This window comes from Photobacterium sp. GSS17 (assembly GCF_028621875.1).
GTDB classification, from domain to species: domain Bacteria; phylum Pseudomonadota; class Gammaproteobacteria; order Enterobacterales; family Vibrionaceae; genus Photobacterium; species Photobacterium ganghwense.
In genome coordinates this window covers 1,845,490-2,768,235 of sequence record NZ_CP117517.1, presented here as the reverse complement: position 1 = coordinate 2,768,235, position 922,746 = coordinate 1,845,490, and the positions used below count along the sequence as shown (strand labels likewise).

General features: G+C 50.5%; 783 protein-coding genes, 20 tRNA genes, 1 other RNA gene, 1 pseudogene, 4 riboswitches and 2 other annotated features (2 of these 811 cut by a window edge). Of the genes and pseudogenes, 438 read left to right on the top strand and 367 right to left on the bottom strand.

All coding sequences use genetic code 11. From position 1 onward, the window contains the following. Nucleotides 1-417: the beginning of a ChaN family lipoprotein gene (locus tag PGW97_RS12300; RefSeq protein ID WP_273857427.1), read on the bottom strand. The gene continues 546 nt to the left of window position 1, outside the view; 417 of the gene's 963 nt are visible here — the first part of the coding sequence; its start codon is at nucleotides 415-417; its stop codon lies beyond the left edge, outside the window. Nucleotides 418-604: 187 nt separating this feature from the next. Further along, on the bottom strand, nucleotides 605-1,477 hold the full coding sequence (rlmA, locus tag PGW97_RS12295; RefSeq protein ID WP_273857426.1) for a 23S rRNA (guanine(745)-N(1))-methyltransferase: 873 nt from the start codon (nucleotides 1,475-1,477) through the stop codon (nucleotides 605-607). 353 nt (nucleotides 1,478-1,830) lie between these two features. On the opposite strand from rlmA, the gene PGW97_RS12290 reads away from it, so the two are divergent. Continuing rightward, nucleotides 1,831-2,844 (top strand): porin, encoded by a 1,014-nt coding sequence (locus PGW97_RS12290; protein WP_047887405.1) that lies wholly within the window; start codon nucleotides 1,831-1,833, stop codon nucleotides 2,842-2,844. Nucleotides 2,845-3,010: 166 nt separating this feature from the next. Here the strand turns inward: PGW97_RS12290 and PGW97_RS12285 are convergent, their stop codons facing one another. From PGW97_RS12285 to PGW97_RS12270, 4 genes are all read right to left on the bottom strand, one after another. Next, nucleotides 3,011-4,282, bottom strand: coding sequence for a sigma-54-dependent transcriptional regulator (locus tag PGW97_RS12285; protein ID WP_047887404.1), 1,272 nt, complete (start codon nucleotides 4,280-4,282; stop codon nucleotides 3,011-3,013). Further along, the gene (locus PGW97_RS12280) at nucleotides 4,269-6,632 is read right to left on the bottom strand and encodes an ATP-binding protein (RefSeq protein WP_047887403.1); all 2,364 of its coding nucleotides are present in this window, start codon (nucleotides 6,630-6,632) and stop codon (nucleotides 4,269-4,271) included. The genes PGW97_RS12285 and PGW97_RS12280 overlap by 14 nt, the downstream gene beginning before the upstream one ends. Beyond that, complete coding sequence (locus PGW97_RS12275) at nucleotides 6,619-7,896, bottom strand: ABC transporter substrate-binding protein (protein ID WP_273857425.1); 1,278 nt, start codon at nucleotides 7,894-7,896, stop codon at nucleotides 6,619-6,621. The genes PGW97_RS12280 and PGW97_RS12275 overlap by 14 nt, the downstream gene beginning before the upstream one ends. A gap of 367 nt (nucleotides 7,897-8,263) precedes the next feature. Further along, nucleotides 8,264-8,764, bottom strand: a complete 501-nt coding sequence (locus tag PGW97_RS12270; RefSeq protein ID WP_047887401.1) for a YfbU family protein — start codon at nucleotides 8,762-8,764, stop codon at nucleotides 8,264-8,266. 275 nt (nucleotides 8,765-9,039) lie between these two features. On the opposite strand from PGW97_RS12270, the gene PGW97_RS12265 reads away from it, so the two are divergent. Then, nucleotides 9,040-9,684, top strand: coding sequence for an energy-coupling factor ABC transporter permease (locus PGW97_RS12265; RefSeq protein WP_273857424.1), 645 nt, complete (start codon nucleotides 9,040-9,042; stop codon nucleotides 9,682-9,684). 189 nt (nucleotides 9,685-9,873) lie between these two features. Here the strand turns inward: PGW97_RS12265 and PGW97_RS12260 are convergent, their stop codons facing one another. Both PGW97_RS12260 and focA read right to left on the bottom strand, forming a co-directional pair. After that, nucleotides 9,874-11,628, bottom strand: coding sequence for a formate--tetrahydrofolate ligase (locus PGW97_RS12260; RefSeq protein ID WP_217392709.1), 1,755 nt, complete (start codon nucleotides 11,626-11,628; stop codon nucleotides 9,874-9,876). 265 nt (nucleotides 11,629-11,893) lie between these two features. Further along, on the bottom strand, nucleotides 11,894-13,378 hold the full coding sequence (focA, locus tag PGW97_RS12255; protein ID WP_273857423.1) for a formate transporter FocA: 1,485 nt from the start codon (nucleotides 13,376-13,378) through the stop codon (nucleotides 11,894-11,896). A gap of 207 nt (nucleotides 13,379-13,585) precedes the next feature. Here focA and PGW97_RS12250 point away from each other — a divergent pair, with 207 nt between their 5' ends. Further along, nucleotides 13,586-14,491: a LysR substrate-binding domain-containing protein gene (locus tag PGW97_RS12250; protein WP_047887396.1), complete on the top strand. Its 906-nt coding sequence runs from the start codon at nucleotides 13,586-13,588 to the stop codon at nucleotides 14,489-14,491. 1,594 nt (nucleotides 14,492-16,085) lie between these two features. Here the strand turns inward: PGW97_RS12250 and pflA are convergent. Next, nucleotides 16,086-16,829, bottom strand: coding sequence for a pyruvate formate lyase 1-activating protein (gene pflA / locus PGW97_RS12245; RefSeq protein ID WP_047887395.1), 744 nt, complete (start codon nucleotides 16,827-16,829; stop codon nucleotides 16,086-16,088). Nucleotides 16,830-17,257: 428 nt separating this feature from the next. On the opposite strand from pflA, the gene PGW97_RS12240 reads away from it, so the two are divergent. Further along, complete coding sequence (locus PGW97_RS12240) at nucleotides 17,258-18,877, top strand: methyl-accepting chemotaxis protein (RefSeq protein ID WP_273857422.1); 1,620 nt, start codon at nucleotides 17,258-17,260, stop codon at nucleotides 18,875-18,877. Between the two features lie 111 nt (nucleotides 18,878-18,988). On the opposite strand, the gene pflB is transcribed toward PGW97_RS12240, so the two are convergent. The 3 genes from pflB to ycaO all read right to left on the bottom strand — a co-directional run bounded on the left by pflB (nucleotide 18,989) and on the right by ycaO (nucleotide 25,263). Beyond that, nucleotides 18,989-21,265, bottom strand: coding sequence for a formate C-acetyltransferase (pflB, locus tag PGW97_RS12235; RefSeq protein WP_047887393.1), 2,277 nt, complete (start codon nucleotides 21,263-21,265; stop codon nucleotides 18,989-18,991). A gap of 213 nt (nucleotides 21,266-21,478) precedes the next feature. Continuing rightward, nucleotides 21,479-22,993, bottom strand: a complete 1,515-nt coding sequence (locus tag PGW97_RS12230) for a DUF3360 family protein (RefSeq protein ID WP_273857421.1) — start codon at nucleotides 22,991-22,993, stop codon at nucleotides 21,479-21,481. A 509-nt stretch (nucleotides 22,994-23,502) separates the two neighbouring features. Then, complete coding sequence (ycaO, locus tag PGW97_RS12225; RefSeq protein WP_273857420.1) at nucleotides 23,503-25,263, bottom strand: 30S ribosomal protein S12 methylthiotransferase accessory factor YcaO; 1,761 nt, start codon at nucleotides 25,261-25,263, stop codon at nucleotides 23,503-23,505. A gap of 308 nt (nucleotides 25,264-25,571) precedes the next feature. On the opposite strand from ycaO, the gene PGW97_RS12220 reads away from it, so the two are divergent. Beyond that, the gene (locus tag PGW97_RS12220; RefSeq protein ID WP_273857419.1) at nucleotides 25,572-26,942 is read left to right on the top strand and encodes a M20 family metallopeptidase; all 1,371 of its coding nucleotides are present in this window, start codon (nucleotides 25,572-25,574) and stop codon (nucleotides 26,940-26,942) included. Further along, nucleotides 26,939-28,426 (top strand): YfcC family protein, encoded by a 1,488-nt coding sequence (locus PGW97_RS12215; protein WP_047887389.1) that lies wholly within the window; start codon nucleotides 26,939-26,941, stop codon nucleotides 28,424-28,426. The genes PGW97_RS12220 and PGW97_RS12215 overlap by 4 nt, the downstream gene beginning before the upstream one ends. Nucleotides 28,427-28,622: 196 nt before the next feature. Here PGW97_RS12215 and PGW97_RS12210 read toward each other — a convergent pair whose 3' ends face one another. Then, the gene (locus PGW97_RS12210; RefSeq protein WP_273857418.1) at nucleotides 28,623-30,182 is read right to left on the bottom strand and encodes an ABC transporter substrate-binding protein; all 1,560 of its coding nucleotides are present in this window, start codon (nucleotides 30,180-30,182) and stop codon (nucleotides 28,623-28,625) included. Between the two features lie 509 nt (nucleotides 30,183-30,691). Between PGW97_RS12210 and PGW97_RS12205 the strand changes: the two genes are divergently transcribed. The 4 genes from PGW97_RS12205 to PGW97_RS12190 all read left to right on the top strand — a co-directional run bounded on the left by PGW97_RS12205 (nucleotide 30,692) and on the right by PGW97_RS12190 (nucleotide 33,825). Then, a complete protein-coding gene (locus PGW97_RS12205; RefSeq protein ID WP_047887388.1) occupies nucleotides 30,692-31,462 on the top strand; it encodes an ABC transporter ATP-binding protein in 771 nt (256 codons plus the stop codon). Between the two features lie 82 nt (nucleotides 31,463-31,544). Next, nucleotides 31,545-32,321, top strand: coding sequence for an ABC transporter substrate-binding protein (locus tag PGW97_RS12200; protein WP_047887387.1), 777 nt, complete (start codon nucleotides 31,545-31,547; stop codon nucleotides 32,319-32,321). Nucleotides 32,322-32,404: 83 nt separating this feature from the next. Next, on the top strand, nucleotides 32,405-33,145 hold the full coding sequence (locus PGW97_RS12195; RefSeq protein ID WP_047887386.1) for an ABC transporter permease: 741 nt from the start codon (nucleotides 32,405-32,407) through the stop codon (nucleotides 33,143-33,145). A 2-nt stretch (nucleotides 33,146-33,147) separates the two neighbouring features. Continuing rightward, a complete protein-coding gene (locus tag PGW97_RS12190; protein ID WP_047887385.1) occupies nucleotides 33,148-33,825 on the top strand; it encodes an ABC transporter permease in 678 nt (225 codons plus the stop codon). 366 nt (nucleotides 33,826-34,191) lie between these two features. On the opposite strand, the gene grxB is transcribed toward PGW97_RS12190, so the two are convergent. The 4 genes from grxB to PGW97_RS12170 form a co-directional block, all read right to left on the bottom strand. Then, nucleotides 34,192-34,842 (bottom strand): glutaredoxin 2, encoded by a 651-nt coding sequence (gene grxB, locus PGW97_RS12185; protein ID WP_273857417.1) that lies wholly within the window; start codon nucleotides 34,840-34,842, stop codon nucleotides 34,192-34,194. A 27-nt stretch (nucleotides 34,843-34,869) separates the two neighbouring features. Next, complete coding sequence (gene xthA, locus PGW97_RS12180) at nucleotides 34,870-35,676, bottom strand: exodeoxyribonuclease III (RefSeq protein ID WP_273857416.1); 807 nt, start codon at nucleotides 35,674-35,676, stop codon at nucleotides 34,870-34,872. A gap of 195 nt (nucleotides 35,677-35,871) precedes the next feature. After that, entirely contained in the window at nucleotides 35,872-36,420 is a 549-nt protein-coding gene (locus tag PGW97_RS12175) for a GNAT family N-acetyltransferase (RefSeq protein WP_047887382.1), read from the bottom strand. Next, on the bottom strand, nucleotides 36,408-36,980 hold the full coding sequence (locus PGW97_RS12170) for an adenylate kinase (RefSeq protein WP_273857415.1): 573 nt from the start codon (nucleotides 36,978-36,980) through the stop codon (nucleotides 36,408-36,410). Before PGW97_RS12170 ends, PGW97_RS12175 begins: the two co-directional genes overlap by 13 nt. 243 nt (nucleotides 36,981-37,223) lie before the next feature. Between PGW97_RS12170 and PGW97_RS12165 the strand changes: the two genes are divergently transcribed. Beyond that, nucleotides 37,224-37,472 carry a GlsB/YeaQ/YmgE family stress response membrane protein gene (locus PGW97_RS12165; protein ID WP_047887380.1) on the top strand — a complete coding sequence of 83 codons (249 nt, stop codon included), beginning with the start codon at nucleotides 37,224-37,226 and terminating at the stop codon, nucleotides 37,470-37,472. Nucleotides 37,473-37,601: 129 nt separating this feature from the next. After that, entirely contained in the window at nucleotides 37,602-38,570 is a 969-nt protein-coding gene (locus PGW97_RS12160; protein ID WP_273857414.1) for a glutathione S-transferase family protein, read from the top strand. Between the two features lie 50 nt (nucleotides 38,571-38,620). Here PGW97_RS12160 and PGW97_RS12155 read toward each other — a convergent pair whose 3' ends face one another. The 9 genes from PGW97_RS12155 to PGW97_RS12115 form a co-directional block, all read right to left on the bottom strand. Continuing rightward, a complete protein-coding gene (locus tag PGW97_RS12155; protein ID WP_273859667.1) occupies nucleotides 38,621-40,351 on the bottom strand; it encodes a response regulator in 1,731 nt (576 codons plus the stop codon). Nucleotides 40,352-40,610: 259 nt separating this feature from the next. Beyond that, nucleotides 40,611-40,695, bottom strand: a tRNA-Tyr gene (locus PGW97_RS12150). A 78-nt stretch (nucleotides 40,696-40,773) separates the two neighbouring features. After that, nucleotides 40,774-40,858 (bottom strand) — tRNA-Tyr (locus tag PGW97_RS12145). Nucleotides 40,859-40,936: 78 nt separating this feature from the next. Beyond that, a tRNA-Tyr gene (locus tag PGW97_RS12140) sits at nucleotides 40,937-41,021 on the bottom strand. A 78-nt stretch (nucleotides 41,022-41,099) separates the two neighbouring features. Continuing rightward, nucleotides 41,100-41,184: transfer RNA gene (locus tag PGW97_RS12135), tRNA-Tyr, on the bottom strand. Nucleotides 41,185-41,262: 78 nt separating this feature from the next. Next, a tRNA-Tyr gene (locus tag PGW97_RS12130) sits at nucleotides 41,263-41,347 on the bottom strand. A gap of 78 nt (nucleotides 41,348-41,425) precedes the next feature. Next, a tRNA-Tyr gene (locus tag PGW97_RS12125) sits at nucleotides 41,426-41,510 on the bottom strand. A gap of 78 nt (nucleotides 41,511-41,588) precedes the next feature. Further along, nucleotides 41,589-41,673 (bottom strand) — tRNA-Tyr (locus tag PGW97_RS12120). 78 nt (nucleotides 41,674-41,751) lie between these two features. After that, nucleotides 41,752-41,836, bottom strand: a tRNA-Tyr gene (locus tag PGW97_RS12115). 235 nt (nucleotides 41,837-42,071) lie between these two features. Here PGW97_RS12115 and PGW97_RS12110 point away from each other — a divergent pair. The 6 genes from PGW97_RS12110 to aroC all read left to right on the top strand — a co-directional run bounded on the left by PGW97_RS12110 (nucleotide 42,072) and on the right by aroC (nucleotide 51,962). Then, nucleotides 42,072-43,157 carry an efflux RND transporter periplasmic adaptor subunit gene (locus PGW97_RS12110; RefSeq protein ID WP_273857413.1) on the top strand — a complete coding sequence of 362 codons (1,086 nt, stop codon included), beginning with the start codon at nucleotides 42,072-42,074 and terminating at the stop codon, nucleotides 43,155-43,157. Further along, on the top strand, nucleotides 43,157-46,297 hold the full coding sequence (locus PGW97_RS12105) for a multidrug efflux RND transporter permease subunit (protein WP_273857412.1): 3,141 nt from the start codon (nucleotides 43,157-43,159) through the stop codon (nucleotides 46,295-46,297). The genes PGW97_RS12110 and PGW97_RS12105 overlap by 1 nt, the downstream gene beginning before the upstream one ends. 533 nt (nucleotides 46,298-46,830) lie before the next feature. Continuing rightward, nucleotides 46,831-47,583, top strand: a complete 753-nt coding sequence (locus PGW97_RS12100; RefSeq protein WP_273857411.1) for an ETEC_3214 domain-containing protein — start codon at nucleotides 46,831-46,833, stop codon at nucleotides 47,581-47,583. An 83-nt stretch (nucleotides 47,584-47,666) separates the two neighbouring features. Continuing rightward, nucleotides 47,667-49,025, top strand: a complete 1,359-nt coding sequence (locus tag PGW97_RS12095; RefSeq protein ID WP_273857410.1) for a transglycosylase SLT domain-containing protein — start codon at nucleotides 47,667-47,669, stop codon at nucleotides 49,023-49,025. 251 nt (nucleotides 49,026-49,276) lie between these two features. After that, nucleotides 49,277-50,524, top strand: a complete 1,248-nt coding sequence (gene rluF, locus PGW97_RS12090) for a 23S rRNA pseudouridine(2604) synthase RluF (protein ID WP_273857409.1) — start codon at nucleotides 49,277-49,279, stop codon at nucleotides 50,522-50,524. Nucleotides 50,525-50,876: 352 nt separating this feature from the next. Next, on the top strand, nucleotides 50,877-51,962 hold the full coding sequence (aroC, locus tag PGW97_RS12085; protein ID WP_047887373.1) for a chorismate synthase: 1,086 nt from the start codon (nucleotides 50,877-50,879) through the stop codon (nucleotides 51,960-51,962). A gap of 154 nt (nucleotides 51,963-52,116) precedes the next feature. Here the strand turns inward: aroC and PGW97_RS12080 are convergent, their stop codons facing one another. The 5 genes from PGW97_RS12080 to PGW97_RS12060 all read right to left on the bottom strand — a co-directional run bounded on the left by PGW97_RS12080 (nucleotide 52,117) and on the right by PGW97_RS12060 (nucleotide 57,652). Continuing rightward, the gene (locus tag PGW97_RS12080) at nucleotides 52,117-52,770 is read right to left on the bottom strand and encodes a trimeric intracellular cation channel family protein (protein ID WP_047887372.1); all 654 of its coding nucleotides are present in this window, start codon (nucleotides 52,768-52,770) and stop codon (nucleotides 52,117-52,119) included. Nucleotides 52,771-53,155: 385 nt separating this feature from the next. Further along, nucleotides 53,156-54,466: an outer membrane protein transport protein gene (locus PGW97_RS12075; RefSeq protein ID WP_047887371.1), complete on the bottom strand. Its 1,311-nt coding sequence runs from the start codon at nucleotides 54,464-54,466 to the stop codon at nucleotides 53,156-53,158. Between the two features lie 348 nt (nucleotides 54,467-54,814). Then, nucleotides 54,815-56,065 (bottom strand): outer membrane protein transport protein, encoded by a 1,251-nt coding sequence (locus PGW97_RS12070; protein WP_207103499.1) that lies wholly within the window; start codon nucleotides 56,063-56,065, stop codon nucleotides 54,815-54,817. A 296-nt stretch (nucleotides 56,066-56,361) separates the two neighbouring features. Next, a complete protein-coding gene (locus tag PGW97_RS12065) occupies nucleotides 56,362-57,093 on the bottom strand; it encodes a DUF3379 domain-containing protein (protein WP_217392205.1) in 732 nt (243 codons plus the stop codon). After that, nucleotides 57,086-57,652: a sigma-70 family RNA polymerase sigma factor gene (locus PGW97_RS12060; protein WP_273857408.1), complete on the bottom strand. Its 567-nt coding sequence runs from the start codon at nucleotides 57,650-57,652 to the stop codon at nucleotides 57,086-57,088. Before PGW97_RS12060 ends, PGW97_RS12065 begins: the two co-directional genes overlap by 8 nt. 575 nt (nucleotides 57,653-58,227) lie before the next feature. On the opposite strand from PGW97_RS12060, the gene fadI reads away from it, so the two are divergent. Further along, a complete protein-coding gene (gene fadI / locus PGW97_RS12055; protein WP_273857407.1) occupies nucleotides 58,228-59,538 on the top strand; it encodes an acetyl-CoA C-acyltransferase FadI in 1,311 nt (436 codons plus the stop codon). Further along, nucleotides 59,538-61,649, top strand: coding sequence for a fatty acid oxidation complex subunit alpha FadJ (fadJ, locus tag PGW97_RS12050; protein WP_273857406.1), 2,112 nt, complete (start codon nucleotides 59,538-59,540; stop codon nucleotides 61,647-61,649). The genes fadI and fadJ overlap by 1 nt, the downstream gene beginning before the upstream one ends. A 401-nt stretch (nucleotides 61,650-62,050) precedes the next feature. On the opposite strand, the gene PGW97_RS12045 is transcribed toward fadJ, so the two are convergent. Together PGW97_RS12045 and PGW97_RS12040 are read right to left on the bottom strand one after the other, a co-directional pair. After that, nucleotides 62,051-62,374, bottom strand: a complete 324-nt coding sequence (locus PGW97_RS12045) for a hypothetical protein (protein WP_217392209.1) — start codon at nucleotides 62,372-62,374, stop codon at nucleotides 62,051-62,053. A gap of 306 nt (nucleotides 62,375-62,680) precedes the next feature. Beyond that, a complete protein-coding gene (locus PGW97_RS12040; protein WP_273857405.1) occupies nucleotides 62,681-65,446 on the bottom strand; it encodes an insulinase family protein in 2,766 nt (921 codons plus the stop codon). A 389-nt stretch (nucleotides 65,447-65,835) separates the two neighbouring features. Here PGW97_RS12040 and sixA point away from each other — a divergent pair, with 389 nt between their 5' ends. Continuing rightward, the gene (gene sixA, locus PGW97_RS12035; RefSeq protein ID WP_047887363.1) at nucleotides 65,836-66,309 is read left to right on the top strand and encodes a phosphohistidine phosphatase SixA; all 474 of its coding nucleotides are present in this window, start codon (nucleotides 65,836-65,838) and stop codon (nucleotides 66,307-66,309) included. Between the two features lie 96 nt (nucleotides 66,310-66,405). Continuing rightward, nucleotides 66,406-66,765, top strand: a complete 360-nt coding sequence (locus tag PGW97_RS12030) for a hypothetical protein (protein WP_047887362.1) — start codon at nucleotides 66,406-66,408, stop codon at nucleotides 66,763-66,765. A gap of 174 nt (nucleotides 66,766-66,939) precedes the next feature. On the opposite strand, the gene smrB is transcribed toward PGW97_RS12030, so the two are convergent. Continuing rightward, nucleotides 66,940-67,470, bottom strand: a complete 531-nt coding sequence (gene smrB, locus PGW97_RS12025) for an endonuclease SmrB (RefSeq protein ID WP_273857404.1) — start codon at nucleotides 67,468-67,470, stop codon at nucleotides 66,940-66,942. 53 nt (nucleotides 67,471-67,523) lie between these two features. Here smrB and prmB point away from each other — a divergent pair, with 53 nt between their 5' ends. Beyond that, a complete protein-coding gene (gene prmB / locus PGW97_RS12020) occupies nucleotides 67,524-68,456 on the top strand; it encodes a 50S ribosomal protein L3 N(5)-glutamine methyltransferase (RefSeq protein ID WP_047887360.1) in 933 nt (310 codons plus the stop codon). Nucleotides 68,457-68,583: 127 nt separating this feature from the next. Here prmB and queC read toward each other — a convergent pair whose 3' ends face one another. Both queC and PGW97_RS12010 read right to left on the bottom strand, forming a co-directional pair. After that, entirely contained in the window at nucleotides 68,584-69,282 is a 699-nt protein-coding gene (gene queC / locus PGW97_RS12015; RefSeq protein ID WP_047887359.1) for a 7-cyano-7-deazaguanine synthase QueC, read from the bottom strand. A 246-nt stretch (nucleotides 69,283-69,528) separates the two neighbouring features. Beyond that, complete coding sequence (locus PGW97_RS12010; RefSeq protein ID WP_047887358.1) at nucleotides 69,529-70,596, bottom strand: PLP-dependent cysteine synthase family protein; 1,068 nt, start codon at nucleotides 70,594-70,596, stop codon at nucleotides 69,529-69,531. 136 nt (nucleotides 70,597-70,732) lie between these two features. Here PGW97_RS12010 and PGW97_RS12005 point away from each other — a divergent pair, with 136 nt between their 5' ends. The 3 genes from PGW97_RS12005 to PGW97_RS11995 all read left to right on the top strand — a co-directional run bounded on the left by PGW97_RS12005 (nucleotide 70,733) and on the right by PGW97_RS11995 (nucleotide 75,055). Continuing rightward, nucleotides 70,733-71,206, top strand: a complete 474-nt coding sequence (locus PGW97_RS12005) for an Lrp/AsnC family transcriptional regulator (RefSeq protein ID WP_047887357.1) — start codon at nucleotides 70,733-70,735, stop codon at nucleotides 71,204-71,206. A gap of 289 nt (nucleotides 71,207-71,495) precedes the next feature. After that, nucleotides 71,496-73,235, top strand: a complete 1,740-nt coding sequence (locus tag PGW97_RS12000) for an ABC transporter transmembrane domain-containing protein (RefSeq protein WP_273857403.1) — start codon at nucleotides 71,496-71,498, stop codon at nucleotides 73,233-73,235. Beyond that, nucleotides 73,235-75,055: a SmdB family multidrug efflux ABC transporter permease/ATP-binding protein gene (locus PGW97_RS11995; RefSeq protein ID WP_273857402.1), complete on the top strand. Its 1,821-nt coding sequence runs from the start codon at nucleotides 73,235-73,237 to the stop codon at nucleotides 75,053-75,055. Before PGW97_RS12000 ends, PGW97_RS11995 begins: the two co-directional genes overlap by 1 nt. A gap of 194 nt (nucleotides 75,056-75,249) precedes the next feature. Here PGW97_RS11995 and tesB read toward each other — a convergent pair whose 3' ends face one another. Further along, on the bottom strand, nucleotides 75,250-76,116 hold the full coding sequence (gene tesB / locus PGW97_RS11990; protein ID WP_047887354.1) for an acyl-CoA thioesterase II: 867 nt from the start codon (nucleotides 76,114-76,116) through the stop codon (nucleotides 75,250-75,252). 188 nt (nucleotides 76,117-76,304) lie between these two features. Between tesB and PGW97_RS11985 the strand changes: the two genes are divergently transcribed. Next, nucleotides 76,305-76,724: a YbaY family lipoprotein gene (locus PGW97_RS11985; protein ID WP_047887353.1), complete on the top strand. Its 420-nt coding sequence runs from the start codon at nucleotides 76,305-76,307 to the stop codon at nucleotides 76,722-76,724. 12 nt (nucleotides 76,725-76,736) lie between these two features. Here the strand turns inward: PGW97_RS11985 and PGW97_RS11980 are convergent, their stop codons facing one another. Continuing rightward, the gene (locus tag PGW97_RS11980) at nucleotides 76,737-77,042 is read right to left on the bottom strand and encodes an MGMT family protein (RefSeq protein ID WP_047887352.1); all 306 of its coding nucleotides are present in this window, start codon (nucleotides 77,040-77,042) and stop codon (nucleotides 76,737-76,739) included. An 88-nt stretch (nucleotides 77,043-77,130) separates the two neighbouring features. On the opposite strand from PGW97_RS11980, the gene PGW97_RS11975 reads away from it, so the two are divergent. From PGW97_RS11975 to PGW97_RS11950, 6 genes are all read left to right on the top strand, one after another. Beyond that, a complete protein-coding gene (locus PGW97_RS11975; protein ID WP_047887351.1) occupies nucleotides 77,131-77,865 on the top strand; it encodes a hypothetical protein in 735 nt (244 codons plus the stop codon). 183 nt (nucleotides 77,866-78,048) lie between these two features. Continuing rightward, nucleotides 78,049-78,145: signal recognition particle sRNA small type (gene ffs / locus PGW97_RS11970), an RNA gene on the top strand. Nucleotides 78,146-78,845: 700 nt separating this feature from the next. Next, nucleotides 78,846-79,958 carry a response regulator gene (locus tag PGW97_RS11965; protein ID WP_047887840.1) on the top strand — a complete coding sequence of 371 codons (1,113 nt, stop codon included), beginning with the start codon at nucleotides 78,846-78,848 and terminating at the stop codon, nucleotides 79,956-79,958. Between the two features lie 34 nt (nucleotides 79,959-79,992). Continuing rightward, the gene (locus tag PGW97_RS11960; protein WP_273857401.1) at nucleotides 79,993-82,578 is read left to right on the top strand and encodes a sensor histidine kinase; all 2,586 of its coding nucleotides are present in this window, start codon (nucleotides 79,993-79,995) and stop codon (nucleotides 82,576-82,578) included. Nucleotides 82,579-83,249: 671 nt separating this feature from the next. Further along, nucleotides 83,250-84,383: an efflux RND transporter periplasmic adaptor subunit gene (locus PGW97_RS11955; protein ID WP_273857400.1), complete on the top strand. Its 1,134-nt coding sequence runs from the start codon at nucleotides 83,250-83,252 to the stop codon at nucleotides 84,381-84,383. Nucleotides 84,384-84,388: 5 nt separating this feature from the next. Continuing rightward, the gene (locus tag PGW97_RS11950; RefSeq protein WP_273857399.1) at nucleotides 84,389-87,430 is read left to right on the top strand and encodes an efflux RND transporter permease subunit; all 3,042 of its coding nucleotides are present in this window, start codon (nucleotides 84,389-84,391) and stop codon (nucleotides 87,428-87,430) included. 187 nt (nucleotides 87,431-87,617) lie between these two features. Here the strand turns inward: PGW97_RS11950 and PGW97_RS11945 are convergent, their stop codons facing one another. After that, nucleotides 87,618-88,298, bottom strand: a complete 681-nt coding sequence (locus PGW97_RS11945) for a TetR/AcrR family transcriptional regulator (RefSeq protein WP_273857398.1) — start codon at nucleotides 88,296-88,298, stop codon at nucleotides 87,618-87,620. 249 nt (nucleotides 88,299-88,547) lie between these two features. Here PGW97_RS11945 and kdpF point away from each other — a divergent pair, with 249 nt between their 5' ends. The 6 genes from kdpF (at nucleotide 88,548) to PGW97_RS11920 (ending at nucleotide 96,631) form a co-directional block, all read left to right on the top strand. After that, a complete protein-coding gene (gene kdpF, locus PGW97_RS25200; protein WP_217392246.1) occupies nucleotides 88,548-88,628 on the top strand; it encodes a K(+)-transporting ATPase subunit F in 81 nt (26 codons plus the stop codon). Between the two features lie 8 nt (nucleotides 88,629-88,636). Continuing rightward, nucleotides 88,637-90,361: a potassium-transporting ATPase subunit KdpA gene (gene kdpA, locus PGW97_RS11940; protein WP_273857397.1), complete on the top strand. Its 1,725-nt coding sequence runs from the start codon at nucleotides 88,637-88,639 to the stop codon at nucleotides 90,359-90,361. A 3-nt stretch (nucleotides 90,362-90,364) separates the two neighbouring features. Next, nucleotides 90,365-92,386: a potassium-transporting ATPase subunit KdpB gene (gene kdpB / locus PGW97_RS11935; protein ID WP_273857396.1), complete on the top strand. Its 2,022-nt coding sequence runs from the start codon at nucleotides 90,365-90,367 to the stop codon at nucleotides 92,384-92,386. A gap of 10 nt (nucleotides 92,387-92,396) precedes the next feature. Further along, a complete protein-coding gene (kdpC, locus tag PGW97_RS11930; protein ID WP_084712711.1) occupies nucleotides 92,397-93,047 on the top strand; it encodes a potassium-transporting ATPase subunit KdpC in 651 nt (216 codons plus the stop codon). 216 nt (nucleotides 93,048-93,263) lie between these two features. After that, a complete protein-coding gene (locus tag PGW97_RS11925) occupies nucleotides 93,264-95,951 on the top strand; it encodes a sensor histidine kinase (protein ID WP_273857395.1) in 2,688 nt (895 codons plus the stop codon). After that, nucleotides 95,948-96,631 carry a response regulator gene (locus tag PGW97_RS11920; protein ID WP_084712710.1) on the top strand — a complete coding sequence of 228 codons (684 nt, stop codon included), beginning with the start codon at nucleotides 95,948-95,950 and terminating at the stop codon, nucleotides 96,629-96,631. The genes PGW97_RS11925 and PGW97_RS11920 overlap by 4 nt, the downstream gene beginning before the upstream one ends. A 190-nt stretch (nucleotides 96,632-96,821) precedes the next feature. Here the strand turns inward: PGW97_RS11920 and PGW97_RS11915 are convergent, their stop codons facing one another. Next, nucleotides 96,822-98,471 carry a pullulanase-associated domain-containing protein gene (locus PGW97_RS11915; RefSeq protein ID WP_273857394.1) on the bottom strand — a complete coding sequence of 550 codons (1,650 nt, stop codon included), beginning with the start codon at nucleotides 98,469-98,471 and terminating at the stop codon, nucleotides 96,822-96,824. 924 nt (nucleotides 98,472-99,395) lie between these two features. On the opposite strand from PGW97_RS11915, the gene PGW97_RS11910 reads away from it, so the two are divergent. Beyond that, the gene (locus PGW97_RS11910) at nucleotides 99,396-99,905 is read left to right on the top strand and encodes a phage regulatory CII family protein (RefSeq protein ID WP_047887831.1); all 510 of its coding nucleotides are present in this window, start codon (nucleotides 99,396-99,398) and stop codon (nucleotides 99,903-99,905) included. Nucleotides 99,906-100,691: 786 nt separating this feature from the next. On the opposite strand, the gene PGW97_RS11905 is transcribed toward PGW97_RS11910, so the two are convergent. Together PGW97_RS11905 and PGW97_RS11900 are read right to left on the bottom strand one after the other, a co-directional pair. Further along, the gene (locus PGW97_RS11905) at nucleotides 100,692-101,690 is read right to left on the bottom strand and encodes an HD domain-containing phosphohydrolase (RefSeq protein WP_047887830.1); all 999 of its coding nucleotides are present in this window, start codon (nucleotides 101,688-101,690) and stop codon (nucleotides 100,692-100,694) included. Between the two features lie 20 nt (nucleotides 101,691-101,710). Then, nucleotides 101,711-105,286 (bottom strand): MHYT domain-containing protein, encoded by a 3,576-nt coding sequence (locus PGW97_RS11900; RefSeq protein ID WP_273857393.1) that lies wholly within the window; start codon nucleotides 105,284-105,286, stop codon nucleotides 101,711-101,713. A 184-nt stretch (nucleotides 105,287-105,470) separates the two neighbouring features. Here PGW97_RS11900 and PGW97_RS11895 point away from each other — a divergent pair, with 184 nt between their 5' ends. Next, complete coding sequence (locus tag PGW97_RS11895) at nucleotides 105,471-106,514, top strand: DUF4118 domain-containing protein (protein ID WP_273857392.1); 1,044 nt, start codon at nucleotides 105,471-105,473, stop codon at nucleotides 106,512-106,514. Nucleotides 106,515-106,540: 26 nt separating this feature from the next. Here the strand turns inward: PGW97_RS11895 and PGW97_RS11890 are convergent, their stop codons facing one another. Then, entirely contained in the window at nucleotides 106,541-107,335 is a 795-nt protein-coding gene (locus tag PGW97_RS11890) for an AraC family transcriptional regulator (protein WP_273857391.1), read from the bottom strand. A 225-nt stretch (nucleotides 107,336-107,560) separates the two neighbouring features. On the opposite strand from PGW97_RS11890, the gene PGW97_RS11885 reads away from it, so the two are divergent. The 18 genes from PGW97_RS11885 (at nucleotide 107,561) to PGW97_RS11800 (ending at nucleotide 124,110) form a co-directional block, all read left to right on the top strand. Beyond that, entirely contained in the window at nucleotides 107,561-108,703 is a 1,143-nt protein-coding gene (locus PGW97_RS11885) for a multidrug effflux MFS transporter (protein ID WP_273857390.1), read from the top strand. 166 nt (nucleotides 108,704-108,869) lie between these two features. Continuing rightward, nucleotides 108,870-109,358, top strand: coding sequence for a hypothetical protein (locus tag PGW97_RS11880; protein WP_047887827.1), 489 nt, complete (start codon nucleotides 108,870-108,872; stop codon nucleotides 109,356-109,358). A gap of 343 nt (nucleotides 109,359-109,701) precedes the next feature. Then, nucleotides 109,702-110,538: a transcriptional regulator gene (locus PGW97_RS11875; RefSeq protein ID WP_273857389.1), complete on the top strand. Its 837-nt coding sequence runs from the start codon at nucleotides 109,702-109,704 to the stop codon at nucleotides 110,536-110,538. A gap of 2 nt (nucleotides 110,539-110,540) precedes the next feature. Continuing rightward, entirely contained in the window at nucleotides 110,541-111,047 is a 507-nt protein-coding gene (locus tag PGW97_RS11870; RefSeq protein WP_047887825.1) for a FidL-like protein, read from the top strand. A 927-nt stretch (nucleotides 111,048-111,974) separates the two neighbouring features. After that, entirely contained in the window at nucleotides 111,975-112,253 is a 279-nt protein-coding gene (locus PGW97_RS11865) for a BMC domain-containing protein (protein ID WP_047887824.1), read from the top strand. A gap of 18 nt (nucleotides 112,254-112,271) precedes the next feature. Beyond that, nucleotides 112,272-112,556 carry a BMC domain-containing protein gene (locus PGW97_RS11860; RefSeq protein WP_047887823.1) on the top strand — a complete coding sequence of 95 codons (285 nt, stop codon included), beginning with the start codon at nucleotides 112,272-112,274 and terminating at the stop codon, nucleotides 112,554-112,556. 13 nt (nucleotides 112,557-112,569) lie between these two features. After that, entirely contained in the window at nucleotides 112,570-112,848 is a 279-nt protein-coding gene (locus tag PGW97_RS11855; protein ID WP_047887822.1) for a BMC domain-containing protein, read from the top strand. Between the two features lie 100 nt (nucleotides 112,849-112,948). After that, complete coding sequence (locus tag PGW97_RS11850; RefSeq protein ID WP_273857388.1) at nucleotides 112,949-114,577, top strand: acetaldehyde dehydrogenase (acetylating); 1,629 nt, start codon at nucleotides 112,949-112,951, stop codon at nucleotides 114,575-114,577. A gap of 16 nt (nucleotides 114,578-114,593) precedes the next feature. Further along, nucleotides 114,594-114,851: a EutN/CcmL family microcompartment protein gene (locus PGW97_RS11845; RefSeq protein ID WP_273857387.1), complete on the top strand. Its 258-nt coding sequence runs from the start codon at nucleotides 114,594-114,596 to the stop codon at nucleotides 114,849-114,851. A 12-nt stretch (nucleotides 114,852-114,863) separates the two neighbouring features. Continuing rightward, nucleotides 114,864-116,006, top strand: coding sequence for a 1-propanol dehydrogenase PduQ (locus PGW97_RS11840; protein ID WP_273857386.1), 1,143 nt, complete (start codon nucleotides 114,864-114,866; stop codon nucleotides 116,004-116,006). A 154-nt stretch (nucleotides 116,007-116,160) separates the two neighbouring features. Next, nucleotides 116,161-119,574 carry a choline trimethylamine-lyase gene (cutC, locus tag PGW97_RS11835; protein ID WP_273857385.1) on the top strand — a complete coding sequence of 1,138 codons (3,414 nt, stop codon included), beginning with the start codon at nucleotides 116,161-116,163 and terminating at the stop codon, nucleotides 119,572-119,574. A gap of 71 nt (nucleotides 119,575-119,645) precedes the next feature. Then, complete coding sequence (gene cutD, locus PGW97_RS11830) at nucleotides 119,646-120,614, top strand: choline TMA-lyase-activating enzyme (protein ID WP_273857384.1); 969 nt, start codon at nucleotides 119,646-119,648, stop codon at nucleotides 120,612-120,614. 9 nt (nucleotides 120,615-120,623) lie between these two features. Next, nucleotides 120,624-121,238 carry a BMC domain-containing protein gene (locus PGW97_RS25195; RefSeq protein ID WP_273857383.1) on the top strand — a complete coding sequence of 205 codons (615 nt, stop codon included), beginning with the start codon at nucleotides 120,624-120,626 and terminating at the stop codon, nucleotides 121,236-121,238. Beyond that, nucleotides 121,235-121,888 (top strand): phosphate propanoyltransferase, encoded by a 654-nt coding sequence (locus tag PGW97_RS11820; protein ID WP_217392232.1) that lies wholly within the window; start codon nucleotides 121,235-121,237, stop codon nucleotides 121,886-121,888. The genes PGW97_RS25195 and PGW97_RS11820 overlap by 4 nt, the downstream gene beginning before the upstream one ends. A gap of 12 nt (nucleotides 121,889-121,900) precedes the next feature. Next, nucleotides 121,901-122,587, top strand: a complete 687-nt coding sequence (locus tag PGW97_RS11815; RefSeq protein WP_273857382.1) for a hypothetical protein — start codon at nucleotides 121,901-121,903, stop codon at nucleotides 122,585-122,587. A gap of 52 nt (nucleotides 122,588-122,639) precedes the next feature. Next, nucleotides 122,640-123,047, top strand: a complete 408-nt coding sequence (locus PGW97_RS11810) for a DMT family transporter (protein WP_273857381.1) — start codon at nucleotides 122,640-122,642, stop codon at nucleotides 123,045-123,047. Further along, nucleotides 123,041-123,370 (top strand): DMT family transporter, encoded by a 330-nt coding sequence (locus tag PGW97_RS11805; RefSeq protein ID WP_047887814.1) that lies wholly within the window; start codon nucleotides 123,041-123,043, stop codon nucleotides 123,368-123,370. The genes PGW97_RS11810 and PGW97_RS11805 overlap by 7 nt, the downstream gene beginning before the upstream one ends. A gap of 227 nt (nucleotides 123,371-123,597) precedes the next feature. Continuing rightward, nucleotides 123,598-124,110, top strand: coding sequence for a glycine cleavage system protein R (locus PGW97_RS11800; RefSeq protein WP_047887813.1), 513 nt, complete (start codon nucleotides 123,598-123,600; stop codon nucleotides 124,108-124,110). Between the two features lie 175 nt (nucleotides 124,111-124,285). Here the strand turns inward: PGW97_RS11800 and PGW97_RS11795 are convergent, their stop codons facing one another. The 13 genes from PGW97_RS11795 to dinG all read right to left on the bottom strand — a co-directional run bounded on the left by PGW97_RS11795 (nucleotide 124,286) and on the right by dinG (nucleotide 138,514). Continuing rightward, on the bottom strand, nucleotides 124,286-124,702 hold the full coding sequence (locus tag PGW97_RS11795) for a MarR family winged helix-turn-helix transcriptional regulator (protein ID WP_217392234.1): 417 nt from the start codon (nucleotides 124,700-124,702) through the stop codon (nucleotides 124,286-124,288). A 14-nt stretch (nucleotides 124,703-124,716) separates the two neighbouring features. Next, complete coding sequence (dmeF, locus tag PGW97_RS11790; protein ID WP_273857380.1) at nucleotides 124,717-125,673, bottom strand: CDF family Co(II)/Ni(II) efflux transporter DmeF; 957 nt, start codon at nucleotides 125,671-125,673, stop codon at nucleotides 124,717-124,719. Nucleotides 125,674-125,999: 326 nt separating this feature from the next. Next, nucleotides 126,000-126,533, bottom strand: coding sequence for a CueP family metal-binding protein (locus PGW97_RS11785; protein WP_273857379.1), 534 nt, complete (start codon nucleotides 126,531-126,533; stop codon nucleotides 126,000-126,002). 14 nt (nucleotides 126,534-126,547) lie between these two features. After that, nucleotides 126,548-127,072 carry a cupredoxin domain-containing protein gene (locus PGW97_RS11780; RefSeq protein WP_273857378.1) on the bottom strand — a complete coding sequence of 175 codons (525 nt, stop codon included), beginning with the start codon at nucleotides 127,070-127,072 and terminating at the stop codon, nucleotides 126,548-126,550. Between the two features lie 47 nt (nucleotides 127,073-127,119). Further along, complete coding sequence (locus PGW97_RS11775) at nucleotides 127,120-130,248, bottom strand: efflux RND transporter permease subunit (RefSeq protein ID WP_273857377.1); 3,129 nt, start codon at nucleotides 130,246-130,248, stop codon at nucleotides 127,120-127,122. Beyond that, a complete protein-coding gene (locus PGW97_RS11770; protein ID WP_273857376.1) occupies nucleotides 130,245-131,780 on the bottom strand; it encodes an efflux RND transporter periplasmic adaptor subunit in 1,536 nt (511 codons plus the stop codon). Before PGW97_RS11770 ends, PGW97_RS11775 begins: the two co-directional genes overlap by 4 nt. 8 nt (nucleotides 131,781-131,788) lie before the next feature. Beyond that, nucleotides 131,789-133,117, bottom strand: a complete 1,329-nt coding sequence (locus PGW97_RS11765; RefSeq protein ID WP_273857375.1) for a TolC family protein — start codon at nucleotides 133,115-133,117, stop codon at nucleotides 131,789-131,791. Nucleotides 133,118-133,215: 98 nt separating this feature from the next. Then, entirely contained in the window at nucleotides 133,216-133,773 is a 558-nt protein-coding gene (locus PGW97_RS11760) for a hypothetical protein (RefSeq protein ID WP_273857374.1), read from the bottom strand. 154 nt (nucleotides 133,774-133,927) lie between these two features. Next, nucleotides 133,928-134,104, bottom strand: coding sequence for a pleiotropic regulatory protein RsmS (rsmS, locus tag PGW97_RS11755; protein ID WP_047887805.1), 177 nt, complete (start codon nucleotides 134,102-134,104; stop codon nucleotides 133,928-133,930). Between the two features lie 42 nt (nucleotides 134,105-134,146). Then, nucleotides 134,147-135,070, bottom strand: a complete 924-nt coding sequence (locus tag PGW97_RS11750; RefSeq protein ID WP_273857373.1) for a histone deacetylase family protein — start codon at nucleotides 135,068-135,070, stop codon at nucleotides 134,147-134,149. Beyond that, on the bottom strand, nucleotides 135,070-135,621 hold the full coding sequence (gene priC / locus PGW97_RS11745; RefSeq protein ID WP_047887803.1) for a primosomal replication protein PriC: 552 nt from the start codon (nucleotides 135,619-135,621) through the stop codon (nucleotides 135,070-135,072). Before priC ends, PGW97_RS11750 begins: the two co-directional genes overlap by 1 nt. 22 nt (nucleotides 135,622-135,643) lie before the next feature. Next, a complete protein-coding gene (locus tag PGW97_RS11740) occupies nucleotides 135,644-136,417 on the bottom strand; it encodes a sulfite exporter TauE/SafE family protein (RefSeq protein ID WP_047887802.1) in 774 nt (257 codons plus the stop codon). A 6-nt stretch (nucleotides 136,418-136,423) separates the two neighbouring features. Beyond that, complete coding sequence (gene dinG / locus PGW97_RS11735; RefSeq protein WP_217392243.1) at nucleotides 136,424-138,514, bottom strand: ATP-dependent DNA helicase DinG; 2,091 nt, start codon at nucleotides 138,512-138,514, stop codon at nucleotides 136,424-136,426. A 544-nt stretch (nucleotides 138,515-139,058) separates the two neighbouring features. Between dinG and PGW97_RS11730 the strand changes: the two genes are divergently transcribed. Beyond that, nucleotides 139,059-140,039, top strand: a complete 981-nt coding sequence (locus tag PGW97_RS11730) for a porin (protein WP_047887800.1) — start codon at nucleotides 139,059-139,061, stop codon at nucleotides 140,037-140,039. 102 nt (nucleotides 140,040-140,141) lie between these two features. Beyond that, complete coding sequence (locus PGW97_RS11725; RefSeq protein ID WP_273857372.1) at nucleotides 140,142-140,783, top strand: YccT family protein; 642 nt, start codon at nucleotides 140,142-140,144, stop codon at nucleotides 140,781-140,783. Nucleotides 140,784-140,911: 128 nt separating this feature from the next. Here the strand turns inward: PGW97_RS11725 and PGW97_RS11720 are convergent, their stop codons facing one another. Beyond that, nucleotides 140,912-141,277 carry a dksA-type zinc finger protein gene (locus tag PGW97_RS11720; RefSeq protein ID WP_047887798.1) on the bottom strand — a complete coding sequence of 122 codons (366 nt, stop codon included), beginning with the start codon at nucleotides 141,275-141,277 and terminating at the stop codon, nucleotides 140,912-140,914. Between the two features lie 445 nt (nucleotides 141,278-141,722). Between PGW97_RS11720 and PGW97_RS11715 the strand changes: the two genes are divergently transcribed. The 6 genes from PGW97_RS11715 to PGW97_RS11690 all read left to right on the top strand — a co-directional run bounded on the left by PGW97_RS11715 (nucleotide 141,723) and on the right by PGW97_RS11690 (nucleotide 147,608). Continuing rightward, the gene (locus tag PGW97_RS11715) at nucleotides 141,723-142,109 is read left to right on the top strand and encodes a YbaN family protein (RefSeq protein ID WP_217394337.1); all 387 of its coding nucleotides are present in this window, start codon (nucleotides 141,723-141,725) and stop codon (nucleotides 142,107-142,109) included. Nucleotides 142,110-142,260: 151 nt separating this feature from the next. Continuing rightward, nucleotides 142,261-142,806 (top strand): adenine phosphoribosyltransferase, encoded by a 546-nt coding sequence (gene apt / locus PGW97_RS11710; RefSeq protein WP_047887795.1) that lies wholly within the window; start codon nucleotides 142,261-142,263, stop codon nucleotides 142,804-142,806. Between the two features lie 113 nt (nucleotides 142,807-142,919). Then, entirely contained in the window at nucleotides 142,920-145,202 is a 2,283-nt protein-coding gene (gene dnaX / locus PGW97_RS11705) for a DNA polymerase III subunit gamma/tau (protein ID WP_273857371.1), read from the top strand. A gap of 27 nt (nucleotides 145,203-145,229) precedes the next feature. Next, nucleotides 145,230-145,559, top strand: coding sequence for a YbaB/EbfC family nucleoid-associated protein (locus PGW97_RS11700; RefSeq protein WP_047887793.1), 330 nt, complete (start codon nucleotides 145,230-145,232; stop codon nucleotides 145,557-145,559). A 3-nt stretch (nucleotides 145,560-145,562) separates the two neighbouring features. Continuing rightward, complete coding sequence (gene recR / locus PGW97_RS11695; RefSeq protein WP_047887792.1) at nucleotides 145,563-146,165, top strand: recombination mediator RecR; 603 nt, start codon at nucleotides 145,563-145,565, stop codon at nucleotides 146,163-146,165. Between the two features lie 402 nt (nucleotides 146,166-146,567). After that, nucleotides 146,568-147,608 carry a porin gene (locus PGW97_RS11690; protein ID WP_273857370.1) on the top strand — a complete coding sequence of 347 codons (1,041 nt, stop codon included), beginning with the start codon at nucleotides 146,568-146,570 and terminating at the stop codon, nucleotides 147,606-147,608. A 494-nt stretch (nucleotides 147,609-148,102) separates the two neighbouring features. Here the strand turns inward: PGW97_RS11690 and PGW97_RS11685 are convergent, their stop codons facing one another. Then, on the bottom strand, nucleotides 148,103-148,651 hold the full coding sequence (locus PGW97_RS11685; protein ID WP_273857369.1) for a regulatory protein ToxS: 549 nt from the start codon (nucleotides 148,649-148,651) through the stop codon (nucleotides 148,103-148,105). Beyond that, entirely contained in the window at nucleotides 148,642-149,568 is a 927-nt protein-coding gene (locus PGW97_RS11680; protein WP_217393542.1) for a winged helix-turn-helix domain-containing protein, read from the bottom strand. The genes PGW97_RS11685 and PGW97_RS11680 overlap by 10 nt, the downstream gene beginning before the upstream one ends. A 348-nt stretch (nucleotides 149,569-149,916) precedes the next feature. On the opposite strand from PGW97_RS11680, the gene htpG reads away from it, so the two are divergent. The 5 genes from htpG (at nucleotide 149,917) to PGW97_RS11655 (ending at nucleotide 155,990) form a co-directional block, all read left to right on the top strand. After that, nucleotides 149,917-151,815, top strand: coding sequence for a molecular chaperone HtpG (gene htpG / locus PGW97_RS11675; RefSeq protein ID WP_047887789.1), 1,899 nt, complete (start codon nucleotides 149,917-149,919; stop codon nucleotides 151,813-151,815). 197 nt (nucleotides 151,816-152,012) lie between these two features. Then, on the top strand, nucleotides 152,013-152,657 hold the full coding sequence (gene adk, locus PGW97_RS11670; protein ID WP_047887788.1) for an adenylate kinase: 645 nt from the start codon (nucleotides 152,013-152,015) through the stop codon (nucleotides 152,655-152,657). 213 nt (nucleotides 152,658-152,870) lie between these two features. Continuing rightward, on the top strand, nucleotides 152,871-153,866 hold the full coding sequence (gene hemH / locus PGW97_RS11665; RefSeq protein ID WP_217393544.1) for a ferrochelatase: 996 nt from the start codon (nucleotides 152,871-152,873) through the stop codon (nucleotides 153,864-153,866). A gap of 142 nt (nucleotides 153,867-154,008) precedes the next feature. Further along, entirely contained in the window at nucleotides 154,009-155,313 is a 1,305-nt protein-coding gene (locus tag PGW97_RS11660; protein WP_047887786.1) for an inosine/guanosine kinase, read from the top strand. A 140-nt stretch (nucleotides 155,314-155,453) separates the two neighbouring features. Beyond that, nucleotides 155,454-155,990: an outer membrane beta-barrel protein gene (locus tag PGW97_RS11655; protein WP_047887785.1), complete on the top strand. Its 537-nt coding sequence runs from the start codon at nucleotides 155,454-155,456 to the stop codon at nucleotides 155,988-155,990. 209 nt (nucleotides 155,991-156,199) lie between these two features. Here PGW97_RS11655 and asnB read toward each other — a convergent pair whose 3' ends face one another. From asnB to nagB, 5 genes are all read right to left on the bottom strand, one after another. Next, nucleotides 156,200-157,879, bottom strand: coding sequence for an asparagine synthase B (asnB, locus tag PGW97_RS11650; protein WP_047887784.1), 1,680 nt, complete (start codon nucleotides 157,877-157,879; stop codon nucleotides 156,200-156,202). A 303-nt stretch (nucleotides 157,880-158,182) separates the two neighbouring features. Further along, nucleotides 158,183-159,772, bottom strand: a complete 1,590-nt coding sequence (locus PGW97_RS11645) for a cation:proton antiporter family protein (protein WP_047887783.1) — start codon at nucleotides 159,770-159,772, stop codon at nucleotides 158,183-158,185. A gap of 174 nt (nucleotides 159,773-159,946) precedes the next feature. Further along, the gene (gene nagC, locus PGW97_RS11640; RefSeq protein WP_047887782.1) at nucleotides 159,947-161,161 is read right to left on the bottom strand and encodes a DNA-binding transcriptional regulator NagC; all 1,215 of its coding nucleotides are present in this window, start codon (nucleotides 161,159-161,161) and stop codon (nucleotides 159,947-159,949) included. Between the two features lie 3 nt (nucleotides 161,162-161,164). Continuing rightward, nucleotides 161,165-162,301: an N-acetylglucosamine-6-phosphate deacetylase gene (nagA, locus tag PGW97_RS11635; RefSeq protein WP_217392687.1), complete on the bottom strand. Its 1,137-nt coding sequence runs from the start codon at nucleotides 162,299-162,301 to the stop codon at nucleotides 161,165-161,167. Between the two features lie 15 nt (nucleotides 162,302-162,316). Continuing rightward, nucleotides 162,317-163,117: a glucosamine-6-phosphate deaminase gene (nagB, locus tag PGW97_RS11630; RefSeq protein WP_273857368.1), complete on the bottom strand. Its 801-nt coding sequence runs from the start codon at nucleotides 163,115-163,117 to the stop codon at nucleotides 162,317-162,319. 255 nt (nucleotides 163,118-163,372) lie between these two features. On the opposite strand from nagB, the gene nagE reads away from it, so the two are divergent. Together nagE and glnS are read left to right on the top strand one after the other, a co-directional pair. Beyond that, a complete protein-coding gene (gene nagE, locus PGW97_RS11625) occupies nucleotides 163,373-164,863 on the top strand; it encodes an N-acetylglucosamine-specific PTS transporter subunit IIBC (RefSeq protein ID WP_273857367.1) in 1,491 nt (496 codons plus the stop codon). Between the two features lie 426 nt (nucleotides 164,864-165,289). Continuing rightward, nucleotides 165,290-166,954: a glutamine--tRNA ligase gene (glnS, locus tag PGW97_RS11620; RefSeq protein WP_047887778.1), complete on the top strand. Its 1,665-nt coding sequence runs from the start codon at nucleotides 165,290-165,292 to the stop codon at nucleotides 166,952-166,954. Between the two features lie 125 nt (nucleotides 166,955-167,079). On the opposite strand, the gene fur is transcribed toward glnS, so the two are convergent. Then, nucleotides 167,080-167,526 carry a ferric iron uptake transcriptional regulator gene (fur, locus tag PGW97_RS11615; RefSeq protein ID WP_047887777.1) on the bottom strand — a complete coding sequence of 149 codons (447 nt, stop codon included), beginning with the start codon at nucleotides 167,524-167,526 and terminating at the stop codon, nucleotides 167,080-167,082. Between the two features lie 217 nt (nucleotides 167,527-167,743). Between fur and PGW97_RS11610 the strand changes: the two genes are divergently transcribed. Then, the gene (locus PGW97_RS11610) at nucleotides 167,744-168,244 is read left to right on the top strand and encodes a DUF4442 domain-containing protein (RefSeq protein WP_047887776.1); all 501 of its coding nucleotides are present in this window, start codon (nucleotides 167,744-167,746) and stop codon (nucleotides 168,242-168,244) included. Nucleotides 168,245-168,401: 157 nt separating this feature from the next. Here the strand turns inward: PGW97_RS11610 and fldA are convergent, their stop codons facing one another. The 3 genes from fldA to PGW97_RS11595 form a co-directional block, all read right to left on the bottom strand. Next, nucleotides 168,402-168,929 (bottom strand): flavodoxin FldA, encoded by a 528-nt coding sequence (gene fldA, locus PGW97_RS11605; RefSeq protein ID WP_047887775.1) that lies wholly within the window; start codon nucleotides 168,927-168,929, stop codon nucleotides 168,402-168,404. A gap of 158 nt (nucleotides 168,930-169,087) precedes the next feature. Further along, nucleotides 169,088-169,309 carry a DUF2788 domain-containing protein gene (locus tag PGW97_RS11600; protein WP_047887774.1) on the bottom strand — a complete coding sequence of 74 codons (222 nt, stop codon included), beginning with the start codon at nucleotides 169,307-169,309 and terminating at the stop codon, nucleotides 169,088-169,090. Nucleotides 169,310-169,386: 77 nt separating this feature from the next. Next, nucleotides 169,387-170,154 carry an alpha/beta fold hydrolase gene (locus PGW97_RS11595; protein WP_047887773.1) on the bottom strand — a complete coding sequence of 256 codons (768 nt, stop codon included), beginning with the start codon at nucleotides 170,152-170,154 and terminating at the stop codon, nucleotides 169,387-169,389. Between the two features lie 102 nt (nucleotides 170,155-170,256). Here PGW97_RS11595 and seqA point away from each other — a divergent pair, with 102 nt between their 5' ends. Continuing rightward, entirely contained in the window at nucleotides 170,257-170,805 is a 549-nt protein-coding gene (seqA, locus tag PGW97_RS11590; protein ID WP_047887772.1) for a replication initiation negative regulator SeqA, read from the top strand. 35 nt (nucleotides 170,806-170,840) lie between these two features. Beyond that, nucleotides 170,841-172,487, top strand: a complete 1,647-nt coding sequence (pgm, locus tag PGW97_RS11585) for a phosphoglucomutase (alpha-D-glucose-1,6-bisphosphate-dependent) (RefSeq protein WP_273857366.1) — start codon at nucleotides 170,841-170,843, stop codon at nucleotides 172,485-172,487. Between the two features lie 184 nt (nucleotides 172,488-172,671). Here pgm and PGW97_RS11580 read toward each other — a convergent pair whose 3' ends face one another. Beyond that, on the bottom strand, nucleotides 172,672-173,511 hold the full coding sequence (locus PGW97_RS11580; protein WP_047887770.1) for a DUF1853 family protein: 840 nt from the start codon (nucleotides 173,509-173,511) through the stop codon (nucleotides 172,672-172,674). Nucleotides 173,512-173,846: 335 nt separating this feature from the next. Here PGW97_RS11580 and PGW97_RS11575 point away from each other — a divergent pair, with 335 nt between their 5' ends. Further along, complete coding sequence (locus tag PGW97_RS11575; protein ID WP_273857365.1) at nucleotides 173,847-174,605, top strand: Nif3-like dinuclear metal center hexameric protein; 759 nt, start codon at nucleotides 173,847-173,849, stop codon at nucleotides 174,603-174,605. A gap of 84 nt (nucleotides 174,606-174,689) precedes the next feature. On the opposite strand, the gene PGW97_RS11570 is transcribed toward PGW97_RS11575, so the two are convergent. Beyond that, nucleotides 174,690-175,979 (bottom strand): citrate synthase, encoded by a 1,290-nt coding sequence (locus tag PGW97_RS11570; protein ID WP_047887768.1) that lies wholly within the window; start codon nucleotides 175,977-175,979, stop codon nucleotides 174,690-174,692. A 430-nt stretch (nucleotides 175,980-176,409) separates the two neighbouring features. On the opposite strand from PGW97_RS11570, the gene sdhC reads away from it, so the two are divergent. From sdhC to sucD, 8 genes are all read left to right on the top strand, one after another. Further along, the gene (sdhC, locus tag PGW97_RS11565) at nucleotides 176,410-176,790 is read left to right on the top strand and encodes a succinate dehydrogenase cytochrome b556 subunit (RefSeq protein WP_047887767.1); all 381 of its coding nucleotides are present in this window, start codon (nucleotides 176,410-176,412) and stop codon (nucleotides 176,788-176,790) included. Then, nucleotides 176,784-177,131 carry a succinate dehydrogenase, hydrophobic membrane anchor protein gene (gene sdhD / locus PGW97_RS11560; RefSeq protein ID WP_047887766.1) on the top strand — a complete coding sequence of 116 codons (348 nt, stop codon included), beginning with the start codon at nucleotides 176,784-176,786 and terminating at the stop codon, nucleotides 177,129-177,131. Before sdhC ends, sdhD begins: the two co-directional genes overlap by 7 nt. Next, a complete protein-coding gene (sdhA, locus tag PGW97_RS11555) occupies nucleotides 177,132-178,898 on the top strand; it encodes a succinate dehydrogenase flavoprotein subunit (RefSeq protein ID WP_047887765.1) in 1,767 nt (588 codons plus the stop codon). Nucleotides 178,899-178,912: 14 nt separating this feature from the next. Then, nucleotides 178,913-179,626 carry a succinate dehydrogenase iron-sulfur subunit gene (locus PGW97_RS11550; protein WP_047887764.1) on the top strand — a complete coding sequence of 238 codons (714 nt, stop codon included), beginning with the start codon at nucleotides 178,913-178,915 and terminating at the stop codon, nucleotides 179,624-179,626. Between the two features lie 109 nt (nucleotides 179,627-179,735). Beyond that, the gene (sucA, locus tag PGW97_RS11545; protein ID WP_217392694.1) at nucleotides 179,736-182,546 is read left to right on the top strand and encodes a 2-oxoglutarate dehydrogenase E1 component; all 2,811 of its coding nucleotides are present in this window, start codon (nucleotides 179,736-179,738) and stop codon (nucleotides 182,544-182,546) included. Nucleotides 182,547-182,577: 31 nt separating this feature from the next. Further along, the gene (gene odhB / locus PGW97_RS11540) at nucleotides 182,578-183,795 is read left to right on the top strand and encodes a 2-oxoglutarate dehydrogenase complex dihydrolipoyllysine-residue succinyltransferase (protein ID WP_273857364.1); all 1,218 of its coding nucleotides are present in this window, start codon (nucleotides 182,578-182,580) and stop codon (nucleotides 183,793-183,795) included. A gap of 129 nt (nucleotides 183,796-183,924) precedes the next feature. Then, entirely contained in the window at nucleotides 183,925-185,091 is a 1,167-nt protein-coding gene (sucC, locus tag PGW97_RS11535; protein ID WP_047887761.1) for an ADP-forming succinate--CoA ligase subunit beta, read from the top strand. Then, nucleotides 185,091-185,963, top strand: coding sequence for a succinate--CoA ligase subunit alpha (gene sucD, locus PGW97_RS11530; protein WP_047887760.1), 873 nt, complete (start codon nucleotides 185,091-185,093; stop codon nucleotides 185,961-185,963). The genes sucC and sucD overlap by 1 nt, the downstream gene beginning before the upstream one ends. A gap of 118 nt (nucleotides 185,964-186,081) precedes the next feature. Here sucD and PGW97_RS11525 read toward each other — a convergent pair whose 3' ends face one another. From PGW97_RS11525 to PGW97_RS11510, 4 genes are all read right to left on the bottom strand, one after another. Next, nucleotides 186,082-186,753 (bottom strand): 3-oxoacid CoA-transferase subunit B, encoded by a 672-nt coding sequence (locus PGW97_RS11525; protein ID WP_273857363.1) that lies wholly within the window; start codon nucleotides 186,751-186,753, stop codon nucleotides 186,082-186,084. A 3-nt stretch (nucleotides 186,754-186,756) separates the two neighbouring features. Next, nucleotides 186,757-187,410 (bottom strand): CoA transferase subunit A, encoded by a 654-nt coding sequence (locus PGW97_RS11520; protein WP_273857362.1) that lies wholly within the window; start codon nucleotides 187,408-187,410, stop codon nucleotides 186,757-186,759. 208 nt (nucleotides 187,411-187,618) lie between these two features. Then, a complete protein-coding gene (locus tag PGW97_RS11515) occupies nucleotides 187,619-188,512 on the bottom strand; it encodes a LysR family transcriptional regulator (RefSeq protein WP_273857361.1) in 894 nt (297 codons plus the stop codon). Between the two features lie 420 nt (nucleotides 188,513-188,932). After that, the gene (locus PGW97_RS11510; protein ID WP_273857360.1) at nucleotides 188,933-190,315 is read right to left on the bottom strand and encodes a short-chain fatty acid transporter; all 1,383 of its coding nucleotides are present in this window, start codon (nucleotides 190,313-190,315) and stop codon (nucleotides 188,933-188,935) included. Between the two features lie 191 nt (nucleotides 190,316-190,506). Here PGW97_RS11510 and PGW97_RS11505 point away from each other — a divergent pair, with 191 nt between their 5' ends. After that, entirely contained in the window at nucleotides 190,507-190,815 is a 309-nt protein-coding gene (locus PGW97_RS11505; RefSeq protein ID WP_047887755.1) for a VF_A0006 family four-cysteine protein, read from the top strand. 75 nt (nucleotides 190,816-190,890) lie between these two features. On the opposite strand, the gene znuB is transcribed toward PGW97_RS11505, so the two are convergent. Together znuB and znuC are read right to left on the bottom strand one after the other, a co-directional pair. Next, nucleotides 190,891-191,676 carry a zinc ABC transporter permease subunit ZnuB gene (gene znuB / locus PGW97_RS11500; protein WP_047887754.1) on the bottom strand — a complete coding sequence of 262 codons (786 nt, stop codon included), beginning with the start codon at nucleotides 191,674-191,676 and terminating at the stop codon, nucleotides 190,891-190,893. After that, nucleotides 191,669-192,463, bottom strand: coding sequence for a zinc ABC transporter ATP-binding protein ZnuC (znuC, locus tag PGW97_RS11495; RefSeq protein ID WP_047887753.1), 795 nt, complete (start codon nucleotides 192,461-192,463; stop codon nucleotides 191,669-191,671). The genes znuB and znuC overlap by 8 nt, the downstream gene beginning before the upstream one ends. A gap of 93 nt (nucleotides 192,464-192,556) precedes the next feature. Here znuC and PGW97_RS11490 point away from each other — a divergent pair, with 93 nt between their 5' ends. The 6 genes from PGW97_RS11490 (at nucleotide 192,557) to PGW97_RS11465 (ending at nucleotide 202,284) form a co-directional block, all read left to right on the top strand. Continuing rightward, complete coding sequence (locus tag PGW97_RS11490) at nucleotides 192,557-193,624, top strand: zinc ABC transporter substrate-binding protein (protein ID WP_273857359.1); 1,068 nt, start codon at nucleotides 192,557-192,559, stop codon at nucleotides 193,622-193,624. A gap of 2 nt (nucleotides 193,625-193,626) precedes the next feature. Then, a complete protein-coding gene (mepM, locus tag PGW97_RS11485) occupies nucleotides 193,627-194,979 on the top strand; it encodes a murein DD-endopeptidase MepM (protein ID WP_047883227.1) in 1,353 nt (450 codons plus the stop codon). 301 nt (nucleotides 194,980-195,280) lie between these two features. Continuing rightward, nucleotides 195,281-199,003, top strand: coding sequence for a two-component regulator propeller domain-containing protein (locus PGW97_RS11480; RefSeq protein ID WP_273857358.1), 3,723 nt, complete (start codon nucleotides 195,281-195,283; stop codon nucleotides 199,001-199,003). 532 nt (nucleotides 199,004-199,535) lie between these two features. Further along, nucleotides 199,536-199,763 carry a FeoA family protein gene (locus PGW97_RS11475; RefSeq protein ID WP_047883229.1) on the top strand — a complete coding sequence of 76 codons (228 nt, stop codon included), beginning with the start codon at nucleotides 199,536-199,538 and terminating at the stop codon, nucleotides 199,761-199,763. Next, nucleotides 199,763-202,042, top strand: coding sequence for a Fe(2+) transporter permease subunit FeoB (gene feoB / locus PGW97_RS11470; protein ID WP_273857357.1), 2,280 nt, complete (start codon nucleotides 199,763-199,765; stop codon nucleotides 202,040-202,042). Before PGW97_RS11475 ends, feoB begins: the two co-directional genes overlap by 1 nt. After that, entirely contained in the window at nucleotides 202,039-202,284 is a 246-nt protein-coding gene (locus PGW97_RS11465) for a FeoC-like transcriptional regulator (protein ID WP_047883231.1), read from the top strand. The genes feoB and PGW97_RS11465 overlap by 4 nt, the downstream gene beginning before the upstream one ends. Nucleotides 202,285-202,501: 217 nt before the next feature. Here the strand turns inward: PGW97_RS11465 and PGW97_RS11460 are convergent, their stop codons facing one another. Continuing rightward, nucleotides 202,502-202,936: an HIT domain-containing protein gene (locus PGW97_RS11460; protein ID WP_047883232.1), complete on the bottom strand. Its 435-nt coding sequence runs from the start codon at nucleotides 202,934-202,936 to the stop codon at nucleotides 202,502-202,504. A gap of 233 nt (nucleotides 202,937-203,169) precedes the next feature. Between PGW97_RS11460 and PGW97_RS11455 the strand changes: the two genes are divergently transcribed. Further along, nucleotides 203,170-203,775 carry a DUF924 family protein gene (locus PGW97_RS11455; RefSeq protein ID WP_047883233.1) on the top strand — a complete coding sequence of 202 codons (606 nt, stop codon included), beginning with the start codon at nucleotides 203,170-203,172 and terminating at the stop codon, nucleotides 203,773-203,775. A gap of 98 nt (nucleotides 203,776-203,873) precedes the next feature. Here PGW97_RS11455 and PGW97_RS11450 read toward each other — a convergent pair whose 3' ends face one another. Both PGW97_RS11450 and argS read right to left on the bottom strand, forming a co-directional pair. Continuing rightward, nucleotides 203,874-204,836 (bottom strand): GGDEF domain-containing protein, encoded by a 963-nt coding sequence (locus tag PGW97_RS11450; RefSeq protein ID WP_254463212.1) that lies wholly within the window; start codon nucleotides 204,834-204,836, stop codon nucleotides 203,874-203,876. A 218-nt stretch (nucleotides 204,837-205,054) separates the two neighbouring features. Then, nucleotides 205,055-206,785 carry an arginine--tRNA ligase gene (gene argS / locus PGW97_RS11445; RefSeq protein ID WP_273857356.1) on the bottom strand — a complete coding sequence of 577 codons (1,731 nt, stop codon included), beginning with the start codon at nucleotides 206,783-206,785 and terminating at the stop codon, nucleotides 205,055-205,057. 417 nt (nucleotides 206,786-207,202) lie between these two features. Between argS and PGW97_RS11440 the strand changes: the two genes are divergently transcribed. After that, the gene (locus tag PGW97_RS11440; RefSeq protein ID WP_207103523.1) at nucleotides 207,203-207,796 is read left to right on the top strand and encodes a VOC family protein; all 594 of its coding nucleotides are present in this window, start codon (nucleotides 207,203-207,205) and stop codon (nucleotides 207,794-207,796) included. Between the two features lie 9 nt (nucleotides 207,797-207,805). On the opposite strand, the gene purU is transcribed toward PGW97_RS11440, so the two are convergent. Beyond that, entirely contained in the window at nucleotides 207,806-208,639 is an 834-nt protein-coding gene (purU, locus tag PGW97_RS11435) for a formyltetrahydrofolate deformylase (RefSeq protein WP_207103524.1), read from the bottom strand. A gap of 187 nt (nucleotides 208,640-208,826) precedes the next feature. Here purU and PGW97_RS11430 point away from each other — a divergent pair, with 187 nt between their 5' ends. The 8 genes from PGW97_RS11430 (at nucleotide 208,827) to rnd (ending at nucleotide 217,180) form a co-directional block, all read left to right on the top strand. After that, nucleotides 208,827-209,330 carry a group I truncated hemoglobin gene (locus PGW97_RS11430; protein WP_053061691.1) on the top strand — a complete coding sequence of 168 codons (504 nt, stop codon included), beginning with the start codon at nucleotides 208,827-208,829 and terminating at the stop codon, nucleotides 209,328-209,330. Between the two features lie 124 nt (nucleotides 209,331-209,454). Then, complete coding sequence (locus tag PGW97_RS11425; protein WP_047883237.1) at nucleotides 209,455-211,413, top strand: ATP-dependent DNA helicase; 1,959 nt, start codon at nucleotides 209,455-209,457, stop codon at nucleotides 211,411-211,413. Beyond that, entirely contained in the window at nucleotides 211,414-212,115 is a 702-nt protein-coding gene (gene tsaB, locus PGW97_RS11420) for a tRNA (adenosine(37)-N6)-threonylcarbamoyltransferase complex dimerization subunit type 1 TsaB (RefSeq protein ID WP_273857355.1), read from the top strand. 161 nt (nucleotides 212,116-212,276) lie between these two features. Then, nucleotides 212,277-212,555, top strand: coding sequence for a hypothetical protein (locus PGW97_RS11415; protein ID WP_047883239.1), 279 nt, complete (start codon nucleotides 212,277-212,279; stop codon nucleotides 212,553-212,555). Nucleotides 212,556-212,663: 108 nt separating this feature from the next. Next, nucleotides 212,664-213,218 (top strand): Slp family lipoprotein, encoded by a 555-nt coding sequence (locus PGW97_RS11410; RefSeq protein WP_273857354.1) that lies wholly within the window; start codon nucleotides 212,664-212,666, stop codon nucleotides 213,216-213,218. Nucleotides 213,219-213,261: 43 nt separating this feature from the next. After that, nucleotides 213,262-214,197 (top strand): alpha/beta fold hydrolase, encoded by a 936-nt coding sequence (locus tag PGW97_RS11405; protein ID WP_273857353.1) that lies wholly within the window; start codon nucleotides 213,262-213,264, stop codon nucleotides 214,195-214,197. A 113-nt stretch (nucleotides 214,198-214,310) separates the two neighbouring features. Further along, nucleotides 214,311-215,999 (top strand): long-chain-fatty-acid--CoA ligase FadD, encoded by a 1,689-nt coding sequence (gene fadD, locus PGW97_RS11400; RefSeq protein ID WP_047883241.1) that lies wholly within the window; start codon nucleotides 214,311-214,313, stop codon nucleotides 215,997-215,999. A 56-nt stretch (nucleotides 216,000-216,055) separates the two neighbouring features. Beyond that, a complete protein-coding gene (rnd, locus tag PGW97_RS11395) occupies nucleotides 216,056-217,180 on the top strand; it encodes a ribonuclease D (RefSeq protein WP_273857352.1) in 1,125 nt (374 codons plus the stop codon). Between the two features lie 81 nt (nucleotides 217,181-217,261). Here rnd and minE read toward each other — a convergent pair whose 3' ends face one another. From minE to minC, 3 genes are read right to left on the bottom strand one after another with little or no spacing between them, the layout of a single operon-like run. Continuing rightward, nucleotides 217,262-217,525, bottom strand: coding sequence for a cell division topological specificity factor MinE (gene minE / locus PGW97_RS11390; RefSeq protein WP_047883243.1), 264 nt, complete (start codon nucleotides 217,523-217,525; stop codon nucleotides 217,262-217,264). 7 nt (nucleotides 217,526-217,532) lie between these two features. Then, nucleotides 217,533-218,345 carry a septum site-determining protein MinD gene (gene minD / locus PGW97_RS11385; RefSeq protein WP_047883244.1) on the bottom strand — a complete coding sequence of 271 codons (813 nt, stop codon included), beginning with the start codon at nucleotides 218,343-218,345 and terminating at the stop codon, nucleotides 217,533-217,535. A gap of 20 nt (nucleotides 218,346-218,365) precedes the next feature. Beyond that, nucleotides 218,366-219,028, bottom strand: a complete 663-nt coding sequence (gene minC, locus PGW97_RS11380) for a septum site-determining protein MinC (protein WP_273857351.1) — start codon at nucleotides 219,026-219,028, stop codon at nucleotides 218,366-218,368. 219 nt (nucleotides 219,029-219,247) lie between these two features. Between minC and PGW97_RS11375 the strand changes: the two genes are divergently transcribed. Both PGW97_RS11375 and PGW97_RS11370 read left to right on the top strand, forming a co-directional pair. Next, complete coding sequence (locus PGW97_RS11375) at nucleotides 219,248-219,538, top strand: YcgL domain-containing protein (RefSeq protein ID WP_047883599.1); 291 nt, start codon at nucleotides 219,248-219,250, stop codon at nucleotides 219,536-219,538. Nucleotides 219,539-219,541: 3 nt separating this feature from the next. Continuing rightward, nucleotides 219,542-220,513 carry a lytic murein transglycosylase gene (locus tag PGW97_RS11370; RefSeq protein ID WP_273857350.1) on the top strand — a complete coding sequence of 324 codons (972 nt, stop codon included), beginning with the start codon at nucleotides 219,542-219,544 and terminating at the stop codon, nucleotides 220,511-220,513. Between the two features lie 374 nt (nucleotides 220,514-220,887). On the opposite strand, the gene PGW97_RS11365 is transcribed toward PGW97_RS11370, so the two are convergent. Then, complete coding sequence (locus PGW97_RS11365; RefSeq protein ID WP_217393254.1) at nucleotides 220,888-221,280, bottom strand: DUF3037 domain-containing protein; 393 nt, start codon at nucleotides 221,278-221,280, stop codon at nucleotides 220,888-220,890. A 367-nt stretch (nucleotides 221,281-221,647) separates the two neighbouring features. Then, nucleotides 221,648-221,831, top strand: a riboswitch (Lysine riboswitch). 98 nt (nucleotides 221,832-221,929) lie between these two features. On the opposite strand from PGW97_RS11365, the gene PGW97_RS11360 reads away from it, so the two are divergent. Both PGW97_RS11360 and PGW97_RS11355 read left to right on the top strand, forming a co-directional pair. Then, entirely contained in the window at nucleotides 221,930-223,525 is a 1,596-nt protein-coding gene (locus PGW97_RS11360) for a Na+/H+ antiporter NhaC family protein (protein WP_273857349.1), read from the top strand. 229 nt (nucleotides 223,526-223,754) lie between these two features. Beyond that, entirely contained in the window at nucleotides 223,755-224,333 is a 579-nt protein-coding gene (locus PGW97_RS11355) for a thymidine kinase (RefSeq protein WP_217393256.1), read from the top strand. A gap of 225 nt (nucleotides 224,334-224,558) precedes the next feature. Here PGW97_RS11355 and hisIE read toward each other — a convergent pair whose 3' ends face one another. The 10 genes from hisIE to PGW97_RS11305 all read right to left on the bottom strand — a co-directional run bounded on the left by hisIE (nucleotide 224,559) and on the right by PGW97_RS11305 (nucleotide 234,205). After that, on the bottom strand, nucleotides 224,559-225,185 hold the full coding sequence (hisIE, locus tag PGW97_RS11350; protein WP_217393257.1) for a bifunctional phosphoribosyl-AMP cyclohydrolase/phosphoribosyl-ATP diphosphatase HisIE: 627 nt from the start codon (nucleotides 225,183-225,185) through the stop codon (nucleotides 224,559-224,561). Then, the gene (hisF, locus tag PGW97_RS11345; RefSeq protein WP_273857348.1) at nucleotides 225,182-225,955 is read right to left on the bottom strand and encodes an imidazole glycerol phosphate synthase subunit HisF; all 774 of its coding nucleotides are present in this window, start codon (nucleotides 225,953-225,955) and stop codon (nucleotides 225,182-225,184) included. The genes hisIE and hisF overlap by 4 nt, the downstream gene beginning before the upstream one ends. 17 nt (nucleotides 225,956-225,972) lie before the next feature. Then, the gene (gene hisA / locus PGW97_RS11340) at nucleotides 225,973-226,707 is read right to left on the bottom strand and encodes a 1-(5-phosphoribosyl)-5-[(5-phosphoribosylamino)methylideneamino]imidazole-4-carboxamide isomerase (protein ID WP_217393258.1); all 735 of its coding nucleotides are present in this window, start codon (nucleotides 226,705-226,707) and stop codon (nucleotides 225,973-225,975) included. A gap of 18 nt (nucleotides 226,708-226,725) precedes the next feature. After that, the gene (hisH, locus tag PGW97_RS11335; RefSeq protein WP_273857347.1) at nucleotides 226,726-227,358 is read right to left on the bottom strand and encodes an imidazole glycerol phosphate synthase subunit HisH; all 633 of its coding nucleotides are present in this window, start codon (nucleotides 227,356-227,358) and stop codon (nucleotides 226,726-226,728) included. Continuing rightward, nucleotides 227,358-228,428 (bottom strand): bifunctional histidinol-phosphatase/imidazoleglycerol-phosphate dehydratase HisB, encoded by a 1,071-nt coding sequence (hisB, locus tag PGW97_RS11330; protein WP_273857346.1) that lies wholly within the window; start codon nucleotides 228,426-228,428, stop codon nucleotides 227,358-227,360. The genes hisH and hisB overlap by 1 nt, the downstream gene beginning before the upstream one ends. Before the next feature lie 18 nt (nucleotides 228,429-228,446). Continuing rightward, nucleotides 228,447-229,499 carry a histidinol-phosphate transaminase gene (gene hisC, locus PGW97_RS11325; RefSeq protein WP_273857345.1) on the bottom strand — a complete coding sequence of 351 codons (1,053 nt, stop codon included), beginning with the start codon at nucleotides 229,497-229,499 and terminating at the stop codon, nucleotides 228,447-228,449. A gap of 11 nt (nucleotides 229,500-229,510) precedes the next feature. Further along, entirely contained in the window at nucleotides 229,511-230,818 is a 1,308-nt protein-coding gene (gene hisD, locus PGW97_RS11320) for a histidinol dehydrogenase (RefSeq protein WP_047883256.1), read from the bottom strand. A 4-nt stretch (nucleotides 230,819-230,822) separates the two neighbouring features. Then, nucleotides 230,823-231,719 carry an ATP phosphoribosyltransferase gene (hisG, locus tag PGW97_RS11315; protein WP_217393263.1) on the bottom strand — a complete coding sequence of 299 codons (897 nt, stop codon included), beginning with the start codon at nucleotides 231,717-231,719 and terminating at the stop codon, nucleotides 230,823-230,825. A 33-nt stretch (nucleotides 231,720-231,752) separates the two neighbouring features. After that, nucleotides 231,753-231,890, bottom strand: a sequence feature (His leader region). Between the two features lie 549 nt (nucleotides 231,891-232,439). Beyond that, on the bottom strand, nucleotides 232,440-232,976 hold the full coding sequence (locus tag PGW97_RS11310) for a YchJ family metal-binding protein (RefSeq protein WP_053061692.1): 537 nt from the start codon (nucleotides 232,974-232,976) through the stop codon (nucleotides 232,440-232,442). Beyond that, nucleotides 232,976-234,205 carry an EAL and HDOD domain-containing protein gene (locus PGW97_RS11305; protein ID WP_047883259.1) on the bottom strand — a complete coding sequence of 410 codons (1,230 nt, stop codon included), beginning with the start codon at nucleotides 234,203-234,205 and terminating at the stop codon, nucleotides 232,976-232,978. Before PGW97_RS11305 ends, PGW97_RS11310 begins: the two co-directional genes overlap by 1 nt. 217 nt (nucleotides 234,206-234,422) lie before the next feature. Between PGW97_RS11305 and PGW97_RS11300 the strand changes: the two genes are divergently transcribed. Then, a complete protein-coding gene (locus PGW97_RS11300; protein WP_217393264.1) occupies nucleotides 234,423-235,370 on the top strand; it encodes a sulfite exporter TauE/SafE family protein in 948 nt (315 codons plus the stop codon). Nucleotides 235,371-235,635: 265 nt separating this feature from the next. Here PGW97_RS11300 and lpxH read toward each other — a convergent pair whose 3' ends face one another. Then, nucleotides 235,636-236,391 carry a UDP-2,3-diacylglucosamine diphosphatase gene (gene lpxH / locus PGW97_RS11295; RefSeq protein ID WP_047883260.1) on the bottom strand — a complete coding sequence of 252 codons (756 nt, stop codon included), beginning with the start codon at nucleotides 236,389-236,391 and terminating at the stop codon, nucleotides 235,636-235,638. A gap of 45 nt (nucleotides 236,392-236,436) precedes the next feature. Continuing rightward, nucleotides 236,437-236,934 carry a peptidylprolyl isomerase gene (locus PGW97_RS11290; protein WP_047883261.1) on the bottom strand — a complete coding sequence of 166 codons (498 nt, stop codon included), beginning with the start codon at nucleotides 236,932-236,934 and terminating at the stop codon, nucleotides 236,437-236,439. A 383-nt stretch (nucleotides 236,935-237,317) separates the two neighbouring features. On the opposite strand from PGW97_RS11290, the gene cysS reads away from it, so the two are divergent. Together cysS and glpQ are read left to right on the top strand one after the other, a co-directional pair. Further along, nucleotides 237,318-238,700, top strand: a complete 1,383-nt coding sequence (cysS, locus tag PGW97_RS11285; protein ID WP_273857344.1) for a cysteine--tRNA ligase — start codon at nucleotides 237,318-237,320, stop codon at nucleotides 238,698-238,700. A gap of 255 nt (nucleotides 238,701-238,955) precedes the next feature. Beyond that, nucleotides 238,956-240,032: a glycerophosphodiester phosphodiesterase gene (gene glpQ, locus PGW97_RS11280; RefSeq protein WP_084712419.1), complete on the top strand. Its 1,077-nt coding sequence runs from the start codon at nucleotides 238,956-238,958 to the stop codon at nucleotides 240,030-240,032. A 174-nt stretch (nucleotides 240,033-240,206) separates the two neighbouring features. On the opposite strand, the gene PGW97_RS11275 is transcribed toward glpQ, so the two are convergent. Together PGW97_RS11275 and PGW97_RS11270 are read right to left on the bottom strand one after the other, a co-directional pair. Beyond that, a complete protein-coding gene (locus tag PGW97_RS11275; RefSeq protein WP_047883264.1) occupies nucleotides 240,207-241,025 on the bottom strand; it encodes an ion transporter in 819 nt (272 codons plus the stop codon). Between the two features lie 242 nt (nucleotides 241,026-241,267). Then, nucleotides 241,268-241,906 (bottom strand): YchE family NAAT transporter, encoded by a 639-nt coding sequence (locus PGW97_RS11270; RefSeq protein ID WP_047883265.1) that lies wholly within the window; start codon nucleotides 241,904-241,906, stop codon nucleotides 241,268-241,270. Nucleotides 241,907-242,628: 722 nt separating this feature from the next. On the opposite strand from PGW97_RS11270, the gene adhE reads away from it, so the two are divergent. Then, complete coding sequence (gene adhE / locus PGW97_RS11265; RefSeq protein ID WP_047883266.1) at nucleotides 242,629-245,319, top strand: bifunctional acetaldehyde-CoA/alcohol dehydrogenase; 2,691 nt, start codon at nucleotides 242,629-242,631, stop codon at nucleotides 245,317-245,319. Between the two features lie 295 nt (nucleotides 245,320-245,614). Here adhE and PGW97_RS11260 read toward each other — a convergent pair whose 3' ends face one another. The 9 genes from PGW97_RS11260 to PGW97_RS11220 all read right to left on the bottom strand — a co-directional run bounded on the left by PGW97_RS11260 (nucleotide 245,615) and on the right by PGW97_RS11220 (nucleotide 255,012). Further along, nucleotides 245,615-246,304, bottom strand: a complete 690-nt coding sequence (locus PGW97_RS11260) for an SDR family oxidoreductase (RefSeq protein WP_273857343.1) — start codon at nucleotides 246,302-246,304, stop codon at nucleotides 245,615-245,617. 309 nt (nucleotides 246,305-246,613) lie between these two features. After that, complete coding sequence (locus PGW97_RS11255; protein ID WP_273857342.1) at nucleotides 246,614-247,135, bottom strand: VC2046/SO_2500 family protein; 522 nt, start codon at nucleotides 247,133-247,135, stop codon at nucleotides 246,614-246,616. Nucleotides 247,136-247,258: 123 nt separating this feature from the next. Then, nucleotides 247,259-248,404, bottom strand: a complete 1,146-nt coding sequence (locus PGW97_RS11250) for a MalY/PatB family protein (RefSeq protein WP_273857341.1) — start codon at nucleotides 248,402-248,404, stop codon at nucleotides 247,259-247,261. A 208-nt stretch (nucleotides 248,405-248,612) separates the two neighbouring features. After that, entirely contained in the window at nucleotides 248,613-249,587 is a 975-nt protein-coding gene (locus tag PGW97_RS11245; RefSeq protein WP_047883270.1) for an alpha-L-glutamate ligase-like protein, read from the bottom strand. A 3-nt stretch (nucleotides 249,588-249,590) separates the two neighbouring features. Continuing rightward, a complete protein-coding gene (locus tag PGW97_RS11240) occupies nucleotides 249,591-251,096 on the bottom strand; it encodes an inactive transglutaminase family protein (RefSeq protein ID WP_047883271.1) in 1,506 nt (501 codons plus the stop codon). A 21-nt stretch (nucleotides 251,097-251,117) separates the two neighbouring features. Beyond that, on the bottom strand, nucleotides 251,118-251,888 hold the full coding sequence (locus PGW97_RS11235; protein ID WP_047883272.1) for a putative ATP-dependent zinc protease: 771 nt from the start codon (nucleotides 251,886-251,888) through the stop codon (nucleotides 251,118-251,120). Nucleotides 251,889-251,976: 88 nt separating this feature from the next. Continuing rightward, nucleotides 251,977-252,951 carry a tRNA 5-methoxyuridine(34)/uridine 5-oxyacetic acid(34) synthase CmoB gene (gene cmoB / locus PGW97_RS11230; RefSeq protein WP_047883273.1) on the bottom strand — a complete coding sequence of 325 codons (975 nt, stop codon included), beginning with the start codon at nucleotides 252,949-252,951 and terminating at the stop codon, nucleotides 251,977-251,979. Between the two features lie 15 nt (nucleotides 252,952-252,966). Beyond that, on the bottom strand, nucleotides 252,967-253,695 hold the full coding sequence (cmoA, locus tag PGW97_RS11225) for a carboxy-S-adenosyl-L-methionine synthase CmoA (protein ID WP_047883274.1): 729 nt from the start codon (nucleotides 253,693-253,695) through the stop codon (nucleotides 252,967-252,969). Between the two features lie 435 nt (nucleotides 253,696-254,130). Further along, on the bottom strand, nucleotides 254,131-255,012 hold the full coding sequence (locus tag PGW97_RS11220; protein ID WP_273857340.1) for a DUF72 domain-containing protein: 882 nt from the start codon (nucleotides 255,010-255,012) through the stop codon (nucleotides 254,131-254,133). A 595-nt stretch (nucleotides 255,013-255,607) separates the two neighbouring features. Here PGW97_RS11220 and aspS point away from each other — a divergent pair. The 18 genes from aspS to nadA all read left to right on the top strand — a co-directional run bounded on the left by aspS (nucleotide 255,608) and on the right by nadA (nucleotide 271,911). Further along, a complete protein-coding gene (aspS, locus tag PGW97_RS11215) occupies nucleotides 255,608-257,392 on the top strand; it encodes an aspartate--tRNA ligase (RefSeq protein ID WP_217393274.1) in 1,785 nt (594 codons plus the stop codon). Between the two features lie 263 nt (nucleotides 257,393-257,655). Beyond that, nucleotides 257,656-258,399 (top strand): YebC/PmpR family DNA-binding transcriptional regulator, encoded by a 744-nt coding sequence (locus tag PGW97_RS11210; RefSeq protein WP_273857339.1) that lies wholly within the window; start codon nucleotides 257,656-257,658, stop codon nucleotides 258,397-258,399. A 34-nt stretch (nucleotides 258,400-258,433) separates the two neighbouring features. Continuing rightward, entirely contained in the window at nucleotides 258,434-258,955 is a 522-nt protein-coding gene (gene ruvC / locus PGW97_RS11205; RefSeq protein ID WP_047883278.1) for a crossover junction endodeoxyribonuclease RuvC, read from the top strand. Between the two features lie 378 nt (nucleotides 258,956-259,333). Then, nucleotides 259,334-259,957: a Holliday junction branch migration protein RuvA gene (gene ruvA / locus PGW97_RS11200; RefSeq protein ID WP_047883601.1), complete on the top strand. Its 624-nt coding sequence runs from the start codon at nucleotides 259,334-259,336 to the stop codon at nucleotides 259,955-259,957. An 11-nt stretch (nucleotides 259,958-259,968) separates the two neighbouring features. Further along, a complete protein-coding gene (gene ruvB / locus PGW97_RS11195; RefSeq protein ID WP_047883279.1) occupies nucleotides 259,969-260,982 on the top strand; it encodes a Holliday junction branch migration DNA helicase RuvB in 1,014 nt (337 codons plus the stop codon). Between the two features lie 585 nt (nucleotides 260,983-261,567). After that, on the top strand, nucleotides 261,568-261,828 hold the full coding sequence (locus PGW97_RS11190; protein WP_146149688.1) for a hypothetical protein: 261 nt from the start codon (nucleotides 261,568-261,570) through the stop codon (nucleotides 261,826-261,828). 171 nt (nucleotides 261,829-261,999) lie between these two features. Next, nucleotides 262,000-263,586: a cytochrome ubiquinol oxidase subunit I gene (cydA, locus tag PGW97_RS11185; protein WP_047883280.1), complete on the top strand. Its 1,587-nt coding sequence runs from the start codon at nucleotides 262,000-262,002 to the stop codon at nucleotides 263,584-263,586. Nucleotides 263,587-263,603: 17 nt separating this feature from the next. After that, nucleotides 263,604-264,740, top strand: coding sequence for a cytochrome d ubiquinol oxidase subunit II (gene cydB, locus PGW97_RS11180; protein ID WP_047883281.1), 1,137 nt, complete (start codon nucleotides 263,604-263,606; stop codon nucleotides 264,738-264,740). 11 nt (nucleotides 264,741-264,751) lie between these two features. Then, nucleotides 264,752-264,862, top strand: coding sequence for a cytochrome bd-I oxidase subunit CydX (gene cydX, locus PGW97_RS11175; RefSeq protein ID WP_047883282.1), 111 nt, complete (start codon nucleotides 264,752-264,754; stop codon nucleotides 264,860-264,862). Continuing rightward, on the top strand, nucleotides 264,855-265,157 hold the full coding sequence (gene ybgE, locus PGW97_RS11170) for a cyd operon protein YbgE (RefSeq protein WP_047883283.1): 303 nt from the start codon (nucleotides 264,855-264,857) through the stop codon (nucleotides 265,155-265,157). The genes cydX and ybgE overlap by 8 nt, the downstream gene beginning before the upstream one ends. Before the next feature lie 248 nt (nucleotides 265,158-265,405). Further along, the gene (gene ybgC, locus PGW97_RS11165; RefSeq protein WP_373689506.1) at nucleotides 265,406-265,813 is read left to right on the top strand and encodes a tol-pal system-associated acyl-CoA thioesterase; all 408 of its coding nucleotides are present in this window, start codon (nucleotides 265,406-265,408) and stop codon (nucleotides 265,811-265,813) included. After that, a complete protein-coding gene (gene tolQ, locus PGW97_RS11160; RefSeq protein ID WP_047883285.1) occupies nucleotides 265,814-266,500 on the top strand; it encodes a protein TolQ in 687 nt (228 codons plus the stop codon). It begins immediately after the preceding gene. A 5-nt stretch (nucleotides 266,501-266,505) separates the two neighbouring features. Further along, a complete protein-coding gene (tolR, locus tag PGW97_RS11155) occupies nucleotides 266,506-266,952 on the top strand; it encodes a protein TolR (RefSeq protein ID WP_217393277.1) in 447 nt (148 codons plus the stop codon). Between the two features lie 13 nt (nucleotides 266,953-266,965). Further along, the gene (gene tolA, locus PGW97_RS11150) at nucleotides 266,966-268,030 is read left to right on the top strand and encodes a cell envelope integrity protein TolA (protein WP_047883287.1); all 1,065 of its coding nucleotides are present in this window, start codon (nucleotides 266,966-266,968) and stop codon (nucleotides 268,028-268,030) included. Between the two features lie 13 nt (nucleotides 268,031-268,043). Further along, nucleotides 268,044-269,390, top strand: coding sequence for a Tol-Pal system beta propeller repeat protein TolB (gene tolB / locus PGW97_RS11145; RefSeq protein ID WP_047883288.1), 1,347 nt, complete (start codon nucleotides 268,044-268,046; stop codon nucleotides 269,388-269,390). A 35-nt stretch (nucleotides 269,391-269,425) separates the two neighbouring features. After that, entirely contained in the window at nucleotides 269,426-269,953 is a 528-nt protein-coding gene (pal, locus tag PGW97_RS11140; protein WP_047883289.1) for a peptidoglycan-associated lipoprotein Pal, read from the top strand. Nucleotides 269,954-269,974: 21 nt separating this feature from the next. Continuing rightward, a complete protein-coding gene (gene ybgF / locus PGW97_RS11135) occupies nucleotides 269,975-270,724 on the top strand; it encodes a tol-pal system protein YbgF (RefSeq protein WP_047883290.1) in 750 nt (249 codons plus the stop codon). A 125-nt stretch (nucleotides 270,725-270,849) separates the two neighbouring features. Beyond that, nucleotides 270,850-271,911 (top strand): quinolinate synthase NadA, encoded by a 1,062-nt coding sequence (gene nadA / locus PGW97_RS11130; protein WP_273857338.1) that lies wholly within the window; start codon nucleotides 270,850-270,852, stop codon nucleotides 271,909-271,911. Between the two features lie 275 nt (nucleotides 271,912-272,186). On the opposite strand, the gene PGW97_RS11125 is transcribed toward nadA, so the two are convergent. Next, entirely contained in the window at nucleotides 272,187-272,768 is a 582-nt protein-coding gene (locus tag PGW97_RS11125) for a UPF0149 family protein (RefSeq protein ID WP_273857337.1), read from the bottom strand. A gap of 230 nt (nucleotides 272,769-272,998) precedes the next feature. Between PGW97_RS11125 and PGW97_RS11120 the strand changes: the two genes are divergently transcribed. Together PGW97_RS11120 and PGW97_RS11115 are read left to right on the top strand one after the other, a co-directional pair. Next, nucleotides 272,999-273,086 (top strand) — tRNA-Ser (locus PGW97_RS11120). A 1,072-nt stretch (nucleotides 273,087-274,158) separates the two neighbouring features. Beyond that, on the top strand, nucleotides 274,159-274,608 hold the full coding sequence (locus tag PGW97_RS11115) for an L-alanine exporter AlaE (RefSeq protein ID WP_047883293.1): 450 nt from the start codon (nucleotides 274,159-274,161) through the stop codon (nucleotides 274,606-274,608). 208 nt (nucleotides 274,609-274,816) lie between these two features. Here PGW97_RS11115 and mscM read toward each other — a convergent pair whose 3' ends face one another. Beyond that, nucleotides 274,817-278,128 carry a miniconductance mechanosensitive channel MscM gene (gene mscM / locus PGW97_RS11110; RefSeq protein WP_273857336.1) on the bottom strand — a complete coding sequence of 1,104 codons (3,312 nt, stop codon included), beginning with the start codon at nucleotides 278,126-278,128 and terminating at the stop codon, nucleotides 274,817-274,819. Nucleotides 278,129-278,352: 224 nt separating this feature from the next. Here mscM and PGW97_RS11105 point away from each other — a divergent pair. From PGW97_RS11105 to yiaY, 17 genes are all read left to right on the top strand, one after another. Next, nucleotides 278,353-278,440, top strand: a tRNA-Ser gene (locus PGW97_RS11105). Between the two features lie 6 nt (nucleotides 278,441-278,446). After that, nucleotides 278,447-278,537 (top strand) — tRNA-Ser (locus tag PGW97_RS11100). Between the two features lie 570 nt (nucleotides 278,538-279,107). Then, nucleotides 279,108-280,181 carry a sensor domain-containing diguanylate cyclase gene (locus tag PGW97_RS11095; protein WP_273857335.1) on the top strand — a complete coding sequence of 358 codons (1,074 nt, stop codon included), beginning with the start codon at nucleotides 279,108-279,110 and terminating at the stop codon, nucleotides 280,179-280,181. 138 nt (nucleotides 280,182-280,319) lie between these two features. Beyond that, nucleotides 280,320-280,538, top strand: a complete 219-nt coding sequence (locus PGW97_RS11090; protein ID WP_107193856.1) for a Flp family type IVb pilin — start codon at nucleotides 280,320-280,322, stop codon at nucleotides 280,536-280,538. 14 nt (nucleotides 280,539-280,552) lie between these two features. Further along, nucleotides 280,553-280,957 (top strand): prepilin peptidase, encoded by a 405-nt coding sequence (locus PGW97_RS11085; protein WP_047883296.1) that lies wholly within the window; start codon nucleotides 280,553-280,555, stop codon nucleotides 280,955-280,957. Then, nucleotides 280,945-281,466, top strand: coding sequence for a TadE/TadG family type IV pilus assembly protein (locus PGW97_RS11080; RefSeq protein ID WP_273857334.1), 522 nt, complete (start codon nucleotides 280,945-280,947; stop codon nucleotides 281,464-281,466). Before PGW97_RS11085 ends, PGW97_RS11080 begins: the two co-directional genes overlap by 13 nt. A gap of 79 nt (nucleotides 281,467-281,545) precedes the next feature. Then, nucleotides 281,546-282,610 carry a Flp pilus assembly protein CpaB gene (cpaB, locus tag PGW97_RS11075; protein ID WP_273857333.1) on the top strand — a complete coding sequence of 355 codons (1,065 nt, stop codon included), beginning with the start codon at nucleotides 281,546-281,548 and terminating at the stop codon, nucleotides 282,608-282,610. 30 nt (nucleotides 282,611-282,640) lie between these two features. After that, on the top strand, nucleotides 282,641-283,828 hold the full coding sequence (locus PGW97_RS11070) for a type II and III secretion system protein family protein (RefSeq protein ID WP_273857332.1): 1,188 nt from the start codon (nucleotides 282,641-282,643) through the stop codon (nucleotides 283,826-283,828). Between the two features lies 1 nt (nucleotide 283,829). Then, a complete protein-coding gene (locus PGW97_RS11065; RefSeq protein ID WP_273857331.1) occupies nucleotides 283,830-284,954 on the top strand; it encodes a hypothetical protein in 1,125 nt (374 codons plus the stop codon). Then, a complete protein-coding gene (locus PGW97_RS11060; RefSeq protein ID WP_217392102.1) occupies nucleotides 284,947-286,200 on the top strand; it encodes a CpaF family protein in 1,254 nt (417 codons plus the stop codon). Before PGW97_RS11065 ends, PGW97_RS11060 begins: the two co-directional genes overlap by 8 nt. Continuing rightward, entirely contained in the window at nucleotides 286,197-287,114 is a 918-nt protein-coding gene (locus PGW97_RS11055; RefSeq protein WP_273857330.1) for a type II secretion system F family protein, read from the top strand. The genes PGW97_RS11060 and PGW97_RS11055 overlap by 4 nt, the downstream gene beginning before the upstream one ends. 104 nt (nucleotides 287,115-287,218) lie before the next feature. Next, the gene (locus PGW97_RS11050) at nucleotides 287,219-288,130 is read left to right on the top strand and encodes a type II secretion system F family protein (protein ID WP_273857329.1); all 912 of its coding nucleotides are present in this window, start codon (nucleotides 287,219-287,221) and stop codon (nucleotides 288,128-288,130) included. 50 nt (nucleotides 288,131-288,180) lie between these two features. After that, on the top strand, nucleotides 288,181-288,981 hold the full coding sequence (locus PGW97_RS11045; protein WP_273857328.1) for a tetratricopeptide repeat protein: 801 nt from the start codon (nucleotides 288,181-288,183) through the stop codon (nucleotides 288,979-288,981). Continuing rightward, nucleotides 288,978-289,421 (top strand): DUF3613 domain-containing protein, encoded by a 444-nt coding sequence (locus PGW97_RS11040; protein WP_273857327.1) that lies wholly within the window; start codon nucleotides 288,978-288,980, stop codon nucleotides 289,419-289,421. The genes PGW97_RS11045 and PGW97_RS11040 overlap by 4 nt, the downstream gene beginning before the upstream one ends. A gap of 13 nt (nucleotides 289,422-289,434) precedes the next feature. Then, nucleotides 289,435-291,282 carry a pilus assembly protein TadG-related protein gene (locus PGW97_RS11035; RefSeq protein ID WP_273857326.1) on the top strand — a complete coding sequence of 616 codons (1,848 nt, stop codon included), beginning with the start codon at nucleotides 289,435-289,437 and terminating at the stop codon, nucleotides 291,280-291,282. A gap of 126 nt (nucleotides 291,283-291,408) precedes the next feature. Further along, nucleotides 291,409-291,542, top strand: a riboswitch (cyclic di-GMP riboswitch). Nucleotides 291,543-291,603: 61 nt separating this feature from the next. Further along, entirely contained in the window at nucleotides 291,604-292,833 is a 1,230-nt protein-coding gene (locus PGW97_RS11030) for a lytic polysaccharide monooxygenase (protein WP_273857325.1), read from the top strand. A 354-nt stretch (nucleotides 292,834-293,187) separates the two neighbouring features. Beyond that, nucleotides 293,188-294,336 (top strand): L-threonine dehydrogenase, encoded by a 1,149-nt coding sequence (yiaY, locus tag PGW97_RS11025; RefSeq protein ID WP_273857324.1) that lies wholly within the window; start codon nucleotides 293,188-293,190, stop codon nucleotides 294,334-294,336. 100 nt (nucleotides 294,337-294,436) lie between these two features. Here the strand turns inward: yiaY and PGW97_RS11020 are convergent, their stop codons facing one another. From PGW97_RS11020 to cls, 3 genes are all read right to left on the bottom strand, one after another. After that, the gene (locus tag PGW97_RS11020; protein WP_273857323.1) at nucleotides 294,437-295,609 is read right to left on the bottom strand and encodes a GGDEF domain-containing protein; all 1,173 of its coding nucleotides are present in this window, start codon (nucleotides 295,607-295,609) and stop codon (nucleotides 294,437-294,439) included. 25 nt (nucleotides 295,610-295,634) lie between these two features. Beyond that, nucleotides 295,635-296,126, bottom strand: coding sequence for a hypothetical protein (locus tag PGW97_RS11015; RefSeq protein ID WP_053061698.1), 492 nt, complete (start codon nucleotides 296,124-296,126; stop codon nucleotides 295,635-295,637). A gap of 402 nt (nucleotides 296,127-296,528) precedes the next feature. Next, a complete protein-coding gene (gene cls / locus PGW97_RS11010; RefSeq protein WP_047883305.1) occupies nucleotides 296,529-297,986 on the bottom strand; it encodes a cardiolipin synthase in 1,458 nt (485 codons plus the stop codon). A gap of 369 nt (nucleotides 297,987-298,355) precedes the next feature. On the opposite strand from cls, the gene PGW97_RS11005 reads away from it, so the two are divergent. The 3 genes from PGW97_RS11005 to PGW97_RS10995 all read left to right on the top strand — a co-directional run bounded on the left by PGW97_RS11005 (nucleotide 298,356) and on the right by PGW97_RS10995 (nucleotide 301,911). Further along, nucleotides 298,356-299,693: a sodium-dependent transporter gene (locus tag PGW97_RS11005; RefSeq protein ID WP_207103538.1), complete on the top strand. Its 1,338-nt coding sequence runs from the start codon at nucleotides 298,356-298,358 to the stop codon at nucleotides 299,691-299,693. A 90-nt stretch (nucleotides 299,694-299,783) separates the two neighbouring features. Next, a complete protein-coding gene (locus PGW97_RS11000) occupies nucleotides 299,784-300,473 on the top strand; it encodes a TIGR01621 family pseudouridine synthase (protein WP_207103539.1) in 690 nt (229 codons plus the stop codon). Between the two features lie 502 nt (nucleotides 300,474-300,975). After that, nucleotides 300,976-301,911: a class I SAM-dependent methyltransferase gene (locus PGW97_RS10995; RefSeq protein WP_207103540.1), complete on the top strand. Its 936-nt coding sequence runs from the start codon at nucleotides 300,976-300,978 to the stop codon at nucleotides 301,909-301,911. 72 nt (nucleotides 301,912-301,983) lie between these two features. On the opposite strand, the gene PGW97_RS10990 is transcribed toward PGW97_RS10995, so the two are convergent. Continuing rightward, entirely contained in the window at nucleotides 301,984-303,576 is a 1,593-nt protein-coding gene (locus PGW97_RS10990; protein ID WP_273857322.1) for an ArnT family glycosyltransferase, read from the bottom strand. A gap of 163 nt (nucleotides 303,577-303,739) precedes the next feature. On the opposite strand from PGW97_RS10990, the gene PGW97_RS10985 reads away from it, so the two are divergent. After that, nucleotides 303,740-303,961 (top strand): hypothetical protein, encoded by a 222-nt coding sequence (locus tag PGW97_RS10985; RefSeq protein ID WP_273857321.1) that lies wholly within the window; start codon nucleotides 303,740-303,742, stop codon nucleotides 303,959-303,961. A gap of 227 nt (nucleotides 303,962-304,188) precedes the next feature. Here the strand turns inward: PGW97_RS10985 and PGW97_RS10980 are convergent, their stop codons facing one another. The 12 genes from PGW97_RS10980 to PGW97_RS10925 form a co-directional block, all read right to left on the bottom strand. Then, entirely contained in the window at nucleotides 304,189-304,593 is a 405-nt protein-coding gene (locus PGW97_RS10980) for a GspS/AspS pilotin family protein (protein ID WP_047883310.1), read from the bottom strand. A 24-nt stretch (nucleotides 304,594-304,617) separates the two neighbouring features. Continuing rightward, nucleotides 304,618-304,917 (bottom strand): YciI family protein, encoded by a 300-nt coding sequence (locus PGW97_RS10975; RefSeq protein WP_047883311.1) that lies wholly within the window; start codon nucleotides 304,915-304,917, stop codon nucleotides 304,618-304,620. A gap of 140 nt (nucleotides 304,918-305,057) precedes the next feature. Beyond that, entirely contained in the window at nucleotides 305,058-305,456 is a 399-nt protein-coding gene (gene yciA / locus PGW97_RS10970; RefSeq protein ID WP_047883312.1) for an acyl-CoA thioester hydrolase YciA, read from the bottom strand. A gap of 15 nt (nucleotides 305,457-305,471) precedes the next feature. After that, on the bottom strand, nucleotides 305,472-306,011 hold the full coding sequence (locus PGW97_RS10965; protein WP_217392090.1) for a septation protein A: 540 nt from the start codon (nucleotides 306,009-306,011) through the stop codon (nucleotides 305,472-305,474). A 122-nt stretch (nucleotides 306,012-306,133) separates the two neighbouring features. Beyond that, nucleotides 306,134-307,336 carry a dicarboxylate/amino acid:cation symporter gene (locus PGW97_RS10960; RefSeq protein WP_047883608.1) on the bottom strand — a complete coding sequence of 401 codons (1,203 nt, stop codon included), beginning with the start codon at nucleotides 307,334-307,336 and terminating at the stop codon, nucleotides 306,134-306,136. A gap of 674 nt (nucleotides 307,337-308,010) precedes the next feature. Then, nucleotides 308,011-308,817 carry a tryptophan synthase subunit alpha gene (trpA, locus tag PGW97_RS10955; RefSeq protein WP_047883314.1) on the bottom strand — a complete coding sequence of 269 codons (807 nt, stop codon included), beginning with the start codon at nucleotides 308,815-308,817 and terminating at the stop codon, nucleotides 308,011-308,013. Beyond that, nucleotides 308,817-310,007, bottom strand: a complete 1,191-nt coding sequence (gene trpB / locus PGW97_RS10950; RefSeq protein ID WP_207103543.1) for a tryptophan synthase subunit beta — start codon at nucleotides 310,005-310,007, stop codon at nucleotides 308,817-308,819. The genes trpA and trpB overlap by 1 nt, the downstream gene beginning before the upstream one ends. A gap of 14 nt (nucleotides 310,008-310,021) precedes the next feature. After that, nucleotides 310,022-311,392, bottom strand: a complete 1,371-nt coding sequence (trpCF, locus tag PGW97_RS10945; RefSeq protein WP_273857320.1) for a bifunctional indole-3-glycerol-phosphate synthase TrpC/phosphoribosylanthranilate isomerase TrpF — start codon at nucleotides 311,390-311,392, stop codon at nucleotides 310,022-310,024. Nucleotides 311,393-311,394: 2 nt separating this feature from the next. After that, on the bottom strand, nucleotides 311,395-312,405 hold the full coding sequence (gene trpD, locus PGW97_RS10940; protein ID WP_415720876.1) for an anthranilate phosphoribosyltransferase: 1,011 nt from the start codon (nucleotides 312,403-312,405) through the stop codon (nucleotides 311,395-311,397). Between the two features lie 33 nt (nucleotides 312,406-312,438). After that, on the bottom strand, nucleotides 312,439-313,068 hold the full coding sequence (locus tag PGW97_RS10935) for an aminodeoxychorismate/anthranilate synthase component II (RefSeq protein ID WP_273857319.1): 630 nt from the start codon (nucleotides 313,066-313,068) through the stop codon (nucleotides 312,439-312,441). A gap of 10 nt (nucleotides 313,069-313,078) precedes the next feature. Then, complete coding sequence (locus tag PGW97_RS10930; protein WP_273859665.1) at nucleotides 313,079-314,659, bottom strand: anthranilate synthase component 1; 1,581 nt, start codon at nucleotides 314,657-314,659, stop codon at nucleotides 313,079-313,081. Nucleotides 314,660-314,676: 17 nt separating this feature from the next. Next, entirely contained in the window at nucleotides 314,677-315,690 is a 1,014-nt protein-coding gene (locus tag PGW97_RS10925; protein ID WP_273857318.1) for a bifunctional 3-deoxy-7-phosphoheptulonate synthase/chorismate mutase, read from the bottom strand. Nucleotides 315,691-315,762: 72 nt separating this feature from the next. After that, nucleotides 315,763-315,856, bottom strand: a sequence feature (Trp leader region). Nucleotides 315,857-315,981: 125 nt separating this feature from the next. On the opposite strand from PGW97_RS10925, the gene rnm reads away from it, so the two are divergent. The 3 genes from rnm to rluB all read left to right on the top strand — a co-directional run bounded on the left by rnm (nucleotide 315,982) and on the right by rluB (nucleotide 318,729). Next, on the top strand, nucleotides 315,982-316,875 hold the full coding sequence (gene rnm / locus PGW97_RS10920; protein ID WP_273857317.1) for an RNase RNM: 894 nt from the start codon (nucleotides 315,982-315,984) through the stop codon (nucleotides 316,873-316,875). Then, complete coding sequence (locus PGW97_RS10915) at nucleotides 316,872-317,492, top strand: L-threonylcarbamoyladenylate synthase (protein ID WP_273857316.1); 621 nt, start codon at nucleotides 316,872-316,874, stop codon at nucleotides 317,490-317,492. Before rnm ends, PGW97_RS10915 begins: the two co-directional genes overlap by 4 nt. 226 nt (nucleotides 317,493-317,718) lie before the next feature. Then, nucleotides 317,719-318,729 carry a 23S rRNA pseudouridine(2605) synthase RluB gene (gene rluB, locus PGW97_RS10910; RefSeq protein ID WP_047883323.1) on the top strand — a complete coding sequence of 337 codons (1,011 nt, stop codon included), beginning with the start codon at nucleotides 317,719-317,721 and terminating at the stop codon, nucleotides 318,727-318,729. 80 nt (nucleotides 318,730-318,809) lie between these two features. Here rluB and PGW97_RS10905 read toward each other — a convergent pair whose 3' ends face one another. Continuing rightward, nucleotides 318,810-319,571 (bottom strand): YciK family oxidoreductase, encoded by a 762-nt coding sequence (locus PGW97_RS10905; protein ID WP_047883324.1) that lies wholly within the window; start codon nucleotides 319,569-319,571, stop codon nucleotides 318,810-318,812. 104 nt (nucleotides 319,572-319,675) lie between these two features. Between PGW97_RS10905 and sohB the strand changes: the two genes are divergently transcribed. Together sohB and PGW97_RS10895 are read left to right on the top strand one after the other, a co-directional pair. Further along, nucleotides 319,676-320,734, top strand: a complete 1,059-nt coding sequence (sohB, locus tag PGW97_RS10900; RefSeq protein WP_273857315.1) for a protease SohB — start codon at nucleotides 319,676-319,678, stop codon at nucleotides 320,732-320,734. A gap of 9 nt (nucleotides 320,735-320,743) precedes the next feature. After that, nucleotides 320,744-321,178 (top strand): DUF805 domain-containing protein, encoded by a 435-nt coding sequence (locus tag PGW97_RS10895; protein WP_047883326.1) that lies wholly within the window; start codon nucleotides 320,744-320,746, stop codon nucleotides 321,176-321,178. Between the two features lie 82 nt (nucleotides 321,179-321,260). Here PGW97_RS10895 and PGW97_RS10890 read toward each other — a convergent pair whose 3' ends face one another. Further along, nucleotides 321,261-321,506 (bottom strand): YciN family protein, encoded by a 246-nt coding sequence (locus tag PGW97_RS10890; protein ID WP_047883327.1) that lies wholly within the window; start codon nucleotides 321,504-321,506, stop codon nucleotides 321,261-321,263. Between the two features lie 605 nt (nucleotides 321,507-322,111). Between PGW97_RS10890 and topA the strand changes: the two genes are divergently transcribed. After that, nucleotides 322,112-324,745 carry a type I DNA topoisomerase gene (gene topA, locus PGW97_RS10885; RefSeq protein ID WP_217393022.1) on the top strand — a complete coding sequence of 878 codons (2,634 nt, stop codon included), beginning with the start codon at nucleotides 322,112-322,114 and terminating at the stop codon, nucleotides 324,743-324,745. 133 nt (nucleotides 324,746-324,878) lie between these two features. On the opposite strand, the gene miaE is transcribed toward topA, so the two are convergent. After that, a complete protein-coding gene (miaE, locus tag PGW97_RS10880; protein WP_273857314.1) occupies nucleotides 324,879-325,673 on the bottom strand; it encodes a tRNA isopentenyl-2-thiomethyl-A-37 hydroxylase MiaE in 795 nt (264 codons plus the stop codon). 137 nt (nucleotides 325,674-325,810) lie between these two features. Then, nucleotides 325,811-326,572: a hypothetical protein gene (locus PGW97_RS10875; RefSeq protein WP_047883330.1), complete on the bottom strand. Its 762-nt coding sequence runs from the start codon at nucleotides 326,570-326,572 to the stop codon at nucleotides 325,811-325,813. Nucleotides 326,573-326,854: 282 nt separating this feature from the next. Here PGW97_RS10875 and cysB point away from each other — a divergent pair, with 282 nt between their 5' ends. The 3 genes from cysB (at nucleotide 326,855) to PGW97_RS10860 (ending at nucleotide 329,928) form a co-directional block, all read left to right on the top strand. Beyond that, nucleotides 326,855-327,829 carry an HTH-type transcriptional regulator CysB gene (gene cysB, locus PGW97_RS10870; protein WP_047883331.1) on the top strand — a complete coding sequence of 325 codons (975 nt, stop codon included), beginning with the start codon at nucleotides 326,855-326,857 and terminating at the stop codon, nucleotides 327,827-327,829. A 182-nt stretch (nucleotides 327,830-328,011) separates the two neighbouring features. After that, nucleotides 328,012-329,199 (top strand): methyltransferase, encoded by a 1,188-nt coding sequence (locus PGW97_RS10865; RefSeq protein WP_273857313.1) that lies wholly within the window; start codon nucleotides 328,012-328,014, stop codon nucleotides 329,197-329,199. Further along, nucleotides 329,200-329,928 (top strand): sulfite exporter TauE/SafE family protein, encoded by a 729-nt coding sequence (locus tag PGW97_RS10860; RefSeq protein ID WP_273857312.1) that lies wholly within the window; start codon nucleotides 329,200-329,202, stop codon nucleotides 329,926-329,928. A gap of 111 nt (nucleotides 329,929-330,039) precedes the next feature. On the opposite strand, the gene PGW97_RS10855 is transcribed toward PGW97_RS10860, so the two are convergent. Both PGW97_RS10855 and tyrP read right to left on the bottom strand, forming a co-directional pair. Next, nucleotides 330,040-331,998, bottom strand: coding sequence for a putative bifunctional diguanylate cyclase/phosphodiesterase (locus PGW97_RS10855; RefSeq protein WP_047883334.1), 1,959 nt, complete (start codon nucleotides 331,996-331,998; stop codon nucleotides 330,040-330,042). Nucleotides 331,999-332,310: 312 nt separating this feature from the next. Next, nucleotides 332,311-333,519, bottom strand: a complete 1,209-nt coding sequence (gene tyrP / locus PGW97_RS10850) for a tyrosine transporter TyrP (RefSeq protein ID WP_047883335.1) — start codon at nucleotides 333,517-333,519, stop codon at nucleotides 332,311-332,313. Between the two features lie 541 nt (nucleotides 333,520-334,060). On the opposite strand from tyrP, the gene PGW97_RS10845 reads away from it, so the two are divergent. From PGW97_RS10845 to PGW97_RS10830, 4 genes are all read left to right on the top strand, one after another. Next, on the top strand, nucleotides 334,061-335,308 hold the full coding sequence (locus tag PGW97_RS10845; RefSeq protein WP_273857311.1) for a CinA family nicotinamide mononucleotide deamidase-related protein: 1,248 nt from the start codon (nucleotides 334,061-334,063) through the stop codon (nucleotides 335,306-335,308). 288 nt (nucleotides 335,309-335,596) lie between these two features. Further along, nucleotides 335,597-336,415: a PhzF family phenazine biosynthesis protein gene (locus PGW97_RS10840; protein WP_217393026.1), complete on the top strand. Its 819-nt coding sequence runs from the start codon at nucleotides 335,597-335,599 to the stop codon at nucleotides 336,413-336,415. Nucleotides 336,416-336,609: 194 nt separating this feature from the next. After that, nucleotides 336,610-337,368, top strand: coding sequence for a GNAT family N-acetyltransferase (locus PGW97_RS10835; protein WP_273857310.1), 759 nt, complete (start codon nucleotides 336,610-336,612; stop codon nucleotides 337,366-337,368). Nucleotides 337,369-337,578: 210 nt separating this feature from the next. Further along, the gene (locus PGW97_RS10830) at nucleotides 337,579-338,217 is read left to right on the top strand and encodes a LysE family translocator (RefSeq protein ID WP_273857309.1); all 639 of its coding nucleotides are present in this window, start codon (nucleotides 337,579-337,581) and stop codon (nucleotides 338,215-338,217) included. 193 nt (nucleotides 338,218-338,410) lie between these two features. On the opposite strand, the gene PGW97_RS10825 is transcribed toward PGW97_RS10830, so the two are convergent. The 6 genes from PGW97_RS10825 to PGW97_RS10800 form a co-directional block, all read right to left on the bottom strand. Further along, the gene (locus tag PGW97_RS10825) at nucleotides 338,411-338,731 is read right to left on the bottom strand and encodes a 2Fe-2S iron-sulfur cluster-binding protein (protein ID WP_047883340.1); all 321 of its coding nucleotides are present in this window, start codon (nucleotides 338,729-338,731) and stop codon (nucleotides 338,411-338,413) included. Beyond that, nucleotides 338,728-339,861, bottom strand: coding sequence for a class Ia ribonucleoside-diphosphate reductase subunit beta (gene nrdB / locus PGW97_RS10820; protein WP_047883609.1), 1,134 nt, complete (start codon nucleotides 339,859-339,861; stop codon nucleotides 338,728-338,730). The genes PGW97_RS10825 and nrdB overlap by 4 nt, the downstream gene beginning before the upstream one ends. Before the next feature lie 47 nt (nucleotides 339,862-339,908). Beyond that, nucleotides 339,909-342,173 carry a class 1a ribonucleoside-diphosphate reductase subunit alpha gene (gene nrdA / locus PGW97_RS10815; protein WP_047883341.1) on the bottom strand — a complete coding sequence of 755 codons (2,265 nt, stop codon included), beginning with the start codon at nucleotides 342,171-342,173 and terminating at the stop codon, nucleotides 339,909-339,911. A gap of 404 nt (nucleotides 342,174-342,577) precedes the next feature. Next, complete coding sequence (locus PGW97_RS10810) at nucleotides 342,578-343,234, bottom strand: HAD family hydrolase (RefSeq protein WP_273857308.1); 657 nt, start codon at nucleotides 343,232-343,234, stop codon at nucleotides 342,578-342,580. A 280-nt stretch (nucleotides 343,235-343,514) separates the two neighbouring features. Continuing rightward, the gene (ubiG, locus tag PGW97_RS10805; protein ID WP_047883343.1) at nucleotides 343,515-344,222 is read right to left on the bottom strand and encodes a bifunctional 2-polyprenyl-6-hydroxyphenol methylase/3-demethylubiquinol 3-O-methyltransferase UbiG; all 708 of its coding nucleotides are present in this window, start codon (nucleotides 344,220-344,222) and stop codon (nucleotides 343,515-343,517) included. A gap of 208 nt (nucleotides 344,223-344,430) precedes the next feature. Next, a complete protein-coding gene (locus PGW97_RS10800) occupies nucleotides 344,431-344,577 on the bottom strand; it encodes a hypothetical protein (RefSeq protein ID WP_169776005.1) in 147 nt (48 codons plus the stop codon). A 500-nt stretch (nucleotides 344,578-345,077) separates the two neighbouring features. Between PGW97_RS10800 and gyrA the strand changes: the two genes are divergently transcribed. Together gyrA and serC are read left to right on the top strand one after the other, a co-directional pair. Further along, nucleotides 345,078-347,738 (top strand): DNA topoisomerase (ATP-hydrolyzing) subunit A, encoded by a 2,661-nt coding sequence (gyrA, locus tag PGW97_RS10795; protein WP_047883344.1) that lies wholly within the window; start codon nucleotides 345,078-345,080, stop codon nucleotides 347,736-347,738. Between the two features lie 225 nt (nucleotides 347,739-347,963). After that, nucleotides 347,964-349,046 carry a 3-phosphoserine/phosphohydroxythreonine transaminase gene (serC, locus tag PGW97_RS10790; RefSeq protein WP_273857307.1) on the top strand — a complete coding sequence of 361 codons (1,083 nt, stop codon included), beginning with the start codon at nucleotides 347,964-347,966 and terminating at the stop codon, nucleotides 349,044-349,046. A gap of 100 nt (nucleotides 349,047-349,146) precedes the next feature. On the opposite strand, the gene PGW97_RS10785 is transcribed toward serC, so the two are convergent. Beyond that, on the bottom strand, nucleotides 349,147-349,728 hold the full coding sequence (locus PGW97_RS10785) for a lipocalin family protein (protein ID WP_273857306.1): 582 nt from the start codon (nucleotides 349,726-349,728) through the stop codon (nucleotides 349,147-349,149). Between the two features lie 141 nt (nucleotides 349,729-349,869). On the opposite strand from PGW97_RS10785, the gene aroA reads away from it, so the two are divergent. The 7 genes from aroA to pyrF all read left to right on the top strand — a co-directional run bounded on the left by aroA (nucleotide 349,870) and on the right by pyrF (nucleotide 356,779). Then, a complete protein-coding gene (gene aroA, locus PGW97_RS10780) occupies nucleotides 349,870-351,150 on the top strand; it encodes a 3-phosphoshikimate 1-carboxyvinyltransferase (protein WP_273857305.1) in 1,281 nt (426 codons plus the stop codon). Nucleotides 351,151-351,372: 222 nt separating this feature from the next. Continuing rightward, nucleotides 351,373-352,056, top strand: a complete 684-nt coding sequence (gene cmk / locus PGW97_RS10775; protein ID WP_273857304.1) for a (d)CMP kinase — start codon at nucleotides 351,373-351,375, stop codon at nucleotides 352,054-352,056. A 99-nt stretch (nucleotides 352,057-352,155) separates the two neighbouring features. Continuing rightward, entirely contained in the window at nucleotides 352,156-353,826 is a 1,671-nt protein-coding gene (gene rpsA, locus PGW97_RS10770; protein ID WP_047883348.1) for a 30S ribosomal protein S1, read from the top strand. Between the two features lie 72 nt (nucleotides 353,827-353,898). Next, nucleotides 353,899-354,189, top strand: a complete 291-nt coding sequence (gene ihfB, locus PGW97_RS10765; protein ID WP_273857303.1) for an integration host factor subunit beta — start codon at nucleotides 353,899-353,901, stop codon at nucleotides 354,187-354,189. A 200-nt stretch (nucleotides 354,190-354,389) separates the two neighbouring features. Next, nucleotides 354,390-354,674 (top strand): LapA family protein, encoded by a 285-nt coding sequence (locus PGW97_RS10760; protein ID WP_047883350.1) that lies wholly within the window; start codon nucleotides 354,390-354,392, stop codon nucleotides 354,672-354,674. 6 nt (nucleotides 354,675-354,680) lie between these two features. Next, the gene (gene lapB / locus PGW97_RS10755; RefSeq protein ID WP_273857302.1) at nucleotides 354,681-355,850 is read left to right on the top strand and encodes a lipopolysaccharide assembly protein LapB; all 1,170 of its coding nucleotides are present in this window, start codon (nucleotides 354,681-354,683) and stop codon (nucleotides 355,848-355,850) included. 233 nt (nucleotides 355,851-356,083) lie between these two features. Beyond that, entirely contained in the window at nucleotides 356,084-356,779 is a 696-nt protein-coding gene (gene pyrF / locus PGW97_RS10750; protein ID WP_273857301.1) for an orotidine-5'-phosphate decarboxylase, read from the top strand. 45 nt (nucleotides 356,780-356,824) lie between these two features. Here pyrF and PGW97_RS10745 read toward each other — a convergent pair whose 3' ends face one another. Further along, nucleotides 356,825-357,022, bottom strand: coding sequence for a hypothetical protein (locus tag PGW97_RS10745; protein ID WP_273857300.1), 198 nt, complete (start codon nucleotides 357,020-357,022; stop codon nucleotides 356,825-356,827). Between the two features lie 189 nt (nucleotides 357,023-357,211). On the opposite strand from PGW97_RS10745, the gene PGW97_RS10740 reads away from it, so the two are divergent. Then, nucleotides 357,212-358,480: an MgtC/SapB family protein gene (locus PGW97_RS10740; protein ID WP_273857299.1), complete on the top strand. Its 1,269-nt coding sequence runs from the start codon at nucleotides 357,212-357,214 to the stop codon at nucleotides 358,478-358,480. Between the two features lie 59 nt (nucleotides 358,481-358,539). On the opposite strand, the gene PGW97_RS10735 is transcribed toward PGW97_RS10740, so the two are convergent. From PGW97_RS10735 to pspF, 6 genes are all read right to left on the bottom strand, one after another. Beyond that, nucleotides 358,540-359,364, bottom strand: coding sequence for a peptide ABC transporter ATP-binding protein (locus PGW97_RS10735; protein ID WP_047883354.1), 825 nt, complete (start codon nucleotides 359,362-359,364; stop codon nucleotides 358,540-358,542). Beyond that, complete coding sequence (locus PGW97_RS10730; RefSeq protein ID WP_047883355.1) at nucleotides 359,361-360,362, bottom strand: peptide ABC transporter ATP-binding protein; 1,002 nt, start codon at nucleotides 360,360-360,362, stop codon at nucleotides 359,361-359,363. The genes PGW97_RS10735 and PGW97_RS10730 overlap by 4 nt, the downstream gene beginning before the upstream one ends. Then, nucleotides 360,362-361,249 (bottom strand): putrescine export ABC transporter permease SapC, encoded by an 888-nt coding sequence (gene sapC, locus PGW97_RS10725; RefSeq protein ID WP_047883356.1) that lies wholly within the window; start codon nucleotides 361,247-361,249, stop codon nucleotides 360,362-360,364. Before sapC ends, PGW97_RS10730 begins: the two co-directional genes overlap by 1 nt. Continuing rightward, the gene (locus tag PGW97_RS10720; protein WP_047883357.1) at nucleotides 361,236-362,198 is read right to left on the bottom strand and encodes an ABC transporter permease; all 963 of its coding nucleotides are present in this window, start codon (nucleotides 362,196-362,198) and stop codon (nucleotides 361,236-361,238) included. The genes sapC and PGW97_RS10720 overlap by 14 nt, the downstream gene beginning before the upstream one ends. Nucleotide 362,199: 1 nt before the next feature. After that, nucleotides 362,200-363,822 (bottom strand): ABC transporter substrate-binding protein SapA, encoded by a 1,623-nt coding sequence (gene sapA / locus PGW97_RS10715; RefSeq protein WP_273857298.1) that lies wholly within the window; start codon nucleotides 363,820-363,822, stop codon nucleotides 362,200-362,202. A 139-nt stretch (nucleotides 363,823-363,961) separates the two neighbouring features. Continuing rightward, nucleotides 363,962-365,032: a phage shock protein operon transcriptional activator gene (gene pspF, locus PGW97_RS10710; RefSeq protein WP_217392728.1), complete on the bottom strand. Its 1,071-nt coding sequence runs from the start codon at nucleotides 365,030-365,032 to the stop codon at nucleotides 363,962-363,964. Nucleotides 365,033-365,237: 205 nt separating this feature from the next. On the opposite strand from pspF, the gene pspA reads away from it, so the two are divergent. From pspA to tyrR, 6 genes are all read left to right on the top strand, one after another. Continuing rightward, the gene (gene pspA / locus PGW97_RS10705; protein WP_047883611.1) at nucleotides 365,238-365,903 is read left to right on the top strand and encodes a phage shock protein PspA; all 666 of its coding nucleotides are present in this window, start codon (nucleotides 365,238-365,240) and stop codon (nucleotides 365,901-365,903) included. Between the two features lie 89 nt (nucleotides 365,904-365,992). Beyond that, nucleotides 365,993-366,223: an envelope stress response membrane protein PspB gene (gene pspB / locus PGW97_RS10700; RefSeq protein WP_047883360.1), complete on the top strand. Its 231-nt coding sequence runs from the start codon at nucleotides 365,993-365,995 to the stop codon at nucleotides 366,221-366,223. Then, complete coding sequence (gene pspC, locus PGW97_RS10695) at nucleotides 366,220-366,606, top strand: envelope stress response membrane protein PspC (protein ID WP_047883361.1); 387 nt, start codon at nucleotides 366,220-366,222, stop codon at nucleotides 366,604-366,606. The genes pspB and pspC overlap by 4 nt, the downstream gene beginning before the upstream one ends. 240 nt (nucleotides 366,607-366,846) lie before the next feature. Beyond that, nucleotides 366,847-368,244: a YcjX family protein gene (locus PGW97_RS10690; RefSeq protein WP_273857297.1), complete on the top strand. Its 1,398-nt coding sequence runs from the start codon at nucleotides 366,847-366,849 to the stop codon at nucleotides 368,242-368,244. After that, nucleotides 368,241-369,293: a YcjF family protein gene (locus tag PGW97_RS10685; protein WP_273857296.1), complete on the top strand. Its 1,053-nt coding sequence runs from the start codon at nucleotides 368,241-368,243 to the stop codon at nucleotides 369,291-369,293. Before PGW97_RS10690 ends, PGW97_RS10685 begins: the two co-directional genes overlap by 4 nt. 102 nt (nucleotides 369,294-369,395) lie before the next feature. Next, complete coding sequence (gene tyrR, locus PGW97_RS10680; RefSeq protein ID WP_217392733.1) at nucleotides 369,396-370,931, top strand: transcriptional regulator TyrR; 1,536 nt, start codon at nucleotides 369,396-369,398, stop codon at nucleotides 370,929-370,931. 249 nt (nucleotides 370,932-371,180) lie between these two features. Here tyrR and PGW97_RS10675 read toward each other — a convergent pair whose 3' ends face one another. After that, nucleotides 371,181-371,657: a methylated-DNA--[protein]-cysteine S-methyltransferase gene (locus PGW97_RS10675; RefSeq protein ID WP_047883364.1), complete on the bottom strand. Its 477-nt coding sequence runs from the start codon at nucleotides 371,655-371,657 to the stop codon at nucleotides 371,181-371,183. A 158-nt stretch (nucleotides 371,658-371,815) separates the two neighbouring features. On the opposite strand from PGW97_RS10675, the gene rimJ reads away from it, so the two are divergent. Beyond that, a complete protein-coding gene (gene rimJ / locus PGW97_RS10670) occupies nucleotides 371,816-372,418 on the top strand; it encodes a ribosomal protein S5-alanine N-acetyltransferase (protein WP_047883613.1) in 603 nt (200 codons plus the stop codon). An 80-nt stretch (nucleotides 372,419-372,498) separates the two neighbouring features. On the opposite strand, the gene cydC is transcribed toward rimJ, so the two are convergent. From cydC to ald, 4 genes are all read right to left on the bottom strand, one after another. Then, nucleotides 372,499-374,220, bottom strand: coding sequence for a heme ABC transporter ATP-binding protein/permease CydC (gene cydC, locus PGW97_RS10665; RefSeq protein ID WP_217392735.1), 1,722 nt, complete (start codon nucleotides 374,218-374,220; stop codon nucleotides 372,499-372,501). Beyond that, nucleotides 374,213-375,985 (bottom strand): heme ABC transporter permease/ATP-binding protein CydD, encoded by a 1,773-nt coding sequence (cydD, locus tag PGW97_RS10660; protein WP_273857295.1) that lies wholly within the window; start codon nucleotides 375,983-375,985, stop codon nucleotides 374,213-374,215. The genes cydC and cydD overlap by 8 nt, the downstream gene beginning before the upstream one ends. Nucleotides 375,986-376,066: 81 nt before the next feature. Further along, nucleotides 376,067-377,029: a thioredoxin-disulfide reductase gene (gene trxB, locus PGW97_RS10655; RefSeq protein ID WP_047883367.1), complete on the bottom strand. Its 963-nt coding sequence runs from the start codon at nucleotides 377,027-377,029 to the stop codon at nucleotides 376,067-376,069. Nucleotides 377,030-377,255: 226 nt separating this feature from the next. After that, nucleotides 377,256-378,377, bottom strand: a complete 1,122-nt coding sequence (gene ald, locus PGW97_RS10650) for an alanine dehydrogenase (RefSeq protein WP_047883368.1) — start codon at nucleotides 378,375-378,377, stop codon at nucleotides 377,256-377,258. Between the two features lie 156 nt (nucleotides 378,378-378,533). Between ald and lrp the strand changes: the two genes are divergently transcribed. The 5 genes from lrp (at nucleotide 378,534) to serS (ending at nucleotide 386,377) form a co-directional block, all read left to right on the top strand. After that, on the top strand, nucleotides 378,534-379,028 hold the full coding sequence (gene lrp, locus PGW97_RS10645) for a leucine-responsive transcriptional regulator Lrp (RefSeq protein ID WP_036832575.1): 495 nt from the start codon (nucleotides 378,534-378,536) through the stop codon (nucleotides 379,026-379,028). Between the two features lie 310 nt (nucleotides 379,029-379,338). Next, on the top strand, nucleotides 379,339-382,848 hold the full coding sequence (locus PGW97_RS10640) for a DNA translocase FtsK 4TM domain-containing protein (RefSeq protein WP_273857294.1): 3,510 nt from the start codon (nucleotides 379,339-379,341) through the stop codon (nucleotides 382,846-382,848). 52 nt (nucleotides 382,849-382,900) lie between these two features. Then, the gene (gene lolA, locus PGW97_RS10635; protein WP_217392737.1) at nucleotides 382,901-383,518 is read left to right on the top strand and encodes an outer membrane lipoprotein chaperone LolA; all 618 of its coding nucleotides are present in this window, start codon (nucleotides 382,901-382,903) and stop codon (nucleotides 383,516-383,518) included. 83 nt (nucleotides 383,519-383,601) lie between these two features. Continuing rightward, a complete protein-coding gene (locus PGW97_RS10630) occupies nucleotides 383,602-384,942 on the top strand; it encodes a replication-associated recombination protein A (RefSeq protein WP_047883370.1) in 1,341 nt (446 codons plus the stop codon). Nucleotides 384,943-385,069: 127 nt separating this feature from the next. Further along, on the top strand, nucleotides 385,070-386,377 hold the full coding sequence (gene serS, locus PGW97_RS10625; protein WP_217392739.1) for a serine--tRNA ligase: 1,308 nt from the start codon (nucleotides 385,070-385,072) through the stop codon (nucleotides 386,375-386,377). 167 nt (nucleotides 386,378-386,544) lie between these two features. Here serS and PGW97_RS10620 read toward each other — a convergent pair whose 3' ends face one another. The 3 genes from PGW97_RS10620 to metG form a co-directional block, all read right to left on the bottom strand. Further along, nucleotides 386,545-387,423, bottom strand: coding sequence for a hypothetical protein (locus PGW97_RS10620; RefSeq protein WP_273857293.1), 879 nt, complete (start codon nucleotides 387,421-387,423; stop codon nucleotides 386,545-386,547). A gap of 235 nt (nucleotides 387,424-387,658) precedes the next feature. Next, on the bottom strand, nucleotides 387,659-388,999 hold the full coding sequence (locus tag PGW97_RS10615) for a dicarboxylate/amino acid:cation symporter (protein WP_273857292.1): 1,341 nt from the start codon (nucleotides 388,997-388,999) through the stop codon (nucleotides 387,659-387,661). A gap of 890 nt (nucleotides 389,000-389,889) precedes the next feature. Beyond that, nucleotides 389,890-391,944: a methionine--tRNA ligase gene (gene metG / locus PGW97_RS10610; protein ID WP_273857291.1), complete on the bottom strand. Its 2,055-nt coding sequence runs from the start codon at nucleotides 391,942-391,944 to the stop codon at nucleotides 389,890-389,892. A 181-nt stretch (nucleotides 391,945-392,125) separates the two neighbouring features. Here metG and apbC point away from each other — a divergent pair, with 181 nt between their 5' ends. The 3 genes from apbC to PGW97_RS10595 all read left to right on the top strand — a co-directional run bounded on the left by apbC (nucleotide 392,126) and on the right by PGW97_RS10595 (nucleotide 396,336). Further along, nucleotides 392,126-393,202, top strand: a complete 1,077-nt coding sequence (gene apbC, locus PGW97_RS10605) for an iron-sulfur cluster carrier protein ApbC (protein WP_273859664.1) — start codon at nucleotides 392,126-392,128, stop codon at nucleotides 393,200-393,202. 216 nt (nucleotides 393,203-393,418) lie between these two features. Next, nucleotides 393,419-394,063: a uridine kinase gene (gene udk, locus PGW97_RS10600; protein WP_047883376.1), complete on the top strand. Its 645-nt coding sequence runs from the start codon at nucleotides 393,419-393,421 to the stop codon at nucleotides 394,061-394,063. A gap of 149 nt (nucleotides 394,064-394,212) precedes the next feature. Next, the gene (locus PGW97_RS10595) at nucleotides 394,213-396,336 is read left to right on the top strand and encodes an AsmA family protein (RefSeq protein WP_273857290.1); all 2,124 of its coding nucleotides are present in this window, start codon (nucleotides 394,213-394,215) and stop codon (nucleotides 396,334-396,336) included. A gap of 251 nt (nucleotides 396,337-396,587) precedes the next feature. On the opposite strand, the gene PGW97_RS10590 is transcribed toward PGW97_RS10595, so the two are convergent. Next, nucleotides 396,588-397,040, bottom strand: a complete 453-nt coding sequence (locus PGW97_RS10590) for a CBS domain-containing protein (RefSeq protein ID WP_047883378.1) — start codon at nucleotides 397,038-397,040, stop codon at nucleotides 396,588-396,590. Nucleotides 397,041-397,279: 239 nt separating this feature from the next. Here PGW97_RS10590 and PGW97_RS10585 point away from each other — a divergent pair, with 239 nt between their 5' ends. From PGW97_RS10585 to PGW97_RS10575, 3 genes are all read left to right on the top strand, one after another. Further along, nucleotides 397,280-398,323, top strand: coding sequence for a metal-dependent hydrolase (locus tag PGW97_RS10585; RefSeq protein WP_273857289.1), 1,044 nt, complete (start codon nucleotides 397,280-397,282; stop codon nucleotides 398,321-398,323). 521 nt (nucleotides 398,324-398,844) lie between these two features. Then, nucleotides 398,845-400,167 (top strand): anaerobic C4-dicarboxylate transporter, encoded by a 1,323-nt coding sequence (locus PGW97_RS10580; RefSeq protein ID WP_273857288.1) that lies wholly within the window; start codon nucleotides 398,845-398,847, stop codon nucleotides 400,165-400,167. Between the two features lie 342 nt (nucleotides 400,168-400,509). Then, entirely contained in the window at nucleotides 400,510-400,632 is a 123-nt protein-coding gene (locus PGW97_RS10575; protein WP_273857287.1) for a hypothetical protein, read from the top strand. A gap of 268 nt (nucleotides 400,633-400,900) precedes the next feature. Here the strand turns inward: PGW97_RS10575 and PGW97_RS10570 are convergent, their stop codons facing one another. From PGW97_RS10570 to PGW97_RS10560, 3 genes are all read right to left on the bottom strand, one after another. Next, entirely contained in the window at nucleotides 400,901-401,335 is a 435-nt protein-coding gene (locus PGW97_RS10570; RefSeq protein WP_047883381.1) for a phosphate-starvation-inducible protein PsiE, read from the bottom strand. Nucleotides 401,336-401,579: 244 nt separating this feature from the next. Next, nucleotides 401,580-402,185: a cob(I)yrinic acid a,c-diamide adenosyltransferase gene (cobO, locus tag PGW97_RS10565; RefSeq protein ID WP_273857286.1), complete on the bottom strand. Its 606-nt coding sequence runs from the start codon at nucleotides 402,183-402,185 to the stop codon at nucleotides 401,580-401,582. Nucleotides 402,186-402,204: 19 nt separating this feature from the next. Next, on the bottom strand, nucleotides 402,205-402,972 hold the full coding sequence (locus PGW97_RS10560; RefSeq protein ID WP_047883383.1) for an adenosylcobinamide-GDP ribazoletransferase: 768 nt from the start codon (nucleotides 402,970-402,972) through the stop codon (nucleotides 402,205-402,207). Nucleotides 402,973-403,557: 585 nt separating this feature from the next. On the opposite strand from PGW97_RS10560, the gene PGW97_RS10555 reads away from it, so the two are divergent. Next, nucleotides 403,558-404,028, top strand: a complete 471-nt coding sequence (locus PGW97_RS10555) for an HIT family protein (protein ID WP_217392746.1) — start codon at nucleotides 403,558-403,560, stop codon at nucleotides 404,026-404,028. Nucleotides 404,029-404,206: 178 nt separating this feature from the next. Here the strand turns inward: PGW97_RS10555 and PGW97_RS10550 are convergent, their stop codons facing one another. The 6 genes from PGW97_RS10550 to PGW97_RS10525 form a co-directional block, all read right to left on the bottom strand. Further along, nucleotides 404,207-405,298, bottom strand: coding sequence for a methyl-accepting chemotaxis protein (locus PGW97_RS10550; protein ID WP_217392747.1), 1,092 nt, complete (start codon nucleotides 405,296-405,298; stop codon nucleotides 404,207-404,209). Nucleotides 405,299-405,531: 233 nt separating this feature from the next. Then, nucleotides 405,532-405,915 (bottom strand): SH3 domain-containing protein, encoded by a 384-nt coding sequence (locus tag PGW97_RS10545; protein WP_047883386.1) that lies wholly within the window; start codon nucleotides 405,913-405,915, stop codon nucleotides 405,532-405,534. Nucleotides 405,916-406,008: 93 nt separating this feature from the next. Next, entirely contained in the window at nucleotides 406,009-406,227 is a 219-nt protein-coding gene (locus PGW97_RS10540; RefSeq protein WP_047883615.1) for a DUF6500 family protein, read from the bottom strand. 86 nt (nucleotides 406,228-406,313) lie between these two features. Further along, nucleotides 406,314-406,655 (bottom strand): GFA family protein, encoded by a 342-nt coding sequence (locus tag PGW97_RS10535; protein WP_273857285.1) that lies wholly within the window; start codon nucleotides 406,653-406,655, stop codon nucleotides 406,314-406,316. Nucleotides 406,656-407,163: 508 nt separating this feature from the next. After that, the gene (locus tag PGW97_RS10530; RefSeq protein WP_047883388.1) at nucleotides 407,164-407,640 is read right to left on the bottom strand and encodes a DUF2846 domain-containing protein; all 477 of its coding nucleotides are present in this window, start codon (nucleotides 407,638-407,640) and stop codon (nucleotides 407,164-407,166) included. Between the two features lie 207 nt (nucleotides 407,641-407,847). Next, entirely contained in the window at nucleotides 407,848-408,369 is a 522-nt protein-coding gene (locus tag PGW97_RS10525; protein WP_273857284.1) for a GNAT family N-acetyltransferase, read from the bottom strand. 337 nt (nucleotides 408,370-408,706) lie between these two features. Here PGW97_RS10525 and PGW97_RS10520 point away from each other — a divergent pair, with 337 nt between their 5' ends. Continuing rightward, nucleotides 408,707-409,165, top strand: a complete 459-nt coding sequence (locus PGW97_RS10520) for a low molecular weight protein-tyrosine-phosphatase (protein ID WP_207103680.1) — start codon at nucleotides 408,707-408,709, stop codon at nucleotides 409,163-409,165. A 192-nt stretch (nucleotides 409,166-409,357) separates the two neighbouring features. Here PGW97_RS10520 and PGW97_RS10515 read toward each other — a convergent pair whose 3' ends face one another. Together PGW97_RS10515 and rne are read right to left on the bottom strand one after the other, a co-directional pair. After that, on the bottom strand, nucleotides 409,358-410,914 hold the full coding sequence (locus tag PGW97_RS10515; protein ID WP_217392751.1) for a SulP family inorganic anion transporter: 1,557 nt from the start codon (nucleotides 410,912-410,914) through the stop codon (nucleotides 409,358-409,360). 359 nt (nucleotides 410,915-411,273) lie between these two features. After that, nucleotides 411,274-414,618 carry a ribonuclease E gene (rne, locus tag PGW97_RS10510; RefSeq protein ID WP_273857283.1) on the bottom strand — a complete coding sequence of 1,115 codons (3,345 nt, stop codon included), beginning with the start codon at nucleotides 414,616-414,618 and terminating at the stop codon, nucleotides 411,274-411,276. 436 nt (nucleotides 414,619-415,054) lie between these two features. Between rne and rluC the strand changes: the two genes are divergently transcribed. Continuing rightward, nucleotides 415,055-416,005 (top strand): 23S rRNA pseudouridine(955/2504/2580) synthase RluC, encoded by a 951-nt coding sequence (gene rluC, locus PGW97_RS10505; protein WP_217392774.1) that lies wholly within the window; start codon nucleotides 415,055-415,057, stop codon nucleotides 416,003-416,005. 251 nt (nucleotides 416,006-416,256) lie between these two features. Here the strand turns inward: rluC and PGW97_RS10500 are convergent, their stop codons facing one another. Then, nucleotides 416,257-416,838: a Maf family protein gene (locus PGW97_RS10500; protein WP_047883393.1), complete on the bottom strand. Its 582-nt coding sequence runs from the start codon at nucleotides 416,836-416,838 to the stop codon at nucleotides 416,257-416,259. Nucleotides 416,839-417,137: 299 nt separating this feature from the next. Here PGW97_RS10500 and yceD point away from each other — a divergent pair, with 299 nt between their 5' ends. The 14 genes from yceD to ptsG (PGW97_RS10430) all read left to right on the top strand — a co-directional run bounded on the left by yceD (nucleotide 417,138) and on the right by ptsG (PGW97_RS10430) (nucleotide 429,681). Next, nucleotides 417,138-417,650 (top strand): 23S rRNA accumulation protein YceD, encoded by a 513-nt coding sequence (yceD, locus tag PGW97_RS10495; RefSeq protein ID WP_047883394.1) that lies wholly within the window; start codon nucleotides 417,138-417,140, stop codon nucleotides 417,648-417,650. 25 nt (nucleotides 417,651-417,675) lie between these two features. After that, nucleotides 417,676-417,846 carry a 50S ribosomal protein L32 gene (gene rpmF, locus PGW97_RS10490; protein ID WP_047883395.1) on the top strand — a complete coding sequence of 57 codons (171 nt, stop codon included), beginning with the start codon at nucleotides 417,676-417,678 and terminating at the stop codon, nucleotides 417,844-417,846. Nucleotides 417,847-417,855: 9 nt separating this feature from the next. Next, complete coding sequence (plsX, locus tag PGW97_RS10485; protein ID WP_084712426.1) at nucleotides 417,856-418,878, top strand: phosphate acyltransferase PlsX; 1,023 nt, start codon at nucleotides 417,856-417,858, stop codon at nucleotides 418,876-418,878. A gap of 5 nt (nucleotides 418,879-418,883) precedes the next feature. Next, a complete protein-coding gene (locus PGW97_RS10480; RefSeq protein WP_273857282.1) occupies nucleotides 418,884-419,840 on the top strand; it encodes a beta-ketoacyl-ACP synthase III in 957 nt (318 codons plus the stop codon). Nucleotides 419,841-419,953: 113 nt separating this feature from the next. Continuing rightward, complete coding sequence (fabD, locus tag PGW97_RS10475; protein ID WP_047883398.1) at nucleotides 419,954-420,877, top strand: ACP S-malonyltransferase; 924 nt, start codon at nucleotides 419,954-419,956, stop codon at nucleotides 420,875-420,877. 96 nt (nucleotides 420,878-420,973) lie between these two features. Beyond that, on the top strand, nucleotides 420,974-421,708 hold the full coding sequence (gene fabG, locus PGW97_RS10470; protein ID WP_217392755.1) for a 3-oxoacyl-ACP reductase FabG: 735 nt from the start codon (nucleotides 420,974-420,976) through the stop codon (nucleotides 421,706-421,708). 157 nt (nucleotides 421,709-421,865) lie between these two features. After that, nucleotides 421,866-422,102 carry an acyl carrier protein gene (gene acpP / locus PGW97_RS10465; protein WP_047883400.1) on the top strand — a complete coding sequence of 79 codons (237 nt, stop codon included), beginning with the start codon at nucleotides 421,866-421,868 and terminating at the stop codon, nucleotides 422,100-422,102. Between the two features lie 87 nt (nucleotides 422,103-422,189). Next, entirely contained in the window at nucleotides 422,190-423,428 is a 1,239-nt protein-coding gene (gene fabF / locus PGW97_RS10460; protein ID WP_047883401.1) for a beta-ketoacyl-ACP synthase II, read from the top strand. Nucleotides 423,429-423,532: 104 nt separating this feature from the next. Continuing rightward, on the top strand, nucleotides 423,533-424,342 hold the full coding sequence (gene pabC, locus PGW97_RS10455) for an aminodeoxychorismate lyase (protein ID WP_273857281.1): 810 nt from the start codon (nucleotides 423,533-423,535) through the stop codon (nucleotides 424,340-424,342). Continuing rightward, nucleotides 424,336-425,349, top strand: coding sequence for an endolytic transglycosylase MltG (gene mltG, locus PGW97_RS10450; protein WP_273857280.1), 1,014 nt, complete (start codon nucleotides 424,336-424,338; stop codon nucleotides 425,347-425,349). The genes pabC and mltG overlap by 7 nt, the downstream gene beginning before the upstream one ends. Nucleotides 425,350-425,351: 2 nt before the next feature. After that, complete coding sequence (tmk, locus tag PGW97_RS10445) at nucleotides 425,352-425,981, top strand: dTMP kinase (RefSeq protein WP_273857279.1); 630 nt, start codon at nucleotides 425,352-425,354, stop codon at nucleotides 425,979-425,981. Nucleotide 425,982: 1 nt separating this feature from the next. Then, entirely contained in the window at nucleotides 425,983-426,945 is a 963-nt protein-coding gene (gene holB, locus PGW97_RS10440) for a DNA polymerase III subunit delta' (RefSeq protein WP_273857278.1), read from the top strand. 59 nt (nucleotides 426,946-427,004) lie between these two features. Continuing rightward, nucleotides 427,005-427,781 (top strand): TatD family hydrolase, encoded by a 777-nt coding sequence (locus PGW97_RS10435; protein WP_273857277.1) that lies wholly within the window; start codon nucleotides 427,005-427,007, stop codon nucleotides 427,779-427,781. A gap of 469 nt (nucleotides 427,782-428,250) precedes the next feature. Continuing rightward, entirely contained in the window at nucleotides 428,251-429,681 is a 1,431-nt protein-coding gene (gene ptsG, locus PGW97_RS10430; protein ID WP_047883407.1) for a PTS glucose transporter subunit IIBC, read from the top strand. A gap of 476 nt (nucleotides 429,682-430,157) precedes the next feature. Here the strand turns inward: ptsG (PGW97_RS10430) and PGW97_RS10425 are convergent, their stop codons facing one another. The 3 genes from PGW97_RS10425 to PGW97_RS10415 all read right to left on the bottom strand — a co-directional run bounded on the left by PGW97_RS10425 (nucleotide 430,158) and on the right by PGW97_RS10415 (nucleotide 432,829). Further along, the gene (locus PGW97_RS10425; RefSeq protein WP_047883408.1) at nucleotides 430,158-431,057 is read right to left on the bottom strand and encodes a lysine exporter LysO family protein; all 900 of its coding nucleotides are present in this window, start codon (nucleotides 431,055-431,057) and stop codon (nucleotides 430,158-430,160) included. Nucleotides 431,058-431,277: 220 nt separating this feature from the next. Continuing rightward, nucleotides 431,278-432,201: an HDOD domain-containing protein gene (locus PGW97_RS10420; RefSeq protein ID WP_047883409.1), complete on the bottom strand. Its 924-nt coding sequence runs from the start codon at nucleotides 432,199-432,201 to the stop codon at nucleotides 431,278-431,280. 106 nt (nucleotides 432,202-432,307) lie between these two features. Continuing rightward, on the bottom strand, nucleotides 432,308-432,829 hold the full coding sequence (locus PGW97_RS10415) for an LON peptidase substrate-binding domain-containing protein (RefSeq protein WP_273857276.1): 522 nt from the start codon (nucleotides 432,827-432,829) through the stop codon (nucleotides 432,308-432,310). Nucleotides 432,830-433,178: 349 nt separating this feature from the next. Between PGW97_RS10415 and PGW97_RS10410 the strand changes: the two genes are divergently transcribed. Together PGW97_RS10410 and dsdC are read left to right on the top strand one after the other, a co-directional pair. Then, nucleotides 433,179-433,766, top strand: a complete 588-nt coding sequence (locus PGW97_RS10410; RefSeq protein ID WP_047883411.1) for a TfoX/Sxy family DNA transformation protein — start codon at nucleotides 433,179-433,181, stop codon at nucleotides 433,764-433,766. Nucleotides 433,767-433,862: 96 nt separating this feature from the next. Beyond that, entirely contained in the window at nucleotides 433,863-434,765 is a 903-nt protein-coding gene (gene dsdC, locus PGW97_RS10405) for a DNA-binding transcriptional regulator DsdC (RefSeq protein WP_217392760.1), read from the top strand. A gap of 226 nt (nucleotides 434,766-434,991) precedes the next feature. Here the strand turns inward: dsdC and PGW97_RS10400 are convergent, their stop codons facing one another. From PGW97_RS10400 to PGW97_RS10385, 4 genes are all read right to left on the bottom strand, one after another. After that, nucleotides 434,992-435,540 (bottom strand): hypothetical protein, encoded by a 549-nt coding sequence (locus PGW97_RS10400; protein ID WP_047883413.1) that lies wholly within the window; start codon nucleotides 435,538-435,540, stop codon nucleotides 434,992-434,994. Between the two features lie 237 nt (nucleotides 435,541-435,777). Continuing rightward, complete coding sequence (locus tag PGW97_RS10395; protein WP_273857274.1) at nucleotides 435,778-436,767, bottom strand: 2-hydroxyacid dehydrogenase; 990 nt, start codon at nucleotides 436,765-436,767, stop codon at nucleotides 435,778-435,780. A gap of 126 nt (nucleotides 436,768-436,893) precedes the next feature. Beyond that, on the bottom strand, nucleotides 436,894-437,394 hold the full coding sequence (locus PGW97_RS10390; protein WP_047883415.1) for a response regulator: 501 nt from the start codon (nucleotides 437,392-437,394) through the stop codon (nucleotides 436,894-436,896). Next, complete coding sequence (locus PGW97_RS10385; RefSeq protein ID WP_273857273.1) at nucleotides 437,391-439,379, bottom strand: ATP-binding protein; 1,989 nt, start codon at nucleotides 439,377-439,379, stop codon at nucleotides 437,391-437,393. The genes PGW97_RS10390 and PGW97_RS10385 overlap by 4 nt, the downstream gene beginning before the upstream one ends. A gap of 205 nt (nucleotides 439,380-439,584) precedes the next feature. On the opposite strand from PGW97_RS10385, the gene PGW97_RS10380 reads away from it, so the two are divergent. The 8 genes from PGW97_RS10380 (at nucleotide 439,585) to ygjK (ending at nucleotide 453,474) form a co-directional block, all read left to right on the top strand. Further along, entirely contained in the window at nucleotides 439,585-440,886 is a 1,302-nt protein-coding gene (locus PGW97_RS10380; protein WP_273857272.1) for a DUF945 family protein, read from the top strand. Nucleotides 440,887-441,187: 301 nt separating this feature from the next. Beyond that, entirely contained in the window at nucleotides 441,188-441,604 is a 417-nt protein-coding gene (locus tag PGW97_RS10375) for a CBS domain-containing protein (RefSeq protein WP_047883418.1), read from the top strand. Nucleotides 441,605-442,025: 421 nt separating this feature from the next. Next, nucleotides 442,026-443,441: an SLC13 family permease gene (locus PGW97_RS10370; protein WP_273857271.1), complete on the top strand. Its 1,416-nt coding sequence runs from the start codon at nucleotides 442,026-442,028 to the stop codon at nucleotides 443,439-443,441. Between the two features lie 14 nt (nucleotides 443,442-443,455). Beyond that, complete coding sequence (locus PGW97_RS10365) at nucleotides 443,456-443,929, top strand: response regulator (protein ID WP_273857270.1); 474 nt, start codon at nucleotides 443,456-443,458, stop codon at nucleotides 443,927-443,929. 125 nt (nucleotides 443,930-444,054) lie between these two features. Next, nucleotides 444,055-446,493 carry a zinc/cadmium/mercury/lead-transporting ATPase gene (locus PGW97_RS10360; protein ID WP_273857269.1) on the top strand — a complete coding sequence of 813 codons (2,439 nt, stop codon included), beginning with the start codon at nucleotides 444,055-444,057 and terminating at the stop codon, nucleotides 446,491-446,493. 455 nt (nucleotides 446,494-446,948) lie between these two features. Then, on the top strand, nucleotides 446,949-448,898 hold the full coding sequence (locus PGW97_RS10355) for a HAMP domain-containing methyl-accepting chemotaxis protein (RefSeq protein WP_217392767.1): 1,950 nt from the start codon (nucleotides 446,949-446,951) through the stop codon (nucleotides 448,896-448,898). Between the two features lie 449 nt (nucleotides 448,899-449,347). Then, the gene (gene udp, locus PGW97_RS10350) at nucleotides 449,348-450,115 is read left to right on the top strand and encodes a uridine phosphorylase (RefSeq protein WP_047883422.1); all 768 of its coding nucleotides are present in this window, start codon (nucleotides 449,348-449,350) and stop codon (nucleotides 450,113-450,115) included. 785 nt (nucleotides 450,116-450,900) lie between these two features. Continuing rightward, complete coding sequence (gene ygjK / locus PGW97_RS10345; protein ID WP_273857268.1) at nucleotides 450,901-453,474, top strand: alpha-glucosidase; 2,574 nt, start codon at nucleotides 450,901-450,903, stop codon at nucleotides 453,472-453,474. 183 nt (nucleotides 453,475-453,657) lie between these two features. Here the strand turns inward: ygjK and PGW97_RS10340 are convergent, their stop codons facing one another. Next, entirely contained in the window at nucleotides 453,658-454,824 is a 1,167-nt protein-coding gene (locus PGW97_RS10340; protein WP_047883424.1) for a Card1-like endonuclease domain-containing protein, read from the bottom strand. A 366-nt stretch (nucleotides 454,825-455,190) separates the two neighbouring features. On the opposite strand from PGW97_RS10340, the gene treR reads away from it, so the two are divergent. The 3 genes from treR (at nucleotide 455,191) to treC (ending at nucleotide 459,559) form a co-directional block, all read left to right on the top strand. After that, nucleotides 455,191-456,135: a trehalose operon repressor TreR gene (gene treR, locus PGW97_RS10335; RefSeq protein ID WP_047883425.1), complete on the top strand. Its 945-nt coding sequence runs from the start codon at nucleotides 455,191-455,193 to the stop codon at nucleotides 456,133-456,135. Between the two features lie 231 nt (nucleotides 456,136-456,366). Beyond that, complete coding sequence (gene treB, locus PGW97_RS10330; RefSeq protein ID WP_273857267.1) at nucleotides 456,367-457,812, top strand: PTS trehalose transporter subunit IIBC; 1,446 nt, start codon at nucleotides 456,367-456,369, stop codon at nucleotides 457,810-457,812. A gap of 70 nt (nucleotides 457,813-457,882) precedes the next feature. After that, complete coding sequence (gene treC, locus PGW97_RS10325) at nucleotides 457,883-459,559, top strand: alpha,alpha-phosphotrehalase (RefSeq protein WP_273859663.1); 1,677 nt, start codon at nucleotides 457,883-457,885, stop codon at nucleotides 459,557-459,559. A gap of 119 nt (nucleotides 459,560-459,678) precedes the next feature. Here treC and PGW97_RS10320 read toward each other — a convergent pair whose 3' ends face one another. After that, nucleotides 459,679-460,320 (bottom strand): LysE family translocator, encoded by a 642-nt coding sequence (locus tag PGW97_RS10320; protein WP_047883428.1) that lies wholly within the window; start codon nucleotides 460,318-460,320, stop codon nucleotides 459,679-459,681. A gap of 532 nt (nucleotides 460,321-460,852) precedes the next feature. Between PGW97_RS10320 and PGW97_RS10315 the strand changes: the two genes are divergently transcribed. From PGW97_RS10315 to PGW97_RS10285, 7 genes are all read left to right on the top strand, one after another. Beyond that, on the top strand, nucleotides 460,853-461,584 hold the full coding sequence (locus PGW97_RS10315; RefSeq protein WP_047883429.1) for a riboflavin synthase: 732 nt from the start codon (nucleotides 460,853-460,855) through the stop codon (nucleotides 461,582-461,584). 238 nt (nucleotides 461,585-461,822) lie between these two features. Further along, nucleotides 461,823-462,542, top strand: a complete 720-nt coding sequence (locus PGW97_RS10310; RefSeq protein WP_047883430.1) for an SIMPL domain-containing protein — start codon at nucleotides 461,823-461,825, stop codon at nucleotides 462,540-462,542. A gap of 403 nt (nucleotides 462,543-462,945) precedes the next feature. Then, nucleotides 462,946-463,554 carry a pyridoxamine 5'-phosphate oxidase family protein gene (locus PGW97_RS10305; RefSeq protein WP_273857266.1) on the top strand — a complete coding sequence of 203 codons (609 nt, stop codon included), beginning with the start codon at nucleotides 462,946-462,948 and terminating at the stop codon, nucleotides 463,552-463,554. An 89-nt stretch (nucleotides 463,555-463,643) separates the two neighbouring features. Next, a complete protein-coding gene (locus tag PGW97_RS10300; protein ID WP_217392770.1) occupies nucleotides 463,644-464,153 on the top strand; it encodes a GNAT family N-acetyltransferase in 510 nt (169 codons plus the stop codon). 52 nt (nucleotides 464,154-464,205) lie between these two features. Beyond that, nucleotides 464,206-464,709 (top strand): GNAT family N-acetyltransferase, encoded by a 504-nt coding sequence (locus PGW97_RS10295; RefSeq protein ID WP_273857264.1) that lies wholly within the window; start codon nucleotides 464,206-464,208, stop codon nucleotides 464,707-464,709. Nucleotides 464,710-464,799: 90 nt separating this feature from the next. Beyond that, the gene (locus PGW97_RS10290) at nucleotides 464,800-465,669 is read left to right on the top strand and encodes a GNAT family N-acetyltransferase (RefSeq protein ID WP_273857263.1); all 870 of its coding nucleotides are present in this window, start codon (nucleotides 464,800-464,802) and stop codon (nucleotides 465,667-465,669) included. Nucleotides 465,670-465,777: 108 nt separating this feature from the next. Beyond that, complete coding sequence (locus PGW97_RS10285) at nucleotides 465,778-466,362, top strand: DJ-1/PfpI family protein (protein ID WP_273857262.1); 585 nt, start codon at nucleotides 465,778-465,780, stop codon at nucleotides 466,360-466,362. Nucleotides 466,363-466,564: 202 nt separating this feature from the next. Here PGW97_RS10285 and PGW97_RS10280 read toward each other — a convergent pair whose 3' ends face one another. Beyond that, the gene (locus tag PGW97_RS10280) at nucleotides 466,565-467,155 is read right to left on the bottom strand and encodes a LysE family translocator (protein ID WP_273857261.1); all 591 of its coding nucleotides are present in this window, start codon (nucleotides 467,153-467,155) and stop codon (nucleotides 466,565-466,567) included. Between the two features lie 134 nt (nucleotides 467,156-467,289). On the opposite strand from PGW97_RS10280, the gene PGW97_RS10275 reads away from it, so the two are divergent. After that, nucleotides 467,290-468,192, top strand: a complete 903-nt coding sequence (locus PGW97_RS10275; protein ID WP_273857260.1) for a LysR family transcriptional regulator — start codon at nucleotides 467,290-467,292, stop codon at nucleotides 468,190-468,192. 163 nt (nucleotides 468,193-468,355) lie between these two features. Here PGW97_RS10275 and PGW97_RS10270 read toward each other — a convergent pair whose 3' ends face one another. From PGW97_RS10270 to PGW97_RS10255, 4 genes are all read right to left on the bottom strand, one after another. Continuing rightward, complete coding sequence (locus PGW97_RS10270) at nucleotides 468,356-470,299, bottom strand: S9 family peptidase (protein ID WP_273857259.1); 1,944 nt, start codon at nucleotides 470,297-470,299, stop codon at nucleotides 468,356-468,358. A 196-nt stretch (nucleotides 470,300-470,495) separates the two neighbouring features. Continuing rightward, the gene (locus PGW97_RS10265) at nucleotides 470,496-471,350 is read right to left on the bottom strand and encodes a hypothetical protein (RefSeq protein ID WP_273857257.1); all 855 of its coding nucleotides are present in this window, start codon (nucleotides 471,348-471,350) and stop codon (nucleotides 470,496-470,498) included. 376 nt (nucleotides 471,351-471,726) lie between these two features. Then, nucleotides 471,727-472,662: an alpha/beta hydrolase gene (locus tag PGW97_RS10260; RefSeq protein ID WP_047883439.1), complete on the bottom strand. Its 936-nt coding sequence runs from the start codon at nucleotides 472,660-472,662 to the stop codon at nucleotides 471,727-471,729. 27 nt (nucleotides 472,663-472,689) lie between these two features. Further along, nucleotides 472,690-473,901, bottom strand: coding sequence for an MFS transporter (locus PGW97_RS10255; RefSeq protein ID WP_273857256.1), 1,212 nt, complete (start codon nucleotides 473,899-473,901; stop codon nucleotides 472,690-472,692). Nucleotides 473,902-474,395: 494 nt separating this feature from the next. Between PGW97_RS10255 and PGW97_RS10250 the strand changes: the two genes are divergently transcribed. Beyond that, nucleotides 474,396-474,788 carry a DUF2391 family protein gene (locus PGW97_RS10250; protein ID WP_273857255.1) on the top strand — a complete coding sequence of 131 codons (393 nt, stop codon included), beginning with the start codon at nucleotides 474,396-474,398 and terminating at the stop codon, nucleotides 474,786-474,788. 214 nt (nucleotides 474,789-475,002) lie between these two features. After that, on the top strand, nucleotides 475,003-475,224 hold the full coding sequence (locus PGW97_RS10245; RefSeq protein ID WP_146149689.1) for a hypothetical protein: 222 nt from the start codon (nucleotides 475,003-475,005) through the stop codon (nucleotides 475,222-475,224). A gap of 16 nt (nucleotides 475,225-475,240) precedes the next feature. Here the strand turns inward: PGW97_RS10245 and PGW97_RS10240 are convergent, their stop codons facing one another. Then, nucleotides 475,241-475,501: a hypothetical protein gene (locus tag PGW97_RS10240; RefSeq protein WP_273857254.1), complete on the bottom strand. Its 261-nt coding sequence runs from the start codon at nucleotides 475,499-475,501 to the stop codon at nucleotides 475,241-475,243. Between the two features lie 6 nt (nucleotides 475,502-475,507). Next, nucleotides 475,508-477,718, bottom strand: a complete 2,211-nt coding sequence (gene yccS, locus PGW97_RS10235; protein ID WP_217393788.1) for a YccS family putative transporter — start codon at nucleotides 477,716-477,718, stop codon at nucleotides 475,508-475,510. Nucleotides 477,719-477,975: 257 nt separating this feature from the next. Between yccS and helD the strand changes: the two genes are divergently transcribed. Beyond that, nucleotides 477,976-480,063, top strand: a complete 2,088-nt coding sequence (gene helD, locus PGW97_RS10230; RefSeq protein ID WP_047883444.1) for a DNA helicase IV — start codon at nucleotides 477,976-477,978, stop codon at nucleotides 480,061-480,063. Nucleotides 480,064-480,274: 211 nt separating this feature from the next. On the opposite strand, the gene PGW97_RS10225 is transcribed toward helD, so the two are convergent. The 3 genes from PGW97_RS10225 to torT all read right to left on the bottom strand — a co-directional run bounded on the left by PGW97_RS10225 (nucleotide 480,275) and on the right by torT (nucleotide 483,400). Beyond that, nucleotides 480,275-481,255 carry a zinc-binding dehydrogenase gene (locus PGW97_RS10225; protein ID WP_273857253.1) on the bottom strand — a complete coding sequence of 327 codons (981 nt, stop codon included), beginning with the start codon at nucleotides 481,253-481,255 and terminating at the stop codon, nucleotides 480,275-480,277. A 379-nt stretch (nucleotides 481,256-481,634) separates the two neighbouring features. Then, nucleotides 481,635-482,093 (bottom strand): methylglyoxal synthase, encoded by a 459-nt coding sequence (locus tag PGW97_RS10220; RefSeq protein ID WP_047883619.1) that lies wholly within the window; start codon nucleotides 482,091-482,093, stop codon nucleotides 481,635-481,637. A 203-nt stretch (nucleotides 482,094-482,296) separates the two neighbouring features. Continuing rightward, a complete protein-coding gene (torT, locus tag PGW97_RS10215) occupies nucleotides 482,297-483,400 on the bottom strand; it encodes a TMAO reductase system periplasmic protein TorT (protein ID WP_443147125.1) in 1,104 nt (367 codons plus the stop codon). A 369-nt stretch (nucleotides 483,401-483,769) separates the two neighbouring features. On the opposite strand from torT, the gene torS reads away from it, so the two are divergent. Then, on the top strand, nucleotides 483,770-486,904 hold the full coding sequence (gene torS / locus PGW97_RS10210) for a TMAO reductase system sensor histidine kinase/response regulator TorS (RefSeq protein ID WP_273857252.1): 3,135 nt from the start codon (nucleotides 483,770-483,772) through the stop codon (nucleotides 486,902-486,904). 93 nt (nucleotides 486,905-486,997) lie between these two features. Here the strand turns inward: torS and PGW97_RS10205 are convergent, their stop codons facing one another. Both PGW97_RS10205 and PGW97_RS10200 read right to left on the bottom strand, forming a co-directional pair. After that, nucleotides 486,998-487,855, bottom strand: coding sequence for a TPR end-of-group domain-containing protein (locus PGW97_RS10205; protein WP_047883448.1), 858 nt, complete (start codon nucleotides 487,853-487,855; stop codon nucleotides 486,998-487,000). A gap of 255 nt (nucleotides 487,856-488,110) precedes the next feature. Next, a complete protein-coding gene (locus PGW97_RS10200) occupies nucleotides 488,111-488,314 on the bottom strand; it encodes a hypothetical protein (RefSeq protein ID WP_217393144.1) in 204 nt (67 codons plus the stop codon). Nucleotides 488,315-488,578: 264 nt separating this feature from the next. Here PGW97_RS10200 and PGW97_RS10195 point away from each other — a divergent pair, with 264 nt between their 5' ends. The 6 genes from PGW97_RS10195 (at nucleotide 488,579) to PGW97_RS10170 (ending at nucleotide 494,534) form a co-directional block, all read left to right on the top strand. Then, nucleotides 488,579-489,163, top strand: coding sequence for an RNA-binding S4 domain-containing protein (locus PGW97_RS10195; protein WP_443147124.1), 585 nt, complete (start codon nucleotides 488,579-488,581; stop codon nucleotides 489,161-489,163). A gap of 296 nt (nucleotides 489,164-489,459) precedes the next feature. Then, complete coding sequence (gene yddG / locus PGW97_RS10190) at nucleotides 489,460-490,344, top strand: aromatic amino acid DMT transporter YddG (protein ID WP_273857251.1); 885 nt, start codon at nucleotides 489,460-489,462, stop codon at nucleotides 490,342-490,344. A gap of 479 nt (nucleotides 490,345-490,823) precedes the next feature. After that, nucleotides 490,824-491,558 carry an IclR family transcriptional regulator gene (locus tag PGW97_RS10185; RefSeq protein ID WP_047883452.1) on the top strand — a complete coding sequence of 245 codons (735 nt, stop codon included), beginning with the start codon at nucleotides 490,824-490,826 and terminating at the stop codon, nucleotides 491,556-491,558. A 33-nt stretch (nucleotides 491,559-491,591) separates the two neighbouring features. Further along, nucleotides 491,592-492,599: an arginase family protein gene (locus PGW97_RS10180; RefSeq protein ID WP_242551853.1), complete on the top strand. Its 1,008-nt coding sequence runs from the start codon at nucleotides 491,592-491,594 to the stop codon at nucleotides 492,597-492,599. Between the two features lie 639 nt (nucleotides 492,600-493,238). Next, a complete protein-coding gene (locus PGW97_RS10175; protein ID WP_053061701.1) occupies nucleotides 493,239-493,823 on the top strand; it encodes an MliC family protein in 585 nt (194 codons plus the stop codon). Between the two features lie 27 nt (nucleotides 493,824-493,850). After that, a complete protein-coding gene (locus PGW97_RS10170) occupies nucleotides 493,851-494,534 on the top strand; it encodes a DUF3157 family protein (RefSeq protein ID WP_047883453.1) in 684 nt (227 codons plus the stop codon). On the opposite strand, the gene PGW97_RS10165 is transcribed toward PGW97_RS10170, so the two are convergent. Then, nucleotides 494,514-494,765 (bottom strand): hypothetical protein, encoded by a 252-nt coding sequence (locus PGW97_RS10165; RefSeq protein WP_273857249.1) that lies wholly within the window; start codon nucleotides 494,763-494,765, stop codon nucleotides 494,514-494,516. The two genes, PGW97_RS10170 and PGW97_RS10165, sit on opposite strands and share 21 nt — an antisense overlap. 352 nt (nucleotides 494,766-495,117) lie before the next feature. After that, nucleotides 495,118-495,657 carry a molybdopterin-guanine dinucleotide biosynthesis protein B gene (mobB, locus tag PGW97_RS10160; protein ID WP_273857248.1) on the bottom strand — a complete coding sequence of 180 codons (540 nt, stop codon included), beginning with the start codon at nucleotides 495,655-495,657 and terminating at the stop codon, nucleotides 495,118-495,120. A 326-nt stretch (nucleotides 495,658-495,983) separates the two neighbouring features. Here mobB and PGW97_RS10155 point away from each other — a divergent pair, with 326 nt between their 5' ends. From PGW97_RS10155 to PGW97_RS10135, 5 genes are all read left to right on the top strand, one after another. Beyond that, a complete protein-coding gene (locus PGW97_RS10155) occupies nucleotides 495,984-496,469 on the top strand; it encodes a hypothetical protein (RefSeq protein ID WP_047883456.1) in 486 nt (161 codons plus the stop codon). A gap of 246 nt (nucleotides 496,470-496,715) precedes the next feature. Further along, nucleotides 496,716-497,795, top strand: a complete 1,080-nt coding sequence (locus PGW97_RS10150; protein WP_273859660.1) for an endonuclease/exonuclease/phosphatase family protein — start codon at nucleotides 496,716-496,718, stop codon at nucleotides 497,793-497,795. 79 nt (nucleotides 497,796-497,874) lie between these two features. Next, nucleotides 497,875-499,053: a bifunctional 2-methylcitrate synthase/citrate synthase gene (prpC, locus tag PGW97_RS10145; RefSeq protein ID WP_273857247.1), complete on the top strand. Its 1,179-nt coding sequence runs from the start codon at nucleotides 497,875-497,877 to the stop codon at nucleotides 499,051-499,053. Between the two features lie 191 nt (nucleotides 499,054-499,244). Further along, a complete protein-coding gene (locus PGW97_RS10140) occupies nucleotides 499,245-499,952 on the top strand; it encodes an alpha-ketoglutarate-dependent dioxygenase AlkB family protein (RefSeq protein ID WP_207103569.1) in 708 nt (235 codons plus the stop codon). A 159-nt stretch (nucleotides 499,953-500,111) separates the two neighbouring features. Next, a complete protein-coding gene (locus PGW97_RS10135; RefSeq protein WP_273857246.1) occupies nucleotides 500,112-501,380 on the top strand; it encodes a DUF3541 domain-containing protein in 1,269 nt (422 codons plus the stop codon). Between the two features lie 131 nt (nucleotides 501,381-501,511). Here PGW97_RS10135 and amrA read toward each other — a convergent pair whose 3' ends face one another. Together amrA and amrB are read right to left on the bottom strand one after the other, a co-directional pair. Beyond that, nucleotides 501,512-502,111 carry an AmmeMemoRadiSam system protein A gene (gene amrA, locus PGW97_RS10130; RefSeq protein WP_207103571.1) on the bottom strand — a complete coding sequence of 200 codons (600 nt, stop codon included), beginning with the start codon at nucleotides 502,109-502,111 and terminating at the stop codon, nucleotides 501,512-501,514. Beyond that, on the bottom strand, nucleotides 502,080-502,886 hold the full coding sequence (amrB, locus tag PGW97_RS10125; protein WP_207103572.1) for an AmmeMemoRadiSam system protein B: 807 nt from the start codon (nucleotides 502,884-502,886) through the stop codon (nucleotides 502,080-502,082). The genes amrA and amrB overlap by 32 nt, the downstream gene beginning before the upstream one ends. A 143-nt stretch (nucleotides 502,887-503,029) precedes the next feature. Here amrB and amrS point away from each other — a divergent pair, with 143 nt between their 5' ends. The 3 genes from amrS (at nucleotide 503,030) to PGW97_RS10110 (ending at nucleotide 505,583) form a co-directional block, all read left to right on the top strand. Next, on the top strand, nucleotides 503,030-504,109 hold the full coding sequence (gene amrS, locus PGW97_RS10120) for an AmmeMemoRadiSam system radical SAM enzyme (protein ID WP_047883626.1): 1,080 nt from the start codon (nucleotides 503,030-503,032) through the stop codon (nucleotides 504,107-504,109). A 135-nt stretch (nucleotides 504,110-504,244) separates the two neighbouring features. After that, complete coding sequence (locus PGW97_RS10115) at nucleotides 504,245-504,553, top strand: glutaredoxin domain-containing protein (RefSeq protein WP_047883460.1); 309 nt, start codon at nucleotides 504,245-504,247, stop codon at nucleotides 504,551-504,553. Between the two features lie 337 nt (nucleotides 504,554-504,890). Next, nucleotides 504,891-505,583 carry a TPR domain-containing protein gene (locus tag PGW97_RS10110; RefSeq protein WP_053061702.1) on the top strand — a complete coding sequence of 231 codons (693 nt, stop codon included), beginning with the start codon at nucleotides 504,891-504,893 and terminating at the stop codon, nucleotides 505,581-505,583. A gap of 13 nt (nucleotides 505,584-505,596) precedes the next feature. Here PGW97_RS10110 and PGW97_RS10105 read toward each other — a convergent pair whose 3' ends face one another. From PGW97_RS10105 to PGW97_RS10085, 5 genes are all read right to left on the bottom strand, one after another. Next, on the bottom strand, nucleotides 505,597-506,247 hold the full coding sequence (locus PGW97_RS10105; RefSeq protein ID WP_053061703.1) for a DUF642 domain-containing protein: 651 nt from the start codon (nucleotides 506,245-506,247) through the stop codon (nucleotides 505,597-505,599). 136 nt (nucleotides 506,248-506,383) lie between these two features. Further along, nucleotides 506,384-506,725, bottom strand: a complete 342-nt coding sequence (locus PGW97_RS10100) for a 5-carboxymethyl-2-hydroxymuconate Delta-isomerase (protein ID WP_207103573.1) — start codon at nucleotides 506,723-506,725, stop codon at nucleotides 506,384-506,386. Between the two features lie 10 nt (nucleotides 506,726-506,735). Next, nucleotides 506,736-507,707, bottom strand: a complete 972-nt coding sequence (gene rhlP, locus PGW97_RS10095) for a rhombotarget lipoprotein (protein WP_273857245.1) — start codon at nucleotides 507,705-507,707, stop codon at nucleotides 506,736-506,738. Between the two features lie 149 nt (nucleotides 507,708-507,856). Further along, a complete protein-coding gene (locus PGW97_RS10090; protein ID WP_273859659.1) occupies nucleotides 507,857-508,258 on the bottom strand; it encodes an META domain-containing protein in 402 nt (133 codons plus the stop codon). Nucleotides 508,259-508,419: 161 nt separating this feature from the next. Then, nucleotides 508,420-509,397: an OmpA family protein gene (locus PGW97_RS10085; protein ID WP_047883464.1), complete on the bottom strand. Its 978-nt coding sequence runs from the start codon at nucleotides 509,395-509,397 to the stop codon at nucleotides 508,420-508,422. A 722-nt stretch (nucleotides 509,398-510,119) separates the two neighbouring features. On the opposite strand from PGW97_RS10085, the gene PGW97_RS10080 reads away from it, so the two are divergent. Both PGW97_RS10080 and PGW97_RS10075 read left to right on the top strand, forming a co-directional pair. Next, nucleotides 510,120-511,118, top strand: a complete 999-nt coding sequence (locus tag PGW97_RS10080) for a winged helix-turn-helix domain-containing protein (protein ID WP_273857244.1) — start codon at nucleotides 510,120-510,122, stop codon at nucleotides 511,116-511,118. Next, nucleotides 511,105-511,548, top strand: coding sequence for a hypothetical protein (locus PGW97_RS10075; RefSeq protein WP_047883465.1), 444 nt, complete (start codon nucleotides 511,105-511,107; stop codon nucleotides 511,546-511,548). The genes PGW97_RS10080 and PGW97_RS10075 overlap by 14 nt, the downstream gene beginning before the upstream one ends. A 79-nt stretch (nucleotides 511,549-511,627) precedes the next feature. Here the strand turns inward: PGW97_RS10075 and nrfA are convergent, their stop codons facing one another. After that, nucleotides 511,628-513,058: an ammonia-forming nitrite reductase cytochrome c552 subunit gene (gene nrfA, locus PGW97_RS10070; protein WP_273857243.1), complete on the bottom strand. Its 1,431-nt coding sequence runs from the start codon at nucleotides 513,056-513,058 to the stop codon at nucleotides 511,628-511,630. A gap of 558 nt (nucleotides 513,059-513,616) precedes the next feature. Between nrfA and nrfB the strand changes: the two genes are divergently transcribed. From nrfB to nrfF, 6 genes are all read left to right on the top strand, one after another. Continuing rightward, nucleotides 513,617-514,225, top strand: coding sequence for a cytochrome c nitrite reductase pentaheme subunit (gene nrfB / locus PGW97_RS10065; RefSeq protein WP_273857242.1), 609 nt, complete (start codon nucleotides 513,617-513,619; stop codon nucleotides 514,223-514,225). A 10-nt stretch (nucleotides 514,226-514,235) separates the two neighbouring features. Continuing rightward, a complete protein-coding gene (nrfC, locus tag PGW97_RS10060; RefSeq protein ID WP_273857241.1) occupies nucleotides 514,236-514,928 on the top strand; it encodes a cytochrome c nitrite reductase Fe-S protein in 693 nt (230 codons plus the stop codon). Then, nucleotides 514,925-515,884 carry a cytochrome c nitrite reductase subunit NrfD gene (gene nrfD, locus PGW97_RS10055; RefSeq protein ID WP_047883469.1) on the top strand — a complete coding sequence of 320 codons (960 nt, stop codon included), beginning with the start codon at nucleotides 514,925-514,927 and terminating at the stop codon, nucleotides 515,882-515,884. The genes nrfC and nrfD overlap by 4 nt, the downstream gene beginning before the upstream one ends. A gap of 66 nt (nucleotides 515,885-515,950) precedes the next feature. Then, the gene (locus tag PGW97_RS10050) at nucleotides 515,951-517,963 is read left to right on the top strand and encodes a heme lyase CcmF/NrfE family subunit (RefSeq protein ID WP_273857240.1); all 2,013 of its coding nucleotides are present in this window, start codon (nucleotides 515,951-515,953) and stop codon (nucleotides 517,961-517,963) included. Between the two features lie 93 nt (nucleotides 517,964-518,056). Further along, on the top strand, nucleotides 518,057-518,605 hold the full coding sequence (locus tag PGW97_RS10045) for a DsbE family thiol:disulfide interchange protein (protein ID WP_217393161.1): 549 nt from the start codon (nucleotides 518,057-518,059) through the stop codon (nucleotides 518,603-518,605). Between the two features lie 117 nt (nucleotides 518,606-518,722). Then, nucleotides 518,723-519,319, top strand: coding sequence for a heme lyase NrfEFG subunit NrfF (gene nrfF / locus PGW97_RS10040; RefSeq protein ID WP_273857239.1), 597 nt, complete (start codon nucleotides 518,723-518,725; stop codon nucleotides 519,317-519,319). Nucleotides 519,320-519,449: 130 nt separating this feature from the next. Here the strand turns inward: nrfF and brnQ (PGW97_RS10035) are convergent, their stop codons facing one another. Both brnQ (PGW97_RS10035) and brnQ (PGW97_RS10030) read right to left on the bottom strand, forming a co-directional pair. Then, complete coding sequence (brnQ, locus tag PGW97_RS10035; protein WP_273857238.1) at nucleotides 519,450-520,862, bottom strand: branched-chain amino acid transport system II carrier protein; 1,413 nt, start codon at nucleotides 520,860-520,862, stop codon at nucleotides 519,450-519,452. A 702-nt stretch (nucleotides 520,863-521,564) separates the two neighbouring features. Beyond that, the gene (gene brnQ / locus PGW97_RS10030; RefSeq protein ID WP_273857237.1) at nucleotides 521,565-522,884 is read right to left on the bottom strand and encodes a branched-chain amino acid transport system II carrier protein; all 1,320 of its coding nucleotides are present in this window, start codon (nucleotides 522,882-522,884) and stop codon (nucleotides 521,565-521,567) included. 680 nt (nucleotides 522,885-523,564) lie between these two features. Between brnQ (PGW97_RS10030) and gloA2 the strand changes: the two genes are divergently transcribed. Continuing rightward, nucleotides 523,565-523,948, top strand: a complete 384-nt coding sequence (gene gloA2, locus PGW97_RS10025) for an SMU1112c/YaeR family gloxylase I-like metalloprotein (RefSeq protein ID WP_047883471.1) — start codon at nucleotides 523,565-523,567, stop codon at nucleotides 523,946-523,948. A 41-nt stretch (nucleotides 523,949-523,989) separates the two neighbouring features. Here the strand turns inward: gloA2 and PGW97_RS10020 are convergent, their stop codons facing one another. Together PGW97_RS10020 and PGW97_RS10015 are read right to left on the bottom strand one after the other, a co-directional pair. Continuing rightward, nucleotides 523,990-524,190: a hypothetical protein gene (locus PGW97_RS10020; protein WP_047883472.1), complete on the bottom strand. Its 201-nt coding sequence runs from the start codon at nucleotides 524,188-524,190 to the stop codon at nucleotides 523,990-523,992. A gap of 258 nt (nucleotides 524,191-524,448) precedes the next feature. Next, the gene (locus PGW97_RS10015; protein ID WP_273857236.1) at nucleotides 524,449-525,723 is read right to left on the bottom strand and encodes an amino acid deaminase; all 1,275 of its coding nucleotides are present in this window, start codon (nucleotides 525,721-525,723) and stop codon (nucleotides 524,449-524,451) included. Between the two features lie 171 nt (nucleotides 525,724-525,894). Between PGW97_RS10015 and PGW97_RS10010 the strand changes: the two genes are divergently transcribed. The 6 genes from PGW97_RS10010 (at nucleotide 525,895) to PGW97_RS09985 (ending at nucleotide 532,522) form a co-directional block, all read left to right on the top strand. Continuing rightward, a complete protein-coding gene (locus PGW97_RS10010) occupies nucleotides 525,895-526,758 on the top strand; it encodes a MurR/RpiR family transcriptional regulator (protein ID WP_047883635.1) in 864 nt (287 codons plus the stop codon). Between the two features lie 63 nt (nucleotides 526,759-526,821). Then, nucleotides 526,822-528,261 carry an N-acyl-D-amino-acid deacylase family protein gene (locus tag PGW97_RS10005; RefSeq protein ID WP_273857235.1) on the top strand — a complete coding sequence of 480 codons (1,440 nt, stop codon included), beginning with the start codon at nucleotides 526,822-526,824 and terminating at the stop codon, nucleotides 528,259-528,261. 117 nt (nucleotides 528,262-528,378) lie between these two features. Beyond that, complete coding sequence (locus tag PGW97_RS10000; RefSeq protein WP_273857234.1) at nucleotides 528,379-528,771, top strand: RidA family protein; 393 nt, start codon at nucleotides 528,379-528,381, stop codon at nucleotides 528,769-528,771. Nucleotides 528,772-529,205: 434 nt separating this feature from the next. Beyond that, nucleotides 529,206-530,696, top strand: coding sequence for a sodium:solute symporter family protein (locus PGW97_RS09995; RefSeq protein WP_273857232.1), 1,491 nt, complete (start codon nucleotides 529,206-529,208; stop codon nucleotides 530,694-530,696). Between the two features lie 68 nt (nucleotides 530,697-530,764). Further along, a complete protein-coding gene (locus PGW97_RS09990; RefSeq protein ID WP_273857231.1) occupies nucleotides 530,765-531,718 on the top strand; it encodes a sugar kinase in 954 nt (317 codons plus the stop codon). Between the two features lie 174 nt (nucleotides 531,719-531,892). Beyond that, nucleotides 531,893-532,522 (top strand): bifunctional 4-hydroxy-2-oxoglutarate aldolase/2-dehydro-3-deoxy-phosphogluconate aldolase, encoded by a 630-nt coding sequence (locus PGW97_RS09985; RefSeq protein WP_273857230.1) that lies wholly within the window; start codon nucleotides 531,893-531,895, stop codon nucleotides 532,520-532,522. Between the two features lie 103 nt (nucleotides 532,523-532,625). Here the strand turns inward: PGW97_RS09985 and PGW97_RS09980 are convergent, their stop codons facing one another. Continuing rightward, complete coding sequence (locus tag PGW97_RS09980; protein ID WP_273857229.1) at nucleotides 532,626-533,462, bottom strand: hypothetical protein; 837 nt, start codon at nucleotides 533,460-533,462, stop codon at nucleotides 532,626-532,628. Between the two features lie 390 nt (nucleotides 533,463-533,852). On the opposite strand from PGW97_RS09980, the gene PGW97_RS09975 reads away from it, so the two are divergent. From PGW97_RS09975 to PGW97_RS09965, 3 genes are all read left to right on the top strand, one after another. Next, a tRNA-Cys gene (locus PGW97_RS09975) sits at nucleotides 533,853-533,926 on the top strand. Nucleotides 533,927-534,004: 78 nt separating this feature from the next. Next, nucleotides 534,005-534,091 (top strand) — tRNA-Leu (locus PGW97_RS09970). A 390-nt stretch (nucleotides 534,092-534,481) separates the two neighbouring features. Then, nucleotides 534,482-536,410: a cation:proton antiporter domain-containing protein gene (locus PGW97_RS09965; RefSeq protein ID WP_273857227.1), complete on the top strand. Its 1,929-nt coding sequence runs from the start codon at nucleotides 534,482-534,484 to the stop codon at nucleotides 536,408-536,410. A 115-nt stretch (nucleotides 536,411-536,525) separates the two neighbouring features. Here PGW97_RS09965 and PGW97_RS09960 read toward each other — a convergent pair whose 3' ends face one another. After that, entirely contained in the window at nucleotides 536,526-537,425 is a 900-nt protein-coding gene (locus tag PGW97_RS09960) for a LysR family transcriptional regulator (RefSeq protein ID WP_217392642.1), read from the bottom strand. A gap of 93 nt (nucleotides 537,426-537,518) precedes the next feature. Here PGW97_RS09960 and PGW97_RS09955 point away from each other — a divergent pair, with 93 nt between their 5' ends. Further along, on the top strand, nucleotides 537,519-538,478 hold the full coding sequence (locus PGW97_RS09955; RefSeq protein ID WP_254463127.1) for a DMT family transporter: 960 nt from the start codon (nucleotides 537,519-537,521) through the stop codon (nucleotides 538,476-538,478). A 387-nt stretch (nucleotides 538,479-538,865) separates the two neighbouring features. On the opposite strand, the gene katG is transcribed toward PGW97_RS09955, so the two are convergent. Beyond that, complete coding sequence (gene katG, locus PGW97_RS09950; RefSeq protein WP_273857225.1) at nucleotides 538,866-541,061, bottom strand: catalase/peroxidase HPI; 2,196 nt, start codon at nucleotides 541,059-541,061, stop codon at nucleotides 538,866-538,868. An 809-nt stretch (nucleotides 541,062-541,870) separates the two neighbouring features. On the opposite strand from katG, the gene PGW97_RS09945 reads away from it, so the two are divergent. The 5 genes from PGW97_RS09945 to PGW97_RS09925 all read left to right on the top strand — a co-directional run bounded on the left by PGW97_RS09945 (nucleotide 541,871) and on the right by PGW97_RS09925 (nucleotide 544,892). Beyond that, nucleotides 541,871-542,410 carry a hypothetical protein gene (locus PGW97_RS09945; protein WP_047883482.1) on the top strand — a complete coding sequence of 180 codons (540 nt, stop codon included), beginning with the start codon at nucleotides 541,871-541,873 and terminating at the stop codon, nucleotides 542,408-542,410. Nucleotides 542,411-542,492: 82 nt separating this feature from the next. Beyond that, entirely contained in the window at nucleotides 542,493-542,924 is a 432-nt protein-coding gene (locus PGW97_RS09940; protein WP_047883483.1) for a GNAT family N-acetyltransferase, read from the top strand. Between the two features lie 201 nt (nucleotides 542,925-543,125). Beyond that, nucleotides 543,126-543,575 carry a hypothetical protein gene (locus PGW97_RS09935; protein ID WP_273857224.1) on the top strand — a complete coding sequence of 150 codons (450 nt, stop codon included), beginning with the start codon at nucleotides 543,126-543,128 and terminating at the stop codon, nucleotides 543,573-543,575. 63 nt (nucleotides 543,576-543,638) lie between these two features. After that, entirely contained in the window at nucleotides 543,639-544,052 is a 414-nt protein-coding gene (locus PGW97_RS09930; RefSeq protein WP_273857223.1) for an SRPBCC domain-containing protein, read from the top strand. A 57-nt stretch (nucleotides 544,053-544,109) separates the two neighbouring features. Continuing rightward, on the top strand, nucleotides 544,110-544,892 hold the full coding sequence (locus PGW97_RS09925) for a transporter substrate-binding domain-containing protein (RefSeq protein WP_084712435.1): 783 nt from the start codon (nucleotides 544,110-544,112) through the stop codon (nucleotides 544,890-544,892). A gap of 310 nt (nucleotides 544,893-545,202) precedes the next feature. Here the strand turns inward: PGW97_RS09925 and PGW97_RS09920 are convergent, their stop codons facing one another. Both PGW97_RS09920 and PGW97_RS09915 read right to left on the bottom strand, forming a co-directional pair. Continuing rightward, the gene (locus PGW97_RS09920; protein ID WP_273857222.1) at nucleotides 545,203-546,813 is read right to left on the bottom strand and encodes a BCCT family transporter; all 1,611 of its coding nucleotides are present in this window, start codon (nucleotides 546,811-546,813) and stop codon (nucleotides 545,203-545,205) included. Between the two features lie 77 nt (nucleotides 546,814-546,890). After that, the gene (locus tag PGW97_RS09915) at nucleotides 546,891-547,130 is read right to left on the bottom strand and encodes a hypothetical protein (RefSeq protein WP_273857221.1); all 240 of its coding nucleotides are present in this window, start codon (nucleotides 547,128-547,130) and stop codon (nucleotides 546,891-546,893) included. 237 nt (nucleotides 547,131-547,367) lie between these two features. On the opposite strand from PGW97_RS09915, the gene PGW97_RS09910 reads away from it, so the two are divergent. The 5 genes from PGW97_RS09910 (at nucleotide 547,368) to PGW97_RS09890 (ending at nucleotide 550,724) form a co-directional block, all read left to right on the top strand. Beyond that, a complete protein-coding gene (locus PGW97_RS09910; protein WP_273857220.1) occupies nucleotides 547,368-548,108 on the top strand; it encodes a 5-oxoprolinase subunit PxpA in 741 nt (246 codons plus the stop codon). Beyond that, on the top strand, nucleotides 548,105-548,833 hold the full coding sequence (gene pxpB / locus PGW97_RS09905; RefSeq protein WP_273857219.1) for a 5-oxoprolinase subunit PxpB: 729 nt from the start codon (nucleotides 548,105-548,107) through the stop codon (nucleotides 548,831-548,833). The genes PGW97_RS09910 and pxpB overlap by 4 nt, the downstream gene beginning before the upstream one ends. Beyond that, nucleotides 548,815-549,750: a biotin-dependent carboxyltransferase family protein gene (locus PGW97_RS09900; protein WP_273857218.1), complete on the top strand. Its 936-nt coding sequence runs from the start codon at nucleotides 548,815-548,817 to the stop codon at nucleotides 549,748-549,750. Before pxpB ends, PGW97_RS09900 begins: the two co-directional genes overlap by 19 nt. A 123-nt stretch (nucleotides 549,751-549,873) precedes the next feature. Then, nucleotides 549,874-550,425 (top strand): gamma-glutamylcyclotransferase family protein, encoded by a 552-nt coding sequence (locus tag PGW97_RS09895; protein ID WP_273857217.1) that lies wholly within the window; start codon nucleotides 549,874-549,876, stop codon nucleotides 550,423-550,425. 47 nt (nucleotides 550,426-550,472) lie between these two features. Continuing rightward, nucleotides 550,473-550,724 (top strand): hypothetical protein, encoded by a 252-nt coding sequence (locus tag PGW97_RS09890; protein WP_047883491.1) that lies wholly within the window; start codon nucleotides 550,473-550,475, stop codon nucleotides 550,722-550,724. On the opposite strand, the gene PGW97_RS09885 is transcribed toward PGW97_RS09890, so the two are convergent. Beyond that, complete coding sequence (locus tag PGW97_RS09885; protein ID WP_047883492.1) at nucleotides 550,690-551,496, bottom strand: DUF3108 domain-containing protein; 807 nt, start codon at nucleotides 551,494-551,496, stop codon at nucleotides 550,690-550,692. The genes PGW97_RS09890 and PGW97_RS09885 overlap by 35 nt on opposite strands. A 126-nt stretch (nucleotides 551,497-551,622) precedes the next feature. Next, nucleotides 551,623-553,218 carry a long-chain-fatty-acid--CoA ligase gene (locus tag PGW97_RS09880; protein WP_273859658.1) on the bottom strand — a complete coding sequence of 532 codons (1,596 nt, stop codon included), beginning with the start codon at nucleotides 553,216-553,218 and terminating at the stop codon, nucleotides 551,623-551,625. A 309-nt stretch (nucleotides 553,219-553,527) separates the two neighbouring features. Between PGW97_RS09880 and PGW97_RS09875 the strand changes: the two genes are divergently transcribed. Continuing rightward, on the top strand, nucleotides 553,528-553,749 hold the full coding sequence (locus PGW97_RS09875) for a hypothetical protein (protein ID WP_273857216.1): 222 nt from the start codon (nucleotides 553,528-553,530) through the stop codon (nucleotides 553,747-553,749). Between the two features lie 256 nt (nucleotides 553,750-554,005). Next, nucleotides 554,006-554,500, top strand: coding sequence for a DUF2947 domain-containing protein (locus tag PGW97_RS09870; protein ID WP_273857215.1), 495 nt, complete (start codon nucleotides 554,006-554,008; stop codon nucleotides 554,498-554,500). Nucleotides 554,501-554,592: 92 nt separating this feature from the next. Here the strand turns inward: PGW97_RS09870 and PGW97_RS09865 are convergent, their stop codons facing one another. From PGW97_RS09865 to PGW97_RS09845, 5 genes are all read right to left on the bottom strand, one after another. Continuing rightward, a complete protein-coding gene (locus PGW97_RS09865; protein ID WP_273857214.1) occupies nucleotides 554,593-556,602 on the bottom strand; it encodes a diguanylate cyclase domain-containing protein in 2,010 nt (669 codons plus the stop codon). Then, nucleotides 556,586-557,167 carry a YfiR family protein gene (locus PGW97_RS09860; RefSeq protein WP_047883497.1) on the bottom strand — a complete coding sequence of 194 codons (582 nt, stop codon included), beginning with the start codon at nucleotides 557,165-557,167 and terminating at the stop codon, nucleotides 556,586-556,588. Before PGW97_RS09860 ends, PGW97_RS09865 begins: the two co-directional genes overlap by 17 nt. Next, the gene (locus tag PGW97_RS09855; protein WP_273857213.1) at nucleotides 557,164-559,278 is read right to left on the bottom strand and encodes a TonB-dependent receptor plug domain-containing protein; all 2,115 of its coding nucleotides are present in this window, start codon (nucleotides 559,276-559,278) and stop codon (nucleotides 557,164-557,166) included. Before PGW97_RS09855 ends, PGW97_RS09860 begins: the two co-directional genes overlap by 4 nt. A gap of 345 nt (nucleotides 559,279-559,623) precedes the next feature. Beyond that, nucleotides 559,624-560,451, bottom strand: coding sequence for a pirin family protein (locus PGW97_RS09850; protein WP_273857212.1), 828 nt, complete (start codon nucleotides 560,449-560,451; stop codon nucleotides 559,624-559,626). A gap of 300 nt (nucleotides 560,452-560,751) precedes the next feature. After that, nucleotides 560,752-562,419: a VRR-NUC domain-containing protein gene (locus tag PGW97_RS09845; protein WP_273857211.1), complete on the bottom strand. Its 1,668-nt coding sequence runs from the start codon at nucleotides 562,417-562,419 to the stop codon at nucleotides 560,752-560,754. Nucleotides 562,420-562,605: 186 nt separating this feature from the next. Between PGW97_RS09845 and PGW97_RS09840 the strand changes: the two genes are divergently transcribed. Both PGW97_RS09840 and ydiJ read left to right on the top strand, forming a co-directional pair. After that, on the top strand, nucleotides 562,606-564,117 hold the full coding sequence (locus tag PGW97_RS09840; protein WP_273857210.1) for a bifunctional NUDIX hydrolase/phosphatase PAP2 family protein: 1,512 nt from the start codon (nucleotides 562,606-562,608) through the stop codon (nucleotides 564,115-564,117). A gap of 285 nt (nucleotides 564,118-564,402) precedes the next feature. Continuing rightward, nucleotides 564,403-567,468 (top strand): D-2-hydroxyglutarate dehydrogenase YdiJ, encoded by a 3,066-nt coding sequence (gene ydiJ, locus PGW97_RS09835; protein WP_273857209.1) that lies wholly within the window; start codon nucleotides 564,403-564,405, stop codon nucleotides 567,466-567,468. A gap of 122 nt (nucleotides 567,469-567,590) precedes the next feature. Here the strand turns inward: ydiJ and aqpZ are convergent, their stop codons facing one another. The 3 genes from aqpZ to PGW97_RS09820 all read right to left on the bottom strand — a co-directional run bounded on the left by aqpZ (nucleotide 567,591) and on the right by PGW97_RS09820 (nucleotide 570,455). After that, nucleotides 567,591-568,286 carry an aquaporin Z gene (gene aqpZ, locus PGW97_RS09830; RefSeq protein WP_273857208.1) on the bottom strand — a complete coding sequence of 232 codons (696 nt, stop codon included), beginning with the start codon at nucleotides 568,284-568,286 and terminating at the stop codon, nucleotides 567,591-567,593. 224 nt (nucleotides 568,287-568,510) lie between these two features. After that, entirely contained in the window at nucleotides 568,511-569,380 is an 870-nt protein-coding gene (locus tag PGW97_RS09825; protein ID WP_273857207.1) for a UDP-2,3-diacylglucosamine diphosphatase, read from the bottom strand. A 196-nt stretch (nucleotides 569,381-569,576) separates the two neighbouring features. Continuing rightward, nucleotides 569,577-570,455 carry a LysR family transcriptional regulator gene (locus tag PGW97_RS09820; RefSeq protein ID WP_047883502.1) on the bottom strand — a complete coding sequence of 293 codons (879 nt, stop codon included), beginning with the start codon at nucleotides 570,453-570,455 and terminating at the stop codon, nucleotides 569,577-569,579. Nucleotides 570,456-570,643: 188 nt separating this feature from the next. On the opposite strand from PGW97_RS09820, the gene PGW97_RS09815 reads away from it, so the two are divergent. After that, nucleotides 570,644-571,324, top strand: a complete 681-nt coding sequence (locus PGW97_RS09815; RefSeq protein WP_047883503.1) for a cation transporter — start codon at nucleotides 570,644-570,646, stop codon at nucleotides 571,322-571,324. Nucleotides 571,325-571,560: 236 nt separating this feature from the next. On the opposite strand, the gene PGW97_RS09810 is transcribed toward PGW97_RS09815, so the two are convergent. Then, on the bottom strand, nucleotides 571,561-572,040 hold the full coding sequence (locus PGW97_RS09810; protein ID WP_047883504.1) for a LabA-like NYN domain-containing protein: 480 nt from the start codon (nucleotides 572,038-572,040) through the stop codon (nucleotides 571,561-571,563). Nucleotides 572,041-572,217: 177 nt separating this feature from the next. Here PGW97_RS09810 and PGW97_RS09805 point away from each other — a divergent pair, with 177 nt between their 5' ends. From PGW97_RS09805 to PGW97_RS09795, 3 genes are all read left to right on the top strand, one after another. Continuing rightward, nucleotides 572,218-572,973, top strand: a complete 756-nt coding sequence (locus PGW97_RS09805; protein WP_273857206.1) for a DUF2884 family protein — start codon at nucleotides 572,218-572,220, stop codon at nucleotides 572,971-572,973. Nucleotides 572,974-573,220: 247 nt separating this feature from the next. Then, entirely contained in the window at nucleotides 573,221-575,053 is a 1,833-nt protein-coding gene (locus tag PGW97_RS09800) for a sensor domain-containing diguanylate cyclase (protein ID WP_273857205.1), read from the top strand. A 70-nt stretch (nucleotides 575,054-575,123) separates the two neighbouring features. Next, nucleotides 575,124-575,282 (top strand): hypothetical protein, encoded by a 159-nt coding sequence (locus PGW97_RS09795; protein ID WP_047883506.1) that lies wholly within the window; start codon nucleotides 575,124-575,126, stop codon nucleotides 575,280-575,282. Nucleotides 575,283-575,423: 141 nt separating this feature from the next. On the opposite strand, the gene PGW97_RS09790 is transcribed toward PGW97_RS09795, so the two are convergent. From PGW97_RS09790 to PGW97_RS09775, 4 genes are all read right to left on the bottom strand, one after another. Further along, a complete protein-coding gene (locus PGW97_RS09790) occupies nucleotides 575,424-577,802 on the bottom strand; it encodes a YgiQ family radical SAM protein (RefSeq protein WP_273857204.1) in 2,379 nt (792 codons plus the stop codon). 616 nt (nucleotides 577,803-578,418) lie between these two features. Continuing rightward, nucleotides 578,419-578,625 carry a hypothetical protein gene (locus PGW97_RS09785; protein ID WP_047883508.1) on the bottom strand — a complete coding sequence of 69 codons (207 nt, stop codon included), beginning with the start codon at nucleotides 578,623-578,625 and terminating at the stop codon, nucleotides 578,419-578,421. A gap of 145 nt (nucleotides 578,626-578,770) precedes the next feature. Next, complete coding sequence (locus tag PGW97_RS09780) at nucleotides 578,771-580,315, bottom strand: methyl-accepting chemotaxis protein (protein ID WP_217392620.1); 1,545 nt, start codon at nucleotides 580,313-580,315, stop codon at nucleotides 578,771-578,773. A 314-nt stretch (nucleotides 580,316-580,629) separates the two neighbouring features. Then, nucleotides 580,630-581,499 (bottom strand): LysR family transcriptional regulator, encoded by an 870-nt coding sequence (locus PGW97_RS09775; protein WP_273857203.1) that lies wholly within the window; start codon nucleotides 581,497-581,499, stop codon nucleotides 580,630-580,632. Between the two features lie 95 nt (nucleotides 581,500-581,594). Here PGW97_RS09775 and PGW97_RS09770 point away from each other — a divergent pair, with 95 nt between their 5' ends. Continuing rightward, the gene (locus tag PGW97_RS09770; protein ID WP_207103580.1) at nucleotides 581,595-582,803 is read left to right on the top strand and encodes an MFS transporter; all 1,209 of its coding nucleotides are present in this window, start codon (nucleotides 581,595-581,597) and stop codon (nucleotides 582,801-582,803) included. 156 nt (nucleotides 582,804-582,959) lie between these two features. On the opposite strand, the gene glpC is transcribed toward PGW97_RS09770, so the two are convergent. The 4 genes from glpC to PGW97_RS09750 form a co-directional block, all read right to left on the bottom strand. Then, the gene (gene glpC, locus PGW97_RS09765) at nucleotides 582,960-584,171 is read right to left on the bottom strand and encodes an anaerobic glycerol-3-phosphate dehydrogenase subunit GlpC (RefSeq protein ID WP_273857202.1); all 1,212 of its coding nucleotides are present in this window, start codon (nucleotides 584,169-584,171) and stop codon (nucleotides 582,960-582,962) included. Next, a complete protein-coding gene (glpB, locus tag PGW97_RS09760; RefSeq protein ID WP_273857201.1) occupies nucleotides 584,168-585,556 on the bottom strand; it encodes a glycerol-3-phosphate dehydrogenase subunit GlpB in 1,389 nt (462 codons plus the stop codon). The genes glpC and glpB overlap by 4 nt, the downstream gene beginning before the upstream one ends. After that, nucleotides 585,553-587,256 carry an anaerobic glycerol-3-phosphate dehydrogenase subunit A gene (gene glpA / locus PGW97_RS09755; protein WP_273857200.1) on the bottom strand — a complete coding sequence of 568 codons (1,704 nt, stop codon included), beginning with the start codon at nucleotides 587,254-587,256 and terminating at the stop codon, nucleotides 585,553-585,555. The genes glpB and glpA overlap by 4 nt, the downstream gene beginning before the upstream one ends. A gap of 347 nt (nucleotides 587,257-587,603) precedes the next feature. Continuing rightward, nucleotides 587,604-588,776, bottom strand: coding sequence for a GGDEF domain-containing protein (locus tag PGW97_RS09750; protein WP_273857199.1), 1,173 nt, complete (start codon nucleotides 588,774-588,776; stop codon nucleotides 587,604-587,606). A 303-nt stretch (nucleotides 588,777-589,079) separates the two neighbouring features. Here PGW97_RS09750 and PGW97_RS09745 point away from each other — a divergent pair, with 303 nt between their 5' ends. Together PGW97_RS09745 and PGW97_RS09740 are read left to right on the top strand one after the other, a co-directional pair. Next, nucleotides 589,080-589,748, top strand: a complete 669-nt coding sequence (locus tag PGW97_RS09745) for a hypothetical protein (RefSeq protein WP_047883516.1) — start codon at nucleotides 589,080-589,082, stop codon at nucleotides 589,746-589,748. Between the two features lie 144 nt (nucleotides 589,749-589,892). Next, nucleotides 589,893-590,081, top strand: coding sequence for a DUF4250 domain-containing protein (locus PGW97_RS09740; RefSeq protein ID WP_047883517.1), 189 nt, complete (start codon nucleotides 589,893-589,895; stop codon nucleotides 590,079-590,081). 186 nt (nucleotides 590,082-590,267) lie between these two features. On the opposite strand, the gene metR is transcribed toward PGW97_RS09740, so the two are convergent. After that, nucleotides 590,268-591,179, bottom strand: a complete 912-nt coding sequence (gene metR / locus PGW97_RS09735) for an HTH-type transcriptional regulator MetR (protein ID WP_047883518.1) — start codon at nucleotides 591,177-591,179, stop codon at nucleotides 590,268-590,270. A 287-nt stretch (nucleotides 591,180-591,466) separates the two neighbouring features. On the opposite strand from metR, the gene metE reads away from it, so the two are divergent. Both metE and PGW97_RS09725 read left to right on the top strand, forming a co-directional pair. Further along, complete coding sequence (metE, locus tag PGW97_RS09730) at nucleotides 591,467-593,758, top strand: 5-methyltetrahydropteroyltriglutamate--homocysteine S-methyltransferase (protein ID WP_273857197.1); 2,292 nt, start codon at nucleotides 591,467-591,469, stop codon at nucleotides 593,756-593,758. A gap of 171 nt (nucleotides 593,759-593,929) precedes the next feature. Continuing rightward, entirely contained in the window at nucleotides 593,930-595,549 is a 1,620-nt protein-coding gene (locus tag PGW97_RS09725) for a diguanylate cyclase domain-containing protein (protein WP_273857196.1), read from the top strand. A gap of 170 nt (nucleotides 595,550-595,719) precedes the next feature. Here the strand turns inward: PGW97_RS09725 and PGW97_RS09720 are convergent, their stop codons facing one another. Together PGW97_RS09720 and PGW97_RS09715 are read right to left on the bottom strand one after the other, a co-directional pair. Next, the gene (locus PGW97_RS09720) at nucleotides 595,720-596,166 is read right to left on the bottom strand and encodes an META domain-containing protein (RefSeq protein ID WP_242551858.1); all 447 of its coding nucleotides are present in this window, start codon (nucleotides 596,164-596,166) and stop codon (nucleotides 595,720-595,722) included. Nucleotides 596,167-596,391: 225 nt separating this feature from the next. After that, complete coding sequence (locus PGW97_RS09715) at nucleotides 596,392-598,029, bottom strand: mechanosensitive ion channel family protein (protein ID WP_273857195.1); 1,638 nt, start codon at nucleotides 598,027-598,029, stop codon at nucleotides 596,392-596,394. 163 nt (nucleotides 598,030-598,192) lie between these two features. Between PGW97_RS09715 and PGW97_RS09710 the strand changes: the two genes are divergently transcribed. After that, a complete protein-coding gene (locus PGW97_RS09710; RefSeq protein WP_273857194.1) occupies nucleotides 598,193-598,522 on the top strand; it encodes a hypothetical protein in 330 nt (109 codons plus the stop codon). 199 nt (nucleotides 598,523-598,721) lie between these two features. On the opposite strand, the gene PGW97_RS09705 is transcribed toward PGW97_RS09710, so the two are convergent. Both PGW97_RS09705 and PGW97_RS09700 read right to left on the bottom strand, forming a co-directional pair. Next, complete coding sequence (locus tag PGW97_RS09705; protein WP_273857193.1) at nucleotides 598,722-601,904, bottom strand: efflux RND transporter permease subunit; 3,183 nt, start codon at nucleotides 601,902-601,904, stop codon at nucleotides 598,722-598,724. A 3-nt stretch (nucleotides 601,905-601,907) separates the two neighbouring features. Beyond that, complete coding sequence (locus PGW97_RS09700; protein ID WP_047883523.1) at nucleotides 601,908-603,047, bottom strand: efflux RND transporter periplasmic adaptor subunit; 1,140 nt, start codon at nucleotides 603,045-603,047, stop codon at nucleotides 601,908-601,910. A gap of 157 nt (nucleotides 603,048-603,204) precedes the next feature. Between PGW97_RS09700 and PGW97_RS09695 the strand changes: the two genes are divergently transcribed. Continuing rightward, nucleotides 603,205-604,134 (top strand): LysR family transcriptional regulator, encoded by a 930-nt coding sequence (locus PGW97_RS09695; RefSeq protein WP_047883524.1) that lies wholly within the window; start codon nucleotides 603,205-603,207, stop codon nucleotides 604,132-604,134. A 256-nt stretch (nucleotides 604,135-604,390) separates the two neighbouring features. On the opposite strand, the gene pstB is transcribed toward PGW97_RS09695, so the two are convergent. From pstB to PGW97_RS09675, 4 genes are all read right to left on the bottom strand, one after another. Further along, nucleotides 604,391-605,140, bottom strand: a complete 750-nt coding sequence (gene pstB, locus PGW97_RS09690; protein WP_047883525.1) for a phosphate ABC transporter ATP-binding protein PstB — start codon at nucleotides 605,138-605,140, stop codon at nucleotides 604,391-604,393. 18 nt (nucleotides 605,141-605,158) lie between these two features. Then, nucleotides 605,159-606,025, bottom strand: a complete 867-nt coding sequence (gene pstA, locus PGW97_RS09685; RefSeq protein WP_047883526.1) for a phosphate ABC transporter permease PstA — start codon at nucleotides 606,023-606,025, stop codon at nucleotides 605,159-605,161. 5 nt (nucleotides 606,026-606,030) lie between these two features. After that, the gene (pstC, locus tag PGW97_RS09680) at nucleotides 606,031-606,942 is read right to left on the bottom strand and encodes a phosphate ABC transporter permease subunit PstC (protein ID WP_047883527.1); all 912 of its coding nucleotides are present in this window, start codon (nucleotides 606,940-606,942) and stop codon (nucleotides 606,031-606,033) included. A 100-nt stretch (nucleotides 606,943-607,042) separates the two neighbouring features. Next, nucleotides 607,043-607,861 carry a phosphate ABC transporter substrate-binding protein gene (locus PGW97_RS09675; RefSeq protein WP_047883528.1) on the bottom strand — a complete coding sequence of 273 codons (819 nt, stop codon included), beginning with the start codon at nucleotides 607,859-607,861 and terminating at the stop codon, nucleotides 607,043-607,045. 379 nt (nucleotides 607,862-608,240) lie between these two features. Between PGW97_RS09675 and PGW97_RS09670 the strand changes: the two genes are divergently transcribed. The 6 genes from PGW97_RS09670 to PGW97_RS09645 all read left to right on the top strand — a co-directional run bounded on the left by PGW97_RS09670 (nucleotide 608,241) and on the right by PGW97_RS09645 (nucleotide 617,494). Further along, complete coding sequence (locus PGW97_RS09670) at nucleotides 608,241-609,869, top strand: methyl-accepting chemotaxis protein (RefSeq protein ID WP_273857192.1); 1,629 nt, start codon at nucleotides 608,241-608,243, stop codon at nucleotides 609,867-609,869. A gap of 316 nt (nucleotides 609,870-610,185) precedes the next feature. After that, nucleotides 610,186-611,109: a LysR family transcriptional regulator gene (locus PGW97_RS09665; protein ID WP_047883530.1), complete on the top strand. Its 924-nt coding sequence runs from the start codon at nucleotides 610,186-610,188 to the stop codon at nucleotides 611,107-611,109. A 288-nt stretch (nucleotides 611,110-611,397) separates the two neighbouring features. Beyond that, a complete protein-coding gene (locus tag PGW97_RS09660; RefSeq protein ID WP_217392607.1) occupies nucleotides 611,398-612,615 on the top strand; it encodes a NupC/NupG family nucleoside CNT transporter in 1,218 nt (405 codons plus the stop codon). Nucleotides 612,616-613,246: 631 nt separating this feature from the next. Beyond that, a complete protein-coding gene (locus PGW97_RS09655; RefSeq protein ID WP_207103585.1) occupies nucleotides 613,247-614,434 on the top strand; it encodes a sugar phosphate nucleotidyltransferase in 1,188 nt (395 codons plus the stop codon). A 689-nt stretch (nucleotides 614,435-615,123) separates the two neighbouring features. After that, the gene (locus PGW97_RS09650; RefSeq protein ID WP_273857190.1) at nucleotides 615,124-616,671 is read left to right on the top strand and encodes a long-chain-fatty-acid--CoA ligase; all 1,548 of its coding nucleotides are present in this window, start codon (nucleotides 615,124-615,126) and stop codon (nucleotides 616,669-616,671) included. Between the two features lie 391 nt (nucleotides 616,672-617,062). After that, nucleotides 617,063-617,494, top strand: coding sequence for a hypothetical protein (locus PGW97_RS09645; protein WP_273857189.1), 432 nt, complete (start codon nucleotides 617,063-617,065; stop codon nucleotides 617,492-617,494). Between the two features lie 356 nt (nucleotides 617,495-617,850). Here the strand turns inward: PGW97_RS09645 and PGW97_RS09640 are convergent. Beyond that, nucleotides 617,851-618,790, bottom strand: a pseudogene (locus PGW97_RS09640) (IS110 family transposase). 94 nt (nucleotides 618,791-618,884) lie between these two features. Between PGW97_RS09640 and PGW97_RS09635 the strand changes: the two are divergent. Further along, the gene (locus PGW97_RS09635) at nucleotides 618,885-619,862 is read left to right on the top strand and encodes a phospholipase D family protein (RefSeq protein ID WP_207103588.1); all 978 of its coding nucleotides are present in this window, start codon (nucleotides 618,885-618,887) and stop codon (nucleotides 619,860-619,862) included. A 22-nt stretch (nucleotides 619,863-619,884) separates the two neighbouring features. Here PGW97_RS09635 and PGW97_RS09630 read toward each other — a convergent pair whose 3' ends face one another. Next, nucleotides 619,885-620,841 carry an IS110 family transposase gene (locus tag PGW97_RS09630; RefSeq protein ID WP_273857188.1) on the bottom strand — a complete coding sequence of 319 codons (957 nt, stop codon included), beginning with the start codon at nucleotides 620,839-620,841 and terminating at the stop codon, nucleotides 619,885-619,887. A gap of 351 nt (nucleotides 620,842-621,192) precedes the next feature. Here PGW97_RS09630 and PGW97_RS09620 point away from each other — a divergent pair, with 351 nt between their 5' ends. Next, nucleotides 621,193-621,798 carry a DUF6988 family protein gene (locus PGW97_RS09620; RefSeq protein WP_207103590.1) on the top strand — a complete coding sequence of 202 codons (606 nt, stop codon included), beginning with the start codon at nucleotides 621,193-621,195 and terminating at the stop codon, nucleotides 621,796-621,798. A 413-nt stretch (nucleotides 621,799-622,211) separates the two neighbouring features. On the opposite strand, the gene PGW97_RS09610 is transcribed toward PGW97_RS09620, so the two are convergent. Next, nucleotides 622,212-622,391, bottom strand: coding sequence for a hypothetical protein (locus PGW97_RS09610; RefSeq protein WP_273857187.1), 180 nt, complete (start codon nucleotides 622,389-622,391; stop codon nucleotides 622,212-622,214). 111 nt (nucleotides 622,392-622,502) lie between these two features. On the opposite strand from PGW97_RS09610, the gene PGW97_RS09605 reads away from it, so the two are divergent. The 6 genes from PGW97_RS09605 (at nucleotide 622,503) to PGW97_RS09580 (ending at nucleotide 627,169) form a co-directional block, all read left to right on the top strand. Further along, nucleotides 622,503-623,495 (top strand): alpha/beta hydrolase family protein, encoded by a 993-nt coding sequence (locus tag PGW97_RS09605; protein ID WP_273857186.1) that lies wholly within the window; start codon nucleotides 622,503-622,505, stop codon nucleotides 623,493-623,495. 64 nt (nucleotides 623,496-623,559) lie between these two features. After that, nucleotides 623,560-624,429: a PhzF family phenazine biosynthesis protein gene (locus PGW97_RS09600; protein ID WP_273857185.1), complete on the top strand. Its 870-nt coding sequence runs from the start codon at nucleotides 623,560-623,562 to the stop codon at nucleotides 624,427-624,429. Between the two features lie 284 nt (nucleotides 624,430-624,713). Beyond that, nucleotides 624,714-625,103 carry an HIT family protein gene (locus PGW97_RS09595; protein WP_273857184.1) on the top strand — a complete coding sequence of 130 codons (390 nt, stop codon included), beginning with the start codon at nucleotides 624,714-624,716 and terminating at the stop codon, nucleotides 625,101-625,103. Nucleotides 625,104-625,502: 399 nt separating this feature from the next. Beyond that, nucleotides 625,503-625,751 carry a DUF3297 family protein gene (locus PGW97_RS09590; RefSeq protein WP_047883541.1) on the top strand — a complete coding sequence of 83 codons (249 nt, stop codon included), beginning with the start codon at nucleotides 625,503-625,505 and terminating at the stop codon, nucleotides 625,749-625,751. A 255-nt stretch (nucleotides 625,752-626,006) separates the two neighbouring features. Beyond that, nucleotides 626,007-626,723, top strand: coding sequence for a DUF2799 domain-containing protein (locus tag PGW97_RS09585; protein WP_273857183.1), 717 nt, complete (start codon nucleotides 626,007-626,009; stop codon nucleotides 626,721-626,723). A 170-nt stretch (nucleotides 626,724-626,893) separates the two neighbouring features. Then, nucleotides 626,894-627,169, top strand: coding sequence for a hypothetical protein (locus PGW97_RS09580; RefSeq protein WP_273857182.1), 276 nt, complete (start codon nucleotides 626,894-626,896; stop codon nucleotides 627,167-627,169). Between the two features lie 95 nt (nucleotides 627,170-627,264). Here the strand turns inward: PGW97_RS09580 and PGW97_RS09575 are convergent, their stop codons facing one another. Beyond that, nucleotides 627,265-630,108, bottom strand: coding sequence for an FAD-binding and (Fe-S)-binding domain-containing protein (locus PGW97_RS09575; protein ID WP_273857181.1), 2,844 nt, complete (start codon nucleotides 630,106-630,108; stop codon nucleotides 627,265-627,267). A 172-nt stretch (nucleotides 630,109-630,280) separates the two neighbouring features. Then, nucleotides 630,281-631,969 carry an L-lactate permease gene (locus PGW97_RS09570; protein WP_273857180.1) on the bottom strand — a complete coding sequence of 563 codons (1,689 nt, stop codon included), beginning with the start codon at nucleotides 631,967-631,969 and terminating at the stop codon, nucleotides 630,281-630,283. A gap of 153 nt (nucleotides 631,970-632,122) precedes the next feature. On the opposite strand from PGW97_RS09570, the gene PGW97_RS09565 reads away from it, so the two are divergent. Continuing rightward, nucleotides 632,123-633,031 carry a LysR family transcriptional regulator gene (locus PGW97_RS09565; protein ID WP_273857179.1) on the top strand — a complete coding sequence of 303 codons (909 nt, stop codon included), beginning with the start codon at nucleotides 632,123-632,125 and terminating at the stop codon, nucleotides 633,029-633,031. Nucleotides 633,032-633,190: 159 nt separating this feature from the next. Here the strand turns inward: PGW97_RS09565 and PGW97_RS09560 are convergent, their stop codons facing one another. Then, nucleotides 633,191-633,556: a YcgJ family protein gene (locus tag PGW97_RS09560; RefSeq protein WP_053061709.1), complete on the bottom strand. Its 366-nt coding sequence runs from the start codon at nucleotides 633,554-633,556 to the stop codon at nucleotides 633,191-633,193. 160 nt (nucleotides 633,557-633,716) lie between these two features. On the opposite strand from PGW97_RS09560, the gene PGW97_RS09555 reads away from it, so the two are divergent. Next, nucleotides 633,717-634,103 (top strand): DUF805 domain-containing protein, encoded by a 387-nt coding sequence (locus PGW97_RS09555; protein WP_047883648.1) that lies wholly within the window; start codon nucleotides 633,717-633,719, stop codon nucleotides 634,101-634,103. Between the two features lie 313 nt (nucleotides 634,104-634,416). After that, a complete protein-coding gene (locus PGW97_RS09550; RefSeq protein ID WP_273857178.1) occupies nucleotides 634,417-635,526 on the top strand; it encodes a hypothetical protein in 1,110 nt (369 codons plus the stop codon). A gap of 149 nt (nucleotides 635,527-635,675) precedes the next feature. Here the strand turns inward: PGW97_RS09550 and PGW97_RS09545 are convergent, their stop codons facing one another. Both PGW97_RS09545 and PGW97_RS09540 read right to left on the bottom strand, forming a co-directional pair. Next, the gene (locus PGW97_RS09545) at nucleotides 635,676-637,379 is read right to left on the bottom strand and encodes an FAD-dependent oxidoreductase (RefSeq protein ID WP_273857177.1); all 1,704 of its coding nucleotides are present in this window, start codon (nucleotides 637,377-637,379) and stop codon (nucleotides 635,676-635,678) included. A 62-nt stretch (nucleotides 637,380-637,441) separates the two neighbouring features. Then, entirely contained in the window at nucleotides 637,442-637,642 is a 201-nt protein-coding gene (locus PGW97_RS09540; protein WP_047883547.1) for a YgaP family membrane protein, read from the bottom strand. A 154-nt stretch (nucleotides 637,643-637,796) separates the two neighbouring features. On the opposite strand from PGW97_RS09540, the gene PGW97_RS09535 reads away from it, so the two are divergent. The 9 genes from PGW97_RS09535 (at nucleotide 637,797) to PGW97_RS09495 (ending at nucleotide 649,190) form a co-directional block, all read left to right on the top strand. Continuing rightward, nucleotides 637,797-638,210, top strand: coding sequence for a YeeE/YedE family protein (locus PGW97_RS09535; protein ID WP_217392276.1), 414 nt, complete (start codon nucleotides 637,797-637,799; stop codon nucleotides 638,208-638,210). Nucleotides 638,211-638,219: 9 nt separating this feature from the next. Then, nucleotides 638,220-638,678, top strand: coding sequence for a YeeE/YedE family protein (locus PGW97_RS09530; protein ID WP_217392277.1), 459 nt, complete (start codon nucleotides 638,220-638,222; stop codon nucleotides 638,676-638,678). Between the two features lie 352 nt (nucleotides 638,679-639,030). Next, complete coding sequence (locus PGW97_RS09525; protein WP_273859657.1) at nucleotides 639,031-642,444, top strand: efflux RND transporter permease subunit; 3,414 nt, start codon at nucleotides 639,031-639,033, stop codon at nucleotides 642,442-642,444. 15 nt (nucleotides 642,445-642,459) lie between these two features. Beyond that, nucleotides 642,460-643,542, top strand: coding sequence for an efflux RND transporter periplasmic adaptor subunit (locus PGW97_RS09520; protein WP_273857176.1), 1,083 nt, complete (start codon nucleotides 642,460-642,462; stop codon nucleotides 643,540-643,542). A gap of 476 nt (nucleotides 643,543-644,018) precedes the next feature. Further along, complete coding sequence (locus PGW97_RS09515; RefSeq protein WP_047883551.1) at nucleotides 644,019-645,194, top strand: amino acid permease; 1,176 nt, start codon at nucleotides 644,019-644,021, stop codon at nucleotides 645,192-645,194. A 444-nt stretch (nucleotides 645,195-645,638) separates the two neighbouring features. Then, nucleotides 645,639-646,439, top strand: coding sequence for a DUF4922 domain-containing protein (locus tag PGW97_RS09510; protein WP_273857174.1), 801 nt, complete (start codon nucleotides 645,639-645,641; stop codon nucleotides 646,437-646,439). 154 nt (nucleotides 646,440-646,593) lie between these two features. Then, a complete protein-coding gene (pnuC, locus tag PGW97_RS09505; RefSeq protein WP_273857173.1) occupies nucleotides 646,594-647,343 on the top strand; it encodes a nicotinamide riboside transporter PnuC in 750 nt (249 codons plus the stop codon). Nucleotides 647,344-647,345: 2 nt separating this feature from the next. Next, the gene (locus PGW97_RS09500) at nucleotides 647,346-648,077 is read left to right on the top strand and encodes a nucleoside phosphorylase (protein WP_273857172.1); all 732 of its coding nucleotides are present in this window, start codon (nucleotides 647,346-647,348) and stop codon (nucleotides 648,075-648,077) included. A gap of 432 nt (nucleotides 648,078-648,509) precedes the next feature. After that, nucleotides 648,510-649,190: a Crp/Fnr family transcriptional regulator gene (locus PGW97_RS09495; RefSeq protein ID WP_273859656.1), complete on the top strand. Its 681-nt coding sequence runs from the start codon at nucleotides 648,510-648,512 to the stop codon at nucleotides 649,188-649,190. 265 nt (nucleotides 649,191-649,455) lie between these two features. Here PGW97_RS09495 and fusA read toward each other — a convergent pair whose 3' ends face one another. After that, nucleotides 649,456-651,543, bottom strand: a complete 2,088-nt coding sequence (gene fusA / locus PGW97_RS09490) for an elongation factor G (RefSeq protein ID WP_047883556.1) — start codon at nucleotides 651,541-651,543, stop codon at nucleotides 649,456-649,458. Between the two features lie 802 nt (nucleotides 651,544-652,345). Between fusA and PGW97_RS09485 the strand changes: the two genes are divergently transcribed. The 12 genes from PGW97_RS09485 to map all read left to right on the top strand — a co-directional run bounded on the left by PGW97_RS09485 (nucleotide 652,346) and on the right by map (nucleotide 669,845). Continuing rightward, nucleotides 652,346-654,157: an extracellular solute-binding protein gene (locus tag PGW97_RS09485; protein ID WP_443147102.1), complete on the top strand. Its 1,812-nt coding sequence runs from the start codon at nucleotides 652,346-652,348 to the stop codon at nucleotides 654,155-654,157. 3 nt (nucleotides 654,158-654,160) lie between these two features. Beyond that, entirely contained in the window at nucleotides 654,161-655,246 is a 1,086-nt protein-coding gene (locus PGW97_RS09480; RefSeq protein ID WP_273857171.1) for a microcin C ABC transporter permease YejB, read from the top strand. Beyond that, nucleotides 655,246-656,268, top strand: coding sequence for an ABC transporter permease (locus PGW97_RS09475; RefSeq protein ID WP_047883559.1), 1,023 nt, complete (start codon nucleotides 655,246-655,248; stop codon nucleotides 656,266-656,268). Before PGW97_RS09480 ends, PGW97_RS09475 begins: the two co-directional genes overlap by 1 nt. Before the next feature lie 35 nt (nucleotides 656,269-656,303). After that, nucleotides 656,304-657,896 (top strand): ABC transporter ATP-binding protein, encoded by a 1,593-nt coding sequence (locus PGW97_RS09470; protein ID WP_273857170.1) that lies wholly within the window; start codon nucleotides 656,304-656,306, stop codon nucleotides 657,894-657,896. A gap of 228 nt (nucleotides 657,897-658,124) precedes the next feature. Further along, complete coding sequence (gene zwf / locus PGW97_RS09465; RefSeq protein WP_047883651.1) at nucleotides 658,125-659,624, top strand: glucose-6-phosphate dehydrogenase; 1,500 nt, start codon at nucleotides 658,125-658,127, stop codon at nucleotides 659,622-659,624. After that, nucleotides 659,621-660,343: a 6-phosphogluconolactonase gene (gene pgl, locus PGW97_RS09460; RefSeq protein WP_047883561.1), complete on the top strand. Its 723-nt coding sequence runs from the start codon at nucleotides 659,621-659,623 to the stop codon at nucleotides 660,341-660,343. The genes zwf and pgl overlap by 4 nt, the downstream gene beginning before the upstream one ends. A 12-nt stretch (nucleotides 660,344-660,355) precedes the next feature. Then, the gene (gene gnd, locus PGW97_RS09455; protein ID WP_207103603.1) at nucleotides 660,356-661,804 is read left to right on the top strand and encodes a decarboxylating NADP(+)-dependent phosphogluconate dehydrogenase; all 1,449 of its coding nucleotides are present in this window, start codon (nucleotides 660,356-660,358) and stop codon (nucleotides 661,802-661,804) included. Nucleotides 661,805-662,276: 472 nt separating this feature from the next. Then, the gene (locus PGW97_RS09450; RefSeq protein WP_273857169.1) at nucleotides 662,277-665,390 is read left to right on the top strand and encodes an efflux RND transporter permease subunit; all 3,114 of its coding nucleotides are present in this window, start codon (nucleotides 662,277-662,279) and stop codon (nucleotides 665,388-665,390) included. A 194-nt stretch (nucleotides 665,391-665,584) separates the two neighbouring features. Next, on the top strand, nucleotides 665,585-666,778 hold the full coding sequence (locus tag PGW97_RS09445; RefSeq protein ID WP_273857168.1) for an efflux RND transporter periplasmic adaptor subunit: 1,194 nt from the start codon (nucleotides 665,585-665,587) through the stop codon (nucleotides 666,776-666,778). A gap of 360 nt (nucleotides 666,779-667,138) precedes the next feature. Then, entirely contained in the window at nucleotides 667,139-668,686 is a 1,548-nt protein-coding gene (locus PGW97_RS09440) for an alanine/glycine:cation symporter family protein (RefSeq protein ID WP_047883565.1), read from the top strand. 183 nt (nucleotides 668,687-668,869) lie between these two features. Continuing rightward, nucleotides 668,870-669,076 (top strand): ParD-like family protein, encoded by a 207-nt coding sequence (locus tag PGW97_RS09435; RefSeq protein WP_047883566.1) that lies wholly within the window; start codon nucleotides 668,870-668,872, stop codon nucleotides 669,074-669,076. After that, nucleotides 669,069-669,845 (top strand): type I methionyl aminopeptidase, encoded by a 777-nt coding sequence (gene map, locus PGW97_RS09430; RefSeq protein WP_047883567.1) that lies wholly within the window; start codon nucleotides 669,069-669,071, stop codon nucleotides 669,843-669,845. The genes PGW97_RS09435 and map overlap by 8 nt, the downstream gene beginning before the upstream one ends. A 91-nt stretch (nucleotides 669,846-669,936) precedes the next feature. On the opposite strand, the gene PGW97_RS09425 is transcribed toward map, so the two are convergent. Further along, the gene (locus PGW97_RS09425; RefSeq protein ID WP_217392291.1) at nucleotides 669,937-671,805 is read right to left on the bottom strand and encodes a methyl-accepting chemotaxis protein; all 1,869 of its coding nucleotides are present in this window, start codon (nucleotides 671,803-671,805) and stop codon (nucleotides 669,937-669,939) included. A 586-nt stretch (nucleotides 671,806-672,391) separates the two neighbouring features. Here PGW97_RS09425 and PGW97_RS09420 point away from each other — a divergent pair. Next, the gene (locus PGW97_RS09420; RefSeq protein ID WP_273857167.1) at nucleotides 672,392-673,006 is read left to right on the top strand and encodes a DJ-1/PfpI family protein; all 615 of its coding nucleotides are present in this window, start codon (nucleotides 672,392-672,394) and stop codon (nucleotides 673,004-673,006) included. 188 nt (nucleotides 673,007-673,194) lie between these two features. Here PGW97_RS09420 and PGW97_RS09415 read toward each other — a convergent pair whose 3' ends face one another. Continuing rightward, nucleotides 673,195-674,022 carry an IclR family transcriptional regulator gene (locus PGW97_RS09415; protein ID WP_273857166.1) on the bottom strand — a complete coding sequence of 276 codons (828 nt, stop codon included), beginning with the start codon at nucleotides 674,020-674,022 and terminating at the stop codon, nucleotides 673,195-673,197. 174 nt (nucleotides 674,023-674,196) lie between these two features. On the opposite strand from PGW97_RS09415, the gene pta reads away from it, so the two are divergent. Next, nucleotides 674,197-675,237: a phosphate acetyltransferase gene (gene pta / locus PGW97_RS09410; protein ID WP_273857165.1), complete on the top strand. Its 1,041-nt coding sequence runs from the start codon at nucleotides 674,197-674,199 to the stop codon at nucleotides 675,235-675,237. Nucleotides 675,238-675,507: 270 nt separating this feature from the next. Continuing rightward, on the top strand, nucleotides 675,508-676,266 hold the full coding sequence (locus tag PGW97_RS09405) for a sulfite exporter TauE/SafE family protein (RefSeq protein WP_217392294.1): 759 nt from the start codon (nucleotides 675,508-675,510) through the stop codon (nucleotides 676,264-676,266). A 77-nt stretch (nucleotides 676,267-676,343) separates the two neighbouring features. Here the strand turns inward: PGW97_RS09405 and PGW97_RS09400 are convergent, their stop codons facing one another. Continuing rightward, a complete protein-coding gene (locus tag PGW97_RS09400; protein WP_273857163.1) occupies nucleotides 676,344-678,083 on the bottom strand; it encodes a cobaltochelatase CobT-related protein in 1,740 nt (579 codons plus the stop codon). Next, entirely contained in the window at nucleotides 678,080-679,060 is a 981-nt protein-coding gene (locus PGW97_RS09395) for an AAA family ATPase (RefSeq protein WP_273857162.1), read from the bottom strand. Before PGW97_RS09395 ends, PGW97_RS09400 begins: the two co-directional genes overlap by 4 nt. A 482-nt stretch (nucleotides 679,061-679,542) precedes the next feature. On the opposite strand from PGW97_RS09395, the gene xsc reads away from it, so the two are divergent. From xsc to PGW97_RS09350, 9 genes are all read left to right on the top strand, one after another. Then, a complete protein-coding gene (gene xsc, locus PGW97_RS09390; RefSeq protein ID WP_217392297.1) occupies nucleotides 679,543-681,354 on the top strand; it encodes a sulfoacetaldehyde acetyltransferase in 1,812 nt (603 codons plus the stop codon). 84 nt (nucleotides 681,355-681,438) lie between these two features. Then, entirely contained in the window at nucleotides 681,439-682,479 is a 1,041-nt protein-coding gene (locus PGW97_RS09385) for a YeiH family protein (RefSeq protein WP_273857161.1), read from the top strand. A gap of 21 nt (nucleotides 682,480-682,500) precedes the next feature. Further along, entirely contained in the window at nucleotides 682,501-683,478 is a 978-nt protein-coding gene (locus tag PGW97_RS09380) for an FRG domain-containing protein (protein WP_273857160.1), read from the top strand. Between the two features lie 636 nt (nucleotides 683,479-684,114). Then, on the top strand, nucleotides 684,115-684,528 hold the full coding sequence (locus PGW97_RS09375) for a nuclear transport factor 2 family protein (protein WP_047883579.1): 414 nt from the start codon (nucleotides 684,115-684,117) through the stop codon (nucleotides 684,526-684,528). A 61-nt stretch (nucleotides 684,529-684,589) separates the two neighbouring features. Then, a complete protein-coding gene (locus tag PGW97_RS09370; protein WP_273857159.1) occupies nucleotides 684,590-686,089 on the top strand; it encodes an NAD(P)/FAD-dependent oxidoreductase in 1,500 nt (499 codons plus the stop codon). Between the two features lie 350 nt (nucleotides 686,090-686,439). Then, complete coding sequence (locus PGW97_RS09365; RefSeq protein ID WP_373689495.1) at nucleotides 686,440-687,348, top strand: TRAP transporter substrate-binding protein; 909 nt, start codon at nucleotides 686,440-686,442, stop codon at nucleotides 687,346-687,348. 119 nt (nucleotides 687,349-687,467) lie between these two features. Further along, entirely contained in the window at nucleotides 687,468-688,025 is a 558-nt protein-coding gene (locus tag PGW97_RS09360; RefSeq protein WP_273857158.1) for a TRAP transporter small permease, read from the top strand. 21 nt (nucleotides 688,026-688,046) lie between these two features. Continuing rightward, nucleotides 688,047-689,387, top strand: coding sequence for a TRAP transporter large permease (locus PGW97_RS09355; protein ID WP_207103610.1), 1,341 nt, complete (start codon nucleotides 688,047-688,049; stop codon nucleotides 689,385-689,387). Between the two features lie 82 nt (nucleotides 689,388-689,469). Continuing rightward, entirely contained in the window at nucleotides 689,470-690,315 is an 846-nt protein-coding gene (locus PGW97_RS09350) for a cache domain-containing protein (RefSeq protein ID WP_273859654.1), read from the top strand. An 87-nt stretch (nucleotides 690,316-690,402) separates the two neighbouring features. On the opposite strand, the gene PGW97_RS09345 is transcribed toward PGW97_RS09350, so the two are convergent. Then, nucleotides 690,403-691,509 (bottom strand): phosphoribosylaminoimidazolesuccinocarboxamide synthase, encoded by a 1,107-nt coding sequence (locus PGW97_RS09345; protein WP_047883584.1) that lies wholly within the window; start codon nucleotides 691,507-691,509, stop codon nucleotides 690,403-690,405. A 91-nt stretch (nucleotides 691,510-691,600) separates the two neighbouring features. Continuing rightward, nucleotides 691,601-691,798 carry a hypothetical protein gene (locus PGW97_RS09340; RefSeq protein WP_217392302.1) on the bottom strand — a complete coding sequence of 66 codons (198 nt, stop codon included), beginning with the start codon at nucleotides 691,796-691,798 and terminating at the stop codon, nucleotides 691,601-691,603. 52 nt (nucleotides 691,799-691,850) lie between these two features. Here PGW97_RS09340 and PGW97_RS09335 point away from each other — a divergent pair, with 52 nt between their 5' ends. Beyond that, nucleotides 691,851-694,298 (top strand): ATP-dependent helicase, encoded by a 2,448-nt coding sequence (locus PGW97_RS09335; protein WP_217392303.1) that lies wholly within the window; start codon nucleotides 691,851-691,853, stop codon nucleotides 694,296-694,298. Nucleotides 694,299-694,446: 148 nt separating this feature from the next. On the opposite strand, the gene PGW97_RS09330 is transcribed toward PGW97_RS09335, so the two are convergent. After that, nucleotides 694,447-695,754: a YjiH family protein gene (locus tag PGW97_RS09330; RefSeq protein ID WP_273857157.1), complete on the bottom strand. Its 1,308-nt coding sequence runs from the start codon at nucleotides 695,752-695,754 to the stop codon at nucleotides 694,447-694,449. 346 nt (nucleotides 695,755-696,100) lie between these two features. After that, nucleotides 696,101-697,030, bottom strand: a complete 930-nt coding sequence (locus PGW97_RS09325) for a carbamate kinase (RefSeq protein WP_273857156.1) — start codon at nucleotides 697,028-697,030, stop codon at nucleotides 696,101-696,103. A 771-nt stretch (nucleotides 697,031-697,801) separates the two neighbouring features. On the opposite strand from PGW97_RS09325, the gene PGW97_RS09320 reads away from it, so the two are divergent. Then, nucleotides 697,802-699,796: a GGDEF domain-containing protein gene (locus tag PGW97_RS09320; protein ID WP_273857155.1), complete on the top strand. Its 1,995-nt coding sequence runs from the start codon at nucleotides 697,802-697,804 to the stop codon at nucleotides 699,794-699,796. 252 nt (nucleotides 699,797-700,048) lie between these two features. Here the strand turns inward: PGW97_RS09320 and PGW97_RS09315 are convergent, their stop codons facing one another. Continuing rightward, nucleotides 700,049-701,296, bottom strand: coding sequence for an NADH:ubiquinone reductase (Na(+)-transporting) subunit B (locus tag PGW97_RS09315; protein WP_273857154.1), 1,248 nt, complete (start codon nucleotides 701,294-701,296; stop codon nucleotides 700,049-700,051). Nucleotides 701,297-701,540: 244 nt separating this feature from the next. On the opposite strand from PGW97_RS09315, the gene PGW97_RS09310 reads away from it, so the two are divergent. Further along, the gene (locus PGW97_RS09310; protein ID WP_273857153.1) at nucleotides 701,541-702,947 is read left to right on the top strand and encodes a cytochrome ubiquinol oxidase subunit I; all 1,407 of its coding nucleotides are present in this window, start codon (nucleotides 701,541-701,543) and stop codon (nucleotides 702,945-702,947) included. 318 nt (nucleotides 702,948-703,265) lie between these two features. Continuing rightward, the gene (gene cydB, locus PGW97_RS09305; RefSeq protein WP_217392308.1) at nucleotides 703,266-704,264 is read left to right on the top strand and encodes a cytochrome d ubiquinol oxidase subunit II; all 999 of its coding nucleotides are present in this window, start codon (nucleotides 703,266-703,268) and stop codon (nucleotides 704,262-704,264) included. Between the two features lie 336 nt (nucleotides 704,265-704,600). Here the strand turns inward: cydB (PGW97_RS09305) and PGW97_RS09300 are convergent, their stop codons facing one another. Together PGW97_RS09300 and PGW97_RS09295 are read right to left on the bottom strand one after the other, a co-directional pair. Then, entirely contained in the window at nucleotides 704,601-707,849 is a 3,249-nt protein-coding gene (locus tag PGW97_RS09300) for an efflux RND transporter permease subunit (RefSeq protein ID WP_217392309.1), read from the bottom strand. Then, nucleotides 707,849-709,024: an efflux RND transporter periplasmic adaptor subunit gene (locus tag PGW97_RS09295; protein WP_273857152.1), complete on the bottom strand. Its 1,176-nt coding sequence runs from the start codon at nucleotides 709,022-709,024 to the stop codon at nucleotides 707,849-707,851. The genes PGW97_RS09300 and PGW97_RS09295 overlap by 1 nt, the downstream gene beginning before the upstream one ends. A 237-nt stretch (nucleotides 709,025-709,261) precedes the next feature. Here PGW97_RS09295 and PGW97_RS09290 point away from each other — a divergent pair, with 237 nt between their 5' ends. Both PGW97_RS09290 and PGW97_RS09285 read left to right on the top strand, forming a co-directional pair. Further along, on the top strand, nucleotides 709,262-710,212 hold the full coding sequence (locus tag PGW97_RS09290) for a M23 family metallopeptidase (protein ID WP_273857151.1): 951 nt from the start codon (nucleotides 709,262-709,264) through the stop codon (nucleotides 710,210-710,212). Beyond that, nucleotides 710,116-710,625, top strand: a complete 510-nt coding sequence (locus PGW97_RS09285) for a bactofilin family protein (protein ID WP_337960358.1) — start codon at nucleotides 710,116-710,118, stop codon at nucleotides 710,623-710,625. Before PGW97_RS09290 ends, PGW97_RS09285 begins: the two co-directional genes overlap by 97 nt. Nucleotides 710,626-710,733: 108 nt before the next feature. Here PGW97_RS09285 and PGW97_RS09280 read toward each other — a convergent pair. From PGW97_RS09280 to PGW97_RS09215, 14 genes are all read right to left on the bottom strand, one after another. After that, a tRNA-Val gene (locus PGW97_RS09280) sits at nucleotides 710,734-710,809 on the bottom strand. Nucleotides 710,810-710,869: 60 nt separating this feature from the next. Next, nucleotides 710,870-710,946 (bottom strand) — tRNA-Val (locus PGW97_RS09275). Nucleotides 710,947-710,995: 49 nt separating this feature from the next. Further along, nucleotides 710,996-711,072: transfer RNA gene (locus tag PGW97_RS09270), tRNA-Val, on the bottom strand. A gap of 37 nt (nucleotides 711,073-711,109) precedes the next feature. Further along, nucleotides 711,110-711,186 (bottom strand) — tRNA-Val (locus tag PGW97_RS09265). 28 nt (nucleotides 711,187-711,214) lie between these two features. Next, nucleotides 711,215-711,291: transfer RNA gene (locus tag PGW97_RS09260), tRNA-Val, on the bottom strand. Nucleotides 711,292-711,328: 37 nt separating this feature from the next. Further along, nucleotides 711,329-711,405 (bottom strand) — tRNA-Val (locus PGW97_RS09255). Between the two features lie 27 nt (nucleotides 711,406-711,432). Continuing rightward, a tRNA-Val gene (locus PGW97_RS09250) sits at nucleotides 711,433-711,509 on the bottom strand. Between the two features lie 541 nt (nucleotides 711,510-712,050). After that, nucleotides 712,051-714,537, bottom strand: a complete 2,487-nt coding sequence (gene torA / locus PGW97_RS09245; protein WP_273857149.1) for a trimethylamine-N-oxide reductase TorA — start codon at nucleotides 714,535-714,537, stop codon at nucleotides 712,051-712,053. 2 nt (nucleotides 714,538-714,539) lie between these two features. Beyond that, nucleotides 714,540-715,658: a NapC/NirT family cytochrome c gene (locus PGW97_RS09240; RefSeq protein ID WP_242551859.1), complete on the bottom strand. Its 1,119-nt coding sequence runs from the start codon at nucleotides 715,656-715,658 to the stop codon at nucleotides 714,540-714,542. Nucleotides 715,659-716,101: 443 nt separating this feature from the next. Beyond that, on the bottom strand, nucleotides 716,102-716,902 hold the full coding sequence (locus tag PGW97_RS09235; RefSeq protein WP_217391455.1) for a ParA family protein: 801 nt from the start codon (nucleotides 716,900-716,902) through the stop codon (nucleotides 716,102-716,104). A gap of 72 nt (nucleotides 716,903-716,974) precedes the next feature. Next, nucleotides 716,975-717,235: a DUF5062 family protein gene (locus PGW97_RS09230; protein WP_047885312.1), complete on the bottom strand. Its 261-nt coding sequence runs from the start codon at nucleotides 717,233-717,235 to the stop codon at nucleotides 716,975-716,977. Nucleotides 717,236-717,327: 92 nt separating this feature from the next. Next, nucleotides 717,328-718,428, bottom strand: coding sequence for a DUF3080 domain-containing protein (locus tag PGW97_RS09225; protein ID WP_273857148.1), 1,101 nt, complete (start codon nucleotides 718,426-718,428; stop codon nucleotides 717,328-717,330). Between the two features lie 115 nt (nucleotides 718,429-718,543). Beyond that, nucleotides 718,544-719,914 (bottom strand): MATE family efflux transporter, encoded by a 1,371-nt coding sequence (locus tag PGW97_RS09220; protein ID WP_047885314.1) that lies wholly within the window; start codon nucleotides 719,912-719,914, stop codon nucleotides 718,544-718,546. Between the two features lie 211 nt (nucleotides 719,915-720,125). Then, entirely contained in the window at nucleotides 720,126-721,949 is a 1,824-nt protein-coding gene (locus tag PGW97_RS09215; protein WP_207103621.1) for a diguanylate cyclase domain-containing protein, read from the bottom strand. A 235-nt stretch (nucleotides 721,950-722,184) separates the two neighbouring features. Here PGW97_RS09215 and PGW97_RS09210 point away from each other — a divergent pair, with 235 nt between their 5' ends. Beyond that, nucleotides 722,185-722,802 (top strand): riboflavin synthase subunit alpha, encoded by a 618-nt coding sequence (locus PGW97_RS09210; RefSeq protein ID WP_273857147.1) that lies wholly within the window; start codon nucleotides 722,185-722,187, stop codon nucleotides 722,800-722,802. 148 nt (nucleotides 722,803-722,950) lie between these two features. Here PGW97_RS09210 and PGW97_RS09205 read toward each other — a convergent pair whose 3' ends face one another. The 9 genes from PGW97_RS09205 to hutC form a co-directional block, all read right to left on the bottom strand. Continuing rightward, nucleotides 722,951-723,154 (bottom strand): CPXCG motif-containing cysteine-rich protein, encoded by a 204-nt coding sequence (locus PGW97_RS09205; RefSeq protein ID WP_047885317.1) that lies wholly within the window; start codon nucleotides 723,152-723,154, stop codon nucleotides 722,951-722,953. A 349-nt stretch (nucleotides 723,155-723,503) separates the two neighbouring features. Further along, nucleotides 723,504-724,157, bottom strand: coding sequence for a hexitol phosphatase HxpB (gene hxpB / locus PGW97_RS09200; protein ID WP_047885318.1), 654 nt, complete (start codon nucleotides 724,155-724,157; stop codon nucleotides 723,504-723,506). Between the two features lie 357 nt (nucleotides 724,158-724,514). Next, the gene (locus PGW97_RS09195) at nucleotides 724,515-725,384 is read right to left on the bottom strand and encodes a fructosamine kinase family protein (RefSeq protein WP_273857146.1); all 870 of its coding nucleotides are present in this window, start codon (nucleotides 725,382-725,384) and stop codon (nucleotides 724,515-724,517) included. A 214-nt stretch (nucleotides 725,385-725,598) separates the two neighbouring features. Next, a complete protein-coding gene (hutH, locus tag PGW97_RS09190) occupies nucleotides 725,599-727,131 on the bottom strand; it encodes a histidine ammonia-lyase (protein ID WP_047885320.1) in 1,533 nt (510 codons plus the stop codon). Nucleotides 727,132-727,156: 25 nt separating this feature from the next. Continuing rightward, nucleotides 727,157-728,857 (bottom strand): urocanate hydratase, encoded by a 1,701-nt coding sequence (gene hutU, locus PGW97_RS09185; RefSeq protein ID WP_047885321.1) that lies wholly within the window; start codon nucleotides 728,855-728,857, stop codon nucleotides 727,157-727,159. An 83-nt stretch (nucleotides 728,858-728,940) separates the two neighbouring features. Then, nucleotides 728,941-729,954 carry a formimidoylglutamase gene (gene hutG / locus PGW97_RS09180; RefSeq protein ID WP_217391445.1) on the bottom strand — a complete coding sequence of 338 codons (1,014 nt, stop codon included), beginning with the start codon at nucleotides 729,952-729,954 and terminating at the stop codon, nucleotides 728,941-728,943. Continuing rightward, nucleotides 729,944-731,182 carry an imidazolonepropionase gene (gene hutI / locus PGW97_RS09175; RefSeq protein ID WP_273857145.1) on the bottom strand — a complete coding sequence of 413 codons (1,239 nt, stop codon included), beginning with the start codon at nucleotides 731,180-731,182 and terminating at the stop codon, nucleotides 729,944-729,946. The genes hutG and hutI overlap by 11 nt, the downstream gene beginning before the upstream one ends. Before the next feature lie 303 nt (nucleotides 731,183-731,485). Next, nucleotides 731,486-731,872, bottom strand: coding sequence for a hypothetical protein (locus PGW97_RS09170; protein ID WP_047885324.1), 387 nt, complete (start codon nucleotides 731,870-731,872; stop codon nucleotides 731,486-731,488). A 333-nt stretch (nucleotides 731,873-732,205) separates the two neighbouring features. Further along, nucleotides 732,206-732,913: a histidine utilization repressor gene (gene hutC / locus PGW97_RS09165; RefSeq protein ID WP_217391441.1), complete on the bottom strand. Its 708-nt coding sequence runs from the start codon at nucleotides 732,911-732,913 to the stop codon at nucleotides 732,206-732,208. A 364-nt stretch (nucleotides 732,914-733,277) separates the two neighbouring features. Between hutC and thrS the strand changes: the two genes are divergently transcribed. From thrS to rplT, 4 genes are all read left to right on the top strand, one after another. Continuing rightward, nucleotides 733,278-735,209 carry a threonine--tRNA ligase gene (thrS, locus tag PGW97_RS09160; RefSeq protein ID WP_047885326.1) on the top strand — a complete coding sequence of 644 codons (1,932 nt, stop codon included), beginning with the start codon at nucleotides 733,278-733,280 and terminating at the stop codon, nucleotides 735,207-735,209. A gap of 3 nt (nucleotides 735,210-735,212) precedes the next feature. Beyond that, complete coding sequence (infC, locus tag PGW97_RS09155; RefSeq protein WP_084712557.1) at nucleotides 735,213-735,764, top strand: translation initiation factor IF-3; 552 nt, start codon at nucleotides 735,213-735,215, stop codon at nucleotides 735,762-735,764. A 96-nt stretch (nucleotides 735,765-735,860) separates the two neighbouring features. Next, nucleotides 735,861-736,055 carry a 50S ribosomal protein L35 gene (rpmI, locus tag PGW97_RS09150; RefSeq protein WP_047885328.1) on the top strand — a complete coding sequence of 65 codons (195 nt, stop codon included), beginning with the start codon at nucleotides 735,861-735,863 and terminating at the stop codon, nucleotides 736,053-736,055. Nucleotides 736,056-736,094: 39 nt separating this feature from the next. Next, a complete protein-coding gene (gene rplT / locus PGW97_RS09145) occupies nucleotides 736,095-736,448 on the top strand; it encodes a 50S ribosomal protein L20 (protein WP_007469869.1) in 354 nt (117 codons plus the stop codon). Nucleotides 736,449-736,754: 306 nt separating this feature from the next. On the opposite strand, the gene PGW97_RS09140 is transcribed toward rplT, so the two are convergent. Further along, complete coding sequence (locus PGW97_RS09140) at nucleotides 736,755-737,198, bottom strand: hypothetical protein (protein ID WP_273857144.1); 444 nt, start codon at nucleotides 737,196-737,198, stop codon at nucleotides 736,755-736,757. Between the two features lie 11 nt (nucleotides 737,199-737,209). Continuing rightward, a complete protein-coding gene (locus PGW97_RS09135; protein WP_047885330.1) occupies nucleotides 737,210-737,476 on the bottom strand; it encodes a YiaA/YiaB family inner membrane protein in 267 nt (88 codons plus the stop codon). Nucleotides 737,477-737,837: 361 nt separating this feature from the next. Here PGW97_RS09135 and pcp point away from each other — a divergent pair, with 361 nt between their 5' ends. From pcp to PGW97_RS09095, 8 genes are all read left to right on the top strand, one after another. Further along, nucleotides 737,838-738,539, top strand: coding sequence for a pyroglutamyl-peptidase I (gene pcp / locus PGW97_RS09130; protein ID WP_217391438.1), 702 nt, complete (start codon nucleotides 737,838-737,840; stop codon nucleotides 738,537-738,539). Nucleotides 738,540-738,735: 196 nt separating this feature from the next. After that, nucleotides 738,736-739,719 (top strand): phenylalanine--tRNA ligase subunit alpha, encoded by a 984-nt coding sequence (pheS, locus tag PGW97_RS09125; protein WP_047885332.1) that lies wholly within the window; start codon nucleotides 738,736-738,738, stop codon nucleotides 739,717-739,719. Nucleotides 739,720-739,737: 18 nt separating this feature from the next. Further along, nucleotides 739,738-742,125 (top strand): phenylalanine--tRNA ligase subunit beta, encoded by a 2,388-nt coding sequence (gene pheT / locus PGW97_RS09120; RefSeq protein ID WP_273857143.1) that lies wholly within the window; start codon nucleotides 739,738-739,740, stop codon nucleotides 742,123-742,125. Between the two features lie 482 nt (nucleotides 742,126-742,607). After that, a complete protein-coding gene (gene ihfA, locus PGW97_RS09115) occupies nucleotides 742,608-742,904 on the top strand; it encodes an integration host factor subunit alpha (protein ID WP_047885334.1) in 297 nt (98 codons plus the stop codon). Nucleotides 742,905-743,194: 290 nt separating this feature from the next. Then, a complete protein-coding gene (gene astE / locus PGW97_RS09110; protein WP_053061821.1) occupies nucleotides 743,195-744,238 on the top strand; it encodes a succinylglutamate desuccinylase in 1,044 nt (347 codons plus the stop codon). Nucleotides 744,239-744,381: 143 nt separating this feature from the next. Continuing rightward, nucleotides 744,382-745,374, top strand: coding sequence for a vitamin B12 ABC transporter permease BtuC (gene btuC, locus PGW97_RS09105; RefSeq protein WP_273857142.1), 993 nt, complete (start codon nucleotides 744,382-744,384; stop codon nucleotides 745,372-745,374). 13 nt (nucleotides 745,375-745,387) lie between these two features. After that, the gene (gene btuD / locus PGW97_RS09100; protein ID WP_254462862.1) at nucleotides 745,388-746,176 is read left to right on the top strand and encodes a vitamin B12 ABC transporter ATP-binding protein BtuD; all 789 of its coding nucleotides are present in this window, start codon (nucleotides 745,388-745,390) and stop codon (nucleotides 746,174-746,176) included. Nucleotides 746,177-746,215: 39 nt separating this feature from the next. Next, nucleotides 746,216-748,045: a M3 family oligoendopeptidase gene (locus PGW97_RS09095; RefSeq protein WP_273857141.1), complete on the top strand. Its 1,830-nt coding sequence runs from the start codon at nucleotides 746,216-746,218 to the stop codon at nucleotides 748,043-748,045. 148 nt (nucleotides 748,046-748,193) lie between these two features. On the opposite strand, the gene PGW97_RS09090 is transcribed toward PGW97_RS09095, so the two are convergent. After that, a complete protein-coding gene (locus tag PGW97_RS09090) occupies nucleotides 748,194-748,829 on the bottom strand; it encodes an outer membrane beta-barrel protein (protein WP_273857140.1) in 636 nt (211 codons plus the stop codon). Nucleotides 748,830-749,596: 767 nt separating this feature from the next. Between PGW97_RS09090 and PGW97_RS09085 the strand changes: the two genes are divergently transcribed. From PGW97_RS09085 to PGW97_RS09075, 3 genes are all read left to right on the top strand, one after another. Next, nucleotides 749,597-750,139 (top strand): hypothetical protein, encoded by a 543-nt coding sequence (locus PGW97_RS09085; protein WP_053061822.1) that lies wholly within the window; start codon nucleotides 749,597-749,599, stop codon nucleotides 750,137-750,139. Between the two features lie 122 nt (nucleotides 750,140-750,261). Then, the gene (locus PGW97_RS09080; RefSeq protein ID WP_217391430.1) at nucleotides 750,262-750,588 is read left to right on the top strand and encodes a hypothetical protein; all 327 of its coding nucleotides are present in this window, start codon (nucleotides 750,262-750,264) and stop codon (nucleotides 750,586-750,588) included. A 126-nt stretch (nucleotides 750,589-750,714) separates the two neighbouring features. Then, a complete protein-coding gene (locus tag PGW97_RS09075; RefSeq protein ID WP_273857139.1) occupies nucleotides 750,715-751,461 on the top strand; it encodes a glucose 1-dehydrogenase in 747 nt (248 codons plus the stop codon). Between the two features lie 115 nt (nucleotides 751,462-751,576). Here the strand turns inward: PGW97_RS09075 and PGW97_RS09070 are convergent, their stop codons facing one another. Beyond that, nucleotides 751,577-753,235: a putative transporter gene (locus PGW97_RS09070; protein ID WP_047885341.1), complete on the bottom strand. Its 1,659-nt coding sequence runs from the start codon at nucleotides 753,233-753,235 to the stop codon at nucleotides 751,577-751,579. 771 nt (nucleotides 753,236-754,006) lie between these two features. Here PGW97_RS09070 and PGW97_RS09065 point away from each other — a divergent pair. Next, nucleotides 754,007-754,804: a hypothetical protein gene (locus PGW97_RS09065; protein ID WP_273857138.1), complete on the top strand. Its 798-nt coding sequence runs from the start codon at nucleotides 754,007-754,009 to the stop codon at nucleotides 754,802-754,804. Nucleotides 754,805-754,885: 81 nt separating this feature from the next. Here PGW97_RS09065 and PGW97_RS09060 read toward each other — a convergent pair whose 3' ends face one another. The 3 genes from PGW97_RS09060 to PGW97_RS09050 all read right to left on the bottom strand — a co-directional run bounded on the left by PGW97_RS09060 (nucleotide 754,886) and on the right by PGW97_RS09050 (nucleotide 759,034). Then, entirely contained in the window at nucleotides 754,886-755,575 is a 690-nt protein-coding gene (locus tag PGW97_RS09060; RefSeq protein ID WP_273857137.1) for a TSCPD domain-containing protein, read from the bottom strand. 18 nt (nucleotides 755,576-755,593) lie between these two features. Continuing rightward, complete coding sequence (locus tag PGW97_RS09055; protein ID WP_273857136.1) at nucleotides 755,594-757,744, bottom strand: adenosylcobalamin-dependent ribonucleoside-diphosphate reductase; 2,151 nt, start codon at nucleotides 757,742-757,744, stop codon at nucleotides 755,594-755,596. A 666-nt stretch (nucleotides 757,745-758,410) separates the two neighbouring features. Next, the gene (locus PGW97_RS09050) at nucleotides 758,411-759,034 is read right to left on the bottom strand and encodes a thiol:disulfide interchange protein DsbA/DsbL (RefSeq protein WP_273857135.1); all 624 of its coding nucleotides are present in this window, start codon (nucleotides 759,032-759,034) and stop codon (nucleotides 758,411-758,413) included. A 164-nt stretch (nucleotides 759,035-759,198) separates the two neighbouring features. Between PGW97_RS09050 and yegD the strand changes: the two genes are divergently transcribed. After that, nucleotides 759,199-760,551 carry a molecular chaperone gene (gene yegD, locus PGW97_RS09045; protein ID WP_273857134.1) on the top strand — a complete coding sequence of 451 codons (1,353 nt, stop codon included), beginning with the start codon at nucleotides 759,199-759,201 and terminating at the stop codon, nucleotides 760,549-760,551. Between the two features lie 119 nt (nucleotides 760,552-760,670). Here the strand turns inward: yegD and PGW97_RS09040 are convergent, their stop codons facing one another. After that, complete coding sequence (locus PGW97_RS09040; RefSeq protein ID WP_047885347.1) at nucleotides 760,671-760,976, bottom strand: high-potential iron-sulfur protein; 306 nt, start codon at nucleotides 760,974-760,976, stop codon at nucleotides 760,671-760,673. Nucleotides 760,977-761,386: 410 nt separating this feature from the next. Between PGW97_RS09040 and PGW97_RS09035 the strand changes: the two genes are divergently transcribed. The 3 genes from PGW97_RS09035 (at nucleotide 761,387) to PGW97_RS09025 (ending at nucleotide 763,408) form a co-directional block, all read left to right on the top strand. Beyond that, complete coding sequence (locus PGW97_RS09035; protein ID WP_047885348.1) at nucleotides 761,387-762,061, top strand: HAD family hydrolase; 675 nt, start codon at nucleotides 761,387-761,389, stop codon at nucleotides 762,059-762,061. A gap of 159 nt (nucleotides 762,062-762,220) precedes the next feature. Beyond that, nucleotides 762,221-762,853, top strand: a complete 633-nt coding sequence (locus PGW97_RS09030; RefSeq protein WP_273857133.1) for a hypothetical protein — start codon at nucleotides 762,221-762,223, stop codon at nucleotides 762,851-762,853. Nucleotides 762,854-762,994: 141 nt separating this feature from the next. Then, nucleotides 762,995-763,408: an ester cyclase gene (locus PGW97_RS09025; RefSeq protein WP_273857132.1), complete on the top strand. Its 414-nt coding sequence runs from the start codon at nucleotides 762,995-762,997 to the stop codon at nucleotides 763,406-763,408. Nucleotides 763,409-763,604: 196 nt separating this feature from the next. Here the strand turns inward: PGW97_RS09025 and PGW97_RS09020 are convergent, their stop codons facing one another. Continuing rightward, nucleotides 763,605-764,990, bottom strand: coding sequence for an alanine/glycine:cation symporter family protein (locus PGW97_RS09020; protein ID WP_273857131.1), 1,386 nt, complete (start codon nucleotides 764,988-764,990; stop codon nucleotides 763,605-763,607). A 101-nt stretch (nucleotides 764,991-765,091) separates the two neighbouring features. Beyond that, a riboswitch (glycine riboswitch) is annotated at nucleotides 765,092-765,196 on the bottom strand. Nucleotides 765,197-765,223: 27 nt separating this feature from the next. After that, nucleotides 765,224-765,350, bottom strand: a riboswitch (glycine riboswitch). Between the two features lie 857 nt (nucleotides 765,351-766,207). Between PGW97_RS09020 and PGW97_RS09015 the strand changes: the two genes are divergently transcribed. Beyond that, nucleotides 766,208-766,921, top strand: coding sequence for a response regulator transcription factor (locus PGW97_RS09015; protein ID WP_242551861.1), 714 nt, complete (start codon nucleotides 766,208-766,210; stop codon nucleotides 766,919-766,921). Between the two features lie 253 nt (nucleotides 766,922-767,174). Further along, on the top strand, nucleotides 767,175-767,942 hold the full coding sequence (locus PGW97_RS09010; RefSeq protein WP_242551879.1) for a transporter substrate-binding domain-containing protein: 768 nt from the start codon (nucleotides 767,175-767,177) through the stop codon (nucleotides 767,940-767,942). 225 nt (nucleotides 767,943-768,167) lie between these two features. Here the strand turns inward: PGW97_RS09010 and PGW97_RS09005 are convergent, their stop codons facing one another. Continuing rightward, nucleotides 768,168-769,703, bottom strand: coding sequence for a Na+/H+ antiporter NhaC family protein (locus tag PGW97_RS09005; protein ID WP_273857130.1), 1,536 nt, complete (start codon nucleotides 769,701-769,703; stop codon nucleotides 768,168-768,170). Between the two features lie 511 nt (nucleotides 769,704-770,214). On the opposite strand from PGW97_RS09005, the gene PGW97_RS09000 reads away from it, so the two are divergent. The 6 genes from PGW97_RS09000 (at nucleotide 770,215) to PGW97_RS08975 (ending at nucleotide 775,068) form a co-directional block, all read left to right on the top strand. Then, a complete protein-coding gene (locus tag PGW97_RS09000) occupies nucleotides 770,215-770,988 on the top strand; it encodes a PhzF family phenazine biosynthesis protein (protein ID WP_273857129.1) in 774 nt (257 codons plus the stop codon). A gap of 92 nt (nucleotides 770,989-771,080) precedes the next feature. Continuing rightward, complete coding sequence (locus PGW97_RS08995; RefSeq protein WP_273857128.1) at nucleotides 771,081-771,575, top strand: GNAT family N-acetyltransferase; 495 nt, start codon at nucleotides 771,081-771,083, stop codon at nucleotides 771,573-771,575. Nucleotides 771,576-771,721: 146 nt separating this feature from the next. Further along, on the top strand, nucleotides 771,722-772,501 hold the full coding sequence (locus PGW97_RS08990) for a carbon-nitrogen hydrolase family protein (RefSeq protein WP_217391418.1): 780 nt from the start codon (nucleotides 771,722-771,724) through the stop codon (nucleotides 772,499-772,501). A gap of 474 nt (nucleotides 772,502-772,975) precedes the next feature. Then, nucleotides 772,976-773,599, top strand: coding sequence for an HAD family hydrolase (locus PGW97_RS08985; RefSeq protein ID WP_273857127.1), 624 nt, complete (start codon nucleotides 772,976-772,978; stop codon nucleotides 773,597-773,599). 562 nt (nucleotides 773,600-774,161) lie between these two features. Then, the gene (locus tag PGW97_RS08980) at nucleotides 774,162-774,539 is read left to right on the top strand and encodes a hypothetical protein (protein ID WP_242551862.1); all 378 of its coding nucleotides are present in this window, start codon (nucleotides 774,162-774,164) and stop codon (nucleotides 774,537-774,539) included. A gap of 199 nt (nucleotides 774,540-774,738) precedes the next feature. Beyond that, the gene (locus PGW97_RS08975) at nucleotides 774,739-775,068 is read left to right on the top strand and encodes a hypothetical protein (protein WP_053061824.1); all 330 of its coding nucleotides are present in this window, start codon (nucleotides 774,739-774,741) and stop codon (nucleotides 775,066-775,068) included. A gap of 162 nt (nucleotides 775,069-775,230) precedes the next feature. On the opposite strand, the gene PGW97_RS08970 is transcribed toward PGW97_RS08975, so the two are convergent. From PGW97_RS08970 to PGW97_RS08960, 3 genes are all read right to left on the bottom strand, one after another. Continuing rightward, the gene (locus PGW97_RS08970; RefSeq protein ID WP_047885361.1) at nucleotides 775,231-775,917 is read right to left on the bottom strand and encodes a response regulator; all 687 of its coding nucleotides are present in this window, start codon (nucleotides 775,915-775,917) and stop codon (nucleotides 775,231-775,233) included. Next, on the bottom strand, nucleotides 775,914-777,521 hold the full coding sequence (locus PGW97_RS08965) for an ATP-binding protein (protein ID WP_047885362.1): 1,608 nt from the start codon (nucleotides 777,519-777,521) through the stop codon (nucleotides 775,914-775,916). The genes PGW97_RS08970 and PGW97_RS08965 overlap by 4 nt, the downstream gene beginning before the upstream one ends. Before the next feature lie 232 nt (nucleotides 777,522-777,753). Next, nucleotides 777,754-779,034 carry a 2-hydroxycarboxylate transporter family protein gene (locus PGW97_RS08960; protein WP_047885363.1) on the bottom strand — a complete coding sequence of 427 codons (1,281 nt, stop codon included), beginning with the start codon at nucleotides 779,032-779,034 and terminating at the stop codon, nucleotides 777,754-777,756. A gap of 533 nt (nucleotides 779,035-779,567) precedes the next feature. Here PGW97_RS08960 and PGW97_RS08955 point away from each other — a divergent pair. Both PGW97_RS08955 and PGW97_RS08950 read left to right on the top strand, forming a co-directional pair. Then, nucleotides 779,568-779,849 carry a hypothetical protein gene (locus PGW97_RS08955; RefSeq protein WP_273857126.1) on the top strand — a complete coding sequence of 94 codons (282 nt, stop codon included), beginning with the start codon at nucleotides 779,568-779,570 and terminating at the stop codon, nucleotides 779,847-779,849. Nucleotides 779,850-780,967: 1,118 nt separating this feature from the next. Further along, the gene (locus tag PGW97_RS08950; RefSeq protein ID WP_273857125.1) at nucleotides 780,968-781,492 is read left to right on the top strand and encodes a hypothetical protein; all 525 of its coding nucleotides are present in this window, start codon (nucleotides 780,968-780,970) and stop codon (nucleotides 781,490-781,492) included. 133 nt (nucleotides 781,493-781,625) lie between these two features. Here the strand turns inward: PGW97_RS08950 and PGW97_RS08945 are convergent, their stop codons facing one another. Further along, complete coding sequence (locus tag PGW97_RS08945; RefSeq protein ID WP_047885366.1) at nucleotides 781,626-781,805, bottom strand: hypothetical protein; 180 nt, start codon at nucleotides 781,803-781,805, stop codon at nucleotides 781,626-781,628. A gap of 309 nt (nucleotides 781,806-782,114) precedes the next feature. Between PGW97_RS08945 and PGW97_RS08940 the strand changes: the two genes are divergently transcribed. Together PGW97_RS08940 and PGW97_RS08935 are read left to right on the top strand one after the other, a co-directional pair. Beyond that, nucleotides 782,115-783,038, top strand: a complete 924-nt coding sequence (locus PGW97_RS08940; protein ID WP_273859653.1) for an esterase/lipase family protein — start codon at nucleotides 782,115-782,117, stop codon at nucleotides 783,036-783,038. Nucleotides 783,039-783,049: 11 nt separating this feature from the next. Next, on the top strand, nucleotides 783,050-784,276 hold the full coding sequence (locus tag PGW97_RS08935; protein ID WP_273857124.1) for a lipase secretion chaperone: 1,227 nt from the start codon (nucleotides 783,050-783,052) through the stop codon (nucleotides 784,274-784,276). 234 nt (nucleotides 784,277-784,510) lie between these two features. Here PGW97_RS08935 and PGW97_RS08930 read toward each other — a convergent pair whose 3' ends face one another. Beyond that, on the bottom strand, nucleotides 784,511-784,882 hold the full coding sequence (locus PGW97_RS08930) for a hypothetical protein (RefSeq protein ID WP_047885367.1): 372 nt from the start codon (nucleotides 784,880-784,882) through the stop codon (nucleotides 784,511-784,513). A gap of 272 nt (nucleotides 784,883-785,154) precedes the next feature. Between PGW97_RS08930 and PGW97_RS25190 the strand changes: the two genes are divergently transcribed. After that, on the top strand, nucleotides 785,155-786,015 hold the full coding sequence (locus tag PGW97_RS25190; RefSeq protein WP_415720699.1) for a glutathione peroxidase: 861 nt from the start codon (nucleotides 785,155-785,157) through the stop codon (nucleotides 786,013-786,015). A gap of 111 nt (nucleotides 786,016-786,126) precedes the next feature. On the opposite strand, the gene PGW97_RS08920 is transcribed toward PGW97_RS25190, so the two are convergent. Then, on the bottom strand, nucleotides 786,127-787,974 hold the full coding sequence (locus PGW97_RS08920) for a bifunctional metallophosphatase/5'-nucleotidase (protein ID WP_273857123.1): 1,848 nt from the start codon (nucleotides 787,972-787,974) through the stop codon (nucleotides 786,127-786,129). Between the two features lie 313 nt (nucleotides 787,975-788,287). Between PGW97_RS08920 and PGW97_RS08915 the strand changes: the two genes are divergently transcribed. Together PGW97_RS08915 and PGW97_RS08910 are read left to right on the top strand one after the other, a co-directional pair. Further along, entirely contained in the window at nucleotides 788,288-790,870 is a 2,583-nt protein-coding gene (locus PGW97_RS08915; protein WP_273857122.1) for an ExeM/NucH family extracellular endonuclease, read from the top strand. Between the two features lie 404 nt (nucleotides 790,871-791,274). Continuing rightward, entirely contained in the window at nucleotides 791,275-791,889 is a 615-nt protein-coding gene (locus tag PGW97_RS08910; RefSeq protein WP_217391410.1) for a hypothetical protein, read from the top strand. A gap of 218 nt (nucleotides 791,890-792,107) precedes the next feature. Here PGW97_RS08910 and PGW97_RS08905 read toward each other — a convergent pair whose 3' ends face one another. The 5 genes from PGW97_RS08905 to PGW97_RS08885 form a co-directional block, all read right to left on the bottom strand. Next, nucleotides 792,108-794,090, bottom strand: a complete 1,983-nt coding sequence (locus PGW97_RS08905; RefSeq protein ID WP_273857121.1) for a bifunctional metallophosphatase/5'-nucleotidase — start codon at nucleotides 794,088-794,090, stop codon at nucleotides 792,108-792,110. A 464-nt stretch (nucleotides 794,091-794,554) separates the two neighbouring features. Beyond that, nucleotides 794,555-796,039: an alanine/glycine:cation symporter family protein gene (locus PGW97_RS08900; protein WP_207103629.1), complete on the bottom strand. Its 1,485-nt coding sequence runs from the start codon at nucleotides 796,037-796,039 to the stop codon at nucleotides 794,555-794,557. A 1,098-nt stretch (nucleotides 796,040-797,137) separates the two neighbouring features. Next, entirely contained in the window at nucleotides 797,138-798,826 is a 1,689-nt protein-coding gene (locus PGW97_RS08895) for an NAD-dependent malic enzyme (RefSeq protein ID WP_217391407.1), read from the bottom strand. A 465-nt stretch (nucleotides 798,827-799,291) separates the two neighbouring features. Then, nucleotides 799,292-800,188, bottom strand: a complete 897-nt coding sequence (locus tag PGW97_RS08890) for a 1,4-dihydroxy-2-naphthoyl-CoA synthase (RefSeq protein ID WP_273857120.1) — start codon at nucleotides 800,186-800,188, stop codon at nucleotides 799,292-799,294. Between the two features lie 213 nt (nucleotides 800,189-800,401). Then, nucleotides 800,402-801,400, bottom strand: a complete 999-nt coding sequence (locus PGW97_RS08885) for an NADP-dependent oxidoreductase (protein WP_273857119.1) — start codon at nucleotides 801,398-801,400, stop codon at nucleotides 800,402-800,404. Between the two features lie 364 nt (nucleotides 801,401-801,764). Here PGW97_RS08885 and PGW97_RS08880 point away from each other — a divergent pair, with 364 nt between their 5' ends. Both PGW97_RS08880 and PGW97_RS08875 read left to right on the top strand, forming a co-directional pair. After that, nucleotides 801,765-802,193, top strand: a complete 429-nt coding sequence (locus tag PGW97_RS08880) for a MarR family winged helix-turn-helix transcriptional regulator (protein WP_273857118.1) — start codon at nucleotides 801,765-801,767, stop codon at nucleotides 802,191-802,193. A 25-nt stretch (nucleotides 802,194-802,218) separates the two neighbouring features. After that, a complete protein-coding gene (locus tag PGW97_RS08875; RefSeq protein ID WP_273857117.1) occupies nucleotides 802,219-804,597 on the top strand; it encodes a helicase-related protein in 2,379 nt (792 codons plus the stop codon). Between the two features lie 160 nt (nucleotides 804,598-804,757). Here the strand turns inward: PGW97_RS08875 and PGW97_RS08870 are convergent, their stop codons facing one another. Further along, nucleotides 804,758-805,216, bottom strand: coding sequence for a tellurite resistance TerB family protein (locus PGW97_RS08870; RefSeq protein ID WP_047885375.1), 459 nt, complete (start codon nucleotides 805,214-805,216; stop codon nucleotides 804,758-804,760). Nucleotides 805,217-805,632: 416 nt separating this feature from the next. Next, entirely contained in the window at nucleotides 805,633-806,166 is a 534-nt protein-coding gene (locus PGW97_RS08865) for an LA_2272 family surface repeat-containing protein (RefSeq protein ID WP_047885376.1), read from the bottom strand. Nucleotides 806,167-806,459: 293 nt separating this feature from the next. On the opposite strand from PGW97_RS08865, the gene hrpA reads away from it, so the two are divergent. Next, nucleotides 806,460-810,299: an ATP-dependent RNA helicase HrpA gene (gene hrpA, locus PGW97_RS08860; RefSeq protein WP_273859651.1), complete on the top strand. Its 3,840-nt coding sequence runs from the start codon at nucleotides 806,460-806,462 to the stop codon at nucleotides 810,297-810,299. Nucleotides 810,300-810,503: 204 nt separating this feature from the next. On the opposite strand, the gene PGW97_RS08855 is transcribed toward hrpA, so the two are convergent. Continuing rightward, nucleotides 810,504-811,808, bottom strand: coding sequence for an inosine/guanosine kinase (locus PGW97_RS08855; RefSeq protein WP_047885377.1), 1,305 nt, complete (start codon nucleotides 811,806-811,808; stop codon nucleotides 810,504-810,506). Between the two features lie 228 nt (nucleotides 811,809-812,036). Continuing rightward, nucleotides 812,037-812,735, bottom strand: a complete 699-nt coding sequence (locus PGW97_RS08850) for a DUF2786 domain-containing protein (protein ID WP_047885378.1) — start codon at nucleotides 812,733-812,735, stop codon at nucleotides 812,037-812,039. Between the two features lie 175 nt (nucleotides 812,736-812,910). Between PGW97_RS08850 and PGW97_RS08845 the strand changes: the two genes are divergently transcribed. Further along, entirely contained in the window at nucleotides 812,911-813,882 is a 972-nt protein-coding gene (locus tag PGW97_RS08845) for a hypothetical protein (protein ID WP_273857115.1), read from the top strand. Between the two features lie 149 nt (nucleotides 813,883-814,031). Here the strand turns inward: PGW97_RS08845 and PGW97_RS08840 are convergent, their stop codons facing one another. After that, nucleotides 814,032-814,511, bottom strand: coding sequence for a DUF411 domain-containing protein (locus PGW97_RS08840; protein ID WP_273857114.1), 480 nt, complete (start codon nucleotides 814,509-814,511; stop codon nucleotides 814,032-814,034). Nucleotides 814,512-814,788: 277 nt separating this feature from the next. On the opposite strand from PGW97_RS08840, the gene PGW97_RS08835 reads away from it, so the two are divergent. Both PGW97_RS08835 and PGW97_RS08830 read left to right on the top strand, forming a co-directional pair. Next, nucleotides 814,789-814,986 (top strand): hypothetical protein, encoded by a 198-nt coding sequence (locus PGW97_RS08835; protein WP_273857113.1) that lies wholly within the window; start codon nucleotides 814,789-814,791, stop codon nucleotides 814,984-814,986. Nucleotides 814,987-815,609: 623 nt separating this feature from the next. Then, complete coding sequence (locus tag PGW97_RS08830) at nucleotides 815,610-815,966, top strand: helix-turn-helix domain-containing protein (RefSeq protein ID WP_047885381.1); 357 nt, start codon at nucleotides 815,610-815,612, stop codon at nucleotides 815,964-815,966. Nucleotides 815,967-816,230: 264 nt separating this feature from the next. On the opposite strand, the gene PGW97_RS08825 is transcribed toward PGW97_RS08830, so the two are convergent. Continuing rightward, on the bottom strand, nucleotides 816,231-816,869 hold the full coding sequence (locus PGW97_RS08825) for a phosphatase PAP2 family protein (RefSeq protein WP_273857112.1): 639 nt from the start codon (nucleotides 816,867-816,869) through the stop codon (nucleotides 816,231-816,233). A gap of 293 nt (nucleotides 816,870-817,162) precedes the next feature. Here PGW97_RS08825 and PGW97_RS08820 point away from each other — a divergent pair, with 293 nt between their 5' ends. The 4 genes from PGW97_RS08820 (at nucleotide 817,163) to PGW97_RS08805 (ending at nucleotide 821,506) form a co-directional block, all read left to right on the top strand. Beyond that, nucleotides 817,163-818,131 (top strand): Gfo/Idh/MocA family protein, encoded by a 969-nt coding sequence (locus PGW97_RS08820; protein WP_273857111.1) that lies wholly within the window; start codon nucleotides 817,163-817,165, stop codon nucleotides 818,129-818,131. Between the two features lie 561 nt (nucleotides 818,132-818,692). Next, complete coding sequence (locus tag PGW97_RS08815) at nucleotides 818,693-820,249, top strand: BCCT family transporter (RefSeq protein WP_273857110.1); 1,557 nt, start codon at nucleotides 818,693-818,695, stop codon at nucleotides 820,247-820,249. Between the two features lie 185 nt (nucleotides 820,250-820,434). Then, complete coding sequence (locus PGW97_RS08810) at nucleotides 820,435-820,971, top strand: GNAT family N-acetyltransferase (RefSeq protein ID WP_273857109.1); 537 nt, start codon at nucleotides 820,435-820,437, stop codon at nucleotides 820,969-820,971. Continuing rightward, on the top strand, nucleotides 820,952-821,506 hold the full coding sequence (locus tag PGW97_RS08805; protein ID WP_337960357.1) for an NUDIX domain-containing protein: 555 nt from the start codon (nucleotides 820,952-820,954) through the stop codon (nucleotides 821,504-821,506). The genes PGW97_RS08810 and PGW97_RS08805 overlap by 20 nt, the downstream gene beginning before the upstream one ends. 52 nt (nucleotides 821,507-821,558) lie before the next feature. On the opposite strand, the gene PGW97_RS08800 is transcribed toward PGW97_RS08805, so the two are convergent. Beyond that, nucleotides 821,559-823,151: a cytochrome-c peroxidase gene (locus PGW97_RS08800; RefSeq protein WP_273857108.1), complete on the bottom strand. Its 1,593-nt coding sequence runs from the start codon at nucleotides 823,149-823,151 to the stop codon at nucleotides 821,559-821,561. A 421-nt stretch (nucleotides 823,152-823,572) separates the two neighbouring features. On the opposite strand from PGW97_RS08800, the gene PGW97_RS08795 reads away from it, so the two are divergent. Further along, entirely contained in the window at nucleotides 823,573-824,955 is a 1,383-nt protein-coding gene (locus PGW97_RS08795; protein ID WP_273857107.1) for an FAD-binding oxidoreductase, read from the top strand. Nucleotides 824,956-825,180: 225 nt separating this feature from the next. On the opposite strand, the gene dgcA is transcribed toward PGW97_RS08795, so the two are convergent. The 10 genes from dgcA to PGW97_RS08745 form a co-directional block, all read right to left on the bottom strand. Beyond that, complete coding sequence (gene dgcA / locus PGW97_RS08790; protein WP_273857106.1) at nucleotides 825,181-826,152, bottom strand: N-acetyl-D-Glu racemase DgcA; 972 nt, start codon at nucleotides 826,150-826,152, stop codon at nucleotides 825,181-825,183. Beyond that, nucleotides 826,149-827,261 (bottom strand): N-acetyltransferase DgcN, encoded by a 1,113-nt coding sequence (dgcN, locus tag PGW97_RS08785; RefSeq protein WP_273857105.1) that lies wholly within the window; start codon nucleotides 827,259-827,261, stop codon nucleotides 826,149-826,151. Before dgcN ends, dgcA begins: the two co-directional genes overlap by 4 nt. 192 nt (nucleotides 827,262-827,453) lie before the next feature. Beyond that, a complete protein-coding gene (locus tag PGW97_RS08780) occupies nucleotides 827,454-828,380 on the bottom strand; it encodes a LysR family transcriptional regulator (RefSeq protein WP_273857104.1) in 927 nt (308 codons plus the stop codon). Between the two features lie 418 nt (nucleotides 828,381-828,798). After that, nucleotides 828,799-829,359 carry a hypothetical protein gene (locus tag PGW97_RS08775; protein WP_053061828.1) on the bottom strand — a complete coding sequence of 187 codons (561 nt, stop codon included), beginning with the start codon at nucleotides 829,357-829,359 and terminating at the stop codon, nucleotides 828,799-828,801. Between the two features lie 290 nt (nucleotides 829,360-829,649). Then, nucleotides 829,650-830,369 (bottom strand): DUF3581 domain-containing protein, encoded by a 720-nt coding sequence (locus PGW97_RS08770; protein WP_047885387.1) that lies wholly within the window; start codon nucleotides 830,367-830,369, stop codon nucleotides 829,650-829,652. Between the two features lie 877 nt (nucleotides 830,370-831,246). Continuing rightward, a complete protein-coding gene (locus PGW97_RS08765; RefSeq protein ID WP_273857103.1) occupies nucleotides 831,247-833,031 on the bottom strand; it encodes a bifunctional molybdopterin-guanine dinucleotide biosynthesis adaptor protein MobB/molybdopterin molybdotransferase MoeA in 1,785 nt (594 codons plus the stop codon). Continuing rightward, the gene (mobA, locus tag PGW97_RS08760; RefSeq protein WP_047885389.1) at nucleotides 833,028-833,615 is read right to left on the bottom strand and encodes a molybdenum cofactor guanylyltransferase MobA; all 588 of its coding nucleotides are present in this window, start codon (nucleotides 833,613-833,615) and stop codon (nucleotides 833,028-833,030) included. Before mobA ends, PGW97_RS08765 begins: the two co-directional genes overlap by 4 nt. After that, a complete protein-coding gene (locus tag PGW97_RS08755; protein WP_273857102.1) occupies nucleotides 833,602-834,306 on the bottom strand; it encodes an ATP-binding cassette domain-containing protein in 705 nt (234 codons plus the stop codon). Before PGW97_RS08755 ends, mobA begins: the two co-directional genes overlap by 14 nt. Before the next feature lie 12 nt (nucleotides 834,307-834,318). Continuing rightward, a complete protein-coding gene (locus PGW97_RS08750) occupies nucleotides 834,319-835,020 on the bottom strand; it encodes an ABC transporter permease (RefSeq protein WP_047885391.1) in 702 nt (233 codons plus the stop codon). Between the two features lie 21 nt (nucleotides 835,021-835,041). Further along, entirely contained in the window at nucleotides 835,042-835,824 is a 783-nt protein-coding gene (locus PGW97_RS08745) for a substrate-binding domain-containing protein (RefSeq protein ID WP_373689487.1), read from the bottom strand. 326 nt (nucleotides 835,825-836,150) lie between these two features. Here PGW97_RS08745 and PGW97_RS08740 point away from each other — a divergent pair, with 326 nt between their 5' ends. The 3 genes from PGW97_RS08740 to PGW97_RS08730 all read left to right on the top strand — a co-directional run bounded on the left by PGW97_RS08740 (nucleotide 836,151) and on the right by PGW97_RS08730 (nucleotide 840,712). Continuing rightward, entirely contained in the window at nucleotides 836,151-837,665 is a 1,515-nt protein-coding gene (locus PGW97_RS08740) for a sigma-54-dependent transcriptional regulator (protein WP_207103636.1), read from the top strand. A gap of 4 nt (nucleotides 837,666-837,669) precedes the next feature. Further along, on the top strand, nucleotides 837,670-839,715 hold the full coding sequence (locus PGW97_RS08735) for a sensor histidine kinase (protein ID WP_254462854.1): 2,046 nt from the start codon (nucleotides 837,670-837,672) through the stop codon (nucleotides 839,713-839,715). 556 nt (nucleotides 839,716-840,271) lie between these two features. Further along, nucleotides 840,272-840,712, top strand: a complete 441-nt coding sequence (locus PGW97_RS08730; protein WP_273857100.1) for a hypothetical protein — start codon at nucleotides 840,272-840,274, stop codon at nucleotides 840,710-840,712. 202 nt (nucleotides 840,713-840,914) lie between these two features. Here PGW97_RS08730 and PGW97_RS08725 read toward each other — a convergent pair whose 3' ends face one another. Further along, a complete protein-coding gene (locus PGW97_RS08725; protein WP_053061830.1) occupies nucleotides 840,915-841,964 on the bottom strand; it encodes a transglycosylase SLT domain-containing protein in 1,050 nt (349 codons plus the stop codon). Between the two features lie 524 nt (nucleotides 841,965-842,488). Between PGW97_RS08725 and PGW97_RS08720 the strand changes: the two genes are divergently transcribed. From PGW97_RS08720 to PGW97_RS08690, 7 genes are all read left to right on the top strand, one after another. Continuing rightward, nucleotides 842,489-843,013, top strand: a complete 525-nt coding sequence (locus PGW97_RS08720; RefSeq protein WP_273857098.1) for a lecithin retinol acyltransferase family protein — start codon at nucleotides 842,489-842,491, stop codon at nucleotides 843,011-843,013. 210 nt (nucleotides 843,014-843,223) lie between these two features. Beyond that, nucleotides 843,224-843,505, top strand: a complete 282-nt coding sequence (locus PGW97_RS08715; protein WP_047885396.1) for a polyhydroxyalkanoic acid system family protein — start codon at nucleotides 843,224-843,226, stop codon at nucleotides 843,503-843,505. A 353-nt stretch (nucleotides 843,506-843,858) separates the two neighbouring features. Next, nucleotides 843,859-844,545, top strand: coding sequence for a phasin-related domain-containing protein (locus PGW97_RS08710; RefSeq protein WP_273857097.1), 687 nt, complete (start codon nucleotides 843,859-843,861; stop codon nucleotides 844,543-844,545). A 102-nt stretch (nucleotides 844,546-844,647) separates the two neighbouring features. Beyond that, the gene (locus tag PGW97_RS08705; protein ID WP_047885397.1) at nucleotides 844,648-845,007 is read left to right on the top strand and encodes a phasin family protein; all 360 of its coding nucleotides are present in this window, start codon (nucleotides 844,648-844,650) and stop codon (nucleotides 845,005-845,007) included. A 216-nt stretch (nucleotides 845,008-845,223) separates the two neighbouring features. Beyond that, the gene (locus PGW97_RS08700) at nucleotides 845,224-846,159 is read left to right on the top strand and encodes an alpha/beta hydrolase (protein WP_273857096.1); all 936 of its coding nucleotides are present in this window, start codon (nucleotides 845,224-845,226) and stop codon (nucleotides 846,157-846,159) included. A 376-nt stretch (nucleotides 846,160-846,535) separates the two neighbouring features. Further along, on the top strand, nucleotides 846,536-846,898 hold the full coding sequence (locus tag PGW97_RS08695) for an MmcQ/YjbR family DNA-binding protein (protein ID WP_047885399.1): 363 nt from the start codon (nucleotides 846,536-846,538) through the stop codon (nucleotides 846,896-846,898). 195 nt (nucleotides 846,899-847,093) lie between these two features. Next, nucleotides 847,094-847,732 carry a LysE family translocator gene (locus tag PGW97_RS08690; RefSeq protein ID WP_273857094.1) on the top strand — a complete coding sequence of 213 codons (639 nt, stop codon included), beginning with the start codon at nucleotides 847,094-847,096 and terminating at the stop codon, nucleotides 847,730-847,732. A gap of 126 nt (nucleotides 847,733-847,858) precedes the next feature. On the opposite strand, the gene PGW97_RS08685 is transcribed toward PGW97_RS08690, so the two are convergent. From PGW97_RS08685 to PGW97_RS08665, 5 genes are all read right to left on the bottom strand, one after another. Beyond that, nucleotides 847,859-848,491 (bottom strand): TetR/AcrR family transcriptional regulator, encoded by a 633-nt coding sequence (locus PGW97_RS08685; protein WP_217391386.1) that lies wholly within the window; start codon nucleotides 848,489-848,491, stop codon nucleotides 847,859-847,861. A gap of 76 nt (nucleotides 848,492-848,567) precedes the next feature. Beyond that, nucleotides 848,568-849,086, bottom strand: a complete 519-nt coding sequence (locus PGW97_RS08680; protein WP_217391385.1) for a DUF2505 domain-containing protein — start codon at nucleotides 849,084-849,086, stop codon at nucleotides 848,568-848,570. Nucleotides 849,087-849,095: 9 nt separating this feature from the next. Beyond that, complete coding sequence (locus tag PGW97_RS08675; protein WP_047885403.1) at nucleotides 849,096-851,084, bottom strand: SDR family oxidoreductase; 1,989 nt, start codon at nucleotides 851,082-851,084, stop codon at nucleotides 849,096-849,098. Between the two features lie 615 nt (nucleotides 851,085-851,699). Next, entirely contained in the window at nucleotides 851,700-852,590 is an 891-nt protein-coding gene (locus tag PGW97_RS08670; protein WP_207103694.1) for a helix-turn-helix transcriptional regulator, read from the bottom strand. 20 nt (nucleotides 852,591-852,610) lie between these two features. Continuing rightward, a complete protein-coding gene (locus tag PGW97_RS08665) occupies nucleotides 852,611-853,573 on the bottom strand; it encodes a formate dehydrogenase accessory sulfurtransferase FdhD (protein WP_084712563.1) in 963 nt (320 codons plus the stop codon). A gap of 505 nt (nucleotides 853,574-854,078) precedes the next feature. Here PGW97_RS08665 and PGW97_RS08660 point away from each other — a divergent pair. The 10 genes from PGW97_RS08660 to PGW97_RS08615 all read left to right on the top strand — a co-directional run bounded on the left by PGW97_RS08660 (nucleotide 854,079) and on the right by PGW97_RS08615 (nucleotide 864,729). Then, a complete protein-coding gene (locus PGW97_RS08660) occupies nucleotides 854,079-854,555 on the top strand; it encodes a DUF3305 domain-containing protein (RefSeq protein WP_207103639.1) in 477 nt (158 codons plus the stop codon). Then, a complete protein-coding gene (locus tag PGW97_RS08655; protein WP_273857092.1) occupies nucleotides 854,545-855,498 on the top strand; it encodes a DUF3306 domain-containing protein in 954 nt (317 codons plus the stop codon). Before PGW97_RS08660 ends, PGW97_RS08655 begins: the two co-directional genes overlap by 11 nt. Nucleotides 855,499-855,855: 357 nt before the next feature. Beyond that, nucleotides 855,856-857,565, top strand: a complete 1,710-nt coding sequence (locus PGW97_RS08650) for a 4Fe-4S binding protein (RefSeq protein ID WP_273857091.1) — start codon at nucleotides 855,856-855,858, stop codon at nucleotides 857,563-857,565. 10 nt (nucleotides 857,566-857,575) lie between these two features. Then, nucleotides 857,576-858,220: a TorD/DmsD family molecular chaperone gene (locus PGW97_RS08645; protein WP_047885406.1), complete on the top strand. Its 645-nt coding sequence runs from the start codon at nucleotides 857,576-857,578 to the stop codon at nucleotides 858,218-858,220. A gap of 65 nt (nucleotides 858,221-858,285) precedes the next feature. Then, nucleotides 858,286-858,486 carry a twin-arginine translocation signal domain-containing protein gene (locus PGW97_RS08640; protein ID WP_047885407.1) on the top strand — a complete coding sequence of 67 codons (201 nt, stop codon included), beginning with the start codon at nucleotides 858,286-858,288 and terminating at the stop codon, nucleotides 858,484-858,486. A gap of 13 nt (nucleotides 858,487-858,499) precedes the next feature. After that, nucleotides 858,500-861,355 carry a formate dehydrogenase subunit alpha gene (locus tag PGW97_RS08635; protein WP_217391381.1) on the top strand — a complete coding sequence of 952 codons (2,856 nt, stop codon included), beginning with the start codon at nucleotides 858,500-858,502 and terminating at the stop codon, nucleotides 861,353-861,355. 12 nt (nucleotides 861,356-861,367) lie between these two features. Continuing rightward, the gene (fdh3B, locus tag PGW97_RS08630) at nucleotides 861,368-861,985 is read left to right on the top strand and encodes a formate dehydrogenase FDH3 subunit beta (RefSeq protein ID WP_047885409.1); all 618 of its coding nucleotides are present in this window, start codon (nucleotides 861,368-861,370) and stop codon (nucleotides 861,983-861,985) included. A 92-nt stretch (nucleotides 861,986-862,077) separates the two neighbouring features. Then, the gene (locus PGW97_RS08625) at nucleotides 862,078-863,154 is read left to right on the top strand and encodes a formate dehydrogenase subunit gamma (RefSeq protein WP_443147101.1); all 1,077 of its coding nucleotides are present in this window, start codon (nucleotides 862,078-862,080) and stop codon (nucleotides 863,152-863,154) included. Between the two features lie 299 nt (nucleotides 863,155-863,453). Then, a complete protein-coding gene (cobB, locus tag PGW97_RS08620; protein WP_047885411.1) occupies nucleotides 863,454-864,167 on the top strand; it encodes a Sir2 family NAD+-dependent deacetylase in 714 nt (237 codons plus the stop codon). 190 nt (nucleotides 864,168-864,357) lie between these two features. Continuing rightward, complete coding sequence (locus PGW97_RS08615) at nucleotides 864,358-864,729, top strand: VOC family protein (protein WP_273859648.1); 372 nt, start codon at nucleotides 864,358-864,360, stop codon at nucleotides 864,727-864,729. Nucleotides 864,730-864,805: 76 nt separating this feature from the next. Here the strand turns inward: PGW97_RS08615 and PGW97_RS08610 are convergent, their stop codons facing one another. Further along, entirely contained in the window at nucleotides 864,806-865,228 is a 423-nt protein-coding gene (locus PGW97_RS08610) for a PACE efflux transporter (protein WP_217391379.1), read from the bottom strand. 90 nt (nucleotides 865,229-865,318) lie between these two features. Here PGW97_RS08610 and PGW97_RS08605 point away from each other — a divergent pair, with 90 nt between their 5' ends. Beyond that, the gene (locus PGW97_RS08605) at nucleotides 865,319-866,200 is read left to right on the top strand and encodes a LysR family transcriptional regulator (protein WP_273857088.1); all 882 of its coding nucleotides are present in this window, start codon (nucleotides 865,319-865,321) and stop codon (nucleotides 866,198-866,200) included. Between the two features lie 75 nt (nucleotides 866,201-866,275). On the opposite strand, the gene PGW97_RS08600 is transcribed toward PGW97_RS08605, so the two are convergent. The 5 genes from PGW97_RS08600 to potA form a co-directional block, all read right to left on the bottom strand. Beyond that, a complete protein-coding gene (locus tag PGW97_RS08600) occupies nucleotides 866,276-867,319 on the bottom strand; it encodes an extracellular solute-binding protein (protein ID WP_273857087.1) in 1,044 nt (347 codons plus the stop codon). Between the two features lie 361 nt (nucleotides 867,320-867,680). Further along, entirely contained in the window at nucleotides 867,681-868,712 is a 1,032-nt protein-coding gene (locus PGW97_RS08595) for an extracellular solute-binding protein (protein WP_217391377.1), read from the bottom strand. Nucleotides 868,713-868,804: 92 nt separating this feature from the next. Further along, a complete protein-coding gene (gene potC, locus PGW97_RS08590) occupies nucleotides 868,805-869,575 on the bottom strand; it encodes a spermidine/putrescine ABC transporter permease PotC (RefSeq protein WP_047885416.1) in 771 nt (256 codons plus the stop codon). After that, nucleotides 869,575-870,432 carry a spermidine/putrescine ABC transporter permease PotB gene (potB, locus tag PGW97_RS08585; protein WP_047885417.1) on the bottom strand — a complete coding sequence of 286 codons (858 nt, stop codon included), beginning with the start codon at nucleotides 870,430-870,432 and terminating at the stop codon, nucleotides 869,575-869,577. The genes potC and potB overlap by 1 nt, the downstream gene beginning before the upstream one ends. Continuing rightward, nucleotides 870,416-871,534, bottom strand: a complete 1,119-nt coding sequence (gene potA / locus PGW97_RS08580) for a spermidine/putrescine ABC transporter ATP-binding protein PotA (protein ID WP_047885468.1) — start codon at nucleotides 871,532-871,534, stop codon at nucleotides 870,416-870,418. Before potA ends, potB begins: the two co-directional genes overlap by 17 nt. Nucleotides 871,535-871,925: 391 nt before the next feature. On the opposite strand from potA, the gene PGW97_RS08575 reads away from it, so the two are divergent. Together PGW97_RS08575 and PGW97_RS08570 are read left to right on the top strand one after the other, a co-directional pair. Next, the gene (locus PGW97_RS08575) at nucleotides 871,926-872,726 is read left to right on the top strand and encodes a hypothetical protein (RefSeq protein ID WP_217391376.1); all 801 of its coding nucleotides are present in this window, start codon (nucleotides 871,926-871,928) and stop codon (nucleotides 872,724-872,726) included. 64 nt (nucleotides 872,727-872,790) lie between these two features. After that, nucleotides 872,791-873,450, top strand: coding sequence for a DUF2987 domain-containing protein (locus tag PGW97_RS08570; RefSeq protein WP_047885419.1), 660 nt, complete (start codon nucleotides 872,791-872,793; stop codon nucleotides 873,448-873,450). A 109-nt stretch (nucleotides 873,451-873,559) separates the two neighbouring features. On the opposite strand, the gene ptsG (PGW97_RS08565) is transcribed toward PGW97_RS08570, so the two are convergent. Next, on the bottom strand, nucleotides 873,560-875,002 hold the full coding sequence (ptsG, locus tag PGW97_RS08565) for a glucose-specific PTS transporter subunit IIBC (protein ID WP_273857085.1): 1,443 nt from the start codon (nucleotides 875,000-875,002) through the stop codon (nucleotides 873,560-873,562). A gap of 212 nt (nucleotides 875,003-875,214) precedes the next feature. On the opposite strand from ptsG (PGW97_RS08565), the gene PGW97_RS08560 reads away from it, so the two are divergent. The 6 genes from PGW97_RS08560 (at nucleotide 875,215) to PGW97_RS08535 (ending at nucleotide 881,878) form a co-directional block, all read left to right on the top strand. Continuing rightward, nucleotides 875,215-875,919 carry a response regulator transcription factor gene (locus PGW97_RS08560; RefSeq protein WP_047885421.1) on the top strand — a complete coding sequence of 235 codons (705 nt, stop codon included), beginning with the start codon at nucleotides 875,215-875,217 and terminating at the stop codon, nucleotides 875,917-875,919. Nucleotides 875,920-876,084: 165 nt separating this feature from the next. Then, the gene (locus tag PGW97_RS08555) at nucleotides 876,085-877,590 is read left to right on the top strand and encodes an ATP-binding protein (protein ID WP_273857084.1); all 1,506 of its coding nucleotides are present in this window, start codon (nucleotides 876,085-876,087) and stop codon (nucleotides 877,588-877,590) included. 170 nt (nucleotides 877,591-877,760) lie between these two features. Further along, nucleotides 877,761-878,888 carry an ABC transporter substrate-binding protein gene (locus PGW97_RS08550; RefSeq protein WP_273857083.1) on the top strand — a complete coding sequence of 376 codons (1,128 nt, stop codon included), beginning with the start codon at nucleotides 877,761-877,763 and terminating at the stop codon, nucleotides 878,886-878,888. A 172-nt stretch (nucleotides 878,889-879,060) separates the two neighbouring features. Then, a complete protein-coding gene (gene pepT, locus PGW97_RS08545) occupies nucleotides 879,061-880,293 on the top strand; it encodes a peptidase T (RefSeq protein ID WP_273857082.1) in 1,233 nt (410 codons plus the stop codon). A gap of 484 nt (nucleotides 880,294-880,777) precedes the next feature. Then, nucleotides 880,778-881,182, top strand: a complete 405-nt coding sequence (locus PGW97_RS08540; protein WP_273857081.1) for an antitoxin Xre-like helix-turn-helix domain-containing protein — start codon at nucleotides 880,778-880,780, stop codon at nucleotides 881,180-881,182. Between the two features lie 6 nt (nucleotides 881,183-881,188). Beyond that, entirely contained in the window at nucleotides 881,189-881,878 is a 690-nt protein-coding gene (locus tag PGW97_RS08535) for an RES family NAD+ phosphorylase (RefSeq protein WP_047885469.1), read from the top strand. 163 nt (nucleotides 881,879-882,041) lie between these two features. On the opposite strand, the gene PGW97_RS08530 is transcribed toward PGW97_RS08535, so the two are convergent. Then, nucleotides 882,042-883,526: a carboxypeptidase M32 gene (locus tag PGW97_RS08530; RefSeq protein WP_273857080.1), complete on the bottom strand. Its 1,485-nt coding sequence runs from the start codon at nucleotides 883,524-883,526 to the stop codon at nucleotides 882,042-882,044. A 312-nt stretch (nucleotides 883,527-883,838) separates the two neighbouring features. Here PGW97_RS08530 and PGW97_RS08525 point away from each other — a divergent pair, with 312 nt between their 5' ends. Continuing rightward, nucleotides 883,839-885,008: a D-alanyl-D-alanine carboxypeptidase family protein gene (locus PGW97_RS08525; RefSeq protein ID WP_217391371.1), complete on the top strand. Its 1,170-nt coding sequence runs from the start codon at nucleotides 883,839-883,841 to the stop codon at nucleotides 885,006-885,008. 138 nt (nucleotides 885,009-885,146) lie between these two features. Here the strand turns inward: PGW97_RS08525 and ttcA are convergent, their stop codons facing one another. The 11 genes from ttcA to ccoN all read right to left on the bottom strand — a co-directional run bounded on the left by ttcA (nucleotide 885,147) and on the right by ccoN (nucleotide 895,503). After that, nucleotides 885,147-886,076 carry a tRNA 2-thiocytidine(32) synthetase TtcA gene (gene ttcA, locus PGW97_RS08520; RefSeq protein WP_207103648.1) on the bottom strand — a complete coding sequence of 310 codons (930 nt, stop codon included), beginning with the start codon at nucleotides 886,074-886,076 and terminating at the stop codon, nucleotides 885,147-885,149. Nucleotides 886,077-886,371: 295 nt separating this feature from the next. Beyond that, the gene (gene uspE, locus PGW97_RS08515; protein WP_217391369.1) at nucleotides 886,372-887,319 is read right to left on the bottom strand and encodes a universal stress protein UspE; all 948 of its coding nucleotides are present in this window, start codon (nucleotides 887,317-887,319) and stop codon (nucleotides 886,372-886,374) included. A 271-nt stretch (nucleotides 887,320-887,590) separates the two neighbouring features. Continuing rightward, the gene (locus PGW97_RS08510; RefSeq protein ID WP_047885430.1) at nucleotides 887,591-888,343 is read right to left on the bottom strand and encodes an FNR family transcription factor; all 753 of its coding nucleotides are present in this window, start codon (nucleotides 888,341-888,343) and stop codon (nucleotides 887,591-887,593) included. Between the two features lie 75 nt (nucleotides 888,344-888,418). After that, nucleotides 888,419-889,096 (bottom strand): sulfite exporter TauE/SafE family protein, encoded by a 678-nt coding sequence (locus PGW97_RS08505; protein WP_047885431.1) that lies wholly within the window; start codon nucleotides 889,094-889,096, stop codon nucleotides 888,419-888,421. Next, nucleotides 889,086-889,286 (bottom strand): cbb3-type cytochrome oxidase assembly protein CcoS, encoded by a 201-nt coding sequence (gene ccoS, locus PGW97_RS08500; protein WP_047885432.1) that lies wholly within the window; start codon nucleotides 889,284-889,286, stop codon nucleotides 889,086-889,088. Before ccoS ends, PGW97_RS08505 begins: the two co-directional genes overlap by 11 nt. Next, entirely contained in the window at nucleotides 889,279-891,675 is a 2,397-nt protein-coding gene (locus PGW97_RS08495; RefSeq protein WP_273857078.1) for a heavy metal translocating P-type ATPase, read from the bottom strand. The genes ccoS and PGW97_RS08495 overlap by 8 nt, the downstream gene beginning before the upstream one ends. Next, a complete protein-coding gene (locus PGW97_RS08490) occupies nucleotides 891,672-892,163 on the bottom strand; it encodes a FixH family protein (protein WP_047885434.1) in 492 nt (163 codons plus the stop codon). Before PGW97_RS08490 ends, PGW97_RS08495 begins: the two co-directional genes overlap by 4 nt. A gap of 119 nt (nucleotides 892,164-892,282) precedes the next feature. Continuing rightward, nucleotides 892,283-893,263: a cytochrome-c oxidase, cbb3-type subunit III gene (gene ccoP, locus PGW97_RS08485; RefSeq protein ID WP_047885435.1), complete on the bottom strand. Its 981-nt coding sequence runs from the start codon at nucleotides 893,261-893,263 to the stop codon at nucleotides 892,283-892,285. A gap of 5 nt (nucleotides 893,264-893,268) precedes the next feature. Continuing rightward, nucleotides 893,269-893,442, bottom strand: a complete 174-nt coding sequence (locus tag PGW97_RS08480) for a cbb3-type cytochrome oxidase subunit 3 (RefSeq protein ID WP_047885436.1) — start codon at nucleotides 893,440-893,442, stop codon at nucleotides 893,269-893,271. A gap of 9 nt (nucleotides 893,443-893,451) precedes the next feature. Next, entirely contained in the window at nucleotides 893,452-894,063 is a 612-nt protein-coding gene (ccoO, locus tag PGW97_RS08475) for a cytochrome-c oxidase, cbb3-type subunit II (RefSeq protein ID WP_047885437.1), read from the bottom strand. A gap of 12 nt (nucleotides 894,064-894,075) precedes the next feature. Beyond that, a complete protein-coding gene (gene ccoN / locus PGW97_RS08470) occupies nucleotides 894,076-895,503 on the bottom strand; it encodes a cytochrome-c oxidase, cbb3-type subunit I (protein ID WP_217391366.1) in 1,428 nt (475 codons plus the stop codon). 275 nt (nucleotides 895,504-895,778) lie between these two features. Here ccoN and PGW97_RS08465 point away from each other — a divergent pair, with 275 nt between their 5' ends. Next, on the top strand, nucleotides 895,779-896,222 hold the full coding sequence (locus PGW97_RS08465; RefSeq protein ID WP_047885439.1) for a hypothetical protein: 444 nt from the start codon (nucleotides 895,779-895,781) through the stop codon (nucleotides 896,220-896,222). A 142-nt stretch (nucleotides 896,223-896,364) separates the two neighbouring features. Here the strand turns inward: PGW97_RS08465 and PGW97_RS08460 are convergent, their stop codons facing one another. Then, on the bottom strand, nucleotides 896,365-897,087 hold the full coding sequence (locus PGW97_RS08460; protein ID WP_273857076.1) for an SDR family oxidoreductase: 723 nt from the start codon (nucleotides 897,085-897,087) through the stop codon (nucleotides 896,365-896,367). 157 nt (nucleotides 897,088-897,244) lie between these two features. On the opposite strand from PGW97_RS08460, the gene PGW97_RS08455 reads away from it, so the two are divergent. The 3 genes from PGW97_RS08455 to PGW97_RS08445 all read left to right on the top strand — a co-directional run bounded on the left by PGW97_RS08455 (nucleotide 897,245) and on the right by PGW97_RS08445 (nucleotide 901,540). Beyond that, complete coding sequence (locus tag PGW97_RS08455; protein ID WP_273857074.1) at nucleotides 897,245-898,417, top strand: FIST signal transduction protein; 1,173 nt, start codon at nucleotides 897,245-897,247, stop codon at nucleotides 898,415-898,417. 3 nt (nucleotides 898,418-898,420) lie between these two features. Further along, nucleotides 898,421-900,517, top strand: coding sequence for a hybrid sensor histidine kinase/response regulator (locus PGW97_RS08450; protein ID WP_273857072.1), 2,097 nt, complete (start codon nucleotides 898,421-898,423; stop codon nucleotides 900,515-900,517). 546 nt (nucleotides 900,518-901,063) lie between these two features. After that, nucleotides 901,064-901,540, top strand: a complete 477-nt coding sequence (locus PGW97_RS08445; RefSeq protein ID WP_273857071.1) for a phage protein — start codon at nucleotides 901,064-901,066, stop codon at nucleotides 901,538-901,540. 327 nt (nucleotides 901,541-901,867) lie between these two features. Here PGW97_RS08445 and PGW97_RS08440 read toward each other — a convergent pair whose 3' ends face one another. The 24 genes from PGW97_RS08440 to PGW97_RS08325 all read right to left on the bottom strand — a co-directional run bounded on the left by PGW97_RS08440 (nucleotide 901,868) and on the right by PGW97_RS08325 (nucleotide 914,374). Continuing rightward, on the bottom strand, nucleotides 901,868-902,179 hold the full coding sequence (locus PGW97_RS08440; protein WP_273857070.1) for a hypothetical protein: 312 nt from the start codon (nucleotides 902,177-902,179) through the stop codon (nucleotides 901,868-901,870). Between the two features lie 221 nt (nucleotides 902,180-902,400). Beyond that, nucleotides 902,401-902,589, bottom strand: a complete 189-nt coding sequence (locus tag PGW97_RS08435) for a hypothetical protein (RefSeq protein ID WP_273857069.1) — start codon at nucleotides 902,587-902,589, stop codon at nucleotides 902,401-902,403. Between the two features lie 9 nt (nucleotides 902,590-902,598). Beyond that, a complete protein-coding gene (locus PGW97_RS08430; protein WP_047886634.1) occupies nucleotides 902,599-902,796 on the bottom strand; it encodes a hypothetical protein in 198 nt (65 codons plus the stop codon). A gap of 94 nt (nucleotides 902,797-902,890) precedes the next feature. Further along, complete coding sequence (locus PGW97_RS08425) at nucleotides 902,891-903,484, bottom strand: virion protein (RefSeq protein WP_273857068.1); 594 nt, start codon at nucleotides 903,482-903,484, stop codon at nucleotides 902,891-902,893. After that, nucleotides 903,481-904,632: a hypothetical protein gene (locus tag PGW97_RS08420; RefSeq protein ID WP_273857067.1), complete on the bottom strand. Its 1,152-nt coding sequence runs from the start codon at nucleotides 904,630-904,632 to the stop codon at nucleotides 903,481-903,483. The genes PGW97_RS08425 and PGW97_RS08420 overlap by 4 nt, the downstream gene beginning before the upstream one ends. After that, on the bottom strand, nucleotides 904,629-905,402 hold the full coding sequence (locus PGW97_RS08415; RefSeq protein ID WP_273857066.1) for a hypothetical protein: 774 nt from the start codon (nucleotides 905,400-905,402) through the stop codon (nucleotides 904,629-904,631). Before PGW97_RS08415 ends, PGW97_RS08420 begins: the two co-directional genes overlap by 4 nt. After that, nucleotides 905,402-906,001, bottom strand: coding sequence for a chemotaxis protein (locus tag PGW97_RS08410; RefSeq protein ID WP_273857065.1), 600 nt, complete (start codon nucleotides 905,999-906,001; stop codon nucleotides 905,402-905,404). Before PGW97_RS08410 ends, PGW97_RS08415 begins: the two co-directional genes overlap by 1 nt. After that, a complete protein-coding gene (locus PGW97_RS08405; RefSeq protein ID WP_217394371.1) occupies nucleotides 906,002-906,418 on the bottom strand; it encodes a hypothetical protein in 417 nt (138 codons plus the stop codon). 4 nt (nucleotides 906,419-906,422) lie between these two features. Then, on the bottom strand, nucleotides 906,423-906,611 hold the full coding sequence (locus tag PGW97_RS08400; RefSeq protein ID WP_107193945.1) for a hypothetical protein: 189 nt from the start codon (nucleotides 906,609-906,611) through the stop codon (nucleotides 906,423-906,425). Continuing rightward, nucleotides 906,608-906,760 carry a hypothetical protein gene (locus PGW97_RS08395; protein WP_207104203.1) on the bottom strand — a complete coding sequence of 51 codons (153 nt, stop codon included), beginning with the start codon at nucleotides 906,758-906,760 and terminating at the stop codon, nucleotides 906,608-906,610. The genes PGW97_RS08400 and PGW97_RS08395 overlap by 4 nt, the downstream gene beginning before the upstream one ends. Before the next feature lie 9 nt (nucleotides 906,761-906,769). Further along, nucleotides 906,770-907,087 (bottom strand): hypothetical protein, encoded by a 318-nt coding sequence (locus PGW97_RS08390; protein ID WP_047887894.1) that lies wholly within the window; start codon nucleotides 907,085-907,087, stop codon nucleotides 906,770-906,772. Then, on the bottom strand, nucleotides 907,071-907,508 hold the full coding sequence (locus PGW97_RS08385; RefSeq protein ID WP_217394377.1) for a hypothetical protein: 438 nt from the start codon (nucleotides 907,506-907,508) through the stop codon (nucleotides 907,071-907,073). Before PGW97_RS08385 ends, PGW97_RS08390 begins: the two co-directional genes overlap by 17 nt. Beyond that, nucleotides 907,508-907,792, bottom strand: a complete 285-nt coding sequence (locus PGW97_RS08380) for a hypothetical protein (protein WP_107193949.1) — start codon at nucleotides 907,790-907,792, stop codon at nucleotides 907,508-907,510. The genes PGW97_RS08385 and PGW97_RS08380 overlap by 1 nt, the downstream gene beginning before the upstream one ends. A 9-nt stretch (nucleotides 907,793-907,801) precedes the next feature. After that, complete coding sequence (locus tag PGW97_RS08375; protein WP_273857063.1) at nucleotides 907,802-908,635, bottom strand: major capsid protein P2; 834 nt, start codon at nucleotides 908,633-908,635, stop codon at nucleotides 907,802-907,804. A gap of 871 nt (nucleotides 908,636-909,506) precedes the next feature. Then, on the bottom strand, nucleotides 909,507-910,112 hold the full coding sequence (locus tag PGW97_RS08370) for an ATP-binding protein (protein ID WP_273859647.1): 606 nt from the start codon (nucleotides 910,110-910,112) through the stop codon (nucleotides 909,507-909,509). A gap of 59 nt (nucleotides 910,113-910,171) precedes the next feature. After that, a complete protein-coding gene (locus PGW97_RS08365) occupies nucleotides 910,172-910,660 on the bottom strand; it encodes a hypothetical protein (RefSeq protein ID WP_273857062.1) in 489 nt (162 codons plus the stop codon). Nucleotides 910,661-910,675: 15 nt separating this feature from the next. Further along, nucleotides 910,676-911,107 carry a hypothetical protein gene (locus tag PGW97_RS08360; RefSeq protein ID WP_273857061.1) on the bottom strand — a complete coding sequence of 144 codons (432 nt, stop codon included), beginning with the start codon at nucleotides 911,105-911,107 and terminating at the stop codon, nucleotides 910,676-910,678. Further along, nucleotides 911,100-911,267, bottom strand: coding sequence for a hypothetical protein (locus PGW97_RS08355; RefSeq protein ID WP_169776011.1), 168 nt, complete (start codon nucleotides 911,265-911,267; stop codon nucleotides 911,100-911,102). Before PGW97_RS08355 ends, PGW97_RS08360 begins: the two co-directional genes overlap by 8 nt. A gap of 11 nt (nucleotides 911,268-911,278) precedes the next feature. Beyond that, nucleotides 911,279-913,318, bottom strand: coding sequence for a hypothetical protein (locus PGW97_RS08350; protein WP_273857060.1), 2,040 nt, complete (start codon nucleotides 913,316-913,318; stop codon nucleotides 911,279-911,281). Next, nucleotides 913,305-913,532 (bottom strand): hypothetical protein, encoded by a 228-nt coding sequence (locus PGW97_RS08345; RefSeq protein ID WP_273857059.1) that lies wholly within the window; start codon nucleotides 913,530-913,532, stop codon nucleotides 913,305-913,307. The genes PGW97_RS08350 and PGW97_RS08345 overlap by 14 nt, the downstream gene beginning before the upstream one ends. Continuing rightward, complete coding sequence (locus PGW97_RS08340; RefSeq protein WP_273857058.1) at nucleotides 913,529-913,684, bottom strand: hypothetical protein; 156 nt, start codon at nucleotides 913,682-913,684, stop codon at nucleotides 913,529-913,531. The genes PGW97_RS08345 and PGW97_RS08340 overlap by 4 nt, the downstream gene beginning before the upstream one ends. After that, nucleotides 913,684-913,971 carry a hypothetical protein gene (locus tag PGW97_RS08335; RefSeq protein ID WP_273857057.1) on the bottom strand — a complete coding sequence of 96 codons (288 nt, stop codon included), beginning with the start codon at nucleotides 913,969-913,971 and terminating at the stop codon, nucleotides 913,684-913,686. The genes PGW97_RS08340 and PGW97_RS08335 overlap by 1 nt, the downstream gene beginning before the upstream one ends. Continuing rightward, entirely contained in the window at nucleotides 913,968-914,198 is a 231-nt protein-coding gene (locus tag PGW97_RS08330) for a DUF3850 domain-containing protein (protein WP_273857055.1), read from the bottom strand. The genes PGW97_RS08335 and PGW97_RS08330 overlap by 4 nt, the downstream gene beginning before the upstream one ends. Next, nucleotides 914,195-914,374 (bottom strand): hypothetical protein, encoded by a 180-nt coding sequence (locus PGW97_RS08325; protein ID WP_047886726.1) that lies wholly within the window; start codon nucleotides 914,372-914,374, stop codon nucleotides 914,195-914,197. The genes PGW97_RS08330 and PGW97_RS08325 overlap by 4 nt, the downstream gene beginning before the upstream one ends. Before the next feature lie 148 nt (nucleotides 914,375-914,522). On the opposite strand from PGW97_RS08325, the gene PGW97_RS08320 reads away from it, so the two are divergent. Continuing rightward, nucleotides 914,523-914,786, top strand: coding sequence for a helix-turn-helix domain-containing protein (locus tag PGW97_RS08320; protein WP_047886725.1), 264 nt, complete (start codon nucleotides 914,523-914,525; stop codon nucleotides 914,784-914,786). An 11-nt stretch (nucleotides 914,787-914,797) separates the two neighbouring features. Here PGW97_RS08320 and PGW97_RS08315 read toward each other — a convergent pair whose 3' ends face one another. Continuing rightward, nucleotides 914,798-915,172, bottom strand: coding sequence for a DUF3693 domain-containing protein (locus tag PGW97_RS08315; protein ID WP_273857054.1), 375 nt, complete (start codon nucleotides 915,170-915,172; stop codon nucleotides 914,798-914,800). Between the two features lie 118 nt (nucleotides 915,173-915,290). Here PGW97_RS08315 and PGW97_RS08310 point away from each other — a divergent pair, with 118 nt between their 5' ends. The 6 genes from PGW97_RS08310 (at nucleotide 915,291) to PGW97_RS08285 (ending at nucleotide 921,650) form a co-directional block, all read left to right on the top strand. Then, nucleotides 915,291-917,357, top strand: coding sequence for a replication endonuclease (locus PGW97_RS08310; protein WP_273857052.1), 2,067 nt, complete (start codon nucleotides 915,291-915,293; stop codon nucleotides 917,355-917,357). Between the two features lie 21 nt (nucleotides 917,358-917,378). After that, complete coding sequence (locus tag PGW97_RS08305; protein ID WP_273857051.1) at nucleotides 917,379-917,708, top strand: hypothetical protein; 330 nt, start codon at nucleotides 917,379-917,381, stop codon at nucleotides 917,706-917,708. Nucleotides 917,709-918,190: 482 nt separating this feature from the next. After that, a complete protein-coding gene (locus PGW97_RS08300) occupies nucleotides 918,191-918,448 on the top strand; it encodes a hypothetical protein (protein ID WP_273857050.1) in 258 nt (85 codons plus the stop codon). A 135-nt stretch (nucleotides 918,449-918,583) separates the two neighbouring features. Next, nucleotides 918,584-920,098: a hypothetical protein gene (locus tag PGW97_RS08295; protein WP_273857049.1), complete on the top strand. Its 1,515-nt coding sequence runs from the start codon at nucleotides 918,584-918,586 to the stop codon at nucleotides 920,096-920,098. Between the two features lie 3 nt (nucleotides 920,099-920,101). Then, on the top strand, nucleotides 920,102-920,413 hold the full coding sequence (locus tag PGW97_RS08290; protein WP_273857048.1) for a DUF5455 family protein: 312 nt from the start codon (nucleotides 920,102-920,104) through the stop codon (nucleotides 920,411-920,413). 13 nt (nucleotides 920,414-920,426) lie between these two features. Next, entirely contained in the window at nucleotides 920,427-921,650 is a 1,224-nt protein-coding gene (locus PGW97_RS08285) for a zonular occludens toxin domain-containing protein (RefSeq protein ID WP_273857047.1), read from the top strand. A gap of 372 nt (nucleotides 921,651-922,022) precedes the next feature. Here PGW97_RS08285 and PGW97_RS08280 read toward each other — a convergent pair whose 3' ends face one another. Next, on the bottom strand, nucleotides 922,023-922,424 hold the full coding sequence (locus PGW97_RS08280; RefSeq protein ID WP_273857046.1) for a hypothetical protein: 402 nt from the start codon (nucleotides 922,422-922,424) through the stop codon (nucleotides 922,023-922,025). Nucleotides 922,425-922,741: 317 nt separating this feature from the next. On the opposite strand from PGW97_RS08280, the gene PGW97_RS08275 reads away from it, so the two are divergent. Continuing rightward, on the top strand, nucleotides 922,742-922,746 hold the start of the coding sequence (locus PGW97_RS08275) for a hypothetical protein (protein WP_273857045.1). It continues 421 nt past the right edge of the window; the window shows 5 of its 426 coding nt (coding positions 1-5); it begins with the start codon at nucleotides 922,742-922,744; its stop codon lies off the right edge, out of view.

Genomic DNA, 922,746 nt, shown 5'->3' with positions numbered 1-922,746 from the left:
TTTGGCGAATTCCACTAACGGACGATAATCACTTTCGTAGTTGGGCCAGGCATTGCCCTCGTTCATCAGGGTTTTCTCGCCGATTTTGCCTGCCAGGTATTGATCAACCACGGCTTGTTTGTCGCGGGTGAACTGCTCCATCGACAGGGCCAGCTTCGGCTTCTGGCTATACAGGGCCGCCATTAACTGCGCTTGCATCAGATGCGATGCCGGGTGGCCGTGCCATTCTCCCACCAGAACAATATCGGCATCGCGTAACGCCGATGTCAGCGCTGACAATGTCATCGGGGAGCCGTCCGGGGACTGGATGGTGAAGTCGTACATGGTCGGGGCTGGGGTAAAGGCGGTGTCCGGCTCAGATTGAGCGGCACAACCGGCCAGCAGTCCGGCCAGACCAAGTGAAAGCCATTTTTTCATGAGAAATAATCACACTGGTTAGCAACACTTAACAGGGTTAAGTGTATGAGAAATCCGAAAATCTGGCGTGAGATATTAGATGAGTTGATAGTGGTTATCAAATGTTATTGATAACCACTATCAATTGATGGCGTTTATTGTGGTTGTAAATTGCGGCTGTTCAGCGACAAAGGGAAGCAACTGACGGTTAGGTTTCTGGCTGAGACTTCGACAGGCATTCTGGCGCGTCATCTTCGTTTCGGTGGTACACCCGAATCGCAAAATCGGCTTCACAGTCAAACGTCTCACTGTCAGCCAGTTGTTGCCAGACTGCTTCGCTGGTTTTCCAGGCAAACGGTGTCATTTGCATCAGTGCCGTTGCTTCTGCTCCGCTCAATGTCAGGGTGTAATGGAGCTGGGTATCGTCAATCAGGGAGAAGCCGTCAAGGGTTTCCGGAGTCATATCATGCAGACGGACGTCGTTATAAATCAGCTCTTTGAGCTGGTACAAATGACGTGCGGCCGGTGTGACCGTGACCAGAATACCGGCCGGGCGGATGGTTCGTTTCAGCTCTTCCGGCTTGCAGGGTGCATAAATGCGGATCACCCCATCCAGCGACTGATCGGCAAATGGCAGGCGGTGGCTGGAAGCCACGCAAAAGTGGCATTGCTTGTAGCGTTTTGCTGCATAACGCACGGCTACCTTCGAGATGTCGAGGCCATGAACTGTCAGTGACGGAGAATGCGTATGGTTTTGTGTCAGACCGTCAGCAATGCCGGACGTGTAGTAACCCTCACCACAACCAATATCCAGCAGTTGCTCCGCCTCTTCCGGTAGCAGGGTCGCCAGTTTTTCCACCACCTTAGCCCGCAGCGGATCATAATGACCGGCTTCCAGAAATGCGCGGCGTGCCTGCATCATTTCTTTGTTATCGCCCGGGTTTTTCGAGCTTTTGTGATGAACCGGCATGAGGTTGACATACCCTTCTTTGGCCTCATCAAACTGGTGGTTGTTGGCACATTTCCAGGTTTTGTCTTGCTGGCTGAGTGGCTGGTGGCAGAGAGGGCATTGGTACGGCATGGGATCACACGGTCAGTTGAATTTGCGGGCATTGTAAACGTCTGCTCCGGCAAGCTGCAAGTAAACCGAGTGCGCCCGACCGTCTTGCTGGTGCAACAGGCTTTCTGGGCGCCACCATCGAGGTAGGCAACGCCAATGCTTTATTGCACTAAATTAGGGCGTACGTAATGTTCGGAAACAGGGCTCAGGAAGGCGGTTGAGCGTCAATGGCCGAAAATTCCACAAGTAAAAAAATATTATTTTGTAAAGTTTTTGTGTGCCACCTAAGTTAATTAAGACAAGTCTGTTTTATGTCAGCGAGGATTTTATTGACAACAGGTTGTATCTGACTAACAAAGATAGGATATCTACAGATGAAAAAAAAAATCGCTATAGCAGTGGCATGCTCTTTTTCAACCACGGTCGTTTCAGCCGCAACGGTATATCAGGACGATGAAACCACCTTTAATGTCGGCGGTCGAGTGGAGGTCAGGGCTAACTTTTCTGATGCCAACAAAACATCCGACAACAGCAGTAGTTATCAGGATGCATCTCGAGTTCGACTCAGTGTCGATGGTCGGCAGGCGGTATCAAGCAATTTGTCCTTTTTCGGCAAGTATGAATTTGAGTTAAAAGAAGCGGAAGATGGCTCAAGCGATGACGTTAAAATTAATACCCGTCATTTATACGCAGGGGTTGAGACCAGCCGGGGTAACTTATACTACGGTCACCAGACGAATGCGGTCACGTATTTGACCGATTGGACTGACGTGGCGGAAACATTTGGTGGCTACATCAATGAATATACCGTCGCGACAGCGGACCGGGCGAAAAATGTCCTGCGCTATGAGCTTATGACGGATTATGGCTTGACCTTCCAGATAGATGGCAACTTCAATTCCGATAGCGACAGTGCAAAAAGCGACGGCTATGGCGCGGTACTTGCCTATAGTCTGCCGGTCGGGCTTGAGCTGGGTGTCGGCTATGCTTCCAGTGATGAAACATACGGGAATGGCTCCGACACCGACCGCTCAGATGCTATTTTCGCTGGTGCGAAATACACCAATGATCTCGGTCTTTGGCTAGCGGGCTTGTACCAAGGGGGCAGTATTTCATCGTTAGGTATTCAAGACTCTGATTACAATGCGGCTGACTTTTACCTGGGCTACTTCTTTGGTGACAACAACGTCAACATGACATACAGCTATTTCTCGGCCGATGATATTGACGCTCTGGATATCAACTTCATTGGCGTTGAATATGCGCGCTATATCGGCGGTGTCACTCTGTTTGGCAGCTACAAGTTCAACCTGCTGGATGAAGGTGAGGGTGGCGTCGGGGATAACGACGAAGACGAACTCATGCTCGGGCTGCGTTACGCATTTTAAGCGAACCTTTTACCCAATACTGTTACTTACCCAACACTGTTACGCCCATTCATCCGCTAAGTCTGTGGGCGGCTGAAGTAGCAAAAAGCCTAGGAAAGCTTTCCTAGGCTTTTGGGTCAGAACAGCCACGGGTGGGTGATGACGTGGCAACACAAACTGGTTGGGATCAGCCTCTGGCCTTGTACTCGGCTTTATCCAGATTGTGTTTTTTCATTCGTAAGTACAGCTTTTTGCGTGGAATCTGCAGATAGTTGGACACATCGTTGATCCGTCCTGCAAACAGGTACAGCGCATCTTCAATCACCTGTTTTTCGTAATTGTCGACCAGATCGTCCAGTGGGCTGCTCATGTGCTCGATCGGTTTGGTGCGATCCTGCCCCGCCAGTTTCACGATACCGATAGCGTATAGCTCTGCCACGTTTTTCAGCTCTAGCACGTTGCCGTTCCACTCATGCCGGTTCAGGGTATTGATATACGCCTTGTCGAGCGTTGGCATCGGTTTGTGCAGTTTCTGGCAGCTGAGCTTGAGGAAATGCTTAAACAGCGGCGCAATATCACACACCCGCTGACGCATTGGCGGCATCTGGAAGCGTACCTGGCTTAGGAAGTAAAACAGCTCCGGCAGCAGGTTGTCATGCTCGACCAGGCTTTCCGGATTCGGTCCGGTGACGGCCAGTACCCGGACTTCTTTTTTGTTCAGGCGCTCTTGCTCCAGCAGGAAGCGGCACAGCCATTGCTGGGTTTCCTGCGGCATAGCCTGCGGTTCACTCAGGCTGAGGCTGCCGCCGCGGGCGGAAATCATGGCACGCTGCAGATCTGCGGTACAGGTTATCGCCGAGCCCTGCACCGTAACATAAGGGCCGTCACACACCATACTGTGGCGGTGCAGCAGGCGGGTCACGGTATGGCGACCGGTGCCGTTTTCGCCTTCGACCAGAACGTCCCGGCTGGTGAGGGCGATCTGTGCCACTTTCTCCCGCAGCTTGATCATCAGCGGGCTGTCACCCAGCAGTTCAGCGCTGGTGGTCTGGGCCATCGCCCGGCGTTGCTCAATTTTGGACTTGCGCAGTGGCAGGTGTTTATCGAGCAAGGCGAGCAGCTCGGCTGGTTGCAGCGGTTTTTGCAGAAAGTCGATGGCTCCGCGTTTGAGGGCATCGACAGCCATTGGAATATCCCCATGACCGGTGATCATGATCACTGGCAGCTCAGGATCCAGTGCTTTGACTTTCTCCATCAGCTCCATCCCACTCATACCGGGCATGTACATATCGGTCACCACGACACCCGGCCAGTCCTTATTCAGCAAAGGCGTGACTTGTGTCGGGTCGGTAATGGCTTTCACGGTGTAGCCGGACATTTCCAGCAGTTGCTGGTACGACTCAAGTACATCCTGATCATCATCAATGATTAAGATTTCGGTTTCGTTATTCATTGTCATAATGTTTTAACTCCAACACGACCATGGCCCCGCCGGACAGGTTAGACGCGAGAAAAATATCCCCGTCCAGGCGGTGCATGATGGATCGGCAGATACTCAGGCCAAGGCCCAGTCCCACCTCTTTTGTAGTAGTAAATGGAATAAAGAGCTTTTCTATAATTTCAGCGGAGAATCCCTGTCCGCTGTCGGTAACGGCCAGCCGACACCGGCCGTTTTCAATGCCAAGCGGCAAAATGTCAATCTGGCGTTGTTCACAACCGGCCACGGCATCGCAGCTGTTGACCAGCAAGTTGACCAGCACCTGCTCGAACTGAACTTGATCGGCCAGTCCGGCCAGTGGAGTGCTGATCCGGTTGATAATTGTGGTTTGCTGCTGACGGGTCCGGCTGTCCACAATCATCATGGCCTGCGCGATCGAGTCCTGAACATTGACCGGTTTGAGCGGGCTGTCGGCCGGCTGTTTCTTAGAGAAACTTTTCAGGCTCGAGATCATCTGTCCCATGCGGGAGGTCAGGTTATCTATCTTGTCGAGGCTTTGCGGTAGTTTGTCCAACCGCTCTTTTTCCAGCGCCAGCTTGGCGGTAAACAGATGGGTGGAAATAGCCGACAACGGTTGATTCAACTCATGGGCGAGGGAGGTCATGGTCTGGCCGACCACCGCCATTTTCGCTGCCTGGATCAGTTCATTCTGGGTGGACCGCAGATCGGCTTCGACCCGTTTCCGGTCTTCCACCTCGGCTTTCAGCTGGCGGTTACGGCTGGTCAGTGAGCGGGTTTTTTCCCGCACCATTTTTTCCAGCCAGCGGGCGGCATTTTCCTGCTCGGTAATGTCGGTCATGGTGATAATGACCTTGTCCGTTGGTCCCTGTTCAAACAGGCGGAAATCAAGCCGCAGGTACAGGGCGCTGCCTTCGTCATGCGGGTGTTTGATGGTCAGGTTGCAGCCACGGTTATTCAGCAGCGGGCTGTTGTCGGCGAACAGCGACTGCAGCCGGAACTGCATGGTCGGGCTGAACAACTCCCACAGGAATTTATTCTGGGGCTCGCTCACTTCGTCAAACAGGCTGAGCGCGCTGGAGTTGACGGACTCAATGGTGCCGCTCAGGTCGCAGGTAATGATACTGGCCTGAGTGTTGTTGATGAGGTTCAGGGCATTGCTTTGCTGCATTTCCTGCATCTGACGGCAGAACTGGCGCAGATTATCGCCCAGCAGGCCGATTTCGTCATTGCCGCTGACCTGAATCTGGGCATTGTGCTGGTTGCTGGCAACGGCATAGAGATCCTGCGACAACAGGTTGAGGCGTTTCACGATGCCTTGGCCGACCAGATAAACCGATACCATCACCGACAAAAACAGCGTGATGAACATCATTCCGAACAGGATGAAATTACTGATGGTGATGGATTGCCGGGTTTTCTCATTCAGCTGGTTCAGCAGGGCATCTTCGGTTTCCACCATGGTCAGGATCAGGGCTTCCAGATCGCTCAGCTGATGCTGAATTTTGGCTTGGTAGCGGGTGATCTGGCGTGACAGGTCTGTATCCCGGATTAGCTGGGCCTCCAGAATTCCGCCCGGTTGCACCAGCGAAATCATCTCCTGCAGGAGCTGCCGGTATGAGGCTGTCGACGCGTAGTGGCTGAGCTGCTGGCTCATCTTGCTGACTTCCTCGGTTTTATAACCGATGAAGTAGAACGCATTGTTGATGTCGCGATCCTGACGCTGGCGGATGATCTCCTGCACCAACTGGTGAAGCTCATTCTCTTTGACGGTAATGGCCTGGATCAGGGAGAACTCCGTCATCACATCGTTCAGCGCGCTGCTGCTGATCGCGTTCGGCAGCATCCGGGTAAGCTGCCACTCCACTTCCTGACGGATCGGGGTCAGCTCATCAATCAGATCCTGATGCAGCCACTTGATGTTGTTTTCGGTTTGCGCCAGCACCAACTGGTGGGTGTTGCGCTCGTACAGCAGATCCGCATAAAACTGGATATCTTGTTGCAGCGCCTGATAAGCATGGCGGATATCTGAATGCATATCCAACCCGGCGGTCTGCGTGATCGCCCCGTTGATCCGGCCGAGTTTATCAATGATGTTCTGCTTTAAATCGGCATGCAGGACGGTGTCGGTGTTATTGCCAAGCTGGTTCAGGGCCGCCTGCAGACCCGCGGTATTGCGCTCCAGCTGATAACTGGCACGCAGGGTCGGCAGGTTTTTCTCCACCATGGCCTGAATCTGGTCGTCAAAGCTCTCCCAGTTAACAATTGCAATCAGGCTGACGGCGATTGTCAAAAATGCCATAAACCAGATGGATACAATCAGGCGGTTTCCTATGGTGTTACGCTTTTTCATCGTGCACCTGCCTGTGTTCTTTCGAGGCGATTAACTGTTCGCAGATGGCTATCGCCTGATCCAGCTGGCTGGTCATCAGCTGGCGCCATTGGTTGATATGGTGGAGGGTGCTGATGTCCTGACGGTTCAGGCTGAGGGCCTCCAGCAAAATCGGGTCTTCGGCCTGACTTTCGGTGATCGGCGGGGTTGAAGCCAGTTTGACGGCCAGATTGAGCTGGCGGGTTTCCGCCATGGTCAGTAGCGGCAGCGAGCGGACTTCATGAATCAGCTGCCAGGCTTGATTCAGACGCAACAGTTGCTGATTGACGATTTGCTCAAACAGCAGCTTGATCAAAATGGTTCGCTGCTGCATTTGCGTCAGGTTAATCGGGGTAATGTCCAGCGGCTGGCTCAGAGTCTGGTTCAGGGCGTATTTGTTCAGGGTGTCCTGAGCCAGTTTTTTCTGGACTTCTTCTGACAGCAGAAACCGGATCAGCGCCACGCTGTGCAGCGCCTGATTGGTATTGCGGACTGCCGCAACATAGCCGGGCAGCAGCGGGCTGTGCGGTTGGTAGGTAAAGCCAATATACGGAAAATGCTTCTGGCGGGAGAAGGCGTGACTGTCGATGGTCAGGCCGATCCCGGCCAGCCCGCGGGTAATGCTGTCACTGACCCCGTAACTGCGGGCCGAAACGGCGGCCAGGTTACCGCCTATCTGCAGTATGATCTGCCAGCCGCGCTTCCAGCCGTAGCGCTGGAGCAGGTTTTCGACCATAACATGCGTGGTGCCGGAGCGGGCCGGGCTGCTCATCACCAGATGACGGAAATACTCCGGAGCGGTGAGATCTTCCCAGCGTTCCGGGCGGGGCAAGTGGTGTTTATCGAGATAATCCTGATTCCACATCAGCCCGAGCCCGGAATAACCGAAAATCACCACATTGTTGATGGTGTGCTGCATAAACCGTTGTTGCTGGGAGGTCGAATCAAAGTTTAGGGTTTCCAGCGGCAGCAAGCGCTGTTGCTCTTCCAGCGTGGAGAACAGAGACAGCGATGAAGACAGGACAACGTCGATGTCGTGATTGTCCTGATTTAATAGGTGCAGGCCGGAGGTTTCCCGGCGGTGCAGGACACTGAAACTGACATCGGGGTAATACTGCTGAAAAGCGTCGAGAACCGGCTGCAGTGACTCACGGGTAAAGGTCGTGAGAATGATCAGCTGGTTGGTCGGTTGTGCCCAACTCGATGCCGAGAGAAAGACAAAGACAAACAGCAGTAATCTCATCATAAAACGGGCAGCCGCTCCGGGAGGTGGCAGACAGACGAATATCCCTGTTTCATCGTGTATCGGCGCAGCGCGTGGCTGGTTGTCACCGCTTATTGCAGGGATTGGGGTATATATACTCGTTAACGGGCGTTAAGAATAGCGGAATTGAATTTGATTGTTTCGAATTATTAAAGGTTTAGCGGTTTTTTTGTTGGTTATGTCTCACCCTGGGTCAAAAACAACTCAAAAGAGAAAAAATTATTGTTTGTGATCACAGTTTAAGGCTTGGAGCGTGGAGGTCGCGTGAGGCACAGGGATCAATAGCGGGAAAATGGCAGACAGCCGGGACAAGCCCGGCTGCGGAGAGAGCAAACGTGAGCGAGGTGGCTCAGGCGTTCTGAATCTGCTGGATTTCTGTTACTGACAGGTGGTACTGACGCGGGCAGTTACGCCAGGTTTGTAGCATACGCTGGTATTTTGCCAGCATGGGTACCTGACTGTTGAACATGTGCAGGGCTTTATCAAACTGTGGATACAGGCCTTCTTCTTCGGTCAGGAAGCGGACATAGTGCACCAGTTGTGCTTCGGTGGCGGCATCGAAACCCAGGAACTGCAGACGACGTTCGTCGACCTGGCCCTGATTTTCACCTGCCAGCATTTTGTAGGATTCCTGCATCGCGTGGTACATCTCCATGAAGTCGATGACCTGGCGGCAATCCTGCTCTGACAGTTCACCGAAGTCTTTGTCCAGCTCCCGCATCTGCAGGCCATAGCCACGTTCAACAATGGTTTGCAGGCGGCGGTACTTGGCGGCATGTGTCGGATCTAACTGCGACATCAGGAAGTACTGGTTAGATAGGATCAGGCGTTGTGCGTTTGTCATTTCCATAATGAAAGCCTTTATTGTGTCTTTGAGCTGTCATTGAGATTAGCAGGTTGGCAGTAAAAAAAATTGATCTGGTTTCGCTACAACTGTGAAAAATTGCGAAAATCGGTTAACGAGATGACATCTGCCCCTCGGGTAGGAACAACAGGGAAGGCTGAGTGGCATTTCCTTCAATAAAATCATGGCATATGGCTGGCGTCGGATGGTTTTTTTTGTCTTGCGGCACGCCAGGCCGGTGCCAGTCTGGAATCAGGAAAACACAGAAGGATGTGGTGACAATGACGGGGTTACAATGGGTAGGACTGGCGGGCTGGCTGGGGTTGCTGGCGGCTTTTTTTCCGCGGGAATTCTGGCCGAAGTTTAAACAGGAAAAAGATTACCAGCACTGGGTGCTTGCCAGTGTGGTGGTGTTGTTTCTGCTCTGGAGTCTGAGAGCCGGGCTGACGGACGGCCTGAAAGTACATTTTCTGGCGCTGACTATCCTGACCCTGTGCCATGGTTGGCGAATTGCCTGTCTGATAGGTGTGGCTCCTTTGCTGTTACTGGCCGGGTTCGGGTTGCTGCCACTGGCGGACATCGGGTTGTACGGTCTAACCGGAGTGACTTTGCCGGTGCTGGTCAGTTATGGTCTGTTTGCCCTGACTTACCGGTATCTGGCCCATCATCTGTTTGTCTATATCTTTGTCGGCGCGTTCATCAATGCGGCTCTGACTATGATTGCCCATATGGTGCTGACCAGTGGCTGGATTGCTCTCAGCGGTATCTTCAGCTGGTCATACATAGTGGAGAATTATCTGGTTCTGATGCCGTTGCTGTTGTTCCCTGAAGCCCTGATTAACGGGATGGCAATTACACTGCTGGTGGTTTACCGGCCGGAATGGGTGCGAACGTTCCATGACGGTGATTACCTGGATCGCCGCTGACTGAGCGTGCGTCGCCAGCGCAGCTACGGTCAATGGAAAGTACTCTACAAGTCTCACACCAGTGTTTGTGGGTGTGAGACTTGATCTTGGATAGAGGTTAAGGGAATGCGGCTAGGAATACCACGTTTTACCTCTACCTCTACCTCTATCACTATCTATGGCAATCGCACTGCAGGCGAGTGAGACGGTTCAGCTCAGGCCGATGATATGGCCGTTTTCATCAATATCCAGTGCCATGTAGGCAGGCTTTTCCGGCAGCCCCGGCATGGTCATGACATTCCCGCACAAGGCATACACGAAGCCGGCTCCGGCGCACAGTTTCAGCTCTCGCACCGGGAGGACAAAATGACTGGGCGCGCCTTTCAGGCTTGGATCGTGACTGATGGACAGCGGCGTTTTTGCCATGCACACCGCCAGGTTATCGTGCCCCTGAGCCTTAAAGGCGGCGAGCTGGTTTTGCGCCAGTGGCGACAGCTCAATGCCGCTGGCACCGTAACCGACTTCTGCCACAGCCATGAGCTTCTCTTCCAGCGGCTGGCCGAGGTGGTACAACGGGCGAAATTGCGCTGGATGCGCACATGCCCGAATCACGGCATCCGCCAGTTCAGCGGCACCGTCACCGCCTTTGCCAAAGGCTTCGCTCACTGCAACCTCGACATGGGTTGAAAACGAAGTGTTTGCGACCATGGCTTTGAGCTGCTCCAGTTCGGAGTCGGTATCCTGCGGGAAGCGGTTAATTGCAACAACTACCGGCACGCCGTACTTGGCGGCGTTATTGATGTGCCATTGCAGGTTGGCAAAACCGGCGGTTAACGCATTTTCATCCGGTGCGAAAATGGCGTCCGGCAGTGCTTGCCCCGGGCGCAGATCGTACAGGCCAGAGTTAGCTTTCAGGCCGCGCAATGTGGCAACCACGACCGCACAATCGGGACCACGACCGGCTTGCTGTGCTTTGATATTGCAGGCTTTCTCAAACCCCATGTCAGAGCCGAAGCCCCCTTCAGTAACGGTAAACTCGGTCAGCTTGAGAGCAATGCGGTCGGCCAGAATGGAGGAGTTGCCGTGGGCAATGTTGGCAAATGGCCCGGCATGGATCAGCGTCGGGACACCTTCCAGAGTCTGCATCAGGGTCGGCTCAATGGCTTCGCATAATGTCACCGCCATGGCACCGGCCACCTGCAGATCATCCGCGGTGATGGGCTGACCGTCAATGTCATATGCCAGCACGATCCGGCCAATACGCTGGCGCATGTCCGCCAGATCACGGGACAGAGCCAGAATGGCCATCAGCTCAGAAGCGGCTGAAATATCAAAGCCGTCTTCGCGCTCAATGCCGTTAATGGTTTTTCCCGGTTCATTTTTGCCCACTGTGACCATGCGCAGGGCGCGATCGTTATGATCCATGACCCGCTTCCAGACTATGCGCTGGACGTCGATGCGTAGGGCGCGCAGGCCGGTTTTCTCGGTAAACCCGTCATAGCCATGACGGCTTTCATGGTACAGGCGGGCATCCAGCGCTGCCGCGGCCAGATTGTGCGCGGCGGTAACTGCGTGAATATCACCGGTCAGGTGCAGATTGAGTTTTTCCATCGGGGCAACTTGGCTGTAACCGCCCCCGGCGGCTCCGCCTTTGACTCCAAACACCGGCCCCATGGATGGCTGACGAATACAGGCCATCACTTTTTTGTGCCGTTTGGCCAGTCCTTGCGCCAGTCCGATGGTGGTGACAGTTTTGCCTTCTCCCAGCGGCGTGGGGGTGATTGCGGTGACCAGAACCAATTTCCCTTCCGGCTGATCTGCCAGTCGGTTGAGTACGGAGGGCTTCACCTTGGCTTTCAGGGTGCCTTGTGGAGTTAAGTCTTCCGGATGCAGTCCGGCACGTCGGGCCACATCATCGATAGGGGAAAGTGGGGTTTCGCGGCAGATCTCAATATCACTTTTCATGGTCAGCCATCACCTCGCTGGAAGTTGGGAATGTTGTCGATTCTATCATTTATAGAAAGGCAATCGTTTGCGTGCGGGTTATACCACAATAATATCATGCCTATGTATCTTTTTTACGGTGTAAGTGCGGTGATTTTGATGTGCGGCAAATTTCAGGACCTTGCCAAAACCAGGGAGACGGGGGAGGTTGGCAGGGAAATGGCAGCAAAGGCGACAAACAAAAACAGGCCAGCTGATAGCTGGCCTGTGAGTAAGAACCTGATACTCAGGCAGTTTCGATTTGTGCGGAGACTTCTTCGGAAACGTCATTGTGATCCGCCACTGCACGAAGCTGACCGTATACCGGACGCAGCGCCTGGACAATTTCCTTACGGGTGATAAGGCCAACCAGCTGGTCGTCCTCGACAACCGGGTAGATATGCGGACGGCTGACATTCATGGTCCGTGCCCGCTCATTGAGTGACAGGCTGGTCAGTTGGGTCGCAATACCGCTGCTGGAAACCGGGTACAGGATATTTTTGTCGATACTCATGTATTCCGCGATTTCCAGAATGGAGTTGTCCGGGCTGACGGTCTGGATTTCATGGCGCATCAGATCCTGCACTTTGCTTTCCTGATCCGGCATGTAGTCATTGCACCACAGGTCAACCAGCGCATCATGCAGGGAGAAGAACCCCACCAGACGTTCGTCGCTGGTTAATACCGGTGCACCGGACAGGTCTTCACGCAGCAGTAAATCCAGCGCGGTAGCCACCGGCATTCCTGGTGCCAGAGTGAGAGGGGCAGGGTGCATGTGGTCTTTGACCAGTAAGTTATCGTTGAGCATATCAGAGTCCATTTGTAAGTTGTTGTGGGCTGAAAAATCCGGACGAATCAGAGTGGCGGAAGCCAGCGCCGGTTGCGGAGAGTGGTAAATCGCCCAGTAGCTGAGCCCGACCAGTACTCCTCCGCCGACGATATTCCCCAAGGTGACCGGGATAAGATTGGCAAAGATAAAGTTGTAAACAGTGAGATCGGCGTAGTGCTCGGGAGCAACGCCCAGGTTGGTCCAGAACGAAGCCGGTGCCAGCTGCTGAATGGTGATCCCAAGCGGAACCATGAACATATTGGCGACGCTGTGCTCAAACCCGGTGCTGACGAACATGGCTACCGGCAGAACCAGCATGGCCATTTTGGTCATCATGTTGTTAGAGCAGAATGTCATCCAGACTGCCAGGCATACCAGCAGGTTACACAGTACCCCCAGTGCGAATGCCTCCGCTGGCTGATGGTGCAACTTGTGCTGAGCGATATTCAGGGCATTGAGTCCCCATTGGCCGCCGTCGAGCTGATACAGGCTACCCATGGTGACCAGCAGCAGTAACAACATGGCACCGATGAAGTTGCCGAAGTACACCTTCCCCCAGGTACTCAGCATTTTGTGGGTGCTGATGTGACGGTTGGCGCGGGCGATAGAAGAAAGCACGGTACTGGTAAACAGCTCGCCGCCGCAGATAACCACCAGAATCAGGCCGAGGCTGAATGCCAGTCCGCCGAACAGACGGTTGATGCCCCAGTTAATTGCCTGGTTTCCGGTCGTGACCGTGATGTAAAACACGAAAGCCAATCCGATGAAGACACCGGCGGTTACTGCCAGAGCAACGGTGGTGTGCGTCGGCTTGGATGCTTTGCCGACGGCATAAGCCTCCGCTTGCTTCATCATCTCTTTCGGATTGAAGTTGGTGTTGTTGGATGAGGATGCTATTGCCATATTGCACCTCCTCCGTGGCGTCGTGGACGCACAGTGACTGCGTGATGCAGAGTTGATAACGTCACATTTCCTCCTGGTTGTGAATGTAGACTGCAGGCAGGATAGGTCGCGCGTAATACTTGAGTAAAATTGATAATTTCTTTAACCCTTATCACTAATGTTGATATTCTAGAGGGTGTATACAGGCAGATTTGCGAAGAGGATGGAATGCGCTACTCACTGAAACAGCTGGCCGTGTTTGAAGAGGTGGCCAATACCCGCAGCGTCAGCAAAGCCGCGGAAAACCTGGCTCTGACTCAGTCCGCTGCCAGTATGGCGTTGTCACAGCTGGAAAAATTGCTTGGACGGCCATTGTTTGAACGGCAGGGGAAGCAGATGGCGCTGACTTACTGGGGCGCGTGGCTGCGCCCACGAGCCAAACAACTGCTGTTTGATGCCCAGCAAATCGAGCTGGGGTTTTATGACCAGCACATTGTCAGTGGCGAGATCCATGTGGCGGCCAGCCAGACCGCGGCCGAGCACCTGCTACCTGATCTTATCAGTATGATAGATAAAGACTTTCCAGAATTGCGTATCCAGCTTAGCGTCAGCAATGCCCAGAAAGTGATTGATCGGGTCCGTAATTACGAGTGTGAGCTGGGTATTATTGAAGGGCGTTGTGATGACAGCCGGGTCGAGCAGGAAGTCTGGTGCCATGACCACCTGGTCATTATCGCTTCCAAATATCACCCCTACGCCAAACTGGAAACGGTCAGCCTGGCACAGCTGGAGCAGGCTAAATGGGTATTGCGCGAGCAAGGTGCAGGTACCCGAAAGAGCTTTGAAAGTGCGATTCACGGGGTGATTGATGATCTGGATGTGTGGCGGGAGTATGAGCAAATACCGGTGTTACGGACGTTGGTGATGAATGGCCCTTACCTTAGCTGCCTCCCGTATTTGGATGTGGTGAAGCACATTGAGCGCGGTGAGCTGGTGGCACTGAAGGTACCGGAACTGAATATGCGCCGGACGTTATCTTTTATCTGGCGGGCGGATTCGATTGAAAACCCACTGCGGGAATGCATTCGGCGGGAAGCGATCCGGATGATGAAGGACCGTAAAATGGAGATGTAGGCCTGAAATGGCCATATTGGCTCAGCTTATATCATTAAAACTGATGTTAATTTTCAGGAAAACTTATACTCAATTGCGAGCATATTAAGGGTTGTGTCGCTATTAATGGCAATTTCATTATGGCTATTGCATTGAAAAAACATATTTTTTCGTAATGTTTCCATCATGTACTGCTGATTCTGTTTAAAAACACTCTTCTGATGACAAAATGAAGGAAGTTTTCTTTATCAATTTAGCTGATTTATTTGTTAGATATATTAGATATGCATTTGAGTGATTAGTGTGCGGTTGAGTGATTGTAAGGGGACAATTCTGCGGCGCACTCTCAAGTGGCTTTGCCACTCTTTGAAGTATTGCTTAGGTATTAACGGTCGTTTGTCCTTTGGTATTTTTGCTCTTTCCACAGAAGTTGCCCTTGAGGACCAATTAAGTTTCCATCTTAGAGAAGGCAACATTTAACAGCTGAGTTTCTTTGAATACCAGACCGATATTGAGTCTGAGCCAGCTTCCCATGTTCGATTTTCTCAACAATCGCTAGTTTGAAGGCGAGGGCGTTTGAGGTGGGTAATGATAGGTGGTTAGATTAGCTGTTATCATCAAGCCAATCTAACCAAGGGTGACCTTTCAGCTTTTTGTTTTATCATCAAGGCATTTAGGAATATGAATAACATCAGCTAAATGCTTCTTTTTAACTTTGGCTAAAATTTCACGTGACCTCTGTTTAATTTTCCTCTGCTTTTCCTTTGAATAGTCATTCACAGCTTTTGGTGCTTACCACATACAGTGCAGCGATAGAGTGCTTTATAAGAAAAGCGTTGAAAAAAATTACGTTTAATACGTACCCAATTATGATTAGCGCATTCCATGCTTCACCTCTCCTACAGACATCACTGAAATGTACCTGTAAGTATGAGAGGTTGCTCCCAAAAAATTCAGCTATTGAGATGCCGGTCAATAAATGGGAGGGTATATGTGATTGGCGTTATGAATGGTTTATTTTACTGTCTAAATAAGTGGGCTGGTAAATAAAAAATAAATACATTCAATAAGTTGCTAACAGATTCTGGGGGCTGGTGCTTTTATTGACCCATATTAAATATTGATTAAAATTTATGATTGTTGATATGGAGGTAGTTTAATAATGGGCGATTTTCGCTATGCCTGGTGTCTATCGCATCGTGCTGTGTGACATTGGTAGCTGCTAACACAAATAATCCGCATGTTCTTTCCACCAGAGAGTCTTAATCCCTTGCTCTGAGTAATTACAGCCATTCATTAGAGCCATGTTTACTCTTCCACGGCTGACTTTAAACGTTCATCCATCTTTATTTTACCTCCCAAATAAAGCCATTTATCTAGTCACTTGCGACTCATCGACACGACTAAAAAGACGCCCTCTCTTTGTGAACGTTAATTGCTTGTTTTTACAGTGGCTTTAATCTTCTGTCTGGCCATGTGAACCTGTGTTCACGACGGGACAGGAGAGAAAAAAGAGGGAGAGCTAATGCTCTCCCTCTGTTGTTTGAGATGGCTTATTCAGCAACCTGGTGTTTGACTGGCTGATGTTCACCACAATTCAAGGTAAGGCTTAGCCTTAGTACATGACCTTCGCGTTGGTGTAGCTGCTGATCACCGCTTTGACGTTTTCCATAACCTCTTTCGATGGCGGATTCACACCGGCCAGCGGGTATTCCAGCCCCATGGCTTCCCACTTGTGGGCACCCAGTTGGTGATACGGCAGCAGTTCCACTTTTTCAATGTTGTCCATATCCTGGATGAATTCACCCAGTAAGCGGGCAGAGCGTTCGTCGTCGGTAAAGCCCGGTACCACCACGTAACGGATCCAGGTTTTTTGCCCACGTTGTTGCAGGTAGCGGGCAAAGTCCAGTACGCGTTTGTTTGGTACGCCAACCAGATTCTGGTGGATGTCATCGTCCAGGTGTTTCAGATCCAGCATGACCAGATCTGTAGCATCCAGCACATCATCGATCACCTGTGAATGCTTGCGAATATAGCCGTTGGTATCCAGACAGGTATGAATCCCCTCTGCCTGAGCGGCGCGGAAAAAGTCGCGGATAAATTCTGGTTGCAGCATAGCTTCGCCGCCGGAGGCCGTCACGCCGCCACCTGAGGCATTCATGAAGTGACGGTAAGAACGGGCTTCTGTCATCAGCTCGTCAACGGTGATTTCCTTGCCTTCATGTAAGTCCCATGTATCCCGGTTATGGCAATACTGGCATCGCATCAGGCAGCCTTGCATGAAAACGATGAAACGGATACCTGGTCCATCAACGGTTCCGCAGGATTCGAAAGAGTGAATTCGGCCTTTAACTGGCATAGTGAAGCTTCTCCGCAAGGGATGTGTTTACGTGTCATTTTATTACAAAAAGACACGCTTAAATAGCAATAAACGCATAAAAACTGTAAGGATAATTCATTTTCATTCCCTTCTTAAAGTCTACACCCAGCCTGGCTTTCCGGCCTGCGGAAAAACCGCGTCAGCTCTCATGTTCACGTATTCGAAATGTAATCAAAAAGCTCGAGATGATCCCGTTTGTCAACAAAATTTTCACATCTGAGGTGCGAATTGCGGCGTTAATCGCATCAAACTGATTGCATAAAGATTATCCTTTAAATAACAACATCTTTCATGGGGTTTCATCCCCCTTGATGGCCGGATATGAGACGCTGCCGGGCAACGCGCTGGTGCAATCTGGATGATAAATGTAAGTGAGTTGTAACCGTGGAGTGGGAACAAGGAGAGATATGATCAACTTTAGCAACCTGTCGGTCAGAAATAAGCTGGTGGCGCTAATTGTCTGCGCCATTATTTTGCAAGTCAGTGTCAGTCTGTATGACATGATTGAGCAGAAAAAAGCGGCGTATTTTGAACGTAAAGCCTCGCTCAAAAGCCAGGTGGAACTGGCCGTTGACATGATTAATTATTATGCCGCGCAGCAGGGAACTCTGGGAGGACAGCAGGCCCAGCAGCAGGCAATTGCGATGATCAATGCCGTGCGCTATGACAGCAGCAACTATTTCTGGATCATGCAGCCTGATCTGACAATCGTAAACCACCCGCTGAAGCCGGAGCTGAACGGAACCTCTGCCCGTCAGCTGACCGATGCGGCGGGAAAGTATCACTGGCAGGAGATGGTCACGGCCAGCCAGCATGGCGGTGAAGGGTATCTGGAATACAGCTGGCGATCGCCGGCCGGGCAGATCGAACCTAAAGTATCTTACGTAGAGCGTTACCCGACCTGGAACTGGATCATCGGAACCGGTGTGCACGTCAAAGATATCGAAGATGATTTCATGGCCTCGGCTGTCAAATCCGGCGGTCTGGCCCTGCTGGCAACGCTGGTGCTGATGAGCTTCGGGTACGTCATCAGCAACAATATCTCCAGACCGCTCGCTGGGTTGGTGAAAAAATTTGATGCCCTGGCTGAGGGTGATTTGCGGGTGCATTTCAACGACGATCGCCGTGACGAAATCGGGATGTTGTCGCAGCGCATGGACACGGCGGTCGGGACGATTCGCCAGGCACTGAAGGCCGCGAATACCTCAGCGATGCAGTCTTCTCAGATGGCGAGCACCATTGCCTCGGCTACTGAGCAAAGTGCGCAAAGTATTCAGTCGCAGCATGTTCAGCTGGAGCAACTGGCAACAGCAATGAATGAGATGACTGCGACCGTAGCTGAAGTGGCCAGCCATGCTGAAAAAACGGCCAGTATGACTGACAGGATTGCGGAAAAAGCGACGCTCAGCAACGCGCAGCTTGAAGAAACCACCAGCCATATCCGCCAGGTCGCCGATCAGATCACAGAGGCCAATCAGCGGGTTGATGCTCTTAAGCAGGGCGTCGGTCAAATACGCGATATGGCCGATGTGATTCGCGGCATTTCTGAGCAAACCAATTTGCTGGCACTGAATGCCGCAATCGAAGCGGCACGTGCCGGCGAACAGGGCCGGGGATTTGCTGTCGTTGCTGATGAAGTGCGAACACTGGCACAACGTACCCAGCGCTCAACGGAAGAAATTCAGGTGACGGTCGATGCGTTAACCCGCGGGGCCTTTGAAACCGCAGAGGCGATGAAAGCCAGCCATGAAAGCAGCCATCAAAGTGTTGAGAATGCGCTGGAAACCCAGCGGCAGTTACAGGTGATGGTGGAAGAACTGTATCAGTCGAATGAGCAGGTGGCACAAATTGCCGCCGCCGCAGAACAGCAGGAAATCGTGTCTGAAGATATTAACCGTAATGTCAGCAGTATTCATCTGTCGGCCAACGAAGTGAATGCAGCGGCGCAGCATCTGGCCAAAGAGAGTCAGAGTTTGGCGGAAACGTCGGATGATTTGGCGCACCAGTTGCAGTACTTCAAGGTGTAATTCGGCGATCTCAACAGCAAAAAAGCGTTCACCAAAAAAAGCAATAAAAAAGCCGGTTTAAAACCGGCTTTTTCTTTTTCACCGGAGCCTGAATGCAGGCTCCGACCAGTCTTACAGAGACTGAGTGAATGTACGTGCGATAACGTCTTGTTGCTGTTCAGCCGTCAGAGAGTTAAAGCGTACAGCGTAACCCGATACACGGATAGTCAGCTGTGGGTACTTCTCTGGGTGCTTAACGGCATCTTCCAGGGTTTCACGGTTCAGTACGTTAACGTTCAGGTGCTGACCGCCTTCGATACCAGACTCGTGGTGGAAGTAACCATCCATCAGACCCGCTAGGTTTGCTTTCTGAGTATCAACATCTTTACCCAGTGCGTTTGGCACGATAGAGAAGGTGTATGAGATACCGTCTTTCGCATCAGAGAATGGCAGTTTACCAACTGAAGTCAGAGAGGCTACTGCACCTTTCTCATCACGGCCGTGCATTGGGTTTGCACCTGGAGCAAATGGCGCGCCTGCACGACGACCGTCTGGCGTGTTACCTGTTTTCTTACCGTATACCACGTTTGAAGTGATAGTCAGGATTGACTGAGTTGGCTCAGCATTGCGGTAAGTGTTCAGCTTACGGATCTTGTTCATGAAGGTTTCAACAAGTTCGCAAGCGATGTCATCAACGCGTGCATCGTTGTTACCGAATTTCGGATAGTCGCCTTCGATTTCGAAGTCAATCGCGATACCGTCTTCGTCACGAACTGGTTTCACTTTCGCGTACTTGATCGCAGACAGGGAGTCAGCAGCTACAGACAAACCTGCGATACCACATGCCATAGTACGTTTCACGTCACGATCGTGCAGCGCCATCAGAGCCGCTTCGTAGCTGTACTTGTCGTGCATGAAGTGGATAGCGTTCAGGGCAGTCACGTACTGCTTCGCCAGCCAGTCCATGAAGTGATCCATGCTGTTCCAAACAGTGTCGAAGTCCAGCACTTCATCAGTGATCTTCGGCATCTGAGGACCAACCTGCATCTTCAGCTTCTCATCCACACCGCCGTTGATGCTGTACAGCATGGTTTTCGCCAGGTTCGCACGGGCACCGAAGAACTGCATTTGCTTACCAACAATCATTGGCGATACACAACATGCGATTGCGTAGTCGTCAGACTCGAAGTCTGGGCGCATCAGGTCGTCGTTTTCGTACTGGATTGAAGACGTATCGATAGATACCTTCGCACAGAAACGCTTGAAGCCGTCAGGCAGCTGCTCAGACCACAGTACAGTGATGTTTGGCTCCGGAGATGGACCCATAGTGTACAGGCTGTTCAGGAAGCGGAAGTTAGTACGAGTTACCAGAGTACGGCCGTCAAGACCCATACCGCCCATAGATTCTGTTGCCCAGATTGGGTCACCAGAGAACAGTTCATCGTACTCAGGAGTACGCAGGAAGCGAACCATACGCAGCTTCATCACGAAGTGGTCGATCATTTCCTGAGCTTGTTCTTCATTGATCTTACCGGCTTCGATATCACGTTGGATGTACACGTCTAGGAACGTAGAAGTACGACCCAGTGACATTGCTGCACCGTTCTGAGATTTAACCGCAGCCAAGTAACCGAAGTAAGTCCACTGGATAGCTTCTTGAGCCGTTTCTGCTGGGCGAGAAATATCACAACCGTATTTCGCAGCCATGGTTTTCATCTGGCCTAGCGCGCGGTGTTGTTCTGCAATTTCTTCACGCAGTTGCATGGTCATTTGCAGATCTTCGCCGTTTTCGAATTTTTCCTGCAGAGACGTGAACTGAGCCAGTTTGTCTTTCATCAGGAAGTCGATACCGTACAGTGCAACACGACGGTAGTCACCGATGATACGACCACGGCCGTAAGCATCTGGCAGACCAGTCAGAACACCAGACTTACGACAAGCCAGAATTTCTGGTGTGTAGATGTCGAATACGCCGGCGTTGTGCGTTTTGCGGTATTCAGTAAAGATTTTCTTCACCATCGGATCCAGTTCGCGATCATACGCTTTGCACGAACCTTCAACCATGCGGATACCACCGTTAGGAATGATGGCACGCTTCAGCGGCGCATCAGTCTGCAGACCAACGATAGTTTCCAGATCTTTGTTGATGTAACCCGCGTCGTGAGCAGTGATGGTAGAGATAACAGAAGTATCGAAATCAACAGGTGCGTGAGTAGAGTTTTCCTGTTTGATGCCTTCCATTACTTTAGCCCAAAGCGATTTAGTCGCTTCAGTACCTTCAGAAACCAGGAAAGACTCATCGCCTTCATATGGCGTGTAGTTCTTCTGAATGAAGTCACGTACGTTTACTTCGTTCTGCCAATCACCCGCAGTGAAACCTTCCCAAGCTTTAGCAAATTGCTCTGCCATGACATACCTACCTTTTTAGTAGAAAAAACACGTACTGAGTCGGCTGTTGAGCCCGCCTGCCCGTATGGGGCAACAGTACACTTTGAACAATAATACGGATAACCAATGCATCGTGCTGAAACGGTTGTGTCGGTTATTCGTATTGGTGCTCTTACTTCCCGTTAACGTGAGTGGGTTCTGAGTGGGGCAGTGCAGGCACTGCCCCTGTCTCAATTATAGTAACGCCGGAATACCGTATTGGCCTTCAAGCATGCCGACTGCCAGCATGGCAACCAGACAGATAATCAGTGCGCCTGCCGGAATGACGATTTTATCGATCATAGACAGTTTTGTGGCACGTTCTTTGTTCCCAATCAAACCGTTGTTATCTAGTAGCATGGTCAGGGCCCAGGCCAGAACAGGGTTAGTCACCATCGCTGCAAAGACACAGATACCAGCTGCTTGTGAATCTTTCGTGTCTTTCACCATTTGCACACCCGCTTCCAGCAGTGGCAGGAATACCCCTACCAGCAGCGCGATACGCATTACTGGTGGCCACACGGCAACGTCCATCGGGAAGCCCAGAATCGCTACGATGATACAGAAGCTGCCTAGCAGGATAGCACCCGCAGGGATTGGACGCTTCGCGATACCTGCCGGAATAATGTAAGTACCCCAGGAAGACGTAATGTTACAGCCACCTACAGCAGTACCGACCATCTGACGCAGTGAACAGGTTGTCATGGTGTCGTCCACGTCCATCAGTACGCGGTCAGTGCCTTTCGGGTAGTTCAGTTCCTGGAAGATACGGTGACCCAGGAAGTCCGGGGACCACATAGCAACAGCCAGAATCGCGAATGGCAGAGAGGCGATGAAGTGCTGCAGATTCGGCAGACCCAGCATCCAGCCATGTTCAGTGCTGCCCCACCAGTAAACCGGGTTCAGGTTAGGCAGGCCGGTTTCTGTTTCAAACACCAGGTCGAAGCCCGCGCCCAGAGCCAGTGAGACAAACAGACCGGTTACCGCACATGCCGGAATCGCCAGCCAGCGTTTGTTCACTTTCGCCAGGTAGGCGTACAGAATAACGTTGACCGCCAGCACTACCAGGCCAATGTAGCCCAGGCTGCCTTTTGCGACATCGGCACTTTCCAGCCCCACGGCCCATGACTGAATGTCACTGATTTGGCTCATGGCACCGGTAAAACCAAGGAATATCAATAAGCCGCCGGCCACCCCTTCACTGGTTAGATTAACCAGTTTGGAGCCCCCTTTAAAATAGCTCAGCAGCAAACCAAATACACCGATCAGAATGGCCAACGCCAGAGGGTGGGCACCCGCCAGAGCAATTGTACCGATCAGTGGAATCATTGGACCGTGGTTACCGGCCAGGTTAGCGCGAGGGTTGAAGAATCCGGAAGCAAGAATACAGAACAGCAGGGCGGGGATTAACATTTCGACCCGGGCAACTTCAATGGCGAACGTCTTGCCGAGTTCAACATGTTCCCAGGCCGCGCTCAGGCCATCAGCCCAAGACATGGCGACAGACGAGTACATCGCGATAATCGCAATGGTGCCCGCCAGGGCCGGAACCAAATCTTCCAGCTCAAAGCGAAAATCACGACCCGGCAGGTTTAATCCCCAACGGCGAGGTTTCATGATTTTCAGCTCATGATCAAGATAGTCGGAGCGACTAGCGAAGTCAGAAGCAGGGCGGTGGAGCTCCTGGTAACTTCTTTCTTGTGATGACATAAGTGCCTCGTTCTACATTAAAAAATAATTCTTATAATGCTGGTGAATTGTGTTTGCATGACTGCATCGGGATTGTCCCACGCAAGCTGCCATTAAGTGTAATTAACTTTCACCAATTTTGGAGGCAGTGTACCGCTTGCGTCGTTCGGTAAAATTGATCTTGATCAGGCTCACTCAAAAATTGAAAGAAAATAACCAAAAAAAATTGAGTGGTGAGTCGAAATATTGCCGGATATGAAAGAATGTTTATAAAAAAAATTGGCCGTGTGAATTAGCTCGCAAAACTAAAAAGCAACAATAACCACTTGATTTCAGTGGTTAATTTTGAGTGAAATACGACATATTTGTGCTACAAATGTGAACGTGGGTGACCGAACGGGCAAGGGGGAAGTCTGTTCATAAAATTCAACTTTAGTTGAACGGCGAGCAAAAATCAGGCTGAAAAAAAAGTACAAAAATGCCAGCCCAAAGGCTGGCATTGTCGTTTATTCAGCGGCGAAAATCGCGGCTTATTTTTGTGCGTGCGCTTTTTTGGCAGCCTGCAGCTTGTGGTAAGACGCCAGAAGCTTCTGGTGAGCCGGGAACTGCGTCATGCTCAGATCGCCGGCAGTCAGGCCGTGGAAACGAACGGTACCCTCAATGGAGCCCCATGCTGCAGCAACGGTTTCTTCACCAAACATACGTTCGAAGGCAGGCTTGAACTGGGCCGGATCGCGTTCTTCGTCCAGGGCCAGTTTCAGGCTGGCAACCAGGCAGCGGAAGAAGCGGGCGCGTTCTGCGCTGTAGGTAGACACGTTGTAGTCCACACACCAGTTCGCATGCTCCAGCGCCAGCTCCAGATCGCCGCCAGCCAGTGCCAGCAGACACTTCAGCTCACCGATTCGCAGGGTCTGCCATGCATCGCCAGCTTGTGGGACCAAGCCAACAATCTCATACAGACGGTTAAAGTCATCGAAACCTTCTTCTTCCAGAATGTGGAACATTTCGGCGTACTGTTCGGCTTCCCATTCTACTTTTGGCAGGGCCAGCAGGGTTTCGCGCAGCTCCATTGCTACGTTGTTGTTGGCTTCGATCAGCTCTTCAACCGGATAGATCTCAGACCAGCCCGGTACGATGATGCGGCAGCAGTCAACGCCCAGATGATCATAGTCGGCGATGTAGGCATCAGTGCCTTCTTCGTGCAGCAGCGCCAGCAGGTGGTTGAACTCTTCTTCTGAGGTGCCGCTGAAGTTCCAGTCTACGAACTCGTAATCGGCATCCGCTTTGAACAGATCCCAGGAGATCAGGCCTGAAGAATCAATGAAGTGGGTTTCCAGGTTGTGGTGATCGCTCACTTCCTCGTTGTCGAATGACGGCTCAGGGAACACGTCCAGATCTTTCAGGCCACGACCCTGCAGCAGCTCGGTCACAGTACGCTCGAAAGCAACTTCAAAGCGCGGGTGAGCACCGAAAGAGGCAAAACAGGTGCTGTTGGTCGGGTTCAGCAGTACCACGCAAATCACTGGGTACTTACCGCCCAGAGAGGCGTCGTAGCAGTAGATAGGGAAACCTTCGGCTTCAAGGGTGTCGATAGATGCCTTGATACCCGGGAAACGCTCTACCACGTGTGACGGGATTTCCGGCAGGCTGATGCGCTCAGCGATGATACGGTTTTTGATCGCACGCTCGAACACTTCAGACAGACCCTGAGTGCGGGCTTCGGTTTTGGTGTTACCGGCAGACATCCCGTTCGAGACGTACAGGTTACCGATGATGTTCATCGGGATGTACACCGTTTCTTTGTCACTCTGGCGCTCAAACGGCAGGCAGCAAATGCCGCGTTCCATGTTGCTCGACTGCAGATCGATCAGATCGGTACCCAGCAGTTCCAGCGTCGGATCGTAGAACTGGGTCAGACGCTCGTCCAGAATGCCTTCCGGCGGCAGGTTTTCTTCCAGATCAACCGGGAACCACTTCTCATTCGGATAATGAACAAACTCGCTGTTGGCGATCGCTTCATCCAGGTAGTAGTCAGCGTAAAAGTAGTTCGTTGACAGACGTTCAAAGTACTCGCCCAGTGCTGAAGCCAGTGCAGCCTTCTTGGTGGCACCTTTACCGTTGGTGAAGTTCATTGGGGCATCCACATCGCGGATGTGAACAGACCACACGTTCGGTACCGGATTCAGCCAAGAAGCTTCTTCAATATTGAAGCCTAGGTCTTTGAGTTTGTTCTGAAAACGCTCGATAGATTCTTCAAGCGCGGCGTCTTTACCCGGAATAAATGTTTTCATTATCGATCTCGTCGAGGATGTTGAGTGGCGCGAAGTATAACCAATTTCAGCGCGGAAAACTAAATGTGATCACTATCAATGATCCCGGCCTCGGTCTGGCAGAAGTTGTTCAGTCTTTGAGCTGTGTCCCACTGTGTCCGGATAAGCAGTGAAAGCTATCACAGATTGCTGGCTATCCCTGTAGCAGAATACCTTGGTCAATAAAGATACAACTAACTGATAATTCTAAATTGAGCTGCCTTTTTGTTGGTTTAGTCGGTACTGGGAATAATAAGCAGACTAAATCAGATGGAGCTGAGAGGGATGCGATGAAAGCCAAAATAGCGACAACAAAAATAGCGACTGCCATTGATGCAATGCGTGACGATTACCTGGCTGCGGTGAAACGCCTGGTGGCCATTCCGAGTGTCTGGCAGGAAGATGACAGCGGGACACCTTTCGGGCAACCGATTGATGATTGTCTGGATGCCACTCTGGCACTGTGCCGGGAAATGGGGTTCTTCACCTTCAAGGATCCGGCTGGTTATTACGGCTATGCCGAAATTGGCAGTGGTGAGCAGATGATTGGGGTTCTGGGGCACCTCGATGTTGTACCAACCGGTGAGCGTTCGGCCTGGCAATCAGACCCGTTCAGCCCGGAAGTGCGCGACGGTCGGCTATACGGTCGCGGCACGCAGGACGACAAAGGGCCGACGCTGGCCGCACTGTTTGCAGTCAAAGCTTTGCTGGACAGCGGGGTACAGCTCGAAAAACGGGTACGTTTTATTTTCGGAACGGACGAAGAAACCCTGTGGCGCTGCATTGATCGTTATCTGGCCAAGGAAGAAGTACCGCAGTGCGGGTTCACCCCGGACTCTGCCTTTCCGCTGATTCACGCGGAAAAAATGCTGATTCAGGCTTGGTTACATGGGTCGGGTGATCCGCTGATTGAACTGGCCTGTGACGGGGCGCTGAATGCGGTGCCGGAGCTGGCACGCTATGAAGGTCCGCTGTGGGAAGAGTTGGCCGCCAAGCTCGATGAACTGGGGTATGACTTTACCGCAGAAGATGCCGAGGTGGTGGTGTTCGGCAAGGCGGCGCATTCGGCCTCGGCCGATACCAAGGGAGTCAATGCCATTGCCCGCCTGTGCCTGGCATTGCGCCAGTTGGGTGAAACCCATCCGGCTGTGAAGTTGATTGCCGAACAGATTGGTGAGGATGCTAATGCCCGGGAAATTTTTGGCCCGGTGGAGGATGTCAGCGGTCGGCTGACCTGTAATGTGGCCAAGCTGACAATTACACCAGAGCACAGCCGTATCGGATTGGATATCCGGGTTCCCGTCACTTTCAGCAAAGCCGACTATGATACGGATATACAGGCCGTTGCCGAACAGTATGGCCTGCGATACGAAGAGTTTGATGTGCTGCCCTCTCTGTATATGCCTGCTGACAGCCCGGTAATCACTGCCCTGATGGATGCGTATCAGGCCGTGAGCGGTGATATGGACAGCTTGCCGATGACGTCCGGCGGTGCGACGTATGCCCGGGCGATTCCGAATTGTGTCGCGTACGGGGCGATTTTCCCGGGGCGTGACAAGGTAGAGCACATGCCTGATGAGTACCTGATCATTGATGACATGATGCAGGCCATGAAGGTGTATGCCGAGGCAATCTATCGTTTGCAGGGAGTGGCGTTATGACAACAACAACGACTGAGGCTGGCAATATGAAACGTAAGTTTTCCATGCCGACTGTATATACCATCCTGTTCATTATTATCGCGCTGGTGGCTGCGCTGACCTGGATCATGCCTGCCGGGAAATATGACTATCTGGTCAATGGCACCGATCAGGTCATTCCGGCGGCGGAGGTACTCAACTACAGCGGCGGCGAACGTCTGCTGCCGATACCGGGTACTTATCAGGAGTTGGAATCGTCCCCGCAGGGGATTGTCGATGTGCTGATGGCCCCGATTAAAGGTTTTCACAAAGCCGTGGATGTGGCGCTGTTCGTGCTGGTGATAGGTGGTTTTCTCGCCGTGACCATGCGCACCGGGGCGATGGATGCCGGGGTGGCCTCGATAGTCCGCCGGTTCCATGGGCGTGAGCAACTGATGATCCCGGTACTGATCTCGCTGTTTGCGCTGGGCGGTTCCACCTACGGGATGGCTGAAGAAACGGTCGCCTTCTGGGCGGTGATCCTGCCGGTCATGGCTGCGGCCGGGTATGACCGGATGGTCGCGGCGGGCATCATTCTGCTGGGATCCGGCGTCGGGGTGTTGGCCTCAACCGTCAACCCGTTTGCAACCGGGATTGCGTCAGGGTTTGCCGGACTGCCGATTGGTGACGGGATTGGCCTGCGCCTGATTCAGCTGGTGATTCTGGTGGTGCTGGCATCCTGGTTTGTCATGCGCTACGCCGCCAGGGTTAAAGCCGATCACGCCTGTTCGGTGCTGGCCGATATCCAGTTTGATGATGAATTCTCCCACATCAGTGAAGATGGCGGTGAATTTACGACCCGTCAGAAGTGGACCATGGCGATCTTCTTTGGTGCGTTTCTGGTGATGATCTACGGTGTGATCCCGTGGGAAGACATGGGCATTACCGCGATTCCGACCCTGTGGTGGTGGTTTGATGAGCTGTCTACGCTGTTTCTGACCGCTGCGATTGTGATTGCGGTGATCAACCGCATGGGGGAAGGAGTGTTTATCAAAACCTTCCTGGAGGGAGCCAAGGATCTGATCGGGGTTGCGTTGGTAGTTGCGGTGGCGCGGGGGATTTATGTGGTCATGGATAACGGTGTGATCATCGATACCATCCTGAACTGGGCTGAAGGTGTGGTTACCGGCCTTTCCTCAGGCGTATTTGTTGTGGTGACCTACTTCGTCCATATCGTGCTGAGCTTCTTCATACCGTCGACTTCCGGTCTGGCGACCGTTTCTATGCCGTTGATGGCTCCGCTGGCCGACTTTTCCGGCATCGGGCGGGATCTGATCATCACCGCGTATCAGTCAGCCAGCGGTTGGATCAATATTTTTGCGCCGACAGCCGGGCATCTGGTCGCGGGGCTGGCGCTGGCCAAAATTCCGTATGAACGTTTCCTCAAGTGGGTGATGCCGTTTGTTATTATGGTGCTGGTGGTTACCGTGATTCTGCTGTTTGTCGGGGCGGCGTTGGCTGCGTAAGCCCACGGAGGAGGTATTTGGTGGATAACGCATCAGCCTGTTCAAATAGTCTTTAAGTAGCAATGTGTTAAGTGGCAATGTGCTAAATACTAACTCTTTAACAATAATGCTTTAAGTCATAGTCTTTAATCAATCACCCTATCCACAACAAGCCCGGACTGAATAGATTCAGCCCGGGCTTGCCTCTTTCTTCGTCTTAGTGTTTCACCGGATGCTCATCACCGGCCTGCCGGGTTTCGGCATCGGTGGCTGTTGGTCGAAGGGCCAGCACATGCAGCAACCGCTCCGGTGCCTGCGGCCAGACCAGCGGACTGGCGACCGGGTTATCTTTGTTGAACCAGCCCGTGAACCGACGGGTGTTGTACTGGTAAAACTGCACGGTGTTGTAGAGCGGCACTGTGATCTGTCGGCTGGCGGTGATATGGCTCAGCTCATGGATGATTGCCAGACGCTGCTTCGCGGTCGGCGCGACCGGGAAACGGGCCAGCAAGGTATCGATCGCCGGATCCCGGTAATAATGTTTGGCATAGCGGGGATACTGCGGTGCCTGATAGGCGCTGTTGAAGGCCATATCGAAGTACTTGAACGGTGTCGGTCCCTGCGGGTAATTGGTCAGTGCCAGCTGGTAGTCGGCATGGCTGAACCGCTCAGCAAACTCATTGAAGTTCGTCTCAATAGTGCTCACCTTCAGACCGATTTCCCGCAGCATTTCACTGGCAAGCAGTGCCGTGGTATTGAAATCGGTCCAGCCACGAGGCGTCATAATCGTGAGTTCCAGTGGTTTCCCGGACGGCAGGTCACGCCAGCCATCATTGTTCTGGTCCGTCACCTGAATCTGCGCCAGCAAATCACCGGCTAATTGCGGGTTGTAGGTCATGTAGGGCTGGTAGCGCTCCGCTTCAAGCGGATTGGCCCAGCTTTGAAAACGCTCACTCATCCCGGATGCAAAACGGGATGGCTCACCCTGTCCGAAGGTGGCAATGTCGATCATCAACTGGCGCTGAATGGCCATCGAAACGGCCCGCCGGAACGCCAGCTGGCTGAATACCGCGCGGACTTCCGGATCCTGAGCCCTGAAATTAAACATCAGGCTGATATTGCTGGCCGGTGGCAGCCAGTATTGGAAATCAGGAGAAAGCGAGGCGTAATGCCGTTCGATATCCGGGATGAAACTGCCGGTCCAGTCAAATTCGCCGGAGGCAATACGCGTGATGAAGTCATCATTATTGGTGACTTTGGGATAGCGCAGGCAGTCAATATGTCGCTCGCTGGCCTGCCAGTATACGGGATTGGCGCACTGGAGGTAGCCGGAGTCACTCAGCGCGTGGATTTCTGTAAAAGGCCCTGTACCGACAGGGACTGGATTGGTGAAGTGTACATAATCGGTCACCGTGCGCCATTGGTGCTCAGGCACTATCGGCAGCAAGACCAGCGTGTATGCGACCAAAGCATTAGGCTTCTTCAGCCGGAAATAGACCTCATACTGTGACCGCTTCTCGATTTTTTGCACCCACTGGTTAATGCCATGGGAATCCAGTTCTGGATATTTTTGCGCAATGGCAAAGGAAAACAGCACATCATCAGCGGTAAAAGGTTTTCCGTCAGACCACTTTACCCCCCGGCGCAAGGTGAAGTGTATCCCTTTTAAATCCGGATCGAGCGCATAGTGGGTGGCTAAACGGTATTCAGGTTTGTTGTTCTGAAGCGTATTAAATATCACCAGTGGCTCAAAAATAAATTCATGCGTTGTAGGCATGCTGGACTTTGAAAAGGGATTGAAATTAGCAGTGATACTGTCTTTGTATTCCGGCACAAGCGTCAGAATGCTCGGGTTTTTGAAGGCTGGCTCTGTGGCGAGAAGGTTGGTTGAAAATAGATTTAAAACAATAAGTAAGGCTGATATCTGAAGCGTGGGCTGGTGCGAAAAAAAACTGCTGAACATGGGTTTACCGGATGATGCTGGTTATGGCGGTATTTTATAAAGATAAGCTACGCCATGTTGCGGGATGGATCAAATACTCTCGAGTCGGGGTTCTTGACTGTTTTATGCGTAAAATGTAACTTTTTATTCTATCATTCGGTAAGTTAATGAAATGTTGCCAAATTGAATGGGTAGTGATACCTTCGAGAAAGTGTTCGAAAAGCAGGCAATCTGTCTACCGTAAAAAGTGTAGGTTTTCACCAGAGGCGAAAACCCGCGAACGATGGCAAAAGGTCGGATTTTTTTGGATGTAAGTTGTTCACGGAATACAGGAGTTAGCGCACATGGCAGGTGAAGTGGCGCTTGATGTAAAGGATTTACACAAATCTTTCGGTCAGAATGAAGTCCTGAAAGGGATTTCACTAACTGCCCACCGTGGTGATGTGATTTCTATTATTGGCTCTTCCGGCTCAGGCAAGAGTACTTTCCTTCGCTGTATTAATTTGCTTGAAACCCCGACCCAGGGGGAGATTTGGGTAAACGGCGAACTGATCAAAATGAAAAACAATCGTCAGGGCGAGTACCTGCCGGTTGATGAAAAGCAGGTGCAGCGCATTCGCTCCCGCCTGGCAATGGTGTTTCAGGGATTCAACCTCTGGTCGCATATGACGGTACTGGGCAATGTTATTGAAGCACCGGTTCACGTTCTGGGCGTGCCTAAAGCTGAAGCTATTGAGCGGGCTGAAGCCCTGCTGAAAAAAGTCGGTCTGTATGAGCGTCGTCATTATTACCCCGGTCACCTGTCGGGTGGTCAGCAGCAGCGTGCGGCGATTGCGCGTGCACTGGCCGTTGACCCGGAAGTGATGCTGTTTGATGAACCTACCTCGGCGTTAGACCCGGAATTGGTGGGCGAGGTACTGGGTGTTATGCAGGATCTGGCGCAGGAAGGCCGTACTATGCTGGTGGTGACCCACGAGATGGCTTTCGCTCGTGATGTCTCAAATCAGGTCATGTTTTTACATCAGGGTAAAGTGGAAGAGCAGGGAGAACCTGCAAAATTATTCACTAACCCGGATTCAGAACGTCTGCAACAGTTTATTTCTTCTATATATTGATGGGACAAAACCGGACGGGCAAAGACTCGTCAGGTAATCAGGACAATAACAACAGACAAAGCAAACATAACAGGAGTAGAAGATGAAAAAATGGATTTTGGCCGCTGCTGTCGTTTCAGCACTAGGCGTTACCTCTGCCCAGGCAAAAGAATGGAACACCGTGCGTTTTGGTATTGAAGGGGCTTACCCTCCGTTCAGCTGGACGGAGCCTAGCGGTGAACTGAAAGGCTTTGATGTCGACATGGCCAATGCGCTATGTCAGGAAATGCAGGCGAAATGTAAGATCGTGGCCCAGGACTGGGACGGCATTATTCCGTCACTGCTGGCGCGTAAATATGATGCCATCATTGCGGCGATGTCGATTACCGATGAGCGTAAGAAGAAAGTCGACTTTACCGGTAAGTACGCCCTGATCCCAAATAAGTTCGTGGCGAAGAAAGGTACGGACATTGTGTTTACCAAAGAAGGTTTGAAAGGGGTGAAAGTCGGCGTACAGCGTGCGACTACGCACGACAAATACCTGACGGATAACTACGGTGATGCCGTTGAGATTGTCCGTTACGGCTCGTTTGATGATGCCTACCTGGATCTGAAAGCTGGTCGTATTGCGACAATTTTGGGTGATGCGTCTGCACTTGAAGACGGTCTGCTGAAAAAAGCGGGCGGTGACGACTTCGAGTTTATCGGTCCGTCTCTGACTGATCCGCAGTGGTTCGGCGAAGGCTTCGGGATTGCGGTACGCAAACAGGATAAAGATTTGACCAAAAAACTGGATGAAGCGATCAAATCTCTGCGTGAGAAAGGGATCTACCAGGAAATCGCGTCTAAATACTTCGCTTATGACGTATACGGGCAATAACGCTTAATCACAGAGCAACAGTCCCGGAAGTCATTGTCTTCCGGGGCTGATTCTCCTCCTGAGTCGTAATAAGGAGCTTCCTTTTGATTGATTTAAAAGGTTACGAATGGTCACTGATGGAAGGGGCTCTGATCACCCTGCAAGTGGCCTTGCTATCTCTCATTTTGGCCATGATTCTGGGGATGGTCGGCGCTCTGGCGAAACTGTCTCCGTACCGTTGGGCGCGTGCTGTTGCCACAACTTACACCACGGTGATTCGTGGTATCCCGGATCTGGTGTTAATGATGCTGATTTTCTTCGGCGGGCAAATGCTGCTCAACGACAGCCTTTATCAGCTCAATGAATCTATCAACAACTTTTTTTCTTCCAGCGATCCTAATCATGAGTGGGCCACTTATCTGCCTGACTATATTGAGATCAGTCCTTTTGTAGCCGGTATTATGACCATTGGCTTTATTTTCGGTGCGTATATGGCCGAAACGTTCCGTGGCGCTATCCTGGCGGTCGACAAGGGCGAACTGGAAGCGGCCAAAGCCTATGGGATGGGCAGTGTGCTGTCATTCCGACGCATTCTGTTGCCTCAGATGATTCGTCACGCCCTGCCGGGATTTGGTAACAACTGGCTGGTGCTGCTGAAAACCACGGCACTGGTGTCCGTTATCGGGCTTGACGACATGGTGCGCAAAGGAGCACTGGCGGCGGGGACAACCCAGATGCCGTTTACCTTCTACATGAGCGTTGCCATTATTTTTCTTGTTTTCACCTCGCTGTCGACCACTGGCTTGAAGTGGGCAGAGCGTAAATTCAGCATTCACACGAGGTAAGTATGGACTTCAGTATTCTGTCTGACTCGTGGCCAATTTATTGGCAGGGTTTTTATACCACCTTTTGGATGGTTGTGGTCGCACTGATCATTGGCTTAATGATTGCGGTGCCTGTCGGGGTAGCGCGTAACAGTCGTCAACCGTTGATTTACGGGCCGGCCTGGGCATTTATTTATTTCTTCCGCGGTACGCCGTTGCTGATCCAACTCTACCTGATCTACTACGGGCTGAGCCAGCTGATGGATGTGCAGGGGACGTTATGGCAGGAAGCTTGGTTCTGTGCGCTGGTGGCGTTCGTGCTGAACACGGCAGCATATACGGCGGAAATCGTACGTGGCTCAATCAACAGCATGCCGAAAGGGGAAATTGAAGCGGCCAAGGCCTACGGCATGAGTCAGTGGCAGGCGTTCAGCCGCATTATCCTGCCGAGCTCACTGCGCCGTGCATTGCCGGCTTACAGTAACGAAGTGATCTTCATGCTGCACGGCTCGGCTGTCGCCGGGATTGTGACCATCGTGGATTTGACCGGTGCCGCGCGTATTGTTAACTCCCGTTACTATGCGCCGTTTGAATCGTACCTGTTTGCTGGTATGTGCTATATGGTTCTAACGTTCACGATTCTGTGGTGTTTCCGTAAAATGGAAGGACGTTGGATGCGTCACATGCGCGCCCTGTCGTGATGTGAACTTTATCGTAAGGTGATCGTTATCGTGGGTGAGTTTTGTGGGATATGAGGTTCGTCTGTCACACGAAGGCGGTACCTTAACTGGGAGTCAGTCACCCACATCACAGCTAATCAAAAAGCGCCGGGATGTATTCATCCCGGCGCTTTTTTTGGATCGGATGGTTCAAGCTGGAAGGTCAGGCGTTTGGTTCTGACCGCGTGAATAGTGTTTCCGTTCGGTTTCCAACATGACGAATGGCGTTGTTACCCTCACTGAATTTCACTACATTTCACGGCTTTTCACTTCACTTCAATTTACTTAGCCTTACCTCACCGTATTTCGCTATTCTCTCAATCTCAATCTCAATCTCAGCGGAAGCCGTTAAACCGCCACATCGTCGTACAGTGCAATACCGGTCAGTGCCGCCACTTCCTCAATGTACTGACGTACACGAGGCGGGAACTGAATCCCGTTCACCACAGTCAGGTTACGCAGTGACGGGAACAGGTTGACGTCATCGTAGCTCAGCTGATTGTGGCGTTCAGACGGCAGTACCAGCCAGTCCAGCAGGCCGAATGAAGCATTGACCTTCGCCAGGTTTTCTTCTGTCTGGGCAAACGCGGTGTCGAAGTCCTGATCCAACATTGCGGATTTATTTTTCGTAAACCAGGCTTTGGCTTCCTGACATTGGAATTCCGGCAGGTCAATCATCATCCAGCGCGGGTAGAGCAGGCGGCTGGTATAAGGCCGGGAGGCTTCCGCCCACGCGGCGATATTGTGATCCTGACTACCGGTAGCCAGTTGTGGATTGCCGTCCCAATTATCCAGATAAGCGGCGATGTCCAGGCTTTCTGCCATGTAACTGCCGTCTTCTTTTTGCAGGATAGGGACCAGGTTTGCCCCCACTTTTTCTACCCGGGCGTCGACATCGTGGTTTTGCAGGTAAACCCGCTCGATGCTGAGCTTTTTCAGCCCTGCGACCATCATGGCTTTGATACAGAACGGGCAGTGGTCGAACACAAACAGTTTCATGGTTGCTCCTTGCGGTATGCCGGAAGATTAGTTAAATGTCGTCCAGATTGGCGCGTGATCGGATGGCTTGTCAATGCCGCGCAGCTCATAGTCGATACCGCTGTCAACACAGCGTTGCGCCAGTGCAGGTGTGGCCAGAATCACGTCGATACGTAGGCCGCGGTTGTCATCAAAACCACGGGAGCGGTAATCGAACCACGAGAACTTGTCGTCCACGTCCGGGTACTGCTGACGGAAGGTATCGACCAGTCCCCAATTCATCAGGGTGCTCAGCCATTCACGCTCGATTGGCTGGAATGAACATTTACCGGTTTTCAGCCAGCGTTTGGCGTTGGCCGGGCCGATGCCAATATCGAGATCAATCGGGCTGATGTTGATGTCACCCATCACAATCAGCTCTTCATCGTTGCTGTGATGCGTGTTCAGGTAAGTCATCAGATCGGCGTAGAACTTCTCTTTGGCCGGGAATTTGGTTTCATGGCTGATGTTATCGCCCTGAGGGAAGTAGCCGTTCAGGACAGTCACTTTGCTGCCGTCTTCACGGAAAAAAGTGGCCATGATCATTCGACGCTGGGCTTCTTCATCGTCCGTTGGGAAGCCTTTTTTCACTTCCAGCGGAGTCTGTTTACACAGCATGGCCACGCCGTAGTGGGCTTTCTGGCCGTGGAAATAAACCTGGTAGCCCATCGCTTCAATGTCTTCGAGCGGGAACGCTTCATCGTGCACTTTAATTTCCTGCAGGCCGATAATGTCCGGCTGGTGCTTGTCGATCACGGCCTGAAGCTGGTGAAGGCGGGCGCGAAGGCCATTGATATTGAAGGAAATGACTTTCATTAATGAGTCTGCCTTTGATTGATAATTTTTGCTATATCAGCAGGGTTACGCTGGTCGTGCGCACAGCACGCGAGCAACGCAGGGGGTTGTCAGGTAGGGTAACAGGAACCTTTGGTGCTGTGCCAGTGGCTTATGGCCGCCAGCGTGTTTTTGCGGCGGTAAGAGTGACTGGCACTTAGGGTCAGCTACCTGAGGTCAGCAACGCGGCGAGCGTTGTTCCCATTCGTTGCGAAGAATGGCCATGACGATGGTATCCCACCACTGATCTTTGAAAAAACGGTGCTGTTTAAACCGCGCCTCCTGACGCATACCCAGTAGCCGACACAGCCGGAGGGCTGGGACATTAGCACTCAGCGTTTCCGCATACACACGGTGAAGACCGCACTGCGTAAAACCGAAGGTCATCAGAGCATCGGCAGCTTCTTCCATCAGCTGCTTGCCATGATAGTGACGATTCAGCCCGCAGCCGATGGCTGCCTGTCGGTCAGCCTCGGTTCTCAGGCAGGCAATACCTATAAACTGGCCTGTGGCTTTGAGCTCGACGGCGAGCTGGTAATGGGTTCTGGGGCATTCCTGTGCCTGAGCCATAAACAGGGCTGCCAGCTGACGGTAATGGGCCGGGGTACAGTCATCATCGTGGTAAAAGCGGCGGTATTTTTCATCGCGGGTCAGGGCGACAAATGCCTCGGTGTCTTCGGGCTGCATGTCTCTCAGACGCAGTCGGCGAGTCTCTATAGTGAACATGATGCATCCTTGCTGTCAGCGTGCTGGTCAGGTTGCACGGCGTTCAGGAAGGCTTGTGTTTCTGCCGGGCTGCGCAGGCGGACAAAGCGGATATGGGGATAGTCCGGCGATTGCATCAGGGCACTGTAACGGCGACGATTTTTCGCATAGTTCCGGAGGGTCCAGAGCAGGATGGAATCTTTGCTGAGCAACAGATTACCCAGCGTTTCTTTATTTCCCGTTCCCGGCCAGAGCTCCTTACCGGACAGCCAACGGCTCAGGGCGCGCTTCAGTGCCTGATAAAAGGTTCTCGGGAAGGAATAATCAACCCAGATAATGGTATCGACATGTTGCCATTTTACGGGTTCTGTCCGGCTGTAGTTACCGTCCAGTACCCAGTATGGCTGGTGGGTGATGTCCGCAATCTTGTCCAGTAACTCGCTGTCTGGTGTCTGTGTCCAGTTGGGTTTCCAGAACAGGGCATCTATTTCGTGATAAGGGTATCCCAGCTGAGCCGCCAGTTGTTTGCTGAGCGTCGATTTACCGCTGCCGCTGGTACCAATAACATTAATACGTTCCATGTATTCTCTCTGTATTTGTCCCGTTCCTGTCATCGTTCTGTTACCGAGCGGGCTGAAAATGTCCCTGTGGCTTGAAAATCCATGACTGCGTTGGCAACCTGCCATCACCTTTTGCTGTACATTATGCAATAGATTGTATTTAATGTGCCACGGGGGAGAGGCAATTTTCCGCTGGTATGTGGTGACAGTTGCAGGCTTTGACTATGCTCTTTGAGACACTACATCACCCAATGAGGAGAGGCTATGGGTATCATTTCTTGGATTATTCTCGGCCTGATTGCCGGTGCGCTGGCGAAATGGCTGATGCCCGGTGACGATGGCGGCGGCTGGATTGCGACCATTCTGCTAGGGGTCGTTGGTGCCTTCGTCGGTGGCTGGGTTGGCTCATTCATCGGTTTAGGGCCAGCAACCGGGGTCAATATCGGGAGTCTGATCACCGCGACATTCGGGGCCCTGATAGTGTTGTTTGTGTATAACAAGTTCATCCGTTAGGGCGCGCAGGCGCCCAACCGGAGGTGAGCATGTTCAGAATTTTCGATGATCATGCTCGACTGTCCCCTCCCGACAGAATGACCGGCGCTTCTTATAATCATCTCATCAGTCAGCAATGAGGGATGAACAATGGGAAAATTGGTTAACGGTCAATGGCATGATGTGTGGTATGACACTAAAAGCAGCAAGGGAGAGTTCGTGCGGGAGGACGCCGGATTTCGTCACTGGCTGACCGCTGACGGCGGCCTGGGCCCGGACGGTCAAAAAGGGTTTAAAGCCGAATCCGGACGCTACCATCTCTATGTCTCGCTGGCCTGTCCGTGGGCCCACCGCACTCTCATTTTTCGCGCGTTAAAAGGGCTGGAGTCACATATTGAAGTGACTGTTGTCAGTCCTGATATGCGCAGCCATGGCTGGGAATTTGACGAGCCAGAACCGCTATATGGTTTCTCTTTCATGCATCAGCTTTATACTAAAACCAAGCTGGACTACACCGGTCGAGTCACAGTGCCTGTGTTATGGGACAAGCAGACGGAAACCATTGTCAGCAATGAATCCTCCGATATCATTCGCATGCTGAACACGGCTTTTGATGATCTGACGGGGAATCAGGACGACTTTTACCCACTTGCTCTTCGGGGTGATATTGATGAATGGAACGCGCTGATTTATCCAAACATCAATAACGGTGTGTACCGTTGTGGCTTTGCCACGACTCAGGAAGCGTACGATGCGGCGTTTGACCGTCTATTTGATGCTTTGGACGCGGTCGAAGACCATCTGAGTGACAATCGCTATCTGACCGGTGACAGGCTGACGGAAGCCGACTGGCGTTTGTTTACCACTTTGATCCGTTTCGATGCGGTTTATGTTGGCCATTTCAAGTGTAACCGGCAGCGCATTGCGGAGTATCCGAACTTGCAGGGCTACCTCAAAGAGCTGTATCAGTATCCTGGGGTCGCTGAGACCGTGGACTTTTACCACATTAAACGCCACTACTATTTCAGTCACGATAACATCAATCCGACAGGCATTGTGCCCAAGGGGCCGGATTTAGATCTGGTTTCCCCCCACGGGAGGAATGCGTTAAGCGGCTAAATTTCCTTCAGCGGTTACGTTAAGCCAGTGCCGAAGCAAAAACGGATGGTTTAGATTCCCAACGCCTCTTCTCCGGGCTGAGGGGCCTGCCCGTAACCGGCCAGTAAAAACTGCCGGGTACGTTTCTGGTACGGACGAATCAGACGAACCTGACCCGGCGAGCTGCAGGGCGATGCCATCAGCTCAAAGAGCCGGGTACGCCATTTGTCCAGGCTGTCGGGCAGTGGCATCGAACTGATGGCCTGCAGGCTCTGGCGCAGGGGCTGCTCTTCCCCCATGTTCAACGCGTACAGGCACTGTAACCGGCCCAGGTTCGCTTCGGTACTGAGCGGATAATCAACCAAGATGGCCTCATACCGGGGCAGTGCCTGTTCCGGGGATTCCAGTAAGTCATAAGCCTCTGCCAGACGGCGTTCCAGCTGACGGACGGCCTGTACCAGTAAGGTATTTTCCCGTAACGCCCTTAGTCTTTGCTGGCTGTGGTGGTCAAACCGATCCCGAAGTGAGAGCGCCCGCTGGCATTCTGCAATGAGTTGGGTTTCGCCAAAGTGTATTAGCAGCGGCATGGCATCGGCGATCATGACGGACGGCAGCTTAGTGATCATATCGAAATAGGTCGACATCCCGAGTAATAAACGGCGTTTGGCTTTGAGTGGGGTGACATTTCCGAGGGTGAGCCGGGCGGTCATAATGTGACTGAAGCTGGTTAGAAAGGGTTGCTGAGCCGGCAGAATACGTGACTGTGCCCGGCGATCGATCTGTTTCAGTGCCTGGAGCAGCTTGGCTCGAAGCGAGGCCGCGGCGTGCTGGAAATAAGCCTGCTCGTAAATTGCCATGTACTGCGAAAAACAGATGATCCATTCCACATCAATAATGGGCAGATGGCCAGCCAGCGTGTGCCCGGCCTTAATCAGCTGCTCCGTTTTGTCCAGTTCGGCGGCCAGGCGTGCAACCCGCAATGCACGGTGGCTGATCCCCGGCGTCAGGGTCAGGGCTTTCTGGGCCGTTTCCAGCGCTTCATAGCGTTGTCGGTTTTGCTCCTGATATTCGGCCAGATAATCGTAAAGCTCAATGTGTAGCGGCGTTTCTGTCAGCTGGCGTTGTAAGAGGGCGATAGCAGCCGGCAGATTGTCTTTGTGCGCGGCAATTTTGGCCTGCACCAAGCTGATGTGAGCCGAAGGGTGGTACTTCTGCAACAAAGTGGCAAACCGTTCTGCCTGCCCCCACTGATTATTGGTCATCAGTAAATCCAGCAGTAAGCCTTCCCGTTTCCGGTGATAGCCACTGTGTTGCAGGCTCTGTTTACACAGGCTGACGGCTTCCTCGTGATTGCCGGTTTCCATAGCCTGATAAATGGGTTTCCTGAGTGTGATTTCATCCATGACCGCAAACAGCTTTTTCTGGACCTGATCGGTGGTGATGGGTTTGGTGATGAAACTGTCCGGCTCGACCGACAAGCTGGTCAGGATCACTTCGGCAGAATGATCGCCGGACAGCAGAATCACGCCGCAGTAAGTGGTGATGTGACGCCGCCGCCGCAGCAGGCTGACCAGTTCGGTGCCAGTCAGGATGTCATCCAGGTGGTAGTCAATAAACAGCAGATCGTAGGCATTGAGCTGGCAGCGGGTAATGGCCTGAGTGTGGCCGTGAGCAATGTCGATATTTGTCACACCGGCCTGGCGAAGAATGCTTTTTAACAAAGTGGCCGCACTTTTATGATCTTCAACGATCAGCACTCGGATATTGTCGACTTCTGTATTATCAACGGCTTTCTGACCCATCTGGAGCACAGGCGTTTCCCCTTCCTGAACATGGCATCCATTTGAATTTTAGAAAGGTATTGTCCAAGTAGACAACTTGATTTTTACCCGGTGTGGGAGATAGGCGACTGTTCGGAGAACTACTCAGTGAGAAAACCAAAGTGGAAACGCGAGCTTGCGCTTATCCGAAAGAAGGCGGCGGTTGTAAAAATTTGTGCAAGGGATGTGATTTATTTCAGGTATGAAAAAGGCCGACAGCTTGCGCTATCGGCCTGAATGATGGTGGAGGGGGACGGATTCGAACCATCGAAGGCGGAGCCGGCAGATTTACAGTCTGCTCCCTTTGGCCACTCGGGAACCCCTCCACGGGGTGTTGCAAGTTGTGTTATTGCTCAGTGTATCGGAGCAATGTTGAGAACCGCGTTTGCCATTCTCAGTAATGATGGTGGAGGGGGACGGATTCGAACCATCGAAGGCGGAGCCGGCAGATTTACAGTCTGCTCCCTTTGGCCACTCGGGAACCCCTCCACGGGGTGTTGCAAGTTGTGTTATTGCTCAGTGTATCGGAGCAATATTGAGAACCGCGTTTGCCATTCTCAGTAATGATGGTGGAGGGGGACGGATTCGAACCATCGAAGGCGGAGCCGGCAGATTTACAGTCTGCTCCCTTTGGCCACTCGGGAACCCCTCCACGGGGTGTTGCAAGTTGTGTTATTGCTCAGTGTATCGGAGCAATATTGAGAACCGCGTTTGCCATTCTCAGTAATGATGGTGGAGGGGGACGGATTCGAACCATCGAAGGCGGAGCCGGCAGATTTACAGTCTGCTCCCTTTGGCCACTCGGGAACCCCTCCACGGGGTGTTGCAAGTTGTGTTATTGCTCAGTGTATCGGAGCAATATTGAGAACCGCGTTTGCCATTCTCAGTAATGATGGTGGAGGGGGACGGATTCGAACCATCGAAGGCGGAGCCGGCAGATTTACAGTCTGCTCCCTTTGGCCACTCGGGAACCCCTCCACGGGGTGTTGCAAGTTGTGTTATTGCTCAGTGTATCGGAGCAATATTGAGAACCGCGTTTGCCATTCTCAGTAATGATGGTGGAGGGGGACGGATTCGAACCATCGAAGGCGGAGCCGGCAGATTTACAGTCTGCTCCCTTTGGCCACTCGGGAACCCCTCCACGGGGTGTTGCAAGTTGTGTTATTGCTCAGTGTATCGGAGCAATATTGAGAACCGCGTTTGCCATTCTCAGTAATGATGGTGGAGGGGGACGGATTCGAACCATCGAAGGCGGAGCCGGCAGATTTACAGTCTGCTCCCTTTGGCCACTCGGGAACCCCTCCACGGGGTGTTGCAAGTTGTGTTATTGCTCAGTGTATCGGAGCAATATTGAGAACCGCGTTTGCCATTCTCAGTAATGATGGTGGAGGGGGACGGATTCGAACCATCGAAGGCGGAGCCGGCAGATTTACAGTCTGCTCCCTTTGGCCACTCGGGAACCCCTCCACAAGTGCGGGGCGAATAGTAGCAGACAACTTGGCGCTGTAAACCTTTTTCCTCATAAATTCCGATTGCTTGCTGCTATTTTCATCACATTGCCGTCGGACATGGCAACCCGTGATGGAAAAACCCGGCTTTACCGGCAGACGTAAACGGAATATTGCTTATCTTTACACTTCTTTACCCCCTTACGGGGCGGCATCGGATATCATTTCCTCAGTTTAAATAGATGGATATTAGAATGAAAAAAGTCCTTGTTGCAGTTCTGGTGACGACTGCATTACTGGGCGGAGGATATGGCTACTTTTATCAGCCATCTCAGGCTGCTGAGCAACCAGCCGCTGCTCGGGGCGGGCGTCAGATCCCGGTCACGACCGGCGTGGTGACCTCTCACCCTGTTACACAATCCCTTTCCCTTATCGGTAAGCTAGAAGCTCAGCGTTCGGTCGAGGTGGCGACTCAGGTCGCGGCAAAAGTCGACCGCATTGTGGTCGGTGTCAACAGCCAGGTAAAAAAAGGCGAGTTGCTGGTGCAGTTGGATGATGCCAAAGCCAAGGCGGCTTACGCTGAAGCGGTGGCGTACCTGAATAATGAAAAACGAAAATACAACGAGTTTCAGCGACTGGTTAAACGTGGCGCCATTACACAGACCGAACTGGATGCCCAATTGGCAAGTGTGAGTATTGCCGATGCGCGTCTTAAGGCAGCGAAGGCTGATCTGGATGATCATGCCATTCGGGCGCCGTTTGACGGCACGGTGGGGCTGATTGATTTCAGTGTTGGCCACATGCTGACCGTGGGCAGTGAGCTTTTCTCGCTGGACGATTTATCCTCGATGCGGCTGGATATCCAGGTGCCGGAGCAATATCTCTCCTTTTTACGGGAAGGGATGACTGTGCGGGCAACCAGCAAAGCGTGGCCGGGACAGTCATTTAGCGGCACCGTTCAGGCCATTGATTCCCGCGTGCGGGCGGATTCGCTGAATATCCGGGTTCGGGTGGGTTTTGAAAATGCATCGCACTTGTTAAAACCCGGCATGTTGATGGCGGCGGAAATTGGCTTCCTGCCACAGGAGTCGCCGGTGATTCCGGTACAGGCCCTGGAATATTCTGGTACCAAGCGTTTTGTCTACCGGGTGGATGAGGCCGGTCAGGCGCACCGCACGGAAGTGACGCTGGGAGCACGGGTGAACAATGAAGTCGTGATTGAATCTGGCCTGCAAATCGGTGATCGCATTGTGGTACAGGGGCTGGTTAACATGCGCGACGGTATCAAGGTTAATGACCTGACGGCTGCCAGCGGTGAGAGGAAAGGAGACGATGCCTGATGTGGTTATCTGATGTTTCCGTAAAACGCCCCGTCGTTGCCATCGTGCTCAGCCTGTTGCTGTGTGTTTTCGGCTATGTATCGTTTACCAAGCTGTCGGTTCGCGAAATGCCGGATGTGGAAAATCCGGTAGTCACAGTATCGACCCGCTACGACGGGGCCTCCGCTTCGATCATGGAAAGCCGGATCACTTCGGTGCTTGAGGATCAGCTGTCCGGGATCAGTGGTATCGACAGTATTACCTCCACCACGCGTAATGGCTCATCACGGATCACCGTGGAATTTCAGCTGGGCTGGAACCTCACTGAAGGGGTCAGTGATGTCCGTGACGCTGTGGCCCGTGCCCAGCGCCGTCTACCGGATGAAGCGGATGATCCTGTGGTTTCCAAAGATAACGGCAGCGGTGAACCGGCCGTATACGTTAACCTGACCTCCAGTAATATGGACCGCACTCAGCTGACCGATTACGCCGAGCGGGTACTGATGGATCGTTTCAGCTTGATTAACGGGGTCAGTTCGGTGGATCTGAGCGGTGCGCTGTATCGGGTGATGTACGTCAAACTCAAGCCGGATCAAATGGCCGGCCGTGGCGTGATCACCAAAGATATCGTCAACGCCTTGAAAGATGAGAACGTTGAACTGCCGGGGGGGCAGGTGCGCAATGACACTACCACCATGTCAGTTCGAACGGCACGCCTCTACCGCACGGCTGCTGACTTCGAGTATCTGGTGGTGCGTACGGCGTCTGATGGTTCTCCGATTTACCTGAAAGATGTCGCCGACGTCGCGGTCGGTGCTCAGAATGAAGATGCCACGTTTAAAAATAACGGGGTCGCGAACCTCAGCCTGGGCATTGTCGCCATGACCGACGCGAATCCGTTGGATGTCGCCAAGGCAGTACATGACGAAGTGGAACGCATGCAGCGCTTTGTACCGGAAGGAACATCGCTGTACGTTGATTATGACTCGACCGTGTTTATCGATCGCTCGATTCAGGAAGTCTACAGCACCTTGATGCTGACGGCATTTCTGGTCGTGATGGTGCTGTACATTTTTATCGGTCAGGCGCGCGCTACGCTGATTCCGGCGGTGACCGTACCGGTTTCGTTGATCTCAGCCTTTATGGTGGCTTATTTCCTGGGTTTCTCCATCAACCTGCTGACCCTGATGGCGCTGATTCTGGCGATCGGTCTGGTTGTCGATGATGCCATCGTGGTGGTGGAAAACATTTATCACCATATTGAGCGGGGAGAGCCGCCGCTGCTGGCCGCGTATAAAGGCACCCGGGAAGTCGGTTTTGCGGTGGTTGCCACAACGGTGGTGCTGGTGATGGTGTTCCTGCCGATCTCGTTTATGGACGGGATGGTCGGGCCGCTGTTTACGGAATTTTCCGTATTGTTGGCCGTGGCGGTGATTTTCTCGTCGTTGGTTGCCCTGACCCTGAGTCCGGTGCTGGGCAGTAAGTTACTGAAAGCGAATGTCAAACATGGCAAATTTAACCAGGCGGTTGATCGCATGTTTGCCCGGCTGGAAGCGGGATACCGTAAAGTGGTCGCGGCATCAGTGCGCCACCGTATGGTGGCACCGGGTCTGGTTGTTTTGTTTGTGGTGCTGAGTGGCTGGCTGATGACAGTTGTCCCGTCACAACTGACTCCGCAGGAAGACCGCGGGGTGATTTTCGCTTTTGTGAAAGGCGCGGAAGGCACCAGCTATAACCGCATGGTTGGCAATATAGAAGAGGTTGAGAGCCGCTTGCTGCCGATGGTCGGACAGGGTGTCATTAAATCGCTGTCTATCCAGACCCCAGCCTTTGGTGGTCGTGCAGGTGATCAGACCGGCTTTGTGATCATGGCACTGGAAAACTGGGAAGATCGTCAGATGACGGCTACTGAAGCGTTGGACATGGTCCGCGGTGCGCTCAAAGGTATTCCGGATATCCGGGTATGGCCGTTCATGCCGGGATTCCGGGGAGGCTCGTCCGAACCGGTGCAGTTTGTGCTTAACGGTGCTGATTATGAAGAACTGTTCCAGTGGGCCAGCAAACTTCAGCTACTGGCAGAAAGCAGCCCGATGATGGAAGGGGTCGATCTGGATTACGCCGAAACGACGCCAGAACTGGTGGTGAATGTGAACCGCCAGCGTGCCGCAGAACTGGGTATTCCGGTCAACGATATTGCCGAGACGCTGGAAATCATGCTGGGAGGCCGGACTGAGACCACGTTCGTGGAACGCGGGGAAGAGTACGACGTATACCTGCGTGGTGATGAGAACAGCTTTAATAACGCATCGGATCTGAGCCAGATCTATCTACGGGCGCGAAACGGCCAGCTGATTACACTGGAATCGGTAGCGGATGTACAGGAAGTGGCTTCGGCGCAGCGCCTGAGTCATAACCAGAAGCAAAAATCGATCACTCTGAAGGCAAACCTGGTGCCGGGCTATACCCTGGGGCAGGCACTGAATTATCTGGATGAGCAAGCGCTGGAGATATTACCGAGCGACATTGTGATCGATTATGCCGGTGAGTCGAAGGACTTCCGTGAAAACCAGAGCAGTATTCTGGTGGTCTTCGGGCTGGCGCTGTTGGTGGCTTATCTGGTGCTGGCGGCGCAGTTTGAAAGTTTTATCAACCCGATGGTGGTGATGCTGACCGTTCCGATGGGGATTTTCGGCGGGCTGGCCGGCTTGGTACTGATGGAGCAAAGCCTGAACATTTACAGTCAGATTGGCATGATCATGCTGATTGGCATGGTGACCAAGAACGGGATTCTGATTGTGGAGTTTGCCAATCAGCTGCGTGATAAGGGTGTCGAGTTTGAACAGGCAATCATTGACGCTTCAGAGCGCCGTCTGCGTCCGATTCTGATGACGGCCTTTACGACGTTGTTTGGTTCGATTCCGCTCATCATGTCGACTGGCGCCGGTTCTGAAAGCCGGGTTGCGGTGGGGACTGTGGTGTTCTTCGGTATGGCCTTTGCGACTTTCGTGACTTTGCTGGTGATACCGGCAATGTACCGCCTGATGTCAGGCCGAACCCAGTCGCCGGGTTACGTTGCCGCGCAACTGGAAAAGGCTTTGAAGCAGAAGGATCAAGCCGGAATGGGTAAAAAAGGGTTGGATGAGGCTCCTGTGATGAAATGATCAGGGGAATCAAGCCCAAGCGCCCGTTGTACCTTGTGCTGTAAGCCAGGTCGCTAAGAGATGAAAAAAGCCGTCCAAGTGACGGCTTTTTGACGAATTAAGAGTGCGTATTTAACCTGAGTCTAAAACAGCAAAGAGATATAATTGGGGATAAATGATTAACTATTCCCTGAAAATGACCTGGTATTGGTTATATATTTTGTTAACTCTGTCACTCTTTATCCTTGATACGAATTTCACTATTAATAACTTTATTAAACCATTTATTAGTGATGCGTAAGATAGGCGGAAAAAGAATAAAATTAAAAACGACGTTCACTTAATAAATAAAGATTGCCTGTCAATTTTTATTTCATTTATATCACCTTTGGTAGCTGTTTTTTACATCTAAATTAGAGTGATGTGGTCGATTTTCAATCTAATTGATAAATTGATTATTGAACCAATATCTCCTGATTACTATGATCAAAAATTCAAATGTCATTGGTAATGTCGACAGATATTATTATTTCGCAAGGATAGAACCTTTCATTATGCAAAGTGAAGAACTGGCCACTGATTCAAATAATCCAACTGTATGGATAAAAATGCAGAGTATTGCCGTTACCGTCGTCGCCATTATGTTGTCACTCGGACAATGGAACGATACCAAAGATGCTATCGAAACGGTGTATGAGTCGGTTGTGACAAACTTTACTCATCAGGTTGAGTATGAGCAGTTATCACAACTCAAGGTTGGGCAGACTTATGAGTATGTTCAGTCATTTATGGGTGTACCGGTTGCATCCAAACCTTCTCGTCTCCAGCCCGGGATTCACTATTACTACTATGGCACTGATAAATACCTGTTAAGTGTTATTGTTGAAGGAGAGCGCGTATCGGGATACAGCATTACGGCTTTAACCGACGACTTTGCGATGGCGATCCCTTATACCGATATGGTACTGACTGAGTCACCTCTTTCCGAGTACTTACCAGAATACGAGAACTATCTGACGGACTTCGGCAACATTAATTATTATGCGGAAGTGAATACCTTAGGCCGCAGTGCACTGTTTTATAACCTCTTACTGGCGACGGTTGACTATGGAGAGATGTTGCCTGGGGTTAAAGAGAAGATTCAGTCATTGAATTATCAACTGAATTTAGGAGAGGATGTTATGGAGAATGACATGGTAATCATTCGTCAGAGTCAGCCCAATATGTTTGCGCTGTCCGAAACATCACCTGAAATAATGATTGAATCAATGTTGACACGTTATGAGTTTGTCGCATTTTTTAAGTGAATACTCCAATTATTGGCATAAAAATAAATAACAAAAAATGGGGCTCGAACTGTTAGCCCTTTTATTAAATAAAGGAAAGGTCGATGAAGCTATCACGTTTAGCTTGCTGCTGCGCATTCGTGCTGACAGGTACGGTATGGGCAGGAACCGTACAAGCCGATAATCCCTTTGATGAACTGGACTCCGAGGTGACCGCAGTCTATTCATCGGCACAAACTGAGCAAGAGGAATATCTGCAGTTTGTATTGGCTTATATGAATGAGTACGAAAACTGGCGTAGTCAGTATCTTCGGGAATATGATGCATACCGCGCGCAGATTATTGAAAAATGGGGAGATGGTCTGGTTTCCGAACCTTTGGTGACAGTGGATTACAGTCGTGATCAAAAGACGCGAACGGTTGTGGATCTGGAACGCAACGAAGCAATTGTTGCGGTCTTGGTTGAACCTAATATGTTGCCTGAGCAGGCTGAGAAAGCGGTCAAACAAGCGGCTAAAACAGTTATGGGGGAATCGGGCTCAACGCTGGCATCTGTAGTGGAAAGCCCTAAAGTGCTGGAGTCCGGCTCTGTTGTGATGGTCGAGGTGAATTACTCCAACGTGACAGAAACAGCGGCAAAAAAAGTGATTCAGGCGCAAACTCGAACCCAGTTGCAGGAAATTGAAAAAGAATCTGAAGCGTTAGTGGCCCAGCTTGGGGCGACGGTATCCACGGATCTCATTGATACGCCTGTAGTTGCTTCGGCGATCGAGAAGAAAAAAGTACAGCTTCAGCAGCAGGAACAGCTGCGAATTAAAAAGCTGGAAAAAACGTATCAGATAGTACGCCAGCAAGCGGCGAAACAGCCACCGAAAACAGTGATGGAATATCGCATCAAGCTGCCTGCTAACGGTATAGGGAAGCGAGCGGCTAAATATGTGGGGTTTGCTGAGCAAGAAAGCCAGCGATTTGATATTCCGGCGGCGTTGGTGATGGCGATCATGCATTCGGAATCCAGCTTCAACCCGAAAGCGAAATCGCCGATTCCGGCGTATGGACTGATGCAAATTGTACCGACGACAGCCGGGCGGGATGTTAACGTGCGTATTCGCCGCAAAGATGAACCGATGAGTCCGGCCGAGTTGTATGTAGCGGATGTCAATGTTGAGACCGGTACCGCCTATCTGAACATTCTGGATAAAAGCTACCTGAAGGCTATCACCAACGATGAAAGCCGTTTGTACTGTACGATTGCGGCCTATAACACGGGTGCCGGTAACGTGGCCAAAGCGTTTAACCCGGACGGTTCGCGAAAAATTTACAAGGCGGCGAAAATCATCAACAGCATGACGCCACAGCAAGTGTATGACAAGCTGATGGCGGATCTGCCATACGATGAAACCAAGCATTACCTGAAGAAAGTCAGCACCCGTATCCGGTTATATGAAAAGCACAGCGCGTAAAAACACAAGAGAAGACATTTGAGCGTCATGTGCTGAACGGCAGGCTTGTTATTCGCTGACTTGCCCGGTCTTTCTCTTAGTACAGAAGCCTTTATCTGCCAGCGCTAAACAATCTCAGGTGGCAAGGTAAGGGCTTTTTCTGTTTAAGGGAGTTTTTCATTTCCCGCGCAGTTGGGTATTGGTAGAATGCATCGCCTAATATTCTAGTTATTAACCTAAGCGTTGCGAAACGCAGAGTGTAGAAGAACATCATGTCTCAGAATCATCCTCGTCCTGACGCCGTTCAGGGCGCGCAGGAAAACGCCGTGCGTTTGAATAAATACATTAGTGATACCGGTTACTGCTCTCGTCGTGAGGCAGATAAACTGATTGAACAGGGACGCGTGACGATCAACGGCAAATTGCCGGAAATGGGGATGAAAGTACATCCTGAGGATGACGTCCTGGTTGATGACAAACCCCTGCGTGCGAAAGAAAAACCTATTTATATTGCGCTGAACAAACCGGCGGGGATCACCTGTACGACTGAGCGTCATGTGCCGGATAACATCGTAGATTACATTGGTCACCGTAAGCGTATTTTCCCGATTGGTCGCCTGGATAAGCCTTCTGATGGCCTGATTTTCCTGACTAACAACGGTGATATCGTTAACAAGATTCTGCGTGCCGGTAATGCCCACGAGAAAGAGTATGTCGTGCGGGTCGACAGACCTGTGACGCAGGCATTTATCGACAAAATGGCATCAGGGGTTGAGATCCTGGATACCGTGACGCTGCCTTGTCAGGTAACAAAAGAAACGAATTACTCATTCCGTATTACCTTGACTCAGGGCTTAAACCGTCAGATTCGCCGGATGTGTGAAGCGCTGGGCTACGATGTACTCAAACTGCGCCGTGTTCGTATTATGAACATTACTATCGATGGTTTACCTAATGGCAAATGGCGTTACCTGACGGATGCTGAGATCGCGGAAATTCATTCCATGATTTCTGACTCGAGCAAAACTGAAGAAGCTTCCCGTGTGGAAGTTCAGGGTAAATCGATCGCGAAAGCGACCGATGCCAAGCTTTATGACAGCCGCCAGCAGGCACGTCGCGAAGCGGAGCAGCAGGGCGATAAGGTTCGGTACAAAACCTACGCGGGTAAAGGGGAAGCTAACCGTCAGCCGCGCAGTGGCCGACGTGATGAACAGCGTCGTGACGACACGCGTCGTGATGATCAGCGCCGCAGCCGTCCGGGACGTGGCCCACAACCTAGCCATTTCCGTAACCATTGTGACGACGAATCTCCGCGTGGTGCTTCTCGTGATGAGTCGCGCAATGAGCCACGTAAAGGCCCTCGCGCGGGTCAGCGTAATGACCAACGCAATGATCAACGTAATGACCGTCGCCGAAATGATCAGCGAAATGAGCAGCGCCCGGGTCAGGGACGTCAGAATCACGAGCAGTCAGGCGGATCGAGCCGAATTCAGCAGTGGAAATCCAAGAAAGAACATTGATTTTCAGGCGAAAATGTATCGCAGACTGACACGATAACGGGAGCAAAAGCTCCCGTTTTTTTATCCGCTTTTAGTCAGTATCGCCTCTTCACAAAAGGAAAGTCAGAAGAAGCCGCGGAACAGGTTGGTAAGCCTGAGTAGGAAAGTGGTGATTGCGGCTACCGGGGGAATGGCAGAGGGCTGGTCGCTTTATGTCGGCCCGGTTACATTCCTGCTTGCATTCCCGGCAATGAATTTGCACTATGTACTCATTAATGAAAACAGTATAGCAGCGCCACGGCGCGTGACAGCGCGTGGATGTGGCACACCCGGTGAACCGGGGAAACAGCGTTAACAAGACACAGAGGAAGTAATGGCAGGCAATACGATTGGACAACAATTCCGTGTCACCACATTTGGTGAGAGTCATGGTTTGGCGCTGGGATGTATTATTGATGGTTGCCCTCCGGGTCTGGAACTGACCGAAGCGGACATGCAACATGATCTGGACCGTCGTCGTCCTGGGACATCAAAATACACGACACAACGTCGTGAACCGGATGAAGTGAAAATCTTATCCGGCGTCTTTGAAGGCCGTACTACCGGTACTTCTATCGGACTGCTGATCGAAAATACCGATCAACGCTCGAAAGACTATTCCAACATCAAGGACTTGTTCCGTCCGGGCCATGCCGATTACACCTATCATCAGAAATATGGTATCCGTGACTACCGTGGTGGTGGTCGTTCGTCTGCCCGTGAGACGGCGATGCGTGTTGCTGCCGGGGCAGTTGCTAAAAAGTACCTGAAACAGGTGCATGGTGTAGAGATTTGCGGTTACCTGTCGCAGATGGGTGATGTGAAAATCGACAAAGTTGATTGGGAGCAGATTGCCCAAAACGCCTTTTTCTGTCCCGATGCCGACAAGGTGGAAGCGCTGGACGAGCTGATCCGCAAGCTGAAAAAAGACGGTGATTCTATCGGTGCCAAAGTGACGGTTGTAGCACGTAATGTGCCGGTGGGGTTGGGTGAGCCGGTGTTTGATCGTCTGGATGCTGACATTGCCCATGGCCTGATGAGTATCAACGCCGTGAAAGGGGTGGAGATTGGCGATGGCTTCGGTGTGGTTGAACAGCGAGGCAGTGAACACCGCGATGCTATGACGCCGGAAGGTTTCCGCTCCAATCATGCTGGTGGCATTCTGGGAGGGATCTCTTCCGGGCAGGATATTATTGCGCACCTGGCGCTGAAACCGACTTCCAGCATCACGGTGCCGGGTGAAACGATCACTACGCAGGGAGATTCAGCTGAGGTGATTACCAAAGGCCGTCATGACCCATGTGTCGGGATTCGTGCGGTGCCGATTGCTGAAGCCATGCTGGCTATTACCCTGATGGATCACCTGCTGCGCCATCGTGGTCAGAACGCAGACGTTTTGACAGAGACACCAAAAATTTAATCTCTTCGTCGCTCCTAAGCCGCTGAGACGTGCTTGTTGAAAACAATAAAAAACGCCGGTATTTACCGGCGTTTTTGTTTGGGTGATTTTGTTTCGATATGTCTTCAGTGAGAGGGCGGAAGAGAGCCCTCTTTACTACTGCTTTTTGTCAGAGTTATGCGTTGTGCTCGAGCTTCTTTTGGCTGTCGCCCTCCGACTCTGTTTCTTCAATACGAAACACCGGCAGGCGCCAACTGAATTTCACAGCTGCCATTCTCAAAATAAATCCGACCACTAAGGTGCTGATTGTAACCAGTGTTTCTTCTAGCCCGAAGTGCAACAGGCCATAGTACATACAGCCAGCAAAGAAAGAGACCGAAGCATACAGCTCTTTGTGCAGTACCAGTGGCTGGCGACGACAGATCAGGTCGCGCAGCAACCCGCCAAATACCCCAGTGACCACTGCAGCAACGACGCAGATCAGGGGAGAAAGCCCCATATCCATCGCAATACGGCAGCCGATAATACTGAATACGATCAGGCCGAGTGAATCCAGCAGGACAAACACCTTATGGAAACGGACAACCAGAGGGGCGATCAGCGTGGTCAGCAAGCCTGCCAGACAGGTAATGGCCAGGTATTGCGGATTAGCGACCCAACCCAGCGGATAGTGTCCCAGCAGAATGTCCCGAACCGTCCCGCCACCAATGGCCGTCGCGCTGGCCACTAACATCACCCCGAACCAGTCCATATGGCGACGTCCTGCTGCCAGAGCGCCGGTCATTGCTTCAGCGGTGATACCAATAATATAAAGAGTTGTTAACAACATGAAAACAAATGATGGTAAATTGAATGCGTTAAGATATTGGTGATTGTAAGTAGCGGTATATTTGGCGTCGAATGAAATGTTTGCAAATAAGCATGAATATGGTTCATGTATTGGTGGGGTGAAGATGTCGAAAATAGTCTATTACCTCGACATGAATCACAAAAATGTGTCGCAGAGGGATTCGACGATGAGTTCATGACGATCAGAGAAAGGGAACGGGTGCCGCATTGGAGAAGAAGCGATTACATGTCGTTCATTTTGCCGCTATACAAAGAAACCAACACAACAAAGATAATGCTGAAACAAACAGAGCACCAAAACAAAGAGAGCGCCGAAGCGCTCTCTTGATTCCGTTAAATTTAACGGGAACATTGAGGCGAGGTTATCAGAAACGATAGTTCGCCTGCACGCCCAGCAACCAAACACTGCCGGTGGTTTCACCTTTGAAGGAGATTGGCAGGCCTTTGATGTTTTCCTGCTCTTCCATTGGGGCATCTTTAGCAAAGATATAAGTGAAACCCGCATCAAAGCTCAGGTTTGAAGACCACTGGTAGCCAGCACCCAGGCTCAGCCACAGACGATCAGTTTCCGGGATCGTCTGGGTACGGTGCTTTTCGCTGACAGCGGAGGTGTCATAAGCCACACCGGTACGCAGAGCCAGCTGGTTCGTGTACTGGTAAGTCGCACCCAGAGCGATGCGATAGTTATCTTCCCAGTTTTCTTCTTTAATCAGATCCGGGCTGTTCGGATATGTCGGAATATCAGCAACCAGCTTGTCGAAAGTGCTCCAGTCAGTCCAGTTGAAGCTGGCATGCATAGCCAGTTTATCAGTCAGTTGATGGAAGCTTGACAGCTCAGCGGTCGCTGGAAGCGTCAGATCCATGCTGCCAGGGCGAGTCATGCCGTACATCACACCAGATGCTTCGCCAGACAGTGTCAGATCCACTGCGGAACGGTAATTGACGCCGACACGGTGATTTGGATTGATCTGCCAGGCCATACCCAGCTGCCAGCCCCATGCCGTATCGTCACCTTCCATGTACTTCAGATCCTGACCGCGCAGTTTGTCAAATTGCCCTGCCAGTTGCGGGTTGGCTTGAAGCATGGATGCCATACTGGCAGGCAGTGAACCTGGCATAGCAGCGCCAAAGTGACCTTCACCCATAACATAACGAATACCACCGCCCACGCTGAATTGGTCATTCACTTTGTAAGCAAGGTTTGGGTTGATCTCAACAGTTTTGACCATTGCCTGGTTACCAAACAGGGTCGCATAGAAGTCGCCACCCAGCTCGGTTTCCATACCGTAATTGGTTGCAACGGCCAGACCCGCTACCAACTGATCGTTGATTTGGTGAGACAGGTAAAAGTTAGGAATCACAGCAGAATGCGCGATATCTTTCGCTTCCGTTGTGGCTACAGTGTGACCAGCGACAGATAGGTCGCCTTTTACATCGATGTTTGGATCAACGTAAATGGCACCGGCAGAGATTTGTGTACCTTTCAGGTAGGTCAGCATTGCCGGATTGCGGAATTGTGCACTGGCGTTGTCTGCCATTGCAGCTTCACCGGCAAAAGCACGGCCAAGGCCGGTTGCAGAATACTCAGCCAGCTGGAAACCGGCGGCAAATGCATTGGCGCTCATGCCCAGAGTCAGGGCTGCTGTCAGTGAAAGTGTAATTTTGTTCTTGTTCATCAATCTATTTTGTTCGCTGAAATCGAATAGCGCGCATCATACGCCTCCGTCAGTAAGCGTTAAGCCAAACGGGTATTTCTTTTTTATTTAAAAATTAAAATCTGTTTTTATTTTAATTTGCGGTTTTATATATGGTAAATAGTGAGCAATGAGTTCTGGTCGGATGAGATTTCAGCGTACGCATGTACTTGCAATGGCGGGTTTCAGCGATTGTGTGTTCGCTGAAAATGGCGTGTAAAGTTATAGGTATGTTGCAAATGATCTTATCAATCATTGGTTTAATAGCTAAATAAAAAGGGAGAGCCATTGGCTCTCCCTGATATTTCCTACTGGTTCTGTTCGCTCAAATTAGAAAGAGCGGCTGTACTGAACACCGTATAGCCATGCGTTAGCACGGGTAGTCGCTGTCACTGTACCCAGAAGTGGGTTGGATTCTGAGGCACGCACGTCTTCACCACGTAGGTAAGTTACACCCACATCGATGTTTGACTTGCTGTCCAAATGGTACGTGAAGCCGCCTGAGAACCACTGACGGTCTGAATCCGGTACAGAGATTGACGTGCGGTTATCCTGAGCGCTGGTGTCGTACATGTAACCGGCACGCAGAGTCCAGTCTTTGTTCATGTAGTAAGTACCACCGATCGCGTAATGCCAGCCATCCTGCCACTCATAGGTATTCAGGTTATAACCGTTTGTGGTTTCCAGTTGATCAAATACACTCCAGCCAATCCATTGAACGCTGTAGTGTACAGCAAATTTAGGGTTCAGCTTGTGGTAACCCGAGAATTCCACCATATCAGGTAGCGGGATTTTCAGTTCGCTGTTGGAGATGTCGCCGCCAGCGTAATGCATGTCGCCATCTACTTTCAGTTCTGGGCTGTAACGGTATGACAGACCAAAGCGGTTGTCTTCATTCAGCTCGTAAACGGTACCCAGGTTGAAGCCGAAACCAACACCGTCAGCATCAATGTCGACCAGGCTCATTTCAGGGGTGGTCATACCGCCGGTATTTGGAATTTCAGCTGCTGGCATGTAACGCTTTAGCTTACCAGCGCCATAAATCACATCCACACCACCACCAACACTCCACTGTTGGTTCAAGCGGTAAGAGGCGCTCAGTGCCAGGTTAACGCTTTTCACGTCGGTCAGGCCGCCAAAGGCATTCGCTGCATAGTCGCTGCTGAACTCAGTTTTGGTGCCGAAATTGGAATACAGGCCAGCACCCACGGTAAATTTATCGTTGATTGGATGGATGTAGTAAATGTTTGGCGCATAGGAAGTGTCGCCAACCTGTTGAGAACCCAGGTCACCAGTCAGGAACGGGTTGGTTGACTGGTAACTTCCGTTTTTAACTTTGATATCAGTATCAATAGCATTGATACCCAGAGACAGTGCCGGCTTGTCGAACAGTGACATTGCTGCGGCGTTACGTGCCATGACGGAGGCATTGTCGGCAATTACGGCATCACCGGCAAATGCACGGCCCAGACCTGTTGCTGATTGCGCATTCAGCTGGAAACCTGCTGCCAGTGCTTGTTGAGAAGCCAGAGTAACTGCCACAGTTACTACAGACTTGGAAAACAGACGCTTCTTATTCATATTTATAATTATTCCGATTTTTTGGATGTTTTTCTCTGCTTTTTTAAGCAGAAGGCGCGTGATTGTATTGATGGAACGAATCTCATCAAATCAGACCAGTTAGCTGAAGATGGGCGAAATTAGACGCAAAACAGGCAGTTGGTGAAGGTTTGAACAATAATCCCCGCCTGTGCAGGGGGTTTGTATGGTTATCCATATGAAAAGTAAGTGAAATATTGTGACACAAAAAAACCTGGCTTCAAGTTGCCAGGCTTTTTTGTCGCTAAGGGGAGAAAAGCGTCAAAATGCGTGAGTTGTCATATTTCCCACTTCAGATCCGCTTCCAGTGTCCGGGCGATAGGGGCAACATCCTGTCCTTTTTCTCCGAGTACGATCAGGCTGGCATCTCGGGTGGGTAACACCACGCCACTCATGGTGTTATCACTGAAAGTGGTCATTCTCTGGCTCGTAACCGGCACAATGAACACCGTGACTTTACCGTGCTGAGTTGACATCACCATATGCAGGGCATTTTGATCGCCAAAACCGCAGTGGTTTACATAATAAATGTGTCCCGGCAGTGAGGTCAGCTGCGAGCCGAATGGGGACAGTTTCGCATTCACCTGAGTCAGCGACACTGCTTCATCAATGTGATCGATAAATGGCGCTTCGTTGTAAACATGCTCCAGTGCCAGGTTTGCGATTTCATTGTGCGGGTGTGCCGTGAAAATCCCCTGGGTGTACTGGCCAGACAATAAGCCGAAAATGAAAGCAACTGACGCGGCCATGGCAATCAGTGTCTTGGGTTTCCACATTTTAAGGTTCCAGGGTGACTTGTTGCTGGCCTGTCCGGTTTGGCGAAACAGAATGCGATCGGCTAAATCATCCGGCACATCCACTTTCATGGCTTTTTCTAATTGGCTGTCGAGTGCCAGTAGTTCATCTGACAACTTACGGTTTGCCAGTGAAGCGTTGCGTGCGTTAATCATCTCCTGGCTGTTGTCGTTCGGATCGGCCAGCAGACGACGTCTGAATTCTAAATCATCCATTATGTTGACCCCTCTGCTCTGACTGCTTTTCTATCTGCTCTTTCAGCTGGTTTCTGGCGCGGAACAAACGTGTCATGACGGTATTACGATTCAGTCCCAAAATGTCGGCAATCTCATCGCCGTTAAATCCTGCCATTACCTGAAGCACAAGCGGTTCGCGATATTCCGGAGCCAGCTTCATGATTTGCCTGCGCAGCATTTGTAGCTCGGCGTCCTGTTCGTTGCCATATTGCTGGGTATCAGCCAGGGCATAATCGTCGATATCGACCAGATCCAACTGCTTCCTTTCAAAACGGCGTGCATTCTCCCGCCGCAAGATGGTGATCAACCAGGATTTGGCTGCACTGTCATCCTGCAAACTGTCGAGAGAGCGCCAAGCGCGTAAACAGGTTTCCTGAACCAGATCTTCCGCGATATGCGGGTCGTGGCACAGCCAGTAGGCATAGCGGTACAGGTCCCGATGCCAGGCCCGAACCAGGGCCTCGTAACGTCTTTGTTTATTCATATCCACAGAGACCGAGGCATCTGGCTTTTTCTTACGAAAAAAATGCTTAATCATAAAAATTGCCTATTAATGAGCAGAACATTGCCAGAAAAATGGAGGTTTAACGCAATGATCTCGCGATTCATCCAATAATCCGCCTTAAAATTGATCTGGTTCAAATTGTGTCTTGGCGAGAAAGCTATAGTAGTCCTCGTCATCTGATATTAAGCAGTGGCAAACGAGCCGGGGATTAGGTTCGTGAACCAAGGGTTAGTATCTGTTGAGCAAGATGACAACTTCCTTTTGAAGGCTGACTTTACTTTCTCCTATCAGGCTTGCCTGATTTGCAATTGGCTTTACGTTAATTGACTTATGCTATACATGGATTGCTTTCCGTGTAGATTATAACCATACCGTTTCGGTATGGTTTTTTTTTATCTCTACTTTTCCATCCTGTTGTTTTTCCTTTTCTGGCACGCGGCTGAAAAAGCCTGACAAACTGAGAATTCTTTGAGCGTTGCGGATCTCTCAATTTTTTAAACATTTGTTTGTTTCTGATAACAAACGAATTACAATTGACGTGGTCTGACCTCTAGTATCTGTTTGGGCTCATGCCCTGACGCTCAACTCATGAAGAATAAGGAGTAGCGATGACACGTCTCCAGAATCTCACCACGCGACAGGGTGAGCGCATCGCCGTAGTAAGTGGATTACGTACCCCGTTTGCCCGCCAGGCAACGGCCTTTGATGGCGTGCCAGCGCTGGATATGGGCAAGATGGTTGTCAGTGAAATGCTGCAACGGGTGGATATTGACCCTAAGCTCATCGATCAGGTGGTGTTCGGCCAGGTCGTACAAATGCCGGAAGCGCCGAACATTGCACGTGAAATTGTGCTGGGCACCGGCATGAACATTCACACCGATGCCTACAGTGTAACCCGTGCCTGTGCCACCAGTTTTCAGGCCGCAGCCAACGTGGCGGAAAGCATCATCTCCGGCACCATTGATATCGGTATTGCCGGTGGTGCGGACTCTTCCTCTGTTCTGCCGATTGGGGTGTCAAAACATCTGGCGGCAACCTTGCTGGCACTGAGCAAAGCCAAAACCATGAGCAAGCGTCTGAAGCTGCTGAGCAAATTGAGCGTTAAAGATTTGATGCCGGTACCGCCAGCCGTCGCCGAGTATTCGACGGGCCTGAGTATGGGGCAAACGGCAGAGCAGATGGCCAAAACTCACGGGATCAGTCGAGCTGAGCAGGATGCTCTGGCACACCGCTCCCATAGTCTGGCTGCCAAAGCCTGGAATGAAGGCTTGATCCGAGATGAAGTGCTGACCGCTTTCCCTGAGCCTTACCGTCAGTGGATCGACAAAGATAACAACATTCGCGAAGACTCAACGCTGGAAGGCTATGCCAAGCTGCGCCCGGCATTCGACCGTAAGTTTGGTTCGGTCACGGCGGCAAATGCCACGCCGCTGACGGATGGTGCTGCGGCCATTCTGCTGATGCGTGAAGGCCGGGCTAAAGAGCTGGGGCTGACGCCGCTGGGGTATATTCGCTCTTACGCATTTGCAGCGATTGGGGTTGAGCAGGACATGCTGATGGGGCCGTCGTACGCCACGCCGCTGGCACTGGATCGCGCTGGCATCACGTTGTCAGATCTGACCCTGATTGATATGCATGAGGCGTTTGCGGCGCAGACGCTGGCAAACGTCAAAATGTTTGGCTCCAAGCAGTTTGCCCGCGAAAAGCTGGGACGCAGCGATGCCATTGGTGACATTGATATGGATAAGTTTAATGTGCTGGGAGGCTCCATTGCCTACGGTCACCCGTTTGCCGCGACCGGCGCTCGGATGATTACTCAGACCCTGCGTGAATTACAACGCCGCGGGGGAGGACTGGCACTGAATACCGCTTGTGCCGCAGGTGGACTGGGCGCAGCGATGATTCTGGAGGCCGAATAATGACTGAACAAGCATCCGCATTTACCTTAACTTATGCCGATAATGGGATTGCCTGGCTGAAAATTGATGTGCCGGACGAGAAAATGAATACCCTACAGGCCGCCTTCAGTGAGCAGGTCACGGCTGTGCTCAATGAGCTCAAAGGTAAAAACGACCTGAAAGGTATGGTGGTGTATTCCGGCAAGCCGGATAACTTCATCGCCGGTGCTGATATCCGTATGCTGGCTGCCTGCACCACGACCGCAGAAGCGCAGGCTCTGGCAGAGCAGGGACAGCAGTTGTTTGATCAATTGGAAGCCCTGCCATTCCATACCGTTGCCGCTATTCACGGTCCGTGCCTTGGGGGCGGCCTGGAGCTGGCACTGGCCTGTCATAGCCGTGTGTGCTCTGATGACGATAAAACCCGACTGGGTCTGCCTGAAGTGCAACTGGGATTGCTGCCGGGCTCTGGTGGTACGCAGCGTCTGCCTCGCCTTATTGGGGTGGCCGTTGCGCTGGATATGATTCTGACCGGAAAGCAGTTACGAGCCAAAAAAGCCAAAAAACTGGGCGTGGTGGACGAGTCTGTGCCGCACAGCATTTTGCTGGACGTTGCAGAACAGCGCGCACTGCAGCCGAAGCCAAAACGTCACCTGGCACTGAAAGATCGCATGATGGGCAGCTCGCTCGGGCGCTCTGTGGTGTTTGATCAGGCTGCGAAGCAAACCCGAGAGAAAACCCGCGGCAATTACCCGGCAGCCGACGCGATTCTGGACGTGATCAAATATGGCCTGCAGCATGGCATGAAAAAGGGCCTGGAGCTGGAGGCCAAGCGCTTTGGTGAGCTGGTGATGTCACCGGAGTCGGCGGCGTTGCGCAGCATCTTCTTTGCCACCACGGCAATGAAAAAAGAGACAGGTTCAGAGGCCGAGCCGCATCCGATCCGTCAGGTGGGTGTGCTGGGCGGTGGCCTGATGGGCGGCGGGATCAGCCATGTTACTGCCACCAAAGCCGGGTATCCGGTTCGTATCAAAGACATCAGCAACGATGGCATCCTGAATGCGCTGTCCTACAACTATAAGCTGCTGGATAAGAAGCGTAAGCGCCGTATTATCAGCAAGGCAGAACTGCAAAAGCAGATGCTGTCGATCGGTGGCGGCATTGACTACACCGCCTTTGATCGGATGGATGTGGTGGTGGAAGCGGTGTTTGAAGATTTGAAACTCAAGCATCAGATGGTGAAAGAGATTGAAGCGAATGCCAAGCCGGCCACGATTTTTGCCACCAATACATCATCGCTGCCTATCCATCAGATCGCAGAAGCGGCGGAACGCCCGCAAAATGTAGTGGGTTTGCATTACTTCAGTCCGGTTGAAAAAATGCCGCTGGTGGAAGTGATTCCCCATGAAGGCACCTCGCAGGAAACCATCGCGACGGTGGTGGCGTTGGCCAAGAAGCAGGGCAAAACCCCGATTGTGGTGGGCGATACCGCCGGGTTCTACGTTAACCGGATTCTGGCTCCGTACATGAACGAGGCGGCCAATGTGCTGCTGAGCGGTGAGCCGATTGAGCACATTGATACGGCATTGCTGGACTTTGGTTTCCCGGTCGGACCTATCACGCTGCTGGATGAGGTTGGCGTGGACATTGGCGCTAAAATCATGCCGATACTGGTGAGTGAGCTGGGCGAGCGTTTCCAGGGGCCGGATGTGTTCGATACATTGCTGAACGACGGTCGAAAAGGGCGCAAGAGCGGCAAGGGTTTCTATCTGTACGACAGCAAGAAGAAAGCGGTCGATAAGAGCGTTTATAAACTTCTGGGATTGGATCCGGAGCAGAAAGCTGACGGTCAGACCATCGCTATGCGCTGTACTCTGATGATGCTGAACGAAGCGGCACGCTGTCTGGATGAAGGTGTAGTGCGCTCTGCCCGTGATGGCGATATCGGCGCTATTTTTGGGATTGGCTTTCCACCGTTCCTCGGTGGCCCGTTCCGCCACATGGATCAGCTGGGCATTGACCGGGTGGTTGAAATGCTCAACGAGCACGCGAATAAATACGGCGAGCGGTTCAAGCCGTGTGACAAACTGGTTGCTATGGCGCAAGAAGGGCAGGTTTTCTATCCGGCTTAATCGTTGCGGTGGCAGACTATTGCTGTGCTAAGAGTAAAACCAATCAGGCCTGTCAGATGACAGGCCTTTTTTTATGGTGCCGTATACTCGTGGTAGGACAGCTGAGTGAAAGGGTGCTTGATGAGCTAAGCCGCTTTGTGAGCCAGGCCTTTCTGTGAACCAAGCCGTTTTCATCGCTAGGACTATTAGTGAGCCAAGCCTCTGAGTGAGCATAGCGGCTTGGTGCACATGTGTCAGGGCGCTTGAATTTCAGGGTGATTGCATTTGAATGCCTTGGACCTTGGCTTTCTTTGACCTTGGTTTTCTTTGACTTCGGGTATCTTCGAGTCCGAGAATAACTGGCTTAAGTATCATTAGCTTCGAGTCTCTTTGTGTATCACAAGCAACCCTTGGCACGGTGGTCAGTCCGATGTTGGCTGGTTTTCGGGCTGTGAGAGCGGAGACAGGTCGAGCAGGCGCAAGCGGAAAAACCGCTCGATGAGCATAGGGCGAAGCAGGTGGTAAGACAGCATGACCACAACCATGGCAATGAAAATATTCATGCCAGCGGCCATCATCAGCACCGGAGTGAAGAGCGTGATAAAGCCCAGTGCATACAGCATGATATCGGTTTCATTGTGGGACAAGGCGCCGTGGCAGTGGGGACAGATAAAATAATCGTCGTACTGGCGGAGCGACGGCGCCGAAATCGGGTGGCGGCACTGAGGGCAATGCTGGGTATTCAATGTGCTGTTCTCCAGGAATACTTGTTATAAACGTGTAGTGGGATATCCATAACGGTCGTGGTGTGGTACCCGCAAGCATAGTTACCATTTCTCCCCGAACCGTTCCGCGCATTATGGAACTGACTTCACGTTAATAAGGCGGATTAGACTTCATAAAGATTAAGGAATGAACAACTGAAATCCGCTAAAACCCCGTCAAATTTGCGCAAAAACCAACAAAAGCTATCAATATCAAATGGATGCAAATAAAAAGCCCTTCCCGGTTCTGATGCCGGAAAGGGCGATGGCTGGCGCAGGAAACGCGGTTTAGCGGGCTTTCTTCTGGAACTTCTCAACAGAATCAATGGGTTTGCCAATCAACATCGGTTCCAGGTTACTGTGAGCCTGGCCCTGGCTGTGCATGACAATTCGGTTTGCAGTCCGTGGTTTCACCACTTCCACAATGAAGCGCACCATATCCGCGCGGGTAAGCTTGCTCAACTCCTGTGCCACTTTTTGCCGCTGGTTAAAAGCTTCATCTTTATTGCCGATGCTGACCCAAAAGCGCTGGGCACGGGCTCGCAGATTGGTATCAGGTTCAGAAATCTGGGCAATCAGCCCTTGCTTCGATGCCTGCCACTGCGCTTCATTGAGTTCCAGCAGCACCAGGGCAAACGCATTGGTAAACTCATCGATGGCTTCGAGCAACTGCGTGGGTGCCGCGATAGGGGATTGGATATACAGAATCAGTCCCGGATGACGATTAAGCGGCAGATTGGCGGTGCCAACCATATAACCCAGTTGCTGGCGGGTGCGCAGTTCATGGAAGAAGGTTGACGACATCAGATGATTGGCCAGGGTGTAAATCGCAATTTTGCGCGGATTCGTCTGGCGGGACTGGTAATACATCAGCAGCGCCGAATCGGCATGGTCACACTGAACCTCTTTGCGTAGGGTGCCGCAGTTGCCCAGTCTGACCAGCGGACGCTGAGATTCGCCATAAAGTTGATCGGTCACCCGGAATGCATCTTTCAGGATCTCGGCCAGTGCCAGCGCATCGGACTCCAGCCAGTCGCCGTAAATGAAGGTATCAATGTGCAGCTCGGCAAACATGGCTTCCACAAACGCCGGCAGCTCATCCACCGTAATGGTTTCCAGCGCTTCAATCAGCACCGGATAAGGTGGGTTGTGTGGCTGCAGCAGGCCGGTCAGATCATTGAACAGCTGAGAGATCGGCTTATCCTGTGCGGCATTGCGCCAGTTACGCAGCATCTGTGCCTTGATGTTATTGAAGCGATCCTGGTTGAACTCCCGGTTGGCGAAGCGATCCAGCATCAGCTTCAATAGCAGCGGTTGCTTTTCGCTAAAGCCGGATAATTGCAGCGTGACGCCGCCCTGATGGGCATACAGGTTGTAAGACATTCCAGCAATTTCAGCCGGATAGGCCGTTTCATTGATGGCATCGAGCAACATTTCCACGCACAGGCGGGTTTTGACAATGTTGCGGGATGAACTGACCGCATGCGGACTGTCAATGGCGACATAGACAATCCCTTTCGGCACGCGAAACTCGTGTTCCTGCTTGTACCACAGACGAAAGCCCGGCAGTTCCTGAATCAGTTGTGGCGGCTTGTCGGCACCCGGCTGCAGGGCATGCGGATCGAAACGTTCACTCAGGAACGGGTTGGCTTCCGGTAACTGCATCGATGGATCAGTGTCGGGTTCACGCCATTGTGCCAGTTGCTTGTCGGTAAACGGTGTGACGCTGTACGGGGTGTGATACCACTGGGCTACCCGGTCATACTCCAGGCCCTGCGCAACCAGCACCAGCCGCATGTTGTCCGGGGTCAGGAAGTCCAGCAGCTCCTGAATCAAAGCCGGTGCGTATTCCGCCATCATGTAATCGCCGTAGATGATATCTTCCGGGGCGTAGTGCAGCAGGTTCATCACCAGGTAGCTGGCGGTATCGAGCGGACGGCTTTTTTCCTGATAGCGGAACGCCATCTCCAGCACCGCCCGTTTTTCCTGATAACGCCACTCATCCAGCCCGCGTTCGCGGATCAGGTTGATGTACTGAAACACTGCCGTCACGATATCGTCCACATGCTCCATCCCGTGTGGGGTCAGGTTCAGGCTGATGGTAAATTCGCGGAAGTTACTGCCGCTGACTCCTCCGCCCGCCGCGAGGGTGTTAATCAGGCCGCTTTTTTTCAGTACGGACATCAGGCTGCCGGTGCCTTCATTTCCCAGCAGGTGAGCAATGTAGGAGAGCGGCTTCTGGCGGTAATAGCCGTCAACCGATGGCAACGCAAAGGACAGGGTCAGTTTGCGGACTTCCTTCAGCGGTTCAATGGCAATGAACTGGCGACTTTCGTTGTCGGTCACCAGTGGCACCGGGATCGGTGTTTTTTGTCGGCCGTGATTGGGGATGTCACTGAAATAGGTGTGGGCAAAAGATGCCAGCTCATCCAGAGATTGCGGGCCCAGCAGCACCAGCCCCATCAGATTGGCAGAGTAATGTTGTTGATAAAACTTCATCAGCTCCGTACGGACCGGCTTGTTCTGGCGGTCTTCAAGTGTGGTGATGTCCCCGACCGAAAATTTGGCGAACGGGTGGGACGGATTCACGGTTTCTTTATGCACCTGATACAGGCGGCGAACATCGTCACGCAGCTTGAGCTTGTACTCAGAATCGACGGCATTACGTTCTTTATCGACGGCATCTTCATTAAACAGCGGCGCGGTAAAAAACTGCCCGAAGCGATCCAGTCCTTCAGAAAAAGCATGGGGGCTGACTTCAAAAAAATAGGTGGTGTTTTCTGTCCCGGTCCAGGCATTGTTGCTGCCGCCGCTCTGGTTAATAAAGGTCTGAAACTCACCGACACGCGGGTATTTCTCGGTACCGAGAAACAGCATGTGCTCAAGAAAATGTGCCATGCCCTGGCGATCCAGGGGATCGTCAAAATGACCGACTTTCACAGACAAGGCAGCAGCAGAACGTGGGGCTTCTTCATCATGTACCAGTAACACCTTCAGCGAATTCGGTAAGGTGAGATAGCGATACTGCTTAGGGTCATTGGGACTTGTGTGCACGGGGAGCGCCTATTTTTCTGAGGGGAAGTAAAGTAATTATGACGCTCAATAGAGGTGCTGGCAAATGAATCCCAGGTTAATGGGTGAAGAAACAAAAGCTTAGTTGCACTGGGGTTATACGGGGCTCTCTGGGTTTCCAGGCTTCTTGTGGACGCGGGGATAACCGAGATCACGTATCGCTCATGCTGTGATGAGAATGTCTGTTTTCGCTGAGGGGTTCTTGCTAGCATAGTCGCAGGTAACCGGAGCGAGTGTCAGCACAGGCGGACAGTGCCCCGGGACCGGATAAGAAGCCTGATTGATCGATTCCACAGAGCCACCAGTAATGACAATTAAAGTGCCGGGGAGTGTCGCCACTGCCGGGAATCGACCGTACTAATGGAAGAATTATGCGAATTTATATCATGCGTCACGGGGAAGCGGAGACATTCGCTTCGTCTGACGCCGAGCGGTCGCTGACCGAACGTGGTGAGCGGCTGTCAGCGCAAATGGCTGAACAGCTTGCGCCTCAGCTGACAACTGGCCTGGATCTGGTCTGGGTCAGCCCGTACCTGCGTGCGCAGCAGACCTGGCAGGCGATGGCATCAGCGTTGCCTGAGCCGAAACGTTTGATGGACGTGGAGGAAATCACGCCGTACGGTGACGCTGAGCATGTGGCCGCCTACCTCAAAGCCATGATCACAATTGAGCAGCCGGAGACAGTATTGCTGGTGTCTCACCTGCCATTAGTGGGCTACCTGACCGCAGAGCTGGTGGCCGGCATGCAGCCGCCAATGTTTATTACCTCCTCAATCATTGCGATCGATTTTCTGCCGGAAACCGATGCTGGTGAGTTTTTGTGGCAAGCCAACCCTGAAGGTTAATGGCTCAGTCGGTATCCGGTTATTTTCCTCAAGTTTTTCAGCCGGATGCCGATAGCTCTTTCTATTAGAGCCATCATTTCCTGATTACAAACCACCATGAAAATAAAACCATCTTTGATTTTGGGGACTGTGTTGTTAGCAGGTTGTGCGAACACGTCCTCGGGGCCGGGGATTCACGCAAATGGCGCCATTAAATGGGCCAATGGTGTGACCGAAGAAATGCACATTTCAGCGTCAGGCAGCAGTCTGACCTTTGCCGCCCCACCGAGCCTGTTCCGTTCCGAAGGCATTGCCATTTTTTCCCGGATTGACAGCGCCCGAAACGGTAACTGCGAGCATTATTACAGTGAGCAGGCGATGAAAACCCGAATGCAGATTTGTGATAACGGGGAAGTGGTGTTAATTGTGGAAGGCAAAGTGGCGAATGTCGGAGCCATGGCGCGCTACACTTATTAACGAGTTACACCTATTAACCGCGCTACACTTACCTAACCAATATTCTGTGGGCTTGGAGCGTTTAATAGCCCGTCATGTTTAATATGGGTAGGAGAGATGAGGGCAAGGCAAGGGGCAAACCTTACCTTGTGGCTCCTTGGCGGCGAAATCCTGCTGAGCAAAGGCAGATGAGGGCTATTTTTCCGGAATATCCAGCAGGACCAGCAGGGCACCATCGCCCCCAAATTCCAGCGGGGCCTGATGAAATGCCAGAACATCGGGATGTTGGGCGAGCCAAAGCGGCGTTTTTTGTTTCAAAATGTGTTTGCCAATCCCGTGCATCACGCAACAGCAGGTGATGTCTTCTTTCAGACACGCAGCTATCATGGCAGCGAGTTCGCGTTTGGCTTCCTGCTGTGTCATGCCATGCATATCAAGGTACATGTCCGGAACATAGACGCCGCGGCGGAGTTTTTTGACTTCGTATTTAGACACCCCTGTACGGGCATAATGGGTCGGCCCGTTTTCATTCAAGTGCGGTTCGAACTCATCGGAAAAATAAAATTCGTGATTTTGTGCTTCTTTTGTAGAGACTTTCGGCGTATCCGACTTTGTGATCTGTCGGCGTGGCGCGATTATGGTATCATTTGATATCTTTTTTACGCCCTTAACCGCTTCCTGGAAGAGTGCAAAATCGTCATCCAGGTTAAAATCTTTTTTGCTCATACTGAATTTCCAACAACTTTATAGCGGTATTGTAGCGCCATTCGGAGGCTATTTTGGATAAGATTTTTGTCGACGAAGCCGTCAACGAATTACACACATTGCAGGACATGCTACGTTGGACGGTCAGCCGTTTCAATGCTGCTGGTCTTTTTTACGGTCATGGTACCGATAACGCCTGGGATGAAGCGGTGCAGCTGGTGCTGCCTACGCTTTACCTGCCACTGGATATTCCGTCGGAAGTCCGCTTTTCCCGCCTGACAAGCAGTGAACGTCACCGTATTGTTGAGCGTGTGATCCGCCGTATTAACGAGCGGACACCGGTCGCTTACCTGACGAACAAAGCCTGGTTCTGCGGCATGGAGTTCTTCGTGGATGAGCGTGTGCTGGTGCCGCGTTCGCCAATCGGTGAACTGATCGAAAACCACTTCGAACCGTTCCTGAAAGAACGTCCGACCCGCATTATGGACCTGTGCACCGGTTCCGGCTGTATTGGTATTGCCTGTGCGCACATGTTCCCGGAAGCGGAAGTTGATATTGTTGATATTTCAACTGACGCGCTGGCGGTGGCAGAACAAAACATTCAGGACCACGGCCTGGAGCAGCAAGTGATCCCACTTCGTTCGGATCTGCTGCGTGATGTACCAAAAGACAAATACGACCTGATCGTGACGAACCCACCTTACGTGGATCAGGAAGACATGGATAACCTGCCGGAAGAATTCCGTCATGAACCGGAGCTGGGTCTGGCGGCCGGTACTGACGGCCTGAAACTGGTGCGTCGTATTCTGGCAAATGCGCCGGATTATCTGAAAGATGACGGTATTCTGATTTGTGAAGTAGGTAATTCCATGATCCATATGGAAGAGCAATACCCGCATATTCCGTTTACCTGGATCGAATTTGAAAATGGCGGCCACGGTGTGTTCATGATGACCCGTGATGAACTGCTGGCCTGTAAAGACGATTTCTCGCTTTACCGCGACTAATTGGTCTGGTTTACGCAATAAAAAAACCGAAGCACTGGCTTCGGTTTTTTTTATTGGATTCGGTGGCGAAAGGAGCGTTTGATAGCTTTTTCACCGGGGAAGGCATTTTATGCCCGTCCGGCCGGTTTTAGGCCTGACCCGAACTCTGCTTGCGTTCCAACTCGGCCATAATGGCTGCCTGGTTAGTCTGGTACTCATCAAGACCGGCTTTACGCAGATCGCATGACGGGCACTGGCCGCAGCCATCACCAATAATGCCGTTGTAGCAGGTCAGGGTTTTCTCACGTACAAAATTCAGTTGGCTGTACTGGTCGGCCAGCGCCCAGGTTTCAGCTTTATTCAGCCACATCAGCGGCGTTTCGATGCGCAACGGACGATCCATACCCAGCACCAGAGACTGGTTAAGGGATTTCACAAACTCATCACGGCAGTCCGGGTAACCGGAAAAATCGGTTTCACACACCCCGGTGATCACCGCTTCGGCGCCTATTTGGTAGGCGTAAATGCCTGCCAGCGTCAGAAACAGGATATTGCGGCCCGGTACAAACGAGTTTGGCAGTCCGTTGGCCTGCAGTTCATGAGAGACTGGAATGTTATCGCGTGTCAGTGAACTGATCGCCAGCTCATTCAGCAAGCCGACATCCATCACTTTGTGGGCGGTGACACCCAGCTCACGGCAGACAGATTCTGCCACTTCAATTTCCAGTTTATGGCGCTGACCATAATCAAAGGTCAGGCAGTGGACTTCATCGTATTGGGCCATGGCCTGGATCAGGCAGGTCGTGGAATCCTGACCGCCACTAAATACAACTACGGCTTTGCGCATGTCTATTTCCTATTTCAGATTCTTACCGAAAAACAGTCGGTAGGTGCTATCAACAAGATAGACCAACAGCAGGTTCTCTATTGGCATCGCCATGCTACCGTAGAGGCTGGCTTGAGGAAAGAGGAAAGAAACCGGTAAGGTGCTGGCAAACCGTGCCGTTTGACAACAAAAAGTCAGCCGCAGGGGCTGACTTTTGAGTGAGGTTTATCGCATATCAGCGATGGTGCGAATGCAGTGGCCGTGGATTTAAATCAGCTGACCGGTCTGTTCAAATTGCTCCAGCTGCGCCAGATAGCCTGAGATGTCACCGATATGTTCCCGGACCCACTCGCTGTTGAAGTAGGTATCAAGGTAGCGTTCACCACTGTCACACAGCAAGGTCACGATCGAGCCGGTTTCGCCCCGTGCTTTCATTTCGCACGCCAGCTGCAACACCCCGTACAGGTTTGTGCCGGTAGAGGCGCCGGCTTTACGACCCAGCAGTTTCTCCAGCCAGTGTACGGTAGCGATACTGGCGGCATCCGGAATAGTGCGCATTTCATCCACCACATCCGGAATAAAGCTCGGTTCCACCCGAGGGCGCCCGATACCTTCAATGCGGCTGCCAGTGGTGCCTTTCAGGGACAGATCACGTGTCCGGTAATACTGATGGAAAACCGAGTTTTCCGGATCCACCACACACAGTTGAGTCGGTTGTTTCTGGTAGCGCAGGTAACGGCCAATGGTCGCCGAAGTACCGCCGGTCCCCGGGCTCATCACAATCCAGCTTGGCACCGGGTGCTCTTCCAGTTTCATCTGCTCAAAAATACTGTTGGCGATATTGTTGTTCCCGCGCCAGTCAGTGGCACGTTCGGCATAAGTGAACTGATCCATGTAATGGCCGTTCAGCTCCTCAGCCAGGCGGCGTGATTCATCGTAAATCTCGCAAGGATTGTCGACGAAATGTGCTTTACCGCCGTAAAACTCGATCTGCTCAATTTTCTTACGGGCAGTACGGCGTGGCACCACTGCAATAAAAGGCAGGCCCAGCAGGCGGGCAAAATATGCCTCAGAAACAGCTGTGCTACCGGAAGATGACTCAATGATTGGCGTATCTTTGCCAATCCAGCCATTGCACAGCGCGTACAGGAACAGCGAGCGTGCCAGACGGTGTTTCAAACTGCCGGTCGGATGCGTGCTTTCATCTTTCAGGTAAATATCAATGCCTTCCAGAACAGGCAGTTCCAGTTTAATGAGGTGGGTATCAGCCGAGCGCTGAAAATCCGCTTCAATTTTACGGATGGCGGTACTGATCCATTGGGCATCGTTACGCATGGGGGAATCCTTCTGACTACGCGGGTCTACTGCAATTGATATAGTCATAATCTAATCCCAAAACAGGAAAAATTCTTTGCTATATTTACTCTAAAAATGCTATAAAAGAGAAAATTTTTCTATGTAACTTATTTTTATGAGTAAAGTATTACCTTCTCTGGATGAAACCGATCGTACCTTGCTCCGAATGCTGCAAGATGACAGCACATTATCACTGGCGGAACTGGCAGAAGCTGTGAATCTGACCACGACTCCTTGCTGGAAACGGCTGCGCAGGCTGGAGGAAAACGGCGTATTGCGCCAGAGGGTTGCTCTGCTGGATCCGGCCAAGCTCGGCTTGTCCTTCACCGCGTTCGTGCAAATCAAAACCAGTAACCATTCCAGGGAGTGGTATCACTGTTTTGTAGAGACGGTTACGGAATTTCCTGAAGTGACCGAGTTCTACCGTATGGCCGGTGATTACGATTATCTGATGAAGGTGCAGGTGGCTGATATGGCCGCGTTTGATCAGTTTTACAAGAAGCTGGTAAACAGTATTGAGGGGTTGACCAAAGTGACCTCGACATTTGCGATGGAGCCGTTGAAATATACGACTGCTTTGCCGCTTTAATCCCCTGTACAAAAAAGCATATTCGCCCTGTTTTCTATAAGATTGCAGCCAATCGCAGGGTTTTTTATAAATGTCACTCTAGTTGGTTGAATTATATCCGTTTTCTCAGATAATAATTCTGTTCTCATTGTGTTTTCTTACAGTGCGCCGGCTTTTCTTCGTCGGCCCTTCTTTACGCAGTGCATGGATGCGTATCTCGTCTTCTGAGTTTGTCTTACAGGGCAATTGCTGCTCTGACCAACTTTGATTCATCATAAATGAAGGTATTGCCTGTTTCTGTGGAGGGACTATGCAGGTTTTCTGGCAGCTGAGATGGTATTTCCGCCAGCAATGGCGCCGTTACGGCGGCGCTATCGGTATTCTGATCCTGGTTTCTTTGTTTGAGCTGTTACCGCCCCGGGCGATCGGTTGGATTGTCGATGACGTGGTGGCCGGAGAAATGAGCCTGACCGTCATGTTTGGCTGGCTGGGTGGTTTGGTCGCGATTTGGTTTTTTGTGTATTTTTTGCGCATCATCTGGCGGGTCTGGCTGTTTGGTGCGGCTGCAGAGCTAGGCACCGTGCTGCGCAATCGCCTGTATAAACATTTCTCTTTTCACCCTCCGGTGTTTTTTGAACGTCATAAAACCGGGGACCTGATGGCCCGTTCAACCAATGACGTCAACGCCGTCGTAATGACCGCCGGGGAAGGGGTGCTGACCGCGGCGGATTCCCTGATCACCGGCATCGCGGTGTTGTTCGTCATGACCACGATGCTGAGCTGGGAGCTAACCTTGCTGGCACTGGCACCCATGCCTCTGATGGCGATAGCGGTGTTCTTTCTCGGACGTCAGTTGCACAGCCGCTTTTCAGCGTCTCAGGCCGCTTTTTCGGATCTGACGGACAAAACGCAGGAAAGTCTGAATGGGGTGCGAATGATTCGGGCATTTGGCCTGGAGAAACGTCAGCAGGCAGACTTTGCGGCAGTGACAGATTTTGTCGGGGATAAAAACCTCGGCGTCGCACGGGTGGATGCCAAGTTTGACCCGGTGATCCAGCTGGCAATTGGGATGTCTTTCTTCCTCAGCATCGCCGGCGGTGCTTACATGGTTCACCACGACCGGTTGTCACTCGGCGATTTAACGGCCTTTACCCTGTATCAGGGACTGATGATCTGGCCGATGCTGGCAATGGCCTGGCTGTTCAATATTCTGGAGCGCGGCTCCGCCGCCTGGAACCGTCTGAAGCAGCTGTTTGATCAGCATCCGGAGATAGTCAGCGGTGAGCAGCAACTGACTAAACAACGGCAACCTCTGCAGGTGGCGATCTCGCAATTTTACTGGCCGGAGCAAAAACAACCTGCGTTGGCGGATGTGTCATTCACCTTGGAAAGCGGCAAGATGCTGGGGCTGGCAGGGCCTATTGGCAGTGGTAAATCGACGTTGCTTGCCTTGTTACTGCGTCAGCAGGAGCTGACCGATGGCACGATTCATTATGGCGACGTTGCCCTGCGCGAAGCCAATCTTGATCAGTGGCGCAGCCGGTTTGCTGTGGTTAGCCAGACTCCGTTCCTGTTCTCGCGCTCGATTGCAGATAATATCGCATTGGGTCGGCCGGAGGCTTCGATGGCACAAATTCGGGCGGCGGCGGAAGCGGCGTGTATCGACAGCGACATCATGCAGTTTCCGGAAGGGTATCAGACGCTGGTGGGGGAAAAGGGGATCACCCTGTCTGGTGGTCAGAAGCAACGGATCGCCATCGCTCGGGCGCTGTTGCTCGATGCCGAGATTTTGATCCTTGATGATGCCCTGTCTGCGGTCGATGGCAAAACCGAGCATCGAATCCTGACCAATTTACGCCAGCAGCGCGGTAAAACGGTCATTGTGATTGCCCACCGCCTGACGGCGCTGGAAGAGGCCGACATGATTCTGGTGTTACAGCAGGGCAGGATTGCCGAGCAGGGGACGCATTCCTCCTTAATCAAGGAAGAGAGCTGGTATGCCGAAATGTATCGCTACCAGAAATTAGAGCAGGCCATTGAGGAGGCGTAATGGCAGATCAGGCAATAAATACGCGTATTATCAGGCGCTTGCTAAGCTACGCTCTGGCAGACAAAAAAAAGCTGGGAGTGGCCATGGGTCTGCTGCTGGCCGCCACGATAGCTGATGTGTCAGGCCCCTGGTTAATCCAGCATTTCATTGATAACAACATCGCGAGAGATGACTTCCCGGTTAAGGAGGTCGCCCTGCTGGCTGTGACCTATGTGGTGCTGAATATCGCCACCGCCTGGTTCCGTTACCAGCAAGCCATGCGTTTTAACCAGATTGCAATTGGCGTGGTGCAGACGATCCGCAAGCAGCTGTTTGGCCGGATCCTCAACCAGCCGCTGTCGGCATTTGATTACATGCCGTCCGGTAAGCTGATCTCGCGGATCACCAATGACACGGAATCGATCAAAGATTTTTATGTCCATGTTATTGGCACGGTGATGAAGAACGTGGCGCTGGTGTCTGTCATGGTTGTGGTCATGAGTATGATTAGCTGGCGACTGACCGTGGTGGTGCTGATCCTGTTGCCGATTGTGGTTGGCATCATGGTGTTGTACCAGCGGAAAAGCGCCGCGGCGTATCGCCGGATGCGGGATCTGCTGACTGATATCAATGCCGCGATGAGCGAAACCATTCAGGGGATGAGTTTGGTTCAGTTGATGCGCCAGGAAAAAGCGTTTTATCAGCAGTTCTCTGAACTGACCGAGCAACATTTGGATGCGCAGATCGGTGTGACTAAACTCAATGGCTTTTTGCTGCGTCCACTGATCGACTTTCTCTCCGGGGTGGCATTGATTTCTCTGGTGGCCGTGTTCGGCGTCAGTGGGGTGGAGCTGATCGGGGTGGGGGTCTTGTATGCTTTCATCAGTTATCTGGGACGGGTGACTGAGCCGCTGATCGAACTGACTCAGCAGCTGTCTTTGTTGCAGCAGGCATTGGTTGCCAGTGAGCGGATCTTCGGATTCATTGATGCTCCGCAGCAGCAGTATGGGAAGGATGAGAACGCTCTTCGTAGTGGTGCATTAACTTGTCAGGATCTGACATTCAGTTACGACGGCAAGCAGAACGTGCTGGAGAATATCCAGGTGACCTTGCCTCATCGCGGCTTTCTGGCTCTGGTCGGGCATACCGGAAGCGGTAAGAGTACGCTGGCATCGCTAATGATGGGATTTTACCCGGCAACGCAGGGGCAGGTGCTGCTGGATGAACGGCCATTGGACAGTTTGTCTCACGCGGTACTGCGTGAGGGAGTTGCGATGGTGCAACAGGATCCGCATATCCTGAGTGATAGCGTTCGCGAGAATATCACACTGGGACGAACCCTGACGCTTCTTGAAGGACAAACAGCCGATGAACAACTCTGGGAAGCCCTTGAGCAGGTCGGTCTGGCGGAGCAGGTGCATCAGTACAGCGAGGGGCTGGATACCATTCTTGGCAGCGGTGGGGCCAGTTTATCGGCTGGTCAGAAACAGTTGCTGGCACTGGCTCGGGTGCTGGTGGCTAAGCCGAAAATCCTGATTCTGGATGAGGCGACCGCCAATATTGACTCCGGTACGGAGCAGCATATTCAGCAGGCTCTGGATAAGCTGCGTCAGGACATGAGTATCGTGGTGATTGCCCACCGGTTGTCGACCATCATGGAGGCTGATGAAATCCTGGTGCTGAGTCATGGCCATGTGACAGAGCGCGGCACCCACCGAGATCTGCTAATGCAGCAAGGTCATTACTGGCAGATGTATCAGTTGCAACAGGCCGGCGAGCACTTGCAGCAATTGGAAGCGGAAAGTCAGGACAGTTGTGCCGAGACCCGAATGGGCGCATAAGCGCTTTTGCCGGAATCGCAAGCATATGCGATGGGTGGAATTAACTATTGATAGCAACTGAAAAACGTAAGGCGGCTTGTGAGCCGCCTTTTCTTTTTTCTTCTTCTTTTGTTTTTGCGCCGTTTCTGTATGTTGACGCTGTCATATTGCGTGGTCTACCTGAATGACTACGCCTTGTGGGGATTATGCCAGGATCACGATTTGCCGGTGTGGCGCATCAAGCCTTCCTGTACTGCGGAAGCGACCAGTTCCCCTTTCTGGTTGAAGATCTCACCACGGACAAAGCCGCGGGCACCACTGGCCGACGGACTTTCAATCGCGTAAAGCAACCACTCATCCATGCGAAACGGACGGTGATACCACATGGAATGGTCAATGGTGGCCACTTTCATGCGCGGAGAAAATAACGTTACGCCATGCGGTTGCAAAGCGGTGACCAAAAATCCCCAGTCAGAGGCATAAGCCAGCAAGTACTGGTGAATACGTGGGTCGTCCGGCATTTCTCCGTTAGCTTTAATCCACAGATATTGTTTGGCCTCGGTTGGTTTCGGATCCAGCGGATTGATGACGTTGGCCGGACGAACTTCAATCGGGCGCTCACGGCCAAATGTATCCAGAGCCGCTTTCGGCAGCAGGTGCGCAATCTCGTGCACCAGTTCCCGTTCCGATTTCAGGGTGTCAAAAGAAGGAACCTGCGGCATCTCGGCCTGGTGACTGAATCCTTCTTCCTCGATTTGGTAAGACGCGGTGATATAGAAAATCGGGCGGCCATACTGAATCGCTTTTACGCGGCGGGTGCTGAAGCTGACGCCATCGCGCAGGGTTTCCACATCATAAATAATAGGTTTGTGCGGATCGCCCGGGCGCAGGAAGTAACTGTGGAAAGAATGTACCTGGCGATCCTCTTCGACCGTTTCTTTGGCGGCGGACAGAGCTTGCCCGAGAACTTGGCCACCATATACCTGTGGTAAGCCTAAATGCTCACTTTGGCCACGGAATAATCCCTGCTCAATCTGTTCGAGCTGTAACAGATTGAGAAGTTCATTCAGCTCTTTACTCATCGGATCTCCCAAAATCATGTTATGCTTGCGCCCGCTCATACCTGATTGGCTTCAAGTATGGGCTGAAAACGCGGTATCTCTTTTAAAGATATCAATTTTGTTAAATGATAAATGATAAATCATCTGATTTAGTATTGAATTTACGGACTTGTCACAGAACCTACCGACAAGTTTCGACAGGAGACACTATGAAAAAGGTTTTTGCGCTGATTACGGTATTGATTACCGCATTGGTCATTTCAGCGTGTACCACCCTGGTACAGAAGGACGCCGATATGGAACAAGTGACAGGGACCTTGATGTATCGTGAACGTATTGCGCTACCGGCAGATGCCCGCATTACTGTTACGCTATCTGATGTGTCAAAGATGGATGCTCCGGCCGAAGTAATTAGCCGCCAATCATTCCTGGCCGACGGCAAGCAAGTGCCTTTTGCTTTTGAACTGAACTTCGACCGTACTGAAATCGACCCTCGCTTTACTTATGCAGTAAGCGCGCGTATTGAAGTTGACGGTAAGCTGATGTTTATCACGGATACAGCCAATCACGTGATCACTGACCCGCAACAAACGAAAAAACTGGAACTGATGCTGATTCGTACGCGTTAATTCGACGCGCAATCACCGTCCGTCCCATCGGTATCTCGCAAGTCGGATTTTTCCGGCTTGCGACACCTCTATCCCTTCTTCCAGTAACTTGTTTCTTTGCCGCACTAAATCTTCCCCTTTCAGAGAAATCTCTCCTTTCGCATTAATCACGCGATGCCAGGGAAGAGCAGACCCCTCCGGCAGTGACCCCATCAGACGGCCAACATGGCGCGCATAACCGGGGTAACCCGCAAAACGTGCAATATCCCCGTAGGTTGAGACTTTTCCGTATGGAATTTGGTGAACCTGGCTATAGATTTGACTTGCGAAATCGTCCATATTTATATCTGTGCCATATAAAGGTTGATAGTTGCGCTATAATTGATTGATTTCCTTGCGACTATCAGAAACGCAAGGAGGTGCTGCCATGTTGTATGCCGCGTTGCTTGTTGTGGTCAGCATTATGTTGACCGTTGTTGGTGTTAGTGCGCTGGGGCAGAGTCAGGGAGAACTTCCGGCATTGGCGCTGGCGATTCCCGCGTTGTGGTTGTTGCCACAAGGTGGTGTGTCTGCTTGGTTGTTATTAATCGGGCTCGGCTCCTATGGTGTCGTGTTACAGGATCAGCCCCTGGCACTTTCCATCAGTTTGTTCATGATGTTACCTGTTTTTGCTGTCAGCTTCTCCCCTAAAGGCTCCTGGCAACTGGCGACACTGTTGATTTCTATCGTGCTGGCCATGGACATTGGTCTGATGGCATTGCAGGGCGAAGGAAAACTGATCGGTAGTCCGGCTCATACCATTGTTCAGATTATCGCTGTGCTCGTGATTTGGGTCGCGGTGCGTAGCTGGCGTCCCGTTAACGGGAATACTTGGTGGCCGCTGTTTTTGGTGTTTCCGCTTTGGGTGGGGGGGATGGAGTACGCCGCACTGGTCGCACTCTGTATTACCGGGCTGATTGCATCGCTTCAGGGAATGCAAAAAAGCCAGCTAAAAGATTTGGCTCCCCGTATGATCTGGATTCTGCCGGCCATCGGCTTTGCGACATTGGTGCTGACGCCTTGGCTGGATGTCCCTAACCCGGTATTGGTGTCGTGGTTACTGATTTTGGGCGGGGCATTGCTGGGCGAATACCTCTTAGAAGATCCAGAAGAAGAAGTCTGAGGCCGCAGTTTTGGCGGCCGTTTGTCAGGAACTACCCGAAACACGGGGTTTTGGGTGATAATTAAGCACTTGGCGTTGTCGGGGGATCACAGCGCTTGCATTCCAATCATGCATGGCTGATAATCACCCCGTTCTCGCGACAAGATAACGATTTTGTTCGAGATAACGAATCTATGGAGGCCCTGCTGGTCCTCCCGCAACACTAGTTTGTGAACTCGGTCAGGCCCGGAAGGGAGCAGCCGCAGCAAATGACGTGTGTGCCGGGATGTGGCTGGTGGGGCTTCCACCCATCTGAAGCTTGATAATTTTCCACAAGTCTATACTTATCACCTGCTTTTCAGCTTTATCAGTACTGATGATAGCTGCACTGTTTTTATTTCCCCTCTTAACAGTTCAAAAAATCATTTCTATTTCTCTAAGTTGAATATCTAACATTTAGCTCTTAAATGGTCTGCTATTTTATCTGTTGCTATTATAAATATCGTTATTCAATGTTTTCAGTGAATAACTTATTGATACATTAATCTATCTCTCCACTTTTGAATAATTTATATTCAGCCACTAACTCAAGATACGGAACATCGATATTTTAATGGAAATGAGAATTATCCCATTCTAGATGGGTGACAAAATGGAATTGAAAATATACGTCTATGAAAAGAAAAATGATGCGTTGTTTTTTTTATCAAGACTTAAGATAAACTTAATAAAATGTATAAACTAAGTGTTAATTTAAAAGCGAAAGTTTAAATATCAACTTATATTATTGAAATGCTTATTCCTGAGGGGTGTTTTTTATTTTGTTAGCGATGACCATTGTTATTATAGATTGAGCTACTTCACTGAATGTGAGGTGTGTTTTTACTATATTAGTAGTGACTTAATTAATGAGTAATTACACTAATACGCTCAAAGCTTATTCATTCAGGAAGGCAGGATTTATTGAGCTCTTGCTGTGTCATTGTGAAAAGGAGTAAAGGATGTACGATTTTTCGTCTTCCAAACCGACTTTATTGGTTATTGATGATATTCCTGAAAACCTCACGCTGATGTATCAGCTGTTTAAAGATGATTATAAGGTTAAAGGTGCCAACAGTGGAGCGCGTGGCATTGCCGTGGCTGAATCGGTTAATCCGGATTTGATCCTGCTTGATATTATGATGCCGGAAATGGACGGATACGAAGTCTGTCGTCGACTGAAGCACAATCCGGTAACGCGTGATGTTCCGGTCATCTTCCTGACCGCAAAAGTTGACCGAATTGATGAGCAAAAAGGGCTGGAGATGGGAGCTGTAGATTATGTGACGAAACCCATTAACCCGGAGATTGTAAAAGCGAGAGTCAAAACGCATGTCGCGCTTAAGATCGCTTCTGATTTGCTAAAGGGGAAAAATGAAGCTCTGGAGAAGGAGGTTGAGCGTCGCACCAGTGAAATTCTCCGGCAAAGAGAAGAGCTTCACGCGATCCAGGATGTGGCTTTCTATGCCATGGTTTCTCTGGCGGAAACCCGTGATAACGAAACCGGCAATCATATTCGGCGTACGCAAACGTACATTAAGCTTCTGGCTGAAAAACTGCGCGAGAACCCTAGTTATTCGGCAGTCTTAGATGACAACACCATTGGGCTGTTTTACAAATCGGCGCCGCTGCATGACATTGGAAAAATTGGGATCCCCGATAATATTTTGCTCAAAAAAGGCAAGCTGACACCTGAAGAATTCGATGTGATGAAAACCCACACGACAATTGGCTTTGAAGCGATTGAAAATGCCGAAAAGATAAGTGGTCAGCCGATGAAGTTTCTTAAATGTGCCAAAGAAATTGCGTATTCCCATCATGAATACTGGGATGGCAGTGGTTATCCGCAGGGGTTAGCAGGGAATAATATTCCGTTATCTGCCCGGTTGATGGCGGTCGCTGATGTATATGATGCATTAATCAGCAAACGGGTTTATAAACCCGCCTTTACGCACCAGGATGCCGTCCAGCTTATCTTGTCTGGGAAGGGAACACAGTTTGATCCCGATATTGTTGATGCATTCATCGAGATAGCCGATGAGCTGTATGAAGTTTCGCTGCGATATAACAATTAAGTGTGTGCATCCCTTCGGATAGCCAGGAATAAAGATGGAAAAATCCAAAATAAGCACCCAAGCCTGGGTATGGCGCTCAATGGTGAAAACCGGCATCATTCCCCTTATTCTGGTTGAGTCCGTGCTTATCGCGGTTTACTTGATGAGTAACCATTTCATCAGCACTGATAATATGGCGTATATTTACCATCAGGTTAATGAAGAGCTGAAAATATCTTCTCGCCGGGAAACGGATATTATTCGGGAAAAGCTGAAAGCGGTCGAAAACTTAACGGCACTCTACCGGAGTGAAACAGAGCGAGCATTAGCGCAGCGTTTACCGGTGGATAATTTCGAATCGTTACCCGATGAATTTCCTGAGCGATTGCGGGGGCCATTGCAAAATCTACTACCAGAGCCATCAGAGTTTTCGCAAGAGCTATTACAAGCGCTACCACAAGATCTGCTCTCTGAGTTTTCCAATCTCGCGCTGAGTCGTGACGGTGTATTGTACTCTCAGCAAGACTTGGGCGGAGCGGCTTCTTTCTATTCCGCAAAGACGGTCGACAAAGACTGGGGCAAAATTGCAAAACTGGCTCGTCTTGATCCGATGATGAAGCAACTCAAAGAAAGCAATGAGCAGATCGCCTCGGTTTATTTCAACAGCTGGGACTCCTACAACAGAATTTATCCTTGGTTTAATACGGTTGCGCAGTACCCAAGCGATATGGATATCCCCGAGTATAACTTTTATTACTTGGCTGATGAGCAGCACAATCCCGAGCGAGGGATTGTTTGGACGGATGTGTATATCGACCCGGCTGGCCACGGCTGGATGGCATCGTCAATTGCCCCTGTGTATCGCACCGCACAAAATGGAGACCAGGGATTTCTTGAAGGTGTGGTTGGTCTGGATATCACCGTCAGTTCCATTGTTGACAGTATTCAAGAGCTGGCGGTGCCCTGGGACGGCTATGCCGTACTGGCCAGTAATACTGGTATGATCATGGCTTTACCGCCGCAGGGGGAAGTGGATTTTGGGGTCAAGGAGCTCACGGATTACAACTACCAGCAGGCGATCAGCAAAGAAGTGTTCAAACCTGAGTCGTTTAACTTATACAAACGCGAAGATACGGCTGAGCTGAATCAGCATTTACAGCAACGTGAAGAAGGGATCACGCAAATCACGCTGAATGGCGCGAGTAAACTGATCTCCTGGTCGACGATTCCAGAAACGCAGTGGCGGCTACTCTTGATCGTGGATGAAAATAAAATGTATTCCAAATCAAGAAGTCTGGAAGAGAAATACCAGCATATTGGCTATGTTCTGATCGTTGGCCTGATTTCGTTTTACTCGCTTTTCCTGATCTTCATCTGGCGTTCGTCTAAAAAAATGAGTGAGTCTATCGCAGCGCCGTTGTCGCAAATTCAGAACATGGTGGACAGAGTCAGTACCGGGGACTTTAACGTTTCTCATGAGGGATTCAGGCTCAAAGAGATCAATGAGACGGCCAATGCGATTATCCATATGGGGAGTAAGCTGGATACGCTGACCGCCGCGTTGAAAGAGGCGAAGCTGGAAGCTGAAAACGCTAACATGGCAAAGAGTCAGTTTATCTCCACGGTGAGCCATGAGCTTCGAACACCGCTGAACTCGATCCTCGGTATGTCGTACATCCTGTTGCATTCCGAGCTGAATAACGAGCAAAAGAGCAGTCTAATGAAAATCGACAAATCAGGGAGACATTTGCTTTCACTAATCAGTGACATACTCGATTTGTCAAAATTTGATGCGGGTAAAGTGGAAATTGAGCATATCTCTTTTGACCTGCCGTCACTGGTGCACGATGTTCAGGATATTTTTGAATACAAGGCGAAGAAGCGGGGAGTCATAGTACACACTGAGCTAGACCGTTCCATCCCTCCATTACTGGGCGACCCGCTCAGAATTAAACAAGTGTTGCTTAACTATGTGAGTAACGCCATTAAGTTCACCAACAATGGCGATATTGTGATTCGTGTTGAGGTCGAAGTGCTCTCGGTGGAATCGGTACGGGTGCATTTTAGTGTGCAGGATACCGGGATTGGAATGTCTGACGCTGAACAGTCGAAGATCTTTGACAGTTACCAGCAAGCCGACTCATCAACCACGCGTAAGTACGGCGGTACTGGCCTCGGGCTTGCGATTTCCAAGCATATTGCTGAGTTAATGGGAGGAACCGTGGGCGTTGAAAGCCAATGTGGTTTAGGCAGTACCTTCTGGTTCACGATTGATCTTGCGATTGACCGCACTGGTTCAGCTGCGGACTGTCGTTCTCATGAATTGCCAGAAATCAACATCAAACCCGTGAAACCCGTGCAGTTGCGCTGTGACAGTACCGCGATAGCAGTGTTTGAACAAAAGATACAGTATCTAACACTGTTACTGGAAGAATATGACTTAGAGTCAGAGTATTACTACTCACAGCATCAGCAATGTTTCGATAAGCTCAATCTGGAGCTCAGCCATAAACTTTCCGATGCGGTTGCCACGTACGATTTTGAGAAGGCTTTAGTGATCATTGCGCAATTTGGCATTGTGCTGGAGGAGTACAAAGCAGCACAAGCTTTGTCTTCTGAGCATAAGGGTATGACTTCATAATCCTTGAGTCATCGAACATCACGTTCTGAATAAAAAGGTGTAAGAGAATCTCTTACACCTTTTTTGTTTGGATCGGGCGGCGACCCGAGAGGCTTTGTCTGGTCTGCCTGAAGGGAACCTTTGGTGTCATCCTGAGGTTTTTTCAACAACTCATCTAGGTATTCGTCTGGGCATTCGTCTGTTCCAACTTCTTCCTGCCCACCTTTTCCATCGGCTTGATTTTACGTGTCTTATCTTTAAGTGTCTGAATTTAAGTGTTTTTACTGTTTTTGTGTTAGGTGGTTTTAAGAGTGCGTTTAGCCCCAAGGCGTGTGATTTTTACAGAATCCACTGAACTTCTTTTCCCTTTAATTTAAAATAACGACTGTTGTGTTAATTTAATTCATTGTTATAATTCGCCCGAATTACTTGAAGAAAGCACTGTTCAATGGTGGTTATGCCGGCTAGAAACCAACAAGCAACGTTTTGAAAAAGTGGTTTTTTTGTCTTTTCGCGCGCAGCCCGTACCAGGATTGGTGCGGTTTTTTGCTGGAGCTGGAAAAGCATGGCGACCAAACGGTTGGGCCAGATTCTGATGGGGATTCCTCAGGTTCAAATGGCAATTACCGTGACAGGTCATTCGATCTTATCAATTCAGAGCATCAATTCAGGATATTGATCTGGAGAGCTGAATGTTAAAGAAGTATCCATTTTTCAAACTATTAATGCTGTTGTTCGTCTCAATGGCGACACTCACTGCATGTGATGATGAGGCAGTGAGTGTCCGTGAGGTTTTTTCGCGCCCGGTGAAATTATTTCAAGTGGGAGACGATAACGCTCAGCGGGTTTTCCGGTTTCCCGGCAGTGTTTCTGCTGCGAAGCAGTCAGATATGGCCTTTGAGGTGGCAGGTAAAATCACGGATTTTCTTGTTACAGAGGGAGAGTTAGTACCAGCCGGCACAGTGTTGGCAAAGCTTGATCCAACAACCCTGGCGGCGGAACGCGATCGGGCACTCGCGGAACGCAATGCGGCTCAAGCGGATTTTGAGCGATACGAGATCGCGTTTAACCGACAGGCCGTGACTAGGCAGCAATTGGATCTTGCGCGGCGAAATCTGGAAGTGGCAACGGCCGGGCTACGTCAAGCGAAGAAAGCGCTGGAGGATACCGTGTTACGTGCCCCGTTTACTGGCCGCATTGCGCGAAAAGTCGTGGAAGATTATGCCAATGTGCAGGCGAAGCAGACCGTGTTGATTCTGCAAACAGACGATGCCTTAGAGATGAAAGTCCACGTTTCGGAAGCGGATTGGGTGCGTAACAAGCGCGTTGAAGATATCGAAACCATCGAGATTAATTCAAACATCAGCGTTGAACTGAGTACGCTGCCCGGCGAGATGTTTCCGGCAAAAATCACGTCTTTTTCCAGCATGGCAGATCCGATAACCCGCACGTTTGAGGTAACGGTGGGGTTTGAGACACCGCAACTTGTCAGTATCAGCCCAGGTATGACCGGAAGTGTGATTTATGAAATGCCTCACGACCCAAATAAAATTAGCCTGTTGGTGCCAACCAACGCGGTTGTCCTGGCTCAGTTTAGCTTGTTGCTGGTCCCGGAAAGTGCGGTGCTTTCCACGGCAGATAAAGTTCCCTATGTCTGGCTCTATGACAAGAAGACTGGCACGGTTTTCCAGCGGATCATCACATTGGGGGATCCGGTTGGGAACAGTATTCATGTGAAAGCGGGGCTTGAACGGGGCGACATCATTGCTGTCTCCGGGGTGCGTTCGCTGGGCGAAGGTTACCCAGTACATGCTCTGAAGGGGTGACAGAAATGGATTTTGCCTCAGTCGCTATTAAAAACCGTATCGTTACGCTGGTCCTTACCGTTGTCATGTTTGTTGCCGGTTTGCACTCCTATTCAAGCATGAGTCGTCTCGAAGACCCTGAATTTACCATCAAAGATGCACTGGTTATTACCCCATACCCAGGGGCCTCAGCGCAGGAGGTTGAGCTGGAAGTCAGCGACGAGCTGGAAAAAGCGGTACAACAGCTTGGCCAACTGGAGCGGGTGACTTCGAAATCAGAGCGGGGCTTATCAACGCTTACGGTACGCATCAAAGACAATTACGACAAAACAACCCTGCCACAGGTATGGGATGAGCTGCGCAGAAAAATCAGTGATGCGCAGAGCGATTTGCCCCCGGGGGCTGGTCAGCCCATTGTGATCGACGATTTCGGTGATGTTTACAGTATTTTCATGGTCGTGACCGGTGAAGGGTACAGTTATGCCGAACTCAAAAATTATGTCGATGACTTAAAACGCGAGCTGTTGCTGGTGAAAGATGTCGGCAAAGTGGCCTCATTTGCTGAGCGTAGTGAAGCTGTTTATGTCGAGTTTAACCGCAACCGGATGTCACAGTTGGGCATACATCCTGACGCTATTTTGGAATCACTGCGTCAAAAAGGATTAGCGGTTGATGCAGGCCGTGCCGCACTGGGAGCCTCGTTTGTGGCGATTCAGCCAACCGGAGGGCTCCATTCTGTCGTTGATTTTGAGTCGCTGCTAATTAGCAGCATCAACAACCGGCAGATTTATCTTCGTGATATCGCCAGTGTCAAACGTGATTATGTCGATCCTATCGGCTCAGAAATCCGGTTTGATGGACAGACGGGGATTGGCCTGGGTATCTCGACAGTCTCTGGCGGCAATGTGGTCACCATGGGAGAGGCGGTACAGGCCAAGCTGGCTGAACTGGAAAGTCAGCGTCCGTTTGGGGTGGAAATCCGGACTATCTCGATGCAGTCAGAATCGGTCAAAGGCGCCATCTCAGGGTTCGTGAGCAGCCTGATTGAAGCGGCTGCGATTGTGGTGGGTATCCTGTTTTTATTTATGGGGCTGCGGAGCGGCCTGCTGATCGGTTTTGTGCTGGTACTGACGATTGTCAGTTCTTTCATCTTCCTGGATTCAATGGGGGTCGCGCTAGAACGGATTTCGCTTGGGGCGCTGATCATCGCGCTGGGGATGTTGGTCGACAATGCCATTGTCGTGGTTGATGGTGTGCTGGTGCGCTTACAGCGCGGTAAATCGGCAGAGCATGCGGCGATTGAGGTGGTTAAAGAGTCGGCCTGGCCGCTGTTGGGGGCGACGCTGATCGCGATTCTGGCTTTTGCGGCCATTGGTACTTCACAGGATGAAACCGGCGAGTATTGTCGTTCGCTGTTTCAGGTCGTCATGGTTTCCTTGCTTCTAAGCTGGGTGACAGCGGTGACGGTCACCCCGTTGCTGTGCGTGATGTTCCTGAAAGCGCCAGTAGAAGAGAACGCTGGCGTCGATCCTTATGGGAGCAGGTTTTACCTGCGCTATAAGCAACTCTTGCGGGCCTGTATTCGCCACCGATATCTCAGTTCGGCTTCGGTGATTGGGGCTTTTGCACTTTCACTCTGGGGCTTTACATTCGTTGAGCAGAACTTCCTGCCCAACGCGACCCGTCCGCAATTTATGGTTGACTATTGGTTGCCCCAAGGGACGCATATCGACACCACCCGGAAAGATGCGGCCAAAATTGAACAGCTGTTACTGGAACATGAGGGAGTGACACACGTTACGACCACATTGGGAGAGGGGGCGCTACGCTTTTTGCTCACTTACCAGCCAGAGCAACCCAACAGTGCTTACGCGCAGTTTTTAGTCAGTGTTGATGATGCGGATAAGATTGGCGCATTGCTGCTGGCAATTGAGGCGCAACTGGCCAAGGCGTTCCCGGATTCGCAGGCATATACCTCAACATTCCAGTTAGGGCCCGGCTCCAATGGCAAGATACAGGCTAGGATCAGTGGTCCGGAACCCGCTGAACTGCGTCACTTGGCAGAGCAGGTAGAGGCGATTTACCGTCAGGATCCTAACACTAAGTCGATCCGAACAGACTGGCGGCAACCGGTCAAAGTGGTTAGGGCAGTTCTGGCTGAGGAGCAAGCGAACATTAACGGCATTACCCGGCCGATGGTCGCGAGTGCGATTCAGGAAGGGTTTCAGGGCGTGACGGCAGGGGTATATCGCGAAGACGATTTGATTTTACCTATTATCGTTCGTGCCGATGAAGCAACCCGAAGCCGTATCGATAATCTGGCTAACCTGCAAATCTGGAGTCCGGCAGCACAGCATATGATTCCGTTGCGACAAGTGGTGAGCGCGTTTGAAACCGGGTTTGAAGACGAAATTATTCATCGTCGTGACAGAAAAAGAACGATTACCGTGTTTGCCGACCCGATAGAAGGCAACGCGACCAAACTGTTTGCCCGTCTTCGCCCACAGGTGGAAGCGTTACCTCTGCCGCCGGGCTACACCCTGACGTGGGGCGGCGAGTATGAAGATTCGGCAAAAGCGCAGGTGGGGCTGATGGAAACCATTCCGACCTTTATGCTGGGGATGATCCTCATCACCGTGATGATGTTTAATTCTTTACGCCAGCCACTGGTTATTTGGCTCTGCGTGCCACTGGCGGTGATTGGAGTGACTGTCGGTCTTTTGGCCTCAGGCCAACCTTTTGGGTTTATGGCGTTGTTGGGCTTTCTGAGTTTAGCCGGAATGCTGATTAAGAATGCGATTGTGTTGATTGAGCAGATAAACCTGGAATGTGCCGATGGGAAAAGTTTGTTACCGGCCATTGTTGATGCTGCAGTCAGCCGCTTGCGGCCTGTTTCCATGGCGGCACTGACAACGATGCTGGGGATGGTGCCATTGATTTTAGACGTATTTTTTGCCCCGATGGCGATCACCATTATTGGCGGGCTGGCATTTGCGACGCTCCTGACGATGGTTGTGCTGCCGGTTTTTTACGCGTCCATTTACCGGGTACCGTCGCACCGGTTTTAACTCTTGGCAATAACAAGTTAGTAAACGGATAATCAAGGTAAGTTAGAGACAGATCAGACATAGTTCAGAGAATAAACCGGCCGGGTTTTCTTCTACAGAAAGTCCGGCCGTTTTTTATTCCGAGGGTAGTGGCCACTCAGCGGTGTTTTCCAGTAGTGTTTTTCAGCGGTTTTTTCAGGCGTTGTGTTCAGACAGAGCTCGCCGACGGCGGTGCGATCAAGGTCGATACCGTTTGCAGTAATACCTGGACTCGTTCCGGTGTGAACCGCTCTGGCTCAATGGGCATCATCAGTACCCATCCGTCGCACAAAGCACACAGTTGATCGGCAAGCAGCTCGGCCGGAATATCGTTTCGTATCGTGCCTTGCGCTTGCCCTGTCTCCACGATAGACGCCAGCCTCGAGCGAAATTGTGCACTGTGGCGTTGAATCACCGCGGCGATAGCAGGTTCATGGCGGGCATGGGCGAGTAACTGGATAAAGACCAGCCATAAATCCGTTTCACTGGAATCGTTCAAGACCAGCCATTTTTGCAGTAACTTGTTGAGATCCAGGTTCTCGTCATTCACATCGAGCAACGCTGCGAGTTTGCTGAACAGCTCTTCTGCAACGGCGGTGATCATTTCTTCTTTGTTCGCAAAGTAATAGGTCACCGTGCCGGTCGTCCCGCCAATCCGCTTTGCTACTTTGCGCAACGAAGCCCCGGTATATCCTGCCTCGGCCGTCACTGCGATAGCCGCTGCCAGCAATTCAGCCCGTTTCGATTCACGATCACCGACCGGCCTGCCGCGTCGACCGCGCGGTTTGACGGGGTTGTCCGTTTCGGAGTGTTGATTGGTTGGGGAGACGAGTGAACCTGAATTATTCATAAGAGCCATCGAGATCAAAGGGTTAACAGCAGGGTTGTATGCGACTGCCCGGTAAGTGTACTACCGACGGGATCGCATGAACATAGTATACCGCCAAACATCAGTCGGGAGCGGACGGCAACAGCCGGAGCGAGGGGCTGACACCTTACTTTACGAAATCTTTACGCCTTTGCGGTTTTCCTGCCTAGAGAATTTACGCCCGGTTTTCATACCTTTCCATGGTGACTTAATGACTTAGGGAGAATCACAATGGACTGGCTACTGTTAGCACTGTCTGCCGCGCTACTCGTTTATCTTATGTGGGCTGTTTTCGAGCCCGAGAAGTTTTAGGAGGCGCTATGTTAGATATCGTTATTATCTGTTCGCTGGCGCTTCTGCTGGCCATGCCGCTGGGGGTCTACATGACCGGCGTTTTTTCCGGCAAGGCACATGTCAGCGACAAAGTGTTTGCGCCGCTGGAGCGGGGCATTTACCGGTTGCTTGGAATTAATCACACCCAGGGCATGAACTGGCAGACCTACGGCGCCGCCTTTCTGCTCAGTAATCTGGTGCTGGGTGTGCTTGCCTATCTGATCCTCCAGTTTCAGCACATTCTGCCCATGAACCCGGATAACATCGGGCCGCTGTCGTGGGATCTGGCGCTGCATACTGCGGTGTCGTTTCTGACCAATACCAACCAGCAGCACTATTCCGGTCAGGCTCAGCTGAGCTATCTCTCACAGGGCTTTTTGATTGTTACGTTGCAATTTGTGACCCCGGCTATGGGGCTGGCGGTCTGTGTGGCAGTACTGCGCGGAATGCGTGGCGGCCTGAACCGTGACACCGCCAAAGAAGGCGAAGCCCGTGATCTGGGTAACTACTATGTCGATATGGTACGCGGTGTGGTGCGTGTGCTGATTCCGCTGGCCGCCATTGTGGCATTGCTGCTGACGTGGCAGGGAGTACCCAGCAGCTTCAGCGGGGCGCAGCCGGTGACAACCTTAGATACGGCTTCGCCGCTGGCAGAGCAACAGGTGCCGATTGGCCCGGTTTCCTCCATGGTGGCCATCAAACAACTGGGCACCAATGGCGGTGGCTGGTATGGCCCGAACAGCAGTAACCCGCTGGAAAACCCGACCCCGGTGAGTAATGCCATTGAAACTATCGCACTGGTGCTGGTCCCGATGGCAGTGGTGTTTATGGCGGGCGGTCTGCTGCGCAATAAACGCTTTTCCTGGATGTCGATCGCGGCCATGGGGGTACTGAGCGTGAGTTTCATTGTCGCCACCGTATACAGTGAAATTCAGCCCAATGCGGCGTTTTCGCAGCTGAGTGCGGCCGGTCCCAACATGGAAGGTAAGGAAGTGCGCTTTGGCCCGGAGCTGTCTGCGTTGTGGGGCACGTTTACCACCCAGACCTCCAACGGGTCAGTCAATGCCATGCATGACTCATTCAACCCGCTGGGCGGCCTGATGATTCGTTCCGGTATGTTGATCAACGCCATCTGGGGCGGGATTGGCTGCGGTTTTGTCAATTTCCTGGTCTATGTCTGGCTGGCGGTGTTCCTGTCCGGGTTGATGATTGGGCGCACGCCGGAAATCTTCGGACGGAAAATTGAAACCAAAGAAATCACGATTCTGGCGAGCCTGATTGTGCTGCCGACCTTCCTGATCCTTGGACTGACGGCAATCACTGTGGCGTTCCCGGGCTTGAGCGGCACCAGTAACCCCGGCCTGCATGGGATCTCGCAGGTGTTTTATGAATACACCTCCGCCTTTGCCAACAATGGCTCCGGCTATGAGGGGCTAGGCGATGACACGCCGTGGTGGAACCTGACTTGTGTACTGGTGCTGCTTGCGGGCCGCTATCTGCCGCTGTTCCTGGCGCTGATTGTGGCGGGCTCACTGGCCAGCAAACGCGTCAGTCCGGTTAGTGCGGGGACGTTGAGACTCGAAAATCCGACCTTCTGCGTTACGTTGGTCGCCGTGATCCTGATTATTAACTTCTTATCTTTCCTTCCGGCTGCTGTGATGGGCCCGATTGGGGAAGCTCTGCAATTGGCTCAGGCCGGGATGGGGAACTGATTCATGAAACAAGAACAAGGACAGGTGATGTCAATGGCTGATATACAGCTGGCAAGTCTGGACGCGCTGAAAAAACTGTCGGCCAGAAGAATGGCCGCGAACCCGGTCATGTTTGTGGTGTGGCTCGGTACGGCACTGAGCGCCGTGATGACGGTGCAGCGAATGCTGTCCGGCAACAGTTTTGGGGTTGAACTGGCCATTACGCTGATTTTGTTTTTCACCGTCTGGTTTGCCAACTTTGCCGAATCGGTCGCGGAAGCCAAAAGCCGCGGTCAGGCAGCCAGCCTGCGTTCGGCTAAGAAGGCGCTGCGTGCCTGCCGGATGCACGGTGAAAATCAGGAGTGGGTCGAGGCGTCGGCACTGCGCAAGGGGGATATCGTCTGCGTGAATCAGGGCGAGTATATCCCGGCAGACGGCGACATCGTTAAAGGGGTTGCCACGGTCAATGAGTCAGCGGTTACCGGTGAGTCAGCGGCGGTGCTGCGGGAAGCCGGGACTGATCACTCCAGTGTGATTGGCGGCACCAAGGTGCTGACCGGCTGTATCCTGCTGCAGGTCGCCAATGACCCGGGCAACAGTTTTCTGGATCGCATGATCGGGCTGGTGGAAGGAGCACAGCGTAAGAAAACGCCGAACGAGCTGGCACTGACCGTTTTGCTGTCAGCCATGACGGCGGTCTTTGTGCTGATCGTGATCACCCTGCCGCCGATGGCTGATTTCATCGGGGGCGAATTGGACTACGCCATGCTGATTGCGCTGCTGGTGTGTCTGATCCCGACCACGATTGGCGGATTGCTGCCCGCGATCGGGATCGCCGGGATGAACCGGGCCCTGCAAGCCAACGTGGTAGCAAAATCCGGTAAAGCCGTTGAAGTGGCCGGGGATATTGACACCCTGCTGCTTGATAAAACCGGCACCATCACGTTCGGTGACCGTCAGGCCACGGCGTTTCTGGCGGTGCGGGGAGTCAGTGAGGCGGATCTGATGCACGCGGCGGTGCTTTCTTCACTGGATGATCCAACCCCGGAAGGTAAATCGGTCCTGCAACTGGCGGAAGATAAAGGCACCGTGATCGAAGAAGAACCGCAGGGTGCGGAATTCCTGCCATTTTCACCGAAAACCCGGGTATCGGGTATTCAGTTACCCGATGGCAGCTTGCGCATGAAAGGGGCCAGTGATGCGATGCGTCACTGGGCGACAGAAAGGCACCTTCGCTGGCCGGAGGATATTGATCAGCAGGTAATGTCTGTTGCCCAGAAAGGAGGCACGCCACTGGTCGTCGCCAGCGAGACTCAGGTGCTGGGGGTGATTGCCCTGATGGATGTTATTAAACCGGGTGTCGCCGAGCGCTTTGCCCGCCTGCGGGCGCTGGGCGTCAGAACCGTGATGGTCACCGGCGATAACCCGGTGACAGCCGGGGTGATAGCGGCGGAAGCCGGGGTTGATGATTTTATTGCCGAAGCCAAACCGGAAGACAAGCTGGCATTGATCCGCCGTGAGCAGGCCAAAGGCCGCTTGGTAGCCATGGTCGGTGACGGCACCAACGATGCTCCGGCTCTGGCTCAGGCCGATATTGGTCTGGCGATGAACTCCGGCACGCAGGCTGCGAAAGAGGCCGGCAACATGGTGGATCTGGATTCTGACCCGGCCAAACTGCTGGCGGTTGTTGAAGTGGGTAAGCAGTTGTTGATCACCCGTGGCGCACTGACGACCTTCTCGCTGGCCAATGATGTGGCGAAATACTTTGCCATTCTTCCGGCGGTGTTTGTCAGCACCATTCCGGCCATGGCGGCGCTCGATTTTATGAACCTGAGCAGTCCGGCTTCCGCGGTACTGGCAGCGCTGGTATTCAATGCCGTCATTATTCCGGTGTTGATCCCATTGGCGTTGCGTGGCGTGCGGGTGAAACCGATCAGTGCGGAAAAACTGCTGCGAAACAACATGCTGGTATATGGGCTGGGCGGGGTGGTGTTGCCATTCCTGGCGATCAAAATGTTCGATGTCGTGATTGGCACGCTGGTATAGGAGCAGAAAAATGAACTGGAATTACCCTCAATCTATTAACGATCTGGATCTGCAAGGCGAGCGTGGCCAGCTGGCATCTGATTCCTGGCAGCATCAGGTGGTGGTAGCGACCAAGGCCAGTGTGATCATGCTGCTGCTTTGCGGTGGCTTGTATACCGGTGGCGTGACGATGCTGGGGCAGTGGTTGTTTCCGCATCAGGCGACCGGCAGCTTAATTCAGGTCAATGGGAAGACATTGGGTTCAGAGCTGGTGGGTCAGGCCTTTGTCAGCGACCACTATTTCCATGGCCGCCCCAGTGCCGCTGGTTATGATCCGATGGCGACCGGCGGCAGCAACTTAGCGTCAGATAACCCGGAACTGCGTGAGCGGGTGGCGGCTGACAGCACGGTGATTCAACGCCGCGAAGGCGTACAGGCGGCGGATATACCGGTCGATATGCTGGCAGCATCCGGTGCCGGGCTGGATCCGCACATTTCACCGCAAGCGGCATACTTGCAGGTGCCACGCATTGCCAGAGAAAGGCAATGGGATGAAGCAAAGGTCAAGGCGGTAATCAGCGCGCACATCGAAGCGCCGCAGTGGGGGATGCTGGGTCAACCCCGGGTCAATGTGCTCAAGCTGAATCTGGCACTGGATGCCATGAGCGCATCTTCGCAATAGTCAGTGAAGGGGAAATTATCGGCGGATGCATCACGAGGAGTAAGCGTCACGCTCAGTCAATAGCGAAAAGCCACACAGGCAGGTCAGCAACATTGCTGACCTGCTTTCGTCTTTTTGCGGTCCGTCGGTGTTTATATTTTTGCAGCTAATTTCATATGTAAGTTGCCCGTTGATAAGGTATGTTGACGGGCAGGAAAATCAGAGGAGAGCCGAACCGTGGATGAAAATGTCCGCTCTCAGCAGGCCGATGCGTTACTCAGTAAGGTCATACATGAGGGAAAAGGCAAGTTAACCGTGTTTCTCGGGGCTGCGCCTGGGGTAGGGAAAACTTATGCCATGCTCAGTGCCGCCAAGGAGCGTTTGCAGCAAGGCACCGATTTAATGGTGGGGCTGGTGGAAACCCATGGCCGGGCGGAAACCGAGGCGATGCTGGCGGAGCTGGAAGTGCTGCCGCGCAAACAGGTCAATTACCACAGCACTGTGTTAACGGAGTTTGATCTGGACGGTGCCCTTGCCCGCAAACCGGCTCTGATCCTGGTGGACGAGCTGGCGCATACCAATGTGCCCGGCAGTCGCCACAAGCGGCGCTATCAAGACGTGGCTGAATTGCTGGCGGCGGGTATCGATGTTTACACTACAGTGAATATTCAGCATCTGGCCAGCCTCAATGATGTAGTCAAGCAAATCACCGGTATCCGGGTCAGAGAGACGGTGCCGGACAGTTTTGTGGATGACGCGTACGATATCCGCTTTATTGATTTGCCGCCGCTCAATCTGGTTGAGCGGTTGCAGCAGGGGAAGGTCTATCTGCCGGAATATGCCCGGTTGGCGATGGACACGTTCTTTTCCGTCTCGAACCTGACCGCCCTGCGGGAGCTGGCGATGAAGCGGGTGATCGAGCAGGTGGATGCGAGCCTGATCAGTGAGCTGGAAGCCCGGGCCGAGAAAACTGAGTACATTCTCAAAGACAAACTGCTGGTGCTGATCAGTGCTAACAGCGATCACCGTTATCTGATCCGGATCGGCAGGCAGATGGCCGAGCGGCGGCAGATCCCCTGGACAGTGGTATGGGTCGATACCGGTAAAACCCGTGATCAGAAAAAGCGGACCTGGTTGAATGAGGCTATGGCTGTGGCCGAAGAGCTGGGCGCCACTGTTGAGGTGCTGCGTGGCTCCAGCACCTATAAAAGCATCCTGCCGTTTCTCAGCGAGCAACGGATCAACACCGTTCTGGTGGGGGCCGGTACCCGGCATCGCCTGTTCTGGTGGAAGAAGCGCCTGTATCAGCGGTTGATTGAATCCGGCCTGCCGGTTGAGGTGTCGGTCTATCGGGCGCCGGGACAGCTGGCCGAGCCTCAAGAGCATGACCTGCCTGACTCGCCGCTGGGCGATAAAAAAGGCCACCTGTTTGGCCTGGCGTACACGGCAGTGGCAACGGTACTGGCCGTGTTGCTGCTGGATGTCCTGAGCCGGGGCAATCTGGTACTGCTCTATGTGCTGGCGATACTCGGCATTGGCCTGAAATTTGGTGCCCGCCCGGCCATGGCCACCGCGGTCTGGTCCTTCCTGAGCTTCAACTTCTTTCTAACCGCGCCGATTTATACCCTCAAGGTGACCAATCAGGACGATGTCGCGACCCTGATTTTTCTGATTTGTATCGGTCTTATCAGCGGGCCGGCGGCCTCGCGCATCCGGCATCAGTTTATCCTGCTCAAAGAGTCGAACCGCTATGCCGAAACCCTTAAGGAGCTGGCGCAGGCACTTTCGGTTGCGGATGATGAAAAAGCGCTGTGGAAGTCAATCAGCCGTCATATCGGCCGGGCGCTGGAGGTTAAATGCACCATTGCGTTAACCGGTGATGATCGTCAGAAACGTCTCATCCCGCCGCCGCGGTTTACCCTGCAACAGCTCGACGAATCCGTGGTTGACTGGACGATGCAGCACGGCCATATGGCCGGTCGGTTTACCGATACCCTCAGTGCCTCTAAGGTGACGGTCGTCCCTGTCGTCCCTGTCGTGCAGGAAAATACCGTTATTGCCGCGGTGATTCTGTACTGGGACCCGGCGCAACCCCAGTTTGGCAACTTTGAACGTGAGTTGCTGCAGGCGATGTTGCAACAGGCCGCCGGTACCTGGCGGCGAATCCAGCTGGTTACGGATCTGGAAAGTGCCCGGGTAAAAACCGAAGTGGAGCAGATCCGCTCCGCATTGCTGTCCTCGGTATCCCACGATTTGAAATCGCCGCTGTCAGCCATGATGGGGGCGGCTGAAAGCCTGCGCATTCTGGATAAACAGCTGAACAATCAGGACCGCTATGAACTGCTCGATACCATTTTGCAGGAAAGCCGCCGGCTGGACAGTTATATCCAGAACCTGCTGGACATGACCAAGCTGGGGCACGGCTCGCTGAAAATAGAGCGGGACTGGGTATCGGTGGATGACATTATCGGCAGCGTGCTGAGCCGCTTGAAACGGTATTTTCCGGCCGTGAAAATCGATTATGTCCGCAGGCACGAGCCGCCGCTGTTGTATGTGCATGCTGCGCTGGTGGAGCAGGCGCTGTTCAATATTCTGGAAAATGCGGTGCGCTTTTCACCACAAAGCGAGCCGATCACCATTGTGATGGAAACAACCCCCGAGCGCTGCCGAATCGCTATTGAAGACAAAGGGCCGGGGATCCCCAAAGCCTCGCAGGAGCAGATTTTCAATATGTTTTATGTCGTGGCCGACGGCGATCAGAAAAAACAGAACACCGGAATGGGGCTGGCTATTTGTCGGGGCATGATCAGTGCCCACGGTGGCAAGGTGAGGGCGACAGATGGCAGCCAGGGTCAGGGTACTCGAATTGAAGTAGAACTGCCGTTAGACTATCCGGAACGGGCATTAGGGAAGGTAAGCTCTTGAGTATTAAGATAGTTGTCATTGATGATGAAACCCAGATCCGGCGTATGCTGCGTATTGCGCTGGCCAGTGAAGGGTATGACGTTACCGAAGCTGAAAACGGCGAACAAGGGCTAGCGGCGGTGGTGCGTCAGCAGCCGGATCTGGTGGTGCTGGACTTGGGGCTGCCGGATATGGACGGTCATCAGGTGCTGCAGGAACTGCGCAGCTGGAGTTCGGTGCCGGTTATTGTGCTGTCGGTGCGTAATCAGGACAGAGAAAAGGTTCAGGCGCTTGATACCGGCGCGCAGGATTATGTCACCAAGCCGTTCAGCGTTATGGAACTGCTGGCAAGGGTACGGGTGTGTTTGCGGGACCATATCAAGCCGGAGCAGATGCCGGTACTGGATGACGGTAAGCTGAAAATCGACCTGATGAAGCGACAGGTTTCTGTTAACTGCGCCAGTGTCGATCTGACGCCTAAAGAATACGCGGTACTGGCGATGTTAGCGTCATCGCCCAATTGCGTGATCACCCAGACTCAGTTGTTAAAAGAAATCTGGGGCCCCAGCCATACCGCCGATACCCATTACCTGCGTATCGTGATCAGTCACCTCAGGCAAAAACTGGCGGATGACCCGACAGAGCCGACGTATGTCAGGACGGAGTCGGGCGTTGGTTACCGGCTGTGTATTGAGAGTTAGTGGTCGGCGAGCTTTGGTAACTGGCTATTTATGGGGGTAGATTGCCTCAGCCATATGACACGGTTTTGTTCACATCTGTGTTAGGTATCAGACTCGATAAGTAACAAGATAGGCAAACAAACAACGCGATGGCTGAGGCAAGCTGTCTAGCGGGTTAGGCTCGGGTTATCCCAGCGCGTACCTGAAAATATCAGTTGCTGGTAATCCCCTGAGCCCCATACCTGGCTTGATAGAAGTATCTTGCATTAAGGTCAATGGTTTGGTTTTGCTCAACCGACTTCTCCTCGCCTTTGTGGAAGATGACATTCGCGCACCCGGTGTTGTTTTCTTTAATCTGCAGTTCAAAGTACAGGCCTAATAATGGGTCGAAGCCTGCGGGTTGCAAAGGCTGCTCCCAGCTGATTGTACTGAGCTGGGTGTCCATGATTGCATCACAGGTTGCGTCATTCCAGACTTGCATTCCCCAGCCGGCATGCGCCTCCTCCGGTAACATCTGGTAGTTCTCATCTTCAATCTGGAAGTAAACCAGCGCAGTGCTGTTGAGGGTTTCGGTATCTTTGGGCTCTTTTTCAACGGCTGTTAACTCGGCATACAGACGCGTGGCCAAATTGGGTAAATTCGGAATCTCATCAATTCCTAGTCTGGCTGTCTTATCCGCCATTGGCGCAAGGGAAATAAAACGGGTTTGTCCCCAGTCCGGTGTTTCGTATAACAGGTGACCAAAGCGGTATTCCTGGCGTGTTGACGAGCTAGGAATAAGGTCAAGCAAGAGGAAACCAGCATCTTGGGGATCAAATCCGCGAAGTATGTACGTGCCGGATTCAACATAGTCATTCCAGTAATCCCCTGAGCAGTTCTCGTTGTCCGTCAGGCGGGTCGTCAGGGTGTAGTTTGTTTCTGTCAGCGACAACTGAAAAGACGGCGATTGTGTTTCTGCCGGGTTGCAGTGATAAGCGCTTTCCCAATTGCCGTAAAGCTGATCCAGTTTGTAGGCTTGGCGGATATTTTTCCATGGACTGTCAGCCGGAATCGCAGTGCTGTCAGGCATGTTGGTCAGATTGCCGACATTGTCCCTGTAGCGATTATAATCGGTCAGTTCAGCGACGACCGGGGAGTAGATGCTGGCGCTGCTGTCAGAGATTTTCACAATGCCGATACCGGGTGAGAACCAGAGATCCTGAAGGACAGGTACCTGCGTTCTGAAGCTGCCATCTCCTTGTGGGTTGTCGCCCTGATAGGCCTCGTCAGGCAAGGCGACAAACACATCCAGGCTAAGGCTGTACTGAACATGTAAGGCTTCATAACGGCCAGCCGGGGTCTCGATGGTCTCAATTCCTTTGTATGACCAGGACAAGGAGTATTCGCCATAGGTACTGCCGGCGTCCGGGGATATGGTGACCTGCATTTGCTGACGGGAGTTAATGCCTCCCTCGGGCGTTATGACACTAAATTCCGGCAACAGCAGGGCTGGGGCAGTAGACAAATCCATATCTACCTTATAGTCGGTGTTGTTCACGGTGACTTTGTCGAAATGTAGGTGTTCGATGGACAGCGTATTTCCCTGATAGCGTAAGGTTTGCCGGTATCCGCTGTGATCCCAAGTCAGATCGACAGTTTCTTTACCGTTGGCTTGCTTGACGGCACCGCTTGAAAGCGAAAGATTTTCATCCGAATCTTCGACCGTATAACGCCAGACTGCGCCCTGCTCGGCAGGTAAATACGGATTGGAAAGGCGGGTTACCGACGAGGAGGCTTTGTGGTCGGTGTCTGTACCGCCGCCGCCTCCACAACCCGCCATTGAGAGAGTGGCTACGCAGAGCAAGATACCTTTTAGCTTCATAAATGAGTTCCTTACAAAAAATCCTCCGGCCTTAAACAAAACAGTGTTCAATACCGGATTGAACGGCTCGCTGGTACATACTGCACAGGCAGTGGTTTACGGTATCTGTACGATGCAGACGGCGGGCGATGATGTATTGGTTGTCCTGTGTGAATGTATTCAGTCAGGACAACGCTGGTCATTGGTTTCGTTTCTTCATCGGTCAGGGCGCAGGGCAAGCATGAGGCCTACGTCATTGCACAAATCGCTCGTACAAATTTTCGAGCAAAGAAGGAACGGAGTCTTGCCAATACCGGCGACACATTTTTTTACAAAATAATTCAGATGGTCAATATATCATGTGTGTTTTGGTGCATAACATGATTGGATTCTCACTCGGTGGTGAATCAAAAGTGTGGAATGAAACATGGTGATTACCAATTATTAACACTTGAGCGTTAATGAGATGGCAGCTGAGAGGAAAGGCAGTACCTCAGTATGATCAATGGGAGGTTGTGAGGTGACCAACTCGTGATTAATACAGGTTGCGACTGATAGCGGGGTGGGGAATAAAAGCAGGGGGCAAGTAAAGAGAATGAATAACAATGGATAAGGTTGCTCCTCCCGCGACCTGACGGAAAAAGATCTGCGTAGCTGAATGTGAATCAGATTGACTCTTGCCACAGAAGAAAACTACTCAATCCTTGTTGTTTGTATTATCATTAATGGCTGGTACATTGATGAATGGGATATTCACTGTGTTTACCTTTTTATCGCATAACGCGATATCTGATTATTAAAAATAACTCATAGTAAATTGTATAAAAATAAATATTGAAATGGAAAAGGTTATATCTGGGGGTGAAAATAGGATTATATCAACATTAATATTTAAACATATAAACTCATCATATTTACGTTAATTAATATTGATAAAAATTATAAATGAATAAAGAATACCGTGAATCCAGCTTTTACCGAGCAATTCATCACCAGGCAAAGTCAGTAGGTATCGAAAATATCTTTCATCAGATAAAAGATCGCAGTGGTAAAAAACTGAGTGCGCGTACCTTTTCAAACAAGCTGAATCCTAGTCAGGAAGCCCATCAGTTGACAGTACAAGAGCTAATGCTGATGCTGGAAGTGCTCCAGGAAGACGAAAAGCATGTTTACATTCTGGAAGAGATGCTCCGGGTCTTTGGCATGAAGTGTAAGCGACATAACTCGGAGGAAAGCTATGACATTACCTATCGTAACGTCCTGCATGCCTGGATGGACTGGGATAAGGAACGGGGAGATGTACAGCAGGAGATCCGCGATGCGCTGGTGGACGGTAAAGTCAGTGCGAATGAGTTAGAAGAGATCAAAAAAGAAATGGATCAGGATATATCCGCCATGACTAATTTGCGGGATATGTTGGAGTTTGCTTGTTCTCAAAATCTGACGATTAAATAAAACTGATAATGAATAAAAAGGGGACAGTTTACGTCCCCTTTTTATCACAGATAAGTGAATTAAATTTTAATTGTATCGCCACAGTGGTAACAGCGATGAACTTCTTTATACACCAAGCGTTGCCAGAAAGTCCGCTTTACTCGATAAAAACGTTTATGTTCACAAACCATGTGTGCCTCACTGAGTCAGTATATATATGAGTTAATGTATTTTTTATTTTTGGACTTGGCGGTAAACTAACTGCTTATCCATTTTTGATATGCAACTCATATTAATGATTTTATTTATTGTGGATACGTGAATCGTTGCTTGGCTTTCACATTTACAAATAACCATATAAATAAATGCGTATTTGATTGAAAAAACAGCGATAAACCATGCGTAAAATATGCATGAAAAAGACAATGTTTATTGCTGGTTAACAGTCAGTGAATTTAAAAAATTGAATGAAAAATCAGCAATGATTTTTCGGGTAATCAAAGGAAAAAGCGAAGAAAGATAAACAGAAGGAAAAACTTGCCCAGAACTGGCCGCAAGGCATGCTCCATCAACACGGATGAAACCTGATGAAGGAAATAACCCCAGTCAGCTGGCACCCATTGCCATAAGCATGGCGCTTTCAGGAAAGCCCCTTTTATTCTTTTTCCCGAGGAGGTCTTTCCCGCGCTGTAACGGTCACTGACCTGAGCCGCTAAAGTGATGAGCGACAACAGGTAAGCAACAGCTAAGTTTTCAAGGCAAGCAAGACATCTCAGCACCAGAGCCAGAATGTCAGGATCTTAGTTGTCAGGCGAATTCCGGTTCCCGCCACTGCTCTTTGACTTCCAGCAGTTTCGGCAGACACTGAAAAAAGACCTCGACCAGATTCGGATCAAAGTGCTTACCGGATTCCTCGCGAATTAACTGGGTGGCCTGCTCGACGGGCCAGGCGGATTTGTACGGACGCTCGCTGGTCAGGGCATCAAACACATCTGCGATAGCCACGATCCGCGCCGCAACGGGAATGGCATTTCCCGTTAGTCCAGTGGGATACCCGCTGCCGTCCCATCTTTCATGGTGATACAGGGCAATATCCTTGGCGATGCGCATCAGTGAGGAGTCGGGGGTACCAATGATTTCAGCCCCGATTTCAGTATGGCGTTGCATGACCTGCCACTCATCCGGTGTCAGTTTGCCGGGTTTTTGCAAAATGGCATCGGGGATGCCGATCTTACCGATGTCGTGCATTGGGGCGGCATGTAAAATCTCTTCCGCCTGATGCTCGCTGAATCCGGCGGCCAGCGCCAGAATCTGGGCGTAGCGGCTCATCCGGATCACGTGTAAACCCGTTTCATTGTCGCGGTATTCGGCTGCCCGGCCCAGACGCTGCACGATAGACAGGCGGGTTGATTTCAGCTCATCCACCCGGACCAGCGACAAATGGGTTTTGACTCGGGCCCGAACAATTGCCGGTCGCACTGGCTTCGGAATGTAGTCCACGGCCCCTAGCTCAAACCCTAAGGCTTCTTCATTTTCGCCAGTTAATGCCGTCACAAAAATGACCGGTATATGGCGAGTGGATTCCTTGAGTTTGAGCTCCCGGCAGACGTCGTAACCGGATTGATCGGGCATCATGACATCCAGCAGAATGAGATCAGGCTCTTCAGTGGCGGCCAGCGCTAATGCGCGTTGCCCGTCTTTGGCAAACAGCAGCCGATAAGTACCGGCTAAGATATTTTTGAGTACCTGCAGGTTGGCGGGCTCGTCATCCACCACCAACAGGGTTGGCTTGTCGTCCAGTCGCATGATTCAGTTAATTATTCTTGTCATTGTGTATCGAAAATAGTGTGTGTTGCGCTTGCTTGATGTTGTGTTTTTGACAGGGGCCGGTTGGTCCGGTCGTCGGTATTGGCATCACAGAACGGGGTGAGTGCCTTTGCCGCTAACTCGGGCTCAAAATCGTTTAATGCAGCAGCCACGTTGTCGGCCACTTCTGACGGAAGTTTAGGCCGGATCTGCGCATATAAGGCATCGGGAATTTCTCCTTGACGCAACAGAGCAATGAAACGGTTCAGCAGGTCGATATCCGGCTTCTCCAGAGTGTCAGGCCCTTGCTTGGTGACTGCTGTCTTCGAAGTGTGATCAAGAAACTCAGCAGAGCGTGACAGGGACGTGTTGATCTCTGCCAAGGCCACCGTCAGTTGTTGCTGTTGCGTGGACAATGCGTTGTGCTCACCTTGTTTCCAGGCGGCCTCCAGTGCGGTTAGGCTTTGGGTCAATGTGTTTAGCCCCAGGTTGGCTGCCACGCCCTTCAGGCGATGTATCGTCGGCAGGGGAGCTTGTTCATCAGGGGCATGAGCCAATTCGTCGGGCGGAAGTGTCTGTTGAGCCAGCTTTTCAAGATGCGTGCTTTCGCGCGCGAGAAAGTGCTGGATCGCCTGCCGGTGATTGACCGTACTTCCCCAAAGTTGAGATCCGCGGGCAACGTCGATGATCGGTGCAGATGCGGGTAACGGGATATGCAGGGACGGGCGATGTCCGCTTTCTACGTGTGTCTGTTCACTCCCCGGACTCGTTGCATCGGCTAAGTCACTGCCCTGGTTGCTACGGCCTTCATCGCTAATGCCCTGATCGTGGTCATCCCCGATGTTCTTTGGCGTGACTCTGGCAATATCGGTGACTTTGGCAATTTCGGTATAGAGCGCCTCAATATCAACCGGTTTGGTACAAAAGCCGTCCATGTCTGACTCACAGGCCCGCTCTTTGGCGTGTTGGGTATGGCTGGCTGTCAGGGCAATGATTGGTGTGCGTGCCTGACCCGACAACTGCTCCTGCAGACGAATTACCCGGCAGGCGTCATGGCCGTTCAGGCCCGGCATCTGGATATCCATCAGAATCACATCGATCGGGTGTTGGCTGCAAAGTTCAATGGCTTGCTGGCCGCACTTAGCGCAAAGCACGTGATGTCCTTGCTTCTCAAGATGGCGGGTGAGCAACTGTCGGTTCTGCTCAACATCATCGGCGATAAGAATACGCAGGGGCGGGAGGGAGGCGGTATGGCTTTGCGGCGAAGGTACCGCTTTCCCTGCGATCGCGGGCAGCGGCAGACTGACGGTAAACGTCGAGCCCTGATTGGGAGTACTGCAAACATGGATGGTACCGCCCATCAGAAGGGCCAGTTGCCGGGCGATGGTAGTGCCCAGGCCGGTGCCGCCAAACCGGCGGGTCATGCTGGAATCGGCTTGCGAAAACGGTGCAAAGATTTTATCCAGCCGATCTGCCGCAATCCCGATACCACTGTCTTCCACCACGATGTTGAGGATGGGATCCTGCTTTGGATTCTGAACGCCTGCAGGGGCTCGCAGCCGGACAGATAAACGGACAAATCCCTGCGGGGTAAATTTAATCGCGTTACTCAACAGGTTCATGATGATCTGCCTGATCTTCAGGGCATCCCCCAGAAAATGATCACCGGTGCTGGCGTCATAGTGCAGGCTCAGATCCAGCCCTTTTTGACTGGCTGACAGTGACAGGGTGGCGACGACCTGTTCACATAACTGTCGCAGTGAAAAAGGCTGCCGTTCCAGCTCGGTTGAGCCATTTTCCAGCTTGGCGGAGTCGAGAATGTCATTGAGTAGTTCCAGCAGTGACTGTGCGGAGCTGCGGACGATCGTCAGGTTTTTCTTTTGCTCGTCATCGACCGGCGTCGACAGCAACAGATCGGTAAAGCCCAGAATGGCATTCATTGGTGTGCGAATTTCATGGCTCATATTGGCCAAAAAGGCACTTTTGGCCTGTGCCGCTTGCTCTGCCTGATCTTTGGCAGTCAGCAGTTCGGTTTCCATCTGTTTGCGATCGGAAATATCCAGCAAAATACCATCTGCCCATTTGAACTGGCCATGTTGCCCGAAGATTGTGGTGCCATGTTCTTCAACCCAGCGCCAGCTGCCATCCAGGTGAGATATTCGGTACTCAATGGTGTAGGAGCGGTGTGCGGCAATGGCCTCATTGACGGTGCGCAGTACCGGCGCAATGTCTTCCGGGTGAACCAGCTGTTTCAGGTGAACCCGTCCCTCCATAAAGTCGCTGGCCTGCCTGCCGGTGAGTGGTTCAATGGCATCACTGACAAACAAGGTGGTCCAGTTGCTGTCCCACAAACAGCGTAAAGTGGTGCCGGGAATATTTCCCATTAGGGTCCGGTACTGCAATTCACGCAATTGGAGCTCGCGTTCGGTTGCCTTCTGCTGGGTAATATCAGAGATGAAGCCGACAAAATTCAGGGTGTTTTTATGGCGAGATTCCCCCACTGCCAGACGAATGGTGATCAGCTCACCGTTTTTGTGTTGGGCCTGTACTTCACGTCCGGCACCGATAATCTGCTTTATACCGGTTTGCCGGTAGTTTCGCAGGTAGCTGTCGTGGTTGCCCCGGTGCGGTTCTGGCATCAGCATTTTGATATTTCGACCCAATACTTCGGCTTCACGGTAGCCAAAAATACGTTCTGCTGAGGTGTTAAAGGACAGGATGGTGCCTTTGGGGGAAATCTTGATGATGCCGTCCACGGCAGTATCAATCATGGCTTTCAGTTCTGCTGTGGTTTCCCGGCTTTGGCTCAGCAGCAGGCGGTAACGGATGATGGCATTGACAGCGGCAATCAGCAGGCTAAGGGAAATAGTGACAATCGCGACGGTGAATCCCAGGGTGTAGTGCTGCTGGCTGGTGGGGTTGAATTGAGGATCGGCGTTGCCGACAAAACGGGTGGCGGCCATGGCGGTATAGTGCATACCGGCAATGGCCAGCCCCATCACGATACTGGCGATAAACCGTATCTGATAACCCGGTAGCGACAGCTTCCGCCTTAATCCGAAGCTGATCCACAGTGCCAGTGTCGCTAGTGCGATGGCCACCACAATTGACAGGGTGAAATACACGGGTTCATAGCGCAGCTCCGGTGCCATTATCATCGCAGCCATGCCAATGTAATGCATGGCGCCGATGCCGACACCGACCATGATCCCGCCAGCGATGAGCAGCGACGGCTTCACCGTATGTCTGGCCAGCAGGTTTAGCGTGACCCAGGCCGCCAGGAGGCTGGGCAGGAGGGAAAGCAGAGTGATACCGGGGTCATATGCAACAGTGGTACACAAGGTAAACGCCTGCATACCAATAAAGTGCATTGCCCATACCCCGAGCCCGAGTGACGCTGCGCCAGTGGTCAGGTGAATACGCTGCATGACCGGAGAGGCTTTGCGTTTTGCCGCTGCGGCCAGAGTTAATGCCATGTAGGAGGCACCAATCGCGATCAGCAATGAGAGGACAACCAGTGGTGTGTCATGATGTCCCATTACCAGCAGGGAGGCATCAGGTTCACCGGTAATAAAAAAATGCTGAAGTTGGATCATGCCAGAAATAATAGCCAGTACTTACTTATGGTGTCGGATAATACTTGATTGAGTCTGAAATCAATAGAGAAAGCTCTGTGCTGTTACCTGCATTTTTACGCTTTCTTTACGCGGGCAGAGAACGGGATTTTGCTAGAGTAACGTCACTTAATAAGAGCCTGAGTTGATATTGAGGTCGCTGATTGTGGAGTTTCGCCCCGGCATTTTTTCGTTCTCTGTGATTGCAGTAGCGCTGCTGATCAGTTGTCTGTCAGATTATCTGGCGGCATCGACGGCGGTTGTCCTGTTAATTCTGCAGTTAGGAGTTGTGCTGGTTGCTATGCGGGTGAACCGCCGCTGGGCATGTCTGGGAGCGATCTGCAGCGCGCTGAGTTTCAATTACTTCTTTACGGCTCCCCGATATTCTTTTCAGATGTTTCACCTGGAGGATGTCGTCAATCTGGGCGTGTTTCTGCTCGTCGCCCTCATCATCAGTCAGCTGGCCAGCCATTTTTGCCAGACCAATCCAGCCCGATCCCATCGTCATCGGTATCCGTTGCTGTCGGCGCAAGTCTCTTCCGAGCTTCAGACTTCCTTGGCTGCCGTAAATCGAGCGCTGGAGAAGATACATCGGGATAGCTCCGGGTTGAACTGGCGGCAGGTAGGGCTGCTGCATCAGGCGATAACCGAATCATGGCGGCTGCAGCGGCATCTGCAAACCCTCGGGCTGGCCCATCAGCTGGCGTTAGCCGTCAGGGGAAATACCCACGTTCAGGAGAAGAATGTGTCATCCGTTGCTATGGTACCTCTTCTGCACCGTGTCATGGCGCAGTTTCCGGGGTGCTGCCAGAGACTGGTTATTAATGCCAATACGGAGTTGCCCGCTGTTCAGGGGGATCCTGCGCTGCTGGAGCTGGCAGTGGCGAACGTGATGGACACTTTACTGGCCGCGGTAGCCGATAACACAGCTCTGTGTATCTCGCTGAGCGCTGAGTTTCATCCGGCAGAATCTGCCCTCGGGCTACCGGAGATGCTCACGGCGGAGTTCCAAGGCCCGTTTTCACATCATGCGTTCGACGAGGATCCGGACTTCCCGGCATCCGGTCTGGCTATCGCCCGTGCCATTATTCGGGACAGTCAGGGATGCTTTGAGCTGTTCCCTGCGCAGCCTGACAAAGAGAAAGAACAAGATACAGTGTTGCGTGTCTGGCTCCCGATCTCCCAAAGTCCCTGCTTATCAGTACGTTGAGGCTAGGCAGAGAAGGTTCAGCGGTGTTATCTCTGGGCTGTTCTGCTTCCAGAGTCGGCCATGTACTCTCGGGGTGGCAAGCCGGTCATCGACTTAAAAAAGGTTGAAAAGGCACTGTCTGAGCTGAAGTCCAGCGCCGCGGCAATGGTGGTCAGAGAGTTCTGCTCTGCCAGCATCTCGATGGCTTTGATCAGCCGCCATTGTTGTCGCCACTGCTGGTAGCTCATACCCGTCTCTCGGCGCATGATCCGACTGATGGTTTTTTCCGATGCGCCGGTGTGATCGGCAAGCAGTTTTAGGCTGGGGGGTAAGGTGTGGCTGGCCTGTGACGCGAGGTGTCTGAGGCGAGGATCGCGTGGCAGGGGTAACACTGTCGGCTCGCTGCGGGCCTGGTGCAGCTCATCAAGACACACAGCAAGCAGGTTGGCTGGCGGACCTTGCTCCCACCGAGTGGAAAAATCGGCCATCGCGATACGTTCCAGAACGGCCTGAAGTAAAGGGGAGGCCTCAAGCACCTCAACGGTCTCCGGCAAATCGGGAATCGCTGCGGTGTCGAGATAGACAGAGCGGTAGCCGACAGCCCCGGTAACCTCGGCGCGGTGTGGCAGCTCAGGTGGAATCCAGGCGATGCGGGTTGGTGGCAGCAGACAAATGGCCTCAGCGAGCGTGATGCGAATACATCCCCAGTGGGTAAACAACAGCTGGCCCATCGCATGATGATGCACCCCGGAATCATGCACGCCAAGTTCTGCCGCAATGCCCAGCACCTTGTTGTGAAAGCTATCCGGGTCAAAGGTGTCGTCTTTGTTTAACCATGCCATATGAGTGATACCTGGAATGTTGTCCGATTTTGTAAATAAGTCGTCCTGATTATTGTAATTTCCCTTTTTGCCTGATGCTACCTTGTGCTCGTAGAAAGACGGGCCCAAGGAGATGAGATGAAAATCTGGCACAACTATTCAGCTAAAACTAATGCACCTGAACAAAACGCACCCGAACAGAAGACTTCCCTCTGTTCTGCCGAATCGGTTAGGCGACCCTTGTCGATGGCATTAGTGATGGCACTGATGATGTTTCCGCAGATAGTGGAAACCATCTATAGTCCGGCACTGACGGGCATTGCGGCTGGTTTCGGGATCACCGCGGCTGAAGCGGCGCAAACTTTATCGCTCTATTTTCTGGCGTTTGCGCTTGGGGTGGTGATATGGGGATGGTTGTCGGATCGTATCGGGCGACGCCCTGCGATGCTGGCTGGTTTAACCCTGTATGCGGTAGCCTCTGTGTGGGCCGTATTCCTTACGAGCTTTCCGCTGTTGCTGGCTGCACGATGTCTGACTGCGTTAGGGGCGGCGACTGGCTCTATTGTGACCCAGACGATGATGCGTGACCGTTATACCGGTCGGCAACTGGCGCGGGTATTTTCGATACTGGGAATGGCAATCGCGGTCAGTCCGGCATTGGGGGTGATGAGCGGGGCATTACTGACCAGCCAATGGGGGTATCGCGGCGTCTTTATCGGGCTGGCGGTACTGGCGTCGATGCTGTTGGCGTGGTCAGTACTGCGGTTACCGGAAACTCGACCTGACGGTTATCACAAGGCTGCTTTCAAGAGCGTGTTTTTTACTATGCTGAGTGATACCCGGCTCTGGGGGAACGCAGTGCTGGTGGCGGTGTTCAATGTCTGTCTGTTCAGTTTTTACCAGCTTGCGCCGTTTATGTTCGCTCGTTTGGGTATGGAAACGGAAATCTTCGGGCTGGCTGGTATTGTGATTTCACTGGGCGTAGGCGCTGGTGCTTGGCTCAACAAATGGCTGCTGGCACGTCACTGGCCGGAAAAGCGAATTTTGCATCTGTCTGTCGGGTTTCTTGTGGTCGGCGGGGTAACAGTACACGTCCTTGATGGGCACATCAGCTTTGTGGCACCGGTTGTGCTGGTGGTCGCCGCATATGGCATGGCAATCCCTAATGTTCTGGCGGGAGCGTTAGTCAAATACCGAGCCTGTCAGGGGAGCGCCGGGGCGATATTCGGCCTGTTTTACTACTTGCTACTGGCGGGTGGTCTGATGTTAGCAGGATGGAGTCAGCATTTTTCTGCAGTTGTGGTAACCTGTGGGCTCGTCGCGTTTGGTGTGTTACAGATAGAGTCTCGGTTGCAAAATGATGCACAACCGGAGACAGATTTACCGTGAAAAAACGAGATGCGCTGAAGATTTCGGTCGAAATCGGGTGGATTCTTCGTAAACCTTGAACTCTGTCACTCTATTTAAATGAATTTTTGATAAAACGCATAGTTCTCTGAGGCAGGCGTGCATAATGTCTCAGTATTCTGTTCCATAGAAGTAAAAGGTTACCAATATGTCTGATGTACCAGTGTCTGTGGCAAAAGCTGCTGAAGTGATCCAGCCGGTGGCAGAGTCTTCCGGTTCGATCTGGGGCTATGTAGCGGGCGGTGTAGCCTTGTTGATCCTGGCCGGTTTCTTCGGCTACAAGAAAATCAACAAGCCAGCATTTATTATTAATCAGGTGAGAAAGCGTAACCTGAAAGAGATTCAGAAGTTAGGTATCGAAAACTCTGACTTCGTTAATGACTTAGATAAACTCCTGGTTTCTGTGCAAAGCTATGCTGAAGAGCAAGGCAGAACCGGTGGTGATGTGGTGAAACTGCTGAGCCCGCTGAATGATAAAGAGCGCATCAAAACTGCGCGCGATATGTATCAGTCAATGATTTACATTGCCAATGATATTCAGGACGCCTCTCTGGCGCGTGAATTTAAGAACAAAGCCAAGCAAGTTAAAGCCAGTTCACCTCTGATGGCTGGCCTGCTGAAGCGCGCCGGGATTTAATCTGTCCCGATATTGAGCTGATATTTGATAGAACGGCGTGTCCTGAACAAGGACGCGCCGTTTTTTTATGCTCTACAGTTATCTGCTGATTTCTTGCTGAAAATTGGGCGACGGAATGTGTACTCTGTGACCTTTCTGACAGATTGGCAAATTGCCAAACTGACCGACTGTTCTATTTTGATCTAAGTCATAACCTTGCTATAGGGGCAGGGCTAGTATTCAAGTCTGTTCTATTTTCCGTCACGTAAGTTCATCACTTTTATCATAATTATTCAGATGGATTGAAACGTCAGACGAAGGGAAAGGTAACTAAGCAAGCAATGTAACGGATTAGCTGATTACAATGAAGTATAAAATTAACGATTTCCTTTTTTATGATGTGACGGATGCAACTCTGAGTTTGAACGACTCAGGCGTTTCTGATACGCAGCTTTCAATAACAGCAAATGCTTTACTTTACTTTTTAATTCAGCACCCCGGCATTATCACTCGTGATGAAGTGATGAAAAAAGTGTGGGATGACAATGGACTGACATCATCCAATGGTAACCTTAACCAATATCTAAGCATGTTGCGAAAGGCGTTTCGATTCTATGACATCGACAATATCGTTGTTTCTGTTCCTCGGGGTCGGATTGAAATTAACCCGGATTTGGTTATAGAAATTGTTGATGATTGTCAGCTGCATCCTTTAATTCAGCAAGAAGAGGAAGACGGCACGGCAACTGAGCAACCTGTATCGCCGCTATTGTCTCCTAGTCCGAAAAAGCAACCGCTATTTGGTGAAGATTTACCACCTCAAACAGAAGAGCAGGAAAAAAACTGGCTGATGGCTAGCGCAGTACTGTTCACCGGGGCGCTGGTATTGCTCTGGACGGCGATCATTTCAGAACGTTCTATCAATATTTTGCAACTTAATCAGGTGCAAAATAGTGTTTGTGAACTCTTCTCAACAGAAAAAATGATCAATGACGAAATGCAGAAAAGTTATAACCATAGCTTTACGGCCGTCACAAATGCACTAGGTATCGAGTGCAATAAAGAACGCCGGTTTGTGTTTTACTACGGAGATAAGTTTCAGAATAAGGGATTAGGCAGAACATTTCTGGCTCAGTGTGCAAAAAATGAAAACAATCCTTATGCCTACTGTGATAATTATTTTTATTACTCATGGAAATAGTCATGACATCAAATAAAAGCGGAAGGATTTTTTTCTTTTATGCGCTAATTTTATTTCTTCTTTGTACCTTGCCTTTCTTATCCAAAGTGATTCCCGAAAACAGCGGTGAAATGCGATGTAGCGCTCGTGCCATCATGCACTTCGAGGATACCCAGACGGAAACCTTGAATGTGAATGTTCATTTCCGCTTTGCCCGTGATGGGGAAGGATCTATGGTGGTTGAAGGCTATTCTGATTCTAAAGCCGGTTGGCTGTATCTGCAGCGCTATGTCACCTTTAATTACTTCAGTCAGCGTGTATCTGATTTAGAGCGTGTTTATCAGGTGCAAAGCTGGAATGCGACTAAGTCTTCAATTGATGAGTCTCCTGACGTGTTGTTTGATTATTTCATGAGAGAAATGTCAGACAGTCATGACGCCCTGCAAATTAAAGTCCAGCAGCTCAACTATGAAACGGTATTACTTAGTTCACTGAACTCGCCGTTATTTGTTTGCGTGCTGGAACATTAAAGTCTGTTTGGTTTGAGAGAGCTGGTTTGAGAGAGAAAATTTGAATGGCTAGCGCAGCTGTATTTCAACATGCCGGAATAACGTTAAGGTGTTGTTAGCTGTTTCCTATGCTGAACTTTGCTTTTTCTGTTAATACGCCTTGAATTTTTCCACATGCGGCTTCCTGGACTTTGAGTTAATTGGATGTCCATTCACTTCGAACTTATCTTGATTTCCCCCCTATTTCCCCTGCCATCAAAGGCTTTTTCTATTTACTGGTCAGGTACAGTCAGGTTGTAAATACACTGGGTGGCGATTCCATCCTCCTCCAATCAATACGCTCAACCAATCTATTATTGCTTCCGAATCTATCCGCACAAACCTTATAAAAACCGAGATGGTCATTTCAGTGATTAACATCAGGCTGGTTCCTTTTGGCTGGTTGTTTTTGCTGTTCAGTACATTGGACATTGGACATTGGCTTTTCACGGTTTTGAATACCTTGTTCTTCATGGATGTATGTTGCTGCTTTGTAATATTACAGGGGCTTTTTGCTGCCAATTAATACGCAAATGTTACGCCATATAAAGAATAAATAAGGCGTGAAAAACGGCTGTTTTTTGCTCGGGAAAAAGTGTGAACCGAAGCACTTTTGTTGTGAATTTAGAGTTTTATTGAAAGCTGTGGAATGCAATTTAGCAGAGCAAAACGATAAATATGGGCGTCAATTTTTCTAAATCATGGAGTAATTACCTAAATTTCCATGATTGGTGGAATCAAATGCCATTTCTTTTTGTGGGGGAATATAGTCGTTTGCGTTGGCCGAATACGCTGCCTGAATGCGATGTATCAAATGCCATGAAAGATCTACCTGTCACATTCAGGCGGGGGTATTTCGGCCCAATTCCAATAACGAACGATGAAACCCTAGCTACGGAGGAAAGAAGTATGGGTGATGCATTGGGTTTGATTGAAACCAAAGGTCTTGTGGCGTGTGTAGAAGCCGCCGATGCCATGTGCAAAGCCGCCAATGTCGAGCTGATCGGTTATGAGAATGTTGGCTCAGGTCTGGTGACGGCCATGGTGAAAGGTGATGTGGGCGCAGTGAAAGCGGCGGTGGATTCCGGTGTTGAGTCAGCGCGTCGAGTGGGTGAAGTCGTGACGTCGCTGGTCATTGCCCGCCCTCATAACGATATCGACAAAATTGTGATTAAACACAAAGCCTGAGGAAGCAAGGAGATAACCATGAATGATGCCTTGGGACTGATTGAAACAAAGGGGCTGGTTGCGTGTATTGAAGCGGCCGATGCCATGTGTAAAGCCGCCAATGTTGAACTGATTGGCTATGAAAATGTGGGTTCAGGCCTGGTAACCGCAATGGTTCGTGGCGATGTGGGGGCAGTGAAAGCTGCCGTGGACTCGGGGGTGGAATCGGCTCAGCGTGTTGGTGAGGTCGTGACATCTCTGGTGATTGCCCGTCCCCACAGTGACATCGAAAAGATTGTTTCTCAGTACACCGTGACTGAATAAAAAGGAAAAACCTATGAAAGAGGCATTAGGTTTGATCGAAACCAAAGGGTTGGTTCCGAGTATTGAAGCTGCCGATGCAATGTGCAAAGCCGCCAACATTACGCTGATCGGTTATGAAAACGTAGGCTCCGGCCTGGTGACTGTGATGGTGCGTGGTGATGTGGGAGCTGTCAATGCGGCAGTGGAATCGGGCATCGAAGCGGCAAGAAAGATCGGTACGGTTGTATCGTCCCGAATCATCGCTCGTCCCCACAATGATATTGAAAAAATTGCGTCAAAGCACAAGGCCTGAGGGCATAGCTGCCGCAATGTGAAACACAGAAGGAGCCTTGCCAATCAGGGCAAGGCCACTCCAAAGCGCTATCGGCAGCAGAAAAGGATGAAAATTTACCATGATGCTAGATAAAGATTTGCAATCAATTCAGGCTGCGCGTGAATTGGTGAAAAATGCCAAGCAAGCGCAGGCACTGTTCGTGAAATTTACGCAAGAGCAGGTAGACCAGGTGGTTGCGCATATTGCTGCCGAAGCGGCGAAACACGCGGAAGAACTGGCGAAGCTGGCCCACGAAGAAACCGGTTTTGGGCGTTGGCAGGACAAAGTGCTGAAAAATGTTTTTGCGACCACGAAAGTACACGACCACATTCGCGCGATGAAAACCGTCGGGGTGATTGCTGAAGACCCTGTACGCAAAGTGATGGAAGTGGGGGTGCCACTGGGGGTCATTACGGCACTGGTGCCTTCAACTAACCCGACCTCGACCATTTTCTACAAAACCCTTATCGCCCTCAAAGCGGGGAATGCCATTATTTTCTCTCCGCATCCGAATGCGAAACAGTGCAGTCACAAAGCCATTGAAATTGTTAAACGCGCAGCACGGGAATCCGGTGCGCCGGATGGCATTGTTGACGGTGTGAGCCTGCTGACTATGCAAGCGACCGAAACTCTGATGAAGAGCAAAGATGTGTCTCTGATTCTGGCAACCGGTGGGGAAGGGATGGTACGTGCAGCGTATGCTTCCGGCACACCAACGATCAGCGGCGGCCCGGGCAACGGTCCGGCATTTATTGAGCGCAGCGCTGACATTGAGCAGGCGGTGAAAGATGTTATCACCAGTAAGACCTTTGACAATGGTGTGATTTGTGCGTCAGAGCAATCCATTATTGCTGAACGCTGCATTTATGAACAAGTTCATCAGGCGCTGATTAAACAAGGCGCTTACTTCATGAACGAGCAGGAGTCTGCATTACTGGCAGGTCGTCTGCTTCGCCCTAACGGCATGATTAACCCTGAATTTGTGGGACAAAGTGCTCAGACTGTGGCTGAAAAAGCGGGCTTTAGCGTTCCGGCCCAGACCACCGTCTTGATTTCTCATCAAACCACGGTATCGCCTCAAAATCCTTACTCACGAGAAAAATTGTGCCCAGTTCTTGGCCTTTATATTGAAGAAGACTGGCATGCGGCCTGTGATCGGGTGGTGGAGCTGTTAACCAATGAAGGTAAAGGGCACACCTTGGTGATTCATACCCAGAACCCGGAAATTGTCCGTCAGTTTGCTCTGGAAAAACCGGTGTTCCGTATGCTGGTTAATACTCCGGCCGCGCTGGGCGGCATCGGTGCGACAACCAACCTGACACCGGCTCTGACTCTGGGATGTGGTGCGCTGGGGGGCGGCTCAAGCTCAGACAATGTTGGCCCGATGAACCTGCTGAACGTCCGTAAAGTCGGCTACGGCGTGTGTTCTGTCGACGACCTGCGCCAACCGGTTGCTGTTGCTACCCCAACCCTGATACCGACTCACCATGCTACGTCTGTGGCAACGCAGGCTGCCTGCACTCGTCCAGTGAGCATTTTTGACGATGCGCGCTTTACCGGGGAGTTGTCAGCACCATCTGTGGCCCATACAGCCAATACGTCGATGGGAGGTGATGATCGTTTTGCTTGCGTATCACCTGTTGCTCACAACGAGATGAATGAATCCAGAGTTGAGCAGATTATCCGACAAGCTCTTGGCCGACAGTAACGGAAGGTAGCTGCTGATGATTCTTGCAACAGTAACAGGCCATGTTGTCGCAACGCAGAAATGCGACCAACTACGGGGATCCAACCTTCTGCTGGTGACTGCCCTGGGAGATGACCTCAAACCGATCAAAGACAGAACTTATGTCGCTGTCGACAGTGTGGGTGCCGGGGTGGCTGATCATGTGTTGGTTGAAGACTATTTTGCGCTTTACAAAGAGCAATACAAAGCGATGTCGATCGTCGCCATCGTCGAGAAGATCCACAAGGGATGTTAGGAAGAAACCACGATGAATACCTTTCAGATCAAGCCCACTCTTCATTTCGGCGCCGGGGCACTAGAAAGACTGACAGCGTTAAGCCATCAGCGCACTTTGATCATCACAGATCAGGCAATGGTGAAGTTTGGGCTGGTGGAGCAGGTGCGTCGCTACCTCTCCGGCACACCTGAAATGATAAGCCTGTTTGCCGAGGTAACGCCTGACCCTGACGTTGCAGTGATCTCTGCTGGCATGAAGGCTTATAAGGCGGCAGCACCGGATCTGCTTATCGCGATCGGTGGTGGCTCAGTGATCGATGCGGCAAAAGGGGTGCTGTACACCTTACACCAAGCCGGAGAACTGGCTGAAAAGCCGAAGTTTGTTGCAATTCCGACCACCAGTGGGACCGGCTCGGAAGTTACCGCCTTTTCGGTGATTAAGTCAGGAACCGAAAAATGGGCACTGGTCGATGACTTTATGTTGCCTGATCTCGCCATTCTGGCTCCCGAGCTGGTGGCATCGGTGCCGGCAGCAATCACTGCCGATACCGGAATGGATGTGCTGTGCCATGCCCTCGAAGCCTATGTGTCGAATCAGGCATCGGATTTCAGCGATGCGCTGGCAGAAAAAACCGTTCAACTTGTTTTTGCTCACCTGCCGGATTGTCATCGTAACGGCCAGGATTTGGTGGCCAGGGAGAAAATGCACAACGCTTCTTGTATTGCCGGTATGGCATTTACCAATGCTTCGCTGGGGATCACTCACAGCCTCGCTCATGCCTTGGGTGGCGGATTTCGGGTTCCCCATGGTCGTGCGAATGCCCTGCTGATGAGTCAGGTGGTGGCCTTTAACGCAGATTACCACGGCCAGTGTAATAATGCGGCGGCCTGTAAGTATGCGCGTCTGGCCAAGTTGCTTGGACTACCAGCCTCCGATACCCGAGAAGGCGTGATGAGCTTACTGGTAGCCATTGATGTGTTGCGTGAACAACTGGACATACCGGCCAGCATTGCCGCAACCGGTGTGGAGAGGCTGGCATTTGAAGCGGCGTTGCCAGCATTGGTGGCACAAGCACTGAAAGACAACTGTACCCCGACAAACCCGCGTAAAGCATCGGCGCTCGACATTGAGCAGTTATACCAACAGAGCTTTCGATCGGCGGCAACTCAGTGATGCGAATGCCAAGCGCTAGTGCCCAAAAGTGAACACAAAAAGCGAATACCAAGAGCTGATACCCAAAGCGACGACCGGGCGCTAACACGACACCCTAATACCCAGTGGCAGGTTGCAGCCTGCCATCGTGAAACAAAATTATAAGGAGAGGCCCATGGCCCACTATACCCTGACGCCACGCGTAAAAGTGCTGGCAGAACAACTGCTGGCCAAAAACAGCATCATCTGTGCGGAGCGAGCCAATATCCTGGCTGCTATCGGTGATGATATTGCCGGTATGCCGCCTCTGGTTAAAAAAGCCCAGCGCTTTAATCAGCTGGTCTCGGAGTTACCGATTTACATTGGTCAGGATGAACTGATTGTCGGCAGCCAGTCATCTGCGCTGCGAGGCGCGATTTTCCACACCGAAGAAGAGTTGAGCAGTGAATCTGTCTTTGGTTTTCTGCGCAGCGATGCCACGGGAACGCCTGACTACATGACCGTTATCAGTACCGGTTTTCAGGTACTGGAACAGCACATGGAGACGCGCCTGAAAAATATCGGTAGCGCGATCAGCCGTAGCGGCATGGATGAAGTCAATCAGGGCCGCGCGATGATCATGGCTTGTCAGGGGGCGATCTATTTTGCCAATAAACTGGCCGATACGCTGGCAACCAAAGCCAGCGTAGAGAGTCATCCTTACCGCAAAGCAGAGCTGGAAGAATCTGCGGCGATGTTACGTCATATTCCGGCTCAGCCTGCCCGGACATTCAAAGAAGCCTGTCAGGCTTTCTATCTGATTCAGCTATTGATGCACCTTGATAACGGCGGTTATGCCATTGGCAGCACTGGTTTTGATAAGGCGTTGTTTGGGTATTACCAGCGGGATATCAATGCCGGCCTCATTACTCCGGCGCAGGCGTATGAGCTGGTGGAATGCCTGTGGCTGAAACTGGCCGAGTTGTCAGAAGTACGTGCCGATCGTGCTGTTGACGGTTACCCGATGTTTGACTGGCTGGTTCAGGGCGGTCAGAACGGTGACAGCCAGATGGTACAGAATGAACTGTCCGCCATGCTGCTGGCGGCCCGGGATAACCTGGCGGCGTTAAATCGCTCTCTGACAGTCCGTCTGTATCAGGGCGGTGCCAAACCAGCGGAGGTTACACTGTGTAATGGCAATGTTCTGCCTGTCGATGAAAGCACTCCGGCGATGGAAGGACTGACCCCACGTATGCAGCGCCTTCGCAGTAACTACCTGAAAGCCAAACCAAGTGTGTCCATTTATCGGGCGATTGCGTTCACTGAAGTGACCAAGCAAAACCTGGGTTTGCCGCCAATATTGCTGCGAGCTAAAGCGTTCCGTAAAGCCTGTGAAACCGCCCCTTTGCTGATTCAGGATGACGAGCTGATTGTCGGTCACCCTTGCGGTAAGCCTCGAGCCGGAGCATTTTCGCCGGATATCGCCTGGCGCTGGGTTCGCGATGAACTCGATACCATGAGTACCCGCCCTCAGGATCCGTTCCTGATCTCTGAAGAAGATAAGAAAGTCATTCGCGAAGAGTTGGTGCCATTCTGGGAAGGCCGTTCGCTGGATGAAATCTGTGAAGCGCAGTATCGCGAAGCCGGTTTGTGGGAATTCAGTGGTGAGACATATGTCAGTGATTTGTCTTACCACCAGATTAACGGTGGGGGTGATACCTGTCCGGGCTACGACATTTTGCTGTTCACCAAAGGAATGAACGGCATTAAAGCAGATGCCGAAGCTAAGCTGGCAGCGCTGAGCATGGAAAACCCGGATGATATCGACAAGATCTATTACTACAAAGCGTCAATCGAAACCTGCGAAGGTGTGATGGCGTATGGCCGCCGTCTGGCTGCTCATGCCCGCGAGCTTGCCGCAAAAGAAATGAATCCGCAGCGTCGCGCTGAACTGCTGACTATTGCTGACGTCAACGAAAATGTACCGGCGAACCCGCCGAAGACCTTACAAGAAGCTCTGCAAAGTATCTGGACCGTCGAATCACTGTTTGAAGTGGAAGAGAACCAGACTGGCCTGTCGCTGGGACGTCTGGACCAGTACTGCTACCCGATGTTCCGCGCGGATATTGACTCGGGGCGTTTGACGCACGAACAGGCGCTGGAAATGATGCAGGCCTTTATCATCAAGTGTGCCGAGCTGATGTGGATGTCGAGTGAGTTGGGGGCGAAGTATTTTGCCGGTTATCAGCCGTTCATCAACCTGACCGTGGGTGGCCAGAAGCGTACCGGCGGTGATGCGACCAACGATCTGACGCTGCTGATCATGGATGCGGTGCGCTTCGTGAAGGTATATCAGCCATCTCTGGCCTGTCGTATTCATAATCAGTCACCGCAGCACTACATGGAAAAAATCGTTGATGTCGTCAAAGCGGGGATGGGCTTCCCGGCCTGTCACTTCGATGACTCCCACATCAAGATGATGCTGCGCAAGGGTTACGACTTTGAAGATGCCCGTGACTACTGCCTGATGGGTTGCGTTGAGCCGCAGAAGTCTGGCCGAATTTACCAGTGGACCTCTACCGGTTACACCCAATGGCCAATTGCGATTGAGTTTGTGCTGAACCGTGGCCGCATGGTGCTGTTTGACAGCTATCAGGGACTGGATACTGGCGATCTGAATAGCCTGACCAGTTTTGAAGCCTTTGATGCCGCAGTGAAAGAGCAGGTGGCATACATCATCAAACTGTCGGCCATTGGTACGGTGATCAGCCAGCGTGTGCACCGTGATGTGGCACCCAAACCCTTGATGTCTCTGTTGGTTGAAGGCTGTATGGAGCAGGGCAAAGACGTCAGTGCCGGGGGCGCCGTGGTGAACTACGGTCCGGGGCTGATCTTCTCCGGCCTGGCAACCTATGTCGACTCCATGGCAGCGATCCGCAAGTTGGTATTCGAAGACAAGAAATACACCCTGGAGCAAATGCGCGATGCGATGCTGGCCAACTTCGACGGTTATGAAGAGCTGCGCCGTGACTGTCTCAATGCGCCGAAGTTTGGCAACGATGATAACTACGCCGATGAGTTCGCGCTGGATATCACCGAGTGGACTGAGCGCGAGTGTGGCAAGTACCAGATGCTTTATTCGCGTCTGAGCCACGGCACGCTGTCTATTTCAAACAACACCCCGATTGGTGAACTGACCAACGCCACTCCGAATGGTCGTCTGGCCTGGATGCCGCTGTCTGATGGTATCAGCCCGACGCAAGGGGCGGATAAGCACGGCCCGACCGCCATCATCAAGTCAGTGAGCAAGATGAATGTGGAAACCATGAACATCGGCATGGTGCACAACTTTAAGTTCCTCAAAGGGTTGCTCGACACGCCGGAAGGTAAAAATGGCCTGATCACCCTGCTGCGTACTGCGTCCATTCTGGGTAACGGCCAGATGCAGTTCAGTTACGTGGATAACGAAGTACTCAAGAAAGCCCAGAAAGAGCCTGAAAAGTACCGCGATCTGATTGTGCGGGTGGCCGGTTACAGCGCTTACTTTGTTGAGTTGTGTAAAGAAGTTCAGGACGAAATCATTAGCCGTACTGTACTGGAAAAATTCTAACCCAGAAGCGGGGGCCGCTATGGCTCCCGCTGTAAAAACACTGCCTTCAGACGCAGTGAGGAGTAGTCACAATGACTGGGACAGCACAAGTGAGCAATGGCAGCGAGCTGAAAGGTCGTATTTTCAATATCCAGAAATATTCCATTTATGACGGTGACGGCATTCGCACACTGATCTTCTTTAAAGGGTGCAACCTCCGGTGTGACTGGTGTGCTAATCCAGAAGGACTGAGCAGCAAGTTTCAGGTGATGTGCAGTCACGATAAGTGTGTGTCTTGCGGTAAGTGTGCTGATGTTTGTCCGGCTGGGGTGCATGTCATGACCACGGATGCCGAAGGCAACAAGGTGCACAAAATTGACCGCAATGTGGACTGTATCGGTTGTCGTCAGTGTGAGGAAGTTTGTATGGGTGGCGCACTGGATGTCATGGGTAAAGATGTCACGGTTGCCGAGTTGATGGCGGTGATCATGCAGGATTATGACTTTTACATGTCATCCGGCGGTGGCGTGACATTGGGGGGAGGCGAGCTGAGCTTGCAGACCGATTTTGCCGCCGCCCTGCTGACTGAATGCAAAAAGCAGATGATCAATACGGCAATTGAAACCCAGGGTACCACCAGCATCGAGAATTACGAGAAGCTGGCCACCTGCACCGATCTTTTCTTATTTGATATCAAACAAATATATACCGACCAACACCGCCAGCTCTTTGGTATTGGTAACGAAGGGGTGAAGCGCAATCTGGAGCGTCTGGTTGAGCTGGGTGCCAACATCGTGATTCGCATGCCGCTAATCCGTGGTTATAACGATTCTTACGATGCCATTACCGGTGCTTTTGAATATGTGATGGAACTGGCCAAACGCGGCAACATTCAGCGAATTGATGTCCTGCCATACCACCAGTTTGGCAAAACCAAATACGACAAACTCGACATGATTTATCCGATTACGCAAGACATCGGTTACAGCAACGAGGAACTGGATCAGCTCAGCACTTTCTTCAAGCAGTTTGATTTCGATATCCGCCTGGTAAGGCATTAAGGAGGCGCTATGACAATCAGTCTTGGTGTGATTGAAACGATAGGGCTGACTGCGGCAATTCACGCCGCAGATGCAGCCTGTAAAGCGGCTGGGGTTTCTCTGACCGGCTACCGCAAAGTCGGCTCTGGTCTGGTTTCTATTTACTTACAGGGGGAAATCAGCGCAGTTAAAGTGGCGGTCGATAGCGGTGTTAAAGCGATAGAAAACCAAACCGATGTAACGGCCGCGATCGTGATGGCCCGGCCGGATCCCAGTGTGTTGGCAATGCTGGAAAACGCCGGTGGTTGTGTCACCGAAGCGGAGCCTCTGAGCAGTAGCGTGACGCCGGAAACTGACCTTCCAGGGGGGGACGTTCTTATCCAAATACCGGAGGCCCAAGCAGCCGAACATCTGGCGCAGATGGCTCAGGAGGCCGGCACTCAGAATGCCGAATTCCAGGGGCAGGCGAGTAAGGAGCCTTTGGATGCCAGCAAGGTGGATACCGTGAAAGCAGAAGCGGCCAAGATGGCTTCTCCTGTATCGGCATTGGCTTCAACTCACGCGAAAGTGACCACCAGCCGTTCAACTTCCACTCGGCAGAAAAAAAGTGCGGGCCAGGTTAGTTCACGGGGAGGCAAGTCATGATCAACGCAGCGTTGATGACGCAAATTGAACAGCGTTTAACGGTATTACCACAGCGGTGGTCAGCAGGGCAGATAGCAACGGAGGTTGGCATTCCGACTGGTGTGTCAAATCGCCATGTTCATTTGTCTCAGACGGATATCGAGGCCTTGTTTGGCCTGGGCTATCAGCTGACCCCGCTCAAGTCCCTGCGTCAGCCGGGACAGTTTGCGGCCAAAGAGTGCGTGATGGTGGTTGGCCCTAAAGGTTCGATAAGTAAAGTGCGGGTGTTGGGCCCCGCTAGGGCTGAAACACAATTGGAAGTCTCAAAGGCGGACTGCTACGCCCTGGGGATCAAAGCGCCGGTTCGTGAATCCGGTGACCTTTACCAGTCAGCGGATGCCTTACTGGTTGGCCCGGCAGGGCACGCCAATCTTCAGTCCAAGGTGATTTGTGCTCAGCGTCATATCCATATGTCGCCGCAGGATGCGCGGCAATTGGGCGTACAGCATGGCCAGAAGGTGAAAGTGCGGGCCGGTGAGCAGTGTGGTCTGGTGTTCGAGCAGGTTGTGGTACGGGTGAATGAGCGCTTTGCCCTCGAATTTCATATTGATACCGATGAAGCCAACGCCGCCGGGATTCGGTCGGGGGATCCTGTTTATCTGGTCGGTTAGAAGGAATCGCGGATGGATGAGCAACAACTTCGGGTCTTGGTTGACCGCATATTGGCCGAGCAGCGTGCTCGCACGTTAATGATAGTCACACCGGCAACGGGCTATCGTTCGGAAATCGCCGCCCGTCTCCGCCAGTGGGAAAGCATCCGATGGGAAATCCTTGCCTGCGAGGGGACGGAAGAGGAGTTGGTGGTGCTGGACGGAATAGGACAGCCTGTCCAGTGGGACGGTAAGTTACCGACAGAGTGGCTAGAGCGCTTTGACCAGATCGTGATGCCGTTTCTCGATTTTGCCACCTTGGCGGAAATCAGCCTCGGTGTGTATCACAGCCCGGCCAGCCAGCTTTGTCAGTATGCCCTGATGAAGGGGATTCCGGTCTTTGCTTTTGATTACCAATGCAATCCGGCCAGTGAGTTGAATCAGTTAGTGGGACTGGATCGTAGCCAAGCCATGGCGGCACGGGTTGTGTCTCAGCTGGCTCAAGTCAGGGCCTTGGGAATGATTACCGGCACTCTCTCACAGGTCGAGGCGGCTATTAACGGCAAAGACGTGGCAGAGTCCGAGTCGTCTGAAATCAGTAAACCTAGCGGGTATATCACCCTCAGTGACGTGAAAAAACGGGGCGTGGGGACGTTTACGCTTCAGGACAATCTTACCGATCTGGCAGCGGAATACCTGAGAGAACAACAACAATCGTAATTTTTAAATCCAAACGTTAGACAATTTTATTACTTAAATTTAGGAGCTTCCTATGTCTGAATCGATAAAAAAATGGCTATGGATGGTGCTGGTCATTGCATCTGAAACCTCAGCCACCTCAACCCTGAAAATGTTTGATACCAGTGAGGGATTTACTAAAACTGCCCTGCTTGCGGTCATTGTCTTGCTGTACATCGTGTGTTACTACGCGCTGTCCCAAGCGGTGAAATATTTGCCGGTGGGTCTGGCTTATGCGACTTGGTCCGGTACCGGTATTTTGCTGGTTTCGACACTGGGGATGCTGTTCTACGGTCAGCACCCTGACATGGCCGCTATGATCGGGATGACTATCATTGCCTGCGGCATCATCATTATGAACTTATTCTCGAAAATGGGCGAAGAAGAAGCGGAAGACACGCAACGGGTTGTCGCGGATAAAGAAGGAGAAGCACAATGTTAAATGCAGGCGTACTATGGTTGGCACTGTCAATTTGCTCAGAAATTACAGGCACTTCTTTTATTAAAAAAACCAATAACTTCCGTAAACTTGCACCATCACTGTTGGTGATCAGTGCTTACAGTATCTGTTATTTTGCTCTGACAAAAGCCATGGGATACATTCCTGTTGGAATCGCCTATTCACTTTGGTGTGGCTTCGGGATTATTGGTGTGACCATTTTCTCTATGGTGCTTTATAAGCAAAAACCTGATTTTCCTGCAATTATTTCAATGGGCTTAATCATTACCGGCGCAGTGATCATGAACATGTTCTCTCAGATGTAGTGATAGTTGCCATAAAAGATACGATCGAAAAGCCAGTGCTCGTCGCTGGCTTTTTTGTGGTTTTGTTTTTCGCGGCCTCGCAGCAACCTGCATAATATCAGGATTGCCGGATTTGGCGGGGGAAGGTTTGTCCGGCAATAGAGAGGCAAATCACGGCAGGAGAGCGACTTGCTTGCTAGTCTGAGTAGGACAAGCAGCATTTAAGCTACGTTGTAGAGGGGGCGCCTATGAATACTTTATTAACCGTAACACTGGCGGGTGAAGATCACCCTCAACTGATCAATACCCTGGCCGCGAAAACCCATGAGCTGGGGGGCAAGTGGCTGGTCAGCAAAATAAACCGCCTCGACAATCAGGTCGTCGGTATTCTGAAAATTGACTTGCCGACAGAGGCGGTGCCTGCACTCAAGCAAGCCTTTGCTTCTCAGTCGACGCTGGATGTGCGAGTGATAGAGGCGTTAACGGCACAGGCGCAAATCAAAACGGATCATGTGATGATGAAAGTGGAGTCGGCGGATCGGCCGGGTCTTGTTCATGATCTGACGCATATTCTCGATAACATCGGGATCGGTATTGTGAAAATGGAAAACCACCGAATCGGGGTACAGGATATCGGGAAAACGTTGTTTTTTGCCGAGTTACATCTCGATGTGCCGGTTGATATTGATACCGAGCAGCTGGTGGAAGCACTGCAGCAGGTGGAAGAGGGCATGCGAGTCAGCATCCTAGAGAATGCCTGATGCCTGATGCCTGATGCCGAAATAGACAGCGGCGTGAGACAGGTCTGAAGACCAAAAATACACAAAGAGCCTGATTATTCAGGCTCTTTGTGTTTGTGATAGGACTGATATTTTTACATCTCAGCGGTGAGTGACGGGTGAGTACCAACAGACTCGTTATATGGAGTGTGCGCCGCTAAAACTCTTTGTTGATTGCGGTCAGACACGCCAGCAGGTGCTGACGGTCAGTATCACTCAGCTTCGCTGTCAGATCCTGAGTCAGGCTCAGGTGAAGCTGGTCATGCTCCTGATAAAGCGCTTCGCCTTCTGCGGTCAGATCGACCAGAATCGAGCGACGGTCAGATTCATGAGGACGCCGCTCAATCAGCCCCATCTTGACCATTTTGTCGACCTGAACAGTCAGTGTTCCGGTCGTGACCCCCAGCTTGTCTGCCAGCTCTTTCATCCGCATGGCACCGTGGACACCCAGAATCTCAACCACATGCACCTGCGGCAGGGAAAACCCTTTGCCACGCACGACCGATTGCTCCCAGGAAGAGAGCTTTTCATAAAACTCGATGATGGTGTGGTTTAACTGTTCAATGTCTTTCATTCGTATCCCGTACCTCAGTGTGGCTCCCGACACTGGTTTACCTCAATGGTGAGGTGGCTGATTTTATCGAATTCTGTCAGTAATTGCTTGTATTCCTGAGCAGGTTTCGGGTGTTGGGTAACCAGCGAAATCACAGCAGCATAATGATCGGCGCTGACTTTCCAGATATGCAGATCGCAGACCTGGTTATCGTCGGCCGCTTCAAGGGTATCAATCATGCGCTGCTGATAATGGGGATCGATGCTGTTGTCGAGCAGGATAGGGCTGGTTTGTTTGATCAGCCCGAACGCCCAGCGTGAAATAATCAGTGCACCGACGATCCCCATGACGGAATCGAGCCAGTTCAGGCCGAGGTATTTACCCAGAACCAGCGCGATGATGGCGAGTACCGAAGTCAGCGCATCGGCCAGAACATGAAAGTAGGCCGCCCGCAGGTTGTGATCTTCATGCTCATGCTCATGCTCATGCCCATGTTCAAGGTGATGATGGTGAGAGTGTGTATGGCCATGAGGGTGATCGGCGTCATGAAGAAGGAAGGCACAGACCACATTCACGATCAATCCGATGACGGCCACCAGGATCGCTTCGTTAAAATGGATTTGTGCGGGGCTGAACAGGCGGTGCGTAGACTCAACCAGCATGATCAAAGCCACAATGCCCAGCGCAATTGCACTGCTGAAACCGCCTAGCACACTGACTTTGCCGGTACCAAACGAAAAAACCGGGTTGTCGGCATGCTTGCGGGCATAGCGATAGGCAAACAGTGTAATCAGAAAAGCGGCAGCATGCGTCCCCATATGCCAGCCATCCGCCAGCAGCGCCATGGAGCCATAAAAAGTCCCGGCAAGAATTTCCGCGATCATGGTGATGAGGGTGAGCAGAAAAACCCAGAATGTTCGTTTTTCACCCAAAATATTGTTTTCTGCAAAATCATGGCGGTGTTGCCAGGATGAGAGATCGGTGCGGTGCATGCTTGGATACCTGCTCTTCAATGAAAAAGAAAATGGCGCACTCGAATAAGTATAGTGGTTTGAGTGCAATATAGTTTGAACATCAAAGTATATTGGTTTTATTTATTTTGACTGTCAAATATTTTGATTTGCAAATTGATGGGGATGTTAAGCACATTGTGTTTCTGAAGGGGATCGTGATGTACGCTTTTTAAGGGAAAAATGCGGCGATAAATTAAAAAATGGCGGGATAACGAAGGGAAAAGGGCGAAATTCCGCCCTTTGATTTTGGGATGAGTACTCCTGAACCCGGAGGTTCAGCATATGCTCAATATGCGGATTATTCGCTACAGCAATTGCATGGTTGTGATGCAAGTGCGGCTGTTGGCATCGGTACTCAGCACTTCCGATGCTGTCTTCCCTTGGTAAGTGAAAGTGAACTGGTAGCGATGGTCTTTTGGCAGCCAGAAATCAATGAATCCGTCTTTCTGCGTGCGAACCATGCCGGACTGAATCACCTCCTGAGTCTCGGCATTGGTGATTTTGACCATCATGGCTTTTTCCACCATTTCGCCCTGACAACCGGTCGGGACGTGGAAAGTACAGCCGTGGGTGACGTCTTCATATGGCGCGACAGAAAGCAGGAACTGGTCGCCGGTTGGAATTGTGGCGCTGGACTGGTCGGCAAAACTGGCTTCAATCCGGTCGGGATAAACTTTGACGCTGGCTTCACCGGTATGGTGCCACTGGTGTGATGCTTCCAGTGCGTCTTCGGCAGACAGCTGGCGAAATGTGTCGGCTTGTGTCTCGGCATAGGCCTGAGGGGCAGACAGTGACAGTAGGGTAGCGACGATCAGTGGGTAACGGGATACGAGGTTCATGTGTGACTCCCTGATTATTTCAACACGGTATTACGTTTCATACCGGCTTCCGAATGGCCGGGAATGTTGCAGGAGAACTCAACAAAGCGCTCTCCCATGAAATGCCAGCCCATCTCGGCGCTTTCTCCCGGAGCCAGCGTGACTGTGGTGCCGTCATGGTGTTCCATATTGGGCATTTCGCGCATCATGTCACGGTGTTTGGCCTGCTCATCAAGGCTGCCGATGGAAAACTCATGCGGGATTTTACCTTCATTTTTAACCATGAAATTCACCACATCGCCCTGTTTCAATGACAGCGCTGGCTCAAAGCGCATTTTCATGTCATCGGTCAGGATGACCTGATAAGTTTTGCTTGCCTGAGCCGCTGGTGCAGGCATGCCGACGGATGAGGCCATCTGACCATGGCCTGCCATATCGTGACCAGCCATGCCATGATCACTCATGCCGTTCATGTTGCTCATATCATGATGGCCACCAGCGGCCAACGCATTACCGGCTGCCAGAAGAAAGGCCAGAGAAAGCAGTTTTGTTGATGTCATGGTAACTCCTTTACCCGGCACACCGTGCCGGGGAATGATGGGATGAATTAAGGATTAAGTTTGTAGTGATAGCTCTTCCAGAGCTTGAAAACGGCAGGCAGCACAACCAGCGTCAACAGCAGGGCTGATGACATTCCGCCGATCATCGGTGCGGCAATCCGCTGCATGACTTCCGACCCGGTACCTGACCCGTACATGATTGGGATCAGACCGATGATGACGGTGGCAACGGTCATCATTACAGGGCGTACCCGTAACCCGGCACCTTCGCGAATGGCGCGTACCAGCAGGCGCTGGGTGAGCGGTTCCTGTGACTGTTCCGCCTGGTGCTGATGGGTGTGCCAGGCCTGGTTGAGGTACACCAGCATGATCACGCCGATTTCGACGGCAACCCCGGCCAGGGCGATAAAGCCGACCCCGACGGCAATCGAGAAGTTGTAGCCGAGCAGGTGCATCAGCCAGATCCCGCCGACCATGGCGAGCGGCAACGTCCCCATGATGATGAGCACTTCGCCGACCCGACGGAAACTCAGGTACAACAGCACCATAATGATGGCCAGCGTTGCCGGCACGACGACAATCAGCCGGGCTTTGGCGCGCTCCATGTATTCATACTGACCAGACCAGACCAGCGAGTATCCGGGTGGCAAGGCCAGTTGTTCGGCCACCGCCTGCTGCGCCTCCTGCACATAAGAGCCCAAATCCCGTCCGTCAATGTCGATGAAGACCCAGCCGTTCGGACGGGCATTCTCGGTCTTGATCATTGGTGGGCCGTCTTCAAAGCGGATGTCCGCGACATCAGCCAGGGCAATGCGCGCCCCGTTCGGCGTCACCAGTGGCAGGTTTTGCAGTTTCACCAGCGAGTCGCGGTAATGTTGCGGGTAGCGCACGTTAATTGGGTAGCGCTCCAGCCCTTCAATGGTTTCACCGATATTCATGCCACCCACGGCGGTACTGATGACCTGCTGAATGTCCTGAATACTCAGACCGTAGCGCGCGGCTTCCCGGCGTTTGATATCCATGGTGATGTAACGTCCGCCAGCCACCCGTTCGGCGTAGACCGATGCTGTTCCCGGTACCGGTTTGAGCAGGGTTTCCAGCTGCGTGCCTATTTTCTCAATCTCCTTGAGATCCGGCCCGGCAATCTTGATTCCGATGGGGGTCTTAATACCGGTGGCCAGCATGTCGATCCGGGTTTTGATAGGCATCACCCAGGCATTCGTCAGGCCCGGGAACTGGATCAAGGCATCAAGTTCGCGGCGTAGGCTTTCGGTGGTGACTCCCTCCCGCCATTCTTCCTGTGGTTTGAGCTGAATAATGGTCTCAATCATGGTCAGCGGTGCTGGGTCGGTGGCGGTGTCCGCACGGCCGATTTTGCCCCACACGGTGTTGACTTCCGGAATGGTTTTGATCAGCTTATCGGTTTGCTGGAGCAGTTCGCGCGCTTTCCCGATGGAGATGCCCGGGTAGGTGGTCGGCATATACATCAGATCGCCCTCATCCAGTGGCGGGATGAACTCGCTGCCCATGCGCTGAAGCGGGTAGAGCGCCGAAGCCATGAGGGCCAGAGCCAGGATGATGACGGTTTTCGGATAGGCCAGGCTGATGTTCAGCAGCGGCCGGTACAGGGCGATCACCAGACGGTTCACCGGGTTTTTGTGCTCCGGCAAAATGTTGCCCCGGATCAGGTAACCCATCAGTACCGGCACCAGGGTAATCGCCAGCCCGGCCGCCGCGGCCATGGCATAGGTTTTGGTGAACGCCAGTGGCGAGAACATCTTGCCTTCCTGACCTTCCAGCGCGAACACCGGCACGAAGCTCAGGGTGATGATGATCAGCGAGAAGAACAGCGGCGCACCGACTTCCTCTGCGGCTTTACCGATCACCTGCCAGCGGTTCTCATCGGTCAGCGGGGTACGTTCGATATGCTTGTGGACGTTCTCAATCATCACGATGGCGCCGTCAACCATGGCGCCAATCGCAATGGCAATGCCGCCCAGCGACATGATGTTGGCGTTAATGCCTTGCCAGTGCATGATGATAAAGGCCGATAAAATGCCAATCGGCAGACTGATCATCACAACCAGTGACGAGCGGAAGTGGAACAGGAACAGGGCGCATACCACGGCGACCACAATGAACTCTTCCAGCAGCTTGTCGTATAGGTTGTCGACCGCCCGATCAATCAGCCCGGCGCGGTCATAGGTCGGCACAATCTCAACCCCGTCAGGCAGGCTGCGCTGCAGGGTTTCCAGCTTGGCTTTGACATTGCCGATGACCTCGCGGGCATTTTCGCCGAATCGCATCACCACAACGCCGCCGACGGCTTCCCCTTCGCCGTTAAATTCAGAAATGCCGCGGCGCATTTGCGGACCGGTGTTGATGGTGGCGACATCGCCCAGCAGCAGCGGTGTGCCCTTATCGGTAACGCTCAGCGGCAGGTTGTTCAGATCGTCGATACCGGAAATATAGCCGGTGGCCCGCACCATGTGTTCCGCTTCTGCCAGCTCCACCACCGAGGCTCCGGCTTCCTGATTACCGGCCTGAATCGCTTTGTTGACTTGTTGCAGAGTCAGGTTATAGGCACGCAGCTTGGCCGGATCAATTTGAATCTGGTACTGCTTGACCATGCCGCCGACGGTGGCAATTTCAGACACGCCATTGACGGTTTGCAGCTCATATTTCAGAAACCAGTCCTGCAGGCTGCGCAACTCGCTCAGGTCGTGCTGGCCGGTGCGATCAACCAGCACATAGCTGTAAATCCAGCCCACTCCGGTGGCATCTGGACCCAGAGTCGGTTTGGCACTCGGCGGCAGCTTGGGCGCCACCTGACTGAGGTACTCCAGCACCCGTGAACGGGCCCAGTACAGGTCGGTGTCATCGTTAAAGATGATGTAAACGTAGGAATCCCCGAAGAAGGAATAACCGCGTACGGTGTCAGCTCCCGGTACCGCGAGCATGGCGGTGGTCAGCGGGTAGGTCACCTGATCTTCCACTACCTGCGGTGCCTGGCCCGGATAGCTGGTTTTGATGATCACCTGAACATCCGACAGATCCGGGATGGCGTCGATCGGGGTCTGCCTGACACTGAACAGTCCGGCGGCCACCAGAAAGGCTGTAGCAATCAGCACCAGAAAGCGGTTTTTGATTGACCAACGGATGATTGCTCCAATCATTGCTCACCTGCCTTGGTGGCCGGCACCATCTTGCTGTGATCCATCTTGCTGTGATCCATCTGACGATGAGCCGCATCTGCCGCGACCACATCGCTGACGGTGTATTGGCCATCCGGTTGCTGGTGGATCAGAAACCGGATGCGCAACCCGCCAATCAGGGCACTGAGATCGGTATCCTCGCTGGCAGTGAAATCCATGGTCATGGCCGGCCAGTCCCATTCCGGAACAGCTTCGTGTTCAATGGTCACCATGTTGTGGGCAGCCATGACGTGACGAACTACACCGGTGACGGTGACTGATGTCGGCGGTTCACCGGCGGATGACGTTTCTATCCGGCCCAGATCGGCGCTCTGGCTGGATTCGGAATCCAGCAGGAACTGGGCGGATGTCACTATATGGTCGTTGGCTTGCAGTCCGGCCAGCACTTCCACCATACCGCCGGCACTGCGTCCGGTCTTGATGCGTACGGAGCGGTATTTCCCGTCACCAGCCGCCAGAACGACCCGGCTCATATTCCCGGCGCGGATCACTGCTTGCTCAGGCACCACTATCACCGCCTCGGGACTGTTGGGACGCAGTTGCAGGTTGGCAAACATGTTCGGCTTCAGCTCGCCGCTTTTATTCGGAAATTTGAGGCGTACACGCAAGGTACGGGTTTTGGGATCCAAAATCGGGTAGATGTAATCGACCTCTCCCAGCCATGGTTTCCCTGGCAGGGCATCCACGGACATCTCCGCCGCAGTGCCGGGTGTGATCCATGGCGCCTGGCGTTCGAACACTTCGGCATCGACCCAGACGGTGTCGAGGTTCCCGCCGGTAATCACAGTTTGTTGCGGTGACAGGTACGCCCCGTTGCGGACATTAAGCGTCGCGATAACGCCATCGGCCGGCGCCTTGACCGCAATATGCTGTTTGGCACTGCCACGGCGCAGCACCTCATCGATTTGTGCATTATCGACGCCCAGAGAGCGCAGACGATCTTTGGCTCCCCGGACCAGTACGGCTTTGCCCAGACGTTGCGCATTCAACAGTTCTTCCTGCGCGCGCACCAGATCGGGAGAGTAGAGTTCAAACAGGATCTCACCCTTGCGCACGCGTTCCCCAATCGCATTGACGTTCAGGGTCTGGATCCAGCCGCTGACCCGGCTGTTGATCTGCCATAACTGGCTTTCGTCAAAGGCGATATACCCGACCGTGTCAATGTTCGGCACCAGTGCCTGTACCTGAACCGCAGCCGTTTTGACCCCGAGGTTGTTTTCAACCGCGGGCGTAATCGTCACTGTGCCGGCAGGATCCTGCTTGTCACCCGCCAGATCCTCGGCATACACCGGGATCAAATCCATCCCCATGGGGGATTTGCCCGGCTTATCCCGTTTGTAATTCGGATCCATCGGAGCCACCCAGTACAGGGGCTCGTTGCTGGCCGCGGCAGACGCTTCACCGGTCGGCTCGGTCGTTGTCGTGGCGATGAGATACCCCAGCACGCCACCGATGGCCAGTGCCAGCACGGCGACAGAAAATGTTTTGTTCATGTTGTCCCTTAATATTGATTCAGCAAATACGCCAGATTGTTATTGGCCTGGTTGAGATCGGCCTCAAGACGCGCTTGTTCGAGTTCGAGCGCCAGCTCATCGCTGGCCGCTCGGATGTATTCGTCTAGCTGGCTGGTGTTGTTCTGGTAACCGCGCTCCACCGCGCGGGTTTTCTCTCTGGCTTGCTTGAGCAGGGTGCGCTGATAGCGGGCCAGGCGTTGCTGAATATGGCTGCGGTCCGCGTCGGTCGCGGCGGCTTGAGCCTGCATTTGCTGGATCAGCAGATCGCGCTGGGTACGGGCGGCGCCAACCTGATGCTGAGCCGCGGCCAGTTTCTTGTCCTGACGTTTTTCCGTAAACAGCGGCAGATCCATGGTCAGATAAGCACTGACCAGATCCGGAGCCGGCGAGCCGTCCATGCGATCGGCCTGACGGTAGGCGTACATCACTTCCACACCGAACTGGGGCTGGTAGGCTTCACGGGCGATATCGACGCCGGTTTCGGAGGTTTTGATCAGGGCATCACGCACCTGCACCGCCGGGTGCGACGCCAGCGTTGAGACATGATTGGCCGGTTGTGTGGTGAGGTACTGGGTCAGGGTCTGCCATTGCGGATAGGAGGTGACCACTAACGATGCAGATTGGCTACCTAACCATTCTGACAGCTGCGCCCGCCAGCGCTGCTGCAGTTGTTGGTTAGCCTGCAATTGTTCGTCAATGCGGCTGATTTGCAGCTCGGCCTGAATAATGTCCTGAGCCTGATTAGTGCCCAACCCGTAGTTGGTTTCGAGGTAGCTCAATAACTCGCGAAACAATGACTGGTTTTGCACCATCAGCGTACGGGTCTGGTTCAGATAGGCCAGCTCAATCCAGGCATTGGTCACAGCTTTGGTGATATCCAGCTTGCGAATATCGGCCTGCTGGCGTACACCGCTTGCCTGTTGTTCACTCTGCTTTTGTTGCAGAGTCAGGGTGTCGCCGCGGCCAAATTCCTGCATCAGCCCGACGGAAATGTTGGTCATCGGGTCTTCATCAAACGCAAAACTGTCGACAGGCAGACCACCCACGCCCAGTTTGAGCTTCGGATCCATCAACTGGCTGCTGGCGATCCCCATTTCGCTGATGGCATCAGCCTGATAGTGAAATTGCTGCTGGCCCGGATCGTGGTCAATGGCCCACTGAATCAGAGTCGTTAAATCAGGCTGAGCATATGGCTGCAGCTCAGGGGGCGAAGAAACCGGCATGGATGCGGCGTGCGCCAGGGCTGGGTATGCCTGGTTGAGCATCATAAGCATCAATGCCATGCCCAACGGCTGGGCAAGGTAATGTTTTGACATAAAAATTCACTTGAACGAAGTTAGTACTGACTGACGGCCTGCAAATGGCGATCAGTTGTCATCGTTGACATATGCCCCGGAAAAAGGGCGCAGTGCGTTCAGTGAATAGGCGGGCGTAGCGGGTTTTCCGCACGCGAGACAGGCTGCAGTGTCGTCAGCACGGGACGGACACTGTCAGGATAGAGAGTGCTTGGCTCAGAATTCAGAACAATGATGACCGAGGACTGGCAGTGACGGCTGTCACAGCTGCTGCAATCGGAAAACATATCGGAAGAGGTGCAGTTGTCGGCGGCTTCGGCCCCACTGCCGCAGTGCTGACAATCTGGATTCGGGGTATCGGGTGTGGCATGAACCATCGAGGCGCTGTTCTGGCCTGAGTGATGTCCGGTATGTGGAGCAGGCGACGCCGCGTTAGCCGGATTTTCACCGTGCAACTCAGAGCCGTGTATTGATGAATCGTGCTTTGTCATGTCGCCATGCATCATGTTCATGCTGGCGTCAGTCATCGTCATGTCGTCGTTTTTCATTGCCACGGTAGCATTCGCCATCGTGGTCGCGTGCGAAAAAGACATGCCCATAGCCGGACCGGTGATCAGACTGACCACCAGTAGCAGGGTAAAAGCTGTCAATTTGTACGGGGCACGCAAAAACGTCATGTCACAACCGATTGAAAGCGAGAACGGCAACAGCGTTCAAGTTACAAAAATACACCCTTGAAGTGTAAACCTTCCCCCTAGGGAAAGGTCAAATTTTTCATGTTGTCACTTTTTCATGTTGTAACGCTGAGACTCACGCTGGCAGTCGCGGCTTTTACTGTTCGCTGTTGTCTTTTTTTAACTTGGCCAGCAGGTCAGATTTGACGATTTCCAGCGCTGACAGCGCCGTTTTTGGGTCAATTTCGTTCGTTTCCAGCAAGTAAATCAAATCGACTGCCAGTTTAATATCGGCAGGGGCATCATTTAGGGAAGCGGTGTTTTTTTCGCTCATGGGACAACTCGTAACGGCGGGATAGACAGCCGGGCTGGTGGTTCAGCCCAGCTCCAGAATATTCATGGCTGAGTATATAAGCTGGGCGTGCAGATTGACCAGTAGCTGATGGTCATGGCGATAACCGCCACCCACGACCGCCGCCACCGGAATTCCCGCTTCGTGACATCGGCTCAGCACCAGGTGATCCCGTTGATAGATACCTTCGACACACACATTGAAATAGCCCAGCTCGTCATCCTGGTGGATATCGACCCCGGCATCGTAAATCACCAGGTCCGGCTGATACTGGGCGAGTGCCAGCGGTAACAAGCCCTCAAAGGCGTTCAGGTACTCTTCAGTCGTGGTGTTTAACGGCAGAGCCAGATCGAGCGTTGAGTCCGGTTTGCGGGCCGGGAAGTTTTTCTCACAATGCACAGAAAACGTAATCACGTTCGGCTCATCGGCCAAAATGGTCGCGGTGCCATCACCGTGGTGGACGTCGCAGTCAATGATCATCACGGTATCGACACCGGGCAAAGTTAGTGCATGCTTCGCTGCCAGCGCCAGGTCATTGACCAGGCAGAAACCGCTGCCGAAGTCTTTGTGGGCATGGTGGTAGCCACCGCTGAGGTGAATACTCAACCCGTACTGGTGAGCCAAGTCAACGGTCAGTTTGGTGCCGCCGGATGACATACAGGTTCGGGTGATCAGCTGCTCACTCCAGGGAAAGCCGATACGGCGCATTTTCGCCGCGGGCAGGGCATTGGAAAACAGCGCGTCGATATAATCCGGGTCATGCAATGCCTTGATTTCGTCGACACTGATGGGCTCCGGCTGAAACAGCCGGATGGCCGGGTGCTGCTCAATGTTCAGGGTGTCCTGCAGGTACTGGTACAGACGTCGATATTTACTGATCGGGTAGCGATGCGCCGGCGGTAGATCGAGTTCGGAGTAAATAGGGTGATAAACCAGAGGTAACGTCATTAGCCTTTTCGCTCCTGCAGGCTGATATCTTTTTCAATTTTTCTCAACGCAGCACGGCAGCGGGTAAGGCGACCGCCCAGTGCCAGCACTTCCTGCTGAAGTGTTTGGCGCTCTGTCAGTGAGGTACTGCGGTTGAGCAGGTGCTCTTTATCACGCAGCATCGCCGCCAAACGGCGTTCCCAGTCCTGGTGCTGGGCCAGATCCTGATAGAGCTGATGGATGGGTTTACGCCAGCCAGAGGTGCGCTTAGGTTCATTTTTGCGGATTTGCTGAGTCGCCAGCTCGCGCTGAATGGCCTGGATTTGTGACACCAGCTTTTCACACACATACTGAGTACGAGCCGCTTCAAGTCGGCCGGTTCGACGCTCCATGCGCAACGCGCGAATTTCATCCCGCAACTCGTTAACACAAGGTGTCAGGAGTTTGCTGCGGCAATGGAACAGATGCTCGTCGAACAGAGGACGTTCCGATTCCCCGCGGGTACGGTCAAGCTGGGCAGCGTCTTTACCCAGCTGATCAATAAGCGTTTCAAGACGTTGGAGATCAGGCATGCTATTTCCTCAGGAAGCGAAATCAGAACCAGGCTTGCCAGGCCAGTTTAACGGCAAGCACAATCACCACAGTCACGAATACCGGACGGATGAATTTAGCTCCAAAACGGATGGCAGAATGGGCCCCTATGTAAGCGCCCAACATCAGGCAGACCCCCATGGTCAAACCCAGTGCAAAGTTGATATGTCCCAGTATGGCAAAGGTCACCAGTGAGGTCAGATTGCTGGTGAAATTCATGGCTTTTGCCAAACCAGATGCCATCAAAATATCTAACCGGTACAGCGCCATGTTCGAAACGGTCCAGAAAGCGCCGGTGCCGGGGCCGGCCAGTCCGTCATAAAACCCTAGCGTGGTGCCTTGCAGCCATTGTTTCCGGGCAAATTTTTCGCATTTTTCGGGCAGTTCATGGTTGTTGCCTTTAGGATGCGGGTGCCAGACGGTATAGACCGCAGCCGCCAGAATAATCAGCGGCAGCACTTTTTCCAGCCACTCAGTACTGATTAAATCGACGACCAGCGTGCCCAGAATCGCACCGGCCAGTGTGGCGATGAATGAGAGTTTCCAGAACGACGGAGAAAACAGCTGTTTCTTGTAATAGGTCCAGGCGGCCGTTGACGAGGCGAAAGTCGCCGCCAACTTGTTGGTGCCCAGCGCAATGTGTGGCGGTAAGCCGATAGACAGTAAAGCGGGCACAGTCAGCATGCCCCCGCCACCGGCGACGGCATCAATAAATCCAGCAATCAGGGCTACCAGACCAAGCACCAACAGCATGCCCGGTTCTATCATTTCAATCATTCAGTCTTATCTTGTATTCAGGCTCTGTTCGATGACACGTTTAAACGGTGGCAGTGAGTCGAGTAGGGCTTTACCGTAGCGGCGGGTCAGCACACGGCGATCAAGCAGCACGACTCTACCAGAATCTTCTTCCTTACGCAGTAGACGTCCTACCGACTGGATCAGTTTCTTACTGGCCTCAGGAACGGCAATCTGCAAGAAGGGATTTCCGCCACGGCTTTCGATGTATTCTGCATGTGCTTCTTCTACAGGAGAAGTGGGAACGGCAAACGGAATTTTCGTAATAATCAGGTTGGTCAGCAAATTGCCAGGAAGATCAAGACCTTCTGAAAAACTGCCCGTTCCAAATAATATACTGGTTTTACCCTTTTGACAGTTTTCTTTATGTTTTTTTAGAATAATGTGACGGGATTCCTCACCCTGAATCAGCAGCTCCCAGCGATTTTTTACTGCCAGTGGGCGCAGTTTGTCCGCGACCTGGTTCATTTGCCAGTATGAAGAAAAAAGCACCAGGCTGGCGGTTTCACCTTCTAGGAACTCCGGCAGTTTCTCGATAAGCAGCTCTGTGAATTGTTCAGCCTGAGGTTCCAGCGGCATCGCTGGGATAACCAGCCGGGCATTATTCTGATAGTCGAACGGCGAAGCCAGTGCTAGGAAACGTGTTGCTTCTTTTTCAAAAATTCCCGCCTGACGGCAGAAATAGTCGAAGCTGTTTAACGCTCGAAGGGTCGCCGATACCAAAATAGCCCCGACCGCCCGGCTCCACAGTAACTGATCCAGACGGTGTCCCACCTCCAGTGGCGACACTTCTACGATATAGTCGTTCTCCCGATCCGGGCTTTTTTCCAGCCAGCGTGCCAGCGGCGCCCCTTTATCTTTATTTGGCTGGGCCATCTGGCTCCAGACTTTCTCTAGGTTTTCCAGACGTTGCAGGTAAAAACCGGACTCTGCCAGCGCGGGTTCGGCTAAACGAGGGGCCAGTTCATTGTCTTTATTGCGCTCCGCAATCAGATCGTGAATTTTTCCCAGTGCCTGCAAGGCTTTCTTGCAAGATTCCTTGCACCCTTTCGCTTCTTCCTGCAGCCAGGCGGGCAACTCACCATGCTCAAAGCGGTAAATTCCGTCTTTATTAAACATGGCCGGGTCAATCGTGCTGGCAATTTGTCTTAACGAAGGGATGAGCAGGGCGATGTTTTCATTGAGTGCTGTCTGGAAACGGCCGGATTTTTTATAGTCGGCCAGCTCCGCCAATTTCCCGACGGATTGGTTGAGTTTTTCCAGCCAGCTTGCCGCCCCTTTCAGGCTGGCGGCAGCGGCAGAAAAATCGCGGGCAACCTGAGGAAGGTGATGGGCTTCATCTATCACATAAATGGTTTTTTCCGGCTCAGGCAGAATAATCCCGCCGCCCAGCTCAATATCGGCCATTAACAGTGCATGGTTGGCAATGATCACATCAGCCTTTTCCAAATGCTCCCTGGCCTTGGCAAACGGGCAGTGTCGATGTTTTGGCAGTCCGGAATGGCAACTGTGTTTATCTGCCACAATCTGCTGCCAGACACGGTCGGGAATGGTGGTTGGCCAGCTGTCTCTGTCACCGTCCCATTTCTGACTTTCACTTGCTTTGAGCATCCGCTTGAGCAAATCGAGATCTGACTTTTTGGGTTTTTCATCCCATAAAGCGGCCTGTTGGCCAATTTCACTGCTACAGCTGGCTTCCAGTTTGTGGTGGCAGCAATAGCGTTGGCGGCCTTTAGCCAGGATGAAACTGAATTCCTTAGGATAAATACGATTAAACAGAGGCAGATCTTTGTTGATGAGCTGCTCCTGCAGGGCCACGGTCGCAGTAGAAATCAGGACTTTCTTATTGTTGAACATCGCGTAGGGAATCGCCCCGAGCAGGTAAGAAAGCGACTTACCAATCCCGGTACCGGCTTCGGCCACCAGCATCCGATGTTTCTTATGGTATTCACCACCAAGGGTTTTGGCGATTTCAGCAACCAGATAGTTTTGAGCCCTTCTGGGTATAAAGTTATCGAGCTGGTTACCCAGGTTCTCATAGCACTTTTTGATATCTTGCTTAATCTGGTTGTGTAACATTTTTGAAACTTCGTAGTGGCAGGGCCGGGCATTATAGCACGAAGGTCTGAATGTGAGCGGCTGCATATTTTGTTCAAATAGTTATCCAAAATGCGAATCACCTCACGAATTGTAATTGAACTATTCTATCAATATGGTGAACACCCTTTGAGGTGAAGAAATTGACTGTAAAAACCTGCTATTAGTAATATTTTGTCCTGTTTGTGTTGTTTTTTTATCTAAATTTCAGTTTTTAATCTTGGTTGAGTGTTTTAAGTGTCATCAAATATTCATGCTTTTTAGATAAAAACAATGCTCAATTAGTAGGCTTTGGTTGATGTAACTTGTTGATATTTTATGTTTTTGATGTTTTTTTAGTTTTTGTTTAGAGGTATTTGACATTCAGAGGAATCTTCTGTCAGGATGAAGTCCGCAAATTTCTTGCTCTTGGATTCTTTTATCATTCTTTATGTTTATAGAGGATGACGGAAGCTGAGAGACAAATAATGAAAAGGAATTCTGGAAACAGGAATTCCAGTCTAAATAAGAAAAGGCAGTGGATATCATGAAAAAAACACTTCTAGCACTTTCAGTACTAGCAGCAGGTTCTGCAAACGCAGGCATCAACCTATACGATGCAAACGGTGTAACAGTTGACCTGTCTGGTGCAGCTGAAGTTCAGTACTTCCAAAACTACGTAGACAGCGATGCATCAAACACTGATGACGCTGGCCTGCACCTGGATGATGGTGATCTGCAACTGAACACCACTATCGCTGTAACTGACCAACTGAACGCTGTTGCTGGTATCGGCTTCAAGTTCGAAAAGCGCGACGTTGAAAACGACGAGCTGTGGGTTGGTCTTGGCGGTGACTTCGGTACACTGACTTTCGGTCGTATGCTGTACATCTCTGATGACATGGGCATCGGTAAAGACTACGAGCTGGGCTTCGACCAAGTTGACTTCGTTAAAACTGAAGGTAACGAAGCAATCAAATATGTATTCGACAACGGTCAGTTCTACTTCGGTCTGACTCACGACCTGGATGCAGACGGCTCTAGCCCTGCAACTGACTACCTGAACAGCGATGGTACTGTTACTGACGTTCGTATCGGTGCACGTTTTGCAAACTTCGACGTTCGTGGTTACTACTACACAGCTGAAGACCTGGGCGACACTGATGTTGACGCGTTCAACATCGAAGCTGAATACGTAATGGGTGCATTCGCATTCGCAGCGTCTTACGGCAACGCTGAGTACGAGCAAAACACTAACCGTGCTAACAAGTCTGATGTAGACGTTTACGAAATCAACGGTTCTTACACTATGGGCAAAAACACTTTTGCTCTGGGTTACAACCATGCTGATACAGACATCGACGGTGTTGGTCACTACATCACTCGTGACGGCGTAGACAACGTTTACGCGAACATCACTCACCAGCTACACAGCAACGTAAAAGTTTACGGTGAGCTGGGCTGGGCAGACGCTGACAATGTTGACCTAGATCTAGGTTACCTGGTTGGTATGGAAGTTAAATTCTAATTGTGAGCCACAGTTAGAAAACTTTCTGAAAAAAGCCGCCTTTATGGCGGCTTTTTGCTATCTTGATGGGCTTATAACAGGACAAAAAAGGACAACTTGGACATGAAAAAGTGGTTTCTAGCGCTTGGTAGCCTGGCGCTGCCTCTGGCTGCACAGGCAGGCACATTAAGCACGGGTGAAAACATTAAATTACTGGTGGTTGACGGCAAAAAGGTAGAGTCTTCCTTCTGGTCTGAGACCAGCGCTGTGAATCTGCCTGCAGGCAAACACCAGATTGTTGTGCGTTATGACGGAGAAGTGAAAGACGGCTCGAAAACCCGTATCTATACGACTCGCCCTTATCTGTTTGAGATGGAAGTACCTACCCAGAACGCGACCATTACACTGCCTCGTCTTTCGACTTTGTCTCAGGCAGAATCTTATTTTCAGCGTGGCCCGGAGTGGCAACTGGAGCTGGCTGGTGGTGCAAAACAACCGCTGGAATACGTAGAGCTGCAAGGTAAAGGTTTTGCCGCATTCAGTGACATGGAAGCTCTGGTTGCGGAATACAACCGCGAGCACGGCATTACCTTTGAAGAAGGTTATGCGGTAGATTTGGAAAAAGCCGCGGTAGAAGTCAGCGATAAAGGCGAAATCAGTATCACCGGCGATGCGCTGGTTCAGCTGAAACTGTGGTACAGCAAAGCCAATGCTGATGAAAAAGCAGCGTTTGAACAGTGGGTAAAAACTCAGGCGAATCAGTAATCTGCTATAAGCCGTCAGAAGCTTGACGGCGTTGTCGGACTGACGAAACCAGGTCAGGCAGAACTGATGAAAAACAATAGGCGGGAATGTCCCGCTTATTGCCGTTTTAACGGCGCTGAACGGATTTTTCAGGCCTCATGGTGATAGCGGCTGTGCTCTCGGCAGTGCTGGCAGCGAGGCTGAGCCGGATCTGTTTCCAGATCTTCTATATCGATCTCATCTTCACAATCAGCACACAGGCCGTACATGCCCAGTTTAATTGAGCAAATGGCGGCATCCACTTTTTCCAGTCGGGTTGCTAAATCAAACAAATTCGGAATAAATGATGATTTAGCCATAACAATTAAATCACTCAATTCCGCGCCTTCAATTGCAGCTGATGACGGAAGCAGAGTATTGAGCAACATTTCTTGCTTAAGCTCGGAATAAAGTGCAGCGTGCTCCTGCTCAAGGCGAACCCGCAGCGGTTCATAAGTTAATTCTGACGTTGCCATAAGATCATCATTTTTGTTTTAGGTAAATTTAGTCTAAGTCGATTCTTAACTTTGATTGTGATTTGAATCAAACAAAGTCGGGGTTATTCCGGAATACCCGTATTTTCTCTCGGTTTTTGCGACACCCTTTATCCGCTATATTAGCAGGGTTAATGAGATGAGCGGCCCAAGAGCCGTGAACGATTATCAGCCTAAAATCAATCAGCCAATAAAGGAAGTGTACCATGGAGCATGGTTTTAAAGACCCATACAGCGTAAAGTACTTTTTCGGTTTTCTGCTGGCAATGGCATTGCCAACACTGCCGGCAAGTCTGACCTGGTTGGGCATTCTGTCTTCTTAATCAGGCAGAAACTCCCGTCTTTCTGAACGGCCAGCAACAAGAGTGTTGTTGGCCGTTTTCTTTTGTTGCTACACTGCCAAGAGGACAGTACCGGAATGTGATGTATGGTAAAAAGAACAATACTCTTGGTTTGTGGTTGGATTTGCGTGGTATTGGGCATGATCGGTGCTTTTCTGCCGCTGTTACCAACAACACCCTTCCTGCTGCTGGCCAGTGCCTGTTTCATGCGGGGCTCGCCGCGTCTGAACCATTGGTTGCTGAGCCATCCGCAATTTGGCCCGGTGCTTGAGAACTGGCATCGTCACCGCTCGGTTTCACCTCGGGTGAAACGCCGCGCCAACATTATGATGGTGCTTAGTTTTGCCTTCTCTATTTATTGGGTGCCATTGATTTGGCACAAAGTCATGTTGCTGGTCATGCTGGCAATATTGTTGTTCTGGTTTAACCGTTTGCCAGTCAGGGAAAACCCGCCATTATCTGAGCCTCTCTAAGTGACACTCTCTAAGTGACATTGGGTGGTGCAGATCTGGCACCAGTCCTTGCTCCTGCTGCGGAAAATCACTACTATTTGAGCCGGTTTTTATCGGCTTTTAGCCGTTTCACTTACATTTGCCCCGTTGGGAGGGGCACGGATAATCGAATATGAATCAAGATAAGCTCGCGTTGATTAAAAACAGTATTAAATCAATCCCTGATTACCCAAAACCAGGGATTCTGTTTCGTGATGTGACCAGCCTGATGGAAGATCCTGAGGCTTACCGTGCAACGATGCAGGTGCTGATTGATCAGTACAAAGACAAGGGCATTACGAAAGTGATTGGTACTGAAGCGCGTGGCTTCCTGTTTGGTGCACCGCTCGCACTGGAACTGGGTGTCGGTTTCGTGCCGGTACGCAAGCCGGGCAAACTGCCGCGTGAAGTGATCGGCGAAAGCTATGAGCTGGAATACGGCCAGGATACGCTTGAAATCCACGTAGATGCTATCCGCGAAGGGGACAAAGTCCTGCTGGTAGATGATCTGCTGGCAACAGGCGGTACGATTGAAGCGACCACTAAGCTGGTACGTCGTTTGGGCGGTATTGTTGAAGATGCAGCATTTGTTATTAACCTGCCTGATATCGGCGGCGAACAGCGTCTGCAAGGTATCGGCCTGAAGGTCTTCAGCATCTGTGATTTTGACGGCCACTGACAGGCTGTCTGGCCAGGTGACTGGCTAATCATTGGGCGCTCGTCGAGCGCCCTCTCGCCCCATTATCCTCCCTGTGCTAGCATTGAGTTCTTGATTCTGTAAGGTTAGTTAACATGAGTTATCAGGTTCTGGCACGTAAATGGCGCCCGCACCAGTTTGCTGATGTGGTGGGTCAGTCCCACGTTTTGACAGCACTGGAAAATGCGCTTGCCCATAACCGTTTGCACCATGCCTACTTGTTCAGTGGAACAAGAGGGGTAGGTAAAACCACGATCGCCCGTATTTTTGCGAAAGGCCTGAACTGTGAGCAGGGTGTCACGGCTTCACCGTGTGGGCAGTGTGAGACTTGTCGTGAAATCGATGAGGGACGCTTTGTCGATCTGTTAGAGATCGATGCCGCCTCACGCACCAAGGTTGAAGATACTCGAGATCTGCTGGATAACGTGCAATACAAGCCGGCTCGGGGACGGTACAAGGTTTACCTGATTGACGAAGTGCACATGCTCTCTCGTCACAGCTTTAACGCCTTACTGAAAACACTCGAAGAGCCGCCGGAATACGTTAAATTCATTCTGGCGACCACCGATCCGCAAAAGCTGCCGGTGACGATCTTGTCGCGCTGTCTGCAGTTTCATCTCAAACATCTGGATAATACTCAGATTCAGGCGCAGCTTGAGTACGTACTTACCCAAGAGCAGGTTGAATTTGAACCTCGCGCATTAAGTCTGCTGGCCCGTGCGGCTGAAGGCAGTATGCGTGATGCACTGAGCCTGACCGATCAGGCCATTGCACTGGGGAACGGCAGTGTACACGCGACTGCGGTGTCGGAAATGCTGGGTACCCTGAACACGGAACAAGCTCTGTATTTACTGGAAGCGGTTGCCCAAGGGGAAGCCCAGCCAGCCATGGCTTGCCTGGAAGAACTGGCGGGTGTCGGCGTTGAGTGGGACAGTCTGCTGCGTGAGCTTGCTTCCCAGCTTCACCGCGTTGCCATGTACCAGGCATTACCGGCATCGCTTGATGATTCTGTACCGGATGCCGAGCGTATTGTGCTGCTCAGTAAAGCGGTATCGCCGCAGGAAGTGCAGCTGTGCTATCAAATTGCGTTGCAAGGGCGACAGGATCTGGCTTACTCGCCGGATGGCCGTACCGGTCTGGAAATGGTGTTGTTACGCATGCTGGCGTTCCGTCCTGTTGCAGTGTCAACGGTGACGCCTCAGACGATTGCTGTTCCTGAGGCGCAACCGGCGACTCCATCGGTCTCACGGACGCCAAGTCCTATGGGGCAACATCCCGCGGGCCAAACGCCTGCCGGACAAGGCCAGGGGATGCAGCGCGTACAGGCCCTGAGAGCGCAGATGCAGACACCAGCTGCTCAGCCAATGGCTCAGCCGGCGGCGCAAAGGCCGATGCCTGCGGCCCACCATTATGAGAATCCTCCAGCTTACGACGCGCCGCCAGTGCCGGATTACTCTGAGTCATACGGCCCGGAGTCTCAGCATGTGGATCCGGGTGTGGCGTATCCGCAATCGCCACCGTCTGGTCAGGCTGCGCTCAGCCAGCCCGTGCATAATCAGCAAGCGAATAATCAGCCAGTGCACACTCAGTCAGCGCAACCGGCGGCAGAGCGTCCGGCTTCGGCAGCTTCTGGTCTGTTGGCGGCAAGGAACAAATTACGGAGTCAGGTGAAGCGTGATGGCGCGGCACCGGCCAGCGGAAAAAAGACCCAACCGGTACAGGCTAAAAAAGTCGCGACCGGCAGCGTTCTCGATCGAATTGCCAGTAAGCAAAACGGTCGTCATGCTGCCGCACCTGATGCGATGCCGGTACCGGGTATGCCGGGAGGCGGTTCACCGTCACAAGCGGCACCGCACTCTACCGCACCGCAGGAATACCAGTGGCGGCCAACGGCGGAGCCTGATGAGTCTGTTGTCGTAACCGAAGTTGCTCCTGCCCAGATGAAACAGGCGTTGGAACATGAAAAAACACCTGAAATGGTGAATTTGCTTGTCAACGAAGCGGCAAATCAGGATAGTTGGTCGGATTGGGTGACTAAGCTTAATGTAGGTCGTATGGTTCAACAGCTTGCCCTGAACTCTGCGTTTGAGCGCAGTGGCGATGCGGTAACACTGACGCTGCGACCGAGTCAGAAGCACCTGGATACACCGAAAGCGCGTGAGCAACTGGCTCAGGCACTGAGCGAATTGTTTGGTGCGGCGATCAGCCTCACCATCGAATTAAGTGATAGGGGACGTACACCGCTGGAATGGCGGGAGTGCCTCTATCAGGAAAAACTGGATCAAGCCCGGCAAAGCCTGATGGCTGATCCCAACGTGAATTTCATTTGTCAGCGGTTTGCTGCTGTACTGGATGAAGATAGCGTAAGACCCTTATAGATTAACCAGACCATAGAGAGAGAACATATGTTTGGTAAAGGCGGTATGGCTAACATGATGAAGCAGGCGCAACAAATGCAGGAGCGCATGCAGAAAATGCAAGAAGAGATCGCGAGTATGGAAGTCACTGGTGAGTCCGGTGCCGGCCTGGTAAAAGTGACTCTGACTGGTAGCCACAGCGTGCGTCGTGTTGAGCTGGATGACAGCCTGATGGAAGACGACAAAGACATGCTGGAAGATCTGATTGCTGCGGCGTTCAATGATGCGGCACGTCGTATTGAAGAAGCTCAAAAAGAGAAGATGGCAAGCGTGACTGGCGGTATGAACCTGCCAGCTGGCTTTAAGATGCCATTCTGATAAATGCGTACCAGTCAATTACTGGAGCAATTAATGGAGGCCTTACGTTGTCTGCCTGGGGTTGGCCCCAAGTCAGCACAGCGGATGGCCTTCAGTTTGTTACAGCGAAATCGTCAGGGTGGCCTGCAACTGGCGGATGCTTTGCAAAAAGCCATGACGGAAATCGGTCACTGCCGTGATTGCCGGACGTTTACGGAAGAAGAGGTGTGCTCCATCTGTTCAAATCCGCGTCGTCAGGAAAACGGCCAAATCTGTGTTGTGGAAAGTCCGGCAGATATTCTGGCGGTCGAAGCCACCGGGCAGTTTTCCGGCCGGTATTTCGTGCTGATGGGACACCTGTCGCCGCTTGATGGCATCGGGCCGTCGGATATCGGGCTGGATGTTCTGGAATTCCGGATGCAGACCGAAACCATCAGTGAAGTGATTCTGGCAACCAACCCGACTGTAGAAGGGGAGGCGACAGCTCACTACATCGCTGAACTGTGTGGCGAGTATCAGGTTGAAGCCAGCCGTATTGCTCATGGTGTACCGGTTGGCGGTGAGCTGGAGCTGGTGGATGGCACGACCTTATCCCATTCTCTGGCTGGTCGACACAAGCTGATCTGACGGCAGCGCAATACGTAGCGTTAGCTAACTCAAAAAAATACCAACTCTCGATTTAGTCGGGCGTTGGTATTTTTTTATCTTTCCTCGGCAAAAGCCCGTATTTCTTTGCGCTCAATGATGAGTTTTTAGCTGATTGAGATTTTTAGAGTCTGATTTAGTTTTTATATCACCTTAATTTCTAAGGATAACTATTTAAATATCGTTTAAGACTGTTTTTGTTCATAACCCTTTGTTTCTATGTGTTTAATAGTCCGTGTCTCCCTAATGGCCAACACACCTTACGGGAAACATGCTGGCTGAAGTTGTGTGCTTTTTGTACCGATGTCATCCGGCAGGTAGCAGTGAAAAATAAAAAACTGACGCCCAAAGAAGGGCTGATAGAGACAATAATTAGGAGTGAACATGAAAAAGACAGTTGTAGCAGCTGTGATCGGTTCAGTGGTTGCCAGTGCATCAGCAATGGCAGCGGAAGTGTATAAATCCGATGACCTTTCAGTAAACATTTACGGTAACCTGCGTGTTCGTTACGAGACGACTGATAACGGCATCATGGGCGCTGACGACACGTTCACCGGCGAAGGGACAGAGCTGGGTCTGAACATGACCTACTTCATGCCAAACGGCCTGTACGTGAACGGTGATGTCCTTAAAGAGCTGAACATCATTCCTGAAGACGGCAACGGCTTTGATGATGAAGAATTCACGAAATTCGCTTCTGCTGCGATCGGTGGTGATTTCGGTGAATTCCGAATTGGTCGAATGTCAGCAGTGCAGGATACGCTGGCCGGTCAGTACGATATCACCTGGGAATACGGTGGTACGGCCAACATTAAAAACGACTGGTCAGCAACAGATCGCCTGACTAACGGCGTGCAGTACAAATTTGAAAAGAACGGTTTCACTGTGATGGCTCAGTACCACACTGGTCAGGAATATGATGACCGTGATGGTGTGATCAGCGGTGACATCATCGAAATCGATCAGGCCTATGCACTGGGTGTAGCATGGGAATCAGATTTCGGTCTGGGCTTGTCCGGTACCTACACCAGCTCTGAGCGTACGGAAAAAGACAAGATCTTTGGCGATGACAAAGATGATTCATGGACACTGAACGCCACATACGCGTGGAATACCCTGTCACTGGCAGCGATGTACTCCGACTATGACTTTGCGGGCGATGAGCAAACCGGTGTGGGTGCGATGGTACGCTACGATTTCCCAATCGGTGTGGGCCTGTACGGTGTGTATGATTATGTTGACTACGACACCAAAGACAACACGCTGGATCAGTTCACCGTGGGTGCCGACTACTGGCTGACCAGCCAAGTGGTTTCATACATGGAATATGCTGACATGAGCTACGACGAAGAAAAAACCGCAATTGATGGCCAGAAGATGATGGATGACAGTGCCTTCACCATCGGTATGCGTCTGTACTTCTAATAATTTGTCTGTTTTGTTCATTATCAAGGGAAGCGTTCGCTTCCCTTTTTTATTGCCGCAAGTAACGCCAGTGTATTGATAACACAAAGCGATAACCGTCTAGCCAACACCGTTAATCTAGGTGTTGCCCACAACACTTTTCTTCCCCAGTGTTCCCAAACTGGCTGGTCGAATCGAGCCAAAACCCCTGAGGCACTGAATGTTAATCCCTCCGTGCCTAAGTACAAGCAAGCCTAAATCCAAGCCCAAGTCCAGGCGTATGTCCTGATACCAAGCTCAACGCTCTTTCTCCCACGAACCCAGAACGCAATTACCGTGCGAACAGAAAAACAACGTCGTGGGACGAACGCTAGGTGTATGGCGACCCAGCAAGACGGAGGGGGAAAGTTAAGAACGTGAGATGTGGAGATAAAGCTGGTCTCTGCCCCCTGATAGCGTTCAGGAGGCAGGTTCAGGACGCCGTCAGGCGCGTCACTGACGGCGAGTAGCAGTGCTTACAGTGAGTAAAGGATCGTGGAACCAAAGCTCAGGCTGGTCAGCAGAATCGACTTGTCATTGCGGATATCAACCCGGCGACTTTGCTCGGCATCCATCCGGAAAATCTGCTTCACAATGCTCAGGTGTTTGGGTTTAAAGTCCAGGTTGTGTCCTGATGTAATATCTTTAAATTCCAATGGCTTAGTAAGTAAATACTCACCGCTGACATCCCAGTTACCGGACTCGGAAATATGCAGCGTCAGTGGTGTAGCTTCATCACTGAACAGCTTCAATACCGTGATTCGCGAGTAAGTATTGTTTGGAAGGTAAATCACATGGCTGGTCTGCTCGACCTGTCGCAGCATCCCCAGCTCTTCCAGGGTGGTGTCCTTGATGCGGCTGACCGAGTTAGCATGCCACTCGCGCGAGGTCAGTAGTTGCTCCAGCTTATAATCGCTGGAAAAGTACAGCCAACCGCTAAACAGGCAGGAAATGCCTAACAGAATAAATGCCCAATATTTTGCAGCCAGGAATTTGAGAGCTGAAGGCTTAATTGTTACTGACATAATGTGGCGTTGTCCTTGTTACTGGTCAGCAAACGCAGAGTCACGTTTTCATTGGGAATCTTGTCATTGTGTACATAGTTCAGCCATAGCTGAGCGCTTTGTCCGCCGGTTGCAATGACTTCGGTCGGCCGACGATCACCTTGGTGATATTCCAGATAAGATTCAACGCACTGACTGATCATGGTTTCCCATTGCGATACCGAAGGGTGGTTCTGCGGTACCAGTACCGGAATACCGTCGATTTGCGTCAGCTGGGTAAACGCAGAGGATTTTTGCGGCATGATCACAGTAACGATCAGCGGCATGACGAAAGCCAGCAATAAAGCGATGATGCTGGCCAGTTTCAGCCCGGCGCTGGTGTGGCTTAAGCTGCCAAAACCGGTATGGTTTTGTGCCATGTAGTGATGACTGACTGAAGCGTGGCTGGCACCTGCCGCCGGATAGTGAGCCGTGTTTGTCTGACCGCTTGCAGAAGGCGTTGAAACGGTTGCCGCGTCGTCAAGCTCAGCAACTGGCAGGCCATCCAGAATTGCTTCCGCAGGCTCCGATTCAGAAACAGGGGGTGTTGAGTCAGACAGGGTTTCCACCGATGCAATCATCTGATAGCCGCGTTTTGGCACGGTTTTGATAAATTCAGGTGATTTGGTGGAATCTTTCAGGGCTTTTCGCAGGGTGGAAATTGCCTGGGTCAGGCTTGAGTCATCGACTTCAAATCCTTGCTCGCGCCAGACATAGTTATGTAATCGGGTGCGTGTAATGATGGCACCCGGTTCTTCCACCAACAAGCACAGTGCCCGGCTTTCATTTGTCCCAAGACGGGTGAGCTCATCCTCTTCGAGCTTGTCGACCAGACTATTATCGTATGGGTCAAAAACAAAACGCTGCCCAATAAGTAACTTACTTTCTATTTTATTCATTTTTAGCATTAACAAAGTTAAATCATGCAGATATATAGCATGAAAAGGCTGAATTATGCCTGAATGTAAAAAACATAAAAAAGTGTTCTGAAAAAACCTCAAAGAGATAAATGCAAACTTTTAGGTTGAAAACCGCCGAGAAGCCCACATGTATACAGAGTAGTGAATTGGGACGGCCATCCGGTGATGAAAAAACAGGGTGGGAAAAGGTATTCCAGACAGCGAAAATCGTCTGAAAGTTAGCGGTGACTCACTTTATAACAGCTGTGTCACCGGGGTTTCAGATTCGACGTCTGCACGTCCTCTTAATGCAAGTTACAAGTGCAAAATACAAGTTTCGGAGTCGAAATGAGCGAACAAACTATCCACAAAAATAAGGAAACCCGTGGTTTTCAGTCTGAAGTCAAACAGCTGCTTCAGTTGATGATTCACTCTCTCTATTCGAACAAAGAAATCTTCCTGAGGGAGTTGATTTCGAATGCGTCGGATGCTGCAGATAAGCTGCGTTTCCGTGCACTGTCTCAACCAGACTTGTATGAAAATGATGCGGATCTGGGTGTGAAATTGTCGTTTAATGCGGAAGCAGGAACGCTGACGATCAGTGATAACGGCATCGGTATGACGCGAGATGAGGTGATTGAACACCTGGGTACGATCGCGAAATCCGGAACAAAAGACTTTTTTGCCAAGCTGAGCGAAGAGGAATCGAAAGATTCTCAGCTGATCGGTCAGTTTGGGGTGGGCTTCTACTCGGCCTTTATCGTCGCCGACCGGGTAACCGTGAATACGCGTGCGGCGGGTGTAGCAGCCGATGAAGCGGTGTCCTGGGAATCGACCGGTGAAGGCGACTACACCGTTGAGAGCATCGAAAAGGCAAGCCGCGGCACCGAGATTATTCTTCACCTGCGTGACGATGAAAAAGAATTCCTGAGCGAATACCGTCTGCGTGACATCATTGGTAAATACTCGGATCACATTGGCATTCCGGTGTATATCCAGACTGTTGAGCGTGATGACGAAGGCAAAGAAACCGGCCGTAAGTGGGAGCAAATCAACAAGGCTCAGGCTCTGTGGACCCGAAACAAAGCCGATATCAGCGATGAAGAATACCAAGAGTTCTACAAACACGTATCCCATGACTTTGCGGAGCCGCTGACTTGGAGCCACAACCGCGTAGAAGGTAAGCAGGACTACACCAGCTTGCTGTATATCCCGTCCAAAGCCCCGTGGGACATGTACAACCGTGATGCCAAGCATGGCCTGAAGCTGTATGTGCAGCGCGTGTTCATTATGGACGACGCCGAGCAGTTCATGCCGTCGTACCTGCGCTTCATGCGTGGTCTGATCGACTCTAACGATCTGCCGCTGAACGTGTCACGTGAAATTCTGCAGGACAACAAAGTCACGCAGTCACTGCGCAAAGCCTGTACCAAACGTGCCCTGACCATGATGGAGCGTCTGGCAAACAATGATGCCGAGAAGTACCAGACATTGTGGAATGAGTTCGGCATGGTGCTGAAAGAAGGCCCGGTTGAGGACTTCGCTAACCGTGACAAAATTGCCAAACTGCTGCGCTTTAGTTCTACCCATGCGGAAACCCAAGAGCAGACGGTATCGCTGGAAGACTACATCGGCCGCATGAAAGAAGGTCAGGACAAGATTTACTACCTGACTGCCGACAGCTTCACGGCAGCTAAGAACAGCCCGCACCTTGAGCAGTTCCGTGCTAAAGGTCTGGAAGTACTGCTGATGTTTGATCGCATCGATGAGTGGCTGATGGGTCACCTGCCGGAGTTTGAAGGCAAAGCCTTCCAAGCGATCACCAAAGCGGATCTTGATCTGTCCAAGTTTGATGACGAGGAAGAAAAAGAGAAGCGTAAAGAAACAGAGGAAGCCTTCCAGTCAGTGGTTGAGCGCACGAAAACCTACCTGGGCGATCGCGTTCAGGATGTGCGTACTACCTTCAAACTGAAAGACACGCCAGCGGTTGTTGTGACCGGCGAAAATGAAATGGGAACACAGATGGCGAAACTGCTGGCTGCAGCGGGTCATTCTGCTCCTGAAGTAAAATACATTTTTGAGCTGAACCCGGAGCACGCGGTCGTCCGCAAGATGGCTGACGAAGCCGACGAGGAAGTGTTCGGTCGCTGGGTCGAGATGCTGCTGGGACAGGCGATGCTGGCTGAAAAAGGCACCATGGATGATCCATCCAAGTTCCTGTCAGCAGTGAACCAGCTGCTGGTATAAAGAAATTTAATCAGCCAGTTAAATCATTAAACAGGCGGGGGGATGTGACTAAGGTCTAATCCCCCCTATCTATGTCAAATTGTATGCTGAGACAGTATGTAATAGCAGTCAGGCAGGGCAGCCGGGCTTGCGACTAAGGGCTAATCAGTGTATTTTTCATTTTTTTGAAAACTCCATTCAAATCTAAGGGGATCAAGATGCGCATCATTCTTCTGGGCGCTCCAGGTGCAGGTAAAGGTACTCAGGCACAATTCATCAAAGAGAAGTTTGGTATTCCACAAATTTCAACTGGTGACATGCTACGTGCAGCAATCAAGGCAGGGACTGAGCTGGGTCAGCAAGCGAAAGCCGTTATTGATGCTGGTCAACTAGTGTCTGACGACATTATCCTAGGTCTGGTTAAAGAGCGTATTGCTGAAGACGACTGTGCAAAAGGCTTCCTGCTGGACGGTTTCCCTCGTACGATTCCTCAGGCTGACGGTCTGAAAGAAATCGGCGTTGACGTTGACTACGTGATCGAATTTGACGTGCCAGACGCAGTAATCGTTGAGCGTATGGCGGGTCGTCGTGCTCACCTGGCTTCTGGCCGTACTTACCACGTTGTATACAACCCGCCAAAGGTTGAAGGTAAAGACGACGTAACTGGCGAAGACCTGGTTGTACGTGATGACGACAAAGAAGAAACAGTACGTGCTCGTCTGGGTGTATACCATGAGCAAACTGCTCCACTGATCGCTTACTACACCAAAGAAGCTGAAGCAGGCAACACTAAGTACCTGAAATTCGATGGTACTAAGCCTGTAACAGAAGTAAGTGCAGAGCTGGAGAAAGCACTGGCGTAATTCTGCCGGGTAGCTAAACCACTTTAAATCGGGTCAGCCTGTCAGGCTGACCCTTTTTTATGCCTGATTTTATATGCTTGAATAGTGGGGTGGTGAGGAAATCGCCAGTGATCGTATTATTGTTAAGTTCGGTATAACCAGCTGAATTAAAAACTGTTAAAGTGACAAGCGTTTCACTTCAATTATTTGGCTGCGTGAAGTACGAAGGACATTATGAGCGAACAAAGCACAGACCACATTGAACATACGCCTTCCTACGGTGTTCTCCTGGTTAACCTAGGTACGCCGGAAAGTGCGACATCGGCAGGTGTTAAGCATTTCCTGTCTGAATTCCTGCACGATCAGCGTGTCGTCGATATGAGCCGTTGGTTATGGTGCCCGATTCTGCACGGGGTCATCCTGCCAATCCGGTCCCCTAAAGTTGCCAAGTTGTACCAGAGCGTCTGGATGGAAGAGGGCTCGCCGCTGATGGTGTATTCGCGTCGCCAGCAGCAAAAATTGGCTGAAGCGCTGGACGTGCCTGTCGAGCTGGGGATGACCTATGGCAAGCCGGGCATTGAGGACGGTCTGGCCGCTTTACAGGCTCAGGGGTGTCAGCGAGTGGTGGTGTTACCGCTCTATCCGCAGTACTCGCGCACAACTACCGCGGCGGTATTTGATAAAGTGGCGAAGGGGTTGAGGCAGCGTCCGTATCTGCCGGAGCTGCGTTTTATCAATCACTACTTCGATCACCCGGACTATATTTCAGCGCTGGCTGATTCCGCCACACAGTTCTGGGCAGAACATGGTGAGCCGGATTATTTGCTGTGTTCATACCACGGCATCCCGAAGCGGTATGCTGACAATGGCGATCCGTATCCGGAACACTGCAATGGCACCACGGCGTTGTTGGCGGAGAAGCTGGGGATGGCGCGGGAAAAAATGAGCATGAGCTACCAGTCCATTTTTGGCCGGGAAGAGTGGCTGCAACCATATACGGAAGGGACGATTCGTTCTCTGGCTGAGAAAGGCGTTAAACGGCTGGATGTTATGTGTCCGGCGTTTTCGGTGGACTGCCTGGAGACCCTGGAAGAGATCGCCGTGGGCTGTAAGGAAGTTTTCCTTGAAGCTGGCGGGGAGACGTTCAATCTGATCCCTTGTCTGAACGACCAGCCTGAGCATATTGCAATGATGCAGGCACTGGTAAAACAGCACACCCAAGGCTGGTAGGCCAGTGCTGACAAGCTGAAATACGGCGTCCTGGAAATTCTCATTCCGTTAACTAGCTCTCGATTTGTTCGAGAGCTTTTTCTTTCTTGTTCTATATTCTGTGATAGAATTCGCAAAATTTCTCTACAGACAGCTCATCGACATGAAATTTCCAGGCCAACGAAAGTCCAAGCATTACTTTCCAGTACACGCACGTGATCCTCTTCTAAGTCAGTCAAAACAAGAAAAGCGACTCGCTCGTACTCACATCATCGGTATTGATCAGACGCTGGTGGATATTGAAGCCTGTGTTGATGATGAATTCCTGGAGCGCTATGAGCTGAGTAAAGGTCACTCACTGGTGATCACGGATGAAAAGGCGGAAGCCCTGTACCGTGAACTGAAAGAGAAAGAGCTGATCACGCACGAGTTTGCCGGCGGTACCATTGGTAACACGCTGCACAACTACTCAGTGCTGGCAGATGACAAATCTCTGTTGTTGGGTGTGATGAGTAAAGACATTGAAATCGGTAGCTACGCTTACCGCTATCTTTGCAACACATCCAGCCGTATGGACATGAACTACCTGCAACCGGTTGAAGGTCCGATTGGCCGTTGTTTTGCGCTCATTACCAGCGATGGCGAACGTACGTTTGCTATCAACGAAGGCCGCATGAACCAACTGCGTCCGGACAGCATCCCGGAACACGTCTTTGAAGATGCATCAGCGCTGGTACTGACGGCGTATCTGGTGCGTTGTAAAGAAGGTGACCCAATGCCAGCTGCAACGATGCAGGCCATCGAATACGCGAAAAAGTATGATGTTCCTGTGGTACTGACGCTGGGTACCAAGTTTGTGATTGCTGATGACCCGCAGTGGTGGCGTGATTTCCTGCGTGAACACGTGACTGTGGTTGCTATGAATGAAGACGAAGCTGAAGCGCTGACCGGGGAAACCGATCCGCTGATGGCGTCTGAAAAAACCCTGGAATGGGTTGACCTGGTGCTGTGTACCGCGGGGCCTGTGGGCCTGTACATGGCGGGTTATACAGAAAACGCAGCGAAGCGTGAAACCAGCCTGCCGCTGCTACCGGGGGAAATTCCTGAGTTCAATCGCTACGAATTCAGCCGCCCGATGCTGAAAGCCGACTGCCAGGATGCCATTAAGGTATACTCTCACATCGCGCCTTACATGGGTGGCCCGGAGCGTATCAAAAATACCAACGGTGCGGGTGATGGTGCGTTGTCAGCCTTGCTGCACGACATGTCAGCAAACCGCTACCATCGCGAAAATGTGCCGAAATCTAGTAAGCACCAGTACACTTACCTGACGTACTCGTCTTTCTCGCAAATTTGTCTGTACTCAAACCGAGTCAGTTATGAAGTACTGGCACAGCATTCGCCGCGTTTGTCTCGTGGCCTGCCAGAACGAGAGGACAGCCTCGAGGAAGCTTACTGGGAACGGTAATTCCCATAGAGAATACAAAGGCCAACGTAAGTTGGCCTTTTTTATTCTGTTTAGGACAAACTTTACACAAATTTTTTGGCATATTTTATGACCGGCTCCTAGTCTTAGTTTGAGTTACCTCAACAAGGAGTGGGATAAAAATGAAAAAATATGCAGTGGCATTGGCTGTGATGGGAGCGCTCAGCGCGCCGTCTGTGTGGGCTCAGGTTTCTTTACCGCAAGGGACGCAGGAACTGGCTTTACAAGGTAGTCTGGATCTTGACTACGTTGATGATTACCTGTTCATCCTAAATACATCTTATGGTTATTTTATCCGGGAAGACTGGGAGATTGGTGCGGTACTGGATATCAATATGAGTGACAGCACTCAGACCTTCCAGTTTGGTGGTTTTACGGAGTATAACTTTACGAACCAGTCGAATTGGGTGCCTTACCTGGGGGCTGCCGCACAGGTGGCGAACTTGTCAGGGGATAACGGGGATTTTGAATTTGACTTTGAAGATGTGACGGCGCTGAACATTAAGATTGCCGGTGGTATCAAGTATTTCATCAACCCGCATGTCGCGCTGAGTGCCGAAGTGAACTACAACATCTCAACTGATGATATCAGTGTCACCAAAGATGGTCTGGAAGACAGCTTTACCCGTTTCATCTTCGGTACCCGTTTCTACTTCTGATGGAGTACTTGTCACAAGCTACTGAACTATGGCTTGATGACATTTCAATCAGCGAACAAACAAAAAGCGAGAGCCAAGGCTCTCGCTTTTTTTATGGTTATGGGGCTGGTTTGGTATTGCCAGCCCCGACGCTGCATGTGTCCGAATGTAACGTTGTTCTTAGTCAAAAACGTGCTGAGTCAGAAACGTACAGGTGTTGATGAATACATTTATACCGACGCTTTCTGGTATGCCTCGTTGTGTACGGCGGCTACTGCACGGCCAGATGGATCGGCACTGTTTTTAAAGCTCTCATCCCATTCAATCGCTTTAGCACTTGAGCAGGCAATTGATGGACCACCTGGTACACATTTCGCTGCGTCTTCCAGTGGGAACAGCTCTTCGAAGATTTCGCGGTACACGTACGCTTCTTTGGTGGTCGGCGTGTTGTACGGGAAGCGGAATTTCGCAGTTTCCAGCTGCTGTGCCGTGACTTTTGCTTCAGCCACTTCTTTTAGCGTGTCAATCCAGTTGTAACCTACACCGTCAGAGAACTGCTCTTTCTGGCGCCAGGCCACAGATTCCGGCAGGTAGTGGCCAAAGCATTCACGAAGAATGTGTTTTTCCATTTTACCGTTGCCACACATTTTGTCCTGTGGGTTGATACGCATGGCCACTTCCAGGAACTCTTTATCCAGGAACGGAACACGAGCTTCAATACCCCATGCCGCCATTGATTTGTTCGCACGAGCACAGTCAAACATGTTCAGAGCCAGCAGCTTGCGTACGGTTTCTTCGTGGAACTCTTTGGCGTTTGGTGCTTTGTGGAAGTACAGGTAACCACCGAATACTTCATCTGCGCCTTCGCCAGACAGAACCATCTTGATACCCATTGCACGGATCTTACGTGACATCAGGTACATCGGGGTTGATGCACGGATAGTGGTCACATCATAGGTTTCGATGTGGTAAATCACGTCGCGAATCGCATCCAGACCTTCCTGAATGGTGTAGGTCAGTTCGTGGTGAACCGTACCGATGTGGTCGGCAACCTTTTTCGCGGCTTTCAGATCCGGTGCACCTTCCAGGCCAATCGCAAATGAGTGCAGGGTTGGCCACCAGGCTTCAGATTGCTCATCATCTTCAATTCGGCGAGCCGCAAACTTTTTGGTGATTGCGGAAATCACGGAAGAATCCAGGCCACCGGACAGCAATACACCGTATGGTACGTCGGTCATCAGCTGGCGTTTTACGGCACCTTCCAGCGCGTTGGTCAGAGCGACTTTGTCAGTAACGTTTTCGGCAACACTGTCGAACTCCATCCAGTCACGCTTGTAGTAGCGAACCGGTTCACCTTTTTTGCTCCACAGGTAATGGCCTGGAGGGAACTCGCTGATGGTTTTACAAACCGGTACCAGCGCTTTCATTTCAGAGGCTACGTAGTAGTTTCCGTGCTCATCATAACCTTGGTACAGCGGGATGATACCGATGTGGTCACGGCCAATCAGGTATGCGTCTTCCTGCTCATCGTACAGGATGAAGCCAAAAATACCGTTCAGGTAGTCCAGCAGTTCCGGCCCTTTCTCTTTGTACAGTGCCAGAATGATTTCACAATCAGATTCAGTCTGGAACGGATAATCCGGGGCAAACTCTGCGCGAAGTTCTTTGTGGTTGTAAATTTCGCCGTTAACAGCCAGGGCATGAGTTTTGTCGGCGTTGTAGAGAGGCTGCTCGCCGCTGTTCAGGTCAACAATGGCCAGACGCTCGTGCACCAGAATCGCACGGTCTGATGAATAGATACCGGACCAGTCCGGGCCACGGTGGCGCATTTTTTTTGACATTTCGAGTGCCGTTTGACGCAGCGCGGTTGCATCACTTTTAATGTCTAGAATCCCGAATACTGAACACATACTTCCTACCCCAAATCTAATGGCTGATTGCTATCCATGTAACTGTTGGAATCGAGATGTAGCCGGTTGACTAATCTGTCAGGCAGATCCTGACTACATACTTGTCGTTTCCCTGTTGGTTTTTAAAATTGCGTATTCGATAATGAAATGCAACCTCTAACTTCAATTCAATAAACAAAAAGCATCTATGGTGAATATTGTTTAATAAAAACCAAAAATACAGAATATTTTCTATATTGAGGCGATATTTCGTACGAAAAAACAAACGGCAGCCTGAGCTGCCGTTGGAGGGGGAAAGGAGGATTAAAGCTTTGACTTAATTTGTGGCGACAAATGCTCAACGACGTGGCGAGCAAAGCCACTACCGGCTTCGTTGTAGATATTGAAGGCGGCATCGACACCCAACTCTTTCAGTTCGGCTTCATCATCATTGTATTTTGCGATGGCGGCAATTTGTCCCTGATAGTCACGTTCGCGAATCTGCTCCAGCGCAAAGTTATTGGCCTGGCTGTGTGGCATTGCCAGCAGGATCAGCTTGGTGTTGCGTTTGGAGATGACCCGGGCCCAGAAGTCCGGGTCAGTTGCATCGCCGTGAATGACATGACGGCCTTCTTCTCGATGCTGGGCCACGGATTCTTCACGGGTTTCAACGCCAATCACCTGATCCCCGTAACGAGCAACCAGCTCATCATAGGCACCGGTACCGATACGGCCCATCCCTAGAATAAGAATCTGCTTCTCACCGAGGTCTATCAGGCGATCGCTGGCGTTAAGTTTTTCCGGTTCAAATTCTTTAAGCCATTTGGCGGCATCTTTGTACAGCCGGTGGCCAAGGCTGTTGAGTGGGGCGGCGATCAGGAATGACATCGATACTGCAATGGCAATGGCGACCAGGAAGCTGCCAGGCAGGAGGCCCATGCTGTATGCCAGTCCACCCACAATCAGACCGAATTCACTGTAGTTAAACAGCGTCAGGGTACCGAGTAGCGAAGTGCGGACACGGTAGCGGAACATATTGAAAATGACGTAGTACAGGATCCCTTTAAGTGGCAACAGGGCGATCAGCAGCAGTGCCATCAGCAGGCCATCAATGGTCGGGGTTTCCGAAAGACCGATATTGAGGAAGAAACAGACCAGCAGCAGCTCTTTGAAGTTAAACAGTGATTTCGACATTTCTGATGCTTTCGGGTGGGCGGCCAGCAACATACCCATGATCAATGCCCCCAGATCCGGTTTCATCCCGACGGCTTCAAACAATCCAGCTCCGGCAACCAGCGCCAGGAATACGCCGTACAGAACCAGCATTTCACCGTGGCCGGCACGATCCAGAATTTTAAACAGGGAAGGGCGCAACAGCGGCAGTGCGAACAGCGCCAGGGCGGTAATGTCCGGGACTTTACCGGTCGAAATAGTCAGGAAAATGACCGCAAAGATATCCTGCATCACCAGAATACCGATCGACAAGGTACCGTAGGTGGCATTCAGCTCGCCTTTTTCCTGCAGCGCTTTAATGGCAAAAACGGTACTGGAGAAGGACAACGCAAAACCCAGCAGAGCCAGTTGCGTGATATCCAGGTCAGCCATAATACCAATACCGAGCTGCTTGAGCGCCAGTAGAGCCAGGGTAAACAGGCCGGTTGTCAGCAGGTTATGCAGGGTTGCACCGCCCCAGATCTCTTTTGCCAACAGGGTTTTGACATCGAGTTTCAGGCCAATGGTAAACAGCAGTAATGTGACACCCAGATCTGCCAGTGAGGAGAGGGTGGCGGTGGATTCATAGCCTGAGATGTTTAACGCGAACCCGGCGACAAGAAAGCCCACAAGCGGAGGCAATTTGCACCTGAGGGCAATGTAACCTGCCAAAAAGGCAGCAATGATATATACAAGTTCCATGGCTTGACTGAAATTTCTTATGGTTAGAAGACGATGCCCCGTCTGACGGGGGACACATTTTGCGCAGAAATATAACACAAGGAGCATGCTCCGAATAGGAACATGCTCCTTGTAATTGTTACAATATGAATAACTTAGCGAGCTGTCTACCCGCTGAATCGGCTAGCTGTTTGGTTATTCTTCCAGCAATTTCTGCAGCAATACACCGTTTAGCATGGCACGCTTAATCATTGAAAATGCACCAATTGTCGGCTGGGTATACAGCTCTGATTCGACGATTGGCAAATCTTTGTGGAAGGTCGACAGCGACTGGGTCTCAATGCAGCGACGAATCGCCGGGAACACAATATTTTTCGCCTGTACAATGTTGCCGGAAATGACAATTTTCTGTGGGTTGAACAGGTTAATCGTCATCGCCAGCGCTTTACCCAAATGGTTACCGACTTTAATCAGTGCCTGAGTAGCCAGTTCATCCCCTTTGTTTGCCGCTTCGCAGATAGCGGGCATCGTGACCTCTTCCAGCTCCTGTAAACTGCTTGGGTAGCCCTGAGCCAGCAGAGCTTGAACGTGCTTGATGATCGCCGGTTCAGAGGCAACGGTCTCAAGACAGCCAAAATTACCGCACTGGCATTTGTCGCCCAATGGATCAATCTGGATGTGGCCGATTTCGCCCACATTGCGGTTATATCCCAGGAATACCTGGCCGTTAACAATGATGCCTGAACCGGTACCGTGGTGAACACTGACCAGAATTGAATCATGGCAGTCACGGCTGGCCCCAAAGTAGTGCTCGGCCAGTGCCAAGCCACGGATGTCGTTACCGACAAAGCAGGCTACGCCATATTTGTCGGTAATGATATCAGCCAGTGGCAGGTTATCGACCTCGATGTGCGGCATGTAATCCACCACACCGGTCTCAGGGTCAATCAATCCCGGTAACGTGATACCGAATGCTACCAGTTCGCGCATGATGCTCTGGTTATCAGCGATAAACTGCCGGATATGGTCAAGCAGGCCGTCAATCAGTGCTTGCTGACTGGTGTAATGAAATGCATGGCCGGTACCGGCAATGAATTTACCGCTCAGATCGTACAGCGTCAGTTCGATGTAATTGCGGCCCAGACGGATCGCAATTGAGTGAAAAGGGGTTGATTCCGTTGTCAGGGAGATAGCTCTCCGACCGCCGGTAGATGCCTGCTGCGCGACCTCTTTAATCAGGCCGCGCTCCAGCAGTTGGCGGGTGATCTTAGTAACACTTGCCGGGGCTAGCTGGCTGACGTCAGCAACCTGGATTCGTGAAATAGGGCCCTGCAAGTCAATGAGCCGGTAAACAGCTGCACTATTTAGCTGCTTTACCAGATCTACATTACCAATTTGTCCGCCTGTCATAGTTTAGTTCTGCTCGTATTCGCCGTTAACAACAGTCGCCCGGACACGGTAGTCACGATCAAAAATAGTCAGGTTAGCAACCATGCCTTTTTTGATGGCCCCCAGTTTCTTGTCAACGCCAATTGCGCGAGCAGGATACAAGGTAGCCATACGAATCGCTTCGTCCAGGGCGATACCTGCATGCTCGACACTGTTTTGAACTGCTTCAATCATAGTGAGTGCCGAACCACCCAGTGTGCCGTTTTCATCAACACACTTACCATCTCGGTAATATACTTTCTTACCGACAAAAATAAAGTGATCAATGTCTGCTCCTGCGGGTGCAGTTGCATCGGTGACCAAAACAAGTTTGTCACCTTTCATGCGATGCGCCATTCGGATGTTGGCGTAGTCCACATGGAAACCGTCGGCGATGATACCGGTATATACCTCAGGGGTATCATAAATAGCACCAACCATACCGGGTTCACGTCCGGCAATTGGGGTCATGGCGTTGAACAGGTGGGTAGCGAAGCTGATACCGGCCGCAAAGCCTTTACGGGCTTCCACATACGTCGCATTGGTATGGCCTGCCGAGACGATAATGCCAGCCTCAACCAGCTGTTCAATATGGCTGTGGGCGTTTAGCTCCGGTGCCAGGGTCACTTTGGTGACCACATCAGCATTCTCGCAAATCGCGTGAATCATCGAATCATCAGAACGACGAATATGGTCAACAGAGTGGATCCCTTTTTTCATCACGTTAAGGTATGGTCCCTCAAGGTGCAGGCCCAGAGAGTGATTCTGGTATTTACTCTGGTATTCACGAGCCGCCTGGATAGCCGCTTTCATGTCTTCATCTGAAGAGGTGATCAGAGTGGGCAGAAAGCTGGTGCAGCCAGACTTGAGGTTGGCGCGATGCATGGTATGAATGGTGTCGGCGTTAATTTCGTCATTGAACATGACGCCACCGCAACCATTCAGTTGTAAGTCAATAAAACCCGGTGTGAGGTTAGCCCCCTCCAGATCGCAGGTTGCTATTCCGGCAGGTAGGTCAGACTCAGGGCAAACAGCGTGAATGTTCACGCCGTCAATGATGACGGCGTGGTTATTCAGCACATCGCTCCCGGTAAAAATGCGGCAGTTGGTCAGCGCGTACATGAATAACTCCTTCAATTACAGATGTTTGATGTTTTCTGCTTCAAGCTCTTTGAAGTACTTCACAGTCTTCACTTTCAGTTCCTGCGTGGCAGGTTCATCGCAGACAATCAGTGACTTAGGATGAATCTGAAGGGCTGATACCGTCCACAGATGGTTAACTGAACCTTCGACAGCGGCCTCAAGAGCCTGTGCTTTACCGTGGCCGGTTACCAGGATCATGATCTCTTCGCTATCCAGCAGCGTTCCGACACCGATGGTTAGTGCGTATTTCGGCACCTGGCTGATATCGCCGTCAAAGAAGCGGGAGTTGGCAATACGAGTATCTTCGGTCAGGGTTTTAATGCGCGTGCGTGAAGCCAGCGATGAGGCTGGTTCGTTAAATGCGATATGACCGTCGTTGCCTACGCCACCCATGAACAGGTTGATTTTGCCGTAAGACTTAATTTTGGCTTCATAACGTTGGCATTCTGCGTCGTGATCGTCAGTGTTGCCGTTCAGGAGATTGATATTTTCTTCTTGAATATCAATGTGATTGAAGAAGTTGTTGTACATGAAGCTACGGTAAGATTCCGGGTGATCCGACGGGATACCGATGTACTCGTCCATGTTGAATGTTACAACATGTTTAAAACTTACTTCTCCTGCTTCATAAAGCTCAATTAAGCGCTTATATGTAGCCAGTGGCGTACCGCCGGTAGGCAGTCCAAGAACGAAAGGACGTTCTGCGGTAGGCTTAAATTTATTAATACGATCAGCAATATAGCGAGCAGACCACAGACCTACATCTTTAGCATTGTTCAGTGGGATTAGTCTCACGGCGACACCTCATTCCAAGTTTCGATTATGGGTCAATTCTAGCGCGATTCGGGGTTTGTTTTGGATAATAAAATAAGTTTTATGATCGAGCTAGCAAAATCGCTGTTAGATTGGGTTTGCAGGTGATTATGATCACAATTGAAGAGGTTTTAATTTGCGGGGCGAAATTAATTTCTTACACTGCATATTACTTAATCGGATAACTAAAATAAGTTATTCATATCGCATCTGAGAAAACCATAGGGGGAACTGAGGGTGAATATTCTTGGATACTTTCAAAAAGTAGGTAAAGCGTTAATGGTGCCAGTCGCCACGCTGCCTGCTGCTGCAATCCTGATGGGTGTCGGTTACTGGATTGACCCGAATGGCTGGGGGGCGAACAGCGCTCTGGCAGCTTTTCTGATTAAAGCCGGTTCCGCCATCATTGATAATATGTCGGTACTGTTTGCGGTTGGTGTCGCATACGGTATGTCTAAAGATAAGGATGGTGCGGCGGCACTGTCTGGCTTCGTTGGCTTCCTGGTGGTAACCACGCTGTTGTCTCCGGGGGCTGTTGCACAAATCCAAGGTATCGACCCAAGCTCAGTACCGGCTGCGTTTAACAAGATTAACAACCAGTTCGTTGGTATTCTGGTTGGTATTGTATCGGCTGAAATTTACAATCGCTTCTCCCATGTTGAGCTTCACAAAGCTCTGGCCTTCTTCTCTGGTAAGCGTTTGGTTCCTATCCTGACGTCGTTTGCAGGGATTTTCATTGCCTTTATCCTGATGTACATCTGGCCTGCAATTTATGGCGGTCTGGTATCGTTCGGTGAAGGTATCCAGAGTCTGGGTGAAGTGGGGGCTGGTATCTATGCCTTCTTTAACCGTCTGCTGATTCCTGTTGGTCTGCACCACGCGCTGAACTCTGTATTCTGGTTCGACGTAGCGGGTATCAACGACATTCCTAACTTCCTGGGTGGCGCTAAGTCAATCGCGGAAGGTACAGCGACACCGGGTGTAACGGGTATGTACCAAGCGGGCTTCTTCCCAATCATGATGTTTGGTCTGCCTGGTGCTGCACTGGCGATGTACCACACTGCGAAAGCGAAAAACAAAGAGAAAGTTGCCTCTATCATGATTGCAGCGAGCTTCGCGTCTTTCTTCACTGGTGTGACTGAGCCTCTGGAATTTGCGTTCATGTTCCTGGCTCCGGGCCTGTACGTTCTGCATGCACTGTTGGCGGGTATCTCTGTGTACATTGCGGCATCAATGCACTGGATTGCGGGCTTTGGCTTCTCTGCCGGTCTGGTTGACCTTGTATTGTCGACGCGTAACCCACTGGCGGTTAACTGGTACATGCTGATTGTTCAGGGGCTGGTGTTCTTCGCCCTGTACTACTTTATCTTCCGTGCGGTGATTGTGAAGTTCAACCTGAAAACACCGGGCCGTGAAGACGAAGATACCGAGTCGTCTGCTGTTACCGGTTCACAGGAAACGGGTGAGTTGGCGAAACAGTATCTGAAAGCGCTGGGTGGTCATGAAAACCTGGAAAATATTGATGCGTGTATCACTCGCCTGCGTCTGACTCTGAAAGATCGTAGCCTGGCAGATGAGAAAACTCTGAAAGCACTGGGTGCGATGGGAGTTGTCAAACTGGGTTCAAATAACCTGCAGGTTATCTTGGGTCCATTGGCAGAGATTGTGGCTGGTGAAATGAAGAAAATCCCAGCAAGCGAAGATCTGTCCGCAGTAAAACTGCCATAAGAGAAATGCCGCTGGTTATCTGAAACCAAAGGGTTCTCTGCAAGTCGGCCTCAGTAAGAGGCCGATTTTTTTCCCACTTGCTTGGTCTGCTAACGTGAGTACAAATCACAAAAACAGAGTAGGGAAAGGTGTGGCGTTAGGTCGTTTCTGTATCTGTTTTTCGCTTTGCGCAGTATCGATATAGAAGCGGTTTGCACTGCTTCAAACCGGGCTGCCGCTATCCCTGATAGGCACCTGAGTGGAATGTTGTATTCGGCTTTTATCTGAAAGCCATTTAATTGCTGAGAATAATCTCTCGATTGCCCCGCGAATAGCGGGGTTTTTTTATCCATATCGACAAACAATGCATACTATTTGTTGAGTCATACCCCATATTTATGGATCATAGGGAAATCAAAAATCCTTCAGCACACGAGGTGTACCTAGATGAGTGAATCTGAAGCTCGTCCAACGAACTTTATCCGTCAAATCATTGATGCGGATTTAGCCAGTGGCAAACATACCAGCGTTCATACCCGATTCCCGCCAGAGCCAAACGGCTACCTGCATATCGGCCATGCGAAATCTATTTGTCTGAACTTCGGTATCGCTCAGGACTACCAGGGTCAATGTAACCTGCGCTTCGATGATACGAACCCAGAGAAAGAAGACATCGAATACGTTGAGTCAATCAAGAAAGATGTTAACTGGCTAGGTTTCGAATGGGACGGTGAAGTTTGTTACTCGTCTGACTACTTTGACAAGCTTCATGGGTTTGCCATTGAACTGATCAACAAAGGCCTGGCTTACGTGGATGAGCTAAGCCCAGAGCAGATCCGTGAGTACCGTGGTACCCTGACTGAGCCGGGTAAGCACAGTCCATACCGTGATCGCAGCGTAGAAGAAAACCTTGAGCTGTTCGACAAAATGAAGAACGGTGAAGTGGAAGAAGGCAAAATGTGCCTGCGTGCGAAAATCGATATGGCATCACCGTTTATGGTAATGCGCGATCCCGTTCTGTACCGTGTGCGTTTCGCTACTCACCACCAGACAGGCGACAAGTGGTGCATCTACCCGATGTATGACTTCACCCACTGTATTTCCGATGCACTGGAAGGCATTACTCACTCTCTGTGTACGCTGGAATTCATGGACAACCGCCGTCTGTATGATTGGGTGCTGGATAACATCACCATTGACTGCCGTCCACGCCAGTACGAGTTCAGCCGTCTGAACCTGGAATACACCGTGATGTCCAAGCGTAAGCTGAATCAGCTGGTGACTGAAAAGCTGGTTTCTGGCTGGGATGATCCACGTATGCCTACCATCTCTGGTCTGCGCCGTCGTGGCTTTACGCCTGCGTCTATTCGTGAGTTCTGTAAGCGTATTGGTGTTACTAAGCAAGACAACACCATTGAGATGAGCTCTCTGGAGTCATGCATCCGTGATGATCTGAATGACATCGCACCGCGTGCAATGGCGGTTCTGGATCCGGTGAAGGTGGTGATTGAAAACTTCGACGGTGCCACTGAAATGCTGGAAATCGCGAACCACCCTAACGACCCTGAAATGGGTAACCGTCAGGTACCATTCACGCGTGAACTGTACATTGAGCGTGAAGATTTCCGCGAAGAAGCGAATAAGAAGTACAAGCGTCTGGTGCTGGGTAAAGAAGTACGTCTGCGCGGTGCTTATATCATCAAAGCTGAACGTATCGAAAAAGATGAAGCGGGCAATATCACCACGATCTTCTGTACTTACGACAATGACACTCTGGGCAAAAACCCGGCAGATGGTCGTAAGGTGAAGGGCGTGATTCACTGGGTATCGGCTGAAGCAGGTGTTCCGGCGGAATTCCGTCTGTACGATCGCCTGTTCACTGTACCAAACCCAGGAGCAGCAGAAGACTTTGTTTCTGTCATCAACCCTGAATCTCTGGTGGTACTGAAAGGTTTCGTCGAGCCAGCGCTGGTTTCAGCAGAAGCAGAAAAAGCATACCAGTTTGAGCGTATGGGTTACTTCTGTGCCGACAGCAAAGACTCATCAGCAGAGAGTCTGGTATTTAACCGTACTGTTGGTCTGCGTGATACTTGGGCAAAAATTGGTGACTGAGACTAAGTCTCAGTAGCTCAAAGATAAAAACCAGCCGAAAGGCTGGTTTTTTTATAGAGGGAGAAATATCAGTGTCAGTGGCCAGTGTTGAGCCGTCCGGCCCTGGTCGTTATGGTTGTGACTGATTATTTCTCGTCGTGAAGACTTTCGTCTTCCTGGCAATTACCATTCGCACAGTGACCGTACAGGTACAAGCTGTGGTTAGTAAGAGTGACATTGAAGCTGGCTGCGATTTCTTTCTGACGCTGCTCAATGAGATCGTCAGAAAATTCAATCACTTTACCGCAATCCAGGCAAACCAGGTGATCATGGTGGTGCTGGGTAGCCAGCTCAAACACCGATTTACCACCTTCAAAATGGTGGCGTGTGACGATGCCTGCATCATCAAATTGGTTCAGTACACGGTAAACAGTTGCCAGGCCAATCTCTTCACCGATATCGATGAGTTTCTTGTATAGGTCTTCAGCACTGATGTGCTGGCATTCAGGCTGTTGCAGCACTTCCAAAATCTTTAGACGTGGAAGCGTTACCTTCAGGCCAGCTTGTTTAAGTGCGTGATTATTATCTGACATTGGATTTTCCTATTGGCTATCCGCACCCTCATGGCACGGTAGTCTTTCTCTTCTTTATTCATTATAAGTGACCACAAGGTAACAATAAACCTAAAAGCGGGTCAATCTTGCTGATCTCTAACTTTTTCTTCTGTTGCTTTATTGTTAATGGAATGTACATTTGTCGCGGTGTAGAGTAAGCTTTGGCTCATCGTACCAGTATTCAGGAAGAAACTACGTGTATCGATTCTACAAACCGGGCATTGTCAAAGCAGCCCTGAATATATGGCCACCTTTTTGGGGAGCCGGCATTCGTATCGTCCATATTTCCGACGATTTTCGGGAAGTTAAGATCAGGCTGAAGTTAAGATGGTGGAATAAAAATGCTAATCGTACTCAATACGGCGGCAGTATTTTTTCTCTGACGGATCCTGTCTACGCGTTGATGCTGATGGGGATTCTGGGTAAAGAATATTTTGTCTGGGACAAGCACGCTGAAATTAACTTTATCAAACCGGGACAGACTGATTTATTTGCAGATTTTGTCATCAGTGAAGACTGCCTGAGCGACATTCATAAAGCGACGGAAGGGGGAGATAAGTACTTTCCTGAATTCGTTGTACATGTCAAAGATGCCAACGGTGAGGTCGTGTCACAGGTGAAACGGGTACTGTATGTCCGTAAAAAGCCGCAATACCGTGAAGCCGGCAATGAGGCGGAAAGCGAGGTGTTATCTTAAGCCGGACAATGAGCAACGTGGTACAAATCGACAATTAAGCCAGAGAGCAACGAGTAATTTTTCTTTTTAAAAGAGTATGTTGCATGTATCGGTTTCAAACGTCAGCCAATAAAAAACGCCAGGTAAAACCTGGCGTTTTGCTTGTGTGAGAAGGAAATTAGTCGGCCAGTTCTGCCAGACACATTTCTTCGTAAATTTGGTTAACCCATTTCTCAACACGCTCTTGCGTCAGTTCTGGCTGACGGTCTTCGTCGATACACAGGCCAACAAAGTGGCTATCGTCCACCAGGGCTTTAGATGCTTCGAACTCAAAACCTTCTGTTGGGAAATGACCAACAATCGTTGCGCCACGGCCTTCCACGATGTCACGTACTGTGCCCATGGCATCACAGAAGTATTCTGCGTAGTCTTCCTGGTCACCACAACCGAAAATCGCTACCAGCTTGGTTGAAAAGTCAATCTGCTCCAGCTCTGGGAAGAAGTCGTCCCAGTCACACTGTGCTTCGCCGTAGTACCAGGTTGGGATACCCAGTAGCAGCAGGTCAAAATTGTCGATGTCTTCTTTGCTGCTTTTTGCAATATCTTTGACTTCAACCAGCTTTTTACCCAGTTGCTTCTGGATCATTTTAGCGACAGCTTCTGTATTACCTGTGTCGCTACCAAAGAAGAGTCCTACACTCGCCATAGTAGAGATTACCCGTATTTAATTGTTGACCGTCAGCGAAAACGCTCACGATATACATAAATTAACCCGAGAGCCAAATGCTCCGGTCGCCAATGGCCATTCGGCTGAAAGCAGCGATTATACCTGCAATGATAACCATTGGCGTTGTAAAATTCAGCTTAACCGATGCCGGCGCCTTCCCAGCTAATCTGGATCAGCCCTTTGGTAACGAATCCTGCACAGCCCAAAAACAGGACCAGCCACACAATTTTGCGGCCAAAAGGCGGAACATTACCTTGCTTCAGCACATCTTTGATCGCCATACCGATTAAGAAGAAAATGGCGGCAAACATTAAATCCAGCCCGATAGATTCAAGCAAGTCCATGTGCTCATACAGCATTTGCGTCTCCTTACAGCCATAACGTTGTTGCTGAGTCAGGCGCGAACTATACCACAGACATAATGGTACTGTTAACGTTAAGCAGCTTGTAAGAAGTTTAAAATGATACGGTTAACCGTGTCCGGCTTTTCGGCATGAAGCCAGTGTCCGGTATTGGCAACCATGTGAGCTTTGGCATTCGGGAACTGGCGGCTGATCGCCTCACGGTGCTCTGGCAGAATGTACTCTGAATTCTGTCCTTTAATAAAGAGGGTTTTTCCTGCGTAAGGCGCGACTTCCGGCCAACCCATAATTGTGTCGTAGTTAGCAATCAGCCCGTCGACATTAAAACGCCATCCGTAGTCGCCGCTTTCTTGTTTGGCGAAAGATTTCAACAGGAACTGACGGACGCCCGGCTCAACCACATGCATGGCCAGGTACTGCTCGGCCTCACTGCGTTTGCTGACCGGATGGCTGGCAACTTCACGTAATCCGGCAAAGACATTTTGATGACGGTGAACCTGATAGTGGACCGGTGCCATATCCAGCACCATCAGGTGATTCAGGCGGGTAGTGGCCAGCTCAGTCATCGCCATGGCGACTTTTCCGCCCATGGAATGACCAATGACGGAAAAACGTTCAATATCCAGTTGATCCACAACATTCAGCACGTCAGTGGCCATGTCACGGTAGGTAAAACGGTCGCTGTGAGGGGAGCGTCCATGATTGCGAAGATCCACGCTGATCACTTTGTATTGTTCTTTCAAGGATCTGGCGAGCAGGCCAAGGTTATCTGCACTGCCGAATAAACCGTGGATCAAGACGATCACATCGCCTTCGCCATCAACCTGATAATGAAGTTTCACTGACTAATTTCTCTTGTTGTTAACGCTTTACCGTAGAGTATAACCTCGGTTCACGTTATAATCTCCCGGTGATTTTTAAACGGAACGACAATGAACACTACGATGAAGACTATTGAGGTAGACGAAGAGCTATATCGCTACATCGCCAGCCAGACTCAACATATTGGCGAGAGTGCATCCGATATTCTGCGCCGCTTGCTGATGATGCCTGATCAATCCGGATTAGCCGTTCACACTGAAGTTGCTATACCGGTTCGCCAAAAAGGGATCGTAGTCAGCAAAGATGCGGGCAAGGTCGAGCAGGCTGATCGTGTCAAAGAAATGCGATCTCTGCTGATCTCCGATGAGTTTGCCGCTCAGGAAAAAGCGATTGGCCGATTTATGCTGGTTCTGTCTTCGCTTTATCGTATCGATCCGGAAGGCTTTGCAGAAGCCGCGGCAATCAAAGGTCGTACACGCGTGTATTTTGCTGACAGCGAAGAAAAGCTGCTGGCCAGTGGTAAAACGACGAAGCCGAAAGCTATCCCGGAGACGCCATTCTGGGTCATTACGAATACCAATACTGATCGCAAACGCCAGATGGTTGAGCAGTTGATGAACAAGATGAGCTTCGGCGCGGATATCATCGAAAAAGTTTGCGGTGAAATTTAACAGGCAAAAGCCTTTGATTTTACAAGGATAAGTTAATGGCGATTCATCCTCGAGCTGGGCAGCGTGCCCAGCAAGAAGATATGCATAATATTCCTGCGTTAGTGGCAAATTACTTTCTGATCGAGCCGGACGTTCAAAACTCGCAGCAGAAAGTGGCTTTCGGGACTTCCGGTCACCGGGGAACGGCTGACAAGGGAACCTTCAACCAGCATCATATTTGGGCAATTGCCCAGGCCGTTGCAGAAGTTCGCGCTGCGAATGGGGTAACGGGTCCGCTTTTCTTAGGTAAAGACACCCATGCGCTGTCTGAGCCTGCTTTCACCTCCACCCTGGAAGTGCTGGTTGCCAATGGCGTACAGGTTGTGATTCAACAAGGCCGTGGCTATACGCCAACGCCGGGGATCTCACACGCTATTCTGTGCCATAACAAAAACCATGAGGCAAAAGCCGATGGTATCGTTATTACCCCGTCACATAACCCGCCTCAAGATGGTGGGATCAAATACAATCCAGTACATGGCGGCCCGGCTGAAGGGAACCTGACCAGTGCCATTGAATCTCGTGCCAACGAGATTATTGCCGCTGGGCTGCAGGACGTTAAGCGTGTAACGATTCAGGATGCTTTTGCCAGTGAGCTGGTGGAAGAGCGTGATCTGGTTGCTCCGTATGTTGATGATTTGGTTAACGTTATTGACATGGCTGCGATTCAGCAAGCGAACCTGAAACTGGGTGTGGATCCGCTGGGTGGCTCGGGTATTGAGTACTGGCGTCAGATAGCTGCTCGTTACGGGTTGGATCTGACTCTGGTTGATGAGTCGATTGATCCATCGTTCCGTTTTATGTCGTTGGATAAAGACGGCGTCGTGCGGATGGACTGTTCGTCACCGTACGCGATGGCGGGTCTGCTGGCACACAAAGATAAGTTTGATCTGGCTTTTGGTAACGATCCGGATTATGACCGTCACGGTATTGTAACGCCTACCGGATTAATGAACCCGAACCATTACCTGGCTGTTTGTATTGACTACCTGTATCGCCATCGCCCTGAATGGCGACAAGATGTTGCGGTTGGTAAAACGCTGGTATCTAGTGCACTGATTGACCGTGTTGTAGCTGATTTGGGGCGTGAGCTTTGCGAAGTACCGGTTGGCTTCAAGTGGTTTGTGGACGGTTTGTACAGTGGTGAGCTGGGCTTTGGCGGCGAAGAAAGTGCCGGAGCGTCTTTCCTGCGAATGGACGGTACGCCTTGGTCGACAGACAAAGACGGTATTCTTCTGTGTCTGCTGGCTGCGGAAATTACTGCAGTAACGGGTAAGAACCCGCAGCAGTACTACGAAGCACTGGCTGCCAAGCACGGTGAGTCGGCCTACAGCCGCCTGCAAGCGGTCGCAAACAGCGAGCAAAAAGCCGTGCTGAGCAAACTGTCGCCGGAAATGGTTGCTGCTGAGACGCTGGCTGGGGATGTTATTACTGCACGTCTGACCCATGCACCAGGTAATGGTGCCGCAATTGGTGGCCTGAAAGTAACAACTGCGAACGGGTGGTTTGCTGCACGTCCGTCAGGTACCGAAGACATCTATAAAATCTACTGTGAAAGCTTTAAGGGCAAGGAACACCTCGCTCTGATTGAACAAGAAGCGCAGGAGATTGTCAGTAAGGTTTTCGCTGACGCTGGTATGTAAGCTTCCAGCTTTCGAGTTACTGATCAGGTCGATTGCTGACTGAAATTTAAAAACGCCCGCTTTGCCGGGCGTTTTTTTATTGCCTCGTTTTATATTGCTCGTTTTATATTGTTCCACTTTTATTATTGTTTCATAGGGCCTATCGCGATCCCGTGTTTTCTTCAATCCTGTATGTCGAACTGTTCTATTTCACCATCTGATGTCCTAGCCTGTGTTCAGGTTGCTGAGCAGGCCAGTGATCCGGCATTACGAACCAGAGGTTTTCTTGCGCATCGACCGCCATGGCCGGATGAGAAATCACGCCCGTTAAAGGCGGCGTCGCCAGCGTTGAAAATGGCGGTGGAGCAATCCATTCCCGTTTTGTCAGCGGTCGTAATATCTTGTCTTGAAGCTGGTGGCTGTAACACCAGCGTCCGATGCTGGCTCCCGGATTAAGAGAAATGCCGGAACCTTGGCTGGTTTGATCTTCCGGGTAAAACAGTCGACCCTGCATGATGAGACGTCTAACCGCAACCTGACCGAAGATTGGGGAGAGCTGTTGTTGATAAGCCATGTGATCAGACAGGGCTAACTGGTGCTCCAGCATTCGCTTTGCTTTTTTATCTAAGTTGTCTTTGGCGTTAGGACCCGGCCAACTCTGCTCCCAGGCTAGGTAAAATTTGATTGCCACTTCCCAGTGTTCCAGTTCACCTGTCATCAGATTGCGAACCAGGAAATCGATCGCCCCCAATGTTTGTTTGTTGTCGTGTAGCTGAAGTTCTTCCGCAACCAGATCATAATGCGGGTGTTCAAGGATGAGTTGTTGCCAAAGCCACTGATAGTAAAAGCCCAACCGTGGATTGCCCTGGTAGGATGAATCCGCTGGAATATTGGCGGATTGGCGAAATTGCGCCAGCCAATCTTGGTCGATGATGTAGTCATGCCCCGTGAGCAGGGGCGGCAGATGTAAGACAGCCTCAAACGGGTTCGGCGAGCTCTGCTTATGGTTGAGCGGCTGGTTTTGCAATAGCTGGTTTGATGACATTTTGATATAAATCGCCTTTTTATATAAATAGATGGACTAAAAAGTTCGTCCGATTCTCATATCGCAGGAGATTTCTTCGATATCACCATGCCAATAATGGCTCTTGTGGATAACTATGGCGACTTATAAACAGCTCTGGTTTATTGTTAGCGTCGTCAGTGGGTAGCGAGATGGTATTTGTACCTTACCTATCGCGATTTTCCTGCAATGTCGGGCATGCTGCCTTTATTACCCTTGATGGTAACAGGTTAGGAGCAGGGTGTATGGCCTTATCACGGCTTTTTTCAGCCCGGTTTCACGTTAGAATAGGATCATAGACGCAAAAGGAAATGACCATGAATCAGTTAAAATTAGAAACTTTGCTCAATGAATTACTGAGTCCGCACCTGATCAAAGATTACTGCCCAAACGGGCTGCAGGTTGAAGGGAAAGCTGAGGTAAAAACCATTATCACCGGCGTGACGGCCAGCCAGGCGCTGGTTGACCGAGCGATTGAAGAAAAAGCAGACGCATTGTTGGTCCACCACGGTTATTTCTGGAAAGGGGAACCTTCTGAAATTCGTGGTATGAAATACCGTCGTATTAAGGCTCTGATTGAAAACGGGATTAATCTGTACGCTTACCACCTACCGCTGGACGTGCACCCAACCCTTGGGAACAATGCGCAATTAGCCAAGCTGCTGGATATTGAAATGCTGGGCGGGCTTGAGGCGGGTAATCCGAACTCAGTATCTGTTTTTGGCCAGTTTGCTGAGCCGTTGAGTGGTGATGAGCTGGCAGCACGTTTATCCATCGCATTACATCGTGAACCGCTGCACATCGGTGATACGGGGCCGGCAGAGATCAAGACCGTTGGCTGGTGTACTGGGGGAGGCCAGGATTTTCTTGAACTGGCTGCTCAGAAAGGGCTGGATGCCTTTATTTCCGGGGAAATTTCGGAACGTACTGTGCATACTGCCCGCGAGCTGGGTATTCATTATTTCAGCGCGGGTCATCATGCAACCGAGCGCTATGGAGTGAAAGCACTGGGTGAATACCTGGCAGCTAACCATGGCTTTGACGTGACCTTTATTGATATCGATAACCCAGTGTAGTAACTAAGTTCGTCGTGCCAAGCGGTGATGCGAAAGAAAGACGAATTAAAAAAGGGCCGTAAGGCCCTTTTTTAGTGAAGCAACTTATTCACGCTCATGCAGAGGTTTGAACGCACGCTGCTTGTAACCGGTGTACAGCTGGCGAGGACGGCCAATGCGGTTGTGCGGATCATTGTGCATTTCGTTCCAGTGGGCAATCCAGCCGATGGTACGGGACATTGCAAAGATCACGGTGAACATAGATACCGGAATACCGATTGCTTTCAGGATGATACCTGAGTAGAAATCAACGTTCGGGTACAGTTTCTTCTCAATGAAGTACTCGTCAGACAGAGCGATACGCTCAAGTTCCATCGCCACATCCAGCAGCGGATCCTGAATATTTAGCTCTTGCAGTACATCGTGACACGCTTCACGCATTACGGTTGCACGTGGGTCGTAGTTCTTATAAACACGGTGACCAAAGCCCATCAGGCGGAATGGATCATCCTTGTCTTTAGCACGTTCAATGTACTCAGGAATCTTGTCTACGCTGCCAATTTCTTCCAGCATTTTCAGACAAGCTTCGTTTGCACCACCGTGGGCAGGACCCCACAGAGAAGCAATACCCGCAGCGATACAGGCAAATGGGTTAGCACCCGAAGAACCTGCCAGACGGACTGTTGATGTTGACGCGTTTTGCTCATGGTCGGCGTGCAGCGTGAAGATTTTATCCATCGCGCGAGCAACGACAGGGCTCACTTCGTATTCTTCACACGGAGTGGCAAACATCATGTGCAGGAAGTTTTCCGCATAGTCCAGGTCATTACGCGGGAAGATAAACGGCTGGCCAATCGAGTATTTGTAACACATTGCTGCCAGAGTCGGCATCTTCGATAGCAGGCGGAAAGCCGTGATTTCACGGTGGGTATCGTTATTGATATCCAGAGAATCGTGATAGAACGCTGCCAGTGCGCCTACTACGCCACACATAACAGCCATTGGGTGTGCATCACGACGGAAACCGTGGAAGAAACTCGAAATTTGCTCGTGAACCATAGTATGGCGTGTCACCGTGGTACGGAAAGTTTCGTACTGCTCACGGGTCGGTACTTCGCCATACAGCAGAATGTAACAGACTTCCAAGTAGTCAGCGTTATTGGCTAACTGGTCAATCGGGTATCCGCGATGAAGCAGAATACCGTTATCACCATCAATGTAAGTAATTTGAGATTCACATGACGCAGTGGCTAGAAAACCCGGGTCAAAAGTAAAGTAACCGTTAGCGCCAAGCTTACGTACGTCAACTACTTCAGGCCCTTCAGTGCCCCCGATAATCGGCAGTTCGATCGGTGCATTCCCTTCAATATGAAGAGTAGCTTTCTTGTCTGCCATAACAATCTCCTTTGTTTTTTTATAATCCTAATCCGATCCTAGTCCTAGGCGGATGTGCATTTGTTGTACCGATCGGTGGAGTGATTGTCAATTTTTGTGCTCACTTGTGTGCGCTTGTTAATAACTTTGGATAAAAGGGGTAAATTTCTAAAAGCGTGTTAGAGGTCATGTAACAGGATTTGTAATTGGCTGTTGCGAGGCGTATACTCGCCGCAGGTCTCTGGTTCTGCCGCCGCCAGATACAAATGCTCAAGTTATCAATAATTTTCGTAAGTTAGGTAAGGCACCGTTTTATCGCTATTTCAGGGTAAAACATAATTGCAACCTCAAGTTACAACAATGTTAACGGTTAACGCAGTTGTACGGCTTAAGCGGAAGCGGAGAGTGATAACAATAAAATTGCTTCAATGGAGCTGAGTGGGCAATCACCGTGAAAGTAAACAAGCCAAGACCTGTTAACCTCGACCTACAGACGATTCGCTTCCCTCTAACTGCGATAGCGTCTATCTTGCATCGCGTTTCAGGCGTGATCACCTTTGTATCCGTAGCTATCCTGTTGTGGCTACTGGGCCTCTCCCTGTCTTCCCCGGAAGGTTTCGCAAGTGCTGCTGACATTGTCGACAGTTTCTTTGTGAAGTTCGTTCTTTGGGGAGTACTAACTGCACTGTTCTATCACATTGTAGTCGGTATTCGTCACTTGTTGATGGATATGGGATATTTTGAAGAGATGGAAACCGGTATTGCGAGTGCAAAAGTAAGTTTTGCAATCGTTGCTGTACTGTCTCTGTTCGCTGGAGGCCTGGTATGGTAAGCAACGTTTCTACAGTCGGCCGTAATGGCGTTCATGATTTTATTCTGATCCGCGCAACGGCAATCATTCTTACGCTTTACACCCTTTATATGGTTGGTTTCTTTGCCTTCGGGCCTGATCTGACCTTTGAAACCTGGAGTGCTTTCTTCGGCAAGCTAAGCACTAAAGTCTTCACCATGCTGGCACTGCTATCCATTCTGGTTCACGCCTGGATCGGTTTGTGGCAGGTACTGACTGATTATATTAAACCTGCTGCGCTACGTGCGGGTCTTCAGTTTGGTGTTGTTGCTGTTCTTCTGGTTTACCTGTTCTCAGGTTTCTTTATTGTGTGGGGTGCGTAAGTGAGCATTGCAGTTCGAGAATTTGATGCCGTTGTAATTGGTGCTGGTGGTGCTGGGATGCGCGCCGCACTGCAAATTTCTGAGCAGGGCCTGAAATGTGCGCTGCTGTCTAAAGTTTTCCCGACCCGTTCACATACAGTATCTGCGCAAGGTGGTATTACCGTTGCTCTGGGTAACTCACACCCGGACAACTGGCAATGGCACATGTACGATACCGTAAAAGGTTCCGACTACATCGGTGACCAGAACGCGATCGAGTACATGTGTAAGACTGGCCCACAATCCGTAATTGAGCTGGAAAAAATGGGTCTGCCGTTCTCTCGTTTTGACAATGGCACTATTTACCAGCGTCCGTTCGGCGGTCAGTCGAAAGAGTTTGGTGGTGAGCAGGCAGCACGTACTGCAGCTGCAGCTGACCGTACCGGCCACGCACTGCTGCACACGCTGTACCAACAAAACGTGAAGCACAAAACTACTATCTTCTCAGAATGGTATGCACTGGATCTGGTTAAGAACCAAGATGGCGCTATTCTGGGCTGTACTGCATTGTGCATGGAAACCGGCGAAATCTGTTACTTCAAGTCTAAAGCAACTATCCTGGCAACAGGCGGTGCTGGCCGTATCTACGCATCGACGACGAATGCTCACATCAATACCGGTGACGGTGTTGGTATGGCTCTGCGTGCTGGTGTACCGATGCAAGATATGGAAATGTGGCAGTTCCACCCGACGGGTATTGCCGGTGCCGGTGTTCTGGTAACGGAAGGCTGTCGTGGTGAAGGTGGTTACCTGCTGAACAAAGATGGTGAGCGCTTCATGGAGCGTTACGCGCCGAACGCGAAAGACCTGGCTGGTCGTGACGTTGTTGCGCGTTCAATGATGGTCGAAATTCGTGAAGGTCGCGGTTGCGATGGCCCATGGGGTCCACACATCAAACTGAAACTGGATCACCTGGGTAAAGAGGTACTGGAATCTCGTCTACCAGGTATTTGTGAACTGTCGCGTACTTTCGCGCACGTTGATCCGGTGAAAGAGCCAATCCCAGTTATCCCAACCTGTCACTACATGATGGGTGGTGTACCGACTCAGGTTTCTGGTCAGGCAATCAAACAAACAGCTTCCGGTCAGGACGTTGAAGTTCAAGGTCTGTTCGCATGTGGTGAAATCGCCTCTGTATCAGTACACGGTGCGAACCGTCTGGGTGGTAACTCACTGCTTGACCTGGTGGTATTCGGCCGTGCAACCGGTCTTCACCTGGGTGAAACACTGCTGGCGCAGGCTGAAGCCCGCCCTGCAACTGAATCTGACATCGAAGCGTCACTGGCTCGTCTGAACCGTTGGAACAGCACCCAGAAAGGTGAAGATCCGGTTCAAATCCGTAAAGATCTGCAGCGCTGCATGCAAAACAACTTCTCGGTATTCCGTGAGGGTGAAGCAATGGCAACCGGTCTGGAAGAGCTGAAAGTGATCCGTGAGCGTCTGAAAGAAGCCCGTCTTGACGATACTTCATCAGAATTCAATACCCAGCGTATCGAATGTCTGGAACTGGACAACCTGATGGAAACGGCGTTTGCCACCGCTGTTGCGGCTAACTACCGTACTGAGAGCCGTGGTGCGCACGCACGTTTCGACTTCCCTGAGCGTGATGATGCAAACTGGCTGTGCCACTCCATTTACAACCCTGAGACAGAAGAAATGTCGAAGCGTGATGTAAATATGTCGCCAGTTCATCGTGAAGCGTTCCCGCCAAAAGCGCGTACTTACTAAGGGGAAGATAGATTATGAAACTCAATTTCTCAATTTACCGCTACAACCCTGACGTAGACAACGCGCCGCACATGAAAGGGTACACCCTGGATGTGCCGGAAGGCTCTGACATGATGGTACTGGACGCCCTGATTCTTCTGAAAGAACAGGATCCGTCACTGGCGTTCCGTCGCTCATGCCGTGAAGGGGTATGTGGTTCTGATGGCATCAATATGAACGGTAAAAACGGTCTGGCTTGTATCACGCCGCTGTCAGCGCTGACAGGCGAAAAGACCATTGTTATCCGTCCGTTGCCTGGTTTGCCTGTGATTCGTGACCTGATCATCGATATGGATCAGTTCTACACCAACTATGCCAAGGTTAAGCCGTTCCTGATTAATGAAGGCGCACAGCCACCGGCTCGTGAAAACCTTCAGTCACCAGAAGATCGTGCCCACCTTGATGGTCTGTACGAATGTATCATGTGTGCATGTTGTTCAACATCGTGCCCGTCATTCTGGTGGAACCCGGATAAATTTATTGGCCCGGCTGGCCTGCTGGCGGCATACCGCTGGTTAATTGATAGTCGTGATACCGCGACTGACGAACGTTTATCTGATCTGGACGACGCTTTTAGTGTTTTCCGTTGCCATGGCATCATGAACTGTGTAAATGTTTGTCCGAAAGGCTTGAATCCGACAAAAGCGATTGGCCACATCAAGTCGATGTTGCTCAAGCGCGCAGTATAATTTTTCGAATTATCGATATGCTGGCTCTCTGATTCGCAATCGGGAGTCGGCTTTTAGCCCGGTACCCAATCCGGCGCAAATGGCGATAACTAGTGGTTAAGGGAAAACAATGCAGAACGGCGTTATGAAGACTTGGTTAGAGTCTTCACACCTGGCTGGCGCCAATGCAACTTATGTAGAGGATCTCTACGAGTTGTATCTTAGCGACCCAGAGTTAGTGGACGAAGAATGGCGTCACGTATTCAGTGATCTGCCTGTTGTGAGTGAAACTGCCGTTGAGCAGCCGCATTCACGGGTTCGTGACTACTTCCGGCGTTTGGCGAAAGAGACGACTCATCTAAGTGCTACCGTCAGCGATCCAGACGTTGATGCCAAGCAGGTTAAGGTATTGCAGCTTATCAATGCTTACCGATTCCGCGGACATCAGCACGCGAACTTAGATCCGTTAGGCCTGTGGCAACAGGAGCGAGTCGCAGACCTCGATCCTGAGTTCCATAACCTGACAGCGGATGATTTCAACGAAACATTCAACGTGGGCTCTTTCGCTATCGGCCAAGAGACCATGAAACTTTCTGAGCTGTACGATGCGCTGAAGAAAACCTACTGTGGTTCGATCGGTGCCGAGTACATGCACATCACTAATACAGAAGAAAAACGCTGGATTCAGCAGCGTCTGGAATCTGTGGTGGGTCGTGGTACTTTCACGAAGGAAGAGCAACAGACATTCCTGGAAGAGCTGACAGCTGCTGAAGGTCTTGAGCGCTATCTGGGCGCGAAATTCCCTGGTGCGAAGCGCTTCTCACTGGAAGGTGGTGATGCCCTGATCCCTATGGTCAAAGAACTGATTCGCTACGCAGGTACTAATGGTGCCCGTGAAGTGGTAATCGGTATGGCACACCGCGGTCGTCTGAACATGCTGGTCAACGTTCTGGGTAAAAAGCCGCAGGACCTGTTTGACGAGTTTGCCGGTAAGCACGGCGAAAGCTGGGGTACTGGTGATGTGAAATACCACCAGGGTTTCTCTGCTGACTTCGCAACGCCAGGCGGTGACGTGCATTTAGCACTCGCATTCAACCCGTCGCACCTGGAAATTGTGAATCCGGTTGTTGTGGGCTCGGTTCGTGCCCGTCAGGATCGCCTTGGCGACAAAGATGGCTCGCAAGTTCTGCCTATTACCATCCACGGTGACTCTGCAATTGCCGGTCAGGGTGTGGTAGCTGAAACCTTCAACATGTCCCAGTCTCGTGGTTACCGTGTGGGTGGTACTGTTCGCATCGTCGTGAACAACCAGGTTGGTTTCACTACATCCAACCCTATGGATACCCGTTCGACTCAGTACTGTACTGACATCGCCAAGATGGTTCAGTCACCAATCTTCCACGTTAACGCTGATGATCCGGAAGCCGTTGCATTCGTTACTCGTATTGCACTGGATTTCCGTAACACGTTTAAGCGCGACGTCGTGATTGATCTGGTGTGTTACCGTCGCCATGGTCACAACGAAGCGGATGAGCCGAATGCGACCCAACCGCTGATGTACCAGAAGATCAAGAAGCACCCAACGCCACGTAAGCTGTATGCTGACATGCTGACTGATGCGGGTTCGGTTGATTTGGAAACTGCGACTGCACTGATCAATGAGTACCGTGATGCGCTGGATCGTGGTGATTGCGTCGTGAAAGAATGGCGTCCAATGAAACTCCATTCCGTTGACTGGGCTCCATATCTGGGCCACGACTGGACTGTTGAGTGGAAAAACCAGTACGACGAAGGCCGTCTGGTTGAGTTGGCGCAACGTATCTGTCAGTACCCTGAAAGTCACATTCTGCAAAGCCGGGTTCAGAAGCTGTACAACGATCGCCTGTCTATGGCGAGCGGCGAAAAAGCTATCGACTGGGGTATGGCAGAAACACTGGCGTACGCCACTTTGGTTGACGAAGGCAATCGCATTCGTATCACTGGCCAGGACTCAGGACGTGGTACATTCTTCCACCGTCACGCGGTTCTGCACAACCAAAACGATGCAAGCACTTATATCCCGCTGGCAAACATTCATGACAAGCAGGGGCCTTTCCAGGTGTTTGACTCTGTGTTGTCGGAAGAAGCGGTACTGGCATTTGAATACGGTTATGCCACGGCTGAGCCGGGCGGCCTGACTGTATGGGAAGCCCAGTTTGGTGACTTCGCGAACGGTGCACAGGTAGTGATTGACCAGTTCATCAGCTCGGGTGAACAGAAGTGGGGCCGTATGTGTGGTCTGACTATGCTGTTGCCTCATGGTTATGAAGGTCAGGGCCCAGAGCATTCATCAGCCCGTCTTGAGCGTTACCTGCAGCTGTGTGCTGAGCAGAACATGCAAGTGGTGATTCCGTCCACACCGGCTCAGGTTTACCACATGTTGCGTCGCCAGGTCGTACGCCCAATGCGTCGCCCGCTGATTGTGATGTCTCCGAAGTCGCTGCTTCGCCATCCATTGTGTACTTCTACTCTGGATGACCTGGCTAACGGCAACTTCCAGCCTGCTATCGGCGAGATTGATGATCTGGATCCGAAACAGGTGAAACGTGTCGTCCTGTGTTCAGGTAAGGTGTATTACGATCTGCTGGAACAGCGTCGTAAGAATGAGCAGACCGATGTTGCCATCGTGCGTATCGAACAGCTTTACCCATTCCCGAAAGAGGACGTCGAAGCGGCGCTGGCGGATTACCAGCACGTTAAAGACTTTATCTGGTGTCAGGAAGAACCTCAGAACCAGGGCGCTTGGTACTCAAGCCAGCACAACTTCCGTGCTGCTCTGCCTCAAGGCGCTGAACTGAACTATGCAGGCCGTGCGGCATCAGCCTCACCGGCGGTAGGTTACATGTCGGTTCACCTGAAACAACAAAAAGCGTTGGTTGAAGACGCACTAACAATAGCTTGATTTGAACTGGAACAAAAAGGACAAAGCCGATATGACGATCGAAATTCTGGTTCCCGATTTACCTGAATCAGTTGCTGATGCGACAGTGGCAACCTGGCACAAACAACCAGGTGATGCAGTTACACGTGATGAAGTTCTGGTTGATATCGAGACAGACAAAGTTGTGCTGGAAGTACCAGCACCTGAAGACGGTATTCTGGAATCAATTCTGGAAGTGGAAGGTACGACAGTTCTGACCAAGCAGCTGCTGGGTAAGATCAAAGTGGGCGCCGTTGCTGGCGAACCAACTAAAGATGTACCGGCGGAAGCCGAAGCTTCACCAAACAAGCGCAGCACTGCCGCGCTGAGTGAAGAAACAAATGAAGCACTGAGCCCTGCGGTTCGTCGTCTGCTGGCTGAGCACAGCATTAACGCAACGGATGTGAAAGGCACTGGTGTTGGCGGTCGCATCACTCGTGAAGACGTTGAAGCTTACGTGAAAGACGGTAAGAAAGCGGCACCGGTTGCTGACACTGCGGTTGAAGTGAAAGCAGAAGCGCCTCTTGCTCACCGTAGCGAGAAACGTGTTCCGATGACTCGTCTGCGTAAGCGTGTGGCTGAGCGTCTGCTTGAAGCGAAGAACAGCACTGCGATGCTGACGACCTTCAACGAAGTGAACATGAAGCCAATCATGGATCTGCGTCAGCAGTACAAAGACATCTTTGAAGAACGCCACGGCATCCGTTTGGGCTTCATGTCTTTCTACGTGAAAGCTGTGGTTGAAGCGCTGAAACGTTACCCGGAAGTGAATGCTTCTATCGACGGTGACGACATCGTGTACCACAACTTCTTTGACGTCAGCATCGCTGTGTCAACACCTCGCGGCCTGGTAACTCCGGTTCTGCGTGACTGTGACAAGCTAAGCCTGGCTGAAATTGAAAAAGGCATTCGTGACCTGGCTATCAAAGGCCGTGACGGCAAGCTGAAAGTTGAAGAGCTGACTGGCGGTAACTTCACTATCACCAACGGTGGTGTGTTCGGTTCCCTGATGTCTACGCCAATCATCAACCCGCCACAAGCTGCGATTCTGGGTATGCACAAAATCCAGGACCGTCCAATGGCGGTAGACGGCAAGGTTGAAATCCTGCCAATGATGTACCTGGCACTGTCTTACGACCACCGCCTGATCGATGGCCGTGAGTCAGTAGGCTTCCTGGTTACTATCAAAGAGCTTCTAGAAGACCCAACACGTCTGCTTCTGGACGTATAACACTGTATCAGGCCGGGCAGGCTCAACGTCCGGCCTATTTAATATGCAGTGAAGAACGAAGAAATACCCCAGCGTATTTCGCATGGATATAACAAGTCCCCTAAGGGATATGAAAACGGATAGAACATCATGAATCTGCATGAATATCAGGCGAAACAGCTGTTCGCTGAGTACGGTCTGCCAGTTCCGGAAGGTTATGCGTGTGATACACCGCAAGAAGCAGCAGAAGCTGCTGGCAAAATTGGTGGCGACAAATGGGTCGTGAAATGTCAGGTACACGCTGGCGGCCGCGGTAAAGCGGGCGGTGTGGAACTGCACAAAACCAAAGACGGTATCAAAGAATTTGCACAAAAGTGGCTGGGTAAAAACCTGGTAACTTACCAAACAGATGCAAACGGTCAGCCTGTTTCAAAAATCCTGGTAGAAGAAGCCTCTAACATCGCGAGCGAACTGTACCTGGGTGCGGTTGTAGACCGTGCTACTCGCCGCATCGTATTTATGGCGTCTACTGAAGGCGGCGTTGAAATCGAGAAAGTTGCTGAAGAAACCCCTGAGCTGATCCACAAAGCGGCTATCGATCCACTGGTTGGCCCTCAGCCATACCAAGGTCGTGAGCTGGCTTTCAAACTGGGTCTGCAAGGCGATCAAATCAAGCAATTCACCAAAATCTTCCTGGGTCTGGGCAAAATGTTTGCTGACTACGACCTGGCGCTGCTTGAAATCAACCCGCTGATCATCACTGGCGAAGGCAACCTGCTATGCCTGGACGGTAAGATTAATATTGACTCGAATGCAATGTACCGTCAGCCAAAACTGCGCGAAATGCACGACCCATCGCAAGAAGATGAGCGTGAAGCGCATGCAGCGAAGTGGGAACTGAACTACGTTGCTCTGGATGGCAACATTGGCTGTATGGTAAACGGTGCTGGTCTGGCAATGGGTACCATGGACATCGTGAACCTACACGGTGGTAAGCCTGCAAACTTCCTGGATGTTGGTGGTGGCGCGACGAAAGAGCGTGTAACAGAAGCCTTCAAGATCATCCTGTCTGACGCAAACGTGAAAGCCGTACTGGTTAACATCTTTGGTGGTATCGTCCGTTGTGATCTGATTGCCGAAGGTATCATCGGTGCCGTTGAAGAAGTTGGCGTAGAAGTACCGGTTGTTGTTCGCCTTGAAGGTAACAACGCTGACCTTGGTGCAGAAACACTGGCTAAGAGTGGCCTGAACATTATTGCTGCGACATCCCTAACTGAAGCAGCGGAAAAAGTAGTTGCTGCAGCGGAGGGTAAATAATGTCAATCCTAATCAACAAAGACACCAAAGTAATCTGTCAGGGTTTCACCGGCGGTCAGGGTACATTCCACTCTGAGCAAGCGCTTGCGTACGGTACGCAAATGGTTGGTGGTGTATCTCCGGGTAAAGGCGGTACAACGCACCTGGGTCTGCCAGTATTCAACACTGTTCGTGAAGCTGTTGAAACAACAGGCGCAACGGCGACGGTTATCTACGTTCCAGCACCTTTCTGTAAAGATGCGATTCTGGAAGCGATCGATGCTGGCATCAAGCTGATCGTTACCATCACTGAAGGTATCCCAACGCTGGATATGCTGGACGTGAAAGTACGCCTTGATGAAGCTGGCGTTCGCATGATTGGTCCAAACTGCCCGGGTGTGATCACACCGGACGAGTGTAAGATCGGTATCATGCCTGGTCACATCCACAAAGCGGGTAAAGTTGGTATCGTTTCACGTTCAGGTACGTTGACGTACGAAGCGGTTAAGCAAACGACTGACGAAGGCTTTGGCCAGTCTACCTGTGTTGGTATCGGTGGTGACCCAATCCCGGGTTCAAACTTCATCGATATCCTGGCGATGTTTGAGAAAGATCCAGCGACAGAAGCCATCGTAATGATCGGTGAAATCGGTGGTACAGCGGAAGAAGAAGCGGCAGCATACATCAAAGAGCATGTAACTAAGCCTGTTGTTTCTTACATCGCGGGTGTAACAGCCCCTCCAGGTAAGCGCATGGGTCACGCAGGTGCAATTATCTCTGGCGGTAAAGGTACTGCAGAAGATAAGTTCCAGGCACTGGAAGCGGCTGGCGTGAAAACGGTTAAGAGCCTGGCCGATATCGGTAAGGCGCTGCGCGAAGTAACTGGCTGGTAATTCCTCAGTTACTGATTGTGCACAATAAAAACCGCTATCCAGTTTAATGGATAGTGGTTTTTTTATATCTATAGTAAAAAGTGATGGGCTGACGCTATGCAACCGTTGTCGCCAGTGGCTATGCTGCCATGGGCTTGAGTGCAGGGCTAATGGTGAAGGGGGCCTCGGTGGCTGCTTCGATATCCGAGACCGTAAAATGCGGTGAAATTTCGGTCAGCACAAGTCCCTTTGGTTCCACAACGAAAACGGCCATTTCGGTGATGATGACATTGACCTGGCCAGCTGCAGTGAGTGGCAAGCTGCAATGGTTAAGAATTTTAGGCTGTCCTTTTGCGGTATGCTCCATTGCCACAATGACCTTTTTGGCGCCAACCACTAAATCCATCGCCCCGCCCATACCCGGTACCATTTTTCCGGGGATGATCCAGTTCGCTAAATTTCCCTGCGCATCGACCTGAAGCGCGCCCAGGACAGTGACATCCACATGTCCGCCTCGAATAATGGCAAAGGAGTCAGCACTGTTGAAATAGCAGGCACCGGGAATGGCGGAGATCGCTTGTCCTCCGGCATTGACCAAATCCGGATCAACGTTGTGCTCATTGGCCAGCCCCTGGATCCCTAACAGCCCGTTCTCGGATTGAAATAACACTTCAATGTCAGCATCGATTTCGTTGGCAACTAACGAAGGCAGGCCAATGCCTAGATTAACGATATCGCCATCACGCAGCTCCCGGGCAACCCGCCGGGCAATGGTACAGCGGACGTGTTGTTTATCATTGTCTTTTGACATGGCTCAAGCCTCCTGGTGATAGATGTGATCGATAAATAAGCCGGGCGTGTGAACGTTCTCCGCCGCGATGGCACCGGTTTCAACGAGCTCGTGGGCTTCGACAATCACCGTCTCCGCCGCCATGGCCATCAGCGGATTGAAATTTTGTGTGGTTCGGCGATAGAAAGTATTCCCCTTGCTATCGACGACAGAGCCGCGGATTAACGCCAGATCAGCACGCAGCGGTTTTTCCAATAAGAACATCTGGCCATCGACATCGATGACTGGTTTTCCTTCCGCAATTACAGTGCCCAGCCCCGTTGGGGTCAGAAATCCACCCAGTCCGGCGCCAGCTGCTCGGATCCGCTCGGCCAGAGTGCCTTGCGGGATTAACTCAACTTCCAGTTCTCCGGTAACCATTTGCCGACCGGTTTCGGGGTTGGTGCCGATATGTGATGCCAGCAACCGGCGGACACGTCTGGCGGCAATGAGTCGTCCGGAACCGGAGTTAGGTGTGCCGGTGTCAGTGGTGACTAGGGTTAAATTATTCACTGAGCTGCTCAGCAGGATGTCAATCAGTTGTTCCGGAGCGCCATTTGCCATAAATCCGCCGATCATGATGGTCATGCCATCACGAAGGAGAGACTCGATTTCGCTGCGGTTGATATTCTTCTTCATTGGTTTTGCCTCAAACAGTCAGCGTCAGCCACATGCTGGAACCGATGTGGGGCGCTCAGAAACTGGGGTCGTGGTTTATTTGAGTGTATGGGGCGAGAAGAGTGGAGCGTTAGCGCTATTGCGGCAAAGCGAATTTGCGAATATGCAAGCGAGGGTGTTGTTTGTAAGAAGGTCAGCGAGACGCGGGGTCGGTCTCGCTGAAACTGGGCTAGCCCAATGCACGCTCAAGCAGAAAGGCTTTAAAACTACTGGCTGCCGCTGACGCTCGTTGCGGAGGGTAATAGTACAAGTTGAGGCTCCAGGTGCTGGTTCCATAGTCGCTGAATAAAGGTACTAAGTCCCCGTTTTGAATGTCATTTTGTACGACGAATTCGGGTAAGTAACCAATCCCCGTGCCATTTCTTACCCCTTGCAGCAGCAGGTCGCTGTCGTTGACCTCCAGATTTTTCGGGATCTTAATCATTTGGGTTTCAGGCCCGCAGGTAAAGATCCAGTCGTTGCTGCCCGTCAATGTTGATGCAAACAGGCAGCGGTGGTGGCTCAGTGCTTCGGGAGACTGGGGGGGGCCGTATAATGCCAGATAAGCGGGTGAGGCGACGGGAACAAACGGACACTGCATAATCTCTCTGCGCACTAGGTGCAGATCTTGCTCCCGATAGCCCTGATAGGTGGCATTGGCACTGATCATCAAGTCCGCTTCACCGGCATGATCTAAAGCCCAGGGGGTGATATTTAAAGAGAACGTGACGTGCGGTTGCTCGACCAGGTAGTCGTTGATTTCTTTCATCAGGAAATGATTGGCATAGACGGGAGTACAGGCAATATTGATATGCCCCTTATCATGCTCTTGATAGTCGAGCAGGGATTGCTGAATGTGGTGGGCGCTATCAACCAGCGGCGCAAATTCCTCGAACAGTTTTTGTCCGGCTGGAGTGGGTGTCAGTAGTTTGTTGGTGCGTCTGAGCAGGGGCATGCCAAATTGTGACTCTAAACTTTGCAGCCAGCGGCTGCCAGCAGAGACTGATATATCAAATTTACGAGAAGCGGCCGAGATTGAACCGCATCGTATGACATTAACGAAAAAAGCCATCTTATCCAGCATGAGATCCCTTTTGCTTGATAACAGGTTGATACAACGGCGACAGGAGAATCATTCTCAAGTGCAGTGCCGGAAAGTTTTTCAAAGCGCTGTCCGGCGGGTTTAGCGTCGCTGAGATACCCCTCGCCGAATTGAGCGGAATTGACCAATGTAACTGATATGTTTAGTGGTATCAGTGATGCAGACTTGAATCCTGGGATCGGGCACAGGGCGTTCGCGTGCGGACCAGCACATGCAGGCCGGGAATGGAATTGGGTGTTAGTTGATGATAGTGCATTGGTAATGCTGGTGGTTATTTTGAGTGGGTATTGTGAGTGGTTATTGTGGAGAATGGTCGATTGCGGGGCTGAAAAATGATGGAAATCGTTGGCAAAAAAGCGTCCTGCTCGGCGGTTAAACCTCGCAGGCCACTGAATTACCCGTTTAGAACAGTACGAGTCCCAAGCCGATGATCAGGCCGGAAGCCAACAGCGCAACCAGGCAATAGCCCATAATGTCTTTGGCGTTCAGGCCAGCAATACTCAAGGCTGGCAGGGCCCAGAACGGCTGGATCATGTTGGTCCATGCGTCGCCCCAGGCGATGGCCATGGCGGTTTTCGCGGCTGGGACACCCAGTGCTTCACCTGCCGGCATCATAATTGGTGCTTGGACGGCCCATTGACCACCTCCAGAAGGGACGAAGAAGTTGACAATGCCTGCGCTCAGAAAAGTAAAGAGCGGAAAACTACCTGGTGTGGAAATACTGACGAACCAGTCGGAAACGGCTCCGGCCAAAGAGATCCCTTCCGGACCTTTAGCGACCATCATCCCCATAATCCCGGCGTAAAATGGAAATTGCAGCAAAATTCCAGCAGTGTTTTTGGTGCCTTCTGCCACCGCAGCGATCAATTGCTTTGGTGAGTCATGCAGGAGGATGGCGGTGAACAGGAAAATAAAGTTAACAATATTTAGGTTCAGGGCAAATCCGTGCTCAACGAAGTAGCTAATAATGTAGCTAAAACCGAGTAAGGCCAGCAGGCGATTGACCCAAGGGCTATGTTCCAGTTTTTCAGCTGGCGTAAGCGGATGAGAGGGTTGCGAAGTCGGCGGTTCTTGCAGCAGCGCCGGGTCGATAGTAACGACCTCGCCAGCCTGGCTCGGGTGCATTGCTTTGTTTAGCAATGGAATCACAAGGAGCATGACAGCCAGAATCAGTAGGTTGGATGCAGAAAAGAGGGTTTCGTTGGTAGAAATCGCCTGAGTGACGGCCCCGGCGGTGACAACCTCCAGATTACTTCCGCTGGCAAGCGCTAACGGGATCGAGCCTGACAGACCGGCATGCCAGAACAAAAAACCGGTATAGGCAGAGGCAATCAGCAGGCGATAGTCGACGCCTTTGACTTTGGCTGAAAGTTCTCGGGCAAAAATAGCCCCTACAACCAGACCAAATCCCCAGTTAATCCAACAAGCAATGGCACTGACGAGGGTAACAATAAAAATAGCATGGCCCGGCGTTTTGGCGGTCATCGCCAGGTAGGCCAGACTGCGCTTGAACACCGGGGCTGACGCCATGGCATGCCCGGTTACCACGACCATCGCCATTTGCATCGCAAACGTCAGCAAGTTCCAGAATCCGCCAGCGAAAGCATCGACCATCTGCATCGGGCTTTGTTGGGTTACAGGCATCGCAATCAAAAAGACCACAAAGGTCAGGATTGCTGCAAATAAAAAAGGATCCGGTAGGTAGCGCTGCACCAGGGTCGTGCAAAGGAACGAAAAGCGTTGCAACAGTGTGGACTGTTGAAAGCCAACAGTTTCAGTCGACATGGTTAACTCCTTTCCATGGATGGTTCATACTCATTGGGTGTGTTGATGTGGCTGCCAAAAAGCCTGTTAATAAATTGTAAAATTCTGGCGTTTGTCAATTCAAGACTATCCTCCGCCAGAATGAAACCTGTATTAACGGGAATATGATTTGCAAATTTTCAAGGGTGTATGAGCGGAGATGGAGGCCGGTGATGAAACGAGTCGTTGCGTTATTGCTGGGCGCTTTCGTTACGGTCAGCAATGTATCGGCAAAGGAAGACAAAGCCGGATATGAGGATTGCGTGCTTGAGCATGTGTCCGGAGCGGAAGAGGCGTTGGCAGTGAATGTCATCACCTACGCCTGTCATCGACTTTACATCGATAATTTCATGCTGTCGGGCAAAGACGAGGCGTATTTTTCTTGTTTGCTGGAGTACTTACCGGCTTCAAAAAGTGAGCAGGTGACCCACAAAATCAGAAACATTTGTTATCGTCGGCATCTCGGTTTGTTCGAGTTTTGAAACTGGCAAAACATAAAAAAACAGGCTGCGCGTGGCAGCCTGTTGTGCGGTTTTGTGCTGTATCTATGCAGTTCTTCACGCATGAGTACGTTTAAACTGACTCAGCATAAAGAGCCCTGCCGCTGCGACAACCACAGACGGGCCAGCTGGCGTATCGTAGTGCCATGACATGGCCAGACCCAGTATGACAGCGACCGTGCCTAAACCTGAGGCGATGGCCGCCATGGCTTCCGGGCTTCGGGCAAAGCGGCGTGCGGTTGCCGCAGGGATAATCAGCAGAGAAGTGATGATCAATGCGCCGACAAACTTCATTGCCACCGCGATAACCAAGCCGATCATCAGCATCAGCAGCAGACGCATCAGCTCTACATTAACACCTTCCACCTGAGCCAGTTCTTCATTAATGGTCATGGACAGCAGTGGGCGCCACAGTACAACCAGCATCGCAATAACGACAATTCCCCCACCGTAAATCCACAGCAGATCCTGTGTTGTTACCGCCAGTAAATCGCCGAACAGGTACGACATCAGGTCGATGCGGACATGGTCCAGAAAACTGACAGCCACCAAGCCCAGAGATAACGCACTGTGAGCCAGAATACCCAGCAAGGTATCAGTAGCGACATATTTCTGCTTCTGCAGGCTCACCAGAATGACGGCCAGTGACAGACAGCAGATGATCAGTGCCAGATTAAGGTTAATGTTGAACAGGAACCCCAATGCGATTCCCAGCAGCGAGGCATGAGATAAGGTATCGCCAAAATAGGCCATTTTTCGCCATACAACGAACGACCCCAGCGGACCGGCTAAAAGGGCGATGCCAATGCCGGCAATCAAAGCGGGAAGCAAAAACTCAAGCATTGTGTTTCTCTTGATTCTTAGGGTGTTCGTGAGTGTGATGATCGTGTTGGCAAGGGCCTACCGGACTGCCGGATAAATCATGGTCGTGATTATGATGATGCTGGTACAACGCCAGTTGTTCGCTCTGCTGGCGGCCAAACAGGGCGACATATGAAGGGTGCGTGGTAATCGCCTCCGGCTCTCCGGAGCAGCAGACATGGTGATGAAGACAAATAACGTGATCCGTTTTTGCCATCACCAGATGCAGATCATGGGACACCATCAGAATGGCGCAGTTCAGCCGATCGCGCAGTGACTGGATTAGGCTGTAGAGTTCCAGTTGGCCGTTGACGTCAACGCCCTGAACCGGTTCATCAAGAACCAGCAGATCCGGCTTTTGCAGCAGGGCGCGGGCCAGCAGGACGCGCTGCATTTCGCCACCTGAGAGTGCATGCATACTACTGTGATGCAGGTGCTGGCCGCCGACCATATCCAGGGCCTCAATACGCTCCTGTTCACGGTAGCGTCCTGCCAGACGAAGAAAACGATCCACCGTCAGTGGCAGGGCGGTATTGAGAGCCAGTTTTTGCGGAACATAGCCGATGCGCAGCCCGCGGGAGCGGATAACGTTACCTGAGGTCGGCTTGCGCAGACCGGTGATGACTTTGACAAGGGTCGACTTGCCGGCACCGTTAGGGCCGATAAGGGTAGTGATTTGGCCGCGCTCAAGTCTGACAGAGACCTGATCCAAGACATGGCGTCCTTCAAACGCTACTGTCACTGCCTGTAATTCAACTAAGGTTGCCATTATTTCGTTGCTTAAGATATTTGCCAAAGTGAGATGTTATAATATAACATCTGTGCCGGTTGTTGTAATCAAGAATTATTCAGGGAACAAAGTATGCGTCGACTCCTTCTTTCATGTAGCTCACTGGGCTTACTGTTTTCTTCTCATTTGCACGCTGCTGATCTGAACGTGGTCACAACCGTGAAGCCACTAAACCTGATTGTGCAGGAGCTGACTCACGGCGTGGCGTCCAGTGAAAGTCTGCTTCCTGCGGGCAGCTCTCCCCATGATTATGCGCTGAAGCCGTCAGATGCGAAAAAAATTCAACAGGCTGATCTGGTGATTTGGGCCGGACCAGAGCTGGAAATGTTTCTGACAAAAATGCTTAAGGATAATCCTCGTGCACTGGCGCTAACCGCTCAGGAAGGCATTGACTTCCGCTACTATGGCGAAGACAGTCATGCTGACCATGCTGACCATGCTGACCATGCTGACCATGCTGACCATGCTGACCATGCTGACCATGCTGACCATGCTGACCATGCTGACCATGCTGACCATGCTGACCATGCTGACCATGCTGACCATGCTGACCATGCTGACCATGCTGACCATGCTGACCATGCTGACCATGCTGACCATAACGATCATCACGGGCACAGCCATGACGGCATTGATCCGCATCTGTGGCTGGGGCCAAAACAGTCTCTACAGGCGGCAAAAGTGATTACTGCTAAGCTGATTGATCTTGATCCATTGCATAAACAACAGTATGAAGCTAACCTTTCCAGGTTTACTTCCGAGGTCAATAACACAATTCAGGCGCTTGAGCAGGAGTTGCAGCCGCTCTCAAGTCGAGGCTATTTCGTCTTTCACGATGGCTACGGGTATTTTGAAGATCAATTTGGTCTGAATAAGCTGGGTCATTTTACGGTTGAACCGGACCGCCGTCCAGGCGCAAAAACGCTGGTGTCAATTCGTCACTCACTGAAAGAAGCGCAGGCGAAATGCGTGTTCAGTGAGCCTCAGTTCTCGCCTGCTGTGGTGAACAGTGTTATTAACGGCACGGAAGTAAGCGTTGGCACCCTGGATCCGATGGCAACAGAGATTGCTGAAGAGCAGGGTGGATACGTCCAGTTTTTGCGCCATTTGGGGCAGAGTTTTACCAAGTGTCTTAAATAATAATGAAAGCAAAAGTAAAGGTTGCAACGGAAGCCCTTTCCCGGCTGCCGCGTCAGCACCGAATTGCGCTACTTACGACCTCATGTTTGATGGCGGCTGTCATTTTGTGGCAGCCCGCTGGGGTTCATGTCGATCACTCGTCGGTTTCCGGCCGCAAAGATATCCTGCTGCCGCTGGATGATATCGAAGTGCTGTCAGAGCAGAACAGTGAACCGCTTGGTGCGGTTATTGACCCGCAGGATCCTGAATTCCAGGTTGAGAAAGATGAGCTGGAACAACAACTGGATGAAGTGGTTGAAACGGCACACAGCCATAATGTTGCCTCCGGTGACAATCTGGGCTCCATCTTTAACCAATATGCACTGCCGATTGCGGATATGTACAAGATGATCGGGGTGAACAAAGCCATCGAACGTCTTGGCGTTGGCCAAAGTCTGACCTGGACCCTAAATGATGATGGCCAGGTCAGTGAGTTTGCGATTAAGCGAAATGCCAAAGAAACGGATCGGTATACCTTGGTTGGCAAGCAATACCGTTTCCAGACCATTGAGGAAAAAGGGGAGATTAAACCCGTTTTCCTGACCGGTCGTATCTCGGGCAGTTTCTATAATTCTGCATTGGCGGCCGGGCTGTCGCCTAACCAGATTCAGACTCTGGTACAGGCGATGCAATGGCGGTTTGATCTGGGGCGTGAGAGCCAAAAAGGGGATCGCTTTGCGGTCACCGTTGATCGTGAATTTATTGATGGAACTGCGGTGAACCGTGGTGATATTCGCTCGTTATACTACCTGTCCGGCAACCGTGAAGTGTTTGTGATGCGTCATAGTGACGGGCAGTTTTATGATGTGGAAGGCCACAGCCTGAATCGGGCGTTACGGCGTTTTCCGTTAGCGAAGCGCTACCGGATCAGCTCCTCATTCAATCCTAACCGTAAACACCCGGTAACCGGACGTATTTCTCCGCATAACGGGACGGATTTCGCCACACCAGTTGGTACGCCGGTGCTGGCATCTGGTGATGGGGTTGTGGTAAAGGCGCAGAAACACCCGTTAGCCGGTAACTTTGTCGTTATTAAGCATGGCCGGGAATATATGACCCGCTATCTGCACTTGCACCGCATTTTGGTGAAAGTCGGCGATAAGGTCACCATGGGGCAGCGTATCGCGCTGAGTGGCAATACTGGGCGCTCAACCGGGCCACACTTGCATTATGAACTGATCAAGAAGAACCGACCGGTTAATGCAATGAAAGTCCCATTGCCTCAGGCTGCGCCGGTTCCGTCTGCGGAACGTAAGCAATTCCTGCAACAGGCTCGTCAGGAACGTGACAAGCTCAAGGAAGTTGTGCCCGGGTAATGAAGGAATCTCCTCATTGGGAATCACTAAACGGTTTTCTGATACAGGTCTAAAAAAACGCACTTCGGTGCGTTTTTTTATGCATTTAACCTCATTTTATAAATGCCAGCTTATCTAAATACTCTGGATATTGCATAATGAGTCCAACTTTTATGACAAGGGTGAGGGCTTTTTACCACAGACTATGATTAGGCGGATTTTGCTTTTTTGGTGTTTTTTGTTAGCGGTTTGGTTTGGAACTGCCAACAGTTATGCGTCTGATTATTTGTTTTATCCGCTACCAAGCCAGGATACGAGTAGTGTGGTGGTAGCAAAAAAAGTGCTCAATGGCAGTCAGAGTGGTTTGTGGCTGATAGATATCACCCAGGCGCTTTATTACTATGACGGCAGAAGCCTGAAACCGGCCAAAGACAGACAGGGTAATGCCATTACTGGGGTTACCGATGCGGCCTTATTGGCCGACAAACTCTGGTTGGTTAAAGAGGGCAGTGCCTATTACTATGAACCTTCGACGGCAAAACTCTCTAAGCTGAATCTCAGCCAGATCCCGGTGGAAGCTGTGGCGACCACTTCAAAAAACGTCTGGTTTGCCAACCGACGAGGCTTGTACCAGCTCTCCGAACCCCAAACGCCTCCAGCTTTTACCCCCTTCGCCCACCCGCTGCGGCTGACTGGTATACATGTCGCTGGTGACGCATTGTATGTTGCTGCCCAGCAAGGTGTGTATGAATATGCTGACAGCCTTCGTCCTGCGACATTGTTGATGCCGGAGCAAACAGTCACCGCCGTTTTTATGGATGATGATAAGCAGTTATGGTTTGGCACTTACGAGGGGTTATTTAAAGGACGTGACGGTAAGCCGGTGACCTTGCCGAGTGAGGAAAGGCACCAGAGTACGACAGCGGTTACCGCTATTAGCCAGACTCAGCAAGGTCTGTGGGTGGGCACAAAGCAGGGGCTGTATCTGCTGGATCGCAGCAAGCTGACTGCCCGTCGCTATACCGCCTCGGTCCAGGAAGATTTTATGCTGCCGGGAAACCGAATTCTGAGTTTGCATCGGGATCCGCTCGGTGCGCTCTGGATTGCCACTGATCGGGGGATTCGCTTTTTGCCTCAGGCGGCGGGGCTGGTGAAGCGGCTGCGGCTGGGTGATGGCAAGGGGTTGCTGCCGGCAACTGAGGTCAACGATATTGCTTTCACTAGTGACGGGAGTTACTGGCTGGCTACGGACAATGGCCTGATTGAAGTCTCACTGTTTTTTGATATTTTACGCCACCATAAAGGGCTGGGAGCGGTTCAGAAGCTTGACAGCTATCGGCATAATTTGTGGCTGCTGACAGCCTCTGGCGTGTATCAATACTCCAGGTTGCGGCATCACTGGTTGCCGCTGGCCCTGCCGCCGGGGCTAAACCATGAGAGCCTAACCACTCTGATGGTGGATCATTACGGCTCGCTGTGGCTGGCCGCCGGTTCACGACTTTATCGTTACTGGCCGGATTCTGCCGAGTGGATGGAATTCGGCGAGCACTGGCTTAAAGACCCGTTAGGGCAGGAGAAAATTACGTCGCTGTATGCAGACAGTGAACATCAAATCTGGGTGGGGACGGATTACGGGTTGTATCAGTTTGAATCTGGTCATCTGTATCTGGTGTCAGACACGGAAAAGCTGGGCGGGGTAAGGGACATCTACGAAGACCGTCTGGGGCAGCTTTGGGTGGCTAATCGTTACGGGCTGCAATATTCGCAAACCCTGACACCGCTGGCTTTACAGCTGGTGCCGATAGTGGGATCTCGCGCATATCCTTATTGTGTGGTGGGGGACAGTAACGGGGTCTGGGTCTCATCCAGTCAGGGACTGTCTCACCTCTCTTTTGAAGCGCAGTTGATCCGGCACCTATCGCAGTCTGACGGTGTGCTGCCACAAGAGTTTTCCGCACCGGTTTGCCTGCGATCATCGGCGGGTAATTTGTTGTTTGCGACCCGTGAGGGACTGCTGACATTTACACCAAATACCTTGCTGGCGCACGAGCAGTTACCGGAACAACTGACACTGAGTGAGGTTCGGGCCGATAACCAGTTGTACCAGATGGGCGGAACCAGCGACGAGCCGCTGCAGTTACCTTATGGTGCCGCGATCAGTTTTGAATTCACGATCACCCCCTGGCAGCAGCAGACCAATTTCTTCTACCGGATTCGTTCTGAAGACGGGGAGGACTCCGCGTGGCAGTCTGTTTCGAGTCCTAACGTCTTTTTGGATCACCTGTCACCAGGACATTTCGTGCTGGAAGCCTCATTGTCTTCACCGGAATCCGCCCTGGGGGGCCACAAGGTTTTGAGACTGGACTTTGACGTTGAACGGCCATGGTATCTGTCGGCAGGTATCACGCTACTGGTGATGGCTGGCGTAGTGTCTTTGGTGGCAGCAGCCCTCTATTGGCGAAATGTGCTTAATAACCAGCAGAATATGCAGCTTAAGCAGGCTGTTTTTAAGAAAACGGCCCGTATTGAGCTGCAGAAAAAACAAATCAATGCCAGCAATATGCAGTTGCAGCGGATACTGGAAGTTCGGCAGAACATGATGGCACAACTGTCACATGAACTACGGACACCGCTTAGTCTGTCTCTCAGCCTGCTCGAAGGGGTAAAACCGCAGGGCAGCGAGCAAGGTAAGCTCGCGATTATCGAAAAAAATCTAGCTCATGCCTTGCACGTGGCTGAGCAGTTGCTGTCGAAAGATGCGCTGGCACTGGCAGAGCCGGATAAGCTGTGTGAGCAATGGGTCAGCCCTGTGGTACAGGCGAGCTGCATGAGCTGGCAGGTTGAGGCCGAGAAAAAACAGATAGCTCTTTGTCTGGAGGATGAATCCGCCGGATGCAGTGTGTTTCTTGCCCCATACCATTTGGAAATCATTCTGGGGAATTTGCTGTCTAATGCGCTGAAGTACACCGATCGTAACGGTGGCATTACGGTAACCGTCAAAGAAAGGCAGCAACAGCTGGTAATTTCGGTCAGTGACACCGGCAAAGGCATGAGCGCCGAAACCAAAGCACATTTATTTGAAAGCTATTATCAGGAAGAGCCGGTATTCAGCCCGGAAGCCGGATTCGGTCTGGGGCTCAGCACAGTGAAACAGCTGGTGGAGAGGTATCAGGGGGATATCTCGGTGATCAGCTACCAGGGCGTGGGCAGCGAATTTATTGTACGTTTACCGCTCTATCATTCAGCAGCACAACATGCCGAACCGGAAATGGCGTCGGAAGCTGAGACTTGTGCTGCGCAGGCACCAGCCACCAGTAAACCCGCCGTGTTGCTGGCGTGCGCAGAAACACCGATGATTGCCTGGTGGCAGTCCCTGCTGAGCGAAGAGTATCGGGTGACTTGCGTCAGAGATGGTTATGAAGCGTTGATCGCTATGCTGGAAAATACCCCGGATCTATTAGTTGCTTCTGCGACGTTGCCCGGTTTGGCAGGAGTGCCGCTGCTGCAGCGGTTGGCTGAAGAGTTGCCCGATGGGTATGAGCCCCGTATTTTGCTGGTTGATGACAGTGGTAGCCTTGATAGCACGGATATCCTGCTTTCCGGTTGGGCACATGAACTGATCACATGGCCGGCGGATAACCGGGATGTCAGAGCACGCCTGAATGAATTGATGCATCCCAAGGAGGATAGCTCAACGGACGATAAGGCCGCCCCGACGGCCGATCAGCTGTGGTGTGATAATGTCCGGGTTCTTATCGCGACCCATTATCATGACCCTCAGTTTAGTACTTCTATCGCAGCCAAGGCCTTGTTCTTATCGGAACGAAGCCTGCAACGTAAATTCAGACAGAAGTTCGGTCTCGCCTTCAAAGACTATGTTACGCAGTATCGGATTGAGCAGGCAATGAGTCACCTGGAGCAGGGGGAGCCCCTCAGTGAGGTTGCCCGGTCATGCGGTTTTCAGGATGTCGAGGTCTTCATCGCCCGGTTCAGAGCGGCAACAGGCCGTGAGCCCGAAGAGATTTTGGCTGATTGCCCGGTATAGCTGATGATAGCGGCTTACTAAGAGAACAGCCTTCTTAGTAAGCTTGCCAAGAGAGTGGCTTGCCAAGTGAGCCGCTTTCCAAGTGAGGATCGCCAAATGAACGGTAGGGGTAATGGTACAGTGGTAATTACGGCTTATCTGTACTCATTCAGATCTGATATGACAGTTCCCCTCTTTTCGACTCGGTGCCTATCTGATTCTATATGGGCTAGATTCTTTTCGCCCACATTGATTTCCCATCTTCTAATGTTGCTCTTGCCTGTTTAACCCCGTTTTTTATTTTCAACCGTTGTGGGATGACCCGTTTACGGAGCCGTTCATCTCAGAATGGCTCCAGCCCGGTATGGAAAAACACGGTTTATTTTCTTATCTAGCGTCTACTTGGCGATATTTTTATCAGTGAAATCAAAGCTGCAATCAATGAACCCATAAATGGAAAGGGTTTATTGATTTAAAACAAAGCCAAATGTGTTTCAATCTGTAACATTGATAAAAATGAATGAAAATTATTACCATTTAAGGTGTTGGTTATATGAAACTGTCAGAACTTTCCTGTGGCAGTGAAGGTATCGTGACCGGGATGTCCGGCCTTTCCGCAGCAACCCGAAAGAAATTAATGGTGATGGGCGTATTGCCGAATACGCCTGTCGCTGTTGTCCGTGTTGCCCCTTTGGGTGACCCGATTCAGATTCGTGTCCGTGGTGTGGATATCGCGCTGCGTAAGCAGCTGGCTGAAGATATCGAGGTAGAGGTCAAATAATGCAATACAACATTCTCACTGTCGGCAATCCAAACAGCGGTAAAACAACCTTATTTAATGGCCTGACGGGCGCTCGTCAGCAGGTGGGTAACTGGGCGGGTGTGACGGTTGAAAAGAAAACCGGCCGCTACGAGTGTGCCGGTGACAGTTTTGCCCTGACGGACTTGCCGGGGATTTACAACCTGGACAGTGCCAACGATGCCAACAGTCTTGATGAAGCCATTGCTTCTCGGGCGATTCTGACCACACCTGCCGATGTGATCATCAACGTGGTTGATGCATCCTGCCTGGAGCGCAGTCTGTATATGACATTGCAGCTTCGCGAACTTGGCCGTCCCATGGTTGTGGTGCTGAATAAAATGGATGTGCTGGCTCGCCAGCGTCAGGTACTGGATGTCAAAGGGCTGGAAAAAGCGCTTGGCTGCCCGGTGATTTGCCTGTCGGCGAACAACCTTAAACAAGTCAATGAGTTTAAGGTGAAGCTGCACAAGATGCTGGCGCAGGGCATTGCTGTGAGCGACTTCTGTCTGGATTACGGGACGCGTTTCGAGCAGGCAGTGATTGAGATCGAGTCGCTGTTTGACGGCCAGCAGTTGAAACCACGAGCGCAAGCTATCCGGGTGATGGAAAACGATACCCTGGTAATTAATAGACTGGATGACGAATCAAAGAACGCTGCGTGTAATGCCCGTAACCGATTAATGGTGGATCTGGATCCTGATATTCAGGTGGCGGATACCCGTTACAGTTATCTGCATAATGTTTGTCAGAAGGTGCGTCGCCAGGAAGGAAAACTGAGCCACAGCCTGAGTGATAAAATTGATCGGGTTCTGCTGCATCGCGCCTTCGGTATTCCGTTCTTCTTCATCGTGATGTACCTGATGTTTATGTTCTCCATCAACATTGGTAGTGCATTTATTGATTTCTTTGATATCAGCGTCGGCGCGTTGCTGGTGGACGGCGGCCACTACCTGCTGGACGGTCACCTGCCGGTCTGGCTGGTGACCGTGATTGCGGATGGTCTGGGCGGCGGTATTCAGACCGTGGCGACCTTCATTCCGGTGATTGCCTGTCTGTATCTGTTCCTGGCTGTACTGGAGAGTTCCGGTTACATGGCGAGGGCTGCCTTTGTTCTGGATAAGGTGATGCAGAAAGTTGGCCTGCCGGGGAAAGCGTTTGTTCCTCTGGTGCTGGGCTTTGGTTGTAATGTGCCGGCTATCATGGCGACCCGTACGCTGGAGCAGGAGCGTGAACGTAAGCTGGCTGCGGCGATGGCACCGTTTATGTCTTGTGGAGCCCGCTTGCCGGTTTATGCTCTGTTTGCCGCCGCTTTTTTCCCTGAAAGTGGCCAGAACGTTGTGTTTGCCCTTTATCTGCTGGGGATTGCCGCTGCCGTACTGACGGGGCTGGTATTGCGTCATACCATTTATCCGGGAAGCAGTGACAGCTTCATTATGGAAATGCCGGACTACGAGCTGCCAACCATGCGCAATGTTGGGATCAAAACCTGGCAGAAGCTGAAGAAATTCGTCATGGGGGCCGGTAAGACCATTGTGGTTGTCGTGGCAGTCTTGAGCTTCTTCAACTCGCTGGGTACTGACGGTACGTTTGGCAATGAAGACTCGGCCAACTCTGTGCTGTCTAAGGCGGCGCAGGTTGTGACTCCGGTTCTGGCCCCGATCGGTATTCAGGAAGACAACTGGCCGGCAACCGTGGGTATTATCACTGGTATTTTTGCCAAAGAGGCGGTGGTCGGCACCCTGAATAATCTGTATGCCCCATCACAGTCTGGTGAGGAGGCTGACTATGATTTGCTGGGAAGTCTGCATGAGGCAGTCGCGTCTATTCCGGCGAACCTGGCTGACCTGAGCTACAGCGATCCGTTGGGGATTACGGTGGGTGAGTTGGAAGATCAGGCGGTGGCTGCGGAAGAGCAGGAAGTCGATTCCTCGATCTTTGGCAATATTCAGGCGCACTTTACCGGCGCAGCCGGTGCGATGGCGTATTTGATTTTCATTCTGATGTATACCCCTTGTGCCGCGGCAATGGGTGCGTATGTACGTGAATTCGGCCAGAAATTTGCGCTGTTTATCGCCAGCTGGACCATGCTGATGGCCTACACGTTTGCCGGTATTTACTTCCAGTTGGCAACGTTTACAGATCATCCGATGGCCAGTGCATTGTGGATAGCGTTCTTTGTGATACTGAACACGGCCTTGCTGGTGTGGTTTAAGCGTCAGGGGCGCAAGCAGGCAGATGAACAGGTGTTGGCCGTATGATTTTACATCAGCTTAAAGCGTACATCGAGCAACACGGGCGTAGCAGTCGTAAAGCAATGGCATCGCACTTTGCGATGTCAGAAGATGGCGTTGATGCCATGCTGGAAGTCTGGGTGCGAAAAGGCAAACTGGGGCGCGAACTGGTAGGCTGTGACAGCCGCCAGTGCTGTCAGGGAGCCAGTGACGTCTGGTATCGTTGCCTGGCCGAACAAGAGCTTTCTGTAACTGTGGTGAGAAATTAACGCCAATTCGTCCTGTTACATACGGGATTAGTATTTACAGCGCGTCACTGACAAGAAAGGCAACCTTCGGGTTGCCTTTTTCAGTTTACTATTCCAGCTTGTTTGTTCTGGTTTCTTTTCTTTGGTGTTTCTGTTCTAGCTACGCTGCTTCAGTCGCTTTGTTTCGGATTCCCGGTAAGCTAGTGAACGCCGGCCGGAGAGTTAACTCGTGACTGGGTTAAAGCGCCGCGGCAACAAAACCGTCCAGTTCAGCCATCAGGGCCTGAAGCTCTTCCGCCAGAGCCTGCTGAACGGCCTCGGAACGCTGAGTGCCGTCCGTGTTTCCCCAAACTGGTCCTGGCCAGGCGATGTCTTCTTTAAATCGCGCAATATGGTGAAGATGCAGCTGAGGTACCAGATTGCCCAACGCACCGACGTTAATTTTGTCGGCCTGAAATTGGGTCTCCAGTAAACCGGCAACAGCACTGGACTCACGCATCAGCTGGAATTGTTCTTCCTGCGGCAGGTGATGAATTTCTCTGAGCTCTGCTTTACGAGGCACTAAGATAACCCATGGCCCCAGAGCTTCTTTCGACAAGAGCACCCGGCACAGAGGGAAATCACCCAGTACTGTGGTATCTGCTTCGAGTCTCGGATGAAGTGAAAACTGCATTTCTGTATTCCTTAATTGTATTGCTCAGCTCACAGGCTGGGAGTTTTGCCACAGCCTATTGCGCTGGCTGAGGTAGGATAGAGGCAGAAGAAAAAATTATGATGCCAGTAAGATAGTGGCAATCAATCAGTGAGGCAATGATTGATAGCTGATAAACCTCGGTATTCATTCAGGGAATAGCGCAAAATTTCAGGTGGAAGGCGTTTTATTGTCTCCATCATCAAGGGGGAACCATGGTGGCAGAGTATCAAGAAGTATTGGATTTCTGGTTCGGTGAAGTGGGCGAGGAAATGACCGTTGAGGACCACTCTCAGCTTTGGTTCGGTGGCAGCCCTGAGACCGATGTGCTGATCACAAACCGTTTTCGGGATACGGTGAGCCGCGCTGGGCTCGGCGAGCTCAGTCACTGGTCGAAAGAGCCGCAGGGAACGCTGGCGCTGATTGTTTTGCTCGATCAGTTTACCCGCAATATTTACCGCGGGCTGGGTGCGGCTTTTCGCTATGACTCCTTGGCGCTGGCGCTGTGCAAGCGAGGTCTGGCCCAGAATCAGGATCTTGAACTGACACCGATTGAGCGGGTCTTTTTTTACCTGCCGCTTGAGCATTCGGAGGTTATGGAAGATCAGGAAGAGGCCGTCTTTCGGTACGATCGGTTACGCCAGTCGGTGACACCGGCACATTCCCGGAAATTTGATGAGTTCTACCAGTATGCACTCAGTCATTATGAGGTGATAAAGCGCTTTGGCCGCTTCCCTCATCGTAATTCTGTTTATGGTCGCCTTTCCACTCAGGAGGAGCTGGATTGGTTGCACAAAGGCGGGCAGCGATTCGGGCAGTAAGATATCCGGATTTCAATAAATTTATGTGATATAGAAAATTGCCCGGTTAAACCGGGCAATTTTTATTGTTCAAGACCTTAAGTAATCGGTTCAAGGCTTCAAGCAATCGGTAAGACCCGATTCCGTCCCAGTTGTTTGGCCTGATTGAGATAACGATCGGCGCGGGTGATGACCTGAACCGGACTGTCGTTTTTTTCGCTGCAGGCCAGCCCCATGGAAGCTGTGATTGGCTTCATTCGCTCACGAGACTTTTTATCCTGCAATGAAATACGCTCAATGGCTTTGCGCACGATCTCAGCCTGTTGGCGGGCTGCGGACAGTGACTGGTCGGCTAGCAGTACCACAAATTCCTCCCCGCCGTAACGGTAGGCAGTTGCGCCGTCCTGACAGCTGACTTTGAGCTGGCTGGCAACCAGCTTCAGAACCTGATCGCCCAACTGATGGCCATAGTTATCGTTAAACGATTTGAAGTGGTCAATATCCAGCAGGATCAGGCTGAAAGGAACCTGTTTCTGACTAATGCTTTCTATGTCGCGGTCAAAGGCTCGGCGGTTGTACAGCCCGGTTAAGGCGTCTTCGTTCGCCTCCTGCTGGCTTTTATTCAGCGCGGCGCGCAGGCTGGCGATCTCTTTTTGGGCAGAGTCGAGCTGGCCTTTAAAGTTACCGGCTGATTGGCGCAGATGGCGCGATTCTTTCAGCAGACCCTTCACCAAGTTCGTTGTCTCTTCGAGGGACAGCCCGTCATTTTCCGCTTGCTCCAGCTTATCGAAGGTATGTTCGAGGACATCCTCAAAGTCAGTCGTACTGCTCAGGGTGTCGGCCATACTGTGCGACAGCTCCTGCATCATCGCGGTCAGGCTAAGTTTGATTTGCTGGACATCGCGGTCTGTTTCGCTGGCAAGGTAGGCCTGATAAAGCTCATCACAAAGGGTGGGGGTACAATGCCCCTGCTCGGCCAGGCTCTGGTCCAGTGCGGCATTCAGTGCCGGGTTTTGCTGGGAGGTATAGGTATACCAGAGTGCATAGTTGGTAGGAGTCGTTGGGACCTTGTGTTTTATCATCAAAGGCACTGTTTTTTTGAGTGTCTCTGTTGATTTCACAAAGCTGTCGTTACGCATAACCTTTATCCATGTTCAGCAGCGAGGAGGCGAGGGGATTATCCCCGTCAACATCCGGAAGGTGGATATCCATGTAAATGATACAGAAATAAAAAGCCTTCTAAGGATACCTTAGAAGGCTCAATAATATTAGCGAATTAGCACGTTATCGGTGCGAATTGTTACATGCGATCCAGGGTTTCGATACCCAGTAGGTCCAGACCTTGCTTGATGGTCTTGGCGGTCAGCAGAGCCAGCTTCAAGCGGCTTTGCTTAACGGCTTCTTCAGCGTTCAGGATTGGGCATGCTTCGTAGAAGCTTGAGAACAGGCCTGCCAGCTCGAACAGGTATGCACACATTACGTGTGGGTGACCTTCACGGGCAACAGTTTGTACGGCTTCCTCGAATTGCAGCAGTTTAGACAGCAGCGCTTGCTCTTTCTCGTCGGTGATCACAACTGGGTGAGTCAGGTCAGACTGCTCAACGTTGGCACGCTTGAAGATAGACGCTACACGGGTGTAAGCATACTGCATGTATGGCGCGGTGTTACCTTCAAACGCCAGCATGTTATCCCAGTCGAAGATGTAGTCGGTAGTACGGTGCTTAGACAGGTCAGCGTACTTCACGGCAGCCATCGCTACTGTTTTCGCGATGTTTGCTTTTTCTTCTGCATCCAGTTCCGGGTTCTTCGCTTCGATCAGCTTAGTCGCGCGCTCTTCTGCTTCATCCAGCAGATCAGCCAGACGTACCGTACCGCCAGCACGTGTCTTGAACGGACGACCGTCTTTGCCCAGCATCATACCGAATGCGTGGTGTTCAAGCGTCACATCTTCTGGAACGTAGCCAGCTTTGCGAACGATAGTCCATGCCTGCATTAGGTGCTGGTGCTGACGGGAATCGATAAAGTACAGCACGCGGTCTGCACCCAGAGTTTCGTAACGGTATTTAGCACATGCGATGTCAGTGGTGGTGTACAGGAAACCGCCGTCACGCTTCTGGATGATCACACCCATAGGTTCGCCGTCTTTGTTCTTGTACTCGTCCAGGAAAACAACCTGCGCGCCGTCATCTTCAACAGCCAGGCCTTTCTCTTTCAGGTCAGCCACGATGCCAGGCAGCATGTCGTTGTACATGGATTCACCCATGACATCATCACGCGTCAGTGATACGTTCAGGCGGTCATAGTTACGCTGGTTCTGAATCATGGTTACATCAACCAGCTTCTTCCACATTTCAGCGCAGTATTCGTCGCCACCTTGCAGTTTCACCACGTAGTTACGTGCACGCTCTGCAAAGTCAGCATCTTCGTCGTAAAGTTTCTTCGATTCACGGTAGAAGGCTTCCAGGTCTGACAGTTCCATGGACACTTCGCCAGATTCTTTCTGAACGCGCTCCAGGTTAGCAATCAGCATACCGAACTGAGTACCCCAGTCACCGATGTGGTTCGCACGGATGACTTTGTGGCCCAGATGCTCAAGGGTACGTACAACCGCATCACCGATGATGGTTGAACGCAGGTGACCCACGTGCATCTCTTTGGCAACGTTTGGCGCAGAGTAGTCAACCACAATGGTTTTGGTCTCTTCTTTTGCCACACCCAGACGCTCGTCAGCCAGGGCTTTTTCAGCCTGCTCAGCCAGCCACTCTTTGCTCAGGAAGATGTTGATGAAGCCAGGACCGGCGATTTCAACTTTCTCGGCGATACCGTCCAGATCCAGTTGCTCAATGACTTTTTGTGCGAACTCGCGTGGGTTAGTACCCAGTTGCTTGGCAACGCCCATAACACCGTTAGCCTGGTAATCACCAAACTGGGCTTTCGCAGACTGACGGACTGCAGCAGGACTACCAACTGGGGCACCAGCGGCTTCCAGCGCCTGAGAGACTTTGTCGTTAATTAGTGCTTGAATGTTCACACGCATATCCTTCAAATTCGTTTGGAACGCCAGGACTGACTGGCGAGGCAAAAGCGTCACCGTATTCAAGGAACTGACCGTCAAAAATAATCACGCCCAATGGGCTTAAAGATAGCACCTAGGGTTCAGTGGATAACGTGAGTATTTTTGACGGGGCCGCCTCTGATTGCTCGGAGAGGGGGAACATCTTGAATACGTTGCTTGCATTGCCCTAATAATACCCACAAATTTAGGTCATTTGGCAAGGTATAAAGGCTTCAGTATGCGAATTTTTTTTTACTTTGTCCGATGGGTGAAAATTATGCAGGAAGCAAGTCGCCACAAGGCCTTTACAGACTTGACGGGGCTGTTGTTTAAACCCAAAACTATGGATAATTATGCGTTGAACGGCTTGGCTCGAAAAATTGGAGAAAATACATGCAGAAGCTTGAACAAAAGGGGCTGCTTCCGGCTCAGATGCTGGCAGATTTACCGGCTTTCATTGCGCGGATAGAAGCGTTGGCTGCCGAATTGGGACTGGCTTTGTCTGAGTTTCAGGCTGATCACCTTGCGTTACGGGTCAATGACTGGGAAACGGCGGAAGTCCTGCATCAGGCATGGCTGGCTTATGGCGATGAATGGTCGAACAACCAGATTAATGGCCGCCCCATTATTGTGATTGGTTTCCATGAACCGATTAAAGTCGGATGCTGGACCATTGAGGCGCTGGAGTTGCCGTATCCGGGTGACAAAGCATATCCGCAGGAAGGGTGGGAGCATGTGGAATTTGTGATTCCGTCTGATGCGGCCGATACCGATACTCTGAAGCTGGAGCTGGACGCAAGGTTCCCGTCCCTGGCAGCGCAGTGGGAAAATCTGACAGACAAAGGGATCAAAGTAAAAGCCAGTTCGCCATCTGGTGAGAAAGAACGTCTGGCGAACCCGACGTATGCCTTTAAGAAAGGCGGAGTCTGTATCAAACTCCACCCTTGTTCACTGAAAGCAGTGATTGACAGCGAAACTGACGTGTAAAGCTGCCTCTTACAGGATCACGGTACGGTTACCGTAGACAAAAACCCGGTCATCAATCACCAGCCCCAGGGCTTTGCTCAGTACCGATTTTTCGACATCCCGACCGGCACGTGACATATCGGTCGCGCTGAAGTTGTGATCGACCGGAATAACGTTCTGGGTGATGATTGGACCTTCATCGAGGTCATTGGTGACAAAGTGCGCCGTGGCCCCGATGATTTTGACGCCACGCTCAAAGGCTTGCTGATACGGCTTAGCACCAATAAACGCCGGCAGAAAGCTGTGGTGGATGTTAATGATTTTATGTGGAAACTGCGCCACGAAGTTGGGCGTGAGGATCCGCATATATTTTGCCAGTACCACGTAGTCGGGTGTGTATTGGTTAATGGCATTGAGCAGTTCCTGCTCGTGCTCTTCCCGGCTAAGCCCCTCATGACTGACATGGTGGAACGGAATATTGAATTTGGTCGTCAGATCGGCCAGATGGTCATAGTTACCGACAATGGCCGCAATCTCAATATCCAGTGTACCGTCGAAGGTCTTAACCAGAATATCCCCCAGGCAGTGCGCCTCTTTGGTAACCAGAATCACAACGCGTTTGCGGGCTGAGCTGATGAGTCGGCGATGGCTGCCGGCCGGCAGGGCACGATCCAAATCGTCAAGGAAGGTGCTGTCGTTGAAGTAGCCTTCCAGCTCGGTACGCATAAAGAACTGGTTATGAGCATGGTCCACAAATTCGTTGTTATGAACGATATTCAGCTGATGTTTGTAACAAATGTTCGTAATTTTACTGATCAGGCCGATGGCATCCGGGCAATCTGTCAGCAGTGTTTTCTTTTCCATGCTCTTCCTTGAACTAAACTGTAGTACGAGATCAATTGACCTTTCGGCGCGCCAGCGACGTGCGTACCGAAGGTCAATGGTCTGGGTCTCTATTGATATTTACCTTGGATTGATTTTGGGGTCAAAACATAAATGTTGGGCAAAAGGATTTGGGGTATTCGTCGTGAGTGCAATACGAGGATAAACTATGTTTGTTCAACGAAAATTTTGTCTTAAATCACTCTGCCTGCTGGGACCATTGTTGGCCGGAACCGTGGCTGCGACTGTGTCTGCGGAAGAAGCAAAAGAACCAAGCCTGTATGACCGCCTTGGTGGGTTATCAGCCATTTCGGTTGTGGTGGATGATTTCATCAACGTCATGGTGGTCGATGACGTGCTGAATGCGAACCCGGCGATTGATGCCGCCCGCAAAAAAGTCCCGTCGCCGTACCTGAAATACCAGGTTACCTCTATGGTCTGCAAAGCCACAGGTGGGCCATGTGCTTATACCGGCCGCACCATGGAAGAAGCACACAGTCATTTGAACATCACCCTCGAAGAGTGGCAACGCATGGTTCAGTTGCTGCGGGAAACCTTCAATAAATATCAAATTCCTGAAAAAGAACAGGAAGACATGCTGGAAGTCGTGTATTCGACCAAAGCTGCCATTGTGAAATCGGCCGAGGGTTCGGATGACGCGAAATCGGAGTAACCGCGCACCTAAGCCCGGGAATCAGCCTGGGAATTAATGATGGTCGCCTGAGGGGAAAGTTGGCATAATGGGCAGTCAAGTTACTGTATAAATAACCAATACTGACGGCCACGATTCTGATTTTATGATTGCCAAGTTTTTTGCACCCGGAGGCGCTTTGGATAAAGCGATCCCGGGTTTTCAGGCGCGCCAGCCTCAAATCGATATGGCTGAAGCGGTTGCCGATGCTATCCAGACCGAATCCCAGTTGGTGGTCGAAGCGGGGACGGGAACGGGCAAGACATTTGCCTACCTGGTGCCTGCATTAGTCAGTGGCAAGAAGGCAATCATTTCTACCGGTTCCAAAAACCTGCAAGAGCAGCTGTTTCACCGGGATCTTCCGTTAATGACACAGGCGCTGGGCTTTACTGGCCGGGTTGCGCTGCTGAAAGGCCGTGCCAACTACCTGTGTCTGGATCGGATGAGCCGTCAGATTGCCGAAAGCCATGGTATCCATGCAGATCCCAAGCTGCTGAGCCAGCTGGTTCAGGTGCGCAGCTGGTCGTCCTCGACCAAAAGCGGGGATCTCGGTGAATGTGATGATATCGCCGAAGATAGCCCTGTTTTGCCGATGATTACCTCAACCAACGACAACTGTCTGGGCCGGGAATGTCCGTCCTATGATGAGTGTTTTGTCGTAAAAGCACGACGTCGGGCGATGGAAGCCGATGTTGTCGTGGTTAACCACCATCTTTTTCTGGCGGATCTGGCTATTAAAGAGACCGGTTTCGGCGAGCTGATCCCCGAAGCAGACATGTTCATCTTTGATGAAGCCCATCAGCTGCCGGATATTGCCAGCCAGTATTTTGGTCAGAGTCTGTCCAGCCGTCAGCTGCAAGAGCTGGCCAAGGACATTGAAATTGGCTATCGCACTGAAGCCAAAGACATGCGCCAACTCCAGAAAACGGCGGATCGCCTGCATCAGGCTGCGTCTGATCTGCGGATTGTGCTGGGCGAGCCGGGGTTTCGGGGCAACTGGCGAGAGGTGATCAATAGTCCGGCGGTACAACGGGAAATCACCCGTTTGCAGGATGCGCTGGACTTGACCCATGAAGTGCTGAAACTGGCCCTTGGCCGCAGTCAGCTGCTGGATAGTGCATTTGAACGGGCAACCCTGGTGAAAGCCCGTTTGGAGCGGGTGTGCGACACCAGCATCACTGGCTATTCGTACTGGTACGAATGTACTCCCCGCCATTTCAGTTTGCACATAACCCCGCTGTCTGTTGCTGACAAGTTTCATGAGCAAATCACCGAGCAGGGTGGTGCCTGGATTTTTACCTCTGCTACCCTGGCCGTGAACGACGATTTCGGGCATTTCAGCCAGCGTCTGGGTTTAAAACCGAAGCAGCAGTTTTCCCTGGAAAGTCCCTTTGATTATCAGCAGCAGGCCTTGCTCTGCGTTCCTCGCTTTTTACCGGAGCCAAATAGCTTTGGCCTGGCCGATCGTCTGGTCGACATGCTGGCACCGGTGATTCAGGCCAACAATGGCCGCTGTTTCTTCCTCTGTACTTCTCATCAGATGGTGCGTGATCTGGCCGAAGGGTTTCGTGCCCGACTGGCGCTTCCGGTGCTGGCACAAGGGGAAACCACCAAGCAGAAACTGCTGGCCGAGTATCTGGAGCGGGGGGATGCCCTGCTGATTGCCACCGGTGCGTTCTGGGAAGGGGTGGATGTTAGAGGCCAGGCATTAAGCTGTGTTATTATCGACAAACTACCGTTTACAGCACCGGATGACCCGCTGCTGAAAGCTCGGATTGAAGATTGCCGCCTGCGTGGTGGCGATCCATTTTCTGAAGTCCAGATCCCCGATGCCGTCATTACCCTGAAACAGGGAGTAGGGCGACTTATCCGTGATAAACAGGATAAGGGTGTACTGGTGATCTGCGACAACCGATTGGTAACGCGCCCATACGGTGCGGTTTTTTTACGCAGCCTGCCGCCGATTCCTCGTACCCGAGACGTGGAACAGGTCGGGCACTTTTTGTCTTCAATTAATGGCCAGCAAGCGCCGTCAGCCGTTGAAGACCAGCATTCAGAGGCTTGAATGAGCAACAAAATTCTTGCAGTAGATACTGCCACCGAAAACTGTTCTGTTGCCCTTTTAATGGGTGATGAAGTGATTTCACGTTGTGAATATGCACCGCGTGAGCACACCACAAAAATTCTGCCAATGGTTGATGAGGTTCTGGCTCAGGGCGGAATTACCCTGAATCAGTTGGATGCCCTGGCTTATGGCCGTGGTCCGGGCAGCTTTACCGGTGTGCGTATCGGCATTGGTATTGCGCAGGGACTGGCATTTGGTGCAGATTTGCCGATGATCGGGGTCTCGACCCTTGCCGCGATGGCACAGGGCACTTACCGCCTTCACCAGGCTGAGCATGTCATGACGGCAATTGACGCTCGTATGGATGAGGTATACTGGGGGCAGTATATCCGTCAGGCTGATGGTGACTGGTTGGTACACGGTGAAGAGCAGGTGATCAAGCCAGAACTGCTGGTTGGCCAGATTGAAACGCTGAATGCGCGCTGGTTTACGGCCGGGACAGGTTGGGAAAGCTATGCTGAGGCTTTAGCGCAATTGCCAACAGAGGTCGTGAAAGGGTCGGTGCTTTACCCTGAATCTGCGGATATGGTGCACTTGGCGAAATTTGCTCTGGCCCGTGGTGAAGTGGTGGCCGCAGAAGCGGCTAGTCCGGTGTATCTGCGTGATACCGTGACCTGGAAAAAATTACCAGGCCGTGAATAAGGCAATTTGACCACTATGCCGTACTATTAAAGCGGTATGGTGGTGGAATCCCCGGTCACAACTTAACTTATGTCTCTTTGCTCTTGAGTTGACGTAAGGGAAGGACTGGCTGGGGAGGGTGCCAATCCCCCATCTGTCGGTTTTCTTTCTGGATATTGCTTATGGTTTCGATTCAGCGTCTTCCGGTTACTCTCACTCAACCCAATTCCAGCACGAAACCCGGCAAGTCCCCTGCTGCGCCCGGTAAACCCAAAGCGGTGGCTACCGCGGTTGCCCTTTCTGTTCGTGATCCCCAGACCCTTGAGGATGCCCGTCAGCACATTCAGTATGATCAGCCGGAAGGTAAGCATCGCGAAGCCTTAGCTTCTTACCTTGGTGTGATGCATCAACAGCGTCGAGATGAACTCTCGGCAATGGTTGGTGTCGATGTGTATGTCTGATCCACTTGTGCTCTTCATTGTTTCTTAGCCATGAGGCGGGTTCCCGGCTTGCGGTCGCGAACGGTCCTGATGTTGCGCGCATATTCATCAATCAGGTAGGAATTCAAGATGTTTAGGAAGCTATTGGCTGGGCTGCTTACCGGGATTATGGTAGGCTGCGCCGCAGTACCGGAGAGCTTGCAGACGACCACTGATCACCCGCTGACGGATATTACAGCTTTGCACCAGCAGGGCACGCAGGCGGTGGGTCAGGAAGTGCGACTCGGTGGGATGATTGCAGCCATTCGAAATGATGCCACTGAAACCAGGCTGGAAATTGTTGCTATGCCAATTGGCCGCGATGGTAAACCCAAACCGGATCAAGCGTTGCAGCAGCGTTTTGCGGCTTATGTCAGCGGATTTCTGGAACCCATGCAATATCAGCCGGGACGTCTGATTACGGTTGCCGGTCGGGTAAGCGGAACGGAATCCGGGCAGGTGGGAGATTATCCCTACCTTTATCCGGTCGTGAAAGCCTCCGGAGTCCAGCTCTGGCAGGTGAAACAGGAAGTCTGGCTGGATGACTTTGATCGCTTTTCCCATTGCGTTGGTGCCTATTGCCCGCCGGTGTGGATCCGGGACGGATACACCCGCGGTGAAATTCGGGAGCGTGTTACCCACTAAAGCACTGGGCAAAACACGGCAAAACATACTGCGAATGGAACTCATGACACATTTCACGATGGAAAGTATTACGTTTCAGCTGGATGCGTTACGTCTGGCCGGACTTTGTTCGTGCTCGCCGGGCAATCAGGTCATAACTGACCCGCAAGCCTGGCCGGAGGACACGCACTGTTTGACACCGGATAAACCGGTGTTGGTGATGCTGCATGGCTGGCAGGACAATGCGGCCAGTTTCACACCTTTGTTTGAGCCGCTGGCGGATCATTTCCACCTGCTGGCAATTGACTGGCCCGGGCATGGACTGTCTCAGGCGAGACCTGACGGTAACTTCTACCATTTTGTCGACTACGTAGACGATTTGGCGCAGTTATTGAGTCTCTTGCCGGTTAGTCGTGTGCATTTACTGGGACATTCTCTGGGGGCGCTGGTCAGTACCTGTTATGCGGCCGCTTTTCCTGAGCGGGTTGCATCCATGATATTGATTGAAGGGCTGGGGCCATTATCCGAGCCTCCTGAGCATGCCGCGACGCGACTGCGAGACGGGATTCTCAGTCGGGAGCGATACCGTAAACGTGCGTCCGTCCGACGGGGGATGACCTCTTTCGATCAGGCAGTCACATTACGGTGTGAGGTGAATGCGTTAACTCCCGAGCAAGTTATTCCGCTGGTGGAGCGGGCGACGTATTGTCAGGATTCCCGCTGGTACTGGCGCCATGATCCGCGGCTGCGTTGCGATTCGTTGTATCGCATGGCGGATGGGCATAGCCTGGCGATGCGGGCTGCGGTCAGCTGTCCGGTGCTATCCATTATTGGTGAGCAGGGTTATCAAAGCCTGCAGCTGACGTCAGAGCAACAGCAGCAGTGGCAGAACCTGAGCCAGACCCGGGTAAGCGGGGGGCATCATTGCCACCTCGAAAGCCCTCGGGCAACCGTTGAACATATAGTGTCGTTCGCGTCAAAATTCAAAACACTGGTCTGACAAGTTGGTGTTAATTAGTTGTTACTTGTGCTGTAATGCGGTGTAAACAGATGTTTGATTTTCCCTACAGCACAGCATTGGCCTCGCGCCAGAATCGATAAGGAGAGTGCAAAGTGGATAAGGTTTGGCTTAACCGCTATCCGGCAGATGTACCGGCAGAAATTAACCCGGATCAGTATCCGTCGTTAGTCGAAATGTTTGAGCAGTCTGTTCAGAAGTATGCCGATCAGACTGCGTTTATCAACATGGGTCAGGTCATGACCTTCCGTAAATTGGAAGAGCGTAGCCGGGCATTTGCTGCCTATCTGCAGAATGAACTCAATCTGCAAAAAGGTGATCGCGTGGCGGTCATGATGCCAAACCTGCTGCAGTACCCGATTGCACTGTTCGGTATTTTACGTGCTGGTTGTGTGGTGGTGAACGTTAACCCACTGTACACGCCGCGCGAACTTGAGCATCAGTTGAATGACTCCGGTGCCAAAGCCATTGTTATCGTGTCAAACTTCGCGCACACGCTTGAAAGTATTGTGAAAAATACCGGAGTGCAGCACGTTGTACTGACCAGCCTGGGGGATCAGTTGTCCCGACCGAAAGGGACATTGGTGAACTTCATCGTGAAGTACATCAAGAAGATGGTGCCTAAGTATCATTTGCCACACGCGACATCTATGCGCATGGCGCTGCGCAAAGGCCGCCGCATGCAGTATGTGAAGCCATTTATGTCCGGTGAAGATACGGCATTCCTGCAATATACCGGTGGTACCACCGGAGTTGCGAAAGGGGCGATACTGACTCACCGCAACATGCTGGCAAACGTTATGCAGGCGAAAGGGGCCTATAGCCCGGTCCTGACGGAAGGCCGCGAGCTGATTGTGACCGCGTTGCCGCTTTATCACGTGTTTGCACTGACGGTGAACTGCCTGCTGTTTATTGAAATGGGCGGACGTAACCTGATGATCACCAACCCGCGTGACATTCCGACGTTTGTGAAAGAATTGCAGCGCTACCCGTTCACGGCGATTACCGGCGTGAACACCTTGTTTAACGCTTTGGTAAATAACGAAGATTTCCACGAAATCGACTTCAGTAATCTGCGCTTGTCGGTCGGCGGAGGCATGGCTGTACAGCGTGCCGTTGCTGAAAAATGGAAGCAGATCACAGGCAATTACTTGCTAGAAGGGTATGGTCTGACTGAGTGTTCACCACTGGTGGCGGCTTACCCTTATGATTTGGTCGACTATAATGGCTCTATCGGTCTGCCAGTACCGTCAACAGAAGTACGTATTGTTGATGATGAAGGCAATGTACTGGGTAACGACCAGACAGGTGAACTGCAGGTCCGTGGCCCACAGGTGATGCAGGGATACTGGCAGCGTCCGGAAGCGACCAAAGAAGTGCTGTCGGATGACGGTTGGCTGTCGACCGGTGATATTGTGCGTTTTGATGACGAAGGTTTCCTGCACATTGTTGATCGTAAGAAAGATATGATTCTGGTGTCCGGCTTTAACGTGTACCCGAATGAAATCGAAGATGTGGTCGCACTGAACAGTAAAGTGCTGGAAGTGGCTGCAATCGGTCAGCCGCATGAGGTGTCCGGTGAGGTGGTGAAAATCTGCGTTGTGAAGCGAGATGCCAGCCTGACCCGTGAAGAATTGCTCAGCCATTGTCGGGAGCATCTGACCGGCTATAAAGTACCGAAAATTGTCGAGTTCCGTGATGAACTGCCGAAAACCAATGTCGGCAAGATTCTGCGCCGCGCCTTGCGGGAAGAATCCGATAAGCAGGTTGCTCAGCAAGCCTGACGGACGAAAACGAATCCAATGCCGGCGTAAGCCGGCATTTTGTTGGTAGGAAAATTGTGAATTTTGAAGTAATTACCAGTGCCACGCGCCTGGAAACTGTTTGCCTTCAGGCGCGAAACCAGAAGGCTGTCATGCTGGACACTGAGTTTGTCCGGACCCGAACCCTGTACCCAAAACTGGGACTGGTGCAATTGTATGACGGCGAAACCCTTGCGCTGATTGATCCGCTGGAGATCGACAACCTGGAGCCGTTGTGGGAGCTGCTGCGTGATCAGTCGGTGACCAAAGTACTGCACGCGTGCGGTGAAGATCTGGAAGTTTTCCAGTACTACGCAGGCACCATGCCGGTGCCTATGATCGATACTCAGGTGATGGCTGCATTTCTGGGATACGGGGTCTCTGCCGGTTTCGGGACACTGGTAAAAGATTTTCTCGGGGTGGAACTGGACAAAGGTGAAGCCCGCACGAACTGGCTGGCCCGTCCGCTGACCGATCGCCAGCTCGATTACGCTGCGGCTGACGTGTATTACCTAAAGCCCCTGTTTGATAAGTTGCTGCCGCTGGTGGAAGCAAAAGACTGGTCTGAGGCGCTGGAGCAGGAATGTGCCGCACAGGTACTTAAACGGATGAGAACCGTTGACCCTGATATGGCTTACCTGGATGTGAAAAATGCATGGCAGCTTAACCCGAGACAATTGGCTATCCTGCAAAAAGTAGCAAAATGGCGAATTCTTGAAGCCAGGAAACGCGATCTTGCGTTGAACTTCGTACTAAAAGAGCTGAACTTGTGGAAGCTGGCTCGCTTTGAAATCAAGTCGAAAGCTGTGATGGATAAAGAAGGCTTCGATAATATGGAAATCCAGCGTCATGGTAATCGCCTGATTTCACTGGTGAATGAAGTCGAGCGCATGTCACCGGCGGAGTATCCGGAAAAGATTGTCCGATTAGTGGATCTACCGGGGTACAAGCAGCGGGTTAAAGAGATTAAAGATGTCGTCAATGCGGTTGCTGCAGAAACCGGGCTGATGAGTGAATTTCTGGCGTCGAAGAAACAGATTAACCAGCTAATCAACTGGGCGTGGAAAAAACAGTGTCCGCAAGATAACCTGCCGGAAATGCTGAAAAGCTGGCGTAAGCCACTGTTTGAAGAGCGTGTTTTGCCATTGCTGAAAACTGTGTAAGACACCTCGGTTATAAAGATAATCAGTATTTAGCATCCACAAAAAAGCCCCATAAAGGGGCTTTTTTATATCTTCAATCTTTTACTTGTCTTCGTCCGGTAACGTGACGTTAAGCTCCAGAACAGAGAGATCTTCTTCTTTCTGATCGAGATTAACCGTTACCTGATCCGGGCTAATCGCAACGTACTTGCGAATCACTTCCAGAATGTCCTGCTTAAGCTGCGGGAGGTAGCTTGGTGTACTTTGATCGGCTGAACGGCGCTCCGCAACAATAATCTGCAAGCGCTCTTTGGCGACGCTGGCCGTTGTTGTCCTCTTGGGGCGGAAGAATTCTAACAGTGCCATAATGTCTTTACCCTCCGAATAGACGTTTCAGGAAACCTTTCTTCTCTTCTTCAAGGAAGCGGAATGGACGCTCTTCACCCAACAAACGAGCAACTGTGTCCTGGTATGCCAAACCGGCATCAGAGTCTGTATCGAAGATCACCGGTTCACCTTTGTTGGAGGCATTCAGTACAGCTTGGCTTTCAGGGATCACACCCAGCAGCGGGATATGCAGAATTTCTTCCACGTCAGTCACGCTTAGCATCTCACCCAGTGTCACGCGGGCAGGGTTGTAACGTGTTAGCAGCAGGTGAGTTTTAACCGGAGACTCGGCTTGCTCAGCACGACGTGATTTCGAATCCAGGATACCCAGGATACGGTCGGAGTCACGCACGGATGAGACCTCAGGGTTTGTTGTTACAATCGCTTCATCTGCGAAATACAGAGCCATCAGCGCACCGGACTCAATACCCGCTGGTGAGTCACAGATAATGAATTCAAAACCCATCTCATCCAGATCTTTCAGGACGCGCTCAACACCTTCACGAGCCAGAGCATCTTTGTCACGGGTTTGTGAAGCAGGCAGAACATATAGATTTTCAACACGCTTATCTTTAATCAGCGCCTGATTCAGATTGGCTTCACCGTTAATGACATTAACAAAGTCATACACCACACGACGCTCACAGCCCATGATAAGGTCAAGATTCCGCAGGCCGATATCGAAATCGATCACTGCTGTTTTCTTGCCGCTCAGAGCAAGGCCCGATGCGATAGCTGCACTAGAGGTCGTCTTACCAACGCCACCCTTACCAGAGGTTACCACGATGATTCGTGCCATTCTTGATTCCTTATTAAACGCTATAGAGCCAGGTGCTCTATGTTCAAATTATTTTCGTTCAGCGAGATAACGACATTTTGCCCCCAGAAATCTTCCTGGATGTTGTCGCTCAGCCAATAGTTACCCGCAATTGAAATCAGCTCAGGTTGCAGGTTGTGACAAAAGATTTGCGCTTCCTGTTGCCCGCTGGCACCGGCTATTGCGCGTCCCCTCAATGTACCGTAGATGTGAATGCAGCCGTCGGCAATGACTTCCGCGCCCGCACTGACATGATTCATGATGACAAGATCACAATTCTTAGCATAAATCTGCTGGCCTGACCGAACCGGGGTGCGAATGATGCGAGTAGGGGCCATAACCGGCTCTGCCGCCTTGGCCTGACGCGCAGCATTCATGATCGCAAATCCTGCTGCTTTGGCTTTCTCCTGGAGCCGGGTCGCTTTGCATCCGCTGATGCCGACCGGAATCACACCGGCTTCGCTGACTTTATTTTTCAGCAGTGAGAAATCGATGGAATCGCCAGCCTGGCTGACATCGATAACTACGGGGGCGGATGCAAAAAAATGAGGAGCCTGCTCTACTTTCTGTTTCAGAAAGTCGGCAGCCTTATGGATGTCGCCGTCCACCAGGTGAAGGGCAGAGAGGGTGAAAGAGCCTCCCTTGAGTTCTGCTACTTTTGTCATTTGTCTAGCTGACTGTCGCTAAATTAGCCGTTCAGGTTCGTTATCTCTTTAGTACCTTGCATGTTATATTCCAAACCGTATATCAGCAAGCTATCCTTGCTTTAGCGTTGTAAATTCAGACAGGCGTCGCATCCCCCGTGGGCTGTGGGTTCCGGAGGGAGAGAAGTCGCGATGTTGTGGTCTGATACTGAGTCAGTTTTATCAAAAGGTTCTATCAGCATGTTGTGTGCAATTTATAAAAGCCCAAAGAAAGACAACACTTATCTCTACATCAATAAGAAAGACGATTTCTCTGCGGTGCCTGAAGCGCTGCTGAGCACTTTTGGCACACCACAGTTTGTCATGGTCCTGAAAATTGGCGACCGGAAGAAACTGGCATTGGCCGATATTGAAAAAGTGAAAAGTGAACTGCTGGAAAAAGGGTTTTATCTGCAGGTTCCGCCGCCGGTGACGAATTTACTGGAAGAATATAAAGCAGCAAAGAAAGCCGCTTCACCATCTCAGGAATAGTTTATGCGTAAGCAATTGATCACGGCCCTGGTGGCCCTGGGCTTAGGAATGTCATCGGCGGTGATGGCCGCGGATGAAGGTTTCGATGCCTATGTAAATGTACTGAAAACCGAAGCGCGGGAAAAAGGCATTTCGGAGCAGACCATTCAATCAGCGTTTGATGGTATTACATTTATTGAGCGTGCCGTTAAAGCAGATAAAAATCAGCCTGAGCGTAAGTTGACGCTGGATGAATACCTGCCGCGTGCCGTTCCGGAATGGAAAAAGAAACAAGCGAACCAGCTTTATCAGGAGCATAAAGCGGTACTGGATCGAATTGGTCAGCAATATGGTGTCCAGCCGCGGTTTGTGGTTGCCCTGTGGGGTGTTGAAAGTAATTTCGGTCGCCTGACGGGCAATTACAATGTGGTTGAAGCGTTAACGACGCTGGCTTATGAAGGTCGTCGTGAAGCCTTTTTCCGTAATCAGGTGATGGCGGCGCTGGAAATTATCGATGCCGGCCATATTACCGCCAAAGAAATGAAAGGATCCTGGGCCGGGGCAATGGGACAACCTCAGTTCATGCCAACTTCTTTCCTGGCTTATGCCCGTGACGGAAATAATGACGGCAAGGCGGATATCTGGCAAACCAAAGACGATGTTTTTGCTTCTGCGGCGAATTATCTGCATGAAGCCGGCTGGAATGATGAATATACCTGGGGCCGACAAGTTTCGATTCCGGATAACATTGATGCCACATTGCTGGGTGTTCAGCCAGAGAAAGGCCGTTCGTTGTCTGAGTGGCAGAAGTTGGGTGTACGCCGTATGAATGGGCAGGATTTACCAGATACTGCGATTGATGCATGGCTTATTCAACCTGATGATAATCGTGGAAGGGCATATTTGGTGTATGGCAATTATCAGTCACTATTAAAATGGAATCGGTCTCACTATTTTGCATTGGCTGTGAGTTATTTGGCAGACAGTATTCGCTAAATATTGCTTGGTGAAATGAATGGAAAGCCAGACTTTAACGTCTGGCTTTTTTGTACATTTCAGCGGACAGACCACAAGCAAAATATTTCCATTATCTTTGGCCGATGAAGCATCGAATAACGCGATAGCGCTATATTCAGTGACGGGTATTTAGAATAGTGACAGTGGCGAGTTGAAATAAGCAAAAATGTGATGGTAACTATAAATTATGAATAAATGAAAATCTTTCAGCGGGACATCTCAAGGTAAAGTAAATACTCTATAAGTAATCCGGATTTTATTATTTTATTTATTTTCAATAGCTTATGATTATGTTGCGGGTAAGAAAAAACCCGGTATAAAACCGGGTTTTTATAAGATTCAGAGGTAGGAGATTAGATCTCAAAATCTTCCAGAGATTTACCTTCATCCAGCGCTTTTTTCAGTGCGCTTGGTGTACGGCCTTGGCCTGTCCAGGTTTTCTCATCACCGTTTTCATCAATGAAACGGTATTTCGCTGGACGCTGAGCACGTTTTTTAGGTGCTTTGCTGATAGCGGCAAGCAGTTCTTCTGGATCGATACCGTCAGCAATTAGCATGTCACGGTATTGAGTCAGTTTCTCCATGCGTTCTTCTTCTTTTGCACGCTCTTCAGCTTCTGCTTCTTCACGCTCAGTAACGATTGTTTGAAGCTTTTCCAGCGCTTCCTGAAGTTGCTCCAGAGAATATTCACGAGATAGGGCACGCAGGCTTCGGAGGTTTAATAGCACTTTCATTGCATCAGACATTTTTATTTCCTGTTGGAGTAATACTATGAAAATAATATTAGCAGTCTTAAATCAATAATTGCAATAACTAAAATGGTTATTATGAGCCTGAATATAAATAATTTTGCGCTTATTATCGGCATGTTAACTTAAGTAATTAACCATTCTTAATAATGGGATTAACAGCGACAGGAATTAACATTGTGGCAGGGGATAAGTGACCAATTTAATAAAACGGAATGAGTTTCATATAAGCTGGCTTAATATCGGTTTGCCTGGGGTGGTGGTTTTTTAATCACTCAGGCAAGACTATTCACTATTAATGTTAATTTTTTCACTTCAAGTTGTTGCAATCAGATCTTAAAGCCGTAGAATCGACTATACCTTGACCAAGGGTAGAGGCGCATCGTCTATCAGTAGCAAGTCGGAGGGTGATTCCGATGAGGGCTTGCAAAAGGAGCCGGTGCCGAAGTGAGAGAGGGCCATCATGCCTGCTCGCTGGGGTTGTCATCGAATAGAGGCAACACTGCCATAGTATATAATTACATTAACTATGGAGCGCTACTGTGGAGTCGGAAAAGGGGCACCTCTCTTTCTTTCACTCATTTTTCACGTTTTTAAAACGTGGCCAGCAGTAGATCTCCAACCAAGATCGGTTGTAGTAGAGATCATGAATATTGTAGATTTTTCACACTCCGCTGTGTCTGTGTTGCCCCCGCTGGTGGCACTGGGCCTGGCTATTGCGACGCGTCGCGTCTTGTTGTCTCTGGGCGTAGGTATTCTGCTTGGTGCCTTATTGCTAAATGATTATTCCGTTACGGGAATGGCCGGATATATCGGCAACACTGTAAAGGGATTATTCATTGAGGACGGCGGCATTAACACCTGGAATATGAGCATTGTCGCGTTTCTGGTGTTGCTGGGTATGACTACCGCTTTGTTGACCCTGTCCGGGGGAACCCGTGCGTTCGCTGAGTGGGCACAAACGAAAATTAAAAGTAAGCGTGGCGCAAAACTACTGGCTGCATTTCTGGGCGTATTCATTTTTGTAGACGACTATTTTAATAGCCTGGCTGTCGGTTCAATTTCTCGCCCGGTCACGGACCGTTTTTATGTGTCCCGTGCCAAGCTGGCTTATATTCTTGATTCAACTGCTGCGCCAATGTGTGTGCTGATGCCGGCCTCTAGCTGGGGGGCTTACATTATCACGCTTATCGGCGGCATTCTGGTGACACACGGTGTCACTGAATACACACCTCTGGGGGCATTCCTGCAACTGGCCCCGATGAACTTCTATGCGATTTTCGCCCTGCTGATGGTATTTGTTGTTGCCTGGTTCCAGCTGGATATCGGCTCAATGAAAAAACACGAGCTGGAAGCAAGCCATTGCCGCGGCTTTGATGAAGGGGATGATGACACCCTGGCGAAAGACCTGAACGATGAACTGGAAATTCAGGAAAGTGAGCACGGCCGCGTAGGCGATCTGGTGATGCCGATTGTGGCTCTGATCGTGGCAACGTTCTTCTTTATGATTTTCACTGGTTATCAGGCGCTGCTGGCAGGCGGTAAAGCCTTTGATGTTCTGGGCGCGTTTGAAAATACCGATGTGGGTGCCTCTCTGGTATACGGTGGGCTAATCGGCCTGGCGGCTGCCATGATTCCAGTGCTGCGTCAGCGTATTCCTGCCGGTGAAGTAGTTTCCACGCTGTGGATTGGTGCTAAGTCAATGTTTGGTGCGATTCTGATCCTGCTGTTCGCCTGGAGCATTGGTAGTGTGATCAGCGATATGGCGACCGGTAAATACCTGTCGACCCTGGTTGAAGGCAGCATCAATCCGATGTTCCTGCCTGCGATCCTGTTCCTGCTGGCAGGGCTGATGGCGTTCTCAACCGGTACCTCTTGGGGAACATTCGGTATCATGCTTCCAATCGCCGGTGATCTGGCTGCGGCAACTGACATTATGCTGATGCTGCCGATGCTGGGTGCTGTACTGGCAGGCTCGGTGTTTGGTGATCACTGTTCACCGATTTCAGATACCACTATTCTGTCGTCTACTGGTGCGCGTTGTCATCACATTGACCACGTGTCAACGCAGCTGCCGTATGCGCTGGCTGTCGCTGTGGTATCGACAGTGGGCTTCCTGGTACTGGGTTTCACCAGCTCACTGGCGGTGTCGTTCATGAGCGCAACTGTTATGTTTGTGGTGGTGTGTGCGATCCTGTCCTGGTTGTCTCGCCGTCCTAGTGAGTTGGCCGCGAAAGCCTGAACAATCTCTTAGGTTCAGCGTTAAGCTTGAACGCTAAGTCCTTATACTGTAATGAAAAGCCTGCCATGTGCAGGCTTTCTTTTTGGCGGTTTGTGGCAGTTGCTCTGATCCGGATGACACAAGCGATCTGGCAACGGGTGACACAGCTCCTTTTAATTTGGCTGGGATTTCTGTAGCATCTCGCCAGTTTTTTCTTACCATTCTAAAGATAATCAGAGAAGCTTACTTAATGGCTCAGATGTACTTCTATTACTCGGCAATGAATGCGGGTAAATCTACCACCTTGTTGCAGTCATCGTTTAATTACCGTGAGCGTGGGATGACGCCGGTTATTTTTACTGCGGCAATTGACGACCGTTACGGGAAGGGGAAAGTCAGTTCACGTATTGGTCTGCAGGAAGATGCTGAGCTATTTTCCGTGACGGACGATCTGTATGCGCGTTTGCAGGATATGAATGCGACGCAGAAGCTGGATTGTGTGCTGGTTGATGAATGTCAGTTTTTGACGAAAGAGCAAGTTTACCAACTGACAGAAGTGGTCGATAAGCTGCATATTCCGGTGCTGTGCTATGGCTTACGGACAGATTTCCGCGGTGAATTGTTTGAGGGCAGCCGCTATCTGCTGGCCTGGGCTGACAAACTGGTTGAACTCAAAACAATCTGCCACTGCGGCCGTAAAGCCAATATGGTGATTCGTCAGGATGAGCACGGCAATGCAATTGCTGATGGTGATCAGGTCGTGATTGGCGGCAATGAACGTTATGTCTCGGTGTGTCGTACTCACTACAAAGACGCGCTCGAAAAATAACGTTGCCCTTGCGCTGTGTCGGATATGTCCGCTGAAGTTGGTTTTTCAGCATAGCTTTGTCCGGCATGGTGGACGCATGAATGAATAATAAAGCCCGGCCTGTAGAGCCGGGCTTTTGTTTTATTCGATTTGCTTAGGTACTCTTTAAACGGTTTATTTAATTGCTTTATTTAACCGCTCTGTTTAAGCGCTAGGTTTAAATGTTTGGCTTCAATAGCGGTGCGGTTATTTATGACGCTCTTGAAGACGCTGGGTAATGTCTGCCAGTGACAGCCCCTGATCCTGAAGTAACACCAGTAGGTGGTAAATCAGATCGGCCGACTCATTCACTAGCTCCGCCTTGTCACCCGACGTTGCCGCAAGCGCGACTTCAACACCTTCTTCTCCCACCTTCTGCGAAATCCGCTTGGTGCCACGCGCGTAGAGGCTGGCAGTGTAGGACGACTCAGGATCGGCACCTTTACGAGCAGCCAGGACCTGCTCAAGTTGATGAAGAAACACCAGGGCCGGTTGTTCAGTCTGTTCTTCACCAGATGCATCGGTATCAAAACAGGTGGTGGTGCCCAGGTGGCAGGTTGGCCCAACCGGCGCGACCTGTATCAACAGCGTATCCTGATCGCAATCGAGGCGGATACTTTTCAGATTCAGTACATTGCCGGACGTTTCTCCTTTGGTCCACAGGCGATTTTTCGACCGTGACCAGAACGTTACCTGATTGGACGCCAGCGTTTTGGTTAGCGCTTCGTCGTTCATGTAGCCCAGCATCAGCACCTGACCGCTGGTGTGATCCTGAATGATCGCCGGGATCAGGCCGTTGACTTTTTCCCAGTTAATTTTACTGCTCAGACTCATACCCGGACCTCCACGTTATTCTGTTTCAGGTATTGCTTTAATTCGCCGATATTGATGATTTGCTTGTGGAAGACCGAAGCCGCCAGAGCGCCGTCGACATTCGCCTGTTTGAAAGCATCGGCAAAGTGGCTCATCTCACCGGCCCCGCCGGATGCGATAAGTGGAACGTGGCACACTTCACGGACCATGTTCAGCTGGGTCAGATCGTAGCCGTTGCGAACGCCGTCCTGATTCATCATATTCAGGACAATTTCTCCGGCACCGCGCCGCTGAACTTCCTGTACCCAGTCCTTCGTTTCCCATTGCGTCGCCTGAGTACGGCTTTCATCACCGGTGAACTGGTACACCTGGTACTTTCCGGTAGTGGCATCAAAGTAGGAATCAATCCCGACCACAATGCATTGCACCCCGAATTTATCGGCCAGATCGGTGATCAGTTGCGGGTTGGCCAGCGCCGGTGAGTTAATCGAGACTTTGTCTGCGCCGTATTGCAAAATCCGGCTGGCGTCTTCGGCCGATTTAATGCCTCCGGCGACACAGAAGGGAATATCAATCACTTCTGCTACCCGGGCAACCCAGCTTTTATCTACCACCCGGCCATCACTGGACGCGGTAATATCATAAAACACCAATTCATCGGCACCTTCTTCGGCATAGCGTTTGGCTAACGGTACGATATCGCCAATGATTTCGTGATTGCGAAACTGTACGCCTTTGACCACCTGGCCGTCACGCACGTCAAGACAAGGAATAATTCGTTTTGCCAGCATTTCTGTCTCTCCCCGGTCTAGTCATTCCAGCAGGCGAAAGCCTGCTCGGCGGTGAATTTGCCATCCAGCAGTGCCCGGCCGACGATGACCCCGGCAACCCCGGTGCCTTTCAGCGCAGCAATGTCGTCCAGCGAGCCGATTCCGCCGGATGACTGGAACCGGATATCCGGGTAACTCGTGCACAGATCCCGGTATAGCTCGACATTGGAGCCTGCCAGCGTGCCATCGCGGGAAATATCCGTGCACAGGACATGTTTCAGGCCGACAGTCAGGAAGTCTTCCAGAAGTGCTTCAATCGTCACGCCGGAATCTTCCTGCCAGCCAGATACCGCAACGTTGCGCTGGCCGTTGTGGTCAATGTTTACATCCAGCGCCAGAACTATGCGTTCCGGGCCGTAGGTTTCGATCCAGCCTTTGACCAGCTCTGGTTGCTTGACTGCCGTTGAACCGATGACCACGCGTTGGGCACCGGCCGCAAGCAGATTGGCCACGTCCTGTTCGGTCCGGACGCCACCGCCAATCTGAATATTGGCCGGGGTGCTGGCCAGCAGTTGTTGGATGAGGTTGAGCTGTCGGGCAGAGGTATCTTTGGCTCCGGTCAAATCCACGAGGTGCAGCCAGGTGGCACCAGCCTGGTAGTAAGCCTGAAACTGTTCTGCGGGGTTAACCTTGTATTCAGTTACTTTGCCATAGTCTCCCTGAAACAGGCGGACTACCTGGCCTTCAATCAAATCTAATGCGGGAATAATCATAACCAGTCCTTGTCGCCCTTACATTTCAAGAAAGTTTTTAATCAGTTGTGCACCGGCCTTACTGGATCGTTCCGGATGGAACTGGACCCCGTAATAATTGCCGCTTTGCACTGCCGCAGTGAACGGCTGGCCATATTCGCAACGGGCAATTGTGCGCCCTCCCGGTTGCTCAAACACTGGCATGGCGTAGCTGTGCACGAAGTAAAAGTAGTTGCCATCCGGAATGTCTTTAAACAGCGGGTGGTCGGCTTCCGGGGAAATCGTATTCCAGCCCATGTGAGGCAGTGGCAACGCACCGGTTTCCATTTTTCTGACCGGGGCTTCACACAGCCCCAGACATGGCACCAGCTCTTTGCCGTTCTGGCCTTGTTCTTCAGACACTTCTCCCAGCAGCTGCATCCCGAGGCAAATGCCCAGCAGCGGCTTGTCGACTTGTTTGACCAGCTCGATCAAATCACGCTCGCGCAGGTTTTTCATGGCTTCGCTGGCTGTTCCCACTCCGGGAAGAAACAGTTTGTCGGCAGCAAGCACGACGTCAGGATCTTTGCTGACAGTGACGGTATAACCGAGGCGTTCAATGGCAAAGCGCACTGATGACACATTGGCACATCCGGTATCAATAATGACGACTTGTTGGTTTTTCCCTGTCATTACAGCACTCCTTTGCTGCTGGGCAGCTCATTACCTTCCACCCGAATGGCCTGGCGCAGAGTACGGCCAAATGCTTTAAACAGGCTCTCCACAATGTGGTGGTCGTTATTGCCTTCCGACGACAGGTGCAGGGTGCAGGCCAGCGTATCGGTCAGCGAGCGGAAAAAGTGGGATACCATTTCCGTGGACAGATCGCCGACTTTATCGCGGCTGAAGGTTGCTTCGAATTTCAGGTACGGTCGGCCGGATAAGTCCAACGCGCATTGTGCCAGACACTCATCCATCGGTAGGCTGAAGCCAAAGCGACCAATCCCGCGTTTGTCGCCCAGTGCTTTTTTCAGCGCTTCACCCAACGCCAGTGCGGTATCTTCCACGCTGTGGTGATCGTCAATGTGCAGGTCACCTTCGACATTCAGTTCGAGACGGAATCCCCCGTGAGTCGCAATCTGATCCAGCATGTGATCAAAGAACCCCATCCCGGTGGAGATCTGGTTGCCGCCGGTCTCATCCAGATTCACCTTAACCCGGATATCGGTTTCTTTGGTTGTGCGAACGACCTCGGCGATGCGCGGTTGTGTTGTGAGATCTTTGACGATCTGCTGCCAGCCCATGGTTTGTGGGTGGTACTGAATACCTCGCACTGCCATATTTTCAGCCAGTTGCAGGTCAGTCTGACGATCGCCAATCACGGCAGAGTGAGCAAAGTCGACCCGACCTTGCTGCAGGTAGGTTTTCACCAGCCCCAGCTTAGGTTTACGACAACTGCAATTATCCGCTTCAAAGTGAGGGCAGATCAGAACATCGTCAAACCGGATACCCTGTGATTCGAAAATCGCCATCATCATGTTGTGTGGCGCATCGAAGTCAGCTTGCGGGTAGCTGTCAGTCCCTAGGCCGTCCTGATTGGTGACCATCACCAGTTTGTATCCGGCCTCCTGTAGCTTCAGCAAAGCCGGGATCACGAAAGGCTCAAGGGCCAGCTTGTCCAGCCGATCAACCTGAAAATCAATGGGCGGTTCGACGATGAGGGTGCCGTCGCGGTCGATAAATAAGATTTTTTGCTTGCTCACAGTGCTGTCCTTACTGAATTAATTCTGTTCTAGCTGTTTCCGGATAAATGCCAGGGTTTTCTCACACTCATCCCGGTTGCCGATACTGATGCGAATACAGTTTTCAATCGGCGAACGACGCAAAATAATGCCGTGCTCCCACAGGGCGTTAAACAGGCTGTCGGCATCCGGGAACTTGACCAGCAGGTAGTTGCCGTATCCTTCATAGACGGTAACGCCGCTTAGCATGCTCAGTCCAGCTTGCAGGTACGCGCGGTTGGCGCTTAAATCCAGAACCTGGAATTTGGTTTTGGCGCGACCCGCCGGGGAGAGCGCCTGCACTGCAATGTCCGTGACCGGCACCGGCACCGGGTAAGGCGCAATGACTTTTAGCAGCAGCTGAATGACATCCGGGTTCGCCAGGGTGAAACCACAGCGCAGTCCGGCCAGAGCAAAGGCTTTGGAGAGGGTGCGCAGAATGACCAGATTCGGGTATTGATCCAGCAGGTTCGCCATGGTCGCTTCCGGGCAGAAATCGATATAGGCTTCGTCGACCACGACCAGGGCTTTACCGGCCGTTTTATCCAGCAGCGCTTCGAGATCATTGCGGTTAAGCAGGTTGCCGGTCGGGTTATTCGGGCTGCAGGCGAAAACCAGCTTCACCCCATCCAGGTTGGCCGTGATGGCTGGCATATCGAGTTGCCAGTCGGCTGTCAGTGGCACCACTTTGCGCTCAATATCGAAAGTTTCGGCGCTGATGGCGTACATCCCGTAGGTTGGCGGGCAGTACAGAATGCTGTCTTTGTTCGGCTCACAAAAAGTGCGGATCAGTAGCTCAATCCCTTCATCAGCCCCGCGTGAAGTCAGTACCTGATCGGCACGGACGCCGGCGTAATCCGCATAAGCTTCAATCAGTTCAACCGGTTGGCAGGTGCTGTAGCGGTTGAGGCGAGCGCACTGGATGTTGTACTCATTTGCAAATGGGGACTCGTTGGCATTGAGCCAGATGTCTCCGCTTCCGCCCAGGCGCCGGGCTGACTGATAGGGTGTCAGCTCACGTACTGTTTTTCGCGCCAGTTGTTCAATACTCATAATTTGCCTCGTTATTTAATGCGTTGTGATTGGGCGGTTAGTTTTTCGACCCGAATTGTAACGGCTCGTTTGTGGGCATCCAGTCCTTCCGCTTCAGCAATGGTGACGACGGTCGGGGCTAACTCAGCCAGTCCTTCGGCAGTGAGCTCCTGCACCGTCATGCGTTTGCTGAAATCAGCCAGTCCCAGGCTGGAATAGGTTCGGGTATAGCCATAGGTTGGCAATACGTGGTTCGTACCTGAAGCATAATCGCCAACCGACTCCGGTGACCAGCTGCCGAGGAAAATAGAACCGGCATTGGTCAGCTGGGAAACCAGCTCACGCGGGTGGCGGGTTTGTACAATCAGGTGCTCCGGACCATAGTGGTTAGAGATAGAGACACATTGCGTCAAACTGTCCGCGACGATAAGGATACTGGAACCCAGAGCCTGACGGGCAATATCGGCACGTGACAGGGCTTTCAGCTGCTTCTGGATCGCATCAGCGGTGCGATCGGCAATGCTCGGATCCGGAGTGACCAGAATAACCTGAGAGTCAGGCCCGTGTTCTGCCTGACTGAGCAGATCCGCGGCGATAAAATCCGGGTCAGCGCTGCTGTCTGCAATCACCAGCACTTCAGACGGGCCCGCCGGCATATCAATTGCCGCGCCGCGGAAGTCATTGCTGACTTGCCGTTTGGCTTCAGTTACATAAGCGTTACCCGGGCCGAAAATTTTATCAACCTTGGTGACGGTTCGGGTGCCATAGGCCATGGCCGCGATGGCCTGCGCGCCGCCGACATTATAAATGTCAGTAATACCACACAGTTCAGCCACATACAGAATTTCATCAGCAATGGGCGGCGGCGAGCACAGGACCACCTCTTGACAACCGGCAATTTGAGCCGGTACACCCAGCATCAGTACGGTTGATGGGAGAGGGGCGCTGCCGCCCGGAATGTACAGGCCAACGGACTGAATCGGGCGGGTGATCTGCTCACAGACAACACCCGGTTGGGTTTCCACCCGCAGCGTTGCAGGTTTCTGCGCTTTGTGGAAGGTGGCAATGTTTTTGTAAGCCTGTTTCAGTGCGGCTTTCATGTCATCACTGAGGCGCGATGATGCAGCTTTTACCTCGTCAGCACTGACTTTCAACGAGGCGGGACGAATACCATCAAACTTTTCAGTCAGCTCGAGCAGGGCCTGATCACCGCGCTGGCGGACATCATCGATGACATCGGAAACGGTACGGCTGATGTTGCGGCCATCTGTGATGGCCGGGCGCTCAAGCAGGCTTTCCTGCTGGTTATCGCTCAGAGATTGCCAGACTACAGTTTTCATCGTGTTACTCCATCATCTTTTCAATTGGCAGTACCAGAATGGAGCTGGCGCCCAGCTCTTTGAGGCGTTCCATGGTTTCCCAGAACAGGTTCTCGGCACTGACCAGGTGAATGGCAACCTTGGTTTTGTCTTTTGACAGCGGCATCACGGTCGGGTCTTCAGCACCCGGCAGCAGGTCTTTGATTTGCTCAAGACGGTCGGTTGGAGCGTGCAGCATGATGTACTTCGATTCTTTGGCCTGAATCACCCCTTGCATACGGGTCAGCAGGCGCTCAATCAGTGCCAGCTTGTCGGCGGAGAACTCGCCCTGGCGCTGAATCAGTACGGCTTTTGAGCGCAGAATCACTTCCACTTCTTTCAGGCCATTCGCTTCTAGCGTGGCACCGGTTGATACCAAGTCGCAGATAGCATCGGCCAGACCTGCGCGTGGGGCAACTTCCACGGAGCCGTTTAGCATACAGGTGCTGAATGGCACACCTTGCTTATCCATGTAGCGTTTTACCAACTGCGGATAAGTTGTGGCGATGCGCTTGCCTTTCAGATCCTGCGGCCCTTTATACTCCGCGTCTTTATCAATCGCGATAGACAGGCGGCAGCCACCAAAGTCCAGACGACGCAGTTTGACATAATCAGCTGGCTCATTGCGGGCAAGGCGTTCCAGGCTCACTTCTTCCAGCTCGTTTTCGCCAATCACGCCTAAATCAACCACGCCATCCATAATCAGGCCAGGGATATCATCATCGCGAACCAGCAACAGGTCGATTGGCATGTTTTCACAATGTACGACCAGGCGCTCGCCCATCATGTTGAATTTGACGCCGCAGCGTTTGAGCAGCTCCTGACATTCTTTGCTCAGTCGGCCTTTCTTTTGAATTGCAATTCTCAGTCGTTGTGTTTGCATGGTGCTTATCCCTGTACTTTTTTGAATCCGAAAACGAAAAAACCCTCGGAAGAGTGCTCTTCCGAGGGTCCATGAATAGGGTAGTATCGCTGACCGCTGGAAGAGAGTTTTGCGTCTTCCAGAGCGAGGCGTATCCTCCTGAAAGACTAGTCAGGATGATGATGGTGATGTAGAGAAACCATTTGGATACGCATAATTATATACTCTGTTTAAATCTTTATTAACGCTGTGCTTAGCAAGCACACTAACCAAGCTGAGGATGTTTTGCAATAGCAATTTTACGGAAAAATGAAATTTTCTGGCGGAAGGTTAATGAGTGGTAATTTTTCCTAATGGGCGAGAAAAGCTAAACCAGCTTGCCTGCAGTACATGAACATGCAGTAAAACTAATATATTTACATTCAATTACAGTGGGTTAATCGCATTTTTGATTGTAGGGTGACTGAGGCCACATCCAGTTAAAAATAGACCTGCGTTGCAGACGGGTAACATATTTGGTTGCGTAATGCGCCAGATGGATGCAAATGTCTCAGTCAGAGTATACGTCCTTATCCATCCAAAGAAGAGGATTAGCCTAACGGTTTTATGCATAAGAGGGCTGCTGGTACAGAATGCAAGACAGCGGCGGCATCGAGTCAACCGAACCGTGGTGAACTGTAAGGCGGGCAGTCACACAGCTCCCGGCGAATGCTCGCCGAGAGTAATAAAGCGGAAGGCGGATTAGCCGCAGCATTTCTTGAATTTTTTGCCGCTTCCACAAGGACACGGGTCGTTGCGACCCACTTTGTCACTCACCACAGGTGCAGCTTTTGGCTCAGTGGCAGGTTCATGTTGTTGCGGGTAATCACCGTCTATGTAGAACCACTGCTGCTGGCTCATGTTGCTGGCGCTTTGTACGTCTTCACGTAAAAAACGAGAGCGTTCATGCAGGCAGTACTCATCCTGTCCATCACGATAGAAGGCCTGAAACTCAACAAAGCCTTCGCCGGAATCGGCAATTTCACTGTGTAGTACATCCAACCCCAGCCAGGTTGTATTTACTGACTCTGCAATGGCCTCTCGGTGTTGCTCAGCTTCACAGCTTGGGTGATAGGTGGCAACGACAAAATCAACCAGGCCAAGGACATGGGCGCTGTAACGGGCACGCATGAGTTGCTCAGGATGCTCTGCCAGACAGGCATTTTCATGGATAGGGTGGCAGCATTCCCGAAGCGGACGCTGGCTGCCACAAGGGCACGCTTTATCTAGTGGATACATTAATTTTTCGGCATGTTCTGTTCAAAGTCAGCCGACCATTTTAATGACTCCATATAGCGCTCTGCAACGATTGATTCATCGAGCCCCAGTAACTGACATAAACGCTGCACCTGAGGCCAGTTGGCCTCATCATATGCTTTGACCAGACGTAATACTCCACCCAGATGACCCTGCTGTTTGATCAGAGCCTGATGTACCTGGGCGGGCAACGGCAGTTGTTCAACCAGCACTTCGATAGGCTGATCCAAGATGGAATCCAGCAACGAAAACAGCCCTGTCAGAAATGCCTGATTTTTATCAATCTGGCCAGGGAAGTTCATACTGAGCCTTTCACAGAACCAGGCCCGTTGTAATGAAAGATGGTAGAGCGACATTGGCTTATCTTCCATGACATGCGCAGTAGCCACGAATGTGATGAAATGCCGCAGCTTTTCTTCGCCCAGATAGACCAGCGCCTGCTTGAACGACGAGATCGGCTTCGCGCGGGTGTAAGTCATACAATTCACGTGGTGCAACAGCTTGTATGACAAGGAAACATCAGAGGCAATGATCCGTTCGACTTTGTCAAAATCCACCACGGGTTGGCTGATTTCACTAAACAGCCGTAAGGTGGTCAGGGCGTAAGGATTCAGGGTTTTACGCTGGACCATTTCCGGGCGACTGAAAAAGAAGCCCTGAAAGAGATCAAATCCGGCCTGCTTGGCAGCCTGATATTCGTCATAGGTTTCTACTTTTTCTGCCAGGAACAGCAGCTTGCTGCCTTGCTCACGATGGCGTCGAATAAAGAAACCGGCTTTGGCTATTGGGGTGGCACGAATATCAAATTTGATGATATGGACAAACGGCAGAAAGCGGTTCCATTCTGCTGTCGGAATGAAGTCATCTAGAGCAAGAGTGTAGCCTTTCTGATGCAGTTCCTGAATGGCAAGCAGGAGATCGTCATTTGGTTCGCAGCTTTCCAGCACTTCAATAATGAAGCTGCGTTTTGGGAAAATCAGCGGTGTGCGTTTGATCAGGCTGCTCTGAGGAAAATTGATAAACGCAATTTTTCCGGCGGTGACTTCACTGGTTCCGGCACTCAGAAAATTATCTGTCAGTAAGCGATGGGTTGCCTGTTCATCTCCGACATCAGGGAAACAGTTTTGAGGGCCATCCCGAAACAATAGTTCGTAGCCGATGGTTTCCTTGTTTCGGTTGAGTACAGGCTGTCTTGCAAGATACGAATTCATGGATACGGCAAAAGGCTTTAAGTCGTGATTTATTCTAGGTGTTGCCGGGCAGGCTTATGATTATATCGGCCCATCGTGTCACGGCGTAGTAGTATGACAAAAATTAAGCTGTATAAACAGCGTTTCCTATAAAGCCAGCACTTGCTGATCTCAGGCATGGAAATACCTCTCATCTTAATAGATAATCCCCGCCTTTTTGTAATTATATGTGTAACTCATGACGGTATTCACAGTCATACAAGCTGGATTGCTTGTAGGTGGATGTATTTTTGTGGTCATGCTTTTAAAGTCATGGCGCAAAAACAAAAAGCAGGAAGCACATACCAAAATTCTCCCAATTGGCCTCATCGGAGGCTTTGCCAATTTCTGCGATACCCTCGGGGTCGGTAGTTTTGCTATCAAGACCGCCGGTTATAAGCAGTTTAACCTCATTGACGATCAGTTGCTGCCCGGCACCATGAATTGTCAGGCGGTGATGGCAACGGTGGTTCAGTCTCTGATTTTTCTTACCGCGGTTGATGTCGACCCGATGACGCTGGTGACGCTCGTGCTGGCGGCGTGTTTCGGGGCGACGATGGGCTCAAGGTTGGTTTCCGGCTGGGATCGCCAGATCATTCGCATCGTTATGTGTGGCGCTCTGATGGTAGTAGCCGGAATGATGCTGGCTGGCCAGCTTGAGTTGTTTCCGTTAGGCGGTACGGCTCTGGGGCTGTCGGGCTGGAAACTGGCGGTGGCCGCGATTGGTAACTTTCTTTTCGGTGCGCTGATGACAGTAGGCATTGGTTTGTATGCACCCTGCATGACCATGGTTTATCTGCTGGGCATGCATCCGCTGGCAGCTTTTCCTATCATGATGTGCTCATGTGCATTTTTGAGCTTCTTCGCGGCTGGTGGCTTTATCCGAAACAACCGAATCAACAGTCGTGCTGCGCTGGTGGTGGCAATTACCGGTCCGATCGGGGTGGTGATTGCCGCTTACATGGTGAAGTCTTTGGATCTGCAATTGCTGGCCTGGTTGGTGATTGGGGTGGTGATGTATACCTCTTTCACTATGTACCGTTCCTGGGCGAGTGAAAAATTCGGCGCAACGGCATCTGCAGCGACCTCGTCGGTAAAGAAAGAGAACGCAGCGGTGCAGACTGCCCGTGCGGAGGAGCTCGGTTAGTAAGAGCTCGGTTTGTAAAAGCCAGAGGCATCAGTTGTCTGCTTGGCCGAAGAGGCTCGATAGACTGAATATCTTTGAGTTACAGGCTACCAGGTCTGTCACCGTACCTATCGCCATGCCACAAGAAATAAAAGGTACGCAATTGCGTACCTTTTATTTTTCAATCAGTAGCTTGGTATTCACCGCGTGCTTGTTCACCGTGTGACTGATCGCCGTGTATCGGTTTGCCGTGACTCTGTTGGTTGGCCGTATTGCGTAAATGCGGTTAAGCCGGAGTGCTCAGCGTGGCGAGTTCTGCCGGAAAGTCCCGGGTTTCAAGTTCACAGCCTTCCGGCGTGCAAACCAGCACGGAGCCATGATCATACCAATCCCCCAGCACAATTCGCTGGGCAGGTTGCCCCTGTACCAGAATGTCATGAACATCGGGACGATGGGTATGGCCGTGAATCATCTGCCTGACCTGATACTGGTTCATGGCTTTGAGCACTTCGGTGGGGGTGACATCCATGATCGCCTGGCTTTTCATCTGGTTCGACTGGCTGCTGCCACTTCGCATCTTATGGCCAATTTGCTGGCGGTAGCGCAACGGCAGGCGGAAAAACAACCACTGAATAAAGCGGTTATGGACTTTCTTACGATAGCGCTGATACCCCTCATCCAGGGTGCACAAGGTATCACCGTGCAGGATTAGCGTCGGGGTACCGTACAGGTCAATCACTGAGTGTTCCGGCAGTAATGTTACCCCAGTTTCTTCACTGAACCGGCGCCCGATCAGAAAATCCCGGTTGCCGTGGATGAAATAACAGGGAACTCCGCTGTCGGTCAGTGCGCGGAAAGCCTGTTTCACCTGCTGGTGGAAGGGCGATTCATCGTCGTCACCAATCCACATTTCAAACAGATCGCCAAGCACATACAGCGCATCAATACCGCGGGCCTCCTGCGCCATAAAACGCAGAAAACAGGCAGTAATATCGGGCCGTTCAGCACTGAGATGAAGGTCGGAAATAAAAAGTGTTGTCATAAATAAAGGAAGGCAGGGCGGCATAAGGCCGCCCTGAATGAAGAATTACTCTTCGATGGTTACGCCGTTGATAGCGACTTCTTCAACCGGTACGTCCTGGTGAACATAGCCCCAGTTACCTGTTGCAACAGCTTTGATCTTGTTAACAACGTCCATACCTTCAACCACTTCACCGAATACACAGTAACCCCAGCCGTCTGGTGTTTCTGATTTGAAATCCAGGAATTTGTTGTCGTTCACGTTGATGAAGAACTGAGAACTTGCAGAGTGCGGCTCCATAGTACGTGCCATTGCAATGGTACCGACTTTGTTGCTCAGACCGTTGTTTGCTTCGTTCTTGATAGGTGCACGCGTTTCTTTCTCAACCATGCCTGACGCCATACCGCCGCCCTGGATCATGAAACCGTCGATCACGCGGTGGAACAGCGTACCGTCGTAAAAACCGTCACGGCAGTACTGCAGGAAGTTGGCACTTGTTTCTGGCGCTTTTTCCGCGTTCAGTTGGATTTTGATGTCACCAAAAGTAGTGTGAAGCGTTACCATGAGCTTGTCCTTTAATGGATATCTATTGCTTTAAACGTTGGATTGTAACTTACTCGTCTAACGCGTCAATAATATTGGCGGCGGATAACGAGCCGGGCTGTCATTTGTAGAGAAAGCCTGCATTTTCACGGTATGTTGACCGTACAGTCCGGATTGCCTGACTGCTGAAAGCAGAAAGAGTTGGCTTTAACTATAGAAGAGGATAGTGGCATTGGCATGACAGGGCTGGCCAGCAAAAGCACTGTATGTGCCGCAGATCGCATCAGACAGCAGGATTGCCGGGCAGAGTCAGGCAGATACGCAATTTTCCTTGCCTTAGCCTGCCATTAGAGGTGTAATTACTCCTTCATATTGTAACCCCACCAAATGAGTAGCAAAGAGACATGTTGAAGATCTATAACTCACTGACTAGACAGAAAGAGGAATTCAAACCCATCCAGCCTGGCAAAGTAGGCATGTATGTCTGTGGGGTTACCATTTACGATCTGTGTCACATCGGTCATGGCCGTACTTTCGTTTCGTTTGATGTGGTTTCCCGCTACCTGCGTTACCTGGGCTATGACCTGACGTTTGTTCGTAATATCACTGATATTGACGATAAAATCATTAAACGTGCGGCAGAAAACGGCGAAAGCTGTGATTCACTGACCGAGCGTTTGATCGGTGAAATGTACGCTGATTTCGATGCGCTGGGCATGAAGCGTCCTGACATTGAGCCGCGTGCGACGGCTTACATTGCTGAAATCATCGCAATGTGTGAGCGTCTGATTGAACGTGGTTTTGCCTATGTGGCCGACAATGGCGATGTAATGTTCGAAGTCAGCAAGTTTGACGAATACGGTAAGCTGTCGAAGCAGGATCTGGATCAGCTGCAGGCCGGTGCCCGTGTTGATATCGAAACGGCAAAACGCAGCCCGCTGGATTTCGTTCTGTGGAAAATGTCTAAGCCGGGTGAGCCGACATGGGAATCACCATGGGGCCCAGGTCGTCCGGGCTGGCACATTGAGTGTTCGGCAATGAACTCGGCGATCCTCGGTGATCACTTTGACATCCACGGTGGTGGTTCTGACCTGCAGTTCCCGCACCACGAAAATGAAATTGCACAATCTTGCTGTGCGACGGGCTCTAAGTATGTAAATACCTGGATGCACAGTGGCATGGTGATGGTTGATCGCGAGAAGATGTCTAAATCGCTGGGTAACTTCTTCACTATCCGTGACGTACTGGCCCACTATGATGCTGAAACAGTACGTTACTTCCTGATGTCTGGCCATTACCGCAGCCAGCTGAACTACAGTGAAGATAACCTGAAGCAAGCCCGTTCAGCGCTTGAGCGTTTGTATACCGCGCTACGTGGTTTGGATGCTGTTGCAGAAGCTAACGGTGGTGAGGAGTTCGTGACCCGCTTTAAAGAAGCGATGAATGATGACTTCAACACGCCGGAAGCCTACTCTGTACTGTTTGACATGGCCCGTGAAATCAATCGCCTGAAAGGCGAAGATGAAGCGGCGGCCGCTGGTCTGGCGGCACGCATGCGTGAGATGGCCGATGTGCTGGGCCTGCTGAGTCAGGAGCCGGAAGCCTTCCTGCAAGGTGGCGCTGGTCAGGATGAAGATGTGGCGGAAATTGAAGCACTGATTCAGCAACGTCTGGATGCACGTGCAGCAAAAGACTGGGCTGCTGCTGATGAAGCGCGTGACAAGCTCGCGGCAATGGGCATCATCCTGGAAGACGGCCCACAGGGAACAACCTGGCGTCGTAAGTAAATTCCGGGTTGCGATTATCCCGATTGCAACGATTCGGATTCCAATTGAAAAACCGGTGCATATGCACCGGTTTTTTTATTGTCAATTTTGGCAATACATATCACATTGATAATAAAATAATTTCGAAATCGCGCATTATGATCACATTTAGAAAGTGAAATATTAGTTTAATGTTCGTAAGTCATTATCATCAGCCTCGGTAATTCGCTGGATTTGGGCGGAAGAGAACACCGCTCACCAAACGGGATGATAATAATGAAGAAAACCATACTTACTGCGCTGATTGGCGCGACTATCCTCAGTACCCCCGCACTGGCTCAGGCTGACTCAGATAAAATCGTTGTTGCACACCGCGGCGCTTCCGGTTACCTGCCTGAACATACTCTGCCGGCTAAAGCGTTGGCATATGCGATGAAGCCGGATTACATCGAGCAGGATGTGGTCATGACTAAAGATGACCAACTGGTTGTATTACATGATCATTACCTGGATCGGGTCACCAATGTGGCAGAGGTTTTTCCTGACCGCGCCCGTAAAGATGGCCGTTACTATGCAATTGACTTTACACTGGCTGAGATTAAACAGCTCAGTGTGACAGAAGGTTTCGATATTAAAGATGGGAAGCAGGTTCAGGGATTCCCTGAGCGTTACCCAATGTGGAAATCGGATTTTAAAGTGCCGACGCTGCAGGAAGAAATTGAGATGATTCAGGGGCTAAACAAAACCCTGGGTTACGACATCGGTATCTATCCGGAAATCAAAGCGCCGTGGTTCCACCGCCATGAAGGGAAAGATATCAGTCTGGCAGTGCTGAACGTGTTGAAGCAATACGGTTACACCAGCAAAGACAGTAAGGTATACCTGCAAACTTTTGATTTTGATGAGCTGAAACGCATTCATGACCAACTGATGCCAAAACTGGGTATGGATGTGAAATTGGTTCAGCTGATGGCTTACACCGACTGGAATGAGACCATGGTGTATGATCAGAAAGGCCAGGCGGCACCCTATAACTACGACTGGATGTTTAAAAAAGGCGGAATGGAAACGGTCGCCAAGTATGCTGATGGCATTGGTCCGTGGAAACCGATGGTTGTTTCTGACGAGTCAACCAAAGGAAACATCAAGCTGACAGGGCTGGTAAAAGCAGCACATGCGCAGGGAATGCAGGTGCATCCTTACACTTTCCGCAGCGATATGGGACGTATTCCGGCCTATGCCAATGACTTCAATGACATGTTGAACATTTTCTACAATACCGCAGATGTTGATGGCGTGTTCACCGATTTTCCGGATAAAGCAGTAAACTTCCTGGCGACGGAAAAGCACTAATCACGAGCGCTACATCCTCGGGCTTTTTGCCAATACCGAGCGTTTATCAAAAAAATAGCGGCCTGTAAGCCGCTATTTTTTTATCTGTATTCTTTCTTGTTTCTTTAACTTAGCTTTTCTTCGATTCGGCCACATGGAGTAACCCACGTAGGGCGCGCTCGGCTTACCGAGGACTTACAGATGTTCGGGTAACTCAGTGCCGCATTTGCGGCAGTAGCGCGCATCGGTTTCATGGCCGCTGACGGAGCAGTTGGTGCACCGGATTAAATCCCGCTGGGTGCGCAATTCCTGACTCAGCTCGGCAGTGATGATCCCGGTCGGTACCGCCAGAATGGAGTAACCCAATAGCATGGTAAAGGCGGCCAGCGCTTTGCCGATTTCCGTCTGTGGCACAATATCGCCATAACCCACCGTGGTAATTGTCACGATAGCCCAGTAAATACTGATCGGAATACTGGTAAATCCGTTGTTCGGCCCTTCAACGACAAACATCAGTGAACCGAGTACTGTGACCAGAATGGCTACCGTGCTGAAAAAGACAAAGATTTTACGCTGCGCCATCAGCAATGAACGAAGCAGGATATTAGAATCTTTCAGGAAGCGGGCCAGTTTCAGGATCCGGAAAATACGCATGACCCTGATCAGGCGGACAATGAGCAGGTAGTGTGAGCCCGGGAAAAGGAAGGCCAGGTAGCTTGGCAGCACCGCTATCAAATCGACGATGCCATAAAAGCTTTTGGCATAAGCCCAGGGTTTGGGCGAACAGTACAGACGCACACCATATTCAATGGTAAACAGCAGGGTAAAGACCCATTCCAGAATAAACAGCGCTTCCCCGTAGCGGGTGTTGATTGATCCCACGGTTGAGAGGATAAGCACCAGCTCAGAACAAATGATGGTAACGATTAAGGCGATATCAAAATACTGACCGGCTTTAGTCTGGGTACCGAAAATCACCTCATACAGGGTGTCTTTTAAGCGGGGAGAGTCCACTGGCTTGCTTTCCTTTTTCTTTGGCCATTACTTTTTGAGGCATGCTTTGGGAGCATTGCTTTTTAATATTTATATTTTCGCTTTCGCACAAGGATATCGGGGATTGCGGAGGGAAACAATGTAAGCGCAGCTGCTTAATCTGGTGTGCGGATAATCCATGTAATCTATAAAGAAAAGGGCAGCCTTAGCTACCCTGGTTTTCTTTGAAATCTTTATTTCTTTCTTTGATGACGGGAAGCGGATCAAGCCAAACCTGGTAGCAGAACCCGCAATCCGTTGACAATAAACTCGATACCCAGTGCGCCCAGAATCAAACCCATGATACGGGTGATAACGTTGATCCCCGTTTGTCCCAGGAAGCGGACAATGATTGGGGCGGCGCGAAACAGCAGCCAACAGCAGAAAGCAAAAAAGGCGATTGTCACAACAATCCCCAATGTGGTGCCAAGCGAGGGATAGCGTGAGCCATAGACGATGGTGGAGCTGATCGCACCAGGCCCGGCCATCAATGGCATCGCCAGCGGGACGACGCCGACTTGCTCACGACTGATTGATTCCGATTTCTCCTGTTTATTCTGTTTATCCTCACCCAGCTTACCGCTCATCATCGAGAAAGCGATGGTCAGTAGCAGCAGACCGCCGGCCACCCGGAACGAGTCGAGGGAGATGCTGAATAAATCCAGCAAAAGCTGACCGGCCAGCAGTGACACTGTGAGGATCACGGCAACGGCCACGTTAGCGGTGATAGCGGTTTTGTTCCGTTCTTCCGGCGTCATATGTCCGGTCAGCGAAACGAAAACAGGCATGATTCCAATGGGGTTTACAGCGGCGATAAGGCCGATGAAAAATTGCAAAAATATAGCAAGTTCAATAGATGGCATTGTGTTGTAGTGGTTCTTGTCGTCGTTGATACAGGATAGTGCATCTCAACAAATGATCCGGCTGAGACCGAACGGCAAGGGGAATGGGGCACAATTTACTGGCGCCATTTTCCCCTGAAAAGTCCCCGAAGTCGCAGTAGATATGATCATGTAGGGCTGTTGATTGGTGCTACTTTAAGCCAAAAGTCCGTTGTCCAACAATAAAATTCGCTGTCACTCCAAAACCCAAAAAGTAATTTATGAAGTTCTTGTTGCTCACCTGTAAAAAGGCTTCGTTATGGCTTACCCTTTAGTGGGATAGCGCTGTGCTACAGAACGGTATCCGACGTTGATTTGAACACCGGTTTTTTTGTGTGATCTCGGTCGAGTTTATTACGCTATTTTACAAAATGTGTAGGATTATTACGTAAATTCAGAGGGTCGCTAAAGAACGATTTGTGCATTTGAATGCGTATTTCTGTCTTTCTTCATCTCGAAGTAATGATAATAACCATTTGATTTGTATTGATATTAAATTGAGAGTATCAAATTGTAACTATAAATAGGTGCAAATGATCTAAATCAATTTTTTTCGAGGTGTGAAAGAATATAATCAGTTTCGAAAGCGGTTTACTAAGCGTGTGTGTTACCAATTTGTTTGAGCGGGATGTTCGTAAGGTAACAATAAGGATGTAAGACGTATCCTTACTAAAAAGTTTTCAATATTAAGTTAGGAGTTAACTATGCCTGTAACTAATATGGCTGAATTGGATGCAATGATTGCACGTGTTAAAGCAGCTCAGAAAGAGTTTGCGACTTTCTCTCAGGAGCAAGTTGATAAAATCTTCCGTGCAGCCTCTCTTGCGGCCAACAACGCGCGTATCCCACTAGCTCAACAAGCCGTAGCAGAATCCGGTATGGGTATTGTTGAAGACAAGGTGATCAAAAACCACTTTGCTTCTGAATTTATCTACAACAAATACAAAGACGAAAAAACCTGTGGCATCCTGGAAGAGGATGACAATCTGGGTACTATCACTATCGCCGAACCTGTCGGTATCATCTGTGGTATCGTTCCGACCACTAACCCAACTTCTACTGCTATTTTCAAATCGCTGATTGCCCTGAAAACCCGTAACGCAATCATCTTCTCACCACACCCACGTGCAAAAGAATCGACAAACGCTGCGGCGAAACTGGTTCTGGATGCAGCAATCGCGGCTGGCGCGCCAAAAGACATTATTGGTTGGATTGATCAGCCATCAGTGGAATTGTCTAACGCGCTGATGAAGCACGATGACATTAACCTTATTCTGGCGACTGGTGGCCCGGGCATGGTTAAAGCGGCTTATTCTTCAGGTAAACCTGCTATTGGTGTAGGTGCGGGTAACGTACCGGTTGTTATCGACGAAACCGCCGATATCAAGCGTGCTGTTGCTTCGGTTCTGATGTCTAAAACATTCGACAACGGTGTGGTGTGTGCCTCTGAGCAGGCCGTTATCGTGGTTGATAAAGTATACGATGAAGTTAAAGAGCGTTTTGCTTCTCACAAAGGCTATGTACTGAGCCGAGCAGATGCAGACAAAGTTCGTAAAGTGCTGCTGATTGACGGCAACCTGAATGCGCAAATCGTTGGCCAGCCAGCAACGAAAATTGCTGAAATGGCGGGTGTGAAAGTGCCTGCGGATACGAAAGTACTGATCGGTGAAGGCTTGGACAAAGTGTCTTATGACGACGCATTTGCTCATGAAAAACTGTCTCCAACCCTGGGTATGTTCCGTGCGACCGACTTCGAAGATGCGGTGGCTCAGGCTGTGACTATGGTTGAAATCGGTGGTATCGGCCACACATCTGGCCTGTACACTAACCAGGACACTAACCAGGATCGTATCAAATACTTCGGCGACAAGCTGAAAACAGCGCGTATCCTGATTAACATCCCAACCACGCATGGTGGTATCGGTGACCTGTACAACTTCAATGTTGCGCCCTCGCTGACTCTGGGTTGTGGTTCTTGGGGCGGTAACTCAATTTCTGAGAACGTCGGTCCTAAACACCTGATCAACAAGAAAACAGTAGCGAAGCGAGCTGAGAATATGTTGTGGCACAAACTTCCAAAATCTATCTACTTCCGCCGTGGTAGTCTGCCAATAGCACTGGGTGACCTGGCTGGTAAGAAACGTGCATTCCTGGTAACTGACCGCTTCCTGTTCAACAACGGTTATGCCGATGACGTGGTTCAGCTGCTGAAAGCACAAGGTATGGAAGTGCAGACTTTCTTCGACGTGGAAGCGGATCCAACGCTGTCTGTGGTTGAGAAAGGTGCTGAAGCGATGAAGAGCTTCCAGCCTGACGTTATCCTGGCTCTGGGCGGTGGTTCACCAATGGATGCTGCGAAGATCATGTGGGTAATGTACGAGCATCCGAATACACACTTCGAAGAACTGGCAATGCGCTTTATGGATATCCGTAAACGTATCTACAAGTTCCCGAAAATGGGTGAAAAAGCTGAGCTGGTTTGTATCACTACCACATCAGGTACAGGTTCAGAAGTGACACCGTTTGCTGTTGTTACCGACGACAAAACAGGTGCAAAATACCCACTGGCTGACTACGAACTGACACCAAACATGGCAATTGTTGATGCGAACCTGGTGATGAACATGCCTAAATCGCTGACAGCCTTTGGTGGTTACGATGCCGTTACGCACGCTCTGGAAGCCTATGTATCTGTATTGGCGAACGAGTACTCTGACGGTCAGGCTCTGCAAGCGCTGAAGATGCTGAAAGAGTACCTGCCATCTAGCTACGCAAATGGTGCGAAAGACCCGATTGCCCGTGAAAAAGTACACAATGCGGCAACTATCGCTGGTATCGCGTTTGCCAACGCCTTCCTGGGTGTTTGTCACTCAATGGCACACAAAATTGGTGCTGAGTTCCACCTGCCGCACGGTCTGGCGAATGCCCTGCTGATTTCTAACGTGGTACGTTACAACGCTAACGACAACCCAACGAAACAGACGGCGTTCTCTCAGTACGACCGTCCTCAAGCGCGCCGTCGTTATGCGGAAGTGGCTGACCATCTGGGTCTGTCTCAGCCGGGTGACCGTACAGCACAGAAAATTGAGCGTCTGCTGGGCTGGATGGATGAGCTGAAAGTGAACCTGGAAATCCCAATGTCAATTCAGGCTGCGGGTGTTCCTGAGTCAGACTTCCTGGCGAAACTGGACGAACTGGCTGTAGAAGCATTCGATGACCAGTGTACTGGTGCGAACCCTCGTTACCCACTGATCAGCGAGCTGAAAGATGTACTGGTCGCGTCTTACTACGGTAAAGCTTATGTAGAAGGTGAAACTTTCGAAGGCACTACTGTTATCAAGAAAAAAGCAGACCAGAAACCTGCTACAGCAAAAAAAGCGAAAGCTGAAGCCTAATCACTGTTTTCGCTAGCGCACAACATTAACGTTCAGCCCGCCGTTTTGGCGGGCTTTTTTTATCTGCGTGTTTCTGGCCATTTACTCGCCTCAAGAAAGAATCGACTGACACCGCTGTGCCACTAAGAGAAATATCCTTCAGATACAGCTACAGCTACAGCTACACAAATAGAAAAAAATAGGCACCCCACAAACAGAAAACCAGCCCGTAGGCTGGTTTGGTGTATGTCTCTGAGCTAATTCAGTGGGTGTTTCTCTGAAATTCACTGCTGATGCACGTTAATTTGCTGCACCTTCAGCTAACTTCGGCCTCAATCATTCGGCCATTGAAATAGTCATTGGCAACAATGTATTCCGCGCTGCGAACAATTTCATACTGGAGCGGCAGGCTGATGACATTCTGGGATTGGTTACGGCACGGGCAGTCAATGGTCAGTGGCACAACGCCTCCCACCCGAATATTAAACTCTGCCAGCTCTTTGGCCCAACTGAGGGTGAGTCCCGAAACCATGGCTTTTGAGCCAGAGTGGATCGCTGTGTGCGCACAGTTAGTATCGGCTGCCAGATTGATGATCACCCCCCGGCAACTCTGAGCGCACATATAGCGCGCCGCCATCTTGCCGAAAACAAAGAAAGGGGTCATGGATTTGATCAGCGTTTGGCTGAATTGATCAACGGAGCTGGGACCGAGTAACGAGGGCAGTTCTGCTCCTAACCAGCAATTCACCAGCACATCGATTTTGCCAAAATGGTGATGGACATTGTCGATAATCTCAGCAACATGTTGTTCATCGTCATATTGGGTCAGAAAGGATTGGCTGGGCGCCCCGACGGCTCGACATGCCGATAAAGTCTGCTGTAGCGACTGAGGGTGGCTGTCCACCAGAGCAAGCATCGCCCCCAAAGAAGCGAAATGCAGGGAAAGGGCTTTCCCCAAAGGGCTGCCGGCGGCGGTGACGAGTATGACTGATTGAGCAATATTCATGGCTCTTCCTCTCGTTCAGGTGACTGCAAACGGTCTCCGGTTTCCCTTCACCGTGTCGGAGGGATGGGCAGGCATCTGGTTCACTCGTGGCCTGACGCATCGTCCTACAGCCTGTTGTTCAATCAATAACCCAACATTACAGGCAGGGATCAAACAGGATCCTGAAGCCCAACCGTGCATGTCTGTTATTGAATGTTAGCGAACAGCCGACATCGTGCCGCATCGAAATGACAAAGCTATGAAGATGGTCACGAAAAATATCGGGTGTCCTTCGCGGGAAGAATTGTAGTGTGATCTGTTGCGGTAAAATCAAGCAGATACCGTGAAATGATGGCTCATTTCTGCGAAACGTTTGGCTTGAACCAGAGACAAATACAGGTCTTGAGGTGACGCTTTCAAGGCAACGTCTTCTTTAGGTGGCAGCATCCGGCGTTCATGGCCGGACAGATTATGGTACAGCTCTTCCGGCATGCCTTTGGTGCCAGTTGGCGGGTACGTCAGGGCAGTGGGGGATAATCCGCTGAGCAAGCGTACGTCAGCCATCCCGCCATCATGAAAAGCTTGCGCTTGTCGGGCACTGTTTTCATAGCAAGATTCGCTGGCTGAAAGCGGTCGGGGCGGCTGCAGCTCAAAGTATGCCCGGAGATCCCCTTCGGTTTGTTCCGTTGCCGGTAGGGTATCAACCGGTACGGTTTCCAGGCGATCCGGAGACAACATTGCCAGCATAAGCGCAAAATCAGCACGACGACCTGTCTCAACCGCCTGGTTGAGATGGCTGCCGAGCTGAACTTCGTTTATCAGCTGTGCTTTGTCTAATGTATGGATTTGCATGGAAGCTTGACCGAACCTACCGGGAACTGATGTTCTGATGCGAGCATTGCGACAAGTCGAAAAGCTCGCTGATGTTCAGGGTATCGGTCAGGTGACAGATAACTTTAGAAAATTTTTGCGTAATCAGCCAAGTGCGTTGATGGCGTTGGTTATACGGCGCAATGCTTCATCCAGTGTTTCCGTGCGGCAGGCAAAATTGAGCCGGACAAAGCCCGGGTGGCCAAAGTCCGCTCCCGGAGATAGTCCGACACCGGCTTGCTCAAAAAATTTGTGCGGTGACGGAACTGGCAGAGCCGTTGCATCAATCCAGGCGAGATAGGTGGCTTCAATCGGATGCAGTTTCAGGTATGGCAGGGCATTGATTGCGGCCTCCAGCTTGGCCTTATGGCCGCGCAGAAACGCCAGTTGTTGCTCCAGCCAGGGTTCACCTTGGGTATAAGCAGCCTCGGCGGCTGTGTATGCCAGTACATTGACATCCGGGACAATGCCCGCACGGGTTCGGAGAAAGGCTTTGCGCAATGCCGGATTTGGGATGATCGCCATTGACGCGCCCAGACCGGCGATGTTGAACGTTTTGCTGGGTGCAATCAGTGTCACCGAACGTTGTGCCGCGCTGTCGTTCAGGCTGGCAAACGGAGTGTGTCGGCAGCCGGGCTCCAGCAGCAGATCGCAGTGAATCTCATCGGAACATACCAGCAGGTCATGTTGTTCGGCAAAGGCCAGCACCTTCTCCAGCTCCTCTTTTCGGTATACGGTTCCCCCCGGGTTGAGCGGGTTACAGAACAGCAGCAGGCGCGATGCCGGAGTAACGTGACTGGGCGTCAGTTGCATCAGCCAGCGCTGTTTATCCAACGTCACCGGCTGGGTGGTTAACTCCCGTTGTGCCAGTTTGGCGGATGACTTAAACGGTGGATAGATGGGGGTTGGGCAGACCACGGCTTGTTCCGGGTTCGTCAGTGCCCGAACGGCCAGATTGATGCCGCACACCAGCCCCGGCAGGTACACAATCCACTCCGGCTGTATTTCCCACTGGTAAAGATGCTTCATGCGTTCAATCAGCGCGGCAGTGAGGCTTTCGGGTGCGCTGCCGTAGCCAAAGATACCGTGATCAACATGCTGGTGGAGAGCATTGATAATGGCATCCGGCGCGCGGAAATCGCTGTCAGCAACCCACATTGGCAGAATGTCCTGACCTTTGTATTTATTCCATTTGATACTGTTGCTCTGGGTACGGTCAATGTGTAGGTCAAATAACGGGTCGTTCGCCATGGCAGACATCCTTGTTGAGTGAATGGGGTCGGAGCAAGTGATTTAGTTTCAGGTGGTTCAGTACATGGCTCAAAACGGGGTCTGCCCAGAGTGTTCAAGTCACACGCTGTGAAGACGGTCACTGAGTCAATCCATGCAAAGAAAATCAGACAGCATTATGGCGTCTCGGCGAGGCAGAAAAAAGCCCCCAAAAATGGGGGCTTAAGGATCAGAATTGAGGTTTGGCGCCGAATTGCTCAGCGGCATAGGCCACCCGCTCAGCCGGAGAAGGCGGGATTGATGGAACCCCCAAGTTTTCGATATGATGCAGTCGAGGCAGCAGACCACATCCGTTGGCAATTTGAATCGCCAGTCCGGGACGGGCATTCAGCTCAAGTACCATCGGGCCTTTGTACTTATCCAGCACCATATCCGTGCCTATGTAGCCCAGTCCGGTCATTTCCCAGGCGCTGGCTGCCAGAGTCAGTAGCTTTTCCCAGTAAGGAACGGTGAGCTCACTCAGCAGGCGCTCGGTGTCCGGATGGCGCTCAACCGGTTGGTTAAACTGAACGGCGCGCACGGCTTTGCCGCTGGCGATATCAATACCCACACCGACCGCACCCTGGTGCAGGTTGGCTTTGCCGTCAGATGCAGCTGTTGAGCAGCGCATCATGGCCATCACCGGGTAGCCTTTAAAAACGATGACCCGGATATCCGGCACCCCTTCAAAGCTGAAGCCGTCAAACACATCATCAAACTGGATCAGGTTCTCAACCATGGCAACATCGTTTTTGCCCCCGAGAGAGAACAGACCCGCCAGGGTGTTGGTAATGTGACGTTCCACATCTTCTTTGTTCATCTCAGCACCCGACGGCTTCACATAGATGCCGTCTTTGTGCTTGATCACCACCAGAATGCCCTTACCTCCGGAACCCTGGGCCGGTTTAATCACAAAGCCCGGCCAGTCTTTCACCATGTCATGAACGCGTTTTACGTTCACCTGGCTGTCGATGACCCCAATCAGTTCAGGTACCGTCGCACCGGATCGCTGAGCAATGATTTTGGTTTTCAGTTTGTCATCAACCAGCGGGTAGAGGCTTCGGTCATTGTATCGGCCAATGTAACTGTGGTTACGCTTATTCATGCCCATAATGCCGCGATGGCGCAGCTTGAAAGGCGAAGTAAACTGCGACAGAAATGACATGGTTTAGTCCTCCGTCAGCGGCTTGAAGCGACGTAGTTCACTCAGGCGATAACCGGTGTAGTTACCCAGCATCAGGATCATGGCCAGCACAATCAGCTGCATCCCGATAAAGTTAAAGGTCAGGTGACGAATCATCGGGTTCGTCATGGCCATGTACACCAGAATCGCGGTCAGCAGCGAGCCACCACCCTGAATCAGGACTTCTTTGGCACCTTCTTCTTCCCACAGAATGGACATACGTTCGATGGTCCATGACAGGATGATCATCGGGAAGAAGGTAATGGTCAGACCTTCCACCAGGCCAATCTTGAAGGCCACGACGGTAAACACTGAGATAATCATGATAACCGTAATGATGACCGCCGATATCCGCGCGACCAGCAGCAGGTTGAGCCTGGACAGATAGCTTCGGATGATCAGACCGGTACCGACGATCAGCAAAAAGCCCAGCACACCGGTGATCAGCTGTGTCTGCACGAAAGCGACTGCAATCAGGACTGGCATGAAGGTACCGGAGGTTTTCAGACCGACGATAATCCGCAGGAACACTACAATTAGTGCGCCGATAGGGATCAGCATGATGGTCTTAAACATGGCCTGTTCTTCAACCGGCAGACTGTGAATCGAAAAGTTCAGCAGATCTTCAGCCTGGATTTTTTCACGGGTTGCCTGCTGCGGCGTAATATCCTGCGCAATGATCGAGAAGCTGATATTGGAATTACGGCCACCGATGACGTCCAGCAGTGAATGGCCTTCCTGGTTCCACAACAGAATGTTGTCAGGCTTGCCTTCGCGACCGGTTTGCAGGTCGAACAGTTCCCAGTGCTCGCCACTCCAGACCTCAACCATCGGGGTGATGCTCTGGCGGCGACGGCCATCTTCCAGTTGCAGGCCACCGACGATACGGGCGTGAATCTTCTCCAGAGACAACAGGCTGATGATCGCCCGCTCACGGCTCAGGCTGTTCAGCAGCAGTGCGGAGTTCTGGTTGTTCTTGTCGTTGAACTGTTTAATCAGCTCGCGGGCCAGCGTGATGTTGTCAGAAGATAAAGTCCGGGCCTGAGTCAGCAGGGCAGTGGCCGCGGTTTGCTGCGGGTTGTCCAGGCTGACAGCTGGCGTCTCACCTTTCGGCGGGTCAACTTTAAAGCTCGCCTGATCATCAACCAGCATCTGGGTCTTGTAGTAGAGAACCTGTTTGCCCGTCGCCTGACGAACCGACCACTCTGCCCTGCGGCCCTGGTTCGTGTCGATCAGAGCGACACCGTAACCCGGTGATGAGGTGCTTTCGTCAATCTGAGTAAAACCTTGTTGTGTTTCCGGCGCGGCCATAGAAACCTTGACCGGATCGCCAATAGCATCAAACTCGATGCGGGCTTCCAGCTCCCATAGCGCGCGTTGTTCGCCTGGAGTCCAGGGCACACCATACACATCATGACGGTACATGCTCAGCGCTGTACCCGCAATGATAAGCAGGGTGATCAGAAAGTAGAACGGGATTCTTGATGTCATGACATCCTCATCGAATTGTTATCAGTTTTTTTGTACCTGTTGTTCGTTGTTGCCCTGAACAAACGTTTTACCCACATCCACAAGCGCTATGTCTTTGAAAAACTCACGACCTAATAATACTGGATAGGTCATTTGCGTCCGATCTGCCAAAGTAAATTGAGCCTTTTCATGGAGCTGGCCCAGCTTCACCCAAGCTTCAATAACCGGGCGACGCTGCGGTTCTTCGCTGTTGGCCTGGCGAATTTTCACCCAGCGAACAACTGGAGCCTCAACCATATCGGCATCTTCAGGGCGTTCATTGGCATCATGGTTCAGATTGAAACGAGCCCATTGTTTGCCGTCGCGCTCAAATACCTGAACGTCGGTCGCACTCAGTGAAGAGGTTGTGGCACCGGTATCCACCCGCGCCTTGAAAGAGGCTTTAAGGGAATCTAACCAGACCCATTCCTCTTCACCTAATATAACTTTGCCGTGAGCAGTACGCGTGTCATCCGTGATACTGATTGTTGATGTCAGCGCTTTCTGCTTCCTGCGCTCCTCTGCCGCAGCTTTTGCCAGCTGGGCATTTTGCTGGGCAACGTCTGCCGACAACGTAGATAGATCTTTTTCCAGCCCGGCGATGTAATTGTTTTGCTCATCAATTTGCTTGAGCATAGTCGCCAATTGGAAATGAACGCGATTTTCCATGGTGTTTAAGGCATCCATGGTTTGTTCATGCTGTTCTTGTTGTTGGGGTAGAGAGCACCCTGAAAGGAGGGCAAGGGTCAGTAATGGCACACAGCGGCGAAGCATTATTTCTCCCGGGAAGTCGGTGATTTTTTCTTAGGCAGCAGTATTTTAACTTACAAAAAGGGATGCGAACAGCATCCCTTGTCAGTACTTAGTCAGGATTTCGAGCGATCAGAACCGCACGTTTAGGTGCCGGGTAGCCCTCAATCGTTTTGCTTGGGTCATCCGGATCCAAATAGTCTGGCAGCGAGTTGTTAGTCATCCAGTCTGTTGAGCGTTGCTCATCGAGGGAAGTCACGCACTCGTCGACGATTTTCACGTCAACCAGTCCGCATTTTTCCATCCAGACCTTCAGCGCTTTAGCAGACGGGAAGAAGTACACATTGTGCATCTGCGCGTAACGGTGCGTCGGCACCAGTACCGCATTCTCATCACCGTCGATGACCAGGGTTTCCAGAATCAGCTCACCGTCTTTGCGCAGTTGGTTCTTGAGCTGAATGATATGATCCAGCGGAGAACGGCGATGGTACAGAACGCCCATGCTGAACACGGTATCGAACGCACGCAGTTCAGGCAGTTGCTCGATGCCCAGTGGCAGCAGGTAAGCCGGATGTTGCTGGCCCAGCAGGCGCTTAATGGCCTCGAACTGGATCAGGAACAGGTTTGACGGATCGATGCCGACCGTCAGCTGCGCGCCTTCGCCTAGCATGCGCCACATGTGGTAGCCGTTGCCGCAACCGACATCCAGCACCGCACGGCCTTTCAGCGGAGAAATGTGTGGCAGTACACGATCCCACTTCCAGTCAGAGCGCCATTCGGTATCAATATGAATACCATGCATGTGGTAAGGCCCTTTGCGCCATGGGTGCAGCAGACGCAGCAGGCTTTCCAGGCGTTTCATCTCACCGTCGGCAATCGGCGTCGAGTTCTCGACACGCACGGCGTGCTTCAGATCGATAATGTCCGGCTTGTCGGTCGGAAATTTTTTCAGCGCACGCATCCAGCGGGCCATGTCGCCATGGGAGGCTTCTTCCCAGTCGGCCAGCTGTTGTGGCAGGGTGTTAAGCCAGGGACGCAGCGTCGGGTGTTGGGCAATGAGTTGATAAAACTCTGAAAAACTAAACATAAACAGCGAGTAACCTTATTTGATCGCAATCATCGAGCCGAAGTTGAAGCACTGGAACCAGACTTCCGAGCTGCTGAAACCAATTTTTGCAAAGCGTTCTTTGTGGGTGGCAATGCTGTCAGGGCGCATGACATTCTCGATAGCGCTGCGCTTCTGGCTGATTTCCAGCTCGCTGTAACCGTTGGCACGCTTGAAGTCATGGTGCAGGTCGATTAACAGCTCGTGGACCTGCTCATCATCGAAGATATATTTCTCAGACAGGATCAGAATCCCGCCCGGACGCAGGCCTGCGTAAATTTTTTCCAGCAGCGTCATGCGGTCTTCCGGCGCCAGAAATTGCAGGGTGAAGTTCAGCACAACGACCGATGCGTTTTCGATAGCGATATCACGGATGTCGGCCTCGACCACTTCGGTAGTGGTGTCGGAGCGGTACGCTTCAATGTGCAGGCGGCAGCGCTCAACCATCGCACTGGAATTATCCACGGCGATGATGTGGCAGCCTTCCTGTCGGATATGGCGGCGCATTGACAGGGTCGCGGCACCCAGCGAGCAACCCAGATCATAGAGGTTCGTATGTGGTTTGGCGAAACGCTCTGCCAGCATGCCGATTGCCGAAATGATGTTACTGTAGCCCGGTACCGAGCGTTGGATCATGTCCGGGAAAACTTCAGCGACACGCTCGTCAAAAGTGAAATCACCCAGTTTATCGATGGGCGCGGCAAAAATATTGTCGTGACCTGCCATTCTCACGAACCTCGTTAATATCTTACTTGAGAGTAGGGATCCTGAACTATCGTCCGGCGCTCTGTGCAAGAAGCCGGGCTCGGGTGTTCCGTCACCGTCTGAAAGGTCGCGTATTGTAGTGAATCTGCGCCCGTTTGTCTTTAGTGTTTTATATTTGCTTTGGCGGCAGTAAAGCGCTGATAGGGGAGGCGTTGACGGGGCTGGCGGCCGTGATTGGCCCGAATCGACCTTTGTGCCCTATGCCGAGTGTGCCGCGTGTCCTACGCTGTGATGCATTTTCACAAAGTTAAATGGATTTTGTGGTAATGCATGGGTTTTGTGCTTCAGCCCGGTTTTAATACTTAGTGTTGAACTAAGTGCTGATGTTCGGGGTTTCAACCTGGCACGCCCCGGCTTTGCACCCGGTACAGAACATGCGGGGGTTACAGCAGGGGGCTACAGCAGGCTGAACTGCGCCGCACTGTCATCCGGAGGCAGACAGACATCGGGCAGTGCCACCGGGCTGCTTTTTTGCAATTGCTGATACAACCGCACAGCCAGTTCCGGTGCCCGGTTATTGTCAGGCGTGTGGATATAAAGATAAGGCTGCTTGCCGTCGGCCAGCCATTGCGGAAGGCGCGCCAGCCAATTGGCAAAAAAGGGATCGTTGTCAGCCTCCTCCGGGTGGCCGATGAAGCGGATCATCGGATGATCGGCGGTGGCAATCGCATGCACTGGCACCTGGGGTTTTTTCTGGTGCGCATCAATGATCGCCTCAGTAGTGGGGGCGGCGGCAAAAACCGGGCGGCTGTCCATGATAATGCGGTTTGCCTGATGGTCGAGCAACAGGCGGTTGAGTTGTTTTTCGGCCTCGCCTTTTTGAAAGAACGCCGGGTGACGGACTTCCACTCCGACCGGGAAATGGCGAGGCAGGCGGTTGAGAAACTGCTCCAGAGCGCCCAGGTGGTCGGGACCAAACTGGGCTGGCAGTTGAATTGTCCACAACCCGACTTTGTCGACCAGCGGAGCCATCACAGACAGGAAATCGGCCACCAACTGGTCGCAGTGGGCGAGTTGCTGCTGATGGGTGATGGCTTGCGGAAACTTAAAAGTAAAACGGAAATCATCCGGTGTGGCATCATGCCATTTCTTCACGGTGCCAAGAGAGGGCGTCGCGTAGAACGTGGTATTGCCCTCAACGGTGTGAAACACCTCCGCGTACTTCGCCAGCCGGTCGCCACTTTTACAGCCACTGCCATACAGCGACTGTTGCCAGTGGTTGTGAGACCACATGGCCAGTCCAAGCAGTACGGGACGATGGGGAGTGGGTGAGGGCATAACAGGTGTCCTTCCAGGCTGAATGTGGCGGAAATACCGCTATTGTGAAGAGTTTGTTTGTGTTGGGTCAATCTTTCTGCTTCTATCAGTTGATTCTGAGTGGTTTTTTGCTTGATTTCCGGCCGCGTTTTTTTCTACATTGGAACTTCTTGTTACTCAGTGTTCTCCTTGCAGTGTTTCAGACTCTTGACGGATGTCGGACCTAGCCGGTTATATCGGCTTCAACCTTGTGTATCCGTCAGTGCTGTGGTTTCGCGGGCCTTTGTTACCATCGTCTCGGTTATCAAATCTCGGCTATTAAAGTCTTGGTTATCACCGCGCTTGTTAGCTCAGTGCTTGTTAGCTAGGTACTGTTTACTTCAGGACATTTTGCTTCGGTACTGTCGTTCCGGTAATTAATTGGCGCTGAACATGCAAGTTAGGGGACTTGGGTATATAATACCTCGTTATTTTTGTCTCTCGGCCGACGGTAATACGTCAGATTGCGCAAAGTTTAATCTTATTGGCCGGGAAGAATTCAGATAGTACGCTGCTTGTGTGATTTTTAAGGTGGCAGCGTACTCAGGAAAGTTAGTAAACAGATCGGGAATTTCATATGCGCACCCAATATTGTGGTCACCTGAACAAGTCCCTTGCAGGGCAAACAGTAGAGCTATGCGGCTGGGTTAACCGTCGCCGTGATTTAGGCGGTCTTATCTTTATCGATATGCGAGATCGTGAAGGTATTGTTCAGGTAGTTGTTGATCCGGATATGAAAGATGTATTCGACGTCGCTAACCAACTGCGCAACGAGTTCTGTATCCGTCTGACCGGTGAAGTGCGTACGCGTCCGGAAAGCCAAATCAACAAAGATATGGCGACCGGTGAAGTTGAAGTACTGGCGAAAGGTCTGGAAATCATTAACCGTTCCGACGTACTGCCACTTGACTTCAACCAGAAGAACACTGAAGAGCAGCGCCTGAAGTTCCGTTACCTGGATCTGCGTCGCCCTGAAATGAGTGATCGCATCAAGCTGCGCGCGAAAGCGTCAAGCTTCGTTCGTCGCTTCCTGGACGAAAACGGCTTCCTGGACATCGAGACGCCGGTACTGACTAAAGCTACGCCGGAAGGTGCCCGTGACTACCTGGTACCAAGCCGCGTACACAAAGGCAGCTTCTACGCGTTGCCGCAGTCTCCTCAGTTGTTCAAGCAGCTGCTGATGATGTCTGGTTTCGACCGTTACTACCAGATTGTTAAGTGTTTCCGCGATGAAGACCTGCGTGCTGACCGTCAGCCGGAATTCACCCAGATCGATATCGAAACGTCATTCATGTCTGCTGAGCAGGTACGTGAAGTGACAGAAAAGATGATCGCGAACATGTGGCAAGAGCTGCTGAATGTGGATCTGGGCGCTTTCCCAATCATGAAATATGAAGAAGCCATGCGCCGTTACGGTTCAGACAAACCTGACCTGCGTAACCCGCTGGAGCTGGTAGACGTTGCTGATATCCTGAAAGACGTTGATTTCAAGGTTTTCTCTGGCCCGGCAAACGATCCGAAAGGCCGTGTGGCTGTTATTCGCGTACCAGGCGGTGCGGTACTGACTCGTAAGCAAATTGACGAGTACACAAACTTCGTGGGTATCTACGGCGCGAAAGGTCTGGCTTGGATGAAAGTGAATGACCGCGAAGCAGGCTTCGAAGGCGTTCAGTCTCCGGTGGCGAAATTCCTGAACGAAGACATTGTCGCTCAGCTGCTGGATCGCACTCAGGCGCAAACTGGCGATATCCTGCTGTTCGGTGCAGATAAGAAACGTATCGTTGAAGAAGCAATGGGCGCTCTGCGTTTGAAGCTGGGTAACGATATGGAACTGACTGACACTAGCGCATGGGCGCCTCTGTGGGTGGTTGACTTCCCAATGTTTGAGGAAGACGACGAAGGTAACCTGCACGCGATGCACCACCCGTTTACTTCTCCGCTGGGTGTTTCACCGGAAGAGCTGAAAGCGAATCCGGCTGGCGTGAATTCAAACGCGTACGACATGGTGATCAACGGCTATGAAGTGGGCGGTGGTTCTGTTCGTATTCACAATGCCGACATGCAGTCAGCAGTATTCGATATCCTGGGTATTGCCGCTGACGAACAACGTCTGAAGTTTGGCTTCCTGCTGGATGCGCTGAAATTCGGTACGCCACCACACGCCGGTCTGGCGTTTGGGCTTGACCGTCTGGTAATGCTGCTGTGCGGCACGGAAAACATCCGTGACGTTATTGCCTTCCCTAAAACCACGGCGGCAGCATGTCTGCTGACAGATGCTCCAAGCATTGCTAACCCGGCTGCGCTGGACGAACTGGCAATTGCCGTGAAGGCCGCGAAGGAAGACAATGCCGAGCAGGCGTAAGCGACCCCACACAAACAATCAGACTGGCCGAAAGGCCAGTCTTTGTTTTAGCCGCACCAGAATGGCGTCAGCCGTGATTTATCGGGTGCCGGTTAGCGGGAGGCTCTCTCGCAACAGATAAAATACGGTGTTTGCAGAAGCCATTTTGGCAATGGTGCGTTTGAAATGGCGCGTTTTGTAACTCTGTATTGTTAAAGCTATTTTAGTAAAACCTATTTTGTAAAACGTATAGCCTTTCGGCTGGAAGATTTTCGGAGTGTGATATGGCAGGTCATAGTAAATGGGCCAACATTAAACACCGTAAAGCGGCACAGGATGCCAAGCGCGGTAAAATTTTCACAAAGTTAATCCGTGAGATCGTGGTTGCTGCGAAAGAAGGTGGCGGCGAAGCGGAGACCAACCCTCGTCTGCGTGCTGCTGTCGATAAAGCACTGTCAAACAATATGACCCGCGACACCATTAACCGAGCAATCAGCCGTGGTGCTGGTGGCGAAGGTGACGATAACATGGAAACGGTTATCTATGAGGGGTATGGGCCGGGTGGTACTGCGGTAATGGTTGAGTGTCTGACCGATAACCGTAACCGTACCGTTTCAGGGGTACGTCATGCTTTTTCTAAAGCGGGCGGTAATCTGGGTACCGACGGCAGTGTCAATTACCTGTTTGATAAAAAAGGTGTGATTTCATATGAGCCGGGTCTGGACGAAGACGCGGTGATGGAAGCGGCACTGGAAGGGGGCGCGGACGATGTTGAAACCAACGATGATGGTTCTATCGACGTTTACACAACACCGGTAGAATTCGGTCCGGTGAAAGATGCCCTGGATGCAGCAGGCTTCGAGGCACAGAATGCAGAAGTGACACTGGTGCCGTCAACCAAAGCGGATCTGGATGCTGATACAGCTCCTAAACTGCTGCGTTTGATCGATGCGCTGGAAGAGCTGGACGACGTTCAGGAAGTGTACCACAACGGTGATATCTCAGATGAGGTTGCGGCGCAGCTATAAGCGTCACGATTGCCCTAACAAGGAGTCTGACTGAATGTCAGTCATTTTAGGGATCGACCCCGGCTCTCGAATCACCGGTTACGGTGTGATTCGTCAGGTCGGGCGACATCTTGAGTACCTCGGCAGTGGTTGTATCCGCACTTCCGAAGAAGCCATTCCGGGGCGCCTGAGGCAGATTTATGCCGGTGTGACGGAAGTGATCACACAGTTTCAGCCTGATGTGTTCGCGATCGAAGAAGTCTTTATGGGCAAGAATGCCAGTTCGGCGCTGAAACTCGGGCAGGCGCGGGGCAGTGCCATTGTGGCGGCCGTGAATGCCGGATTGCCGGTAAACGAATATGCTGCGCGTTTGATCAAACAGGCGGTTGTCGGCACCGGTGGCGCCGATAAAGCGCAGGTGCAACATATGGTGTGCTCAGTCCTGAAATTGCCGGGCAAACCGCAGGCCGATGCGGCCGATGCGTTGGCTGTGGCGATTTGCCACGCCCATACCCATAAAACCTTGGTCGCCATGGCCGGGCAGGCCCGGGGGGCACGTCGGGGGCGTTATCGCTAACACGGTTTTTTGAATCACGGTTCCCCGTTTTGAGGCACTGGTTATTGAGCCTCAAAATATCCATGGTTAATAGTAAAAGCAGCTTCGGCTGCTTTTTTCTTTTCTTATCTTTTTCTGTTTATTAGTGCTGCGTGCTGCGTGCTGCGTGCTGCGTGCTGCGTTCTGCGTTCTGCGTTCTGTGGATAGTGCTTCTGATGGCTGTCGATTAATGAGCGAAGCTTGTTTCCAGTGCCGTTTATCCCACCCGCTGTGACTCTTTTTGCTCTAGGCTGAATCTTTAAGCAGAAAGCACCTCTGAAAAGGAGAAAAATGCTGGATATACATCCAGCCATTGACTATCCTAAAACCCATTTTGTGATTCAACGAAGAGATATTGCTGTGATTGGCCGACTACGTGGAACCATTATCGAAAAACAACCGCCGGAAATCCTGCTGGAAGTCGGGGGCATTGGCTATGAAGTCAATATGCCGATGAGCTGTTTCTATGAACTGCCGGAAGTCGGTCAGGAAGCTGTCATTGCAACGCACTATGTGGTGCGTGAAGATGCCCAGTTGCTGTACGGCTTTAACAAACGAAGCGAGCGTGATCTGTTCCGCGAAGTGATTAAAGCGAATGGCGTCGGCCCGAAACTGGGACTGGCTATTCTCTCTGCCATGACAGCCAGCCAGTTTGTGCTGAGTGTTGAGAATGAAGACATTACCACGCTGGTGAAAATTCCCGGAGTCGGGAAGAAAACCGCTGAACGCCTGGTGGTTGAAATGAAAGACCGCCTGAAAGGTTGGGGTGAAGGTGACCTGTTTACGCCTGCGCTGGATACGGCAGCGTCGAACGCACCGGTTCAGGACACGGCAGCGGCAGCACGAGCAGAAGATGAAGCGGTCAGCGCCCTGATTGCTTTGGGCTACAAACCACAGCAGGCATCGAAAGTGGTGGCTCAGGTGGCTGCACCGGAGATGAGCAGTGAAACGATTATCCGTGAAGCCCTGCGGTCCATGGTTTAAGGTAAGCAAGAATGATTGAAGCGGATCGACTGATAGCGAACGATTACCCCACTTCGCGTGAAGAAGACATTATTGATCGCGCTATCCGGCCTAAGATGTTGTCTGACTACCGCGGACAGGATCATGTCCGTGAGCAGATGGAAATCTTCATCAAAGCAGCCAAACTGCGAAGCGAAGCGTTGGATCACCTGCTGATCTTTGGTCCTCCGGGACTGGGGAAAACCACGTTGGCCAACATTGTGGCCAACGAGATGGGAGTGAGCATTCGCACCACATCCGGTCCGGTGCTGGAAAAAGCCGGTGATCTGGCGGCATTGCTAACTAACCTCGAAGAAAACGATGTTCTGTTTATCGATGAGATCCACCGTCTCAGCCCACAGGTGGAAGAGGTGCTGTATCCGGCGATGGAAGATTACCAGCTGGACATCATGATCGGGGAAGGGCCGGCAGCGCGCTCAATCAAAATCGACTTGCCGCCGTTTACCCTGATTGGAGCGACGACAAGGGCTGGATCACTGACATCACCGCTGCGGGATCGCTTCGGTATCACACAGCGTCTGGAATACTACAAAGTGGATGATTTGTGTGGGATTGTTGAGCGCAGTGCGAAATGTCTCGGGTTGTCGATGGACTCTACCGGGGCAATGGAAGTGGCGATGCGATCCCGTGGCACACCGCGTATTGCTAACCGCCTGCTGCGCCGGGTACGCGATTTTGCCGAAGTGAAAGGAAATGGTCATATCTGCCCGGATATTGCCACTAAAGCACTGGATATGTTGGATGTTGACAGCAGTGGCTTCGATTACATGGATCGCAAATTGCTGATGGCGATTATTGATAAATTCATGGGCGGGCCGGTAGGGCTGGATAACCTGGCGGCGGCGATCGGCGAAGAAAAGGACACAATCGAAGATGTTCTTGAGCCCTATCTGATTCAGCAGGGATATTTGCAGCGTACGCCGCGTGGCCGGATTGCCACTCACCGGGCCTATCTGCACTTCGGGTTGGACTTACCGGAGTCGTAACTACCGATAAAAGTAAGCAAGTTGTAAAAACAGCAATAAAAAACGAGGCACAGGTGCCTCGTTTTTTTATATCCGTTTTTTGAGAAAACACAAAATAACGGATAAATCAGTTCGCTTATTTACATCTTATTGACAAATCAAAGGATATTTTTGATGTTGCTTCCGTCCCGGGATGAGATCAAAAACAAGCGAACGGCTACATTGTGAGCATTATTTTACTGATGCTTTGTACATTTCGGCAAAGCTTGGTTGATACAGTGCAATAATTTTTTCAAACATACGAGCCATATCCACTTCCTCATTCATACTCTGTTACAGATGGGGAAACAGCATACAACCCGCCAAAAAGATGACTTTTATCGTCCGGGCGGTTCATTCTGTTTCTGGCGCTGATTATAGAGATTTGTTGCCTTACCAAAAGCGATATAAATTATATTTTCGGATTAGTTTATCTAATTTCAAAATCTGTTGATTAGCCCAGTGAAGTGCTGATTTAACAGCCTTTGAGGCCAGTTGATTGTGCTGATAATAGGGGTGTCAAGATAGGAAGGACTCGATTTTCTAACAGGTTTTATCAGGACTTTTTTGCTTGGTAAACATGCTGGCAAGTGGGCGGAAACCAGACCATCAGAACCGGCTAAACATCCGTTTTTAGCAGGCGTATTGCGGGTTTTAACAAATGTTCGGATGTTTGATCCAGGTCAATCAAATAGTGCTTGTGTAAAAAATGAACAGGCTTTTTTGATGCTCATCAAAGCAAATTGTGCGCTAAATCCATTGAGCGATTTGAATAATGTCAGTAATATTAGCAATGACTATATTAGCTGTAGCTTAACAACAAATTAACTAATTTGGCACAGTATCGCAACATTATCAGGGATGCCGCTTATCACGGATAAATGGCAGCCAGGAAGGTGACAAGATTGCGGTTAAGTTCGGCTACAAGTTGCTAAGCCCAATCATCGGTACACTGTGTCGTACTGTCGTCAGTCAGCCTGGCGGTTAAAGGAGTTCTCAATGTTCACTGATATCGTCGAACTATCGCGGTTACAGTTCGCATTAACTGCGATGTATCACTTTTTGTTCGTCCCGTTGACTCTGGGGATGGCGTTCCTACTAGCCATCATGGAGTCGGTTTATGTAATGACCGGAAAGCAAATCTACAAGGACATGACCAAGTTCTGGGGTAAGCTTTTCGCGATTAACTTTGCACTGGGTGTGGCTACCGGTCTCACCATGGAATTCCAGTTTGGTACAAACTGGGCGTACTACTCTCACTATGTTGGTGACATTTTCGGTGCCCCTCTGGCTATCGAAGCGCTGATTGCCTTCTTCCTGGAATCAACTCTGGTCGGCCTGTTCTTCTTTGGCTGGGACCGCCTGTCTAAACGTCAGCACCTTGCGGTGACCTGGCTGGTGGCGCTTGGCTCTAACTTCTCGGCCCTATGGATTCTGATCGCGAATGGCTGGATGCAAAACCCGGTGGGTGCAGAGTTCAACTTCGAAACCATGCGTATGGAAATGGTGAGCTTTGCCGAAGTAGTCTTCAACCCGGTTGCCCAGGTGAAATTCGTTCACACCGTTGCTTCTGGTTATGTTTGTGGCGCGATGTTCATCATGGGGATCAGTGCTTACTACATGCTGAAAGGCCGTGATATCCCGTTTGCCCGCCGTTCTTTCGCGATTGCAGCATCTTTCGGGATGGCCTCTATCCTGTCTGTGATCGTTCTGGGTGACGAGTCTGGCTATGAGCTGGGTGATGTTCAGAAAGCCAAACTGGCGGCTATTGAAGCTGAGTGGCACACCGAAGAAGCACCGGCTGCATTTACCCTGTTTGGTTTGCCAAATCAGGAAACCATGCACACCGATTACGCGATTAAGATCCCATACGTGATGGGGATTATCGCGACGCGTTCTTTCGATACCGAAGTGACCGGCCTGCGTGACCTGAAAGCGGAGCACGAAGTGCGTATCCGCAACGGTATGATCGCGTACGGTCTGTTGGAAAAACTGCGTGCTGGTGAGAAAACGCCGGAAAACATTGCGGCGTTCGACGCGGTGAAGAAAGATCTGGGTTACGGCCTGTTGGTGAAGCCTTATGCCGATAACGTTGTTGATGCAACAGAAGCCGATATTGCTCAAGCTGCTGATGACTCAATTCCAACGGTTTGGCCGCTGTTCTGGAGCTTCCGGATCATGGTCGCCTGTGGCTTCCTGATGCTGGGTATTTTTGCTGCGGCGTTCGTCCAGACCTGCCGTCACAAAATCACCGAGAAGCAATGGGTTCTCAAAGCTGCGCTGTACGGGATTCCACTGCCATGGATCGCGATCGAAGCCGGTTGGTTTGTTGCCGAGTACGGTCGTCAGCCATGGGCTGTGGGTGAGATCCTGCCGGTATCAATGGCGGCGTCTAACCTGGCTGCGTCTGACATTATCACTTCAATGCTGGCAATTATTGCACTGTACACAGTGTTCCTGATTGCTGAAATGTACCTGATGATCAAATTTGCTCGTCTGGGTCCTAGCAGCCTGAAAACTGGCCGCTATCACTTTGAAACAACCGATGCCCCACAGAACGTGGTTGCGCGTCAGGTTGAAGCTTAATCAGGGAGAGTGAAGCAATGTTTGAATATGAAGTATTGCGCTTTATCTGGTGGGTGCTGATCGGTGTGCTATGCATCGGTTTTGCAGTCACTGACGGTTTTGACATGGGTGTAGGTGTTCTGTCCAAATTTATTGGTAAGACAGACAACGAGCGCCGCGTTATGATTAACTCAATCGCCCCGCACTGGGACGGTAACCAGGTATGGCTGATCACCGCGGGTGGTGCCCTGTTTGCTGCCTGGCCGCTGGTATACGCAACAGCGTTTTCTGGCTTCTACCTAGCGATGCTGGTAACACTGGCTGCGCTGTGGCTGCGTCCGCTTGGCTTCGATTACCGTTCGAAAATCGAAAATCCAAAATGGCGTGGCATGTGGGATAACGCGATCTTTATCGGTAGCTTTGTACCGCCAGTGATCTTCGGTGTGGCTTTCGGTAACTTGCTGCAAGGTGTGCCGTTTGAACTGAGTTCACTGCTGATCCCAACCTACAAAGGTTCGTTCTTTGGTCTGCTGAACCCGTTCGCATTGCTGTGTGGTGTGGTTAGCCTGCTGATGATCGTGACGCAAGGTGCGGCTTACCTGCAGATGAAGACAACGACTGAAATCCGTGAGCGCGCTCGTCGCGTTGCCATGATGACGTCGATTGCGACTGCGGTATGTTTTGCCATTGCCGGTTTCTGGGCTCAAAGCATCGAAGGCTACATCATCACGTCTGAAATCGTGACCAATGCGCCTTCTAACCCGCTGAACAAAGAAGTGATGCGTCAGACAGGTGCACTGTTTGCGAACTACGATGCTTATCCGCTGCTGTGGATTGCACCGGCTCTGGCTGTGTTCATGCCGCTGCTGACGATGCTGGCTTCTCGCCTGAACCGTGGCGCCATGGCGTTTATCAGCTCCAGCCTGACAATGGCTGGCGTGGTACTGACCTTTGGTTTTGCACTGTTCCCATTCATCATGCCTTCAAGCCTGGTGCCTGCGCACAGCCTGACTATGTGGGATTCGACGTCGTCTGAACTGACCCTGAAAATCATGACAGTGGTTGCGGCGGTTATGGTTCCGATTATTCTGGGCTACACCTCATGGTGTTACTACAAGATGTTCGGTCGTCTTGATACCCAGTTCATCGAAGACAACAAGAACTCACTGTACTAAGGAGATAAACTATGTGGTATTTCGCTTGGATTCTGGGTGTGCTGCTAGCTTGCTCATTCGGTATCATCAATGCTCTGTGGCTGGAAGCGACAGAAAACATGGATGCTCAGAACGGTGAGTAACCTGGGCGATGGGGTAAAGAGAATCCATCAGTGGGTAGACGTTGGTCTGCTCCGACTGCTGGGGCTGGTGATGTCACTGGCCTCGGCAGGGCTGGTGGTGTGGGATCCCACGCTCTTTGCCCAGGCGATTGGCGGGTTCGGGCCCGTCATATCGCCGGCCCTGATTTGGGCAACCTGCGCCGCGATGGTCTATGGCGTCGGGTTTGTACCAAAGAAATGGTTCTGGCAGGTATTTTTTACTCCTTACCTGTCACTACCAATTCTGGCTTACATTCTCTACCTGAGACTGTGGTAATTGCTTCAGACTGTTAGAAGCTGAAACAAATCGAGAACATTGAAACAGCCCTAAGCATTTGCTTTGGGCTGTTTTTTTATTGTGCTGTCAGGCTGATGGCCTGCTTCGGCGCATGAATATTTTTATCGTTGGCAGCCAAGGATTCGCGGGTGGGTGATTTCATTCTACTGGGTAAGTTAGGTATAGTAGGCGTTTCGGAATGTACCTGTATTTTCGGTAATAACCGGATAGAACATAAAACTGGAAGAATGATGACCGAAGAGAATGCCTTTGAATGGCCGATCCGGATTTATTACGAAGACACTGATGTCGGCGGCATTGTATACCATGCCAATTACCTCAAATTCTTCGAGCGTGCCCGCACGGAACTGTTTCGGAGTGCCGGTGTCAGTTTAAGCGATCAATTTGCCGAGAAGATCAGCTTTGTGGTTCGCCATATGGATATTGATTTTCTTAAAGGCGCTCAATTAGATGATGAACTGGTTGTCAGAACCTGGCCAAATTCGGTGCGAAAAGCGTCGATCGAATTCTGTCAGGTTTTAGTTAACAATAATGGCCAAACCTTGTGTAAAGCCTTGGTTCAGGTAGCCTGTGTCCACCCTGATACCTTGAAACCAATCAAGATCCCAGAAAATATTATGTCGGAGATTTTTTAAGTGACTGCTGAACTGTCGATTTTAGATCTTTTTCTACAGGCTAGCCTGTTGGTAAAGATCGTTATGTTGATTCTGCTGGGAATGTCAGTTGTCTCGTGGGCCTTGATCATCAAGCGCTCGCAGGTGTTGTCGCAAGCCAAAGCGAAAGCGGAACGATTTGAAGACCGCTTCTGGTCCGGGATCGACCTGTCGCAGCTGTATCAGGAAGTCGAGGCTCGTAAAGACAGCCTGACTGGCTCTGAGCAAATCTTCCACGCGGGATTTAAAGAGTTTGCCCGTCTGCACCGCAACAACGGTAAAGCGCCTGAATCGGTGATGGATGGTACCAGTCGTGCAATGCGCGTGGCGCTGTCCCGTGAAGTCGATGATCTGGAAACCAGCCTGCCATTCCTGGCAACGGTTGGTTCGATCACTCCATACATTGGTCTGTTTGGTACCGTTTGGGGCATCATGCACGCCTTTATTGCACTGGGTGCGGTGAAGCAAGCGACACTGGCAATGGTTGCGCCGGGCATCGCTGAAGCACTGGTCGCAACGGCGATGGGTCTGTTTGCGGCTATTCCGGCAGTTATGTTCTATAACAAACTGACAAACCAGGTTGCAAAACTGGAGCACGCTTACGCGACGTTTATGGAAGAATTTTCAAGTATTCTGCACCGTCAGGCATTTGCGGCTAACCAGGAGTAACTGGCATGGCCTATCAACCAAAAAAGCGTAAATTAACGGCAGAGATCAACGTCGTGCCGTATATCGACGTGATGTTGGTACTGCTGATCATCTTTATGGTAACAGCACCGTTCGTGACTCAAGGGGTTGATGTGGATCTGCCGGCAACGGCTTCGGCCAAAACTGCCGCAGAGCTGGGCGGAGCCGATAACGATCGCCCGCCAATCATTGTCGAAGTCGGCAGGGAAGGGGAGCTGGGCCTGAGTGTCGACAACCAGGACATGGTGCGTGGCCTGGCCATGGACGAACTGCTGACCCGAGTACGGGCCGAACTGCAACTGAACCCGAAATCATCTGTGCTGGTAGGCGGTGATGCACGCGCCCAATATGCTTACATCATCGAAACCCTGGATGCGTTGAATCAGGCGGGTGTCGGCTCGGTCGGTTTGATGACAGAACCACTTGAAGACTAGCGGGCGGACAAGGATGAAAAAGAATGACTACACCGTTGCCGTCATTGTTTCGTTACTTCTCCATGCTTTACTGGTCGTAGCCCTGCTTTGGGGCGCTGACTTTTCGTCAGACAAGCCCAAGCCTGCCGGCAGCACGATAAAAGCTGTCGTGGTGGATCCGGCGCTGGTGAATCAGCAGGCGCAACGGATCCGTCAGGAGCGCGCCGCGGCCAAACAAGCTGAACAGGATCGCCTGCGCCGCCTTGAGCAGCAAGCTGATGCGCTGGAAAAGCAGCGTCAGGAAGAAGAGCGACGTTTGCGTGAGCTGAAGGCCGACAAGCTGAAGGCAGAGAAAGCTGCTCGTGAGGCAGAAGAAGAACGTAAGCGTGTAGCGGAAGAGCGCCAGCGTGTGGCGGAAGCCAAACGTAAAGCGGAAGACGAAAAACGCAAAGCAGATGAAGCGGCGAAAGTCGCGCGTGAGCAGGCAGCAAAAGCCGAAGCGGAACGTAAAGCAAAGCAGGAAGCTGCCCGCGTAGCGGAAGCAGAACGTCAGAAGCAGGTTGAAGAACAGCGTAAAGCTGAAGAAGCCAAGCGCAAGGCGGAAGCTGAAGCGAAGCGAGCCGAAGAAGAGCGTCAGGCCAAAGTAGCAGCGAAGAAGAAAGCTGAAGATGAGGCCCGTAAAGCAGAAGCGGCGCGCAAAGAAGCCGAGCGTAAAGCTGCTGAAGCCCGCGAGGCACAAAAGCAGCAGGAAGCTGCACTGAACGAGCTGTTTTCCGGCCTTGAAGCCGAAACTGAGCAACGTGGCGGTGCCCGTGGCCAGTTTGTTGCCGATGAAACGCAGCGCTACGGTGCCATCTACACGCAATTGATTCAGCAAAACCTGCTGGTGGAGCAAAGCTTCATCGGCCGTGAGTGTGTGATTCGTATGCGCCTGGCGGCAAACGGCCTGGTGCTGGATGCGTCAGAAGAAGGCGGCGACAGAAGTTTATGCCGTGCGGCAAAAGCCGCCGTGGTTAAAGTCAGCCAATTCCCGATGCCGGATGATCCGGCGATCGTTGAAAAGCTGCGTGGAATCAAACTGATTGTCAGCCCACAATGATGAAGGAGTGAGGATGAAACGTTGGTTAATGAGCTTGTGTGTTGCGCTGCTGAGTTTCAGCCAGCTGGCACAGGCAGAACTCGAGCTGGTCATCACTGAAGGGGTCGACTCTGCGCGCCCTATCGGTGTAGTACCGTTTCAGTGGCAAGGTCCGGGCGAACTGCCTACGGACATGGCGGGCGTTGTTGCGTCTGATTTGCGTCGCAGCGGGAAATTCTCCCCGGTCGATGCGAGTAAAATGCCGCAGACTCCTTACAGTGACGAGCAGGTCGATTACAACGCCTGGACGTCAATGGGGGTGGATGCCCTGGTCACCGGTAACATCGTGTTGAACGCGGAAGGGAACTACGAAGTGACCTACCAGCTGATTGATGTGGTACGTGGCCAGCTGACGAGCGGCGACAGTCGCGGTCTGCAGGACGGCAAACTGGTACAGACGAAAGATCATGTTCTGTATGCCGGTCGTGCAGTGGTAGATGGCAAGCAGATGCGCAAATATTCGCACCGTATTGCCGACATCATTTACGAGAAGCTGACCGGGGAAAAAGGCGCGTTCCTGACCCGTATTGCTTACGTTGTTGTGGATGATAAGTCGAAATACCCTTATCAGTTGCGTGTGGCAGATTATGACGGTTACAACGAGCGCCTGGTACTGAAGTCCCAGCAGCCGCTGATGTCGCCATCCTGGTCTCCGGACGGCAGCAAGCTGGCCTACGTCAGCTTCGAGAATCAACAGTCAGAAATCTACATCATGGATATCTATAAGGGTACCCGTGAGAAAGTGGCGTCTTATCCACGTCATAATGGCAGTCCGCGTTTCTCGCCGGACGGCAATAAACTGGCCATGGTTCTGTCGAAAAGCGGCAGCCTGCAGATCTACGTAATGGACCTGCAGACCAAAGCCCTGACGCAAGTGACCAATGGTCGCGCCAACAATACTGAGGCATTTTGGGACCCGAAAGGTGACTCTTTGATCTTTACCTCCGACAGAGGTGGTAAACCACAGATTTATCGAGTAAATTTAGCGGACGGTTCGACCAAGCGCCTGACCTGGCAAGGCAGTCAGAATCTGGGTGGACAGTTAAGCCCGGATGGACGCTTCCTGGTCATGGTTAACCGTTCAGACAGTGGCTACAACATCGCCAAACAGGATTTGCAAACCGGTGCAGTACAAATCCTGACAAAGACATTTTTGGATGAATCACCAAGTATCGCGCCAAACGGCAGTATGGTGATTTACAGCTCGGTGAATAACAAATCCAACGAGCTGTCATTAGTGTCTATTGACGGGCGTTTTAAAGCACGACTACCTGCAACAAACGGACGAGTAAGGGCACCTTCTTGGGGGCCTTTTCTCTGAAGTCGCAGTAACAAACGATAACAAAGGAAAATAAAATGCAACTTAACAAAGTTTTGAAGGGCCTGGCAATTGCGCTGCCAATGTTCACTCTTGCGGCGTGTAGCTCTAGCGATAGCACTGACAGCTCTGCAGCTGAAACTAACGCTGGTACTTCAACTGAACAAACCACTGTTGCAACTCCAGTAGATTCTGAAGCTGCGGCACTGGCTGAGCAAGAGATGCGTAGCCAGCAACTGCGTCAGGAGCAAACTGTATACTTTAAGTTTGACAACGCAGAAATTCAGCCAGAGTACCAGGACATGCTGACTGCACACGCAGAATACCTGCGTGACAACACGGGCGTTAAAGTGATCGTTGAAGGTCACGCTGACGAACGTGGTACACCTGAGTACAACATCGCTCTGGGTGAGCGTCGTGCGAACGCTGTTGCTAAATACCTGCAGGCGCTGGGTGTTTCTGCTAGCCAAATCTCTATCGTAAGCTACGGTGAAGAGAAGCCGCTGGTACTGGGCCACACTGACGCAGATTACGCTAAGAACCGTCGTTCGGTTCTGGTTTACTAAGAAGCCATATAGGTTTTTATGATGAACAGTAACAAAATGCGAATGCTCGCATTAACGTTGCTGGTTGGTGCGGCGACCCAGGTGGTCGCCGCACCTGCTCCTGTCACCTCACTGGGTGGCAGTGCGCAGGGCGATAGCCTGGAACGTCTGGAAAGGATGATTGAGGCTCGCAACCAGATGCAGCTGGAGATGCAGCGGCAACTGGATCAGCTGGCAACCGAAATGGATGAGCTCCGAGGTATGGTTGAGCGAAACAGTTATGACCTGAGTCAGATGCTGGAACGCCAACGTGAATTGTATCGTGAAGTCGACGCGCTGAGTCGCCAGAAGCCACAAGCAGCGACTGAGGGTGACGGTAAGTCTGAAAAAGCCCCGAAGGAAGCTTATTCCGGCAATGTTAGCGAAAATGAGGCTTATGAAGCGGCGGTGAATCTGATCCTGAAGAAAAAGGATTATGATGGCGCGATTGCTGCCTTCCAGTCTTTCTTAACGACGTACCCGAATTCGGTGTACAAATCCAATGCCCATTACTGGCTGGGGCAGCTTTACTTCACCAAAAATCAGTTGCCGGATGCGGCGAAACAGTTCCTGGCTGTTGCCAGCGAGAAAGACTCCAACAAGCGTGCTGATGCCCTGTTGAAGCTCGGACTGATTGCGGAAAAAGCCAAGAAACCTGAACAGGCTAAAAAGTATTACCAAGAGGTGATCTCGACTTACCCTGATTCAACCAGTTCACGTCAAGCAGAGAAAAATCTCAAGGCACTGAAATAGTGTGTCGACGCTAGTCTGTTGAAAAAAGGCCGGTTTTTACCGGTCTTTTTTGTACCATGATATTTGAACGTTTGCGGTGTATAATGCGCGGATTAATACAAGGACAGCAATAGAGCAAGCGAGCGATGAACCTGACATTCGATCCTTCTGAAATGGTCTATCCGTTTCCGCCTAAGCCGACCCCGCTAACTGTTGATGAGCAGGACGCTTATAAGGCCAAGATCAAAGCACTGCTGAAAGAAAAAGATGCCGTGCTGGTTGCCCACTATTATACCGATCCTGAAATTCAGGCCCTGGCAGAAGAAACCGGTGGCTTCGTCGGGGATTCGCTGGAAATGGCCAAATTTGGTAATCAGCATCCGGCCAAAACCCTGGTTGTCTGCGGCGTGCGTTTTATGGGCGAGTCAGCGAAAATTCTGACTCCGGAAAAAACGGTGCTGATGCCGACCCTGGAAGCGGAATGTTCACTGGATCTTGGCTGTCCGGCTGATAAATTTGCCGAATTTTGTGATGCCCACCCAGACCACACCGTGGTGGTGTATGCCAATACCTCTGCTGCCGTTAAGGCACGGGCTGATTGGGTCGTAACATCCAGTATCGCGCTCGAGATTGTTGAGCATCTGGATAGCGAAGGCAAACCGATTATCTGGGGGCCGGACCGCCACCTAGGATCGTATATCCAGAAGCAGACAGGGGCTGAGATGTTGCTGTGGCAAGGGGAGTGCGTGGTACACGATGAGTTCTCGGCCAAAGCACTGCAGGATATGAAGCATCTACACCCTGATGCAGCAATTTTGGTGCATCCGGAATCACCCGCCAGTGTCGTTGCCCTTGCGGATGCAGTTGGCTCAACCAGTCAGTTGATTAAAGCCGCTAAGACTTTGCCGCACCAGAAACTGATCGTGGCAACGGACAAAGGCATCTTCTTTAAAATGCAGCAAATGGTGCCAGAGAAAGAATTGATCGAAGCGCCGACTGCCGGTGCCGGTGCGACCTGTCGCAGCTGTGCCCATTGCCCGTGGATGGCAATGAATGGCCTGAAAGCCATTGAAACGGGTTTGCGTGAAGGCGGTGCTCAGCACGAAATCTTTGTGGATGAGGCGCTGCGTGAGAAATCTCTGATCCCGCTAAACCGGATGCTGGACTTTGCCGCTGAGTTACAGCTCAAAGTGAAAGGGAATGCCTAAGCCCTAAGCGCAGGTATTAGTCAGTAGCGCAAGGTATTTATTGCCGCGTTGCGTACAGAGACTTGTCTAAAACAACGGCCAGCAAATTGCTGGCCGTTGTTGTTTGTGGCGCTTGTCTCTGTGTCAGTCTGGTTCGCTTGGTTCGCTTGGTTCGCTTGGTTCGCTTGGTTCGCTTGGTTCGCTTGGTTCGCTTGGTTCGCTTGGTTCGCTGTTCATGCGATAAATTTGCGCCGGTAACGACTGTTCCAGAGATAAACGCGCTGGTGGTAGCGGGATTATTCCGCGTCGCTATCTACCAGGTCTTGCGCTCGCAGCGTCAGGCCACACAGCATGGTTGGGACCGACTGGAAGATTTCTTCGAACTGCGCTAGGTTGTCCGCGCCTTCTTGCGCCAATGCTTCCATGGCACTTTCTGGATCGTAAAGCAGGCTGAAGCATAGTAATACGCCACCAAGCAGGGCATTGTTTTCGCTTTCTTGCGGCATCACGGTTTCCCAGTCGTCACGAGCGAGCTGCCAGCCTTGAAGCAGACCCTCTGCAAACTCACGGGTGTCTGGGGTGACCAGCTCTTTGTCATCCAACGCACAGCCTTCAGGCCATTGCCAGGTGCCGGTCAGCAAGGCTTCACGGGACGCATTCCACAGCTCAACAATCGCGTTGGCATAGGCTTCCAGCTCTTCATGGCTGGCAAACGGAGACGTTTCTTCGCCGCCCCACATAAAAGCCAGCCACTCAGACGGATCGATGAGGTAGGGCGCAGCAGCCATTGCCGTGACAAAACCACGAGTCTGAGCTTCGGACAGTAATTGTTGTGCCAGCTGTGGCTCGGCCAGCAGCGTTTGCAGAGATGAAGACATAATACTCTCTCAGTCATTCGGTTGATGTGGAAAGCCATCTCTGGCCCCGGTTCAGATGGCCAGTATTGTAACAGGCTCACAATCTCAGTGGCACTATTGAACGGGGATTACAGCTTTCTGTTGTAAAATTAATCAGTTGAAAGAAAGGTCAGACTTTTTTGTTGACCTCTATAAGCATAGCCACTATAGTAGCGACCCTGTTGAGGCGTTAAGCCACGACAGAAAAATGTGGTGAGGTGTCCGAGTGGCTGAAGGAGCACGCCTGGAAAGTGTGTATACGGCAACGTATCGAGGGTTCGAATCCCTCCTTCACCGCCATCATTTAGAGAAAGCCCGCTGGTTGAAAGCGGGCTTTTTCGTATCTGCGTTATTTTCCAATTCTGATTGCGGCACTCACCGTGCGCTGTGTTTACAGCACCATCTCTCGCGTTTCATTCTCTCGTGTACGTATGCGCCTCGTTATTGCCCCTGTTACTCATGTGCTGGACTCGTTACGTAATTTTCACATCAGTAATAAGACCGTTGTCGTGCCTTTTTCCTATATCACTCGGTATTAAGCCATTGTGATGACCCTTAAGCCGAAGGACATTTGAATAGAGGGCATTTAATCAGAGAGGCCCCAAAAGAGAATCTTCCGTGAGAATGGGCTTCGAAAAAAGCCGCTGAAAAGAAGAACCTCAGAAAGAAAAGACTTCTGAAAAGAATCGCTCCTGGCCTCCCTCTGACTTTACTCCTTTCGAACGGTAATAAACCGTAAGAAATACAGCCAGTTTTTATTGCATCAGTACAATTTTTCCAGATGTGCGGCTATCAATATCACGATTACAAAACCTCATGTTTTGATGCTTTGGTATGAAATGGTTTGAAAGGTTGATTTAAATCATTGTTTACCATCGCTATCAAGGCCGTCTGTTAACAGTTGTCTGGAATAAATCACTGGATAGTGACCGTGTGAAGTCTTGAAATCAAATTTACCCTCCTATTTAACTGTAATTTATGGAGTATTTGTTGGTATCTGAGTTGGTGGCGACATGGTAAATCTTTTTTGTGTTAATGGTTGGTTAATTTGCTTAGGGTGACTCTAAGTTCTATAAATTACAGCTTACGTTGCAATTTTGGTGCTGTGTTAGCAGGGTTTGTTGTCAGTTTTGGCGGTCTCAATGACGTAGTTTTGGGTTGCAGCACGTCTGTGGTGCGTGGGTAGCAAAACATGCCAAAGTGAAGCCTCAAATCAGTGGTAAACTTACCAATGTTTGAAATATTTGGTGAGTAATTCCACATAAAAACTGATTTAATAATCATATCAACTGGTCACTAATCATTAACATGGTTAATTGGTCTGCTTTGAATCTATTCTGTGGATGTTTTTACTGTGTGATGAGGTTTCGAGATGTCTGGAAAAGCCCCGTTTAATGTCAGAAGTGCTGTAGCGGATACTTTCGCGATGGTCATATTTTGTTTTATTACAGGTATGGTGATTGAAGTCTTTGTTTCGGGCATGTCGTTTCAGCAGTCATTGGCATCTCGAACCTTGGCGATTCCGGTCAATATTGCAATAGCTTGGCCGTATGGAGTATTTCGTGACATGGTGATCCGGCAGGGAACACGTTTATCAGGTTCTGGCTGGATGAAAGGAGTCTCTGATATGGCAGCTTATGTGCTGTTTCAGTCTCCGGTCTATGCCTGTATCTTGTGGGTGGTCGGTGCGGATATGGATCAGATTGCCACAGCCGTCGCCAGTAATGCGTTTGTTTCTGGTCCGTTAGGTCTGGTTTATGGCCAGTTTCTCGAAAAGTGCCGTCGTTTGTTCCGGGTCCCCGGTTATTACCAGCAGGCCTGAGTCCTGTTCCTGTTTGTAGAAACGTAATTAATCTAAGCGTAAGCAACAGCACCATACGCAACAGTGTCAGGATACGCCTGAACAGCTGAACATGAAAACGCCCCCGAGGTTAACCTTCGGGGGCGTTTGTTTTTCGTGGTTGCACCAGAGTCAGCTCGCTGACTCTGTTTTTGAGTTGCGGTTTGAACGGTGTTTTAAAGCCGCACCCTTATGCCGGCTGCGTTGTGCGTTTAGCCCGGTGTTTCATCTGAATTTCCAGCTGCGGATTAGCAATCTGGATGCCATTCGCATTGAATTTATTCTTGATCCTATTGTGCAGGTCATGCGTCAGGCGTAAACGGTGCGCGGTCTCTGCAGCATAGGCTCGCACTTCAAAGTTCTGGCTGTCGGCGGTCAGAGTCAGGAAGAACACTTCCGGCGCCGGGTTATCCAGAACTAGTTCGCATTCATCCGTGGCTTCAAACAACAGTTTCGTCACCAGATCGGTATTGGCGGCATAATTTACGCTGATCGACAATGTTACCCTTGTAATTGGGTCAGATAGCGACCAGTTTACGAATTGCTCGGTCACAAAGGCTTTGTTTGGCACGATCACTTCTTTGCGATCGAAATCGACAATGGTCGTTGCACGGGTCTGGATTTTGGCGATCACCCCGGTCAGGTTGCGGATAGTGACGGTATCCCCGATCCGGATAGGTTTTTCAAACAGGATAATCAGACCTGATATAAAGTTGGCAAAAATTTCCTGCAAGCCAAAGCCCAAACCAACACCAAGTGCGGCAATGAGCCATTGCATTTTCGACCAGTCGAAACCAATCAGACCGGAGCCGACGATGATCCCCATAAAAATGGCGACGTAGCGGGTCAGTGACGTGATGGCATAACCGGTACCCGGCGACAGCTCCAGATGCTGCAGGATCAGTAGCTCCATGGCACCGGGGAGGTCTCGTGCCAGGATGGCGGTGAGCCAGAACGCCAGAATGGCGAGCAGAACGTGCTTCAGCGAAATGGAGCTGAGTTCGTCGATGCCGTCAATATTGCTGGAAACATCCCACAGTGTGACATCTCCCAGGTATGAAATAGCCTGAATAAAGTCAGACCAGACATTTGACAGCACTGCCAGATAAATCAGCAGCAGCAGCGAACGCAACAGACGCAGAGACTGGGCACTGATTTTATCGAGGTCGACTTCCGGCTCTTCAACATCAATCTGCATTTCACTGCTGGCGTGATGGTGGTGGTGCTCGTCCTTGTCTTCCTCCACCTCTGCCATACGTTGAGCGATGATTTCTTTTCGCTTCGCTTTGGCACGTTCAAAAGCGAGGCGGCGTTTCTGGATCAGCATCAAGCGTTTGATCAGATAGTAGATCAGCAGCGTCACGACGCCGATAACCGCTGACAGCTCCAGCTTTTGCATGACTGACTGTGAAGACGACAGATAGCCGTTCAGGGTCGAGTAGTTCAGGCCCTGCGGGATCAGAATGAGTACCCACCAGAACAGGTGATGCCCAATATGCGGTTTACCTTCCGGCAAATCGCCATAGGTCATCGGGATTTTTTCGCGGTACATCTTCCACAGGAAGTAACTGACGGCGATATTGCTGACCACGAACGCCAGTCGTCCCAGCGTGGCATTGACATCAATGTCACTGTAGAGCTGGGTAAAATTCTGGATCACCATCAACGGCAGGTAGATCCACAAAAGTTGTTGATAATGGCGGAAACAGCGGTGTACCCGGTCTGTTTCCCAGTCAAAATGCGAAATCAGCAGGCCGTTTTCTCTTACCAGTTCCCGTATAAAGCAGTACACGACCAGCGCCAGCGGCACAGTGAGTGCCTGCCCGATATGGTGCACAAACGGGTATTGCCAGGCTTCGGTAAACATCAGGCCAACCAGACCGACCGTCAGGGGAATTGGCCAGGCGAAACAAAAGGACAGAAAGATATTGCCGTAGCTGTAACGGAATTTATCCTGGGTCACTTTGCCGATTTTTTTGCTGGTGTCGGCAAGGTGGCGTTTCCAGCGCTTACGGGTCCAGCTCAGGCCACCAATAAGCACTGCAATCACGGTCAGGGCGATAAACATCGGCAGTTTGTCGACCGATGCCGGGAACTTTAGGAAGCCCATCCACTGATAAGGGGAGAAAAACCACTTCAGCTTGTCCCAGGTTGAAACAATCAGGTTCAGGCTTAATGGATTGGTGTCCGGCGCCCAGAACAGCTGCTTGGTTGCCTGCGCCTTTAGTTCATTGAGGTTGTTGTTCAGGCGTTCATACGAGACTTTGAGCGTGGCCTGCTGGTAAATCAGGGCATCCGTGTTGTCGATCAGCTTATCCAGCAGCAGCTGGTTCGACTCAAACAGCGCGCGTTCCTGAAGTTTCTGCTCTTCCGTCAGCTCTCCTGAGCCCGGCAGCGTGCTGGGATCGGCAATCGTATCCCGCAGTTGCTGATATTCGTATTTTTTGATCTGGTTCTGGGCGATTTCCTTATCCAGATCATCAATAGGCGGGTTGACTGGCAAACGGTTGATCTGGGTGCGCAGGTTTTCACTGAACGCCGGGCTCAGTTTCAGCCATTCAGACATGTTTTGCAGATCGGTGGCGGTTTTCTCAACCTTGCTAATCTGCTTTTCCGTTTGTTCAATGCGTTGCTGAATCTGTTCGCTCTGATTTGAGATGTCAGTCAGTGCTGCCAGAAACCGTTTATTGCTGGCGTTCAGCTGGCGCAGAATTTCGGGCTGATCAGTATCGAAATCTGAAATCGTCTGATCGACGTCTTCGGCACTGTCGCTGTTGGCATCAATACGCAGCAAGCGAGAAATTTCACGCTGCAGGTTATTGCGGTACGCCTGGCGCGCATCAATTTCAAGATTCAGCAGCTGGATCTGTTGTTTGACCAGAGTACGACGGTTACCGGCACTGAGTTGTTCGGCTTCCAGCATCGTCAGTTGACTGACGTAGTACTGATGAGTGATCTGATGCAGCAACTGCTGCTGAGAAGTACCCGCTTGCTCTTCCAGTTGCTGCAGTGCCTGTTCTTCCTGTTTGATCTGCTCGCGCAGCTTGGCTGAACGGCTTGAGAACTCGTCGATGCCTTTCTCTATGTCCAATTGCTCAGACTTGCGGCTGTTGCGGCTTTGCTCTAGCTGCTTGAGTTTGGCATCTTGCTGACGAACGGCTTCTCTGAGTCCGTCCTGATCCAGCTTGCTGTAATCGGGAAACTCAGTCAGCGAAAATTTGTTGATTTGCTGATCCAACTGGGTAGAGCGCTCCGGGAAGGTCTCTACCAGTTTGCGGTATTGCTCGGTTTGCTGCTCAAACTCGAGGGTTTTCTCCAGCTGTCCCTGCGCGCTCATCAAAGTATCGAGCACTTTCAGGTTTTCCGGGGTATTGGCCTGGGCCTGAATTGCCTCAATACGTTTATTGAGTTGCTGCTCCCGTTCGCTGTATTGATCGCTGGCAGCGATGCTGAATGCGGAAACGGTGATCAGCAATATGAACACGAATAGCCTGTTGAACATAGGACTCCGATAAAATAGGTCACTCACGAGTTAAGAGCCTTAGTCTATCAGAGCTGACAGGGGAGGGAAGCTTCGGGTTAAACCTGTGTTAATTGCTGGTGATTGAGGCAGTTTGATCTATTCGTCACCACTTAGACCTTTTAGAGAGAAAACCCCTTGACCCCTCTGCCGTTAGCCATTAAATTAGCCGCCGTTGAGACGCACAGCGTCACAGCAAACAATTTGGTGAGGTGTCCGAGTGGCTGAAGGAGCACGCCTGGAAAGTGTGTATACGGCAACGTATCGAGGGTTCGAATCCCTCCCTCACCGCCATATTTCGGAGAGATGGCTGAGTGGTTGAAAGCACCGGTCTTGAAAACCGGCATACGTTAATAGCGTATCTAGGGTTCAAATCCCTATCTCTCCGCCACATTCTAAGCCCCAGCAGAAATGCTGGGGCTTTTTCGTATCTCCATCAGGCAGATAAACCAAAATCGTCCGCTCTCAGACTGAATGCTTTTCTTAATCAGCAAATCTCAAAAACCCCCACAGGGTTCCGCTTACCAAGTGCTGTGGTAAACAAGTGTTGCTGTAATCAATAATTGCGGTAAACAAAAAGCAGAGCCAGATAGTAATAATTATATTTATATGCTTCGAATAACTTGTGTTTTATGACGTAAAGTGCAGATAAAAGTCGTCATTTCTTCTTATGAATTCAGAGCTTTCATCTTAATGGTGAGGTGTTTACGGAGAGAATGAGCAATGTGTGACAATTATAGATCTTTCTGAATTTGTCTGTTATTTAATTGTATGACCTGTAATAAATGTGAGTCATAGAATACAAATTTTTTAATTATAAATAAATCCATATATTATATTTGTGATTTTTAAATTATGGCTATCAACCATCACTCTACGTTTTCCATTCATAACGGCTTATTACTTTTAAATATGTCATCTAAAATAAATGCACTGTCATTATTCGTGAGCAGGCGGAAAGATGTTGATGTATTTAAAAAGTTTGCCATGGTCAGTAATAATAACTGGCGTTGCTGTAACTATTTATATTCTGTTGTTTTTCTCCTGGTTTTATCAAAAGAAAACCATACATCGCCTGAAGTATCGCGCCAGGGCGAATCAGCGTTTTCATATAGCGACTTCCGTTGCTGGCCTGGGGGTGTGGGAATGGGATATTAAGCAGGATGTGTTGGTCTGGAATCCCTATTTATATCAGCTCTATGGTATGGGTAAAAAAGAGACGCTGACGGTGGATGAATGGAAAACAAAGTTAAAACAAAGTGATGCATTCTGTATTGAGCAGCTTCGTGAAATGGCAGGCAATGCCCAACAGAAGGTGATTAGACTGACAATACCAGAGTATGGCAATCGAAAGCCGAAAATTATTGAGCTGCTCGCTTGTGGGGTGCCGGGAGAACCACAGCGTCTTATCGGCACTCAACGGGATATCTCAGAAGCCATTTCTATTCAGCAGGCAATGAAGCAAGCGGCCTTTGAAGACAAACTGACCGGGCTGCCTAACTCTCGTGCTTTGACCCAGCGTCTGCAGATAACGCTGGCGGAACCTCCGAAGAACCTGTCTTTTGGCCTGATGTTCATTGATTTAGATGGCTTTAAGCAGATCAACGATACCCTGGGTCATGATGCCGGCGATGAGCTGCTGCAATGCGCGGCTAAGCGGATGCGCAGCTGTATGCGACTTGAGGATGAGGTGTTTCGGCTAGGTGGCGATGAGTTTGTGATTTGGATTCAGCTGGAAGGCGAGCGGAGCTTGCAGGCAGAAGCGTATAAAGCCCGGCTTGATCTTATTGCCGCCAAATTGAAACAAACGCTGACCCAAGCTTTTGTCTTAAATGGGAAAACATGCTTTATTTCAGCCAGTATTGGTATTGCCTGTTATCCCATGGATGCGTGTAATGAGCAGGCTCTGTTGAAATATGCTGATACAGCGATGTACCGCGCAAAACAAACCGGTAAAAACCAATTTATTTATTATTCCGATATACATAGGGAAAGTGCAAATTCTTACACAGAAAGTGCGGTTAATACAGCCTGACAAAAAAATCCAACTTTCTAGTAAATTCTTTTAGACAAATTTGATACTTGTTCTAATATTTAATAAAACAATTAAATTCTCAATAATGGACTTGACAAATTGAGAAGCATAGACGTGTAAAACATCAGAGGTTATATCATGAAAGTAGTATCTTCGTGCTGGGCTTTTTGTGCCCGAGTTATATCCCGCCTTGCCCGTGATGAAAAAGGGGCTTCTGCCATTGAATATGTCCTGATTGCAGCTGTGGTGGTGGCTGCCGTTAGTTTAATCTCCGGAAATATTGAAAATGCTGTAAGCGCTGCAGGAGATAAACTTGAGCAGCAAGTTAGTGCTGCAAGTAGCACCATAGGATCATAATTACATGTAATAATATGGTTTTTATTTTCACATTTATATTATTGCTGTGTTCTTTATTAGACATCCAACAAAGAATAGTAAGTAACAAGCTATCCTTTTTACTTGTTTTAAATTCTATTTCTATGGTTGTTCAAAATAAAGGGCTAATAGTTGGAAGTGAATGGTCATTCTGGTCACTGGTATTTGTCATTATATTAACGTTGCCCGGTTTTATTTTCGGCGTATTTGGTGGTGCTGACGTCAAAATTTTATTATCTGTGGCGATAATCAGTCCGCTTGCGTTAATGCTCAATATCTTATTGGTGTCGTTTGGCTGTTTTGCACTTTATTGGTTGTTGTTTATTCGTGATCGGCAACAGCACGGACCATTCATTCCGTGTTTGCTGGTGGGAGTCGGGCTGTCGGTATGGTTGTATTAAAGGCGGTTAAACCTATCAGCCAGTCAGTCGCTCGCCATCATCAGCAAGGGGCCGCGGCACTGGAAACCATTTTTCTGATGCCTGCCATCTTGTTGATGCTTTATACCATTGCGCACTACAGCCTGATTTTTGTTGCGATGCAGATGTTTACTTATACGGCAGAAGAGGCACTGAGGGAGAGTATCCGGTTTGTCGATGAGTCCTGCTATTACGGTGGCGGTTGCGACTCGCAAGCTCTGCAAGATGAAGTCAAAAGTAATGCGCAGGCAATTATTGATGGGATGACACCCGGTGGAAAACTGTTTGGCCAGAGCCTGACGCAGGTCTGGACATCGGCAGATACCAGTCAAAGTGGTAAAGCGTTTGAGATTTTGGTCGCGGATGTCGGAGAGGGCGAATGCTGTCAGGTTGTGATCCGTTATGAGTATGCCCGTTTTCCTTTCCTGCCAGCGATTTTTCACTTGCCGGTCCCTGACCAACTGACCGGATCGGCCAGATTGCAGTTATAACGAGGAAAAGCAAGGCGAAGAGGAAAAGCAATGTCAGCCCGGTTTGTATCGGTGACAGGGTGGCAGTCAGGAGAAAATTATGCAGGGACGTTCGTTAAAAATCGCGGCTGCAGTTTTATTGGGGCTGGCGGCGATGGTGGGGGCTTACGGGGTACATCTCAGTCAGTCTGCCGGGGTGCCGATGCCAGTGACAGTTGTTGCTCCACCGGTCAATGTCATTGAATATGCCGTTGATCTGCCCGCCGGGACCCTCATTCGGTCGGAAATGCTGCGCAGCGTCGAGGTAACGAATGCGCGCAAAGAAGATAGTCGTGATGGCTCTGACTATCTCGGACGTCGCCTGTCGCAGGCGGTAATGGCCGGAACACGGCTTCAGGGCAATCAGTTTGCGGTATCCCGACCGGTTCTGGATACGCTAGAAGCCGGTTATCGTGCCTATGCTATTTCGGCCAATGCGCTGACAGTGGTGGGAGGACATCTGCAGCGTGGTGATGTTGTTGATGTGCTTTTTCTGCTGCGTGCCAACAAAGAATCCGGACAAAACAGCACGGCACGGCGATTGCTCAGTCAGGTAAAAGTGCTGGGGGTTGGTGGCGACTCTGAGAATCAGACAACGGGATCGGCTCAGGGAAAAGCCCAAGGGCATAAACAAACGGGTATCGCCAATACGATCATTCTCGCCGTACCCGAACAAGCTACACCTGAGCTGCTACTGGCTGAGAATACCGGGCAGCTCAGGCTGGCTTTAGTGGGAACAAATGAATATCAGCCCGTGGTATCTATCGATAACCATGATGCCACCGTGCGATTGTCCACCAAGCAAAATTCTACCGATCAGGCTGGCACTGATCTCACTCTTACACTCACTCCCCAAATGTCTGCTCAGCCGGTGTTCCAGACTCTTGCACTGCAAGAGCCGGCCATCGAGTCACGACCATTCACGATTGCAGCGCAGGGTATGCCCGCTTCACCTCTTGTGTCAGGGAATGACTCCAGCCATGTTGTCGCTTTGAAAACCCTGGGGGAGTACAAGGAAGTCGATATCGTGCAGGAAAAGCCAGCCCCGGTGAAATACCGTTATGTCACGCCCAGCGTAGAGATTTACCAGGGGGAATCTCGCACGCTGGTCCGGACTCGTCACTGACATTGGTTCGACAATGAATTGGAGTCTGGGATGAAAATTTTCGTAATCTTGCTGCTGGCGCTATGGGGCTGGCCGTTGCTGGCCGCTTATCAGACGGTGGATTTGCCGAGAAGCGAACCCGCAAGGGGTATTGAACTGGCGACCGGGCAGCAACAGTCGCTGACCACATCTACTCGCATTGTCAGAGCGGCGATTGGCGATCCGGATATTGCTGGTCTGGAAGTATTGAGCAGTAAAGAACTGATGCTCACCGGTAAGCAGGCTGGCTCCACCACGTTGCTGGTTTGGCAGCGAGGTACTGAAGAGCCGGTCAGGCATCGGATTCAGGTGACGCCCTATGGTGTGGCGACCGCCAATGTTCAGGTACAGACTGACATAAAAGTGGTTGAAATCAGCCGAAATGCACTGAAAGAAGCCGGATTTTTCTTTGGCAAGCAGGGCAATACTTTCTTCGGGATTGGCAACAGCGGCGCTCTGTCTGGTGGGGGCTTTGACGGCAATTTAATCAGTGGAAATAACTTTCTGCCGGGCTCCGATTCTTTCAATCTGGTTGTTGGCAATATATCGCAAGGGCTTCTGGGTACGATCAGCGCACTGAGCCGCAATGGCTTTGCCTACACCCTGGCGGAGCCCAGTCTGGTGACCATGTCGGGCCATACCGCGACGTTTCTGGCTGGGGGGGAATTTCCCTATCCCGTCAATGGGGGAGACGGGGACATTACCATTGAGTTTAAAGAGTTCGGGGTCAGGTTGAATTTAACGCCGACAGTGCTGGCTGACGAGCGAATCATGCTCAAGGTTGCACCAGAGGTCAGTGAGCTGAATTATGCGCAGGGTATTAGCTCTGCCGGCGTGATGGTACCGGCTTTATCGGTGCGTCGTACTGACACTACCGTGCAATTAGGAAACGGTGAGAGCTTTGTGATCAGCGGGCTGGTCAGCCGCAATACCATCAAAAATGCCGATCGTTTTCCGGGATTGGGTGATGTGCCGATTCTGGGGGCTTTTTTCCGATCAACCCGTTTCGACAGCAGTGATAAAGAAATCATGATGGTGGTGACGCCGCATCTGATCAAACCTTTTGCCCGAAATACGCCGTTGCCACCACTGCCGGGTGAAATGTATCGCCAGTTTGAGCCTGACTTTTTTGATCTGATCTTTCTCGATGCCGAGCCGCATCTGCTGCCGGCCAACATGGGTTTTTCCCGGGAGGAGTAACATGTATCTGGCTGCTTATGATCAAGCCGGTGAGAGCAGGGCACTCATCTCGGATGCTGTCCCGTCGGGTTGCCGTCTCCACTGGATGGAAGCTCCAGAGCGGCAGACATCCCATACCCTATGGCATCAGTCACAGGTGCTGATTCTGGCCACCGACCGCTGGCCGGAACCGTCCATTGATTTTTTGATCGAGACTTTTTCGCCACGCCATATTGTATTGCTGGATCAGACGCCGGAAAGCCACTGGTATGGCATGCCTTCACGCAACAACCTTCATCTGTGTGAGCCTGAACGCCTGGCAGAGACACTGGCGACCTTGGTGCAGGTGTCTGCGTTGCGGCCATCCAGTCGGCTGGCCATGATGTCGGCAAGACCCGAGTTCGACAGCGCGTTGCTGGCCATCTCGCTGGCCTGGCAAATCAGCCGGGATACGCAGCATCAGGGCGATGTCCTGATTCTGGATATCGGGCAGCCCGAAAGTGATATCCCCAGTTACCTCAATCAGCCTGCCGGTATCGATTTTATGAGCCTCGTCGAACGCAGTGCCTGCATAGACAAGAAGTGGCTGGCTGAGCAGGGGGTAGAACTGGCTCCGCGTATCCATGTGATTGGGATGTCGGATCAGGAATACTCGTCGGCAATGACACAGGCGTCCCTGAAAACCGTCATGGATAAGCTCGAAACCATTTACAGCAGCATCATTGTCAATCTGGTCGGGATGCCGATCTGCCCGCTATTACAGTTGATGGCGCAGCGGTGTGATCAGCACTGGCTGCTGACTGATCAGAAAAATATCAGCTTGGCTCAGACCCGCCGTCTGGCAGAGATGCTTTATCAGGCTGGGGCCCGGCCGGGAGGGGTGAACCTGATCCTGGCACCGTTTTTAACACAGGTGTTGCCGGGCAGGGAGATGATTGCCGCCCAGCTGGAACTGCCTATCCGGGGGGTGTTGCCGTGCGCCCATCAGCTGACGACTGATATTAATGCCGGCACTTTGCTGCCGCCGACCGGGAGATATAAGCAGTTCCTGCGTGAAGTCGACAGGTTACGCACGCTGAAAGCAGAAAAATCCCATTGGCTGGATAAGCTGACCGGGGTGATTGCCAGAGAGGTGAACAATGAGTGATGCGATATGGTGGCCCAGCCGCGAGGTGGCGATTCAGCAGGATGAGTCCCGCCAGGAGCTGAAAGCAGATTTGCACCGTTTTGTTATCGACCGGCTGGAAGATGACGGACTGATGCAGGAAATGGAGCGGCCCGAGCTGCAAACCCATGTGTATGACTATGTGCGCACTTACCTGAAACAACAGCAGGTGGTTGGCTTTCAGAATGAACTGACCGGGCTGGTGAATGAACTGCTGGATGAAATCCTCGGCTTTGGGCCATTGCAGAACCTGCTTGATGATGACGAGGTCGACGACATCCTCATTAACGGCCCACGGCTGATCTATGTGGAGCGCAAAGGGCAGTTGTCCCAAGTGCCGTTTCGTTTCATGAACGATCAGCATGTGTTGCGGGTTATTCGGCGAATGATTGCACCGCTTGGTCGGCGGATTGATGAAGCTAACCCTATGGTGGATGCCCGTCTGCCGGATGGCAGCAGGATTAATGCGGTGATCCCGCCTCTGGCCATTGACGGGCCTTGTTTGTCAGTGCGCAAATTCAAAACCGATTGCATGACGGCAGACACCCTGATCCAGAACGGGGCGATGAGCGTGGCAATGCACCAGCTGCTGAGGCAATGTGCCGCGGCCCGCTGCAACATCTTGATCAGTGGTTCAACCGGGTCGGGTAAAACCACTCTCCTGAATGTGCTCAGCCAGTACATTAACGCCGGTGAGCGGGTGGTCACCATTGAAGATGCCGCCGAGTTGCAGTTGCAAAACGGTCACGTTGTCAGGCTGGAAACCCGCCCGCCGAATTCAGAAGGACAAGGCGAGGTTACGCCGCGGGATCTGCTGAAAAATGCCCTGCGGATGCGGCCGGATCGCATCATTCTCGGGGAAAGCCGCGGCGGTGAAGTGCTGGATGTGCTGCAGGCTATGAATACCGGGCATTCAGGCTCAATGAGTACCCTGCATGCCAATTCACCGCAGGATGCCCTGTTAAGGCTGGAAATGATGGTGACGATGGCCGGCTTCAATTCGACGTCAGCACTGGTCAAACAGATTATCGCCACCGCATTGGATTTGGTGGTGCAGGTCGCGCGATTGCCGAACGGCAAGCGAGTGATTACTCACATTGTGGAGATACAGGATGTGGCCGATGGCCAGATTCGAACCCAGCTGCTGTACACCTTTAAAGGCGGCGATTTTTCGAGTGTCGATACGTTATCGACTGCACTGAGAGCACGGTTGGAGGAGGCCGAGTGAATCTGTTGTTTGGGCTGGCTATCGTGTTGTTGTGTGCTGGGGCAGCGTTGTTACTGTTGGCTGCGCGTGCCGGTACACAGGTTGAGGCCGAGCCGTCTGCGGTAGCAAACGCTGACCGTGCATCGGCCAATTCCGCTGTTGGTAAAGCCGAACTGGGTTCGCTCCGGCCTGTTGGGTGGCGCGAGCGTCTGGCCGAACGCTGCCAGAAACTGGGACTGACAACGTCACCAGTATTCTGGACAGCGGTTATCAGCGTTTTTGTTGCAGGAGAGTACGTGATCGCTTACAGGGTGGGCTCCGTCGGTTCTGGGCTCTATGGTGTAGTGCTGGTCGCGTGCATTGTTTTTTGCGGGCAGTGGCGGAAAGGGGCAATCCGGCGCCGGATTCTGTTGCAGCTGCCGGGGCTAGTGGAACAAATCAACCGCCGGGTCAAAGTCGGGATGTCACTGTCGCAGGCGGTCGGGCGCTCCGTCAGTGTCTTGGAAAATCCCCTGCGGGACATTGTTGAGCGTGCCATCCGTCGCGAATCTTTGGGCACTGATCTGGATGCATCGTTTGCCAAAGAAGCCCGGGTAACCGGCGTGAAGGAATTCCAGCTGTTGGGGGCGGTTTTTCGGGTCAACCGGCAGTTTGGCGGCAGTGTAAGCCAGTCGCTGGATAACCTGATTGAGCTGCTGTACCAGAATGAGCGCAGCCAGCGGGAACTGAAGGCGATGACGGGGGAAACCCGGATTACCGCCTGGGTCATGGGCGTTACTCCCTCGGTGATGGCGATGTACTTGTTGGTGACTGATCCGCAGGGAATTCAGACGATGTGGTTGGATCCAGAAGGTCGCCAGGCATTGTATTTTGCGTTGGGGGCGCAGGCGGTCGGCGCGCTGGTTTTGTGGCGGATGCTGCGTTCGCTGTCATAACGCGCTGACGCTTCACACTCTTACACTCTCACACTCTCACACTCTCACACTCTTACGCGGTCACGGGAAACGGAATGATGTTGAGGTAAGGCAGGGAGGTTTGCATGTGGTTATCTCTCAGTGTATCAACCGGGTTGTTCATCAGTGGACTGGTGTTACTGGTACTGGCTGCCGGGTTGTTTTTGTGGTCAGTCAGACAACAACGCATCAGGCGGGTAGAGCAGAACCTCGCGCAGCGATTGGGTAAAACCGGACGGCGTGAAGCGGTGATACAACAGAGTCAGGCTTTGTGGAGTCGCACCAAACGGCAGCAGATCCCTTCCCTGGCAGAAGTGCAGCAATTATTGCGCAAGGCGGGGTATATATCGAACCGGGAGCAGACGCTTTGCCTGATGAAACTGCTGGTGACATGGCTGCTAATCCAGTTGCTGGTGGTGATCCCAGTGGTTCAGGGGCAGATCGCCACGGAACAGATGCTGAGTCTACTGGTGATCAGTCTGGCGGGAGGGCTGTACGGTGCCCTGCAATGGCTGAAGCAGAAAGTTGCACAGCGTTCCCGGATCATTGATGAAGAGCTGGTTGTGGGACTCCAGATGATGAAAACCTTGTGGGATGTGGGCTTGTCACTGGAAAGTATTTTGCGAGCCTACTGCCGGGAATTGGGAAATCTGACCCCTGAGCTCACTAAAGAGATGCAGCTTGCGCTGAATAAAATTGAGGCCGGACAGGAGCGCTCAGCCGTGTTCTCCGTGCTTGCCCGTTCAACAGATTCTCAGGGGTTGCAGGATGTCCTGACGATGTTTGCTCAGGTTTCGGATTCCGGCGGCAGCCTGTCGACCTCATTGACTCAGCTGACATTGCTGCTGCGAGATCGACGTCGTACGCAACTGCAGGAGAAAGTCACCAAGTTGTCAGGGCGGATGTCGGTGGTGATGATGATTTTTCTGTTCCCGGCGCTGTTTGTGGTGCTGGCGGGGCCGGGCATGATAGCACTTAGCCAGGCAATCGGTTTTTAAACGCTTTCAGTCGATGCTCTGAGAGCCGTGATTATCAGCATGGAGGCAGGATGGAAATGCAACCCTGTATTTTGAATTGCCGCAAACTTAAATCGCTGCGGCTGGCAACGATCTTCATGGTGACAGGCCTGGTGGGATTAACCGGATGCGCCGGAAAACCTGCAGACACTCAGGCCAGCATGACCAAGCCGGTCGGGGCATGTGGTCAGCAGATTTCTGCCGGAGAAGGCATGTCGCTTTCTCTGATCCAGCAGCAAATTCAGAAAGGCCAGTATTACTCTGCGCTGGCGGAACTGGCGGTGTTACCGGACTCATCGCCCGACAGTCTGCTGATGCAGGCAGACAGTTATCGTAAGCTCGGCAAGTGGGCGGATGCCGAACCCTTATATACCCGACTGGTGGATACCTGCCTGAGTGGCAAAGCCTATCACGGCCTCGGGTTGATTGCGGCCTATCAGGGCAAGGTATCCCCGGCTGTGAAGCTACTGGAAAAAGCAGCCAGAGTGTCTCCTGTCTCAGCGAACATCCGCAATGATCTGGGCTTTCTGATGCTGGTAACTGGTCAGGATAGTCTGGCTTATGATGAACTGCGCACCGCGCTGGAACTTAACCCAGACCATCAGACCGCAGCCAGAAATTTATGGTTTTTACTGCTCAAGACCCACCGAACGGCGCAGGCTGAGACCCTGGCACAGCGCTATCGCTGGGCCGAGCAGGATCAGCAGGACATGCTGGCGGCCATTGCCCGGTTTCGGCCATTGGATCTGAACCAGGATCCGGCAAGCCGCGAAGGTGGCACTTCGGTGAGCAAGCGTGGTTATTCGTTACTGACGCAGGAGGCTTGGCAATGACAAAAGGCATACACCGTATCACTGGTGGGGATCATATCTTGGGCCGTCTGGTTGATGCCCTGTTGGTGGTGTTTTTACTGGGTACGACAGCAGTCAGCCCGACAATCAGGGCTGAAGCAGGACAAACGTTTCAGCAAAAGCCTCAGCAAAAATCTCGGCAAGAACCTCCGCAAGAAAAAAGCACATTGAATGCTGCGCGCCCGGAATACGTGCCAGTGAGGGGCTCGGGCTCTTATCACGAGGCGGGTTTGGTGCCAATACAGCGCCCTAAAACCACGACGCAGATATGGCTCGAACTGCAGGCGAGCGGCAAGCTGGCGACAGAATATAACGATGCGGTGTTGCCGCAGGCTGCCGAGCAGACTGAGCAGCGAATGCTGAACAGTTTTACCACCCCCATTCCGGCCAAATTTATATCTGATTCTATGGGCGGCAGCTAGGAAGGATACCAATATGTCGGTGCGCATCGGTGGTGGTATCAGAAAGCGGCAGCAGGGAGCTGTCGGGAGCGGGCTTATTCTGCTGATGATAGCAATGGCCGTATTTTTAGCGCTGGCAGTCGATACCGGGCGATTGTTCTGGGAACAACGACGACTGCAGCAACAGGCTGATCTTGCGGCATTAAGTCTGGGGCGAAGCGGTTGTTATCTCCACGGAGTCAGCCAGAAAAGTGCCATGGAAGCGACGGCTAAATCGGTTCTGGCGGCGAATGGCTTTGACACCAGTAGTGCCAGTTATCGGGTTGATGTCGGCACAGCCAGTATTCACGATAATCACTGGGTGATCGAGACCGGTACTAAGAGCGCATTTCAGGACGCCGCGCGGGTGACCATCAGCAAAAAGGTGGCTGCCAGTCTGTTTCCCCGTCTGCTTTCTGACTCTTCTGACGCCCAGATGATCACCTTGTCAGCTCAGGCGGGGATCAATAAAAAAGCGAAAGTCGGTTTCGGCGTTGGCTCAACGCTGGTCAATGTCGGGTTGACCAATTCCATTCTCGGCGCGGCACTGGGCGGAAACCTGACACTGGTGTCGTATGATGAGCTGGTCAACACCCGAATCGGACTGGGAACCTTGGTTGCTGCAATGAATCAAGAGGAGCCGCTGGGTGGCGACTCGCTGGAACAACAACTCGATCAGTTGCTGGTCAAAGAGTTGTCTATCGCGCAGCTGATAGACGTGTTGATCACCCAAGTTGGAGCGACGTCAGAAGCCGGTCAGGCTCTTTCCCAGATCCGTAGTGTGGCCAGTGTGTCTTCCCTGCCGTTAATCACCCTGAACGGATTTCTGACGCTGGCCAACGGGAGTGATGACAGTGAAATAGTGGCTATTCATCAAGCGGCGCTCGCTGCCAGCCTGTCTTTATATGATCTTGTTTACGCATCTGTGCTGGCTGCGGTCAATCTCGACAGCCGTACCTTGTCATTGGCGGGAGGTGAGCTGGATCTGGCATCACTGTTGGCACCGTTAACGGAAATCCGTCTGACAGTGACGCAGCCGCCGCAATTTAAAATGGGGTTGCTGCCATCTCAGGAAAATGACGGGTTCGTTAACGCGGTAAAAACCGCCCAAATAGAGCTGGATTTAAAGGTTAATGCGTTGAGTCTGCTGAGCAGTCTGGATCTGGGGATTATTACGGTGAAAAGCAGTGTCCTTGGGGTCAAGGTTGTGGCAGCAGAAGCCGAAACCCGGCTGCTGGATGTGTCTGGCTGTCAGTGGAGTCAGCAACATACCGTCACGTTTGATTTTGCTACCAAACCCTCGGTGGCAACGATTTTCGTTGGTGATGGTGGGGCAGAAGGCAATGCCGACGATTTCGGTGATATCAGTCAGCCGTTCTCGGTTGTGGTTGATATTCCGGCGCTGTATTCAGATTTGCTGGCGGTAGAAGTCGGGGCCAGTTTTCCGAATGCATCGGCGGCATTTCAGCCTCACAGTGAGCGCTTGACTGCTACCGATATGCTGCCCAAACAATACGCGCAGGTAGCTTCCGGCACCTTGTCTGAGACCGTATCCGGGGCAACCTTGTCTGCCAATTTGAAAACCGCTGACACGGGTGAAGACGTTGATAAAGGTTTGTTAGGAGGCTTGCTTGGTGGTCTTCTGGGGAGTCTGCTGAATGTACTTAACTTGGCATTAAGCCTGATAGACAGTGTGCTGCTTCCCGCTATTTTGCATGATGTGTTGATGCCGGTGGTGACGGAGGTGGTTGATCCTCTGCTGAAAGCTTTGGGGGTATCGGTGGGGCAGGCCGATGTGTTTGTCAGCGATTTCGAACTGGAAGGCGGGGCATTGATCGAATGACAGGTAAGGCGTAAACAAGGAAGCTCACAATAAGGACGAAACGCCATTGATAAAGAGAACGGGATCACCCTTCCAGAGTTGTCGTAGGGAATTGTTCTGACAGGAAAAATCACTATAACTAGTGCGGTCAGCTAAAGGCAAAGAATCTGAAAGGGTTCGACGCAAAGCCACCGGCCTAACAAGCGCAGATTGCACGACTATTCATACGCTATCCGGCGTGGTTACTTGTCGCTGTGCTTTATGGCAGCGGGGCTACCTGATTAAGAAAGCACGGCTTTCTTCACATAGCTGGCTTCCCAACGAATTAACTGGAAGCACATCATGAAAAAACGTTTTTCCTTATCATTGAGCGCCGCTACGGTGATGGCCTTGATTCCGTTACAGGTCAGTGCGCACGGCTACACCGATTTTCCCAAAGCCCGGCAAATGTTTTGCGTAGAAGATGGCGGGTATTACTGGCCGACAGACGGCTCTGGCATTCCGAACCAGGCATGTCGGGCCATTTTTCAGGAATCCGGCGCCTATCCATTTGTTCAGAATCATGAGTTCTCTGCCAATGTGGCGGACTACACCGACTTGAATGCCGTGAAGGCTGTGGTTGCTGACGGGCAGCTCTGTTATGGCTCGGATCCCAAAAAGAGCGGCATGGGGGTTGCCTCAGGCCAATGGCAGCGGACTGCAATGCAATCCGGTGAGACGTTTCAGCTCAAGTTTCGTGCTACGGCACCGCACAACCCGAGTTTCTGGGAAATTTACCTGTCTAAACCGTCTTACAATGCGGCGCACAGCCGCTTGGCTTGGGACGATGTCGAGCTGATTGCCAAACACGGCAATATCGCGAAAACCCAGATAGACGGTCAGGATTACTATGTGATGAACGTGACACTGCCAGCAGGCCGTTCTGGAGATGCGACTCTGCTGACACGCTGGCAGCGGGATGATGCCGCCGGGGAGGGATTCTATAACTGCAGTGATATCCGTTTCGACGGTGACGCACTGCCAGTTGAATGGCAGCCTTTGGGCGCGTTGATCCCGCAGGGGTTGGAGGCTCAGGTTGGTGATCAGGTGCTGTTCCGTATTTTTGATGGTTCAGGGCAGGAGGTGGTTGAAGTTACGCTTCCTGTAACGGCTGCCAATCAGAGCGTCCATCTGTGGTCGTATGAACTGGCACTAAAGGTCAATGAGCAGTACCACGCAATCACGCAGTTGGGGATGCTGCAACCAACCGGAGAGATCTGGTTTGATCAATCCGATCTGTACGGCAATCAGGTGTATGTGACTAACCGTGATTACCGTTATGCCCTGGATATTCGCGACGGTGAAGTGATCCCGCCGGATCCTGTTGAGCCAAGTGAACCAAGCGAATACGATTTTGTTTACCCCGACAATATTGGCAGTTACGAGCCGGGTAAAACCGTGGTGCTGAGCCGGGACGGCAGCACATACCAATGTCGGCCATTTCCGGAAGGCGGATGGTGTAACATCAATTCGGCCTCACATTATGAGCCGGGTTATGGTTCGAACTGGCAGGATGCCTGGTTGAAACTGTAATCAACCGCTGAAATTCAGAGAAAAGCGCTGGCACAGTCCGGCGCTTTTTTATACCTGAAAGTTCACGAAAATCAGTATGAAACGTCAATGACAGGAAAGTCAGTGTTTACAGTAAAAAACAATGAATCCTGTTTTAAACGGGATTAGTGATCCGCTTCAAATTAATTTGGTTGCATATCTCGGCAACTTGAATACCTTGCTCAAGATCAATTTGTTGCACATTAATTTGGTGGTAGCTTCTACCCCGCTGGAGTTACACAAGACTGATTACAGGTAGCTTGATCTAAGCCAATCAGTCTCTTGGCCGTTGGTAAGCTAAAGTAATGAGTATTTGATAATTATGGAGAATTATAAATGAGCACTGCGTTCTTTATTCCTACAGTAAACCTCATGGGCGCTGGCTGCCTGACTGAAGCGGCGGATGCAATTAAAGGTCATGGCTTTAAAAAAGCATTGATCGTCACTGACAAAATTCTCAGCCAAATTGGCATGGTTAAGCAAGTTGCTGACCTGCTGGCAGAGCGAAATGTTGAGTCTGTTGTTTTCGACGGGACACAACCAAACCCAACCATTAACAACGTTGAAGCAGGCCTTGAGCTGTTGAAAGCAGGCGGCTGTGACTTTGTTATTTCACTGGGTGGCGGTTCACCGCACGATTGTGCGAAAGGGATTGCGCTGGTTGCAGCGAATGGTGGCAAAATTGCTGACTACGAAGGTGTTGACCGTTCGGCCAAACCACAGTTGCCGCTAGTTGCCATTAACACCACGGCGGGTACTGCATCGGAAATGACGCGTTTTTGTATCATCACTGATGAAGCGCGCCACATCAAGATGGCGATCGTTGACAAGCACACCACGCCGCTGATGTCAGTGAACGATCCTGAGCTGATGCTGGCGAAACCGGCTTCACTGACGGCGGCAACGGGTATGGACGCGCTGACGCACGCCATCGAAGCGTACGTGTCGACAGCTGCAACGCCAATCACTGATGCTGTTGCGGTTAAAGCCATTGAACTGATTCAGGCCAACCTGCGTACTGCAGTGAAAGATGGCCAGAATCTGGAAGCGCGTGAACAAATGGCGTATGCCCAGTTCATGGCTGGTATGGCGTTCAATAATGCTTCTCTGGGTTACGTTCATGCAATGGCGCACCAACTGGGTGGTTTCTACGACCTGCCTCACGGTGTATGTAATGCCGTATTGCTACCACACGTTCAGCGCTATAACGCGCAGGTGTGTCCTGAGCGTCTGACAGATGTGGCAAAAGCCATGGGTGTTAACGTTGAGGGTCTGTCTGCTGAGCAAGGCGCAGCGGCTGCGATTGAAGCCATTCAGGTACTGTCTCGCGATGTAGGTATTCCTGCTGGTCTGGAACAGCTGGGCGCGAAGAAAGAAGACATTCCTGTACTGGCTGATAATGCCCTGAAAGATGCTTGTGGTTTCACCAACCCGAAACAAGCGACACACGAAGAAATTTCTGACATCTTCGCTGCCGCGTTCTGAATCAGAATCGAAGCAGAGTGATATCACTTCAAAATGCAAAAAAGCGGCCATTGGCCGCTTTTTTTGTGCTCGTCAGTGGTTGTATCAGTAAGCTGTTGGGTTATTTGGCGGGCAGGTTTGCCGGAGGGATCAGCTCCTGAGCGAGGGTCTGCGTTTTCATTGGGGAGTTTTCTGCTGCTTCCGCCTGGCGGGTTGAATAGTGAATCATGCCGTTTTTCCCTTGTTGCTTCACTTCATACATTGCAAAGTCAGCCTGTTGCAACAGATGCGAAACGGTTTTGGCGTGTTTCGGGAATTCACTGGCACCAATACTGGCGGATATGGCATGGAACTCTTTGGCATAGTAAGCAGGGGCTTTGAATGCATCCATCAGGACATCGTCCAGAGACGACATGGGATCGGCCTGCAATTTTTCAATGATGGCAAACTCATCACCTCCCATTCTGGCAACCCGGTAGTGAGCGGCGTTAAGGCAGGACAGGCGCTTGGCGACTTCAACCAGCAGTTCATCTCCGGCCTGATGGCCGAGGGTGTCATTGATTTGTTTAAACCCATCCAGATCAATCAGATAAAAACGAAACGGCTCATTGTTTTCTGTCAGTTGATCCAGTTTTTGATTCAACCACAGCCGGTTATGAACGCCGGTTAATGAGTCATACATTGCCAGCCGCCGCATCAGGCGGGATTCACTGACCAGGGTATAAAACAAGGCGCCGCCCAGAATAAGGGTCACGACCAGCATGAAGTGAATAATGATTTCAATTTTTTCGGTGGCCTCAACCCGGCGTTTCAGATCGCCGCTGGTCAGGCGGAATTTATTATTCACAAACAGCACCAGGTTCTCGTACTGGTTGCGGGAGGTGTCGACGAGTTCGTGAATGATCTGGGGATCGGGATCATGAGCCAGACTGACCAGCCTGGGCTCGAAGGCTTTAATCAGGTCAAAGTGCTGTTGTATCTGCTCCAGCGCCCCTTCATAGAGGTGAAGGTGAATGATGGCTGAGTTGCTGAGAATGGTTTTGAAACGGCTCCAGAGAATCTCATATTGCAGCATCATATCATTGTAATCACTCAGGTTTCCCTGATAACTGCGCAACTGATAATTGAACTCGGCATACTCTTTGGTGAGCTGGAGAATATACCAGTTAGCCTCGTGCTGACTGCTGGAAATGATATCGGAATGGCGCTTGAGTGCACTTACTGCCACTAAAATGCTGAGCACCAGCAGCGGAGTAATGATGATAAGAGCCTTTCTTGTTTTATTTTGTCTCATAGGCAAAAGTACTGCTACTGCTTAATTAATAGGTTTCAATACGGCTAAGTTGCCAAACCATCTTTGCCAAATGTTTCATCTCTGCGGTTTCAGGGTGCTCATCAATGGATATCACAATCCAGTATGGGCCGTAATCTCTGACTTTAAGGTAATGCCCGTTTTGCTTAAGAGCAATCAGCGGATCGTATTGCTTGATGTAGTCCAGCGTCATATCGGTGGCGTAGTTGTTCAGGGCCGATAACTTGATGCGGGGGTGAACCAGAGAAAAATGCTCCAGCAGTGTTTTCAGCCGCACTCCGGTGAAGGTGGACGGGCCTTCAAACCAGGGTAGATGTGTCGTGAGTTCACTTTGTGGCAGGCTTTCAAGCCGATCGCGTTCAAGTTGGATATCCACGCTTTTTCCTTCAGCGTTATACCCGATAAGGTGCAGCGTTGGTGTAAAGGCTTTCGCCGGAAACGAAAGCAACATGCCGATCATGACGATAAGCCAGAAAAGTTTAGCATCCTGCTGAGGCATTCGTTGAACTCCTGAATCATGTTGCCTGCAATATAGTGTAGTTGCTGCAGACGAAATAAGGACAACCCTAAATAATAAAGTTGTTATCAGTAAATCAGGCTGGTTTTTATTTTATTTATTTAAAATCAATCTATTAATTGAATGCATGACGAATATAGACGAATAAAATTAAGGCGAAATCCATATTAAATTGGAAAAGTTTGAGGTGGGTTACGTTTGGAGGGAGTCATTTTTTTGGCGCTCGTCACAGGTTACCGGGCTGAGGCTGGCAAGTGGAAGGGGAAGCGTATGACAGATCTCAAACTGCGCATCGCTGAGTCAAGAAAGCCGTTATTCCTTACGGCACGCCAGCATGGTCATTCGGCCGTTCAGCCGGCAAACCGGGTTGCCGACTGAAGGATGTTATAGCAGCGGGCTGAACATGTAGAAAAACTGCTCAACCAGTTTGTTGATGATCGGGCGTTTTTCCCATTCTTCCGGCCTGACCCGCGTCGACTGCTTGATGTATTCCTGCTGTACCCAATTGAGTTGCTGGGTGAACTCAGCATTGTCTACCGCCAGCGTGACCTCAAAGTTCAACCATAGGCTGCGCATATCCAGGTTCACCGTGCCAATCAGGCAGTGATTACGGTCGATCACAACCGACTTGGTATGCAGCAGGCCACCATGGAAACGGTGAATGCGCACCCCCGCATTCAGCAGTTCCGAGAAGAAAGAGCGGCTGGCCCATTCCACCATCAGTGAGTCGTTCTTATCCGGAATCACCAGATCCACCGCGACACCGCGCTGCGCGGCAGCTTTCATGGCATGGAGCAGGTTCTCACTCGGCACAAAATATGGGGTGGTGATTACCACGCTTTCTTTGGCTTGATAGATACTCAGCAGCAGCACCTGATGGATGATTTCATCCGGCATCCCCGGTCCGGATGGGATCACCTGTACCGTGTCCGCATCGTCGGACACGGAAGGCACATGACACTCCGGCAGGCGAGGCAGATAGCGTTCGCCGGTTTCAACTTCCCAGTCCCAGGCCTGAATGGTGTTCAGTACTGTGACTGACGGACCGGTCATTCTGACCATCACATCTATCCACTGGCCGACACCAGCATTCGTCTTGAAATAAGCGGGATCGACCAGGTTCATCGAGCCGGTAAAACCAATGCGGCTATCGATCACCACAATTTTCCGGTGCTGGCGCAAATCCATGCGGCGCAGGAAAACCCGCAACGGTGATACCGCCAGTGCTTCTACCAGCTGTATACCGGCATGACGCATCAGCCGCGGCCAGTGCGAGCGGAAAAAGCGCATACTACCGGCTGAATCGAGCAGGATGCGAATCTCAACTCCCCGCTTGGCAGCCATGATTAACGCTGTGGCAATCTCATCGGCCAGCCCGCCCGGATGCCAGATATAAAACTCCATGTGGATCGAAGACTTTGCCTGATGGATATCGTCAATCAGCGAGCGGAGGATTGCTTGAGGGGAGTCCTGCAGCGACAGGCTGTTGCCACTCAAGGCCGGAATGCCCAGCCGGTTTTCGCACAGGTCGTTCAGCGGGCGGGCATGCTCGCTCATCAGGTGAGGCTGGTGGCCGGGACAGTCGTTGAGACGCTGGAACCATTCAGCAAAGGGATCAAACATGTCACGGGCGCGTTCAGCCCGTTTTCTGCCCAGATTTAGCTCGCCTAACAGGAGATAGGCCATGATACCGCCGATCGGAATGATATAGATGATAAGTAACCATGCCAGGGAGACACCGACTACCCTGCGCTTAAAGACGATGCGCATGGTGACGGCGGCAATACTCAGCCAGTATATGAACAAGCTGGCCCAGGCCAGGACTTGATAAAACTTTTCCATTCAGTGGGTTGATAGCAACAGAACATGTGTCTTTATTGTGCATTGAAACTGGGGGAATACCAGCGAAATTTACAATATGTGACTTTTATCGCAGCAAATTCACGAATTTTCGCAAGACGAGATTCGGAGCGATCGCTCTCTGTTTTTGCCGCATTATCTGAATGAATGGGGGAAGGGATCGGCGTGTGCGGGATCGAATTGCGATGCTGTCTTAAAGGCAAGCTGGTTTCCTGCTCAATCTTGATTACATTGATAATAAGCGATTGTATGAACCGGGCGTGAAGTCATCCCATCCGTACCGGCTACTCGCGACAATGACTTTTTGCTACAGGTTCATGGCACATCGGTATTTTCAAAAAGAGTAGTGGTATGGCGAGTGCATCCCGGGCGCAGTTCAGTTCACGTTTTGGCTTCATTCTGGCCGCCGCTGGTTCAGCGGTCGGACTGGGGAACATCTGGGGATTTCCGACACAGGCGGCAAACAACGGCGGCGGCGTTTTCATTGTCGTCTACACCCTGATGGTGATCGGCCTGGCTTACCCATTGCTGGTGGCGGAGCTGACTATCGGCCGTTACGGTCAGGCGAATCCGGTGCAGTCGTTACGGTCGATTCTGCCATCCGGCAGCCGCTGGCTGGGCACATTGCTCGCATTGGTCGGACTTACGGCGGCATCCTGCATTCTGAGTTTTTACGCTATTCTGGCAGGCTGGCTGGTGGGTTATTTCCTCAGTCCGATCCTTGAAGCCATCGGGCTGACCGGGGTATCACAGTGGCTGGAGACATTTTCTATCGGCCGCAATCTGTTTTTGATGCTGCTGTTTATGTGGGCAACTATCCATGTGGTGAAAAGCGGGGTAGCGGAAGGTATTGAGCGCTGGTCAACCCGGCTGATGCCGATTCTGGTGCTGCTGTTTGTGGTACTGATTGGATATATCTTCACTCAGGATGGCGCGGTTGACGGTCTGAAATTATTTCTGATTCCGGATTTCAGCCAGATTCACCCGGCCCTGATTCACAGTGCCATGGGACAGGCATTTTTCTCGTTGTCGTTGGGAGTCTGCACCATGATGGTGTACGGCTCGTACCTTAAAAAAGACGCTAACCTGCCGCGGACGGCAGCGGAAGTGGCTCTGATTGATACTGCGATTGCGTTTATTGCCGGCCTGCTTATCCTGCCGGCGATGTTTGTGGCGCAGAATCATGGCGTGACGATTTATAATGATGACGGGCAACTGGCCAGCTCCGGCACGCTGGTGTTTGATGTGCTGCCAGCGATGTTCGATACCATGGGCGCACCGGGATACCTGGTCGCCTCGATTTTCTTTGCCCTGATGGTCATCGCCGCGCTGACATCGTCGATTTCATTGCTGGAAGTGCCGGTGGCCGCTGCGGTAGAAGAATTGTCCCAGCCCCGAAACTATGCCGCGTGGACAATTGGCGGGATGATCAGTGCATTGTCTGCCGTCATTATTTTCTATTTCGATCCTCTGTTTGACTGGGTGATTGTGGCATCCACCGAATACGCCCAGCCGATACTGGGGCTGATCTTTGCGTTGCTGGTCGGCTGGATTTGGCATCGCGATCAGGTGCTGGAGGAGCTGCAGAAAGGCAACCCGGCGATTGCCGCCGGGTGGTTTTGGAAAATCTGGCCGGTGTATGTGCGTGTGGTTTGCCCGTTACTGATGTTGTACGTGTTCTTTGCCTGAATCCTGCGTCCGGCTTGGTCTCATCGTCATGGTTGTTTATACTGCGCCCGGTTTTGACTGCAACCGTTTTTGACAGAAATGAGTTTTCCTATGTTTACCCTGCTTTACCAGCATCCGGACTTTCTGGTTATTAATAAACACCCCGGCGTCAGCGTGCATAAAGATGATAATGATCAGCCTTTGCTGGCGGAAATTGCCCGTCAGACTGGTGATGAAAAGCTGTACCTGATCCACCGGTTGGACAAAATGACCTCGGGTCTGTTGCTGCTGGGGAGAAACCGGGAGGCGGCGGCTCTGTTATCGGCAAATTTTGCCAACCGGAATGTCGAAAAATATTACCTGGCAATTGGCAGTAAGAAGCCGAAAAAAAAGCAGGGGGTAGTGATTGGCGACATGACCCGCTCACGGCGAAGCAGCTGGAAGCTGGAAACCACGCGTGACAATCCGGCCATTACCCAGTTCTTTTCGACAGCGGCCGGGCAGGGGCGGCGCTTGTTCCTGTGTAAACCGCATACGGGAAAAACCCATCAGATTCGTGTTGCACTGCGCAGCGTTGGCTCTGGGATCACTGGCGATGATATCTACGGTTCAGAAGCGGCAGATCGTGGCTACCTTCATGCTTATGCTTTGTGTTTTCCATACCAGGGGACGATGAGGCAGTTTGTCTGTCTGCCTGAGCAGGGCGAATTGTGGGCTTTACCGGAAACACAACAGGCGCTGGCAGACTGGCAGCAGCCCTGGACTCTGGATTGGCCGGTATTGCCGGGTAAAAAGGCATAATGTTAATAAAATGTAGGGTTTGCGACAAAAGGCACCATAATGCCATATTTTGATGGTTTTTCCTGCATATGAGCTTGCGGCATGGGCGCTGTGATAGCCGAATAAAGCAAAATCCTTTATCCTACCGGTCTAGGAATTACCCTAGACCGAGGAAATTATGCGCCTATCCCGCTCTGTGTCGCTGAGAATGCGACTGAAAAAGAAAAAGTCCCAATCTCGATTTTGGGGGCTGGCGCAGTCAAGACGACACCATAAGCTGCTCAAGCAACGCGCCCGCCGTTCCCGGCAAGTCCGTCTCCAGGCTGAATATGTCCACCTTGCCAGCCACCGTATACCTGAACTCGAACAACTCAAACTGGTCGCATGACGGGAATGTCCCCTCAGCGCGCTATTGCTGCCTGCCGTTTGCGGGTAAACTAGCGGCTGTTGTTTGATCCTGCGCAGAACGTCATTGAGGACATTCGTGCTCTGGCCTGTTTTCCCTTGTAAAGCTGAATAAAGAATGAAAATTGAAGCCCTGAAAGAATTAGTTGACCGAATTGAGAATTTACTCAGTGAGCCACCGAAAGAATTGCGCCGTCTGTTCCACGGGCGTGGTCAAACAGTGGATGGGCTGGAGCAGATTACGGTTGATTGGCTGCAAGGCCAGTTGGTTGTCGCCGTATTCAAGCAGCAGGACGATGATTTTATTCAGGCTCTTGAGTCGGAATTGCTGGCGTTAACAACCAGAGACGTCTGGAGCAAGGCCGAGGGCTACGCGATTCTGATACAACACCGCTATCAAGAACTGGCGCCGACGCAGGTGTTGTGGGGCGAAGAGAATGTCTACCCTGTTGGGGTCGAAAATGGCCTGAAATACCAACTAGAGCTTAAGAAAAACCAGAATATGGGGCTTTTTCTGGATATGCGCTATGGCCGTAAGTGGGTGCAGGAAAACAGTCAGGGTAAATCTGTTCTCAACTTATTCGCTTACACATGTGGTTTCTCCGTCGCAGCAATTGAAGGGGGCGCCACGCAGGTGGTAAACCTGGATATGGCCAAAGCGTCACTGAGTCGCGGGCGTGATAATCATAGATTGAATCAGCATGATTTATCGAAAGTGAAGTTTTTGGGGCATGATCTGTTTAAATCCTGGGGTAAGTTGAAGAAACTGGGCCCGTATGATCTGATTATTATCGATCCGCCAAGTTTCCAAAAAAATAGTTTTGTCATGACTCAGGATTATCAGAAGATTCTTCGTCGCCTGCCTAGCTTGTTATCAGCAAGTGGTGAGGTTCTGGCATGTGTTAACTCACCGGCCATCTCCACGCAGTTTTTAATTGATGGCATGGCCGCCGAAGCCCCTGAATTACAATTTATTGGGCGATTAGAGAATCCACCTGAATTTGAGGACATTGATCCTGAAAAAGGGTTGAAAGTGATGAGATTCACTTATTAGTTCTTCGTTCTCGCTGTACCCTGTTAAAGCGCTATCGTTCGATAGCGCTTTTTTGTTTTAGAGTCTTGGTGTTTACTCTGAAGCCAGTTCCATTTGAGCCGCGTATCTTTGGTTGTCAACAATATACAGCCATCCCCCTCGGTATGGGGTCGCTAAGATGGCATTGATGTTTTGTGCTATATCCGGCTTTTTTTGAATCAGGACGGTATACCCCTGCGTTTCTTGCAGATAGTTTTGCAGCGCGTTGGGATTGTTTGGGGCTTGTTCGATAGGTGCGGTTAATTTACCGGCATAGCCAAAAGTATTTTGGTATTTTCCGACGTAAGCGACTTTGTTCCCTTGCCGTTGCAGAGCGTTGATCTGCTGAGCGATCGGCGTAACGTTATAAATTTCATTGATCATCGGGGAAATGCTGGCGAGCAGCGCCGATAAGCTCAGTAGCACCGCAATGATATGTAATGCCAGTCGGGAGGAGGTCAGGACGTTAGGCTTCATGACCAGTGCAGTCAGCACTAAAGGTAACACGCCCCACCAAGGGATGACATTCGCGCTCTCTGCATTGCGAAATACCTGTGGTGCCCATAATGAGGCACTGAATATCGCAATGGTGGCGGCTGCCAGAAAGATAATGACGACAGGCTCAAGGTTGAATTTTTCAGGTCTGAGTTTGTTGCTTGCCCAGATAGCAAGCACCGGAAAAGCGGGAAACAGATAATGGAGCTGCTTACCGCTGAAGCAGCTGAATACGGCCAGGATAATTGTGAACATTGCTAGACAGAATTTGTCGCTGTTCTGGTTGTTGTTCCAGAGGCCACTGCGCCAGAACCCAACTAAGAACGGCCAGGGAAAAATGAGCACAGGCAGTAACAACAGGTACCAGTAGAAAGGTCTGGCATGAGCAAACGACTCATGAATCCGTCCTGCGGATTGTCCCCAAAAAATCGCATAGGCATAATCTTGGCCTCCGACCACCGCAGCCGGAATCGCCCAGGCGAGAATGATCAATATACCAATGGCAGCCATGACTACACTCGCCTTGAGGATGGCGGTGTGATTAGCCTGCGGGTCAGGGTTCCACCATTTGACCAGTGCCACGAAGGGAATCAGATAAATAAAGGTGACCGGCCCTTTTGTCAGCAACCCTAATCCTATTGCCACGCCACCAGACACTATCCATACCATCCGACGGGTCTCGGCATATTTCCACACGGACAACATGGCGGTCTGTACAAAAACAGTCAGCAGCAAATCGAACATGATCATGCCTGAATACAGAAACCATCCTAAGCCGCTGCAGAGTACTAACGGAGCCAGAGCGGCTGCCTGCGGGTTGTCGGGGTAGATTTTCTGCGCCAGTTTTCTGATCAGAAAAAGATTGAGTAAAACGAACAGCGGAATGGTAAGGCGAGTAATGAATTCCGATGTACCAAACAGTGTCCACATCGAACTGAACAGCCAGAACAGCAGTGGTGGCTTGTGGGAATAGGGCAGTCCGTTGGCGTGCGGTACCAGCCATGTGTTATTCAGCCACATTTCCCAGGCAACAGAGACGTAGCGCGTTTCATCGATGGGCAAAATAGGCCGGTAAAGGAAGTTGATAGCAATAAAGAACAGAGTGATCGCACACGCTATGAAAGGATAAGTAAGCTGTTGTCTGGCTGTCATATTTCCCATCTTTTTATCAGTAATCAGTAATCAGTCAAAAGACCATTTACAGGGAATGAGCGTGTTGCATTACTACGGGATTATGCGTACTGCGGTTTAAAATGTGATGACAACGTACATGGGGAAGTGCACACGCTGACGGCGCATTACATTGCAATCAGTTATGTTTATCCCTGCACATGTGATTTATTTCCATCAATTGCATGAACGCTTCGAACCTGGTGGACGTTTTTATGCAGTGCCATCAATGAGTATGGATGAGTTTTTTCTGTCAGGACAAGCCTTACGAAAAAATTGGTTTGATCTGTTTATTCACGTGTTGATACGTAAACCGTCGCAAGGCCATTCTGACGGTAAACAAGGTTTGAATGCGGTATTAGCATGAGTATGAGTATGAATTGCGAAGGTTGAGGCACGGTTGGACAGGCCGGCCATTGATTGGGCAAAGGGAAGAGTAAAGGGCAGACAAAGGCTGATTTACGGCACAGTCTTCGAAACAGGTTTTTAGGGCCTGCCATTGGAAGTGCCGCTCACAGAAGCGCTGTTCAGCCAAAAAATAACGCCAGCAGCAGCTGGCGTTTTGGTAACGGGTGAAAGGCCGGTATCTGATGATCAGGACTTTGCAGCACCTTGGGCAAGCTGATTACAGATTGCCGCGGTGATTGGTTGTGTGACCATAGGGCGGCCGCGCATGTCCATAATCACGATCGTGTAGCTGACGCCTTCACTCACCAGAGGGCTCAGTTCACTGCTGTTGCAGTAACTGGCGGCCGCGTTTTGCGCTGCCATAGTGGGTGGGGTTTTACCGCCACCCCCGTAGAGGATGGTGATCTCAACGTTCTTTTCGCGCGCCTGCGCTTTCATGATCTGGTACTGATCAATCTTGGCATACGGCGCTTTACTGTTGATTGCCATCGCACGTGACTTAGCCAGGTCAAATACCGCCTGATCTTTAGAATTCGATGCACAACCTGCCAGCAGCATCGCCGCCATGACAGCGAGCGTTCGTTTCAGCATAACTTTGAGTCTCACGTTAAAGTGTTATGGCAACACCTTCTTGAAGGGTTTCACGATGACTTTCTCATAGACACCGGCTTCGATATACGGATCCGCGTCAGCCCACGCTTGTGCCTCTTCCAGAGACGGGAATTCCGCAATCACAGTGGAGCCGGTAAAACCAGCTTCGCCCGGATTGTCACTGTCAATCGCAGGCATAGGTCCTGCCACCAGCAGACGACCTTCTTCTTGCAGATCTTTCAGGCGGGCAAGGTGCTTTTCACGGACGCTCAGGCGGCGCTCTAGGCTGTTTTCAACGTCCTGGGAAAAAATAACGTACCACATGTGTGTCTCTCCTTGTTTGCTCTCACACTAGATCGGTGGACGGCAGTGTAAGCTGAATGCGTGTTAATGTCCGATATCTTAAAGGAAAAAAAAAGCCCTAGCATCTGCTTAGGGCTTTTTTGCGGACATCTGACAGAAACTCAGGCTTTTTTGACCGGGCGAGGGCGGCCGTTGCTGTCAATCGCGACATAGTTAAAGGTCGCTTCACATACGCGGTAGCGATCCCCGATACCGTCATGAGCTACCGGTTTAACCCATACTTCCAGCGCAACACTCATGGATGTGTTACCAATGCGCTTACATTCGCCATAGCAGCAAACCACGTCACCGACACTGACCGGGGCTTTAAAGGCGATGCTGTCGACCGAGACGGTCACAACCCGGCCGCCGGAAATTTCTTTCGCCAGAATGGCGCCGGCAAGGTCAAGTTGAGACATGATCCAGCCACCAAAAATATCGCCGTTGGCGTTAGTGTCAGCTGGCATTGCGAGGGTGCGAAGCAAAAGTTGCCCGCGAGGAACGTTGTTTTCTGCTGTCATGTTGCGACTCTATAACTACTTTGAATCGGTTTCTTTTGGCATATGGTGATAAATATACCCGCCAGTGGCAAGGGTAAAGAGCAGGGTCAGAATTAATAGCCCAAACACTTTAAAATTTACCCAGACATCTAAGGGCAGGCGGAAGGCAATATAGACATTCACGACCGCACATACAATGAAAAACACCATCCAGGCAGTATTGATACGGCGCCAGACGGTGTCCGGCAGCGTAATTTCCTTGCCTAACATACTTTTTATCAGTGGCTTACCCATATACTGGCTAATGGCCAGACCAATGGCAAACAGGCCGTAAATAATAGTGACTTTCCACTTAATAAAGTCGGCGTCATGGAGAAAAATGGTCAATCCGCCAAAAATCGTCACCATCACAAAGGTGATAAGCTGCATTTTCTCGACTTTCTTATACAGAAACCAAGTCAGCGAAACTTGTATCGCGGTGGCAATAATCAGCGCGCCGGTAGCGGTATAAATATCGTGGGTCTTGTATAACACGAAGAAAATAATCAGTGGGATAAAATCGAGTAGCTGCTTCATAAGGTTAACCAGTTAATTACGCAGAACCACAGTATACCTTAAGTCAGTATAGAAACAGGCGGCAGGGTTGTGCCCGGCCGCCTGTTGATTCGTTTAACGGTTTTGAACCGCTAACCGATAACTCACACGTTTTGTGGTTTGTTCTCTGGCGCTTGTTCGCTTTCGTCGTTCATCATGTTATCAACGATGACCGCACATGCCGCGTCACCGGTAATGTTCAGCGCAGTACGAATCATATCGAAGATACGGTCTAGGGCGAACAGCAGTGGCAGGCCTTCAATCGGAATACCGGCTGACAGCAGTACCGCAACAACCAAGAACGATGGGCCCGGTACGCCGGCCTGGCCAACAGCACCCAGTGTCGAGGTGATGATAATGGCGATGTATGCCCCCATGCCCAGGTCGATGTTGAACATCTGGGCAAAGAAGATAGCCACCAGACCGTAGTAAATTGCATTACCACTCATATTGATGGTTGCGCCCAGCGGCAGCACGAAAGAAGCGGTGGAGTTTTTCACACCCAGTTCTTCTTCACAGGCTTCCATGGTCACTGGCAGGGTCGCCATCGAAGAAGCGGTAGACAGAGCAACGGCCTGAGGTTTCTTCATTACTGACAGGAACTTCATTGGCGAGGTTTTGCTGAATAGCTTGATCATGGCCGGATAGAAGAGGAAGCCATAAATTAGAATCGCGCCCACATACACCACGAACAGCTTAAACACGACCATCAGCGCCCCAAAGCCGAAGGTACCGACCGCATCGGCCATCAGACCGAATACGCCCAGTGGTGCAACTTTCATGACAACGTTGATCATCCATACCATCGCATCCACAATGGCATTGACCCCGTTGATAAGTGGCTCACGGCGCTCTTTTTCCAGTTTCGATACCGCAATACCGAAGAATAGGCAGAACACCAGAATCTGCAGAATGTTGGCTTCATTCAGGGACTGGAAAACGTTGGTTGGGATCATCCCCAAAAGGGTTGCCCAGAACGAAGGCAGGTCGCCTTTATCGGCATAGGCATTAGAGAACATGCCTTCCACACCGCTGAGGTCAACACCAATCCCCGGTTTGAAGACTTCCCCCATGAACAGTGCCAAGGCAACGGCTACCGCAGAGGTCAGGCCGAAGAAGCCAAGTGTTGTCAGACCGACTTTACCGGCAGACTGACTGCCGCCAAGACCGGCTGCACCGGAGATGATCGCGACTGCGACCAGAGGAATGACCAGCATTTTGATCAAATGGATAAAGATGCTGCCCAGTGGTGCAAACATGCTGGCGGACTGGCCCATCATTGCACCGACTAGTGTACCCACACACATGGCAATAACGACCTGGACGCCGATATTGCCTAACAGTCCTTTTTCTTTTAACACCTTTAGATACCTCAGTTGTGTTTGCTGCTAGCTTAATTTTATAGGGTCACGTTACTGTTTGGAATTTTGTTTTGAAATTGTTTTAAATGTTAACCCAATATTTTGCGGATGTGTTTTTACACCGAAACATAATATTTATCAATAATAAATTTAAATGTTTTATTCCTGGGTTATCATTTCTAACACTTGGTAGCGAAGCGTGACCTTTGTCTTAACAAGTTGGCTACTGTAAGGGCAGATAAGGGGAAGTTCTTTGATCTTTGTTCAGTTTTTGTTGGGTGTCACGAAATTGCCTTTTCCGCTGTCTGGCTGGCGCTTTGCTGCTTTCGTGGTGGGTTGCTCTCATTCCTTCTAATTGACTATGTGAAAACGTCTTATACATAGCCGTATAACCCTGAAATGGCGGCAACTTGTCGATTTACAACCCGGCTAAATAAAGAAGCCGCCCAGCAGGGGCGGCTTCAACAAGTAGCTATACGGTCTTCGATAAAGTGCGACGGTATGCGATAAAGTGCGCTGGTCACTCCGAGGCCATGCAAAGCATGATGCGAGACTGACCCTATTACGACTACATACTCTGCTGCACATTATTTGCTGCACATTATTGCTACATATGGCGACTACACGCGGGTCGCCGCTTTCATGTCACTGACAAAGCGATGCAGTTCCGACAGCATGGCATCATTGTCCGCCAGGTTTCGCTCAATGATCTTCACCACGGCAGAGCCGGAAATAGCGCCAGCAGCACCGGCCTGAATGGCGTCTTTTACCTGGGCTGGTTCAGAAATTCCGAAACCCAGCAGCGCTGGCGGGGCGTCATGTGCTTTCAGGCTGGCCAGTAGGTTATCAATGGGCATACCGGCTTTGGTTTCAGCACCGGTCACCCCGGCTCGGGACAGCAGGTAGGTATAACCGCCACCGTATTCAGCCACAGTTTTCAGCGTATCTTCATTAGCATTTGGCGGGGCAATGAAAATCGGGTGAATGCCGTACTTTTCAGCGGCGGCACGAAACTCGGCAGATTCTTTCACCGGCACATCAGCGACCAGAACCGAATCGACCCCGGCATCCGCGCAGCGCTGATAGAAGTGCTCAATTCCGTTGGCAAATACCAAGTTGGCGTACATTAACAGGCCAACCGGAATGTCCGGGTGGCGCTCACGAATGGTTTTCAGCAGCTCAAAACAGACGGTCGGGGTGGTACCGGATTCCAGCGCCCGAATGGTTGAGCCCTGAATCGTCGGGCCATCGGCCAGCGGATCTGAAAACGGGATACCCAGCTCCAGTGCGTCAGCACCGGCTGCAATCAGGGTCTCGATGATGTTCAGCGACTGCTCCGGGTTTGGATCGCCAATCGTTACGAAAGGAACAAATGCGCCTTCCTGTTTAGCCGCCAGACGGGCAAATTGGGTTTGATAACGATCCATTACAGCACTCCCTTCTCTTCCAGAATGTGGTGAACAGTGAAAATATCCTTATCGCCGCGGCCTGACAGGTTAACGACCAGCAGCTGTTCTTTTTCCGGGTTTTCTTTTATCAGTTTCAGTGCGTATGCCAGGGCATGCGCAGATTCCAGCGCCGGAATGATCCCTTCATTGCGCGCCAGGGACTGGAAGGCATCCAGCGCCTCGTCATCGGTAATTGCCACGTATTCGGCACGGCCAATGGCGTTGAGGTGAGCGTGCTGAGGGCCGACGGACGGGAAGTCGAGACCGGCCGAGACAGAGTAAGACTCTTCAACCTGACCATGCTCGTCTTGCATCAACGGAGCTTTCATACCAAAGAAGATACCGAGTTTACCGTGCTTCAGCGGCGCACCGTGCATGTTGGTATCCAGTCCTTTCCCGGCAGGTTCAACGCCGATCAGGCCCACGTTTTCTTCTTCAATGAAGTCGGCAAACATCCCGATCGCGTTTGAACCACCACCGACACAGGCGATGACGGCATCCGGCAGACGGCCTTCACGCGCCAGAATCTGCGCTTTGGTTTCTTCACTGATAATCCGCTGGAACTCACGCACAATGGTCGGGAACGGATGCGGCCCGGCAGCGGTCCCCAGCAGGTAATGCGCCGTATCGTAGCTGGCAGACCAGTCACGCATCGCTTCGTTGCAGGCATCTTTCAGGGTGGCAGAGCCGGAATGAACCGGAATCACTTCTGCACCCATCAGTTTCATCCGAAATACGTTAGGGCTCTGGCGCTCAACGTCTTTGGCTCCCATGTAAACGCGGCATTTCAAGCCGAGCAGGGCGCAGGCCAAGGCCGTTGCCACACCGTGTTGCCCGGCACCGGTTTCGGCGATAATTTCGGTTTTGCCCATGCGTTTGGCGAGCAGTGCCTGACCCAGTACCTGATTGGTTTTGTGCGCGCCGCCGTGCAGCAGGTCTTCACGCTTGAGGTACAGTTTAGTGTTTGTGCCCTTGGTCAGGTTACGGCACAGGGTCAGGGCCGTCGGGCGACCTGCGTACTCGGTCAGCAGGTGCATAAATTCTTGTTGGAAGGCCGGATCCTGCTGGGCTTCAACAAAAGCGGCTTCCAGCTGGTCCAAAGCCGGGACGAGGATTTGCGGTACGTACTGCCCGCCAAATTCGCCAAAGTAGGCACTGATTTTGCTCATAATCGTACTTATCCTTAATACTTTCTAATCGCTGTAAATGCAGCCTGTAACTTGTTCGCATCTTTCTTGCCGGGCTGGCTCTCAACACCGGAGTTCAAATCCAGCCCCTTGCAGCCGATATGGGCCGCTTCACACACGTTCTCAGGGGTCAGCCCGCCAGCCAGCATGGTGATTTGTTTCTGCTCATCCGGGATCAGTTGCCAGTCAAAGGCAACGCCGGTGCCGCCGGACTGGTTGCCCACTTTGCTGTCGAGCAGATGGCGGTCAACTTGCCACTGGGAGAAATCCGGTACGGAATCGGTTACACCATGAGCTTTCCAGATCTCACAGCCTGCGGGGAGCTGAGCTTTCAGCCCCTGCACATACTCCGGGCTTTCTTCACCGTGTAATTGAACCGCAAAGAGTGCCAGGGCTTTTGCCGCTTTCGTGACTGCATCCGGATCAGCATTGCGGAAAACACCGACGTATTTCAGCGGAGCACCACTCATGATCATGCGGGCCTGCTCAATGTCGACCTGACGCGGAGAGCCTGACACAAAAATCAGACCGCCATAGATGGCGCCGCTTTTGTACGCTGCGGCTGCATCATCGGCATGGGTCAGGCCACAGACCTTATTCTCACCGAGGGTCACGCGGCGTATCGCCAGTTCCAGATCATCTTCTGCCATCAGCGAGCTGCCAATCAGAAAGCCATTGGCATAGGCGGCAAGATCGCGTACCTGCTGGTGGTTGTAGATACCGGATTCAGAAATCACAATGGTGCCCTCGGGCAGGCGAGGTGCCAGCTCTTTGGTCCGGTTGAGATCAATGCTCAGGTCACGCAGGTTACGGTTATTGATACCGACAACCTTGGCCTTCAGGGTAATGGCACGCTCCAGTTCTTCCTCGTTACTGACCTCAGTCAGGATGCCGAGGTTCAGTGACTCTGCCACTTGGGCCAGTTGCTGGTACTGGTCGTCATCGAGCACCGATAGCATCAACAGGATCGCATCGGCTCCATAATGACGCGCCAGATACACCTGATACGGGTCGATCATAAAATCTTTGCACAAGACCGGCTGGGAGACCTGACGACGTACCTGCGGCAGAAAGTCAAAGTTCCCCTGAAAGTATTTCTCATCAGTCAGTACGGAAATGGCACTGGCGTGGTTGTTGTACACTCGTGCGATATAGTCGAGGTCAAAATCCTCGCGAATCAGTCCTTTTGACGGTGACGCTTTTTTGCATTCCAGAATAAATGCCGCCTGATCGCCGGACAGCGCCTGATAGAAATCCCGGTCGCTGGGTGTCAGCGCATCCTGAAAGGATTCCAGCGGTTGCTGTTGTTTTCTGGCTTCAACCCAAAGGTGTTTGTCGGCGACAATTTTTGCTAGCACGGTTTCCATGATTATCCTCGTTCCGCCAGTTGACCCACAAGCTGGTAGGCCTGACCGGACTGCATCACGGCCAGCGCTTGTCGGGCATTGTCCTTTAACTCTTCCTGACCAAATAAACGCAGTAACAGCGCGACGTTAGCTGCAACGGCAGCCATCTGGGCGTCGGTGCCTTTACCGGTCAGGATATCAGTGATAATGGCACGGTTTTCTTCCGGCTCGCCACCCTTAATTGCATCCAGCGGGTAAGTTTCCAGGCCAAAATCCGCCGGGGTCAGAGTGTATTCACGAATGTCCCCGTTAATGATTTCCGCCACGGTGGTTTCTCCGTGAATTGCCACTTCGTCCAGTCCGCTGCCGTGTACGACTGCCGCCCGTTTAAAGCCCATGGCAGCCATGGTCTCGGCAATCGGGCGAACCAGCGCTTTGTCATACACGCCCATCAGTTCGATATTCGGGCGGGCCGGATTAATCAACGGCCCCAGCAGGTTGAAGATGGTGCGCGTTTTCAGGGCCTGGCGAACCGGCATGGCATGACGGACACCGCCGTGGTATTGCGGTGCAAACAGGAAGCATACGCCCTGTTCGTCAAGTGCTGCCCGGGCACTGTCCGGTGACATGGCGAGGTTAATGCCGAATTTATCGAGCAGATCAGACGAGCCGGATTTGCTCGATACCCCGCGGTTGCCGTGTTTGGCGACTTTGACGCCACACGCTGCAGCAACAAACGCCGAGGTGGTCGAAATATTGATGGTGTTATGGCCGTCGCCGCCGGTCCCGACGATATCGGCAAAGTCATAGTCCGGGCGGGGGAAGTCGCTGGCATTGGCCAGCAAAGCCTGTGCGGCGCCGGCGATTTCTGCCGGGGTCTCGCCCTTGATTTTCAATGCGGTGAGCACGGCTGACAGCAGTACCGGCTCGACCTCCCCTTTGATGATGGCATCGAACAGGGTCTGGCTTTCTTCTTGGCTGAGGTTTTGCTGGTCATACAGTTTGTCAGCCAGAGTGTAAATGGTCGCATCCATAAAAGTATCCTTCAGTGCTTGGTATGCCAGCGCTTATCCGCGCGCAGTTTGCTCGGCGGTATGTTGTCCGCCTGGTGGTACATCCATGACCCATTCCAGCGTGTTGGTCAGCAGCTGGGCTCCCTGGGTTGTCAGGATGGACTCCGGGTGGAACTGGTAGCCACAAACTCGATCGGCGTCGTTGGTCACGGCCATCACCAGGCTGTCAACATCCGCAACAACGGTCAGGCTGTCCGGGACATCATGGGCGACCAGCGAATGGTAACGTGCAATGGTCAGCGGGCTTGGCAGTGGACCAAACACTTCGTGTCCGTTATGGCGCATCATGGCGGCCTTACCGTGCACAATTTCACCGGCTCCTGCGACTTTACCGCCATAGGCTTCGATGATGGCCTGATGGCCTAAACAGATACCAATCATCGGCACTTTGCCCCGCACGCGCTGGATCAGTGCCGGCATACAGCCAGCATCAGCAGGGGCTCCGGGGCCAGGTGACAGGACCAGCACCGGATTGGTCAGGGCTTCCAGTGCCTGTTCGACCTGTTCTGCACTCAGGCTGTTGCGATAGATGGTGACCGTGCAGCCGAGCGAACGGAATTGGTCGACCAGGTTGTAAGTAAAGGAGTCGAAGTTATCCAGTAATACAATGTGTGGGGATGTCATATCCGGCTCCTTATTCAGCAGTTTTGCGCGATGATGAGGCCATCAGAGGCGCGGTATGCGCCTGACGGATCGCATTGATCACCGCCTGCGCTTTACTCCGGGTTTCGTCGGCTTCGGCTTGCGGCTGTGAGTCGTACACAACCCCTGCGCCGGCCTGCACACTGGCCACGCCGTTTTCGACATACGCCGAGCGGATCACGATGCAGGTGTCCATGTCGCCTTCACCGGTCAGGTAGCCAACAGCCCCGCCATAGGTGCCGCGACGGCGTTGTTCCACTTCCCGAATCAGCTGCATGGCGCGGATTTTCGGTGCTCCGGTCAGTGTGCCCATGTTCATGCAGGCCTGATATGCATGGAGCGCATCCAGATCGCCGCGTAGCTGGCCGACCACCCGCGAAACCAGGTGCATGACGTGGCTGTAGCGATCGACTTTCAGCAGGTCCGCCACATAGCGGGTGCCGGGCTCACTGATGCGTGCGACGTCATTGCGTGCCAGATCAACCAGCATCATGTGCTCAGCGTTTTCTTTCATGTCGCTGCGCAGTTCCAGCTCAATGCGGCCATCTAAGTCCAGATTGATGGAGCCGTTTGGATTTTTGCCGCGAGGTCGGGTTCCGGCAATCGGGTAAATCTCGACCTGATTACTGTCCGCGCAGTACTTTAGGGCACTTTCCGGCGAGGCACCAAACAAGGTGAAATCGGCGTCCTGCAGGAAGAACATGTATGGGCTCGGGTTGCCGATTTTCAGCTCTTTATAGGCATTGAGCGGTGACGGGCACGGCAGGATAAACTGACGTGACGGTACCACCTGGAACACATCACCGTTAACCACATGCTGCTTCAGGTCGACAACCTGCTGGCAGAAGGCTTCGTCACTGACACTGGCTTGCGGTTCGCAGGCTTCCAGAATGGCGGCAGCCGGCAGGGGCTTAGGCTCTAAGCAGGCTTCCTTAATGTGTTGCAGGCGGCGGCTCAGTTCAAAATAGCTGGCTGTGTAGGCATCGCCGCCAAATAGGCTCGCCTGCAGTTTGCCTTTGCGACGCTGGTGGTCAATTACCAGCAGCGTTTCGGCGATGTAGAACAGGTAATCCGGACAGCGGTTATCCTGATTGACCGGCGGCAGCGGTTCAAAACTGTCCACCACGTCGTAGGCAAACAGCCCGCCGAGGAACAGGGCTTCACGAGGCTGCCCGGTACAGTCAAATGCATGCTGGATCAGACGCAGCGCGTCGAACGATGAGGTCTGGCGCAGACGGCTGTCTTCATCCAGCGCACGGCCTGCCTGCGGGAAATCCAGGATCAGGCAACGTGCTTCACGGTTGGCCTCAATGTCGGTTGGCAGTTTGCTTTCCAGCGTCTGCAGGACGTTCAGCCCGTTATCAGTCAGGGCCTCAAGGCGAACCTGATGGCCACGGCAGACAATTCGTACCGCGGCATCAATCAGCATCAGGCTTTTCAGGTCCTGTTTAGAGTCAATCTCGGCGGATTCCAGCAGCAGATTATGCGGCCGGTTGCCACACACGGAGTAATACAGCTCCGTTGGGTTTGATACGTAAGGGACATCCAGGCTGAGCACATCCAGCTCGCCCATGCCTAATGGGGTCGTATTCACAGCGTTCTCCCTGCCGCTTCTACAAACGGTTTCAGCTCTTGCATTAATTGTTCGAACATTGGACCGGTCAGTGCCTGGTGACCGTCAGACAAGGCTTCACACGGGTTGAGGTGTGTTTCGACGATGATACCGTCCGCGCCGACAGCGGCGGCTGCGCGGGACAGCGGAATCACCAGTTCACGCACGCCGGTTCCGTGGCTTGGATCCACAACCACCGGCAGGTGGGTGCGTTGCTTAAGAACGGCGACTGCGTTCAGGTCCAATGTATTGCGTGTTGCTGTCTCATAGGTGCGGATACCACGTTCACACAGGATAATGTTCGGGTTCCCTGCGTCATAAATGTATTCCGCCGCGAGCAGCAGTTCTTCGATAGTGGCGGAAAGTCCACGCTTGAGCAAGACCGGTTTTTTACTCTCACCAACAGCTTTCAGCAGCGCATAGTTCTGCATATTGCGTGCGCCAATTTGTAAGCAGTCAATGTATTCGCACATGGCATCCATCTGACTCACTTCCATGACTTCTGAGACAGTTGGCAGCCCCAGTTGTTGGTTGGCTTGTTTCAGTAATTTTAATCCATCCAGCCCCATACCCTGAAAATCATACGGGCTGGTGCGGGGTTTGTACGCGCCGCCACGCAATGCAACTGCACCATGCTTTTTCACTACTTCGGCAACGGACATCAGCTGGCTTTCGGACTCGACGGAGCATGGCCCGGCAATCACCGCAAATTTGTCGCCGCCAATAGCTGCGCTGCCAAAGCGCACCACAGTGTCGTGCGCCTGTACTTCACGGCTGACCATTTTGTATTTGGTCAGAATCGGCTTGACGGTTTCCACGCAAGGGTAGGCGTCCAGGTGCAGTTGCTGGAGCACGCGTTCGTCACCCAGCGCGCCCAGCACGATGCGCTCTACACCCGGCATGTACAACGGTTTCAAACCGGCTTCTTCGATGCGGGTCAGAATGGTCTTCGCTTGTTCTTCAGTTGCATTGGGTTTGAGTACGATAATCATGTTTCAGTCCCTATTCAGTGCCTGGCACTGCTAAAAATTAAGAAGTTAATCGTTTGCCATCTGGGTGCAGAGTGAAAAAAACCCGCACTCAGGCGGGTTTGTGTTGTCTGGCTCAAGGCACAGCGAATCACACCACCCGCGTTGGGAAGTGCCACCACCAAGAGAAGAAAGCGCAGAGTTGATGATGAATTTGCTGTACCATGTTAATAATCCTTAACGCGATGCATTTGGTTGCGTTTAACTGCGTACTAGTAAACTAGTTCAGAGAAGTAATGTCAAGGCCTTAATTTTATGTTGTTTGATTTACACAGCCACACCACGGCGTCAGACGGACGTTTATCCCCGCAGGCGTTGATGCTCCGGGCCGTAGAAAAACGGGTGGATGTGCTGGCCATTACAGACCATGACACGGTAGCCGGTCTGGAAGCGGCCGAGCAGGCGATTTTGGAGGGTGATCTGCCAATCACTCTTATCAAAGGCATTGAAATATCGACAGTTTGGCAAAATTTTGATATTCACATTGTCGGACTGAATATCGACCCGCAGCACCCGGCAATCACCACTCTGATTGCGGCCCAGACCGAACGTCGTGAAGCCCGTGCGGCGCTGATTGGTGAGCGTCTGGCGAAGAACCGGATTCACGGGGCACTGGACGGGGCAAAAGCGCTGGCGAATGGGGCCACCCTGACCCGGGCACATTTTGCCCAATGGCTGGTCGAGCAAGGGCACGCCAAGACCATGCAGGGTGTGTTCAAAAAGTTTCTGACCCGCAATAAACCGGGTTACGTACCGCCTAACTGGTGCTCGATTGCCGAGGCTGTGGCGGCGATTCAAGCTGCCGGCGGCCAAGCTGTACTGGCCCATCCGGGACGGTACAAACTCAATGGCAAGTGGTTAAAACGGCTGCTGACAACCTTTGTGGAAGCCGGCGGTGATGCGATGGAAGTGGCCTTGCCGCAGCAATCCCCTCAGGAACGTCGCATGCTGGCCGATTATGCCATTGAATTTCAATTATTGGCTTCGCAAGGCTCTGATTTTCATTATGTCTCTCCCTGGACCGATCTCGGGCGCAACCTGTGGCAGCCCAAAGGGGTGACAGAAGTCTGGCAGGACTGGAGCGTTGAGAAGAAGCGCATTGAACAGGAAGTGTCGGAAGAGCGGACACTTTCAACGGAGGAAGAATGAGTCAGTTTTTTTATGTTCACCCGGAAAACCCGCAAACCCGCCTGATCAATCAGGCCGTGGCGATTATTCGCAATGGCGGGGTAATTGTTTATCCGACTGATTCCGGCTATGCCCTGGGTTGCCAGTTGGAAAACAAATCGGCACTGGAGCGTATCTGTCAAATCCGTCGCCTTGATGACAAGCACAACTTTACGCTGTTGTGCCGTGATCTGTCTGAGCTGTCGTTGTATGCCCGTGTTGACAACGGGGCGTTCCGCCTGCTGCGTAACAACACGCCGGGGGCATATACCTTTATCTTTAAGGGAACGAAGGAAGTACCGCGCCGGCTGATGAACCCGAAACGAAAAACCATCGGTATTCGGGTGCCGAACAATATTATTGCACTTGCGCTGCTGGAAGCCTTGGGCGAGCCAATGATGTCAACATCGCTGATCTTGCCGGGAAGTGACGTGACTGAGTCCGATCCTGAAGATATTCGCGATAAGCTGGAACATGCAGTGGATCTGATCATCAATGGAGGTTTCCTGGGTGAGCAACCCACGACAGTGATTGATTTCAGCAACGATGAAATGGAAATCGTGCGTGTGGGTGCAGGTGACCCGACGCCATTTGAGTAACCCGGCGTCAGCTGAACAGATAATCGCCAACAGCTTAGCGCCCGCAGGAGTCAGTCGGCCGCTTGGGGCATATTTGCATAGGGTGGGAAAAATGATGATTTCCTGCGCTCTGTACCGTGTTTTCGGTGGTAACTGAGCTAAGCTTTTGGCATAATCCGCCGTCGCTTTAAGATGGCTTAAAGTGTGATGATTTTCGACGCCTGTGAAGGCGACAAAGGTTTGTCTAATGAGTGAAAAATTACAGAAGGTACTGGCGCGTTCTGGCCAGGGCTCTCGCCGTGAAGTCGAATTATTGATCCAGAATGGGCGTGTCAGTGTGGACGGCAAGGTTGCACAGTTGGGTGACCGACTGGAAGACCTGAGTTCTGTTGTTCGTATTGACGGCCACAAGATTCAGTTGGTTTCTTCTTCTGATGAAGTATGTCGTGTACTGGCTTATAACAAACCAGAAGGTGAGTTATGTACTCGCCATGATCCGGAAGGTCGTCGTACGGTATTCGACCGTCTGCCACGCCTGACGGACGGGCGCTGGGTGTCAGTTGGACGCCTGGATGCCAACACAGCAGGTCTGTTGCTGTTCACCACTGACGGTGAACTGGCAAACCGCCTGATGCACCCAAGCCGCAGCATTGAACGTGAGTACATGGTGCGCGTCTTCGGTGAAGTGAGCGAAGAAATGGTGCGTAACCTGGTTCGCGGCGTTGAGCTGGAAGATGGTATGGCCCGTTTTGAAGACGTGGTTTACGCCGGTGGTGAGGGTATGAACCACACTTTCTACGTGGTGATCACCGAAGGCCGTAACCGTGAGGTTCGTCGTCTGTGGGATTCACAGGGTGTGACCGTAAGCCGCCTGAAGCGTGTTCGCTACGGTGACATCTTCCTGACCAAAGATCTGCCTCGCGGCGGATGGATGGAGCTTGAGCTGAAGGAAGTGAACTACCTGCGTGAGAAAGTGGAACTGCCGCCGGAAACCGAGACACATCTGACTGTTGAAGGTCAGAAGCGTAAGCGTGGTGTGCGTCAGATCCGCCGTGCCGTGCGTCGTCACGAAGAGCGTCTGAATGACGAAACTCGTGGTGGTCGTCGCCGTCAGGATCAGCGTCGTTCCTCTTCCCGCACTAACAAAGTGGAAAGTAGCGAAAGCAACAATGGTCCACGTCGCAAGCCGTCAGGGAATGCAGCTAACCGCCGCAATCCGCTGAAGAACAAACCGGCTAAGCCGCGTACACGTAAATAAGTACCAGATATGAAAAAAAGCAGCCGGTTGGCTGCTTTTTTTATGCCTGTCATTCAGAGCAGACGACGGTGGGCTTCGTCTTAGCTGGCAGCACCGGGCTTGCGTTTAGGCTGGGCATCAATGCACTGGCCGTTGACGTCTTTGCTTTCCGGTCCCATCAGGTAAAGGTACAGCGGAATGATATCAGCCGGAGTTTTCAGCAGATTCGGATCTTCTGCCGGGAACGCTTTGGCACGCATGCCGGTGCGGGTACCGCCCGGATTGATGGCGTTGACGCGCACGTTGGTGTTTGCCAGTTCATCTGCCAGCACCTGCATCATACCTTCTGTGGCGAATTTTGAGATGGCGTATGCCCCCCAGAATGCGCGCCCCTGATGGCCCACAGTGGAAGATGTGAAAACGATACGGCCGTCTTGCGACTTCTTCACCAGCGGCAGTACCGCCTGAGTCAGCAGGAACTGCGCCTTCACATTCACCTGCATGACTTCGTCGTAAGTATCTTCGCCCAGTTGGTCAAACGGGCTCAATACGCCCAGCAGACCGGCATTGTGCAGCACGCCGTCCAGGCGACCGAACTGGCCTTCGATAGTTTCCACCATGTCGATGTAGTGCTGTTTAGTCGCACCCATCATATCCAGCGGGATAATCGCAGGCTGAGGGTAGCCGAGCGACTCAATTTCATCGTAAACCGCTTCCAGCTTGGCGACGGTTCGGCCCAGCAGAATCACGGTGGCACCGTGCGCTGCGTAGCTGATTGCGGCCTGACGCCCGATACCGTCACCCGCGCCTGTTACAAGAATCACTCTATCTTTCAGAGAGTTGTCGGCGATTTGATACTCCACGCTTTACATCCTTATTGTTTTTTCGTTTTCCTATTGTATTGCGATAGCCGAACCAATGACAACTTGGTTACAATGGGGCGACGTCAAAAAATGAGGACTCAACATTGGATTTTTTGTTTGATTACGGGCTTTTCCTGGCCAAGATTGCCACGGTGGTGATCGCAATTGTCGGTATTTTAGTGATTGCGAAAGGACTGAAAGGCCAGCACGGCGCAAAGGGCGAGCTGGAAGTAACCGATTTAACCGAGCAATACAACGATACCGTTCATCAACTCGAATCCCACTTGTTCGATAAGCCTCTGCTGAAAGCACGCGATAAAGCAGAGAAAAAGGCTGACAAAGAGAAAAATAAAGCGCGTCAGAATGAGATTAAAAAGGCTGCGAAATCCGGCGAGCTGTCTCAAACCCGTGAACCTCGCCTGTTTGTGCTGGATTTTCACGGTAGCCTGGATGCCCGAGAGGTCACCTCGCTGCGTGAAGAAGTAACGGCCATTCTGGCGGTGGCAGTTGAAGGGGATGAAGTCCTGCTGCGTCTTGAGACCGGCGGTGGTATGGTCCATGGCTATGGTCTGGCGTCATCTCAGCTGGATCGCCTGAAATCTGCCGGCATTAAACTGACCATCGCGGTGGATAAAATTGCAGCCAGTGGCGGTTACATGATGGCGTGTGTCGCTGACCGTATCATTTCGGCGCCGTTCGCGGTGGTCGGCTCGATCGGGGTCATTGCCCAGCTGCCGAACTTTAACAAGTTGCTGAAGAAAAACGACATCGAGTTCGAGCAGATTACGGCCGGTGAATTTAAGCGAACGTTGACAATGTTCGGTGAAAATACAGATAAAGCGCGTGAAAAGTTCCAAAGTGAGATTGAAGAAACACACGAGCTGTTCAAAGCCTTTATTGCCGTTCACCGTCCGGAACTGGATCTGGAAAAAGTGGCGACGGGGGAACACTGGTTTGGTAAGCAGGCTTTTGAGCTGGGTCTGGTAGATGAAATCGGTACCAGCGATGACTTTATCAGTCATGCCTGCAAAGAGCGTGAAGTGCTGCAGGTGCGTTATGTGCAGCGTAAAAAGCTGGCAGAAAAACTGGCTGGTGCCACCGGTGACGCTGCTGACAATCTGCTGCTGAAGTGGATCAGCCGCGGTCAGCGTCCGATTGTTTAAGGGATGGCTATGAACCAGAAATGGGCTCTATTCTCTTTTAAAGGGCGCATGCGTCGGCGTGATTACTGGTTGTACAGTATCCCGGTACTGCTCATGATCATGCCAGTGTTTTTCTATACGTCTCCGGAGAACTTCAGCCAGAATCCGCTGCTCGAAACGTTATCATTGGTGATAATGGGCTTCGTGACCTGGGCTTCCACCGCATTGAATGTCAAACGTCTGCACGATCGCAATAAAAGCGCGTGGTGGATCATTCTGACCTTCCTGCCGGTCATTGGCCCTATTTTTGTGATTATCGAGCTGGGTATTCTGGACGGCACTGCCGGGCCAAACCAGTACGGTCCGGATCCAAAGGGGCGGGGTGCACCGCCATCTTCGGGTACACCATCCTCAGGGCAGCCGTCTGACAAGGCGGAGAAAGATTCAGTGACCATCGAGATGTAACGGCTGGTCCGGTATGCTATAGCACTGAAAAGACGATAACAGCAGCCCCGTTCGCGGGGCTGCTGTTTTTGGTCTGTATGGATTATTCCAGGGTGAATTCCGGCGACAGCTGGTGGGCCAGATATTTGAACATGTTGAATACAGCCGTCGTTTTTTCCGTTGGCAGTCCATTGCTGTCCAAGAAATATTCCCCTTTGAACACCAGCACTCCGTCGCGCTCCTCAACGGAGGTGGCTCGCATACCTTCCTGGTAAGCATCATGGTCCTGAATCAGTTGGTTGGCGATCATCAGAAGGTCGGTAGATGAAATTGACTTTTTTTGACTCATGGGAATGTCTCTGTGGGTAAATTGAGCAATTTGTTGTCCCGGCAGGCCGGTACAGACGCGTTCAGTGTATTGAAACCGACATCGGATTACAAATCCTTGTTTATATGATGGTTATTGCAAAAGTGATGAAAGAGTAGGTCGCTAAGTGATTGAAATGCTCAAATTCTGTGAGCCACGACAAAGATCCGCTGTTTTTTATAGTCAAATTGTTGATGAGGTGGTAATGATTAGCGCCCGTTAAGGTATTGCACTGACATGAACTATATAAAAGAGGGAAAACGGTGATTTTTCGTTCTCGTGAAGAGGAAAAATTCGGTTTCCGGCTTGTGTAACGGGCTATTAACAAGTGGGGAAGGGACAACCAAACAAACCCGATTTGTTAAAAACCAGTTGACCTTCTTGGATTGTAGCCCAATATGTAAATACCAATTACATTACGTAACTACTTATCTATACAGTGTCCTCCACCCAGTTCGGGTCTCACTATGTGAATAGTTACTTAATCAGTTTGGCGTATCAACGTTGCCGTGCTATTCAGGTTTTTAAGCGTGCAACTATTTGTTTTATTTTGAATTTTGTAAGCACGAGGACGTAATAGAATTATTATGGGTAAATCTCTCGTTATTGTGGAGTCCCCAGCCAAGGCGAAGACGATCAATAAGTACTTGGGCAAGGACTTCATTGTTAAGTCAAGCGTAGGTCACGTACGTGATTTGCCGACCGGTGCGCGGAGTACGGGCAAAAAAGCAGCAGCCACTACAACCAAAGGGCTGAGTGCGGAAGACAAAGCCCGTATTAAAAAAGAAAAAGAACAGAAAGCACTGATCAACAAAATGGGTGTTGACCCATACCACGATTGGGATGCGCAGTACGAAATCCTGCCGGGCAAGGAAAAAGTCGTTACTGAACTGCAAAAGCTGGCGGCTGATGCTGACTGCGTTTATCTCGCGACCGATTTGGACCGCGAAGGAGAAGCTATTGCGTGGCACCTTCGTGAGATCATCGGCGGCGATGATGAACGTTATAAACGAGTGGTTTTCAACGAGATCACCAAAAATGCGATTCAGCAGGCGTTTGAACAGCCTGGTGAACTGAACATGGATGGGGTGAATGCTCAGCAGGCACGTCGTTTCCTCGATCGCGTCGTGGGTTTCATGGTCTCGCCTCTGCTGTGGAAAAAAGTGGCCCGTGGTTTGTCTGCCGGACGGGTTCAGTCGGTAGCGGTTAAGCTGATTGTTGAACGCGAACGTGAAATCAAGGCGTTCGTTCCGGAAGAGTTCTGGGATATTCACGCGAACACGCTGACTGCCGGTCAGGATGCGCTGCGTCTGATGGTCGCTCAGCAAGCGGGTAAAACCTTCCGTCCGGAAAACGAAGCTGACACCATGGCGGCAAAATCGCTGCTGGAAAAAGCGGCGTATACCGTGGTGGATCGTGAAGATCGCCCGACAACCAGCAAACCCTCTGCGCCATACATCACTTCGACGCTACAGCAGGCGGCCAGTACGCGCTTGGGCTACGGGGTGAAGCGCACCATGGGTCTGGCTCAGCGTCTGTATGAGGCGGGCTACATTACTTATATGCGTACGGACTCGACGAACCTGTCGAAAGAAGCGGTTGAGACGGTACGCGAATACATCACCAGTGAATACGGTGAGCAGTACCTGCCGGGTAAACCGAATGTGTATGGCAGTAAGCAAAATGCACAGGAAGCGCACGAAGCGATCCGTCCGTCCGATGTGGCTGTTAAAGCCGAGAATCTGGAAGGGATGGATGCGGATGCGGTGAAACTGTACGATCTGATCTGGCGCCAGTTTGTCGCCTGTCAGATGGTTCCGGCTAAATACGATTCCAGCACCATTACGGTGGAAGCAGGTGACTTTACTCTGAAAGCCAAGGGCCGCACCCTGCGCTTTGCGGGTTGGACGCATGTTCAGCGCCCGATGGGTAAAAATGAAGACACTACGCTGCCGATGGTTAGTGTCGGAGATACCCTGAAGCTAGAGTCGCTGGAACCGAAACAACACTTCACGAAGCCGCCGGCTCGCTTTACTGAAGCGGCACTGGTTAAAGAGCTTGAGAAGCGCGGTATTGGTCGTCCGTCGACGTACGCGTCTATTATCTCGACCATTCAGGATCGTGGCTATGTGCGTGTTGACCAACGTCGATTCTATGCTGAAAAAATGGGTGAGATCGTTTCGGATCGTCTGAGCGAAAGCTTCGCGGATCTGATGGATTACGACTTCACGGCTCGCATGGAAGGCAACCTGGATAAGATCGCTGAAGGTGAAGCGAACTGGAAGAAGGTGCTGGACAACTTCTTCAATGATTTCTCTGCTGAACTGGAAAAAGCCGAGCAGGAAGAAGATGAAGGCGGCATGAAGCCGAACAAGATTGTTCTGACTGATATTGAGTGTCCGACCTGTGGCCGTCCAATGGGTATCCGTACCGCTTCAACCGGGGTGTTCCTGGGCTGTTCCGGCTATGCTTTGCCACCCAAGGAGCGTTGTAAAACAACGATCAACCTGGGTGACGAAGAAGGGATCGTGAACGTTCTGGAAGAAGACGTTGAAACTGCCGCGCTGCGTGCGAAGAAACGTTGTCCGAAATGTAGCACCGCGATGGATGCCTACCTGATTGATCAGGGCCGTAAACTGCATGTTTGTGGTAATAACCCAAGCTGTGATGGCTACTTGGTTGAGAAAGGCGAGTTCAAACTCAAGGGTTACGAAGGCCCGGTTATCGAGTGTGACAAGTGTGGCTCGGACATGGAGCTGAAAAACGGTCGTTTCGGTAAATACATGGGTTGTACCAATGAGTCATGTAAGAACACCCGTAAGATTCTGAAGAACGGCGAAGTGGCGCCACCAAAGGAAGATCCGGTTCACCTGCCAGAGCTGCCATGCTCGCAGGATCCTGACGCGTACTTTGTACTGCGTGACGGGGCATCCGGTTTGTTCCTGGCAGCCAGCACGTTCCCGAAATCGCGTGAAACCCGTGCGCCGTTGGTGGAAGAGCTGGTGCGCTTCCAGGATCGTCTGTCATCGAAGTTCCATTACCTGACAGAAGCGCCAACGCATGATCCGGATGGTCGTCCGACAGTGGTGCGTTTCAGTCGTAAAACCAAAGAGAACTATGTTCGCTCTGAGGATGACGGCAAGCCGACGGGCTGGACGGCACTGTACATTGACGGAAAATGGGAAGTGACCGACAAGCGTAAAAAGACCAAGGAAAGTTGAGTCTGAAAACGAAAAAAACCGCCGATAAAGGCGGTTTTTTTGTCTCTGAAGCAGTGCCAATTAAAACGGTGTCAATGAATCCTGTGCCAAAAATCTACAGTGAATAGGGCTGTGCACACTTTTGTGAAACGGCTCAGGCGGCAATGTCACTGGTTACCGGTACACCGCTGTGGAAACGAAAGTCGGGGTCGTCGCCGATAATCAGCTCTGCTTCTTTTGCGCCAATTGCCCGGATGCGATCAGTGATATCGCAACCGGCGATCTGCTCGGCCAGTGTTAGGTAGTCCTGATAATGGCGTGCCTCAGAGCGCAGCAATGAAATGTAGAACTTCTTGAGTTCGCCATCGAGGTACGGTGCCAGTTTGGCAAATCGCTCGCAGGAGCGGGCTTCAATGTAGGCACCGACAATCAGCTTATCCACCAGAGTGGCAGGTTCATGGGTGCGTACCGCTTTCATCAGGCCACGGGCATAACGACCGGCACGCAGGTTGGAGTAGGGGATGCCGCGAGCAGCCATGATATCCAGCACTTGTTCAAAGTGGTGAAATTCTTCTTTGATCAGACGGACCATCTTGTCGATAAGCTCTGCACCGAAAGGAAAGTCCGCTTTTGGCTTCAATTCTGCGCTCAGGCCATTTTTCTTGCCGTGGAAGGCGGCGGTGTCGCGATGGATACCATACACAAATTCTTCGTACGGCTTAGCCCATTCCAACAGCGCCTTGCCGCTTTCAGCATCTACTGCGTACTTGCGGATCAGGAACATGGCTGTCTGACTGGCTTTCAACTCGCAATTACAGTGATCGACCAGCAATGCGGTCTGGTTCTCTGGTTTACGGGCTTCGTCAATCCAGGCTTGAGGCGTTTCACAATGCAGGAACTGTTTAATTGGCGTCAGTAGCTCGTCAATCATCCGCTCGGTGGTATTCATGGGCTTGCTTGTCTGAAATTGGTGAAATTAATTCGGCGCAGTATAGCAAAGAAAGTGGTGTTGGCGCAGCTTAGCCACCCCATGAAAAAGGCCACCTTGCGGTGGCCTCTGGCGAGTCTTGCTGAGGGTCGATGACCTTACCATTTACGTTTCGGCTGAAACAGAACATCCAGCTCATCCTGATCTTTTTCGATCCGTTGTTGGCGCTGTTGCTCCTGATTGCGGTTCTGGTTGCTGTCGATATCCGCAAGCATTTGCTGGAGCTTTTCACGAGCCTGATTCGCATAGTTGTCGTTTTTCGTTGCCAGTACGTCCAGACCTTTCTTCAGCAACTGTTTGGCGGTACCCAACTGGCGTTTGGCCGTGGCATCGTTAGCACGCTTAATCACATTTTCGATGTTAATACGCAGCTGGATCCCTTCAAGTCGTGCATTTTCCGCCACAAATGACTGTGTCGGCATGCGCCCCTTACTGTGCTCACTCTTAATGACCGTTTTCAGCCGTTTGACCAGCTGTAACATGCCAATCGCCTGTTTGTCCGTACTCGGGACTTTAAACGTGGCCACATCTGACGCCGAATAGTTGTCCTGTAACTGGCGGATTTGCTCGGCCACATTATCAATGCGTTGCGGCAGTGATTTATCGGATGGATCGGTATCCAGCATACTCTGCAGGGAATACAGAATCCGTTTATTCAGGCAAACCAACAGCTCTTTGCTGTAAGGCAAGTGATGGGCATTGCCGATCAAATCTTCGGTTGCATCAATAATTGCGATGTATTTGGCAAGTTCCTGCTGTTTGCTGCTTTGCAGTTTCTGGCGATACTGGATAATGATGTTGTATCCAATGATTAACACCAGTAATAAGCCCACTAAGCCTATAATCAGTGGCATGCTCATAAATTAGATAGACCGTCCATGCTGACACTAAGCCTCATAAGATACACTATCTCGTAAAGGGGTCATAGCGTTGTGGCTATTTTTGCTAAGTAAAACCGGGCTTAACGGTGATGGAGGCGGACAAATTTTGTCTGGCAGGCTGGAATGGGTTTCACATCTGCAGAAAACTTGACTATTCGCCGGTGAAAAATCATCTAACACTAGGAAAAGAATCTAATAAGTTATATAACATTAAGTCATAGATGGGTGCATTGATATAATGGACTATGAATAGGCGGTACCATGAAATTACAGCAGTTAAGATACATTGTTGAGGTGGTTAATCATAACCTTAATGTCTCCTCAACCGCTGAGAGCCTGTACACCTCTCAGCCGGGAATCAGTAAACAGGTTCGCTTGCTTGAAGACGAGCTGGGTATCCAGATTTTTGAGCGCAGCGGCAAACACCTGACCAAAGTGACGCCGGCGGGGGAAGAAATCGTCAAAATTTCCCGCGATATTCTGTCCAGAGTTGAAAGCATCAAAGCCGTTGCCGGTGAGCATACCCACCCAGAAATGGGCACCCTGAACATAGCCACGACGCATACACAGGCGCGATACGCGCTGCCTGCGGTTATTCAGGGCTTTACTGCGCGTTACCCGAAAGTCACCCTGCACATGCATCAGGGGACGCCGAGCCAGCTGGCGGATGCGGTCTCGAAAGGGACTACTGACTTTGCGATTGCCACCGAAGCGCTGCACCTGTATCAGGACATGATCATGCTGCCGTGCTACCACTGGAACCGCTCGATTGTGGTGCGTGCGGATCACCCGCTGGCACAGAAGAAAGAGATTACCATTCACGATCTGGCGGCGTATTCGCTGGTTACTTATGTGTTTGGGTTTACCGGTCGCTCAGAACTGGACAGTGCCTTTAATCGTGCCGGTCTGACACCAAGAATTGTGTTTACCGCGACAGATGCCGATGTGATTAAAACCTACGTTCGGTTAGGCATCGGGGTTGGGGTGATTGCCAGCATGGCGATGGATCCGGCGACGGACAGCGACCTGGTGGCGATTGACGCGAGCCATATTTTTGAAGCCAGCACGACGAAGATCGGCTTTAAGAAAGGGACCTTCCTGCGATCTTACATGTATGACTTCATGGAGCGCTTTGCCCCGCATTTGACCCGTAATGTGGTCGATCAGGCGGTTGCACTGAAAACCAACGCCGAAATTGAAGCGCTGTTTGCCAATATGGAGCTTCCGGTCCGCTAATCGCGCGATTTGCAGGGTGGCAGAGGCTACCCTGCAATACCCTCTCAGTTCGTCTTTCCCCGGGGCTCTTACTCCCTTAAATCTTGTTTTTCTTTCTTGTTGAGACAGGCTCTCTTTCTGCTCAACCTCCCAGGATTAGTATATAATTGCGAGGTTTTACCTGACCCTGGCAAGAGATACTGATGTACATCCCGTTATTCCAACAGCTTGATAGCCTTCTGACTGCGACCTGCGATTACTGGCAGTTTCTGCCATTCGCCACACCGCCGGGGCAGTGGCAGCACTCATATCCGGAGATGTACCAGTGGCTCGTTCAGTTGAAGGATGACGATCTTCAGCTGTACCGGGACGATCCTGAACGACTTGCCCGGGCACTGTCACCGTGGATCCCTGAAGCGCAAGCGCTGCTGGCGTTAAGTGAGCTGGAATCCCTGCCGCAGGTCTCCCGTCCGTTACCCCGGGGGATGGACGCCGGTGTACCAGGAAGGAAATGGCAGCAGCTGGAAGCTTTTAATGGCGCAATGCCGGCGTTAGGGCTGCCCTGGTTGGAATGGTGCGCCGGAAAAGGCTTTCTGGGGCGGGTGCTGGCAGCGAGCCATCTTATGCCGGTGACGAGTTTAGAATGGCAAGCTGGATTATGCGAGGCTGGTCAGGCTGCGGCACATAAGCTGAAGTTGCCGATGACGTTTGTACAGGGCGATGCGTTTTCCGCGGACAGTGAGCAGTATATTGTGCCGGAGCAGCATGCGGTGGCTTTGCATGCCTGCGGCGATCTCCATGTGTCATTGCTGTCACGGGTGGCCCGGAAAAAGGGGCAGGCCGTCAGTGTGTCTCCCTGTTGTTATCACCTGATTCGTGGTCATGCCTATGAGCCGATGTCGGCCGTGGCGCGCAACAGCCAGTTATCGCTGTCAAAGCAGGATTTAAAACTGCCCTTGCAGGAAACGGTCACCGCAGGCAACCGGGTGAGAAACCTGCGTTTTCTTGAGGTGAGTTACCGCCTCGGGTTTGACAGCCTGCAAAGGAACATCCGCGGTCAGGACAGCTATCTGCCAGTGCCGAACGTGCAGAAAGCATTACTGAATGAAGGCTTTGAAGCCTTCTGCCGCTGGGCTGCCGGGCAAAAGCAATTGCCATTGCCGGGCAACATTGATTTTGCGGTCTGGCAGAATGAGGGAGAGCAGCGCTATCACTGGGTGGAACGCCTGGAGTTGGTGCAGCAAGTGTTTCGTCGTCCGCTCGAGTTGTGGCTGGTATACGATCGGGCGTGCTTTATGGAAGAAGCGGGTTATCGGGTAAGCGTCGGTACTTTCTGCGACAAGCCGATCACACCACGTAATATTCTTATTCATGCGGAGAGAATACCTTAAATGGACACAAGTACACTGATTTACTGCGCCTTGGCTTTAGCGGCGGGCTGTTTTGTCCAAAGCACGGTGGGTTTTGGTATGGCTATTGTCGCAGCCCCCATTGTGTACTTTTTTGAACCTCGATTTGTGCCTGGTACGGTGACCTTTGTGGGGCTGGTTCTGGCCCTGATAAACATGTGGCAGTACCGGGCCATGATTTCTCTGAAAGGGCTGGGGGCGGCATTTGTCGGGCGGGTGCCTGGTACGCTGGTCGCCGGCGCGTTGTTGCTGTATATCTCCGCTGAAGCATTGGCTTTGGTGTTGGGCGCAGGGGTACTGATTGCCGTATTTATCAGTGTACTGAAAGTGAGGATTAGGCCGACCTCGACATCCTTATTCTGGGCTGGTTTTGCTTCCGGTTTGATGGGCACCACCACATCAATCGGTGGTCCGCCGATGGCGCTGGTACTGCAACATGCCGAAGCCGGTAGTCTGCGAGCTAATCTGGCCGGGTATTTTGTGTTCAGTTGTATTTTGTCACTGATCACGTTATCGGCGACGGGACATTTTAGCTGGTGGCACCTGAAGTATGCGCTGATGATTTTACCTGCGCCGATTCTGGCGACCTGGTTTGCGTATCGGATTCAGCATTTAATCAAAGCGGAGTGGTTGCGGTTTGCCCTGCTTGGTTTGTGCTCATTTTCGGGAGTGATTGCTATCTGGCAGGGACTGTCACCACAAATGGCGTAAATAATGACGGGGAAGCATCAATGCTGCAGCATGCGTTGGTGTTACCGAGCCAAATACAAAAGGCCAGTGCAATGCACTGGCCTTTTTAGTCGGTTTTAGCTGGGCTGAAAGTCAGACCACTGCCGTATGCTGAAGCGTGAAATTGCGTTCTTCATGCTCATGAGCCGGCATTGGACGACCGAGGAAATAGCCCTGACAGTAATCAAACCGGCAGGACTTCAGGTAGTCCAGCTGCTCCTGGGTTTCTACTCCTTCTGCAACAACACGCAGATCCAGTTTCTCACAAATTGCACGGGTAGCTTCAATAATCGCCTGGCTGCCTTTGTGCTCGCCTTGCACAAAGCTTTGATCCAGCTTAACTGTGCTGATTGGCAGATCCTGCAACTGAGACAGGGATGAATAGCCGGTGCCAAAATCATCCAGATACAGCTCCAGACCCAGCGACGCGAGATCATCCAGGCACTGCTTGGCATCATCGTATTCCTGCAGCATGGTTGATTCTGTCAGCTCAAGGGCAAGTTGCGATGGCGGGATGTTATAGCGTAGTAACAGCGATTCTATCGTTGGAGCCAGGCTGGATTGGAGCTGAGCCCGTGACAGGTTCACGCTCATAATAAAGCCTTTACCGAACTTCTCGCGCCAGACTGACAACTGCTTACAAGCGGTCTTCAGGATCCACTTACCGAGCGGTACAATCTGGCCGGTTTCTTCTGCCAGCGGAATAAATTCGGCCGGGGAAACCTGTCCCAGTTCTTCATCGTGCCAGCGGATCAGCGCCTCGAACCCTTTCAGTTGCTGGGTCGTCATATCAACAATCGGCTGGTAGTAAAGCTCAAAAGCTTCCGCTTCCAGAGCCAGCGTCAGGTGATGGCGCAGGGTCATTTTCCGGTACAGGGCATCGGCCATATCCGGCGAGAAATGATGGCTGCGGTTGCGACCCCGGAGCTTGGCGCGGTGCATCGCCATGTCAGCCTGAGTGATCAGGGTTTCAATATCTTTGGCATCTGTCGGGAAGTCCGAAGTACCAATGCTGCATCCGATTGAGAGCTCGCCCACTTCTTTGAGGTGAAACGGCCGGTTCAGGGCGCGGATCAGCTTCTGGGCAAACAACGAAGGCTGGCGGATATTACGGTGCTCGACCTGAATGATGAACTCATCACCGCCAAACCGCGCCAGCAGGCCATCATCTTTGACCTCGTCCTTCAGGCGGATGGCAATGGCCCGCAACAGTTTGTCACCAATGGCATGGCCATAGGTGTCATTGACCATTTTAAACCCGTCAATATCCAGAAACAGCAGACTGTAAGGGTGCTGGTTGTTTTGGTTTTCGGTAATGGCGTTAGTGATACCGCGGCGGTTCAGCAGGCCGGTCAGAAAATCATGTTCGGCATTGTATTTGGCTTTTTGCAGCTGCTCTTTCTCCTGGCTGATGTTAACCAGATTAAGCAGCAGTTGGTGTTTGTCTGTCAGCCACTTGCCATCAATACTGAACCAGTGATGATTTTTGCCGGTCCAGCACAACTTTTTGGTTTTCAAGTTGCCTTCGGTTTTGGCTTTGGCCAGCCATTCCAGAGCTAACTGACTGTCACCCAGAAATCCTTCCAGGCTGAGTAATCGATCGCCAAAAGCGTGGGTAAATGTGTTGTTAGCACTGACCAGTTCGCCATCTTCGGCAAACAGCAGGGCTAAATTGGAGGTACTGGAAAACGCCAGTTCGCGGCGCAAACTGGATTCTTCGGCAATGACTTCAACCAGCATTCCGATGCGACCATCTTCTAATGGAATGCCGGAAAAATAGCAAAGCGCTTTCTTGAGAATGTTGTTCGGGGAGAAATACCACCAGGTTTTGACAGTTTCACCCTCTTCAAAACATTTCAGGTAGCTGTCGAGCACGGCATTCACCGCCTCTGACATATCCCGGCTAAGGTCGCGCGATACCAGCTCTTCTCGACAGGTCGCTTCCCATAAAGGCAAGGCGGCAGAATTTGCCCAAAGAATACGTTTTTGGTGAATGTCGAATACCCATACAGGCGACTGAAGGTATTCAAAAAGAGAAAAAGAACGATTCATCACCAAGCTATATAAATTATTGTGATAGTTGATAAATACTATATTAAAAACAGGATGTTAAGTATGTGCTCACTACGAAAGCGTGATGCTAATTCACGAATAATGAATTATTCTGTGTTATTTCTTGAAAGTCAGCAAAAAAATCGATAGCTGATCACTGTTTTTATATAAATAAGTGACTATTTTGAACGATAAACCCTAGCTTGGGTATGACTAAAAAGTATCAAATTGTATTTTTGAATCGCCAGATAAAATAAAGGCAGCTGCAAGAAGCAGCTGCCTGGTTAATTATACAGGTCTCATTTTAACCGGTTAGCCAACAGCGGGTAGCAGACCAGCCATCTGCAGCAGCTGTGAGGAGATAATCAGCACTCCGGCGCTTGCCGCCAGCAGCAGCGCCGGTTTACCGCCTGCCACCCGGTAGGCGTCATCTTCCTGACCCCGTTGCTTGCGTTGTGCTGTCACCATGGCGACCGGTAGGAACACCGCCAGAATGACCAGGGCAATCGCCGCAAAACCCAGCGCCATAATGAAGCCCTGTGGGTAAAATAGGGCAAAGCACAGTGGTGGTACAAAGGTGATCAGTGCGGTTTGCAGACGGGCACTCTTGCTCTGACCTTTGCCAAAGCTGTCCGCGATGAAGTCAAACAGCCCCAGACTCACACCCAGAAAAGATGTGGCCAGCGCCAGGTCGGCAAACACGGAAACAGACTGGCTGACCATTGGGTTGTGCAGAATTTCGCTCAGTGCACCGATAAAAGTACCCAGAGAATTATTCGCCATCAGCTCACTTTGGCTCATCACCCCCTGGCTGGCTACCTGCCAGAAAATGTAGATGATCAGCGGCAGGGACGAGCCAAAAATCATCACCTTACGCAGTGATTTCATATCCAAACCGATGTAGCGCACAATCGACGGGATACTGCCGTGAAAGCCGAACGAGGTAAAAATTACAGGCAGGGCAGAAATGACCAGACCTTTCTCTACCGGCATGTTCACCAGATGTCCCCCCTCAACGTTGGGAACCAGCAGGCCCAACATCACTACCAAGGCAACGACTTTAAGTGTAAACAGGACACGGTTCACCAAATCGACAGAATGTGTCCCGACCCCGACGATAGTTGCAATAATTACTGTAAACAACACGGCGCTGCTTTGCGGAGAAATACTTAATCCGGCCCAGTAGTTCAGTTTCTCATTAAGTTGATCACCGCCACCGGCAATGTAAGCCGCACACAGTGAGTACATCAGGAACACCACCGCGAAACTGGCCAGTAACTGGCCCTTACGGCCCAACAGCTGATGTGCGAGGGAATTCAGGGTTGCTGACGGATCGGCATGCTGGTGAACTTCCAGCATCAGCAATGCTGTGTAAGTCATAAGCAGCCAGATACTGAACATGATCAGCGTGGCAGTGGTGAACCCCAGTCCGGCTGAAGCCAGGGGAAGGGCAAGCATACCGGCACCAATGGTTGTACCGGCAATAATCAGCATACTGCCGAATGTTTTATTCATGGACATTAAATGGATCACTCCCAGAAAAAGGATTTAGCGGTTCGGGAGGAAGTGTTTACACCTGCGGTGACTTCCTGCATGTAAGGAGGCCACAACGGCGCGTTCAGGGTGTTTATTTTTGTTTACACCTGTCTAAGCCGTTGTGGCTATCGATAGCAAGTGTTCATCTGGTGGTTTTCCATACTTCGACGCTGCTTTTTAGTTGTAAATTGCGGTTTTCTTACTCAGGGTAAGGTTTGGTTTTGTATGTGTACCTTATCCTTATGATATCTGGCTGTCAACTTTACTTTATCTTTGTGTAAATTAAGATTTACACTTGAGTGGTTGGTAAGTTGAATGAGGGTATGGAAGCGTCGTGTTCGAATGAAAAAAACTCAGGGAACAGAATGAGATAGGGAAAAAAGAGTGAGATAGATAGAAAAGCGAATTAAGATGAGAACACACCCAATGGCAAATTAAAGCGATGGACTGGCCGCTGTCGTTTCGGCCATGGTTCAGGCAGACCATAACGTTCAGGCAGAACGTAAATCAGCATGTAGGGGACAAAATGCTACAGGTAGTGATGATCAGTACCGGTGAAGAGGTACTGCACGGAGATATTACAGATACAAACGCAGCCTGGTTGTCGCGTTTGTTTTTTGAGCAGGGTTTTGCGATGACCCGCCGTACGACGGTGGGGGATCAACTGGACATGCTGGTAAAAGAAATTGAGCATTGCAGCCTGACGGCGGACGTTGTGATTGTTAACGGCGGATTAGGGCCAACAACGGACGATCTTACCAATCAGGCCGCTGCGATTGCAGCGAATGTCGGGCTGGAATTGTCTGACTCCTGGGTAGCGGCTATGCAAGCTAAATATGCAGAACTTGGCCGTGAAATGCCGGAAACAAACCTGAAACAAGCGATGTTGCCGGAAGGGGCGGAAATTTTGGATAACCCGATTGGCACCGCCTGCGGGTTCGCGATGCGGCTCAATCGGGCCTGGCTGTTTTTCACCCCGGGTGTGCCCAGCGAATTTAAAAAGATGGCTCATGAGCAGATCTTGCCAAGGTTGAAAAAACGTTTCCCGGAGAACCTCGCCAAAGATTGTCACCGCTTATATACCTTCGGGTTATCCGAGTCGGGTATTGGCCAGACTCTGCAGTCTCTGCCGTTGCCGGAGGAATTCGAGCTGGGTTACCGGTCAGCTTTGCCGTTTATCGAAGTCAAAGTGTTCTGTCCACGTCTTCACCCGCAGGCTGGTACGGTAAAACAAGCCATCAGTGAACGTTTGGGTGAGAACGTCGTGTCGATGGATCAGCCGTTGCTGGCGCTACTGGAAGAAAAGCTGGCTGCGACCTCTTATTCGCTGGCTCTTGCCGAACAAGGCACCGGGGGTTTTGTGGTGAACTGGCTGCAGGAACAACCCACGTTACAGATGCGCCTGAAGCAAAGCTGGGTGTTTGGCGAATCATCAGGGCCGGCAGATGCAGATTGTGATCTTTCAGATGGTGAACCATTACTGGATGTGGAGTCGATGGCACAGGTGGCAGCGGAGCAAAGTGGTGCCCAACTGGTGCTGGCCTCAGGCAAAATCTGCGATGGAAAGATTGCGGTTGCCCTGCTGACCCCTGATGGTATCTGGTCGCAAGAGGTGACCACGAAACGTCGGTACAATCATCAGTCTTTCCGCCATGTTATCTCGACCCTGATGCTGGATATGCTGCGGCGCTGGCTGAACGCTCAACCTGTGTTTGGTCATTCAGAATCGCTTCAGCGCCTGGACAGCAAAGTACAACAGCAGAGTGCACAATAGCTGAAGTTTAATCGCAGCAGTTTTATTGCAGTCGTTTAGCGGCAGAGGTTAACCGGCATCAGTGTCACAGCGGAGTACATTCTCGCCAGATTGTAAATGTAGCGAAAAAATGACAAATGCTGACCGTACGAAGGGGCTCTTATGCGGAGCCCCGTTTTTGTTGCGCTCTGTTTTATTGCTCTCTGTTTTGTTATGCGATGTTTTGTTGTGCGATGAACTTTGTCTGAGCGCAATACTTTGACGCAGCAGTGTTTTAAACGCTGCACCCTAAACAATATGGATATACCCATGAATCTTGATGTTTTTCAGGTCGATGCTTTTACCTCTGAACCATTCAAAGGCAACCCGGCGGCAGTGTGTCTGATTCCGCCCGAGTACACTCATCACATGGATGAGGCGCTGATGCTGGCCATTGCCAGAGAAATGGCGGTCTCGGAAACCGCCTTTCTGTTCCTGCATGACATGCGCCTGCGATGGTTTACACCAGAGGTGGAGGTTGCACTTTGCGGGCACGGGACCTTGTCTGTGGCGCATGTCCTCAAAGAGCTGGGACGCATTGAACAAGGGGAAACGATCGCGTTTTCCACCTTGTCCGGAGTTTTGCGGGTAACGGTCAGTGACAATGACATTGTGATGGACTTTCCTGCCACTGAGGTGGATACCTCCGCGCAACTTCCTCAGGCCTTGCTGAGCGGATTGGGACTGACAGAATCGCTGGTAGTGGCATCGGGTTTGTTCGATACCAAATACTTTATAGAAGTGAGCGATGAGGCCATTGTGCGTTCCTTGTCACCCGACTTTTCTGCCTTGAAGCAGTTGCCCGGTCGCAGCGTGCTGATTTCGGCACGTGCCGCGGAGGGGACGGATATTATCTCCCGGTATTTTGCTCCCTGGGTGGGGGTGAATGAAGACCCGGTGACCGGTTCGGCGCATTGTGCGCTGGCAACTTACTGGGGGAACAAGCTGGATTCGACAACTCTGAGCGGTTATCAGGCTTCCGCGCGAGGCGGTCAGGTAACCATGACGCTCTGCGACGACAACAGGGTCAAGCTGTCAGGGCAAGCGGTAACCGTATTGAAAGGGCAGTTGATGTTGCCATCATGCTAAGCAAGCAAGCAAGCAAGCAAGCAAGCAAGCAGCGAACATATTGCGCCCGGGAAATGATGGCCGGATACTATGTTAGAGAAGCGATGTCTGTGAGGACATGTTTTCGATTTCATAAATGGCAGTATGAATGGCATAAACGGTAAGTCTGCTACCCACTTCTTATGTGGCGTGAAAAGGAATTTAAGTCCCGTTTTATGATTCGACGTTATCGCCAAACCGACTGGCAATCGGTCACTGAAATCTACCTGCAATGCAAGCCGGCTGAGTTTGCCGGTGAAGCGTTTGCCGAAAAGGAACTGGTGATTTTGCCGCTGCAGGACAATTTGCCTGCCAGACGCCAGTTCTTCGCCTCGGATGTGTTTGTCTGTGAGAGAGACAAGCAGGTCGTGGGGTTTATCACCCTGGAAGCGCAGGGCAACCAACCTCTGCAGACAGCAACTCGGCATGACATTGCTTCTTCTTCTGATAATGCTCGTCACAAAAAAGCCCCTCATAAAAAAGCTGTTTCACCCCAAGGCGTGCATATTGGCTGGCTGTATGTTTGTCCACGCTGGCAGAGTAAAGGTATTGGCCGGCAGTTACTGAAGTATGTACTTTCTCTGCCACGAGGCTATTCTGATTCGGCTACTTCGGCCACCTTGTCTGCAACGCCGGAGGCGGTTGCGAATTATTCTGTTCCCACGAACTTTGGGGTTACTCACTCCGGTATCACGCAGTCAGGTGAAAGCGGGTGTGATGTGTCCCAAGAACGGGTTTCTGACAATGAGGTTACTGAAGTCTGTTCAGCAGAATTAGGTATAGGCACTATAAGCCTTTGTGTGACAGCCTCTAACCATAAGGCGATTCGTCTGTATCAGTCCTGCCAGTTTGATATCGTGGGCAGACAAGTGGTGTCAGTACAGGGGTGTCCTGTTGTAGTTTTACGGATGCAAAATACTTTGTGTATCTCTTAGGGTGTATCTCTTAGCGTGTATCTCTTAGGTCGGGCGATTGATGATTGCGGAATCGGATGTCGTTTGCCAGAGAGAGGCTATTCACACCAGACAACGCCAGGCCAGAGAAAAACAACGATTGTATTCAGGTTTGGTCAGGGCAAACTTTTATACTCAAAGTGTAAAAATGATTCATTCGAGTGCGAGACTAATCAGAGCGAAAGGAAGAGCATGGACGGCATTACAGAACTGGGATTGTTTATTATTACGGCCTTTGCGCTGAACATCACGCCGGGCCCGGACTCGCTGTATATTATCGGGCGCAGTGCGCATCAAGGTTGGCGCGCCGGGACGGTAGCGGCATTGGGAATTGCGTCCGGGGTAATGGTGCATGTTCTGGCAGCTGCGTTGGGACTATCGGCTTTGCTGGCTACTTCGGCCACTGCCTTTACGGTGGTGAAAGTCATCGGTTGCCTGTACCTGCTGTATATCGGCTTTGGCATGTTGCGTGCCCGCCATGCGTCACCGGAGCTGCCATTAAATGATGGCTCGGCTTGCATGCCGCTTAATGCCATCTATTTTCAGGGTTTTCTTACCAACACACTGAATCCGAAAGTGGCACTTTTCTTCCTGGCTTTTGTGCCTCAGTTCATCGCGCCTGATGCAACGGAGAAGGCTTGGTCATTTATTCTGCTTGGGGTGATTTTCAATGTGAACAGTCTGCTCTGGAGCCTGTTTCTGGTCTGGGCATCATCCAGACTCGGGGCCCGTCTGAGACACAATCCGGCATTTACTGTCTGGCTGAATAAACTGGCAGGTGGGTTGTTTGTGTATTTCGGGTGCAAGCTGGCTCTGAGCCAAAGTGCTTGATGTGGCGGTTGTTGTTGCAGAGCACAGATTTGCAGAGCACATATTTGCAAAATACAGATTTCATTGGCAGCGCCTGGTCTGCGATACAGCCTGGTCTGTGATTTAGCCTTGTTTGCGGCAAAGTTTTATCTGAGACATAGCCCTGTCTGAGAAATAGCCTAAACGGAGAGGCAAACTTGATTAGGGGTTGGGATCAGGAGCGGTGGGCAGTGCCAGAGAGCGTGTTTTTAGTCAGGTCTTCCTGCTCTGTTTCGCCAATATCATAGGCGAACTCAACTTCGACCCCGGATTTCGGAATCGCGCAACAAGCCAGAATCTCATTGGGGGCAATAAACGCCATGCTGTCTTTCTGATCAACCGCACCGGCAGCTAGTTTGCAGCGACAAGCACCGCACATACCGTCACGGCACTGGAATTCCGGACGCAATCCGGCGCGCTCCAGCTGGATGAGCAAAGGCTCACGGCTGTTGCCGTGAACCTTCATGCCATTCACCTTGATGGTGATTTGACTCATAGCTCGAAATCACCCAAATCGTCGGCGCTGACATCGTTGTCGATCTGGCCAACCAGGTAGGAACTGATTTCAGCTTCTTGTGGGGCGACCTGAACGTTGTCAGAAGACAACCAGGAGTTGATCCAAGGAATTGGGTTCTGCGTCGCGCCCGGGAAGGCATGTTCCAGACCCACAGACGCCATACGCAGGTTCGTGATGTATTCCACGTACTGGCACAGGATGTCTTTATTCAGACCAATCATCGAACCGTCTTTGAACAGGTATTCTGCCCATTCTTTTTCCTGAATGGCCGCATCTTTGAAGATGTGGAAACACTGCTCATGGCACTCAGCGGCAATTTCAGCCATCTCAGGATCGTCCTGGCCGGTACGTAGCAGGTTCAGAATGTGCTGAGTGCCTGTCAGGTGCAGGGCTTCGTCACGGGCGATCAGCTTGATGATTTTCGCGTTCCCTTCCATCAGCTCACGCTCGGCAAAGGCAAAAGAACATGCGAAGCTGACGTAGAAGCGAATCGCTTCCAGTGCGTTGACAGACATCAGGCACAGGTACAGTTTCTTCTTGATCTCACGCAGGTTGACGACGACGGTTTTACCATTAATGGTGTGCGTACCTTCACCCAGACGGTGGTAGTCGTTGGTGGCGCTGATCAGGTCATCGTAGTATTTAGAAATGTCACCCGCACGTTTGATGATGTGCTCGTTATCCACGATATCGTCAAAGACCACACTTGGGTTGTTCACGATATTACGGATGATATGGGTGTAAGAGCGCGAGTGAATGGTTTCAGAGAAAGACCAAGTCTCAATCCAGGTTTCCAGCTCAGGAAGCGACACGATTGGCAGCAGTGCGACGTTCGGGCTGCGGCCCTGAATGGAGTCCAGTAGGGTCTGATATTTCAGGTTACTGATAAAAATGTGGCGCTCATGGTCCGGCAGGTTATTGAAATCGATGCGATCACCGGATACATCCACTTCTTCCGGACGCCAGAAGAAGGAAAGCTGTTTTTCGATCAGCTTTTCAAAAATCTCAAATTTTTGTTGGTCATAACGAGCAACGTTAACTGACTGGCCGAAAAACATCGGCTCTTTCATTTGATCGTTATTGGTTTGACAAAAAGTGCTGTATGCCATCTTATCCTCAACATCAATGGGAGCCGAAGCTCCCATTCATCTAACTTTTAAATTTTGCAGCTTGTGCAGTCGTCTGCAACGTCACCTTGGGCATCGGATGCACCATCACGAGTGTTGTGGTAGTACAAGGTTTTCACGCCGAGTTTATACGCTGTTAGCAGGTCTTTTAGCAATAGTTTCATTGGCACTTTGCCGCCTGCTTGCTTGCTCGGGTCGTAGTTGGTGTTGGCAGAGATCGCCTGATCGATGAACTTCTGCATGATACCCACCAACTGCAGGTAACCGTCGTTGCTTCCGATGTTCCACAGCAGTTCGTAGTTGTCTTTGTACTTGGTGTACTCAGGCACTACCTGCTTCAGGATACCGTCTTTAGACGCTTTTACTGACACGTACCCGCGAGGAGGCTCAATGCCGTTGGTCGCGTTTGAGATCTGCGATGATGTCTCAGAAGGCATCAGGGCAGACAGTGTCGAGTTGCGCAGGCCGTGAGTTTTGATTTCCTCACGAAGTGCTTCCCAGTCGTAACGCAGTTCTGCAGAGCAGATGTTGTCGATATCTTTCTTATAAGTATCAATCGGCAGAATGCCTTGAGCGTACGTTGTTTCGTTAAACGCCGGGCACGCGCCTTGTTCTTTAGCCAGACCCAAAGACGCTTTCAGCAGGTAGTACTGAATGGCTTCAAACGCTTCGTGTGTCAGGTTGTTTGCGCTGCCGTCTGAGTAGCGAACGCCGTGTTTAGCCAGGTAGTAAGCGAAGTTGATAACGCCCACACCCAGGGTACGACGGTTCATGGTTGCACGGAACGCCGCCGGCAGTGGGTAGTCCTGATAATCCAGCAGGGCATCCAGGGCACGAACGGTCAGGTCCGCAAGCTCTTCCAGATCATCCAGAGAGTCAATGGCACCCAGGTTGAACGCAGACAGCGTACACAGGGCAATTTCACCGTTCTCGTCTTCCACGTTGTTCAGTGGTTTGGTCGGCAGTGCGATTTCCAGACACAGGTTTGACTGGCGAATCGGTGCAACAGACGGGTCGAACGGGCTGTGCGTGTTACAGTGGTCAACGTTCTGAATATAGATACGGCCGGTTGAGGCGCGCTCTTGCATCAGCAGTGAAAACAGGTCAATGGCTTTGATTGTTTTGCGCTTGATGCTTGGGTCTTGCTCGTATTTCACATACAGACGTTCAAATTCTGCCTGGTCAGCGAAGAACGCATCGTACAGTCCAGGAACGTCAGATGGCGAGAACAGGCTGATGTTGTCGCCTTTGATCAGACGGGTGTACATCAGTTTGTTGATCTGTACGCCGTAGTCCATGTGACGAACACGGTTTTCTTCCACGCCACGGTTGTTTTTCAGCACCAGCAGTGATTCCACTTCGCCGTGCCAGATTGGGTAGAACAGGGTGGCTGCGCCGCCGCGTACACCGCCTTGAGAACAGCATTTCACCGCGGTCTGGAAGTACTTGTAAAATGGGATACAACCGGTGTGGTACGCTTCGCCGCCGCGAATTTCAGAACCCAGAGCACGAATACGGCCTGCGTTAATACCGATACCGGCACGCTGAGACACGTAACGCACGATGGCGCTGGCTGTGGCGTTGATAGAATCCAGGCTGTCATCACACTCGATCAGTACACAAGAGCTGAACTGACGAGTAGGGGTGCGCACGCCAGACATGATTGGCGTTGGCAGTGAAATTTTGAACAGAGATACCGCGTCATAGAAACGTTTGATGTAGTCCAGACGTGTTTCGCGTGGGTATTTGCTGAACAGACACGCCGCGATCATCATGTACAGGAACTGGGCGCTTTCGTAAATTTCGCCGCTGACACGGTTCTGAACCAGATATTTACCTTCCAGCTGTTTCACTGCTGCGTATGAGAAGTTCATATCGCGCCAGTGATCGATGTAGGTATCCATCAGGTCAAGTTCTTCTTTGCTGTAGTCTTCCAGCAGGTGTTTGTCGTACTTGCCTTTCTCAACCAGACCGGTGACATGGTCGTACAGTGCTGGTGGCTCAAACTGGCCGTAGGCTTTCTTACGCAGGTGGAAGATAGCCAATCGTGCAGCCAGGTACTGGTAATCAGGTGTCTCTTCCGAGATCAGATCAGCTGCTGCCTTGATGATGGTTTCGTGGATGTCTTCAGTTTTGATGCCGTCGTAAAACTGAATGTGAGACTTGAGTTCGACCTGAGAGACCGAGACGTTTTCCAGACCTTCAGCGGCCCAGGTGATCACACGGTGAATTTTTTCCAGATCGATGTTTTCTTTGCGTCCATCACGCTTGGTAACAGTGAGCTGTTGATTCATTTTTGGTCGTTTTCCCGGATATCAGCCCAAAACAGGGAGTTTTGCAAAAATTAGCACGAACGTGAACAAAGAGTGTGATCTTTGTTAGGTTTCAGCCAATCGTTACAAACACTATATATTGGGGTGTTGAGCTATTTGAGTTACAAGATAGTGATGATAATGGGGTAATGCAAGGTGGTATTTTTTAACCGGCTGTGGATAACATGGGGACTTATAATTTTTAGTTAGTGCCAACTAACCGATTTGCGCAGGTCTGACAATATCATAGAAAAATGCAAAAAAAATTCGCCCCGAATTTGGGGGCGCCGAAAAAAAAATCCTTGATTTTTGACCCTCATTGTACAGGTCGGATGATACAAAATTTTCTGGTTATTTCTTGGCTAGTTAGCCCGTAAAAACGGGGTTTATAAAATGGAAAGTAGATCTCCCGGGTGGGATAAAATCCCCGTTGCCTGCCATGCCTGTGGCGTATGGTCAGCGCCAATATATCCCCATCCGGCCACATAGCCCGGCATACTGGCTGCTCTGGCGGCAATCATGTCTTTTTCGATGTCACCAATATAGGCGCAATGCTGATGCTGAATTCCCATCATTTCACAGGCATGCAGCAGGGGAGCCGGATGGGGCTTGGCGACTGACAGAGTATCGCCGCATACGATGACGCGTGCGCGCATCAGTTCCGGGAAAAACGGCAAAAGCAACTCAGTAAGAAAACCGGGTTTATTGGTCATGATCCCCCATGGCAGCTGCATGTTATCAAGCGCTGTCAGCATCGGGCTAATACCATGATACAGCGACGTATTAACGCAGATATTTTGCTCGTAGTAGTCAAGAAATTGCAGGCGTAGCTGATGTATATCGAGGTGCGACGGAATTGTGCCGAAACCGGCGGTCAGCAATCCCCGGGCACCGTAGCTGGTGTTGGCACGAATTTGTTCATCAGACAGCGGGGGATGATCATAGTCGGCGAGTACCCGGTTAGCGGCGTTAGCCATGTCTGGTGCGGTGTCGAGAAGGGTGCCGTCCAAATCAAACAGGACAGCCTTGATCGTTGATGCCATGGTACGTTTCCTTGTAATGACAAACTGACATTAGTGTAGTGGCTGGCATCAGGGCGAAGCAAGGGGACGCAGGTTTCCTGCGAGTGACATCTTTCTGTTGGTAACATCTTTTCGCGATGTCAAAACAGCTGCGGAGTCATGCCGAAGAAGCAATACCGAAGAAGCAGTGCCGAAGAGGCGATGCCCGCAGCTGTTAATGTGTGGCTTGTTTTTGGCAAAGTCTTTGGCAGCGATCTTGAGAAAGTCCCTGCGGATTCTTTGCCAAATGAGCGTGATCGTTTTAAAGCTTCACGGTATGAACGATGTAGTTCACGTCCACGTTTTTGCCCAGCCAGTACTTATCAGTCAGCGGATTGTAGTGCAAACCCGTGATGTGACGTTCCTGCAGCGGTGTGTTGTCGATCATCGCCAGCAGCTCTGAAGGACGGATAAACTTCTCGTGATCATGAGTGCCTTTAGGCACTAGCTTCAGCAGTTGCTCGGCACCGACAATCGCAAACAGGTACGATTTCAGATTGCGGTTCAGGGTCGAGAAGAACACGTGGCCGCCCGGTTTAACCATTTTGGCACAAGCGGCAATGACAGAAGCTGGCTGTGGGACGTGTTCCAGCATCTCCATGCAGGTAACGACGTCGTAGGTTTCAGGGAACATTTCTGCTTGCTCTTCCGCCGTCCGCTGGACGTACTCCAGCTTAGTGCCGGTTTCAAGGGCGTGCAGTCGGGCGACCGTCAGAGGCTCTTTACCCATGTCCAGACCGGTTACTTCAGCACCTTCAACGGCCATACTTTCAGCCAGAATGCCGCCGCCGCAGCCGACATCCAGCACTTTTTTGCCAAACAGACCACCGGCATGATCCATGACGAAGTTCAGGCGTAACGGGTTAATTTGGTGTAGCGGCTTGAATTCACCTTCGAGATCCCACCAGCGGGACGCCATCTCTTCGAATTTACTGATTTCAGCCGGATCGACGTTTAACTGCTTAGTCATCTGATATTGCCATATTCCTTATTAATGACCGCATTATAGCGAAAACCGTTCCAGAGGTAATACAGTAGTGTGAAAAACCGCCCGGAGCGTGATCCAGGCGCGCCATCTTTTGATTTAAGGTTGGTTTAGTAAGGTGACAGGCCGACAGCCAGTGAGCCGATGGTAAAACGACCGGGTTCATTAGCCCTGTCACGGGTGAGCAGTGTAATTACTCCGTCGGGTCCAGGTGGCTGAATGCCAGCATTTCTGCCTGAACGTTACCGGATAACAGCATAGTGGCGGCTAAAATCACAATAAGCAGGTATTTCCCACCCATAATGCACATGCCGATGGTATTGATAGCTTGGCTTAACATACAGACCTCCGCTTAAATGTAACGGGTTGTAGAAAAACACAAATATCGCGATACAGGATTATTGTAGCGGGTGAAAAAAGGGCAATGTTGATAAGGATCAGGTTTCACGTTCAGACTCTGAACAGCTTGGTGACAAAAGTGTGAAACTGCCGCATCGATCGCTAATTTACAACTGGTTGCAATTTAGTCTGATTCGGTACAAAACAGGAAAAGTCGCAAAAAACAGGGGTTGGGTGAAAAGTGAACTGTTCTGTGCCAATTTGATAAATAAGCACTTTCGATTTTTTACTAATCCGCTAAATTACTCACAACATCATAGTGAAAGGTGTGCCTATCTAGACTGAAATATGCTATATTCTCGCACCTTGCACGTATGGTTCCAAACGCTATAGGTATCACATCACGAAGGCCCGTCCTGACGTGTGATAACTCTAAATATGTGATAGCTATGCCGTTTGGTATACGTATACGACAGAAATTACCTGAGGGATATTGGCTCCATGAGCGATCTTGCAAAAGAGATCACGCCCGTAAACATTGAAGAAGAGCTGAAAGGCTCGTATCTCGACTACGCGATGTCCGTTATCGTGGGTCGTGCTCTTCCTGATGTGCGTGATGGCCTTAAGCCGGTACACCGTCGCGTTTTGTTCGCGATGAATGTATTGGGCAATGACTGGAATAAAGCATATAAAAAATCTGCCCGTGTGGTCGGTGACGTAATCGGTAAATATCACCCCCATGGTGACAGTGCGGTATACGACACGATTGTACGTATGGCGCAACCTTTCTCGCTTCGCTACATGCTGGTAGATGGTCAGGGTAACTTCGGTTCGATCGATGGCGACTCCGCCGCTGCAATGCGTTATACCGAAGTACGTATGTCCAAGATTGCCCACGAGCTGCTGGCTGATCTGGAAAAAGAAACGGTTGACTACGTACCTAACTACGACGGTACAGAACAAATCCCTGCGGTACTGCCAACGAAGATTCCTAACCTACTGGTGAACGGTTCGTCAGGTATCGCGGTAGGTATGGCAACCAACATTCCTCCTCATAACCTGGGTGAAGTGATCGACGGCTGTCTGGCGTATATCGATGATGAAAGCATCACTATCGATCAGCTGATGGAATACATTCCAGGTCCGGACTTCCCGACTGCTGCGATGATTAGTGGCCGTAAAGGTATCATTGATGCCTATAAGACCGGTCGCGGTAAAGTTTACATGCGCTCTAAAGCGGATATCGAAAGTGACAAAAATGGCCGCGAAAGCATCATTGTTACTGAGATCCCGTACCAGGTGAACAAAGCACGTCTGATTGAAAAGATCGCTGAACTGGTTAAAGAGAAGAAAGTTGAAGGCATCAGTGCGCTGCGCGACGAGTCTGATAAAGACGGTATGCGCATCGTTATCGAATGTAAGCGCGATGCTGTGGGCGAAGTGGTACTGAATAACCTGTACGCACAAACTCAGCTGCAAACAACTTTCGGTATCAACATGGTGGCCCTGGATAACGGTCAGCCTAAAACGTTCAACCTGAAAGAGATGCTGAAGTGCTTCGTGAACCACCGCCGTGAAGTGGTGACACGTCGTACGATTTTTGAACTACGTAAAGCCCGTGAACGTGCCCACATCCTTGAAGGTCTGGCACTGGCGCTGGCTAACATCGATGAAATCATCGACCTGATCCGTAAAGCACCGACACCAGCGGAAGCCCGTGCCGGTCTGATCGCTCGCGGTTGGGACCTGGGCAACGTTGCGGCAATGCTGGAACGTGCCGGTACTGATGCGGCGCGTCCTGAGTGGCTGGAACCGCAATACGGTATCCGTGACGGTCAGTACTTCCTGACTGAGCAACAGGCGCAAGCTATTCTGGATCTGCGTCTGCACAAGCTGACAGGCCTTGAGCACGAGAAAATCCTCGACGAGTACAAAACTCTGCTGGGTGAAATTGCAGAATTGCTGCACATCCTGGGTAGTTCTGAGCGTCTGATGGAAGTGATTCGTGAAGAACTGGAAGCGGTGAAAGAGCAGTTTAACGACCCTCGTCGTACTGAAATCACTGCGGCCAGCCATGATATCGATCTGGAAGACCTGATCACTCAGGAAGATGTTGTGGTAACTCTGTCTCATGAAGGTTACGTGAAATACCAGGTGCTGAGCGACTATGAAGCACAGCGTCGTGGCGGTAAAGGTAAAGCAGCCACCCGTATGAAGGATGAAGACTTCATCGAACGTCTGCTGGTGGCGAATACGCACGATACCATTCTGTGCTTCTCAAGCCGCGGCCGTATGTACTGGCTGAAAGTATACCAGTTGCCACAGGCCAGCCGGACTGCACGTGGTAAGCCGATCGTGAACATTCTGCCGCTGGAAGAAGGTGAGCGTATTACTGCCATCCTGCCGGTGAAAGAATACGAAGAGAACAAGTTTATCTTCATGGCTACCGCTGACGGTACCGTGAAGAAGACCCCGCTGACTGATTTCAGCCGTCCGCGTAGCGCCGGTATCATTGCAGTGAACCTGCGTGATGGCGACTCCCTGATCGGTGTTGATATCACCGCTGGCGGCGATGACATCATGCTGTTCTCGAAAGCCGGTAAAGTGGTACGTTTCTCTGAAGAGCAGGTTCGTGGCATGGGCCGTACTGCGGCAGGTGTACGCGGTATTAAGCTGGCAGAGAACGACAAAGTGGTGTCACTGATCGTTCCTCATAACGACGGCGATGTCTTGACTGTGACCGAAAACGGCTTTGGTAAGCGTACTGAGCTGCTTGAGTACCCGGCGAAGAGCCGTGCTACTCAGGGCGTGGTATCGATCAAAGTGACCGAGCGTAACGGTAGCGTTGTCGGTGCTATCCAGGTACTGGACGGCGACGAGTTCATGATGATCACCAATGGCGGTACGCTGGTTCGTACCCGAGTGGCGGAAGTGAGCCGTGTTGGCCGAAACACCCAGGGTGTGACGCTGATTCGTACTTCAGAAGACGAGCAGGTTGTTGGTCTGCAGCGTATCGAAGAGCCTGAAGAAGATGAGCTGAATGATGCTCTCGAAGGCGACGTGATTAACGCTGAGAACGAGGCTGACAGCACTGAGTCATCAGTATCTGACGAAGATGCTGGCAATGATGATTCTGCTGAGCAGGATACCGATCAGGAATAATCCCTGAGTGTGTATCTTCATGTATTAAACGCAGCCTTCGGGCTGCGTTTTTTTATGGCTGAAAAAAGAGGATGAAGGAATTCGTCATGAAACCCTTTTCAGCGCCGTCATAAAGGTGTAAAAACAGGTATTCGATCCTGGTCACAAACTGTCAGAAAACATTTGTGACTTGTGTCGCAACTATAATGTAACCCCATGTTTTATAGCAGGAGCAAGTCTTTCATCATGGAGCAGGTTTATAATTTTTGCGCCGGACCGGCAATGATCCCGGCAGAGGTTTTAAAAAAAGCACAGCAAGAGCTGATCGACTGGAATGGACTGGGCACATCGGTGATGGAAATCAGTCACCGCAGCAAAGAGTTCGTAGTCGTCGCCAAGCAGTCCGAGCAAGACCTGCGTGACCTGCTGTCCATCCCTGATAATTACCACGTTCTGTTCTGCCATGGCGGGGCTCGTGCTCAGTTTGCGGCTGTACCGCTGAACCTGTTGGGTGAGGCCAGCAGTGCCGATTATGTGGATGGTGGCTACTGGGCTCATAGCGCGGCCGAAGAGGCGGAAAAATACTGTTCGCCGAATATCATTGATATTACCTGTGAAAAAGACGGTAAACGTGCAGTGCTGCCTGCCGCACAATGGCCGCTGTCAGATGGTGCAGCATTTGTGCATTTCTGCCCGAACGAAACTATCGACGGGATTGAAATCCGTGACTTGCCTGTTACCGATAAACCGATTGTCGCGGACTTGTCCTCAACAATTCTGTCGCGTGAAATTGATGTCTCCAAATATGGGGTAATCTATGCTGGCGCACAGAAGAACATCGGTCCTGCCGGTCTGACGATTGTGATTGTCCGTGATGATCTGCTGGGTAAAGCCAGAGCTGCCCTGCCAAGCGTGCTGGATTACACCGTACAGGTCGATAAAGAGTCGATGTTTAACACCCCGCCGACATTTGCCTGGTACCTGGCCGGTGAAGTCTTCAAGTGGCTGAAATCCATTGGCGGTGTGGCAGAAATGCAAAAACGCAATGAAGCCAAAGCCAAGGTACTTTACGATTACATCGATCAGTCAGAGTTTTACCGTAATGAGGTCCATTCGGACAACCGTTCTCTGATGAATGTCCCGTTCCAGCTGAAGAACCCTGAACTTGATGCCCTGTTCCTGGAGCAGGCTGAAGCGGCGGGTCTGAAGGCGCTGGCAGGGCACCGCGCGGTCGGTGGAATGCGTGCGTCTATCTACAACGCAATGCCGATTGAAGGTGTTCAGGCTCTGGTCGACTTCATGGTGAAGTTTGAGCAGGGCAATGCCTGAGTGAAGTCGTGAGACGACATATGTGTACAAGTAAAAAGCCGCCGAGTGCGGCTTTTTCTTTTGCCATGCAGGACTGCGGCGCCGTTTTCTGCTCTTAGCCTTAAATTTTATTCTCAACAGATGCTTTTGATTTCAGCGGCGGTTGGGGGTAGATCAGGTTGTCGACGGCAAAACCAGCCTCCCGAGCCCGCTGCAGGTAATTGCCCAGCTGCGTCTCTGTTAATGACGGTTGACGGGCGAGAATCCAGAAATATTCCTTATTGTAGCCACTGACGAGTGCCACTGAATAATCCGGCTCCAGATAAAACACCACATAGCTGCTGTAAAACGGGCCAAAGAATGAAACTTTCAGGTGTGCTTTGTTTGGCTCACCGACAAAAACGGCGCGCCCCTCAGCCTGCTTCCATTCTTGATGACTTGGGTCATAACCACGGTTCAGCACGCTGATTGAGCCATCACTATTCTTTTCATATGTTGCGGAGACTTGGGTCAGGCCGCGTTCAAAAGAGTGATCCAGCCGGGCAATTTCATACCAGGTTCCCAGGTAACGGTTCAGATCAAAAGATGAGACTGGCTGAATGTTGTCCGGTATTCCGGTACATCCCTGCAAAAAGAATAGTGCAAACAAGGGAATGATGAATCGATCACGTTGTTTTCGACAAAGGCACATCAGCCAGTTCATGGTATCTCCTGATAAGTTTGCGGAAAAAAGCGCACTAACGGGTCAAAACAGCAAAATTAGACCTTAAACAGGACTGGCGAACCGCCATATTATTGGTTACTCTGCTGAGACTGTGACCAAACAGGATTAAAGATAATACAGATGGAAAGTTTAACGTTACAGCCGATAAACAAGATCAATGGTACTGTGAACCTGCCGGGTTCAAAAAGTGTTTCCAACCGCGCCTTGCTGTTGGCTGCGTTAGCAAATGGGACAACCCGCCTGACCAATCTGCTCGACAGTGACGATATTCGTCATATGCTCAATGCCCTGAGCTTGTTGGGTGTGAACTACCAGTTGTCCGACGATAAAACTGTTTGCGAAGTGACGGGAGTGAGCGGTGCATTTCATTCTGCTCAGCCCCTGGAGCTGTTTCTGGGAAATGCCGGTACGGCGATGCGTCCGCTGGCAGCGGCTCTTTGCCTCGGGCAAGGGGAGTACATCCTGACCGGCGAACCGCGTATGAAAGAGCGCCCGATTGGCCATTTGGTTGATGCGCTGCGTGCTGCCGGTGCAGATATCACCTATCTGGAAAACGATGGTTTTCCGCCGCTGAACATAACCGGAACCGGACTGAAAGGTGGCAGGGTTGAGATTGACGGTTCGATTTCCAGCCAGTTCCTGACCGCGTTTCTGATGGCGGCCCCGCTGGCTGAAGCGGATACCGAAATTCGCATTATCGGCGATCTGGTTTCCAAGCCTTATATTGATATCACTCTGCATATCATGGCTCAGTTTGGCGTGAACGTGGAAAATCAGAACTACCAGGCCTTTATCGTTAAAGGCGGGCAAAGTTACCAGTCGCCGGGTGAGTTTCTGGTGGAAGGTGATGCGTCCTCAGCGTCTTACTTCCTTGCTGCCGCCGCAATTCGCGGTGGTGAAGTGAAAGTCACCGGTATCGGCAAGAAAAGTATTCAGGGTGATGTGCAGTTTGCCGACGCACTGGCGGCGATGGGGGCTGACATCGAATGGGGCGATGACTATGTAATTGCCCGCAAAGGTGAATTAAAAGCCATTGATATGGACTTCAACCACATCCCTGATGCTGCCATGACCATCGCTACTGCGGCGTTGTTTGCGGAAGGTACGACCGCAATTCGCAATGTGTACAACTGGCGCGTCAAAGAAACTGACCGTCTCAGTGCCATGGCAACCGAGCTGCGTAAAGTGGGCGCGGAAGTGGAAGAGGGTGAAGATTTCATCACTATCACACCGCCGGCTCAGTTGCAGCATGCGGCCATCGATACTTACGACGATCACCGTATCGCAATGTGTTTCTCGCTGGTGGCATTAAGTGATACGCCGGTAACCATCAATGATCCGAAGTGTACGTCAAAAACCTTCCCGGATTACTTTGATAAACTGGCCATTCTTAGTCAGTAATTGGCACAATTTCAGACCGTTGTCCGACAACCCGCCATCACGGCGGGTTGTTTTTTTATTCGTTAATGGTCCAGAAGATAACCGGATTACAGATTGGTATCACCGCCTATTTTCCCGTATACTATGGCCCCGCTTGGGAGCGGTAATACGCATCAGTGTTGCCCGTCTGGCTCGCGCAGATGCGTATTACTGCTTACATTAGAACAAGTTCGGAGAAAACCTATGTCTACTCACGCGCCAGTGATCACTGTCGATGGACCAAGCGGTGCCGGTAAAGGCACACTGTGTATGCTGTTGGCAGAAAAACTGGGCTGGAAGCTTCTGGATTCAGGTGCGATTTATCGTGTGTTGGCTCTGGCGGCTATCCATCACGGCGTTGATCTGGAATCAGAAGATGCCCTGGTACCACTGGCGGCGCATCTGGATGTTGAATTCATTGCGGAAGGCGAGTTGGTGAAGGTGATCCTGGAAGGTGAAGATGTTTCCGGCGAACTTCGTAAAGAAGAAACCGGCATGGCTGCCTCCAAAGTTGCGGCACTGCCTCGCGTGCGTGAAGCGCTGCTGCGACGTCAGCGTGCTTTCAGCGAAGCACCGGGTCTGGTCGCTGACGGACGAGATATGGGAACCGTAGTTTTCCCGCAGGCTGAAGTGAAAATCTTCCTTGATGCAAGTGCAGAGGAACGTGCAGAACGTCGTATGAAGCAGTTGCAACAGAAAGGCTTAGATGTTAACTTTGACCACCTTTTGAAAGAAATTCAGGAACGTGACTATCGAGATCGCAATCGTGCGGTTGCGCCGTTACGTCCCGCAGCTGATGCTTTGGTGCTAGACTCTACTGAGATGTCAATAGAGCAAGTGACCGAACAGGCATTAGCGTATATTGAACAGAAATTATCTGCTGAGTAATCAGTATGATCGCGTCGGTTTCACGGATGAAAACTGACTTTACTATCAACCCCATGCGGTAGGATACCCGTGGTTGTTTATTAAATTGAAGATTGAATAATGACTGAATCTTTTGCTCAGCTCTTTGAAGAGTCACTAAAAGAAGTAGAAACACGTCAAGGTGCCATCGTTAAAGGTACTGTTGTAGCTATCGAAAACGGTTATGTACTGGTTGACGCAGGCCTGAAGTCTGAGTCTTCTATCCCTGCTGAAGAATTCAAGAACGCTGCTGGCGAAATTGAAATCGAAATCGGTGCAGAAGTTGACGTTGCTCTTGACGCTGTTGAAGACGGCTTTGGTGAAACTAAGCTTTCTCGTGAGAAAGCGAAGCGCCACGAAGCTTGGATCGTTCTAGAGAAAGCTTACGAAGACGCTGAAACTGTTGTTGGTATCATCAACGGTAAAGTTAAAGGCGGCTTCACAGTTGAACTGAACGGTATCCGTGCGTTCCTACCAGGTTCACTGGTTGACGTTCGTCCAGTTCGTGACACTGCTCACCTGGAAAACAAAGAGCTAGAGTTCAAAGTAATCAAGCTAGACCAGAAGCGTAACAACGTAGTTGTTTCTCGCCGCGCAGTTATCGAATCTGAAAACAGCGTTGAGCGTGACGAACTGCTGGCTTCTCTACAAGAAGGCATGGAAGTTAAAGGTATCGTTAAGAACCTGACTGACTACGGTGCGTTCGTAGATCTGGGTGGTGTTGACGGTCTTCTGCACATCACTGACATGGCTTGGAAACGCGTTAAGCACCCATCTGAAATCGTTAATGTTGGCGACGAGATCAACGTTAAAGTTCTTAAGTTCGACCGTGAGCGTACTCGCGTATCACTAGGCCTTAAGCAACTGGGCGAAGATCCATGGGTAGCTATCGCTAAGCGTTACCCAGAAGGCACTAAGCTGTCTGGTCGCGTAACTAACCTGACTGACTACGGCTGCTTCGTTGAAATCGAAGAAGGCGTTGAAGGTCTGGTACACGTTTCTGAGATGGATTGGACTAACAAGAACATCCACCCATCTAAAGTTGTTAACGTGGGCGATGAAGTTGAAGTTATGGTTCTGGATATCGACGAAGAACGTCGTCGTATCAGCCTAGGTCTGAAACAGTGTAAAGCGAACCCATGGCAGTCATTTGCAGAAATGCAAGCTAAAGGCGATCGCGTAACTGGTAAGATCAAGTCAATCACTGACTTCGGTATCTTCATCGGTCTTGACGGCGGCATCGACGGTCTGGTTCACCTGTCTGACATTTCTTGGAATGTTGCAGGCGAAGACGCTGTTCGTGACTTCAAGAAAGGCGACGAAATCTCTGCAGTTGTTCTGGCTGTTGACGCTGAGCGTGAGCGCATCTCTCTGGGCATCAAGCAAATCGAAGAAGATCCGTTCAACGGCTTCGTTGCTATGAACAAGAAAGGCGCTCTGGTAACTGGTACAGTTACTGCTGTTGACGCAAAAGGCGCAACTGTTGAGCTGGCTGAAGGTGTTGAAGGTTACCTGCGTGCATCTGAAGCTTCTGTTGACCGTGTTGAAGACGCAACTCTGGTTCTGTCTGTTGGCGATTCTGTTGAAGCTAAATTCACAGGCGTTGATCGTAAGAACCGCGTAATCAACCTGTCAGTTCGCGCTAAAGACGTTGCTGAAGAGCAAGAAGCAATGGCTGCACTGAACAAGCAAGATGATGCTGCGTTCGGTAACGCTATGGCTGACGCTTTCAAAGCTGCTAAAGGCGAATAATTGAGCATAGGGGGATCATTTTTCCCCCTAAGCGGTTATACTATTGAGAAACATACTAAAAACGGAGTGTTTATGACAAAGTCTGAATTAATTGAAAGACTATGCAGTCAACAAACACATCTTTCTGCCAAACAGGTAGAAGATGCAATCAAGGAAATCCTTGAGCACATGGCTTCAACGCTCGCTGAAGGTGACCGTATTGAAATCCGTGGCTTTGGTAGCTTCTCTTTACATTACCGCGCTCCACGTATAGGTCGTAACCCTAAAACCGGGGATAAGGTTGAGTTGGACGGCAAGTACGTTCCTCACTTTAAACCAGGTAAGGAATTACGCGACCGCGTTAACGCTTCAATTATTGGTTAACCGCGTATAAATAAAAAAACGGCATGCTGTTAAGTGTGCCGTTTTTTTTATGCGTTTTGATCATGGTCTGTAGAGCCAAAATCCTGCATAATCAGCCCATACCATCTGCCTTTACAGGTAAGCGAATTTTTTAAAACATAGAGCTTTTACTTTAGCAGATAGGTACAATCTATTTTTCATTCGAGTGAGAAGGATTCACGATGAAGATACTGACTGTTCTCGTATTGGTTGCCTGCTTTTTACTTACCCTTGCGTTAGGCGCCCAGAACCAACAGCTTGTCAATTTTGACTATTTGCTTGCTCAGGGTGAGTTCCAGTTATCAACTCTGCTTGGCATTGCCTTCGGTGCCGGTTTTATCATTGGTTGGATGATTTGCGGCCTGCTGTATCTGAAAGCCCGCTTCACTAAAAATCGCCTAGGCAAAAAAGTGGCTAAACAGCAGAAAGAACTGGAGCAGTTACGCGCTGAGCCTGTTAAGGAATAATCGTTAATGCTAGAGCTGTTGTTCCTGTTATTGCCGATTGCCGCCGGTTACGGCTGGTATATGGGTAACAGGAGCGCTAGTAACAAACAACAGGAGCAGTCTCACCACATGTCACGTCAGTACGTGACGGGGTTAAACTTACTGCTGTCAGATCAGTCTGACAAAGCAGTTGATGTGTTTATTGAGCTGCTCCAAGTTGACAGTGAAACAATTGATACGCACCTGGCTCTGGGGAATCTGTTCCGCAGCCGGGGCGAAGTCGATCGTGCTATCCGCATTCACCAAAACCTTATTGCACGTCCAAACCTGACCATTGACCAGCGCAATCTTGCCTTGCAGCAATTGGCACAGGACTACATGGCCGCCGGCTTTTTTGACCGGGCCGAGAAAATTTTTGAGCAGCTGCTGGATGAGCCCGATCATCGCAAAGGGGCGCTGCAACAACTGCTGACCATATACCAGCAGACCCGCGAGTGGGATAAAGCCATTGAAATGGCGACGCAGCTGGTCAAAATGGGGAAATCCCGGCTCAAGCATGACATTGCTCACTTCTGGTGTGAGATGGCGATGCTGGAAATGAGTGCGCAAAATCCGGATAAAGCCAAGCAGATGCTGAAAAAAGCCCTGTCGGTTGATAAATCCTGTGTTCGTGCAACGATTATGCTGGCGAAAATCCTGATCACTGAGGACGACTTTAAAGCGGCTGCCAAGCAACTCGAAAAGGTGGTGGAGCAGGACATCGTCTTCGTTGGTGAGGCGCTGCCTTTGCTGCTGCAGTGTTATGAAGCCGCAAATAATGAAGCCGGCTGGCTGCGTTTTCTGCACTATTGTGTGGAACATGAAGCTGGTTCAACCGCCGAGCTGATGTTAGCTGATGAAATTGCCAAGCGTGAGGGATCAACCTTAGCGCAGACGTTCATGACCCGGCAGCTCCAGAAAAATCCGACCATGAAGGGTTTTTATCAGCTGATGGAGTACCACCTGGACGAAGCCGAAGAAGGGCGGGCGAAAGACAGCCTGTCGACATTGCGCGGCCTGGTTGGTGAGCAGTTGAAAACCAAGCCTCATTATCGGTGCAGCCAGTGTGGATTTGCGACGCACTCTCTATACTGGCAGTGTCCTTCCTGTAAAGGGTGGGGATCCGTCAAACCGATTCGTGGTCTTGATGGTGAATAAGCATTCTTGAAAGCCCGTTCAGCAATGAACGGGCTTTTTTGTATTTAGTCTTTTCGCAATTAACCTCGCCTGACAAACGATTGGTCTCCTGAGAAAAGTGTCACTTTTGGTGCTTTTGTCGAAAAGCTTAAAAAATTCTCGATAAATGGACATTTTATTGTACAATCCTGACCGCCCTCAGCGCGCCTGTGCTCGCCGGGTGATTTGTGAACCGTAACTCAGCAGGAGATGCCATGTTAGATCCAAAAGTCATTGTTGCACTCGACTATCCAAGCCAGGACGAAGCCTTAGCTTTTGTTGACCGGATTGAGCCGGGTAGTTGTCGATTAAAAGTCGGCAAAGAGATGTTTACTTATTTTGGCCCTGATTTTGTGCGTAAACTGCATGATCGGGGCCATTCTGTATTCCTGGACCTAAAATTTCATGACATTCCGAATACCTGTTCCCGCGCGGTAGCGGCGGCTGCGGAACTGGGTGTATGGATGGTCAATGTCCATGCCAGCGGTGGTGAGCGTATGATGGCTGCATCACGTGATATTCTTGAGCCTTATGGCAAAGATCGTCCGTTGCTGATTGCGGTGACTGTACTGACCAGCATGGAAGCTTCTGATTTGCGTGGTATTGGTATTACAGCCGAGCCTCAGGAGCATGTACTGAATCTGGCGCGTCTGACGAAAAACAGCGGTCTTGATGGGGTCGTGTGTTCTGCTCAGGAAGCCAGCATGCTGAAATCAGAGCTGGGTACTGAATTTAAACTGGTGACGCCTGGTATTCGCCCTGCAGGCAGTGCCGCAGGTGATCAGCGCCGTGTGATGACACCGGTTGAAGCGGTACAGGCGGGTTCCGATTATCTGGTGATTGGCCGTCCGATTACACAGGCCGCAGATCCAGCCGCTGTGCTGGCTGATATTAACCAGAGCCTGTCTTAATGTCATCAACTGGCTCTGGTGTTCAGAGCCAGTTGCATTGCCCTGTCAGTGTTTTATTCTTCTTGCTTCTTGCTTCTTGCTTCTTGCTTCTTGCTTCTTGCTTCTTGCTTCTTGCTTCTTGCTTCTTGCTTCTTGCTTCTTGCTTCTTGCCGCTGCAGAACCGTATGGTTCGACTGGCACTGTCATCGAGCCCATGCCTTTTAGGGCATTATGATGTGCTTCACTGATGATAAATCGTGACAAAGCAGGCAGTTATCTTTTCCTGTCCGGCCTACACTGAATACAAAACTGAGTATTGTTCCCCAGTTGCCCCCCGATAAGCTTATCGGCGTGGGGCCATGCTGAAGGTGTGCGCTCGAACGCCGAACCGCCTCAGTGAAGGTCAGAGTATACCAATATCCGGTATGACAGCCATCGATACGGAAGCGCGATATGGAAACCACCCTGGATCTGTCTTCTCCTTTTGTTCGTCTTGCAATCGCCCTGTTGCTGGGGGCGATCATTGGTATTCAACGCGGCTGGGTAGAGCGTAATGAAGCTGCCGGCAGTCGGGTGGCAGGCATCCGGACATATTCACTGATTGGCCTGCTCGGTGGGGTTTGTGGGTTGTTAGCCAGTTTATACTCGGAGCTGTTTCTGGGGCTGTCCTTCCTTGGCCTGGCTGTGATCATTACTGTGGCCTACGCTTACCGTCTGCGGAGCCAGGCGAATTTGAGTATTACCGGCTTGATAGGGATGCTGCTGACGTTTCTGCTTGGCGCACTGGCCGTGGTCGAGAACCCAGCGCTGGCGGCATCTGCTGCGGTAATCACCGCCATTATTCTCGACAACAAGCGTGAGCTGCATGATGCCCTGTCTAAGCTGCAGGAGTACGAGCTGGATGCGGCTTTGCGCCTGCTGCTGATTTCTGTGGTGATGCTGCCGATGTTGCCCAATGAGCAAGTGGGCCCTTTTAATGCGATAAACCCTTACGAAATCTGGTGGATGGTTGTCCTGATTGCCAGTATCTCGTTTATCGGCTACTTCGCCATGAAGATCGGCGGAGCTGAAAAGGGGATTCTGCTGACCTGTCTGTTTGCTGGCCTTAGCTCTTCGACGGCGCTGACACTGCAGTTTTCTAACCTTTCCAAACAGCAGCCTCGGTTGTGTGGGCTGCTCGCGAGTGGCATTTTACTCAGCTGCGGCACTATGTTCCCGCGTATTTTGTTCATCAGTTACGTGATTAACTCATCGCTGTTGAGCCTGCTCTGGTTGCCGATGACGGCCATGATGGTCGGTTTCTATCTGCCTGCCGCTTGGATCTGGAAAAAAAATAAAATGGACAGCCAGACCAACCCTGAAATGAAACAAAACCCGTTGGCACTTTCCTCAGCCTTGATGTTTGGTTTGGGGTTGATGCTGATTATATTGCTGGCGACCGCATTACAGCAGTGGTTTGGCAATACCGGGACCCTGATTCTGTCGGCGATTTCCGGGATCACCGATGTTGATGCCATCACGCTGGCATTGGGACGGCAGAGTATCGACACATTGACGCTGACGACGGCTGCCACCGGGATCTTCATTGCCTCGGCGGTTAACAGCTTGGTGAAAATGGGAATGGCGGTGGTTATTGGTGATAGCCGAATGGCAAAATTCGTGGTCTGGCCAATTCTTCTGGCGGTGGCTTTGGGGGCGGGCTCTGTGGTTCTGATGAGCTGAGCAAGGTTTGTTGTGCTGACACGTGGATAGTGCCAGCACATGCAAAGGGTCACACCCGCTCAGTACTCGATTTTGGGTGTCACGCTGCTGAGACGGTTGGTCCGGTCGTGGGCGGGGGCTGAAAAATGGCTGTCGAGCAGTTTCTGGGTCAGTGGATGTTGAGGGTTGTTGAAGACCTCCAGAGTCGGGCCTTGTTCGACCACGTCTCCGGTCTGCATGACCATAACCTTATCGGTGAAGTGTTTGATTACTCCCATATGCTGTGACACATAGATGTAGGACAGCCCCATCTCTTCCTGCAGTTCCAGCAGCAGGTTGATGATTTGCGAACGCATCGACATATCCAGACCGTTCAGTGCTTCGTCTGCCACGATGATACAAGGCTGAAGAATCAGTGCCCGGGCGAGAGAAACCCGCTGTTTCTGGCCGGTTGCCAGCATTTGTGGGTAAAAGTACGCATGTTCGGGTAACAGGCCAACCCGTTTCAGGGTCTCCATGATTCGACGCTCACGTGCCTGCGGGGTCATCTGGGTGTTTCGTTTTAATGGTCCTTCCAGGATCTTACCAATCTGAATGCGCGGGTTCAGGGAGGTGTTGGGATCCTGAAAGATCATCCGGATCAGCTTGCAGCGGGTCTGGTAGTCACGGTGAGCCAGTGGTTCGCCGTTGACACGAATAATCCCTTCGGTTGGCTCGACTACACCGGCCAGCATTTTGGCCAGTGTTGATTTGCCGGATCCGTTTTCACCGATGAACGCGATGGTTTCACCGGCTTCCAGCGAAAAGGAAACCGGTTTCACCGCTTCAATAGTACGACGATGAAACAGGCCTGAGCGATAGTGGTAATCTTTTTTGAGGTTCTCGACCTCTAGCAGCGCGCTCATTTATTGGTTTCCTCCATATTCAGCGGGAAGTGGCAGCTGAATTTATGGTTTTTAATCTTCCGTCGCTTCGGTACTTCGACGCATTTGCGCTGGGCGTGCGGGCAGCGGGGGCCCAATCGGCAACCAATCGGTAAGTGCTGCAACGGTGGGATCGAGCCGGGCAGGGTTTCCAGCTTACTTTTGTGCGGCAGGATATCGAGGTTGAAATCCGGCATCGCGCGCAGCAGGGCTTCGGTGTATGGATGATGCGGCGATTCCAACAGTTGCTGGCGGCTGCCGGACTCCACAGACTGGCCGCAGTACATCACGGTGATGCGGTCGGCCCACTGGGTTACGGCACTCAAGTCATGACTGACCAGCAAAATGGTGGTATTGCCGAGTTGGTTCATCCGGCTGAGCAGACGGAAAATCTGTGCTTGCGTGATCGGGTCCAGGTCATTGGTCGGTTCATCGGCAATGAGCAGGCGCGGGCGGTTAGCAATGGCCATGGCAATCATGACTTTTTGGCACTCACCGTCCGTCAGTTCGTACGGATAGCTGCGCATGACCCGGCGGTGCTCTTTAATCCCGACTTTATGGAGCAGGGCAATCGCCTGTTTTTGACGCCAGTGGAAGCGTTGCCAGAAATGTCCGTTGAAAGAGGACGATGGAATCGCTTCTTCCAACTGCGCCCCGACGTGCTCGCTGGGATCCAGACACGATGACGGTTCCTGGAAAATCATCGCAATTTCCCGGCCAACAACCTTTCGGCGCTCGCGTGGTGACAGGGCCAGCAGATCAATATCTCCCAGACGCAAACGGTCTGCGCTGACACGCCAGTTGGCTTTGGTCACCCCGGCAATCGCCTTGGCAACCAGACTTTTTCCTGACCCTGACTCACCCACAAGACCGCGGACTTCACCTTCATTGATGGTTAGGCTCATCCTGTCAACAGCTTTGACCATCCCTTGTGGGGTGTCGATTTCAATCGTCAGGTTTCGAATATCTAACAGTGGCATTAGTCAATCCCCGCATTAATGGCCTGGCGGAGTCCTTCTCCTACTAAGTTTACCACTAACACACTGAAGGTAATGGCCAGACCCGGTAATGTAACAGTCCATGGGGCCAGATAAATCAGTTCAATCGAATCGCCCAGCATGGCTCCCCACTCTGGCTGCGGTGCCTGAGCACCCAGCCCGAGAAAACCCAGGGCGGCAATATCGAGGATCGCGATGGAAATCGCACGCGTCAGCTCGTTGGTCAGCACGGTCAAAATATTCGGCAGTATCGAGTTATACAGCAGGTAGAAGTTATTGGCGCCGTCCAAACGGGCCGCGATGATATAGTCTTTTTCTACTTCGGTATGCACTGCCAGGTATACCGCGCGGATAAATCGCGGGATCAGGGCCAGCCAGATAGCAAGCAGGATGTTCACTTCCCCCGGCCCCATGTAGGCTACAACGATAATGGCGAGTAGCAGGGAAGGGATAGACATTACGGTATCCAAAACGTGGTTCAGGAAGCTGGATTTCAGACCCTGAGTCATCCCGGCCAGAACGCCAATCAGAATACCGATCACGGCAGAGGCCAGCGCGATGAGCACGGCGTAGCCGAACGTGAGCTGTGAGCCCAGAATCAGGCGGCTGAGAATATCGCGACCCAGATCATCGGTGCCGAAGAAAAATTCCACATGGCCGCTTGGATCCCAGGAGGGCGGCATCAATAGCTCACCAACCTGGCTGGCCGGCGCATACGGAGCCAGCAGCGGGGCCGCCAGCGTTACCAAAATCAGTAAAATAAGGCACCAGAAACCAAAAAAAGCGATCGAATTGGCGCGGAAGTTTTGCCAGGCGCGCTCCCATTGCGTCGGGATCTTGGTTTCCTGGTAAATGTTATTTGATAGCATACCATTCCTTGCGCACAAGCGGGTTAACGAAGGCACCAGCCAGATCAGACAGAATATTGGCCAGCAGGATAAAGCTGCCAACCGTTATTACGCCAGCCTGAATCGCCACATAGTTTTGCGCCGAAATGGCATCGAGCAGCCAGCGGCCGATGCCCGGCCAGTTGAAGATAGACTCGGTCAGCATGGCAAAGGTCATCATGGTCGAAAACTGCATCCCCAACTTAGGAATAATCGGCGGAATGGCGTTGCGCAGCACGTGGCGAGTGATGATTTCAAACATCGACAGACCCTTAGTTTGCGCGACTTTGATAAAGTTCTGATCCATCACATCCGAAACTGACGCCCGGGTCAGGCGAATAACTTCGGTGGTGGGTGCCATGGCCAGTACCAGAGTGGGCAGGATCAAATGGCTGATGACGTTCATCAGTGCTTCGGCGCGATAAGGCTGTGGCGACAGCATCACGTCGAACAGGGCAACCCCCGTCACCGGTTCAATTTCGTACAGCAGGCTGAACCGACCGGAAACCGGCAGCAGGCCCAGCTTCAGCGAAAACAGCATAATCAGCAGCAACGCCAGCCAGAACAGCGGAATTGAGTAGCCGACCAGAGTCACGGAGGAGATCACTGTGTCGATGAACCGGCCCCGTTTAACTCCGGCCAGCGTGCCCAGCGGAATCCCCACGACCAGAGATAAAATGAAGGCAAAGAAACAGAGTTCCAACGTCGCCGGAAAAACTGCGATCACTTCTTGCACAATAGGCACACCTGCCTGATTCATACCGAGGTTGCCAAAGCGCAGGTTATCCAGGTAAATGAACCAGCCCGACCAGAAAGAGCGCACGCTCCAGAAAGATTCAGGATCCAGGCGGAGAATACTGTAGCCAATCAGGGTTAGGATCAGCATGGTAATGATGAACAGGTTTAACCGTCGAATCGTATAAATAAACATACTAGTTTTCGTTCCGGTATACAGTCGAGAAAGAACGGGTGCCAAACGGGCTCATCTGCAACCCGCTCAGTGAGCGGTGATGAACCTGGAAATGGACGCCGTGCGCCAGCGGAACAATGGGAACTTCCTTATCCAGAATATCCTGAGCGACGTGGTAATAATCCAGTCGTTGATCCAGTTTTGTGGTCCGGGAGGCAAGCTCCAGCAGGTTTTCAAAATCCAGATTACACCAGTTGGCGACGTTCAGACCGGCCTGTTTGGCATCGCAGGAAAGCAACGGACGCAGGAAGTTATCCGGATCGCCGTTGTCGGCAATCCAGCCGGCCAGAATTAAATCACTGTTGGCTTTATCGATAGTGCTGAAGCGACGAACCGAATCCTGCGTGATGATGTTCACTTTCACCCCAATGGCATTGAGGTCAGCCTGAATCAGTTCTGCCGTTTTGCGTGGACTCGGGTTATACGGACGTGGCTCAAGCGGTACCCACAGACTGAGCATCAGATTTTTCTCGTACCCGGCTTCTTTGAGCAGGGCCTGAGCCCGCTCCGGATCGTAATCGAGCGCCTGACTGTTATGGTTATACGCCCAGGACATTGGCGGCAGCAGGCTGCGCGCTTTAGTACCGGTACCGTAGTAGACGGAATTCAGCAGATTTTCCCGGTTGATGGCGTGATTGATAGCCTGACGTACCCGAACATCTTTCAGTTCCGGCTGATTTGTATCGAGCGCCAGAAACGCCACGTTCATGCCGGTCTGGGCATTCAATTCGTAGTTGTCGTTATCGCTGATCACCGGTAACTGGCTGGCAACCGGTGACGACAAGACATCACACTCACCGCTGAGCAATTTAGCCAGACTGCCGGTCCCCCGCGAGGCGATATCGAAAACAACCTGTTCCATTTCTGCCTGACCCTGCCAGTAGCCCGGATGGCGTTTCAAACGGACAAAATCATTTGGCTGATAGCTGTAGAGCGCGAACGGACCGGTGCCAATCGGTTTGCGGTCAATTTGATCCGGCTTACCGGCACGCAGCAGGCTGGAAGCATATTCCGCCGAGTGGATAACGGCGTAGGTGGTTGCCATGTTCGCCAGAAAGGCGTTATCCGGGCGCTTCAGGTTAAAGCGCACGGTATAAGGGTCGAGAATTTCTATCTCTTCTATCAGGTTGGCAAAGCCCTGGCTGTCAAACCAAGGGTAACGTCCGCCGGAGACCGCGTGATAAGGATGATTCGGGTTGATGACCCGTGAAAAACTGAATGCGACATCCTGCGCGTTAAACTCGCGGGTCGGGGTAAACCAGGGCGTGGTCTGAAAGGTGATGCCTTTTCGCAGCTCAAACGTGTATGCCAGACCATCTTCACTGATAGTCCAGTTACTCGCCAGTGCCGGGGTCGGCTGGTGGCTGACCGGATCCAGCAACAGCAGGCGGTCAAAAATTTGCGCCGCCAGCGTATCGGCCGTCAGCCCTCCGTCAGTCAGTTGAGGGTTGAAGGTTGCCGGCGTATCTTGCCCGCAATATACAAAGCCGCGGCTGCGTATATTGCTGTCCTGCTGAGGGTCGCTGCAGCCAACCAGGCTGGCCAGGCTGACACACGCAAGCAGAAGACGAGTATAAGCGCTCATAAGATAAGAAATTTTCTGAAAACAAGGTTACAAATTTACCATTATCCCACTGACACACCAAGCCATCAGCCATAAATACCTGCCCGGGGCAGGTGTTTTATGATGGGAAAATCACCAATTGAGCAAAGTGGACCCGAAATTAAGTCTCATTGCTGCCAACCAGCTGATATTTTCTCAGCAGGCCTCTCAGTTGATGGTAGCTTAAGCAAAGCAATTCAGCGGCTTTCCGCTGATTAAACTGGCTTTGTTCCAGCGCTTTTTGGATCAGTTCAACTTCCTGATCCTGCTGCCACTGGCGAAAGTCCAGGGGCAACTCCGGCGTATGGGATACTGACAGCGTGGAAAACAGCGCCGACGGGGAAGCGAGGTCAGCTGGTTGAGTGGTTGCTGCATGAGCCTCAGTTTGTTTTGTGCTCGGTGACAAGGATTTGTCGTGCCAGGGCGCATGGAACGGGTCGAGTATAACCTCATCAACTGGCTCATCTTCCAGACCGTGGCGAAAGACAGAGCGTTCCACCACGTTTTTCAACTCCCGGATATTCCCCGGCCAGCTGTAGTCCTGCAGCATCGCTTTGGCGTGCCGCGTGAAACCGGCAAAATAGCTGTAGCCCAGCTCCCGACACATTCTTACCGCGTAATGTTCGGCGAGGGGCAGAATATCGTCCTGACGCTCCCGTAAAGGGGGCAGGTGGATGATGTCAAAGGCCAGCCTGTCCAGCAGGTCCGCCCGGAATTTTCCGTCTTCAGCCAGTCGCGGCAGATTTTCATTGGTTGCGCAGATCAGCCGCACATTGGCCTGACAGGTCCGGCTGCCGCCGACCCGTTCATATTCGCCGTATTCAATGACCCGCAGCAGTTTTTCCTGCACGCCAAGGGGCGTCGTACCCAGCTCATCCAGGAACAGGGTGCCGTTTTCTGCCCGCTCAAACCGTCCCTGATGGCGGCCTTTTGCTCCGGTAAAGGAACCTGCTTCGTGACCAAACAGCTCGGAATCAATCACCCCGTCGCTCAGGGCGGCACAGTTGAGTGAAACCAGCGGCTGATCCCAGCGTCGGGACAGATAGTGAATACGCTGTGCAATCAGTTCTTTACCTGTGCCTCGTTCGCCAAGAATCAGCACTGGGCGATCCAAAGGGGCCAGACGTGATGTATGATCGAGAACAGTGAGAAACGCCTCGGACTCTCCAATCAGATTATCAGGTTTTCGCATGGTCAATCTCGCTAACTATTGGCGTATATCCTCAGACTTTAGCACCGCTATAGAATGGGTGAAAGCATAAGTTTATGATATTTAATGAAATTAAAAGTTGGCACAGTTGTTGTACTAACTGATGTAAGCTTGAGACATGAAACCATGCAAGCGACAGCATAACAAGCTGACTACTTCGCATATTCAACAACTGGAGAAAATGATTATGGGTATCTTTTCACGCTTTGCTGATATCGTAAACGCGAACGTTAACTCTTTGCTAGATAAAGCAGAAGACCCGCAAAAAATGATCCGCCTGATCATTCAGGAAATGGAAGACACACTGGTTGAGGTACGCACCTCTTCCGCCCGTGCCCTGGCCGACAAGAAAGAACTGCAACGTCGCATTCAGGCCATCGAATCTCAAAGTGCTGACTGGCAGCAAAAAGCCAGCCTGGCACTGGAAAAAGGCCGTGAAGACCTGGCCCGCGCCGCGCTGATTGAGAAGCAAAAGCTCAATGATGTGGCGCTGACACTGAACGAAGAGTACAAGCTGGTTGAAGAGACCATTAATAAGCTGAGTACAGAAGTGGCGGAACTGGAGCGCAAGCTGCAGGAAACCCGAGCTCGTCAGCAGGCACTGGTAATGCGTCATAAGACGGCCGACACCCGCCGTGATGTTCGTCGTCAGCTGGATACCAGCAAAGTGGACGAGGCAATGTCGAAGTTTGAGCAATACGAGCGTCGTATTGACGAGATGGAAGCCGAAGCCGACAGCTACAGCATTGGCCGTGGCAAGAGTCTGCAAGACGAGTTTGCTGATCTGCAAGCCCAGGATGACATTGAAAAAGAACTGGCGCGCATGAAAGCCAACCTGAAGGACAAAGAGTAATTCAACGGTCTGAATATCGCTTGGTATGATATTCGGTGTGGCAATCCTATTAAAGTAACTGACTGAATCTGCGCGAAAAGGAGAAAAAAATGTCTATGGGGTTTATTGTTGGTCCGCTCATCGTGTTTATGATCTTTGTAGCCCCGTTGTGGCTGATCCTGCACTACCGCAGTAAAAAACATGCGGGTGAAGGATTATCCGGGGACGATCACCAGAAACTACAGGAGCTGGTGGCGCGTGCAGAGCAGATGAAAGATCGGATTGTGACACTGGAGCAGATTCTGGATGCAGAAGCGCCGCAATGGAGGCACAAGCAATGAATAAGACCCTTTACCGAGATCCCAAAAACGGCAAACTTGGCGGTGTGTGTGCCGGTATTGCCGAATATTTCGGGATGGAAATCTGGCTGGTTCGGATTCTGACGGTGTCAGCATTCCTGCTGGGGGTCGGATTCTTTGTCACCCTGGCGTATTTTGCAGCCTGGTTATTTCTCGACAAAATGCCGGAAGAGCGTGAGCAGCAACATTCGGTATACCGGGAGCATCATGTGAAGCAGAAGGCATGGCAGGCCGGTCAGCCAGCGGGGCAGATTTTGCGAAATGTCGAAAGTGAACTCAATGGCATGGAGCAGGAACTGCGCAAGATGGAAGCCTACGTCACGTCAACCGCCTTCAAGGTTGATCGCGAATTCCGCAACCTGTAAGCGTTCGGGTGGTTAAAAGCAGGCGAAAGCCTGCTTTTCTGTTTGTGTATGTTCTGTCCCGCCGTTTGTTTTCTGGCTTGACACTCTTTTCTGGCTATCGCCAGAGGGTGACGGATTCCAGTTTGCTGACTAACCGATAATTTGAATGATCCTTTTATTAACCTGAACTACTGATTCATCCCAGGTTAATCAACGCTTTATTATTATCTTCTCCGCTAAATGTTTGAATCAGGAATTGCTATGAACCGATTTGGCAGTGAGTTAAACAAACTTGTTAACCGTAGTCTGGACCGTCATGTCCGGTTGGCGGTAACGGGTCTGTCCCGGGCCGGGAAAACCGCATTTATCACATCACTGGTGAATCAGTTGATGCATGTCAGTACTAACCCCCGGCTACCGTTGTTTTCAGCTGTGCGGGAAGGCTATTTGCTGGGAGCCAAGCGCGTGCCGCAAGTAGACATGCATGTTCCGAAATTCGGGTATGAAGAAGGGATGAATGCCCTGCTGACCAGTCCGCCGGCTTGGCCGTCGCCGACCCGGGATGTGAGTCAGATTCGTCTGGCATTGCGTTACAAGCCACAAAAAGGGCCACTGAAGTTGCTGCAGGATACCGCCACGCTTTATCTCGATATTGTGGATTACCCGGGGGAATGGCTGCTCGATTTACCGCTGCTGGACATGGATTTTGTGGCCTGGTCGCGTCAGCAGGCGCAGGTATTGAAAGGAAAACGGGAAGAGCTGGCGCACAACTGGCTGGCTGAGGGTGAACAGTTTGATCCGCTGGCTCCGGCTGATGAGGCGCTGATTGAACGTATTTCGGCCCGTTTTACCGAGTACCTGTTTAAGTGTAAGGCCGAAGGGGGCCTGCACTGGGTGCAGCCCGGCCGGTTCGTGCTGCCCGGTGAACTGGCTGGTGCGCCGGTTATTCAGTTCTTTCCTATGGTCTGGTTTGATAAAGTCACTGAGCAGCAACTGGCAGAGGCGGGCGAAGACACCAATGCCGGCATGCTGAAAAGCCGTTACCGCTACTATCAGCAGCATGTCGTCAAAGCGTTTTATAAAGAGCACTTTGCCAAGTTTGACCGGCAAATCATCCTGGTCGACTGCCTGCAGCCGCTTAACACCGGGCCGGAGTCGTTCAATGATATGCGGCAGGCTCTGGATCAACTGATGCAAAGCTTTCGTTATGGCCGCAGCTCGTTGCTAAAGCGGCTGTTTTCGCCTCGGATTGATAAAGTGCTGTTTGCTGCGACCAAAGCGGATCATGTGACCCCGGAGCAGCACCCGAATCTGGTGAGTTTGTTGCAGCAACTGGTTAATGAAGCCTGGCAGACCGCTTCTTTCGAAGGCATTCAGATGGATTGCCTCAGTCTGTCGTCCATTCAGGCGACGGAGCCCGGTTTTGTTGACTATCAGGGGCGTCAGGTGCCGGCGCTACGTGGCCACACCTTATCCGGCGAAGCCAAAACCCTGTTTCCGGGAGACGTACCGCGTCGCTTGCCGTCAGATGAATTCTGGCAAAGCAGTGAATTTGATTTTCTTAATTTCCGACCATTGGTGGCGCAGAGTGACGAACCGCTACCGCATATCCGGATGGACAAAGCCCTTGAATATCTGTTGGGGGACAAATTGCAATGAATAACAAATATCAGGGAAAAATCGTTTTTGATGAACCGGCCGATGCATCATCGACGGATAAGCCAAAAAGGGCAGAACACGATTTAACTGCCGCGATGCAATTTGCTGAGCAGGAGACGTTTCTGCCGGAGCAGGCCTCGTCGGCCGCATCGGTTGAGAAGGCGCTGGAAAAAACGTTGTCAGCTCGTCCTAAACGGCGGACACGCTGGCTGAAAGGTCTGCTGGCCGGTACCGCTGTGATGATTGGCTGGCAAACGGTCGACTATGTTGTGACGGCGGTTCAGAGCGGTGACTGGCTGAGTCTGGGCTGGAGCCTGCTGGTGGCAGGCGTAGCCACGGCTGGTATCACTGCGCTGGGGCGCGAGTTTGTCAGTCTGCGCCGGTTACGCCAGCGCCAGAGCGAACAAGAGCAGGCTCAGGCGATGCTGGAAGCCGATGGTATCGGTCAGGCCAAAGGTTTTTGTATGCAACTTGCTCGCAAGGCGCGGATTCAGGAAGAGCACGCTGGGTATGATCGCTGGATGCAATCATTAGCAGCCACGCATAATGATCGTGAAGTTCTGCACCTGTATGACCAGATGGTACTGGCACATCAGGACAAGCTGGCTCGTCAGCTGGTTACCCGCTATGCCACGGAAGCGGCGGTCATGGTTGCGGTCAGTCCGCTGGCAGTGGCAGACATGCTGCTGGTGGCCTGGCGTAACTTCCGCCTGATTGAGCAAATCTCAGCAGTATATGGCATTGAGCTGGGTTACTGGTCACGGATCAGGCTGGTGAAGCTGGTACTGGCGAATATGGCGCTGGCAGGGGCAAGTGAGGTGATTATTGATAACAGTATGGATCTGCTGTCGATGGATCTGGCCGGGCGGATGTCGACCCGAGTTGCACAGGGCGTGGGCGTGGGCCTGTTGACCGGCCGACTGGGGCTGAAGGCAATCAGCCTGATGCGGCCAATGCCATGGCTGTCGGACAATCAGCCGAAACTGAATGATATCCGGAAAGATTTAGTCCGCCGTCTGGCTGGGATGAAAGAAAGCAGAGAAAAATAATGAAATTGAGCGCACCGTCATTATTCACTGTCTTGACTGCATGGAAGGGAAGACGCAAACTTCATGGTGTCAACAATTCCTGACACCTTGGAAGAGAAGAATATGAGGCTACAAGTCTTTTGTGAAGACCGACTTGGTATAACCCGTGAGTTGCTGGATATCTTGAGCAGCCGGAAAATTGACTTACGTGGGATTGAAATTGATCGGGTAGGGATCATTTACCTCAATTGCCCTGAAATTGAATTCGAGCAGTTCAGTCAGCTGATGTCGCAGATTCGTCAGTTGGACGGGGTGACGGATGTTCGCAAAATTCAGTTTATGCCGACTGAACGTGAGCACAAAGAGCTGAAAGCGCTGCTTGAAGCTCTGCCGGATCCGTTCTTCTCTATCAGTTTGCAGGGGAAAGTTGATCTGGCCAACGATGCCGCTGAAATGGTGCTGGGCAAAAGCCGCAATGAGATTGTGGGCGAAAATATCCATGCGCTGCTCGGCTTTAACGTCCACCAGTGGCTGGAAAAAGAGAGCGCCGGGAAACGCAGTGAGCTGATTGTGCTGGCGGGTATGGACTACGTCATGGAAGTGATGCCAGTCTATGTGGCTGACGAAAGTGAAGAGCAGGTGCTTGCCAGTGCGGTGATCCTGCTGAAATCCCTGTCTGAAGCCAAAATGCCACTGGCTATGCGCAAGCTCAGCGGTGATAACGGCTTTGAGCATCTGGTCGGCCAGTCTTCACGTTTTAAGCAGCTGATATCACAAGCCAAGAAACTGGCGATGCTGGATGCGCCGTTACTGATTCAGGGCGAAACCGGCACCGGAAAAGAAATGCTGGCGCGCGCCTGCCATCAGCGTTCCCTGCGCCGTGATAATCCGTTCCTGTTGGTGAACTGCATGTCGATGCCAGACAATGCTGCGGAAACTGAACTGTTCGGTATGGCGGCGACGGCCACGGAGCCGGGCAAGAAAGGGATTTTTGAACAGGCTGATGGCGGTACGGCTTTCCTGTATGAAGTCGGGGAAATGTCAGAGCACCTGCAGATCAAACTGCTCAGATTCCTGCAGGACGGCAGTTTCCGCCGTGTCGGTGAAGAGAAGGAAGTGAGGGTTAACGTCCGGGTGATTTGCTCGACCCAGAAGAAGCTGCCGGATCTGGTGGCTGCCGCACAGTTCCGTGAGGATCTTTACTATCGCCTGAACGTCCTGTCGCTGGTGGTGCCGCCACTTCGTGAGCGGACAGCTGATATTGTGCCACTGGCCGAGCTGTTCCTGTCTCAGTTTGCTCAGGAACTGCAACAGGCCAAACCGGCCATCTCGCCGGAGGTCGCTCAATATCTTAGCCAGTACGCCTGGCCGGGTAACATCCGTCAGCTGCGCAATGTCTTGTTCCGTGCCATGACTCAACTGGATAGCGGTGAGATGCGGGTGGAAGATGTCCAGTTACCGGAAAATGAGTCCACGACGGTCATCAGTGAAGAAACGCTGGACGGTTCGCTGGATGACATTATGAAGCGTTATGAGTCCGGGATCCTGACCAGTCTGTATCGCAGCTATCCGTCTACCCGGAAACTGGCGAAGCGCCTCGGGGTTTCGCATACGGCTGTAGCAAACAAGCTGCGTGAATACGGAATCAACAAACACTAAGAGAGAGTTTAAGGCGTTGCGAGTGGTGCAGCCCGCTAGCTAACGACTCAATCGGTGATTTAACAGGGAGGCCATGGTGCCTCCTTGTTGTTTTTGGGCCTAATATCTTCCCAGCTTCCCAGCTTCCCAGCTTCCCAGCCTCTCAATCTCAAACCTCTCCATTTCAAAGACTCTCTGTCCGCAGAATGTAGCGCTGACCGCGGGTGAAAAGCCAATCTGCGATAAAACGCTATACCTGATGGACGCAGTCTAAATCAGGCTGACTTCCCCTTTTTCCAGTGCCTGAAGCTGGTCGATAAACCCTTTCCCGTACCGGCAGGAGCACTGCTTGCTGTGTTCGTATTTCACCCGGTGGCAGGGAATAATGATGGGTATCGGATTGACATTTTTCGCCATGCCGACCGCCATCATGGCACACGGTTGGTTGAGGCGAGTCGCCAGTTCCTGGTAAGAGCGATGATGGTTAAAGGGGATATCGCTAATGGCCTGCCAGACCTGGCGTTGAAAATCGGTACCCTGTGGGGCGAGGGGGAGGGTGAAGGTCTTACGTTTTCCAGAGAGATATTCGGTCAGTTGCTTGATATAAGGTGCCATAAAAACCGGGTGATGTTCCCAGTGACTGTCGGGCGTGAATCCGTCACTGGCAAGGATCAACTGTCGGAGCCCCTGTTCGTCAGCCAGCAGGTATATCTTACCCAGTACCGAGTTGATAGAGTCGTAATACATAGTCTTCACTGTGTTAGTTGGCGTCGCTGCGGGCGCTGATTTGACAAGCATAGTTGATACAAAAGACCAAATCTTTGTCCTGCCATAAGTTTATAGTCAATGTTGTGCCCCTGTGCTAACGTTTCAGCTATCTGAGATAGCCATAGGATGAAGTGCTGTTGTTACATTCAATTATCAGTCGGGCGACGACGATCGAAATCAGTGATGACCAAGGTGGCAACGATGGCAAAGTGCGCCTGATCACCACCAAGGATTTGTCCGCGATTACCCGCTATTACCAGCGCAATCGCCAGTACCTGCAGCCTTGGGAACCTGTACGTGAAGAAGCCTTCTTCACTGAGTCCGGCTGGCAGCGCCGCCTGGAACAACTGGTGCAGTTGCAAAAGCATAAAATGGCTTTCTACTTCGTGATTCAGATGCATGACAGTGATGAAATCTGTGGGGTGGTGAACTACAGCAACGTAGTCAGATATCCGTTTTTCGCCTGCCATGTTGGCTACTCACTCGATGAAGGGTATCAGGGACGTGGAATCATGCCCCGTGCATTAGCGGCCACTAATCAGTGGATGTTCGATGATCAGGATATGCACCGTATTATTGCAGCCTATATGCCGCGCAATGGCCGAAGCGCCGCGGTTCTGAAGAAGTGTGGCTTTACCATTGAAGGTGAAGCACGCGATTACCTGATGATTAATGGGCAGTGGGAAGATCATATCCTGACGGCAAAAATCAACGATGCTTGGATTGCTCCGCTGAGTTAAAGCATGAGCTAGAGAAAAACACAAAAAAAAGCGAGAGTATTTACCCTCGCTTTTTTTGGGGGGTTACCTAGCAGCGGCGCTTAAATACGTTGCCACAATTCGGCATACCGACCGTGTTGAGCCAGTAACTCACGGTGGCGGCCCTGTTCGATAAACTGACCTTCATCCATCAGACAGATGTGATCCATCTGCTCAAGACCGACCAAGCGGTGCGTAATGAACAGTACCGTCTTGTCTTTTGCATGCTCCAGCAGCAACGACATGATCTGTTGTTCAGTACGGCGATCCAGTCCTTCTGTTGGTTCATCCATCAGCAGAATCGGGGCATCGTGCAGCAGCGCGCGGGCGATACCGATACGGCGGCGTTCACCACCGGAAATCTGACGGCCACCTTCACCTAACCAGGTATCCAGTCCTTTACCTTTCAGCAGTGCACTCAGGCCGACTTTTTCCAGCACGTCACAGAATTCTTCATCGGTGCCTGATGGCTTGGCCAGAATCAGGTTTTCGCGCAATGAGCCATTGAACACGTCCACACGCTGGCTGACAACGGTGATGGCGCAGCGCAAAGCGGCTTCCTGCCATTGCGGCAGCGGCACACCATCCAGTGTGATCTGTCCCTGTTGCGGATCCCAGTTCCGGGTAAGCAGTTGAAGCAGGGTCGATTTACCGCATCCGGTACGCCCCAGCAGCGCGACTTTCTCACCCGCCTGAATCGTCAGGCTGATGCCTTTAAGCACTGGCTCATCACTGCCGTAATAGGTGTAAGCGATGTCATCAATGGTAATTGCGCCCTGAACGTTCGCGCTGTGCCCGTTCGGGTCAAACGGTGTATCCGGGGTTGCTTGAATGATCTCATTCAGACGACGTGCAGAAGTCAGGGTTTGTCCCAGATACTGGAACGCGCCGGCAACCGGCATCATAAGCTCAAAACTGGCCATGGTTGCAAAGGCTATCATGGCAACGAATGGATCCGGTGCCTGACCATGCACGCCATCTGCCGCCAGCCAGGTGATCAGTACCAGGGTCCAGCCTGTGGCAGCCATCAGCATGGCGTTGGCCATACCCGTCAGGTTAGCCATGCGGCGCTGTGCGGCCAGCAGGCTTTCCTGCTCGTCCAGAGCTTCGCGGTAGTAACGCTCTTCGGCATTGAACAGCAGCAGTTCAGCATGGCCCTGAATCCAGTCCAGCAGGCGTATGCGGTAGTTGGCTTTTGCCAGCGTCAGTGATTGGCCGTGGGTCTTACCCAGACGGTAGAAAATTACCGGCAGGCTTAACATCAGGGTCAGCAGAATGGCACCCAGTGTCAGGCCAATCGTGAGATCGAACCAGGCCAGAAAGCCGGTAATCGCCAGCAGGCCGATAACCCCGATGATTAACGGGCTGACCAGACGCAGATACACATGGTCCATGGCATCTACATCTGCTACCAGACGGTTGAGCAGATCGGCATCACGCAGATTTGCCTGCCGACCCGGAATCAGCGGGGTTAGCTTGCGAAAGAAGAACAGGCGTAGATCAGCCAGCAGCTTGAAGGTTGCGTTATGGCTGACCACACGCTCACCCCAGCGCCCCGCCGTTCGGGCCATTGAGAAACCGCGAACGCCGGCCCCCGGCAACATGTAGTTGAACGTCTCACGGGCAATGGTCAATCCGGCGACCGCTGAGGCGGCGATAAACCAGCCGGACAGCGTCAGCAGGCTGATGGCCGACAGCAGCGTCGCCAGACCCAGCAGCATCCCCAGAGTCAGACCGAACCAGTGTTTACGGTAGAGTTTCAGGTAAGGGATTAATTCACGCATCGAGATCCCTCTTATCGGTGTGAGACAGCATATCGGCCAACAGCCCGTGCTGGCGAATATCATCAAAATGACCGTTTTGTACCAACTGGCCGTTTTCCATCACCATTACCCGGTCCATGGCTGCGAGTTGATCCAATCGGTGGCTGACCATCAGCGTGGTCTGGCCATCAGTGGCTTGTTTCAAACTTTCCAGTACCAGATGCTCACTGTTGGCATCCAGACTGGCTGTCGGTTCGTCCAGCAGCCAGAAAGCACCGCTTTGCAACATGGCTCGGGCAACGGCAATACGCTGCGCCTGACCGACCGACAGACCGCTGGAGCGATCACCAACCGGATGCTGGTAACCATGCTCAAGACGCTGGATAAACTCGTCAGCATAAGCCTGTCTAGCCACTTGCTGAATGTGTTCATCCGTCGCCAGCGGGTTGCCCAGCGTGATGTTGTCGCGCACCGTACCGTGCAGTAGCAGAGGGTTTTGACCGACCCAGCTGATGGCCTGACGCCACTGGCTGTGATCCAGTTCGCTCAGCTCACTGCCGTTGACCTTCAGGCTGCCGCGATAGGGCAGAAAGCCCAGAAGGGCATTGAGCAGGCTGGTTTTACCGGCACCGCTTGGTCCCACCAGCGCCACTTGTTCATGCGCCTGAATGGCGAAGCTTAGTGGACCCGCCAGCACTTGCCCCTGAGGGCTGAGCACTTCCAGGTTTTCCGCTTCGATCCGGATGGTTTCCGGTGAGTCCAGGTTTGTATCCCCCTGGCTCATGCCATCGGCTTCGGTGTTAAGGAATTCCACCAGTGATTCCGCCGCACCAATGGCCTGGGCTTTGGCGTGATAGAAGGTGCCCAAATCACGCAGCGGCTGATAGAACTCCGGTGCCAGCACCAGAATAAACAAGCCGGTAAACAGCGTAATGGGTACGCCGTAATGGCCGAAATTCAGCTCACCGATAAAGGCAAAGCCAAAGTAAACAGCCACAATCGCGACGGAAATGGCAGAGAAAAACTCCAGCACGGCAGAAGAAAGGAAAGCCATCCGCAGTACTTCCATGGTGCGCTTGCGCAGCACATGGGAAGCCGCGTGCAGGTTTTCTGCCTCGGCTTCAGCCCGGTTGAACAAGCGTAATGTCTGCAATCCCTGAAGGCGGTCATAAAAATGGCCGGACAGACGCTGCAGCGCTTTGAAGTTGCGCCGGTTGGCATCTGCGGCACCCAGTCCCACCAGCGCCATAAAAATCGGAACCAGTGGGGCAGTAATCAGGAAAATCAGGCCAGCCGCCCAGTTCAGCGGGAATACTGCCACCAGAATGACCAGTGGTACCAGAACGGCTATCGACATCTGAGGGATATAGCGGGCGAAGAAATCCTGCATCTCTTCAATCTGTTCCAGCACCAGACTGGCCCAGACACCGGCCGGTTTACCTTTGATGTATGCTGGCCCCAACGCCTGAAGACGTTGCAGGATCAGTTCACGAATATGAAGACGGATTTGTTCGCCACAGCGGTATCCGGCTACTTCCCGGCCCCAGCTGCAAAAGGCACGCAGGCCGACAATCACAAAAAGGCTGACAAAGCTGCTGACAAGTTGATATTTGTCTGTGTGCTCGATAATGAGCTGATGCAGGATATGTGCAAGCAGTGCTGCCTGGCCAACGAGTAGCAACCCCGACAGAAAACCAAGGCCGACACTGAGCATGAGCCAGCGTTTGGCCAGTTTGCTCTGTGATTTCAACCATTTGGTTAAATCGCGTTGTAGTTGTTTATCCATAAGAAAATCTTGCGCCGCATAAGCTGCCGGCTAAAGGTGAAGGCGAAAAACGGCCACTCGGGAGGAGTGGCCGGATAAAGATTATTGTTGTTCTTCCAGCGCGTCCAGGTAGCGCTCGGCGTCCAGCGCCGCCATACAGCCTGTACCGGCTGAAGTGATGGCCTGACGGTAGGTATGATCCATCACGTCACCCGCAGCAAATACGCCGGTAACGCTGGTTTGGGTAGCATTACCATCTGTGCCAGACTGAACTTTAATGTAGCCGTTATGCATCTCCAGCTGACCCTGGAAAATGCTGGTGTTTGGCTGGTGGCCAATCGCAATGAAGGCGCCCATCACTTCCAGCTCTTCAGTCGCATCAGACTTGGTGTCTTTAATACGCACACCGGTCACACCCATCTCATCACCCAGAACCTCGTCCAGAGTGCGGTCAGTGTGAAGGAAGATGTTGCCGTTCTCGACTTTGTCCATCAGTCGTTTGATCAGGATTTTCTCTGAGCGGAAGGTGTCGCGGCGGTGGATCAGGTGAACTTCAGACGCGATGTTGGACAGGTACAGGGCTTCTTCAACGGCAGTGTTACCACCGCCGACCACTGCCACTTTCTGGTTGCGATAGAAGAAACCGTCACAGGTAGCGCAGGCAGACACGCCGCGGCCTTTGAAGTTCTCTTCTGATTCCAGCCCCAGGTACTTCGCAGACGCACCGGTAGCAATAATTAGCGCATCACAGGTGTACTCGCCATTGTCGCCTTTCAGACGGAAAGGACGCTGGCTGAAGTCAGTTTCCTGGATGTGATCGAAAATAATTTCAGTTTCGAATCGTTCCGCGTGGGCTTTCATACGTTCCATCAGAGCTGGACCCGTTAACCCTTCGGCATCGCCTGGCCAGTTTTCAACTTCGGTTGTGGTGGTCAGCTGGCCGCCCTGCTGCATACCAGTGATCATCACTGGCTTCAAGTTTGCGCGTGCCGCGTAGACAGCTGCGGTGTAACCCGCCGGGCCAGAACCAAGGATGAGCAGTTTGCTGTGTCTTACGTTACTCATTACTTCTCCAGGCTGAAATGAGATTTCTATTATGTGATGGGTGATTGTAGGTAAATTGCGTGCCTAATGAAAGGGGGATTTCTGAAGGCTAAATGTGGGGAGGGGAGAAGTGGCTTCCTGCCTGTGGTTCCGTCCGGCAGGAAGTGAATTTTCATATATTAAATATTTATAAGTAATTCTTTGTGATTATAAAAGAGCGGTACCGTCGGTCGTCAATCCTTGCTGGTTAATGCATGCTGATAGCCACGGTTGGATCGGTATAGTGCAGGTTAAAGGCATCAGCAACTTCCTTGCAGGTAATTTTGCCGTACATCACATTCATGCCCGCAAGGAATCCGGGATCGTCGAGCAGGGCTTTTTTATATCCTTTATTAGCCAGGTTAATGACATAGGGCAAAGTGGCATTATTCAGGGCAAAAGCAGAAGTACGGGCTACCGCGCCGGGCATGTTGGCAACACAGTAGTGAACAACGTCATCCACTATATAAGTGGGTTCGGTATGCGTGGTCGGGTGTGATGTTTCAAAGCAACCACCCTGATCAATGGCGACATCAACCAGAGCCGAGCCGGGTTTCATGCGCTTCACATGCTCGGCAGAGATCAGCTTGGGAGCTGCGGCCCCCGGAATGAGCACTGCTCCGATGATCAGGTCTGCCTCAGGGACGAGCTTGTCAATCGCTTCATTCGTTGAGTAGAGTAGGGTGACTTTGCCCTGAAATTCCTGATCCAGAGCCCGAAGGGTTTCCAGATTACGATCCAGCAGCGTAATGTTTGCCCGCATTCCCATCGCAATTCGGGCGGCATTTGAGCCGACGACGCCACCACCCAGAATCACAATGTTTGCCGGTTCGACGCCCGGTACACCACTGAGCAGCAAGCCTCTGCCACCGTGAGAATTCTCTAGGGTTTGGGCGCCAGCCTGGATAGACATTCTGCCGGCAACTTCTGACATGGGGGCAAGAAGCGGTAATTTGCCTGAGGAATCAGTGACGGTTTCGTAAGCAATACAGATAGCTTTGCTGTTAATGAGGTCTTTTGTTTGTGGAAAATCCGGTGCAAGATGGAGATAGGTGAATAAAATTTGTCCCTCGCGGAGCAGAGATCTTTCTCCGGCCTGGGGCTCTTTTACTTTGACAATCATCTCTGATCTGGTAAAAACTTCTTTGGCGTCAGAAATAATTTCAGCGCCGGCTTTTACATAATCAGCATCAGATAAACCGATGCCAGCCCCAGCTTGGGTTTCAATCAGGACGTGATGACCCAGCGAGGTAAGCTCGCGAACACTGCTCGTGACTAATCCCACACGGTATTCGTGATCTTTGATTTCTTTAGGGACGCCAATGATCATGCTTCACCTCCCTTGGCATCTGGAATGATTGGCTACTGATGAGGTTGTAAATGCAGATCTAATGGCAGTATAGTTTGACTGTCAGAGTATTTGATTCTAAATAATAGAAAGATGTAGTATATTTTTTTGCAAGGAAGTAAGAAGGTGGAATAAAAAATGGTAGATACCAAAAAGAAACCATCTAAGGAATTGGATCGCATTGACCGTAACATTCTGAATGAACTTCAAAAAGACGGTCGTATTTCAAACGTTGAGCTGTCTAAGCGTGTAGGCCTTTCTCCAACACCGTGTCTGGAGCGTGTGCGTCGGCTGGAACGTCAGGGATACATCAGCGGATATACTGCATTATTGAATCCACAATATCTGGATGCCTCACTGCTGGTTTTCGTTGAAATTACCCTGAACCGTGGTGCGCCGGACGTGTTTGAGCAATTCAATAAGTCAGTACAGGAACTGGAAGACATTCAGGAATGTCACCTGGTTTCCGGTGACTTCGATTACCTGCTGAAAACACGTGTATCGGATATGTCCGCATACCGTAAGCTACTTGGCGAGACCCTACTTCGCCTGCCAGGCGTTAACGACACCCGTACCTACGTGGTTATGGAAGAAGTTAAGCAGACCAACAACCTGGTTATTAAAACACGCTAAGTTACCAGCGTTTTGAAGTACAGGATAAATCAAGCGGCCGCTGCAGAGCCGCTTGATTTGTATCTGGCGCTGGGATTTTCAGCACAGCCTTTGAAAAAATCACCAACTCTTTACCTTCCGCCACTCTCAAAATGGCAAAAACAGCCAGCATTTAGTATAAGATAAGGCAACAGATTCAATAGCGCCTGAACAGCCAGTGAAGACTGTCAGCATAATAGGCAACCTGCTCACTTATTGAGTGTTTTTCATTGATAAGGAATGCAGGTAACGATTTTTCAGGTGCATTTTAGTGGTTACATCGGAGTGTTTTTTGAGGAAAGTTAAGGGCAAAAAGCAGCCTATCATTCGCCTTTCTGGGGGGCAGCGCTTACTGGAAAGCTTCTTAATTGTTGGCATTCTGGCTGCTATTTTTATCATGATCGCCTTGCTCAGCTTTAATCCGGCAGATCCTTCCTGGTCTCAGACCGCATGGGAAGGGCCGGTTCAGAATAAAGCTGGGGCATTGGGAGCGCTGGTGGCAGATACCCTTCTGTTTACTTTGGGCTCGTTAGCGTATCCGTTACCGGCTGTGATCATTCTTACAGCCTGGGTATTGTTCCGTCGTCGTGAACAACCTCTGAAGCTGGATTACATGATTTACGGTACGCGTCTGTTGGGCCTGCTGGTACTATTCGTAGCCAGCTGCGGTCTGGCGGATTTGAACTTCGATGACATCTGGTACTTCTCGTCTGGTGGTGTGATTGGCGATGTAGTCTCCAATATGGCGCTGCCGCTGTTTAATCTGCTGGGTGCGACACTGGTACTCATGTTTGCCTGGGCTGTCGGTTTTACCCTGTTTACCGGTATTTCCTGGCTAAATATTGTCGATTTTCTGGGGGAGAATACCCTGAAATCGATGGCCGGTATGCTGAACAAGGTACGTTCGGACCGTTCTGAAACCCTGACGCCGTTTGCCGCTGATATTCCGGATGAGCACCAGACCGAATTTGGTAAGCAGCTGATTCAGCAAATGGCCACTGAGCCGGATGCCGATGACGTCCTGCTGGCATCAAGCAGTGATGCTCAGGCTGCGAAGGCCGCAAAACAGGCTGAAGATCGGCATGTTTTCGCTCGAAAAGAGCCGCAATTTGGTGAACCGGGGCAAGCCGCAGATCCTTTGTTGTCTTCGCCGGCGACGAAAGCGGAACACGGTGCCGGTTCTGAGCCTATGATTGTGATGCCGGAGCGACGCTTGCGTCAGCCTGTCCAGCCACAACAGCCGGGTGCAGGACAGGCAGTGGCTGCGCAAGCGCCTCAACCAGCAATGGTTCAGGGGGGGAATGCGTCGGTTGCTCAGGCTCCCCAGGCTACGGCTTCCCAGGCTATGGTTTCTCAGGTACATGCGCCTCAGACACATGCTGCTCAGGTGAATGCTTCTCAGCCTCAGCAAACTCAGCCCCAGACTGGTACGCATACGTCGCCGAGCCCGGTTCAGCCGGTGTCATCTCAGCCCGTTGCTATGCAGCAGCCGCAAGCAATGCATCCGCACGGTCAGGCTGTAGCAACGCCTGAGCCGGTACGGCCATCAGAACGGCCTTCCGCTGTGCCTCAATTGCAGCCTCAAACTGTGTCGGCCTCAACCGCACCAAGTGCAATTCAGCCAAATACCCCGCAGCTAAATACCTCGCAGTCAGGTGTTTCGCCGTCTGGCGTCGCGACTGCCACTTCTGTGATTGAATCCGCATCGTCGCTGCAACCTGCGCAGCAAGCGAAAGGGATGACCATCGCAGATCTGGAGCGTGAACTCGAAAGAGATGAAAACTTTACGGTGTATGTCGAAGATAGCGATGCTTTGCTGAAAGCCAGCGAAGCGGAGATGTCGGCTTCTGAACCAAGTACTGAGCCTCACCGTTACCCAGAGTCCCGTAACGAATCTTCATATTCCGAGCCTGAACTGGACCAGGAACCGTCTCAGTCGCTGTCAGAGGTATATACACCGGAAAATGAACCGGCATATTCATCCTCGGTTCATACCCAGCCAGTTACAACAGCTACACAGTCGGTTACGGAAACATCGTTTGCAGCAGCACCGATGCCGTCGTCTGAGATCGAGATTGGTGTGCAGGACGGGATGTCTGAACTGGAACGTGCAGAGCAACATGCCAGTGTTGACAGCGATGATGATTATGATGACGACTTTGATGATGCACAAAGCGATGCTGATCTGAGTGATGAAGAGGCTTTCCTGAAGAAAATCCGGGATGCCCAGAAAGCGCAGGCACATGCAGCCGGTCTGGATAATCCATTCCTGATGAAGCGGGAAGAGGACTTACCGGTACCGACTACGCCGATGCCAACCATCGAACTGTTGCAACCGGCAAGACAGACGGTACAGCCGGCAACAGAGGAAGAACTGAAGCAAACGGCCATGCTGGTTGAATCAAAGCTGGCGGATTACAAGATCAAGGCGAAGGTGGTTGGGGTTTACCCAGGGCCGGTTATTACCCGTTACGAGCTGGATCTGGCGCCGGGTGTGAAAGTCAGCCGTATTTCCGGTTTGGCGAAAGACCTTGCTCGGGCGTTGTCTGCCTCTGCGGTGCGGGTTGTGGAAGTGATTCCGGGCAAACCGTACGTCGGTCTTGAACTGCCGAACGTCAGCCGAGAAACGGTTTATATGTCGGAAGTGATCGCCAGTGATAACTTCCAGCACAAGAAGGGCGCACTGCCTATCGTGCTGGGCTATGACATTGCCGGTGAAGCGGTAGTGGCAGATCTGAGCAAAATGCCTCACTTGCTGGTGGCCGGTACAACTGGTTCCGGTAAATCGGTCGGGGTGAACGTGATGATTCTCAGCTTGCTCTACAAGTGTAAGCCGGAAGATTGTCGTTTCATCATGATTGACCCGAAAATGCTGGAGCTGTCGATTTACGAAGGAATTCCGCATCTGCTGACCGAAGTTGTGACCGACATGAAAGACGCGGGGAACGCGCTGCGTTGGTGTGTGGGTGAAATGGAACGTCGCTATAAGCTAATGGCCGCGTGCGGGGTGCGTAACCTGGCCGGCTTCAATGCCAAGCTGAAAGAAGCGGCTGCTGCTGGTCACCCAATTCACGACCCACTGTGGCGACCGGGTGACAGCATGGACGAGTATCCGCCGTTGCTGGAAAAAATGCCTAGCATCGTGGTTATCGTCGATGAATTTGCTGATTTGATGATGGTGGTCGGCAAGAAAGTGGAAGAGCTGATTGCTCGTTTGGCTCAGAAAGCGCGTGCTGCGGGTATCCACCTGGTGCTGGCAACGCAACGTCCGTCGGTTGACGTTATTACCGGTCTGATTAAGGCCAACATTCCAAGTCGTATGGCCTTTACGGTCTCGACCAAAACCGATTCCCGTACCATTCTGGATCAGGGCGGTGCAGAATCGCTGCTTGGAATGGGTGATATGCTTTACTTACCGGCGGGACAAAACCACCCGATTCGGGTACACGGTGCCTTTGCGTCCGATGACGATGTACACAATGTCGTGAACGACTGGAAAGCCCGAGGTAAACCTCAGTACATCGAAGGGATTCTGGATACAGATCAAGGGACTGATGGCCTGTTGCCGGGCGAAGCGCCGGTGGCTGGAGACGATGACCTGGATCAGCTGTTTGACGAAGTGGCGCAGTTTGTTGCTGAATCTCGTCGCGGCTCAGTATCCGGGGTGCAGCGTCGATTCAAGATCGGTTACAACCGTGCGGCCCGTATTGTCGAGCAGCTGGAGGCCCATGGCATTGTCAGTGCTCCGGGGCATAACGGCAATCGCGAAGTGCTGGCACCGCCGCCACCGCCTCGGGATTAACCCATTACAAACGGCCTGCTGTATCAGCGGGCCGATAATAAGGTAAACACGAATGATTAAAAAAATCGCATTGAGTCTGCTGGTTTCTGCTCCGTTATGGCTGTCAGCGCAAGCATGGGCAACGCCTCAGCAGGAGCTGACCACGCGCTTGGCAAAAGTGAATGCTTTCACGGCCAACTTTAAACAAACAGTAATCAGCCCTGATGGCGATGTGCTGGTTGAAGGCAAGGGCGACGTGGCGATCAAGCGCCCGAACCTGTTCCGCTGGAATACTAAGACTCCAGACGAAAACATTCTGATTTCTGACGGCCGTACACTGTGGTATTACAGCCCGTTCATTGAGCAGGTGACAGCCATGTGGCTCAGAGATGCGACCGAACAGACGCCATTTGTGCTGTTAACGCGAAACAGTGCTGCCGACTGGCAGAAATACAATGTGTCGCAAACGGTGGATACGTTCACCCTGACACCGAAGAGCGGTGCTTCATCAATGGGCAAGTTTATTGTGACTGTGGCTAAAAATGGTGAAGTGCGGAGTTTCTCTGTGATTGAGCAAGATGGTCAGCGCAGCAACTTTGCTTTCAGCCAGTTCAACAAAACGGTGCCAGCGGCGAGTCTGTTTACCTTTACGCCGCCAAAAGGCGTCGAATTGGATGATCAGCGCCAGTAAGGCGCCAGATATCCCTCATCGTTACAATGATTATGTTTAGGTGGTGTAATGCCACCTAATTTTGTTTTTAAGGAGTGGTTCATTTGAATAACTTCAGCCTCGATTTCTCATCGGATTTTCGCCCGTTGGCGGCCCGGATGAGACCACGTACTGTCCAGGAATACATTGGCCAGAAGCACATTCTGGGGGAAGGGAAACCGCTCCGTCGTGCACTGGAAGCCGGCCATCTTCACTCAATGATCCTGTGGGGGCCACCGGGTACGGGGAAAACCACGCTGGCTGAAGTCGCCGCTCACTATGCCAATGCGGAGGTCGAGCGGGTGTCTGCGGTGACCTCCGGGGTCAAAGACATCCGTGCGGCGATTGATAAAGCCCGTGACAATAAAATGGCCGGACGGCGCACCATCTTGTTTGTGGATGAGGTACATCGCTTCAATAAAAGCCAGCAGGATGCGTTCTTGCCGCATATTGAAGACGGTACTGTCACGTTTATTGGCGCTACCACGGAAAATCCCTCATTTGAGCTGAACAACGCGCTGTTGTCCCGTGCGCGTGTTTATAAGCTCAAATCACTTGAGAAATCGGATATTCTCGCGGTGATTGAACAGGCGCTGGCTGACAGAGAACGCGGAATCAGCGAAACCAATCTGTGCTTTGTCGAAGACGTGAAGGAGCGTCTGGCTGAGCTGGTCGGCGGGGATGCCAGAATGTCCCTCAACTACCTTGAACAGCTGATCGATATGGCCGAGGAAGATGAGAAAGGCGTTAAGCAGATCACGCTCGCCTTGCTGGCGGAGGTCGCCGGCGAAAAAATTGCCCGCTTCGATAACAAGGGGGATTTGTGGTACGACATGATTTCTGCAGTCCACAAGTCAATCCGCGGCTCCAGCCCGGACGGTGCATTGTACTGGTTCGCCCGGATGCTGCAGGCGGGATGTGACCCGCTCTATGTTGCCCGCCGTTTGCTGGCGATTGCGTCAGAAGATATCGGCAATGCTGACCCGCGTGCGATGCAGGTGGCAGTATCTGCCTGGGACTGCTTTACCCGGGTGGGGGCGTATGAAGGTGAACGGGCCATTGCGCAGGCAATTGTGTATTTGGCCTGCGCGCCAAAGAGCAATGCTGTTTATACCGCCTTCAAGCAGGCGAAGCAGGATGCGGCGAACCACCCCGACTATGAAGTGCCACATCACTTGCGGAATGCACCGACCAAACTGATGAAAGAACTGGGTTACGGGCAGGAATACCGGTATGCGCATGATGAACCCGGAGCCTACGCGGCCGGTGAGTGTTATTTCCCGCAGGAGCTGGCCGGGACGCGTTACTATCACCCGACTAACAGGGGTCTTGAGACCAAAATTGCCGAAAAGTTAGATTATCTCGCTTCATTAGATGCAAAAAGCGCGTCAAAGCGCTATCAATAATAGGGCTTTTTGGGTATTGTTGATAAATCAGCGTTAGCGCCGCTAACGTATTATGATTCAAAAATTATTTAGCCATCGCATTGGCTAAATAATGTGCATTTTAGATCGTTATGAGCACAGGATTAGCATGCTAGATTCTAAATTACTTCGAACTGAGCTGGACGCAACAGCCGAAAAATTAGCGCGCCGTGGTTTCACACTTGATGTTGAACTACTTCGTTCCTTAGAAGAAAAGCGTAAGACTCTTCAGGTCCAAACCGAAGAGCTGCAGGCACTGCGTAACTCCCGATCGAAGTCCATTGGTCAAGCGAAAGCGAAGGGCGATCACGAAGAAGCCGAGCGCATCCTGGCGGAAGTAGGTAACCTGGGCTCTGAGCTGGACGAAGCGAAGAAAGCCCTGTCTGCACTGCAAGCTGAACTCGATACCATTACTCAGACTGTTCCTAACCTGCCAGATGACTCTGTGCCGGTAGGTAAAGACGAAGAAGATAACGTTGAGATTTCACGTTGGGGTGAGCCAAAAACTTACGACTTCGAAGTGAAAGATCACGTCGACCTGGGTGAGTTGGGTGGTGGCCTGGACTTCGCTAGCGCGGTGAAAATCTCGGGTGCTCGCTTTATCGTCATGAAAGGCCAGTTTGCCCGTCTGCACCGTGCGATTGCTCAGTTTATGCTGGATCTGCACACTGACGAGCACGGCTACACCGAGATGTACGTACCGTACCTGGTGAATGCAGACAGCCTGTTTGGTACTGGCCAGTTGCCGAAATTCGGCGCAGACCTGTTCCACACTCAGCCACTGACTGAGAAAGTGAATGATGAAGAGCCACGTACACTGTCTCTGATTCCGACGGCAGAAGTGCCTGTGACCAACTTGGTACGCGACACCATCACTGAAGAGGCAGATCTGCCACTGAAGATGACGGCACACACGCCATGTTTCCGTTCTGAAGCGGGCTCATACGGTCGCGATACGCGCGGTCTGATCCGTATGCACCAGTTCGATAAAGTTGAACTGGTTCAGATTACTCGTCCGGAAGACTCAATGGCTGCGCTGGAAGAACTGACTGGCCATGCTGAGAAGGTTCTGCAATTGCTGGAACTGCCATACCGTAAAGTCGTGCTGTGTACTGGCGACATGGGCTTCGGCGCATGTAAGACTTACGATCTGGAAGTGTGGGTACCTGCTCAGGGTACATACCGCGAGATTTCTTCATGTTCTAACATGTGGGATTTCCAGGCGCGTCGTATGCAGGCTCGCTTCCGCCGTAAAGGTGAGAAGAAACCTGAACTGGTTCACACGCTGAACGGTTCTGGTCTGGCAGTAGGTCGTACCATGGTGGCTATCATGGAAAACAACCAGGAAGCTGACGGTCGTATCCGTATCCCAGCAGTGCTGCAGAAGTACATGGGTGGCGCGACACACATTGGTTAAGATTAATTTAGTTAATCCTTCCCTAAACATTAAAAACCGGCCTGATGGCCGGTTTTTTTATGCCTGAAATGTGGTTTGTGAACCGCTTCTTCTGAGCTGTGCCTTGTGCCCGTTAACAGGAAGCATTAACACCACTGGCCTATTGGCTGGAATCGCCAAAAACTCGGTTATAGGTGGTTAAAGGGCAATACACCTGTACCCTGATGTTGATGCAGTTCGGGCAGTTTGATCTCGACCTCATTGGCTATTTCCGCCAGCATGCTATCGAACAGTTGAAACAGTGTGTCTGATACCTGCTGGGAGAACTGGTAGAGTGCATCCCGAACCTGGTCTTCATCGGCAACGTAGAGCGGAATATCGTCAAACTGGCCAAACAGGGTATCCAGTATCAGTGGGGGGACAGGCTCATGAATGGGCAGAGTCATTTGCCCCAGTCGACGTTTCAATATTTGCAGGTGCAGACGTAATTCCCTTTCCATTGCAGGGCTACCGACCGAAAAGTTATGAATGGTGTAGCGAAAGCGACTCAGGCTGTCGATTGCATTCAGAGTCACCGGCCATACTGCCTGATAGTGGTTGAAGATATGATTCTGCTCGGCCGCAATCAGGCTCTGTGTGATGGTATCGTCAATCAGGTAAAGAACATGCCGAATAAGCTTGCCGTGTTCTACTTGGTTGCGCTGCAGCGAATAGCTGGGCCATTCCTCAAGCAGGCTGTGGAGCCGCTTAGCTAAAATGCGATACATCGGGCGATTGCTCGGTTCGGCCAGGTTGGTCAGGCTTTGGATTAGGTTTTTGATGGCCCGGCTCTCTGCCAAAGCCGGTGGTTCCGGCTGCGCAGGAGGGGAGCCTGTCGTCGTATTGAGATGAATATTCAGCCATTGGTGGGTCTGGCGTCGGTGAAATCGCAATAAATGAATCAACTGGCGTAAGCCAATCACCTGATTAAAACGGCTTTGCAGCATCAGACGGGTCTGCTTCGCACGGTAAGCGTAAATAGCCAGCGCAAGCGCCACAACAAAGAGTGTGGAAAAAACATAGAGCATTGCTGCCTCCTTGGCGCGATGAAGCCTTAAAGAGACAGTTCAGCAAGTAATGTGCCTGAAAAGTGGCTGATTTAATTTATTTAATTCATTGAATTAAAAATGAAAAATACAGAGTGATTGGAGTAAATAACGCATTGATACTGTAGTGGTGCAACGATGGATCTTTTCAGTGCAAATAAAAAAGCTCCCGAAGGAGCTTTTTCTTTGAGTCATTAACTCTTATCGAGCACTGCTGTTACATATCGCCCTGTGAGGCTGGCTTAGAGTGTGTACCCGTTGCCGGATGCAGATGAACTTCTTCTTCTTTTTCGCCAGCATGCGGGTTGTGGTAACGGGTCAGATCCAGTTCACCCTCAGACTTAGCCACAATACAGGTTACACAGCTGTCACCAGTGATGTTGACGGCAGTACGAATCATATCCAGCAGACGGTCAACACCCATGATCAGCGCAATCCCTTCAACCGGCAGGCCAACTTGGTTCAGCACCATAGCCAGCATGATCAGGCCGACACCCGGCACACCGGCTGTACCAATTGATGCCAGAGTCGCTGTCAGAATCACAGCCATGTAGTCACTCATGGTCAGATCGATGTTAAACGCCTGTGCGATGAACGCTGTCGCCACACCTTGCATGATTGCAGTGCCGTCCATGTTGATGGTCGCACCCAAAGGAACCGTGAATGACGCGATACGGTTGCTGACACCCAGGCGTTTAGTCGCGGTTTCCATCGTGACCGGGATGGTCGCGTTAGACGAAGCCGTCGAGAAAGCAAACATGATGGCATCTTCCATTTTCTTCAGGAAGATTTTCGGGCTCAGACCAGAGAAGATCTTCAGCATTGAGCTGTAAACAACCAGACCGTGAATCAGCAGAGTACAAGACAGAACCAGGAAGTAACCGAACAGATTGAAGATTGCATCAATGCCCAGACCTGTGAACAGTTTTGCCATCAGGAAGAACACACCAAACGGTGCCACGTGCATCAGCAGCGCAACCAGCTTCATGATGACTTCGTTCAGGTCCGCAAAAACCCCGGCAATACGTTCCCCCGCTTCGCCCGCAGCACTGATGGCAATACCAAACAGAATAGCAAATACGATGATCTGCAGTGTGTTACCGTTCGCCATTGAACTGATTGGGTTTGTCGGGAACATGCCGATAATCACTTGTCCCAGTGATGGGGCTTCTTTCGCGGCAAAGGTAGTCGCCGCAGATAGATCGGCACCAGCCCCTGGCTGGAACAGGTTACCCATTACCAGTGCCAGAGTAATGGCAATGGCTGTCGTTGCCAGATAGAAGGCCAGCGTTTTTCCTCCCAAACGGCCCAGCGTGCTGAGATCCTTCAGGGTACTGGTACCGCAAACCAGAGAAACAAAGACCAGAGGCACAACCAGCATTTTCAGGCTGGCAATGAAAATAGCCCCGCCGACCTCAAACAGGCCGTTAACAATATATTCGTGAACAAAAGAATCTTCAGAAAAGAGGGAACGAATAATAAACCCGGTCAGGATGCCCAGCACCATACCGAGAATGACTCGGCCGGTAAGGGACATTTTTTTCTTTTGAGTTTGCATGAAAAGAACACTCCTTATAATTATTCACTCTGTCAGTCATTCGTCAGAGTGCGGAGCAGGTTAACAGCAGTTCTGGTGTTAATGCGAAGTAAAATGCTGTTTAATAATCAAAGGTATGTTTTAGATCACACTTTTATCAATAACGACAAGTGCTGAAAACAATGTTTTTAACCAAATTTTAACCTTGGTGATAATAATAGCTCGATTTTTATGTCGTGAATTGGATTGAAGGTAATTTTTACGTTGATTTTGCGGTTTGGTGTGATGAGGATCGGTTTCAGAGTTTTACGCTGTTAACATTTTTGCAGAGCATATATTGATAGCCTCTCCCTGAATTCGAGTGCTCATATGTAACTTATTGGTTAAAAAGGATTTGTCTTCACTTAATAGGTTTTGGCGGCGGCGTATTTATTTTGTGCGCTAAGTTGCATACTTATTCTTGTGTGCAAACTTGTGTACTAAGAGGAAGCCTTCTGTGTAAAGGGACGCATTAAAAAGTCTACCTGCGCCCTTGTCACTATGGTCGCGACCGATCAAGACGCAAAACTGGCGGGTTGCCAACATACAGACTGACGGCAAATCCCCAAAAGCGAAAATGCACATATACGCGAGGCACAAAGACAAACATACAGTGTTCGCTGATGCTGGTGGGTTGAAGTGAAAGGGAAGCTTCAAGGCTCACAATGCAGAAATGATTGCGTAGGGGCGAAACGAAAGCTCTGCAGCATTTGGGCTAGAGTGGCTCTAAGGTTTAACAGGAGCCAGCAAGCCAGATTTGGATAAGTAAGCCCGCACAAATGGCGGGAGAATAAAAAAGGAGCCCGAAGGCTCCTTTTTTTAACGATAGTTCATAACAACAGGTTACCGGTTAAAGGTAACCGGGCGTCGACTTACATGACGCGCATGCCAGGCTGTGCGCCTTCGTGCGGCTCAAGCAGCCACAGGTCTTTACCGCCTGGGCCAGCAGCCAGCACCATGCCTTCAGACATGCCGAATTTCATCTTACGTGGCTTCAGGTTTGCCACCATGACAGTGTACTTACCAATCAAATCTTCAGGGCTGTAAGCTGACTTGATGCCTGAGAAGACCTGACGGGTTTCGCCGCCCAGATCCAGCTGCAGCTTCAGCAGTTTGTCTGCTTTTGGCACGGCTTCACACGCAATGATTTTGGCGATACGCAGGTCTACTTTCGCGAAGTCATCAAACTCGATTTCGTCAGCGATTGGCTCTTCTGCCAGCGCACCCGCTGAGGCTGGTTTAGCCGACGCTGCTTCATCAGCCGCTTTTTCCGCTGCTGCTTCTTCTTTCGAGGTTTCGATCATCGCTTCAACGAACTTAGGATCGATACGGTTGAACAGTGCTTTGAACTTAGCGATTTCATGGTTGGTCAGCGGTTGTGCCAGACCTTCCCATGTCAGGGCGTTATTCAGGAAGGCTTCACAGCGTTCTGCCAGTTTTGGCATAACCGGTTTCAGGTAAGTCATCAGAACACGGAACAGGTTAAGGCTCACAGAACACACATCCTGCAGCTCCTGATCTTTGCCTTCTTCCTTGGCCAGAACCCATGGTGCTTTCTCGTCAACGTACTGGTTCGCTTTGTCAGCCAGTGCGGTGATTTCACGGATAGCACGGCCAAACTCACGTGTTTCGTACAGCTCTGCAATACGGTCAGACGCTGCAACAAACTCTGCGTACAGTTCTGGCTCGACACAAGTGTCAGACAGCTTGCCGTCAAAGCGCTTGCTGATGAAGCCGGCATTACGGGAAGCCAGGTTAACAATCTTGTTCACCACGTCACTGTTAACACGCTGGGTGAAGTCTTCCAGATTCAGGTCCAGGTCGTCGATACGGCTGTTCAGTTTTGCCGCGTAGTAGTAACGCAGGCATTCCGGATCCAGGTGTTTCAGGTAAGTGCTGGCCTTAACGAAAGTACCGCGAGATTTTGACATCTTGGCACCGTTAACGGTCACGTAGCCGTGAACGAACACATTACTTGGTTTACGCAGACCCGCACCTTCCAGCATTGCAGGCCAGAACAGGCTGTGGAAGTAAACAATGTCTTTACCGATGAAGTGGTACAGTTCCGTTGAGCTGTCTTTGTTCCAGAACTCGTCGAAGTTCAGGTCACCGCGTTTGTCACACAGGTTTTTGAATGAGCCCATGTAGCCGATTGGTGCATCCAGCCATACGTAGAAGTATTTACCGGTTTCACCTGGGATCTCGAAGCCAAAGTATGGCGCATCACGCGAGATATCCCACTGTTGCAGGCCGGATTCAAACCATTCCTGCATTTTATTCGCGGTTTCTTCCTGCAGGGCACCAGATTTGGTCCACGCCTGTAGCATGCCTTCAAACTGAGGCAGGTCGAAGAAGAAGTGCTCAGAATCTTTCATTACTGGCGTTGCGCCGGAAACTGCCGACTTAGGATTGATCAGCTCAGTCGGGCTGTAAGTTTCACCACAGCTTTCACAGTTGTCGCCGTACTGGTCTTCAGCCTTACACTTCGGACAGGTCCCTTTAACGAAACGATCCGGCAGGAACATTTCTTTTTCCGGGTCAAATAGCTGAGAAATGGTGCGACTGGTGATGAAGCCGTTTTCTTTCAGTTTGGTGTAAACGAAAGACGCCAGCTCGCGGTTCTCATCAGAGTGCGTGCTGTGGTAGTTGTCGAAGCTAATATCGAAGCCAGCAAAGTCAGCCTGGTGCTCTTTGCTCACTTCGGCAATCATTTGCTCAGGTTCCATACCCATCTTCTGGGCCTTAAGCATGATTGGAGTACCGTGTGCATCGTCTGCACAGATGAAATGAACTTCGTTGCCGCGAAGGCGCTGATAGCGCACCCAGATATCCGCTTGCACATGCTCGAGCATGTGACCCAAGTGGATCGAACCGTTAGCGTACGGTAGGGCGCAGGTCACCAGAATTTTTCTTGGATTTGCAGCCATAGTGTCTTATTTCGCTCATGATGGGTAATAAAAACGTAGTCTTGAATACTACCTGATGGATAACCTGTTGCCTAGGAGGATCTGAGGTTTATGGCGGTAAACCAGAAGCGTAGGCTTTTCATTGGTGATAGGATGAAAAGAAAGAGTAAAAATGGAGCGCTAAATAACCATGAGTGACTCAATGATCCGATTTGAGAGCGTCGCAGACATTACCCGCTGGCTTAATCAGTTTGAGCATCCCTGGCTTCACGAAGAGTGGGCTGATACACCTAATTGGGTGTCAGTTTCGGCAACCGGTACGATTTCCGTTGTGTTCCCCTTTGCCGCCGCCACGGTTGTTGAATTACTGGAACAATGGATTTTCAGTCAGCAGCAGGCCAACCATATTCCCGCAGAAGCGAAGTTTGCCCTCTCATGCCGGGTTGCGCCGCTGGCTGCCGGTGAGAAACAGCCACTGCGCGGGGTGAAGAACATTGTCGTTGTCAGTTCGGCTAAAGGGGGCGTAGGTAAATCCACAACGGCGGTTAATTTAGCGCTGGGCTTGCAGGCGCAGGGCGCCAAAGTGGGTCTGCTGGATGCTGACATTTATGGCCCGTCAGTACCGATGATGCTGGGAGCAACCGACGAGAAACCGCAGTCAACGGACGGCAAGCACATGCTGCCGGTCGAGTCATGTGGTTTGTACACCAACTCTATAGGGTATCTGGTGCCGGCTGAGAATGCCGCAATCTGGCGGGGACCGATGGCGTCCAAAGCATTGTCGCAGATCGTGATGGAAACCTGGTGGCCGGATCTGGACTACCTGGTTATCGACATGCCTCCGGGTACCGGCGATATTCAGCTGACGCTGGCACAGCAGATCCCGGTTACCGGCGCGGTGGTGCTCACTACGCCGCAGGATCTGGCGCTGGCCGATGCGATCAAAGGGGTCAGTATGTTTAATAAGGTGGATGTCCCGGTTGTCGGGGTAGTGGAGAACATGAGTTACCATATCTGCAGCCAGTGCGGTCACCATGAACCGATTTTTGGTACCGGTGGTGCAGAACGCATGGCCAAAGAGTATGCGGTCCCGCTTCTGGCCCAGTTACCGTTGCATATTAAAATTCGGGAAGATATCGATCAGGGTAAGCCGACGGTAGCGGCTTCACCGGAGTCTGAGCAGGCACAAACCTACATTGAACTGGCCGGAAATGTGGCCAGCCGTTTGTACTGGCAGGGTACCCCGGTGGCGGAGCAAATTACCATTCGCACCATGTAACCGATTGCTTTTTCTAAGTTGCAGACATTCTGACCAAATGCCGCGGAAGCCGTATTTTTACTGGCATCTGCGGCCACAACTGCCTATAATCAGGCGGTTTATTTATGCCAAATTATACCTGTTTCAAACAATGTACCGGGCATCCCGATGCGAGCAGTGTTTTGTTTAGACAGGTATTTTTCACCTCGCTAAGTTGTTTCACAGGTGCTTTCTGATATGTCTGAACACTCACACCAATGCGTTATTATCGGTATTGCAGGTGCCTCTGCATCCGGTAAAAGTCTGATCGCCAGTACAGTTTATAAAGAGCTAAAAGAAAAAGTAGGCGATCATCAGATCGGTGTTATCACGGAAGATTGTTATTACAACGATCAAAGTCACCTGAGCATGGAAGAGCGGGTTAAGACGAACTACGACCATCCAAATGCCCTTGACCACGATTTGCTTTGCGACCACTTGCAAAAGCTGATTAACGGTGAAGCGGTTGAAGTTCCTCGTTACAGTTATAGCGAACACACTCGTATGGAAGAAACCACCACTCTGACGCCGAAAAAGGTGATCATTCTGGAAGGTATTCTGCTGCTTACGGATCCTCGCCTGCGTGAACTGATGCACGCCAGCGTATTTATGGATACGCCGCTGGACATCTGCCTGCTGCGCCGTCTGCAGCGTGACGTGGCGGAACGTGGTCGTACAATGGAATCTGTTCTGGCACAGTATCAGAAAACTGTTCGTCCAATGTTTATGCAGTTCATTGAACCGTCTAAGCAATATGCAGACATCATCGTGCCTCGCGGCGGTAAGAACCGAATCGCGATCGATGTACTGAAAGCCCACATTGGTAAGCTACTGCGCGCATAATTGTTTCGTGTATAATCAATCCTTTCAATCAGGCAGCATCCGCTGCCTGTTTTTTTATGGTTCAGAAAACTTACAGCAAAATTATTTGTCTTTATCAGAGAGATACGTTTAGGCTTCTCGTTGAAATGCGCTGTTGAAATGGGGATTCAATGAAAAAGATTTTATTTGCCTTACTGGCAATTGTGCTGGTCGTGGTGATCGGCATTGCAGCTCTGCTGGCACTGGTTGACCCAAATCAGTTCAAGCCAATGATTGCCGAGCAGGTTAAGAAAGCCACCGGGCGTGAGCTGGTAATGGACGGGGATATCAGCTGGCGCTTTTTCCCAAGCGTGGGGCTGGATATCGGAAAAACGGAATTCCGTAATTCGGCAGGGTTTGCGGAAGAAAACCTGATGCGTTTTGACCGTGCAGAGTTGTCAGTATCGGTATTGCCGCTACTGTCAAATCAGCTGGAAATTGGCAATGTCAGCCTGCACGGCGGCCGGGTATTTATCCAAACGCTGAAATCAGGTAAGAGCAACCTGGATGGCCTGGGACAGGCAAAAGACGAATCCGGAGCTGACACCTCAGCACAGGATACGGCTAAAGACACGGCCAATGCGCCGAAGCAAGCATGGGCTCTGTCACTGGAAGGCATTGAAATTGTGGATGCCAGTGCAGTGATTCGTGACGATAAAGCCGGTACGCTGACACAGGTCGACAAACTGGACTTTGTACTGAATCGCTTTGCGCCCGGTGAGTGGACCGCAGCCAGCTTTGACGTAACGGGCAAAAACGGTGAACTGAACTTCCAGGCGAAAGGCAATACTGAGCTGATGATTGCCAAAGCGATGGACACGGCTGAGCTGAAAAAGCTGAGTCTTCAAGCTGCAGTTAATGATCCGAAAAACGACATTCGTGGTTTTACCCTGGCGATGGATCAGTTCAAACTGGGGGAATGGTCGGCGATCGAGTTCGCGGTAGAAGGTCAGATTCCGGATTTGACGTTCGATGCCAAAGGCTCGACCCGCCTGAAAATGGATCCAGCATTAACTGTTGTTGATGTACAAGCGTTGGATATGAAAGCCGACCTGAAGGGGGCGGTACTGCCGCGTCCGGAAATGAAGGTAGCCCTGAAAACCGATGCGACTTATCAGCTGAAAGAGCAGAAGGCGACTCTGGCGAACCTTGCGGCGGATATCGATGAACTGTCGTTGACTGGTAAAGGCTCATTTAAGTCTGCCAATGTGCCAGTCATTCGCATTGATTTGGCCTCAGACAACATTGATCTGGATGCCTTCCTGGGTACGGAAAAATCGGCACAGGAGCAGGCGGCAACACCGGCTGAAGGTGGCCAGAAACCGCAGGTTCCGGCAGCGGCCAAAGATAAGGACGCAGAGCCGGATCTGTCGGCACTGAAAACCATTGATTTGGCAGCGAATGTAGCAATCGGCAAATTCAAAGCCGCAAATGCCAAGCTGAGCGATGTGTTGCTGAAACTGACCATCAAAAACGGTGTGCTGAACATGTCATCGCTGGATGCCAAATTGTATCAGGGCAGTATTCACGCTACCGCGAAGCTGGATGCGAACGGCAAACTGCCAACTTACCGAGTGAACAAACAAATCAAAGGCGTTCAGGTTCACCCATTGCTGATGGATGTGGCGCAAAACGATGTGTTGGCCGGTACGGGCGATATCAGTGTTAACCTGTCAGGCACAGGTCTGTCGGAAAATCGTATTCGCCAGAACGTTGCCGGCACACTGGCGATTAGCTTTGCTGATGGCGCGATCTACGGTGTAAACATTCCTGAAATGATCCGTGAAGCGCGTGCGACCCTGAAAGGCAAGAAAGCCGACTATGTCGAAGAAGAGCGTAAAACGGACTTCTCTGCCATGAAAGCGACTTTCAAGGTAGGCAATGGGGTGGCCTCAACCGATAACATCGATGTCGATTCACCGCTGTTACGGGTGGATGGCAAGGGTTCGACCAACCTGATGTCTGAAGAGCTCAACTTCCTGATCAACACCTCTCTGGTGGCAACCAGCAAAGGGCAGGGCGGTAAAGACATTGATGAAGTGGCTAACTTGACTGTGCCGATTGATGTGAAAGGTAACTGGACGGAGCCGAAATTCGGGCTGAATCTGGCAATGCTGCTGAAGCAGAATAACGAGCTGGAGAAGAAAGCCAAGAAAGAGGTTGAGCGCGGTCTGGAGAAACTGTTGGGTGACAAAGCCAAAGATGAAGGCGTTAAAGACGTGGCCGACAAGCTGCTGAAAGGGCTTTTCAACTAAGTTGATCAAAGCATTGTTTAACTAAGCATCGTTCAACGCATAGCAGCTCAGCTAATTTTGCTCAATGAAGAGCTGTTTAAACTCAGGACTGTTCAACGAGAGCGAGAGGTTCGCTTTGAATGGGCTCAAGTTGATATCAATACAAGGCCTGCATCTGCAGGCCTTGTTGTTTGTACTGTATCAATGTTTTGCTGCTGTGATGAAAAACAGAGTACGGCAGCGAGGTTAGGACCGTTGAGGAAGCCTTAGGATTAGACAAAGGCTTTTTTCTTTTTCTGCGTTTTCTGATGCTCCAGGCTGTCCTGAAACGCTTTGAGTAAATCGACGGCAGACAACATGCCAACCAGCTCGCCAGATTTGTTCAGAACCGGTGCCGCTCCGATCTGGTGTTCCAGAATGGTGCCAATGGCTCTGGACAATGTGTCGTAGGTATGGACGGATACGACATCTGTGCACATGACATCCTGTATCAGCAAATCATCCGTTAGCTGATACTCGTGACCAATCTCCGGGGTTTCATCAACCCAGCCCGGCCGACGCAGTTCCCGATCGCTGACAATGCCGACCAGCTCACCCTGCGCGTCCACCACAGGCAGGTGGCGGATGGCTTCATCTTTCATCATGAAAAATGCCTCCCTCAACCCGGTGTGTGGCTCAACAGTAATGACTTTCGGCGTCATGTATTCAGACACTTTTGTTGGCATCTCATCTCCCCTCTAAGAGTGAATAGCTAAGACTGCATAGCTTGAGTGAATGGTTGTTGCCTTATCCACCCTAGCGAATTCCAGACAGGTTAACTGCGAGCCGCGCCCAAGTTTTACTTTTGTAAACGAATGCGTCTGGCGGGTACGCTTTACATATTGTCTGAGAGCAAAATCTGGTATGGTACGCTCCGGTTTTCATAATCTTGTGTGATTAAACACAGCCTTAATAAGGAGTTGAAGTGGATTCAGTGACCCAAGCTGCTCTCGGAGCAGCGGTGGCCGGAATGATTGCGGGTAGAAATTGCTCGCCGAAAGTCTTGCTGGCCGGGGCGGCATTAGGCACGATTCCGGATTTAGATGTGCTAATCAGCTACGGCGATCCGGTTTCCGATATGGTCAACCACCGTGGCTTCAGCCATTCATTACTGGTGTTGCTGCCGTTTTCATTTTTGCTCAGCTGGATATGGCAAACTGTTAAGCCCACTCGCATGGGGTTGCCCCGATTGTGGCTGCTGGTTGCGGCGTGTTTGATTACCCATCCGTTGCTGGATGCCTTTACCAGTTATGGCACGCAGTTATTGTGGCCGCTGGCGCTACCGGTCGCGATATCCAGTATTTTTATTATCGATCCGCTCTACACTGTGCCTCTTTTGGTGTGTCTGGCCGCCAGTCTGATGTGGCGGGATAAAATGGCGCAACTGTGTCGGGTTGGTGTCGCGATCTCGTCGGTGTATCTGATCTGGTCGCTGGTTGCATACAGTCTGGTATCGCACCGCGTTGAAACGCAACTGGCGGACACCCCGCTGGCTGAAAGACCGGTCTTTATTACTCCAACGCCGTTTAATACCCTGCTTTGGCGTGTTGTTGTTCACGATGGCGCTTATTACTGGGAAGGGTTGACCTCACTGTTGGATAAAAACACCGAGGTCGATTTTATTGCCAAAAACCGTGGCCATTGGCCGATTGAGGAACGATCCAACTACCTGCAAATGATCGAGCACTTTAGTGCGGGATTTGTGAAATATGAGCAGCGTGATAACACACTGGTGGTAACGGACCTGCGTTTAGGCATTCTTGATTACATGCCGTTTCAGTTCTCGCTCGCGCAACAGGATGAAGCCGAAGAATGGCTGCTGACCGATCCGGTTCAGCTACCGACGCCGCCTGTTAAACCGAAGCATCTGCCGGCACTGTGGTTGCGATTGCTGGGAAATCAGGATATTGATGCTAATTTGTGCCATGTCTCGGAGTGCCCTCATCCGGTAACATTTGCCAGCAACTAACGATCATGAATGACGATGAGCGATATGTCATAGATATTAACTGTTCGTTTTGAGCGACGGCTGACAATCGGTCAAATGACAAACCCGGTAAACCTTGGTGAGCCGGGTTTTTCTTTTTGACGTCCTTTCATTGGTTCCGTATTGCGGCCTTCGTCTTTTTTGTGTGGTGGTTCTGGCAAGAAGTCAGCGGTAAGTGGGTTGGATGGTATGAGGACTGAACGTTCTGTGTATCCAATGCTGGATAAATATTCGGATGAGTGATTTAACAACCAATGGATGCCCGGTTTGTTGCGGAGAGGTAAATAACGGGTTTCTCAATAGTATTCATCCTGTGGAATAAAATGGGTGGAAAGAAAGCAAATTTCCGTCATTTGTCACATAAATGTAAGTTGCTGAAATTACTAGGTGGATTCGCATAGCCAGTGATTTAATTCGCTCAGTATACTTGTCGTCCTGATTAAAAGGTTAATTATTATCCCGCTTGTGGGATATGCATTTTTCGATATAGGGAGATAGCGAGTATGCTGTATCTGGAGTTTTTATTCCTCCTTCTCGTGTTATATACCGGTAGCCGGTTTGGTGGTATCGGCCTGGGCGTCGTGTCGGGGCTCGGTCTGCTGGTTGAAGTGTTTGTTTTCCGAATGCCGCCCACCTCCCCGCCAATCACGGTAATGCTGATTATTCTTGCCGTGGTGACCTGTGCATCTATTCTGGAAGCCGCTGGAGGCCTGAAATATATGTTGCAGGTTGCTGAGCGTATCCTGCGCAGTAATCCAAAGCGTGTTACTTTCCTCGGTCCGCTGGTGACATACACCATGACGTTCATGTTGGGAACCGGTCACGCGGTTTATTCCATCATGCCGATCATCGGGGATGTGGCTCTGAAAAACGGCATCCGCCCGGAGCGACCAATGGCCGCTTCTTCTGTGGCTTCGCAGCTGGCGATTACTGCCAGTCCAATTTCTGCCGCAGTGGTCTATTACCTTGCTCAACTTTCCGGTGTTCAGGAAAGCATTCACCTGCTGACGATCCTGATGGTGACAGTGCCTTCAACATTGCTGGGTACCCTGCTACTGTCGCTGTACAGCCTGCGCCGTGGTGCTGATCTGGAAGACGATCCTGAGTATCAGCGTCGTCTGCGTGATCCGCTGTGGAAAGACAAAATCCTGAATACCACGTCCACGTCGCTCGACGAAATTCTGCCGGCGTCGGCCAAGCATGCCGTGCTGCTGTTCCTGTTGGCGCTGATATCGATTGTGTTTGTGGCGATGGTGCCGGAAGTCCGTACTATTGGCGATGAGAAGGCGATTCCGATGTCTGTCGTCATCCAGATGATGATGCTGGCGTTTGGTGGTCTGATTCTGTTGGTAACAGGCACAAATGTTCAGAAAGTCCCGGAAGGGGTGGTTTTCAAATCTGGTATGGTGGCGGCCATTGCGATTTTTGGTATCGCCTGGATGAGTGATACCTACTTCCAGTACGCGATGCCGTCATTCAAATCGGGCATCACCGAAATGGTGCAGGAATACCCATGGACCTTCGCACTGGCGCTGTTCATCGTTTCGGTGGTGGTGAACAGCCAGGCGGCTACTGCGCGTATGATGCTGCCGGTAGGGATGGCGATGGGACTTAATCCGGCTCTGTTGATTGGTTTGATGCCAGCTACGTACGGCTATTTCTTTATTCCTAACTATCCGTCAGACATCGCGACCTGCAACTTTGACGTGACCGGGACAACCAAAATCGGTAAGTGGTACTTTAACCATAGCTTTATGATGCCGGGCCTGATTGGTGTGATCTCGGCGTGTGCAATAGGTTATACCATCGCTCAAATTGTTGTTTAATCGCAACTAAGTCTCAGATACCAAATGCCATCAGGTTGATCCTGTTGGCATTTTTTTATGATTATTGTTTGATATTCATGCTGAATTTTAAAAGCAATCATAGATTCATGCTTTTTCAGAATAAAGGTGTGCTCTGATAACAGCAAATAGCTATAGTGATTAAAAACGCGCCAAACGAAATTCCTTTTCTTCAGCCGCGTTTCAGGGAATAAGACATAAAATGCTTCGTATAGATTGTGCAGTCAGCAATCTGTAGCGGTTTATTGGTGATTAGCGATCCTGATTTTTAGGGTATGACCTCCAGCAGTTTAGCCGCCCCGAAAGTGCCAACAGAGGTGAATAATGAAAAAGACTGAATTGGATGTGCTACGGGCAAGGATGCATGACAAAGCACTACAGAAAGCGCTGGATTTCTACCGAAAGAAGCACCGCAAAGAGCGTGTCGCCCGATGTGAGGCAGATTAAATAACCCTTGATATCATCGGGTGGAGTAATGGCTCTTTGTTTGCTCATTCATTTCGGCTGTTTGATATAACGTTCTGAGACAATCACCGGATAAATTCTGTTTTATATCGTGCACTGCGTGAATATCGCGGAACGGCAGACCGGGCAAACGCCCTTATAAAGGCTTAATGAAAAAGGGAGTGTAGTGACACTCCCTTTTTGTTTTCAGCTATCTGGTGGCTTTCTGGATTTATCCGTATTCGCGTCTGGCTGTAGTGATCCGCTTTTGTCAGTCTTCCGACTGATTTTTTGCCGGATCAGTGAGCTTCTCATACGGCCAGTAATGGTGCCCGACACGGATAAGCAGCGTGGCAGCGGCCAGAATAAAGGCTGCCAGGGCCAGCCAGACAACATAAATACCATCCAACTCTTTCATGCCGAGTGTGATGTATCGGGCGATCGCCATGATGGCGATATAAATCGGATAACGAACCGGGATTTTACCGTTGGTGACAAATTGCTGCACCATGGCTAGTACTTCCAGGTAAATGAACATCAGCAGAATATCTGTCAGCTGAATTTGCTTGTTCACGTACACGTGAATGAACTCGTTGACCATGGCTGCGAGGGTTGCCAGGGTAATCGCAACCAGCAGAATGGCTTCCAGAATATGGAAGATTTTCATAAAGGGCCGGGTAAACTGCGGCGGTAACTGGGAAGACATGGTCAATCCTTTTAGCAAGATAATGATTTCATTATATTAAGCTTGCCGGAAAACTGGAATGATTCTGTTACGTTACAGGGGGAAACAGTGTGGTTGAAAGGCTGGTGAGCCAGGATACAGAAAGGCCGCCGTCTGCAGGAGTGTTCTTTACCGGCAGCCTGCAGTGAGTTCAATGCTTGATGAATAAAGTGAAATTCAGCGGGGCAGGTAGTAACCGGCACAAGTTTGCACCGGTATCCCATTATTACCAGTCAACGCCTTTACGGGCTTTAATACCACTTTCGAAGGCGTGTTTGACATTGCGAACTTCCGAAACGGTATCCGCCATTTCAATCAGGCTGCGGTGTGCGCCACGTCCGGTTACAACCACTGATTGCATGGCCGGGCGGTTTTGAATGGCTTCTAAGACCTCTTCCAGCTCAATGTAGCCGTAGGTCACCATGTAAGTCAGCTCATCCAGCAGAACCACATCGTAACTGTCGTCAGCCAGCATTTTTTTACACTCAGCCCAGGTTGATTGCGCTGCCTGTGTGTCTGCCTCTTTATTCTGGGTTTCCCAGGTAAACCCGGTTGCCATGACCGCAAAATTTACACCGTGCTGTTCCAGCAGTGCACGCTCGCCGCAGTCCCAGGTACCTTTGATGAACTGGCCGACGCCGCATTTCTGACCATGGCCAACTGCGCGTGCGATAGTGCCAAAGCCGCTGGTGGATTTGCCTTTACCGTTTCCGGTAATGATCAAAAACAGGCCTTTTTCTTGCTGGGCCGCATCGACGCGTGCATCAACTTCTTCTTTGATTTTCTGCTGGCGGGCTTTGTAACGTTCGTCTTTCTGATTCTGGTCTGCCATGAGAACCTTATTCCGTTTGTTAGGATGAGAGGCTTGCTAATAACACAAGATAACCCGCGATTTCTGCAAGCTGCTGTGTGGCACCCAGACAGTCTCCGGTGTAGCCACCCAGTTGCCGGGTAAACCATCGGCCACACAAGTGGCGGACAAGCAGTAGTGCAACGGTAACCCCGATTGCTGTCGATAGCGGTAAAAGCAGTAATATAAACAAACCGGTAAAAATTAAAACCCACAAATCTTGATGACTTTGCTGAGTCGCCAGCGGTTTCACCTTGCTTTGCTGATCCAACTGGACATAGGGATAACTGAATATCAGACTGGCGGCGATGGCCCTGCTCAGGCCGTGCATCACAATCAATGCGGTAGCGGCCAGTTCAATGTTGAGTGTCGCCAGCTCGGTCAGCAGTGTCCATTTCAGCCCTAAGCTGATGAACAGAGCGGCAGCGCCATATGTACCCAGCCGGGAGTCTTTCATGATGGTGAGTTTTTGCGCCACATCCCAACCACCGCCAAACCCGTCAAACACGTCTGCCAGACCATCCTCATGGAATGCGCCGGTCAGTAATAAGCTGGCTCCCATCGCCAGCAATACTGCGACGGAAACCGGCAGAAAATTCGCACTCAGCCAGAAGACCGCCGCGCTGCACAAACCGATCAGTACCCCAACCAGCGCAAAGTAGCGATTGGCCTGATTCAACCGCTCCGGTGAATAGGGGGTATCGGCTGGTATCGGGATGCGGGTGAAAAAGGCTAATGCGATGAGAAAGGTCTGCCATTGCTTGTTCATGAAGGTTCCTGGCTGAAGGCGATGCGATAAGTAGCTGTAAGGTACTGAAAATGGTTAGGGAAATCTATATCGTGAGAAAGCTATCCCGTAAGAAAGCGATATCGTAAAAAGAATAACAAGATGCACCGTCGGAATAATCATAAAAGGAGCCGCCAGGGCAATAATAATAGCCAGTGATATTGTGGGAATACAAAGGGATGGATATGAGGGGGAGATAGGAGTGATTAACGATTTTCTCCCGCCATTCCTGCTCCGGATAAGGCATTTTTGAGCATTGAGCATTGAGCATTGAGCATTGAGCATTGAGCATTGAGAGCGTCGGTGGATGTAAGTCAAGCGATCAGCTAACTGAACGTAACGGGTTGGTGAAGCAAGGCCGTTTCAATTCAGACTCTCGTCACTTAGATGAAAACCGCTGATACACTTGGTATTGTTTATATTCTGGTGCATATTGAGACGGATGAGCACCGAGACAAGAACACGGTAAAACGCAGTATCAGCCAGATACTGGCCACACAGAACAGGGTTGTGCTTAGTTGCCGTTAGTTAGAGATAATTGTAAAAATGACAGGAAGTGAGGATTAAATGAGCTGCATATTTTGTGAGATCGTGGCCGGGAATGCACCGTGTCATAAAGTTTGGGAAGATGAAGACCATCTGGCATTTCTGTCTATTTTCCCCAATACCAAAGGGTTTACTGTCGTTATTCCTAAAGCTCATCATGGCAGTTACGCCTTTGAACAATCGGATGAGGTGCTGAGCAAACTGGTGTTGGCTACTAAACAGGTTGCCCGATTGCTGGATAAATCCTTCGATAATGTCGCACGGACCGGTATGTTTTTTGAAGGATACGGCGTCGATCACCTGCACAGTAAATTGTTCCCGATGCACGGAACAGGCAATGATTCCCGTTTCCAACCGGTAGAATCAGTGTCTGACAAATACTTTGAGCAATATGAAGGCTACCTTTCTTCCCATGATAGTCATCGCGCTGATGATGCCGAGTTAGCCAGTGTGGCGGCGCACATCCGTCAGGTAGCGGAGAAATCAGTGTAACAAATGGTCTGAACCGTATTGTTTTAACTGTCGTTGTAAGCAGGTTTAGAGCAAGTTACCTGAACTAATACAAGTTACCTGCTCCGGTCTGTACCGAATTGTTTCATAAGGCCGTCTCACAGAATTATTTACAGTCTCGAGACGGCTTTAGCTTAACGGGCATGATCAGGACGAATACTCAGTACTCGCTGAGAACATCATCCAGTAATCGATCAATAGCCTGTACCACGTCATCGCTGGCACTTTCCATGGCTTCAATATGCTGGAGTAGTGCCTGTGATGACTGATGTAACCCTGCATGTAATGCGTTTTTACCGGAATCATGCACTAACTGGTGTGGCGGGTTCAGTTTGCTGAAACTCGGTAAATGGCTGTATTTTTCCATGCCCGCGCCCTCAAAGTACCACTTGCCCAGACGGCATTCGGTATGGGCATTCAGGACAGAGGCAAAGTTTCGCTGTTCGATTTGGCTATAGACATTGTTTTTCCAGACCGTGTGATCAAGTTTCACCGTATCAAGAAAAGCCCTTGTGGATGCAGCTCTAATCACTTCCTGCATGTGCTTAGACTTAGTGAGTACGTCAGAAACTACGACCTCAATTTGTGTCGCTGATGTGGCAACATCATCGGCGCAATGACGATTTTCATTGATTGATTTTTTGATGCCGTCAGTTTGCGATTGTACCTGATTGACCAGTGATTCAATATCCGAACTGGCGCTCTGAGCTTTACCGGCCAGGTTTCTGACTTCACTGGCAACCACGGCAAACCCACGTCCTGCTTCACCGGCCCGTGCGGCTTCAATGGCGGCATTCAGGGCTAATAGGTTGGTCTGCGATGAGATTTCCTGAATCATTCCGACTAATTTTCCGATAGCGTTGGCCGTGTTGTCCAGCACAATGGCAGATTCCATGCTCTCCTGTGCCTGCTGTTCGATTTTTTCCGCTCTTGAAGTGAGCCGTCTTAACGCCTGATGAGTTTGAGAAAACATTTCATCAAGCTCTTTTAGTGCCTCATTTTCTTGCTCCAGACTCTCCGCGCTGCTGGCTAAGCCATTACGGATCGTTTCTAGCATTCCACTGCCGCGCAGATGTAAATTCAGCAGAGCAATCTCTAAAGTGTTGGATTGTTTTTCTAGATCGAGTTTCTGGTGAAGCTGGCTTAATTCAGCATTAAGTTCCTGGATTTCAGCTTGGTGGTTTTCTCGTTCTTGCTGTAATTGTCGCCGTAGTGACTCGACTTCTCTTTTTATTGTTTTATTTAAAAGCATAAAATTCTCAAGGCTGACTTAATTGAGATGAATGTAAATAACTTCTTTCTGGCAGTATACGAAGTTCGCATCCCTCGGAATGTAAGACGAATCACGAATAGTTATTCGCAACGTGGGTATTTGGGGGCAGGAAGACGATCTTCTAAAAACCGATTATTGGTTGCCTGTGTTTTAATTGATCGGCTGGTCATGGTTTTGGTATCGATCACTTTTTGCTTGTCCTGCTTTCTGTGTCAGCACTGAGTGAGTGTGCATGCATCTGTCAGGTTATCGATGGGTACCCAGCCAGAGGTTTCGACTTTATTGCTACAATTTGGAAATTCACACCATATCCAACCGTTCATACGGGTTGATCCATACAGTGTATCCCCTTCATCCACGTTTAATTCCCGCGCGGTATAGCTTTTAAGTGCAATGGCCGTGTCATTGGTTATTCTTTTGAAAATTTGCTCGGGAACCCATCCGGCTGCACCGTCTTCAGTCCGGCAATAAAACCAGTTGTGCCACTCTTCCTGACCTTGATATTCTTCGCCTACGAACAATGTGGCGCCTTTCGCAAAATGAATAGGGTGAGGGTATTCACTTCGATGCTGGCGTGTGACTTTGTACAGTTTCATCTTTTCCCTTTTCAGTAAAAATGTGACAGCACTTCCTTCGGCTGCTTTGTGAATAATTAAAGAAGCATTGAGCGTATTTAATTGCCGTAGTCGTTAACGGCCAGCTTCTACCATAGTGATAATCTTCCTCGCTTTTTCAAAATGATCCAGCTGATGAGTGTGTATCCACCAAGTCGCCGCTTCCATCAGTAATTCCGGGTCATCGTTTTTATTGGCAAAGAATGCATAAAAAGAAACCCCCACGTTTTCTCCTTTCTTCGCGATCTTTTTTGTACAAACGTCGATGATTTTTTCTCTTAATGAGTGGCGCATAATGCTGGTTATCCATTTTCCGTTTTGTTGGTGCAAACTGATTGCCGCTTTGGATAACATTATCCGGTTGTTGCGGCACCCGTTGCTTAATACTGCGCCCCATCAATTTTTCTGACCGGAATACTTTGCAGTAATTCGGTGTCAGCCATTTTCATGTTGATCGCTATTATCTGGGAAGCGCATTGAGGTGTGGTTTTATAGTGCGTGATGCAGCCGCAGAGGTGACAACGGTGGAACTCAACTTCTTTGTCACCCCAGATGTAGAATATTGACTTTTCTTTTGCAAAACTGATCACCACTTCTTGCGGTGGGTAGTACGCCCATGATGCGGCATAACGGCGGCAAATCGAGCAATTACATTCACCCACTTCTTCAGGCTTATAGTTCGCTTTCAGGGTGATATTTCCACAGTGGCATGAGACTTCCATGTTAATCCTTTACTTTTATATATAGCTTGTTAAGTAAGCTTGTTAGTGTGCTGCTTGTATTTACGTCTGGCGTGTGTAGAGTCAGTGGTCGGTAACCAAGTTTCTTTTTTCATATCGCTGGCTAGCTCCTGTGCAACCCATTTATCCATCGAGGGTGCGGAATCATCACATCTGGTAGTTCAACGGTGCTATAACAGTGGACCGCGGCGTATCTCCATGTTGGTGCAATGTACGCATGGGGACTATTGAAGATAATCAACACTCATTGGCTGACTGCTGAGGAATAATTAAGACTAAGCCGCCAAGAAAATCGAATACGGCCAGTGTAGCGGATATGTGGCAGCTATGTGAATCCCTGTATTGCAACCTGAATGTTTCAACGCATTTATATTGGCGGTGATCTGAGAAAGGGACAATATTGAAGAAAAACAGGATTCAGCCAAGCGTATGTGGCGTTTGAATCCTGCAAAAATTGGCGGTAAAAGTGTTAGCGTTGAGCTTGAGTCACTTAATTCGAGTTTCTTAAACCTTTAAGAATAGAGAGTGCGCCACTTTCAGTGTGCTCGATAAGCATGCTTTGGGTTTCCCCTTCGACGTTTGTCAGAGCACCCATGGGTAAGACATTGAGATTGACCAGTTCTCCGGTCCATTCCAGATAATAGATCTTGCCCGGGTTAAATGTGCCGTTAACTTTTAATTCTTTAAACCAGTCACTACGATTTACCTTTGGCATCGTAATGACATGCTCACCAGGCTCAAGGTCTACGCGAAGAAAGCCGCCATTTGTCAGACAGCCTTTTTCAACCTCATCAATGATGACGGGACGACAAATCAGTGCTCCAACAAATTTACTTTGTCTCATAAGATACAGGGCACTTTTATCGCTGTCGACTTTTACAGAGTTATCAAATTTTGCGCCGGTCGTCACACAGCCGGAAAGGAGCATCACTGCCAGGCAGTGAAAAAACAGCACTAACTTTTTCATTTCTTTCTCATTGGATGAATGGATAACGCAATAATATGCTTCGTGTAACAATATGTTAAGAAATAAATGAAAGTTATTCTCATGTATTTGTGATCAAGATTAAAAAAGTGTCTTTAGCGGCTTGGGCAATGTAAATGACGATACCGCGTCGAACGATGATTCAATCGAATAAAATAAGTTCAAAAATAGGGTGTCGGTGAAAAGCAATTAATACATATAACCTAGCCAGTCGATTGAGCCGTTATTCCAGACTTTGCCACTGATCGATTTAATGAAAAGATCGTCGACATGCTCAGTCGCCACACCATAATTTTGATGTTCATGTAATCTTAACCAGGTATTTGGCTCGCTGACTTGGGTAAAACCGTGACGTGTATAGAAGGCTGCCAAATCGGAAATCAGGATAATGAAGTCAACATCTTTCGTTCTGGCATAATCGCTGAGTTCAGTTAACATCGCTGAGCCTATACCTTTTCCCCGATAATTCGCGTCGATGCAAAAATCAATAATCCCCAGTATTTTTAGTGGGGTCTCAGCGACATTGATGACCCGATAATCCAGCCCCATATAACCGACAAGCGTGTCATCCCGGTATTTCGTCACTCGCATATGGGGTAATTGCTTGTAATAAGAACGTGCTACCTGATGTTCGGGGAATGCGGCATTTCGCAACCGAGTAATTGTTTCGTGCTCTTGGCGGGATACATCAATTTCAGCTGTGATTTTCAATATTTCACTCTTCTGTTTTTTAAATCTGGCATTGGCCTGTGGCTGGACTTGTTTAGCGGTCACTTCGCGGCAGGCTGAGATTTCCGCGCAGATGTTAACCCCAGAACTTGTTGCTCTGACACGGTATATTCATCCGGTCTACTATGTCACGGGGAGCATCTGGCATTTGAGATCTAAGGCATGAAGGATAGGGTAGTGTTGAGGCCGTGCGAAGCTATTGATGAATTTATTTTCAGCAGCAGTCACAGGATTGGCGGGCAGGCTTGAAGATAGGCAGGCAAACTGCTATTGCTGAGGTACTGGCTATGGGTCTTAATGGGTAACAGGAGAGGGTATGGTGCAACGGGTTTTGGTCGTCTGCATGGGTAATATTTGTCGTTCACCGACGGCTGAAGCGGTATTACGGACTAAAGTGGCAGAACGTGGGCTGTCCATGGAGATTGATTCTGCCGGGACAATAGGCTATCACGCAGGAGAGTTGCCTGATCCGCGTTCTCGTGCAGCAGGGGAAGCTCGGGGATACAGTTTTTCTGGGATGCGTGCCCGCCAGGTGATTCCTGAGGATTTTGAAGTATTTGACCTGATATTAGCGGCAGATAACGCTAACTTACGGGATCTTCAGGCCATTTGTCCGGCTGATTATCGACACAAGGTGAAGTTGTTTATGGCGTATGGCCGCAGCGGCGTCACCGAAATTCCAGACCCGTATTACGGTGGCCCTCACGGCTTTGAACATGTTTTGGACTTAGTGGAAGACGCAGCTGAAGCGCTGTTGGATACATTGCCGATTCGCTGAGTGGCGTTCACGTTTCGTGACGATCGCTCAGGTATGTTCTTCACGTCTGTAATATGCAATGAAACGCCCGCATTACGCGGGCGTTTTGATTTAGCTGTTAACATCTTTCTGCGCGAGGTAACCAGCACCAAAAATCCAGAGCCAGAAAAAATCGCCAGAAAACCAGAACCACAAAACGACTATCGTGGCTGGTTAGCCCAGAGTATCGGTCGCTACTTTGTACGTCGGGTCTTCCATCAGGTTAACTTCCACCAGATTTCCGGCCTTTTTCAGCAGGGAACGACATTCAGGACTTAAGTGACGGATGTGCAGCGTTTTACCCTGGCTGGCATAGCGCTCGGCGATGGTATCAATGGCTTCGACTGCTGAGTGATCAGCAACACGCGACTGAGCAAAATCAATGATCACGTCTTGTGGATCATTTTTTGAGTCAAACAGGTCCAGGAAATGAGAAACTGAGCCGAAGAACAGCGGACCGTTCACTTCATAGATTTTCGAGCCGTTCTCATCGGTGTGGCTGGTGGCGAAAATATGCTTGGCATGTTCCCAGGCAAAAACCAGGGCAGAGTAGATCACACCCGCCAGTACTGCCAGTGCCAGGTCGAACGCCACAGTGACCCCTGTCACCAGGATGATGGCGAAAAAGTCATGTTTTGGTACCTTGCGTGCCAGCTTGAAGGTTGCCCATTCGAAGGTGCCGATCACGACCATGAACATCACACCAACCAGCGCCGCCAGCGGGATCATTTCAATCAGATCAGAGCCGAACAGAATGAACAGCAGCAGACCCACGGCCCCTGTGATGCCTGACAGACGGCCACGGCCTCCGGAGTTAATGTTGATCATTGACTGGCCGATCATCGCACAGCCACCCATTGCACCAAACACCGAACAGGTCACGTTAGCCAAGCCCTGGCCGACACATTCCCGGTTCCCCTGACCGCGTGTTCCGGTCATTTCGTCAATCACGGTCAGCGTCAGCAGCGACTCAATCAGGCCAACGGCTGCCAGAATCAGAGAGTACGGCAGAATAATCTTCAAGGTTTCCAGATTGAAGCCAACTTCAGGCAGCGCAAACGTCGGCAGTGAACCTGCCAGAGTAGCGTCGGCATTGCCACTCATCGAGCGGACAAAATCAATCACCGTACGGGTATCCAGGCCCAGGCCGTGTACCAACGCGGTAACGGTGATAATTGCAACCAGTGAAGACGGAACAGCTTTGGTCAGTTTAGGCAGGAAGTAAATGATGGCCATCGTCAGGGCCACCAGGCCCAGCATGAGGTAAAGTTGGGTACCCTGCATCCACTGAAGCGCCCCGGTTGCATCCGGTACTTTAAACTGGCCAAGCTGAGCGAGGAAAATAACGATCGCCAGACCATTCACAAAACCGATCATGACCGGATGAGGAACCATACGGATGAACTTACCCAGTTTAAAGGCACCGGCGAGGATCTGGAATACGCCCGCCAGCATGATAGCAGCAAACAGGTACTGGATTCCGTGTTCGGCAACCAAGCTGACCATGACAACGGCCATAGCACCGGTGGCACCGGAAATCATACCCGGGCGGCCGCCAAGAACCGCGGTAACCAGGCCGACGATGAACGCGGCATACAGGCCGACCATTGGGTCGACACCGGCAACGAAAGCGAAGGCAACAGCCTCCGGAACAAGAGCCAGGGCAACGGTCAGCCCTGAAAGAACGTCATTTTTGACTGACTGTCTTGAAAATTGTGGGAACTCAAACATGATGATTCGATTTGCTTTGGGTCTGGTGATGACAAAGAGCGTACAAAGGCCGTGATCCTACAGAAATCTGTGATTCGGTTCAACTTTTGTTCAACTTGTTTAGCAAGATTTGTCTCGGAATGTAAAAAAGCTTGATGGCTATTACGTTTATTTTGAAAAACGTGTGATTTTTCAGTTAGTGGGCATGTCTGCGGTGTGCTCGTTGTGAGTTCAAGCCGTAAAGGAGAAATCACGATAGCCGGAGGCACCGTTGTTACAAACATTTGGCAATAAAAAAGCCATGCCGTTTAAGGCATGGCTTTTATGGGTACTTTCATCGTCACCTGCCGGATGGTACCAGCAGGTGAGAGCCAGACGGCTTATTCTGCAGTCGGTTTGCTCATTGGCGATGTTGCACGGTTGCTTGCTCCCTGGCTGCCACCTTGACGGCCAAGTACACGAGGCTCACGCATTGGTGCGATGGCCACGATGCTTGATTCCGCTGCGATTGATGGTGCTGGTGCTTTGGTCATCGGAGAAACAGCATGGTTACCGCGAGGTGTATTCGCCGTCACTTGCTCTTTCACTGCTGCCACAACAACAGGTGCTTCAGCTACCGGTGCGACTGCATCTGCTTCAGCATCCATAGGCATTGTCATACCCATCATAGCGGCTTGTGCAGCAGCAACGGCTTCAGCAACCTCAGCATCCGCCGTGGTTGTTTCAGCGTTAACTGGCTCTTCGGCTACCGTAACGTCTTTAGCCACGTTAGTCGCCTCAGTTGCAGCTGATTCAACAACCTCAACGGTAGTCACCTCGGCTTCCTGGCGGGCCGGCTCGGCTGCTACAGGCGCTTCGGTTGGTTGCGCTTGAGCCGTCACCTCTGAGCGCAGTGGGAAGACTTTACCCATTGCCATCTCTGGAGACGCTACACCGCTACGCAGTGCCGGTACAGCCGATGCTTCAGTCACGGCAACCGTTTCTTGTGCAATCGTTGCTTCTGTAACCGTTACGTTTTCTGCCACTACAGCTTCTTCATCCAGAGCGACAACCGGCTCTTTAGACGCAGATGGCCATACTTTACCCATTGCCATTTCTGGTGAAGCCACGCCGCTGTGCAGACGAGGAACCGCCTTTGGTTTCTCAACAACAGAAATCACGTTTTCGATATCGTTCAGAACATCGCTGGCTTCTTCAACCGCATGACCGACAGCTTCCGTTACGATGCCTTCAACGTCTTCATCTTTTTCCGGACGGGTGTCACGGATACGACGACGGCGTTGGCCGCTTGCACGAAGATGACGCGGTGAGCGACGGTTACGGCGCTGACCGTTACCTTCCTGACCACCGTTGTCCTGTTCGATAGCTTCTTCCGCTGCTTCTTCAACAATCTCTTCAGACTTGGCCATTTTTGCCATTTCTGTGCCCATTGCTTGCAGTGGCGAAGCATCTTTCGCGTCCTGTACGGCATCCAGCATCAGCTCTTGTGTCTGCTCGGCATCATCAGTAAGACGCACTTTCTTACGCAGGTCACGGCGCTGACGACGTTGTTTCACCTTAGCGACTTTTTCCTGCTCAGGCTTCTCTTCCACAACAGGTTTTTCAGCTTTGGCCGGTTTCGCAGCCTTTGGTGCTTTCTCTTCAGTGCGGCGCTGTTTCTGAGCTTGAATGTCTTCACGGCGTGACTGACGTTTTTGCTCTTTCTCTTTACGCTGCGGAGCTGCTTGCTTATCGCTAGCCTGTGGTTGCTGTTGTTCCGGTTTGTCTTTCGCCTTCTCGTTACGACGGCGAGACATACGCTGTTCACGCTGCTCAGCAACTTGCTTGTTGTCCGCTTCCTGACGTTCAGGACGGTTACGGCGAGTGCCTTCTTTCGGCTGACGACGGCCTTCCTGACGCTCGTTACGACGGTTGTCCGGACGACGGTTGTCACGACGGTCACGGCGGTTACGCTTACCGTTGTCTTGTTTCTCTTCCTGCTTTGCCTCAGTGGCAGGCGAGAAGAAGTTAGCAATCGCGGTGATCAGGCGGCTGAAAATACCTGGCTTGGTTTCACTTGGCGCACTTGCAACAGGAGCCGCCTGCGGTTTCGCTTTGGCTTCCGGTTTTGGTTGCGGCGCGCTGAAACCTTGCAGAACAGGTTCTTCACGCTTCTTCACGGTCAGGCGCTCTTGAGGCGATTCGTTCGACTCGGCTTCACGCAATGCTTCAATCGCACGAGGCAGGTTGTAAGACAGTGTTTCATGCTCATCACCGGTACGGACACGAATCACTTCAAAGTGCGGCGTTTCCATATCGGCATTCGGTACGATGATCACGCGCACATCGTGCGATTTTTCAATGTACTGAACAGAACGGCGTTTTTCGTTAAGCAGGTAAGAAGCAATAGCCACTGGCACAATCGCCAGTACCTGAGAGGTGTTATCCTTCAGGGCTTCTTCTTCGATCAGACGCAGGATGGACAGCGACAGTGATTCACTGTCACGGATAACACCCGTACCGCTACAACGAGGACAAACGTGATGGCTCGCTTCTGCCAGAGACGGGCTCAGGCGCTGGCGAGACATTTCCAGCAGACCAAAACGTGAGATGCGGCCAATCTGAACACGGGCACGGTCCATACGGACGGCTTCGCGCAGACGGTTTTCTACTTCACGTTGGTGACGTACTGGTGTCATATCGATGAAGTCGATGACCACCAGACCACCCAAGTCACGCAGGCGCAGCTGGCGAGCGATTTCATCGGCCGCTTCCAGGTTAGTCTGCAGAGCGGTTTCTTCAATATCGCCACCCTTAGTTGCACGGGCGGAGTTGATATCAATAGAGGTCAGAGCTTCGGTTGGGTCGATAACGATAGAACCACCTGATGGCAGACGAACCTCACGCTGGAAGGCTGATTCGATCTGATTCTCAATCTGGTAATGATTGAACAGTGGTGTATCGCTGTTTTCATACAGTTTTACGCGAGACATGAAGTCCGGACGTACCTGCTGAATGTGTTCGCGGGCACGGTCGTAAATCTTCTTGCTGTCAATGACGATTTCACCGATGTCACGGCGCAGGTAGTCACGAATAGCACGAGCGATAACGTTACTTTCCTGATGGATAAGGAACGGTGCTGGTGCTGAGTCTGCTGCGTCTTTTACGCGATCCCAGTGGTTCAGCAGGTAGTTCAGATCGTATTCCAGATCTTCTGCTGATTTACCCACGCCGGCTGTACGCACGATAAGGCCCATGCCTTGCGGCAGTTCCAATGTGCTCAGTGCAGCTTTCAGCTGGGTACGCTCGTCACCCTCGATGCGGCGGGAAATACCACCTGCACGCGGGTTGTTCGGCATAAGAACCAGATAGCTACCAGCCAGAGAGATAAACGTGGTTAACGCGGCGCCTTTGTTGCCTCGCTCTTCTTTGTCTACCTGAACGATAACTTCCTGACCTTCCTTCAGGACTTCCTTAATGTTAGGACGGCCTTGGTAAGTGTAATCAGCAGGGAAGTAATCGCGGGCGATTTCTTTAAGAGGAAGGAAACCGTGACGTTCTGCACCATAGTCAACGAACGCTGCTTCCAGGCTTGGTTCGATACGTGTGATGCGTCCTTTGTAGATATTTGCTTTTTTAGATTCGTGGCCAGGGCTTTCGATATCCAAATCGAAGAGCTTCTGCCCATCAACTAATGCGACGCGCAACTCTTCCTTTTGAGTTGCGTTGATCAACATTCTTTTCATTATATTTTACTCGTTATTTCGTTGTGCTCGTTCTCTCAGCGCCAAGTTTGGTATTGGTGGTGCCCGACCCCAAGTCTGATCTTTCATGCAACCTCACGGCTGGAATTTCAGGGGTGCTAATGGCAACACGTCTTATCCAACTGTACCTGGATGGTTAGATCGGTAAATGTACAGCTGGCACACCGGTAATCACGGCGGTATCTCTCACACCAATAGAAAAATCGTCACAAAGAGAACAAAAAAACACTCCAAGGAAGTGAACGTCTTACGCCACATGCTGCGTTATTCGTTAGAGCGGTATATAAAGTAGTCAGGTGGGTGGTATTCTGCACACCCTGTTAGCAAAGTAGGCACTTTTTCCCACTTGTGCACGCCAATCATAGCAGGGTGACTTTTTTGCGGCAATCTGCTTTGTAGGCATGTTAGAATGAAACCCATGAAAGATGATAAACCAAAAGTGCAGTTCATCGAGATTTCTGATGATTTTGCAGGCCAGCGAATCGATAATTTTCTTCGAGCGCGGCTAAAAAATGTACCAAAAAGTATGATTTACCGGATTCTGCGTAAAGGGGAAGTGCGGGTAAACAAAAAAAGAATAAAACCGGAATACAAGCTGCAAGACGGGGATCTGGTTCGGGTACCTCCGGTCGTTGTCCCGGAGAGGGAAGAACAGGCGCCGGTCAGTACTAAGCTGGATAAAGTGGCGGAGCTGGAATCATGCATTATCTATGAAGATGATCACATGCTGATTCTGAACAAACCGTCAGGTACCGCTGTGCATGGTGGTAGCGGACTGAAGTTCGGTGCCATTGAAGCCTTGCGTGCGTTGCGTCCGGATGCGCGTTTCCTGGAGCTGGTACACCGTATCGACCGGGATACTTCCGGTATTTTGCTGGTCGCTAAGAAGCGGTCTGCACTGCGTAAGCTGCAGGAGCAGTTCCGCCAGAAAACCGTGCAGAAATATTACTATGCGCTGGTAATGGGCGAGTGGAAGGCTTCGTGTAAAAAAGTGACGGCACCGCTGCTGAAAAATGAGGTAAATAGTATTGTTCGGGTGAACCCGAACGGTAAGCCGTCTGACACCCGTTTTAAAATTATTGAACGACTGGAGCAGGCGACCCTGATTCAGGCGAGCCCGGTAACCGGCCGGACGCACCAAATTCGTGTTCACTGTCAGTATGCTGGGCACCCGATTGCTTGGGATGACCGCTATGGTGACCCGCGTTTTGATGCGTATACAAAGAAGGTGGGGCTAAACCGTTTGTTCCTGCACGCTGCGAATATCCAGTTCACGCATCCTCAAACGGATGAAAAGATGGATATCAGTGCGCCGATGGAGCCGATGCTGGTGAAAGCCATCGAGCAATTGCGCCGAAAATCAGCGTGAGGGGTGGTTGAGCTCCTTTCTGATGTAAGGCTCTGGCTTGAAAGTGGTGTGATTTGCCCAGTTTGGCGTTGTAATGCCAAATCGGTCGTAGGTGGCACTTCAAACACGAACGGCAGCGAAAGCTGCCGTTATTTGTTTGGGGTTTATATCAGTGGTTGACTGACACAACCACAACCACAACCACAACCACAGCCTCAAACCAAACAGGTGAAGCCTAGCCGGATAGGCGAGAGTGGGTGTAATTCGTAGCTCTAAAGGATTTCGATTCCCTGGGTTTGCAGCAGATCGCACAAGGCGATGAGCGGCAGGCCGACAAGGGTATTGGGATCTCGCCCGTCTAACCTGTCAAACAGGGCAATACCAAGCCCTTCGCATTTGAAGCTGCCAGCACAGTACAGCGGCTGCTCTTTGGCAACATAGCGGGCAATGGCTTCATCGCTCAGTTGGCGGAAGTGAACATGAAAAGGTTCACAGATAACGCGGCTGTCACCGGTTCGGGCATTAAAAACGCAGAGGCCGGTATAAAAGGTAACCACCTGGCCGCTGGCGTCTTTTAGTTGCTGGCAGGCTTTCTCTTCGGTCAATGGTTTACCGATGATCTTGTCATTGATGACGCAAACCTGATCTGACCCGATGATGATATGGTCAGGATGACTGGCTGCACAGGCTTTGGCTTTCCCTTCGGCCAGACGGCGAACCAACTGCTCAGCGTTTTCGTTGGGCAGAGGCGTTTCATCGCAGTCAGGACTGGCGATAGAAAAGGGCACCTGGAGTTTTTCCAGCAGGGCCTGACGAAAAGGCGAAGTCGATGCCAGCAGCAAGGGTTGGGTCATGACGGGTTTCCGGTTGAAATTGATTGAAGATAGTCTACGTGCCATCAGCATAAATGGCTATATAATGAAGGTGAGTCTGGTGAGAGACTGGTATCTCACCAGACAGTTGACGGTAATTTGACCGCATTGAATAAACCGTAACGGGTCATTCTCTGGCGGGCATTTACCATCAAATTGGCGGAAGTGGTGGTGACGACTGCGCTGCAGGTAAAATGGCACCCTCGAATTAGCTTAAATGCTGTTAATTCGAGCACATTTCCTTTGACTCAAGCTGATTAGAAGGCTAATATTCGCGCCCTATGCAAAAGGTAAAATTGCCGCTTAAAGTTGATCCGGTTCGCGCCGCTCAAAAGAAACTCGATTATGATGGCATCATCAAAGCCGAGTTACTGGAGCGTCTGGCCGAGTCAACACAGAGCGTAACACGTGATGCAAACGTCACCTTATCATTTGACCTGGACCAGCGTCATATTGCATTCATGCGAGGCCGCGCGGATGTGGAAGTGATGCTAACCTGTCAGAGATGTCAGGAAGAATTCAAACACGAATATAGTGTTGAATTCTGTTATAGTCCGCTCCTCAACCGAGAGGGTGCAGATGATTTACCGGAAGCTTATGAGCCGGCTGACGTCGACGAAAATGGTGAGATCAATCTGATTCAAATCGTTGAAGACGAGTTGATTTTGGAATTGCCACAAGTCGCTATGCATGATGAAGCTGACTGCAAAGCCAGCGGAAACATGACTTTTGGTGAGATCCCCGTTGCTGATGAGCGTCCGAATCCGTTTGCAGTATTGAAAAACTTGAAGTAAGTAATTTTTAACAGGAGTAGGGTTAATGGCCGTACAACAGAGCAAAAAATCACGTTCAGCACGTGGTATGCGTCGTTCTCACGATGCACTGACAACTGCAGCTGTGTCTGTAGATTCTGCAAGTGGTGAAACTCACCTACGTCACCACGTGACTGCTGACGGTTTCTACCGTGGCCGCAAGGTTATCAAAAAGTAAGGTTGAGCCTTGAGTGGTCTAACCGTTGCACTTGATGCAATGGGCGGGGATTTCGGTCCTCAAGTAACAGTGCCTGCCTCCGTGCAGGCACTGTTGCAATTCCCGGAGCTAAAAGTCATGTTATTTGGTGATCAGACTTTGATCACATCGCAACTCTCTCTCCTGAATCAAACCAACCATCCCCGTATTAAGATTGTCCATTGTGACAATGTCATCGCCAACGATACCCGGCCGTCACAGGCATTACGCCATAGCCAGGGCTCATCGATGCGGGCAGCGCTTGAGGCGGTTTCAGAAGGTCAGGCAGACGCCTGTATCAGTGCCGGTAATACCGGTGCGCTGATGGCCTTGTCCCGTTATATCCTCAAACAGCTGCCGGGTGTGGATCGTCCCGCACTGGTTTCCGCAATTCCGACCCAAAACGAAACGAAAACCTGGTTACTCGATCTGGGCGCGAATGTGTCATGCGATGCTGATACGCTGTTCCAGTTTGCGGTGATGGGAGCGGTACTGGCCGAGCAGGGGAAGGCGGCGCCACGCGTTGCACTGCTGAATATCGGCGAAGAAGAGATCAAAGGTAATGATCTCGTCAAGCGATGTGCAGAAATGCTGGCGGACGCTAAGGAAATTAACTACATAGGCTATCTGGAAGGGGACCAGCTCTACAGCGGAAAAGCCGATGTGATTGTCTGCGACGGTTTTGTTGGCAATGTAAGCCTGAAAACCAGCGAAGGGGTGGCTAATCTATTTATAAACAATATCCGAAAAGCCATTTCGGACAATCCGTTTAAGCGTCTGGTCGCTAAATGGTTGTTTCGTGACCTATTCGAGAGCCTCAGGCAACTGAACCCCGACCAGTATAACGGCGCGAGTCTGTTAGGATTGCGCGGTATTGTGGTGAAGAGCCATGGAAGTGCTGATATCGCTGCCTTTACCAATGCCATTGGTGAAGCAGTCTGCGAGGTCAAACGGCAGATACCGATAAAAATCAGTGACCGTTTGGAACAAGTCTTACTCGAGAGGCATTATTAGTCTTCATGTATAGCAAAATTTTAGGTACTGGCAGCTACCTGCCGGAACAAGTACGTTCTAATGCCGATTTAGAACAGATGGTCGATACCAGCGATGAGTGGATCGTTGCTCGTACCGGTATTCGAGAGCGTCGCGTTGCCGCAGAGGATGAAACTGTTGCGGTAATGGGATATCAGGCCTCCCTGAAAGCCATTGAAATGGCTGGCATTGCCAAGGACGAGATTGACCTGATCATCGTAGCGACTACCAGTGCGAGCCACGCTTTCCCATCGGCGGCCTGCCAGGTGCAAGGTATGCTGGATATTAAAGGCTGCCCGGCGTTTGATATTGCCGCTGCGTGTTCAGGCTTCATCTACGCATTGAGTATTGCCGATCAGCACATTAAGACCGGCATGGCGAAAAACGTGCTGGTAATTGGTTCTGATGCGCTGTCTCACAAGTGTGATCCAGAAGATCGTTCCACAATCATCTTGTTTGGTGACGGTGCCGGTGCGGTTGTTGTTGGTGCCAGTGATGAGCCGGGGATTATTTCTACCCACCTGCATGCTGACGGTCACTTTGGTGGCCTGCTGAGCCTGGCGGTACCGGAACATGGCCAGACGTTCAGCGACGACAAGTGGCTGTACATGGCAGGTAATGAAGTCTTTAAGGTGGCAGTGACTCAATTGTCAAACCTGGTAAAAGATACGCTGGCTGCTAACAATATGGACAAGTCAGAACTGGACTGGCTGGTGCCTCATCAGGCTAACCTGCGTATTATCTCCGCGACGGCGAAAAAATTATCAATGTCGATGGATCAGGTTGTGGTCACGCTTGATCGCCACGGTAACACCTCGGCGGCGACCGTACCGACGGCGCTTGATGAAGCCGTCCGTGATGGCCGCATCAAACGTGGTCAGACCCTATTGCTGGAAGCCTTTGGTGGCGGTTTCACCTGGGGTTCTGCACTGGTGAAATTTTAAGGCTTAGCCTACCGAATTCGTTTCAATGAGGGAGCCTGTGGGCCAAACGGCACATCTGACGGTCTCCCTCTATTTAGTACTGAATGTTTCAGTCACAAAATAAGGATTCTCGAATGTCTAAATTCGCGATTGTATTCCCTGGTCAGGGTTCACAAGCTGTTGGCATGCTGGCGGAGCTGGCTGAGCAGTTTGAAGTGGTTAAACAGACTTTTGCCGAAGCTTCTGAAGTGTTGGGCTATGATTTGTGGGAACTGGTACAGAACGGTCCGGCTGAACTGCTTAATGAGACTCACCGTACTCAGCCTGCGCTGCTGACATCTTCTGTTGCTATCTGGCGTGTATGGCAGGAGCAGGGCGGTGCCCAGCCTGACGTACTGGCCGGCCACAGCCTGGGTGAATACTCTGCACTGGTTTGTGCGGGTGTGATTGACTTCAAAGACGCTGTCAAACTGGTTGAGCTGCGTGGTCAGCTGATGCAGGAAGCTGTCCCAGCGGGTACTGGTGCGATGTCAGCGATCATTGGCCTGGAAAATGACGCGATTGCGAAAGCGTGTGAAGACGCGGCGCAGGGTCAGGTTTGTTCGCCAGTGAACTTTAACTCTCCTGGTCAGGTGGTTATCGCGGGTAATAAAGAAGCGGTTGAGCGTGCCAACGTACTGTGTAAAGAAGCGGGTGCGAAACGCGCACTGCCTCTGCCGGTATCTGTGCCGTCTCACTGTGCGCTGATGAAGCCTGCCGCTGAGAAACTGGCCGTTGCTCTGGACGAGATCACGTTCAATGCACCGTCAGTACCTGTAATCAATAATGCGGATGTGGCAACGGAAACTGATCCGGCTGCAATCAAGCAGGCGCTGGTGAAGCAACTGTATGGCCCGGTTCGCTGGACGGAATCTGTTGAGCGTATGGCAGCAGAGGGTGTGGAATCACTGCTGGAGTTTGGCCCGGGTAAAGTCCTGACTGGCCTGACCAAACGTATCAGCCGTTCACTGGGCGGTTCAGCAGTTAACGATCCGGCGTCACTGGAAGCTGCGAAATAAAAAGCCGCTACATAACAAGCGACTAAAAATACTGGGTCAGCCGGGCAGCCTTAGCCTGTGCGGCTGACACCTCAATCCAAGCAAAGAGGAATAACAATGAGCCTGGAAGGTAAAATTGCACTGGTAACAGGTGCAAGCCGTGGTATCGGCCGTGCGATTGCAGAAATCCTGGTTGAACGCGGTGCCACTGTTATTGGTACAGCCACCTCTGAGAAAGGCGCAGAAGCGATCAGCGAGTACCTGGGTGAAAACGGTAAAGGTCTGGCGCTGAACGTCACTTCTCCTGAATCAATTGAAGCGGTTCTGAAGCAGATCAAAGACGAGTTCGGTGAAGTTGATATTCTGGTGAACAACGCCGGTATCACTCGCGACAATCTGTTGATGCGCATGAAAGATGACGAGTGGCAGGACATCCTGGACACCAACCTGACGTCTATTTTCCGTCTGTCAAAAGCGGTTCTGCGTTCTATGATGAAGAAGCGCTACGGTCGCATCATCAGCATCGGTTCTGTGGTCGGCACCATGGGTAACGCGGGTCAGACGAACTACGCTGCAGCGAAAGCGGGTCTGATTGGCTTTACTAAATCAATGGCGCGTGAAGTGGCTTCTCGTGGTATTACCGTGAATGCGGTTGCTCCAGGCTTCATTGAAACTGACATGACTAAAGCTCTGAATGATGATCAGCGTGCGGCAACATTGTCTAATGTTCCGGCTGGCCGTCTGGGTGATCCGCGTGAAATTGCAGCAGCTGTTGCCTTCCTGGCTTCAGATGATGCTGGTTATGTAACCGGTGAAACGCTGCATGTCAACGGCGGCATGTACATGATTTAAACAAAAAAGTTGCATAACTTGATGATGCAGGTCAAACTCAATTTGTTTTCACTGAAAATCGTGGTTTGACCAGCGTGTTGAGTATTGCAACTTTTGCAGTATTGAATAAACTACAGCAAATCGCATTAGCGAATTCTTGTTTTAAGGAAATAGATTAATGAGCAACATCGAAGAACGCGTAAAGAAAATCATCGTTGAGCAACTGGGTGTAGACGAGTCTGAAGTTAAGAACGAAGCTTCTTTCGTTGACGATCTGGGTGCAGACTCTCTGGACACCGTTGAACTGGTAATGGCTCTGGAAGAAGAATTCGATACTGAGATTCCTGACGAAGAAGCTGAGAAAATTACTACAGTTCAAGCAGCTATCGACTACGTTGTTAGCGCATCTGAGTAATTAAAGAACTCCCTCCAGGCGGTCACCATGACCGCCTGATTTTTCTTATGAATCCTGTTTTATCCTCAATTCCCGGAGAAATTAATCGTGTCTAAGCGTCGCGTAGTGGTTACTGGCATGGGTATGCTGTCACCGGTAGGTAATTCCGTTGAATCTTCATGGAAAGCCCTGCTTGCCGGAACTAGCGGTATCAGCACTATTGAACATTTTGATGCTAGCGCATTTGCTACTCGTTTTGCTGGTATGGTCAAAGACTTCAATTGTGAAGATTACATGTCGAAAAAAGATGCTCGTAAAATGGATTTGTTTATCCAGTACGGCATCGCAGCAGGCGTGCAAGCATTAAAAGACTCTGGTATTGAAATCACTGAAGAAAATAACGCACGTATTGGTGTAGCTATTGGTTCAGGTATTGGTGGCCTTGGCTTGATTGAAGCTAACCATCAGGCAATGCTGGAAAAAGGACCGCGCAAAATCAGCCCGTTCTTTGTTCCTTCAACCATCGTAAACATGATCGCTGGCCACATGTCTATTATGTACGGTCTGCGCGGTCCGAACATCGCTATTTCAACTGCCTGTACAACAGGTCTGCATAACATTGGCCACGCGGCACGTATGATTGCCTACGGCGATGCAGATGCAATGCTGGCTGGTGGTGCTGAAAAAGCATCAACTCCGCTGGGTATGGGTGGCTTTGCTGCGGCAAAAGCGCTGTCTACTCGTAACGACGATCCTCAGGCTGCATCTCGTCCGTGGGACAAAGATCGCGACGGTTTCGTACTGGGTGACGGTGCCGGCATGATGATGCTGGAAGAATATGAGCACGCGAAAGCTCGTGGTGCGAAAATTTATGCTGAACTGGTTGGCTTTGGTATGAGTGGTGATGCTTACCACATGACTTCACCAAGTGCTGACGGTTCAGGCGGTGCACTGGCCATGGAAGCGGCTATCCGTGATGCGGGTATCAATGCTGACCAAATCGGTTACGTGAATGCACACGGTACTTCTACCCCTGCGGGTGACGTAGCAGAAACGCTGGGTATCAAACGTGCACTGGGTGCTGCGGCTGATAAAGTTATGGTTTCTTCAACCAAATCAATGACAGGTCACCTGCTGGGTGCAGCTGGCTCTGTAGAAGCTATTATCACGGCACTGACTCTGGTTGATCAGGTTGTACCGCCAACAATCAACCTGGATAATCCAGATGAAGGTTGTGATCTGGATTACGTACCAGGCGAAGCCCGCCAAGCGAAACTGGAGTACGCTCTGTGTAACTCGTTCGGCTTCGGCGGCACTAACGGCTCTCTGCTGTTTAAGAAAATCTAACGATAACCTGTTATTATAGTACCTGTTATCATAGTACGGCCTGGTGGTAACCCACCGGGCCGTTTTTTTATCTGTTTTTTTCAGCATATTCGCAGGGATTAGGCATGATACTGATCAATGGGAAAGCGGGAGACACGCTCGGTATCTCTGACCGGGCGACGCAGTACGGTGACGGTTGCTTCACCACCATGCTGGTGGAGCAGGGGGCTGTCCGACTCTGGCCGTATCATTTATCCCGGTTGCAACGTACGCTTCGGGTATTGGCGATAGCCGAGCCAGACTGGGAAACCCTAACCCTTGAGGTGGAGCGCCTAGCTGCGCAGTTTGCCGATAAAGGTGGTATCAAAATTCTGATCAGCCGTGGTGCAGGTGGCCGGGGCTACAGTCCAGTGGGGTGCCAGCAGACGACGGTAATTGTGTCTGATTTTGCCTGGCCGGTTCATTATGAGCAGTGGCAGGCAGATGGGATCACTCTGGGGGTTTGCCACCAGCGGCTAGCCTTGTCGCCAATGCTCGCCGGTCATAAGCATTTAAATCGCCTGGAGCAGGTGATGCTGAAACGCGAAGCTGAGCAAAATGGCTGGCTTGATGCTGTGGTACTGGATGTGAATGGTTGTGTGGTCGAGGCAATCGCTTCGAATATTTTCTGGCGCCAGGGAAATGTTGTTTTCACGCCAGAACTGGATATGTCCGGGGTACACGGCGTAATGCGCCGCCATATTATCGAGCTCTGCAAGCAGCTCGGATATTGTTTAGAATTTGTCAAAACACCCCTCGATAACTTGCTTTGTGCAGATGAAGTCTTTATTACTAATGCCCTGATGGCGTTAGTGCCGGTAAATGAAATTAAAGGAAAACAGTTCACTGAGCGAACCTTGCTCAATGCACTGAATAAGAGGTTGTACACGTGCTAAAAAAGTTGCTGATCGCCTGTTTGCTGTTATCGCTGATCATTGCGGGCGGACTGGGCTGGTCGTATCAGCAGGTGAAGTCTTCACTTGATCTGCCGGTGCAGACACCTGAAAACGTCCTGATCACGGTAAAATCCGGAACATCTTTCCGTGGCCTGTTGAATCAGTTGGCGGAGGAAAAAATCATTCGCCCGTCAACCTGGACTCGCTGGATCCCGCGTCTTGAACCGGAACTGGTCAGGCTGAAAACCGGAACCTATCAGATCACGCCAGTGATGACGCTGCGTGATGTCTTGGCACTGATCGCTTCTGGCCGAGAGCACCAGTTTGCGATCACTCTTATCGAAGGGGATCGTTTTATTGACTGGCAGACCCAACTGACACAGGCGCCATATCTGAAGCATGCCAGCAAAACGATGAGTGAAGCGGAGATTGCCAAAGCTATTGGGGCCTCGGGCATCGAGAAACTGGAAGGATACCTGCTGCCGGAGACATACCATTATACTGCCGGAACATCCGACATTGAGCTGATGCGGCGCGCCTATCAGGCAATGATGTCGCTGCTGGATGAAGCCTGGCAGACCAGGGATCAAAATATTCCGCTTAAATCGCCCTATGAAGCGCTGATCATGGCTTCGATTATTGAGAAAGAAACGGCGGTGGATGATGAGCGCGGTGTGGTGTCTTCTGTATTTATGAACCGCCTCAATAAAGGAATGCGTCTGCAAACAGACCCAACCGTGATTTACGGGCTAGGTGAAAGCTATGACGGAAATATCCGTAAGCGGGATCTACGCACCCCGACCCCTTACAACACATATACGATTTTTGGCCTGCCGCCCACGCCAATCGCGATGCCGAGCAAGGCGTCTGTTCTGGCGGCGGTGAAACCGGATGAAAGCAGCTATTACTATTTTGTGGCCGATGGCAAAGGTGGCCACAAATTCTCCAAAACACTGACTGAGCATAACCGTGCAGTTCGTGACTACCTCAGAACACTAAGTAAATAACAATGACTGGTAAGTTTATCGTAATTGAAGGGCTTGAAGGGGCAGGGAAAAGTACTGCCATCAAGCAGGTTACCCGCGTGCTGGCTGAACATGGGATCTCGGATATCACATCAACCCGTGAACCGGGAGGAACCCCTCTGGCAGAGCAGATGCGTAAACTGGTGAAAGAAGGCCATCCGGATGAGCCGCTGACAGACATGGCTGAACTGCTGCTGCTGTATGCCGCGCGTTCACAGCTGGTGGAAAATGTTATCAAACCGGCTCTGTCTGGCGGTCATTGGGTCGTGGGTGATCGCCACGATATGTCTTCACAGGCTTATCAGGGCGGTGGTCGTGGTTTCGATCAAACCGTCATGGCTCAGCTGCGTGATACGGTATTGGGGGATTTTCGCCCGGACTTTACTATCTATATGGATATTGATCCGGTTGTCGGTCTGGAGCGCGCCCGAGGCCGGGGAGAGCTGGATCGGATCGAAAAGATGAACATTGATTTTTTCCATCGTACCCGTGCCCGTTTTCTTGAACTGGCCGAGCAGGATCCACGTGTTGTTATCATTGATGCTGGTCAGTCTCTGGAGAAAGTGACCGCTGATATTACCGATGCACTCGAGCAATGGCTGGAGCGACAGTAATATGTTGTATCCCTGGCAGGAAGGCATTTGGAAAAACTGGCAGCAGTTGCTGGATCAGGGACGCCTCCACCATGCGATTCTATTGGTCGCGCCGACAGGCAGCGGGCGTGAGGCGTTAGGGAAACAGCTGGCCAAAACCGTACTGTGTCAGAATGGCATCACAGAGCCTTGTGGAATGTGCCATAGCTGTCGGCTATTTGATGCGGGCACGCATCCGGACTATCACCACCTCGCGCCGGTTGATGGTAAGCAAATCGGGGTTGATGCGATTCGTCAGTGTAACCGTTGGGCTGTTGAAACATCGCAGTTGAGCGGAGAGCGGGTCATACTGATTGAACAGGCGGATGTGATGGGAGAGGCAGCAGCAAACGCCTTGCTTAAAACTCTGGAAGAGCCGCCATTGGGCTGTCAGTTTATTCTGATGGCTACGTCACTGGACAATTTGCTGCCGACTATAAACAGCCGATGCAATAAATGGCGGCTTGCAATGCCGGCAGAAGCGGATACCCGCCGTTGGGTCGAAAGTGCCTTGATGCAAAGTATCCCGCTTGAAACCGTGCGCCTTAATGGGAGAGCACCGCTGGCAACGCTTCAGTTCATCGAGCAGGGGCAGGATATCCGCTACCGTAAGTTGCTGGAAACTTTAGCTGGTTTTCTGAACCCGCCTTTCCTCGGTGTATTTGACGTTGCGGGCATGTGTGTTGAAGAAGGGCATCAGAGTCTGAAATGGCTGAGTTATTTCTTGGTGGACTGTCTGAAATGGCAGCAAGGGGTAACAGAGCACCTGATTCACTGTGAATCGCTTCCGTTGGTGCAGCAAGCAGCCGCGACGACAGATCCGATTCTGCTGCAAAGCCAAATTCGTAAAGTGAATGCACTGCTGCGGCAACTTGAACAACAGACCGGACTGAACCAGGAACTGTTGATTGTCGACTGGCTGACAGGGTTTATGAACCAGCCGTAACATGCGGCCAGACAGACCGCACGCATAGCGTGCAAAGAACCGAATACTGAGGAAAAAACGTGTTAGTAGATTCGCATTGTCACCTGGATAAACTGGATTACGACAAGCTTCATACCGGCATTGATGACGTGCTTGCCAAGGCAAAAGCACGCGGTGTGGATTACTTTTTGTCTGTCGGGGTAACGCTCAATAGTTTCCCTGACATGATGGCGATGATTGAGCCTCACGAGAATGTGTTTGCGTCTTGTGGGGTGCACCCGCTGGATATTGAAGCAGGCTTCGATTACGACAAGCTGAAAGAGTATGCGCAAAATGAGCGTGTCGTTGCGATCGGTGAAACCGGTTTGGACTATCACTACCAGCCTGAACTGGCTGAGCAGCAGAAAGAGGTTTTTCGTCAGCATGTTCGCCTGGCCGTTGAACTGAACAAGCCGCTGATTATTCATACCCGAATGGCTCGCGAAGACACCATGCAGATTCTACGTGAAGAAGGCGCGGAGAAATGCGGTGGTGTGTTGCACTGCTTTACTGAAAGTCTGGAAATGGCGAGAGAGGCAATTGAGATTGGATTCTACATTTCGATTTCCGGGATTGTGACCTTCAATAAAGCCAGTGATCTGAAACACGTTGTTAGTGAACTGCCGCTGGAATGCTTGCTGGTCGAAACAGATTCTCCGTATCTGGCGCCAATCCCGCACCGCGGAAAGCAAAACCAGCCTGCTTATGTGCGCGAAGTGGCTGAATATATTGCCTTGCTAAAGGGGGTTTCGGTTGAAGAAGTGGAAGCTGTCACCACGAAAAACTTCTTCACACTTTTTTCGCAAGCAAAACAGTAACAGAATAAAAAAGGAGCGTTGGCTCCTTTTTTTTCGTCTTTATTTTATGAGTCAGGCTAAAAATCACCCAGAATAAAACAAGTTACTCAACAAATTTGAAAAACGGCTTATTAAATGTACAAAAAAGTTGAAATGTAATTTCGTAACGTTAAGTAACATAGCTTACAGTATTGAAAGATAATTACATGTTCTTGTGTTCTGTCTGAATTTTTGATTACTTTATATAAAACAGTATCTTATGTTTTGATTTCTTGCTTTTTAACCAATTTTTTCACTGTGATCTATATTTTATTTTGAAATTATATTTCATGGTGCATTGGTAATTTTGATAGCCATCAAGTTATATTTAGCGCCGCATCTTATACTTATGCTGTATTCAAAAAGAGGGTCGTATCGGATACACGACTACGGGGGTAGGTCGCTGATACTGGCCTGATATCTAATTAAAAACCTCACTCAGGAGCACAATATGTTTAAGAACCTTTTTGCTAACCTGCAAAAAGTCGGTAAGGCGCTAATGCTGCCTGTATCGGTTTTGCCGGTAGCAGGTATTCTGTTAGGCGTGGGCGCCGCTAACCTTGGCTTTATTCCAGATATCGTTTCGAATCTGATGGAGCAGGCTGGTGGCTCTGTATTTGGCCAAATGGCCCTACTGTTTGCCGTGGGTGTAGCCCTGGGCTTCACAAATAACGACGGCGTTGCTGGCCTGGCAGCTATCGTTGGCTACGGCATCATGACAGCGACACTGGGCGTAATGGCTACAGTGATGGGCGTAGAAAAGATCGATACTGGTGTACTAGGCGGTATCCTGGTCGGTGGTGTGGCAGCTTGGGCTTTCAACCGCTTCTACAAAATTCAGCTTCCTGAGTACCTGGGTTTCTTCGCCGGTAAACGTGCGGTGCCAATCATCACAGGTTTCTCTGCTATTGCTCTGGGTATCATCCTGTCGTTCGTATGGCCACCTGTTGGTGCGGCGATCGGTGCATTCTCTGATTGGGCTGCTCACCAGAACCCAACCGTTGCATTCGGTATCTACGGTGTGGTTGAACGTTCTCTGATCCCATTTGGTCTGCACCACGTTTGGAACGTACCATTCTTCTTTGAAGCCGGTTCTTGTGTGAACGCAGCGGGTGAACCTCAGAACGGTGTACTGACTTGTTACCTGGTTGCTGATGAAGCTTCTCGTGCTGCGGGTAATGGCTTTGGTCAGCTGGCTGGTGGTTACATGTTCAAGATGTTTGGTCTGCCAGCAGCGGCGATTGCTATCGCTCACTGTGCTAAGCCTGAGAACCGTGCGAAAGTAATGGGTATCATGCTGTCAGCTGCTCTGACATCATTCCTGACTGGTATTACTGAGCCAATCGAATTCTCATTCCTGTTCGTTGCGCCTGTACTGTACGGAATCCACGCACTTCTGGCTGGTTCAGCATATGTCGTGTCTAACCTGCTGGGCTTTGTACACGGTACATCATTCTCTCACGGTCTGATCGACTTCCTGGTTCTGTCTGGTAATGCACAGAAAATGGGTCTGATGATTGCGGTAGGTCTGGTATACGCAGCGATTTACTACACAGTATTCCGCGTAGTAATCACTAAGCTGGATCTGAAAACACCTGGTCGTGAGCTGGAAGAAACCTCTAACGGTGTAGCATCTGAAGGTTCTGACATGGCGAAAGACCTGGTTATGGCTTTCGGCGGTAAAGACAACATCACAAACCTGGATGCATGTATTACACGTCTGCGTGTTTCTGTTGCCAAGGTTGAGAACGTTGACCAGGATCGCCTGAAGAAACTGGGTGCAGCCGGTGTGGTTGTTGCAGGTAGCGGTGTACAGGCTATCTTCGGTACAAAATCTGACAACCTGAAATCTGACATGGATGAGTGGATCCGTAATAACTAATACGGCAGTTACTTAATCTGACAGTAAAGACAAAAGGGAAGCTTCGGCTTCCCTTTTTCATATCTGCGTTCCAGGCACCGTTCACTCACACTATGAGTCTCAGAGGGTTAGGATGATGGCGACCTAGATGGATGTTCTCTTTTCATTTACTCTTTCTGAGGGCTCTTAGACTGCCTGACAGCGGTGTTTGCGTTTTATCAGGCTCCACACACAAGAGTATGCTCCCGCGAGGCTCAATGCCAGGTTGAGACGATTTCATTAGCTTGTTCCTGGATGGGCTGCATGCTGATGAGCGCGACAGGTTTATCGACGAAGCAGGGTGCGGACACCTTGAGTTGACTCAGAGGTTCTGTGTGCTGTGGGTTATCCTTGTCCGCGTCGCTGGTAAACAGACACAAATATCATCAAAAGAAACGTCACCAAAAAAAACGAGAGCAATGTGCTCTCGTTCGTTTGGTGTATCCAGAAAGTAACGGTCAGAGCGAAAGGAAAAACAGCATCAACACCGGGACTAACAGACTCAGAATGAACCCGCTAACAATGGCGATAGGGACACAACGGATCCCGCCGCAGTTCTGAATGACCGGCAAGGTAAAGTCCATGGCTGTGGCACCGGCATATCCGATAGCCGTACTGGGGTACCGGCGAATCATCAGGGGAATCATACTCAGGGCTACCAGCTCCCGCAGCAGTTCGTTAAGAAAGGCCACGCCACCCATGACTGGTCCCAGGCTGTCACCAATCAGAATCCCCGACAGGGAATACCAGCCAAACCCGGAGGCCATTGCTAACCCATGATTATAAGGCATATCCAGAAAGTAAGCGGCCAGTAGTCCGCCGGGCAGGGAGGTGGCAATGACAGCCAGAGCAATCAAAATGCCTTTCTTGTTCAGCAGAATCTGTTTCAGCGTCATGCCACTGTTGCGTAGCTGGATACCGATCAGAAACAGTAGGATGAGCAGGATAACTTCACTGGCCTGATCAACCCAACTTAAATCAATGCCGCTCACTAAACCGAATAGCAGGCCACCGGCCACCACGAAAATCAGTTTGACGGATTCCAGTATCATCTCCCGAAAAGGCAATTGCTGATGAGTATGCTCGGTAGACGTCGGCAACAGTTTATCGAGAACGGGTAGAACCAACAGGTTGCAACTGCTGATAACCAGAAAAAATACTAAAGTGTAAGTGACTATCTGGCTCAGGTTCTGGCTGATGTTATCCAGCCCCGCGAGACTGAGCCCCATCAGGGTCAGAATAACCAGAATCAGGCGGGTAGTCTGGGTATTAATGAATTCCAGCACCGACGCTTTGTTAACAGGGATCAGGTAGCCAATAACCAGTGGCAGAAAGATGTAAAGCATTCCGGAGAACATGAGGGTCCTTAAACAGTGTTCACGCTGAACTGCACGATAGAATCCATTCCTACCGGCAATAAGCAGATGAGGATGCGCTGCTAAATGCGGCCAGAATCAGCATAAGTTGTAAACAGAGTATGAATTCAACAGCTTATCAGCAAGGCTGAGAAACGGTCAATATGCTTTCTCAGCCTTTCCCGGCTTTATTTTTGCCGGTAGTAGGGTGTGGGGTAGGAAATCAGAAGCCGCTATTTTTAAACACGGTTTTGAGGCGATGGTTAAAGTCGGGATCCGGCAGGTTCGTCAGTTCATAGATTACTTCGGCAGCCGCCAAATCCATCTCGACATGATGCTCATCAATGGCGTCATCATTGTTTTTGAATAACAATAAATAGTGCGCCATGCGGGCAATATCCAGATAGATATGTTCTTTCATCGTGGCACGGTAAGGTGCCGGACGATTTGATGCCACTTCCAGATAATCATCATCAAATCCCCAGTGTTTAAGAATCATCATGCTGGCTTCCTGACAGCTGTGTTCAAAAACGTATTTGGCGATATCCAGGTCCAGATAGTTACCGCCGTCGAGATAGGCTTGGTATTCGTGTACCAGGCTAAATAAACCAATATCGGCAAACAGGCCGGCCAGCAGGGCTTTCTCCGGTTCAACCGCTTTGGGAAATTCAGGGTGAGTTGCCAGACCATTGGCGATGAGTGCCATAGTGGCAGCCAGCTGGCGGGAGCGAATTGCACTTTGTGTCAGTAGTTGATTGCCTTCCTGGCAGAATAAGTGGCGGGTTTTTAATTCTTCAATGGCTTTTGCGGTGATGATGTCTCTGACGCGGTACATCCCCAGTCTGCTGACGGCAGCGTAGATATCGTGGCAGACAATATTACGGCGATTGAACATCATGGTATTGGAGATTTTGATGATGTAAGCCGCAATCCCGGGGTCGTCCAGCAGAAGCTCGGCAATATCGTTCAGCGAGGTGTCTTCGTTTTTACAAAGTTGCTGAAGCCTGATCAAGACATTAGGGATCGGGGGTAAGGTTAATTTATCCTGTTTGATGGCATTTTGGACCAGGCCACAAAATTCTGACTCCAGTCCTTTTACTATCTTGTCGTTTTCAGGTTTTAACCAAAAGAAAGATACATGAGTCATTTGAAATAATAGAAATAGTTTTAACAAGGCTATTCTAGCCATAGTTAATGGTAAGTGACAGAAAAAAAAGATGAAAAAAACCTTTTTAAAACTGCATGAATTATTTTTAGTCAGTCAGGAACAGCTTGTGCAGAAAACGGACGGTCAGGCGCGGGGAATCCTGGGTGATAAGCAGTTGTTTGTAATGTACTTCCAGCGGTAAAACTTCGATCCAACGTTGGCAAACCCAGCATAAATCATCAAACTCTGGTTCGGGATAGAAGGCGCCAATTTCCGGCACGGACTGATAGAAAACTTTAAGTTTTTCAGCGAGTTCATTGTCTTTGCTTTCCAGAGGCAAATAGTCCCAATTCGGGAAGTACGTACATTTTGCCCTCATCAATCCATCGTCTTCTACCCGGATCGAAAGCAGCCGAACCTTGTGGGTTCCTTCCAGCGCAATGCTCAGTAAGCCGCCTTCAAGCTGGTCGAAATTGATCACTTTACAAAGGGTTGCGATAGCCGGAATTTTTTTTACATCGCTATCTTCTTCCATCTCGTTGAGCATACAGACGGCAAATTGACGCACCCCAGCCAACGAATCCTTCAGCATCTGAATGTGCCGTGCCTCGCAGATTGTCACATCCATTCTCCCATCCGGTAACAGATGAGATGAGGAGGGAAAAAGGGCAATTTCTAACGGTTTATCTGTCTCTGGCATACAACGGCTTTATAGTTTGTGGATAAGAAAAAAAGCTAAGAGCTCACTGAATAGTTTAGGTGATCTGTCAGTTTTATGCGGTTGCAGAATAAGGTCGATTTTGTCCCATAACGCTTATTTTTTGGTCCATAATATGTTTGGAATCCCACTTTGAAGTGTTCTCTGTTTCATATGGAAAAAATATGTATAGGGTAGAAGCAAGTCACGATATTGACGCTAAATTGTCCAGCGTTACTGGGGCTTTGCCAGGGAAATAACGTTTAACGGGAGATTTACTGTGCAGGATTTTAAGGAAGAGTTATTTAATTATCTTCACGAATTTGGTGGTTTCGAGAAGCGTTCAATGTTCGGTGGTACAGGTGTTTTTATCAACGGTGCCATGTATGCCATCATCACAGATCGCGCTCTTTACCTTCGTGGTGGTGAACAGCTCGATTCTCAATTAATGGCACAGGGGTGTGAAAGGTTCCGACACGTCAAGCGCAGCACTACCGCTGTAGTGAACTATTACAATGTGACGGATGTGTACCTGCAAGACAAAATCCGCTGTTCTGAGCTGATTCGACACTCAATTGATGTTGCTGTATCAGAGAAGGTGTATAAGTTATCGGATCAGAGTAAGCGCTTGAGAGATTTACCAAATATGCGCCTGACGCTGGAACGGATGGTAAAAAAGGCCGGGATTCCGGATGTCAGCAGCTTCGTGGCGCTGGGGGCGGTAGAGGTGTTTCGTAAGGTACGTCAGAGCCAGGGGAAAGACCTGGATCTGAAGCTGCTCTGGATGTTTGCTGGTGCTATCGACGGTTGTCACTGGACCTTATTGAAAGACGACCATAAGAAGCAGTTATTACGCAGTATTGAATAAGTTATCGCTCTTATTTTTCAACGGAGTCTAAGCCGCCGCCCTTTTGGCGGCTTTTTGTTGTATGATGGAGCGCAAATGGTTTGGTGATAATGACTTATGCGACTTCCACGATTAACCGGTTCGGTGTTGTCAGGACTGCATTGCTTTCTGATTGCTGCCGACCAGATGAGTTTTACCCGTGCAGCCGAGCTGTTGTGCCTGACCCAGAGTGCGGTCAGCCACAAAATCAAGAACCTGGAAGAAACGCTTGGGGTGAAGCTGTTTATTCGTCAGCCAAGAAAATTGGTGTTGACGGACGAAGGTAAACGGCTCAAAGAAGTGGTTGCCCACAATTTCGGTGATATTGCGAATGAGCTGCGGGATCTGAAGACCCTGGATTTAAGCGGTGATCTCAATGTGTCCGTTCCGCCGACCTTCGCCCAGCGCTGGCTGGTCCCACGTTTGAAGTCATTTGTTGAAAAGTACCCGGCGCTTCGTTTCCACCTGCGCACCCGTAATGAGCTGGTCGATTTTCAGACTGAATCGTTTGACTGCGCCATTTATTTCGGTAACGGCAAATATCAGGGACTGCATGTCAGTAAAATTATGGATGAAAGCATCATCCCTGTCTGCAGTCACGAATATGCGGTTGAGCATGGCCTGTATGGTAACCCGGCGAAGCTGTCCTCTTGCCTGCTGTTGCACGATGCGGCGCCGTGGGCCCGTGCCGGCCGCAATGATGAATGGCAGTACTGGGCACAGCAAAATGGTGTGGCGCTGGCGGAAGCGGGTTGTACATTCGATCGTGCAGACTTGGCACTGCAGGCTGCGGAGCGGGGGATTGGCGTGGCGATGGGGCGTGCCTCGTTTGTTACCGAGCAATTGGCTTCAGGTCGGCTGGTGGCGCCGTTTACCCTGTCGGTGACCTCCCCGCAGAGCTATTATCTGGTGTGCCGTAAAGAAATGGCTACTTCGCCGCGGATCAAGGCTTTTATCGACTGGCTGGAAGAAATTAAATAACCGGTGTGAGCCATTACGGCGTCTCAGGCCTGTCAAACGAAGTCTGGCATTAGGTATATGCCATCTGGGGAATGAATGCGACAGGCAAAAAATAGACGCGTTAAAAAACGGGCAAAAAACACCCCGGACTGAGCCGGGGTGTTTGAGAACGGGTAAATCATGCGAGTCGTACGAAATTAACAAGCACTTTAGTTAACAAATGCTTAAGAATACGTACGTGAGGCAATCAGTACTTAAAGCGCGTTGTCACCAGCACCTGATCGCCGTATACATCATTGAAACGGCCGGCAACACCGATAGAAAACAGCTCAGTGGCGTGGAAGCGGCCGTAAACACTGCCGATGGTCTTGTCGTGATCATCAATGTTCAGGTGACCAATCTGGCCGCCAACTTCAAGTTGTGGACCCAGCCACTGACGTACACCGAGGTTCACTTCGATCCCGGTTTTGCCGCCGGAGCTGTCAAACTCGTCTTTATTTTTCACGTTACGGGCTTTCAGTTCACCGGTAACGTCTGCCCAGTTGTTAACAGGCGCGTGGAAACCCACACCGAAAGCGGCATCCCAGTCGCTGTCAAATTCGGTATCAAGGCTACCCAGAATGTGCGCGTTCGGATGGATGGACTTGCTGAAGCCAGCGCCGTACGTCAGCGGGCCAACACCAATGCGGGCTTCCGCATAGTCGTAGCTGAAATTGCTCATTGATGGCGCGTTTTCGGCCTGAGCGGTAGAGATAGAAGCCAGGATTAAACCTGTTGCAAGTAGTATTTTACGCATGTGATTAGTCCAGCAGGGCTAAAAGTGATTGGCATATTTTAAAGGACAACATTGCGCGATCCTAGATTTTTGCCGGACTCTGTTGTTTTTTTACTGTCAAAAAACGTCAAAAAGGGTAAGGAAGTGCTGGTTTTGTGATCCTGCCGTCGCTACAGCGGGTTACAGCGATGATGAAAAAGGGCAGAGCGACCTGATCACTCTGCCCCGAATCATGCCGAGAGTTGGCAGATGCAGTCGTTAAATCAGCTCATTGCCTGAGCGATCACCTTCTTCAAATTTCTTGATGCTGCTCAGCGTTGACTCGGCGATATTTGTCAGGGCTTCATCGGTGAGGAATGCCTGATGGCCGGTAAACAGCACATTGTGGCAGGCCGACAAACGACGGAACACGTCATCCTGAATCACGTCGTTTGACTTGTCTTCGAAGAACAGATCTTTTTCGTTTTCGTATACATCGACACCCAACGCCCCAATCTTGCTTTCTTTCAGCGCGTCAATGGCATCTTTGGAGTTGATCAGCTCGCCCCGGCTGGTGTTGATGATCATGACGCCATCACGCATTTTCTCGAACGCTGTAGCATCAAGCATGTGGTAATTGTCTTTGGTCATCGGGCAGTGCAGGGTAATAACATCTGCCTGCTGATAGATATCATCCAGCGTGGTGTAAGTGACACCCAACTCAATCGCGGCCGGATTTTCAAACGGGTCGTAAGCCAGTACTTTCATTCCCAGGCCGTTCAGAATACGGATGGTGGCGATCCCGATTTTCCCTGTGCCAATTACACCGACGGTTTTCCCGTGGAAATTGAATCCGGTCAGCCCTTCCAGGGAGAAGTTCGCATCACGGGTACGCAGGTAAGCGCGGTGAATACGGCGGTTCAGGCAAAGCATCAGGCCAACGGCGTGCTCGGCAATGGCTTCCGGAGAATAGGCCGGCACACGTACGACCTGAAGCCCAAGTTCCTTGGCGGCAGCCAGATCGACTTTGTCATAGCCAGCACAACGCATTGCAATCAGACGGACGTTTTCTGATGCCAGCGACTCCAGCACCGGACGACTGAGATCATCATTCACGAAGGCACAGACCGCATCATAGCCATGTGCGATCCGCGCGGTTTGTTCCGTCAGGTGAAAATCGTAGTAATCCAGTGTATGACCAAAATGCTGGTTAATCTGGTCAAAGGATTTCTGGTCGTATTTCTTGGCGCTGAAAACTGCAACTTTCATCGATCACCTTTTGAGGTTACCTGCCTGATTCATCGTCTGGCAGTGTGTTATCTGAGATACTTTCTGTGATCAAGATAACACTATTATAGTGCCTCGCAAAGTAATGGTATGACAAATAATAACCAATCAGTTATCGGACAAGGAGAGCCTGCGATCGCTGAGTGCCTGCATCACCCGCTGAGTGTCCAGCACTTGAATCCAGGGCATTAAATCTTTTTCATGCTCAATGACATAGGTAGTCAGCTGATCAATAACCACCTGCTTCAGGGCATCCCCGTTCCACGGTTTGGCAATGTAGTAATCCAGGCTGGCATTGTTGACCGCCTGCACGGTTTCTTCCAGCCCTGCCTGACCGGTCAGCAGAACTTTGCGGGCGTCATTGTTTTCTTCCTGGTGGGTGAGCTCAATCAGGAAATCGATACCGGTTTCGCCGGGCATGATGTGATCACATAGGATCAGCGCCAGCGGGATATGATCCGCGATCGACTCGGCGATCACTTCTTTGGCTTCATCGACCGATTCGGCAGCCTCAAGCACAAAGTGGTCTTCAAGATCGCTCAGGTCATGGAGTACGCTGTCGAGCACTTCCCGCTCATCATCCACGCAAAGGATCAGATATTTGTTCATGAGGCCTCCTTCTTAGTGACATCCTCTAAAGGTAACGTGACGATCATCCGTGTGTAGTGGCCCGGCTCCGATTCAACCCGGATGGTGCCGTTGTGCTGGTGGATGATTTGCTGGCACACCGACAGGCCAATCCCAAGACCAAAGTTGCCTTCGCGCTTGGTGGTGTAATTGAGTTCAAAAATCTTTTGTTGCTCTTCAGGGGGAATTCCTTTGCCATTGTCTTCGATCACAACCTCAATGGCAGCCTGCTCAGGTTGTGCAGCACCGGGGGCGTTTGGATTCTCGCTTGCGAACGGCTGGCTCAGCCGCGTGATCACCCGAATTTCGCCGGGCTCGGTAATGGCATCCAGCGCATTGGAAATCAGGTTCGTCCAGACCTGTTGCAAGGCAATGGGTTGGCAGGTCAGTGGCGGCAACTGGGCGTATTCTTTGATGAGCGTATGGCGTTTCAGCTTGTTTTCGAAGATGACCAGGGTATCTTCCAGCCCTTCATGGATGTCTACCGAATGCAGGGTCTCATCATCCTGGCGGGCATAGCTTTTAAGGCTTTTCACCAAATCCGCAATTCGTTGGGCACAGACATTGATAGAGCGCAGGAAGTTGCCCATCTGGTAATAGTGTTCCCACTCGCCCATGACCATGGCTAAATCGCCTTTTTGCGGAAGCAACCACTGGTTGAGATGGTCAGCGTCGTCAATGCCCATTTGCACCGCTTTACGAGCCAGCTGGCGATCGCCGACTGCCGGTTCCAGATCTTTGGCCCGCTGGCGGGTTTCTGAGGTCGACAGAGGGCGGGACTGCATGGCGCGCTGCATGATGATGTGCCCGCGCTCCTGGTTAATTTCGCTGAGCGAGGTGTGGGTTAGTTTACCGATGGTCTGTTTTAACGTATCGCTGCCACGCAGAATGGCGGACACCGGGTTATTCAGCTCATGGGCCACACCAGCAACCAGCTGTCCCAGCATGGCCATTTTTTCTTTCTCAATCAGTTGGTGATAGGCTTCATCGAGCGACTTCAGGGTCTGTTGTAAGCGTAGCTCGGTTTTGATGCTGCCTTGCAGGCGTCGGTTGAAGTTCCTTAACAGCAGGTTGGTAAACAGCGGCAGTAACTCACTGCGTGAGTGCATGACCTTGTTGAAGAGATTACGGTCGAGTTTGATCACCGACGTCTGGCACAGTGTGACCCCGGTTGAGAAGGAGTTTTCCCCGGTCACGAAAGACATACCGCCGACCAGATGGCCGGGACCCACCCGAACCACCTCATGGCGGCAACCGTGTTCGTCTTTTTTGTACAGGGCAACTTCCCCTTCGGTAATGAACCACAGAAAACGGTTGTGCTCACCTTCCTGGGTCAGCAGATGGTGCTCGCTATAAGTGCGGCGGGCACGGTCTTCATCATTACCGGCAAAAAATTCGTGCAGGGCGTCAGACACCTGCTTGGCCAGGCTGGCATCGTCCAGGGTGCTGGTATCCTGAATAAAGCCGGAGCGGAACCGATTCATCTGCCGTTCGATGTGCGCGTTCAGAATACGTCGGTGATCCAGCACCTGGCTGTAGCGCAGCCAGTCTTCATCCGGATGTTTGAGAATAAAACTGGTCAGTTCTTTGATCAGCACCTGGCGTAATTCCTGCTGGCTCCAGGGTTTATTCAGGCAATAGTGCAGCCGTCCTTCATTGACGGCCTGCATGATGACGTCCAGCTGCGGTTTGTCGTTGAGCAGCACGGAGCGAGCCTGCTGGCTGGCCGGGTACTGGGCAAGAGCGATCAGGAAATCGACGCCTTTATCGGCACCCAGATCGTTATCGCAGATCACCATCGCAACCCGCTGTCCGCCCTGATCAATGTCTCTGAGTACCTCGTGGGCTTCATTCAGGCTGTAGGCATTGAAAATATCGAAGAGATCCGCAAAGCCGGTCAGTTCCTGATTCAGACGTTCGACGATGCGCGGATCGTCATCGAGGCACACAATTGCAAAATTATTCACCCGTTTGTCCTTTACACTGCGTCACCCTGACGTGTGGTTAAGTGTACCGGAAACCCGGCACTGAGACTGAGAAGCCGATTGCAAACTGACCGGTAAGTGTATGAAGGTCTCAGTTAAGTTAATGATTAGCCATCGATAAATAGACTGTTCACACGGCTGTGTTAGACTCAGTTTTCGACTCTTGGTTACTGGGAATCCAAATACAATGTTGAAGAAAATTGGTGCGGTAGGCGGTGCGGTGGCACTGGTGCTTTGTTGGCCGCTGGCGACGGGTCAGATTGGTGAACGAATCTACCTCGATACACTTGGTCAGTACGACAACCCGTACCTGACCGTCACCAATGACAGCTATGACCGTGGCTACCTGACGTCGGAAGTGGTGTCGAAAGTGGTGTTCAAAGATGAGCTGAAAGCCATTTTTGAAGATGAAGGGCTGCCGACGGAATGGTACTTTAAACATCACGTCAGCCATGGCGTGACGGGTATCAGCTCAACCAGCGAACTGATGGTCAACGATGACATTAAACCGGTGATCAAACAGCTGTGGGGAGAGAATGCGATTCCGGTTACATTTACCACCCAGACCGCGATTACTCGCTCAACCGACTTTACGTTCACCATGAATCCGATCAAAGTGGATAACCTCAATGGCAACCGTGCCGATGTTGCGGCGTTTGTGATGACTGGTAGCGTAAATGCTGATGGGGCCGGCGAATTTTATTACAAACTGCCGACGGCGAGCCTGACGACGGTAGCCAGCGAAGAGATGCAGCTTGAAGGCCTGGAAGGCAGCGGGAAAGGCCGTCTGGACCGCCAGTTCTGGATCGGCAGCCAGAATCTCAGCCTGAACAGCGTCAGCTTTAAAGACCTGTCGGCAGAGAAAAGCGTCGATATCAACCGTATTTCCATCGACATGAATAACGTTCTGTCTGAACCTGCAGAAAAAAACGCGTCTCCGATCCTGACCAACACCAATCAGGTGACGGTGGGGAACCTGACTTCGCTGGATGGCGAGCAATATAAAGACTTTAATTTCCAGTTGTCTTTCGCTGGGCTGGATTATCCGGCGATCAGCCGTCTGGGAGAGTTGTCTGAACGTTTTGAGCAGCAGATGACGGAAGAGCAGGTACGTGAAGCTGCAGAAGCACTGGATGAGCTGGTGGCTAAAGGTCTGACGTTTTCCATCAGCGACCTGAGTGTGATGACACCGCAGGGCAGCGTCAAAAGCCACCTGAGCCTGACGGTTTCCCCGGGGCTGGAGCGCGCTTCTGAAAACATGGCGCGTATCGCCGAGAATGTCACAGGTGACATTCAGCTTAGCCTGCCGGTTGAGTTGGTTGAGGCTGACCCGGTACTGAGCGAGCGTGCCACTATGATGGAGCAAAGTAGCATCGTTGAGCGTAACGAGACCCACTATCTGCTTAATATGAAGATTGATGGTGACAAGATCATTCTGGCATCCGGCGATCAGTTGCCACTGGCTATGTTGTTTATGCTATTCATGTAATGTAAAGCATGTAAATCCCTCGTTCTTGCCTCAAAATCGGCATTAAAAACGGGCTCTTTCAAAGCCGTCCTCAGGGGCGGTTTTTTTTGTGTCTTTTTGATGTCGTTTTTATGTCATAGAAGGTAACGATTACTGAAATCGGTATTTTCTATTTAGTAATGTCAACGAAATAGACGACACTTATATCAAAAGGAGGTGCTCTCACAGAGGAGCCACCATAGTGACAATAATGATTTGAAGACGGCCGGAAATCATCATCGCGCCGGTTTCAGAATGAAAAAGATAGGTTATAGGGGGATGCATGGAATCATTGAAAGTGAAAGATTACATGAATATGCGCCCGGTGACATTTGAGCCTAAGATGTCACTTGCCAAGGCCTTAGATAAATTGCTGACGTCCAAGCAAATCGGTGGCCCGGTGGTGGATGAGAACCGCAGAGTGGTGGGATTTTTGTCTGAGCAGGACATGATCCACAAATTGCTGAAAGTCGGGTACTACTGTCAGGATACCCACACCGTGGAAGAGTGCATGAGACCTGATGTGCTGACGGTTTCTCCGGATGACTCCATTATTGAGCTGGCGGAAACAATGGCCGGTCAGAAGCCTAAGATTTATCCGGTTGTGGAGCGGAACCAGTTAATCGGTGTAATTACCCGCCGTGACGTTTTGACCGCAATCAGTAACCAAATCGGGGATTGCTTTAAACATCCGGTGTAGTCCGGTTTTGAACTCGTGTAGGGACACCTTTCCCATTTCGCGATTACGCTTCTCTCCAGGCCAGCCTGAATAGGTTGGCTTTATTTTATCCGTTGAGCGGTCATTTCTTTGACGAGAAGCACCACAGATAACAGCACTTTCCTGTTACTTATCATGTGCTTGATAGTAACAGCCACAAGGTTCCTCAAACCTGCCTCACAGATTTACGTTAAAGTCCTGTGACTTCACTGGTTTCTTGATCTAACGCCGGGAACAAACCCCTTCCATCTGACAAGGTGCGGTTGATTTATGGCCTCCGTCGACGCGTCTCAGTCGAATGAATGTCTGAGAGCCTGGCACCGGTAACGTTTGCTTACGACACTACTTTACCGGATTGGATTTGTTGGTGCTTGTTATTGAGTCTTAAGGGATTGTTGCCACTATGCGTTTTTCTATGCGGTACCTGCTGCCTGTTTTGATACCCCTGATTGTGTTATTGCTGCCGGCTTCGGCTTTTCCGGTTGAAGGGCTGACGGTGATTCAGCAGCGGGTGATTGCGATCTTTCTGCTGGCGGCGCTGTGCTGGGTTCTGGAGCCTATTCCTATTTATGCCACCTCCGTGGTGATTATTGTGCTGGAACTTTTGCTGCTGTCAGACAAGGGACTGTATCTGTTCCGCCTTGATGAGGGCAGCCCGCAGTTTGGGGAACTGCTCAATTACAGTGACATTATGGCGACGTTCGCCAGCCCGATCATTATGTTGTTTCTGGGCGGATTTTTTCTGGCCATGGCGGCCACCAAATACCGGCTTGACGTCAACCTTGCCCGGGTGCTGCTGAAGCCTTTCGGTACTCAGCCCAAATTTGTCATGTTTGGCCTGATGATGATCACCGCCGTGTTTTCGATGTTCATGTCCAATACCGCGACCACGGCAATGATGCTGTCGATTCTGGCGCCGGTGATTGCCCTGTTTGGTCCTAAGGACCCGGGCAAAATTGCTTTTGCTCTGTGTATTCCGGTGGCGGCCAACATCGGCGGTATCGGTACGCCAATTGGCACACCGCCTAATGCGATTGCCCTGAAGTACCTGACCGGCGAGAACATGATTACGTTCGGCGAATGGATGTTCTTCGGGGTGCCGTTCGTTGCCGTCCTGCTGGTGTTCGCCTGGGGACTGATTAACGCCATGTATCCGGCCGAGCAGGACAAAATTGAACTTACGATTAAAGGTACCTTCCTGAAAACCCCTAAGGCAATCACGGTTTACCTGACCTTCGGGTTGACAATTATGTTGTGGCTGATGGGATCGGCACATGGCATGAACTCGTATACTGTCGCGCTGATCCCGGTGGCGATTTTCTCCCTGACCGGAATCATCAACAAAGAGGATCTCAAGAAAATTTCCTGGGATGTGCTGTGGCTGGTGTCCGGGGGGATTGCATTAGGGCTGGCGCTGGATCAGACCGGCCTTGCCAGACTGATGGTACACAGCATCCCGTTTGATCAATTCTCGCCATATGTGGTGCTGGTCGGTTCAGCGGTGCTGTGCCTGCTGATGGCGAACTTTATGTCACATACCGCGACGGCTAACCTGCTGATGCCAATCATGGCAGCACTGGGTACCTCGATGACCTCGCTCGTCCCGTTGGGAGGCGAAATCACCCTGATTCTTGTGGTGACGTTTGCCGCTTCACTCGGGATGTCACTGCCTATCAGTACGCCGCCCAATGCGCTGGCACATGCGACCGGTCATGTGGAAAGTAACCAGATGGCACGAGTCGGGGTCATTATCGGGGTTGTCGGGGTTATATTGAGTTTCGGGATGATTTGGCTGTTGCATATGATTGACCATATCTGATGCGAGGGGGAGTTATGGATAAACTGAATATCATCTGCGTGGATGATGAAAGGGAAGTGCTGAACGCGGTGTTAAAGGATTTGTCACCGCTGGATGTGTACTTTCAGGTTGAAGGGTGTGAATCAGCAGATGAAGCCCTGGCCCTGATGGATGAGCTGGATGCTGCCGGAGAGTACGTCGCGCTGCTGATTTCGGACCATGTGATGCCAGGTAAAACCGGCGTTGAGCTGCTGACCGAAGTGTCGCAGGATGTCCGGTTCGCCCAGACCAAGAAGGTATTGCTGACCGGGCAGGCTACGCATCAGGATACGATCGCAGCTATTAATCAGGCGCGTATCGAAAGTTATTTTGAGAAACCCTGGCAGGCAGAAGCATTGTTGGCTCGCGCCCGCAGCCTGGTAACTGAGTATCTGTTCGATAAGGGGCTGGATTATGAGCCCTGGCTGGATGCCTTAGACAACAGTGTGATTTACCGGCGGCTGACCTGACAGAAACAGCCCATCGCAGTAAGTGCCAAAGAAAATCATTCTCCGCTTGACCTTGGACTTGGCTCTAAGGTTTATAGTTGGATATATGGAGATGAAAACCATTATCAACTAAGGAGAATGGCCTTATGTGTGCTCAATGTAATAACAAGAAATTGCACGTTCATGCTGCCCATCCAGGGCAGGACAGCCCGGCAACGGTTCAGGTTGCCAATAACCAGCATGATGGCGGCAGCTGCTGTGGTTCGTCGAGTTGCAGCTCAATTAACGGTGCCGATCCGGTGATCAAAGAAGGGGATTCCCCCGGCGATGAGGAGCCTGCGCCCAGACCGCCCGCTGGCCTTGCTGTCAATCGCATAACGTCGGCGCCCGCCGATACCGAATCCTCCTGTTGCAGTCAGGATGGCTGCTGTTCTGCTGAGTCTGTCGCTGACGAAGAGCAAGTAACGGCAGAACCGCCATCCGACCGCGCTACGTTAAGCTGGAAAGTCGATGGCATGGACTGCCCTAGCTGTGCCAGCAAACTGGAAAAGGCCATCTCCGCGTTAGAAGGGGTGACGTCGGCCAAAGTGATGTTTGCGACAGAAAAACTGGTGGTCAGCTGTCATTCGGAACGCGTTGCGGCCAGCCTCTCCGAGGACATTATCGCCAAAACACGGGAAACCGGCTTCAGTCTGCTGGACGCTGAAAATGCCCCGTCGGAATCAGAAAGCCAGAGTTTGCTCAAAGCGAATCTGCCGGTACTGACTCTGGCTGGCATGATGTTGCTGTCTGTCATCCTCAGCCAGTTCAATGACATGACCGGTACGGTGGCGTTCGCTGCGACCACATTGCTGGGGCTCGTGCCGATTGTGCGCAAGGCTGTCTCCTCTGCCAGAAATGGCTCGCCGTTTTCCATCGAGACTCTGATGAGCGTTGCGGCTGTTGGTGCCCTATATCTGGGGGAAACAGCGGAAGCTGCCATGGTTTTGCTGCTGTTCATGATTGGTGAGCAGCTAGAAGGCTATGCTTCGGCGAAGGCGCGAAGCGGGGTTAAAGCGCTGATGGCTCTGGTACCTGAACAAGCAACTCGGTTGTTGTCTGATGGTCGACGCGAACAGGTTGCCGCGAGCGCGCTGCAGCCCGGCGATATTATTGAAGTCGCACCGGGTGGCCGATTACCGGCCGACGTTGTTCTGCTCGAACATGCTGCCAGTTTTGACGAAAGTGCTCTGACCGGCGAATCGGTGCCGGTTGAACGCAACCCGGGAGAAACCGTGATGGCGGGGGCGTTGGCAGCTGACAGTGTAGTACGGCTGAAAGTGGTCTCGCGGCAAGGGGAAAATGCCATTGACCGCATTTTGCACCTAATTGAAGAGGCGGAATCTCGCAAAGCTCCGCTGGAACGCTTTGTTGATCGCTTCAGCCGCTGGTATACCCCTGCCATGATTGTGTTGGCGACGCTGGTTGTGGTTATTCCGCCGCTGTTTTTTGCGCAAAGCTGGGAAGCCTGGCTGTATAAAGGGCTCACATTACTGTTAATTGCCTGTCCTTGCGCGTTGGTGATCTCTATTCCGGCGGCCGTTACGTCTGGTTTGGCTGCCGCCACCCGTCGTGGTGCCCTGATTAAAGGTGGCGCGGCTCTTGAGCAGTTAGGCCGGATTCAAACCGTGGCCTTTGATAAAACCGGCACCCTGACCGAAGGGAAACCTGCGGTAACCGATATTGTCAGTTGGGACGGCGATGAAGATCGGCTACTGCGTCAGGCCGCGGCCATTGAAGTCGGCTCGGCACACCCGTTAGCCAAAGCGGTTATCACGGCCGCAGAAGCGCGTGGCTTAGCGGTTCAGGAAGCTGCCCACCGAAAAGCCCTGCCGGGTCGCGGTATTCAGGGGGAGATTGACGGTGAACTACTGATGTTGTCTGCGGCCAATCGGTTACCAGAGACAGTCAGTCTGACCAAGCCGCAGGCTGATCAGATTTTCGCTCTCGAAGACGAAGGGAAAACGCTGGTCGTCGTGCTCCGTAATCAGCAGCCGGTCGGGCTGATAGCCTGGCGCGACACACTGCGGCAGGACAGTGCAGCAGCCATTGAAGCGCTGCATGGAATGGGGATCCGCACGGTGATGCTGACTGGCGATAACCCTCGCGCTGCCGCTGCGATCGCCCGTGAAATCGGCATTGAATACCGGGCTGGATTGCTGCCGGAAGATAAAGTGAAGGAAATCGAGCAGGTCAGTCAGCATACCCGGATCGCAATGGTTGGTGATGGCATTAATGACGCGCCGGCAATGAAAACCGCATCAATCGGAATTGCCATGGGCAGCGGGAGTGATGTCGCGCTGGAAACGGCTGATGCGGCGCTGACCCATAACCGGGTGGCGGAACTACCGGTTATGATTGCCCTGTCGCAGGCTACGTTGGCGAACATTCGCCAGAATATTACGTTAGCTCTGGGGCTTAAGGGGATCTTTCTGGTGACAACCCTGCTGGGCATGACCGGCTTATGGCTGGCTGTGCTGGCGGACAGTGGCGCTACCGCGCTGGTGACGCTTAACGCGCTTCGGTTACTGAAGTTTAAATCGTAGGGGTTCCCCGGGGTGAATGCCGTCCCCAGACAGTATTCACCCTGCAAATTGACCCTCTCTCTTACATCATCAAAGGACACTGTTATTCGAACAGTGTCCTTTTTTTATCTGACTGATTTTCTGTATGGCGTGGGGGAATACCCATGATGCGGGCTCGGCATTGGCATGCCAGAGGTTGGCGGAGAAGACGCTGTTTACGGTTGGTTGAAAAAGTAGTGGTTAAATAATGACCGCTATCAATCATCCGAAACAAAAAATAATATGCATCCTGTTTCTTGCTATAACTGATCATAGTGATTGCCAATAAGAGCTGACATCAACATATATTTAGTCGGGCATTGATGTCGAAGGGGCGAAATGAGTACATCGCTGCCGCCACTGTATTCAATACAGGATATCTAATACAGATCGGGACAAATTGAGCACGCCAAAACAGAGGGAGTTGGGGGGACACTATGGTCAGAGACTTAAAACTGGGATGGAAAATCGGAATTGGCTTTGCCGTTGTATTGGGTCTGCTGTCTGTGATCCTGACCATCAGTATCATGGCGCTGCGTGATACCGAGCAGGGGATTGGCTCTTACCGGGAGCTGGCACGCGACAGTAATCTGACCGGACGTCTGGAAGCCAACATGCTGATGGTAAGGATGAACGTCAAAGACTACCTGTTGAGCCAGCGTGATGAAGATCTGCGGCAATTCACCCGTTATCTGGATAAAGTGAATACCTTAATGGCTGAAACCCGTCAGTCGGTTCATGATCCGGAACGTTCAGCGTTGCTCACTCAAATTGATGATAGTTTGAAGGAATACAATCAGTCGTTTGAGGAAATGGCAGCGCTGACCCAACGGAGCAATCAGGTCCGTAAAGATAAGCTGGAGCCACTCTACGACACTCTGTTCAGCACGATGGCATCAATTGCCCACTCAGCGTATCAGGACAATGATTACCAGACCTTTTTCTTTGCCACTAAAGTGCAGGAAGTACTGCAAACCGGGCGGCTTTATATCACTGATTTTCTGCACACCGGACTTCAGACCGATTTTAATATGGCGCGTTCAACGCTGGACACTTCGATCAGCGAACCTTTGAATCGTCTTAATCAGCTGGTGGTGAATCCAGTGCGCAAAGGGTTGCTGGGCCAGTTTCACACCGCTCATCGCGATTATCTGGACAGCCTGAGTACCATTTATAGCGATATCAACGCGCGCAATACCCTGATCTACGAAAGTCTGAATAAAATTGGACCAGCGATTGCTTCCGATCTGGATGCCGTGAAAATGTCGGTGATAAATGATCAGGATCAGCTCGGGCCACAGTTGGTGGCAGTGACCAGCCGTCGAATTACCATGAACGTGATTCTCTCTGTGGCGGCGGTGATTGCGGGGGCGGTGGCTGCATATATCCTCACCAAGGCGATTACCGGGCCTATCCGGCGCGCGGTGCAGGCGGCGAACCAGTTGTCGGAAGGGGATCTGACGCTGGTGATTGACAACCACAGCAAGGATGAAACCGGCCAGTTGCTGGACGCGGTGCAACATACCGCCACGAATCTGCGCAATATGATCACCACAATCTCTGCAGCCAGTATTGAGCTGGCGTCTGCGGCCGAAGAGCTGGCCGTGACTGCAGCGCAGTCTAATCACGGCATTGAAGAGCAGGAAAAGGAGACGGAACTGGTTGCGACGGCGATGAACGAAATGACCGTGACTGTTCATGACGTTGCCGATAATGCGGCACGGGCGGCGGAAGCGGCCGATCAGGCAGACCGCGAAGCCACTGTCGGTGGGAAGGTGGTCGAAGAGACGATTCAGTCGATTAATCAGCTCTCTGATCAGGTGATGGATTGCTCAGCGAAGCTTCATGAGGTCGAGAAAGAGACCATGAATATTGGCCGGATCCTCAACGTGATTCGGGAAATTGCCGAACAGACCAACCTGCTGGCTCTGAATGCTGCCATTGAAGCCGCACGAGCCGGTGAGCAGGGACGTGGTTTCGCTGTTGTGGCTGATGAAGTCCGCTCGCTGGCACAGCGTACCCAGTCATCTACCGAGGAGATTCAGACGCTGATTGAACAGCTTCAGTCTGGTGTGAAAAGTGCGGTAACCGTGATGAACCACGGCAAGGATCAAGCGGTTGCCAGCGTGGGACAGGCCGCCGATACCGGAGCTGCGCTGAAAGCCATTACTCATGCGGTGAGTGTGATTAATGATATGAACATGCAAATTGCCAGTGCAGCAGAAGAGCAAAGTTCGGTGGCTGAAAGTATCAACCAAAATGTGGTGTCGGTACGACGGATTGCAGAGGAGAATGCCGTTGCTGCCACTCAGAGTCAGAATGCGACCAGTGAGATTGCGCAGCTGGCAGAGCAATTGAAAGGGATGGTGACCCAGTTCAAGGTTTAAGGGACAAAGGTATAAAAGACAGAGGTAAAAGAGGCAAAGGTAAAAGAGACAGGTTTAAGGTCTTCAGTAAGAAGAAAAGAGTCGAACGTTTTGAGCTCGGACAAAAAAATCGTTGTAAATTCCATCAAGTAAAGGGCCGGGTGCAAGATGCAGCCGGCTTTTTTACTGGTGATATTCAAAACAAATAGTGTGATATATCGCAAAGGTAAACGTTTTTATGTGACTACAGTCACTGTTAACTGAAATGTTAAAAGTCATACCTTTCTCTTAATGTGACAATCATCACTTAACTATTGGTTGCTATGAGCTATCGTTATTCTGTGTTTCACAAGTGCTTCTGACGCGAAGCCTTTTGAGTAACAGATTTTCGAGTGCTTGTGAAACAACTCACGTAGAGCCGCTAGCCTCTTATCCCTATCTGGCGGCAATAACAAAAAAAGGATATGACTATGTCTGACAACGCAGTATTTCATCTGGGTGTGACCAAAGCCGATCTTAACGGTGCTGAACTGGCGATTATTCCTGGCGACCCTGCTCGCGTAGAGAAAATCGCGAACCTGATGGAAAATCCTGAATTTCTGGCTAGTGCGCGTGAGTACACAGTTTACCGTGCCAAGCTGGACGGCAAGCCAGTAGTAGTGTGTTCTACAGGTATCGGTGGCCCATCAACTTCTATCGCGGTGGAAGAGCTGGCTCAGCTGGGCGTTCGTACTTTCCTGCGTGTCGGTACCACAGGTGCAATCCAGCCGCATATTAATGTGGGTGACATGATTGTGACTACCGGCTCTGTGCGTCTGGACGGTGCCAGCCTGCACTTTGCGCCGATGGAATTTCCTGCCGTGGCTGACTTTGATGTGGCAACAGCCATGAAAGCGGCTTGTGATGCTGATGGTGCAACCGTTCACACAGGCGTAACGGCTTCCAGTGATACTTTCTACCCAGGTCAGGAACGTTACGACACATTCTCCGGCCGTGTGGTACGTCGTTTCCAGGGCTCAATGAAAGAGTGGCAGGAAATGGGTGTGCTGAACTTTGAGATGGAATCAGCCACGCTGCTGACCATGTGTGCAAGTTCTGGCCTGCGTGCTGGTTGTGTGGCGGGTGTTATCATCAACCGTACACAGAAAGAAATTCCTGACCACGCCACGCTGAAAGAAACAGAAGCTCGCTCAATCAAAGTCGTGGTTGAAGCTGCACGCCGTATGCTGGCCCAGTAAATACTGAGTCTGAGACCGGCAGGAGCGGCTATTCATTTGGTGTAAAACGCTCTGTCTGTTCGTCAGTCTCGTATCAGGTAAAAAATTATGAAAAAACCAGTGCGAAAGCACTGGTTTTTTTCTTTTCAGGCACGGTGGTAGCCAAATTCATCGCATTGCCCCCATGACGAAACTCGTTTTTTGTAACTGAATACAGAGTGCATAAACGAAGAAGCGGGCTTGTCCGGCGCTATAAAAAACGGCTGATACGTTGAGTTACAAATGAGAGATTAACGAAACAATCTATGGCCAAGAATGGCATGTGTTAACTGAAAAATGTCATGATTTAACCAGTGTTTCGTACGACACTGTGTCCATCCGTCATTGCCTTACAAGGAATACGTGACCTTGTTCCAGAAACCTTTCTGAGAGTTCTGCCTGCTTTCTTTCTGTATGTAACGAATTAAGTTATGCGTCAAAATCCCCATAGTTATCAGTAATAACAAATGCTTAACTGTTCAATTCCAATACAGTGTGATCCTTTGTCCAGACTCTCTCCGTCGCTTTAAATAGTTATTCATTGTTATCCCCTTCGTTTTCCATTCTTACTATTGATAATTGATTCACTAAAAAAATAAAGTGTGATTTCGGTATCTTTTACTTAAAATTTTACCAGATTATTATCCCTCCGAATTTTCGTATTTTATGACATTGCGATTGTTTTCTTTGAGCAAGGCAATTTCTTTTCAGCACCATTTTTCCCTGTGTCCGGGCGACGCTGGCACTGGGAGCAAGAGGGAATCAATATGTTTCGACACACAGTGTTAGCCGCTCTGATAGGTTCAGTCATTGCGCTGGCGGGCTGTAATAGCAGCTCCCAGGATGAGAAAACCGCCGCCGTACCATCCGGCCCATACAAAAATGTTATCGACCGCACCGGATCTCCGGCGTTTCTTCGTGACTATGACGAGTACAGCAACCTGAAATACAACGCATTTGTTGATTTAGGGGCGTGGCATGGGCATTTGTTGCCAGCCGATGAGCAAGGCTATGGGGCATTTGGCGGGATCATGCAGATTACCCAGGAATATGCGCATTACATGTCAGGACAGGCATTTGACAAGCTCCACATTGCCGATCGCCTGAGCGGGGAAGTGATTGATCTCGCAGGTGCTGAAGCAACGGTGTACAGCACGCCGGGCGCATTAGTGCAAATTCTCAAAACAGACGTGCTGACCGTACAAATGGTGCTGCGGTTTGTGACGGATCGGACCTCACTGGTCGAAACTCAGATTACCAACCACAGCGGTAAAGCGATGGAACTGGCGCTGACCTGGGACGGTGAGCTGTTGGAAAAAGCCCGTTCGACACCGGGTTATGAAACCATGTCAGTGGATGACATGTATCCGGATTACCAGCGCCGTATCGAACCAATTGAAAACGGTCTGAAAATTCGTTTCGGCGAGATGAAAGACAACTGGGCCATCCGCAATGACGGGGATGCGGAATTCCGGATTGTGCGTTCTGTGGCTAACCAGACCCAGGTTGAGACCAATAATATTGCGTTCTCATCGACGGCTGGCCAGCACGTGCCTGCCGATGGCACGGTGAAGATCTACACCACGTACTCACATCTTCATAATGCCGAAGAAGTGGAGAAAGAAGCGCGCAAAATCGCCGACATTCTTGCTAATCCACAGCCTTATATGCTGGCTACGGATGAGCGCTGGAACTCGTATATTGCATCGGGCATGGTGAATCAACAGGCAACGGAAGCTCAGGCTCGTGTGGGGGTTAAAGCGATGATGACCCTGAACGGCAACTGGCGTTCGGCAGCCGGGGATATTCACCAGTCAACCGTAACGCCTTCCGTCACGGCTCGCTGGTTCTCTGGTAACCTGACTTGGCCGTGGGATACCTGGAAACAGGCTTACGCCATGGCGCATTTCAACCCGGATGTGGCGATGGATAATATCCGTACGGTGTTTGAGTATCAGGTTAAAGGCAATGACCCTATCCGTCCGCAGGACCAGGGATACTTGCTGGATGTGGTCAGCTATTCCTTGCCGCAGAGCCGGGGTGGTGCCGGGTCAGAAAACTGGAATGAGAGAAACACCAAGCCGTCACTGGCTGCCTGGGCTGTGATGGAAGTCTACCATGCGTTGAAAGATGAATTTAACCGTCCGGCAGATGCACAGGCCTGGATTGATGAAATGTATCCTAAACTGGTGGCGTATCATGATTGGTGGCTGACAAATCGGGATCACAATAACAACGGTGTGCCGGAATACGGTGCCGCGGTGGATCCGGCTCACAATACCGAAGATGGCCACATGTATGTGTGGGTAACCACCACGGAAGACTTGAATGCACGGTTTGGGGCGGATGTGCTGGAGCACAAAGGCAACGATTATAAAGTGCGGGGAATGGATAACTACAACACCATCCTGGATGAGGTGAATTACACCGCGCTGCATGTGGGCGCACAGGAAGCGGCAGGCTGGGAATCCGGAATGGACAATGCTGCCCGGTTTGGCTTTATTTCGGACGAACAGTTGCAAGCTTATGCCGACAGCCACTATGGCGGTAATCTGTCGGCAGCAAGAAAAGACTGGGAAGTACGTTTTGCGGAAAACCGGGATGATAACGGTGAACTACTGGGATTCTCCATGTTGCAGGAGTCGGTTGATCAGGCTTCATACATGTACTCAGACAACAAATATCTGGCCGAAATGGCGGCGCTTGTGTCCAAGTCGGTACCGGGCAAACAGCGAGCACAGGAGTTTCTTGATGGCGCTGAAGCGCTGCATACCTATATCAACACCTGTATGTTCGATGCAGAAAGCCAGTTTTTCTACGACATTCAGATGAACGTCGACCCGAACGGCAAGCTTGCTCCAGTGATGAAAAATGGCGTGGCCTGTGCGGGTGAGCCAATCGTAGCCCGTGGCCGCGGCCCTGAAGGCTGGGGACCGCTGTTTAATGGTGCAGCGACGCAGGCAACGGCGGATAAAGTCGTGAACACAATGCTTAATGCAGAAGAGTTTAACACCGCATTGAAGTATGAGGGGGCCGGTATTTCGCTGCCAACTGCGTCGCAGAGCAACCCGGCGTATCATGCCGATATTTACTGGCGTGGTCGCGTCTGGCTGGATCAGTTCTATTTTGGGGTGCAGGGCATGAAGCAATACGGCTACGGTGAAGAAGCGGTGCAACTGGCCAACGCCTTGTTCAGCAATGCCGAAGGCATGGTGGGTGACGGCGCGATTCGAGAGAACTATAACCCGGAAACCGGTGCCGTGCAGGGCGCGAGCAACTTCTCATGGAGTGCGGCGCATCTTTACATGCTGTATCGGGACTTCTTCAAAGAAACCAAATAGCGTGAGAAGGTATTATCCTCAGGCTTGAGTGAGAAAGAAGGGCAAAGGTAGAGGTCGAAGGATAGAAGCACAGAACCGCAAAAAGACCCCTTCAGAAAAAGAACCGTCATAAAAACAAAACCGCCACAGTCGTGGCAGTTTTGTTTGTCTTTTGTGGGCAGCTGTCAGCAGCATTGCGCAGACTTAGGCCAAATCCTGGCTCTGGCCTCCCGCCGCTTTGAACCACTGATGCAGATGTGTCTGCAAATCACCTAACTGCTCCGGCCCGATAATCGCCAGACCCAGATCCTGAGCGCGGACCAGATCGTGGTGACGCAGCGGACGGAAGCTGACTAGCATTGCGCGCGCCTGCAGGCCACCCAGCAGATCTCGCAGCGATTCCAGCTTATACAAGGTGTCGTCGCCGTCATCACGCATGCCTTTAGTTTTACATTCAATGATGTGGAGTTTGTTGTTCACCACGGTTGCCACATCCAGCTCGTTACGCACTTCACGGTCGCCGATTTGGCGGTAAACCTGCACCCCGAGGGAGTGATCCTGAATGGTCGGCAGATCGTTCTGAATCGCACGCACTGTGCTGTGCACCAGGTTCTCCAGCCACTCACCGTTGGCAAAGCGACGGGCCTCTTCATGCTTAAAGGTCAGTACACCGTCTTGGTAATTGGCCAGTCCGGTTTCCTCTAAATCATTAATCAGCATGCCCAGCTCTTTATAGCCTTGCTGCTTGTCACTCAGTTCAACGTCCAGTTTTTGTTCTTTACGGCAGGTGGTCGCCAGGTAGTTCAGTGTTGCCAGACCCGGCCCCAGTTCCAGTGCCGCACTAGCCCAGCGTTGGCCCAGTTCCCACAGTTGCTCGTTCAGGGCTTCTGGTACCTGAGATTCCGGCAGTTCGCAACGGGCACCAAAAATGGTCAGGTAATCGGTCAGCTGAATGCGGTCTTCAACCTGCTGTTGTTCGCGGTCGGCCGGATAAAGCCAGCACATTTCATCGCTGAATGGTTCGATGACATAAATCGGCCAGTGGTAGGTACGAAACACTTCGTAAGCAGAGAGCAGGCGGTGACGCAGACCACAGCTGGCATTGAACCAGACATCGGTGTTTTCTTTCTTGAGGCGTTCCGCCAGCTCAATCACTGTGGCGCGGATTTTGGTAACGTTGATAGAGTCGGGGATAACCCAGAATTCGGTGTCGATGTGACGGGGAGTCAGAATAGAGGCAAGGCGTTCATATTGATCCTGTTGAGAAGCCGTACCGAGAAAAATCATCTTGTCAGAAGGAATGCCGTGATCGAGAAGCGGGGTGATCAGTCTGACAGGATCTTGATCAATAATGCCAACGTGAGTAATCATAATTATCCTTAGGCGCTTTCAGTGACTTACTCCGGCAATCAACAGGGTACATAAAAGTCAGCTCCGGATAGTAAGGTCATTAAAATAACGCTTTTCATTGTCTTTCTTAATATATGTGGCCCGAGTGTCAGAATTTCAAGTCATACCCGGGAAGCTTTACTCTAAGCCAAGCAAATCAAAGAAATGTCTGAGTAATGTAAGTCTTTGTCAGCATAAATAAAAATTCGTAAATCCAGATTTCAGGACGTAATTTATGCCCGCACTTTGTTATGTAAAGCAGGAAACCTGCCGTAAATTTCGGGAAAAAGATTGAAATTATTGTGCTGGCAGTGACAATAAACGGGAAATCATCAACCTGTACGAGTCATGACCCAGAAACTGACCATCCTAGATATTGCCAAGCTTGCCGGTGTCGGAAAATCCACGGTTTCGCGCGTATTAACTAACGATCCTAAAGTGAAGCCTGCGACCCGGGAAAAAGTGGAACAGGTGATTCGCGAATCCGGTTATGTGCCCTCAAAGTCAGCGCAGGCGATGCGCGGCGGCAGCGCCAAAGTGGTAGGGGTGATTCTGTCGCGTCTTGACTCCCCGTCAGAAAATAAAGCCGTCAGCGGTATCCTCGATGTGATCTACCAGGCGGGTTACGATGCTGTCATCATGGAAAGCCAGTTCAGCGCCGAAAAAACCAATGAGCACCTCGAGGTGCTGACCAGGCGCAATGTCGATGGGGTGATTGTGTTCGGTTTTTCCGGGTGCGATATGTCGGCCATTGAAACCTTTGGTCACCGTGCGGTCGTCATTGCGGTGGATACCGATCAGGTATCTTCGGTCGATTATGATCACAAGGGGCTGATTGAACTGGCGGTGAATAAGCTGGTGGAGCAGGGCCTTGAAGCCATTAGTTATATCGGGGTGGATGAGAGTGACCGAACAACGGGGCTGATGCGTTTGAATGCATACAAAGAATGCTGCGAGCGGCTGGGCATTTCGCCTTGTTTTCAAACCGGCCAGCTCAGTTATGAAAGCGCTTACCACCTGACTGACAAGGTGCTGCTCGCTGAAACGCAGGCCATCGTCTGCGCCAGTGACACCCTTGCCATGGGCGTAGCCAAACGCCTGCAGGAACTGGGGCGCACTGACGTTCAGGTCTCCGGCGTTGGCGCGACATCACTGCTTTCTTTCTTATTTCCCAATACCTTCAGTATTGATCCCGGCTACTACCAGGCCGGGGCAGAATCCGCCCGCTTGTTAATCCGGCAGCTTTCAGAACCGGCAGGCATAACTCATCTGGTGCAGCAGGCATCCGTCTGATCACTTCGTCATTGTCCATCGTTGCTGGCAGATCCAGCTAGACTTTCTTAACAGCAAGGTGTGAACTGATTCACGCAATGGGAATGTTCCCATTTTCAATGTGAGCAGTTTTTGGAATGATTGTTGTTGCTTGGTGGGAACATTCCCATTAATGGCAAAAGCCTGCCGATACAGGCGAAAATGTGCGACGAAAAATACAACATTCCTATTTCAATAACGATGGACAACGGCATGAGTAAGATTACCCAACAACAGGTGGAGCGCCTGCTCGAACAAGTCGGAGGAAGCGAGAACATCGCCAGTGTCAGTCACTGCCTGACCCGCCTCCGCTTTGTACTGGCCGATACAGATAAAGCGGATATTAAAGCCATTGAACAGATCCCGATGGTCAAAGGTTGTTTCACCAATGCCGGCCAGTTTCAGGTGGTGATTGGCACTGAGGTGGATCAGGTCTATAAGATGTTGACCGAATTGACGGGCAAGGGTGGGGCCAGCAAAGAAGAAGCGAAAGTCGCGGCCCGTCAGAACATGAACATTCTGGAGCGCGGGATCTCCCATCTGGCCGAAATTTTTGTCCCGTTGCTGCCAGCTATCATTACCGGGGGCCTGATTCTGGGGTTCCGGAACGTGATTGGCGACATCAAAATGTTCGATGGCCAGACGCTGACGGAAATCAGTCAGTTCTGGGCGACGGTGCATTCTTTCTTGTGGCTGATCGGCGAGGCTATTTTCTTCTTCCTGCCTGTCGGGGTGTGCTGGTCAACCGTCCGGAAGATGGGCGGAACACCTATCCTCGGGATTGTACTGGGGATCACGCTGGTATCACCGCAACTGATGAATGCTTACCTGATTGGCCAGCAGGAACCGGAAGTGTGGGACTTTGGCTTGTTTGTGATTGAAAAAGTCGGGTATCAGGCACAGGTGATCCCGGCCATGCTGGCAGGTATTGCTCTGGCGCTGATTGAAACCAATCTGAAGAAGATTATTCCAGCGTACCTGTATCTGGTGATCGTGCCGTTCATCTCTATCGTGGTGTCCGTGGTGCTGGCACACGCATTGATCGGCCCGTTTGGTCGCATGCTGGGTGATGCTGTCGGTGCGGCTGCACGTGCGGCGATGACTGGTGACTTTGCGATTCTGGGCGCCATGATTTTTGGTTTCCTCTATGCCCCGCTGGTGATTACCGGTATCCACCACACCACCAATGCCGTTGACCTGCAATTGATGCAGTCGATGGGCGGCACACCTATCTGGCCGCTGATTGCCTTGTCGAACATTGCCCAGGCATCGGCGGTGGTAGGCATTATCCTCATCAGCAAGAAACACAATGAACGTGAAATCTCGGTGCCGGCAGCTATCTCGGCCTACCTTGGGGTCACCGAGCCGGCAATGTACGGGATTAACCTGAAATACAAATTCCCGATGCTGAGCGCCATGATTGGCTCTGGTTTGGCGGCGGCGATCTGCGGCAGTGCCGGAGTCATGGCGAATGGCATTGGTGTGGGCGGCCTGCCGGGGATTCTGTCGATTCAGCCGCAATACTGGCTGGTGTACCTGCTGGCGATGGCGGTAGCGATTGTGGTGCCAATGATGCTGACCCTGTTCATGTATAAGCGCGCAGAAGCGAAAGGTGAACTGGGCAATGACGAAGAAGCCAGTGCTGAAGCGGCAGCCTGATTCGGTCTGTTAATTTTGTAGCTGGCGGTGGCCAGCTACCTTTTCTGTAGTTTGAGTGTGCAGGTTTATGATGAAAGCGCAAAATGAATGGTGGCGGACTGCAACGGTTTATCAGATTTATCCGAAAAGTTTCTGCGACAGTGGCAGCAAAGGCACGGGGGATATTCAGGGCATTATCTCTAAGCTGGATTATCTGAAAACGCTGGGGGTGGATGCTATCTGGCTGACGCCGGTTTATCGCTCGCCGATGGTGGATAACGGCTATGACATCTCGGATTACTACGCGATCAATCCGGAATTCGGCACCATGGCGGATTTCGATGCCCTGTTGGCGCAGGCGCATGAAAAGGGTATCCGGATAATCATGGATATTGTGGTCAACCATACTTCTACTGAACATGCCTGGTTTCAGTCGGCGTTGGGGGATAAGCAGAGTCCTTATCGCGATTACTATATCTGGAAAGACCCGGTAGAAGGCGACGTCCCGAATAATTGGCAGTCGAAATTCGGCGGCAGCGCGTGGGCACTCGATGAGGCAACCGGTCAGTACTATTTGCACTTGTTCGCCACGGAGCAAGCGGATCTGAACTGGGAAAATCCGCAGGTACGGGAAGAAGTGAAGCAAGTGATCAGCTTTTGGGCGGAAAAAGGGGTCGATGGTTTCCGGCTGGATGTAATCAACCTGATTTCGAAACAGCAGGATTTCCCGAATGATGAATGCGGCGATGGCCGACGTTTTTACACTGATGGCCCGCGGGTTCATGAGTATCTGCAGGAAATCAGTGAAGCCGTTTTCCGGAAATACGGTTCGGTTACAGTGGGTGAGATGTCGTCGACGACCCTTGCACATTGCCAGCAGTACTCGTCACTGGATGGTAAAGAGTTGTCGATGGTGTTCAATTTCCACCACCTGAAAGTGGATTATCCGAACGGCGATAAGTGGACCAAAGCGCCATTTGATTTCATCCAGCTTAAACAGATTTTTAATCACTGGCAGACCGGACTGAACGGCAAGGGCTGGGGAGCACTGTTCTGGTGTAACCATGACCAGCCTCGGGTGGTCAGCCGTCTGGGGAATGACACCCGCTACCGGGTTGAATCCGCGAAAATGCTGGGTGCATCCGTGCACATGATGCAGGGTACGCCGTATGTCTATCAGGGTGAAGAAATCGGTATGACCAATCCGGGTTACACTAGCATTACCCAGTACCGCGATGTGGAAAGTACCAATATGTACGACATCATGGTGAAACAGCAGGGGATGAGCGATGCGGAGATGCTGGCCATTCTGGCGCAGAAATCCCGTGATAACTCCCGAACGCCAATGCAGTGGAACGACTCGGCCTACGCGGGTTTTTCTCAGGCTGAGCCATGGCTGGAAGTGGCGGGTAATTACCGTGAAATCAACGCAGAAGCAGCGGTGGCAGATGAAGACTCCGTGTTCCATTTTTATCGCCAGCTGATCAGGCTGCGTAAAGAGGTGGACGTGATCACTACTGGCGACTATACCGACCTGATGCCGCAGCATGAGAAATTATTCTGCTACAAGCGTGAGTCAGACAGCCAGATTTTGTTGTGTATCAATAATTACTATGGCGAGTCGGCGGAGTGTCAGTTACCAGAAGCCCTGGCTGTATCAAATGGGCAGTGCCTGTTGTCGAACTATTCTGCGGTAATGGCGCAACCGATGGCATCGTGCTTTACCATGCAGCCTTATGAAACCCGGATTATTCTTATCGCGAAATGATGGTTTGGGTAGTACTGAGTATCACCATGAAAAAGAGCGCCGTTTGGCGCTCTTTTTGTGTTTAATGTCAGTGATGTGGGTGCTCAGCTCACCCCGGGCATCTTGCTCACGATCGGCATTCAGTTGACTGAAGGCACTTGCGAGGCCAGCAGCCAGATCGCCAGCACAAAAAAGATCAGCCCCATGAATTTGTGCTGATTGGTACGGAATTTTTCGTTTTTCAGCAGTGGCTGACCCAGGCTGCCAATCATGGTGACCAGAAACAGATTAAACAGCAGGCCGAGCACATTGAGTAGCAGTCCCAGTACCAGCATTTGCTCGCCAGAGCTCGCCGTTACCTGTGAGGATACGAATTGCGGCAAAAAGAGAACAAAGAAAATCAGCGCTTTAGGATTTAGTAGATTACTGATCACCGCCCGTCGATACAGGGTTGTCGCCAGGCTCTGGCTGTTTTGTACTTCCGGTGTATCAGCCGGCTGAGTGCGCATACAGTCCCAGCCCATTTTCAGCAGATAGGCGCCGCCCAGTACCCGCAGGACTTCCAGGGCGAAAGGGTTCATGGCAATCAGTGCCGATACGCCCATGGCCGCCAGCAGTGTCAGGATCAGGCCTGATGTTGCATTCCCCAGACTCGCAAACACGCCCACTTTTTTGCCATAGCTCAGGCTTGAGCTGGCGATCAGTAACATATCCGGCCCCGGAATAAGCAGCAGGGCAATCACAGCAGTGAGGTAAACGGGCAGTATGGAGAAATCAATCATTTGCTTATCTGGGTTGGTTTAGAAGGAGCTGGATTCTACCGATTGTGATGGTCAAATTGAACTGTTTTTAACTTGATTGGTGGTAATTAGATCTGTTTTAACATGATTGAGTGGAGAGATGTTCTGATTTGTGTGGTCAAAAAAACATCACACTGAAAGTATGGCGTGAGCTGGCTGGCGTTTTACGCGTTCTTTTCACATCTGCCCGGTATTTTTATAGCAATCAATTAACGTCATATATACAATCAATTGCTTACTTGGTGGGTGAGTGGTTTTATCGTGACGGGATTGTGTGATCTTGGGCGGTAGCATATTTGTCGTTAACCGGTTAACAATGGGGAAGGCGGATTTGCAACTGTATATGCCCTGTGATGTCTATCAGATTGTGCTCGATATACTGACCCTTTTTAAGCCTCATTAATAGACTGTGATGAGAGTACTGACCGGATAGTAAGTAAGGTGCGACAGTGCGCAATCACTTCTATAGTTATCAGTTCACTCTCAGACCATAGCTATTTGAAAAGGACACGTTATGTTTACAGGAATTGTTCAATCAGTGGCATTCATCGATGACATCAGCGATGAAAACGGAATTCAAACCTTTATCCTGAAGTTTAAAAAAGGCTTTTGTGACGGGCTGGAAGTTGGCGCCAGCATCGCCGTTGACGGTGTTTGTCTGACTGTAACGAAAATCCTGTCAGAAACACGGGTCAGTTTGGACATCATGTTGCCGAGTCTGGAGACGACGGCGTTGGATCGCTACCTGAAAGGGGATATCGTCAATGTTGAGCGAGCCGCCAAGGACGGAGCCGAAATTGGTGGCCATCCGTTGTCGGGTCACATTGATTTTCACACACCGATTTTGCAGATCACCCGAATAGACGATAATCACTGCCTGCGCTTTGTGCTATGTGACGAGTGGAAGCGCTACATTTTCCCGAAAGGTTATATTGCCATTAATGGGGCCAGCCTGACGGTATCTGCTGTGAATAAAGACTCGGGCTGGTTTGAAGTCTGGCTAATTCCGGAAACCCGCCGTACGACAAACCTGGAAGCCAAGCGAGTTGGTGAACATGTGAATGTGGAGATTGAGCGGGGTACGCAGGTGGTGGTTGATACTGTCAGAGATACCCTGACTGAGAATCTGGGGCCGCTGATGCCAATGTTTGAAAAGCTGCTGGCTGAACAGGGGATCGATATGAATGCACTGGCCCAACCGGCTAAAGAGCAGGCATCGTCGTTGCCTTGTCGTGAAACGTCCTGATTACCTTTTGGTAAATGCGCCAGTTGTCTGCGGCTGGCGCAGTTTCTGACGGCCTGGACAGCCCGAGCCGGTGCTTACGGAACCGATAATAGTGTCCGCCGAGTAGGACAACCCCTTTGCTGATTTTATCAATGAACAGTTTAGCCATACTTAGCCACAACTCATCACACCTAGCTAGTCACGTTGTGCAGTGAAGTAGGATGGGTGGTGGTAAGCACAACAGATAAAGGAGACAGACATGGAACGTTCCGATAAATCCGGCCTGATTGTGCTGGGGATATGCGTGCTGCTTGGCCTTTCGGCGTTAGGCTATATTTTGGGTCAGGCTGCGATTCAGTACAAAATGTATGACCGCACCGTCACGGTGAAAGGGTTGTCAGAGCGCGAGTACAAGGCTGACATTGTGATCTGGCCGATCCAGTTTAATGTAGCCGGGAATGATCTGACGGAGCTGTATAAGAGCATTGATGACCAGACCCATAAAATTCGCACTTATCTATTGAGAAATGGCATCGCAGAGGCGGATATTTCCGTGTCATCACCGGCGATTACCGATAAATCGGCACAGCAATACGGTAATGATGCCGAGGCGAAATTCCGTTATACCGCGTTTCAGACAGTGACGGTGTATTCCAAAAATATTGATGCCGCCCGGTCGGTCATGAGTTCGTTGTCTGAATTGGGTAAACAGGGCATTGTTTTTACCGGGGATAACTACCAAAGCCAGACTGAATACCTGTTTACCCGTCTGAATGACGTTAAGCCGGAAATGATACAGGAAGCCACCCAGAATGCCCGGGAAGTAGCCGAAAAATTTGCGCAGGACTCTCACAGCGATTTAGGCAAAATTCGTAAAGCCTCGCAGGGGCAATTCAGCATTGCAGCACGGGATCGAAATAACCCTCATATCAAACGTATCCGTGTTGTTTCAACCGTTGAGTATTACCTGTCAGATTAATCGTGCAGATGGCGTAAGGGTGCAAAAAACGTTGCCCTCACGCTGACAGTTCTGACCCAAGATCTCTCTATAAACCATCATCGTTTCAGATGCCATGCCGCTTCGGCGGCAAGGTATTCCTCCTGAGGCATTCCGTTCTTGAGCCTGTTATTGCACCGTCAGGGTATTCGCTGGTGGTTCAAGCGGCTTTGCTGTTTCAACGCTCAAGCATCAAGCCGAGAACGACCCACACATGGACATCGATTGTCGTGAGCATCGCTTGTCCTGAGAACCGTTTGCCGTGGGAACTGCTAATGACGTTGTTTGTTATCCGGAATTGAGTGCATTTTCATTACGCCTTTTCATTTATCCCTTTTTCAATTTCTCCTTTGATCTCTTTGTTTCACGATATAGGACGCTATTAATGGCCCAAATTACCTCAATCGAGCAACTGGGTGAGCTCTACAGCCAACCAAGTACCCGTGCTGCCAATAAGTCACTGTATGAACTGGATGGCTATACCCGAACGTTTATCGAGCATTGTCCGTTTTTACTGCTCAGTAGCGTGGATGAGCAGGGGATGACCGATGTCTCTCCGCGAGGTGGCCTGCCGGGCTTTGTGGCTATTTTGGATAATAAAACCCTTCTTATACCGGACAGCCCCGGCAACAACCGTCTAGATACCTTCCGCAATCTGCTGGAAAGACCGGGAATCGGTCTGATGCTGATGGTGCCAGGTGTCGAAGAAGTCGTGAGAATAAAGGGGACCGCCAGCCTGCACGATGACGAAGAGTGGCTGGCACGTTGTCTGGACGGAAAACGCCCGCCAAAACTGGTCATTAAAGTTGATATTCAGGAAACATTTTTCCACTGTGCCAAAGCGATTATGCGGGCAAAATTGTGGGACGGTACCTTTACCGTTGACCGTGATATTCTGCCTTCTCTGGCTAAGATCCTCAAAGAACAGCAAAATCTGGACGGAGAAGCCATGGAGCAGAAAGAAATGGTGGATTACTACCAAAGTACACTGTAACCCTTGAATACCAGTCTTTGATCGACAGAGCAGCGTCAAGACGGCGACGCAGCATCGAGAATGGGATACTTAACCATCAGGAAATCACCGTGAAGAGTACGGAAACCCTACACATTAAAACCGTGGATGTTGATGCACACTATCCGCAATGCCTCGCGTTTCGTCGCGAGGCATATCAGTGCAGCTTTGGCCATACTGACGGGTTTGATGATGCGTTTGAGGATTATGAAGCTCGTATACGCAGTCGTCTTGAATTACCGGAATGGCGTTATGAACATGTCTGGCTGGGAGATGAGATTATTGGTCAGTTGGAATACAAAGCCTATTCTTTTGAGCCGGGTTTGGGTTATGTGCATCTGATTTATCTGGCTCCCGAGTATAGGGGAGCCGGAATAGCAGATAAGCTGCAACATTACCTAGCCAAGCAGTTTCTCTCGCTGGGGTGCCAGGGTGCAATTCTCTCTGTCAGTAAAACCAATGTCAGGGCTCTCAGGCACTACCAGAAAAACGGTTGGCATTTTCTGAAGCCCAACTGCCAGAAGCCGCCAAAGCAAACGGATTATTATCAGGTGCGATTCCAGAGCCTGCATCAGTGCTAAAGCCTGTATCAGAGCTAACACCTGAACCAGAGCGAAAGCCCCATGGAAATGTATGAATAACACATGTCACCCAAAAAATGCCCCCGTCAGTCTCTCAACTCGCACGGCCGGTGAAGACGACTATGAATTTTTGTTTCAGTTGAAAAAGGCCGCCGAATTCGGACCAATCAGCGCCGTGTTCGGGTGGGACGAAGCACTGCAGCGTGAATTTCACCATGATGAGTGGTCTGCGGCCAAGCCCGAGGTCATCTGTGTCAATGGTCAGCGAGCCGGCAGCTATCTGGTGGAAGAGCGGAATATCAGGGATAAACTGACCAACGAAAGCTATCCGGAACTGTATTTCTGTCGTTTCTTTCTATTGCCTGAGTTTCAGGGCAAAGGCATCGGGAGTGCGATTCTGGCACGGTGTGTCGCGCAGGCTGACAGGAGGCGTAATCTGATGCGTTTGTGTTATTTGCAGGGAAATCGTGTCGGGGAGCTGTATCTGCGATTTGGCTTTGAGATTGAAAACCAGGACACACAATTTGTCTATATGGTAAGGCAGCCTGCCACATGAGTTGGGAGACACGTTGTTATCTCAAGCAGTACATACTCATGTATTTACCGCAGCTATCTGCCGCCATGTGAAAAGGTTCAGGGAAGAAAAATGAACAACAAACAGGTAACCGACGCGTATCGTCGTTTTGAACGTCAGGGACTGGTGCTGGAAGGCTTTCGCAAGGAAGTAACCCCCAATGTTGTCAGATTCGTATCTGACGGCGAGTCTGGCAGTTTTATTAGTTTTTTCGAGGTGCCAGAGCAGGACGCTGACCAGTTGATTCAGCAAGAGATTGCTTACTTCACCACCCTTGGCAAAGACTTTGAGTGGAAAGTCTTCAGTACCGATGAACCAGCGGGGTTTGGAGAAAAACTGGTATCGCAGGGATTCGTGAAGGAATCAACAGAAAGCTTTATGGTTCTGCCACTGCCTGTTTCTCAGGCTACAGAGACAGAGACAGAGACAGAGATAGAGACAGAGATAGAGACAGAGACGGATGCAGTTGAGATAGAGCCAACACGCTTTGAACCTGACCTGGCATTACGTTCTGAGGCCGTATCAGTCGTTGAAGTGATTGATGAAGCTGGTATCCGCGCGGCCATGTCGGTACAGGAGCAAGTGTTTGGCGGTAATTGGGAGGATCACACCGCTGAGTTAATTGCCACTAAGCAGAAAAGGCCGGATGATCTAAAAATCTATGTGGTGTTCGATGCGGAGATGCCGGTTTCATCGGCATGGCTCCGCTTTACCGAAGGTAGCCCGTTTGCCGGGCTATGGGGCGGCGCGACGCTCGACAGTCATCGCGGTAAAGGGTATTACTCGGCACTGGTGAAGCGTCGAATTCGTGACGCGATGGCTAAGCAGAAGCAGTACCTGACCATCGACGCGTCTGAGATGAGCCGAGTTATTGTTGAAAAGCATGGTTTTCAACATGTTGCGATAACATCCCCTTATTTGTGGAAGCCAACGCAGGAATAGCTTAAGCGAAAGCAGCAGTATTGACTTACCGGGTATAAAAGCGCCTGACATGGAACCCAATGCAGTAAAAACAGTGCTAAAAACCCACTATTCAAAGGAGTGAGTACGGTGAATATCGGCATATATATCTACGACAACGCAGAAGTGCTCGATTTTTCGGGGCCTTTTGAGGTGTTTACCACCGCGGCAAGAGTTGCCGGGCTCGACTGGCAGGTTTCACTGATATCCGAGCATGGAGGGCTCGTCACGGCTCGGGGAAATTACCTGGTTCAGTCTCATTACAGTCTTTCGGCGCATCCGCCGTTGGATGTGTTGATTGTGGTAGGAGGTGTCCACAATCAGGAGCTGACCAAGCCGGACGTATTGGCGTGGGTTCGTCAGATGTCAGAGCAAGCCTCCTGGGCTACCTCGGTTTGTACGGGCGCATTTATTCTGGCCAAAGCCGGGGTGCTGGACGGGTTAACCGTTACCACTCATTGGGAAGATATTCCTGCATTAACTGAACATTTCCCGGCCTTGAACGTTGTCAGCAACCAGCGCTGGGTCGAGCAGGGGAAAGTTATCACCTCGGCGGGGATCAGTGCCGGTATCGATATGAGCTTGCATCTGGTTTCCCGGCTGGAATCGGTTTCACTGGCTGAGCGCACAGCGCGGCAAATGGAGTATGAGTGGCAGGGTAACAAGCAAGGGTGAAAAGAGCGATTAGTCGCAGCGTCGGCTTGGCCGACGCTGAATGAGTCTTTCATGATGACAATTGGCGAGTGACACTCTTGATGCTCAGATGCTCAGATGCTCAGATGCTCAGATGCTCAGATGCTCAGATGCTCAGATGCTCAGCAAAGTGTGTCGTTTTTGCGGGCTTCGTTCTCTGAGTCAGTCAGTGAGAAGTGACGTTTTACATTTGTTTGAAGGCGTAAACAAAACAGGAAATCGACAAGAACAAGTAGAGAAAGCGCGTTATCTTTTGCCAGTTCTCCTCGTTGAGTGACCACCGTTTTTTATAGGTGGTAAAACACAAGGTATACATCGAATGTATAAAAATGACGTTACCAGCAAAAATAACAATTAATACGAAATAATGAATATTCTCATCGAGGTATAAAGGGTAAACCGAGGTAAAAAAGAGCAACGCTTTAGGGTTAGTGACACTAATGAGAACGCCACTGAGCATTTCATGATTCCTTGCCATTTTTTCGCGCAGAACAACCTTTTTATTATGGGGTTTAGCCGCGGCCAGCCATAGAAAGTAACACGCACCAAACAGCGTTACCCATCCCAGCCCTCCAGGGATATGGCGATCAACCCGAAGCAGCATCTCATGAGAGAAATAGCCAACCACCAGAATACCTATTGCGACGCCAATATAACCTCTGATCGCCGTTCCGGGACCTTTCGTCAGGGTATTGGTTATCGTAAAGACAACCGCCGCACCGGGGCTTGCAACAGTCAACGCAGATATGATGAAGTAAGTAACGAGTGAACTCATGTAGGTAACCTTGGGAATCATTTTTGTGTCATCAGAGTACCGGGTTGCCAAAAAGATAATAATATCAATACGGTTTAAACATTTTTAACTAATGGTTTATGGTTACCCGTTTGGTCTAACTGGTGGAAGGTGTCATGGACAAATTTAAAGCTATCGAAACATTTATCACGGTGTGCGATGAAGGTAGCTTCACTAAGGCATCAGAGAAGCTTGGCGTGTCCGTGACCATGGTCAGTAAATATATTAATTTCTTAGAGAAAGAAATCCGGCTGAAATTGATTAACCGCAATACGAGAAAGCAGGAGATCACCGAAGCGGGAGCAATGTATTTAAGCAGTTGCAGAGCTATTCTGCGTGAGTTGGCAATAACCGAAAAACACCTTGAAAGCTACGCTACAGTGCCTGATGGAAGAATACGGATCTGCGCTCCGACCAATTATGGGACGTATGAGCTTTGCCCGTTATTACATGCCTTTAGTTCACAGCACCCCAATATTCGTATTGAACTGACTTTATCTGATGAAATTTCCGACATTATTGAAGATAAATACGATTTTTATTTTCGTGTGGGGCAATTATCCGATTCAGGTTTTATTGGCATGCAGGTTGGGGAGCAGCAGATGAGGTTCTGTGCTTCACCGACATATTTGGAGGCACACGGCACGCCAACGACTTTAGCCGATCTTAATGACCATAACGTGCTTGCTTTCAGCCCTTGGTTTGCAGGTTCTTCATTTAAACATCGTTTTGACCTGACGCCGTTATCCCTCGATGCGTCGACATTCGTTAGCAATAACGGCAACAGCTTGCGAATCTGCGCAAAGCTGGGTGCTGGTATCATTCTCCAGCCTTTGCCTTTGTTGGAAGATGATATAAAACGGGGCGAGCTGGTGGTTATCCTTGAAGATATCAAGCTGGAGCCTAGGCCCGTTTTTCTGATCTATCAAAGCCGCAATTTGCTTCCCGCCCGAATGAAGCTATTTATCGACTTCATTAAACAGTCCAGCAGTCAACGTAAAGGGATCTATCGGTGTTAGCCGTCTTCCTTTATCCTAAAAAAACGCTGTATCTTCAGAGTAATAAGTAAAAAACGGCATCAGACTCGCCGCTGTGCGGAAACAGAAGAGGGAGCTTAATGCTCCCTCTGGTTGCGGTTGCGGTTGCGGTTGTGATTGTAGTTTCGATTTGTCTGTTTGACGCTTACTGCGTTTGCTCCAGCAGATGGGTTTTCAGGAACTTGTCCATCGCTTCATAGGCAGCAAGGCGGTTTTCCAGTGAGTAGAAACCATGCCCTTCGTTTTCTTTCACTATGTATTCCACTTCCACGCCGCGATCACGTAAGGCCTTCACGATTTGGTCCGACTCACTTTTGACTACGCGCGGATCTTTTGCCCCCTGCAAGACCAGTAAAGGTGCTTTGATGTTCTGAACATGGAAGACCGGTGAATAAGCGTGAAGCATTTTGGCTTCTTTCTGATCCTGCGGGTTGCCGACCATATCGTGCAACATGGCCAGATAAGGCTTCCAGTACGGTGGAATGGCATCCATAAACGTGAACAGGTTAGAGACGCCTACGTAGTCGATACCGCATTTATACACATCCGGAGTGAAGGTGACACCGGCCAGCGTCGCATACCCCCCATATGAACCGCCATAGATGCACACATTCTCTTTACTGGCGAATCCTTGGTCGATGGCCCAGGCTACGCCGTCAGTAATGTCGTCCTGCATCGACTGACCCCATTGCTTGAACGACTTTTCCCAGAACTCGCGCCCATAGCCGGTTGAGCCACGGAAGTTCATTTGCAGTACGGCGATACCGCGGTTGGCAAACAGCTGAACTTCAGGATTAAACCCCCACACATCCCGCGCCCACGGGCCGCCGTGCGGCAGCACCAGCAGAGGCAGATCTTCAGCTTTACGGCCTTTCGGTAGGGTCAGGTAGCCGTGAATCAATGTACCGTCGCGTGAGGTGTACTGTATCGGCTTCATCGTTGCCATGTGTTCCGGCTTATGCCACGGGGCATTGTCGGCCAGCTTAGTCAGTTTGTCTGCCGTGCGGTCATACAGGTAGTAGCTCGGACGGGCAATGTCGCTGCTGGTGACGACAATAAACTTCGTCTCATCGCGGGTGGCGTTGTTAATCGAGACTTCACTGTCGGGAAAATGGCGTTGGAGTGCAGCGAACATGCTTTGAAAGCCATCGTCCAGAAAATGGTGTTGCACCTTGTCGGTAATGTATTCAATGCTGACCAGTTTGTTCAGATGGCGGGAATAGAAGGCATCTTCCACATCCACGTCCGGATGAGAGAATATTTCCCGAATTTCACGGTTGTTGGCCACGTCATACTCGACGATCGCTGCTTTATCACGGGTGATACGTGAAACGGCATACAGGTTGTTATTGTCCGGGGTGAAAGCAATGGGGTTGAACGCTTCTTTGTAGCTCAGCTGTTTCAGCGGGCGGAAACTCCCTTGCTCGTTGTCCCGGTATAGCACCGCCGTATTCACGCCGTCGGTGGTCTCTATCGCGCGGATAATACCGTTATTGTCAGTCAGCCACTCGGTCACGTTCCCCGGGTTTTTCGCCACTAACTCACGCTTTCCGGATTCTAGGTGATAACGGTACACATCAAACACTTTGGGATCGCGCTCGTTACTGGTCAGCAGAATTTCATCTGGTTGATTTTCCAGCGTATCAATCACAAAAGCCTGAGTGCCCGTCGTCGGTGTGATGGCTTTTTGTTTGCCGGTGACGACGTTGACCATGACCAGATGGTAGTTTTCATCGCCACCGGTATCGCGGGAATAAATCAACGTGTCGTCATCGACCCAGTTGAAATACGCGATATCCCGTTCTGTCACATCAGTCAGCCGTGCAACCTTGTCGGGTTGGTCGGTCGGATGGACGAAGATGTTCATCCGATCCTGCCACGGCTTCAGCATGGCAATAAAGTCGCCATCCGGTGAAATCTGGTAGCTGCGCACCACGCTGTTGCGGAAAAAATAGTCAATCGGATATTCCGGAGGCACTGACTCAGCCGCTGAAGGCGTTGTGTTGGCGGTCGGTTGTGTCCCCGACTGGCTGCATCCGGCCAGTAATACGGCCAAACTGGCTGAAAGCAGTAACTTGCCTTGTTTCATTGTTGTGCTCCATGGTTATTTTCCAAGTCATCGTTTATGGTTAAAAAATACCGACGCTGATGACTTGCTTTATAGGCATGGTTTAGTCAGCTAATTTGCAAGTAAGTTTTTGCTGTCAGGAAATATTACTGATATTTAAGCCGTTAATGGGATGTCGGTAACGCTTTTGTTACATTTGGCTGGGGTAAATCATACGCTAGCCCCGTTTTCGGTAGCCGACAACGTGCGAGATAAAGTGTTTGGAAAACCGCTCGTTGAAACGAAATCCATAGCCTATGTCGGTGTCATTCAGTTTGTCCCAGCCGGTTGTTTCGAAATACTGATTGATATCGTCCACCGCGTCTTCGGCATCAAGCAGGTGTTTTTTCTGCCATTGGTAAGTATTGGACACAACCAGTACACCGCCAGAACGGGTACTCTGCTTCAGGGCATCCATGATGGTCAGCGGAGACTGACACTGATCCAGCACATTAAGACAGACCGTTAAGTCGGCTTGGACGGTCAGGGTTTTTCCGTCAAACGGGGCATTGATACAGGTGATCTCGCTGTGCTGGCAGGCGCTGGCTATTACGGTGGTATCAATGACAAGGCTGCCCCGCTCATTGAGACCTTGGATGTAAGGAAAGGCATAGCAGCCCGGTGTCATCAGCAACTTCTGACAGTGACTGAGCAATCGTTGAGAAGGCTCAACAAGCCAGCTTTGACGAATCTGGGGAAAGCGTCGCAGCGTTTCGTAGGTGACACGCCCGAGGGCTGGACCCACTTCCAGATAGTGGCTCGGTGCCACATCGGCTTGTTGGCAACAGGCCGCAATAAACTGACTGACCTCGCGATAAAACGGAGAAATAACAAAGGCATCTGGTACGGGCTTGGAAGCACAAGCCAGTGGGGTGTTGTCACCCTGAGCCCGCAATACTTCCAGCCACTCCGCCTCAAAATAAGCACCCAGATTGCGTTCTTCGCAGTAAAAATCGTCCATATTGCTGTTCTCCGACCTAGCTTTTTTATCCGAAATAGCTTCTTTATCCGACATCACTCTTTTCTCAGGCATAGCCTTTTTCTGGCACAGTCCTTTTCTTCGTCATCGCACTGTTTTCTGAGATGGCTCTGTTCTCAGACATGATGCTGTTCTTCGATTTAGTACTGATCTTTGATTTAGCACGGTTCTCTGATTGAGCATTGGTCTCTGACAAAATGCCGATCTCGCTCCGCGCCACGTGTCACTGTGCCACCAACTGACAAAAGAAATTCGGGAGCCGCGAGGATTAAAGCACAATGCATTCAGTTGTTTATGCTGAAAAAGAAAGTTTGAGATCGCAGTGGATTAACCGGCAGAAAATGGGATGAAAAAAAGGGAAGGGCACAAGTGCGCTTCCCAAAGGTTTCGAGTCTTCTGTTATTTTTGTAATTCGTTGAGGTGATCTGGTTTAGCTGTTCAGGAAATGTCCCATTTCCCGGTACACCTGTTCGCATTCGGCCTGAACCAGATCTTCCATATTCATAAAGGTATGAATCATGTCTTCAAAATGCAGGTGACTGACAGGAATGTCGTTGTCCTCAAGCTGATTGACATACGCAAACCCTTCATCACGCAGCGGGCAGAATTCTGCTGTAATAACAAATGTCTCCGGCAAGTTAGGAGTAAATTCGCCATACAGGGGAGATGCCTGATAGCGGTTTTCACCGTGACGGAAGTAATTGTCAAAATACCATGCGATTTTGCTGGTGTGCAGCAGATAGCCGATGGCGTTCTGCTCCAGTGACGGCATGCTCATGGTGTAATCCAGGCTGGGGTAAATCAGTACCTGGCGATGAATTGAAACGCTGGCATCAAACTGCGCCAGACGGCTGACGCTGGCAGCCAGTGCACCGCCACCGGAATCCCCGCCAATCGAGAGCTGTCTGGCATACCGGACGGCTTGACTTTCGAGCGTTGTCCAGAGGTGTTTGACCACGTTATAGGCATCATTTAAACCGGCCGGATACGGGCACTCCGGTGCCAGGCGGTATTCGACGGAAACCACAATGTGTTGGGTGGTGAGGGCCATTTTCCGGCAAAGCGGGTCATAGACGGTGACGCTGCCGCCCATATGGCCGCCGCCGTGAAAATACACCAGAACCGGCAGTTCGCGAGTAGGGTCCGGGTGGTAAATACGCACCGGCACGTCGTACTCTTCCCCGGCGACAATGTCATCTTGTACCCAGGCGATAACCGGCGAGGTGGTGACCAGCCCTCTGGTGAGGTTGGCCAGTCCTTCCCGTGCGTTGACAGGAGTCGCTTTGAAGCCGTTTTCTATCAGAATCGCTAGTTGCTCGTTAAAAACGGCCAACCATGGCTGAAGTTTGGGGCTGACTTGTCGCATCCTTGATCTCCTGTATCCTGAAATAAATTACACCCGGCGTGTTGAGGGAGACAATTGCTCAGCGCGTTTTCCTGTTTCTGGCAGGAAAAAGCTGGCTAAGAAAAATGTCGAGGAACAAGCGACAGCAAAGCTGGCTGCAACCGAAATATTACCGGTGCTATCTGCCAGCACACCTGCGAGGTACATCAATATCGTTTCAATAATGTATGACACTGACCAGAACATACCAAAAATAACCGTGATTTTTGCCGGGTTCATGCCGGGTAACTCCTGAGGCAGGGTAATTAAACAGGTCATTGGCATGAACATAAAAAATCCTGCCAGAAAGGCTGCGGCGTAAGCCAGTGCCGGGCTGCTGGTTGTAATCATGATGGCAGCACTTGCCGTCATGGCGAGGCCGCAATAACGAATGACGGGCACCCGTAACGGATACCGTTTGGCCATGATGATACCTGCAACGGTTCCCACCATACCTGCCGCGATCATGATAGAAGACAAATACTTAGCCTCGACGGCAAAGGTCGGGACCAGAGGGAACAGCGAAAAGACTGCGATATAGCAGAACAACAGTCCGGAGTAGGCAATGGGCAGCCACCAGTTAACCGGCTCTTTCATGCCATCGGACAGGGAATAAGTTTCTGCTGGCGTGGAAGATTGGGAGGCTTGAGAAGACCCCGTCAGGGAGAAATCGTCACTGATCACCCACCACACTACGAGTATCGCGAGGCTTGCTATCGAAATAGCGGAGACAACCTGCTGCCAGCCGTCAAAAACCGACAGCATGAGGCCGGTCAGGAGCAAAGCCATCAGATTACCGGTGTTAAAAGCCGCCGCATTGATGCCATTCACGACAGGACGCTCTTGTGAGTCAAAGTATTTCACCACAATGGGGTTGAAGTAGACGATCACGAACGCGCCGCCAAAGCCCATAATCAGGCGGGAAAACACATACAGCGGGTAGTTAGAAGCAAAGGCGCCGAGAATGCCGGCAACGATAAGCAATGAGGCAAAGGTAAAGGCTTTTTTCGGCCCCAGTTTGATCAGCACCCAGGCTGCCAGCAGATTACCGACAATTTTGGCAATGGTGATGGCGTTGGTTATCCAGGTGGCAGACGTCATCTCTTCCACACCATAATGCAGCATGATGTCCTTTGTCATCATGGCTCCGGATACCCAAGACATGGCAAACAAGGCATAGGTGAGAAAGATGACACCTTCGATTAAGTGCTTTTTCTGCATCGCTATCACTCCCTGTGACTTTGCTGAACGTGATTGGAGAAAGAGGCGCGCTTATTAATGGTAACGATTATGGGCTGCCCCCGGTTACTTACGTCGCATCCCTTGTTATCGGCTTGCCCCGTTGGCCACCTATTCCCATTGGCCACTCATCATTATCTCCCTGCCGTCATTGGCAGACTGTGTTTACTCTAGCGGTTTACGGCCGAAAGGATTATGCCGATTTCGCAAAATACTGTTGTGTGATCTCTGACAGCTATTGGGAGGAGAGCTAAATTTGAAAGGGCTTGTTTGGGAAGGGGGATTTATCAAGATAGCGTCCTCTACTGCCATGCCTGCCTGTAATACCGGTCTCAATTGCCGCATTGCGTTCAGGAGCGGCAGCCGTAACGTATGTTGCACCACAGCTTGCGGGAAAGATTCGATAAAAACCGCTAAATTCATTCGGATGTTGCGATAAAGTATAAAGATTACGGTGGTTTGAATCGGAGCAATGAATGCTTAACTTTAATCTGGAAGATGTCAGTCAGGTGCTGGTCGGGGCTTTTGCGCTGGCTGTGCCGATTTCTTTTTCGGAAGAAGCCTGGCGGTTGGGTGAAACGCTGCCGTTACCCAATTTACTGATGTTGCTGTGTTTATCGTTGTGCTTTCTTGGTTTTTTTGCGTATGAAAGTGTTTTTCAGGGCAATATCAGACACCGGGTCTTTGGTTTTTTCTTCCGTGTGGTGGTGGCATACCTGATCGCGGCAATGGTCGTGGGGCTGGTGTTGCTGGCGCTGGATAAACTGCCTCTGATGACTGACCCGTTAATGTCATTACGGCGGGTTATCGTGATTGCGATGCCGGCATCGATGGGCGCCATTGTGGTAGACAGTTTCGATAAGGAATAACGCCCTAAAAACCAGCGAATTAAGCCTAAGACTCGCGTTAACGAAAAGAAGTGTGTGCCCGGCAATCCAGAAAATAGCGATAAAACCTGGCCGTCGGGAGTGAATAAATAGCCGGGTGTCTCACCCTTGAAACCGCCGCTTTCAGCCATATATTGATCCGTAAGGAGCGATGAATTTTTCGCCTCTCGTTGATAATTTTGCTGGGTGCGCTGCCATGAAAACCAAGTCTCTGATGGTGTTGCCGGGCATTCATTTTGAAGTGAGTGAAACGGCATCCGATAGCCGCAGCCGTGAATGGCCGGCGGCTCAAAGTTTTCCTGTTTTTAAAAATGACACGGCCTTTACAGTGCCAAAGGTCCACTTTGTGGTCGCACTGTCTCCTGATGCCGTCATCGGGGCGTTATTGCGCCAGTACTATCCGCAGCATCTTCACTAGCGGAGTGGATGCCGTGTTAAACGGCTGAAAGTGATGTAAAAAGATAAAAGTGATGTAAAACAGATAAAAGGGTCGAATGCTCTTGTGCTGAAGATGCTTGAGTTGATGGCTTTGCATCGATGATATTGAATTGACGAAGCGGCAGCGTCTCTGAGTGTTCAGGACGCTGCCGATTTTGTTTTGTGCCGTTTTTATTTTTACCACGGTCGCCATGTGTCACTTCATATGCGTCTGCCCGGCGTCGTTCTGCTTCGTATAAATGAGCTCTGTATGACATCGCTGATTATTGGCTTGGCGCAGCTTCACTCTTTTCCAGGCTGGCCGTACTCTGGGTAGTATTCGTCCTCGCCGCCAGTTTATTGGCCAGCGAGTGCAGCTCCGGTAGCATGCGCTGAATCAGGTGTAACTGCTGCAGAACCATGCGGGCAGACGTACAGTCTTCATCCCGCCATTGGGCCAGACGCTGTTCCAGAAGGCTGTCTGAATCCGGTGCTTGTGCGCACACGTTGCCGTCAAGTTGTGCGGCCAGACAATCCAGATGCGCGTGGATCTGCCGGTGCGCCTGGGCAACCAGATGGTGCGTCTGCTCATCCTCCAGTCGGGTGCGGTGCGCGCCTAATGCCGAAATGTAACTCAGCATGGCATGGTTCAGGGTCAGAAAGCGGAAGCACTCATCGGTGGCCATCCGGTAACGTCCAGGCTCAGACAGCATGTTGCTGATCGCCGTGCTCAGCTGGGCATCGGTATTATGCGCTTCTCGGCGGGCAATCCGGTAGCTCAGGCTGTCACGCTTGCCGATACGGTACTGGCCAATAATCTGGCCCAGATAATCCCGGTTGGTCTGTATGGCCGCTGCCATCACCTTATGCAGGCGGCGAGCCTGCCAGTCCGGCAAAATAAAGCTCACCGCCAGCACCGCCAGTAAGCAGCCCAGCAGGGTATCGCCAAGGCGCGGCAGGATAACCGCAAAGCCTTCGCCTAACTGATTGAAACAGAACAGTACCAGCAGAGTGATAAACATGGTCGCCAAAGCGTAACTGGCCGCGCGGAAAGCGAAAAACAGGACGCCCGCTAAGACCATCAGTACCATCTGGCCTTCCTGACCCGGAAACAGAAACAGCAGAGGCATGCCGATTAACAGCCCGGCCAGAGTCCCGATAACCCGCTGCTTTAGACGTTGGCGGGTGGCGCCATAGTTGGGTTGGCACACAAACAGGGTAGTCAGCAGAATCCAGTAACCACGTTCTAAATCGAGGAACTGAATAAAGCCGTAGCCGACGGTCAGTGCCACGGCCATCCGAATGGCATGGCGGAACAGCATCGAGTTGGGATTCATCTGACTGATCAGCCGCTGCCAGCGCTCTTTCATGCTGTGCGCTTCGGTATCGGCCAGCTCTATGTCACTGTCGGTCTGGGCGGCATCGGGATTACTGACATTTGACAGCTGTCGCTCCACCGTCGCCAGGTTATTGAACAGATAATCCAGCTGGCTGAGGAAAATACGGTATTTGGGGTTTTGCTGGTTCTTCAGGTACAACAGCGATTCCTGAAGTTCATCCAGATTCCTGACACTGTCGGCGCCGTGAGAATAGGGTTTGCCCATTGCCAGAGCATCGGCAATTTCCCGGCAAGCATTGGCTTGGCTGGTCAGCAAGCGCTGGAACCGGAACAGGACGTCACTGCGCAGAAATTCTGCTGCCAGATCCTGATAACGGTAATGGGATGAACTGGCGCGTTCATGAATATCTTGCGCCAGAAAGTAAATTTTGAGGAAACGGTCACCGCTCGGGTTCAGATGTCCCCGCCGAACGCGGCGCAGCAGGTTTGCTTTGGCATTATTCAGCGCCGTCACCACTTTGGCATTTTGGCTGGCCGCCTCGATACGAAGCGGCTGTGGGTTCATGTTGGCGATGGGCTCAAACAGTTTGCTCTTGCAGTCCAGGTAGCTGGCAAATTCCGAGAAAACCGCCGCCAGTCCTTGCTGAACCGGCTGATTCGGCCACAGGATATGCCAGGTCAGTGACAATACCCCGTACCAGGTGGCGCCGCTGAGCAGAAGCAGCGGCTGATACCAGAGATTGGGACTTTGTGCGGCGCCGAGCATGGTATAGACCGCCAGCAGCAACGAGGCGAAAGCAATCGTGGCGTAGCGGGCACCGATCGCGCCCAGCATGATAAAACCGAAGGTCGAGATAAACAGACCCAGGGTGAATAAAATCGGGTAAGGGAACAGCAGTTCAATAGAGAAGGCGGCGACGGCGAAACAGGCCAGTGTCATCAGCAGCGATTTGATGCGACCACTGAGACTGTCATCGGTTTCAGCCAGTGCCGAGGCAATAATACCCAGCACCAGCGGGGTTACTTCTGAATTCGCATCAAAATACCAGCAAGGAAGGGCTACCCCCACCAATGCGATAAGTACCCGAACACTGAAATTAATACGATCTTTTGCCCAGTATTGGCGCAGGGTCAGTTTGAGTGGGTGACTTTGCATGGTAACTCTATCAATCCGTCGGAGTGCCTAAGATAGCAAAGTTTGTCTTTCAAAGGATATATATCCCCAGAAAAAATGCTGTTAAGCCAAATTATTAGCAGAAATTTTACGCAAAAAGCAGTACTGAAGCTATGGTGAAATCAGAGTTCTTGATACTCTACCAGCAGTTTATTTTATGGCTCGGAGATTGCATTGCGAAGTGACCGTCTCTGGGCCAAGATTGATCGAGCATCAACGAACAAAATTTTGGTGACACAATGCGTTTAACAGCGGGGTGGCTGGCTCAGTGGCTCGCCCAAGGTGATTATTGCAGTATTGCATTAGGTGAGAATTGTCTGATTTTGGATAGTCAGACAGAAACAGAAGAAATCCCGTTTGATGAGTGGGATGGCGCGATTGCCGTACATCGGGGAGTGATGTGGGGCAGTTTTGAAATTACCTCTGCCGACCAGGAATACTGCTGGACGATTCACGGCTTACCCTGGCGGTACTGTAAATCGTTCGCCAATATGTTGCTGGAAGCGTACCGTAACTGGGCGCAGGGTCGGGTAGAAAAACTTGATTCGCTGCTGCCGGAGATGCTCAAACGCATTGATACGTTTACTTCTCAGGATGCCTACCTGCGTGAATCCGATCACCGCCGTCTTCATCATTTTCTGGACCAGTCGCTGGCGTCAACGGGGTTAACCCGAGAGCTGGCCGCGTCTTTTCGTCCACTGGCGTTTGATAAAGTCGAACCCTGGCTGGAAGGGAACGGTGAGTGGGTTGATACCTCAAACGAGAAATGGCTGGAAAAAGAAGCCGAAAAGTGGTCATCGTGGTTCGATAAGTTTGAATCTTCTCCGCTTAACCCATCACAGCGGGAAGCGGTGCTGATCAACCAGGATCATAACCTGGTGTTGGCGGGTGCCGGAACCGGTAAAACCAGCGTGCTGGTGGCGCGAGCAGGTTATCTGGTGGCTAACCAGCTTGCTCAGCCAGAAGAGATTCTGATGCTGGCCTTTGGCCGTAAAGCCGCTGAAGAGATGAGCGAGCGGCTGGCGGCGAAAGTGAACAACAACATTAAAGTCGCCACGTTCCACAGTCTGGGGACCCAAATCATTAAAGCGGTTGAGGGTGAAATGCCAAGTGTTTCGCCACTGACTCTGGATGAAAAAGCCCGTACCGACTGGTTGGCTGGCGTGTTGAAAGAGCAGTGGGAAAATGACACCTCAGCCCGTCGCTGGCAGAAACACCTGACCCAGTGGCGAATTCCCGGCTTCAAAGCTGAAAACTCGATGGAAAAGCAGGCGCGCAGTGAACAGCTGATCAACTGGGTATGGCGTCACATTGAGCTGATTGGCCAGCGCGGCGCGAACAAATCTCAGCTCAGTGACAGTATCGAGCAACATAGTCAGGACACCGCCAAGCCTCGCATGAAGAGTGAGCTGGCACTGCTGTGGCCGTGTTACCGTGCCTATGAGCAATACCTGAAAACCCACAAGCAGATTGACTTCAATACCATGATTCAGCGCGCGACTGAGTACGTGAAGGAAGGTAAGTTTGTGCCGACCTGGCGCTTTATCATGGTCGATGAATATCAGGACATTTCTCCGCACCGACTGGCACTGATTGAAGCATTGTGCCACTCCAAGCAGGCAGCGCAGAAGCCGACATTGTTTGCCGTCGGGGATGACTGGCAGGCGATTTACCGTTTTGCCGGTGCTGATGTGAATTTAACAACCGGGTTTGAAAAACGCTTTGGTGCCTGTCACATGACCGAGCTGGAGACCACTTACCGGTTTAACAGCATGATTGGTGAAGTGGCCAATGCTTTCATCCAGCAGAACCCGAACCAGCTTAAAAAATCGCTGACCAGTTTCAAGAAACAGAAGCGAAAAGCGGTGACTTTGTTGTGTCAGGATCTGATTGACCAGGAGCTGGCACAATTGGCGTCGCAGCACAGTGAGCCGGTGACGACCTTGCTGCTGGCCCGAAATAATAATCAGCGTCCGGAAAAGCTCAAGCAGTGGCAGGAAAAATGGCCACAATTGGGACTAACCTTCATGACCTGTCATGCGAGTAAAGGTCGTGAGGGAGATTATGTCTTTGTGCTCGATGTGAACCGGGGAGTGTTCCCGGCACCGGATCGTGATACCGGGCTGGCCGCTTGCTTGCAGGCGCGGGGCGAAAGCTTTACGGATGCAGAAGAGCGCCGCTTGTTCTATGTTGCCCTGACTCGTGCCAAGAAACATGTCTGGGTGTGTGCCGAGCCGGAGAAAACCTCGCCGTTTGTGAATGAGCTGATTGATGATAACTATCCGGTTGTCAATAAAATCAAGCGTGTGAAGGCCAAGCAAAAATAACCGCCGTCATCTGGTGAGGTGATCACATACCTCTTGATGAGTGAAAGATAAAACCCGCTGTGTTTTGCGTCAGCGGGTTTTTTGTTATTGGTCGGATTAAGCACTTGGTGTTGTTTGCAGCAACGAGCGATCTAAACGTTTTGGTTAAGTCTATTTCCTAGGTTCATCAGTTTTATTCCTCAGTACCTTGGCCAAAGCTTCCAAAGGCGGCTTACTCCAGGCTGAGTACCAGCTTTCCGTTGTGTTGCTGACGTTTAAGCAATTCCAGTGCTTCAGGCAGCGCGTCGAAAGAGAAAACCTGACTGACCATGGCATCCAGTCGGCCCTCGGCGACCCAGTTTGCCAGCTGATTACCGATATCGGCCAGATGTTGGATGTGTTCGATCAAGCCATGGGCGTAGGTGCCATGAAGGGCCACTTCATGAAGGCTGATCGCTTTGGTCGTGGCCATTAAGGGCACCTGATTAAACTGGTCGGCAATCATGACAATATGGCCGTTGTAGCGAATCAGCGCACTGAGCATGCTGCCGGATTTCGCCGAAATACAGTCGATGACCGCGTGTACCCGTTTATCTTCTGTCAGCTCAATCAACCGCATGGCCGTATTTTCGGTTTCCGGATCAATGACATGATCGGCACCGTAATCGTACAACCGCATGTGGTGCTGGTTTTCCGCGATGGCATAGACAGTTGCTCCCGCCTGTTTCGCCAGTTGTACCGCAAAGCCGCCTACGCCACCACCGGCACCGGAAATAACTACGCTTTGTCCGGTTTGTAACCGCAATTTGTCATGCACTGCCAGCCAGGCCGTATAACCGGCGCAGGGCAAGGCTGCGGCATCTGTGAAGCTGACCGTCTCCGGCAACCGGCTGACGGCATAAGCTTTTGCCAGCGTATATTCCGCAAAACCACCTGCAACCCGGGGATCGAGAAAGCACATGACCCGGTCTCCCGGTCGAAAATGTCGGACGGAATCCCCCACGCTGGCAACCGTTCCCGCGACGTCCAGGCCAATAATGTGAGGATACGACCAAGTGGCGTAGCCCCAGTGTGCCAGTTTGTAATCGATGGGGTTGAGCCCGGCAGCATTCACCTTGATACAGACCTCATCGGCTGCTGGTGTCGGGCGGGATGCCCGAGAGAGTTTAAGGCACTGAATGCCCTCGGGTTGAGTCAGTTTCCATGCTTTCATCAGCCACCACCTGGAAAATTATAAGAATTTGGTGTTGTCGCTATCTTATTAACCATAAACCAAATTATTGAAAACGGGGGCGAATCATCCGCTTGGCGGGTTTGCTGAACTGTCAGGCTTAGCTGGTGTGATACTTAACCGGTGTGGTGCTTAATAGCTGGACTGTTTATCAGAAGAACAGGTGAGGGGATTAACCATGGCTGTGAAAAATGGTTTGGCACAGGTTGTGGGTACAAACGATTAGCTAAAAAAATTAGGTAAAACCGGTCGGGCTAAAACAGCTAAGAAAGGAGTCGGCGAAAACAAACTGGCTGCCATCACGCCGATTGAGGGCAAAACAGGCAGCCAGAGAAGTCAAATTTCATGGGGCAGTGGGTGATTAGCCCAGACGTTCATCCAGATACGCGTTGTAATCCGGAATCTCGATCTCCACCTCTTCACTCAGCATTGGCGAGGAAATCATGAAGTTTGCACTGGCGCGGTTAGTGGCAACCGGCACGTTCCAGACCGCTGAGATACGCAGCAGGGCTTTGACATCCGGATCATGCGGCACGGCATTGAGGGGATCCCAGAAAAAGATCATCATGTCGATTTTGCCTTCGGAGATCAGCGCGCCTAACTGTTGATCGCCGCCCATAGGGCCACTGAGCAGGCAGTTCACTTCCAAGCCAGATTCGCGGGCAATCAGGTGGCCGGTTGTACCGGTGGCATACAAAGTATGGCCGATCAGCTTGTCCTTGTGCTCGAGCACCCATCTCAGCAGATGAGATTTGCAGTTGTCATGCGCAACAAGGGCAATATGTTTTTGAGGTTGCATTTTACGGGTTGTTACGTGCATCTGGCGCTCCAGTTTGCAAATAGATAACTTGAGTAAGTCGGTCAGGGCTTCCGTCACTGGAAAACACCTGAAAGCTGCGGTTATAACTACCAGAGCCCGTCGCCGAAGTACAAATAATTCTGTTGAAATCAAAGATAGTTAACAGAAAACTCAGTGACAACCTTATGCCATTGGTGATTGCACCCGACGCTGCCTGTGTACTGTTAAGGCGGACCTACATTGAAGACCGGGCGGAACTCTGCCGGTGACAAAGAATCGGCGATCACAGCGTCCGGCAAATGGGAGGGCGTCAGCCCTTCGACAACCGTGGCGAGATCCAATTCGACAGGCTGATGTTCTAAATAGCGAACGGCCTGATCGACGGATAACATGGCCTGTTGTGCCATTTTATCCGTCGGGGCAAAGAGGATTTTATGTCGCAGTAAGCCACGATATACCCCGTGACTGAGGTAGGTCGAGACCACATGAACTGTATGTTCACGCTGGCTGGCGCGAAGTTCGCTGACGGCAACCTCGGCGGCGACGGCTCCCCCAACGATATAGTCGATTGGCTGGTCACTGGCGAAAAGCTGCTGGATAAGATTGCGTTGCAGCTCTTTGCTGTTATCGGCCCACAGCGTGGTCACAACCTGAATGTCACTGCCTGCGATGGCATCAAGGAATCCTTGCACGACAGGCTTAGTTCCACCGCGGCTTTGAGGCCCCGGTAACAAGGCCACCCTGACCACTCCGCTGCCTTCAGGATGACGTTTTGCCAGAAATTCTCCGGTTGCTTTCCCCATCTCCGTCCAGTCCAGGCCGACCCGTGCAATGACGGTGCTGGCGCTGTCCGGATTCTGTGTATCGAGATAATTGATGGTGGCAAACACCGGGATCTGGCCGGTGATCTTACTCAGTTGCCCGTCGTAGGCATGGCTGTCGACAGTACCGAGAATAATGGCATCTGCCCCCCATTCCCGGCATGCTTCCAGCTGTTCAATCTGGCGGGAGAGGTTTGGGTAGCCTCCGGCTTCCAGTACTTTCAGGCGAACGCCGAGCTGGCGGGCATGTTCCACCATCCCGTAATTGACCGACAACCAATATGAATCTTTCAGGTGCGGGTACACAGCGCACAGTTTCCAGGGCTGGCTGGCCGCTTTAAGCGGCTGATAGTGTATAGGGGTGCCTGCTTTACCTGCGGCAAAAGGTGGTTTAATACTCAAGACATCATCGGCATAGACCGGAGCGCACAACGCCAGTATCAGGATCGAGTGCAGTGGCGTGTTTGCCAGCCGCTTGATTCCTTGCGACTTAGTCCCTTGCAACATAGTTCCTTGCGGCTTAGTTCCTTGTAACGTAGTTACCGAAAGACGGGTTACCAGGTTTGTCCAAAGCTTAGACAGCAGGACACCGGCTCGAGCTAACCGGGCGGTGGAAAATCTGGCAAAGTAGGTATCAAAAGCCGGTAACTTCATAACATTCATCACGACAAAACCAAGGGAGCGGGTTCGATAAACATCAGCGGCCACTATGGCAGTGCTGGTGGTTGTGTGTTTCGATGCGGCCTCGGCTTGATCCGAGTTGCCTGCAACTTACTGACAGTCAGGTATAATACCATTTTTAGCGTTTTCTGTGAGCCGTGGGTCTGACACTGTTAAGCGAATGGTCGGCGGCTTTATACCTCGTGGTTGATAAATATGACACTTACTCCCCGTGGCATTGGTCAGAAATTACTGATCGCCTTTTCGATGATGGCCGGGTTGATGATGATCGCGGTTGTAATCGGTGTGGCTGGTTTTTCGCTGGTGGCACAAACGGAACGAACGGTGATCAATTCGGCGGTACCGGCGCTGGCGGAAGCGCGTCAGTTATCAGATCTCAGTACCCGCATTATTTTCAGTGCGCAGGTTCTGGCCAAATCCAAAGATGAGCAGGAACGTGAGCGACAGGGGAAATCGCTGACGGTCCATATTCAGTCACTGAAAAAAAGCCTTGATGCGCTGGAGCAGTATTCGTTTGCCCCAGAGCTGATGCAGCAGCTGGAGGCGGATGTTGACAGTATCGTGCAGAATCTGGCTCAACTCGGCCTGCTGGTGGGGCGTAAGCTGCAACTGGCAGAGCAGGTGGAGCACCAGAATCAGGCGCTGACGGCAGCGACCATACAGATTGACTCGCTGTCTCAGTCGCAGGTCTCCAATGCCAATACTATCGCGGTGGCGAACGTTGCCCGTATCTACGATCTGGTCAAGCAAGGAGACGATCAGGCCGTTTATCAGGCGTTAGACAGCCTGGTGGAAGTCGACATGGATCTCAGCGAGCGCCTGTTTGAACTGCGTTTCCTGTCATTGCAGGTCATTAATCTGCTGGATGATACCAGCCGCGTGACCAATCAGGAGGCGCTGGATAACCTGAAGCAACGTTTTAGCTATGCGGTATCGGTGATGCACCAGCGGGTGAAATCGGTTGAAGATCCCAGTCGTTCACAGCAGTTACTGACGTTTACCACCAAACTGAACCAGTCAGGAACATTTTTTGATGATTTGTCGTCCTTGATTCAGGCTCGGCAGGACGTCGAGCGTATGGAGCAGCAAAACTTGTTGTTGTTCCAGCAGCTGAATCAGACCGTTGATGACATTATCACCGCTGCGAACACTGGGACAACGCAGGCGGTGACGCAGGTTGAGCAAACCCTGACCGTTGCCCGTAACAGCCTGATTGCCATTTCGGCGCTGGGGATGGTCGCCTTGGTGCTGATTATGTGGCGCTATGTGTATGCCAGGGTGATTCGCCGGATTAACGACTACAGCCAGGCGCTGATGTCACTGGCACGGGGCGATCTGGCAATTCGTCTGACGACCCAAGGTGATGACGAACTGGCACAAATGGGCAGGGCCATCATGGTTGCCCGTGACACCGCTTATGAACGGCATCGTCTGGCACAGGCGGAAGCTGCCGCCCGGCATGAACTGCAGCAACATAAAAACAGTCTGGAGCGTCAGGTCGCCGAACGAACCAGCCAGCTGGAGCAGGCCAATAACCAGCTTAATGAAGAAGTGAAAAACCACGCTCAGGCCCGTGCTGAAGCCGAGCAGGCCAACCGTGCGAAATCAGCGTTTCTGGCGACCATGAGCCATGAAATCCGCACCCCGATGAATGGGGTATTGGGCACCGCATCCCTGCTAGCTGATACCGGTCTTACCGCGCAGCAGGCACATTATCTGGATGTAATAAACCGCAGTGGTGTCACCCTGTTGGATATTCTGAATGATGTCCTGGACTACTCCAAAATTGAGGCGGGACACCTGGATATCCGGCCTGCGGATTTTTCCCTGCCAGAACTGGTTAGGGATGTCCGTGATATGCTGCTGAGCCGAGCTGAAGCAAAGCATCTGGCGTTGGTGACAGACATTGACGACGGTGTCGGAGATATCTGGCTGGGCGATGCTACCCGATTGCGTCAGGTGCTGGTTAATCTCATTGGTAACGCGATCAAATTCACCGGTCATGGGCAGGTTTCGCTGTATATCAGTGCTTCAGTGCATCAGCCGGGGCGGTTGCTGTTTGAGGTGGAAGATACCGGTGTCGGGATTGCACCAGCCGAGCAGGCGACGATTTTCGATGCTTTCCAGCAAGCGCAGGACGGGCGAAACAAAAGCGGTGGCACCGGGCTCGGATTGGCGATCAGCAAACGTATTGTTGAAGCGATGGGCGGAGAGATTGGCCTTACCTCGCAGCTTGGGGAAGGCAGTTGCTTCTGGTTCACCCTCACGCTGGAGCCGGGTGAGCGTCAGGCGGTAAATGTTGATACTGCCGCTGTTCAGTCTTTATCTCCTCAGGTTTTGGCTTCTCAGGTCTTGGCTTGTCATATGTCGGCTTCTCAGGTATCGGCCTCTCACGCGAAAGTGTCAGCGATGGCTCCGGCGCATATCCTGCTGGTCGAAGACAACCCGGTTAATAGCCTGGTCGCGGAAGGGTTTTTGCGGCGACTGGGGCATTCGGTGAGGGTGGCTGAGAATGGAGCAGAGGCAGAAGCCTTGTTTGCTGCTGAGCGTTTTGATATTGCGCTGCTGGATATCAACCTGCCGGATACAGACGGCGTCGCGTTACTGGCCCGTTTACGCGCATCAGATGCCAGCAAGGCGGAGATCCCGATGGTTGCGTTCTCGGCCCATGTTTTTAATGAAGATGTCGAACAGTACCTGAATGCCGGTTTTGCCGGTTTCCTGCCTAAACCGTTGGTTGAACACCAACTGGTGGATGTCATCGGGCAGCTGTTGGCCGGGCAGGATCGCGTTTGTCCCTCGTCTGCGTCGGTGAGCGATGCGTCGGCAGCAAGCGATGTGTCAGCAGCAAGCAATGTGTCGGCAGCAGAAAAAACCATAGAGAAAAACGATGCCATCCCAAAAGAGGCCGTGAAGAGTAAGGAGGCCTGCAAAGTGAATAAGGATACCCGTACAGTGAGCGACCAAACAGACACGGAGAAGGTTCCACTGCTTGATCCTCAAGTACTTGGCGGAGATTTGCAGGTACTGGGTAAAGATATGGTGACGAGAATGATTCATCTGTTCATCTCGTCCTCCACAGAAACATTACGACAGCTGGATGAGGCCCTGACTGACAATAACCCTGGGGCTGTCGCCAGTCAGGCGCACACCCTGAAGGGGGCGGCTGGCACCATGGGGCTCACCCGCTTGTTTCAGGTCTGTCTGAGGTTTGAAAAAGCCGGAAAACAGGGGGAAGTCTCGGCTCTGAATATGGCGGATCTGGAAGCGGTGTATCAGGCGTCAGTGGCACAGCTTCAGGCTGAGTATGTCCCGGATGATAATGCCTGACAGCCGGTTTCAGCCAGTAAGCCAGGTTGAGCAGTACAAGGCCGGTATTCAACCGACTTTGTACACTTTTGGTTTGGTACGACCGGCAGAAGGTTACTGTGCTTGTCCTGTGTCTGCCGGGGCAATTAGCAATTCGAAACGTTCGTTGCCCCGTAAATTTTCAAAGTCTTTCTCTTCCGCGGCCAGTTCTTTGAGCGATACGCTGTCTTCAACCGCGCGTTCCAGATCGTTAATAGCCTGCTCTTCGGCGCCCAGACAGGAGTAAGCACAGGCGCGCTGATACAAAGCATGGGCGTTGGATGAATCCAGTTCCAGCACCCGGTTACACAAGCTGAGTGCCCAGTGGAACTCACGCATTTCCATCACGGCATCGGCTTTGTAGGTCAGGGCTTCCAGGTCGCCCGGTCGAATCTTCAGGATCTCATCATACACTTCCACTTTTTGCTCCGCTGTATGCAGGTTATGGGAGCGCAGCCAGAGGTTGTGGATCTCATTGATGATCTCAATCTCTTTGTTATTTTGCGTAATGATGCGGGTTTTACGCTTCAGATCCTGCTCAAGGCGCTGGAATTTCTTCTCGTATTGCTGAGCAATATCTTTCAGCTGCTGTTCGGCCACTTTTTTGGTGTTATCTCTCAGCTCGCGAAGTGATTGCCAACCGATAAACGCAAATAGCGAAGCCGCACCGGCAATCAGGTAGAAGAAATAGGTGACGGTGACATTGGCGTAGTTCATGGATTTATCCGCAACGGCCAGCTCGCGGTCAGTGATTTCTTTGATCATCCGGCGTTCAATATCCTGCTGATCCTGACGCAGACTTTTCAGCTCATCCAACACATAGCGTTCCATCAGCGGTCTGTCATACAGGTCCTGTTCGGAATATTTTTCGGCCGCCAGGGCGGAAAATGGCAAGAGTAAACAAGCGAGGAGGGGGAAAACACGAAATATCATCAGCAGAACCTTATGGGGTTGAATGTGAGCCGCAGCGGGTAGAGCTAAAGTTTAGGGTAACAAGGCCAGGTTCAAATTGAAAGGTGGGGTCAGATAAGGCTGTCTGTAGTGCGGAAAGAAAAAGGCAGCGGGTATGACGGCGAAGCACGGTGCAGATTTCGCCTGTCATACGCTGTGGCATCAGAGAAATGACTGCCTGCTTAGGAGGTTATAAGGTATTCAATGGGCACGAAATAGGCAGAGCATCCTCCGCATTCAACTGGGGGTTAAAGTCGTATAGCCCCCGGATTTCTGAACGGCGGCCACCAGCGCTTTTCGTTGTTTAATCCGGGTCTGTTCTTGTGCAGACAGGGTGGTTGGCGTTACTGATTCACCTGTACGTGTGTCAGTTTGAGTATGTGGGTTGGTATTTTCCTGAACGTGACTGGCAAAGGCAAAATCTTTATCAAAAATCAGCATGATGCGATCCCCTGAGTAGTTTGGTTAAGTCGCCGGGATATCGAATAAGCAATATCAACCGCAACAGTCGCAGCTATTTTGTAGTTGGGTGGTTAAAAAAGCATCCCCCTCGATGTGTCATTTCAGGGAGGAGAACCGCGGGCGTAGATACCTGTTTTTTCACCGCTTCAGGCGTAGAAACCGCAAAACCACAAACAGGCGGCAGAGGATAACGCAGGCATTTCGTGAATGCCAGGCATCATTACGGTAGAATTGTTGATAGAAATGCCCGAGTTTCACCATAGGTTGAAAAGAATGTCAGAACAACATGAAGAATATGAAGTAGAAGCAATTGGTGTGGAGGTGAATGCCCAGCCTATTGAACTCTACAAAGTCCTAAAGATTGCGAATGCAGTCAGCGGTGGTGGCGAAGCGAAATTTGTCATTGCGGAAGGGTATGTCGCCGTAAATGGTGAGCTTGAGCAACGTAAGCGTCGCAAAGTGTACGATGGCGATGTCATTGAATTTAATGAAGAGTTTTACCTGGTCATTTGTGACCAGCCGATCACTGAGCAGCCTTCAAAACCTTCTGCATCATCTGCAGAGATGGCTTCTTCAGCAGATACGGCAGCTTCAGTAGAAAAAGCGTCGTCAGCCGTACGCAGCGAAAAAAACGCTTCTCGTCAAGGGGCTGAAAAAGGCAAGCGCCAGGTGGCTCCTGGTCGTTCATCGGCGAAAAAGGGAAAAGGTAACGCTAAGTCATCTGGCAATAGCAAAGCTGCCCGACGTGGAAAGAGTGCCGGTCAGGGGGCTAACCGAGCGTCCGGTCCGGCAGATAAAGCAACTGGTCGTAAACCAATCAGTTTCTAACGGTATCAGCTTAGGTGTGTTTCAACGTTTGATAGCGCTGAATCACAGATAGGCAGACAGGCTATATAGCAAAACCGCGGCAGTCATATGCCGCGGTTTTTTTGTTAAATGGCCTGTCTCTGGCTGTGTACGTTTAGCCAGGTGCTTTGTCCGCAGTAAAGGGCGAGAGCGTGGGGAAATCGAATCCGGAGACGGATTTGATGTCACTATCCTCAATGCGTGTATTTTTCATCCTGTCGGTTTGGTTTATATTGGCCCTTTCTCGTTAATTTTCTTGCAGTTATAAGGACAGTATTTTGCTTGGAACGCACAAGTACACGCTGGCAGGTTGTTTGGCTATCCTGATGTGGAGCACTATTGTGGCTTTTATCCGGAATGTCGCCGAGCAACTGGGGCCGGTAGGTGGCGCCGCGATGATTTATACCGTCAGTACGGTGCTGCTGGCGATTTTCATCGGATTGCCTCGACCGGGGCGCTTTTCCCCAAAATATCTGTTGGTGGGCGGAGCCTTGTTCGTCAGTTATGAAATGTGTCTGGCGCTGGCATTAGGCATGGCTAATGATCGTCACCAAACCGTCGAAATGGGGGTCATCAATTATCTCTGGCCCTGTCTGACGGTGTTGCTGGCGGTAATGGTCAGTAAAAAGCGGGTCAGCCTGTTGCTGTACCCGGCGTTAGCGCTGGCGTTTCTGGGAGTGGCTTGGACGGTCAGTGGCGATGAAGGACTTTCTCTGAGTCAGATAGCGGCGAATGTCTCCACGAACCCTGTCAGTTACACATTGGCCTTTGTCGGCGCTTTTATCTGGGCAGTGTACTGCAACGTGACCAAACGCCTGGCTAACGGAGAAAACGCCATCACCTGGTTTTTCATGGCGACGGCGCTGGCGCTGTGGGCAAAATACTTCATGTCTGATGAGCCTGCCATGGTGTGGTCGATGGGGGCAGTGACAGATCTACTGTTTGCCGCCGTCGCTATGGGGGCGGGCTATGCGCTGTGGAATATCGGCATTATTGGCGGCAATATGATGTTATTGGCGACGCTGTCATACTTTACCCCGATATTCTCGACTTTTTTTGCGGCAGTGCTGCTGGATATCGAGTTAACGACCGCATTCTGGCAGGGAGTGGTCATGGTGACGCTGGCCTCATTGGCTTGCTGGTGGCTGACCAGAAAAACGTAACAGCATGCTGAGCCACCAACATCCGCTTCGTAATTGTTAATTCCTTTCTTTTTATCTGTGATGCTTCGTCATCCATAACCCTTGAGTGAACGGCCAGTCAGTAAAATAGTGACAAACGTGTTGTGACCGGTGACAGACAGCCTCAGATTCCTGTGTGTCAGGGGCTGTCTGCGTAATCAGGGTAAGTCCGGTGTATTTCGCTACTTTTGGTTAAAAAGACAGCGAAAGTTGTGAATAAACCTCACTGCGCTCGAGCATCTTCTTGCATTCTTTCTCCGGTGGATGAAACCGGCATTCTCATGTTTATTGTCTTTGTTCTCGTATTGTAAGAATTAATCCTTCCTTTATCGTTTCTTTTCTTGCAATGTGAGAGTGGTGGTTGTGGTGAAAGCGCGGATAAGAGTTAATGAGCTTGTCAGCGTAATCCGGACTTTCAATGGGTTGCAATGAGTAACAATGGGCAGAAGTGAACCGTCCCAATGACCAATAAATACAAACTAAACGCTAACGAAAAAATGCTTCAGGTATTGATGCACATTGCATCGGCAGATGAGCCGATCACGGCGCAGTGCCTGAGTGAACAAACAGGTATGCCGACCAGCAGTATGTACCGCTACCTGGTGATCCTGAAAAACTGGAACCTGATTGAAGAAAGCCCACGTCAAAGCTGTTACAGCATTGGCCCGGCAGCGCTTCAGTTGCTGCGCAACTTTCAGCAGTTTTCACCGCTATCTGGCGGCGTACATCAGGTATTAAAGCGGGTTCAGCAGCAAACCGGCGAGATGGCCGCGTACTTGGTACCCGTAGGGTTCCGGGCGCTGTGTATGGCCCGAATTGACAGTCCTCATGCACTGCGTTGTGCCTATGAAGAAGGTCAGAGCCAGCCACTGATTCGCGGGGCATCTGCCAAAGTGATTCTGGCACATTTGCCGGAGCAGCGGATTTTGTCAACGCTCTATCACTTCGGGATCACTGAGCCTGAAGAGACACAGAAGTGGCAGCAGGAGCTGGCGGAGATCAAGCAACAAGGATATGCCATCAGTACTTCTGAGTATGACCTTGGGGTGTCTGGGGTGAGTGCCCCGGTCTTTTCCGGAAACAAAATTGTGGGTGCTGTCAGTGTTATGGCACCGGAAGACCGGGTACTGAAAAGGAAAAACCAAATTATTTATGCCGTGTTGCAAGCGGCCAGGGTATTACCACCCGATTCTTAATTGACAGACAGAATACGGTTTTAAGGAGCAATCATGCTGGATTTTAAACGTTGGTTTTCATTTTCGTTACCTGCCGGTCGTGCAGTAACCCAACAATCCCTGGCCATGATTGAACCTTATGCCGAGCAGCGTAAGGCGGGAGCCGTCGTGCTGGGAATGGCCAGTGATCTGAGCCTGAATTATTACGACAGCCTGATCGGAACCAAGGAAGGCCCGGACAGTATCCGCCGTATGCTGGCAAAACTGCCCGATTTAGGTGCCATGCCACTCTATGACGCTGGAGTGATTGAGGAAGAAGTCACTACGGAAGGGCGGGCAACCGGTAGCGCAGGCTTTGAAGCCATGCGAACCCGCCAGTATGAGCGGTTATGCGGTATGCTGCGTGCAGGGCACTTTCCAATTGTGCTGGGGGGCGGTCATGAAGTGGCTATCGGCAGTTTTCAGGCATTGTCTGACACCTTGCATCAGGCGAGTGACGGCATCGAAGACGGGATGGCTCAGCTGCCAAATGCCGGGCAAACCCGAATCGGTATCATCAATATTGATGCTAATTTTCAGTTGCGACGCAGTCTGGCGGTGCGCGCCGGTTCGGCGTTTCATTCGGTAGCCAGCTTTTGCCAGGAGCACCATCGGGAGTTTCACTACCTTGGATTAGGGATGTGTGACCATACCAACTCTCAGGCTACCTTTGCTTATGCTCGTGAACTGGGAGCTGACTGGCTACTGGATCGTGAGATGAAAATGAAAAACCGTAAGCGGATTCAGGCCACCATTGAGGCGTACCTGGCACGGGTCGATCATGTGCATCTGAGTCTGGATTTGTCGGTGTTTCCGTCACTGGTTGCTGAAGGGGTGAATTTATCCCGGATTTACGGGGTAAACCTGCCTGTGGTTGAAATGGTGATCCGGCAGATCATGGAAAGTGGTAAGGTGCGCATCATGGATGTTACCGGGCTGAATACAGAATTTGATTATCAGGGTGATACCGCGCGATTAGCAGCCAAGTTGATTCGCCACGCCCTGAAATCGGTTTCACCCTGATTGCTGATTATCAGCGCTCATTACGTTTATTCGAAATTTCCTCTTAACCTAGTTTGAGTCAATTGACTGAGGCTCCCCAGCCAGGGAGCCTTTTTTTATTTGTTGTTTCTACGTTGTGATTTTTTCTCTGGCCGCTTTCCTAGCATCCACTGTTCTTCTGACGGCAGCACTTATCAGCCTTTGTTCCGACTCTTCTTTTTTCATATTGTTTCTGCGCGAGCTGAAAGCCGGCAAATCAACGCAGGCAAAGCAGGGCTGGAAAATAAGAGTAGGCAGATTAACGCAGCTAAATCAAAACGGTTACCTTCACATCCGAACCACAAAAAACACCATAAAAATTGACTGTGGTGCCAGCTAAAAACGACGGCATTGAGTATTCAAAATACGAAGCAGAGCTAAGCTTATATGCAGAGCCAGGTTGATATAAAGAGAATAAAAAAACGTTGGCTGCTGGTTAACGGCCAAAATTTCACATTTATGCTATTAAATATCGGTTGATGGTAATTTTTTATTTTAACACTGTTAATAAATTCGATATTTTATTGGTGTAAATGTTTACTATCTTGTGGCTCGCCTTAAAGTTGAAAATGCACATAAAAAGGCGACAGGCTAAGGTTAGACTGAATAAGGAGAAAGGCCATGAAGAAATGGGCTGGGTTTGCAGGTTTAGGTCTGGTAATGGCGGGAACAAACGTGATTGCCGGTGAACCTGCTTTTGACTGTACAAAAGCGCATGGTGAAGTTGAAAAAATGATTTGCCGTGACAGTGGGCTGGCCGCGCTCGATCAAAAAATGCAGAAGGTGTTTGATCAGGCGATGCTGGCTTATCCGGAGACGGAAAAACCATTACAACGTGCCATGCAGCGTGGTTGGATTAAAGGGCGTAACGAGTGCTGGAAAGATGTGGATGTACGCGCGTGTACCGAGTATGAGTACAAAACCCGCATCATTGATTTGCAGATCACCAGTGGCCAGTTGGAAGTACCTCAGGCTGTTGCGCTTGACTGTAATGACAACAGCCAGCCATTTACCGCCGTGTTCTACGAGCAGACGGATCCGAAAAGCGCTGTGCTGACGCGCGGCAATGATCAGATCATTGTGCTGGCCAAGCCAACAGCAAGCGGCACTAAATATGTAGGTCGTAATGTGACGTATAACGAACACCAGGGTGAGATTAAAATTAATTGGTTTGATAATAAGTTAGAATGTAAAGCTAAGCGTTAATGTTGTACGCAGGGCAGAGGAATGAGGTTGAACACAAAAGCTTTTATTAAACCCTTTATTTTAGGTTGTCTGACTGTCGGCTGTGCTGCGGCATATGCAGAGCCGATGCGAGCGACACTGCCGGATGGTCGGCAGGTGATCTTATTTGATGACAATACCTGGCAATACGATACCCCGTCAGTGTCGCCGGGCGCCACGCGTGCTCCGGTTCGTCAGGGTCAGAACAGCCCGGCCTCATTGCCTATTCCTCCCAAACCCGGGGCCGGAGCGGCAGCGGTTGCCGTTGGTACGTCAGCTTCTGCCTCTGGCCACGCAGGTCAGGCATCAGCATCCCAGCAGGCTATGGCCACGATCCCGGGGGATATGATCATCCCAGGAAACGGCAAAGTGGTTGGTGTTCATGAGCGCAGTGGCATTGAGCTGACCTTGCAGGCCGCCAGTTACCAGAATGGCGAACTGGTGATTCCGACACGACTGAAAAATGACGCGACAGACGCGGTGGTGCTGGTGGAACTGGAACTGCGCCTTCGTAGCCGAAGCGGTGATGTGATTGCCCGTGAAAAACACAAAGTCTGGACGTCTGTTAAGCGAATGCCGGAAACGTATTTCCGTCCCGGTACTGAGCGTACCGGTCGGGAAATCAGGCTGAAAGTCCCGCAGGCTGAGCAGTATTTCCTGGAAACAGAGTTCTTAACTGTCGAGCAGTGGTGAGCGGCTTACTGATTTTTGTTTGCTGTGATATCGCTGCAGTTCATGTTTGATGTGTTGGTTATTTTCCTGCAGAAGCAGATCCAGATGCGACGGATAGTTGTTGTCGCGACTTTTCATGTACGCGGCCAGCAACTTAACGTCGTCCGGGCGTGGTCGATAGCTCAGGTTCGGAAAGGCGTGGTAAATCGTATGAATGGCTTCGAGCAGTGCTTCTGATAGTTGGCGGCTCATAATGATTACGCTTCGTCACTGTAGGTTTGATTCAAGACAGGGCGCATTGTAAAAACCCTTTATGACAACCTTGTTGCATCGTGTGAACTGACTGACGTTAAACGTAAAAATGGAAGGAAAGCCGGATTACTCATCCGGCTTTTTTTATTGCTGATTGCGGGGACAGAAGGCGGCAGAGTGGCTTCTCAGCGCGTTTTTCGGTATCGACCTAATAGCGAGCCTTTGAGCGAGTGCCTTGGTGTTGAAAGTTACCGCTCAGCTCTGTAATCCGTAAAAAGTGACGAATAAAAGTAACAAATAAAAATAACGGCTTTAAAACACGCAAAAAACAGCCCAAACGCAGGGTAATCGCTTAACTCTTGCCGGTTATTTCAGATGCCGAGCCGGACATCCATTGCAGGATAAAGACGGCCACCTGCTCAGGTTGGTTGAGATCCAGTTGTGGTAAGTGGCAGCCTTGGGGTGCAGGGGCATCAGAGGCAAACGCGATAATGTAAGGGTCCTGCGGATAGAGCAGTGGTTTGCCATATTCCGGACGATGAATCTCAATTTTAGCGATAGACTCGTCGCGAAAACCCTCAACCAGCACCAGATCCAACTGGCTGTGATCCAGTTGCGCCACGCATTCTGCCAGTTGCGGCTCATCGCGTTCCGGCTCCGGATATTCAAAATACAGCATGTGGCGTTCTTTCGTGGCTAGTAAAGTCTGATTACAGCCGGCATGCCGTAGGCGATAACTGTCTTTACCCGGTTTATCAGGTTCAATTGTGTGATGACTGTGTTTGATCAAACCAAGGCGGATTCCCTTTTGTTTTAAAAGGGGAATGAGTTTTTCCAGCAGCGTTGTTTTACCGGAGCCGCTGTAACCGGCAAAGCCGATAATCGGTGTCATAGGGCAGATAGAATCAGGGAACCAGACTGGAAAGTGTAACTAAAGCCGCGGCATAGAAAAAGCCGGCCTCAAGCGGTTTGTGTTGTCTGTGGTCAGGCATGACATACCGTATGCTGCCATACCATTTGTATCAATAGTGAGTGCGCCGGCTATTTTCTCCATGAGTGTCATGTTTCCGGCTACAGTTATTGTGTAGTTCACAGGCATCTGCTATTACCAAATACAGGTACAGCGGAAAAATGCTTACCAAATCTGCTGTCCATTGTTTTGACAGGATGTCGTGGTATTGACAGCAGGTTCCTATCTAACGCATCAGGGAGAGTGCAATGTGGGCAACATTGGATTTTGAAGCGTCGGGACTGTCCGATCAGTCTTATCCCATCGAAGTCGGCTATTCATTGCCGGATGGTTCAGGAAACAGCCTGTTAATCAACCCGTTGACCGCCAGCGATGTCTGGCAACACTGGGATGAGTTCGCAGAGCAGGAAATTCATCAAATTACACGGGAAAAGCTGCACGCTGAAGGGGTGCAGGTCAGTGAAGTCTGCATGCATCTGAATGCGGTGCTGGGTAAATATGAACGTGTATTTTGCGACAGCCAGTGGGACCTGTTCTGGTTGGGACGGCTGTATCATGCCGCTCATATGCGACCGTCATTTTTTCTGACAGAAGTCGGATTGTGGTTGATGCAGGAAAACGGTATTGAACGGGCGCACTTTCAGCAGGCGCTGGCTGAGTTGGGGCCGGCTAAGCACCGTGCCGAGTCAGACGCCAGACAGATACGACTCGCGATCAGCCAGGTGATGAGATAATTACGTTTCCGGGAAACGTTGCTCTCTGAACTGGTTATGGTCTGAAAATGACGAACGTCCGGGACGTTCACGGTAATGCGTATAAACGGTATTGTACTGATTTTACAGCCGTATATACTGGCAGTGCTTAACCAAACGTCCCCAATCTATCATCGTCAGGATATCCTTTTGCAGCCTCAAGCTCCGTCTTCTTCGCAAACGTCTTCATTGCCGCCTTCTGTGCGTGTTGCCGTCTTCAATATTTCAATGTCAGATCCCCAGCCGGGAAAAATCCATCAGCGGCTCAAGCAAAAAGATGAGCCCCGTTTTACGAAACTGGCTGCGATTATTCAGCATGTTCGCCCGGATGTACTGTTGCTGTGCGAGTTCGACCATCCTGGAAAAGGGGGAGATGATGGGGCTCTGGCACTGTTCTGCGCTGAATATCTGGAAGTACCGCAGCATGGACAGTCCCTGATTACTTATCCTTATCACTACGCACCGCCCACAAATACCGGCCTGGCTACGAATGTCGATATTGATGGTGACGGAGAAATCACACTGCCTAACGATGCTCAGGGGTTTGGGGAGCATCACGGGCACTTTGGTTTTGTGTTGCTTTCCCGCTATCCCATTAACACGCGTGAAATCCGTAGCTGGCAACAGTTTCTGTGGCAGGATCTTCCAGACCACCTTATGCCAAAGGGCTATTACCCTGAGGCCTCGCAGGCTACGTTAAGGCTGTCATCAAAAAATCACCTGGATATTCCGGTGGAAATTCACGGGCAGGCACTGCATCTGCTATGTTGTCATCCGACCCCGCCGGTGTTTGACGGGGAAGAGAAACGCAATGCCCGGCGAAACCATGACGAGCTGGTGCTGATGCGGGCGATCATCGAGAATAGCGATTTTCTGCGTGACGATCAGGGCAACGCGGGTGGCTTGTCGGTTGGCAGCGATTTCGTGGTTATGGGGGATCTGAATGCAGACATGATGGATGGCGATGGAATGAAATCGGCAATTCGTCAGTTATTGCTGCATCCAAAGGTGCACCGTTCGGTGGCGTCCGGGCGTATGACGCCTAAAAGCCTTGGCGGGCGTTTTTATCGCCCCTGGCAACCCCGGGAGGGACGTGCCAGTGAATGGACGCATCTGTCAGGACTGCGGCTGGATTATGTGTTGCCATCGGCCTCTCTGGATGTGTTGCAAAGTGGTGTTTTCTGGCCCGATAAGAAAGATCCGTTACGGGCGCTGATCACCGACGAAACGGGGCGGGACCGGCCTCAGGCAGGTTCAGACCACCGTTTAGTGTGGGTGGATATCGCCTTGAAAAGACGCGAGATCTGACATCGGCGCAGAATGGTTTAATTTCCGGTTCTGGCCTACGCTTTTCAAAAGCCTATGAGCCAGAGACAGGGAGTAGACCATGCCTCAATCGCGCAAATCAGCTGCTCAGCATGCCGAATCACACAAGCTGGATCCCAAAAAGCCGCTAGGAGGGGAAGGGCTGCGCGGTCAGACTGCCGGGTCAACCGCTTTGTGTACGGTCGGGAAAACCGGAACCGGTTTGACTTACCGCGGATATGATATTTCTGATCTGGCTACCAAGGCCGAGTTTGAAGAAGTCGCGTTTTTGTTGCTGAAAGGCAAGTTACCCAATCGTGCGGAGCTGGCCAAATACAAAAATACCCTTGTCGCGTACCGTGGCCTGCCAATGGCGCTGAAAACAGTGTTAGAAGCGATACCGGCTACGGCTCATCCGATGGATGTGATGCGCACCGGTTGTTCGGTACTGGGCAATCTGGAACAGGAACACGATTTCAGCGAAGAGCGCGATAAAGCGGATCGCCTGCTGGCGTTGCTGCCCGCGATCATCTGTTATTGGTATCGGTACAGCCATCATGGGGTCAGAATTGAAACTTACAACGACCAGTCCAGCCTCGGCGGTTTTTTTCTGCATATGCTGACCGGCACACCGCCTTCTGACATGTTCAAGCAAGCCATGAACTGTTCCCTGATTTTGTACGCTGAGCATGAGTTTAACGCCTCCACGTTTGCGGCTCGGGTATGCGCTTCAACCCTGTCGGATATCCATTCCTGTGTCTGCGCTGCCATCGGCACGCTGCGAGGCCCGCTACATGGTGGGGCAAACGAAGCGGCGATGGACATGATTGAGCAATGGCAGTCGCCGGATGAAGCGGAACAAGGTATCCTGAAAAAACTGGCCAACAAGGAAAAAGTCATGGGATTCGGCCACGCGATTTATCGGGAAGCCGATCCCCGAAACGCGCTGATTAAAGTGTGGGCTGAGAAGCTTTCGAAAGATGCCCATGAACCTGTGCTGTATGATATTTCTGTTCGGGTCGAAGAAGTGATGAAGCGGGAGAAAAACCTGTTTTGTAATGCCGACTTTTTCCATGCACCGGCGTACCATTTTATGGAAATACCGACCAAACTCTTTACGCCAATTTTTGTGATGAGCCGGGTGACCGGATGGGCGGCTCATGTGTTTGAACAACGTGCTCACAATCGCATTATTCGCCCGAGTGCGGACTATATCGGCCCCCCACCTCGCGACTGGGTAGCCATTGAAGATCGGCACTGAACATGGCCCGTTTTGGCGTTAACGTTCAAGTTAAAGTTAAAGGTGTATCGTTGAAAGCGTGGCTCTTGTTACTGTTTGGTCAGTGAACGTTGGCGAGAGCAGGGCCAAAATAAAGCCATAACCAAATAAAACCATAACAAAAAACATGACAAATGAAAGCCGCTGAGGCAATTACACTGTGCAGACAAGCTATGCAATATTCTCTTTTTTCTGAGCCGGATTCAGAGCCGCATACAGACCGCGAAAACCAATCACAGACCGGCGATACATCCCGTTCAACGGCCTCTGAATCAGGGCTGGCCGGTATCCCTTATGGTTGGCAACCTGTACAGGATGGTCGACTCTACTGGCACCCGCATTTCTGGACGCCGGAGACGGCTCATCACCTCTACCTTCAATTGGATCAGACTCTGCCCTGGCAGCAACAGCCTATTCGTATGTATGGTCGTGAGGTGCTGCAACCCAGGCTACAGGCATGGTGCGGTGAGGCCGTGTATACCTATTCCGGCCTGACCATGCATCCGCACCCCTGGACACCAGCGTTACTGGCGATTCGCAACCAGTTGGAGGCATTGCTGGGGGTTCGCTTTAACTCGGTACTGGCCAATAAATACCGGGACGGTGAAGATTACATGGGCTGGCATCAGGACAATGAACCCGAATTGGGCGTAGAGCCGGTGATCGCGTCCGTGAGTCTGGGAGAAACCCGCCGGTTTGTGCTGCGTCACCTGAAAACGCAACAAAAACTGGAGTTCAGTCTGGCATCCGGCTCGCTGCTGGTCATGGCGGGAGAACTGCAGACCCATTGGCAGCATACGGTGCCTAAGACGCGAAAACCCAAGCAGCCCCGAATCAATCTGACTTTCCGGTCAGTGTTACCGCCAACCTCACGCCAGTGACTCACAGGGTTTAGGTTAAACGCGGGATCACAATATTCATCAAAATCTGAAAACAGCCCTTTGCTGTAAAAGCATTTTTTACCCTGTGCTGACTCTTGCGGTAAAATGCTTTGCTAGCGTTCGAATATGGATTGACGCGGATGATCATGGAGAGAATTGATGAAACGATTTATGCAACGAACATATGAGCAAAGGGCGTTCCCCGGTCAGCGATCCCGCCTGCGTGCCCTGACTCTGGCCTCGGTACTGATTGTTTCCTCGCTGTCACTGGCCACTTCGCAAAGCTGGGCTGATGCCGCTCTGGTTACTGAGCCACCTAAAGCGGTAACCAGCGCGCAGCTTCTGAGTTATCAGCAAGATGCGGCACTCATTCGTCAGACCTATGAAAGCCAGCTTTATACTTTGCCCGCCTTCAAGATGGGGCATTATGGCTTGCGTATGTATCGTCAGACACAGGATCCAAAATACGCCGCGGCTATCTGGGCCGATCTGGCGCGCGTGGCCAGTCGTCTGAATTACTTTGCCACTGAAGTCTCCACACCTGAACAAATTCAAGCTTATACCGATAAGCGCTTGCACCGATACGATAAAAAGTCGGATCTGCGCAGTGACATCCGCTATGAAGTCACCCTCAAACATCCGCATTATCTCTATCTTGGTGTTGATCTGTTAGGTTCAATGGCAAGGGCCAATGAATATGGTCTGAAACATCGGAACGACCCGACATTGCGGGAGGTTATCCGCCGTTATGACTTCCGTCAGTACGCGACGGATCCGGCGATGATTCGTGCCTGGGCTGCGCAGCTGGCCAATCAGGTGTACTGGCTGCGTCAGCTGGGTGAGCAGGACGTGGTTGAGGATTTCATTGCTGCGTTTCGGGAGACTTACCCCGACGCTAACGATGATCAGCTGACTCGCCAGCAGTTGATGAACAAAGTCTATGGTTTGACGCATATTATTTTTGCGGCCGCCGAGTACTATCAGAAGCCGGTGAAAGAGTCTGATTTTCAGTGGATTTACGACTATTACCGCGCCAATATCGAGACCATTCTGGCAGATACCAAAGAAGATGTGATTGCAGAGGTGGGAATCAACTTCTTGTTGGCGGGGCTGGAGCATGATCCGATCGTTGATCGGACCCGCCAGGCGATTCAGAAGTCACTCAATCGCAAAGTCGGTATGATTCCTGGTGTGGACGGCAATACCGATTTGGAGAATGGTGAGCACCGGAATGTACTGGCGATTATGCTGCTGGACTGGCGTGGGCCCAAAGCGGTGCCGACGATTCAGCAACAGCCGGACATGTTTAGCGGACTGCCTTATGGTCTCGTAAAGAAAACAGCGCAAGCCCCGTCATCATTGGTTGTTCCCGGGCCGGATAACGTCGTTATTCCGAAGGCAGAGTCGCAAGCAGGTGTATCAGAGTAACCGTTAAAACTGTGGATTTAGCGAGTTGAATAGCAGCAAGGCCCCGAATTGTCGGGGCCTTGTTTTTTGAGTCATGTAAATGAAGTCGTGATGTACTGACGGTGATATCACGGCTGATTTCTGACAGGCGATTAAATGCCGCTGAAATGATAGCGGCCTTTAATGCTGCTCACGGTGAATGTTTTCACTGACATCGTTGGTGACCAGTACACATCATTCCAGCCTGCTTTACGCTTAAGCTGACGAAGAAAATCGGCAGGCTTTTTTATTTGTTCCCAAACTTGCGGCAGGAACAGTGCCTGGCGATGCTGATCAGATAAAATAACACCGACCTTATTCTGGCTCAGATAATTCAGCAGCTCTTGTTCAGAGCTGACATCCAGCGTTTCCGGTGACGACAGGACAGACACTTCGATCTGCAAATCATCCAGCTGTTCTTCGGTTAAAGGCAGAAAACGTCGATCCTGATAGGCACTGGCTCGCGCCTGATTGTGCACTTCCATCACCAGCGGAGAGCGAGCCGCGATTGTGCCAAGGCACCCCTGCAATTGGCCATTGACGGTCAGGGTGACAAAACAGGCACCGGGCTGCAGGAGTTTACGGCCATACAGATCCAGTTGTGGGGGCTGGGGAATTTCATCGGCAAAATGGCCGCGAATGGCTTCGCGGGCAACATCCAGTAACTGAATGAGATCACCCTTATTGAGGTTCTGACACAATGTAGCTGACATATCCAACGACTCTCTCCTTGTCCCCGGCATCGGTATCGCCGGAGTTAATCATTATTTGACGTTTAAGTTGGTATCCCCTTTGTTTAGCCAGTAAGAGCAATGTATTAATGCCTGTCGAGCCGCAGGCTTGTTCCGGGGAAAGTGTTGGCTCAAATTGTTCTATCAGTGCACAGGTGTGCTTGTCGATACGCTGAGCGGCTGAGTAGGTATGGAAGTGGCTGAGATCACTGCTGACAACAAGCAGACAGTCATCACCTTGCCAGAGCGGGTCAATCAGCCGCGCCACTTTTGCCGGAGATACATTACTGGTTAAGAGCGGTAACAGGGTAAAGTCATGCAGGCATGACTGCAGAAAAGGCAATTGCACCTCAAGGCTGTGCTCCAGGGCGTGTACCTGATCAGATACCTCAATATCATCTATTTGCCGCAATTTATCAACACTTTGTATGTCAATTGGAATCTGCCCCAACGGCGTGCTGAAAAAGCGGGTTGAAGGCAAGGCACAGCCCTCAAAATAATAGCGGTGACTGGGGCCAATCAGGATCACCCGGCGTATCCTGTCTGCCTGCGCCCTCAGACAACGATAGGCGCCTGCCGCGACTTCACCAGAGTAGATATAACCGGCATGAGGCACAATAAGAGCACGAATCGGCTGTTGTTCAAGCGTGGCGGAATTCCGCTCATCGGGGGTAAGCCAACGGTTTAACTGACTCACCAGATAGTCAGGCGAATGAGAATAAAACTGGCCGGCAACAGCTGGTGGACGTACGTTCATAATGAGCATCCGTTTCATAACGAAGGGTCAGGAGACAGCAAGGTGTGGAAGGCAACGTAATTAGCGCGGTCTTGAACCTTTGTCCTGGCCGGGCAAGGCTTATACTTGAGTATAGGAACAAAATACTCACTTAGGTGATTATGATGAGACAGCCCCCGGAGTATTTCCCGACGCAATATTGGCACCGGCTGGATGACGGGCGGGTAGTTTGTGATGTGTGTCCACGGCACTGCCGTCTGCGTGATGGTAAACGCGGAGCATGCTTTGTGCGTCAGGCCAGACATGGTGAAATCGTGCTGACCAGCTATGGCCGATCTAGCGGATTTTGTATCGATCCCATTGAAAAAAAACCGTTGAACCACTTTTATCCCGGCAGTTCAGTGCTTTCATTCGGGACGGCAGGGTGTAATCTGGGGTGTAAGTTCTGCCAGAACTGGAGTATCAGCAAGTCACGCGAAATCGACACTCTTGGTAGCGCGGCGATGCCGGAACAACTGGCGCAGACAGCGTTGCGTTATGGCTGTGACAGTATTGCCTTTACCTATAATGATCCGGTTATTTTTATGGAATATGCCGTTGACGCAGCCAAAGCCTGTCACGCCGTGGGGATTCACAGTGTTGCGGTCAGCGCCGGGTATATGTGCGATTCGCCCCGACAGGCATTCTATGCAGAGATGGACGCTGCCAACATTGACCTCAAAGCGTTCACTGAACACTTCTACCATAAGATTTGCAGCGGCCATCTGGCACCGGTGCTGGATACACTCTTGTACCTGCGGCATGAAACCCGGGTCTGGTTCGAAATCACCACGTTGCTGATCCCGGATGAGAATGACAGTCCGCAGGAAATTGACGCAATGACCCGGTGGATTGCCGACAACTTGGGGCCGGATGTCCCTATTCACTTCAGTGCGTTTCACCCTGATTTTAAAATGCTGGATAAGCCGTGTACCCCTCCTGAAACGGTTAAACGGGCGCGTGAAATCGCCTTGGCGAATGGTCTGCATTATGCCTATGTCGGAAATATTTTTGATCAGGACGGAGACAGCACCTATTGCCCCGGTTGTGGTCGGAATGTGCTGGTCAGAAACTGGTATCAGCTGGGTGAGCAGCACCTGACAGATAACGGGCATTGCCAGTATTGCGGTTATCAACTGGCTGGTCGCTTCAGCCCGCGAGACCACGCGTTCGGCCGTCGGCGAATCCCTGTGCACATTGCGTAGTGGGCGTAGTGGCTCGGCGACTCTTCTGAGCAGTTTTTGGAGCGAAGAAGATTGCATTTTTTAACGGACTTGTCAGCAGGCAGGCCATCGATTATCTTAGCGGCCATTATTACCCTGATAAGAAAGTGAATAACAATGTCTGATATGACAATGGAACAGCTTGCGGGCTACACAAATCTGGTTATTACTCAGCCAGGCTGCCCATACTGTGTGAAGGCGAAAGCGATTCTTGATGCACGTGGCACTGAGTACACCACTCTGGTTCTGGGAACTGACCTGTCTAAAATCACCATGGTTGATTTTATTGAGCAAGCGACCGGAAACGTTGTTCGCACAGTGCCACAAATTATTCTGGATGGTCAGTACATTGGTGGCCACGATGATCTGGTTGCGTTTCTTGAGCGTCAGGTAGCGCAAGACGCATTCGGTGACTTTGAGCTGTAATGCAGTCCTGAAAAGCTGGACGAACTATTTGGGCTTAAACAGTCACGTTTAAGCAAGCGGATTTACACTCTGAACCGTTTACTAAAACTGAAAGGCAGCGATTTCGCTGTCTTTTTTGTTTCCGGTTCCGGATGGTACTTTCGCTGTGGTCTGTATCACGCCTTCAACTGACGGAGTGAACCTGTTGTTGTGATCACAGTCCGGTGTTCGTCTTTCAGGTTGGTTTGATCTGTATTAACAAAGCGTCATTCTCTCGCTTGCCTCCAAAATCACTCTGGTAACATGATGGACAACAACGGGTTGAGCTATCGTGTGCATGGCAGAAAGGAGTGTCGGGATGTGGGCAAAGACGGGATATTTGGCTGACTCAGTGATAGGGATGGCAGCGATAGCCGGGCTGGCTATGTTGGTGGCGGCAGTCATTATCAGTCACAGCTACCAGCAGCATCGGCGGGTCATGCCTCATTCCATCGGACTTTCATTGCTAATGGCTGGGCTGGCTGTCTCCGGATATCTGTACCTTGGTGACTTGCACACATGGCAGGCCCGAGATACAAAAGATGTAACTCAAACGCCAATCACAGTATCTGACTGGAATCAGCAGCAAATCAGCCAAATCCAGGATCAGCTGCGTGCTGATAAGCAAAACGGCGAGCTGTGGTTTGCTCTTGGCAACGCTTACATGGCCGATAATCGGTTTGGCGATGCCGTTACTGTATTTGGTTATGCGCAGCGACTGGCTGGAACACCACAGGCAAACCTCTATGCCGCATTGGCCAGTGCCGATTATTACCAGCATCAACAACGATTTACGGAAAGGGGGAGGATGTGGTTGGATCAGGCCCTGAGGCTTGAACCGGATAATCTGTCTGCCTTGTTGTTGTTGGCTTCCGATTATTTTCTGGAAGCCAGGTATCAGAAAGCCATCGACACCTGGCAGTTAGCGCTCGATACCGAGTACCGTGATCTGGACAGAGTCTCGATTATTCAGTCTATCCATCGGGCGCAGTCGTTACTGAGTAACAGCTAGTGCTCCAAAGGATTCAGGAACCGGATAACTTGCGACGGCGCAAATAAACCATCACTGCCAGAATGAACAGCAGCATCGGAAACAGAAGATCCGGCTCCGGAATCACCCTGACACTGACGTTATCCAGCAAATTGCCAACCGTTCCGTGATTGGCTGAGGTAAAACGTAAGGTTGTTAGTGCGCTGTCAGCCAGGAATGTACCGCTGAAATGACTCCAGCTAAACGGCGTGTGATCATCAATATGTCGGCTCAGCCGGTTGGTCAGGCCGCTGACGTCAACCTGGAAGGCTTCATGGCCATTGTGGCGGGCGGCGTAATCGAATGACAGCTGATAAAGCTGATTTACCCTTGTATTGAACGACTGAAACAGGGTGAAATAGCTGCTCTGTCCCGGATGCGCATTCAGTTCAGCCAATTGCTCTCCTTCGCTGGCTTCAAAACCAAATACTGAATCCCAGATTTCAACGTTGCCCCCTTGCCAGGCTAATCCGGGTGTGCCGGAAGAAAAGATTTGCCAGGATCCGTCCGCAACATCGAGATCCTCGAATCCTCCATTGATCAAAAGGTTAGCTTGGGCGGGGTGAGTGAGTAAACCAGTGAGAATCAGCAGCGACACTGCTGCCCAGAACCGATTCAGACGTTTATAAAAGCGAGGGGTATTCATTTCAACCTCCTTGTAATTAGGATGATATGAATCAGATTGATTAATTGTTGTCGACAAGACAAAAAAATACAAAAAAAGTGAAAAAAATAGCGCCCGTTATGGGCGCTATCTGTCATCCGTCTGCATGTGCCCAAGGTTAGGCGACATGTTTGGCGTAGCTGCTGCGATCGATATCCAGTATTTCGACTGTCAGAGAGACAGACTGCAGTGATAAGGATTGAAGCTGGGACAGCACTGAGTGAGACAAAGCTTGTTTCTGCACGTCGGTGCGGCCTGACAGAATACGCACCGATACATGGATGAAGTCCAGTCTTTCATCACCAGTCTGATGATGTTCATAAGAGAGGGTACGGGTTTTGATATCGGGGCCTTCAAACAAGTCCGAGGCCAGCGCTCCCTGATACACATGACTGATCAGAGTTTGCGGGCTGACTTTCTTTTCCAGTTCTTTTGAATATTCAATAACGCAGTGTGGCAAAATTCTATCCTTATTTTGAGTTAACTGACTTTCTGGTTTCACGTTTGCAAAAGGCGATAGCGCTCAACAGGCAAAGTGCCCAAATTGGCCATGCACCACCGCTGTATCCGTCCCGATGGGTAATATTGGCAATTTTTTCTTCTTTTACCCGAGTTTTGAAGTGTGACAACTCATTGTTGAGGTTTGTTGTCATATCGGCAACCGCCAACTCAAAGCCTTTGAGCGATTGCTCTGACAGTGCAGAGGTAACGCCGACAGCTGTCGACCGATTTTCCAGTTTGCTGACACCGGGAGCTCTGAAGAGCAGCGAGCGGCTGTTAATGTCAAACACGGCGGTATCAACAAAAGTCTGGATAAGATTGCTGTTACCCGGAATCACATACATCCCCACGATGGTCCAGTAGAGCAGGGCAGCGTTGTTTTCTGAAGACTGAGCCAGCTGGTCATAAGACACCAGCGCCATAATGTCGACATTATACAGGCGCGAAACCTGAGCAAGGGCATCAAACCCTTTTCCGCGCTTCAGATAGGTCTCAGGGATAATTTCAATCCGGTTGATGAAATCGTAATCGCCAAAAGCGGCTTTTACCTTGCTTAACAGCTCTGTTTGCGTTGCGGGGTGAATCCCGGTCTGATGGCTATTAGCTGAAGGGACAAATGCAATCCCCACATTCACCGGCAAATGAAGCGTTGGGATAGTAGGCTGAATCACGGTTTTATCTTGTGTATTCGGATAGAGGAAGTCCACCAGGCTGCTGGAGACGGTTTGTTCACGATCGACATCGCTTAAAAGCAGACTGCACGAGGTAAGAAAAAGCAAACTGATGCCAATAAGGCAGACTCTAAACATCACCAAGCTCCATTTGGTAAATATCAGGTATTTATGCCGTGCTCTGACTAATGAACGAGTAAAAAAAGCAGCTAACAAGAAAGAAACGGAAACAAGCGTACAGCATAAGCCGTTCGATTTCTTTGCAGACATACACCTGCGAGACACAAACCGCCATTATAAAAGGTTATGAGCTGGTTTGTATATTGGGTTGTGCGTAAAGTGGTCAGGAGCAGTCGTTTTTGAGCGCAGAGCGGAAGGTGTTGTGGTGTAGCAGCGCCCGGATTTGAGCGCTGGCTGTATCAGGATATATCGGCTTTCTCGAAAATCAGTTGTTGATCGCTGGCTTTGATAATCAGTGTGTCGTCAACCACTTTGATTCGTGTAGGCTGGCTGAGTACCGATAAAATGGAAGCTTCCTGTTGTTCAATCTCCGGCAGGCACATCAGGTCATGTTGCATGGGTACCGTCAGGGCCTCTGGCTTACTGAGGTTACCTGTAAACAGGTGACAACCGGTGAAACCACTGATACTCATATCCGTTGCGATGTGAATGCTTACATCACGCATCGTAATTCCCGGAATATGGACAGCATCCATCAATGTCCAGTCCCCTTGATATGGCGCGGGTTGATCAGCGATCTGCTGATTTGTGAAACAACCTGTCAGGACAAGCAGCAACAGGATAAGGAAGCCACTTTTCATCGTTTTCAATATTGTTCTCCCAATACCATCTTGGTTATTCGCCTTTGCTCCGAAAAAGGGGATAAAGCGCAACTAATCAAGGAAGTATCGAAAAAAAATGCCGGCAGTTGCCGGCATTTTTAAAACTAAGCTCTTGTTGAGCCGATCAATTCTGATGAATCTTATTTCAGAACGATTTGTACAGAACGCTCGATCAGAGATTTACCTTCAGCGTCTGTCAGTGGGTTAGTGTTAGCTACTGCTGATACGTTCAGACGAGAAGCTTCAACACCGTTGTCCACCAGGTACTGAGCTACAGCTTCAGCACGTGCTTTAGATACTTTGTCGTTCACTGCTTGAGAACCAGTTGAGTCAGTACGGCCAACGATGTCAGCAGTCAGCTCTGGGTTCGCACGCATAGTAGAAGCAACTTCGTTCAGGTTGAAACGGCCGTAGTCGTTCAGTTTAACCTGACCAGTTTGGTAAGGCAGTACGTAAGAAGAACGAGTCGCTACAGGTACTTCAGTTGCAACTGCAACTTCTTTAACCACTTCAACTTGCTCAGTGATTACTTTTGGAGTTGCTGGTTGACCGAACTTGTAAGTCATACCCCAGTAAACTTGGTGCAGATCAGTGTCTTTACCGTCTGTGATTTCCAGGTTCTGGTAGTAGTCGTAACCGATCTTAGTAGAAACAGCGTTAGTCAGCTGGTACTCAAGACCTGCACCGATGGTGCCGCTGAAGCTGTCAGTTTTCAGGTCACGGATTTGGTCGCCAGCGCTTTTCTCATCAGCAAAGATGTAAGTTGCACCCAGCTTACCGAATACAGACAGGTTCTCAGTGAAGTAGTAGTTACCTTTAACACCCAGAGTACCCATGTGCAGGTCTGCTTCACCCAAGTCGTGCATGTAGTCGTAGCTACCGTACAGACCTACGTTTTTGTTGAAGTCGTAACCAGCTTCTAGCTTAGTGCTCACGCCTTCGCTTTGAGAACCAGGTACAACGTCGCCGCTGTCCACGATGCCCATACCAACGCCAGCACCGATCCACCAACCTGATTTGTCGATAGATTGTGTATTTGCTTCATCAGCCATTGCAGAAGTTGCAACGCCCAGAGACAGTGCAGCCAGAACTGATAGAGATAGAGACTTCAATTTCATCATAAACTCCAATGCTTAACTTACCTAATTGACCACTTTCTTTTGCGCGGCGACTGATTGTTTTTCTGTGTTGCCGCTAAGTGGTTTGTGTCAAGGAACGAGGCACATTGTGTGTTGGTTTTTGTGAACGGACAACTAATAAAAAATGATGTTCAATAAATTTAAGATTTTTTATGTGAGGGTCAATTTTATGACGCTGTATTGATCTTAAAAATTTCTATAAAAAGTGATATAAATCACAAGTGGTAGGGAAAGCTAGGCTTGGTGTATAAATAAAACCCTGGTTTCTCAGTATAAAAAAACATAAAAAACGTTATTAAACATTGGTTTGTGTGTTTTATTTGAGGCGTTTGATGAGTTTTAAGCTGGATTTATGCCAGTGGGGAAAGGTGGCTAAAAAGCTCAAGATAAGAAAAATGGCGTCAAAATTATTACCACTGTGAAACATAATAAAAGTGGTTGGCACGTTTTTTAACCGGTTGAGCTGGCAAGGTATTGTTTAAGTATAAAGTGGCATAAACTTGCCTACCGCTTCATGGTAAGATACTCAAACAGTAGCATTCATAATAATAAAAATGGTGTTTTTTATTGCGGGGGTTGCATGTAAAATCGGCAAAAGCCGATGCATACCGTAAATTTATCCCTTTTGCCGGATAGAAAGCGCCAAAAAAGTGCCGCAATCAGTCTCAACAAAGCGGCTCAACGTCAAAGGTGGCATTCAAATGAACGTCTATAAACATAAGAATGATATTTTCGAGCCTCAGAAGAGTGCCTATGTCACACCTGAAAACACAACGAAGTTAAGCGCCAGTGAAACGCGTATCCTCCAGTACCTGATTGAAAACAGCGGTGATGTCATCAGCCGAGAAACATTGCTGGAAATCGGGTGGCCGGAGAAAGTTGTTGTGCCAAATTCACTGAATGTTGCAATCGCTAACTTGCGTAAAGCGTTTAAGAATAAGTCAGACATCATCATTACTATAAAAGGTACTGGCTTTACGATTGCTGAAGACACCTTTACCAAACACAAGTTAGATGAATCGATGGTTGATTCGTCTGAAGAGGAGCCTCTCTTGGCTCAGACCGAGGAACAGCACGCGTCGGATGCGGTATGGAATAACGGCGATACTCATACTGTTTCCGCAACTCAATCTGTCGCGGTTGGTGTTTCAGTGGTGGCGGATTCTCCGACGGCAACACTTACTGATGAAGATAACGCTGGTGCGAATGACGCTGTGTTAAATTCAGCTGTTTCAGATATAACAACTCCAGATAGCGCCATTGTCCCGAAAAATAGTACAGCTAAGGGTATTGCTGCGAAAAGCGTTTTGGTGAGTGACAGCGATCCTTGTGCGGAGATGAGGAAAGCGAAGCTGGGCGATGGCCTGTCGCAGGGCGAGCATCATCAGAAGCTTTCTCATCAGAAACATGCACCTAAGGAACAATCCCAGGCTTCAGGCTTTGCCATGCCAATGCGGATGAGTGTGCCAAAAGTCAAACGTGAGTCTTTCAGAAAGTTTGGATTGTTGCTGTGCGCGGCCATCATGTTGCTGTGGGTGACTCTCTGGATGTCCAGCTGGCAGTCACCCCCTTGTATTTCCGTCGATGGTAAACAGATTTGCGGCAATATCGAGCTGCTACGACTGAATGACATGCCTGAATCGGCATCTAACGGGCGTATGTATATTGATGTAACGGGTCGAGTTCATGAAGAAGGCTAAGTTTCTGATTCTTCCTCTGTTGCTACTGCTGATGTACCCGGTTATTAATGGGCTGGGGTGCAATTTCAGCTTTAGTATCGAAACGCCGAGTCACAAGAAATTTGGTAGCTGTAAAGCGGGCCAGTATGTGCTCATTGATTATCCTGATCCCCATAAAGACAATGGCTATACCGTGCTGAAAGGCATTTTTATGTATGCTTTCGGTAATTCGGTTTTGTTGGTGACGTCGCATCAGGACAATACCAAAGTGATCACGGAAGCGTCGATTGAGAGTCTGAACCTGAATAATCAGCAATTCTGGCGACAAACTGCGATGAAACGCATCTCACCGACCAGCATGTATGTGTACAACGAACACCCCAAAAGTCGGTTAATGATCGTACCTTATCAGGGCAGACTGGCATTTAGTGATGATAAATCGCTGCGATAATGCTGGAGAAAGGTTGCTGGAGAAAGATTGCCGGTGAGTGGTTTGATCAGCCCCGGCGAGGTGCCGGGGCGGGGTGGGTTTAGTTGCTGTAACTGGCTTCTCTCGCCTCGGCTTGTTTATCCCATTCCGGGATCACCGTTTTCAGGAAGTCGTCTTTTTCAGCATTGAGTTTTTCCATGTCCATTCCCAGCGCTTGCTGCGCTTTGAGTTTGGTGGAGATGTCCGGTAGCTGTATTTCGTCTGTGATTCCTTTGGTTGCAAGCAGGCGAACCACTTTGGTTCGGGCATCGCTGGCTTTATCTATGGCAGTCCCAAGAACTCGCAGCGCGACTTCCGGTGCATGCATATGAACGCCATGAGACGCAATTGCATAATCCCAACGCCACTGAGCATGACGAATATCCATCAGAATTGGTTGCATATCAGCTTCTGTGGCTCCGGCATCCCATGCTGCTTTAGCTTCGAAGTGAGCCGCGACTATCTGTTTTTCAGCCCGTAATTTCATTTCTTGTACCTGGGCTTTGCGACTGGCAACAATGGCTTTCAGTGCGGCTTTATCCTGGGTATGACAATTTGCACAGGTATCTTCAAAGCGATCAAACGGATTGCCGACTTTATGATTGGTATAAACCACGCCTTCTTCGTTTTGTACTTTCGGCATATGGCAGTCAATGCAGGTGACGTTGTTTTTGCCGTGAATACCTTCTCGCCAGGTTTCATACCCGGGGTGTTGAGCCTTCAGCATAGGGGTTTTCGAGACACCGTGTACCCAGTCATTGAAATTGATGGCATCGTAGTAGCTCTCCATCTCATCAACCGTCGTGCCTTTGTCCCAAGGGAATTTCACCGATTTATTCGGGCCAGTAAAGTAGTATTCCACGTGGCACTGACCACATACTTGAGCCTGCTGACCCAATCGGGACTGATCTTCAAACTTCATATTGATGCTTTCCATGGCACGTTCCGCATAAGGACGTGACAAAGCCAGAGCGGGTTTCCCTTGTTTGAAATCGTCGCTACCGGTGTTATGGCAGTCAGAGCAGCCGATCGGGTTGTTTATTTCTGCTCCCAGCCGCGCCCATTTGCCAGCAAAATAACCGTCTTCTCCGCGTTCATCGATCAGGCGAGCCACATCCGGGCTTTTACAACTCCAGCATGCCATCGGCATAGGGCCGGAATCAGCATCTTTGGGACCGCCGGTGCGCAAGGTCTGGCGGACATCGTCCACTGCATAATAGTGGCCGCGGGCTTTGTTATAGTCTTTAGCAAAACCGTATCCTGCCCAGAGAATCACCATATTTGGATCTTCTGCTAGGGCATCTTCTATTTGCTCGCTGTCTTGGGTTGCCGCCCAGGTTTTATATTGATCGGGGTGGGCGGTGGCAAATGTCTCGTTTCTGCTTTCAATCCGCTCCTTGTCAGAGGTGTCTGCGGTGGCGCCGGCTGAGAGGAACAGGGCAGACAAAAGCGCCGATATTGCGACTGCCTTATGTGTCCAGTAATTGCTCACGATTGCTACTCCATTATTCTGATTCGTTATAGGCCAAGCGTTGTGAGGATGGCGGATTTGAGGCAGAAAACCGGAGTCACTCGAAGAATACTGAAATTTGTTTGGGATAAATGAAAAAGACGAAGCGTTATTGTTTTGGATCAAAGCCCAAATATTGGTTACGTGGAGAAGGTTAAAATTCGGACGGAATAACCCCAAAGTGGTATTTACAATGACCGTTTATATAGAGTGGTTAAATTAATTGTTTTCTATTTAAAACAAATAATTAGGACAAAAACAGGTTTGATCTAAATCAGTAAAAGTTCATTTTCAATGCCACTTTGGAAGTAATTGTTGCTGATCGCAAATTTTCACAATTCGAAATATTGTTTAATAAAACCCGATAAGCGTTGTGGCTTTTTGATGTGATGGATTTGATGCCCCGGAAGACAGGATGTCTGTAGTGAACGTGACACGGTCACTAGCGGGTTCAGTGTGCTGTGCATGCTGAAATGTATCAATCATAACCTTTGATATCTGCGATACGGATGTCAGTAGGGACGATAAAAAGGTAAAAAAATGGGCAATAGTAAAGTAGCCCTGAACCGTATGCTGACCATGTTGGTGGCCATACTGGTTTGGGGATATTCCATGAATGTTGCCGCTGACTCAGAGCCTGGACAGGTTGCGAATGCCACAACGCAAAATTCTGTTGCACCTCAAATGTCAGAACGGCACGTTGTCGAATTTATCCGGGACAGGAATTACGCCTGTACCCAATGCCACAAGGATGAACAGGACACACTAAAAGGCACACACGGTGATGCCATACACACGTCTGCTAACCGTAATGTCAGTTGTGTTGATTGTCACGGCACCATCAGTGACGAGCACCGTAATGGTGCCCCTACCGTTATCAAATTTGCGCCATCTCAATCTGTAGCCGGGACAACCAAACCAGCCGCCGACCCTCGTTGGATTGCTCAGCAAAATGAAACCTGTGTGAACTGCCATGATCCTCATGATCTTCGTGAGGTGAACTGGACGCATGATGTTCATGCCTTGGATCTGTCGTGTGCTTCCTGTCATAACGTGCACCCCGAGCAGGATCCGATGAAAGGGATCAGCAAGTCGTCGAAGATCAAGCTGTGTGTCGATTGCCACTCAGATCAGAAAAAAGCCAAGTAGGGAGATGACGATGACCTGTTCAAGACGAAATTTTCTGATGGGAGCCGGCGCGGTGATCTTCACAACGGGCGTTGGAGCCAATCAACTGCTTGGCCGCCAGTCATTGGTCGCAGCAGAAGAGGGTAATGGCGTAATCCGTTATGGCATGGTGCATGACGAAACCTTATGCATTGGTTGCACGGCATGTACTGAAGCCTGCCGGGAGGTTAACAAGGTGCCTGAAGGCGTGTCCAGACTGGAGATTGTCCGGAGCGAGCCGCAGGGGGAATACCCGAATGTGGATTATCGCTTTACACGGATTTCCTGCCAGCACTGTGACAATGCGCCTTGTGTTCATGTCTGTCCGACTGGTGCGGCGTATAAAGACCCAAACACCGGTATCGTCGATGTGCATGATTTCAAATGTGTAGGATGCGGGTACTGTCTTGCCGCCTGTCCATATCAGGTACGTTTCTTTAACCCGGTGACGAGATCTGCAGATAAGTGCGATTTTTGCCGCGAAACTAACCTGAAAGCGGGTAAGCAGCCTGCTTGTGTGGAGTCGTGTCCGACGAAGGCGCTGACCTTCGGTGACCTGAACGATCCAACAAGTGAAATCAGCCAGCTGATTCAGAATAAACCGGTCTACCGGCAGAAAGTGGAGCTGGGCACGCAACCCAAGCTTTATAAGGTGCCGTATGCAAAAGGGGAGATAAAAGGATGAGTACTACATTCACGGAAGCCTTTTATTTTGATTCGCTGGTCTGGGACTGGATCATTGCGATTTACCTGTTTCTTGCCGGCATGTCCGCCGGGGCCGTGATGATTGCCATTTACCTCAAACGTAAAGTGATTGTCGGTTATCCGGCCAGTAACGGGATCATAAAAGCCACGGCGATATTGGCACCGTTTGGGATCATCGTTGGCTTGCTGATCCTGGTTTTCCACCTGACCAAACCGTTGTCATTTTGGAAAATCATGATTTTCTATAATCCGACCTCGGTGATGTCGATGGGGGTGATGCTGTTTCAGATTTACCTGGTCGTCTTGTTTGCCTGGATCGCGACGATTTATCGCCACGAGTTAACGCAATGGCTGGGGGCACGGTTTCCGGTTGTCGGTAAAGTACTGTACTGGCTGACCCGGTTTGAACGTGCCGTGGAACTGTTCCTGGCTTTTCTGGCGCTGCTGCTGGCTGCGTATACCGGCTTTCTGCTGTCGGCGCTGCAAACCTTCCCGCTACTGAATAACCCGATTCTGCCGATTCTGTTCTTGTTTTCCAGCCTGTCGTCCGGTGCTGCCGCCTGCATGCTGGTGGGAGTAGTCTTTTTCAAAGAGTCGGCAACCGGAGCCAGTGCCAGTTGGGTGCACCGGTTTGAGCGTCCTGTGGTGTTGTTCGAGCTGTTTGTCCTGTTCGCCTTCTTTACCGGCTTATATTTTGGCGGTGGGCAGAGTCAGGCCGCGGCGATGGCGGCAATTGGCGGTGGTTTCTGGGCAAGCTGGTTCTGGTACGGTGTGATCGGCATGGGCATGCTGGTGCCGCTAGGACTCAATGCGGTTAGCCCGGCGGTAGTCCGACACAATCGGGCTTTTATTATGCTGGTGACCAGCCTGAGTTTGGTGGGGGTGTTGATGTTGCGGACGTTCATCCTCTATGCCGGTCAGCTGACAACGCTGTAAACAGACGGGTGTGACTCAAGGATCGTCACAGTGAAAGCTGTGGCGATCGGTTAACAAGGTGATGGAATGATCCCTGAAATTGCACATTTTTCACTGATTCTAGCAACCGTACTGGCGTTGTTTGGTACCGTCATTCCTGTGCTCGGTGTGGTTAGATCGCGACAGGATTGGCTTCGCTATGCCTGGCCGTTCAGCTATTGCTGTTTCGGGCTGATTGCGCTGTCGACAGTGCTGCTGGGCTGGAGCTTCCTGCTGGATGATTTTTCGGTCAGGTATATAGCACAGCATTCAAACAGCCAACTTCCGATGTTTTTTAAACTGGCTGCTGTCTGGGGTGGGCATGAAGGGTCGTTACTGTTCTGGGTTTTGGCGCTGTCAGGTTGGACAGTCGCTGTTGCCCGCTGTTGCCAAGAACGTGATGAGGACTATTTTGCCCGGGTGCTGGCAATACTGATGTTGCTGGTTTTTATCTTCGGGGTGTTTGTGCTGCTGGCTTCTAACCCGTTTGTAAGAATGATGCCGGCACCGCTGGAAGGGCGTGATCTTAACCCTATGTTGCAGGATATCGGACTGATTCTGCATCCGCCGCTGCTGTACCTGGGGTATGTCGGTTTTGCCGTCAGCTTTGCCTTTGCCACTGCCGCCCTGACAACCCGAGAGTCGGTTACTCAGTGGGCGGCGTGGTGCCGTCCCTGGACGTTGGGCGCCTGGATTTGCCTGACCGCCGGTATCGGGTTGGGCTCATGGTGGGCGTATTACGAACTGGGATGGGGTGGCTGGTGGTTCTGGGATCCGGTTGAAAATGCGTCACTGATGCCATGGCTAACCGGAACGGCGCTGGTTCACGCTCTGCTGATTACGGCTTTCCGGCAAGCTCTGGTGGGTTGGAGTCTGTTGCTCGCCATTTTCACCTTTTCACTTAGTGTGCTGGGCACATTTGTGGTGCGTTCGGGCGTACTGACCTCGGTACATGCGTTTTCGGTCGACCCTGCCAGAGGGCTGGCGCTACTGGCAATTCTGTCACTGATCCTGGTTGTGGCGCTGGTACTGTTTGCCCTTCGGGCAGAACGCTATTTTTTCCCGGCTCAATTTGGTCTCTGCTCGAAAGAAGCCATGGTGTTAATCGGTAATAGCCTGCTGGCTGTGGTGACGCTGACGGTACTGCTAGGTACCTTTTATCCCATGGTGTTTCAGGCACTGGGGCTGGGGAATATCTCGGTGGGTGCGCCTTATTTTAACGCGATGTTTATTCCGCTCAGTTTTCTGGTTTTTACCGTGATGGGGTTCGGAGTGCTGATTCGGTGGCACAAACTCAGTAGTGAAGCTCTTATTGTGCGCGCGTTGGCACCTATGTCAGTCTCGGTGGTGATGGGTGTTGCGCTCTCTGTGCTGTTCGAACACGGTGTCAATCTGACCGTTTGTCTGGCCTTTTCTACGGCCCTTTGGGTCAGCATTACGGCAGTTCAGGCAATGTTATTACGCTTGCGGGCGAGGAAAACCAAACAGCTTAAAGGCGGAGGAATACGCCAGCTCGGCATGGTCATTGCTCATCTTGGGGTGGCCGTCAGCATCATTGGGGCGGTATTAGTCAGTCACTATGAAGAAGAAATCAGTGGCCGAATGGGGCCGGGCGATCTGCTCAGCTTAGGGCACTATCAGTTCATTTATGATGAGACAGCCCTGTTGATTGGTCCTAACTACACTGCGGAGCAGGCCAGAATTCAGGTTCGGAAAAACCATGAACCAGATGCTCAGATACTGGCGGTGATCACACCAGAACGCCGTCATTATTCAGTGCGCACTCAGACAATGAGTGAACCGGGTATCCATGCTTTCTGGCACGGTGATGTGTATATCTCGTTGGGCGAAAAACTAAACCGGACTGATTACGCGGTGCGGATTCAATACAAGCCTTTTATACGTTGGTTATGGTTGGGAGGACTACTAATGATGACAGGGGGGACATTGGCAATTTGCAGTTTTCGCCGTCAACGCGCAGCGCACAGGCAAACGCCGTCTCCGGTTTTCAATCAGACCATTTGTGTCTGGCAGTCTGTATCTGGCGATGAACGCCGCTGACAGAAGTGACAGCCGTCAATGTATCGGGCGGTCGGATATGACATACAGATAGAAAAATTACTGACATTGTGAAGTCATTGTAGTGTGGACGTTATGGCAAAACACAGTCGATATTTACCACTGATCCTGACCTTTACTGTTATCGCTGTCATTGTGGGGGCGATGTTAAAAGGTAAAGAAAGTGCAGGAGTAACAATAGAAAACAAACCTATGCCTGATTTTACGCTGGCATTGCTGGACGCGAAAGGGCGGGCCGATCAAAGGGTATTTCAAGGGCAGCTGAGCCTGCTGAATGTCTGGGCATCCTGGTGCGCGGTGTGCCAGGTTGAACATCAGTTTCTGATGCAACTGGCCACTGATCCTGAGCGTTTGCATGGGGTCAATCTGGTTGGGCTGAATTATCGGGATAATCGGGCCGCTGCCCAACAGGTGCTGGTGCAGGAAGGTAACCCGTACCGTACTGTGCTGTATGATCCAAACGGGCTGCTGGCTCTGGACCTGGGAGTGTACGGCACGCCGGAAAGTTATCTGGTTGATACGGAAGGGGTTATCCGTCATCGCCATATGGGGGCGTTAACGCCGAAGGTCTGGCAGAAAGAGTTCGTGCCGCTGATTACTTCGTTGCGTCAGGCAAGCTATTGAGTCGCTGACACACCATTAGCGACTCAAAATAGCTCCTGCATGGTCATCAAATATGGTGACCCAACGGAGTTAAATACAATGGCAAACGTGCTGTCGTAAATGAATGGATTAAAAAACATGTGGGAAAGTGTGGCAAATGGCATAAAACGACTCTGGATTCGTTTGTTGGGGAAGCCTGCGGTTGCTGAACAGACGCTGTCGGCTGGCGTGTTGATATTGCTGCTCGGGGGACCAATGTTGGCGGCACACCCGGTGATGGCTCAAGAGGCTCCTATATCTGCGGTACAGCAATCGGCATCGACCACAATGACTGCGTCGCTGTCTCAGGCTTTGCCTCAAACTGGAAACGTGGCAGTGTTTACAGCGTCGGATAAAGTGGTGACTGAGGCGGTCGAGACTTTTCGCTTTCGATCGGCAGCAGAGCAAAAACGGGCAATTGCCTTGTCGCGTCAGCTTCGGTGTCCCCAGTGCCAGAATCAGAATCTGATTGAATCTAATTCACCGGTGGCCAAAGACTTACGGCTGAAAGTTTATCAAATGGTCAATGAAGGGCAGAGCGATGAGGCGGTGATTGGGTTTATGACATCGCGTTTTGGCGAGTTTGTCCGATATAAACCGGCGTTGACCCCGCAAACTTATTTACTCTGGGGCGGGCCATTTTTATTACTGGCGGTATTCGGTGGGATTATCATGACCACTATACGGCGTCGCTGAATGACTGCCAGCAAACCTAATTTGGCGGGGCTGAGGGTAACCTCGGCCCCGCTTTTATTTTGCCGTCGCAGTGATCCTGCTTATTGGATTGGGCTAAAACAGTACACAGTCCGTGAAAGGGATGCCTGATTTAAGCCTCTGTTGTTTGGGTTCCTGCAGACTGGGTTCCTGAGTTTTGAGTTCCTGAGGTTTGGGACTGATTATATTGGGTCTCAGTTTTTTGGCTCCCAATCTTATTGTTCTTGGCTGCGCTTTTGGCTGAGTTTGGCAGCAAAATCGCCATCAGTTTACGGCCTAACAGCACCAAACTACATGGCAGAAACCAGCAGGCATGGGCACTGTACAGAGGTAACCACTCGGACAGTAAAGAGTCCAGATTCGCTGGCATCATCTCCAGGATACTCATGGCATCCAGCGTGCCGAAAGCGAAGGCGACAGTGATCACCGCGACATATGTTGCCTGATACTGTTTGTCTGCCGGGTAGAACAGCGCGGCCAAAATCAGTGCGATTGCCACTGGGCAGAGTACCAGAATGGCAGGCAGGCTCAGCGCGAGAATTTGTTCCAGTCCTACATTGGCAATCAGGGCTGTTACCAGCACAACGATGGTGGCGCTACGGCGGAAAGGGACGTTGAACGTCTGCTGATAGTATTCAGTACAAGCATTGGTCAGGCCGACAGTTGTTGTCAGACAAGCCATGATGATAATCGCGGCCAGCAAAAATTGTCCGAAGCCACCGAAGCTGTGCGCGACGTAGCGGCTCAGCAATTCACCACCGTTGGTGACCCCTTCCGCTATCGGGGCGGAGGTTGCGCCAACGTAACCCATGGCCAGATAGCACAATCCCATCAGGAAGGCATAAATCAGAGCCACTTTCAGAGTAATGCGGCGAACGGTAGATGCTGCTGTTACTCCCTTGTTGTTGATGTTTTTGATCACTACCCAGCCAAAGCCAACAGCAGCAATTGCATCCATGGTCATGTAACCCTGAACCAGCCCTTGCGTCAGTGCCAGATCTTCAAACTTGCCGACGGCTGCTTGTGGCGCAGCAAGGGGAGAGGCCACGGCGGTGATGGCCAGCACGCACAGCATCAGAATTAACAGCGGGGTCATGATTTTGCCTATGTAATCCACCAGTTTTCCCGGATGAAAGGCCAGCAGCAGGGTCAGGGCACAGAACAGAACAGAAAAGGTCAGCAGGTGATCACCTGAAAAGAAAGGTTTGATGCCCATTTCGTACGCGACGGTGACCGCGCGCGGCATGCTGAATGCCGGGCCAACGGCTGTCAGCAATGCGACCCAGATCAGTGTGGCCAGCCAGGTTGGTAGTGGCTGAGTCAACTGCTTGCTGTCACTCAGGCGGCCGAACACGATCAGTGTCAGGGCAGGTAAGCCGACGGCGGTGATCAAAAAGCCCGCCATTGCCGGCATCAGCTGTTCACCGGCTTCCAGTCCTAGAAAAGGCGGAAAGATAATGTTCCCGGCACCGAGAAACATGGCGAAGGTCATGAGGCCGAGGGCCATTATGTCATTTGTTTTCATGGACGAATCCTTCTGCATACCAAAGTATTTTGCTTAGGACCGTCAGACAGCTGGGGAAAAATAAGATAGGTGTGCTCATCTTCCGTCAGCCTGGCTGACGGAATGTGCCGCCAGCCTAGATAACGATGACCAGGACGACGACTGCGACGACAGATTGTGTTGCACGTAATACCGCACGCTTGGCTTTCGCCAAGAGCAAATCAGCAGATTTTGCGGGATTAGTGAAAATGTTCAGCATAAAAAGATTTATCAATTATTACGGGCAACGGACACAACATATAAGCAAATTCCGCCTCTGTAAACTGATTCATTGAATTTTTTAAGAATTTCAGGCGAAAAAATCATCACAACTGACTCATTACATGCCGACGAAAACACCGAGAAAGCAGAGCTTGGTGGGCAAATAACCATGTCCAGCTCTGTTGTGGCAGTTATGCATTGGTAGCAGCCATGCATTGATAGCGGGCGTTGAATTGATGGGGCGTTGGGGCCGGTACTTTCTGGTCTTGTGCTCGTTTTTGTTATTGGTCTTGCTGTAAATCGAATATCCAATCAGGACGAGCTGTACGAGAACACCTTTCAATGCAGAGCCGTTTCGGTGAAATGTTTGAGGGAAAAGCGCGATAAAAGCTATCTCTCATCGCGACATTTCCTGCTCAATTACAGTATTTCCTCTTCACTTACGGCCTGTTTTTGGAAAAATTACGCATTTTCGGCAGACGGTGACGCTGTGTTTGTTCTCGATGCCACCATACCGACTACCAGAACAAGCAGGCAAGGCGGCAACCAACTGGCGTGCGCGCTGTACAGCGGCAGGTAGCGCTCCAGCATGGGTTGGACTGATTCCGGCAGCATACCCAGAATACTCAGGGTGTCCAGCCCGCCAAAAACCAGCGTGGTCGCTACCGATGCAAGGTACACCGACTGGCGGTAGTGAGACGACTGGCGCTTAGCACCGGAAAAACACATGGCAGTCAGTACCAGTGTGATGGCCACCGGGCACAGAACCAGAATAACAGGCAAGCTGACGGCAAGGATCTGGTTCAGGCCAAAGTTTGCCACGACACCTGTCAGTACCACAACGATAGTGGCGGTCAGTGCAAACGGGGTGCTAAACGTTTCACGGTAATACTCAGCACAGGCGTTAGTTAGACCAACTGTGGTGGTCAGGCATGCCATGATGATGATTGCCGCCAGCAGGTACTGACCGTAAACACCGAACACCTCTGCGACATACAGGGTCAGAATTTCACCGCCATTGCTGGCTTCGCTGGCCACTGAGGCAGAGGTGGCCCCCACATATGCCATTGCTAGGTAACAAGCCGACATCAGAACGGCGTAGATCAGCGTAACTTTTACCGTGATTCCTGAAAGATGACGGCTGTTACCCCCATTTTTATTAAGGATAGCTTTGATGATGACCCAGCCAAAACCCACGGCCGCAATCGCGTCCATTGTCATGTAACCCTGGATCAAACCTTCTGTAACAGGGCGCATTTCATAACCGGCTGACGCGACTTTCAGGGTATCTAACGGAGCGATCACCGCGCTCGCAGCCAGAGCCAGCAGTAACAGAACCAGTAGAGGAGTCATCACTTTGCCAATGTAATCAACCAGTTTCCCCGGGCGAAAAGCCAATATCAGTGTCAGGGCAACAAAGCCGGCTGAGAACACCATCAGAGAATCTGATTCCACGAAAGGTTTGATTCCCATTTCGTAAGCGACTGTGACAGCGCGGGGCATGCCAAATGCCGGTCCGATGGCAGTGAAAAGCAGTACCCAAAAAGTGATCGCAAGGGGTTTTGGTAATGCTGATGTCAGTTGGTTGCTGTGGCTAAGGTGGCCCAACACAATCAGTGTCAGCGCCGGCAGGCCAACAGCCGTGATCAGAAATCCCAGCATTGCCGGTAGGAATGCTTCTCCTGCCTGTAGTCCGAGAAAAGGCGGGAAGATGATGTTCCCGGCACCCAGAAACATAGCGAAAGTCATCAGGCCGATTGCTAATAAATCATTTCTTTTCAATGGACAAGTCCTCAAATTGACTACTCGGTAGTCAGTGTTTATTGGGACCGTCAGGAAGGCTGAGGAAAAACAGAGAAAGGTTACGGCGATTTCTCCGTCAGCCTGGCTGACGGAGAAAGCCGCCAGCCTAGTTAATAATCACTAGAATAGCGGCAATAATGGCACGTGCTGCAAACGACACAGGAGTAGTCAGCGAAGGCGCGCAATCAAATTGTAATTGTGTGCTGCGAAACATGGCTTAAACCTGGTCGTTAGTATTGAAAACCTCTTCAACATATAAGCAAAAATTTACCGTGTAAATACTTTTCTAGATATTAACGCTAAAAAAACTTTTTTATTTGGTTGTATTCCCTGATGGAATTTTTTTAAGCAGAAATACTTAATCGGCCAGCATGTCGCAAAAAGAGAAGCCAGATAAATAGGTGTCTTGTAAACAGCAGCCTCGTAAACAGAGCACTCTGAAAGGAGTAAGCCGAAAGCAAATGATATCGTTGGCAAGCGCGAAAATGTGGCGCTCTGCGAAGCATGAAGCATCGGGCGGGCTAACTTCTGACATCAAATATATCCCCAGCAGCAGCGCTATAAACACGCTATTTTTGAATATATTACAGTGCTGTTTAACGTATTATGTGCTGCGACAGAGAATTTCTCTCATCATCGTATTACTACTGGAGGAAAGGGTGCTTAAAGCCATTCATCATGCCGCGATTATTTGTTCAGATTATGAATTATCGAAGCATTTTTACAGCCAAGTGCTGGGATTACGGATCATTTCTGAGCAATATCGTGCTGAGCGTGATTCCTACAAGCTGGATTTAGCGTTGCCGGATGGCAGCCAGATTGAGTTATTTTCCTTCCCGTCACCGCCAGCGCGCCCGAGTTTTCCGGAGGCTTGTGGCCTAAGGCATCTTGCCTTTGCCGTCGATTCGGTTGAAGAAGTGGCAGATTACCTGCAAAAGAAAGGTGTGGCAGTAGAGCCCATTCGAACAGATGCAGTGACCGGGAAGCGTTTTACTTTCTTCCAGGATCCGGATGGGCTGCCTTTAGAGCTGTATCAGATTTGAACGGTTGATTCAGCAGAAATGGCTAATGGAATGGCCGGTTATCAGCTGAGAATGCCGGATAGCAGGGCAGCAAATACCAGACTCGCCACTCCGTAAAAGCCAAACTCAATGCGAGACTCTGTAGCACTGGTTTCTTCAGTTGATTTAGCGGTTGCCATAGTAAAAAAAGAACCGCCTGACAGGCCAATCAACAGTACGATAAGGCCGAAAAGCGTACCTTCAATAAGAGATGTCAGATCCATGCTTGTATCCTTTGTGGCACGGTGAAACTGGTGGCGGAATGATACACTTCAATTCCCGTTTCGCAAAGGGATTTAACGATATAAACCTTATCAAAAACAAGGTTTTATAGACGATTTCTGGCAGGAAGCAGGCTGAAAACAGGCCGGAATTAGGCTGTGTCAGTAAGTGCGGTACAGGCGGTAAGTATTGGCTTACCGCCTCAAGCTGGTGATGAAAATCAGCAGGTTGGCATAATTATGGCCTCATGTCCGTGAAACTCAGAATAATGTTTCAACCCATTGGGACACGTTATAGTCCTCATCAGCGACGCAGAGGTAGCGCCATTTGTCAAAAGTCAGGCAAGGATGAGATGTGGAAAAAGCGATCATATCGCCGACTGACAGATCATGCCCTTCGGGAACCTCAACAAAGGTGTGTTGATCCATAATGGCGATGGCCTTTAGCCCATCAATATCAAGAGCATGACCATTACGGTAACCGCGCTCAGGAATAGGCAGCCCGGCATCAAAAGCCACATCGCGCTTACCCATCCCGATCACCGCTTTGCCCGGCTCCGGCCTGGAAATCACGTAAGCCCAAATCTCCAGTGCTGATTCCAGGTCACCGCCTAAATCACAAGCCGCCCCTTGATTGCGTTCCGCGCGTGCCATCACGTTTGCCTGCGCATCCTGATAAATACCGGTATCGTGAATCAGGTAGCAGCCGGGACGGATAATTGCCAGCAGGTGAGGGTGATCAGCGAAGCTCTCGGCGACAACATCGTACCAGGCCGAGCCAGCGCCGGTAATGACAGGCTGGGAGCGAGTAATCAGCTGTCGCTCCGTAAGATGTTCAACGGTGTTTATCGCGCTGGCCAGAAAGGCGCGGATGTCTGCTTCCGCATTGGCCCCGTGGATCACCCCTTCGTACACTTCGATACCACAGAGGATCAGCCCAGGCAGCGAGTGGATGGTTTCGGCCAGTGCGACAACGTCCTGCTCAGAGCGACAGCCACAACGACCGCCAGGCACCCCATACTCGATCAAAACGTGTAACGGTTGCGATCCTTGCTCAAATGCCTGACTGAGCTGGCGGGCATTTTCAGCGGAATCAACACAGCAATAAAACGTGACGGCGTGTTGCTGCTGCAGGCGCCGGACCATTGCAATGTTTGCTTTGCCGACTAACTGGTTGGCCATCAGGATATGCTTGGCACCTGCCTCAACGGCGACTTCAGCTTGTGGCGCGGTAGCCACGGTGATTCCCCATGCCCCGGCTGCCAGTTGTTGCTCAAACAGGGCTGGGGTCATGGTGGTTTTGCCGTGAGGTGCCAGCTGAACCTGATGGTGGCGGGCAAACTGCTGCATCCAGTTCAGGTTGTTAGTCAGTGAGGATTGCCGAAGCACTGCAGCAGGCAGCGAAATCTCTTCGTGAATCAGGCTGTATCGGCCGCTTTCCTTTTCATTTACCCAAATACCTTTAGTACCTACAGGCCATTTTTTGTGATGGCTGTCTTGATATTTACTAACATGCTTTTTATTTGCTTGGTTCATTTATTATTCTCCTAACATAGCTCTCAGGGCTTGTTATTACTGCCTTTTGGCTTGTTGATAATATTTGTGATGTTAGAAACTATCAAACATTATCGAATGATTTGTGCTGTTTCTCACTGTTTTGCGCCCGCCCTGAATCTACCATTTGCTGTGTCGAGAGAGGTGAAAGCCGTGACGATTGAAGTCGATATTGTTTCCAGAATTACTGAACGATTTTCGCAATTACGTGAGGCCGAAAAGAAAGTGGCCATGCTGGTGATGGATGATTTAGCTGCAGCCTCGGGCTACAGCATCAGCCAGCTGGCAGAAGAGGCCGGGGTCAGTGAAGCCACCATTACCCGCTTTGCCAAAGCGGTGGGTTGTAAGAATGTCCGTGATCTGAAACTAAAGCTGGCACAGTCGCTGGCTCTGGGGCAGCGGTTCATTCATGAATCGCCGGATCAGTCCGGTATTCAAGGGGTTTATGAATCGATCAAAAACGTGATCAACATAAATCGTAAAGTTGTGAATGAGCAGGATGTGGCGCAAGCCGTCGAGTTGCTACAGAACGCGCGGCAAATTCTGGCTGTCGGGATGGGGGGCGGTTCCACCATTCTGTCTCAGGAGTTGCAATACCGCCTGTTCCGGCTCGGGTACGCCGTTACGGCTTACAACGACGGATTGCTGGCTCGTATGGTGGCAGCCACTGCCGACAGCAATGATGTGATGGTGGTGATTTCCGCGACCGGCTACACCCCGGAAGTGGTGGAACCGGCTTCAATTGCGAAGCAGTACGGGATGAGCGTCATTGCCATTACAGCCAAGGATTCCCCGTTGGCAGAAGTCAGTGATCTGGTGTTGCCGATAGTGACCAAGGAAACCGATTTTATCTATAAGCCATCGGCTTCACGTTACGCGATGATGGCAATGATTGATGTGCTGTCAACGGAACTGGCACTGAGCCATAAACGCCGGAGCCGTGACAAATTGCGCCGCCTGAAGATGGCGCTGGACAGCCATCGCGGTGGAGAAGACCGCCAGCCTCTCGGCGATTAACCACAACCTCACCGGAACAGTCGGTCGGGTTGTGAAGCTTAGCGAAAGAAAGAAGGAAGTTTCATGCAGTTCGATACCGTATTCCGAAATGTTCAGGTTGTTGACGGCACGGGTGCCGAGCCTTACCACGCTGATGTTGCCATCTCCGGGGATCGTATTGCAGCCATTGGTGACCTGGCGGGATGCCAGGCGACTGTGGTGATTGACGGTGATGGTAAAGCGCTGGCACCGGGCTTTATTGATGTTCACACCCATGACGACACCAACGTGATCCGCTATCCCGACTGTCTCGCCAAAATCAGCCAGGGGGTGACCTCGGTTATTGTTGGCAACTGCGGGATCAGCGCCTCCCCGGCCGTACTGGCAGGCGACCCGCCGGACCCGATGAATTTGCTCGGAAAGCAGGCTGATTTCCAGTATCCGACGTTTACGAACTATGCCCGCGCGGTTGAGCAGGCAGCGCCTGCGGTCAATGTGGCGGCGTTGGTTGGCCATACCACGTTACGCAATAACGAAATGGATGACCTTTACCGTGCGGCGACCCCCCCGGAAATTCAGGCGATGAAAGCACGTCTGCGGGAGGCGATGCAAGCCGGTGCGTTGGGCCTCAGTTCGGGGCTGGCTTATGCCTCTGCCAAACAGGCTCCGACCGAAGAGGTGATGGCGCTGGCGGAAGAATTGGCGGCCTTCGGCGGGATTTATACGACCCACATGCGCACTGAGTTTGAAGAGATTCTGGCTGCAATGGAAGAAGCCTTTGCAACCGGACGTCACGCCCGAGTGCCGGTGGTGATCTCTCACCTTAAATGTGCCGGTGCCGGAAACTGGGGACGAACCGTTGAAGTGCTGAAGTTAATGGAAGCAACCAGCCAGCACCAGGATGTTGCCTGTGATTGTTATCCGTATTCGGCCAGCTCGTCCACGCTGGATCTGAATCAGGTGACGGACGATTTCGACATCTTTATTACCTGGTCAGAAGCGTTACCGGAGCAGGCGGGAAAAACCCTGAAGCAAATTGCTGACGAAATGGCACTGCCGTTATTGGATGCGGCCAAAGCGTTGCAACCGGCCGGTGCGGTTTACCACTGTATGGATGAAGCAGACGTTGAGCGGGTACTGAAATATCGCCTGACCATGGTGGGGTCGGATGGCTTACCGAATGATCCGCATCCGCATCCACGGCTCTGGGGCGCATTTCCCCGGGTGCTGGGTTATTACAGTCGGGAACGCCAGTTATTTTCGCTGGCACAGGCTGTCCACAAAATGACGGGTATGTCGGCAAGACGGTTTGGTCTGGCTGACCGTGGGGAAATACGCGAAGGCGCTTATGCGGATCTGGTGTTGTTTGACCCGAACACCATCATTGATGTGGCGGATTTCGCCCATCCCATTGCGGCAGCCAAAGGCATTGAGCAGGTAATGGTGAATGGCCATACCAGTTATCTGAACGGGGAAGTCAGTCCCCAACGTTGCGGGCGGTTTTTGTACCGTCAGCAGCGCTGAATCTGGCTCTATTTTTGATTCTTGATTCTTAATTCTTGGTCTGGCATGAACCGACGCCGTTTGCAGTTCGATTCGATGACAGACCTGATTTTAGCAACCACATTGGAGTAAGCAATTATGACTATCACACGCTATGGCATTGAAGGCGGTACAGGTACCGGCGGTCAGCACCTGCCATTTGCCCGCGCTACGCAGGCGGGAGGTTTCCTGTACGTCTCCGGCCAGACGCCAATGATTGATGGCGAAGTGGTGGAAGGCGGTATTGTTGAGCAATCGCGTCTGGCAATCCAGAACTGCGTCAACATTATGGACGAAGCCGGTTATGGCCTTGAAGACGTGGTGCACGTGAAGGTTGTCCTGACCGATGCCCGTTATTTCCAGTCATTCAACAAAGTGTTTAAAGAATTCTTTGGCGAGCACCCACCGGCACGTATCTGCATGGTCTGTGATCTGGTGGTCGACGTGAAAGTGGAAGTGGACGTTACCTGCTACCGCGAAGATCGTCGCTAGTTCGAGGAATACCTGGTTCCGGGCGAACACCGTAAACCGCGGGTCGGATGAAGCCTAAGCAAAGTTAGCGCGGAGCAACCCTGAGCGTTCAGCGCTGACTCTGAATATAACCGAAATGCGGTGCGGTTGATAAAACTAACGCCAGGAAAAAAGCCGGGAAAAACGCCAGGAAACTGAAAGAAGGTAAGTCGTTAGTACCTTCTGCAAGATCTGAGGCAACATGGCTCTGAGCGTTTTCCAGAGCAACCGATAAAGAAAAAGGTTGGCAAAGTACCAACCCTTTAAAAAACAAACTGAAATATCAGTAAATCGCGGGGAAGGGAAACCCACGTCCCCAAGCAAATAAAAGCATAAACCAACTGAAGCAATAATCTTCCTTACAATTCATAAAGATAACTGTTCCAGCTGGTATAACGGATTATAAGAGGTATGGAATGAACAGTACACTCTTTCTCACCGGGTTCGGTGCGTATGTGGTTTTTTTAATCTGGCTGGGTTGGTATGTCTCCCGCCATCAGAAATCTGGCGAAGACTTCCTGCTCGGCGGGCGAGGCTTGCCTCTGTTCCTGGTGCTTGGCACCACGGTCGCCACCATGGTCGGGACGGGCTCCAGTATGGGAGCGGTCGGTTTTGGTTATGCAAATGGCTGGGCCGGTACCCTGTACGGGATCGGTGGCGCAGTCGGGATTTTGTTGCTGGCCTACTGGTTTGCCCCGGTTCGTAAACTGAACTTCATGACCATGAGTGAAGAGCTGTCTTACTATGTCGGTGCCAACAAGATCGTGAAAAATGTCGTCGGAATTCTGATTTTTATCGCCTCAATTGGCTGGTTGGGCGCGCACATTCTTGGTGGCGGCATGTACCTGGCATGGATTGCCGACATTGATCTCAATACGGCAAAAATCATTATCGCTGCGGCCTTTACGATTTATGTGGTGATTGGCGGTTATACCGCGGTCGTTTGGACCGATACCATTCAGGCAATCATCCTGTTTGCCGGATTTATCCTGATGGCGGTGTTGTCGGTGCAGCACATTGGTGGGCTTGAAAACCTCTATGCAGCGATGGATCCGGCTGCTGTGAGTGTCCTGGGTATCGAAAAACTGGGGGTGATTCCTGCGTTGTCACTGGCACTGGTTGTCGGGGTCGGGATTCTGGCAACCCCTTCTTTCCGTCAGCGTATTTATTCGGGTAAGGATGTGCAGACCATTCGCCGCTCGTTTACGATGTCTGGCGTACTGTACCTGTTTTTCTCCATTATTCCTGCGGTTATCGGGATGTCAGCCCACGCTATCAACCCGGATCTGAATAATGCCAACTATGCCTTCCCGTACGTTGCCGCCACGGTACTGCCGGTCGCTGTCGGTATGATTGTGCTGATTGCCGGTCTGTCTGCCACTATGTCGAGCGCCAGTTCCGATGCGATTGCCGGGGTGTCTATTCTGCTGCGGGACATCTACATCATGTTTACCGGCAAAGTACCGGGCAAAGACAAAATGGTGACTTACTCACGCTATGCACTGGTGATCTGTATCAGTCTGGCCCTGCTGTTCGCGCTGACGTCAAACGACATCATCGGCTACATCACTAAAATGATCTCGACCGTGATGTCAGGCATGTTTGTCTGCGGCATGCTGGGACGCTTCTGGAGCCGTTACAACTGGCAAGGTGCCTTGGCTACATTGGCTGGCGCGTCAGCGGCTTCTTTCTCTGTCATGCTGAATGCAGACTGGGGAGCGTTCTGGGGTAATCCTGTAATACCGTCGGTATTGACCGCTCTGCTCGTCGGAGTCGGCGTGAGCCTGCTGACACCCGCTAATACTGTCACGAAGGAAGAGGCGAAAGCGTTACTGGATGCCGAACGTGCCGCGATGGAACAGAACCAGGAGCCGGATTTAGAAGGCCGTCCTGTAGAAGCAAAATAATTCTCTAAAACTCGTCAAAATGCAGGTCTTTGTTGTGATGTAAGGCCTGCATCATCGATTACGCTTTAATGACAACTCTTAAAAACACTGAAGGTGACAGCGTGAACATTGCATTTTTTGGTGAGTGTATGGTGGAGCTCAGCGGCCAACCGCTACGGCGTACATTTGGTGGCGATACGCTCAATACTGCGCTGTATCTGTCACGCCTTGGGGCCAGCCGTCATCTCTCCGTCAGTTACGCAACCGCATTAGGTGTCGATAATATCAGCCGGGATATGCTCAGTGCCTGGCAGGAAGAAAACATCGATACCCGGCTGGTTCGCAAACTGGAAAATAAATTACCGGGTCTTTATCTGGTTGAAACTGAGCCCAATGGTGAACGTCATTTCCATTACTGGCGTAATGACAGTGCGGCGAAATTCTACTTTGCGACCGATCTCTCGCCGCTGGAGCAGGCCATTGATAATCACGAGTTTGATGCGCTGTATATCAGTGGCATCAGCCTGGCCATTCTGGCGGAAGAAGCAAAAGCCACATTGATTACTCTGCTGGAAAAGCATCGCCAGCATGGCGGTAAAGTGATGTTTGACAATAACTTTCGGCCGCAGCTATGGACGGCAAAACAGGCCCAGTACTGGTACAGCCAGGTATTGCGTTTTGTCGATATCGCGCTGGTCACTGAAGACGATGACCACAAAGTGTGGGGAGATAGCGACATAGTTGCCCGTTGCCGGATGTTTGGCTGTGAGGAAGTGGTGATTAAGCGCGGCTGCGACCCGTGTAAAGTGGTCTGCCACTTACAATCTGCTGAGCCGACAGTGACTTATGTGGCTGCCAATCAGGTTGAACACGTAGTGGATACCTGTGCAGCCGGTGACTCGTTTGCAGCCGGTTATCTGGCGGGTCGCCTTACCGGTGCTGATGAAACCCAATCTGCAGAATTAGGGCACCAGTTGGCTGCGATTGTTATTCAGCACCCGGGGGCGATTATTCCTCGCGAAGCGATGAGTGCGCTTTTGTGACAGATAGCCGAACGGAAATTCTGACCGAAAAGCTTTCATGACAAAGTGAACGAAAGCGTAATCGGAAGCCTGACCAAAAGTCCTGATCAAAAAACTGACTAAAAACCTGACCAAAAAGCTTGGCCGAACACATTGATAGAAAAAGCATTCTTGTGAAAAAGGAACTCTCAGTACATGTCTCAGCAATTAATTGAAAAACTACAGTCGTATAAAATTATTCCCGTCATCCAGATTAATCAGGTCGAGCAGGCGGTTCCGCTGGCTAAAACGCTGGTGGAAAATGGTTTGCCGGTGGCCGAAGTAACGTTTCGTACCGAAGCGGCAGCAGAAGCCATCCGGCTGATGCGTGAAGCGTACCCGGAGCTTTGCATTGGCGCGGGCACGGTTTTGAATGCTGAACAGGTTGACCGGGCAGTAGCGGCCGGCGCGGAATTTATTGTCGCACCGGGTTTGAATCCGAACACGGTACGATACTGTCAGCAGCAGGGTATTCCGGTCGTGCCGGGCGTAAACAACCCGAGTCAGGTTGAGCAGGCGCTTGAGTTGGGTCTGACTTTTCTCAAGTTCTTCCCGGCTGAGGCCTCGGGCGGAATCAATATGATCAAATCCCTGCTGGCACCGTACGTCGATATTTCTCTGATGCCGACCGGTGGAATCAGTAAAGCCAATGTTCGCGATTACCTGGCGATTGACCGGGTGGCCTGCTGCGGCGGCACCTGGATGGTGGCACCTTCACTGATTGATAATGGCGACTGGGAAGAAATCGGTCGTCTGGTGCGAGAGGCGGTGGAGCTGGTCGCCTGATGTAACAGGGCAATAGTAACAGGCAGAGAAGAAAGGCGAGTGTTAGACTCGCCTTTTTCGTCGGTGCGCATATCTGATTGCACTGCGTCAGACACGCTTTATGTCAGAGAGGCAGAAATTCCGCAGACTGCACTCTTCCCCGATCATCAAAATGAAGGGAAAGTGAATGCCATCGCATCTGCTGTGCCGGGAAGGTGGCCAGTGTGGTGTTCTGTTTCAGAGATAGCGCCGCTTGTTCGCCACTGCTGATGACAACATCCAGACCTTTAACGGCGTTGACAATCTGGGGAGCATAGGTTGGGGCAAACTGGCTCAACAGGACGACTTTGTTGATGCCCTGAATTTGCAGGCGATCGACGGTATTGGCGATCAATTGCAGATCTTCAGTCTGTGGGGAAGCATCCGGTTGTGACGACTGGCGAATCAGCGATAAATAGGCAATTTGCTCACCGTGTACCTGCTGAACAAAGGCTTCGGCACGGGCTTTTTTCGGATTATACGCGTACAGTTGTGCACCGTATTGCGCCGTACCGAAATTGATATTACTGGCCAGGATTGCCTGTTCAGGTAACAGTGAGTCAGCCACCTGACGTGCGGTGACCGGGTTGAGCATCAATGCGGTTACATATGAAAAAGCCGGGGTCAGCACCGGCTGTGATGGCCACTGATAGGAGTAAAATGCCAGATAGCTTTGGTTGTGGGTGGCTGTATTTGCTGCTGTCTGGTGTCGGCGAAGGTTATCGTTCAGCCATTGCTGCGTCGCGTGCTGATCAAAGCGGTTGTGAGACGTTAACAGGTGCGTAGGCGCAAGCGTGATGAAGCTGAGGGTAACCGTCACGGGCTGAGGGGCCTTGGGCGTACACGCAGAGAGCAGAAGCCCGATGATGACCAGACTGAGTATTCGAAGCATAACAGGCAAAGTTAGTGTGATTTGGCTCACTATTTTCCGGCAATTTCACTCGATTATCAAATATAAACATCATTGCATTTGACAGGGCAGGTGAGGGTTTCGCTGGGGGCCAAGAAGGGTTGGGCATCAAGGATGCTATTTCGAACCGGATCAAAGAGGGAAGGCTAGATTGAAAACACTGCTGACGTGACAGGCAGAAGAAGAAGAAGACGCAGAAAATCGTAAGATAAAACGGGGACTGCCCCCTCGTAATTGAGTGACGAAAAAGGCCAAATAGGATGAAACGCACACTTTTAACGCCTATCCGTACATATATCAAACGATTGAATTTTTTTGCATGATTTTTTTGTTGACTCAACAGAGGCAATCCGTAGAATGCACACCATACCGCAGCGGCAAGGCCGATAGCGGATATTCAGAGGCGCGTTGGCAGAGTGGCTATGCAGCGGATTGCAAATCCGTGGACCTCGGTTCGACTCCGGGACGCGCCTCCATTCTCAAAGTTCTCATCCGGAGTGCTTTGAAGCAGACAATTAAGATATGGCATTAAGCGGTATCTCACAGAATTGTGTGCCCTGGTGGTGAAATTGGTAGACACAAGGGATTTAAAATCCCTCGCCGTTCGCGGCGTGCCGGTTCAAGTCCGGCCCGGGGCACCATTAAAAATGACGGCTTACAGGTTAGCGCTTGTAAGCCGTTTTTTCATTTCCGCGTTCTGATAAAACGCGTATTCTCATCGCCTCATCGCCTCATCGCCTCATCGCCTCATCGCCTCATCGCCTCATCGCCTCATCGCCTGTACTAACGGCATTCTGCCCGTTATTTCTTGTTCGCGATTCTTGTTCGCGCTTACGTTCCCAGTACCTTTGCACTTTTATTATTCAGCCACCTAACGCGGTATGCCAGTGCACCACATTGTTAATATGGTGCTGTTTATATGACGTTAACATGGCGAAACAGGTGCCTGCCAGCTACGTTGTTAATACCTCATTTGGCTTGATCAGCGATGGTTTTAGCCTGATCCACGCGCTGACTGCAAAGGATACGCCATGTCGGAATATTTTATTTATGCCTTTATTTACCTGGTTGCGGCGGTGATTGCAGTGCCTCTGGCTATTTTGTTCGGACTGGGCTCAGTGCTGGGTTATTTGATCGCCGGGGTGGTGATTGGGCCGGTGATCGGTCTGGTGGGTGACGAAACCACCACTATTCAGCATTTCGCGGAATTTGGTGTGGTGATCATGCTGTTTCTGGTCGGTCTGGAGCTGGAACCCAAGTCGTTGTGGGCGATGCGACATCGACTGCTGGGGTTGGGTGGTTTACAAGTGGTTGGGACAGCAGCGGCAATTCTAGGACTGGGTATATGGTTGGGTTTACCCTGGAGCGTGGCACTGGCTATCGGCTTGATTCTGGCGTTATCGTCCACAGCGATAGTGCTGCAAACATTTAATGAAAAAGGGCTGACTCGCACCGAGGGAGGCCAGAATGCGTTTTCGGTTCTGTTGTTCCAGGATATTGCCGTGATTCCGATGCTGGCATTTATTCCCTTACTGGCGTTACCTGAGTTGGTGGAGAAGGCCCGCCATGTCACGCAGCAAGTGGCTGACCATAATGAGGAGCTGAGCCTGATAGCCGGTTTACCGGGCTGGGCCTATGGTCTGGTCATCACAGGTTCGATGGCACTGGTTGTGGTTGGGGGCCACTATCTCAGCCGTCCGTTGCTGCGGTTTGTTGCCTGCTCTGGTCTGAGAGAGATTTTTACAGCAGCAGCACTGATGCTGGTCATTGGGGTCTCAGTGCTGATGACACTGGTGGGTTTATCGCCGGCACTGGGTACGTTTCTCGCCGGTGTTGTCCTCGCCAACAGTGAATTCAGGCATGAGCTGGAAGCCAATATCGAACCGTTCCGCGGGCTGTTGCTGGGGCTGTTTTTCATCACGGTCGGTGCTGGGATCAATTTTGACATTCTGTTTAGCGAATTTTTTCTGGTTATGGGTCTGACTGTCGGGATCATCGTGCTAAAAGCATTGATTCTGTTTGTTCTGGCGACGATCTTCCGGATCCGGAACAGCAGTCGCTGGTTGCTGGCCCTGAGCCTGGCGCAGGCGGGGGAGTTTGGCTTCGTGCTGATCAATTACACCGTGCAGAATCATGTGCTGCCGGGAGGTATTGGTCAGACGCTCTCTCTGGTGGTTGCGATGTCGATGTTGCTGACCCCATTGCTGTTTATCTTTTTTGAGAAAGTCATTTTGCCCCGTTTTGAGCAGACGTCTAATGAACGCGAAGCGGATCATATTGACGAGCAGGGCACGGTCATTATCGCAGGCATCGGGCGTTTTGGTCAGATTGTGAACCGCTTATTAGTGGCTAACGGCATTAAAACGGTCGTACTTGACCATCAGGCAGCGCAGGTCGATAACCTGAGGAAAATTAAAACGAAAGCCTATTTTGGTGATGCAACCCGACCGGAATTGCTGCACACCGCAGGGATTGAGCATGCCGCGATGCTGATTATTGCCATAGATAATCGTGACAATGCGATTCAGCTGGTGAAGTATGTTAAGCATAAATACCCCCACTTAAAGGTGCTGGTGCGGGCATTTGACCGTGGTCATGGCTACCTGCTTCGTCAGGCCGGGGCGGATATCATTGAGTCGGAAACGTATCACTCTGCGGTGGAAATTGGTGCCGCTGCCCTTAGGGTATTGGGCTGCTCCCCCGAGTTTGTGGAAAACAGGCAGCATACCTATAAGTCAGTGGATGCCGAGTTGTCGGATGCACTCTACGCTGCATGGAAAAGTGAAGCCGGTGAACAGGAGCGCTTTGACAATAACTATTACAAGCTGTTTATCGATTTTGAAGAGCGCTTGAAAAAAGAGATGGCATTCGGCCGGGAAGACATGACGGCGCGAGCAGACCCTCAGGGCTCGCGAAACGATAGCGAGCCGGAGGTGGCTGAAGGGAAAAGGGATCATTGAGGGGGATTTCAAAGGGAGTCAAAGGGAGAGAAACAAAAAAAATTCGGCCAGGCGAAGCAATGACTCAGCAATGACTTATCCATATTCAGCGGACTCTGTTTTACTCAGCACTCAACTAGTTAGCGTCCTGAGCAAAACGAGCAAGCACAAACTCGACAAACAAACGCACCCGCAGCGGAAGGTGGTCGCGGTCACGGTAGAGCATAAACAAGGTTCGGGCTTTACTTTGCCAGTCTGGCAGCACCCGGCTGAGTTTTCCTGCTTCAATCAGCGGCAGGGCATGGTAATCAGGAATATAGCCAATGCCTAACCCTGCTTTAATGGCATGGGTCAGCATCCGGATCTCATCCACTTCCAGCCGGACACCAGTACCGACGAGATAGTCAAACTCTTGCCTTGTATCGGTGTGAATCAGCTCCCAGGTAGTCATCGGATGGCAAATGACGGCAGGGTGGCCACACAGTGCGTCGGGTTCGGTAATTGTGTCGATCGGGTAACCGGCCTGAGCACAAACAATAAAATGGATGTCGACCAGTGGGCGTGCGATCCAATTCTCAACCACAGGGCTACCGACCCGAAATACGACGTCGATGGCTTCTGCCTCAATATCAACCAGCGTATTGGAAAATCCGATATCGAGCTGGATATCCGGATATTGCACCATGAAATCGAAAAAAATGTCCCGCAGAAATTGAGAGCCTGCATTGATGGGGGCATTGAGTCGAATTTTACCTTTCGGCTCATGCTTGTCCCGATGCAAGTCTTCACCAATATCACTGAGCTCATCAAATAGTGCGCTGGCTCGCTGGAAATACTGCTGTCCGGTATGAGTCAGCGACACCCGGTGTGCATCGCGGTTTAGCAGCCTGAGTTGCAAGTCGGTTTCTAATTGCTGAATACGGCGGCTGAGCGTGGAAAGTGGCATGGATAAGCTTTGGGCTGCCTGCTTAAAACTGCCCAGTCTGGCCACTGCACAGAAACAGCGCAGATCGTCGAGAGAATAGTTAGGTTTCATTATTGGTATCTACCGTCCTGATATTGCCAGTTTATCCACTAGGTGGAATCAATACACTAAAGGTATTCATCTGACAAGTTATGCGGAGTAACAATGGCATCCATAACCAAGCTTTTATCAATGAAGCTCTCATCAACATCAAAATCCGTGATACTGCTGATTTTATGTACCTTTTTCTGGGGAAGCTGTTTCCCGATAGGCAAGCATGCACTGAGTGAAATACATGCCCTGACACTGGTTTTCTGGCGGTTTGTGATTGCTGCCGCCTGTCTCGCACTCTATCTCCGTTTGATGCGCGGTCAACCACTCTCAATCACACGCAAGCAGTGGTTATGGGTGATACTGGTGAGCGCGGTGGGGGTAGGTGGTCTTAACCTGGGTTTGTTTACCGGCTTAACTTATACCAGCGCCACCAACGGTTCACTGATCATGGCGCTCAGTCCGCTGATCACTTCTTTGATTGCGTGTCTCGCGCAACGCACCAGACCGACCTTTTCGCAATGTTTCAGTTTGCTGGTGAGTTTGTCGGGGGTATTGCTGGTGATCACAAATGGACAGTTGGAGATATTGCTGAGTTTGACTCTAAATCAGGGCGATAAAATGATTTTCGTGGGGATGCTGGCCTGGAGTTTCTACACCTATTTCAGCCAGGGGATCAGCCGCTGGATGCCGGTGATTCCTTACACCTTCGTGGGGATGGTCAGCGGAGCCGGTGTTATTGGTGTGATGTGTCTGTTGACACCGGATCTGAACCCGATCACGGAACTGTTTAACAGCCCGGCTATCAGTATTATTGATGTAGTGTATATCGGGTTGTTTGGCACAGTGGCGGGGTATCTGCTGTGGCTCAATGGCGTGCGTGAACTGGGATCGTCAACAGCGTCGCTGTTCTTTAATTTTGTTCCGGTCTTTTCTGTGCTGACTGCATTTTTACTGGGGCAGTCTGTCACGCAGTTGCAACTCGTGGGAATTGCCGTGGTGATCCTCGGCCTGATTCTGCCGCGCCTGATGATGCTCAAGCGCAAGCCAGACACGGCGTCTCAGATTGCCTGATAGAGCTGTCTGGCAGTCCGGCTGCTACGGTTCCTCTACGTTTGGCTAACTTGTTATCGTTCTATCGTTCTCTCTTGTTATCTTTCGAGTCACCAATAACATGCGACTCAAATAAAAAGCGGCTGGCAGGTATGGCCTGTCAGCCGCTGATTGATATTGGGTCACCGGATTGTTCATTCACCCAGTCAGCTAGCCAGCCTTTACTCGTATATTGCATCTTGCATAGGCCAGGTTGGCTGGGCGTTGGTTATAGGTATAGATAAAGAAGCGAAACACTCCGGCGTCCCTGCGCCACTGCTTTATTCATAGAGGACCAAACGTAGCATGAAATGGACGGCTGATATAGCCCGTCCATTTCCAGGTCGGATGTATGCCAACCGGAGTCGGTTATTTCAGATCGAACCGGTCCGCATTCATCACTTTGGTCCACGCCTTGATGAAGTCATGGACAAACTTCTCTTGCGCGTCATCGCCGCCATAGACTTCCGAAATGGCTCGCAATTGTGAGTTTGCACCAAAGACCAGATCGACACGCGTCGCTTTCCATTTTGCCTGACCAGACTTGTAGTGAATGCCTTCAAACTCCTGAGCATCGTCGGATGTTGACTTCCATTCGGTGTTCATATCGAGCAGGTTAACAAAGAAGTCATTGGTCAGAACGCCCGGTTTGTCAGTAAATACCCCGTGTTGGGACTGACCAAAGTTGGCATTCAGGACACGCAGTCCGCCAACCAGTACGGTCATTTCCGGTGCTGTCAGGGTCAGCAGCTGTGCTTTATCAAGCAGCAGCTCTTCAGCCGAAACGGTGTACTGTTTCTTCGTATAGTTACGGAAACCATCTGCAATCGGCTCCAGTACATCGAAGGAATCGGCATCGGTCTGGTCATCGGTCGCATCAGTACGACCTGGCTCAAACGGAACCGTTACACTGAAACCGGCATCTTTAGCGGCTTTCTCGACAGCCGCACAGCCGCCAAGCACAATCAAGTCGGCCAACGAAACGGCTTTGTTGCCAGATTGGGTGGAGTTGAAATCTTTCTGGATACCGTCGTAAGTACTCAGCACTTTGCGTAATTGATCAGGCTGATTCACTTCCCAGTCTTTCTGCGGTGCCAGACGGATGCGAGCGCCATTCGCGCCGCCGCGGCAGTCGGAACCACGGAACGTCGAAGCGGAAGACCAGGCGGTGTAGACCAGTTCAGTGACAGACAGTCCGGACTCCAGAATGACTTTTTTCAGTGCGGCAATGTCATTGCTGTCAATCAGAGCATGATCTACGGCAGGAACCGGGTCTTGCCAGATCAGGTCTTCAGCCGGCACTTCTGAGCCGAGATAGCGGGATTTTGGCCCCATGTCGCGGTGAGTCAGCTTGAACCACGCTCTGGCGAAGGCATCGGCGAATTCATCCGGATGTTGGTGGAAGTGCTCGGAAATCTTTCGGTATTCAGGATCTTCCCGCATCGACATATCCGCTGTCGTCATCATGATGTTGACGCGCTTAGAAGCATCTTCCGGATCCGGTGCCTGATTGCTGTCGGTCACCACTTTGGGTTTCCACTGGTTGGCCCCAGCCGGGCTCTTAGTCAGTTCCCATTCATTGCCCAGTAGCATGGCGAAGTATGTACTGTCCCAGGTGGTCGGAGTCGGTGTCCACGCGCCTTCCAGTCCACTGGTTATCGCATCACGGCCTTTTCCGCTGCCGTGGCTGCTCTTCCAGCCCAGCCCCATCTGTTCGATAGGTGCGGCTTCCGGCTCGGGCCCGACTAATGCGGCATCACCGGCCCCGTGGCATTTACCAAAAGTGTGACCACCGGCGGTCAGGGCAACGGTTTCATAGTCGTTCATCGCCATGCGGGCGAAGGTTTCACGCACATCTTTACCGGAAGCGACCGGGTCAGGATTCCCGTCCGGGCCTTCGGGGTTCACGTAAATCAGACCCATCTGCACCGCGGCGAGTGGGTCTTCCAGATCACGAACCCCCGAATAACGCTTGTTACCCAGCCATTCGTCTTCGGCACCCCAGTAAATATCTTCCTCTGGTTCCCAGATATCTTCGCGACCGCCGCCAAAACCAAAGGTTTTGAAGCCCATGGATTCCAGTGCCACATTGCCGGTCAGAATAAACAGATCCGCCCAGGAGAGATTCTTGCCATATTTTTGTTTGATAGGCCAAAGCAGGCGGCGGGCTTTATCGAGGTTGCCGTTGTCCGGCCAGCTGTTCAACGGTGCAAAACGCTGGTTACCGGTTGAAGCACCACCGCGTCCGTCACCGGTACGGTACGTCCCGGCGGCGTGCCAGGCCATGCGAATCATCAGCGGGCCATAATGGCCATAATCGGCTGGCCACCAGTCCTGTGATGTGGTCAGCACATCTTCAATGTCTTTTTTAACAGAGTTCAGATCGAGCTTAAGGAATGCCTCTTTGTAATTGAAGCCTTCCCCCATTGGATTCGCCTTGCGGTCGTTTTGATGAAGAATTCTTAAGTTAAGCTGGTTAGGCCACCAGTCTACATTTTTGGTTCCAACGCCACTTAAGCGAGTGTTACTTCCGTGCATTACCGGGCACTTACCTTCGTTGCTCATAGGTCACTCCTGTTCGGTAGGGATGATGAGTGCGTCTTTCTTCATGTCGCTTTCAATTCAACTAACTTTCAGTCTGTCGTTTTTTACATAGCTCTCTGTTACTGACATTGAATATAGACGTAGCTAGAGCTTGTCGCAGATGGAATTCTCAATAGCATCAATCGGTTTTTTCTATTCGATTGGGTTTTAGTAATCAGTATTTCCGTAAATAGTTCACCGCCGTCATGCTGGGGTATGCCTGAGCGATTCGGTGTGAGAGCGAATATTTTTAAAGATGGTTTGGCAAGGAGAGGTATCAGTGCGCCCGGCATTGGCTTAACCGATGATGAGCCCGGAAAGCCGGAAGTATTGGCGAGTGCCGTGGCAAGTAAAGTGAATCACAGTTGTAAAACTGGAATCCAGCGCACACTATCATGAAGGAGCGGAATAGTGCATAGTATGCCGTACAATGTATGTATATCCATGTAAATGCATCCAGAAGCCTGTATGTAAATCCGCAGTGGATTGTCAGTGCTATGGCATCGCAAATACTAAAATAATACAAACGCTTATGTACAGTCAGGGGCAGTGGGTGTGCTTGGCTGACATACCGACGGTTGCCTTTTTACCTTTGGTCTTTTCTTGCCGCAGAAGGGAAGGGCACATGGCTGAACTCGCTGAGTGCGGTCGCCCAGGCAAGAGATGAGTGAAAAATTTGATTCGCAAAGATATCTCTCAGTGCGGTATCTTTGACCCATTCACATGGTATCGATTATCTGGCGGGTATAACGCCTGAATTCAATAAGGATTTTGTCATTACAGGTTTCAGTATGAAAAAGAATTTCATTCTGTCTTTATTTATAGGGACACTTAGTTTTGCCTCCTACGGCTCAGATATGATCGACAGCATGGTGGAATTTACCGTTAACCAGATGAAACGGGACGGCGAATTTTCCAACCTTGCCAATGTCTCCGGGCTGAGTGAACAACGGCTTGAGAAAGCGTTTCGTCAGTCTTTGTCGACGTGTCTGAATCAAGAGCCCAAAGATGATGATAATTTTATTGAACACTGCATCAATGAACAGCTGAGTCAGTCATTATCCGTGACAACTACTCAGCTTGATCGCTGGATCGCGCAGCTGGATCAGACCTTAACCCCGTTAGAGCAGTTGGAGCGTGAGATCGCAATGCTGGAAGATCAGATTTATCTGATTGAAAGCAAAGACGAGCTGACAAAGGCAGAAGAAGATCATCTGGCGATGCTGAACAATGATCGTCTCAAGCTTCTGGCCCAACAGGTCAAATTGCAGGTTAAAGAAGCCGACCAGATGATGGCGGATATACAGAAAATCAGCAGTCAGTCCAAGTAACCCAGTGAGCTGTCAGCACAGCTCCGGCTTTACTGAATACACTGAATGCGAAGACATCGCCGCAGCGTACAAGGATAGACGTTTGCCTTTTGATATCGTCCCCGCCTCACTTGCCGAGGCCAGCGCCATCAACGGATTGACCCGTGAGTTAGGGTATCCGGCCGAAAATGCAGAAACGACCGCTTGGCTGGCCGCATTGCTGGATTCTGAACACCATGTTGTTCTGCTGGCAACATCAAAGGAAACCGTCATCGGCTGGCTGGTGGCGGAAAAGCGGCTGACGCTGGAGTCGGGTTTCAAAGGAGAAATCACGGGGCTGGTTGTGGATGTCCGATATCGAGGAAGTGGCGCAGGGCGTCAGCTGGTTCAGGCTGCGCTGCAGTGGGCACAGGAGGCCGGACTGGAGCGATTGGTGGTGCGATCCAATATTCAGCGCACCGTTTCCCATCAGTTTTATGAGTCATTAGGATTCCGCCGCATAAAAACCGCACACTGTTATGAGTACCTTGGCTAATTATCAGTGGATGACAGTGCATTGCTTTGCGTGCGAAGCTGAACACCCTAGCTGCAAAAGTGTCTGAAAATAAAAGGCGTCTAAAATAAAGATGTCTGAAAAATTAATGGCTTCTGAAAATAAGGGCGTCTGACAATAAAGGCGTTTGACAAAAAAGGCGTCTGAATCTTCAGAGTTGTGCTGATTAACCGGGAGTTCATCATGTTCCTTTCTCTGCTCGTTGTTACCTTCCTGATTGCATTTGTTGTCTGCTACATCGTCACCCGGGTTTTTGCCAAGCCGATTGACGGGATACTGGAGCGTATCGTGGCAGACGATATCGCCTTTGCATGGACCAAATACCTTAAATTCGCCATTTATGTGGTCGGTATTTCCGGTGGCGTCAGAATTCACTATCTGGAAAGTTTTTTGCGTCCACCATCGGAAAACTTTACGCCGCCGGAACTGACCCTTAACCGCTGGGTGCTGGAAATCTACCGGACGGTGATTGAGTCGTTGCAATCCATTGCCTGGATGCTGCTGGTCTTTTTCATTTTTGCCCTGATTGCTTACGTTATCGTTAAAGCGTTTGAGCTTAACCACAGCCGGAAAATGAGAGGAAACACGGGGCATTCAGGGGAAAAGCAAACAAGCAGTGACGACGCTCAGTAACGCGACCTCGCACGTCCATAACTATCGACTATAGTGTCTGTTATTACTGCAAAGGAGGACGCTATGGATATCACAGTGACGACCACGATCAACCGTGACATTAAAACTGTCTGGGACGCTTGGAACTCCCCGGACTGTATTGTGGAATGGAATGCTGCTTCGGCAGACTGGCACACCACTCAGAGCGAAGTCGATCTCTCGGTCGGAGGCCGCTTTCGTCACCGGATGGAAGCCAAAGACGGCAGTATGGGGTTTGATTTTGAAGGCACTTTTACTCTGATCTCGGCACCGGAACGACTTGGTTATGTGATGGATGACGGCCGTAAAGTGGCTGTCACATTTCAGGCTGACGGGGAAGCGACCACAGTGACGGAAACCTTTGACGCGGAATCAACCCATACGATCGAACAGCAGCGCGATGGCTGGCATAGCATTCTGATGAATTTCAAACGGTTTGTTGAGGGTGGCAAGGCTTAATACCCGGTAGGCGATCTCGTTTTCAAGGAAGATTTAACAACAACAAGGAGAAAGATGATGAAGCATGGCATCGTAAAAGCAGGGCTGCTGGGCATTGCGCTGGCAATGTCCGGGCAGGCTGCCGCTAAAGAATGGAAAGAGATCAAGTTCAGTGTGGAAGGGGCTTATCCACCGTTCAGCTGGACTACACAGGATGGTCAGTTAGCTGGGTTTGAAGTGGATCTGGCACGGGCATTATGTGAAGAAGTTCAGGTGAAATGTACGATACGCGCTCAAGACTGGGACGGCATTATTCCGGCATTATTGGCCCGTAAGCATGATGCGATCATCGCCGCGATGACGATTACCCCTGAGCGTGAACAAAAAGTCCGCTTTACCATTCCTTACGCCAAAGTGCCGACCCGGTTTGTGACCAAAGCGGATCGCAGCATTGAATTTACACAGGCCGGTATGAGCGGGCTGAAAGTCGGCGTGCAGCGCGCCACGATTGGTGACAAGTACCTGTCTGAAATGCACCCGGATGTGAATATTGTCCGCTACGGTACGTTTGATGAAGCCTTCATGGACTTGCGGGCAGGGCGTATTGACACCGTTTTCGGCGGAGCGATTGGGTTGCAGAGCGGTTTGCTGGATAAACCGGGCGGGGATGCGTTTCATTTCACCGGGCCGTCGTTTACTGAAGAAAAATGGTTCGGCCGTGGCGTGGGGATTGCCGTCCGCAAGCAGGATAAGGATTTGGCAGAGCTGCTGAATCGTGGCATCACGGCACTGCATGAGAAAGGCATTCACCAGAAGATCGCCAGCCAGTATTTCTCATACGATATTTATGCCGTGAACTGAATTGTCAGACATAAAAATCACGGACAAGGACGAAACGATAGCGGCAGGCGCATTGCCTTGTTACACATTGCTTTGTTACGCATTGCTTCGTTAACCCGCTAATCGTTATTATCTGAAAAGGCCAGCAATAACGCTGGCCTTTTCTGTTTTCTTATCTCAGTTAGGCACTTCAGGTAAGCACTCTCAAGGCTCGAGTTTGACTGACCACTCGGAGCTTTTACCTAGCACTCGTAGTTTTTCCTAGCACTCGGAGCTTGTGATACCACTCATAACCACTCACTCTCTAGCCAAGATCGTCCAGGGCGAAACATCAGTCTGCACGCTGATCGGCGAGAGGCTGCTGGCCATATACGCTGATTTCCGTACGCAAACCCTTAAGCAGGCTGACACACATCAGCAGGAGCACAAAGGTAAACGGCAGCGCTGTGGTCACCACTCCTGACTGCAATGCCTGCAAGGCTTCGGTACCGCCAATCCACAGCATGGCAGCGGCAATGGCTCCTTCAACGGAGGCCCAGAAAATACGTTGTGGAATCGGCGCATCCACTTTGCCCCCGGCCGTAATGCTGTCGATCACCAGCGAACCGGAGTCCGAGGAGGTGATGAAGAACACGATGATCAGCACAATCGAGATGACGGAAATCACCGAACCAAACGGCATCGCATCGTACACATGGAACAGAGTCAGTGAAATATCTGTCAGGCCATTAGCACCCAGTTCGCCTACCTTATTTACGACCTGATCAATAGCAATCCCGCCAAACACTGCCATCCAAATCAGGGTCATCAGGGTTGGAATAAAGACAACGGCAATCAGGAACTCTCGCACTGTCCTGCCTTTCGACACCCGAGCAATGAACATGCCGACAAATGGCGACCAGGAAATCCACCATGCCCAGTAGAAGACCGTCCAGCCGTGCATCCAGGTGCTATCTTCACGACCATGCGGGTTGCTCAGCGGAACGATATTCTGCAGGTAACCCAGAATGGTGTCCGGCAGTGCCACAGAAACCACATCGAAACCGATCACCGTCACGAAAATTAGCAGTGCCAGGGCAAACAGCATGTTGATGTTACTCAGAATTTTCACCCCGCCATCAATCCCGCGCACCACAGAAATAATGGCCAGCACCGTGACAAAGGCAATCACCGCCATCTGCATTCCCAGCCCGCTGTTCAGGCCAAAAACATGGTTGATGCCGCTGGTGGCCTGCTGAGCACCCAAACCCAGAGAGGTCGCCAGACCAAACAGAGTCGCCAGCACTGCCATGATATCAATAGCATGACCCAGCCAGCCCCAGGCCCGATCTCCTACCAGCGGATAGAAGATAGAACGCATCGATAATGGCAGGCCCTTGTTAAAGGCAAAAAAGGCCAGAGCCAGGGCGACGATGGCATACATGGCCCAACCATGGACTCCCCAGTGGAACATGGTTGCGCCCATTGCCAGCTGGCGGGCTTCGTCAGAGTAGGGTTCGACATTCAACGGCGTACCGAACCAGTCGGTAAAATACGCGGTGGGTTCAGCGACACCCCAGAAGAGCAGGCCGATACCCATACCAGCGGCAAACAGCATCGCCAGCCACGACCAGGTGGAGTGTTCAGGCTCTGCATCCACACCGCCAATTTTGATTTTCCCGTAGGGAGAGAGGATCAGCCCGAAACAGAACAACAGAAAAAAGTTAGCTGACCACATGAAAAGCAGATCGAAGTTTTCGATGATACTCATTTTGACGCCATTGAGCGCATCCTTGGCTGTGTTGGCATCGACCGCCAGCAGGGCGGCGAGGAATAGCAGGATCAGACCGGCACTGATACCAAAAACCGGGTTATGGACATCGAACCCCCATTTCTGAATATTGTCCTGTCCGACCTGATAATCGGTTGTTTCTATACTGTACTTCTTAAAAGAGTTATCCATACATTGTTTAAAAGTTTTGTCCTCAAAGATTTGCTGTCAAATCAGCGCTATGGGATGACTCTGAAAACACAAACTAATTAGACCTCTAAATAGTTAAATGTGGCGAGAATGTTATCATTACCGTGGTTTTGAGACAAGCTTCCCGCTTTTTGGGTTGAATTAATCAGCGTTTTCTTTGGGTTGTAGTGGTCGCTGGTGAAGGCGTCGATTTTGATGGCGATGCCAATAAATAATACAAATATCGTGTACGAACCATTTGGTTTTGAGTGGATTGAATTGAATTGGCTTGCTTTTGGTTGTTTTTCAGGGGTAGACAAGGTCTGACACAAGGGCTGAAATATAAACTGACACAAAAGCTGAGAAGGAAACTGTGATTGGAGCTCTGTACGGGACAGCTCTTGGGGAGAGCCTGTCGCAGGAAATGATGGGGTGGTGATGGGGTGTGCCGACTAAATTGTGACGTCAGTGTATGAATACTATTCTTCAAGTTATTGATTGAATTAGGTTCTGTGAATAAAGTTGAGAGAGCAGAAATCAGATACAGGGAAGGCAGGATGAAACTGAACTGTGATATGGGCGAAAGCTTCGGAAGCTGGCAGATGGGTAATGATGCGGCTGTGATGCCCTGGGTGGACATGGCCAATATTGCCTGTGGTTTTCATGCCTCGGACCCGGATCATATGGCCGCGACCGTGGCTCTGGCGAAACAGCATGGTGTAATGATTGGGGCGCATCCGGGATATGACGATAAACCAGGGTTTGGTCGCCGACATATCCCACATACCTCGCCGGCTATTACCCGGTTGGTGGCCTATCAGATCGGTGCTTTAGACGCCATTTGCCGGTTGCAGGATGCCATGGTGAGTTATGTCAAGCCCCATGGCGCACTGTACAACGACATGATGGCCCGCGAAGAGGTTTATCTGGCGATCCTGGAGGCGGTGGCCGGAATGAACCGTCACCGTGCTAAGCCGCTGGCGCTGATGATTCTGGCCAGAGCAGATAACTCGCGCTATCAGGCGTTAGCTGAGGCACAAGGGGTACCGCTTATCATGGAAGCGTTCGCAGATCGTGCCTATGACGAACAGGGGCTGCTGGTGGCCAGAAGCCAGCCGGGTTCGGTGTACCATGACAGTCAGCGTATTCGCCAGCAGGTTGCTGAGCTGACGAGCGGGAAGGTGACAACGGTCAGCGGTCGTTCGTTAGCATTGCAAGCCGATACGGTCTGCGTGCACGGCGATAATGAGGAGTCGATTGCTGTTGTGAAAGCGCTGTACGAGGACATCCGTTCATGAGGGGCTTGCAGCCGGTTTCTGAAACCAACGCCATTCTCTATTTCAGTGACAAGATAGATCTGGCTCTGACTCCGCTGATTGGCAAGGTTGTTGAGCATCTTCGGCTGATGTCGCATCCGGGGATCAGAGAAGTGATTCCCTCGTACACTTCCATTCTTATTGAATACCATCCTCTGCGTATGACGTTCGGCGAACTGGAGGAACTGGTGGCGCAGTCCGTCTCGCTGGCTGAGGCTGAGGTTTCAGCTTCTGCCGGACGGGCAAGCCGCGCCAAGTCTGCCGGTTCCCGCCTGATCACCCTGCCTGTCTATTACGCGCCGGAAGTGGGGCCGGATTTAGCCGCGATTGCGGAGCGGAGCGGGCTGAGTATCGAGCAGGTGATTGAGCATCACTATCAGCAGAGCTATACCGTGTGTGCCATTGGCTTTGCGCCGGGGTTTGCCTTCCTCGCGGCGGTTGATGACAGAATTGCCACGCCTCGTCATGCGGAGCCCCGAAAACGTGTTCCGCCGGGCAGTGTAGGCATTGCCAACCATCAGACGGCGGTGTATCCCGCCGCTTCGCCGGGAGGGTGGCAAATCATTGGTAATTGTCCTCAACCACTTTTCCTGCCAGATCAGCAACCCATGACGCCGTTTCAGGTTGGCGATACGGTCAAGTTTTCGCCGATCACCCGTCAGGCATTTCTTTCTCAAGGAGGTGAAATATGGCCGGACTGGACATAATTCATCCCGGAATGCTGACGCTGATTCAGGATCTCGGTCGGTTTGGTGTCGCAGATCAGGGGCTCAGTCAAGGAGGCGCTATCGATTTACATGCCAGTTGCTGGGCCAATTATCTGGTGGGTAACGAGGTCGGTGCTGCGGTGCTGGAAATCACGCTGGGGCAAGCTGAGATTCGGTTTCAGTCCGATTGCCTGTTTGCGGTCACGGGAGCTGCAATGCCGCTTACATTGGACGGGGAAGCGATTGAGAACTGGCAATGTGTGCAGGCCAAGCAAGGGCAGACCCTTAAATTCGGCTATGCACGAAGCGGTCTGCGGGCATATCTGGCTGTGCGTGGTGGACTGGATCTGCCTCTCGTTCTGGGCAGTCGGTCGGCAGTGGTACGTAATCAAATTGGCGGATTAAAAGCCGGGCAGCCGCTAGCGGCCGGGGATCGCCTGCATCTGAATCATGCGCAGGTTGCGCCGGTAAACGAGCTTGCCGGACGGCAGGCCGCCGCGCGGTTCGTGCCGGTTTATGCCGGGCCGGTTAGCCTCAGGGTGGTGGAATCCTACCAGCATCATGCTTTTCACGATGCTGAAAAAGCGCGGTTTTATAGCAGCGAGTACACCGTTAGTCAGGAAACTGATCGGATGGGTTGTCGTCTGAGCGGGCCGGCTGTGCATCCGTCGATGGACGGGATCATCTCGGAAGGCATCGCCCTTGGCGCGATACAGATTCCGCCAAACGGCCAGCCAATTGTACTGTTTAATGATCGTCAGACTCTCGGCGGTTATCCGAAGATTGGGTGTGTGGCCCGCATGGACCTCCCGCGTTTGGCTCAAGCCCGGCCGGGGACGACTGTGACATTTCGCCGGGCAAATCTGGATGATGTACAGCAGGAGTGGATCGCGTTTTCACGCTTTTTCGGACTGTAATTTGTCTGATGAAATTGCTATGGTGGCGGCTCAGCCGCTTGGGGGGCTGTAAAAGGGGATCAATGCGCTCCCTTTTTATATCCCCGGGAAGCGGTCACACCCCGTTTACGATAAAGGAGCCGTATGTACATCTTTGGTTATGGAAGCTTAATCAACGCCCATTCACGCAGGCTGACAGGGCAAACTCAGGCCGCTATTCCCGCCACCGTCAAGGGATTGCAGCGACACTGGGGAAAAGTCGATGACAGTTACCACATTGCGCCGCTGGTGGCGATGCCGGGCGAAGGTGAGTGCAACGGCGTTTTGGTTCGGGTGGATGACGCCGCGTTAGCCAGTTTTGATATTCGCGAACGGGGTTATCAGCGTATAGCGCTTGACCCGCTGCAACTTCGAACCACGCAGCCGATTGATACCAACCAGCCAATTTGGGTGTACACCAAAGAGTCACCAATGGCCCCTTGTGCCGTTCAGCCGATCATGCAGACTTATGTCGACACAGTGTTGGCCGGATGCCTGGCGATTTCCGAGCAGTTTGCCCAAACGTTTGTGGATACCACTATAGGCTGGCACCATCCGCTGGAAAATGATCGCCTGCAGCCGAAATATGGCAACCATGCCGGGGTAGAAGAAAGTCATATTACCCATATTGATCGGCTGTTGGCGGCTATTCGCTAATTCGTTTTTACCTCTGTTTACTGATTTTTTGACTGGCAACGTTCGTTATGGCAAAACCCAATAAAAAAGGGCCGACTAAAACCGTCGATATTTTCTGTGCCGGGTGCCGCACCCAGCTGTTCAAGTATCGCAAGGGCGGTAAAGGGGCGCTGGTGAAATGCTTTAAAGAACGTATCGTCAAAGATTTCACGGTCGAGGAAGGGGTATGCCCGCAATGCGGTGTGCATTTTGCGCGGGATACCCTAATTCGTGGCGCGCCTGCCCTTAAAATGGTGGGGGGGAAAGTGTCGATGAAGTAGCACTGCTGGCTGTTGTCTGGCTGAGGGTATTTACCCCGGGCGGACAATTAATGTTTTTGGTCAGCAGTACGGCTTTTACATCCACAATTTTACGTTGGTAAGTGGCACGAACGAGCTGATAGTCCACATCCGGCGAAAACCACATCACCAGCTTTCTGTCGCTTTTTCTGATTTGTTCAACCCGAATGGCTCTGACCGGGCCGAAATTGGAATCAATGGTTTCCTGCCCCTTCACCTGAAAGTAGTAATGGCTGACGTCATCCGACTCCTGCATTTTGTAGTCGAAAAAGGTTTTACCCTCAATCAGATCCAGACGCATCTGGCTGCCAATAGCATCCACATCCAGGATAGGTTTGTCGCTACTCTGAAAGGTCAGCTTCTCCCCGTCATTGCTCACGGTCGACTTCTTCGCATCCCGGGAAAAACTGGCTCGGGTCGTGCCGTCCATCAGACCGCTGATATTACGGTCGAACCCCTTTGACAGGAAAGATTGGTGCTGCGGGGACCAGTATACCTCGCTGGACTGTTTGAAGCGGGTCTTGGTCGCCAGCACATTGATGCTACTGTAAGAATTAACGATGGCCTCTTGATCCTGCCAGCGCAACGTGCGGCTGAGCTGGCCAATTCTCAGGTTATTGAAATACAGCTGGTAAGTGAGTGTCTTGGTACACTGATGAAAATTTTTGGGCGGCTCGGCAAGCGCAGGGCCGGCTGCAAAAAAAGAAACACCCGCTAAAAATGCGGCGCTAGTCGCTGATAATAATGGTTTCACGCAAACACCTCGTAGAAAACCAGCGGCCTGAGCCGTTATCTGGCGCGTTGAGCAACTGTATTTAAATTAGCAGGCGAAAGGTGTTGTGCCAACTCAGCCCGGCCAATGCCGGGCTGAAAGGTGAGATTATTTCAGCATACGTTTCAGGATTTTACCGGTTGCTGTCATCGGTAACTCTTCAACGATGTCAATCAGGCGAGGGTATTTATAGTCAGCCAGGCGGGCTTTACCCCACTGAACCAGTTCTTTTGCGCTGACCTTGGCACCGTCTTTAAGGATAACAAATGCTTTGGCTTCCTCTCCGTACGATTTGTGTGGTACACCAATGACGGCAATCATCTGGATATCCGGATGGGCCATGAAGGTTTCTTCGATATCCCGTGGGTAGATATTGAAGCCGCCACGGATGATCACTTCTTTTAGCCGATCCACCACGTAGACATAGCCTTCTTCGTCCATCCGGACGATATCACCGGTATGCAGCCAGCCATTAACCACTGTTTTCGCTGTCTCTTCCGGCTTTTTATAGTAGCCCTTCATCACGTTGTGACCACGGATCAGCAGCTCGCCTTCTGCCCCTGCCGGAACGGTGTTGCCCTGATCGTCAATAACCTTCATCGACACCCCAGCCAGTGGCTGGCCGATACTGCCGGGCTTACGCTCAAACTCAAGGTGGTTGAACGCGGCGACCGGAGACGATTCGGACAGGCCGTAGCCTTCAATCACCGGGACATTGAGCTTTTCTTCAAATTGTTTCAGCACTTCAACCGGCATTGAGGCACCGCCGGAAATGGCCACTTTCAGGTGCTTGGCAATCTCGATGATGTCTTCTCCGGCGTGTTTTTCAGCAAAGGCCAGCAAGCCGATAAACATCGTGGGAACGCCGGCAATATGGGTGACCTTGTGCTCGTACATCTGCTGAATGACCAGTTTCGGCACAAAGCGGGGGATCAGAACCAGAGCACTGCCTGCCAGCATCGAGGTGTTCAAGATCAGTGACTGACCGAAGGTGTGAAACAGCGGCAGAATGGCCATGCTGACATCTGTGCCTTTCTGGTTCAGCAAAGCCTGGCATGCCTGGGCATTACACAGCATGTTGCTCTGGGTCAGTTCTGCGCCTTTGGCCCGGCCGGTGGTGCCGGAGGTGTAAAGAATCACGCAGGTATCTTCGGCACGGCGGAAAATCGCTTCAAAGTGATCATTGTCGGTGTCGGTCAGCCAGCTACCGAAATTGTGGTATTGCGGAGCATTGTGTGTGGGTGCCGACTGCTCGTTCGGTTGCTCCGTCGGCAGTGCCATTTGCAGCTCAGAGCCGCTGGGAATGCAGATAAAGTGCTGGCAGCGCTCAGCCTGAGAGAAGCCCTCGTAGCCGTATTCACCGCTCGGCAGGGCACTGTTGCCTTCGTAACAGATAAAGGCAACGGCATCGCTGTCGTCCAGATGATAGGCCACTTCGGTGCCTTTCAGCATGACATTCAGCGGGACGGTGACCGCTCCGACTTTTTGGATTGCGTAGTACGCGATGACAAAAGCCGGGTTATTCGGGCATGACAGCGCGATTTTATCATCAGGTTTGACCCCGAGGTTGCGCAGGTGGTTCGCCGCACGGTTAATGAGCGTATTGAGGGTGCGGTAATCGAGTTTCTCGTCATTGAAAATGAGCGCGGTACGGTCGCCACGAAAGCTCGCATTACGTTCAATAAGTGTCGCCAGATTGTACATTGTCTTTTTTGTCATTAATGATTTTGGCTCATTCTAATATAGCTGACGCCGCGCTGACGGATTTTTTGTGAAATTAAAATTTCACATGATTTTTTCGACATATTTTTATTCATAGATTCAGTCAGATAGCAACGAGACTGGTACGGTGTCTATGTGTCAGTTTTATGAATGTAGGTAACGTGATGAAAACAAAGAAGAAGGAAGCTTCGCGCTCTACACCATGTTTATGACGCTTTGATGGCGGTAATTTGACGATATTTTAGCCGGGTCCTATTTTTAGTGGGGTTTAACTGACAGAGGTGTGGAAAGATGAAGAAAATGAACTCGGCTTATCGTTTGCAAATCATCAAAAAAGTCGCGACTCGTCGGCGCCTGACGACCGGTGGTGACCCGATGGCCTGCCACATCTCTCAGTTACTGGAATCTCGCGATAATCAGGATACTAATTTGGTTGAACACCACTTCAGCGGATGTCATTACGATGACAGAGTCGGCGGTTGGGTCAGCAATTTGTGGAGCTTGAAAAAGTAACGGTTCTGACCTGATTTGGCCATTTTTGATCGTTGAATGGTCAAAATAGGACAGTATCGGGCGATACGCCAGAGTCTTCTTTGATGATGCGGGCAAGTTCACTCTGCCCGCATTTTTTATGGGCGGTGTTTGCTGTCATCACTATGGGGTGTTAACACTGGCAAAATCAATGACGAAAGGATTAAAACGGAGAAACACTGGCGATCGGCAATCGACTCAGGTACATTCCCCCGGTCTCAAAATTTTAGGTCGATGCATGAACTACGTAGAACTGGATAGCTATTCCCGTAAGTGGATCTTCACTCACGCTTCTATGCCTGTCGAAGCCGATGACTTGGCGCAAATCAAACCATTCACTCAAGCGCGTTCAGCCCAGCTGTGGCGCGAGCATGTCAGCAGTCAGAGCCCGGATGCTGATCACTTTGAAAAGGGTGACTGGCCCGCAGATCAGAAAATCTGGTCTCAGTCATTTGACTGGCAGAGTGCCTGGGACGGTGACGATATCGATTTGCCGGATGCTATTTCGGCAGAGTTGAGCTGGGAAGATAACACGACGGTATTCTTCTGCTACGAAAAGTACAATGTGGTTGAAACCAAGTGGGGCGTCTTTAAACGCAACTGGAAAAACTTCCTGTTTTTCGATGATGGCCCACTGCTGTTGGGACGCAAAAAAAAGCAGGCTGTTTGGTTTAAATCTAACGGTACTTTCCAGATTGGTCATCGCCCGGATAGAACGTCGAGCGGCGAGTAACACGACTCACCGCCACGCCGTACATTAAAAAAACACGCTGTCGCGATTGAGTGACAGCGTGTTTTTTTTTGGCTCAGTCCTTTTGCCTTGCTTTAGCCAGTTTCTGCATCTAATTCCGGCTGGTTGAATTCCACCATCTGACCTTTGCCTAACAACTTGGCGTCATACATTGCTTCATCGGCGCGCCGCAGGATGTCATCCGCAGACTCCTGACTGTGCGGATGGACGTAATAACAGCCGATGCTTACGCCGACAGTAATACGTTTATCGCCAACTTTCATGACCTGACTCAGTCGCTCAAACAGCCGCTGGCTGGTGGCTTTGACATTCGCTTCGGTCAGCGGAGGAGAAAGAAGAATGACAAACTCATCCCCAGCGAGCCGGGAGACCAAATCACCTTTGCGAATGGCCCGCCGCAGCCTTTCGGCTACGATGCGTAACACCTGATCGCCAATTACATGGCCATGGCTGTCATTCACGGCTTTGAAATTGTCCAGATCCAGAAACAGTACCGCGAACCCGTGCTCTTCGTGTGACGGCGCTTCGAGCAGAGCCTGCAAGCTGCGATGCAGTTTGACCCGGTTGGCCAAATTAGTAAGCGGATCGTGGTTAGCCATGTATTCCAGCCGCTGAATCTCTTTCATTGAGCGCAGATCAGAGGCCACCACCACGGTCTGACGTCCCGGTTTGTGGGTGTCGGAAATGCGGGTGATCCGGACGAACAACGGCAGCGGTTCCCCTTTGGCACCACGGGCATTGATTTCCCCCTGCCACTGGCCGCTGTCTTGCAGGGCAGTGCCGATAATAGCCTGTAGCTGCCGGTATTCTTCAGCCACCACCAGTTGGCTGAAATGCATCCCCATTACGCTTTGCTGATCGTACCCGGTCAACTGATGGAACGTGCTGTTGACCATGGTCAGGCGGCCCTGATTGTCGATCAGGATAATGGCATCCTGGCTGTTATCAAACACCTTGGCAGCCAGTTTTTGCTGCCTTTCGGCGGAGTGTTTTGCGGTAATATCTTCAATCGCAAACAACGTTTGCAGTCTGCTGTGCAATGGCCTGCTGACTATCTGGTAGGTGCGGATCTCGCCGTTAGGCTGGGCGCCTTCGACAATCAGGTGATCAATCTGGCGTGGGTGGCTCAGGGCATCATCAAGCAGCCGCTGAAATGCTTCACGCTCAACCGGTGCGAGCATATCGATCAGCGAAGGCCAGTCATGGTGGGTAAAGGCTGATTGGAAAAGTGTCTGGCAGGCGGCATTGGCCTTGGTGATTTCACCGCGCTGGTTGACCACCACCAGGCCATGCTGAACGGTTTCGATGATGTCGTCAGCAATGGATTTTTCCTCGCGGAGCTGGCGCAGGGCGAGGCGTAGCGCGGCATCCCGTTCAGAAATGGTGTCCACCATGGTATTGAAGCTTTCTGTTAGTTCATTGAGCTCATCCCGGCTGCTTCTGACTGGCGTAATCGGCTGATGCGCTTCGCCTTTAATGACATCACGAATACCGGCATTGAGTTGGGACACTGGCTTGATCACCCAGCGCTGCAGACGGCTGATGATGTAAGTGCTGACTCCCACCAAACCGAAAAACAGCAGCAGACTGATTTTTAAGTGTGTCCACTGAATGGCATGAAGTGATGCCAGTGACACCGAAATGTGCATGTGGGCAATGTTCTCTTTCTCCAGCAACACCGGAATCTGGAGATACAGGGTGTGCTCGCTAAACACCACGTCGTGTTTATCCAACCGAATCAGCAAACCGGAAGGAAAGGCCTGAGAGGCTAAATCGCGGGTGTACTGTGAAAACAAGGTGCCATTGGAGAGTTCCAGCCGTACCGCCTTAATAAGCGGATCGGCCTGAAAGGTGGTCAGGATCTCTCTGGCAGCTTCGGAATCATTGAACAGCACTGGGGCGGTGAGGTTCATGGCGATACCGTTGGCCAGAATTTGCGTCCGGTTGACCAGATTGTCCCGCTCAATGGCTATGTAGCTGCGATAGCTGATGATTTGAAAGCCCAGGTAAACGAGCAGAATAAACAGCATCAACGGGAATCCGAGCCGCTGATTCAGTGGCAGGCTATCAATCCATTTTTTCATGTTGGCCTCCTTGTGCAACCGGGTAGGCATCATCGAGCAGAGCGATCCGCAGCAATTGAGATTTTACCGATAACCGGCCCTTCTCGAGGTGGTGGGGCGACAGTACGGGTTTGATTTGCTGACCAACAGCCCGCAGCTCAATCATACCGCCCAAGGCTAGAAACTGTGGACTGTCACTGATGGTCAGCAGGCCCTCATACTGAGGAATACTTTGCAGCACCGGTAGCTTTTGTGCCGTGATGTAGAGCAAATCACACTGCTTACTGGCATCCGTCAGGTTACCGACACTGCGAAACTGACCAAGGTGATCTTTGTCCGTGAACAGTTTCTGCAGCGTGACGGTCGTGCTGTCACGCCCCAGCACACAGTAGCGGGCGACGTGATCCTCCGGCACTTGCCACCGGATAAAACTGGCCAGCCGATAGATATACACGGCTTTGATCTTGTGCACGGCAAAGCTGCCTGTCATTGCGTGATCTGCGCGGGCAGGGTTTAGTGTCATCAGCAGAAACAGTGCCAGTATGGTGAGGAGCCCGGACGACCGTCGGAGCGATGTTGTGCTCATAGTAGGTTCCACGACGCCCTCAATGTAATGCTGTCTTCCAGTTTGGCTTTTGTCGGCAAATCCCGATAGTGACCTTTACCCAAGGCATCGACAATCAGCTCAATCTGGGGCGAGTGGGGCGTTGCCTGCCAGGCGAGGCGAAGGTCTAGGGTACTGACAGACGGTGCCCGGTAAAAATCATTGCTGGTGGAAACGGCGCTTTTATAGCGGTACCAGAGATCCAGTTGCCACTCGGGGGTGATGTCCCACAGGCTCTGTACCGAGAGGTAGTGCGCAGGTTGCAGCTCATGGTTCAGGCGATAGCCGGTGTCGGCGTTCGGCTCGCAGCTGCTGTAACCCTGGCAGTCTGCTTTGGTCCGAATGTAGCTGTAGCTGGTATTGAGCGTAAAAACAGGCACCGGGGACCAGCGAACTGCCGTTTCGAAGCCGTAGCTCTCGGCATCCAGCGCGTCACTGTAACTGTTGCCGATAACAAACATACCGTGTGGCAGCTGCGTTCCGTCAGTGCACTGGCCATAAACGCACTGAATGGCCATATCATCCAGCATGCGCAGATTTTTAAAGCGGCTGTAGAACAACGTACTGTCAATGGCCAGCTCTGCAGTGGGGGAGATTCGGTGCCCGATGTCTACCGTGGTGACCGTTTCGGTGTCCATATCCGGATTGGCCGTGGTACTTATTAACATCGGGTGGACGGTATTGGCCCCGGTTGCGTTGTTCTGTACTTCTACCTGGCCCAGGATATAGCCGTCGGTTTTGCTGTCGACAAATGAGGGGGTGACGGCCCCGCGTCCGGCTCCCAGCCACACTTGTTGCTGAGGACTGACATGATAAAGCAGCCGCGCCTGCGGCTGGAATTCCGTGGCATCGTTAATCGAGAAGTGTTCAACTTTGGCTCCGAGCAAACCCGTCAGCTTCTCCGTCAGTTGCGAATCCAGCTGCAGATAGGCATTCAGGATAACATCGGTTCCTCGCGGATCATGGCTGAACCGTCCCCATGGCTCGGTCTGGCGAAGAAAATCGCCCGGATACGGCTCGGTCCGGCGATGGATAACCCGGGCGCCACCGCCCAGCGTCAGGCTATGCCCGGCAGCCAGGGAGTGATGGGCAAGGGTATCCAGATCGAAGGTATAGAATTCTGCTTCCGCGGAGGGCTCATTGGTCTCATTGGCATCCAGCCACAGATGCAGCTCATAACTGGTTGTCTCGCCGTGTTCCAGCCAGTCGACACTGGCGTAGGCTCCGCGGTGATAAACATTCAGGCGGGCTGGCGAATAGATGCTGTCTGAAGGGCGGTAAAAGTCTGCCACTGTCCAGTCATGACTGGATCGGGTTTCAAACCCCCCTGCCTGTAGTGTGATTTCCCGCTCGCTGCCATCATAATCGGCCCGGAATCCTCCCCGCAGGTTCTGCCACGCATCGTCCCAGTCGCTGTAATAATCACTTTTTACGCCCTTGGCATAAAAACGGGCTGCCCAGTGGTCATTCAGGCTGAATCCGTAACGGTAGCTGAGTTCCTGATACTGGTTTTCTCCGGCGGCGACTTCGATAAAGTGACCCGGTGTCTGGTGGCTGTTTCGGGTGATGATGTTGATCACCCCGTTAGCGGCATTACCGCCCCACATCGTCCCGGCGGTACCGCGGATCACTTCGATGCGCTCGATGTCTTCCAGAATGGTATCAATAGTGTGCCAGTAGGTACCTGACATCAGAGGGCTGAACACACTGCGGCCATCAATCATGACTAGCAGCTTGTTAAACAGCACTTCGTTCAGGCCACGCATGGAGACTTGCCAGTTAAACGCCGAGATCTTGTTTACCTGAACGCCCGGTGCTAATGCCAGCGCTTCGGCCACCGAGCGGACCCCGCTGCGGCGAATCTGCTCCTGAGAAATAACATAAACCGCTGCGGGCACCTCATTGAGTGCCTGGGGTTTTTTCGCTGCCGAGGTAATGCGGATGTCGGCATTGGCCAGCTCTTCCAGGCTCATGGACAGCAGTTGATCCAGCTCATCTGCGGATGCACTGGACGCGGCAAACAGCGCAGGCAGCAGGCAGGCCCACAATGTATGGCAGCAGCGATGGCCAGAAGGGGTGCTGGATGGTGGCATGATTGAAATTACAGGTTAAACAAAGTTGCATTCAGTTTAACAAAGAATGATTAAAGTCCTTATTTTTTAAGTAGTTAAACTTAAATTTGAAGTGTTTGTTTTTATTCTCAGGAGGTATGGAAAATGGCTGGGAATACCTTTTGGGGAAGGGGGATTTGGCTCTCAGTTTGTCGGCCGGGCACCGTATTTATGTGTGATGTGACATATGAATGAGCTAGTACGGTGCAATTCCGTACACATGAGTTTGATTTGACACAAAAGAACGCCTCGACCAGACGTGCAGCAGTACTAAAACTAAATTACAGATTTGTGATGGCTGTCAATATTTGGCTACTACGGACAGCGTTATTTACGGGTTGCCATGAGCTGCAAAATATTTTGCTCTGCTTTCGATAAGTTTTCCTGACTGGAGTGAATCGAGTTGGGCGAAGCATAAAAAGGTTGATGGAGCGGTTTGCCCAACACCACAAAAAACTGCGCTCCGACCTTACCGGTCCGGACTTCGATAGGCAGGGCCGCTTTCTCCAGCGTGGCCATCTGGCGTGAGAACAGCTGGCTGCCCGCGACGTAAATACTGCCACTGCGGATAAACACGAATCCGGAGGTTTGCTCGGTATCCGGGGTGTAAAACCACACGCCAAACGGGGCCAACATGATGTCCAGGTAGGTGAGTGGCACTGAGCAGTGTGCCGGGCTGGAGTGCGCCTGATAAGTACCTACGATAACTTTGGTAGTGGAATCATGCTCTTCAATGATAGGTAGATCCTGGGCATGGAAATAACAACTTTCCGGTTTGGTCATCTCTTTCTGACCGGCGGGGAGGGCCGTCCAGAGGCTGAACGATTCCACCTGACCATTGTTCGGTGTCATGATGTCTTTATGAATGATGCCGCTTCCGGCCGTCATGATTTGCAAATCGCCGCTGGCGAGGGTGGTGTGACAACCGGCGGAGTCGTGATGACGCATTTTACCGATGACCGGGTAGCTGAGTGCATCAACGCCCGAGTGGCCGTGGTAATCCAGGCCGGTGGAATGGATGACTTCACTGGCAGCAAAATGGTCCCATAAGACAAAGGGATCGAGTTGATTTAATTCAGATTTTTCAATAAAAGCGGTGAGTAACCCATCTTTTTTACCAAAGCGGATTTTGGTTACTTTTCTTGTGTGTCTCATCACCGGCCACCAGCAATTTAGGATAGTTTTTTGCTCACGTTGATATACCCTAAATCTTAGACCTTACCCGCAGAATCCACCAAGGTGGAAACCACGCTCACAGTACTTTTTTACGGAGCGCTGACATTGTCCCGATACTTGTTGGTGGTGCGGGTTTTTACTGTCGGTTTATGTTGGTTTTCATTGCTGGAGTCCTTTTTCTATACATTCTCTCTTGGTGCTTATCTCATCTTCAGGCCGTTAATCCATGCGTCAATCCGTGCATTAATTAATGCATCAATTCATGTATCAATTCATGTATCAATCAGTGGCGTCGGCCCAGCTGACATAAGCGACCTGCGCCGGTATTTTCAGGGTCTGAAACATGGTCAGCCAGCGAATCTGATTACTCTGTAGCTTGTCGCCGGGTCCTTTGACTTCCACCCAGCAATAGCGGTCTTCTTTGAACAGAATCAGATCCGGGAAACCACTGCGGTTGCTTTTGGGGTCGAACAGGATGCGCTGAAACAGCTGTGCCAGCGCATCGGGCGGAAAAGCGGCGACACTGTGCTCAACCAGTTCACGACTCAGCAGTGTCCAGTTGACCCAATCGTTGGTCAGCCCTTCTTTTTCACGATAGACCGCAAGCCACTGTTGCCACTGACCATTGGCGATGTGGCGTAAGCGGGCCTCAATCAGTGTTTCGCGTTGTTCGGCAAATTCCGGCAGGTACATGTCTCTGGGAGAGCGCTGGAACGGGTTGAGAAACGCTCCGGGCATGGGGGCAAAAATAATGTCCCAGAAGGCCAGCCCGAATAAACCACAAATCAGGGCATTTTCGGTATAGCAGGCGGTCCACCCTTGCCGGGCGTAATGCTCTGCCACCACAAGTTCAACCCGTTGCGCCTGTTGTGGCAAGGTGAGCTGTACTTCGTCAAATACCGGCTTTCGTCGGGGAGTTGTGCGTTGACCTTGCTTACGGCGCAGTTGTCGTAACAGGGTGTCGGCCACTTCCCCCTCCTGTTCGTTGACGGGATCCTCCGCCATGGCCAGCGCCAAAGGCAAAGCCTGTTCTATCTCCTGCAATCTATCCAGAATCCGCACCTGACGTTCACGGGACGGCGGCAATTCGCTTTGTTGAAAAAATGACAACGCCAGCGGCAGGTGATCCGGGTTGGTGACGCCGAGTCGTTCAATGTCGCGGGCAAGCTGATTGATGAGCCGTTGGCGTTTTCGCTCCAGCGGCGGCCAGTCAAAGCGGGCTGGAAGCTGAGTGCTAAAGGCCAGAATCTGCTCACTGTCTTTGCGTTGTGCCGCGTCCTGATACTCATCGGCCAGCTGGCTGAGTGCCAGCCACTGGTCGATTTGTTCCCGCTGGGTGAAAAGTCGCTGAAAGCGGTCAACGCGGTAGGATTCGTAGCGATACAGCCCTAAGTCGGCCAACACAAATTCGCTGAGATCCTGATGGCTGTTACCAAAAAAGCACAACAGCAGTACGCTCAGAAACTCGGTATGGCAGACTTCAAGGATAGGCTCGCCAAAGTCGCTAATATCCGGATGGAAGGCGTGCAATGCGGTCAGTAAGTCATTTTTCTTTGCTTGCTTAACCGGGGACAGTGCCGGAAACAGCTCAAGTAATTCAGGTTTGGTGAACAGGGCCCCCAATTGCTCTGCTGACCAGTGTTCAGGCTGTCGAATGATAAATCCGGCCATCACCAGTTCGTCACAGGCCGCCGGTATGCTGCTGATTTCCTGATAGTGAAGCTTCTGCTGGCGAAACAGCGGCCCTTTTCGCGATAGCAGGCGAATGTACAGCAATTGTCCGTCAAGGCTGAGGGCATCAAACGTGTCCAGCCAGTGGTGCTCTGTTTCAGTCAGCAGATCACTGTATTGCTGGCGAACGTGGCGAATCAGTACCAAAAAGTTATCCCGGTAATAATCCGCTTTTAGGATGGGCTGGGACGTCATGTTTAGGGCTGGCTGTTTCATGCAGGTTCAGATAAATCGCTAAAATAAAAAGAAATACACACATTAGCTATGAGTGTAATGTTATGGCAAATGTTTGTGCAATATCTAAGCTATCTCAATAGCTTAGCATACGTCGAGGTGCTATCATTGTCATTGTTTCTGCGGCATAAATCATAGGTTGATCCTGTTGTGAAAAATTGGGGCGTAATGCATTGGATTCTCTTGGGTTGGCTAAGCCTGTTCAGCCTGCATGGCGTAGCCGGTGCCTCTGTGCCGGTCGTAAAAGCAAGTGAAACCGATCCGAATAAGTTGGTGGGAGCGGTTTGCGTTATCCGCCATCAGGATCAGCTGGTGATGCTGGCAGAAGTGATCACGGAGAAGTTTTCGCTTCCTGGTGGGTATATCGACAAAGGGGAGACCCCGCAGCAGGCAGCTGCCCGTGAAACGCTGGAAGAAACAGGGATTCGGGTAAACGTTGGGGACCTGATTCAGAACCGGGGCAGGGCTGCCATTTATGCCTGTGTTGCACAGGAACCCATCCTGGTCTCATCGTTCAAAGACAAGTACGATCATCCGATTGTGGCTTCTTGGTTCTCGCGCCATTTTGCCACGGAAGTGAAGCGGGTATATCTAATTGACCCGATGACCTTGCCGGCGTCCGAGTACCGCTATCAGAAGGATATTGAGTTACTGACCGGCTGGCTGAATGCGACCCCTGAAAGTGACATCGATCTTTATGACAGCCTGGCCCGGCAGCTGAATCTGATGAATCAGTATGAGTTGGAGACGATTCTCACCTTTCAGCAGGCGGTTGCTAGCTGGCCCGCTGAAATCCAGTCTCTCTTTGGAGGGCTGGCCTCCGCGTTGAATCTTGCTGGAGAGCCGCTTTTCATTGTCTTTTTGGTATTGCTGATCGCCAGTCTTTGTCCCACCCGTTACCTGCTCGTCTGGCTGTTTGCTCTGGTGATGATGTTGTTTACGACATTGTTGCTGAATTTCAGCGTCACCGCCCCGCGGCCATATTTTGCGATGCCACAATTACAACAAATTGATGCCAATGGATTCGGTTTTCCGAGTTCGCACGTGCTGCTGGCGACGCTGGTCTGGATGTCGGTCTGGCAACTTAGCAGCCACAAGCTGAAAGCTGCTGGCAAGGTGCTGTCGGCGCTGTTGGTGGTGATACTGGTAAGCGGCTTGGGTGTGGCTCGGGTATGGTTTGGCGTGAATTTCTTCAGTGATATCGTCGTCAGTATTCTGCTGGCTCTGGGGCTGACCATTCCGTTATTTGCCTGGTGGCGGGTAGATTCCGTTTCTGCGTTAACGCTTGCAGGTAATCGCTGGTTCTGGTTGTTTGCCACCATCATGGTGGGAGTTGTCGCCAGCTACACACTGGATCCGAAAATTGCCTATATTTTCGGAGGTCTGCTGGGGGTGTTCCTGTCAGTGGAATATGCCACCCGTACCGAGCCGAAAACGAGGCTTTCGCTGGGGCGAACTCTGCTTGCATTTGTGGCCATTTCTTTGGTGGCGTTTGGACTGTACCGGTTGATTAACTATGTCTCTTATCAGCAGACCGTGAGCCTGATTGTATTAACGATAAAAGGATGTGGTGCCGCGGCGATCAGCGCCTGGCTGATCGGCGGGGCGGCTTTTATTCGACGCAGGCTGGCTACATCGTCGGAGTCTGATTTTCCCGCGCCTGACGATCGCGACCAATGAACGGCCTTTTCATGAACAATGATTTTATGGCTGTTCGTTTTATGAACATCCATTCAATAGACAGCCATCATCCAGACCGCTGATTTATCCGCCATGTATTATTCTGCTACGAGCTGGCTAAAGCAGCGTGGCTCGTGCTTTTTTTCCCTTTAACACTGGGGTAAAGTGTGACTATCCAGACCTTTCGGTCACAGGGTAGAGAGCAAAGGGCGACCTGCCCGAACCGATAATTATCAAAGAGGCCAGTCGTCGTAGGATACGTCGGAAAACTGGACAAGGAGAGCAATGTTACCTGCACTGACACATCAAGACAGTACCGATGATGTGGTTCTGTCGTTCCTGCGCGCATTAGAAAATGCCGGATTTCGCGGGGATATCGAACAATCTTATGCCAGCCGCCTGGCAGTTGCCACTGATAACAGCGTCTATCAGCAGCTGCCTCAGGCCGTTGTTTTCCCAAAAGATGAACAGGATTTAGTCACGCTTGGCCGGGTTGGCCAGGACGCTGAGTTTTGCTCTGTTACCTTCTCCGCCCGTGGTGGCGGTACCGGTACCAACGGCCAGTCCCTGACACCGGGCGTGGTGGTCGACATTTCCCGCCATATGAACAAGGTGCTGGAAATTAACCCGGAAGAGGGCTGGGTTAAGGTTCAGGCCGGGGTGATTAAAGATCAGCTCAACGATGCCCTGCGTCCGCATGGCTTCTTTTTCTCTCCGGATTTATCGACCAGTAACCGCGCTACGATTGGCGGCATGATCAATACTGATGCCTCCGGGCAAGGCTCCCTGAAATACGGTAAAACCTCCGATCATGTGCTCTCGGTGAAAGCCGTGCTGGTAGATGGCTCCGTACTGGAGACGGAGGCGCTGGAAACGGCGGCGATTCAACGTTTACCGGAAGGAAGTGATCTGGCCAACCGTGCATTGAAGTTGGCCGAGCAGGTTTGTCGGGATAAACGCCAGCAAATCCTCGATAAGTTTCCGCCGTTAAACCGCTTTCTGACCGGTTACGACCTGAAAAACGTGTTTGACGATGAGCTTAACCGTTTCGATATCGGCCGTTTACTGTGCGGCGCTGAGGGGTCACTCGCTTTTATCGCTGAGGCAAAACTGAACCTGACGCCGATTCCGAAATCGCGGGTATTGGTCAACATTAAGTACGACAGCTTTGATTCTGCGCTGCGCAACGCCCCGATGATGGTGGAAGCGAAGGCCCTGTCTGTGGAAACGGTGGACTCGCGCGTCCTGAACCTGGCTAAGCAAGACATTGTCTGGCACACAGTCAGCGATTTGCTGGCAGAAGTGCCGGGGCAGGAAATGCTCGGTATCAACATGGTGGAGTACGCCAGTCAGGACACGGAAGAAAACCAGCGTCTGGTTGCGGCATTGTGCGCGCGACTGGACGAGATGATTGCTGAGAAGCAAAACGGCATTATTGGTTATCAGGTCTGTGACGATCTGGCCGGAATTCAGAAAATCTACACCATGCGTAAAAAAGCGGTGGGATTGCTGGGGGCGGCTAAAGGCAGTAAAAAACCGGTCGCATTCGCTGAAGATACCTGTGTCCCGCCGGAAAACCTTGCTGATTTCATCGTGGAGTTCCGCCAGTTGCTGGATGGTCACAACCTTGACTATGGCATGTTTGGCCACGTGGATGCCGGTGTGCTGCACGTTCGTCCTGCATTGGATCTGTGTGATCCCCAGCAAGAGCTGCTGATGAAAACCATCTCGGATCAGGTGGTGGCGCTGGTCGCAAAATACGGCGGCCTGATGTGGGGAGAACACGGTAAAGGTTATCGTTCTGAGTACGGTCCTGATTTTTTCGGGGAGGAACTGTTCACCGAACTGCGCCGCATCAAAGCCGCATTTGATCCGGAAAACCGGATGAACCCGGGTAAAATCTGTACCCCGCTGGACAGTGATGCCGAACTGGTCAAAGTGGAAGGTCAGAAACGCGGTTACTTTGACCGCCAGATTCCGGTGAAAATCCGCGATAGCTTTAAGCAGGCGATGGAGTGTAACGGCAACGGCTTGTGCTTTAACTATGACACCAGCTCACCGATGTGTCCTTCGATGAAAATCACCGCCGATCGCCGTCACTCACCAAAAGGCCGTGCTGGATTGGTGCGTGAATGGCTGCGTCAGCTGGCTCAGCAGGGGATCGATCCGGTGACACTGGAGCAGGATCTGATGAGCCGCACGCCAACGGTGAAAGAGATCATCGACCGGCTCAAAAATACCTTTGGGGCGACCCGAAAAGACTATGACTTTTCGCATGAGGTGATGGAAGCCATGAATGGCTGTCTGGCCTGTAAAGCCTGTGCCAGCCAGTGTCCAATCAAAGTGGATGTGCCGAGTTTCCGCTCACGCTTCATGCATCTATATTACAGCCGTTACCAGCGTCCGGTGAAAGATTATCTGGTGGCGTATGTTGAAAGCTATCTGCCGGTGATGGCCAAAGCGCCAGCGACCTTTAACGCCATTATGCGTCCACAATGGATGAAAACCCTGACAGCCAACACGGTCGGTTATGTAGACATGCCGCCACTGTCGGTGCCGACTCTGACCGAAAGTCTGGACGGACATCATGCCACCCGGTTTGATCTGACCTGGCTGCAGGCATTGTCAGAGAGAGAACGAGAAGACTATGTGCTGATTGTTCAAGACCCGTTTACCAGCTTCTACGATGCGGATGTCGTTCGGGACTTTGTCATGCTGGCTGAAAAACTGGGTAAAAAACCGCTGCTGGTGCCGTTTAAGCCTAACGGGAAAGCGCAGCATGTGAAAGGCTTCCTGCGCCAGTTTGCTAAAACCGCGCGCAATACCGCTGATTTTCTGAATCAGCTGGCCGCTTTGAACATTCCATTGGTCGGGGTCGATCCGGCGCTGGTGTTGTGTTACCGCGATGAATACAACGAGATGCTGGGCGAGAAGCGTGGTGAGTTTGCGGTGCTGACAGCCCATGAATGGTTGCTGCCGCTGCTGCCGCAGTTGGATGCACTATCATCCCGGCAGGATGACAACTGGTACCTGTTTGCGCACTGTACGGAAAAGACCAAACTGCCGAATGCTGAAAAAGAGTGGGCCACCATTTTCCGCCACTTTGGTGCAGTATTGCAGCCGGTTTCTGTCGGTTGCTGCGGGATGGCAGGGACATTCGGGCATGAGAAGGACAAGCTTGAGGTGTCAAAAGGGGTGTATGCCCTGAGCTGGCAGCCGAATCTGGCTCAGCTGGATCCGGAACGTTGCATGGCAACCGGTTATTCCTGCCGGAGTCAGGTAAAACGTTTTGAACATATCAAGATGAAGCACCCGGTTCAGGCATTACTGCAAGTGGTGAGTCTGGCCTAACGGCCGATGATTTGCCCGTTTTGACCCTCAACGTGGGTAAATAACGATGATAAAAACGGGAAGCTTCGGCTTCCCGTTTTTTTATTTTCCGTTTTTGTTTCCCGTTTATTTAATAGGTAGAGTTAGTCGTCCGGATTAGGGGACAGCCAGTTGTACACCCAACCGGCGATTAATGCGCCGAGTAAGGGGGCTACCCAAAACAACCACAACTGGCTGAGAGCCCAGTCACCCACCAGTACCGCAGGACCGGTGCTGCGCGCCGGATTGACGGACGTATTGGTTACCGGAATGCTGATCAGATGGATTAAAGTCAGCGCCAGGCCTATTGCCAGCCCGGCATTGGCTGGGGTGGCCAGTTTGTGTGTCGCGCCCAGAATCACGATCAGGAACATGAAGGTCATGACAAACTCACTGAGAAATGCTGATGTCAGGTTGTATCCCCCAGGGGAGTGATCGCCATAACCGTTTGAAGCCAGCCCTCCGGCCAAGTCGAAGCCGGGCTGACCACTGGCGATACAGTAGAGTACGTAGGCACCCGCAATGCCCCCCAACACCTGTGCGATGATATAGGGAATGACTTCACTGGCAGGGAAGCGGCCACCGGACCATAGCCCCAGAGTCACGGCCGGATTCAGGTGGCAACCGGAGATATGACCGATACTGTATGCCATGGTAACCACGGTTAAACCAAAGGCAAAAGCCACTCCGAGCAGGCCGATTCCGACGTCAGGAAATGCGGCACTGATGACCGCGCTGCCGCAACCGCCCAGTACCAGCCAGAACGTGCCGATCAGTTCAGCGATAAGCTTCTTTAGCATGTGAAATCCCTCTGATCCGTTTCATTGACGGTTGTGCAATGCTTGTTAAGCAATGACGATTAAACAATGACATTTAAGCAATGCCTTTAATTCAACGATGTTAATGCATTGGCTTTTGTGCATTGAGTATAGTGATCAGGTCGTTTCATGCTGCTTCACACTTGCTACAACTGAGCATCAGGTACTCAGCTTCACGTGCGTATGTGTCTGGTTGATTGGCATACTCAGGCGACTTTATCCGCTTTGCGTCGGGTGGTCAGAATGGGTTCGCCTGCCGGTTTTGGTTGCCGTACCGGTCGATGGTGAGGGGCCGGTTTATCCACCCTGAAACCATTGTGACTGGCCAGACGGTGGGGTTTGTCCGTCCAGCGTGACAGGGAAATTTCCCCCTGATGGGATTCCGCCATATAGGTGCAGCTTTCAATCCAGTCACCATCGTTGAGGTAGAGTATTCCGTCGATATCAGCAATATCCGGGTGATGAATATGGCCGCAGATAATCCCGTCGACCTCTTGCTGCCGGGCGTAATTTACCGCAGCACGGGAAAAGCGTTCAATGGCCTGATTGGCCTGCTCGACCCGGGCTTTCAGGTACCCGGCCAATGACCAGTAAGGTTTGTTCCGCAGTTTGCGGTACAGGTGCCACCAGCGGTTGATAAACAACAGGGCGTCGTATCCCAGATCCCCGATCATGGCGTAGAAGCGACTGTGGCAAACCAGGCTGTCAAATTGGTCACCGTGCAGCGCCAGGATCCGACGGCCGGATGCGGTGGTGTGGGTGTACTGATCGTAAAGTTCTACCGCGCCGAGGTTATAGGCGAGAAATTTGCGGATGGCTCCGTCGTGATTGCCGGGAATATAGATAACCCGGCATCCTTGCTCAGCCCGTTTGAGTATCAGGCGGATAATCTGATTGTGGCTCTCCGGCCAGAAGTGCTTGTTTTTAAGTGACCATAAGTCGACGATGTCACCGACCAGAATCAGGGTGTCGGCCTTGTTGTGGGTCAGAAAATGCACCAGAAACTCAGCCTTGCAGTCGCGGTTGCCCAGATGAATATCAGATAGCCAAAGTGTACGATGAGAGAAAACGGTCATAGTGTTTACCATTTAGCTGTCAGGACAGGGACAATGTATTCATCATCCGTTCTGAGTTTACGCTAGTCAGTTAAGGTGACCGTTTCGTTGTTTTATCGTGACATCCTTATGTCACCTGATGCTGAGCCACCAGCCACCAGCCACCAGCCACCAGCCACCAGCCACCAGCCACCAGCCACCAGCCAAGAGCTAGTCATCAGGCCTCGTTCAGATACTGTTCCAGCTGGTTCGCCAGCCATCGGGTGATTCCCCCTTGCTGATTGTAAGTATTCTGAATCATCCCGTAGGACTGCCATTTCATTGCCTGATCGTGATTCAGTACTTTGACGCTGCCGTCCCGCAGATACGGGTTAATCAGCACTGACGGTACGTTTGACCAGCCGGTTCCGTCCAGCACGGCGTTGCGCAGGTGCTCATAAAAGGGCAAGGCAATGTAATTCCCTGAAGCCGGAGATACCGCGTGCAAGCCCTCGTCATCAATGGCCGACAGGGTAAATTCGGTGTACCGGGCCAAATCTGAGTTCACCACCTGACTGAGTTTGGAAAGCGGGTGGGCGCTATGGGCCACGGTCATCATTCTGATTTCACCCAGCTTGATGTGGTGGTTATTGGTCATACGGCGGGTGAATGGAAGCAGGCAGTAGGCAATGTCAACCATGTTCTGTTCGACCATGTCATCCAACTCCGGTGGCGGTGCCATATAGACCGACACGCTGGTGTTGGGGAAATGCTGGCTCATATCGTGGATCAACTGACGCCAGAATGACTCCGGTAGCGCGTCATCCCGGGCGATGCGCAGCACCGATTCCACACCCTTAATATGCTGGTCGCAGCGTGCCGTGATATCCCCGGCAATCATCACCATGCGTTCACAGTCGTTTTTGATTGCCTCTCCCACCGCTGTCAGCGTGACCTGGTTTCCCGTGCGTTCCAGCAGCTGAACCCCCAGCTCATCTTCCAGCGCGCTCAGGGACGAACTGACGGTGGTACGGCTTTTACCAAGTTTACGTGCTGCCTCGGCAATCGAGCCGGTATCGCTGGTGGCAAGAAACATGGCCAGTTGATTGACTTTCACCTTGCTGAACCTCGAAAACTGTTTATGTCAAAACACATTGTCTGCTGAAAAACCCACCCTTGTCGAGTCTTGCGACGAAAAACTCGTCGCTGAGTGATTATCACCATGTGAAAACCCCCGCTATGATTAGTTTCAGTTCCACAAAATCGAATAAAAGCTGACGAAAAATCGTTAGCATCGAGGTTTATATGCTATGCAATGTATCTTTAGAACGAAAACTATTAAAGTTCTCTACAATTTCTGCCTTATTTTTCGCCTTGATGGGTATCGGGCTCGGTTTATGGATGGGCTCGCTGGTGATTGTGTTCGACGGGGCGTACTCGCTGGTCAGCCTGGCGCTTACCCTTGTTTCGCTGGCAGCCGCGTCATATATCCGTTCGCCAAAAGCGCGTAAGAACCCGCGTCTTGGCATGATTGAGCCAGGTGTAATTGCATTTAAAGGGCTGGTTATTGCACTGATGTGTGCGCTCTCATTCAGCTCGGCAGTATCGGCAATGATATCCGGCGGCCGTGAAGTTGATGCCGGTCTGGCGCTGTTGTTTGGGGTTGTAAACGTAGTGGGTTGTATCGCTTCCTACATGGTGATGGTGCGCTATGGCAAGAAAGCTCAATCTGCGCTGGTGACAGCCGAGTCTAAACAATGGCTGATGGATACGGTGATCAGTGCCGCCGTGATGGCTGGCTTTATCGTGGCGTCTCTGCTGACCTATGTGGGGATGGAAGAATACGCGGTGTACGCCGACCCGGCGATGGTGGTAGTTGCATCGTTGTATTTCGTGATTGTACCGCTGAAGATGATGGCGGGCGCACTGAAGAGGTGTCGTGAACAGTATGAGCTGAGTATGTCAGCCAACTGGCAGAACGGTTAAGGTATCTCTCCTGGCCACTGAGCAAACATCACTCCTGTTAATAGTGATACTTAATAGCAACAGTTCACGCTACACTGGAAAATGGCGGTCATTCCGACGCACGTCATGATAAGCAGGATCAACATGGGGAGCCTTAAAGGCTCCCCATGTTTTTGTTGACTCTGATTTAGCCTTGGATGTCTGCGCGATCTCTTTTCTCACTCGTTTCACTCGGCCATTTGATCCGGCCCAGCCAGCTACCGTTGCAACAGCAGTGTCTCTTCGATTTCGCGAAACGCATGCGCAGTTTGGATCAGTGAAGTGGCCGTTAAACCGGGTACACCATAGATCTCAACATCAATGCCGTACTTTGACTGTACCTTTTCAACCAGCAGGTCGAAGTCACCGTCACCGGAAAGTAGAATAATACGGTCGACATCAGGCGCGTGTTCCAGCACATCAATGGTAATGCCCACATCCCAGTCGCCTTTGGCGGAGCCGTCACTGCGCTGAATAAACGGTTTCAGTTTCACCTCAAACCCGATTCCACGCAGGATATTCTGAAACTGGCGTTGTTTTTCATCGCCACGATGAATGGCGTATGCGTAGGCCGCTACCACGGTGCGGTCTTGGGTGGCCTCCGCCCAGAATGCGTTGTAGTCAAAGTGAGCCCCATAGGCATCTCTGACGGTGTAGTAGATGTTCTGGACATCGACGAAAATGGCTACTTTTTCCACGGTATTAGTCTGTTAGCAAATTCAATCGCTAGTATATACCTATCTGTATTAAGGGTAACCCTTACATTCTGACTATTTCTTTACGTTTCCGGCGAAAATCACTGGCAAAATAGCGCATGTTGACTGCGGTAAAACTTATGACATTATGTTCATTCTTGTGGTAAAAAGCGGTTTGTTATGGAAATGACTATTAAGCATTCAATGTTGGCTCTGGTTGTCATAGGAGCGTCGTTTGGCGCGCAGGCACAAACGTGCCCGGTGGATGTCAGGAATGATATTCATATTGTCGACAACACCGTTTCGTTGTATCAGGAACAACAGCCGAAAGTGCTGATTGATGAAAATTATCAGCTGTACATCAATGGGCAACGAGTCACCCTGGATGATGCCCAGCAAAAAGCTGTTGAAGCTTACAGCCAGCATGTTCAGCAATATTTGCCACAGGTGGCCGCGGTTGCGGAAGAAGGTAGCAGCATGGCTAAATCGGTTATTGCCGAGCTGGCATCCGCTTTCGACAGTAATGAGGCATTTACGGAAGTCGACAAACTGGTGGACGAATATACCCTCAAAGCGCGGGAAAAGTTCTACAAGGATGATCAGTTTGTAATGCCGGCTGATATTTTTACAACGGCTGAAACCAGCTGGAAAGAAGAGTTTGAACAGGTGATGCAACGTTTAAGTGGTGCGTCAATGTCTGCGGTGTTTTCGGAATTAAAAGAAGAAATGAAAGAAGGTGAACTGAATTTCACTGAGTTTCAAAATAAAATGTCGGAATTGAAATCCAGTATGGAAAATCAAATTAAAATACGCAGTGCGGATGTTGCCGAAAAAGCGGAAAATGTGTGTGACTCCATGCAGGGACTGGCTCAGGAAGAGCAGGCGCTACATGAAAAGATTCCGGCGCTGAAAGATTATCCGATGTTCGAGATCTGATAACGAGACTGTCTTCGTTGTTAATATAAAGTTTGTTCTATTGATAACACAGGCTGCGAATATTCGCAGCCTGTGTTTTTTATTTAATGACTATCCTGTAATTAACGTTCTGAATGTGGGATATGTCACTAATTGATAGGCTACTTTGAACATATCAAAGAAGTTTTTCATATTTTGTGGATAATATGCGCCAGCAATAAGTTGAAATACCACACAAAAGAAATATGAAGCAGGTTATTAAGAACCGATGAGAAAAATAAAGCCGAAAACGTTAATTAAGCTTATTCTCCCTATTTTTATCTTTGTTATCGGTTTATTAGTTTATGTAGGATACGCAGAGTACAAGCACACCAAGGATGAGGCGATTCGTCAGGCAAGCGCAAATGTGAATCTGGCGAAAGAATATCTCGAGCAGCATTTTTCTTCAGCAGAAGCGCATCTCCTTTTGCTGGAACGATTGTGGCAATACAGCGGGGATACTGATCACCTGATTGCTGCCGCGCAGGAAATGGTCGATAACCAGCCCAAATTTCTGGAGGTTGGTGTGCTGGTGAAGGGCAGTTTTTATGCAACCGGCGGTTTTCAGATTGTGGATGCCGAAGAAGGTGTCCGGCAGCGGCCGTGGTTTAATGCCGATGCGGCTCCCGGCGAAACCTATATCACACCGATTTACTGGAGCAGCAGTACCGAACAGTGGTCTGTGGCTTTGGTTCGCGTGATTACCGTTGAAGGCGATCACGATGCCCGCCTGATTCTGGAAGTTGATGCTGACAGCCTGTATGAAAATCTGTCGCTGTTAAAAACCCTGAACAGTGGTTACGTGTACGCCGTGGAAGCTCAGACCGGCCGGATTGTGATGCACCCGGACCCCAGCAGAGTAGGCACACCATCGGTGAGCGTCACCCCTGCTATGCTCCAGACAATCCAGGACGGCCATCGAAGTGGCTATATTGGCTCTTATCAGTATGACGGCCAGCTTAAATTCAGTGTGTACGATATTACGCCATCATATGACTGGATCGTGTTGTCCGGCACCAGTGTGGCAGATCTTATCAAGCGTACCCTGAGTCTCGGTGCGGTTTCTGCCGGTCTGGTCGGGATGATTGCGATTCTGGTGCTGGTTGGCTATGTCACGTACCGGATTAACCTTGACGGACGCCACCTGAACGATGTCAGCACCCCCTCGGAATTGACCGCTCATTTGCTGGATATGGTGAATGATCTGGTGACCTGTAACGGGATCACCTTGCTCATTCATGATGCCTATAATCAGGAATATGAGTCGGCGGATGGCACGATCGTTATCACAGAAAAGCAGGTTGTGGTGGCTCTGAAAGGAGAACTGCAGAGGATTCGCCTGGTCTCACCGCACGAGCAGGCCGGGTTTGAACATGAAATAGTGCAATATCAGCCGTGTATCCGTATTCCGCTGACGCAGAAAAACCAGCTGATTGGTTTGCTGTATGTCCACAACGTGCGCTTTTTCTTCCCGTTATTTGCCGGAATTGTTCAGAACTACGCGCAGAGTGCGCTTAATCACGTCATGTTGAGCCAGCGCATTCAAAGCAAAGATGCGATGACCGGCCTGATGAATAAGGTTTATCTGCGTGAACAGATCAACCATCAACTGTGTCGCGGCTCTGATTGCTACTATCTGGCGATGATCGATATCGACGACTTTAAGCGTATCAATGATACCCATGGGCATTTGTTTGGTGATCAGGTCATTCTGAGTATTGCCGGGGTGCTGAAAGACAGTTTTGACCAGCACAGTGTGGTTTCGCGTTACGGGGGAGAAGAGTTCGCAGTGCTGCTGACGGTGCCGAATGAGCAGGCTGTGGTGCAGAAACTGGAAAGGTTGCGTAAAACCATTGCCAGTACCCTGATCGCCAACGGGACCAAGCGCTGCTGTATTACCGTGAGTATCGGTGTTGCGAAAGTGGCCGAGAATGTCGAAATCTCGATAGCCCGGGCGGATCGGGTGTTGTACCGGGCGAAGGCGCAGGGTAAAAATCAGCTGGTGTATTTCCGGCCTGAACTGTATGCCGAATTATCGCTGATGACACAGGTTGAAGTATGATCCGGCTTGCAAAATTCGGGCGGACGGTTTGCTAAGCTAAAGATACGGAACGCATTTTAGAGGGGCAGAGATGTTAAAACTGGCGGTGATTGTCATTTTGCTGCTGCTCGGTGGCTTGGCTGTAAAGTACCTCGATGAGAAAACCCAGCATAAAGTGGTACTGGTTTTTGGTGCGATCATTGTCGTGCTGGTGGTGATACTAATGGCCTCTGAATTGATGCGACATTGATGCTAAACGGATGCGAGATTCACGTATTTTCTCGTTCCGTGAGTAAAACCCAAGGTCGTTAATTCCAAAAAGAAACAGCCCGCATCGTGCGGGCTGTTTGCTTATTGATGTGATCGGACGGATGCCGAAAACTCGGGCCGATTACCGTGCTTTCGCTCGTGCCGGCTTACCGTTGCCGTTGCGGGATGATGGTTTTCCGCTGAACGACCCTTTGCTCTTTGGCTTTTGGCCATTGCCTTGTGCCTGACCTTTTGAAGCGCCTGGCTTGTTACCGGCTTTTGGTCCGTTACCGCCGCGAGCTGGGCCATTACCGCTACGGGCTTGGCTGTCTCCACCTCGAGCTGATTGCCCCTGGTGACTGCTGCCCTGACCACGTTGTCCGTCTTTACGGATATCCGGCTGGTTAGGGTGTTTGGTCGCGAAACGCTTCGCTCCGTGGCGGCTGGAGCCACGACGTTGCGCTGGAGTCAGTTCGGCATCGCTGCCTTCTTCCGGTACCAGACACTCTGGGCGGCTGCCGATAAGGTGCTTTTTACCCATATTAAGCAGCGCTTCACGGATCAGCGGCCAGTTTGCCGGATCATGGTAACGCAGCAGCGCCTTATGCAGGCGGCGCTGACGGTCGCCCTTGGCAACAAACAGATCTTCACGCTGTTTGTATTTCACGCGTTTCAGCGGGTTCGTTTCAGAGTGGTACATCGCCGTCGCGTTACACATCGGAGACGGGTAGAAGTTCTGTACCTGGTCGCACTGGAAATCGTTTTGTTTCAGCCACAAGGCCAGGTTAAGCATGTCTTCGTCAGTACTACCCGGGTGCGCCGAAATGAAGTAAGGGATCAGGTACTGTTTCTTACCGGCTTCTTTACTGTATTTGTCAAACAGCTCTTTGAAGCGGTCATAGGTACCCATACCCGGTTTCATCATCAGATCCAGAGTCCCTTTCTCGGTGTGCTCCGGTGCAATCTTCAGGTAACCCCCGACGTGGTGGGTAACCAGCTCACGGATGTACTCCGGCGATTCAATGGCCAAGTCATAACGTACGCCTGAGGCGATCATGATCTTCTTAATGCCTTTCACCTGACGTGCCTTACGGTACAGGTCAATGGTGTGTTTGTGGTCGGTATCCAGTTTCTTACAGATATCCGGGAAGATACATGACGGACGACGGCAGTTTATTTCGGCTTTCGGATCAGAACATCCCAGACGGTACATGTTGGCTGTCGGGCCACCCAAATCTGAAATTGTGCCGGTAAAGCCCGGTACTTTGTCGCGGATTTCTTCCAGCTCGTTGAGGATCGACTCATGAGAGCGGTTCTGAATAATCCGTCCTTCGTGCTCAGTAATCGAACAGAACGAACAGCCGCCAAAACAGCCGCGCATAATGTTGACACTGGTTTTGATCATGTCATACGCCGGGATCTTCGCTTTGCCGTACATCGGGTGAGGAACACGGGCATAAGGAAGGCCGAAGACGAAGTCCATCTCTTCTGTTGTCAGCGGAACTGGCGGCTTGTTTACCCACAGCTCGCGATCTCCGTGACGCTGAATCAGCGCGCGGGAAGAGTAAGGGTTCGCTTCCAGGTGCATGATTCGGCTGGCGTGTGCGTACAGAATACGGTCATTACGCAGCTTTTCGTAAGACGGCAGGCGCACAGCCGTGGTTTTTGAGTCATGACGCGATGGCTGAATCGTGAATGGCTTGGCTTCAGCCACTGCTGCTTTTTCTTCGGCTTTGGCGTCTTTGTTCGTCGCGCAGGTTTCTTCCGTCGCGTAAGGGTTTGGCATCGGCATTGCCTTGCCCGGTTTCTCAATACGGCTGGAGTCAATCTCTTTGTAACCGGCTGGCAGCTCTTTGAGAATAACGGCAGTACCGGCAATGTTGGTCATGGTGGTGATATCTTCACCATCAGCCAGACGGTGCGCGACTTCAATCAGGGCGCGTTCGGCGTTACCAAACAGCAGGATGTCCCCTTTGGCATCAAACAGTACCGAGCGGCGAACTTTGTCAGACCAGTAATCGTAATGCGCAAGACGACGCAGGCTGGCTTCAATACCCCCTAACACAATCGGAGTATCTTTGTAGGCTTCACGGCAACGCTGAGAGTACACCAGTACTGCGCGGTCAGGACGTTTGCCACCCTCGTTATTTGGAGTGTACGCATCATCATGACGCAGTTTACGGTCAGCGGTGTAGCGGTTGATCATGGAATCCATGTTTCCGGCGGTAATGCCGAAAAACAGATTTGGCTTGCCCAGAGCCATAAACGGTTCTTTTGAGTTCCAGTCCGGCTGAGCCAGAATACCGACGCGGAAGCCTTGCGCTTCCAGTACCCGGCCAATAACAGCCATACCAAAACTCGGGTGGTCAACATAAGCATCACCGGTAACAATGATGATATCGCAGCTATCCCAGCCTAGGGCGTCCATCTCTTCCCGGCTCGTCGGGAGGAAAGGGGCTGTGCCGTAGCATTCCGCCCAGTATTTCGGATAGCTGTTAATAGGTGTTACTTCAGTGCGCATAGATTGACCTCAAATTTTGAAGGCGGGAATTATAGCCCCTCGCAAAACAACTATCTAGCCCTTAATCTGTAAGGGGTTGAAAGCCGGTAAAACCTATTATTTTTACGGTTTTTCTCTGGCGTTAAGTGTGGTTTTTACGGTTTTTACTGCAGTCATGAAAACCAGCTTACAGAGTTGCTTCGCACCAGATAATTTCGCAGTCAGTTAACTATACGTCGTTTTGACGGGTGTAACGGAATAATGCTCGCCTACTAACAAACGCGCTGAGGCTGGTTGGGATATGCAGAAGATTTGTCGGGCATGAATAAAAGACGAACCGAAGGAGAGGGAGGCTCGCTGCGAACAGGTAGGGATAGAGTGGCGTTGAAAAATATTCTGCAACAAACCCGCTTGCAAGCGGTTGGCTCGCTACAAATTTCTTTTTCTTTTTCTTATCTTTTTTGGGCAAATGTGCGCCCTGTAACGAGGACGGTTTGCTCTCGTTGAGGGCGCGGTAGACGTCGTATTATTGTCGCGATAGCTGAAGCCGTTAATGTGGCAATGAATGTACTTAGCCAAAGTCGATGTATAAGCGGTGAATCAACGGCGGGTGTATCGGGTTTACACTCTAAAGAGGCTACTCGAACATTTCTTTATGGGCTTCCATGGCGCTTCGCAGTTCATCATGAGTTAGCACGCGTTTGCCTAATTCCTGTTTGACCTGTGTTCCTAACTCTTTGAGCTTGTTGCGATTGTCCTGAGTCTGCCGTTTGCCCATACTCTTCAGGCGACTGTTCAGCTCATGTTCCTCACCAAAGTTCACTAAATCTTTATCTTTAGCCATGCTCTGATCCTCATCAGTTGATAGATGCATTATCAGTGTGGATGCATATGGTGGAAACGCAACTTTTTGCTTTTGCTTTCCCTGTTACCGGGGAATCGGCAGCAGGGAGGAGGTGATAAAAAAGCGGGAAGGTAGCCAGCCCGGTTTATCCAAAGGACTTGCCAAGCCCTTCCAGCATCATCATTTTTTCTTTCAACATACCGGCACCCTGCTTCATGGTTTCCATACGCGCCAGGTTTCGGTTGGAAGTATCAGAAATTTGATGCACGTTGTTACTGATTTCGACCGATACTGTGCCTTGCTCTTCCGCGGCGGTGGCAATCTGGGTGGAAATTTCGGCAATCTCATCGACCATCGCGACTACCGCCCGGATTTTCTCGGCGGTGGCGTTGGTGTTATCGACACATTCCTGAGTTTTGGCGATGCTGATCTGGGTGGTTGACTGCCAGTGGGTCAGGGTGGCGTTAATGTCTTCGATGCTGGCCTGAATTTTTTCGGTAGCGCCATGGGTTCGTTGTGACAACGCCCGTACTTCGTCTGCAACTACCGCAAAGCCGCGGCCTTGCTCACCGGCGCGGGCCGCTTCAATTGCCGCATTCAATGCCAGCAGGTTGGTTTGTTCTGCTATGCCCTGAATTTCCATCATCATGGTTTCGATCTGATCAGACACTTTGACCAGTGATTTGGCGGTTTGCGCCGTATTTTCGGTCTCGATGGCCAGTTCGTTGATATTGTTCTGAGTGACATCCAGCACCTGAGTGGTATCAGCGCACTGTTGCTGGGCAATCATGGCTTTCTCGCTGGTCAGCTGGGTATTCTGCGCAATTTCTCTGGCGACGGCTGACAGTTGAGTAATGGAAGAGGCAATCATCTGGGTGTCGCTGTCTTGCTGGGTGATGGACTCCCGCATCTCTTCCGTTTCTCGGGTCAGGTTGTCTGCCACCACTTTCAGGGTCTGAGAGACATCATCAATCCGTCCGAGAACGGTTTTGTTGCGAGCGTCATTGAGCTGTAAGTGAAAATCCGCGATCGACTTCATGCTGTCGCCGCTGTATATGATGCGGGTCAGACTGTCATAACTCTGACTGAGCTGGCGGAAGAAACTCGGGGTGCTGAACAGCTCTTCTCGAAACAGAATGAAGACCATGGCCAGTGGGATCAAACCTGCTAATGCCTGATACTCCGTCAGGTAAAAATGCGACGCCAGGAGTGAGCTGATGGTGAGCAGGGTGGTCAGAGCCAGTTTGACCGGAGGTTTAAGGGAAAACGAGTAGGGATTCTTTCTGGCATTGAGTTGCTGATAAATGCGGGTGGCTGTGGTGATCATCTCAGGGGTGGGTTTACGCCTGACTGACTGATAGCCGCTCAACCGGTTGTTATCGTAAAGTGGGGTGACATAGGCATCAACCCAATAGTAGCTGCCGTCTTTACAGCAGTTTTTGACAATGCCACGCCAGGGTTTTTCTTCTTTCAGGTGTTGCCAGAGATCAGCGAACGCTTCCCGAGGCATGTCAGGGTGGCGAATAATGTTGTGGTGCTGGCCGACTAGTTCATCAGCGTGATAACCGCTGACACTGACAAACTCTTCATTGGCATAGGTGATGACACCCTGCAAATCTGTGGTTGTCACCAGTTGAGCCTGTTGATCAAGCACCACCTCACGGTTAGTCACATGACGGTTCTTTCTCATGGTTGTCCCTCTTCTACATAAAAGCTGGTCATCGGAGAACACCTTGGCAGTGAACCGTCAGTCAGCAGTCCATCTTATTGTTCTTTTTGTTCCATCGGGTTATCCCGTGCATTATCAACTGTAGATGCGAACAGGACAGGAGTGGTAATTTTTTGCAGGCAGCGGCATCTGGCTTTCCTGACAAAACAGGTACCAGTGATCTGCCGTCACTTCTGGCCAATTTGAACAAAAAACTTGTAGAACAGGGCGGCCATTTCGTTACCGGTATTAACTATTCAGCCGCCGCCGGGACAACTTTTTTTGGGGTGGCACACTTAGCGTGCTTTTTTCATAAATTCCATAAACGCCCGATCCGCGAGTGACAAATAACCGTGTTTACGCCAGGCAATGGCGATATTCAGGTACACCGGTTCACTAAACGGCAAGGGCACCAGACCGCTTTCATGCTGAGTCACCATTTCCAGCAGTGCCGTAATGGCAAAATCGCGTCGGACGATTTTCAGGATCAACGGCAGCAGGTTGGTTTCAAATGCGATATTGGGCGTGAAGTGGTGTTGCTGGCAAAAGCGATCTATGAACTCCCGATGGAAGTAGCCGGGTTTGAACATTGCCAGTTCCTGAGCAAAAAAGGTGTCGAAATCCAGATTGGTTTGCTTGGCAAGCGGGTTGTCCTCGCTGACGACGGCGACCATCTGCGAGCTGAGCAGGTGTTCTGTCTCCAGGCTATCCGGGGTTTCCAGACAGTGAATAATGCCAAGATCCAGCTCGCCACTCAGCAACATCCTGCGGATGGACTCTGTACCGGCTTCCACAATCGTCAGTTTGAGGTCCGGATACTGACTTTTAAAGCCCATCAGAATTTCCGGGAAATAGTAAGAGCCAAGCATGCTGGGGAGTCCGAGGCGCACTTCACCTTTTGCCAGCCCTTTCAGTTCTTTCAGGGCGGTATTGGCATCATTGACCTGTTGCAGGATAAGGCGGGCATGGTGTAGCAGTACTTCACCTTCTGGCGTCAGAATAATGCGTCTGTCTTTGCGGTCAAACAGGGTCAGATCAAGCTGGCTTTCGAGCTTTTTGATCGCAACGCTCAGCGCCGGCTGAGCGATGTGCAGTTTCTTTGCCGCCTGCGTAACGTTGCGTGTTTCAGCAACGGCCACGAAATAGGTCAGTTGTCGGATATCCATATCGATTGTTTATGAAGGTGATAGTTTTAATATATTTTCACTATCGTTAAGGAATTGCTACTGTTTTCTCAGTTCCTTCCTCTGAGTGTGTGGTCATGATTGATATTAAAACCGCAGCATACCGGCGAGCCAGCTTCGCGCTATGTCTGGGGTCGTTCCTGATATTTTGTAATCTTTACTTATTCCAGCCGATGCTGCCGATGATGGCTGACACGTTTTCCGCCAGCGCGACCCAGGTGAACTGGCTGGTGGCGGCCAGCACGTTTGCCCTTGCTCTGACTCTGGTACCTTGGGCGGTCTGGTCTGAGCGGGTAGGTCGCCGGGAAGTTATGCTGATCAGCTTGGCGATGGTACCGGTGATTGGCAGTCTGATGGTCATGGCTGATTCGTTGCTGACGCTCAGTCTGGCGAGGGCTCTCATGGGTGCCGCGCTGGCGGGTTTTGCGGCTGTGGCTGTGGCATACATGGCCGAAGAGTTTACTCCGCGAGCCCTGATGCTGGCCGTGGGCGGGTATATCAGCGCAAACTCGCTGGGCGGTATCATTGGTCGTATCAGCGGCGGCTTTTTATCTGAACAGTTTGGCTGGCAGGGCGCGGCGTTGGTGATGGCAGTATTTAGCCTGCTGGTAGCGATTCTGGTGTATTTCCTGTTGCCGAAGCAGGCGCACTTTACGCCGTCGACCGGCCAGTTGCGGCAGCAGACACTCAGTGTTTTTCACCATTTACGTAACCCGGTGCTACGGATTGCGATGCTGATTGGCGGGGTCAACTTCGCCCTGTTTGTGAACCTGTATACCGTTATGGGGTTCCGGTTGGTCGCTGAACCTTATTCGGTGCCGGTCAGCTGGGCATCCATGATTTTTCTTTGTTACCTGAGTGGCACATTATCCGCCAAGCTCAGCGGGCGTTGGACCCAGCATTTCCGCACCATTCCGGGTATGGTGTTGGGAACGGTGGTGAGTGCTGTGGGGATGTGGGTTGCAGCACTAGAGTCGATAGCTGCCATTGTGGTCGGTTTGCTGTTAATCAGTTCAGGGGCATTTTTTACTCACTCACTGGCTTATGGCTGGGTAAGCCAGCGGGCAAAATCGGCCAAGGCCACGGCCACGGCGTTGTATCTGGTTCACTATTACGCGGGGGGCAGCCTGGGTGGGTTTTATCTGATTTACTGCTGGCAGCATTATGGCTGGCATGGGGTGATAGCCGGAGGCAGTGTGCTGTATCTGATTCTTTTGCTGCTGTGTTTTATGCTGGCAAAACAGTCTAATCAGACTCCGACCGGCAATGAACTGCCAATTAATTAAGCCCCTAGCTAAAACACTCAGTTAGAGCATTCACAAATAGAGGCAGCCTAGGTAAGTAGAAAAGTAGTAAAAGCAGTTCAACACAAAGCAAGTAGCAAGTAAGAAGAAATATCCCGGACGGTTTATCGGGGAACGAACCGTCCGGGATGAGGGTTATCAGGCTAATGCCATCGCCAGCAGGGAAACCGGGTGAATGGCCTCCAGCTCACTGTTTTCTTCAATCTGCCATTTGCACGTTTCGCAGTCCGTAATAGCAAAGTCCGCTTTGGCCCGATTGATTTGCCGGAACAGATCATTACCGATGGCCATCGAGGTGTCATAGTTTTCCGTTTTAAAGCCATAAGTCCCGGCCAGGCCACAACACTGGCTGTCCAGTACCTGCAGCTCTAGCCCCGGAATCATTTTCAGCAACTCGATGGTGTACAGGCTGCCGCCGGTGCGTTCTAGGTGACACGGTGTGTGGTACACCACTTTTTTGTTTACAGGATTCAGCTTCGGCATCCGGCCATTCATAAACTGCTTGAGCAGATAGCGGGTCACATACTCAATGCGGTTGGCGACCTGGCTGTTGTCGACTTTCAGGACATGCGGATACTCTTCTTTCAGGGTAAACGAGCAGGTTGAAGAGGTCGACAGAATCGGAGCGTCATACTTTTCAACTGCTTCGACAAAGCTGTTCACGTTAAGGCGGGCGTTCTTTTTCGCCTTATCGAAGAACCCGTTGGCAATCAGCGGCACACCGCAGCATTTTTCCTTTTCTACCAGCTGAACGCCAATGCTCATGGCATTCATGACCTTGATAAAATCTTTCCCCAGCTGAGGGTGGTTGTAGTTCACGTAACAACCGTGGAAGTAGTGAACCTGCTCCGGATACAGCGCCTGACTGGTGCAGTTTTGCTTGTACCAGCGCCGGAATGTACCGTGTGAGTATTTCGGCAGGGTTTTGTGGTCATGCACCCCGATTGTGTGATGCATGATCTTTTTCACCGATTTCATACCGGTAATGGTGTTCACGATTGGGGCAAAGGGTGTAGCAGCGGAGCCCATCAGATCAGTATGGCTCAGTACAAAATCCCGAATGGTCTTGATATTCAGTGCTTTTTTACCGTGCTCATCACGCGCCACCGCAATCATATCACCGATTTTTACGCCGGACGGACAGGCGGTTTCACACCGCTTACAGTTGGTGCACAGCTTCAGGGTTTCATCGTAAAAGTCCGGACTTTTCAGACGCAAACGCTCACCGTCCGGCCCGCATTGTTTTGGGCCAGGGTACTGAGGGTTCGCTTTGGCGACCGGGCAGTAAACGGTACAAACAGTACACTTGATGCATTGATCAAAGCTGGTATCTCGTTTCACTAGGCTCATGCGGGTGTCCTTTCTGGTACTGGTTGTGGTGAATCTGGTTGTTTTACATCTTGTTCGTTTGAAACATGTTCGTTGAGAGCAAGGCCATTGCGCAGCTGATACTGGCGGATCATGGCTTCGGCGACCTGATAGCCAGTGGCAATGGCGACCCCGGAGCCGGAGCCTTCGCTCACCGGATCATAGTGAGCCAGAATGGCACCAGCGCAGAAGAGGTTGCCAATCGTCTCGCCACGGCGGGAAGGGTTTAAGGCCGGGTTGCACTGCACACCCATTTTCATGAAGGGGTGGCCGCTACGGGTAAAGAACTGATCCTGATACCACTGTTCACGCGGTAGATCCGGCTGTGCCATATCCAGCCCGAAAACCGGCTCTTTCATCTGTTTGCGGTCAGCATGCAGGCCGCGACTGAAAAAACTGCCGGAGGCCAGCAGGAACGTCGACGCGCACAGCGGCATGTCTTCGTGATGACGGGTATAGATGCGTTTTAGCTCGCCGTTTTCCACATCACCGCCGGTTACTTCATCACCGGTCAGCAGCAGACCACCCAGCTGTTTGAAGCGAGATTTCATGGCCTCTTCCAACCGGATACCGAGCAGGGAAGGCGGCATCGTCGGGATTTCACAAATCCGGAAACCGGTCAGCCCTTCCAGCAGTTTGATGGTTGCCGCGCCATCCCCGTTACCGAACACCGCCGGCAGAATGACCAGATCCGCTTTGCCGACTTGCTGAATCATGGTTTTCGCGAAGACATGCAGCTTGCTTTCATCCCGCAGCACCCGTGACACATCAATTGAGCGGAATTCACACGGGTTACGCTGCATGGTTTCAAACCCCGGCAGCTCAATGGCCGCGGTTTTAATGGCGACTCCGGCAAAGGCCGGGTGTCTGGCGAGGTTGTCCGCAGCTAGCTGCGGCTGGAAGTCACGGAAACCATCAATGGTCACCAGCGCCACGGATGACAGCCCCTGAGCCGGGTGCTGTAAATCAAACAGGAAAGTGCTCTGTTGTGACAGATATGTGGCGCGAAACGTTCCCATTGGGGTTACTCGCGCGTGGTTCTGACCGTCAGGTAACGCGTCAAGATACACACCGCACTCGGCCATCATTGCGGTGTACCAAGCCAGGGCCGATTGAGTGCGCTCAGCCCCCAGATAACTGTAAGGATGCTCTGGTGCCTGTGCAGCCAGCGCCTCGAAGGCCGCAAACGGCTGTGAAACGGCTGACCCGTCTGGCAGGCGGCTGAGAACATCGACAGAGCCGGAAGAGAAGTGCAGGGCGCTCTGACCTGCGGCAATCACAGCCGTTTTTAGTCCCGCTTCCGCGCAGCGAATGGCACAGCTGAGGCCGGCAACACCGCCACCAATGATAATGCTGTCAAAATTCATGCTGTTTCCTCGTTGTGAGCTGGGCGGCGGATGGAATCTGTATGGTCAGTGGCTGGCTGCTGGCCGTTTGTGCTGATGTGTGGTGGCTGTTGCTCCGGCAGGTCGCTGACGCCAAACAGGCCTTCATAAATCCAGTAGGTAAATTCACTTTCACGCAGCGCATCGCCCCAAAAAACAGGTTTAATGCCTTTCCAGCGTTCTTCCAGAAAATCGCTCAGCAGGTGGCTTGACGCATTGCCTGATTGATTGCCGTATTCGGAAAACAGCCCGGCGGCACGGTATGAACAGAGCTCACCCTGACAAGGCCCCATGCCGATGCGGGTGCGGCGGCGCAGGTCAACCAGGTTATGTACATCCAGATCTTTAATGGCGTATTCCACCTCGCCACAGGTGACCATTTCACATTCACAAATTACCGCCTGGCTTTTCTTGTCATTGCTCAGGAACTTCTCGGCGCGTTCACCATGGCGGTAATACGCCGACTGGTACACTGGTTTTGCCAGGCTGGCGGTGTGTGATTTTTTGACTGCGTGCTGAGCTGAGCCAGGGAGCTGGCGCTCATGTGTGGTGCACGGGGTGGTGTTGCCCAGTTTTTTGGCAACCAGATCGGTCGCCCATTCCGCCATCATGCGATAAGTCATCAGCTTACCACCGGTAATGGTGATAAAACCGTCCAGACCGTCGCGTTCAGCATGATCAAGCAGCACGATACCGCGGCTGATATTGCGTCCGCTGGTATCGCCATCCACGGCGACAAGCGGGCGCACCCCGGCGTAGGCACGCAGTACCCGGGTGTTCGCCATAATTGGTGCCAGTTTGGTGCCTTCTTCCAGCAGAATATCAATCTCTTTATGAGTGACATGCAAGTCATCAATCTTGTCGTAATCGATCCGCTCGGAGGTGGTGCCAATCAGTGAAATGGTATCGCCCGGTACCAGAATGTCGGCATCTGATGGTTTGCGGCAGCGGTTGATCACCAGATTGTTGATGCGGTAATCAAGGATCAGCAATGATCCTTTGGCTGGGAACATCTTGATCGACAGATCGCCATATTCACAGATTTGCTGGCCCCAGATACCGGCTGCGTTAATGACTTGTTTGGCATGAATGTCAAACGCCTGTCCGGTTTTGAGATTCAGACATTTCACACCGCACACCTGAGCACCGTTGCGGATCAGGCCGGTAACGTGCGTGTGGTTAAATAAGCGAGCGCCGTGTTCAACAGCATCAAGGACGTTGGAGGCCGCCAGACGGAACGGGTCGAGGGTGCCATCCGGTACTTTTACCGCGCCAATCAGGTTGGGGTTACAGTTGGGTTCATAGCGCAGCGCTTCCTGTGGTGTCAGCTGCTCAACATCAATATCGGCCTGTTGGCAGGCGCTGATAAAGGTTTGCTGAAAGGCAAGGTCATCTTCCGGCAGTGAAATGAACAGCCCCTGGGTATCTTCCACGCAGTGTCGGGCGATTTTCTTGAGAATGCGGTTTTCTTGAATACACTCCCGGGCGGACTCCTGATCGGTGACGGCATAGCGTGCACCGGAGTGGAGCAGGCCGTGGTTTCGGCCGGTAGTGCCTGACGCTAAGTCGTCTTTTTCGACCAGAATACAGCGAATGCCCCGTAAGGCACAGTCACGCATGATACCTGTCCCTGTTGCACCGCCACCGATGATCACAACATCTGTTTCAAACCAACTAGTCATGTTCGTTTTCGCTTATTTGTCTGTTCTGAATATCAGAAAAGGAACGAATCCTTATTTTCCATGAGGATAATATGCCAAGGAATACGTCGGACTTTCTTGATCAAAAGCAGACTAATGAGCGTTCGAGCGTTCAAACGAAAATTTAATAGTGATTATAAGAGTATGATCACAAAAAAGTGACACTTAGGAGCAGGTGTTTGCCCGCAATAGCGCAATCAAAATAAGTATATGTTCCGAATATGGGATGAAAACAGGCATGGCTGGGCGTTTACGAGCATTTAATGATGAGTGATGAGTGATGAGTGATGAGTGATGAGTATTACCTGATAAGTCTGTGTCGCAGTGCTTCAAGCCACTGCTTTGCGGCGTTCGTCACCAGCATAACGGTAGCCCACGGAGTGGTAGCGGGCACAGTCGCGCCCGGAATCTTTGCACTCATATAAGGCACGGTCGGCCCTTTCCATCATGGAAGAGAGCGTGTCGCCGCTGGTATAGGAGGCGATACCAATAGAGGTGGTGATATGTAGAGTGGACTGGTCATAGCCTGTCGGTAAATCAAGCTGACGGATGGCCGAGAGCATGCGGTCGGCGATTTGCTGGGCATTGTCAGCATTGCAGTTGGGCAGAAACAGCACAAACTCTTCACCACCATAGCGGCCAAACAGATCCGATTTTCGGATGTTGCCCTGTAAAAAGGTAGCAAAACCACGCAGCACTTTATCACCGGTGCTGTGTCCCCAGGTATCGTTAATACGCTTGAATTTATCGATGTCGAAGATCAGCACCGAGAAAGGCTGCTTCTTCATGTCGCACAGCTGCAGGCTTTTTTGCGCCTGCTGCAGCAGCATCCGTCGGTTGTATACCCCGGTAAGCGGATCCAGCGTTGCCTGCCGGTACAGGCGCATTAACATGTAGAGCTTGGAGAGCTGTGACCAGAGTACCATCAGCGCGAGCACATTTTGCAGCCAGTAATCGGCGAGGTTTTCCGGGGTGAAAATCCGTCCGGCCTGTTGGTCGACATACAGCTGGGTCGCGGCGGTAATTGCCAGCAGGCCCAGGCTTTCTTTCAGAGTGACGGGCAGAATGGTCAGGACAGCAACGTGAATAATCGGCAGCAGGGTATAGCCGTAAATAAAGCCGCTGTACACCAGTGGAAAATCGAGTTGCCACACAGCGTGCAGGTAAAACAGGTTCAGCCCGATAACCAGCAGGCTCATACACAGTTGGGCGTGGCGCAGAGAAGTTTGTTGGTGGTTGGCGCGGGCAAGGGCGAACAGAAATGCTCCCAGCAGCGCGCGGGACAGGGCAATGGCTTCACCGTGGCCTGAAGGCAGAAACAGGAGATCAAACGGAATCCATGCAATAACCAGAACGCCCCACACGCAAGCCAGCATAGTGATCCGGCTGCGCAGGTAACCACTCCGTGTTTCACGAAAGCTGGCAGAATGCGCTTTGGCACTCCAGAGATCAGGAATATAAAGCTTGATTGTCTTTAGCAGTTGGCCAGGCGCTTCATGCATTCCGTTGCTTCTCATTGTTAAGGTGACGTGTAATAACCGCACTGCTTGTGGTTTTTCTCCGTGAAGGCGAATTATTCACCATCAAGCATATTTGTGCAGTGATGTTGATCCAAAAACATAGTGTAAATTTTGCTACTTATTCAAAAAATACGGGGCAGTACAGAATTTTATGCAACTGAGTGGTTAGTCGAAAAGCCATCAATGCGCAGTTCAAAATCTATTCCGTGCATTGGCATTTGGTATCGTGATGAGGAATTGCTATGATCGCCGCCACTTTTGACTCTTAGTTTCAGACCACAACTTATGAATGCCGCATTGATCTTTCTAATTCCTGCGCTGCTGGGTACGCAATTGATTTTTTCTCTGGTGCTGACCAAAGGGGAAATCTGCCCGGGTCAGCGTGGTCGTGTCCATAAAACCCTACCTGTTCTGCTGGCTGGTTGGCTGATTGCCGCCTTTTCGCAGCCGCTGTCCGTTTTGCCTCTGGCGGCAGTGGGCTACTTCACTATGCAGGTCAAAACCGGGAAAACCCGTGATGCCGGGCCGCTGAAAGTATTTTATCTGGCAAATGTACTGGCGGTTGTGGTGTGGGTAGCCGTGATGGTTGGCATGTCACTGCCGGTGATTGCCCTCAGCCTGATGGCGACTGCCTTGTTCGGTTCGATGGTGGCACATATTCTGCTGACGCATGCCCGTACCCGACTACAGGCTTTCCACCGTCTGCTGCCGTTTGCCGGGTTCGCGAGTGCGATGGTGAGTGTTCTCTGTCTGCTCTGGATGGCAAGCCGACTGGATGAAGCGCAGCTTCAGACGCTGATTCAGCCAATGATCGCGTCGCTGGCATTGCTGGTAATTGGCTTGCTGGTGTGGGCGTTCCACCTGCTCAGCGGAAAAACAGTCAACAAATGGCAGCTGGTTATGGCTGGCGCGTTGCTGGTGGTGTCCGCGAACTTTCAGCTGGTATTGCTCTGAGCATGATCTAAGCCGGTGAATTCAGTTCGAAGTGAAAGCGGACGTGATAACTGTGAGGCGGGGCTTTTTCATTCCGTCTCTCAGTGTCTATGCTTACTAGGTAAAAAAGCTTACTGAGTAGCTGAACGTCACCAGGGGGTAGGCATGGAGATTAACAACTTATTGCGCATGGATGGTCATATTGTTCTCGGTATCGTCAATGAAAAGCTGCGGCTGGAGTGCTCCACACTTGAAGAGCTGGCCAGCCGTTATGAGCTCGACTCTGAAGAACTGAATGCCAAGATGGAGCTGATGGGCTTCCGTTACGACCCCATCAATAATCAATTCAAATAACTTGGTCAAATAACTTGGTCAAATAACCGGTAATTCTGTATTGGTTTCAGACTATGGCCAGCTTCAACTCCGGGCTGGCTTTATCGCATAGCATCAAGATTTACCTTCAATGCACCTTTCACAGAGCCGCTTGCCGTCACGACGGTGCTCCGCCACTGATGTGATTCTCCGCCACTAATGTAATGCTCAGGCGGCTTTAATTCCTTCCAGATGCGTTTGACACTGCTGTTTTGCCGTGGCAAAAAATGCCGTCAGGTAGTGACGCTCACGTTCCGATGCCCGGATAGCCGCAAACAGGCGGCGCCATAACCCCTTACCGAGCGGCTTGCTGACGATTAATCCCTGCCGCGCAAAATCATACACGGCCCAGTTAGGCAGTGCTGCAACGCCCAATCCTGCAGAGACCATCTGAATCAGCATCAAGGTGTTGTCAGCCTGTTTCCAGTGGCTCGGCTCGATACCGGCGGGCTGGAGAAAGTGTTTAACCACGTCCAACCGGTTTTTCTGAACCGGGTAGCTGAGCATGGTTTGCTCCGCCAGATCTTCCGGCTCAATGCAGGCTTTATCTGCAAGGGGAGATTGAGGGGACACAATTAAGCGCATTTCAAAATCAAACAGCGGCTCATAGTGGATTTCACTGCGTGGCTGGATATCTGAAGTAATCACAAGATCCAACTCCCCGGCGCTCAGGGCGGGAATCGGTTCGAACCCAAAACCGGAGGAGAAATCGAGAGAAACACTTGGCCAGTGAATCTGGTATTCCTTAAGTGCCGGCATCAGCCATTGGAAGCAGGAATGGCATTCAATAGCCATGTGCAGCCGTCCGTTGACATCTTCCTTCAGGCTCGCCAGTTCATGCTCGGCCTTGGCAATCCGGGGAATTACCTCGTCAGCCAGACGCAGCAAAATTTCTCCTTCGGCGGTAAACCTGACAGGGCGGGTCTTGCGCAAAAACAGCGGGCTGCCTAACCGTTGTTCTAAATCTTTCAACTGATGGGAAAGGGCAGATTGTGTCAGGCAAAGGGTGTTGGCAGTGGCGGTCAGTGAACCGGTGTCCCGCAAAACGGTCAGGGTTCTCAAATGTTTAATTTCAATCAATGGGCTTTCCCTCTGCTCATACCCGCCTGTATCAGGCCGGTTTCCATGTTCAGCCAATGTACTGGTTAATCATGGCGGTGTAAACATCTAGACGGCTAAATAACATAATAAAACCCAAAATCAATATGAAATTTGTTCAACATTAACTTTAGGCAATAGACATTGCCCGATTCCCTGTCCATCAGTCATTGTTACCTCAACAACGCGATGCCTGAGATACCTGAGATAGATGAATGGTTGCGTTAACCAGATAACCGCGATATTTCGATAACAAGGACAGAATCATTATGACTACGAAAACCACCACACATATCCTTGGCTACCCACGAGTCGGCAGCCAGCGTGAACTGAAATTTGCTCAGGAAAAATACTGGCAGGGCGATATTGACCAGGCAGAACTGAAAGAAGTCGGCAGCCTGCTGCGTCATCGTCACTGGGGGGATCAGTCTGGTGCCGGTCTGGATTTTGTCTCTGTGGGTGATTTTGCATGGTACGACCATGTACTGGGCACCAGCATGCTGCTTGGTCACCTGCCAAAACGACACCGTAAAGGCTTCCCGGATCTTGATACCCTGTTTCGGGTTGCCCGTGGTAAAGCACCGACTGGCTGTTCATGTGCAGCGGCAGATATGACCAAGTGGTTTAACACTAACTACCACTACCTGGTCCCTGAATTCAGCGCCGATGACGAGTTCACTGTCAGCTGGCAGCAGTTGTTTGAAGAAGTAGCCGAAGCCAAACAAGCCGGTCATGCCGTGAAGCCTGTGCTGCTGGGACCGGTTTCTTACCTGTGGCTGGGTAAAGAGAAAGAAGCGGGTTTTGATCGCTTGTCACTGCTACCGCGTTTGCTGACGGCTTATCAGCAGATCCTGAGTAAGCTGGCCAAGCTCGGCGTGGAATGGGTGCAGATTGATGAGCCGGTACTGGCGCTCGAGCTGCCTGCGGCGTGGTCTGAGTCGTTCAACCTGGCTTATCAGGTTCTGCATGGTAGTCCGAAGCTTCTGCTGACCACGTACTTCGATAATATTACCCATCATCTGGACAACATCACCAAGCTGAAGATTGATGGTCTGCATGTGGATTTGTCGGCGGCACCCGCTCAGCTGGATGAGATTGTCGATGCGTTGCCGGAAAACTGGGTACTGTCTGCCGGGGTAATCAACGGCCGCAACGTCTGGCGTGCTGATCTGAGCGCTCTGCTGGCTAGTTTGCAGCCAGTTAAAGCGGCGTTGGGTGATCGCCTGTGGCTGGGCTCGTCCTGTTCACTGTTGCACAGCCCAATCGACCTTGATCTGGAAACAGATCTGGACCCGGAAGTGCGTCAGTGGCTCTCTTTTGCCAAGCAGAAATGCCGTGAAATCACCTTGCTGGCCCAAGCCTTGGACGGCAGTGTGGTTGCGCAGGAAGAATGTGAGCGGTACAGCGCCCCAATCAAAGCACGTGCTGCGAGTGAGCGGGTAAATAATCCTCAGGTACGTCAGCGCAGCGCAGCAATCACTGATGCGCTGGCTGAACGTAAACTGCCCTATGCAGAGCGTGCACGTCTGCAGCGTCAGTCGCTGGGACTGCCGTTATTGCCGACCACGACTATCGGTTCTTTCCCACAGACGGGGGAAATCCGGACTCAGCGTCGTGACTACAAAGCCGGTCGCCTGTCAGAGCAGGACTATACTCAGGCGATTCAGGGCCACATCGCCGATGCGATTGCCCGTCAGGAAAAGCTGGATCTGGATGTGCTGGTACACGGTGAAGCAGAGCGTAATGACATGGTGGAATACTTCGCCGAGTTGTTGGAAGGTTTTGCCGTCACCCGTTTCGGTTGGGTACAAAGCTACGGCTCCCGTTGCGTGAAACCGGCGGTGATAGTGTCAGATATTTATCGCTCAGAAGCGATGACAGTTGGTTGGACAACCTATGCTCAGTCGCTGACGAAAAAGCCGGTAAAAGGCATGCTGACAGGGCCAGTGACAATCTTGGGCTGGACTTTCCCACGGGAAGACCTGTCCCGTGAAGATATCGCGAACCAGATTGCCCTTGCACTGCGTGATGAAGTGGCTGACCTGCAAGCAAACGGCATTAAGGTTATTCAGATTGATGAGCCTGCAATCCGTGAAGGTCTGCCGCTGAAAGCGAGCCAGTGGCAAACGTACCTGAACTGGGCCGTGAAAGCGTTCAGAATTTCAGCGGCCAGTGCCGAGCCTGAAACGCAGATCCATACCCACATGTGTTACAGCGAATTCAATGACATCATCAAGTCAGTCGCGGCACTGGATGCAGACGTGATCACTATTGAGACCTCGCGTTCAGATATGGAACTGCTGAAAGCTTTTGAAGAGTTTGCGTACCCGAATGAAATCGGTCCGGGCGTGTATGATATTCACTCTCCGAACATACCTGATGTAGCGCAGATTGTGCAGCTGGCAGAAAAAGCGGAGCAACTGATTCCGGCAGAGCGTCTGTGGATTAACCCGGACTGCGGCCTGAAAACCCGTAACTGGGAGGAAACGGAAGCGGCGCTGGGCAACATGGTGGCAGCCGCGAAACAACTGCGTGAGCAGTGGCAGGCAAAAGCCGTATAACGGATAGGGTAATACTCATCTGTGTGAATATATGAAATTATCAAAAAGAGCGCTTAGGCGCTCTTTTTTGCTTTTTTGTGCCTGTCTTTCAGCCATTTAAGTACAAGGATTTGAAAAATAATCAGTATTGACTTTAATTAAGTAACCGTAACGAACAATGTAAAGGTCATCATGGAGCGTCGACTGTATCTTGTTACTGTGTTAGCTGTGATTATCGGCATTGCGCTGTCGTGCGCGCTGTACGGGTTGTTTTACCGTTTAGAAACAACCAATATCAAGCGCGAATTTGAACGTGATGTAGAGTCTAAGGCAGCCGCTCTGACACAGGCTGTCGAGCTGAATATCGAGGCAATATACAGTCTGAAAGCGGCGTATGATAACCACGGTCTGCTCGATTACCCGGATTTCAGTCAGCTTGCGGCGCAAACATTATCCCGTCATGCCCATATTCAGGCGCTGGAATGGATACCCAAAGTGGAAGCGGAGAGCCTGCCGGCACTGGAAAAACAATTTGGTGCACGCTGGCCGGGTTTTCATGTTACCGAGCGGGTAGCCAGTGGTGAAATGGTGCCGGTCTCCGAACGCAGCCTGTATTACCCGGTGATTTACGTTGAACCATTGCAAGGTAATGAACGAGCACTGGGGTTTGATGTCGGCTCTAACGGACGACGCCTAGATGCACTGAATCGGGCACGCGACAGCGGTAAACTTCAGTTTTCAGAACGTATTGAACTGGTTCAGACAACGGATGATCATGCCGGTCTGCTGATGTTGTTGCCGGTTTACCACATTGTCTCGCCGCAAAGCGTGGCGGATCGCCGCCAGACACTGCGCGGCTTTGTGATGGGGGTGTTCCGGTTGACGGCAATCCTGCAATCGACCATGCAACCTCAGGATGCAAGCCTGATGGCTTTTCGTTTGCTGGACGTCAATGCCGATCCACACAATCAACTGTTGTATCAGCAGGGCTCGTTGACCACGGAAGAGCAGGTGGCTCAGAAAGATTTCAATGTCACGCGTCCGGTGCTGACCCTCGGAGGGCGAGAGTGGTTTATTGAAGCGACACCGTCTGCCTCTTATGTTGCTGACAAGCGAACCCGTCTGCCTTTGGTTGTGTTTATCGTCGGTACCGTTTTGTTTGGTCTGGTGATTTTCTACGGTTTTATACTGATGCGGCGAAACCGTGAAATGGTGTCGACGCTGGCAAAGAAAAATCAGGCGCTTGATGACATCAATAAAAAGCTGGAACGCATGACCAAGATGGACGTGCTGGTCGGCATCGCTAATCGTCGCTATTTTGATGAGACATTACACCGGGAATTTTCTCGCTCACGTCGGGAGGACAGGCCTCTGGCGCTGATGCTGATCGATATCGACCATTTTAAAGCCTTTAACGACACCTATGGCCATCAGGCCGGAGATCGTTGTCTTAAGCTGGTGGCAGAAGAACTCGGCCGGGTACTCAAACGGCCGGCAGACATGCTGGCTCGGGTCGGAGGCGAAGAGTTCGGTATCATTCTGCCTAATACCAATAACGGTGAAGTGGTCGCCAAACAGTGCCGCAGTGTGGTGGAACGGCTGGCTATCGCGCATCAGGGGTCGTTAACCTCGGATGTTGTGACGGTCTCGGTGGGCGTGGTGTCGCTGGAAAGTCTGGACGCTCAGACCCGGGATTCGGTATTCAACCTGGCGGATTCCGCCTTGTATCAGGCTAAGAGTGCCGGACGCAATCAGGTTCGGGCCATTCGTGTCGGCAGACCGCAATCGGCGTCGGTATCGAGTCTGTGCTAATCAAGTCTAGGTTAAGGGTGGATTTTCTTGATTCAGGCTCTTCCTGAACCGGTTTCTTCTTTAACCGCGTCAACAACAGCGTCAACCAGTAAACCAACTGCTGGGTAAATTGCAGACATAAAAAAACTCCTGCTGTAGCAGGAGTTTTTCGTTTCATTCGTAACGTAAGATTACTTAACGTCAGTACGGGTGAACGTCAGGTTGTGCTCTGCACCAGTCAGGCTCAGCTCGTTGCCGTTGATGCTGGCCGTGCTCCACTCCATCAGCGTTGAGCTGACAGTGTGCTCCAGTTTCATCGCCGGATCCTGACACGCCATCATGGTCATGCCCATTTTCTCAATGCGCAATTTACCGTCTTTTAGTTCTGCCTGACCGAAGTAACGGTTACAGCCTGCGTGACCACTCGCACCCAGTTCTTCATTCAGCTGTAGCGTTGGCGCTTTGAAAGGCTGTTGAAGTTCCAGTGCTTTGTTATCGACTTTTGTCAGAACCCATTGGTGAGTCGCCAGGTCATTTGCAGAGATCATTGTTGTTTCAACCGGTTGTTTAACAGTTGTAGAACATGCAGCAAGAATAACAGGAAGCGCAAGGGCCGTCAGATAACGTTTTTTGATCATAGTTGTTTTCCAAACAGTAACGATTTGTGCCAGTTAAGCATAGGGAACCTGAACGAAAGCTGGCAGTTCGTAAAAAATTGTACGATGTTTTTTAATTGTCGTCCATAAAATAAACAGGTCTGAATGCATTTTAGCCACCTGCCAGATATTGCAATTCGTTGCAATAGTCTGCTTATACAGAAAGTATCATAGACTAAAAACCAGTATAGTGATGTTAACTCTTTGTCATTTTGGCTTTTTTTCTTCACTGACCATATGTAGGTGAACATCCTGCTGCGGGAAGGGGATCGAAATGCCTTCACGATCAAACCGCATTTTGACCTCGCGGGTCACATCCCAATACACATCCCAGTAATCTTCCGTCTTGACCCAGGGGCGGACAATAAAATCTACCGACGACGTATTGAGAGTATGCAGCCTGATATTGGCTTCCGGAACGCGCAATACGGCCGGATGCTTGTCCAGGATGTCGTGTAAAATCCGTTCGGTTTTTTCGATGTCGTCGTTGTAGCCAATGCCAAACACCATATCGACCCGCCTTACCCGCTCATGGGTGATATTTTTAATGGTGTCCCCCCAGATCTTGCTGTTCGGTACGATCAGGATTTGGTTATCAAAGGTTTTGATGGTCGTGTTAACCAGGCTCATGTGGCTCACTTTGCCGGATGTCCCACCCGCTTCGACATAGTCATCCACGTCAAACGGTCGATAAATCAGCAGCATCATGCCGGAAGCAAAATTAGACAGGGTATCTTGCAGGGCAAAACCAATGATGACACCAGCCACCCCGAAGCCGGTTAGAACCGGGGCCAGGTTCAGGCCAATTTGTGACAGAGCAATCAGCAGGCCGATGACAAACACGATGTTGCCGCTCATGGAGATGAAGAACTCCTTCATCAACTGCGTCATTTTTAGGGTCGGCGAAGATACCGCGCGGGTCACGATACGTCGGGTCAGCAGCTTCAGCAGCCGGAAAATGAACAGAATCACCATGAAGATGAACAGTTTGAACAGCGCCTGAGGGGTATTCTGGAATACCCAGTCCTTCAGGTTTTTGGTCCAGCCGGAAATCAGCGAAACCAGCACTTTGGTGTTCATCAATTCGTTAGTCAGATCCCCGGTAACCTCAAACAGCTGCTTGGTCATCTCCGTGGTATCAAGCCCCATGTCCCGCGCCAGCGCCACCAGATTTTTCAGCTCTTCGGTGTCACTGACGACCTGACGCTGGGCCAGAATATGCTGGATTTGCAGCGATGATTTTTCAGCCTCTGCCGCCGCTTTAATCTGTTTGGTGAGCATTGTCTCCTGCTGGTGGTCAAAGGTCAGCTTGGCCGAGACAAAATCGATGCGCTGACTAACGGTGTCAATCAGTGCCGATTCTGCTTTGTCCAGCGGATGACCGAGCGTTCTCAGCCATTGGAAGTTGACCCATTGCTCTTGCATGATCTGGTGATAAAAGCGGGTGACTTCATGCAGTGTTTTCTGCATCAGGAGCCGTTGTTCGGCATCGGCGGCATCCAGTTCACTCTGCATCTTATTGATCTGTTTCAGCAGAAATGTCATGGCCATTTTCAGGTAGTCGACCTGTACTCTGACAAATTTGAGCAGGGTGGGGGTGTTCTCATCGGTTCGTTTTGGAATCAGGGCTTCCAGCTCGTTGCGGATGTCCTCATTTTTCTTGAGCATCTGCATGTCGATGATATTTCTTGCGGTACCACTCTGATTTTGCGCTTCACGGTACAGCTGGTTGATATCCTGTTCCAGTTTTTCGATTCGCTCAAATTCGTTGGAAGGGGAAGCGGCTTCCGGCTCAGCCAGCACCAAGAAACTGAGCAGTAAGCAGGGAAATAAAAGCCAACGCATGAAAAACCTCTCTAACAAGCTGAACGCTATAAACAATCATAAAGGGAGAGCGGTGATTTCGATGTAATAATTTGGCGAAGGTGTGATATGAGCAGGTAATCCTGTTGAGTCTGACTATAGTGAATACCAGTTAGGCAAATGGCATCGAGCAGGAGTATCCGCGATGGATGAGTTAACAGGTATTGAGCGGGGATCATTGATCCATATTGTCACGTTGCGCTGCAAAGATACCGACCATGCCCGTCAGTGTCTGGAACTGCTGGAGCAGTTCGGCAAACCGGATGCCTTGCACTATCGCTGCCTGTCTTATGAATTTGGCCTCAGGGAAGGAACAACTGACACGGTATGCATTGTTGAACGCTGGCAGCACTGGCAGGATTTGGATGCTTTGTTGCAATATAAAGTGACGCCGGCATTGCCGATGTATAACCGCTTGTTAAGTCAGCCGTTTGACCTAGAAACAGATACTGTGCGCATTCGGTTGGTGGAGTGATACTCGGCTCAGGTGACGTTTGAGCAGAAAGTGAGGATGGGTAACCTTGTTTGTTTTGATGGCCGAATTGACTCAATTCACTGATAAAGTTCGGAAATGATCGCAGAAGGCCGCAAACTGCGACAAAAAAGCCCGCTATCCTTAGCGGGCAAAAATACACATGATGTGTCGTCGTGACACGAGCGAGAAAAAACAGTGTTTATTGTGTGTCTAGCACGTTTGCCTCGGTTGACGTTGACATTGAAGCTGAACTGCTTGAGCCAGCAGTGTTGGCGGCATGAACACCTTGTTTTGGACATGGTGTTGTCACCTGTCCCGCAGGCTGATGTTTAATGCGGAACAGCAGCGCGTAGCTGACCGGCAGGACAACCAGCGTCAGCAAGGTTGCAAACCCCAGACCGAAGATAATGGTGACCGCCATGGCTTTAAAAAACGGGTCAAAAATCAGCGGTATCATCCCCAGCATGGTGGTAATGGCAGCCATCCCCACCGGTCTTACCCGGCTGACAGAAGAATCAAACACAGCCTCATACGCGGCTTTGCCTTCGCGCACTTCGGCGTTGATTTGATCAACCAGCACAATCCCGTTTTTGATCACCATGCCGCTCAGGCTGAGCATGCCAAGCATGGCCATAAAGCTGAATGGCGCATCAAATAACAACAAACCTGAGGCAATACCAATGATCGCCAGCGGAACGTTAAACCAGATTACCAGCGGCTGACGTACCGAGTTAAACAGCAGTACGGTGATCAGGAACATAAACAGGTACCCCAGCGGCAGCGAACTGAAAATACTGGCCTGCGCATCTCGCGAGGTTTCGTATTCGCCGCCCCATTCCAGCGAATAACCATCCGGCAGGGGAATCGCTTCGATGTCAGCGCGAACCTTGCGGAATACTGAGTCTGCAGTTTCCCCGCTGTCGAGCACCGGATCGGCAAACACCGTCAGTACTCGTTTGCGGTCACGGCGCATCACAATAGGGTTTTCCCACTCAGTATCAAAGGATGACACCAGCTGTGTGACCGGCACAAATGTGCTGTTTTCCGAGCTCCAGACCTGCAGTTTGGACAGGCTGTTGGCATCTAACCGCTCCTGCTCCGGTGCGCGGGCCAGAATCGGCATCAGATGCGTTTGTTCGCGATATACTCCGATGGCTTTACCGCTGAAGTTAATCAGCATTGCATTGTCGAGATCCTGCTTGCTTATACCGACTTCCCGTGACTGCGCCATATTGAGTTGCGGACGCACAACCGCGACCTGATTACGCCAACTGTGGCGAATGTTTTCGGCGCTTGGCTCGGCCTGCAGAATTTGCTCTGCCTGATAGGCTAGCTGGCGCAGTACCGTCGGATCTTCACCGTAGAAGCGGGCTTCAATTTTTGCGGCCGGAGACGGCCCGTTTTCCAGGAACTTCACCCGGAACTCGGCATCCGAGTAATTTTCCCGTAGATAAGCCGTCAGCTTAGGCATGCCTTCATACTGTTGCTCTAGGCTGTCCATTTCAATCATCAGCTGGGCAAATGCGTCATAGCCTTTTTCCGGCGCGTAAGGCAGCACGAAACGCTGGGCTCCCTGACCGATCACGGATGTCAGCTGCTTCATGCCGACCTGGTTTTCCGCTTCAAACTGCAGCAGATCCTGCTCAATGCGGCTGACAAAATTCTCCGTACCCAGAATATCGGTGCCTTCCGGCATCCAGATATCGACGAAGAAAATCGGCGTATTCGATGGCGGGAAGAACACATTTTTCACGTGACCCATACCGATGACAGCCGTGACCAGCATAGCGACGACCAGACCCAGCGTTAGGATCTTAAAGCGCAGGGCCAGCGTCAGCAGCGAGCGGTACAGATTGAAGAACCAGCCCTGATACAGCTCCTGCGGCTCGCCATTGCTTTCACCGTCTTTGAACAACAGGTGACAGAAGAACGGCGTGATGGTGATGGCGGTGATCCAGCTGATAAACAGGGAAATCAGCAGTACCTGAAACAACGATTTACAGAATTCACCGGTCGCATCCTGCGATAAGCCAATCGGGGCAAACGCGATAATACCGATGACAGTGGCACCCAGCAGCGGCCATTGGGTCTGCTTGACCACTTGTCCGGCGGCTTCCAGACGCGTTTGGCCTCTCTGAATGCCGATCAGGATCCCTTCGGTGACCACGATGGCATTGTCGACCAGCATCCCGAGCGCAATGATCAATGCTCCCAGCGAAATCAGCTGTAGTTCGATGCCCAGCACATTCATCGCAATGAATGTACCAAAGATGGTCAGCAGCAGTACCACGCCCATCAGAATGCCTGAACGCAGACCCATGAAAACCAGCAAGACTACAATAACGATCAGGATGGACTCGGCGAGGTTAATCAGAAAGCCGCTGACCGACGCATCGACCACAGCACCCTGGTCATAGACGGTATCCAGCACCATGCCGACCGGCATTTGCGATTCCAGTTGCTGAATTTTGTCGCCAATAGCCTGGGAGACGTTAACCACGTTGACGCCGCTGACAAAGGAGATCCCCACCGACAGCGCCTGCTCGCCGTTGCTGTGGTAAAGCAGCGACGGTGTTTCCGTTTCCGTTTTGTACACCGAGGCGATATCACCCAGATAGACCAGATGGTCACTGCCCGGCGGGCTGACCAGCAGGCGCTTCATTTCCGCGACATCGGTAAATTCACCGGTTGGGTGAATACGGATGCGTCCTTCACCGACCCGGATTCGTCCGGCATTGGAGACCACGTTCTGGGTCTGAATCTGGCTGTAGATGTAATTCTGATCCAGGCCAAGCGCTGCCAGTTTTTCCTGGCTGATTTCAACCACGACCTGCTCTTCAGGCGCACCCACCACGGAGACTTTTTTTACCCCGTCAATCAGTACCAGTTCCCGGCGCAGATAGTTGGCAAAGTTCTCCAGTTCGCGATAGCTGTAGCCGTCACCTCGCAGGTTCAGCAGAATGCCGAACACGTCGGAAAAGTCGTCAATGATTTGCGGCTGTACCGTGCCCGGTGGCAGTGACGCGACGGTATCATTCACCTTACGGCGCAGTTCGTCCCAAATCTGTGGCAAATCACGGGCGTCATACCTGTCCTGCATTTCCACTTCAATCTGTGACAGACCGGCACTGTTAATTGACGTGATATGCTTGATCTGCGGCATCTGCTGTATGGCGTCTTCCAGCGGCAGTGTCACTTCTTCTTCCACCTGCTCCGGAGAAGCACCCGGATACGGGGTGATCACCAAGGCCTGTTTGATGGTAAATTCCGGAAATTCCAGTTGCCCCAGACCGGTAAACGAGATGCCGCCACCAATCAGCATCAGCAGGATAAACATCCAGCTGATGACTTTGTTTTTAATGCTGTAATGCGCAATATTCATCGGTTACACGCCTCGTTCCCAGCGAAGCGGCTTCACGGTCATATTGTCTTTCAGGGCGTTGGCGCCGACTTCGACAATTTCATCTCCCGGGGTCAGCCCGGACAGCACTTCAATTCCGTTGGCTCGAAGCTGACCGACAGTCACCGGGACGGATTCCAGCTTGCCGCTTTCTGCGTTATAGCGCCACACAGAGGTAATCTGTTCGTTATCACTGCGTACAATCGCACTCAGCGGCAATACTGTGATGGCCTGACGTTCACCCTGATGGGCTGTCATGTCGAGCATCAGCTCTGCGCTCATTCCCGGCAGGATATTGAGATCCTTTGGCGGAATCAGGCTAAATACCACTTCATAAGTTTGGCTGCCCTGACTGACGGTACTGGCGTGCTCTTTGTACTGAACCGGGTAGGTCATCACTGTTCCGCTGGTTAAAACCGTCGGCGTAAAACCGCTCTCAATGGCCAGCGTTTTTGGAGCCTGGAAACGGACTTTGGGATTAAATGTGTCGTCAAAACTGTTGTTTTTCAGCGAGAGGAGCAGTGATTCCGGCACCTGAATACTGACATCCAGTTGACTGTTGCCTTGCAGGGTCAGTACCTTCTGGGTGGCCTGAATCATCTGATGGTTGTCCAGATTGACCCGCGCGACAGTGCCTGAAAAAGGGGCTTCGAGACGGGTGTAGGCCAGCTGATCGCGTGCGGTATTGAGGGCCGCGCGTGCCGATTTCAGGGTGGCACGGGCGGTATCGTATTCGGCTTTGGAAATCAGCTTACGGGCAAACAGCTCTTTCTTGCGGTCGTAATCCACGGCGGCTAGCTCATGGCTGGCTTCGGCATTCAGCAGTGCGTTTTTGGCATCACGATCATCCAGCTTGGCCAACAGCTGGCCCTTTTTCACGTACTGGCCTTCACTGAGATCAAGCTTCACCAGCTCGCCATGAATACGAAAAGCGAGATCCGCTTGCTGACTGGCTGCAATCTTGGCCGGGAACACCCGTACCTGCGCCTGCGCCATGTCTTCAATGGTCATGAGTTTCACCGGGCGAACAACCGGTGAGGGCTGAATAGCGCTTTCTGCACTGTCACATCCGGTCAGAGCCGAAGACAGCAGAATCGCCAAAAGGCTGAAAGAGGCCGGTTTCATGTAAGTGATTCCTGTTGTTATCAATTTTCGCAAACTATACATTTAGTCTGGGTTTCGATTAACCGGACAATTTGGAAAGACAAGTTCCATTTTGCGGAACACTAAAAAGCGGTAAACTGCTTTACAATAGTCAGGGACTGTGAACAGAGACAACGTTATGAAAACCGAAGACATTAAGTTATTTCATCAGATTGTGGATGCCGGCAGCCTGATCCGGGCGGCGGAAATTTTTGACTTACCCAAGTCCAACCTGAGCCGGCGTGTAAAATCGCTGGAAGAAGAGCTCTCGGTGCAGCTGTTTCACCGTCATAACCGTTCGATGCAACTGACGGAAGCCGGCAAGAAATTTTATGACCGAACCAAATCGATTCTGATTGAGCTGGAGCAGAGCATTCAGGAAATTACCGCGCCGGTGTACGAAGTGTCCGGCCACTTACGGGTTCAGTTGCTGCCACTGCCGGGCTTGATGGAAGTCGGCCGTACCATTTTCCGTTTTATGGACATGTATCCCAAAGTCAGTGTGGAGGTGATCAGCAGTTCGGAAGAATCGAACCTGATTGAAAACCATATCGATGTAGCGCTCAGGATTGGCCAAAAGCTGGAAGACTCCAGCCTGATTGCCCGTCCTTTCAAGTCTGCCTCGTTTGGGTATTACGCCACGCCGGAATACATTGCCCGTCATGGCCACCCAACGTCGCCGCAAGAACTGCCAAGTCATAACTTCATTCTGTTCCGTTATCCGAACGGGAATTTGGTCAACCGGATGCCGATTGGCAACGGCAAAGAGATTGAAGTCGGCGGCGATTTGATCATGAACAGCATTCCCCTGATCGTCGAGGCCTGTCTGCAGGGTAGGGGGATCATTCTGATCCCGGAGCAGCTGGCGGATTACTACGTGGAGCGGGGTATGTTGGTGCGGTTGCTGGAAGATGTTGAGCCCTGGATGAGCTACGGCTGGCTGGTGTATCCGTCACGCAAGCACCAGTCGCTGGCGGTCAGAACCTTTATTGATTTTCTACTGTCGGAAGCTGAATTTTCGCCGACCTGCCCGGCGGTTGAAGCGGATATTCGGGGAATGCCTATCTAAGCGTGCAAACTCGGCGGCAAAGAAAAGTGAACGGTACAGCCTGCGTGCCATTGCCTTGGTATGGTATTGCCTGGTTGTGGGTATTGCTCAGGCATGGCTAAAGAATTTATATGGGAAAGAATTGATGTGGCTTTGGTAGGTATAAGGTTTCGCAGATAAAAAAAGGCCCCCATTCCATGGGGGCAATATAGTTACCATCGCTTTTTATTATCTGTACAAAACTGCATGACTTACTTGCGAAGGAAGTAAATCGACATTAACCGAAATCACCGTTTACGTAGCCACGGGTACGATCGTCACGTGGATTGTTGAACAGTGCGTGTGTGCTGTCGTGCTCAACCAGTTCACCCATCAGGAAGAAGGCGGTGCGGTCTGAAATACGGCGCGCCTGCTGCATGGAGTGGGTAACGATAACAATGGTGAAGTCTTTCTTCAGTGACTCCATCAGGTCTTCAATTTTCTTGGTTGCAATTGGGTCCAGTGCTGATGTTGGTTCATCCATCAGGATCACTTCAGGTTGCATCGCAATTGTACGAGCGATACACAGACGCTGCTGCTGACCGCCCGACAGGCCGAACGCGTGTGACTTCAGGCGATCTTTCACTTCATCCCATAGTGCCGCGCCGCGCAGAGATTTTTCTACCACTTCGTCCAGACGTTTCTTGTCGGTCACACCTTGTGCACGCAGGCCGTAAGCCACGTTTTCGTAGATGCTCATCGGGAACGGGTTTGGCTTTTGGAAAACCATGCCGACTTTGATGCGCAGCTGAGACACATCAATGTTGCCGTACACATTTTCGCCGTCCATCGTCAGTTTGCCGTCAATTTTCACGCCTTCAATCAGGTCGTTCATGCGGTTCAGGCAGCGCAGCAGGGTCGATTTACCACAACCTGACGGGCCAATCAGTGCCGTAACCTGACGGTTTGGAATAGGCAGGCAGATTTTCTTGAGTGCTTGGTTTTCGCCGTAGTACAGGTCCAGGTTTTCAATGTTGAATTTGTTCATGGTGTTACTTCCTCAGAATTAGTAAGTCGCAGTGTTAAAGCGTTGCGCAATCAGTTTGGTAATCAGGTTAATTACAAGAACAACCACAATCAGAATGGTGGCCGTGGCATAGGCCTGGTTCCATTCGTGAACCGTGTAAAGTTCCTGCGTGAGCTTATACAGGTGAACAGTCAGCGTACGCCCGGAGTCAAACATGCTCTCTGGGATACGGGCAACCATACCTGCTGTCATGAATACCGGCGCAGATTCACCGATGACACGACCTACACTGAGGATGATAGAGGTGACAATACCAGGCATTGCGCTTGGCAGAATCAGTCTCCAGATTGTGTAAATTTTTGAAGCACCCAGGCCGTAAGAGCCTTCGCGGTACGTTTGTGGCACTGCCATCAGCGCTTCTTCCGTTGTACGGATAATAACGGGCAGAATCAGGATACTCAGGGTCAGGGCTCCTGACAGGATTGAGTAACCAAAGCCCAGTACCACGACGAAGAAGGTCATACCGAACAGACCGTAAATAATCGACGGGATACCAGCCAGCGATTCTGTACAGAATCGGATCACTTTAACCAGACGGCTGCCGACTTTGGCGTATTCCGTCAGGTAGATGGCTGTCATGATGCCCATAGGAGCAGCGACAGCAATCGATGCAGCAACCATGTAAAGGGTTGACACAATCATTGGCCAGATGCCGGACTCTTGTCCGATTGTCGTGTAATTGCTGGTGACGAAGTTCCAGTCAACGTGCGACAGGCCGTTACTCAGGATGTACCACACGACCCACAACAGAAAACCAACAGTGATGGTGGCTGCTGACCAAATCAGGGCCAGGGAAATATTGTCTTTCAGCTTTTGCTTACTTGGGTTAGTTGCTTGTAGAGCCATCGTAATTACCTCGCGCGCTCACGGTTTAGGTACAGCAGCGCACCATTCAGAATCATGATGAAAACCAGCAGAACAATACCGGTCGCATACAGGGCACTGGCGTGAATGCCGGTTGCATATGACATTTCAATCGCGATATTCGCCGTCAGGGTACGGGCAGAATCCAACAGACCCTGTGGCATGGCTGGTGAGTTACCCATTACCATGATGATGGCCATGGTTTCACCCAGCGCACGGGCAACACCCAGAATAACGCCGGTCATGATGCCTGAGCGGGCAGCCGGTACAAGCAACTTAAAAATGGTAAACATGTGCGACGCGCCAAGGGCCAGAGAGCCTTCTTTGTAACTGCGTGGCACGGCACGAATAGAGGTTTCAGAAACGGTAATGACCGTCGGCAGAATCATCACCGCCAGAACAATGATACCGGCCAGCACTGTGTTACCTGCCGGTACTTCGAACACGTCCTGAATCAGCGGGACGATGATAACCAGACCGAAGAAGCCGTAAACTACCGATGGGATACCTGCCAGCAGTTCAACCATAGGGCGAATCAAATCTGCCAGACGTTTAGGGGCCACTTCAGCAATGAAAATCGCGGTCAGTACACCGATAGGCACACCTACAATGACCGCGCCAGCTGTCGAGACAACCGAGGCAACAATCATTGGTGCAATACCAAACAGGGCAGGCGGCAGCCAGTCATTCCCCAGTACGATTCCCGCGATGCCAGCGTGGGCGAATGCAGCGTAGCCTTCACGGAAGATGAAGTAACCGATAGTGATAAGCGACAAGATACCTAGAGCGGCACTGGTCAGAAACAGGTACTTGAAGAACAGTTCACGCCAGTCGATTTTATCTTTGGCTTTCAGCGATGATCCTTTCGCTGATTGTTCTATGTTATTTGCGATGGTCATATGTGTTACTCCAGATACTGATCCACAAATCCGAACCAGATATCGAGAAATCAGAAAACCGGCCATCGTCATCGACGATGACCGGAAAAGTAATCAGAACTTAGTGAACAGAGATGAAGCCTTTGTCAGCAACAATCTTTTGAGCTTCTTCAGACTGAACCCAGTTCAGGAAGTCTAGTGCAGCTTTTGAAGGACGACCTTCTTTGTAAACCACCAGGAATGGGCGCTGTACGCCGTATTCACCCGCTTTGATGGCTTCTACAGATGGTTTGTGGCTGTCGATAGACAGTGGTTTAACTGAACCGTCTACAGAACCCAGTGAGATGTAACCGATAGCAAACGGGTTGTTGGCTACGATAGTTTTCAGCTGGCCGTTACCGCTGGCAACCTGTGCGCGCTGAGAGATAGCTGAAACACTTGTACCGTTCACTTTCTTTTTCAGAGACATGATGTCTTCGAAAGCGCCACGAGTACCTGATGCGGTATCACGAGTTGCAACAACGATTGGCTTGTCTTCACCGCCAACTTGTTTCCAGTTAGTGATTTCGCCTTTGTAGATTTTAGCGACTTCTTCTTTAGTCAGGTTATCAACGGTGTTGTTGTTGTGTACAACCACTGCGATACCGTCACGAGCGATAACCACTTCTTTGATGAAGTCCGCTTTCTCAGAAGATTTCAGGTCACGAGAACTCATGCCCAGGTCAGAAGAACCGTCGTGCGCAGCACGTACGCCTGCTGATGAACCAGGACCTTGAACTTCGATGGTGACATCGTGAGATTTTGCGTAGGTCTCACCCAGAACTTCCATGATAGGTGATACGGAGCTCGAACCAACAACAGAGATAGTTTCGTTTGCAACTGCAGTGTTGAACACCATTGAACCTGCCAGAGCGAGTGCACCAATAACCTTAGTTTTCATTTTCCTAATCCTTAAAATGCTTGGCTGTTAAATGCCAGTCGGTTTTGAATGAACGAGGCAAAGGTTAGAAAAGAAATATGACAATCATGTTTCAGAACTTTGAACACTGTATGACGCGATTCATAAATTCTTCATTAGCATTTCTGGAAAATGGTCGCTTCTTTATATCTCAATGATTGATAGGCAAAAAAAATACGCTGTCAAATAAATGACATCGGTAACAGTTATTTTGACGGTGAGATTGCTTCTATCGCCTTGAAATTTAGATGTTTATTATGTGGACATTTTTGTGACGTAGATCTATATTTCCCGCATCAAAAATTCCAACGAAATTTCCTTGCTTGCATGGACGCAGGTGATTCTCTGTTATGAGGCTGTCATGCAATTTTCTCTGAAAAATTTATCTATCCGATACCAGGTTCTGCTGCCTGTTATGCTGATGGTAGTCGTGCTGTTCGCGGCGCTGCTAACTACAAAATTTAAACTGGAAACCGAACAGGGCGTGATTGCAACGAACACGACCAAGCTGGTGACGTATAAAGATACCCTGGCGCGCATTGACGATCAGGTTTACCCGCTGCGTATCCATGCCGTTTACGCCATTTACGACGCGAAGCGCCGTGAAGAATTCCTGCGTAATATCAACGGTGCTGTAAAAGAGCTGGGCTCCGATATTCAGGTTCTGGAAAAAGAACCCGAGTTCCGTAATGAAGCCAAGCAGGTCGAAAATGCAATTCGTGCCTACATGGACTTCTCCAAGCAGGCGGTTTCTTTGTTGGATCGTTTCGATCACGGTGAAGTCTCTACGGCAGAGTTTAACCAGTTCATCAATGAATACCGCACTATCGGCGATAACATGGTGAGTGCTATCAATCAGCTGTCTGCCCATGTCAATGAGTATGCGGCGCGCAGTATGCAGCAAAGTGCTGATAACAATCGTGCGCTGATGTCAGCAGCAACCATGGGGATTGCTGCGGTGTTCGTCATTGTATTCCTGCTGGCTTGGTGGTTGTCAGGGCTGATTGTTAATCCGATCATCAAACTGCAGGCAGTGATGCGTGAAGTGGCCGGGGGTAACCTGACGGTCAGTGCCGAGCAGGACGGTACCAACGAACTGGCGATGCTGAGCAGTGATGTCAATGTAACGGTGAAGCAGCTGCACAGCACGGTTGATTCGATGATCCGCATCAGTGAAGACGTTGCTGCAGCAGCCACAGAATTGGCCGCGGTAATGACGCAGTCGGAAGCCAATGCGCAGTCTGAGCAGAATGAAATTGATCAGGTGGCATCGGCGGTGAACGAGCTTTCATCAACGGCTGATAACGTTAGCGATACTGCAACTGCCGCCGATGCGACAGCTAAAGAGACCGATTCACTGGCGCGTCAGGGTCTGGACGTCTTCGAAGAGAGCAATGCTGCCAGCCAGCAGATGTCTGCCACACTGTCAGATGCGGCTGGGGTAGTGACTCGCCTGAAAGATCAGTCTGAGCAAATCAGCAAAGTAATCGAAGTGATTCGTGGTATCTCGGAGCAAACGAACCTGCTGGCACTGAATGCGGCAATTGAAGCGGCCCGTGCCGGTGAATCAGGCCGTGGCTTTGCCGTGGTGGCTGATGAAGTGCGTATGCTGGCGGCGCGTACTCAGGACTCAACGCAAGAAATCCAGTCCATTATTGAAGAGCTGCAACTGCAGTCGAACCAGGCAAATGACAGCATGCAGGTAAGCCTGGAAATGCTGGAACGCAATCAACTGCTGGCCAGCCAGGCAAATGATGCGCTGATGGGAATCACTACTGCGGTACAGCAGATGAGCGACATGAACACCCAGGTGGCGACAGCGGCAGAGCAGCAGTCGATGGTGACTCAGGATATCAACCGTAACGTGACTAACATGTCGGAAATCGTCAGTCAGAACGTTGCCGGTATCAGCCAGAGCGCGATGGCCAGTAACGAGTTGTCACAGCTGGCCGAGCAACAGAAACAGCAGTTGGCTTTCTTCCGCATCTAAACATCTCCTTCCTGCCTGAGGGAACAACCTGCTCGGCAGAAAAACGAATAGCCCAAGGCCTGTATGACACAGGCCTTTTCTTTTTTCTGGCGAAAAGGGCATTATGTGTTTCTTTTCCTGTGGTTACAGCGCTCAGGTGCGAATCCGGCTAGACTTGTAGCTATATAGCGCCGGGCATGGCTCTGAGTATAGCTTTGGGTATAGCTCCGGCTACAGCTCTGGGTATGCTGGCTGTTACCAAGTGGCTGGCTGAAGCAATATTTCTTATAAGCGGTTTCAAAGACTGTGTTCTATTCCAAAAACCAAACATTCCAGAATGATTAAAAAAGTACAGCAAATGGTGGTCTTTAACGCGCTTACCCACCAACGTAGTTTTACCAAGGCGGCGCAGTTGCTCGATATTTCCCGTACGCAGGTCAGTAAGCAGATTCAGCAACTGGAAGAGCGTCTGGGCGTGCAATTGGTTCAGCGGACAACCCGCTCTTTCGCACTGACAGAAGCCGGTGAACGATTTGCTGTGCGTTGCGCCAATATCGTGAATGAGGTGAATGAAGCAGAGAGTGAGTTGCTTGAGCGCAGTGACTCGATGCAGGGGATTTTGCGGGTCGGGATTGCGCAGTCTTTTGCCAGGCACCATATCGCGCCGCATATCGCCGAATTTCATGCACAGTATCCGCAGCTGGATTTGGAAATGAGCCTGTTTGATCACCGGGTCGACTTAATTGCGGAGCAGTTGGATCTCTGGATTGGGATGACAGATTCCCCGCCGGAAGGGTTTGTTGCCCGCCATTTAGCGGATTGCCACTTCGTGCTGGCAGCCAGCCCGGATTATCTGGCGAAACATGGTGTGCCTTATACCCCGGAAGCGCTGGTGGAACATAACTGCATCACCTATTACAGCCGGGAGCGAAAGGATAACCTCTGGCATTTCCGTCAGGACGGCCAAAATCTGCAGGTAAAAGTTTCCGGTAATTACCGGGTTGATTCTGCCGATGCCATTCTGGATGCCACGCTGGCAGGTCACGGCGTAGGGTATCTGGCGACTTATCTGCTGGATAAAGAATTCCGGGAAGGAAAACTGGTCAGACTAATACCGGATTGGGAGCTGTCACAGTACATGCCACTTTACGCGGTTTATCCGCGCCATAAGTTCCTGCCTAAAAAAGTGGATGCTTTCATCCGTTTTATCAAACAACACATCGGGGAACCCGTGTACTGGGATAAAGTACTCAACAACTGAGCCAATCGGTTTCCTGGTATTTTTCCGGCGAGTTATCGTTTGCGCAACGCTTTGTGTGGCGATTTTTTCATCTCTTTCTAGGATGCTATTGTCACCATAGGGAACAATAGTATCCCCTCTGTGCACCAATCTGGCGTTTCCCGGCTTTTTTTGCTGTATTCCTCATCATTGCCCGCTGAAATGTATGCAAACTGTGAATTGCATTAACAATTTGAACCTTGTCACATTTTTTTATCTCAATAAAATGCCGCCGCAATCGTTTAACAAACAAATTGGTGGAGTTTGGCCGTGAATTATCTGGTCAGCCTGTTGGGCATTATTACGCTTTTTGCGGTTGCAGTTCTTTTCTCTGAAAATCGGCGCGAGATTAATTGGCGCACAGTGGGTGGCGCTTTTGCCATTCAGCTGATTTTTGCCGGTTTTATCCTGTATGTACCGGTAGGGCGTGAAATCCTGAACAGTGTATCCACTGCGGTATCCGGTATTATCGACTACGGTCGTATCGGTACTGAGTTCCTGTTTGGTGAACTGGCACAGTTTAAACTGGGCTTCATCTTTGCGGTGAACGTGCTGCCGACTATCGTATTCTTCTCCGCGTTGATCTCTGTCCTGTATTACCTGGGCGTCATGGGCTTTGTGATCCGATCGATTGGCGGTCTGTTGCAACGTGTGCTGGGCACCAGCCGTACTGAATCTATGTCAGCGACTGCCAACATTTTTGTGGGTTCGGTTGAAGCGCCGCTGGTAGTTCGCCCGTATCTGGCGAAAATGAGCCGTTCAGAGCTGTTTGCCGTAATGGTGGGCGGTTTGGCATCGGTAGCTGGTGGTACCCTAGTGGGTTACGCCGGGCTGGGTGTGGATATCAGTTACCTGATTGCCGCTAGCTTTATGTCTGCACCGGCTGGTCTGATGATGGCAAAAATCCTTGTTCCACAAACAGAATCACTGCGTGATCAGGATGATGTGGCTGATGACGATGAAGACGCACCGGTAAACATTATTGATGCAGCGACTCAGGGCGCGCTGAGCGGTCTGCAAATTGTCATGGCCGTTGGTGCCAGCCTGCTGGCGATTATCAGCTTGATCGCCCTGATCAATGGCGGCCTAGGCCATATCGGCGAATGGACTGGTGTGGACAACCTAAGTCTGGAACTGATTTTCGGCTATCTGTTTGCACCCGTTGCCTGGTTGATCGGTGTGCCTTGGTCTGAAGCGACAGTGGCAGCTAGCCTGATCGGTAAAAAAATCGCGGTGAACGAATTTGTGGCTTTTGCTGACCTGATGAATGTGAAGCAGCAGCTGAGTGAACACTCTCAAGCCGTAGTGACTTTTGCGCTGTGTGGTTTTGCGAACCTGACGTCGATTGCGATGCTGATGGGTGGTCTGGGTGGCGTGGTGCCAAGTCGTCGACCAGATATTGCTCGCCTAGGATTCAAAGCGATTTTCGCTGCGACTCTGGCAAACCTGATGAGCGCAACGCTGGCCGGTATCTTCCTGTCATTCTGATGAGTCGCAGAAAAGTCAGGGCAGAATAACCAGGTGCAGAACTGCCGGGTAAAATCTGTATTGCCTTGAGTTGAATATAAAAAAACAGAGTGCTTTGGCACTCTGTTTTTGCTTTTTTGCTACATCATAAGACCTAAGGACACATTAAAACTATAGCCAAGCCTTTCTCAGGAATTGTCTCAATCTTGAAATGTTGTGACATTCACCCAATAAAATTTCTTTTTAGGGTGTTGACCGCACCGTAATGATCACTTCGTGTAAATCTGGTCTATATCTGCAGGTAGCAGAGTTCACTATCTTTATCCGCTTATCCGCTTATCCGCTTATCCGCTTGCATGCGTTTAGAGGGCTCGTATCCCAGCTGAAAGGCAAGGGATGAATTGCAGCCTGACTGAAGGGCAATAGGTCTTTACTAAAATGGGTTATGGATGAAATTAGCCAATGTCGAAAAGAGATGGCTACACTTTTCAGTGTGGGAGTGTGGTTGCATAGCTGTCTTGTTGTATGGCTGTCTTGTTGCATGATTGTGTTATCGAATAGGTGTTAGGTTGCATTCATCTGATAATCATGTTGCTAAGAACAGCTACGCACTCCAAGGAAAACAAGGACTCATGTCAACAAGGAGTAAAGCATGAAGGGAATGATTCTTGCGGCAGGACAGGGAACCCGTGTCAGACCTATTACACATACCATTCCAAAACCTATGATTCCCATTCTTGGCAAGCCGGTCATGGAGTCCATGATTCAACTGTTTGCTACTCATGGTATCGACAAGATCGTCATCAATACCAGCCATCTTGCAGAGGTCATCGAAAATTATTTTGGTGATGGCCATCATTTCAAAGTGCAGCTGTCATATTCCTATGAAGGGGAATTTAAGGACGGCAAATTCGTCAGTAAAGCATTGGGATCAGCAGGCGGGATGCGTAAAATTCAGGACTTTTCCGGATTTTTCGACGAAACCTTTGTGGTGGTTTGTGGTGATGCCTGGATCGATCTTGATCTGACCGAAGCAATGCGTCGCCATAAAGAATCCGGTGGCATCGCCACGATCATTACCCGGGAGGTCGAGCCGGAAGAGGTGTCGAAATATGGGGTCGTGGTGACGAACCAATACGGCAAGGTTATCAGTTTCCAGGAAAAACCGGCAGTCGAAGACGCCCTCTCGAATCAGATTAATACCGGCATTTATATTTTTGAACCGGCTATCTTCGACTTTATCCCGCCTGGTGAAGTGTATGATATTGGCGGTCAGTTATTCCCGAAACTGGTTGAAAGCGGTATCAATTTCTTTGCGACCAGCATGAATTTCCAATGGCTGGATGTTGGCAATATCAGCGATATCTGGACGGTCACCAGCGATATTCTGAATGGCAAGGTTCCGGGTTATCCGATTCCCGGCACTCAGATAAAGCCGGGCATTTGGGTGGGCATTAATACCGTTTTCAATCCGGCAGACTGCAATATCACGCCCCCGGTGATCATCAGTAGCGGCTGTGACATTAAGCCGGGCGCAATTATTGAAGGGCCTGCTGTGATTGGCGCAAACTGCAAAGTTGAAAAAGGCGCGGTGGTGAAAAAAAGCCTGATTGGCGAATACATTCATGTGACGCCGTCGGCTTACGTCGAAAACAAAACAGTTTTTGGCGACTACTTTATTAGTCATGATGGTTATACTCAGTCGCTCGCTGAACTGGATGCCGTACAGCGGCTCAAAGGTCGCCGACAGGTGCAACCTATGATTGGGGCCATTGGCAACATGCCGGTTTTTGTCTCCAGCAAGCCGCCCGAAGACAGTGAAGAAATTCTGACTAAATAGCAATGCCGGAATTAAGCGGGTGGCGGGGATTGAACTGGAATTCATGTAGATCGATAAGTATGCCTGTAATCAGAAGCGTCGCAGAAAGCTTTCTTTATTAGACAACGTTCTTTTTCAAACAGCTTTCTTTTTCAGACTGCTTTCATTTTCAGATAGCTTCTTTGCAAGCATGCTTGTCAGTCCGCGCACTCGCACCTTTTCGCATGTTCTCGTGCGCATACGTATTAGTCAGGCGGTGCTGTCTGTTCATCTGTTAATCTGAACATCCACGACATTGACTGAGATTACCCTCCCACCATTTTGTAAATCGATTTCATTGACGATAGGTTCAAAAAGCATGTGTTTTAAACGGTGCCATGCATATGAACAGAGCTGTTCGCAAAGAAATGATAGCGAAATCATTCCGATGAGAATGTCGTTACGTTTACATTCTTGAGTAATAGATCGTGTGATAATTCTGTGAATCTGCGTTTTATTAGTTTCTTTGATGCCAAACTGGCGGCATTTCACATGCTTTATATTGGGCATTTTGCCAAATGATTTTTGCGCCGATCACAATTTCTTAACATCGTAGCTTCCTTTAGTTGACATCTGTAAGGCTGATATGGGTAATTAGGATAAAACATCAATTTAAAACAAATGTATTAATCCTGTCTCCGACACGTGAAGAAAACAAAAGGTGAACCCATATGATGAATCTTGCTGCTGCGCTACAAAGGAATGCTGCTTGTAAACCCAACCAGGTTGCTCTGGTGTGTGGAGAAACGGAAATTACATATGCGCAGTTTGATGCGATTGCAGGGAAAATTGCCCATGCATTGATTCAAAATGGTATTCAGGCAGGAGATCGGGTTGCTCTGAGTTGTCCTAATCTGCCTTTCTTCCCTCTAGTGTATTACGGTATTCAGAAGGCCGGTGCTGTGGCCGTGCCACTAAATGTGTTACTGAAATCACGCGAAATTAAATATCACCTCGAAGACTCCAAAGCCAAATTTTACTTCTGTTTTGAAGGCACGCCGGATCTGCCTATGGCTCGTGAAGGGATTGCTGCCTTTGGTGCGGTAGACAGTTGTGAGAGCATGATTGTCATGACACTGGATCAGACGCAGCACAAGTTTGAAGGGCAACCGACACTTAACAGTTTCATTCATGATGTCGAACCACTGGAAGACTATGTGCAGCGTGAAGCTGATGATACCTGCGTTATCCTCTATACCTCTGGCACAACAGGGCTGCCAAAAGGTGCGGAGCTGACACAAAACAACATCGTGATGAACGCGATGGTGGCGCAGAATATCATGGCGACCCAGGGCAGTGAAGTACACCTCATTACCTTGCCTCTATTCCATACTTTTGGTCAGACCGTTCACTTAAATGCCGGGGTGCTGAGTGGGGCGAAACTAGTGCTGGTTCCGCGCTTTGAGCCAAACCACGTGCTGGAATTGATTGAAAAACACAAGGTGAACATTTTCGCGGGTGTGCCGACGATGTATATCGGCCTGATTCATGCTCAGCTTAACTATGATGTTTCTTCCCTGCGTATCGCAGTAAGTGGTGGCGCATCATTACCGACGGAAGTGATTCGTACGTTTGAATCACGCTTTAACGTCCCTATTCTGGAAGGTTATGGCTTATCTGAAACCAGCCCGATTGCATGCTTTAATCACTTAGACTGCGAGCGTATTCCCGGTTCTGTCGGCCAGCCGGTTCAGGGGGTAGAAGTGCGAGTCGTCGATGTTGAAGGCAAAGCAGTCCCAATCGGTGAGGAAGGAGAAATTATTGTCCGTGGTCATAACATCATGAAAGGCTATCTGGATCGCCCGGACGCAACGGAAGCGGCAATTCGAAATGGCTGGTTCTACACCGGTGATATTGGTCGGTTCGATGAGTCTGGCAACATGTACATCGTAGATCGGGTGAAAGATATGATCATCCGTGGCGGCTTTAATGTATATCCACGTGAGATTGAAGAAGTCTTTATGACACATCCATCGGTAGCCATGGTTGCAGTAATCGGGATTCCGAATGCGGAATACGGCGAAGAAATTAAGGCGTATGTAGTGCTCAAAGACGGGCAAGAAATTGAAGCCGACGAGTTGCAAGTCTGGGGTAAAGCGCAGTTTGCCGCGTTCAAATATCCGCGTTTTGTCGAAATTCGGAAACAACTACCAATGAGTGCAACGGGTAAAATCCTTAAACGTGAACTCAAGGCTGAAATCAAAGAAGTCACCGCCTAAGGCTATATCTGTATATTAAAAGCCTAACTTAAAACAGCCAGCATGGGCATCGCTAGCCTGATCTGGCTGTTTTGTTTCCAATATCCATTTCACATGAGAGCTTTTTTATAACAAAAATATTAAATCAAAATTATTATCACGACACTGCCATTATAACGATGCATAGTGGAATATTGGCAAAGTTCGAGAGAGCTTAAGAGCGTGATATCGTCTGGTGGGTCAACACATTGTATTGTGTATCTTCTTCGTGGATACTGAACGAATGTTTGGCTAAATCAATGCCATAAATTGATAGTGACATGGCGACCTCCAAGGACGGTAGTCAGACATTACCCTATGTGGCAGAGCCTGATGAGGGGGCGTGTCATTCGCTAAACGATAAAGGAAACAAATGAAAAAGTTAATAAAAAAGTTAGTTTTTTTAATATTAATAAGCGGCTCGCTTCACGGTTATGCGGGTACAAAAAGCGAAGTAATGAGCCTTGGTTTTAGAGAGAAAACAAAGCCTCTAACATTATCTACAGGCGAGGTAATACAACTTGAGGGCTTAGCTAAGATATACGCTACGGAAACAGAAGCTTGGGTTCTCATGCTCAATTATCGTTCTGATAGCCTAGAACCAACAGAATTAAGAAAGAAAGCAGAACTAATTTGGCCAAAGTTTAAACCCACTGTTGAGAAAATGGGGTTGCGGTATGCGGGTATTCATGCAAAAAAGTACCCAGTTGAAAATCCTACAGCAGAGACTAAATTTGAGGGTTTCAATTTAATACTAGTTAAGCAAAGTAATGATGAGTGGGTATTTATCGATGATGCCAAGTGACAACCGGTGAAAAAAGCAATCAAGGTTGACGCGTTACACTCGGTAATTTGGGTATGAAGTTCGGTGTGCTGGTTGGCTCAGTGGGGTGCACTTTATTGTGCAGGTACATAAACTCCCCCGGTCGTTAACAACTGCTTTATATATTATAAAGCTGGGACTGCCGCTCTACATTCGGTCTGTTTACTGGAGTTCAACGCCATGACCCTGATGACTCTACGCGGTTGCGGGTCCTCATTCGTTAGAAGGCATCTACAGTGCCCGCCGCATTATCAGGCTCTCCCGCCAACCTTACATCATCATTGGCTATTGCTATGACCCGGTGAAGCTATTTCTTCCTTTAGAAATCAGTTTGGCTTTTATATTGGTTGGTATTCGGTGCCGTTACTGAGTAGCGACCAGATAATTCGAGCATTCTTGGCGACTAGTGCCACAATGGCCCGCTTGAAGCCTCGCCGTTCGACCAAGTTTTTACACCATAAACTCAAGCGGTCAGTCTTGTTACCGATGGCGGAGATAACAGCTCTGGCACCATGAACCAATAATGTCCTGAGGTACTTATCGCCTTTTTGGTTATTCGGCCAAGCCGGGGCTTCCCTCCAGTTGAATATTGTGACGGCACTAACCCGAGCCAAGCAGCAAAGTCGCGCCCTTTGTCGAACTGCTCACCGTTACCGATGCTTGCTATGACGGCAGTGGCGGTAATAGGGCCAATGTCAGCCACTTTCATGATTTTCTGTGCATTATGGCTACGTGAAACTAGATATCAAAGCAGCGTTCTTGGTCAGCGATTCGCTGATTGATATTGAGTAAGTGCTCGTCACTATCGGAGAGGAGAGCTCTTGCTAAGTCGGGCAGTTGGTTTTCAGCATCTTCAAGTGCTTCGGGAATGGCTTTTTGTATAGCATGACGACCCTTTGGGGCGATAATACCAAACTCGGCCAGCATTGCTCGTAGTTGGTTAAGTAAGGCGGTTCGCTCATGAACCCAGTTATCACGGGCTCGATGTAGCAGCAAAATAGCTTGCTGGTCAGGTGATTTGATTTTAACGAAGCACGTTGAAGGACGGGTGAGACAGCCACGCAGATAGCGACGGCATCGTTGAGGTCATTTTTGGCACCCGTCCTGAAAGGCGCCACAGGCTTCCATCCCGACAATGGCTGGCGGGATATTGGCAAAGGTCGAAAGGACTTTAGACCGAGCTATTGTTTTATGGATCAGTGCCTTGCCTTGATCATCTTCGCTGTGGATACTGAACGAATGTTTGGCTAAATCAATGCCATAAATTGATAGTGACATGGTGACCTCCAAGGACAGTAGTCAGACTTATCAAGTGTGGCAAAGTCTAAGGAGGGGGAGTCCATGTCATTCGTTAAGTGCCTCAAGGAGTAATATGAAACTACTAACATCTGAAAACTATTTTTCTGAATTATCTAAGTTATTTGAAAATAGTTTAGAACTTGATATTGCGGTAGCATTCTTAGGCTATGACGTCTTATCACTGTTTGAAAGTAGTAGTTGTCAAAAAATTCGATTGCTATGTAATTTTGAAAGCGGTGCTTGTAATCCATATTTGGTTGAAAAACTACTTAAGCTACCTAACGTTCAGATAAAGACAAATGCCCGACTTCATGCAAAGGTTGTTTTGCAAGGTACAACTGCAATTGTCGGTTCTGCAAATCTATCTGCGAATGGCTTATCTCTCGAGGGGGCTGAGCAAACAGCATGGACAGAGTTGGGAGTTAAGTTTAGTAATAACGAAACAGTGAACAATACTAAAGCTTGGTTTGTGGATCAGTGGGGAAAATCTCCGACAGTCACAACTGATGACCTACCTATGCAATTCGACAATTGGAAAAAACGTCGTAAGAACAGACCATTGTCTCATCGTAAACTATCGATCATTGATGCGGCTCTAGAGCATCAAGAAGTGATTTTTGATCGAGATATATATTTTGCAGTATATCGAGAGTACGCTAGTCAAGAAGCAGATATAGCCTTTGAACAAATTTCCGAAGAGTCCAACGAAGTTTCTGGTACTTCAAACTACTTTGAAGACTGGCTAGAACTGCCTGATGATGCGTATCTTGTGAGTTTGCGCTTAGGGCCTAAAGGTGGTGTCTATTTTGAAGGTCTTCAGTATATGCCCTCGAAACCGATTACCAAAACTTTCACTAAAGCCGATGGCAGTGAAGGTAGTATTAAAATATGTTCTGACGTGAATAATATCCTTGGTTTTAAGTTCACTAGTTCGGATAAGAAACATATAAAACAGTATTTATCACATATTACCAACGAAGAGCCAGAAGGTGAATTTGCATATATAGTATCTTTAACTGATTGGGCAGAGTCCGTGGGAAAAGGCACTTAACAAACGACTATGGCGTCAATAGCTAATTTCTGGCTATGTTTTCGTTCCACATGACGCCATCTCGAAGCATCGAATTTAAGAGCACAACCATCTTCCTGACACACGCAATAATGGCGACTTTTTTCGGTTTCCCTGCATCTAAAAGTCGCTGGTAAGTATCTTTAAAAACAGGGTTACACTGCATCGCAGACATCATAGCCATGTAGAGCACGGTGCGTACTTGTACTCGTCCCCCCTGAATGACTCGCTTGCCTTTATAGCGTCCACTTTCTCGATTGATGGGGGCAACACCAATGAGTGCTGCGGCTTGTTTGTTGGTAATAAGCCCAAGCTCAGGAACGTTGCTAATGATGGATGCAGCTGCGACTTTTCCGATGCCGGGAACGCTCTGCAGAAGACGATTTTTGTTTTGATACTCGGGGCATGATTCAATGAGAGATAGGATTTTTTGCTCAGTTTTTTCTATCTGATTTTTAAAGGTCGTGAGCACGGGTTTGATGGTGCCAGCCAGATGTTTTGGTAGTGATTGTAATCGGTTTTTCTCCATGGTTTGCATGGCCAGCAGTTGATGACGGCGAGCGACTAAATCACTCATTAAACGCATATTTTCAGGTTTCAGTTGGGTCAGATTAGGTTGAATGGCCTCGCTATAGTGAGCAATGAGTCTAGCATCTAATTTGTCTGTTTTAGCTCGTTGACCAATGGCTCCGGCGAACCGTTTTATATGTATGGGGTTGGCAATAACAAAGGGAAGTTTTGCTTCTGAACAAGCAATGATGAACGGCATTTCTAGACGTCCAGTTGCTTCGACAACAACACGCTGTGGGACATGTTGTTTGATTGTTTTGATGGCCTCTTTGATACCTTTCTCGTCGTTGTTAACAGTAAAAAAGATATCAATTGGGCGAATAAAAATGTCTAGTTGTGACTTACCTGTATCAACACCTACATGAATGTTTTGATGTGTGCTTGTGTTCATAATAAGCTAACTCTTGCTTGCGAAATGCGGGTTCGAGACCCAGTCGACTATTCGAGGTTGATGCTTGGAGTCCTATGCGGCGTTCATGTTTGTTATCGGTCTCTCGACAGAGGAGCCAGCGTTTAAACGAACTACCGCATAAGAAGCTTTAGTTGCAGTTAAGCTTGGGTCTCACATTACCCAAATGACAAGCTTATTATCCATACAAACTGTTTAAGAGGGATTCGCAACGCGTGGCATTTTTACTATGCGTTGATTTTAGTGATTAAGGTGGTGTGCGGGAGCACCGTATTGCGTTGCTCACCACTTAAGCGGGCGTTAGCAATCCCCGAAAAATTAGGTTCTGTAATTATGAAATTAGTGTTTGATACTAGAGAGCATTTGAATATTGTTTGGGAATTAGCTGAGCAGATTTCAGTTAAAAGGCAAGGTTACAATGAATTTATAAGTGCAATGTTTTTTGTTTCTATAAGTCATTGTGATGCGGTGCAAACCCTTGTAGAAAAGAAAAACTTTGCTTCTGCATTCTCTTTGGTTAGACCAACTTTAGAAAACACTTTTAGGGCAGTTTGGCTCCGAAAATGTGCAAACAAAGAGCAAGCGAATAATGCGATTTACAAAAATAAATGGAATGCGGTAGGAAAGAATATTGAGCTAGTAGAGGAGCAATATGAAGACAGCATGCTCTTTAGCAAACTATGGGAAATGCTAAAGCCTTTTGTGCATGACTTTACACATGGTGGGTCAGAACTTACTTTCAGACATATTTCTAAAGATGGGTTTATAACTCCTACTATAGATGATCAAGAAGTTAGGTTCTTGTTGCAGCTAACGGTTTTAGTTTCTACGTTTGTTCTCGCGGAGCTTGTTGAGTTTTCTGATGAAAAACAGTTTGAACCATATGTTGAGAAATTAGTAAATCAAACTTGTACAAAAGTGTTTGGGACAGATTGCTAACAAATGGTGCAAGTGTGATTCGGCACGCGTAGCATTTTTTACTATGCGTTGGTTTCAATGGTTAAGGTTGTATACGGCGGCATCGGTATTGCGTGCCTCACACCTTAACGCGGCTACATGGACTCCCCTGGTTGTCAACAACAGCGTCAGGTAATGCAAGATTTGGGACTGCCGCTCTACATTCGGTCTGTTTACTCGCGTTCAACGCCATGACCCTGATGACACTACGCGGTTGCGGGTCCTCATTCGTTAGAAGGCATCTAAGTATCCGCCGCATTATCAGGTTTTCCCGCAAAAGGTCTGAACCTTACATCATCATTGGCTATTGCCATGACCCGGTGAAGCTATTTATTCTTTTAGAAATCAGTTTGGCTTTATATGGGTTGGTATTCGGTGCCGTTACTGAGTAGCGATCATATTATCCGAGCTTTTTTGGCTGCCAGAGCGACAATGGCTGGCGGGATATTGGTAAAGGTCGAAAGGACTTTTGAGCGAGTTATTGTTTTATGGGTCAGTGCCTTGCCTTGCTCATCTTCGCCGTGGATACTGAACGAATGTTTGGCTAAATCAATGCCATAAATTGATAGTGACATGGTGACCTCCAAGGAGAGTCGTCAGACTTACCCTGTGTGGCAGAGCCTGATGAGGGGGAGTCCATGTCATTCGTTATGTTTTTATCTTAATAAGGAAGTCTAGGCAAAAATATGAGATTTATTTTTCGCTTGTTTGTTGTGCTGTTAATAACTATTTCTCCTTTTTCTAATGCGTATGAAGTCGGTTTTGATTACGCAAATGTGCCTTCATCCATTGAAAATAATGGTTTTCCGATGGCTGTATTTTATCCAACTAGTTCTGAGCCAAAAGTGGTTGAGTTAGGTCCATTCAAACTCAATGTGGCTCTGGAAGGAGAGATTCTAAAAGGCAAATATCCGTTAGTCATAGTGTCCCATGGTTCCGGTGGGAGCAATTTATCCTATAAGGATATTGCTATCTCATTGGCAAAGAGTGGCTTCATTGTTGGTATGCCGCTGCATCCTCAGAACAATTATATGGATAATACATTAGAAGGTTCTGTCACTAATTATACTAACCGTCCTAAGCATATAACTTTAGCAATTGACAAGCTTCTTAATACATCAGGGCTAAATACTTACATTGATTCGGATAAAATAGCGGTATTGGGGCACTCTGTCGGAGGGTATGCCGCTATCGCAGCAGCTGGAGGTGTTGGAGACACTAGTAGCCTGATTGAAATATGCAAGAATAGCCCTTTGCTCACTGATCCATACTGTACGCCTGTGCGTGATGGCTCTATGACGAAAACGGTTATAAAAAGTACAAAAGATCCAAGAATTAAGGCCATAATCATAATGGCTCCAGTGGGGATATTGTTTTCTACGGAAGGTTCTCTAAATGATGTCGACATTCCAGTTTTATTGCTGAAGGCAGAGAATGATAAAGAGGTGACAGAGCAGTATAATGCTGATGTGATTGAAAAAGGTCTTCCCAATAAACAGAAACTTATTAGCATAATGGTATCTAATGCTGGTCATTACTCATTTTTGACATCATTCCCTGATTTTCTCAAATCAGAACTTGGTCTCATTGCAGAGGATCCTAACGGTTTCAATCGCGAAGAGTTCCAAGAAAAGCTAGGTACAATTATTGTGGATTACCTCAAGGGAGTGCTGAAATAAAAACATAGCAAGCGCCTCAAGAGGGACTGTGGCCTTTACCCGTTTTATGGAGAATTTACGTTTAATGAAAGTTGAAGCTTTTTTGGTTAATTCCTTTACTGCCAATGGAACCGGAGGAAACCCGGCAGGTGTTGTGTTGCACGCAGAAAATCTGTCTGACGAAGAAAAATTAAAGATAGCGCAAGCTGTTGGCTATTCTGAAACGGCATTTGTGTCTCAAGATGACGAAGTCGACTTTGAGTTGTCTTTTTTTACTGTTACAGGAGAAGTTGATTTCTGTGGTCACGCGACGTTAGCCGCATTTTCAACAATGTATCAGAAAGGAATGGTGACTGAAGGGCGGTATGTTCAAAGGACTAAGGCCGGGTTACTTGCGGTAACCATAGAGTCTACTGGGCATATAGTGATGGAGCAGAAGTTACCTGAATACCTTGCGGTGTTTGGTTACGAGGTGATATCAAAGTTAATTGGAATTGACTCGACAGTTTTAGAGTCTACTCAGTTACCTATTGAGGTTATTTCAACCGGTTTACCTGATATTGTTGTTCCTGTGCCACATGGGTATCTAGATAACATCCAAGTGAATGAACATTTACTCAGTGAATTTTGTAAACAACATGGTTTTGTTAGTGTTCATGCTTTTGAATTGTGCGAAAAAGACAGCGGGCTGACGGCAAGTTGTCGAAATTTTGCTCCTTTGTTTGGTATCCCGGAAGAGTCAGCAACGGGGAGTGCGAGTGGAGCATTGGCATGCTATCTAACCAAGCACCTTTATGATGGTGAGCGTTCGAATAGTTTTACTTTTGAGCAAGGTCGGGCAATGGGTTGTGTTTCAAGAATTACAGCGTCCGTCGAGTCGAACGAGCAGGATATTATCAAGGTGATGGTTGGTGGTTTTGCTCGTGAGTTTGGGCTGCAGAAAATTACCGTATAACCAGCTATCCAATCAGATAGTGGATGTCTCTTTGTTTTAGCAGGCACAGATGAGCCATCTGGTTGGGTTGCAGGATGACATCGTGAGATGTGTTAGGCGGTTTGGCGATACTCTATCTAAGCCGTGCGCTATGTTTCATTTCGAACAAAGCAGCGTTAGTCACATTTTATTGATGAGGCATGGGAAGGCGATAGTGACTTCAAATTCTCTAGTAAATTTTGTCTGATTTAGCAAAGAACACCTGTTTGCTGGTGTTATCTATATAAAGTCGAACAAGGAAAGTCATGACTATTGTTGAACAAATTGTCTCTCGCGAAATTGATGCAGCCATAGTGTATGAATCTGAACATGTCATCGCATTCGCTGATCATGATCCTATAAACTTTGGGCATATCCTCATTTGTCCGGTTGTTGCGTATGAAACATTTATTGATTTACCAGAAGAAATTGCCTTAGAAATAAATCGAGTGGCTAAAGATCTTTATCGACGAATTGAAATTGCTTTCCAGCCTGATGGAATCTCATTTATCCAGAATAATGGATTCTTCAATGACTTATCTCACTACCATTTGCATATATTTCCTAGATTCAAAGATGATCAGTTTGGATGGGTATGCAGTGAACTTGGCGTGCAGTCAGTTGATAAATTACGCCAAACTTTGGTGAACTTATAACAAAACACTTTCAGTCAAAGGTTGGGGTTTGTGTTTAAGGGGCTAGGGGCTAGGATATCGCTCTGGCTATTGCAGCTTGTTTTCCGAACAAACCCAGGGCAATAACAAAAACGTCTAGGTGACTTATTTGTTACAAAGGCGGTTTAGAAGCGGTACTGGCATGGTGTAGTTAGTGGGTTTTGGTTTGCTTTGCGCGATAAGCCAGAGACGAGCATAGTCACCTGTCCCAGGTTCTTTGCCATTGGTTGGTTAGCGTTGGTTAACCAACGTTGGCGAAGTGCCATTGGCTAGCGGCAGGAGTGAAAAGTACTACTCACTTTGCTTAAGGTTGTTGAGCGTATGGCTCACATTGACTAAAATGACAAATCACATATCTATTCTAGCTTTCTAGGTTAAAAAATGAGCGAAAACAACGCAAAACCAGCTTTGCCGGATCGTCTGTCGGGTAATCCTCGCAGTCCACACTTCGTGGCTGAATGCTTCGAGCACCACATTGGCATTCTCTTTAACGGTAAAGAGCGTAGTGATGTTGAAGAATATTGCATCAGTGAAGGCTGGGTAAAAATCCCTTCACCGAAAGCAAAAGACCGTTACGGTAACCCAATGCTTGTTACGCTGAAAGGCGAAGTGGAAGCGTTCTATAAGTAAGACGTAGTTTTACTGCTTATAGACAATACATAGAGCGACTTATGCTCTATGTATTGTGTTCACCTCATCCCCCCTCATTTACCCCCAATTCCTTTCAGATATTTTTTCCTGCTGTTAAATTGAGTCCTTTATTGTATGCGCTTTAAGTGATTTACTATTGGCTCTGTTTCTCTGAATTTTCGATATCAATAACCATTATTTTGTTACTTTGTATCGGGGAGCGTCATTCAGGGTTTTATAAGGAAATTTAAAATAGTGAATAAATTCCATTTATTGCTTACCAGCGTTGCGTTGCTGAGTCTATCCGGGTGTGCTTCACTCAGTGAAGAAGAATGTCAGCTGGGGGAGTGGTATCAGATTGGTTTAGCTGACGGTCAGGAAGGCAAGAAAAATCAATCTGCTACCTACAGTAAAGATTGTGTTGAATATGGTGTAGCGGTTGATGTTCAGCGTTATAACAATGGCCGAAGTGATGGCCTGAAATCTTATTGCTCATACAATAATGGCATTCTCGTTGGTCAAGCAAATAAAGAATATGAAAATGTCTGCCCAGCCGAGTTAGCGAACGAATTTTTAGCGGGTTACACGCCTTATTATAACCTGGCAAAGGCCAGTGCTTACTTACGCTCAATTGAAGACAATGTGAGTTATTACAAATCAAAGCTGGATGATGAATCGACGCCTGCCGATGAAAGACAGACCTTCACAACAGGTCTAAAATCGGCTAAAGCAGAGCTGAAGCGAGTTAAAAGCGATGTCAGCCGGTATGAGTTAGAGCTTGAGCTGCATAAAGTCGTCCGTGAGATAGCCGGTATCAATGAGGAGTTGGCGGTAGATTCGATATCTGCGTCTCACCGTTTACAACTGAATAATCGATTGGCGACTTTAAGAGATAAACAGAACTATTATGAAACGTTAGTTCAGACCGATAATACGATACAAAACATCAAACATATTGCTGATTTATTCTAGTCGCGATTGAATTGAGTCACTAACGGGTTTAATCACGGTTAAATTTTATATACACAGGCAGTTCTGAGGCATATCTCTTACGTGGTATTAGAATAACCCAGTATTAGGGTTTCAATTGGGGTTGTGTGAGTGCTTCAGGTGAGTCGGGATATCATAAAATGAGGGGAGAAATGGAAAAGTCTGAATTTTTATCGTACCTAAAAGATGAGATTAATCAGTACAATCTGATGTCAGATTTTGAAGGGATCAAAAAGGCAGAGAAAAAGCAATATATCAATGGATTAATGAGGGCCTCTCGCTTTTTTGGTGTCAGTTTTGAGGAGCTTAAAGCCATTGTCGAGCAAAGTGAAACTGCAGAGCAAAGCTTTGACGCGTCATTCGTTGGTACAAAAGAACCGCTTGAAATTCCAACGTTTGTCCGTCAAAACAAAATCATCAACATCTAGGTTTTTTAAGTCAAATGCCAGATAAAAAAGTCTGACATAAAAACCGCCCATTAAAGGGCGGTTTAATCGAGTGTTGCGGTGGCTTCTGTTATGGCTTAGCTAGCTGCCTCATCGACTAGATACAAGATAGACTGGTAAGGGATGCCGCTATGGTGCGACAAGCCGATTTCACAGGTGCGGCTGTTGCTGAATCCGCGGCTACAGTGTTCAGGCACCTGCTTTTTCAGCGGGCTGACAGCAGCCTGATTCAGTTCCGGCGTAGTGAAGCCCTTGTCACCAGCCCAGCCACAACACTGAATGTGCTCTGGCAGAACCACATCAGTGGCACATGATTGGGCAAGTTTCAGCATCTGGTTTTCCAGACCCATACGCCGAGAACTACAGGTTACGTGCAGCATTACGGTCTCTTGCACCGGGGTCAGCGTCAGGTGTGGCAGCAGGAACTCCGCGGTAAATCCTACGGGTTCGTATACGTTCAAAGGGCGAGTAAAGTTTTCAATACTCCGCTTAGCACATGGGCTGGTGTCCATCAGCACTGGTAACTCACCTTGTTCACTGGCATCCCAGATCACTTGCTCAAGGGCGGTCACTTTCTGTGTTGCCAGCTCATTCATCCCTTTGCTTTCATACGGCATGCCGCAGCATTGCTCACTGATGGATTTCGGGATAATTACTTCGTAACCAGCCTTGCGCAGCACGGAGAGTGTGACCTCGGTGAGTGGGCGCTGATCTTGAGCATCTTGCTGTTGCCCCATGGTTCGGGTGGCGCAAGAGGGCACGTACACCACTTTTTTCGTGGCATTTCCGGTGTGCTTGTGAGTCTTCGCGGCTTCCGTTTCAAAGCGGTGGCGGTTTGCCGTTGGCATTTCCGGAATCCATTGTGGGGTACTGCCGCCAGTGAGTTTGCGTAATCCGTTGGTCATGCCACTGACGGCGCCTTCACCAAACACTTTCTGCGCAACCTGATTGGCCTTCAGACCTGCTGTCACCATTTTGGTTGTTGCTGAGAAATGGTCGGCCGTCCAGCGGGCAATTGGCGTAAAGCGCTGGTATTTTTCAATGCGCAGCTTTTTCACCAGATCGCCTGTGTTAATACCAACCGGACAACGTTCGGCACACAGGCCGGTGGCGGCACAGGTGTCCAAGCCCTGATATTCAAACACTTTGCGCAGTTCATCGACTGGCGGCTTGCGGCCATTACCCGCCAGATATTCACGCTCACGGTGCTGCAGCTCGCGGTATAAGACAATACGCTGGCGAGGAGACAAGGTCAGAGTCCGTGATGGGCAAACCGGCTCACAGAATCCACACTCAATACAGCGGTCGACCAACTCATCGGCAGCCGGCATGGGTTTGAGGTTGCTGATGTGTGCGTGTTTATCTTCATTGATGATCACGCCCGGGTTGAGCAAGCCTTGCGGGTCGAACAGCGATTTAATCTGTTTCATCAGCGCGTAGCCGTCTTTGCCCCATTCCAGCTCAACATAAGGTGCCATGTTGCGACCGGTACCGTGCTCTGCTTTCAGGGAACCCTGATACTTAACCGCGACTAACTCTGCCACTGCGTCCATGAACTGACCGTAACGTTCAACTTCAGACTGGCGCTCAAAGCCCTGAGTGAAAACAAAGTGCAGATTGCCTTCCAGCGCATGGCCAAAAATGATGGCTTCATTGTACTGGAACTGATCAAATAGCTGTTGCAGCTCGCGGACACCGTTTGCCAGATGATCAACCGGAAAAGCCACATCTTCGATGATGACGGTCGTTCCGGTTTCACGCACGGCACCAACAGCCGGGAACATGCCTTTACGAATAGCCCACAGGGTGGCTACGGTGGCGGCATCGGTAGTAAAGGCGGTGGAATGGATAATCGTAAATTCCGCCAGTGAAGCCATAATTGTCTGGCATTGCTCATCCAGCGAATGCTGACAACCGGCGCGAGATTCAACCAGCAGGGCTGCGGCTTCGAGATCCAGCTCGCGGATGTAGTCCGGCATACCCGGTTTATCCGCTACGGAGCGCAACGCGCGGCCATCCATCATTTCGACGGCAGAAACCGGTGTTTTCGCCAGCACCGACACCGCCTGGCTGGCGGCTTCAATGTTGTCGAATACCAACAGGGCAGACGCTTTATGCGGATGCTCAATCACAGTGTTGTAGGTAATGTCAGCGATAAAGCCCAACGTTCCCTCAGAGCCGATCATCAGGTGCTCAATGACTTCGATCGGATCAGAATAATCCACCAGTGCATTCAGGGCGTAACCTGTGGTGTTTTTCAGGCGGTATTTATGGCGGATTCGCTCGGCCAGTTCGGGATTGTTACGGGTTGCATCCACCAGCTTCTCAACGCCCTCAATGATATCCGGTCGCTGTTGTCTGAAGGCCTGAATACTGTCTTCGCTGGCCGTATCCAGGATGGTGCCGTCGGTGAAGACAATCTTCATGCTGTCGACAGTTTTGTATGAGTTCTGCGCCGTACCACAGCACATGCCGCTGGCGTTGTTCGCGGCAATACCACCGATTTTACAGGTGTTGATGGATGCCGGATCCGGACCGATTTTCCGCTGAAACGGAGCCAGGTAGCGGTTGGCATCCGCGCCGATAACGCCCGGTTGCAGGCGAATTTTCTCGCCGTCAGCCAGAATGTCGTGGCCGCGCCAGTCATCGGTCAGGGTGATCAGCACCGAGTCAGAGACGGCCTGACCGGAAAGGCTGGTTCCTGCCGCGCGGAAGGTAAACGGGATGTCATGCTCGCGACAGGCCTTGATGGTAAAAATGACTTCGTCCAGGTTTTTCAACCGGACGACAATTTGCGGAATCAAGCGATAAAAACTGGCATCCGTACCGTAGGCCAGCCGTTTGGCTTCTTCGGTAACGATGCGTTCGCGTTCGATGAATGTGGAGAGTTGGGCTTCCAATAATGCGTAATTTTTGCTCATGGTATTTCCTCAATCAGCGCTCATCGGCAAGAATGAGACACTGTTGAATAATCACATTTTATTATCATACGATTCGCAATCCGTCTCTTCATTGTTATTGTTTCAGATTGCGATACGGGGCACCTCAATGGCTCAGGGCCAGCTTAGATTGCCGGCCCTTCGCGTAGAGGCGTTATTTCATCAGGGCATCGGTTAATTGCATGCCGTAGATGATGGTGAGGCCGATGACGCCCGTCACCACGAGGTAGTAAAACGTTGGGATAACGGTTTTACGTAAGGTGGCACCTTCGCGACCCAGCAGACCCACTGTGGCGGAGGCGGCAACAACGTTGTGAATCGCAATCATGTTACCGGCGGCCGCCCCGACAGCCTGAAGGGCCACAATACCGGCACTTGATACCGTCAGCGCCTGCGCGACTTCAAACTGGAACTGGCTGAACATCATATTGGATACTGTGTTCGAACCCGCAATGAACGCACCCAGCGCACCGATGGTGGCACTCAGTGCCGGGAAAAAGTCGCCAACCATGTTAGAGGCAAAGTGCGCGGTTGTGACCGGCATACTCGCCAGATCTGCAGCATTGACACCGGAGTTGATGAAAATACGTACCATTGGGATGGTGAAAATCAGCACGAAGCCGGCACCAATCAGGGTCTTGCTTGACTCACCGAACGCTTCGCCCAGCGGTTTGACCTGACGGGATTGCACCAGCGCGGCAACGATAGCGACGAACACCAGAATGCCCCCCGGCAGGTACAGTGGCTGAATCGCAGCGCTTACCCCGGTTTCACCCAGAATGTTGTTGAAAGACAGGCTGATACCTTGTAGCACGGCTTTGAACTCAGTACTGACGCGGCTGGCAACCAGTACCACTGCCAGCAGTACATACGGTGCCCAGGCCATAGTCAGGCTCATCGGCGTTTTGGTCTCTTTCAGCTCAACCTTCAGTGATCCCAACCATTCAGCAGGCCACTTGTTTTCTGATTCAAAGTCCCACTGACTTTTTGGAACCAGAAAGCCTTTCTTCGCTGCAGTGACTACAATCGCCAGACCAATTAATCCCCCAATCAGAGACGGAAACTCAGGGCCAAGTAGCATACCGGTCAGGGCATAAGGCACGGTAAAGGCGACTCCGGCAAACAACGCGAACGGCAGAATATCCAGTCCTTCTGTCCAGCTTTTGTTTTTACCGAAAAAGCGGGTCAGCATCATCGCCATGAGTACCGGCATCAGCGTACCGACAGTGGCGTGAATCAGAGCAACGTTAGTGGTGATTTGCTGCAGGTAGATATCCCAGCTGGCACCGTTTTGCGCCAGCGTCTCTCCGATATTGTGTGTATCCAGGCCCTTGCTCACACCCACCAGAATCGGGGTGCCCACGGCACCGAATGACACTGGGGTAGACTGGATCATCATGCCCATCAGGACCGCTGCCAATGCCGGAAAACCGATTGCAACCAGAAGGGGGGCGGCAATAGCAGCAGGCGTACCAAACCCGGATGCACCTTCAATGAATGAGCCGAAACACCAGGCAATGATAATGGCCTGAATGCGGCGGTCACTGGAAATGTCGGTAAACCCGTTGCGAATCGTGGTGATAGCTCCGGTGTGTTTGAGTGTGTTCAGCAGGAAAATCGCGCCGAAGACGATCCACAGAACAGACACGGTAATGGTCAGTCCCTGCAGGGAAGAAGCCAATACGCGGTTCAGGGACATGTCCCAGCAGAACAGTGCGATGACAACGGTCATCAGGAAAGCCACTGGCATGGCTTTCTTGGCTGGCCAGTTCAGACCAACCAGTAACACCGCCGCAACGGCGATGGGTGAAAAGGCGATTAAAGCGAGTAGGGTATCATTCATGCTCTCTAATCCTTCGGATTGTTGTTTTTTTGCACGTAGTCAGTGGTTGTTATGCTTATTTTCATAATTGTTAACCGGCTGTGACATTAAATCTTTCCTTTTATTTGATATAGGGAAATAATGAAAAAGATTTCTTCCAAAAATGGATAAATGATGGCTAAGACAGACGACCTGATCCTGTTTGCCCAGGTAGTGGAACATGGGTCCTTCAGCAAAGTGGCAGAGTTAAATTCCCTTACAAATTCAGTGGTTAGCAAGCGAATCGCCCGGCTTGAGGAAGATCTCGGGGTACAACTGCTGTTTCGGACCACCCGTAAACTGACGGTCAGCGAGGCCGGGAAGGTACTGTATCAGGGTGCGAAAAATGTGAAGCAAGCCACGATGGAAGCGCTCGATGCCGTGAGCGGATATGGCGAAAAAGTCAGCGGTCATGTCAAGATGTCTGTCCCCACGATCTCCGGCGACCTAGTTCTGGCAGATGCAGTGGCGGAATTTTGTACATTACATCCCGGAATTACCGTCGATATGTCGCTGGATAATCGCTTTGTCGATCTGATTGAAGATGGTTTCGATCTGGTGATCCGGACCGGGTATCTTGAAGACTCGAGCCTGATCGCTCGCCATCTGCTTGACTCCCAATGGGTAATTTGTGCTGCGCCGTCTTATATTACCCGGAATGGTCGTCCGGAGCGGCCGCAGGAACTCATCCGTCATAACTGCTTACAGTATGCTTACCAGATGACAGGCGCTTCGGAGTGGGAATTCATTGGTGAACAGGGTAACTATATGCTCCATGTCAGCGGCAGTTTCTCAACGGATAATGCCGGTGCGTTACGAAAAGCCGCTCTGGGAGGGTACGGGATCGCGTATGTGCCGCGTTGCCTGGTCTACCACGACATCATGGGTGGGCAGCTGATTGACCTTTTTCCCGAACAGGTGGGCAAGCGGCTGGGTATTTACGCTGTCTATCCGTATACCCGCCAGCCGTCGCAAAAGATTAAGTTGCTAATCGAACACATCAGAAAGCGTTACATGGAAATCAGCCACTACTTCTGCCACTAAATACATGTCGAGAGACTTGCTCTGCCAACGGCTTATTTTAGTCGTTGGCAGGCTATTTATCGCCAATGGACGGGGCGAGCTGTATTCACGATTGCTAACACTTAAGACAAAACCGCTGTGAAGTGGTGTGCTGGATCGCTGGTGGGGTTGAGGGGCGTTTTATTCCGGAAAGAGAATCTGAATATAATCTGAGGCCAGATTATCGGAATCGTAGTCCTCAAAGCAGGTGCGCTGCTCAGAATCGCAGTACACACTATTACTGAAGGTGTAGCGGGCAGCGTCAAATTTCTCTGTTCCGGCCTGATTGATTTTTTCCATCAGCTTGGTTTCAGCGTCCTGACCCAGAAACTCTTTAGTAAACCCCATCGAAATACCATACTGATCCACACAAAAACCTGAAACTTTGTCGCAAATGACGCCCTTGTCCGGCGAATAAACACTACCGCCAAGTTCCGGTGTTGCCTGCACCCAGCCAAAACCCACAAACAATGCAATCTGAAGAAGGAGAAGAGGAAGAATCTTCATAGTGGACTCACCTGATATCAAAGCTAATCGGTTCATCAAAAAGCTTACAAAAAATATGACGAAACAATGTATGAGATCAGAGAATTAAGAACCTTGATTCAGATTATACTTTTAGCACACAGCCATCAGTAAGAAGTGGATGAATGCAATGAATGAAATTATGAACTGGTATCTTTATGTGCTTAAGAAGTATGCGGTTTTTAAAGGACGAGCACGACGTAAAGAGTATTGGTATTTCTTCCTGGTCAATATCGTGATCAGTGTGGTGCTGTCCTGGGTGGATACCCGGTTAGGTACTCCAGGTTCGGCAGAAGGTGCCGGGTTACTTGGTTCTGTCTATTCTCTGGCTGTTTTACTGCCTTCAATTGCTGTTGGTGTGCGTCGTTTGCATGACATTGATAAAAGTGGCTGGTGGATGTTGATTGGTCTGGTGCCGGTGATCGGTTTTCTGGTTCTGCTGTATTTCTTTGTTCAGGACAGTCAGGCGGACAGCAACGAATTTGGTCCCAATCCGAAGAAAAGTCGGGAAGGGCACATGCATCTCTGAATCACAGATTAAACGTATCTGGCCCGGCGGATGCCGGGCTTTTTTATGCCACTTTTGTCTTATTTGTAAGAATACGATGCGAAATTCAGAACCGTTTCAAGTGTGAAAATCACCTTCAACGTTATGAATCAGCATCGTTTTAACCGGCGAGACAGGCGACGAGTTCGCCGTGAAGGCCAGTTTAAGTCATCTACACTTATCCCGTTACTCAGGTGTATCTCGCCAGTGAGACATTGTCGTAGTGCTGGTGAGATGCCCCGTCTGTTGGCTAAACACTGTTCCGTGATACCACAGAAGTATGTGGAGTATAACGATGAGAATGAACAAAATAACGCTCGCACTGACGGCATGCTGCCTCAGTTATGCGAGTCAAGGCTTGGCTTCAGGAAGTGAATACGACAGTGGCGACAATAGTAGTTATGACAAAAGTAGTTATGAAAAAAGCAGTTACGGAAACGGGGGAGGACATTCCACGACTTATACTGAATCAATGACGACCACTTACAACGGTAAGACGACCACCACCTATTATGAAACCACCTCTGACGGAAGCGACGATTACAGTGATGATGATTCGGCCAAACGGTTAGCTCTGCGTGTGGCCGGTAAAGGTTATATGTACGAAAAGGAAGTCCCGGATTACGACGGGGATAAAAAGCCCGATTCTGCTTACTGTTTTGATCTTGAGGTGAAAGAGATCATATCCGGTGACGTAATTGGTAGTGCCACTGAATGCTGGTCAGAAGTGACCTCAGAAGGTGACGGTTCGAAACTGATTGGTACGACATTCTTGTATCTGTCGGGAGGTCTGGTGGTTACGCGAGGGCAAACAACGGTTCAGCCCGTTCTGCAGGAAACGAAGACCTATGACGGGTATACCATCACCCATTTTACCGGGGCGTCTAATGATAAAAACGGGATCATCAAAACCAGTGGTGATTACGCCTGGAACAAAGGATCGGTGCGTGCATCCTGTTTAGTTGATCGCTCTGAATATTACGAGAGTGTCGGTGATGGCATCTATTTTGACTGCCTCTTAGTGCTGGACCTGAAAAAATTCCAGCCTAAGTATCCGTACGACTGGTATCGCCATCATTATTACAAAGATGGTCAGTATCATGACAAGTACGATGATAGTTCCGACGATCAGTACGGCGATGACAAATACAGCGACAAGTACGACGACAGCTCCGATGATCAGTACGGTGATGACAAGTACAGCGACAAGTACGATGACAGCTCCGATGATAAATACGGCGATGACAAGTACAGTGATAAGTACGACGACAGTTCCGACGATCAATATGGCGATGACAAGTACAGCGGCAAGTACGATAACAGCTCAGACGATAGCTCTGGCGGGAAGTATGACAATAAGGGCAAAGGAAAATCTGACGATAAGTACAAAGGCAGTAAAAGCTGATACCAATACCATTAATAACGGCAAAAAGGCCTGATGCATATGCATCAGGCCTTTTTATTCTTTCCCGTCACTTAACCTAAACAGCCAACTGCAGTATTCGTTGCCATCATGTGGTTAGTAGGGGACGTGGTAGTGGCGGTACGGGGCAATTATTGCTTGGCCGTTAACCAGGTCCGGTATCCACCAATCAGGTTACAGGCTTTATAGCCATTGTTTACCAGTTGACGATACGCAACGTTTCCTCGCAGACCCACCTGACAGTAAATCACGATTTCTTTGTCTTTTGGCAGCTCGTCCATACGCTGACGTAGCTGATCTACCGGGATATTGATGGCACCATCGATATAGCCGACATTGCTTAGCTCACCCGGATTACGAACGTCCAGCAGAATCTGATCATCACTGAGCTGATCGATCGCGTCGTAATGAATCGGCGTCGCGTCACCTTTGAGGATATTGGTCGCGACAAATGCCGCTTGGTTGATCACGTCTTTCGCACTGCCGTATGGCGGAGCATAGGTTAACTCCAGGTGCTGCAGTTGCTCGACGGTCATACCTGCGCGCTGCGCCACCGCCAGAACATCAATACGCTTGTCGATACCGTCTTTACCGACCGCCTGAGCGCCCAGAATTTTGCCGCTGTGCGGGTCAAACAACAGCTTCAGTGAAACCACTTCTGCGCCGGGGTAGTAGCTGGCATGGCTGGCGGTATGGACATATGCCTTTTCATAGGCCAGCCCTTCACGCTGAAGCTGCTTCTCGTTTTTACCGGTTGAGCCGACCGCGATATCAAACACTTTACAAATCGCGGTGCCTTGTGTGCGCTGATAGGTTTCCTGGCGACCAAGCATATTGTCTGCTGCAATGCGTCCCTGACGGTTCGCTGGTCCCGCTAAAGGAACCAGGGTTGGCTTGCCGGTGACAAAATCGGTTTCTTCTACCGCGTCGCCCACAGCGTAAATCGCAGGGTCACTGGTTTGCATATATTCGTTGGTGTAAATACCGCCGGTGCTGCCAATCTGCAAACCGGCATCCTGTGCCAGCTTGATGTCCGGGCGGACACCAATCGCCATGATTAGAATATCAGTGGTCAGGGTGTCACCGTTGTTCAGGGTCAGATTCAGCTCACCTTCAAGGTGCTGATGTTCATCCGTTTCACCGGCATTGCGGTTGGCCACAGAAGTGCTGGGAACAAATTCTACGGACTGTAACGCCACGCCTAAACGCAGATCGATGCCTTTGTTACGGATCTCGTTATGAACAAAACCGGCCATTTCGCGGTCGACCGGGGTCATGACCTGATCGGCCATTTCAAGCAGGGTGGTTGGAATCCCCAGCTGGTGGAAGGCTTCCATCATTTCCAGACCAATAAACCCGCCGCCGACAACCGTGGCATGCTCGGGTTTGTTCATTTGCAGAGTCTGGATGATTTTATCCATATCCGGGATATTACGCAGGGAGTGCGTCAGCGGGTTGTTGATGCCGGGAATTGGCGGAACGATCGGCCCAGCGCCCGGGCTCAGCAGCAAAAAGTCATAGCTTTCGGTGTATTCCTGACCGTCAATCAGGTTTTTAACCGTGACGGTTTTGTTTTCCCGATTGATACCGGTGACTTCATTGAATACCCGGACATCCACATTAAAACGTGCCAGGAAACTGTCCGGTGTCTGAAGCAGCAGTTTACTGCGGTCCTGAATATCCCCACCGATGTGGTATGGCAAACCACAGTTCGCAAAAGATACAAACTCACCACGCTCGAACATGATGATCTCAGCGTCTTCACTCAGACGCCTTGCTCGTGCCGCTGCTGATGCGCCTCCCGCAACCCCACCGACAATCAGAATTTTTGTCATCATTCGCTCCATTAATACAGAATTGAACAAGCCGGCCTCATGCCGGCTCGTGTTAAACAGGTTTACCTGACCGGACCATTAGAAAACCCCAGCCTGCTGAGGATCATGGCTGCCGGGCAAAAGCCCGTAAAGGCACTTTGAATAAGGTTTGCACCTATAAACACGGTCAGCCAGAAGAAATTAGGATGGACCCATAAAGTCAAGGCGACGGACAGGAGCACCATTATTCCGGCAAAAACACGCACTGCATTTTCTAACGTCATTTTCATACTCCTCGATATCCGTTTCAGTTAGCCTTACTATAATTTTAAAAATTAGCATTGTCTAATGTATTTTTAGCTAAATTAGTATTGACTAAAAGTGGTGGTCCGGTAACCTCTTAAGCAGAATTAATCATAGACCTGCTTGGAGAGAGAAATGGAAACGTGGCCTTGGCATGCCTTATTCGGTGGAATGATGTTGGGAGCATCCGCAACTATCTTGTTACTGTTTAATGGCCGGGTGGCTGGTATCAGCGGCATTCTGAGCGGCATTTTGAAACCGCAACAAGGTGATGTGTCGTGGCGACTTCTGTTTGTCATCGGCATGGTGGCCGCAGGGTTGTGCGCACCGCTAATGGGTTTTTCTTTGCCACAGGCCTTGCCGGTTTCCTCTCTGGGGTTACTGGCGGTAGCCGGGTTGCTGGTGGGTATCGGTACTAAACTCGCCAATGGCTGCACGAGCGGGCACGGTATTTGCGGAATGGGACGTTTCTCTAAACGTTCACTGGTTGCCACTATGGTGTTCATGGCAACGGCCATTGCCACTGTGTTTTTACGCTTTCATCTGTAAGAGGTCCACATGTCTGCACGTTTGGTTTCAAGTTTGATTGCTTTGTTCTCCGGTGTTTTGTTCGGCATGGGGATGATGGTGTCCGGAATGGTTGATCCGGTGAATGTTCTGGGTTTTCTGGATCTGGCCGGAGAGTGGGACCCAAGCCTGGCCTTTGTCATGGGTGGGGCATTGCTGGTATTTGCGCCAGCCTATCTTTTGATCATCCGTAAGCGCCCACAGCCGGTTTGTGAACAGACGTTTCACCTGAGTAAGAAGAAAGACATTGATAGCCGGTTGATTGCTGGTTCGGTGCTGTTTGGTCTGGGATGGGGAATCGCCGGTATCTGCCCGGGACCCGCTTTAACATCTCTGTCTGGTGGCAGTTTTGAAATGCTGGTGTTTGTTGTCAGTATGATACTGGGCATTGTGTTGAGCACAATTTGGGCATCAAAACGGGAAAAAGTTGTAGAGATAACAGCCCAATAGCGTTGACTGGACTAATCTAGACCAAAGATGCCGGAATTCGTGTTAATCGGCAGAGCATTCGCCATATAGTCAGCCATGTAACCGGCAATGACATTGAAACCGGAACTGAAACCTGCGCTAAAACCGGAATCTGAAGTCGGCACCAGCGCGGAACCAAAACGGCAGCCTACATGGCGCTGGCACAGTGAGGTGTGGCCGAAATGGCAAGAGAGAGGGGAAGACGATGACAGGTAAAGTCAGGCAGGCCTCAGGTAACGAAGGCCGTCGTCATAATGCACCAAGTGAGCAACAACCGGTCAGGCAAGGCATTGTCGGCCGGTTTCTCAATAGCTTATTCCCCCCTATTTTAATCATGCTGGCTTTGATTGCCGGAGCTGCGGCCCTGTGGCTGACTCCGCGTGAAGAAGACCCGCAAATTATCGTACCGATGGCCGATGTGCTCATCCAGGCGCCGGGACTGACACCCTCTCAGGTTGAAAATCAGGTCACTCAGCCCCTTGAAAAGCTGCTTACCCAAATAGACGGGGTAGAGGATGTGTACTCAACCTCTATGAAGGGCACAGCACAGGTGATCGTGCGCTTTTACGTTGGTGAACAACGGGAAGAAGCACTGATCAAGCTCTACAACAAGATTTACTCCAACCTCGATTTAGTTCCCCCTTCAGTTACGCAATGGTCTGTCAAACCGATAGAAATCGATGATGTGCCGATTCTGGTTGCGGCGTTGTACAGTACCCGACCTGAGTTGGTGGGCAATGCAGAATTACGCCGTATTGCCGAGCAGGCGGTGAATCAACTGCAAGCTCTGGATAACACCAATAAAGTGGCCGTAGTCGGGGGAAGCCCGCGTGTGATTCAGATTGCCCTGGATGCACAGGCCATGGCGAGCCGACTGACAACGGTGGAAGACATTCAGCGGGCCTTTGCGCTGACCAATCAGCATCAGCAATTGGGTACGGTGCATCAACAAGGGCAGGTTTTCCAGCTTGAAAGCGGCCAGTTCCTGCAAAGCGCCAAGGATGTGGCTGACACGGTCGTGAACGTCATTAACGGACATCCCGTGTATTTACGCGATATCGCCACTGTGACAGATGGGCCGGAAGAAGCGGACAATCAAACCTGGTTTAGCTGGGGCCCGGCGGCAGTTCAGACCGGACACTTGGCGAGCTCATCCGCAAATGTGAAGGAGAATTCGTCGGCAAATCTGCAGGCTCAGTTACCTGGCGAACCTTATCCGGCCGTGTTCCTTTCCATTGCCAAACAGGCAGGCAGCAATGCTGTCTGGGTGGCCGACGATGTCGTGGAATTACTTAACGACATGGCTGCCAGCCAGTTTCCGCCGCATGTGAAAGTGTCTGTGATCCGTAACTACGGTGACACAGCCAATGAAAAAGTCGGCAATCTGGTGTCGAGCCTCGGACTGTCTATTCTGACGGTTGTCGTGTTTGTCGGGGTGTTTCTGAACTGGCGGGCTGCCATTGTCGTCGGTATTGCAATTCCGATCAGCTATGGTGCTGCACTGGCGATGGACTTGGCGTTTGGCTACACCATCAACCGGGTGACGTTGTTTGCCTTAATACTGGCGCTGGGCCTGATTGTCGATGACCCGATTGCCAGTATCGATAACATTGAACGCTTTCTGAAACGCAAAGGGCTCGCGAAATCTCAGGCGATAGTGCTGGCAATGAGTGAAATTCGCAGCGCGTTGCTCATGTCGACGGTCGCGATCATCATCGTTTTTACGCCGATGTTTTTTATTACCGGAATGATGGGGCCATACATGGCGCCGCTGGCATTTAACGTGCCGGTCAGTGTGGTGTTCAGTACAGTGGTGGCGTTTCTCATTACTCCCTGGCTGGCAAAGCATATTCTTAACACCGCGCAGGAGTCCGGTGCTTATCAGGTGGAAAACACCTTGCTCTATCGGGTGTATGCAAGGGTGCTGGCTCCGCTGTTGTCGAAAAAGCGCAACAGTGTGATTTTCCTGATTGCGGTTGGGCTGGCGTTCGTCCTGGCGGCTATGTTACCTGCGCTGCGTATTGTCCCGCTGAAACTCCTGCCCTATGACAACAAGAATGAATTCCAACTGGTGCTGAACATGCCTGAAACCAGCAGTGTAGAGCAGACATCGAATACGCTGGCTGATTTTGCAGATTACCTGAAGTCGGTGCCTGAAGTGGTTTCAGTGTCTGGTTTTGCAGGAATTGCTTCGCCGATGGATTTCAACGGGATGGTTCGGCACTATTTTATGCGAAGCCAACCACATCAGGGGGAACTGCGTATTGTACTGGCCGAAAAGCATCAACGTCAGCAGCAGTCTCATGAACTTGTTACACGGCTGCGTGCCGATTTGACGACTATAGCCCGGCGGCATCAGGCGGACATTCAGCTGGTAGAAGTGCCGCCGGGGCCTCCCGTGATTGCGACTGTTGTCGCGGAAGTTTACGGCCAACCTCACACGCCTTATTCAGAGCTTCAGGAAGCTGCCCGCCGGGTAGCCGAAAGGTTAGCCAGAGAACCGCTGGTAGCAGAGACAGATACCACGATTCAAGGCGAGTTGATGACCTGGCAGTTCAAAGTGGATCAGGAAAAAGCCGCATTATCCGGCGTGTCGGTGAACGATATCAACCAGACGCTGGCCGCTGCGAACGTGGGGGGGATCGTCAGTTATCTGCAGGACGAGCATGAAATTAATCCGTTGCCTATCACTATTCGCCTGCCGCGCAACCAGCGTGATGACCTTAGTGTGCTGGAGAACCTTTATGTCCGCGGGATGCCGGGTATTGCCAAGCGCGTGGAGCATGGCAGGGTGGTGGATGCCGGTCAGCCGCTGGTGCAGCTGTCGGAACTGGGTGAGTTTATTGAAGTCAGCGCATTGCAGCCGATTATGCGTAAAAACCTCAAACCCGTCGTCTATGTGTTTGCTGAAGCGGTAGGACGTGTGCCGGCTGAGGTCGTGGTGGATGTGACGACTGATTTGCAGGCCACAGACAATGTGTCGGCTGGTGCAACAACCGAGATACGCACGCTGACGGAGCGGACTTACCTCAGCAATGGAGGAGGTGATACCTGGACACTACCTCAAGACATCAGCGTTGTCTGGAATGGAGAAGGGGAATGGAAAATCACGTTAGATGTTTTCCGTGATCTCGGGATTGCCTATGGTGCTGCGTTGCTCGGGGTGTTTATTGTAATGGTGCTGCAAACCGGGCTGCCTGCGGTATCGGGAATCATCATGTTGGCCATACCATTGACTGTTATCGGTATTATGCCGGGGTTCTGGCTGCTCAATAATGTTGGTACAACGGAAATCAACGGCATTCCGAATCCGGCATTGTTTACCGCAACCGCGATGATTGGGATGATTGCACTTGCCGGGATTGTTGTTCGTAACTCATTGGTACTTATTGAGTTTATTCATCAGTCTCTGCGAGAAGGCATGGCGCTGCAGTCGGCGTTGATCACGGCGGGTGCCGTCAGGATGCGCCCCATACTGCTGACCGCAGGGACCACGCTGCTCGGTAATGTGGTGATAACGCTGGACCCGATTTTTAACGGGCTGGCGTGGGCGATAATCTTTGGTATCTCGGCCTCAACATTATTTACATTGTTAGTGATTCCGGTGGTCTATCACCTGGCATATGTTAATCAGCCGGGCCATGGGCTGCCTCCTGGCCTCGGCGAAAATGAGCCAGAAGCCAAGCGGAATACTGACCCGGCGCAAAATGTGGAAAGCAATGAAGAACAAGCCGTGACCAGTGGCTGAGGAAGGAGTCGGATAATGAACAGGAAAAAAGGTCTGTTGACAGTCGCCGCGTTTACCGCGCTCGGCGTATTATTTTTCGCCATTTCCGGTGGCTTTGTCACTAAATTGGGAACGGAGAACCAGCCACTACCCGGGGAACCGCTTGCCGGTCGTGAAACTGTCAAAGTCAGTATGACGCAAATCCCGGTTCAGCAAAGTTACATCGGAACCATAGTGGCAGATCAGCAAGCGACATTGTCGGCCCGTCTCACTGCGCAGGTGGCTGATGTGCTGGTGGATGTGGGGGACAAGGTTAAGGCTGGTGATATTCTGTTACGACTGGACAACCTGGATCTGGATGCGAGAGTACGGCAGACCGAACAGGCACTGGCCAGTGCACAGGCACAACTGAATGTTGCACGAAAAGAATTTAACCGGATGCAGTCGCTGATGGCGCGGAAACTGGTGGCACAATCACAACTGGATAATGCCCTGAGTACGCTTCAGACCGCGCAGGCTGAATTGAAACGGCAGCAGGCATCCTTGGAAGAAGCACAAACCACTTACGGCTACAGCATTATTGCGGCTCCTTTTGATGGAGTCATCACCCAGAAGAATGTACACAAAGGAGATATTGCATCCCCCGGCGTTGCCATGCTGAGTTTGTATAATCCGCAAACGCTGATGCTGGAAAGTTCGATACCGGCCAGCGAGCGGCATTTATTGCAACTGGGCCAGCGGTGGCCGATGGTATTGCCTGCTCTCAAACAGGAACTGGAAGGGGAAATAAAAGAGATCACGCCGGCATCCGATACCGGGTCACGCAGTGTGATTGTTAAACTGGCTTTACCCTTATCCGCACTTCAGCCTGAAAGGCAGCTTTACCCCGGGATGTTTGGCCGGGTGACGATTCGAACAGGTGAACAGGCTGTATTGCTGATTCCACAATCAAGCCTCTATCGTATCGGACAGCTGCAATATGTGAAAATTGTTGAAGAGGAAAGAGTCGTGCCCAGGCTGATAGAAACACGCCCGTATAAGGCCGACAGTGTCGTTGTGCGTAAAGGCCTCACTGTAGACACTGTGTTACTCACTCATCCCGGTAAAATGGCAAACTAACACCAGCCAATCCTTCCTGAGCTATTTCTGGTAAGTCATAAACCACCACTCAACGGTAACCACAATTGGAATCTAAGATTTCAATTGTGGTTGTTGTGATTTGTACTTCAGCTATATAAGTTGCTACTTGACCAAACAAAATAAGGGTATTCATTGGATGAATACCTGACATGCAGGGATATATCGTTTTTTGGAGTACGATAAATGAACAATCAGTCTACGGGATGCGCACAGCTTCCTGTCCTCAGTCATACCTCTCATCGCGTAGCGAACGCTTTTCTTTACACTTTTCCTTCCAAAAGTTTCCAGTTTTACGGTCGCGTATCTGCTTTACAACTTGGTCAGTTTTTTAAATAACCACCTATACTGATCGTTGCTGTATTTTTTATACATAAAAATCAGTCACTTATATAAATATTAATGGATTGTCGCGTCATTTATTGGCGGCGAGCAGACACAACAGAAGAGATAGCATTGTGAAACTGAAGTTACTTGGAAGTTCTCTAATCATTGCAGGGACTGCACTTGGTGCAGGTATGTTAGCCATCCCGATGGTACTGGCCCAGTTTGGTCTGGTATGGGGCACATTGTTTATGGCGATGATCTGGCTGGGTACAACCTATGCAGCCTTATTGTTGCTGGAAGCCAGCATTAAAGCTGGTGGCGGCCTTGGTATGAATACCATAGCCCGTAAAACGCTGGGTAAGGGCGGTCAACTGGTCACGAATGGCCTGTTATATGCCTTGTTAGTGTGTTTGCTGATGGCGTATATCATCGGTGCCGGGGATTTGCTCAACAAACTGTTGGCAGGTGTGAATGTTGAAGTCAGTAATACACAGAGCCAGATAGCTTTTACCGTGATTGCCGGTGCAGTGGTGGCGGCTGGTACAGCTGTTATCGATAAAATCAACCGTGTGCTGTTTGCCATTATGGTGGTGATGCTGGGTCTGACTCTGCTTTCATTGGTTCCGGGTATTTCTCTGGATAACCTGATGACTGCAACCAGTGACAGCAAAGTGGCTCTGGTTAAAACCAGTTCAGTCCTGTTCACCAGCTTCGGCTTTATGGTGGTGATTCCTTCTCTGGTTACTTACAACAAAGACGCCAGCCATACTGAGCTGCGTAACATGGTGATCTTTGGCTCATCGATTCCGCTGGTTTGTTACCTGTTGTGGCTTTATGCAGCAATGGGCAACCTAAGTGCAGAGCAAATGGTTGATTTTGCAAGTGTTTCTGAGCTTATCTCCGCATTGGGTGCACAACACAGCATGATCAAAGTCATTCTGTCGGTCTTTACCGGCCTGGCACTGCTGACGTCTTTCCTGGGGGTGGCAATGGCACTGTTTGATCAGAACCGCGATATTTTACGCCAGAACCGAGCTGTCACTTATGTCGTCACTTTTATTCTGCCATTGGTTGGCGCCTTGGCCGCGGCGGACAAGTTCCTGGCTGTACTGGGTTACGCGGGCATCATTCTGGTATTCCTGGCCATTTTCATTCCGATGGCAATGACAGTGAAACTGCGTGGACAGGATGAATCAAACTTCATGGTAGATACCAACGGCATGATCTATCAGGTAGGCGGTGGCCAACTGGCTATGGGACTGAGCTTCCTGTTCGGGTGTTTTCTGCTGGGTGCCGAGTTGATCTAATTGGGCGATAAAACCTAACAAAATACTAACAAAAAGCATCGTGGAAAGAGGCGTTTACCTTAGGTAAACGCCTTTTTTATTGGCTTGGAGTGGCAAGATGCGACCAAACAAAATTGCCGATAGAAATCTCAGTGACCAAACAAAGATTCCATGCTGCTTTTGGAGTACTTTAGGGAATAGGGTAAAGCAGCAAATCCAATGGCAGTGATAATACAAACTTTCATATGGTGCGGCTATACCCTGCGCAAACATCGATTTAGAGGTAAAATCTCAAAGTGTAAACTTAAAAATACACCATTGATTTTGGTTGTGCCCCTGTAAAAAAGGATAAATGAGATAAACGTGCTACTGCCTAAAAAGGCAGGTTTTTACCTCGCATCAAGGTAGATAAGGCTTTAAAAATACGAGTATAGTGAAGGCATAAGACACAAAAGGATAGAAAGCATGTTCTGGAACAAGGCTGAGGGCGTTGCTGCCCGTGCGCTGGCCCTAGGTGAGCTGATGCCGATCACTACTGAGGCTCAGGTCATTGAGGAAGACAATATTCGCTTTTTGGGCCATGTTGTGACGGCCAATGCGGGGAAAAAGCCGATTGCGAGTAAAGCCCCGATTGATAGCCAAGCAAAAGTGAACCCGTTTTTACCTTATGAACCTGATTTGTATGTCGCCGAGGCCGGTGAAAACTATGTGTGTCTGCTAAATAAGTTTCCTGTGCTTTCACCCCACCTGCTGATTTGCTCCAAAGCGTTTATCCCTCAGGTTTCCGCACTGACGATCGCGGATTTTGAAGCCTGGATACTCGGGTTTGATAAGGACGATGTACTGGGCTTTTATAATTGTGGCCCTGTCGCCGGAGCCAGTCAGGCTCATCGTCATATGCAGCTGGTTAAAACAGACATCCCGCTAGCGGCAAGGATTAAAAGCGGTCAGTTACCTTTCAAACACGAGCGTTATCTGATGGATGCGTTTGATGCCTGCACTTTACATAAAATGTATTTACATGCTCTGGCGGCTTTGGATATTGGGCCAGATGCCAAGGGGGAATGTCGACCATATAACCTGTTATTGACCCGGGAATGGATGTTAGTACTGCCACGCACTACCAACAATATTGAAGGTGTGTTTGCAAACGGTATTAATTACAGCGGCCGTTTCCTGGTTAAGCGAGAGAAGCAACTGGCATGGCTGAAAGAATATGGTCTGATGAACTACCTGACCCATTGTGGCGCTGTCAGCGAGATCTAGTCAGTAAAGCGATCAGCTCGATATCAATCAGAAAGCACAAATGTGCTGATTTATGACCTCCGGCAAACCCGGGCGGACAAATGTCCTCATCCTTTCAAACAGGTGCTGTTTACAATAGCACCTGTTTTTATTCCAATAACAAAAGGGTAATGAGATGGACTTGACCGCTTTTTTTGATATCAACAATACTCTGGTAACTATCCCTATCGGTGGCGGTTACGCGATGTCGTGGATCGAAGCGATTGGTACCGTATTCGGTTTACTGTGCATTTGGTACGCCAGTCAGGAAAAAACCATTAATTACCTGTTCGGGTTAATTAATGTCACGCTTTTCGCCATTATTTTTTATCAAATCCAGTTGTACGGCATCCTGTTGCTTCAGTTGTTTTTCTTTTGCGCCAATGTGTATGGCTGGTATGCGTGGACCCGACCTGCTTCTGATACAGGGGAGCGGTTGGAGGTTCGTTGGTTGAGCAAGCAGAAGCTGCTGGGAACCGCAGTAATCAGTACGTGTTCTATCGCTTTACTGACACTCTATATTGATCCGTTTTTTGCGATGCTGGCTAAACTGGCCGTTAATACACTCAACCTGTTTGGGGCTGAGTTAGCTCATCCAGTCTTGGAACCGGATGCGTTTCCGTTTTGGGATTCGACCATGACGGTATTGTCGGTTGTAGCACAGATCCTGATGACTCGTAAGTACGTTGAAAACTGGATCCTATGGGTGGTGATTAACGTAATCAGCGTTGGTATCTATGCGGCACAGGGTGTGTATGCCTTGTCTCTGGAATACGCGATTTTGCTATTTATTGCAGCAAACGGTACCCGAACCTGGATGAAAACGGCGAAACAGAACCAAGAAAAACAATCCTCGCAACAGGCGGCACCTGAGGCTTCGGTATGACTATGAGTAAACAACCCCATATCGCAGTCAGTGCTGAGCAGGTATCGGAACGTGTGATTGTCTGTGGTGAGCCTGATCGGGTCAACCGTATTGCTGCCTTGCTGGATAATTCTGAATTACTGGCTGAAAACCGTGAATACCGTGTGATGCAAGGACAGTATCAGAACACAATGATCACCGTATGCAGTACTGGAATTGGCGCACCGTCAGCACTTATCGCGCTTGAAGAACTGGTGAAGTGTGGTGCCAGGTATCTGGTTCGGGTAGGCTCAGCCGGGGCGTTACAACCTGATATTGGGTTAGGAGAGGTGATTGTGGCAGAAGGAGCGGTCCGGGACGAAGGGGGCTCGAAAGCGTACGTTGAAGCCGGATTTCCTGCAGTGGCAAATCCACACTTGTTGGTTGCTCTGGACTCGTATCTGCAGCAAAGTGGCGCTGTGTTCCACCGGGGAATCGTTCGTTCTCATGATAGTTTTTATACCGATGAGGAAGAGAATATTTGCCGCTATTGGCACCAGAAAGGCGTGCTGGGCGCAGACATGGAAACGTCGGCACTTTTAACGGTGGGTAAGCTGCGGGGGCTGAAAGTGGCATCAATACTCAATAACGTGGTGCTGTATCAGCAGGATGTCCAGGAAGGCGTGAGCCAGTATGCCAATGACGACGACCAATTGATGCAGGGTGAACAAATTGCCGTTAAAGCGGCCCTGCATGCGTTGGTTTCGCAGCCTTAGTGGCACGAGATTAGTGGCATGAGATGAGTGTAAGCCTGCTGACTTTTGAAAGTAGAATGCTCCGCGAAGGGAGTAAGTTGCCGATTTGCTCTGCTATAGCAGCTTAACGCTGGTAAAACTAAGCCTGACTCTGTGTCGGGCTTTCTTTTTATCTGGCGCGTTTTTCCAGGCCGTTTATGGTCATGAACAAAAATCACAGCTTCCAATGCATTCCTCTCGTGCTGAATTTTTTGTTTTTCCCCTTATGTGTTCCCCCCTCTGTTTTGATTTATTTTGTCTGGTTTTTATTTTGACTGCTTGAGTTCCGAGCTATGAAGGGCTAGGGCTTGAGGTAAGCGAGGCAGTGATTGTGACCGACTGCATTGTGCCAGCGGAGTGGTTTCGCTAGCATGCAAAGTATCTTTTCTACAAATATTCATTTGCTGTGTATCTATGCAATTAAAACCTTATTCAACAGGGCGGTTTACTGAGCATTTAAACTCACTTTATCCTGCATTTCGTGAGGCGTTTTATCGGTGTCGTATTGCCAGCCAGTATTTCCAGTCAGGTGATGTGCTTCTAAGACAGGGACAGGTAGTAGAGAGCCTGTATCTTGTGTCTGGAGGGAAGGTCTCCATCAACATGTCTGCGGTGAACGGACGCCGTTTTCAGCTGGGGGAAGTTGATTGTGATTACCATGTTTTTGGCGAAATGGAATTATTTAACGGTACCTTTTGCCAATGGAGTGTGGTAGCAGAAGAGCAAATTGAAGTGGATGTTATCAGTCTGCAGGCAGTCGCCGACTTACTGACTGAGCGCCCTGAGTTTTCACTGTTTTTTGCCAGTGCACTGGCGTTTGATTATCAGGATTCACTGGCAATATCGACTCATCGCCTTTTGCACCCAATTACTTATAACATTGCTTATGACTTATGGCATCGTCAGCAGGAAAGTGTATTACTAGGTGCGTTTGAAAAATCCGGGCTTGAAGCAGAGCGGTTTGGCACATCTGGTCGGGTTTATCGCCGGGCAGTCAAAGAGCTGATAGATAAGAATCTGATAGAAAAGCAGGGCCAGGAACTTAGAGTGAAGGATATGGCAGCATTAAAGCGATTTCTGGATACCTTTGAATAGCGGTGAAAGAAAGGAGGCTGAGTCGTTGTTTGTTCTTTAGCTTGGCATATCAGTCGTTTTAAGCCTTGGTACCTTATGTTTTGTTGCCAGAATTAACCTGACTGCTTGGACTGCTTGGACTGCTTGGACTGCTTGGACTGCTTGGACTGCATGAGTGCACATGCCATGAAGGCGGGTTCGAAACGCAACGAGACTATCATTCAGACAAAGAAAAACCCGGTTGCCGAAACAACCGGGTTTTTTAACACTTAAAGTAATTTAACAATTACTTCTTAGCGTTTTTCTCTTTCTGAGCAGCGATTACTGATTCAGCAACGTTCGCTGGACATGGAGCGTAGTGTGCGAACTCCATAGAGAACTGACCACGACCAGAAGTCATTGTACGCAGAGAACCGATGTAGCCGAACATTTCAGACAGAGGTACGTCACCTTTGATACGTACGCCAGTCACGCCAGCTTGTTGGTCTTTGATCATACCACGACGACGGTTAAGGTCACCGATTACGTCACCAACGTGATCTTCAGGAGTGAACACGTCAACGTGCATGATTGGCTCTAGAAGCTGTGGACCAGCTTTAGGCATAGATTGACGGAATGCACCTTTCGCTGCGATTTCAAATGCGATTGCAGATGAGTCAACTGCGTGGAAGCCACCGTCGAACAGCTCAACTTCAACATCAAGAACAGGGAAGCCCGCTAGAGGACCAGTGTTCATCATGCCTTGGAAGCCTTTTTCTACTGCAGGCCAGAATTCTTTAGGAACGTTACCACCAACAACTGTTGATGTGAACTTGAAGCCTGAACCTTGCTCGCCTGGCTTGATGCGGTAGTCGATCTTACCGAACTGACCAGAACCACCAGACTGCTTCTTGTGCGTGTAGCTGTCTTCAACTGGCTTAGTGATAGTCTCACGGTAAGCAACCTGTGGCTGACCAACAACCAGGTCAACGCCGTAAGTACGCTTCAGGATGTCTACCTTGATGTCCAGGTGAAGTTCACCCATACCTTTCAGGATAGTTTCGCCAGTTTCTTCATCAGTCTCAACCTGGAATGATGGATCTTCTGCAACCATCTTACCGATCGCGATACCCATCTTCTCAGAACCGCCTTTGTCCTTAGGAGCAACAGCGATAGAGATTACTGGTACTGGGAAGATCATTGGCTCAAGAGTACATTCGTGCTTAGGATCACACAGAGTGTGACCAGTCTGAACGTTCTTCATACCAACGATAGCGATGATGTCACCAGCTTGTGCTGAAGTCAGCTCGTTACGGTCGTCCGCTTGCATCTCAACCATACGGCCGATACGCTCAGTCTTACCAGTAGCGGCGTTCAGGATAGTGTCACCCTTAGCCAGTTTACCAGAGTAGATACGTACGAAAGTCAGGGCGCCGAAACGGTCATCCATGATCTTGAACGCAAGTGCGCGGAATGGTTCGTCTGCAGATACAGTTGCAACTTCACCAGTTGCCTCACCAGTTTCTTTGTCAGTCAGTGGCTGAGGATCAACTTCTGTTGGAGCTGGCAGGTAGTCAACAACTGCGTCCAGAACAAGCTGGATACCTTTGTTTTTGTACGCAGAACCACAGAAAGTAGGGAAGAACGCCAGGTCACGAGTACCTTTACGGATACAACGCTTCAGTTCTTCGATAGAAGGCTCTTGACCTTCCATGTAAGCTTCCATCAGGTCGTCGTCCTGCTCAACAGCAGTTTCAACAAGCTCTTCACGGTAAGCTTCAACTTCGTCAACCATGTCAGCTGGAACGTCTTGGATTTCGTAGTTTTCTGGCAGACCAGAGTCATCCCAAACGTATGCTTTACGGTTCAGGATATCAACAACACCTACGAAGTCTTCTTCACGGCCGATTGGCATAGTCATAACTAGTGGAGTCGCGCCAAGTACGTTTTTAACTTGATCAACTACGTTGAAGAAGTCCGCACCCATACGGTCCAGTTTGTTAACGAAGATCAGACGAGATACGTTTGATTCGTTCGCGTAACGCCAGTTAGTTTCAGACTGAGGTTCAACACCGCCTGAACCACAGAATACACCGATACCACCGTCAAGTACTTTCAGAGAACGGTATACTTCAACTGTGAAGTCAACGTGTCCCGGAGTATCGATTACGTTCAGACGGTGATCGTTCCAGAAACAGCTCACTGCTGCAGACTGGATTGTAATACCACGCTCTGCTTCCTGCTCCATAAAGTCAGTAGTAGAAGTACCGTCGTGAGTATCACCGATCTTGTGGATCTTACCAGTCAGCTTAAGGATACGTTCAGTAGTGGTAGTTTTACCCGCATCAACGTGCGCGAAAATACCAATGTTTCTGTATTTAGATAAATCTGTCATTGTTTTTCTCTATAAACAATTACTGTCACTATTCGGTGGGGGAGTATATCACTGATTTAGACAAACATGACATAGTTCATTTACGATAAAATGAACATTTGCTTGTTTTTGCTCCGTCTTTTCAGGATTTACGGCTCAAACGCTCAATAAATCCACTGGGATATCTGCCATAACATTTTGTGTTATCTGGCATGTGCAATCCTACTCCGTGCTGACATGTGAGTGTTTTCCATCGCTTGATGGCCTGTTTAACAGGCAGCATGATGCCGTAAATCCACTTTTATCAGTGAATCGACCCATTGCCGTCACTTTACAAATCGGCTTAATTCTAGCTGTTATCCGCTTTGCCTACCAGTCGTGAAAGCAGCAGTTTTTCGGCGTCATCATATATTCATGCTATGTATCACTGAAACCATGCAACCCGAGACTTTTGCTGGGTATCACTGCTGGCGTCATGCCCCTATAAGACAAGAAACTTCCTGTGTTTGCACCTGTGTTTGCACCTCTGTTTACCTGTGACAAGCTGGTTTTTCAGAAGGCCGAAAAGGTACGTGTTCACCCGGTTTTATACGTAACCTACGGTAAATGGATGTTTCAGACTGTAAGAATGAAAGGAAGAGAAAACGCAGAGAACACCGGCGGAATTTGTCGGTTTCCGGATCGTAGCCTATCGTAAAAATATACCAAGTTGACTTTTTCTGACGTTTAAATCTGGCCGTAAATGAAGATGTTGTACCGGCTTGTTTGTTTACGAGGCGGCAAAAACAGCTTGTCAGGTCAGGTCATGTACAGGGAGGGATGGATGTTAAAGACCACCTTGGCGGTATTGATGATAGGCTTGCTGACCGGTGCCGCACAGGCTGACGTCATTGAATCTCGTGCTCTGGTTGGGTTTGGCACCGCCAAATACCCGCCGGACTTTACGCATTTTGATTATGTGAATCCACAGGCCCCCAAAGGCGGCAATGTAGTCTATGCCGAGGTCGGAACCTTTGACAGTTTTAACCGCTATGCCTCGCGGGGTGTGTCAGCTGCTGGCAGCGACACCATCTACGATACCCTCTTTTATTCTGCCGCCGACGAAATTGATACCGCCTATCCTCTGATTGCGGAGAAAGTCAGGTACAGTGATGACTATGCCTGGATGGAGGTCGATATCAATCCGGCCGCCCGCTTCCATGACGGGCACCCGATAACCGCTGAGGATGTGGCCTTTACGTTCGATAAATTTATGGCGCAGGGAGTTCCGCAGTACAAGGTTTACTTCAAGGATGTTAAATCGGTTATCGCCAAGTCCACACTGACTGCCCGTATCGAGATGACCAAACCGAATCGCGAGATTTTGTTGGCGTTGGTGCAGGGAATGAATGTATTACCGAAGCATTATTGGCAGGATAAAGATCTGAGTGAGCCGCTGAACACCCCACCTCTGGGCAGCAGTGCTTATAAAATCAGTGACTACAAGCCGGGACAAAGCGTTTCCTACACCTTGGTACCAGATTACTGGGCCAAAGATTTACCGGTTAATGTGGGGCGCAATAATTTCGAGACTGTCCGGTATGACTACTACCGGGATGAAACTGTCACCCTAGAGGCATTTAAAGCCGGGGAATACGACATCCGGGAAGAAAACGTCGCTAAATTCTGGGCCACCCTGTATGAAGGCCCCAACTTTGACAAAGGCTTTATTGTAAAAGAAGAAATTCCGCATCAGATACCGCAGGCGATGCAGGCGTTTGTCTTTAATATTCAGCGTCCGGTGTTCAATAATCCGAAAGTTCGCGAGGCACTGTCTTACGCCATGGACTTTGAGTGGATGAATAAGGCCCTGTTCTACGAGCAGTACACCCGGACCCGCAGTTATTTTCAAAATACCGACTACGAAGCCAAAGGGTTGCCGTCTGCCGGTGAAGTGGCTGTTTTAGCCCCGGTCAAAGAGAAAATCCCGGAAAGGGTGTACGCCGAGGAATACCAGCCGCCGATGACCGATGGCTCTGGCCGTATCCGTTCCCAGTTGCGTACTGCGCTGGCACTAATGAAAGAAGCAGGATGGGAGGTGCGGGATAAGGTAATGACTAACGTGAAATCCGGAGAGCCATTCACCTTTGAGCTGCTGATGTACAGTCCGTCGACAGAACGTATCGCGATTCCGTTTCAGAAAAATCTCAAGCTACTGGGCATCGATATGCGGCTGAGGACTGTCGATACCACCCAGTATATTAAGCGGGTACGCGATCGGGATTTTGACATGGTGTCTTCCGGCTACAGTGCAAATGCTTACCCCAGCCCTAATTTGCTGATCGCCTGGAACAGCAAGTTTTTAGACAGTACTTATAACACTGCCGGGGTCACGAATCCGGCTATCGATTACCTGACTGAACAGATTGCCGAGAATCAGGAGAACCCGGACAAGTTACTGGATTTGGGACGGGCTCTCGACAGGGTGTTGCAGTGGAATTTCTACGTCATTCCGCAATGGCACATCAGTCAGTTTCGGGTCGCCAGCTGGGATAAATTCTCGCGGCCAGCCATTCGACCCAAATATGCGCTCGGTAAAGATACCTGGTGGGTTGATCCCGCCAAAGTTGCCAAGCTACCGGAAAAACGGCGCTAGCGTATGACCGCATATATTATCCGGCGCTTATTGTTGGTGATTCCGACCCTCTGGGCGATCATCACCATTAACTTTTTTGTGATCCAGATTGCGCCCGGCGGGCCGGTGGAGCAGGCCGTGGCGCAGTTGGAAGGGCACGGCTCCGGTATCATGGAGCGCTTTTCCGGTGGCGGGAAAGAAGTTGGCGCGCCCGAGCCGGCAGAAAAGGCATCCGGCTATCGTGGTTCGCGCGGGTTGGATCCGGAAGTGGTGGAGGCGATAAAAAAACAGTTTGGTTTTGATAAGCCGCTGCATGAGCGTTACTTCGACATGCTCAAAAATTACGTCACCTTCAATTTTGGAGACAGTCTGTTTAAGGGCGGAAATGTCATCGATCTGATTATTGAGCGGCTGCCTGTGTCGATTTCGCTGGGGTTATGGAGCACCCTCATCATTTATCTGGTCTCGATACCGCTCGGGATCGCCAAAGCTGTCCGGCACGGCTCCCGGTTTGATGTCTGGAGCAGTGCGGTGGTGATCGTCGGTTACGCCATTCCGGGCTTCCTGTTTGCCATTTTGCTGATCATTTTTTTTGCCAGCGGCAATTACGTCAGTTGGTTTCCGCTGCGGGGGCTGGTGTCTGCCAACTTCCATGAGCTGGCCTGGTATCAGCAGATTGCTGACTATTTCTGGCACCTGACGTTGCCCATCCTGGCCATGGTTATAGGGGGATTTGCCACGCTGACCATGCTGACCAAAAACTCCTTTCTCGATGAAATTAATAAGCAGTATGTCGTTACCGCCAGGGCGAAAGGGCTGGACGAACAGCGCATCTTGTATCGGCATGTGTTTCGTAATGCCATGCTGATTATCATTGCCGGGTTCCCGGCGGCTTTTATCAGTATTTTCTTTACCGGCGCGATGCTGATTGAAGTCATGTTCTCATTGGAAGGCATTGGGTTACTGGGCTTTGAAGCGACGATACAACGGGATTATCCGGTGGTCTTCAGCTCGCTCTATATCATGACGCTGCTCGGCCTGTTGTTGAATATTATCTCGGATATCACTTATACCCTGGTGGATCCACGCATTGATTTTGAGGCACGCTGATGGCTGTGAACCCTCTGACAAGAGAGCGATGGGCGCGCTTCCGGGCACATAAACGCGGCTACTGGTCAATGTGGTTTTTTCTGTTGCTGTTTGTCGTCAGTCTCTTCGCAGAGTTTATTGCCAATGACAAGCCGCTGTTGATTCGGTATCAGTCGGCGTGGCTGTTTCCTGTTTTTACCGCGTATCCGGAAACCCGTTTTGGAGGAGAGTTTCAGTCTGAGGCTGACTACACCGACCCTTATGTGGCGGAGTTAATAGAGGCCGATGGCAAAATCTACTGGCCGCTTATCCGCTTTAGCTACGATACCATCAACTATAACCTGGAGGGACCGGCACCTTCGCCGCCGGATCATGTGAACTGGCTCGGCACTGATGATCGGGGGCGGGATGTATTGGCCAGAATCATCTACGGGTTTCGAATCTCTGTTCTGTTTGGATTTGCGCTGACCATTATCTCCACCATTATCGGCGTGATTGTCGGCGCGTGCCAGGGCTATTACGGAGGCTGGACAGATTTATTCGGTCAGCGGTTTATTGAAGTCTGGTCGGGGATGCCGACCTTGTTCCTGCTGATTATTCTGTCCAGTTTCGTCGAGCCGAATTTCTGGTGGCTGCTGGGGATCATGGTGCTGTTTAGCTGGATGGGACTGGTTGGGGTGGTGCGGGCGGAATTTTTGCGCTGCCGGAACTTTGATTATGTGCGGGCGGCACAAGCGCTGGGAGTCGGTGACGGACGCATCATGCTGCGGCATATGTTACCCAATGCCATGGTGGCATCGTTAACCATGATGCCGTTTATTCTGAGTGGCTCGGTGACTACATTGACGTCACTGGATTTTCTGGGGTTTGGCTTGCCAGCCGGTTCCCCTTCATTAGGGGAGCTCTTGGCGCAGGGGAAAGCCAACTTGCAGGCTCCTTGGCTGGGATTGTCTGCTTTTGTGGTGTTGTCGCTGATGCTGAGTTTGCTGGTGTTTGTCGGTGAGGCGGTACGCGATGCCTTCGACCCCCACCATCAAAGTTAATTCATGGCAGCGATAAACTATGTCAGATGAGAATTATGACCAAAGCACTGTTAACGATTAAAGATCTGTCGGTCGGGTTTCAGAGCGGCAAAACGGTGTCACAGGTAACGGACAATGTCAGTCTGACCTTGCGGCGCGGCGAAACGCTGGCTCTGGTGGGGGAGAGCGGGTCGGGAAAATCGGTAACGGCCAATGCCATCCTGCGGTTGTTGCCCAAAGCCAGTGCCCGGTATCTGTCCGGTGAGGTACTGTACGACGGGAAAAACATGCTGCACTGCAGTGAACGGGACATGCGCCAGTTACGCGGCAATTATATCGGCATGATTTTCCAGGAACCGATGATGTCACTTAACCCGTTACACAAAATTGGTCGCCAGCTGTGCGAAACCTTGGCCATTCACCGCGGTATGCGGCCACAGGCCGGAGAAAAGCTGGCACTGGAGTGGCTGCAGAAAGTCGGGATACGCGATCCGGAGAAAAGGCTGCAGGCTTATCCTCATGAGTTGTCCGGCGGTGAGCGCCAGCGTGTGATGATAGCAATGGCACTGATTAACGAACCGGACTTACTGATTGCCGATGAACCAACCACAGCGTTGGATGTGTCGGTGCAGGCACAGATTTTGGACTTGCTGAAAAAGCTGCAAAAAGAAATGGGTATGGCGATGTTGTTTATTACCCATGATCTCAGCATCGTGAAAAAAATTGCCGATCGGGTCGCGGTCATGCAGTTGGGCAAGGTGGTGGAAACCAACAGCCGCAGCGAGATTTTTGATAACCCGCAAGATCCTTACACCATCAAACTGATCCATTCCGATCCTTCCGGTTCCCCTGTGCCGGTGAAGGGGAATGCTGAACCGGTCTTCGAAATCGAAAAACTGCGGGTCTGGTTTCCTATCAAAGGCGGCGTTCTTAAGCGGGTACAGGATCATATCAAAGCCGTGACGGATGTGAGTTTTGTGCTGCGCCGCGGGCACAGCGTTGGTTTGGTCGGAGAGAGCGGGTCGGGTAAATCTACCACAGGGATGGCGATTTTACGGTTGCTCAGCAGCGAAGGTGTGATCCGGTTTGATGGTCACGAGATTTCCCGGTTAGGCCGCAAAGGCATGCTTCCGTACCGGAGTAAAATGCAGGTGGTATTCCAGGATCCTTTTTCGGCGCTTAATCCGCGGATGTCTGTTGCGCAGATCATCGGTGAAGGGCTGAAAGTACACCTTGCATTGTCCCCAGAGGAGGAAGACCGGGTAATCTGTGAGGCGATGCGCGAGGTCGAGCTTGACCCAGAAACTCGCCACCGATACCCGAATGAATTTTCCGGCGGGCAGCGTCAACGCATTGCGATTGCCCGCGCGTTAGTCTTAAAGCCTGAATTTATTTTGCTCGATGAGCCGACTTCATCACTGGATCGCACGGTTCAGTTTCAGGTGCTGTCTCTTTTAAAATCCCTGCAGGAAAAATACGGGCTCAGTTACCTGTTTATTAGCCATGATTTAAATGTGGTTAAATCTTTATGCCACTACACGTTAGTCTTGAAAAACGGGCAAGTTGTGGAGCAGGGGGACACGGAAACCTTATTTTCACAGCCGCAACATGCTTATACCCGCCATCTTGTCGCTTTATCGACCACTTAGGTGGTAATACCTGCCACGTCAGGCTAGGCATACAGTCAGTTCTGCCGCATAATGGGGCGCCCAAAAGGCGCAAATGTCACTGCCGACTAAAATATGAGCAGATTTAGATTTTACCTATCGCTCTCATAGGTAAAATCGACTGTTACTTTTTTTTCTTAGTGATAACATTCGCAACACTAATAAAATGAATTACTTGTCCTGATGGATTCAGGCGAGTGGGAAAGCATTATGATTAAGCCTGAAAATAATTGTATCGTCATCTTCGGGGCGTCAGGGGATTTGACCCAACGCAAATTGATCCCAGCCTTCTACCACCTCTATGCGAACGGATTGCTATCTGAAGAGTTTGCAATTTTAGGGGTAAGCCGCACACACTACTCGGATGAGGAATTCCAGCAAAAGCTGAAAGCGTCCCTTACCGCGAACGAGAAAGTGGATCCGGAAACACTTGATGCTTTCTGTCAGCGTCTGCACTATCAAGCCATTGATACTTCAGATGTTGAAGATTACGCCAATCTTAAAAATCGTCTTGAAGATATTGAACAGGCTTATCAGACAGGCGGCAACACCACCTTCTATCTGGCGACACCGCCAAGCCTTTACAGCGTGATCCCGCAATGTCTAGCTCACTACGGTCTGAATACAGAAGATCACGGTTGGAAGCGCCTCATTGTAGAAAAGCCGTTTGGTTACGACCTGGCGACCGCTAAGCAACTCGACAAAGACCTTCACGCTCACTTCCAAGAGCACCAAATCTACCGTATCGACCACTACCTGGGTAAAGAAACCGTTCAGAACCTGCTGGTATTCCGTTTTGCCAACGGTATGTTCGAGCCGCTGTGGAACCGTAACTTTATTGATTACGTTGAAATCACCGCTGCTGAATTCCTGGGCGTGGAAGAGCGTGGCGGATACTACGACGGTGCCGGTGCGGTACGTGACATGTTCCAGAATCACTTGCTTCAGGTGCTGGCGATGGTTGGCATGGAACCCCCTGCCGCTATCAATGCAGACTCCATGCGTGATGAGGTCATGAAAGTCTTCAAGAGCCTTAAACCGCTGTCTGAAACTGATCTGCATAACAACCTGGTACTTGGTCAGTACACCGCTTCTGAGGTTCGTGGTGATCATCTGATCGGTTACCGTGAAGAACCGGGCGTAGCGGAAGATTCCCGTACCGAGACTTACGTTGGCCTGAAAATGTTTATCGACAACTGGCGTTGGAACGGCGTTCCTTTTTATGTCCGTACGGGTAAACGTTTGCCAACACGGGTGACGGAAGTGGTGATCCACTTTAAAAAGACCCCGCACCCGGTATTTGGCGCTAACGCACCGGAAAACAAACTGATTATCCGTATCCAGCCGGATGAAGGCATCCTGATGAGCTTTGGCCTGAAAAAACCAGGCGCGGGCTTTGACGCGAAAGAAGTGTCGATGGATTTCCATTACGAAAGCCTGGAAGAAACCCATATGCTGACAGCGTATGAGCGTCTGCTGCTGGACTCAATGAAAGGGGACGCCACCCTGTTTGCCCGCTCAGATGCCGTGAACGCCTGTTGGCAGTTTGTTCAGCCGATCCTGGACTACAAAGAAAATCCTGAGCACCTTTACGGTTACGCTGCAGGTACCTGGGGACCCAAAGAAGCAGACGAGCTTCTGGCGCGTGACAACCGCGAATGGCGTTTCCCATGTAAGAACCTGACCAATACGGATTATTGTGAACTATGAGTAAGATGAACTACCACGTTTTTGACAGCTCACAGCAGGTTGTTGAAGCGCTGGCGAAAAGCATGCAGGAATACAGTGAACTGGGCCGTCCGGTTCATATCTCCCTGTCGGGGGGCAGCACGCCTTCGCAGCTGTTTTCGTTCCTGGCAGCCTCTGCTTACGCCACCTCTATCAACTGGCAGAACCTGCACTTCTGGTGGGGCGATGAACGTTGCGTGGCACCTGAAGACGAGCAGAGTAACTACGGTCAGGCGAAAGCCCTGTTATTTGATCACATCGAGATTCCGGCGCAGAACATTCATCGCATTCGTGGCGAAGAATTTGCAGCAACGGAAGTAACGCGTTTCGCCGAAGAGATGTTGGACGTCATTCCACATAAAGACGGTGTGCCTGAGTTTGACTGGATTCTGCTGGGTATGGGTACCGATGGCCACACGGCGTCTCTGTTCCCGGGCCAGACTGATTACGAGTCTAAAGAGATTGCGATTATTGCGGCTCATCCGGAATCACGTCAGATCCGTGTGTCGAAAAGCGCCCACCTGCTGGCACACGCCAAACGTATTACCTATTTGGTACTGGGTGCAAGTAAAGCCCCGGTCATTAAAGAAATTGCTGAACAAGCCCCGGCTGCAGAGCAGTATCCTGCAGCAAAAGTCATCGCGAAAGATGGCATTACCGAGTGGTATTTAGATTCAGAAGCAGCCAAAGAGCTGGCATAAGGAGAAGTTAGAATGAAAGCTGATATTGGTGTTATCGGACTGGCAGTAATGGGTCAGAACCTGATCCTGAATATGAACGATAACGGGTTTAAAGTGGTTGCCTACAACCGTACCGTTGAGAAAGTGGAAGAGTTCCTGAACGGTGCAGCAAAAGGCACCAACATTGTCGGTGCAACTTCTCTTGAAGATTTGGTGAGCCAACTGGCAACGCCGCGTAAAGTCATGCTGATGGTGCGTGCGGGTGATGTGGTGGATCAGTTCATCAACAACCTGGTTCCTCTGCTGGAAGAAGGCGACATCATCATTGACGGTGGTAACACTAACTACCCTGATACTAATCGTCGTGTTGCGGCACTGCGTGAAAAAGGTATCCGCTATGTGGGTGCCGGTGTATCAGGCGGTGAAGAAGGCGCGCGTTTCGGACCATCTATCATGCCGGGCGGCGATCCTGAAGCATGGCCACACGTAAAACCGATCTTCCAGGCGATTGCTGCGAAAACCGACAAAGGTGAAGCGTGTTGTGACTGGGTAGGTAATGACGGCGCTGGCCACTTCGTGAAAATGGTTCACAACGGCATCGAATACGGTGACATGCAGCTGATCAGCGAAGCGTACCACTTCATGAAAGAAGGTCTGGGTATGTCTCACGATGAGATGCAGCAGATCTTTGCTGAGTGGAACAAAACTGAGCTGGACAGCTACCTTGTAGAAATCACGGCTGAGATCCTGGGTTACAAAGACGAAGACGGCGAGCCGCTGGTCGAGAAAATTCTGGATACCGCAGGCCAGAAAGGTACTGGTAAGTGGACAGGCATTAACGCCCTGGATCACGGTATTCCGCTGACGTTGATCACTGAATCTGTGTTTGCGCGCTGCCTGTCTTCTTTGAAAGATCAGCGTGAAGAAGCCGAAAAGCTGTTTGATAACCCAATCAGCCACATCGACGGTGACAAGGCTGAGTGGTTGGACGCGCTGCGTCAGGCACTGCTGGCGTCAAAGATCATCTCTTACGCACAAGGCTTTATGCTGATCCGTGAAGCGTCAGAATCTAACAACTGGTCACTGAACTACGGTAACGTAGCGCTGATGTGGCGTGGTGGTTGTATCATTCGCAGCGCATTCCTGGGTAACATCCGTGATGCTTTTGATACGAATCCTGAGCTGGCATTCCTGGGTCTGGACCCATACTTCAAAGATATCCTGCAAGGCTGTCTGCCAGCATGGCGTAAAGTGGTCGCGAAGTCATTTGAAGCAGGCCTGCCAATGCCATGTATGTCTTCTGCCCTGACGTTCCTGAACGGTTACACCACAGCTCGTCTGCCAGCGAACATGCTGCAGGCACAGCGTGACTACTTTGGTGCGCACACTTATGAGCGTACTGACAAGCCACGTGGTGAGTTCTTCCACACCAACTGGACGGGTAAAGGCGGTAACACGGCATCGACAACGTACGATGTGTAATTAATCCTCAGGATTGATTTTACCCTCAAAAAGCGCAGGCCCTTGGTCTGCGCTTTTGTCATTTTTGACCCATTTCACTCATTCCCCAATCATTATCTCGTTAAAATCCCTGCACTTTTTATAAAAAAGACAAGCAAAACTCTGTCATCACTGACTTCGTCTGATATCTTGTGTTGCTTAAATGTGATTAGTTTGATTGAAAAGTGTTGCGTTAAACGTCGGTGTTTGCCATGGAACAGGTAAGCCGAACTCCCAAATGTCTTTTTCATTCTCCGCAGCCTGATGACTCAAAAGCACATTTAAAAGCACGTTCAAAAACACGATCAAAAGTAGCGCCAAACGAAAAGACACACCACGCAAAGACATAAAGACATAAAGACATAAAGACAAATACACAACACAAAGCCGCTGCAGGCGTGCTCCGAAAATCACAGAGCATGCTTAACAGCGAACACTAGACAGACAGGAAGTTATGTTTCTTACTCGTTATGCCATAGCGCGGCCGGCAGTGATCGCTGTCGCCGTAGCGCTGACCGTCCTGTTCGGGCTGCTCAGTATTCGAACCTTACCCATCCAGCTGTTTCCCGATATTACCCGTCCCCAGTTAGCCATCACGGTGTACTGGCACGCCGCTGCGGCCGAAGAAATGGAATCGGAAGTGGCTGAGCCGCTGGAGCAGGTGCTGCAGGGGCTCTCCGGCAATAAGCACATTTTTACTGAAGCCGGAAACGGCAGGGTGGAAATCGGGCTTGAATTTGAGCTTGGGACGGACATGGAAAAGGCGATGATTGAGGTCATCAGCCGGATCAATCAGGCGTCTAATCTGCCCGGTGATATCGACGGCCCGTTTCTGCACAGCGGTTCGAGCAATGACACCTTGACTTCACTGTTTCTGCAGCAACTGCCCGGCAATAACACACCGATTGTGGCGTATCAGGATATGGTTGACAGCCAGATTAAACCTCGGCTGATGGCGATTGAAGGGGTATCGCAGGTTGAGGTCAATGGTGAGAGTGAGCGTCAGGTGGAAATCCGGTTTGACCCATATCGGCTGGCAGAGCTGGGGATCACCGTACCCGAACTGGTTCAGCGAATTTCCGCAGGAAGAGATGCCTCTGCCGGACAGCTGGATATAGGCCGGAAAGAGTACAAGCTGAGATTTGCCGGGCGTTACAGTATCAACGAATTTGGCGACATGGTGGTTGCATGGCGTGACGGCCTGCCGGTTTATCTGCGGGATCTGGCAGACGTTGAGATTCGCCGTGCTGAATCGCGAACGCTTCGGGTGCAGAACGGTAATCCGGCCATTAACATGTCGGTGAATAAAGAGAGTGGCGCGAATGCCCTCGAAGCCCTGCTGCGGGTCAAAGCAGAGATGCAAGCCCTGAATGACGAGGTGTTGATCCGAAACGGTATCCAGCTGGAAATGTCTTACGATGCCTCAGTGTTTATCCTGCGGGCGCTGAACATGGTCAGCGGCAATCTGATGTTTGGCGTCTTTTTGTCGGTGGCGATTTTATGGGGCTTTATTCGCAAGGCGCGAGCCACGCTGATCATTGCTCTTTCCATTCCGGTCAGCATTCTGCTGACGGTATGCGTACTCAAATTGACAGGCCGCACCCTTAATGTCATTTCATTGGCCGGGCTGGCGTTTGCCGTCGGTATGGTGCTCGATGCGGCAATTGTGGTGCTGGAAAACATTATTCGGTTGCGGGAAAAACAGACTCAGCAGCGGCAAACCGGTTCAGTGGATGACTTGCATCAGCGCGAAGATCTGGCCGAGCAGGGTACGCAACAGGTCTGGAGTGCTCTTCTGGCATCAACTCTGACGACGGTGGCGATTTTCCTGCCGATTCTGATGCTCAACGATGTCGAAGGTCAGCTGTTTGCCGATCTGGCGATCACCATTGCAGTGGCGGTCACGATGTCGATGTTGGTGGCGGTGACAGTATTGCCTGTGGCGGCATCGCGCTGGCTGACGGACAGCGCGCTGAGTGACAGCTATGTGACGATGTGGAAACAGATGGCTGGTATGAGTATGCGACTGACAGCCACACCGCTGCGGCGGGGACTGGTCGTGATGATACTGCTTGCGTTGCCATTGGGACTGACCCGCCTTGGTATGCCCAAAATGGATTATTTGCCCGATGTGAAGCGTGATGCCGTCGATGTGTGGTTCTCCATTGCGCCGGGCATAGGGATTAACACCGTGCGTGATGAGGTGATGAATACCATGGTCGAGCGGCTGCGTCCTTATATGAACGGCGAGCAGGAGCCGGCACTGAAAAACTACTATTTCATCATGTGGCCGGGCGGCGCGGTGATGGGGGTGAGGGCGGTTGATCAAAACCGGATTAAAGAGCTGGAAGCGCTGGTACGGGAAAAAATTACCGTGGGCTTGCCGGATGTGGAAGCTTTTGCCCGCCAGGGCTCACTGTTCGGCAACTTCGGCTCCGGTAAAAACATCGACGTGATGCTGAAAGCCAATGACATGGCCTCGTTGTTTCAGTCAGCCAAAGAAGCGAAAGCACTGATTGAGAAGGCAATGCCGGAAGCACAGGTCTGGGTTAATGGTTCGCTGGAGTTTACGGCGCCGGAACTGCGTCTGATTCCCAATGATCGCCGTCTGGCGGAAGTCGGCTGGGGGCGGGGTGATCTGCCTGCTGTGATTCGCTCGCTGGGTACTGGCATGATGCTCGGCAACTTTTTTGACGGCAGTGAGCAACTCGATATGGTGTTACTGACCCAGAAAGTGACCTCGCCGGATGAGCTGAGTGCCATCCCACTGGCAACACCGTCGGGAGCGATTGTGCCGCTGGGGGAATTGCTCCGGGTTGAAACCGTGCTGGGCCCGCAGTCTATCGACCGGATTGATGGCAAACGGGCGTTGGTGCTGTCAGTTGTCCCGGATTCAGATATGACGCTGGAATCGGCTATGGAAGAGATGCAGGGCAGCGTCATGGGGCAGATTGAAAACATCCTGCCACCCGGCGGCACGGTTGAATTCTACGGAACCGCTGACAGTCTCAAGCAGGCCATAAATAATATGTTGGCGATTTTTGCTTTTGCACTGTGCATTTTACTGCTGCTTCTGTGGGGATTGTTTGGCGCGCTGCGCGATGCGTTGCTGGTGATTCTGACTTTGCCTCTGGCCACGGTGGGCGGTGTGGTCGCCATTCAGGTGATGCACTATCTGGTGGATCAGCCGGTGGATTTGCTGACGATGATTGGCTTTGTGATCCTGCTGGGGCTGGTGGTCAATAATGCCATCCTGCTGGTGCACCAGACCAGAACCAGTGAGAAAGCCGGACTGTCCCGGGATCAGGCGGTGGAGGACGCATTGTTACGGCGTATTCGCCCGATCTTTATGACGACGCTGACCAGCGTATTCGGGATGTTACCGCTGCTTTTAAGTCCGGCCACCGGTAGTGAGATTTACCGTGGTCTGGCTGCGGTGATTGTCGGCGGTATGCTGGTCAGTACGCTGTTCACACTGATTCTGCTGCCAGCGTTACTGCGAATGGGGAAAGGCGTAATGCACGAACGTGACGCGGCGGAACACATGATAAGACGTAACACCTATTAAAAGAGAAGGGGCTCAGCGTCATCACATTTAGCCTGAACCAGCAGTGGGAAAAACACCACTGGCAGATTGAGCGCTGCGCTCGGTTCCTGAAGCCAGCCAATTTTTATCAATGATGCATTGTCTGGTGAGCTGTTAGGCGATGGTAATCAGTGACCTGACCCCAAGAATGCGACACCAAGGACGGAAAGCGATTTATGAAACACGTAATCAGCACACAATTGGAAGAAAGTCAAAACCACTGTCGCCAGAGCTTCAGTGTTCGGTATCGCCCAGCCACTTTTTCCCGCCCGGCAGGGCTGGGTTGGTTAAGAAAGTCCCGCCAAACGATGAAGTCAAGGTTGCCCCGGGGTGCCTGGCTGGTCATGGCGTTGGGAGCCATGGGATTAACCGCGTTTTCAGCGCAGGCGGCTAAACCGGTGGCGCTCGCGGTGGTCGAAAAAGTGCAGCATGCGCCAGTCACTTGGTACAGCGGAACAGTACGCAGTCAGCAGGAAGCCCGGCTGAGTATGGAAACAACCGGGCGATTAACCCGATTGGTTGAATTCGGCCAAACGGTGAAGCAAGGACAAGTGCTGGCGGAAGTCAATGCTGATGCACTGGCGCTGGAGCTGAAAATTGCCAAGGTGGCGGCAAAACGGGCTCAGGCGGTTGTGAGTCATCAGGAAACGGAACTGGTGAGGCTGGATAAGCTGGCGACGCGGCGCAATATCTCTGAAACCGAGCAGGCTACAGCGCGCCATGAGCTGTCAATTAGCCGTATAGCGCTCGAAAACGCCCGTCTGGAAGTGGATCTCATCGAAGAGAAGCTGGCACGTACCCGATTGGTGGCACCTTTCGACGGAACGGTAAATGACGTGTTCAAATCGGGCGGGGAATACGTCAATCAAGGGGAAGCGTTGATTCATCTGGTAAATACCCGCCTGCAGGAGATTCGGTTACAAGTACCCATCGCAGTGACGGAAAAGCTGACAACGGGCACGGCATTGAAAGTGGTTGCCGGCGATCAGCCCCTGACGGCCTCGCTGAACACAAAGAGTGCGGGCGCAGACTTACGGTCTCGTTTGATTGAAATGCGATTGCACCCGGAGAATGCCTCCTTGACGGTTGGTCAACCGGTGCGCATTGCGATTCCCGGCCAGTTTGCTGAAGACAGTGTGCTGGTTCCTCGTGATGCCGTGATATCGCAGGCGGGTGGAACGGCGTTGTTTGTTGCCTCCAAAGGGGACGACGACAAAACGACAGTACGAGAGGTGCCGGTTAATGTGCTTTACAGTCTTGACGGTAAAGTTGCTGTGAAAGGCGAAATCGGTATTGGAAAACTGGTGGTTGTACGCGGAGCCTCAGGGCTGACGGATGGTCAGCAGGTTGAGGTGATGTCAGGCAGTTGAGCAACGATGTGATTTTTTATGCGATTCATGTGAAGGTTTATTTGTTACGAACGGATGTTGAAATGGCATGCATCACGCTTTTTAGTGAATTGTGTAGCGATAAATTGTGACAGGAAGAGAAAATTTGGCTCGATTGCTTGTTTTTTGAACACTCAATAAGGGCTGAACTTTCTCTTTTTTAGTCATAATGTCTGAAAAATCGTCTTTTCAAAGAGTGAGGAATTGCTTGTTAATAAATTGTATGTGCATCGTGCTGATGATCACGTTCAATTGAGTGATAAAATAAAAACCTTAACATTTAAGTTACATTCTGCTTATTATACTGACGAAGCATTAACCAAACATACAGGGAGTTTTTTAATGCAGTCGTTAGTAGATTTTCTCAATGGAATAATTTGGAGCCCGGTGCTGATTTATCTATGCTTGGGTGCCGGTTTGTTTTACTCCATCATGACCCGCTTTGTGCAGATCCGTCATTTTCGCGAGATGTGGCGCCTGCTGTTATCAGGAAAAAGTTCAGACGAGGGTATTTCCTCTTTTCAAGCACTAGCCGTTTCTCTTTCTGGACGTGTAGGTACTGGTAACATTGCCGGTGTTGCTGCGGCAATCGGCTTCGGTGGTCCAGGTGCTGTATTCTGGATGTGGGTGGTTGCCTTCCTTGGCGCTGCGACTGCATATACTGAATCTGCTTTGGCTCAGATCTACAAAGAAAAAGATGAAGAAGGCCAGTTCCGTGGTGGTCCGGCTTACTACATCGAAAAAGCCATGGGGCAGAAATGGTATGCATGGGTGTTTGCTCTGGCAACGATCCTGGCTTGTGGTGTGCTGCTGCCGGGTGTTCAGTCAAACAGTATCGGTAATGCGATTGAAACTGCCTTTGGCAGCGGCCCGATGATTGATACCACGATTGGTACTATCAGCCTGGCGAAAATCATGACGGGTACGTTTGTGTCTGTGATTCTGGCTTTCATCATCTTCGGTGGTGTGAAGCGTATCGCGCACTTTACCCAGATTGTGGTTCCGTTCATGGCGCTGACTTACATCATCGTTGCGTTCGTTATCATCCTGCTGAACATTGACATGGTTCCAACGGTTATCAGCATGATCGTCGGTGATGCATTCACACCAATGGCCGGCTTCGGTGCGGCAATCGGGTGGGGTGTTAAACGTGGTGTTTACTCGAACGAAGCCGGTCAGGGAACAGGTCCACATGCCGCTGCGGCTGCGGATGTTCAGCACCCTGCACAACAAGGTCTGGTTCAGTCGTTCTCTATCTACATCGATACACTGCTGGTTTGTTCTGCAACGGCGTTCATGATCATCATCACTGGTGCTTACAACGTACACGGCAGTGAAGAAGGCATGTTCCTGATTCAGAACCTGGCGGCAGATATCGGCGCGAACGGTCCAATGTTTACTCAGCTGGCAATTGAAAACTCAATGCCTGGTTTCGGTAAACCATTCATCGCCTTTGCACTGTTCTTCTTCTCATTCACCACGATCCTGGCTTACTACTACATTGCGGAAACCAACATTGCTTACATCCGCCGTACAGTGAAAGTTCCGGGTATGATGTTTGCTCTTAAAATCGTACTGACCGTTGCGGTGTTCTACGGTACGGTGAAAACAGCAAACCTTGCGTGGGCAATGGGTGATGTGGGTGTAGGCCTGATGGCATGGCTGAATATTGTCGGTATCCTGATTATCTTCTTCATGGCTAAACCAGCGCTGATTGCTCTGAAAGACTATGAAGTACAGCAGAAAGCCGGTGTGAAAGATTTCACTTTCAACCCTGTTCAGCTGGGCATCAAGAATGCGGATTACTGGGAAGAGCGTTGTAAAGAGCAGAACACTGCCACTGAAGCAGCCACAGAGCTGGATGGTGAGCAGGTTAAGCCAACGGCGTAACCCACTGAAAATTTGACAGACAACGTCACTAAAAGGCCAGCGAAAGCTGGCCTTTTTCTTTGGTTCACTGACAGAAGAGCTAGTCGGTCAGGCTGCGTTGCTCGTGACTGAAGAGACACGACCAGTTGCACATCTTATATGATTAATATACATTCCATATATAAAACGTATTCAAGGTGTATCATGGGAATTGTGAAAATTTCAGATGAGCTGCATGAAGAGATCCGTAAAGCCAGTACGGTGATGGCGCGCTCTATCAATGCCCAGGCTGAGTTCTGGATCAAAATGGGTATGCTGGCTGAGATGAATCCGGGCCTGACTTATAATGAGTTGGTTCGTCAGCTACTGGCCAGCCAAGACGTGAATCTGGCAGGTGTCGTTAATGAATAATGTCACGATTAAAACGGCGCAAGAAGCGGAGTTGATGCGTGAGTCCGGGCGTTTGCTGGCGCAAGTGTTTGCGATGCTGGATGACTATATCCAGCCGGGCATTACGACCATGGACATTAATAATGTTGTCGAGCGCTTTATTACCGATGAACTGAAAGCCCGGCCTGCCAGCAAAGGACAGTACGGTTATGAGTATTCGCTGAATACTTCGATCAACGAAGTTGTGTGCCATGGTGTTCCCAGTGAGCGGAAAAAGCTGGCCAGTAAAGACATCATTAACGTCGACATAACACTGGAAAAGAATGGCTTTATTGCAGATTCCAGCACCACCTATGTCATGCCTGATGCGACGCCGATAGCAAAAGCGCTGGTGAAAACCACGTATGAAGCGATGTGGGAAGGGATCAAAGTCGTGAAACCGGGTGCCCGACTGGGAGATGTCGGCCACGCTATCCAGCAACATGCTGAAAAACAGGGTTACAGCGTGGTACGCGAATATTGCGGTCATGGCATTGGCCGTGAAATGCATGAAGACCCGCAAGTTCTGCACTACGGGCTGCCAAATACCGGGCTGGTCTTGCAGGAAGGGATGACCTTTACGATTGAACCGATGATCAACGCCGGAACAGAAAAAACCAAAACGAAAAAAGACGGCTGGACGGTGATTACACGCGATAAGAAGCTGTCAGCGCAGTTTGAACACACGGTGCTGGTAACGGCTGACGGGTATGAAGTGCTAACCTTGCGTGCACACGAACAGCAGGGCTGACGTCTGCTTCAAGATGAGTTGAGAGCACGCCCGATAAAAAAGCCACGGCAGATGCCGTGGCTTTTTGTTACGTGAAAAACAATACGGGTACTCAGACGATAAATTTGTTCATGACATCGTCCTGTTCACGAACCCTGCTGATTTGCTCGCCCATGGCTTTGTTGGTGTCTTCCGCCGCGTTGGCCACCTGCACCGACAGCTCTTTGATATTTAAAGTGTTGGTGTTGATTTCTTCTGCGACCAGGCTCTGCTCTTCGGCAGCAGAAGCGATTTGCAGGTTCATATCATTGATCTGTTGAATCGCCGTACTGATACGAATCAGTGCCTCGTCGGCCTCGTTAGATTTCACGACCGTTTCGGCTGCTGTCTCTTTACTCAGCCCCATGACTTCAGCCGCTGAGCTGGCGCCACTTTGCAGCTGTTCAATCATCTGGCGGATTTCAGTGGTCGATTCCTGCGTACGCTGGGCTAGGGTGCGAACTTCATCTGCCACGACGGCGAAACCACGACCGGATTCACCAGCACGGGCGGCTTCAATGGCGGCATTCAGCGCTAGCAGGTTGGTTTGATCCGCAATCTCATTAATGACTTTCAGGATTTTCTCGATATTGCCGGTCGATACTTCAAGCTGACGGACCACTTCAACGGCCTGATCGATCTGGCTGGACAGCGCCGAAATGGCTTCTGCCGTGTGGGATACGACCTGGCTGCCGTCTTTCACGGCTTCATCGGCTTGCTGTGCGGCAGTCGCTGCGTTCTGAGCATTGCTGGCGACTTCAACCGACGAGGTTGCCATTTCGTGCATTGCGGTGGCCAGTTGATCCAGCTCTCTGAGCTGAATGGACATCGCTTCTGCGGATTCCTGTGCACCGCTTGCTGACTGTTCTGTCCCGGTCAGAATCTCACGGCTGAGCGATTTAGACTGGAGGATCAGTGTCTGCAATTTCTCGGTGAACGCATTGAAGCCGGTTGCCAGCTCAGCAAATTCGGCGTCAGTGTTCGTATCCAGACGGCGGGTCAGATCACCGTGACCGGAGGCGACATCCTGGATCGCAGCGTTAAGTTCACGCAACGGTTTCATCAGGATCTTGATCAACAGCAACAGGGCAATGATCCCGGCGATCAACGACACAACGGAATAAATCATAGCTTCATTTTTAAGGGCATTGACTGCCGCGAATGCCTGGTCTTCATCCAGCAGGGCACCGATGTACCAGTCCTGACCATTAATCTGGGTAAAGGACAGCACCATTGATTGCCCGTTCATGTCGAAGCGTTGTGCATCACCGGAAATCTGGTGGGTACCCAGAAAATCGCCCATTGGTTTGCCGTTCAGTTTGGCATCCGGGTGCGCAATCACTGTGCCGGCTTTATCGACAATGAACAGGTAACCGGCATCAAACAGTGATACCTGATTAACCAGACTGGCCAGATCGCTCAGGCTCATGTCAAAGAAAATCGAACCTTCGAACTGACCCTGATGAATCATCGGGCTGGCAATCGAGACCAGAATCTCATTGGAAACCGCATCGGAATACGGTGCGGTCACGATCAGTTTTCTGGCCTGCTTACTTTCAATATACCAGGGGCGGGCACGAGGCTCCCAACCTGCGCCGGGATCCCAGCTTGGATCGTTACTGGTGAAACTTCCGTCTTGCTCGAAACCGAGGCCGGTCAGGAGAAATGCGTCTCTGACAACAGGCTGGTCAATCACAGTGTGAATGTTTTCACTGGTGAGATCCTGACTGACCAGACTGGTCACATAGCTTGCCAGTGAAAGACTGCTGGTGAGTTTGGCATCCACTGTGTTGCTCATCCCGGTGATGATTTCATCCATGCTGCGCATGACCAGTGTCTGAATATGGTTTTTGGTAGTGAAATATTGATTCGTGGACAGCAGCGACAATGCAGCCAGCATAATTGCTGAGGCTGTCGCGACCACTTTATGACTGAACTTCATTAGATCCCTCAAAAGCGCAGATAAATGCATGTGCTAAGCATTGTGTCGGCCTGGTAATAAAATTGTTAATATCGCTTTTCGGAATATGTGATCTCGATCTTGATTTTAACGGCGTATTTTCACCTCAGTCTCGATACGCACAGCATTTGTGTTTGGTGCTGATATGTAACAAAGTGATTTGTGGTTGTTTTTTGACCTGTTATGGGATTTTGTCAGGCGTGGCTATTTGACCATAACATGGGCAACTTTTGGCACTGTCATGGTTGATGAATGCCCAGGATTGTTATGTGTATTGTTTTATATCTCATATTTTGCAATCCACTGTATTCCGTGCTTGGTGAATGGTGAGCTGTCGCTCATAGTGTGGTTCGTGAAGCAACTCGCGGGCTGATGCTGAAGCGTGGACAATAAAAGTGCTGGACAACGAACGTGTGGCAATCAAACTTGCTGACGCCTTTTTCCCATATGTCCAAAGACAAGAAATCAACCGAAATCCAAGTGGCTAAATCCGGTTAAGGACAGTTAAGTCAGCCCCAAGCAGAGTTAAAGCCAGTAAAACCAATTAAAGTCAGTAAAAGGAAGGGACATGTACCAGATTGCCATCGTCATTTTTGATGATTTTACGGATGTTGATTTTTTTCTGATGCGAGATGTTCTCGGCCGTTCACAGAAAGACTGGACGGTGAGCGTGCTTGGCACAAAACCTCAGCATCATTCTGCGTTGGGTATGGCGGTCAAAACAGACGGGCCACTTGATGACGCTAACAAGGCTGACGTGGTGCTGTTTACCAGTGGTTACAAAGGTGTCCCTGCCGCTTTGGCGGATGAGGCATTTCTGTCTGCCTTCCGTCTGGATCCGAAACGTCAGTTGATCGGCTCAATTTGCGCGGGAGCCTATATTTTGCAGGCTTTAGGATTACTGGACGGGATACAGGCCACCACACATCCGGATGCCAAGGCGGGCCTTGTGAAATTGGGCGTGGATGTGCTGGATAAACCGCTGGTGGTGGCGGGCAATATTGCAACAGCTGGTGGCTGTTTGTCTTCAATGTACCTGACCGGCTGGATAGCAGAACGCTTGTATGATGCAGATAAACGCCGTGAAGTGCAGCGTCAGCTGATCCCGGCTGGCCAACAAGCGCAGTTTGAGGCACTGATAGCCGGGACGATTGCTGAGGCGATACCAGCTGTTATTGACTAGTTGCCTGATCAGGTGCTGGCTCCAAAGCCAAAGCCAAAGCCAAAGCCAAAGCCAAAGCCAAAGCCAAAGCCAAAGCAGAGGATTGACCTGGTGGCTGAATATGCGTAATCCAAGCCCGAACTGACTATTCCTTCGGGGCTGGATATGATTAGGGCTGGATCATACGTGCTTGGCAGCACGACGCATATTCAATCGCTATCTAAAATGGAATCCGGCCAGCTTTCAGCTTCGATTTTTGCCAGCGCATCCGCCGCACGTTGCAACGCGGGCAAGAAATTCAGGGCTTGATCCGGCTTTAAGCGCATAATGGGGGCTTGTATCGCAATCCCTAGATTTGAGCGCCCGGATGTTGCCGGTACTAGTACCGCCACACAGAATAAGCCCGGTAAAAACTCTTCATTATCAGTAGCAAAACCGTTCCGTTTTATGTGTTCAAGTTCGGCTTCCAGCGCATCAAAATCCGAGATGGTTTTCTCCGTGTATTGGGTCAGCTCAACATTTTTGAGCAGACGTCGTCGCTGTGACGGGGTCATGTTGGCCAGAAATAATTTGCCCGTGGCCGAACAATGAACCGGCACGCGAGAGCCCGGATGCAGGTAAAACCGCAGCGGAGCTTCTGTTTCAACCCGATCGACATAAATGACCTCACCACCTGACAGGGCGGTAAGGTTACAGCTTTCACCCACTTCTTCTTTCAGCTTACGCAGCACGGCATGGCGCGCGCTGTGAGTGGTGCTGTTCAGCAGTAACTGCTCGGCAAGGCGACGCAGCCTTACACCTGAACTGTAGTGTCGTTCATCACCATCACGCTGAATAATGCCGGCATTTTCCAGTTGCTGAAGCATCCGGTGCAGGGTCGGCTTGGGCAGCCCTGTTTCCTCGACCAGTTTCTGCAGAGAGAAAAATTCATCCTTCTCAGCAATGACTTCCAGTAGAGAAAACAGGCGCAGCGTCGGGGTGTCTCCCTCCACACGCGCTGGTGTCAGGGTCGGTTTATCTTTCACTGTACTCGTCATATTGCTTTGATTTCCTTATGTATCCTAAATACATAATAGCAATTATACCGTTTTTTTGAATATTCGTTGACGATAAACAGGTGAACAATTAATATTCAAATTAAATATCGTTAATCGGAATATATCGTCTCATTATTTGTTGTTTTTGTGGTGAGACCCATAAGGCAGGCACATATGAAGGCAATGAATCGCATCATCGAAAAAGCCAGACAGGACAAGGTTCGCATTGTGCTCAGTGAAGCGGACGATCCGAGAGTGCTTAAAGCGGCAGCGATGGCTGTTGAGCAAGGGATTGCGACAATCAGTCTGGTCGGTGACGTAAGGAGCATGAAGGCGCTGGCTGCACAGGAACACATTGATATTAGCCATTGTGAACTGATTGAGCCCGCCAGTTCGCCATGGCGGGCTGAACTCACCGACGCGTTGTTCCAGTTGCGTGCAGCCAAAGGGATGACCCGCGAGCAGGCAGAAAACGCGGTGATGAATCCGCTCTGTTTTGCCAACCTGATGGTACGACAGGGGATGGCAGATGGGTCGGTGGCCGGAGCTGTGCTGACCACGGCCGAGGTGGTGCGTAGTGCTATTCAGATTATCGGTGTAGCGCCGGGGTGTAAGCTGGTGTCGAGCTTTTTTCTGATGATGCTGTGCGAGCCCTTTCATGACCTGAAAGGCGGTGTCATCTTTTCCGATTGCGGTCTGGTGGTTGATCCCGATGCCGAGCAGTTGGCAGATATTGCTTTGTCTGCCGCTGACAGTGCGCGAGGCTTGCTGATGGAAGAGCCCAAAGTGGCCATGTTGTCGTTTTCTACCAGTGGCAGTGCCAGTCATGCGGCTGTCGATAAGGTGGTACAGGCCGCAGCACGGGTGAAACAACGTCAACCGGAGCTGGCGATTGATGGTGATGTGCAGCTCGATGCAGCTATTGTGCAAGAAATTGCGGCGCGAAAACTGCCGGAATCGCAAGTGAAAGGGCGATCAAATGTGCTAATTTTCCCCAATCTTGAAGCGGGCAATATTGGCTACAAACTGGCTGAGCGGGTTGGCCGGGCGGTGGCAGTGGGACCGCTGCTGCAAGGGTTGGCCAAACCGGCCAATGATCTGTCCCGCGGATGCAGTATTTCCGACATTTTCAACGTGATTGCCGTTACGGCGGTACAGGTGCAGGCAAATCAGCAGGCGATGCCGGAGCGAGCATTAACAGAATCTCATGGCTAATTTCTAAGGGGATTCATTACTAGATTCTTTGTGTTAGCCCTTAAAAAGGCATCACATGAAATAATCCTCTGAGTCACGGGCTCGGAGGATGAACAACTGGGTCTGATGTCATGGCGCCGGGAACTGGGGCGTCAATACAAGTGTGTCATTGTAATTAGCATCATTAGCATCATTAGCATCATTAGCATCAAGGCAATCTGCCGTACCATTTCGGTGAAAATCCAAGTCAATCGGTCTCTGGTTGCAGTATCTGAGTGAGAGTCAGGCATCATGTCCATCGAAACCTTGTTTACCTTGCTCGCCATAATCATGGTGGGAACGTATTTTCAGACCGTCACCGGATTTGGGATGGGAATTATTGTTGTTGGCGCATCCAGCGCGTTGGGACTGACCACCGTGGCTGTGATTGCTGCGGTGGTCAGCCTGATCACACTGGTCAACTGTGCTGTTGCTCTGCCGGGGGTAGCCCGCCAGACAGACTGGCGTGTGGTTTTTTCTGTGGTATTGGGCGTGCTACCCGGAATTGCAGCTGGGGTTTGGCTGCTGGATATGTTGAGTGACTCGGCGACCAATCTGCTGCAAGGGCTATTAGGCTCAATGATTGTTTACAGTGCGGTGAATTTTTTTATGCGCCCTGAACCCGGACAACGGCAGTCGGGCCGCTCCAGCTTTGTGGTCAGCGGCTTTGGTTCCGGACTGGCTGGTGGCCTGTTTGGTATGGCGGGCCCACCGCTGATCTATCAGTTTTATCGCCAGCCATTTGATATTAAAACCATCCGGAATTTGCTGCTGATCAGCTTTGCGTTTACGTCTTCGATTCGCAGCGTCTTTATCGCGGTTCAGGGCAAGCTGGACACAGAAATTTTGATCTTGGCGGGTATCGCTATTCCGGTCGTAACCCTTAGTACGTACCTGGCCCGGCAATTTCCGCCGCCGCTCAGTGCAGAGGCCATGCGGCGGATGGTGTTTGGTATTTTGATGCTGATTGGCCTCTATTTGCTGATTATTGCTTTCTCTTCGTGGGTTTAATCGGATAACGCGATCCACTGCAAGCGCCCCGGTAGCTCATATCCACTATCTAGTAGCTAGTAGCCAGTAGCCATTGGCTATCGGCGCGCCCCTGCAAGCAGTGTCACGATATCTGCCAACAAGCGGTTGTTGACCTCAAGACTGTCACCGATAGCGAGATTCTGTCGGTAGTAGGGACTGAGGTCTAACCCGAGCCCAATTCCCAGCACGGCCACATCTCCCTGGCGCTGTTGCTGTTCCACTACCGCTTTCAAGTGATTATCAAGATAGAACTTATCATTAGTCAGGTTGGTTGCTGTATCCATTGGGCAACCATCCGAAAGTACCAAAAGAAATCGCCGTGCCTCAGGGCGGGCTCGTAACCGCTGGCAGGCCCATTCCACCGCCTCGCCGTCGATGCCTTCTTTGAATAAATCGGCTTTGAGCAAAGCTGCCATTTCTTTGCGGGCATGCCGCCAGTGGCGTTCTGCGGGTTTGAAAATAAGGTGCCGGATCTCACTCAGTCTGCCTGGATAAGCAGGACGCCCCTGACGTAACCAGTCGCTGTAAGCCCGGCCACCATTCCATGCCTGAGTGGTAAATCCCAGCACCTCACTGGAAATACCCGCCATACCCAGTGCCCTGACCATCACATCAATCATCAAAGCCACTTTTTCACTGTGGTCGCGCATCGAGCCGGAGCAGTCGATAAGGAAACTGACGATAGCGTTCGCGGTAGGGGGATAACGCTCCTGGCAGAACAGCCTACGTTCCGATGGCGAGCTGATAAGCTGGCTGAGTCGGCGGCCATCAATCCGGCCTTCTTCCTCCCCAAACGTCCAGCCATTGCGCTGTGGCGGATTAAGAGCGGCTGCTAACTGACGTGAAAGATGGCGCAAATTAATGCCCTGATTGCGTATTTTCTCGTCGAGTTTCTCCCGAAATTCAATCAGCAGGGCATCGCGCACCAGCGAGGATGCCTGAACTTCTTCATCATACTGTCGGGTGTATACCTGATAATGCTGATGATACTGCGTAAAGGCTTTGCTCTCACCGCTGGTGGCAAGGCTGAGGGTTTCATCGGCAAGGGCTTCGTCACTAAGAAGCAGTGGAAAGGCGGCTAACACCTTGTCCAGCAGATTGTCCGGTTGGGGAGCGTCACTGTTCTCGGCCTGCTGCGCCAACTTGGCATCGATCATCGCGTGGATAGTGTCGGCAATAGCACAGGCATGGATGGCAAACTTTTCCTGGTTATGTATTTGGCGTTTTAATCCGGCCAGATCGGTGCCGATAATCGGCACAATGGCCGCGCGTGTTGCCTCGATGGCGAATTCAGCATACTCAGGCACAGGAATCGTGTGTAACCGCGAACGGGTGATCAGAACCAGGGTATACAGCAAGTTTCCAATCTGAGTTTCCGTCAGACCTGACTGGAAAGTCAGTTGCGCCCAGTGGCTGAAATGCCGGGCCAGATTGGTGCGCACACCCGGCAGGTGGTCCGGCACAATGGCCTCAATACGAAATTGTTCCAGCAGATCAAAAATCAGTCGGGCAACGGGGGGCTGTGGGGCTAACTGCCTATGAAGAGGGCGATTGGAATAGCGCAAATGCAGCGCGATAGCATCCAGTTGACCACGTTTGATCGTGAAGGGCGTAGCTTCATCGCCAGACTGGACAGGGGGAGCGGGGTGCAAATGGACGGCAGGAATGGGCAAGGGGGTATTTTGCCGATACAGCCGGTCGCCGCGAACATGTAGGCCTGGTTCGCCACTCAGAGCACGGGCGCCAGCACTGCAAAGTTCCGTGGCTTTTTGTTGCGCTCGGGAATATGGCTTCATGCAGTTCGCTCCTCACTGAGCGCCCAGGAGGCGTCCAGTTCCTGATCAAAACAGCGCTGGAAGTATTCCGCAATGACCGGTCGCTCTAACTCATCGCATTTATTCAGGAAAGAGAGCTTAAAGGACAGTGCAGGATTGCCGAAAATTTTGCAGTTTTCTGCCCAGGTAATGACGGTTCGCGGTGACATCAGGGTCGAAATGTCGCCAGCGGCAAATCCGTTGCGGGTCAGTTCAGCCACGGCAATCATCTGACGCAGTAAGCGGTGGCCCGATTCGGTGTTTTTCTCGGGCACACGAGCCAGTACGATGGCCAGTTCTTCCTCGGCAGGCAGATAATTCAGGGTTGCTACAATGTTCCAGCGATCAATCTGAGCGTGGTTCAGTACCTGAGTGCCGTGATAGAGCCCGGACAGATTGCCAAGGCCAACGGTGTTGGCAGTGGCGAACAGGCGAAAGGCCGGATGTGGCTGAATGACCCGGTTTTGATCCAGTAAAGTGAATTTACCGTCACGTTCAAGGATCTGCTGGATCACAAACATGACGTCTGGTCGGCCAGCGTCATATTCATCGAAAATCAGCGTGACAGGGCGCTGTAACGACCACGGAATGATCCCTTCCTGAAATTCTGTGACTTGTTGACCGTTACGCAGCGTGATCGTGTCTTTCCCGACCAGATCCAGCCGGCTGAGGTGGCCATCCAGGTTCACGCGTACACAAGGCCAGTTTAACCGTGCCGCGACCTGTTCGATATGCGTGGACTTCCCTGTGCCGTGCATGCCTTGCACCATGGTTCGGCGATCCTGAGCAAACCCGGCCAGAATCGCTAAGGTGACCTCCGGGTTGAATCGGTAGGCCGGATCGATATCAGGTACATGATCATCACGCACCGAAAAGGCTGGCACCCGAAGATCGGTATCAATTCCGAACACGTCCCTGACTGACACTTCAATATCCGGCTGACTAACTGCTATTTCCATCTCTATTTTCTCCTTGAATTTTACCGATCTGTTTGTATTGGCTTGCTGATCCCGCACGGCGTGATCGGCCTTTGCTTGTGGCTGTCGCGCTGATTTTTGTAAACGCCTCTGCAACGGTTTCTGCATGTGCTTCTGCGTCTATTTCTGCATTTGCTTTTGCTTTTTTCTGGCTTGCGCGGTGGTCTGTTGTTTTTGCGTATCCCCCGAAAGCTGTCTTGTACAGGCCTGGAGTGAGCAAACATCAGGCGTCACGCGGGTCTCATTGTTAACGCGAAAGCGGCGATCCCGAAATAATCATAGTGCAACCTTGCTATCAAAATATCACTTTTCGGAATTTTTTTAATCAAAAAGTGAAATTTGTTTGACGGCTTGAAAATGTATGTCTAGGTTTAGATGGAGTTGTTAATAACGAGACAAATGGTTCCGGTATTTAATATTTAGTATTGCTTAACATTTAAAGTTCCATCATCAAGGAGATAGCTATGAGTGAACTCGATACACGCAAGGCCGTTGAAGGACCAACAAAAATGACCCCGTCAGAAGCATTTGTTGAAACCATGGTGGCAAATGGGGTGACCGACATGTTCGGCATCATGGGTTCAGCATTTATGGATGCGATGGACATTTTTGCGCCGGCCGGCATTCGCTTGATTCCGGTTGTCCACGAGCAGGGCGCCGCTCACATGGCTGATGGGTATTCGCGGGTATCCGGCAATCACGGTGTCGTGATTGGGCAAAACGGGCCGGGTATCAGTAACTGTGTGACCGCCATTGCCGCGGCATACTGGGCGCACAGCCCGGTGGTGATTGTGACCCCGGAAACCGGAACCAATACCATGGGGCTGGGTGGCTTCCAGGAATGTAATCAGCTGCCGATGTTCCAGGAATTTACCAAGTACCAGGGGCATGTGACGCACCCGTCGCGTATGGCTGAGTACACCGGGCGTTGTTTTGACCGTGCCATGAGTGAAATGGGGCCGACGCAGCTGAATATCCCGCGTGACTATTTCTATGGCGAAATCACCTGTGAAATTCCAAAACCTGCCCGTCTGGAGCGTGGTGCCGGTGGTGAACAAAGCCTGAACGATGCGGCTGACCTGCTGGCCGAAGCGCGCTTTCCGGTCATCATTTCCGGTGGTGGCGTGGTGATGGGCGATGCAATTGAAGAGTGTAAAGCACTGGCTGAGCGTCTGGGTGCGCCGGTCGTGAACAGCTACCTGCACAACGACTCATTCCCGGCCAGCCACCCGCTGTGGTGTGGTCCTCTGGGGTATCAGGGCTCGAAAGCCGCGATGAAACTGATTTCTCAGGCTGATGTGGTGATTGCACTGGGCTCGCGTCTGGGGCCATTCGGTACACTGCCTCAGCACGGGATGGATTACTGGCCGAAAGACGCCAAGATCATCCAGATTGATGCTGACCATAAGATGCTGGGTCTGGTGAAGAAAATTTCCGTCGGTATTTGCGGTGATGCCAAGGCAGCGGCAGTGGCACTGGCCGATCGTCTGGAAGGACGCACTCTGGCTTGTGATGCCACCAAAGACGAACGTTTCAGCAAAGTACAGGCTGAAAAAGAAATCTGGGAAAAAGAACTGGACGATTGGACCCATGAACGTGATCAGTTCAGCCTGGATATGATCGAGAAAAATGCCGGTGAAAAACCATTCTCCGGGGGCGAATACCTGCATCCGCGTCAAGTGTTGCGCGAACTGGAAAAAGCGATGCCGGACGATGTCATGGTGTCTACCGATATCGGCAACATTAACTCTATTGCTAACAGCTACTTGCGTTTTGAAAAGCCACGCAGCTTTTTCGCCGCCATGAGCTTTGGTAACTGTGGTTACGCGTTCCCGACCATTATCGGGGCCAAAGTGGCCGCTCCGCACCGACCAGCGATTTCCTATGCCGGTGACGGTGCCTGGGGGATGAGTCTGATGGAGACCATGACCTGTGTTCGCCACAACATTCCGGTTACTGCCGTTGTGTTCCATAACCGCCAGTGGGGCGCAGAGAAGAAAAATCAGGTTGATTTCTACAACCGCCGATTTGTGGCCGGTGAACTGGACAACCAGAGCTTTGCTGAGATTGCCCGTGCGATGGGCGCAGAAGGTATCACGGTTGACCGCCTGGAAGATGTCGGCCCGACCTTGCAAAAGGCCATCGACATGCAAATGAACGAAGGGAAAACCACGGTCATTGAGATTATGTGTACACAGGAGCTGGGCGACCCGTTCCGCCGTGATGCACTGTCTAAGCCGGTACGTTTCCTGGATAAATACAAAGATTACGTTTAATCCTTGGTGACACTTCGCCTGGCTCACAGTTGCCCTGATTCAATTGGGGCCAGGCATTTTTCTTCCTTTGTTGAGGACTTCCAGATGACCACAAACACCCTCAGCCATCCCCGTTCCCGCTTCGATGCTCTCACCCGTCTGGTTCCCGGACTGATGTTTTGCACAGTGATTGCTGCCGCAGCGTCCTTTGTGTCAGCGCAATATGGCGGCCCCAAGTTTCTGTACGCGCTGTTAATCGGGATGGCATTTCATTTTTTGGCTGACAACGGCAAGTGCCTGCCCGGCATTGAAGTCGCAGCCAAGAAACTGGTGCGGATTGGTGTGGCGCTGTTGGGGGTGCGCATTGCGATCAGTGATGTTCACGCGATTGGTACTGTGGGAGTGGTAGCGCTGGCTGGGGCTGTCGCGCTGACCATTCTGTTCAGCCTGTTGCTGGCCCGGTTACTAAAGCTGCCGCCAATGCTGGGATTATTGTCAGGTGGCGCAACCGGTATCTGTGGGATCTCTGCCGCAATGGCAATTTCATCGACGCTGCCGCAGAGCAAGGAAAATGAGCATTTTACGTTGCTTACCGCGATTGGAGTGGCCGCATTTTCCACCGCTGCCATGGTGCTGTATCCGCTGATAGTAACTGCGATGGGGTTGACCACGTCTGAAGCCGGTCTGTTTTTAGGCGGCGCGATCCATGATGTGGCACAGGTCGTCGGGGCCGGATTCATGATCTCGACCGATGTGGGCGACGCCGCCACGCTGGCCAAAATGTTCCGGGTCGCGATGCTAATGCCGGTGGTGGTGATTCTGATGCTGGTGTTTCACAACGCCCGTACGGCTGCTGGTGGCAGCGAAGCAGGCAAGCAGCCTTTGGTCCCCGGATTTCTGCTGGTGTTCATAGCTCTGGTGGCGTTCAACAGCTTGGGAATGTTACCCGCATCGGTCGTGGCGGTCAGCTCCGATCTCTCTAAGTGGTGTCTGGTGATCTCCATTGCAGCGCTGGGGGTGAAAACATCCTTTGAAAAGCTGGCAGAACTGGGTTGGCAACCCGTCGCGTTATTGCTTGGGAACGCGGTATTTATTGCGGCATATATGCTGTCGGTGGTCTTCATGACCCGGCTATGGACAGCGTGATTGATTGACAGGAGTACTGATATGCAGACATCAACCTATATCCGTTCTGTTGCCGGCTTTTTGGCTGCAATACGGGAACACAGCAGCGAGCACGAGCTAACGCTGTTTCGCGGCCAGCCGAACCGCCGCCGCTCGCTGTTACCGGCCATTGCCCGGCAGGCTCATGCCGCAACTCTCGATACCGAACGTCAGGTACTGGACATGTTTCGCCACTACGGTGGGGAAGATGTCGAGGTGGCGGGGCGTTATCACGAGGCTGCTGGCACCCATTCCATGACATCGACCCCTTCACCTTACTGGCACCTGCTGGCGCAGGCTCAGCAGTTCGGGCTGAAAACCCGGTTGCTGGAGTGGAGCAGTAATCCGCTCATTGCGCTCTGGTTTGCGTGCCAGAAAGCCGGGGCAGAACCCTATGTTTACTTGCTGAATGCCAGCAAGCTAAACGACGTTGATTACGATAGTGACCCGTTTGAATTGACCGAAACCCGGGTGTTTCCACCAACATTTGACCATGCTACGCATCCCCAACTTGCGGCGCAGAAAAGCTGGTACACCATTCACCCGTCGCTCTCTGCAGGGTCGGCTGAGTCGGCAGATTTGGCAGAAACACAAACGGGATTTGTGCCGTTGGAAAAAGAAGCGATCTCGCAGGGTCGGTTGGTTGAACTGCCAATTCTGCCGTCGATGAAAACCTCTTTGCTGGCAGAGCTGGCAAGCCACGGTATTGATCAGCGCTCAGTATCACCGGGTCTGGCCGGATTGTGTCAGCACCTGAACAGTTTGCTGGAGCCTGAGAGCCGATCTGGCGGAGGTGCCGCTCAGGGGCTGGAGCTGTCTCTGATGAAGAATGAAATGATGGGACAGGATACCGCAGCCGCCTTTTCTCGCTTGTCATCGGCCAGGCAGACAGCCTCGTCGTCGGCTGCTTATCGGCATGAACCTCAGGGGGGATTGCGTCAATACCGAAAGCGTTACAGCAGCGATTTTGATTTCGACTGAATGTGTTCGGTATCTGAGAGCGTTTCACGCCAAAGATGGGAAAGAGGACGGATCTGAGAAGCGACTGGTCAGCAGCGAATGATGTTAATGCATATCTATTGTTGAGGCTATTTGTATAGGTAAGGTCATTCGTATAGGTAAGACCATTTATTTTATATAGGTACGACCCTTCTTGCATTGACCTGAATAACCATTGGCATCGCCACGTACGTAGAAACGGGACGAAACAGCTCAGAAATTAATACCTGAAGTGGCCGTGATTTTGCATTAGTTGCAGTAGCTTGGAAGGGTTGCGGCTGAAAAGGATGAATCAAATAGCGAGCTTTGTTATTAAATTTTATTTTGTGGAATTATTTGTCTCAAATTACGAAATTTAATTTGAACAATACCATAGTCGGGGCTAACTTTAAGTTAAATTTATGTTACTAGTTTGGTGGGTTTCAAAAAGCAGAATACTGGCGAGTTACACGAACAATGCTCCCGGTTGGTGCCCCAAAAAGAAACACCGAACGAAGAAGATGCACCGGCTTTGTTCATCAGTTTGGGTTTCAGTCTTCAAACGGCTTGTTACCCACTGAATATCAAACCCATACGAAAAATCTATTATGTTACTTGTTAATTGAGAAGGAAAGCACTATGAGCACACAAACAAAGGAAATGTTGAACGATCAAGTCAGTGTGGAGTTTTTACAAGCCTTTAGTGCCGCCTGGAACAACCATGATATCGATGCACTGATGAGTTTTGTCACCGATGACTGTGTGTTTCATACTGCGGCCGGCCCTGAAGTATTCGGTAGCACGTTCTCAGGCCGTGACGCGGTACGAGAGAGTTTTCAGCAGGTCTGGAAAAACTTTCCGGATGCCGCCTGGCTGGATGGTGATCACTTCGTCAGCGGAGACCGTGCCATTTCCGAGTCTACGTTTTGCGCCACCAAACCGGATGGTAGCCGTATCGAAGCACGCATGGTTGACGTGTTCACACTGAAAGACGGCAAAATTCAGGTGAAAAATGCGTTTCGTAAAGACCGCCCATCACAACTTTCCGAATGACAGCCGCTGAGTGATAACAACCGCGAACGGTGAGTCTGTTCCTGAAGAGAAGGAGTGTGAAATGAGTGTACTGGCGGATAAACAAGAACAGGATGTTGACGTCAATGTGTCATCCAGTGCGGCGGCTAAACGGCAAGAAGCCACCCCGGACGGTAATGACAAACAAGCCACCCCGGCACGAGATCAGTATGACCCGGCTTACGATCCGCTAGTGGCCGCCAATCCGGGGCAGGGACGCGATTATGCTCCGACGTACTGGGTCGGCACAGCGGGTGAACCGCCAGCTGATGACGGCCCGATCACCAGCGATGTCGATGTCGATGTGGTGATCATTGGCTCCGGTTTTACCGGCCTGACCGCGGCCATTTTCCTGGCGGAGCAATACGGTATCAAAGCCACGGTGCTGGAAGCTAACCGCACCAGCTGGGGATGCAGTACCCGCAATGGCGGCCAGGCGCAATGCGCTTCGGGACGCTTGAAACGCTCACAATGGATTCAGCGCTGGGGGGTAGATACTGCGATAAAGATGCACGAAGAGTGTCTGGACGGGATGGCAACCTTCAAATCCCTTATCCAGGACATCGACTGTGATCCGCAGCCGGGAGGACACCTGTATGTCGCTCACCGACCTCGCGTCATGCCACAACTGGAAAAAGAAGCTAAGTTACTGCGGGAAACGTTCAACTACGATGCCCAAATCCTGGATGCCGACACGGTGAAAAAACAGTTTGTCGGGGATCAGGAAGCCTGCGGGGCAATGCATGAACCGGAAGGCATCGGGATTCATCCCGGTAAGCTGGCATTTGGTTACCTGAAAAAAGCCCGTGCCCTAGGGGCAACCGTGCATCCGGCCAGTCCGGTCATCGGCTGGGAAACGAAGAATGGTGTTCATCATCTTCGTACGCCGGGAGGTATTGTCCGGGCTCGTGCGGTGGGTGTGGCGACCGGCGGGTACACGTCTCAGGGGCTGCACCGCGAGCTGAAAAACCGGTTGTTACCCATTTTGTCCAACTCGATGGTGACCCGGCCACTGACTGATGCGGAAATTGATGCCTGCCAGTTCCGCACCAACCAAGTGATCACCGATACCCGGGTGTTACGTCACTACTATCGCCTGCTGCCGGATAACCGGGTGCAAATCGGAACCCGTAGCGCCATTACCGGCCGTGCGGCACCGAACCAGAAATATGAGGATATGCTCAAAGCCGATTTGACTCGTAAGTTCCCTGCCTTGGAAGGCATTCAGGTGGACTATTCATGGTGGGGTTGGGTCGATGTCAGTCACGACATGATGCCACGAATTTATCAGCCGAATCCGAAAGAATCCATTTACTACGCGATGGGTTATGGCGGCAACGGGGTGATGTACTCAGCCCAGGCTGGTAAGCGTCTGGCCCAGTGGATCGCCGGAGATGCACAGCAGCTCGACTTACCGATTTTCCAGTCACGCCTGCCGTTCCCGAATGTGCGGGAGATGGTCGAGTCGGAAGCCTTTGCGCCATTCCGCCGGTTTGGTCAGCGTTTTCTTTATCGCTGGTACCACCTGAAAGATGAAATGTGACGTGCAATGAAACCATTGAAGATGCGTATACGGAAACAGAGCACACAACAGAAGAATTAAAGAAAGACAGCACACCTGCCCGACATGCAGCCTAAACCGCTGGGGCGACTGAATTATCGGAAATTAATTTTTCGAACAATGAGTTATCTGTAACTGGTTTATCAAACGTGTACATGTAAATGGCCAGGTGGCTCACTGCCATGCTGTACCTGGGTCATTGATTGCGAAATGAATCTGCGACATGACAGAAGGGATATTTTATGACGTTTAATAAGAAAGCATTACTTCCTCTCGTGGCTGCCGTCAGTCTGGCGGTTGCCTCTCCACTGGCTCTGGCGAAAACCTTTAAAATGGCGCTGGGCGATGCGGCCGGTGGGACTCAGTATGAGCTCGGGAGCAAGTTTGCGGATCTGCTGAAAGAAAAAACCGACGGTAAAGCCGCAGTGGACCTGTTTCCGAACAGCCAATTGGGTACTGAGCAGGACACCGTCAATAACGCCGCTATCGGGCTACTCGATTTTTCTGTCGTGGCGATCAATAACGTGACGCCGTTTTCCCCTTCCGTTGGCCTGCTCACCATGCCGTATGTGATTCAGAGTGCCGATGAGGCCAAGTTGCTGACGCAGGGTAAAGTCGGCCAGCAGCTGGTGGAAAACACTATCCGCGATGCCGGGGTGCGAATTATCGGTTGGGCCTATTCCGGCTTTCGGGTGCTGACAAACTCCAAGCGCCCGGTGAAATCGCCAGAAGATCTTAAAGGGCTGGTGATTCGGGTACCGCGTAATGAAATTATGATTTCCTCTTATCAGGCATGGGGGGTTAACCCAACACCAATGGCCTGGTCAGAAACCTTCACCGGTTTGCAGCAGGGCGTGGTCGATGGTCAAGATAACCCTTACATTACCATCCATGCGATGAAGTTCGACGAAGTGCAGAAGTATGTCACTAATATTCGCTACATTTTCTCTCTGGAACCTCTGATTATTAGTGAATCCGTTTTCCAGCAGCAATCTCCGGAAATGCAGCAGGCGATTCTGGCTGCCAGCAAGGAAGCCACTGAGCACAGTTTCAATTACCTGCAGGCAACCGAGCAGAAAATCCGTGATGAGTTAGCCGCGAAAGGCATGGTGTTTACCGACCCAGCCAATGGCGAAAAGGAATGGATGGAAAAGGTCACAACCGCAGTCTGGCCGAAGTACTACGCCAGCATTGGTGGCAAAGAAAAACTGGATGCTGCGCTTGAAGTGCTGGGCCGCTAGTCGCCTTTCTATGTCACGCTGATGATCAGCTCCCGCTGCCTGTCTGATTGCGCCCCGTCACCGAGTGAACGCGGGCGAATCAACCGGCAGGCAGCGGGAGTCCCTTTTCCGGAGGCTATATGTCTGTCATGCACTCTATCCGCAAGCATCTCAACAATGTTGAGGAATACACCTGCTGTCTACTGTTGGCTGCGTTTGTAATCCTGCTGTTCACCCAAATCCTTGTCCGCCAGTTTTTTGAATATTCCATTCCCTGGGGAGACGAAATCGCGACCTACATGTTTGTTTGGTTTGCTTATCTCGGGGCCGTTGTCGCTGCCAAAATGTCAGCTCATAACCGGGTCAGTTTTCACTTCAAGTTCTTTCCGCCCATTGTCAAAACCATCAGTGAAACCATCGCCGATCTGATTTGGGCCGCGTTTAACCTCTACTTTGTTTACCTCAGCTACGATTTTGTCTTCAACAAAATGAACCTGTTCTGGAAATCGCAGACCACAGGGATCCCAATGAAATATTTCTATCTGATCCTGCCTATCGCATTTTCGCTGATGACAGTCCGCATTTTGTGGAACAACTATGAGCGCCTGTTCAACGGCGTAGAAGCCAGTGATCCGGAAACCAAGGAGCTGCAAAAAATGCAGCAGCAACAATCCATCCGGCAAACGGCTGCGCAGTAACGGCGAGGGAGGAGGAATCTCATGGAAGACTATTTAACCCTTATCCTGTTCGGTGGCTTTCTGGTGCTGCTGATTTTGGGAGCACCGATTACGGTGTCGTTGGCTGGCGCCTCGATGGCGGCCTACCTGATTCTGGATAAAAACCCGATTGCCCTGGTGCAGATTGCGTTCACTTCAGTCGGTAACTTTCCGCTGATGGCGCTGCCAGCATTTGTTCTTGCCGGTGCTTTAATGGAGGCGGCCGGGATTTCTAAACGGCTGGTTGATATTGCCGAAAGTCTGGCCGGCCCTGTGACCGGCGGGCTAGGGGCAGCCACGGTCTGTGCATGTTTGTTCTTCGGGGCCATTTCGGGCTCGGGCCCGGCGACCACGGCAGCGGTCGGGATGCTGATGGTTCCGGCAATGGTGAAGCGTGATTATGAACGCAGCTATGCCTCAGCGGTGACCGCCGCGTCTGGCGGGCTGGGAATCATTATTCCACCGTCGATTCCGATCGTGATCTTCGGGATTTCGGCAATGGGGCTGATGCCGCCACCGGAAGCGATTGCCCAGCACGGCCAGTTTGCGTCGCTGTCGATTCCCAAACTGTTTGTCGCCGGGGTGATTCCGGGGCTGATTATGGCGTCCACGCTGATTTTCACGAACTACCTGATTGCGAAAAAGCGCGGGTACAAAGGCCTGACGGAAACCTGGTCAGTCACTGATATTAAAGTGACGTTGCAGCGTGGCATATGGTCGATTCTGGCACCTTTCCTGATTCTGGGAGGGATTTACAGCGGTCTGTTTACCCCTACTGAATCGGCGATTGTGGCGATTTTTTACTCCCTGTTTGTCGGGTTCTTCCTGCATCGCGAACTGGCAGTGAAAAGTATCTTTAAGTCGCTGACCACGACGACCTGGATTACCGGACGCGTACTGTTGATCCTGTTTGCAGCGACGGTATTCGGTCGTCTGCTGATTGAACAGAAAATACCGGTTGTGGTGGCAGAATCGCTGCTCAGTCTGACCGACAACATGTACATGGTCTGGGCGCTGGCCATCCTGATGCTGCTGTTTGTCGGGATGTTTATGGAAACGCTGGCCGCCATCATGATTATTGTGCCGGTACTGCTGCCCATCATGTATATGTTGGGTGCAGACCCTACACACGTCGGTATCGTGGTGGTGTGTGCACTGTCGATCGGCTTTGCGACACCACCACTGGGGGAAAACATCTTCGTGGCATCGGGGATCGGCGGGTCAACGGTGGAGCAGATTACCGCAAGAATACATCCGTTTGTTATGGCGTCGGTGGTTGGGGTCTTTCTGATCGCGTTTTTCCCGCAGCTGACACTCTGGTTGCCGTCTGTCGTCGGCTACTGACCGGCAACCAACAGGTACAAATACATATTTAATTGGGAGCGAAACAATGATTAAAACAATGTCGCTTGCGTGGAAAGGGAGTATGGCTCTGCTGATACTGGCCGTGGCGGCGATTGCGTGGGCCAACACAGCCGAAGTGGAGCATGTCCTGAGTAAAGATGAACGACGTGCCATGGTACTGCTCAACAAAGCGGTACGGCATATCGAACAACAGGGAGCGGATGCTGTTACAGATTTTAATGCCAACCCCAACTTTATTGATAAGGAGCTGTATGTATACGCCTTGCGTGTTGACGGGCGGTTTCTTGCCAGCGGCGGGTCGTCGACCGTGCTGGCCGGCGACACGGTGCTGGACACAGTCGATGTGTTTGGTAAGCCGTTTTTCCGGGAAATGATTCAAACGGCGGTCGAGGCTGGGAAAGGGGTCATTGAATACCACTGGACCAACCCGACCGACAGCCGCGGCGAGGCGAAACGCACCTTTTTCGTCAGGGAGGGGGATATCATTGTAGCCGTTGGTTATTATCCTTCCCGCTCGACGGATTATGAGGCTCGTCACTTTCTGGATGAAGCCGTGAAAGCGATGGTGAACAATGAGCCGGAGGCCATTGAGCAGTTTAATCAGCCGCAAGGCCCGTTTGTGAAAGACGATTTATATGTCTTTGTTCTGGATATGCAGCAAGGGCAGTTTATTGCTCATGGCGCAACTCCGTCACTCGTCGGGCAATCGCATGTTGACGTGTTGAGTCCGGATGGCAAACCGGTGATTACGGAAATGCTGGATCAAGCGAGGAAGAACGGAAAAGGCGAGCTGGTGTATCAATGGCAAAACCCGACGACGGGCAAAGTTGAAACCAAGCATACCTATTATCGCGTGCTGGATAACAAGCTGGTAGGGGTGGGGTTTTACAACAAGGGTAACGAGTAACAACACCCGCTTGAGCGGATTGTCGTCACCATTCGGGTTCATATGGTTCTTGCGCTGAAGAGCGCAAGAACCATGGCTGATCCGAAATTAATCGTTGATCAGGTCATACTCGCGACGCAGAATGTCCACGATCTCAGCTTTCGGGTTTTCACTCAGTACGATTTTTTCGCCGGTGATCTTCTCAGCAATGCCGGTGTACACTCGTGACAGTTCCATCATGGCATCAACCGGCAGGTCGTTGTCACGTGCCAGAGCAAAACGTTCTTCCATGCGGTCTTTGTTCAACAGGATGTCCGGATCAGGGAAGTGGTTCAGCAGCATCTGGCGGAAACCTTCTTTCGAGTTTTCCACGATTTCACCATTGCGGTACGCCGCGCCATCCCAGATACGGGATGAATCAGGTGTGCCCACTTCATCCATATAGATCAGTTTTTCTGCGCCATTGGCATCTGTGACGTAACCAAATTCAAATTTGGTATCGACAAAGATCTGATCCAGTTCAGCCAGATCCTTGCTGATCACATTGAAACCATCTCGCAGCAGTTTTTCGTAGTGGCTGATGTCGTCTGGTGAACGGAAGTTGAACGCCGCATAGTTGTTTTCCAGATCGGCGCGGGTCACGTTCACATCATCGACTTCCGGTACTCCCGGAATACCGGTAAGGATCCCTTTGGTTGATGGTGTCATCAGTAGCTCAGGCAGCTTCTGGTCTTTTTCCAGTCCTTCCGGCAGTTCAATACCACAGAAGTTACGCTCGCCATTGGCATAGGCACGCCACATAGAACCGGTAATGTACTGACGGCAAATCGCCTCGACTTTTACCGGTTTGGCTTTTTGTACGATCCAGATGAATGGGTGCGGAATATCCAGAATGTGGCTGTCTGCCAGTCCATTGTCACGGAAACGCTGGAACCAGTGGTTGGAGATGGCATTCAGGGCTGCACCTTTTCCTGGTACGCCTTTCAGGCCACCTTCACCGTGCCAGATGCAGTCAAAGGCAGAAATACGATCACTGATCACCATGATGGCCAGCGGCGCATCCGGTTGAACATTGTAGCCTTTTTCTTTGATCAGACGACGACTATCCGCTTCTGTTAACCAGTAAACAGAACGGACTTTACCGCTGTGCACAGGTTTATCTGTACGGATTGGCAGGTCATCATTAACAGCGAGAACTTGATCAGCAAGGCTCATGGCGAATTCCTATTTCGAAAGTTAAATGAAGGGCACGGACCGTGTCACCGGGCCGCTATCAGGGCCACACCCTAAGATGCTGGCGATAATATCAGAACTTTGTGTGGCTTTCAGCAAGAAAAGCAAACGTTTGCGCAAATTTATTTTTCAGCGGGATGCCGGCGGGTCGGTCATTAAAAAATACACCAGTAACACGGGCAACCTCAGTACGAACTTGAGCTGAAAGGCTCTGGTATTTTTCCGGTTTATTGTTTGAACTGCTTTCAACGTGCTGAAATTTATTCGTCATCCCTGCGTGATATATGGCAGAATCATGGGCCTTTTTGCCGACCTGATTTGCTATGACCCGCTTTACTTCAGAACAGACCGCCTTTATTCACCATCAGCAGGGCAATGCCTTATGTATTGCCGGCGCCGGCACGGGCAAAACGACCACGCTGGTTGGACTGATCGGTGAAAAACTACAGCATGTGTCTGCTGACCAGATGCTCGTTCTGATGTTTAACCGCGATATCCGCACTGACTTTCAGGCCAAACTCAGGGCTGAAGGTATTGATGTGCCGGTACCGGTGCATACGTTCCACAGTTTCTGCCTGCGTTTCCTGAACCAGAGCGGTTTTTTGCGCGAAACCGGTTACCGGGTTGATTACCAGAGCGGGGAAAGTGACAAATCACTGGTCAAAGGCGTTCTGCGTGAGCTGGCCGGGCTGGAGAAAACCTATCAGCGCCAGCAGGTGATTAAAGACCCCAAAACCATTGAGCTGTTGCTGAGTTTTATCGGGCTGGTCAAAGCGTACATGCTTTCACCTTACGAGGTGTTTAAGCTGGCGGAAATCAACCGGGACTATCTGTTCATTATTGATGCGTACGAGAAATTTGAATCGCTCAGAAAGCAACAAAAAATCCTGTTCTTTGATGACTGGCTGGTGGAAACCGTCAAGTTGCTCGAAGGCAACGAGGTCTTGCGGCAGCAGTATCACCAGCGATGCAACATGGTGGTGGTTGATGAGTTTCAGGATATTAATACCGCTCAGTACAGACTGCTAAAGCAATTATTGGGGCCGGCAACCCAGTTGCTTGCCGTGGGTGATGTCGATCAGTGTATCTATAAATGGCGTGGCAGCGCGCCGCAATTCATGCTGAATTTTGAGCAGGATTTTGCGCCGGCGACCGTTTACACCTTGTCCCAGACCTTCCGGTTCGGGCACAGTCTGGCTCTGGCTGCCAGCCATCTGATTGCCAACAATAAGCAGCGTTTCAGCGAATTTCTGACCACGTCTGGTGAGGGCGTGACGGATACGCAGATTGTGGAGTGTGGTTCATCGCGTCAGGTTGGTGAAATTGCCCAGTCGATTCAGCAGTACCTGTCGGAAGGCGGTAAACCGTCGGATGTGGCGATTCTGGTGCGGCGCTGGTCGCAGACCTTGCTGTTTGAACTGGCATTTCTCAGTAAGAATCTTCCATACCAGATGCCGGTGCCGTCAGTACTGGCAAACAGCCGGGAAGTAAAACTGCTGATGGAGCTAATGAACCTGGCGACCGGTCGTTATTCCGGCTGGGAGGTTGGCCAGCGAGCGTCGCTATTGTTCAGCCTGTTTTCGTTTCCTCATTGCTATGTTCCGAATAAGTTGCTGCGACCACTGTGTGAGCAACTGGCAGGAATGGAACCGCAGGGCTGGATGACGTTTCTGGGGCGATATGAAAAAGCAAACCCGACCCTGAAACTGGAAAACCTGACAGAGCGGATTGACCTGCTGACACGCCTGATGCGAAAAGGCAGTTTCAAAGCTGCGGAGGTCTTTTTGCAGTACCGCAAAGAAAGCGGCCTCGACAGCTGGATCTGGAAAACTGAAGCGACCGCTTCGGAAATTGAAGAAGCGGTGGAACGGCTCGACAGTGTGACGACAGTGCTGGAGTCGATGGATCAGAACTGTGAGAAGGCGCTGCAATACTTTGAGTATTATCTGCAGCAATCCCGATCTCATGCGTTAACCGGTAACCCGTCATCGTCTATGGGCAATCAGGCGGTCTCATCTCAAGCTGTGGCGCCTGAGGCAGGGAATGAGGGCAGTGTGCAACTGACCACAATCTTTCGGGCCAAAGGATGCGAATATAAACAGGTCTACTTGCCGTTCTGGGATAAAGACGCTTTTCCTTATATGAATAAATCGTCCGGCAGTATGGGGGCGGATATTGAGGAAGAGCGCCGACTGGCTTACGTAGCCCTGACCCGGGCAAAAGAAAAGGCGAGTGTTTATTACACCAAAACAGATATGCCATCGGGCAGTGTCAGCCACACAGGTAAAGGCATGAGTGCTGTCAAAGCCACGAATGCCAGCCGTTTTGTACTGGAGGCCAAAGTGCCGATCGCGACTCAGCTTGGCCCGAAACTGTACCACGAGGGGGAGTTGCCGTATTACCCAAGCCCGGTGGTTGAAGAGTACTGCCGTCGTCTCGGGCGCGAAGAGGATGTGGTCGTGCCTGAAAAATTCCACAAAACTGCGCTGCCTAATCATCGTCATGGCTCTAATGCTAACAACAGCGATAACCATGGGAATGACAGTGGGAAGGATGAATCTTATAGCCTGAAGTGGGCGCTGGCGCAGCCCTTACCGGACAATGCGGAAAAAGTGATCACCGCCATGGTTAAAACAAAAAATGCCAAATATCTGGATGGCGAAATCGCCCGGATTATCCGTGAGTTGGATTCGACGGCATTGACCAAGAAAAAGGTGCTGGTAAACCGGTTGATCGTTGCTGCCAACGCAAGAACCCGGGTGCGGCGCTGAGACAAATTGAACGGTGAACAGTGAACCGTGAACAAAGGCCAGAAAACACCGGGTGGTAAAGATAAAGCAAACGCCCTGAACAGACAGTTCAGGGCGTTTTGTTTTTGCACTCTAGGATGCTAGTTGAGGTTAGGGCATGTGACTGGCGTTAACCGACCAGGAATATCGCGGTCGGAATCGCCAGAAACAGACTGAGGAATGTTCGGACGAACCAGATCACGACCAGCTTCGCGACCGACAACGGAATACGCGTGGCCAGAATACAAGGGATCGACGCAGAGAAAAACAGCACGGATGAGACACAGACCACACCTGCAGCAAAACGAGCGATGATATCGGCGTCTGCCATCAGCAATGCCGGCAGGAACATTTCAGCCAGACCGGAGGCACTGGCTCGTGCCAGTGCGGCACCGTCTTCAATGCCCCACAGGTAGGTCACCGGATAAAATGCCATCCCCAGCCAGTCAAAAACCGGCGTGTATTTGGCAACCAGTAAGCCAATCAGACCCACTGACATGATGGACGGCAGAATGCTGATCGTCATGATCAGGCCATCTCTCAAGTTCTCAATGATATTTTTAGTCAGACTAGGTGCTTTCTCTGCAACTGCCAGCCCGGTTTCCAACGCCGTTTTGATTCGGTTACCGGGTTCACAATCAGGCTCACGGTGAGTCGCATGGTTGTCCATGGTTGACAGGGGAGGAATACGGACTGTGATAGCGGTAACGATAAAAGTGATCACCAGTGTTGCCCAGAAGTAGACGTTCCAGATATCCATCAATCCCAGTGTTTTCGCCACGATCACCATAAAGGTGGCTGACACGGTGGAAAACCCTGTCGCGATTATTGCCGCTTCCCGTGCCGAGTAATGGCCGGCAGTGAATACCCGGTTAGTAATCAGCAGACCAATGGAATAACTGCCGACAAATGAGGCTACAGCATCAATGGCAGAACGCCCCGGTGTGCGCCAGATAGGCTGCATGAGTTTTTGTACCAGAATACCAATGGCTTCAAGCAGCCCGTAACTGACCAGAAAAGCCAGAAAGACCGAGCCAATCGGCACGATTAAGCCAACGGAGATCACCAGTTTGTTGAACAGGAATGGCAGCATATCCGGTGCCTGAAGTGCCGCCGGGCCAACGCCGGTGACCGCCAGTACCGCGGCAATAACCCCTAGCCATTTCAGCCCCAGAAATACCGTATCAGTCATGCTGTTACGCCAGCTTTTTGTGACCAGCGGGTACACCGCGCCAGCCACAATCATCGCTAATGCGTACCAGCTGGTGCCTGCGCCCAACCAGCTTTTCAGCAGGCTAACCAGGTGATCAAGTGGGATACTGGTCTTGCCGTTAAAGCTGACCGGGATGAAAAAGATGAAGATGCCCAGCGCGCTCAGACCGAACAAACGTCCATACTGTTTGGTCTGTACCTGAGAAGTGTCGTTGTACTGCTCCATGTTACCTCCTTGTTAATTGATATAAATGTATATACAAACAAGGTGGCTTGTTATGGATTTGTTTAAATTTCGTGATCTGTATGGGCTAATTTTTATGGGCTAGTTTTTATGGGCTAGTTTTTGGTGCGGCTTTGCAGTATCTACGTGTCAGGTTTCTAGAGACTAGCTTTGAGTTGTGGTCTGAGGAGTGTAAGTGAAGGAATCGGGAAGCGAGTTTAATTGTATAGATGATAAAAGGAAAACAGCGGAATCAATCAGCACCACTGGATGTAAAAAAAGCCCCCGAAGGGGCTTTGTCGATGAGCTTTGATGACGAGATGTCGGAGAAGGGGATGCCGCGCAGGCATCAGTAATATTCGATCCCTTCGCCTTGCTGGATGAGCGTTCCAGCTTCATTGACCAGGATTTTATCCAGATCAAACAGGGAGCCAATAGCAGCCTTACCGCGACCACTGTTGACGAATTTACAGACCGCATCCACTTTTGGTCCCATAGAGCCCGCAGGGAAACTGAAGTGAGACAGGCCTTCCGGCGTTGCCACTTTCATTTCAGCCTGATCCGGCTTGCCATAGTGACGGAAAATGGAACCGTCAGTCAGAATGATAAACAGATCGGCATTGATTGTTTCTGACAGCAGTTCCGCAGTCAGATCTTTATCAATCACACATTCGACGCCTTCCAGGCGCTCGCCTTCACGGCATACTGGCACACCGCCGCCGCCACAGGCAATCACGACGTTACCGGCTTGTAACAGCGTTTCAACTTGTTGCTTTTCAACAATGGCTTTTGGCAGCGGTGAAGGCACGACGCGGCGGAAGTAATTGCCGTCGGCTTTAAAGATTTTGTCGGAACATGCCATTAATTCTTTGGCACGCTCTTCGGTATATACCGGGCCAACAAATTTAGTCGGATTGGCAAATGCAGGATCATCTTTGCTGACTTCGGTTTGAGTGACCAGTGTTGCCACTGCAAGGGACGGATCAACGTTACGCAGTTCCTGTTGCAACATATAGCCCACCATACCACATGTCTGCGAACCTAATACGTCCATTGGGTATGGTGTTGTTTCCGGAGAGTACTCCTGATAAGCACTGTTTTGTTCCATTAATAAGCCGACTTGAGGGCCGTTGCCATGCACGATAACAATTTCGTGCTCACGGGCAATGGCCGCGATACTCGCTGCCGCTTTTTGGATATTTTCTCTTTGGTTTTCTGCTGTTAATGCCTGGCCTCTCGCCAACAGGGCATTGCCGCCCAGAGCTAGTACTATGCGCATGATCGTATCTCCGCCGGGAGGAGTGAATCTCCAGCCCGTATTTGCTTTTTATTATTTGATATAGGGTATTTTTTATTTATCGCTCTTGGCGATTTAGACGTAGGTTAGAGAATTTATGGCGGGCTAAATGTGATAATTATCTTGTTTTTGTGCCAGAGATTTTTCAATCAAATTTAAAAATCAGTAAAGCACTGCCTAATTATCCGATAAAGAAATTATACAGGACTTAATATAAGTAATTATTAACAATACCCATGCGAGCAAATCGAATATTATTTCCGGTTTCTTTAATGAAAAAACTGATAACGCGATCACATGTAAAAACTGAACATTAAAATATACCTCAATTTAGCTGTTAAATTAATGTTGCGTATAGTTGGGTTCAATCAATGTTTTTCCTGATGATAACGGGGTGAACTTGGACTTAGAAATCGGTGATGGGGTATTTATAATTGAATACCTTGTTGTCTAAACCAGGAACCGATACGCAAGAAATACAGACGATAATTATTTTTATTAATAGTGTTATTTTTAATTTAGCGCTTACTCTGTCTATTTAGAAGCTGATCTGGGACTGGCTATGAACGAGGTGAATGATAAATTTATCTACATTATCATTATCGTGTTCTTCGGAGTTCGGTGATAGGTCATCAATAGTTGTTGGAATTTGCTTTCAAAAAATAATGTATTTTTTCTCGAAAATTTGATAAAAATACGCTTTCTTTAAGGAAGCTTAGGCAGGGAAGAGTAACAATCATATGAATTTTGAGTATGTCTAGCTTTCAGCGTTTGTTTTCCTTTTCATTAAAAACCATTCTGCTTTTCATTTTTTTGAACTGCTCATATTCTGTCAGCGCTACCGTTGATGCAAATTCCACTTGTCTAAAAGATTTGTCTAAAAAATTAGACGCCAGTGAACAACAATACCTGAATTTTTATCTTTTAAGCCAGATAGACCCGAGCGCTGCTATTAAGTTATTGCCGCAGTCGAATGACGCGGTCAAGGCGATGCCTGCCTCCCTCATGGCTAAAGCATTACTCCTGTTAGGAAAGTTGCGGATAGAACAGTCGGGTAACGGCAATCGTGAATTAGCTAATCAGTACCTGGAAGCTCTGGATAAGCTTGCGGCCCAGTCTCGCTCTCGCTGGCTGAAACTGGAAGTTGAGTATCGTGAAGCGACCATTTTGGTTGATGAAAACGAGTTTGCACTGGCACAAGTCAAACTAAAAAGCGTGCGTGATGCAGCATTAAAGCAGGGCCATAGACACCTGTATGCCAGAAGTCTGAAGTGGTTGGGCAATATTGACGTTGATTTGGGGGCTTACGAGTCAGCATTGACGAACTATGAGAGGGCCTACCAGACTTTCGAACAATGCGGTGATCAGCAACAATTGATCCTAATCCTGTCAAACATTGCATCTCTCTATATTAACATGGAAGAGTGGCATCAGGCCGACTCGTACATTAGCAGGGCATTTGATCGATACGACAAGGAAGGTAGCGTTCACCCGATCATCGAGTCGGTGTTGCACATTAACGCGGCGGAGATTGAACAAGGTTTGGATAACATTCAACGCCGAAAAATGCATGTTGATCGGGCAATTGAATTGTCCGATAAAATCAGCTCTCTACGTGTGCAACTTAATGCTCTGGTGAATCTTTCCTCGTACTATCTTGATACTGGTAATGAGGAAGCGGCACTAAAGGCTGCAAATCAATGTTTTGAGCTGGCATCTGGGTATAGCGGTGGGAATGAACTCAATATCGCGCTTTGTCATGAAAGTCTGGCAGACAACTATCTTTCTTCTGGGTGGCAGGAGTTGGCGCTTGAACATGGCTTAACGGCGTTGTCCATCTATGAAGCGGAAAATGACGTTTTGCGTAAGAGCAGAACCTACCTGACGTTGGCAAAAATCTATGAGTCAAAAGGTCAGTTTGAAACGGCACTGGCATTTTATAAACGTTTTTCTGAAGACAACAAGAAATTCCTTTTTGATATCAGGCAGAAAGAACTCTATGCCCTGCAAGAGCGCTTTGATGCCAATGTGAATGAAAAAGAAATTCAGCTGCTGAAGAAAGAGAAAGAATTGGTGGAATTACGTCTGGCTGAAAAGAAAGCCAGCGAAGACATTTTACGCCTAGGCACAGGGTTGATCATCATAGTGCTGTACGTGATGTATCGTCGGTATCGGATGGTGACAAAGCGAAAGCGATTGTTAGAGAAGTTTAACGCTGAGTTGCTGACACAAACGAATCAAGATGCACTGACAGGGCTTCACAACCGCCGATTTTTGGAACAGTGGCTGAATCGTCAGTCCAAAACCTCATTCCAGCACGGATATCTGGTGTCAGTTATTGATATTGATCACTTCAAGAAAATCAATGATGAACTGGGACATCAGGTCGGTGATGAGGTGCTGGTGGAGATTGCCAATCGACTGAGAAAAGCGGTGCGCAAAAACGACATTGTCGTTCGCTGGGGTGGCGAAGAGTTTGTGCTGGTTATGGCATGTCAGCCTGAAGAATGTGATGCTTGTTTGACTCGAATTCTGGATTGTGTCCGCTCGAAAGATTTTGAACTCAGTTGCACTGATTTACCTGTGACTATCTCTATGGGGGCGGTATATACCAATGAACCCACTCAACTGTCGCTGTACTGGAGTGAAATGCTTGTCAGGGCTGACAAAGCTTTGTACGAGGTAAAACGAAGTGGGCGAAATGGCTACCAGTTCAGCGAGTTAGAGCACGAGAAACGAACGCCATAGCTTTCAGAATAAGGTGTTGATCTGGGCTTGGATATACTTCTGGTTCTGACAATGTTTGATGGAACCAGCCGCTGCCGGAGTGTACTTCTATGCTTGTTCATCGGAGTGATGAAACGGCTGCGGCTGTGAAGTCGTCCCGCAACTGACTGTATTCAGGCACCCCCGTAAACGTGCCAGTGAGCCCATTGGCAACTGGCACGGATGTATTTTAGTTCAGGGTAGTTGAACCATCTAAGGACTACGCTGAAACGTCTATGAACCAAGATGGCGCTGCTGTCTCCGCTTTATGTTGCCTCTGGCAACCAAATTATCGATTAGTGGCGCGAACAGGTTGGCAAACAAAATAGCCAACATAATCCCTTCCGGATAAGCAGGATTGATGACCCGAATAAAGACCGTCATAACGCCTATCAGCAAGCCATAGGCCCATTTTCCCTTATCGGTGAATGCCGCTGAAACCGGGTCGGTCGCCATAAAGAACATCCCGAATGCAAACCCTCCCAGTACCATGTGCCACCAGAAAGGCATGGCAAACATCGGGTTAGAGTCTGAACCAATCAGGTTCAACAGCGTGGCGGTAACGACCATCCCCAGGAAGACCCCGGTGACGATACGCCAGGAGGCAATGCCCATGAACAGAATGAAGGCACCGCCCAGCATCAGAAATAATGTGGAGACTTCACCAATTGAGCCCGGCAGATTCCCAATGAAAGCATCCATCCAGATTAAGGGTTCACCGGTTACATTGTGGATTAGCGCGGGTTGACCAGCATCTGCCCATTGTGACAGGGCCGTTGCACCGGAAAAGCCATCCGCAGCGGTCCATACCTGACCACCGGAAATCTGGGCCGGGTAGGCAAAATAGAGGAAGGCCCGCCCAGCTAAAGCGGGATTCAGAAAGTTTCGGCCTGTTCCCCCAAATATCTCTTTGGCGACCACGATACCAAAACTGATCCCGATGGCGGCCTGCCACAATGGCAGTGTTGGCGGTACGATCAAGGCAAACAGCATCGAAGAGACAAAAAATCCCTCATTGACCTCATGTTTTCGCACCGAGGCGAAAAGCACCTCCCAGAATCCACCAACGACAAAAACAACAGCATAAATCGGGATGAAGTACATGGCGCCGAGCAACATTTTGCTGGCCCAGCCCGCTTCTGCGGTTAAGCTGCCGCCCAGAGTCATGGTCAGCCCGTAGCGCCAGTTTTCAGCAGCGAGTGCGTTGATGTCTGTGGCAGAATACAGGCTCGACAGCCCCAAAATAGTTTGATGCCCAATATTGTAGAGTCCCCAGAACAGAGCGGGGAAAACGGCCAGCCAGACCATGATCATAATGCGCTTGAGATCAATGCTGTCCCGAATATGGGTTTGCTGTCGGGTGACGAGTCCCGGCGTGTACAGAATGGTCGCAACGGCCTCATACAAGGCGTGCCATTTTTCGTATTTGCCACCGGGTTTAAAGGCCGGTTCCATGTTTTCCACAAAGGATTTGATGCTCATAGTTAGCCCTCACGTTTTACCGCGTGTAAATTGGATAGGAATGGGCTGAGTGGTGAGCAATTCATTTATCCTGAAGTATTGAACTGCAAATCTGGCAGAAACGATCACTGCCGTCCGGTTAAAAATCCCCGTTTGGCTGGGATGAACCATACTTGTAATCTGAACGTAAGACTCCAAGCAAGCAGGCACATTAATTCTTATTCCTCTGGTGGTAGCGCAGGCTACGAGGATGTAAGGAGACATTATGGGTGAGTTAGCTGTTGATCTGGCAAGGTTTCAATTTGCATTTACCGTTTCTTTCCACATCATTTTTCCCGCCTTTACGATTGGTCTTGCCAGCTATCTAGCCGTGCTGGAAGGGTTATACCTGAAAACCGGCAAGCACAAATACATCGAGCTGTATCAATACTGGATAAAGATTTTCGCCATCAGCTTTGGGATGGGGGTGGTCAGCGGGATCGTGATGAGCTACCAGTTTGGTACAAACTGGAGCGTCTTCTCTGATAAAACCGGGCCGGTGCTTGGGCCTTTAATGGGCTATGAAGTGTTCACCGCGTTTTTCCTTGAAGCCGGTTTTCTTGGGGTGATGCTGTTTGGTATGAACCGTGTAGGAAAAACGCTGCATTTCGCCGCCACTCTCATTGTGGCGCTGGGAACCCTGATGTCCGCTTTCTGGATTCTGGCGGTAAACAGCTGGATGCAAACTCCCGCTGGCTATGATGTCAACGAAATTGGTCAGTTTATTCCAGTTGACTGGTGGCAGGTTATTTTCAATCCGTCCTTTCCTTACCGCCTGGTACATATGGTGCTGGCAGCCTTCCTGACAACGGCTTTTGTGGTCGGCGGAGTCGGGGCATATCATCTGCTGCGTTCTCAGCACAACCATCTGGCCAGAACCATGTTTTCGATGGCCATGTGGATGGCAGCACTCGTCACGCCGATACAGGTTTTTGTCGGCGATCTGCATGGCTTGAACACGCTTGAGCATCAGCCTGCCAAAGTGGCCGCGATGGAAGGGCACTTTGATACCCATCAGGGTGCGCCGTTAATTCTGTTTGGGATCCCGGATCAGGCAAACAAAGAGGTGGACTATAAAATCCAGATCCCGCATCTCGGGAGCCTCATACTGACGCATGAATGGAATGGCGAAGTCAAAGGGCTGGATGCGTTTCCGGAGGCGGATCACCCGCCGGTTGGTATTGTGTTCTGGAGCTTCCGTGTGATGGTGGCACTTGGTTTCATGATGCTGGCCATCGGCCTCTACAGCCTTTGGCTGCGTAAACAGGGAGAACTCTTCTACCACACCAATTTCCACCGTTGCTGTTTACTCATGGCGCCGGCCGGTTTTATTGCCTTACTGTGCGGGTGGATCACGACGGAAGTCGGTCGACAGCCTTTTACTGTGTATGGCCTGTTACGTACCGCTGAATCGGCCTCACCGGTTGATGCCTCGGCGATCAGCGTGTCCGTGGCTGCTTTTGTGGTGGTGTATTTTTCAGTATTTGGAGCCGGGATGTTTTATATCCTGCGTCTGATGCGCAAGCCGCCGACGAAATATGAACAGCCACCTAAAGCGCGCGTGCCGGAAACGGAGGCTGACATTGAGAAAAGCAAGCGTGCTATGGGCTCATCCAATCATTTATCTTCTTAGCAGTTAGCGGCGGGCTGAGTTGTATGGGTTGGGTTTTGTTCACTGTGGCTAAGACGAGTGTAGCCATTTGGAATCCAGCTTCGCTGCATGTCAGCCCTGTGGAATATGGCGAAATGGAATGAAGTGCCACTGGCTCTAAAGTGGCAAAACTTTAACAGTGAGAAAAAGTAAGGCTTAAAAACTTGCATGGCTTAGAGGCTTAGAGGCTTAGAGGCTTAGAGGCACCAAGGCCAGAGCTCAGGCTCAAGGCTTCAAACTCCGGGATGTCACAATCAGGAGACATCTGGAGCTAACCGGATTGTAAGAGCGGGAGTTGTTATGGATTATGCATTGATATGGTACATCCTGATCGCCATCGCTGTATTTGCCTATGTGATCCTTGATGGGTTTGATCTGGGTATTGGTATCCTGTTTTTGTCAGCCCAAACCACCAAAGAGCGTGATTTGATGATGAACAGTGTGGCACCGGTTTGGGATGGTAACGAGACCTGGCTGGTATTAGGTGGGGGTGGGCTGTTTGCGGTGTTTCCGCTGGCTTATTCAGTCGTGATGCCTGCCTTGTATGCCCCGTTGATCATGATGCTGTTAGGGTTGATTTTTCGAGGTGTGGCATTTGAATATCGCTTCAGAACCAAGCGAGGGCAGTTCCTTTGGGACAGTTCATTCTTTATTGGTTCGCTGACGGCCACGTTCACGCAAGGCATGATGCTGGGCACCCTGCTGCAGGGCGTGAAAGTCGTGGATCGCCAGTATAGCGGCGGGTGGTTTGACTGGTTTACCCCATTTAGCCTGTACTGCGGTTTCCTCACGGTTGCCGCTTATGTGCTGCTTGGAGCCTGCTGGTTGCTGATCAAAATGCCGGAACATTATCAGTCACGGTATTACGTCACTGCAAAACGCAGCGCGATTATTATGGTGGGGATGGTGGCCATTCTCAGCATCTGGTTGCCCATTCGCAATGATTTTATCGCTGACCGCTGGTTTTCATTTCCGCAGGCATTGCTGTTTTTGCTGATCCCGGCATTGTCGATTTATCTGGCTTATTTGCTGTTTAAAGACTTGATTGAACACATGCCGGTAAAAGCGTATCTGGCGAGTTTGGGCCTTTTCTTTTTGGCGTTTTTGGGTTTCGGCGTCAGTACCTATCCGTTTATTGTGCCGCATAGCCTGACTTATGTTCAGGCTGCCGCGCCGGATACCAGCCTGAAATTCCTGTTAAGCGGGGCAGTCTTCTTGCTGCCATTGATTATTGCTTATACCGCCTACTCTTATTATGTGTTCCGGGGCAGACTTAATGAAGATGAGGGGTATCACTGATGAACAATGCATGCGCCAAACGCTGGCTGTGGTTTGTGGTGCTTTATCTCGGGGGGATTCTGGTTATTGGGCTGGTGGCTGTGTTGATACGGTGGGTGTTTCTGGCGGCTTGAGCCTTAATTGAGTCTGATCCGGATTTTTAGTGAGTTAAGCGCAGTGAGTGAAGTCTAGTGAGCTAAGTTTATGCGCTATGTTTAATGATCTATGTTTACTGAGCTATGTTTATTGATCTAAGAGTAAAAAGTCGCCCCAGCCAAACTAACAAAGTAAGGCTGGGGCGACGAATGTTCAGGCGGTGATTTTGTTCCTACCTATTCAGTCCTGTTGTTGCGCCTCTTACAGCTTTTCAGTTTCCTCTTCGGATTGCGGGTGCTTGACCGGATGAGAATCCGATCCAGCGCGAGGCTGAGGAATTTCGCTGCCGGAACCAGTGTCACTGGTAGTTGCTGACGGTTTGGCGACATCTGGGGTATCCGGTTGCTGCTCATTCTGGTCACTTTCCAATGGTCCTTTTTCTCTGCCCAGCATCAGCAGGCAGGGAGTCAGGATCAGAGTCAGCACCGTTGCGAAAGACAGCCCACCCGCAACCGCGGTAGCCAGTTGCGACCACCATTGCGTACTGGGTGCACCAAACTCAATCTGACGATTCGTCAAATCGATATTCATTTCCAGCACCATCGGCATCAAGCCGAGCACCGTGGTGATCGTGGTCAGCATCACAGGACGCAGACGCTGCGCACCGGTGTGCATGATAGCGATGGATTTGGCCACGCCTTGTTTACGAAGCTGGTTATAAGTGTCTATCAGCACGATATTGTTATTCACCACAATCCCCGCCAACGCAATTACCCCGATACCGGACATGACAATGCCGAACGGTCGCTGAAAGACCAGTAATCCGAGGAAAACCCCGACGGTTGAAAACAACACCGCACTCAGGATAAGCAGAGCCTGATAGTAACTGTTGAACTGAGTCACCAGAATCAGCCCCATAACGGCCAGCGCAACCAGGAAGGCGCTCTCGAGAAAGGCTGATGATTTTTCCTGATCTTCATTCTGGCCCCGAACCTTTACTTCGGTACCGGATGGCATGCGCATTTCAGCAATCGCCGCCTGTACAAGCGGTAATTGTAGACTCAGGTTGTAGCCTGTTGCCATATCTGCGGTTACCTCCAGAATGCGTTTGCCATCAATGCGATTGATGGTGCCCTGTTTCGGAGACGGGACGATACTGGAGAAGTTGGTGATGGGTACCATGCCGTAATGGGTTTTGACCCGCAGTTCATCAAACCGACCGATATCACGTGATGAGGCCGGGTAACGCACCAGAATGTCGACCTCGTCATCGGTATCATCAGGCAGGTATTCCCCGATTTTGAGCCCGTTTGTCACGAAGCGCACCGTGTTCCCGACCAGTGTCGCATCCCCGCCGAAGCGGGCTGCATCATCACGGTTGACTTTGATTTCCCAGTCGATGCCGTTTTTATCGGAAGAATCCGAAATATTGGTAAATGCTTCCTGAGATTCCATCCAATTTCGTACCTGTAGCACCGCGGCAGCCATGCTGTCGGCGTCTCGCCCGGAGACTTCTATGACCAAATCATGCTCACTCGGTGGGCCTGCCTGAGGGTACTTAAATTCCAGTTCAATACCGGCCAGATCTTCGGTGTTTTCCCGCATGGTTGCGATGATGTCTTTGATTGGCGGGCGTTCTTGCCAGTCCAGCGGGTTGACCTGAATCCGACCGATTTGATCCTGACCGCCGGTACGGGTGTAAATGCTGCTGACCCCTTCTGTATTGATGATGCGCTGCTCAATTTGTTTCATCAGGGCATCTTTCTCATAAATGGATAAGTCGCCATGGGAGCGGGCCTTGATAGTGAAGAACGGCGGATCCACATCCGGGAAGAAAACCACACCCAGTCCGGCTTTGGCGTACGCTACCCCCACGACCACGGCCAGCAGCAATGAGCTGAGCAGAATCTTGATGGGGTGGCGAAGGGCAATAGCCAGTGTGTCGAGGTACAGTCGGGTAATCCCTTTTGCCTGTTTAAAATCACCGTTCTCAAGGGCAATTTTACGCTGCGCATCTTTCTGACTGATGTATTGCGGGCGACCGATCACGCTGCCGAGAACCGGGACAAACAACAGCGCCATCACCAGTGAGGCAGACAGGGTTGCGATCAGGGTCAGCGGTAGGTAACGCATAAATTCACCGGTCGTGTCCGGCCAGAAAAGCAGTGGTGCGAAGGCTGCCAGAGTGGTTGCCGTTGAGGCTGTGATTGGCCACGCCATGCGTTTTGCCGCTTCCTGATAAGCTTGTTTACGCGGGATGTTTTCTTGCATCCGCCGATCTGCATATTCGGTAACCACGATCGCGCCGTCGACCAGCATCCCGACGGCCATGATCAAAGAGAACAACACGACGATATTGACGGTAAGTCCGCTGATCGCAAGGATCAATAATCCAGTCAGGAACGATCCGGGGATCGAGATGCCGACCAGCAGCGCCGTCCGGGAACCTAAGATCGCGAGGATGACGACCACCACCAATATGATCGCAGACAGAATATTATTCTGCAGATCATTGAGCATGATATTGACGTCTTTCGATTGATCCCAGGTGTATTCAATCAGCAGGTTATCCGGCCATTCGTCAAGTTTCTGCGCTTCCGCCATGACCGTTTTGACGATTTCCACGGTTTCGATGATATTTTCACCAGCCCGCTTTTTAATATCCAGCACGACTGCGGTTTCCCCGTTCAGGCGGGCAAAACTTTCCGGATCCCGGTACGCGCGGCGAATGGTGGCGATGTCGCCGAAGGTCACGACTTTGCTGCCGTCCACTTTGATTGGCAGTTCGAGAATATCTTTCAGTGAATCAAACACCGAAGGCACTTTGACGGAGAAGCGGCCATAACCGGTATCGATGAAGCCAGCGGCAACAACACGGTTATTTCGGGCGACGAGGTTAAACACATCCTCCTGATCCAGGCCATAACTTTCCATTAGCAAGGGCTCGACCAGTACTTCCACCACGTCTTCACGGTCACCGGCGATGTCGACTTCCAGGATCTGACGGAAGCTCTCCAGTTTATCTTTCAGATCGCGGGCGATCTTGATGGTGGTTCGCTCCGGGACGCTGCCGTAGAGCACCATTGATAACACCGGCTCTTCGCTGGCGAGGGTAATTTCATTGACCGTAGGTTCATCACTGTCATCCGGCAGTTTTACTTTGGCCAGATCAACGGCTTCTCGCACGTCGGTAAGGGCTTCGTTCAGATCCGAGCCTGCGGCAAACTCTAAAACAACAGAGGCATGGCCTTCGGCGGCGGTTGAGGTCATCTCCTTGACCCCTTCAACCGCTTGCAGCTCTTGTTCCAGCGGACGGACTAATAGCCGCTCGGCATCGGCAGGGCTGATACCCTGATGCGTTACCGAGACATAAATAATCGGAATCGTGATGTCCGGGTTCGACTCTTTCGGGATCAGGCGATAGGTGATCAGGCCGGCAATCAAAATCATGACCAGCAGGGTAAGCATGGTGCGTGAGCGGCTGAGTGCTGCATCAATAATGGAATACATTATTTGCTCCCTTGCTCAATCTGTGTGTCTGGTTGTTGATCTGGTGCGGTCAGCGCTGCGGTTTGCCGCACCGGAATCACGGTGTCACCGTCGCGGACAAAGCCCTGACCGACAGTAATCACTTCAACGTGTTGCGCCGTGCCACCCAGCCAGACACCATCGGGTTCAACTTTCACAATCGCAATGGGAATAAACTTCACCAGATCGCCATCAGTCAGCGTTTTAATACCCAGATTTCCGGCTTCATCAAGGGCCAGCATAGAAGGGGGAATCTTGATGGCAGATTCGTCTTTCAGTTTCAGTTCGAGATTGGCACTGGCACCGGCCGTCAGGGTCATACCCGGATTGGCGATTTCAATTTCAATCGGGTAGGTATTGGTGGTTTCATTGGCAACGGTTGCGCGGTAGCGTAACTTGCCTTCCGTTGTGAGGCCTGAGACCAGTTCAACGTAGGCAGGCTGGCCTTTATACACTTTTTCGATATGGCGTTCGCTGACATCTGCGCTGATCACCAGCGGGTCTAAATCCACAATGGTCGCAACCGGATCGCCAATGCCCAGATAATCGCCTTTCTCGACCAGCAGATGTTCGACAATGCCTTCAAACGGGGCATAGATAACTGTGTTGTTCAGGGTAATTTGCAGGCTGCGAACCGTTGCCTTGGCTTCAATCAGGGCAGCTTCAGCCTGACTGAACGCCACTTCTCCCTGTAGCCCGCGTTTGCGTAATGACTGCGCTGCGGAATACTCCTGATTACGGACTTTCAGCAGGGCATTGGCACGTTGGAGCTGAAGCTCCCGGTCAGCTTTGTCGAGTTTGACAAGTGGATCCCCGGCCTTAACCCGTTGTCCTTTTTGTACCAGCAGTTGTTCAACGGTTCCTGATACCTCGGCGGCCAGTTTGGCTTCCCGATCCGGTGCTGTTCGGCCATAGAGTGAAAGGGTACGGGTTACTGTTTGAGTCTCAAACGGGCTGACCACCACTTTGGCCAGTGGCGGGGTTTTACTGGTATCCGTTGGGGCATCGCTTGTCGCATCAGACGCCTCATTGTTGGCAGACCCAGATCCGGAGCCAGGGAGAAGTGTTCCGCTAATCAGCCAGGCGCCGAGTAACAGTAGGATAATGACGGAGAGAATCCACGGCTTGCGGTTGAGAAGCTTTTTTAAAGAGAGCATCGGTTACTGTCCTTAGTAAGCGGGTAATTAACCTGCGTCATTATCAATGCCATTCAATTGTTCGAACAGCCAACGAAAAAAAGCGGTCATCAGACTTTATACTGAAGTAAGTGCATATAATAGCAGCAATTATTTGCATTGTTAATTCGCCTTATCGATACCTGTCTCGAATACCGTTTAAATAAATCATAGTTCCGGTCGCACTGAAGTGAGGTGAGTCATTAACGCAGACTACCTATGAAAGAACGGATCACAATCTCGGTATCGTCAATTAATGGATCGCGGCATTTTCATCTTTGCAGCAAAACTCAGCTGCGACTGCGCTGGGTGGCAGGCACCTGTCTGGCGTTGACACTGAGTGTGGCGGGTGGCCTGGTCTATCTGAATCATTTGCTTAACTCTGCACAAAGTCAGCAAAAAGCGCTTGTACAACAATCTGAATCGCTGAACGGTGAGCTGGTTTCCCTGAAGCGGCTGAAAGCCGAACTTGAAAATGAGATGGACGAGCGGGAAAACCGTCTGGCCTATGTCGCTGAGCGTTTGGGAGAGCTGGAACATGTGCTGGGTGTCGGATCGCCAGAAGAAAGCTCGCTCGAAAGACGGCTGGATGTGGCAGCCATTAACTCGGCGGTGCGACTGGCCATGCTGGACAGTATTCCTAATGGCCTCCCGGTTGTTAATGCCCGTCAGTCTTCCCCGTTTGGCGAAAGAGTTCACCCGGTTACCCGAAAACGCAAAATGCATCGGGGGCTCGATTTTGCCGTCAAGAGAGGGACGCCGATCTATGCCACGGCTGATGGCGTCGTGGAAACGGTCCGGAGCAGCCAAAAAGGTTATGGAAATTTCATCCGGCTGCAGCACGCTTTCGGTTTCACATCCTCTTATTCCCACCTGAAGTCCTTTGCGGTTCGCCATGGTGACTTTGTTACTAAAGGGGATCTCATTGCCTATTCCGGCAACACCGGCTTATCGTCCGGCCCGCATTTGCATTACGAAGTGCGTTTTGTCGGGCGGGCACTCAATCCCCAGCCATTTGTGCAGTGGGGAATGGATAACTTTGAACACATTTTTGATCAAGAGAGTAAAGTGAAATGGGCTTATTTAGTCGACAGCGTCACTCTGCGGGTGAGCAGACAACTACAACTGTCATCGCAAAAGGATGTGAAGTTCATGGTGAGTTCCGGTTAGCGTCAGATATGCAGTTGGATGGCAGTGTTCACGGTGTCTTAAAATCGGAGCAGGGAGTTGTCGTTAGCTGTTCTGGTCGGCTCAAGGGAGAAGTGTGGGCTGATCGAATTGTCGTGAATGGCCAGGTCGAAGGGAGCTGCCATGCCAATGTTATCGAAATTCTCAATCAGGGGATTGTGAAAGGGGATATCTATTGCGATAACCTGAGCATCGAGCAAGGTGGGAAATTTTTGGGTACGACCCATCCCGGGGAAAGCCAGCAGGTGGTGATGCTGCGAGGGAAGACGGCGCATACTGACAATTCAGAGTCTGCAAGAGAGAACGATGAATTAGCCAGGGCAGAGGCCAAAGATTTGGTGTCAGTGGCGGCGAACAGAAAATCCGTTCAGAAAAGTGCTAAGTCTGCCTCTTAGGCGGTTGAATGCCGCCGTAACAGATATTGCGCGAACAAAGGCCGTACTGGAATCAGTGGAATAGTCAAAAAGAAAAAAGCCTGTACTAAGTACAGGCTTTTCAGAAAGTGGTGGGCGATACCGGGCTCGAACCAGTGACCCCCTCCTTGTAAGGGAGGTGCTCTCCCAACTGAGCTAATCGCCCGAATTATTGCTTGGGATAAAGTTGTCAGGACAACTTACGAATAGTGCAATAATTGGTATATGGTGCGTCTGAGTGGACTCGAACCACCGACCCCAGCCATGTCAAGGCGATACTCTAACCAGCTGAGCTACAGACGCAAGGGTTTTTGAGCAAACCTAAGAGGTTGATCAAATTTTCATGTTTAAATGGTGCGACCGAGTGGACTCGAACCACCGACCCCCGCCATGTCAAGGCGGTACTCTAACCAGCTGAGCTACGGTCGCATCCTGTGATATCAGTGCAAAGACTCATATCAAAATATGGTGCGTCTGAGTGGACTCGAACCACCGACCCCCGCCATGTCAAGGCGATACTCTAACCAGCTGAGCTACAGACGCAGATTGTAACAGTTTCTCTATCAAGAGATGGTGCGACCGAGTGGACTCGAACCACCGACCCCCGCCATGTCAAGGCGGTACTCTAACCAGCTGAGCTACGGTCGCATCCTGTGATATCAGTACTAAGACTCATATCAAAATATGGTGCGTCTGAGTGGACTCGAACCACCGACCCCCGCCATGTCAAGGCGATACTCTAACCAGCTGAGCTACAGACGCAAATTTTTCAGTTTCGATTACGAAAACTGGTACGACCGAGTGGACTCGAACCACCGACCCCCACCATGTCAAGGTGGTGCTCTAACCAGCTGAGCTACGGTCGTACTGTGAACTTAGGAATGACTCACTCCTTAAGAACGACACGAATATTAACGAGTGATGATCATTGGCGCAAGTGTTTGAGTTCGCTTTTTTTCATTCCCTTGGCCTGTTTGCTTATGCTTTGAGCGTGCAGGGCTAAATGTGGCCGAAATAATAGGCAGTGGGGTGTCATTTAAAAGAAAAACCGTGCAGGCAATGTTCACAAGTGGCGGGTAAATCCGGCAGTATGGTGCTGATAACTAAACGAAATATTGTGGAGCCTGTCACAGATCGTGCGTACCCAGTGTTAATGACGTGGTTTCAGTCAGAGAAAATCGCGTGATGTCGGCCACCCTGACGGTGAATCAAGAGGGAAAAAATGGCTGTACAAAAGACAGGTGAGGAAAGCGGAAAGGTGAAATGGTGAATAAGGGAGAGGAAATGGTGAAAAGGAGAGAGTGGCGAGATAAAAGCAGGCCACTGAATGACCTGCTTGGGAAAGATAAGAAAATAGTCGTCAGTGTTTTACGTGGAAATGTCGACAAATCACCGCTTCATAACGGCTCAGGCGTTGAGTGGCACCTGATGAGCCAGATTGACCGGCGCCTTACCTTGATACTTTTCAATGTCGAGCTGTGCCATCTGACCACAGTTACCCTGTGCCAGCTGAGACGAACCCTGGTCGAAAGTCAGGACATTCACACAGCCGTTGCGGCATAAGCCACCTGCCTGTCCCGGTGTGGCGGAATCGTACCAGGCACCCTCGCAAATCCGTACCACACCTTGTCGGATGTCTTCTGTGACTTTTGCGCCAACCAGAATCTGTCCACGGTCATTGAATGCGCGAACCAGATCACCGTCTTTAATGTTGCGCGCTTTGGCATCGGTCGGGTTGATCAGAATCGCTTCCCGGTTGGCGACGGCATATTTTTCACGCAGCGGGGTATTATCCAACTGAGAGTGCAGTCGCTGTGTCGGGTGTGCGGTGTTAAGCGACAGCGGGTATTTGGCAGCAATCTCTGCTTTATGCCATTCACGTGGCGCGTACCATTTCGGGTGCGGTGCGCAGTCTTCATAACCCATTTTGGCAATGGTATCTGAGTAAATCTCAATGCGACCTGACGGTGTCCCCAACGGGTTCAGCAGCGGATTATCCCGAAATTCGGCATGGCGTACCCATTGCTTGCTGGCTTCCGGTATCGGGAAAGAAATATAGTCGTTAGCATCCCAGAACATTTCGAACGGCGGTAACGGTACACGGTTCGTACGAGCCTGAGTTTTCATGCCGTCATACATTTCTTTCAGCCACTGCATTTCGTTTTTGCCTTCGGTATAGGCGTCTTTCACGCCCAGTTTTTCCGCCAGCGCGACATAAATGTCAAAATCATTCTTTGATTCATGCTGTGGCTCGACGACTTTGTGCATCGGGAAGACATAACGCTGCGAATAGTCGCCACCCATGTCGATGTCGTTACGCTCATAACTGGTGGTTGCCGGTAGCACGATATCCGCATGCTTGGCTGAGGCTGTCCAGTACGGCTCTTGTACGATAATCGTATCGAGCGTCTGCCAGGCTTGAAGCAGGGTGTTGATGTCCTGATGCTGGTGGAACGGGTTACCACCGGCGACATAGACCATCTTGATTGACGGATACGTGACAGTGCGGCCATTAAACTGGATTGATTTACCCGGGTTCAGAATCGCTTCGGCGATACGGGCAACCGGGATAGGTGACGGTGAGCCTTTCGGCGCAGTACCTGCATTAATACCAGACAGAATGCCGCCTTTGGCTGTTGGACTGCCACCTGACGAGTAGTGGTAGCTGAAGCCAAAACCGCCACCCGGTAAGCCGATTTGTCCCAGCATGGCTGCCAGAGTCACCAGCATCCAGTTTGGTTGTTCGCCGTGTTGCTGGCGTTGCATGCCCCAGCCAGCCATCAGCATGGTGCGGTTTTTCGCAAAGTCGCGCGCCAGTGATTTGATCACGTCGGCATCTATGCCACAGATCTCGGCGGCCCATTCTGCCGTTTTGGCTTCACCGTCGGCGTCGCCGGTCAGATAAGCCTGGAATTTATCAAAGCCAGTGGTGTAGTACTTGATAAATTCTTTATCGTGAAGGTCTTCGCTGAGTAGAGTGTGGGCAATACCCATCATCATTGCGACATCGGTGTAAGGGCGCGGGGCAATCCACTCGGCATCCATGTACTCCACGGTTTCATTGCGAACCGGGTCAATGGTAATAACGCGGGTGCCTTTGTCCTTCAGGGCCTTTAGACCTGCCTGACCTTCATGATCCGGAACGTTCCAGGCGTTTTTCAGGGTCACCATGGCATTAAAGCCCCACAGCACAACCAGCTCACTGCTTTCAACCACGACAGGCCAGGCGGTTTGCTGCTCGTACACTTCCATCGAGCCCATCACGTGCGGCATGATCATCTGTGCAGCACCGGTAGAGTAGTCACCGGCATAGCCCAGAAAACCACCGCTCAGGTTCATCAGACGGTGCAACAGGGTACGGCTGTTGTGGAACATGCCGGTGCTTTTCCAGCCGTAGGAACCAGCATAAATTGAGGATGGCCCGTACGTTTCCTGCAGGCGGGTGATCTCGCCAGCGACCAGCTCAATGGCTTTATCCCATGGAACACGAACCCATTCATCGTTGCCGCGCAGGGTTTTGCCTGCTCCCGGCCCGCCTTCGAGGTAGCTGCGGCGTACCATCGGGTACTTCACGCGGTTGGTGGCGTGTACCTGATAGGGGGCCATTTTGATCAATTCGTTCGGTGCCGGATCATCGTCAACCGGCAGGGTGTCGACCATTTTGCCGTCTTTGACGATGGCCTGAAACGCTCCCCAGTGGGCAGCCGTCAGAACGCCTTCATGGGCGGTTTTGGTGTACTTGAACTGCGGTAGCGCTTCTTCAATAGCGCGTGCTAGCGCGGTTTTCGGTAGCAGGGCATTAACGGCAGGTACAGCGGCTACGGCGCAAAGTCCTTGCAGAAAACGACGGCGACTTAATACGGTTTTTGATTCTTGAGTCATAAGTTTGTTCATGGTTATTCGCCTCCCTTCATATCGCTGGCGTGTTTCTGGACATACTGAGTCAGGATGCGACTTTGTTCCTTGGTCAGGGAGGTACGGGATTCCATCCCTTTAATTACACCGATCCACTGGTTGGAATTGAAGTGATCGAGCGGTGTCAGGCCGTGGCAACCGGTACAGTTGGCAGACATCAGCTGTGAGCTGTAATCCCACAGTGGTTTGTCGTTATCCAGTAACTTTCCGTTATCCAGCCACACAGTGAGACTGACCTGGTGCCAGGTAATATTGGTGGATTCATCGGTGAAAGACTCACCCACTTTCAGGGCCGCTTTGGCGTCGTCGCCCAGCAGTGCGCTCAGGATGCGTTTACCACGCGCAGCATAAATCACGGCATCAACCCCGTCTTGCTGCCAGCCAGTCACGGTGACTTCAATACGGTTCTGGCTGCGAGATACGGCAGAAAGCTGAGTCGTTGGCAGCAGGTTACCCTGATTATGGCTTTCGGTTTCACCCAGGTAAAAAGGTGTGGTTTCATAGGTGTAGAGCGTTGCTGCCGTTTTGGAAGCGGATTGCGCTGCTTTGGCCAGCTCTGCGGCACCTGATTGTGCAGAATCTGAGGTGTCCGGCAGCAGGTGCGCGATGCCTTTATGGCAGTCAATACAGGTTTCGTTGTTGGCGATGGCAGATTGGTGCATTTCACGCGCAGCCGGGCGCTGATCGAGCAGCGTCATTGCCGTGAATTCATGGCAGCTGCGACAGGTAGCGGAATCATTGGCTTTCATCTGACTCCACACCGTTTCAGCCATGTGCTGACGGCGGGCTTCATAATCTGCGTCGGTATCAAGTGTACCGGCGATTTCATGATAGATGTCTTTAACCGCACGTACCTTGGTCACCACATAGCCCAGCGTATCATTGGGGATATGGCAATCTGCACATTCGGCACGCACACCGTGCTTATTCTGGAAATGGATAGTGCCCTGATATTCAGCAAGGGGTGTTTGCATGGAATGGCACGAGACACAAAATTCAGTCGAACTGGTTTTATGCATCACCACAGCAGTGGTGGCCAATGCAATTACACCCAGTAAAGCCCCGATGGCCAGTAGCCAGATCAAGGTACTTCGTTTCATCTTTCCAATTGTCATTATTAACCTTTAGATACATTTTGAAATACACTGAAAAATTCTAGGGGTTTATACCTCTAATTGGCTAGGTGCGCCTTCTTTTTTTACGCCATGAATAAAAATAATTTTTTCGTGTTACATGGGTGTAAGTGGTTGATGGGTTGGGTTGATTTTTATTTTAGGAGAGGTGGCTAAGTTGTGTGCTAATTGTGTTGGCTGTAGCGATTTTAAGACAAAAGTGTAACTAATGAGCCATCTTGACAAATAAAAACGCAACAGAATGAGATTCCACCGGAAGAATCTGGCTCCGGTCTTGTTTGGGAATGTGACAAGAGGTGACAGGAAATGAATGGGTGGTGTGGCGAGATGATGCAGAAAAGGCACTCGTGAACAACGAGTGCCAACACCATGCTTGATGATTTTGAGATAGAACGTTAGAACAACAGTGCCTAATTCGCAGCTGCTGTACCCTCGACCAGAGTCTCGGCTTCCAACTGCGTGTAGAGCTGCTCAAAAGCCTTGGTCAGTTTATGGTTGGGCAGCAAATGCGGCAGCGGCTTTTGGTGATAGTGCGATTCCTTCATTTTCACCGATAATGGCAGGTAAGGCTCCAGTATCGGCAGATCCAGATCTCGCAGATCCTCAATGATCTTTGTCGGGAAATTCGCCTGGGCATTAAACATATTGACGATGATCCCTTCGACGGCCAACGACGGGTTATGATCATCACGCAGTTCTGCGACATTATTCAGTAGCGTCATCAATGCTTGCTGAGAAAAACTGTCGCAGTCAAATGGGATGAGCAGTTTGTGGGCGGCAATTAGCGCTGCTTTGCTATAGAAATTAAAGTTGGGTGGCGTATCGATATAAATGCGGTCAAATTGCTTTTCTAATTCATCCAGCGCATCGCGCAGCTTATAGATTTTGTAGCGGCGTTCTAATTCGGCTTCAATCTTATCAAGCTTGGGGCTGGACGGAATGAGGTAAAGATTGTCAAAAGCGGTGGATTGCGGAAAATCTTTGACTGGCGTGGAAACGGAAAACCAGCCAACGGTTTGGTTGAGCAAATCGGCAATGGTGCGATCTTTGCTGTCTGAAGCATCGTGTCCCAGATAGTGGCTGCTGTTTCCTTGAACATCCAAATCGATTAACAAGGTTCGAAAGCCTTTTGCAGCACTGAGAGCGGCGAGATTGGCAGCAATGCTGGATTTTCCGACGCCTCCTTTCTGATTAAAGATGACACGACGCATATTATTTCCCTGTCCTGGTCTGGTTCTGATTCCTTTTTCTACCATACTTCAGCCGGTTATGCGTCGCAATGGCTATTTCAGTAACTCGTGATCCGGCGGTAATAATCGGGAAATCCACAGCACCAGCTTATGTTTCATATTAGGGCCATCTTCCTGATCAACCGCGAGGGGGGTGATTTGTTTTGCCTGTACCAGCAAGCGGTAAATACATTCCACCCGGTCTGTGGACGGGACCGATTTATCCAAATCAGCAAATCCTTGTTTTTTAGCAAACGCGAAGCCAAGTTCCAGGGCCTTCTTTAACAGTTTTGCTTCGTTTTTGTGCTTTTTCACGGTCGTCTCCGATGAGGAAGTGTTTGTACATACTAGGGGAATCGTTCGGTATTGAGTAGGCGCGTGATGGAATTCTTTGTGGTTTGTCGGCTTTATTGCGCACCAATCTTCATGTTGCATCGTTTGAATGTGCGCTGCCAGAATTTGACATGGTTGAGCGTGGCTGCGCGAAAGGCGGCGTGCAGCTCACCGTCTACATAATACTGGCGGTATCGGGCCAGAACGGTGTTTGCCCCGGGTTCAGGGGCTCCGGGTTTTGTCAGTAACGTTGCCAGTACCGGTTGTATCTGCCGGTACTGGGAATCAAGTTCAGCCAGATAGGGCTGAATGTCAGCCACGAAAAACTTGTAGAACACGTTCTGCAGGTATTCGGCTTTTTGTTGGTTCCGGTTCGGTCCACATATAATGCGGCTTTCATTCTGCTCCAGCAGGCGGGTGCTGGTGTCCAGCCATTCCGTGGCAAACTGAAGGGAATATTCCAGCTGTGCGACGTAGTGGTAGGGGTGAATCTGTTTTTGATGAGTTAATAAAGTGTCAGCTTGCTTGGCGGCGAGTTTTGAAGACTCCAGTGCCAATTCATTTTTGCTTATGTTGTTTTGACTCAGGATCGACTGGACAAACGTGAATGCTGCTAACGCTTCATCAAAACCATAAAAGGTGCCGAGAGGGAAAGGATGGGGGTAAGCGGTGAATTGCTGGCGCCACTCTTCACCTGTCGTCAGCATGTTCCAGGTATGCAACGGGAGCTGGGCGCGTTTCTGGCTGTAGTAACGGGTTAACATCGGCAGTAAATCATTGTCCTGCGGGAGTGTGTCAAGGCAATGCCGCAGGCCGTTCAGAAGCAGCAGCTCATAACGGAGCTGGCGGGTTTTATCCTGGACTTTACCCAGAATGGAGTTGCGTTCAGCAATCAGGTGAAACAGCCCGCATTTTCTCAGCTCATAAGCATCGAGCAGATCCACGCGGATTTCTTCGACAGGTATAAATAAAGAACGCGTCGTAGGAAAAGAAAGCGGATCAGTCAGGGAGGGGGCGAGGGGATCGGTATCGAGCACTTTTGCCAGGCGCTGGTGGTAGGATTCAAAGCCGTTAATGGTCGTGTTTTGCTCGCAGCCGTACAGCCATGCTGCGCTGATGATAGTGACCACGCCGGTCAACAGGATTTTTCGCAAAACAGGTCGATACGAGGGCAAAGTTAATCCTTACACAATGAACATAGGCCAATCAGGGTGTACCGGATTTATCTTATCGGTAATTATGGCAAAAAGAACAGGCGGCACGGTGGCCGCCTGTGTTGTCATTATCTCGCTATCGCATAGACATCGCGAGCTGAGCCTCGTCGTCCTGACGCTGTACCCAGTGAAGGCGATAAGCCAGCATGAAGGCTGCTGCACTTAGGCCGACAATGTTACCAATCCAGAAGCCGTGAGGCCCCATTGGCGCTACGATCCAGTCTGTGATACCCAGCACGTAGCCGGTCGGCAGACCCAGAATCCAGTAGGCAATAAAGGTGCGAATAAAGATGGCTCGCATGTCTTTATAGCCACGCAGTGCACCCGCCGCGACCACCTGGGTTGCATCTGTGCACTGATAAATCGCGGCCAGAAACAGAAGTTGGCCGGCAATCATGATGACTTCCGGGTTATCGGTATACATCATGGCGATTTGCTCGCGGAACACGATGGTTGATACTGCCGTGATGACGGAAATGATCAGTGCCACCGCCAGACCGCAGTGGCTGGCGATGCGTGCTTCTTCCAGATCTTCCCGTCCCATCAGGAAGCCCACCCGGATACTCAACGCGGCACCTAGACTCATTGGGATCATAAAGATCAGCGATGAGAAGTTACTGGCAATCTGATGGGCTGCAACGGTGATGGAGCCCAGCGGTGATATCAGCAAGGCAATGGCCGCAAAAAGTGACACTTCAAAGAAAATAGACGCCGCAACCGGCAATCCCAGTTTAAACAGGCGGGCAATCGCTTTGACCTGCGGGCGGTGCCAGTGAGCAAACAGCCCAAGACTGTTCAGCTTCTTGTTGAGTTTGATGTATACCAGCATGGCCACGAACATCAGCCAGTAGACAATGGCAGTGGCAACACCACAACCGATCCCCCCCATTGCTGGTGCACCAAATTCACCGTAAACAAAAATCCAGTTCAGCGGGATGTTGGCTGCCAGACCAATAAAGCCGATCACCATCGACGGAACGGTGAGTGATACTCCTTCAGCGAAACTCTTCAGGGTCTGGAAATACAGGAAGCCCGGTACGGCAAAGAGAACTGCATGCAGGTAGCCGATGGTTTTGTCGGCCAGTTCCGGCTCCACATCCATCATGTCAATCAGCACACCGGCGTTATACAGCACCAGCATAATTGGCACCGATACCAGAGTGGCAAGGAAGAAACCATGTTGTACTTCAAACGGGATACGGTCTTTTTTACCTGAACCGTTTAACGTTGCAACAATGGGCACTAGTGCGATCAACAGACCCACACCGAACAGAATGGCCGGTAACCAGACGCTGGCTGCCACGGAAACGGCTGCCATGTCGGTAGCACTAACGCCACCGGCCATCACGGTGTCTACAAATCCCATGGATGTCTGCGCGACAGAAGCAATCAGGACGGGAATGGCAAGTTTGAGTAGATGACGCGTTTCGCGCCGGTAGTTTTGCACGTGAAGGCTCCTGACAGGTAGAGGGAAAACGCGTGGATTATAACGGGAAAAGGGGGAGAGACAATTATCTGTGCCAGAAAAAGCGTTAATAACAACTGAGTTAATATCGGATTTTATCAGTGCTATCTGTTACTTATAGTACATTAATCGCACTGTGCCACGGGAATTTCGGGTGGAAAAACACGGTTGTGGTGTCCCTGAATGTGACGAGCTAAGAGCTAAGCACAGCCTGATTTTTGCCTTTCTCTTTGGCGTCATAGAGTCGTTGATCCGCCGTTGCATAGGCCTGATGTGGGTCCTGCTGACAGTAGCTGGCACCGATACTGGTGGAAACATATATCGATTGCCCGTTGTGCAGATAAGGGCATTTTTTGAGGCCATCCATCAGCTGTGAAGACAGTTGCTGCACGGTATCTTCATCAATACCCGGCAACCAGAGAGCAAATTCCTCTCCTCCGATACGACCAAACAAGGCCTCGGAATCTTCCAGGTTGTGGCGCAGAATGCCGTCGCAAACCTGAGCAAAGTGTTTGAGAATATTATCACCAATATGGTGGCCGTATTGGTCGTTGACTCGCTTGAAGTTATCCAGGTCCATCAACAGTAACCAACCAGGCTGACATTGGCTGTCATTTTCAAGACGTTCCCAGAATGACCGGCGGTTTGCAATGCCGGTCAGGTAATCGCTGTAAGCCATATGTTTAAGCTTCTGGTTGGCGGCTTTCAGCTCGCGGGTACGGATTGCCACTCGTGTTTCCAGACTGTGATTTTGCTCTTCCAGCAAGGCATTCAATCGCAGTGTTTTATCCTGCTCGGCCCGAAGCGCCTGCAGGGTGCTAACCAGATGATCCGACATCTGATTAAAATTGTCGGCCAGCAGGCCCACTTCATCTCTCCGTTTCAGAGGGATGCGGGTATGCAAGTCCCCTTCACGAATACGGCGGGTGGCCAGAATCAACTGGTGAATGGGTTTGAGAACATGCCGGGTCGCCAGCGCCCCGATAAACAGTGCCAGCAGACTGATCACAATTGTAAACAGCAGGCCCGCTCGTTTTACGGTATTGAGAGGGGGGGAAAAGTCGGACAGTGGCGAATAGAAAAGAATATTAATCACATTGTTTTGTGCCAGCTGATAATAGCTGGTCAGCGCTACCCACTGTTGTTGACCGGTATCGACCAGTTTGACGGTGTCGGTGCTGGCGGTATTCTGTTGAAGAAGTTGAGAAATAACCGGTGTCGCTTGTTTATTTATGCTCGGCAACTGGCCGTTTTGCGGGGTGTGGCGTTTGTCGGTACTGGCCAGAATCTGCCCGTCATTATTGAATAACAGCACTTCACCGTTATCACTGAGTTTGTTACTTTTCAGCTCTTTAATCAGCGAGTTTAAAGTCAGGTCAACGCCCCAAACGCCTAACAGTTTTCCGGCTTCATCACGAAAGGCTTTGGTCAGGCTGATTCCCAATAAGCTGGTATCGACCGCTCCCGGATACATTTTGCTCCAAACCGGCTGGTCGGTTTTCAGCGAGTCTTTGTACCAGTCTCTTTCTCTGGCATCGAAAAACCCTCGCATAGCAGTAAACTGGCGCTTTTGCCCGTTGAAATTAGTAGTAAAACTGTTGAGCGGCCCGGCTTTTTCCTGTGCCGATTGAAGAAGGGTAAAACCGCCGTTGCTATAGCCAAATGAAAGTAATCCGCCCTGAGGATTGGCAAAGTAGTAATAGTCGACGTTGTAGTGGTGGTTGAGCATGGTCACGATGTGGTCAAGTAACAGACTACTGTCAGCCACAATGTTAATCAGCTCCTGACGAATGCGGGTTTGCTGTTCGAAAATTTGCCTGGCGTCCTGAAACTGTTCATCAAGCCGTTCTTTCAGGTTGGCGCTGGAGTACTGATATAACCGCTCAATGGTCTGGAACATCACTTTTTCCGAGTTGTGATACCAGAGCATGACAATGGGCAAAGCTGTCATTGCCAGCAGTGTCATCAGCATCATTTGAAGCTTGAACGTCAGGTTGTAAGTGAACGTCTTCGTCATAGAAATACTTTTAGTGACTAATGGCAATGACTGTAAGTGATGGCTGGTGGCATTTTTTTGACATTATCAGGGCTGAGAATAAGTGTTTACCAATGATAGTTCAAATCAGATTGTAAAAAGATTTAAGGTAATGGTTTACATCTCGGTTAATTGTATAAAGAGGCGACTAATCCCCAGTCTGAATTGTGATATGGTGGTCGCCAGACAGTATCAGTACGATTCATGAGGAGTATCTATGTTTACCGGGATCGTTCAGGGAACGGCCGAAGTTGTGGCCATTGATAAAAAAGATCGCTTTCAGACCCATGTGATTCAGCTTGATGAGCTGATGCGTGCCGGTCTGGAGATTGGTGCTTCTGTGGCGCATAACGGCTGCTGCCTGACTGTCACCCGTATTGACGGTGACAAGGTAGCATTTGATTTGATGCAGGAGACTCTTGCGGTGACCAATCTCGGCCAGTTGCAGGTTGGCGATCGGGTGAATATTGAACGTGCTGCGAAGTTTGGTGATGAAATTGGCGGACACTCTATGTCAGGCCACATCAATGTGGCGACAGAGATTAGTGAGATCGAGGTGACGCCGAATAACTGCACCATTTGGTTTGTTATTCCGGAGATGTATCAAAAGTACATTCTACGCAAAGGTTATATCGGGATTGATGGTTGCTCACTGACAATCGGTACGGTCGAAGAAGGGCGTTTTTGTGTACACCTGATTCCGGAAACATTGCAGCGTACCTTGTTCGGGCAGCGTCAGGTTGGCGAGAAAGTGAACCTGGAAATTGATCCGCAGACACAGGCAATAGTCGATACCGTCGAGCGCTATCTGGCGGCTAAAGATGCCGGGCAATAAACCCCGTTATTTGCGATTGGTCAACCTATCGCTCCCTTCCTCATTATTAAGCAGATAAGCAGATAAGCAGATAAGCAGCTTAACTGCTAAACAGAGAGTGGCGACGTACTCGCAAAAAAAAATCCCTGCTTTGTAGCAGGGATTTTTTTCAGAATATTTGTTCGTCGTCTGCATCCACGAATAAGTGAATGGTCTTATGGAGTTCATCCACCTGCATGTTGAGGTGAATGGCATGACAACACGCCGGACAGTCATCATAAAACTCCTGACTACCGGCACTGGCATCAAGGGTGATTCGAATATTGTGTCCACAATGCGGGCAAATTACAGATTGTTCAGTAAAGTTCTTCATTTTCTACTCCTTGAAGCGTGCCAGGCACATTATGAGCAAAAGTCATACTTAACTTTTGCAAACCGGATATGTCGAGGCTTGCCTTGCCCTCACAACACATACTCTAGCGGTGGCGATTCCTTTTTGCCTCAAATTAACCGGAAACTTTGACCCGCTGAAAAGTTTTGGGGCAGCGGAAAGCAGATCTGAGTTAAGTTTATGAAAAATCCCAAATCTTTAAGGTTTTTACCTTACCGATACTGTAAATAATAGGTCATGTTTGCCACAATTTCTCTGGTTAGTGGCGCGGTGGAAATGTGCAACATATCGGGTGAGATACATTGCACACTGAAACAGACGGTGGGGCAAGTTAGATAGCAGCGAAAAGCTGCTGATTTACTTCGAGTAGCGAGTTAAGTTTGCGATCGGCAATTGCCCAGCGCGGGTCATGGGCGAAAGCGGCATCAGGCACGGCGATCCCTTTCATTTGTGCGGCTTTCGCGGCCAGTAGGCCGTTGACTGAATCTTCAAACGCCACACAGGCTTGCGGCATCACACCTAATGCATCCGCAGCATTAATGTAGACTTCCGGGTGGGGTTTCCCAAAGCGCAAGTGTTCGGCAGACAGTACGGCCTGAAATTTACCGGTTAGCGACAGTGAATCGAGCGTTGACTGGATCAACCGCATCGGCGATGACGATGCCAGCGCGATTTTCAGTCCCATTTCTTCACAGGTCGCAATGGCTTCCAGCACACCCGGAAGCATGGGTTTGTGCTCTTTGATCAGCTCCTCAACCCGGCAGACAATCATCTCTGTGACTGTCGGAACATCGTGGCCTTGCCAAGGTTGTCGCTGATACCAGTATTCAACCACCTGATCGATGCGCAGGCCCATCGTTCTGTGAGTATCTTCCAGGGTAATGCTGACTCCGACAGAGGAAAAAATATCCACCTGAGCGCGTTGCCAGAAAGGTTCAGAGTCGACCAGCAGGCCGTCCATATCAAATACTGCAGCTTGTAACATGAGACATGTTCCCTTGTGGGCTCGATAACACCATACAAATCGGGCAGGCCGGTCAGCTTGCCGGTTTGTCATTCAGAGCACCAAAAGTAACACAAATCCAGAAGGGATGTCAGGGTACGAAATGCCAGAGCAGAAAGAACAGAATAGAAAGCACCGAGTAGCCAGACCTAAGCAGACCTGAGTGGTAGATAGGCCTGAGTAGTAGATAACGGGGTAGTAGAAAGAGCAGAGCTGAAAGGCGAGAGCAAGCCTTTCAGCTCTTGGCCCACATTCTTGGCGTACCAGTGCCGATGCATAATTGCATCGGCGTTATCCGGGAGCACAGTCAAAGAATACCGACGTTAGGGGAAGGCTGGACTAACCATCGAGTAACCCCAGTTCATCAATCATGCGCTCTGCCTGAGCGATATATGTGCCGCCGAACAGATTGCAGTGGTTGAGAATGTGGTACAGGTTATATAGCGGCTTGCGGGATTCATAGCCTTCATCCAGCGGCCAGACTGACTGATACCCCTCATAGAAGGTGGGAGGGAACCCCCCGAACAGTTCTGTCAGCGCAATGTCACATTCCCGATCGCCCCAGTAACTGGCCGGATCGAAGATGATCGGCCCATTCACGGTGACGGCTGCATTTCCCTGCCAGAGATCCCCATGAAGGAGGGATGGTTTGGGCTGGTGGTTCATCAATAGCTCAATCACTTTGCCAGTGATGGTATCAATATTGCCAAACGAGATACCTTTTTCATTGCATAGCTGAAGTTGCCAGGCAATACGTTGCTCAGCAAAAAATCGGCACCAGCGGCGACGCCAGTTATTGGGCTGTGGTGTCAGTCCGATATAGTTATCGATATCAAAGCCATACTCGGGCTGATCCCCCCAGGCGTGCAGACGCGCCAGTTTCTGGCCGAGTGTAAAGCCGGATTCGTTATCGAGCACTTTGGTGGGAAGATAATTGAGGATCAGAAACGATTTGTCTTTGCTGGTCCCGAGGTGAATACAGCGGGGAACCAGAATACAGTCAGCTTCGTTGAGGATATGCAGGCTCTCCGCCTCGGTTTCAAAGAGCGAGAGCTGATCACGGTCATTCATCTTCACAAAGAAGCGTTCATTACCATCACCAATGCAGTAGCATTCGTTGATATCACCGCCTTCGACGGGCTCCTTTTCAATGATCCTGAAGGGTCTGTCCAAAACATCAGAAAGTTGGTGAGAAATCGCTTGCCACATAGCATCCTCCACGTCACTTCACGTTGTTGGTGAGGCTGTTGCCTACTCAACATAGTAGCCCATTTAGCCGTGCAAGAAGTGGGTATCTATCAAGGTTTTACATCTGGCACTGACAAAAAAGTGAAACAGAGAGACATTTGGAGTGTGACTAACAGAAAAAAAGCCGGAGAAAACTCCGGCTTTACAGGAAGAAATGAAAGAATCTACGAAGAGATTACAGGCTCGGCAACAGCTCTTCTGGCATCAGGTTGTTGTACTGAGCTTCAGCCAGCAACTGGTTGGCTTTCTCGATATCCGGTGCAAAGTAGCGGTCTTTATCGTAAAAGCTCACGCGTGCACGCAACATCGCTTTAGCTTGTTCCAGACGCTCAGAGCTGCGGTTCGGATGACGGAAATCCAGACCCTGTGCCGCGGCCAGCAGTTCAACAGCCAGAATACCACGGGTGTTGTCGCCCATGTCTTTCAGACGACGACCAGCGAAAGTGGCCATTGAAACGTGGTCCTCCTGGTTGGCTGAGGTTGGAAGGCTGTCAACCGACGCAGGGTGGGCCAGGGTTTTGTTCTCACTTGCCAGTGCCGCAGAGGTGACCTGAGCAATCATGAAACCGGAGTTAACACCGCCGTTGTCTACCAGGAACGGTGGCAGTTTACTCAGGCTGCTGTCGATCAGCAGGGCCATACGACGCTCTGACAGGCTGCCGATTTCTGCAATCGCCAGAGCCAGGTTATCGGCTGCCATCGCAACAGGTTCCGCGTGGAAGTTACCACCGGAGATGATGTCACCGTCTTCAGCGAAAACCAGCGGGTTATCAGACACTGAGTTAGCTTCCACTTCCAGCACATCTGCAGCGTGACGAATTTGCTGCAGACAAGCGCCCATCACCTGTGGCTGGCAACGCAGTGAGTATGGGTCTTGCACTTTTTCACACTGCTGGTGAGAAAGGCCAATTTCACTGTCCATATCCAGCAGGTGGCGGTAGGCTGATGCCGCATCAATCTGGCCACGATGGCCGCGGACACGGTGAATACGTGGATCGAACGGGCGGCGACTGCCCAGCGCTGCATCAACGGACATGGCGCCACAGACAGTACCGGCTGCGTACAGATCTTCTGCCGCAAACAGTCCTTCCAGGGCAAATGCGGTAGAAGCCTGCGTCCCGTTCAGCAGAGCCAGGCCTTCTTTTGGCGCCAGTGTGATCGGCTCCAGACCGGCAATTTTCAGTGCTGCTGCACCGCTGATGATCTCGCCGTTATGGCGTGCCTGGCCTTCGCCAAGCAGCACGGTGCTCATGTGAGCCAGTGGTGCCAGGTCACCAGATGCACCTACTGAGCCTTTCTTCGGAATGCACGGGTAGATTTCTGCGTTCACCAGTGTGATCAGTGCGTCGACAACAAGCGGGCGGATACCGGAATAGCCACGAGCCAGGCTGTTGATTTTCAGTGCCATCATCAGACGTACTGTGCAGTCGTCCATGAACTCACCGATACCGGCAGCGTGAGACAGTACGATACTGCGCTGCAGGGTTTCCAGATCTTCCACCGCGATACGGGTGTTGGCCAGCAGGCCAAACCCGGTATTGATACCGTAAACGACTTTGTCTTCTTTAATAATGTTATCGACAACCTGAGTACTGGTCAGCATGTCGTCATAAGCGTAATTAGCCAGTGACAGTGTCACGCGTTGACGGCTGATTTTACGAAGCTCTTTTAGGGACAACTTGCCTGGTTGAATTTCTAGCTGGTACATACTACGTCCTTATGGTTATCGAAGATTATTTCTGAGTAGATGGAATCATTGGCAGATCCAGGTTCTGCTCTTCGGCGCATTTAATAGCGATGTCGTAACCGGCATCGGCATGGCGCATTACGCCTGTGCCCGGGTCATTGCGCAGAACACGACCTACACGCTCTGCGGCATCATCGCTACCGTCACACACGATAACCATACCAGAGTGTTGCGAGAAGCCCATACCTACGCCGCCGCCGTGGTGCAGAGATACCCAGGTTGCACCTGATGCGGTGTTCAGCATGGCGTTTAGCAGTGGCCAGTCGGAAACGGTATCCGAGCCGTCCATCATACCTTCAGTTTCACGGTTCGGGCTGGATACAGAACCTGAATCCAGGTGGTCACGACCGATGACGATTGGCGCTTTCAGCTCACCGTTTTTGACCATTTCGTTGAACGCTTTACCCAGACGGGCACGGTCTTTCAGACCTACCCAGCAGATACGCGCTGGCAGACCCTGGAACTGGATGCGCTCGCGAGCCATGTCCAGCCAGTTGTGCAGGTGCGGGTTGTCAGGGATCAGCTCTTTCACTTTCTGGTCTGTTTTGTAGATGTCTTCCGGATCACCAGACAGGGCTGCCCAACGGAACGGCCCAACGCCTTCACAGAAGAGCGGGCGGATGTAAGCAGGGACAAAGCCCGGGAAATCGAATGCGTTTTCAACGCCTTCTTCCAGTGCCATCTGACGGATGTTGTTACCATAGTCAACTGTTGCTGAGCCGGCTTTTTGCAGATCAAGCATCGCCTGAACCTGAACCGCCATCGACTCTTTTGCGGCTTTCATGACCGCGGCTTCGTCCTGAGTACGCATTTCAGCCGCGTATTCCATAGACCAGCCCTGAGGCAGGTAACCGTTTAGCGGGTCGTGTGCGGAAGTTTGGTCAGTGGTACAGTCAGGTACGATACCGCGGCGCACGACTTCCGGGAACACATCAGCAGCGTTACCCAGCAGGCCGACAGACACAGGTTTACCGGTTTGTTTCGCTTCTTCGACAATCGCCAGAGCTTCGTCCAGAGTTGTTGCTTTACAGTCAACGTAACCAGTACGCAGACGGTAATCGATACGGCTTTCATCACACTCGACAGCAATCATTGAGAAACCCGCCATGGTTGCAGCCAGCGGCTGAGCGCCACCCATGCCACCCAGACCACCGGTCAGGATCCAGCGACCAGATGCATCGCCGTTGAAGTGTTTATTCGCCATTGCCACGAAGGTTTCGTAGGTGCCCTGAACAATGCCCTGAGAGCCGATGTAGATCCAGCTGCCTGCTGTCATCTGGCCGTACATCATCAGGCCTTTCTTATCCAGCTCGTTAAAGTGTTCCCAGTTCGCCCAGTGAGGAACGATATTGGAGTTGGCAATCAGGACACGTGGTGCATTGCTGTGTGTTTTGAATACACCAACCGGCTTACCTGATTGCACCAGCAGTGTTTCATCGTCTTCCAGACGCTTCAGCACTTCGACAATCTTGTCGTAACATTCCCAGTTACGCGCTGCACGGCCGATACCCCCGTAAACCACCAGTGAATGCGGGTGTTCTGCCACATCCGGATGCAGGTTGTTCATTAGCATACGCAGCGGGGCTTCAGTCAGCCAGGATTTCGCATTCAGTGTTGTACCCGTTGGGGCCTTGATAGTACGGCTCTCATCCAGACGCGAATGTGTGTGGGATGTCGATTGTGTCATGTGGCTCTCCTTGCAAAGCTGCCCGTTATGTAATGGTATGAGTGGGCAGCGTTCTGTCGTTGAATTGATTAACTCAAAAGTCCTTATCGCAGGTTGCGGGCGACGGTCCATGCCAGTCGGGCGGCAAGCCTAGCGGTTTGGTTGTCGATGTCGAAACGCGGGTTATATTCCGCCATGTCGAACACCAGAATTTTGCTGTTACCCTGTGGCGTTTTCGCCGCCAGAATGGTTTTCAGTAGTGGCTCAATAATGTCGAATGACACGCCGCGAGCGGCAGGAGCACTGACTCCCGGTGCTGTCGCCGCCGGAAACACGTCGAGATCGATCGTGAGATACAGATAGTCGCATTGGTCGATAAACTGACCGAGAGACTCCTGAATATCCGGCAGATTGGCCTGCGTCATGTCTTCATCGTCGCGGTACAGCACGCCCAGGGCGTCTGCTTTTTCATACAACGCCTGCGTGTTGCTGGTCCGGCTCAGACCCAGACAGGCGTAACGGAACGGCCAGTTGTTCATTTCGCAGAAGCGGGCAATCTGGTGGAACGGTGTGCCTGAGCTGCCTTTCTGAGATTGCGTGCCCGCTGGCGGGTTACGCAGGTCAAAGTGTGCATCAAAATTGATGATGCCAATGCGCGGGGCCTTTCTTGGTTTACCATTATCTGAACCGTCAACCGCATGTTGTTTTTGCAGCAGGTAGTTGCCGATCCCTTGGAACGAGCCCCATGCCACTTCATGACCACCGCCGAACACCATCACTTTATGGCGCTGGCGCAGGGCATGGCAGACATCTTCACCAAGACGATGCTGGGCCAGTTCAAGGTTGCCGTCATTACAGCTGATATCGCCGCCGTCGTAGACTGGCTCCTGGTGGTGCCAGGCAAGGTTAGCGAGGACTTTGCGAATGGCGACTGGGGCGTCATAGGCGCCTGTGCGGCCTTTATTGCGTGATACGCCTTCATCGCAGGCGAAGCCCAAAATCATGATGCCTTGTTCATTAGCCTGATCAGCCGGCTGCACTTTCTGGTGCCAGCGCAAGCCTTTTGCGCCATCTTCAGGATCAGTCCGGCCTTGCCAGACATGCATATCAACGGCCATGGTGTGCTCCAGTTACTGCTGGTTGGAAAAAGAGGTGCCCGTCTACCACCCGGAATTTCAGATCCGGAACGCCAATTCGATATGACAGTTCGGCAGGGTGGCTGACAGACCAGACGGCAAGGTCAGCATCCATTCCTACTTTGATCTGGCCGCGGCTATCACTGACGCCCAATGCCTGTGCAGCATGCTGTGTGACACCGCGCAGGGCCTCTTCCGGCGTTAGTCGGAACAGCGTACAAGCCATGTTCATCATGGCGCGCAGTGAGGCCAGTGGCGACGTTCCGGGATTAAAGTCGGTGGAAATGGCCATTGGTACCTGATGGCGACGCAGTGCTTCAATTGGCGGCTGCTGAGTTTCGCGCAGGAAGTAAAACGCCCCAGGGAGCAGCGTGGCGACGGTGCCGTGCTGAGCCAGTGCCTCAACGCCTTGCTCGTCCAGGTATTCGATATGGTCTACAGACAGCGCGCCCATTCTGGCCGCCATCGCACTACCGCCAAGGTTGGACAGTTGCTCCGTGTGACCTTTAATGGCCAGACCATGTTGCTTAGCCGCTTCGAAAACGCGCTGACACTGGGCAGTCGAGAAGCCGATACCTTCACAGAACACGTCAACGGCGTCTGCCAATTGCTCTTTGGCCGCGACAGGAATGATTTCCTGACAGATAAGGTCGATATAACCATCGGCATTATCTTTAAACTCCGGTGGCGGAGCATGTGCGGCAAGCAAAGTTGTGGACACTTTGATGTCAGCCTGCTGGCCTATTCGGCGCGCCACGCGCAGCATTTTCAGTTCACTGTCCAGTGTCAGGCCATAACCGGATTTAATTTCTACCGATGTGACACCATCATTTTTCAGACCTTGCAGACGTTCGCAAGCCAGTTCATATAGCTCTTCTTCTGAGGCATTGCGGGTTGCATTGACGGTGGCAAGTATGCCGCCACCGGCCTTGGCAATGGTTTCATACGGCACGCCATTCAGGCGTTGCTCAAACTCATTTGCGCGGTTACCGGCAAACACCAGATGGGTATGACAGTCAATCAGCCCCGGGGTAACCAGTGCGCCATGGCAATCAATCACTTCCGGATGGCCGTGGCAGTCATAGTGATCCGCATGACCGGCAAAGGCGATTTTGCCTTGCTCGATTCCAATCATAGCGTTGTCAATGATCTGGTAGCCCGTGTCCGGCATCATGGTGACCATCTTCAGGTTTGTCAGCACTCTGTCCATTTACATGCTCTGGTAAGGTGGTTGTTTATGTATATACAAATTATTAGTCAACAATAGGGTCAAAGACAAGAGATTGTGTAAATGAAATGTGATCAAAATGGCAATAAATCGATACTAACGCAATTTTGATAGTGCTTTATGACCAGGATGAAAGCCCGCCAAACGTGGCTGTCATCGAGTTTGGGAGGAAATGTCGTCAAGGAAGATAGTCAAATGGGGAGCTGTAGTTTGCAGGGTGGCGGTTGAAAGGGAGGAAGGCATGTGAATGGGGGTCTTTGGCTTGCCTTTATCCCCTAACTCTAATTACTCAACAGTTTCAAAGTAGAACTTGTAGTCACGTACACCGTCTATCTGAACGCCTTTTTCTCTTAACTCAAGGTACTGCTGAATCTTAATCGTTCTGAAATCCATAGCCTTCAGCGCAAGGATTATCCGTAGTTCATCCATTGACCGTGACTTAGCAGCAGAGTTGCAGGTACTACAGATAACATGAGCCTTTGCTTTAAAACCAATCTTATCAAGCCAGTTAAGCTCTTTCGGTTCTTTATGCATACCACAGAAGTAACAGCGGTTGTCTTGCTTCAATGCGGCCTGTTCCCTTGAAGCTTTAGGGCTAAGTGATTTTTTGGGTGGGGTAGTGTTGCTCTTCTTACTACCACTGAACATCGAGAACTGAACGACATTAGACATTTGGATAACTCTTACTTATAAAATACTCATCAAAGTGTATTCATTTAATTGACTGCGTATAACGACACGTCATTATTACATGTATTTGTATCCTATTTCTTGTGCAATCAACTAATCAAAGTACCATTAACGTAAAATGGTACTCATTGCAGAGTATAAATGTCCGAACGAATGTGATCGGCTCGAGCAAGACCCGATATTCATTTAGGCGAGCTGTGCACTTTTGCCATGAATCGAAGTTTTGTTAATACGCAAAGTCACTGACTCCGTTCTGTCCGATTCTTTGCATCAGTCACCGCACAAAAAGGCATCGCAATGTTTGAATCGCAGTACTTAAACCACCTTGGTTCTGGAGCTGAGCTTGTACTTATTCCCCGGATGATAGAGCAGGGCAGTACTGATCAGGTTCTTATTACTCCAGGTACGGCGGTTCAGTAACAGGCAAGGGGATTGCGGGCTGATGTGCAGTAAATCCGCGATACGCTTGTTGGGCAGCAAGGCCTCAACGGTATGCTCGATGTCACTCAGCGGACAGGCTTGTACCAGATACTCGTTCGGCGTTTGAGTGGAGAAGTCCTGTGCGATGTAGTCCGGCGCATAGTCAGGATTTACCCAACGTTCCTCAAGCTGAATAGGGACGTCATTTTCATAATGAACAATTTGGGTAAAGTACACCTCGGTACCATGCCTGACTCCGAGCCTGAGAGCGACCTCATCGGTGGCTTTAATCGTTGATTGCAGAATCACATCACTGGAGTAAGCATGGCCTCGATTCTTCACTTCTTCAGCAATATTACGAATTTCCATTAGCGGCGATTCTGCTTTTTTATGGCAGACGAAGGTGCCCAGGCGAGGAGTACGCTCAAGTAAGCCCTCGTTCACCAAATCGCGAATCGCTTTATTGGCGGTCATCCGACTGACGGAGAATTGCTCCGACAACATGATTTCGGTCGGCAGCTTATATCCCGGCGGCCATTGCCGAGAATGGATCTTATCTAATAGGTATTGCTTGATTTGAAGGTAACGCGGTGACTGAGCCATAACTGTAACTTTCCAATTGCCTATACAAATGAAAGCAAGTTTCTTTCGCTATAGCAAGTAAAAATGCCTCGAAGTGGGGCGTTTGTCATGGCTATGTAACTGAAAAGTGACTTGATTTGTTGAGAAATAATAACATTACGTCTTTCGTGGGTATAAGGGTGAAATTATGTCTAATTATTTCCGCTCTGGCTTTGCATTCTGTGACAGGCGTTTGTTATAGTGGCGCTCTGCCTTTGCATTGGGATATTGCTCAGTATTGCGGTATCGGTGTAATTGGCCTTCACTCATTAAGCTTATCAAAGCTTTACGTTTAAATTGAACATGTCTTGCTTGGTGTGCAAGACCACTGTTAAAGGATAAATACATGCCTGTAATTACTCTTCCTGACGGCAGTCAGCGTCATTTCGACAACCCAGTTTCAACTATGGAAGTCGCAGCATCAATCGGTCCTGGCCTTGCTAAAGCAACCATCGCCGGTCGTGTAAATGGTCAGCGCGTTGATGCGTGTGATCTGATCGAAGAAGATGCGAGCCTTGAAATCATCACCGTTAAAGATGAAGTCGACGGTCTTGAGATCGTTCGTCACTCTTGTGCGCACCTTCTTGGCCACGCATTGAAACAGCTGTACCCGCAAGCCAAAATGGCTATCGGTCCGACCATCGACAACGGTTTCTACTACGACATTGATCTGGACGAGTCGCTGACGCAAGAAGATCTGGAAAAGATCGAAGCGCGTATGCAGGAGCTGGCGAAGACAAAGTACGAAGTTGTTAAGAAAAAAGTCAGCTGGCAGGAAGCACGTGATACGTTTGAATCACGTGGCGAACCATACAAGATGGAAATCCTGGATGAAAACGTATCTCGCGATGATCGTCCTGGCCTGTACCATCACGAAGAATACGTCGATATGTGTCGTGGTCCACACGTTCCACATATGGGCTTCTGTCAGCACTTTACTCTGCTGAACGTAGCCGGTGCTTACTGGCGTGGTAACAGCGACAACAAGATGTTGCAGCGTATCTACGGTACGGCTTTCCACGATAAGAAAGCCCTGAAGGCGCACCTGACTCGTCTTGAAGAAGCCGCTAAGCGTGACCACCGTAAACTGGGTAAACAGCTTGACCTGTTCCACATGCAGCAGGAAGCTCCGGGTATGGTGTTCTGGCACCACAACGGTTGGTCTATCTTCCGTGATCTGGAAGTTTTCGTTCGTGACAAACTGAACGAATACGGTTACCAGGAAGTGAAAGGTCCGCTGATGATGGACCGCGTTCTGTGGGAACGTTCAGGTCACTGGGACAAATATGCAGATGCGATGTTCACCACGTCTTCTGAGAACCGTGAATACGCGATCAAGCCAATGAACTGTCCGGGTCACGTTCAGATCTTCAACCAGGGTCTGAAGTCTTACCGCGATCTGCCGCTGCGTATGGCGGAATTCGGCTCTTGTCACCGTAACGAACCATCAGGCGCACTACACGGCATTATGCGTGTACGTGGCTTTACTCAGGATGACGCACACATCTTCTGTACTGAAGCTCAGGTACAGCAGGAAGTGACATCTTGTATTAAGATGGTTTACGACACATATCAGACTTTTGGTTTCGACAACATCGTTGTGAAACTGTCTACTCGCCCAGAGAAGCGTGTAGGTTCTGACGAAATGTGGGATAAAGCTGAGTCGGATCTGAAACTTGCGCTAGAATCTATGGAGATTCCTTACGAGATTCAAGAAGGTGAAGGTGCGTTCTATGGTCCTAAGATTGAATTTACTTTGCATGATTGCCTAGATCGAGCTTGGCAGTGCGGTACAGTTCAGTTAGACTTCGCACTTCCTGAGCGTCTTGGCGCAACTTACGTAGGTGAAGATAACGAGCGTCACACGCCGGTTATGATTCACCGTGCGATTCTTGGTTCTCTTGAGCGTTTCATCGGTATCCTTATCGAAGAGTATGCAGGTTTCTTCCCGACCTGGTTGGCTCCTCAGCAGGCCGTTGTGATGAATATCACGGACAGTCAGGCTGAATATGTACAACAAGTGGTCGAAAAACTGCAAAAAAGTGGAATTCGAGTCAACGCAGACTTGAGAAATGAGAAAATTGGCTTTAAAATCCGCGAACATACTTTGAAGCGAGTACCTTACATGATTGTCTGCGGTGACAAAGAAGTCGAAGCAGGCGAAGTAGCGGTACGTACTCGCAAGGGTAAAGATTTGGGTAAATTTAAGATTGACGATCTTGTTGCTTACCTGCAGCAAGAGATTAGCAGTCGCAAGCTCAACGTTTTGGAGGACTAAGGTATTAAAGGCGGAAGAAGAACACAAGCACCAGTAAAGCAAAACCCACACCGTATCAACGGCGAAATCCGTGGCGTACGTGAAGTTCGTCTTACTGGTCTCGATGGCGAATCAATTGGTGTTGTTTCCATCGAAGAAGCAATTACTACTGCTCATGAAGCAGGTGTGGATCTGGTTGAAATCAGCCCTAATGCCGAGCCACCTGTCTGTCGTGTGATGGACTATGGCAAGTACCTGTTCGAAAAGAGCAAGGCTGCTAAAGAGCAAAAGAAAAAGCAAAAACAAATCCAGGTTAAGGAAGTTAAATTCCGTCCTGGTACAGACGAAGGCGATTATCAGGTAAAACTGCGCAACCTGACTCGCTTTTTGGAAGAGGGCAACAAGGGTAAGGTCACACTGCGTTTCCGCGGTCGTGAAATGGCCCACCAGAGTCTTGGTATCGAGCTTCTTAACCGAATTAAGGATGACCTTGGCGACCTAGCGGTTGTTGAGAGCTTCCCGAATAAGGTTGAAGGTCGTCAAATGACGATGATGCTTGCCCCTAAGAAGAAGTAATTACGGCATTCAAGTAGCAAAGGCGCTGCTTAACCGCAGCGCTTTTTGTTCGCCTGATTACTATGTTATTAACAATCAACAATGCGGAGTCTCATCATGCCTAAGATGAAATCCAACAAAGGTGCTGCTAAGCGTTTCAAGAAAACTGCTGGTGGTTTTAAGTACAAGCACGCGACTAAACGTCACATCCTGACTAAACGTACTACTAAGAACAAGCGTCAGCTTCGTCCAAACGCTATCCTTCCTGCATGTGAAGTGGCAGCAGTTGCACGTATGCTTCCGTTCGCTTAATCGTTTTTAGTTATAAATTTATTTAGTTAGGAGTCTCCTATGCCTCGCGTAAAACGTGGTGTACAAGCACGTGCACGTCACAAAAAAGTTCTTAAACAAGCTAAAGGTTACTACGGTGCACGTTCACGTGTTTACCGCGTAGCTTTCCAAGCAGTTACTAAAGCTGGTCAGTACGCTTACCGTGACCGTCGCAACAAGAAACGTACTTTCCGTCAACTGTGGATCGCACGTATCAACGCTGCAGCTCGTCAGAACGGTATGTCTTACAGCCGCTTCATCAATGGTCTTAAGAAAGCATCTATCGAGATCGATCGTAAGATCCTTGCTGACATCGCTGTATTCGACAAAGCGACTTTCACTGTTCTAGTTGAAAAAGCGAAAGCTGCACTGTAATTTCAGTCAGTTTTGATGAGGAAAGGAGAGCTTCGGCTCTCCTTTTTTCTTTTGTGCTTTGTACTACTGGCAGAGCAGCATTAAGCATTCAGTTATCTCTGCTGTGTTTTCCCTGAGCAGTTCCGCTCCCCCTGAGTTTCATCTCTTCTTTTTACCCGATGTTTTTACGCGTCGGTCTAAACTTCTACGCATCGCTCTGATAAGCCGGTAAAGCAGGCCGCTTGTATCCGTACCGTTTTGCTGCGGACTGTATTCAGTCATTCATCACGCACTCCCTTTACTGATAAAAAAACTGACAGATAGAACTTACATAAAACGCGCTAGCAGCGCCGCATTCTGTAATAGGCAGCATTCAAGCTTAGTTTCCAGAACCAGTGTCAGAGATCTCTGAGCCGTTGGGATGGTACGACGTTGCTGCAGGCAACCTAATTTAATGAGATCGTGCGTTGTCTTTAATCGTGTTTCTGTCTTGGTTATCTGTTTTAGCAACGCTTTTTCTCTGCTTATTAGCCGAGCAAGGCGATGTTTAGCCGTCATTGTTTGTTCAACCATCTTGATGAAGCTGGTTGAACTTATATTTGTCTGGGGATCTGGATCCAAGGCAGATTGAATAGCGGACTCGCGGCTAAAAATGTCTTGGGTCACTTGGGCTTGTTTGCCTTCAAGCTGTTGCTTTTGGCGGTTGAGTTGGCGCAGCAGCAGCCGAAGCTGCCGCTGTTGTTTAATAAGGGAATATAAATGCGTGTTCATCACAAACAAAGTTATAGTCGGCTTTCATCCAAATCGTTTAACAGTTGCGCGGTTTTGGCTTCTTCAAGTTTGTTCATTAATCGTTTTGACTCAACCTGATCACGTACCGCTTTACTCAGCGTAATGGTCGCACTGACCAGGAAAAGGCTGCAGATACTGTAGTAACCTTTAATCAGCAGGTCGCCGGGTAATTTGATGATGCTGATGACCATCGCCACAACGGCAATCAGAAATGTCGCTTTGGCATAAATTAACCAGTATTTTTCTTGTGTATTCATTGTATTGCTCCTTATGCATTAACTTTTAGGGTCTGGTGAGTGATACCAAGACTTACAGCCTCATAGTCATTCGGTTATCACATTGAAACAAAACGAATAGTTAAGAAGTAGGAATACATAATCCATCAATCGAACAGTGTTTTTAATTTAGTGGTATATTTCGGTTAATGCAACATTGTTTTTAATAAAATGTTTAAACAGAACGATTGGATTGAGATCATGCGATGAGACTCACGGTTTTATGTCATTGGATTTTCGACAAACTTTGCGTCTGATTATGATGCCTGCATGATCGAATCAGGTTTAAAAGGATGTGAGGGTGGCAAGCGAACGATTATCCACAGTGACAGAGGCAGACAACATGACGAAGAGAAAGGTGCTGGTGACAGGTTTTGAACCTTTTGGCGGAGAAGCACTTAATCCATCAGCATTGATTCTTGAGCAGTTAGCCCAACCGGAAGCGCAGTCCAGGCTGCATCAGGCTGGCGTGGTTCTTGTTACCCAAAAGCTGCCTGTGGTACGTCGCAGTGCAATTGAGCAATGTATTGTTGCTATAGAAAAGTATCAGCCGGATATGGTGATCATGCTGGGGCAGGCCGGTGGGCGTCCAGCCATTAGCTTCGAAAAAGTGGCTATTAATCTTGATGATTTTCGTATTGAAGACAATGCCGGTAACCAGCCAGTTGATGAACCTGTGGTGACAGATGGACCGGCCGCCTATTTTACAACTATGCCCGTTAAAGCCATGGTGCAGGCGGTGAATGGGGTAGGTGTCCCGGCTGAGATTTCTTACAGCGCCGGCACTTTTGTATGTAACCACCTGTTTTATGGTGTCATGCACTACCTGGCTCAATTCAACCGTAACCTATCGCGTTCAGAACAGAGCGATCTGCACATTCGGGCCGACTTTGTACATGTCCCTTTTTTGCCGGAGCAGACCATGGGTGATGGTCACAAACCTTCACTGACGCTGACGCAGATGACGGAGGGAATCTGCGCCGCAATTGTCTGTGCTGCGGTGACAGGTGACGACATCCGGTCACAAGGGGGAAATCTTCATTAATGCCGGTGAAATGAGCCTTTAATAGGACACCCAATAACAATCGCGGGATCAATGGGCTAAAGACGATTTTTTTTCGCCCAATCCCACGCTTTTAGTGCGATTGGATTTGGATTTAGACGCATGTTTCTTTAGTATGTATCGTTACGCGAATTTATATCTCCCTAAAGGACGCCACCTGTAGGTGGATGAGGAAACGATGCAACATCTAGACGAGATTATTGCCAACGCAACGGCAGCTATTGAGCAGGCTGAATCATTAGTCGCTCTGGACGAAGTCCGCGTCCAATATCTGGGCAAGAAGGGCGAACTGACTCTTCAACTTCAGAGCCTGGGCAAACTTCCACCGGAAGAGCGTCGCTCAGCAGGTCAGGAAATCAACAAAGCGAAAGGTGCTGTACAGCAAGCCATCGCAGCGCGTAAAGACGCACTGCAAAGTGCCGAGCTGGAAGCGAAACTGGCCGCAGAAATGGTTGATGTGACTCTGCCTGGTCGCCGCATCGAAAACGGTGGTCTGCACCCGGTTACCCGTACGGTTGAACGTATCGAGCAATTCTTTGGTGAACTTGGCTTCAATGTGGAGTCTGGCCCTGAAATTGAAGATGCTTTCCACAACTTTGATGCGCTGAATATTGCCGCAGATCACCCTGCACGTACGGATCACGATACCTTCTTCTTTAACCCAGATCTGATGCTTCGTACTCACACTTCAGGGGTTCAGATTCGTACGATGGAAAATGGTAAGCCACCATTTCGTTTCATCGCACCGGGCCGTGTATACCGTAACGACTACGACCAGACTCATACCCCAATGTTCCATCAGGTAGAAGGTATGCTGGTTGACGAGAATGTAAATTTCGCACAGCTGAAAGGCATTCTGCACGACTTCCTGTGTAACTTCTTCGAGGAAGAAGTGGAAGTCCGTTTCCGTCCGTCATACTTCCCGTTCACAGAGCCTTCTGCAGAAGTAGACGTGAAAGGTAAAAATGGTAAGTGGCTTGAGGTTCTGGGCTGCGGTATGGTTCATCCGAACGTACTGCGCAGCGTAGGCATTGATCCTGAGAAATACTCTGGTTTTGCATTCGGTATGGGTGTAGAGCGTCTGACCATGCTTCGTTATGGTGTAAACGATCTGCGCGCGTTCTTCGAGAACGACCTTCGTTTCCTGAAACAGTTCAAGTAATCCAGAGGTTTAGACACAATGAAATTCAGCGAATCATGGCTTCGTGAGTGGGTAAATCCTGCGATTACTACTGACGAACTGACTCACCAAATTACTATGGCTGGCCTTGAGGTAGACGACGTGCTGCCTGTTGCCGGCTCTTTCACTGGCGTAAAAGTGGGTCACGTTGTTGAATGTGGCCAGCACCCGGATGCTGACAAACTGCGTGTAACGAAAGTTGACGTGGGCGAAGAAGAGCTTCTGGACATCGTTTGTGGTGCGGCAAACTGTCGTCAGGGCCTGAAAGTGGCTGTAGCGACTGTTGGCGCAGTACTGCCGGGTGATTTCAAAATCAAAAAAGCGAAGCTGCGTGGCCAGCCTTCTCACGGCATGCTGTGTTCATTCACTGAACTGGGTATTGACGTTGAGTCTGATGGCATCATGGAGCTGGCAGAAGACGCAGTAATCGGTACTGACTTCCGTGCGTTCCTGGGTCTGGATGACGTAACTGTTGACGTTGACCTGACGGCTAACCGCGCTGACTGTTTCAGCATTCGTGGCATGGCGCGTGAAGTGGGCGTACTGAACCGTGCAGACGTGACTGAGCCTCAAGCTGATGCAGTTGCGCCTTCTATCGATGACACCGTCTCGATTGACGTGAAAGCGCCAGCAGCGTGTCCTCGTTACCTGGGCCGTATCATCAAGAACGTAAATGTTCAGGCGGAAACACCACTATGGATGCAAGAAAAACTGCGTCGTTGTGGTATTCGCTCAATTGACCCTGTTGTAGACATCACTAACTACGTGCTTCTGGAGCAAGGTCAACCAATGCACGCATTTGATCTGGCGAAGATCGAAGGTGGCATCGTCGTTCGTATGGCTGAGCAAGGCGAGAAGCTGACTCTGCTGGACGGTACAGAAGCAGAATTGAACGCCGATACACTGGTTGTCGCAGACCACAACAAAGCACTGGCAATCGCCGGTATTTTTGGTGGCGAAGCGTCTGGTGTTACTGGCGAAACAAAAGATGTGCTGCTTGAGTGTGCATTCTTTGCACCTGACCATATCCGTGGTCGTGCGCGTAGCTACGGTCTGCACACTGATTCTTCTATGCGTTTTGAGCGTGGTGTGGACTACGCACTGCAGCACAGCGCGATGGAGCGAGCCACTCAGCTGTTGGTTGAGATTTGTGGCGGCGAAGTGGCCCCTGTGGTCGCGGTTGAATCTGACGCAGACCTGCCAAAGGCAAATACTGTATCACTGCGTCGTGCAAAACTGGACAGCCTGCTGGGTCACCACATTGCTGATGCAGATGTGGTTGAAATCCTTGAGCGTCTGGGTATGGCTGTTGCGGCAACCGAGGAAGGTTGGTCTGCGATTGCGCCAACCTGGCGTTTTGACATTGCGATTGAGCAGGATCTGATTGAAGAAGTTGGCCGTATCTACGGTTACAACAATATTCCGAATCAGTCTCCGGCTGCTGCACTGAAGATGCACGATCACCAGGAAGCCAATCTGCCTCTGAAACGTGTTCGTCATCTGCTGGTTGATCGTGGTTATCACGAAGCGATCACTTACAGTTTTGTCGAGCCTGAGCAGCAAAAGCTGATCGTACCGGATGTTGAGCCGCTGGTACTGCCAAACCCGATTTCGGCAGAAATGTCAGCAATGCGTCTTGGTCTGCTTCAAGGGCTGCTGAATACCGTAGTTCACAACCAGAAACGTCAACAGCCGCGTGTTCGCCTGTTCGAATACGGTCTGCGTTTCATTCCTTGTGAGTCTGCTGAAAATGGCATGCGTCAGGAGCCGATGCTGGCAGGTGTTATCGCAGGTACTCGCAGTGAAGAACACTGGGATATCGCGACGAACACCGTTGATTTCTTCGATCTGAAGGGCGACCTGGAAGCCATTCTGGAACTAACTTCTAACGAGAAAGCATACAGCTTCAAGGCGGCTAAACATCCTGCACTGCACCCAGGTCAGTCTGCTGCCATCATCGTTGACGGTAAAGAAGTGGGTGTGATCGGTACTGTTCACCCTGAACTGGAGCGCAAGTTTGGTCTGAATGGCCGTACGATCGTGTTCGAAATCGAATGGTCAGCCATCGACTCTCGTGTGATTCCGGAAGCTGTAGCTTTGTCTAAGTTCCCATCTAACCGTCGTGATATCGCGGTTGTTGTAAATGAAGACATTGCAGCTGGTGACATTCTTGAGGCATGCAATGCTAACGGTGGTGAGCTGCTGAAAGACGTTAACCTGTTTGACGTTTATCGCGGTAAGGGCATTGATGAAGGTCAGAAGAGCCTGGCAATTGCTCTGACACTGCAGTCAGCAGAACGTACCCTGGAAGAAGCCGATATTGCCGCAGCGGTTGAGAAGACTGTTGCAGCACTGTCTGAGCAATTTGGTGCCAGCCTGCGCGATTAATGCAAATTCAGCATCGCGAAGGGGTGTTCATCGATCGATTAACAACCAGCCTTCATGATGTTTTAAGTAATTGTTTTATCAAGAGCAGTCCTTCGGGGCTGCTTTTTTTTGATCTAACTCTAATTTATCTAACCTTCTGATAGTTAGCGGTTATTTCTATATGTCCATAAATTGATAGTTGGATATTTTGTAAATTATTAACTTTGCAGCAAATGTTATTGCTATCCATTCATCTAAAGCACAACCTGATGCATGTTTTTGACGGTTTGGCACATGCAAAAATCAATAATTTGACAGCAAGTTCACTTAAAAAAGTTGGCGGAAATCAGGAAGTTGGCATAAACTTGTCTCTAGCTAGGATATCCAGTGTCGAAAACGTCCTCCAGTTTTCTGACGCACAGGGTCTTACTGGACTAATACGCTGCAGGTATAGCCCTTGTTATAGCTGCGATCCATTCAACATAGTCTTGAGGGAATTATCTATGGCGCTCACAAAAGCCGATTTGGCTGAGAACCTGTTTGAGAATGTTGGATTAAGCAAACGGGACGCCAAGGATACGGTGGAAGTCTTCTTCGAAGAGATCAGAAAGGCGCTTGAGTGTGGCGAACAAGTTAAATTATCAGGTTTTGGTAACTTTGACCTTCGTGACAAAAATGAGCGTCCTGGAAGGAATCCAAAAACGGGTGAAGATATTCCGATTTCTGCCCGCCGGGTTGTGACTTTCCGACCAGGTCAAAAACTGAAAGCTCGCGTAGAAAATATCGAAATCAAAGAGTAAAACGCGGGACCGGATGATAAGAACCCAGGTAAGGTGTGTAGAACTTACCTGGGTTTTTCTTTGCCTGTTATTTGCTTCACTTGTTCGTTCCACATTTCCACTTCAGGTTAGCGAAAAATTCTTAGCCTCCCTCCAATTACAGCGCTTTTTCTGATTAAATTTACTTAAAACGCATCAGATGTGTGATGTTGATGTTAAATATATGTTTTTCTGCGGTTTGATTTACAAGGGGAGAGCGCTAAAATGTCGGCATCCCGATTGAGAGATACTGATTAACAGGGAGAAGTTCAATGGGAATGTTAAAGCTGGTGAAAAGCGGAGACTTTCTGGCAGCAAGCCTGAATATGGAGCTGTCAGTAAAAACAGGAAAGTGGCATACCGCCAGCGGTGTAAAATGTGAGCTTCTTGGGCGAGGGATTTTGCAAATCACCCCGCCGGACCTCGCTGAAGATACAAAAGATATCGTGCTGTCTTCAGGGGTTCACGGTGATGAAACCAGCCCGATTGAATTGGTTCAGCAACTGGCACGCCGAATTCTGGTTGATGGTCTGGTACCTGCCCACCGTTTATTGCTGATTATTGGCCATCCTGAGGCGATTAATCTGCACAAGCGGTTTGTGGTCGAAAACATGAACCGACTGTTCAATACCGAAAATCCAACAGAAAATCCTGACTGCCTGCGTGCAAACGAATTGCAGCAAGCGGTTATTAATTTCTATTCTCACCCTGATCGCCAACAGGCTTCACGTTGGCATCTTGATCTGCATTGTGCGATTCGCGATTCAGAGCACTATACTTTTGCCGTTAGTCCATTTACGGAAAATCCTACCCGCAGCAAAGCCCTGTTTTCATTTATGCAGCGTGCTGAGTTAGAAGCGGTACTGCTGTCAAGCAGCTCGTCTTCGACGTTTAGCTGGTTCAGCGCGGAGAAATTTTCTGCTCAAGCACTGACGGTAGAATTGGGGAAAGTGGCGAAGTTTGGTGAAAATGACCTGGAGCGTCTGGCCGCTTTTGATCAGGCAATGCTGGAGCTGGTGACCGTACCGCAAGTTGAATACCACTGGCAGGGTGATCTGCTAAGTATTTATAAGGTCACTCGGACCCTGGTTAAACAGACCGATGAGTTTAAGCTGAACTTCCCGAATGATCAGGCTAACTTCACCTTTTTCGATCAAGGTAAGCTGCTTGGCAGTGACGAAGGGGTTGAATACTTCGCGTTAGAAGGCGGAGAAGCCGTTGTATTTCCGAATGCCAATGTTGCCCTGGGTCAGCGAGCTTGTCTGCTGGTGCGTAAAACAGAGGTGAATCTGGGTGAGCAAATCACCGTGAAGTAAGTCGGATTGATTAAATCGGAGTCACTTTTGTCTGAATAATCATTGGGCTAGTGAGGGTTGCTTTCCATTTCCTGACTGAGCGAGTATGGTACTACCAAACTGGCTGGTCAGTTTGGTTTAAACCTCATTATTGTGTACTCCTGATGCTACTGAATGAACTAAGAGTTCGCCACGAGTCCAGATGGCGACTGGCAATCTTGATAGCAGGCGTCTTGCTACTGACGGCCTGCTTTTTTTCCCTTGCGGTCGGTGAAATTTTTATCTGGCCGTGGTCACCTGACGGTCTGCTGGAACAGCAGTTACTGACACAATTACGTTTTCCCCGTTTGTTGGCGGCATTGGCGATTGGCGCCTCTCTGGCGGCCTCTGGAGCTGTGTTGCAGGTATTGCTGGGGAATCCGCTGGCAGAACCCGGCGTATTAGGCATTTCCGGTGGTGCCAGCCTGGCTTTGGTTGTCGTACTATTTGCTCTGCCATTCGCACCGACGCCATTGATCATGATGGCAGCGGCAATGGTTGGTGCGTTCTGTTTTACGCTTATTCTGGTCGGGTTGTCTCAGCGACGCAAAGTGTCGACGGCACGGCTATTACTGATCGGTGTTGCACTTGGGATTTTATCCGGTGCTATGGTGACCTGGGCTTTCTACTTCAGTGATGATCTGAATTTACGCATGCTGATGTACTGGCTGATGGGAAGTGTCGCCGGTGTGAGCTGGCCGCAACTGGTGCTGCTGGTTGCGATGATGCCTGTTCTTGTCTGGCTCTGCTTGCAGGGCAAAAAGCTGGATTTACTGATGCTGGGCGAAAACCAGGCCAGACAACTGGGGCTGGATGTCGCGGCATTTCGCTGGCGTCTGATTCTGATTGTATCCCTGTTAGTCGGTGCTTCCGTTGCCCTTGGGGGCATTATTGGGTTTATCGGGTTAGTGGTGCCGCATCTGCTCCGGCTCGCACTGGGAGCGGAAAATCGCTTTCTGTTGCCGCTCTCGGCTTTGTTTGGCGCTTTGTTACTGGCACTGGCAGATACTTTGGCCAGAGTGCTGCTTCCGGCAGCCGAGTTGCCAGTGGGGGTGGTGATTACAACGCTCGGTGCGCCATTGTTTATCTGGATGTTGCTCCGATCTCAGCTAGATTGATGGAATAGGCTTGATGACGTTATCTCAAACACATGCATCTGTGGTGATTCAGGCGCACAATCTGGCTATGCCACATCGTTTACTTCCGGTTTCTTTTGACGTGAAAGCCGGGGAAATTGTGCATTTAATTGGGCCGAACGGCAGCGGTAAAAGTACCGCCATTGCCATGTTATCGGGGCTGGTTGATTACCAGGGAGAGATTCAGTTCTCCGGGAAAGCACTAGTGCAGTTTGATTTGGCCACACTGGCCCGGTACAGGAGCTATCTTTCTCAACAGGACCGGCCCGCTTTTGCTGTGGCGGTGTATCACTATCTGTCACTTTCTCTCTCGGCGATTGGGCAGGTTGATGAAGAGCATGCGCAAGCGGCTGTTAACGAAATTTGTACCGCGCTGAAAATCAGAGACAAACTGAACCGAAGTATTCAGCAGCTTTCAGGCGGCGAGTGGCAACGGGTAAGGCTGGCGGCGGCATGTCTTCAGGTTTGGCCGGATCTCAATCCGGATGCTCGGCTTCTGTTGCTGGATGAGCCGGCGGCAGCGCTGGACATCGGCCAGGAAGCGGTGATGTACAAATTGATCCGTAAAGTGGCCAACATGGGCATAGCTGTGGTGATGGCCAATCATGATTTAAATCGTACCCTGCGCGAAGCTGACAAAGTGTTGCTACTGAACAACGGTTCCTGTGTGGCCAAGGGGCAGCCCAAAGAGGTTATGACGGTTGAGATGCTGGAGCAGGTGTTTGCGACCCGTATTCAGCGTATAGAGCATGATGGGCGCGCCTGTCTGCTGTTTAATGATTAATAGGGTTCCGGGTGTTACCCGGATCGTCAAGGAGGAAAAATGACAATACCGAGCTGGGATCTTTCTATTGCTTATCGTGATCTGGATGATCCGAAGATCCAACAGGATCTGGCCTTCGCGGAAGAAAAATTGCCTGAACTGGTAAAATTTGAAACCGGGACGCCGGAAGGGCTGGCTGGTGCCCTAAAACTGCTGGCCAGTGTCAAGCTGCGAATTCATACCTTGTCTACATATGTGAACTGCCTGCTCTCTGTGGATGCATCTGATGTTGCTGCTAAGAAAGTGATGGGTAAGGTCAACAAGCTGCTGTCACAACTAGAGCAGGCCATCACACCGTATAACCAGGCAATCGTTAATCTTGAAGACAGTGACTTCAACCTGCTGATGACAACCTATGGCATCGAGGAATGGCGTTTCAGACTGGAATGTGCCCGTATGCTGAAAAATCGTCAGCTGTCCATCGCAGAAGAGCAGTTGATGACAGCTCTGGATCAGGACGGACGTGAAGCGTGGGGAAGGTTGTATGACAACATCACCGGCAGTTTGTCGGTTACCCTGACTTTGCCTCATGGCAAAAAAGAAACCATGGGGCTGTCACAGGCGGCCAGCCTTTTGTATGGCGGAGACAGCCTGCGTCGTGAACCAGCCTGGCGCGCGATTTCAGAAGCGATGACGGTTCATCAGGAAAGTTTTGCGGCGATTCTGAATGCCCTGGCCGGTGCGCGTCTGACCGAGTATGACAAACGCAGTCATACCGAGCAGGTACATTTTCTTGATCCAAGCTTGCATCTTAGCTGCATCCAGAAACAGACACTGGATTCTATGATGAATGTAGCAAAAGACAGCCGCCCAATCGGGCAGAAAGCCGGTTTGCTGATGGCGCGTCTGTTTGGGACTGAGAAACTGAAGCCCTGGGATGAGCTTGCCTCTATGCCGGCATTGCTGTCGGCAGAGTCGTCGACAGAAACTACGGCCTCGAATGACGGTCAGACATACAGTTTTGAGCAAGGTATCGACATTATTCGTGAAGCCTTTGCTGGAGTGAATCCGGAAATGGGCGAGTTTGTCGATATGATGGTCGAAAACAAGCTGATTGATGCCGCACCTCAGCCAAACAAGCGCTTGGGGGCATACTGTACCAAACTTGCCGATACCCGTACGCCGCTGGTGTTTATGACCTGGGGTGGAAGTATGTCCGATGTGCTGACACTGGCACATGAACTTGGCCATGCTTTCCATAACTGGGTGATGCGTGATATGCCGTTGCAAAAAACGCAATATCCAATGACGCTGGCTGAAACCGCATCGATCTTTGCTGAAAACGTGGTTCGCGATGCATTAATGGAGAAAGCCCAGAGCGATCAGGACAAGCTGTTGATGCTATGGGAAGAAGCCCAGTCGGCACTGGCCCTGCTTATTAATATCCCGGTGCGTTACGAATTCGAAAAAGCGTTTTATGATCAGCGTTCGGCAGGGGAGTTCACTCCGGATCAGCTCAAGGCGTTAATGTCTGAGACCTGGCGTGACTGGTATGGCGATGCAATGGACGAAACCAGTGAGATGTTCTGGGCCAGCAAACTCCATTTCAGTATCGCTGACATCAGTTTCTACAATTACCCATACCTGTTCGGCTATTTGTTCAGTAAAGGTGTTTATGCGCAACGTGCTGCGAAAGGTGAACATTTCTATGAAGACTACAAAGCCTTACTGCGTGATACCGGCTCTATGATGGCTGAAGAGGTAGTTGAAAAACACTTGGGCATGGACATTCGCCAGCCAGAATTCTGGCAGCAGAGTGTGGATATGGTGGCGAAACAGATCGACGAGTTCGAAAGGTTACTGGCAGCTTATCAGACAGAGAGTAAATAACAGTCAGCTTTTTAGCGTTCTTCATTCTCTATTTTCGCTTCTGATGTTTTGTGTAAACTCAGACTAGCAGAAAGAAAAACAGCCCGGGAGTTACCCGGGCTGTTGCTAAGTACATGTTGTTGCTTTTTTGATTGTCTTACCGACGTGATCAGAAGCTGTAGCGTGCACCCAGTTGGAAGTTCGTTTCTTTCAACACGTTAAAGTCGCGGTGAGCCAGGTTGGCTTCCAGGCTCATGTGCTCAGATACTTTGAAGTTGTTACCCAGACGCAGTTCAGTCATTGATTCATCATAGTTGGCAAAGCGTACTGCAGGCTCTACTGTCCAGTTATTCATTACCTGGTAACGTGCACCCACTTCACCTGTAAAGCCGCTGTCATCGTTGCTGACATTAACTGAGTGGCCAAAATAGTTCACGTCGTAATCAACAGTGATTGTTGACAGACCAGCCAGACCGTACACAGTCAGATCATTGTTAATCGGGAAGTAGTAACCTAGACCCAGCAGGCCCTGAGAAACGGTCAGGTCATCTTTTACCAGAGCTTCACCACGCGTTTCAACAAACACATTACCCGTAAAGTTCCAGCTACCACGTAGATAAAGACCTGTCATGCTGTCTGTAGAATCGTTGAAATTTACAGAAGTATGGATATCTTCGTTTAACTCACTGTGAGACAGACCACCAGAAATGTAGTTGAAGTTCTGGGTCAGGTTACCATTGTCAGCCTGAGCGGCAAAAGTGGTTGTCAGAAGTGCAGCAAGCGGAAGAAGCATAACCTTTTTCATTTTTTTACCTTATTTTTCTATATTCATTCAATAGTGAACGGTGTTTAATTGATGTTTGCATTTCACCGTTGATGTTGTTGGCAGGATAGTAATCATAAATAAAATAGTGTGCAATAAAATTTTGACCATTGTTTTATTAAGTGGCTAATTTTTGCTCTTATGTATGATTTATGTGGCATATCGAGGTGGTTTCGGAGATAGGAAGTAAATCTCAGACTGCTAATTTTGAAGCGCATTATTAGGGGCTATAGTCTAACTTACTATCGTCTTCGTCTTCGTCTTCGTCTTCGTCTTCGTCTTCGTCTTCGTCTAAGAGTACCTGTTATATGTAAGTTTTCATTACTTGGTCTGAGGTGTGGTTGGAGTATCGCAGATTTTAATGATGAAAAATGGATAAAGCAGTGTATTAATAATATTCATCATAAGCATTGCAAACATTGTGTTCGACTAATTCCCTATAAGAATTTATTGTTTAAAGTGATGCCTTAATGTAATAAATTGAATGAGTTAGATTCATAATTTAAAAATTAGATCTTAACATCGAATTGGCCAAATTTTGAAAATGTGAATAAGCTCATAAGACAGTCATTTAGTGGCTTGTGACTCAATTTTATGCTTTCAATGTTGTTTCTATAGCGATTTAATACCTCCTCATAATTCAGGCTAATAACTTAAAAATAATGCTTTCTGGTATTGGATGAGCAATAAATTAATTAGCTGATACTGATATAAAATAGTTAAAACTCATATAGGATAAAGAAATGTCGATGAAAAAAATGGCTGTTGTAACTGTCTGCACTTTGGCGCTGACGGCGTGTTCTACAATGCAGCCTCCACGTTACTCAACGTCTGTTGATAATATTCAAAAACTTAAAACTTTTGATGGTGCTAAAGCTCGTGTTACAGAGCTTACACAAACGTCGAATTTTAGCGCGAACTGCCGCCTGATGGGGCCTATTGAGCCTGCTGATGGTTTAACCATTCCAGCATTTATCACCAAAGCAATCAATGATGAATTCAAGATGGCAAATATTTATTCAACTGATGGCACCCAAATAACGGGTGAAATCACCAATATTGAATTTTCATCAACATCTGGTCTGACAAATGGGTATTGGGATATTGGAGTGGTATTAAATTCGTCAAACGGTAACTCGATGTCTGTGAGCAATAAATATACGTTCAAAAGTGGTTTTGATGCCATTACTGCTTGTAATGCCACAGCGGATGCCCTGACGCCGGCAGTACAGGATCTCATCAAGACTGCAGTGAATAATCCTGCGTTTTCTGGTTTGATTCAAACAAACTAAGCGTTAGAAATAGTTCGCAATTTTCAGATGACGTTAAAAGGCATATGAGCATTATCATATGCCTTTATTTTTGATCATCAATCGCGATTGAGAATATCTGAATACAGAACAGGAAAGTACAAATGCGTTTGATATTGGCTGTAACCATGATTCTGCTGACTGGGTGCGCCACAGAGAGTAAAAAAGAATATGAATATATGTTAAACACCGGAGAACCTGCCTCACCAGAGCAGGTCATCGCCGTTAAAAACCACTGTCGATACGATGAAAATATCCAGTTAGTGTCTGAGTACATGGGTATGGCGATTTCCGTCGGGCGATATGAATCACAATTTGGTTCGAAGGCGTCAGCGGGCTATATCAACAAAGCAAGTGAGTTAATGACACAAGTCACTCAATGTTTGCATGACAATGGTTTGTCGACCCGAGAGAAACCTGTGCATGGTTAATGGTCGGGATGTGAAAATGTAAAACTGCTTATAAATCATTGAAAAATATAAGATCTTATTAAATAGATGTTATTCTGCTTACAGACTTTTGTATTCCCTTTTTATCATCGAAAACAAGGACGATTTATGAGCGAGAAAGTAGTCATTATTACTGGCAGCAGTCGAGGAATTGGGGCGGCAACAGCAAAATTACTGGCGCGAAAAGGTTATTCAGTTTGTGTTAACTATCGTGATAAAGCTGAACATGCAAATGATGTCTTGGAAGAAATTGCTAAGGCCGGTGGTAAGGCGATAGCGGTGCAGGCCAATGTTGCCAATGAGCAGGATGTGATTCGCCTGTTTGATGAGTCAGAGCGGGCGCTGGGGCCGGTGACTCATTTGGTCAACAATGCCGGTATTTTATTCACTCAATCTCGATTAGTCGATATCGATGTTGAACGATTCAATCAGGTAATGACAACGAACGTAACCAGTTGTTTTCTTTGTTGTCGTGAAGCCGTTAAACGGATGCAAAAAGGGCTATTGGTCAGTGGCTCGATCGTGAATGTGTCCTCTGCGGCGTCAAGATTAGGTGCGCCGTTTGAGTACATAGATTACGCCGCGTCGAAAGGGGCGATGGATGCTCTCACCAAAGGATTGTCGCTGGAAGTGGCCAGTGAGGGAATACGGGTTAACAGTGTGCGTCCAGGATGTATTTATACGGAGATGCATGCTGATGGCGGGGAACCGGGACGAGTGGAACGCCTGAGTCCGATGATCCCGATGAAACGTGGAGGTACTCCGGAGGAGGTGGCTGAAGCGATTGCCTGGCTGTTATCCGATGAAGCGTCTTACGTTACGGGCACGTTTATTGACCTTGCTGGTGGCCGGTAACGGGCTGCGGCCAATTTCACTGGCAGGCACGTAACGTGAAAGCATCAAGACAGAGTAAAGTTTAAGCCGTTAGCCGTTAAAAAAGGCCAGGCCGGAGAAGTGGCCTGGCAACATTTCAAAGTGCCCAAAGTAGCAGGGCAAGGAGTTGCGGAGAGAGGATACGCAAACACATTACAAGAGGATAAACGGTGGCATAGGAGAGCGCCGAGGCACCACTGCTGCTGTGCAGGCTGTTTGCAAAAGCCAGTGCCGGTGGATCCGTCATCGAGCCCGCAAGCATGCCGCAAATTGTCAGGTAGTTCAGTCCGCCAAACATTCTGGCAATCACCCCGACAGCCATTAGCGGCAAAAAGGTGATGAGTATGCCGTAGCCCATCCAACTCAGACCATCGCCATTAATGAGCGTGTCGATAAATCCGCCGCCGGATTTCAGCCCGACTACAGCCAGAAACAGCACGATTCCGATTTCACGTAGTGCCAGGTTGGCACTTGGTGGCATGAACCAGTAGAGCTTACCGATGCTGCCAACTCGAGCCAGAATCAGGGCCACAATGAGCGGACCACCTGCCAACCCAAGTTTGATTGCTGCTGGAAAACCTGGCAGATAGAAGGGAATAGAACCCAGTAACACGCCAAGGCCTATGCCAACAAACACGGGTAGCATTTGAACCTGTTGGAGCTTCTGGTGGGCATTCCCGACAATACCGCTAACTGCTTCAATCGCTTCCTGGCGGCCAACCAGATTCAGAATGTCACCAAATTGCAAAGTCGATTGGCTGGTTGGCACCAGTTCGACCCCGGCACGGTTTAACCGGGATACGACCACGTCGTATTTCTCTTTCAAATCCAAGTCGCGGATTTTTTTACCTAACACAATCTCATTTGTCACAACCAGACGCTGGACACGAAGTTCGGTTCCCCGTGTAGACAACGAGGTATCCACTTCTTCGCCGATGACAAGGCGGGCTTTTTCGAGCGCTTGTTTTTCCCCGACCAGATGGAGCAGATCGTTGACCGCTATGCGCGTATCGGGCTTTGGAATGTGGAGGGATTCATCACGTTTCAGCCGTGAGCAGACAATATCACCTTCAGTTAATGCCGGAACCTCCTGAAGCATCAAACCGTTCAGGTTTGGGTTTTTGACCGCAATGTTCAGAGTATGCAGGCTGGATTTCTTGTGGCCGTTTGTTTCTTCGAACTGATCTGCTTCCTGGTCTATGTTGACTCTGAAGATCAACCGCAGCACCCACATGGTCAGCAGGATTCCGCAGATCCCGAACGGGTAGGCGACGGCATAGCCCATCCCTGTCATATCCAGCATGCTTTCCTGCGCCCCCAGTTCTGTCAGAATCTGCTGTCCAGCCCCCAGTGACGGGGTATTGGTGACAGCACCGGAGAACACGCCGAGTATTACCGGCAATGGGACATCAAAAATAAGATACAAGGCAATGGTGACCAAGCACCCGAGCAGCACAATCAAGGCTGCAAAAGCGTTGAGCTTCAGGCCGGAGCTGCGTAACGAAGAAAAAAAGCCGGGTCCTACTTGTATCCCGATGGTATAGACAAACAGGATTAAGCCAAATTCCTGGATGAAGTGCAGGGTGTGGGTGTCCAGTGCTATGTCCCAGGTATCGGTGAAGTGCCCAACCAGAATGCCACCAAACAGCACTCCGCCGATCCCCAGTCCGACCCCGCAGATGCGCAGGTTTCCGAACCATAGCCCCAGCACTGCCACCAGCGCAAGAATGCTGATTGAAAGTGCAATGTCACTCATAAAAGAGCCTCCTGATTTATGAAAATCCTTTTTCACCAATAACAGGACAGAGGAAGGGCGGGTGCATACTCTGGATGCACCTTATCTGATAATGTTCAGGCCAGTTGCTCACGGCAGTGTGGGTGTTGTCGTTTGGCTAAATTATCCCTTGCGAAATACGCTCGTCCTGTTGCGGTGGGTTGTACCCGAGAGGAGTAGCTTGGAGCGCCAGGGGTAGGCGGTAAAACTCGGTAAGAACTGATCCCGTTCCGCTAACGGGAGGAGTGGCTAGGGAGTTGTGTCTACGGCTGGTGGAGCCAAAACATTCGTCATACAACATTGAGAACGCAAAGTGTGAGAACGTTATCAATGCAGTATATCTGTATCGGGCTTAACCTGTTGTCTGAAAACCAAAATACCCCTGTGAAAATCAGGTGTTAAGGGGCAAAGGGGAAAACTGTGCACTTGAGCGGTTATTTCCTCCGTATGAAAACAAGTTGTTATTACTTTGTAATTGTTGCGGTTGTTTTTGTTTATTATGCCCTGGCGGGAGGGAGTCGAACTCGCTTATCAAGTTGCGCAGGCTGTCGATGGCCAGAGCCGGAATCATTTCCATACTGCTGTTAGCTCTTAACAGTTGGTTCTGAGAAGGTGACTCACGCTTATCATCATTGCTGGTAAGTTTGTTAGTGTCAGTAATGCGAGTCACTTCATATTAATAACTCAGCTGATGTAAATAGCAGTAAGTATAATTAGCCCCATATTTTCATAGGGTTAAATGGAATTACTGGAATGAAGAAGTCTTTGATTTCGCTATTGTCATTGGTTGTATTGACTGCATGCGGTGGAGGTGGCGGCGGCTCCAATAACGATACACCCACGACTGTGGTTCAAGAGCGGTGTGGAAATATGCCAGAGATGTCATGCGCACATAACTTAGATGACCTTACGTTAAACGTTTGGTTGGAAGTGGGTGAACAATATAAATTAACAGCTAAGTCAGATTTTGCTCATATGAATGGCGTTGAGGTTTATTTACACGCCCCCGATAAATTGGAAATCCATGCACAGGGGCAGGTTTATAAGCCAACAGTTCATCATAGCCCAGCGACTGCCGATACATATGACGAATTACCTAACGATGCCAGCAGCTATGAGGTTTATTGGTGGCGAAATGATACGGTTGTTGCGCAGGGGATTGTTGACAGGCTGCCTAAGCTTGTTGATGGGGTATGGGTTTCCTCTGATCAAACGACGGACAACCTTTCCATTCATTGGAACAATAATAGCGACTTTGTTTATGACATCGACGTGAGATATATGACTTGTACGGCTGCAGATGGCAATAGCGAGCTCTTTTTCCCAGCTACCAGTTATTACCAAGAGTTGACCGCACCCTTTGAGATTCCAGCGTTGACGTTATTTGGAAAGCGTATTTCAGAACTCAAGGAGAGTTATAGCAAGTGCGTTGTCGAATTTAACACGTTTGGTAAGGACACAACTATCAAGCCAGTAAACCTTATGGATGAAAAGATATATTTTCACGTGTTAGCTTATCAGACGCATGTCGGAACTGTTTTTGAGCAATAATATTTTCCAAAATGGCATTACCTAAATAAAAAGCTGCCCAAAGGCAGCTTTTTATTATTACGTTTGGTGGTCTGGTTTAACTCAGCCGCACTTGGAATCACCACAGTTCAGGCAGGTCTGGCAACCGTCTTTGACGATGACTGACTTGTTATGGCATTTGTAACACAGGGTTGCGCTTGGCGGAAAATTACCACTTTCCTCCGCTTCTTCTGTTTTGCCTTCCAGTTCTGCTTTTTTGGCTTCCAGAAACGCCTGCTGGTGCTCGTCGACTTCTGGTTTGCCCAGCATGCCGATTTCTGTCAGGTGCTGCTCAATCACATTGCCGATTTCAGCAATCAGAGACGGTACGTATTTTCCTTTGTTCCAGTAGCCACCGCGTGGGTCGAAGACTGAACGCAGCTCTTCCACCAGGAAAGTACAGTCGCCACCTTTACGGAACACTGCTGACATAATACGTGTCAGTGCCACAATCCACTGGAAGTGCTCCAGGCTCTTGGAATTGATGAACACTTCGAACGGGCGGCGAACTTCGTGCTCGGTACCTTCATTGAGAACCACGTCATTGATCGTGATAAACAGTGAGTGCTCTGAAATGTGTTCCGGGGTTTTCAGTTTGTAAGTCGTACCCAACAGCTTCTCAGGACGTTGCATGTCTTCATGCATGTGCTCAACTTCTACTGCAGGCTGAGCTGGGGCAGCGGCTTGTGGCGCTTCCTGCTCCTGGCTCTTTACTTTGAAGGCAACGATTTTACCGTCAATTTTTCTGGTCATTTTCTCTGAACCTGTCTCTTAAAACTTACCGTAGTAGCCTTCTTTCAGGGCATCGTATAGGTTTGCGGCGCTGTGAATCTCGCCATCATATTCGATTTGCTCGTTACCTTTGGCTTCAAAGGTGGTGCCGTCTTCCAGCGTAAACACGTAGGTCGTGTTTTCCAGATCTTTCTCTTTAACCAGAACGCCCTGGAAGACTTCCGGGTTGAAACGGAACGTTGTACAGCCTTTCAGACCTTTATCGTAGGCATCCATGTAGATGTCTTTAAAGTCTTCGAACGGGAAATCGGTCGGGACGTTAGCTGTTTTAGAAATCGAAGAGTCAATCCAGCGCTGTGCCGCTGCCTGCACTTCAACGTGCTGGCTTGGGGTAATGTCATCAGCAGTGATGAAGTAGTCTGGTAATTGGAATTCTTCGTCTGTGGTGTACGGCATGGCTTTTTTGTTGATCAACTGGCGGTAAGCCAGCAGTTCGAAGCTGTACACATCCACGCTTTCTTTCGACTTCTTACCCGGCACGATGACATTACGGGTGTAGTGATGCGCAAAGCTTGGCTCAATGCCGTTACTGGCGTTGTTTGCCAGAGACAGCGAGATAGTACCGGTTGGCGCAATTGAGCTGTGATGGGTAAAGCGCGCACCGTTTTTCGCCAGTTCTTCGACCAGTTGTGGCTCGACTTCAGCGACCTGCTGCATGTAACGGCTGTATTTGGCGTGCAGTACCTTACCTTTGACTTTATCACCGACGTTAATGCCGTCTTTCGCCATTTCAGGGCGCAGACGCATCATCTTAGCGGTGACTTCGAACTCTTCGTCCATTACCGGTGCCGGGCCTTTCTCTTTCGCTAGGCTTAATGCTTCTTTCCAGCCGGTCAGGGCCATTTCCTGCGCGACCTGTTCGGTGAAGGCGACAGAGGCAGCACTGCCGTATTTGTGTTTCAGCATGGTCAGGGTTGAGCCCAGTCCCAGGAAACCCATACCGTGGCGGCGCTTATGGTTGATTTCGTGACGCTGTTTTTCCAGCGGCAGCTGGTTAATTTCAACGACGTTGTCCAGCATGCGGGTAAAAATCGCCACGACACGACGATAAGTATCCCAGTCAAAATGCGCATTATCAGTAAAAGGTTCACGGACAAACTTGGTCAGGTTCACCGAGCCCAGCAGACAGGCGCCGTAAGGTGGCAGCGGCTGTTCACCACATGGATTAGTAGCTCGAATTTCTTCGCAGAACCAGTTGTTGTTCATCTGGTTCACTTTGTCGATCAGGATAAAGCCCGGTTCGGCATAGTCGTAAGTGGAGGTCATGATGACATTCCACAGGTTACGTGCAGGCATGGTGCGGTAAACCTTGCACGCGACACGGCCTTCTTCATCTTCAACCAGGTTTTCTTTGGTCGGCCAGTCCGCCCAGACAATATTTTCGTCGTTGTGCAGATCAAGTTTATCCTGCTTGGCCTCTTTCGCGGTGACCGGGAAGATTAACTGCCAGTCCTGATCGTTTTTGACTGCCTGAATGAAGTCTTCGGTGATCAGCAGCGACAAGTTGAACTGACGCAGACGACCGTCTTCACGTTTGGCGCGAATGAAGTCGATGATGTCCGGGTGACGAATATCCATGGTGCCCATCTGGGCGCCACGACGACCGCCAGCAGAAGACACGGTGAAACACATCTTGTCATAGATATCCATGAAAGACAGCGGGCCGGACGTATAGGCACCAGCACCCGAGACGAAAGCACCGCGCGGACGCAGGGTAGAGAAGTCGTAGCCAATACCACAACCGGCCTTCAGGGTCAGACCTGCTTCGTGTACTTTGTTCAGAATGTCGTCCATCGAGTCTTCGATGGTACCGGACACGGTGCAGTTGATCGTTGACGTTGCCGGTTTGTGCTCGAATGCACCGGCATTAGAAGTGATACGACCCGCCGGAATCGCACCGTTACGTAACGCCCACAGGAATTCGTTGTACCAGTGTTCCTTGACCTTGTTTTCTTCAAGATCGGCTAACGCACGCGCGACACGTTTGAATGTGTCGTCCAGCGTGACATCGATCGCATCTCCATGCTTTGATTTCAAACGATATTTGCTGTCCCAAATCTCCATTGACGTCGATTGGTATGCAATATCCATTGCCTGAGAGACTGTCGAAGCCGTAGGGGTTTTCGCCATTATGAATGCACCTTAATGTTTGTCGTAGTGTCTTGCCATCCCATCTCAAACCGCATGAACAATCGGTTTAATATGGGACTCACGCAGCAGTGTCGCGGCGTGGACCATTTTGGCAAGCGGCAGATCAAACCACTTACACTGATGATCTTCAAGTCTTGACAGGGTGATAATCAAGCAATGTAACTAAACGTTAAAACAGCAGAATTTATTAGATTAAATCGTTGTATATAACTCGTAAAAATTGTGACGTATTGTAACGACATAAGATGGAAAAATGCGCATCGCAGAGAGATTGCCACAAGCCGTTCACAAGTCGTTGAGAGTATAGGTCAGAACGGGACTGAACAGGTGTGCTTGATGTGTTTGCTGTTAGGCCGTTTGTGTACACCCCGGTATGTCTCTGAATGAATGCCGCAGGCAGAATGTCCCCCCGAGTATTGAGGCTTGAAGGATAAGGGGCAGATAAAGGTGAAATAACCGAAAACAAGCATAGATAAACGCAGCAGTGAGAAGAGCAACATCAGTCGAGAAGAGTAACAGCAGGGAAGGAATATCGGCCCAGAGATATGAAAGTCACTGGGCCGTAATGGGACCGCTGGTTATCTGTTTCGGTGAGATCAGAAAACTATCTGAAATGAACCTGACCCGGAGTAACTCTGACGGGAGTTACTGTTTTTCAGACAGGTAGCGAATGGTATTCGCCAGATCTTCCAGGCTTTCATGCTCGCTGTTTTGCACCAGATATTTCCCTTTCACCAGGAATGTTGGCACCGAGGTAATGCCGGCGTTGGCTTCCAGTTGGTTGGCCTGAGTCAGGTGCTGATAGACTTCTTCACGCTGAGACTCTGAAAGCTGAAACGGGCTTTGCAGCTTGTATTTATCGAAAATGGCATTTAACGCAGTCTGGCGTTCATCTTCACTCAACGCGGTGCTGTCTTCCTGAATAAAACGGAACAGATCTTCTTTCAGTTCAGGGCTCGGCTTACCGTCAGTCTGGATGAACGCTGTGTAATACATGTAGGCAGCAACTTGTGCCCCCTGGTTGAACGTGACATGAACTTGTTCAATATTAACGCCAGCCAGTTTCTGAATGTCCGGTAGCATTTTCTCCATGTTTCGGCAGTGACCGCAACCCAGGGAAAACACTTCAACCACGCTGGCGGCATCGGGTGTTGGGGTTTTGACAACGGTGTATTTCACGCCTTCCTGCGGAATGTTCTGCTCACTGCAACCAACCACCGAGATGCATAGGGCGGTCATAAAACCAATGAGAGTAAGGTGCTTTTTCATAGTTTTCCATTAATCAGAAAGAAAATGTAATTATGGCCGATATTAAGCGGTAAAACGCGAAAATATATCAATATTATTGTGAATTTACGGTCAGATTAGCATCCTGTTTGCAGTTTCCGACAGATGCAGTATGATCGCCCGCTTTTATCAGCGCGGAGGATACGATGTTTATCGGTTTTGATTACGGAACGGCAAACTGTTCAGTGGCTGTTATGGAAAACGGTCAGCCGACGCTGCTGCCGTTAGAAGGCGAGAACACTTTTATCCCTTCGACGTTGTGTGCGCCTACTCGGGAAGCGGTGAGCGAGTACCTCTACCGCTTCATGGGTATCAGCCCGGCTGATTCGATTGGTGAGCAGGTGTTGCGTCGCGCGATCAACATGAACCGCGATGAGGACATTGAGGTTGAGAAAGGCGACTTGCTGTTCGGACAGGCGGCGTTGGATCTCTATCTCGCGGATCCGGAAGAAGTGTATTACGTAAAGTCGCCCAAATCATTCCTCGGCGCGAATGGTCTGCATGATGTTCAGATCAGTTTTTTTGAAGATCTGGTCTGTGCCATGATGGCTAACATCAAATCGCAGGCAGAGCGGAGTTTGTCGGCCAGTATCGACAGCACCATGATCGGCCGTCCGATTAACTTTCAGGGAAACGGTGGCGAGAAAGCCAACCAGCAGGCTGAAACTATTTTGCGTCGGGCGGCTGAGCGTGCCGGATTTAAACACATTGCTTTCCAGTTTGAGCCGGTAGCGGCAGGACTGGAATATGAAAGCACGCTAAACGAAGATAAAACGGTGCTGGTGGTCGATATCGGCGGGGGAACCACGGATTGCTCGATGATCCAGATGGGACCAAGCTGGGCGGGAAAAACTGAACGTCAGTCGAGCCTGTTGGCTCACAGTGGCTTGAGGGTTGGTGGAAACGACCTGGATATTTATCTGGCATTTCGCCAGATTATGCCATTACTGGGCATGGGGAGTCAGACCAAAAAAGGCATCGACATGCCGGTCAGCCAATTCTGGAACCCGATTGCAATCAACAATGTAGTTGCCCAGTCAGACTTTTACGGATCCGCCAACTTCAAGACACTTGATCAGCTGCGCCGTGATGCTGCTGAACCTGAGAAACTGGCCAAACTGATTCGGGTTTATCATGAAACCCTGGGTTATCAGTTGGTGCGCAATGCTGAAGAATGCAAAATTGCATTATCAGAGCAGGCACTGAATCGTATTGATCTCGGGTATCTGTCTGATCAGCTTCATGTGGATGTTTCTCAGCATGAACTGGCAAGCGCGATTGAAGCGCCGAAAGCCCACATCAGCAAGCTGGTGGAAGAGGCAATGGTGCAAAGTGGTGTAACGCCTGATGTGGTATACATGACGGGAGGAACCGCCCGTTCGCCGGTTTTGCGCCAATGTATCGAACAGTTGTTGCCGGGAACGCCGGTTGTCAGTGGCAGTTACTTTGGTTCGGTTACGGCGGGTCTTGCCCGCTGGGCAGAACACTGCTTTCGATGAGGTAAGCAGTTGCTATTGTCCGGTAATTTAACAAGCCGGGCAGGGACAACACTCATCGCCGTGAGATAAAGACAAGCCTGGTTTTCACCAGGCTTGTTGATTTCGGGAAACGGGCTCATTTACGGCTTTTTGGCCCAGGCTGAACACCAGCCATTCACATTAACGGCTTTACCCGGGAACAGGGCACAAGGCCGCCATTCATCTCCCTCGTTACCTTGCAGCAGAGCACAGTTACCGCAGTGTTTTTCACTGTCAGGTGCTTGCTCGACATATTTTAATGCCTTTGCCTGAGGGTCATCGGAGGTCAGGTGCGGGAGGTCTTCTGCACGAGCAGGTTTTACCAGCAGCTGATTACCAATAGTGATCCCTATCAGGCTGCCAAGACTGAGTTTTAGAAAGCCGCGACGGCTTGATGTTCTATTCATGATTGCTTCCTTTGTTTGTATCACGACGTGCTTTAAAACGACGATCTTTTAAACGACATTACTTTTTATTATTGGTCGTTCTCATCCTAGACGAGTTTTGTCAAAGCGGGCGTGTTAACAGTCAAGAAAAATGAATGTGAATTTAACAATTTTGATACATTTTCACGCTAGATTAGGGTTAATAAAGAACGGTTGACGACTGTATAAAGACCGTTCAGTCCATGATCTCGATCATGGGGTTAAATATAAGTCACTGATAATAAATAGATTGATAGGCGGAAAGATTTACACAAACTATCAATTTATTGCTTGAAACATTTTGTTTACAAGTGCATGATCTTGTCGCGATCAGAATTGGCTCACGCAGGGTGAGCGACACGGGTCGTTTCAGAATAAAAGGTGTATGAGTAATGAACTTGTTTTTGATTGATATTGATGGTGCATTGGTGAAATCCGATAGTGTCGATCTGGATTGTTACTCGAAGGCTGTGGAAGATGTTCTGGGGTTCCGGCCTGAATTTGAATCAGATGATGAGTTGGCGCATTACAAAAGCCTGACGGATGCCGGTCGGCTTGATGAATTGATGATGAAATATCAAATCAGAGAGAGCCGGACACTGGTTCATCGTAAAGTTGAAAGTTGTTATCTCGCCCGGCTGAATGCGGCAATGGGCGATAAGCCTCAGGCATTGGTGGTGAGTCCGGGTGCTCAGGATTTTTTGACGAACATTCGTGAGCGCAAAGATACTTATGTTGCGATTGCAACCGGCGCGTGGGAATCAGTGGCGCGTCTGAAGCTTCGTGCTGCCGGGCTGGATATCGCTAACATGACAATGGCTTCATCGTCAGATGCGCTCAACCGAACAGAGATCATGGCATTGGCCGCTTTTCGTTCCAAACAGGACTCCGGGCAGGTATTCAGCCGTCGCGTAGTGTTTGGGCAAGGAACTCAAAGCCGGCATGCCTCTCAGGAGCTGGGCTATGACTTTGTAGAAGTTGGTGGAGGGACTTACAGTCGCAACCACATTCCTAATCTTGCTCACTATCAGGCCGTTTATTCGCAACTGTCACTGCAGTGCGCTTAGTGCATCACGCTTTACGACCACGGTCTGTAACCGTGACATGATTTTGGATTCACCCACGATGTGAAGATCCTTCCAGAATAAAGACCAGGCTGGATGTTGAAAGTCCCCCACGAAACAAATCGTTTTATAGTAGCGTTTCTATCGTTTCGTGGGGTTTACATGCAAGCTTGGCGTCCCTTTCACTCTTTCGTTATTACACTTCTGTTCTCGACGGGTTTTATCTTCAGCATTAGCGTTAAAGCGGCGGAGGAGCAACTGCCGTATTGTCACCGTTATGCTGACCTCAATTTTCCGGATTATATGGCACTTTGGGACGAAGATGAGCCAGCGCTGACGGCATCCGCCTTTTTTGCCATGCTCAATATGGCAGCGGCCAGTGCTGACAAAACCTTTTTCAGCGAATTACTCAGTCAAATCGCCCGGACTTTTGTTATACGCCAGCAGTTTGATGAAGCAAACTTCTATCTGGATCAGGCAAGCCAGTATCTGGAACATGCACAGCCAAGAGCGAAGGTGTATTACTGGCGTGAGAAAGCACGGTTGATGACCTATCAAAAAGATACTCAGGCAGCTGCCTGGTTACTTGAGAAAGCTTGGCAAGAAGCTCGGCAACATGGGTACGATCTGGTAGCGATAGAAACTGCGCTGGATTTGAGCGGGGTGGTCTTTACCCGTCTGCCTGAAAAGGAGCGTGCGGAGTGGAAACAACGTGCTCGGCAGCTGGCCAAAACGACGGACGATAATCGGGCGAGACGCTGGCTGGCAGTTCATCAAGAGCGATTATCTATTTAGTTCGATGACTGAGCCTATTGGTTGAAATTGTCTCTGAAATGTCCGTCATCATGACAAAAATATGCGGGACTAGGTGGCAAAGTACCACAAAACTATGCTAATCCATTATAAGGGCCCCAAAACAGTGTGGAGTAGTATCACATGGATGAGGATAGAAAATGGATACTTCATTGGTTTCATGACGTTTGGGCAAATGCAGACGGGGAATGGTTGCAGCAATTGGCGGCTGAGCCGTTTCACTTTCATCTTCCAGGCGGTAAGTCTTACACATTAAGCCACTCGGAATATCTGAACTTTGTTGCTATCTGGTGCCAGCGCTTCCGTGATGTCGATTTCGTGATCCGTGATGTGATTCAGGAGGGGGACAAAACGGTGGTATTGTATTCCTGCAATGCGACCTACAGCGGTGGCTGGGTGCGCATTCCGGCGAAAAAACAGCAAGTTGTGATGACCGGGATGGTGTACTTCAAAAAACGTGGTGGACTGATCACTGACTGCTGGCTTGAAGACAGCAGTTTTGACCTGTATCAGCAATTAACCCGTTATCTCGACTAAGTGACAAGTGACTGTACTGCCGGAACGAGTATCGCAAAGGCTACAGATGACTGAGGTTGCTTGCGTGCTGTGAGAGCAGGTCAGACGCGGGTTAAACAATGCCCCAAATAAAAAACGGCACCTTTGGGTGCCGTTTTGGTGCATGCCATAAAGAGAGACATGTAACTAACGAATGTCTTCAGTGCTCCCTTGGGAATTACACTGTTTGCAGCTCAGCGTCGGATTCTGTGCTTGTAGCCGATAACTGCTGAAAGAACTGACGGGTTTCGCTGATGATCACGTCACGCAGTAACAGCAGGCCAATCAGGTTCGGAATGGCCATCAGTCCGTTCACGATATCGGCGATCAGCCAAATCACATCCAGTTTCAGGAAAGCGCCGGAAGCAATCAGAATCAGGAAGAACATTTTGTACGGCAGAATGGCTTTTACCCCAAACAGGTAAGTCACGCAGCGTTCGCCGTAGTAGTTCCAGCCCAGGATGGTGGTGAAGGCAAAGAACATCAGCCCCACAGTGACCATCATCGGGCCAATGAAGCTGGAGTTCATCCCACTCGCGAACGCATAGCTGGTCATCGCCGCACCCGCATAATCGCTCTGCCAGGCATTAGTCACCACCAGTGTCAAACCGGTCATGGTACAAATGATGATGGTGTCAAAGAAGGTACCTGTCATTGAGATCAGGCCCTGCTTAACACACGAATCAGTTTTAGCTGCGGCAGCGGCCATTGGAGCACTGCCCAAACCTGATTCATTGGAAAAGACACCGCGGGCAATACCAGACTGAATCGCCAGCATGATACCGGCACCGACAAAACCACCGGTTGCAGCATGGCCGGTAAAGGCGGAACTGATAACCAGAGCAATTGCATCCGGCAGGGCGCTGTATTGCGACACCAGTACAATCAGACAGGCAACGATATAGAAGATGGCCATAAATGGCACAACTTTGCTGGCCACGCTGGCAATGGATTTCACACCGCCTAACGTTACGGTCGCGACCAACAGTGTCAGCACAACAACGGTAATTTCTTTGGGCACTGCAAACGACAGCTCAGCCGCATCCACAATGGCATTCGCCTGCGGGAAAGTACCAATACCGAAACAGGCCACGCCCAGCGCGAATAGCGCAAACAGCTTCGCCAGCCATTTTTGTCCGGCACCTTTTTCTAGGTAGTACATCGGACCGCCAATCATCTGGTCATTGGCATCAGTCTCGCGGTATTTCACGGCCAGCAGACACTCAGCGTACTTGGTTGCCATACCAAACAGAGCGGCCAGCCACATCCAAAAGAGTGCACCCGGTCCACCCAATTTAATGGCAGTGGCAACACCGACGATGTTCCCCGTACCAATCGTGGCGGAAAGGGCAGTACACAAGGCGGCAAAACTGGATACATCACCCGCTGCTTTGCTGTTTTTATCGCCTTTAAACAGGTAGCGTAGCGCAAGAGGAAGGTGGCGAATCTGGATCAGGCCTAAACGGATTGTTAAATACAAACCGGTACCCACCAGCAACAAAAGCAGGGGAGGTCCCCAAATAAAGTTATCAATAGATTGTAGGAAGTTATAAAGCGGATTCATTCTCTTTACCTTTAAACATCAAAGGAAGAGATAAAGAACAACAGTTTTTCCCTTCGGTAAGGTGACAGAACAATGCGAAAAATCGACTCTGTGCTGCTGATCTTATCTCCTCTGTCCTTTTGCCTGAGAGTTTCACCTTCAGCAGTGTTTGCATCAGGTTTGCTCCTTCGGCGTCCGATTTAACGGATCTCTCCAGAGGCTCCTCCAACAACAGTCCATACCTTGCTACTCGCTCAGGGCGATCAGTAAGGTGCCTGAAAGATTTACAACCAGAGTTCATCGGGACGACAAACGGCATAGTTGCTTACTTCTTCGGCGGGCTTACACGTTTAGTGCTTGCCACTCTCCTGCTGTCTTCATAGGAACACGAAATTTGCGGATTCATACTAATGGATAAAAATGGGATTGTCTTCAAAAAAATACGGCTAAAAAGGGCTTTTTTAGATTGAAATAGAGTCCTTGTGTGGTAAGTGACAATCTATCGGCTGTTTTTTGCACAATTCATGGCAGGGTGAGCGTTTCAATCGTGGTTCTCGAACTGGCGGCGTTGTATGGAGAGCAATAAGGCATCTGGTCTCCCGAGGTCATTTCTCAACGCTCTGCTAAGGCGTGTTGAGGGCGGATTGAGTGGATATTGAGGGAGTATTGATGTCATGTCGGGGCGTTAGTGCGAAGGTAATATACCAATCAAAGGTACTGCTCGCGTAAAAAACAAGCTCACAAAAAGTTCAATGTGGGTGACAGTGTCACCTTTTGGGTTTTATCTTATGCTCAACCAGTTGCGCAGATGTGTAGCATGAGATGGTCTTAATCTTGCAAATATGTCTTCGTTGCTTGTTTTTCGCGGCGTACACGAGACCTGGAAGTCAGGAATAATATTTAATAACAACCACTTTCTTCTGATGTTTATAGATTATTTTGAAATATAAATGTCATGTGATTAGAGAAAAATGACATAGAAAAAGAGAGGATTTATCAAGGAAAGCGGAAATAACTGACTGAACTCAGGGCAATAGCAGAACATCCTTCACGCATAGCCTTAAAGATGCAACAACTCTGTCATCTGGCATTATTGGTTTTTTTAGACGTTAATTATCCATAGGTGGTCACTTTTTTGACGGCTATAAAAATATAACAAAGTGACTTTCATCATTTACGACATGGAGAGTTTTGATGCATGCGCAATTGTATGTACACATAGATCAAGAATAAGGTAAATGCTCGTGATATGGGTTAGTTGTAGTCATTACGATAAAGTGGCAGAGGCCAAAGAAAACCTCAAATTGTCACATGACGTGGTTGATGTATCTCCCTTTGAGCTATTGTCGACGATGACAGGCCAGGAGCTGATTTTTCTGGAAGTAATCGACTCGACATCCAACGGCTTTGAGCTGCTTCGATCTGTCAAAAGTCGGTTCCCACAAGCGAAGGTTGTGGTGGTGTATCATTCACTTGATGCTGACCTTGCCCTCAATGTGTTGCGTGCGGGTGGCGAAGATGTACTGGCAGCCAGTGCCAGCAAACAGGAGATAGATGCCTGCTTCAGTCGCTTGCATACGCACAATGTGAAACCTGAACCTGTTCAGGGATTTGAGCAACGGGAACTGTCCATTCGCCCGGCACTGAAAATTATCGAAGAGAACATCAGTGCGCCGTTAAGGGAGGAAGATCTGGCCAATGCTTGTCATTATTCTCCAACCTATTTTTCCCGGTTGTTTCACAGTGTAATGGGAGTCACTCTAAAACAGTACATTATTAAAAAGCGACTGGATCTGGCGTGTGGATTATTAAGTTCAGACCGAGAAAAGATCTCTCAAATAGCACATTCTGCCGGTTTTAAAGATGTTTCATATTTCTCTCGCGTCTTTAAAAAACACATGGGTTGCTCCCCTGGTGAGTTCAGAATGAGAAAGCTTAATCTGAATGCATAATATCAACTGACCTGACATATCCCGATTATTGCTATGGCAGTCCGCAAGTCGGACTGCTTTTTTCTTTCTTATCAGTGGTTCGTTAGAGTATGTTCGGACTTATGTCGAAGGGCTGAACCATAATTAAGACATCCTCCCTGTAGAGCAAAAAGTTACCAGACGAAGCGCAAATTACTGCTATCTTTAACTTTATCCTTGGTTGTAATCAGAGGGTGGTATGAGAGTAAGGTCTGTCCGATTGTTGATCAGCGCAATGCTTGTGATGTTTTCATTGGCGTCAGTCTCTGCTTTCGCAGCGTCAAGTCGGCTGACCGAAATCATAGATCGTGGTGTGTTGCGGGTTGGCACAACCGGCGACTGGAACCCGATGACGATGCGTGATCCTGCCACAAATTTCTACCGAGGGTTTGATATCGACATCACCACTGAGCTGGCAAAAGATTTGGGGGTGACGGTTGAATACGTGCCAACTACCTGGAAAACACTGGTTCACGGTGTGGTGACAGAAAAATATGACATGACAGGAAGTGCTTCACTCAATATGCATCGTGCCAGAGTGGCAGGCTATAGTGATACCTACTTTTATCTGGCGTTTGTTCCGGTGATCCAAAAAACCAACACCCCTCGTTTTCGTCAATGGCAAGACTTTAATTCCTCGTCAGTGATCGTGACGTCTCAGGCCGGTACGGTACAGCAAAATATTGTGAAAGATCTGCTGCCCAATGCCAGGCAGCACAGCGTCGATGGTCCTTCTGACATGCATCAGTTTCTGCTGGAAAATAAAACGACCGCCATTATTACCTCTAACATCGAAGCGGCGACATTGGTCAGCCAATATCCACAGCTGGCGATAGCACGTGTGGATGGAATGCGGCGTCCGACACCTATCGCCATGTTATTGCCCCGGGATGATCAGGCGTGGATCAATTTCGTCAACCATTGGATTGAGTTGAAAAAAACACAGGGATTTTTTGACCGGATTGCGCAAAAGTGGGGGCTGGTAAAACTGGATGTGAAATAAGTACGACTCACTGTATTCATTGATATCTGGTTGGCGATTTTACGTGGTTGAGGTTAAAACGCCTTTCGCATCACTTCGTATGAAAGTCATCGCCACGAATTAACGTGGCGATTATTTGTTGAAGGAAGAGCGTTAACAAGCTCAGATCACTGTCTTGACCTCTTTATCTTTCTGAACTCCAGCCTCTAGCACTCTCGTTTGCTGAACCATAGTTGCACGAGTTAGCTAGGCGTTATCACTCCTCAGTTCCGACTGGGTAGTGGATTGCGATAATTCGGTATTATGTTGATGCCATTTGGCCAGTACATAGACGAAAACTAGCTGGCTGATTAATGCGATGCCAAGCACTAACGGATTTGCAAACACCCCGGCGACGATGAAACAGGCAAGGGCAATACCACCATTGAGCAATGCGTACGGCAACTGAGTTTTAAAGTGCTCAAACTGATCACACCCGGAACCGGTCGAGGACAAGATTGTGGTTTCAGAAATCGGCGAGCAATGGTCACCAAATAACCCACCTGACAACACCGCGCCAATGCAGGCAAATAAAGGTGCATCAATCGCCACTGCGGTAGGAATAACCAGAGGCATCATGATAGCGAAGGTGCCCCATGACGATCCGGTCGCGAAAGAGATAATCGCAGACAGCAGGAAGGCAACAGCAGGCACCAGCCAGTACGGAAATCCGGCCTGAGCCTGTTCGGCAATGTAGGCGGCCGCGCCCAGTTCTTTGCCAATGCTGCTTAATGTCCAGGCCAGAATCAGCACGACAGCTACCTGCATCATATTGCTCATGCCTTTCAGGTACACGCTGATACCGTCCTGCCATTTACGCACTCCGTAATACGCCATCAGGATAATCACAGTCATTGCCGCAAAGAAATAGGCACTGGATAGTGCGGCACGGAAAACAGACCCCGAGACTTTCTGGAAGGGAAACCCCAGAGGAACCAGCATAATGAGCAGTACTGATGCCATGACAATCAGTGGTGCGAACACAAAAGAGGCTTTTGCATTTTTATGCGTAAAGGGTTTCAGGGTTTCCGTACTTGCTCCGGTTTGAATACCGGCTTTGGCATTGGCTTCAGCCACGGCCATCGGGCCGAAATCGAGTTTTTTAATCGCAACCAGAGGAACAATGCCAATAGCCAGAAACGCGTAAAACTGAAAGGGAATAGCCTGAATAAAGGCATCCCAGTCGGTCACTTCCAACTGCAAGGCCGTGAACTCTTTTTGCAGCAGACCCATGATGTAAACCCCCCAACCGATGAAAGGGATCAGAATAGCCACCGGAGAAGCGGTCGAGTCGATAATGAATGCCAGCTTCTGACGAGAAAGAGACAGCTTATCAAACAGCGGACGAAAGACCGGGCCGACAATCAGTGGCGTACCAAGGTCAGAAAAGAAGATGAAAATGCCGCCGAGCCAGGATGAAATCTGTGCCCGGCACTTTGTGCTGACCCAGTGCGTCACTTTCTTGGCAAATGCGTATCCGCCGCCAGATTGTTCCATCAGCGCAACAAATCCCCCGATAAAGACAAGCAGTACAATGACCCCAGCGTTATAGCTGTCAGTGAGTTGAGGCACCAGATGGCCTTTCACCATGACACCGAAGTTATCCAGCAGTGAAAAACCATTCAGCATCACCACGCCACTGAATACACCACCAAACAGGCCAATAACAACGTTTCGTGTACTCAAAGAGAGAGTGAGAGTAATGATGATGGGTATGAGTGAGCTAAATTCTGGTTGCGCCATAAAACCTTCCTGTCTGTCGCGGGCTTGTTCGGGGGAATAAACATATCAATAAAGTGAATATAAATTTAAAAAATCTGAATGTATACCCTGAGTGAGAAATTTTTTAACAAAAAAGTTCCAGGGGGCAGCAGATAGCAACCCAAAGACCATAGTGAACAGCATAAAGTCATAAATGATTTGTTTGTTTTTTATACATCTTGATGTGCTGAGGTATCTGTCTGCCAAGAGAGCGCTAAACGGCTCAAGTGAACAACGATGAAAAAGGCATGAGAAACGAGAGATAAAAACAGAGAGTGATATTGTTGGTTATATGCTTGATTTATATTCACTTCCTATGTGATAACAGAACACAAGGGCTTACGAACTACGGTTGTGAATCTGCTAAATAGAAAGTGGATAACTTGAGAAAATTAAGAGACATAGAGAGAAAACGAGGTAAGTAATCATTAAGGGATTTATTTATGATGTCTTTTGCGGTGAAAACGCATCAGGCAACCCGTGTGGTGTCGTGATGTTAGACTCATGGTTGGATGATGCGGTATTACTTCAAATTGCCACTCGGCTTGCTCAACCGGTTACCGCTTTTGTCATTGCGGACGATTTTGACGCAGTGAATGGTAGCGCAAATGCAATGGATGAGGTCGGGATTAATTCAGAAGCAGAAGCAGATTCCGGCGCGTACCTGATTCGTTGGTTTTCACAGACTGGAGAGATCAACTTATGCGGCCATGGCAGCCTGGGAGCGGGAGCCGCGATTGCGGAACATTGGGGGGACAACGTTGCCCAGTTGCGAAGTAAATATGGCAACCTGACCGTAGCGAGATTTGATCAACGCTATCAGATTGAGCTACCGGCCTGGCAAGCACAATATGTCGAACTGGCTGAGCTGTCGGTCAATCTGGATGCCTCACCGCAAGAGGTGTTCACAACCAGAGATCTGGTGGTGGTGGTGAACAGCGAAGAAGACGTTGTGAATTTTGTGCCCGACTATTCAAGCCTGGCTGACATTGACCCTTACCACGCATTTATCGTGACGGCACAGGGTGCCCCTGATGAATATGTATTACGCTACTTTGCCCCTAAAATTGGCATACCGGAAGATATCGCAACAGGTTCGGCGCACTGTTCACTGGCCCCATACTGGTTTGACAGGCTCAAAGCAGACACCTTAAATGTTCGCCAGGTATCCAGCGGCGGCGGCGCTTTCCGGGTCACGAAATCAGGTTCAGAATCTGTTTTATTGTCATCCTTCGTCAAAAAGCGGGCTGAAATCGATCTGTTTTAACGGCGAACGTTTCGTATCGTTTGTGCAGTTGTGCAGTTGTGCAGTAGAGACGCCGCCACGTTACAAAAACATGACTCAGTAAGGACACAAGAATGATCCACACACCTCGACTATTGCTGCGACAGTTTGAAAGGCCGGATCAACCGATCATGACTGCTTTATTGGGAGATGCAGAGTTTATGGCATATTCGCCGTCGGGTGCGATGACAACAGCACAGGCCGAGTTGCGTTTTGAGCAATTGTTGAATGCCTACACGTTACACGGCACAGGCAAACTGGCGGTGATCGAAAAATCGACAGGCCAATTAATTAGCTACTGTGGACTTGAGGCATTTGAATACCAAGGGGAACCGTGTGTCGAACTGGGGTATCGGCTGGCAAGGTCAGCCAGAGGGAATGGCTACGCCACGGAAGCCTCTCAGGTCGTGCTTGAATCTGCCAAAAAAGCTGGTTATTTCCGCATACTTGCGTTAACCGAACACGATAATGTGCGCTCAAAACACATACTCGCGAGGCTGGGTTTTGTTGCCAGAGAAACCGGAATTTTTGACGGTATGCAGGTTCAGTTTTTTGAAAAACGGTGGTAGCAATCACAGGGCATTACTGATAGTGAGTAAACGCGGTGCAGTTTGATACTGGCGTCTGTTTACTTGTGGGTGCGCATTATTCGGGCACCGCTTTTTCGTTAAGTTGTTTATTCATAACAGTTTTGTTGCAGTGAAAAAGTAAAAACATGAAATCACAAGGAAGAGATTCAGTGAAAATAGGTATTGTCCAAATGCCAATGCAGTGGACGACAGAAGAAAATAGCGCAACGATTTGTCAGTACATAGCGCAGCACGAAGATCTGGATTATCTGGTTTTCCCTGAACTGAGCTTGAGTGGTTTCCATCGGAATATTATCGCTCAGTCTGATAAATATACCGTTGATAACGCCATCAATTTAGTTGCTCAGGCGTGCCGAAAGTATCAGGTAAACGCCTTTATCGGTGCACCGGTCACGGTCGAGTCAGCCATATACAACAGTTATCTGGCCATATCCGCAGAAGGAAAATGCCTGACCCGTTGGGACAAAGTTGGATTGACGCCCAGTGAAGCACGCATTTTCTCTGCGGGGACAGCGAGGAATATCATCAAACTGGGTTCATCATACGTCACATCATTTATGTGCCGGGAAGCTGACGATCATGAGTGGTTTATATCTACTGTCGGTCATGCGCCGTTGAACTTTATCCTTTGGCCATCTTACATCTGCCATGGTGACGGCGAAGGGAGCGATGATGGTTCTAGCCAAAGCGGCTATTTTGCTGGCGCTTCATCCATTGCGAGGAACTTACAGAGCGTGGTTATTCAATGCAACTGGCCGTGCTCGGTAAACGATGCGGGTATAAAAGGCATGGGAGGTAGCCGCATCTACGGTTCTGATGGTGAAACCTTATATACCATGCCTCGTGATGAGGTTGCTGTCGGTGTTTTTGACCTCAATGAGAAAACTTTTGCAGTTCGTGTTTAACGGCTGGCTTTTCATCAATCCAATAATAGCAAGCCGATTCATTCCGCATCTGAAAACGTGATGGGGAAGGCCGGTTAGAGAAGCTCAGTTAATGGAGCCCATTTAAAGAAGGTCAGTTAAGGCTGGCCAGACAAAAGATTGGGCCACTTTGCAATATAAGTGAAACAAGGCAGAGATACAGTGAAGCCCGGCCCCAAGGGCACACAAGACGAGAGTAAGAAAAGGTCACGAATGAAAAGGTGTTAAGGAAGGGGGGATGGAGGGAGCAAGCAAGGGTTGCTTTTCAAGCTGCCAAGCGCCTCTTCTCTGGAAAACCTGGACAGTAACTGTTAGAACATTACAAGGCGTTGATAGTACATCGCCTGACCCCTGACGTTATTTTCCCGATGACAGAGCATCGGAAAACGACTTGTGATTTTGTTTAAAAATGACAGTGACATAAAGAGAGACGGCTTATAAAAAACAAGGAGCACTATGGATTTATCACGCTATAAAGGCATTATTTTTGATATGGACGGCACGCTCATTGACTCCATGCCTGCCCACCTCGAAGCATGGGAAAAAACCTGTGCAATTCATGAAATTCCATTCGACAGAGAGTGGTTTTATAGCCTTGGCGGGATGCCGACGCTACGCACGGCTCAAGAAATTAACCGCCGTTTCCGGCAGCATTTCGATGTTGAACGACTGGCCAAAACCAAATCCACCTTTTTCGCAGAACTGGATGAGCAAGGCGATTTGATTCCGGCGACACACCGAGTTTTGCTGGATCACAAAGACAGCAAGAAAATCGCGGTAGGGACGGGATGTGCAATGATGAATGCCGAGCCATTACTTCGTCAAACAGGGATTCTGCCGTTGCTGGATGCCTTAGTGACATCTGACGATGTTGTGAACTATAAACCGGAGCCGGATACTTTCCTGGAAGCTGCCAAGCGTATCGGTTTGGAGCCACATGAGTGTGTGGTCTTTGAAGATACAGCATTAGGACAATCCGCTGCGTTGGCGGCTGGGATGGACTGTTACTTGGTCGTCGACGGCAAAATCACAACGCTGACCCGAGCGAAACCACGAGCTGAGCTGGTTGGAAGTCTGTAAGAAACGATGTCTATTTCTATGGTTTGCTTTTTGACTGAGTCATTCATGCCGCTCTCTGGCTATAAATAGACATAAGGCGCCAATACGGAGATTCACGAAGCACTCAGGCATAAAACGAATTACACATAGTAATATAAAGGGTATTCTTAATGCTCGTCGGAATACCCTGATAGCCATGAACAATTACAATCGACCCCATACAAACAGCAAAGGCCGCTATAACGGTTCGCGCAGCACCAGCACGGACAGCACCTGTTCTAATCGCTCCTGTACCAATAGCAGCGACATGCCTGCCGCGAAAATTTCAGGCTCTGACACTGATACGCCATGCACTGATATTTCACAGACTGCTTCTTCAAGTGCAGATTCTTTAAGTACAGATGCTTCGATTACAGGCACTTCAAGTTCAAATTCTTCCTATAGAGAACCTGCGCGTACAAAACCATTGACCACAAGGGCTTCACTTGCAAGCTCTTCGCCCACAACATCTTCGTCCACAACATCAGAAATGGAACCGTCAGCATCGTACGGCTTATCTGAAGCCCGATTCTGGATTCAGAGGTTGAGTAAAACCGCAGTACGCGCTCTGCATATTCTGGGCGTTGCGGGGAGTGCAGGTGGGATCCTGTACGGGCTTGAAAAAGCAGTCTGGATACACTGGTGGATCATGGCGATGGTGACTGGGATCCTGTTGATCACCTTTGAATTGATGCAATCCCGATTATGGCTGATTCAGCTGAAAGGCGTGCTCACTCTGGTGAAGCTTGGGTTACTGTCATGCTTCTTTATTCTCCCCGAGGAAAAAGCGGCGCTTTATGTCGTTGTGATTCTGATGTCCGTCATCGTCGCGCATGGTCCGGCCGGACTGCGGCATTATTCGATCTGGCACCGGCGTCGGATTGATGAACCCAAAGGCAGAAAAAAATCGATGCACGGTTAGTCAGAAAAATTAACCGTCTTGCCTGTGTTCACTGTCACTACTTGTATTTTCAGTTCCGCCCTTGTTCATAGCTACCCACGTGAAGCGCCTTGCTGTTGACAGGTACTTGGTTGGTGACTGGGACAAAATTTCATCACTTTTTTGTGGTGACGCTACACTGATAAGTAGGTGTACTGCGTACGAAAACAGGAGAGTAGCTGTGAAAAAACTGCTGAGTATGCTTTTTTTGCCGCTGGTGGTAACGGGGTGTTCGCAATCTATCGATGAGCGTGCGGATCACTACGTCGAGGTCAGTTATACCTTGTGCGGTGCCAAGGTACGTTCTTATTCGCAGGGCGACGACGGTAAAATCCGAATTGTTTGCGACAACAACAGCTATTTTTCAGTAAAAGATGAAGACACGCTGGCTTATATGCATGAGCTGAATGGGGCGTATTGTCAGGGTAAAGGCTTTTCCAATTTTCATGAGAGAAGTCGGTATTTTACCTTTACCTGTGAAGATGACAAAAATTTCAATGTCCCTAAATAGACAGTGATTCTGTCCATAAAGAGTCTCAAGACAAAGTGTAAATACTTGTTCGGATGAGAGCAGGAGACAAACACATCTCCTGCTCGGATGACGGGATGAGGTTGGTTCAGGGGCTGCTCTCGATTAGCTCCATTCCAAGTTTAATCTGTTTTTACGCTGTCTCTAAAGCCCTTGCACTAACTGATAACGGCGTTGCGGGCGGCCACCGGTTTTATAGTTCAGCACCAAGCGGATCATCCCTTCGGTTTCCAGATATTCCAGATAACGTCGGGCCGTGATTCGGCTGACATTCATACGCTGGCCAATGTCTTCGGCTGAAAAATCATCCATTTGTTCGTTACGCAAAATCGCTTTCAGGTTGGCCAGGGTCGTGGCATCAATGCCTTTGGGAGTCTGACGGATGGGGGCTGCCGGACATTTCCGGAGTAACTGGTCAATGTCCGTCTGATCAAGCGTGGTGGCCGCTGTCAGTTTTTCTCTGTACCGGAGAAAATCCTCCAGCGCTTGATTGACCCGGGAAATTCGAATTGGTTTGACCAGATAATCCATTACGCCGAGCTGCACGGCCTTTTCGATGGTGGCGATTTCTCGCTCGGCGGTGGTCATAATGAAATGGCAACTGGCCTGACGTTCGCGCAGCAGTCGTACTACTTCTAATCCGTTGCCGTCCGGCAGGGTGATGTCGACAAAAATCAACTCAGGACGGTACATCTCAAACTGCCGCACGGCGTCGGCATAGCTTTCACTGGCGGCAATTACAGTAAACTGTGGATGCTGATTGATAGTTGACTCCAGGGTATAACTGGCGCGGAGGTCATCCTCAATCAGCATGACGGTAATTTTTGTCATTGTATGTTCTTATCCAGATAAACGCTAAACAGGGTAGTGTGATGTTCGGTCCGCTCCCAATCGATACTACCGTGAAAATACTCTACAAGTTGACTGACCAGATAGAGGCCGACGCCATTTTGTTGTTCATCGTCCTTGCTGCTGATCCCAAACTCCAGAATGTGGTCATGGATGTTTTCCGGCACACCGGCACCGCTATCCTGTACCTCCATAATGATGTGCTGGCTCCGGTCACTCAGATACAACTGAACGGTCGCCGGCTGCTGATCGCGGTTCTGCCAGGCGGCCAGCAGGGCATTATCGATCAGGTTCCCTAAGATAGTGACAAACTTATCTGACAGCGCTTTTTCGTAGCTGTTCAGGCTACTGTCTTCATCCAGACTGAAAGTTACCCCGAGATCTTTCGCTTTATTAAATTTTGCCAGTAACAGTCCGGCGACTGCACTATCTTGCACCGTAGTGACGATACTGCGGATGATTGACTGGTAGCTGTCGGTTTCCTGCTGGATAAACTCTACCGCTTCGTCATGGTGGCCAATTTGTAGCATGCCGGACAGAACATTGAGCTTATTGGAATACTCATGCGTTTTGCTACGTAACAACTCGGTATAGTTCTTCAGATAAGTCACCTCACTGGCCAGTTCACGTTGTTCCAGATTGGCGAAGAACACGATCACATGGCCCTGAGTACCTTTTGTTGTCGTGATAGGGTAGATATCGGCGTGATAGGCGTGTTTGCCCATATTGAATGTGTCTTTTACGCATGTTGCTTCGGCCGATGTCTGTTGGCTGCACAGCACCAGATGGCTGAGTGATGCGGAATACTGGGACAGGGGTTTGCCGATAAAATCTTCGCGGCCAAAAATGCCCATAGACAGCATTTTACTGGCACTGTGGTTGACGGTGGTGATGCGCATGTCAGTATCCACGGCAATGATCGCGTCGCGGATACTGTTCAGGATCATTTCGTGCTCACGGAACTTATTGACGATAACCTCTGGTTCGTAGTCAAGAAATGTCCGCTTCATTTTAAACACGAAGGTGGCGGTTAGGCTGATGCCAATCAGGTACACAAGCGTAATCAGGCTGCCCAACTGGCCAAACTGCTCCAGCAGAATGCTGATACTGCGGTCATACAGGTAGCCAATGCTGACCACGCCAATCACTTTCCCGTCCGCCACAATCGGCGTGAAGTTACGTATAGCTTTACCCAGGGTGCCACTGGCGATACTGGTATGGTCGATGCCTTCAGTTAAGGCCGGGGTAATATCCTCACCGCGAAAAGGCAGTCCTATTTTACTGGGATCAGGGTGAGTCAGACGCAGGGCGTGATTATCTGTAACAACGATAAATGAGGCGTCAGTTTTACTGCGAATCGATTCAATATAAGTTTGGAGGGCGAAAGGCTGCTGGTGATTTTTGGCCTGTACAGCCTCAATCACCACGGGATCGTGCGCGAGTACCCGTGCCAGTTCCAGACCGCGATCCTGAATACCCGCGATATGCGCATTCTGCAGCAAGTAGAAAATGACCGTTGTCACCACGACGACAATGGTGGAGGTGGTAGCGACAGTAGAAAGGGCAAGGTAGCTCTTCAGTTTCATGATGTTGTTATCCGGAAGCAGCGTTTCGCGTTAAGCCAGCCAGTATAACGTGTTCTTTATCAGGAAGGGTACGGCTTAACCTGAATCCGCATTTAATCGGCGGTATTTGGAACAAGCCTATATTGGCAATAAAATGCCGGGCAAGAGCCCGGCATGTCTGGCGCGAAAGCATATTGCTGCTGAGTTTGCTTGTTGCAGCAAAGATTTCTGCTCTCAGAGTTCTTGATGCCGTTTACAGCAATTCGAGAATCATGGTTGCCAGAATCAGCATGAAAGCACCGCCGATACGGGATGAAATCTGAGCAAACGGCATCAGCTCCATACGCTTACTGGCTGCCAGTACCGCTACGTCACCCGTACCACCCATGTTAGCCATACACAGGCCAGCAGTGATAGAAGCTTCGATTGGGTTAAAGCCCATCAGACGACCGATGATGGCGGTACCGACTACGGCACCCAGTACAGTTGCGAATACCATCAGGAAGTAAACCAGTGTCAGCGAATCAAGAATCTGGTTCAGGTCAGTGTAAGCAACGCCGATACCAACCAGTAGCGCCGGTGTCAGGTTGTCGACCACGAACTTATACCAACCGTGTGCTGCACGTTCCAGTTCACGAGGCATCAGACCTGCCACTTTAACCAGTGCCACGAAAATGATCATCAGTGCGTAAGTGTGCATGCTGATCACCGTGCTCAGCATTGAGCCAACGTAGTACATAGTGATCGCCATCAGTGCACCGATACCCAGCACATTGATAGAAATTGGCTGCTCGTTTTCTTCTTCCGCTTTTGGTTCCGCAGCGCCGCGCATTAGCTGGCCGTTACCGGTCAGAGACGGGAACATGTTACCGACTTTATCCAGCATACCTGCCATCACGATGGCCAGAGCATTACCAATGGCCAGTGCCGGTACCATTTTAGACATCAGCATCTCTGCTGACATGCCTGTGTTACCAGACATAATTTCAACCAGTGGAACCGCACCTGCACCCATGCCGCCACCCATAATTGGCAGAGCAATAAGCATGACTGAGTCCATGAAGCCGTGGCCCAGTAGTGAACCGGCAATACCGGCAAACAGGAAGGCAACGGCAACACCACCTAAAATCACCGGGATGTATTTCAGGGCTGCTTTTTTCAGGACGTTTGTGTCCATACCCAGAATAGAACCGGTTACCAGGCTGGCAATGAAGAAAGAAAGGAAGCCACCGCCTTTAACAAAAGAAGTGATGGATTCTGCGGTTTCTTGCGGAATCAGGCCACTGTGGAAAATGTAGGATGAGCCAAAAATAATGACAATGGCACCGCCACCGAAGAATTGGTTAACGATCGGTGTTTTGTCACCGGCAACGTTCAGAATATAACCCACGACGGCCATAATACCGATTGCACCGATAATTCCTGTTGGCATATTGTTCTGAACTGTTGCCAGAAGGATCACCGCTGCAGACAGCGCAAAGATGATGTTCATCATGCGTTTGTCTTTTAAAGACATGGTGTTATTGGAAAACATAGTTCACCTGTGTAATTCATTGTTGTGATTTCGGGGGTAGTTTAACAACTTGTACACAGGCAGAAATTGAGAACTTCAATTATGTAACTATGTCGCACTTTCGTAACTTTTGTAACCTTGGGTTGGATAATTATCTGGTTATTAAGCGAAAAATTGCGGTTATTTTTGACTTATTTTTATACTATGCCGTATTAAGTTTATGTTGATAAGAGCTAAAAGCGAGATATTGGTTAGTAAACTTAGCTTATAGAATTTAATGAACCTACAATCATTTTTGAGATGCTTGATAAGTAGAACTTGAAAGTGATTTGTAGGAAGAAGAGGTTGCTGAGTGCGAGAATTTCAATCTCTAAACGGCCTTATTACCAGTCCATTGTAATTCATGCTACATATTTGAGCAGAATGCAACTCCCCCCAAGGTTAAATTTCAGTTTATTTGGCTTGTTTTTCAAACTTTATAGAGATAACCTTAGCGCGATCGGAATAAGTGTGCTGTGTCATATTGGTTGAGTTGCTATCAAGGATTGATATAAATGGTAAAATATTGGCTATCTTGCCTTGTCTTCCTATTTCTTTTCAGTAGTAAATCATTTTCTGACGAATCAGAAAATGTACCTAATAAAATAATTACTTTGGAATATATGGGGATAAATGGTGAGCATTTTGAGTGGTATAAGGATGGCGTTGAAGTCGTTTGGAACCCCCATGCACCCAAGTCAAATATTGATTCAGAACCCAATTTTTTCGGGTGGCTTTACATCAGTCATTTTAGCCCATCATTTTTAAAAGAAAATCAGAGTGTTACGATTAGATGAAAAAACGTACTTAAAACAGAGCTATCAACTAAGCCAGCTGCACCCTATGCATTTTTATATAATAGCGGAGGGGCGAACTTATTCCCTTCAGAGTTTCATTTATATGAAAGAAACCCAATACGGTTGTACGTATATGGTTACGAGAAAATAGAGAGAAACACTACGTCAGAAAAGTCTTTCGTTTATGCTGAGCGTTTGGAATATACTATTGATGTTTTTATGAATATAACGGTTGGCGTTGAGTTGGATTACTACCAAAAGATGAAAATTTGATTGGTAGACTTTTCTTCAAGTCAAGCATGAAAACTTCTATCAAAGAAATTTTTGTTGTCAGATTCGTAGGACTGGTAAATACCACGTTATGTGTAAAGTACAATTATTTCACATTGAAGAGGCTACAGAAGCGTGGTGTCAGACTAAATAAAAAATAAAGCTAATTATTTTTTGTGCAATATATAATCTATTTGGGGTGTTAATAAACCGCGTTGTATGATTTTTGGGAAATTTCTGAGGTTAATCGCTGCTTTCTTGGCAGTATTAATGTTGAAGTGGCTAAATAATAGACTCAATTATTCAATGTCTTATGAAAGCCCTGGGGCTTGTGTGGATTTTTCTTGATAGAGTTTAGTGTATATGCTGCTATCACCTCAAAAGTCGTTGCTGCCAGTGTCTACCCCACATAATTTTTGTGAAAGTTAGAGTGATACTTTACTCTTCTCGATCTTGTTTTGTTTGAAACTGACGTTAGACCAATGCGGACAATGCATGTCAAGTCAGATCAACAACATGACTTAACCATATAGAGTCCGGAAAGTTGATTTGAGTCTATTGCAATATTATTTTTAAGATTTTTTGTCCAGTTGTGTGCCTTATTGCTGCTTTCTATTCCAGTAAAAATGCAATAAATACAATTGTTTGACTGTTAGATTGCAACCTGTGTCGAGGCAGAGTTGAAGAATAAAACGCCAAACAAATACAATTAAATATAAAATTAATGGTGAAATCCTGTTTGGAGTGTGGACAATACTCCGCGGCTAAAACGTATTATCCCTTCCGGCACCAGCATGGTGCTCGCTCAATCAAACGATAAAAAACAACGATAGACAGGTACACCTTACGTGGTTTTCACGAACGCGCAACTCACAACGATTCATCATGCTCTGACGAAAGGGGCTGTATGTTTAGATGATCACCTGGTACAGGGTGTGCTGGTGTATGTCGAAAGTATGGTGATTAGCCACGGTATTGAGCGGTTCGATTATCTGGAGCTGTCGCAGCTTCAGAATCCGTGTGCGTATATTCGAATGCGGTCATTACAGCCTATCAACTTTTTTAATGACTGTGATGAACCGGATGTTGAAAGGGTATGTCGCGACCAGAATTTTAAACCCATTACGCTGCAGGTGTGTTATCCGGTTTATTATCCCAATGCTGATCCTGAACCTGAATGGCAAACCTATGCCAGATATGAGCGTGCGCAGGTCATCGAGGCGATCAACACGATGCTAAGCCTGCTCTGTGATCAGCAGTTCACAAGTTGTCGTCGTTGTCAGTGCTATTTACCCACGGGTTTTATGACCAATGGAAAATGCCGATATTGCTGTGTTGACCAGCGTCGTCATCGTGAAGTCAATCACCGGTAGGTCATGACAGAATGGCGTCTTATGGCGCTGTTAATGCCATAGGCGATACAGCCCCCGCATCTCATCTTGACGGACGATAGCTTGCTTCCCAGGTATATACAGACAACGTTGTACTATTAACCACGACTGATGACTACGACTGATAGGTCGCTTCAAGATTTCGCTGCATGATTTCCAGCTGCGCAAGCAGAGAAGGAACCTCTTGCGTTTTACCTCTTGAAATAGCCTGGCGAATTTTCTTCTGACAGGAACGAACACGACTGATGTAGTGTTTTCTGGCAAAAATCTTTCTTAGCCCGATTGCTTGGTCCATCACTTGCTCCTTAGCGACATTTGTACTTTTTTATTTAGTATTACCTAGTTTAAAAAAAGAATTGTCGGATTTATGTCAAAATTTTATTGCAACTAATGGCATATTGATGGGATATGGCTCGGTATCTACTTTTGCGTGACCTGTCTTATTGAGAGTTACATCAAAATGTTGATATGGAGCCAGAGTTCACAGTTATTCATTCAGCTTAAATGTTCCCGTGATTGCACGTTATTTGTTCATCTACCTTTTAAAAGCGTCTGTAATTAAAAGGAAAATAACGTGAAACTTAAAACAATCATCATCTCTGCCATGTTGGCAGGTAGTGTTGCCTCTGCCCCCGTTTTTGCGTCAGCCAGCGCATCCTCATTGGAACTATCTGGTTATACCGCAACGAAATACCCTATTGTGTTGGTTCATGGCTTATTTGGCTTTGATAGTCTGGCTGGCGTCGATTATTTCTACGGCATTCCCCATTCGTTGACCAAAGATGGTGCGGCTGTATTTGTTGCACAGGTATCAGCAACAAACAGTACAGAAGCCAGGGGGGAGCAACTATTAGCGCAGGTCGAAAATCTGCTGGCCGCGACCGGATCAGAGAAGGTCAACCTGATCGGCCATAGTCACGGTGGCCCAACGGCCCGGTATGTGGCGTCTGTACGCCCGGATCTTGTTGCGTCGGTCACCAGTGTGGGTGGCGTTCATAAAGGATCTCGTGTGGCGGATGTGCTTAGAGGGGCTGTGCCGCCGGGCTCTATATCAGAAGGCGTTGCTGTAAAAATGGCTGAAGGATTGACTACCTTAATTGGGTTGTTGTCAGGCGGCCATAATCTTGAGCAAGATCCTCTGGCTTCACTGGAGGCGCTGACAACTGCTGGATCACTGGCGTTTAATCGTGACTATCCGGAAGGCGTACCTACCAGCGATTGTGGTGATGGCCAATTTCTGGCTGACAATGGGGTGTATTACTACTCCTGGACGGGATCTGCAACATTTACTAATGTGCTTGACCCGACAGATGGAGCCATGACGATGCTCGGCTGGGTGTTTGATGGACCGAGTGACGGGCTGGTTGGGGTGTGTAGTGCGCACTTAGGCAAAGTCATTCGCGATGATTACAAAATGAATCATCTGGATGAAATCAACGGCCTGTTGGGTATTCATCATCTGTTTGAAACTGATCCGGTGACGTTGTATCGCCAGCATGCAAACCGCCTGAAGTTACAAGGTTTGTAAGGGGGGATGTGATGGTGAAACATCGTCAATCTTTAGGTTGGGGTGGCCGTGTCGGTGAGGCCACCCGAAAACTGGCTGTCAGGCCATCGTATTTGCAGGATTTGGCTTTGAAGAATCGGCATGTGCAGAATCAAGCTGGGAACGCAAAAGCGCAAATTAAGAGCAGGCTTGGGGTGTTGTTATGTGCGGGAGTTGCGGCTTTGTCTTTTGCTGGCTACCAAAGCGCGCTTAACAGCCAGGCTTTATTGCCGTACCAGGCTGAACCTTCTTACGCCCCCGATAACCAGGAAGGCGCCGTTCTTGGTTTTGCTAAGGTAGGAGAAACCTCTGCTGAGACATCTGTAGCAGAAGCCTTGAATCTGCCGGTGGCACAAGTGCCTTCACAGCTTAACACTATGGTTGACACTGCCTCTTACAAGTCTTTGTTTGACTATCTGCTGTCCGGATTGGGTGAGTCGGATCTTACGACGGTTCGCGAGGCTCTCCAGCTATATGTTGACACCACCTTGCCCCCTGAAGCGCTGCCGACAGCAGACGTGATGAGGCTGTTTGATCAATATGTCGCGTACAAAAGGGCGCTGGCAGATATGTCGTTACCCGCTTCCTCTCCGTCGTCGGTCACAGAGCCAATTATTGCCGAAATTGAATCAGTTGATGTTGTGCCCATGAGTACTGAGGCTGTCGGTGTAGACGCTTTGCGCCAGCTTCATCAGCAAATTCTTGACTTGCAGGCGCGCTATTTTACGGGTGATGAGTCTGAGATGTTGTTTGCTGATGAAAACCGCTTGCGTCAGTTGGCTATTGATAAACGGCAAATAGCTTCCTCGGCAATGGATGATGAAGAGGCTGGCGATAGGGCACAAGTGCTGTTGGCTGGTCAGCCGGACTATATTCAGCAGGCTGAGAGAAATGTCAGTCTGGCGTCACAGCTGACATCGGGGCAAGCCCTGCCGGAGCAAGAACGTTATATCTTGCGTTCGGCGCTGGTGGGGGAAGCCGCAGCTGAAAGGCTGGCTGATTTGGATCGGTCCAGAGAAACCTTTAATGATCATCTGACAGCGTATCTGGCGGAACGACAGGAGATGCTTGCTACACAGGGGCTCTCTGAATCGGATAAGCAGCTGCAGATAGGGCGGCTGCGCGAGTCTTCTTTTGCCAGAAAACAGTGGCGAAGGGTACAAGCGCTGGAGCGCCTGCATGACCGTGATAGTCTGGTGAATAGCTCTGTAGCGCCTTGAGTTGTGTGTCTTTGGTTGCCTGCCTGAGTTTCTATTCTGAGTTTTGGGTTATGAATGCTTGGTTTCAGATAAGCAAAGGGGTGAGAACAATTGGAATGAGATACAACAACCAGCGTCAATAAAGACAAACGCCAGGCTACTGCCTGGCGTTCTTTGTCTGCTGACATAAACAGTGTAGGTGTCATGTTTGGGTCTGTTGCTGTGTGACGTGCAAACAGGCCGGCGACAAAACCCTCAGGATTTCTGGGTTGGCTGCAGCAAAGAGCCCAGATAGCGGACAACGTGAGCCGCGTCTTGTGCGGTATGGGTAATCTTCTTGATGATAGCTTCGGCACGTTCTGTGTCATCACCCAGCGCGGAGCGGACTTTTTCATTCATTTCCTGAGCGTGCTCCAGTTTTTGTTTACAGTCTTCAAACAGAGCAGACAGAAACTGGATATCGACCTCACCGCCTTTGATAAACATTTCAGCGGCAAGCTTGTAGACAGTGAAAAACTTTGTCGCCATGTCTTTTTTGCTTGGGTCGCTTTCTTTCGCCCAGTCATTTGCCCAGTCTTTGAAAATAATGGCAATTTCCGGGTTAGGAATGATGTTTACTTGTTGCATCAATGGTGTCCTCAGGCGTTCAGCAAATGGTTGTGGGGCGTCAGTGTACTGGAGGGGGGAGCAAGGTGAAAGTCAGCCAGACCTGACTGTATGAATTATGATCACATTTGTACGGGGCTGCGTATGCCTTGTCAGAGATTCACAAACATTCTGCCGATGAGCCTATCCGTAACTCTGGTATCTGTCACTCGGGTATCAGTATCTCTGGCATCAGAAAATGGGCGTTCGCAGACAGGGCTGGTTGATCAATGATCGTGAGCAGGAGGATGTCGATGAAAATAGGGTTGTTTGAGCAATGCCAATGGTTACTGTTAAGTCAGAGAACTGCACGTACTCACGGACAGTTAGTCAAGCTTGTCAGCGGGCGATTGCTGGAGGGGATGGCACGATTAGGACGTGGTGTATTGGGTTGTACCGTATTGGGGCGTACTGGGCTGGGTTGTAAGGTTCTTGTTTGTACCGTTCTTACGCGTACGATTCTCAGGTGTACTGCTTTATGGCGTCATGTTCTATTTCGTCAGGTTCTATGGCGTCATGCTCTATGGGGTATAGCCTTCAGGTATGGTGCGCTTGGTTCGATTGCAGTGATTTCTGGTGCAGCATTGGCAGAGACGTATTCACCTGCTACTGAAATCCAGCCAAAGATTGAGCAACAGACATGCAGCAAGTTATTGTCCCATCAATTTAAAAAGCTCAATTCGTCAGATGAGATTGACCTGTGCGCTCAGTTCCGTGGCAAGGTGTTGTTGGTCGTGAATACGGCAAGTCAGTGCGGTTACACGCCTCAGTTTGAACAACTGGAAGCACTGCATCAGCGTTATCGTCAGCAAGGGTTGTCTGTCATTGGTTTCCCGTCGAATGATTTCCGGCAGGACAGAGGCAGTGAAGCGGATTCTGCCAAAGTGTGTTATCTCGATTACGGTGTGACCTTCACCATGCTTGAACGCAGCCATGTTACCGGTGAGCAGGCGAACCCGGTTTTCAGGCAACTGGCTAATGACGCAGGTGTTGCTCCAAGCTGGAACTTCTTTAAATACATTGTCGATAGAAATGGTAAAGCCGTGGCCGTATTTTCCAGTCGTACCACGCCGGATGATCCATTGATTGTCGCGACAATAGAAAAGTTGTTGTGAGTGCTGACCCTGTGAAACGGGTATGTGACGTGGCATAACAAACACAGCCGACAAAATTGTCGGCTGTGGGGTAACAGACTGATTGTAAGGGCTAAAACCTGAAATGACAGCTTAAGGCAGCGGTGTGTAGGACTGCACCATCATCTCTGAGGCTGCTGGCTGAGACAGAGGCTGATTGGCAGCGGTCATAGCCTTGATGTAATTAATCAGCGAATCCGTGTACAGCAACCCGGTATCTTCACGACGTGCAGGGTCATTGTACACCGGCACCATTGCGTCATAACGGTCACCGCCAGCGGCGATGAAATCATTGGTTACCACGACATATGTGGCATCCAACTGAATCGGAGACCAGACGCTCTCATTACGTCGGCGAACCTCCACATTGCTGATACGACTGCCTTTAGCGGCTGTCATATCCAGGTCAAAGCGTAGATTTGCAGCGGCCGGAAAAGCGCCGGTGGAATTGTTGACAACCACGTTATCAATCGCATCTTCAATGGTATTGAGGATCTCTTGTCCGGTCATATCCAGATTCACCAACAAGTTGGTAAACGGCAGCACATCGAAGGCGTGGCCGACGCTGACGTCACCGGCAGGGATACTGTTACGAACGCCGCCGGTGTTCTGAATCGCAATATCAGAGCGAAGCGACATGGCTTTAAAAGCTTCTGAGACAATGCTAGCCATGACACTGCCGTGCTGATTGAGGAAATCCCGCTCCGGTGAATTGGCGAGGCAAATATCCCCGTGAGGGTGGTTCTGGCCCGGAACGCGTTCTGCACACAGGTTGTCGAGACTGGTACCGATAATCTCCGCTTTTTTCTCGTCAATTTTAGATTTGTAAGTGTCGAGCAGAGTGGCAGTTGCTACATCTGCGTCAACAAGGCTTAGCTCCGCAGTATTGGCGACCTGAGTCTCGATCAGGGCTTTATCAGCTTCTGAAACCGGTTGTTTGTCGCGCTGGAAAGTATCACCCAGCATCAGGTGAGGGTGACCGCTACATTCGGTAACCTGACCGGCTGCATTGAAGGATACGGACAGTTCTCCCAGTGCTTTAGCATTTTCCCATGCCTGAACAATACATACCTGATCGCCGCTGGCATTATTGACGATAGTTGGGTAATCACCGGAAGGTAATAAACCGAGTGGCTCAAGAACAGTTTTATTTCCCAGTAAGGTATGACTGTCACCGCCCACAATCACATCCACATCGCGCAGAGATTTTGCCATGGCAATATCATTCTTGTAGGTGTAATGAGAGAGCAAAATGATTTTATTGATGCCGTCAGCTTTAAGTTGATCAATATATTTTTGTGCCGTTTCGACTTCATCAAGAAAAACCGTATCTTCCGAAGGAGAAGAGGAGGCCTGTGTTTTTCCTGAGATATCCAGCCCGATAATGGCGACTTTTTCGCCGTTAAATTCTTTGATTACGTATGGCTGGTATTTATTAAAGATCGGGTTGGTTTCCGGTACTTCAATATTTGCAGCCAGCACAGGTGTTCCGCAATTACCTTCAGCCAGTTTATCCATGAAATGGGAAAGCTGTGTATTCCCATCATCGAATTCATGGTTACCCAGAGCGAAAGCGTCGAAACACACCTGATTCATCATCAGGGTATCCGGCAGCTCTTCACGAAACAGGCTGTAATACATGGTGCCAGTCATCGCATCACCAGCGTGAAGTTTGAGGACGTTTTCATGCTGACTGGCTAACTCATTGACTTTAGAAACCAGTCGAGGGAAACCACCCAGTGACACCTGAGTTTCCTTATCCTGCAATAGCAGTGTGAAGTTGTCAGTTGCATCCAGTTTGGAATGATGATCGTTAATGTGCAGTAATGTGAGGTTGAGGGCTTTGCTTTCTTTGGCTTGGGTATCGTCATTATCTGATGAATTACAACCAGTCAGAGCCAGTGCCAGCGAAAGAGCCAGAAGAGATTTCACTTTTTTCATTATTTGTGCAGTCCTGTCCAATTATTTAAATCAGTCAGAAACAGTAGTGGGCATTTTTTTCAAAACTATGAAGCTGCTATTAGAAATCTAATCAGTAATTTGTTCACGAAGGTGTCATGTAATCGATGACAATAATATCAATGCTTATTTTTTGGCTTTTTATACTGAAAAACATACACCATTGTAAAAACGGCAGATTTTTAATTTTTTTAAAAGTAACCAATAATTGTGGCGCACAGCAGATTAGCAAAATGTCATTCTGGCTTCATATGTTAAGCCTAGGATGCTTTTGTATTTTTTAACGGAGTAAAAGATGAGACCTTTAAAACCATTAAGCGGTGCGATTGCACTTGCATTAATGAGTGCGCCGGTGTCGGCACAGCTTATGATTACGGAATATGTCGAGGGTTCCGGTAATAATAAAGCCATTGAACTGACCAACCTGTCAGCGGCAGAGATTAACCTTTCTGACTACAGTCTACAGCTTGCCGTGAACGGGTCAGACACTTTCAGAGCGCCAATCAGCCTGCAACCGGTAACACTGGCTGAAGGCGAGAGTTATGTGGTTTACCACAGCAGTGCGTCGGCAGAGCTAAAAGCGGCCGGGCATTTTGGTACCAGCCAACTGGCATTCAACGGCGACGACGTAGTGGCGTTGTTTGAAAACGGTACACTGATTGACAGTCTGGGCCAGTTGGGCAAGTCGATCAGCTTCGGTAAAGACGTCACATTGCGCCGTGATCCTTCAGTAACCACGGGGCGTACAGAGGTCGACAGCCCATTTGATGTTAATGACCAATGGGTTGTACTGGCAAAAGACACCTTTGACGGGCTGGGATGCAGCGGGCTGGACGCTTGCGAAGCAGAGCCGCCGGTTGTGTTCCAGTGTCAGCCAGATAAAGCGGTGCCGGTGTACGCAGTACAGGGAAGTGGCAATCGCAGCCCGTTAGTGCCCGACGGCCGTTTTGACAGTGAGGAAACTTACTTTGTGCAGGGCATTGTTACCGCTCGTGGCGAAAGCTTGTACAAAGGTTTCTACCTGCAGGATGCCCAGGGCGATGGGGATGAAGCCACCTCTGACGGCATTTTCGTTTATCTGGGCGGCAACCCGGCTCCGACTGAGATTCAGCCCGGCGCGGAAGTGTGCGTCGAAGCGAAGGTGAAAGAGTATTACGGGAACACCCAACTGGACGTACAGGACAATGCATATGCTGTGCTGGGAGAGGGTTACCCGATTCCGTCTCCGGTGCGTTTTCGTGTTCGAGAAGGCGAAACACTGCATGACGCGCTGGAGCGCCATGAAGGAATGCAGGTTCTGCTGGATCAGGACAGTCCGCTGGTAGTGACCCGTAACTTCAGTTTTGATTACGGGTCATACCGTAACAACATGATGCTGGCTCATAATACACCGCTGTACAACCCGACCCACTGGTATGCGGCGGAAACGCAAGAAGCTCTGCAAATGGCGGCGGACAATGCGGTCAGCCGGGTGTATCTGGAATCTGACTTCAAAGCAGCAGACGGTGTGCTGCCATGGTTTGATAACTTCAATCCGGAAACGGGCTATCTGCGAATCGGTGATCAGTTGACGGGGCTGACGGCAATGGTAGGTTACAGCTATGGTGAGTACCGTCTGGTTGCAACGAATCACATTACCAGCGGCGATTTGCTGCGCAACACAGCCAACGAGCGAAATGATGAACCACAGACGGCAGACGTCGACGGCCTGAAAGTCGCTGGCTTCAATGTCTTGAACTATTTCAACTCTTTTGCTGAATCAGGAAATCCGAACGCAACCTGTACGGAAGCCGTGGTTGCACCTGGTGCGAAATGCTATCGCGGAGCACCGACAACTGAAGAGTTTGCGATGCAACAGGCGAAATTGGTTAATGCCATTATTGCAATGGATGCCGATATCGTCACGCTGATGGAGCTGGAGAATAACGGCTTTGACGAAAACAGTGCGCTGCAATCATTGATTCAGGCGCTAAATGATGCGCAGCCAAACAAGAAAGATCATTATCGCTCGGTGAAAGTCCGTAAGTCAGATCTGACGTTTAAAGATGCGCCGGGATTCGAAAACGTTGCCTATTTCGGTGAAGATGCCATCAAAGTTGGCATTATTTACCGTCATCATAAGGTGAAGGCGAAAAATCATGCCCGTCAGATTCAGATGCCTGAACAGCATGCTCCGCTGAATGATGGTGCTACTAAGAGTGCTTATCAGCGTCACGCGATGATGCAGCGCTTTAATATTCCGGGTGCGAAAGATGACCTGACTGTGATTGTGAACCACTTTAAATCTAAGGGTTCCAGCTGTTGGGAAGATGACACGCAGTTTGCTGAAAAAGAAGATGTACAGGGTAGCTGTAATAACTTCCGAGTTTCTGCAGCAAAAGTGCTGGGCGAAGAAATTCGTCACCTGAAAGGAGACGTGCTGGTAATGGGGGATCTGAACTCATACGGAATGGAAGATCCGATCCTGACGCTGACCAGCTTCGATCCTGAAGATCGTGGTGGCAAAATTTATACCGCGTCGCACACAACACTGGGCGGCAAAGAGTATGAAGCGCAAGGGCAGTTGATTGAACGCGGCTATGGCCTGATTAACCTGAAGCATAAAACGGATTACAGTTACAGCTTTGAAGGTGAACTGGGTAGCCTGGATCACGCTCTGGTTACCTCATCGTTGGCGAAGAAAGTGGCAGCGGTCGAAGCATGGCACATTAATGCCCCTGAGAGTAACCTGTTTGAGTACGGCAAGAAGTACACGGGTGAGTTAGAAAAATCTGACAATATCTATTCTTCTTCAGACCATGATCCTATCATTGTGACGCTGGATTACGGCAAACGTGCTCAATGGCCGGGAAAAGGGCATGGTAAAGTCCATCACTGATAGCCCTGAGCAAACCGGGCGATAGGTGAAACGTGCTACAGGTAATTTGAGCAAAGTAGAACGCAAACAGCCAGCATTATGCTGGCTGTTTTTTTATTGAACATGGGAGTTGTACTGACGATTCCTTCCACAAAGGCCGTAGAACAGAGACCGGGATGATCTGCATTCATTGGCATGGTGTAATCCCCATCTTCTGCTGACTCACTCACATCTCGGATGAAAAACCTCTTGATGTTTATATTCTCATCTAAACTTGCCTTATATCACGGGCTTACATAATTTTATCGCCGTAAATGTGACGTCGATCTGCTATTAATTTGACGCTTCACGCACTCTGTTATCAATTGTGTTGCATAATGTGGGGCGAAGTCACTATCTCATTAATAACGACAGGGATGCCAAGAATGAATACATTTGTCCGACCCTTGGTAGGGATGCTATTGGGTTCGACATTTTTTATCGCGACAGCCAGTGCCAATGCACTGGTTGGCGAAATGTATGACTATGAGAGTATTGGCCGTTCGTTCAGCCATCAGTTTGATAAGATTCTGAAGTTCGAATCTCGACTGAATGCGATAAAAAGCAACAAAGTGGCTTTTCTGGATCAGCAGCAAATTGATCGGGTGAACCGGGTGCTGAGGCACATTCGGCAACTCAAGCAAGTTCACAACAAACTGCATAAAGGTAACTATTACTCTGTGGGCAGAGAAATTGTTGATGCCTCGCTGGGTAACCCGAACTGTGAAGTGCACACTATTGCGCTGGCAGCGGCAAAGACGATTCAGGTGTCCTGTACCGGATTAGGTTACGACATTGACAGTGATACCTACTATTCCGAATATGCCTATTCAGATTTCTTTATGACCGAGAAACAGGGCAGTGGACGGGTAGTCGTGACATCCTTTATTGACGGGCGACTATCTCATCTGGAAGAGCAGATCATCGCCGTTGATGATGAAATGGCGCGGGTTTATGCCCCATATCTGCATGATAAGCAGCGGACATACAAAACGCCCTGAGTGAATCTGGCAGGCGTCAGTTAAAAAGAAAGGCTTTCAGATGATGAAAGCCTTTTTTCTTTGGGCGCTATTAGGAATCAGCTCAACAGAGTTGCCTATGCGACAAGTTTTATAAGCTAATTCAAGCGGTTATTCAGTCACTTCCGCATGACTGATTATTGACAAGGAGTCTGTAATCAGAAGCTTGGTAAAAAGCGCCGTGGAATAAACGACTAATCTTAAAGCGCGCGATTCAGGGTGACCACTTCGTAGCTCAGTGGCGTCAAAACCGGTTTCTTATCTGCAATGTAGTCGATCACTGCCTGGGCGTCGGTATTACAGCGGGTATTAGCGGCCTTGCAATCTGGCCCCTGAGTGGCGTAATGCACGTTGTACTTACCGTTTACCGCCTCAATGCGCTGCACTTTAAAGCCCGTCAGCTTACCGTCGACATATGCCAGATCCACCCGGCCTGACTGGTGTTGTTGTGCCGTAAACAGTGGCGTCCAGCCATCATTGCCGCTGGCATTGTAATTATTGATCGCCACATTGTAGGTTTGGTCCGGATTAATGGCTTGCCAGATCGGTTGATCCTCTGTCCCTGTCATGACTTCGACATAATCAACGCGCCCCGCTTTATGCGGTACAGTTTCGGTGAACTGGTAACGAAGATGACCGCCATATGGGAATTTGCCTGCGTGTGAGCCTTCTGGCAGCGTGGCCGTAACAGCACCTTCAATCAGGGTTACCACGTCTTTACCTTTGATTGGTACGACAGACATGAAGTTTGAAAACGGCAGCATTTCAAGTGAGACGTTGCCTTCGCGATATTCACCGGCATCAAAGTTTGTACGGATACCGCCGGCACCAATCAGGGCAAAATCCACTTTCATACCGGTGACGGCCTGAACGGCTGGAAGATTAGCCCAGTAGTATTGACCTTCGGCAATCAGAGGCGCGACATCAGAGCCGTGCTTATCCGTGCCTTTATCACCCGGACGACGCTCGTGTTTGATTTCTTCCGGTACGCGGGAAATCACTTTGCCATACGCTTGCTCAACCGCAGGCTTGTACTTGCTGTCGATCAGCTGACGCATTGCCGCTGCTTCTGCAGCGATAACAAGGTTATCTTCACCTTCAATAAAGGTTTTTACCGTGTTAGCCTCTGTTGCACTGAACTGGCTGGTGGTTTCACGCAAAGGCGAGTGGAAGTAGGTGTCATTACTGAGCAGGGTGTTTTGACCCTTGCAGCTAATCACATTGCCGTCGCGATCGAAACTGACGCTCAGCTGGCCGATAGCCTGTGCGTATTGTCCGGCCTGCACGACACAGGTTTTACTCTGGCCGTTCGGATTGTTCACCATCTGCGCATAGTTGCCACTGTGGTCGTGGCCGATGTTAGTGAAATCACCCAGCAGCGTGTGAGAGTGGCCACCAACAATCAAATCGATTCCGTTAACCTTTGCAGCCACGTCCAGATCCACCGCGTTGCCGATGTGGGTCAGGGCGATGATGTTGCGGATGCCTTTCTCGTGCAGGAAATCAACCGTTGCCTGCGCAGAGGTCACCAGATCATGAAATTCGACTTTGCCGGTGTTAGGCGCCAGATTAGGCATATCATCAAGGGCTAAACCGAATACCGCAACCAGATTGGAATTTGCCGGCAGTTTATCCAGATCTGTCACAGGAGTTTTATTGTAACCGTCATAAGCAAAGACGACAAAAGGTTTCAGATTCGTTTGGTTACGCAGGTCAGGATCCTGACTGGCATCCACATTGGCGGCCAGTACCGGGAAGTTGACCTCGCCGATGAAACGGTTAAGTTTGTCGTTGCTCAGGTCAAATTCATGGTTACCCAGCGCCATCGCATCCAGGCCCATTCGGCTGAGCAAATCGGCGTTCATCATCCCTTCATTCAGCTTGAAATAGCCGCTTCCCTGCCAGGCGTCACCCCCATGCAGAAACAGAAAACTCTGGTTATCAGACGCTGCTGCCTGACGGTATTGTTCTGCCATCGTTTGCAGGCGAGGGTATCCGCCAAATTCGTTGTAGACGCGTAACTCGTTGGCCATGAAACTCGATTTGACCGGATCAAAGTTAGAGTGGGTGTCGTTGATGTGTGCCACAGTCAACGAAAAAGGTGCATCCGATGGTGACTGGGTCTGACAACCGGCCAGAGCGAGAAGTACAGACAAAGAAATGAGAGGCTTTGAAAATGTCATTGTATTACCTATAGCGGCGGGTGTTACCTGAGTTACGGGGATGCCGGCATCAGATACCCACTTATTCTTCTGGTTGATTGCAAAATTTAGCGTCGAAAATGTAGCTAAATTCGCAAAATGCCTAAAATTTTGGCGATGGGACTATATCGGAGATGATTTGCTGCCGCAATCGGGGAATTGTCCTGACTTGTAAGGACATTTATCCGATAGTGAGTGTGTAGTGAGTACGCTGCGATTTAATCGTGAAAGAACAGAGTCCGGTCAGATTGCTTGAGAGCTTGAGAGCCTGAGAACGGTAGGGTGGAAAAAGAGAAGAGCGTGAGTAAAGGTAATGACTGTCAGAGGAGACAATCCCGGAGAACAGATATCGCAAGCTTGAACAGGCGCTCAAAGTTTCATCGCTGTAGCTCGAATTGGCATAAAAAAGAGCCGGCGTAGTCGCCGGCTCATTAACGATGAATCTATTATTTGGTGCTGGTGACAGGCTCAGAGCCTTCCGGGTGCCATGCGCCATCCAGTTCTTCCAGCTCTGGGAATTTAGAGCGGTCAAACTCAGGCGTTTTGCCTTGCTTCAGCTGGGTTTCGTAGTCTTTGATAACTTTGATCGCCAGTTTAGACAAGAGTACCAGTGCAATGATATTGACCAGAGCCATCATACCCATCGAGGCATCTGCCAGGTTCCATACGACAGGCAGCGAAGCCACTGAGCCGAACATTACCATAGCCAGTACACACAGGCGGAAAATAAACAGGCCTTTCTTCGTGTTACCGTTCAGGAACATCACGTTGGTTTCAGCATAGCTGTAGTTCGCGATGATAGACGTGAAACAGAACAGAATAATTGCTGCCGCCATGAAGTAGGTTGTCCAGTCACCCAGCTCGCTGCTCAGTGCCTGTTGCAGCAGGCTGATACCGGTTGCTGCGTCAGGTTGGTTCATCACGCCACTCAGCATAATCATGGCAGCAGAAGCCGTACAGATAACTAGGGTATCAACAAACACACCCAGCATCTGAACAAAGCCCTGAGAAGCAGGGTGGTTCGGGTTTGGTGTCGCTGACGCTGCAACGTTGGCAGCAGACCCCATACCGGCTTCGTTCGAGAACAGACCACGGGCAATACCGCTCTGCATCGCTTGTGCAACGGTGTAAGCAACACCACCGGCCGCCGCTTCCTGCCAGCCAAATGCGCTTTTCACGATAAGCATCAGAGCTGCTGGCAGTTCAGACAGGTTCATGATGACAATCAGCAGTGCAATTGCCAGATAACCGATGGCCATCACAGGCACAATACGTGCTGATGCCGCCGCTACTTTACGCAGACCACCCATAATAAAGAAGGCAGAGAAAGCAACGATGATCATCCCCATGATTGTCTGGTCGAAACCAAATGAATGGCTCAGCGCATCCGTGATGGTGTTAGCCTGTACGGCATTGAACACCAGACCAAATGCAATGATCAGACAGATTGAGAACAGAGTACCCATCCAGCGTTGACCCAGGCCTTTTTCCATGTAGTAAGCCGGACCACCACGGTACTGACCGTCGATATCTTTGGTTTTGTAGATCTGAGCCAGTGTGGATTCGATAAAGGCAGTCGACATACCAAACAGGGCGATCAGCCACATCCAGAAGATCGCACCAGGGCCACCGGCCGCAAGGGCAACAGCCACACCGGCCATGTTTCCTGTACCTACACGAGCTGCCATTGAAGTGCAGAAAACCTGATAAGAGCTGATACCGTTATCAACGTCTTTACCGCTTTTCAGAACACTGACCGCGTGACCAAATTGACGAATTTGAATGAAGCCCAGACGTAAAGTGAAGTAAACACCTACTGCAACCAGTAAGTAAACAAGGAGTTGGCCCCATAGTAATCCATTAACAGCACCAATAACGCCATTCAATGCGTCATTCAGCGAAGTTAAGAAAGATCCGTTCGTAACACTCATAGTAATTTCCTGTATATAACGCTTAGCAAATCGAACAATTCCCTAAGCAACTGGAACGTCCATTTATGTGACAGTTCATGAATACGATTCTGAATTTATATTTTTTATTGCTTGCGAAATTGAAGCACTGTGCAACTTGGTGAAGTTACATTTATGAAACATAGAATCAGATGTTTCATCTTCAGACGGGACGCTAAGTTAGCATGAAATATCGAGATTTCAGCGTGCTCTAAGTCACATTTTATGAACGGTTTTATGACACAAGTACAATAAAAAATGTTGTTCAGTAATTTATTTTCTTTATATTCATAGAGTTAAAATTGTATAAATGGTTACTGAATGTGATCGTTTAAAACATTGTTCATTATCAAATAATTTTGACTTTTACACCAATTTAACCCAATTTATTAGGTTTTTTAACTTGTTTTGGGGCGGTGTTTGAGATGATTTCTTAACATATGAGAAGGTATTCAATAAGAAAGGGAACAATTAGTGAATAATTCCAGGTTTAAAAATGATTTGGTATGCAGGACTTATTGCAGTGTGAGAATGGTGCTCATAAGGAAAAGATAAACCGCCAGAGTATGGCGGCTAGATGGGTATTCAAAATGACGGTTTCTCAGGCGTTAATGCAGAAGCGGAGAAACGTAGTTCATTGTCACTTGGTATGAGGATGTCGTGTTGTTATCAAGGGATGATGGGCTAATGGGGTCGGTATGGAATTCATGGCCACAGACACAGATGTATTCCCCTGATTCTGAAACCAGGAACTCCTCATCTTGACCGCATTGACTGCAAACGGGCAACTCTTGCATTGCACTCTCCATTTATTGTTTTATTTGCCGTACGTCGTAACCGGCTTAGTTTCAACCAGTAGCATAAAGGCAGACAGGCTAACAGGGTAACAATGAAGCTAGATTCTTAGAGTAAGGGCTAAATTTACCGAATTTGCGGGAAATTGTGTTTGATATTGATTGCAGTATGATATATGGATTAAATTTTCTCAGTAAATTAAGTCACTTATAGTAAAAAAGCCCGCAAAAATGCGGGCTTTGGGAACAACGATTAAGTAATACCTGGCCGAATAATGGCTGGCGATCAGAAAGAGGTACGCTTGTAGCGACGGTATTCTGATTTCCAGAAGTTGTCGTTAATCTTCTCTTTAATTCGCTCGTCGGTATTTTTCGGTGCTTTTCGCTGCTCGACAGCTTTCTTCGCAACAGCAAAGGCAATGTGGCGTGAAACATCCTGAATGTCTTCCAGTGGCGGCAGTAGCGGACCATTGCCGTTAATTGCCAATGGTGAGCACTCAGACAACGCACGGCTACTTTCCATCAGCATTTCATCCGTCACACGACGGGCGCCAACAGCCAGTACACCCAGACCGATACCCGGGAAGATGTAGCTGTTATTACACTGCGCGATAGGGTAGGTCTTACCGTTGAACACAACCGGTTCAAAAGGCGAACCTGTGGCTACCAGTGCTTTACCTTCAGTCCAGCGGATCAGGTCGGCAGGCGTTGCTTCTACGCGGCTGGTCGGGTTAGACAGTGGGAAGATAATTGGGCGCTCACAATGCTGATGCATTTCGCGGATAACTTCTTCACTGAACAGACCTGGTACGCCTGATACACCGATCAGAATCGTCGGGTGGGCATTGCGCATCACATCCAGCAGAGAAATGTTCGTGTCTTCTGTTTCCCACTCGTTAATGCTGGCACGTGGCTGAACCAGTTTCTTCTGGAAGTTAACCAGATTTGGCATATCGTCCAGTAGCAGACCCCAGCGGTCGACCATAAATACCTGGCTACGTGCCTGGGCATCGCTGATACCTTCAGAAACCATTTGCGCAATAATTGCTTCGGCAATACCGCAACCTGCTGAACCAGCACCAAGGAAAGCCACGCGTTGTTCAGACAGTTTGCTGCCTGCCGCTTTACAAGCTGCCAGCAGAGAGCCAACGGTCACAGCTGCGGTGCCCTGAATGTCATCGTTAAAGCAGCATACTTTGTCTTTGTAACGCTCAAGAAGTGGCATTGCGTTTTTCTGAGCGAAATCTTCGAACTGAATCAGAGCGTCAGGCCAACGGCGTTTTACCGCCTGTACGAAATCGTCAACAAACGTATCGTACTCTTTATCGGAGATACGCGTATGACGCCAGCCCATGTACATTGGATCAGATAAACGTTGTGGGTTATTGGTACCCACATCCAGCACCACCGGCAGGGTGTAAGCCGGGCTGATACCACCGCATGCGGTGTACAGAGACAGTTTACCGATTGGAATACCCATGCCACCGATACCCTGATCGCCCAGACCCAGAATACGCTCACCGTCTGTCACAACAATCACTTTCACGTTATGACGAGAAGCGTTGTTCAGCATGTCTTCGATGCGGTCACGGTTAGGGTAAGAGATGAACAGACCGCGGCCACGACGGTAGATATTAGAAAAGTTTTCACAAGCCGCGCCAACTGTCGGGGTGTAGATGATTGGCATCATCTCAGTAATGTGGGTCTCAACCAAACGGTAGAACAGAGTTTCGTTCGTATCCTGGATATTGCGCAGATAGATGTGCTTATCCATGTCATTTTCGAACTTCAGATACTGCTGATAAGCACGCTCTGCCTGTTCTTCGATCGTTTCGATCGCTTCCGGAAGCAGACCTTCCAGGTTAAAGAACATACGTTCTTCAACAGAGAATGCGCTTCCTTTATTAAGGAGGGGAGTTTCTAGTAACGCAGGGCCTGCGTAGGGGATGTAGAGAGGACGTTTATCGTTGTTCATGCAAAACACTCTGTTTCCTAAGGTGAGAGAAAAATGAAAATGACTTTTTTCATTTAGGGCCTAATCGTAGATCTACCGTGCTGATTATTCAAAGGGAATGCGCACATTTTTCGCGAATTTGATCATGTTTTTATGCATCTTTTTACAGGATTTAACACGGTAAAATGAATAATGTTTCATCTTTGTTTGTTTTGTTCTGATTTTGTTTTATATCTGTTTTGTTGTTGTTTTACAAAAATAATTATTCTGTGATCTTTGGGCGGGAAGTGGTGAAGGAAAAGGTCTGGTGTGAGATTAAACTCAATTGTGTGTGATTTATGTTCTTTTTGTTAAAATTTGGTGGATATATTGTTTTTGTTGTGTGTTTTGTATGTTTTGTTCACGTGTCTTTCATCGCAAGAACAGAAAAACATGCCCTGACGAATCCAGGGCATTGAATTTATTGAAATAAAACAATATGGCGAATTAATAATGCCAAGGGAAGCGGCTGAAGTCCTGATCGCGTTTTTCCAAAAAGGCGTCGCGGCCTTCCTGCGCTTCATCGGTCCCATATGCCAATCGTGTGGCTTCGCCGGCGAATAACTGCTGGCCAACTAAACCATCATCAGGCAGGTTGAAGCCGTATTTCAGCATGCGCATTGCTGTCGGTGACTTGCTGTTGATCTCTTTGGCCCAGCGCAGTGCTTCATCTTCTAGCTCAAAGTGATCAACCACTTTATTTACCATGCCCATTTCGTAAGCTTCCTGGGCGCTGTAGTTAAAGCCACAGAAGAAAATCTCTCGGGCACGTTTCTGGCCAATCATTTTTGCCAGGTAAGCAGAGCCGTAGCCGGAGTCAAAAGAGGCAACGTCTGGATCAGTCTGTTTGAAAATGGCATGTTCTTTCGAAGCCAGTGTCAAATCACACACCACATGCAGACTATGGCCCCCACCCACGGCCCAGCCGGGCACGACAGCAATCACTACTTTAGGCATGAAGCGAATCATGCGCTGCACCTCAAGAATGTGCAGCCGTCCCATGCGGGCGACATCTGCCTTACCGGCTTCTTCACCTTCATATTTGTAGCCGTCTTTGCCACGAATACGCTGATCGCCACCCGACGAGAATGACCACTGACCTTTGTGTGACGGACCGTTACCGGTCAGCAATACGCAGCCAACATCAGACCATTGACGGGCGTGATCCAGTGCGGTGAACAGCTCATCGACTGTTTTCGGACGAAATGCATTCAGGCAGTCTGGACGGTTGATGGCGATGCGGACTGTGCCCTGGTTTTTGGCACGGTGATAAGTGATGTCTTCAAACTCAAAACCTGGGACTTCATCCCACAGTTCAGGGTTAAAAATTTCTTTGCGGGTCATGTGACGAGCCTCTTTGGTTAGATGTTTTAAGGCTAGGGAGTCAGGAATAAAAGTCAATGGGTTATGATCAATCACAACAGCAAAAGTAGGGGATTTTCATCTGAATGGACAAAAAAAAGCCCCCGACAGTGCCAACTGCCAGGGGAACATGGTTACTACCAGATAAAAAGAAGAAGCGAGATTTCAAATATCATGTAAAAAGCAGGCGTTTAATTAGATCTTAACCAGCATCTTGCCTTTATTCTTGCCTTCAAACAGACCAATGAAAGCATCAACCGCCTGATCCAGACCGTGGTAGACCGTTTCTTCCGAAGTGACTTTGCCTTCTTTCAGCCACTGGCCCATCTGCTCGACGAACTCACCGTACTGATCCCAGTAATCCATCACAATGTAACCTTGCAAAGTCAGTTTTTTGGTATTGATCAGTAGCAGATTGCTTGGTCCTGGTTGAGGTGTTTCAGCATTGTAGTCAGCAATCATGCCGCACACAGGAATGCGGCCGTAAGGGTTCATCACATTCAATGCCGCTTCGAGATGTGCGCCGCCAACATTTTCGAAGTACACATCAATGCCTTCAGGCGCTGCGTCACGCAGAGCTTGAGTCAGATCATCAACCTTTTTGTAGTTGATGACGGCATCAACGCCCATGGCTTTGACCATGTCCGCTTTTTCATCAGACCCAACAGAACCGATGACTTTACAGCCATGCAGTTTCGCAATCTGGCATACCACACTGCCTACAGCGCCGGATGCAGCGGAAACGAACACGGTGTCTGTTGGTTTAAGCTGGGCAACTTTAAACAGACCGACCCAGCCGGTAAGACCCGGCATGCCAATCACACCCAGAAAATGTTGATCAGGCAGGCCAACCGCTGGCAGCTGAGTCAGATCACTGCCATCACTGATGAATGTTGTACGCCAGCCACTGATGTTGCTGACTTTTGCACCGACTGGGAATTGCGCATTCATCGATTCAATGACTTCACCAATGGCACCGCCTTCCAGCACTTCGTCAATCTGGAATGGGGGGATATAGGAATCCGAAACGATCATGCGGCCCCGCATATAAGGGTCAACGGACATCCAGGTATTTTTAACCAGCACTTCACCTTCCTGCAGAGCAGGCAATGTGACGTCTACCGTTTTAAAGTTCGCTTGGGAAGGCATGCCTGTCGGGCGTGAAGCAAGATGGATTTGTTGGCTGTTCATCATGTTCTTTCTCTCTTTGTTTCTTTTCCCTGTATTGGCTGCGCGTGTTGCGACATCAGGACACAGGGATATTGAAGGCACAATTTTTCAGATTCGATATGTATCAGACTTCATTTCTTGGTTTCCAAATAAGTCACCCACAAACAATTTGTGCGCAAATCATTTGTGGGTAACTTACCCGGGTAGGAAAGAGAGTGCAAGATATTTTGCTCAAAAATAATTTGCTCGCAAACTATTTTGCCGAGGTGAAATTTGCTAACATCGTGACCTTGCTTAAGAAACATTGCATTAATCAACAATGCTTTTGTAAAAACAGCTTTTACAGACCCAGTTAATATCGGCTGGGCGTTCAAAAACGGATGAATACATGGCCCAGAAATTATCTGATAGTGTGTGTTTTGCGCTGTATACCGCGACGAACTCTCTGGTGAGAGCGTTTCGTCCCATTCTGGATGAGTATGATCTGACGTACCCACAGTACATTGTGATGCATTCGCTCTGGTGCCAGAATGACGTAAGTTTGAAAGATCTGTCCAACGATACGCATCTGGATTCGGGCACTCTGACCCCAATTGTTAAGCGTCTGGAATCAAAGGGTTTGCTGACCCGGCGGGTTTCTGAGCTGGATGAGCGAAAAAAAGTGATTTCCTTAACGGCAAAAGGCAGTCAGCTGCAAGATGAGGCGAACGAACTCACGGCTCAACTCGAGTCACGTTCCAGCATGACGGCAGAGAGCATTGAAGCACTCCGTCTGCTGTGCCTTGAGCTGGATGAAAACCTGCGCAAAAGCGATTAACCCTGATTTAACCGGCGTTTACTTCATGTTTGTTTCACTTCCTATTGATGATATCCAATCTGAATTTCTAGCCCGGGTTGAACAACAACACCTGGTTGTCGTCGCTGAAACCGGCTCGGGGAAATCAACCCGTCTGCCGGTATGGGCGGCACGGCGTGGTAAGGTGCTGGTTGTTGAGCCGCGGCGGGTTGCCTGTCGGTCTCTGGCTGAATTTGTTGCCGGTGAGCGACAAGAGCCGATTGGTCAGTCGGTGGGGTACGCGATTCGGTTTGAGAACCGTTTCAGTGAGGCATCAGACATTGTTTTTGTGACTCCCGGTGTCGCCTTGCGCTGGCTAAGTGAAAATCAGCTGGCGCAGTTTGCAACGATCATTATTGATGAGTTCCATGAACGACGCTGGGATACCGATCTTTTGCTGGCGATGCTGAAAGTGCAGAACCGTCACCGGCTTGTGGTGACTTCTGCAACGCTGGACAGTGAGCGTCTGACTGCCTACCTCGGTGGGGTTTGCCTGCGAGCGGAAGGCCGTCAGTTCCAGGTGACAGTGAATCATTTGGCTGAGGATGCGCGTAATATGCCTGATATCCGCCATCTGGAAACGAAAATTCAGCAAACGGTAGTCGCACATTACCGCCAGCACCAGGATATTCTGGTTTTTCTGCCGGGGCGAAAAGAAATTGCCCAATGTCAGTCTGCGTTACGACAGGCACTGGCAGCAGAGCTGGACTGCGGAGAAATGGATGTCATTCCTCTTCATGCGTCGGTTTCAGATGATGAGCGGCACAGGGCGCTGACCATTAGCCACAAACAGCGGGTTATTTTGGCGACCAATGTGGCTGAAACCTCGTTGACCATTCCCGGGGTCACCCTGATCATCGACAGCGGGCTGGAACGTCGGACGCATCAGCGAAATGGTCGTACCGTGCTGGGTTTGCATGCCATTTCCAAAGCTAGTGCGGAGCAGCGTAAAGGCCGGGCAGGGCGAGTGGCAGACGGAACGTGCCTGCGTTTGTACGGCAAAGCGGCACCGCTAGAAGCCATAACACCACCGGAATTGCACCGAGAAGAACTGGTGGAGCCAATGCTGGCGGCAGCCTGTAGCGGGTATGTGCTTGATAAGTTGTCGTTTGTTGATCCGGTGCCGGAAAAACCGATGCTACTGGCCCGGGAAAAACTATTGCAAATGCAGGCCATCAATACGCAGGGGCTGGCAACCGATTACGGAAAAATTCTCTACCCGTTACCCATCGACACGCTTTTTGCCCATTTGATTAGCGCGATGCCGGATAAAGCCAGCCGGGAAGAGATGGTGGATGTGGCCGCCGCTCTGAGTGTGTATCAAAAAGTGTGGCAAATGCCCAATAGCGAAGAAAAGCGAGAGAAACTGTCGCAATGGGAACCGCAGCATTGCGACGCGATGGCGCTGATTAAGCTGCTTCGTCAGGATGTCCCGGACTGGTTGAATATTGATTCTGACGTGCTGACAGAAGCACGTCTGCTGTCGCAGCAGATTCGCGATGCACTGGCTCTGCCAGACCTTGACGTGGCCACCTCGGTAAAGCGTGAAGGGTGGCTGAAAGCGGTGATGAGCACTGCTCCGGAACTGGTGTTTGTTCGCAGGGAGAAAAGGCGACAGGCCCTGGGGAACGGGTACGCGGAAGTGAATATCGGCAGGGATAGCCGATTCGCCGAAACAGCAGAAGCGGCGATTGTTTTTGATCAGTTTGCGTTGCCCGGTAAAGGCGTGAAGCAAAATCTGGTGTTGGCAACCTGTATGGCACCGGTTCCTTTATCCTGGCTGAATGAGCTCGGTTTTGGTGAATCGGCCTTTGGCCGGACGCAAGTGACCGACGATGGTTGTCTGGTTGAGCATCAGCGCATTTATGCCGGCCGCGTTATCGACTCCTGCTGGCAGGCACCACAAGGTGTCTCTGCACGCGGCGCACTGCTAGATATGGTGCTGAACGGTACGCTTCTCGACGGGCTGGCGGAAAAGCTGCAAGCTGATATCCATCAGTGGAACCTGTATCTGGCTTTGGGGCGTTATCAAAGTGAAACCTGTCAGCGGGACAACGCCCCGGTTGAGATCCGTACGTGGTTAAATGAACAGTTGGAAGCGCTTGGGGTAGAATCGGCTGATGATCTGGATTTATTTTCCGGCGATGACTTTCACTTTGAGGGGATTCCGGCATGGGAGCGGGAGGATTTTGACAGCGAATTTCCGCAGTTTGTTAACCTGACCGATCTGAAAATGCATGTTGAATACCATCTGGCTAAAAAGCAGGTGGTGGCGGTTTACCAGTCCGGAAACCGCAAAGCCGATCCGAAACGCTGGGAGCTACCTCGCTGGCAAGGATGGAAAGTTCGCTATCGCAAAGCGAGCAGACTTATCGACATTAAATAACCCAATGAACTGACTGAAAAGATAAAGCGCGGTGACTGGTCGTATATCCAGTCATCGCGCTTTACTGTTTTAGCTGTTAGCTGTTAGCTGTTAGCTGTTAGCTGTTAGCTGTTAGCTGTTAGCTGTTAGCTGTTAGGTGTTAGGTGTTAGGTGTTAGGTGTTAGCTGTCAGTCGCTTCCTGCGCTGATAACTTGGCACGAATAAACGCTGAGTGATCAAGGTAAATCAGTTCTGCGACCTGACGAATGACGGCCTCTTCAATTGGGTCAGCTGTACCGTCGGCATAGGCGACCTGCCACATGGCTTCAATGAGGTCGTAGCGTTGTTCCTGAGAAAGTGACCGCAGGTTCGTGGTGAACTCAAACAGCGACACAGACAGATCGCTCTGCTTTTGAGCTTTTTCTAACAGTGCCCGCGCATTATCCTCACTGATATCCAGTAAATTCACCAGCAAATGCTCTTTTGCCCGGGCTTCTCGGTGATCTTCGACGTGATCAGCACTGGCGACTTCGCACAGCAAACTGGCGATAGCCAAATGCAGAGAGGGGGTGTCAGAAACGCCGCTGGCGTCGCCGTCATTCATGACCTGCTGAAACAGGGTACGCAACTTGTGTAACATGCTTGCCTCTGAACTGCTGAAAATGGATCTGTATTGAGTGTGGCGTCTGATAATCAATTTAGCCACATAAATTATGACTGCCTCTGGCGAGATGAGTTCCTGAAAAGCGTGATGTTTTTCACGTTTTTCTTAGGCGATAAGTTTTCACGTTTAGCTGTTACGAGTAGTTTTTACAAATAGCTTTCAGGGTTTGTTTTCAACATTTAAATAGAGGGCTGTCGATGGGGCATCGAATGGACAGCAGAGCCTGTCAACACAGGTAACGGCATCCGTAAACATGTTGGCGGCAGGCAAGGAAAAGTGCAGGCAGGGATTAATACAGAAAAAATCACGAAATAAACCAACACAATAAACAGCATGAAAAACAGAGAGTCTCAAACTCCCTGTTTTTTCATCGCTAGCGTGTCTTCGGGTTATCAGAAACGGGCGTTAATGATTGGGAATACCGGCAGATCTTTACTGATGAAGGTACCCGATTTGTCGTAGTTGATCAGACCAATCTGAATACCCTGGTTGATGCGGTCAGTGGCGTTGATAAAGCCAAGCTGCAGGCCGTTCAGGCTGCCTGCGTAGTTAAACGCACCAAATTGCAGACCGGTAAACTGGCCGCCAGTGTAGTTAGCAAAACCGAAGTCAGCACCTTTCGCCGTGTTGTCGTTCCAGTTTGCCAGACCAAATTTCACACCTTTCGATGCGCCGGTAACACGTGTTGCACCAAACGCGATACCTACGCTCAAACCTGTGAAATTCTGTGATTCAGCCAAACCCAGAATAGGCAACTGAAGACCGGTCACAGAAGGCGTCTGACCGTAAAGCAGAGAAGCACGGAAACCCTGAACGTTACCATCTGGCAGGTTGTTGCCCGGAACAGACAGCTGAATTGGCTGTGCGGCAAAGGCTGGTGCAGCCATTGCGGCTGCCAGGGTAAAACCTAGTAGCGCTTTTTTCATAACAAAATTACCTTTTGGGTTAAATCAGGACAAAATTTTACTATTGGGATCAAATGAGTGCAATCTGAACAAAATCCTGCTTTCAAATGTTGCCGACAATGTCAATGTTTAGCCGGTATAGGTTATAACGTACCCCCGTTTACCGGTGTTTTCCGTAACCTCGGTGATTTATGGTAGAATTCGCCCAGAACTACCAAGCTGATTTAGCAGGACTTCTTTTGACTCAGTCAACCACTTCTCAGAAAGACGTTTTGAATAACGAAAATACGCTAAAAGCTGCTATCAACGACTGCATGATACGCGACCGTTTCCGGTTGCTGAAACGGGTGCAGGGCGCAGCAAAGATTAAGAACGAACAAGCCCGTCACGCGGTGTTTGACGAAATTGCGATGGATATTGCCAAGTCCATGCAAGTGGCTCAGCTGCGTGCGACGCAACGCCCGACGATTCGCTATCCGGAACAGCTGCCTGTCAGCCAGAAAAAAGACGACATCGCCGAAGCCATTAAGCACAACCAGGTGGTAATTGTCGCCGGTGAAACCGGTTCGGGTAAAACGACCCAGCTGCCGAAAATCTGTATGGAGCTGGGGCTGGGCACCAAGGGGATGATTGGTCACACCCAGCCACGCCGACTGGCTGCCCGTTCGGTTGCGAGCCGTATTGCAGAAGAGCTGGAATGTGAACTGGGCTCTTACGTGGGTTACAAGGTTCGATTCAACGATCAGGTTTCCGACCGCAGCCAGATTAAGCTGATGACGGACGGTATTCTGCTGGCTGAAATTCAGAATGATCGTTTCCTGAACCAGTATGACACCATCATTATCGATGAGGCGCACGAGCGTAGCCTGAATATTGATTTTATCATGGGTTACTTGCGCGAGCTGTTGCCGAAGCGCCCAGACCTAAAAGTCATTATTACCTCTGCGACCATTGATCCGGAACGCTTCTCTAAGCACTTCAACAACGCACCGATTATCGAAGTGTCTGGCCGGACGTATCCGGTGGAAGTGCGTTATCGTCCGATCAGCGAAGAGAGTGAAGATAACGACCGCGATCAGCTGCAAGCCATTTTTGATGCCGTCGATGAACTGTGTGAGGAAGGGCTGGGTGACATCCTGATCTTCATGAATGGTGAACGTGAGATTCGTGATACCGCGGAAGCACTGGAAAAACGTAAGCTGCGGGATACTGAAATTCTGCCGTTGTATGCCCGTTTGTCTGCGGGTGAGCAGAACCGGGTATTCCAGTCGCACACCGGCCGACGTATTGTTCTGTCGACCAACGTGGCTGAAACCTCGCTGACCGTACCGGGTATCCGATACGTGATTGATCCGGGGACAGCCCGAATCAGTCGCTACAGTTACCGTACTAAAGTACAGCGCCTGCCGATTGAACGCATTTCACAGGCGAGTGCCAACCAGCGTAAAGGCCGTTGTGGCCGTGTGGCTGAAGGTATCTGTATCCGCCTGTATTCCGAAGAAGACTTCCTGTCGCGTCCGGAATTTACCGATCCGGAAATTCTGCGTACCAACCTGGCTTCCGTTATCCTTCAGATGACTGCAATCGGGCTGGGGGATATTCAGGCATTTCCGTTTGTTGAAGCGCCGGATAACCGCAATATTCAGGACGGTGTTCGCCTGTTGGAAGAGCTGGGGGCGATCAATGCGCAGGCCAAAGATCCGCGCAAGCGTCTGACCGCAATCGGCCGTCAGCTGGCCCGTTTGCCGATTGACCCGCGTCTGGCCCGAATGGTACTTGAAGCACCGAAGCAGGGAGCGCTGCGTGAGGTGATGATCATTGCGTCGGCACTGTCGATTCAGGATCCACGTGAACGCCCGATGGAAAAACAGCAGGCATCGGATGAGAAGCATCGTCGTTTCTACGACAAAGACTCCGATTTTGTGACCTTCATTAACCTGTGGGACTACGTACAGGAGCAGCAGAAAGCGCTGTCCGGCAACCAGTTCCGCCGCCAGTGTAAGAAAGATTACCTGAACTACTTGCGGGTTCGTGAGTGGCAGGACATCTACTTCCAGGTACATCAGGTTGTCCGCGAGCTGGACCTGAAGATGAACTCACAGGAAGCCAGTTATGACGGTATTCATACTGCATTACTGTCCGGGATGCTGTCTCATATTGGTCTGAAAGATCAGGAAAAGAACGAGTATCAGGGAGCGCGTAACGCACGCTTTAACATTTTCCCGGGCTCCGGCATTTTCAAGAAACAGCCGAAATGGGTCATGGTCGCGGAGCTGGTTGAAACCTCAAAGTTATGGGGCCGCATTGCCGCCAAGATTCAGCCTGAATGGGTAGAGCCGCTGGCCGAGCACTTGCTCAAACGCAGCTACAGTGAACCTCACTGGGAGAAAAAACCGGCTTCGGTATCCGCTTTTGAGAAGGTGACCCTGTACGGTATTCCCATCATCGCCAAGCGTAAGGTGAACTACGGTCGGATTGATCCTGTGTTGTCCCGTGAGCTGTTTATCCGCTCGGCACTGGTCGAAGGTGACTGGGAAACGAAGCACAAGTTCTATCAGCAGAACCGCAAATTGTTGCTGGAAGTGGAAGAGCTGGAGCATAAATCCCGTCGCCGTGACATTCTGATCGACGATGATGCGATGTTCGAGTTTTATGACCAGCGCATTGACCACACTGTGGTTTCCGGTCGTCACTTTGACACCTGGTGGAAAAAGGCATCGAAAGACAATCCTGAACTGCTGAACTTTGAACGTGAAATGCTGTTCAAGAGCGATGCCAGCCATGTAACGGATCTGGACTACCCGAACTTCTGGCATCAGGGGAACCTCAAGCTTAAGTTGAGTTACCAGTTTGAACCGGGTGAAGATAGTGACGGTGTCACGGTTCACGTCCCGCTGCCGATTCTGAACCAAGTGGAAATGGAAGGTTTCGACTGGCAGATCCCGGGTCTGCGTCAGGAGCTGGTGGTGGCTCTGATTAAGTCTTTACCCAAACCGGTGCGCCGCAATTTTGTGCCGGCACCAAACTATGCCGATGCTTTCCTGGCCCGTGTTGATGCAATGGCAATGCCGCTGCTGGATGCGCTGGAGAAAGAGCTTAAACGCATGACTGGCGTGACGGTTTTGCGTGAAGACTGGAATCTTGAACAGGTGCCGGATCACCTTAAGATCACTTTCCGTGTGGTGGATCATCGCAACCGCAAGCTGCGTGAAAGCAAGGATCTTTACAGCCTGAAAGATGGCCTGAAAGAGAAAGTGCAGGAAACGCTGTCTAAAGTGGCGGATGACGACATCGAGCAGGAAGGTCTGCACACCTGGAGTTTTGGCAAACTGCCTGAGTGTTATCAACAGAAACGTGGCGGCTTTGAAGTAAAAGCCTACCCGGCGCTGGTGGATAACAAAGATTCCGTCGGAATCAAACTGTTTGAGACAGAAGAAGAGCAGCGCACAGCCATGCAACAGGGTCAGCGTCGTTTGATTCTGCTCAATGTGCCGTCGCCGATCAAATATCTGCACGACAACCTGCCGAACAAATCAAAACTTGGCTTGTACTTTAACCCGTATGGTCGGGTGTTGGATCTGATCGACGATTGTATCGCCTGTGGGATCGACAAGCTGATTGAAGAGAAAGGCGGCCTGGTATGGGAGCCGGAAGCGTTTGAAGCACTGAAAGAGCATGTCCGCGCTGAGCTGGGTGATACCGTCGTAGAGATTGCCAAGCAGGTGGAATCTATCCTGACAACGGCATTCAACATCAACAAGCGTCTGAAAGGGCGGGTTGATTTGACCATGGCGTTTGCGTTGTCTGATATTAAAGCGCAGATTGAAGGGCTGATCTTCAAAGGCTTTGCTACGGAATGTGGCTGGAAGCGTCTGCCGGATATTCTGCGTTACATGAAGGCGATTGAGCGTCGGATGGAAAAGCTGCCGATTGACCCGAACAAAGACCGCATGCATATCATGAAGATTGAATCGGTTGTGTCGGACTACAAAGAGCTGCTGAACAAGATTCCGAAAGGTCAGCCTGTTCCGGAGAAAGTGAAAGAGATCCGCTGGATGATTGAAGAGCTGCGTGTCAGCTTCTTTGCGCAGCAGCTGGGGACGCCATATCCGGTATCAGATAAGCGAGTGCGTAACGCCATTAACGAATGTTAATCGCCAACGCGTGCTAACAGATGAAAAACCGGAGCCATGCTCCGGTTTTTTGTGCCTCAATATCAAAAGCACCAACCAAAATGGCATGTTTTCGTTTGTGATTTCGTTTGTGTTTTCGCTTTGGCGATGGAATCTCTCATAAAAAAACGGAGCTTATTAGCTCCGTTAGTCAGTCCGTAAGTCAGGTTGTAAAACGAATCGGGATTAACGCTCCCAGTATGCTTCTTCCAGACAGTCTTCACGCTCAGGTAAACCGCGAGACAGGCGCGGCGCATGTTGCGTCAGCACTTCATAGCTGACACGGTTAGAGTACTGACAGATTTGAGAAAAAGAGGAATATGTCAGGAACTCAGCCACATGTTTACCGGAATTCGGTACATTGACTTTGTGATAGCGGTTGGCAGACATGTCGTGCAGCAGCGCAGATAGCGCGGCATCACCGGCACCGTTGGTGTTTTTGATCTCAACCGGGCCACCCAGGTAAGGTGCGATGTGCGAGTATACGCGAATTGGATTTTCACACGTTTCACGTTTCATTGGACGGCTGAATTCGTACTTGTTGAAATCAGCAATGCGGCCAGGCAGGATAGGCAGCGTTGATTCACGCTTCAGGGCATCCTCGGTATAACCGGCCATGTAAAGGCCAACCGGACCAGCTGTACACAGAACCAGATCAACCCACTCCAGCGCTTTGTCCGCAGCCAATAGGGGATCTTTCTCGCCAGTCAGGGCTTCAGCTTCTTCTTCGTTCATCGCCACACAAGTGACGTGCTCTTTCAGAAACTCAATCCACCAGTCTTGTTTGCCTTCGATGACGTATTTTGTGCCCAGCGTCAGCACAACAGGCACATCGTACTTCTTGGCGTATTCAATGGCTTTCAGCGCAGAGTCTTTCATTGGATCTGTCGGCTTGCCGCGAACCAGATAAGATGAAAGCACCAGGGCTGATGCATTTTCGAATGCACTTTCCGGCACAAATTCCGGACGAAGCTGGTTCATTTCACCTTCATTGATCGCAAAGGTACGTTCACCGTCTTCAGTGATCAGGGTGTAGCAACGACCGATAGGTCCATTAACCGGTTGTAGGTAATCCAGATCCATACGACTGGAGGTATTGCACAGGTAGCGGTAAGCGTAAGAACCAATTTTTAGATCCTGGCTCATAACACCCAGCAGAATTGACTTGTCGTCAGCCAGAACAGAGTAGTTGTGCAGCGTGTTACCAATGGTATCACCCGGGTACTCGTGGCTGATCAGATTACGTTCTTTCAGCTCTTCGTACAGTAATTCGGCTTTGTCTTCGGCAAGAACCAGAGAGTGACCTTTACTCAGGTTATGGCGAGCCAGAAAGGCATCATCAACTCGAGCTTCGATATCAACAATGGTTTGGCCAACCCCCACAAGGTGGGTTCGTGATAGCGGATTTTCTTGCTGGATTTGAGCTACTAATGGATCGCGGGCATTGACAGGGAAGTAATGCTTTGACTTACGCTGACCAGGGAATTTCATGTATGGGGCTATCAGTTAGAGAAAATTTTGTTTCATTCTATCATAAAAATGCGATTCACATCCCATATTGTGATGTGTTGATGACAGCGAACGTTCTTTTGCTCACTTTTTGCTCGGGCGAAAGCCGGCTTATGCATCCACATTTCTATAACTGCCTAGTTTGCAAACAAAAAAACAGCCGTAAAAACGGCTGTTTAATTGAAAGCGAAGGCGTAATTTACCCCAGCTTTACTGAGAAAGCAACTTAGGTTCGAAGGCTTTGGTACCGGAAACAGGACGATTCACTGAAATGGAGCGGCCTTTCTTCATGCCTTTTTCATAATCGTCGGTTAAACCTTTCATCGCTTCCTGTAACTGCTGTTTGAAGGTTTCCCGATCCAGATTTTCGAACTCTTTATCGATGAAGTTAGTCATGCGTGAATCGTGATCATCATCGGTGTTGAGCTCCGGTAATTTCTCCAACGCTCCTTCAATCCAGCCAGCCAGGAAAGAGGAAACACGGCGGTTCACCTCGGCGCTGCTGGTTCCCGAACCCTGAAAACTGTTACGGAACTGACCGGTTTGCTGATTCATTTCACGGTAAACCACATCAAAGGCAAAAGCGGCAAAAATGGCACGCTCGGCCAGACCGATAAACTCGGCCTGCTTTAAGCCCTTGTGGTTGGTCAGGACGCATTCCACACCAAAGCGGCGGTTAATACCGCGAATGATTTTCAGAATGGTCTGGCTGATATCTGCCGGGAGCAGGGTGGCCGTCTTGGTTTTACCCATCTGGATGAATTCGATATCGTCCTTGTCCAGCCCGTATTTCAGCATCAGACGATGAGCCATTTTGATAGCTTGAGCGGCTTCGTTGACATTGGCAGAGTTACCCAGCTCTAGGCATTTCGCAATTTTTTTCAGCGCCTTTCGCTTCTGTTCTGACATTCGATATCACCCTGATTGAAAAAAGGCCGATATTTTAACGTGAAGCTGGCATCAGCACAATTATCCTCACTCAAAACAGCGTCTGGAATGGTAAAAGAAGAGGGAAAATCAAAGCACTGCAACTTATCGTGAGTTGGGTATAATGAAAGACACGTTTTCGGAATCAGTGTAAATCATGACGTTATCTTATCAAGCGATTGATATCCCCTTCGAATATCGCCATACCTGCTGGTTTTGCGGCGAGCCGTACTATGAGTCGTTCGCCTTCATGCCTTCGCCGAACTATGACAATCAGGCGAGCCCGGTTCTGGTCCCCAGTTGTGAAGAGTGTTACGGGTTTTGTCGGACGATTAAGGTGAGTGGCCTTGATTTGTTGCGGGACAAGGTAAAAGAACAATTACATAAAAAATACCAAAAACACCTGCAAATCGGGGTGAACTGGACAAAAGAAGAGCTTGAAGCGAGTGAGTTTGAGGGTAAAGCCTTGGAAGGTTTTCGGGAAAGTGCCTGGAAGATGTTCGAAATTGCCAAAGGGCGTGTGAATTATCAGGGCTGGCCGCTGGCGATTGATGGTCAGCCTCTTGAGCCTCTGCATGGACGGTTCCATGTCCAGTTTGATGGTATTACTTATACCAGCCTGAATCAGGCTATTGTTCAGTTGGCCAAGGCGTACGATATACCACAACCGTATCTTGAAGCGGTTGTGGAGGTGGTCGGTCGGGATCGCCTTGCGTATGCGATTCGATTTGCCAAAACCACCTATGGTTATTCCACCGCGGAAAGGGAAGCCAGTATCGCCAGCCTGAAGGCGCTGCTGGCTGAAGAAGAAGCGCTGGCTCAACCAGTGGCGAATGCCGAAGGTATACAGGTCGCGGTAGGGGAAATCAAAGAACTGATCCTGCATCGCACGTTGATTCCGGCACATGCGACGCAATGGATTCTGGAGAAAGGGATAACATCTCTGGCGCAGCTGGCTGAACATGAAGACACGTTTTTTGAGCACTTTAATCAGGATTCAGAACTTACGGCGTTTACCTATTTTACCGCAATGCAGATTTATCTGGAGCAACGTGAGATTGACCCGTTATGGGCCGATGAGCAGGATCCGAATCGGGCGCTATTCGAGCGACTGCAGCAAAATAAATAGCTTTTCTCGCGCTAACGTTATCCCGGAATTGCCATACATCGACCTATAAAAACAGGCGCCAGAGCGCCTGTTTTGTCATCGTCCGTTGCTGATCATCATGTAGCAATGAACGGGGTCTTTAATCGCGGTCTTAAACCACTGTTTTTCACTTACTGTACCCGGTTATGGCTGGCCCAAACCTGGGTATTGCCATCTTTATCGAAGGCAAGTACATCGTAAGCATCTTTTTGATCCCCATACTCCATGCCCGGTGAGCCCATCGGCATTCCTCCGACAGCAAGACCAATGAAGTTAGCCGGCTTTTCTTTCAGGAAGCGTTGAATATCTTCTGCTGGCACATGGCCTTCAAACGTGTACCCCTCAATGACTGCGGTATGACACGATGCATACTCTGGACGAATCCCTTTATCAATTTTTATCGGGGTCAGGTTCTCTTCAAAAACGACATCCAGTTTGAAGCCGTTGTCTGCCATGTGCTTCACCCAGTCTTTACAGCACCCGCAATACGGGGACTGATAGTTAGTGCCGGTAATGGGCGTTTCGGTAGCGTTAAGCTCAGTGGCGGAAACAGAGGGGGCAGTCCATGCGAACTGAGTCAGCGCAAGAAAAAGCATAAAACGGAATTTCATAGTCATTATCCTGTTATCGATATTCGTGCTCAGCCGGTCTATCAAAATACGCCATGTATCGGCTGTTCAGCCGGCTGAATGGTAAAAGGGTTGGCTGCTTAAAGAACTATTAAATTAGCAGCGAGCGGAGTTAACCGCCGATTTTGTCACAGATGATGAGAATGAAACCGTAGCAGGAGGCCGAAAAATCTGGCGGCTAAAAGAGGTCGGTGAACCGGCAATGGCCGTCAGCAAAGAAGATGTTTGATTTTCCAGCAAGGGCAAGGTGGATACCAGAATGGCAAGCATTGCCGTGCTGCCGACATGGCATTGTCCCGAAAGGCATTTTTCGGAGATGCAACCCTTCGAAAGGCAGTGGTCGGTAGCATTGATCGTGGAAAAACCCGCCACTTCAGGGCTTAGAGCAAAGTTACCAGATGTACTGCCGCAACAGGGGTCTGAAGGCGTAGACGTCTGGTATGAAGGATCTGATTGATTGGAGGGCTCATGTAAGGTAACGGGCATGGCTGTGGCACTACGTTCGCCCTGACAGCAATCCATGCTAACAGCAGAATACAGATATGTGTTATTCGCCACACTGCGGGATAGGCCCGGTAGCGAAGTTAGTAACATCAGTATGGTAATACCAAGAGCTATCGCTCTCTGAAGGAAGCCTCTTTGAATAAAGACACTGTTCAGGGAGTGACTTTGAAGGAAAGCCTTTCGGAAATAGGCTACTGGGAGACGGCCAAGATGGACATTGCCTTCTCGAAAGCATGCTCGCTGACTGCTCATCATTTACCCACTATATCCCATTGCTTAAACCTCACTCCATAACCACAAGTATTTTGTGTTTATGGTTTTGTGATTATAGCGATCGCTGTTGAGGTCACTCAACAAAAATATGACGAAACGTACCTGGTTTCTTGAAACTGAAATCTTCTAAGTAATTGTCTGAATGATAAGGCAGTTTCGAATGATAGTCTTTACTACGCTTGTAAGCCTTGTGTGATATAGATTCGATTGACATTAACACTGACTTTTTTCTGACAAACTATCGTGTTCTATACGCTTAAATAAGTGCAATTAAAAAGTACAAACGCTAGGACATTTTTGGGGATGCAATATACAGAACAAGACCGTCAGGTACTTCATGACACATGGATGAGTTATAAGGCGAAGATGCGTGTCACACAGATCGAGATGGCAAAAAAGCTGGGTGTCAGCCAATTGATCTTTTCTGACATTCTACGTGGCCGCGAGCCGCTGGAACCTCGTTTTGTTAATCAGTTTTGTAGTTATATCGGGGTTGACCCGATGTTGACTTTGCCGTCACTGAGAAATCAGATTGGCAACAGCATGCCGAACTCCGTGACGCTGACCAACACATTCATCGTTGATGGTGATATTAAAAGTGTGCGTTACAACGGAAATCAGGTTGTGGTTGAGTACGTTCACAGCGTTGATCTCCACTGATAGCCTTGCCTGTTTGCGATCTTGTTTATCTTTGGATGTTAGATGTTGTTAACATCAGATATTGATAAGCATCGTATCCGCATTAACTGAAGCGCACAAAAAAGCCCTCATTGATGAGGGCTTTTTTGATCCACGGGTTTCATCCTGGGTTGCCCATGTCGTGGCCCTTGTGTCGGTAAACCGTACTGAACGGGGCGAATGGTATTCAGATGTTTGCCTACGATTCAGATGTGAGCCATTACAGGGTTAAGCCAATATATTCGGTTAATTTTTCTCATCATCGACTGGCCATTCAGGCACACACAGATACAAAATGGCTGCGCAGAACAGGGCCGCCATTAAATCTGTCGGCCAGTGCATGCCCAGCCAGACCCGGCTGATCCCAACACCTACACCCCATGTGATGACACCTGCAGCAGGCAGATAGTGTCTGCGACGCAGGAAAAATCCACCCCAGAATGTCACACATGCAGCCGCAAAAATGGTGTGGCCGGACGGAAAGGAGTAGTTGGTTTCTGATTTCCAGTGATCCGTCCGCCAGTGGCTGACACGATTACTGGCTTCTTTAATGGCTGTCTGCTGTTGAGATTCATCCATCTGATAAAAAATGTCCGGAGACTCAACAATACCGAGTGCCTGAAGTTGATAGGTGTAAGGGCGTGGGATCTCGGTAATATGCTTGATGGCTGTTTTGGCAATCATGCACAGCACCAGGAAAAGGGTAAATTGGATGCCAATTTTTATGATGTGTTGCTTGGGCATTTTCAATATTACCGGCGCTGACATCAGAATGACTACCGTCACGGCAAATCCCGGATTACCGGCAGAGTCAGTAATAAGGGTAAAAAACAACCCGATGGTATTATTGACTGAACCGGTCAGTGTTGCCTGAGAATAAAACATCAGCACGCCAGACAATAACGTTGCGAAAAGAATAAGGGCAATGTAGCCAGGTATTTTCCGGCTGAAAAAATTACGTGGAGACATGATTATAAAGTCGCGAAAAAATAAGACATAAAGTGTAGCAAAGGACTCTTAAGATAAAGTAAAGATTACGTCATTTAACATGCAATCCCAATGAGATAGGTTATCTCTTACTCAGGTGTTGGTGCCGTGTTACCGCTATGCTGGTAGAGTGCAGGTGCGCTGTTGGCGTAGAGTTGGCAGCCTGATAAAAAATTGTTTAAGGATAAATCATGAAAATTGCGCTTATTGGCCTGGGTGATATCGCGGTAAAAGCACATTTACCGGTGTTGAGCCAAATCAGTGAGGTGGAGTGGGTGCTATGCACCCGAAACGCAGGGACGTTAAAGCAACTCGCGGCAAGATTTCGGATCTCAGAATATTATACCGATTACCGTGATCTGATTCGTTGCGGTATCGATGCAGTCATGATTCACAGTGCTACTTCCTCGCATTTCGAGCTGGCTTCGTATTTTTTGAAACAAGGAATGCCAGTGTTTGTCGACAAGCCATTGGCGGATAATTTTGCCGATTGTGAAGCGTTACATGATCTTGCGGAATCACAGCAACAGCCACTGTTTATGGGATTCAACCGCCGCTACATCCCTTTGTATTGTCAGGAATTGCCAGGGTATGCACTACCGGGAACGGCTGTCTGTCATGCCGAAGCTTCGTCGCTCCGTGCGCTTCGTTGGGAAAAACATCGCTATAACCTGACAGGCGAGCCGCGTACTTTCATTTATGACGATTTCATTCACCCGCTCGACAGTGTTAACTTGCATGCCGATTTGAAAGCTGATGACCTGATGGTAACCACCCAGTTTGATGTGAATCAGGCAGGAGCATCATCGATGCGTCTTGCTCGGGTTGATGTTCAGTGGCAGCGAAATAACACCCTGTTTCAGGCCAGTATGAATCGCCAGCATGGCATGACTTGTGAACATATTAGTGCCGATTATCAGAACATGAGTTTTCGGTTTGAATCATTTACCGAAGGGCGTTGTTGGAGGGAAGGAGCAGAGCGGACGGTTCGGCAGCCTGACTGGACGCCGATGCTGGCATCGAAAGGTTTTGAAGCAATGGCGCACCACTGGCTTACCGTGGCAGAGCAGGGTAAACAGCCATTGGCTATCACGCAGCGAAATCTTCACTCTCACTGGCTGGCCGAACAGGTTTTACATAAAGTGCAGCCTAGCCTTTAATGACAAAAGTGCCAACGTATAACCCACCTCCTCACACTTGGCTGATTCGCAGCTATCAATTTTCCCGGCCATTGGCCGGTTTTTTTGTTTCTGCACTTTCCTGTTTCTGCACTTTCTGTTTCTGTGCTTTCTGTTCCTGGGCTTATTGCTCCAGTAATTTTTGTATCAGTTTTTGTATCTGAACGTTTTGCTACTTCGTGCCTCTTCTTCTTTTTGAACAGAAGCAAAATGAAACAGCGCAGATAGCCTGATATTTGCGGAAACAGATCAGCTTAAAACGAGTGGTTTTAAGGCTGTGTAAATCATCGAAAAGGCTATGAACACTAAATATATTTTGCTGGAATTTTATTCTCTTAAAATTATGTTGTTTGAGTTCAAAATATTTTATGGGGTTGGGTGGTGTTATAGTAACTTACTAAATTACTTGGTTATTTTTGTTCTATAGCTTGATTTGTTGGTGTGATCTAAGCGCTAAATAAAAGAATATTAAGAAATATTTCACTGGAAAGTACTGTTTTGAGCTGTTAAGGTGCCGCCCCTCACACAAACCGTGAGAGTAATATGCACTTCAATACCCCTAAAGGTAGCGATAAAAATGTTTTAGTTCTAACGATTGGTTTCTTGGGGCTGTTTCTTGTTTTTTCGCTGTACGATCTCGCCCTCGTCAGTCGATTGATTGAGGCATCTTTTACATCTGCAACTGAAATCTTCGGCCCATTGTGGCAATGGTTAATGGTTATCAACTTTGGTCTGGCAGTGCTTATCGCCGTCAGTCGATTTGGTAAACTCCGGATGGGAACAGCGGCGAAACCGGATATCGGCACATTTCGCTGGCTGGCCATGATTATGTGTACCTTGCTGGCCGGTGGTGGTGTCTTTTGGTCGGCGGCTGAACCTATCTACCACTTCATGACTGCGCCTCCGACGTTTGACGGTGTGGATGCACTCTCATCGTCTGCTGTTGATGCAGCTCTCAGTCAGAGCTTTTTACATTGGGGATTCCTTGCCTGGGCGGCTCTGGGAACGCTTGCCACCATTGTGCTGATGCATGCTCATCATCAGGGAGGGCTGAAGCTCAGACCTCGTGCGCTGTTGTATCCTCTGGTTGGCGATAAACTGGAAAATCACTGGCTGGGTTCTGTGATCGATGCCTGCTCAATTGTCGCGGTGGCTGCCGGAACAATAGGGCCGATTGGTTTTCTGGCCTCACAACTCGGTTACAGCCTCCAGGAAGTCGTGGGACTGGCAAACGATACTTCGACCCAATTGAGTATTCTGGCCGTCGTGGTTGCGATTTATTCGATCTCGGCCTTCACCGGAATGGATAAGGGTTTGCAATGGTTAAGCCGCTTTAATGTGGTAGGCGCTTTTGCATTGCTGGCACTGATGCTGAGCCTGGGTCCGACCGACTTTATTCTGGCGCATTTTGGCAGTGGTTTTGCTACCTACCTGCAAAACTTCACCACATTAAGCACAAACATCAGCTCTCCTGGCTGGAACCAATGGTGGACGTGGTTCTTCTGGGGGTGGTTTATTGGCTTTGCGCCGATGATGGCGATTTTTATCGCCCGGATTTCTGAAGGGCGAACTGTGCGTGAACTGGTGATGACCGTTGCGATCATTGCCCCTGTCGTGACCAACTTCTGGTTTACCGTTTTGGGCGGCACCGGTATCAGTATTGAACTCAGTTCCCCGGGCAGCATTTCCGGTCCGTTGACGGAATCGGGTCTACCGGCGGTATTGTTGGCAACACTGGCACAATTGCCGTTTAGTGACTGGATTATTCCTGCATTTCTTGTGTTAACGACCACTTTTGTTGTCACAACCGGAGATTCCATGGCTTACTCGATTGCCATGGTGGTATCCGGCGACAGCCAGCCATCAAAAGCGCAGCGACTGTTTTGGGCGGTCACAATGGGCGTAATAGCGGCGGTGTTGCTTCTGGCAGGCGATGGCGGGCTCAATGCCTTACAATCATTTATCGTCATTACAGCCGTACCTGTTTCTTTGTTGGTGGCCGTCAGTCTGATCACCGGTCCCTTAACCTTGCTCGCGATGCAGGAGACAGATCGCCAGTCGCCAAAGCAATCAGTCCAGATTGTCTCATCGGTACGCTAAATCAGTATTAGCGGTATCACCGGCAACACGTTTTGATCGAGCCGACACTGAATGTGTCGGCTTTTTTATTTTCAGAAATCTGTTACCTGAAGATGTATTCAGGGCAAATAGCATCTTGTGTCACATCGGGTTTGTGCTATTAGTGAAAGTCTGTGATGAACGAAGAGAACCTGAGGGAGATGGGTATGCGACCGGAAAGTGAACCACAACCCGTGATTGAGACTGAGCGATTAGTGTTAAGGCCGTTTCTGCTGACTGATTGTAATCGGATTGCAGAGCTGGCAGGCCATCGGTTAATCGCGGAGATGACGGCGAATATTCCTCATCCGTATTTTCCCTCAATGGCGGAGCAATGGGTCAGTTCCCACGATGCTTTATACCGTGCCAATGCGGGGGTAGTGTATGCCATCACGCTAAAAGGGGAAGATTCGATCATTGGTGCCGTGAGTTTTCCGACACTTAAGGATAACTGCGGTTTATTGGGCTACTGGTTGGGCGTGCCATATTGGGGGCATGGTTATACCACGGAAGCCGCAAAAGGCCTTGTGGCTTATAGTCAATTGCACTTTGGGTTGGAAAAATTGCAAGTCATGCACTTGGTTACGAATGACAGATCGAAATCGGTAATCAGAAAACTGGGTATCCCGTATATTGAAAATCGATTTATTAGAGCAAATGGGTATGAGCGGGAGGTCTGTTATTATGAGGGCCAGCTTAAGTAAGACTGACAGAAATCGTATCGCCAGGCGAGAAGTCAAAGTATGCCCAGTGGTGATCAGATCAGGACGTCGAGGGACCGGCTGTTTTTATCCAGAGAATTCAGGCCAGCAGGATTTCGCTCAAAAGAACTCGGCTCTTTCAGTGAATGCGCGTTCAGGTATTGAGCTTTTACTGTTCCGCCATCCTATTGCCGGGGTGCAGCTGGTCAAAGGGACACTTGAGCTCTGGGATGAGTCAATTGAAGCGGCGACAGTCAGAGAACTCGACGAAGAGTCAGGAATACCAGTAAAAACGATTTCTTCGACCTCAATACTAGGTCAATGGGAAAGCGGTTTTCAAAACCAGCAGTGGCATTTTGTACTTTGTGATGGCGAAGAGAAAGCCTTGCCTGACACATGGTCTCATTACACCCAGGATGATGGCGGACATTGGTTTGAATTTTTCTGGTACGAGCTAGAGAGTGAGCCTCAGTGGAAAGCTCACCCTGTTTTTATTGAAGCCATTTCCCAGATTCGGCAGTTACTGCTCACGTCATAAAAAAGTGAACGCCGGTTACTTACCGGCGTTCGTTTCTAATGAGTTTGCCGCATTAATGCTCCATACGGCTTTCGTCATAAGGTGCAGACTTGTATGGTTTTGGCGACTGTACAATTGAGGTGTCGCTAAGGGTTTTCAGATAGGCCACGATTGCCGCTTCTTCATCGGAAGTCAGTCCGAGATTACCAATCGCTACGCCAATAACACTGGTATCCGGAAACTCAGAGGCAGGCCAGCAGTTGTTGGCTAACGCTTCTGCTTGTGTCTGAACGCCTTCCGGACAACGTGTAATACCAAATCCTTTCGCTGTCGCTCCGTTTACATCCGCACTGTTGTAGAAGTGCACCAATGTTTCCAGGTTTTTGAACCAGCCATTATGCGTATAGGCTTTAGTGAAACCATTGCCTGGCCGCAAGTCGACGTTGCGGAGAGTCGGTGTTTTATGAAGACCTTTATCCCTTTCATCTTCTGTGACGCCATAAAGACCCTCATCAGGCTCGGGTGAGCCGGGTAGTTCATAATTCCGGGGCACCCCAATATTATGGAAAGCGTCGTCGGTATATCGTTGGTGAAGTAGTGTGCCGTCAGTATCGACATCCTGGTTGCTGCGGTGGCAAATTGCGGCACAACCGGCTTTACCATAAAACAATTCGTGGCCTTCATTTTCCAGTTCAGTTAATCCATTTAACGGGAAAGTTCGGCTTTCAGTGGCTAATAACGCTTTGTCACGTTTGGAGTCATAGGGATTGTTTTCAGAAGAAAGCTGCCATGCGCTCAATGCGATCGCGAAGCGGGCAAAAACCGTATCCAGTTTGTTTTTGTCGCTACAATCTAGTGGTTCATCCCAGGCATATTCATACAATTCATTCCCCCAGGCCGATTTAGCCACTTGTTCACAGACCAGCTTGATATCTTCCAGTCGTGTCTCTGGTTTACCTTCCCCAATACCTTGCTCTACATGGTTAATGAAAGGACTGGCAAAGGCCTGATCAGCAACAGGGCCGAGATACTTTTCATACATTCTCTTAAATTCGGACACTTTGGCATTTTCAGAGAAGCTGAAAGCATTGGCTTTTGAATCTTCAATTTCGTGACCGGAAGCACGACCATTCCAGAATGCGCCACCACAAGTAAAGAATAGAGTGATTGGCCCCCTGGGAGTATTTAAGACTGAATTACAGCCGTTGATCTGAAAGTTTTTTAAACCAACGACATCACCGTTTTCATCCATGTGTTGGACATATTTGTTTGTGGGTGGTTTTAGACCACCTGCATTTTTGACACCGGGAGGCGTGTCATTGTTATCACCGTTAGGGTCTGCACCAGTGACGGCAACCTGTTTGAGGTTAACACCTGAGTGCTGGTTTGTACCGCCAGCGGGTGGATAGTGACACGATGAACAGGACTGGCGCTTAGGTTCGGAAATATTTTCAAAAAATAGCCGCTTACCTAATTCTTCAAGATACGTCATTTCAGACGAACTTTTGTTAGTGGCTGCAGGGGTACTTTTGCTCGGCTTGGCCTCTGCATGAGGTATCAGCATTAAGGGCAAGAGTGCGAGAGAAAGGGCTGAGAGTTTAAGCAGTGGCCGGGAAGGTAAAATTGCACTGCTCTTGTCAAATAGAGTTCCAATGTGACTTTTCATTATTTCTACCTCTGAATGGATTATTCAGTGCACCTGCGGTTCGATCTTTGCCGATTCTCAACAGGTACAAGCCAACATCTGTAGCAGTACAACTATATAGTCAGGGTGGAAACACGGATTCTCAAAAATAATAAGAGTCATAATTGATAAACAATTGACTCAAAAATATACAAAAAACGATGATATAAAAGTGCTGCATCACCACGATAAGAACACAGTATTATTTATAACTAACAGAGGGTTACTTTACAGGCCGGGGGATGTAGTCAGAATGCTGTATACTTATTTGGTTATTTCTAGAACAATGAAATCGCTTCAAGTTTCCTTTTTCTGATGTTTTAAAATTTTCTCCATCTTTTCAATGGATTGCCTAATGATAAGTGCAGGCTTATTTTTTACCGCCTGCTATCGGGGTAATGTTATGTTAGATGCGAAAGTTGTAGAAGAATTTAGACAGGCACTACGGGGTGAACTAGTCACACGTGACGATCCGGCTTATGAAGAAACACGTAAGCTATACAATGGCATGATAGATAAAAAGCCATTCTTGATTGCCCGGTGTGTGGATGTTGCCGACGTCATAAACGCGGTGAACTTCGGACGTGACAATCAACTGCTGACGGCTGTTCGAGGTGGTGGCCATAATGGCCCCGGGCTTGGCAGCTGCGATGACGGCTTGGTCATTGATTTGTCGTGTATGAAAGGGGTACATGTTAATCCGGAACACAGAACGGTTACGGTATCACCCGGCTGTATGCAGGGCGACGTCGACCATGCGGCACATGCATTTGGTCTGGCGGTTCCGGCGGGCATTGTCTCATCCACCGGGGTGGCAGGTTTAACGCTGGGGGGCGGACACGGCTATTTGTCTCGGCAATACGGACTGACTATTGATAGTTTGTTGGAAGTCGATGTGGTGTTAGCTGACGGGCGATTTGTGACCGCCAATGCTGAGCAGAACGACGATCTCTTCTGGGCTATACGGGGAGGCGGCGGTAATTTCGGTGTTGTGACCCGGTTTATGTATCAGGCGCATCCGGTCGATCAGGTATACGGCGGCCCGATTTTCTGGGATGCCTCTGATGCCAAAACATTGATGAAATGGTATCGCGATTTTCTGCCTCGAACTCCCCGCGAACTTTGCACGGTATTAGGTATGAAAACCGTCCCTTCAACGGCACCTTTCCCGGAACCTATCTGGGGGCGTAAAATTTGTGCCTTAATCCTTTGTTACAACGGTAATGAAGCGGACGCGACCGCGGCATTGCAAGAAGTCGAGGAAGCGCTGCCAGAACCTATTTTCCGCCATACCGGTATGATGCCGTTCACGTTCTTGCAAAGCCTGTTCGACCCGTTGTTACCACCAGGATTGCAAATGTACTGGAAAGGTGACTTCTTTGATGAACTGACAGATGAAGCCATTGAAGTACATCTTGAACATGCTGCCAAAGCCCCCAGCGAACTGTCACTGATGCACTTATATCCTATCGATGGCGCGGTGCATGAGGTGGGCAGCGATAACATGGCGTGGAGTTTCCGGAATGCGACATGGTCAATGGTGATTGCCGGGATATCACCGGATCCGACTCAGGCAGAAGATCTGAAGAACTGGGGACGGGCGTATTGGAAAGCCCTGCACCCTTATTCGTTAGGTGGGGCATACATTAATTTTATGATGGAAGAAGGCGATGAGAGGATTCGCGCAACTTACGGTCAAAATCATCAGCGGTTGGTGGAAGTGAAGCGTAAGTATGATCCAAATAACTTTTTCCGGGTTAATCAGAACATTAATCCTGATGGTTAAGGTCAGCCGAAAACTCGCTGTTGGTCAGGATGTTGGTCAGGATGTTGGTCTATATGTTGCTCAATAAATTGACCGATTTGTCGAAACACTATCGCGCATAAACTGAACCGCCTCCGGCTTGTGCCCGAGGCGGTTTTTGATGTTTGGGGCTGAAAGTATCTTTTGGTTTTAAAGATGCTCAAGTCAGCCAAAAATGCAGTCTGCCAGGATTTAGTCAGCCAGAACTCAGTCAGTGTTCATTGGACCCGTTAAGATCATCCCATTCTGGTAGCGTAACCCCCTCGGGCGATCGTAGCCCAGTAATACGGGGCCGTCTAAATCCACAATAGATGCGCGACTGGCCAGTGGCAGTGCCATCTCCATGGCTAAAGATGTCCCCACCATGCAACCCACCATAATATCGAAACCTGCCGCTCTGGCGGTTTGTTCCAGTTTCAGTGCTTCGGTCAGGCCTCCGGTTTTATCCAGTTTGATGTTGACCATTTCAAAACATCCGGTAAGCGCCGCGATGTCCTGCGAGGTATGGCAGCTCTCGTCAGCACAGAGCGGAATCGGATGAGGAATGCCTTTTAATAGTGAGGCCTGTTCGGCCGGAACCGGCTGTTCGATCATCTTGATGTTCAGTGGCGCCAATGCATCAAATAACGGGGATAATGGCAGATCGCCCCACGCTTCATTGGCATCGAGAATCAGCGGAATGTCTGGTACCGCTTTACGGATGGCACTTACACGCTCGATAACCGCTTCAGCATCAAGCTTAATTTTGAGTAATGTTGCCCCGTTCTCGGCCAGCTCTGCCGCCTGACTGGCCATCACATCAGCTGTGTCGATAGAGACCGTCATCGCCGTGGCTATCGCAGGCGCAATTTCAAACGCGGGAGAGGGAAAGTGGCTCTGCCATTCCAGCCGCCATAACGCACAGTCCAGAGCATTGCGGGCAGCCCCTGCGGGCAGCAATGACTGAAGTTGTTGCCTGTTCAACGTCAGATTGTGGCCTCTGGCTGAGATCTGCTCAATCTGCCTGATGACACTCTCCACACTTTCACCGTAGCGCGGGTAGGGTGTGCATTCAGCACTGGCACAGCGGTTACCCTCATAAAGAGTGACGGTGACGACATCTTGATGAGTACGGGTACCACGTGAAATGGTAAATGGGCGGGCAAACGGAAAACGTTCATGTTGAACGGTAATTTTCATGCGTCACCTGTTTTATTTGGGTTCTCATTTTGGGTGCGGTGTGTGTTGATTTGGGCGCTCATGGCTGGCTTCAATTGTTTGACGATGTCGCTTACGCCAAAACGTACCGGATCCGTGACTGGCAGTTGGTATTTCTGACGCCAGTTCTGACATAACGTAACGGCTTCGTCATGGGATAAGGCAGAGGTATTCAGGCAAATGCCGACAAAATGGGCGTCAGGGTTTGTCAGTTTGGCTGCCGCCAGATTCGCTGCCAGACAGTCAGCAATATCCGGGATCGCCTTGTGAGGTAAATGACGAATATGCTGTCGCCCGACCTCGTGGCACAGTACCAGTGCGTCCGGCTGTGCGCCGTGCAATAAGCCCAGACTCACGCCAGCAAACGACGGATTAAATAGTGAGCCTTGTCCTTCAATGATGTCCCAGTCGTGATTGGTAAATGCGGGGCTGATAGCTTCGGCAGCGCCGGAGATAAAGTCGGCAACAACGGCATCGACGGCAATGCCCTTACCGGCGATTAAAATGCCGGTCTGGCCAGTGGCACAGAACTGGGCGGAGAGGCCTTGCTTTCTCATTTCCTGCTCAAGTGCCAATGAAGTGTACATTTTACCCACTGAGCAGTCGGTGCCGACGGTTAACAGGCGCAGACCTGATCGAGGGGCACCCGTACCCACCTGCAGCGGCTCATCATGGTGTCGTACATCAAAGAGCTGGCAGTGATGCTGCGCGGCGGTATCCCTGAGGGTATCGTTATCGCTCAGGCGTTGATGCATACCGGAAGCAAGATGAAAACCCAGCTCCAGCGCCTGCTTCAGCGTAGATAGCCAGTGCTCGGGAATAACGCCACCGGCATTAGCGGTGCCAATGACCAATGTTTTCGCTCCCTGCTTTCGGGCCAGTTCGAGGCTGGTATCTGGCAAGCCGAGTGACACCGTGTCGCTATTGAGGCGCAGTTGACCTAAACAGGCATCTGGCCGCCACTGGGCAATACCGGCGGCAGTTTTGGCTGAAAGAGGATCAGTCACATCCCCGAGAAAAAGCAGGTAAGGCTGAGGAATGTGAGCCTGCGAGATGTGAGCAATCGTCGATGAAGATGTCAGTCCGTGCATTGTGAATCCTTGTATAGGCAGTCGATAGGGGCTGCTTGATAACGTCGTCACAATACAGTAGTTACAACACACTGATTTATCGAATACTTATCTGTGAGTTAGTCATAACCTGAAGTTATGGCTTTGCCACCATGGTAGTGAATGTCAGGCAAACGCTTCACCCCGAATGCCCACATTTTTGCCAGATGAATGTCACTGAGTTGATTGTGTCTGCTGGCTCAGAAAGAGCTGAAATTGCCGGGCGGTGTCGGAAATTGGGGTATGTTCAGCTACCAGGCACGTCAGTGAGACGGGAATGGCCGGAGAGAGCGTTCTGGTGATGAGTTTTTCGGTAAAATACGACGCAGTCCAGGGATCGACAATGGCTGTCCCCATTCCTTCACAAACCAGCTTTGCGGCAGCCATGTAAGATCGGACGGTGACTTGATGATGATAGTCTGGTGCGATGTGTTTGATTGCCTGACTGATTTGAATGCCGAGCGGGTCACGGCTGTCCAGACCGATAATTCGCTCGCCATGCAACACCAGCTCGTCAAGGGATACAGAAGATTCGCCTTCCATTAAGGCGCTGCTGACTGACACTGAACCGTTGGACACTGACATTGCCGCTGTTGCTGGCAACAAAGCAACCATTTCGGATTCTAATATCACAGTGCCACAGGTCCCTGGCGGAATATCTCGGCCAAAGCTGACAACGACATCAATCTCATTTTGGAGTAGAGCTTGACAAAGGGCACCCCGGTTATCCGTCGAAAGGTCAACTGAAACCGCTGGGTTCTGGCACAGTTTTTTAATCACAGGGGGAAGGAGAGTGGACGCCAGCACAGGCGGTGCGCCAATGCGTAAATGCTGATGGCCTTTTTGTAATTTGCTGGTTAACGACTGCAAGCTGCCTAATTGTAGATAGACCTTTTCCGCTTCAGGCAATAAGCGCAGCGCGGAATCTGTCGCAATCAATCTGCCTTTGTGACGATGAAACAACGGAAAACCGAGCTGCTGCTCAGTATGCGCAAGAACACGGGTCACATTGGGCTGCGAGACATGAAGTTGTTTTGCGGCACCGGAAATACTGCCCGCTTTCATGATGGCGTAAAACACTTCAATTTGACGTAAGTTCACTTTAACTCCTTATAAAGTCAGCCTGAAAACTATACCGTCAAACTGAATAGGAGGAAATCTTCACTTGTTGAAGGTTGTAGCCAGCGCCTCAGCTCTAGATACTGAGATGTTTAGATTCTCAGATGTTTAAAGACATCAAGACATCAAGACATCAAGACATCAAGACATCAAGACATAAGACATAAAGACATAGCGAAACAGATACATAGAGACAACTTATTGGGATATGTACTTAGCGTGAGCCACAAAACCTGTTAGGCAGTCAGGCATGGCAACAGGCGATGATGATGCTGTTGATGTGGTTAATAAAGCGGAGAACAAAGTGGTGAGTGACAAACCGAGATAAGAAAGAAAACAGACGAGAAAGAAATCCGGCTCAGGCGATGCGAAATGGCAGGCCGTGAGCCGGAGACCAAGTTTATTTGTCGGCAACCGGGATCATAATGTGAGCGTAAGGGGTATCTTTCCACATGACATAAGGGCCACCTTTGCTGGGGTCATCGGTCAGACCGGTGAGCATTTCTTTAGGCACTATGATCATCATGTGTGGCCCGGTTTCCACATAGTCTGCTGCTTCTTTGGGAGAGGCATGATAAGGATCAGAATTACTGACACCACCGCCAGCATCCCCTTGCAGCATGTACGAAATCCCGATTCGGGTAGGTTTATAATCGGCCTTGCTGGTCAGCGCCCCCATCATTTCCAGCCAGACAGCATCGGCACATATTGGAGCATTGTCGCCGGGCATGGTTTCTGGCATACAAGTCCAGCCATTGGTGCCTTTCACTACTTCTTTGCCGTCAACAATGATAGTGGCATCGTTGCTGACAGACGGTGGAGCGGCAGATTTCGCCCGGCCAATTTTATCGGTCATCATATCGTTTGACATGGTACTTTCTTCAGCCATGGCAAGGCTGGTCATACAACAGGCTGATATTACGGCTAAAGCACATAATTTTGCCTTGGTTTGAGTAGCCATGATGATTTCTCCAGATTTATTGCTATTCGTATCATGGATCGATCTGTCATTACTGAATGACAACATAAAGTATAGGGAATAAAGAGAAAGTCGTAGGCCGGAAGAAAGGAGAGGAGAGCTTGTTGCCTGTTTTCAAGGTGTGCAGAGATTTGTCAGGCAGAAAATGAAAAACCGGCAGGCAAGGCTACCGGTTTTCTTCAAAAGCTATTTTTTGAGAGGCTTTTTTGCAAGGCGATTTCTATGAAAAGGGTATTCACAAAATCTATTGCTGTAAAAGCCACTTCGTGAGATTAAGCCGCAATTTTTGCGCTAAAGTCCACTTTGCGTTGGTTGAAGCGGTTAACCAGATCATCAATGTCATCCTGACAGTAAGGCTTCAGGCCGCTCATCAGCATGTGTTTACGACCAGTACCCACCACTTCACCGTTTTCCTTGAAGCAGAATTTCAGGGTCACGCTGCCACGTTTACCATCCACTTCAATATCAGAACCGGTTAGTTCAACCGTTGGCGCAGTCAGATCAAGACGTTCAAAATCCAGTTCCATGCTTTCGTAAATGACCAGCGGACGTACCGGATTAATCATAATGTCTTTCGACTGCATCAGCGGAACCATGATGTGCGGGAAGTTCATTCCTGAAAATTGCACATAGCTTTGGGTAACGTGCTCGATAAGTTCGGCGTCGGTCGTGATGTCTCCGTCACGGGTTACGCGCAGGTATTCTTTACCCGCGTTGTCGACAACCGCAAAATTGTTAAACGAACTGTGCGCTGCTTTTAGTTCAATGCCATCATTAATCATACCCGCGAATTCAAAGCGCATTTTACGGCTGATACCGGCTTTAGCGAGTACCACGGAAAAAAGCAAATCGCCCGGTACACAGAAACGCTTATTGTCTTCATCGTGAATGGGATTGAAATCGCCGGCGATTTTCTTAGCAAAGTGGCTCGCCTGCTCACGGGTAAATGTGTAAACACCATTCTGTTCTGAATAATAGGACTCTAAAAACATACGTAACGTTCTGAAAATTAAAGGAGTTAATCAAACTGTCAGGTATTTTACATGATAAGTTCATGATCAATGGTCTAGCCAGTGGAAAGGCATAAAATCATTGACATTGACCTGCTTGTAGATTATTGCACCATATCACAGATATGGTAATTGCGCATTAAGGGATATTTTGCGAATTGATAGAAATCATGGATTTCATGAATCGCTGTGAAAAACGAATAATTAATGGGTGCAACACCAGACATAATTATGTAGTATCACCGCCAGACAACAAATACAGACAAATTCTGACAAATAATGCACAAAACTAACTAACAGATTTGTTGTTGTCTTAACAGACAGGTTCTTTATTACCATAAAGTAAGACAGAACAATGGCTAGGGTTGCTTTACATTTACTGAGCTAACAAGTGGTTAGGGTTTTTATAACCGTAACTGCAAATAACCATCTTCTAGACGTGTAGAAGCTCGGGAAAATAAAGCAGCACGGAAGCTGCATATAAAAATATGCCCTCAGTAAACGTTGTTAAACAGCGTTTGCTGAGGGCTTCATTATTTATAGCGTCTGATTATGCTTCGTCTGAGCCAATCATACGCCAGGCGGCGTTTTTACAGGCTGCAATTATAGCGGTAAAAGCTTAGAACCTTGGTTGAGTGTTGAACCTGGGTCGAGCGTTTGCCTACTAACAATGCTTATCTATTAAAACGCCTGCGATGCGAGAGTTAAAACCCAAGGCGGCGGAGGTCAGATAAACTGTCGTCCAGTTCTCTTCTGCGTTACACAAGGCGCTTACCGCCAGACTCTCTTGGATTTGAGCCTCGCAGTAAGAACCTCGTAGACAAAAACCTCGAAGACAAAAGCCTCGAAGATATGCCCCTTACAATCGGTCCGTTAACGGAATAACCCGAACACTTTCGCCCACTTCAATTCCCGGTTGTTCCGGCAGAATCTCTATCAGACAATTCGCTTCACTCATAGACCGCAAAATGCCGGAACCCTGTTTGCCGGTGCTGCGAACCACCAGACGCCCATTTGTATCAATAGAGTAAAAACCGCGGCTGTATTCAGTGCGTCCCGGACGGGAGCGTAATGGCTGCTCAGCAATCGCGTTAAAAACCGTTGGCTGCCAGTCGGTCATTCCCTGCATTTTTCGCAGTGCAGGCTCAACAAACTGAAGGAAAGTCACCATCACCGCCACAGGGTTCCCCGGCAGGCCAAAGAAAGGAATGCCCTGAATTTGCCCGAAGGCCAGCGGACGCCCCGGACGCATATTGATTCGCCAGAAATTAATGGCACCAAGTTGGCTGAGCACGGTTTTGATGTAATCGGCATCACCCACGGACACACCGCCAGAAGACAGAATCATATCTGCCTGCTCTGCGGCCTGAAGCAAAGTTGATGTCAGCGTTTCTTCACTGTCTTCGATGATCCCCATGTCAACCACCTCGCAGCCGGCTTTTTTCAGCATGGCTGTCAGGGTGTAGCGATTTGAGTCATAGATGCAGTTTGACTTCTGGGCTTCGCCCGGTGCCTGGACTTCATCACCAGTTGAGAAAATGGCGACTTTTAGGGGAGGGCGAATGGAAACCGTGTCCAGGCCAAGGGAGGCTATCATCCCCAGTTCAGGGGCGGTGATTTTTGTGCCTGCGGCAACGGCAACCTGGCCCAGCGCCAGATCTTCGCCTGCCTGACGCACATTCTGACCTTGGCGAATCGCTCCCATTGTGCGATCAAACGTGACAATGTCACCTGTTTGGCTGGCTTGCTCTCGCATGATGACCGTATCGGCATGCTGCGGAACCGGTGCGCCAGTCATAATCCGCACGGCTTGTCCCGGTTCTAATGGCTGATCAAAACAGTGACCAGCCATGACCTGACCGATAACCTGATAGTGGTCACGATCAAGATCGTCCCCACGGATGGCATAGCCGTCCATCGCTGAGTTGGTATGCTGAGGAACGTTGACAGGAGACAGGATATCTTGTGCGACAATTTGTCCCAATGCTTGCTCAAGCGCTACGGACACCTGCTCTTGCGGGGCTGAAAGTTGGCTCAGAATCTGTTCGAGTCCCTGAGCGACAGACAGCATGCCTGAGGCATCAACATCGCTGCAACTCAGCGATTGTACTGATTCTGGCTGGCGTTGGCTGTTTTGGGCAAATTCAGCGACAAAGTCGGTGATTTGGTCGAGATCATTGATATCCAGTGTTGGCAAATGGGTTTCCACCGGAACATTGGCCGCCACCGCTATGATGTTACTGTCTTCCGGGTGCAGCCAAGGCTTGCCGACTTCCTGACGGTGAAGTTCAATTTTCGGGAAGTGCAGTTGCTTGAAGCCTTCCACCAGAATCAGATCAAGCTGGGTTTGATCCAGCTGGGCAATCAGCTGGGGCAAAGTGGCTTCCTCATCGGGCGTTTCAGTAACCATTGCGCGGCGATAACGGGAAGAAATCAGCATTTGTGCAGCGCCGGCCTTACGTAAGCGGTAGCTGTCTTTGCCTTCTTTATCGATGTCAAAATTATGGTGAGCATGTTTGATTACAGCGACACGGATACCACGCGCGACCAGCTTTGGCAGCATGGCTTCAAGGAGTGTGGTTTTACCGGTTCCGCTCCAGGCGGCAAAGCCCAGTAGGGGAAGATTCGCAGTTATCTGTGTCATAGCGCTTGTCCGAATTGTTCGAGTTCTTCTGGGGTATTGAGGTTGATAAAGGCATCAGGCTGATCGCTGAAATCAACGGTGACCATGTTGCATTGGCGGTACAGCAGGATAATTTTTCGGTCGCCGGCGGCAAGAAACTGCTCCAGCTTGGGCAGAATACGGCGATTGAGCAGGGTCACGACCGGCTGAATATGCTCGCCGTCGTGGGCTACTGCAATATCGGTATCAGCATTACAGGCGCGGCTCATTCTGGCCACCAGATCGACCGGTAACTGCGGGCAGTCACACGGTACGAATCCGATCCACTCACTGTCCGGATACTGGTGCAGGGCAGCGTGCATCCCGCCAAGAGGCCCCGGATAATCCTGAATGTTGTCCCCGAATACGAAACCAAAATGGCTGTAACGTTCCTTGTTACGGTTGGCATTGATAGAGATAGCGGATGTTTGCGGTTTAAGGCGGTCGATCACATGCTCGATTAAGGTACGGCTCGCAAGTGGAATCAGGCCTTTGTCATTGCCGCCCATCCGGCTCGCTTGTCCACCCGCCAGGATCACCCAGCGAGTGTTGTCAGGCGTAGGCATAGTTGTTTTTTTCCCCGTCTACCAGTTGTAATTCTGTGCGTTCGATAAGTTTGGCGTCTGCAATGGTCCACTGACGGCGGCACAAAGCAGTTAACGCATTTTGTTGGTGGCTGGTGATTACCAGACTTGTCCCACGGGATAACAGATCTTTGCAGAGTAACACCATGCGATCAATGGATTCTTGATCCAGACTGGCACTTGATTCATCCATCAGTAAAACTCCCGGATTCAGTATCCAGGCGCGCGCCATGGCGACCCGCTGGCGTTCACCGCCGGACAATACCGAAATGTGTTCGTTGGCCAGGGTTTCTAAACCGACCATGCGCAGGGCATTGATGGCGGTTGATCGGCGTTCGCGGCGATTGCGCAGACTGAATTTCAGTCCGTAACTGACATTGTCCAGTACACTGCCGTCAAACATATAAGGCGTCTGATGCATGTAAATCACGCCGCTGTGGCTTTGGGCGTAAAACAGACGGTGAAGCCAGCCTTGCTGACTGAGGTTAATAGTCCCGGTTGTGGGTTTCTGCAGGCCGCTTAATACCTTCAGCAGCGTGGTTTTCCCCACACCATTGTCGCCGGTGAGGTAGACGGCATCTTGCGGTCCCAGCGACAATTGCGGGATATGAAAAAGTAGCCGGTCTTTAAATCTGACTGAGAGATCATTGGCCTGAATCGAAAGCTGAGTCATCAATTTCCCTGGCTAGTTAGTTCGCAAATGGGCTTTGCCACGCGCGACAGATAAGAAGAAGTTTAGCCCCAGAGCCAGTATCAATAGCACCATTCCTAAGGCGACGCCTTGCGCAAACGCACCTTTGGAGCTTTCCAGCGCAATAGCCGTCGGAATGTTCCGGGTCGCGTTCATGATGTTACCGCCGACCATCATAGAGCAGCCTACTTCGGTAATAATGCGGCTGAAAGCGGCGATCACGGCTGCCAGCAGGGGAAAACGGCTTTCCCACATCAGGCTCATAAACGCGCGGGGAAGGCTGGCTCCTAATGTCAAGGCGGTTTCCCAGGCGCGGCGGTCACTGTTCTGAAACGCGGCGTGCATCATCGAAACCAGGATAGGCAGGCAAATGAGCATCTGCCCCAGGATCATCGCTTGCTGGGTAAACAGCATTTTCCAGTCGCCAAGTGGCCCGGCGCGCGACAGCAGCATATAAAGTAACAGCCCAATCACCACGGTTGGGATTGACTGGAAGGTGTTGAACAAAGACAGGATCAGCCAGCGGCCGGGAAAGCGGCCATAGGCGAGGGCAAACCCCAACAGCAATGCTGGCAACAGCACAAGGCTGATTGCCAGCAGCGATACGGAAAAGGACACACCAACAATCCCCCAGAGCGCACTGTCACCGCTCATGAGTAATTGAATTGCCTGTTGTGTCGTTAGCCAAATATCCATGAATTTACTACAAATCCCGCATTACTGGGTCAGCGCATCGGCAACAAACAGTTGCTCGCCGTGGCGCTTGTAGCTGTTGATCAGGTTCTGGGCTTTGGTGTTTACCAGCCAGTCACTGAACGCCTTGGCACCCTGATAGTTGATGTCTGGGTATCGGCTTGGGTTAACCAGAATCACCTGATATGGGTTGAACAGACGCTCATCGCCTTGCAGAACAATCTTTAGATCCAGTTTGTTCTGGTACGCCAGCCAAGTACCGCGGTCGGTCATGGTGTAAGCCTGCAGCTCAGAAGCCATGTTCAGTGTTGGCCCCATGCCCTGACCAACAGCTTTGTAGTTGGTAAATGATGGCGCAATGGCGGCCTGAGACCACAGGAATAGTTCTTTTTTATGGGTGCCGGAATCATCCCCGCGGGAGACAAAGCCCAGGTTATCGTCAGCGATTTTTTTCAGTGCGATGCTGACATCTTTCAGTTCACCGATATGCGCCGGATCCGCTTTCGGGCCGACAATCACAAAATCATTGTGCATCAGTTTACGCGGCAGGACGCCGAAGCCTTTTTCAACGAACTCTGCTTCCGCTTTAGGCGCGTGCGTCATCACCAGATCCACATCACCGTTTTCCCCCATGCGCAGTGACTTACCGGTTCCCGCCGCCAGCACTTCGACACTGTAACCGGTGTCTTTTTTAAATTCAGGCAACAAGTAGTCCAGCAGACCGGAGTGGTAGGTGCTGGTGGTAGTGGCAAGGCGAATGGTCATGTCTTCTGCAGCGTGCAGCGTGGTCGCTGTGATCAGGGCCATGATGGCCAGAGCAGATTTGAATAATTTCATAGGTCTTCCTGACTGCGGTTAAAAAATAAACATAATAAGAATTCAAGGTCATACCAAAAGTAAGAATGACCCAGTGCAGTTAACGCAAAGCAGTTACGCCGTAGATAAAGCAAATATAGTGCCAGCTTGGTTTTGCGTCATATCATATAGATAGATGAATCATTAAAGTTATGATTTAAAACAAATAAATCAGATGAAATCCGAAGGAGTGACGGAACATCAGCTATGCTCTTTGACAGCTCTGTCGATACTGGGACAAAATGTCCCATACAAAACCCTAGTATAAGTAAGTACATATGTCCGAAAACACAGCGTCTTTGTCATGGTCTGCAGTTTCTGTTCTGGTGGTTGACGACGAACCGGGAATGCGGGCAATTCTTAAAAAAGCCCTGAGCAAGCAGTTTGCCCAGGTGGATGTGGCCGGCAGCATTGAAGAGGCGGAAGCGCTGCGTAAACGCTGCCATTTTGATTTGCTGATTGTGGACATAAACCTGCCGGGACGCTCCGGCATTGAATGGCATGAGGCCTTTGACCCCTCCAGTCGTCGCAGCGATGTGATTTTCATGACCGGGTATGCTGATCTCGATACCGCGATTAAGGCGTTGCGTGCCGGTGCGTCTGATTTCATTCTCAAACCTTTCAATCTGGATCAGATGATGCAGTCGGTTGAACGCTGTATAGAACGTCGGCTGGTTGAGCGTCAGAATTTTGCGTTAAAGCGCGATGTAGAGCGTCGCTTCCCAGTGGACATTATTGGTGATGCCGCCAGTACCCTGCATATGAAACAGCTAATCACCCGCATTGCACCGTCTCCGGCTGCCGTTTTGGTTGAAGGGGAATCCGGCACCGGTAAAGAGCTGGTGGCTCGTGCGCTGCATCAGCTCAGTAAGCGCAGCGGGCCTTTTGTGCCGCTGAACTGCGGCGCCATTGCGCCGGATTTGCTGGAAAGCGAGTTGTTTGGTCATGTCTCTGGGGCTTTTACCGGTGCCAAGAAAGGGCGTGAAGGGCTGTTTCGGGTCGCGAACAACGGCACCTTATTTTTGGATGAAATCGGGGAAATGCCCCTTGCCATGCAATCGTCCCTGCTTCGGGCGCTGGAGCAGAAAGCCATACGTCCAGTGGGAGCCGAGCGGGAAGTTCAGGTTGATGTACGCATTGTGGCGGCGACTAACCGGAATCTGAAAGAAGAAGTGGAAGCCGGGCGCTTTCGTCGAGATCTGTACTACCGCCTGAATGTGCTGACGATTGATCTGCCGCCGCTGCGCGACCGGCTGGATGATATTCCGGCACTGGCGCACCATTTCACACAGCAACTGGCAAGGGACATGGGGCTGGAGCCGGTTAGCTGGACTCACGAAGACATTCACGCCATGCAGTGTTACGACTGGCCGGGGAATATTCGTGAGCTAAGAAACCTGATGGAACGCTGTCTGCTGTTAGGCAAACCCCCGGCAGAACACTGGCACGAACTGGGTATGGACGGCAGTCTCCGTCAGCCATCCGTCGATCTGTCTACCGTCTCTCTGGCTTCATCAGAGCCTGAATCATTGGATGCTTTGCTGGATGATGAACCTGAACACGCTGAAAAAATCCTCTCCTCTGATGAAGGACGCAGCTTTGACGCTGGCAGCGGTTGCTATCCCTCTGACTGGTCACTGAAAGATGTGGAAAAAGCGCATATTCTTCAGGTTGTGGATGCCATGCAGGGCAACAAATCGGCGGCCGCCCGCCAATTAGGCGTGGCGAGAAAAACGCTGGAGCGCAAATTTAAAGAGTGGGCAGAAGAATCAGAGACCGATTACAGGGATTAAAGGGATGTCAGTGAGACAGTTTTTTTCAATGTGGATTCGCCGGTTTCGTACCATGGTCCGTTATCGGCTGTTATTACTGACTTCTGTTCCAATCATTATGACGCTGCTGGTTTTAATCGCTCTCACCATGTACTGGACTGTGCGATACACCTGGCAGAGCGCCCTGATGAACGTGCGGGCAGATTTGGCCGTGGCCCATCACAGTATGGTGTTGCTTCAGCAAGAGCAGCGCATGCGGCTTATTGCATTAACCCGATCATACGACTTTCAGTATTTTCTGCGGGAGCACCCGGAGCAACTGACTTACTGGGCGCGGGAGCAGTTTCAGAAGAATGAACTGGATTTTGTCAAAGTGCATCCGGCATCGGCCATCGGTGAGTTTTCCAAATCCAGCCGTCAGCAACTGCTTGCCGGAAAAGAGCAGACTTTTTTTGAAGTTCTGGATGCCGATGCGCTGAGTGCACTGCATCCGGATTTGCCGGCGAAGGCGCAAATCCCGCTGCTGCAGGAAAATACGGTGATGACCAAAGGGCTGGTCAGCCGCAGTCTGATCCCGGTTTTTGATGCCCGTCAGCAACTAAAATGGATCGTTGATGGCGGCATCCTGCTCAATAACAGCACCCAGTTGGTGGATCAGATGCGGGATCTGGTTTATGCCGCAAATACACTCCCTGAAGGCAGTATCGGTACGGTTACCTTGTTCTTAGGCGATATTCGGGTCAGTACCAATGTGCCGCTTGATAGTCTGGAACGGAATGGCAGAGCGGTCGGTACCCGGGTTTCGCAGGATGTACACGACGCTGTCTTGAAAAAAGGAGAAACCTGGGTAGATCGCGCTTTCGTCTATGACGACTGGTATATCTCGGCTTATGAGCCTTTGCGTGATCATCAGGGGCATGCTATCGGCATGCTCTATACCGGCTATCTGGAATGGCCGATGATGAGGATTTACCTGACCAATATTGTCGAATTGGGCATTGGTATTCTCATTATCCTGCTGATTTCCGGTGTGATTGTATACCGTGGTGCCCGAGATCTGTTTCGTCCGATTGAAAGGATGCATAAGGTGGTCATTGCTAACAAGCTGGGGCTGGATAAACGGATCGGCTCGCTGAACCTGACACCGCAACATGAACTGCAAATTCTGGGACAGCAATTCGATACGATGCTGGATCAGCTACGTCAGCGCAATGAGGCGATCAGACGCGCTTCTCTGGAGCTGGAGGACAAAGTCCGGGAACGAACTCAAAGTCTGCAGGAAAAAACGAAGGAGCTGGAGCAGCACATTCACTTACTGAATCAGGCCCGCAGTCGGTTAGTCAGCAGTGAGAAGCTGGCTGCACTTGGCGAGTTGACGGCAGGCATCGCGCATGAAATTAATAATCCGACCGCTGTGATTCTGGGGAACGTGGAACTGCTGCAATACGAGCTGGGCGATGATGTAAATCGGGTGGAAGAAGAGCTGACGGCCATTCATGAGCAGATCGATCGCATCCGAAACATTACCCGCAGTTTGCTGCAATACAGCCGTCAGGGCGGGGTACAGGATGAAGTCACCTGGCAACACCTGAATCCGATTGTTGAAGAAAGTCTGACGCTGGTTCGCTCCGGCACCAAGAAAATGGCCGTCCGGATTGATTCCCAGCTGGATGCGCATTGCTGTGTGGAAGTCAATCGGCATCAGCTGTTGCAGGTGTTAGTCAATCTGCAAATGAACGGGGTGCATGCCATGGATGATGAAGGACAATTGCTGGTGAAAACCGAAGACTGGGTAAATGAACATGGCGAGACGTTGGGGGCTGTTGTGCACATTACCGATCATGGCTGCGGTATCAGTCCGGATGTGTTGCCTCGTATCTTTGACCCATTCTTCACGACTCGCCGCAGTGGTACCGGGCTGGGACTTTCTGTTAGTCAGGGCATTATCAGCGGCATAGGCGGAGAGATTTCTGTTGTCTCGGTACCTGGTGAGGGCTCAACTTTTTCGGTTTATCTGCCTGAAAAAGCGATTTGCAGTAACCGAACCCTGCTGGCGTTGGAAAATCTGTGAGGTTTATTCGGGGCCAAGGGATTGGATTCAGTGCTAAGAGCTTTGGACTAAGCTCTGGTCTGAACGCTGAGATAAAATGGGATAAAATGATCAGTGGATAAATAACAGTGGATAAATAACGCTGTCATTAAAGTTAGACAAACTGGTGTAATTATAAAGGCATGTCGTAACATGCCTTTTTTATTTCTTACTTTCGCCGGTTAAAGGCTGCATGAGAAAATCCCGTAACGTTTACATGATAATTAAACCCAGCAACATAAATGAAAAGGCGATTAATACAGAACGTGTAATAATGCCGACATGGGTAGGATGAATGATTTCTTGGTGCATTTTTTACCTCCTTGTGACAGTGGGATGACATTTTTAATTTTTGTGTTACATCTTAATAGTAGTTCAAAGTTTTCAACCTAATACAAAATATTTTCAGAGCAAATATCGACATGCCCCGTAAGGTTGTCAAAGTTTGTCAATCAGATAAGGGAAAACGTTGAGCGTGGTGTTCTTGAAAAATATGATTCGCCGTTTTTATGACAACGAGAACATGATGGGATGTAGAATGAAGACGTTAAAGCTGACTATGTTATTATTTGGTCTGATGCTGCAATTAATAGCGATTTATATTGCTTTTTTCGAAGAGTTTTATGGAAATATCTACTTAGCTACGTTGTTGGTAGTGCTTTCTTTAGTTGGCTTGCTTCTGTTTAAGGGGCTGGTTGCCCCCGTTTGTTTACTGGCCGGGGTTGTGATCGGGTTGTCGCTTTCACATAACCAGGCTGACAGGCAGATACTCACGCATTTGCAGGGAGATTTTTTCCTGACTGTTCATTTGATAGTCAATGGGAAGTTTCAGCCGGTGCCTGTCCCCGCAGACACTGATTCTCCTTTTCGTCCCGAAATTGTGCCTGAGCCGTTACCATTATCGCCTGACGCTATCCCTGTAGTGCAGAACATCGATCTGGCTTTCGAGGGTACGGCTTTAATGAGTAATGTGCCATAGCGTTATGGTGTCCGTTGATTGCACCTGAAATCCAGATACTTGCTACCTTTTAATGCAGTAAACAGAGGGGAATTTAATTTACATAGGAAATCTTACGTAAAGAAAAGGATACTGAGATAAAAGGCTGCCTGGATATCACGAAATTTCTTCTGTTACTGCTTTATCATTCCCGATTTTTTCTTTATTGCATTGCAGTCTTATTTCATTGTCTTGGAATTAACAGTTTCTGTCCGACAAAAATAACTGAATCCGGCAAGTTGTTTATTTCTTTTATCAGTGAAACAGAAGTGTCATTTAATGATGCCAATTCACTGAGCGTATCACCCGCCTGAATATCATAAACTTCGAATTTATTTTTCACATAATGGTAGCTTTTTTCATTTTCATATAATGTTGCTTTATGTGTCCGAGGCAGAAGAATCTTATTTTCCCGATTTTTGAACGTATACCCACCGGTATACCCCGGATTAAGCTGATAAAGCTGTTTACTGCTGATACCAGCATGGTTGGCTATTGTTTTTAATCGTACCCTGCGATCGACAACAATTTCATCCACCACCGGTTTTGCTTCTATCGCGACAATAGGCAATTCGTGCTGGTGGCGATGCTTAATCAAATCTGCCATGGCCAGCAGTTTAGGTACATATTGTCGCGTTTCGTTGGGTAATTGCAGTGACCAGAAATCAGTGGCTTTGCCCTGCTGGCGGTTTTGTTTGATCGCGTTGCGAACCCGTGCTCCGCCGGTATTGTAAGCCGCAATGGCATGAAGCCAATTGTTATCGAACTTATCGTACAGGTACTCCAATAAGTCCAGCGCAGCCTGCGTAGCCTCGATAACATCACGTCTGCCGTCGTAGCCCTGAGCCATTTCCAGACCAAATGTTTTGCCTGTGGGCGCGGTGATTTGCCACAGCCCGGCTGCACCTTTGGGCGAATAGGCAAACTGATCGAAACTGCTTTCAATAAAAGGCAGCAAAACCAGTTCAACCGGCAGCCCTCTGGCTTTTACTTGTTGATATATGTAGTAAAGAAAAGGTTCAGCCCGGTTTGTGACGGTTTCAACGTGAAGTGGATTCTCCAGGAACCAGCGCTTGTATTTAGTGACTCTGTTATTTTTCGGCACTTTGAATGAAAACTGATTGGCTATTTCTGACCACAAATCATTTTGACTTGACGTTGAGCTGTTTAGAGTGAGTGCATTTTTTTCGGTATCCAGACTTTCGGCGTCTGGTAAAGCGTCAGTTAAAGGCATGACCTGCCAGGGTTGGGTCGCAATGTAGCGTCCGTCAGTATGTTCGTGGGTGATTGAGCACTGATGGATGTCTGCCGGCCGAAAATTCGGGCGTAAGGGGCTGACCTGATAAGCCGGAGAGCGGTCTTGTCTGGTTGTTGGCGACATGTTGGCTTGCGAGTACCTGTCAGGTGAGGTCTGGCATGCCGTTATTGTCAGCGTGAGACAGATTAAAAGCAGACATTGTTTCAACATAAGCAATTTACAACGTATAAAATTTTGCTAAAACGTTCGTCATAATTTTGTCATCTGCCTTCAAGCGTAGCAGTGAAAGTTGGAGAAGAGAGGTCGAGGCTGAGAGAAAAACGGCGATTGTTGAAACTTCAACATGCATCTCAACACAGAGACACAGATCACAGTGTGCTGAAGATCAGCAGACACTAAAGTTGTAACTACAGTTAAAAGAGATCAGTCATCAACGCTGGGTTGTAAGCACAGGTTAAGACGTAGGCTTACTGAGGTGACTGTGAGTGGGGAGAGGAAGTATGCAGTTTACTCACTATCCGGCAGGTACTGTGCTGCGCGTTCGGTTCAGTACCTATTGGCATTATGGGATTGCCGATGGGCAAGGATGTGTTATTCATAATTCCAAAAAATGGCGGGAAGTACGGCGGGAACCGGAAACTGAATTTGCGGAAGGTCGCGCTATAGAAGTCAGTAAAATCATGGGGGATGACCCTGATCAGGCTGTTGCCCTTGCAACCAGTCAGATAGGCCGTCCGTATGATTTATTGCAGCACAACTGTGAGCAGTTTGTGCGTGAAGCTCATGGATTGCCGGCTGAATGCACGCAAATTCAACGTCTGCTGGCGGCGGCTGCCGGAGGCTATCTTACTCTGAAGGCAGAATCGCATTTGGAGCGATTGGCGGGAATTGGGATGTTGGTGGGCGCTGTTTCTGCATCATCTGAAATGACACCCTATCCGAAAGCGGCTGCAGGCGCGCGTCTGGCGGTTGGGTCAGGGCTGATACTCACGACGTTATACCGAACGCTGCTGAAAAAGCGCTGATCGGTGAATTGGTGCAACACTCTGCGCGTTCGTCACAAAACCGCTTACAAGTCTAAAGAGCTTTATTGATTTTACTCAGTCTCAATCGATCTGACATGAGTCCTGAGAGGTAAGTACTGATTGTTGGATCTCGTCCACAGATTTCTGGTCGGAATACCGTTATGTTAAAAAAAGGTGACTGAGTAAAAACACTAATCTGTGAGAGCCACTGTGACCATTTTAATTGAACGTCGTCATGACCGTACCCCTGAAGATATCACATCAATATCCGAGCAAATTGCAGGGGAGCTTGCCCGTGAATACGGCCTGAGGTGGACCTGGCAGGAGGATAAACTTCATATCCAGCATTCGTCGGCAAAAGGGTATCTGCATGCTGAAGAAGGGAAGATAACAATCAGTCTGCAATTGGGATTCGCTGCCAGCTTTTTTTCTGGTGCGATTGAAAGCCATATTAATGAGCGGCTGGACCGAGTGTTTAATGCCATTGGCTGATGTCAGTTTTCCTCTTTCCAGATAAATAAAAAGCCAGTGTTTTCGCTGGTTTTTTTATTTATAAGTATCATTGCTGCGTGTTATTTCTTCTGCTTCTTCTGTTTGATATCCATATATCTATCGTATCGCCCGACATGTTGTAGCAATAAGATGTTCTGCTGTCTTATTTAACCATTTGATTTTAATGTGAAATTTACACGGTGGATTGTCATTAATCAAAAAGATGATCCTGATCACTCAATCACGGGGTTTTAGGACGAACATTCTAATTGCAATTTGTACATTACACATAAGCAGTCAGGAAAGAGAAACCCACTGGCTGGCAAAGTTGCAATCGAATGGAGGGGATAAGGATGAGCATCTTTAAACAGGCTGCGGGGCAATCTAAAAAAGAGCACATTCGCGACGCGATGGTTTACAACATTTGGCTGGCCGGTTTAGGTGCTTACGCCAAAAGCCGCGAAGAAGTGAATCAGATTTCCGGTAAAGGGAAAAGTTTATTTGATGAACTGATTGAGCGTGGTCGCGCTGTGGAATCGCAAACTAAAGAGCGTGTTCATACTGCACGTAGCCAAACATCAGTTGCCATTGAAGAACGTATGCATTCTATGGTGCAGAAGTTTATCGGGATTGATAACGATCGTCTGGATCGTGTGGATGACAAAATTGATCAACTAACCGCAAGCATTGAAGCGCTTCTGGCTCGCCAGCAAGAGGCTGAAGCTGCAAAACCGGCGCCACGTAAACGCGCAGCAGCCAAAGCCAGCACCAAAGCGGATGCGCCGGCTGCGAAAAAGCCAAGTGTGGCTCGCCGTAAGAATGTCAAAGCGGCTGAGCCGGTTCAGGCAGCAAAGGCTGATGGCACTAATGTTGATGGGGCGGGCGTTAAGGTTGAAGAAGCCAACGCTAATGCACCGACAAACGCTGAAGTGAAAGCCGCTGCAGTGCAGGCGGAAAAGCCGCCGGTAAAGACTGATACCGTTTCAGCTTCCACGAGTGCATCGACTGAGACGGTAACGAAAACCGAAGTAGCCAGCTAACCGGTTCTACCCAGTAAAGTATTGTCGTCATATACCCTGTGGGCTTTTAGGTATGTGACAGGAAAAGCAAAGAGTGCGTCTTAACGCAGGGGAGATTGAATTATGAGCGATAAAACAGTTGTGAAAGCGGCAAAAAATGTCGTTGAAAGCGGTGAAAGCATTGCGCGCAACATCTGGCTTGCGGGTCTGGGTTTATACAGCCGTAGCCTGGAAGAAGCGCAACAGCTGAATGAAAAAACCAGCAATGTGTTTGATGAGCTGGTAGAACGCGGTAAAGAAGTGGAGGTGCAGGCGAAAGAATGCATTGGTCGTAACACTGAAAAAGCGTCAGAAGAAGTCGAAGCAGGTATGAATGATCTGTTTTACCGACTGAGCGGCGTCGACCGTGAAAAACTCGAACGTATGGACGAGAAAATCGATAAGTTGACAAAAGCCGTTGAGAAATTGGCAGCAGCAGAGTAACTGCCGATACGGGGCTCGATCTCAGCCAGCCAGATCATCGAAGCCCCGAGGCACAGCCGCCTAACCCAGTCTGCTGGTGGCTTGCCTTTCAGGTTGCGCGTGGGCCATGCACGCGCACCTTTTTTCGTTTATTAACCTGATGATCCGTGGCCAAATTTGACCAAACCCCTCAATTAAATCTAACTTTGTAATTGAGTTGTAAGAAAGGTGGCGCTTATGGATAGTTGGCGAAATAGAGCTTTTAACAAGGTTTTATTCCGGATCATGCGGCAGCGTCTTGCAAACTGTACTTCCACATTGGAAATGCGAGATCTGATCTTATCCATTGATAACTATGGGCCGTTTATCTCTGCGCCAAAGGGAATGGACGTAGTGCCGACGAAACTGGCTAAAATTCCTTGTGACTGGGTGGACATGCCGTCCAGCAGCGGCAACAAAATCATTCTGTATTTTCATGGTGGCGGATTTTGTTTTCACAGTCCCCGTATTCATAATGCCTTTCTCGCCAGACTGGCGGGGCTGACCAAATCGCGTGGCCTGATGGTCAATTACCGCTTAGCACCTGAACACCCATATCCGGCAGCACCGGATGACAGTTTCGCGGTTTACCGTGCTTTGCTGGTAAAGGGGTATCAACCTCATCAGATTTTTCTGGCAGGCGATTCTGCCGGGGGAAACCTTGCTTTGACGACGATGCTACGCCTAAGGGAGGCCAAGCTACCTCAACCGGCCGGGGCAATTATGCTTTCTCCGGTGTCTGATATGGCTGTCACCGGTGAATCTGCGTTTAAAAAATGTAAAGACGATCCGTTCTTTGACTTAAGTACATTGCTTCTGATGCGCAATAACTATATCGGGATGCGTAATCCCTGTGAGCCTGATATATCACCTTTTTATGCGGATCTTCGTGATCTTCCGCCAAGCTTTATTACGGTTGGAACGGAAGAGCTATTGATGGATGATGGTATCCGGCTGGCCGAAAGAATGGGTGAGGCGGGTAATGATGTGACGATTCATATAGCCAAAGGCGTCCCACATGTTTACCCGCTGTTTTATCAACTCAGCGAATCACGTGAAGCATTTAAACTGATGGCCAGTTTTGTTAATGACAAGTTCAAACAAGCCAAGTCTATGGACAAAAAAGCCAGTTAACCCGATTCCAGACTATCCAAGTAGATGTAGTAGCCCACCTGCATGTGTTCCAAGCACATGCTGAATAGCTGAATGCTATTGAGTTTTCTGTATTCAGCGGAGTGTCAGGTAAACTCAGTCAGCCGAACTTTGTCGTTAGCAGATTATTGCTGTGCGTGATCATCATTTTGTGCCATGTTCTCACCTGATACCGCTAGTGTTCTCCGCCGTTTTCGACTCGGTATCTTACGAGAACAAACTGAGAACAAACTGAGAACAAACTGAGAATAAACTGAGAACAAACGCCAGAAGGTTTTACTAACAAGCATCAAAAACGGCCTTACCAAGTTATTCAGTGTGATTATCCAGTCAGAAGAGATATCAAAAGGACGACACCATGTTACAGCAAGAAATTGAAGACTACCTGGACTTGTTTCCTGAGGCTGAAAGCGGCTATCCATTTGGCCCTGAAGCCAGGGTATATAAGGTGTTGGGTAAAATGTTTGCATTGCTGGCCATTCATCGGGGTGAGCTCAGTATGACTGTGAAGGGTACACCAGCGGACAATGAACTGCTCGTCAGTCAGTTTAAAGGCATTATTCCGGGATATCACATGAATAAACAGCATTGGGTGACAGTGTCTCTTGAAAGCGATGTGAATGACGGGATGATAAGGGATCTGGCGGCGCAATCTTATAAGCTGGTGGTCAGCACTCTACCAAAAGCGCAGCAAAAGCGGTTACAGCTATTAGGGGCATAAATCCGAGCACGCACAGGCAGGGATGATTTGTCTTACTGTCAGCCTGACACACTGTAAACCTTGCCCATTCTATACTCAGCTCAGCTCAGCTCAGCTCAGCGTTTTGTCTGTTGGGGGTTATGGCTGTATCGGGAAATGGATTTCTATTTAAGAGGGGCACACTATTTAAGCGGCCGCTCTATTTAAGGAGTATCAATGAACATCGAAACACTGGCATTGTACTGTGCTGTATCATTCTTTTATATCATCAGCCCCGGGCCGGCGATTTTCCTGGCCATTTATAATGGTTCAATGAACGGAGTAAAGTCGGTGATGGCGTCGGCGCTAGGTAACATCATAGGCTTGATGCTGCTCTCCAGTCTATCTATCAGTGGGTTAAGCGCCATCTTGTTGGCATCATCGACGTTGTTCATGGTCTTCAAAATTGTTGGTGCGAGCTATCTTATTTTCCTTGGTTGCAAACAGTTGAAATCCAGCTTTAAGAAAAGCGCACACTCTGTTCAATCGCCGGCCAGGCATCATTCCAGTTTGTTGTCTTTTTTCAGGGAGGGTCTTTTTGTCGCCGTGACGAACCCGAAACCGATCCTCTTTTTCACGGCGTTGTTCCCGCAGTTTATTGATACCAGTCAGCCGATATTTTTCCAGTTTATAGTGATGACGCTAATCTTTATGCTGTTTTCATTCCTGTCACTTTCTACCTATGGGTATTTAGCGGGTAAAGCCTCGGGGTATTTGGCAAAACCTGACACGATGCGCTGGTTTACTCGAGTAAGTGGGGGGCTGTTTGTCGGAATGGGCACCAGTCTTTTTTACGTTAAAAACACAAGCTCATAGTGACGGGTTTAGAGCCAGTGGCCCTGTCGTGCTCGCTGAAGAGACACTGATCTGCCAAGCATAGCGGGTCTAAAAAGAAAAGCCTGACTGAGTGAGCAGCCAGGCTGGTGGGTGGATTGGTGAGTCTCAGCTGACTAACTCGTCAACCAGATCCTGATGGGTAAAGAACGGGGAGGTGGCATTTTCTGTCAGGTAAGGTTCTACCATGGAGATCAGGCGTAACACCCCGGTGCGCACCAGTTCACTATCACTGTAATGGTCATCCAGCAGCGTCTGGTAATTCAGCCAGTTCAGGCTGACCAGCAGCAGGTTATCGGCCAGTAATGGCAGACTGCTTTCATCGCACCGCAGCTTGCCCAGTTCGACCAGATGTTTGAGCATATCATTACTCAGATGACGCAGTTTCAGAATCAGGGTTCTGATTTTACGCTTGATTTGCGGATTCTGGCCGTTGAGATTATCCAGGTTGCGGAACAAAAACCGGTAATGGGTGAATAAAGCCATCACGGTGTGCATGAACGGCCAGTAATCATCGAAATCCTTTACCTGGTCGGCGTACTCGTTACAGACGCGGGTCAGAGAGTTTTGCAGCTCATTGATGAGCGTTGCAATTATTTCGTCCTTGCCTCTGAAGTGATAGTACAGGTTACCCGGACTGATCCCCATTTCGGTCGCGATGATCAGTGTGCTGACCTGAGCAACGCCATCACGATTAAACAACTCAAGGCTGACCGCTAAAATCCGATCTTTGGTTTTCATCGTTCTTTCCTTGCTTGTCAGGCCCGACATTGAACTCCATGTGTGCCGGGCCCGGTTTGCTTGCTGTCGGAATTACTTACTCTTCTTCTGTCATCAGCTGTGGCAGTTTGTCACAGAGAAACGCATATTCAGCCTGCATCTGGTTTTTAATGTCGTTACAGATGAAAGACACCAGCGTGCTGCCAACCAGAGGGACAGAAGAGTGAACCTCTACCGATACATGGTTGGATGTCGCCACACCCGGGCGTGCAGTTGGCTCGCTGAAGTTCATCTGTCCCTGAATGGTGGCAGGCACGCCGACAATGTCCACGTTGAACTTACACAACAGCTGGCCGTTTTCCTGCCAGTGCCAGGATTCAGATTGCTTGATGGTATTAAAGCTGCCCAGCAGGCTTTTCAGTACGCCCGGCACATTGGCTGGCATGTCACGCTGGGTTCGCACCAAGAAACCGTCCTCAGTGTCGGTAATGTCCGTGACGGAGATGTTTTGGGCACCCAGAGCCTGATACTTTTCGGCGATCAGGTCCTCTTCGCTGAAATACCGTAGCAGGGTATCCAGATCTTCTTTGTAGTCGTGAATAGCGGTAACTTGCATAAGGTATCCTTACATGTGTATTTCACGCATGATGCTAGAGAGAGCCACAACGTCGGCGGTTGGTTTTTTTGATTTCGCGTCAGGGTTATCCTGCTCGCCATCGTCATCAGGGTCATAGCCGGTTGCCATCAGCAACTCACCCAGCTTCGGATAGACACCATGGACAAACGCGCCCAGTAGCCCCAGTTTAGTCGCTATCCGCTTCGGTTTTTCGATAATTGCTTTCACAATGAGATCTGCGGCTTCTCCCGGAGTCAGCAGCGGCACGCCGCCTTCATTCTGGCGGTAGTGATCCGAAATCATCCGGGTTTCCACAAGCGGCATGTTGATGGTGGTAAAGTTAATGCCCTGACTGCCCAGCTCGATGCTGGCGGTGCGTGAAAAGCTGTCCAGCGCTGCTTTCGAGGCCGCGTAAGCCGAGAACAGTGGCTGGTTAGTCAATACCGCAATGGATGAAATATTAATGATGTGGCCTTCTTTGGCCTCAGCCATGCCCGGCAGACAGCCCAGAATCATGCGTAGGGAACCGAAGTAGTTAATCTGCATGGTACGCTCGTAATCATGCAGGCGGTCTGTGGCGTGGATAACCGCACGGCGAATTGAGCGACCGGCGTTGTTAATCAGAATATCCACCTTGCCGTGATCTTTTCGGATTTGCTCCAGTGTCGCTGCCGCACTGTCATCCAGTGCCAGATCGCTCTGGTAGATAAAGGCTTGCCCACCAAGGCGCTCAATGTCATTGCGGGTTTGCTGAAGGCGTTCCAGGTCTCGGGCAATCAGCACCAGTCGGGCTTTGGTTGGTGCTAGCTTCAGTGCGGTCGCATAGCCGATACCGGAAGACGCGCCGGTAATGACCACGACCTTTCCGTTCACACAGCCTTTCAGCGTTTTTTCAACGTGCAGATCCGGATCCAGGTTGCGCTCCCAGTAATCCCAAATCTTATCGGCATAATCCGGCAGACGAGGGCAGGTGATCTGGCTGTCAGCCAGCGCATTCAACGTATTGGAGCAATCAAACTGCGTCGGATAGTTGAAAAAGCCCAGTGCATCTTTCGGGATGTCCATTTCGTTGCTGATGGCATCAATAAAGCGTTTCAGCACCGGAATCTGCCCCAGTTGATTCCAGAGATGCGACGGAATCATCCGGAACACCCGCATATCAAGCCGCATTGCCATCCGTGGGGCGTGTCCGGCTTCGGCAAAAATGTTGAGGACTTCACCGGAGCGGTAGGGATCTGGGTCCACAATATGGAAGCATTGGTTATCTAACTCCGCTTTGTGGGCAATATGATCAATCGCGTCAGCCACGTAATCGACCGGCACTAGGTTCAAGCGGCCACCTTCCAGACCCAGCAACGGGGCCCATTCAGGCAGCGCACGGCGGATTTTCTGAATCAGCTTGAAGAAATAATACGGACCGTCGATACGTGCGGCTTCACCGGTTTTGGAATCACCAATGACAATCCCCGGACGGTAAACCCGCCATGGAATGGTCGCCGATTCCTGAACCACTTTTTCTGCGTTGTGTTTGGTCGTGAAATACGGATGATCCAGCCCGGTGGCTTCATTGAGCATGTCTTCACGGAACCAGCCCCGGAACTGACCTGCGACAGCTATCGAACTGAAGTAGTGAAAACAACCCGCGTTCAGCCGCTCGGCGAAGCGCAGTGTATTTTCTGTCCCTTCGATGTTGGCGCGCATCATATCTTCTTCACTGGCCGTTAAATCGTAAATGGCGGCCAGATGGAAAAAGTGGGCGATGTTGCCGGTCAGGGCTTTGATAGTATCGGTGCTGACACCCAAATTGGGCTCGGTTATCGATCCTCGAACGCAGTGAAACTTGTGCTTCGGTAGCCGGTGCTTCTCAAGAAGGGCCTGCAGCCTGTCTTCTGACGTCTTGTCATAGGTGAGAAGGTAAATATCGCCAGACCGTTTTGCCAGCCGTTGCAACAACTGAGAGCCGATAAATCCTGTAGCGCCGGTAATGAAATAATTCATGACCACTCCTTACGCGTATTTGACATTCATTTGCAGAGTAATTAACTGGTCGGATGACCTGATTTAAGTGTGCAGCGCACCGGGCATTTCCTCAAACGAAACCTGAATAAAAATTGCGCTGGCTCAAGATTCCTTTCGGGAATTTTCAGGATTGGAGTGTTTGCTCACAAAAAGTACAGCTCGTTTCATTGATCTCATCAGACCAGTGATAGATGCGGTCGTAACTATCTCAACTAGCAGGGAATTTTTTCAGGCTATAGAGATTTCTATCACTTTTCTAATCCTGAACCTGTTTTTCTTTATGGCTTTGGTGTGTAACGGTAATGTAAATGTGTTGTTGAGTTATCGCTTGTTAGAATGATGTGCTAGACAGGCTGTTTATTTCCCAAACCACAGCCCTGATTAAACGTCGAAAATAAAAGCGCGGTCACTTTTATTACTGGGGTATATTTTATGACTGTGGTATGCCATGACAAAGTGAAAGCATAGTTAAGGTGGGATGTTTTATTTGTTTGGTAAAAGATGGCAATTTACCTAGGCTTGAATTGTTCGCCTTGCTGTAAAATGCCATCAATTAAATGATTCTGGGCTTTTTCCTGATTTTCGGTTTCGGGATTATTTGCCGCTCCAAACCTGACGACCGGTTCTGGCAAAATTATAGCCACCAAGCTGATCGCCTTTGGCCTGAATATCCGGTTCGGACAAAAGCTGTAACAGTTGCTGTTGCAGGGTTCGGAAGTAAATATTACGGGGCAACACCAGTTCAAAGGCTTCCGTACAGAGGGGAATAAACCCGAGTCCGAATTCTCCGGCGGTACTCTGACTGGCACAGCCGACATCAGCCTGACCACGCGCAATACATGACGCCAGTTCACGCTCGCTGTTACACACATCGACCTGGTTCAACATTTCCAACGTGCAGGCATGGTTATGCAGCCACTCACTCAGCGCCCGCATGCTCCCGGCCCCTTCCTGACGCATCGCCCAGCGCCAGCGTGAAGCCAGTAACTCCTGCGGCAGAATAGAACGGTTATTGACGCACTCTGCAATATCGTGCGCCACCACCAGACCTTGCTGACGTTCAAACGCATGGATCAGCACCCAGTTTTTATGTCCTGCGTACTGCTGGATTAAAGCCGGATGACGCAAAGCGGCTTCTTCTGCATGTCCCCAGTGAATTGCGCACATGTCCACATGGCCTTTGCTCAGCATAGCCAGCCCCTGACGGGTTCCGGTTGAGGTATAGCCGACCAGTGCGGTGCTGCCCAGCTTATTGGCCATCTCGCCAACGACCATCTGTAATAGCGGATCGTCAGACCCCGCGATCAGCAGGCGATCGGTCAGCGCGCCATGGTGGCAGGACTCCAACAACCACTTATCGAGCATTGCCCGCGGAAATAACCATTTGCCGGTGACTTTGGTCGCAGGTAGCAGGCCATCATTGGCAAGGGCATACACTTTCTTTTCATTCAGGTCGAGGTACTCTGCGACCTGCTTCGCATTCATGAATGTCGGGAAAGCCTCAGTCACTGCGCACTTCCTCGCGAAGGATCTTTCTGGGTTTGGGTAAGCCTCTGCGGCAGAGCATCAGAATCGGTTTCGCCTTTATGGTCCGGTTTATCGCGGTCGCCGGGCTGCATGTCAGGGCGAGTATCGTTGGTGTCACAGCCACCTTTCACATCCAGAACCAAATTTTCCATCCCGTTAAACACCTGGAAACGGTGACCCTTTGCGCGGGCGATCATGGTAATCCCCAACTGTTTGGCCAGTTCGTAACCCATTTGAGTTGCGCCGGAACGTGAGAGCAGTACAGGAATGCCCATCTGCGCGACTTTAATTACCATTTCAGAAGTAAGGCGCCCGGTGGTATAGAAAATTTTGTCGGCACCGGATTCGCCCTTCAGCCACATTTCACCCGCCAGCGTATCCACCGCATTATGACGGCCCACATCTTCGACAAAAGAGAGAATGGAGGTACCCTGACACACAGCGCAGCCATGCACGGCACCTGCCGCTTTGTACGTTTCATTATGATGGGTCAGCGCTTCCAGCAGGCCATAGAGCATCGATTGTGGCAGCGTCGGCTGGGGGAGCGTCACACCTTCCAGCTTTTTCATCACATTGCCAAACATGGTGCCTTGTCCACAGCCGGAGGTGACGGTTTTCTTTTCCAGCTTTTTCTCCAGACCGGCGGTGTTCTCTCGGGTGATGACTGCGGCAGAGTTGGTCTCCCAGTCAATAATGACAGACTCAATGGCATTGATGTCTTCTATGAATCCCTGATTTTTCAGGTAGCCCAATACCAGCGCAGCCGGTCGTTCACCGAGCGTCATCAGCGTGACCACTTCAATCCAGTTAAGGTAAACCGTCAGCGGGTGCTCGCAGGCGATATGTTTTTCCATCATCTCGCCATATTCATCCATGACGTTTACCGCCATCGTCTGATTGACCGAGGACTTGGTTTTAATGATTTTTGGCAACTGGTTCATGAACCTTCCTGTTTCAACTTGCAAAGTGGGCCGACTGACTCTGTGGTACGCGATGATCTGGTAAGCATTCAGAACTGTTAAGCAATGAGAACTAATGAAAACCCGAAAGCGACAAATCTTTAAGAGTATGCCGGAACGGTAGTCGCAGAGTCAGTTATTGCCCGTCACTTCATTCAGTTAAGCAAAGATCGTTCCAGAACTATTGGTCAAACAGAACGATTGGTAAAAGTTGGTCTAATCTTTGCTTAATGCTTAAGTGGATAAAGCGTTAATCATGTCATCGATAAATACTATTCTCTGATCTCTGATGAAGGTCGATAGCACAGCTCTATGGCATAGGTTGATGGCAGAGGTTAATGGCATAGTGTTTGATGGTACAGGTTTATTCCGCTGGTGGTTTTCGCTCGTCACGGTGATGACGTTACGCAGATTTGGTTTGAGCAAATCGCCCTGCGTGTGAACCAAGATAATGTTGGATTGAGAAATTAGTAAGAAAGGAGCGGACGTGCTGGAACAACTGAAAGATGAATCAGTCTGGCCAATCGGATTCCGTTTGGTGGGTAAAGAGAAACAGGTTGGCCGCTGGATGACCGTTGTCTGGACGATTGAAGATGTTTGCTTGTACGGTGAGGAACAAAAGACAACGTTAGCGCAACAGCCTGATGGTTACGTACTGCCGCTTCAGCTTCAATTACATGAGCGAAGCGACTATCGGTTTAACCTGAGTTCACGCGATCCTCATCTGTTTGTCGTTTGCTCAGAAGAGGGAGAGCGGCTTAAACCGCTGTTGATAACGGCTGCGCAGGGTCTGGCTGCAGGGTATATGGATGGCGAATATCAGATCCTCGATATGTCGATTCCGCTTCCTGTTCAGGCCTGGATGGAAGCCTTTATCGGGCGGCATGGTGAGCAACTGGATGTTCGTCGTAAGGGAAACAAAGACAAGCGTAAAGAGAAAAAGGGGTTGATTAGTGGCAACTAATTTTTTCCAGCGCTGGTCGAGTCGCAAGCTCAAAGCCCGGGAGAGTACAGAGCAGGAGACCGAACTGGGAACGGAGCAAGCGACAGCACAAACCGAAGAAGGGTGTACTGCTTCCATTGGTGGTCAGACGGCAAATCCGGAACATGCTGATTCTGAGAATTTGGATCGCACTGCTGCAGCCACTGCAAGTGAGGATACGGCAAGCGATTCCGCGTTGGATGCGGGTTCTGTTTCTGAGAATGATTCAGAACATCGCTCAAAAGCGGTTTCAGAAGAAGCTCTTTCAGAAGGCGGTGAGGTCGTTGCCGATCCGTTACCCACATTGGCAGACGTTTCACGCGTTTCGTATGAATCCGGTGTGACGTCGTTTATGCAGCAAGGCGTGGATAAATCGGTAAAAAAAGCCGCTCTGCGTAAATTGTTTCATTCTGAAGAGTTCAACTATATCAGTGATATGGATGACCATACGGAAGATTTTTCTAATGTGCCTGTATTGGATAAAGGGGTTACCCAACAACTGCGTAATTGGTTTGGCGACAAAGTAGAAACAGCAATTAACGAGGCCGGAAAAGAAGCGACAGATGCAATGGCGCAAGCGAGCCCTCAGACGGTCTCCCGAGCTGATAATGAGGAACTTCAAGCCACTGAATTGCACATGCTTGAACCACAAAGTCAGGCATCAAGCTCTTATACTGCAACTAATGCAACTAATGCAACTACTGAAACATCGCCTGATTCTGATGGCAAAGCGGGGAATGATGAGAAAGAGGAGGCGATTGATACAGATGAAGCGGCATCTGTCGCACAAACAAATGGCGACATGGCTGATGCGCAATCGACGCAACCTGCGGAATCTGTCAAATCTGTAAAGGCAAATCCTATCACTGCCTTGCCAGATGATTCTCCGGTAACACGTCCTAATCTTACTAAGACCCAATCATGAACGGGTGAGCCCGTTTACTCATTTCCAGAATTCTAAAAATAAGTCAGTCATAAAACGCCAGTGGCGAACAGAAAAGCGGAGTTGGGACAAAAAGGGAAAAATACCCTTATTGATAATCGGGACATTTTGGCGCAGTTCATAAAATGCGGTGCGTCAAAATGTCTCAGTGTCCGATGTTGTTTTTGCTTTGAACAGACTCTGACTCCTTCAGTGTCATTTTCTTCCGTGGAAAGTTGGATCGGTTATTGCCTTTATAAGGGGCGCTAAATGCAGGCTTTCAATTTAACTCATAACTATCAGAAAGCTGAAGCGTTTTAATCGCCACTGAAACACGGTGACGAGTAGACAGGAATAGCAATGTTAAAAACTACACTAGAAGCATATGCGGACAGCTTATTTGCTGATCGCAACGGGCAAGCACGACTCACGGCCTTAAAGGGCACGGTTGAGCTTGCCAACCTCATTCCGCCAACGGTTTCTTATGAAAGTCGGGGGAATGTGGTCATTATCGGGGCTGAAGCTGAAATTGTTGCTCTGGCTCCGCAATTCTCAGCGTTGAATTCTGTCACATTACTGGCGACGGAAGTGGCTGAGACTCCTGAACGCCGTGGCAATGCTGACAGTGACACTCTGAATCGAAACAATGTGTATTTTGCCAACGCCCCGAGAGTCAAAGGCTACCTGGGCGCGTTTGACGTTGAGTGTGACATTCAGGGCGAGGTGCTGGCAGCGAATCTGGCGAAAGTGGCTATCGGACGTGAGTGTTTCGACCTTGTCGTTGATTTGACACCAACCGGTGTGATTGCGTCGGAAATTCCGCCTCCGGGGTATTATGCCATTGGGGCAGGCAAGGCAGATCTGGCACAAATTGTTGAAGACTTGCCAGATATGATGGGCACGTTTGATAAGCCTAAATACTTTCGTCTGAACACTGATCTCTGCGCGCATTCTTCCCGTGGCGTTGAAGGATGTGATCGCTGTCTGGATGCATGTCCGGCTGGCGCGCTATCCAGTACCGGTCATTCCATTGAAATCAATCCCTACCTATGTCAGGGCGTAGGTACGTGCGCAACGGCCTGTCCGACTGAAGCTATTCAATATGCTTTACCTGAAGCAGAGAAGACGCAACATTTTGTGTATCAGCTACTGGCCAATTATCGTCAGGCTGGTGGCGAATCACCGGTTCTGATGTTTTATGGCCTGCGTGATGAAGCCTCTGTCAGCAAACGTCTGGAAACCCTGCCAACCTGTGTTTTGCCTGTTGCACTGGAAGAGTTGGCAACGGTAGGTATTGATACCTGGTTCAGTGCGCTGGTTTATGGTGCACATCAGGTTTTACTGGCGACGCACACCGCTTTCATTCCACCCACCATCGATCGTGTTCTTGCACATGAGTTGCAGACTGCCCATGCGTTTTTAACGGCGATGGGGCATGACGAAAAGCGTCTGGATCTGTTTGATCTGAATGATCAGTCTCCGTATGCCGGATTTAATGCGCCATTACTCGCCCATAACCTAGCGACTGACTCAGCTCTTGATGGTTCAAAACGGGACAAATTGTTTGCAGCCCTGGATGCACTCTATGCCATTGCGCCTGAGCAACCTGCCACGTCTTCGGTTCCGGCTACCGCTCCTTATGGTTCGGTCACTTGTCAGACAGACGATTGTACTTTGTGCATGAGCTGTGTGGCAGTTTGTCCGACTCGTGCATTGCATGCCATTGGTGATCGTCCGGGTTTACTTTTTGTTGAACAAGATTGTGTTCAATGTGGCTTGTGTGAAAAAGCTTGTCCGGAAAAAGTTATTTCCCTGGCGCCTGGTATGAATTGGGACGCTGACGTGCGTCAGGCATCACGTCTGATTCACGAAGAAGAAGCCGCTTGTTGTATTACCTGCGGGAAGGCGTTTGCACCAGCATCTATGGTGAAAATGCTGACAGAAAAACTTCAGGGGCATTCGCATTTTCAGGGAGAAGCGATTCGGCGTTTGTCCATGTGTGAAGATTGCCGTGTTCGTGACATTTTCAGCACGATTGTTGATGACCCGGAAAGTCAGTTAAGGGTTTAGGAGCGCACTAATGATTCAACCAAATTCACCCCAAGAGACGCTGCTGCAACCCGCTAGACAGCAAGACGATATCGCCTTGCGCGTCGATATTTACGCCATGCTGGCGCGTTTATTCAGACAGCCGCCCAATCAGCAGATCCTGACCTGGCTTTCAGAACTGGATGTGCAGATGCCGGAAGGCTCGATGCACGACAAAGCGCAGATGCAGGGAATGGCTGCGACCTGGCCGGTACTTCGACTGGCAGCCCAGACTACCTCGCTGCTCGCTGTTGAAGAAGAATATCAGGATCTGTTTATCGGTATCGGTCGCGGCGAAATTGTGCCATTTGGCTCCTGGTATCTGACCGGTTCGCTGATGGAAATGCCACTGGCGCATCTGCGTCGGGATCTGGCGATGATGGGGTTTGAGCGCGATGAAAGCGTGAAAGAGCCCGAAGACCATATTGCAGCACTGCTGGAAGTGATGGCGATGCTGGTGGAAAGCGGCACTAAAGAACAACAGCAACAGTTTTTTAATCGCCACATTGCCACCTGGTTTGAACGCCTTTGCAGCGATCTGAAAGCCGCCCAGAGCGCCGTGTTTTACAGCGCGGTTGCCGAGCTGGCATTGCAATTTCTGAATCTGGAGAAAACGCAGTTTGCTGCGTACCACTAACATTAAGATCGCCCGACAACAGTGCAGACTGAGATCGGGAGACGACATTAAGGAGCAATCTTCTTATGAGTGAGCAGAAGAAAACCAATCAGAGCCGCCGTCAGTTACTGAAAAGTGTTGGCCTGACTGTTGCGGCAGGTGCTGTGGCAGCCGGAACCACCCGAATCGTTCACGCTGAAGTGATTCAGCCTGAGGAAAACAACAATAACAACGAAACCCGATATCGCGAAACGCAGCACGTTCGTGATTATTACGAGACTTTGTAAGGCGGAGCCATCCATGAAATTGACAAAACGTTCCGACAACGTAAGCAAGGATGAAAACCAGTTTGGTATTTCACGTCGCTCATTTTTGCGTAACTCGTCACTGGCTGCGGCTGGTGGTGTTGCCGGTGCCGGTTTATTTGCGCCGGGAATGATGAAAAAAGCCGAAGCTAAAACCGTCGATCCCCAGTCTCCGACAGAAGTTAAACGGACAATCTGCTCACACTGCTCGGTGGGTTGCGGTATCTATGCTGAAGTTCAGGAAGGGGTCTGGACGGGGCAGGAGCCAGCCTTTGATCACCCGTTTAATGCCGGTGGCCACTGTGCGAAAGGGGCCGCGCTGCGTGAACACGGACACGGTGAACGCCGGGTGAAATACCCGATGAAGCTGGTGGACGGCAAATGGAAAAAGCTGAGCTGGGAACAGGCACTGGACGAAGTCAGCCAGCAGGTGATGAAAATTCGTGAAGAATCCGGCCCGGACTCTGTGTACTGGCTGGGTTCGGCAAAACACAACAACGAGCAGGCTTACCTGTTCCGTAAACTGGCGTCGATTTGGGGAACCAACAATATTGACCACCAGGCGCGTATTTGTCACTCCACCACGGTTGCCGGGGTAGCCAATACCTGGGGTTACGGTGCGATGACCAACTCGCTGAACGACATGCACAATTGTAAGTCGATCCTGTTCATTGGCTCTAACCCGGCGGAAGCTCACCCGGTTGCGATGCAACATATTCTGATCGCTAAAGAGCAGAACAGTTGCAAGATCGTGGTGGTTGACCCGCGTCGTACCCGTACCGCGGCGAAGTCGGACTTGTATGTGTCTTTACGTCCGGGTTCCGACGTGGCCTTTATCTGGGGCGTGCTGTACCACATCTTCAAAAACGGCTGGGAAGATAAAGAGTTTATTCGTCAGCGTGTCTGGGGAATGGATCAAGTGCGCGAAGAAGTTGCGCGCTGGACACCGGATGAAGTAGAGCGCGTCACCGGCGTGGCTGAATCCGATGTGTATCAGACCGCAAAAATGCTGTCTGAAAACCGTCCGGGCTGTGTGGTTTGGTGTATGGGGGGGACTCAGCACACCACAGGTAACAACAACACCCGTGCGTACTGCATTCTTGAACTGGCGTTGGGTAACCTCGGCAAGTCGGGCGGTGGCGCGAACATTTTCCGTGGTCACGATAACGTACAGGGCGCGACGGACTTTGGCGTGCTGTCTGACAACCTGCCGGGCTACTACGGTTTGGCGGATGGGGCATGGCAGCACTGGTCAACCGTCTGGGGTGTGGATTATGAGTGGCTGAAATCGCGATTCGATAACAACGAATATAACGGCAAGAAACCGATGAACAGTGCCGGTATTCCGGTATCACGCTGGATTGACGGGGTGCTGGAAGATAAAGCCAACATCGAGCAGAACGACAACATCCGCGCCATGTTCTTCTGGGGCCATGCGGTGAACTCGCAAACCCGTGGTACTGAGATGAAAAAGGCGATGGAAAAACTGGATATGATGGTGATTGTTGACCCATATCCGGGCGTTGCCGCCGTAATGCATGGCCGTAAAGACAATGTGTACATTCTGCCGGCGACAACCCAATTTGAAACCACAGGTTCAGTGACGGCAACCAACCGTTCAGTTCAGTGGCGAGATCAGGTGATTGAGCCGCTATTCGAGTCAAAACCTGACCATGAAATTATGTACCTGCTGGCGAAGAAACTTGGTCTGGCCGAGCAGCTGTGTAAAAACATTCGGGTGGAAAATAACCAGCCGGTTATTGAAGACATCGTGCGTGAATACAACCGAGGAATGTGGACGATCGGTTATACCGGTCAAAGTCCGGAGCGACTAAAAGCGCACCAGCAGAACTGGCACACCTTTAACAAGACCACGCTGGAAGCAGAGGGTGGTGTGGCCAACGGGGAAACCTATGGTCTGCCTTGGCCGTGTTGGGGCACCCCGGAGATGAAGCACCCGGGCACCCATATCCTGTATGACACATCCAAAACCGTCGCCCGTGGGGGCGGTAACTTCCGTGCCCGCTTTGGTGTGGAACGCAACGGAGAAAGCCTGCTGGCTGAAGACAGCTTCTCGCTGGGTTGTGAGCTGGAAGATGGCTTCCCCGAGTTTACCGACAAAATGCTCAAGCAACTGGGTTGGTGGGATGATCTGACCGAGGAAGAAAAAGCGCTGGCGGAAGGTAAAAACTGGAAGACCGATCTGTCCGGTGGTATCCAGCGTGTTGCGATTAAACATGGTTGTATTCCGTTCGGTAACGCCAAAGCCCGTGCGGTGGTCTGGACATTCCCGGATGCCGTTCCTCTGCATCGTGAGCCGCTGTATACCCCTCGCCGCGATCTGGTCGCGGATTATCCGACCTGGGAAGACAGCCAGGCAATGTTCCGTCTGCCGACATTGTACAAGTCTATCCAAGATAAAGATGTGTCCGGCGAATACCCAATCGTACTGACTTCCGGTCGTTTGGTGGAATATGAAGGAGGCGGTGATGAAACCCGCTCGAATCCTTGGCTGGCTGAGCTGCAGCAGGAAATGTTTGTTGAAGTGAACCCGAAAGATGCCAACGATATCGGCTTCAAAGATGGTGACATGGTGTGGGTAGAAGGTGCAGAGAAGGGCCGTATCCGCGTGAAAGCCATGGTAACCCGACGGGTGAAACCGGGAATGGCCTTCATTCCTTTCCACTTCGGTGGGTATTTCGAAGGCACCGACCTGCGTCCGAATTATCCGGAAGGCTCGGCACCGTATATTTCCGGTGAGGCGGCTAACACTGCGACAACCTATGGTTATGATCCTGTGACTCAGATGCAGGAAACCAAAGTTACCCTTTGTAAAATCAGTAAAGCATAAGGAGTCACTCAGATGGCACGTATGAAATTTCTTTGTGACTCAAAGCGTTGTATTGAATGCAACGGTTGTGTGACAGCTTGTAAAAACGAAAACGATGATGCACTGGAATGGGGTATTCAGCGCCGCCGCGTGGTGACACTGAACGACGGCGAGCCGAATGAAAATTCAATCTCCGTTGCCTGCATGCACTGCAGTGACGCGCCTTGTATGGCGGTGTGCCCGGCTGACTGCTTTGTTCAGACGGAAGATGGCATTGTGCTGCACAACAAAGATCTCTGCATCGGTTGTGGTTACTGTCTGTTTGCTTGCCCGTTTGGTGCGCCACAGTTCCCGAAACAAACGGCATTTGCTGAACGTGGCAAGATGGACAAGTGCACCTTCTGCGCCGGTGGGCCGGAAGTGGAAAACGGCTCGGTGGAAGAGCGTCAGAAATACGGAGCCAACCGTATTGCGGAAGGTAAACTGCCAATGTGTGCATCTCTGTGTTCAACCAAAGCGCTGCTGGCTGGTGATGCGGCGAAAATCTCTGACGTCTATCGCCAGCGTGTTGTTGCGCGTGGAGCCAAAGAAGCCGGATGGGCCAATGCGGATGATCTGGCGTACGACGCCGGTCAGGTACGCAAAGCCTGAGTGAACGTGCTGACCGGCTCTGAGCTTGTTTCTGACAGGGGCAGGGCTGGTCAGCCTCAGAGTTAACACTGTTTTTTACAGTCGGGAGTTTTATGACTAAGCGAATGCAACGCTGGCTGACGATGCTCTGCACCGCTTTTGTGTTGATGCTTTCTGTATCGGTGTTCGCCGCCGACGAATCCGATGCCAGCAAAGAAAGTACGCGTCTGGGTGAATCGGTTGTGCAGCGTGAAGCCGTTGGCTTTGCGGGGGCTGACTACTGGCGCATGGTAAAAGATGGCCAGGAAGGCTATACCACGTCAAAATCACCAGAACATGGCGTGTTGATTCGGGTGCCGGGGCAGACCTGGTACATTCTGAAAGAAAAATGGATGTCGCCGTTAGGGGCACTGGCGATTTTCGGCAGCCTGGTACTGGTTGGACTGGCTTACGTTTTGGTCGGACCCATCAAACTGAGCGCCCCGAAAACCGGGCGAAAAATCAAGCGCTGGAGTCGCTGGGACAGGGCACTGCACTGGAGTATGGCCTTTACCTTTTTGACGCTCGCTTTCAGTGGCCTCACTATTGTGTACGGCAAACACTTTATTAAGCCTGTGGTACCAACGGAACTGTGGGGTTGGATTATCTATGCAGCCAAACAGTACCATAACTACATGGGGCCGCTGTTTGCCGTACTGCTGACTGTGATGTTGCTGAAATGGTGGAGAAAGAGCCTATTTACCAAAGTGGATCTGCAATGGTTCATGAAAATGGGCGGCATGATGGGGAAACACAAAGGGTCGCATCCGTCAGCCGGATTCTCGAATGGCGGTGAAAAGGTGATTTACTGGCTGTTGATTTTCTTCGGTCTGTTCATTGCTGTCAGCGGCTTTGTGCTGGATTTTCCTATTTTCGGGCAGACCCGTGCTGATATGGAGCTTTCTAATCTGGTGCATATGTTCTCAGCACTGATTCTGATTTGTGGATTTATCTTCCACATATACATCGGTCTGTTCGGGATGGAAGCTGCCCTTGATGGCATGGTCACAGGTGAAGTGGATGAGACATGGGCGAAAGAGCACCATGATCTGTGGTATGAAGAGGTCAAAGATCTGCCTGAAAACCAGCCGGGTTATGATGTAAACGCTGAAGCTGCCCCTAAAGGGAAGACCGCACAGGATAACGTGTAACCATTTACGCCGGAGGGTGTTCATTGAGTCATAGCCGCCACGTCTTGTCGCAGTGGCAATGGATGAATTGAAACCCAAACGGAATACACTCGGCATAGCAGGCCAACTACGTATCGTGGTTGGCCTGTTTTTATTTCTGCTGTGTTTGTCGGTCTGTATCTTCATAAAAAGGTGTCTAGTGCACTATAACTTTGTATTTGATGATAACTTTAAGACTAATGTCGTAAGCCTCAAACTTATATCAACATAAAAACAATGGTATAAAGTCTATAGGAGAATGATTTTGTAAGGATGCCATCATGAAATTCCCATATCGAAATATTGTTGTGTTAACCGGCGCCGGTATCTCAGCTGAGTCAGGCATTCGTACCTTTCGAGATCAGGACGGATTATGGGAAAACCACCGTATAGAAGATGTGGCTACGCCGGAAGGCTACCACCGAGATCCGGGTTTGGTGCAGAGCTTTTATAATCAACGCAGACAGCAGCTGGAAAGCGGGACGGTGTTTCCCAATGCTGCGCATAAAGCTCTGGCTCGGCTAGAAAAAGAGCTGGACGGTAAAGTCACGGTCGTCACGCAGAATATTGATAACTTGCATGAAGAAGCTGGCAGTAAAAACGTCATCCACATGCATGGTGAATTGCTGAAAGCGCAATGCAGCCGAACCGGCCAGACAATTGAATGGAGTGGCGACCTGTCTCAGGATGATCATTGCCATTGCTGTCAGCTGCCTTCGCCACTACGACCTAATGTGGTGTGGTTTGGTGAGATGCCAATTGGCATGGACCGTATTCACCAGGCGCTGATGGAAGCTGACTTGTTTATTTCTATCGGGACATCGGGTGCGGTATACCCGGCAGCAGGATTTGTCCATGAAGCTGCCTTACATGGCGCACACACGGTTGAGTTAAATCTCGAACCCAGTGAGGTCGAAAGTGAGTTTACCGAAAAACGCTATGGCCCGGCTTCAGTAATCGTCCCTGAGTATATCCATGAGATTCTGGAAGGCTGAGGTACTAGTTCGCTTGTATCTTGCAGACGTATATCCATGACGAAAAAGCATCAGGCAAAACCTGATGCTTTTTTATTTATCACGATACTTATCTCGGATGATTAACGCTTTTTGACTCTTCGGTGAATGAAGCGAGAAAGGTGAACAAGCTAGAAGCAGGCAAGGAGATCGTTGTATGAATGAAAGGAAGATGATAAGTCATATTGATCATGTGGTTCTGACTGTCTCTGATATCGACGTTTCACGGCAGTTTTATGTGCGGGTGCTTGGTATGGAAGCCATCAGTTTTGCTAACGGGCGGAAGGCATTACGATTTGGCAATCAGAAAATTAATCTGCAAACCCTCGGACAAGAACCCAGAAATCATGCCCAAGTCGGGTCGGGGGATCTGTGTCTGATTACCCATTGGTCACTTGAAGTGGTGATTGCGCATTTGGTTCAGGAAGGTGTAGAGATTGTCGAAGGCCCGGTCAGCAAGTCAGGTGCGGTTGGGGATATTGAATCTGTCTATTTCCTGGATCCGGATCAGAACCTGATTGAGGTCAGTGTCTATGCTTTGTAAACAAACAGGTAAACAGAGCAGGCGGAAATACTGTCCCGCCTGCTCGTTCACTGCTTAGTGTTTCGAGATGTGTTCTTTATGCTTCAGCGTACTGCCCGAACCATTTCACACGCAGAAGATCGTAGCTCCAGTTAAAAATCAACGCGTAGATCAGGAAAAACAGGACTACGCTGATATCCAGAATCAGTACCGTCCAGAAATCCAGCTGTAAGGCCCACATCAGGAACGGGATGGTCACAAGCAATAACCCGCCTTCAAATCCCAGCGCATGCGAAATACGTGTAATCAGCGTTCGAGATAACCGTTCTGCACCGAACAGGCGGTCGAACATCAAGTTGTACAGGTAGTTCCAGGTCATAGCCATAAGCGACAAGGCAAAACCGATAGCGCCGATTTCAGCGGGGTTATGCTGAGTAAACAGTTTCGCGCCCAGCATCATGAGACTCAGTGCAAATAATTCGAATAATACAGAGTGAAGAATACGTTCTTTAACAGACATGTTGTTTTCCTGCTGACTAAAGTATGCCTCTAATCTATCTTGATATATGATTGATGCCAGTTAGTTAATATCACTTTTATTGATAGAACGATGAATCTTGAACACCTCAACATGTTTGTGACGGTTGCTAAAACCGGTTCCTTTTCAGCCTGTGCCAGACAGTTAGGTAAGGTACAGTCGGCGGTCAGTCAGGGAATCGCCAACCTTGAGATTGACCTTAACGTCACCTTGTTTGATCGCTCAACGCGCAAACCAACGCTGACTCCTGAAGGGCAACATCTGTTGTCTTTTGCAGAGGCCATCCTTCAGCAAACACAGGAAATGGAGCGCGCTGCCAGTGCATTGAGTCGGCAGGAAGAAACTCAGCTGACACTGGTCACCGATGATGGCCTGGAAGTTGATCGACTTTTCTCGGTGATTGATGAATTCGCAATGCAGTTTCCTTCAACATCTTTGAATGTGATCAGTGCGGCCAGCTGTGACATCGTCGGATTAATTAGTCAGGGGAAGGCGAATATTGGCTTAATGCTGAGCGAGCTGACGCTTAACCAGGATGCCAGCGTGTGTTATATCGGCAACATGACGTTTATGGCTGTGGTCGGTGTAGCGCATCCGCTGGCTAAAGTGGGGCGGATAGAGCCGACTGACTTAATTCCCCATCGTCAGCTCGTTATCCAGAGCGGCAGCGATAAAATCCAGCCGCATTTCGAGCAGGTTTCCGCACAGCTGTGGAGCGCCAGTAGCTTTGCAATGTTGATGAAATACACAGAGCGCTGTCTGGGGTGGGCTTATTTACCGACGCATATGGCGAAAGCCGGTATTGCCGCAGGTAAACTGCATGCCTTACCGGTGACTTTTGATCATAAGCCCTGGAGTGTACCGGTTGAATGTGTAACCCCTAAGCGATTAAAAGCAGGACCGGCAGCGACTTGGCTCCGGCAGGCGTTACTGACGCTTCTGGATGAGAAATAGCTCCAGCAAGCAGATATAAAAAAGCCCGGTAACCGGGCTTGGTATAAAAAGTGCTGTCTCAGATAGGCGAGGCGATTACTGGCCGGCTTTCAGCTTCTGGAAGTACTCTTCGTACAGTGTGTTTGCTTCACCCACACTGTTTTGCCATTCGCCAGCGTCCATCACTGCTTGTGGCGGGTAGATGCTAGGATCGTTCACGAACTCCGCTGGCAGCAGTTTTTTCGCTGTTGCAACAGGTGTCGGGTAGCCAATTTCCAGAGCCAGTTTGGCTGCGTTTTCAGGGCGTAGCAGGAAATCGATCATCTGATGGGCAGCGTCAACGTTTTTGGCGGTTGCTGGGATAGAAATGCTGTCCATCCAGAAAATCGCGCCTTCTTTCGGCCATACGATATCGATTGGTGCGCCTTCCTGACGCGCCATGTAGGCCGAGCCATTCCACAGCATGCCCAGCGACGTTTCACCCGCCATATATGGGTTAGCAGGGTAATCAGAGTTGAAAACCAACACATTTGGCATCAGCTTTTTCAGCTCTTCGTAAGCGGCTTTGATTTCTTCAGGTTTCGTGGTGTTTGCAGAGTAACCTAGCTTGCGCAGAGCAATGTGGAAGAACTCGCGAGCATCATCCATCATCATCAGCTGGCCTTCCCACTTAGGATCCCACAGATCTGCCCAGCTGGTGATTTCAGCTTTGTTCATCACTTCTGTATTTACACCAATACCGGTCGCGCCCCAGATGTAAGGGATAGAGTAATCGTTTTGCGGGTCAAACGGCTTGTGCAGGAAGTTAGGATCGATATCTTCGAAATGCGGCAACTTAGATTTGTCGATTTTTTGAAGCATATTTTCTTCACGCATCTTTGTGACGTAGTAGGTAGAAGGAACGACTAAATCGTAACCGTCACCGTGCGTCTTCAGTTTTGCGTACATGGTTTCATTTGACTCGTAAGTCGAGTAAATCACTTTAATGCCCGTTTCTTTGGTGAACTTCTCCAGAACTTCCTGAGGAATGTATTCAGACCAGTTGTAGAAATACAGTTCTTTGTCTGCCGCGTTAGCCAGGCCGGAAAACATTGCCATGGCACAGACACCACCGGTCATTAAAGAAGACCATTTTTTCATTGTGATATGCTCCAATTAACAGGAATTTTGAGAGTGCTCTCGAGCGAATGTATCCAAATAGGTTCATGAATTACATGATAGGCTGAATACTTACCGCTTCTCCTACAAAGTGATGAATAATCCAGTGCTCGACCGGATCATGAACGGATTACTGCTACTGCATCTTGCGCCGATTGGCAGCAAAAAGCCTGCTAAACACAGGCATTTAAGGACTGATTATAACAGGGAACAGGGACGAAAAGATAAGGTAAATCAAAACCATCACTATCAGGTGGGGTATTAATACACAGTTAGCTCAGCAATCAGATACAAAAAAGGCAGCCATGTAGGCTGCCTGAAATATCTTGTTACAGAACGAAGATTACTGACCTGCTTTCAGTTTCAGGAAGTAGTTTTCGTAACGGACGTTCATGTCGCCAACCGAGTCCTGCCACTCACCACGGTCAAGATCTTCTTGTGGTGGGAACAGAGTAGGGTTGTCTTTGTATTTCGCGTTCGAGGCTTCAACCGCAGTCAGGTAGCCAGTATCTTCAGAGATTTTGGCTGCAATTTCCGGACGCAGCAGGAAGTCAATCATCTTGTGAGCAGCATCGACGTTTTTCGCGTTTTTCGCGATTGCCAGGCTGTCTACCCAGAAGATACCGCCTTCTTTTGGCCAAATCAGTTTAATTGGCAGACCTTCACGCTGAGCCGCGGCTGCAGAGCCGTTCCACAGCATGCCCAGACCCACTTCACCTGCCATGTAAGGCGCAGCAGGGTTGTCTGAGTTGAACACCAATACGTTTGGCATCAGCTTTTTCAGCTCTTCGTAAGCTTCGTCAATTTGCTTCGGATCTGTTGTGTTACCAGAGTAACCCAATTTACGCAGTGCAATGTGGAACACCTCACGGGTGTCATCCATCAGCATCAGCTGGCCTTTCAGCTCTGGATTCCACAGATCAGCCCAGCTATCGAAATCATCTGGGTTGTACATGTCTGTGTTGACTGCCAGACCTGTCATCGCGATTACGTGAGGAATTGAGTAATCGTTTTTCGGGTCAAAAGGCTTGTCCAGATAGTTCTTATCAAGCTCTTTAAAGTTGGCTAGCTTTGATTTATCGATCTTCTGTAACATGCCTTCATCGCGCATTTTGGCCACGAAGTAAGTTGATGGCACAACCAGGTCGTAACCTTCAGGGTGCGCTTTCAGCTTAGCGTACATAGTCTCGTTCGACTCGTAAGTCGAATAAATCACTTTAATACCAGTTTCTTTAGTGAACTGTTCACGAAGTTCCGTAGAAATGTACGGACCCCAGTTCATAAATACCAATTCCTTGTCTTCTGCATGAGCAAAGCTCGTGAACATTGCTGCTGCGCATGCAGTACCGGTGAGAAAAGCGGACCATTTTTTCATTGGATTATCATCTCCAAAACCCGTTTAGGGTGCTGATAAAAAACAAGTGGCCTGAACAGGACCACTTGCTCGTTTATTGGCTGATTGCCAAATTATTTAATCTTTTCGCGTGCAAGAAGCTGTGAGCTGACGACCATCACCAGAGATACCAGCAGCATAATCGTTGCCAGTGCATTCACTTCCGGTGACACGCCGACTTTCACCATTGAGTAAATCTTCAGCGGCAAAATTTCGTAGCTCGGACCCGTCACAAATGAGCTTACAATGACATCGTCCAGAGACAGTGTAAAGCTCAACAACCAGCCTGCAAAAACAGCAGGTTTCGCCAGTGGCAGAATGATCTGTTTCAGAATCACCCACTCGCTGGCGCCCAGGTCACGGGCAGCTTCCAGCATTTTCACATCAAATCCTTTCAGACGGCTGTAGACCGTCACAACCACAAATGGCAGACAGAAGGTGATGTGAGACAGAAGCAGGGTCAGGAACCCAAGTTCTGCGCCAATCAGGATGAACAAAGCCAGCAGCGAGATTGCCATTACGATATCCGGAGACATCATCACCACAAACAGCATACCGTTAACAAAGTTTTTGCCACGGAACTGGTAGCGGAACAGGGCTACGGCGGTCAGGCTGCCAATAATGGCTGCGGCTGTTGCTGAAAACACAGCAATGTTCAGCGAGTGCCAGGCGGCCTGCATCAGGCTGTCGTTGCTCACCAACTGGTGATACCACTTGGTTGTGAAACCACCCCATTTCATACCAAACTTGCTGGCGTTGAAGGAGTTCACAATCAGGATAATAATCGGAGTATACAGAAAAGCATACACCACAGTCATAAAACTGAATTTAAAGGCGCGTCCCATTATTCCAGCTCCACTTTACGGTTCAGTAACTTGCCTGCACGGTAGTAGGCATACAGCATTACGGCCATGGCTACAGTCAGTGCGATACTGGTTGCCGCACCGAATGGCCAGTCACGCGCATTGAGCACCTGGCTCTTAATCACGTTACCGATCAGCAGGTTCTTCGCGCCGCCCAGCAGGTCAGACACATAGAACATACCCAGCGCAGGTAGCAGTACCAGCAGAGAGCCGGCAATGATCCCTGGCATAGTCAGCGGGATAATGACTTTAATAAACGTCTGGAACTTGTTGGCACCAAGATCGCGCGCCGCCTCGATGTAGTTGTGATCCAGCTTTTCAATCGCCGAATACAACGGCAGCACCATGAATGGCAGCAGGATGTAAACCAGGCCAATCATGACCGCATACTCGGTGTACATAATACGCAGTGGACGATCGATGATATTCAGGTACATCAGGCTCTGGTTCAGAATCCCTTGAGTACCCAGCATAATCTTCAGGCCGTAAGTACGAATTAATGAGTTCGTCCAGAACGGTACGATTACCAGGAAAAGCATGAACGGGCGCCATTTTTCCGGCATTTTCGCAATCGCATAAGCGAACGGGTAACCCACCAGCAGACACAGCAGGGTAGCCACCAGCGCCATGTAGAACGAGTGCAGCATCACCTTCGCGTATAGCGGATCAAACAAGCGGATGTAGTTATCCAGCGTGAAGGTCATGTCGATCAGGTTCGCTTCATCCCGAGTCAGGAAACTGGTTCCGATGATCATCAGGTTCGGTGCGAACACAAACACCAACAACCAACTAACAATGATTGTGATGATGATGTTCTGAAGATTAAGCGTCTTTTTCATCTGCCAGTACCACTTCCCAACTATCAACCCAAGTAATGGCCACTTTCTGATCCAGGGAGTGGTCGACGTCCGGATCATCTTCGTTGAAGAATTCGCTGACCATCACGGAAGTGCCGGATTCCAGCTCAACAACAGAATCCAGTGTCATGCCCTTGTAGGTACGATCACGTACGTATCCAATCAGGCCTTTCGCTTCATCGCCATTGTTGATCTCTTCGAGTCGGATATCTTCCGGACGAAGCAGAACTTTCACGCTGTCGCCAACCATAACAGGCAGATCGCAGTGAAGCAGGGCAGGACGACCTTCAACATTCGCCATGATGCGTTTGTCGTCCAGACGTTCTGTCACAACGGCATCAAACACGTTTATCTCACCGATAAAGCGAGCAACAAACAGGTTAGCCGGCTCTTCGTAAATTTCACGAGGGCTGCCGTCCTGCTCAACTTTACCTGAACGCATAACAATAATACGGTCAGACATTGACAGGGCTTCTTCCTGATCGTGCGTGACGAAGATGAAAGTGATACCCAGCTTACGTTGCAGCTGTTTCAGCTCAATCTGCATTTGCTTACGCAGTTTGTAATCCAGAGCTGACAGCGATTCGTCCAGCAGCAGAACTTTCGGCTTGTTCACAACGGCACGTGCAATTGCAACACGCTGCTGCTGACCACCGGAAAGCTGATGGGGTTTACGTTGGGCAAACTGATCCAGCTGAACCATGCGCAGGGCTTCCAGTACACGCGGTTCGATTTCATTCGCGGCAACTTTCTGCATGCGCAGACCGAATGCAACGTTTTCAAAAACCGTCATGTGTGGGAAAAGTGCGTAACTTTGGAAAACCGTATTAACGTTGCGGTGCTCGGCAGGAATGTAAGTCACATCCTTACCCGCAAGAACAACTTGACCTTCGTCGGCATTTTCAAAGCCGGCAATCAACCTTAGTACAGTTGTTTTACCACAGCCTGATGGACCCAGGATGGTAAGGAACTCACCATCGTTAACATTAAGATCAAGACCGGCGATGATTTGTTTGCCATCGAAGCTTTTGCTCAGCCCTTTAAGCTGAACTACCGGTGCTTTTGTTGTTTCTGCAGCGTTCAATTCTACGAGATCTCCACCTAGGGGTGTCATAGGTCATTCCCCCCTGATTGTTTGGATGAATTTAGGGGGCGCATGATAGACCCCTAAACGTGTAATTTAAAGCGTTTTTTGCCGATTTTTTTCACCAATTTCGATCATTCTTTAGCACTCAAACTTTTCTGGGCGTCAGGATGAGGTGTGGTTGGTAAAAAATATAATAAAATCAAAGTCAAAGCGTATCTTTTGCGTACGGTGTATGGATTGGCTTTTAGCCCTGATTTTCATAAAGTTTTACACCTTTAGTCAGCCAGTTGGGTGTGTCAGGCTGATGACGATGTCATGCTATATTTCTTTCTCGTCGCTGTCTGGCGTACAATCTCCAATCTTAGTATCAAAAAATAGTGAAAATGTGATGAATAACAAAACATTCCATGTCGGTGGTTCAATCGATAAAGCGGTTAAAGGTGAAGTTGAACTTCGTTCACTCGATGTATTGCAGGAAGCTTGGCGCATTACCGCCAAAAATTTTCTGACCTTTTTACCGGCCATCATTGGTTTGTTTCTGGCACAGCTTGCATTGCTGATGCTGGCATTACAGGTTCAGCTGGGAAGTCCCGCAGTATTCTTTGACGCCATTGTTCAGGGTGGTGAAATTTCGGGTGCGATAGTTGAAGCTGGCTATATGGCTAACTTCTGGTCAGATGTACTCAGTGCGCCGCTTTATGCCGGTGTCAGCCTGATGGCACTGAACCATGCTGTCGGCTTGCCGAGTAAACCCAGCCATCTGGTTAAAGGGTTCCCTTATACCATCGTGTCGATTGTGACCATGCTTCTGGCATCGTCGTTACAGGGTATCGGCAACGCGCTGTTCCCGATTCTGGGGCTGATGCTGTCGATGGGCTTTAGCATGGCGATCATTCTGGTGTGTGAAAAGCGTGTTTCGCCGCTGAAAGCTATCCAATTCTCGTTGATGGCAACTGTACGTAAATTACTGCCGATGACCGCCATCTTCGTTGTGATCCTGACAATGTTCATTGTGTCGTTTGCAACAGCAGGGATTGGCCTGATCTGGACGCTGCCGTTTTTCTTTAACGTGAAAGCGATTATTTACCGTAACCTGTTCGGTATCACGTTGCAGGTAACAACGGTTAAAAAAGGAAACGACGATCACCATTCTGACAATGGTGATAACTCTAAAGTTTTCAACGCGTGACAGAACAATGTAAGGTGTCACCCAAATCGGATTTACATGTGATTGTTAGTGCCAAGGATATAGGATGAAGTACACCCATTGGCTGTTAGTCGGTTGCCTCGCCGGCTCTGCGATGATGACATCGACAGCATTTGCTCAAAATATTGAGATGCGCTATAGCACCTTATTTGGCAAGCTGAAACAGAATGCCGAAGAAGGGCATGATGATGTCAAAATCGCGTTTTATCTGCTGGATCAGCGTGACGGTAGCGTCTGTAAAATCCACAAAGGCTGGATGCAGAAAGACAAACATTATGAAGAACTCAACATACCGGCTGACAATGCGCTGGTCGTTCCTCTGGATTCAAACTTGCGTCAGGCCAATCCGGATGTGACCTTTGTGGTCGATGATGGCATTACCTGTGATGTGTCGATGCAAGTGATCGCAACATCGGAATACGGCCGTCAGATCAGCCAGGCGCAGGTACAGTCCCTGGCACCTCAGATGGACAAACTGCTGTCGGATTTAGGTGGCATGTTCTCTAAGTGGTTCATGCCTAAAGTTGGCGGTGTGGTACTGCATTTTGATCAGCCTCTGCAGGCTGGTATCAGCCTTGCCAGTGGCGGTGTCGCTGAAGCTCAGGGTAATAAAGTGATCCTGAAACTTGATGCGCTATCAGCGGGAGAAGTGGTTAAGTTACCGGATGATGTGGTTAAGGTGACCCCCTGGATCCCAAAATCCTGAGAGTTTGACGAACGCATAATCAACTCGCCCAATTAAACGCGCTAAAACAAAAACGGCCTGATTCACTCAGGCCGTTTTTTTGTCACTGATGCAGGTTTTAAATCAGGCGTTAATAGCTCTCTGCCATCAGTACATGTATTTCTGACTTGATGTGATCTGACTGGGTGCCGAAGATTGCCTGCAGGTTGTCACCAATCACCAGCACTTCCCGTGCACCCAGCGATTTGATTCCACCGATATCAGCCCGTTTAATATCATGCAGGGTAACCCGAAGGCGGGTAATACAAGCGTCCACGCTTTTAATGTTCTCTTTACCACCCATTTTCTGAATCAGTTGTTCAGCCAGTTCAGAACCGACAATGTTCAGCTCATTTACCGTTTTGGATTCAGACTCGCGCCCAGGAGTCATCAGATTGAGCTTAATGATCAGGGTGCGGAAAATTGTGTAATACAGCAGGAACCACATCGGGCCGATAACAATGAACAACCAGGCATTTTGTGAAAGCGGATAATAGATAAGAAAATCGATCGCGCCATGGGCAAAAGTGACACTGTGATGGATATCTAGAGCACTTACCAGCGCAAAACCGATGCCCGTTAACAGGCAATGAATCACATACAGCACGGGCGCAACAAACAGGAACGAGAATTCCATTGGCTCTGTAATCCCCGTCAGCCAGGAAGTCAGTGCGGCAGAGGCCATGATACCACCCACCATCGCTCTGTTTTCAGGTCGTGCCGTACGGTAAATAGCCAGGCCAACCGCCGGCAGAGCCCACATGGAATACATATAACCACCAGCCAGATTCCCTGCCGTCGGGTCACCCGCCAGATAACGTTGAATTTCCCCTTTAATGACCGCACCGGTTTCCGGATTAACATACTCGCCGACTTCAAAGAAGAAAGGTACGTTCCAGATATGGTGCAGGCCGAAAGGAATCAGAGATCGCTCGACTAGGCCGTAAATCCCGAAGGCCAGCGTCGGGTTCTGGTACGCCGCCCAGTGAGAGAAACTGTCAATGACGCCGCCGATAGGTGGCCAGACGTAACTCAACACAATACCGAGCACGATAGCACTGATGCCGGTAACTATCGGCACGAAACGTTTTCCTGCGAAGAAACCAAGGTATTCCGGAAGCCGGATATTGTAGAACCTGCGGTACATCACTGAGGCAATAGCACCGATGATAATCCCGCCAAATACCCCGGTATTGAGGGTCGGTATACCGATGACGGTGGTCGTTTCGATTCCGTGAAATTTTGCCATCACTCCCATGGTTGCCGTCAGAATGGCAAATCCGACGGTGGCGGCCAATCCGGCAACCCCGTCATTGTCACTTAATCCAAGGGCAACACCGATGGCGAAAATAATGGCCAGGTTGCTGAACACCGCATCGCCGGACATGGCCATAATGTCGGATACCAGCTCCGGTAACCAGGAAAAATTCGCTGAGCCAATTCCGAGCAACAGCCCGGCAATCGGGAGTACCGCGACGGGCAGCATTAATGACCGCCCGATTTTTTGTAGGAGTCCAAAGGTTGCATTTATCATGATTTATTCCTTATTCATGCTGTCTTTTCAGAGTCCTTATCACTGTAATTAACTCACTGCTTCGTTAAGTAAGATATGGTTGTCGGTTTGTAAGAGAACGCTTACAAAATAAAATGAAAACCGCTGTATCTGTGATTCATGGGGTTGATAAACTCTTTCACAGATTCAAACTCTTTTCGTAATGTCACTGTTCTTCAGGATGAGAGAAAGTTTTGCAGTCAAAAACGATATTAGTGGTCGACGATAGTGAAGATATCAGGGATGCACTCAGTGAATATCTTGGGCGTTCTGGTTTTCGCGTGTTTACCGCCGAAGACGGCGATGAGATGTGGAAGGTCCTGCAACAGCATCAGCCTGATCTGATTGTTCTGGATATTATGCTTCCCGGTGATGACGGGTTCACTCTATGCAGGGAGATCCGCCAGCACTCACACGTGCCTATTATCATGTTGACCGCCGTCTGTGATGAAATCGATCGAATTGCGGGTTTGGAAGTCGGTGCCGATGATTACATCACTAAAACTTTCAGCCCGAGAGAACTGCTGGCAAGAATTAAAGCCCTGTTAAGGCGTAGCCAGTATCGCTCGGAAGGCGCGTTAAGTCGCCGTATTCGCTTTCTGGACTGGACGTTTGAGACCGTCAAAAGGCAGCTTATTCATATTGATGGCGATACTATCCAATTGTCAGGCGCGGATTTTTCTTTACTCAGTTTTCTGCTGCAGCACATGAACCAAACCGTCAGTCGTGATGATATCGCTCGGTTTGTCTGGGGGCGGGATGTTGATCCTCTGGAAAGAGGCATTGATGTTCAGATAAGTCGGTTACGCAAGCATCTTCGGGATGAAGATCGGACCCTGATTCTGACCGTTCGCAACAAGGGCTATATGCTGGCTCTGGAACACATTTCAGACTGCTAGCCCGTTTGGTTGTAACTAATACGGTATACAGAGATAAACCATATAGGGATAAGCGATAAAGGGAATGGCTTATCGCTACTTGTTTTGCAACCGCAATCATAAAGCTCGGTAAGAAAGCGGGATTTAAAACAGTATTAAAACGCGGTAATAACGGAGAGCATGGATGTGAAAGGGAAGTTCTACCAATCTATTACCTTCCGTATTGGCATTACATTGTTCGGGGCCATACTGGTCGCGGAACTGTTGGCAGGGGTGATCTGGTACCAGACTTCGGCCGCTTCGCGAGAGGTCAGTGCACAGCATACACTGATGAATGTCGCAGAAGCAGCTTCTGAAACTTACTTGTATTTCGAGTCGTTACCCAAAAATTATCGTCACTTAATCCTCAATCAACTGCGAGAGTCGAGTGGTACACGTTTTTTCATTTCGATTAACCAAAACCCGCTCAACATCGATCCTATCCAGGATATTTCCCTGTTACCCAGACTGACCGGTTTCGTTGAACAGGCAATCACGAATCAATTTAGCGGGTTAAGCAATGTCAGGGTTGTCATTACCGATAAAGACAATATTCGGCTATTTAATTCGGGGATCAGACTGTCCGAGTTACCGGAAATCTGGACGCGTTACAGTTTGTCTCTGGGTGAGCTTGATTTGCCGATTTTGGTGATGCAATTAGAAATGGCTGAAAATGAGTGGTTTTACATCGCCTCTGCCATACCGCTACCCGAAAGCGTATTAACAGAGCCGATTATCAGTCAGCGGCAATTAATTTTTTTGTTTCTGGCCTCGGTCATGCTGATGCTGTGTATTTCGCAAATCATCCGCCGGGAACTGAAGCCGGTGAAGTCGCTGGCCAAGGCGGCAGCGCTGACAGGCTCGCCCTTGAGTCTGCCCGAGCTTGAAGAAAGCGGAAGCAATGAAACGCGCAGTGCTATTCATGCCTTTAACAAGATGAGCAGGCGGGTAAAAGCCTATATTCGTGACAGAGAAATGTTGTTCAGTGCATTGTCACATGACCTGAAAACCCCGCTGGCCTGTTTAAAGCTTCGTACCGAGATGCTGGAAAACGACACAACCAAAAAGCAGTTCGAAAAGCTGCTCAATGAGGTCGATATTATGCTCACTGGGGCTTTGCAGTGCTTGCGGGAGACAAATATCCACGAAGAGTCAGAGTGGCTGGACTTACAAACGTTACTTGGTGACTGTGCCGAGTATTTTAATCAGCAAGCTGAGCGTAATTGCCGTCTGGAGCCTCGCACCCTGAATTCATGGGGTAATCCAAATTCATGGGGTAATCTATTTCCCAGTGTAAATATCCGGTGTGAGCAACCTGTTTCCCTCTTAGCGAAGCCTTTGGCCCTCAAACGCTGCATTTTCAACGTGGTCGAGAACGCGGTGAAATATGGTGAGCGAGTGGAAATCGATGTTTGTGAACAACAGAGCTCCATTTTACTGACTTTCAGGGATTATGGTCCCGGTATTCCGAAAAAAATGCAGGAAAAGGTCTTTGAACCTTATTGCCGCGCCGGCCGGAAGGATGCGAACGGTTCTGGGTTGGGGCTGACCATTGCGAGAAGCATTGCCCGTACGCAGGGCGGGGATCTGGTTCTGAAAAATCATGCTGCTCAGGGGCTGATTGTTGAGTTGACGTTATCGAGGAATTCATGAAACGGATTATCAGGCTATTGTCTCGGCCTACTGCACAGTTGTGCATCTCTCTAGTTTTCACTCTATTACTGCCAATGCGGTCAACGGCTGCAACAGCGACAACGATCAGCGCCGATATCCATTTTCTTCATTGGTGGACGTCAAAAGGGGAAACTAAAGCTGCGGAAAGTGTGAAAACAACACTGTCTGAATCTGATATTGCTCTTGCGAATGTTCCTATAGAAGGCGGCGGTGGCGCGACAGCCAAAGCGATTCTACAGGCCAGAGCTATAGCCGGTAATCCACCGGAAATGGCGTTAATCGAGGGGCCCGCGATTAAATCTTGGGCGGCGCTGGGGTTTCTTCATCAACTCAATCGCGCGGCTGAAAACGGCGGATGGCACGAAAAACTGCTGCCGCTGGTCAAGGATATTCATCAATTTGAAGGTCAGTTTGTTGCGATACCGGTAACAATTCACCGCCTGAACTGGCTGTGGGTAAATACTGATGTGTTACATCGTCACGGAATCGTAATGCCAGAAACCTGGCCCGCGATTATCTCGGCATTCCACACATTAAAAAGTCGTGGCGTCGCCCCTCTGGCAATTGGTAACGAGCCTTGGCAGATTGTGCAGCTGTTTGAAAATATCGCATTTGGATTGGGCGGTTCGGCTTACTATCGACAAGCGTTTATCGAACTGGATCCGAAGGCCATTGACAGTGACGTGACCCGACAGGCATTAGCGCTGTTTCGCGAGATCAGTGACATTGTTGCAGATGATCTCAGTAATCAGTCCTGGGACGTCGCAACACAAGATCTGATGGCCGGACGGCGGGCGTTTCAGATCACCGGAGACTGGGTGGCTGGCGAGTTAATGGCCCTGAACGGGCAATTGCCGTCCGGTATTTCCTGCTATCCGGTACCGTCCAAAGAGCCGGGGTTTATTTATAACATGGACAGCTTCGCGTTGTTCCATACTCAGCAACTTGATAGCCTTGATGCGAATAAACTGGCTGAGCTGATTGCTTCCCCCGATTTTTTACAGCGTTTCAATCAGGTAAAAGGCGGTATTCCTGCCTGGCAGGGCATTGAACTGAATGGTTTCAATCATTGTGCCAAACAGTCTATGACAGACTTCCAGTACGCTGCATCAACTCATGCCTTAATTCCAAGCATGATAGATTCGATGGCGGTCAGTCCGGTGATTCAAAAGGCGGTAAGTAGTGAGCTGTACCGTTTTTTCAATCATGCATCGGTGACCTCTGAAAGTGTCATCGCGCATATGAAAAATCTGGGGGCGAGCCAGATCAACCTGTAACCAAAGTGGAGTTTGTGGTTATTTTTCCTGAACAGTCGGCAACAATCTGATTTGAGAGCGAAGTCATTTTACGCAATTAGTTCACTAAAAACTGATTCATCGCAATTCATTTGGTGCCTTATCCCCTGATACTTGACGTCCATAAATGGCAGTTATCAAGGCAGAGTGGGATATGGATAACTTAATTGAGCGTTTTCTCCAGTACATCAGCATTGATTCTCAATCTAACCCCGCTAATTCACAGTGTCCCAGCACCGAGGGACAGTTAACCCTTGCCCGCTATCTGGAGCAGGAATTTAAAGATCTGGGGCTTGTTGGCGTAGATCTGGACAGTAATGGGTATCTGATGGCGCGCTTACCGGCAAACGTAGATTATCCCGTGCCGGCGATTGGTTTTATCGCCCATATGGACACCGCACCGGACGCGTCGGGAAAAGATGTACACCCTCAACTGGTGGAAAACTATCAGGGCGGCGATATCGCCTTGGGCATCGGCGATGAAGTGCTGTCGCCGATCCAGTATCCGGAGCTGAACGGTCTGCATGGCCACAACATTATCACGACAGACGGGACAACCCTGTTGGGGGCGGATAACAAAGCCGGTATTGCTGAAATACTGACCGCGATTGAGTATCTGATAGCGCATCCTGAAATTAAGCACGGCGACATCTGCATTGGTTTTACGCCAGACGAAGAAATTGGCCGTGGTGCTGATAGGTTTGATGTGCAGAAATTTGGTGCACAATGGGCTTACACTGTCGATGGTGGCCCGATTGGTGAACTGGAATATGAAAACTTCAATGCCGCTGCAGCCACAGTGATCTGTCATGGCGTGAGTGTTCATCCGGGTACCGCAAAAAACAAGCTGGTGAATACCATGAATATTGCGGCTCGTTTTCAGATGATGATGCCTGCTGATGAAACGCCTGAAACCACCGAAGGGTATGATGGTTTCTATCACCTGTCGACCATGACGTCATCAGTGGCTCGCACTGAACTGCATTATATCCTGCGTGATTTTGACCAAGAGGGGCTCGCGTGTCGCAAAGCTTTCATGGAGCAGCAGGTCGCAGCACTGAACAGCGAACTGAAAAAAGGGCGAGTCGAACTGATACTTCGCGATAATTACAGCAATATGCGAGAGATGGTGGAGCCGCATCCTCACATCATTGAATTGGCGAAACAGGCGATGATTGAATGTGATGTGAAGCCACTGATCAAGCCTATCCGAGGCGGGACAGATGGTGCACGTCTGTCTTTTATGGGCTTACCATGTCCGAATCTGTTTACTGGCGGTCATAATTTCCATGGTATTCATGAATTTATTACCCTGGAAGGAATGGAAAAGGCGGTCGAGGTAATTGTTAAGCTGGCTGAAAATACGGCCAGTGCTTATCGGCGCTAGTTTTCTGCTAGCGGTATAAGCCGTCAGCTTTTATCAATCAATTTGTCACTTTTACAGCCCTGGCGTGTTCCGCTGGGGCTTTTTTGTGCATCATCCGCCATTGTGGTTAGTTGCCGGAGCTGACACCTATCAGTTTGCCAATGCGCTGAGAAGGGCTCAATCAGGAGAAAAATCACTATATTGTTCATATATGGACGTCAATGACCTGCGTGCCTGAATGATTTCCCCAACTGATCGATATAAATCCCAGACTCATTTCTGAGTAAGAAATTACGTACTGATACGAGTTAAGACATAGAGTCTGTATGAATGGAGCATTTTGATATACGTACTTTGATAAGTGCGCTTTGATAAATGCACTTTGATATGGTTGCTTTGATATAAAAACACTTATGTGCTAAGTTTGTCCATAAATATACATGTGTGTATCCGATGATAGGTCTGATGACCCACTGAGAGTTGGCTAAGTTATGAGGGCCAGAAGATGAATGCAACGCATCGCGCAAGTTCGCAAGACCTCACAGATGCAGGGAATAAAGTCCTGCCTGTGGTGTTTAATATTCTGGATAAATGGTGTTGCAGCCAGCAGCAGCAAATGGCATTGCTTGGGCTGAGTAGTCGTTCCACGCTGAATAAATACCGCACACACCCGGAATCTGCCAAGGTCTCAAAAGATCTATTGGAAAGAATGAGTTATATCCTCAACATTCATAAGTGCCTGCGGATCATGTTTACTGCCGAAGACAGTGTTTATCACTGGGTGCAGAAATCGAACAGCCATCCGTTTTTTGCTGGTCGCTCCGCAATGGATGTGATGTGTGAGGGTAAAGTGGTCGATTTGTATCAGGTGGCTTCACGGCTCAATGCATGGCGAGGCGGGCAGTCGTAAATGGACATGGATGAAAAAACAATCGCGCTGACGTCTTTTAATAATCAGCATTGTTATCGCCTGATTCCGTCAAAATATCCGCCAATCAATCTGTATGAAGATGTGGCAGATGCAGAACAGCTGGAAGCTGTGTTTGCAATTGAGGCACTGACTAATCCGAGGCTGGCAGAAGAAACCGGTGATTTTAGGCGTATACCGGCAGAAGAGCGGCTGGTTGGTATTCCGCATTGCAGCTATGTGATGGCGGCGTTCACACATGTTAACCCGGACGGGGCGAGGTTTAACACGGCTGATTTTGGCGTTTACTACGCGTCACCGGAAGTGAATACAGCCATTAAAGAAACGGTACATCATATGGAACGGGTGATGGGATACACCAATGAGCCTGCTCAGGACATTCAGATGCGCTGTATTGAAGCCTGGTTCAATGCGGATTTGGTCGATATTCGTGAGCAGTCGCATCTGGACTCCGGGTTGTACCACCCGACGAACTACGCCCAATCCCAAGCACTGGCTTGCAGCATTAAATCGCAAAGTAAAGACGGTTTGGTTTATCAATCGGTACGTCATCAGGGGCACAGCTGCTTTGCACTGTTTAAGCCAAACCTGGTCAGCAAGGTTTGCCAGAGTCGTCATTACACATATAAGTGGAATGGCACATCTGTTAACTCGATTTTTGAAATGCAGTTGGTCTGATCGCCTAACCGCGTTGTGTTTGCTGTCGCCAGCATGATCTCGAGTCTCTTATGCAGTGTCTTCGTTTTTGGTTGGGGTCTCTTCGTAAACAAGCATATAAAGAGAAAGCCGCCGTGAGGGGTTATCACGGCGGCTTTTTAGTAACAAATATCGTCGCTGGCGTTTATTTCAGGTAGCGATGAACCAAATGCTCTTTGAAGAATTGGGCATTGAGCGTTTCACCGGTCGCATCCTGTAGAACTTTACTGGTTGATACTGTAGAACCACGTTTCCAGACATGGCGATCCAGCCAGTTGAAGATAGGTTGCAGGTTACGCTCGCGAATTAGGTTTTCAATGTTCATTTCACGACGCATTGCCGCCATAAATTGTGCCGCGTACATGGCACCCAGCGTATAAGACGGGAAGTAACCGAAGCTACCCATCGGCCAGTGAATATCCTGCATACAGCCGTCAGTAAAATTCCCCTTGGTATTAAGACCAAGGTATTCAGACATTTTTTTGTCCCACAGCTCAGGAATGTCCGCGACTTCAATGTTGCCTTCAATCAGATCGCGTTCGATTTCGTAACGCAGAATGACATGAGCCGGGTAGGTGACTTCATCCGCATCGACGCGAATGTAGCCTGGTTTGACTCGGGTATTAATCAACGTCATGTTTTCCGGCGTCAGGGCTGGATCGTCAGTGCGGCCAAATGTTTCTGCCGCGAGGGGAGCAAGAATACCAATAAAAGCCTCGCTGCGAGACAGCTGCATCTCGAAGAAGAGGCTTTGGGACTCATGAATCCCCATGGAACGTGCTTTACCCACCGGTAATCCGGCCCATTTAACCGGCAGCCCTTGTTCATAACGGGCATGGCCTGTTTCATGAATAACCCCCATCAGGGCACTGGTAAAATCATTCTCATCATAGCGTGTTGTAATACGAACATCCGTTGGCACACCGCCACAAAACGGGTGAGCGCTGACATCCTGTCGTCCATGATTAAAATCGAAACCCAGCTTATCCATGATTGCCAGACTGAGCTGCTTTTGCTGCTCAACCGGGAACGGACCGACAGGCTGAATAATCTGGTCGTGAGTCTGTTTTTCTCGGATTTGACTGATTAGCTCAGGCAGCCATGACTTAACATCGGCAAACAATGCGTCCAGTTCTTTTGTGGACATACCCGGTTCATAGAGATCCAGCAGGGCATCGTAGCGACTGAGACCTGTTGCCTCAGCACGAATTTGAGCCTCGCGGCGCGCCAGTTCGACAACCTTTTGTAGGTTTTCACTAAAGCCCGGCCAGTCATTCTGAGCACGCTGTGACCGCCAGGCATGCTCACAGGTCGAGCTGGCAAGCGATTTTTCTTCAACCAGGTCGGCTGGTACAACCGTGTGTTGCTGCCACTGACGTTTCATTTCACGCAAGCTGGCTTTTTCTTCTGCGGTCAACGTTTCGCGCTCTGCGCGCTCAAACCACTCTGCCAGATATGGTGCGGTTGCCAGCTCGTGACTGATCACTGCCAGTTCTGCCATCGCTTCAGAGCGAGCAGTATTACCGCCTTCAGGCATCATTGCTGCCTGATCCCAGCCGCAGATGGCCTCTAAGTGGTCAAGTTTTGACAGTTTCTTATGATGTTGTGCTAGTTTTTGATAAAAAGTCATTACCTATCCTTTTGTTGACTCGTATCGGCATCAGATTATACCACTCAATCTGAGCATAACCGCATTTCCCAAAGCATAACAGTGCAGGGAAAGAATTTCTTGTGCAACAGCATTTTAATGCTTGTTCAAACGGTGTGAGCGATGCGGTGGAAGTCTCAGTAAACCGATGTAGGATGTGTCAATTGGTACCTGAATACTGGGGGGAGATGTAACGTTTTTTACAATAACGTAAGACTTCGTAAAGGTCACATGATATGACATTTATCTTCGATATACTGCTGTGTAATTGACCACTAATGGCGAAACAAGACGATGATTTTCAATAAAACTTATCGCATTTTGGCGGCCGGCAGCATGCTGCTTTCTGCCTCGGCATTTTCAGCGCCTGGCGTGATTCCTGATGCCCCGGTACTCGGAGCAAAAGGCTATGTGTTGATGGATTACCACACCGGACAAATTCTGGTAGAAAAAAATGCGCATTCAAAACTCAACCCGGCCAGCCTGACCAAACTGATGACCAGTTATGTCGCAGGTCAGGAAATGAAGCAGGGGAATATCAGTAAAGATGACGTGGTCGTCATCAGCCGTAATGCGTGGGCCCGAAACTTCCCAGATTCGTCCAAAATGTTCATTGAGGTGAATACCGAAGTGAAAATGATGGATCTGTACCGAGGGATGATTATTCAGTCAGGTAACGATGCCAGTATGGCCATTGCCGAGCATGTGGCAGGGTCGGAAGGGGCGTTTGTCAGTCTGATGAACAGTTGGGCACAGAAACTGAATATGACCAATTCTGCTTTCACTAATCCGCACGGGCTGGACAGTGATGGACTGTATTCGACGCCATATGATATTGCTCTGTTGGGGCAAGCGATTATTCGGGATTTACCTGATATTTATTCGCTCTATAGCGAAAAATCCTTCACATATAACAAGATAACCCAGCACAACCGTAATGGCTTATTGTATGACCGCAGCCTGAATGTGGATGGCATGAAAACCGGATTCACCAGTGGCGCCGGGTACAGCCTTGCAACGTCCGCGACATCCGGCAATATGCGGTTAATTTCGGTCGTAATGGGCGCTAGCAGCAAGAAAGCCCGTGAGGCGGAAAGCAAACAATTGCTCAATTATGGCTTCCGTTTCTTTGAAACTGTATCGCCACATAAGCAAGGTACCACGGTTCTGACCGAGAAAGTTTGGATGGGGACTGCCGATACATTGGCGCTGGGGACACAGTCTGATACTTTCGTGACACTGTCGCGTAATGATGCCAAGAACTTGCAGGCAAGTGTTGAATTGACTCAGGAACTGGTTGCGCCGATTGAAAAGGGGCAGGTTGTGGGTAAGATTTTCTACCAGGTTGATGGTACCGAAATCGCCCAGGCTCCGTTGGTTGCGTTAGAGTCTGTTGAACAGGGCGGCTTGTTCAGCCGACTGATCGACTACATTAAGCTTTTCTTTGTCAACCTGTTCAAATAACTACAGTCGGTTACTATTTCTCATCACTATTGATGTAATTACACCGATAAGAAACAGAAAGAGCCGCATTAGCGGCTCTTTGTTATTTTGTTTTCGCTGCCATTTCCCTGATATCAGGCAAAATGACCTGGATAAAAATCAGTTTACCTGAAGTACATCCAGTTGTTGGCTTGGGTCGAACTCAGCAACGTCTTCACTTGATACTGGCGTTGCTGGAATGTCTTGCTTATCAAAAGCTACATCACCGCCGTCAATCGCACCAGAGTCTTTGTTAATGCTCTTAAAGTCAAACAGATTGAAGTCAGCCAGATGTGACGGCACCACGTTTTGCATTGCGGTGAACATGGTTTCGATACGGCCCGGATAACGCTTGTCCCAGTCACGTAGCATTTCTTTAATCACTTGGCGCTGAAGGTTCGGCTGTGAACCACACAGGTTACAAGGAATGATAGGGAACGCCTTCATTTCGCTGAAGCGTTCGATATCTTTCTCACGGCAGTAAGCCAGTGGGCGGATAACAACGTGCTCACCGTTATCTGAAACCAGTTTAGGTGGCATACCTTTCATTTTGCCGCCGTAGAACATGTTCAGGAATAGTGTTTCCAGCATGTCATCACGGTGGTGACCAAGAGCAATCTTGGTTGCACCCAGCTCTTTCGCCGTACGGTACAGAATGCCGCGGCGCAGGCGTGAGCACAGAGAACACGTCGTTTTACCTTCTGGAATTTTGTCTTTAACGATAGAGTAGGTATCTTCGTTAACGATCTTGTATTCCACGCCCAAATTATCCAGGTACTCAGGCAGAATATGTTCCGGGAAGCCTGGTTGTTTCTGGTCAAGATTGACAGCAATAAGCTCAAAGCTGACAGGTGCGCTACGTTGCAGACTACGCAGGATGTCCAGCATCGCGTAACTGTCTTTACCACCGGACAGGCAAACCATGATGCGGTCACCGTCTTCAATCATGTTGAAGTCAGCAATGGCATTACCTACGTTACGGCGTAATTTTTTCTGCAGCTTGTTAAAGTTGTATTGCTGAGCTTTGGTTAGCTCTTGAGTATCGCTCATTCTCAATCTCTCGTTGACAAAACGGTCGTATTACATCGAAAATTTCGACACTCACCGTCTGTTCAGAAACCTTGGACGTCTTATTCTGCCGCTTATGGGGCAGAAAGTTTGTGGCGTGTATGATACGGATTAGCTCGTCAGATGCCAGTAACTTTTCACTTAAATCCGTTTGTTCGATGAAAAAACACCAGGTTAGCAGCAGCACAACCCACAAGAAAAAGGCCTCCCGAAGGAGGCCTGAGTCGTTAATTGAAAGTATTGACGGTCTTATGTATAGAATCGCTGTAACAAGGCTCTATGAATCGGTCAGGTTCGGGCTCAGAGGGCTGATGTAACCTTCTGGTTTCAGTGCCAGCAAATCACAGTTAAGGCTGTCTATGGTGTGCTCAGCGGTATTCCCGATAAAGACCGCAGATAAACCGGTTCGTCCTGTGGTGCCCAGAATGACCAGTTCGGCGTCTAGATCTTCAGCGACCTGAGGGATGATATCCTCAGGCAGTCCCTCTAAAACATGGGTCTGCTCTTCAGGAAGCCCGTGTTTATGTCGCAGCGCTTTCATCGCTTTCAGATGGTGACCGCGAACCGCATCCGTGTAGGTTGCCGGGTCAAACTCAGGTAACTCAATCGTAATGTTGACAGGTGTAGCCGGGTAAGCGTTGACGATATTGACTTCTGCATTGAGAAGCTCGGCAAAGCTAATACCCTCCGCAACAATAGCATCGTTGAGTTTGTCATGGGTTTCATCTTCAGAAGCCAAATTAACACAGGCCATCACTTTGCCGTTTTCCGGCCAGCTGTGTTCTTTCACCAGTAGTACCGGGCAAGGACACTTACGGAGTAAATGCCAGTCAGTCGGTGTAAAAATGACAGAGCCGATTTTGTCGTGATCATGGGTAGCTTTGATCAGCAAGTCATGGTGCTTACTGAAAACCTCGGCAATAATTGCCTCGTATGGCCGATTATGCCATACCACGATCAACTCAATATCAAAACCATCATCGACATATGGCCGGATGATGTCTTGAAGCCAGGCTTCTCGTTGCATCACAACGCCACGACGCATTGCCTGACGTTCATCTGCGGACAGCATCGATGTCATTTCGTAAGAGAAATCATAAATAGCCAGAAAGAGCGTAATTTTAACGTTCTCACATTTACGAGCGAGATGAATAGCGCGAGATAGTGCTGGCTGATGATCTTGTGCCGGATCGGCCACAACAAGGATATTCTTGTACTTGGTCATAACTGCCCCCTTACACAAATTGTGTCGGCATCGAAACCAGTCTCTGTTCCCCAAAGGAATATTACCTGTCTAAAGAAAGTCGATGACAGATAAAGTGCTTTACCAAATCAACGATTTGCCTCATATCGTTAAAGGTAAATCCATTACAGAGATAATCGATTTGGTACTAATAACTGTAACGTATAGGGGAGAAATTGGGGAGCAGCGGGCATAAAAAAAGTGATATGGCTCATAGCTCATATCACTTCTTTTCAATCAGTTAAGATAAAATTTAGGCTTTATCTTTACTAATGCCAGCCAGTGCCGACAGGGCATCGTGATCCAGGATAGTAATGTACTTGCCTTTGACACTTAGCATTCCGGATTTCTGGAAACGGCCCAGTAGACGACTGATTGTTTCAACCGTCAGGCCCAGATAGTTACCAATGTCGCCACGTGTCATGGTCAGACGGAACTCGCGAGGTGAGAAACCACGCTGTGAGAAGCGCAGAGACAGGTTGTACAGGAAAGCTGCCAGACGCTCTTCCGCGTTTTTCTTGGACAGCAGCAGAATCATTTCCTGATCGCCTTTAATTTCGTTACTCATCAGACGCATGATTTGCTGACGAAGTTTTGGCATTTTCCCTGACAGATCATCCAGAATCTCGAATGGAATTTCACAAACCATTGACGTTTCAAGAGATTGCGCAAAACTTGGGTGCATCATTTCGTTAATGGCATCAAAACCGACCAGGTCACCGGCAAGATGGAAGGCCGTGATTTGCTCATCACCTTGTTCGGTAATGGTGTAGCTTTTGATGGTGCCAGAACGAATGGCGTATAGCGATTTCAGTTCATCGCCAGCTTTAAAGAGCTCTTGTCCTTTCTGGATAGGCTTCTTACGTTCGATAATTTGATCCAGCTGATCTAGCTCAGACTCATTCAACGTAAAAGGAATGCATAACTGACTGATACTACAATCCTGACAATGGATTGCACACCCGCCAGCCTGGACGCGTTTGGTTGCTAGTTTGTCCGAAATCATAAGCCTGTCTAACCAATTTGATGTAGGTCAATATTTTAACACAATATGAATCATTATGACGAGAGTTAAAAAACACTACATAATTTGTTTGATTGCGATATAACCAGTATGAACCCCATATATCAATAACAGCAAGGCGCTTGCTCGTCTGAAATAGAGGTTGCGTAACAGCTTTTGTAATTGTTGTGCCATCGTACCGACTGCCAACATTGCTGGCAAGGTACCAAGACCAAAAGCCAGCATTACAGCCGCACCTGAGATGGCGCTGCCTGAAACCGCTGACCAACTCAGAGTGGAATACACCAATCCGCATGGAAGCCAGCCCCACAGCGCGCCGAACGGCAATGCAGCCAGGGGAGATTTCAGCGGTAATAGCGATTTGGCGCGGGGTGACACGTAACGCCATAACCATTTACCGGCGTATTCCAGTTTGCTGACCCCCGACCACCACTGACCGATGTAGAGCGCCAGCAGAATCATTAGCAATGCCGCGACAAGACGAAGGCTGACCAGTGCCATGGCGTGACCGCTAAAGCTGGCCATACCGGCAAAAGCGCCTCCGATGATGGCGCCGGCAATCATGTAGGAAACAATCCGCCCTGTGTTATAGCAGAGCAGATAGGGCCACCGTCGGGTTGTCTGGTTGCCGGGCATGCCGAGTGTAATGGCGGCAGCAACGCCGCCGCACATACCCAGACAGTGTCCGGCTCCCATCAGACCAATCACAAAAGCGGCGTAAAAATCACTGTTCACGCGACTTCTCGTTTGACGGTTTGTGTTGCTGGCTCACTTTCTGTTCGCTGTCGTTTTCATCAAACAGAATGTTGTAGCCCTGACGTTCGAGATCCTCAAATTGTTCACTGCGGACGGCCCAAAGAAAGATGCCGACAGCGATGCAGACAAAAATGATGGCGATGGGAATCAGGATATACAGACTAGCCATTTTCTTTTAGCAACCTTAAAGAGTTCGAGACAACGATGATTGAGCTGGCTGACATGCCGGCAACGGCTATATACGGTGCCACAAGGCCCGCGACAGCCAAAGGCAGGATAACCAGGTTGTAGCCCAGTGCCCATGCCAGGTTTTCTCGAATAATCTTGCGTGTTTTCAGCGCAAGCGCTCTGGCACGGAGAATTCGGGAAAGTTGGTCACCCAGTAATACCATATCGGCAGAGGACTTGGCTACATCGGTACCGCCACCCATGGCCACAGACAGGTGAGCGCCTGCTAGAACCGGAGCATCGTTGACGCCATCACCGACCATCAATGCAACCTGTTGACGGTCCAGACTGTGCAGATAGTCCAGTTTACCCTCTGGTGAGGCTCCCGCGACCAGATGGTCAACTCCCAGCGCCTTTGCTACTTTGGCAGCGTTTGCAGAGTTATCACCGGTCAGCATAGTGACATTGATACCGGCCGCCTGAAACTGCTGAATCAGCTCAGGGCTGTCTTCCCGAATAGGGTCATCCAGCTTGAACGCGGCGATACAGATGTCATCACGGCTGAGCCAAACCTGGTACTGTTCCAGCTGTTCAGCAGCAGGTTGGTGTTCGGCAGCGACACGCTCCAGCACAAACTCAGCTTTACCGATTCGCCATTCCCGTCCCTGGTCAGAACCTTTCAAGCCACTACCAATAATGTTCTCCACATCACTGAACTGCGGCACTTCCAGTCGGTGTCCAACAAATGCACGGGCAATAGGGTGATTGGCAAAACGTTCTAACTCGGCCGCCGTTGTGAGTACCTCTTGTTCAGTCAGGTTTGACGCAAACAAGCGAGTTTCAACCAATCGGACATTACCTTCTGTCAGGGTGCCTGTTTTATCGATCACTAACTGGTTCACGTTGCACAGGGTTTCTAACACATGACCACGACGTAAAAGCATTCCCATCCGACCCAGACGCGATGTTGCGCAGGTCAGGGCAGTCGGTGTGGCCAAAGACAGGGCACATGGGCAGGTCGCAACCAGAACAGCCAGAGTGATCCAAAGCGCATCTTCCGGTTTGTGCTGATGCCAGAACAGCCAGGTGCCAGCCGCGATAATCAGGATAATCCCGACAAAGTAACGAGCCACAATGTCAGCAATTTCAGCGACTTTAGGCTTAGTACTTTGGGCTTCATCCTGAAGGCGGATAATGTTCGAAATCAGGGAGTTTTGACGATCCTGCGTGACACGCAAGGTGACGTTCCCGTCACCATTGATCGTTCCGGCATAAACCAGATCACCGGCTGAGCGTGGCACCGGCATTGGCTCACCAGTCAGCATTGATTCGTCAATGGCGGTACTACCCCGAATGATCTCTCCATCTGCAGGCAGGCTTTCACCTGGCAGAACAGTGACAACGTCACCGACTTTTAGTGTTTTCGCGGCTACCTGACTGCCATCTTCCAATGTCGCCATGGTTGGCACCAGTTTGAGAAGATTGGCACTGGCGGCGGCGGCTTGTCGTCGGGCGCGCATTTCAAGGAAACGTCCCAGCAGCAGGAAGAAGGTGAACATGGAGATCGATTCAAAAAAGACTTCACCTTTTTGCGCCACCGTTGCATACAGGCTGGCGACATATGCAAAGAGCAAGGCAATTGAAACCGGTACATCCATGCCAAGAGTTCGGGCTCTCAGATTACGCCAAGCATTGAGGTAAAACGGCAGGGCTGAATAAAGCAGAACCGGGGTGGCAAAAATCAGGCTGACCCAGCGCAGGTAGTTTTTGAATTCGGCATCAAGGTCACCAAAAATTTCAAAATACAGTGCGACGGCCAACATCATCACCTGCATGGTGGCGATACCGGCAATGCCTAACCGGTACAAATAGCCTTTCATGGTGCGATGATATTGCTGCTCTTGAGCATCAGCTTCAAATGGCGCCGCTTTATACCCCAATTTGTGGATGACGCCTAATAAGTGGCTGAGTTTGGTTTTTTCCGGATCCCAAGTTAGCAGGGCGCGGTGTGTGGTGGTGTTCACGCGAATATTCTGGACACCGTCTTCACGAGTCAGCTGCTTTTCGATCAACCAGGCACAGGCAGCACAGGACACACCGTCGAGAGACAGAGCGGCTTCCTTGAAATTCTCGTTCTCACGTACAAATTCCTGCTGAATTTCATCGTGGTCGTAAAGAAGCAGGGATTGGAGTTGTTGAGGTACGAGATCCGCTTTTTCAGCCGGGGTGGTGCGGTATTCGTAGTAGGAGGTCAGGCCGCTGTCGACAATAGTCTGAGCGACCGCTTCACAACCCGGGCAGCACATATCACGAAGTTCGCCCAGGATTTCAATTTGATGGTGGTAATCCTGAGGAACAGGATCACCACAATGATAACAATTACTCGTCATTCCTTGTTCTGCCCGTACAGCGGAATCGGGTCGGACGTTGGTAGGTTAACGCGTCCCTGCAACATCCAGTCGCCATCGAAAGGCTCGATTTCGACAAACCATGGCCCATCTAGGGTTTCAGGAGCCTCAAAATGGTATTTACCGGACAAATCGGCGCTGACCATTTGAGTGAAGTCTTTGTTTGATAGAGTACGGTGTGTGAAAGTCACACGCAAGTTCGGGTTCGCTTTCAGTTCACCTTTCTGGAAATTGACATTAATTTCATTTCCTTCAACGGCGATGTTCGCGGTTATGTTGAGGGCATCAGCCACACGTAGGCGTGAGAGGTCCTGATTTATGGCTTTGCCTTTCTTGTAATAGTCTTCTGCCACTAAGTCGACTTTATTCTGAGAGAAGATGTAGACGGCTGTCAGGCTATAGACAATCGATATGAAAGGGATTGAGAAAATGAACCAAGGCCAAAACTGCTTATACCAAGGCTTACTCATATTGATTACCTTTAAAGCTAAGATGGAATTAGCCCCTGAAAATAACAGGGGCTAGTCGTTAAGTCTCAGATTTTATTACAAGTAATATGTATAAAATGTAACTGAGTGTATCGGCGGAATTATTTGCTGGTTTCGTTGCTCAGACCCCAGACATAGGCAGAGATAAGCTGGATTTTTTCTTCGCCCAGAATATCTTTCCATGCTGGCATCACGCCGTGACGGCCGTGAGTGATCGTTGCTTCAACCGCGCGGCGAGAGCCGCCGTACAGCCAGGTGTTATCCGTCAGGTCAGGCGCACCAAAGGCAGGGTTACCCTTACCATCAGTACCGTGACATGCCGCACAAACAACGAAGCGTTGTTTACCTGCTGCTGCATCTTTGGCGTTTACGCTACGGCCTGACAGGCTCAGAACGTAAGTTGCGACTTCTTTCACACCATCTTCACCCAACGTGTCGATCCACGCAGGCATCACGCCCTGACGGCCGTGCATGATAGTGGTTTTGATTGTTTCAGCTTCGCCACCGTACAGCCATGCATTGTCAGTCAGGTTAGGGTAGCCGCTTTGACCGCGGGCATCCGAGCCATGACATTGTGCACAGTTCTGCAGGAACAAACGCTGACCCACTTTGATTGCTTCAGAGTCACCTGCAATTTCCGTAATCGGGCGCAGGGTTTTACCTTCAGCATCATAAGCCAGTGTTTTAAACGTTTCACCAAAGCGCGCTTCAGCGTCATCCAGCTCTTTCGCGTACTGGTTCAGGCGTTTTTCTTCCTGAGCACGAGCGATAGCAAGCTTAGATTCTTCTACCGAGCGAACAGTCTGATCTGAGCTCTGCCAGCCAAGGAAACCTTTGTAGTTACCAAGACCAGGGAAAAGGAACAGATAAGACAAGCCGAAAGCGATAGTGATCCAGAACATGTAGGACCACCATTTTGGCAACGGGTTGTTGATTTCACGAATACCATCGTATTCGTGGCCCATATCTTCACCTTCTTCAACACCCATTTTGTCCTTGCTACACCAGTAAAGGATGACAGCAATACCAAAAATGGTGCCAAGCGTGATGATTGTTATCCATAGACTCCAAAACGTCGTCATGCGTACTAACTCCTGTCATTCTCACGCGTTGCCAAATCTTTTTCTTCGTCAGCAAACACCAGGTTTGCTGCTTCCTCGAAGCGGGATGTTTGGCGTTTACTGTAGGCCCAGAGGACGATACCAATAAAGCTCGCGAACAGAATGACTGTCCAAATGCTATGAATGGTTCCAATTTCCATGGTGCCCCCTTATTTCATTGCGTGACCGATTGACTGAAGGTAAGCAATCAGTGCGTCCATCTCAGTCTTGCCTTTAACAGCGTCGCCGGCATTAGCAACTTGCTCGTCGGTGTAAGGTACGCCGAAAACATCGCGGAAAGTCGCCAGTTTTTTCGACGTTAGCTTACCGTCAAGCACATTCTCCTCCAGCCAAGGGAAACCCGGCATGTTGGATTCAGGTACTACGGCGCGTGGGTTGCGCAGGTGAACACGGTGCCAGTCATCAGAGTAACGACCGCCAACTCGAGCCAGGTCAGGACCTGTACGTTTGGAGCCCCACAGGAATGGGTGTTCCCAAACACTTTCACCAGCAACAGAGTAGTGGCCATAACGCTCAGTTTCAGAGCGGAAAGGGCGAACCATCTGGCTGTGACAGACGTTACAACCTTCACGGATGTAAATGTCACGTCCTTCCATTTCCAGCGCCGTGTATGGGCGCAGGTTCTTCACAGGCTCAGTGGTCTGATCCTGGTAAATAAGCGGCGTGATTTCTACCAGCGCACCAAAGCTAATAGCAATGATGATAAGAATCGCTAGAAGGCCGACATTTTTTTCTACAATTTCATGACGATTACTTGCCATTGTCGGTTCTCCTTATGCTGGTTGTTCAGTAACTTTCAGGCTTTCTTTAGGGGCTGAAATAGTCTTGTATGCGTTGTATGCCATCAGAAGCATACCAGACAAGAAGACTGCACCACCCAGGAAGCGTACAAAGTAGAACGGATAAGAAGCCTGCAGAGACTCAACGAAGCTGTAAGTCAGCGTACCGTCGGTATTTACCGCACGCCACATCAGGCCTTGCATTACACCAGAGATCCACATCGCTACGATGTATAGCACTGTACCAATGGTTGCCAGCCAGAAGTGAACGTTGACCAGTTTGACGGAGTACATACGTTCCTGACCGAACAGTTTTGGAATCAGGTGGTAAACAGAACCGATTGAAACCATGGCAACCCAGCCCAGAGCGCCTGAGTGTACGTGACCAATGGTCCAGTCTGTGTAGTGAGACAGGGCGTTAACCGTCTTGATTGACATCATCGGGCCTTCGAACGTTGACATACCGTAGAAGGACAGAGATACAACCAGGAAGCGCAGAACAGGGTCATAGCGCAGCTTGTGCCATGCACCAGACAGCGTCATGATACCGTTGATCATACCACCCCATGATGGTGCGAACAGGATCAATGACATCACCATCCCCAGAGACTGAGTCCAGTCTGGTAGGGCCGTATAGTGAAGGTGGTGAGGGCCAGCCCAGATATAAAGGGAAATCAGCGCCCAGAAGTGAACAATAGACAGACGGTAAGAATAAACCGGACGGCCTGCTTGCTTAGGTACGAAGTAGTACATCATACCCAGAAAACCGGCTGTTAGCAGGAAACCTACCGCGTTGTGTCCGTACCACCACTGAACCATCGCATCCACAGCACCAGAGTAAATCGAGTACGATTTAGTCATAGAAACCGGGATAGCCATACTGTTCACAATGTGCAGGACTGCTACTGTAAGAATGAAGGCACCGAAGAACCAGTTTGCCACGTAGATATGTGACGTTCTACGCTTAATCATGGTACCGAAGAACACAATTGCATAGGCAACCCATACCACAGCAATCAAAATGTCAATCGGCCATTCCAGTTCAGCGTATTCTTTACTGGTTGTATATCCCAGCGGCAGTGAAATCGCTGCTGACAGGATAACGGCTTGCCAACCCCAGAAGGTGAATGACGCTAATTTACCGCCGAACAACCGAGTTTGACATGTACGCTGTACTACGTAGTAAGACGTAGCAAACAGGGCACTGGTACCAAATGCGAAGATCACTGCGTTGGTATGCAGTGGACGCAGACGGCTGTATGTCAACCAAGGGGTATCGAAGTTTAGCGCCGGCCACACCAGCTGAGCGGCAATCAATACACCTACGCCCATTCCGACGATTCCCCATAGTATGGTGGCTATGGTGAATTGACGAACGACCGTATAGTTGTAGTTTTGTTCAAGCTGCTTTACTTGGCTCATGTTGCATGCTTCCAATTTTAATTTTCAACTACACTCTCTTTCCTTGTGCGAACAACAAGTTGTCGCAATGCCACCCAAAAGCAAAAAACTACCGCGATGCTTTTTTGAACACCAGAGCAATTAAATTGCTATTTTGTTGTAAAAGTGGCATTTTCAGTGCCATATACTACTGGTTTTAAAATATGAATGACAGAGTCAAGCCCACACATCCTTTACGGTTAAGCAACATTTATGTGAAAACTTTGACCTCTGTAACACGAGAAGTGCGATAAATCATGGCAGCAGAAAAACTGACAAAAGGCAGATTGATTCAAATTCTCTTTCTAATGGCAGTACTGATTACTGCATTTGTATGGAGAACAATCACCTACGAGCCAACCCAACCATCAGATCAACTGGAAAACAGCTGCCAACTGATGGCAGAGGAATGCACTAAATTGAATGGTGAAGGTGCTTATAACATATCGTTAAGTCCATTTCCTGCGGTTGCTAACAGTGAATTATTCCTACAAGTTGGTAACACTGATGTTAAACCCAATGCGGTTGTTGAAGGGCTAAGCATGTATATGGGCTCTATCCCGGTTGTGTTTGAAAAACAAGCTGATGGATGGGTAGGCAGGTTTACTGTTCCTGAGTGTACCCACGCTGAAATGGAATGGGTGATAAAGCTCAATACAGGCAGTGAAACTATCTCTGGTGTTTTTACTGTTAAAAAATAAGCAAAATTAATGAGTTAAATGCTTATTTTGTAAATTGAAGGGGGTTGGTCTGCCAACCCCTTTTTTTGTAGTGTTTAATAAATTGATCTGCATCAAAACGGGACAGGTTGTATCACCTTCACTTCTAATCAGCGTTCTGTCATCAATCCTGATAGATCATTTTCCGTGTCATACCGCCGTCAATGATAAAATTTTGTCCTGTAATGAATCTTGCTTCTTCTGAGATCAAATATTTCACCATTGAGGCAACATCATCAGGTTGACCGACATGGCCGACAGGGTGCTGGTGATGATCGATATCGCGTAACGGGGCATGGCTGACATCAATCCAGCCCGGAGAGATACAATTAACCCGGATATCGGGACCCAGCGTGACCGCCAAAGAGTGGGTCAGGGCAACAAGCCCGCCTTTGCTAGCACTGTATGCTTCAGTGTTAGGCTCAGACTGGAGTGCGCGGGTTGAACTGATATTGACTACCGACCCATGTTGTTTTCGAAGGTGTGGAGTACAATGTTTTGCCATTAACAGTGGCGCGGTCAGGTTGACCGTAAGTACTCTGTGCCATTCATCAAGCTCTAATTCTTCGACAGGGGCATTATATGGATGGCTGATTGCGGCGTTGTTGATTAATGCGTCAAGCTGTCCGTGCTGTTGAATGATCTCGAGAATCAGTGATTTGACGCTAGCTTCTGAAGTCACGTCTACACATTTAAACCGCAATAACGGATTTTCAGATACGCATTGATAACCGGCATCCTCATCGTTGTCTGCAATAATGACGACAGCTTGCTCACATAAATAGGTCGCTATTCCTTTGCCGATTCCTTTCGCGCCACCGGTGACCAATACCACTTTTTTATTCATGATGTCCTTATGCTCCCTTTAGTGAAATCATCAATCAATAGCGGTCAAAGACACGATATCTTTAATGATATACCACAAAAAAACGACAGATATTGCTGAATCAAAAAAAGAAAATGACTATGATTGTTACTAGTTAATAACAACACCTGCTGCATAAATGGATATCGCCACAAGTTTTTCTTCCAGTCATGATGCGCGCACAGCGATAGCTGAGGCAATATCACGATTAAAGCTGCAAATCATCAACCCAAAGCTTATTCTGGTTTACTTTTCAGAAAGCTATGAAGTTGCGCCGTTTCAGGAAGCGCTGCATTCGGCTTTCCCTGAAGCACAAATTCTGGGGTGTTCGTCATGCCAGGGCGTAATGACCGATGAAGGTTATCACGGTGGAGCAGGCGTAGCATTGTGGGCGATTTCCGATTATTACGGTGCATATGGCAGTGCGATTGTGGCGACGTCGCAATCCAAATATGAGATGGCGAGACAAGCGTTATTGAAAGCTATTGCCAATTGCCAGCGTTTTGGCGAAATGCCCTCAATGATTCTGCTCCATGCCAGCCCAGGAGAAGAAGAAGACATTATCCGAGGAATTGAAGACGAACTCGGAACCTCTGTTCCTATTATTGGAGGTAGCGCAGCGGATAATTTCATTCAGGGCAACTGGATGATCTTCAATCAGGAGCAGCAATCGAGAAATGGTGTCGGAATCTGCGTCTTTTATCCATCGTGTAAAATTAGTTTTTCTTTCCATTCCGGCTACGCCAGCACCGGCTCCAGTGCCGTTGCAACTCGAGTGAACGGTCGAGAACTGCTTGAACTTGATGGTCGGCCTGCTGTTGAGGTTTATCAGGAATGGCTGGGCGAGGCACTTATTGAACAGCAATTTAATTTCGCCAGCAGCTTAAACCCGCTGGGCCGCATTGCAGGGCAAATTCACGATTTACCTTATTTTAAACTGGCACATCCGCTAAGAATAACAGAGCAGGGGGGGATTGAATTATTTGCGACTATTACTCCCGGAGAGACGTTGTATTTTATGGAAGGGACCGAAGAGCGATTAATTACCCGTGCCGGTCGTGTCGTGGGCTCCGCTTTCGAGTTGTATTCTAATAGCCAGTTGCATCCTATTGGTGGTATCACCATTTACTGCGCTGGCTGCATGTTACGGGTGCAGCATCGGATGGCAGAAGTAGCGGAATACGTCAATAAGGCGATGCAGAATGCGCCATTTGTCAGCCCGTTTACCTTGGGTGAACAAGGGCAATTTGCCGGCGGCGAAAATGCTCATGGTAATCTGATGATTTCCGCTGTTTTATTCCACAAGGATTAAGTGATGCCAAGTTACGAATCAGAAAAGCTACAGGAAACATTACTTGATCTGATGCGCAGTCGGGAGCGCGAAAAACAGCTGCGAGACGAAAACACCGCAATCTTGTCAGGCATTGCCGCAATGGCCGGAGCGAACAATAAGCGACAGGTATTCAATAGTTTACTTTCAGTTCTGAGAAAATATATCGGGTTTGAACATGCGCTGGTATTAACTCGCGAAGATGAAACGACACCGTTACAGGAACTTGTGACAACGTGTCGTTTTTTTGAGTCCAGTATCTGGCCCGTTGGCGACACGTTTACACGTTCTATGAACGGGGCGAGTATCGCCTTATTTGCGCCGCGGCAGGTTTATGAATTTAAAGACCTGCCTGATGAAATGCTGTATTTCTGTCAGTCAGTATTATTAATTGGAGTAAAAGTCAGTTCGGGCGACGCCTTGCTGATGTTCTTCCACTCGCAAAAAGGTCAGTTTTCTCCAGACTGCCAGCGTGTTCTGGAGCGTTTTCGCCCTTTGCTTGAGCGAGCCATTATAGATATTGATTATCGAGAACGTTTGCAATCTTTAGTTACCGCTCGAACCCAAGAGCTGACACACAGCCAAAAACGATTCAAAGATTTTGCGAAAACAGTCGGGGATTGGTTCTGGGAAATCGACCCGGATTATCGCTTCACTTATATATCTTCACCTAATCTTGCCAACCACACGATTGATCATTCGAATATGTTGCGTGCATTTGGGGAGCATGGTGATTTTGCTGAAAAACTCAAAGCGAAGCTTGAAGCAGAAGAAGCCTTTGAAGATCTAGAATGGCAATTCGAAGACCATGGACAAATTGTTTGGTTCAGTATCAGTGGCACGCCATTTTTTAACAAGCAGGGTACGTTTCTTGGATTCCGGGGAACTGCGAAAGATATTACCAGTCGCAAGCAGCAAATCTTTGAATTACAGCAGGCAAGGCAACAGGCGGAATCTGCCAATAAAGCCAAGTCACAGTTTCTAGCCATGATGAGCCATGAGATTCGAACGCCGTTAAATGCGGTGTTGGGCTTGTTGGATATGCTGGGCAGCTCCGGTCTGGACAACAAGCAGATGTCCTGGATAAACCAGATGGATCAGTCAGCGCAATTACTACTGACCATCATTAACGACATTCTGGATTTATCTCGTATTGAATCAGGCAGTTTTGAGCTGTACTACGACAAAATGAGCCTCAGCGATTGTGTCGATCTGGTAGTCACTCAACTGCAGGAGCAGGCGACAAAAAAACACATCCGATTTAATACGACGATTAAGTCCGATGTGCCAGATGCTATTGTTGGTGATAAAAACCGAATCTCTCAGGTTCTGTTTAACCTGGTGGGTAATGCCATTAAATTTACCAACGAAGGTTCCGTTAACGTAGATATTCACCGTGATGGCAAACAGTTAAAGATAGAAGTCTCTGATACCGGTATTGGTATTGCGCCAGAAGCGCAGAAAATTTTGTTCAATCCGTTTATCCAAGCTGATGGCAGTATCACCCGCAAATATGGCGGCACCGGTTTGGGATTGGCTATCAGTCAGCATCTTATCCAAAAGATGCAAGGTGAGATCAATCTGCGTAGTGTTACGGGAAAAGGCAGTTGTTTTACGGTTACGATTCCATTGAAAGAGTCACCGCAAAATGACAAACACCGAATGTGCATGCCTCAAGATAAGCAATCTCTGGTGCCGCTCAATATTCTGGTAGCAGAAGACAGCCCGACAAACCAATTGGTTGCAAAGCTCATGTTGGAGAAACGCGGGCACCAGGTAACTATTGTCAGTAATGGCCAGCAGGTGGTTGATATGGATCCGCTAAGCTTGGCAGAGTTCGATCTTATCCTTATGGATATTTCTATGCCGGTTATGGATGGTATCCAGGCCACAAAGGCTTTACGAGACAGCGGAATTATTACGCCAATTATCGCGCTGACAGCAAATGTGATGCAGGCCGATCAGGAAGAATATTTACGGGCCGGAATGAATGATTTTATACCAAAGCCGATCATTGCCAAAGACTTGGAAATGGTTTTGGCAAGGTATCAAACTATCACGTCATTATCTGCTCAGTGTTGAAGCTATATTATTAAAAACTAGATAAGGCTTGGCATTTGCCAAGCCTAGGTAATTAACGCAAATTTTAAGTACATAGCAATCGAACGATTTGCCGTAGTACTTAAAATAGGTGTTAATTACCTATTTTATGGTAAATACTCAATACTGTTAAATACCGGGCAGACTTAGCTCGGTGGACTAAAGCTAAGGGGGAGAGAAGAGTTAAAGTGATATCAGAATTTGGCGATACTCCTGTTCACAAACACTTCATTTAACATAATATACATAATGCGCACTGGGATGTCTGTTTTTAACATTTAATGTGTCAGTACCGATACCGTTGCTTTTGGTCGATAAAAAGTCTTTGGAAACAGTTGTTTAAATGAATATCTCAGGGTTTTTCTTGTGGCGCGCACTCGGTAGATTCCTGCGCTCAATAACAAGGATGTTTTGCGGCTGTTGTCATTTCTTGCTGTAAATCGGCGTTTTGATAGCACCCACCGATTGAACCCCTAGTTATTAATAGAAAAAAACTTAGAAGAACGATTTAAATTTGAGAGGTTCATCATGCTGCATGAATCGTTTGTGAAGCTGTTTTGGCGACATTTTGATTCTATCGAGCAAGCCGCCGCGTGGTTTCATGTTCGGCCTGTCACCGTCAAACGTTGGCTGTCTGGCAAAATCGACGTGAATCCAATGGCGGAAAAACTGCTGCTTATCCGTGCCCGTGGCTACCTGCCGGATGATACCCGCTGGACGGGATTTCGGGTTGATGAGGAACGCTGCATTATCATCACCCCCGAAGGTCGCGTGTTCAGTCCCAAAGAGTTGGATTCGTGGGCGCTGCGGTTTGATGAGTATCATGCCCTTAAGCGTATGTATGAGTTGGATTATGTGCCGGTACGCTCTAACGTGGTCACGCCGTTGCCATTTCGTGGTGGCCGCCGCATGACACAGCCCCAACAGCAAACCGTTACCAAAGAGAAGAAAAAAGCTGTCAGGAAAGCCCAGGCTAAACGTGCAGCCCGGTCAGCATCACCCTAACCTTATGGACATAAGAAAGCCCGCGGTTGCGGGCTTTATCATTTGAAATCGGCTGGGAACAGTCGTTCTTCTTCTGTGCTGCTATTAAGCCTGCACCAATGTTCTATTGCTGCACACTTAAAATCATCCCAGGAGTCATAATCCGTGTTCACTTGTATGTATAAATCCCACGCTTCGAATGAGAACCGGCAGTCATCCAAGATGTAGCCTGACCCTTCAATAAGCGATGGAAAGTCGCTGAATCTAGAGCAAGATTGAATGAACTCCGGTGAGAAGTACGCTTCAAAATCTGACTGAAAACCCAAGATAAACCCTCACGCTATATCACTATGTGAATAGTTGCCTGTGAATATAGAGCCGTCCCGCTTCAGAGAGCATGTCATGCCACGAATCAAAATTAGTATTGAGGGCAATGAACTGGTTCCACTCTTCGGCGGGAATGGCCTTGAAGTCTGCCTCAGTTTGAACGTTAAAGCCACTGGCTTTCATCAAACTATCAAGACTGTCAAACTTGGAATGCTTTTGAATAAATCCGGATGGCATCAGTTCGTTAAGCGGTACACCTTTACCATCAAGCCGTTTCGCCTTTTTGAGTAATTGCCTGGGACTTGTTGACACGGTGTCGAGTTTGATTGGCATTTGGCATCCTTGCTGTTGCTTCGTTAACTTGATGTTAGCAGCCAAATACTATTCCATATAGGAATTTCACAATTATAAGAGACAGTTATCATAGGCGGCTGAGTGGCAGGAATAACTTAAGATGTTGTGCTAATTTTAAGGGGCATGCAGTTCTCAACTGATTGCTCTTGGGATGATACCGTGTCACTTTTGTTCCAATAGCCCCCGTCTCGGGGGCTTTTTTATGGCTCTTGATTCGGTGTTACCCGCCACTCTAGTTTCATAATGCGCTTCTCATGCAATTGCAGCATTTCCTTTAGTTCGCCCAACACCGATTCATGGGCTTTGACCGTGCGGAACAGCAGATAACACATGATGAGAGTTGGAGGCGTGACCCCCAACTCTGCAAACAGCTTGATGAGCTCTCCCATACAAGCCCCCTAGCCTTGCTCTTTGCGAACCGTGTCAAACAGGCCGATGAGTGCCGCCGCGATGGTCGGAATCAGGCCGCCAATTTGCGCGCCGTTCTCACCGATAGTGACCTGGACTAACTCGCTGTTGCCGGTGATGAGTCCGGCGGCCACGCTACCCAGTAGTAGCAAGCCGGTTTTGGTGCTGGTTTCTTTCAGATTAATCATAGCAACCCCTGTTTACGCAAAAACTTGATGGTGTATGCGCCTGCGACCATGCCCGCGACGCTGATGCCGATTTGAATAGCGATGCTTTTCTTGGTCATGCCAGTGCGACTCCTTCCATGACTTCGTGATAGCTGTACTTTTTGCCGACTTCCATCCGTGCCATTGCCTTGATAATTTCGGTGGCTGTGTGGTCGTCGTTCATGTCCAGCCGGTCATTTTTGCCGTAGCCCGTCCACTTGGCGACCATGTTGGCGTAATGGTTGCTGTTGTTTTCGTGGCTCGGTGCGAACGTGTGGACGATGCTGTGAATCGTGTTGATGCCGCGTTTCTGGTAGCTGCGCAAGATACGGGCGGCAGCTCGGAATCCCCACTTGTCATGCTCGAAAATGGAAAAACGTCCGTCGCTGCCGACCTGGCCGCGCCATTTGTTACGGGTGCTGTACTCGATGTTCAGCGGGTTTTTGTTGCGGATACCGCGTGGCTGACTGGTATCAATCACGTCTGTTGCTCCTTCAATAATGCCAGTCCATGACATGCCCGAATCCGTGCCGGTGTTGATGGCACCGGCATCGGCATTCGTGTTGCCCTGGTTGGGAATGTTGGTAACGGCGGGCGGTTGGGAAAGCCCGCGGTAAATCAGCCATGCCGCAGCGCCCAGCGTGGCTCCTGCAAACACGGCGATTTTCATGTGTACAGCCCCCGTCGCATCGGGGTCTGGGTGTAACGCAGATAAACCTGCATCCCGCCGCAGTTGCGCACCAGGTCTGCATTGGCCTGTGATAGCTCAATTGTGACGGCGTCACCGTTAAAATCTGTCACGGTAATACCGTCATCCAGTTTGCCGGTTGAGTCCACATCCCCGTCGGTCACGCCATTGACGCCGCCCCAGAAATACAAATTGGTGTAGGTCGCGTGCTGATGGATACCCAGCGGGCAATGCAATGGCGAACCGGGCTTTTTCGGTTTGAAGGTAAAGCGGTTTCCGGCGACGGCGGTGTCATTACAGACAAACTCAATCAGCTCGTTAAAACGCAGATGGCCGTAGCCGTCCGAGTCCATATTGATGATCCCGTTTTCGACCGGCTTGCCGTCCTTGTCCACTTCAATCACCTGCATTCCCAGCAGCATCAGGCTGTTGCTTTCGCCTGGGTTGGACATGATTTCAAGGCACACAAACGTATCGCGCTGGTCAGAGCCGTGATGCCTGAAAACCTCGGACTCCAACACTTTCACGTTGTAGCCGGTGCTTGGTGCTGGTCCATACATACCGCCCGTTGTGACCTGGCTGGTATCACTGCGCATACCGCCCATGGTGGACGTATCGGCACTGCGAAAACCGAGTGTCACCGTCATGCCGTCCACTGCGGCAAAAATGGCGTGCGCCTTGTAGTAGCTGTCTGTTTTCGGCAGGTTCAACTGTTGGTAAATGGTGCCCTTGCAGTTTTTGGCCGCCACCCAGATGTCATGGGCTTTGAACGGCACCGACGCTAAAAACGGCGCAAAATACAGGTTGCGGTGAACCCCGAACGCGGTGTTTATCGCCTGGTCTAACGCCGCGCCGCTCTGCTCGAAGTGCCAGCCATCAGCAAAGGTGCCCGCGTTCTGGTTGGGACTGCCTACGCGTGAGCCTGGCAGGTAGACGCCGGTGAACTTGGTTTCCTGTGCCTTGTTGCTGGCACTGTCGAGGAACGCCGGATTTTTCACGTAGTTGGTCATGCGGGCTTTGCCCAGCTGGCCGAGCAGTTCAAGGCCGTGTTGCAGTTCGTCGGCCAGAAACTCAATCTTGTTGCGGGGGCTGCCTGCGGGCAGCAAATCGCGCAGTGTCTTTCCTGTCATCGAAGTACCTCGATAATCTGAATGGTGTCACCGTCGGCACCGGCAAACGCCAGCGCGGCGGTGGTTTCAAGTTTCAGTTGCTCACCGGCGGCCAGCTCCCAGCCGTCAGCCAGTGTGACCGGCTGCGTATTGGCTGGGCTGGCTTTCAGTAAAACGTGACAACGTAATGGGTTCGCCGCCTGCTGCGCCGTGCCGGTAGTGATGGTCAGCAGGCTGCCCGCCAGTGAGGCCGCGACAACCGGCGCGGTTTCCAATGGCTTGTCACTGGACACCCGCACTGTCTGCTCCGGTGCCAGGGTGATTTCCGGCAGGCTGGACACCGCCAGCTTTTGTCCGGCGGCCAACTCGATGGCCGGTAGCTGAGCCACTGTCACCGCCTGGTTTGCGTCCAGTTGTACCTTCGGCAGCTTGCTGATAACGACGGGTTGGCCGTCAACCAGTGCCACCTTAGGCAACAGACCGATGTTGACCTGCTGGTTCGGTGACAGGGTCACTGTCGGCATTTGCGTGACGGCGACTTGCTGGCCGTCAGACGGCGGGATATAGCGCCCATAGCCGCACACGATAATGACGGTGCCCGCCTCGCCCATGTTCTCCACCGTGACACGACCGGTCAGGCGCGGGTCGATAATCTGCGCCCCCTGCTTTAAACGGTAATCGCCACGCTCGGTGGAAATCTGCACCGCATCGGGACAGGCTTCGATATACAGGAACTCGCCGACCGCCTGAAACTGCTGGCGCTGGCGGGGCTGCATGATTTGATGAAACATTATTTGCCCTTCTTGAAGATGGTCATCATGGCAAGGAAGAAGAACACCAGGCCGACCATGATGGTCATCTGCTTGGTGGTCGCCACCTGCCCGCCGTCGCTGTTCATGGCTGCCAGGTCTTTCAGCGCCGCCAGATTTTCACTGTTCTGTGATGCCTGGTTTCCGGCCAGCCCTGCGATCATTTGCAGGTTTTCATGGTGCGCATTGCTCACATCATTGATGGCCTGCATCGACACCTGGCTGTTGTAATCCAGTGCCGATTCGCCGAAGGCAAACGCCTGGTCCATCGCATCGTTGCCGAAGCTCAACGCCTCCAAGCCGAAATCCAGCGCCCGGTCAACGGTTTCGCTCCCCATCCGCAGCGCCGCCTTTGACACATCGGTGTTACTGTCGAGCGCATCCCGCGCCATCTGGGTGTTAGCGGTGATCGCCAGCTCGCCCATTTCCGACGCCCGCGCAATCGCGCCGTGGTCGGTCATGTTGACGTTGATGTTGGAGCCGTTAACACCGGAAATGGCGACGCCAAGGTTGTCGCCGTCAATCCCGTTGGTGCCGTTGACGTTGGTGGTATTGGATGACTTTTTAGACCTGCTTCCCATCTACACCTCCAACTCGTGCCAGGTGCACAAGCACCCGTTGTTCAGTTGCTCGGTTTCGGTCAGTTTCAGGTCGCGGAAATAACGGTACATCCGGCGAATGCCAGGCTTGGCCGTGGCACACGTTACTGACTTGAACCCCGCGCCTTTCACCCGTTTGATGAGTTCCGTCACGCCAGTGCGAAACCCTTTGCCTGCGACCGCCCACACAAAATAGCTGTCATCAATCACTTCACCGACAATCGACAAATCCAGGCTGTCACCGGTGACGTGGTACAGGCTCAACGTGCCGTCATCCAGCCGTTGACACATCAGCGTGTATTCGTCGGTCGGCGCATCGGTGGCCGTGAACGCCGCGGCCAGCCGCGCCACCTGGCGCGGATAGTCGGGATGTTCAGGCCGCATTACTAGAAATTGCATATCCCTATTTCCCTTTCACAAAAAACCAGAACATGCCGAGGACAAGAATCAGTAATAGCCAGGTCGGCGTGCTTCCCCCGAAATTCACCGAACCGCCAGTGAAATTGACTTCTTCATCGCCACTGACCGCACTTGGTCCTCCGGCGTTGATGGGCATCGAGCCACTGTTGGATAAGCCTGGAATATGGATCACTTGTTTTTCCCCCAGACGATGTCAAACAGCCACAGCCCCATAACCACCGCAATCAGAATGCGGAGCGTTTGCCCCACCTTCTCACCGGTAAACAGCCCGCTGACATAGCCAACGGTTCCGGCCAGTAGCGGCCAAAACAATAACGGCATGGCTCCCCCTTATCGCTTGCTGATGCGCGGCACGAAACCCGCTGCGCCGGTCTGGCGAATCTCGCCCAGGTCTTCACGGCGGTTATTGCGGAATGCCGGTTGGCGCTTCATCTGCTTGGTTTGCTGTTTCATCCGGTGCAGGTTGCCACGCAGTGAGTTGCTTGCCGGTTGCGGGGCTGCGCGCCCTGCTTTTCCTTTACTGCTGCCGCCAGACTTGCGGGCAGGTTGACTGCCTGCGGTAGCCGGTTTCTGCCCTGATGCTGGTCGTTGCTTGCCAGCTTTCCCGCCACTGGGCTGTTGACGGGTACGTTTACTGCTCTGTCCCATTTACCCTCGCTATCGTTAGCCGGTGAATGGTTTCCTGTTTGCCGTCAAACTCTCTGACCAGCTCAACTTGCTCAAAGCCGAAACGGTTCAGAATGCGGCGCATTCCCGGTCGATAAGTGTGATAGGTGATGGCGCAATATCCGCACGCCTTCACCCGTTGAATAATGTGCTCTGTTGCCTTGCTCAGACCGCGGCCGGTCACCGCGACAATGTGATAGGTTTCATCCATCACGCGCCCGACCAGCCACAGCTGAATCCCTTCGCCGGTCAGCCGGTACAAATCGGCCTCCCGCCGACGTACCATGCCAGTTACGTCTTCCAGTTCTGCTCGGGGCATGTCCGAACCATCAAAGGCCGGACGTAGTGCTTGCATCTGAGGTTTGAAGTTCGGCGCAGTTGGCCGGATAAACTCAAAACGCATTACTTGCCCCGCAGCATCAGAAACATAAACAGCATCAGAACCAGCGCCCCGCCGCCCGCGACCATTAAGGTCTGGTTGGTGGTCAGGCCGTACCAGATAGGCTGGCCGTTTGGTTGCTGGGCTGGTTGCTGACGGTCTGGCACTCGGTTTTCTTCCGGTGCGGCAGACGAGACCTTTTCGGCCTCGTTGTTAAACCAAGCATCCACCCAGCTGTTGCCACCTTCCACGGCTGAATCCCAGATACCCCCGAGGGATTCCCCCAGGTTGTCCAGTAAATCGTTCATGCCGCCCCCTTATGCCTTGGTTGGTAGCGGGTTCACCTGCTGCACGGCTTCAACAATGACCTGCACGCTGCCGACCTGCGATTTATCCAGCTCGAACGCCAGCTGGCTGCGGGCTGCCGTGTTCAGCATGCCATCGGCACCAAAGCCGTAACGGATGAAATCGAGGCTAAACCAGCCCTGGTTCTGCTCTTTCTTCGATTGCGCCAGGTCGAACGCGTTATCCGCTTTGGTCACGTTCAGCTCTTCGTAGGTGTCACGCAGCACGCGGACACGCTCTACCGAATCGTCAAGGAAGTGAATGCGCTTGAGGTTCAGCGCCGGGCTGCGCTCGGCAAAGTCGAACGGCGTGCGGCCAGTTGCCGAGGCAAACCAGGTCAGCTCGTAAATGCGCGGCATGTAGTAGCGCGTGGCCTGTGCTGGCAATACATGCGCACGGGCACGGATGGACGGCGTGGCCGTGCCCGCCGGTTTGGATTTCAGGGTGATATACACAAACCAGATTTCACCCTGCAACGTGACAAGGTCAGTCTGGCGCACACCGACTTTGGTGCGCAGCGTTGGATCACCAAACGAAATCACATAGCGCCCTGGCTGGGCGTAGTTTTTGCGGTGGGCTTGCAGCTTCACCAGCGTTTCAGCGGTCACGTTCACTTTCGGCGAACCGTTCAGCGACACCTCAACACGTTCAATGTCTTTCGGGTCGGTAATGTCTGTGACCAGCTCAATGCTGTGATAGGTAGGACCAGAAATCAGGCGCAGTGAGGCACGGTTGCCCCAGCCCACGCCCTCGACAGGGTCTAGCTCTTTCGGACGCGGTGCGAACGGAGTGGCGAGTAATTCCATGCTCTCGCCCCCTTAGCCGATCGCGTCTTCAACGGCGTCAACGTTGTTTGACGCCCAGACCACGCCAGCGGCGACCAGTAACGCAACACCGGTGATCACATAGCCTTTGGTTTTTGCACTCATATCGTTTGCTCTCTGTTGGTAATGAATCATCTGATTCGTTGAAATGCCCCAACAGAAAAGCAAGCGATTTGGTTTTTAGGCAAACGAAAAAAAGCCCGCTAAACCTATAGGCTTGCGGGCTGTTGACTATGTGCAATATGTCACAATTATTAGGAACATCGAATGAACAAAGGATACTTCGAGGACACCTCTTAGGACACTTTGAGTGTAGTCAGTAAGACTATCCTTTGGAGGTATTTATGCTGTCAGTTCAAGATTTGATAAAACTTTCTCAGGATAAATCTTTTCAGTTCTTCTTCACGACCGTCAGACACAGACAGGAGCCATTGGAATTGCTCTCTCATAGTCATTTTTAGAAAGTCGCAGTAATCAATACGCTCGGTATCCGCTATGGTCGTGTAGGCTCTTTCAAGGGAGAGGTTTAGAGCTGAGATGATGAAAAGATTGGTGGAATCGAGAAAATCATCAAGCTTGTTGAAATCTTCCAGATGTAAGCAAGGCTTCCTGCTCATAGTTTCTAATTGTTACGGATGTAATTATTTATGATGCTGTATTATAGGTAGATTACTGACGAAGACAATAATAACAACAAATTGTTAGTGGGCTGATTTTAAAGCAAAAAAAAGCCCACTATACATTTAAGTTAATGAGCCCGGAGAATGTGACAAACGTCACGATGGAACCAAGAAGTATACTATCGCTGATAGGCGTACAATCTTAAGTGTAGTTGACGATGGCTGCCCCGTTCTTAATTCCAAGATAATTTCCCAGTTTTCCAGGCTTTCCCATCTTGCAATATATACTCCAGTATCTCCAATTCCGTGATCTCTTCCGCCGGAATCCCTGTCTTGCGTTGCAGGTAATACGCACTATCTTCCGCTTTCTGCATCATTACGCAGGCGAACTGGCAGTTGTCGATAATGGTTTTCGAGACTTCCTGCCCGCGTTGGAACATGTTGATGGAGTGCAGACCGAATTTGCGCCCTAGCCTCAGAATCTTGCCGTGGTAGCCGGTTGCCTTGCCTGCGGTGTTGGAATGCTCGGCCACTTCTTCGCAAATCACCTTGAGCGGTTTTTTGTGCTTGCCGTCACCCATGCCCCAAACCACCATGCAGAACTTGTCGAAATCCGCCTCGGTGGTTTCGTGTTTAGGGGCATAGGCAATTTTAAATCCCTGCGTGGTTTTGCGGCCAGCAATGAGCGCAGCGGCAAAGGCTTTCAGGCTGCTGTAACTGCGCACCTTACGCCCGGCGATTTCGCCCTCGTAGTCGTTGAGCGGGTCAAAGATGGCGACCTGGTCTGTCGGCTTGATAAACAGCTTTTTGGCTGCGGACGTTTTGCCGCAACCTGACATCCCGACCGCATACGCATGATGGTTACTCAGTGCGTTGTTTTGGTTAACGGGTTGGAGTTTCACGCCACCTCCTGACTGTAATCATCGTTGGCGGCTTCTGCTGCCCGTTTGGCCTGCTCGCGGCGGGCAGCGGCTAGGTCTTCTGCCTTGAGCTGGCGAACCTGCATGTAGCTGGACAGGCTCAACATACCGATGGCGGCCACGGCCATGATTTCGTCCATGTATTTCGCCATCCACGGTGGCGGGTTGCCGCCGTATTTGACGATGAGCGGTGCCACTTTGTAGGCCACTTTTTCGGACTGTTCAGGGTCAAAATTGAACCGCGTATGCACCATGCCCTTCATCATTTGTTCAATGGTCATCAGTCCCACGAAGATCATCCCAGCCGCCGCTTCCAGTTCAATGTCGGCTTGCTTGGTATCGGTGGTCGCCATCGTCGGGTCAAAGTCATCATCCAGGCTGTTGATGAACGCTTTTTCTTCCTGCTCGGTGTGGCCTTGTACGGTTTCCAGTTCGGTATCGTTTACCGGTGTGTTTTCGGTTTCCATCGGGTTTCCTTGTGGTTAGATGCGGGTAATCAGGCCGCCGGTCAGACCGCCCAAAATGATGCCTGCCAGAATGGCTTTCCATGCGCCAGGCTTCGGCTCGGTATCGGTTTCCGGTTCAGTTTGTTGCGGCTCCGGCACGGAGACTGATTCGGTTTGAATCGGTTCCGGTTGTGGCTCCGGTTCGGGTTCCGTGACCGCGTCACAAACCACAGTCTGACTGGCTTGTTCGGCTTGGTGCAGGTCTGCCAGCGTGGCGTAATGGACGTTGAATTTTTCCTGCCAGTATTGGCCGGTCTGCTGGTTGGTGCCGCAGCTATCGCAAATCGAATACAGGAATTTCGCCCGCTTGCCGCGGGCGCGATGAATGGTGCGGACGCTGCCGCACTCACAACGGTTAATGCCTTCGACTGGGTTGGTCGAGGTGCGCACCGGCATCACATCAGCCATGTTTGCCCCCTTGCTCCAACTCGCTCAGTTTTTCGTTAACGCCGTTCATCCAGACCAGTACCAGGCGCAGCGGTGTCATCACTTTGCTGGCGAACGGGTTGCGCGCCGCCTTATCGACTTCGCCCTGTAGTTGTTCAGTAATTTGGTTCAGTTTGTCCATTGCCTTTCCTTTTACGCTGCTAATTGCCATTGTTCGTAGTGCTCGCGGGCTGCCATTGCGCTGGCAATCTCGCGGTCAGTCGGTTCCCTTGGTGGAGCAAGTGGGTCTCTAAACACGCTTTGCCAGTACGCCCTTCGGTCTAAGTGGCGCAGGTATTGGCCTGCGTATTCCGATTGGGCGACGGCTCTGGCTTCGGTGACGCTGTCGGCCAGCGCGGTTTCGTCGTCAACCAGGGTCATGCCCCAGCCCCGCGCACCGGCAGCCCACAGCAGAAAATCAAAGGCTTTTTGTTCGGCCTGCTCGCCGTCAAATGCCATGCAAAATACGTTTTTGGTACTGGCGTGCACCTCACGGCTTTTTATCGCCTTGCGGGTTGCCCGCATTTGGTTCTCAAGCCGGATAATGCGGGCGGTCAGCTTGTTGATGGCCTGCTCGTCCTGTTTGGCTTGTTTCGCTATGGCTTTCGCCTTAATGGTTTGGTCTAGCTGTTTTTCCAGTCGCTTGAGGCGGCGGTTAATGGGCTTGCGCCATTGCTCTAACCGGTAGCCGCACTCTTTGATGATCGCGGCCATGTTGTCGGCCTGAAAACTGGCGATACATTCCCACGCCGGAGCGCGGCTGCATCGGGCGATGTTGTAGCGGTTGCCACGAATCAGCCCTTGGTCGGCGTTATCGCCTTTGGCGGCATAGCCCACGGCCTTGATGATGTAACTGCCGGCGGCCATCGGTTTTTTGATGCGCTCCAGGTGCGCGAACCCTTTGCCCCACAGATTTTCGAGGCGCAGCGCCCAGGCTGAAAACAGGTTTTGTGGTACCGCCCAATTCAGCAGAACGTGAACATGCGGGTTTGGCTCGCCATCGTCATTGGCCGGACACTCCGCCACCCAGATGTAATGGAAATCGGCGGCTTCACGAGTGGGACCGAACTCACTCGGCTTGCTGTGACCAGGTATGCGTTTTTCGGTCAGTTGGGAATACTTGGCTCCGGAGTCGGCGTCGATTTCCTGCGTGTGGTTGGCTACCCAGCCGCGCTGGTACATCTTTTTTGCGCCATCAAGGAATCGGGACACCTCTTTGCCGATGGTGGTTTCGGCGGTTTTGGTGATGGTGAACAGCTTTTCCGGTTTCAGAAACGTCGGCGTGTAGGCTCCGGCTATCACGCCGTCGGCATTCATCACCTTGACCGTGCCATCTTCCAGAATATCGACGGTGGCCGCTGGGTCGTCGGCGGTGGTGTCGATGTAGCAATAGGCACCGGCAATGTGCGGGACACACTCGGCCATGTTGCGGGTAATTAATACCGGTGTGTGGTCGCCGTTCACGTCATCGGCCTCGACCATGCTGGAGAAAATGCGGGCGCGCTCGGCCTGGCTGAATGTCAGGGTCAGGAAAGTGCAGAAACCGCCGTGACAGGTTGCCACGTAGGCACCCGCCTCAAAGATTTTGCTGACGGCGCGTTTCGTCAGTTTTTCGGTGAAACGCTCACCCTGCTGCGCATCCGGCGCGGCACTGCTCGGCGTCTGGGTGTAATACTGGATTTTGCGCTGCCCTGACCAGTCGCGTTTCATCAGGCGAACCACGTTTGGCGTGATAGTCGGCTCGGCCACCTTGGATTTGCCTTTTGGCGGCAGAACGCGGGCACGGTTTCCGGCTTCTGTCAGCCCGTACAGCGTGTCATGGTTGTAGTAAGCCTCGGAGCTACCCAGTTCGTCATCACGCGTTTCTAGCTTGCGCTGCTGCGCCATCAGGCGGTTTAAACTGGCCTGTTGTGGGTGTGTCGGACTTTTGCGCCCTTGGACAAGCCTATTGTTTTCGGCACTGCGTGCCGCCGCTTCGCGGAGGTGTTCAGCGTCAATCTTCGGTTGTGCCGCCGCGTGCTTAACCTGCTCACGAGCAAAGAACACATTCAGCTCATTGAGGTTATGCAAATGGTTGCTTTTCTGGTTTTTGGAACCTAAAAAACCAGCTTCATAGCTGGCTAAATTCTTTTTGGTTCGGTCAGCGGGCTGAACGGCACCCGCCACGAATAAGAGATCGTTATTTGAGAGCATCGACAATACCTTGCAAAAAGCAAAAACTGCCAGGAAGCATGACGAGGTGCGCTCCATGATTTGTAACTAAGTCATGTGCTTGTTCCTGAGTGATAAGCTCAAACCCCTCAACGTTTTCAATATCTGCTCTTTGGGGGGCAACGAATACTTGAAGGATATTCCCAGGCCATACGACCTTACCGAATGCGGCGCAGGGTGCTGATGTGACGATCATTGCGTTACCTCTAACAGTTCTCGACGGCTTTCCGCTGCATCATTGAGGAATTGAACAGCCAGGCGACGTTCACCGGCCAGACGGTAACTGCGCGCCAGTTGGATGCTGGCGCGAATATCATTTTTCAGAAGTTGGTAAAGGTTCATGTTCATTACAGGCCACCCATCACAGTGACAGCCTGACGAAACGCGGCAAAGATACGGCGAAACTCGGCAGCATCCGATAGAAAGAACGCCGCCCCTTCATGATCACCTTTGCGGCGCATGTCCTTGGCAATGCTCAGTGAACGGAAAAACTCCTGGCGGGCGTGATTTGCCATGTATTCAGCGGTGACAGATTTATCCAGCGGAATAGAAACCTCATGCAGCGGCATGAAAGAAACCGCCGCCCCCGAAGGGGCTTTGGTCACTCGCTTGGGGAACTGAGTTAAGGTGTTCATAGCGCACCTCCTGAAATCCAATCGAAAGAGAAAACGACATAGCCGTCTTGCTGGGCAAAATCGGTGATGTATTTGATTCGAATAACCAGGTAGCGTTTTCCATCATTTAAACGGACACGATCACCCACCTTGAAATCACGGTCATTCTTTCGAATCTCAAACGTTTTATCGCCATCGAGAATGGCTTTTAGGTATTCGGTTTTGATTTTCAGGTCATGCAGTTTCATGCAACACCCCCTTTTGCCAGTACGGCGCGGCGGGCTTGAATCTGGAAGGTGCGGCTGTAACGGAAGTCAGCACAGCCTTTCGGCAGTTGCTTGTTTGTGTTCTTCGGCTTAACGGTCGTTACGCGCAGTTGTTTGAATTGCTCTTTCAGTTTGGCGAGGTGTTGCAGTCTGTCCATGTCTGTATCCCCATACAAGCAAGTGTGTGTTTTGTGCGGGGAATAGCATCTGTCAACATCGTTTCGACGTCAACATCGCTTCAACTATGGTTTTGATCATTTTGATCGCCTAGAATTTAACAAATCAAAGGGATTCAACGGGCTCGGTATGACTTACACAAATGAACTATTGGATATGGTGAAAGACAAGTATAGTCTGGAGTCAGACTACAAACTTGCTCAAAAAATAGGTGTAAGTCGTTCTCGCCTAAGCAAATGGCGAAATGAGTTAAATTCGATGGACTGGGATGTGGCTTTTAAGATCGCCGATTTGCTTGGAATGGACGATCAAAAAGTTGTCTATGGTCTGCTCGAAGACAAGTACGAAAATACAAGACTTATCAACGCTCTATGCGAAGGACGCCCCGCTTAACCGGGGCGTTTTCATATCGGCCATACTATACATAATGCGCACTGAGCTATCACTCTAAACTGACCGAACCCAGCCAAGGAAATGGCTGAAAATCCAATCCCAAATGTTTGAAATCCTTGGCTATTTAGCTTTTTTGCAATCTCTTCCCAAATCGCTTTAATACTGCTGTTCTGTGTGCGGTCAGCGTGAATACCAACTAGAGCCTCTTTCACGTCAATATTGCATTCTTGTGCAAGGAAAACTGCTTGTGTATCAGACATATAGCGTTTGCCGCTGCGAAATTCGGATATTCTAGATTTAGGTAGTCCCAAATCGGCTGCAATTTGTTTGTCTTGTACGTAGTTTTTCGCGCTTTTATAGCTATCTAATAGTTTTTCCTGATACATAAATCCTCCTGCATTTGCCTCATTTTAGCCTTTTAGTTACCACTTGCGGTATCTTGAGGTTACCTCAATTGGTAATTATAGTTACCCCAAATGGTAACCGATAGGCATTGAGGCTCACATGACACAACGAATCTTGGTACATGACTTAGCAAATGATTCGTATGAGTACGTCAACTTTCTGCACGCTCAAACGCTTTGCTCGTCGTACTCTCGCCCTGATACTGCTAATGCTGTGCCATTACCGGGTTATGTCGACCATACCCGTCCTGATAGTGATTACGCAGCAGCGTTCCTTCGCCGTCAAGCATTGTCTCAGCCGATTCATTCTTATGATGTTTCGGACAATATCAAACCTTCTTTTGCTTCACCTTGCATGGATGTGATTCGGTTAACCAAGCCGCACCGTGCTTTTGGTCCGGTGATGTCTCGTGCGTATTTGAATATGTCCAAAAAGGTCGGCCAACTTGAAGCGATGCGTGCACTTGAGGCAGCCAGCAAGCGCCTAACTAAGATGGAGTTTCGATATACCGCTTCTGATGAAGAGCTTTGCGATTTTGCTAAATCCAAATCTACTCAGGTGATGCGCCAGGTGGCGAAAATTGATGATGAAGCTAAGGCGTTTGAGCGTGTGTGCGAAATTCTTGCGGATTACGGCCTGGCCTTTCGTCCCGAGCAAATCAAGAAGGCTGAGGAAAATGGCGAATTGAAAAGCCTGATTAACCGAGCCACGAATGAGCTTTGGTGGCGTCGTGCTTTGCGTAAACGCGCTGCGATAGAAATTGAACGTGTTGCCCGTGACCTGACGCTGGTACATAAACACGGTCAAGCGTATTGCTCGAATTTTTCGCTGACTCGTCGTCGTCAACGTGATGCTGATAATGCCGACATGTTGAAAAACACGGTTGCTTACGATGAAGATGATGCTGAGAACTGGTTCTCTTTGTACGAGCTGTCCAACAAATCTATCTCTAATCCTGAAATCCGCCGGGCAGAAATGTTCGTGCGTCTGAAAGGTTTCGAGAATATTGCCAAATCTTGTGGCCATGTTGCCATGTTCTACACGCCGACGTGCCCTAGCCGCTTTCACTCTGTTTCTAAGGGCAAGGTCAATCAAGCCTGGCTCGATGCGGGCCGCCCGACAACTCGGGATGCTCATCAGTATATGACCAGTGTGTTTAACAATTTCCGCAAAGCCATCGATAAGGCTGGGATTAAGGTCTACGGCTTGCGTGTCGTCGAACCTCATGCGGATGGTTGCCCACACTGGCATGTGTTGCTATTTATGGCTCCCGCTCACCGTGACGCGGTAACAAATGCATTTCGTGCGGCGGCAATGGCTGATTCACCTAATGAGCCAGGAGCAAATACATACCGATTCAAAACGGAATCCATTGACTGGTCGAAAGGCTCTGCCGTTGGCTATGTCGCTAAGTACCTATCAAAGAATATTGATGGTCAACATATCCCGACCGATTTGGCGACTGAACTGGACGGCTTAAGCGCGGCAGAGCGTGTTGTTACCTGGGCGCGTGTTAATGGTCTGCGCCAGTTTCAATTCATTGGTGGGCCATCGGTCACTGTTTGGCGTGAACTGCGCCGCTTGAGAGAAGAATTTAAAGAGGATGACGCCGTGTTTAAACACCTTGATGCCGGTGAATGGCTAACGCTCGAAAACGTTCGCCGTGCGGCGGATACCTCCGACTGGGAAGCGTTTTGTTTAGCAATGGGCGGTGTTTTCGTTCGTCGCCAAGACCAAACGATTCGCCCTGTATACCAAGTGCCACAAATCATGGAAAAGCTCATTGATGAATGGGGCGAGGAATACACAGCTTCCCTAGCCTCTAAAACCCGCTATGGCGATGTGGCCGGTGCGCGTGTTGTTGGCGTAGTTTTCCGGGCGGCATTCTTGGCTACCCGTACTCGCAATTGGAAAACCGAAAACAAGGAAACGTTCCTTCGTGGTACTAAGCGCATCATGACCGGCGTTACAGATGTCTTTGAAGCTCTGGAGCGTGAGCAGGAATACCATCGTATGGCCGATGAGCAATACGAGCAATACCAGAATTATTTGGAGCGTGTCGATGAACTGACCGCTCTGGCTTTTGATGAGTCGGAATGGCCTGCGTTCGTGGGCGTAGCCCATGACGTAGGTCAGGCCGATTCATTCTTGGACTTGTGTCAATAACTGTCACTAAAAGGAAAAATCATGATTGTTACTGCCCGTATTAATGATTCTGACGATATCGAGAAGAAAACCAATACCAACACGAACACAGGTGAAAGCCGTGATTCTGGTATCGTCCGCTTACAACTATTTCAGCCATCAGAAGTGATTGAGTGCCGGGTCTCCCCCGACCTTTGGGATTCTATGGGTGGCGGTGCGGACCTGAAAAAATTAATTGATAAAAAGGCTGAGTTTAAGATTCAGCATACAGAACGTTCCTTTGCTGGTGACGGTGGCAAACATGTGTCATTCAGCGGATGGAACCTATTGGGTATCCCGTCTTTGGATAACCAGGCTAAAGCAACAGCTTAACTGACTGGACTTAATTATGCTGCCTTGTGAACTTCAAAATTCAACGTATACCTGGAGATTTTCAGATGGACTTTGAAACGGAATTTATGATGTTAGTTCTTATAATATCGTTGATATTTATTGTACGTTGAATGGTATTTATGATGATGCAAAACAGATTCAACAAGGCACGTATAAACTGGATGGTCAGTTTGCTGATGGCTGTTTAAATTCCTCCCTAGATGTGATTATAGATAAATCAACACAGCCTGTTATTAATTCGCAAGTATATACATCAGAACAATACATGTTTGTATCAAGTTCACTATTACTGTTGGCTGTGTTTTTTCTGGTTGGATTTAAGGTATCTAAATAACAGTGAATATATCAGACCCATTAACTTGGTATGCCTTAATTTCATTCATCGGTTTTGGCTCTGGCGTTATAGCCGGATTCGTATCAAAGGCATTCACACTGTCTGCCTATTAAACAAGGAAAATGTAATGAAAAACTTCATGCAGAAATACTTCTCTAAACAAAATATTGCCGTTGCTACAACTGTTCTTATTTCGTCTGGTATGGCGATGGCAACGGCGGAAAATGGCGCAGGCCCTAGTGCGACGGACTTTGATTCTCTAAAAGAGGCTATTCTCACGCTTATTGCTGGTTTAGGTGCATCTGCTATCGCGATCATGGTCGCTTCTCAAGGGGGGACTATTGCACTTGGCATTGCGAAGAAATTCTTCAGTAAGGCAAGCTAATTTTATTTGGCTTGATATTTGAAGGTGGATTAATTTCCACCTTTTTTATAGTTACACATTCATAATAATTACCAAAAGTATTTTATTCCTTTTTATCAAATGATGTGTTTTTTACATGGCACTCTTGGGGTGATTATGTTCAGGCTCACTCTCCTTTTTATTGTTACATTTTTTTCACTATCTGTGAATGCACAATCCTATATTGCGCCTAATGGAAGTTATTACTACAGTGCCTCTTTGAAGAAAGTTAGCTCTGATGCAAATTATATTGCGGGGCTTGAATGTGAATCTGAAGGGAGCCGGTGCTCACATTTTGAATACGTAAGCGGCCATGGTGAGAATTACATTAAATTCCAAGCCTATTACCCAAATGAAAAGTATGACCCAAACAAGGAAGGCTCTGTTGAGTTTTATCCTGGTAAGCTTATTTCAGTAGCAATGCTATCGTGCTCAATTGCAATAGCACCTGGTGTTTCTGATTTGCCGTCTTGCAAGACTGGGCCAGAGCCCGACAAGTGTGAAGCATATGCAGGTGAAACAACAACAATATATGGCCAAGGTGGAACGGGTATTAAGCAGGTTTGCGTTAAAGACCGTGACTGTAAAGCCAATCTTCAAGCGGGTATCTGCTGGGGTGAAGGAACAAATGAATGTTCTTTTGAAGCAACATTCACTGGTGAAAGCTGTGATGGAACCGAAGGCGATCTACCGCCACCTATAGCATCAGGTTTCTGTGATACACCGGACGCTACCACAGAGCTTGAATCCTTCCGTAAGGCTTGTGAGTCTAAAGGCGGTACATTTACGGGTTCCTGTGATGCAGATACTCAGAAAATCATTCATCACTGTGAACTGGATTCGACTCCTCCTGAACCCAATCCTGACCCCGATGCGAAAGAAGTTGTTCAGGCTATCAACGACGTAAAAAGTAGCATCAATTCCGGCAATGAAACGCTTGATAAAATTCATACCAGCACTGTTACGAACACCGGGCACCTGGAAGAAATAAAGACTGAATTGACCCACACTCGGGAGGATGTGGTCAGAAATTTAGAGTTCGTCCAGGAGAATATCACTAACCAAACCTCAGCCATTGCCGCACTAACTGACGGCCAAAATGCTTTGATTGGAGCTTTGGCTGGGGATGTTGTTTCTGTGCGCGACGCTGTTGAATCCAATACTGCTGAACTAGGTGAAAAATTGGATGGCATTCAAGAAGCATTAGCCAGTGCTTCTGGTGGTGAGGGTACTTTTGATGGCTTAACCCAAGAGCAGTTAAAGGGTGTGTTAGATGGCTATAAGCAAGAATCTGAGGCTAAAGGCACTGAGTTGCAAGGGTTACTGGATGAGCAGCGTGGAGCTGTAGACAGTATCTACTCTGAAATTGATAACATTCTTAACGACTCATCGAATCCACTAGACGGCCAAGTATTCAGCAATCCATTAGAAAATGTCTTTAACTCAAATGCTGCGGATAAGTGCCCTACTTTCCAAATCACAATATTTGGCGTCACTGGCGTCATTGAAGATCACTGCCGGGCACTGGATGTACTCAATAAGTTTCTGGTCATAGTCATGTGGGCCTGGTGTGGTATTGCCATATTCAATGATGCGAGAGTTATCTACTTACGTGTGACAACAGGAGTTTAAGTCATGCCATATTTTATTGGCTATGCCCTATACGAAGCTATCAAGTGGCTTATTGAGAGAATGGGTAAAAAAGTCGCTTACTTCACTCTGTACTCCACCATGTTTTTTGCTTTAGCTGTGGGCTTTTTTTCTGCAATAAACTCAGCCTTGGGGATGGTATCCAGCAACATTGGCCTTGGATTTAGTGAACTTAATGCAATGCTGCCAAACGGCGTGACTACCGTTATGAGTTTTTACTTCTCAAGTAAGGCCGTTATGTGGGCATTCCTTGCGCAATACAAGTACATGAATATGAAGTCCATTTTGTTTAAATAATTGAGGTGTTGCCATGGCTGATTTCGCGGTTGTTGGTTTTAAAGGAAGTGGTAAGGGATTACAGGCGGTATCTAAAATTCAGGATGCGGTGAACAATGGCTGCCGGGTGGCGACAAATCTTGATATTTTTCCTGAGCACCTCGTATCAAATCCAGAGAACAATATCCCTATCACTCGCCTGCCTGATTATCCCCGTTTTGTCGACTTCCAGGGGATTGGATATGGTTGTGAGAAAAAGGAAGGCGAAAAGATTGATGAATCAAAGTTCGGAGTAATTGTACTGGATGAGATCAGCATTTGGATGAACTCCAGGAACTGGAATGATAAGACTCGCCTGCCAAGTATCGCCTGGTTAAGACAGGCCCGGAAGTATCGTTGGCATGTCTACTATTTGGCGCAATCAGTTGATTCGGTTGATAACCAGACCCGAGAATTATTCGAACATGTCGTCGAGTGCCAACGTTCTGATCGGGCCTTTGTGCCTTTCATCGGTCGCATACTCAACGTTTTCAATGATCATTGGGGCCGCTTACCAAAGGTACACTCTGCGAGTGTTACCTATCGCGGCAACGGTAAAATCAAAGTCGATAAGTGGGTATTACAAGGCGTCTTACTGAAAAGCATCTTTAAGTCTTATGATACTGAACAAATTTTCCTACCCGATGAGATGGTTAAAAATGACGGTAGTATTGTCGATATGCGTGCCACCTACTCTATATTGCCAGCTTCATACCTCAATCAATGGTACAAGGAAGAAGCGCCGAAAAATGGGGAAAAGCCAGAAAAGTTTAAATGGTCATTTAATCTAAAGCATATGGCTTTGCTGTTTTTTTCGCTTTTTCTGCTGTGGTATTTCTTACACAGCTCGGAACCCGCCCCAGCATCCGTACCAGAGAAAACAGCGAAAGTAGTAAACCGCGTGCCTTCCGTTGTTGTGGGCTCTTATATTAGCGGTACAGTGAAACATGTATCTAAAGGGGTGATTCGCTATGAATACGCAATAAATGGTGCTGACCATAAACCCTTTTATCCCCTGGATTACAATTTTGCAGTCGTACCAAGCTCAATGTGTAGCGCCACTATCAAAGGGCAAGACTTCAATTATTCATTGACTTGTGGTGGTCGTTTTGTGCCTGAAGCAAAATTGCCAAGTGAAGCCTCGCCATCTGAGATTTTCAGCATATCTAAGTTGAACCCGTTTGAAACGCAAGAAATAACAGAAACGAGCACTATGTAAGAACTATCACGGTTTACTGCGATTTGCGTCATGCCAAAGGCATACTAAGGCCACAGCTCGAAACCTGATATTTTCACCGGCTCAAAACTGGCCGAGCCCGAAGAAAATAAAAAGTGCACCGCCTCCTCATCCTGCCAAGCCATTAATATGGGGAGAACTGACAGTAAAGCGAGTGTTGTCATCGATAGTCGGAGACAACTGAATACAAGCTAGTATGCGCCCCCCAAGTGTCAATAACGGCTAGTTTTACACGCTCCAACCTGCTGCTGGCCACTGGTTACCTGTTAGCTTGTTGACATTTGAGGGGCCACTTCTTAATAGAAGCTTTCTAGTATCAATGCATTTTAGTTACAACGAGTAACATACTGATTATTAATATTTATTTGAGTTGATATCTTCGTTAATGTGTTTTAACAAAGTTGTCATTCTAGTTTTATATGCTTCTATTTGTCCATTAAGTCTTATAATTTGCTCTTTCGCTCTTTTAAGTTCAACTTTTTGCCTTTTTTCATCTGCTTCTGCTGAATTCAATTCTAAGCGTAACTGATTAACTTTAGCTTCTTCTGCCTCGAGTTTTATTTGAGTTTGAGTCAATTTTTCAGCCTGTTTGCTGAATTTAGTTTTCAATTCTTCGTGCTCAGTATCATAACGGTAGTCAGCTAACTCTATCGCAGACTGCCATAATTCGTCTTTTATTCTATCTAAAAGGCCTTCGTATATATCACTGACTTTATTGGAATTAATTTTGATGTTGGTCTCTTTGGATTCGTTCATATCGGATATCTCATTAAAAGATTAGTGAATATTCATATTACTTATACTTCGTAAGCCCAGTGACTACTCTAAATTTGTTAGGCTAAACTCAGTTATTCATTCTAATGGGCTCCAGGTTGATACATGGATAATTTCATCGTTTGAACAGGAAAAGTTATAACAAGCGCACAAATTTATTAATTATTTGTTATTTATCATCTATTCATGTGCTATAAGTTTTTCACCTGATAATAGATTGATATGATAATGTGAGAGATAAAATATCGTGCATTCACTTTGACGACATTAAGATTGAACTTTTTGGTGCTGGACGAGTTGTGAC

What these genes read in the sequence shown, in the direction of transcription:
- PGW97_RS08775 (WP_053061828.1), bottom strand. Translation starts at nt 829,359, where the DNA reads ATGGCTACTCAAACCAAGGCAAAATTATGTGCTTTAGCCGTAATATCA.
- tsaB (WP_273857355.1), top strand. Translation starts at nt 211,414, where the DNA reads ATGAGCAACAAAATTCTTGCAGTAGATACTGCCACCGAAAACTGTTCT.
- PGW97_RS09445 (WP_273857168.1), top strand. Translation starts at nt 665,585, where the DNA reads ATGAAACACGTAATCAGCACACAATTGGAAGAAAGTCAAAACCACTGT.
- PGW97_RS10975 (WP_047883311.1), bottom strand. Translation starts at nt 304,917, where the DNA reads ATGTGGTACGTTATTTTTTCCCAGGACGTTGAAAACAGCCTAGAGCGC.
- PGW97_RS08310 (WP_273857052.1), top strand. Translation starts at nt 915,291, where the DNA reads ATGACACAACGAATCTTGGTACATGACTTAGCAAATGATTCGTATGAG.
- PGW97_RS12200 (WP_047887387.1), top strand. Translation starts at nt 31,545, where the DNA reads ATGAAAAAATGGATTTTGGCCGCTGCTGTCGTTTCAGCACTAGGCGTT.
- PGW97_RS08765 (WP_273857103.1), bottom strand. Translation starts at nt 833,031, where the DNA reads ATGACACAGATAACTGCGAATCTTCCCCTACTGGGCTTTGCCGCCTGG.
- torA (WP_273857149.1), bottom strand. Translation starts at nt 714,537, where the DNA reads ATGAACAAACTTATGACTCAAGAATCAAAAACCGTATTAAGTCGCCGT.
- ruvC (WP_047883278.1), top strand. Translation starts at nt 258,434, where the DNA reads ATGTCAGTCATTTTAGGGATCGACCCCGGCTCTCGAATCACCGGTTAC.
- PGW97_RS11355 (WP_217393256.1), top strand. Translation starts at nt 223,755, where the DNA reads ATGGCTCAGATGTACTTCTATTACTCGGCAATGAATGCGGGTAAATCT.
- PGW97_RS09845 (WP_273857211.1), bottom strand. Translation starts at nt 562,419, where the DNA reads ATGAAACAGCCAGCCCTAAACATGACGTCCCAGCCCATCCTAAAAGCG.
- PGW97_RS11360 (WP_273857349.1), top strand. Translation starts at nt 221,930, where the DNA reads ATGAATATTGTAGATTTTTCACACTCCGCTGTGTCTGTGTTGCCCCCG.
- PGW97_RS08910 (WP_217391410.1), top strand. Translation starts at nt 791,275, where the DNA reads ATGAATACATTTGTCCGACCCTTGGTAGGGATGCTATTGGGTTCGACA.
- PGW97_RS12215 (WP_047887389.1), top strand. Translation starts at nt 26,939, where the DNA reads ATGACAACAACAACGACTGAGGCTGGCAATATGAAACGTAAGTTTTCC.
- PGW97_RS10895 (WP_047883326.1), top strand. Translation starts at nt 320,744, where the DNA reads ATGAACCAGAAATGGGCTCTATTCTCTTTTAAAGGGCGCATGCGTCGG.
- PGW97_RS11460 (WP_047883232.1), bottom strand. Translation starts at nt 202,936, where the DNA reads ATGCAGTTTTCACTTCATCCGAGACTCGAAGCAGATACCACAGTACTG.
- glpQ (WP_084712419.1), top strand. Translation starts at nt 238,956, where the DNA reads ATGAAGAAAACCATACTTACTGCGCTGATTGGCGCGACTATCCTCAGT.
- PGW97_RS09195 (WP_273857146.1), bottom strand. Translation starts at nt 725,384, where the DNA reads ATGTGGCAAGCGATTTCTCACCAACTTTCTGATGTTTTGGACAGACCC.
- rplT (WP_007469869.1), top strand. Translation starts at nt 736,095, where the DNA reads ATGCCTCGCGTAAAACGTGGTGTACAAGCACGTGCACGTCACAAAAAA.
- nrfC (WP_273857241.1), top strand. Translation starts at nt 514,236, where the DNA reads ATGACCTGTTCAAGACGAAATTTTCTGATGGGAGCCGGCGCGGTGATC.
- PGW97_RS10595 (WP_273857290.1), top strand. Translation starts at nt 394,213, where the DNA reads ATGAAAAAGATTTTATTTGCCTTACTGGCAATTGTGCTGGTCGTGGTG.
- PGW97_RS08425 (WP_273857068.1), bottom strand. Translation starts at nt 903,484, where the DNA reads ATGAAAATCGCCGTGTTTGCAGGAGCCACGCTGGGCGCTGCGGCATGG.
- odhB (WP_273857364.1), top strand. Translation starts at nt 182,578, where the DNA reads ATGACGATCGAAATTCTGGTTCCCGATTTACCTGAATCAGTTGCTGAT.
- pspA (WP_047883611.1), top strand. Translation starts at nt 365,238, where the DNA reads ATGGGTATCTTTTCACGCTTTGCTGATATCGTAAACGCGAACGTTAAC.
- PGW97_RS10355 (WP_217392767.1), top strand. Translation starts at nt 446,949, where the DNA reads ATGGTCAGAGACTTAAAACTGGGATGGAAAATCGGAATTGGCTTTGCC.
- pabC (WP_273857281.1), top strand. Translation starts at nt 423,533, where the DNA reads ATGATACTGATCAATGGGAAAGCGGGAGACACGCTCGGTATCTCTGAC.
- acpP (WP_047883400.1), top strand. Translation starts at nt 421,866, where the DNA reads ATGAGCAACATCGAAGAACGCGTAAAGAAAATCATCGTTGAGCAACTG.
- PGW97_RS10155 (WP_047883456.1), top strand. Translation starts at nt 495,984, where the DNA reads ATGTGGGCAACATTGGATTTTGAAGCGTCGGGACTGTCCGATCAGTCT.
- PGW97_RS10085 (WP_047883464.1), bottom strand. Translation starts at nt 509,397, where the DNA reads ATGAAATTGAAGTCTCTATCTCTATCAGTTCTGGCTGCACTGTCTCTG.
- tesB (WP_047887354.1), bottom strand. Translation starts at nt 76,116, where the DNA reads ATGAGTAAAGAGCTGAATGAACTTCTCAATCTGTTACAGCTCGAACAG.
- PGW97_RS08480 (WP_047885436.1), bottom strand. Translation starts at nt 893,442, where the DNA reads ATGGAAATTGGAACCATTCATAGCATTTGGACAGTCATTCTGTTCGCG.
- PGW97_RS11785 (WP_273857379.1), bottom strand. Translation starts at nt 126,533, where the DNA reads ATGAACCTCGTATCCCGTTACCCACTGATCGTCGCTACCCTACTGTCA.
- PGW97_RS11505 (WP_047887755.1), top strand. Translation starts at nt 190,507, where the DNA reads ATGAAACGAGTCGTTGCGTTATTGCTGGGCGCTTTCGTTACGGTCAGC.
- PGW97_RS09910 (WP_273857220.1), top strand. Translation starts at nt 547,368, where the DNA reads ATGAAACTGAACTGTGATATGGGCGAAAGCTTCGGAAGCTGGCAGATG.
- PGW97_RS11870 (WP_047887825.1), top strand. Translation starts at nt 110,541, where the DNA reads ATGACATCAAATAAAAGCGGAAGGATTTTTTTCTTTTATGCGCTAATT.
- rluC (WP_217392774.1), top strand. Translation starts at nt 415,055, where the DNA reads ATGAAAGATGATAAACCAAAAGTGCAGTTCATCGAGATTTCTGATGAT.
- PGW97_RS10305 (WP_273857266.1), top strand. Translation starts at nt 462,946, where the DNA reads ATGGCCCAAATTACCTCAATCGAGCAACTGGGTGAGCTCTACAGCCAA.
- aroC (WP_047887373.1), top strand. Translation starts at nt 50,877, where the DNA reads ATGGCAGGCAATACGATTGGACAACAATTCCGTGTCACCACATTTGGT.
- PGW97_RS11065 (WP_273857331.1), top strand. Translation starts at nt 283,830, where the DNA reads ATGTATCTGGCTGCTTATGATCAAGCCGGTGAGAGCAGGGCACTCATC.
- pflA (WP_047887395.1), bottom strand. Translation starts at nt 16,829, where the DNA reads ATGCCAGTTAAAGGCCGAATTCACTCTTTCGAATCCTGCGGAACCGTT.
- PGW97_RS11770 (WP_273857376.1), bottom strand. Translation starts at nt 131,780, where the DNA reads ATGAACAAAACATTTTCTGTCGCCGTGCTGGCACTGGCCATCGGTGGC.
- PGW97_RS09860 (WP_047883497.1), bottom strand. Translation starts at nt 557,167, where the DNA reads ATGAGCACAACATCGCTCCGACGGTCGTCCGGGCTCCTCACCATACTG.
- PGW97_RS09985 (WP_273857230.1), top strand. Translation starts at nt 531,893, where the DNA reads ATGTCTCAGCAATTAATTGAAAAACTACAGTCGTATAAAATTATTCCC.
- pspF (WP_217392728.1), bottom strand. Translation starts at nt 365,032, where the DNA reads ATGCGAAAACCTGATAATCTGATTGGAGAGTCCGAGGCGTTTCTCACT.
- dmeF (WP_273857380.1), bottom strand. Translation starts at nt 125,673, where the DNA reads ATGCACCGCACCGATCTCTCATCCTGGCAACACCGCCATGATTTTGCA.
- PGW97_RS08405 (WP_217394371.1), bottom strand. Translation starts at nt 906,418, where the DNA reads ATGCAATTTCTAGTAATGCGGCCTGAACATCCCGACTATCCGCGCCAG.
- rpsA (WP_047883348.1), top strand. Translation starts at nt 352,156, where the DNA reads ATGACTGAATCTTTTGCTCAGCTCTTTGAAGAGTCACTAAAAGAAGTA.
- PGW97_RS12230 (WP_273857421.1), bottom strand. Translation starts at nt 22,993, where the DNA reads ATGTCATCACAAGAAAGAAGTTACCAGGAGCTCCACCGCCCTGCTTCT.
- trxB (WP_047883367.1), bottom strand. Translation starts at nt 377,029, where the DNA reads ATGAGTAACGTAAGACACAGCAAACTGCTCATCCTTGGTTCTGGCCCG.
- PGW97_RS08280 (WP_273857046.1), bottom strand. Translation starts at nt 922,424, where the DNA reads ATGAACGAATCCAAAGAGACCAACATCAAAATTAATTCCAATAAAGTC.
- PGW97_RS10220 (WP_047883619.1), bottom strand. Translation starts at nt 482,093, where the DNA reads ATGCACGTAACAACCCGTAAAATGCAACCTCAAAAACATATTGCCCTT.
- PGW97_RS10110 (WP_053061702.1), top strand. Translation starts at nt 504,891, where the DNA reads ATGTGGGCAAAGACGGGATATTTGGCTGACTCAGTGATAGGGATGGCA.
- PGW97_RS09590 (WP_047883541.1), top strand. Translation starts at nt 625,503, where the DNA reads ATGAGCGAAAACAACGCAAAACCAGCTTTGCCGGATCGTCTGTCGGGT.
- PGW97_RS08965 (WP_047885362.1), bottom strand. Translation starts at nt 777,521, where the DNA reads ATGAAACTGAAGAGCTACCTTGCCCTTTCTACTGTCGCTACCACCTCC.
- pcp (WP_217391438.1), top strand. Translation starts at nt 737,838, where the DNA reads ATGACGAAGAGAAAGGTGCTGGTGACAGGTTTTGAACCTTTTGGCGGA.
- cmoA (WP_047883274.1), bottom strand. Translation starts at nt 253,695, where the DNA reads ATGGCAGGTCACGACAATATTTTTGCCGCGCCCATCGATAAACTGGGT.
- nrfD (WP_047883469.1), top strand. Translation starts at nt 514,925, where the DNA reads ATGAGTACTACATTCACGGAAGCCTTTTATTTTGATTCGCTGGTCTGG.
- PGW97_RS11245 (WP_047883270.1), bottom strand. Translation starts at nt 249,587, where the DNA reads ATGTCATTTCTGTCGCAGTTTACTTCGCCTTTCAAGCTGCGCCATCGC.
- PGW97_RS08490 (WP_047885434.1), bottom strand. Translation starts at nt 892,163, where the DNA reads ATGAGTAAGCCTTGGTATAAGCAGTTTTGGCCTTGGTTCATTTTCTCA.
- PGW97_RS09065 (WP_273857138.1), top strand. Translation starts at nt 754,007, where the DNA reads ATGAAGAAGTCTTTGATTTCGCTATTGTCATTGGTTGTATTGACTGCA.
- PGW97_RS11880 (WP_047887827.1), top strand. Translation starts at nt 108,870, where the DNA reads ATGTCTGATGTACCAGTGTCTGTGGCAAAAGCTGCTGAAGTGATCCAG.
- PGW97_RS10000 (WP_273857234.1), top strand. Translation starts at nt 528,379, where the DNA reads ATGACTATCACACGCTATGGCATTGAAGGCGGTACAGGTACCGGCGGT.
- PGW97_RS08360 (WP_273857061.1), bottom strand. Translation starts at nt 911,107, where the DNA reads ATGGCTGATGTGATGCCGGTGCGCACCTCGACCAACCCAGTCGAAGGC.
- amrA (WP_207103571.1), bottom strand. Translation starts at nt 502,111, where the DNA reads ATGTCAGCTACATTGTGTCAGAACCTCAATAAGGGTGATCTCATTCAG.
- dsdC (WP_217392760.1), top strand. Translation starts at nt 433,863, where the DNA reads ATGCGACTTCCACGATTAACCGGTTCGGTGTTGTCAGGACTGCATTGC.
- PGW97_RS09695 (WP_047883524.1), top strand. Translation starts at nt 603,205, where the DNA reads ATGAAAACCGAAGACATTAAGTTATTTCATCAGATTGTGGATGCCGGC.
- sixA (WP_047887363.1), top strand. Translation starts at nt 65,836, where the DNA reads ATGCGAATTTATATCATGCGTCACGGGGAAGCGGAGACATTCGCTTCG.
- PGW97_RS11440 (WP_207103523.1), top strand. Translation starts at nt 207,203, where the DNA reads ATGCAGAAGCTTGAACAAAAGGGGCTGCTTCCGGCTCAGATGCTGGCA.
- grxB (WP_273857417.1), bottom strand. Translation starts at nt 34,842, where the DNA reads ATGAAACTGTTTGTGTTCGACCACTGCCCGTTCTGTATCAAAGCCATG.
- PGW97_RS12165 (WP_047887380.1), top strand. Translation starts at nt 37,224, where the DNA reads ATGGGTATCATTTCTTGGATTATTCTCGGCCTGATTGCCGGTGCGCTG.
- cls (WP_047883305.1), bottom strand. Translation starts at nt 297,986, where the DNA reads ATGGAAAAGTTTTATCAAGTCCTGGCCTGGGCCAGCTTGTTCATATAC.
- PGW97_RS11235 (WP_047883272.1), bottom strand. Translation starts at nt 251,888, where the DNA reads ATGCTTCGCCGCTGTGTGCCATTACTGACCCTTGCCCTCCTTTCAGGG.
- PGW97_RS11465 (WP_047883231.1), top strand. Translation starts at nt 202,039, where the DNA reads ATGATTTTACATCAGCTTAAAGCGTACATCGAGCAACACGGGCGTAGC.
- PGW97_RS11450 (WP_254463212.1), bottom strand. Translation starts at nt 204,836, where the DNA reads ATGATAAAACACAAGGTCCCAACGACTCCTACCAACTATGCACTCTGG.
- dnaX (WP_273857371.1), top strand. Translation starts at nt 142,920, where the DNA reads ATGAGTTATCAGGTTCTGGCACGTAAATGGCGCCCGCACCAGTTTGCT.
- PGW97_RS09645 (WP_273857189.1), top strand. Translation starts at nt 617,063, where the DNA reads ATGAAAAAGTTAATAAAAAAGTTAGTTTTTTTAATATTAATAAGCGGC.
- PGW97_RS11795 (WP_217392234.1), bottom strand. Translation starts at nt 124,702, where the DNA reads ATGAAAGACATTGAACAGTTAAACCACACCATCATCGAGTTTTATGAA.
- PGW97_RS08900 (WP_207103629.1), bottom strand. Translation starts at nt 796,039, where the DNA reads ATGAGTGTTACGAACGGATCTTTCTTAACTTCGCTGAATGACGCATTG.
- PGW97_RS09955 (WP_254463127.1), top strand. Translation starts at nt 537,519, where the DNA reads ATGGCATCCATAACCAAGCTTTTATCAATGAAGCTCTCATCAACATCA.
- PGW97_RS10500 (WP_047883393.1), bottom strand. Translation starts at nt 416,838, where the DNA reads ATGACCCAACCCTTGCTGCTGGCATCGACTTCGCCTTTTCGTCAGGCC.
- PGW97_RS12070 (WP_207103499.1), bottom strand. Translation starts at nt 56,065, where the DNA reads ATGAATAAGAAGCGTCTGTTTTCCAAGTCTGTAGTAACTGTGGCAGTT.
- PGW97_RS09325 (WP_273857156.1), bottom strand. Translation starts at nt 697,030, where the DNA reads ATGCGCATAGTACTAGCTCTGGGCGGCAATGCCCTGTTGGCGAGAGGC.
- PGW97_RS10015 (WP_273857236.1), bottom strand. Translation starts at nt 525,723, where the DNA reads ATGAACCAAGCAAATAAAAAGCATGTTAGTAAATATCAAGACAGCCAT.
- PGW97_RS09745 (WP_047883516.1), top strand. Translation starts at nt 589,080, where the DNA reads ATGAATGCCGCATTGATCTTTCTAATTCCTGCGCTGCTGGGTACGCAA.
- PGW97_RS09300 (WP_217392309.1), bottom strand. Translation starts at nt 707,849, where the DNA reads ATGTATTCCATTATTGATGCAGCACTCAGCCGCTCACGCACCATGCTT.
- PGW97_RS10735 (WP_047883354.1), bottom strand. Translation starts at nt 359,364, where the DNA reads ATGAGCGCGCTGCTAGAGGTCGAGAACCTCAAAAAAGATTACCACTAT.
- topA (WP_217393022.1), top strand. Translation starts at nt 322,112, where the DNA reads ATGGGTAAATCTCTCGTTATTGTGGAGTCCCCAGCCAAGGCGAAGACG.
- hisD (WP_047883256.1), bottom strand. Translation starts at nt 230,818, where the DNA reads ATGAAAACTGTAGTCTGGCAATCTCTGAGCGATAACCAGCAGGAAAGC.
- PGW97_RS09870 (WP_273857215.1), top strand. Translation starts at nt 554,006, where the DNA reads ATGAACTACGTAGAACTGGATAGCTATTCCCGTAAGTGGATCTTCACT.
- sapC (WP_047883356.1), bottom strand. Translation starts at nt 361,249, where the DNA reads ATGCTATCAAATAACATTTACCAGGAAACCAAGATCCCGACGCAATGG.
- PGW97_RS09705 (WP_273857193.1), bottom strand. Translation starts at nt 601,904, where the DNA reads ATGAATATTGCGCATTACAGCATTAAAAACAAAGTCATCAGCTGGATG.
- PGW97_RS09010 (WP_242551879.1), top strand. Translation starts at nt 767,175, where the DNA reads ATGCTTGTGATGTTTTCATTGGCGTCAGTCTCTGCTTTCGCAGCGTCA.
- PGW97_RS09655 (WP_207103585.1), top strand. Translation starts at nt 613,247, where the DNA reads ATGAAGGGAATGATTCTTGCGGCAGGACAGGGAACCCGTGTCAGACCT.
- PGW97_RS08930 (WP_047885367.1), bottom strand. Translation starts at nt 784,882, where the DNA reads ATGCAACAAGTAAACATCATTCCTAACCCGGAAATTGCCATTATTTTC.
- pal (WP_047883289.1), top strand. Translation starts at nt 269,426, where the DNA reads ATGCAACTTAACAAAGTTTTGAAGGGCCTGGCAATTGCGCTGCCAATG.
- PGW97_RS09815 (WP_047883503.1), top strand. Translation starts at nt 570,644, where the DNA reads ATGCTATGCAATGTATCTTTAGAACGAAAACTATTAAAGTTCTCTACA.
- PGW97_RS12280 (WP_047887403.1), bottom strand. Translation starts at nt 6,632, where the DNA reads ATGAAAAAGCGTAACACCATAGGAAACCGCCTGATTGTATCCATCTGG.
- PGW97_RS08385 (WP_217394377.1), bottom strand. Translation starts at nt 907,508, where the DNA reads ATGCGTTTTGAGTTTATCCGGCCAACTGCGCCGAACTTCAAACCTCAG.
- PGW97_RS10225 (WP_273857253.1), bottom strand. Translation starts at nt 481,255, where the DNA reads ATGAAAGCATGGAAACTGACTCAACCCGAGGGCATTCAGTGCCTTAAA.
- PGW97_RS09070 (WP_047885341.1), bottom strand. Translation starts at nt 753,235, where the DNA reads ATGAGTGACATTGCACTTTCAATCAGCATTCTTGCGCTGGTGGCAGTG.
- PGW97_RS10375 (WP_047883418.1), top strand. Translation starts at nt 441,188, where the DNA reads ATGGAATCATTGAAAGTGAAAGATTACATGAATATGCGCCCGGTGACA.
- PGW97_RS09450 (WP_273857169.1), top strand. Translation starts at nt 662,277, where the DNA reads ATGTTTCTTACTCGTTATGCCATAGCGCGGCCGGCAGTGATCGCTGTC.
- mepM (WP_047883227.1), top strand. Translation starts at nt 193,627, where the DNA reads ATGAAAGCAAAAGTAAAGGTTGCAACGGAAGCCCTTTCCCGGCTGCCG.
- PGW97_RS08685 (WP_217391386.1), bottom strand. Translation starts at nt 848,491, where the DNA reads ATGAAAACCAAAGATCGGATTTTAGCGGTCAGCCTTGAGTTGTTTAAT.
- PGW97_RS08305 (WP_273857051.1), top strand. Translation starts at nt 917,379, where the DNA reads ATGATTGTTACTGCCCGTATTAATGATTCTGACGATATCGAGAAGAAA.
- PGW97_RS08390 (WP_047887894.1), bottom strand. Translation starts at nt 907,087, where the DNA reads ATGGGACAGAGCAGTAAACGTACCCGTCAACAGCCCAGTGGCGGGAAA.
- PGW97_RS09360 (WP_273857158.1), top strand. Translation starts at nt 687,468, where the DNA reads ATGTCTGTCATGCACTCTATCCGCAAGCATCTCAACAATGTTGAGGAA.
- PGW97_RS10370 (WP_273857271.1), top strand. Translation starts at nt 442,026, where the DNA reads ATGCGTTTTTCTATGCGGTACCTGCTGCCTGTTTTGATACCCCTGATT.
- tyrP (WP_047883335.1), bottom strand. Translation starts at nt 333,519, where the DNA reads ATGTCCATGAATAAAACATTCGGCAGTATGCTGATTATTGCCGGTACA.
- PGW97_RS09555 (WP_047883648.1), top strand. Translation starts at nt 633,717, where the DNA reads ATGAACTGGTATCTTTATGTGCTTAAGAAGTATGCGGTTTTTAAAGGA.
- PGW97_RS08370 (WP_273859647.1), bottom strand. Translation starts at nt 910,112, where the DNA reads ATGTCAGGTTGCGGCAAAACGTCCGCAGCCAAAAAGCTGTTTATCAAG.
- PGW97_RS11750 (WP_273857373.1), bottom strand. Translation starts at nt 135,070, where the DNA reads ATGACGTTACCTCTGGTTTATCACCCTATTTACTCCGAACTCGATCTA.
- PGW97_RS09380 (WP_273857160.1), top strand. Translation starts at nt 682,501, where the DNA reads ATGCAGACATCAACCTATATCCGTTCTGTTGCCGGCTTTTTGGCTGCA.
- PGW97_RS08710 (WP_273857097.1), top strand. Translation starts at nt 843,859, where the DNA reads ATGAGCATCTTTAAACAGGCTGCGGGGCAATCTAAAAAAGAGCACATT.
- PGW97_RS10340 (WP_047883424.1), bottom strand. Translation starts at nt 454,824, where the DNA reads ATGATTACTCACGTTGGCATTATTGATCAAGATCCTGTCAGACTGATC.
- fabG (WP_217392755.1), top strand. Translation starts at nt 420,974, where the DNA reads ATGAGCCTGGAAGGTAAAATTGCACTGGTAACAGGTGCAAGCCGTGGT.
- PGW97_RS11575 (WP_273857365.1), top strand. Translation starts at nt 173,847, where the DNA reads ATGAATCAGTTAAAATTAGAAACTTTGCTCAATGAATTACTGAGTCCG.
- PGW97_RS12155 (WP_273859667.1), bottom strand. Translation starts at nt 40,351, where the DNA reads ATGGGTCAGAAAGCCGTTGATAATACAGAAGTCGACAATATCCGAGTG.
- asnB (WP_047887784.1), bottom strand. Translation starts at nt 157,879, where the DNA reads ATGTGTTCAGTATTCGGGATTCTAGACATTAAAAGTGATGCAACCGCG.
- PGW97_RS11525 (WP_273857363.1), bottom strand. Translation starts at nt 186,753, where the DNA reads ATGTCAAAAGACAATGATAAACAACACGTCCGCTGTACCATTGCCCGG.
- PGW97_RS10530 (WP_047883388.1), bottom strand. Translation starts at nt 407,640, where the DNA reads ATGAAAAAGTTAGTGCTGTTTTTTCACTGCCTGGCAGTGATGCTCCTT.
- PGW97_RS10050 (WP_273857240.1), top strand. Translation starts at nt 515,951, where the DNA reads ATGATCCCTGAAATTGCACATTTTTCACTGATTCTAGCAACCGTACTG.
- PGW97_RS08745 (WP_373689487.1), bottom strand. Translation starts at nt 835,824, where the DNA reads ATGGCCCTGATCACAGCGACCACGCTGCACGCTGCAGAAGACATGACC.
- PGW97_RS11995 (WP_273857402.1), top strand. Translation starts at nt 73,235, where the DNA reads ATGGCAGATCAGGCAATAAATACGCGTATTATCAGGCGCTTGCTAAGC.
- PGW97_RS10800 (WP_169776005.1), bottom strand. Translation starts at nt 344,577, where the DNA reads ATGTTAAGCCAAGCTATCAATACCATCGGCATGTGCATTATGGGTGGG.
- PGW97_RS10845 (WP_273857311.1), top strand. Translation starts at nt 334,061, where the DNA reads ATGCTACAGGTAGTGATGATCAGTACCGGTGAAGAGGTACTGCACGGA.
- PGW97_RS09040 (WP_047885347.1), bottom strand. Translation starts at nt 760,976, where the DNA reads ATGAATAGAACATCAAGCCGTCGCGGCTTTCTAAAACTCAGTCTTGGC.
- PGW97_RS10685 (WP_273857296.1), top strand. Translation starts at nt 368,241, where the DNA reads ATGAATAACAAATATCAGGGAAAAATCGTTTTTGATGAACCGGCCGAT.
- hisC (WP_273857345.1), bottom strand. Translation starts at nt 229,499, where the DNA reads ATGAGTATTGAACAACTGGCGCGAAAAACAGTACGTGAGCTGACACCC.
- PGW97_RS09035 (WP_047885348.1), top strand. Translation starts at nt 761,387, where the DNA reads ATGAACTTGTTTTTGATTGATATTGATGGTGCATTGGTGAAATCCGAT.
- pnuC (WP_273857173.1), top strand. Translation starts at nt 646,594, where the DNA reads ATGGACTTGACCGCTTTTTTTGATATCAACAATACTCTGGTAACTATC.
- PGW97_RS11080 (WP_273857334.1), top strand. Translation starts at nt 280,945, where the DNA reads ATGGTTGTATTAAAGGCGGTTAAACCTATCAGCCAGTCAGTCGCTCGC.
- treC (WP_273859663.1), top strand. Translation starts at nt 457,883, where the DNA reads ATGAAAGCGCAAAATGAATGGTGGCGGACTGCAACGGTTTATCAGATT.
- tolR (WP_217393277.1), top strand. Translation starts at nt 266,506, where the DNA reads ATGGCCTATCAACCAAAAAAGCGTAAATTAACGGCAGAGATCAACGTC.
- PGW97_RS10250 (WP_273857255.1), top strand. Translation starts at nt 474,396, where the DNA reads ATGCTTAACTTTAATCTGGAAGATGTCAGTCAGGTGCTGGTCGGGGCT.
- PGW97_RS09235 (WP_217391455.1), bottom strand. Translation starts at nt 716,902, where the DNA reads ATGCGTCGTGTCATCTTTAATCAGAAAGGAGGCGTCGGAAAATCCAGC.
- PGW97_RS09215 (WP_207103621.1), bottom strand. Translation starts at nt 721,949, where the DNA reads ATGACGAAGACGTTCACTTACAACCTGACGTTCAAGCTTCAAATGATG.
- feoB (WP_273857357.1), top strand. Translation starts at nt 199,763, where the DNA reads ATGCAATACAACATTCTCACTGTCGGCAATCCAAACAGCGGTAAAACA.
- PGW97_RS11255 (WP_273857342.1), bottom strand. Translation starts at nt 247,135, where the DNA reads ATGCAAATCCATACATTAGACAAAGCACAGCTGATAAACGAAGTTCAG.
- PGW97_RS09000 (WP_273857129.1), top strand. Translation starts at nt 770,215, where the DNA reads ATGTTAGACTCATGGTTGGATGATGCGGTATTACTTCAAATTGCCACT.
- PGW97_RS11850 (WP_273857388.1), top strand. Translation starts at nt 112,949, where the DNA reads ATGATGCTAGATAAAGATTTGCAATCAATTCAGGCTGCGCGTGAATTG.
- PGW97_RS09945 (WP_047883482.1), top strand. Translation starts at nt 541,871, where the DNA reads ATGAAAAAGAATTTCATTCTGTCTTTATTTATAGGGACACTTAGTTTT.
- udp (WP_047883422.1), top strand. Translation starts at nt 449,348, where the DNA reads ATGTCTGACAACGCAGTATTTCATCTGGGTGTGACCAAAGCCGATCTT.
- PGW97_RS09895 (WP_273857217.1), top strand. Translation starts at nt 549,874, where the DNA reads ATGTACATCTTTGGTTATGGAAGCTTAATCAACGCCCATTCACGCAGG.
- minC (WP_273857351.1), bottom strand. Translation starts at nt 219,028, where the DNA reads ATGACAAAAGTAGCAGAACTCAAGGGAGGCTCTTTCACCCTCTCTGCC.
- PGW97_RS10175 (WP_053061701.1), top strand. Translation starts at nt 493,239, where the DNA reads ATGAAGAAATGGGCTGGGTTTGCAGGTTTAGGTCTGGTAATGGCGGGA.
- PGW97_RS11715 (WP_217394337.1), top strand. Translation starts at nt 141,723, where the DNA reads ATGGTAAAAAGAACAATACTCTTGGTTTGTGGTTGGATTTGCGTGGTA.
- PGW97_RS08455 (WP_273857074.1), top strand. Translation starts at nt 897,245, where the DNA reads ATGGATATCGCCACAAGTTTTTCTTCCAGTCATGATGCGCGCACAGCG.
- PGW97_RS11045 (WP_273857328.1), top strand. Translation starts at nt 288,181, where the DNA reads ATGGAAATGCAACCCTGTATTTTGAATTGCCGCAAACTTAAATCGCTG.
- PGW97_RS11095 (WP_273857335.1), top strand. Translation starts at nt 279,108, where the DNA reads ATGTTGATGTATTTAAAAAGTTTGCCATGGTCAGTAATAATAACTGGC.
- PGW97_RS10075 (WP_047883465.1), top strand. Translation starts at nt 511,105, where the DNA reads ATGAAGAAGGCTAAGTTTCTGATTCTTCCTCTGTTGCTACTGCTGATG.
- PGW97_RS10830 (WP_273857309.1), top strand. Translation starts at nt 337,579, where the DNA reads ATGGACGGCATTACAGAACTGGGATTGTTTATTATTACGGCCTTTGCG.
- PGW97_RS08650 (WP_273857091.1), top strand. Translation starts at nt 855,856, where the DNA reads ATGTTAAAAACTACACTAGAAGCATATGCGGACAGCTTATTTGCTGAT.
- hemH (WP_217393544.1), top strand. Translation starts at nt 152,871, where the DNA reads ATGAGCGAACAAAGCACAGACCACATTGAACATACGCCTTCCTACGGT.
- PGW97_RS09350 (WP_273859654.1), top strand. Translation starts at nt 689,470, where the DNA reads ATGGCTCTGCTGATACTGGCCGTGGCGGCGATTGCGTGGGCCAACACA.
- PGW97_RS08680 (WP_217391385.1), bottom strand. Translation starts at nt 849,086, where the DNA reads ATGCAAGTTACCGCTATTCACGACTACAAAGAAGATCTGGATACCCTG.
- PGW97_RS08440 (WP_273857070.1), bottom strand. Translation starts at nt 902,179, where the DNA reads ATGCCAATCAAACTCGACACCGTGTCAACAAGTCCCAGGCAATTACTC.
- PGW97_RS10020 (WP_047883472.1), bottom strand. Translation starts at nt 524,190, where the DNA reads ATGGATCTGACATCTCTTATTGAAGGTACGCTTTTCGGCCTTATCGTA.
- holB (WP_273857278.1), top strand. Translation starts at nt 425,983, where the DNA reads ATGTTGTATCCCTGGCAGGAAGGCATTTGGAAAAACTGGCAGCAGTTG.
- PGW97_RS09170 (WP_047885324.1), bottom strand. Translation starts at nt 731,872, where the DNA reads ATGTCTAATGTCGTTCAGTTCTCGATGTTCAGTGGTAGTAAGAAGAGC.
- PGW97_RS09875 (WP_273857216.1), top strand. Translation starts at nt 553,528, where the DNA reads ATGAAGAAAATGAACTCGGCTTATCGTTTGCAAATCATCAAAAAAGTC.
- PGW97_RS11725 (WP_273857372.1), top strand. Translation starts at nt 140,142, where the DNA reads ATGAAAAAGTGGTTTCTAGCGCTTGGTAGCCTGGCGCTGCCTCTGGCT.
- PGW97_RS11985 (WP_047887353.1), top strand. Translation starts at nt 76,305, where the DNA reads ATGAAAAAGGTTTTTGCGCTGATTACGGTATTGATTACCGCATTGGTC.
- PGW97_RS10080 (WP_273857244.1), top strand. Translation starts at nt 510,120, where the DNA reads ATGAACGTCTATAAACATAAGAATGATATTTTCGAGCCTCAGAAGAGT.
- rpmI (WP_047885328.1), top strand. Translation starts at nt 735,861, where the DNA reads ATGCCTAAGATGAAATCCAACAAAGGTGCTGCTAAGCGTTTCAAGAAA.
- PGW97_RS08430 (WP_047886634.1), bottom strand. Translation starts at nt 902,796, where the DNA reads ATGATTAATCTGAAAGAAACCAGCACCAAAACCGGCTTGCTACTACTG.
- PGW97_RS09635 (WP_207103588.1), top strand. Translation starts at nt 618,885, where the DNA reads ATGAAACTACTAACATCTGAAAACTATTTTTCTGAATTATCTAAGTTA.
- yceD (WP_047883394.1), top strand. Translation starts at nt 417,138, where the DNA reads ATGCAAAAGGTAAAATTGCCGCTTAAAGTTGATCCGGTTCGCGCCGCT.
- PGW97_RS10295 (WP_273857264.1), top strand. Translation starts at nt 464,206, where the DNA reads ATGAATAACACATGTCACCCAAAAAATGCCCCCGTCAGTCTCTCAACT.
- PGW97_RS08800 (WP_273857108.1), bottom strand. Translation starts at nt 823,151, where the DNA reads ATGAAAAGTCACATTGGAACTCTATTTGACAAGAGCAGTGCAATTTTA.
- PGW97_RS08335 (WP_273857057.1), bottom strand. Translation starts at nt 913,971, where the DNA reads ATGAACACCTTAACTCAGTTCCCCAAGCGAGTGACCAAAGCCCCTTCG.
- PGW97_RS09595 (WP_273857184.1), top strand. Translation starts at nt 624,714, where the DNA reads ATGACTATTGTTGAACAAATTGTCTCTCGCGAAATTGATGCAGCCATA.
- PGW97_RS10835 (WP_273857310.1), top strand. Translation starts at nt 336,610, where the DNA reads ATGATTCGACGTTATCGCCAAACCGACTGGCAATCGGTCACTGAAATC.
- PGW97_RS09320 (WP_273857155.1), top strand. Translation starts at nt 697,802, where the DNA reads ATGTCTAGCTTTCAGCGTTTGTTTTCCTTTTCATTAAAAACCATTCTG.
- PGW97_RS10965 (WP_217392090.1), bottom strand. Translation starts at nt 306,011, where the DNA reads ATGAAGCAGCTACTCGATTTTATCCCACTGATTATTTTCTTCGTGTTA.
- PGW97_RS10515 (WP_217392751.1), bottom strand. Translation starts at nt 410,914, where the DNA reads ATGTTTGAGTTCCCACAATTTTCAAGACAGTCAGTCAAAAATGACGTT.
- PGW97_RS09855 (WP_273857213.1), bottom strand. Translation starts at nt 559,278, where the DNA reads ATGCCACCATCCAGCACCCCTTCTGGCCATCGCTGCTGCCATACATTG.
- rpmF (WP_047883395.1), top strand. Translation starts at nt 417,676, where the DNA reads ATGGCCGTACAACAGAGCAAAAAATCACGTTCAGCACGTGGTATGCGT.
- PGW97_RS11905 (WP_047887830.1), bottom strand. Translation starts at nt 101,690, where the DNA reads ATGCGACTGGACGACAAGCCAACCCTGTTGGTGGTGGATGACGAGCCC.
- PGW97_RS10425 (WP_047883408.1), bottom strand. Translation starts at nt 431,057, where the DNA reads ATGTTCTCCGGAATGCTTTACATCTTTCTGCCACTGGTTATTGGCTAC.
- PGW97_RS10260 (WP_047883439.1), bottom strand. Translation starts at nt 472,662, where the DNA reads ATGCGACAAGTCAGCCCCAAACTTCAGCCATGGTTGGCCGTTTTTAAC.
- PGW97_RS08330 (WP_273857055.1), bottom strand. Translation starts at nt 914,198, where the DNA reads ATGAAACTGCATGACCTGAAAATCAAAACCGAATACCTAAAAGCCATT.
- PGW97_RS12205 (WP_047887388.1), top strand. Translation starts at nt 30,692, where the DNA reads ATGGCAGGTGAAGTGGCGCTTGATGTAAAGGATTTACACAAATCTTTC.
- PGW97_RS08635 (WP_217391381.1), top strand. Translation starts at nt 858,500, where the DNA reads ATGAAATTGACAAAACGTTCCGACAACGTAAGCAAGGATGAAAACCAG.
- hisG (WP_217393263.1), bottom strand. Translation starts at nt 231,719, where the DNA reads ATGCAAACACAACGACTGAGAATTGCAATTCAAAAGAAAGGCCGACTG.
- ccoS (WP_047885432.1), bottom strand. Translation starts at nt 889,286, where the DNA reads ATGGCTAGTCTGTATATCCTGATTCCCATCGCCATCATTTTTGTCTGC.
- PGW97_RS11520 (WP_273857362.1), bottom strand. Translation starts at nt 187,410, where the DNA reads ATGAAGAAGAATATCAACCGCAGCGAAATCGAGTCTCTCCTTCGTGAT.
- PGW97_RS11085 (WP_047883296.1), top strand. Translation starts at nt 280,553, where the DNA reads ATGGTTTTTATTTTCACATTTATATTATTGCTGTGTTCTTTATTAGAC.
- PGW97_RS09650 (WP_273857190.1), top strand. Translation starts at nt 615,124, where the DNA reads ATGATGAATCTTGCTGCTGCGCTACAAAGGAATGCTGCTTGTAAACCC.
- ybgC (WP_373689506.1), top strand. Translation starts at nt 265,406, where the DNA reads ATGATGACCGAAGAGAATGCCTTTGAATGGCCGATCCGGATTTATTAC.
- PGW97_RS09140 (WP_273857144.1), bottom strand. Translation starts at nt 737,198, where the DNA reads ATGAACACGCATTTATATTCCCTTATTAAACAACAGCGGCAGCTTCGG.
- PGW97_RS10360 (WP_273857269.1), top strand. Translation starts at nt 444,055, where the DNA reads ATGTGTGCTCAATGTAATAACAAGAAATTGCACGTTCATGCTGCCCAT.
- PGW97_RS08675 (WP_047885403.1), bottom strand. Translation starts at nt 851,084, where the DNA reads ATGAATTATTTCATTACCGGCGCTACAGGATTTATCGGCTCTCAGTTG.
- PGW97_RS10380 (WP_273857272.1), top strand. Translation starts at nt 439,585, where the DNA reads ATGTTGAAGAAAATTGGTGCGGTAGGCGGTGCGGTGGCACTGGTGCTT.
- PGW97_RS10575 (WP_273857287.1), top strand. Translation starts at nt 400,510, where the DNA reads ATGAAAAAGACTGAATTGGATGTGCTACGGGCAAGGATGCATGACAAA.
- fadI (WP_273857407.1), top strand. Translation starts at nt 58,228, where the DNA reads ATGACACGTCTCCAGAATCTCACCACGCGACAGGGTGAGCGCATCGCC.
- PGW97_RS10185 (WP_047883452.1), top strand. Translation starts at nt 490,824, where the DNA reads ATGACCAATAAATACAAACTAAACGCTAACGAAAAAATGCTTCAGGTA.
- ptsG (WP_047883407.1), top strand. Translation starts at nt 428,251, where the DNA reads ATGTTTAAGAACCTTTTTGCTAACCTGCAAAAAGTCGGTAAGGCGCTA.
- PGW97_RS08510 (WP_047885430.1), bottom strand. Translation starts at nt 888,343, where the DNA reads ATGATTTCGGACAAACTAGCAACCAAACGCGTCCAGGCTGGCGGGTGT.
- PGW97_RS09785 (WP_047883508.1), bottom strand. Translation starts at nt 578,625, where the DNA reads ATGGCTAAAGATAAAGATTTAGTGAACTTTGGTGAGGAACATGAGCTG.
- PGW97_RS09550 (WP_273857178.1), top strand. Translation starts at nt 634,417, where the DNA reads ATGAGAATGAACAAAATAACGCTCGCACTGACGGCATGCTGCCTCAGT.
- PGW97_RS09500 (WP_273857172.1), top strand. Translation starts at nt 647,346, where the DNA reads ATGAGTAAACAACCCCATATCGCAGTCAGTGCTGAGCAGGTATCGGAA.
- PGW97_RS08755 (WP_273857102.1), bottom strand. Translation starts at nt 834,306, where the DNA reads ATGACTCAGCTTTCGATTCAGGCCAATGATCTCTCAGTCAGATTTAAA.
- PGW97_RS11510 (WP_273857360.1), bottom strand. Translation starts at nt 190,315, where the DNA reads ATGTCGACTGAAACTGTTGGCTTTCAACAGTCCACACTGTTGCAACGC.
- nrfF (WP_273857239.1), top strand. Translation starts at nt 518,723, where the DNA reads ATGTGGGAAAGTGTGGCAAATGGCATAAAACGACTCTGGATTCGTTTG.
- amrB (WP_207103572.1), bottom strand. Translation starts at nt 502,886, where the DNA reads ATGAACGTACGTCCACCAGCTGTTGCCGGCCAGTTTTATTCTCATTCG.
- PGW97_RS10045 (WP_217393161.1), top strand. Translation starts at nt 518,057, where the DNA reads ATGGCAAAACACAGTCGATATTTACCACTGATCCTGACCTTTACTGTT.
- kdpC (WP_084712711.1), top strand. Translation starts at nt 92,397, where the DNA reads ATGAACTGGAATTACCCTCAATCTATTAACGATCTGGATCTGCAAGGC.
- cpaB (WP_273857333.1), top strand. Translation starts at nt 281,546, where the DNA reads ATGCAGGGACGTTCGTTAAAAATCGCGGCTGCAGTTTTATTGGGGCTG.
- PGW97_RS11805 (WP_047887814.1), top strand. Translation starts at nt 123,041, where the DNA reads ATGTTAAATGCAGGCGTACTATGGTTGGCACTGTCAATTTGCTCAGAA.
- map (WP_047883567.1), top strand. Translation starts at nt 669,069, where the DNA reads ATGAATAATGTCACGATTAAAACGGCGCAAGAAGCGGAGTTGATGCGT.
- PGW97_RS10855 (WP_047883334.1), bottom strand. Translation starts at nt 331,998, where the DNA reads ATGAATCGTTCTTTTTCTCTTTTTGAATACCTTCAGTCGCCTGTATGG.
- gyrA (WP_047883344.1), top strand. Translation starts at nt 345,078, where the DNA reads ATGAGCGATCTTGCAAAAGAGATCACGCCCGTAAACATTGAAGAAGAG.
- xsc (WP_217392297.1), top strand. Translation starts at nt 679,543, where the DNA reads ATGAGTGAACTCGATACACGCAAGGCCGTTGAAGGACCAACAAAAATG.
- PGW97_RS11310 (WP_053061692.1), bottom strand. Translation starts at nt 232,976, where the DNA reads ATGTATCCACTAGATAAAGCGTGCCCTTGTGGCAGCCAGCGTCCGCTT.
- PGW97_RS09675 (WP_047883528.1), bottom strand. Translation starts at nt 607,861, where the DNA reads ATGAAAACTAAGGTTATTGGTGCACTCGCTCTGGCAGGTTCAATGGTG.
- PGW97_RS08705 (WP_047885397.1), top strand. Translation starts at nt 844,648, where the DNA reads ATGAGCGATAAAACAGTTGTGAAAGCGGCAAAAAATGTCGTTGAAAGC.
- PGW97_RS08420 (WP_273857067.1), bottom strand. Translation starts at nt 904,632, where the DNA reads ATGACAGGAAAGACACTGCGCGATTTGCTGCCCGCAGGCAGCCCCCGC.
- PGW97_RS11810 (WP_273857381.1), top strand. Translation starts at nt 122,640, where the DNA reads ATGTCTGAATCGATAAAAAAATGGCTATGGATGGTGCTGGTCATTGCA.
- PGW97_RS09770 (WP_207103580.1), top strand. Translation starts at nt 581,595, where the DNA reads ATGATTGATATTAAAACCGCAGCATACCGGCGAGCCAGCTTCGCGCTA.
- ccoP (WP_047885435.1), bottom strand. Translation starts at nt 893,263, where the DNA reads ATGACGACGTTTTGGAGTCTATGGATAACAATCATCACGCTTGGCACC.
- PGW97_RS08645 (WP_047885406.1), top strand. Translation starts at nt 857,576, where the DNA reads ATGATTCAACCAAATTCACCCCAAGAGACGCTGCTGCAACCCGCTAGA.
- sucA (WP_217392694.1), top strand. Translation starts at nt 179,736, where the DNA reads ATGCAGAACGGCGTTATGAAGACTTGGTTAGAGTCTTCACACCTGGCT.
- PGW97_RS12190 (WP_047887385.1), top strand. Translation starts at nt 33,148, where the DNA reads ATGGACTTCAGTATTCTGTCTGACTCGTGGCCAATTTATTGGCAGGGT.
- lpxH (WP_047883260.1), bottom strand. Translation starts at nt 236,391, where the DNA reads ATGACAACACTTTTTATTTCCGACCTTCATCTCAGTGCTGAACGGCCC.
- mscM (WP_273857336.1), bottom strand. Translation starts at nt 278,128, where the DNA reads ATGTTCAACAGGCTATTCGTGTTCATATTGCTGATCACCGTTTCCGCA.
- PGW97_RS11430 (WP_053061691.1), top strand. Translation starts at nt 208,827, where the DNA reads ATGTTTGTTCAACGAAAATTTTGTCTTAAATCACTCTGCCTGCTGGGA.
- PGW97_RS10255 (WP_273857256.1), bottom strand. Translation starts at nt 473,901, where the DNA reads ATGCAGAAAAAGCACTTAATCGAAGGTGTCATCTTTCTCACCTATGCC.
- pheT (WP_273857143.1), top strand. Translation starts at nt 739,738, where the DNA reads ATGAAATTCAGCGAATCATGGCTTCGTGAGTGGGTAAATCCTGCGATT.
- serC (WP_273857307.1), top strand. Translation starts at nt 347,964, where the DNA reads ATGGAGCAGGTTTATAATTTTTGCGCCGGACCGGCAATGATCCCGGCA.
- PGW97_RS09575 (WP_273857181.1), bottom strand. Translation starts at nt 630,108, where the DNA reads ATGAGCAAAAATTACGCATTATTGGAAGCCCAACTCTCCACATTCATC.
- nrdA (WP_047883341.1), bottom strand. Translation starts at nt 342,173, where the DNA reads ATGAATCAACAGCTCACTGTTACCAAGCGTGATGGACGCAAAGAAAAC.
- PGW97_RS11250 (WP_273857341.1), bottom strand. Translation starts at nt 248,404, where the DNA reads ATGGCGAACGACCCGTTATTTGACCTACACATTGACCGTACCCAGAGC.
- adk (WP_047887788.1), top strand. Translation starts at nt 152,013, where the DNA reads ATGCGCATCATTCTTCTGGGCGCTCCAGGTGCAGGTAAAGGTACTCAG.
- PGW97_RS08340 (WP_273857058.1), bottom strand. Translation starts at nt 913,684, where the DNA reads ATGAACATGAACCTTTACCAACTTCTGAAAAATGATATTCGCGCCAGC.
- sucD (WP_047887760.1), top strand. Translation starts at nt 185,091, where the DNA reads ATGTCAATCCTAATCAACAAAGACACCAAAGTAATCTGTCAGGGTTTC.
- apbC (WP_273859664.1), top strand. Translation starts at nt 392,126, where the DNA reads ATGATCCGATTTGAGAGCGTCGCAGACATTACCCGCTGGCTTAATCAG.
- PGW97_RS11645 (WP_047887783.1), bottom strand. Translation starts at nt 159,772, where the DNA reads ATGGAACTTGTATATATCATTGCTGCCTTTTTGGCAGGTTACATTGCC.
- PGW97_RS09710 (WP_273857194.1), top strand. Translation starts at nt 598,193, where the DNA reads ATGGATGAGTTAACAGGTATTGAGCGGGGATCATTGATCCATATTGTC.
- PGW97_RS11875 (WP_273857389.1), top strand. Translation starts at nt 109,702, where the DNA reads ATGAAGTATAAAATTAACGATTTCCTTTTTTATGATGTGACGGATGCA.
- PGW97_RS09850 (WP_273857212.1), bottom strand. Translation starts at nt 560,451, where the DNA reads ATGAGACACACAAGAAAAGTAACCAAAATCCGCTTTGGTAAAAAAGAT.
- ygjK (WP_273857268.1), top strand. Translation starts at nt 450,901, where the DNA reads ATGTTTCGACACACAGTGTTAGCCGCTCTGATAGGTTCAGTCATTGCG.
- PGW97_RS11890 (WP_273857391.1), bottom strand. Translation starts at nt 107,335, where the DNA reads ATGGCATGGTTAAACAAAGACGACACCTTTGACCCGGATAGCTTTCAC.
- PGW97_RS11365 (WP_217393254.1), bottom strand. Translation starts at nt 221,280, where the DNA reads ATGTCTGATGCAATGAAAGTGCTATTAAACCTCCGAAGCCTGCGTGCC.
- PGW97_RS08865 (WP_047885376.1), bottom strand. Translation starts at nt 806,166, where the DNA reads ATGAAAAAAGCGCTACTAGGTTTTACCCTGGCAGCCGCAATGGCTGCA.
- PGW97_RS10115 (WP_047883460.1), top strand. Translation starts at nt 504,245, where the DNA reads ATGTCTGATATGACAATGGAACAGCTTGCGGGCTACACAAATCTGGTT.
- PGW97_RS11815 (WP_273857382.1), top strand. Translation starts at nt 121,901, where the DNA reads ATGGATGAGCAACAACTTCGGGTCTTGGTTGACCGCATATTGGCCGAG.
- PGW97_RS12110 (WP_273857413.1), top strand. Translation starts at nt 42,072, where the DNA reads ATGAAAAAAGTCCTTGTTGCAGTTCTGGTGACGACTGCATTACTGGGC.
- glpB (WP_273857201.1), bottom strand. Translation starts at nt 585,556, where the DNA reads ATGAATTTTGACAGCATTATCATTGGTGGCGGTGTTGCCGGCCTCAGC.
- PGW97_RS11270 (WP_047883265.1), bottom strand. Translation starts at nt 241,906, where the DNA reads ATGCCATCTATTGAACTTGCTATATTTTTGCAATTTTTCATCGGCCTT.
- PGW97_RS09630 (WP_273857188.1), bottom strand. Translation starts at nt 620,841, where the DNA reads ATGAACACAAGCACACATCAAAACATTCATGTAGGTGTTGATACAGGT.
- PGW97_RS08875 (WP_273857117.1), top strand. Translation starts at nt 802,219, where the DNA reads ATGTTTGTTTCACTTCCTATTGATGATATCCAATCTGAATTTCTAGCC.
- PGW97_RS10960 (WP_047883608.1), bottom strand. Translation starts at nt 307,336, where the DNA reads ATGTGTGTGGGTACACTAGTCGGTGCAATGATGGGCCAGTCCGCCAGC.
- PGW97_RS11740 (WP_047887802.1), bottom strand. Translation starts at nt 136,417, where the DNA reads ATGATTGAAATGATAGAACCGGGCATGCTGTTGGTGCTTGGTCTGGTA.
- PGW97_RS08450 (WP_273857072.1), top strand. Translation starts at nt 898,421, where the DNA reads ATGCCAAGTTACGAATCAGAAAAGCTACAGGAAACATTACTTGATCTG.
- PGW97_RS09725 (WP_273857196.1), top strand. Translation starts at nt 593,930, where the DNA reads ATGGAGCGTCGACTGTATCTTGTTACTGTGTTAGCTGTGATTATCGGC.
- PGW97_RS10675 (WP_047883364.1), bottom strand. Translation starts at nt 371,657, where the DNA reads ATGTATTACGACTCTATCAACTCGGTACTGGGTAAGATATACCTGCTG.
- kdpA (WP_273857397.1), top strand. Translation starts at nt 88,637, where the DNA reads ATGTTAGATATCGTTATTATCTGTTCGCTGGCGCTTCTGCTGGCCATG.
- PGW97_RS09425 (WP_217392291.1), bottom strand. Translation starts at nt 671,805, where the DNA reads ATGAAGTTCAGTCATAAAGTGGTCGCGACAGCCTCAGCAATTATGCTG.
- PGW97_RS09990 (WP_273857231.1), top strand. Translation starts at nt 530,765, where the DNA reads ATGACAACTCTTAAAAACACTGAAGGTGACAGCGTGAACATTGCATTT.
- PGW97_RS10290 (WP_273857263.1), top strand. Translation starts at nt 464,800, where the DNA reads ATGAACAACAAACAGGTAACCGACGCGTATCGTCGTTTTGAACGTCAG.
- PGW97_RS08995 (WP_273857128.1), top strand. Translation starts at nt 771,081, where the DNA reads ATGATCCACACACCTCGACTATTGCTGCGACAGTTTGAAAGGCCGGAT.
- PGW97_RS12105 (WP_273857412.1), top strand. Translation starts at nt 43,157, where the DNA reads ATGTGGTTATCTGATGTTTCCGTAAAACGCCCCGTCGTTGCCATCGTG.
- smrB (WP_273857404.1), bottom strand. Translation starts at nt 67,470, where the DNA reads ATGAGCAAAAAAGATTTTAACCTGGATGACGATTTTGCACTCTTCCAG.
- ihfB (WP_273857303.1), top strand. Translation starts at nt 353,899, where the DNA reads ATGACAAAGTCTGAATTAATTGAAAGACTATGCAGTCAACAAACACAT.
- potB (WP_047885417.1), bottom strand. Translation starts at nt 870,432, where the DNA reads ATGAAAAAGACGCTTAATCTTCAGAACATCATCATCACAATCATTGTT.
- trpA (WP_047883314.1), bottom strand. Translation starts at nt 308,817, where the DNA reads ATGGATCGTTATCAAACCCAATTTGCCCGTCTGGCGGCTAAACAGGAA.
- PGW97_RS08395 (WP_207104203.1), bottom strand. Translation starts at nt 906,760, where the DNA reads ATGCCGTTATTGTTTTGGCCGCTACTGGCCGGAACCGTTGGCTATGTC.
- PGW97_RS08595 (WP_217391377.1), bottom strand. Translation starts at nt 868,712, where the DNA reads ATGAAAAAATGGTCCGCTTTTCTCACCGGTACTGCATGCGCAGCAGCA.
- minE (WP_047883243.1), bottom strand. Translation starts at nt 217,525, where the DNA reads ATGGCACTGTTAGAATTCTTCCGCCCCAAGAGGACAACAACGGCCAGC.
- PGW97_RS09480 (WP_273857171.1), top strand. Translation starts at nt 654,161, where the DNA reads ATGACCGCATATATTATCCGGCGCTTATTGTTGGTGATTCCGACCCTC.
- PGW97_RS09440 (WP_047883565.1), top strand. Translation starts at nt 667,139, where the DNA reads ATGCAGTCGTTAGTAGATTTTCTCAATGGAATAATTTGGAGCCCGGTG.
- PGW97_RS09005 (WP_273857130.1), bottom strand. Translation starts at nt 769,703, where the DNA reads ATGGCGCAACCAGAATTTAGCTCACTCATACCCATCATCATTACTCTC.
- PGW97_RS09560 (WP_053061709.1), bottom strand. Translation starts at nt 633,556, where the DNA reads ATGAAGATTCTTCCTCTTCTCCTTCTTCAGATTGCATTGTTTGTGGGT.
- PGW97_RS08530 (WP_273857080.1), bottom strand. Translation starts at nt 883,526, where the DNA reads ATGACTTTTTATCAAAAACTAGCACAACATCATAAGAAACTGTCAAAA.
- tolA (WP_047883287.1), top strand. Translation starts at nt 266,966, where the DNA reads ATGAAAAAGAATGACTACACCGTTGCCGTCATTGTTTCGTTACTTCTC.
- ybgF (WP_047883290.1), top strand. Translation starts at nt 269,975, where the DNA reads ATGAACAGTAACAAAATGCGAATGCTCGCATTAACGTTGCTGGTTGGT.
- PGW97_RS10980 (WP_047883310.1), bottom strand. Translation starts at nt 304,593, where the DNA reads ATGCTGAAACGAACGCTCGCTGTCATGGCGGCGATGCTGCTGGCAGGT.
- PGW97_RS10865 (WP_273857313.1), top strand. Translation starts at nt 328,012, where the DNA reads ATGTACATCCCGTTATTCCAACAGCTTGATAGCCTTCTGACTGCGACC.
- PGW97_RS09520 (WP_273857176.1), top strand. Translation starts at nt 642,460, where the DNA reads ATGAACAGGAAAAAAGGTCTGTTGACAGTCGCCGCGTTTACCGCGCTC.
- PGW97_RS08845 (WP_273857115.1), top strand. Translation starts at nt 812,911, where the DNA reads ATGACGTTATCTTATCAAGCGATTGATATCCCCTTCGAATATCGCCAT.
- PGW97_RS11455 (WP_047883233.1), top strand. Translation starts at nt 203,170, where the DNA reads ATGGTGGCAGAGTATCAAGAAGTATTGGATTTCTGGTTCGGTGAAGTG.
- glpC (WP_273857202.1), bottom strand. Translation starts at nt 584,171, where the DNA reads ATGAGCCTAGTGAAACGAGATACCAGCTTTGATCAATGCATCAAGTGT.
- PGW97_RS11070 (WP_273857332.1), top strand. Translation starts at nt 282,641, where the DNA reads ATGAAAATTTTCGTAATCTTGCTGCTGGCGCTATGGGGCTGGCCGTTG.
- ruvB (WP_047883279.1), top strand. Translation starts at nt 259,969, where the DNA reads ATGATTGAAGCGGATCGACTGATAGCGAACGATTACCCCACTTCGCGT.
- PGW97_RS08460 (WP_273857076.1), bottom strand. Translation starts at nt 897,087, where the DNA reads ATGAATAAAAAAGTGGTATTGGTCACCGGTGGCGCGAAAGGAATCGGC.
- hisH (WP_273857347.1), bottom strand. Translation starts at nt 227,358, where the DNA reads ATGACAGGGAAAAACCAACAAGTCGTCATTATTGATACCGGATGTGCC.
- cobO (WP_273857286.1), bottom strand. Translation starts at nt 402,185, where the DNA reads ATGGCAGACCAGAATCAGAAAGACGAACGTTACAAAGCCCGCCAGCAG.
- PGW97_RS11865 (WP_047887824.1), top strand. Translation starts at nt 111,975, where the DNA reads ATGGGTGATGCATTGGGTTTGATTGAAACCAAAGGTCTTGTGGCGTGT.
- PGW97_RS10550 (WP_217392747.1), bottom strand. Translation starts at nt 405,298, where the DNA reads ATGCTTTTAAATAAAACAATAAAAAGAGAAGTCGAGTCACTACGGCGA.
- PGW97_RS11260 (WP_273857343.1), bottom strand. Translation starts at nt 246,304, where the DNA reads ATGAATATTGCTCAATCAGTCATACTCGTCACCGCCGCCGGCAGCCCT.
- nrfB (WP_273857242.1), top strand. Translation starts at nt 513,617, where the DNA reads ATGGGCAATAGTAAAGTAGCCCTGAACCGTATGCTGACCATGTTGGTG.
- PGW97_RS08810 (WP_273857109.1), top strand. Translation starts at nt 820,435, where the DNA reads ATGCGACCGGAAAGTGAACCACAACCCGTGATTGAGACTGAGCGATTA.
- PGW97_RS12175 (WP_047887382.1), bottom strand. Translation starts at nt 36,420, where the DNA reads ATGTTCACTATAGAGACTCGCCGACTGCGTCTGAGAGACATGCAGCCC.
- PGW97_RS10415 (WP_273857276.1), bottom strand. Translation starts at nt 432,829, where the DNA reads ATGGATGTGACAATCTGCGAGGCACGGCACATTCAGATGCTGAAGGAT.
- PGW97_RS09535 (WP_217392276.1), top strand. Translation starts at nt 637,797, where the DNA reads ATGGAAACGTGGCCTTGGCATGCCTTATTCGGTGGAATGATGTTGGGA.
- PGW97_RS10165 (WP_273857249.1), bottom strand. Translation starts at nt 494,765, where the DNA reads ATGAGCCGCCAACTATCAGAAGCACTGCTCGAAGCCATTCATACGATT.
- PGW97_RS09965 (WP_273857227.1), top strand. Translation starts at nt 534,482, where the DNA reads ATGTCGGAATATTTTATTTATGCCTTTATTTACCTGGTTGCGGCGGTG.
- PGW97_RS11915 (WP_273857394.1), bottom strand. Translation starts at nt 98,471, where the DNA reads ATGAAGCTAAAAGGTATCTTGCTCTGCGTAGCCACTCTCTCAATGGCG.
- PGW97_RS09395 (WP_273857162.1), bottom strand. Translation starts at nt 679,060, where the DNA reads ATGGAAATAGCAGTTAGTCAGCCGGATATTGAAGTGTCAGTCAGGGAC.
- aroA (WP_273857305.1), top strand. Translation starts at nt 349,870, where the DNA reads ATGGAAAGTTTAACGTTACAGCCGATAAACAAGATCAATGGTACTGTG.
- xthA (WP_273857416.1), bottom strand. Translation starts at nt 35,676, where the DNA reads ATGAAAGTCATTTCCTTCAATATCAATGGCCTTCGCGCCCGCCTTCAC.
- fldA (WP_047887775.1), bottom strand. Translation starts at nt 168,929, where the DNA reads ATGGCGAGTGTAGGACTCTTCTTTGGTAGCGACACAGGTAATACAGAA.
- ihfA (WP_047885334.1), top strand. Translation starts at nt 742,608, where the DNA reads ATGGCGCTCACAAAAGCCGATTTGGCTGAGAACCTGTTTGAGAATGTT.
- PGW97_RS09840 (WP_273857210.1), top strand. Translation starts at nt 562,606, where the DNA reads ATGCATTGGATTCTCTTGGGTTGGCTAAGCCTGTTCAGCCTGCATGGC.
- PGW97_RS12100 (WP_273857411.1), top strand. Translation starts at nt 46,831, where the DNA reads ATGCAAAGTGAAGAACTGGCCACTGATTCAAATAATCCAACTGTATGG.
- hutU (WP_047885321.1), bottom strand. Translation starts at nt 728,857, where the DNA reads ATGACACAATCGACATCCCACACACATTCGCGTCTGGATGAGAGCCGT.
- PGW97_RS11855 (WP_047887822.1), top strand. Translation starts at nt 112,570, where the DNA reads ATGAAAGAGGCATTAGGTTTGATCGAAACCAAAGGGTTGGTTCCGAGT.
- pspC (WP_047883361.1), top strand. Translation starts at nt 366,220, where the DNA reads ATGAATAAGACCCTTTACCGAGATCCCAAAAACGGCAAACTTGGCGGT.
- PGW97_RS11020 (WP_273857323.1), bottom strand. Translation starts at nt 295,609, where the DNA reads ATGAGACAAAATAAAACAAGAAAGGCTCTTATCATCATTACTCCGCTG.
- PGW97_RS09055 (WP_273857136.1), bottom strand. Translation starts at nt 757,744, where the DNA reads ATGGCGAAAACCCCTACGGCTTCGACAGTCTCTCAGGCAATGGATATT.
- PGW97_RS10570 (WP_047883381.1), bottom strand. Translation starts at nt 401,335, where the DNA reads ATGTCTTCCCAGTTACCGCCGCAGTTTACCCGGCCCTTTATGAAAATC.
- PGW97_RS08670 (WP_207103694.1), bottom strand. Translation starts at nt 852,590, where the DNA reads ATGAATGCGAAGCAGGTCGCAGAGTACCTCGACCTGAATGAAAAGAAA.
- PGW97_RS08600 (WP_273857087.1), bottom strand. Translation starts at nt 867,319, where the DNA reads ATGAAAAAATGGTCTTCTTTAATGACCGGTGGTGTCTGTGCCATGGCA.
- PGW97_RS09790 (WP_273857204.1), bottom strand. Translation starts at nt 577,802, where the DNA reads ATGCGCACTGAAGTAACACCTATTAACAGCTATCCGAAATACTGGGCG.
- btuC (WP_273857142.1), top strand. Translation starts at nt 744,382, where the DNA reads ATGCTACTGAATGAACTAAGAGTTCGCCACGAGTCCAGATGGCGACTG.
- PGW97_RS09025 (WP_273857132.1), top strand. Translation starts at nt 762,995, where the DNA reads ATGGATGAGGATAGAAAATGGATACTTCATTGGTTTCATGACGTTTGG.
- PGW97_RS12065 (WP_217392205.1), bottom strand. Translation starts at nt 57,093, where the DNA reads ATGGATGATTTAGAATTCAGACGTCGTCTGCTGGCCGATCCGAACGAC.
- nagA (WP_217392687.1), bottom strand. Translation starts at nt 162,301, where the DNA reads ATGTACGCGCTGACCAACTGCCGCATTTTTACCGGGAGCGATGTGCTG.
- PGW97_RS09240 (WP_242551859.1), bottom strand. Translation starts at nt 715,658, where the DNA reads ATGAAACGAAGTACCTTGATCTGGCTACTGGCCATCGGGGCTTTACTG.
- PGW97_RS08855 (WP_047885377.1), bottom strand. Translation starts at nt 811,808, where the DNA reads ATGAAATTCCCTGGTCAGCGTAAGTCAAAGCATTACTTCCCTGTCAAT.
- PGW97_RS08850 (WP_047885378.1), bottom strand. Translation starts at nt 812,735, where the DNA reads ATGTCAGAACAGAAGCGAAAGGCGCTGAAAAAAATTGCGAAATGCCTA.
- PGW97_RS12075 (WP_047887371.1), bottom strand. Translation starts at nt 54,466, where the DNA reads ATGAACAAGAACAAAATTACACTTTCACTGACAGCAGCCCTGACTCTG.
- PGW97_RS11965 (WP_047887840.1), top strand. Translation starts at nt 78,846, where the DNA reads ATGTACGATTTTTCGTCTTCCAAACCGACTTTATTGGTTATTGATGAT.
- fdh3B (WP_047885409.1), top strand. Translation starts at nt 861,368, where the DNA reads ATGGCACGTATGAAATTTCTTTGTGACTCAAAGCGTTGTATTGAATGC.
- PGW97_RS11005 (WP_207103538.1), top strand. Translation starts at nt 298,356, where the DNA reads ATGGCGAGTGCATCCCGGGCGCAGTTCAGTTCACGTTTTGGCTTCATT.
- PGW97_RS11580 (WP_047887770.1), bottom strand. Translation starts at nt 173,511, where the DNA reads ATGTCATCAAACCAGCTATTGCAAAACCAGCCGCTCAACCATAAGCAG.
- PGW97_RS09525 (WP_273859657.1), top strand. Translation starts at nt 639,031, where the DNA reads ATGCTGGCTTTGATTGCCGGAGCTGCGGCCCTGTGGCTGACTCCGCGT.
- PGW97_RS10690 (WP_273857297.1), top strand. Translation starts at nt 366,847, where the DNA reads ATGAACCGATTTGGCAGTGAGTTAAACAAACTTGTTAACCGTAGTCTG.
- PGW97_RS09080 (WP_217391430.1), top strand. Translation starts at nt 750,262, where the DNA reads ATGCGTTTGATATTGGCTGTAACCATGATTCTGCTGACTGGGTGCGCC.
- PGW97_RS08885 (WP_273857119.1), bottom strand. Translation starts at nt 801,400, where the DNA reads ATGATGAACAGCCAACAAATCCATCTTGCTTCACGCCCGACAGGCATG.
- PGW97_RS12275 (WP_273857425.1), bottom strand. Translation starts at nt 7,896, where the DNA reads ATGATGAGATTACTGCTGTTTGTCTTTGTCTTTCTCTCGGCATCGAGT.
- ubiG (WP_047883343.1), bottom strand. Translation starts at nt 344,222, where the DNA reads ATGACTAAGCAGTTAAACGTCGATCCGGCTGAAATCAGTAAATTCGAA.
- PGW97_RS09315 (WP_273857154.1), bottom strand. Translation starts at nt 701,296, where the DNA reads ATGAGCATCAAATCCTTTGTGGAAAACATGGAACCGGCCTTTAAACCC.
- PGW97_RS11290 (WP_047883261.1), bottom strand. Translation starts at nt 236,934, where the DNA reads ATGGTAACGCTTCACACTACTTTTGGTGACATCAAAATCCAACTGAAC.
- ycaO (WP_273857420.1), bottom strand. Translation starts at nt 25,263, where the DNA reads ATGAAAACATTTATTCCGGGTAAAGACGCCGCGCTTGAAGAATCTATC.
- PGW97_RS11415 (WP_047883239.1), top strand. Translation starts at nt 212,277, where the DNA reads ATGGTTTCGATTCAGCGTCTTCCGGTTACTCTCACTCAACCCAATTCC.
- cutC (WP_273857385.1), top strand. Translation starts at nt 116,161, where the DNA reads ATGGCCCACTATACCCTGACGCCACGCGTAAAAGTGCTGGCAGAACAA.
- torT (WP_443147125.1), bottom strand. Translation starts at nt 483,400, where the DNA reads ATGTTGCAAGGGACTAAGTCGCAAGGAATCAAGCGGCTGGCAAACACG.
- PGW97_RS10875 (WP_047883330.1), bottom strand. Translation starts at nt 326,572, where the DNA reads ATGAGCATGCCACTGATTATAGGCTTAGTGGGCTTATTACTGGTGTTA.
- znuB (WP_047887754.1), bottom strand. Translation starts at nt 191,676, where the DNA reads ATGCTTGAGTTTTTGCTTCCCGCTTTGATTGCCGGCATTGGCATCGCC.
- PGW97_RS09435 (WP_047883566.1), top strand. Translation starts at nt 668,870, where the DNA reads ATGGGAATTGTGAAAATTTCAGATGAGCTGCATGAAGAGATCCGTAAA.
- PGW97_RS09530 (WP_217392277.1), top strand. Translation starts at nt 638,220, where the DNA reads ATGTCTGCACGTTTGGTTTCAAGTTTGATTGCTTTGTTCTCCGGTGTT.
- PGW97_RS11840 (WP_273857386.1), top strand. Translation starts at nt 114,864, where the DNA reads ATGAATACCTTTCAGATCAAGCCCACTCTTCATTTCGGCGCCGGGGCA.
- PGW97_RS08365 (WP_273857062.1), bottom strand. Translation starts at nt 910,660, where the DNA reads ATGGAAACCGAAAACACACCGGTAAACGATACCGAACTGGAAACCGTA.
- PGW97_RS10730 (WP_047883355.1), bottom strand. Translation starts at nt 360,362, where the DNA reads ATGCCACTGTTAGATATTCGAAACCTGACGATTGAAATCGACACCCCA.
- PGW97_RS12265 (WP_273857424.1), top strand. Translation starts at nt 9,040, where the DNA reads ATGACGGGGTTACAATGGGTAGGACTGGCGGGCTGGCTGGGGTTGCTG.
- PGW97_RS08895 (WP_217391407.1), bottom strand. Translation starts at nt 798,826, where the DNA reads ATGAACAACGATAAACGTCCTCTCTACATCCCCTACGCAGGCCCTGCG.
- PGW97_RS08740 (WP_207103636.1), top strand. Translation starts at nt 836,151, where the DNA reads ATGTCCGAAAACACAGCGTCTTTGTCATGGTCTGCAGTTTCTGTTCTG.
- trpB (WP_207103543.1), bottom strand. Translation starts at nt 310,007, where the DNA reads ATGAGCAAAATCAGTGCCTACTTTGGCGAATTTGGCGGGCAGTACGTA.
- astE (WP_053061821.1), top strand. Translation starts at nt 743,195, where the DNA reads ATGGGAATGTTAAAGCTGGTGAAAAGCGGAGACTTTCTGGCAGCAAGC.
- PGW97_RS08955 (WP_273857126.1), top strand. Translation starts at nt 779,568, where the DNA reads ATGGTAAAATATTGGCTATCTTGCCTTGTCTTCCTATTTCTTTTCAGT.
- PGW97_RS11030 (WP_273857325.1), top strand. Translation starts at nt 291,604, where the DNA reads ATGAAAAAACGTTTTTCCTTATCATTGAGCGCCGCTACGGTGATGGCC.
- PGW97_RS11015 (WP_053061698.1), bottom strand. Translation starts at nt 296,126, where the DNA reads ATGCCTCAGCAGGATGCTAAACTTTTCTGGCTTATCGTCATGATCGGC.
- PGW97_RS11300 (WP_217393264.1), top strand. Translation starts at nt 234,423, where the DNA reads ATGACGGTATTCACAGTCATACAAGCTGGATTGCTTGTAGGTGGATGT.
- PGW97_RS08920 (WP_273857123.1), bottom strand. Translation starts at nt 787,974, where the DNA reads ATGAAAAAAGTGAAATCTCTTCTGGCTCTTTCGCTGGCACTGGCTCTG.
- PGW97_RS10935 (WP_273857319.1), bottom strand. Translation starts at nt 313,068, where the DNA reads ATGACATCCCCACACATTGTATTACTGGATAACTTCGACTCCTTTACT.
- PGW97_RS10545 (WP_047883386.1), bottom strand. Translation starts at nt 405,915, where the DNA reads ATGAAACTGTACAAAGTCACACGCCAGCATCGAAGTGAATACCCTCAC.
- PGW97_RS09580 (WP_273857182.1), top strand. Translation starts at nt 626,894, where the DNA reads ATGGAAAAGTCTGAATTTTTATCGTACCTAAAAGATGAGATTAATCAG.
- PGW97_RS10200 (WP_217393144.1), bottom strand. Translation starts at nt 488,314, where the DNA reads ATGCTGATTTTTGATAAAGATTTTGCCTTTGCCAGTCACGTTCAGGAA.
- glnS (WP_047887778.1), top strand. Translation starts at nt 165,290, where the DNA reads ATGAGTGAATCTGAAGCTCGTCCAACGAACTTTATCCGTCAAATCATT.
- glpA (WP_273857200.1), bottom strand. Translation starts at nt 587,256, where the DNA reads ATGACTAGTTGGTTTGAAACAGATGTTGTGATCATCGGTGGCGGTGCA.
- cydX (WP_047883282.1), top strand. Translation starts at nt 264,752, where the DNA reads ATGTGGTATTTCGCTTGGATTCTGGGTGTGCTGCTAGCTTGCTCATTC.
- PGW97_RS11550 (WP_047887764.1), top strand. Translation starts at nt 178,913, where the DNA reads ATGAAACTCAATTTCTCAATTTACCGCTACAACCCTGACGTAGACAAC.
- hutH (WP_047885320.1), bottom strand. Translation starts at nt 727,131, where the DNA reads ATGTACCAGCTAGAAATTCAACCAGGCAAGTTGTCCCTAAAAGAGCTT.
- PGW97_RS12220 (WP_273857419.1), top strand. Translation starts at nt 25,572, where the DNA reads ATGAAAGCCAAAATAGCGACAACAAAAATAGCGACTGCCATTGATGCA.
- PGW97_RS09030 (WP_273857133.1), top strand. Translation starts at nt 762,221, where the DNA reads ATGCAAGCTTGGCGTCCCTTTCACTCTTTCGTTATTACACTTCTGTTC.
- PGW97_RS08415 (WP_273857066.1), bottom strand. Translation starts at nt 905,402, where the DNA reads ATGTTTCATCAAATCATGCAGCCCCGCCAGCGCCAGCAGTTTCAGGCG.
- PGW97_RS08285 (WP_273857047.1), top strand. Translation starts at nt 920,427, where the DNA reads ATGGCTGATTTCGCGGTTGTTGGTTTTAAAGGAAGTGGTAAGGGATTA.
- PGW97_RS09700 (WP_047883523.1), bottom strand. Translation starts at nt 603,047, where the DNA reads ATGAAACCGGCCTCTTTCAGCCTTTTGGCGATTCTGCTGTCTTCGGCT.
- PGW97_RS12095 (WP_273857410.1), top strand. Translation starts at nt 47,667, where the DNA reads ATGAAGCTATCACGTTTAGCTTGCTGCTGCGCATTCGTGCTGACAGGT.
- PGW97_RS10005 (WP_273857235.1), top strand. Translation starts at nt 526,822, where the DNA reads ATGCAGTTCGATACCGTATTCCGAAATGTTCAGGTTGTTGACGGCACG.
- PGW97_RS11040 (WP_273857327.1), top strand. Translation starts at nt 288,978, where the DNA reads ATGACAAAAGGCATACACCGTATCACTGGTGGGGATCATATCTTGGGC.
- hutC (WP_217391441.1), bottom strand. Translation starts at nt 732,913, where the DNA reads ATGGCTCAGTCACCGCGTTACCTTCAAATCAAGCAATACCTATTAGAT.
- PGW97_RS09090 (WP_273857140.1), bottom strand. Translation starts at nt 748,829, where the DNA reads ATGAAAAAGGTTATGCTTCTTCCGCTTGCTGCACTTCTGACAACCACT.
- PGW97_RS11000 (WP_207103539.1), top strand. Translation starts at nt 299,784, where the DNA reads ATGTTTACCCTGCTTTACCAGCATCCGGACTTTCTGGTTATTAATAAA.
- PGW97_RS10150 (WP_273859660.1), top strand. Translation starts at nt 496,716, where the DNA reads ATGTCAGATCCCCAGCCGGGAAAAATCCATCAGCGGCTCAAGCAAAAA.
- PGW97_RS08830 (WP_047885381.1), top strand. Translation starts at nt 815,610, where the DNA reads ATGCAATATACAGAACAAGACCGTCAGGTACTTCATGACACATGGATG.
- PGW97_RS09540 (WP_047883547.1), bottom strand. Translation starts at nt 637,642, where the DNA reads ATGACGTTAGAAAATGCAGTGCGTGTTTTTGCCGGAATAATGGTGCTC.
- PGW97_RS12005 (WP_047887357.1), top strand. Translation starts at nt 70,733, where the DNA reads ATGAGTAAAGTATTACCTTCTCTGGATGAAACCGATCGTACCTTGCTC.
- PGW97_RS11955 (WP_273857400.1), top strand. Translation starts at nt 83,250, where the DNA reads ATGTTAAAGAAGTATCCATTTTTCAAACTATTAATGCTGTTGTTCGTC.
- hutI (WP_273857145.1), bottom strand. Translation starts at nt 731,182, where the DNA reads ATGGACAGAGTGCTGACAAACCTGAAGATGGTCACCATGATGCCGGAC.
- rluF (WP_273857409.1), top strand. Translation starts at nt 49,277, where the DNA reads ATGTCTCAGAATCATCCTCGTCCTGACGCCGTTCAGGGCGCGCAGGAA.
- PGW97_RS09800 (WP_273857205.1), top strand. Translation starts at nt 573,221, where the DNA reads ATGAGAAAAATAAAGCCGAAAACGTTAATTAAGCTTATTCTCCCTATT.
- PGW97_RS09715 (WP_273857195.1), bottom strand. Translation starts at nt 598,029, where the DNA reads ATGCGTTGGCTTTTATTTCCCTGCTTACTGCTCAGTTTCTTGGTGCTG.
- potC (WP_047885416.1), bottom strand. Translation starts at nt 869,575, where the DNA reads ATGGGACGCGCCTTTAAATTCAGTTTTATGACTGTGGTGTATGCTTTT.
- minD (WP_047883244.1), bottom strand. Translation starts at nt 218,345, where the DNA reads ATGGCACGAATCATCGTGGTAACCTCTGGTAAGGGTGGCGTTGGTAAG.
- PGW97_RS11720 (WP_047887798.1), bottom strand. Translation starts at nt 141,277, where the DNA reads ATGGCAACGTCAGAATTAACTTATGAACCGCTGCGGGTTCGCCTTGAG.
- PGW97_RS10890 (WP_047883327.1), bottom strand. Translation starts at nt 321,506, where the DNA reads ATGAGTCAAAAAAAGTCAATTTCATCTACCGACCTTCTGATGATCGCC.
- PGW97_RS08345 (WP_273857059.1), bottom strand. Translation starts at nt 913,532, where the DNA reads ATGATCGTCACATCAGCACCCTGCGCCGCATTCGGTAAGGTCGTATGG.
- yiaY (WP_273857324.1), top strand. Translation starts at nt 293,188, where the DNA reads ATGAGCACTGCGTTCTTTATTCCTACAGTAAACCTCATGGGCGCTGGC.
- PGW97_RS11945 (WP_273857398.1), bottom strand. Translation starts at nt 88,298, where the DNA reads ATGAATAATTCAGGTTCACTCGTCTCCCCAACCAATCAACACTCCGAA.
- PGW97_RS12250 (WP_047887396.1), top strand. Translation starts at nt 13,586, where the DNA reads ATGCGCTACTCACTGAAACAGCTGGCCGTGTTTGAAGAGGTGGCCAAT.
- PGW97_RS09205 (WP_047885317.1), bottom strand. Translation starts at nt 723,154, where the DNA reads ATGAAGAACTTTACTGAACAATCTGTAATTTGCCCGCATTGTGGACAC.
- PGW97_RS08840 (WP_273857114.1), bottom strand. Translation starts at nt 814,511, where the DNA reads ATGAAATTCCGTTTTATGCTTTTTCTTGCGCTGACTCAGTTCGCATGG.
- PGW97_RS09925 (WP_084712435.1), top strand. Translation starts at nt 544,110, where the DNA reads ATGAAGCATGGCATCGTAAAAGCAGGGCTGCTGGGCATTGCGCTGGCA.
- PGW97_RS09665 (WP_047883530.1), top strand. Translation starts at nt 610,186, where the DNA reads ATGATTAAAAAAGTACAGCAAATGGTGGTCTTTAACGCGCTTACCCAC.
- pta (WP_273857165.1), top strand. Translation starts at nt 674,197, where the DNA reads ATGAAGGCAATGAATCGCATCATCGAAAAAGCCAGACAGGACAAGGTT.
- PGW97_RS12240 (WP_273857422.1), top strand. Translation starts at nt 17,258, where the DNA reads ATGATCAACTTTAGCAACCTGTCGGTCAGAAATAAGCTGGTGGCGCTA.
- fabD (WP_047883398.1), top strand. Translation starts at nt 419,954, where the DNA reads ATGTCTAAATTCGCGATTGTATTCCCTGGTCAGGGTTCACAAGCTGTT.
- PGW97_RS12000 (WP_273857403.1), top strand. Translation starts at nt 71,496, where the DNA reads ATGCAGGTTTTCTGGCAGCTGAGATGGTATTTCCGCCAGCAATGGCGC.
- hisIE (WP_217393257.1), bottom strand. Translation starts at nt 225,185, where the DNA reads ATGAGTCTGAGCAGTAAAATTAACTGGGAAAAAGTCAACGGCCTGATC.
- PGW97_RS10090 (WP_273859659.1), bottom strand. Translation starts at nt 508,258, where the DNA reads ATGAAAAGTGGCTTCCTTATCCTGTTGCTGCTTGTCCTGACAGGTTGT.
- PGW97_RS08575 (WP_217391376.1), top strand. Translation starts at nt 871,926, where the DNA reads ATGAATAACAAAACATTCCATGTCGGTGGTTCAATCGATAAAGCGGTT.
- PGW97_RS09420 (WP_273857167.1), top strand. Translation starts at nt 672,392, where the DNA reads ATGTACCAGATTGCCATCGTCATTTTTGATGATTTTACGGATGTTGAT.
- PGW97_RS11780 (WP_273857378.1), bottom strand. Translation starts at nt 127,072, where the DNA reads ATGACATCAACAAAACTGCTTTCTCTGGCCTTTCTTCTGGCAGCCGGT.
- PGW97_RS10620 (WP_273857293.1), bottom strand. Translation starts at nt 387,423, where the DNA reads ATGCTCTATGTTTTTTCCACACTCTTTGTTGTGGCGCTTGCGCTGGCT.
- PGW97_RS11090 (WP_107193856.1), top strand. Translation starts at nt 280,320, where the DNA reads ATGAAAGTAGTATCTTCGTGCTGGGCTTTTTGTGCCCGAGTTATATCC.
- PGW97_RS09780 (WP_217392620.1), bottom strand. Translation starts at nt 580,315, where the DNA reads ATGAGAAAGAACCGTCATGTGACTAACCGTGAGGTGGTGCTTGATCAA.
- PGW97_RS11125 (WP_273857337.1), bottom strand. Translation starts at nt 272,768, where the DNA reads ATGTCTTCATCTCTGCAAACGCTGCTGGCCGAGCCACAGCTGGCACAA.
- queC (WP_047887359.1), bottom strand. Translation starts at nt 69,282, where the DNA reads ATGCGCAAAGCCGTAGTTGTATTTAGTGGCGGTCAGGATTCCACGACC.
- PGW97_RS10315 (WP_047883429.1), top strand. Translation starts at nt 460,853, where the DNA reads ATGTTTACAGGAATTGTTCAATCAGTGGCATTCATCGATGACATCAGC.
- PGW97_RS08540 (WP_273857081.1), top strand. Translation starts at nt 880,778, where the DNA reads ATGAATGCAACGCATCGCGCAAGTTCGCAAGACCTCACAGATGCAGGG.
- PGW97_RS09290 (WP_273857151.1), top strand. Translation starts at nt 709,262, where the DNA reads ATGAAAGAACGGATCACAATCTCGGTATCGTCAATTAATGGATCGCGG.
- PGW97_RS09610 (WP_273857187.1), bottom strand. Translation starts at nt 622,391, where the DNA reads ATGTCACTATCAATTTATGGCATTGATTTAGCCAAACATTCGTTCAGT.
- PGW97_RS10310 (WP_047883430.1), top strand. Translation starts at nt 461,823, where the DNA reads ATGGAACGTTCCGATAAATCCGGCCTGATTGTGCTGGGGATATGCGTG.
- udk (WP_047883376.1), top strand. Translation starts at nt 393,419, where the DNA reads ATGTCTGAACACTCACACCAATGCGTTATTATCGGTATTGCAGGTGCC.
- PGW97_RS12030 (WP_047887362.1), top strand. Translation starts at nt 66,406, where the DNA reads ATGAAAATAAAACCATCTTTGATTTTGGGGACTGTGTTGTTAGCAGGT.
- PGW97_RS08890 (WP_273857120.1), bottom strand. Translation starts at nt 800,188, where the DNA reads ATGACCCGCAAAGAAATTTTTAACCCTGAACTGTGGGATGAAGTCCCA.
- pxpB (WP_273857219.1), top strand. Translation starts at nt 548,105, where the DNA reads ATGAGGGGCTTGCAGCCGGTTTCTGAAACCAACGCCATTCTCTATTTC.
- cysB (WP_047883331.1), top strand. Translation starts at nt 326,855, where the DNA reads ATGAAATTACAGCAGTTAAGATACATTGTTGAGGTGGTTAATCATAAC.
- sapA (WP_273857298.1), bottom strand. Translation starts at nt 363,822, where the DNA reads ATGAGCGCTTATACTCGTCTTCTGCTTGCGTGTGTCAGCCTGGCCAGC.
- lolA (WP_217392737.1), top strand. Translation starts at nt 382,901, where the DNA reads ATGATTAAAAAAATCGCATTGAGTCTGCTGGTTTCTGCTCCGTTATGG.
- PGW97_RS08320 (WP_047886725.1), top strand. Translation starts at nt 914,523, where the DNA reads ATGACTTACACAAATGAACTATTGGATATGGTGAAAGACAAGTATAGT.
- PGW97_RS10205 (WP_047883448.1), bottom strand. Translation starts at nt 487,855, where the DNA reads ATGATATTTCGTGTTTTCCCCCTCCTCGCTTGTTTACTCTTGCCATTT.
- metE (WP_273857197.1), top strand. Translation starts at nt 591,467, where the DNA reads ATGACTACGAAAACCACCACACATATCCTTGGCTACCCACGAGTCGGC.
- PGW97_RS11885 (WP_273857390.1), top strand. Translation starts at nt 107,561, where the DNA reads ATGGCATTAGTGATGGCACTGATGATGTTTCCGCAGATAGTGGAAACC.
- btuD (WP_254462862.1), top strand. Translation starts at nt 745,388, where the DNA reads ATGACGTTATCTCAAACACATGCATCTGTGGTGATTCAGGCGCACAAT.
- uspE (WP_217391369.1), bottom strand. Translation starts at nt 887,319, where the DNA reads ATGACCAAGTACAAGAATATCCTTGTTGTGGCCGATCCGGCACAAGAT.
- PGW97_RS11820 (WP_217392232.1), top strand. Translation starts at nt 121,235, where the DNA reads ATGATCAACGCAGCGTTGATGACGCAAATTGAACAGCGTTTAACGGTA.
- PGW97_RS09865 (WP_273857214.1), bottom strand. Translation starts at nt 556,602, where the DNA reads ATGAAAAAATGGATTGATAGCCTGCCACTGAATCAGCGGCTCGGATTC.
- PGW97_RS11050 (WP_273857329.1), top strand. Translation starts at nt 287,219, where the DNA reads ATGTGGTTATCTCTCAGTGTATCAACCGGGTTGTTCATCAGTGGACTG.
- PGW97_RS08295 (WP_273857049.1), top strand. Translation starts at nt 918,584, where the DNA reads ATGTTCAGGCTCACTCTCCTTTTTATTGTTACATTTTTTTCACTATCT.
- PGW97_RS10995 (WP_207103540.1), top strand. Translation starts at nt 300,976, where the DNA reads ATGAAAATTGAAGCCCTGAAAGAATTAGTTGACCGAATTGAGAATTTA.
- PGW97_RS08770 (WP_047885387.1), bottom strand. Translation starts at nt 830,369, where the DNA reads ATGTTTTTAGAGTCCTATTATTCAGAACAGAATGGTGTTTACACATTT.
- PGW97_RS08325 (WP_047886726.1), bottom strand. Translation starts at nt 914,374, where the DNA reads ATGGACAGACTGCAACACCTCGCCAAACTGAAAGAGCAATTCAAACAA.
- PGW97_RS09935 (WP_273857224.1), top strand. Translation starts at nt 543,126, where the DNA reads ATGTTCCTTTCTCTGCTCGTTGTTACCTTCCTGATTGCATTTGTTGTC.
- tolB (WP_047883288.1), top strand. Translation starts at nt 268,044, where the DNA reads ATGAAACGTTGGTTAATGAGCTTGTGTGTTGCGCTGCTGAGTTTCAGC.
- pstB (WP_047883525.1), bottom strand. Translation starts at nt 605,140, where the DNA reads ATGAACAAATTCAACATTGAAAACCTGGACCTGTACTACGGCGAAAAC.
- rsmS (WP_047887805.1), bottom strand. Translation starts at nt 134,104, where the DNA reads ATGAGCGAAAAAAACACCGCTTCCCTAAATGATGCCCCTGCCGATATT.
- PGW97_RS09355 (WP_207103610.1), top strand. Translation starts at nt 688,047, where the DNA reads ATGGAAGACTATTTAACCCTTATCCTGTTCGGTGGCTTTCTGGTGCTG.
- metG (WP_273857291.1), bottom strand. Translation starts at nt 391,944, where the DNA reads ATGGCTGCAAATCCAAGAAAAATTCTGGTGACCTGCGCCCTACCGTAC.
- PGW97_RS09285 (WP_337960358.1), top strand. Translation starts at nt 710,116, where the DNA reads ATGGGCTTATTTAGTCGACAGCGTCACTCTGCGGGTGAGCAGACAACT.
- nagC (WP_047887782.1), bottom strand. Translation starts at nt 161,161, where the DNA reads ATGACAGGCGGACAAATTGGTAATGTAGATCTGGTAAAGCAGCTAAAT.
- PGW97_RS09600 (WP_273857185.1), top strand. Translation starts at nt 623,560, where the DNA reads ATGAAAGTTGAAGCTTTTTTGGTTAATTCCTTTACTGCCAATGGAACC.
- PGW97_RS11425 (WP_047883237.1), top strand. Translation starts at nt 209,455, where the DNA reads ATGATTGCCAAGTTTTTTGCACCCGGAGGCGCTTTGGATAAAGCGATC.
- PGW97_RS08465 (WP_047885439.1), top strand. Translation starts at nt 895,779, where the DNA reads ATGGCAGCAGAAAAACTGACAAAAGGCAGATTGATTCAAATTCTCTTT.
- serS (WP_217392739.1), top strand. Translation starts at nt 385,070, where the DNA reads ATGCTAGATTCTAAATTACTTCGAACTGAGCTGGACGCAACAGCCGAA.
- PGW97_RS09545 (WP_273857177.1), bottom strand. Translation starts at nt 637,379, where the DNA reads ATGACAAAAATTCTGATTGTCGGTGGGGTTGCGGGAGGCGCATCAGCA.
- PGW97_RS09050 (WP_273857135.1), bottom strand. Translation starts at nt 759,034, where the DNA reads ATGAAAAAGCACCTTACTCTCATTGGTTTTATGACCGCCCTATGCATC.
- PGW97_RS11600 (WP_047887774.1), bottom strand. Translation starts at nt 169,309, where the DNA reads ATGCTGTATGAGCACATGGACTTGCTTGAATCTATCGGGCTGGATTTA.
- PGW97_RS08835 (WP_273857113.1), top strand. Translation starts at nt 814,789, where the DNA reads ATGGCAAGCATTGCCGTGCTGCCGACATGGCATTGTCCCGAAAGGCAT.
- torS (WP_273857252.1), top strand. Translation starts at nt 483,770, where the DNA reads ATGACACTTACTCCCCGTGGCATTGGTCAGAAATTACTGATCGCCTTT.
- PGW97_RS09570 (WP_273857180.1), bottom strand. Translation starts at nt 631,969, where the DNA reads ATGAATGATACCCTACTCGCTTTAATCGCCTTTTCACCCATCGCCGTT.
- PGW97_RS10760 (WP_047883350.1), top strand. Translation starts at nt 354,390, where the DNA reads ATGAAGATACTGACTGTTCTCGTATTGGTTGCCTGCTTTTTACTTACC.
- PGW97_RS12210 (WP_273857418.1), bottom strand. Translation starts at nt 30,182, where the DNA reads ATGCCTACAACGCATGAATTTATTTTTGAGCCACTGGTGATATTTAAT.
- PGW97_RS10480 (WP_273857282.1), top strand. Translation starts at nt 418,884, where the DNA reads ATGTATAGCAAAATTTTAGGTACTGGCAGCTACCTGCCGGAACAAGTA.
- PGW97_RS09670 (WP_273857192.1), top strand. Translation starts at nt 608,241, where the DNA reads ATGCAATTTTCTCTGAAAAATTTATCTATCCGATACCAGGTTCTGCTG.
- hutG (WP_217391445.1), bottom strand. Translation starts at nt 729,954, where the DNA reads ATGGCCGTTGATATGCATGTCTGGCAAGGCCGGACTGATCCTGAAGAT.
- helD (WP_047883444.1), top strand. Translation starts at nt 477,976, where the DNA reads ATGCGTTTAACAGCGGGGTGGCTGGCTCAGTGGCTCGCCCAAGGTGAT.
- PGW97_RS10925 (WP_273857318.1), bottom strand. Translation starts at nt 315,690, where the DNA reads ATGATTATCGTACTCAAACCCAATGCAACTGAAGAACAAGCGAAGACC.
- PGW97_RS10990 (WP_273857322.1), bottom strand. Translation starts at nt 303,576, where the DNA reads ATGACAGCCAGACAACAGCTTACTTATCCTTTCATAGCGTGTGCGATC.
- PGW97_RS10140 (WP_207103569.1), top strand. Translation starts at nt 499,245, where the DNA reads ATGCAATATTCTCTTTTTTCTGAGCCGGATTCAGAGCCGCATACAGAC.
- sdhD (WP_047887766.1), top strand. Translation starts at nt 176,784, where the DNA reads ATGGTAAGCAACGTTTCTACAGTCGGCCGTAATGGCGTTCATGATTTT.
- PGW97_RS11490 (WP_273857359.1), top strand. Translation starts at nt 192,557, where the DNA reads ATGCGTCGACTCCTTCTTTCATGTAGCTCACTGGGCTTACTGTTTTCT.
- pspB (WP_047883360.1), top strand. Translation starts at nt 365,993, where the DNA reads ATGTCTATGGGGTTTATTGTTGGTCCGCTCATCGTGTTTATGATCTTT.
- PGW97_RS11900 (WP_273857393.1), bottom strand. Translation starts at nt 105,286, where the DNA reads ATGATCCAACTTCAGCATTTTTTTATTACCGGTGAACCTGATGCCTCC.
- PGW97_RS11980 (WP_047887352.1), bottom strand. Translation starts at nt 77,042, where the DNA reads ATGGACGATTTCGCAAGTCAAATCTATAGCCAGGTTCACCAAATTCCA.
- PGW97_RS25195 (WP_273857383.1), top strand. Translation starts at nt 120,624, where the DNA reads ATGACAATCAGTCTTGGTGTGATTGAAACGATAGGGCTGACTGCGGCA.
- PGW97_RS09295 (WP_273857152.1), bottom strand. Translation starts at nt 709,024, where the DNA reads ATGCTCTCTTTAAAAAAGCTTCTCAACCGCAAGCCGTGGATTCTCTCC.
- PGW97_RS09060 (WP_273857137.1), bottom strand. Translation starts at nt 755,575, where the DNA reads ATGACCAGAAAAATTGACGGTAAAATCGTTGCCTTCAAAGTAAAGAGC.
- PGW97_RS09720 (WP_242551858.1), bottom strand. Translation starts at nt 596,166, where the DNA reads ATGATCAAAAAACGTTATCTGACGGCCCTTGCGCTTCCTGTTATTCTT.
- rhlP (WP_273857245.1), bottom strand. Translation starts at nt 507,707, where the DNA reads ATGTCTGCAAAGAAATCGAACGGCTTATGCTGTACGCTTGTTTCCGTT.
- PGW97_RS11685 (WP_273857369.1), bottom strand. Translation starts at nt 148,651, where the DNA reads ATGTCAGTAACAATTAAGCCTTCAGCTCTCAAATTCCTGGCTGCAAAA.
- PGW97_RS09470 (WP_273857170.1), top strand. Translation starts at nt 656,304, where the DNA reads ATGACCAAAGCACTGTTAACGATTAAAGATCTGTCGGTCGGGTTTCAG.
- PGW97_RS11975 (WP_047887351.1), top strand. Translation starts at nt 77,131, where the DNA reads ATGTTGTATGCCGCGTTGCTTGTTGTGGTCAGCATTATGTTGACCGTT.
- PGW97_RS08615 (WP_273859648.1), top strand. Translation starts at nt 864,358, where the DNA reads ATGATAAGTCATATTGATCATGTGGTTCTGACTGTCTCTGATATCGAC.
- PGW97_RS10420 (WP_047883409.1), bottom strand. Translation starts at nt 432,201, where the DNA reads ATGACTCATGTATCTTTCTTTTGGTTAAAACCTGAAAACGACAAGATA.
- PGW97_RS11060 (WP_217392102.1), top strand. Translation starts at nt 284,947, where the DNA reads ATGAGTGATGCGATATGGTGGCCCAGCCGCGAGGTGGCGATTCAGCAG.
- PGW97_RS08640 (WP_047885407.1), top strand. Translation starts at nt 858,286, where the DNA reads ATGAGTGAGCAGAAGAAAACCAATCAGAGCCGCCGTCAGTTACTGAAA.
- PGW97_RS08445 (WP_273857071.1), top strand. Translation starts at nt 901,064, where the DNA reads ATGCTGCATGAATCGTTTGTGAAGCTGTTTTGGCGACATTTTGATTCT.
- PGW97_RS09365 (WP_373689495.1), top strand. Translation starts at nt 686,440, where the DNA reads ATGGCGCTGGGCGATGCGGCCGGTGGGACTCAGTATGAGCTCGGGAGC.
- PGW97_RS08915 (WP_273857122.1), top strand. Translation starts at nt 788,288, where the DNA reads ATGAGACCTTTAAAACCATTAAGCGGTGCGATTGCACTTGCATTAATG.
- PGW97_RS12060 (WP_273857408.1), bottom strand. Translation starts at nt 57,652, where the DNA reads ATGATTAAGCATTTTTTTCGTAAGAAAAAGCCAGATGCCTCGGTCTCT.
- PGW97_RS10810 (WP_273857308.1), bottom strand. Translation starts at nt 343,234, where the DNA reads ATGGCATCAACGATCAAGGCTGTCCTGTTTGATTTGGACGGCACCCTT.
- PGW97_RS11800 (WP_047887813.1), top strand. Translation starts at nt 123,598, where the DNA reads ATGAATACTTTATTAACCGTAACACTGGCGGGTGAAGATCACCCTCAA.
- prpC (WP_273857247.1), top strand. Translation starts at nt 497,875, where the DNA reads ATGCCTCAATCGCGCAAATCAGCTGCTCAGCATGCCGAATCACACAAG.
- hxpB (WP_047885318.1), bottom strand. Translation starts at nt 724,157, where the DNA reads ATGTTACAAGCTGCAGTATTTGATATGGACGGCCTGCTGGTCGACTCT.
- miaE (WP_273857314.1), bottom strand. Translation starts at nt 325,673, where the DNA reads ATGAATACCACCGAGCGGATGATTGACGAGCTACTGACGCCAATTAAA.
- PGW97_RS11860 (WP_047887823.1), top strand. Translation starts at nt 112,272, where the DNA reads ATGAATGATGCCTTGGGACTGATTGAAACAAAGGGGCTGGTTGCGTGT.
- PGW97_RS10105 (WP_053061703.1), bottom strand. Translation starts at nt 506,247, where the DNA reads ATGAATACCCCTCGCTTTTATAAACGTCTGAATCGGTTCTGGGCAGCA.
- mobB (WP_273857248.1), bottom strand. Translation starts at nt 495,657, where the DNA reads ATGACACCGATTATCGGCTTTGCCGGTTACAGCGGCTCCGGTAAAACA.
- PGW97_RS10195 (WP_443147124.1), top strand. Translation starts at nt 488,579, where the DNA reads ATGCCCGAGTTTCACCATAGGTTGAAAAGAATGTCAGAACAACATGAA.
- znuC (WP_047887753.1), bottom strand. Translation starts at nt 192,463, where the DNA reads ATGGCAACCTTAGTTGAATTACAGGCAGTGACAGTAGCGTTTGAAGGA.
- ccoN (WP_217391366.1), bottom strand. Translation starts at nt 895,503, where the DNA reads ATGAGCCAAGTAAAGCAGCTTGAACAAAACTACAACTATACGGTCGTT.
- PGW97_RS11730 (WP_047887800.1), top strand. Translation starts at nt 139,059, where the DNA reads ATGAAAAAAACACTTCTAGCACTTTCAGTACTAGCAGCAGGTTCTGCA.
- PGW97_RS11115 (WP_047883293.1), top strand. Translation starts at nt 274,159, where the DNA reads ATGTCTGGAAAAGCCCCGTTTAATGTCAGAAGTGCTGTAGCGGATACT.
- pstA (WP_047883526.1), bottom strand. Translation starts at nt 606,025, where the DNA reads ATGGCTCTACAAGCAACTAACCCAAGTAAGCAAAAGCTGAAAGACAAT.
- PGW97_RS11220 (WP_273857340.1), bottom strand. Translation starts at nt 255,012, where the DNA reads ATGCCCTCACCCACTCCCCATCGTCCCGTACTGCTTGGACTGGCCATG.
- PGW97_RS10590 (WP_047883378.1), bottom strand. Translation starts at nt 397,040, where the DNA reads ATGCCAACAAAAGTGTCTGAATACATGACGCCGAAAGTCATTACTGTT.
- PGW97_RS09825 (WP_273857207.1), bottom strand. Translation starts at nt 569,380, where the DNA reads ATGACCGTTTTCTCTCATCGTACACTTTGGCTATCTGATATTCATCTG.
- dgcA (WP_273857106.1), bottom strand. Translation starts at nt 826,152, where the DNA reads ATGAAAATTACCGTTCAACATGAACGTTTTCCGTTTGCCCGCCCATTT.
- cmk (WP_273857304.1), top strand. Translation starts at nt 351,373, where the DNA reads ATGTCTACTCACGCGCCAGTGATCACTGTCGATGGACCAAGCGGTGCC.
- PGW97_RS09330 (WP_273857157.1), bottom strand. Translation starts at nt 695,754, where the DNA reads ATGGAGCAGTACAACGACACTTCTCAGGTACAGACCAAACAGTATGGA.
- PGW97_RS09475 (WP_047883559.1), top strand. Translation starts at nt 655,246, where the DNA reads ATGGCTGTGAACCCTCTGACAAGAGAGCGATGGGCGCGCTTCCGGGCA.
- ccoO (WP_047885437.1), bottom strand. Translation starts at nt 894,063, where the DNA reads ATGGCAAGTAATCGTCATGAAATTGTAGAAAAAAATGTCGGCCTTCTA.
- PGW97_RS12010 (WP_047887358.1), bottom strand. Translation starts at nt 70,596, where the DNA reads ATGCGTAACGATGCCCAATGGATCAGTACCGCCATCCGTAAAATTGAA.
- cydC (WP_217392735.1), bottom strand. Translation starts at nt 374,220, where the DNA reads ATGCGTGAATTAATCCCTTACCTGAAACTCTACCGTAAACACTGGTTC.
- cydB (WP_217392308.1), top strand. Translation starts at nt 703,266, where the DNA reads ATGGATTATGCATTGATATGGTACATCCTGATCGCCATCGCTGTATTT.
- PGW97_RS08820 (WP_273857111.1), top strand. Translation starts at nt 817,163, where the DNA reads ATGAAAATTGCGCTTATTGGCCTGGGTGATATCGCGGTAAAAGCACAT.
- PGW97_RS08720 (WP_273857098.1), top strand. Translation starts at nt 842,489, where the DNA reads ATGCAGTTTACTCACTATCCGGCAGGTACTGTGCTGCGCGTTCGGTTC.
- PGW97_RS08815 (WP_273857110.1), top strand. Translation starts at nt 818,693, where the DNA reads ATGCACTTCAATACCCCTAAAGGTAGCGATAAAAATGTTTTAGTTCTA.
- ptsG (WP_273857085.1), bottom strand. Translation starts at nt 875,002, where the DNA reads ATGATAAATGCAACCTTTGGACTCCTACAAAAAATCGGGCGGTCATTA.
- PGW97_RS09075 (WP_273857139.1), top strand. Translation starts at nt 750,715, where the DNA reads ATGAGCGAGAAAGTAGTCATTATTACTGGCAGCAGTCGAGGAATTGGG.
- PGW97_RS08350 (WP_273857060.1), bottom strand. Translation starts at nt 913,318, where the DNA reads ATGCTCTCAAATAACGATCTCTTATTCGTGGCGGGTGCCGTTCAGCCC.
- ald (WP_047883368.1), bottom strand. Translation starts at nt 378,377, where the DNA reads ATGATCATTGGCGTCCCTAAAGAAATCAAAGATCACGAATACCGTGTG.
- rne (WP_273857283.1), bottom strand. Translation starts at nt 414,618, where the DNA reads ATGAAAAGAATGTTGATCAACGCAACTCAAAAGGAAGAGTTGCGCGTC.
- PGW97_RS11655 (WP_047887785.1), top strand. Translation starts at nt 155,454, where the DNA reads ATGAAAAAATATGCAGTGGCATTGGCTGTGATGGGAGCGCTCAGCGCG.
- PGW97_RS10825 (WP_047883340.1), bottom strand. Translation starts at nt 338,731, where the DNA reads ATGAGTCAAATCACCATCAAGGTGAATGGCATGAAGGTTCACGGCAAC.
- PGW97_RS11410 (WP_273857354.1), top strand. Translation starts at nt 212,664, where the DNA reads ATGTTTAGGAAGCTATTGGCTGGGCTGCTTACCGGGATTATGGTAGGC.
- PGW97_RS08985 (WP_273857127.1), top strand. Translation starts at nt 772,976, where the DNA reads ATGGATTTATCACGCTATAAAGGCATTATTTTTGATATGGACGGCACG.
- PGW97_RS10615 (WP_273857292.1), bottom strand. Translation starts at nt 388,999, where the DNA reads ATGCAAACTCAAAAGAAAAAAATGTCCCTTACCGGCCGAGTCATTCTC.
- PGW97_RS09510 (WP_273857174.1), top strand. Translation starts at nt 645,639, where the DNA reads ATGTTCTGGAACAAGGCTGAGGGCGTTGCTGCCCGTGCGCTGGCCCTA.
- PGW97_RS08290 (WP_273857048.1), top strand. Translation starts at nt 920,102, where the DNA reads ATGCCATATTTTATTGGCTATGCCCTATACGAAGCTATCAAGTGGCTT.
- cysS (WP_273857344.1), top strand. Translation starts at nt 237,318, where the DNA reads ATGTTGAAGATCTATAACTCACTGACTAGACAGAAAGAGGAATTCAAA.
- rlmA (WP_273857426.1), bottom strand. Translation starts at nt 1,477, where the DNA reads ATGCCGTACCAATGCCCTCTCTGCCACCAGCCACTCAGCCAGCAAGAC.
- trpCF (WP_273857320.1), bottom strand. Translation starts at nt 311,392, where the DNA reads ATGGAAACCGTGCTAGCAAAAATTGTCGCCGACAAACACCTTTGGGTT.
- PGW97_RS08355 (WP_169776011.1), bottom strand. Translation starts at nt 911,267, where the DNA reads ATGGACAAACTGAACCAAATTACTGAACAACTACAGGGCGAAGTCGAT.
- cydB (WP_047883281.1), top strand. Translation starts at nt 263,604, where the DNA reads ATGTTTGAATATGAAGTATTGCGCTTTATCTGGTGGGTGCTGATCGGT.
- PGW97_RS11765 (WP_273857375.1), bottom strand. Translation starts at nt 133,117, where the DNA reads ATGTCAAAACATTACCTTGCCCAGCCGTTGGGCATGGCATTGATGCTT.
- PGW97_RS10395 (WP_273857274.1), bottom strand. Translation starts at nt 436,767, where the DNA reads ATGAAAGTTGCAGTTTTCAGCGCCAAGAAATACGACCAGAAATCCTTT.
- PGW97_RS08525 (WP_217391371.1), top strand. Translation starts at nt 883,839, where the DNA reads ATGATTTTCAATAAAACTTATCGCATTTTGGCGGCCGGCAGCATGCTG.
- PGW97_RS08610 (WP_217391379.1), bottom strand. Translation starts at nt 865,228, where the DNA reads ATGTCTGTTAAAGAACGTATTCTTCACTCTGTATTATTCGAATTATTT.
- priC (WP_047887803.1), bottom strand. Translation starts at nt 135,621, where the DNA reads ATGCCTGATCTCCAACGTCTTGAAACGCTTATTGATCAGCTGGGTAAA.
- fur (WP_047887777.1), bottom strand. Translation starts at nt 167,526, where the DNA reads ATGTCAGATAATAATCACGCACTTAAACAAGCTGGCCTGAAGGTAACG.
- ttcA (WP_207103648.1), bottom strand. Translation starts at nt 886,076, where the DNA reads ATGAGCGATACTCAAGAGCTAACCAAAGCTCAGCAATACAACTTTAAC.
- PGW97_RS08960 (WP_047885363.1), bottom strand. Translation starts at nt 779,034, where the DNA reads ATGTTTTCCAATAACACCATGTCTTTAAAAGACAAACGCATGATGAAC.
- PGW97_RS10860 (WP_273857312.1), top strand. Translation starts at nt 329,200, where the DNA reads ATGGACACAAGTACACTGATTTACTGCGCCTTGGCTTTAGCGGCGGGC.
- fusA (WP_047883556.1), bottom strand. Translation starts at nt 651,543, where the DNA reads ATGACAGATTTATCTAAATACAGAAACATTGGTATTTTCGCGCACGTT.
- PGW97_RS08535 (WP_047885469.1), top strand. Translation starts at nt 881,189, where the DNA reads ATGGATGAAAAAACAATCGCGCTGACGTCTTTTAATAATCAGCATTGT.
- pgl (WP_047883561.1), top strand. Translation starts at nt 659,621, where the DNA reads ATGAGTAAGATGAACTACCACGTTTTTGACAGCTCACAGCAGGTTGTT.
- PGW97_RS08380 (WP_107193949.1), bottom strand. Translation starts at nt 907,792, where the DNA reads ATGAACGATTTACTGGACAACCTGGGGGAATCCCTCGGGGGTATCTGG.
- rluB (WP_047883323.1), top strand. Translation starts at nt 317,719, where the DNA reads ATGAGTGAAAAATTACAGAAGGTACTGGCGCGTTCTGGCCAGGGCTCT.
- PGW97_RS10400 (WP_047883413.1), bottom strand. Translation starts at nt 435,540, where the DNA reads ATGCGTAAAATACTACTTGCAACAGGTTTAATCCTGGCTTCTATCTCT.
- pgm (WP_273857366.1), top strand. Translation starts at nt 170,841, where the DNA reads ATGGCGATTCATCCTCGAGCTGGGCAGCGTGCCCAGCAAGAAGATATG.
- kdpF (WP_217392246.1), top strand. Translation starts at nt 88,548, where the DNA reads ATGGACTGGCTACTGTTAGCACTGTCTGCCGCGCTACTCGTTTATCTT.
- PGW97_RS11690 (WP_273857370.1), top strand. Translation starts at nt 146,568, where the DNA reads ATGAAAAAGACAGTTGTAGCAGCTGTGATCGGTTCAGTGGTTGCCAGT.
- PGW97_RS09620 (WP_207103590.1), top strand. Translation starts at nt 621,193, where the DNA reads ATGAAATTAGTGTTTGATACTAGAGAGCATTTGAATATTGTTTGGGAA.
- PGW97_RS10280 (WP_273857261.1), bottom strand. Translation starts at nt 467,155, where the DNA reads ATGAGTTCACTCGTTACTTACTTCATCATATCTGCGTTGACTGTTGCA.
- hisF (WP_273857348.1), bottom strand. Translation starts at nt 225,955, where the DNA reads ATGCTGGCAAAACGAATTATTCCTTGTCTTGACGTGCGTGACGGCCAG.
- focA (WP_273857423.1), bottom strand. Translation starts at nt 13,378, where the DNA reads ATGGCAATAGCATCCTCATCCAACAACACCAACTTCAATCCGAAAGAG.
- PGW97_RS11960 (WP_273857401.1), top strand. Translation starts at nt 79,993, where the DNA reads ATGGAAAAATCCAAAATAAGCACCCAAGCCTGGGTATGGCGCTCAATG.
- PGW97_RS11680 (WP_217393542.1), bottom strand. Translation starts at nt 149,568, where the DNA reads ATGAATAAAATAGAAAGTAAGTTACTTATTGGGCAGCGTTTTGTTTTT.
- PGW97_RS09415 (WP_273857166.1), bottom strand. Translation starts at nt 674,022, where the DNA reads ATGACGAGTACAGTGAAAGATAAACCGACCCTGACACCAGCGCGTGTG.
- PGW97_RS10240 (WP_273857254.1), bottom strand. Translation starts at nt 475,501, where the DNA reads ATGTCATACAGAGCTCATTTATACGAAGCAGAACGACGCCGGGCAGAC.
- mobA (WP_047885389.1), bottom strand. Translation starts at nt 833,615, where the DNA reads ATGCCTACGCCTGACAACACTCGCTGGGTGATCCTGGCGGGTGGACAA.
- PGW97_RS08690 (WP_273857094.1), top strand. Translation starts at nt 847,094, where the DNA reads ATGAACATCGAAACACTGGCATTGTACTGTGCTGTATCATTCTTTTAT.
- htpG (WP_047887789.1), top strand. Translation starts at nt 149,917, where the DNA reads ATGAGCGAACAAACTATCCACAAAAATAAGGAAACCCGTGGTTTTCAG.
- PGW97_RS08625 (WP_443147101.1), top strand. Translation starts at nt 862,078, where the DNA reads ATGACTAAGCGAATGCAACGCTGGCTGACGATGCTCTGCACCGCTTTT.
- PGW97_RS09335 (WP_217392303.1), top strand. Translation starts at nt 691,851, where the DNA reads ATGACCCGCTTTACTTCAGAACAGACCGCCTTTATTCACCATCAGCAG.
- fadJ (WP_273857406.1), top strand. Translation starts at nt 59,538, where the DNA reads ATGACTGAACAAGCATCCGCATTTACCTTAACTTATGCCGATAATGGG.
- PGW97_RS08805 (WP_337960357.1), top strand. Translation starts at nt 820,952, where the DNA reads ATGAGGGCCAGCTTAAGTAAGACTGACAGAAATCGTATCGCCAGGCGA.
- PGW97_RS10555 (WP_217392746.1), top strand. Translation starts at nt 403,558, where the DNA reads ATGAGCTGCATATTTTGTGAGATCGTGGCCGGGAATGCACCGTGTCAT.
- rnm (WP_273857317.1), top strand. Translation starts at nt 315,982, where the DNA reads ATGTTGTTTGATTTACACAGCCACACCACGGCGTCAGACGGACGTTTA.
- PGW97_RS12080 (WP_047887372.1), bottom strand. Translation starts at nt 52,770, where the DNA reads ATGTTGTTAACAACTCTTTATATTATTGGTATCACCGCTGAAGCAATG.
- thrS (WP_047885326.1), top strand. Translation starts at nt 733,278, where the DNA reads ATGCCTGTAATTACTCTTCCTGACGGCAGTCAGCGTCATTTCGACAAC.
- PGW97_RS12285 (WP_047887404.1), bottom strand. Translation starts at nt 4,282, where the DNA reads ATGACAATGAATAACGAAACCGAAATCTTAATCATTGATGATGATCAG.
- PGW97_RS09375 (WP_047883579.1), top strand. Translation starts at nt 684,115, where the DNA reads ATGAGCACACAAACAAAGGAAATGTTGAACGATCAAGTCAGTGTGGAG.
- PGW97_RS08605 (WP_273857088.1), top strand. Translation starts at nt 865,319, where the DNA reads ATGAATCTTGAACACCTCAACATGTTTGTGACGGTTGCTAAAACCGGT.
- PGW97_RS11475 (WP_047883229.1), top strand. Translation starts at nt 199,536, where the DNA reads ATGAAACTGTCAGAACTTTCCTGTGGCAGTGAAGGTATCGTGACCGGG.
- PGW97_RS09085 (WP_053061822.1), top strand. Translation starts at nt 749,597, where the DNA reads ATGAAAAAAATGGCTGTTGTAACTGTCTGCACTTTGGCGCTGACGGCG.
- PGW97_RS08990 (WP_217391418.1), top strand. Translation starts at nt 771,722, where the DNA reads ATGAAATCACAAGGAAGAGATTCAGTGAAAATAGGTATTGTCCAAATG.
- lapB (WP_273857302.1), top strand. Translation starts at nt 354,681, where the DNA reads ATGCTAGAGCTGTTGTTCCTGTTATTGCCGATTGCCGCCGGTTACGGC.
- PGW97_RS11035 (WP_273857326.1), top strand. Translation starts at nt 289,435, where the DNA reads ATGTCGGTGCGCATCGGTGGTGGTATCAGAAAGCGGCAGCAGGGAGCT.
- PGW97_RS10540 (WP_047883615.1), bottom strand. Translation starts at nt 406,227, where the DNA reads ATGCGCCACTCATTAAGAGAAAAAATCATCGACGTTTGTACAAAAAAG.
- PGW97_RS10560 (WP_047883383.1), bottom strand. Translation starts at nt 402,972, where the DNA reads ATGAACAAGCAATGGCAGACCTTTCTCATCGCATTAGCCTTTTTCACC.
- PGW97_RS09920 (WP_273857222.1), bottom strand. Translation starts at nt 546,813, where the DNA reads ATGGATAACTCTTTTAAGAAGTACAGTATAGAAACAACCGATTATCAG.
- PGW97_RS25190 (WP_415720699.1), top strand. Translation starts at nt 785,155, where the DNA reads ATGAAAATAGGGTTGTTTGAGCAATGCCAATGGTTACTGTTAAGTCAG.
- PGW97_RS11375 (WP_047883599.1), top strand. Translation starts at nt 219,248, where the DNA reads ATGTTGTGTGCAATTTATAAAAGCCCAAAGAAAGACAACACTTATCTC.
- PGW97_RS09340 (WP_217392302.1), bottom strand. Translation starts at nt 691,798, where the DNA reads ATGACGAATAAATTTCAGCACGTTGAAAGCAGTTCAAACAATAAACCG.
- PGW97_RS11240 (WP_047883271.1), bottom strand. Translation starts at nt 251,096, where the DNA reads ATGACATCAAGAATCCCGTTCTACTTTCTGATCACCCTGCTTATCATT.
- PGW97_RS09960 (WP_217392642.1), bottom strand. Translation starts at nt 537,425, where the DNA reads ATGAAACCTAACTATTCTCTCGACGATCTGCGCTGTTTCTGTGCAGTG.
- PGW97_RS12270 (WP_047887401.1), bottom strand. Translation starts at nt 8,764, where the DNA reads ATGGAAATGACAAACGCACAACGCCTGATCCTATCTAACCAGTACTTC.
- kdpB (WP_273857396.1), top strand. Translation starts at nt 90,365, where the DNA reads ATGAAACAAGAACAAGGACAGGTGATGTCAATGGCTGATATACAGCTG.
- PGW97_RS09020 (WP_273857131.1), bottom strand. Translation starts at nt 764,990, where the DNA reads ATGAATCCGCTTTATAACTTCCTACAATCTATTGATAACTTTATTTGG.
- PGW97_RS10365 (WP_273857270.1), top strand. Translation starts at nt 443,456, where the DNA reads ATGGATAAACTGAATATCATCTGCGTGGATGATGAAAGGGAAGTGCTG.
- PGW97_RS10245 (WP_146149689.1), top strand. Translation starts at nt 475,003, where the DNA reads ATGAAAACCAAGTCTCTGATGGTGTTGCCGGGCATTCATTTTGAAGTG.
- gnd (WP_207103603.1), top strand. Translation starts at nt 660,356, where the DNA reads ATGAAAGCTGATATTGGTGTTATCGGACTGGCAGTAATGGGTCAGAAC.
- cobB (WP_047885411.1), top strand. Translation starts at nt 863,454, where the DNA reads ATGAAATTCCCATATCGAAATATTGTTGTGTTAACCGGCGCCGGTATC.
- PGW97_RS10930 (WP_273859665.1), bottom strand. Translation starts at nt 314,659, where the DNA reads ATGGGCGAGCTGGATGTGCTCAGCCTGGATGTCCCTTACGTATCAAAC.
- PGW97_RS10135 (WP_273857246.1), top strand. Translation starts at nt 500,112, where the DNA reads ATGAAACGATTTATGCAACGAACATATGAGCAAAGGGCGTTCCCCGGT.
- PGW97_RS09405 (WP_217392294.1), top strand. Translation starts at nt 675,508, where the DNA reads ATGTCCATCGAAACCTTGTTTACCTTGCTCGCCATAATCATGGTGGGA.
- PGW97_RS09485 (WP_443147102.1), top strand. Translation starts at nt 652,346, where the DNA reads ATGTTAAAGACCACCTTGGCGGTATTGATGATAGGCTTGCTGACCGGT.
- PGW97_RS11660 (WP_047887786.1), top strand. Translation starts at nt 154,009, where the DNA reads ATGAAATTTCCAGGCCAACGAAAGTCCAAGCATTACTTTCCAGTACAC.
- PGW97_RS10320 (WP_047883428.1), bottom strand. Translation starts at nt 460,320, where the DNA reads ATGATTGATTTCTCCATACTGCCCGTTTACCTCACTGCTGTGATTGCC.
- PGW97_RS08375 (WP_273857063.1), bottom strand. Translation starts at nt 908,635, where the DNA reads ATGGAATTACTCGCCACTCCGTTCGCACCGCGTCCGAAAGAGCTAGAC.
- PGW97_RS09310 (WP_273857153.1), top strand. Translation starts at nt 701,541, where the DNA reads ATGGGTGAGTTAGCTGTTGATCTGGCAAGGTTTCAATTTGCATTTACC.
- PGW97_RS10275 (WP_273857260.1), top strand. Translation starts at nt 467,290, where the DNA reads ATGGACAAATTTAAAGCTATCGAAACATTTATCACGGTGTGCGATGAA.
- PGW97_RS12170 (WP_273857415.1), bottom strand. Translation starts at nt 36,980, where the DNA reads ATGGAACGTATTAATGTTATTGGTACCAGCGGCAGCGGTAAATCGACG.
- PGW97_RS11305 (WP_047883259.1), bottom strand. Translation starts at nt 234,205, where the DNA reads ATGAATTCGTATCTTGCAAGACAGCCTGTACTCAACCGAAACAAGGAA.
- pyrF (WP_273857301.1), top strand. Translation starts at nt 356,084, where the DNA reads ATGTTAGATCCAAAAGTCATTGTTGCACTCGACTATCCAAGCCAGGAC.
- lrp (WP_036832575.1), top strand. Translation starts at nt 378,534, where the DNA reads ATGGTAGATACCAAAAAGAAACCATCTAAGGAATTGGATCGCATTGAC.
- PGW97_RS08730 (WP_273857100.1), top strand. Translation starts at nt 840,272, where the DNA reads ATGAAGACGTTAAAGCTGACTATGTTATTATTTGGTCTGATGCTGCAA.
- PGW97_RS12290 (WP_047887405.1), top strand. Translation starts at nt 1,831, where the DNA reads ATGAAAAAAAAAATCGCTATAGCAGTGGCATGCTCTTTTTCAACCACG.
- PGW97_RS09370 (WP_273857159.1), top strand. Translation starts at nt 684,590, where the DNA reads ATGAGTGTACTGGCGGATAAACAAGAACAGGATGTTGACGTCAATGTG.
- PGW97_RS11845 (WP_273857387.1), top strand. Translation starts at nt 114,594, where the DNA reads ATGATTCTTGCAACAGTAACAGGCCATGTTGTCGCAACGCAGAAATGC.
- PGW97_RS11210 (WP_273857339.1), top strand. Translation starts at nt 257,656, where the DNA reads ATGGCAGGTCATAGTAAATGGGCCAACATTAAACACCGTAAAGCGGCA.
- PGW97_RS09750 (WP_273857199.1), bottom strand. Translation starts at nt 588,776, where the DNA reads ATGCATGAAGCGCCTGGCCAACTGCTAAAGACAATCAAGCTTTATATT.
- PGW97_RS10535 (WP_273857285.1), bottom strand. Translation starts at nt 406,655, where the DNA reads ATGGAAGTCTCATGCCACTGTGGAAATATCACCCTGAAAGCGAACTAT.
- PGW97_RS11950 (WP_273857399.1), top strand. Translation starts at nt 84,389, where the DNA reads ATGGATTTTGCCTCAGTCGCTATTAAAAACCGTATCGTTACGCTGGTC.
- PGW97_RS08945 (WP_047885366.1), bottom strand. Translation starts at nt 781,805, where the DNA reads ATGGACCAAGCAATCGGGCTAAGAAAGATTTTTGCCAGAAAACACTAC.
- pheS (WP_047885332.1), top strand. Translation starts at nt 738,736, where the DNA reads ATGCAACATCTAGACGAGATTATTGCCAACGCAACGGCAGCTATTGAG.
- PGW97_RS10720 (WP_047883357.1), bottom strand. Translation starts at nt 362,198, where the DNA reads ATGTTTATTTATACGATTCGACGGTTAAACCTGTTCATCATTACCATG.
- PGW97_RS09930 (WP_273857223.1), top strand. Translation starts at nt 543,639, where the DNA reads ATGGATATCACAGTGACGACCACGATCAACCGTGACATTAAAACTGTC.
- PGW97_RS11700 (WP_047887793.1), top strand. Translation starts at nt 145,230, where the DNA reads ATGTTTGGTAAAGGCGGTATGGCTAACATGATGAAGCAGGCGCAACAA.
- PGW97_RS10985 (WP_273857321.1), top strand. Translation starts at nt 303,740, where the DNA reads ATGTTTATCCCTGCACATGTGATTTATTTCCATCAATTGCATGAACGC.
- adhE (WP_047883266.1), top strand. Translation starts at nt 242,629, where the DNA reads ATGCCTGTAACTAATATGGCTGAATTGGATGCAATGATTGCACGTGTT.
- apt (WP_047887795.1), top strand. Translation starts at nt 142,261, where the DNA reads ATGAATCAAGATAAGCTCGCGTTGATTAAAAACAGTATTAAATCAATC.
- PGW97_RS10180 (WP_242551853.1), top strand. Translation starts at nt 491,592, where the DNA reads ATGCTGGATTTTAAACGTTGGTTTTCATTTTCGTTACCTGCCGGTCGT.
- PGW97_RS09805 (WP_273857206.1), top strand. Translation starts at nt 572,218, where the DNA reads ATGGAAATGACTATTAAGCATTCAATGTTGGCTCTGGTTGTCATAGGA.
- PGW97_RS11370 (WP_273857350.1), top strand. Translation starts at nt 219,542, where the DNA reads ATGCGTAAGCAATTGATCACGGCCCTGGTGGCCCTGGGCTTAGGAATG.
- PGW97_RS09890 (WP_047883491.1), top strand. Translation starts at nt 550,473, where the DNA reads ATGGCAAAACCCAATAAAAAAGGGCCGACTAAAACCGTCGATATTTTC.
- PGW97_RS09495 (WP_273859656.1), top strand. Translation starts at nt 648,510, where the DNA reads ATGCAATTAAAACCTTATTCAACAGGGCGGTTTACTGAGCATTTAAAC.
- dgcN (WP_273857105.1), bottom strand. Translation starts at nt 827,261, where the DNA reads ATGCACGGACTGACATCTTCATCGACGATTGCTCACATCTCGCAGGCT.
- PGW97_RS09095 (WP_273857141.1), top strand. Translation starts at nt 746,216, where the DNA reads ATGACAATACCGAGCTGGGATCTTTCTATTGCTTATCGTGATCTGGAT.
- yegD (WP_273857134.1), top strand. Translation starts at nt 759,199, where the DNA reads ATGTTTATCGGTTTTGATTACGGAACGGCAAACTGTTCAGTGGCTGTT.
- PGW97_RS08300 (WP_273857050.1), top strand. Translation starts at nt 918,191, where the DNA reads ATGAAAAACTTCATGCAGAAATACTTCTCTAAACAAAATATTGCCGTT.
- hrpA (WP_273859651.1), top strand. Translation starts at nt 806,460, where the DNA reads ATGATACGCGACCGTTTCCGGTTGCTGAAACGGGTGCAGGGCGCAGCA.
- PGW97_RS11515 (WP_273857361.1), bottom strand. Translation starts at nt 188,512, where the DNA reads ATGCTGGATAAGATGGCTTTTTTCGTTAATGTCATACGATGCGGTTCA.
- PGW97_RS08870 (WP_047885375.1), bottom strand. Translation starts at nt 805,216, where the DNA reads ATGTTACACAAGTTGCGTACCCTGTTTCAGCAGGTCATGAATGACGGC.
- treB (WP_273857267.1), top strand. Translation starts at nt 456,367, where the DNA reads ATGAGTAAGATTACCCAACAACAGGTGGAGCGCCTGCTCGAACAAGTC.
- PGW97_RS09900 (WP_273857218.1), top strand. Translation starts at nt 548,815, where the DNA reads ATGGCCGGACTGGACATAATTCATCCCGGAATGCTGACGCTGATTCAG.
- treR (WP_047883425.1), top strand. Translation starts at nt 455,191, where the DNA reads ATGACCCAGAAACTGACCATCCTAGATATTGCCAAGCTTGCCGGTGTC.
- recR (WP_047887792.1), top strand. Translation starts at nt 145,563, where the DNA reads ATGCGTACCAGTCAATTACTGGAGCAATTAATGGAGGCCTTACGTTGT.
- PGW97_RS11760 (WP_273857374.1), bottom strand. Translation starts at nt 133,773, where the DNA reads ATGACGTTTTTGCGTGCCCCGTACAAATTGACAGCTTTTACCCTGCTA.
- purU (WP_207103524.1), bottom strand. Translation starts at nt 208,639, where the DNA reads ATGGAAAAGAAAACACTGCTGACAGATTGCCCGGATGCCATCGGCCTG.
- PGW97_RS08735 (WP_254462854.1), top strand. Translation starts at nt 837,670, where the DNA reads ATGTCAGTGAGACAGTTTTTTTCAATGTGGATTCGCCGGTTTCGTACC.
- PGW97_RS08880 (WP_273857118.1), top strand. Translation starts at nt 801,765, where the DNA reads ATGGCCCAGAAATTATCTGATAGTGTGTGTTTTGCGCTGTATACCGCG.
- PGW97_RS08725 (WP_053061830.1), bottom strand. Translation starts at nt 841,964, where the DNA reads ATGCCTTTAACTGACGCTTTACCAGACGCCGAAAGTCTGGATACCGAA.
- PGW97_RS12160 (WP_273857414.1), top strand. Translation starts at nt 37,602, where the DNA reads ATGGGAAAATTGGTTAACGGTCAATGGCATGATGTGTGGTATGACACT.
- PGW97_RS08695 (WP_047885399.1), top strand. Translation starts at nt 846,536, where the DNA reads ATGTTACAGCAAGAAATTGAAGACTACCTGGACTTGTTTCCTGAGGCT.
- PGW97_RS11570 (WP_047887768.1), bottom strand. Translation starts at nt 175,979, where the DNA reads ATGGCAGACAAGAAAGCTACTCTTCATATTGAAGGGAATGCACCGATC.
- PGW97_RS08750 (WP_047885391.1), bottom strand. Translation starts at nt 835,020, where the DNA reads ATGGATATTTGGCTAACGACACAACAGGCAATTCAATTACTCATGAGC.
- pepT (WP_273857082.1), top strand. Translation starts at nt 879,061, where the DNA reads ATGGATAACTTAATTGAGCGTTTTCTCCAGTACATCAGCATTGATTCT.
- PGW97_RS08570 (WP_047885419.1), top strand. Translation starts at nt 872,791, where the DNA reads ATGAAGTACACCCATTGGCTGTTAGTCGGTTGCCTCGCCGGCTCTGCG.
- PGW97_RS09385 (WP_273857161.1), top strand. Translation starts at nt 681,439, where the DNA reads ATGACCACAAACACCCTCAGCCATCCCCGTTCCCGCTTCGATGCTCTC.
- dinG (WP_217392243.1), bottom strand. Translation starts at nt 138,514, where the DNA reads ATGTTACACAACCAGATTAAGCAAGATATCAAAAAGTGCTATGAGAAC.
- PGW97_RS09210 (WP_273857147.1), top strand. Translation starts at nt 722,185, where the DNA reads ATGTTTACCGGGATCGTTCAGGGAACGGCCGAAGTTGTGGCCATTGAT.
- zwf (WP_047883651.1), top strand. Translation starts at nt 658,125, where the DNA reads ATGATTAAGCCTGAAAATAATTGTATCGTCATCTTCGGGGCGTCAGGG.
- tyrR (WP_217392733.1), top strand. Translation starts at nt 369,396, where the DNA reads ATGAGGCTACAAGTCTTTTGTGAAGACCGACTTGGTATAACCCGTGAG.
- PGW97_RS09605 (WP_273857186.1), top strand. Translation starts at nt 622,503, where the DNA reads ATGAGATTTATTTTTCGCTTGTTTGTTGTGCTGTTAATAACTATTTCT.
- PGW97_RS11775 (WP_273857377.1), bottom strand. Translation starts at nt 130,248, where the DNA reads ATGATTGGAGCAATCATCCGTTGGTCAATCAAAAACCGCTTTCTGGTG.
- PGW97_RS12260 (WP_217392709.1), bottom strand. Translation starts at nt 11,628, where the DNA reads ATGAAAAGTGATATTGAGATCTGCCGCGAAACCCCACTTTCCCCTATC.
- cydA (WP_047883280.1), top strand. Translation starts at nt 262,000, where the DNA reads ATGTTCACTGATATCGTCGAACTATCGCGGTTACAGTTCGCATTAACT.
- PGW97_RS10580 (WP_273857288.1), top strand. Translation starts at nt 398,845, where the DNA reads ATGCTGTATCTGGAGTTTTTATTCCTCCTTCTCGTGTTATATACCGGT.
- PGW97_RS11405 (WP_273857353.1), top strand. Translation starts at nt 213,262, where the DNA reads ATGACACATTTCACGATGGAAAGTATTACGTTTCAGCTGGATGCGTTA.
- PGW97_RS10270 (WP_273857259.1), bottom strand. Translation starts at nt 470,299, where the DNA reads ATGAAACAAGGCAAGTTACTGCTTTCAGCCAGTTTGGCCGTATTACTG.
- PGW97_RS08410 (WP_273857065.1), bottom strand. Translation starts at nt 906,001, where the DNA reads ATGGGAAGCAGGTCTAAAAAGTCATCCAATACCACCAACGTCAACGGC.
- aqpZ (WP_273857208.1), bottom strand. Translation starts at nt 568,286, where the DNA reads ATGCTAAAGAAGCTTATCGCTGAACTGATCGGCACGTTCTGGCTGGTA.
- katG (WP_273857225.1), bottom strand. Translation starts at nt 541,061, where the DNA reads ATGAGCAACGAAGGTAAGTGCCCGGTAATGCACGGAAGTAACACTCGC.
- PGW97_RS08435 (WP_273857069.1), bottom strand. Translation starts at nt 902,589, where the DNA reads ATGGGAGAGCTCATCAAGCTGTTTGCAGAGTTGGGGGTCACGCCTCCA.
- PGW97_RS10740 (WP_273857299.1), top strand. Translation starts at nt 357,212, where the DNA reads ATGGAAACCACCCTGGATCTGTCTTCTCCTTTTGTTCGTCTTGCAATC.
- cydD (WP_273857295.1), bottom strand. Translation starts at nt 375,985, where the DNA reads ATGGATAAACAACTACAACGCGATTTAACCAAATGGTTGAAATCACAG.
- PGW97_RS08970 (WP_047885361.1), bottom strand. Translation starts at nt 775,917, where the DNA reads ATGACAAAAATTACCGTCATGCTGATTGAGGATGACCTCCGCGCCAGT.
- PGW97_RS08495 (WP_273857078.1), bottom strand. Translation starts at nt 891,675, where the DNA reads ATGACGAGTAATTGTTATCATTGTGGTGATCCTGTTCCTCAGGATTAC.
- PGW97_RS10840 (WP_217393026.1), top strand. Translation starts at nt 335,597, where the DNA reads ATGAATCTTGATGTTTTTCAGGTCGATGCTTTTACCTCTGAACCATTC.
- nrdB (WP_047883609.1), bottom strand. Translation starts at nt 339,861, where the DNA reads ATGGCATACAGCACTTTTTGTCAAACCAATAACGATCAAATGAAAGAG.
- PGW97_RS09565 (WP_273857179.1), top strand. Translation starts at nt 632,123, where the DNA reads ATGGCTAAGACAGACGACCTGATCCTGTTTGCCCAGGTAGTGGAACAT.
- pflB (WP_047887393.1), bottom strand. Translation starts at nt 21,265, where the DNA reads ATGGCAGAGCAATTTGCTAAAGCTTGGGAAGGTTTCACTGCGGGTGAT.
- tmk (WP_273857279.1), top strand. Translation starts at nt 425,352, where the DNA reads ATGACTGGTAAGTTTATCGTAATTGAAGGGCTTGAAGGGGCAGGGAAA.
- PGW97_RS09015 (WP_242551861.1), top strand. Translation starts at nt 766,208, where the DNA reads ATGCTCGTGATATGGGTTAGTTGTAGTCATTACGATAAAGTGGCAGAG.
- amrS (WP_047883626.1), top strand. Translation starts at nt 503,030, where the DNA reads ATGAGACAGCCCCCGGAGTATTTCCCGACGCAATATTGGCACCGGCTG.
- PGW97_RS10265 (WP_273857257.1), bottom strand. Translation starts at nt 471,350, where the DNA reads ATGCCTGAGAAAAGAGTGATGTCGGATAAAGAAGCTATTTCGGATAAA.
- yccS (WP_217393788.1), bottom strand. Translation starts at nt 477,718, where the DNA reads ATGCAAAGTCACCCACTCAAACTGACCCTGCGCCAATACTGGGCAAAA.
- PGW97_RS08905 (WP_273857121.1), bottom strand. Translation starts at nt 794,090, where the DNA reads ATGACATTTTCAAAGCCTCTCATTTCTTTGTCTGTACTTCTCGCTCTG.
- PGW97_RS08700 (WP_273857096.1), top strand. Translation starts at nt 845,224, where the DNA reads ATGGATAGTTGGCGAAATAGAGCTTTTAACAAGGTTTTATTCCGGATC.
- cutD (WP_273857384.1), top strand. Translation starts at nt 119,646, where the DNA reads ATGACTGGGACAGCACAAGTGAGCAATGGCAGCGAGCTGAAAGGTCGT.
- PGW97_RS09400 (WP_273857163.1), bottom strand. Translation starts at nt 678,083, where the DNA reads ATGAAGCCATATTCCCGAGCGCAACAAAAAGCCACGGAACTTTGCAGT.
- PGW97_RS08825 (WP_273857112.1), bottom strand. Translation starts at nt 816,869, where the DNA reads ATGTTTTATTCTCAGGCAACACTGACCGGTTCAGTCAATAATACCATC.
- PGW97_RS09345 (WP_047883584.1), bottom strand. Translation starts at nt 691,509, where the DNA reads ATGAGCCTTGCTGATCAAGTTCTCGCTGTTAATGATGACCTGCCAATC.
- aspS (WP_217393274.1), top strand. Translation starts at nt 255,608, where the DNA reads ATGCGCACCCAATATTGTGGTCACCTGAACAAGTCCCTTGCAGGGCAA.
- yciA (WP_047883312.1), bottom strand. Translation starts at nt 305,456, where the DNA reads ATGACAGCAGAAAACAACGTTCCTCGCGGGCAACTTTTGCTTCGCACC.
- sucC (WP_047887761.1), top strand. Translation starts at nt 183,925, where the DNA reads ATGAATCTGCATGAATATCAGGCGAAACAGCTGTTCGCTGAGTACGGT.
- PGW97_RS09995 (WP_273857232.1), top strand. Translation starts at nt 529,206, where the DNA reads ATGAACAGTACACTCTTTCTCACCGGGTTCGGTGCGTATGTGGTTTTT.
- cmoB (WP_047883273.1), bottom strand. Translation starts at nt 252,951, where the DNA reads ATGTTTAGTTTTTCAGAGTTTTATCAACTCATTGCCCAACACCCGACG.
- PGW97_RS08795 (WP_273857107.1), top strand. Translation starts at nt 823,573, where the DNA reads ATGTTAGATGCGAAAGTTGTAGAAGAATTTAGACAGGCACTACGGGGT.
- PGW97_RS10390 (WP_047883415.1), bottom strand. Translation starts at nt 437,394, where the DNA reads ATGAACAAATATCTGATCCTTTGCGTGGATGATGAGCGGGAAGTGCTC.
- hisA (WP_217393258.1), bottom strand. Translation starts at nt 226,707, where the DNA reads ATGATTATTCCCGCATTAGATTTGATTGAAGGCCAGGTAGTCCGCCTG.
- PGW97_RS09880 (WP_273859658.1), bottom strand. Translation starts at nt 553,218, where the DNA reads ATGTACAATCTGGCGACACTTATTGAACGTAATGCGAGCTTTCGTGGC.
- nadA (WP_273857338.1), top strand. Translation starts at nt 270,850, where the DNA reads ATGAACCTGACATTCGATCCTTCTGAAATGGTCTATCCGTTTCCGCCT.
- pstC (WP_047883527.1), bottom strand. Translation starts at nt 606,942, where the DNA reads ATGACCATCGCAAATAACATAGAACAATCAGCGAAAGGATCATCGCTG.
- PGW97_RS09775 (WP_273857203.1), bottom strand. Translation starts at nt 581,499, where the DNA reads ATGGATATCCGACAACTGACCTATTTCGTGGCCGTTGCTGAAACACGC.
- PGW97_RS10915 (WP_273857316.1), top strand. Translation starts at nt 316,872, where the DNA reads ATGAGTCAGTTTTTTTATGTTCACCCGGAAAACCCGCAAACCCGCCTG.
- PGW97_RS08940 (WP_273859653.1), top strand. Translation starts at nt 782,115, where the DNA reads ATGTTGGCAGGTAGTGTTGCCTCTGCCCCCGTTTTTGCGTCAGCCAGC.
- PGW97_RS09135 (WP_047885330.1), bottom strand. Translation starts at nt 737,476, where the DNA reads ATGAATACACAAGAAAAATACTGGTTAATTTATGCCAAAGCGACATTT.
- ydiJ (WP_273857209.1), top strand. Translation starts at nt 564,403, where the DNA reads ATGTTACCTGCACTGACACATCAAGACAGTACCGATGATGTGGTTCTG.
- PGW97_RS08315 (WP_273857054.1), bottom strand. Translation starts at nt 915,172, where the DNA reads ATGTATCAGGAAAAACTATTAGATAGCTATAAAAGCGCGAAAAACTAC.
- PGW97_RS11910 (WP_047887831.1), top strand. Translation starts at nt 99,396, where the DNA reads ATGAATAAAGAATACCGTGAATCCAGCTTTTACCGAGCAATTCATCAC.
- brnQ (WP_273857238.1), bottom strand. Translation starts at nt 520,862, where the DNA reads ATGAAAACAAATGACATAATGGCCCTCGGCCTCATGACCTTCGCCATG.
- PGW97_RS09740 (WP_047883517.1), top strand. Translation starts at nt 589,893, where the DNA reads ATGGAGATTAACAACTTATTGCGCATGGATGGTCATATTGTTCTCGGT.
- trpD (WP_415720876.1), bottom strand. Translation starts at nt 312,405, where the DNA reads ATGGATGCGACCATTTACACTCTGGCTGACAAACTGTATGACCAGCAA.
- PGW97_RS08935 (WP_273857124.1), top strand. Translation starts at nt 783,050, where the DNA reads ATGGTGAAACATCGTCAATCTTTAGGTTGGGGTGGCCGTGTCGGTGAG.
- seqA (WP_047887772.1), top strand. Translation starts at nt 170,257, where the DNA reads ATGAAGACTATTGAGGTAGACGAAGAGCTATATCGCTACATCGCCAGC.
- PGW97_RS10785 (WP_273857306.1), bottom strand. Translation starts at nt 349,728, where the DNA reads ATGAACTGGCTGATGTGCCTTTGTCGAAAACAACGTGATCGATTCATC.
- PGW97_RS08665 (WP_084712563.1), bottom strand. Translation starts at nt 853,573, where the DNA reads ATGAACCAGTTGCCAAAAATCATTAAAACCAAGTCCTCGGTCAATCAG.
- PGW97_RS09795 (WP_047883506.1), top strand. Translation starts at nt 575,124, where the DNA reads ATGTTAAAACTGGCGGTGATTGTCATTTTGCTGCTGCTCGGTGGCTTG.